Source organism: Niallia sp. FSL R7-0271 (assembly GCF_038005785.1).
GTDB lineage: Bacteria > Bacillota > Bacilli > Bacillales > Cytobacillaceae > Niallia.
The window spans coordinates 1341444-2264189 of record NZ_JBBOTZ010000001.1; the positions used below are offsets into that span (position 1 = coordinate 1341444).

Here is a 922746-nt window from a genome sequence, read left to right on the forward strand (position 1 = left end):
TATAAAAAAAAGCTGAGGTTATAAAAAATGGAACCTTTCTTATTACATGAAAATGAATATTTTACCATTCAATCATGGTGTAAAGACTACCCGCAATTAGCAGCAGGATTCACTACAAAAAACGGCGGCACAAGCATTGGCCATCATAAAGGTTTAAATATGGCCTATCATGTTAATGATTCAAATGAGAAGGTAACAGCAAATCGCCAAATTGTCGCAAATAAACTCCATTTCCCGTTGAGAAATTGGGTTGGTTCTGAACAAACCCATAAGAACAACATTTGGGAAGTGACAAAAGCAGATGTAGGTAAAGGGGCGTGCGACTATGAAAGTGCATTGCCAGATACAGATGGCTTATTTACAATGGATGAAGGCATTTTATTGACCCTTTGCTATGCTGACTGTGTTCCGCTGTATTTCATCCACAGGAAAACGAAGGCGATCGGCATTGCCCATGCCGGCTGGCAAGGTACTGTTAAGAAAATTGCCAACAAAATGGTCGAGGTGTTCAAATCACACGGAATTGATTCGAGTGAAATTGAAGTAGCCATCGGTCCGTCCATAACTGACGAACAATACATAGTAGACGGGCGTGTCATAAACAGAGTTGAAGATGCGTTAAATAAAGATGATGATAAGCCATATGTGCTTGTCTCCCCGAATCAATATTCATTGAGTTTACAAAAGCTGAACAAACAGCTGTTAATAAAGGCAGGTATTCAGGAATCCAACATTTTGGTGACTGGCCTTTGCACAAGTGTTCAGGAGTCATACTTTTATTCCCACAGGCGAGATCAAGGGAAAACAGGAAGAATGATGAGCTTTATTGGCTGGAGAGAGGATGTTTAAAGTAAGATGCAAGTAAAGGTTAATTTGCAAGAAATTAGGGAAAAGATGAAATTGGCTTGTGAAAAAGTCAATAGATCTGTTGAAGATATCACCATTATCGCAGTGACAAAATATGTTACAATAGAAAGGGCAAAAGAGGCAGTAGATGCAGGTGTGACCAATCTTGGCGAAAACCGGGAAGAAGGCTTGCTTGCCAAGCGTGAGGTGCTGATGGACGAGCCGGTTTGGCATTTTATCGGTTCCTTGCAAACGCGTAAGGTGAAGAGCATTATTGATCATGTGGATTATATCCATTCCTTGGACCGCTTATCCTTAGCCAAAGAAATTAATAAGCGTGCATCCAAAAAGATCAAGTGTTTTGTTCAGGTCAATGTATCGCAAGAAGAATCTAAGCACGGCATTGCCCCTGAGGAGACAATTGACTTCATCAAAAGCCTCGATGCATTTCCAAATATCGAAATAGTCGGCTTAATGACAATGGCGCCATTTACAGATAACGAAGAGTTTCTGCGCAGCTGCTTCCGTAACTTAAAAGCACTGCAAACAGAAGTTCAGAGCTTAAAAATCAGCAATGCCCCGTGCACGGAGCTTTCCATGGGAATGTCTAACGACTACTCGATTGCCATTGAAGAAGGTGCAACGATGATTCGTATCGGCACAGCACTCGTTGGCAGCGATAAATAGGAGGTTTAGAAATTGAGTATAAAGTCGAAAATAAAAACATTTTTTTTCTTAGAAGATGAAGATTATGAGGAAGAAGAGTATGAACAGGAGCAGGAGCCAGTGAGAAATCAACAGAGACAGCAGCCAACACAGTCCTATTTTCAACAGCAGCAACAACAGCAACAGCCTGTTCAGCAGCAAAAACAAAATGTTGTTAGCTTGCAAAGCGTGCAAAAGTCGTCCAAAGTATTTTTGGTTGAGCCAAGAGTTTATGCAGAAGCACAGGATATTGCGGACCAGTTAAAAAATAGACGTGCAGTTGTCGTGAACCTGCAAAGAATTGATAAAGAACAAGGAAAACGAATCGTCGATTTCTTAAGCGGAACTGTTTATGCAATCGGGGGAGACATCCAAAAAGTGGGTACAGATATCTTCCTATGCACACCGGATAATGTCGAAGTATCAGGGAACATCTCCCAAATACTTCAAGAAACTGAATTTGAAAATGCGAGGTGGTAATCTTAGATGGATTTGGTCTTTTTAATTATTTCAAGAGTACTAACTTATTACTCTTATGCGCTGATCATTTATATTTTCATGTCATGGATACCTAATGCAAGAGAAACTGGAATCGGAATCTTCCTTGCCCGTATTTGTGAACCGTATTTAGAGCAGTTCAGAAAGATAATTCCGCCAATCGGTATGATTGATATTTCTCCGATTGTGGCTATCTTTGTTTTGAATTTAGCAGGCAATGGTGTTAGACAGTTATTTCTATGGTTTTAAAATCAGGGCTTACATTAAGCCCTTTTTTCATGCAGTCATTTAGATACATCTATTAAAGGAGTTTGTAATATGTCGATATACCAGCATTTTCGGCCAGAGGAAAAGGAATTCATTGATCAAGTGCTTAATTGGCGTCAATATGTGGAGGATGCTTATGCGCCGAAACTGACAGATTTTTTAGATCCTCGCGAACAGAAGATTGTTAATACAATTATTGGACAAAATGCAGATGTTTTAGTATCGTTTTCTGGCGGGACGAGAGCTGCTGAAAGAAAACGGGCATTGCTGTATCCTTCCTACTATGAAGTAGAGCAAGCGGACTTTCAGCTGTCCTTACAAAATATCGAGTATGCGAAAAAGTTTGTTACGATTGAGCATCCGCAAGTGCTTGGTAGTATTATGTCATTAGGATTATCGCGCAGTAAGTTTGGGGATATTCTCATTAAGGACGGCGATGTTCAGCTGATTGTAGGTAAAGAAGTAGAAGACTACATCCGCTTGCAGCTTGACTCTATCGGAAAAGCAAAGGTATCGTTACATCCAATTCCTTGGGAGAGGGCAATTGCTATAGAGGAAGAATGGGTTGAAACAAGCACAACACTTACCTCATTAAGGCTTGATGCAACGATTGCTGCTATTTACAATATTTCGAGACAAAAGGCCCAAGGCTACATTGCAGCAAGTCATGTGAAAGTAAACTGGGGTACTGTGGAAAACATCTCTTTTACTTGTGAAGAAGGAGATGTTATTTCCGTCAGAGGACATGGTAGGTCAATCATTAAATCACTCGAAGGTAAAACAAAAAAAGATAAATGGCGGATTGTTATCGGCAAATTAAAATAATCAGTCATTTGTTTTACAAACACTAATAATTTTCATGTCATTCCAAAATTCCATAGTTATTTATATATTATCTATGTTACAATATTTTCAACAGTATAATTTGTCTCACTTCCTGTTTTTTTGGCGTTTTCTCTTTGGAAATGCAGGAATACTAAAAAAGCTGTCGAAAAAAATACATAAGAAATTGAAGTTTGGGAGGTGGCATTATGCCATTAACACCGTTGGATATTCACAATAAGGAATTCAGCAAAGGATTTCGCGGTTATGATGAAGATGAAGTAAATGAGTTTTTAGACCAAATAATCAAGGACTATGAAAATATAATTCGTGAGAAAAAAGAACTAGATGCAAGACTTAGTGAATTAGATGATCGCATCGGGCACTACAATAATATAGAAGAAACATTAAATAAATCAATCGTTGTTGCTCAAGAGGCAGCTGAGGAAGTAAAGCGAAACGCTCAAAAAGAAGCAAAGCTGATCATTAAAGAAGCAGAAAAAAATGCTGACCGCATTATCAATGAATCACTTTCTAAAGCAAGAAAAATCGCATTGGAAATTGAAGAGTTAAAAAAGCAGTCAAAAGTGTTCCGCACACGCTTCAAAATGCTGATCGAAGCGCAGCTTGATATGCTGAACAACGATGATTGGGATCATTTGCTTGAATATGAGCTTGATGCATCAGAGCTTAACTCAACGAAATAATTGCAGAGAGCTTGACGAAGCATCTGTTAATAGCCTATAATTTGTACACAAAACAATATTCATGCGTACGTTGATAGGGACAGTACAATTACTGTTGGCTTATTTTAAGCGAGCTGGGGACGGTGGAAGCCTGGCATAAGCGGGAATTGGAATATCACCCTTGAGTCCTTTTCTGAAAGGCTTTTTAGTAAGAAAAGGCGGTTCATAACCGTTAAAAAATGCTTAAGTGGATAGTCTAACTATCTATAAGGGTGGTACCGCGGGAGAATAAACCTTCTCGTCCCTTTTTGGGATGAGGGGTTTTTTTATTGTCTAAAAACCACAAGATACATCCCTAACGCATCAAAAAACCATGAATTTAGAACATTATTTGGAGGATTTTTAATGGAATATAAAGATACCTTGCTCATGCCGAAAACGGCTTTCCCGATGAGAGGAAACTTGCCAAACCGTGAGCCTGAAATTCAAGCAAAATGGAATGAAATGAATATTTATGAAAAAGTTCAAGAACGCACTAGCGGCCGTCCGCTTTATGTTTTGCATGACGGACCTCCTTATGCGAATGGAGATATCCATATTGGACATGCATTGAATAAAATTTTGAAGGATTTTATTGTGCGCTTTAAGTCGATGACTGGTTTCCAAGCACCATACGTTCCTGGCTGGGATACACATGGATTGCCGATTGAACAAGCTTTGACTAACAAAGGTGTTAAACGTAAGGAAATGACAATCGCTGAGTTCCGTAAGCTGTGTGAAGAATACGCTCTTGGCCAAATTGACAGCCAAAGAGAGCAATTCAAACGCCTAGGTGTACGGGCTGATTGGGAAAATCCATACATCACATTAAAGCCTGCATACGAAGCACAACAAATTAAAGTGTTCGGGGAAATGGCGAAAAAAGGCTATATTTATAAAGGTAAAAAGCCGGTTTATTGGTCTCCTACAAGTGAATCTGCTTTGGCAGAAGCGGAAATTGAATACCAGGACAAACAATCTCCATCCATCTATGTTGGCTTTAAAGTAAAGGATGGCAAGAATGTGCTTAGTGAAGATGTACAAATTGTGATTTGGACAACAACACCATGGACAATTCCTGCAAACCTTGGTATTTCTGTTCACCCTGACTTGACATATGTTGTAGTGGAAGAAAAAGGTAACAAGTATTTAGTTGCTAAAGACTTGCTAGAAGCAGTTAAAACAGAAGTGGCATGGGAAGAAGCAGCTATCATCCAAGAGGTTCAAGGTTCTGAATTGGAATACATTAAAGCACTTCATCCACTATATGACCGTGAATCATTAGTAATGCTTGGCGAGCATGTAACAACAGATGCAGGTACTGGCTGTGTTCATACTGCACCAGGACATGGTGAGGATGACTTCATTGTTGGTCAAAAGTATAATCTCGAAGTTCTTTGTCCAGTTGATGACAAAGGTGTTATGACAGACGAGGCGCCAGGATTTGAAGGTTTATTCTATGATAAAGCTAACAAGCCGATCACAGAAGCATTAGAAGAAGCGGGAGCGTTGTTGAAGCTGAAATTTATCACACACTCCTATCCGCATGACTGGAGAACGAAAAAACCGGTTATTTTCCGTGCGACAGCACAATGGTTTGCGTCTATTAAAGATTTCAGACAAGACTTGCTTAACGCAGTCCAAGAAACAAAATGGGTTCCGGCATGGGGAGAAACAAGATTATTCAATATGGTTCGCGACCGCGGTGACTGGTGTATTTCCAGACAGCGTGCATGGGGTGTTCCGATTCCGGTATTTTATGCTGAAAATGGTGACAGCATCATAACAGACGAAACAATCGAGCATATCTCTAACTTGTTTAGAGAGCATGGTTCAAATATCTGGTTTGAAAGAACTGCAAACGAACTTCTTCCAGAAGGCTTCACACATCCTGGCAGCCCGAATGGAAACTTTACAAAAGAAACAGATATCATGGATGTTTGGTTCGATTCTGGTTCTTCTCATCAATCTGTACTAGAAGAAAGAGAAGAATTGCAAAGACCTGCAGACCTTTACTTGGAAGGTTCTGACCAATATCGCGGGTGGTTTAACTCCTCCCTATCTACAGCTGTAGCTGTAACAGGCAAAGCGCCATATAAAGGTGTATTAAGCCATGGCTTCGTTTTAGACGGTGAAGGCAGAAAAATGAGTAAGTCTCTTGGAAACGTTATGGTTCCTTCAAAAGTAATGAATCAGCTTGGTGCTGATATCTTGCGTTTATGGGTAGCTTCTGTTGATTTCCAAGCAGACGTGCGTGTATCTGATGCTATCTTGAAGCAAGTAACAGAAGGTTACCGCAAAATCAGAAACACATTCCGTTTCTTACTTGGAAACCTTGCTGATTTCAACCCAGCAGAAAATGCTGTTGCGTATGAAAACTTGCGTGAAGTAGATCAGTATATGTTAGTGAAGCTGAATAATCTAATCAAAAATGTTACAGTATCCTATGATAAATTTGAGTTCTCAACTATTTACTCAGATATCAACAATTTCTGTACATTAGACTTGAGCTCCTTCTACCTTGATTTCTCAAAAGATGTCCTTTATATTGAAGCGGCAGATAATCATGAAAGAAGAGCTATTCAAACTGTATTGTATGAAAGCTTGATTGCATTAGTGAAATTGATGGCGCCGATTCTTCCGCACACAGCAGAAGAAGTTTGGGAGCATATCACATCTGTTAAAGAAGAAAGTGTGCAGCTGACAGACTTCCCAGAATATGTGGAATATGACAACGCACAAGCTCTAACAGAAAAATGGAGCAAGTTCCTAAACTTGCGCGATGACGTGTTGAAAGCTTTAGAAGAAGCCCGCAATCAAAAAGTAATCGGTAAATCACTTGCGGCGAAAGTTTCCCTGTATGTACGTGAAGATGCGAAAGAATTGCTGGATTCCATCGAAGAGAACTTGAAGCAGCTGTTCATCGTGTCAGGCTTTGAAATTGCTGGTAAGTTTGAGGAAGCTCCAGACAATGCGCTGAAATTAGAAAATACTGCTATTGTCGTTGCAAAAGCAGAAGGAGAAACATGTGATAGATGCTGGACAGTAACACTTGATGTTGGAACTGTTGAAGAACATCCAACATTATGTGCTCGCTGTGCAACAGTAGTACAAGAAAATTATTAATAAGTTAACATTCCGGCGAAAGCCGGAATGTTTTTTTTGGTCAGTTTTCCCTTCAGCTAAAAAAAATTCCACCTCCGTAAATTGTTGTTATGCCTGTTAAATCTTAAGCCGGTTTTTGAACATCAATTTGGAAAAGCTATCTGTAACAACATAGAAACGGAGGAATTTAGCCATGAACCTTGATGTTGAAAAGCTTTATACAGAACTCCGTATGACACAAATAGAACTACAAGCCACACTTAGAGTGAAAAGATCTTCAAAAATAAACCACTATATTGAGGCAGAGCTGCTGGATGTGGAAGAATCAATGCGCAGGCTGGAAAATGGCCAATTCGGAACATGTGAAATTTCAGGAGAATTAATGCCCGCAGAATTATTGCAGCTTGTGCCCACCATCAAATCAAAAAAAGATTTGGAACAAATGCAAACCTACTACAGAAAGTCCTTGCACTAAAGAAAACTTACATTATTTGAAGGAACCCTTAGAAAAATAAGCTTCAAGACGGCACAAGCTATCGTTTTTAAGTAGTTTATGCTAAAATGCTAAAGGAGACTCGAGAATTGGAGGAAACTTTAGTGTTTTATTACATAATTGCACTTATAATCATTGCATTGGATCAATGGACAAAATGGCTTGTGGCAACGAAGATGGAACTTGGAGAAAGCATTACTGTCATTGAGAATTTCTTCTATATAACATCCCATCGCAACAGCGGTGCTGCTTGGGGGATTCTGGAAGGGCAAATGACATTCTTCTATATCATCACAGCAGTTGTTATTGTCGGCATCGTTTATTTCATCCAGAAAGGTGCAAAAGGCAAGTTGCTTTATGGAGTTTCCTTAGGCCTGATTCTTGGCGGGGCTATCGGAAACTTTATTGACCGCGTCAGACATCAGTATGTCGTGGACTTTGTAAATACGTATATCTTCAATTATGATTTTCCTATATTTAATATTGCAGACTCATCTTTAGTAATTGGTGTTATATTGCTTATCATTGTGATGCTAAAGGAGGAAAGAGAAGCAAAGAAGGAGAAAGAAAATGGAAAAAAGGGAACATATCATTCAGAGTGAACAAGTAAGTGAAAGAATAGATAAAATCGTTTCAACTATCAACAAAGAATGGTCGCGCACACAAGTGCAGCAATGGATTAAGGACGGCCATGTGACTGTGAACGGCAATGTGGTAAAGACAAAGTACAAAGGCATCTTGAATGATGTTGTTACAATTGAAATTCCAGAATTAACAGAGCTTGATGTTCTGCCAGAGGAAATGGATTTGGAAGTGTATTATGAGGACAGTGACGTCATTGTCGTCAACAAACCAAAAGGGATGGTTGTACATCCTGCCCCTGGTCATGTAACAGGAACACTTGTAAACGGCTTGATGGCCCATTGTAAAGATCTTTCTGGAATTAATGGTGTCATGCGACCAGGGATTGTCCACCGCATTGACAAAGATACGTCCGGTCTATTAATGGTTGCCAAAAATGATGCAGCTCATGAAAGCCTTGTGAACCAGCTTGTTGCAAAAACAGTAACAAGAAAATATAAAGCACTTGTTCATGGAAGCATACCTCATGATTACGGAACAGTGGATGCACCGATTGGCAGAGACCCTAAAGACCGTCAAAAAATGGCAGTTGTTGATAACGGCAAGCATGCTGTCACTCATTTTCACGTATTAGAGCGCATCGGTGAGTATACATTCATTGAATGTCAGCTAGAAACAGGAAGAACGCACCAAATCCGCGTTCATATGAAATACATCGGTTTTCCGCTGGCAGGCGATCCTAAGTACGGACCGAAAAAAACGATCGACATCGGCGGCCAGGCGCTTCATGCTGGCATCCTTGGATTCGACCACCCAAGAACAGGTGAATATATTGAATTTGAAGCACCGCTTCCGAAAGATTTTGAAGAGTTGCTAGATAATATTAGAAATAATCGTTGACAAAATTCGAGCTTTATTATAAGATTAACTCAATTAAATAAGTCCTTTAAGTCAATCCTGTGAGGTTGAGAAGGTATCGGATTTGTTTCATTAGATAGCCATGAACGGCTATCGGTCTGTCCTCTCACTGAATAGGTGGGAGGATTTTTATTTTAAGAAAAAGGTGATGCAGATGTCACGTAAGGCACAAGTCCTTGATGACCAAGCGATTCGAAGAGCATTAACGAGAGTTGCGCACGAAATCATTGAAAAGAATAAAGGTATTGAGAACTGCGTATTAGTCGGTATTCGCACGAGAGGAATTTATATCGCAAACCGCCTTGCAGAAAAAATCTCGCAAATTGAAGGCAAAAGCATAACGGTTGGAGAATTGGATATTACATTATACCGTGATGACTTAAGCAAAAAGACAGAGAATCAAGAGCCGCTTGTTAAAGGTTCAGATATCCCTACAAGCATTGAGGACCTTAAGGTAATTCTTGTGGACGATGTCCTGTACACAGGAAGAACAGTCCGCGCAGCAATGGATGCCTTGATGGATGTGGGAAGACCTGGGTCGATACAGCTTGCAGTCCTTGTAGACAGAGGACACAGAGAGCTTCCGATTCGCGCTGATTATGTTGGCAAAAACATTCCGACTTCAAGCTCAGAAAAGATTGTAGTAGAGCTCGTAGAAGTTGATGGTCAAGATGAAGTAAATATATACGAAAATTAAATATAACCCTTTTTAAATGACAGTCCAGAGAGGCTTCAAAGGGGGAAATGGAATACAGGTGTGTTTTCACCTGTCCAAAAACCCCTTTTTGCCATGCGAAAAGGGGTTTTTTATTGGAATTGCGTATACTAACAACACGAACTAAGTACATGCACCATAGATGGAAAGAGGGAAAAATATGAATCAAACAAAGCCAATACTCGGCATAAAAGATAAACCAAATGCATCCCAATGGATTACATTAAGCTTACAGCACTTATTCGCCATGTTTGGATCAACTGTGTTAGTACCATACTTAATCGGCTTGAGTCCAGCAATTGCATTGATTTCAAGCGGACTGGGAACACTAGCTTTCCTCCTCATTACGAGATTTAAAGTTCCTGCCTATCTAGGCTCATCCTTTGCCTTTATCGCTCCAATGATTGCGGCACAAGAGCTTGGCGGACCTGGAGCTGCGATGATTGGAACCTTCATAGCAGGTCTTGTATACGGAATAGTCGCATTGATTATTAAAAAAGGTGGCTATCGCTGGATTATGAACTTGCTGCCGCCAATCGTTGTCGGACCAGTAATCATGGTAATCGGGCTTGCACTTGCTGGAACAGCAGTCGGCCAGGCGATGTATGAAAATAACGGTACACCAGATCAAACTTACAGTCTCTTATATCTATCAGTAGCATTAGTAACATTGCTTGCGACGATATTATTCACGATTTTCGGTAAAGGAGTATTCAGCTTCATTCCGATTCTTGCAGGGATTATCGTTGGCTACGTTTACGCATTATTAGTAGGAGTTGTTGATTTCCAAGGTGTCATCGATGCTAAATGGCTTGCAATGCCAGAATTCATATTCCCATTCAGGGATTATGACCTTACGATAAACAGCGCCATCCTGGCATTGTTCGTGCCAGTCGCAGTTGTAACACTTGCAGAGCATATCGGTCATCAGCTTGTATTAAGCAAAGTTGTCGGTAAAGATTATATTAAAGACCCAGGACTTCACCGCAGTATTTTAGGTGATGGTACAGCAACCTTAATTTCCTCCTTAATGGGTGGACCGCCAAAAACAACTTACGGTGAAAACATCGGAGTATTAGCAATAACAAGAGTATATAGTGTATATGTTCTTGCGGGAGCAGCAGTATTTGCCATCCTGTTCGGATTCATCGGGAAGATTACAGCACTTATCCAATCGATTCCAACACCTGTAATGGGGGGAGTATCCATTCTGTTATTCGGAATCATCGCATCCTCTGGATTGAGAATTTTGGTAGATGCAAAAATGGACTTCTCGAAAAACAGAAATCTTGTGATTGCATCAGTAATTTTGGTTACTGGAATCGGTGGAGCTTCCATTCATATCGGTACAGACTTTAAACTAGAAGGAATGGCACTTGCAGCAATTCTAGGCATCATCTTAAACTATGTGCTTCCAGGAAGAGAAAAGTCCACAGACGACTTGTTCGAAGAAGAAGCAGTAAAAGAAACTAAATAGTTACACCTTTTAAACAAGTACAGAGAGACTTATAAGGGTGTTGAAGGTTAGGCGAAGGGATCCGCTTATTTAAGCAGGCTTAAATAAGGATCTTTAGCCAAGAACATTCAACTTTTAGCACCCATTTTTCAAAGATGGGTGCTTTTTTTGCCCGAAAAACATTGACGATAGCAGAAAAAGTCCATGAAGGAGGCAATAAATAATGGAAAACTTATTAACAACCTCGGAACTGACAGTGCTTGAAATAAAAGAAATACTGGAGGAAGCACAAGCCTTTGCAGAAGGGAAGGAGTGGAAGCCAGCCAAGCAGTTATTTTTAGCAAACCTGTTCTTTGAGCCTAGCACAAGAACGAAGTGCAGCTTTGAAGTAGCAGAAAGAAAGCTGGGTCTTGAAGTCATTCCTTTTGAAACGACTACTTCTAGCGTTGTTAAGGGAGAAACATTATATGATACCGTCCGGACATTGGAAAGCATCGGTGTGAACGGTGTTGTTATCCGCCATAACGAGGATAATTACTTTCAGGAACTAATCGGGAAAGTTAAGATTCCTGTTATCAATGCGGGAGACGGTTGCGGGAATCATCCGACACAATCCTTGCTTGATCTTCTGACAATCAAACAGGAATTTAAATCTTTCCATGGTTTGAAAATCAGCATCATCGGTGATATTCGCCACAGCCGTGTGGCTAGGTCGAATGCAGATGCGCTGACAAGGCTTGGTGCAAATGTAGTTTTCTCCGGGCCGAAAGAATGGTTTGATGACAGCATCCTGAAAGAAGCAAACTATGAGGATATTGATACTGCGATTGAAACCTCCGATGTTGTCATGCTGCTGCGTATTCAGCATGAACGGCATGAAAGCGGAGCCTCTTGGACAAAAGAAGATTATCATCAAATGTATGGTTTGACTACAGAAAGAGAAAGACGCATGAAGCCAGGCAGCATTATTATGCACCCTGCTCCTGTTAACAGGGATGTAGAAATTGCAGATGAGTTAGTAGAATGCGACCGGTCCAGAATTTTTAAACAAATGGAAAATGGAGTATTCATCCGCATGGCAGTATTAAAAAGATCTTTACAATCAGTTGAGGGAGGAAATGTACATGTCAATGATTATCAAAAATGGCCAGTTGCTTAATGAAAAAGGGGAACTTATTACACAGGATATTCTCATTCAAGACGGAGTCATCGCTGAAATCGCTCCACAGATTAATACAGCAGCCGAAGAAGTGATTGATGCTAAGGGCAAGCTGGTAGCACCAGGTTTCATTGATGTCCATGTGCATTTGCGCGAGCCTGGCGGAGAGAAGAAGGAAACAATTGCGACCGGAACAATGGCTGCTGCTAGAGGCGGATTCACAACAATCGCCAATATGCCTAATACTCGTCCAGTCCCGGATACAGTCGAGAACTTTCAAAATTTAATGAATCGCATTAACGAAACAGCAAATGTTCATGTTCGTCCGTATGCATCCATTACAATCAGACAATTAGGTGCAGAGCTGACAGATTTTAAAGCTTTAAAGGAATTAGGAGCATTTGCATTCACAGATGATGGTGTTGGTATTCAAGAAGCAGGAAAAATGCTTGAAGCGATGAAGCTTGCAGCAAGCCTTGATATGGCCATTGTAGCTCATTGCGAAGACAACAGCCTTATAAATAAAGGGTCAGTTCATGAAGGGAAGTTTTCTAAAGAGAACAACCTAAATGGCATTCCATCTGTCTGTGAATCTGTACATATAGCAAGGGATATCTTGCTTGCAGAGGCAGCAGATTGTCACTACCACGTTTGCCATATCAGCACAAAGGAATCTGTCCGCGTAGTAAGAGACGCGAAGCGAGCAGGCATTAACGTAACAGCAGAAGTGTCACCGCATCATTTATTACTATGTGACGAGGACATCCCTAGCATCGACACAAACTATAAAATGAACCCGCCTTTAAGAGGAAAAGCAGACAGAGAAGCATTAATAGAAGGCTTGCTAGATGGAACAATAGATTTCATTGCAACAGATCATGCTCCGCATACAGCAGAAGAAAAAGCACAGCCAATTGAGTTAGCTCCATTTGGAATTGTCGGCTTGGAAACAGCATTTCCGCTTTTATATACACACTTTGTAAAAGAAGGCATCATGACCTTGCAGCAACTAGTCAGCTTTTTGACAAATAAACCGGCAGAAACATTTAAGCTGGAAGCAGGAACAATTGCAGTCGGCAAAACTGCAGATATTGTCATCGTAGATTTAGAAGATAAGGAGACTATCAATCCAGAAAACTTCTTATCTAAAGGGAAAAATACCCCGTTTGCAGGATGGGTTTGTCAAGGATGGCCTGAAACAACGATTGTGGCCGGAAAAATCGCTTGGAGAAAGGAAAGTGTACACGCATGAAAAAACAGCTGATTCTCGAAGATGGTACCGTATTTATCGGGCAAGGTTTTGGAGCAGATACTAATACTATTGGGGAGGTAGTCTTCAATACAGGTATGACAGGGTATCAGGAAATTTTGTCAGATCCATCATACTGCGGTCAAATTGTAACTTTAACATATCCATTAGTAGGCAACTATGGAATTAACCGAGATGATTTTGAATCAATCGCACCAGCAATTAACGGATTTATTGTGAAGGAAGTTTGTGATGCTCCGTCTAACTGGAGAAATGAGCTGTCATTGGATGAGTTTTTTAAACAAAAGAACATACCAGGACTTGCTGGGATTGATACAAGAAAATTAACAAGAATCATTCGTAAATACGGTACATTAAAAGGAGCAATCTGCAGCATGGAAGAGAATGTAGAAGATGTCATTAGACAGCTGCAATCTTCCGAGCTGCCGACAGACCAAGTACAGCAAGTGTCAACTAAAAAAGCATATCCAAGTCCAGGCAGAGGAAGCCGGGTCGTGCTAGTTGATTACGGCATGAAACATGGAATCTTAAGAGAGCTGAATCAGCGTGACTGTGATGTCATTGTTGTGCCTTATAATGCGACAGCTGAAGAAATTCTGTCTTTAAGTCCAGATGGTGTCATGCTGTCAAATGGACCTGGAGATCCAAAGGATGTTCCAGAGGCGATTGAAGCGATTAAGGGCATTATCGGCAAGGTTCCACTATTCGGTATATGCTTAGGCCATCAACTGTTTGCATTAGCAAGCGGCGCAAACACAGAGAAAATGAAGTTCGGACACAGAGGCTCTAACCACCCTGTAAAAGATTTGCTGACAGGCAAGGTTTCCTTAACTTCCCAAAACCACGGCTACACAGTGAATGAAGAATCTATTGAACAAACAGACTTAGAAATTACTCATTTAGCACTAAATGACGGGACGATTGAAGGATTGCAGCATAAACAGTATCTAGCATTCACCGTGCAATACCACCCAGAAGCTTCACCAGGACCAGAAGATGCGAACTATTTATTCGATCGATTCATGTCCATGATACTAACACAGAAAAAGGATGGTGCCGCATATGTCAAAGCGTAAAGATATTAACAGCATACTAGTTATAGGATCAGGTCCAATCATCATTGGTCAGGCAGCAGAATTTGACTATGCAGGAACACAAGCATGTATGGCCTTGAAAGAAGAAGGATATCGTGTCATCCTGGTCAATTCCAATCCGGCAACAATCATGACAGATACAGAAATGGCAGACAGTGTCTATATTGAACCACTGACACTAGAATTCGTAAGCAGAATTATCCGCAAGGAAAGACCTGATGCGATTCTGCCGACACTTGGCGGTCAAACAGGCTTAAATCTCGCTGTCGAACTATCAGAGGCTGGAGTTCTTGAAGAATGCGGCGTGGAAGTTCTCGGAACGAAGCTTTCTGCCATTCAGCAGGCAGAGGATAGAGACTTATTCCGCAACTTAATGAATGAACTTGGTGAGCCAGTTCCTGACAGTGAAATTATTCATAACATGGATGAAGCTAAAGCGTTTGTAGAACAAATCGGTTATCCAGTTATCGTTCGTCCTGCCTTTACATTAGGAGGAACTGGAGGCGGCATCTGTCATAATGATGATGACCTGAACGAAATCGTGACAAGCGGTTTGAAAAACAGCCCGGTTACACAATGTCTGTTGGAAAAAAGCATTGCCGGATTTAAGGAAATCGAATATGAAGTAATGCGCGACAGTAATGATAATGCAATCGTAGTCTGCAACATGGAAAATATTGATCCTGTCGGCATTCATACTGGGGATAGCATCGTAGTTGCACCAAGCCAAACATTAAGCGATAGAGAATACCAGATGCTGCGAAACACATCATTAAAGATTATTCGTGCACTAAAAATCGAGGGTGGATGTAATGTGCAGCTGGCACTGGATCCAGACAGCTTCCAGTACTATATTATCGAGGTAAATCCAAGGGTAAGCCGATCCTCTGCGCTTGCCAGCAAAGCAACCGGCTATCCAATCGCGAAGCTTGCTGCTAAAATCGCTGTTGGCTTAACATTGGATGAGATGATGAACCCAGTAACAGGAAAAACATATGCAAGCTTTGAGCCTGCACTCGACTATGTAGTAAGCAAAATCCCTCGCTTCCCGTTTGATAAATTTGAATCTGCTAAAAGAAATCTAGGCACGCAAATGAAAGCGACTGGCGAGGTTATGGCGATTGGCAGAACATTTGAGGAATCGCTTCTAAAAGCAATCCGTTCATTGGAAGCAAAGGTTTACCACTTTGCATTGAATTCTGGCGAAAAAGTTAGTGATGAACTTCTGGAAAAAAGAATTCGAGTTGCAGGTGACGAAAGATTATTCTATGTAGCAGAAGCATTAAACAGAGGCGTTTCCATTGAAACAATCCATGACTGGAGCAAAATAGACTTATTCTTCCTGCATAAATTAGAAGGTATTATCAAGTTGGAAAGACAGCTTGCAGAACATCCGTTTGATTTGGAATATGCAAAAATCGCTAAAGAAAAGGGCTTTGCTGATATACAGCTTGCAAAATTATGGAATACGACTGAACTTGAGGTGTACAACTGGAGAAAAGACAACAAGCTTGTGCCAGTTTACAAGATGGTTGATACATGTGCAGCTGAATTTGAATCCGAAACACCATACTACTATGGCACCTATGAGGATGAGAATGAATCTGTCGTAACAAACAAGAAAAGCATCGTCGTATTAGGATCTGGTCCAATCCGAATCGGACAAGGAATCGAGTTCGACTATGCAACAGTCCATTCTGTCTGGGCAATCAAAGAAGCAGGCTATGAAGCGATTATTATCAATAATAACCCAGAAACTGTGTCTACAGATTTCAGCGTTTCTGACAAACTGTATTTTGAGCCACTGACAATTGAAGATGTTATGCATATCATCGACTTAGAAAAACCAGAAGGTGTAGTTGTGCAATTCGGCGGACAAACAGCAATCAACTTAGCTTCAGAGCTGGCAAACAGAGGAGTTAAGATTCTTGGAACTTCCTTAGAAGATTTAGATAGAGCAGAAGACAGAGATAAATTCGAATCCAGCCTGCACGCATTAGGCATTCCACAGCCTGAAGGAAAAACGGCATTGACAGTAGAGGAAGCAGTAAAAGTAGCAGACTCTATCGGGTATCCGGTGCTTGTGCGCCCATCCTATGTGCTGGGTGGAAGAGCAATGCAGATTGTATATAAAGAAGAAGAGCTGATTCCATATATGGAAAAGGCGGTAGAGGCAAGTCCAGGACAGCCGATTTTGATTGACCGCTACCTAACTGGTAAGGAAATTGAAGTAGATGCAATCTGTGATGGGGAAGATGTAGTGATTCCAGGCATCATGGAGCATATTGAAAGAGCAGGGGTTCACTCAGGTGATTCTATCGCGGTCTATCCGCCGCAAAGCTTATCAGCGGAAATTAAACAAACATTGATTGAGTATACAACGAAACTAGCAAAAGGATTAAATATCGTAGGGCTTTTGAATATCCAGTATGTTGTTTCAAAAGGCGAAGTGTTTGTACTGGAAGTTAACCCGCGCTCAAGCAGAACGGTTCCTTTCTTGAGCAAAATCACAAATGTGCCAATGGCAAAAATCGCTACAAAGGTGATTCTGGGCAACAGCTTGAAAGCGCAAGGTTATACATCCGGGCTTGTTGAAGAAAAGCAGGGCGTATTTGTTAAAGTTCCAGTCTTCTCGTTTGCGAAGCTGCGCCGTGTGGACATAACGCTTGGACCTGAGATGAAATCAACTGGAGAAGTAATGGGTAAAGACATTACTTTGGAGAAAGCTTTATATAAAGGATTGATTGCTTCTGGCATGAAAATCCAGACATTTGGAACAGTTTTGCTTACAATCGGTGATAAGGACAAGGAAGAAGCATTGCTGCTTGCGAAGCGTTTCGTCAATATTGGATACAGCTTAATGGCAACTAGCGGAACAGCAGAGTTTTTGCAGGACAATAATATTCCAGTCAAAGTGGTGGATAAAATCGGCGGCGAAGGCACGACATTGATTGATGTCATCCGCGATGGACAGGCGCAATTTGTGATCAACACATTCTCTAAAGGAAGCCAGCCAGCTCGCGATGGTTTCAGAATAAGAAGGGAATCAGTTGAAAATGGAATTCCATGCCTAACCTCTCTTGATACAGCAGAAGCAATTCTGCGAGTTGTAGAATCAATGACATTCTCTGCTGAAGCGATGACACAAGCAGGCAAGCAATGGGAGGCGGTCCTTGCATGATCAAAAATGAAAAATGCACCGTGATTTCACACAAGGAAATAGCAGAAAACATTATGGAGCTCACCTTAAAAGGTGAGCTTGTTCATGAAATGAGCGCGCCAGGCCAGTTTGTACACATTAAGGTCGCAGACGGCTTTGATCCTTTATTAAGAAGACCTATAAGCATATGTAATATCAATCACGAAGAGAATACCTTCACAATGATATACAGAGCGGAAGGAAAGGGGACGAAGCTGCTTGCACAAAGAAAAGAGCAGGAGCTGATCGATGTCCTTGGCCCTCTTGGGAATGGCTTTCCTGTAGATGGAGCTAAACGAGGAGAAACCGCTTTGCTTGTTGGAGGCGGAATCGGTGTTCCGCCATTATACGAGCTTGCCCAGCAATTGACAGCAAAAGGAGTAAATGTCGTCATTGTCCTTGGATTCCAAACAGCTTCAGCAGCTTTCTATGAACAGAAATTTGCTGCAATGGGAGCGACTTTTGTAGCAACAGTGGACGGAACAATGGGTGTAAAAGGGTTTGTTACAGATGTAATTACACAAGAAGATATCCAGTATGATGTTCTTTATTCATGCGGGCCGACACCAATGCTAAGAAATCTGGAGAAAAACTTTGCTAAAGAAAGAGCCTATATTTCTTTAGAAGAACGAATGGGCTGCGGCATTGGCGCATGCTTTGCATGTGTGTGTCATACGAAAGAAGACCCAACAGGCATCTCCTACAAAAAGATTTGCACAGACGGACCAGTATTCAAAGCAGGGGAGGTAGTAATATGAACAGATTGAATGTCGAGCTTCCAGGCTTGAGTTTAAAAAATCCAATTATGCCTGCATCAGGCTGCTTCGGATTCGGGCGGGAATACAGCAATCTTTATGACCTGAGCAAATTAGGCGCAATAATGATTAAGGCGACAACGGTAGAGCCAAGATTCGGAAATCCGACACCGCGTGTTGCAGAAACTAACTCTGGAATGCTGAATGCGATCGGTCTGCAAAACCCTGGCTTAAAAAAGGTAATGGGCGAAGAGCTGCCGTGGTTAAGTGGCTATGATGTGCCGATTATCGCAAATGTGGCAGGATCGTCTGAAGAGGATTATATAGAGGTCGCAAGAGAAATATCAAAGGCGCCAAATGTGGCAGCATTGGAGCTTAATATATCTTGTCCAAATGTTAAGACTGGGGGCATTGCCTTTGGTACCATTCCAGAAGTGGCAAAAAGCTTGACGAAAAAGGTGAAGGAAGTTTCGGGAAAACCTGTTTACGTAAAGCTGTCGCCTAACGTCACTAATATAGTGGAAATGGCAAAAGCGGTAGAAATGGGCGGTGCAGACGGCCTGACTATGATTAACACATTGCTAGGAATGCGCCTTGATTTAAAGACAGGCAATCCTATCCTTGCCAATAAATCAGGAGGATTATCAGGACCTGCCATTAAGCCTGTTGCTATTCGCATGATTTATGAAGTGAGCCAGCATGTAAAGCTCCCGATTATCGGCATGGGCGGGGTTTCCAGTGCAGAAGATGTTCTTGAATTCTTCTATGCTGGCGCAAGTGCTGTTGCAGTCGGCACAGCAAACTTTGTAGACCCATTCATCTGTCCTAATATCATTGAGGACCTGCCGGCATTACTGGACAAATACGGAATAGACCACATCTCAGAATGTACAGGAAGGAGCTGGGGAAAGAATGAACAACTCACTTATCATCGCGCTTGATTTTCCCGACAAAACAGAGGTTTTCCGCTTTTTAGACCGCTTTAACGAGGAAAAGCTGTTTGTTAAAGTAGGCATGGAGCTTTTCTATCAAGAAGGGCCGAATATCGTACGAGAATTAAAGGAACAAGGCCATCAAGTGTTCCTTGACTTAAAACTCCATGATATACCAAATACAGTGAAGAGCGCGATGCGCAATATCGCAGGACTGGGTGCAGATCTTGTCAATGTCCATGCAGCAGGAGGAATCCGCATGATGGAAAGCGCTCTTGAAGGCCTCGAGGCTGGAACAACTGCAGGACAAAAAAGACCATACGCAATAGCTGTAACACAACTCACAAGTACTTCACAGGAAGAAATGCAAACATGGCAGCAAATAAAGCTTCCATTGCATGAATCTGTTGCTCAATATGCGGCGATTACAAAACAAGCAGGCATGGACGGTGTCGTTTGTTCGCCCCTTGAAGCGAGCATGATCAGAGAACAACTTGGAGCAGACTTTTTGACAGTAACACCAGGCATCCGATTGGCACAAGCTGATGTTCAAGACCAGGTGCGTGTGGCCACACCACACTCAGCTAAAGAATCAGGGGTATCGGCCATTGTTGTCGGCAGACCAATTACACGCGCACAAGATCCGTATGCAAGCTATCAATTGTTCAAAACAGAATGGGAAGGTGTAACATTATGAAAGAAAGAATTGCAGAACAGCTACTAAAAATAAAAGCGGTATTTTTACAGCCCAATGATCCATTTACATGGTCTTCAGGATTAAAATCACCCATTTATTGTGATAACCGTTTAACATTGTCTTATCCAGAAGTACGTAAAGAAATCGCTCAAGGATTGGCAGACTTAATTAAAGAAAATTTCCCTGAAACAGAGATAGTGGCAGGAACAGCTACTGCTGGCATTCCTCATGCTGCATGGGTAAGTGATGTGCTTGATTTGCCAATGGCATACGTCCGTTCAAAGGCAAAGGAACATGGCAAAGGCAACCAAATTGAAGGAAAAGCGGAAAAAGGCCAAAAGGTCGTTGTGGTAGAAGACTTAATTTCAACAGGAGGCAGTGTAATTACTGCTGTAAACAGTCTGCGTGAGGCCGGCTGTGAGGTGCTCGGAGTTGTATCGATCTTTACATACGAGCTGCCAAAAGGAAAAGAACTGTTGAAGGATGCAAATATAGAAAGCCATTCTTTAACTAGTTATACAGCGCTTCTGCATGTGGCACAGCAACATGGCTACATTAAGGAAAGTGATGTTGCAAGCCTGCAGGCATGGAAGGAAAACCCTGCTGAATGGGGCAAGTAAACAAAAGGAGGATAATCCCGGCTTAACCCGGGATTATCCTCTTATTTTTTTAAGGAAATAACCGTTTCTTCGTCTGGTGTAACATAAACTGTCTGCTGATTATCGTAAATTACAAAGCCAGGCTTTGCCCCGCTTGGTTTTTTTACATGGCGGACTAGTGTATAGTCAACAGGAACGGAACTCGATTGTCTAGCCTTGCTGAAATAAGCAGCCAGTTTTGCCGCTTGCAAGATTGTTTCCTCTGAAGGGTTTTTGCTGCGGATAACCACATGACTGCCTGGTATATCCTTCGTATGCAGCCAAATTTCATCTCTTGCTGCGACTTTATTAGTTAAGTAATCATTTTGCTTATTATTTTTCCCTACTAATATTTCTGTTTCATCATAAGTATACTGGTCAAGAACAGGCTTCGCATTTTGCGGCTTTTTGGCTTGTTTTTTCTGTCTTTCTCTTAAATAGCCTTCCTCTATTAATTCCTCGCGTATTTCCTGGATATCTTTCGGAGAGGCAGTCAATATTTGGTGATACAAGGCCTCAAAATATTCTAGCTCCGTTTTTGCAATAGCAATCTGTTCCTTAATGATATCAATAGAGTTTTTCGCTTTTTGATAGCGAGTGAAATACTTTTGGGCATTCTCAGATGGTGATAGTCTTGGATTCAATTCAATATCCATGCTGCTTCCGTCAGGGTCGTAATAATTGATAACTTCAAGCTTTTCCATCCCTTTTTTAGCAGCATATAGATTGGCGGTCAGCAGTTCACCAAGGAGCTGGTAATGATCAGCATTTTCTGCTTCAGATAAAGTTCTTTCCAGCTTGCTGATTTTTTTGCTGTTTTTATCCCGCTCATTTTGAATAAAACGCTCTAAATCATTGCTCTGCTGCTTAACACGATCTCTTTCGGCTTTCCCGAAATAGAAGCGGTCGAGCATTTCACTTAATGTAGAAAAGCTTTTTGCTTCACCGCCGACATGTTCAATCGGCACGAAATAAAAGTATTCCTTGTTTTCAGTCATCATGATTGCAGGCTCGAATTTTTCGGTTTTCACGATGGTCATCGCTGCTGCAAAGGCTGCGGGTAGAGTCGTTCTATTCGCTAGCCCTGCTTTGTATACGATCTCCTTAGCGATGAGCGGTGATAGGCCGGAAAAATGCTGAACAAGCTGCTTATCGAGCTTTCCGCTATTGAAATCAACCTTTTTGAGTACATCTTCTTCCGTTGCTTCAAGAGGGTTGCTTTTTTCTTGAGCTGGCGGTGAGATATATTCATAACCAGGCAAAATGGCCCGATGGCTGTTAACCGCATAGGAGACATGCTTAATGCTGTCCAAAATTGTTTTTTTCTCTTGATCCACTAAGATGATGTTGCTGTGTCTTCCCATGATCTCAATGATCAGCTTTTTATAGGAGATATCACCGATTTCATTGCGTCCTTTTACTTCAAGGACAATGATCCGTTCATTTTCGACTTGATATATATTTTCGATAAAGTAGCCTTCTAAATGCTTGCGCAGAAGCATACAGAACATAGGCGGTTCTTTAGGATTTTCATATGATTCTTGAGTGAGCTGAATTCTTGCATAGCTTGGATGAACGGAAAGAAGCAGCTTTTGGTTTTTGCCGTTTGCCCGGACAATTAAGACAATTTCATTCGTAAAAGGCTGCTGAACCTTATTAATTCTTCCCCCTTTAAGATTTTGCGATATTTCCGAAGCCATCGCTCTAGTAAATAAACCATCAAATGACATAATAAACATTCCTTTTCTTTACGAGTAAAAACATAAGTACCTTCTATTAATGTACATGAAATCTCTTTTATTATAAAGTATCAGCCTCTATTAGGGAATTTACGGCTTGTGAGGGGCTTTTTATGCTTTTCCAATTATTAATAGCATTATTTCACAAATGCATGAATATGATTTCTTATATAGTGGTGTGGGACAACTATGTAGGTTTGGCAGGTGTTCGAACGACTATAATTTCTTCGCCTTTTTAAGTGGCGAGCCTGATTTTAGAAAAGGGGGAAGTGAGATGGCCGGATGAACTATCATGAAATGAATGAGAACGAAGTGGAAGAAGCATTAAATACCGATTTTTCGGCTGGATTGTCGGATGATGATGTCGGCAAGCGCGTAAAGCAATTCGGATCAAATGAGTTGGAGGAAGGAGAGAAGCAAAGTGCTTTGCTCTTATTCTTCAACCAGTTCAAGGATTTTATGGTTCTGGTGCTTTTAGCAGCAACGTTGATTTCAGGTTTATTAGGCGAATATATCGATGCGATTGCAATCATTGCAATCATCATTCTCAATAGTTTTCTTGGTTTTTTCCAGGAGAGAAGGGCTGAAAAATCACTTTCTGCATTGAAGGAGCTTTCGCAGCCGCAAGTCCAAGTGCGAAGAAATGGCGAATGGATAAAGGTGCTGTCAAGAGAGCTTGTGCCTGGAGATGTAATCAAGTTTTCCAGTGGTGACAGAATTGGTGCAGATGTTCGTGTTATCGAATCACGGAGCTTGGAAGTAGAAGAGTCAGCTTTGACAGGTGAGTCAGTGCCTGTGCAAAAAGTGACTAACTCTATAAAAAATCCCAATTTGACTTTGGGTGATATGGAAAACATGGGCTTCATGGGAACAATGGTCACAAGAGGAAGCGGCATGGGGGTTGTCATTGCTACAGGGATGAAAACGGCTATGGGCCAAATTGCAGATCTTTTGCAAAATGCAGAGTCACAAACGACACCGTTGCAGCGCAGACTTGAACAGCTCGGAAAAATCTTGATTGTCACAGCGTTGTTCTTAACGGTACTTGTTGTTGGTATTGGTGTGCTGCAAGGCAATGATCTGTATACAATGGTGCTTGCAGGTGTATCTTTAGCTGTTGCAGCTATCCCAGAGGGACTGCCAGCAATTGTAACTATCGCACTGAGCCTCGGTGTACAAAAAATGATTCGTAAAAATGCTGTTGTCCGGAAGCTTCCAGCTGTAGAGACGCTCGGCTGTGCTTCTATAATCTGTTCAGATAAAACAGGAACATTAACACAAAATAAGATGACAGTAACTAAGATTTGGAGCAGCGGGCGTACTTGGTCTGTGGACGGTGCAGGCTATGAACCGCAAGGGAATTATTATGAAAAAGATCAAGTTATTGATCCTAAAAACGAAAAAGGCCTGCAGCAGCTCCTCACATTCGGGATGCTCTGCAATCATGCAGAAATTGAACAAAAATCGGGTGAGTATGTTTTGAATGGTGACCCAACAGAAGGAGCGCTAATCGTTGCCGGGATGAAGGCCGGATTTACGAAAAGCCAGCTGTTGAGTCAATTCGAGATAGTAAAGGAATTCCCATTTGATTCAACAAGAAAGATGATGAGTGTCATTGTTAAGGATTCTACTGGAAGACAGTTTGTTGTAACAAAAGGCGCCCCAGATGTGTTAATTGGACAAAGTAAGACAATCTTGATGGGGAATAGAATGGAGAACATCGGCAGTCGGGAGAAGTCGGTCGTACAAGCTGCCATTGATGGACTTGCATCCCAAGCATTAAGAACAATTGCCATCGCTTTTAAAGAGATTTCTGCTAACACTATTATTTTGCATGAAAAAGAAGCAGAAAGCGAGCTTGTGTTTATTGGACTGCAAGGCATCATCGATCCTCCGCGTCCAGAAGTGAAACAGGCCGTAAAGGAATGTAAGGAAGCTGGAATTAAAACGGTTATGATTACAGGTGACCATGTGATTACAGCAAACGCCATTGCTAAACAGCTTGGCATTGCTAACAGCCAGTCAAAAGTGCTTGAAGGTAAAGAGCTTTCAAATATGAGTGTGGAAGAATTAGAGGATGTTGTAGAGGATGTTTCTGTGTTTGCTAGGGTTTCACCTGAGCATAAGCTGAAGATTGTTCAGGCCTTCCAAAACAGGGGTCATATCGTGGCAATGACAGGTGACGGAGTCAATGATGCTCCAGCTATTAAGACGGCTGATATCGGGATTGCGATGGGCATTACAGGCACAGATGTAGCCAAAGAAGCTTCTTCCCTTGTTTTAATGGATGACAACTTCGCTTCTATTAAAGCAGCGATTATAGAGGGAAGAAATATCTATGAAAATATCCGCAAATTTATCCGCTATTTGCTAGCATCCAATGTTGGTGAGATTCTAGTGATGCTTTTTGCAATGATATTAGGACTGCCCCTGCCGTTAGTGCCAATCCAGATTCTTTGGGTTAACCTAGTCACAGATGGTCTGCCAGCGATGGCGCTTGGATTAGACAGACCAGAAGATAATGTCATGAAGCGTGATCCGCGCAGTCCGAATGAAGGTGTATTTGCAAGGGGACTTGGCTGGAAGGTTATTTCCAGAGGTTTTCTAATCGGGTTATCAACTATCGCGGCCTTTATGTTCGCATATAATGAAAATCCTGATAATCTTGCATACGCCCAGACAATTGCCTTTGCTACATTAGTAATGGCACAGCTGATTCATGTTTTTGACTGCCGCAGTGAAAAATCAATCTTGTCCCGCAATCCATTTGGAAATATGTATTTAGTTTGGGCGGTTATTTCTTCCTTACTGTTAGTGCTTGTCGTTATTTACGTACCAGCATTGCAAAGCATTTTCCATACAGTAGCCATCGTTCCAAAGGATTGGCTAATGGTGATAGGTCTAGCTTCTGTTCCAACTTTTTTACTAGCAGGATCATTTTTGTTAAGTAAATCAAAATAAAATATGTTATAATCCAAAAGGTACTAGAGATAACTCTATGCCTTTTGTTTTTTTTTATGTGGATATCTCTTAATGAGCAAGTGATTAAATGGCAGCAGCAAAGCGAAATGCCAAAACATTTGGATGTGTTGATATATGGTGAAAAGCATGACGGGCTATGGGCTAGGTTCCCGAAACGGTGAGGGCATTACCATAACTGTCGAAATTAAGACTGTTAATCACCGCTTCTGTGAACAGACTGTCCGTATGCCGAAACAATATATACTATTGGAAGATGCAGTGAAAAAGACAATAGCAGCTTATATACATAGAGGAAGAGCAGAAATATTCATCACGATTGAAGGCGATAATGCCAAAAATCAAAAGATGGTCGTTGATTGGCAATTGCTTGATGAGTATTACCGAGTACTTGAAGAAATGAAAGCCAGGTATGGCATCAGCCAAGCGGTGTCGATTCATGAGCTGTTGCAAAACAAAGATTGCTTTAAAACATTGGACGATTCCATTAATGCTGCAGTACTGGAGCCGCTCCTATTGGATGCTGCAGGTGAAGCTGCACAGCATTTGTCTGTAATGAGACAAGCGGAAGGACGGTTGTTAAAGGCCAGCATAAGCATATTGCTCGAAAACGTCCGCCAAGTCACAGACCAGTTGAAGGAACTTGCGCCAAAAGTGGTTGAAAGCTACCGGGAGAGGCTCAAGGAAAAGCTGGAAAGCTATACAAATGGTCTTTTTGATGAGAGCAGGCTTTTGACAGAAGTTGCAATATTTGCTGACAAAGCCGATATTTATGAAGAATTGGTGCGCATGTATAGCCATATTCACCAATTTACTTCTATAATAGAGGAAACTGGACCTGTTGGCAGAAAGCTTGATTTTCTTTTACAAGAGATGAACAGGGAAGCGAATACCGTCGGCGCAAAAGGCAATGCGGCAGATATAGCCTCTGTTGTAGTGGAGCTGAAAAGTCTCTTAGAGAAAATAAAGGAGCAAGTCCAAAACATTGAATAAGGAACGTTTAGATTAAGTCTAACTCGTCAAAAATAATACAATATGATTGGGGTAGAATTATGTCCATCAAGCTAATTAACATTGGTTTCGGTAATATTGTTTCTGCAAACCGGATCATTTCGATCGTAAGTCCTGAATCAGCTCCAATTAAGCGAATTATTCAAGATGCTAGAGATCGAGGCTCACTTATTGATGCAACATATGGCCGGAGAACAAGAGCCGTAATTGTGATGGATAGCGATCATGTTATCCTGTCGGCTGTTCAGCCTGAAACAGTTGCACATCGATTAAATGACCGTGATGAAATTTTGGATGAAGGGTAGGAGAAAGATTTGGTAGATAAAGGGCTTTTGATTGTTTTGTCAGGACCTTCCGGAGTAGGTAAAGGAACGGTCCGCAAGGAGATTTTCTCTCAGGAAAATACTTCTTTTGAATATTCCATTTCCATGACAACAAGGCTTCCGCGTACTGGTGAAGTGGATGGAACTGATTATTTCTTTAAGACTAGAGAAGAATTTGAAGATTTAATCGAGCAAGGGAAGCTGCTGGAATATGCTGAGTTTGTCGGCAATTATTACGGCACGCCTGTCGACTATGTCAGAGAGACAACAGACAGAGGGAAAGATGTTTTCCTTGAAATAGAAGTGGAAGGTGCAAGGCAAGTAAGGGAGAAATTTCCTGATGGCCTGTTTATATTCTTAAGCCCGCCGAGTTTGTCCGAGTTGAAAAACCGCATTGTGACAAGAGGTACAGAAACAGAAGAAATCATTAATAACCGTATGAATGTGGCAAGAGAAGAAATTGAAATGATGCACTTGTATGACTATGTAGTTGAAAATGATACAGTTGAAAATGCATGTGAAAAAATAAAAGCAATTATTGTTGCAGAGCATTGCAGAAGAGAAAGAGTAGAACCAAAATATAAAAAAATGCTGGAGGCTAACTAATCTATGCTAAATCCATCTATTGATTCTTTATTAACTAAAATTGATTCAAAATATTCATTAGTGTCTGTTGCTGCTAAAAGAGCAAGAAAGCTTCAATTAAACGCAAAACCGCAATTGGATAAATATATTTCACACAAAAACGTAGGAAAAGCGCTAGAGGAAATCAATCATGATCAGCTGACATACCGTGTAAACGACCCAGCTGAAACAGAATGATCTATTAGATTCACGTTTAGAAGAGTGAATATCAACAAAAAAAGACTGGATCTTTCATCAGATCAGTCTTTTTTCATGGAGTGGACAAAGTTTGTAAACTCACGAGTTACCTCAGGTGAAAAATCTTTTAATTTCTTGCATAATAAGAAGTACTAAAGAAGAGAAAGAAGTGGATGCAAATTGTTACAAGGTAAAAAGATTCTATTATGTGTGACAGGGGGTATCGCTGTCTATAAGATGTGTGCGTTGACTAGCAAGCTTACCCAAAAAGGTGCAGAAGTCAAAGTAATCATGTCTGAATCGGCTATGCAATTTGTGTCCCCGCTCACATTTAAGGCGCTTTCGAAAAACGAGGTGTTCACAGATACTTTTGATGAAAAAGATCCAAAAGTCATCGCGCATATTGACCTTGCAGATTGGGCTGATTTGATTTTAGTCGGACCGGCAACCGCTAATATCATTGGGAAGTTGGCGAACGGAATTGCTGATAACATGATTTCCACAACACTGTTAGCGGCAACCGCTGAGGTGTGGATTGCTCCAGCAATGAATGTGCATATGTATGATCATCCAGCCGTGCAAAAAAATATAGCAGTATTGTATGATTACGGGTACCGTTTCATTAATCCAGGAGAAGGCTATTTAGCATGCGGCTATGTTGGAAAAGGCAGATTAGAAGAGCCGGAAAAAATCATTGAGCATATGGAGGCTCATTTTCAAGGGGAAAAGAAGCTGCTCGAGGGGCAAACGGTTTTGGTAACAGCAGGACCTACCCGGGAAAAAATTGACCCAGTGCGGTTTGTTTCCAACCATTCAACTGGAAAGATGGGTTACAGTATAGCGAAGCAGGCAATCAAAATGGGAGCAAAAGTAATTCTTGTTACAGGACCTACTCATTTGACACCTCCTAAAGAAGCGGAAGTATTTCCTGTCGAAAGTGCGGAGGAAATGTACGAGCGAGTTATGGAAAACAGCAATCATGCCGATATTATTGTGAAAACTGCTGCAGTCAGCGACTATAAGCCTGTCTTGGCACATGAGCATAAAGTTAAAAAGAAAGACGGCACAGAAATGATCGAGTTTACGAGAACAAAGGACATTTTGCTGGAGCTGGGAAAACGAAAAACCAATCAAGTGCTGGTCGGCTTTGCTGCTGAAACACAGAGCGTTGATGAATATGCCCGTGAAAAGCTCAACCGGAAAAATGCTGACATGATTGTAGCCAACAATATAACTGCTGCAGGAGCGGGGTTTGGCACAGATACAAATCTAGTGACCATCTATAAACGCAATGGCGAAAAGGATGAGCTGCCTCTTATGACAAAGGATGAGGTCGCAAAAAAGATTCTCGAGCAAGCTTATAAAATAAAGGAAGAGATTTAAAATGAGTGTTGCAAAGGTAATTGTGGACGTGCCTGCAAAGCAAACGGACAGGCCGTTTGACTATTTAATACCAGAGCACTTGGAAGAAGTCATTCAGCCAGGAATGCGGGTGATTGTGCCGTTTGGACCGAGAAAGGTGCAGGGATTTGTTGAATCCATAGAAGAGACATCATCCTTTAAGTCACTGAAAAAAGTGATTGAACCGATGGATGTTGTTCCAGTGTTAAATGAAGAGCTGCTATTGCTTGGGGACTGGCTTTCCAAAACAACATTATGCTATAAAATCTCTGCCTATCAGGTAATGCTGCCACCTGCATTAAAAGCGAAATACGAACGAAGCCTTAAACTTATAAAGGAAGACAGGGAACTTTTGCTGCCTGAAGGACTAAGACAGCTTTTTAAAAACGAAGAGACAGTGCTTTGGGAGGAAGCGATAAAGCATGCTTCCATTCCTGCGATTCAGAAGCTTGTTAAAGACAGTATTGTGGAAGTTCAATATAAAGTCCAATCAAGGGGAAAGCAGAAAAAAACAAAGCATATCATTCCGCTGATGAGTGCAGATGAAATGCAAAGATATGCAGATTCTTTGTCTAAGCAAGCAAGTAAACAAAAGCAAGTGGTCGAGTTTTTTATTGAAAACAGAGATCCGATTGAACAAAAGCAATTGCTTGAAAGATTACAAATTTCAAGTTCTGCAGTAAAAGGCCTTGTGGAGAAGCAAGTCTTAGCTGAAAAAAACATGGAAATCTACCGTGATCCCTATGAGCAAAGGCAATTTGCCAAAACAGAGCCACTTACCTTAACAGCCGAGCAGGCAAAAGCAATCGAGCCAATCCATTCATCCATTAGGAATGATAAGCATGAAGTGTTTTTGCTGTATGGCGTTACAGGAAGCGGCAAAACAGAGGTTTATCTGCAGTCCATTCAAAATGTCCTTGAAAAAGGAGAAGAAGCCATTGTTCTCGTTCCAGAAATTGCTTTAACTCCGCAAATGGTTAATCGTTTTAAAGGACGGTTCGGCGACCAGGTAGCGGTCCTCCACAGCGGATTATCTGTCGGGGAAAAGTATGATGAGTGGAGAAAAATCCAACGTAAAGAAGTGAAGGTAGTAGTAGGTGCCAGATCCGCGATATTCGCTCCGTTTGAGAATCTTGGAATTATCATCATCGATGAGGAACATGAGATGACGTATAAGCAAGAAGAAAACCCAAGATATCATGCAAGAGATGCAGCGATTGAAAGAGGAAAACGTCATGGCTGTCCTGTTGTTCTTGGCAGTGCTACACCGTCACTGGAGAGCTTCGCCCGAGCGCAAAAGGGTGTCTACACCCAATTGTCGCTTCCGAGCAGAATGAATAACAGACCGCTGCCGCAAGTTGAAATTGTCGATATGCGGGAAGAGCTTAAAGAAGGAAACCGCTCCATGTTTTCACGGGTGCTGTTAGAAAAGCTTAAAGTGCGCATTGAAAAACAGGAACAGACTGTATTGTTTCTGAATAAACGGGGTCATTCTTCGTTTGTCATGTGTCGTGATTGTGGTTATGTGGTAAAATGTCCTCATTGTGATATCAGCTTAACTTATCATCGCTTTTCTAATCAGATGAAATGCCATTACTGTGGTTATGAAGACCAGACGCCGCTTCAATGTCCTGAGTGCAACAGCGAGCATATTCGCTATTTCGGCACAGGAACGCAAAAAGTTGAGGAAGAGCTCGTTAAAGTGCTGCCAGAAGCAAGAGTTATTCGCATGGATGTTGATACAACAAGTCGCAAAGGTTCACACGAGAAGCTTTTAAGAGAGTTTCAAGAGGGCAATGCAGACATATTGTTAGGAACACAGATGATTGCCAAAGGGCTGGATTTTCCGAAAATCACGTTAGTTGGAGTGCTTTCAGCAGACACGATGCTGCATTTGCCTGATTTTCGATCTTCAGAAAAGACATTCCAGCTTCTAACCCAGGTCAGCGGGCGGGCTGGCAGGCATGAATTGGCAGGGGAAGTAATCTTTCAGACATACACACCGGACCATTACAGTATTGAATTGGCAAGCCAGCAAGATTATGACAGCTTTTATCAGAGTGAGATGATGATAAGAAGAAACCACTCCTATCCTCCTTACTATTATATAACACTAATAACTGTCAGCCATGAGGAACTGATGAAAACAGTCGCCGTAACGGAACAAATTACGAAAGTCGTGCGACATAAGCTTTCTCCTAAGACGGTCGTATTAGGACCAGTTGCTTCCCCTATTTCCAGAATAAAAAATAGATATCGGTATCAGTGTCTGATAAAATACAAACAGGAACCAAACCTGAAAGAGGTATTGAAGTCGATTTTAGATCACTATCAAGGTGAAATGAGCACAAATGGTTTACAAATTTCGATAGATGTTAATCCTTATATACTAATGTGATAGCATTATTAAAATAAAAAAAGTATTTTTAGATATAAAAGTTATTGGAGGAAAAGCAGTGTCTGTAAGAAAAATAGTGCTGTCTCCTGATCCGGTTTTAGAACAGCCGTGTACGGAAGTAACAGTTTTTGACAAAAAGTTAGCAAAATTACTAAATGATATGTATGATACAATGCTAGAATTTGACGGTGTTGGGCTAGCAGCTCCGCAAATTGGCATAGGAAAACGCATTGCAGTTGTTGATATTGACGATGGTTCTGGAACGATTGAACTTATTAATCCTGTGCTGCTGTCTGCAGACGGTGAACAAACTGGACCAGAAGGCTGCTTGAGCTTTCCAGGCCTTTTCGGTGAAGTAAGCAGACCATACTCCATTAAAGTCCAAGCACAAAATCGCAGAGGGAAATGGTTTACGATTGAAGCAGAGGACTTTTTGGCAAGAGCCATTTTACATGAGATGGATCATTTGGACGGAGTGTTATTTACTTCCAAAGTATCTAGATATTTAGAAGAAGATGAACTTGAAGGAGTGGAGAGCTGATGACGAAAATAGTATTTATGGGAACGCCTGACTTTTCCGTGCCGGTTTTGCAGCGCATCATTGGGGACGGTTATGAAGTTATTGCCGTTGTCACACAGCCTGATCGCCCTGTTGGCAGAAAAAAAGTGCTTACTCCTCCACCAGTAAAAGTTGAAGCATTAAAGCACGGTATACCTGTTTACCAGCCAGAGAAAATACGTCAATCTGAAGAATTAGCGCAAATAATCGCTTTGAATCCTGATTTAATTGTGACAGCTGCTTTCGGTCAAATTTTGCCGAAAGAGCTTCTTGATGCTCCGAAACTGGGCTGTATTAATGTCCATGCGTCTCTGTTGCCTGAACTTAGAGGCGGAGCGCCAATCCATTACAGCATTATTCAAGGGAAAGAGAAAACTGGTATTACCATCATGTACATGGCGGAAAAACTAGATGCGGGAGACATCCTGACTGTTGCAGAAGTGCCGATTGAGGAAGAAGATACAGTTGGTACATTGCATGATAAACTAAGTGAAACTGGCAGTGAGCTCCTGTCCAGCACCTTACCTAAGCTGATTGCCGGTGAATTAACACCGATTCCTCAAGATGACGAGAAGGCGACATTTGCACCAAATATAAAAAGATCTGATGAAAGAATCGACTGGTCGTCATCAGGAGAGCAGATATACAATAAAATTCGCGGCATGAATCCGTGGCCTGTTGCCTTTACAGAATACGAAAGTAAGCCGATGAAGATATGGGGAGCAAAAAAAATAGCTAGACAGACAGATGATCTTCCAGGCACGATTGTAAGCATTGAGGAAGACGGTCTAATCGTAGCAACTGGCAGCGGTTCGTTCATAAAGATTACAGAACTTCAGCCAGCAGGCAAGAAAAAAATGACAGCTGACGTTTTCCTGCGTGGTGCAGGTGCGAAGCTTGCTGTCAAGGAAATATTAGGAGTTATCAATGAAAACTAAAAAGAAAAACGTCAGGGAAGCAGCACTCGAAATTTTAGAGAGCATTAACAGCAACCAGGCATACAGCAACCTGCTGTTGAACAGCAGCATTAAAAAAAATGAAATACCGCAAAAGGATATCGGGCTTTTGACAGAAATCGTCTACGGCACACTGCAGCGGAAAATGACCTTGGACTTTTACTTGGATACCTTTTTGACAAACAAGAAAAAGATGGAAAGCTGGGTCATTACACTTTTGCAAATGACTTTATATCAGCTCGTATTTCTGGATCGTATTCCAGATCATGCTGCTATCAATGAGGCAGTTGAGATTGCAAAAAGAAAAGGTCATAAAGGAATAGCAGGTCTTGTAAATGGTGTTCTTCGCAATATCCAAAGAAAAGGGCTTCCTGCCTTTGATTCCATTAAGGATCCAGCCGAAAGGCTTTCCATTGAGATGAGTCATCCTTTGTGGCTTGTTAAACGCTGGATAGATCAGCTTGGTTTTGAAGACACAAAAAAAATGTGCGAAATTAACTTAACTGCTCCTGTGCAGACAGCACGGGTCAATACAACCAAAACAACAGTCGGTGAATGTTTGCGTATGTTAGAGGAGGAAGGCTATCAAGTTGCAGCAAGCGACATTATTCCTGAAGGCATCCAAGGACTAAAAGGCAATCTCGCTAATTCTGACTGCTTTAAGCAAGGCTTGTTGACAATTCAGGACGAGAGTTCTATGATTGTTGCCTATGCTCTTAATGTGGATGGAGACGAAACTGTCCTGGATGCATGTGCTGCACCAGGAGGCAAATCAACTCATATAGCTGAAAAGCTTCAAAATGGTGGCAATGTGCTATCTGTTGATTTGCATGAGCATAAAGTGAAACTTATTCAGCAAAATGCCCAAAGACTTCATTTGGATAATATTAACACAAAAGCGATGGACAGCCGTCGTTTGCCTGAAGTATTGGAGAAAGAATCCTTTGACAGAATTCTGCTTGACGCCCCTTGCTCCGGTTTTGGGGTAATGAGGAGAAAGCCTGATATTAAATACGCAAAAAAAGAAGAGGATGTCAGCCGTCTTCATACGATACAGCTTCAGCTCCTTGAATCATTATCTCCATTGTTAAAAAAGGGCGGTACAATGGTTTACAGCACTTGTACTGTTGATAAAGCGGAGAATGAAGCAGTGCTGGAACAATTTTTGCAAACAAATAACCAATTTGAAAAAGATACAAGTTTAGTGGAACGATTGCCCGCATCTATTCAGAAATATGCAAATGGGCATGAACTGCAGGTATTACCACAATATTTTGGCTCTGATGGCTTTTATATTGCGGCATTAAGAAAGAAGGTGCAATAAAATGGAACAAGTAAAATCATCAAGAAGAAAACAAACAGCAGAACCGACAATCCCATCCATCTACTCTTTGCAATTGGACGAGTTGAGAGAATGGTTAAAAGAGCATAATGAAAAAGCGTTTAGAGCAGAACAAATCTTTGAATGGCTTTATAAAAAAAGGGTTACTTCCTTTGAAGATATGTCTAACTTGTCGAAAAATCTCCGTTTGCTTTTAGAAGAGAATTTCACAATTACAACATTAAAAACGATTATTGAACAAACATCAAGTGATGGTACTATTAAATTTTTATTTGAACTTCATGATGGATATTCCATTGAAACAGTTTTAATGAGACATGATTATGGTAATTCTGTATGTGTAACGACACAAGTCGGCTGCCGTATCGGCTGTACATTCTGTGCTTCTACCCTTGGTGGATTAAAAAGAAACCTAGAAGCAGGCGAAATTGTTGCTCAAGTCGTAAAAGTACAGCAAGCCCTTGATAAATTGGATGAGCGTGTAAGCTCTGTCGTAATCATGGGAATTGGTGAGCCTTTTGATAACTTCAACAGCATGCTCAGCTTCTTAAAAATCATTAACCATGATAAAGCATTAAATATCGGTGCTAGACATATCACGGTTTCGACAAGTGGTATCATTCCGAAGATCTATGAATTTGCCGACCAGAACATGCAAATCAACTTTGCCGTTTCTCTGCATGCTCCAAATACGGAAATTAGAAGCAGACTTATGCCAATCAACAGAGCGTATAAGCTTCCTGAATTAATGGATGCTATCCGTTATTATATTAATAAAACAGGACGAAGAGTAAGCTTTGAGTATGGTTTATTCGGAAATGTTAATGACCAGGTAGAACATGCGGAAGAATTGGCTAAACTTGTAAAAGGGGTTAAATGCCACGTGAATCTAATACCTGTTAACTATGTTCCAGAACGCGATTATGTTCGCACACCAAGAGATCAAATTTTCTTGTTTGAGAAAACGTTAAAAGACCGTGGTGTAAATGTAACAATCCGCAGAGAACAAGGTTCAGACATTGATGCTGCTTGCGGCCAGCTTCGCGCGAAGGAGAGACAAGAAGAGACGAGGTGATAACTTTTGAGTCAAATATTCATGACAGATAAAGGGAAAGTCAGACAGCATAATGAAGATAGTGGAGCGATTTGCTTCAACAAAGCCGGACAGCGCCTTGCCATCGTAGCCGATGGTATGGGCGGCCACCGTGCTGGTGATGTTGCAAGCCGTTTAACTGTTGAAAATCTAGCTAACTTTTGGGAGAATGCGGAAGCAATCATAACAGCAGATGCAGCTGAAAACTGGTTAAAATCGCATATTCTTGAAGTCAACAAGATTGTTTTGCGTTATGCCCAAGAAAACCCGGAATGTGATGGGATGGGGACAACGATTATAGCTGTTATCAGTACAGACAGTTTTTCTACGATTGCCCATGTCGGCGACAGCCGCTGTTATCTCTATAACGAGGACGGCTTTAAGCAGCTTACAGAGGACCATTCCCTTGTGAATGAGCTAGTAAGGATGGGACAGATCACGAAGGAGGATGCTGAGCATCATCCGCGAAAAAATGTTGTGCTGCGGGCGCTAGGCACAGATGAGCAGCTTGACATAGACGTGATTACGATTGTTTTTGAACAGGGAGATGTTATTTTCATTTGTTCGGACGGCTTATCTAATAAAGTGGGAGACGAGGAGATTAAGGAAGTGCTTGGAGCTCCAGAAACTTTAGAACGAAAGGCTGAGTATTTAATTGAAACAGCCAATAAAAATGGCGGCGAAGATAATATAACAGTCATTATCCTTGAATTTTTTGACGGTAATAAAGCAGGTGAAGCAAGATGATGATAGGCAAAAGGATAAGTGGTCGCTATAAGATAATTGATATGATCGGCGGCGGGGGAATGGCCAATGTTTATCTTGCCCATGATATGATTCTTGACCGTGATGTAGCAGTGAAAATGCTGCGTCTGGATTTCGTCAATGATGAAGAATTTATCCGTCGTTTTCACAGAGAAGCACAATCGGCCACCAGTTTGGCTCATCCGAATATCGTCAATATTTATGATGTCGGCGAAGAAGGAAACATCTATTACATTGTCATGGAATATGTGGCAGGAGACACCTTAAAACAATACATACAAAAACATTCTCCCGTGCCTATTGAAACAGCATTAGATATCATGAGACAGCTGACATCCGGAATTTCTCATGCCCATCAAAACAATATTGTCCACAGGGATATAAAGCCCCATAATATTTTAATTGATAACCATGGCAATGTTAAAATCACAGATTTTGGCATAGCGATGGCATTGAGTGCAACGAGCATTACGCAGACAAACTCGGTACTCGGATCTGTCCATTATTTATCACCAGAACAGGCGCGAGGCGGGATGGCCAATAAAAAGTCGGATATATATTCACTGGGGATAGTCATGTTTGAGCTGCTGACAGGAAGACTGCCGTTTTCAGGCGAATCAGCAGTTTCCATCGCCTTGAAGCATCTCCAGTCAGAAACGCCGAGTGTCAGGAGATGGAACAGTGAGGTTCCGCAAAGTGTGGAGAACATTGTCTTAAAAGCAACTGCAAAAGATCCATTCCACCGCTACAGCAGCATGGAAGAAATGCAAGAGGATTTGCGGACAGCACTTGACCCGGAACGGATAAATGAACCGAAATTTCATGTCCCGGTGGATGATGAAGCAACGAAAGCTATTCCGATTATTACCGATGACCGCAGCTTTCCTAACTTAGACGAAACAATTGTACATGCGAAGGAAGAAAAGCATGCAAAGGAAGAACCGAAGGAGAAGGCAGGCAAAGAGAAAAAGCAAAAAAAGCCGAAAAAGAAAGGGAAAAAGCTGACGATTGCGTTAGTTTCTACATTTTTGGTTTTAGTTATTCTCGCCATACTGACAATCACACTTTTTCCGGCCATTTACATTCCTGAGGAAGTTGCGGTCCCTGATGTTGCAGGTTCGACAAAAGATGAAGCAATATCAGAACTCGAAGCAGCTGGTTTTAAAATCGGAGAAATCAAGACACTAAATGATGAAGAAGTGGATGCAGGTTCTATAATCCGCACAGCACCGAAAGCAGGCAATAATGCGAAACAAGGTGCATCAATCACCCTTTATGAAAGCTTAGGGAAAGAGAAGTATGAACTGGATGATTACGTCGGCAGGGAATATGAAGATGTTGTGAAGCTGTTGGAAAAGCAAGGCTTTAAGAACATCAGCAAAGTGGAGGAATTCGATGAATCACAGCCTTCTGGAACTATCCTTGAACAAGATTTTGAAAAAGGAGACGAAGTCGTTCCGGAAGATGCTGAGTTAGAATTTACGATCAGCAAAGGAGCACAGTTTATTAAACTGACAGATTTGGCTGGTTATACAAAAAAAGAAGTCAATGATTATATTGATGAACAAGATTTAGCGGTGACCTTCACGGAGGAATACAGCGACACCGTCGATGAAGGAAAAGTCATTTCTCAAACACCGGCAGCGGGTACAAATGTGCGGATTAGCGCACAAGTTTCTGTTGTTCTTTCAAAGGGTAAGGAAGAAGTGCCCCCTAAAGAAGTAACACAGGAAATCACGATACCATTTGAACCGACTGAAATGACAGAAGACGGACAGCCGAAAGCGCAAGAAGTAAAAATATATATTGGAGATTTGGAAAATAATATGACAGAGCCAATAGATACCTTTTCTATAACGGAAACGACAAAAAAGACAATTACACTAAGAATTCCAGAAGGCGGAAAGGGCTACTATCGCGTGTTTCGTGATCAAAGTGTCATCATTGATGAAGAAGTGCCATATCCAGGTTAAGGAGCGTTATAATCTATGCCAGAAGGCAAAATCATTAAAGCATTAAGCGGTTTTTATTATGTGATTAGCGATGGAGAGATTACACAGTGCCGAGGCAGGGGTGTATTCCGCAAGAATAAAATCACCCCATTAGTAGGCGACGAAGTAGTATTTCAGGCAGAGAATGTGACAGATGGTTATATTTTAGAGGTAAAGGAGCGCAAGAATGAACTGATTCGGCCCCCGATTACCAATGTTGATCAGGCAATACTTGTATTTTCCAGTGTGGAGCCTGATTTCAGCACTGCATTGCTGGATCGTTTTCTTGCATTAGTCGAATTCAACCGGATTGATCCTGTTATTTGTATCACAAAGATGGATTTGACGAGTGAGGAAGAAGCAAACAGGATGAAAGAATATGCTGCTTACTATGAGCAAGTCGGCTATAAGGTCATCCTTACTTCTTCTGAAACAGAGCAGGGTATTGAAACACTGCTCCCTGAACTAAGTGGAAAAATATCCGTATTTGCAGGCCAATCAGGTGTTGGCAAGTCGTCTCTTTTAAATGCAATCCGTCCAGATTTAAGTTTAAAAACAGATGAAATATCATCCCATTTAGGAAGGGGTAAACACACTACCCGCCATGTGGAGCTCATAACTGTCGGAGATGCTCTAGTAGCAGATACGCCGGGCTTTAGTTCCTTAGAGTTTGAGGATGAAATGGAGCTGGAGGATTTAAATTATTGTTTCCCTGAAATAGAAAGCACAAGCGCAGCTTGCAAGTTTAGAGGCTGCTTGCATCTGTCTGAGCCGAAATGTGCTGTTAAGGCGGCAGTCGACGCTGGTAATATTCAAGAGTACCGCTATGAGCATTATAAAGACTTCTTGCAAGAACTAAAAGACAGGAAGCCGAAATATTAATCAAATTAATAAAGAGCATGGATGTAATTCCCATGCTCTTTTTTTGCTAACTAAAGGGAGGAACTAACGTGAAAATTAATATTATGGCAGGCGGTCCAGCCGGTCTAATACCGTCATTGCCTGGATATATGGAAGATAACAGCAAATGGGTAGGTGTGGACAGGGGAGCTCTATATTTAGTGGAAAGAGATATTCCTATCTTTGCATCGTTTGGCGATTTTGACTCTGTAACAGATGCCGAAAGACAACGGATTAGCAGCCATTCACATGAGTTAAAAACCTTTAAGCCGGAAAAGGATGAAACAGATATGGAACTTGCAATCAACTGGGCTATAAGCTTCGGTGCGTCCACTATAAGGCTATTTGGAGCAACTGGAGGGAGATTAGACCATACGATTGCGAATCTCCAGTTATTGCTTAAGTATTTAACCGAGCATCCTGATGTAACGATTGAAATAATAGATAAGAAAAATATCGTCACAATAGTCAATGCAGGCACTTATAAATTAAAAAGAGAGGAAAGCCGCCGCTATGTGTCTTTTTTTCCGTACGGATCTGAAATAACTGGTCTAACTTTACAAGGCTTCAAATATCCTTTAAATGATAGGGATCTTCCTGTCAGCAGCACATTGTGTATCAGCAATGAAATTATTGAGGATTATGGTACTTTTTCATTTGCGAGCGGCATATTAATGGTGGTAAGGAGTCATGATTAATGATGGAAAAAATATGTACTCATTTTGGATTTTTTGAATAGCATGTAGTGTGTTGTAGCGAGTTTGCGGTTTTTTGCTAATGTTGAAGGAGGGACGGTATTCATGAGATTTTATACCATTAAATTGCCTAAGTTTTTAGGCGGGCTTGTCCGTGCAATGTTAGGAACATTCAAAAAAGAATAAACACCAGTATGGGAAGCATTTCTTTTTTGTACAGACAACCTTTCATTTTTAGATTAGTGTTGTCTGTACAAAATAGACCGACTTCATTTGAAAATTTAGACAAAAATAAAAAAGGACAGCAATGTGTCCTTTTTTATTTTCGCATTATACGCGTTCAACTTTACCAGATTTAAGAGCTCTAGCAGAAACCCAAACACGTTTAGGTTTACCGTCTACTAAAATACGAACCTTTTGAAGGTTTGCTCCCCAAGTACGCTTGTTAGCATTCATCGCATGGGAACGAGCATTACCTGTAGTTGTTTTTTTACCAGTTACAACACATTTACGTGGCATGTATATTTCCCTCCTTATAACCAAAACTCATCATAAACGAGCTTTAAAAATTCATAGATAGCATTAATCTTGAGAAATATCCTAAATAGTCCTCACAAAGATACTTTAATAATTTATCATACAACGGACATGAATGCAATAGCTGTGATGGAAGGTTTCAAGAAAATTTCCTTGACATGTTTTTTACAGGGAGAAAAAAGCAGTGTGTATATTGTTGTAATCTAGTGAAACAATAGAAGAAAAAAATATAATTGGAGAGCGCGAAATCAGCTTAAACAGACAAAAAAACGCTAAGTCTGTTGCATTAATTTCCAAATAGTAAAAGGCTGGAAAGCTTTTTATAGCCAGAAATAAAAGGTTTTCAACAATAGCTTTCAAAAAGCAGTGTGTTATAGTAAAATGTCATTAGTCAAGGAGCAATTCCAAAGGGGGAACACTCATGTCCATTGAACTAAAAACAAATTTCGGACAAATTGATATTTCAACAGAAGTAATCGCAACAATCGCAGGAGGAGCTGCTGTTGATTGTTATGGCATTGTTGGGATGGCATCAAAAAATCAAATTAAAGATGGATTAACAGATATTTTGCGAAAAGAAAACTTCACTCGCGGAGTTATGGTTCGAAAAGTAGATGATGAAGTGCATATTGATATGTATATAATTGTAAGTTACGGAACGAAAATTTCCGAGGTTGCGCACAATGTTCAATCTAAAGTGAAATATACACTCAATAAAACAGTTGGACTTGCCGTTGACTCGGTTAATATTTACGTTCAGGGAGTTCGTGTCACGAACCCGTAGTGAGGAGGAAATCTTAGTGACAATTACAGTCTTAGAAGGAAAGCGATTTGCCGAAATGGTAATCCAGGGAGCAAACCATTTATCCTCTAATGCTAATTATGTAGATGCGTTAAATGTTTTCCCAGTGCCCGATGGAGATACAGGAACAAATATGAACCTGTCGATGACATCTGGTGCAAAGGAAGTTCAAAATAATATTCAGTCCCACATCGGCAAAGTCGGAGTATCCCTTTCAAAGGGACTGCTTATGGGAGCCAGAGGGAATTCTGGTGTTATTCTTTCCCAATTATTCCGCGGCTTCTCAAAATCAATTGAACAAAAAGAGAGCATCACTGCGCAAGAGTTCGCAAATGCCCTCCAGTTCGGCGTGGAAACCGCTTATAAAGCAGTAATGAAGCCGGTTGAAGGAACGATTTTGACTGTTGCAAAAGATGCGGCGAAAAAAGCAGTTAAATCAGCAGAAAAGACAGATGATATCACAGAAGTTTTGACAGATGTTGTTACAGAAGCAAAAGCGTCTTTAAACAGAACACCTGAACTGCTGCCTGTGCTGAAAGAAGTTGGCGTTGTGGACAGCGGTGGCCAAGGTCTTGTTTTTGTCTATGAAGGCTTCTTGTCTGTCCTGACTGGAGAAGAGCTGCCAGAGACAGTACAGCAAACAGTTTCTATGAACGATCTTGTTAACGCTGAGCACCATAAAAATGTTCATGGCTTCATGAATACAGAAGATATCGAGTTTGGATACTGTACGGAATTCATGGTGCGTCTTGAAGAAGATAAACTGGAAGGCAAGCCGTTCTCAGAGGATCAATTCAGACAGGATTTAAGCAAATACGGCGATTCATTGCTAGTCATTGCAGATGATGAAGTTGTTAAGATACATATCCACTCCAATCTGCCAGGTGAAGTTCTAACGTTTGGGCAAAAATATGGAAATCTTATTAAGATGAAAATTGAGAACATGCGTGAACAGCACAGCAGCTTGGTTGAAGGATCAAAGGAATCCTTTGATGCGCCAACCCAAAAGCGTGAGGAGCTAAAAGAATACGGTATTGTTACTGTGTCTATGGGAAGCGGTATTGCTGACATGTTCCGCAGCATCGGGGCACATAGTGTCATTGAAGGCGGACAAACGATGAACCCGAGCACAGAAGATATTGTCAATGCTGTGAAAAAGGTTCATGCTAAAAAAGTGTTCATTCTGCCTAATAACAAAAATATCATCATGGCAGCAGAACAGGCAGCACAGGTTTTAGAGGAAGATGTTGCAGTTATTCCGTCTAAAACAGTGCCGCAAGGAATGTCCGCATTGCTTGCATTCAATCCGACAAGTGATATGGAGTCAAATAAAAAAGGTATGATTGCTGCGTTAGAGCATGTGAAAACAGGTCAAATAACGTATGCAGTCAGAGATACAACAATTGACGGACTTCAAATAGAAACAGGGGACTTCATGGGAATAGCAGATGGAAAGATTGTGGCTAAAGGCAAGGATAAAGCACAATCTGCTAAAGAGCTGCTTAGTACGATGATTGACGAAGATTCAGAAATACTGACAATCATCAAAGGGGAAGATGCCCTTGATGAAGAGTTAGAAGCAATCGTATCCTTTGTAGAAGATAAGTTTGAAGATGTAGAAGTGGAAATTCATGACGGTAAACAGCCGCTGTATTCCTTCATTTTCTCAGTCGAATAAACAAAAAAATAAAATCATGGTGATTTTTTCCACTGTTTAAAACAGTGGTTTTTTTGTGTTTAACGAATGAAATGGAAAAAGAAGAAATATCGGCGTAACTTGCATAACCTATGTTATTATATTAAAAGAATTTACGTTTTTTCGCGTTTGAATAATATAGATTGTTTGTTTTGTGTTCACGAGTCAGTTTAAGGGAGAGTTATTTATATGAAATATAAAAGCGTTTTTGATATTATTGGACCAGTAATGATCGGCCCGTCCAGTTCCCATACAGCAGGCGCGGCAAGAATTGGCCGGGTGGCAAGAAGCTTGTTTGAAAGACAGCCGAAATGGGTTGATGTACATCTGTATGGATCATTTGCTGAAACCTATAAGGGCCATGGAACAGACGTTGCCATCGTGGGAGGTATTCTTGATTTTGATACTTTTGATGAAAGAATAAAATCATCCCTTGAGTTGGCTGAGCAAAGGGGAATGAAGGTTCAGTTTCATGTAGAAGAGGCCATTCCGGAACATCCTAACACCGCAAGAATTCGTGTAGGCGATGATGACGGTGAACTGGAACTTGTCGGAATTTCAATCGGTGGTGGAAAGATTGAAATCACAGAACTTAATGGTTTTCAACTCAAGCTATCCGGGCATCATCCAGCCATTCTTGTTGTTCATAATGACAGGTTTGGTGCGATTGCTAAAGTGTCTAATGTTTTGGCAAAATATGAAATTAACATTGGGCATATGGAAGTAAGCCGGAAAGAAAAAGGAAAACTCGCCTTAATGACGATTGAGGTAGACCAAAATATAGAAGAAAAAATTCTGAAAGAAATAGAAGACCTTGAAGGAATGGAAAAGGTTACAAGAATTGTTGATTAAGCTAGGGGGAAGAACGATGTTTCGAAATGTAGCGGAACTTGTAGAGATGGCAAACACGCAAAATAAGCCCATCTCAGAAATAATGATTGAGCAAGAGATAGAAATAACAGGAAAAACAAGGGAACAAGTTATTGCCCAAATGGATACAAATTTAACAGTGATGGAGCAGGCAGTTGAACGAGGGCTTAACGGTGTTGTTTCCCATTCAGGCTTAACTGGCGGAGACGCAGTGCTTATGCAAGAGTATATAAATAAGGGCAACTTCCTGTCAGGTGAAGTAATCCTTGATGCTGTCAGCAAAGCGGTTGCAACAAATGAAGTGAACGCGGCAATGGGAATGATTTGTGCGACTCCGACAGCAGGCTCTGCTGGCGTTGTTCCAGGAACATTATTTGCAGTGAAAAACAAACTGAATCCAACTAGGGAGCAAATGCTTAACTTTTTATTTACATCAGGAGCATTCGGGTTTGTTGTTGCAAACAATGCGTCTATCTCTGGTGCAGCTGGAGGCTGCCAAGCGGAAGTCGGATCAGCTGCAGGTATGGCAGCGGCAGCTATTGTAGAAATGGCAGGAGGCACGCCAGAACAAAGCGCTAATGCGATGGCAATCACGTTAAAAAATATGCTTGGACTAGTATGTGACCCAGTTGCTGGACTAGTGGAAGTTCCATGTGTGAAAAGAAATGCAATGGGAGCAGCAAATGCGATGATAGCAGCAGATATGGCGCTTGCAGGAATTACAAGCAGAATTCCGTGTGATGAAGTTATCGATGCTATGTACCGCATTGGTCTAAGTATGCCGTCAAGCTTAAGAGAAACAGCGCAAGGAGGGTTGGCAGCAACACCAACTGGCCGGAGACTGGAAGCAGAAATCTTCGGTAATGCTGCAGCAGGAAAGTGAATAAAAATTTAAATCTTCCATTGGACCAGCTAAAAGGCGTCGGACCTGAGACAAGAAAACAGTTAGAAGACATGCGAATTCACACGATTTATGATTTGCTTGAATATTTCCCTTATCGTTATGAAGATTTTCGTGTCCGTAATCCAGAAGATATGAAGCATGAAGAAAAGGTGACAGTAGAAGGGAAGGTCCATAGTGAACCTTCCCTAATCTTTCACGGACGCAAAAAATCCCGATTAACGGTGAAAGTGCTAATAGGCAATGTTTTAATTAGTGCTGTCTTTTTTAACCAGCATTATTTAAAAAACAAGCTGGCTCTAGGAGAGCTGATTACCGTTACAGGTAAATGGGATCAGCACCGGCAAACAATAACGGCAACACATCTGCAAGTCGGCAGTAACCAAAAAGCCCAAGACTTTGAGCCTGTTTATACGGTAAGAGGAAGTATAACGGTTAAAGCTTTAAGGAAATACATTTCAGCAGCGCTCACTCAATTCGAGCAGGAAATAGAAGAAATTTTTCCAGATTCACTTTTAGCGAAATATAAGCTGATGAGAAGAAGTGACGCACTGCGAATCATCCACTTTCCGCCTAGTAGAGAAGAGTTAAAGCTTGCTAGAAGGCGGTTTGTTTACGAAGAATTCTTGCTGTTTCAATTAAAAATGCAGGCATTGCGGAAGCACGAGCGCGAAAACTCGCAAGGAATGAAGCAGGAATATAAGCTTGATATGCTGATGGATTTCATTAACGGTCTGCCGTTTCCCCTTACGAACGCACAAAAAAGGGTTGTAAATGAGATATTAAAAGATATGAAAAGTCATTACCGTATGAATCGGCTTTTACAGGGAGATGTAGGCTCTGGTAAGACGGTTGTAGCTGCCATCGTTTTGTATGCAACCATTCTTGCAGGTCATCAAGGTGCTTTAATGGTTCCAACTGAAATTTTGGCAGAGCAGCATGCAGAATCACTTACGTCCATGTTTTCAAAAGTAGGAATCCGAGCTGCTTTGCTGACAAGCTCTGTCAAAGGAAAAAAAAGACGAGAACTTTTAAGCGAGCTGAAAGAAGGAAATATACACATCTTAGTCGGCACGCATGCCCTTATACAAGACGATGTCGAATTCCAATCACTTGGTCTTGTTATTACAGATGAGCAGCATCGCTTCGGTGTTGAACAGCGCAGAGTGCTGAGAGAGAAAGGGTCAAGTCCAGATGTTCTCTTTATGACAGCGACACCGATTCCAAGAACGCTTGCGATTACAGCTTTTGGAGAAATGGATGTAAGTATTATTGATGAGATGCCGGCAGGGCGAAAAGCGATTGAAACATACTGGGTGAAACATGATATGCTGACACGAATACTGCAATTCATGGAGAAAGAGCTCTCCCAAGGAAGACAAGCATATGTCATTTGTCCGCTGATAGAAGAATCAGAGAAGCTGGATGTGCAAAATGCAATCGATGTGCATACAACATTGGCGACCTTTTTCCAAGGCCGTTATAAGGTTGGACTCATGCACGGCAAGCTTCCTGCAGTTGAAAAGGATGCCATTATGAAGGAATTCAGCGAAAATGAAACACAGATTCTTGTCAGCACAACAGTAGTCGAGGTTGGTGTAAATGTTCCAAATGCTACATTCATGCTCATTTATGATGCAGAAAGATTCGGTCTGTCACAGCTGCACCAACTTAGAGGCCGTGTCGGCCGGGGCGATGCTCAATCATATTGTGTGCTAATAGCAGATCCGAAAACGGATGTTGGAAAAGAACGAATGAAAATTATGACGGAAACAAACGACGGGTTTGTTTTGAGCGAAAAAGACTTGGAGCTTAGAGGCCCAGGTGACTTTTTTGGCAGGAAGCAAAGCGGTGTGCCAGAATTTAAGATGGCAGATATGGTTCATGACTATCGAGTTCTTGAAACAGCCAGAAATGACGCCGCTGTTCTTGTCGACTCGAAGGCGTTTTGGGAGTCTGATGAATACCGCATTTTAAGGGAGATGCTCGAGCGAACGGGAGTAATGTCAGGAGAAAAACTGGATTAAAACGAGAATGGAAGAAAGGCAGATTGCAAAGTTACAGCTTGCAATCTGCCTTTTATTTATTATATACTACTATTAGTACCTAGTCTTAATAGCGCGGACGGTGTTGCAGATGAGAAGAAGCAAAAAAGAACGGCAATCATTGTTAGTACAAACAATTAAAGAAACACCTTTCATTACAGATGAAGAATTGGCGGAAAAATTTTCGGTTAGTGTGCAGACAATCAGATTAGATCGTTTAGAATTATCCATTCCTGAGCTGAGGGAAAGGATAAAAACGGTTGCGACGAAGACACTAGAGGATGAAGTGAAATCATTGCCGATTGAAGAGGTAATCGGAGAAATTATAGATGTCGAATTAGACAGCAACGCTATATCTATGCTAGAAATCATGCCAGAGCATGTTTTCAAGCGGAACGGTATTGCCAGAGGGCATCATTTGTTTGCACAGGCGAATTCTTTAGCTGTTGCTTTAATAGATGATGACTTGGCTCTTACTGCTAAAGCTAATATCCACTTTACATCTTCTGTCAATTTAGGAGAACGTATCATCGCAAAAGCAAAAGTAACAAATATTGACGAGAAAAGTGGCAGAACAACAGTCGAAGTAAACAGTTATGTGCAGTCTGAACTTGTTTTTAAAGGTCATTTTGAAATGTACCGGTCAAAAAATAAATAACTGGGAGAAATTATTATGAGAATTGCGTTAGATGCAATGGGCGGAGATAACGCACCAAAGGAAATTGTCGCTGGTGCTATAAAAGCTGTTCAAGCTTTTCCAGATATCGAAATTCTGCTTGTTGGTGACGAAAAACAAATTAATCCCTTCTTGACGGAGAAAGAAAGAATATCTATTTTACATACGGAAGAACAAATACTTGCTACAGATGAACCTGCACGGGCAGTGCGAAGAAAGAAAAATGCCAGCATGGTTTTATGTGCAAATGAAGTAAAGGAACAAAAAGCCGATGCTTTTATTTCAGCAGGAAATACAGGCGCATTGATGGCAACAGGCCTTTTTGTCGTTGGCAGAATAAATGGCATTGAAAGACCAGCTTTAGCACCGACACTCCCAACGATAGGCGGAGATGGCTTTTTGCTACTTGACGTTGGTGCAAATGTAGATGCTAAACCGGAGCATCTTGTGCAATACGGGATAATGGGAAGTATCTATATGGAGAAAGCCCTTGGAATTGCCGAGCCGCGAGTTGGGCTTTTAAATATCGGAACAGAAGAGAAAAAAGGAAATGACTTAACGAAGAAAACCTTTGAAGAGTTAAAAAATGCCCCTATCAACTTTATCGGGAATGTTGAAGCAAGAGATTTGCTTGACGGTGTCTGTGATGTTGTTGTAACAGACGGATTTACTGGGAATATGGTCCTTAAGACTATTGAAGGAACAGCATTGTCCATGTTTAAGATGCTTAAAGAAGTAATGACAAGCAGTTTAAAGACAAAGCTTGCAGCAGGTGCAATGAAACCGGAGCTAAGGGGCTTGAAGAACAAGCTTGACTACTCTGAGTATGGCGGTGCAGCATTGTTTGGTCTTAACGCCCCTGTTATTAAAGCTCACGGATCTTCTGACAGCAACGCGATATACAACGCCATCAGACAGACAAGAGATGTTGTAAAGTCTGAAGTAATCGGCACTATCAAGACAACGATTGAAAATGAAGGGTAATGCTAAAACAAGCAAACCAGCATAGAAAGGAAAGATGGTAATGAGTAAAATAGCTTTTATGTTTCCAGGCCAAGGCTCCCAATCTGTTGGAATGGGAAAGGATTTAGCGGCAAATTTTGAACCTGCCGGTGAAATTTTTAAAAAAGCAGATGAAAGATTAGGTTTTTCTTTATCTTCCATTATCTTTGAAGGCCCTAAAGAAGAGCTGACATTAACACAAAATACACAGCCTGCATTGCTTACAGCAAGTACAGCACTGCTTGAGCACTTTAAAAAGCATGGAATTCAAGCAGATTTTGTAGCAGGACACAGCCTAGGTGAATATTCTGCTTTAGTGGCTGCTAATGTTCTATCCTTTGAGGATGCAGTATATGCTGTCCGCAAAAGAGGGGAATACATGCAGGAAGCAGTCCCGGCAGGACAAGGGGCAATGGCTGCAGTCTTGGGACTTGAGCGCGGTAAGTTAACAGAGGTTACAGAGGCTGTTTCAAGTGAAGGAAACGCAGTACAGCTTGCTAACCTGAATTGTCCAGGTCAAATCGTTATTTCTGGAACAGTTAAAGGTGTTGAGCTTGCTTCTGAACAAGCAAAAGCAGCTGGCGCAAAACGGGCGATACCGTTGGAAGTAAGCGGGCCTTTCCATTCTGAGTTAATGAAGCCTGCTGCGGAAAGATTCGCATCCGTCCTTGATGAACTGTCTATGAACGACGCAGAGATTCCTGTAATCGCAAACGTAACAGCAGCACCACTTTCCGCAAAAACAGAAATCAAAGAAAAATTAATCGAACAGCTTTATTCCTCTGTTCTATGGGAGGATTCTATCCAAAAAATGATAGAATTAGGTGTTGATACATTTATCGAGATTGGACCTGGGAAAGTGTTGGCAGGTTTAGTGAAGAAAATTGACCGGAATGTGCGCATTTATTCTGTGTATGATGAAGAAACTAGCAACAGTGTTGCAGCAGCGTTAAAAGGAGACGAATAATATGAAACTAGATGGTAAAACAGCGTTAGTAACAGGCGGGTCTAGAGGAATCGGCCGTGCGATTGCTTTAAAACTTGCGAAAGAAGGAGCTAACGTAGCTGTCAATTACGCAGGAAGTGCAGCTCTTGCTAATGAAGTTGTTGAGGAAATCAAACAGCTTGGCAAAGATGCGATTGCAATCCAATGCGATGTTTCAAACGGCGAATCTGTAGCTGAGATGATAAAAGAAACAATTGCTCACTTTGGAAGCCTGGACATTCTTGTGAACAATGCTGGTATTACAAGAGATAACCTTTTGATGCGCATGAAAGAATCAGAGTGGGATGATGTTATCAACACGAATTTGAAGGGCGTCTTCCATTGCACGAAGGGTGTTACAAGACAAATGATGAAGCAAAGAAAAGGAAGAATTATTAACATTACTTCCATTGTCGGTGTAACAGGTAATCCCGGGCAAGCAAACTACGTAGCAGCAAAAGCAGGAGTTATCGGCTTAACGAAAACAACTGCTAAAGAGCTTGCAGCACGAAATATTACTGTAAATGCAGTTGCACCTGGGTTCATCACAACAGATATGACGGATAAACTGCCAGAAGATGTGAAAAATGCGATGCTTTCGCAAATTCCCCTTGCGAAATTCGGCGATCCGGATGATATCGCAAATGCAGTTGTATTTTTAGCTTCTGATGAGAGCGGCTATATTACAGGGCAAACAATCCACATTGATGGCGGTATGTATATGTAATAAATTTGAAATATGCTGATATTAATAAAAATGATGCAATCAAGAAATACTTTAACGTAAAGCTTATTTCAGCATATTTTTCATTTGTAATAAAAAGAGCATTTATTATTTGCTCGAAATGCTCTATAATCATTGAGGGGAGGTGACTAGAATGTCAGATGTATTAGAACGCGTAACGAAAATCGTTGTTGATCGTCTTGGAGTTGAAGAGTCAGAAGTTAAGCCTGAAGCTTCTTTCAAAGATGACCTAGGAGCAGATTCTCTAGATGTAGTAGAACTTGTTATGGAACTTGAAGATGAGTTCGACATGGAGATTTCTGACGACGATGCTGAAAAGATTGTAACAGTAGGAGATGCTGTTAATTACATAGGTAATCGTTAATCCAACCAATAAAAGCTCCGTTAAATAGCGGGGCTTTTAGATTGCAAAAAAATAGGGAAACTAATGCTGTCGAAGTTTATTAAAATGTACAGCGCACTTTTGCATGGAACCTTATACAAGCCTCTGTTAGAAAAATGCTGGCAAATGGCTGAAAGTTAGTTTAAAATAATAAGGATTTCATAAGCAAAAAGCGCATATAAAAGACAGCCTATCTGAAAGGAACGGCTTGGAGAGAAAAAACTTTCCAAGTTTCTTTGCGTTTTTTATCTGTTTTACTTAAACTTATTATTGATATGTAAACTTAGTGCTAAGGTGGAGGCAAAATGCGAGGCAACGGAAAAGATAAGAGACATACACGTCCAAATGATAAAAAATTAAAAGAATTGCAAGAAAATCTGGGCATCCAGTTTGAAAACGAAAAATTGTTAAAACAAGCATTTACTCATTCATCATATGTGAATGAGCATCGCAGAAAGCCTCATGAAGACAATGAAAGACTCGAATTTCTAGGAGATGCAGTATTAGAACTTACCGTTTCTCAATTCCTCTTTAAGAAATTCCCGATGATGAGCGAAGGTGAGCTGACGAAGCTGCGGGCAGCAATTGTTTGTGAACCGTCACTTGTTTCTTTTGCTAATGATCAATCGTTCGGCAAGTTTGTCTTGCTTGGCAAGGGAGAGGAAATGACAGGAGGGCGAGCTCGTCCAGCTCTTCTAGCGGATGTTTTTGAGGCATTTATCGGAGCTCTTTACCTGGATCAAGGACTGGAGCAGGTTGTTGTCTTCCTTGAGAAAGTCGTGTTTCCGAAGATTAATTCCGGTGCTTTTTCTCATGTGATGGATTTTAAGAGTCAGCTTCAGGAATTTGTCCAACGAGACGCAGTTGGGACTATTTCCTATCGAATTCTGCAAGAAAAAGGTCCTGCTCATAACAGGGAGTTCGTATCCCAAGTGTTCTTAAATGATATGGAGTTAGGAACTGGAACAGGACGCTCTAAAAAAGAAGCAGAACAGCATGCAGCACAGATGTCGTTAACTATGCTGAAGACAAAAGATGCTAAGACAGATAAAAACTGATAAAAGCACCTATAAGAAGAAAGCGAAATCACTGTTGATTCTTTGCTTTCTTAATAACCAAAGACAACTAGAGATGATGCAAAAAAGTAAAGGGGTTTAGGAGGTGAGGTAAGTGTTTTTAAAACGGTTGGATGTTGTTGGTTTTAAATCATTTGCTGATCGAATTGCAGTGGATTTTGTGCCAGGTGTGACCGCAGTGGTGGGACCAAATGGAAGCGGTAAAAGCAATATAACAGATGCAATTCGCTGGGTATTAGGAGAACAATCTGCCAAAAGCCTCAGAGGAAGTAAGATGGAGGATGTCATATTCTCGGGCAGTGATTCCAGAAAGGCAGTTAATTTTGCGGAAGTAACCTTAACACTTGAAAATGATGATCAGTTTCTCCCGCTAGACTATCACGAGGTGAGTGTAACCAGAAGGGTTTATCGCTCAGGGGAAAGCGAATATTTAATCAATAAGCAGTCCTGCAGGCTGAAAGATATTATTGAGTTATTTATGGACTCAGGGCTTGGAAGAGAAGCTTTTTCGATTATCAGCCAAGGGAAAGTGGAAGAAATCCTTAACAGCAAGGCAGAGGATCGCCGCTCCATCTTTGAAGAAGCTGCTGGTGTGCTTAAATATAAGACAAGAAAAAAGAAAGCAGAAGGCAAGCTTGTAGAAACACAAGAGAATCTAAACAGGGTGAATGATATTCTCCACGAGCTGGAAGGGCAAGTCGAGCCGCTGAAGATTCAAAGCTCTATGGCTAAGGAGTATCTTGACCATAAGGAAAATCTTGAACAAATTGAAGTAGCGCTAATGGTTCATGATATAGAGGAAGCTCATCAAAAGTTCGAAGCTATTTCAGCACAGCTTGAAGGCTACAAGGAAAAAGAGCTCCAACTTCTTTCTATGCTGCAAAGCAAGGAAGCTAAGATGGAAGAATGGAAGAACGACGTTTCTGCATTGGATGAATCCATCAATGACCTTCAGCAAGTGCTGCTCCTTGTAAGTGAAGAACTGGAAAAGCTTGAAGGCAGAAAAGAAGTACTGAAAGAACGGAAAAAGAACGCTGCACAAAACAGAGGACAACTTGAAAAAAGCAAGGCAGAGCTGGAAGAGAAAGTATCTTTATTAAAGCAGCAAAAAGAGGAGCATCTTCTTTCAGTGACTCAGCTTAAGAGCGAAGCAACCCAGATTGAGGAAGAGCTAAAAGTCAACGAAAAGAAAATGCAGCTTTATAATGTTAATCTTGAAGAAAAAATTGAATCCTTGAAAAGTGATTATATCGAGTTGCTGAATGAACAAGCTGCCTCAAAAAACGAAAGCAGCTATATCACCCAGCAGCTGGAATCACAAACTCGGAAAACCTCTCTTCTAGATGAAGATAATGCAAAATTCACGTCGGAAAGAGCACGGATTGTGGCAGAGAAAGCCCGCATTACGGCAAGATTGGCTGAATTAGAAGCAGAATTGGCAAACAGTGCTGCTGGATACGAGCAAAAACAGCTAGCAGTGGATGAAATGAAGGCAAAAGTCCAAAAAATTGAAAAATCGCTGTATCAATCATACCAGTTCATTCAACAGGCGAAATCAAGAAAAGAGATGCTTGAGGAGCTTGAGGACGACTATGCTGGGTTTTTCCAAGGTGTTAAGGAAGTTCTTAAGGCAAGAGACAAGGCGCTTACTGGGATACATGGTGCTGTTGCAGAATTAATGAACGTTCCGAAAGAGTATAATGTCAGCATAGAAATTGCTTTAGGCGGTAGCATGCAGCATCTAGTTGTGGAAGCAGAACAGCATGCACGCCAGGCAATCGCCTATTTAAAGAAAAACGGCTACGGCAGAGCAACGTTTTTGCCAATGAGCATTATTAAGGGCAAAAAGCTGTCTGAATCTCAGCTTCGGTTAGTACAAGGCCATTCCTCCTTTATCGGAGTTGCAGCTGACTTAATTTCCTATGATTCAAAGTACCAAGACATTATGGGGAATTTATTAGGAAATGTCATTATCACAAAAGACTTAAAAGGCGCTAATGAAATGGCAAAGGCACTGCAATATAGGTCAAGATTTGTCACGCTAGAAGGGGAAATCGTTAATCCTGGGGGCTCCATGACAGGAGGAGCCATCAAGCAAAAGTCAGCGAGCATTCTTACACGTAAAGGTGAATTGGAAAACTTGAAGACAAAAATCTTTGAGATGGAAAAGACATCTTTAAAGTTGGAGGACCAGCTTAAAAAAGGGAAAAACACCACGCAAGAAGAAAGCGCAGCGTTAGAAGAACTGCGATTAAAGCAAGAGGATATCCGTTTCTCCATTCAATCCATTAAAGATGAACAGAGAGAGATTGAATTCGAAGAAAGAACAATGAATGAGAAGCTGTCCCAATATGATCGTAATAAGGCAGATTACCTTGATGAACAGCAAGCTTTAAAGGACAGGAAAATGCTTCTAAACGAAAAGCTTGGCGAGTTTGTGCAAAACATTCAAGCACTTGAGCAGGAGATTGCTCAATTGACCGAACAGAAAAATCAACAAAGCCAATCAAGAGAACAAGTTGCAGAGTCTATTGGCGAGTTGAGAGTAGCCTTCGCTGCAAAAAAAGAACAGCTTTCCAACGCAACAGAAAAGCTGGCTACGGTAACTTCTGATTTAGAAGAGTCAGAAGCTAAATGGCAGCTTGTGAAGGAAGACCTCGAGCTGCTGACATCTGAAATGACAGACAGTCATTCAGGTGAAGAGCATCTAGAGGATGCTGCTGAAAAAAAACAGCAGGAAAAGGCTGCTGCTATTCAGTTGATTGGCGAGCGCCGCGCAGAACGCCTGCAGCTCCAAATGCAGCTTGATGAACTCGATCTTGATGTAAAGGAAACACGCCGCATACACCGTGGTATGGTACAAGCTCTTAAAGACGAGGAAGTAAAATTAAACAGAATTGATGTAGAACTTGATTCAAGACTCACTAACTTAAGAGAAGAATACATGATGACATTTGAGGGAGCGAAGGAAGAGTATCCTCTAACAATGGAATTAGAAGATGCCCGTAAAAAAGTGAAGCTGATTAAGCTGGCTATGGAAGAGCTTGGAACAGTTAACCTTGGGGCGATAGAGGAATATGAAAGAATATCTGAAAGATATGATTTTCTTCTTGAGCAAAAGACCGACCTGGAAGAGGCAAAAGATACCCTTTACCAAGTAATTGACGAAATGGATGACGAAATGAAAAAACGGTTCCAGCAAACGTTCGAAGGAATTCAAGGCCATTTTGAAGGCGTGTTCCAGCGGTTGTTTGGCGGCGGTCATGCAGCATTGCGTTTGACAAATCCAGACGATTTACTGAACACAGGTGTAGAGATTGTCGCACAGCCTCCAGGGAAAAAATTGCAGAACTTAAGCTTGCTATCAGGCGGAGAAAGAGCCTTGACTGCAATTGCCTTGTTGTTTGCGATATTAAAGGTTCGTCCCGTGCCGTTTTGCATACTTGATGAAGTGGAAGCGGCCCTTGATGAAGCAAATGTATTCAGATTCAGTTCTTATCTGAAGTCTTACAGCAGTGAAACGCAATTCATTGTTATTACACACCGAAAAGGGACAATGGAAGAAGCAGATGTCCTATATGGTGTGACAATGCAAGAATCAGGCGTATCAAAGCTTGTTTCTGTTCGCTTAAGTGAAACAAGTGAGCTTGTTGCAACATAATCAATCAACTTTAAATGAGAAAGTGGGAATCAAATGAGTTTCTTCAAAAAGCTAAAAGAAAAAATGTCTCTGCAGACAAATACGGTTACGGAAAAATTCAAAGATGGACTAGCAAAAACTAGAAGTAATTTCTCCGATAAAGTGAATGATTTAGTGTCCAGATACCGCAAAGTGGATGAGGACTTTTTTGAAGAATTAGAAGAAATTCTTATCGGAGCAGATGTCGGCTTTGAGACAGTAATGGAATTAATCGACGAACTGAAGAGCGAAGTGAAAAAAAGGAATATACAAGATCCGAGAGAAGTACAATCCGTTATTTCAGAGAAGCTAGTAGCTATCTATCAAAATGGTGAGGAAGAAACTTCTGCCATAAATGTTCAGCAAGACGGGTTGACTGTAATTCTTTTTGTTGGTGTAAATGGAGTCGGTAAGACGACAACTATCGGCAAGCTCGCCCACCGATATAAATCAGAAGGCAAAAAGGTTGTACTTGCAGCAGGAGATACGTTCCGTGCAGGTGCCATTGAACAGCTTGAAGTATGGGGAGAGCGTGCTGGAGTGGATGTTATTAAGCAAGCTGCCGGCTCCGATCCTGCAGCGGTTATGTACGATGCTGTGCAGGCTGCAAAATCAAGAAATGCAGATATCCTCCTTTGTGATACGGCTGGAAGATTGCAAAACAAAGTTAACCTTATGAATGAATTAGAAAAAGTAAAACGCGTAATTGAAAGAGAAATCCCTGGTGCTCCACATGAAGTGCTTCTAGTGCTTGATGCAACAACAGGGCAAAATGCACTTATTCAAGCGAAGACTTTCAAAGAAGCGACTAACGTAAGCGGAATCGTGCTTACTAAGCTTGATGGCACAGCAAAAGGTGGAATTGTGCTAGCTATCCGCAATGAGCTGCAAATACCAGTCAAATTAGTCGGACTTGGTGAAAAGATGGACGACTTACAAAACTTTGACGCAGAAAAATACGTATACGGCTTATTTTCCAACTTGGTTGAAGCGGAGGAAGAATAAGCAAAAGCTGTGCAGACATCCCGTTACCGTGATATCTGCACAGCTTTTTTTGTGTTATAAAAACAACAACAAGGCAGATAATAAGACTGTGCAAAATATGATAAGAAAGCAAGGAGGAACATAATGTGTTCATACAGCTGATTCTCATAACTATCATGTTGTTTGGAGCGTTTCTGTCTATTAAAGGCCGACTTGTTCAACGCAGTTCCGTATGGCATCTTGGCAATATGCTAGGACAAAAAGGGCTGCTAGAGGAAGAAGCGTATTCAATAACATTAGAAGAGGAAAATCTATTTTTGCGCAGCCTTTCTGGAATAAGGATGAAAATAATCGGTGCCCTAATGATGGGAATTACAGCTAGCCTAATCATCTTATTCCACATATAGTGGACTAAAGATCTTTTTGTCAAACCATTGATAAAGAGATCTTTTTTTGTTATATATTGGAATAATTAACAAAAAATAAGAAGAACGTACTAGAGAAAGTATGTTATCATAGGGGTGTAATCTTTTTTTGTGAAAGAGGTTACATACATAAAACTTGAGGTGATTTTTTTAGATGAGTCTTAATTTGAGAGCGCCAAGAATTTTAGGCATAGTTTCGTTTGTTTTATTGTTAATTGGATTTCTCCTTTCGTTAGTGTTTTATACGCAAATAGATAAGGTGGATATTCTGAGAGATTCTTTAATAGATGCATATAATACAGATCCTGCATACCAAGAAGATTTAGGACTCGAAAACATTCCGAGTACAGGAGAGGAATTTGCTGATGAGTTGATTGTTGCAGGAAAAAAATTCCTGTTGCTTCCTGTTATCTTCTCCATAATTGCTTGCGCAGCAACTTTGTTTAGCGTAATTATGATGAATAAAATGCCTCGTACAAGCGGTATTCTATTCATTATCGTCGGAGTAGTTTCCCTTCTCTCCATCATTATTCCAATCCTGTTAATCACAGCAGGTGTAATGATTCTTAACAGATGGTCAAGATATAATAAGGAAGCGGGCATACCCGCTTAAACAATAGTCCTGCTTGAAGCTTTCCTAAAGCTTAAGCGGGGCTTTTTTTGTTTAGGAGTGTGCTGATGTTTCTAATTAACTTATAGGATTGTATCAGTGCGTATGTGGATAAACAGGGCATCTCCGCATCCCTGCGATAAGTCAACATCACTTCACTCTGTTTGCCGTGTTTCCTCTTTATCTCAGTCAAGGCCCTCCAGTTTCTCTGCCGCTAAACGGTCGCCATCCGCTCGAGGTCATAAGCCAAGCTGTCCAAGAAGGGGGAAGAGCACCCCTTCTCGGCCACCTCGTCTTATGCTAGTCGCCGATAAGCAGGCGCCTTCCGCTTTTCTGTTGACATCTTTTTTGTTGGTGTGTACAATAAGGGTGTAAAGGTGTTTGACTTAACATGGAGGTATTGTTCGATGCTTGAAAAAACAACACGAATGAATTATCTGTTTGATTTCTATCAGTCGTTGTTGACACCGAAGCAACGAAGTTACATGTCTCTTTATTATTTAGATGATTATTCTCTTGGTGAAATTGCTGATGAATATGACGTTAGCCGTCAAGCTGTTTATGATAATATTAAACGGACTGAGGCAATGCTGGAAGAATATGAAAATAAATTACTCTTACTTCAAAAGTTTCAAGAGCGTAATACTCTTTTTGTTCAAATAAAAGAGTTATTAAAGGATGATACTCCTTCGGTTTCAGCATTGCTGGAAGCAGTTTGCGAGCTGGAGAAATTAGATTAAGGAGGCGGCGCAATGGCATTTGAAGGTTTAGCTGACCGACTGCAGAATACGATCCAAAAGATCCGCGGAAAAGGGAAAGTAAATGAGGCGGATGTTAAGGAAATGATGCGTGAAGTCCGACTTGCATTGCTTGAGGCGGATGTTAACTTTAAGGTAGTCAAAGAGTTTGTTAAAAAAGTCAGTGAGCGTGCTGTTGGACAAGAGGTTATGAAAAGTCTGACTCCTGGACAGCAGGTCATTAAAGTTGTTAAAGAAGAACTTACGGAGCTGATGGGCGGAGAACAAAGCAAGATTGCTGTATCGAACCGTCCGCCGACAGTCATTATGATGGTTGGTTTGCAAGGTGCCGGTAAGACAACTACAACTGGGAAATTGGCTAATTTACTGCGTAAAAAGCATAATAGAAAGCCGTTGCTTGTTGCGGCAGACATATATCGTCCTGCGGCTATTAAGCAGCTCGAAACACTTGGTAAGCAGCTCGATTTCCCTGTTTTTTCACTTGGAGATCAAGTCAGCCCTGTTGAGATTGCGAAACAGGCGATTGCTAAAGCAAAAGAAGACCATCATGATTATGTGTTAATCGATACTGCAGGTCGTCTGCATGTGGATGAAGCATTGATGGACGAGTTAAAGCAAATTAAAGAGCTTTCCAATCCAGATGAAATATTCCTTGTAGTTGATGCGATGACAGGTCAGGATGCAGTCAATGTGGCAAGCAGCTTTAACGAGCAGCTTGGACTGACAGGTGTCGTATTAACGAAGCTAGATGGTGACACTCGAGGCGGGGCAGCGTTATCTATTCGTTCTGTTACACAAACACCGATTAAATTTGTCGGTTTGGGTGAAAAGATGGATGCATTAGAGGCGTTCCATCCAGAGCGTATGGCATCACGTATTCTTGGAATGGGTGATGTGCTAAGCCTAATCGAGAAAGCGCAAATGAATGTCGATGAAGAAAAGGCAAAAGAGCTGGAAATGAAAATGAAAACAGCTTCCTTTACTTTAGATGACTTTTTAGAACAGCTTGGACAGGTCCGTAACATGGGGCCTCTTGATGAGCTGCTGAAAATGATGCCAGGAGCCAACAAAATCAAGGGCTTGGATAATCTCCAAGTAGATGAAAAGCAAATCAGCCATGTGGAAGCGATTATTCGCTCCATGACAAAGGCAGAAAAAGAACACCCGGAAATCATCAACTCAAGCAGACGGAAGCGTATAGCTAAAGGGAGCGGCAGAACCGTTCCTGAAGTGAACAGGCTGTTGAAGCAGTTTGAGGACATGAAAAAAATGATGAAACAAATGACGGGTATGACTCAAAAAGGCAAGAAAAAAGGCAAGTTTAAATTACCATTTAACCCTTTTTAAGGGTGTTAACAAGCGGTTTTTTATTAATTTGAACAGAATGTTTAGTCTGACAAGAAAAAACACTTTACAAACTGTTCAACTATTGATATTATACTATCTTGTGTGAAACTATTCGGAGGTGCATTTTTAAAATGGCAGTAAAAATTCGTTTAAAACGTATGGGAGCTAAAAAGACTCCTTTCTATCGTATTGTAGTAGCAGATTCTCGTTCACCACGTGATGGACGTTTCATTGAAACAGTAGGAACTTACAATCCAGTAGCAAACCCTGCTATCGTGGATATCAACGAAGAGAAAGCTCTACAATGGTTACAAAATGGTGCAAAACCATCTGATACAGTTCGTAACCTTTTCTCTAACGAAGGTATCATGGAGAAATTCCACAACATCAAAAACGGTAAGTAATTCGTTTGAAGATGAAGGAATTAATTGAAACGATTGTTAAGCCCCTTGTGGATTTTCCGGATGATGTTGCGATAAAAGTTACTGAAGAGGATAATCGAATCATTTACTTGCTTTCTGTCAACAAGAATGACATGGGAAAGGTAATTGGGAAGCAAGGGCGGGTTGCTAAAGCGATTCGAACGATTGTTTACGCTGCTGGCTCACAGCAGCAAAAAAAGCTGGTTTTAGAAATTAGCGAATAATAAAGGAGGAGGGGGAACCCTTCTCCTTTATTTGTTTATATCTCTTTGCAGATTCTTTATACTAGAAGTGGGAGCGTATTGGTGGGATGCCGTTTGACGCTTTGCGAGCATTAAAAATAGCAGTGCATGGATAGGAGGAAAAAATGCAGATTCTCCATACTGTCACAGTCAAACAAATATTAACCGAACAAACGAAACAAGCCTTAGAGAAGAAACTCACAGAAGAGCTGCTTCAGCTTGAAAAGGAGTGCGAACAATTCAAGTTTGAAGAAAAAAAGCTGCTTAAAAGTCATCCTGCAAATGCTATTAAACAGCAGATTAGCAAGAGACTTGCCAACAAAGAGGAAAAAAAGAAATCACTAGAGTTTCAATTAGCACAATTACATATACTACCATTGGGCAGTGAACTAAAAGAACAAGAGCTTACTGGCATTGTTGATATAAAAGTTGGAGATGTTTGGGATGAGGCCTTGCTTCATAAAACAATACTCCTGAAAGATGGAAAAGTTGTAGACATACGTTAGAGGTGATAATAGTGGAAAAATGGTTTAATGTAGGAAAGATTGTTAATACACATGGTATTCGTGGTGAAGTGCGTGTCATTTCCCGGACGGATTTTCCAGACGAAAGATATAAGATTGGCAATACGATTTTTCTATTTGGAGAAGGCAAAAAAGATCCAGAAGAACTAAAAATAAAAACACATCGCCTTCATAAAAACTTTAACCTTTTGACATTTGAGGGCTATGATAATGTTAATGAGGTGGAATACATGAAAGGCGGCGCTTTAAAGGTGCCTGAAAGCTTTTTAGGAGACTTGGCAGAGAATGAATACTATTTCCACGAAATCATCGGCTGTAAGGTTGTAACAGTTGAAGGAGACGAGATAGGAGTTATATCTGAAATTCTTACACCAGGTGCGAATGATGTATGGGTCATCAAAACTAGTAAAAAAGAAGAAGTTTTAATTCCTTATATCGAGGAAGTTGTTATGAAAGTAGATGTTAAGGAGAAGTTAGTTGTTATCGAGCCAATGGAGGGACTGTTATCATAATGAGAGTGGATGTATTAACACTATTTCCAGAAATGTTTGATGGTGTGTTTAACAGCTCTATATTGAAAAAAGCGAAAGAAGCAGAAAAGGTGACCTATGGTGTCACTAACTTCAGGGATTATTCTGATAACAAGCATCAGTCTGTGGATGATTATCCATATGGCGGCGGTGCGGGAATGGTCCTTAAACCTCAGCCGATCTTTGATGCGGTTGAGGATTTGCAAAAAAAGAGCGGCACTAAGCCGAAAGTGGTACTAATGTGTCCTCAAGGCGAGCGTTATACACAGAAAAAGGCGGAAGAGCTGGCTAAGGAAGAGCATTTAATTTTTATCTGCGGTCATTACGAAGGCTATGATGAGCGAATTCGCGAGCATTTAGCGACAGATGAGATTTCAATCGGCGATTATGTGCTTACAGGCGGCGAGCTTGGAGCAATGGTAGTGATTGATAGTGTCGTCAGACTTCTTCCAGGAGTGCTTGGGAGCGAGGCGTCTCATGTGAATGATTCCTTCAGCACAGGACTGCTTGAGCATCCACACTACACCCGTCCTGCTGATTTCAGGGGGATGAAGGTGCCGGATACACTCATGTCAGGAAATCATGCTCATATTGACGAATGGAGAGAAAGAGAGTCGCTGAAAAGAACACTTGAAAGACGTCCGGATTTGCTGGAAAATTACCCGCTCACAGCAAAACAGCAAAAACTATTAAATGAATTGCAGAAAAACAAATAATAGATATTGATGTCTTAAGTTATTTATGTTAAGATAACACTTGTGACTTGAGCAGAAGTATTTCTGCAATGAAAGTCTTATAACGATGTTCCGCTGCAAGGATTTGACTGCAAGAGCGTCTGTTGGAAGGAGTTGAAAACGATGCAAAAATTAATAGAAGATATCACAAAAGAACAACTTCGTTCAGATCTTCCTGCGTTCCGTCCTGGTGACACTGTACGTGTACACGTTAAAGTTGTTGAGGGTACTCGTGAGCGTATTCAGGTATACGAAGGTGTTGTGATTAAGCGTCGTGGTGGTGGAATCAGCGAAACTTTTACAGTACGTAAAGTTTCTTACGGAGTAGGCGTTGAGCGTACATTCCCAGTTCATACACCAAAAATTGCGAAGCTTGAAGTTATTCGCCGCGGTAAAGTCCGTCGTGCTAAACTTTACTACCTACGTAACCTACGTGGTAAAAAAGCTCGTATTAAAGAAATTCGATAATATTTTCAAAAAAGAGCCTGTTCTTTGCAACAAGCTCTTTTTTATTGCAACTTGGCTATTCACCCTTTTTCTTCCCGTACTTATATTAGGCATGATAATTTAATTAGGAACGGACCATGGCATTTTACTTCGACTTTTTATTTCGCTACAATAAAAGGGAGAGGGTTTGTCCTTTAGCATTATTTTGTTTAAAAAAGCCTTTTAATAAACTTAAGACAGTTACAATTAGAAGGCATGGAGAAGAGATGCTTACTAAAAACAAGGATTGGTGAACGAAATGGCAAAGAAGAAAAAGAAAAATGAGATATGGGAATGGGGTAAGGCGCTTGTAATCGCAGTAGCATTGGCTTTTGTGATCCGCTCCTTTTTATTTGCTCCGATCGTAGTGGACGGGGAATCGATGATGCCCACATTACATAATTCAGACAGAATGATTGTTAACAAGGTTAACTACAAAATCAGCGAGCCTAACCGCTTTGATATCATTGTTTTCCATGCCCCTGAAGGAAAGGATTATATCAAGAGAGTAATCGGTTTGCCTGGTGATACAATAGAGTATAAGGACGACGTTTTGTATGTGAACGGAAAAGCATATGACGAGCCGTACTTAGATGAATACAAAAAGCAGGTGACTGACGGACCGCTGACAGAATCCTTTAAACTCGAAGATAAAATCGGCAGAAGCACAGTTCCCGAGGGAGAACTGTTCGTAATGGGTGATAATCGCCGTGACAGCAAAGACAGCCGCCATATTGGGACAGTGTCTTATGAGAAAGTACTTGGCAACACGAGCGTGATTTACTGGCCGTTAACAGACATACAAATAGTGAACTAAGGCTTTGCTTATAAAGCAAGCTTGTAACTGAGGTGGATATTTTGACGATACAATGGTTTCCCGGCCATATGGCCAAAGCAAGAAGACAAGTAACAGAAAAGCTGAAGCTTGTGGACATTATTTTTGAGTTGGTGGATGCAAGAATTCCCCAATCTTCCAGAAATCCGATGATTGATGAGATCATCCAGCATAAGCCAAGGATTGTTTTGCTGAACAAGGCAGATATGGCAGATGGAGAAAGAACGAAAGAATGGATTGCCTATTTTAAAGAAAAAGGCATTCAAGCATTAGCGATCAACTCACAGGCTGGTGTTGGAATGAAAGAAATCACAGCTTTAGCTAATGTGGTGCTTGCAGAGAAATTCGACCGAATGCGAGCAAAAGGAATCAGACCCCGTGCAATCAGAGCAATGATTGTCGGAATTCCGAATGCAGGCAAATCAACATTAATCAACAGGCTTGCCAAAAAGAATATCGCAAAAACAGGGAACACTCCTGGTGTAACAAAAGCACAGCAATGGATTAAAGTAGGAAAAGAATTAGAGCTGCTTGACACTCCAGGGATTCTTTGGCCAAAATTTGAGGATCAAGAAGTAGGTTTAAAGCTTGCTTTGACTGGTGCGATTAAAGACACCATTCTTAATTTGCAGGATATCGCTATTTTTGGTTTGCGCTTTTTAGAGAAAGAGTATCCTGAAAGGCTAAAGGAACGGTTCCAGCTTGAAGAAATTCCAGAGGATATCGTTGAGTTGTTTGACAAAATCGGTGTAGTTAGAGGCTGCCTTACAGGAGGCGCTGTAGTCGATTATGACAAAGTTACTGAACTGGTCATCAGAGAAATCAGAAGCGAAAAATTCGGAAGGCTGACATTCGAAAGAGCAAGAGATTTCATAGAGGAAGACGAAAGCGATAGTTAATAGTAGGGTGAGTCTGACCTTGTTAAAAAAGAGAATTGACCATTATTTTGGGCACTTCTCTTTTTTGATTTTGAGGATACATAACTTGTACTTAAATCTTTCATAATATGGGACGATATAAAGAGAGAGAAGGGAAGTTTCAACAGTGGCAAATGTAACATTAAAAGAAATAAAAGCTAGATTAGAGGATATAACAGACAATAATGACCCTTACTGGGAGACGATAAAAGAAGACAAAAGAGTCGGAGTGCAAAAGCTCGTAACTGCATGGGAAAAGCAAAAGGAAAAAGAGTTGCAGCTTCATGCCCGTTTTGTAGAGCTCTGCACATATGAAACAGAACTAAGAAAGCAAGGATATACATATATTGCAGGTATTGATGAAGTGGGAAGAGGCCCGCTTGCAGGTCCCGTTGTAACAGCAGCTGTTATACTCCCGGAAAACTTTTATTTGCCTGGAATAGATGATTCAAAAAAACTGTCTGAAGCAAAAAGAGAGCAATTTTACGAGATTATCCAAAAGGAAGCCGTTTCTATTGGAGTAGGCATTATCGCTCCTGCGGAAATTGACCGTATAAACATATACGAGGCGACCAAAAAAGGAATGCTTGCAGCCCTTCAAAATCTTGATCAGCAGCCTGACTTCCTGTTGATTGATGCGATGAAGCTTGACGTTCCATATCCAAGCAAATCGATTATAAAGGGAGACAGTAAAAGTGTTTCCATTGCTGCTGCTAGCATCATTGCGAAAGTCACGAGAGATGAAATGATGAGAGAGCTTGATAAAGAATTTCCAGCATACGGTTTTGCGAGTAATATGGGTTACGGCACAAAGGAACATCTTCTTGCTTTAGACAGAGAGGGATATACAATTCATCATCGCAAAAGCTTTTCGCCAATTAAGGAAATGGCAGAGGAGAATAGGAGCATGTAAATGAATGACATACGAATTGGACCAAGTTTTCAACCAAATCTAGAAAGAACAATCAGCTCAAAGCTGCTGGAGCTTCGCCAAGGCCAAATTATAATGGGGCATGTTAATAAGCATTTTCCCAACAATATGGCTGAAGTGCAGGCAGGAAGCCAAAGGCTCCTTGCAGAACTTTCTGCTCCCTTAAGCACAGACAAGAACTATTGGTTTCAAGTTCAAGACAATGAAGATGGGAAGCTTAGCTTAAAGGTATTATCAGCAGCAAGTCCAGTAAATCTTGATGGGGGGGCTGACTCTCTTCTTGAGCAATGGTCCTTGCCTCGTACAAATGATCTGAAAAACTTGGCAGCCCAATTGCTAAATGAAAAAATGCCGTTCAATAAAGAAATGCTCCTTCTTGCTGGAAAATGGATGGAATCAGCACAAGACAGCTCGAAAGCTATCGATACAATTAAGGAAATGCTGCAGAGAAATCTTCCGTTCACAGAGAAGGTGTTTACAAGCCTAATGGCAACAAGGGACGGCAATACGATGAACAATCTTGCTGGTAAATTGCTGAGTGAGATGAGTGCTCAACAACTCTCTCTTCCAAAGCTCGAGGAAACATTAAGGTTGTTTGAGACGGGTAAAAATGTTGATTTGCCAGATGGCGGTGCCATCAAAGAGCATTTGCAAAGACTGCTGCATACAATTGGGTTTTCTTATGAAAATGAACTTTTGACCAATCCGGACGGAGGCAAAGGAGCTCAATGGAACCAGCTAAAACCGCTCCTGCTTGATGTATTAAAACAAGATGCTCCCGCTTCTGTAAAGGAGTTAGCAAATGCCCTTACGGACAAGATAACAGGTTTGCAGCTATTAAGTCAGGATTCAGGACCTATTACGCAGCTGATGCTTCAATTTCCCCTTCATTTTCAGCATCATTCCATGGATGCAACCCTGCAATACAGTGGAAAGAAAACGAAAGACGGAAAAATAGACGCAGACTTTTGCCGTATCCTTTTTTATCTTGATTTAGCATATTTAAAAGAAACAGCCATTGATATGCATGTGCAAAAGAGGATTGTTCATTTAACGGTCTTTAATGAAAACCGTGAGATTGAGCCGCTTATGAAAAGTATGCTTGCAGGTTTGCGAGAAAAATTGAACGAAGTCCAATACAGTCTGTCATCAATAGATTTTAAATCCTTTCAAGAAGATAAAGAGAAGAAAATAGATTTAGATTCAAAGCGAAATAACTCTGCCTACTACAAGGGGGTAGATTACAGAATATGAAGAACAAGGATAAGGAAAACCAGCGAAGGCAAGCGGTGGCTTTAAGCTACAAGCAGCATCAGCATGCAGCTCCAATAGTAGCTGCTAAGGGGAGCGGGTTGATTGCCGACAATATCGTGGAGAAGGCGAAAGAAAATGGAGTGCCAATCCAAGAAGATCCATCCCTTGTGGAACTGTTAAGCAAGCTCAATATCCAGGAACAAGTACCGGAAGATTTATATCAGGCTGTCGCAGAGGTGTTTGCTTTTATTTATAAGCTTGATAAAACCTATGGCACACAAAAGGAAATCTAGTATATTAGTCCCCTAAACGAAGGGGATTATTTTTTTTATTGGAAAATAGAGCCTTTTTGATAGACAAAACGGTTGCTTTTTTATAAAATGAAAGCGTGAACAATAGAGTGTTTTTTCCAAAAAGTAAGAAAATATTGTGTTGATAAAGAATATTAATACAGTATTAAAGATACTTTTTAAAAGGAAGGGGTCCTTTTAAATTGGAAAAAATATTTTTTTGTCGAGAAGGAAAAAAGCCATTTTTTTTCGTCCTCGTACATAAGTAAGAGTATGCACTAATGAACCTGGCAAGAAGCGAAAGAAATTTTAGCAAAAGGGGTGTGGGAGAATGAATATTCACGAATATCAAGGGAAAGAAATTCTAGCATTAAACGGTGTAGCTGTTCCTAAAGGAAGTGTTGCTTTTACCGTGGAAGAGGCCCTGTTTGCTGCTGAGCATTTAAACAGTGATGCATGGGTTGTTAAGGCGCAGATTCATGCCGGAGGAAGAGGGAAAGCTGGCGGTGTCAAGGTTGCTAAGTCTCTCGATGAAGTGAAGCAATATGCTGAACAGATTTTAGGAAGCACGCTTGTCACACATCAGACTGGTCCTGAAGGAAAAGTTGTTAAACGTTTGCTGATTGAAGAAGGCTGCCGTATTAAGAAGGAATACTATATTGGCTTTGTAGTCGACCGCTCCACTTCCCGGATTGTCTTGATGGCATCAGAAGAAGGCGGAACAGAGATTGAGGAAATTGCAGCAACACAGCCTGAAAAAATCATCAAGGAAGTTATTGACCCGCTGACTGGGCTAACTCCTTTCCAGGCTAGAAGAGTTGCATTTGCCATCAATATCCCTGGTCCTCAAGTAAATAAAGCGGTTGCTTTTATGACAGGCCTTTATCGTGTATTTTGTGAAAAAGATTGCTCAATTGCCGAAATCAATCCTCTTGTATTGACAGAAGAGGGCGATGTAATGGCGCTCGATGCTAAGCTGAACTTCGATTCCAATGCCTTGTACAGACATAAGGATATTCTTGCATACCGTGATTTGGATGAAGAGGATGAGAAGGAACTGGAAGCTTCAAAATTTGATTTGAGTTATATTGCCTTGAACGGAAATATCGGCTGCATGGTAAATGGTGCTGGTCTTGCAATGGCTACAATGGATATCGTGAAGCATTACGGCGGAGAGCCGGCAAACTTCCTTGATGTTGGCGGCGGTGCGACAGCTGAAAAAGTTACTGAAGCATTTAAGATCATTCTGTCAGATGAAAAAGTGAAGGGCATTTTTGTTAATATATTCGGTGGAATTATGAAATGCGATATCATTGCAGAAGGTATCGTTGAAGCAGCTAAACAGGTGAGCCTGCAGGTGCCGCTTGTTGTTAGACTGGAAGGGACAAATGTAGAGCTTGGCCAAAAAATTCTTAATGAATCAGGCATCAATATAATATCTGCAAGCTCCATGGCGGACGGTGCAGAAAAAATCGTGTCATATGTACAAAAAGGAGGAGAAATCAATGAGCATATTCATCAATAAAGAAACAAAAGTCATTGTTCAAGGTATTACAGGGGCAACGGCTCTTTTTCATACGAAGCAAATGCTCGAATATGGCACAAAAATTGTTGCAGGGGTAACACCAGGCAAGGGTGGCACGGATGTAGAAGGTGTGCCGGTCTTCAATACGATGAAAGAAGCTGTTGAAGCGACAAACGCGACAGTGTCTGTCAACTATGTGCCTGCCCCGTTTGCAGCAGATGCTATTATGGAAGCTGTAGATGCAGAGCTTGACTTGACGATTTGTATTACAGAACATATTCCAGTTCTTGATATGGTGAAGGTTAAGCGATATATGGAAGGCAAAAAGACAAGATTAATAGGACCGAACTGTCCGGGAGTTATTACTCCTGAAGAATGCAAGATAGGAATTATGCCTGGTTATATCCATACAAAGGGCCATGTAGGCGTTGTATCCCGTTCTGGTACTTTGACATACGAAGCTGTCCATCAGCTTACACAGGCGGGAATAGGGCAGTCTACAGCGGTAGGAATTGGCGGAGACCCGGTTAATGGAACTGATTTCATTGACGTCTTAAAGCAATTTAACGAAGATGAAGATACTTATGCTGTTATTATGATTGGTGAAATCGGCGGAACAGCAGAAGAAGAAGCGGCTGAATGGGTAAAAGCCAATATGACAAAGCCTGTAGTCGGCTTTATCGGCGGTAGAACGGCACCTCCAGGAAAAAGAATGGGCCATGCGGGCGCCATCATTTCAGGAGGCAAAGGGACTGCTGATGAAAAGATTAAAACAATGAACGAGTGCGGCATTAAAGTAGCTCCTACACCTGCTGAAATGGGTGCAACATTAATTGAAGTTCTCAAAGAAACAGATCTTTTCGACAAGTGCAAAACCCATCAGGTAGAAGAAAGCAGAGTCTGATTTTAAAAAAAAGACTAGCCCCCTTTTGCGCCATGCAGTTGGGCTAGTCTTTTTATGCTGCAAAAAAACGACGTGTTTCTTCTATTATATAGCAAATCTTTGGAAACTATAGCAAGAAATGATTATAATAGAGATAGCAAGGTTTGTATTTTTATACTTTGCATAGAATATTGTGAGAAAGGAATTGAGTTACTTGCTAAAAAGTTTTAGAGAAAGATTAATAGAGCTCCATCATTGCCGCAATATGTCTTGGAAAAGGATCTACACTCTCCTCAAAGCAGACCCTGATCTGCACGCCCTCAACCGTCCCCTTCAAAAAATTGTTACAGACTTTCACTCACACTCCATCCAGCAAACTATCCACCAATACGCCACATTAGGAATACAAACCATCACTTATTTTGATCCTGCATATCCAAGCTTGTTAAAAGAAATATATCAGCCTCCATGGGTGCTTTATGCAAAAGGAGATCTGTCTTTTTTGCAGGAGCAGCGAAAGTTGGCAATTGTAGGCTCCCGTTATCCGACAGTTTACAGTAAACAAGTAATTATAGCCATGATGACTAAACTTGTTCGAGAACGAGTAGTAATTGTCAGCGGTCTAGCAAAAGGTGTGGATGCTATTGCTCATAGGACAGCAGACGAACATAACGGCAAGACAATCGCCATTATTGCAGGAGGATTTAAGCATATTTATCCAAAGGAAAATATTTTACTTGCAGATAAAATAACAAGATCACATCTTCTTTTATCAGAGTATCCACCAGATACAAAACCATTAAAATGGCATTTCCCAATGCGCAACCGGATCATAAGCGGCCTCTCAAGGGGAACGCTTGTTGTCGAGGCAAAAAGAAAAAGCGGCTCGTTAATCACAGCGCATCTTGCTTTGCAAGAAGGAAGAGATGTTTTTGCTGTTCCTGGCAGCATATTCAGCCCCACTTCTTTTGGACCGAATGACTTGATAAAACAAGGAGCAAAGCCAGTTTTATGTGCGACTGATATATTAGAAGAGTGGGAATATTATCCATAAAATAGAATAGAAAAGGAAAAAAATGTTTTTCATCTATTTTCAAAAATTTTTAAAAAGGTATTGCTATTTTTTTGAATTTGTTATACTGTTTGCACAGATATAACTTTAATTTTTATGGATTTTCATTCATATAATAACGGTGTAACCGTTTACTTTTTTCGTAATGTTTGACAAAAGAGATCATAGTATACAATAATAGTGAATATTTATTATCCCTCTAAGGAGGACGTTGGATGTCAGAGTTTCTAGTAATCGTAGAGTCGCCTGCAAAGGCAAAAACGATTGAACGTTATTTAGGAAAAAAATATAAAGTAAAAGCATCAATGGGACATATAAGAGATCTACCAAGAAGCCAAATGGGTGTTGATACTGATAAAGAATATGAACCGAAGTACATAACGATCCGCGGAAAAGGTCCTGTTCTTAAAGAATTGAAGACAGCAGCCAAAAAGGCAAAAAAGATTTATCTTGCAGCCGACCCCGATAGAGAAGGGGAAGCAATTGCCTGGCATTTAGCCAACAGTCTGCAGGTTGATGTAGATTCGGATTGCCGTGTCGTATTTAATGAAATCACAAAAGACGCCATTAAAGAATCATTTAAACACCCCCGTCCAATTAATATGGATCTAGTTGATTCCCAGCAAGCAAGACGGGTGCTTGATCGCCTAGTAGGCTACAACATCAGCCCGCTGTTATGGAAAAAGGTCAAAAAAGGGCTTAGCGCAGGAAGAGTGCAATCTGTAGCAGTTCGTTTAATAATCGACAGAGAAAAAGAGATTAAAGCATTCGAACCGGAAGAGTACTGGACAATTGAATCAGACTTCGCAAAAGGGAAAACAAGCTTTGAAGCAGCTTTTTACGGGCTGAAAAATAAAAAAATGGAGCTGCATTCTCAAGCGGATGTAGACAATATTAAAAAACAGCTCAATGGCAATAAATTTACTGTTGAGAAGGTAACGAAGAAGGAACGTAAACGAAACCCAGCAGTACCTTTTACAACATCCTCCCTACAGCAGGAAGCTGCGCGAAAGCTAAACTTCAGGGCGAAAAAGACAATGATGCTTGCCCAGCAGCTTTATGAAGGAATAGATTTAGGCAAAAAAGAAGGGACAGTCGGTTTAATCACCTATATGAGAACAGACTCAACCCGTATTTCTGAAGTGGCTCAAAATGAAGCGTATGAATATATAACAGCCAACTACGGAAAAGAGTATACGAAAGAAGAAAACCGCAAAGAAAAGAAAAATACAAATGCACAGGATGCCCATGAAGCGGTAAGACCTACAAGTACGTTCAAGGAGCCAAACTCCCTGAAAGAGCACCTTTCTCGAGACCAGCTTCGCTTGTATAAGCTGATCTGGGAAAGATTCATTGCAAGCCAAATGGCGCCTGCTGTGATGGATACAATGAGTGTAGATTTACGTAACGGGGATGTCATATTCCGTGCAACAGGTTCAAAGATTAAGTTTCCTGGGTTTATGAAGGTGTATGTGGAAGGATCAGATGATGCGGTTGAAGAGCAGAACAAACAGCTTCCTGATTTGCAAGAGGGAGATGAAGTCATCAATAAGGACATCAATCCGAAGCAGCACTTCACACAGCCGCCACCAAGGTATACGGAAGCAAGGCTTGTTAAAACATTAGAAGAGCTTGGAATTGGCCGTCCTTCCACATTTGCGCCGACTTTGGATACTATCCAAAAACGCGGGTATGTGGCTCTCGATAACAAAAGATTTATACCGACTGAGCTTGGAGAAATCATTCATGAATTGATTCTCGAGTTTTTCCCGGAAATCCTTGACGTTGAATTTACAGCACATATGGAGCAGAATCTTGATAATATTGAGTCAGGCCAGATCAATTGGGTAAAGGTAATCGATAGTTTTTATAAGATTTTTGAACAAAGTCTCGAAAAAGCTGAAAAAGAAATGCAATCTGTCGAAATAAAGGATGAGCCTGCAGGGGAAGACTGTGAGGAATGCGGCAGTCCGATGGTATTTAAAATGGGCAGATATGGCAAGTTTATGGCATGCAGTAATTTCCCGGATTGCCGCAATACGAAGGCAATTGTCAAGGAAATCGGTGTGAAATGTCCTAAGTGCCGCGAAGGTAATATTATTGAAAGAAAAAGCAAAAAACGCCGAATTTTCTACGGCTGTGACCGTTTTCCGGAGTGCGATTTCATTTCATGGGATAAACCAATACAGCGTCCATGTCCGAAATGTGATAATATGCTTGTAGAGAAAAAGCTGAAAAAAGGTGTCCAGGTCCAATGTGTAGAGTGTGACTATAAGGAAGAGCCTCAAAGCTAAAAAAAGAGTGAGCGGTCCATGCTCACTCTTTCCGTGTGTTTTTGAAGAAGTGTCTCCTGAAGTTTCTTAAATAATTAATCTTTAGTTGAAACTTTTCAACTTGGCAAACGTAGTGTAAAATGCTAAAGGATATAATTTTAAGCCGAAACTGTATGGACTTTTGTTTTTTTCTAGTCTTTCTACCGAAAACGGATAGGAATTAGCATACATATGCATGATAAAAATGCTATCGCCCATATAAAAACATATAGATATTTAAAAAAGTTGGAGGATTTACAATGCAAGATACACAAAAGGTAGTAAATGTCATCGGTGCAGGACTTGCAGGAAGTGAAGCAGCATGGCAAATAGCGAAAAGAGGTATTAAGGTAAACCTTTATGAAATGAGACCTGTCAAGCAGACGCCTGCCCATCATACTGATAAATTTGCAGAGCTTGTATGCAGCAACTCATTAAGAGGAAATGCACTTACTAATGCAGTTGGTGTTCTAAAAGAAGAAATGAGAAGACTGGACTCTGTTATTATTGAGTCTGCGGATCTTTGCGCAGTGCCGGCAGGTGGAGCACTTGCAGTGGACAGACATGAGTTTGCTGGCAGAGTGACAGAAATGGTGAAGAACCATCCAAATGTAACAGTTATTAATGAAGAGGTTACTTCTATACCAGAAGGGGTAACTGTTATTGCGACAGGACCACTTACGAGTGCAGCTCTTTCAGAAAGTCTTAAGGAGCTTACAGGGGAAGATTATTTGTACTTTTATGATGCAGCTGCTCCTATCATCGAAAAAGACAGCATAGACTTAGATAAGGTCTACTTGAAATCCCGTTATGATAAAGGGGAAGCAGCTTATCTGAACTGTCCGATGACAGAAGAGGAATTTGATCGATTTTATGAAGCGCTAATTAGTGCTGAAACTGTACCTTTGAAGGAATTTGAAAAAGAGATCTTCTTCGAAGGATGCATGCCGATTGAAGTGATGGCTTCAAGAGGGAGAAAGACAATGCTGTTTGGACCGATGAAGCCAGTTGGTTTAGAAGATCCGAAAACAGGAAAACGCCCTTATGCAGTTGTTCAGCTACGTCAGGATGACGCTGCAGGCACATTGTACAATATTGTCGGTTTTCAGACACATTTAAAATGGGGACCTCAAAAAGAAGTGCTACAATTAATACCAGGTCTTGAAAACGCTGAAATTGTTCGCTATGGTGTTATGCACAGAAATACATTCATTAATTCACCGAAGGTTCTAAATGCAACATATCAATTCAAAAACCGTCCAAACTTATTCTTCGCAGGCCAAATGACAGGCGTAGAAGGTTATGTAGAATCAGCAGCGAGCGGACTTGTAGCAGGTATTAATGCAGCGAAGCTTGTTAACGGCGAAGAACCAATTCAATTCCCTGTTGAAACAGCGATTGGAAGCATGGCTAGCTATATCACAAAGACGAATGCTAAAAACTTCCAGCCGATGAATGCTAATTTTGGACTTTTCCCTGAGTTACCAACTAGAATAAAAGGGAAAAAAGAAAGATATGAACAGCACGCTAACAGAGCGTTGGAAACAATTCAGAACTTTATGAAGAATGTGTAAATTAATTGCTTGTCGCTACAAAGTATGTTAATATAGTGAAGCCGTTGTGAGGTGAAGCAATGAATAAGGAACAAAACGCTTTCTTGAACCTGTTTATTGAATACTTGAAGATTGAAAAAAACTGCTCACCATATACGATTGATGTCTATAAAAAGGACATCCAGCAATTTTATCTATTTATGTCCAAGCAGCTGCTTGAACATGTACAGGAAGTAAGCGCCCAAGAGGTGCGGATTTTTTTGACAGAGCTTTTCCATGAAGAGCTTGCAAGAAAATCAATTGCCCGCAAAATTTCAAGCCTTCGGAGCTTTTATCGATTTTTAGCAAGAGAAAATATAGTGGGATCTAACCCCTTTGCCGTTATCAGCATACCGAAACTTGAAAGCAGACTGCCTGATTTCTTTTATGAAGAAGAATTGCAGCATATCTTTCGTTCGGTAGATACGACAAGCATGCTTGGAAAAAGAAATGTCGCCATCCTGGAGCTCCTGTACGCAACAGGAATCCGGGTCGGCGAATGTACAAAAATCGAGATGAAGGATATTGATTTCAGCATCTCGACATTGCTTGTCAAAGGAAAAGGGAAAAAGGAACGGTATCTGCCGTTTGGGAGTTTTGCTCATTCCGCTCTTGAATCTTACATAAAGAACTGCAGAAGCAAGCTGATGGATAAATACAAGACGAATCACCCCTATTTATTTGTTAACTACAAGGGTGGTCCGCTGACAGAGAACGGTGTACGCGACATTCTTAACCGAATGATGGAACATTCTGCTGCCAAAGGAAAGATCCATCCGCATAAGCTTAGACATTCATTTGCTACACATCTCTTGGCAAACGGTGCCGATATGCGGACTGTTCAAGAATTATTAGGTCACGCCTTTTTATCGTCCACCCAGATTTATACGCATGTCACAAGCGAGTACTTAAAAAAAACATATATGTCCTTTCACCCAAGGGCATAGCTGTAAACGGATAAAGGAGGAAGTAAACATGTCTGGACTGCCACAGTTTCACGCAACTACTATTTTTGCTGTTCAACATAAAGGGAAATGCGCCATGTCAGGTGACGGCCAAGTCACTTTCGGCAATGCTGTCGTGATGAAACATACTGCCAAGAAGGTAAGAAAACTTTTTAATGGAAAAGTAATCGCAGGTTTTGCAGGCTCTGTTGCCGATGCCTTTACCTTATTTGAGCTATTCGAAGGAAAATTGGAAGAGTATAATGGGAATCTGCAAAGAGCAGCTGTAGAACTTGCAAAGCTTTGGAGAAGCGATAAGGTTTTACGCAAGCTTGAAGCAATGCTGATCATTATGAACGAAACTGATTTGCTGCTTGTATCTGGCACAGGGGAAGTAATTGAGCCGGATGATGGAATTTTGGCGATTGGCTCAGGCGGTAACTATGCTCTGTCAGCCGGAAGAGCGCTTAAACAATACTCAGGTGAACATCTTTCTGCATACGAAATAGCAAAAGCAGCTCTTGAAATCGCTGGCGATATTTGTGTATATACGAACAATAATATTATTGTAGAAGAATTATAAGGAGAGGATTACTTGATGAATAAGAACACAAGCTTAACACCTCGTCAAATTGTAGAACGTCTTGATCAATATATTGTTGGGCAAAAGGATGCCAAAAAAGCTGTTGCGATTGCGTTAAGAAACCGTTTTCGCCGCGGTTTGCTTGATGAGAAGCTGCGTGACGAAATCAGTCCGAAGAACATCCTTATGATGGGACCTACTGGTGTAGGTAAAACGGAGATAGCAAGGCGTATAGCGAAAATAGTCAGCGCTCCATTTGTTAAAGTGGAAGCTACTAAATTCACAGAGGTCGGTTATGTCGGCAGAGATGTTGAATCAATGGTAAGAGACTTGGTTGAAACATCTGTGCGAATTGTAAGAGAAGAAAAGATGGCTCAGGTAAAAGAAAGGGCAGAAGCAGCAGCTAATAATCGACTAGTTGATCTGATGATGCCTGCTTCGGCCAAAAAGCAAAAAAATTACAGTAATCCACTTGAAATGCTTTTCGGCGGCGGAAACACAGAACCTCAAGCAGAGGAGCCGACTGTGGAGGAATCAAGCCGCTACGAAAAAAGAAAAGTGCTTAAAGAAAAATTAGCACTTGGCGAGCTTGAGAACGAAGTGATTACAGTGGAAGTCGAAGAACAGCAGCCATCGATGTTTGATATGCTGCAGGGCTCAGGCATGGAGCAGATGGGGATGAATATGCAAGATGCATTAAGCAGTTTCATGCCGAAGAAAAAGAAAAAACGCAAATTGACTGTACGTGAAGCAAGGGTTGTCTTGACGAATGAAGAAGCCCAAAAGCTGATCGATATGGATGAAGTTACACAAGAGGCAGTCGTAAGAGCTGAACAAATGGGTATCATCTTTATTGATGAAATCGACAAAATTGCCAGCAAAAGCAGCGGTGGTTCTTCCGCTGATGTTTCAAGAGAAGGAGTTCAGCGTGATATTCTTCCCGTAGTAGAAGGTTCTACAATTGTGACGAAATATGGTTCTGTAAAAACAGACCATATATTATTCATTGCTGCTGGAGCTTTCCATATCTCCAAGCCTTCAGATTTGATCCCTGAGCTTCAAGGTCGTTTCCCAATTCGTGTGGAGCTTGGCAAGCTGACAGTGGACGATTTCTATCGCATCTTAGTCGAGCCGGATAATGCATTGATTAAGCAATATCAAGCATTACTGCAAACTGAAGGTATAGAAATTGAATTTTCTGACGATGCTATACGTAAGATAGCTGAAGTGGCTTTTGAAGTGAATCAGAACACAGATAATATTGGTGCTAGAAGGCTTCATACAATTCTTGAGAAATTACTCGAGGATTTATCGTTTGAAGCACCTGAAATAACAATGGACAAAATTACCATTACACCGCAATATGTAGAAGAAAAACTAGGTGCAATTTCAAGAAATAAAGATTTAAGTCAATTTATTCTTTAACTTTAAGTCAGTGTTAGATTGTTAATAAAATACTCCTACAATGATTAGAGCAAATAAATGCTCTTGCCATTAGATAAAGAATAAATGATAGTTTCGGTTTTAGTTAATAGGAGGAAAAAGAAAATGGATTTATTGTCAAAAACGAGAAAAATTAATGCGATGCTGCAAAGAGCTGCTGGAAAACCAGTTAACTTCAAGGAAATGTCTGAGACATTGAGCGAAGTAATTGAGGCAAACATATTTGTAGTAAGCAGAAGAGGGAAGCTGTTAGGTTTTGCAATCAACCAGCAAATCGAAAATGACCGTATGATTAAAATGCTGGAAGACCGTCAGTTCCCAGAAGAGTACACAAATAATCTCTTCAATATTCAAGTAACTTCAAGCAACCTTGATGTGGAAAGTGAATACACTGCATTCCCAATCGAAAACAAAGAGCTATTCAGCAAAGGGTTGACAACTATCGTTCCAATCATTGGCGGTGGAGAAAGACTTGGTACGTTAATTCTTGCAAGACTGCAAGAGCAATTCCATGATGATGACCTTATTTTGGCTGAATATGGTGCGACAGTTGTTGGAATGGAAATTCTGCGTGAAAAAGCAGAAGAAATTGAAGAGGAAGCTAGAAGTAAAGCAGTTGTTCAAATGGCAATCAGTTCGTTGTCTTACAGTGAGCTTGAAGCAATTGAGCATATCTTTGAAGAGTTGAACGGAAATGAAGGACTTCTAGTTGCATCTAAAATTGCAGACAGAGTCGGTATAACAAGATCAGTAATCGTTAACGCATTGCGCAAACTTGAAAGTGCTGGTGTTATTGAATCTCGTTCACTTGGTATGAAAGGTACTTACATTAAAGTATTGAACGATAAGTTCTTATTAGAATTAGAAAAATTGAAAGCGAACTAATATAGAAAAAGAATCTTTTCCTTGTTGGAAAAGATTCTTTTTTTTGCTCTAAAACATTGTTTTTTAACAGGAAATTAGTGGGAAATAATATTCTTTTCTAACAGAATGTTGATAATCTGCGATTTTCGAACTACATGATTCGACATTTTTCCATAAAATTTCATTTACATTACAATCTCTGTCGATTATATTCGTTACATAGACAACAATATTTTTTCACCGATAGTTCATTGATACTATGAACTTAGTCGTTTAATTGTTAAGTAAATGCTGGTTATAAAAAACAAAAATATACCTTTTTAATTAGAAAATTGACCGATTTTATCATAAAGTTAACTAAAATAGGACTATAGAATCATTAAAATTGCGGTTCTACCGATAGACATATTATTTTTCATTTATTACAATTATAGACATCGCGTGAAAAATTCGTCATTAAACTGCAAAATTCTACAAAACGATAATTATAGATGTAAGAGGTGTGTGATGAAACTTTTTTCAAATACTATTTCAACACTTGAGAGTGCGTTAAATTACTCTAATACAAAACAGAAGGTTATATCGCAAAATATAGCTAACGTCGATACGCCTAACTATAAAGCGAAGGAAGTATCCTTCAAAAATACATTGTCAACAGCAATGAATGCAAATAAGACTGACAGCAGGCATTTTGATTTCGAAGGCTCAACTGGTTCTGTGAATGTTACTACAGATAAAAACGTTACTTACAATAACAATGGTAACAGTGTTGATGTCGAAAAAGAGATGAGTGAACTGGCAGAAAACCAGATTTATTACAATGCACTTGTTGAAAGAATTAGCGGCAAGTTCAATTCCCTATCAACTGTCATAAAAGGAGGAAGATAAGATGTCGATATTCCACAGCATGAATACAACTGCAACAGCATTAAGTGCAAACCGCTTGCGGATGGACGTCATTTCCTCCAATATGGCGAATGCAGAAACGACAAGAGGAAAGCTAGTTAATGGCGAGTGGGAGCCGTACAGAAGAAAATCAGTCGTATTACAAGCACAAGAAGGGAATTCCTTTGCATCACATTTAAGTGCAGCAAAAGGAAGTAATGATGGAACAGGTAATGGTGTGAAAGTTAGTGCGATTGAGGAAGATACAGAAACACCTTTTGAACTAGTGTATGACCCAGAAAACCCAGATGCGAACGAAGATGGCTATGTACAAATGCCTAATGTAGACCCGTTAAGGGAAATGGTTGATTTGATGAGTACAACGAGATCGTATGAGGCGAATGTCACTGTATTGAACGCATCGAAAAGCATGCTTATGAAAACATTAGAGATTGGAAAGTAGAGGTATTCTAAATGGCAACAGTAAATTTTCCAGCAGTGTCATCCGCATTTCCTTTAAATAATTCTTCTGCAACAACGGCGAAAGCAACAGGTTCAGAAGTTCAAAAGAATTTTGCTTCTTTCTTAAAGGACTCACTTAATGAAGTAAATAAAGCACAGAACGAATCAGACGCTTTAACTAACAAGTTAGCCAAAGGGGAAGACGTCGACTTATCGCAAGTGATGATTACTTCTCAAAAAGCAAGCATTATGATGCAGGCAACAATGGAATTTAGAAATAAAGCAGTTGAAGCATACCAAGAGATGATGAGAATGTCTATTTAGGTTAGGGAATTAGGGGCGGTTATTAACATATAAAATAACGGTAACCGGGGGTAGAAATGAAAGAGAATATGAATAAGTTTTTTAATCCTTTAAAAGAATATTGGACAAACCGTTCGAAAAAGCAAAAGACAATGTTAATAAGCAGTGTTCTTTTGCTTCTTCTTGTGATATGTATTGCGGTTTTCTTTTTAACAAGAGTAAATTTAGTTCCTTTATACAGCAATCTGTCTCCATCCGAAACAGGTGCGATTAAAGAAAACCTTGATGGCAGAGGAATTAAGTCGGAAATTTCTGATGGCGGAAAAACGATAAGTGTTCCAGAAGAGGTTGTTGACACGCTGAAAGTTGAGTTGGCAGCTGAAGGGATTCCAAACTCAGGAAATATTGACTATTCGTTCTTTAGTGAAAATGCAAGCTTTGGAATGACAGATAATGAGTTTAATGTCATGAAGTTAGATGCAATGCAAACAGAAATCGCGAACTTGATCAAGGGGATTGACGGTATCAATGATGCGAATGTAGTCATTACATTGCCAAGTGAAGGTGTGTTTGTATCAGATGAAACAGGAGACGCTTCAGCCTCCATTGTACTGAACACAAAAGCAGGCTATAACTTCTCAGAGAGTCAAATAAAAGGATTATATACACTCGTCTCTAAAAGTGTACCAAACCTTCCTACAGAAAATATCGTCATAACAAACCAAAACTTTGAGTATTTTGACCTAAATTCTACAACTAATACAGCAGGTGATACATTCACTGCTCAAAACAATGTGAAGAAGCAAGTTGAAAAGGATATTCAAAGACAAGTACAGCAAATGCTTGGAACATTAATGGGACAAAATAAAGTCATGGTTTCAGTAACTGCTGATATAGACTTTACCCAAGAAAACAGAGAAGAAAACCTAGTTACACCAGTTGATGAAGAAAATATGCAAGGTATTGCTGTAAGTGCACAAAAAATCTCGGAAACATACACGGGAGAAAATGCAGCGGCACAAGGAACACCTGCTGCTGAAGAAGAGACAGATACAACAACTACTAACACAGAAACAACAACTTCTGGTGATGGCGACTATGAAAAAGTCGATGACACGATAAATTACGAGGTTAATAGAATTAAAAAGCAAATCTCAGAAAGCCCTTATAAAATCCGTGATCTTGGTATTCAAGTAATGGTTGAGCCGCCAACAGCAGATGATCCGACATCACTGCCGCAAGAAAGCATTGATGACATCACAAATATGCTAGGCACGATTGTAAGAACATCTATTGATAAGACGGCAGCTGGCGATCTTACTGATGAAGATTTACAAAATAAAATCGCTGTATCTGTTCAGCAATTTAACGGCAAAGCAACTACGACTGAAACAGTATCTGCTGGAATCCCTTGGTGGGTATATGCAGTTGGTGGAGTATTGCTAGCAGTAATTGGACTATTAATCTTCTTAGTTATTAGAGCACGCAAGAAGAAAGCAGCAGAGCCGGAAGAAGAAATTATTTCTCCTGTCTCAATACCTGATGTAAACGAAGAAGTGGAATCAGAAGGAACGCTTCGCAGAAAGCAATTAGAGAAAATGGCGAAAGAAAAGCCGGAAGACTTTGCGAAACTCCTTCGCACATGGATAACAGAGGAATAAGGCTAGGAGGACAACGATGGCCAGAAAAGAAGCTACGGAACTTACGGGAAAACAAAAAGCTGCTGTTCTGCTTATATCTTTAGGACCAGATGTAGCAGCTTCTGTTTATAAGCATTTGAGTGAAGAAGAGATAGAAAAACTCTCCTTAGAGATTTCTGGTGTGAAGAAAGTAGAGAACACTTCAAAGGAAGAGGTACTAGAAGAGTTTCATAACATAGCATTGGCGCAAGATTATATTGCCCAGGGCGGTATTGGCTATGCAAAAACGGTCTTGGAAAAAGCGCTAGGATCAGACCAGGCATCTGTTATCTTGAATCGATTGACTTCTTCACTGCAAGTCAGACCATTCGATTTTGCAAGAAAAGCAGATCCGAGTCAAATCCTGAACTTTATCCAAAATGAGCATCCACAGACAATTTCATTGATTCTATCCTATTTAGATCCTACTCAGGCTGGACAAATATTGTCTGAACTGCCTCAAGAAATGCAGGCAGATATCGCAAAAAGGATTGCGGTTATGGATAGCACTTCGCCGGAAATTATCAATGAAGTAGAGCAAATCTTAGAGCGGAAATTATCTAGCACTGTTACGCAGGATTACACACAAACAGGCGGCATTGAAGCAGTTGTTGAAGTTCTTAACGGTGTCGATCGTTCAACAGAAAGAACAATTCTAGATGCGCTTGAAATACAAGATCCTGAACTGGCAGAAGAGATTAAGAAAAGAATGTTTGTATTCGAGGATATTGTTACATTGGATAACCGTGCAATTCAGCGTATTATCCGTGAGTGTGAAAACGAAGACCTCATGCTGTCACTAAAGGTTTCTGGCGACGAGGTAAAAGAAATTGTATTCAGCAACATGTCAGCAAGAATGGTCGAGTCCTTCAAAGACGAAATGGAATTCATGGGACCTGTCCGCTTGAAAGACGTCGAAGAAGCTCAATCAAGAATTGTTGCTATTATTAGACGTTTAGAAGACTCTGGTGAGATTGTCGTAGCACGCGGCGGAGGAGATGATATTATTGTCTAGGCTTATTAAATCAAGTTTGGCAAATGCAGAACAGGCAAATGAAAAAATCATCTCCATAAAATACGTGAATAGCTTTCAAACTGCAGATATTCAATCAGATGAAGAATATAAACGAATTGTTGATCAAGCAAAGCGCGAGGCTGCAGCAATTCTTGAAGAGGCAAAAAGCGAAGCAGCAGCTGCAAGAGAGCTGCTGCAGCAAGAAAAGGATAACTGGCAAACAGAAAAAAACACTTTGATGGAAGAAGCACATCGCGAGGGATACCAAATAGGTATCAACGAGGGTCAAAATGCTGGATACACAGAGTATGCAGAGTATCTTGAACAAGCGAAAAGCATCATTGAAGCTAGCAAGCTGGACTATGAGAATTATATTAATAGTGCAGAAACGGAAATTCTAGAGCTTGGTATGAAGGTTGCCGAAAAAATCGTTCAGACAAGCATTTCAGAAAATAAAGAACATTTCTTACAGCTAGTCAAAAAGGTTTTAAAAGAAACAAGAGATCAAAAGGAAATTCAGCTTCATGTTAATCCATTACATTATCAATATCTTCTGTCAGAGAAGGATGAATTATTAGCGCTGTTCCCAATTAAGCCAAGCTTGTTCATCTTTCCTGATGAAGCAGCAGCAGAAAATGGCTGTATTATTGAGACGGCTAACGGAAGAATTGAAGCGAGTGTGGATACACAGCTGTTAATGATTAAACAGAAACTACTAGACCTATTGGAGAGTGAATGAGGATGAAAGCGGCAGAACTTCTATCATCGATTGATACCATCGATCCGTATAAACGTTATGGCAGAGTGAAAAAAGTGGTTGGTCTTATGATAGAGTCGCAAGGTCCTGAAAGCTCCATCGGTGATGTATGCAATATATATATAGGAACAAAGAAGAAACGAGTCATTAAAGCAGAGGTTGTAGGCTTTAAGGAAGACGGGATTATCCTGATGCCATATACGACTGTGAATGATATTTCGCCAGGCTGCCTTGTAGAAGGAACATCTGATCCTCTAGAAATCAAGGCTGGTGCCGGCATGATTGGTACAGTCGTCGATGCACTAGGTATGCCGCTTGATGGATCTTCCCTTCCAAAAGGCTTAAAAAGTGTGCCGATTGACCAAGATCCGCCAAACCCGTTAAAACGTCCGCCTATATCTGAGTCAATGGAAGTGGGAGTTAGACTGATTGATGGTCTTCTTACTGTCGGGACAGGACAGCGCCTTGGTATTTTCGCAGGTAGTGGTGTCGGAAAAAGTACATTGCTCGGTATGATTGCCAGAAACACGAAAGCGGATCTTAACGTCATCGCCCTCATCGGAGAGCGGGGCAGAGAGGTAAGGGAATTCATTGAAAGAGATTTAGGTCCAGAAGGTTTAAAGCGATCCATCGTTGTTGTTGCAACAAGTGATCAGCCAGCATTAATGCGGATTAAAGGAGCTTATACTGCAACAGCAATTGCCGAGTACTTCCGTGATAAAGGCTTGAATGTAATGTTGATGATGGACTCTGTAACAAGGGTTGCGATGGCACAAAGGGAAGTGGGGCTTGCAATCGGTGAGCCGCCGACAACAAAAGGATATACTCCATCTGTTTTCGCCATCTTGCCGAAGCTTTTAGAAAGAACAGGTACAAATGAGCATGGCAGCATCACGGCCTTCTACACGGTTCTAGTTGATGGGGATGACATGAATGAGCCAATAGCCGACACTGTTCGGGGGATATTGGACGGTCACTATGTATTAGACAGGGATCTGGCCAATAAGGGCCAATATCCGGCAGTTAACGTTTTGAAAAGTGTGAGCAGGGTCATGAACCATATTGTTCCTAAAGCTCATGTGCGTGCAGCAGAAAAATTAAGAGATTTACTGAGCACCTATATCAACTCTGAAGATTTAATTAATATCGGGGCATACAAAAAAGGTTCCTCCTTGGAAATCGATACAGCAATCCGCTTATATCCTGATATTTTATCGTACATCAAGCAATCGACAGATGAAAAAATCTCCCTAGAAGAAAGTGTTCAGGCATTAATATCATTATCTGGAGTAGGGGATAACCGATGAGCTATAAGTTTAAGTTTGAAAAAATCATGACAATTAAAGAAAGAGAAAAGGATGAGGCGAGCGCGGACTACAACCAAGCTGTCAAGCGCTTTGAGGAAGCGGCCGAGAAGCTGTATGAGCTCTTGAAGCGCAAGGAAGAATTGGAAGAATACCAATCGAACGAGCTTGTTAGCGGACTTTCTGTTCAGTCAATCAGGCATCATCAGCATTTTATCAACAACTTAGCTAAGATGATTGAGCATAGTCAGCAAATGGTTGTTAACGCACGGAACTCCATGAATTTTTATCAGCAGAAGTTGATTGATAAAAACCTGGAAGTGAAGAAGTTCGTCAAAATCAAAGAGAAAGATTTACTACAATTTATCCATACAGAAAAGGTACTAGAGGCAAAGCAGATGGATGACATCTCCATCCAGCAATATATGCAGCCAGGAAGGTTAGGTAGCTAATGGATAACTTAATCGATGATAAAAAGAAATCATTTAACTTTTTTCAGCGTTTTCTGCTGGTTGTTGTTATACCAATAATGTTTGCTGTTGTCGTCGGATTAATCTTAATGGTATATTCCGGTGCGGATGTTGTCACAAAAGGAAAAGAATTAATGAATCAGATTCCATTCCTAAGTTCTGAGAAAGCATCAACAGATCAGATTATTGAAGACAATAAACAGAATATCGCAGATTTAGAAAGTCAGCTTAAAGAGCAGCAAACAAATATAGAAACACTAGAATCACAGCTAAAAGTGAGTGAAGAGGAAAGCAAGGCTTTGAAAGTTGACAAAATCAAGCTCCAGAATCAGCTCGATGAACTCAAAAATACACAAGAAAAAACACAAAAAGCCTTCGATGATATTGTAAAGACATATGAAACAATGTCAGCAAAAAATTCGGCGGCCATTATCTCTGAAATGTCTGAGAATGAGGGATTGAAAATATTGGCATCCCTTAAACCTGCTAAACTTGCGTCGATATTAGAGAAAATGGAACCTTCTGTAGCGAGCAAATATACAGAACTGTTAGCAGCAACTGATTCTGCAGGTGAAACTGCCACAGATAATAGCAGCACTTAAAACAGTATTAAATCCATTTATAGAAATGTTCTGAAAGGAGGTGACAAGATGCTGCTTAATAGTGTGGGGATAAACGCAACAGGAAATACATCAAGTCAGCTTTCCTTTAAGGCGGCAGATAAAAATAAATTTACATCAATGATCAGCGGGATGTTAAAAGGGAAAGCTCCGCAAGAAACAGCAGCGCCAGAGCAAGAGAAAAGCGCGAGTTTACAAGGCTTAACAGATATTTTAACAGAAGAACCGGTAGATCAAGAGCAACTCGCAGAAAGCTTAACTGCGATTCAGCAGCTTCTTGCTGCTAATGGAGAAGAAGGAAAGGATGTATCCGATTCTTTAGAAACAGCTTACGATCTTGTGATCAACCAATTGATGGATTTGTTGAAAGGACTGGACATTGCAAACATTTCAAACGGCATGTTTACAAATACTGACCTTCCAGAAATGATCAACCAATTAAAGGCAATTCAGCAGGTTGCTGGCCAAAATCCTGATCTTTCCTTGAACAATCAGGTTGCAGATATGATTCAAAGCTTAGCTAAACTGTTCACAAGCTTAATGCAAGCAGCAAGTGGTCAATCACCAACAGCTTCCCAAGCAGCAGAAGCTGCAGCTATTTTGCAGAAAGAGGCCACTGATGACATGTCTGGGACTCCAAGCAGCAAAGCAGGTACAGAAAAAGATGGGCAAACTGCAGTAAAAACTTTGATAGATGCTATTATTCAAAAAGTCGAAACATTAGCTAAAAAGCAAGATAATGCTCCAGCATTGCCTAATAAGGTGCTGAACCCATTGCTTGTTGGAACACTAAAGAAGGCAGAAGCAACAACAGCTGCGGCAGTGACACAAGAGTCAGCTGCTGAACCAAAAGAAACAGACACATCAAGCAAAACAGAATGGAAGATGCCAGCAATTGCAGGACAGCTTCAAAATACAGCTTCTTTCGGAAAGCCAGGAGCATTAACGTTAATTCAAGGCTCAGGCAGCCCGGTTACTGGAAACGAACTCGAAGAGCAGCTTGAAAATATTTTAAAGAGCAGTTCGTTTACGAAAGTCGGCAACAGTCAAAAGCTGATATTAAGACTAGCCCCTGAAAATCTTGGGTCATTAAGAATTGAGATACTGCAAAATGATGGGAATATAGTTGCGAAGATAATGACAACCACAGCACAAGCAAAAGAAGCATTAGATGCTCATATGAACAGCTTAAAGCATGGGCTGAGCTCACAAAATCTTAATGTTGACAAGATTGAAGTTTCCTTTGTTCAACAAGCACAGGACAAAGAAACAAAGGATCAGCAAAGCCAGCAGGAAAACAAACAGCAGCAGCCTGCAGACAAAGAAGGGAATAAAGCAACAGACAAGGAGCAAGAGGAAACAAGCTTCATGGATGAACTTCTGCAAGCAGGATTGTAAGGAAAGGGGATTTACTAATTGGCAACTAAAATCGATGATTCTTCCCTTTATTTATCAAACTATCAGAATCAAACAAGTAATACGGGTAGCACAAGTCTGGGCAAAGATGACTTTTTAAAGATTCTTATTACGCAATTGCAAAACCAGGACCCGACAAACCCGATGGAAGATAAAGATTTTATCGCTCAAATGGCTACATTTTCAAGCTTGGAGCAAATGACAAATATGAACACAACAATGAGTAATTTCATCTCCTTGCAAACACAATCGAACTTGATTTCCTACGGACAGTTTGTCGGCAAGGAAGTTTCATGGACGAAAGTGGAAACAGGTGAAAATGGTGAACAATCCATTACATCTGGAAATGGCAAGGTTGCATCTATTGCTTATAAAGGAACAGATGTTGAATTTACGCTTGAGGATGGCACTGTTGTCAACCCTGGAAACATTTCGACTGTACACAGTGAATCTGCTGACAATAGTTTAGTAACAGCAAGCCAGCTAATCGGCAAAACAGTTTCCTACATGAATGCAGACAACGAAGAAATTAGCAGTGTCGTTAAGTCAGTATCATTAAAAAATGGCCAAATCCAGCTTATATTGGATGATGACAAACAAAGCCAGATAACTGCAGGACAAATTACGAAAATTGAATAGGAAGTGATTAGATGGATAGACCTATTTATCCTTCTTTAAAATCACAGGCCGTAATCAATAGTGGCATAAAGACAATTAAATCAAACAGCAGCAATGCTTCTTTTTCATCACATTTACAAACATCAATGCTCTCACTCGATAAACTGTCAATCAGCAAGCATGCATCACAACGTCTCGAACAGCGAGGAATCGTGATAGATGAGGAACAGTGGAAGCAGATTGAACAGAAAGTGAAACAAGCAAAAAAAATGGGAGTCAAGGAATCACTCGTTTTGCTTAATGATGCAGCATTAATCGTCAGCGCAAAAAATAATACAGTGATTACGGCAATGAATCGTAAAGAAGCAACAGAGCAAATATTTACAAATATAAATGGCACAATAATTATGAATGAATAAAAAAAAAATCATTAGGGAGTCAGGCTGGACTGTAATGGAGGCCTAGCTGTGGATAGATAGAAGCAGCTTTTTACTAGAAAGGGGAAAATTAAATGTTACGTTCACTATATTCAGGAATCAGCGGTATGAAAAACTTCCAAACTAAGCTTGATGTTATTGGAAACAATATTTCTAACGTTAATACTTATGGCTTTAAAAAAGGGAGAACAACTTTCAGTGATCTTATCAGCCAAACATCTGCAGGTGCAACAGCTCCAACAGCAACTGCAGGCGGTATCAATTCTAAGCAAGTTGGTCTAGGTTCTCAAGTTGCTTCCATTGACACTATTCATACACAAGGAAGTATGCAAACAACTGGGAGAACGCTTGATTTAGCGATTTCCGGTGATGGATATTTCGTGGTACAAGATGCTGCAGGCTCTAACTTCTATACAAGATCCGGTAACTTCTACTTTGATGCAGACAGAAACATTGTAACATCAAGCGGATTGAAATTAGCTGGAGCAGGCACGATTCCTGAATCAGCACAATCCTTCAGTATCGGAACAGACGGTAGCATCACATATGTGGATGAAAATGGTGAAACACAAGATGCAGGTCAAATTCAGCTTGCGAAGTTCTCTAACCCAGAAGGCTTGGATAAAGCTGGTGGCAACACTTACCAAGTATCCGGTAACTCTGGTGAAGCTACATTGACTTTTGCAAATGAAAATGGAGCTGGAACAATTAACAGCGGTTATTTAGAAATGTCCAACGTTGATTTATCTGAAGAATTTACAGATATGATTGTTGCCCAAAGAGGGTTCCAATCTAATACAAAAATCATCACTACTTCTGATGAAATCCTGCAAGAATTAGTTAACTTAAAACGATAATAAAAGGAGGAGCAGGAGAGGCAGATAAGTAGAAATCCCCCTCTCCTGTAAATAACAGTGATAAATGTTACTCGATTAAACGGAAAGACTTTCAAGCTTAATGCATTATTTATAGAAACAATAGAATCCTTCCCAGATACAACCATTACATTGGCGAATGGGAGAAAGTATGTTGTGAAAGAAAAAGAAGAAGAAGTTGTTAAGTTAATGAGAGCTTTTTATCAATCTGTTAACCTTTTTGGATTACCGAACTTGGGAGAGAGAGACGATGAAGAACAATAAAGTCCTTGTTATTATGTTAGTTTTAATACTGACAATTGCTCTTGTTGGAGCAGGAGCATTTGTGTATATTTGGAAATTTTCAGGAGAGAAAGAGGAGAAAGAACCTACGATTGATGAAGTAGTGGAAGCTTCTATTGATATTCCTGAATTAACAACCAATTTAGCAACCGATAACTTCATCCGCATATCCTTTAAAGTGCAAACAGATAGTAAAAAAGCGGCAGAAGAACTAGAAAAACGAATTTTCCAAGTTCAGAATATTATCATTCAAGAGCTTTCTGAAAAAACACCGAAAGATATGCAAGGTAAAGAAGGTCAAGTTAAGTTGGAAAATGATTTGAAAGAAAAGATTAATGAGTTAATGCAAGAAGGTAAAGTAGTGCAAGTATATATAACAAATTCTCTTCTCCAATAATAATGGGATGAATGATGAGATTTGAGGTGAAGGTTTTTGTCAGGAGATATTTTATCCCAAAATGAAATTGATGCATTATTGTCTGCGTTGTCATCAGGTGAGATGGACGCAGACGAATTAAAGAAAGAACAGCAAGAGAAAAAGGTTAAGGCTTATGATTTTAGAAGAGCTCTCCGTTTTTCTAAAGATCAAATCAGAAGTTTGACTAGAATCCACGAAAACTTCGCAAGACTTTTGACGACATATTTTTCTGCTCAGCTCAGAACATTAGTGCAGATTTCGGTTACTTCAGCAGATCAGATTCCTTATGAAGAATTTATCCGGTCTATACCGAAAATGACGATTCTGAATGTGTTTGAAGTCACACCGCTTGATGGAAGAATCTTGATGGAAGTGAACCCGAATATTGCTTATGCAATGATGGACCGCATGATGGGCGGTAAAGGAACAAGCGTCAATAAAGTAGAAAACTTGACGGAGATTGAGTCGAAGATTATGTCGAATACATTCGAGCAGGCCTTCGATTACTTAAGAGAAGCATTAGAGGATATTGTGGAAATTGAACCGACGCTGTCAGAGTTTGAAGTGAACCCGCAGTTTTTGCAAATGGTTTCTCCAAACGAAACAGTTGTCGTTATATCTCTAAATACAACAATCGGTGATACAAGCGGAATGATAAATATCTGTATCCCGCATGTTGTGTTAGAGCCAATAATACCGAAGCTGTCTGGACACTATTGGATGCAGACAGAAAAGAAAGCACCTGTGCCTGAAGTGGCTCAAGCGTTGCAAAATAACATTCAAAAATCGATTGTTCCTGTCGTTGCTGAACTTGGAACATCGGATATTTCTATCCAAGACTTCCTGATGCTTGATATAGGGGATGTTATTGAGATGAATCAAACGATAGATCAACCCTTGATTATTAAAGTTGGAGACATACCTAAATTTATCGGACAGCCTGGAAAAGTGAATAAGAAGGTTGCTGTACAAGTATTAGGGACTTTAGAAAGGGGGAAAGAAGATGGTGAGTAAAGATATGCTTTCACAAGATGAAATTGATGCTCTATTAAGAGGGGATAATCCTGAACCGCAGGAAGAATTAGCAGTGGAGGATTACTTAAATTCAATCCAAGAAGATGCACTAGGTGAAATTGGAAATATTTCATTTGGAAGCTCTGCAACAGCACTTTCTACGCTTTTAAATCAAAAGGTGGACATCACAACGCCTAATGTGACGGTTGTCCTGAAGAAAGACTTAGCAGAGGAATTCCCACATCCATATGTGGCAATCAGTGTGAATTATACAGAAGGTTTCTCTGGCATGAACCTGTTGGTTATCAAGCAATCAGATGCTGCTGTCATTGCGGATTTGATGCTTGGAGGTGACGGCACTAATCCGCCGGAAATGCTTGATGAAATCCAATTAAGCGCAGTTCAAGAAGCAATGAACCAAATGATGGGTTCAGCTGCTACATCTATGTCGACAATTTTTAGTAAAAAGGTGGATATTTCGCCGCCTGCTATCGATATCTTAAATTTGTCAGATGGAGAAGGAGCAGAAACGATTCCAGATCATGATATATTCGTCAAAATCTCTTTCCGTTTAAAAATCGGAGACTTGATTGATTCGAATATTATGCAGCTATTGCAGCTTGATTTTGCAAAAAGCCTTGTAGATAGTCTATTGAACCCGTCTGCAGAGCCTGCTGAACCGCCAGTTCCGGCCCAGGAAGCACCACGGCCAGAGCCTGCTTTAGCGCCGCCAGTTCAACCGAGCTATGCAGAACAGAATTCGGCACCGGCACCAAGCTATGCGCCGCCGCAGCCACAAAGACAGCAGAGCACACCGCAGCACTTTGGGTCAAGCTACAGCGGAGCTCAGCCAAATGTACAGCCAGCAGTTTTCTCTAATTTCGAAACCTTCACACCAAATGAGAGTGAAGCAAGGAATTTGAACATGCTGTTAGATATTCCTTTAAAGGTTACAGTCGAGCTAGGCAGAACAAAGCGTTCTGTTAAGGAAATCCTCGAGCTGAGCTCTGGGTCTATTATTGAACTGGACAAGCTTGCAGGTGAACCAGTTGACATTCTTGTCAATAACAGGCTTATTGCGCAAGGTGAGGTTGTAGTTATTGACGAAAACTTTGGTGTTCGTGTAACAGACATTGTAAGTCAATCAGACCGCTTAAACAATTTAAAATAATCTAATTTATATTTATGGGGGTAGAGAGTTATGGCACAGAAAATACTAATTGTAGATGACGCAGCATTTATGAGAATGATGATTAAAGATATCTTATCTAAAAATGGATATGAGGTAGTTGGAGAGGCTGCAGACGGTGCACAAGCTGTCGAGAAATATAAAGAAACACAGCCAGATTTAGTGACAATGGATATCACAATGCCAGAGATGGATGGTATCACTGCATTGAAAGAAATCAAAAAAATCAATCCAAATGCGAAAGTCATTATGTGTTCAGCAATGGGTCAGCAAGCGATGGTTATTGATGCTATCCAAGCTGGAGCGAAAGACTTCATCGTTAAACCTTTCCAAGCGGATCGTGTTCTTGAAGCAATCGGCAAAACATTAGGATAATTTAGAAACAAATACTAGAGGGTGTCATACTTGAATACAAAACAGTTATTTATTAAATGTTCACTACTCTTAATTGTTCTGCTAGGCTTTAATCATCAAGCCTATGCAGAACAACTTGATAATAGTGTCTATGATGCAATAGAAAAAAATCAGAACCAAACAGAAGAAAACAATAAAAGTAATGAACAAACGGATAACGGCGGGACAGAAGCAACGACAGAAACTAATGATACTGCGGTAACAGAAGCTGGCGATGTGGGGCTTACATTTTGGGATTTTGTCAGAATGATTTTTGCCACTCTTTTTGTTATTGCACTGCTTTATGTTGTGCTCCGCTTTATTAACAAACGTAATCATGTGTTTAAAAGCACACAAATTATTGAGAATCTGGGCGGTACGACATTAGGTGCCAATCGATCTATACAAATTGTGAAAGTCGGCAAACGCTTGCTCGTGGTTGGAGTCGGCGAAAGCATCCAGCTTATAAAGGAAATAGACGATGAAGAGGAATATAAAAGCCTCATCAAAGACTATAACCAAAAGATGGACCAGCTTATACAGCCAAGCGATATTGTGACAAAGGTTATGAATGGCATAAAGAATTATCCTAACCAGAAACAGCAGCAACAATCTTTCGCCAGTCATTTAAAGAAGCAGTTGCAAGAGGTATCGAACGGCCGCAAAGAAATAATGAATGAATTGAAAAAGAGAGGTTCAGAAAAAGATGAATGAGTTTATGCAGCTTTTTAATGACAGTGCACCAGAAAATGTTTCCACTTCTGTGCAATTGTTATTGCTATTGACTGTCCTTTCTTTAGCTCCAAGCATCCTAATATTGATGACTAGCTTTACGAGAATCGTCATTGTTCTTTCCTTTGTCAGAACGGCGCTTGCGACACAACAAATGCCGCCAAACCAAGTTATCATCGGCTTATCCTTGTTTATGACGTTCTTCATAATGGCACCTACATTCCAAGAGGTAAACAAAACAGCCTTAACACCATTATTTAATGAGGAGATTAGTCTCGAACAAGCATATGAGAATGCAGCAGTCCCCTTTAAGGAATATATGAGTAAGCATACAAGACAGAAGGATTTAGCTTTATTTCTCAACTATTCGAAAGCGGAAACACCAGAATCTATCCAAGATATACCACTGACAACATTAGTTCCGGCTTATGCAATCAGCGAATTGAAAACAGCCTTTCAAATTGGCTTTATGATATTCATTCCATTTTTGGTTATCGACATGGTCGTTGCCAGTATCTTAATGTCTATGGGTATGATGATGCTGCCGCCTGTTATGATTTCACTGCCGTTTAAAATATTGTTGTTTGTAATGGTAGACGGCTGGTATTTGGTAGTTGAATCTTTATTAGAAAGCTTTTAAGAAGGGTGATGCATCATGTCACAAGAAATGGTTATATCAATTGCGGAAAAAGGGGTCCTTACGGTTTTAGTCGTTAGTGGGCCATTGCTTATTATAGCCCTTGCCGTAGGGTTGTTAATCAGTATATTTCAGGCTACAACCCAAATCCAAGAACAGACGCTTGCATTCGTGCCAAAAATTGTTGCTGTCCTTTTAGGGATTATCTTTTTTGGAGCTTGGATGTTAAGCCATCTTTTATCCTACACAAGTGACATCTTTTCAAACCTGACAAGGTTTATAGGGTGAAGCTATGGAGGATTTTTTAGCAAAGTTCCCGGCTTTTTTGCTGATTGTTGTAAGGGTGACATCCTTCTTCCTTATGCTCCCTCTCTTTTCTTATCGGACGATACCGACAAGTCATAAAGTAGGTTTTTCATTTTTTCTTTCATTAATGATGTTTTTTGGAATGGAAACCCCAACATTAGAAGTGGACGGGGCATATTATCTCCTTATTATTAAAGAAGCGATGGTCGGACTGTTTATCGGTTTTCTAGCATATATGCTATTTTCAGCTGTCCAAGTTGCCGGGGGATTAATTGACTTTCAGATGGGATTTGCCATCGCCAATGTTGTTGATCCGCAAACCGGTACACAAAGTCCGCTGACAGGGCAGTATTTAAATATTATTGCTCTTTTTTTTTTATTGGCAATTAATGGTCATCATTTGCTTTTGGATGGTGTATTTTACAGCTATCAATTCATTCCACTTGACCAGGCATGGGTCAACTTCGGTGATGAAAACATCATGCAATATGCCGGAAAAACACTCGCATTAATGTTTGCCATTGCATTCCAAATGTCCATCCCAGTTGTGGGCGCGATCTTTTTAGTCGACGTTGCTCTTGGGATAGTCGCAAGGACTGTTCCCCAATTAAATATTTTTGTTGTAGGTGTGCCGGTGAAAATTGTGGTTGGTCTTATTATGCTGATCATTGTAATGGGTGCTATCATGGCATCTGTTTCCAATCTGTTTTCGACGATATTGACGACAATGCGGGATATGATGAATTTGATGGGAGGTTAGTAGCATGCTGTTAAGATTGGATTTGCAGTTTTTCTCTGGTGAAAAAACAGAAAAGGCCACACCGAAAAAAAGGCAGGATACCCGTAAAAAGGGTCAGGTTGCCAAAAGCCAAGATATAAATACTGCTCTCGTGCTGCTGGCTGTCTTTGCTGTCCTTAACTTTGTAGGCGGGTCGATGATGAAAGGGATAGTTTCCCTTCTGAATTTTTCCTTCCAGGATCTTATGCTCATGGATTTGACAGAACATAATATTAAAAGTGTCTTTATTGAGATACTAATACAAACGGCTGTAATTTTAAGCCCAATCATGGCAGCTGCATTAGTTGCTGGTGTGATTGCCAACTACTTGCAAGTTGGCGTGCTTTTCACGACAGAACCGATTAAGTTTAAGCTCGAAAAAATAAACCCGTTATCAGGCTTAAAAAGAATGTTCTCGATAAGATCCATTGTCGAACTGCTTAAATCTATCTTGAAAATTACTGTTATCGGCATTGTTACATTTGCTATTCTTTGGAACAAGCTGGAGGAAATTCTTCTCCTTTCCCAAAAGTCAATCGGGGCTACCTTAATTACCTTGGCAAAATTAACGGTTCAAATGGGGTTATACGGTTCTGGAGCATTGTTATTTTTAGCTCTTTTTGATTATTTATATCAAAAATATGATTATGAAAAAAACATCCGGATGTCAAAGCAGGACATCAAGGATGAATATAAAAACATCGAAGGGGACCCACTAATCAAATCAAAGATTAAACAGAGGCAAAGAGAGATGGCAATGCGCCGAATGATGCAGGATGTGCCGAATGCCGATGTGGTTATTACAAATCCGACTCATTATGCAATCTGTTTAAAATACGATGAAGATAAATACGATGCCCCGTATGTTGTTGCTAAAGGTGTTGATTTTCTGGCTCAGAAAATTAAGCTGATTGCAAAGGAACATGAGGTTATCACAGTGGAAAACAGGCCTCTAGCACGAGCACTGTACAGCCAAGTAGATGTTGGGGAAACAGTCCCTGAAGAGTTTTTTAAAACAGTTGCGGAAATACTTGCATATGTCTACCGCACAAAAAAACAGCATTCTTAGTCAGACCTTTAAATATAGATGTTTGGTTGTTAGTTAGGAGCGAAAATATATGTCTGGTAGAGATTTAACCGTCGTATTCAGCGTAATACTAATCATAGCGATGCTCATTATTCCATTCCCTACATGGTTGCTAAGCATCTTGATTTTGCTGAATATTTCTTTAGCACTATTAATTTTATTATTGACGATGAACATGAACGAAGCGCTGGAGTTTTCCATCTTTCCATCGCTCTTGCTTTTAATGACACTGTTCCGGCTTGGGCTGAACGTATCGACAACAAGATCTATCCTTTCCACTGGGGAAGCTGGCGGAGTTGTTCATACGTTTGGAACCTTCGTGGTCGGCGGAAACTTGGTTGTTGGACTTGTCGTCTTTGCCATCTTGGTTATTATTCAATTTATTGTTATCACAAAAGGGTCGGAGCGTGTATCAGAAGTTGCTGCCCGTTTTACTCTTGATGCGATGCCAGGTAAGCAAATGGCAATCGATGCCGATTTAAACGCCGGTCTTATTTCCGAGTCAGAAGCAAGAACACGCAGGGAAAAAGTCAGCAGAGAGGCTGATTTCTACGGTTCGATGGATGGTGCGAGCAAATTTGTTAAAGGTGATGCCATTGCCGGTATCATCATCGTCTTCATCAACTTAATTTTTGGGATTGTCATCGGGATGACACAGCTGGATATGCCAATAGCTGATGCAGCGCAAAACTTCTCGCTCATGTCTATCGGGGATGGGATCGTCAGCCAAATACCAGCCTTATTAATTTCAACTGCAACAGGGATTGTCGTAACAAGAGCAGCTTCTGACGGCAACTTAGGTTCTGATTTAACAAAGCAGCTACTATCTTATCCGAAAATGCTGTATGTAGCAGGCGGAACTATTTTTGTCCTTGGCTTGATTACACCTATTAATGACCTACTCACAATTCCTATTGCTGGATTGCTTGCTTTTGGAGGATACGCATTATCAAAAGCACCGAAACAGGATCTCGAGGAAATGCTGGAAATCGAAGAGGAAGTCCAGACAAACGAACTGAAAAGTCCAGAAAGTGTTGTCAGCTTATTGAATGTAGATCCGATTGAATTCGAATTCGGCTATGGGTTAATTCCGTTAGCTGATGCCAATCAAGGGGGCGACCTTCTTGACCGGGTTGTAATGATTAGAAGACAGTTGGCAATTGAGCTTGGTCTTGTTATTCCTGTTGTGCGCATTAGGGATAATATTCAGCTCCAGCCGAATGAATACCGTCTGAAAATCAAAGGCAATGAAATGGCAAGGGGAGAGCTGCTGCTTGATCATTACTTAGCAATGAGTCCAGGAATGGATGATGACTCTATTGATGGTATTGATACAGTTGAGCCGTCATTCGGTCTGCCAGCCAAATGGATAACCGAAACGGTTAAGGAACAGGCAGAGATTTTCGGCTATACGGTAGTTGATCCGCCATCTGTTGTTTCCACGCATATTACAGAAGTTATTAAAGCAAATGCTCATGATCTGTTAGGACGTCAAGAAACAAAGCAGCTTGTTGATCATGTGAAGGAATCTTATCCAATCCTTGTAGAAGAAGTTACACCAAATCCATTATCAATTGGTGATATTCAAAAAGTTTTGGCTAAACTATTAAAAGAAAATGTTTCAATCCGCAACTTGCCCGTTATTTTTGAAACATTGGCTGATTACGGGAAAATTTCTAGTGATACTGAATTGCTGGCTGAATATGTAAGACAGGCTTTAGCCCGTCAGATTACTAATCAGTATTCAAGCAATGTGGATACACTGAAGGTAATTACTCTTTCAGGCAAAGTAGAGAAGCTGATAGCAGACAATATTCAGCAGACAGAGCACGGAAATTATTTAGCGTTGGATCCAAGTATATCTCAAGCTATTTTAGAAGCTGTTGCCTCACAAGTAGAGCAGCAATCTATTATGGAACAAGTGCCGATTATTTTGTGTTCACCTGCTGTGCGTATGTATGTGCGTCAGCTGACAGAAAGATATTTCCCGCAGGTTCCAATATTGTCTTATAACGAATTAGAAGCAAATGTGGAAGTTCAAAGTGTTGGGGTGGTGACGGTAGAATGAAAATAAAAAAATATGTTGCAGCAAGCATGCCTGAAGCGATGAAGCGAATTCGGGCAGAATTAGGTAATGACGCGGTGATATTGCATTCGAAAATCATTCACACCGGCGGTTTTTTAGGAATGTTTAAAAAAAGAAATATAGAAGTACTTGCTGCAATAGACCCTGAATTGGCAGAAGCAAAGGCACCAGTTGAAAAACCGATGCCAACACCGAAGCTGATTTCAAAAGTCGAGCGTAGTCCAATAGAGGAGCCTAAAGTGAAGGCTCCTGTTCTTGCAGATGATAACATCTTAAGACAGCTTGCCCAAATGAATGAAAATATTCAAAGAATGGCAGAAAGCGGTAATGCACTACAGATGGAGCTGCCGCAACAGCTAAAGTCAGTAATCGATCGCTTAAAGAAACAAGACCTAGATAGTGATCTTCAATCAAGTTTGACAGCAAAGCTGTTGGAAAAATGGTATTTAGCTGGAGCAAACAGCAGTGATGAAGAGGTGCGTAGCTGGGCACAAGAATTCCTTTATGAAGAGATGAATCAATACACATTTGGAGGATTAACGCTTACGAAAAAATTTGTGAATGTCATCGGTCCTACTGGTGTTGGAAAAACTACTACATTAGCCAAAATGGCAGCGGAATTTATGATGAAACATAACAAAAAAATCGGGTTCATCACAACAGATACATATAGAATCGCTGCAATAGACCAACTGAAAACATATGCCAATATACTCAATGTCCCAATTGAAGTTTGTTACAACTTAGAAGATTTTGAAAAAGCGGCCCAAAGCCTGTCAGACTGTGATGTCATATTAGTGGATACAGCTGGTAGAAATTTCCGCAACCAACAATATGTTCAAGATTTGAAAGAAGTGGTCGATTATAATAGAGACATGGAAACATTGCTTGTTTTGTCACTAACCGCAAAACAGTCAGATATGGAAGAAATTTATCAGCAATTTTCCTCGATTCATATCGATCAGTTTATTTTTACGAAAATGGATGAAACATCAACATATGGAGCCATGATAAACCTCGTGGTTAAATACAAAAAGGGTGTGGCATATTTGACTACAGGACAAAACGTTCCAGATGATATTATGCCGGCAAATCCCCGCGAAATTGCAAAAAGGATAATTGAGGTCGATTAATATGACAGATCAGGCGGCAATGCTCAGAAAAAGATTCGAACAGTTTCATAGCGATAAGAAGCAAAAGACATTAGCCGTTGTCAGCGGAAAGGGCGGAGTAGGGAAATCTAATTTTTCCTTAAATTTTTCCTTATCGCTTAAAAGAAAGGGCTATTCTGTCTTATTGATAGACATGGATATTGGAATGGGAAATGTGGACATTTTAATGGGTTCACAGCCGAGATATACGATTGTCGATTTTTTTAAGAATCACGCCTCCTTTTCTGATATCATCCATAGCGGTGCAGGAGGAATTGATTTTATTGCAGGAGGTTCAGGCTTAACTGATTTTCTTGACATGGAAGAAAGGCAGCTTGAAAGATTTTTTCAGGAATTCGAAAGTCTTATGCGTCAATACGATTATATTCTGTTTGATATGGGAGCAGGAATAAGCACAGACAGCCTTAAGTTCATTCTATCTGTTGATGACGTTATTGTTATAACGACACCTGAGCCTACATCTATTACAGATGCGTATGCTGCAATGAAATTTATTCACTTGCAGAAGGATGATATTCCCTTTTATATAGTTGTAAACAGAACAATTAGCACACTTGATGGAAAAGAAACATACCAAAAGCTTAAAAATGTCATGGGCCGATTTTTAGATAGAGATATTATCAATCTTGGGCCGATTCCTGATGATCAGAATGTGGCAAGAGCGGTAAGGAAACAAGTTCCATTCATTATTTTTAATGAAAACTCACAAGCCTCTAAAGCTTTGTCAGAAATAGCCGATAGATATTGTAAACAACAGTTTGCAGATCCTCAAGATAACAAAAGGCCGTTTATGGCGAAATTAAAGAGGCTGCTGTTTGAAAGGTAGTGGAGTTGCCGTGGGAAAAATTAATATCTTGATTGTTGACGATTCGGCGTTTATGCGTAAGCTTATTTCCGATTTTCTCACAGAAGACTCACGCATGTCGGTCGTAGGCACTGCCAGAAATGGTCAAGATGCATTAAAGAAAATAAAGGAACTTAAACCAGACGTGGTCACGATGGATGTCGAAATGCCAATTATGGATGGCATCAGTGCATTAGAACAGATCATGAAGGAAAATCCAGTCCCTGTCATCATGCTTTCGAGCACGACAAAGGTAGGAGCAGAGAATACGATTCAGGCGATGCAAATCGGAGCAATCGATTTTATAGCAAAGCCTTCTGGAGCGATATCTCTTGATTTATATAAGGTTAAAGAAGAATTAATTGAGAAGGTAATTTCAGCAAGCAAAGTGAAGCTCTCTAAGTTGCTTCCACCGCAAGTGCAGGAAAAAAGTTCTATTATCAATCGTCCTACTTATAGTAGAATAGAACCAAAAGAAGTAATGCCAGTCAAACCAATTAAACCGACAGATCCGAGCTGGAATGCTGCAGCAAATAAACTTGTTGTTTTAGGAACGTCAACAGGCGGGCCAAGAGCACTGCAGCATGTTATTACAAAACTTCCTGCAAATATAAATGCGCCAATCTTGATTGTTCAGCATATGCCGGCAGGTTTTACCCAGTCACTTGCCAATCGCTTAAATTCTCTTTCAGAGATAACAGTCAAGGAAGCGGAACATGGAGAGACTATTCATAAAGGCGTCGCGTATATTGCACCTGGTGGATATCACTTAAAAGTGAAATCCTCTGGGAATAGCCTTGTCGTTCATCTAGACCAATCGGCACCTGTAAATGGTCATAGACCGAGTGTTGATGTCATGTTTGAATCGGCAAGTGAACTCGAAACCTATCATAAGCTAGCTGTTATTATGACTGGTATGGGCTCTGACGGCACGAACGGGCTGATCAAGCTTGTCAATAAAGGAAAAGTTAAGTCGATTGCAGAATCAAAGGAAACTTCCATCGTATTTGGAATGCCAAAGGCAGCCATTGCGACAAACTATGTAAATGAAATTCAAAATGTAGAAAATATCGCACAAACAATAATGAAATATGTATAAACGCCAAGGGGTGTAAACTATATGGAGATGAGTCAGTATTTAGAAGTATTTATTGAAGAAAGCAAGGAGCATTTGCAAACATGTAATGAGCAATTGCTGGAATTAGAAAAAAATCCAGAAAACCTACAAATTGTAAATGAAATATTCCGTTCTGCCCATACATTAAAAGGGATGTCGGCAACAATGGGATATGAAGACCTTGCAAGCCTTACCCACCAGATGGAAAACGTGCTTGATGCAATTAGAAACGAGAAAATTTCTGTTTCTCCAGAAGTTCTCGATGTTATCTTCCTTGCTGTTGATGACTTAGAGGCAATGGTGGAATCAATCGCGAGCGGTGGCGACGGAAAAAGAAACGTAGAAGAAGTTGTAAAGAAGCTCGCAGCAATAGAAAACGGCGAAGCATTTGTTGAGACAGGTGCTGAGGAAGCAGCTGCCGCTGTTGTGGAAGAAAAAGCATTAACGCAAAACAGCTATGACGAATTTGAGATAACAGTTATGCAGCAATCGAAGGAACAAGGCTTCAACGCTTACGAGATTGAAGTGTCACTAAGTGCAAGCTGCTTGTTGAAAGCAGCTAGGGTGTTCATGATATTTGAAGCATTAGAATCATTAGGTGAAGTGATTAAATCTAATCCTCCTGTTGAAGAGCTGGAAGAAGAAAAGTTTGAGAACTCTTTCATGGTTACAATTGTTTCAAAAGAAGAGCCTAGCCAAATTGAAGCGAAAATTATGAAGGTTTCTGAAGTTGAAAAAGTAGTAGTTAAAGAATTTGCTGCATCTGAAGTAACAGTTGCAGAAGAAGTTACAGAAACTGCTCCAGCAGTTCAGGAAACAGCGGTTGCAGCGGTAACACCAAGTGCAGCTCCGAAAAAAGAAGAGGAAAAACCTGCTGCTGTAGCGAAGCAATCAAGCAAAACAATCAGAGTTAACATCGAGCGTCTCGATATTTTGATGAATTTGTTTGAGGAGCTTGTGATTGACAGAGGAAGGCTTGACCAGATTTCGCAAGATCTGCAAGTTCAAGAGCTGCATGAGACAGTGGAAAGAATGTCCCGCATTACCGGCGACCTTCAAAATATTATCTTAAACATGCGAATGGTACCGGTTGAGACTGTATTTAACCGTTTCCCTCGTATGGTTAGACAGCTGGCAAGAGATTTGAACAAAAAAATCAATCTAGAAATCATCGGTGCTGATACAGAATTAGACAGAACGGTTATCGATGAAATCGGGGACCCGCTTGTTCACCTTATCCGAAATGCACTTGACCATGGTGTTGAGTCACCGGAAGTTCGAAGAGCGAACAATAAAAACGAAGAAGGTACAGTAGTCCTAAGAGCCTATCACAGTGGAAACCATGTATTCATTGAGCTTGAAGATGACGGTGCCGGCATCAATAAAGAAAAAGTCCTGCAAAAAGCATTAAGCAAAGGCATTATCACGCAAGAAACGGCTAATAGCTTAACAGATTCACAGATTGCAGAACTTATTTTAGCATCTGGCTTCTCTACAGCAGATAAAATTTCAGATATCTCTGGCCGCGGTGTTGGCCTTGATGTAGTAAAAAGCACGATTGAATCATTAGGCGGAACAATCACAATTGAATCACAAGAAGGAAAAGGCTCCTTATTCTCTATCCAGCTGCCATTGACACTTTCCATCATTTCCGTGATGCTTGTGGAAATTCAGCAGGAAAAATATGCGATTCCTTTATCATCTATTATTGAAACAGCAATCGTCAATAAGAACGATGTGATGCAAGCACATAATCAAACAGTAATTGATTTCCGCGGCAAAGTAGTTCCGCTTCTATTCTTGAAGGATATCTTTGAAGTTCCTGTTACGAAGGAAGAAGAGGAGTTCTATTCTGTTGTTATTGTGAGAAAAGGTGAAAAGCTGGCAGGATTTGTTGTTGACTCCTTCATTGGACAGCAAGAAGTCGTCTTAAAATCACTAGGTAATTATTTGACAAATGCATTTGCTATTTCAGGTGCAACTATTCTAGGAGATGGGCAAGTAGCCTTGATCGTTGACTGCAACGCCCTGATTAAATAACGTCAGAATTCATGCAAAGATAGATTGATAGAGAGGAAGAAATGAAATGGTAGAATCGGTTTCAACAGAAGTAAAACTGATTATTTTCGAATTGAAGGGAAAAGAGTATGCGATTCCTGTTAACGATGTAAGATCGATTGAAAAAATCATGCATATTACGAGAATCCCAAATATTGCTCCATTCGTAAAAGGAGTTATAAACTTACGTGGAGTTGTTACACCAATCATTGATCTGCGCAGGCGTTTTGATTTAGAAGAAATCGAGCATACAGATCAAACAAGAATTATCATCATAGCGATTGAGGACATGGAAGTTGGATTGATTGTAGATGCTGCCAATGATGTGGTTGATGTTAATTCAGACGATTACGAGCCAGCTCCAGAGGTTGTAGGAGGCAAGGAAGTTGATTATATCAGCGGCGTCGTGAAAGTGGACAAACGCTTGCTTATCCTTGTTAACCTTGAAAGAGTGTTCGATCGAGAAGAACTAAAAAAATATGCTAGAAGTGAAGTTTAATGAGCTTTACAGACAAGATTAATTCGCTTCATCTCGACATTTTGCGGGAGATAGGGAATATTGGGGCAGGAAATGCTGCCACCGCTCTGTCAAAGCTTCTTAATAAAAAGATTGATATGAAGGTTCCGAATGTAGAAATCGTTTCATTTGATGAAATGATGGATATGGCAGGCGGATCAGATAATATAGCAGCAGGAGTGTTCCTTAGAATTGAAGGGGATGCTCCTGGCAGCATGTTTTTCATGTTGCCGCTTGAACAAGCGACGAATTTCATCAGAGATATGATCGGTGATGAGACAGTCCAATTAGCTGAACCTCCATATGAAGAATTAGCATTATCTGCTTTGCAGGAGCTAGGCAATATTCTGTCAGGCTCTTATTTATCTGCACTTTCTGACTTTACAAATCTATCTTTATATCCATCAGTACCAGCACTTGCTATTGATATGGTCGGCGCAATTGTCAGCTACGGGCTGATTGAACTTTCGCAAGTGAGCGATTATGCTATCGTCATCAACACTGCCCTCAATGAAGATGAAAAATCAATTTCTGAAATAGTCAAAGGTCATTTTTTCTTACTTCCAGACCCAGACTCTTTTCATACCTTGTTTGAATCATTGGGAGTGAAGCTTGGATGATGATCGATCAGGCTGTTGTTATAAAGGTCGGTATTGCGGATATGAACACAGTAAAAGCACCGGATGTCATTCGTACTTCCGGGCTTGGCTCCTGTGTCGGCATTGTTTTGTATGATGAGAGAAGATCGATTGCAGGTTTGGCACATATAATGCTTCCTGACTCCTCTCTAAGCAAGAGCGGCCCAGTTAATATTGCTAAATTTGCTGATACTGCGATTCCTGAGCTTGTAAACAGACTAGGGGAACTGGGGGCTAGCAAGTTTTCCTTAAAGGCGAAAATCGCCGGCGGAGCGCAAATGTTCCAGTTTAGCGGAACAAGTGATATTATGAGAATCGGTCCGCGCAATGTAGAGGCAGTTAAAAAGGAACTGAATGCACTCAATATTAAAATTTACGGAGAGGACGTAGGCGGCAACAGCGGAAGAACGATAGAATTTAATCCTGCTACCTATGAGCTTGCGATTCGTACTGTAAATAAGGGAACACATATTATTTAAGGATTTATCAGAAATATCCAAAGAATAGGAAAGTCTGTCACTTAAAAGAGTGCAGGCTTTTTTGTTTACCATAAACTATTATATTAATAGTTCAAAAGAACTATATAAAACGAAAAATTCAATCCTTTTTTTTACATAAGGTAATTTTACAACAAAAATAGGTTAAATGTACTATTCCGCAGAAATTTCGACAATGTTAAAGTTTAATAGGTGGAAAGCTGTTTAATCACTTGAAGAAACGGGTTTTCAGCGTCAGTTTAAAAAACTGTTTTAATAAAAATGTAGGATAAGCGGCTTATCAAATTAAAGTAGTACAATTATCTTATTGAGTAGTAAAGTACTATTCTGTTTTAAATAATAAATGATTTGCATAAAAGTCTGCTCGGGTCAGGAATTACCTGAAAGAAAAAGCCTTTCTTACACTTTAGCTGTAGTAGCTTTTGTTTAAAAGAAGGTTTTTAGTATGGGAATGGCTCAGAGCGTTCAAAATAAAGAAATAATACCAAATGGAATGGAAATGCTGTTTTGAGGAGGATGTTTATGGCAAGCGAGACGACGTTAGAGGAGAAAAATGCATGGGAGATGTGGATAACCACTAGAGATACAGATGCGTGCAACACATTGATAAAAAAATATATGCCCCTTGTTAGCTTTCATGTGCAGCGCATTTCTGTAGGTCTTCCTAAGAGCGTCTCAAGAGAAGAGCTGAACAGTTTAGGAATGATCGGCCTATATGATGCACTGGAAAGATTTGATCCTAAACGCGATCTGAAGTTTGACACATACGCGTCTTTTCGCATTAGAGGAAGCATTATTGATGGTTTAAGGAAAGAAGACTGGCTTTCTCGAGGCACGCGGGAAAAGACAAAAAAAATCGAGGCAGCAATTGAAAAGCTCGAGCAGAAAATGATGCGAAATGTGACAGTTCAGGAAATTGCCAATGAGCTCGATTTGTCGACAGAAGAAGTGTACTCGACGATGAATGAACATTTCTTTGCCAATGTCCTCTCCATTGATGAGCAGCTTAATGAATCGGATGAAAAAGAAGGCCCGACATTCGCCATCAGGGATGATAAAACAGAAATACCGGAAGAAAAAGTAATGAAGGATGAATTAATTAAGGAAATGGCATCCATGATTGAGACATTAAACGATAAAGAACAGCTTGTTTTAAGCTTGTTTTATAAAGAAGAGCTTACATTAACCGAAATTGGACAAGTCATGAATTTATCTACTTCCCGTATTTCACAAATCCACTCGAAAGCAATCTTTAAATTAAGACACTCATTAGAGAAGGTCATTTAAAGGGAGTGGGAAAGGGAAATGAGCTTAAAGGCGATTGAAATGCAGGTAGCCTTACCCCGCACATATGATGCTGGGAAAATCCAGGAGCAGCAGGACCAACGAGGGCAATTGATGAATAATCATGCCCTGCAAGCTACCTTGCAAGAAGAATTGAAAAAAAGGACAAGTGTTGTTAAAGGGGAAGAAAAGGGGAATGTCTCCAATAACAACCAACAAGACAGGGAGAGCGCAGATTTGCCGAAAGGGAAGAAGAAACGCACCCAGGAGGAGCTGTCCCTTCCTGATCACCCGTATAAAGGGAATATGATAGACTATAGTGGATAGATTGAGGGAATAAAATGGTTAATTTTCTGCTTGTTTTTAGTATTGCGTTAAATATATTGGCGCTGTTATGCATTGCGCTGTTGTTTATTAGACAAAACAGACTGGCTGCATTTGAAAGCCGACAAGAAAAAGCTTTGGAAGAAATGGAAGAAATCGTTTCGACATTTATTGCGGAAATAAAAGAAGAGAACGAATTGTTCCTGCAAAGAATTCATGAGCTTGATGAACAGCCGAAAAAAAGCCTGGAAGAAGCTGCCGAAGAAAAAGAGGACAAGAATGAGGAGCCTGCTTCATTTACAGTGCCAAAGGCGAATCCTTATGCAGCAGCAGTCAAATCCTATCAAACTTATGACAGTAACATAAAGCCAGATGATGTGGAAGAACTATTGGATCTTATTTTACCGCAAAGCGAAGTTCTTGCTGAAGATGACTCAATAGTAGAAGAAATAGAGCAAGAACCAAAGGAAATGTCCCTGCTTGAACAAGTTATAGAGCTTGAGAAGCAAGGCGAAACGATTGAACAGATTGCCAAAAAATTAAACAAAGGTAAGACAGAAATAGAGCTTTTACTGAAATTTAGACAAAATAATCAGGAATAGCTTGATTGTCTATCATACATATGCTATATTAAAAAACGGTGTTAATACACACGCTTTTGGATTTAATCATTGGTGCTGTTTATACAGTTTTGATTAAAAATGATAAAGGCGGAGGAAAACAAAACCATTAGGAGGAACAAACATGTCAGTAATCTCAATGAAACAATTGCTTGAAGCTGGTGTACACTTCGGTCACCAGACTCGCCGTTGGAACCCAAAAATGAAAAAATACATTTTCACGGAGCGTAACGGCATCTACATCATCGACCTTCAAAAGACAGTTAGAAAGGTTGAAGAAGCTTACAACTATGTGAAAGAACTTGCTGGTAACGGCGGAACTGTTCTTTTCGTAGGAACTAAAAAACAAGCTCAAGATTCAGTTAAAGAAGAAGCTATCCGTTCTGGTCAATACTATGTAAACCAACGCTGGTTAGGTGGAACTTTAACTAACTTTGAAACAATCCAAAAACGTATTGCTCGTTTGAAAGAAATCGAAAGAATGTCTGAAGACGGTACTTTCGAAGTACTTCCTAAAAAAGAAGTAGTTCAATTGAACAAAGAGCTTGAGCGCTTGGAAAAATTCTTGGGCGGAATCAAAGAAATGAAAAAAATGCCAGATGCATTATTCATTGTTGATCCACGCAAAGAGCGCATTGCAGTTGCAGAAGCGCATAAATTGAATATTCCAATCGTTGGAATTGTTGATACAAACTGTGATCCAGACGAAATTGATGTTGTTATCCCAGCGAACGACGACGCAATCCGTGCTGTGAAACTATTAACTGCAAAAATGGCAGATGCTATTCTAGAAGCTAAACAAGGCGAAGAAGTAACAACTGCTTAAGTCAAATAACTGTGTCTGCTAGAAAAACGAACAGCGCATAGAGATCACAATATGGTCTTTATCAACCTAGTAGTCTTTTGCTAGACACACTAGTTTAGGGACTTGTGAAAAAGGTGATAAAGAGCAGCCCTCTTATCACCTTTTTTTAAAGAGAATTGCTTAAAAGCAATAATAAATGGAAAAACAATAAGTATACGTACATACGGAAAATACAAGGAGGCAATTAACATGGCTGTAACAGCTCAAATGGTTAAAGAACTACGTGAAAAAACAGGTGCTGGTATGATGGACTGCAAAAAAGCACTTACAGAAACAAACGGCGACATCGAAAAAGCAATCGATTTCCTTCGTGAAAAAGGTATCGCTAGCGCTGCTAAAAAAGCAGACCGTATCGCTGCAGAAGGTACTACTTACATCGCTGTAGAAGGTAACGAAGCAGTTATTCTTGAAGTGAACTCAGAAACTGATTTCGTTGCTAAAAACGAAGGTTTCCAAGTGCTTGTTAAAGAACTTGCAGCACATCTTCTAAGCAGCAAGCCTGCAACTGTAGAAGAAGCTGTAGCTCAAAACATCACTGAAGGAACTACTGTTGAATCTCACATCAATGCTGCTATTGCTAAGATTGGCGAAAAGCTTTCATTACGCCGTTTTGAAATCAAATCAAAAACAGACAGCGACGCTTTCGGTGCTTACCTTCACATGGGCGGACGCATCGGTGTTCTAACAGTATTAGAAGGCTCTACTGATGAGTCTGCAGCTAAAGATATCGCTATGCATATCGCTGCACTAAACCCTAAATACGTTTCTCGTGACCAAGTTTCTCAAGAAGAAGTGGAACACGAAAGAGAAGTATTAACTCAACAAGCTCTTAACGAAGGCAAACCAGAAAACATCGTTGCAAAAATGGTAGAAGGCCGCCTTGGCAAATACTTCGAAGATGTTTGTGTTCTTGACCAAACTTTCGTTAAAAACCCAGACCAAAAGGTTCGTCAATTCGTTGAGTCTAAAGGTGCAACTTTGCGTGAGTTCGTTCGCTACGAAGTAGGAGAAGGAATCGAAAAACGCGAAGATAACTTTGCTGAAGAAGTAATGAACCAAGTTAACAAAAAATAATATTTGTCGGATTCAATATAGGAACACTCCTGTGTTCCTTATATTGTGTATCATTCATGAAATGGTTAGTTGATTGGATGCGCTCTTCTTCCAAAACCACTGCTTTTTCCATCTTGGAAGAAAAGCAGCATGGAATGGCTAAAGAATGGTGTTTCGACAAGTTTAAGAAGGGGAGCACATTGTGTTCCCTATTTTTAAAGACATTTAATACATACGGAGGTTTCCATGAGTAATCCAAAATATAAACGTGTTGTTCTAAAATTAAGCGGGGAAGCTTTAGCTGGCGAAGCTGGTTTTGGCATTAATCCTGCTGTCATCAAAAATGTAGCGGAGCAAGTGAAGGAAGTTGCTGAACTAGGTGTAGAAGCTGCCGTTGTAGTCGGCGGCGGGAATATTTGGAGAGGCAAAATCGGTGAGGAAATGGGCATGGACAGAGCAAATGCCGATTATATGGGAATGCTTGCCACTATCATGAACTCATTAGCCTTGCAGGACAGTTTAGAACAATTAGGTATTGAAACACGTGTACAAACATCAATTGATATGAGACAAATAGCTGAACCTTACATCAGAAGACGTGCGATTCGCCACCTAGAGAAAAAACGTGTTGTTATTTTCGCTGCAGGAACTGGAAATCCGTACTTCTCCACAGATACTACTGCTGCATTAAGAGCTGCTGAGATTGAAGCAGAAGTTATCTTGATGGCTAAAAACAATGTGGACGGAGTTTACTCTGCAGATCCTAGAGTAGATAAAAACGCAACTAAGTATGATCAGCTGACTTATTTTGATGTGATTAAAGATGGACTTGCTGTCATGGATTCAACTGCATCATCCCTATGTATGGATAACGATATTCCACTGATTGTATTCTCTATTATGGAAGAAGGCAATATTAAAAGAGCAGTTATGGGTGAAAAAATCGGAACATTAGTAAGGGGGAAAAAATAATGCCAAAACAAGTCATTTCAAGTACAAAGGAAAGAATGGATAAAGCAATCCAAAGCTATTCACGTGAACTTGCAAGCATCCGTGCAGGAAGAGCTAATGCAGCCCTTCTAGATCGCATCAATGTGGATTACTACGGAGCGCCAACACCAGTAAACCAACTAGCTGGAATCAGCGTGCCGGAAGCAAGACTGCTTGTCATTCAGCCTTACGATAAATCAATTCTAGGTGAAATCGAAAAAGCTATTCTAAAATCAGATATTGGGTTAAACCCAACGAATGATGGTAATATCATTCGCCTGACTATCCCAATGCTTACAGAAGAACGCCGTAAGGAACTGGTTAAAAACGTTAAAAAAGAATCAGAAGAAGCGAAAATCGCTATCCGTAACATCCGCAGAGATGGGAATGACGATTTGAAAAAGCTTGAAAAGAACGGTGAAATCACAGAAGATGCTTTGCGTGGTTACAGTGATGATATTCAAAAGCTTACAGATGATTACATTACAAAAGTGGATGCATTGACAAAAGAGAAAGAAAAAGAAATTCTAGAGGTATAATAGAAAGTTTGCTGCCAAAAAGGGAAGCGAATTTGAATTTACCAAAGCCTTTTTCACTCTTTCTATCGCTAAGGAAGATATAATGCAGACTTTAATGGTTGCATGCCAGAGATGAATTCAATTAAGATTTCGTAACCTCTCGGGTAGCCAGTGCTTTCTCATCTTATTCCAGTAATAAGGTAGCGTTAAAGCTTCTGGGCAAGAGGGTGCGTAAAAGACCCTGTTTTATATGCCTGAATGATTGGTTAGGGCTTTGTCTAAACTAAAGAACCCTCTATTATTAGGGGGTTTTTCGCTTTATTATAAGCTATTTGTATTTTTGGTTGCTTATGCAGTCTAGTTTCCTATAAGATATAAAGGGAACATTGTAAGCCTACCCTCACTGTTTTTGCGCATACAAGGAATGTGGATGTTTTTCTACTTATATAAGAAAAAGCTAAAGTAACATAAGAAGGATATAATTGATGTGAGAGGATCTACTTTGGAGGAACAATAGTATGTTTAACAAATTAAGGTTATGGAAGACGGGGACCACTACTAATACTCTCCAAGACCAGATAAGCAAAATAAAGCAGCAGAAAGTTCCGGAGCATGTCGCTATCATAATGGACGGCAATGGCAGATGGGCTAAAAAAAGAAAGCTGCCAAGGATAGCTGGCCATCATGAAGGAATGAAATGTGTCAAACGCATTACGAAGATGGCTGATGATTTGGGGATAAAAGTTTTGACCCTATATGCCTTTTCAACAGAAAATTGGAAACGGCCGAAAACGGAAGTTGATTATATCATGTCACTGCCTGAACAGTTTTTAGGAACCTTCTTGCCGGAGTTAATTGAGAAGAATGTTCGCGTGACTGCCATTGGATATAAAGAAAAGCTTCCGGAACATACCTTAAAAGCATTGGATAATGCAGTGGAAAAAACAAAAAATAATACTGGCTTGAATTTGAATTTCGCTTTGAACTATGGGAGCAGATCGGAAATTCTTCAAGCGGTAAGCAACATCGTAAAAGATTGTCAAAACGGAAGTATGGAAGCAATGGACATTACAGAAGAAGTCTTTTCATCTTATTTGATGACAGGCGGACTGAATGATCCGGATTTGCTGATTCGCACAAGCGGCGAAATCCGTATAAGCAACTTTATGCTGTGGCAGCTTGCCTATACAGAGCTTTGGTTCACAGATGTCCTCTGGCCGGATTTCAAAGAGGAGCATTTAATCGAAGCTATTGAAGTATTCCAAAGTCGCCAGCGGCGTTTTGGAGGAGTCTAATAAGGGTTGTGAATGTATGAAACAGAGAACTATTACAGGAGTGATTGCGGCAGCTATTTTTATCCTGTTTATCTTGCTTGGCGACATGCCATTGGTGCTGTTTACATTTTTAATTGCGGCCATTGGTTTATACGAGCTGCTGAAGATGAGAAAGCTTCCGCTTTTATCTTTTAGCGGCATTCTTTCCTTGCTGGTGACATGGATATTTATATTGCCAGATCAATACAGCGGTTTTCTAGCACATTGGAACTTGTCAAAAACAGAAATAGGCTTGCTTGCCATCATGCTTTATTTAAGCTATATGGTTGCATCTAAAAACAAATTTACTTTTGATGATGTCGGCTTTTCCGTCCTTTCTGTCCTTTATATGGGTGTCGGTTTTCATTTTTTTGTGCAAATTTCAAATAATGATCTGACTATCCTCGTTTACTCATTATTTATTATTTGGGCGACAGATTCAGGTGCTTATTTTATTGGACGAGCTATCGGAAAAAGGAAGCTTTGGCCGGAGATTAGTCCGAATAAGACTGTTGAAGGCTTTATCGGAGGCATTGTTTGTGCCGTTATCGTTTCAGTTCTATTTTATGTGTTTGGCTACATAGAATGGTCTATAATACCGTTTATTACAATCATCTTGTCTATTTTTGGACAAATTGGTGATTTGGCAGAATCTGCGCTTAAACGCCATTACGGTGTTAAAGATTCTGGTAAGATTCTTCCGGGACATGGCGGCATCCTGGATCGTTTTGACAGTTTACTGTTTGTTTGGCCGCTGCTGTATTTTATTTTAGATATAGTAGGTAAGATATAATCAGCATTTAAGTTTGAAAAATGCTGTGAATTTACGAATGAAGAAATATAGCAACATGGTCTGGGAGTGAGACAGTGAAACATATCAGTTTATTAGGTGCAACTGGTTCGGTAGGAACACAGACGCTGGATGTCATAAGAGAACATCCCGATAGCTTTAAGCTTGTCGCCTTTTCTTCAGGCAGAAATATAGAGCTGACAAGGCAGATCATCGCAGAATTCCAGCCAGCATTAGTATCGGTTACTGAAAAGGAAGACTGCGACAAATTAAAGGTTGAGTTTGCTAATACCAAGTTTACGTTTGGTCAGGAAGGTTTGGTAGAGGTAGCAGTCTTTGACAAGGCGGACATACTGGTGAATGCTGTGCTTGGAAGTGTCGGTTTATACCCTACTTTACAGGCAATTGAAGCAAAAAAGACAATTGCAATTGCCAATAAAGAAACATTGGTGACAGCTGGTCACTTGGTGATGGAAGCAGCGAAAAAGAATAATGTTCCCATCCTCCCTGTTGATAGTGAACATTCAGCTATTTATCAATGCTTGCAAGGTGAAAAAGAAAAAAATATTGAACGCTTAATCATAACAGCCTCAGGCGGCAGCTTCCGTGATTTATCGAGAGCAGACCTGCAGCATGTGACAGTAGAGGATGCCCTAAAGCATCCAAATTGGTCAATGGGTGCGAAAATCACGATTGATTCTGCAACAATGATGAATAAAGGCTTGGAGGTTATCGAGGCATTTTGGTTATTTGCATTGCCTTATGATCAAATTGATGTCTTATTACATAAGGAAAGCATCATCCACTCTATGGTCGAATTCCATGACAGCAGTGTCATTGCTCAGCTTGGCACACCAGACATGAAAGTGCCTATTCAATACGCGCTGACATATCCGGACCGCCTTCCCCTTCGATCGTCAGAACGTCTCGATCTTGCAAAAATCGGGAAACTGCATTTTCAGGAGATGGATCTTGAACGGTTCCGCTGTCTGCATTTCGCGATTGAAGCGGGCAAAGCCGGCGGTACGCTGCCAACCGTTTTAAATGCTGCCAATGAAGTGGCTGTTTCCAGGTTCTTGAAAGGGGAAATCAGCTTCTTGCAAATTGAAGAGCTGATTGAAAGAGCGTTGAACAATCATCGTCTTATCGCTAATCCAAGCCTTGCCATTATCCAAGAGGTTGATCAAGAAACGAGAAAAATTGCAAGCACACTTCTATAAAAAGGTGGTTATATATTGTATACAGTAGTTGCTTTTATTATCATTTTTGGTGCGTTAGTGTTTTTTCATGAGCTCGGACACTTCGTATTTGCAAAAAGGGCAGGTATCCTGTGCCGTGAATTTGCAATTGGATTCGGTCCAAAAGTCTTTTCTCAAAAGAGAGGAGAAACAACGTATACCATTCGTCTTCTTCCCTTAGGCGGATTTGTCCGGATGGCTGGGGAAGACGCTGAAATGATTGAAATTAAAGCAGGACATCGGATTGGGCTGCTTTTTGGCAAAGATGGATCAGTGGAGAAAATCATTCTTAATAACAAAGAAAAGTATCCGAATGCAAGAATAATTAATGTTGAAGCTGCCGACCTAGATCACGATTTAACGATCAAAGGTTATGCAGAAGATGATATGAATGAAGAGCTGCAAGTATTCCGAATTCATAGAGAAGCGGTTATCATCGAAAATGGCATTGAAACACAAATTGCGCCATATGATCGTCAATTCAATAGTAAAACTCTATGGCAACGCACATTGGCTATCTTTGCAGGGCCGATGATGAACTTTGTTCTAGCTTTCGTTGTGTTTGTTATCATTGCTTTAACACAAGGAATGCCTTCCAATGAGCCGAAGCTTGGCAAATTGACAGAGGATGGTGTAGCAATCACTGCAGGCTTAAAAGAAGGAGATACCGTATTAAGTATTGACGGACAATCTGTTTCTTCTTGGGAGGATGTTGTCTCTATCATTCAGAAGAGCCCAGGTGAAGAGCTTGAGTTCCTGCTTGTCCGAAACGGGCAGGAAATGACTGTTGACGTTACGCCTAAAGAAACGGAAGTGGAAGACGGAGAAAAGATCGGATTAGTTGGTGTATACAGCCCGATGGAAAAATCCCCGTTAAAAGCATTCCAATACGGTGTAACAGAAACCTATACATGGACGAAAACGATCATTGGAGCAGTCGGTAAACTGGTAACAGGACAATTCTCCATCGATGCGTTAAGCGGACCTGTGGGAATCTATAAATCAACGGATACGGTCGCTCAATCAGGTATATACTCATTGATGAGATGGGCGGCTATCTTGAGCATTAACTTAGGTATCATGAACTTGCTGCCGCTGCCGGCTCTTGACGGCGGAAGATTGATCTTCTTTGCTATTGAGGCAATCAGAGGCAAGCCGATTGACAGGCATAAAGAAGGAATTGTTCACTTTGTTGGCTTTGCATTGCTGATGCTGCTAATGATTGTGGTAACGTGGAACGATATTCAGCGTTTCTTCCTTAAATAATCAATTAGTTAATCTGTGAATGGGTGAGGAGAAAATAGACCTCACCTTCATTCGTGATTTGTTTGAAAATAAAAATAGAGGTGCTAAATAATGAAGCAAAGTAAAATGTTAATCCCGACTTTAAGGGAAGTGCCAGCAGACGCAGAAATTAAAAGCCATCAGCTGCTTTTGCGCGCAGGCTATATCAGGCAGAATGCGAGCGGAATATATTCTTATTTGCCATTAGCAAATAAAGTGCTGAAAAAGATTGAACAAATTATCCGTGAAGAAATGGATAATTCAGGATCAGTCGAGCTGCTAATGCCTGCTATGCAACAAGCAGAACTTTGGCAAGAGTCTGGCAGATGGTATTCTTACGGACCAGAATTAATGCGTCTAAATGACCGTAATAATCGTGAATTCGCCCTCGGTGCAACACATGAGGAAGTAATCACAAGCCTAATTAGGGATGAAATTAAATCATATAAGCGTTTGCCTTTATCTCTTTATCAAATTCAAACGAAATTCAGAGATGAAAAGAGACCAAGATTCGGGATTTTACGTGGCCGTGAGTTCATCATGAAGGATGCTTATTCCTTCCACAGCTCTCACGAAAGTCTTGGGGAAGTGTATGATGCAATCTTCCAGGCATATTGCAATATTTTTGAAAGATGCGGTTTGAACTACCGTGCTGTTATTGCAGACAGCGGCGCTATGGGCGGAAAAGATACGCATGAATTTATGGCACTTTCCGATGTTGGAGAGGATACAATCGCTTATTCAACAGAATCAAACTATGCAGCTAATATTGAAATGGCACCAGTGCTTGCTGTATATGAAAAAGAGGATACACCTCAAGGCGAGCTTGAGAAGGTAAAAACAGAAAACGTTAAAACAATCGAGCAAGTTTCAGCTTTCTTGAATGTTTCAGAAAATAAATGCATCAAATCACTTCTATTTAAAGTGGACGACAAGCATGTACTTGTATTAGTTCGCGGAGATCATGAAGTGAACGATATTAAATTGAAAAACTTGCTTGAAGCATCAACTGTCGAGCTTGCTGATGCGTCCGAAACAAAGAATATTCTAGGCTGCAGTGTTGGTTCACTCGGACCAATCGGCGTTAAAGATGTGGAAGTAATTGCAGATAATGCGGTTCAATATGTTGTTAATGGTGTTTGCGGAGCAAATGAAGAAGACTATCATTATACGAATGTAAACCCAGAAAGAGACTTTGCTGTAAGTCAATATGCTGATTTGCGCTTCATTCAAGAAGGGGATGTTTCTCCAGATGGAAAAGGTACAATCGTGTTTGCAAAAGGAATTGAAGTTGGTCATGTCTTTAAACTAGGAACTCGCTACAGTGAAGCAATGGGTGCGAGCTATCTGGATGAAAATGGCCGTTCTCAGTCTATCATCATGGGCTGCTACGGTATCGGTGTGTCTAGAACAATGGCTGCAATCGTTGAGCAATTTAATGATGAGAGAGGCATCGTTTGGCCAAAAGCAATCGCACCATTCGATCTGCATCTGATTACAGTTAATGCTAAGGACGAAGCTCAAACAGAATTGACAGACAAGCTATATAATAGCTTGAAGCAAAACCGTTATGATGTGCTTGTTGATGATCGTGCGGAAAGAGCGGGAGTAAAGTTTGCAGATTCTGATTTGATCGGTTTGCCAATTCGTATTACTGTCGGCAAAAAAGCGGCAGAAGGAATTGTAGAACTGAAAGAAAGAAGCAGCGGCGATGTTCATGAGGTTCATGTTGATAATCTGCTTGAGACTCTTGCAAAGCTTTCCAACTAAGTTTTACAGCTACAGCGACAAGCTGTAGCTTTTTTTATGGTGTAAATAGGCTGCCAACCGTTCTTTAAATTGCCAACATTTAAGCAGCCTTTTATTCAATAAGAAAAAATAGATTATGATATAATGTAGCTTGGTAGAGCACCAATAAAAGAAATATAGAAAAGTAAGGGGAGAACAAATGGCAGAAATAGAAGGGAAATTGGAACGATTTCAATTGCTATTGCAGCAGCTTCAATTAACAGATGATGCGATTGTTACCCATTTTCGTAACGCTAAAATAGATAAAATAGTCATTGAAAGAAAAGCGAAAAAATGGCATTTCCATTTCGCGTTTGAAAGCATTATTCCTTATAACATTTATCAATTGTTCACAACTAAACTTGTCAGCAATTTCGAGCATATTGCAACAGTGACATTCAATATAAATGTTCAATCAAGCCTTGCTGATGAAATACTTATAAGGGATTATTGGTCTGCATGTATTGAACAAATGCAGGGAATTGCACCGCCGCTCATTAAATTGCTTAATGAACAAGTGCCGAAAATTCAAGGCAACAAGTTGACGATAACAGTCAATAACGAAATGGAAGGACTGGCTATTAAGCGCAAATATGCTGATTTAATTTCAAATGCTTATCAGTATTTTGGTTTTCCAGCTATGATGATCGATACAGAAGTGGCAACTCAAGAGACGAATGACGCATATGCCCAGTTCCTTGAAGCGAAAAGACTGGAAGATCAAGAAAGAGGAAAACAGGCCATGCTTGATATTCAGAAGATGGAGGCTGACAAAGAAGCTGGCGATGCGAGCATTCCATCAGGTCCGCTTACAATCGGCTTAACAATTAAGGATGACAGCGACTACCGCCGACTTGAGGAAATTGTCGATGAAGAAAGACGAGTGACAATTGAAGGATACGTGTTCTTCGCAGAGACGAAGGAGCTTCGCAGCGGCAGAACATTGCTGACATTCAAGATTACCGACTACACTAGCTCCATCATGGTGAAGATGTTCTCAAGAGACAAGGAGGATGCAGCGTTATTCCAGCTTGTTAAAAAAGGAATGTGGCTAAGGGCGCGAGGCAGCATTCAGAACGACACCTTTGTCAGAGACTTAGTGATGATCGGGAATGACTTAAATGAAATAAAGCCAGTCGAAAGACAGGACACAGCTAAAGAAGGCGAAAAAAGAGTCGAGCTTCATCTCCATACTCCAATGAGCCAAATGGATGCTGTTTCGTCTGTTGGCGCGCTTGTCGGCCAGGCGAAAAAATGGGGTCATAAAGCGATTGCTATAACCGATCACGCAGTTGCCCAATCCTTTCCGGAAGCCTTTGGTGCCGGAAAGAAAAATGGCGTGAAAATCCTTTACGGAGTCGAAGTGAATCTAGTCGATGACGGTGTGCCGATTGCATATAACGAAAAGGATCTGCATTTAGAAGATGCAACATATGTCGTGTTTGACGTAGAGACAACTGGGTTATCTGCTGTTTACAATACAATCATTGAATTGGCAGCGGTGAAGATTCATAACGGAGAAGTTATCGACCGCTTTGAATCATTTGCAGACCCTCATCACAGATTGTCGGCAACTACCATTAATCTGACTGGGATTACAGATGATATGGTCCAAGGTGCGCCAGAGATTGGTATCGTCCTGCGCAAATTCAAAGACTGGGCTGGAGACAGCATACTTGTTGCTCACAACGCTTCCTTTGATGTCGGATTTATTAATGTCGGCTATCAAAAGGCTGGAATGCCAAAATCAGATAATCCTGTCATTGATACATTGGAACTAGGAAGATTTTTGTATCCAGAGATGAAAAACCATCGATTGAACACACTTGCGAAAAAGTTTGATATTGAACTGACACAGCATCACCGTGCCATTTACGATGCAGAAGCAACGGGATATTTAGTGTTGAAAATGTTGAAGGATGCACAGGAAAAAGGCATCACCAATCATAATCAGCTTAATGAGAATATGGGACAAGGCAATGCCTATCAAAGAGCCCGTCCATATCATTGCACACTGCTAGCCCAAAATGATGTTGGTTTGAAAAACCTATTCAAGCTAGTCTCAATTTCTCACTTGAATTATTTCTACCGTGTGCCGCGCATACCGCGTTCTGTCCTGCAAAAGCACAGAGAAGGATTGCTTGTCGGCTCGGGCTGTGATAAAGGAGAAGTATTTGAGGCAATGATGCAAAAAGCGCCGGAAGAAGTGGAAAGTGTGGCGCCGTTTTATGATTATCTGGAAGTAATGCCGAAAGAAGTATATGCCCATTTAATTGAAATGGAGCTAGTACAAAATGAAAAGGCCCTTGAAGAAATCATCGGAAATATCACAAAGCTCGGTGAGAAACTTGATATACCTGTTGTCGCAACAGGAAATGTCCATTACCAAAACCCGAACGACAAAATTTACAGACAAATACTCGTCGGTTCTCAAGGCGGAGCTAACCCGCTGAACAGGCATAAACTTCCTGATGTTCATTTCAGGACTACAAATGAAATGCTTGACGGCTTCCGCTTTTTAGGAGAAGACAAAGCAAAGGAAATCGTCGTTGCCAACAGCAATAAGATTGCCGATATGATAGATGAAATCAAGCCGATTAAAGATGACTTGTACACACCGAAAATTGAAGGCGCAGATGAAGAAATGCGCGAAATGAGCTACAGCATGGCCCGAAGAATATACGGGGACGAATTGCCAGAAATCGTAGAGGCAAGGCTAGAGAAAGAGCTGAAAAGTATTATCGGCCATGGATTCGCCGTTATCTACTTGATTTCTCATAAACTGGTGAAGAAATCATTGGATGATGGATACTTGGTAGGATCACGTGGATCTGTCGGATCATCCTTCGTTGCCACAATGACCGAAATCACAGAGGTTAATCCGCTTCCGCCTCATTACGTTTGTACAAGCTGTAAGCAATCAGAATTCTTCAATGACGGATCAGTCGGTTCAGGCTTTGATTTGCCAGATAAGGACTGCCCGAATTGTGGAATTAGATATAAAAAAGACGGACATGATATTCCGTTTGAAACCTTCCTTGGGTTTAAAGGGGATAAGGTACCTGATATAGATTTGAACTTTTCCGGGGAATACCAACCAAAAGCCCATAACTATACAAAGGTGCTGTTTGGTGAGGAATATGTTTACCGTGCAGGAACGATAGGTACTGTTGCGGATAAGACAGCTTACGGATATGTAAAGGCATATCAGCAGGATAATAATCTGCAAATAAGAGGTGCGGAAATAGATCGTCTTGCATCAGGCTGTACTGGTGTAAAACGTACTACAGGTCAGCATCCAGGGGGAATTATCGTAGTACCTGATTATATGGATATTTACGACTTTTCACCTATTCAATTCCCGGCAGATGATAGAAATTCTGAATGGAAAACGACTCACTTTGACTTCCATTCCATTCATGATAACCTGCTTAAGCTTGATATACTTGGACACGATGATCCGACTGTTATCAGGATGCTACAGGATTTGAGCGGGATTGATCCGAAAACCATTCCGACAGATGATCCGGAAGTAATGAAAATCTTCAGCGGTACGGAGTCACTTGGTGTTACAGCGGAACAGATTAATTGCAAAACAGGTACTTTTGGAATACCAGAGTTCGGAACAAAATTCGTCCGACAAATGCTTGAGGATACAAAACCAACTACATTCTCAGAGCTTGTCCAAATCTCTGGACTTTCACATGGTACAGACGTTTGGCTCGGCAATGCACAAGAGCTTATCCACAATAATATCTGTAACCTGAGTGAAGTTATCGGCTGTCGTGATGACATCATGGTTTACCTGATATACCAAGGTTTAGACCCGGCATTTGCCTTTAAGATCATGGAAAGTGTCCGTAAAGGTAAAGGTCTAACTGATGAGATGGAAGAGGAAATGCGTAAAAATGAAGTGCCGGAATGGTACATTGATTCTTGTAAAAAGATAAAATATATGTTCCCGAAGGCGCATGCTGCGGCTTATGTCCTCATGGCCGTAAGGATTGCCTATTTTAAAGTGCATCTTCCGCTTCTTTACTATGCAGCATACTTCACAGTAAGAGCAGAAGATTTTGATGTAGACGCCATGGTGAAAGGCGCCCAAAGCATTAAAGCAGTTATAGATGAAATCAGCGGCAAAGGTCTTGATGCATCTACTAAGGAGAAAAACTTGCTTACAGTTATGGAGCTTGCTTTCGAAATGGTAGAGCGAGGATTCTCTTTCCAAAAAGTCGATTTATATAAATCAAGTGCTTCTGAATTCATTATTGAAGGAAATACTCTTATTCCGCCGTTTAACAGTATTCCAGGCCTTGGAACAAATGCGGCATTGAATATTGTGCGTTCAAGACAAGACGGCGAGTTTCTGTCTAAAGAAGATTTGCAACAGCGCGGAAAAGTGTCTAAAACTATCATGGAGTACTTGGATAACCATGGCTGCTTAGCTGACATGCCGGACCAAAACCAGCTGTCACTATTCTAAGACAGTTTGTTAATTTAGGGAAAAGGCAGGCGGAGCCTTGCTGTATCAGAGTTCTATTTGCATAAATAGTGCGGTTATGGTATAGTTTAGTTGGAAATACTAAAGATAACTTTCGCGAATGGAGAGTGGGGCAACCCACTCTTTCCTATTGTACGCACCTTTTTACGGGTGGTATTTTCTATTTGGAAAGCGAAAAATTATTAAACAGGTTAGACAAGAAAAGCATGCTTGAACAGTCTGCATTCTTGCCTCAATAATTGTTCCTTGCTTAAGGAGGGAAAAAGTTTGAGCAAAGTAACAGGGATAGTCGAAGAAATGGTTAACCCAATATTAGAAGATCTTAACTTAGAACTAGTTGACATTGAGTATGTAAAAGAAGGTCCTAACTACTTTTTGCGCGTCTTCATTGATAAGGACAATGGTGTAGATATTGATGAGTGTGCTGCGGTCAGCGAAAAGCTAAGCGAAAAACTGGATGAACTGGATCCGATTCCAGAAAACTATTTCCTAGAGGTTTCTTCTCCTGGTGCCGAAAGACCTTTGAAGAAGGATAAGGATTTCCAAAAGGCAATTGGGAAAAATGTACATATTAAAACATATGAACCGATTGACAACGAAAAAACCTTTGAAGGAATCCTTACAGGTTTTGATGGCAATGTTGTCACAGTAGAAGTGAAAATCAAAACTAGAAAAAAAACCATTGAAATTCCTTATGAGAAAGTTGCTAAAGCTAGGCTTGCAGTGAGCTTCTCGTAAGAAATACGAAGTGCTTTGGCAAAATTTTATAGCAAAGCACTTTTGCACTTATTTTATTTTTGCGTCAAGCCCTTAAACCTTCGACACTTAATAGTCAGGCCCGACTTTTAGTACTGACTCGTAAGTTGTTTTGGTTTGGTCAAAGGGCTTCCGCTCTATATTTTCCGTTGAGGTTAAAGGGGGATACACTCTCATGAGCAGTGAATTAGTAGATGCTCTTGTATTGCTTGAGAAAGAAAAAGGAATTTCGCGTGATGTAATTATTGAGGCTATTGAAGCCGCACTTATTTCTGCATACCGCCGAAACTTCAATCAAGCACAAAATGTTCGCATAGATTTAAATTTAGGTTCAGGTACAATGCGTGTATTTGCACGTAAAGAAGTGGTGGATGAAGTTTTTGATCCGCGTTTGGAAATTTCATTGGAGGATGCTCAAAAGGTAAATCCAAACTATGAAGTGGAAGATGTCGTGGAACTGGAAGTGACTCCAAAGGACTTCGGCCGAATTGCTGCGCAAACAGCTAAACAAGTTGTTACACAGCGTGTTCGTGAAGCGGAAAGAGGAATCATCTATTCGGAATTCATCGACCGTGAAGAAGATATTATGACAGGTATTGTTCAGCGCCAAGACAGCAAGTTCATTTACGTGAGCTTAGGAAAAATCGAAGCGATTCTACCTGCAAATGAGCAGATGCCAAATGAATTTTACAAGCCTCATGACCGTATTAAAGTATTTTTGACGAAAGTTGAAAAAACAACAAAAGGTCCACAAATTTATGTGTCTAGAACACATCCTGGCTTGCTAAAAAGATTGTTTGAAATGGAAGTTCCAGAAATCTATGACGGCACTGTAGAAATTAAGTCTGTTGCTCGTGAAGCTGGTGACAGATCTAAAATCTCTGTACACTCTGAAAACGAAGAAGTAGATCCAGTAGGTTCATGTGTTGGCCCTAAGGGAACTCGTGTACAGACAATTGTTAATGAACTTAAAGGGGAAAAAATCGATATCGTCCAATGGTCGCAAGATCCAAAGGTGTTTGTTGCTAATGCTCTAAGCCCATCTAAAGTGTTGGAAGTAATTGTAGATGAGGAAGAAAAGGCAACAACTGTTATCGTTCCTGATTATCAGCTTTCATTAGCAATCGGAAAAAGAGGTCAAAACGCTCGCCTTGCTGCTAAGCTGACTGGCTGGAAGATTGACATCAAATCTGAAACAGATGCAAGAGAAGCTGGGATTTATCCAACTGAAGCTTCGCTGTTAACGTTTGATGACAATGATGAGGAAGAAGAGGATTTTCGCTTAAACAGTGAAGATTTAGATTGATTGGGGTGAATGAGTGTGAACAGCAGAAAAAAAGTACCAATGCGCAAATGTGTTGCTACAGGTGAAATGAGACCAAAAAAAGAACTAGTTCGCATCGTTCGCTCGAAGGAAGGTCTAGTATCTGTTGATTTAACTGGAAAGAAATCAGGACGCGGAGCATATCTTTCTAAGGATAAAGAAGCAGTGCTTTTAGCCAAGAAAAAGAATATTCTAGGAAATCAGCTTGACGTTGCAATTGAAGATTCTGTATACGACGAGCTGCTTGATTTAATAGAGAAGGAGCAAGGACAATCCAAATGAACAATAATCAATGGATGTCATTACTTGGCTTAGCATATCGAGCGCGGAAAATTACCTCTGGTGAGGAACTTACCGTAAAAGAAATTAGAAGCGGAAATGCAAAACTAATATTATTGTCGGAAGATGCTTCACAAAACACGGCCAAAAAAATAATGGACAAGTGCCATTCCTATAAAGTGCCGTTTAAAATGGTACCTAACCGGGAAGTGCTTGGACAGTCAATAGGCAAAGAAGCAAGAGTGGTTGTCGCTGTTTTGGATAATGGATTTGCAAAAAAACTTTTAACGCTGCTCGATTAATTCTTGCGGGGGTGAAATGATGAGTAAAATGCGAGTTTACGAATACGCAAAAAAATTCAACATATCAAGTAAAGATGTTATTACAAAGCTGAAAGACATGAATGTAGAAGTCTCGAATCATATGACAACACTAGAAGAGGAAGCAGTAAAAAAATTGGATAGTATTTATAATAAAAGTACAGAAGCGATACAAAATAACAATAAGAATGCTGTATCAAAAAATATAGCAGAAACTTATGAAGAAGAAAGTGATGCAATGGCTGAAAAAGGAAAAACAACTCAAACTAAAACTAATAATACAAAACCAGGTTTCAACAAACCAAAAGGCAACAACAACAACAATAATAACAACAAAAACAGAAATAACAACAACAATCGCAAGGGGAAACAAGGTCAAGCTCCAGCAGCTCCTCCAGCTCCTAAAAAAGAAAAAGAACTGCCAACAAAAATTACGTTCAGTGATTCATTAACAGTTGCAGAACTTGCAAAAAAACTGCATCGTGAACCTTCTGAAATCATCAAAAAATTATTCATGCTTGGTGTAATGGCTACGATCAACCAAGATCTTGACAAAGATTCCATTGAACTAATTGCTGGAGATTATGGTGTAGAAGTAGAAGAAGAAATTAAAATTGATACAACTGATCTTGAAGTGTATTTCGGTGATGACGAAGAAGCTGCTTTAATCGAACGTCCATCTGTTGTTACAATCATGGGTCACGTTGACCATGGTAAAACAACATTGCTTGACAGCATCCGTAACACGAAAGTGACTGCAGGTGAAGCAGGCGGTATTACACAGCATATCGGTGCATACCAAATTGAAGAGAACGGTAAAAAAATTACCTTCCTTGATACACCAGGACATGCTGCGTTTACAACAATGCGTGCACGCGGTGCTAAAATTACGGATATCACAATCCTTGTTGTTGCAGCTGACGACGGAGTAATGCCTCAAACAGTTGAAGCAATTAACCATGCGAAAGCGGCTGAAGTGCCAATTATCGTAGCTGTAAACAAAATGGATAAACCGACTGCAAACCCAGACAGAGTTATGCAGGAACTGACAGAACATGGATTAGTACCAGAAGCTTGGGGTGGAGATACTATTTTTGTACCGCTATCTGCATTAACTGGTGAAGGTATTGATACACTTCTTGAAATGATTCTTCTTGTAGGGGAAGTAGAAGAGTACAAGGCTAATCCAGATCGCAATGCTGTTGGTACAGTTATTGAGGCAGAGTTGGATAAAGGTAAAGGTTCTGTTGCGACATTATTAGTCCAGAACGGAACATTAAACATTGGTGATCCAATCGTTGTCGGAAACACATTTGGCCGTGTCCGTGCAATGGTAAATGATCTTGGCCGTCGTGTTAAAACTGCAGGTCCATCTACTCCTGTTGAAATCACGGGATTAAATGAAGTACCGCAAGCTGGTGACCGCTTCGTTGTATTTAAAGACGAAAAAACGGCACGCCAAATTGGTGAAGCACGTTCTTCTATAGCAATTCAGGCACAGAGATCTGAAAAGGCAAGAATCAGCCTTGATAACTTATTCGAACATATGAAACAAGGCGAAATGAAAGACTTGAACATCGTACTGAAAGCAGACGTTCAAGGTTCAGCTGAGGCGCTAGCAGCAGCACTTTACAAAATCGAAGTTGAAGGTGTAAATGTTAAAATCATCCATACTGGTGTCGGTGCTATTAACGAATCTGACATTACGCTAGCAGCTGCTTCTAATGCGATTGTTATCGGCTTTAACGTAAGACCAGATGTCAACGCGAAAAGAGCTGCAGATGCCGAAGCAGTAGATGTGCGCTTACACCGCATTATCTATAAAGTAATTGAAGAGATTGAAGCGGCGATGAAAGGTATGCTTGATCCTGAGTTCGAAGAGAAAGTTATCGGTCAGGCTGAAGTTCGCCAAACATTCAAAGTTTCAAAAATCGGTACGATTGCTGGTTCTTATATAACTGATGGAAAAATTACAAGAGACAGCGGTATCCGCATCATCAGAGATGGCATTGTTATCTTTGAAGGAGAAGTTGATGCGCTGAAACGTTTCAAAGATGATGCAAAAGAGGTTTCTCAAGGGTATGAATGTGGTATCACTATTAAGAACTTCAATGATATGAAAGAAGGAGACATCATTGAAGCTTATGTAATGCAAGAAATTGAGCGCAAATGATTGTAGGTCTTCTGACAGTTGAGTGCATCATTTATGATGCTCATTCGCTCAAGGAGAAGCGCGCTGTACTCCAGCGAATTATGGATCGCTTGAAACAAAAATTTAATATAGCTGTTTCGGAGGTTGACTTCCAGGATATGTGGCAGCGGACAGAGCTCGCCGTTGTAACGGTAGCATCTGTCAAGGTTGCAGCAGAAAGAGAGCTTCAGAATGCTTTGAAGCTGATCGATTCATTTCCGGAAATTGAAGCTTCGACGACAGCTATAGAATGGCTTTAATAGAACGAGGTGAGAATGTTATGAGCCTTAGACCCAACCGTGTTGGCGAACAAATGAAAAAAGAGCTTGGCGAGATCATTACGAGAAAGATTAAAGATCCTCGTATTGGCTTCGTTACAGTTACAGATGTTCAAGTAACAGGTGACCTGCAGCAGGCAACTGTATACATTTCCGTATTGGGAGATCAAGAACAACGCGAAAATACCCTAAAAGGGCTGGCAAAAGCAAAAGGATTTATACGTTCTGAAATTGGACAAAGAATTCGCTTGCGCAAAACGCCAGAGATTACTTTTGAATTTGATGAGTCTATTGATTACGGAAACAGAATCGATACATTGCTTCATCAAATAGCAAGAGAATCGGAATCAGAATCAGATAAATAAGAAAGCTGTTAAATAATTTTAGCAGCAAGTATGACTCCTATTTTCATCTGTCTTAAAAGCAAAGAGGGTATTCCTCTTTGTTTTTGAAACAATAGACAATAGGAGTCATTTTGTTTAATTAGAAAGGGTTGGAAAATATGGAGGGCATTTTGCCATTATGGAAGCCGAAGGGCATGACATCACACGACTGTGTGTTTAAGCTTCGCAAAATATTGCGCATGAAAAAAATCGGTCATACAGGGACATTGGATCCTGATGTTACAGGTGTTCTACCGATTTGCTTAGGAAGGGCGACTAAGGTTGCTGAATACATAACAGATGCAGGTAAATCGTATGAAGGGGAAGTAACCATCGGATACTCCACAACAACAGAAGACAGCTCAGGCGACAAGGTCGAGGAAAAAGTCGTAACAGGTTCCATTACAAGGGAACAAGTGGAGGAAGTACTCCGTTCATTGACAGGTGTAATTAAACAAACTCCACCGATGTTTTCAGCTGTGAAAGTCAATGGGAAAAGGCTCTACGAGTATGCAAGGCAGGGAATAGAAGTAGAGCGGCCAACACGGGAAGTGACAATCTACAAGATAGAACTGCTTGATGAGTGGGAGTCACTGTCCGGTGAGCAAGTTTCCTTCCGCTTTAAAGTGGATTGCAGCAAAGGGACATATATTCGAACATTAGCAGTTATGATTGGAGAGAAGCTCGGTTACCCTGCTCATATGTCGGATCTATCAAGAACCCGTTCGGCCACAATGACTTTGTCCGATTGTCTTACCTTTGAGCAGATTGAAGAAGCGCAAAGTAAAGGGCTTTTAGAGCAAAGCTTGAGACCGATTGAGGATGCGCTCAGTTATTTGCCGAAATATGAAATAAATGATACATTAGCTATGAGAGTCCGCAACGGTGCAGTGCTTGAAGCGCCGCCCGAGCTCCTCCTAACGGAAGGGCCAATTGCTGTGTTTACGGAAAGTGGTGAAGCTATAGCGATTTATGTGCATCATCCTTCCAAACAAGGAATGATAAAGCCTTCAAAAATTTTAAAGGTTTTGTAAATAGACTGTAGCGTTGTCGGTATAAGGACAGGCATAAGAAAAATAAATTTCAGGTGCTAGAAAAAGGTGAGTCAAGTTTGAGAGTAGTGAGAATAGATAATATAGAAAATATGCAATCTATGGAAATTCCTTCACTGGTTATGGCTTTGGGCTACTTTGACGGAGTCCATCTTGGCCATCAGAAGGTCATCGGGGAAGCTAAAAAAATTGCCGGCGAATTGGGATTGAAGACTGGAGTTATGACCTTTGATCCCCATCCGTCTCTAGTGTTGTCAAAAGAAAAGAAACAAATCGGTCTGATTACGTCACTGGAAACGAAAATTGCTGAGATGGAGAAGCTTGGTGTTGATTACTTATTTATCGTCCATTTCACAAAAGAGTTTGCCGGATTGCATCCGCAAAGCTTTGTTGATCAATATTTGGTGGATCTTAATGTTAAGCATGTTGTTTGCGGGTTTGATTATACGTATGGAATGAAAGCAGCAGGCACTTCCGAAACATTGGCTCTTCATGGCCGTGAGCGGTTTGGGACAACAATAATCAGCAAGGAGACCTTTGAAGGGGAGAAGGTTAGCTCAACCTTAATCAGATCCTATATAAATGCTGGAGATATGGAAAAGGTTCCAAAGCTCCTTGGCCGTTTCTACACAAACCACGGTAAAGTCATTCACGGCGACAAGCGGGGCAGAACGATTGGTTTCCCAACAGCGAACGTCAAGACTGGGGACGAGGAAATCATTCCTCCACAAGGCGTATATGCTGTGAAAGTGAATGTTGGCGAGAAATGGTATAATGGCGTCTGTAATGTGGGAACGAAGCCGACATTCCATCCTGGCAAGACTGTTCAATCCGTTGAAGCGCATATTTTCGAGTTTAATCAAGATATTTATGATCAGATTATTACCATTGAATGGCATATGCGGATAAGAAGCGAGAAGAAATTTAACGGCATTCAAGAGCTTGTTGAGCAAATTGAAAGAGATAAGCAGACAGCAATTGCTTACTTTGCTAATCTATAATGTTTAAAAATAACTAGGATTGGCAATGATAGTGACAGGTATCCCAATCCTAAAAAATTAATAGATGATTTTCTTGCTTTTTTTATGAAAAAAGGTTATTCTTATAAACGTACTAAAAACAACCTTTGCTTGGCAAAATCGAATCACCAACGTTTTGCTCAGTAAATGGGGATTAGTGTAATAGGATATAGGAGGTGAAACAGGATGGCAATCACTCAAGAACGTAAAAACGAACTTATCAATGAGTACAAAACGCATGAGAACGATACTGGATCTCCAGAAGTTCAAATCGCTGTCCTTACTGAGTCTATTAACAACCTGAATGATCATTTACGTACACACAAAAAAGATCATCACTCACGTCGTGGTCTTTTGAAAATGGTAGGTAGACGTCGTAATCTACTAACTTACCTACGTAATAAAGACGTTCAACGTTACCGTGTTTTAATCAACAAACTTGGTCTACGTAGATAGTATTAAAAAGCGGGATACTTGTTCCCGCTTTTTTATTGTGCAAGAAGACAACTATAACTATTGACATATATACTTGATAACTAATGAATAGATTACATAATTGTTGGTGGACACTGACTTTTGACATAAACGAATTTAACTGAAATAATATGTAATAAGTATTTTGGTAATGATAAAAAATATCCATGTAGGTTTAGGTAGCACTAAAATAACCAAAACCTCTAACAAGTGAAATGAGTAGAGAGGGGTTTTTAGAATGGGACAAGATAAACATGTCTATTCAATGGACTGGGCAGGCAGGAAGCTCTCAGTCGAAATCGGCCAATTGGCAAAACAAGCAAACGGCGCAGCATTGGTGCGTTACGGGGATACAGCAGTTCTAAGTACAGCAACTGCATCAAAAGAACCAAAGAATTTAGACTTCTTTCCTTTAACAGTTAACTATGAAGAGCGTCTGTATGCTGTTGGTAAAATCCCAGGCGGTTTTATTAAAAGAGAAGGCAGACCAAGTGAAAGAGCAATCTTGGCGAGCCGTTTAATCGATAGACCAATCCGTCCGCTATTTGCTGATGGTTTCCGTAACGAAGTACAGGTTGTCAGCCTTGTAATGAGTGTAGATCAAGATTGCACGTCGGAGATGGCGGCAATGTTCGGATCTTCCTTGGCATTATCTGTATCTGATATACCGTTCGGAGGACCGATTGCAGGCGTATATGTCGGCAGAATTGACGGCGAATTCATCATCAATCCAACAGTGGAACAAGCAGAAAAAAGCGATATTACGCTTGCTGTTGCAGGAACTAAGGATGCCATTAACATGGTTGAAGCAGGCGCTTTAGAAGTACCTGAAGAAGTGATGCTTGAAGCAATCATGTTTGGACATAACGAAATTAAAAAGCTAATTGAATTCCAAGAAAAGATCGTATCTGAAATCGGTAAAGAAAAAGTAGATGTAGTTCTTTATGAGTTGGACAAGGATATTGAAGCAGAAGTTCGCGGACTATGCGAAAAAGAAATGCTTGATGCGATCAGAGTTCAAGAAAAGCATGCTCGTGAAGCAGCTATTAGAGAAGTGAAAAATTCTGTTGTTGCGAAATATGAAACAGAAGAAGCAGATGAAGACAAGCTGAAACAAGTAAAGCAAATTCTTGATAAACTTGTTAAAAATGAAGTTCGTCGTCTCATCACAGAAGATAAAGTAAGACCTGATGGACGTGGACTTGAAGAGATTCGCCCACTGTCATCAGAAGTTGACCTTCTTCCACGTACACATGGATCAGGCTTGTTTACTCGCGGACAAACTCAAGCGCTCAGCATTTGTACTTTAGGAGCATTAGGTGATGTGCAAATCTTGGACGGCCTTGGTGTCGAAGAAGAAAAACGCTTTATGCATCATTATAACTTCCCTAACTTCAGCGTTGGTGAAACAGGCCCAATGCGCGGACCTGGACGTCGTGAAATCGGACATGGAGCACTTGGTGAAAGAGCATTGGAACCAATTATTCCGTCTGAGAAGGATTTCCCTTATACAATCCGTCTAGTATCAGAAGTGTTGGAATCTAATGGTTCTACATCCCAAGCAAGTATCTGTGCAAGCACGCTTGCAATGATGGATGCTGGTGTTCCGATTAAAGCTCCGGTTGCAGGTATTGCAATGGGTCTTATTGCATCAGGCGAACATTACAGTATCTTAACAGATATTCAAGGCATGGAAGACCATCTTGGAGATATGGACTTTAAAGTAGCAGGTACAGCAAAAGGTGTTACAGCATTGCAGATGGATATCAAGATTGAAGGACTTTCAAGACAAATTCTTGAAGAGGCTTTGCAACAGGCAAAAATCGGCCGTATGCAAATCCTTGAATCAATGCTTGCAACAATCCAAACACCTAGAGAAGAACTGTCCACATATGCACCAAAAATCTTAATGATGACAATTAATCCAGATAAAATCCGTGATGTTATTGGGCCAAGCGGTAAACAAATCAATAAAATCATTGAAGAAACTGGCGTAAAAATTGACATTGAACAAGATGGAACAGTGTTTATCTCTTCAGTGGATGATGAAATGAACAAAAAGGCGAAAGCGATTATCGAAGATATTGTCCGTGAAGTTGTTGTCGGTCAAATGTATCTTGGTAAAGTAAAACGAATTGAAAAATTCGGAGCATTTGTAGAAATCTTCAACGGTAAAGACGGACTAGTTCATATTTCTGAACTTGCAGAAGAAAGAATCGGTAAGGTCGAAGATGTTGTTGCGATCGGTGACGAAATTCTTGTTAAAGTAACAGAAATTGATAAACAGGGCAGAGTAAATCTTTCCCGCAAAGCTGTACTGAAGGAACAAAAAGAACAAGCAGAAGATGCAACAAAATAATTTTTAAAAATGAGGTTTGACTCTAATGATTTCTGTATTTAACGCAGCTATTGCTGTTAGGCAGTGAATTTTTAAGGGTCTGCCTTTTTTTATATAGATGGTAAAAAGACTGCCAAGCTTTAGATATTTACGCTTTTCATTACGTTCTACCTTGTCCTCCTTCTACATAAAGATTTAGTAGGAGGGGATTTAGAATGAAAAGAATAATTCCGATGGCTGGTCTATTGTTAGCAGCATGGTTTGTTGCCAACAATCCATTGTCCAATACATATGTAGCAACTTTAGTTGATAACAGAGAGAGTGTGACTGTGTCCAAAAGCACTAGTACTAGTCCACTGTATGAAACAATTGAAAGTAATGCAGACAAGTACAGAGTCGAAGCAGTTGATGCGAAGATTGATCCTGTGTGGAAGGCGATTCCAGGTATTAATGGGTTAGAGGTCGACGTACAGGCATCCTACAAGAAAATGAAAAAAGCCGGCGTTTTTGATAAACAAAAACTCGTATATAAACAACTAAAGCCGAAGGTGCATCTCGAAGATCTTCCGGCAGCAGCCATTTATAAAGGCAATCCTGAGAAAAAAATGATCAGCTTTATCATTAATGTTGCTTGGGGCAATGAATATCTGCCTGATATTTTAGCAACTTTAAAAAAGCATCATGTTAAGGCAAGTTTTTTTCTTGAGGGCAGATGGGTTCAAAAAAATCCAGAATTGGCAAAAATGATCGCAGAGGCTGGCCACGAGGTAGGCAATCATTCTTACACACATCCTGATATGAGCAAAATTAGTGAAGCGAAAATCAGAGAAGAAATAACAAAAACAAATGATGTAATTGAAGCAACAACAGGAAAAACAGTAACATGGCTTGCGCCTCCGAGCGGTTATTATAATGAATCAGTTGTGAAAATTGCTAAAGAGCAAAACTTAGGCACCTTAATGTGGTCAGTTGACACAATTGATTGGCAAAAGCCGAGTCCGGAAGTGTTGCTGCAGCGTGTAATGGGTAAAGTCCATAATGGAGCAATGATTTTAATGCATCCAACCGAATCTACGGCAAACAGTTTAGATGAACTCATCAGCCAAATCCAAGCTAAAAATTTGGAAATTAATACTGTCACAGAAATGCTCAGCGAGGACCGTTCTATGCCTGATAAGTAATTGTTTGCAAGTTTTAGAACAATTATTTTCATAATGAAACAACTTTTTGGCAAAAATACGAAGAATAAGATATACTAGCAGTCGCGAGCAGTTACATTGGCAAACGAGAACAGGAGGAACTTACTTGATAAAAAGATACACTTGCCAAAACGGAGTTAGAATAGTGCTGGAAAATATCCCTACCGTGCGTTCTGTAGCTATCGGTGTTTGGATTGGCACTGGGTCTAGAAAAGAAGACGAAAAAAATAATGGCGTGTCTCATTTTTTAGAGCACATGTTTTTTAAAGGAACAAAAACAAGAAATGCTAGAGAGATAGCTGAGTCATTTGATAGCATCGGCGGTCAGGTTAATGCATTCACTTCAAAAGAGTACACTTGCTATTATGCAAAAGTACTGGATACACATGCAGATTTTGCACTTGAGGTGCTTGCTGATATGTTCTTCCATTCCACTTTTGAAGAGGGAGAGCTGAAGAAAGAGAAAAATGTCGTCTACGAAGAAATAAAAATGTACGAAGACACACCTGACGATATTGTTCATGACTTATTGAGCCAGGCAGTGTATGAGAAGCATCCGCTTGGTTATCCGATTTTAGGGACAGAGGAAACATTAAGCACTTTCAATGGCGATACATTGAGAGAGTATATGTTTGAACATTACACACCTGAAAATACGGTTATCTCCATTGCAGGAAATATCACAGATGACTTTATCGCTGAAGTGGAAAAATACTTTGGAGCGTTTGAAGCAGGTAAAAGTGAAAGAGAAATTAGTAAGCCATCGTTCCATACGAACAGAATTTCTCGTAAAAAGGAAACAGAGCAGGCACATCTTTGCCTAGGATATGAAGGATTGCAAGTTGGCCATGAGGATATGTACAGCTTGATTTCTTTAAATAATATTCTTGGCGGCAGCATGAGCAGCAGATTGTTCCAGGATGTAAGGGAGCAAAAAGGCTTAGCATATTCAGTCTTTTCTTATCATTCCTCCTTCCAAGACAGCGGAATTGTGACAATCTACGGCGGAACTGGTGCAAAACAGCTGGATGAGCTGTATGAAACGATTCAGACGACTCTTGCTAACCTAAAACGAGATGGCATTACTGAAAAAGAGCTTTCAAACAGCAAGGAGCAGTTAAAAGGCAGCTTGATGCTGAGCTTAGAAAGCACAAACAGCCGAATGAGCCGCAACGGTAAAAATGAATTATTGCTTGGAAAACACCATACTTTAGATGAGATTATTGCGAAAATAGACAAGGTATCCAATGCAGATGTGAACAAGATGGCACATCAGATTTTTACTGATTCCTTTTCTGTATCGCTTATCAGTCCTGACGGCAATATGCCGAAAAGCCTTCTATAATATAGAAGGGGTTACATAAAAAATACTTTTAGCTAGTCTAATTCTCTACCTCTGTTGATATGATAATAGAAAAGCATTAATCATTAGGAGGCGGAGAAATGAGACTAAGCGAATTAAGCGGAAAAGAGCTTGTAGATGTGAAAAATGCCGTCCGGCTTGGCATGCTCGGTCAAACAGATTTAGAAATAAATGAAAAGGACGGGCAAATCAAAACTTTGTTGATTCCCTCCCTTAAATGGTTTGGCTTCCGGAAGACAGGGGATGAACTGAGAGTGCCTTGGTCCCATATAAAAAAAATCGGCACTGATATGATTATTATCGATATTCCGAATAAGGATGACACGACTAATTTGTAAAAGTCCGGCCCATTATCCCAAGTTAACATAACAGGGATAAATGGCGCCGGGCTTTTTTTGTTTTTGGAAAATACTGCATGCGATGATTTTAGAGGAAAATCTATAAAGTAACTCACCTAAAACAAGATCGTGACATAAGATGTTGGAGTAGTAATTGATTAGTGTTAGGATCTTTAAAAAAGAAGGTGAAATATACATGCTGACAGGGATGAAAATCGCCATTATCGGCGGCGATGCAAGGCAGCTCGAAATTGTCCGCAAGCTGACAGAGCAGCATGCACAGCTTTCTTTAGTTGGCTTTGAACAGCTGGATCATGCTTTTGCTGGAGCCACAAAAGAAAAGATCGATAATGTGGATTTTTCAATGATTGATGCGATCATTCTGCCTGTTAAAGGAACCGATCTAAACGGACAGGTGGATACAATCTTTTCAAATGAAAAGGTTTTTTTAACAGAAGAATTGCTAGAGAAAACACCGTCCCATTGTACTATTTATTCGGGAATCACCAATGACTATTTAAATGGCATTATCTCAAGTACAAATCGTTCGCTCGTACAGCTGTTTAACAGAGATGATGTGGCAATACTGAACAGCATTCCAACGGTAGAAGGCACGATTATGATGGCTATTCAGCATACGGATACAACCATTCATGGTTCGAATATCCTAATACTTGGTTTAGGCCGTGTTGGAATGAGTGTAGCAAGGACGTTTCATGCATTAGGAGGCAAGGTGAAGGTTGCAGCAAGTGAGAGCGAGCACCTGGCCAGAATCTTAGAAATGGGCTTGACGCCCGTCCCGTTATCAGAATTAGAAAAAGCGGTTTGTGATATAGATATGTGCATTAACACCATTCCCCACCTTGTTGTTACATCCTCTGTCATTGAAAAAATGCCACTGCATACATTAATCATTGATCTTGCCTCAAAACCAGGTGGTACAGATTTCCAATATGCAGAAAAAAGAGGGGTTAAGGCGCTGCTTGCACCTAGCTTGCCTGGAATTGTTGCGCCTAAGACTGCTGGGAATATACTAGCAGAGGTTCTATCACAGCTGCTGCAAGAAGAATGGCAAAGTCGAAAGGAGCAATCATAAATGAGCTTACAAGGAAAAAGAATCGGATTTGGAATTTCTGCTTCCCACTGCACATATGCAGAAGTTATGCCGCAAGTAGAAAGGCTTGTAAGTCTTGGAGCTGATGTCGTTCCTGTTGTTACAGGCAATGTTCAGCATACAGACACAAGATTTGGCAAAGGATTGGAATGGATCGGTAAACTGGAGGAAGTAACAGGGAATGAAATTATTGACAGTATTGTCAAAGCGGAGCCTCTAGGACCTAAAATTCCCCTTGATTGCATGGTAATAGCTCCGCTTACTGGGAATAGCATGAGTAAATTCGCTAATGCTATGACAGACAATGCAGTACTTATGGCAGCAAAAGCTACGCTAAGAAACCAAAAGCCAGTCGTTTTAGGTATATCGACGAATGATGCTTTAGGCTTAAATGGAGTTAACCTAATGCGCTTGATGGCAACAAAACATATTTATTTCATTCCTTTCGGCCAGGACGATCCAGACAAAAAGCCAAATTCCATGGTTGCAAGAATGAGCATGCTGGCTGAGACAATTAACGCTGCAATAGAAGGAAAACAAATACAGCCTGTTATCGTCGAAAAATATTTAGATAAATGAAAATAATAGAATAATTTATACTGTTTTTTAACTTTTTGTCATATTTCAAGTAAAAAGGTTCTGTTCATATAGCACGAATATGTTAAAATAGAGAATATTCATTTGGCGGCGAGCTTGTCGCCGTCATTAATTGTATAATATACAGAGAAAACACCTGAAAGAAGGGGAGCCTTTATGGAGCAAAAAAAAGGATTTAATGTAGCAGTGGTTGGAGCAACTGGAGCAGTAGGACAACAAATGATTAAAACATTGGAAACAAGAGATTTTCCCATTTCAAAATTAACTCTTTTGTCTTCTAAGCGTTCTGCAGGGACAAAGGTTACTTATAAAGGCAAGGAAATCACAGTGGAGGAAGCGACACCTGAAAGCTTCCAAGGAATTGACATTGCCTTGTTCTCAGCAGGCGGAGGCGTATCAAAGGATCTTGCACCACATGCTGTAGAGCATGGTGCGATTGTAGTCGATAATACAAGTGCATTCCGCATGGATGAAAACGTACCGTTGGTCGTTCCAGAAGTGAATGAAGAAGATTTGCATAAGCATAACGGCATTATCGCAAATCCAAACTGTTCTACTATTCAAATGGTTGTAGCTCTTCAGCCGTTAAAAGAAAAATACGGTTTGAAGAAAGTGCTTGTCTCCACATACCAAGCTGTTTCAGGATCAGGTGCAGCAGCGGTGGATGAGCTTAACAGCCAGACGAAAGCAATCATCAATGAAGAGAGCTTTGAACCGAAAATTCTTCCAGTAAAAAGCGATAAGAAGCATTATCAAATAGCCTTCAACGCTATTCCGCAAATTGACGTATTTACGGACAACGGATTTACGTATGAAGAAATGAAAATGATCAACGAAACGAAAAAAATTATGCATGACGAGGATCTTAAAGTAGCGGCTACTTGTGTGAGAATCCCTGTTGCTACAGGCCATTCTGAATCCGTTTATTTTGAACTGGATGCAACAGACGTAACAGCATCCGATATCCAAAGCTTGCTGAAAGACGCTCCAGGTGTAATTTTGCAGGACGACATCCAAAATCAAGTATATCCAATGCCGGCTGATTGTGTCGGATCGAATGATGTATTTGTAGGTCGTATCCGCAAAGACCTTGATACAGAAAACGGGTTTCATATGTGGGTTGTTTCCGATAACCTGCTAAAAGGTGCTGCGTGGAATTCTGTTCAAATCGCTGAAAGTCTTGTAAAACTGGGACTAGTGAAATAAACAAGAATACACTTTTTAACACAGCACATCTCTTTATTATATTCTAAGCAGCGTTGCCCTTATCATAAATTTGCGGCAAACTGTTTCATATAATAGCAATAAGGGGACATGTTTGAGGAACTGCAGCTTTCTAGCAAATGAAGATGCGGATTCTTCATAGTGATCCCCTTTTTATTAAGAAACACTTTTTAAAAGTGTCCAGAGGTGTATAGCAATGACAAACATAGTAGTACAGAAATTCGGAGGAACATCTGTAAGAGATGAAAACAGCCGAAATCAAGCAAAAGAGCATATTCAAGACGCTTTAGCAAGCGGTAAAAAGGTAGTAGTTGTTGTATCTGCAATGGGAAGAAAAGGAGAGCCGTATGCAACAGATACTCTTCTGTCTCTAATTGGAGGTTCTGACAGTCATTTAAGCAAAAGAGAAAATGACTTGCTGCTATCATGTGGAGAAATCATTTCCAGCGTTGTGTTCACACAGCTTTTACTGGAAAATGACATAAAAGCAGCTGCACTTACAGGCGCACAAGCAGGCTTCATCACAAACGATGATTTTACGAACGCAAGAATATTGGAAATGGATTGCACTCGCGTATTAAAGGAGCTTGAAACACATGATGTCGTTGTAGTAGCCGGATTCCAAGGTGCTGCTACAAACGGAGATACGACTACTTTAGGCAGAGGAGGCAGTGATACTTCTGCAGCAGCATTAGGCGCAGCTTTAAACGCTGAAGTAATCGATATTTTCACAGATGTGGAAGGCATCATGACTGCAGATCCGCGCATTGCAGAAAATGCAAGACCTCTTTCTGTTGTCACATATACAGAGGTGTGCAATATGGCGTATCAAGGTGCTAAGGTAATTCACCCTAGAGCTGTGGAAATTGCAATGCAGGCGAAAGTTCCAATCCGCATTCGTTCCACACATTCAAAGGGAACTGGTACGCTTGTGACATCTAGCAGTGATGACAATAAAGGCAGTGATATCCAGGAAAGACCAGTAACGGGGATTGCTCATGTAGCAAACGTTACTCAAATTAAAGTTCTCGCCAAAAAAGACCAATATGATCTGCAATCACAAGTCTTTAAAGCGATGGCCAATGAAGAAATCAGTGTTGACTTTATTAATATTTCATTGAACAGTGTTGTTTACACTGTAACCGATGAAATGGCTAAAAAGGCGACAGCTGTTCTTCAGGAAATGGGCTATGACCCGATTGTAGAGAGTGAATGTGCAAAGGTATCTGTAGTTGGTGCCGGCATGGCAGGTGTACCTGGTGTCACTTCAAAAATAGTCACTGCACTTTCAGGTGAGGGAATTCGTATTTTGCAATCAGCGGATAGCCATACAACCATTTGGGTCCTCGTTAAACAGGAAGATTTAGTACGTGCTGTAAATGTATTGCATGATTCGTTTGATTTAGATAAGGAACAGCATTAATCACAACAAGATTGAAAATGAGAATAGGAGTGGAACGATGGGTTTATTTGGTAGAGTGTCAACGGCCATGATTACACCATTTGATGCAAAGGGACATATTGATTTTCCAAAAACAACACAGATTGTTAACCATTTGATAGCAAATGGAACAGATTCCTTAGTTGTTGCAGGAACGACAGGCGAATCTCCAACATTATCAAAACAGGAAAAGATAGCATTATTCAAACATGTGGTAAAGGTAGTGGAAAAGAGAGTTCCAATCATCGCAGGGACTGGTAGTAATAACACTTATGACTCCATCGAGATGACAAAAGAAGCAGAACGGGCTGGGGTGGATGCCGTAATGGTTGTAGGCCCATACTATAACAAGCCAAACCAAGAAGGCATGTATCAGCATGTGAAGGCAGTCGCAGATAGCACAACCCTTCCAGTCATGATTTATAATATTCCAGGTCGTTCTGCTGTAAATATCGAACCCGAAACAATTATTCGATTATCAGCTGTTGAAAATATTGTTGCAGTTAAGGAAGCAAGTGGAAACTTAAACAACATCACAAAAATTATCGCAGGCACCCCGGATGATTTTTATGTGTACAGCGGAGATGACAGCTTAACATTGCCATTGCTTTCCGTTGGCGGAACAGGAGTTATCTCTGTTGCCTCACATGTAATCGGTCCAGAAATGCAGGAAATGGTTGGTGCTTTCCTTGAAGGAAACTACAAAAAAGCAGCGCAAATGCATCAAAAATTGCTGCCTGTCATGACTGCACTATTTGCTGCACCGAACCCAGTGCCAGTTAAAACAGCCCTGCAATTAAAGGGAATTGATGTTGGATCTGTCAGATTGCCTCTAGTGCCGCTGACAGAAGAAGAGAGAACAAAACTAGCAAGCTTTTTCTAATGCAGTTATTAGTGGATAGATCAGTTAAGTAAACGAAGCAAAATAGGAATTACATAGCTAGTCTATCCATATAGACGTAAAACAATTTTAGTCAAGGCTTATAGACATGTGGAAAAAACAAATCCAGATTTCCCGTTAAGCCCTGCTGTGCTTGCAGTAGAACTTCGGGAGATTTGGATTTTTTGTTTCATTTTGTTATTATTGGTTATTCATTGTTTAGGAGGATTTGAAATTGGAGACAAAGAATACGCTGCAGAAAAAATTGCAGCCGAGACATATCAGCCTTATGGCGATGGGAGGGGCAATTGGGACAGGCATCTTTAAAGGAAGCGGAGAAACAGTAGGTGTCGCTGGTCCAGGAGTAGTTGTTACTTATATCTTTGCCGGTTTATTATTATTAGTCGTGATGGGAGCCATTGCTGAAATGGCGATTGCATACCCAAACACAAATATGAAGGGCTTCATTTTAAAGGCTTTTGGAAGCAGAATGTCTTTTATTGTTGGCTGGCTTTACTGTGTTCTGTGGCTTGCCGTTTGTATTATTGAAGTGGTTGTAGCAGGAAGCTTTTTGCAATATTGGTTTCCAAACATTCCATTATGGGTATTAAGCATTCTTTGTACCATATTTATTTTGAGCATCAATTTGATGAACGTAAAGCATTATGGAGAGTTTGAGTTTTGGTTTGCTGGCATTAAAATCGCAATGATTATCGTCTTTATTATATTAGGTGCCGGTATCTTATTTGGCATCATTCCTTCAGATGGAGCAGATTATTTCCGCAATTATACAGAGCATGGAGGCTTTTTCCCGAATGGGTGGTCATCCATTTTTGCAGCACTATTAGTAGTTATGTTTTCATATGGTGGCTCTGAGCTTATCGGTGTTACCGTAACAGAGGCGCAAGATGCAGAAAAGATTCTGCCGAAAGTTATTAAAAGTTTTATTTTCCGCATTGTGCTTTTCTATACATTGCCAATTCTTGTTATATGCGGATTGATTCCTTGGAATGAATTGACAGAATCTTCAAGCCCGTTTGTACAGGTGCTTTCCATGTCAGGTCTTCAAGGAGCTGCACATGTGATGAACTTTATTTTAATTATCGCGGTGTTATCCGCAGCAAACTCGGGCATTTACGGCTGTACTAGAATGCTTCACTCTCTTGCAGAGGAAGGAGAGGCGCCTAAGGCTTTCAGTAAATTATCAAAAAGCGGTGTGCCGACATACAGTTTAATACTGACAGGGATAGTATTGATTCTCGGATCAATGATTGCATTAGTCGCACAAGATGAAGTCTTTACGATTCTAATGGCATTCCCAGGCTTTGTCGTATCAATCGTTTGGGTAAGTATTTGCCTTGCTCAAATCAAACTGCGCAAAAGCTATCCGACAATGCCGAGTTTTCGTCTATGGGGATATCCATATATCACAGGACTTGCAGCTGCAGCACTAACATTAATCAGCATCAGCTTTGTATTAAATAAAGACAACCGAATAAGCATTATGGCATGTTTGCTTGTACTAGTTTACTTAATCATACATGCGGCATTTAAATTTAAGAAAACAAAATAAAAAACATGCTTTTGCATAAGGATTTTTCTTGCAAAAGCGTTTTTTACTCTAAGGTAACGCCGTATTTCTCCCTCCATCTTGCAGGCGTTTTCTTTGAAATTGGTTGTAAACATTTAAATAGATAAAGTATAATATTGTTAACTGATCAATGGTCGGCTAACTCAACATAGGAGGAAACAAAAATTGAAAACAAATGAAAAGATAAAGCTGGTCGCCCTCGGAGGAGTAGGGGAGAACGGAAAAAATATGTTGGCAGTCGAAGTCGATGAAGACATATTTGTAATTGACGCTGGCTTAATGTATCCACAAAACGAGATGCTTGGAATTGATATTGTTGTTCCAGATATCTCTTATTTAAAGCAGAACGAAGAAAAAGTAAAAGGTATCTTTTTGACGCACGGACATGAGGACCATATTGGGGGTCTATCCTTCTTTTTAAGAGAGCTGAACGTACCTGTTTATACGACAAGGCTTACTGCTGAACTGGCAAAAGAGAAAATGAAGGAACAGGACTTTAAAGGGCAAGTTCGTTTTGAAATTGTCACATCAAAAACTGTTCTGAAATTCCCTTCTGCGTCTGTATCCTTTTTTAAAGTGAACCACAGTATTCCTGACAGTATTGCTATTGTCATTCACACTTCTGAAGGTGCGATTGTACATACTGGCGACTTTAAATTTGACCAAACTGCAGGCGATCTTTATAAGCCGGAATTTGCAGAGATGGCGAAAATTGGGGAGAAAGGCGTTCTTTGCTTGCTTTCTGACAGTACGGATGCAGACAAGCCGGGCTACTCAACGTCAGATGCAGTCGTAACAGAGGAATTGACAGCTGCTTTTCTTCGTACAAAAGGCCGAATAATTGCAACTGTGTTCGCAACAGATTTGAACAGAATTCAACATATCTTTGATGCAGCTGCGAAGGCAAAGCGCAAGATTGCGATAATGGGGAAAAACCTTCAAGTTATCTTAAATATTGCGATGAAGCACGGTTATATCGATATTGCCGAAGATATTCTAGTATCATTCCAGGAAATCCAAGGATTTGAGAAAAATCAAACGATTATTTTAACAACAGGAAACAAAGGTGAACCTGTTGAAGCGCTGCAAAGAATGGCAAGGAAAAACCATAAGCAAGTAAATATTGGCGATGGAGATACAATTCTATTTGCAGCATCTTCACTCCTTGGCAGTGAAGTGTTTGTTGGAAAAACAATCGACATGCTTTACCGACTTGGTGCAAGTGTCCTTACAGGAAACAAAACATTCAATAGTTCGAATCATGGTAGCCAAGAAGAGCTTAAGCTTATGATCAATATTCTAAAGCCGAAATTCTTCCTGCCGATTCACGGGGAATACCGCGTGTTGAAAGCACATGCTCAGCTAGCGGAAAAAACCGGATTGCAACCGCAAAATATCCATATCCCTGAACTAGGTGAAATGATTGAAATTAAAGACGGCAAGCTTCGTTTAAGCGGCAAGGTTCAATCAGGCAATGTACTTATTGACGGAAGCGGTATTGGCGATGTCGGCAATATTGTTTTAAGAGACCGTAAACTTTTATCACAGGACGGAATTTTGACAGTTGTCGTAACATTGAATAAGCAAGAGCGAAAAATCTCTGCCGGACCTGAAATTATTACTAGAGGATTTGTCTACGTTAGAGAGTCCGAACAGCTGCTTGAAGAAGCTGCAAATCGGGTTAAAGACATTGTCGAAAAAAGCATTAGCAAAGACAGCTTTGATTGGACAGGCATTAAACAAGATATTAGAGATACATTAAATCAGTTCTTGTACGAAAAAACAAAGCGCAGACCGATGATTCTGCCGATTATTATGGAAGTTAAAACGCCAAGAAAGTAAGGATAAAAAAGTTTCCTTGTGCAATCAAGGAAACTTTTTTGCATGTACGCTTCCTTCAAAGGAAAGATTAGTGGGTAGATATGGCGTTTAACATTATGAGGTGACAAAATGAGCAAAGCAAAAGGCAAGAGTGGTATAGGCAGAGGGACCGGTAAAAAAGGCTGGAACCGCTGGCAGGCTAGTGCTAAAAAAGCCAAAAGTGCAAAACCCTATAAAAGCAAAGGGGTAAAACACAAACAAGATAGTGAAAACGAACAAGGATAAACGGGAGTAGGATCTTGCTATGAGCAAGGTCCTTTCTTTATGCTCCTATCCTTACAGTCTTAAACGGCACCTGGCTTGATTACGATGTCGAATAGAAAGATATTAAAAGGACAAGCACATTAATGTTCAGCCAAATGACGAGGCTTTGCGGAATTTTTATTTTGGTTCGCATGAAATTCTCCTTCTAGCTTCATAATAAAAACATCATGTGAAAGGAAGGGAGAAAATTATGGCTAACCGAAATGAAGCAAATAATACAGAAGAGACTCAGCCAAAAGAAGACAAACCAGCATCTTCTTTAATGGAAAAAATACAGCAGCTTGGTCAAACGAATGTACCGCAACTATCGCAGGATTCTAAAATACATTGTTTAACAATTGTTGGGCAGATTGAAGGACATCTTCAGCTTCCGCCACAAAATAAAACAACTAAATATGAGCATCTTATTCCGCAAATTGTCGCCATTGAGCAAAACCCAAAGATTGAAGGAGTACTTGTCATTTTGAATACAGTCGGCGGTGATGTAGAGGCAGGTTTGGCAATTTCTGAAATGCTTGCTAGCCTTTCTAAGCCAACTGTTTCCCTTGTGCTAGGGGGAGGACATTCAATTGGTGTGCCGATTGCTGTATCTTGTGATTATTCATTCATAGCAGAAACAGCAACAATGACGATACATCCAATTCGTTTGACAGGTCTTGTTATTGGAGTTCCGCAAACCTTTGAGTATTTGGATAAGATGCAGGAGCGAGTAGTGAAATTCGTGACAAAGCACAGCAAAATTGAAGAAGATGGCTTTAAAGACTTAATGTTTGCAAAAGGTAACCTGACAAGGGATATTGGAACAAATGTAATTGGCAGTGATGCAGTGACGTCTGGACTGATTGACAGTGTCGGCGGAGTGGGCGAAGCGATGACAAAGCTAAATGAGCTCATTGAACTGAATAAAGATAAGAACGAAGGTATCGTACAATGATTATGTATACGATGATGCCGGAGGAGTTAATGTTTCCTATCGGTCAAGAAACGTATGAAAAACAGCAAGTAATTGATTTTAACGGTATTCCGCTCCTCGTTGCCAAAAATGAGATGCATGAATATGAGGTAGTGCGTGTGCTTTCGACAGATCCAAGCCATTATTTGCATGCTCCTGTTCAGCCAGGGGCAAAGATTCCATTATTATGACTGTATTTTTCCATCTTATGATATAATAGAATTGAATAACCAAACATTAAGCAGCCGAACTAAGGCTGCTTATTTCATACATAAAGATACTTAAGAAAACATAGAAACATTAGGTGATAAACATGGCAAAAAGAAAAACAAGAAAAACGAAAAAGAAACAGCATCTGAAAAAAACAATTCAGTATGAACTTGCTGCTCTTCTTTTAATTACGTTAAGCTTTATCTCTATCTTGCAGCTAGGAGTTGTAGGAAAGACGATTGTGCTGTTCTTTCGTTTCTTTACGGGTGAATGGTATATTTTAAGCCTCCTTGGGCTGATTGTATATGGCGGCTATTTGATGTGGAAAAGAGAGAAGCCATATTTATTTCATACTAAACTGAATGGCCTCTATTTAATTGTTGGAGCAATCCTGCTTTTAACCCATGTATCCTTGTTTAATATGCTGTCAGGAGAAGGTAGATTTACCAATCCAAGCGTCATTTTTAATACTTGGGAGCTGTTTTGGTATGAAGCGGACGGCAATGCCTCAAAGATTGGCTTGGGAGGCGGTATGATTGGGGCAGTCCTGTTTGCGATGTTTCATTATTTATTTGATACGGCAGGCACGCAAATTGTCAGCTTCTTAGCCATTATTACAGGTATAATTCTGTTGACAGGCAAGACGCTCAGCGGTGCTTTCCGCAAGATGATGCTGTCTATTTGGAGCTTTATAAAGCGGCAATGGCTGGAGTTTCTAGATGATATTCGTGAGTGGAAAGAAGCGCGCATTGCAAAAAGGGAAGCGAAAAAAGCGGACAGGCAGTCAGACCGGACAGCAAGGAGACAAAGAGTGGAGCGTAGACAAGAAGCTGAGGAGGAAGTTCAGCCTTTAATTGTTAATCCACCTATCCAGCAGTCTGAAGAGCCTGCATATGCTGAACCTATCATTTCTTCTTTTACAGAGAATGCTTATGATGACAGACAAGTCCAGGAAGAAGCTGGCAACGCTAGTGAACCAATTGAAACAGAGGAGATTATTGCTCCGATTACCTTCACAGAGGTGGAGAATAAAGATTATGAGCTTCCGCCTATCAAACTATTAATGGCCCCGAAAAAGGCAGACCAAAGCGGAGAATATGAACAAATTCATGCAAATGCAGCAAAGCTGGAGAGAACATTCCATAGTTTTGGTGTTAAGGCAAAGGTAACTGAGGTCCATCTCGGCCCTGCTGTCACAAAGTATGAAGTGCATCCGAGCGAGGGAGTTAAGGTAAGCAAGATTGTCAATTTAAGTGATGACTTGGCATTGGCTCTTGCGGCAAAGGACATCCGCATTGAAGCGCCAATCCCAGGCAAATCGGCAATTGGGATTGAAGTGCCTAATTCGGAAGTAGCGATGGTGTCATTACGGGAAGTGCTCGAAACGAATAAAAATGATAAGCCGGAAAGTAAGTTAATGATCGCATTCGGGCGAGATATTACAGGGAATGCTGTTTGTGCTGAACTGAATAAGATGCCCCATCTGCTTGTTGCCGGAGCAACCGGGAGCGGTAAGAGTGTCTGCATCAATGGGATTATCACAAGCATTCTCATGCGGGCAAAACCGCATGAGGTTAAGATGATGATGATTGACCCGAAGATGGTCGAGTTGAATGTGTATAATGGTATTCCCCATCTCCTTGCACCTGTTGTTACGAATGCGAAAAAAGCATCTCAGGCTCTTCAGAAGGTCGTAAGCGAAATGGAAAGAAGATATGATTTGTTTTCCCATACAGGAACTCGTAATATTGAAGGCTATAATGACTATGTCAAAAGGTATAATGCAGAGGAGCAGGAAAAGCAGCCTCTTTTGCCGTATATTGTCGTGATCGTAGATGAGCTTGCAGACTTAATGATGGTCGCGTCTAATGATGTGGAAGATTCGATAACAAGACTGGCGCAGATGGCGCGTGCAGCTGGAATTCATTTAATCATCGCAACACAGCGCCCTTCTGTTGATGTAATCACAGGTGTCATCAAGGCGAATATCCCTTCACGGATTGCCTTTGCTGTATCTTCTCAAACAGATTCTCGGACAATCCTTGACATGGGCGGAGCGGAGAAGCTTCTTGGCCGCGGTGATATGCTGTTTTTCCCATATGGAGCGAGCAAACCAGTTCGTGTTCAAGGTGCTTTCTTGTCGGATGAGGAAGTGGAAGAAGTAGTGGACTTTGTTATCGGCCAGCAAAAGGCCCAGTATCAGGAGGAGATGATTCCTGATGAGATTGCTGAAACAAATCAAGGAGCTGTAGAGGACGATTTGTATGGAGAAGCTGTCGACTTGATTATTGAAATGCAGACTGCGTCCGTAAGTATGCTGCAAAGACGGTTTAGAATCGGATATACAAGAGCTGCCCGCCTCATTGACGAAATGGAGGCAAGGGGCATCGTCGGTCCGTATGAGGGCAGCAAACCGCGGACAGTTCTTGTGCCAAAAGCATCAGAAGAGATCAATTTATAAAACGGATTATCTTTCGTACGCCGAAATAGGTTATACTATTAAAGTTCGGTTTTAAGCTTTATAATACAAATGTTTTACTAGACTAAAGGAAAAAATATCTTGTAAAGACGAATATTAAGAGAAAGAAGCAATAGAATTGGAAGTCATTTCCGGACAATTGTTTCTTTTCTCTTTTTTTTTCGACTTATTTCACAATTCACTATTTATTTATTAGTCAAAAAGTGTTATAGTATTTTCGATTAGTAGGAATGATTGAACATCAGATGTCTGATGTCTTAGAAAGTTTTTGGAGGAAGGTCGCATGCTAATTAAGTCAGATACAAGGCATTTATATTTGCAGGTTGTGGACAGACTGAAACGTGATATTGAGAATGGGATTTACAAAGAAAAAGAAAAATTCCCTTCTGAATTTGAGCTTGCAAAAACTTTGGGCGTAAGCAGAGCTACACTAAGAGAGGCGCTGCGCACACTGGAAGAGGAAAATGTCATCATAAGGCGTCATGGCGTTGGGACATTTGTCAACAGCAAGCCGCTTTTCAATTCAGGCATTGAACAGCTCCACAGTGTGACCCACATGATTCGGCAAGCTGGAATGAATCCAGGAACAATTTTTCTAAGTTCAACAACTCAATGTTCAACTGAAGAGGATGCAAGGCGTTTTTCCTGCACGCAAGACGAAGAGATAGTAGTGATCGAACGTGTTCGAACTGCTAACGGAGAGCCTGTTGTTTATTGTTTAGACAAGCTTCTGCAAAATATTCTGCCTGAAAGATTTTCGTATGAAAACGATTCAATTTTTCAGTTTTTGGAAGCGGATGCCCAAAAGAAAATTACATATGCTGTCGCGCAAATCGAGCCGATCGGCTATCATGAAAAAATCTCTCCGATCTTACAATGCGAGCCTGAAACTGCACTGCTAGTCTTAAAGCAGATGCATTATGATGAAAAGGATGAGCCGGTGCTTTATTCAGTCAATTACTTTAGAGCCGATAAGTTTAGCTTTCAAGTGCTAAGAAAACGAATTTATTCGTGACAATCGGAGAAACTATTGTTAAAGCATTTCTCACTATGAAAACAAAAAACAAAAAAAATTAGGGGGTACAAACCTTGAAAAAGCGTAAATTTGGTTTAGCGCTGTCCTTAGTACTTGCTGCTGGGACTGTTTTAGGGGCTTGTGGTAAAAACGATGATAACGAAGGATCTTCTGGAGAAGAAAAGAGTGATTCTTTCAGCGTTGCAATGGTAACAGATGTCGGCGGTGTTGATGATAAATCATTCAACCAGTCAGCATGGGAAGGCCTGCAAGCTTTCGGTAAAGCAAATGGACTTGACAAAGGAAATGGTATCGACTATTTACAATCTCAATCAGACTCTGATTATTCAACAAACTTGAACAGCTTAGTACGCCAAAAATATGACTTAGTGTATGGTATTGGTTTCATGATGGAAGGGGCAATTGATGAAATTGCTAAACAGCAAACAGATGCTCATTTTGCAATTGTTGATGCTGTAGTTGACGAACCAAACGTAGCAAGCATTACATTTAAGGAACAAGAAGCAGGCTTCCTTGCTGGAGTAGCTGCTGGTAAAGCAACAAAAACAAATAAAATCGGATTCATCGGCGGAGTAGAAAGTGAAGTTATCACTCGCTTTGAAGCTGGCTTTGAAGCTGGTGTAAAAGAAGCTAACCCTGACGCTACAATTGATTCCCAATATGCTGGTGCATTTGACAAGCCGGAAGTTGGAAAAACAATTGCAAGCAAAATGTACTCTTCTGATGTTGACGTAATTTTCCACGCTTCAGGCGGAACTGGTGCTGGTCTTTTCACAGAAGCTCGTGAGCTAAAGGAAAAAGATCCATCAAGAGCAATCTGGGCAATCGGTGTTGACTCTGACCAAGCATCTGAAGGTGTTGTCGGCGACCACAATATCGTATTGACTTCTGCACTTAAAGGTGTGTCTGCTGCAGTTCAAGATATCTCAACTAAAGCTCAAGAAGGAAACTTCCCAGGCGGAGAAACTTCTGTATACGGACTTGCTGAAGACGGTGTTGGTCTAGCTGAAATCAACGAAGAAGCAGAAAACAAAGCAGACATCGAAGCTGCTGTTAAAGAATGGACAGACAAAATTAAAAACGGTGAGTACACTGTTCCTGATACTGTACAATAATTAGATTTAAGAAGTTTTTACAGGAATAAGTGGTTTGCATGGCAAAACACTTATTCCTTTTTTACGACCATAACTAGAATTTTAACTAAAAGGCAGAAGCCTTCTGCTTTTTATTAAAAATTTTACGATGGTGAAATTATAGCGAAATAGTTAAATATCATAGGTTGCAGAAATTCCTCTTACTGCTGACACTTAAATATTTTTTTGCCAGCTGTATTTTTAATTATTTGACATTCGTTTGTGGAGAAGAAGGAGTGAATGAGATGGAATATGTTATTGAGATGCTGAATATCCGAAAAGAATTTCCTGGAATTGTTGCCAATAACAATATAACCCTTCAGTTAAAAAAAGGGGAAATTCATGCATTGTTAGGGGAAAACGGTGCAGGAAAGTCAACATTGATGAACGTATTGTTCGGACTTTATCAGCCGGAAAGAGGAGAAATCAGAGCAAGAGGGAAAGTGGTCAACATCTCCAACCCTAATGTAGCGAATGATTTGGGCATCGGGATGGTCCATCAGCATTTCATGCTGATCGATACCTTTACTGTTACAGAAAACATTATTTTAGGAAAAGAAACAGTAAGTAAAGGAAAAATAGACTTAAAAAAGGCAGAAAATGAAGTAAGAGAAATCAGTGAGCGTTACGGGCTTGCAGTAGACCCACGGGCGAAAATTTCTGATATTTCTGTAGGTATGCAGCAAAGGGTGGAAATCTTAAAGACTTTATACCGCGGAGCGGAAATCCTTATCTTTGATGAGCCTACTGCTGTGCTGACACCTCAGGAAATTACAGAACTCATTGGCATCTTTAAAACATTGATTAAGGAAGGAAAATCCATCATCTTAATCACTCATAAGCTGAAGGAAATCATGGAAGTTTGTGATCGTGTAACCGTTATCCGCAAAGGGGAAGGAATCGGTACATACGATGTAAGCGGAACAAATCCAACAGAGCTTGCAAACTTGATGGTCGGCCGTGAAGTTACATTCAAAACCGACAAAAAAGCACCGCAGCCTAAAGAGACAGTTTTGGAAATTTCTGATTTGACTGTTAAAGATTCTAGGGGAGTACCTGTTGTAAATTCGCTTAACTTGAATGTCCGTGCCGGCGAAGTAGTCGGAATTGCCGGTGTAGATGGTAACGGGCAGTCAGAGCTGATTGAAGCGATAACAGGGCTGCTAAAAAAAGATAACGGAAGCATTAAGCTGAACGGCAAAGAGCTCAGCGTCCTGACACCTAGAAAAATCACAGAAAGCGGTCTCGGCCATATCCCGCAAGACCGTCATAAACACGGCTTAGTTCTTGATTTCCCAATTGGTCAAAACATGGTGCTGCAAACGTATTACAAACAGCCATTTTCTAAGGCTGGCTTCTTGAACAAACGGGAAATTGATTTAAAAGCGAAAACGCTGATTGAAGAGTTCGATGTAAGAACACCTGGCGCACATACTCCAGCGAGAGCTTTATCAGGCGGTAATCAGCAGAAGGCAATCATCGGAAGAGAAGTGGACAGAAACCCAGATCTTTTGATTGCGGCACAGCCGACACGCGGACTTGATGTTGGAGCGATTGAATTTATCCATAAACGTCTGATAGAACAAAGAGATAAAGGAAAAGCGGTGTTGCTTGTTTCCTTCGAACTAGAGGAAATCTTAAATGTTAGCGACCGGATTGCTGTTATCTTTGAAGGGAATATTATTGCGGAGGTAGACCCGAAGAATACAACAGAACAAGAGCTAGGATTATTAATGGCAGGATCGAAAGATAAAAAAGTGGGTGTGGAGAAGAATGTCTAATACAATAAGAAAAATAAGTATACCTGTTATATCTGTATTGCTGGGCATTATAGTTGGAACAATCATCATGCTCGTTACCGGCTATGATCCTGCTGCAGCATATACTGCACTGTGGAACGGCGCATTCGGCGAAGTCTACTTTGTCGGTGAAGTAGTGCGCCAGATTACTCCGTTAATCCTTGCAGGACTTGCAGTGGCATTTGCCTTCCGTACAGGCTTGTTTAATATCGGAGTAGAGGGTCAATTAATCGTCGGCTGGCTTGCAGCAGTGTGGGTCGGAGTCGCTTTTGATTTGCCGAAAATCATTCATTTGCCGTTGGCAGTGCTTGCAGGAGCAGCTGCAGGTGCATTATGGGCATTTGTGCCAGGATTTTTAAAAGCACGCTTCCGAGTGCATGAAGTAATCGTCAGCATTATGATGAACTATATCGCATTGCATGTATCAAACTATTTAATTCGTAATGTATTAACAGATAAGGCAGACCGTACGGAAAATATTCCGGCATCTGCGTCTCTTCGCTCAGATTTCTTGAGCAGCATGACAGATTATTCCCGTTTACACTGGGGAATTTTAATAGCTCTAGCATGTGTGCTTATTATGTGGCTTATTCTTGAGAAAACCGTTAAAGGCTATGAATTGAAAGCAGTTGGCTTTAACCAGAATGCTTCTCAATATGCCGGTATGAATGTTAACAGAAATATCGTTCTTTCTATGGTAATCTCTGGTGCCTTTGCAGGTCTTGCAGGTACAATGGAAGGATTAGGAACATTCGAATATGTCAGCAATAAAGCTGGATTCACAGGCGTAGGATTTGATGGAATCGCCGTTGCTCTTCTCGGTGCAAATGGACCATTAGGTATTGTCTTTGCAGCCGCATTATTCGGCTTCTTGAAAGTCGGAGCGTTGAATATGCCGCTCGAGGCTGGTGTGCCGAATGAAATGGTTGATATCATCATCGCATTAATCGTATTCTTCGTGGCAGCAAACTATATGATACGCATCTTCTTAGAGAAAATGAGCAAAAATAAAAGTAAAAAGGGGGAGAAGTAAGTGGGATTAATGGATGTATTATTAATTGTCATTCCTTCTTCACTATTATGGGCTGCTCCGCTGATTTTTACTGCGCTTGGCGGTAACTTCTCAGAGCGTGCCGGTGTTGTTAATATCGGGCTAGAAGGTCTTATGCTGATGGGGGCATTCTCTTCCATCGTATTCAACTTAACTTTTGCAGACAGCTTAGGAGCATGGACTCCATGGGTAGCCTTATTGTGTGCAATGGTCGTTGGCGCAGTCTTTTCCTTGCTGCATGCTGTTGCGTCCATCACATTCCGCGCTGATCAGACTGTTTCCGGTGTTGCGATAAACTTGCTTGCAGCAGGTTTGGCAATGTTTTTGGTTAAACTGATTTATGACAAAGGACAAACTGCAACAATTCAATACAGCTTCAAAAAAGTGGATATTCCAGTATTGAAAGATATTCCAGTCATTGGAGAATTGTTCTTCCAGAATACGTACTGGACATCTTATCTGGCTATTATAGTAGCTATTATTTCTTGGTTTGTAATGTTCAAAACACCATTCGGTCTTCGTCTCCGTGCTGTTGGGGAGCATCCGATGGCAGCTGATACAATGGGTATCAATGTTACTAAAATGCGCTATATCGGTGTTGTTTTATCTGGTGCGTTAGGCGGTATCGGCGGCGGTGTGTTCGCACAGTCGATTACAAATGACTTCACTCATTCTACAATCAGCGGACAAGGGTTCATGGCTCTTGCAGCATTGATTTTTGGAAAGTGGAATCCATTAGGAGCGATGGGTGCGGCCCTGTTCTTCGGATTTGCCCAATCATTGAGCATCGTCGGAAGCAGCTTGCCATTCCTTGAGAACATTCCGAATGTATACTTGCTGATTGCCCCATATGTGCTGACAATCATCGCACTTACTGGCTTCATCGGCAGAGCAGATGCACCGAAAGCTTCCGGTGTCCCATATATAAAAGGAAGCAGATAATTATATTACAAAAATCTCCTAGTTGCATTTATGCAACAGGAGATTTTTTTGTTTTAAGGATTATGAAGTGGTATTAAAACATACCATTTGATAAACACGGTTGTGATTTGCACGAAAGAAACTTGAAAACGTGTGCTTAACAAAGTTATAGTAAGAATATCCTTTGTATTAGAGTCAATACTATAGTTATAAAAATATGCATTTTTTAGTGCAGTGAACTTAGGAGGTAGCCCATGAGTGTTGCTGAAGAGAAAGTCAGGAAATACGGCGGATATAATCTGCATACTGTTAAAACAGAGAAGTTTAAAACAAATAATATTGTCGTAAAGTGGAAGGCTCCCATTACAGAAGAAAGTGCTACATTAAGGGCTCTTTTGCCGTATGTCCTGCAAAACAGCTCCAATAAGTACCCAAATACCGCAACACTTCGTTCATATTTGGAAGAGTTATATGGAGCGACATTTTTTATTGACCTTTCCAAAAAAGGTGATTATCAAATTATTTCCTTCTCCTTAGAAATAGCTAATGAAAAGTTTTTGAGCAATCCAGACCCGCTGCTGAAAAAAGGCGTCGATTTTTTGGCGGAAATTCTTTTTAACCCTAACGGAGATGGAAAATCCTTCGTAGCAAAAATAGTCGAAGATGAAAAAAGAGCCTTGAAGCAAAGAATTCAATCCATTTATGATGACAAAATGAGGTATGCTAATTTCCGTTTAGTAGAAGAAATGTTTAAAGGAGAGCCATATGCTTTAGGTGTAAACGGCATTGCTGATAAGGTAGATCCTATCACAGCAGAAGAACTGTATCAATACTATGAGAAATCGCGACAAGAGGATCAAATCGATGTATTTGTTGTAGGAGATATTGATGAAGAGGAAATAGCCTCTTATATAAGCACAAAGCTGCCATTTGCTGATAGAACGGCTTCCGAACATACGAGGGCGGTACATAAGGAAGTAAAGGAAAAGGAAGTAAAGGAAGTTCAAGATGTGAAACAAGGCAAACTTCATATCGGTTACAGAACAAATGTTGTGTATGGGGATGAAGATTATTTTGCTTTGCAAATATTCAATGGCATTTATGGCGGCTTTTCCCACTCCAAGCTTTTCCTTAATGTAAGAGAAAAAGAAAGTCTTGCTTACTATGCTGCAAGCCGGATTGAAAGTCATAAAGGCTTGCTGATGGTTTTGTCAGGGATTGACCAGCAAAATTATGAAAAGGCTGTATCTATCATTAAGGAGCAGTTAGAGCTAATGAAAAAGGGTGATTTCACTGATGATGAAATTATGCAGACAAAGGCAGTCACTCATAATCAAATGCTTGAAACACTTGATACAGCAAGAGGTATGATTGAGGTGTTCTACCATAATGCAGTAAGCGGTGTAAAAGTGGATATGTCCCAATGGCTGCAATCCATCAGCAAGGTAACGAAGGAAGAAATTCAAAGTGTTGCTAATAAAATCGAATTGGATACAATCTATTTCCTATCAGGATCGGAGGGGAATAACTAATGGAAAAAATCTCTTTTGAACAGCTGCAAGAAGAACTTTTCTTTGAAGAGCTTGATAATGGGCTTAAAGTCTATATTCTCCCGAAAAAAGGCTTCAACAAAACATTCTGTACGTTTACAACAAATTACGGGTCTGTTGACAACATGTTCGTCCCGTTGAACGGAACAGAATATAAAAAAGTTCCAGATGGCATCGCTCATTTTCTAGAGCACAAGCTTTTTGAGAAGAAGGACCGTGATGTCTTCCAAGAGTTCAGCAAAAACGGAGCTTCTGCTAATGCATTTACCTCCTTTACAAGAACGGCTTATTTATTTTCTAGCACACAGAATGTTGAAAACAACCTAGAAACATTAATTGATTTTGTGCAAGATCCATATTTCTCTGAACAGACAGTTGAAAAGGAAAAAGGTATTATCGGCCAAGAAATTACGATGTATGATGATAATCCTGACTGGCGTTTGTATTTTGGCTTGATTGAAAACATGTATAAAAACCATCCTGTTAAAATTGATATTGCAGGTACAATTGAGTCGATATCACATATTACAAAGGATTTGCTGTATGAGTGCTATGATACTTTTTATCACCCTAGCAATATGCTCTTGTTTATTGTCGGTCCGGTAGATCCTAACGAATATATGGAAAGTATTAAAGCAAACCAGCAGAAGAAGGACTATACGAAAAAGTCGGAAATAAAAAGGCAGTTTGAGGAAGAACCACTAGAGGTGCATAAAAAGAAACAAGTGCTTAATATGAATGTGCAAACATCCAAATGCCTTGTCGGCGTTAAAGCAGTGGACACCGAGCAGCAAGGTGCTAAAATGCTGAAGAATGAGCTGTGTATTAACACGTTGCTCGACTTGCTTTTCTCTAACAGCTCCGAAAATTATCAATATCTGTTTTCTGAAGGGTTGATTGATGATACCTTCTCTTATGATTATACACAGGAAAAGGGCTTTGGCTTTGCGATGGTCGGCGGAGATACAAGCAAGCCGGATGAACTTGCAGAGCAAATTCAAAAAATACTTCTAGAGGCAAAATCAACTGCCATTCAAAAGGAAACGCTTGAACGGTCGAAAAAGAAACGAATCGGAACCTTCCTTCGTGCCGTTAATTCACCTGAATATATTGCGAATCAGTTTACAAGATATTCCTTCAATGATATGAATTTATTTGATGTTGTCGGAACGATTGAACAAATAACTGTAGAGGACATTCAGGCAGCTGCACAGCGGTTTATTGACGAAGACAGAATCACTGTCTGCCAAGTTGTGCCAAAGGCATAGCATAAGGCAGTTAACAGCAAAAAGGAAATGGGATGAAACCCACTTCCTTTTTTGCTGTACACATTAGAAATGACGGAGTGAACAAAATGGGGAAACATATTTTAATTACAGGAGCAACAGGGGAAATTGGCACAGCCATTGCAAAATTGCTAGCAAGCAAGGGGTATTCCTTGTATTTGCATTATAACCAGAATGAGGAGGCTATCCGAAAACTACTTGAAGAGATAGCGCCATTTGGTCAAGATTATATAGCAATAAAAGCTGACTTAAGCAAACGGGATGGATATAAACAAGTGATAAATTCGATTTTTTCCCTTGATGGTATCGTGTATGCCAGCGGAGTGAGTGTTTACGGAATGTTGGCGGATACGACTGATGAAATAATGGATCAGCTATGGAATCTACATGTCGCTTCCTTAATATCTGTCACAAGGGAGCTTTTGCCGAAAATGACACAAAAGCAAGCTGGCAATATTGTCGCTATATCTTCGATTTGGGGACAGATCGGTGCATCGATGGAGGTTGCTTATTCCACTGTAAAGGGTGCCCAACTATCCTTCGTTAAGGCATTGAGCAAGGAAGTTGCCAGAAATGGTATTCGCGTTAATGCTGTGGCACCTGGTGCTATCGATACAAAGATGCTCGGCATGTTTACAGCTGAAGAAAAGGAATGGATGGCAGAGGAAATTCCGATGGGCAGGCTTGGAAAGGCAGAGGAAGTCGCACAAAGCGTTTTATTTTTGCTGTCTGGCGACTCCTCTTATTTAACAGGACAAGTATTATCACCAAATGGCGGCTGGCATGTGTAAAAGATTTTTTCCTAAGTTGTTATGCATATAATTCGGTTGAACAATCCAAAATAACTATGTAATACAACTTACAGAATGGAAAGGAGTACCTCTATGTCTATATTGCAAAACTGGGATCAATGGAAAGACTTTTTAGGTGACCGCCTTAATCATGCACAAAACGAAGGAATGAACAAAGGCGTTATTGGTGATCTTGCATTCCAAATTGGTGATTACTTATCAAACCAAGTAGAACCAAAAAACGATCAGGAAAGAATTCTTGCTGATCTTTGGTCTGTTGCTTCTGAAGAAGAGCAGCATGCAATTGCGAACATGATGGTCAAGCTTGTTCAAAACAACGGAACTGACCGTTAATTAGGGTTATTTTTCGAGGCGGCTATATCTATAGGGAGATCCGTAAAAAGCAAGAAGGCAATTAAAGCTATTCCTTTTTTTCATTTTATGGTCACCTTATGGATAAGCTGCCTCTTTTCCTTTTTGAAAAACAGCTTCAAATAATACATAGCTGCACATGCTTCTAATTTTATCGGAAAGTGCTTGGTTTTTTCTTTCATCTTTAGGAACTTTCCTTTATTATTATATAGAGTTAAAAAAACGAACAGAACAAGATTTGGGGAGGATTTTTTTGAGAGAGAAGGAATGGTATCTAGAATATGAAATCCAAAAAAATCGACCTGGACTACTCGGGGAAATATCATCATTGCTAGGTATGCTTTCCATCAATATTATTACCATCAATGGGGTCGATGATGGGCGGAGAGGCCTTTTAATGACAACAACCGATGATGAGCAGGTGAGGCGTCTGGAATCCATCCTTTATACGATGGACACGATCAAGGTGTTCAAGCTCCGTGTGCCGACTCTTCGGGACAAAATGGCTGTGCGTCATGGCAGATACATACAAAGAGATGCAGATGACAAAAAAACATTTCGGTTTGTCCGCACTGAACTGGGGCTATTGGTCGATTTTATGGCAGAACTGTTTAAGCTCGAAGGACATCGGCTAATAGGGATAAGAGGAATGCCCAGGGTTGGCAAAACAGAATCGATTGTTGCAGCAAGCGTCAGTGCTAACAAAAGGTGGCTTCCAGTCAGCTCAACGTTATTAAAACAGACTGTCAGAAGTTCACTGATTCAAGATGAGTATAGTGAGAACAATCTTTTTATTATAGATGGAGTTGTTTCTAGCAAGCAGATAAACGAGAAGCATTGGCAGCTGATCAGGGAAGTGATGCGCCTTCCTGCTGTCAAAGTGGTCGAGCATCCGGATGTGTTTGTTCATAATACGGAATATTCACTAGATGATTTTGATTATATTATCGAGCTTCGTCATGAGCCGAATGAAGAAATCATCTTAGATGTCCGCAAAAAGAATGCGCTGCTTTTACAAAATGAGTTTCAAGGATTTGATTTTTAGCAAGTTGGAAGGTGTTATTTGTGAGTGAACTAGGAAACAGATTAAAAGAAGCAAGGCTTGCAAAAGGCTTAAGCCTTGAGGAGCTGCAAGAAATTACAAAAATACAAACCCGTTATCTTATCGGGATTGAAGAGGGCAACTTCAGCATGATGCCCGGGAATTTTTATGCCAGAGCGTTCATTAAACAATATGCGGAAGCAGTAAATTTGCCTGCTGATGACTTGTTTGAAGAATATAAGAGCGAAATCCCGTCAAGCGGCAATGAGGAAATACCAGAGAAGCTCTCAAGGGTGACATCAAGACAAACGATGTCAGAAGGCGGATCAAAGGTATTTGATATATTGCCGAAGATTCTTATTACATTGCTCGTTATTGGTGTGGCTGCCATTGCATGGTATTTCATATCAAAAGGCGGCAATGGTGACTCTGCTGCAGAGAATGAAAACGCCCCAACAGAAGCGAAGTATGGCGAGTCAGAAACGCTGAAGGATACGGAAAACAGCGAGGCGAAAGATGACAATGCCTCTGAAGAAAAAGCGACCGATACAGCAACTAAAGAAGATGAGCCTGCTGAAGAAGAGGAAGAGGAAACGCCTAAGCAGGAAATTACCGTTAGCGGAACAAGCGGAAGCGCCTCTACATATGAATTGAAAAATGCGGACAAGTTCAGCGTCAAGCTTGTTTCAACAGGACAGACATGGGTGAACATGCAAAACGGCAAAGGGTATTCTTTCTTCCAAGGCATTCTCGATAAAGATGGAGAAGAATCTAAGACAGTAGATTACTCGAAGGAAACAGAAGCGGTGCTTGTCATCGGTAACAGCAGTCAAACAGAGGTTTATGTTAATGATGAGAAAATCGATTTTGCTGTTTCGCCGTCAGATTCCGTACGCCAAGACATCACAATCAAGTATGTCAAGGATAGTGAATAACAAAAACCATTTAGCAAGAAAAAAGGGCTGTGTAATCGGCTCTTTCTTGCTTTTTGCAGACTTCTTTCTTAATATGCAGCATGTTTAGAGAGTCTGCTAGGTCACTATATTTCGCTTTTTTTATTATTATTGGGTATAATACTAATGTTTTCATACTATTTTGGCTAATTTTGCGTAACGTAAGTCTTCTTTGACTGGCCAATGATGAAATAACGCTATTTTTGTACATAAAACGGAGGAAGTAAGATGAATTTACCTAACAAAATAACCATTTCAAGAATACTGTTAATTCCGGTATTTTTAGTCATTATGCTTGCAGACTTTTCTTGGGGCGAACTGGAGCTGCTTGGCGTTTCATTGCCTGTGACTCATTTTGTCGGCGCACTTCTGTTCATTTTGGCATCGACAACAGATTGGGTTGACGGCTACTTCGCACGAAAATATAATCTCGTGACAGACTTGGGCAAATTTCTTGACCCTTTGGCAGATAAACTGCTTGTATCAGCTGCTCTAATTGTACTTGTAAGTTTTGATATGGCTTCTGCCTGGATTACTATTGTCATTATCAGCAGAGAATTTGCTGTAACAGGGCTGCGTGCTATTCTTGCAAAAGGCGGAGAAGTGGTCGCTGCAAACATGCTTGGGAAAATAAAGACATGGGCACAAATCGTCGCAATTTCCGCATTGCTTTTGCACAACATGATTTTTGAATTGATTGGACTACAATTCGATCAAATCGCTTTATGGGTTGCTTTAATCTTTACAATCTGGTCTGGTTGGGACTATTTCGCTAAGAATAAGCATGTTTTTGCTAATTCTAAATAATTTTCAGCAGAAATTAACTTTTGAATTAAAGGCAAGTTGGGAATAAGGAAAGAGACACCCATATATGGGAGAGAGAAAGGGGAAATGAACGGATGAATGCAGAAATCATAGCTGTTGGTTCTGAGCTGCTGCTCGGTCAAATCGCCAACACAAACGCCCAATATATTTCAAAGCAACTGGCAAATCTCGGAGTAAATGTTTATTATCACACAGCGGTTGGGGACAATTCAACCCGCTTGGAGGATGCGATTAAGATTGCCGAGTCTCGTTCAGATCTTCTTATTTTTACCGGGGGCCTTGGTCCTACAAAGGATGATTTGACGAAGGAGACAATCGCTTTGCATCTTGGGAAAAAGCTTGTCTTTGATGAAGATGCTATCCATTCAATCGAGCAATACTTTGTGCGTTCTAAGCGCACGATGACAGAAAATAACAAGAAGCAGGCGCTAGTACTGGAAGGCTCCCGCATACTTGCAAATGATCATGGAATGGCGCCTGGAATGTTCCTTGAAAAAGACAGCCGTTTCTACATGCTCCTTCCTGGTCCGCCTAAGGAAATGCAGCCAATGTTCGATGTATACGGCTATCAGGCACTGCAGGAAAAGCTGACAACAAAAGAGCTAATCGTCTCAAGAGTGCTGCGCTTTTTCGGCATAGGAGAATCGCTGCTGGAAACAGAAATTGTTGATTTGATTGATAAGCAGTCAAATCCGACAATCGCACCGCTGGCTGGCGAAGGGGAAGTCACTCTCCGCATAACATGCAAGCATGATTCACAAGAGGAAGCAGAGCGTTTAATTGATGCTGCTGAAACAGAGATTTTTGAACGTGTCGGCGAATTCTTCTATGGGTATGATGACACGACTCTTGCTAAAGAGCTTTCTAAGGAATTAGAGAAACACGGACTGACTGTCGCTGCGGCCGAAAGCCTCACCGGCGGATTGTTCCAGCAGGAAATGACGAACATCCCAGGAGCAGGCGTTGTTTTTGGCGGTGGAGTGGTCTGCTATACGAATGAAGTGAAGCAAAATGTTCTTTCTGTTAAGGAAGAGACTATTAAGAATCACGGTGTTGTAAGTGAGCAGTGTGCAATCGAACTGGCTGAAAACGTAGCTAAACTGATTGGCACAGATATCGGAATCAGCTTCACAGGAGTCGCTGGTCCTGATGAGTTAGAAGGGCATCCGGTTGGAACTGTTTATATCGGAATTGCTGTGAAAGGAAAACCGACTATTTCAGAAAAGCTTCTTCTTGGAGGAGGACGTTCGGCAAACAGAAGCAGATCGTCAAAATACGGACAATTTTTCCTGCTTAAAGAATTGAAGAAGCTGTAATTAGCACTCCTGGCTCGTTTCTTAGTTATGGTGCAGCATTTTTAAAAAAACGAATGAATGTTCTACTTTTTGCTGTACAAACTCGGAGAAAAAGAGTATATTTAATATATATTCTTGAACACCAAATGAATCTGCCGAATGGGAAATGATTCATTTTTATATATTAAAGGAGGAGAATTTTTTGAGCGATCGTCAAGCTGCTTTAGAAATGGCATTAAAACAAATAGAGAAACAATTTGGTAAAGGTAGTATCATGAAATTAGGAGAACAGACAGACCGGGTTGTCTCCACTATTCCGAGCGGTTCATTAGCATTGGATGCAGCACTTGGGGTTGGCGGATATCCACGAGGCCGTATTATTGAAACCTATGGTCCTGAAAGCTCAGGTAAAACGACTGTTGCTCTACATGCAATTGCAGAAGTTCAAGCAACTGGTGGACAAGCTGCATTTATCGATGCAGAGCATGCGTTAGACCCTGTTTACGCACAAAAGCTCGGTGTAAACATTGATGAGCTGCTTCTTTCTCAGCCGGATACGGGAGAACAAGCGCTTGAAATCGCGGAAGCATTGGTAAGAAGTGGTGCCGTTGATATCCTTGTTATCGATTCCGTTGCAGCACTTGTACCTAAAGCGGAAATTGAAGGGGAGATGGGTGATTCCCATGTTGGTTTGCAAGCTCGCTTGATGTCACAAGCGCTTCGTAAGCTTTCAGGTGCAATCAACAAATCGAAAACAATCGCGATTTTCATTAACCAGATTCGTGAAAAAGTTGGCGTTATGTTCGGAAACCCTGAAACAACACCAGGTGGCCGCGCATTGAAATTCTATTCAACTGTTCGTTTAGAAGTTCGCCGTGCTGAAACACTTAAACAAGGTACGGATATAGTCGGAAATAAAACGAAAATCAAAGTTGTGAAAAATAAAGTAGCACCGCCGTTCCGAGTTGCGGAAGTCGACATCATGTATGGAGAAGGTATATCCAAAGAAGGCGAGACAATTGATCTTGGTTCTGAGCTGGATATTGTTCAAAAGAGCGGATCTTGGTATTCTTATAATGATGAGCGTTTAGGCCAAGGCCGTGAAAATGCGAAGCTTTTCCTTAAAGAAAACAAAGATATTCTTCTTGAAATTCAGAAGAAGATTCGTGACCACTACGGTTTGGATAACGAAGTTGTCTTAAAACCAGGACAAGATGAAGAAGACCAAGAGTCTTTTGAATTAGTAGACTAACGTAAAGGATAGGATAGCGGTCACTAGACTGCTATCCTTTTTTCGTTATTTGAAAAACAGCTAAAGGTGCTGTTTAGGTATTTTTTTCCTGTCTATACTAGTAATACGAATCGATTTTATCTGAGGGTTGGGAATTAGAATCTATTCGTTTCGCAACAGTTTTTTACAAGAAGAGAGAAAGATGTATAATTTACCAGTAAATGCTAGATTATGCATAGGCGAATAAGATGAAACCCCTTAAATTAGTGTCTATCCTCCTAATTCAAGCTCTTGACAATGAATTGGCACAACTATACAATTATATTGTATATTTTACATTTTTATGAGTATGAAAAACCTAGAAACTATGTGCTAGGGCAGTATTTTCGCTTTAAAAAGAACTATAAGCCAATACTTTTAAAATCGTAACAACACAATTTAATAGCAAGAGGAGGTGAAATGATGGAAACCAATACAATTATCATCTCCATTTTGCTTGGCCTAATCGTAATTGCCGTTGTTGGCTTTGTTGTATATTTTATTCGTAAGTCCAATGCTAATGCAAAAATTGCTAATGCGACAATGACTGCTGAACAAATGATTGAAACTGCAAAACGTGAAGCAGAAGCATTGAAAAAAGAAGCTTTGTTAGAAGCAAAGGATGAGATTCACAAGCTTCGCAGTGAAGCAGAACTAGAAGTTCGTGATCGAAGAAATGAACTACAAAAACAAGAAAATCGTTTATTGCAAAAAGAAGAAAACCTTGACCGTAAGGGAGAGGCGCTTGATAAACGGGAAACAATTTTAGAAAAGAGGGACGATTCTCTTAATAAAAGACAACAGCATATGGAAGAGATGGAGAGCAAAGTGGATGAGATGGTTCGCAAGCAGCAAACTGAACTAGAGCGCATTTCCGGTTTAACTCGCGAAGAGGCAAAATCCATCATTTTAGACAAAACAGAGCAAGATATCGCCCATGATATCGCTATAATGATTAAAGAAAGCGATACAAGAGCAAAAGAGGAAGCAGACAAGAAAGCGAAAGAAGTTCTGTCGCTTGCTATCCAAAGATGTGCCGCAGATCATGTTGCCGAAACAACTGTATCCGTGGTTAACTTGCCTAATGATGAGATGAAAGGCCGAATCATCGGTAGAGAAGGGCGCAACATTCGTACGCTTGAGACACTTACTGGAATTGATTTAATTATTGATGACACACCAGAAGCTGTCATTCTTTCAGGTTTTGACCCTATCAGAAGGGAAACAGCAAGACTGGCCCTTGATAAGCTTGTGCAGGATGGCCGCATCCATCCAGCTCGCATTGAGGAAATGGTCGATAAGGCAAGACGTGAAGTTGATGAACATATCCGTGAAATCGGTGAACAGACAACATTTGAAGTTGGTGTACATGCACTTCACCCTGACTTGATCAAAATTCTCGGCCGTTTAAAATTCAGAACAAGCTACGGCCAAAATGTGCTGAAACACAGTATAGAGGTTGCACAGCTTTCAGGTATACTTGCTGCGGAACTTGGGGAAGATGAAACACTTGCGAGAAGAGCAGGATTGCTCCATGACATCGGAAAAGCTATTGACCATGAAGTCGAAGGAAGCCATGTTGAAATTGGGGTAGAACTTGCCACCAAGTATAAAGAACATCCTGTGGTTATTAATAGCATTGCTTCCCATCATGGCGATACAGAGCCTACTTCTATTATTGCGGTACTTGTTGCTGCTGCTGATGCACTTTCAGCTGCAAGACCTGGTGCCCGCAGAGAGACACTAGAGAATTATATTCGCCGTCTCGAAAAATTAGAAGAAATCTCTGAATCATATGATGGTGTTGAGAAGTCGTTTGCTATTCAAGCAGGCCGTGAAATACGAATAATGGTTAAACCTGACTTGATTGACGATTTGGAATCACATCGATTAGCACGTGATATCCGCAAAAAGATCGAAGAAGAGCTGGATTATCCAGGACATATCAAGGTTACAGTTATACGTGAAACAAGAGCTGTTGAATACGCAAAATAAAAAAACGGTGCCATGTGCACCGTTTTTATTTTGAAAAGCTGTATAAGAGAAAAAGAATGAATGTATGTTAAACTAAAGAGAACCTAGTTTGGATAGGAAGCTGCCATATTTGGCAGGGCTTCATAGAAAGGATTTATATTATGCATATTTTATTTATAGGCGATGTGGTCGGATCGATGGGAAGGGACATGATTAAAGAATATGTGCCGAAGCTGAAGGAAAAATACCGCCCTCAATTGACGATTATTAATGGTGAAAATGCTGCTGGCGGCAAAGGGATTACAGAAAAAATTTACCGCGGCTTTTTAGAGGTAGGAGCTCAAGCGGTGACTTTAGGTAATCACACTTGGGATAATCGGGAGATTTTTGATTTTATTGATGAAGCCAAATATTTGGTGAGACCAGCCAATTTTTCGGAGAATAATCCTGGCAAAGGCATGGTTTTTGTCAAAATCAATGATATAGAAGTAGCTGTCATCAATCTGCAAGGAAGAACCTTCATGAATCCAAGTGATGATCCATTTGTAAAAGCAGATGAACTGATTGCTGAAGCGAAAAAACGAACAGATATTATCTTTGTTGATTTTCATGGAGAGGCAACAAGTGAAAAGCAGGCAATGGGCTGGTACTTAGATGGCAGGGTTACAGCAGTTATCGGAACACATACCCATGTACAAACAGCTGATAACCGCATCCTTCCGCAAGGAACAGCATTTATGGCAGATGTCGGCATGACAGGCCCATATGACGGCATATTAGGAATGGAACGGTCAGCTGTCATTAACAGATTTTTGACAAACTTGCCGACACGCTTTGAGCCGCCAAAAGCAGGAAGAGCGACTTTGAGTGCATGTCTGATCGAGGTGGACAAAAAAACCGGCAAAGCGAAAAAAATCAACCGAATCCTTATTAATGAAGATCATCCATTCTTCTCTTAATAAAGTGGAAACCGAAACGTAAAGTTTCGGTTTTTTTATTTTGTTATACAGTGTTTTACGCAATTTAGGATTATTTTTCCTAAATTTTTGTCCAAGCTGGAATAAGTGTTTTAAAAGCAGAATATAGTAGCAATGGAATGATATATATCCTGATGTGTTCTATTAATATGCTGAACATGCGGGGGGGTTAACAAGGAGGAGCTAGAAATGGAGATATTAAAGGTTTCAGCAAAGTCTAGTCCCAATTCTGTAGCTGGTGCGCTTGCAGGTGTTCTGCGTGAAAGAGGCGGAGCAGAAATCCAAGCTATTGGTGCAGGTGCATTGAATCAAGCTGTTAAAGCAGTTGCTATCGCAAGAGGGTTTGTAGCACCTAGCGGAGTGGATTTAATTTGTATCCCAGCCTTCACTGATATCGTTATTGACGGTGAGGAACGAACAGCCATCAAGCTCATTGTAGAGCCTAGATAAACAGGCGAAAAATAGGCAAATGAACAAACCATAACCCTGTTAACACTGCTCTTTTACATAGTAAATAGCCGGCAGAGGAATAAGGGACTGAACCTGTATGATTAGCCATACAGGTTCTTTTTTTAGCAAGTAGGCGCTTTTGGATAAAAGCAGAATATAATATAGTTAATTATGATTTCACGAGGTGAGAAGATGGCAGCATTGCCTTTTTTTGATGGACATTGTGATGTGTTGTTTAAAATGTTTTTAGACCAGAAGATTCACTTTCATGAAAGCAACAAACTGCAAGTTACCTATAAGGGATTACGCAGCAGCGGAGCAAAGGTTCAATGCTTTGCGATTTATCTGCCTGAATCCGTGCATCCTGATGTGCGCTTTGATGCAGCCTTGAGAATGGTTGATATCTTTTATGAACAAATCTTAAAACCGAATCCGCTTTTAAAGCTAATTAAAAGCCAACAGAATATTGATTCCCTATTGCCGGATGAAATCGGTATTGTCTTAACATTAGAAGGGTGTGAAGCGATCGGGGAGGATTTAGTTAAGCTTAAAACCTTGCTGCGTCTTGGCGTTACCTCTGTTGGACTGACTTGGAATCACGCCAACGCTGTAGCCGATGGAGCGATGGAGCCCAGAGGGGCTGGGCTGACTGTCTTTGGCAAAGAAGTAGTGAAAGAGCTTAATAGTCAGAAAGTCTGGTGCGATGTCTCCCATCTTTCAGAAAGAGGCTTTTGGGATACACTGGAAGTGGCAGACTACCCATTCGCTTCTCATTCGAACGCGTACACATTATGTCCTCATCCAAGAAACTTGCGAGATGATCAAATAAAAGCGCTGATTGATGTGAACAGTGTTATCGGCATCACATTTGTTCCACCTTTTTTGAGCGGAACAGACTCTGCGGCGCTAACAGATGTGATTCGGCATGTAGATTATATTTGTTCATTAGGGGGCGAGGATCATGTGGGATTCGGCTCCGATTTTGATGGCACAGACTCATTTGTGTGCGGCCTCGAGTCCATTTATGGCTATGAAAATCTAATCAATGAACTGTTAAAATACTATACTACCAGTCAGACAGAAAAGTTTCTGTTTCAGAACATGAAAAAACGGTATCCACACGAGTAGCCAACATTCGTTCATCCAGTATGCTCTAAGAACCTTCCTATTGTGTTCATAGCTTGAAAGGCTTATACTAATATAATGTAAACTTGTCAAAACTAGCATATGAATGCGTTAATGGGAAATTTTTCAACAAAAGCTTATGGATGATAATGACATCTCATCGATAAGAGAGGAGTATGTTAAATGAACGAAAAACAGCGTTTAGAAACTCAAAAATTGGATACTGTTACTTCAACGGTTAAAAAACCTGAAAAAGACTACAGCAAATATTTTGAAACTGTCTATACACCTCCATCCTTAAGGGATGCAAAGCGCAGAGGAAAGGAAGAAATCCGTTATGAAAATGACTTTGTGATTTCTGAACAATTCCGCGGTATGGGAGAAGGACGGAAGTTTTATATCCGCACATTCGGCTGCCAGATGAACGAACATGATACAGAAGTAATGGCAGGTATTTTCTTAAGTTTAGGCTATGAGCCGACGAATACAGTAGAGGATGCGAATGTCATCCTGCTGAACACATGTGCAATTCGTGAAAATGCAGAAAATAAAGTGTTCGGTGAGCTTGGTCATCTTAAGTCTCTGAAAACAGAGAAGCCTGATCTTCTACTTGGCGTTTGCGGCTGTATGTCTCAAGAGGAATCTGTCGTTAATAAAATTTTAAAAACATATAACCAAGTTGATATTATCTTTGGAACTCATAATATTCACCGTTTGCCAAACATCCTTCATGAAGCTTATATGTCCAAGGAAATGGTCGTAGAAGTATGGTCGAAGGAAGGGGATGTTATTGAAAACCTTCCGAAAGTACGTAATGGACAGATTAAAGCATGGGTTAATATTATGTACGGCTGTGATAAGTTCTGTACATACTGTATTGTGCCTTATACTCGAGGCAAGGAAAGAAGCCGACGTCCTGAGGATATTATTCACGAAGTCCGTCAGTTGGCAGCACAAGGCTATAAGGAAATCACACTCCTAGGACAGAACGTTAATGCATATGGTAAAGACTTTACAGATATGAACTACCGTCTAGGTGACTTGATGGATGAAATCAGCAAAATCGATATTCCGCGAATTCGTTTTACAACAAGCCATCCGCGCGACTTTGATGACCATTTGATTGAAGTTTTGGCTAAAGGCGGCAATATGGTAGAGCATATTCATTTGCCAGTACAATCAGGTTCTTCTGATGTATTGAAAATCATGGCTCGAAAATATACGAGAGAGCAGTATTTAGAGCTTGTTCGCAAAATGAAAGCAGCGATTCCAAACTTGACGTTAACAACAGATATCATCGTCGGCTATCCAAATGAAACAGAAGAGCAATTCCAAGAAACACTTTCTTTATATGAAGAAGTTGGCTTCGAAGCTGCTTATACGTTCATTTATTCACCGCGTGAAGGAACTCCTGCTGCCAAAATGAAGGACAATGTGCCGATGGAAGTGAAAAAGGAACGTCTACAGCGCTTGAATGCATTGGTGAATGCAAAATCAGCTGAATCCATGAAGAGCTATAAAGGCCAAATCGTGGAAGTACTTGTAGAAGGCGAAAGCAAAAAACAATCGGATGTGCTTGCAGGCTATACGCGCAAAAACAAGCTTGTGAACTTTGTCGGTCCGAAATCAGCAATCGGCAAGCTCGTATCAGTTAAAATTACAGATGCGAAAACTTGGTCATTAAATGGTGAAATGATTGAGATTATCGAAGCTGTAGAGGCAAACTGAGATGGCTAAATATTCTAAAGAAGAAATATTGAAGCGGACAGAAGAGCTTGCCAAAATGATTCAGGAAACAGAAGAGGTTGATTTTTACATACGTGCGGAAAAACAAATCAACCAAAACAGTAAAGTGAATGACCGAATTGCTCAGATTAAAAAGCTGCAGAAGCAAGCAGTAAATTTGCAGCATTATGGAAAAATCTCAGCACTGAAGGAAACAGAAGCGAAGATTGATGCACTTCAAGCAGAAATTGACGAGATACCGATCGTATCAGAATTTAAAGAATCACAAAAAATTGTCAATGACATGCTGCAGCTCGTGACGAAAACAATTGCCAACAATGTTGTTGATTCCTTTGATGATATAAATACAACAAACAAAAATAAGCTTCATTAAGAAGCATGTTAAAAAGCCAACAATGTTGAACTGCGCCCCAATTGGTAGACACTGTCTAACAATTGGAGGTGCAGTTTTTTTATGACTAATATACAAGTGATATAAAATTAAATATTGTCCAAGGCTTCAACCCGAAAGTAATTGCCACTAATGGATACTGCATTCTTTTTAAAATCCCTAGTTATACAATGGTGTATAATTAGCAGAGATAAATGAAGGTTGGCGATATAGAAGCCCCCTGAACCGCAAGAAAAGGGGCATCCATCCGTGAAAAAACCACCCTATTCACTTGTTTCGGAGATGTTAGAGAAAGCCCTTGAACGTTCACCAGAAGAGCAAATCAGATCAAGGCTGGCATTACCAGATGAAAACAATATCATCCTGCCCTCCAAAAAAGAGGAATGAAACAAAGTATGTCTCATAAAGGAAACTGTTACGATAGCTCAGTGATGGAGAATTTCTTCGGGATGATGAAATCAGAATTCCTTTAATATAAGGAATTCGAATATGTAGAACATCTTAAATAAGAACCTTGAAAAATATATGGAATATTATAATGCCAAACGGATAAGGCAAATTCAAAATGAGTCCGGTACAATACCGAACTCATTTTGAGCAAGCTGTCTGATGAAATAACCGTACCTAACTTTTAGGGGTCACTTCCATGTTGTTGGCTTTTTATCTTTTACAGTTATTTATTATTAAGAATGTTGATTGCTTGCAGGAACGCTTTCCTGTATTCCTGCTGTTCCTTCATTGCAGTCTCGAGAGTAGTCAGCAAGGATTTGTTTAGCTGTCTTGTTTCTCTGTCTCGATTGTTACTTTGCTGAATAGTATTTAAAAGAAAGGTGTAAACAAGCATTAAGCTCGAATAATTGTCCACATAGGTTAAACTGACTGCACTGCCGCCATTTCCTCCTTCTGCGTGTGTGTTGACAGAAGGTGCTCCTGATTCAAGGATTTTGTCAACAAGCTCCTCTGGCACGCCTAATTCCTGCAGCTTTTCCTTCGTTAAGCCAATGTTCTTTTCCGCCATGTTCCCACTTCCTTTCGTTTATGTAATATATATAAGATAAGAAGGGCAGTCATGCCCATAATTGACGAATCAATCACGGAAATGCTGCCCGGAAATTTTGATTAGTATTAAGCTTCGTTCACCTGTTCAGGGTTGTTCTCGTTGAAAGAAACAGCAGTAGCATCACCAGCACTGTTTGCATTTACAAGAATTCCGCCAATGAAGAAGTTCAACAAGTTTACACCTACAGCAGCTCCTCCAGCAGCACCAGCAGCAGAAAATTGGTTAGCTAGGTTACCGTTACCTTGAGTAGCGTTTGTAAATGCACGAAGTTCTGTACCGTTACCAGAGCCAGAACGGCTTCTTTTGTGAGAATCAGATGTGCATCCAGACAACATATGATTTCACCTCCTTTCAAGCAACATTTCTTTTTTTGTTATTTCTTTATGAAATTAGAAAGGTCTAATGAGAAAAGTGATTTTCCATTTACATTTACTTTTAAATTTCCTTCCTCATTTGAAGCGTCAATGACAGGTAGCTTTTCTTTCAGCTTGCTGAGGTTATCCTCATTCAGCAAGTCTTTAATGGAATTAATATTTAGTGTATTGACTGCTTTTTCCTTTATCGCATCCACACTTTTATTCGCAACAGTGTCTGTGACCTTGCTGCTGAGCTTTTTTGCCAAGCCGCCCATTTCTTCTGTCATCTTGTTCATGAACTGCTCCACATATGCTGCTCTTTCTTCATTTGAAACTTCTTTTCCATTTACATTAAACTTTAAATCGAATTGATCTTTTATATTGAATTTCCCTGCCAACTCCCTCACCCCCTTGCCGTATAGTACAGTATATAAAAACGAGACCAAGCTGTATCCGCGAATTAATCAGTGCAAACGCATATTTTTAAGACAACAATACAAACAAGCCTTGGAAAGCGTTCTTGAACCTTAAAAAACAACAAAAGGGTTAGAGTTTTCAGCATTTGCTGCTTAACATCACTGCTTTTTTCTTTATTTTTATTTTTATCATTCATTTTTATTGAGCCACTTGCCTTTGCAGTCAGACTGTCAGGTGCAAGTTGTTCGACAGGGAAGAGTATGAAGAAGGGCGAATAGGAGCAGCAGTCATTTACTGGCAAGCCTCATAAATAAAGCGCCGAGTATAGAAGACACTTGAGTATGTGAAAAAGCAGGAACAGAGTGATGATCCATTTATCAGCAGAGAGGGGCACTCATCTATATGAAGAAGTTTGTAGTGTTCATCCTTGTGCCGAAGATGCCTTAACATAAAGAATCACAGTTGAATGGTTATCCGTACACAGCTCCTGTTCAACCCTCGTGCCGCATACTAAGTTCATCGTGTGACACAGCAGGATTTCAATGAGTATTGCTAGAATGTAAACGATAGGAAACTTATCTTTGCTGCTAGAAAAACAGGATCAAATATTTGGAGGTATGTTATGTCTGAAAAGCAAACTTTTGAGCATATAGTCTATTACACGGAAGGTAATAATCTTGTAATGGAGAGAAAGTTTAAGGCACCTAGAGCAGCGGTTTTTAAGGCCTATTCCGACTCAGCACTGATAGAGGCTTGGTGGGGACCAGAGGGCTGGAAAACTAAAAATACAAGCTTTGAATTCAAGCAAAATGGCGTATGGCATTATTGCATGACTTGTACAGATGAAAATCAGGGAGATTTTTTTGGGCAGGAATCTTGGGGACTTGCAGTGTATAAGAAAATGGTTGCACCAGAAGTCATACTCTATACAGATGCGTTCTCAGATAAGGACGGAAATGTTGCTCCTGACATGCCGAAAATGCAGATCAGCGTCTTTTTCAAGGAAGAAAGCCAGCAAACACTTCTTGAAATTAAGAGCGCCTTTGCTTCAGAGGAAGCGCTGATGCAAGTGTTGGAAATGGGTGTTGTCCAAGGCATGGAATCCCAATTCTGCCGTCTGGACGAATTGCTTGCGAATGGCTTATAAACTAAACAAACAGAATGCCTTTAATAACAGCATTCTGTTTTTTATTTATTGTTTATTCCTTCATACCGATGACTCGAATTCGTTTATAGTCGGCTATCCATGTCCCATCCACATATAAATCTGCTCTTAATTTAGCTTCTACACTTTTAATAATCTTATTTTTTGTGCTCTCTGCCATTCCTGCAAAAAATGCTCCACCAAACATCTCCAGCCAGTTATACAGACCGTTTTCACCAATAAAAGGTGTTGGCCTGTCAAAATGCTGTGCATAAATACAGCGGAATCCTATTTGCTCCATTTTGGTTGTATACTCAGCAATACTCGGGAAATACCAGGGATACTTATCCCAGTCAAAGGTCAACCCGCAAGCAGCGATTTCTGATAGAACGGCCTCTGAAATCTTTTGCACATTGCCTTTTCCACCGAATTCGGCAACAAACCTTCCTCCTTGCTTTAAACTTGTATAAATGGAAGCTAATGCTTGCTCAGGAGGCTTAACCCAATGAAGTGTCGCATTGGAAAAAACAGCATCAAATTCCTCGGTATATGGAAGGTTTGTCGCATCGCCTACAAGGAAGTTCAGATGAGGGTACTTCTTTTTTGCGGTAGCAATCATATTCGGCGAGTTATCCATGCCAAGAACTTCACAGTTGCTCGCAGATAACTTGTTTGCCAAATCTCCTGTGCCGCAGCCAAGATCCAATATTTTTTCCCCAGCTTTCGGGGCAAGGAGGCTGACTAAATCACCTCCGTAGTTTGATACGAATGAATGTTTTTCATCGTATAAGCCTGCATTCCACATGTCTTGCTTACTTATGCTGTTCATCGTCTTTCCCCTTTCTTTCGTATATGTATATTTCTGTAATTAGATTATAATGGGAATAACATTGTTTGGAAATTAACAAAAAACGAAGGAATTAATAACGGATAGTTATTAGAGAGTAGGTTAACATGGATATTAAATGGCTTAAAACGTTTATTGTTGCTGCAAAGCATGAGAATTTTCGCATCGCATCAGAGGAGCTGTTTTTGACACAGCCTGCTGTCACAAAGCATATTAAAAGATTGGAAGAAACATTGCATACAGAATTGTTTGATAGAATCGGCAAAAGTATTTCGCTCACATCAGCTGGTCATCATTTTCTGCCCCTTGCTATGGAAATGATGGATAAATATGAGCAAGGCTTGGAGAGTTTTGAATCGTGGAAGCAAGGTTATGTAAAAAAACTGACTATCGCAGCAGCACCGCAAATCGCTTCAAGCATTTTGCCGTCGATTTTACGCAGCTTTATGGACCAATACCCGGATATTGAGGTACTTGTCCGCGTGGTGAGCTCCTATGAAATGGGGGAAGAAATCAGCCTATTAAAAGCAGATATCGGATTATCACGTTTAAAGCCTATCCAAGCTAGTCTACATGTCGAAACCCTTCATGAAGATAAAGTAATGCTTATAGCGCCTCCTCAAAAGCAAATGGAGGAAGGGGAGGTGCTAAAAAAATATAGGTTAATTACGCATAATCATCCAGAATATTGGGAGGATCTGCTACATGTCATTAAAAGAAATTATCCTGCTGTCAGGACGATGATGGTAAATCAAATGGAAATAACGAAGCGATTTATAGGAATTGGACTCGGTGTATCTTATCTGCCTTACACGACTGTTATGGAAGAAATAAAGGAAGCCAGGCTAATGGAAGTAAAGGCGGATAAAATATCGCCTCCAGCATCAACTACCTATTTATTGTCGAAGGTGATAACAAAGGAGGCAAATTTATTCATTTCGTTTTTAAAAAGACAGATTGCGACCATGTAGGAGAACTGCTATAAGTTCTCTGCTAGAATAATTTTTTCTAGTTCTCTATGAAAATGCAGCTTTTGAACATGGTCAGCTAGAATCTTGTTTACATCCGTTTCTTTTATGAATGCACGAACAGCACTATTCATTTGCAGCATTGTTCCATATTTGTTTAAAAGCTGCATATACATTGTCTCTTTTTGAAGCAGCTTGTATTTTTTATAAAGTGATCGAGAGGGCGAAGCGGAAATAATACCTATTATCAGGCTGAACAATAAATCTAACAATTTCATGCAACTCCGTTTATATTAAAGTTTTTTGTCTTTGTTACTATCTACGTGCAAGCAGTCAAAGAAGTTTCTTTTATTAAAAGAAAATAATAGTTTTGCTTACTCCAAAAGTTTCAGCAAGTGTGAATAGTATGGTAGAATTGCATTCGAGGTGGTAAAAATGGAGCAGCTGATTTATACGCTGTTGGCATATATCAACAATTCCTTGAACAAGGATATTAATTATCATGTAGCAAGAGGTCTTCTTGAACATATTCATGAGATTGAAAGCTTCTCACTCGAAAGCGCAGCAGATGCTTGTCATGTGGCACCATCTACGATTAACCGCTTTTGTAAGAGAATTGGATTCCGGAATTTTTCTAGCATGCGCAACAGTGTCAATATCCCAATTGATGCATCACTTAACGAAACGAATCATACTCCACTACATACACATGAACTGTTTCAGCAATTAAACGAAAATCTTGCCATGATTGATCAAATACCGCTAGAGCAGATTGATCGCATTGCAACACGTATCAAAAAATCAAAAAGAATCATCATACTAGGTTTTGAGAAATATCAAGTCCAAGCGATGGAACTGCAGAAGAAGTTGCTTCTTTTAGGTAAGCTGAGTGAGTGCGGCACCAATTTCTTTAAACAAATGGATGCATTAGCAGAGCTCGGCGAGGATGACCTCATTATTACGATTTCCATTCAAGGGAATATATTTTCTGCCTATTTTCCATTTATTGAAAAATTCAAGGCTGCACAAGGTCAAAAGCTCCTTATAACGTTTTCGGACGAGCTTGGTAAATTAGGCGTTTTCGATGAAATCATCCAATGTGGCAAAATAGAAAACTCAAGCGTGAGCAGTTATACACTTCTGAGGCTGTTTGATGTGCTCTTTTTCCGCTATTAACTGGTCTCATTCAGACCAGTTCCCCCCGTTGACAGCAGATAGGTGTTGGTCTATCAGCTTTAATTCTTAGTGACGTGAATAATAGTTTTTATAAAGCCAATAAGCTGGTCTTAATCAGACCAGTTTTTCTTGTGGAATACTAGTATCATAGATTTATAAACATACTAGGAGGCATTGATATGAAAAAAAGTCATTTTCCTGAAGGATTTTTATGGGGCGGAGCAACAGCAGCTAATCAGCTCGAAGGGGCTTATAATGAAGGCGGAAAAGGATTATCTATTTTCGATATGGTAGCATTCGTGCCGAAGGAAGAAAGAAATCATGAAATTGAAATGGATGTAAGAAGTGAAGAGGAATTAGAAGAGCTGCTTGCTGGAAAAGGCGGAGATAACTTCCCAAAACGCCGCGGCATTGATTTCTATCATCGTTATAAGGAAGATATTGCGCTTTTTGCGGAAATGGGCTTCAAAACATTCCGTATGTCGATTTCTTGGCCGCGTATTTTTCCAAATGGAGATGAAACGGTACCGAATGAAGAGGGCCTAGCATTTTATGACAGAGTGTTTGATGAACTGCAAAAATACGGAATTGAGCCATTAGTAACATTGTCTCATTATGAGCTTCCACTGAATCTTGTGCAGAAGTATAATGGCTGGACTGACCGCAGATTAGTAGACTATTTTGTGCATTATGCTGAAACCGTCTTCAACCGTTATAAAGATAAAGTGAAATACTGGCTGACATTTAATGAGATCAATGTTTCCACAATTTCACCGTATATCGGCAGCGGTATCCTCGTAGACCGTGTTGAAAACCGTGAACAGGCTGTTTACCAAGCACTTCACCATCAATTTGTGGCAAGTGCAAGAGCAGTTAAAGCTTGTCACGAAATCATTCCAGGTGCGCAGATAGGCTGTATGCTTGCCCGCATGGAAACATATGCTGAAACATGCAATCCAGATGATGTGCTTGCAGCATTGGATGAAGACCAAAAAAATCTTTTCTTCACAGACGTACAAGTGCGCGGTTATTATCCTAGCTATATGAACCGTTATTTCGAGGAAAATGATATCAAGATTGAAATGCTTCCAGGTGATGAAGAAATTCTGCTTCAGCATCCAGTTGATTTCTTGTCCTTCAGCTATTACATGACAATGGTATCAAGTGGTTCACCTGATAAAATGAAAGAAAAAGGTAACTTCTTTAGCGGCATTCTAAATCCTTATTTAGAAGCATCTGATTGGGGCTGGCAAATCGATCCGAAAGGATTGCGCATTACGTTGAAGAAAATGTATGACCGTTACCAAGTACCATTGTTCATTGTTGAGAATGGATTGGGTGCTTATGATAAAGTAGAGGAAGACGGCACTATTCAGGATGACTACCGAATTGATTACTTGCGTGCTCATATCGAACAAATGGGCGAAGCGATTAAAGATGGCGTAGATGTAATGGGCTACACTAGCTGGGGCTGTATTGATTTAATCAGTGCAGGTACGTCTGAAATGTCTAAGCGCTACGGCTTTATCTATGTAGATCAAGACGATTATGGCAAAGGTACATTGGAAAGAAAGAAGAAAAAATCGTTTGACTGGTACAAAAATGTTATTTCCACAAACGGGGCAGAACTATAATTAAAATTAACGCCTTCTCACATGGAGAAGGCGTTAATTTTTGCTAGCAGGAATTTTATCCCTTTTGCTTGGTGCTTTTTTTACTAACAGGATGAACAATATAATTATGGGGATAAAAAATTGCAGCGGCAAGTTTAGAAAATAAGGAATAACCTGAAATCCCTCGAGGACATGATCCGCAATTCCCCGCGCAATAAATACCGTAAATAGCGTAATAATGCACATAATCGGCATAGTAAAATATCGATACGGAATTTTACATACATATTCTAGTCCCTTTAATCCAGCAAACATAAACACAGAGCTTTTCACCAATATGCCGAGCAAGATAATAAATGCTGTTATCGCATCAATTCTTTCGATAAATTCCCCAATTGCAACTAAGCGGGTTGCGCTTAACAGCGGAAAAGTCGCTCTTGATGCGATATTGCTTCCTAATGCAAGGGTAACGATTAATGTCGCCACAGTCAGAAAAAAGCCTGACATAATAACACCAAAGATTAACACATTATTGCTTTTTTTGAAGTTAGCAAGCAAAGGAAATATACAAGTAAATGCAATTATTTGACCGTATGGGCGCACAAGCTCATATGGAAATATTACTTTCAAAAGCGGCTTAACTCCACCTTCGAGTATAGGTGTTATGTTTTCAACAGAGAAATTTCTGCTTGCATACAGAAAAACAGCCAGTAAGATGAAAAAAATAATCGAATACGGCGTGAATATTTCAGTGGTTCTTCCAAGTACTTCAATTCCTGAATATAGGATATAGGCAATTGTCAGCATAAGTGCTAATGTCTGAACTTCGATAGGTGTGTTTGGCAGAATAACCGTCGATGTCATTTCAATAAAATCTCTGATGACACGGGCAGCCATATAAAAAAAATAAACGATGTATACAAAGCTAATCAAGACAGCAAGCGGTCTCTTAAAACAATACTCCATCAGTTCATATAAGTTCTTTTCTGGTAAAAACGAATGCATATAGTGATAGGCTAGTACAATCGCTATCCCAATAATGCAAGAGATTAATACAACAATCCAAGCGTCCTGCTTCCCTTTTAAACCGATACCAAGCACGACAGAGCTTCCCAAATTAAAGCAAATGACTAGGGCAAGCAGCTGATTTAATGAGATATTTTCCTTCATCATATGGGAAGTTTTCCCTCTTTCTTGGCCGATTTAGCCTTCTTGCACAAGAGTAGTATGTGTTAAAAATTTGTGATTATACTAATTGTTTCCATTCATCTATCTCGCTTATTAAAAGAGTAAAAAAGGCAGTAAAATCCTTCATTGTGAAAAGTATCAATATTTTTACTTTTCTGGTAAAATGAAATCATAAAAAATTTCCAAAAGAGAAAGCTCTAATGGTTGGCAAGTTTCCAATTACCGTTGTTGCAGCAAAAGTTTAACTTGTGTCTATTTTTAGTTTGAATCAAGTAATCTATCACTCACACAAAAACACTAATATCGGAGGCTTTTATGAGACAATACCAAACGCTCCAAGAGACTTATTCTTTTTCGGAAAGTTATCAAGAACAGTTAGCTGACACGATGCGAGAAACATTTGATATAGTATCGATTAAAGACAAACCGATTGTCAGTTTATTTAAATTAGATTATTCCCTTAATACTAAAAATAAAAAGCCGAGTTATAATACGCTGCAAGTAAATAACATTGCCATTATCTTCGACCCGGAGTATAACTATAAAATAGAAATGAATCAGAAGCATCGTTTTCCGCTTCGGTCCACTTCGTATTATTCGGAGGATGTGTCCTCTGATAATAAAGTAAAAGAATTCTTTAAGGATTATATCGACGACACGCTTACTGCGTTGTTTGCGAAAAGAAAGTCGGAAATAATAGACATCTTCTGCAGTTTCATAGAAAGTGAGAATACGGTTGTTATAGAAGTAGTGGAAATGAAAACAGGAGAGTTTAAAAAGTACAGAAACAGTGGATTTTTTCATCAATTAGTTTCAGATTCTATCGTATATGCGAGCAAGCCTCTTATTCATGAAGGAATGGAACATTATATTAGCACAAATAACATCGTCCGAAATGTTGCTGAGAAATATATTAGCAATACATTTTTATCCATTCTTGAAGTATTTGATTTAGCAATCTATCAAAAGTTAAATGAGATTGCGACGAGTTACTACGAAGGAGCTGAATGCTGCGGCAAGATCCTCTTTTGCAAGGAGAATGATATAGTTAACAGTGCTGTAATGTTTGTTGATAGAATGCCGCTCACTAATTATAAAGGCGTTCGTAAACTACTAGAGATAGCCCAAGAAAATATATATCTCCTATCTAATGGCAAGGAAATAATCGGCTTCATTGAATGGACTAATGAGCTGAATAATCGCATAAACGGCTACTCTGTGACTTTTGTAAGTCATGCTAATTGGGATTTAGAAGAAACAGGAAATAGAAAGAAAAAGATATTTCATGTTAGTTATGGCATTCCCCAATTCCCAAAAGCGCCTTTAGAAGAAGCGGAATTTGCAGCATGCTTCAATCAAGCCTTTTCGAATCGGTATCATTACCGAGCGATTTGGGATTTGTGTACACAAGCTAAAAATCAACAAAAAGGTACGATGCTCGTTATTTCAGAACAAGCTGCAGCAGAGGCTAGCCGCCTGTCGAATCAATGCATACGCTTAGAATATAAAGCAGATAACAAAAATTTCTTCAGCTCTATCAAACATATTTCCGCTATTGATGGAGCGGTGCTGCTTCATCCAGATGGGAATTGTCATGCTATCGGTGTTATACTAGATGGCACTGCAGATACACGTTTCGGTGATCGATCAAGAGGTGCAAGATATAATTCTGCATATCGCTATTTACATAGTACTAAATATAAAAATTGTCTTATTCTTGTAGTTTCAGAGGATGGAATGATTGATTTGATACATACGAACAAATTATAAGGAACAGCCTTGGGATAAGAACCCAGGGCTTTCCTTTTTAGGATGATAAATAGTATAGAACGAATAGGGGGGCAACAAATGGAAACAACTACATTGTTTGTTGGAATTGATACAAATATTTCCTTACAAAGAAATTTAGATAAAAGAAAAAAACGGCAAATTAAGAGGACAGATTTAATAGAACTAACTCCGAATGTTTCTTATGCCTCGTACAGAAAAGACGAGACGATAATCCGTACCTATTTTTTAAAAAAAGAAGTTATTTTATTTGTTGAAGTAACACCCTTTATAAAGGAAATGGAAGAAATCTTTGGAATATGCAGTTCTGACTTGGATGTGATCACTACAGATCTATCACATGAAGCCCTTATACCAAAATTTGAGCATGTGTTAAAAGAGTATGAAAACCAAACGAGGCACTTTCCTATACTTCATGCATACGGGCAAAAATCCTGGCATGATGAAGCCTTGATTGTTGCTAATAAGGAGGCATTAATAAAGCTGAAAAATGCCATTGATGTTGCCTTAAAGTATGGAGAAGGACGCCTCTCTGCATCAACAAGTGATGGTGAAGGATATGACCTATACGTAAAATGTCTTAATGGGGATGCAGAAACGAATGAAGTTTGGAGAAATTTGGAGCTGCCTTATCATGACAGAGAGATGTATGCTCCACAGGAGGAAGAAGTCGATCCATACTCTATAAATTCTGTTTACAGCCAACTTTTGAACAGGCAGTAAACCAGCAAAAATAGGCTAATAGTAAGATGAAAACGCTATATTGATAAGGTAGAATATCGTTGTAAACGCTTAAAATACATATGGACATTAGGAATGTTACCTAACGGGCATAACCTAAACAAATGCATGGCTAAATCCGTGTGTTTGTTTAGGTTTTTTGTTTTTCTCCCGTTAGGTAATCTTCTAAAATCCAAAAAGAGGGGATGAAAAGGATGAAAGGAAAAGGGTTAATTACTTTGTTGCTGATATTTGCTATCATTGCAGCGGGCTGTTCAAACAGCAAAGAGGAAACTAATTCATCTAACGAAACAAAAACAGAAAACAGCAGTGACAGCAAACCAGCTGAAAAGCAAAAAGCCAGAACGGTTATTACAACAGATGGCGAAGTGGATGATATGAACTCTGTACTCCGCTACTTAGTGTATGCCAATAAGATGGATTTAGAAGGAATTGTGCTGACAAGCTCTGTCTACCATTATGCAGGTGATAAAGCAAAAGGAATTGAACCTTTTAGATGGACAGGGACCCAATGGCTTACAGATATGATTAATGCGTACGAAGAGGGTTATCCTAATTTGGTGAAGCATGCTGACGGCTATCCTGAACCAGATTACTTACGCAGCATTACAAAAATCGGTAATATTTCTAATGTAGGGGAAATGGAAGAAGAGACAGAGGGATCTGAGTTCTTGAAGGAACTGTTCCTCCATGATGATGATAGTGATTTATATGTGCAAACATGGGGTGGAACAAATACAACGGCCCGTGCATTGAAATCGATTGAAGAAGAATATAGCAAAACAGATGATTGGGAGAAGATTAAATCGAAAGTAAGCGATAAGCTTGTTTTATATATCATTTTGGACCAGGATGACAGCTACAGTAAATATATTGCTAAAAACTGGCCAGATATCCGCATCATTAATGATACCTCGAATTTCTGGCATTTTGCATATGCGTGGAAATTACATTCTGAGGAATTAAACACAAAGCTTACTGGTGATTGGCATAAAGAAAATATTGTCGGTCATGGTCCGTTAATGGATATGTATGCATTAATGGGTGACGGCAAGATGATTGAGGGAGAGCTTTTCGAAGAGCAGCGCGGTACGGAAGAATACTTACAGAAAAATCCTCAATATCAAAAGTATGATTTTATTTCAGAAGGTGATTCTCCATCCTTCTTCTACTTAATCGACAATGGACTAAGAAGCTTGGAGGACCCGACATATGGAGGCTGGGGCGGCCGCTTTGACGCTGTGAGCAGCAAGGTGTATAAAAACACTGTTACAGACTTTAATGTGTACGCAAACCGCTATGAAGCAGAGTATTCTTTAACACGCTGGTTTGATGATATACAAAGCGATTTTGCAGCAAGGGCAGATTGGCTGACTGCAGAAAGCTATGAGGATGCAAACCATAATCCAACAGTTGAGGTAGAAGAAGGTTTGGATTTGGCGGTTGAAAAGGGAGAGGAAGTGACGTTGCATGCTAATGGCAGCGATCCAGACGGTGATGAAATCTCCTATAAATGGTGGAGATATTTTGAAGCAGATACGTACGAAGAGTCAAAGGTAGCTAAGAACGATACAGTTTCAGATGTAATAGATGGTCTTCAGCTTGGCCTTCATCGTGAATTGGCAGAAGGAGAAGCAACGGACACGATTGAATTAACAGGCAAGGACACAAAAACAGTGAGCTTCACTGTGCCAAAAGATGCGAAATCTGGAGATACACTTCATATTATCGTAGAGGTGCAGGATGACGGTGCACATAAGCTTAAATACTATCAGCGTGTTATTCTAACTGTAAAATAAACAATTGTCTAAAGGCGGTGGAAGCTATTCTGCCGTCTTTTTTCCTATTGTATAGAAGTTATGGAAACTCCTTCCTCCGTTGTACAACAATATTTTCAAATGGAGATGAAAAGTGATTAATTTTCACAAATTTGGACCGATACAACCATTAGCATCATTAAATTGCTAATTTTTTAAGGGATGGGAAAGTGTATGAAATTACAGCTTAAGATGAAATTAGGCACAAAGATTAACTTAATTGTTGTTGCCATTATTATTGTTTTATCCGTGGTAGTCGGGTATGTGGCAAATAGTGAGATTACAAGGGGAATAAAGGAGTTTGCAACAGAAAAAGCAAAAGGTGATCTTGCGCTTAGTTATAACTATGTAAATAGTGAATACCCTGGCGAGTGGAAAGCGGACGGAGATAAGCTTTTAAAAGGCGAGACAATAATCAATGATAATAATGAATTAGTCGACATAATTGGCAAGGACACGCACGATACAGTTACATTCTTCTTAGGTGATACAAGAATTGCGACGAATGTAATGACAGACGGCAAGCGGGCAACAGGTACACAAGCATCACAAGAAGTAATTGACACCGTTATTAATAATGGAGAAACATACTACGGCGAAGCAAATGTAGTCGGGAAAAACTATCAGACAGCCTATATGCCTCTGAAAAATGCAGCAGGGGAAGTTGTAGGTATCATGTATGTTGGTGCCTCAGAAGAAATGATTGATAATATCCTGTCTTCTTTCTTAACGAAATTTGTGATTGTATTAATCATTATGGTTGTTATTGCAGTGGCAGTCGTTCTTTTATTTACAAATTCAATAAGAAAAAGACTGAAAAAGCTTACTGCAGCCTTGGAGTTGGCAGGCAACGGCGATTTTACTTCAAAAGTGGAGGATAAATCGACTGATGAGCTGAGCCTATTATCTGTAAGCTATAATAAAATGACAGACAGTTTAAAATCGATGATGAATGAAGTTATCTCAACATCTGAACAGTTAGCTTCTTCTTCAGAACAGCTGACGGCAAGCTCAGAAGAGACAAGCAAAGCGACAGAAGTAATTACAGAATCAATCCAGCAGGTCGCAAATGGTGCAGACCAATCAGCATCAAATGTACAAGACAGTGCTGCTGCTCTTGTTGAAGTAACAGAAGGCATTCAATCAATTGCTGATAATGCTCAAGCAGTTTCCGATGTCGGCTTGAAGGCGACTGAAAAAGCGAAGAATGGCGGACTGTATGTGGATAAAACGGTTCAGAAAATCACTGAAATCAATCATTCTGTTGCCAAAACAGGGGAAGCGATTAAAAATTTGGACTCCCGTTCACAAGAAATCGAGAAAATTACTAATGTGATTACAGATATCGCTAATCAGACAAATTTACTAGCGTTGAATGCTGCAATTGAGGCTGCCAGAGCAGGGGAAAACGGAAAAGGCTTTGCTGTTGTTGCAGATGAAGTCAGAAAGCTTGCCGAACAGTCTCAAGCATCTTCTGCTCAAATATCAGCACTTATTAAGACAATCCAAGCAGATATGGTCCAATCTAATGCGTCAATGGAACAAGTGACATTGGATGTAAAAGAGGGCTTGGAAATCGTCGAGCAGACGAAAGCGAACTTTACAGAAATTATGGACTTTATGCAAAATCTTACAGAGCAAATTGAAGGAATGGCTCATACTTCGGAAATACTTGCTGCAGGCACACAAGAAGTGGCGACAACTGTTTCAGAGATACAAAATATTTCTGGACAAACATCGATGCATTCACAAAATGTTGCCGCCTCAGCAGAGGAGCAGCTAGCATCCATGGAAGAAATTGCTGCATCTGCTCAAGCTTTGTCTCATTTAGCAGAGGACTTAAAAGAAGTAATCAGCAAGTTCAAAGTATAATTGATTGCCAGTCTCCAATAATTGGGGACTGGTTTTTCTGTATAGGTTAAAAGTATATCTCTTCCATTTCCCTCCTTTTCCAAGTATGCTAAAGAATAGCAGAGATGGGGGATATGAGATGAAAAAAGTTTATGCAGATGTCATGCAATTTCGTGGAACACATTATGACTTTGGTTATAAGCAAGGAGAATATTTTAAAGAATCAATCCTTGTAAAGAACAGGGAAAGGCAATGGAAGGTAAGAAAGCCGAAATTCACGATAGATATCGAGGAAACCCGACTTATCTTTGCTAAATTTGCCCCGTTAATCTGGGAGGAGTTTGAAGGCTTTCGTGATGCATTAGGCTGGCCGATGGACAAGGTGCTCCTTGAATTTTGCGGCTATCGTCTTGATATTGACAAGTCAGGCTGTTCGATTTATGTCGGCGGTGATTATTTAATCCGAAACTATGATTATCATCCAAAAACATATGATGGCCGCTATACCATTTTTAAGCCGACTGACGGAGGAAATGCCATCATCGGTCCAAGCCAAAGAGGCACAGGAAGAATGGATGGCATGAATGAACAAGGCTTGACGATGGGCTATAATTTCATGAACAGGAAGAAACCGGGCACGGGCTTTGTGTGCAATATGATCGGCAGGCTCATCTTAGAGCTTTGCAGTACGGCAGAAGAGGCGGCCGCTTTGCTCAAAGAAATTCCCCACCGTCATTCCTTTAGCTATGTATTGTTTGACAGAAGCTGTGAAACACCATTTATAGTGGAAACCTCTCCAAGAAGAGTGGAAGTGAGAAGAGGCTTTTCTTGTACAAACCATTTTAATATTATGACAGAAGAAAACCGCCATGTTCTAGATGATTCGAAAAGACGCCTCGAAATTATCGAGACCCATCAAACCAGTTTGATAGGTGGAAAGGAAGCCTTCAGTTTGTTGAATGACTCCAATGCAGGCATATTCTCCAATTTGTATGGAGCTTGGGCTGGAACCATTCATACTTCTGCTTATTTCCCTAAGGAAGGAAAAGCTTGGTTTGCACTTGGCGGTGACCAAGACCCAATTGAATTCAATTTTTCAAACTGGCTTAAAGGAGAAGACTTGCCGATTGAAAAGGTCGAAGGCTTGATTGATACAGATATCCCATTTGTTCATATGGAGCAAGCTGACTGGTATAAATAAACATGTGCACCTGCAATTAAAAAGACCATGGTTCTTTTAATTTGCAGGTGCCTTTTTTACAAACAAAATAATAAGGAGCGGGAATGAATGAAGCATGCATTAGTAGTAGGCGGGACAGGAATGCTTTCGGAAGTAACGATTTGGCTGGCAAAACAGGGTTATATCGTCTCTGTAATCGGAAGAAATAAACATAGAATGGACGAGATCAGAACCATTTGTCCAAATTCTATCATTCATCCAATTTTGGTTGATTACAGCAAGCTAGAAGATCTAGAGTCAGAATTGCGAAATACTATTCGTATTCATACCAATATTGAGTTAGTGGTTGCTTGGATTCATTCTTATGCAGAAGAAGCTGTTAACCTTATTATAGATACAGTTTCTAAGGATTCAAGCACTTGGCAGTTATTTCATGTGCTAGGAAGTAATGCAGATTTGCAAGTCTTGCAAAGCAGGCTTACAGACAAGCGAAATATGATATATCATCAAATTCAGCTAGGCTTTATGATGGATGATGGTCATTCACGCTGGCTGACGAATAAGGAGATAGCAAGTGGTGTAATCCAAGCTATGATAAACAAGAAGTCTATTCATATAGTTGGAGTAACAGAGCCAAGGGAGCAAAGGCCATAAAAATATTTTTATTTGTGAGTGTTTTAGAGGTTTATATGATATATTTGAAGAAAAAGCAAAAGAAAATAAAAACAAACAAAGAAATATGTCTAAATCTACTAAAAAGGAGCCTGCCTGTGAATAGTGCTGAATTAAGAGCAAAGCTTGAAAGCTATAATAAGATGGACCCTCCAGACTGGAATTTTATCAAAACTACTTATCAGGTTGAACCGATTGCGACAATTAATGGCGAGCCGTTGTATGAATTTAATATGATATTTGATCCATCACATAATCCGATTGAAGATAATATCTTCCTGTCCCAATGTCCTGCAAATGCATATGTTCCCATGCATATTCATCAATATATTGAGCTGATATATGTGTATCAGGGCAAATGCAAAATCATTCTTCAAGATGATGCCATCGATATTCTGGAAGGAGGTATGATTATGATAGACAAAAATACTCCTCATACGGTACAGGCGACGACAAGCTATGATATTGTGATTGAAATTAAGCTGAAGCATGATTACTTGTCGACGAATTTCTTGAGCAGATTTACAAATAAAAGTATTATCTCACAGTTTTTAGTCGACTCTCTCATCGGCAGCAGAAGTGCTAATAAATATCTTTTTTTTCCGTTTGAAGCTAGCTCCAACTTTAATAACATTATGGAGCATATTATGTGTGAGTATTTTGATGAAGATGCTTTTACATCAGGCTTGATAGATGCCTATTTGTTTATTATGTTTACGGAGTTGATCCGGCACAGCAACAGCTATACAAGCATGAAGATGAACCATCGAACAGAAAGAGACGTAATTATTGTTGATTTTTTGAAATATATCGAAAACCATTGGAAGGACTGCAGCCTTGCTTTAATGGCAGAGCAATTTAAATATCACCCTAACTATATTTCTGCTATTCTAAAAAAAGCTACTGGCAAGTCGTTCACTGATTTGCTGCAAATTCAGCGGATTAATAAGGCTGCGCTTTATTTGACGAATTCGGATATGCCGATTCCAGACATTGCCGAAGAGGTTGGTTATTCAAGCGTTTCTTTTTTTTATAAAAAATTCAACGAAATTTTCCTTCAGACACCAAAGGAATACAGAGAGCAAAACCGTTAATGAAAACTTAAGTCTCTTAACTACCTAATATCTTTGAATCGAGCAAACATTTCCTTTGTATTTGCCATTAAATCAATTGAAAACGCTTGCTAAAATAAAAGACATAAGAGTAAGTAAAAGATATTAGGGGTGTATACATGATGAGTTTTTCATTTCCAAAGCAATTCCTCTGGGGCTCAGCAACGGCAGGCCATCAGGTGGAGGGCAATAACGATAACAGTGATTTTTGGGCAGAGGAGCAAGTCGAAGGCTCGCCGTATCAAGAAAAATCGGGGGATGCAATCGACCATTACAATCTTTATAAAGAAGATATCGCCCTAATGGCAAGCCTTGGCTTAAAAGTGTTCCGCTTTTCTATAGAATGGTCGAGAATTGAGCCAGAGCCAGGACAGTATTCACAAGCTGCCTTGGATCATTATCGGGACGTTCTTGAAACATGCTATGCCAATAATATGACACCTTTTGTCGCGATGCATCACTTTACATCACCAAAATGGCTGATGCAATTTGGCGGCTGGGCAAGCCCAGATGTACCTGAACGCTTTGCCAACTACTGTGAAACAGTATTCCGTGAGCTCGGTCATTTAATTCCGTATGTTTTGACGATGAATGAGGTGAATCTGCCTGTCATGCTTCGTGAGCTGTTTACGGGCATTGGGTTTATTCCGCCGGTCGGAATTGATCAAGATGCATGGACAGCGCCTAAATGGCGCGAGGCTGCAGCTGAGCGTTGTGGTACGACAACAGACAAGTATTTTACTTTCCATATGATATCTGATGAGAAATCGATGAAGCTTCTCCACAAAGCTCATGTTAAAGCGCGCCAAGTGATCAAGGATATTTCTCCTGACACATTAGTTGGCTTTTCCATGGCGCTGTCTGATGTACAATCCATCACAGGGGGCGAGAAAATAGCTGCGGAAAAATGGCATAGCTATTTTGAACAATACTTGCCGATGATGGCAGGTGATGACTTTTTTGGTCTGCAAAACTACACGAGAGAAGTGTACGGTCCAAATGGTCAAGTGCTGACAGAGCATGCAGAACGAACACAAATGGGCTATGAATATTATCCGGAAGGCTTGGCAAATGTCATTCGCAAAGTATCAGCTGCCATCACCATTCCAATCATTATTACAGAGCATGGCATTGCTACAGACAATGATGAAAGACGTGTAGAATTTATCCGCAGAGGATTAGAGGGTGTTCAGGCTTGTATAGAGGATGGTATTGATATAAGAGGTTATTTGCATTGGTCCACTTTTGATAATTATGAGTGGAATTCAGGTTACTCCAAAAAATTCGGATTAATTGAGGTAGACCGCACTACACAAAAAAGGACGGTAAAAGAAAGCGCCAAATATCTTGGCCAAATCGCTCAAACCTGCTCCCTTGTTAACAAATGACCTTACCACTTGCTCCCAAGCTTTTAGGGAGCAAGCTTCTTATTATAGTTATTATTCGATAATCTTTGAATCAAGCAAAAATATTCTTTGATTATCTCATTCATTTGTCTGAAAGCGCTTGCTATAATGTGAAAAAACAATACTAAGGACAAAGTTGGAGGGAAAATGATGGAGACAGTTGGCTGGAAAAGGACACCGTTTAAGAGGTTGATAGTAGCGGCAATGCTTGGTGTCGGTACTGCTATCGCACCACTAGTATTATTAGGATTTGGTCTTTCTACTTTTATTGTAATAAGAATTGTAGGTTCAGAGGATGCGACTGCTGTTTATGGAACGGCATCAGGGATTACAGGAATTGCCATTGTTATTTTTGGATTGTTTGGAGGGGTGATTGCTGATAAGACAAGGCTCAAAATGGGGAGAAGAAGATTTTGGATGGTAGCAGGAAGCATTCTTGGTGCGATTTCCATGCTGATGCTTACCTTTGCATCATCCATTCCTATATTCATTATTTCTTTATGCTTGGTGAATTTCTTTTACGGCATGGTTTCCCTTTCCAGTTATGCAATAGTTCCAGAGCAGGTAGATCCGGATAAATTCGGCCGTGTGTCAGGTTTGATTGGAGCCGCTGGACCTGCGTTAGTTATGTCTGGTCAAATGCTGATGGGGGTGCTCGCCAATTCAACGATTGAACAAAAGATGATTGCATTGATTATTGTCCAGCTGATCGGCGGAATAACGGCGGCACTTTTAATTAAGGATAATTATTTGGCGAAAACAGCCACAATCAGCAAAAAAAACCTTGGTATTCGCGGCTTTTATCCGAGCTATAAACAGCATCCTGCATATACTTGGGCCCTTTTAACAAAGCTGTTCATCAATTTCTCCAATGCAGGATTGAATATGCTCACTTTGTTTTATATTGCCAGATTTCATTTAAGCGAAGCGGAAATTTTTCAAATTATGGGGCTGACTGCGCCTACGATTATCATGATGGTTGGAGCCGGCATTCTCGGCGGGTTTTTATCAGATAAAGTGAAAAAGCAAAAGCCGTTTGTAATGGGAGCGGCCCTAGTTACCGCACTGTGCCTTGTTGCCTTTGCATTCTCCACAAGCGTGGCATGGGTTATTGTCGGTAATTTCATCTTTAACTTTGGGTTCGGTATGTACAATGCTGTCGATAATGCCCTTGTAAACCGCATCCTGCCTTCTAAGGAAAATGCGGCGAAAGATATTTCTATCATGAATACAACAACAAATATGGCCTCCACATTAGTCAGCTTTGCAGCTCCAGCTCTGATTGCTTTTGGTGCAAGTACATTTGGCGGTGATGGATACACGCTGTTTTTCCTAGTGCTCGCTGTGTTTTCCATTCTCTCTGCTATCGCTGTTCTTCCGATTCCAGAAATGGAAGGAAAAGGGGATGTTGATGACGAACCTATGGATGAAATCGTCGTTTCCTAAATGTTGATTGGGATGAATATCTATTCATCCCTTTAAGGAAAGTGACGCATAAAGCTGCCAAAGGGGAGAAGCATGTATGAAAATCGAAAAGATTCAGTTATGGGAAGATAATGCTCATGTTACCTTGACTGCCTATCTGCTAGAGAATTCTCAAGAATTTCAAACAGATAAAAAGCGTCCTGCTGTTATTATTTGCCCAGGAGGGGGTTATTTAAATACATCTGACAGAGAGGCAGAACCGATTGCTTTACGGTTTGCTTCAAAAGGCTACCATACATTTGTGTTGCGCTACAATACGTACTTTCGTGAGTGGGTGAAAGATTTCAAACAGCTACCGGAGGTAAATGAGCGCTCTCTCTATCCCAATCCATTACTTGATTTAGCGAAAGCGATATCTTTAGTAAGAAGAAATGCGAAAGAATGGCTTGTAAATCCAGATGCCATTGCTTTATGCGGCTTTTCTGCTGGTGGTCATTTGGCAGCAAGCATGGCTGTTCATTGGCAAGACAGCTTCCTCCAAGAGTCTATTCAAGCAAGCAGCGATTTATTTAAGCCAAATGCTGTTATATTAGGATATCCGCTCCTTGATTATGAATGGATGAAAGCAAAAGTAGAGCGTGATGCGGATGAGAATAAAAAAAGCTTTTGGGAAATATCAAGCAAGGCAGTTTTCGATACAACCACACCTACTGACCAACAGCTAAGAGAAGCAAGTCCTGCCCGTTATGTCACTATAAATACACCGCCTGTCTTCCTATGGCATACAGCCGATGATGATTTAGTTTACGCAGAAAATGCTTTAGTTTTTGCTGTAGAACTAACAAAGCATCATATTCCCTATGAATTACATGTATTTGAAAGTGGTGTACATGGATTGTCGCTAAGTGATGAAACGACAGCAGGCAACGCTGAACACATAAACGAAGCATGCCAGCCATGGTTTGATTTAGCGGCCGCATGGCTGAAAAGGCATTTCTAATAATGACAGAAATTTTACTAGAAAGGAAGTAACTATGACACACTTAAAAGCAGCATCCTTAACAACTGAGTACCGAACAAATCCACTCGGCATTGATTGTAAAAAACCACGGTTAAGCTGGAAAATCATTTCCGATGAAAGAGGAACATTGCAGCAATCCTACCAAATTCAAGTTTCTGAACATCCTACTTTTGATACATTACTGTGGAATACAGGCATCATTCACTCACAAGAGTCCTTGCATCTTCCATATGAAGGTCCAGATCTAAAAGAAAGAACTAGATATTTTTACAGAGTGAAAGTCTGGGATAATAAAAGCCGCGAATCCGCTTGGAGTGAAACAGCTTGGTGGGAGACTGCTTTGTTTGCCGAATATGACTGGAAAGCACAATGGATTACACCAGATGAAGAAGTGATAGGCCGTTTGAGTGAGCCGGCTTTTTGTCTAAGAAAAGAATTTCAGCTGCAAAACGACATTGTATCTGCCCGCATATATGGCACAGGCTTAGGTCTGTATGAGCTGTATGTAAATGGAGAGCGTGTCGGTGATGAGCTGTTTGCTCCCGGCTGGACCAGCTATCACAAACGTCTTCAATATCAGACATATGATATCACATCCCAACTTCAAGCGGGACCGAACGCCTTTGGCATCATGCTTGCAGACGGCTGGTATAAAGGGAATATGACATGGGAAAACAAGCGTCATATATACGGCGACAGGCGAGCAGCATTTTTTGAGCTGCATGTAAGATACAATGATGGCACGGAAGATATTATTGTGACAGATCCATCATGGAAAGCAGCATTAGGGCCTGTTGTATATTCAGAGATTTATCAAGGAGAAAAATATGATGCAAGACTTGAGGAGGGTTTCAGTTTGCCTGACTTTGATGACAGCAGCTGGTCTTTAGTGCAAGAACAACAAATGCCTGTAGGTCAGCTGATTGCACAAGAAAATTGGCAGACAAAAGTGACCGAGGTTATTAAGCCTATTGCGGTATTTACGACTCCTTCAGGAGAGACGGTAATCGATATGGGGCAGAACATGGTCGGCAGAATTCGCTTTTTTGTTAAGGCTGATAAAGGAACGAAGATTATTTTAAAGCATGCAGAGGTGCTGGATAAGGACGGAAACATATACTTCGGCAATTTGCGCAAGGCAGACCAGCAAGTAGAATATATTGCAAAAGGAATCGGGCTGGAAAACTATGCTCCGCACTTTTCTTTCCAAGGTTTTCGATATGTGAGGGTGGAAGGGTATCCGAACCAGGAAAACGGGCTTTCTCTCGAGCACTTTGTAGGCGAAGTCATCCATACAGATATGGAGCCGACTGGAGAGTTTGAATGCTCCAACCCGCTTGTAAACAAGCTTCAGGAAAACATTAAATGGGGGCAAAGAGGCAATTTTCTTGATGTGCCGACAGACTGCCCGCAGCGTGACGAGCGCCTTGGCTGGACTGGTGATGCACAAGTATTTATACAGACGGCTTTGTTCAATTATCATGGAGGTCCTTTTTTCACAAAGTGGCTTCGTGACCTCAAGGCAGAGCAGCATCCAGATGGAGGAGTTCCCTTTGTTATTCCAGCTGTAGTCGGCGGTGCCAATGCGGCAGCCTGGGGTGATGCAGCAACAATTATTCCATGGGAGATTTACAAAGCATACGGTGATAAGCGGTTGTTAGCAGAGCAATATGACAGCATGAAGGCATGGGTTGAGTATATGCGCAGACAAGGGGAAAATGAGTACCTCTGGATTGTCGGCTTCAATTTCGGTGATTGGCTTGCCCTTGATGCACCGTCAGGCAGCTACAGCGGTGCCACACCAAAGGACTTTATTGCAACAGCTTTTTATGCACACTCCACGAGAATTCTGCGTGAAGCTGCTAAAGTGCTTGGCAAATGGGAAGATGCTAAAAGTTATGGTTTGCTGCTTGAAAATATAATAGAAGCATTCAATCATGAATTTGTCTCTAAATCTGGCAGGCTAGTGTCACCGACGCAAACCGCCCATGTTCTGGCATTGATTTTCGATCTCGTCGATGGAGGCGTAAAAAAGCGAACAGCACATGAATTAAACGAGCTCATTATTAACAATAATTATCATTTGACAACAGGGTTTGTCGGAACTCCGTATTTATGCTTTGCTCTTTCAAAAGCAGGTCATCACGAAACAGCTGTTAAACTATTGCTGCAAGAGGGCTATCCTTCCTGGCTTTATTCTGTCAAAAAAGGAGCTACAACCATATGGGAGCACTGGGATGGAATTAAAGAGGATGGTTCGTTTTGGAGCGATGATATGAATTCCTTTAATCATTATGCTTACGGCGCAATCGGGGATTGGATGTACAGAAAAGTTGCAGGCCTTGATATGGATGAAGAGCTGCCAGCCTACAAACGAATCCGCATACAGCCAGCATTTGCCGGAATTCACTTAACCTATGCAAAAGCTGCTTTTGAGTCGATGTATGGCAGAATCCAATCCGCTTGGAGCATAACAGCAGACAAGATTGAACTGAAAGTAGAGATCCCAGCAAATACAACAGCAGAAATTGTCTTGCCGTTTGCACAAACAGCGAATGTGTCAGAAGGCGGCAACCCGCTTGCACAAGCAAATGGAATATATACGTATAAGGAAAAGGATGATACAGTCACGTTAACCGTCGGATCTGGCAGCTATCATTTCCAATATGATAACAAGAACGGATTAATGGTGGAATTTACGAAGAACTCACGATTGATTGATGTGCTAGGACATCAATCATCAGCAGCTATTCTCGATAAGCATGCACCATGGATTGCTAAGCCGCCAGGCATTTTTGCGATGAGAACAAAAACATTGCAGGAATTAGCAGAGTTTCCAGAAGCGAACCTGACAAAAAATCAAGTGGATGCTTTAATAGAAGAGCTTAACACCATTGAGTGGAAAGCAGAGTTAGTGAAATAAAGCATTATAAGTCATTCATCAATTTGATGAATGACTTATTTCTATTTTAGTAGAAGGGATATAGCCATCTGGTGGAGAATTATTCCAACAAAGACTATGGCCACTTGCAAAAATTACGAGCCTGTGAAGAAAGTAAGGGAAAAATTTTTTCGGATGATAAGAATATATTTGGTAACAGCAATATGGATAGGATGCATGATGCACTGAAAACTTTGTCGGACAAATAGAAAGATCGATGGGGTGAAAAGGAGAATGAAAATTTGCAGAGAATCTTATCAAGAAAATAGTGATTTTCTCCGAAAGAGGGTAATAGAATACAATCTTTCCCGCTTGCCAGATGAGGTAAAGCATCCAGTTAACAAACTCTGCTTTACTGCCAGAGATGATAACGAAAAAATCGTTGGCGGTATTTCGGGAGTGATTTTTTGGCATCATTTGCAAATCGAATCATTATGGGTGGATGAGACAAAAAGAGGGGAGGGATATGGCAGCAGCCTGCTCAAAACAATCGAGGAAAGTGCTATTGAATGCAAATGCACCCATATTCAACTGGATACCTTCAGCTTCCAAGCCCCAGAATTTTACCGGAAACATGGCTATGAGATTGCTGGACTCATTAGTGAACATCCTACAAAGGAAAGCAGCCAGTATATTTTAGTAAAACGTTTAAAAAGATCTTAAGCGAAAAAATAGCATAGAGAAGAGGGATAACTATGGAGAATTTTGGATTATTAGGAAAGTTTACGGCTAGGGAAGAGAATCGTGATATGCTTGCAGCCATTCTAATTGAAGCCGCATCGCAAATGGAGGCAGTTGAAGGCTGTCAACTGTATACGATTAATCTGCCAGAAACTGAACTTGATAGTGTGTATGTTTATGAGGTATGGAGCAGTAAAGCCGCCCACGAAGCTTCTTTATCCCTTGAAGGAGTGCAAACGCTAATTAATCAGGCGAAACCATTGATTACAGGGATGGAGAGAATAGAAAGCTTTAAGCAGGTGTGGGGCAAGGGAACATTCCGGTGAGTCTGTCTTATTCCCGATAAGTATCAGGTAGGAAGGAAGAATACATCATGAAGTTTGTTCTTATATTTGGACCGCAGGCTGTTGGAAAGATGACGGTTGGCCAGGAGTTAGCCGCCATTACAGGTTTAAAGCTTTTTCACAATCATATGAGCATTGATTTAGTCAGTAATTTTTTCGGATATGGAACGAAAGAAGGAAGCAGGCTTGTAAATCTTTTTCGGCAGGAAATCTTTGAGACAGTCGCCAAAAGCGATTTACCTGGATTAATTTTCACCTATGTGTGGGCATTTAATTTGAAAGAAGATTGGAATTATGTTGAAAAAATCTCTAATATTTTTAAACAACAAGGCGGAACAGTCTATTACGTCGAATTAGAAGCAGATCTCGACGAACGGCTATACAGAAATAAAACTCCGAACAGATTAGAACATAAGCCAACAAAAAGAAATATTGAATGGTCGGAATCAGAGCTAAAAAGCTCTCTGGAAAAATATCGATTAAACTCCCGTGAAGGAGAGATACAAAAAGAAGAATATTTAAAAATAAACAATACAGATAAAAGCCCTAAAGACGTTGCTGCGTTGATTAAAGACAAATTCAAGCTGTAAATTCATTGCTTTGCTTCTTGGATCAGAAGCATGGCTTTTTTTTTTGGCTTTTAGTCAATATCATACAAGAGCAGCTATAAAGTCATATGCTACACTAATTTTAAGAAAATGAACGAAAAAGGAGGCACGACTCATTGAAGGAAAAAAGAATGGTGAAATTTGATTCTCAGCTGCAGGTGGAAGCATACCATTTTGATGGGATCATGCAGAAATTCCCAAACCATTTCCATGAATATTATGTTATCGGCTTTATCGAAAATGGGCAAAGGAAACTCACTTGCAAAAATAAGGATTTTATTATTAACAAAGGAGATATGGTCATCTTTAATCCTCTTGATAATCATGCATGTGAACAAGTTGATCTTAATGCGTTAGATTACCGCTGCTTGAATATTAATGCTGATATTATGAAGAAAGTAGCTAAGGAAATTATGGGAGTAGATTATCTTCCTTACTTTACTTCACCTGTTCTGGTGCAAACAAGCTTTGCACCACTGTTAAAAGAAGTGCATGAGATGATTATGTCTACCAATGAAGAGCTGGAAAAGGAAGAAAGCTTTTATTTTTTAATGGAACATTTAATCAAAAAATGCAGCATTAAGTATGAAGAAAGTACATCAACAGATGAGCGTCTGCATGCAGTATGCCGCTATATGGAAAAAAACTATACAGAACATTTAACATTAACTGACTTAGCAGAGGTTTGTGATATGAACAAATATACGCTCTTGCGGTCGTTTACACGCAATTTTGGCATTACTCCATATAGATACTTACAAACTATTAGGATTAATGAGGCAAAAAAACTGCTTGAGAGCGGGCGTAAGCCAATAGATGTTTCAATGGAGACAGGGTTTGCAGACCAAAGCCACTTCAGCAATTTTTTCACTGAATTTATTGGTCTGACACCAGGCCAGTATCGGGAGATTTATCAACATAAGAAACAAGCATGACGAAAAGGGCGAGGACAAAAAATGAGAAATCAAACTACAAATGGTCATATAGCAGCACTAGTGACTATTTTTATCTGGGGCATTACCTTTATTTCGACTAAAGTTTTACTGACAGGTTTTACACCGACTGAAATTTTGTTTTTTCGGTTTGCTATTGGCTTTATCATGCTGCTGATTATATTTCCAGCGAGGATGAAAGTAGCAGACAGAAAGCATGAGCTGTTATTTATCTGTGCCGGGTTATGTGGCGTTACCTTATATTATTTGTTGGAAAATATCGCTTTAACGATGACAATGGCCTCTAATGTGGGAGTTATCAGCGGAATTGTCCCGTTTTCAACAGCAGTTCTGACGATGCTGTTTTTGAAAGATGAACGTTTAAAAGGAAACTTTTTTGTTGGTTTTGCAATGGCGATGATTGGCATCTTTTTAATCAGCTATAATGGAAAGGCCAATTTTCAGCTAAATCCACTTGGAGATATGCTGGCAGCTGTCGCAACATTTGCGTGGGCAGCCTACTCCGTGCTGACAAAAAAGATCTCAAGCTATGGCTATCATCCAATCCAGACAACAAAAAGAGTATTCTTTTACGGACTGCTTCTTATGGTGCCAACATTGTTTTTCTTTGATTTCAAGCTTGAGCTTGCCAGGTTTGCTAATCCAATCTATCTATTCAATATTCTATTTCTTGGAATAGGAGCTTCTGCCGTCTGCTTCGTAACATGGAATACAGCTGTCAACATTCTTGGGGCAATAAAAACGAGTGTTTATATTTATATGGTACCTGTCATTACAGTCGTAGTGTCTATGCTTGTACTGCACGAACAGCTGACAAAGCTGTCAGCATTGGGAATACTACTTACATTAGCAGGACTGGTTGTTTCAGAGGTGAAAATTACGATTAAGAAAAAAAGAGCATTGGGAAGCAGTGCAGTGAAATAGGTTGCTTGTTTAAGGAAGTCTTGCTGATAAATAGCCAGACTTCCTTTTTATATATAAAGAAGGGTGAGATATTGATTACCGCTGGATTTCGAGATTTCGGTAAAAGATTTATGGGAAGGAAAGGGGAAGTGCTTGTTTAAGAGATAATAAGAATGAACCTTATTGGCCGAAAACACAATTTTTCCTATCTTTTACTATTGGCAATGACATAGCCAAGCCTTGAGGTGAATAATATTAAGGATAGTAAACTATTTGATAAACATGAGAAACAGGGGTTAGCGAATGGTTAGTATAGAAATTAGTGATGCTCATACTAAATCCACTTTTCAAGCATTTGTACAGGCAGTTATTCCTCCTCAAGCATATTACCTTCCCAACAGCACTTCGTTTATCAAGCCAGGTGCCTTTGAACTGCAGGTTTACGAATATCTAATGCAGATACTAAATCAGTCCATGCCCCTAAAGGTCAAAAAACAGTTGATGATTGCATCAATGGCTAAGTCTACAGCAGAACTGCTAGATAGTGGAGCAGTTTATCTGGTCCAATCTCAGAAAAATATATATCCGCTCTGCTGTAATACATTCCCTGAAGGTGGTCCTTACACGTTATTAGCACCATTAGACAGGCTTAACGCAATCTCATATATAGAAAGGCTAGAAATAAATCCGGTGAATTTAAAACCGCCTTATGACAATAATCCAGGACTTATTCAAAATATCGTTGATGTGTTGCATCAGCTGACTTTTTTCGGGTTTTATTCCGAATGGACGGGATATGGCAGTACTGCTTTTTTGCCTCCGGAAAACCGGCAAATGGAATATTTCCCTATTGGCTGGCATCGGGCAGGCTATCCAGGACCAGCTTATGCTTATCGGGATTTTCGCGGTTTTTTAGCTCTTATGCCACATAAAAAGGAGGGATAGTATGAAGTTGCAGGATGTCATCGTAATTGGGTCTGGCGGAGGAGGGGCTGTCATGGCGAAAGAGCTTGGAGAAAAAGGATTAAAGGTGCTTGTTTTGGAGGCTGGTCCTTGGTATGGCAATAAACAATGGCCACAACCCAATACGGAGTCGAACAGCGAAAGCAGTTCCTCTTTATCTGATCTCGACATTGATCTATACAAGCAGTTAATGGATAAGAAGGAAATGAACATGAATGATTTAGTGACAGGAAGGTATCGCTTTGGACCGGCAGACCGAAGCAAGGCGCAATGGTTCCGGAATATTAAACAAAAGGCAATGATATGGCAGTGTGCCGGCGTTGGCGGCACTACGCAAGTTTATACAGCCAACTGTCCGCGAGCTTATCCGCAATTAGTGGATGGTAAATGGCCGTTTTCGTATAAGGAGCTTATCCCGTATTATGAAAAGGTAGAGGAAACCTTACCAGTGAACTTTGCGCCAGTTACGGCAAAGGAAGAACTATTTTATTTCGGTGCCAAAAAACTCGGGCTGCATTTAAATCCATCGCTTGATATTTATTCGCCTGGATATCGACCGCAGCCTAATGCCATTCTTCCACCAAACGAAGCAATCATTAACCCCAATATTACTGATGTCGAGCTATCCTGGATGGAAGGCTGTACATTATCAGGACATTGTATTAACGGTTGTGCTCATGGTCCTTCTATAGAGAAAATCGCAAAGCGCTCTACGAATGTAAGTTATATTCCACTCGCTTTAAGGACAGGTAATGTAAGCATAAGGCCAAATGCGTTCGCTGTGAAAATCCTAACCGAAAAGGAGGGTTCTGAACTCCGTGCAATCGGTGTAAGAATAAGAGATACATGGACAGGACAAGAAGAAGAATTAACCGCATCCGTAGTTGTGTTAGCTTGCGGCAGTATAGAAACTCCGCGACTTTGGCTGAATTCATCCCTGCCAGAAAATGAGTTTGTTGGCAAAGGATTAGTCACACATTATATGGACTGGATTACAGGAATCTTTGAAAAGAAAGATTTATTGTCTGTTATAGGAGCAACGCAAATAAGACCATATGTAGGAAACACTTGTGGAGCAAGGCTAGACTATCCAGGACTTGGTGCACTACAGACAGCTGGAATGAGTCCAGGATTGACCGCTTCCTTTTATGGCTTGAGTACAGATGGGTATGCTGTTAGAAAAGAGCGAAGCAATCACAGACCATGGGATATGGAGGGACGGCCAGTTGGACAAACTTTACATTACTTGATGGATAATTATGCTCGATCTTTAAGTATATTGGTAACAACAGACGATGAAGTGGATGACAGAAACGGTGTCGCACTAGATCCGCGTATTTCCGATGAGAATGGTTTTGTGCCAGTTATCCGGTATAGAGCTACAAAAAAATCAGCCGAGCGGCGCAGAAAACTTGCTGTACTGGCTGCAGACCTATTACGCAAGGCGGGAGCGAAACAAATTTTGCGCTCCAATTGGCCGGAGGGTATGATGATTCATATGGAAAGCACGATGAGAATCGGCTTTGTTGTGGATGAAAACTGTGAGGCCTATCAAGTAAAACGGCTTTATATTGCTGACAACAGTGTGCATGCTAATGGTCTCGGTGGTGCTAATCCAACCCTTACAACTCAAGCCTTAGCTGCTAGGACAGCAGAAAAGGTGATAGAGACTTATTTTTCTTAGTATGTTTTTAAAATTTTTAGACAAACTAACTCAAAAACATACTTAAGAACGGTGGGATTTACTTATGAAATTGTTTGAAGTCATGTACGATGCGTTTGAGCCATTTTTGGACGGTGAAAAAAGACCATTAAATGTCTTAGAAGTCAGCAATCTGTGGTTTTATTTGTTGGCAACGGAAACAACCCTTCGTAATGAAGAGCTTGCTGTTAACATCGTTCAAGATCCAAAATTAAAAGCAATCATTAAGGATACTACCGATTCTGTGCATATTCCGATGCGCGATGAGTTAAAAGAATTTTTGACAAAAGAAGGAGTTCCGCTCCCACAGACTACCCCAGAAAAACCAGTCGGAGATTTTCGCGACATCCCGGAAGGAGCAAAACTGAATGATGAAGAGACTGCCAACCTCCTTTCTTATAATCTTGCAGCAGGAGTAAATTATGCAGCAAGAGGTCTTACAGAATCTATCCGTGCAGATGTCGGTTTGCTTTTTTCTAAATATATTATGAAGAAGACCATTGCCGGTCTAACTGTTAAGCAATACTTAGATGAGCATGGGTGGCTGCGGGTGCCGCCGTTTTACAACAAATAGTTATTCACTTTAAGTGAAAATATATATAAGTAGAAGGAAGAAGTTGAATGTAAGGAATTCAGCTTCTTTTTTTGGTATAATAATTTGTGCTAAAGACAGTCTGAGTCAAAAGTTGATACAAAAAAATAAAAAATATTAAAAAATGTATTGACGCTCATTTAAATACTAGATATAATAATCCTTGTCGCTGATACATGACAGCGAAGAAAATGAAACGGCCCATTGGTCAAGCGGTTAAGACACCGCCCTTTCACGGCGGTAACACGGGTTCGAATCCCGTATGGGTCACCAATATAATGGAGGATTAGCTCAGCTGGGAGAGCATCTGCCTTACAAGCAGAGGGTCGGCGGTTCGATCCCGTCATCCTCCACCATAATACGCCGATGTAGCTCAATTGGTAGAGCAACTGACTTGTAATCAGTAGGTTGGGGGTTCAAGTCCTCTCGTCGGCACCATTAGATTTTGCGGGTGTGGCGGAATTGGCAGACGCACTAGACTTAGGATCTAGCGCCGCAAGGCGTGGGGGTTCGACTCCCTTCACCCGCACCATTTAATTTAAATACTCTAAGCGGAAGTAGTTCAGTGGTAGAACACCACCTTGCCAAGGTGGGGGTCGCGAGTTCGAACCTCGTCTTCCGCTCCAAAAATATGCGCCCGTAGCTCAATTGGATAGAGCGTCTGACTACGGATCAGAAGGTTATGGGTTCGACTCCTTTCGGGCGCGCCATATACATTTGCATTTTACGGGGCCTTAGCTCAGCTGGGAGAGCGCCTGCCTTGCACGCAGGAGGTCAGCGGTTCGATCCCGCTAGGCTCCACCAATACGGAGGAATACCCAAGTCCGGCTGAAGGGATCGGTCTTGAAAACCGACAGGCGGGTCAAACCGCGCAGGGGTTCGAATCCCCTTTCCTCCTCCATTAATTTAATAGTTTGGTCCGGTAGTTCAGTTGGTTAGAATGCCTGCCTGTCACGCAGGAGGTCGCGGGTTCGAGTCCCGTCCGGACCGCCATTATATTTCGCGGGTGTAGTTTAATGGTAAAACCTCAGCCTTCCAAGCTGATGTCGTGGGTTCGATTCCCATCACCCGCTCCAATTATGCCGGTGTGGCGGAATTGGCAGACGCGCACGACTCAAAATCGTGTTCCTTTGGAGTGCCGGTTCGACCCCGGCCACCGGTATTATGATGCTGCTTATGCAGTGAAATCAACGTTTCTTACACTCTGTAAGGGGCGTTTTTTATTTTAAAAAGAAAACCACCATTTGATCATAAAAAATTAATCCATAATGAGAGGATTTGATTGTAATGATGAAAGATAATTTCTGGCGTGAACTGCCACGACCGTTTTTTGTACTTGCACCAATGGAAGAGGTAACGGATGTAGTATTTCGCCATGTAGTGAGCAAAGCAGCAAGACCTGATGTGTTTTTTACAGAGTTTACGAACACAGAGAGCTACTGTCACCCAGATGGGAAGCAAAGTGTACGCGGGCGTTTGACTTTTACAGAAGATGAACAGCCAATGGTTGCACATATATGGGGAGATAGACCTGAAAATTTCCGCCAAATGAGTATTGGAATGGCAGAACTCGGGTTTCGTGGCGTCGATATTAATATGGGCTGTCCTGTGCCTAATGTGGCATCTAAGGGGAAGGGGAGCGGCCTTATCCTCCGTCCAGATGTCGCTGCAGAGATAATCCAAGCAGCAAAAGCAGGCGGATTGCCTGTAAGTGTGAAAACAAGACTTGGCTACACGGAAGTAGAAGAGTGGAAGGAATGGCTAGCACATATATTGAAACAAGATATTGCTAACCTTTCAATTCATTTGCGTACACGTAAGGAAATGAGCCAAGTGGATGCTCACTGGGAGCTGATTCCAGAGATTAAGAAGCTCCGTGATGAAATAGCGCCAGATACATTGTTGACGATTAACGGAGATATTCCTGACTATCAAACTGGCTTGGAGCTTGCTGAAAAATATGGTATTGATGGGGTAATGATTGGGCGCGGTATTTTTAAAAACCCATTTGCATTTGAAAAAGAGCCAAAAGAACATAGCAGTAAAGAATTGCTTGATCTCTTGCGATTGCATCTTGATCTACATGACAAATATTCACAAGAATTAGAGACACGCTCATTCCGAGCTCTGCATCGCTTTTTCAAGATATATGTTAAAGGATTTAGAGGAGCAAGTGAACTAAGAAATCAATTGATGAGCACAAATTCATCGGATGAAGTGCGTGAAATGCTTGATCTCTTTGAGAAAAATGCTGACATAGTTGAGTAAGAATATGTGATTAATTGGCTGATGTGAGTACATTTACCTTGACTCCCATCAGCCAATTTTTGCTTTTATCAATTGTATATGGCTAGACTGTTGCGAAGTATTATTAGTTATACTAAAATTAAGTGCCTGTTGCTTTATAAAAAGGTACTATTATTTAATATAAGGAGTTACATAAATGGAAATTAAAGATATGCTTATTCGCTTGAGATATGCGCTAGAAATAAAAAATAAAGAAATGGTGGAGATTTTTAATCTTGGCGGTGTCGAGGTAACGGTACCTGAAGTGGTGCAAATCCTGAAAAAGACAGATGACGAAGAAGAGGAAAATGACGATCAAATTAAATGTACAACTAGTATGTTCGATTCCTTTTTAAATGGTCTCATTATTTATAAAAGGGGAGTACAAGAGCCTAAACCAGGGATGCCTAATGCTCCAGCTCAACCCTCTCAAAAAGGGGAACATATTAATAACCTCCTTCTAAAAAGAGTGAAGATAGCACTGTCTTTAACTACGGAGGATATGCTGGATATTTTTGCAAACGCAGGGTTAACAGTGACAAAAGGTGAGTTGGGTGCTTTATTGCGAAAAGAGGGACATAAAAATTATAAAGAGTGTGGAGATAAATTCGCCAGAAACTTCTTAAAAGGACTCGCAGTCCGATACAGAGGATAAGGTGATGTAAATGATTCATACGTACTCAGGTTCGACAATTAGCTATGAAGTAAAGTACAAAAATAGAACCTCCATCGGAATATCAATAAATAGCTATGGAGAAATTGAAGTACAAGCTCCGAAAAAGATAGCAGATGAAAAGGTGCTTCAGGCTTTAGAAGACAGATGGGAACTCATACAGGAAAAATTAGCAGAAATGAAGGATAGGTGGAATGGTCCACAAGAAAAGGTCTATGATAATGATGAAAGCTTTCTGTATTTAGGGAAAGCATATCCTATTAAAATATTCCAAGACCGTAAAATTAAGCAGGACTATGTTGTATTTGAAGAAGAAACACTGTATATATATGTGAAGCAGCTTGACGATGAAAAGAGTAAACAAGCATTAAGACGTTTTTATTATCAGCAGTGTAAGGACTTAGTACAAAAAAGTATCTCTGTTTATCAAGGCAACTTTAAAACAAAACCCCGTTCTGTACGGATATCAGATAGTAAAACGAACTGGGGTACATGTGATTCCAATTTGCAATTAACCTTCAATTGGAGACTGGCAATGGCACCACGTGAGGTCATTGACTATGTAGTTGTACATGAGATGTGTCACATGGTCCATTTAAACCACGACCGCTCGTTTTGGCGTCTTGTTGGGAAAATAATGCCTGATTATAAGGAAAAAGAAAATTGGCTAAGCTTTTCAAACTGGAAAATGACTGTTTAGAATACAGGGCTGGAAACAATTCATTGAGCTCTCACGATTGTGAGAGCTCTTTTTTACGTATTTTAGAATTGTTGTAAAGCAATTGCACCAAAAATGTATATAACTTGGTTAGCATTCAAACAATAATAGTTGCCATATTTAAGTTATAGGTGGGATTGATATGTATATCTTATGGAGTACAGTAGGTTTGCTTGTTATCATGCTCTTTTTTATGCCGAAGCAATTAACATGGCGAGAAAATGTCATTGTTGTGCCGATTGTAAGCTATTGTGCTTGGCTTGCTCATTTCTTCATTGCTGTGAAGCTTGATTATGTAGATTTTGGCCCATCCAAGGAGGTAGAATTTACGGATTTCGCTCTCGTTTCATTAGTTCCTCCGTTGCTAACAGTATTATATTTAAACTTTCAAAAAAATAATCATTATCTTCTCTATGTAATCATTTGGACAGCCATCTCTTTTTTGATTGAGTATCTTTTGCATAAAGCAGGATTCATGAAGCATTTCGAGTGGAAGCTTTGGTACTCTATCCCTGTATATTTTATATCTTATCTAGGTTTGTATTGGTTTTATCGGAAGGTGATCAAATGCCCTCCAGAAAACGGCTAAACAAAAGCAATCCCAAAACTCTCCCACCATCAGGAGAGTTTTGTTAATGCCTCAAGAAAAACTATATTTATTAAGCAGCACCCACACCAATTCTCCTCTCGTTGTACTGTTCGTTTTTGTGAAAATCGATTTTAAATGGTCCTGTACTGTATGTGGCGAAATATATAATGCTGCTGCAATCTCTTTAGTGGTATTTCCGAGAAATATATAGTTTACTAGCTGTTTTTCCCGGTCTGACAGTCTATATAGGGAAGCTGTATTATGTAAAATTTCTTGTGGTGCTGTTTTTTGGCAGGTGACGGCAAAGTGCTGGTCCTGTGATTGCATTAAAGTCGCATGGATTGTGAAAAATTCTCCTGCAGAGGGGTGAATACAAATTTTTGCTTCTGTCTGCACTAGATCATTCGCCTTTGCTTTTGTACATACTGCCCTAACCGGCCGCGGTAAAATGGTGCTGTCTATCTGTTCTAGCTTACGCAGAAAGTCAAGCAAGCTCTGCCCGCCTTTATTGGCTGCGGTTATTTGCATATCTTCATTAAGCAGTATCACACTTTTATCCCAATCTGCTGTATTGCCTGGTGGCAATGGAGCAGCAAAAAAGTCATACAGCTTTATGGAGATCGGCTGCAACAACGAAATTATCTCGTCCATATCTTTTTGGGTAAACATCTGCTGTTTATTAGAACGAAACAATGTCAAAAATCCGCAGCATTTTCCTTTATACATAACAGCTGCACGCAGCTCATCTGAAAAACCAGCAGGCTGAAGAATTTCTTTACTGCGGGTACTCAACGCAAGATTTCCATTTGTAGAGTGACTTAAAACACCAACTGGAACAGGAAGCTTTATGAGATTTTCAAACCGGTTAAAGTCCTTCTGTAAATATTCATTTTCAAATAAAAGAGGATGTATTTTTTCAATCCGAGCATCCGTGAAGGCACCTGTTGATAGAAGTGTTAATGAGTCGACTGTCGTAAAACACCCTGCCTCATAACAAATAGACTTTTTTATATGTATTAAACAGTTATTCAAAAAATCAGTTATAAACGCTGTGTCTTTCTTCAATTTTTGTTCGCCTCTTTCCAGGGTGATAACTATCCCATAAATATGGGATTTTGCTTGTTGTAATTTTTAAATAGAATGATAATGATTATTAATATCATTAATTTAATGATAACAAATGGGAAATACAATTGCATTCATTAAAAAAGGAGGCATTCATATGCCGGAAAGCAAACGAGCGAAGAGCTGGGAGGATCCTAGTGTTAATTCCTATGCTACAACAATAAGGAAAAAGATTGCAGGTTACCCACTATTATATGAGCTGACAGGGAACTTGATGGAAGGTTTTTTAATTGGTGACAGTAATCATACAGTATTAATTGTCGGAGCTGGCGGCGGGCAAGAACTCGTCACATTCAGCAATAATTCGCTCTGGTCATATGTGGCTGTCGATTCCTCAGAGGAGATGCTTAAACTTGCGAAAAGCAGAACAAAGAATATAGCAGATCGAATCTGTTTTCACCACTCAGAATGGGATATGTTTTCTACCGAAAAACAATTTGATGGAGCTACATGCCTGCTTGTTCTTCATTTTATAAAAGGGTTAGGAAATAAACGGAAATTTCTGTTGAATATTGCTAAACACCTTAAACCAGGTGCACCGCTTTTACTTGCTGCCATTCAAGGAGAACAGGTCAGTGAATCTTTCGAAATGCAAATGGCGGGTTGGAGAAATTATATGATCTCAAACGGCATATCACCTGAAGAGTTCGCAGAATTTGCTGCAACAATTGGGCAGGGAACAGAGGTTAATAGTGACGAAGAATGGAAAGAATTATTGTATGACTGCGGCTTTACTAATGTCAGCTGTTATTTTGGATCATTTCTTATTAGAGGCTTCATCTGCACAAGAGATAAGGCTCAAGCTACTTAAGAACCAATAAGGGGGTATATTATTCGGCTTCCCCCCTCATTAATTTCCTAAAGATAGCAATATTGATTAGTTGAAAAATCAACAGCAGCGGATAAGCAGCGGCAGAATACCAATAGTTCCAGCCATTATGATAAAAGTAACCTGATTTAACGGAGGCAAACTCATAAATTATACAGAAAATACTCCAATAAATGACATATAAGGATTTATGAAGCACTGATTTTTTATATGGGAAAAAATTTACAAATAATATTCCGGATGCAGGAAAGAGAATGATGATTGGCAAGTACCCGGCAAATTGAATGCCTGGGGAAAAATAGCCATATAGATGGAGCTTAAGATCAAGCAGTACGTCAACAAAAAATCCAATAAACATGGAATATAGGATAACGGCATATTGCTCTGCTTGTGAAATTCTCTTCGGAATTATCCAAGCGATAACAATAAATAGGAGGCAGGAGATAATTAAAAAGGTCATAATACGCATCAGTTCCTTTAGTGTAATAATCCATAAAAAATATCGTTATCCTTTTCTTTCCTTTTCTACAACAAAACGATGAAAGAAATAGTTGCATCCTGCGACAGACAGACTTAAGCAGAAGAGCTGCAGCCTCTTCAGGTTGACCAGCTTATAGATTTTGAACTTTTCAGCGAGTGTACTTAATGGGTAGGCAAACAGAAAATCGGCAAAAATATTCGAGATAATATAAAGCCAAACTTTTTCATATGTAAGTTTAAAAATCCATAAATTTAAGGTGAAAAAAAGGCCGAATACAAAGGTGATGTCTGTAGAGAGTCCTGGAATAATCGGTTTTTTTACTTTCCACCATGTGTAGCTTTTAGAAAGCTCACTGATTAAAGTAATTAGAAGTGAACTAAAAATGCCTGTAGGCAAAAAGCGTCTAAAGGATTTCGCGCCAAATAGTAAAAAAGTGAACCATGGTCCAATCAGCAGCACATACATTTTCCAGTTTCTCATCTTTTTTCCTCCTAAAAATTATCAACATCAAATATAGTATTTCCGTCCTAACCGCATTTAATTAGTTCAAAATAATGCCATAAAATGGTACGATAATAGGGAGAAAAATGTCCGCAAACAAGAAAAGGTAGTGATAGCTTGAAAAATCTGCTGAACAATGAAAATTTTGAATGGCTGAAATCTGCCTTTATAGCGATTATTGCAGTGCTTGTCATTCGCCTATTTATTTTTGTCCCAATCATTGTGGACGGTGAATCAATGGAATCTTCGTTAGATAATGGCGACAGAATGATTGTTACAAAGGTAGGGAAGATTCAAAGATTTGATATTGTCGTGTTCCACGCTAATGAAAAGGAGGATTATATCAAGAGGGTAATCGGCTTGCCGGGCGACAAGATAGAATATAAGGATGATACACTCTACATAAATGGCGAGGCTTATGAAGAGCCTTACTTGGATAAAAACAAGCAGGAATTACGGCAATTATTCGGAAGCGGGGCATTGTTAACAGAAAACTTTACATTAAAGAGCCTGCTAGGGTTGGACCGAGTTCCGAAGGACTCCCTGTTTGTGCTCGGTGATAACAGAAGAAACAGCAAGGACAGCCGTTATATCGGAGTAATCCCGACAAGCAAAGTAGTTGGGACGACAAATATTATTTATTGGCCAATCAAGAATATTCATCTCGTAGACTAACAAAAAAGTGAAAAGGGGAATAAATGTTGGGAAACGATTTTTACTGTGAGGAAGTTCTGAGTAATAAGACAAAGGTGAAAAAAATAATCGAAACAGATAATGTTTTAGCTTATTATCACACTAAACCATTTTATCCGGTACATATCGTGGCCATACCAAAAAAGCATATTTCGTCGCTATTGACACTTGAGGAAAGTGATCAAAAACTGCTGCTTGAGCTTTTAGGTGTCATTCAAAAGCTTGCAGCGAGTGTGACGGAGGAATATGGTGCATGTCGTGTAATTACAAATTTAGGAAATTATCAGGATTCCAAACATCTTCATTGGCATATAGTATTTGGCAATCCTCTAACGAATCAGTAAAAGGAGCGCATAAAATTACGAGCAATCATTTTTGACATGGATGGTACGTTATTTCAAACAAATTCTATTTTAGAATTGGCCTTAGAAGATGCTTTTAAACGTTTAAGGGATCAGCAGCTATGGAATAGTGCCACACCAATTGAAAAATACAGAGAAATTATGGGGGTGCCGCTTCCGCAAGTATGGGAAACTTTACTGCCGTTACACAGCCAAGAGGTACGTGCGGCAACAGACGCTTATTTTTTAGAAAGATTAATAGAAAATATCAACAATGGCAAAGGAGCATTATATCCTCACACACAAGCAGTGCTTGCAGAATTAAAAAACAGGAACTTTGCAATTTTTATTGCCAGCAATGGCCTGCCTGCCTATTTAAAAGCAATTGTCGAGTATTACGAGTTAGATAAATGGGTAACCGAAACCTTTAGCATTGCTCAAATACATTCACTAAATAAAGCCGATTTAGTAAGAGCTGTCATCCAGAAATATGAGATAGCGTCTGGCGCTGTTGTCGGTGACCGCTTGTCAGATATTCAAGCAGCGAGTCGAAATGGCTTCCTTTCGGTCGGATGTAATTTTGATTTTGCTAAACTAGAGGAGTTATCCGAGGCAGATATAGTAATAGATGACTTGCGTGATTTGCCTGCAATTTTTACTAAGTCGATAAAGTGACTCTTTCAAACTATTTGAAAGGGTCTTTTTTTGTTTATACATATATGGAGAGGCTTATGGGAATTATAGGTACATCGGTAATGGGAAAGAGGCTGCTGCTGTTATGTTAACGGAAAAAGTTTCGCTCACACAATTATTTACATTAATATTAGGCTTTAATCTAGGAAGCTCCCTTGTTTTTGGTATAGGCCTTGAGGCGAGGGAAGACAGCTGGCTTGTTATTTTATTTTCTACATTTATCGGCGTTATTATTGCCTATTTATATTATCATATGATTATGTTACAGCCGAACAAGAACTTATATCAAATCCTGGAGTTCTGCTTTAACAGACCAGTTGCAATCATAATAGGTTTTATTTATGCTGTCTATTTTTTTTATATTGCAGCAAGGATTGTCAGAGACTTTAGTGTGTTGACTTCTGCTGCTATCTTGCCGTTAACACCAATAGAATTCATCGTGTTAACCTAGCAAGGCCATATGGAGAAATGATTGTTTTTATGTGCATTCTGCCTTTAGTAGGGAATATACACAAAAGCAGAATCATCTACTTATTTTCCATTATTTTTTCAGGGCTGTTTTTAACATTAACTAGTTTGCTGATAACAGCATCCCTTGGAAGCAGGATTGCCTTAAGAGCAAACTTCCCCCTCTTATCTGCAACCCGTCTTGTATCAAATGGGGAATTTATTGAAAGAATGGATGTTATTACAGTGTTTATGATCATGCTTTTGAGTGTTGGTAAAAAGCTCGGTGTTTATATACGGAGGACTAAAAGGGCTGGAATATATATTTCGGCTTCCCTATCGCTTTTTTGTTATGCCCGTTATTTTTATCGTTTCTATGTTTTCCATATTCATCAGCAGATATTTCGCTGACCATGTAAACGAAGGTCTTCATGTTATTCATTATCTTTTAAGTATGCCGCTGCAATTTATGCTTTCACTTTTTTATATTTAATTATTTTGGTAAAAACGGCAGTCAAACAAAGAGGGATCGCGAAGTAAAAATATGGATACGTTTTGCATGGCGGAAAAACAATTACGCAAAGTGAATTTTTTAATTTTTGTGCAAGAAGATTGCTCTAGACCCACCCGAAATATGCTTGTTATCATATGATTATTATTAAGTAGGGAGAGATTTCATGGAGGAGCAAAAATTTAAGGACTTAAAATTAGGAGAACGAGGAGCATTAATCAGTATTGCTGCCTATATTTTCCTTTCGATTATAAAGCTGTCGGTAGGTTTTATGACGGATTCACAAGCATTGCGGGCAGATGGTCTGAATAACGCAACAGATATTATTGCTTCGGTTGCAGTCCTAATAGGATTAAGACTATCACAAAAGCCTGCAGATAAGAATCATCGCTATGGTCATTGGAAAAGCGAAGGCATCTCTTCTATGGTAGCTTCATTCATTATGATGGTTGTCGGCATTGAGGTGTTAATTGATTCTGTTTCTTCCTTCATGCACAAGGATAGTCAGTCACCTGATATGATGGCAGGGTTTGTCGGTTTATTTGCTGCAGCAGTAATGTATGGTGTATATCGCTACAACAGCACTTTGGCTAAGAAAATTAACAGCAGTGCTGTTATGTCTGCGGCAAAGGATAATATTTCAGATGCGTGGGTAAGTATCGGTACGGCTGTCGGCATATTCGGGTCACAGTTGAACATGCCGTGGCTTGATTCTGTTACTGCACTGGTTGTCGGAATGCTGATCTGTAAAACAGCTATTGAGATATTCAGGCAAGCATCCCATGAGCTGTCAGACGGCTTTGATGTGGACAGGCTGCAAAAGTTAAAGAATGCTATTTTGATTATGGAAGGGGTAAAGGGCATTAAAGAAATAAAAGGGAGAAACTACGGCAATAACGAAGTGGTCGATGTTTCTATTCTCGTTGATTCTACATTGGATATTAAAAAAGCCCATGGGATAGCTGATGATGTGGAGGCAGAGCTGCAGCGTGAATACGGAGTTTACCAAGTGCATGTCCATGTAGAGCCCCAATAAAAAAGCAAGCTTTTTAAGGCTTTGCTTTTTTATTTTGTTTGTTTAAGGCTCTTTGGGCTTGAATAAATTTTTTCATTTCCTTTTTTTCCTTTTTTGACAAGCCATTCAATCGTTTTTGCAAAAGCTCTTTAGCAAACTGATACAGTTCCATATCAAGCTTATTATAGTCTTCTATCAGCTTGATCGTTTCCTTCGGGACATCTGCCCGCCTAAGCTTTTTCTTTGTAATATTGACCTTGTTATAATGAATGTCGTTCCAATTATACACAGCTTTAAGTAAATATAAGGATTCATCGAATCTTTCCGTTATCCCCACAGCATCAAATGACTCTAATCTTTCTTTGGCTAAGTTAAGATCATATTGGACAGGATATCCGCATAAAAGCAGTGTCTGACAGTTATTAGCTTCTGGTTCTGTCCTCACAAACTCCTCTAACGTCATATCTTTTAATCTTTCATAGCCTGGATAGTTTCTCAAATAAGAATACAGGGATAAAACCCGATCGACAGGATGGCGAAGCATAGTGAAGTAGTGGTGCTGCTTTTGAAAATGCTCATGAACTCCATACAAATGATGGCCGGCAAATGCATTAATATCGGTTTTTTGACGTTCTGTCAGCTGATCCAATGGAATAACTTCATTTTGAAAAAGCTCATGATCATAAATTTCCTCCACCGAAAATTGCCGTTTGAAAATAGTATTAAGAGTGGACCCGCCTGTTTTAGGTATGTGGAGAAAAATAATCAAGTCTTGTTCTGTCATTACAAACATCTCCTTTTTATTAGTAAATGAAATTTATCAAAAAAAGGGAATGGCGTAAGCATTATCAGCTAAAAAAGGGCGAAGCTTTTAACATGTATCTATTAGCAAACATTCATAATTCCTTGGAGTTCAGGTGACAATATAGAAAAAGCAGTTGGAGGTTATGATGGCATTTGCAATTTATTTTTTTATAGGGTGGCTGACCATTATTTGTTTTTTTGTTCAAAAGAAGAAGTACAGCATTGTAGAAAATACGGTCTTAATTTTAAGTGTTTTAATTATAAATCTTAATTGGACTTGGCTTGTTTATGAGGAGTTTGAGTTGATTACCTATTCTCGTGAACCGTGGGTTTTTGTTGCTTATTTGATTAAGAGAAGCATTGTTATTCCGGTGATTGTGTTAATTTGTTTGAATTTTGGTCGCAAACAATCTTCCCTAGTGAAAAAGCTAATGCATATCCTCGTGTCGTCATTAGTGATATTAGGTATAACAATGATCAGTCATTTATTAAAGGTCACTACAGTCAAACACTGGTCGATATTTTATGATTTGGTTTACTATCTTCTTCTCCATCTTGTAGTGTTAGGGATTCATAAATGGTATCAAACATATATGGTGGATAAAGAGAAAGAGGTGCTGACAAAATGATTTGGATTGGAAAATTTGATATTAATGAGATATCCTTATTGCTCTTGACGGTTGCCGCCTATTTGTTCGTTATATTCACACCGAAAAAGCTGAGCAGGGAAATAACCTGTATGAGTATATTATGGGGTATAACTACGGGAATATTATATGACTTTACAATAGGGGGAGGATTACTCGATTTATATCGGGAAAATGATACGAACCACTCCGAGCTTTTTGACTTGTTTTATTATGCTTTGTATGGACCTTTTGGCTATGCCTTTATATATTTTTACGAAGTATTAAAAATACGTAAAAAAACGTTTGCGTTTTATGTAGGAGGATGGGCTCTATTTGGGGTTATTGCACAATGGCTTTTCACCTTGTTGCATATCATCACCTATCAGAATAATTACAGCTTGCCTTATTCCTTCCCGATATTTTTGTTAACCCAGACGATTACTGGGTTGTTTTATCACTATGTTACAACAGTCTACCCTAGCGGAGATTCCGTCCAATAAGAGCGAATGTAGGAGGATTAATAGGACTAAACTATTATTCCAAGTAAATCAATCAGAATACCCTAAAAAATGATTGACAACGACTTTTAGATGCTGTTAACATAGGTTTAACAGATATTTGTAAATATTTTAAAGGAATCGACTAGATCACTAGAGATTCAGCGAAATACATGTCAAGCAGACTTGTATTTTGTTGGTCTCTTTTTTTATCAACTTAAATTACATAATACTTATACAGGAGGATGGCCATGAGATTTAGCTACATACACCATCTGGAATGCCCAAAATGCAGTAAATATTATTCTGCCGAAGAAATACAGCAATTATGTAGCTGTGGTTCCCCACTACTCGCTCGATATGAATTGGATAAATTAAAACATGACTTATCGAAAGAGGATTTGCAAGGCAGGGAAAACACTTTATGGAGATATCATGAGGTGCTTCCAGTATTGAACCAAGAGAATGTAAAAACTTTAGGCGAAGGGATGACACCGCTGCTTCCATTAGAAAGGGCAGGAGCAGAGTTAGGCTTTCAGCATCTTTATTTAAAGGATGAAGGACTTGTTCCAACAGGTTCATTCAAAGCAAGAGGCGCTGCAGTCGGTGTTTCAAAAGCTTCAGAGCTTGGGGTGAGGGAGCTTGCGATGCCTACAAATGGGAATGCAGGTGCTGCATGGTCCCTTTATTCTGCAAAAGCGGGAATTCGCGCACATATCGTCATGCCTCTTGATGCTCCAGAAATTACGCGCAAAGAAGTGAGCGTTTCAGGAGGAGAGCTATATTTAGTTGACGGCGTTATAAGTGATGCAGGCAAAATCACGGCACAACTGGTAAAGGATAATGGCTATTTTGATGCATCAACCTTGAAGGAACCATATCGGATTGAAGGGAAAAAGACGATGGGCTATGAAATTGCTGAGCAATTTGGCTGGGAACTACCAGATGTCATTCTCTATCCAACTGGAGGCGGTGTTGGTTTAATTGGTATTTACAAGGCATTTCTGGAAATGCAAGAGCTTGGCTGGATCAGCGGTCGACTTCCCCGTTTAGTCGCCGTACAAGCAGAAGGCTGTGCGCCTATTGTCAAAGCGTATTTAGAGGGGGAAGAAGAGTCTGATTTTTGGGAGAATTCAGAAACGAAAGCATTTGGAATTAATGTACCGAAAGCTTTAGGAGATTTTTTGGTTTTAAAGGCGATATATGAGACAAATGGCTGTGCAGTGGCAGTATCAGAAGAAGAATTAACGAAAGCTCAGCAGCTTGTCGCAAAGTCAGAAGGTCAGTTTATATGTCCAGAGGGTGCCGCAACAATTGCAGCAGCTGATAAACTTCGGGAAGCAGGCTGGCTTGGCAAGGAAGAAAAAGTCGTTTGTTTAAATACAGGAGTTGGTATTAAGTATCCAGATACAGTGGAATATACCGCAAAATATATAGAAAAAATTCGTCCATAATTTTTTTGTGATTTAATACCTAGTAAAGAGATTAAAATAATTAGTATTTAAAGAGATTACTAAGGAGCGATGAAAAATGTCTGGAAAATTAAGAGAGTTGGTAGACAGAAGAAAAAGTTATTTAATCCATTCCTTGATAGCTGCAGGCATTTATAAAAAAGAGGGACAGCATCTGTTTGAATGGACACTAACAGATCTGGAAAAGGAATATTCACGCATAAAGAATACAAAAGAATAAGCAAGGTGCTGATCAGACAACTGAAGGCCGCTTCCCAATATTGGAGTAAGCGGCTTTTTTAAATTTATATAGGGGGTTATTTAAATGGCCGAAGTAACTTACGAAAATGAAAAATATATCATCTCCATATTAAAGGAAATTGAGTATGGTTCTGTCACCATTACCCTTCATGCCGGGAGAATAGCACAAATTGAGAGAGAAGAAAAAATCCGTATACAAACAGACACAAAAAAATAAAAGATGCTCTTGCTACCGGACCACCGGAGAAGACACGGTTGCTGATTTTTTTGCTTCGTGTCTTTTTTTTATCCATATTCCAATCGTAAATAGGAAGATTGAAAGGAGAGGAGAAGTTTATGACATTATTAGCAATCAAGCAATTAAATAAAAAATTCAGCTCGAAAAATGGTGATACACATGCATTAAAGGATATTGACTTAGCAGTAGAAAAAGGTGAACTGATTACCATTATCGGCCCAAGCGGCTGCGGGAAAAGCACCTTGCTGAAAATCATAGCAGGCCTTGATACGGAAGTGTCCGGCTCTGTATCGATTGAGGGGGTGGAAGTAACCGGGCCCAGCGTCGATAAGGGCTTTATCTTCCAAGAACCACGCCTCTTTCCTTGGCACACGGTAGAAAAAAATATCGCCGCAAACTTCTCCCTGAAAAACAAAAAAGTTCAAGAAAAGGTCGCAGAGCTGATTAAGCTCGTTAAGCTTGACGGCTTTGCAAAATCATACCCAAGGGAGCTATCAGGAGGAATGGCACAAAGAGCAGCAATTGCAAGAGCTCTGCTCCGCAATCCGAAAGTCTTGCTATTAGATGAACCATTCGGTGCGTTAGACGCATTCACAAGGACACATATGCAGGATGCTTTGTTGAATATCTGGCAAGTAAACAAAACGACCATGCTGCTAGTAACACATGATTTAGATGAAGCCATCTATTTAGGAGGCAAAGTTGTCATTATGAATGCAAGACCAGGATCGATACAAAAGGTTGTAGATATTCAACTTCCCTACCCGCGGAAGAAAGCGGATAATGCATTTCAAGCATACCGTCAAGCGATTTTGCAGGAGTTTGAGAAATCAGAGCATGCAGTGATGGGAGGGAGGTCACATTGAGTAATAATAGTGAACTGTTATACGGAGACTCAGTTGTAAAAGCTAAGCGTAAAAAAAAGATAAAAGGAAAACAGCTTCCTTCTAAAACGGTTATTTTTTTGCGGGGAATGATTTTCCCTGTTCTATTAATAGCAGTATGGGAAGCAGCGGGAATATATGGGTTTGTATCAGAGACACTGCTTCCAAGACCCAGTGAGATTTTCATGGCTTTCATTGATTTATGGACAACAGGGAATTTGCTCTACCATTTCCAAGTCAGTTTTCTTAGGGCAATCGGAGGGTTTATAATTGGTGGTTCTCTTGGTCTATTAGCTGGATTAGCTGTTGGATTTTCTAGCAAAATAGAGCATACCCTTGACCCGACTATGCAGATGCTGCGCACAATTCCGACATTAGCTGTCATACCGCTATTTATCCTATGGTTTGGTTTTGGAGAGGTTTCAAAGGTTCTTTTGATTGCCAAAGGTGCTTTCTTTCCGCTATATGTGAATGCTTTTTTAGGCATACGCAGTGTTGATGGGAAAATGTATGAGGTTGCGAAAGTTTTACAGTACAGCAAATGGAAACAAATAACTAACTTAATTATCCCATCAGCACTTCCTAATATTCTGCTCGGCCTGCGTCTTGCCTTAGGAGCAGCCTGGCTTGCGTTAGTGGCAGCAGAGCTGATGGGATCATCTGAAGGTATCGGCTATTTAATTACAGATGCCCGGCAATTTTCACAAACAACAGTCGTTTTTGTAGGAATTATTATCTTTGCAGTGTTTGGGAAGGCTTCAGATTCGTTTATAAGGATATTTGAAAGAAGATTGTTGAAATGGCAGGACAGCTTTAAAGGCTAATGAACAAAGGGAGTGAAATCAAATGACATACCGTACAAAAGGGGAAAAAATGCGCTTAAACTTGTTTTTAACAAGCATGGGTCATCATGAAGGAGCTTGGAGGCATCCAGCCTCTGCAGTAGAAAGTGTGCAGGATTTCAGGCTTTATCAAGAAATTGCTGCTAAAGCAGAAAGGGCAAAATTTGATTCTATCTTTATGGCAAACAGGTACTCTGTTTCGACTAAAGCAGTTACATACGGAGAACTCGGTGGAGGGGGGATGGAACCGCTCATCCTTTTGTCCGCGCTGGCAGCTGTTACGAAGGAAATCGGCTTAATTGGAACAGTATCAACCTCCTTTACAGAGCCTTTCAATGTTGCCAGAAGTTTTTCCTCCCTTGATCATTTGAGTAAAGGAAGAGCAGGCTGGAATGTTATCACGTCTGGAACAGATGAAGAAGCGAAAAACTTTAATTTAGAAGAAATACCAGATCATGAACAGAGGTATGTGCGGGCACAGGAATTTTTAGAAGTGACCAATAAGCTTTGGGACAGCTGGGAAGCAGATGCACTTGTCAAGGATAAGGCAACAGGGGTTTATGCGTTAAGCGAAAAAGTCCATGAAATTAACCATAAAGGTAGCTATTTTTCTGTTAAAGGCCCATTAAACAGCCCAAGATCACCGCAAGGCAAGCCAGTAATTGTTCAAGCTGGCTCCTCTAAAGACGGCATTGACTTTGCGGCACAATATGCAGAAATCGTTTTTACAGCACAGCAAACACTGGAAGACGCACAAATCTTCTATAAAAAACTAAAGTCCAGAGTTCAAGATTTTGGACGTGATCCAAGCAAGGTCATTGTTCTTCCGGGAATTTGCCCTGTAATCGCAAATACGGATGAAGAAGCAAAAGCAAAAGAGACAGAGCTGCATAAGCTTACAAATCCAGCGTACAGTTTGCTTCAGCTGTCCAACAGAGTCGGGTTTGATTTGACTTCTTACCCGTTAGACGGTCCTTTCCCAGAACTGCCTGATATAAAAGAAATAAAGGGGCATCAGAGCAGAACAAAACTAATCAGTGACCTAGCTAAAAAAGAAAATCTCACATTAAGACAGCTGCTGCTCCGCTTAGCCGGCGGTCGCGGGCATTTCACTATTGCCGGAACACCAGAAAGGATTGCAGACGAACTGCAGGTCTGGTTTGAAAATGGTGCTGCTGACGGTTTTAACATCATGCCCCAGCAGATGAGTGAAGGCTTGACGGAGTTTATCGAGTCCGTTATCCCGGAACTACAAAACAGAGGCTTGTTTAAAACAGAATACACTGACGGCACGCTTCGAGATAAACTGGGCATATAAGAAGACACCTCTCATAAAAAGAGAGGTGTCTTTTCATTAGCTTGATAGAATGTAAGAGACAAGCATTCAGAAGGAAATCTATTAGCTTATTCGTATTCTTTTAAAACTTTTTCAATGTAACGGTTATTAACAACCTCTGCCACATCCAATTTTTTTGTCAATCCACCTTGCTCCAAAAGCAAATCAGCAGTTATTTGTTGTTCCTTGATAATGTCAGCGCTAATAGGTGTGTTTTCAGGAACAGAATTTTCAAGGACTCTGCTGATTATTTCTTCGTCCGTATTCTTTAAGTCTGCATAAATTTTAATTGCTTCTTCTTTATGTTCATTTTGCCATCTAGTTGCTTTTTCCGTAACTTTTAAGTACAGCTCAACAAGCTCAGGGTGTTCTTTTGCAAATTCAGATCGAACAATTTGGAAGCCTGGGCTGTAGCTGCCGATATCTTTTCCTGTTGCGATTACTTTCGCCTTCTTGTTAATCACCTGAATGGACTGATAAGGTTCCCAGATGGCCCATGCATCAACAGAACCAGTTTCAAATGCAGGCTGAGCTTCATCTGGCTGAAGCTGGATAATTTCCAGTTCAGATGGTTTAATGCCTTCTTTTTCAAGCAGTCTGTATAAAAGACCATATGCACTGCTGCCTTTAGCAACAGCAATTTTTTTGCCTTTCAAATCATCTGCTGTTTTAATCGGGCTGTCTTTGGGTACGATAATGGCATCACCAAGCTCCCCGGTGCTTGCTGTTGCGATTTCCTCGAATTTTATTCCCCCGCCTTGGCCAGCTAAAACGGGGATATTGCCGACACGGCCAAAGTCAAGGCGGTTAGAAGCAATTGCTTCAAAGTAAGAAGGCCCGCTCTGAAATTCTACCCAGTTAACTTTAGCACCAGCCTTTTCAAACTCACTTTCAAACCAGCCTTTCTCTTTCGCAAGCAGAATTGGCCAAATGCTTTGCTGTACCCCGATATTTACAGTTATTTCGCCAGCCTTTTCGTCAGACGAACTGTTTGATGCAGAGGGTGCACCGCAGGCGGCACTCACAAAGATTAACAGTAAAACAGATAGTAAGTAACTTGCTTTCTTAAAATAAACCATTATGTATCCTCCCATACGATTTTTATAAACAAACAAATCAGAGCCTATACAGTTCTCACCACCTTTCAAGCTGAAAATAAAAAGGCCCTAAGTATAGCAAACACTATACATTAGGGCCTTCAGGCTGACTGATCGGCATATTCATTTAGATTAGCAGATTATATTTATATCCAATTATTCTTACTTGTTAGGTTGGTTTTCGAGTAAAAAATTATCTTTGCTTTTTCCACTTAATAGAGCCTGTTCCATCATGAGGATGCACTGCTGCCATACACTCATGGTATCTTTTATTCAGTTCAGGAAGAGAAAAGCTATTTAAGGCATCAAACGAGTAATTGCCATACACTGCTAATTTTTGAATCATTAATCTTCTTTTTGCATCATTAAGATTTACCATGGTATTCCCTCCTATGGATATTCTATATCAATATGTGTCTATTACTGTATAACTCTGATTTTGTTTGTTCGTATTATCATATATTCATTATACAACAAAAAAATACACTAATCCAAGTGGTTTAGATGGATTTTAATAAAAATAATAAAAAAATCTAAGTTCCTATATTAAAAACAAGCAGGGGAAGCGGGGGATTAAGCGAACTTAATAAGTTAATAGCAGTATTTAGGAGGGAAACATGAGAAACGAACTTGCAGCAGCATTAAAGTGGAGAGAGGACGGGGAGTATTATAAATCAAGCGGTGTGCTGATGAAATTAGTCCAAAGCTATCCGGAGGATTCGTTTATCCTTTATCAATACGCCTGGAGTCTAGATTTATTAGGAGAAGAAAGGAAGGCAGTGTTATTTTATGAAAAAGCTATTCAGTTAGGACTTCCCGAAGCGGAATTGGAAGGAGCCTTATTGGGGCTTGGCAGCACATACCGAACATTAGGAGATTATGAGAAGGCAAGCGACATTTTTTCACAGGCAATTCAGAAGTATCCGGCCAACAGAGCACTCCAAGTGTTTTACGCGATGACTTTATACAATCTGGAGAATCATGCAAAGGCGATGGAGCTCCTGCTTACTGCCTTAGTGGAGACAACAATGGATGAAAGTATATTACAGTACAAGAAAGCAATTACCTTTTATTCAGATAAATTGAACGAAACGTGGAAGTAGGGATTTATTAGCTAACTTTTAAGAGGTGTTACTAATATATGAAACTATATGGAGACTTTACGGAAGAAGATTGGCTTCATGCTGTTGGCATCCTAAAACACCATGTTCCTGATGCTTTAATTGTTCATGGGGAATGGAATCATGCAGATAATATCAATAAGTGGAAGGGAATCTTGAGCCAGGAAATGCTTTTGCCAAAGTGGAATACAGTCATTGGGAGAAATAAGGCTGTCTTAACAGGGTTTGCTAATGTATACGGAGGAGCAATGGCTGCAGCAGTTTCCCACCAGTTCGCAGCAATGGGCACTGACATATTTATCCAAACAGGCTATTTTGGCGGTTTGTCAGCTAAAGTCAACTATGGTGATATTTTGATAGTGACTGAGGCAAAAATGGACGATGGAGTTTCAGCTGCTTATTTGCCAGGCTGTGAAACGGTAACATCCGATGAGGAACTTGCAATGAGGGCCATTGAATTTTGCCAGAAAAAAAACTACAAGTATGTTACAGGCAGTGTTTTGTCTGTGAGCACTCCGTATTTAGAGACAGAAAAGATGGTTCAAGCCTGGTCAACAGCTGGGCATTTAGGTGTTGATATGGAGTCAGCCGTTACACTTGCTGTTGCGAACAAATTTAACAAAAAAGCAGTCAGTTTATTAAATTTATCGGACCATTTGCTTAAAGGTGATACTTTTTATTCCTATAGTAAGGAAAGGGAAGCAATAGAAGCGGAAATAGATGAAAGGATACGAGACATTGCCTTATATTTAGGGAGATCTTTTTAAGAAAAACGAAGAAGCTCATTAGTTAGCAGGCTTCTTCGCTGTTTCTGTCTTTTCTGACCCGTTCAGAAGAAAAACACCGCCAATAATAAGCACAATTCCGCACAGCATGACTGTGTTCATCAGCTCATCCCATAAAATGACGCCTATTATCGCAGTCGCAGCGGTCCCAACACCTGACCATATTGCATAGGCTAAGCTTAGCGGCAGTGTTTGGAGCGCTTTTGAAATGAAATAAAAGGCAAGTACATAGCCGATAATTACACCGACAGACGGGAGCATAACGGTAAAGCCTTCTGACAATTTAAGCATTGTTGTGGCAAATACTTCAGCTATAATCGAGATTGTTAAATAAATATATCCTTTCACAATGGAAGTCTCCTTTCAATTAATGAGCTCCGCCAAAATTCAATAAGATTACCCCGCCGATGACAAGTAAGAGGCCGATTACTTTTTTGCTGTTGAAGCTTTCTTTATAAAGTACGGCTCCAGCCACCGCCGTCAGTGCTGTGCCAACACCTGCCCAAATTGCATAGGCTGTTCCAATCGGCATGGTCTTTAATGTCAACGATAAAGCATAAAAGGCAATTCCATATCCTAAAGCGACACCAACAGACGGTAGCAGCCTTTTGAAGCCCTCTGTTGCTTTCAGCATCGAGCTTGCAAACACTTCACTTATAATGGAAACTACAAGTAGTAAATATGGATTCATTACACATCCTCCTTCCTTGTCATGAGTGTGAGCTGATCAAGCACTGCTGTTTGCATTTTTTTATCCAATGGAGCAACATGGAGCATTTGCGAGTAGTACAGTCCATCAAGGGCGAGACGGATAACTGAAGCTGTCACAGGAGAAATGCCGTCGTTTTCCAATTTTGTTAAAGCTCTTTGATAGCTGTTTGAAATACCTTCAGCTACATCCTTATCCAATAACGAGGAAGCCATCACTGCAACATTTAGCTCGGCACGGTTGTATAAATCATCCTTTGTCACTTCAATCATTGCCCTTGTCCACTTGCCTGTCTCAACGGGGTCTTTTTTTGCGTATTCCGTTAAAGCTGTATCCAAGTCTTCAAATATAGACAAAGCAATCCCCTTTATTAAAGCCTCTTTGCTCGAATAATGATACAAAAGACCGCCTTTGCTGATATTAGCTTGTTTGGCAACAGCATCAAGGGTTAAGGAGGTAATGCCGCTCTCATGAATAATTTGTTTCGCTGTATCAATAATAAGCCGGCGTTTAACATCAGCTTTTGAATCCATTGTAATGTCTCCTTCCTGTTTTTTTATTATTGTACCGTCTGGACGGTTTTTTGGTCAATAAAAGAATTTGTTGACACTGCTAAGAAAACCTTTTATGTTTTTCCATATATATCTATTCTTATAGGAGGGAAGGATATGAAAATACGGACATATAATGGCTGGATATTGGAAATAGATGTGGAAAAAACAAATAAATTTTACAAAACAGATATAGAGGTGTGTGATTGTCTCTATTGCTGTAATTATGCAGAGGCGGTCAAAAGTGCCGATGCTTCTGTCACCTCATTTTTTGCTGAGCTTGGCATCATACCAGAAAAACCGGCAGAAGTTTCAGAGTTTGCAATGGAAAACGCAGAGCTGCATCATTATATAGGCTTTTATCATATTGTCGGCAAGGTTTTGAAGGGCGACACATGTACAATGTCTGATTGGCAGGATCATCATACATGCCAGCTCGGCCCTTTTGAGTTTTGTCTAGCACAGGAAGCAGAACAGGTACAAGCAAATTTTCCTGAGCCCATTCTTCAGCTGAATTTTGAAGTTTTTCTTCCATGGGTGTTGGAGGAATATCCAGATTGACTGGAAAAATACAAAAAAGTTTACAAATAATGTATAGTTTGAGATAGTGGATTAGCAGTTTAATGAATGTTTTTGGTGGTGTACGATGGTAAAAAATTATGTTTGGTTTAACTGGCTCATGCTTGCAGTGTTCGGATTATCTACCGTTTTAGCTATTTTTATTGTTTATTTCATAATGGTCTTGCCTTTGCAGAAAATTTTATTTATGGATATATAGTATTTATTTTGCTGTATGCTTTGTACCTCGGTGGTAGTGCTTTAAAATATTGGGGAAAGGCAAATCGGACAGAAATTAAAAAGAGAATGCTAAAATTCCTTTCTTGGTTTGTTGTGCTTGCCATTATTTCTTTTTTTATTAATAATGTTCTCAAGCAAGATAATAACGGTGCATACTCTTATTTATTTATCCCGTTGGGCTGCTCATTCGGTATAGTATTTTTGGATGTTCTATTTATGAAATAAAGCAAAATAGGTAATTAGAAGTAGCATATCCTTGCAGACATTAGAAAACGGCATTATTATATAATTATAATTTAATGGAAATGGATGATTATAATGTCTAATGAAGAGTTGGAAGAAACAGCAGCCATTTTAAAGTTATTAGGTGATAAGACTAGGTTGTCCATAATCGGGATGCTGAATATCCATGATTGCTGTGTATGTGAATTTGTTGACATTTTTCAAATGTCTCAACCGGCAGTCAGTCAGCATTTAAGAAAGTTAAAGGATGCAGGACTTGTGAAGGAACAAAGACGAGGGCAATGGATGATATACTCTCTTGAACGCAATACGAAGTATTTTCCGATGATTGAAGATGTGCTCCGGTATATCCCTGACCAAACGGAAAGATTTACTTGGCTAGAGGAAAATGGTCTGAGAATTTCATGTGATGCATAACTTCATTAAAAAATATAGGTAGCGGGGCTCACCGCATATAGCAGAATTTGCAATTGTTATATGCGGTGAGTCTTTTTTATGAAAGAAGGGATGATATGAATAGCTTAGAGAGAATTCATGAAATAGATATAGTAAGAGGTTTTGCTGTTTTAGGGCTTGCTTTTGCGAATATTGTGCCGTTAAGCAGTCCCGTATTATATGACAGTTTTCCAAGCAGTCTTTGGACAGGACAAGTTGATTTATTAATACAACAATTATTATTTATTTTCGTACAAGGAAATTTTTATCCTTTATTTGCTCTTCTGTTCGGATTCAGTTTTATGCTGTTTATGGACAAGGCAGCGGCAAGGGGAAAAAATCCGTACATACTATTTTCCAGAAGGCAATTCGTTCTACTTTGTATTGGGGCAGTGCATGCTATTTTCATTTGGTACGGAGACATCCTAACCACCTATGCTCTGTTTGGCTTTTTGTTGCTGCCACTCTATAAGGCGTCTAGTAAGACAATTAGCATTCTGCTAATACTGTTATATTTGCCAAATATGTTGCTGCTTTTTTTATTTATTCATTTTCCGTATAATCCGGCTGAGTACTTTGATTACGATTACTTACTAACCGTTATTGAAAATTATCAGACAAGTGGAATCACAGCTTTTTTACAAAATTTTTATGATTGGCTGTCAACCTTTGAGTTTTTTTCTATTGTATATTTATTTCTAAGCATTTTTCCGATGTTTTTAATCGGGGTTTTACTAGCGAAAAATAAATCAACTATTATACATATAACGAAGAAGCATGTGTTTGTATGGATTTTGTTTGGAGGACTAGGGTTAGGCTTGAAAATATTGGCTGTGCTGCACCCTGATTCCTTGCTGTTTATTCAAGCATCTGATGCATTTGGTAATCCGCTTATGTCATTGTTTTATGGGTTAAGTATTTTACTGTTTTTGCAGCTAAGCAAAATGAGTCTAATCTATTTCCGTTATGTTGGCAGATTGGCGATTACTAATTATTTAATGCAAAACATTATTGGGTTACTCATTTTCAGAATTTTTTCTTTGTATGCAACAATACCGCCATCAAAGTTAATACTCATCTCTTTTGTACTTGCTGTCTGCCAAATTGGCTTAAGCTATCTTTGGTTACAACGTTTTAAACAAGGCCCAGTTGAATTTTTGTGGAGAAAGTTAACCTACTTTAAAATTTATTAAAATCTATAGGAAATTCGAATTTGTAGCATTGAATTACACAATAGTCGAAAAGTTTGATTTTTTGGATTTTTATTTAATATTTTACTAGTTTAGTTGCAAAACCATAGGAAATAAGTACAATGAAGTAGTTGATAAAAATTAGATTATAAAAGGAGTTGAATTTTTATGAGTAGTCATTATTGCAGTGAACCAGAGCCCGAGTCGACCAAGGGGGAAGTCAATAAGGAGTCATTCCTTCAAATATTGAATGCAAGTAAAATTCAACTTGTTTATGGCTAAGTTTTGGCTTCCTCATAATTTTAGAGGAGGTTTTATCATGTTAAACATTTATCTTTCTAACGAAGAAGGAGTACTTAAAGAAACGAATACGATTACGAGCGGGTGCTGGATCAACATGGTTGCCCCAACGGAACAAGAGATACAGTTTATTGCCCAGAAGCTTGAACTACCGAATGGATTTTTGAAAGACTCTTTGGATGAGGGGGAGCGTTCAAGAATTGAAAAAGACGGTGAAGATATTTTGATCATTGTCAACGTTCCAAATGTTACGATGAATGAAAAAAAGAAACCGGAGTATGATACGATTCCATTAGGAATTATCATTGCGAAAAACTGTTTCGTCACCATTTGTTTACAGGATAATCCGATTTTTCAAGCTTTTTCTCAAGGGAAAGTCAAGGATTTCTTTACATATAAAAGAACGAGATTCGCTTTTCAAATCCTGTATTCTATGTCTAATGCGTATTTAAAGTATTTAAAACAAATCAGCAAAAAGATAGATACGATTGAAGGTCAACTTCTGCAGTCGATGCGAAACAAGGAGTTATTTTCTCTGCTGCATCTTCAGAAGAGCCTTGTTTATTTTACAACATCACTCAAAACAAATGATATTGTTATGCATAAAATGATGAAAAGCAGATTTTTAAAAATGTATGAAGACGATCAGGATCTCCTTGAGGATGTTATTATAGAGAACCAGCAAGCGATTGAGATGGCTGAAACACATGCATCTATTTTAAGCAGCATGATGGATGCATTTGCTTCCATTATTTCTAACAATGTTAGCATGGTAATGAAGTTCTTAACTTCCTTTACGATTGTTCTTTCCTTTCCGACAATGGTTGCGAGCTTTTATGGAATGAATGTAGACATTCCTTATCAAGAATATAAATATGCCTTTTTTGTCGCTATTTTAATTTCAACAATCTTATCTAGTATTACAGCGGTTGTTTTTTGGCGAAAGAGGTTCTTTTAAAGTAGACAGAGTGCATAATAAGATGCACTCTTTTTTATTTTATCCAATAAATTCAAGTAGAGTTACGGATATTTTTAAGGAGAGATTTTCTTACAAAACACATTGACTGAAAAATCTGAATATAATATACTCCAATTATCGGAAAATTTTTTTGCTTAAATATTTAAGTGTCACTTCAATTTTTTAAACAGATATGAAGTGGTAACAAAATATTTGATATTAGGTTAAAAGGGGAGTGGGGAGGAGAAAACATATGATTACCTCATCTAGGGCAGGCAGAGCAGATAAAAAAATGTGAAGATGGAGTGATATGGATAATGGAGACACAGCCAATACAAGTTCAGCCGGCAGTGACAAAAAAGATTGCCAGTAAAGCATTAATTGCTAGTTTAATAGGCAGTTCCATTGAATGGTTTGATTATTTTCTATATGGCACAGTTGCTTCCTTAGTATTTACAACCTTGTTTTTTCCAAATCATGATCCTGTTGTCGGATTGCTGTTATCTTATGTGTCCTTTGCATTGCCTTTTTTCATTCGACCTCTTGGAGGAATTATCTTTAGCCATATTGGTGATAGAGTCGGGCGAAAAACAACGCTAGTAATGACATTGTCGCTGATGGGCGGCGCAACAGTCTTAATCGGCTGTTTGCCAGATTATGATGCAATTGGTGTTTGGGCACCAATCCTGCTTATTACATTAAGATGTATTCAAGGCCTTGGCATTGGCGGGGAATGGGGCGGTGCTTTGCTGCTAGCAGTCGAGTATTCAAACAAAAACAGCCGCGGTTTTTTTGGAAGTATCCCGCAAATCGGCGTAACAATTGGGATGCTGTTAGGAACATTATCCATTACTATTTTGACTACTGTGTTAAGTGATGCTCAATTTATGTCATGGGGCTGGAGAATACCGTTTATTTTAAGCGCTTTATTAGTATTTCTAGGCCTTTGGATTAGAAAGGGGCTTGATGAAACACCTGCATTTAAAGAAGCTAAAGAAAGTGGAAACGTTGCAAAGGTGCCGATTATTGAGACAGTGCGCTATCACTGGAGAGCAGTGTTAATAGCTGTCGGCGCAAAAGTGGTGGAAACAGGACCATTTTATATTTTTGGAACCTTCATCATTGCCTATGCCACTGAATACCAAGGTTATGAGCGGACTGTTGCTTTGAATGCAGTTACAATCTCGGTCTTAGTTGCAACTGTCATGATTCCCTTGATGGGAAAATTATCAGACAAGGTAGGGAGAAAACCGCTCTACATTGGCGGAACGGTTGCGATTCTTCTTTATGCCTTTCCGTACTTCTATCTTGTATCCTTACAATCAGATTTCTCGCTGATTATAGCAACTGTTATTGGCCTTGGCATTCTGTGGGCACCAGTTACAGCTGTACTTGGCACGATGTTTACTGAAATATTCACTACAAATGTCCGTTATACAGGTGTCACACTAGGCTATCAGCTTGGAGCTGCACTTGCCGGCGGGACAGCACCGCTCATTGCAACAGCATTGTTAAGCGCATACAGTAATTCGTGGATTCCTGTTGCATTATATATTGTTGCTACAAGTGTCATATCTTTAATTGCCATTTACTTTGCGAAAGATAAAAGCAACGAAGAACTGGATTGATGGGGATGGGGGCTATAGATCTGCTCCCAGAAAAATTTTTTAAGGGGAGGTAAAAAGATGCTGATATTATCACAGAAGCAGATTCGCACCATTTATCCTATGGAAGATTGTTTAGAAGATGTGCGCAAAGCCTTTTTATATGATACACAAGGAGAGACAATTACTCCTGTCAGGACAGCAGTGGAGCATGAAAAGGCAGGTGGAACTTCCCTTATAATGCCTTCATATTTAAAGCCGCTCGACTATGCAGCGGTTAAGGTTATCACAATTTTTCCGAATAACGAACAAGGCAATCCTGCCTTAAAAAGCGTCATTTTGTTAACTGAAACACAAACCGGCAAGCAAACAGCCCTTATGGATGCCAGTTTCTTAACTGTATTACGAACAGGTGCGGCAAGTGGTGTCGCAACAGACCATCTCGCAAGGAAGAATGCTAGGAGTGCTGCCATACTGGGTTGCGGAGCTCAAGCTCTCGGTCAAGTACAAGCTGTGATGGCAGTTCGTAATCTAGAACAGCTGGTTTTGTATAACCGGACGACGGAAAAAGCAGTCGAGTTTGCTGAAGTAATCTCCTCCCTCTATCCAGACTGGAATGGTGAGATAAAGATTGCAAAAACAGGCAATGATGCGGTGAAAGAAGCAGACATTATTGTCTGTAGCACTAAATCGACTGAGCCGCTTTTTGATGGCAGCTATATACGGCCTGGCACACATATTAATGCAATCGGCGCCTTTAAGCCGCAGATGAGGGAAGTTGATTTAGTGACATTAAAACGCTGCAGCAAGATTGTTGTCGATACAATCGAAGGTGCTCGTGATGAAGCAGGAGACTTACTCATACCAGAAAAAGCAGGGCAGTGGAGCTTTGACATGCTTTACGGGGAATTAGGAGAGCTTGTAGCTGGCAGAAAGGCCGGCCGTACTTCGGAGGATGAAATCACTCTATATAAATCTGTCGGTGTTGCTTATTTAGATACTGCCGTTGCAGCTGCAGTCTTTATGAAGGCAGTTGAAAATGGGGTGGGTTACGAAGTTGCATTATAAAAAATCCCCATCTTATGATGGAGATACTTTAAGTTACGCTTGAGCGCACATATAGTATTTTAACTAATTTATCCGTTCTGTTATACCAGTTATGAGGATTGGTAGATTCTACATGAAAGCTGTCTCCAGGATGAAGCTCGTATTCATCCTCCTCATAGAGGACGGTAAGTATTCCTTCTAGTACATACAGAAACTCCTGTCCTGAATGAGTGAATGTTGTTACTTTTTGATTGCGCGGCAACAATGTGACAATCATCGGTTCAAACACAGGGTTGTTTACATCACCTGTGATGCTTTCATAAATGAATTGGGACGCTTGAATGGTTACCGCATCTTTAACACTGCGATGAACAAATTTTTTCTCTTTGTTTTTATCTGTGAAAAAATAGCTTGGGCTGACATTAAGCGCTTCAGCAATTTTTGTGAGCGACTCAATCGTAATGGAAGACTTAGATCGTTCCACCTGAGATATAAAACTGATAGATAAGCCAGTTTTTTCTGCAATCTGTTTCAATGTTTGTTTTTTGCCGCGCCGAAGCTCATAAATTAATCTGCCGATGTTTTGCTCCATAACTGCTCCTTTATAGACAAAAAGAATAATAATTTTTAAAGCTGTATGTACTGGTCATTTTATTATATACAAGTATTAGAATATTGCAAAAGGTTTGCGTTTTTAAGGAACATACATGAAATCCTCCGGTAATGGGCAAACTCATAAAAAAATACGTGGAGGACTTACTGTGTCAAAAAAAGACTCACATCTATTATCTTCAGCAGAAGTATCCCAGCTATGGGGATCTTATATGGGAGAAAGCTCTCAAGTATGCATGTTCAGTTATTTTTTGAAAATTGCCGAAGATAAGCAAACAAAGGATATTGTGGAGTTTGCTTATCACACATCGGTTCGCCAGCTGGATGAAATAAAAAAGATCTTTAAGTCTGAGGGTAGGGCAATACCTCATGGTTTTCATGTAGAAGAGGATATATCTCCAACAGCAAAAAAGGTGTATACAGACGATTTTATACTGGAGTATATTCACCAGTTTGCCAGAATGGGTTTACGGGCGCATGGGATAAATTTATCTGTTGTTCAAAGACAAGATTGTATGGACTATTATAAGAAGTGTCTAACAGATGCTATGAAGCTTTATGAAATGCTGGTGGAACTTCTTACACTTAAAGGAAAATACCAGAGCTTACCGGAGGTTCCGCCAGCAAAGGAAGTCGATTATATCCAGCGCCAGAGCTTTCTGTCTGGATTCCTAGGAGATAAGAGACCGCTCACTGCTCCAGAGATTACAAATTTATATGCCAATTTCCACCGAAATGCTTTAGGTGCTGGATTAATGATTGGCTTCCTTCCATCAACACGTTCAGAGGAAGTAAAAAAATATTTAATTCGCGGAAAAGAAATTGCTGAGAAGCATTGCGAGATTTTCCAAGCATATTTGAAAGATAATGATTTGTACGCTAGCCTTCATTGGGATAAAGAGGTCATACCACAGGATTTGAAAGTATTCTCTGAAAAGCTGATGATGTTCATTGCAAGCGCACTTACATCAGCAGGCATAGGCTTTTACGGATTAGGGTTAGGCACAAGCTATCGTCGGGATTTAGGCGTCTCTTATAACCGTCTGTTAGGAGAAATTGAACTGTATGCAGAGGACGGAACTAATATTATGATTGATAAAGGCTGGCTGGAGTCACCACCGAAAATGAGAGTTTAGCTGTACAAGAAGGTGGATACTGATAGAACAGTATCCACCTTCTTTGTTAAAGATAAGCTAATTATGTAAACTATCGCATTGCTCCGTTTAGGTACCGTATCCTCCTATGAAAGAATAGAATAATATAAAAAAGGGGTCATTATAGTTGGTAACAGAAGTAACTGTTAAACTGCAAATAAACAAGCCTGTTGAAAATGTATTCGCAGCGATTGTAGAGCGAGAAAAAATCGGCAATTTTTGGTTTTCATCCAGTTCAGAAAATTGGGCGCAAGGTCATACTGTCATCCTTAAATATAACGAGTATAAGGCAGAAGCAGCAATTCGTCTGCTGGAAATTCTGAATAACGAAAAAATTGTGTTTGCTTGGGGCGCTGAACGGGAGGAAACAATCGTTACCATTAAATTAAGGGAGCACGAACAAACAAATACAATCATGGAAGTGCGAGAATCGGGCTTCAAGCCCGAAGATCCCCTGCTTGTTGAAAAACTGCTCGGCCAAAAGGAAGGCTGGGTTTACACCCTTACCTGCTTAAAAGGTTACTTAGAACATAACATCTGTGATTTGAGGGCGGCGCTAGTGTTTGATTAAGAAGGTGCAATATTTTTTTATTCAGGAAGACTGCTGCTTAACTAGCAGTTTTTTTCTTTTTTAGGACAATGTGGGTATTCATTGAATTTGAATATGGTAAAATGAGGTAGTTTACAAGCAGAAAGGGATGTTGGAATGAAAACATATAAAGTCATACTATTTGATTTGGATGGAACACTTTCAGATCCTAAGGAAGGAATCACGAAATCTGTTCAATATGCATTCGCAAAGCTTAATAAACAAGTACCAACATTGGATGAATTAGAATGCTATATCGGACCGCCATTGCATGTTTCTTTTGCAGAATATGCTGGATTTGATGAGGAAACAATTCCAAAGGCAATTGGATTTTATCGGGAGAGATTTAAAAAATACGGAATGTATGAAAATGAACTCTTTGAAGAGATACCAAAATTGTTAAGCCGGTTAAAAGCGAACGGCTGTATTTTGGCAATCGCAACCTCAAAACTGACGGTTTTTGCTGAAAAAATTGCCGAGCATTTTGCAATTGATTCTTATTTTGATATGATTGTCGGCAGCAATCTCGATGGAACTAGATCAGCGAAAACAGACATCATTCAATATTTGCTTGATTATTACAAAGAATATGAACCTAGTGATTTTATCATGATTGGGGATAGAAAATATGACTTAATTGGAGCGAATAATACTGGCATAGACTCTGTCGGTGTTACATATGGATATGGGTCCCGGGAAGAGCTGGCTTTATCCAAGCCTACCTATCTAGCAGACACTATTCAAGAGGTTGAGAATATTTTCTTTGGCGGACAAAGCTCCATTATTCCAAGCATGTATGCAGAAGATAACATCATCATTAGACCGTTGATAGAGGCTGATCTTTATCCGCTTTGGGAACAGGCATATAAAGAAGAGGCACCTGAATGGAAAAACTGGGATGCGCCTTATTATGAACATAAGGCTGTTCCGTGGGCCGAATTTATGAAGCGCAAGAATGAAATAATCGGTCAAGGCGATTATTGGGGGATTGAGGTAGACGGAAAGCTTATTGGTACGGTTAGCTACTACTGGGAGCATAAACCTTCCAATTGGTTGGAAATGGGTATCGTTATTTTCAATCCTCAGTATTGGAGCGGAGGATACGGAACAAAAGTACTAAGGCTGTGGACAAGTCATTTGTTTCAAACACTCCCGCTAGTAAGAGTTGGCTTTACAACATGGTCTGGCAATCATCGCATGATGAAGGTAGGAGAAAAGCTTGGGATGCAGCTAGAAGCACGGCTCAGGAAATGCCGTTATTATAATGGTGTTTATTATGATTCCATCCGCATGGGAATATTGCGGGAGGAATGGGAAACGAGCGCGATTTAGCATATAAGCCGATTCCTTTTTTTGTCATTTATAGTTTGTAAACCATTGCATTGAAAAAAGAGTTTTGTTACACTGTTAGTAACAAAGCAGAAAGGGATGATGGGTGGACGATGATTATCTAATCTTATTTTATTTAGCCTGAAATGCATATTTGCAAATCAAACTAAAATAGGATTAGTCTGCCCATTTTCTATCTATACGTATCAATAAGTCTTACAAGGCTTATTTGGTCATGCTTAAAATGTTCGGCTAATCCTTCCAAAATTACTTTTGGGAGGATTTTTTTGTCCTCCCTATTTAAGAGAGGGATTAATTAATGAAAGAATTATTGAAATTGCATCATATTAGTTATGAGATCAAGGACCATCTTGTATTCGAAGAAGTGACAGCATCGGTGCAGCAAGGGGATATAATCGGCATTATCGGTAATAATGGTGCTGGCAAATCGACACTTTTGCATCTGTTGAATGAAGACATAACTCCTTCTAACGGTGAGCTCCAATGGCTTGTTCCCTTAACTTCTTGGCTTGTTGTTCAGGAATCAGCGACGCATCTGTCTGCAGATAAATCAGTCGCTGAAGTAAAGCTATTAGAAAAATGGCAAGTGCCTGACTCTCCATATGAATACTTAAGCGGTGGCGAAAAACTAAAGGCCAGACTTGCTGAAGGATTCGCACAAGATGCTGATATGTTATTGCTGGATGAGCCGACAAATCATCTTGATGACAAGGGTCTACAGATGCTTCAAAAGCAGGTAAAGGAATATAAAGGCACCATTGTGTTAGTGTCACATGACCGCTATTTTCTTGATGAAGTGGCCACAAAAATTTGGGCTATTGAAGGCAAGAAGCTTGTGGAGCATAAGGGGAACTATACTGCTTATATGGAGGCTCGCAAACAAAAAAGACTTGTGCAGCAGAGGGAATATGAAAAACAGCAAAAGCTGACAGAACGAATAGAAGGTCAGATTAAGGAATTGAATTCCTGGTCAAAAAAAGCTCACGCCGAATCCACGAAAAAGGAAGGGGTAAAGGAGTACTACCGAGTTAAAGCAAAGCGCATGGATGCCCAAGTAAAATCAAAACAAAAGCGGCTTGAAAAGGAGCTGGAGAAGAATAAGGTGGAACCTGTTGAAGGCGAGCACTCCGTTTATTTTTCCCTTCAATCCAACAGTAAGGTCGGCAAACGGTTTCTCGAAGTGAAGGGTTTGGCGAAAGCATATGGCAAGCGGACATTGTTTAAGGATGTGCATTTTACCATTAAACACGGCGAAAGAGTAGCTCTAACAGGTCCAAATGGATCCGGCAAAACGACTCTTTTGAAAATGATTGTTGGTAGTGAGCAAGGAATTGGCGAGATATGGGTATCTCCTACAGCTAAGATTGGCTATTTATCGCAGGAGGTTTTTGATCTTCCCCTTGAACAGACACCCTCACAGCTTTTTCATCGCGAGACGTTTGCAGAACGAGGCAAGGTACAAACTTTAATGAAGCAGTTAGGTTTTATTGCGTCTCAATGGAGGGAACCAATCGGCTCGATGAGTATGGGCGAGCGCGTTAAATGCAAGCTGATGGCATATATATTAGAGGATAAAGATGTGCTTTTACTAGATGAACCAACCAACCATCTGGACCTTGCATCCCGTGAGCAGCTGGAGGAAACACTGGCACAATATAATGGAACATTAATTGTTGTTTCACATGACCGCTATTTCCTGGAGAAAACGACAACAAGCTCGCTTTTAATCACGAATAATGGAGTTCGCAAACAATGGCAATCACCTGCTGCAGCTAGAGATGATGTGGAAGAACTGTGGCTGAAGCTTGAAACAGAAAGGCAGGAAATACTAGGAAGGTTAAGTTTCATGATGCCGCATGATAAGGAATATTCTAAGCTTGATGCGAAATTCAACGAGCTAACAAAAAAGCTGAAAGAGCTGTCATAAGGATTACAAGAATAAGCACTTTTCTGTGAAGGAAAAGTGCTGTTTGCTGTAGAAAGAATATTAATGGCAATGATATCTATAAATACAAAGGGGACATGATTAATGCAATTTGTTGTTACGGCATATGATGGTACGGATGAGCAGGCATTGGAACGGAGAATGCTTGCAAGAAAAGAGCATTTAAGTTCCGTAGAAATGCGGTTTAAGGAAGGAAAGCATTTATATGGTGCAGCCTTATTGGATGATCACGGAAAAATGATTGGTTCGATGATGGTCGTTGAATATCCGACAAGAGAAGCTGTTGACGAATGGTTAAAGGTAGAACCCTATGTAACAGGCAATGTGTGGCAAAAAATTGATGTTAAGCCATGTATGGTGGCAGGGACGTTTATGGAATTGTATAAATAAATGGAGGTAAATACATGTGCCTCAAGCATAAAGATTTCCCACTGCTTGCAACAGATCGCTTACATTTAAGAAAAATAACGAAGGAAGATGCAGCAGATATTTATCGTTATCTTTCTGACAAAGCTGTAATGAAATATTATGGAATGGAGCCTTTTCAGTCAGTGGAGGAAACAGTCGAGGAGATCGATTGGTATAGCAAAATCCACATGCAGCAGACTGGAATAAGATGGGGCATTACATTAAAAGGCGAAGACAAAGTAATTGGCAGCTGCGGTTTTTTAAATTGGGAGAAGCGCCATTTTCGCTCAGAAGTTGGCTTTGAGCTTCATCAACAGTATTGGGGACAAGGACTTGTCAGTGAGGCTCTTCACGCTGTCGTTGATTATGGCTTTGACCAAATGAAACTAGTGCGGATTCAAGCACTTGTAGAGCCTCCAAACCGCCAATCACAAAGAGTGCTGGAGAAGAATAACTTTTTACAGGAGGGACTGTTAAGAAGCTATGAATACAGCTGCGGAAAAATGGATGATCTTTATATGTATTCCCTATTAAAGACTGATTTTAAGAGCTAATACTATTTACTCTATAAAAAATTAGTTAAAATGGTAAAAAGCACGAGACATTCTCTATAAAGAACATTACAATAGAAATGTAATGCTATCACCAATGCCTAGAGTAGTAGCACTTACATTTTTAAAAGCCATGAAAAATGGGGACTAACATTTTTTATGGCTATTTTTAACCTCTATTTTCTTCTTCATTACGGTCTTTTTTATCATCCCATCCATATATTTCATTAATTTCCTCGACGAGATGATCCAAAAATTCATCTGAGATAACTTCTTGCTCTTTTTTCATCTATCAAGGCTCCTTTAAGCAAAATATATTATTTTTGTTTTTTTGCAAGTAAATTACGGTCGATGTTATGCGGTGGCTTGTCCATCCAATTGTGCTCGATTAATAGATTTCCGCCGTCCTCTGCATAGTTTGAAGTTTCCACCATTAGCCGAAGATAGATAGAACCAAGGTCATGGCGCGGACTAACTGCAATAGAATCACCAAAATTTCGTAATTTTGCAGAAGACAGATTGCTGATATGAAAAAGCATCAGTTTTTCAGAGTAGGGCGCTGTTTGGGATGTGGTGATATTAAATTGACTTGGCATTGTCAATGGCAAGTCTTCTGACTTTAGTACATTGGAAAATACGGAATTTTGTTTAATATTTATATGCTTGCCTCTTATAAAATAGTTGCTGATATCCTCTGATTTTGCGACTTGGCTGAAACCGAGCAGCAGCACGGTTTTCATCGTGTTGAACTGGATATTAGCAAATAATTGCGAAATTTCAATACCTGTTAATGGCCTTTTATCACCAAAAAAGCCATTAAAAAAGCTTTGCCGTTGAACCATTTCAGCAGCATCCATCGCAGGTATATTCGGAGGCCGCACATGAATCCCCATTTCGTGCATTAACTCTGTCACCTGATTGGAAAGAGTAGCAGCGTCCCTCATGATTTCGACAATAAATTGACGTATATCTAATCTTGATGTATTAGGCAAGGTAATGCTGTAAAAGATAATTCCCAACTTATACATCATGTCTATGTACTCAAGATAAAACTCATCAGAAAACAGCCGAGGTGCGGAAAGATTTACATCTTTTTCTGCTGAAAAACCGACAGGGAGAGGAATATTATCTGCTTGGAAGAAAATGGTAACATGATCAATGATTCTTTGGCTTAAAACATCACTGTCTTTAATAATTGCCTTGATTCTTTTATCCTCCACATTTGTTAAAAAAGGCTGGAACATACAGTGAGACATCGTGTTTGCTATATAAAAGTTCCATAAGTTTCCCTGTTCAGCACTAGTTAGCGGTGGTTTGTTAAGTTTCGTCATATATGATTTGCTCCCATCAGAACGATAACGGTCTATATTGTCTAAAAAAAGTTTTCCCATATGTCTGATTTTCATTCATTGCTGGCTGTAATTGTTTTCTATTATTTTACAAAATAAGCAGGATTATATACACTATTAAGCGAACTGGACTAAAAACGGCAGCACATTCCCAGTTGTGGAACTGCTGTTATAAGTGTAATGAGGAGGGATTTTATGATTGAAGTGCAAGGTAGATTTAACAGCGCCAAAGTTTTTACAGATAAAGTCGAAGAAACAGCATTGTCGCAAATTCAAGAGCTTTGCGATCAGGACTTTACAGAAGGAACCAAAATCCGGATTATGCCTGATACTCATGCAGGCGCTGGCTGTACAATCGGAACAACGATGACTATAACAGATAAAATTGTTCCAAACTTAGTCGGGGTTGCTTGATGTTGGCCCAGACGTTAAACCACTCGCTCAATTGCTGGAACCCCTATTAGGGCAATCAGCAGCCAGAGGCTGTGGCAACATAGTCAAATGGTTCAGAGACTTGCACGCTAGTGGCAGATTTACGTGCAGAATTATTACCAAACCTTATAAAAGATGGGATAATTAATACGGCGAGCCTGCGATAGGAGCTGCCTAACTCCGATAACCGCAGAGAAGGTATAGTCCAAACTCTTAAGTAATTAGGAGAAAAATGTGATATCGGCTGCGGCATGGAAGTTGCCGTTATAAATAAAAATAAAACAGAGGTTAATTTCGATAAGCTCGATGAAATAATCCGCAAACATATTCCAAGCGGCTTTGCCACAAGGGAAAGCAGTCAATTCCATCCGTATTCCAAAAGAATTGATTTTCGTAATGTGGTCGCGCCTTTTAACTTGAAAAGAGCTAAATCATCAGTTGGAACTTTAGGTGGAGGTAACCATTTTGTTGAGTTGAACGAATTAGACGATAAAATTGTGATTGTCATCCACTCTGGTTCTAGAAATTTAGGCAAGGTAATTGCAGAGCATTATCAAAACTTAGCATATAATGAGCTGTTAAGTTTGCAGGAAGAACGCCAAACGCTGATTAATGAATTGAAAGCAGAAGGCAGGGAAAGGGAAATTGAAGAAGCGTTAAAAAGCCTTAAAAGTCCTTTCATCAAAAAGGATCTTGCTTATCTTCAAGGAAAAAGCTTTGATCATTATATGAATGATATGAAAATCGCGCAGCATTATGCACTTTTGAATCGTAAAGCAATGGCAGAAGAAATTGTCTCCCGTATGGGCTGGGAAATAGCGGACAGCTTTACAACGATTCACAATTATATTGATATGGAACAAATGATTCTCAGAAAAGGGGCAATCTCTGCCAAAAAAGGGGAAAAAGTAATCATTCCAATCAATATGCGTGATGGCAGCTTAATTGCAATTGGTAAAGGTAATGCAGAATGGAATGAATCGGCTCCTCATGGTGCAGGAAGATTAATGTCAAGAACGAAAGCAAAAGAGAGGGTGTCATTGACAGAATTCCAGGATTCAATGAAGGAAGTATGGACGACTTCTGTTAATGAAAGCACATTAGATGAGAGCCCGATGGCATACAAGCCAATGGAGGATATTATTAGACATAGTGTTGATACCATTGAAATTATGAAGGTTATTAAGCCTTTGTATAATTTTAAGGCCAATTAAAACCAAAGAAAAAGAAGGATTGCGCTTGTAATCCTTCCTTTTCTTTGGAGAAGATGACCTTCAAAAAAACACATCTACAAGCAATATGCCTAACCCGATCAAAAAGATAATCATTTAATCAGCTCCCCTCTTTAAAAGGAATACTACATCATATGACAAAAGGGAAAAAACTAATGTAACGAGAGTGGAAATTTTACTAAAAATACATAATTCTTTTGATAAAAAAGCAAAGTGTCCCTTATGTTTATCGCCATGATTTAAGCTCTTCATACATAAGGGGAAGGAAAAAGGGGAGTCTAGCTGGATTCATAGGAGGTTACGCTTAAGCATGCACCCCAAAAAAGGTGCTTGCTTAAGCATGTTTTTTATTTGTTTGTTCTTTGTGCTACTTGCTGACATACTTCATCAGCAGAAAGGCCGTTTGCCTCAATAACAGACCCTTGTATTTGTGTGTCCTGCATGCCCATTACGTTAGAATCAATTCCTGAGACAACACAGCAATCACAGTTTTGTGCATCAGACTCTTGCTTTAAATCAATCACCTCATGCCCTTGTTCACGGAGAGCCTCTGAAATATTTGTTAGTGATTGTTCTACACCAATTCTTGCCATATGTATCACCTCCTCCAAAAAGTAAGTTGTCCTAAAACAACAGAATTATTCTAAGTGAAACTAAACTGAAAAATCTGATATTTAAAAGGAGGAATTTAACAGGATAAACAGAATAAAGAGATATTGGCATGAAAAATAATTTTTGGTGGTGGCAATAGTTGAACAAACCAATTGTGGAACTATTTCGGCAAAAGCATCAAGCTGAAGTGGTTGACTTGATATTAACGATTCAGCAAACAGAATATAATATCCCTATTACAAAAGAAGACCAGCCTGATTTATTGATGATAGAAACATTTTATCAAAGAGGAAAAGGCAACTTTTGGGTTGCTCGTAGTGAGGAGAAGGTAGTTGGTACCATTGCTTTACTTGATATCGGCAACAGCCAAGCTGCCTTAAGAAAAATGTTCGTGCATAAAGACTATCGCGGCGCAGGCTATAATACAGCGAGACTTTTGTTGGAAAATGCCCTTGCTTGGGCAAAGGAAGTCGATATTTTAGAAGTTTACCTTGGCACTACGCCTCAGTTTTTAGCAGCTCATCGCTTTTATGAGAAAAACCAGTTTACAAGTATTGAGCTGGCCGAACTGCCTAAGGCTTTTCCGCTTATGGAGGTTGATAAGAAGTTTTATAAGTATAAGGTAGAAGAGCACGCAATATAAGAAGCTGCCGATTTTTTGACGGCAGCTTCTCTTTTTTTATAGTTGGACAGATTGAGCGTTCTGCCGTTTAAAAGCAGATAGAAGCAGAATGACACTGATAATGCAGGCTGCGCCAAGCCATTGAAATAAGCCAAATGGCATGTTGAGCCAAAAGACCGTCGTCAACACAGCCGCAAGCGGCTCAATGCTGCCTAACAAGCTGGATTCTTTCGGCAATAGTGACTCTAAACTTTTTATATAAAACCAAAAGGCTATCATTGTGCCAAACACAATCACAAACAATAAATAACCAATGGCTGCACTAGGCAGTTCAGCAGGTGCTGTCTTCCACACAGGTTCTAACGTATTTAAGCAAAGTCCCCCGATTATCATCGCCCAGCCGACAATTACCATAGAATCAAACTTTTCCAGCAAGCGTCCGGCACTTAAAGTATAAAAAGCAGCCGCTATTCCAGAAAGCACACCCCATACAACAGCTTGAACAGGAACAGAAAGCTCGGAAAAAGAACCATTTGTCAGCAGAAGAAAGCAGCCGCCTAATGCAAGTGCGGCAGAATATCCGTCTAGTTTAGACAGCCGCGCTTTTTTGGTTAAAAGATAATATATCATAATCATGATTGGTGCTAAATACTGCAGCAACGTAGCAACAGCTGCATTGCCATGATTGATGGCTGCCATATAAGTATACTGAACGGCCAGCATCCCAAAAAGGGAAAAGGCAATCAATCGGAAAGCGGATTGAGGACTCTTCCAAACAGCAATAATTTGACTGCGCTTTTTGCTAAAGGCTGTCAGCAAAAGCAGCATTAAGCCAGAAAGCAGCAGCCTTACGACAACTAGCCAATTTACATCGATTTGATAGGTTTGAAAGAGCTTCTGGGCAACTGTGCCGCCGACTCCCCAAAAAGCAGCACCTGTAATTACAAAAAACAAACCTCTATTTCTAGTCATTATGTCTCCGCCTTTTATAAAGATATTGTTATAATAAAGGAATAATCAGCGGAAAAATACGATAATAGACGGAAAAAATATAAATATATGGAGGTTGCTATGCAAAACCGTCCTTTTCCTATCGGTGATGATCTAAAAGAGCTGACAGAGCATTATACTGTATTATTGCCTGTAGCCTGCTACGAAACAACCATTAATAAAAACATGTATGGGCATATCCCGCTGCATTGGCATGATGAACTGCAGTTTGTGTACATGCATAAAGGAGAAGCGAATTTCTCGGTAAATGGAGACGATATTTTACTGAAAGAAGACAGCGGCCTATTTATAAACAGCGGTTTACTGCATATGGCAGCGGAGGTCACAAAGGACGCATCCTATATTTGCCTTAACGTCGCACCTTCCTTTATGCTCACACAAGAACTTTTTTCTCAGTATGTTTATCCATATATGCAAGCAAGCAATCTTCCATATGTTCCTCTTGATGGTCATAAAGAATGGGGCAGAATTATATTGGACGCTATCCTAGCCATTAACGAACTCCTTCAAAAAAAGGAGCCGTATTTTGAAATTGATATTAGCATACAGCTTTCCTTATTATGGAAAAGTTTTATGAAAAATGGACTTCCGCCTGCCTTTAACAAAGCAGAGTCAGTTAAAAATGAAAGAATGAAACAGATGCTCGACTGGATTCATCATCATTATGAGGAGAAAATAAAGCTTGTCGATATTGCTGCAGCAGGCCATTTGAGTCGATCGGAATGCTGCCGCTATTTTCAAAGGATCTTAAACCGTTCGCCCTTTAATTATTTGGAGCATTATCGCATTCAGAAAAGCCTAATTTTGCTTCAAGAAGAGGATGCCAATATTACGGAGGTCGCTTATCGGGTCGGCTTCAGCAGCACAAGCTACTTTATTCAAAAGTTTCGTAAGGAAATGAAGATAACGCCTTTAGCCTACAAAAAACAGAAGCAGTTGTAACAGCTTTTCCTAGAGACCTTAAATAAATGTATGCGATAATAAGATGGCGAACAAGGAGGTATTTAAATGAAGGAAATAATGTCATTTAATAAGCTTACAGGCAAGGCCATCAGCAATTATAATTCCGTAGCTGCTTATTACACGAATTTAATGCGAACAAATGAACCTGTTAGTATCGGTATAATTCATGTCGAGCCTGGGGGAATGGTCGGTTATCATGATGCTCCGGTTAAACAGGCCTTCATCATAATGGAAGGGCAAGGCTGGATTAAAGGAGCGGACGGACAAATACAGACACTGCAAACAGGTGAGGGAGTGCTGTGGGACAAGGGAGAAGGCCATGAATCAGGCAGTGAGCAAGGCATGACAGTCCTTGTCCTTCAAGGAGAGAATCTTTTTATATAGTTAGGAGGATGACAAATGCATGAATTAAATGAACGCTTTCGGCAGCGAATTGGCTTCCCTCTTGCAGAAGCAATAACGTTGCAAAATCTAGAAATTGTATTGGAAAAGGTGGCAAAAACAGTCCCTTTTGAAAATATGGCTATAATCGGAGGGAAAACGGGCGAGATATCTCCCGCTTATTTACAAGATAAGATCATTGAGCGAAAAGAAGGCGGGCTTTGCTATGATATAAATTCCCTTCTTTACTTGTTTTTACGTGAAAACGGGTTAAATGTCGCCCTAATTAAGGGGATTACCTATGATCCTGCCAATCAAGCTTGGAGCAAGACAGGAGCTACCCACGCTTGTATATTGCTTGAGGATAATGGACGCCAATATGTGGTGGATTCAGGATATGGCGCCAATCTGCCATTAAAGCCTGTGCCCCTTGATGGAGAGCTAATAGTTTCAGATAATGGAGAATTTAAGATAGAGCAGAAGCCGAGTGAGTATGGAGATTATATGTTATATGTCAAGCTGAAGGATAAAGATGAGGACTGGAGGATTGGTTATGCCTTTTGCTCAACTAAAGTTTTCGATGATGTCAAAGAGTTAAATGAAATGCAAGGAATTATCGTTAATCATCCTGCGTCGCGTTTTAATAAAGATCCTCTGCTTAGCTTGTTAACAGATAAGGGAAGTATAGTTTTGACTAATCATTCATTTACAGAATGGTCGGACGGAACTAAACAAAAGGAAGATATAGATTCGCAAGAATTTATATTAAAGGCGAAAGAAAGATTTGGTATTAGGAGCTAAACAGGATGCTTTTGCATCCTGTTTATTTTATTTAGGAAAGGCATTATCTATCGTATCGCTGAATTGCTGCATATCAGCATCTGCTTTCAGTGATTGAACATGGAAGGCATTTGCCTTTTTATGTCCAGCTTCTGTTCTAATCCCCATCTGATTACTGTTTCCACTTGGGATGACTCCTTCTCTTGGACCATCCTTATGAGATTCTGTTTCCACATGAATATTGTCTGCATCTCTAGGCATTTTGTGATTCCCTCCCATTGCTTGATGTATCTCTTCCTTATTGTTAGATGAAAAAGCGGTTTTTATGTTGCCATTCGTATTCGGAACGTAATAGATATTTTTTTGTTTTGTCATTTTTTTGTAATGGTATTGTCGACAAACACTTCTATAATGTTAATATTCCCTTATAATAATGAAGGTAGAAGGAAAGAAATACATAAAAAGGACTACTGAGCAAGAGAAGAAAGGTGACAACATGAAAAAAATAATTACGACTGCAGCTATTGCTTTTATTTTGAGCGGCTGCAGTACGACACAACAAGAGAGTCAGCCAAAAGAGGAAAACACGAACCAAACTTCCCAGCAGCAGGCAGAAAATCAAGAAACAAAGGAATGGACCATTCCAAGTGAAAATCTAAATAAAGTAAAGGAAGAAGACGGACATAATGTCATTTTGAATCCTGAAAATATATTAGCGTTAGTTAATAAAGAATATTATTTGCCAAGTGATTATGAACCAAAGGATCTTATCAGACCAGAAGTTTCCTTTTCCTTTGGGAATGAGGATATCGAGAAAAGCTATATGAGGAAGGAAGCAGGAGAAGCGCTTGCTGAAATGTTTAATGGAGCTAAATCAGAAGGTATGATTCTTTATGCCTCTTCAGGATACAGGTCATATGAACGACAATCTGCAGTTTTTGACCAAGAGGTTGCAAATGTAGGGGAAGAACAAGCAGAGCAGGCAGTAGCTATTCCCGGCTCTAGTGAACATCAAAGCGGGTTAGCAATGGATATCACTTCAGAGGGTCAGAATTTCTTATTAACGGAAGAGTTCGGAGAAGATAAAGAAGGCAAATGGTTAATGGACAATGCTTATAAATATGGATTTATTCTGCGCTATCCGAAAGATAAGGTTGACATAACCCAATATGAATATGAACCATGGCATTATCGCTATGTTGGCAAGGAAGCAGCTAAATTAATAAAAGAGAAGAATTGGACATTGGAAGAGTTTTTTGCCAATGTAGAGGATAATTAAGCGGGTTCCAACGCTGTTTTCATTCCTTCCTTTTGGGTATAAACGAAAAAGGGTACAACGATGATATAAACAGATTTGCTAGAAATGTAAAATGGCACTAAAACTAAACTGTTTCGTGTCGATATTAAGGATAATCAAGACGAACAAAAGGTGATAAAATGCCACATACATTTACGAGAGAACAAGATGCTTTACTGGCAGAAACGGTATTGAATCATATTCGTGAGGGCAGTACAGCAATTGCTGCCTTTGAAGAGGTTGCCGTTGTATTAAATAAAACGGCGGCAACCTGCGGGTATCGCTGGAACAATACAGTCAGGCACAATTATCGCGGCGCTTTCAGGCTTGCAAAAAAAGAGAGATATGAACTGAAATACGCAAATAATGAGGATTGAGGAAAGCTTGAATTACTTTTTAGAAAGGCATCGAAAACTCGATGCCTTTATTCTTCGTCATTAATTTCATTATCGCCGATTTCATCTTCTCCTGGCTGGTCTGTGCCTGGATTAATTTCATCACAGCCAGTCATCGTTGAGCCAAGAAATGCAGCGAGGAGCAGTGCAAGCATTGTTTTACGCATAGCTAGAAAACCTCCTATTAAAGAAATGAAGTCTAGTATAGCATGTTACTTTGGCAGCTCCTATATGTACATTGAATAATGGTATATGCAGGAAAAAGGGATTCTATTTTCTGATTGGTTTTTCCAATGTTAAAATTTCATCTTCAATAGCAGAGAATTGCTCTTCCACTAAATTTTTGACATCCATAACGCCAGCATTATAAAAATGAGGAGCAATCGTGTCCTTAAAGAACTCAAGCACGCTTTCCGCTGCGAATTCTGATATTTCCTCGTCCCGTTCAGCTGCAAAAAACGTTTGTATTTCCGAAACCATTAGCTGCTGCTGTTCTTTTGTTAATTTATAAAACAAGTAAAACATTCCTTTCATAAGAAGATAGTTGTACTATACATGGAACTAGAACGATTTACCAGTCTTGCTTTTTTTATAAATTTTTGTCAAATAGCATGAAAAAAGGAGACTGACAATTGCGTCAGTCTCCTTTTTTATTTCGTTTGATCTATTTATTTAAAGTAGCAACACTCTCTTTGTTAAGCTGCACTACATAGCCGATTATAGCGCCGACTATAGCAGGAAAAATCCATCCTAAACCAATGCCGTACATTGGCAGGAAACTTGCAAAGAACGAATCAAGTGCTGAAATTTTTAATACAGTTCCTTGCAAACTGTCCACTAGGCTGACGATAAATGTAAACAATAGGCTTATTTGATATACTGCTGGTCTTCCTTTAAAAAGTGGATGAAGGAAAGTCAGGAATATAAGCACAATCGCCAGTGGATAAATAATAGTCAACACAGGCACAGAAATCGTAATTAACTCAGTCAAACCGACATTGGCAATTACTGCACTAAATACGGATAAACTGATTGCAATTGCTTTATACGAAATAGACGGGAACAGCTTATGGAAGTAGGAAGAACAAGATGTGATTAGTCCGACGCTAGTTGTTAAACAAGCGACTGTAATCATCAAGCCAAGCAATACTCCGCCGTATGTTCCAAAATAGTAGTCAGAAACACGAGCTAAAACTTCTCCGCCATTGTCTAAATAACCGAGCTTTTCCACACTAGATGCACCCATAAAGGAAAGTGCTGAATAAATAGCAGCAAGGATGACAGCCGCAATTGCTGTTGCCATTAAACAAACCTTCATGATTTGGCCTCTAGTAGTAGCACCTTTTTCACGGATAGCATTGATAATAATTATTCCAAACACAAAGGACGCAAGTGTGTCCATTGTTAAATATCCTTCTTGGAACCCGTTGAAAAACGAGTTTGTCATATAATGCTCTGTTGGAGCTTGAAACTTACCAATAGGGAAAATGACGGAAACAACAACCAAAATCCCGATAAATGTTAACTTGATTGGCGTTAAGAATCTGCCGACTATGTCTACTATTTTAGCTGGGTTAAGAGACAAGAAACAAGTAATAGCAAAAAAGATAATAGTGAAAATAAGAAGGGCAATACCGGCAGAACTTTCTGTCACAAATGGCTTAACACCAATCTCAAAAGATACATTGCCTGTACGCGGTATAGCGAATAATGGGCCAATTGCTAAATAAAGAACCGTTGTAAAGATAATCCCGAAAAGTGGGTGTACACGGCTCGCTAATGACTGCAAGTCTTCTTTCCCGGAAAAGCCGAAAGCTAGTACACCGAGAAGTGGCAAGCCAACACCAGTAACAAGGAACCCAGCATTAGCTGACCAGATTTCACTGCCTGCTGATTGGCCAAGCATGGCCGGGAAAATAAGGTTTCCTGCACCAAAAAACAGTGCAAATAACATCAGGCCAATAATAATAATAAAGGAAAATGGTACTTTAGTTGACACGATAAAACCTCCAGAACTTAGATCAAATATAAAAGTTAACTACTTTTCGAAAATACTCTTCACGATTATTGAATGGCGAAATCGTAAAGATAGCAATTTTCAAAAAATAATAGCCAAATGAAAAAATCACCAGATGCTGCCACTTCGTAAGTCTCAATGCTGTTCATTAACAAATGTCTAACTTTTAAAGAATGATTTGTCTTTAGGGGCCTTGCCGGTCCTTATTAGTATTTCTAAAAATTTCTGAAAATAATCGGAGACATCAAATCTATAAATCATACATTAAGCAGTGGAACATCATGCTGACTAAGTAAGGCTAAAAAAGCCAAAGATTTTGTTTTTTCTGTTAACTATCTATTGTATTTTTTATAAACAACGTTCACTATGTTATAATATTAAAATTAAAATTTCAAGCATTTCTATAGAACTTTCGGTTCTCGGAAGAATCCAGTTAGAGGGGCTGAAAGCAGTTCTGCCCATATTGCAAGGCGTTTGGACAGTTATAAAATAAGTAGTTGGAAATTGATAGTTTTATTGGATATTTTTTTTTATTCTATGATAAGATTTGAGAGAGTGAAAGGAGGGGGAAAAGTTTGGGACATATACATATAACGGCATGGTCGGTTGCCTTGATTCTTTTTGTGGTATCTTTGCTTCTGCATAAGAGCGGCAAAGACAAAGGAAGTAAAATTGTGCATATGGTTTTAAGACTGATGTACTTAGCCATCATTGGCACAGGTGTGACGATGCTTACCTACACTGGCCTTGATGTTATGCATACATTAAAAACATTAGTAGGATTATGGGTAATTGCAATGCTTGAGATGATTGTAATTCGCACTAAAAAGGGAAGAAAAACATCTATTTTATGGATTCAGTTTGTTGTCGCCCTTATTATCGTACTATATTTAGGTTTTACGCTATAAGACAGAACAAAGCCTGCAGCAAAGATTTGCTGCAGGCTTTGTTCTGTCTTATTAATTTTGTGCCCCTTTCCTATAATATCCTTTATCACGGTGATACAAAATAATAGCAATCATTAATATGCCTGCAGCAATCCAAATCGAAGTTTTTCCAAAATAAGTTGTAGAAAACGTTCCAAGCAAAGCACCAGCAAAAAAAGATAGAATGATTACACCGAAATCAATAAACTGCCGCTTAGCTTCCTCATCGTGTCCGACAATAGCCGCATAGGCAGCCTGTGTTGCTGTTCGCAGGTTTCCTGTCGTAATAGTCGAGTTATAGGCCCATTTGTCCACTTTATTGAATGTGGAAATCTGTAAGGAAGAGACAAAAGCGATGCTGACAGTCACAAGCATGTTTGGCACACTTAATGGCAAAAAGCCGACAAACACAAGAACAAAAAACTCCAATATTAGAATAGAGCGTCGGTAGCTGTATAAAACATGCCGTACATGCGGTATTTTCACTATTTCAGAAACAAGTACACCTAATATAAAGGCAATGATTGGCGGGATATACAAAAGAGCCCCTTTCCATTCGCCGTTTGCTGCCTTAACAGCTAAAAGCACCATATTTCCTGTTTGGGCATTAGCAAACACTCCGTCTCTGCTGACAAAAGTATAAGCATCAAGAAAGCCCCCCACAATGGCGAGTATAAGACCCATATAAATAGAATTCGAGGAAAGGGAGGGAATGGTTTTTAGTTTTTCATGCATGTAAATTTCTCCTTCTCCATTAAAAATAATTTCTTGCCATAATAATAAAAAGCATGAATTGCAAAATATAGTTTATCATAATCAGTTTGTTACAACCGAAAAACATCCGAAAATTTTGTGTCTGTTTATTCTTTTTCTTTACAAAGCTTAGGCAGGAAAAGAGCAAACCATCAAGAATTTAATATTCTAGATGTGTTTAACTGATTCTAGGGAGAGCTGGTCATATTTTTAGGTGCTGACTAATATAAAAACATTATCTAAATTCAGCAAACAGGAGGGAAAAGGACAATAATCGAATTGGAATTAATCGATAAAACTTTGCTTTTTAGCATAGACCTCTAGTAGTTGACACAAGAGTTCTTTGCAAAATACATATTGAACAGAACCGACTAAAGAAAGGAAAGTCTATGGCTAATTTAAATTACAAACAAGACGATACAGCAAGCGCTGTGCTGCAAAAAAATCCGTTGGATCGTAAATGGAATCACTATTTGCTCATAAGTATAGTTTTCGGCGGTTTTTTGATTTTTGGTTTTTCGGAAAATATAAAAGGTCCGGCTATTCCGCTTATTCAACAAGACTTTCGTGCTAGTCAGACGCAGATTGGTTTGCTTTTAGCCTTAAACTCATTCGGCTATCTTCTTGCATGCTCCTATACATCCTGGATGTCTGACAGAATCGGAGTGAAATGGACAGGAATCTCTGCATTCCTACTTATGACCTTTTCAGGAGTATTCATTTATCTGTCAGCAAGTTTTCCTTCGCTGTCTGCTGCCTTTTTTGTTTTATATTTGGGGAATGGCATGCTAGAGATTGCCCTTGGCATTATGGCAGCCAGAATTTTTACAAAAAATACAGGTACCATGCTGAATATCTCTCATTTCTTTTATGGATTAAGCTCCACTGTCGCACCAATTTTCGCTGCCTCTGTGATGGATTGGCATTGGGGAGAAGGAGATGTCGGATGGCGCGGCATGTATTTTTTGTTTTTAGCTTTATCCTTACTGCCGATTCTACCGTCTCTTTTTAGTAAATTTCCGGCTGAAAGTAAAAGTGACGGCGACGGTGCTTCCTTTAAGTCTTTGATTAAGGACAGGGTTGCATGGCTGATTGTCGCTGTTCTTTCGTTAGGAGTCGTCTCAGAAATGGCAGTAGGCGGCTGGCTGATCAATTTCTTAGTGCAGGCATATAGCTGGGATATAAAGGAAGCATCGAATATGCTGTCATTATTCTTTCTGTTTTTTATGCTTGCACGGCTTTTGCTAGGTCCTGTAACAGACAAGATTGGCTTTGCTAGGTCCATCATGTACTTTTCGGCTTTTTCTGGTATTTGCACCATTGCAGGAATTCTTATCGGAGAAAAAGGCGCCATCTTCTTTTGCATTTCTGGCATAGGCATAGCCCTGGTATATCCAACGATTATGGCATTGCTCGCCAAAAGATACCCGATTGGAACGGGAGCTGCGATCACTTTTACCGTTACTTTAATGGGAATAGCGAGTGTGATCGGAAATTTCTTAATTGGCTTTATCATTGATACAGCTCGTATAGCTGCAAATAGCCTTGGTGCAGCGAACAGTGAAATCATTGGTTTGAAATTTGGTTATGGATTTATAGGACTGCTTGCTCTCTTATGCTCGGTATGCTGTTATTTTCTGTATATGTCAACAGAAAAAAACAAAGAAATAATATGATTTAATGCGTTTACACAATTAATAATTGACCTGAAATGCGTTTCATACCGTAAACTAAATGAAAATTAAGCTGTTACTTCAAGTAATAGACATAACAGCGGAGTATTTTTACAGCAGGATTACTAATAGAAAGCAGGGAATGAAATGAACGAGAAAAGCATTATATTTTTTGATATAGATGGGACTTTGCTTACACATGAAAAGCAATTGCCTCAGTCTGCCAAAGAAGCAATTTTCCAATTAAAAGAAAAAGGCCATGAGGTAGCGATTGCTACAGGAAGAGCGCCGTTTATGTTCGAAGATTTACGCAAGGAGCTTGAAATCGATTCGTATGTCAGCTACAACGGACAGTATGTCGTGTTAAATGGCGAGGTTATATATAAGAACCCATTAAATATTCAATCATTGGAAAAGCTTGCCGAAGCCGCATTGCTAAATGACCATCCGGTAGTGTATATGGACCATGAGGATATGAGAGCAAATGTTCCGGAGCATATCTTTATACAAGAAAGCATCCAAACACTGAAAATAGCCCATTTTCCAACACATGATCCTCTTTATTATAAAGACAGAGACCTGTTCCAGTCGCTATTATTCTGCCAGGAGGGGGAAGAAAAGCAGTATGAACAAGTCTCTGAAGACTTCGACTTTGTCAGATGGCATCCTGTATCTGTCGATATTTTGCCTAAAGGCGGCTCAAAAGCTCGAGGTATTGCCAAAATGACCGAAAAGCTCGGCATTGCTAAAGAGAACCAATATGCCTTTGGCGATGGTGAAAACGATTTGGAAATGCTGACAGCTATTGTTAACAGTGTGGCAATGGGCAATGCAGAGGAGCATATAAAGGCTTGTGCCAAATATGTAACGAAATCGGTGGAAGAAGACGGAATTGTTCATGGTCTTCAGTTGGTAGGTCTGCTGTAAGAGTAACTAATCCTTTGTATAATCTGATTCCTTCACGGAAAAAATAAGCAAAACCGACGTGGAGGAATATGCCTTGAATACAATCAAACCGATTAAAATAGGCTCACATAAATCAAGTCCGAATGAACCACTTACTTCGGCAGAAGTGGCAAAGCTGTGGGCAACCTATATGGGAAACAGCATGTCGAGATGCATACTGAGCTATTATTTACAGCATGTGGAGGATGAGGATATTAAAGCATTATTAAAGAATGCTTTACACTTATCGGATGTTTTCCTGGAAACGACGAAGGAAATATTTAAAAAAGATAAGATTCCATTTCCTGTCGGCTTCACAGAAAAGGATGTTAATTTAAATGCTCCTAAGCTATTTGAAGATGAATTCTATGTTCATTATTTAAAATACGCAGCCAAAGCAGGTTTGAGCATCTATCAAATAGCCATTCCCCTCGTCTATCGTGAGGATGTTCGTGATTTTTTCGTTTATTGTATGGATGCAACGATGCAATTGATGGAGCAAATTAAAATGATTCTATTAAGGAAGGGCTTTATTAAGAAGCCGCCGCTTATTCCAGTGCAAGACAGGCCTGAATTTGCCAACGAAAATTTTCTGAATGGATATATTGGGAAAGTTCGCCCTCTTCATGCGATGGAGATTACCCATCTTTACGACAATATCGAAAACAATGTCACAAGCAAAGCGCTAATACTGGCTTTCGGTCAAGTTGCAAGACAGGAAAAAGTGAAAAGCTTATTTATAAGAGGGAAAGAGATGACGCATAAGAATGTGGAACGGTACAAGCTTTTACTTCATGAGGAAAACTTGCCGTCTCCCGAATACTTAGACCATTTAATAACAACCTCGACGTTTGCGCCCTTTTCTGATAAGCTGATGCTTTTTCATAAAGTTGACATGTTTTCCATGAAAATAAGAGCGTTCGGAAATTCTCTTGCTGTAAATGGCAGACATGATATCGGAGTTATGTATACGAAATCGCTTATGAATATTATGATGTTTGTGACAAACGGGGCAAAAATAATGATGGAAAACGGCTGGATGGAAGAACCGCCGCATGCAGTTAACCGGGATGATCTTGCCAAACCTTAAATAGTAAGTGGAAAGAGCAAAAGAAGGGTAAACCTTCTTTTGCTCTTTATTTGTACAAAATATCGTCCTTTAAGCCGCCAACCTTTTCTAAAGCGGTCTGGATATCGTTCTCCTCTACACCGTAATGAGCAAGTGCATCATGCAAATGCTTGACGATTGCATTAAAGTGTTCCGGCTGGATATTCATTCCTTCATGCGCTTTTGCCATTGCCTTTCCTGTATATTGCTTCGGTCCGCCTAATGCAAAACTGATAAATTTAGTCTGATGACTGCGTTGTTTTTCCATATTTGTATGCTCAAAAAAATGACTTACTGATTCATCCTTTAATACTAACTCATTATAGAAATAATCAACTACTTTAGAAATTGCTTCTTCTCCGCCAACTTTTTCATATAAAGATTGCTCCATAACTATTCCTCCTTTTATTCACTATGTATAGATTAACCATTCTTACTACTTTTATCCTTTTTATAAAAAAAACAGGAGATTAGAAATAAGCAGAGAAATATTAAATGAAAATGAAAGGCAGGATGTGAGCAGGCTGGTTAAAAAGGGACAGTTAGAGTTAATTCATTTATTAGAGTTGACAAAGGGTAAGGCAGAATACAGTAATTTTATAGTAAGTGAGGTAAATGATCACGCTCTTCGGATAGCTGTCATTGAAGGAGAATATCATTGGCATAAGCATGAGGATTGTGATGAGCTGTTTATTGTGATCGAAGGGGAGCTGTTTATTGATTTGGAAAATAACCAAACAGTAAGCTTAAAGCCAGGTGACATGTATACTGTGCCGGCAAATGTGATGCATCGAACCCGCTCATTAGAACGAACGGTTAATTTGTGCTTTGAAAAGGCAAGTAATGATATATCTGGCACATGAGCTGCATAGACATAGCTAAAAATGCTTTCCTAGTGGAAAGCATTTTTTATAGGAGGGAGAAAAACAAGATGAAACTGGGATTAATTCGCCATGGCAGTACAGCTTGGAATAGAGAGGGAAGGGCACAAGGGAGCAGCAATATTCCTTTAGATAAAGAGGGAGTAGATGGAGCTCGTTTGCTTGCAGACCGTCTTTGCCAAGATAATTGGGATGTAATCTACACAAGTGACTTAATGAGAGCGAAACAAACCGCTGAAATCATGGCAGAAAGACTGCAAATAAAGGTTATTTTTGATACAAGGCTGCGCGAAACAGGCGGAGGAATGATAGAAGGAACAACAGAACGAGAAAGAATAGCAAGATGGGGCGAGGATTGGCGTGAGCTAGACTTAGGGATAGAGTCTGTTGAAAGTGTCAAAGCACGCACGCAAGCCTTTAGAAGGGAAAGATTAGACAAAGCAATACATCAAAATATATTGATAGTCAGTCATGGTGCACTTCTAACTATGCTTATAGCTGAGCTTGACCCGCAAGTTAGTGTGGAACATCCGCTGAAAAATACATCCTTTACGAATTTTTCATTTATTGATAACAGCTGGAAATGCAGCTTGTATAATTGTACAACACATCTAACTTGATGAGGGTTTATAGGTATATAAAACTAGGTGAATACAAATAATTGGTTATATTTACCTTTCCTTAATAGTTCTAAAATACTAGACGAAGGAAAATAAATATACTAAAATAATCTCGTACATGAGAAGATAAGCCTTCGATACTAGCAAACTTATTGAAAAATAAGGACGCAAAGCTATGGGTCTAAAGCAGTGGTTAAGCTGCAATGATTGCCAGGTTGCCGAAAAGGAGACAGATACCAATCCATCCTTTTTCGGGTGGATTTTTTTTATGAAATTTGGGGGAGTGTGAGCAAGTTGGCTAATCAAGTCAAAATTAAGGGTGTTAGCATTGCCCACCCAGAAACAAAATATGATAATCAGTTTTTTATAGACCATTTTCACGAATTAGGCCTAGAAGCAGAAGGATTGATGAACCATCTTGGCAGGAAAGAACGATATTTAGTTAATCCGGAGAAAGAAAACACCATTACGATGGCAAGCGAAGCAGCAGTAAAAGCACTTGATAGTACTAATACTAAAGCAGAAGAACTGGATATGATTGTTTTTGTCTCTGACACACCTGAATACACTTATCCAAGCAACGCACTTCTCCTTAATCGTATATTAGGGGCGAAAAATGCTCATATTGTCTATGATATGAATGCTAACTGTATTGGAATGCTGTCAGCTATTGATCAAGTGAATGCATTTTTGAAGAGCCGTGCAGACCTTCAGAGAGCACTTATTATCGGCAGTGTGTATGTAAGCAATATCGCCAGAAAAGATGATACTGTTATGTATCCTAACTTTGCAGACGGCGCATGTGCTGTAGTTCTGGAAAAAACAGAAGAGCCTATTGGACTTATAGCAAGCAATTATCACACAGATGCAAGTCTTGCAGACTTCGTCATGTATCCAGCTGTAGGATTTTCTCAACTGTTTAATGAGAACATCCCTGCAGCAAGTAAAAAACTTCGGTTTGATCCCCATGATGTCAGCTTTTTCTCTGACGAATGGAAAAAGCTGATTACTGCCATGCTCTCTCGGCATAATGTGCAGCCAGCGGAGATTGACCACTGGATTTTTTCTCAGTTTTCCAGACCAGAAGTGGAAGAAACATTGCAGAAACTTAAGGTTGGTCTAGATAACTATACATTTGTAGGTGAAAAGTTTGGTTATACAGGCGTAACCAGCCCGATATTTGCGCTCCATGATGCTCTTGAACGAAAAAGAATAAAAGACGGAGATAAGGTAGTTTTTTGCTCTGTAGCTGTCGGCTATAGTATGTCATCACTTTTATATCAATTTTAGGAGGAAATTATTATGTTTACATTTGAAAAAAAGGAAGCAACAAAGGAATTATTTATTACTGTCAGCGGATTTATGAAAGAAGAAGATGGTCAGTCGTTTCTTGCTGAGTATAATAAGCATGTTAAATCAATCGTTCCAGCAACATATACATTAGTTATTGATTCAACCAATCTTGCTGCATCTAAGCCTGATATGCTCCCAGTTTTAGAAGGATGCTTCAAGCTGTATATGTCTAACGGCTTCAAAAAAATCATCATGATTAATCCATCATCTGCTATTTCCAAAATGCAAATGAAGAAGCTTGCAGCAAGCATCAACTATACAGGAATTTTTGTTGATAAATTAGAAGAAGCAGTACGATAAATGAATGTAAGCCTGATAAGCCTTTGCTTATCAGGCTTTTTTTGTTAGGAAGTTTTTTTTAAAGCTTAGAAAGAATTATTTATGGATAAAGGAGAGATTTGAGATGAATATACGTAAACTGTCAGTAAATGAAACACCTCCGTTAACACTGCTGCTGTCTGCAGATCCTTCTTCTAGTCATATCCATGATTATTTAAGCAGAGGACAATGTTTTGTGGCAGACAGTAATAACACAATAGCAGGTGTATATGTTCTTCTGCCAACACGACCTAAAGTTGTGGAATTAGTGAATATTGCAGTCGCTGAAGCGATGCAAGGACGCGGTATCGGAAAGCTGCTTGTGCATGATGCCATTAATTGGGCAAGACAGCAAGGATTCAGGCAGATAGACGTTGGCACAGGCAACTCGAGTATCGGTCAGCTGGCATTTTATCAGAAATGCGGGTTCCGTATTGTTGGCATCGATTTTGATTTCTTTAAAGATTATGAGGAAGAAATCATTGAAAACGGGATTATATGCAGAGACATGATTCGGCTTTCGCTGGAACTGTAGCAAAAACATACTTGCAAGAAAATTAAGTTGTTCGTCTAGAAAATCTCCTGTTGTTCGGCACATTTGCCCTCCATTTTCATACAATGAATTAGGCTTAAGCTTTAATTTATCAGCTTCAAAAATTATCGCACACTAGTCTCCTATCCCGCATAGGATGAAATGAAAATGAATGAGGAGGTTTCGCTCGAAAATGGGAGAATATAGAGAGATTATTACAAAGGCAGTCGTTGCGAAAGGACGTAAATTTACAAAATCCAACCATACGATCTGCCCAGACAACAGCCCTTCCAGCATTTTAGGGTGCTGGATCATCAACCATACGTACGAAGCGGAAAAGAATGGCAAGACAGTAGAAATAAGCGGTTACTACGATATCAACGTTTGGTATTCCTATAACGACAACACACAAACAGAAGTCGTAACTGAACGGGTTGAATATACAGATATCGTGAAATTAAAATATCGTGATCCAGATTGCCTTGATGATCATGATGTGATTGCACGTGTGCTTCAGCAACCGAACTGCATTGAAGCAGTTATCTCACCAAACGGCAACAAAATCATCGTTCATGTGGAAAGAGAATTTTTAGTGGAAGTAATCGGGGAAACAAAAGTAGTTGTTGAAGTGTTCCCAGAGCATAAAGAACATGATGGCGATGATGTATGGGGCTTGGATGTTGAGGATGAAGAGTTTGAAGATTTGAACCCTGATTTCCTTGTAGGCTCAGAAGAAGAATAGAACTAGGAGGTTCTCCTAGTTCTTATTTTTTAAAAAACAGTCTGCTTTAAGCAATTGCTTAAAGCAGACTGTTTTTTTTCTGGCAGAAGGAACCACCTGAAACAAAGTGTCCCGATATGCTATAATGGTAGAATAATAAATTTGAATTAATGTGAGCAACATCTTTTTGGAGGATTTTATGACAACGTACACGCCCATGATACAACAATATTTACAAGTAAAGGCAGATTATCAGGATGCCTTTTTATTTTTCCGTTTAGGCGATTTTTACGAAATGTTTTTTGATGATGCAATTAAAGCATCACAAGAATTGGAAATCACGCTGACGAGCAGGGAAGGCGGGGGAAATGAACGGATTCCAATGTGCGGAGTTCCCCACCATTCAGCGAAGAACTATATCGAGCAGCTCGTTGAGCGCGGCTATAAGGTGGCAATATGCGAGCAGACAGAAGACCCGAAGCAGGCAAAGGGAGTTGTCCGCAGGGAAGTTGTTCAGCTGATTACACCTGGAACGATGATGGAAGGGCGAAACCTTTCCGATAAGGAAAATAACTATATTGCCACAATCACGGTATTGGATAACCATACATATGGTTTTGCCTATAGTGATCTGTCAACAGGTGAGTGTAAAGCGACTAAAACAACTGGTTTTGATGCAGCTTTAAATGAATTGTCCTTGTCAGGAGCAAAGGAGGTCATCATCAGCCCAGATTTTCCAGAAGACAGCAAAAAACGCATGCAGGAGCGTGCTCATTTAACTTTGTCCTATGAAAACGATGCTGCTGTTTTCGAGCAGTATGGTGTGTTGTTGGCTGAAGTCCATGATGAAGCACTGCAATCTACTGTGAGCCGATTGTTTGCTTATCTTTACCGAACACAAAAACGAAGCCTTGATCACTTGCAGCCCGTGTCTGTATATGTGATTGATGACTTTATGAAAATTGATTATTTCTCAAAACGCAATCTTGAACTGACAGAAACAATCCGCTCGAAAGGGAAAAAAGGCTCTTTGCTGTGGCTGTTGGATGAGACGAAAACAGCAATGGGAGGCAGGCTCTTAAAGCAATGGATTGACCGTCCGCTCTTGAACAGAGATAAAATCGCTGAAAGACAAAACATGGTAGAGGTCATGATCAGCCATTATTTCGAAAGAATGGACTTGCGCGAAAAGCTGAAGGAAGTGTACGACCTAGAAAGACTTGCCGGAAGAGTTGCTTTCGGGAATGTGAATGCACGGGATCTTGTGCAGTTGAAGAAATCGCTGCAGCAAATTCCGGCAATTCAAGAGCTTGTCGCTCAATTCGGCACTAATGAAGCAAACTTGCTTGCAAGTGAACTGGACCCTTGTGAAGAGGTTACAGATTTGCTGGAAACAGCGATTGTGGAAAATCCGCCGCTATCTGTCAAGGAAGGCAATATCATTCTTGATGGTTATAATGAAGAGCTTGACAAATACAGAGATGCGAGCCGCAACGGTAAAACCTGGATTGCCCAGCTAGAACGGCAAGAGCGGGAAAAAACAGGGATTAAGTCGTTAAAAATCGGTTATAACCGTGTGTTTGGCTACTATATAGAAGTGACGAGAGCAAATGTGCATTTGCTGCAGGAAGGCCAATACGAGCGAAAACAAACATTGGCAAATGCAGAACGTTATATAACACCGGAGCTGAAGGAAAAAGAGAGCCTGATTTTACAGGCAGAAGAAAAAATTGTAGAGCTGGAATACGACTTGTTCACAATCATCCGTGAAACGGTGAAAGACTATATTCCAAGACTGCAGATGTTAGCGAAAACCGTCAGCGCACTAGATGTGCTCCAATGCTTCGCAACCGTCAGCGAAGACCGCCGTTATGTGAAACCTGCTTTTTCTTCTGAAAGAGTGCTGCACATTCAAAATGGACGCCATCCTGTTGTCGAGAAGGTGATGAATTCACAAAGCTATGTGGCTAATAGCTGTTTAATGGATGCTGACAGAGAGCTGCTGCTCATTACAGGTCCGAATATGTCTGGTAAAAGCACGTATATGAGGCAAGTGGCTTTAACTAGCATTCTTGCACAAATCGGCTGCTTTGTCCCGGCAGAGGAAGCGACATTGCCAATCTTTGACCAAGTTTTCACTAGAATCGGGGCAGCAGATGATTTGATTTCTGGACAAAGTACCTTTATGGTAGAAATGCTAGAAGCTCGCAATGCCTTGCTGCATGCAACAAAGGACAGTTTGATTTTATTTGATGAAATTGGCAGGGGGACAAGCACCTATGATGGCATGGCCCTTGCTCAAGCAATAATTGAGCATATTCATGATATAGTCGGTGCGAAAACATTATTCTCTACCCATTATCATGAGCTCACAGTGCTCGATCAAGAGCTTGCCCGCCTAAGCAATGTTCATGTAAGTGCCATGGAGCAAAACGGCAAAGTCGTCTTCCTTCATAAGATTAAAGAAGGAGCGGCAGACAAGAGCTACGGAATTCATGTCGCACAATTGGCAGAGCTTCCGCCAGAGCTGATTGACAGGGCACAGGAACTTCTGTTGTCACTTGAGCAGAAAGAAGATGGCAAGCAAGCTGCTGCACTAGTGATTGTGAAGGAGGAAACTCCAGCAGTTGAGAGTAATGGAGATGCCCAGCTGTCATTCTTTGATGAAATGCAAAACCAAAAACCTGCTGCTAAATTGGCAGGAAAGGAAAAACAAATTCTTCAGAAAATCAAATCACTTGATATTTTAGATATGACACCAATGCAGGCATTAAACACATTATATGAACTGCATAAAAAGATAAAAAACGATTAAGTTCACATAAAAGAAGAGGTGAAGACAGTGGCAAAGATATTTCAACTCGATGATGCACTTTCCAATAAAATCGCTGCAGGAGAAGTAGTCGAAAGGCCAGCCTCTGTTGTTAAAGAATTAGTAGAGAACAGCATTGATGCAAACAGCACCAATATCGAAATCTTTATCGAGGAAGCAGGCCTGCAAAGCATCCGCATTCTCGATAATGGCGCAGGCATTGAGGAAGAGGATGTGCTGACTGCCTTCTCCCGTCATGCTACAAGTAAAATTAAGGATGAAAACGATCTTTTCCGCATCCGCACATTAGGTTTCAGAGGCGAGGCTTTGCCAAGTATCGCTTCTGTCTCCCATGTAGTACTGACAACATCAACTGGAGAAAAAGGTACAATGGTCGAGCTTGAAGGCGGTCATCTTAAGAAGCAAGAGAGCGCTCCAGGGCGAAAAGGCACGGAAATCACTGTTTCTAATCTGTTCTTTAATACACCGGCACGTTTGAAATACATGAAATCCATTCATACAGAGCTTGGCAATATCACAGATATCGTTAACAGGCTTGCATTATCGCACCCTGAGATCAGCTTCCGCCTTGTTCATAATGACAGGAAGCTGCTTCATACGAACGGAAACGGCGATGTTAGGCAAGTTTTGGCAAGTATTTATGGGTTAAATATAGCGAAAAAGATGATTCCAATAACAGGAAAGTCACTGGACTTTACCCTTTCAGGCTTTATGGCGCTCCCTGAAATAACGAGAGCCTCCCGCAATTATATTTCAACGATGATTAACGGCAGGTTTATTAAGAACTACTCCCTTGTGCGCAGTATTCAAGAAGGCTATCATACATTGCTGCCAATTGGCCGATTTCCAATCGTTCTTTTGAATGTGGAAATGGACCCGATGCTAGTCGATGTTAACGTCCATCCATCTAAAATGGAGGTTCGCTTCAGCAAGGAGCAAGAGCTCAATGAACTGGTGAGTGAGAGTATTAAAGCAGCGTTCAAAAAGAAGGAATTAATTCCAGCCGGCTTTATCCGTGAAAAAGCGAAAGCACCGAAGGACGAGCAAACAGCGTTCTCCTTTGACCAAGCCAGGGAAAATCGTCAGGAAATGCCGAAACAGCAGGCACAGCCATTTGCTTTCTCCAATACAAGCATTGATTATGCACCAGTAGACACAGCTCCGCTCCTAAATGCAGAGCTGCCAGAACTGTTTTCAATGAAAGAGCCTCCGGTTGAGGAGCCACTATACACAGAAGAAACTGCTTTTCCAAATGTTCCAGAACCAGTAGTGGATACCAGCGAAGACACGTGGGAAGAGGAAGTGCTCGAAGATGTGGCAGCGGAAAACCGCGTTCCGCCATTATACCCAATTGGGCAAATGCATGGCACCTATATTTTCGCTCAAAACGAAAGAGGCTTGTACATTATCGACCAGCATGCCGCCCAAGAGCGCATCAAATACGAATTTTACCGCGAAAAAGTCGGTGAAGTTCATAACGAGCTGCAAGAGCTGCTGATTCCACTTACATTGGAATACTCATTAGATGAATGGATGAAGATAGAGGAAAACAAAGCAGAACTAGAAAAAGTCGGCGTCTTCCTCGAGCCATTCGGCCAGCAAAGCTATCTCGTCCGCTCCCATCCGCAATGGTTTCCAAAGGACGAAGAAATAGAAACAATTGAAGAAATGATCGAACAAGTCCTTGCCATGAAAAAAGTCGACATCAAGCTGCTCCGGGAAGAAGCAGCCATCATGATGAGCTGCAAAGGCTCCATCAAAGCAAACCGCCATCTCCGCAATGACGAGATAGAAAGTTTGCTTGAAGAGCTCCGCCACACATCAGATCCTTTCACTTGCCCACATGGCAGGCCGATTATTGTTCATTATTCTTCTTATGAGATGGAGAAGATGTTTAAGAGGGTGATGTAGGAGAACCCCTTGTTAAATATTTTAAAAAAGCCTTTAGTAAAATTCTATTTATAGGTCTTTTTACTTGGAATTAGGAATTTTTTACTATATAATAAATATTGCTGATTAAGTTCAAGTATTATTGTAGACCTTATTCTTATGTAAACTTTACGGGTAAGGTCTTTTTTTTACTTAGTATGTTAAAAGCCCCTAATTAGAGGGGCTTTTTGCAATTACATATCCTATTGATTTAAGGGAAAATACTCAGGCGGAGTTGGCCGGGACTTCGTTTTCAAGTGATGGCTAAACCTTGCTGTAAGTAGGGGTTTATATTTCTTTTTTATAAGGGGATATCTTTAAAAAGGAAAGCCAGTTATAGCTTTCTTTACTATTTAATAGAAATAATCTTTATGTGAGTAAAAAGATATTAATTTCTGTGTGTTATTCTTCAGATTAGCAAAAAAATTGATGAGCTTTATAACCTTCATTTTCATCCTTCTTTATTCATCACTTATCTTCTTCAAATCTATCGGGACTTTTAGCATAACGTGCTCCATTAAATTTAAATATCTTTAATGCAGTTACTTCAGTAATTTTCGGGTCATATTTCAGTACAGATAGTAAAAATAAACTCAAAGAAGAATCTATATAGATTCTTCTTTTGAATACAGCTGTTAATGAGATTACTTTGGTTATATGTTTTCTACTAAACTATCCAATTCCGGCTGCAATTTATTACGCAGAACATACAGCATAAAGGCACCAACAAGAAATGCGACGGCATCTGCAATGACAATCGACCAAACGACCCCTTCAAATCCATATAAATGATTGGCAATAAACAATACAGGAATCAGCGTAATTCCTTGAATAATGGACATAATAAATGCGGCAGTTCCTTGTGCTGTTGCTTGGAAGATGCCTGTAAATAGTGTTGTCATTCCTGTAATGAACAAGGATAGAAACGTTACATGTAAAATATAGCTGCCCATTTCAATTAATTGCGGGTCAGTTGTAAATAAACTGATTAAGTGGTCGGATACAAAGTAAACGGCGATGCCGAACACGACTGCTAACGTCACAATTGCTTTAATCGTAAATCCAATCGTAGTTTTCATACGTAATTTATTTGCTGTGAAAGCGAAGGCAATTAATGGCACGACTCCTTCACATAAGCCCATTACAATAAACTCAGGAAATTGCAATAAACGAGATGAAATTCCGTATGCCGCTACAGCCTGTTCCCCGTAATCGACAAGAAAATGGTTAAAGATAAGCGACATTGCACCTAAAAAGATGCTCATGATAAAGATTGGAATTCCAACTTTACTTACATTGCTCAAAATCTCTTTGGAGGCTTTAAACCATTTTAAAGAGATCGTTAAAAATGGGCTCTTTTTTCCTATATGGTAGGCGAAATAGGCACTCGCAGCCAAGTTAGAAATAACTGTAGCAGTTGCAACACCAATCACGTCCCAATGGAATACGAAGATGACTAAAGCATCAAGAATAATATTTAAAACAACACTGAGAATCATCCCAATCATCGATGTAATTGCTGCACCCTCTGAGCGTACGATATTCTCCAGTGTGAAAAACAATATAACGAATGGGGAACCAATAATCATAACTGTTACATATTCCTTTGTGAATATAAAGGAGTCTGACATTGCTCCCAAGCCATGAACAATTGAATTAATCAACGGAAGACCTACGACTATCATAATAAGACCGAGAATTAAACTGCTGTAAAAGGCAAATGAAGACACATGCAAGACATCATTATATTTTTTCTCTCCTAGCAAACGGGAAATAAATGTACCGCTGCCCATGCCCACTAAATTGCCAAATGCCATTATGATTGCGAATAACGGCAATGTTAATGCGAGTGCAGTTAACATGGCAGTATTATGGAGTGTTCCAAGGAAATAAGCATTCAGAATGGAATATATAACATTCATTGATGAACCAATCATCATTGGTACTGCAAAGTGAGCTACAGCTTTTGCGACAGGTGCTTTTTCAAAATAATAGAGGTTTTCTGCATCCATGTTTAATCACTACTTTCTTTATAATTAATAAAAAAATTTAAATACTATACAATGACAACTTTTATCCAACAATTTAATAAACGTGTTTTAGTAGGGTTTCTATCTAACAGTGTAAGGTTGCCTCTTACAGTGTTAGATGATATCATCCTTTTATGAACCTGTAAAGCATAAACTTACACTGTTAGATAAAAGGGTGGATAATGATGAAAAAGCAGCAGCCTCAGATTTCAGAGGATAAAATTATAGAAACGTCGTGGGAGCTTCTTGGAGAGGATGGGATAGAAAAATTTAGTATGAGACGCTTGGCCAACCGGCTTGGGATACAGGCTCCATCACTGTATTGGTATTTTAAAAGCAAGCAGAAACTCTATCAACGGCTAGCAAACCATGTATCGAAGGTAATTATGGAAGAGTTCCGCTCCGATGGAGACTGGAAGGAGCAATTGACAGCACTTGCGGTAACAACACGGAGCGTGCTCAGCAGATATCCATGTTCCACACAGATGATGATGATGACACTGCCCCATGAACCGGATATCATTCGCTTCACTAACCGCATGCTGCTCTGTGTTGAATCGACGCCACTTGAGCAAGGGCAGAAAATGCAAGTCGTTACGACGCTTGTAAACTATGTTTTTTATTTTGTCCTAGATGATTATCAGCATGAGCGGAATGTTTCCGTTGCCCTTAAGGAACAGGAAACACTTCCAGGTGATGAGCTGATACAACTTCTGGACAGTATGAGCGAAACAGACGCTGGATTGTTTAAGAGAATGTTCACTGGCGGGCTGTTTGAGTTGATGGGAACCGACGGAGCTTTTGAGTTCGGCGTGAAGGTGATAATATTGGGAATTGAGCAAGTAATAAAGGAACAGGAAAAATAATAGGCAAAACCCGCTCATCCGTTATCACGATGGGCGGGTTTAGTTAGGTTTCCCATTTATGGAGGAGAAGAATAGCCTTGTCCTTTTCTGTCTAAGACAAGGACTTGCTTTGTCTTAAACTTTGTTGTTATTAATCTAACACTCGTTCATAATAATGTCTTTTTGACTTCACAGTTACAATAAAATGTATGATGATCCCCAATACTAAAAAACTGAAGGATCCTATTATATATACACCACGAAGTTCAAATATTTCAGCAAATAAGCCGATTGTTATCGTAAATAATAGGATTAAACCAGCTTCGAAAATCCTTAAGATACTAGAGAATCTTCCCATAATATCTACGGGTACATTGTTTTGATAGAAAGTTAAAAATCCTATATTGGCGAATGATAAGAAAAAAGTTAATGTAAAGAACCCAATAGATGCCCATATGAAATTAGGTGAAAAAGCAAAGATTATGTAGCCAATAGGGGTAAAGATGGCACCAAGTCCAATTAGAATGTTTAGATTCAATTTGTTGGCAAATAACGCATTTACTAGTGAACCACCAATAATCCCAACTCCTGCAATACTGACTAGAAATCCATATTTGCTTTCAGATAGCGCTAATACTTCTGTGGCAAAAGCTGCTTCTAAGGAATCTAAGGCAGTCATAAACACTGTAATCATACTAAATAGAACATAAACTAGCGTCACATAAATATTTTTTCTACTGAAATCAATGATATTGTTCCAGTCATTTAAGATTAATGTTATATTAATCCTCTGAATTATGATATCCTCATTCTTAATCTCCACATTTGGAAGTAGCAAAATGACGATTGCTGATAAGGCTAATGCAAAGGAATTCGCAAATATAGCTAGGTAAGGTGACCCAACAATAAAAAGGAACCCAGCAACAGATGGCCCGATTATAAATCCGCATGAATGGATGAAGTTTCTCATTGCATTAAATTTCTGCCTACTTGTTTTAGGAATTAACTTTGTCATGTAAACCATTGAAGTAGGTTCAAAGATTGAACTGGCTATATTAATCATAAAGACTGCCACATAAATCAGAAAAAGAGAATCTACAAAAGGCAAGGTGAAAATTAATATGGCTCTAATTAAGTCTAAAATAATCATTAGATTCCTTTTGTTAAAGCGGTCAATGACAGTTCCAGACCAAAAATTTGTAACTAAGGTGGCAAGAGGTAGAAGTATATATAGTATTGATACGGCTAACGGTGACTTCGTCATATTTAAAATAATTAAGTTTAAAGCGATTAAATAAACCCATGCACCTATATTAGAAATTCCAATACCAAATAACAGTAAACTCGGGTTTTTCCATTTCATTTCAGTAACTCCTAAATATAAGATTTATAAATAAAAAAAAATCTCACCTCCAAGGATAATATCCTTGGGGACGAGACTCCTTACAAGTTTAGAAGTTCGTGGTACCACCCCAGTTTATTTCTGTGTTACCACAGAAACCTTTCAAGTACAACACAGCCATTAAATGGGATGTTTATACTATTCTCTTTAACGGGAGAAAACCGGCACATAATCAATATCAGAACAAAATATCCTATATGCTGCTCTAAGGCTTGTTTCAGTGTACCATTACATCCTCCATTTCCAGCAACTGGAGTTCTCTGTTATGCTTTTGCACACTTACTCTTCTCTTCAATGCATTTATTAATGGAGATTATACATTAATTAACAGTATAAAAAAAGTAATTCTTGAAAACAATGGAAATTTTTTTGTTTGAATAAGGAAAGAGTATTTCTAGTAACAAACCGTGCTGGATAGCTAGCGGTAAAAACTTATTGGAGATCCTGCGGAGAGTTTGGCATAAAAATGGCTGCCAAAGGGCAGCCAATATTGGTATTAATACTTACGGTCGTCATCTTCTTTTAATTTACCTGTTGTTTCCTGTAATTTACCTTTGACTTTATCTTTTTTACCATCAGCTTGCATACTCTTATCGCCTTTCGCGTTACCTATCTGATCCTTCGCTTCCCCTTTAACTTTAGATACACCGCTTTTTACTTTATCTGCTATACTTTGTTTATTTTCTGCCATGATTATGCACTCCTTTTTAGTACTTTTTGGTTATATTATTTAGTACCCAGTTCATATTTTTGTTAAACGTTACTATAATCGAATGAGCTATAACGGATAGTTTACATAGAATTTCTTACTATGTATAACTTATATTAAAATATTGATGCATTCTAATAAGGCGATGAAAGATAGTTTTACCGCTTTGGTACAATAGTAGTAGCTTTCATAGAATAGATTTAACATAAATGGATAAGGAACAAATTGGGCAGGATTGTCCAAGAAGGTTTTTATCTAATTGGTGAAGAATTCTTTTATTCATATAGTGCAATATATGGGAGGACTAATCATGATTAAAGGAATATATGAAGCACATTTACCTGTCAGTAATTTAATAACATCCATTGAGTTTTATAAAAAATTAGACTTAGAAATAGCCTATCAAAAAGAAAAGTTAGCATTTTTTTGGATTGAGAAGGGAAGAAGCTGGTTAGGATTATGGGAAACAGATATGGTAAATACACCTTACCATCCTTCTTTAAGGCATATTGCTTTCCAAATTGATAGAGATAATATGCAGGATATTAAAGAATGGTTAAAAGAAAGAAACATAGATGTCTCAACAAATTTTGGCTTTCCACCTGAAAAGCAGCCATTAGTATTACCAAATAATCCACAAGCACATGCCGCAATCTATTTTAAAGATCCAGATGGAAATAGTATTGAATTGATTTCTCCGTTAAGATTGGATTATGAAGAAGAGTTTAAAATGATGACATTAGAAGAATGGTATAAATTCAAATAAATTATCCTTTTTTAATAGTCGAATCTAATAACAGAGATTAAAGCTGAGATTAAATAATAAATTGAGAAGATGTGGAATAATTCTAATAGATATAAACAGAAAGTTAGTAGGATAAACGATTTATGAATGAATACCTCGCTTTTAATAATGAAATACGCAGCAATACTTAATTTTCACTTAGTTATTGCTACGTATTTTTTTGAAGATTGAGGAGAAATTTATTTCTCAAATTCGCAAATAGCATTATTAACTTGTACTAAAAGACGTATAAGATTGTATGTGTTCTTGTTCACTCCATTAAATAATTGATGAAGTGAATTTATGATATTGGTGGAGTAGAAGAATGTTTGAGCGAACTGAAAATAGGAATTTAAAATGATTATTACCCTCATCTGAAAAGATATGGTATATTAAGAACAAAACTTATTAAACATGTTTAATAAGTTTTGTTCTTAATAGAGAGATTTAACTTCTACAAGGACCCGTACTTTAATGGTGGAAGGATAAAACTACTGGAGGTCAAAGTATGACTATTAAGCTCATAGCAGTTGATATGGATGGTACTTTTCTAAATAATCAAATGGAATATGATAAAGAGCGATTTTTTAAGCAATATAAAAAGATGAAAGAGCTAGGAATACGATTTGTTGTTGCAAGTGGAAATCAATATTACCAGTTGAAATCATTTTTTGATGATATACAAGATGAAATTAGTTATGTTTCTGAAAATGGTGCTTTTATAGTCGATCAAGGTGAAGAAGTATTCTCTGTTGACATTCCAAAAAGCCACGTGAAGGTAATCCTAGAAGAATTGGGGTCACATAATAAATTTACAACTGTGTTATGTGGCAAAGAAAGTGCCTATGTTCTAGAAGAGGTTTCTGATACGTTTTTTAATACGATGAATAAGTATTATCACCGCTTGAAGAGGATTCCAAGTTTTGATAATGTAAATGATCAAATTTTAAAATTTGCCTTATCTTGTTCAGAGGATGAGACGCTTCCGTTAAGAGACTTGCTTCATAGTAGCATTGGGAATTTAGTATCACCTGTTTCTAGTGGGCATGGAAGCATTGACTTAATTGTGCCTGCTTTTCATAAAGCCTCTGGAATTCAATTGTTACAAGAAAAGTGGAATATAAAAGACAATGAAACGATGGCTTTTGGTGATGGTGGAAATGATATGGAAATGTTAAAGCATGTAGAGTATGGGTTTGCTATGGAAAACGGAAGCGCTGAGGTAAAACATATAGCAAAATATTTAGCGCCATCTAATAATAATAATGGAGTATTGGATATCATAGATCAATACTTCGCTAAGCAAGGGCCATTTACATCATAAATATTGTATCGACACTATAGTGGAGCATTTTCTTTAGAAGGAATGCTCTTTTTTGTCTCAACTGTAGTATATTCAGTTTCAATTATTCCATTTAACCATCCAATTTCATATAACGTGTCTTTTTCTGATAAGCCTGAAAGGATTTGTAGATTTGAAAATAAAACTAATCATCGTGAAGAATCGACGATTTTGATAGAATAATATCCAATTTTTATGGAATCTACTAGTACTAAGCTATACAATTTTAATAGGCAAGTAATACTGGTAAATATTAAATTGACAACAAGAAATTACCTATGCTAGACTTACCTCAAGGATTGTTACCGCTTTATTGTGGGCTATACCTAATGTTTGCTTTGATTAATGAATGGCTTTAATTAATGAATTTTAAGATGAATAGGGACTATCGATGAATGTTTATAAAGTAATTAATAATAATATCGTATTGTCAAGAAATCAAGATAATCATGAAATTGTCGTAATGGGAAGCGGTATCGGCTTTAAGAAAAAAGTCGGCGACGGTATTGATGAAACTCGAATTGAGAATATTTATCTCAGTTCAAAGGAGTGGAGTGTCAATAAGTTAACCCAGTTGCTTTCTTCCATCCCACTCGAACATATTCAAGTTGCCAATGAAATCATTAGCTTTGCGAAGGTTTCACTTGGAAAAAAATTAAGTGAAAACATCTTCTTAACATTGACTGATCATATTAGTTATGCAATTGAGCGCTATGAGAATGGTATGGAAATTAAAAATGCTCTTCTTTGGGAGATTAAGAGGTTTTATAACCATGAGTTCTTAATTGGCAAAGAAGCGTTATCAATTGTAAGAAACCGGCTTGGGGTTGATTTACCGGAAGATGAAGCTGGATTTATTGCCTTACATATTGTAAATGCAGAACTGGATATGGGACAAATAAGTCGCGTTTCAGAAATAGCGAAGGTTATCCAAAATATTCTAAGTATTATAAAGTTTCACTTCAAAATTGAGTTGGACGAGTATTCCCTTTATTACGAACGATTTATCACGCACTTGAAATTTTTCTTTCAACGTTTGTATAGTGATGTGAAATTGGATGATGCAGGGACAACAAGTTTTATTTTTATGTTGAAGGAAAAATATACAAACGAGTATGCCTGTGCATTGAAAATTAGGGAATATATAAAAAAGGAACTTGGAAAAGATTTAGAAGAAGATGAGTTAATCTATTTAACGATACACATAAAAAGAATAACAAATGACTAGGATTGTTACTGTTTGCAGGCTATACCTAAATGGACCCTCTTGTTTTGAGGAATTCATTTAGGTATTTTTTTATTCATTTTTTCTAAAACGGAGGATGATAGAGATGAACTATCAAGAGTTAGCGAAATTAATCATCGACAAAGTTGGTGGTGAAGGAAATGTTAAAAGTTTGAATCACTGTGCTACACGCTTGCGTTTCAATTTAAAAGACGACAAAAAAACGGATGAACAAACGTTAAAAAACACACCCGGTATAATGGGAGTAGTAAACAAAGGTGGTCAGTACCAAGTTATTATTGGAAGCGATGTAGGAAATGTTTATAAAGAGATAACTAAGCAAACCAATATTTCAAATGAAGGGGAAGAGGCTAAAGGAGAAGATAAACGTTCTACTTTTGCAAAAGTGATTGATACAATTACAGGTATCTTCACACCGATTCTTCCAGCCATAACAGCGGCAGGGATGCTAAAAGCAGTTTTATCTGTTTTAGTTGTATTTAAGGTTTTAACAACGGAAAGCCAAAGTTATCAAGTTATTAATTTCATGGCAGATGCTGCATTCTACTTTTTGCCTATTTTGCTAGCAGCATCTTCTGCACAAAAATTTAAGACAAATATGTATTTAGCTATAATGGTTGGAGGAATCTTACTACATCCATCTTTTGTTACGATGGTAAATACAGTAAAAGAGTCTGGAGGTAGCATTCATCTTTTGGGACTGCCGATTTCAGCAGTATCTTATTCTTCTTCTGTAATACCAATTATTCTTTCTGTATGGTTTATGTCTTATATTGAACCTATTGCAGATAAACTTTCTCCAAAGGCAATTAAGTTTTTTAGTAAACCATTGATTACGATTTTTATTGTAGGAACAGTTAGTCTTGTGGTATTAGGACCTATTGGTTATTTGATTAGTGATGCTATATCAAATGGAATAACAGCTTTAGAATCTGTTAGTCCATGGATCGTGCCATTGTTGGTTGGTACATTCACTCCATTACTTGTAGCAACAGGTACTCATTATGGTCTAGTTCCAATTGGAATTAACAATCGGATGACAACAGGTTATGATACAGTGATTTATCCTGGAATGCTTGCTTCCAATGTAAGCCAAGGTGCTGCTGCTATTGGGGTTGGTATTAAATCGAAGGATACTAAGATTAAACAATTAGCTTATTCTGCTGGTTTGACTGGTCTATTTGGTATTACAGAACCTGCTTTATATGGTGTTAATTTACGCTTTAAAACACCACTTTACGCGGCAATGATTGGCGGTGGAGTAGGTGGGTTATTCATGGGGATTTTTAGAGTAAGAAACTTTTCTGGTGGCTCACCAGGTCTGCTAACATTACCTAGTTATATTGGAGACAACACATTAAGTTTCTTCTATTTTGCATGTATAGGGGCAGTTATCAGTATTGTAGTAACGTTTATTGCAACATTAATACTTTATAAAGATCCAGTAGAATCAGTAGCTGATGGAGCATCTGAACCAAAAAAACCGGCAGCAAAGGAGAAGCAGCATATAAATGGTGCAACAGTTTTATCTCCGATGCAAGGCACTTTACACGGTTTAAAGCACGTAGATGATGGCATGTTTTCAGAAGAAATATTAGGGCAAGGTGTTGCAATTGAACCATCAGAAGGTACGGTTGTTTCACCGATAAATGGTACAGTAAGCGCCGTGTTTGATTCAAAACATGCAATAGGTCTTACGAGTGAAGATGGTATAGAACTTTTAATCCATATTGGAATAGATACAGTTCAACTAAATGGCGAAGGATATGAGTATCTTATTCAGAAAGGACAAGAAGTTCGAATAGGAGATAAGTTGATTCAGTTTGACCTTGAGGGAATTAAATCAAAAGGATATAAGACAATTACTCCGATTGTGATTACAAATTCGGCAGAAGTTGGAGAAATACTAACAGCAAATGATAACGCAATTAAGTTTGGAGAAGAAATAATTAAAATAATGAAATAGGAGGAAGAATAATGGGATTTAGAAAAGATTTTTTATGGGGCGGAGCTACGGCTGCAAATCAATGTGAAGGCGGATTCGATCAAGGTGGAAGAGGTTTAGCAAATGTAGATGTTATTCCAACAGGTAGTGATCGTAGAAGTATTATTACAGGTAAAAAGAGAATGTTTGAATTTGAAGAAGGGTATTATTATCCTGCTAAAGAAGCGATTGATATGTACCATCATTTCAAAGAAGACATTAGGTTATTCGGTGAAATGGGCTTTAAAACGTATCGTTTATCGATTGCATGGAGTCGCATTTTTCCAAAGGGCGATGAACTGGAGCCAAATGAAGAAGGTTTAAAATTTTATGAAGACCTATTTAAAGAATGCCATAAATATGGAATTGAGCCTTTAGTGACAATCACCCACTTCGATTGTCCAATGCATTTGATTGAAAATTATGGTGGTTGGCGAAATCGGCAGTTGATAGAATTTTATAAACGCTTATGTACTGTATTGTTTACTCGATACAAGGGTCTAGTAAAATACTGGCTTACTTTCAATGAAATTAATATGATTCTACATGCACCATTTCTTGGAGCAGGAATCTGTTTTGAAGAAGGCGAAAATGAGGAGCAAGTAAAATATCAAGCAGCACATCATGAACTTGTTGCAAGTGCAGAAGCAACTAGAATTGCTCATGAGATTGATCCTGAAAATAAAGTAGGATGCATGTTAGCAGCTGCTAGTTATTATCCTTACAGCTGTCGACCAGAAGATGTGTGGGAAGCAAAGAAAAACGATCGAGGGAATTACTTTTTCATTGACGTGCAATCAAAAGGAGCCTATCCAGCGTATGCGCTAAAAGAATTAGCTAGGAACAATATATCCATTGATATGAAGCCTGAGGATCTTGAAATCCTAAAGAAACACACTGTGGACTTTATTTCGTTTTCTTATTATGCTTCCCGTGTAGCAGCAGCTGAAGATTCTAATGTTGAAAAAACGGCAGGTAATCTATTCCCTACTATAAAAAATCCGTACCTCCATGCAAGTGAATGGGGATGGCAGATTGATCCTTTAGGTTTACGTATTACTATGAATGATTTATATGATCGTTATGAAAAACCTTTATTTATCGTTGAAAATGGCCTTGGTGCTGTAGATATACCAGATGAATCGGGGTATGTAGAAGATGATTATCGAATCGAATATCTAGCGGCACATATTCAGGCTATGAAAGAAGCTGTAGACGAGGATGGAGTGGACCTTCTTGGTTATACTAGCTGGGGGTGCATTGATTTAGTGTCAGCAGGTACTGGTGAAATGAAAAAAAGATATGGTTTTATCTATGTAGACCGAGACAATAATGGTAATGGTACGTTAAACAGAACGAAGAAAAAGTCATTTAACTGGTATAAGAAGGTAATTCAAACAAATGGCGAAGACTTATCGAATTAAAAGTATGATTAAATGGTAAATGAGAATAGATAGTAATATTTGCAGAAGGAGCTACTTAAAAAGTACCTCCTTCTTTATGTTTCCATCAAAAATACTCCGAATTAATCCATACTAACAGCATATTTATTATCCAAAAAAATCCCACTCATTAACAATACCCAATTTGCTCATTAAAGTCTCTAAATCAATAGACATATTGTTTTCTAGCCACCAATTTAACACCCCGAGAATGGCTCCAATATAGGCTTCTGTTCTAATGTGAAGTTCAATCGAATTTTCTTCCATAGCATAGTTTTCAACCAAGTATTTTCTTATCCCTTCTCCCATATCTCTTCGTAAAATATTGCTTAGAGAATCCCTCTCTTTATTTAAAAGTTGCGAAAATAACTTATGATGTTTAGTTGCTACCGACAATATCTCTTGAAAGCTTTCAGATGGGGAAAGAGTTTTACCAGCAAGAGGTAACTCTTCTTCGGCAATCTGTCTTATAGTACTGGAAAGTAAATCATATTTATCCTGAAAATGAGTATAGAAAGTGGTTCGATGAACCATGGCTAAATCACATATCTGCTTAACTGAAATAGTTTCAAAGGCTTGTTTTTCCATAAGCTCTAATAAAGCATGGAACAGTAGCTTGCGGGTTCTTCTTATTCGGAGGTCATCTTGTTTCATTTTATCCATACAATTTCCTCTTTCTGTATAGTTATTCAACAGAACGATCATTTCATCGGTTGATGTCTTTAATTATACAACTTAACATATAAACTACAAACGGAAATTAAATATACATGTGTAGAAAAAGGGGAGATATTAATGGTCCATTTAATGACAAATAAAAAGCTCACAGCAATGGAACAGCAGCTATTGGAGAATGCAACGGAGTTAGTTCCGTATCTTCAGCAATTTGGCAGAAGAATCGATGAGGAGAGACATATTCCGGATGAGGTCATTAAAAAAGTATCAGATGCTGGATTATTTAAGCTAGGGACACTAAAAAAATACGGAGGTTATGAAGTTAGTATCCGTGCCATGGTGGAAATTATCTCTGAAGTGGCTAAGGGGAATGGTTCAGTCGGCTGGGTGGTTCAAATAATAAATGGAAATAATTATACAGCTTCTCTGTCTTTACCCACTGAAGTATTAAATACAGTCTTTAATCAACAAGAGGAAGTGCGTTTTTGTTCTGTCTTGCAAGCAAGAAAGGCAGATGTAAAAAAAGTAGAGGGAGGCTATTTAGTAGAGAACGGATTTTGGGGATTTGGTTCAGGATCTAAGCATGCCACTCATGCATTATTAAATTTAAACGACATTAGGACCATACAGCAAGGCAAGGCAATGCAAATGAAGTTGGCAGTTGTTCCGATGAATGACATTAAAATAGTAGATGATTGGTATACGATGAGCCTAAAAGGTTCAGCAAGTAATAGTTTAGAGATGAAAAATGTATTCATACCTGAAAAATACGTCACCGTCCAGGATATGTCCCAAATTATTTCTATAGAAAACCTAGAAGGACGCGACAAATATAGACCTTATGTACAAGTTATCACTAGTATAACTACAGGAATCAGCGCAATCCTTGGACTTGCAAGAGGGGCTATTGAATATTTTGTTGAAAAAGCGCCTAATAAGCCAATTACCATGACAGTTCACACTTCTCAGGCAGAAGTAGGCCATATTCAGTATAAAGTAGGGCTTGCAGCTATGAAGGTTGAATCTGCTCATCTTCATATCAGTCGTACGATTAATAATTTAGAGAATAAAGTACAAACAGGAGAAAAATTCAGTATAAAAGAATTGGCACAACTTCAAACAGATATGACATATGCTTCGATGTTGTGCTGGGAGGCAGTGGATATGCTAATGGCAGAAAGCGGTGGTGGAGTCATAGCTGATTCGAATCGACTGTCGCAGATATTCCGAGATATCCGAGGCGGTTCCAATCATGCGCTTACTACTGCATCCACTGGTCTTGAACTTTACGGAAGGGTCCTTATGGGTTTACCTCCACAGCATATCATGACATTAGGTGCAGCATCCATTTTAAAAAAAGATGAATTGATTGGAAATCATTCGTAAAAGGTAGCAAGAATATATCATAAAAAAGAGGGAGCAATGTTTAAAATGGATGATAAACAATTTCGCACAGCAATGGGGAAATTTGCTACAGGGGTAACAGTTATTGCTACAGAAGTAGAGGGCGAAGTACACGGAATGACAGCTAATGCTTTTATGTCAGTATCTCTTGATCCAAAATTGATTGTTATTTCTGTACGGAAACAAGCAAGTATTCTAGCAAAATTGCAATCGAGTCAAACCTTTTCAGTGAATATTTTGGGCGAAGATCAGCAGGAAGTATCCATGATTTTTGCAGGACAACTAAAGGACAAACAAGTTGATTTTAACCGTCTTGATGGGAAACCAGTAATTCCAGGATCAATTGCTCAGATTGCCTGTGAAGTCAGTGGAGAGCATATCGAGGGAGATCATATATTATTCATTGGTAAAGTAACCGATATTTACGTAGAAGATAAGGCGCCGCTTATTTACTATAACGGGAAGTACGGTTCTTTGAAAGAAGAGATAATAGATTAACGGAAAATTGATATAGGTTTTTGAGAAGTAGGAAGGATTATTAAACCTTATTCTTAGACGGATATCATTTAACTTTTTTATTCTAATCACACAAGAAATGCTCTCCCTCTATTAAAGGGAGAGCATTTCTTGTGTGATGAACATGGCAGCTTTTTTATTCAAAAAGAATATTTAAAAATACCAGTTAATAAACGTTTTTTGGTCACATATAACAGCTTCACCATTCATCGTTTGAACAATTTGTTCGATATTTTTATCTTTCGTAAAGAACAAGGTTGTAAAGGATTCATACAAGCTCATAAAAGCGAAATCCATATTTTCATCCGTCACAATTAACTCTTTATCACATAGATTGCATATATCTAAAGGGGTAGCATCATTTATATTTAATATCCCCCTGTTTTCTAAGATTGGGTCTAAATAATATAGTTTGCTAGCACCTCTTGAGCCAAGAACTTTCAGTAAGCTATGTAACAAGAATACAGATGTACTATCATCTGTTGGAAAATAAAGATCTGATTTTAGGTTTGAATTTAACTTGTTAGATAAGTCCACTTCTTTATATTCTTTTTTAAGAGCATAAATGGAGGTTAACAAAGCTAAGGCTAAAGCATTATAAGAATCTAGCCCGCTATAAGACATAATTTCCCGCCAAGAAACAGGCTTTCCAATAGTAAGGGCGTCATTATTACTTGGATAGATGTGTTCGCAAGGGGTTTTTCTCATAGATTCCTCCCACCCTAAAGGCATTTGGACAAAAGGGTGTAGTAATATGGCAGCAGATTTAAAGTTGCTTGGAAGTTGTTTTAGAACAGGTGATTGGTCATTAAACCAAATATAATCTAACAAGTATTCTCCTCCTTTAAGCACTAAATTTAGACAAACATTGTCTTTTTACAGAATATATTTACACAGCTGCAGATGATGATAATAAAAGGTAGAATCAATCCTTACTTCAAGGCTTTTCATAGAGTATATATAACTATTAGTTTAAAGTTAATGTATACTATTGGAAAGTAATTCATTCTAAAAAAACATTTTTAGAAATTACATAAACAGTAAAAGGGGATTTTGCAGTGAATCAAAAAGTATTGCTTGTTGAAGATGAAGAGGATATTTCTAATTTATTGGAAATTTATTTGAAGGATCAAGGATATGCAGTAGATACTTTTCATAATGGGCAGGATGCGTTAGAGCGTATAAAAACAACAGAATATGATTTAGCGATCTTGGATGTTATGTTACCGGGCATAAATGGATTTGAATTATGCAAAAAAATTCGGGAGCAATATTTTTATCCAATTATTATGTTAACAGCTAAGATTGAGGATATTGATAAAATTACTGGATTAACAATTGGAGCAGATGATTATATAACAAAGCCTTTTAATCCACTTGAGGTAGTGGCAAGAGTGAAAACTCAATTGCGCAGATATAAACGTTACAACGAACAGGCAGGAAGTGTAAAGGATGTAGAGGAGTACGATATTAGAGGATTAAAAATTAATAAATCCACACATCGCTGTTCCTTATTTGAGGAACCAATCGAGTTAACGCCGATCGAGTTCTCTATTTTATGGCACTTATCTGAAAACCAAGGAAAAGTTATTTCAGCTGAGGAGCTATTTGAGAAGGTATGGGGAGAAAAATATATTGAGAATAACAATACAGTGATGGCTCATATTGCTAGATTGCGTGAAAAGCTGAAGGAGCCTGTGAAAAAGCCGAGGTTTATTAAAACTGTTTGGGGAGTGGGGTATAAGATTGAATAAGAAAGCTAAGCAAATCTCCAACTATTTAGCACTGCGCTTTTTCATCATTACCTTATCTTGTTTTGTTATTATTTTTCTTTTGTCTTTTATTCTAGTAAGTGTTAATGATTCACAAGCGTTATCGGGTGTTATAGGAGATGCTGTTAAATGGACAAGTAACCGTTTATTGTTGCTGGCACCAAGTGTATTTATTGCATGCGTATTTATTATTTTAATCATTCAACGAAGACAGCTGATAACGTATTTAGCTGCATTATCAGCAAACCTAGAAACGATCACGATTGAAGAGAAACACGACTTACAGCTTCCGCCTATCTTAAAGGATGCAGAGGAGGGGATGGAAAGACTGCGGTATGAGCTGAAGGAAAAAGAGCGTGCAGCAAAGGAAGCGGAGCAGCGGAAAAATGATTTAATTGTGTATTTGGCACATGATTTGAAAACACCGATTTCCTCGATTATCGGTTACTTAACATTACTGCGAGATGAGAAAAATCTCTCAGACGAGATGTATCAAAAATTTATCCATGTAACAATGTCTAATGCAGAGCGCTTAGATGATTTAATTAATGAGTTTTTTGAGATAACGCGCTTTAATTTATCGGCCATCTCCTTACATTACAGCAAAGTGAATCTGTCATTTATGCTGGAGCAGCTCTTGTTTGAGTTTCAGCCCATATTAAGAGCTAAAAATTTAACATATCGTATCGAAGACACGCAACATATCGAAATTGCTTGTGATGCAGAGAAAATTCAAAGAGTATTTGATAACTTAGTTAGCAATGCTGTGCATTATAGCTTTGAGGATAGTGAAATTGTTATTTCTATTACGCAGGATGAGGACAGTGCGGTGATTCAATTCAGTAATGAAGGATATCCGATTGAACGTGACAAGCTGGATCGCCTGTTTGAACAATTTTATCGCTTAGATGCAGCGAGATCGACTCGAAGCGGCGGTGCTGGAATTGGATTGGCTATTGCTAAGCAAATTATGGAACAGCATCATGGCACGATAACAGCGAGTTCAAATGGGCAAAAGATTAACTTTACTGTGAAGCTGCCGTTATCGTAAGAATTTCGTAAGATTTTACGCAGAAAAAAAGCAGATAATTGTTATAGAACGCAAATAAAGAAAGCTTTTGGTTTCAGTATGATTAAAGTACTGAAAGCAAAGGCTTTTTTTATTTTTCGGAGGGATAAGTATGGAAATTTTAAAGGTGCAAAATGTAAAAAAGGTTTATCAGTCTCACAAAGGTGCAAAGGTTGAGGCATTGGTTGATATTAACTTCACTGTAAATAAAGGAGAATATATTGCCATTATGGGAGAGTCAGGCTCAGGCAAATCAACACTCTTAAATATTTTAGCTTTTTTAGATGACGTTACAAGAGGGGAAGTACTGCTGGAGGGTGTGAACTACAAACAAATTCAAAATGATGAATTGGCAGCATTTCGCCGGCAGCATTTAGGATTTGTGTTTCAGGATTTTAACTTATTAGATCAATTCACCTTAAAGGATAATATTTTTTTACCGCTAGTCCTTGCTGATCACTCTGTAAAAGAGATGAATGCAAAAATAAAGGATTTAGCAAGCATATTGGAAATTGATCATCTTTTAGAAAAATATCCGTACGAAGTTTCAGGAGGCCAGCAGCAGCGAGCTGCAGTTGCACGGGCGTTAATCACAGCCCCGAGCTTAATTTTAGCTGATGAACCGACTGGCGCACTCGATTCTCGTTCTGCACAGGAGCTGTTGAATTTGTTTGCAAGATTTCATCAAGCGGGCCAAACCATCATTATGGTGACACATAGTGTGTATGCAGCAAGTAAAGCAAGCCGTGTGCTGTTTATTAAAGACGGAAAAATCAACAGTGAGATCCATAAAAGAGATAAGAATGAAGATATCACCCAACAAATTTTTGACATGCAATCAGCAGCAATTGCACAAAGGAGCCGCAGCCTATGAATAAAAAATGGTATGTGAAATTAGCGGTAACGAACATCAAAACCAATGGCTTAATGTTTCGGCCCTATCTATTTACTTGCATGGTCATTATAGCCCTGTTTTATACCATTAACAGCCTGATCAATGCTCATGCGCTAAAATCCATTTCAGGCGGGAACTTTACCATCGACGTGATGAAGTTTGGCAGTTTATTGTTTACCGTACTATCTCTGTTCTTTTTGATGTATGCCAACAGCTTTATATTTAAGAAACGAAAGAAGGAAATGGGTTTATATAATTTATTAGGTTTGGAGAAAAAGCATATTCGAAAAATATTAATACTAGAAACTGCGCTTATTGCACTATTCACAATGATAGGCGGTATTGCAGTTGGTCTAGTATTAAATCAAGCTGTCGGCATAGCTATGTCCGCCATGATGAAGGTCCCGTTAACAGTCAGTATGATTTCTATACCTGCCTTATTAAAAACGATTGGCATATTCATAATGGTCTTTTCCATTATCCTGGTCTTTAACTTAAAGCAGATTCACTCTGTTTCAGTGATTGAATTAATGAAAGGGGCCCAAAAAGGGGAGCGGGAACCGAAGGCGAAGCTTGTGCTGGCAGTGCTTGGTGGTGTCCTCTTATTCTCAGGATATCTTCTATCATTTACTGTTAAAGACCCAAAATTAGATATAAGTGCGATGATTACAGCAATAGTCCTTGTTGTGGCAGCAACGTACTTGCTTTTTATTGCGGCAAGTATTGTTCTCCTTAAAATGCTGCGCAAAAAGAATAGCATTTATTATAACAAAAACAATTTTACCCTCATTTCAACCATGATTTTTCGGATGAAACAAAATGCGGTCGGATTAGCAAATATTGCTGTGTTAAGCACGGCGACCTTAATTGTTATGACAACTACCATTTCCTTATATTTAGGTGTTAATACGATGCTGAACAATAGCTTTCAGTTCGATGTATCTATTACAAATCCGGCAGAAAACATCCCTGAGCAGCAGCAGCTGCAAACATTTATCGATAACAATAAAAATCGTTATGATGTTGATACTACATCTGCTGCATCATACCGCGGCGGACAGTTTGCTGCTGATTTAACAGGAGATGGAAAGGAAGACTTCTTTCTTATTTTGCCGTTAGAAGATTTTAATACACTAACAAACGAGGATATTTCGCTAGCTGCAGATGAAGTAATGCTTTTAAAAGATAAAGAGACTGCAGGATTACAAAGCATCAACCTAAACGAAGAATCATTTAAAGTGAAAAGTATGGTTGAAGATTTGCCAATTGATACAGCCCTTGCTGACAGTGTTGATCGCAATTGGATTTACGTCATTGCTCCGTTAACTGGTGAATTTGCGCAAACACTAGATTTGGAAAACTCAACTACTATGTATCAAGACTTTAACTTACAGGGGGATGCAGACGCAGTGAATGATTTTTCCCATGCGATTGCAGAGGAGGCTGACAAAATTGGCTATTTGGATGTAGAAGCAAAGTCAATTTACAAAGAATCACTGTTAGTTCGTTTTGGCGGATTGCTGTTTTTAGGAATTTTTATTAGTGCGGTTTTAGTTGCCGAGACAGCGCTAATGATTTTCTATAAGCAAATTTCAGAAGGCTATGACGATCGAAATCGCTTTGCCATTATGAAAAAAGTAGGCATGAGTGAAGCAGAAATTATGAAAACCATTAGAAAGCAAACGCTGATTATGTTTTTTGCCCCACTCACCGTAGCACTACTTCATTTAGGAGCTGGTTTGCCGCTTGTAACGAAAATCATTGGTATCGCTGCAATGGATAATTGGCTTGTTGTGTTAGGCAGCGGATTATTTGCAGCAATCATTTTTACAGTCATTTATGGTGCAACCTATCTATTCACCGAAAAAAGCTATAAAAAAATCATTAAGCACTAAAGGAGAATGAAAGTGAAAAAAATAAAAACAGCTTGGATTATTATTGGTGTAATTATTCTATTCCTACTTGGCACTATCTGGAGCAATTCACATGTAACTGTAGACAAAGTGACAATTGCTCATAATCGTTTACCAGCAGCATTTGAAAACTTTAAAATTTTGCAGATTTCTGATTTAAAAGGAAAGGAATTTGGAAACAATCAAAAAAAACTAGTGAATGTAATAAAAAAACAGCAGTATGATGCAGTTGTTTTCACAGGAGACTATATTTCCGAAGAAGAAGAGAATTTGCAGCCGCTTGAAAGCTTATTAAAGGGAATGCCGAAAAATAACGACATGTATTATATTTTAGGTGATAAGGATGGAGATAACAGTACGGCTGCATTGAAAAAGGGTGACCGTTTTTATGATTTGTTTACAAAATATAATGTCAAGCCACTCTATCCTGGAATCGAGATTAAGAAGGGAGGAGACTCGATTTGGTTAAAAACAAATCCGTATGTTGGCATGAATGAAGTAGGAGCAGGTGATATTTCAAGTCAATTGTTAGAAGAAAAAGAAGCGTTTGAAGCTCGACTTAAGGAGCAGCAAGACCCCTTTACGGTTGAAATCTCCCACCGTGCCACAGAAATTGATTATGAAGATCCGTATCTGCATGAATATCGGACAACAACATTAAATGATGCAGACAAAGAATGGAGACAATGGGATGTCAGTCTTAACGGTCATACGCTTGGAGGACAATTCAAATTGCCGATTATCGGTCCGCTGTATGCTCCGAATTTTGGCTTATTTCCTGGTAAAGTGAACGTAACAGGTGTGCATACGGTTGATAATCATACCCAATATATAAATAACGGATTAGGTGTAAGTGGACCTTGGTTTGCACAATTTCGTCTGTTTAATACACCGAGCATTGGGTTAATCACTTTAAAAGGAAAGTAACCTATAAAAGCTGGTAATTTGGAGTGCAAAGTCCATCTTTTCATTTAAAAAAATAAGAGGGAAACTCCTCTTATTTTTTTATTTCTTCCAGGGCTTAAATATGAGTGCCAGGATGATAATAAGCAAAATCAAAAAATACAGCAAGTTTGGCAGGAATTTTAACAGCCAAATACTAACCATTAATGTCGAAAATGTTAACAGCTCTAAGTACCGTTTTCTGCCTAATTTTTTCTTATTAGCCATTACAATGAAATAGGCAATTGGCGGTAATATAAAGCACAGCACAAACAATACTTTTTCTTTCAGATACCAAGGCAGTTTATTATCAGTCATCTTTGTATGATTAGTTTCTTTTCCATTTTTCCTCATAATGTGCCCAAGCACTCATCGCAATAGCTGCGATGATCTCCCCCACAAACCGAAACAAACTGAGTGCTAATTCCATTAATATCCACTCCTTTGATTTTAATATTACAAAAAATAGGAACTTATCACAAGTTATATTATTGTCCTATTTATATGCATGAAGAAAAGGATTACACTAGAAAAAAAGGCAGAATGGGGAGGAATAAAGATGCATTTAATAGAAATAAGACGGCCGCTCGAGACAGACCGAAAAGAACTGCAGCATTTTTTTGATATCATGCTCAAAAGCACGTTTGATAAGAATGGTATTGCCAATCTTGTCGAGGACAGACAAACGGAGCTTCAGGAAAAGCAGGACCAGCTTAACGAAGATTTTGCGAGCAGCGGAAAGAAACGATATTTTTTATTGGCAACTGATAAAGCTACTGGAGACTTGCTCGGCTGCATTGCATATGGCCCTGTAAGTGCATTAATAGTAAGAGAAACAAAGGGAGAATTCACTGATATGTTGGAGGTGGGCACAGCGTTTGTTCATCCAGATCATCAGAACAAAGGAATTGGCACACTGCTTTTGCAGGCCATCCTCGAAGTCTTAAAAAGCAAGGGAATAAAAGAATATTGCTTGGACAGCGGCTATCAGCTCGCTCAAAAAGTATGGACGAAAAAACTTGGCAGTCCATACTTATTGTTAGAAGATTATTGGGGAGAGGGAGCGCATCATATGATTTGGCGCAGGCAAATGGATAAGTGAATGGTCTTTTCTTTCTATTTACTAAAATTATCATTAGGTGTGAGTTTAGATGAACTTTGAAGAGCGAGTACATATGTTTGATTATAAGCTTAATGATACGGATGACCAAATAATAGAGTATATTCTTCAGCATAAAAAAGATTTTATCCATCATTCAATTCAAACCTCTGCAGCTGCTTTGTACACTGTTCCTAATACGATTACACGGTTATCTAAAAAGCTTGGCTATGACAGCTTTTCTCATATGAAAAACAGCATGAAGGATGAGCTGCAAGCGGCACAGTCAGAGGAGCATCTTTCATTCGCTTTTATAAAAAAGACATATGATCTTCTTGATACAGAGTTGCTTGGAAAACTGGCGCGGAAACTTGTTTCTGCTAAAACTATCTTATTTTACGGTGCTGGTGACTCCGCTGATTTTTGTGAAATGATGGTAAGAAATCTTAGAGTAGTCGGCAAAAGCTCTGTCTATTTAAGTCACAGACATGAGCTAATGCATATGCTTAAATCGATGACAAAGCAAGATGTGCTGTTTACAATCAGTCTTTCAGGAGAAACACCGCTTGTTCTTGAAATCGCCCAATTAGCAATAGAGCAGAACATCCAAACGATATCTTTGACTCATTTTAGTCATAATTCACTACAAAAACTAACAGATTACAATTTATACTGTTATTCCCCTAAAAGGTTGAAAAATGGTTATAACATTACAGATAAAACACCTGTTATGATTGTTCTTCAAGCGTTGTCAGAACAGTATTGGAGCATAAATTAAGTGAAAAATACACAAAAATTCCATAAACAATTTTTATTTGTGTAAAAACAAGAAGAAAAGCTGCTCTTCTTGTTTTTTTTGTTAGTATTAAACCGAAAAAATGAAATCGATTTCAAAAAAAGGAGGTTAGTTCTATGAAGTTAAGAGACTTAACATCTGTCCGGTTATTGTGTACCGACAAAAATTTTGCAACGAAGCAGCAGGCAATTGAGTTTTTGACGAATTTGCTCTACAAGGAAGGAAAGCTATATTCTGAACAAGAATTTCTTAATTCTGTGCTGGAGCGGGAACAATTGTCACCGACAGGTTTTGAGGGGGGCATTGCAATCCCGCACGGAAAATCAACAGCTGTAAAAGAAGCAGCTTTTGCAATTGCTACAGTTAAAGTGCCGTTATTGGATTGGGAAAGTGTCAATCCAGACAATGAAGTGAAATTGGTTATTATGCTGGCGATTCCAGAAGATAAAGCAGGTTCTACTCATCTAACATTACTTTCTGAGTTTATGAAACGTTTATTTGATAACGACTATAAACACCGGTTATTGAATGCGGCAAGCCCTGTTGAGTTATGGCAGCAGCTTGATAACACGGACGAGCAAAAATCTTTTGAACTACCGGGGACTAGCAAAACGATTTTAGCGGTTACTGCGTGTCCAGCAGGCATGGCTCATACGTATATGGCAGCAGAGGCATTAATACAGGCAGGCAAGGAGCTGGGTGTTGCTGTGCTGGTTGAGAAGCAAGGTGCCAATGGTGTGGAAGACAAGCATACGAATGCTCATTTAAATAGAGCAGATGCGGTGATTTTTGCAAACGATGTGGCTATTAAAGACGAGCAGCGATACAGCCATTTGCCTAAAGTGAAGACAAATGTTGCTGCACCTCTGAAAAATGCCTCTGCAATCATCACTAAAGCCATTAACATAGCAGAACGGCAGCCAGCAGAAAAAAATAGTTATGCGCAGACAGACGACAGTGATAGCTCAGATAACAAATCCTTTAAAACAGAGGTAAAAGACTCCATCCTGACAGGTATTTCTTATATCATACCTGTTATTGTCGCAGGAGGAATGACCTTGGCTGCTGCTGTATTAATAGCACAAGCATTTGGATTACAGGATGTATATGAGCTTGAAGGCTCATGGCTGTGGCTGTTAAGGCAGCTTGGCGGCGGAATGCTCGGGCAGCTGATGATTCCGATTTTATCAGCGTATATGGCCTATTCTATCGCGGATAAACCGGGACTTGCCCCAGGCTTTGCTGCGGGAATTGCAGCTAATTTAATTGGCAGCGGGTTTTTAGGCGGGATGCTGGGCGGATTTCTGGCAGGATTTTTGCTCAAATGGTTTAAGCACAGATTGAAAACGAATGGAATATTTGCTGGCTTTATTAGTTTTTGGGTTTATCCAGTTGCAGGAACATTAATCGTTGGCGCTGTCATGCTGTTTGTAGTTGGCGAGCCTTTAGCCTGGCTGAATCAAGCTCTCAATGCTTGGCTGGAAGATTTATCTGGCGCAAATGCCATTATTTTAGGGGCCATCATTGGTGCGATGGTTTCGTTTGATCTGGGAGGTCCTGTCAATAAAGCTGCTTACACATTTTGTATTGGTGCGATGGCAAGTGGCAACTTTATTCCTTATGCAGCGTTTGCTTCCGTTAAAATGGTTTCTGCCTTCGCTGTAACGGCAGCTACTATTATTGGCAAGAAATTCTTTAATCAGCAAGAACGGGAAATCGGCAAACAAACATGGCTCCTTGGATTAGCAGGGATTACAGAAGGAGCGATTCCGTTTATGATGAACGATCCTCTTCGGGTTATCCCGTCCTTAATCGCTGGTTCCGCAGTTACCGGCGCCATTGTAGCCAGCTCGCAAATTGGCTTGAACGTCCCTGGAGCAGGGATTTTCTCTCTAGCCTTATTGCAAGGAAAATCAATCTTTATGGCTGGTTTTATTTGGCTTGGCGCAGCATGTGTTGGAGCATGTATTTCAACAGCACTTTTAATCATCAGCAGGCAAAGAAAACTCAGCAAAGAAACAGGAGGGGAAAGATGAAGAAAGTACATATTATCCCACATATGCACTGGGATCGAGAGTGGTATTTCTCAACAGAAGAATCGCGGATCTTGCTTGTAAACAATATGGAGGAAATTTTCGAAATGCTCGAAAACAACCCGGATTATCCAGCATTTCTGCTAGATGGCCAAACAGCTATTTTAGAAGATTATTTAGCAGCAAAACCAGAAAACCGCAACAGAATAACAACGCTTGTGCAAAAGGGGAAGCTGTTCATTGGACCTTGGTATACACAAACAGATGAAATGATTGTTGGAGCAGAGTCGATTGTCCGTAATTTACTTTACGGCTTAAAGGATTGTGCTGCCTTTGGCCAGGCAATGATGATCGGTTATTTGCCTGATTCCTTTGGCCAGTCATCGCAAATGCCGCAGCTATTAAATGGCTTTGATATGAAGCATTTTATTTTTTGGAGAGGAGCTTCTGAACGGCACGGAACGGATAAAACTGAATTTTACTGGGAAAGTGATGAAGGCTCCAAAGTACTTGTTCAGCTGCTGCCGTTAGGATATGCAATCGGCAAATATTTGCCAGAAAACAAGGTGGCACTCCGCGAAAGAATGGATAAATATTTGCCAATATTGGACAACGGCAGCACGAATGGGAGTGTTATTTTGCCAAATGGCCATGACCAGATGCCAATCCAGAAAAATATCTTTCAAGTTATCGAGAACTTGAAAGAAATCTATCCAGATCGACAGTTTTTATTAAGCAGCTATCAAGATAGTTTTGCAGATTTACCGCAGCATTTACCGACTATAAAAGGTGAGTTGCTTGATGGCAAATACATGCGAGTTCATCGCAGCATTTATTCAAGCAGAATGGATATAAAGGCAGCCAATACCCGAATTGAAAATAAGCTAGTCGATATTCTTGAGCCATTAGCAGCTATCGCTTATTCTTTAGGATTTGAATATCATCATGGCTTAATCGAGTTAATTTGGAAAGAAATCCTGAAAAATCATGCTCATGACAGTATTGGCTGCTGCTGTTCTGACAAAGTTCATGCCGAAATAAAAAATCGTTTTTTGCTGGCAGAAGAAAAGATAGACAGATTGATAGAGTTCTATAAGCGGAAAATTACTGATTCTATTGATACAGACCGAGAGGAGGATTTGCTCACAGCCTTTAATCTTCTTCCTTATAGCAGATATGATACGGTAAATGCAGTGATTACAACGATACATCGCTCCTTTATTTTAGAAGATGCAGATGGTTATGAGGTGCCGTTTGAAATGATAGCTAAAGAAATGGTGGACCCTGGCTTGATTGACAGGCAGCTTGTTCATTACGGAAACTATGAACCCTTTTGGCGTTATCATATTCAATTTAAGTCAACTATTCCGTCTATGGGCTACAAAACTTTTTTTGTTGTACCAATGGACAAAGAAAAAGAAGTATCCTTCGTTGAGAAGGATACTGTTGAAACACCATTTTATCGAATTACCGTTAATCTCAATGGGACGTTGACTATTTATGATAAGAGTATGGACAGAACATTTTGTAATGTGCTGCTTTTAGAAACGTCCGGCGATGATGGAGATGAGTATGATTATTCTCCTGTGTTTGCAGAGGAGCCTGTTGTTCATCATCATGCTGTCACTTCTTATGCGATTTCCCAAAATGACTTACAAGCGCGAATAGATATGAAAGTCAAAATCGCTGTTCCAAAAGACGCTGAGGACAGAAAAAAGCATATAAACAGCTCACTCACAGAGATAACTTGGAAAATAATCATCCCTACTGATCAGCAAATAATCAAAGTGTCTGGAGAAATTAATAATCAGGCAAAGGATTATCGTTTACGGACGTTAATTCCTACAAAGATTGCTGCTGCTTTTTCTGTTGCAGATAATCAGTTTGGATCTATTAAAAGAGGTGTTAGCGATCCAGCGATGCACAGCTGGGAGGAAGAAGATTGGGATGAGCGGCCTGATGCGATTTATCCAATGCTGTCCTATGTAAGCCTGTATGATAAGCATTATACGGTTAGCGCTATTACAAACAGCATTAGAGAATATGAAATTATAGGAGACCATTTTGACACGATTGCTTTAACGCTCTTACGCAGTGTTGGTTACCTTGGCAAGGAGAATTTAGTAAGAAGGCCAGGACGCCCTTCAGGAATCAAGCTTCCTACACCTGATTCGCATATGCAAGGCATTCTTAACGTCGAATTTGCTATTTCCATCAGTAAAGGCACACAATATACAGCAAGAATCTCTAAAGAATTCAGAACCCCTATTGAAACATATAATAAAATTCCTTATCATGCGATGAAGCTTAACTCGTCACACAAGCAAACGCCATTATGCTTCAGTTTGCTTCAGGAAAAGGGAACTGGAACGGAGGTGTTAAGTACATTAAAAAAAGCAGAAAACTGCGACGGTTTCATAGTGCGGATGTATAACCCTGCTGCAACCGAAGGCGAAATTTCTGTCAGCTTCAACGCCGCTAGCCTGAAACAAGCCTGGCTCTGTCAATTAAATGAAAATATTGAATCTTTGCTTCCTATATATGACAATAGTTTCTCTCTCTCTATCCGTTCTAATCAAGCTAAAACTGTATTAATAGAAAAATAATCTGAAAAGTCTTGCAGATTTCCCGGGCAATGGCGCAATCGTAGGAAATATACAAAAAAAACGCCTCGTTTAGGAGGCGTTTTCTTCCCGCTCTTTCACCTTGCCATCTTTGGTATAGATAAATTAGAACAGCGACTACAGTCGTCATGACATGTACACCAAATGAATGGATATTCACCAATTGATAAAGTGTTCATACCTTTTGCTTAAAGCAAAAAAAGTCCAGCACCGACAATTAAGTTTGTCACTAAGTAAAGAGACAATTTTTATATGTAAAATAGAAGGTAAAAACTGTGCCGACAAGGATAGCCAGTCAAAATGGCGATATTTTCTTTAATTATCCACCACTGACAGCGCTTTGTTGTTTGGAAAATACCGGTTAGCACTAAGGAATAGACATTGTATCACCTATAGGAGTGTGGAGAGTATATTGGAGGGAAATAGGACTTGGCGGGATTTGAACCCGCAAAATACGCTAAGCTGTTCTCATGTTAGAACAACCTGGTCGCTCTATCCGTTGAGCTACAAGTCCTGTTTATAGTATGGGCTGATTTTCGTAATTTTATTCTTTTTTTAAAAGCTTGATTCATTTCACCAATTCCTGCTTCTTAGATTTTCCCTTTTTTAGGTTGCTCAGAGAGAAATTTCTCGTTTTCTTTATAGACGATACGGATAAGTCTTCGCCTTTTTATTTCCTGTTTAAGCATTATTGTAAATGCTGGATCAAGCTGTAAACGAAGGGCATGCCGATAGGCGAGAAGCAAGGATTGATTACTTAAGAGTCTCAAGGAAGACATATTAACACCTCTCATAAGTATCATTTATCCCATTTTTCCCTAGCGCCGGCCCCACTAAACATTGTTTTCTACTAATTTTTTGTAAAAAAAAAAGAGCTTATAAAGGCTCTGTATTTTTAAGGATGCTTTCTAAGTTTTCCGCAAGTTTTGCATCTATCATTATAATAGTCGAATTTGTGATACCTGCGCATATAGCAAATAAAAGATTTAATCATAGAAATCCTCCTTAAAAATATTTTAAGCATGTCTATGTTTGTATTTTTATTGTAGCTCTTATGAAAGTAGTTGCTAAGGTATTTTTTTCCTGTATTACAAAAAAATGTTATGGGTTTAAAGTACTAAAAAATGATGGAAGAAAAAAAGATACTTTTGCGAAAAAAAAGGAAATGAATAGCAAATGTCGAAGTGAATATATAGGAGGTGTTTAAATGTTAAAAGAAGACTCTTTTATCAACGAAATGAAGTTATTGGCTAAAGCCCAATTTGAAACAAAGGCCAAGTCGATTTTAATTATAAAACAGCTCCAGCATGATTCAACCAACAAGAGCCTGCAGCAAGAATTAGCCAAACTGAGATTGGAAAGTTATGAACTGCACAATGAGGAAAAGGATTTACGCGTTTTTTTTAGAGAGTATATAAGCGTTATGGGCATTCGTTAAGATGCTCTTTTTTTTTGCATAAATTAGGAAAAGGGAGCTGACATCAGCTCCCTTTTTACACTTAATGAGACATTCTTTTACAGCTAGGGCAAGAAATTTCATGCTCCTGCTTAAATTCAATCCGTTTAAAATCACGTTTTTCAAGTGTTGCATATGGATTATACTTAGAACCGCACATGCAATACTGCCTATCTTTCACGATATGTCGAAGGCTGGTTTTTTCATTAAGAACAGTTGGATAAAACATACTTCTCCTCTTTTCTAATTTATTAAGGCAAATTAGACAGGAAGTGTCGTTCTTTAATAGGCTGCGTAATCAGGGATTTCTATCCTTAATTTTCGCGGCCTCACATTCTTTATCTGCAACCCGGCTGCCATTGCTTTTGCTTTAGGCCCGTGGCTTTGCGTCTTTTACTTTCGTAAAATTTGCCCAAGTCGATTCTATCATTATACGAAGAAATGTCAAGGAAAACGCATGCAGCTCCTGGATTCCTAAGGGGTGACTTTTATCACATATTAATTTTTTGTAAATGTTTTTTTTCTTCAACTGAGAAATTATACTCATTTTTAAGTTGGTGCATGTTTTTCTGCTTTTGCTTCCAAACGGCAAATAAATTTGTAGTATTTGACTACGATGATGAGCAGAAAAGGATCTAACAAAATGGAGTACCATATCTTCCACCAGCCATAATGAAAATAGCCCCAAGGCTCTGGCAGCAATGTCATTAGTTCATACAAGACTATGGCACAAACCCAAACTGCAATGTAAACAGCTTTTGATTTTAGCTTTTTTTTGAATGGATAATAATTCAAAAAAATAATATTAACAGGAGGCACCAATAAAAATAGCTGGGGAATTGCCAGCCAGTCAATCCCTTTTGACAAATACCAATAGGCATGGTATTTCAAATCAATATATACATCAAAAATCAACTGGAACACGATGGTAAACATCCATATATGCAAAATTTGGTTCCAGGTTAAACGCTTTTTTATAAAATAGACGACAGCATTAAAAAGAATAATGGCAGCTAGCATACCAATCATAAATGACTCCTTGTGTAGATGAAGATATTCTTATATTTTCCTATTTCTAGAAGAATATCCATTAGAGGTAATGATGATTATTCATCGTCTTTGAGCAGTTCACTTAGCATCCTTTCTCGGTGCTGTAAAAAATACTTTGTTAACTGGTAATGCTCTGTGTCTTCATACTGTATTTCTTTTATTTCGCCATCGTCGAAGCTTAGGATGGATGCGTTTGGGTATCCAAGCAGGATAGGGGAGTGTGTAGCAATGATAAACTGACAATCTTCATACTCAGCCAAATCATAAAGAATACGGATAAAGGCTAATTGTCTTTGCGGTGAAAGCGCAGCTTCGGGCTCATCGAGTAAATAGATGGCCTGCCCGTTAAAGCGGTTTTGAAAAAGAGCTAAAAAGGATTCGCCATGTGATTGCTCAAGCAAAGATTTGCCGCCGTAAGCCCGGTAGTTAGTACGCGTTAATTTGTCACTTTCCAGTTCATCTTGATATGTCGCGAAATGGTAAAAGGATTCAGCGCGCAGAAAAAAGCCGTTTGTAATTTTAGGCATCCAAGATAACCGAATATAGTCACCTAAATCAGAGTTAGCAGAATGCACTTCATAATAATTGTTTTTCCCGCCTCCTGCTGTATGAAAGCCGCATTTATCGGCGATCGCTTCGAGCAATGTCGATTTGCCTGAGCCATTCTCGCCGATAAAGAAGGTTACTTTATTGGTTAATTCCAATTCCCGTAAATTTTTAAGGGCTGGGATGGAAAAGGGATAGCTGCTTTTTGGCATGCTGTCTGCCAGAAGTGAGATTTTTTTTAGGAACATAGCAAGGGTACCTCCTTTTAAAGACTTTGCCATTTTGTTATTTTCGCTAAGCGAACAGGCAATTCTTTTATTTTATATGGCCGCCAAGAAGCTTGGCTCGATGTTTGGCAGTCCCGCCAGAGGTGTAGGAAACAGCACGCAGCAGGGAGGCAGGACCGTAACGGTTGCGGATACTGTCAACCACATAGCCGATTTTTCTCTTTTTCCAGCTGTTTGTATCAAATAAATCGAGCTGAACCTCTGTATCCTTCTCGAGCTTTCCGAGAGAAAGGGAGATTTGCCGCACAGTCTGGCCATTATAGTTCTCCCGCATCAGCTCCAAGCAGACACGGTATATATCCATCGTGATATTAGTCGGCTTGTCAATTGTCCGCGACCGATGGAATCCGCCGCCGAACTCCTCTTTGCTGTAGGCCAGGCTAAAGCTGATAGTTCTTCCTGCATGGTGGTGTGCCTTCGCTCTTTTTGCCACCTCTTCACATATTTCCAGAATGACCGATTTAATTTCGCTCTCATCCTTATAGTCGCGCAGCAGAACTTGGCTTTTTCCGTAGCTGATCTGGCCCTGCATAATCGGTGCACCGACTTCGGATAAATCAATTCCCCAAGCATGGTGGTAGAGCTGATTGCCCATTATGCCAAATTTTTTCTCCAACAAGGCCAAATCATAGCGGGCAAGCTGACCGACAGAAAATATCCCCATACTGTGCAGTGTTTTTTCCACACGGCTGCCAATGCCCCACATTTCCCGGAGCGGGGAAACAGGCCACAGCTTTTCTGGAATGTCTTCATACGTCCAGCTTGCAATGCCGTTCGCTGTCTTTTTTGCAGACAAATCAAGGCAAAGCTTTGCCATCAGCATGTTAGGGCCGATGCCAATCGTTGACGGCAAGCCGAAATCTAAAAGGATATCCTGCTGGATTTGCCTCGCTATTTCCTCTGGTGTGCCCCAAATTTTCTCAAGGCCGGTTACATCCAGAAAGCTTTCGTCCACAGAGTATGTATGAACGGCTGATGGCGGAACATATCGGAAGAACAGCTTCGTAATCTCTGTTGATACACGGACAAACAAGCCCATGCGCGGATTAAAAATTTTAATTTTTGGATCGTCAGGTATCTCGAAAAGCCTGGAGCCGGTTTTAATTTTGAAATCTCGTTTCATGGCAGGAGATGCTGCGAGGACGACACTGCCTGTGCGATCTGTATTGCCGACAACTGCAAGATGGCAGGTGAGGGGGTCCAAGCCTTCATGAACGGCGATAATGCTTGCGTAAAAGCTTTTCATATCCACGCACAGAATCGAGCGGTTTGGAAATTGAGTATAATCAAACACACGAAAGCATCTCCTTTTTTAATCTTTTTGAATGTTTACTAAGCTGCGGAAAGGAATCTGATGAATATTGTCTGAATCATCCTGAATGCGAATTTCCTGTTTCAGATGATCAATATATACGACATGGCCGCTGACATGCCGGATTTCACCATTTTTGAAAACCTCACAATGAAGGCTCCAGCCGTGTTCCATGCTTTCAAGGATAAGCAGCTCCATTTCGCGGATCTGGTCCTCGTCAAGGATAGGCTGGGTTAGTTTCTTATCTTCTGCCAGCGCTTCTTTAACGCTTTGGACATGCTCTGGCAGCATCATTGCTGTCCATTTAATCGCCCCTCTGTCTCGTATCATGAAAATCATCTCCTTATAGTGTTTAATATATCAGAACAAACGTTCGTAATCAAGAAGGCTTCTAAAAAAGTCTTACATGTAATATTAGGAAAGCAGCAGAAATCATGCTGGAAAAGGAAGGAAGCAGCTTGAAAATAATTTTACGCATTCAATGACTAATAAAAGACAGCATCAAAAAAGTTCGCAGCAAAGGTTTCAAAAAAGGAAGTTAACTTCTATAAATAAGCAATTGTTTGTCAAATGGAAAACGAAGGAATGGATAAACCAGTAATTCACGCCAATTGCTATTAGAAAAGCTGAAGCGTGCTTTCCGTGCCGCTTCCGATGTTAAACAGGTGGAAATTCGTACAGCAGAGGTGAAAAGCCAGCAATATAATTTTTTACCGATTATTGTAAAAACAGGAAGATGTGTTATAATCTTATTAACCAATGGTCAATAAAAGGAGCAGCATATGTCGCCCAGAAAAGCAGGAACACAAGAATTAACGAGGGATATTATCGTGCAAAAGGCAAGGAGTCTGTTTGTGGAAAAAGGTTATCAAGAAGTTTCCATGCGCAGCATTGCAAAGGAGCTTGCCTGCAGTCACGGTGCTATCTACTATCATTTTAAAAATAAGGCAGAGCTTTTTTATGCAATAGTCGATGAAGGGTTTGCTGTATTAAATCAGCTTATTGAGGAAACGTTACATGGAAAGGAACAAGATATGAAAAAGCTGCACAAGCTGATGCTCAGATTTATTGAATTTGGCCTCGACAATCAAAGTCAATATGAAATGATGTTTATGCAGCGGGAGAGGGAAGTGGACAGTTTATCACGGGAAGCTGCCAATCTTTCTTATGAAAAGTTTGCTAAGGCTATTCAAGCTCTTTCAGCCAACAGGCTAAAGTTGAGCGGGATCTGGTCTGCATTTTTGTCACTTCATGGCTTTGTTTCCCATTATCACGGTGTTGTCGGTGGATTTGCAGAAGCAAAAACGGCTGCAGAATATCATGTGCAATTCCTTATACAAGGCTTGGAAAGTCATGCATAGTTTTAGCTCTTCCATGAGCTAAAACAATTTTTTTACTTTTAATTGACCAGTGGTTAATAAAACGGTTAAGGGAGAGAAGGGCATGAAAAAAGTGTTAGTAGCAGGAGCAACAGGTGGAATGGGGTATGCACTCGTACAAGAGCTTAGACGCAGAAATATTGAAGTAATTGCCTTTGCCAGAGGCGAGCAAAAGCTTAAAGAACTATTTAACAATATGCCAGGTGTAGCGGTGCGAGCAGGGGATGCTTTATTGGAGAAAGATATCATTCATGCAGCAGACGGTGCTGATGTGTTGTTCCATGCTATTAGCTTCCCTTATCAAGAATGGGAGACGACACATCCGCTCGCACTAAAAAACATGCTGAGAGCAGCAAAAGGTCAAGAAGCTAAATTTGCACTTGTTGATAACATCTACGCTTACGGCAGGCAAACAGACAGTCCGATAGATGAGGCTGCGAAAAAAGAACCGCATACGAAAAAAGGCAGTATTCGTCTGGAGATGGAGAATGTAATCAAGACGAGCGGTGTGCCATATCTGATCGTTCATATGCCGGATTTCTACGGACCAAATGCGGGAAATACAGTGCTTAATGAAACATTAAAAAACGTTGCCTTAAATAAAACCGCCAATTTTATCGGCTCTCCTTCACTAGCAAAGGAATTTCTGTTTACAGAAGACGGGGCAAAGGCAATGATAGAGCTTGCCTTACGGGAGAATGCTTACAATCAGAATTGGAATATTCCCGGCGTGTCCCCAATAACAGGCAATGAAATGAAAGATCTCCTACAAACGGAATGGAATTACAGCAAAAATTTTAGAACTGTATCAAAAACAATGATTAAGTTCATGGCTTTGTTTAATCCGTTCATGAAGGAATTGATTGAAATGATGTATCTGTACGAACAGCCAGTACTATTAAGCGGTAAAAAATATGAAGAACAAATTGGCCCGCTTGCGAGAACCTCTTACAAACAGGGCATAAAAATAACGTTGGACTACATGAAAAGCAATCGTTAACAAGCTAGAAAGGGGCTAAAAAGAGTTTTTCACACAGCTTTTTTTGCAGTCCCTTTTTTATAAGTTTAATACCACAAAAAATGGCTCTTTCTTTGAAACTTCGACAAGAAATAAAGGCAGAGCACCAGATAATTGTAAACATTTAGTAGCAAGTCAGTGTTTTTTTGCCAGATTTGCTGGAAAAATGGCGGAAAGATTGCGATAAAAGCATATTGACGCTCAAAAAAGAAAGCGTTATCATTAACTCAACATAAAGCCCTTACCCACAAGAAATTACTCATCTTAGTCTCATGTAAGTTCATGCCTCTTCTCTTTTTTCAATTCGTGTACGTTCACAATTTTAACCTTCACTTTATTCACGTTCTCTGTTACCTATCATTTTTTTGAAAGTATGTTATTAGCACTGGTGATTGTATATGTAGAATGGACATGGTTTTTCGTGTACGTTCACATTTTACATATAAATATTAATCTTAAAAAAGGAGGTAAAAACATAGAACCGCTTTAGCTGTTTGTTCAAACGCCAAAAAATTTATTAGTGGGGGAAAACAAGATGAAAAGATTAGGGTATGGTTTTCTTGCAGCATCACTTGCCGCTCTTGTTTTAGCAGGCTGTTCAAACAAAGAGGAAGAAGCAGCCGTCACAAAGGATGGGAAGCCGCAGCTTACAGCACTTATAACAAAGCATCCATTAACACAGGATGTGAATAAAATTGAATGGCTTCAAGATGTTGAAGAACGCCTCGGTATTGATATTAAATGGCAGGAAGTAACAGCAGATTGGGATCAGAAGAAGGGCGCACTGCTTGCCGGCGGTGATGTACCCGACTTGATCATCGGTCCTAATGCAATTACAGACGCTGATTATGTTCAATTTCCAGGATTGTTTGAGGACTTATCTGATGACGTTGACTCCAGTCTGCCGAACGTAAAGGCAATGTTTGATGCAAAGCCGGAAACAAAAGCGATAGCGACACAGCTTGACGGGCAAATTTACGGACTTCCAAAATATCAGCGATTCTGGCCGGGAACTGCGACAAGGCAATTCATCAACCAAGATTGGCTCGATAATCTCGGCTTGGAAATGCCGACAAATTGGGATGAATTATATATAGTCCTAAAAGCATTCAAAGATGAAGATGCGAACGGTAATGGCGACAAAAACGATGAAATCCCGTTAGACTTTTCACCTACAGGTACAACTGGATTTGGATTCTTTCAGCCGACAGTCCTCTTAGGAAGCTTTGGCATTACACTGACAGATGCCAGCGGTGCAGGCTACTATGCAGAAGACGGCAAAGTGAAGAACTTCCTGACAGACGAGCGCTATAGGGAGCTTGTTGAGTTTTTGCATAAATGCTATGCAGAAGGCTTAATCAACAAAGAAGTATTCACACAAGACTATACGAAATACCAATCTGTTGCCCGAGGCGATAAAGAGACAGCTAGAGTTGGATATACGTTTGGCTGGGAAGTGACAGACAGATTCGGAAATGAGCTGGCACCACAGTATGCTTCTATGGCGCCATTGCAGGTAACAGCAGATGCTAATGAGCAAGTGTCATGGGATTACGACTATAACGGTCTTAATTACGGTGTTAACATGATTACTTTATCTTCCCAGTCGAAGAATAAAGAAGCTGCATTGAAATTTATTAATGAGCTGTACGATCCTAAAGTGAGCATGCAGGTTCTGTTCGGTTCACTCGGAACTAATATTGAGGAAAATGCAGACGGAAGCTACAAAGTTTTGCCGCCTAAGGATGCGAACATGGATCCAGGCACTTGGAAATGGACAACAACATGGGCAGACAACGGACCAATGTATGTGGCAGATGATATTAAGCTGGAGCTTGGCACAGATATGCAGTCAGTCGGCAAGCAAACAGAGCCTCTGCAGCCGGCACTTGATGCTATTGATGTGGAAAATGATGTTCTTCCTAGCATGTTTATTAAATACAGCAAAGAAGACAACTCCAAGCTAAGTCTTAACAATACAAACCTAATGAATCTAGCGATGGCGAAATATTCGCAATGGATTACAAAAGGCGGAATTGAAAAAGAGTGGGACGCTTATTTAGAAAATGTGGAAAAAACAGGCTTGCCGGAAAATCTTGAAATCATGCAGAAATATTATGATGACTACAAAAAGAATCAATAATCACCTATAAAAGAGGAAGGATGCAGACTGCATCCTTCTATAAAGGAGGTACAGCTTGTGGCCGTAGTTAATCCGGAAGCAAAAAAAGCAGCGCCAGGCTTCCAATCGAAGCCGACAAAAAAACGGAATATCTTGCAGAGCTTGAAGCGAGATTACCAATTGTGGATTATGATTCTGCCTGCTATAGTCATCATTTTCATCTTTAATTATATCCCTATGTACGGCGTGCAATTGGCATTCAGAGAATATGACTTTACGAAGGGAATCACTGGCGGTGAGTGGGTCGGTCTTCATTACTTCAAGGAATTTATCAACAGTTACATGTTTGCTGACTTGATGAAAAACACTGTTGTAATCAGTCTTGCGACCATCATCCTTGGATTTCCTGCACCGATTATTCTTGCTCTTATTATCAATCAAGTAATTTGGAAAAGATGGAAGAAAGCAATTCAAACGACCGTTTATTTGCCTCACTTCATTTCCCTTGTAGTTATGGTCGGCCTGCTTAATGTGCTATTGTCGCCAAACTCTGGAGTGGTCGGCCATATTTTGGCGACCTTCGGCTGGGACATTAACCTCCTCGCTTCTGAAAAGGCGTTCGTGCCTGTATATGTTCTTTCTGATATTTGGCAGCATGCAGGCTGGAACAGCATCATTTACTTAGCAGCCCTGGCAAGTGTTGATCCGCAGCTCTATGATTCTGCTAAAATCGACGGAGCCAGCAGATGGCAGACAATCAGATATGTAGATTTGCCGGCGATTGTGCCAACCATGATTATCTTGTTCATCTTAAGTATGGGGAATATTCTTAACACCGGATTTGAGAAAATATTTTTAATGCAGAACCCTCTTAACCTCCCAGTCTCGGAAGTTATTGCGACATATGTATACAAAATCGGGATTATCTCGAATCAGTTCAGCTATTCAGCAGCGATTGGGCTTTTTAATACGCTCATCAATTTCGTATTCTTGATCGCCATGAACTATATCGCCAAGAGATTTTCCAATATAAGCTTATGGTAGGAGGGAAGTCATGAAGTTATTCAGCACAAAAGGCAAAACGAAGAGTGATATCGTTTTTGATACGATCATTTTGATTTTATGTGTATTTATCTTCTTACTTGTCGCTTATCCATTGTATTTTGTTGTCATCGCCTCTGTGAGTGATTCAACCTTAGTTGCCACAGGACAAGTGACTCTATATCCGAAAGGCTTCAGCTTATTCGGTTATCAAGAGATATTTAATGATTCAAGAATATGGATCGGCTACAAAAATACGATTATCTATACGGTTGTAGGAACATTTGTAAATCTCCTGTTTACATTGCCTGCAGCATACGTGCTCTCACGGCAGGATTTCAAGGCAAGACGTTTTTTAATGTTTGTGTTTGTTGTGACGATGTTCTTTAATGGCGGACTTATCCCAACATACTTATTGATGAAGGAGCTAAGTTTAATCAACAATATGTGGGTATTCATCCTGCCGTTTTCAGTCAATGTGTTCAACCTGATTATTACAAGAACCTTCTTTGAAAGCTCACTGCCGAAAGAACTGTTTGAAGCAGCACAAATGGATGGCTGTACACATTTTCAGTTTTTCGGGAAGATAGCGCTGCCGCTTTCAAAAGCAGTTATTTCTGTTGTAGGTCTTTACTATTTGGTTGGCCATTGGAATGATTTCTTCACAGGCTTAATCTATATAAGAGATTATAGTCTGCAGCCGCTCCAAATCGTCTTAAGAGATATTCTCCTATCAAATCAGGTATTTGCTGAAGGAGCAGGCTCAGGCGGTGCTGCCGGCGGCTATGCACAGAAATATGCAGATCAGATTAAATATGGTGTCATAATCGTGTCCACACTGCCAATCTTAATTATCTACCCATTTATTCAAAAATATTTTGAAAAAGGGGTTATGATTGGTTCTGTGAAAGGCTGATAGAGGCAGTTGTTCATGACGATCACTAATAATAAAGATAAGGAGAAATGTAATGGAATTATATGTATAATAGAATGATATAAAAGACAATTATTTGCATAGTTTCCGAGTATGCCAGGCATTCCTTCTAACAGAATGCCTAGGCTGCAAGGAGATAAAATGGAGGCATTATGAGGGTTACTATCAAGGATATCGCCAAGCATTGCGGGGTGTCTTCAGGCACTGTGGACCGGGCATTAAACAATCGTCCGGGTATAAAAGAGAAAACAAAGCAAAAGGTGTTACAGGCAGCAAAGGAATTGAAATATCGTCCAGACTTCACAGCGCGAAGCCTTGTAAAGGGGCGGACAATGACACTTGGGATAGTGCTGTTTGATTTGTACAACCGCTCGTTTGCACAGCTGTTAAACGCAGTCGAACTGAGGGCAAGGCAATACGGTTATTTTTTATACATAGCACTCACAGATAAGGATATGGAAAATGAAAAGCAATGCATTGAGTATTTGGCCAATCATAAAGTCGACGGTATCATCCTTTTCTCGGTCAATAAAGGTAAGGAGTTCGAGGAGTATCTGCAGGGACTGTCGATTCCGATTGTTACGATTTTTAATTACTTGTCGGCAGATTGGGAATATATCGGCATACCAGAGCGGGCAGCGATGAGAAATGGTGTCAGTCACATTATCAGTAAAGGCTATAAGCAGTTTATGTATATCTCGCCTCCTTTAAAATACGCAGGGCTGACTAATATTTACACACAAGAAGAGCGCCTCCAAGGCTTCCTTGAGGCATTGTCTGCGGAAAATCTGACAGAAGCAGAAATTATTAGACATAATGATTATCTTGCAGACTTAGATACAATTGATTTTCGCAGTCAGGCCAAGACAGCGATCGTTTGCTCCTGTGATTTATACGCGCTAGAAGTGATGCGTTTCTTAAAAAAGAAAGGCTACCAGATTCCTGAAGATGTAGGAGTAATGGGCTTTGATAATATTGATGTGCTCAAATATATTACACCGTCGCTCACGACGATTGAATATCCTGTGGAGGATATCGGTTATAAAGCAGTCGAGAGCATTGTTCATAAAATCGAAAATGGCAGTTACATAGGCACAGAGACAACAGAGCTATCGTACAGATTTATCGCCGGAGAATCAACCTAAAGCAAAATTCAAAGAAAAGAGGCTGTTGCTATGAATATTATCGACAGTAAATTTTATGGTGTAATTGATAAACTATCGAATCTCTTCATCCTCAATCTTTTCTGGCTTTTGTCCTGCATCCCGATCATTACAATCGCACCGGCTACGAGCGCTATGTACAGTGTCGTCAGGCAGTGGAAAGTCAACGAAGATAATAGTGTTGTCCGCAATTATTTTCATTATTTTAAAGAGAACTTCAAGCAAAGCATCTCGATTGGTGCCATTGTGGCCGTTTTGCTAAGCATTTTGTTTTTTAACTTCTTTTATTTAAACCAAGATGCTACCTTTATGAAAATAGTAATGACCGTTCCATTATTATTGGTCAGCTTCCTCTTTTTAGCGACATTTTTCTATATCTTTCCGCTGATTTCTCATTATCGCTTGCCGATAAAGGCGGCTTTAAGAAATTCCTTGCTGCTGTCGATGATGAATATTCATATAACTATCTTGATTCTGGCGATGTTCGGTTTATGCAGTGTTATTCTCTTTTATATTCCGTTTACAGGCATCATCCTCTTCAGCACCGCCGCACTCTTGCATTACAGCTTATGCCACAAAGTGTTTGCGAGGATGGATGAAACGAAAATATTATCATAACATAATGTTTATTTGGGGAGAGGTGACTCTCTCTTTTTTGCATTTTAAGCGTTATAAGCAAATAAGTTTTTTTCAGTTGGGGAAATTGTTACTATAATATAGAATCTATTGTCAGAAAGGATTATTACAATGTCTAACATAAATATACCAGTCTCTGTCTTGAACTTGGCGCCAATTCGCCTTGGGCAGGGAGAAAAAGAAGCAATTGACGCAATGGTTGATTTAGCACAAGCAACAGAAGAAATGGGCTATTCACGCTACTGGATTGCAGAGCATCATAACTCGCCAACATTAGTGAGCTCTGCCACGTCTCTTTTAATTAAACATACATTAGAACACACGAAGAAAATCAGAGTTGGGTCTGGGGGCATTATGCTACCAAACCATTCTCCGCTCGTTGTTGCAGAGCAGTTTGGCACAATGGCTGTTCTTTACCCAGACAGACTGGACTTAGGTCTTGGCCGGGCACCGGGCACTGATATGAAAACAGCCAGTGCATTAAGAAGGTCCGCTCATGATTCTGTCTATACCTTCCCAGATGATGTGCAGGCATTGCTGACATATTTCGGTCCTGAAGAAGAGCAAGGCTATGTGCGCGCATACCCAGGAGCAAATAAAAATATTCCAATTTACATTCTTGGTTCATCCACTGATTCTGCCTACCTTGCTGCACAATTAGGATTGCCATATGTATTTGCATCCCATTTTGCACCAAGACAGATGGAAGAAGCGATTTCCATTTACAGAAGAAGATTCCAGCCATCTGCCTATTTAGCTGAACCATATATGATGGTTTGTTTAAATGTTATTGCTGCAGAAACAGACGAGGAAGCAAAAAAAGAAGCAACAACGATGCAGCAATTTTTCTTAAATGTTGTCAGAGGAACACGGACACCGTTAAGCCCGCCTGTGGAAAGCATGGACGCAATCTGGAGCCAAATGGAAAGAGAAATGGCAACCTCCATGTCCAGCATGGCATTTATCGGCAGCAAAGAATCCGTCAAGGAACAGCTTGAAAGCTTCCAAGAGAAGTATAATGTTAATGAGATTATGGCCGTTTCTTACATGTATGATCTTAAAAAGCAAATCCGCTCCTACGAAATCTTTAAAGAAATCGTGGACGGACGCTAATAAAAAAAAGCAGACCTTCAAGTTAATGAAGGTTTGCTTTTTTTACTTGTTAAACCAAAGCGGTTCTTTATCATCCACATCGCCATTATAATTAATTAATATTTCTTCTCCTGCTGTAATATCCTTATAAGCAAAGAAATCAAATGTATGCTCGTCAAAATTAATTTCATAAATAGCGTTTGGTTCGTAAGAATGGTTAAACAGCATGCCATAGCCAAGTAATATCGCAGTATGATTTATTCCATATTCAAAGGCATAATCGGCAAGCAGTGTTTTTTCAATATGCTCATGCTGTTCATTCGGATAAGAAATGACGGGAGCCTTATGGATTAGCTCACCTTTTTTGATGTTTTCCGTAGCGAAAACACCTCTGTTGAATTCCCCATCACTTAATGGAGATACTTTTACTTCAATCATAATTGTCTATTGCTCCTTTACAGTTGTCACTTAACTGTACCATTTATTGCTGCTAAAAGAAATCAAGAACGCAAGTAGTGGAGTAATTTTATTCAAAAATGAACAATCCTAGTCCAGATAGATGAACAAATTCTATAATTGCAGTATAAGAATATAATAGTATCAATTAAAAGAAAAACCATTGATATAAAGGGATTTTACTTCATTTGTAATGAGTGGGAAAAGTGGGAAGATAGATGGATTGTTACCCAAATGTTACCTCAAAAACTAACAGTAGGCTACCCTTCACTTTTAAATTTTAAGAGAAAGATAGCCTACTGTTAAAATTTATGTTTAATCTTGAGATAAATAATTCAAAGAACCTTCTGTTATTTTTTCTAGATTAATAGGATTTTCAGCCATGTTCTCTATTATCCATTGGTAAATAGGAATATTATCTTTCATACAATTCTCTTTCAAATAGTCTTCAGAAAAAGCACTTAGTTCCTTTGAAATAAAAAATTCTACTTTATGATTAACTGCTGGCTTAAATTCAATCATAGTACTAGCAAGGAACAGCAACTCTTCCTTTTCTTCAGCAGATATATTTTCATATGTAATGACTCTCGCCACAATTAAATTACGAAAATCATCCCAATCCTCTAAAAAAACAGGATTTAAGAATTCGAAGTCTTTTGGGGTACCGGCTCTTTTCAAATCTTCAAGATATAAATACCCTATTAATCGACCACATCCTTTTTTCTCCTCGTTGATTGCAAAAATTATATGTTGACTCATATTTAATTCTAGCTGAAGATAATATCGTTTATTAAGCAAAAAAATCCTCCTTTTTAAATCAATAATAAGAATGCTCCCCAAGCTGCAATCGAGCTAGTCGCAAATATAACTAATCCTACCACTGCTACAAATATACCAATAGCAATAATTATATCGGTTGTCTTTTTTAAATTTAGTTTCTTTGATTTTATTTGGGATTTTGCCTTTTGGATTTTTTTTGCATCTTCTTGCCCCTTCTTATAATCTTTCAATCCTTTTACCTTTTTTTGGACACTATTTGGAATACCAGAAGAACTCATTGTTTTTTTATGGGATTTTGTACCCAATACGCTTTCTGCCCCTTTAACTCCCTTATTGTTCTCCACATGAACATGAGGTAATCCCTCTCCAGTATGCGGCTTATCTACTCTGGCTCTCCAGCCTCCTCCTAAGTTATGCGTCTGTCCATATCCTCTAGCTAAAGCCATACTTTCATAATCTTCAAGAGTAAAGTATGATGCTGCATCTATACCTAATTTTGCAAGCTCAGTTTCGAGTACTGCAACATCCTCTTCTGAAATGTCTTCTTGATTAACTATACTACTAATATTAATTAATGCTAACTGTTCATCTGTTATTGTAACAGTTGCATACGACCTAGTTGGAGATAAGGCACCTCCAATTGATAGTACAACAAGTAATACTATTACAATTTTCTAACTCTTTTCATCGTAATTTTTCTCTCTCCCTCTTTAAACTTTTCGTAAAAAATTTAATTTACGTGCTTTTGCGAGCGAAAGAGAACTACCTAAACCATTGAATGAGCGTGTTAAATTATTGGAACTCTCCTTTATAGACTGGGAACAGGAAGTAAATGTAAAAATCACACATGTCTATCAAGAGAATAGAACACTCAAAATGGTTATAAATAGCTTAGAAAAGCGATTAGTACAATTAGAGGAACAGCCTAAGCGTAAAGGGTTATTTGGACGGAAAAATTGAGAACGACAAGCCCACAGATTTGGGGCGAGTGCTAAACACAGAGCCCCAAAATCTGTGGGAAGCGTAGGCGGTCGAAAATTTTTCAACACCACCCTCTAACACTAGGTGGAATCTCCTGTAAATGTTGGTTTACAGCAAGTTAGTTATTGTAAAAACTAAGAAATTAAAAAATGAAAAGGGGGTGATATAAATTGCAACACGAAAAGGATTAATTGCGGTTGTCGATTGGCTACAAATTCAAACAGTTGGAATGGAGCTTAAAAATATTGCTCGCAATATTTTGGGTATACCAGAAGAATATTTCAAGCTTGAAAAAGGGAGGTTGCAACATTACAACTATGACTGTTGCTATCGGTTCGGGGATATTCGTATCTACGATTACCTTGAGGAAGTATATACAGATAAAATGATTGTTCTTAGTGGTAGTGCCTGTGAGTTTCTTCGGGAGGTATGGTTGAAACAAAAAAAGCTATCTTTCAAAACATTCATGAAAAATCTACTAATCTTTGAAGATAGGGTGACTATAACACGAATTGATGTAGCCATAGATGACTTCAATCAAACACCATTTTTTACACCTATACAACTCACTAGAATTTGCAAAAAGAAACAATTCGTTTATGGAAGAAGTACAAGTTACCTCCCTTACGGAGATAAACAAACAGGATCTACTCTATATTTGAAGCCACCAAGTGCCGATGACCGTTTGAAGTTCTACGACAAACAAGCAAAGCTTGCAAAAAAGCAAGGGATAAGAAAGAAGGATTTATCACCACAGATACGAACAGAAACCTTATGCAGACGCGAAAAAGCGCATCACTTCTTTCTAACATATGTGAACGGTGAAAAATCTTTACTTGAATTGTTCCAAGGCTATCTAAAAGTGAAACATCAAAGGTATCATTTGAGTTATTTGTAGAAAATGTTGTTCTTCCTCATTTTAAGCGAGGTTTAAAAAAAGGAACTTATCAGCAAAAAAAAGGTCATTGTCGTCATATAAAAAGATATTTTAAGGGAAAAACGTTTCAAGAGATAGAACAAAAAGATATTGCGAATTTCCGAAGCTACTTGATGGATTTGAAGAATTCACATGGAGAACCATTATCCTCTATGTATCTCAATCTAGTATTAAGTACATTAGGGCAGATTTATGATTTAGCATGTGAACATGATGTAGTGAAGGAGAATATCGCCCAAATATCAAGGGGTTGCGGCAAATAACAAAAAAAGTTCAATATTGGACATATGAAGAGTTTCAACGCTTTCTGTCTGTTATTGAGGGGAATAGCTATCTTGGTTGTTTAAAAAGAACAGGATTCTACTTTTTATTTTTCACTGGTTTACGGATAGGAGAAATGATGGCAAGAAAATGGACGGATATTGATTGGGATAATCAGTCTATTTATGTAGATAGCACTCTCTATTACCGAAATAAGGAAAACTGGTCGGCAAGTACAAAAGATGGAACAAAAACAGCTAGTAGTACAGGTTGGGTCAAATTAACCCCGAAAATTATAGAAATGTTGAAAGAATGGCGTGAAAAACAACGTGATATATTTGGAGACATACCCTATATATTTATGTGTGATGGGACGATGTATACACCGACAAGATGGAATTGTTGGAAAACAACTTTAGTAAAGAAGTGGAATAAGACAGCGAAAGAAAACGAGGTATTAGAAAACATTAGAGTACATGATTTGCGAGATAGTCATGGAATGTGGCTACTAAGCCAAGGGATAGATATTAAAACGATTCAAAAGCGATTGTGTCATGCGAAGGCGACAACAACCATGAATTATTATTTGGATAGGTTACCCGAAAATGAAGAAAAGGTACTCCAAGGATTTAAAAAGTAGATGGTTACTCTTTTTGTTACCTCGTAAGGGGATAGAATCCTTCTAATCATTGGTATTCAAGGATTATTGCGGAAATCGTTAAAATTGCGGTATAATATTATTCGTCTTAGCAATGATTTAGCATTGCTTGAAAGAAGAAATTTACTAAAAAAACGCTTATAGGCATTGATGTGCCGCCCAGAAGTTATCTATAATAGATAATGGATGGAAAAACCAGAAAGAGAGTGTTCAAAATGGGTCGTAAATGGAATAACATTAAAGAGAAAAAAGCATCAAAAGATGCAAATACTAGCCGTATATATGCAAAGTTCGGCCGTGAAATTTATGTAGCAGCAAAACAAGGCGAGCCAGATCCAGAATCAAACCAAGCGTTAAAGGTAGTTCTAGAGCGCGCAAAAACATATAGTGTACCAAAAAACATCATTGATCGTGCCATTGAAAAAGCGAAGGGCGGATCAGAAGAAACATATGATGAGCTTCGCTATGAAGGATTTGGTCCGAACGGATCGATGGTAATCGTTGATGCTCTTACAAACAATGTAAACAGAACAGCTTCAGATGTTCGTGCCGCATTCGGTAAAAACGGCGGAAACATGGGTGTGAGCGGATCTGTTGCTTATATGTTTGACGCAACAGCGGTTATTGGTGTTGAGGACAAAACAGAAGAAGAAGTATTAGAGTTATTGATGGAAGCTGATGTAGATGTTCGTGACATTATTGCAGAAGAAGACTCTGTTATCGTTTATGCAGAGCCAGACCAATTCCATGCTGTGCAAGAAGCATTTAAGACTGCAGGTGTAACAGAGTTTACTGTAGCAGAATTAACAATGCTTGCGCAAAGTGATGTAACGCTTGATGAAGAAGCACAGGCAAAATTTGAAAAAATGATAGATGCTCTAGAAGATTTAGAGGATGTTCGCCAAGTTTATCACAATGTTGACTTAGGAGAATAACAACTTAAGCCTTTCTCGTTTTAAGAGAAAGGCTTTTTTATTGCTGCGGCATGCAGCAGTAGTGCATGTAACAATTTGAACTTTCTGGCATTATCGCTAAAGAGATACAAAAAATTTAAGACCATTAAGCAGGCTTTTAAGAGGGAGAGTGAAAATAGTGAACCGTCATTTTTTTGCTTTCGGAAGCGGACCGCCTTTTACAGACAAATTGGCTGAAAAGTATATCGAGCTGACTAGCGGGGGACCGATTGCTATTATTTTAGTAGAACGGGAAGATTGGCAATCTTTTATGCCTAACTATACGAAGCGACTAATAGCAAGTGGTCATGACAGATTTTCCTATATTCCGCTGCCAACTATTCAAGAGAAACAAGCAGTAGCAGAAATCAAAAAAAGCGGAGGTATCATTCTGTGCGGCGGAGAGACTGACCGTTATGCAGACTATATTGTCGATACAGCAATAGGTGCCGCTATTAAAGCAGTGTATGACCAAGGAGTACCAGTTGCGGGATTTTCAGCAGGAGCTTTAATCAGTCCACAACAAACAAGCATATCAGCTAAAGACAATAGAGAGAATGCCTTTGTCGAAAGAAAGGGCATCGGACTATTAGAAAATATTTTTTTAGCAGTTCATTTTTCAGAGTGGGATGAGGAAAGCCATTTACAGCAACTAGCAGCAAAGCATCCATCCTCTATTCATTACGGAATCGATGAAAACACAGGGGTGTATTTTCATAATGGCAGATTGGCGACAACCGAAGGCAGGGGAGTTTATCAAATGGTAGACGGCAAATGCAGGAAGCTGCCTGGATAAAAAAATAGAGAGTACGAATGTACTCTCTAACGATTCTTACTTTTCAGCTGCTTCATTGACCATTTCCAATAATTCATCATAGCTGTTGCCTTCAAATTTTACTCCATTAACATAAATGGATGGCGTGCCAGTAATGTTCAAGCTTTTCACATCATCCATATCATCTTGGAGAGAACTTTTGTATGTTTCATTTTGGAAGGCCTCTGTTACTTTCGTAGCGTCTTCATCAGATGCACCAGCATCCTTCAAACGGTCTGTTAAGAATTCTTCCGTATACGTTTCGACTGTTTCATTGTCAGGCTGATTAGCGTAGACAGAATCATGGAATTTCCAGAATATCTCATCACCAAGTTCATTAAAAACAGTTTCGCCGTACAAGGCAGCAGTCGTAGAATCTGCATGAATAAACGGATAGTTCATGTAATAGAATTTAGCTTTACCAGTGTCGATCAAGTTTTCCTTTAAAACTGGGAAAAAGGACTCGTTAAAGTTTTTGCAGACAGGACAGCGGTAGTCCCCAAATTCAACGATGCTCACGCTCGCTGATTCTTCACCTATAACAGGCTGATTGTCATAATCAAAATCAAAGCCTTCTTCAGGCAAATTTGCTAAGATGATAAGCCCTGCGATACATGCGACAACGATGCCGATGATCCAATAAATGAAACTAGAAGGCTTGTTTTTTTTAGATTGCATGTTATTTTGTTTTTTCTTCGTTTTTGCCACAATGACTTCTCCTTTTATTTACCAAGCTTTTTAAACATTCTGTTCTTTCCTCTTACTAGATAGTATAACATTTTCTACAGCATATGCCTGTTCTTTATTTAAAACTAATAGCAGAGACATTGCAAGCAAAGCCAAATCGAATTCATATCCGCCGACAAATCCATTTTGCAGATTAACTGTTGCAATTGCGACTACCATGATAGCAGCAAATAATGCAGCAATGATTCTTGTAGCAAGACCAAGAATAATAAGAGCACCGCCGATTAATTCTATACCAGCGACAATGTAAGCAGAGAAGCCTGGTAAACCTAAACTGCTGAAGAAGCCAGCTGTATTTTCCAGTCCTCCTTGGAATTTAGACAGTCCATGAGCGAAAAATATCGCACCTAAAACTACTCGAATAATAGCGATTCCGATATTTGCGTTTTTCATTTTTATTTGCCTCCTTATAATTATTGTATATAAAACACCACAACAGCAGTGTGTATATTAAATAGATTTTATACACTACATTGTGTAGTGTAATAGCTTAAAAAAAATTAGTAGCGCAGCAATTGTGCGAAGATTGCATTAAGCAGGACGAAAATAGATAGGGATGCAGCAGCATTTAATAGCGGCCATTTAATTCGATTGCTAGTATTTGGCTCAATCATGTTTTGAATACGGTAGTTTACAGAGCCATCTGCAAAGGAAACAAAACTTGCCGATTTTAGTTGCGTACTGTTAATCATTTTCAAAAGGGCGCTTGATATATGCAGGCGCTGTCCGCTTTTTTCAATAGCATAATTATCTGCGAGTACTTCTCGAACAATTGAAAATTGCTGTGCCAGCCATTTCAAGATAGGAAGGAACCAAAGCACCTTCGCAAAAAGCTCCATAATATAGGTTTTTCCTGGGTCTAACTGATTTAAGTGATGAAATTCATGATAAATCACAGACTCAATCTCTTCATCAGATAGAATTTCCCATAAGCCGGTTGACAAGACAATCTTTGGCTTAAAAAACCCAATTGTAATCGCAAAAGGCTGTTCAGATTGGATGACTTGAATACGGTCTGTCTCATACCGATTATTCCATTTACGGCTTAACTCTTCTATTGCCAATCCACTCATTTTCTTTTTAAGGTTGTGCAGCTTTTTTATCTGTATGGTGCAGAACCACAGAGAATGCAGGATGGTAAATAAGACAAATGCAAGGAGAATATACTCTAGAAATGGAACGCCAAACATTTCAAACAGCGCTTGGCAAGCTTGGAACAAGTTAAAACCAACGTCAAAATTACTTGTGAGCGAATAAATATACCAAATCATCTGAATAAGAATACTGCTGCTAATCATTATGCTGATCAGCAGCAGGCCAATAGCATAATTTCTCGTCATCTTATCGATCCTTTTTTAAATCTTTTATTTTTTGTTCCAGTTTTGCTACTAAACCTTCATCGACATTTTGCAGTGCATCAAGCATATGGTTGACAACGACACTAGATCCGAACTCATCCATCAGCTCATGTGTAAGCTCCTTTGATTGCTTATTTAAGAAGTCATCTCTAGTGAGAATCGGCGAATAAAGGGATGTTCTCCCTTCATGGCGCTTTTGCAAAAATCCTTTGTCTGTTAAACGGTTCATGACCGTCATGACGGTATTAAAGCTTACAGTCTTGTCAGGTTCTAAGTATAATTGCACCTTTTTTATGGAAAGCTCATCTTTTTCCCAAAGCAATTCCATAATTTTGGCTTCTAAAGGGCCAAAAAAACGATTTAATCCTTTTTCATGCACTTTGAATTTATTAATTCTCATGATAGTTGCACCTCACACTACATATTGTAGTGCAGTAAATTGTGCATAGTCAAGGAATCAGGTGCAGTGTAACAAAACAGTAAATAAATCGTAATAACTAAAAACCTTAAAAGAGCACACCATCAGCAGTGTTTAACAAGATGTGTGCTCATCCTATAGAAGTGATTTACAAAACAAGCTGGAAAAGTGCCTCATCTTGTTCGATGTCTTCTGAATAATTAATTCCTAAGTAAGAGAAGCCAATTCTGCCTAGAACATTTAAAGCATGTCTATTTTCAACACTTGCTTTGGCGATGATACTTTTTGGTTCATACACTTCTGCTGCATATTGAATACAAGCAACAGCTGCTTCAGCTCCGTATCCTTGCCCCCAAACATCTTTAATAAAATGGAAGATAAGCTCGATGTCCTCTGATTTTGCTTCTAAATCAAAACCTGCTGCACCGATGATTCGTCCTGTCGCTAATTCTTCTACAGCATATACAGAAACACCAAAATCCTGGTGTGTTTGTTCATAGAAATGAATAACTTGCGGCAGTAAGGCTGCCTCAATGCTTCCACCTGTATAAGCCATAACTTCTTCACTGCCCCAAAATGACTCGCATGCTTTTAGGTCCTCATCAGTCAAAAAGCGGAAGCCAAGCCTTTCACTTGTAAATAGATAACTCATATTTAATACTCCTTCAAACAATAAATGGGATATACATAGAGTAGCAGAAGTCGAACCATTCGTCCAAAGGAAAAGGGCAACCTTAAAGTCAGTAATTTTGGAGGTGGTGAAAAAGAAAAAAATATGTTAGCATTTTGCAGTATGCTCAAGTATCTTATCAGCCAATTCGGTTATGTCGCCTTCATACATGTGAAATTGAAGAGAGGCTTGAATATATTCATTTTGTTTCACTTCGTCATCGCTTAGCTGTAACTCTGCAGACCAATGGATGGTTGGAATTGCTACTATAACTCGTCCATCTTCCGTACGGGTTATATAAAGCTCCGTATCTTTCTGGCCTAAATTTGTGTCTAATACAATAGCCATAGGATTACCTCCTTTTGGGATTACAGACAATTATACGCTTCTTTAAATACCATATCTTGCATATTTGGCAAATTTAATCAAATTGTAAAGGAATTTGCCGAAATATAATAAAACCGATATATTATCCATGTTTATTTTTGCCTGTTTAACAGGTAAAGAGGGAGCAGACAATAAAGTGCTAAAAGATTTGGCCGAAACACCATAACCTAGGCGTTTAGCGGTATCCGGTTGGCGGAGCCGGCCATATAAATATGAAAAAGGTGATAGCTTATAAAAAATTTATGGAAGTTACTTTCTTTTGCCGGAACGGTGTTACTGGTCGGTTTCTTGTTATATGAACTCGAAATTTTTCATGCAATCAGAAACGGGAAGCTGGAGGAATTTACAGCTTATTATCGAAATAACGAGATTTATGCACTTATTTTAAGTTTAATTATCATGATTGTACAAAATAGCTTTACAATCATACCGTTAATTCTTGTCATTACCATTAATTACTATGCCTTTGGCTTTTTTTATGGATTTCTTTGGAGCTGGGTATCAAGTATTATTGCGGCAGTTGTTGTATTTATAGCTGTTCGCTATTGGTTTCAGGATTTTGTCCAAAAAAAAGCGCATGGCGAAGCACTTAAGAAGATCGAGGATAAAGGTGGTCATTATGTGTTTTATGCACGGATATTTCCGCTTTTCCCTACAAGCATATTAAATATATTGGCTGCAGTAACAACTATCTCTCTTAAAGGGTTTGTAACAGGAACAGCTATCGGTAACTTTTTGTACTTTTTTGTTTTGTCTTTAATACCATACGGCTTTTTGTCAACCGATATTAATCCGATTTTAATCGTACTGATCATCGTAGTAATTACAGCCGGCCTTTATTTCGTGCAAAAGCAAAGGAAAAATAAAGTAAAAACTTCATCTAATCCAAAATAAGTAAAAGCTGCCGGAAAATTTTCAGGCAGCTTTTGACATTTTTGGTGAAAAAGTTGAAACTATATAAACAGTTAATCCGTATAACAATAAAAGGAGGCTGAAAATTATGTATATTGTTATCTTGTTAGTCATTATTCTGTCAGTTATATCTCTATTTACGAACAGCTCAAAGGCATCCAAGCGTTCCCGATCTTCTCATGCAAGCTATACGCCTTGGGACTTACCTAATAATGGTTTCCATGATGGAGGACATAGCTTTCATTCTTCCAATGATTGTGGTCCATCTTTCGGAGATGGTGGCAGCTGTGGCGGTGACGGCGGCGGAGGAAGCTCGTAATTTACGAAAAAGTCCAGTTTTTACTGGACTTTTTTTGTTTTTATAAATCCTGTTATTAAATAAGGGGAGGAAAAAGGAACAGCAATAAAGAAGTGTAGTAAGATTACAATCTGTTAGCGGAAAGCAAGAAAAAACAGGCAGGGAAATACCAGAAAAAGCTAATATAAAATAAAAGGATGTGATGTAAGTGACATGGCTGGAAGGATTGCAAAAGGCGCTTGATTATATCGAGGATCATCTTGATGAAGAGCTTTCGACAGCAGCAATTGCTAAGCAGGCTTGTCTGTCTTCATTCCACTTTCAGCGGACGTTCTCTGTACTGACAGACACAACTGTCGGAGAGTATATCCGGAGAAGGCGGTTGTCTGCTGCCGGGCAGGAGTTGATGAATAAAGATTTAAGAGTGATTGATGCAGCAATCAAATATGGTTATGAGTCTCCTGAGGCATTTACGAAGGCTTTTCGCAAGCAGCACGGAATAACACCAAGCGCTATCCGCAAGGGAAAGGGGAAGCTTACGATTTACAATCCTTTTGCTATACAAATCGTTTTGAAGGGAGCAGAACCAATGAATGTAAAGATTGTCCATATGGATGAGTTTCAAGCAATTGGGAAAAAGCAGTCCTATTCGTATAAAGAGGGAGAGAACCTGAAGGGAATTCCGCTTTTTTGGGAGGAAGCTAATCGTGATGGCACGATTGATTCCCTTGCAGAATGGAATGATGGTTGTGTTAAAGGGATACTGGGAATTTGTGCGGAGATTACTAGCTCAACTAAAGATATGGATTACTGGATTGCAGTAGCCACAACGAAAGACAAGGCAGAAGGATTTGAAACCATCACTATTCCACAATCAAAGTGGGCTGTGTTTGAGGTACATGGACCAATGCCTCATAGTATACAAAACACGTGGAAGCAAATATATGCAGAGTGGTTCCCGAAAAGCGGCTATATCCAAACAAACTCGCCACAGCTTGAGGTGTATGGAGAAGGAAAGCCGGATAGTGAAGATTATTATTCAGAAATATGGATTCCAGTTGACAGATCATAAACTTTAGAGGAAAAGAAAGGAGAACAGATGTATTCATTATTCCAATATAATTGGCAAGTGCGAGATGAATGGCTGAAGTGGTGTGAAACCTTGCCGGAAGCAGAGCTCCTCCAGAAAAGAACGGGAGGAGTGCAAGGAATTCTCGTAACACTCGTTCATATTATCGATGTAGAATATAGCTGGATAGCAGCTCTTAGCGGCAAGAATGCAGATGAGTTTACGCTGGTTGACTATAACAGTCTTTTGAAGGTAAAGACATTATCGGATAGAATGAAGCAGGAGATAGAGGAGATACTGACAGCACAGCTTGCTAAAGACCTGCATGAGCATATTAAAGTACCATGGAATAAGGAGACATTTACAAGAGGCGAAATTATTAACCATTGTATCGCCCACGAGATTCATCATATCGGCCAGTTGTCTGTGTGGGCCCGTGAACTAGGAATAGCGCCAGTTAATCCTAATTTTATCGGCAGAGGATTATTCTAAAATAAAAAGTTAAGTAAAAGTTAAGACTCTTAACTCATAATGAACCTACATTATGAATTAGGAGAGAAAATAAATGAAAAAACTACAACATTTCGCGGTAATTGCCGCTATGCTATTATTGCTTGCACAATCAGTACTAGGAATCACATCTTACTTCAGCTCAGGATCTGTTCCAGATGGAGCACAGATGGGAGGACAAGCACCAAGTATGCAAATGAATGGAAGCAGTACCGACACGTCAAGTACTAATACAGCACAAAGCACAGATACAAGCACAACAGATACAGAAGCTTCTACTGACAGCACAACTTCTGGTTTTGATCCAAGTCAGGGAGGAAATATACCTGCCATGAATGGCACAAATGGTCCTGGAGCAGCAGGTGAGAAGAATATCGGAGAATTAGTACTGAGTATTGCCGGAATAATCTTTTCTGTCGGCGGCTTAAGCATAACTGTGCTTGGGTGGAGAAAGCCGAAAAATACAGCACAAGCACCAATTGTCTAAACAAAAAAAGCATTTCGTTCTATATACGAAATGCTTTTTTGTTATGGATTAATGGCGATAATACGGTGGATAGTAAGGATAATAATGGTAAAATGGGTTTGGACTCATATAGGCAGGAAACTGCTTATATGGATAGATAATAGTTGGATTACCTGCACCGAAGCCTGATGTTGGTGCCACAAAGCCAGTCAATGCTCCAGGCATGTGTGCGGCTACGGGTGCAACATGTACACCTGCTACTACAGGTGCGCCCCCATGCAATCTTGTTGTACGATACACTGTCATTTTCCCCTCCTTTACCGATACTTTATGAAGGTGGTGGATAATGGGTGATAGGTTATCAGATAGAACTTATACTAAGGGAGGGAAAGCCGGATGAGCAATTTTGAAGAATATGAAAACCCTGAACGATACGACGCGGAAAATGAAGCATATAAACCAGAGCTGCCGTTATTATCGGAATATGCCAAGCTTGTCTGTGGCCCAATAACTGATCTTGCATGCGGAACAGGACGAACTGCCATTCCTCTGGCAGAATTAGGGTTTTCGGTGACAGGCATTGATATCCAAAAGAATATGCTAAACCGCGCCAAGGAGAAAGGCGCTCAGCGGAATGTATCAATTAATTGGCTGCATGCAGATTTAACGGACTTTAAACTAGCAGAAAAAAGCAAGCTTCTGTACATGGTCGGCAATTCCTTTCAGCATTTTTTGACAAATGAAGATCAGGATAACTTGCTCAAATGTGTCGCAGCTTCCCTCCAAGAAGGAGGCTATTTCATCTTTGATACCAGATTTCCATGCAAAGAAGAATTGCTTCAGCCTGTTACAGAGGAATATTGGAAAACATATAAAGAACACAAAAGCGGTCTGTCCGTCCAGCTTTCTACCATCAGCCATTATGATGATGTAAGACAAATTCAGCATTATGTAACAATCCGTAAATTTATCAAGGAAAACGGGGAAGTGCAAAAAGAAAGCAGAACGAATATTAAGCTCCGCTATGTGTACCCGCAGGAGCTGAAACGACTGTTAGCTAGTCATCAGCTTGAAATGGTTGCTATATATGAGGATTGGAACAAAACCCCTTTAAAAAACGGCAGCCAGAACATGATTTGTATTTGCAGGAAATAACAAGAGGACAGCAACACTGCTGTCCGCCCCTTTTAAAAGTCAGGATTGTTTTGCTTAAAACCAGCCCAAACTTTCGCTGTTTGTTCATCATTTTCTTTAATGGTTGTATGAAGGCGATCAGCAGCTCCTCCGTAAGCAATTTCAGTTAAGCCCAATTCTAATCCTTCAAAAATTCCATTCGCAAAATCGTCAAGCGGAGCACCGAATGTATGAAGTCCCGCCCCTCCTAAATCTGTATTGACAGCTGGCGGCAGCACTTCAATTACTTCAACACCAGCGTCTTCGAATTGAAGGCGCAACGACTTTGTGAAGGACCGTAAACCTGCTTTTGTAGCACTGTATATCGGCACCCATACACCTGGAGTAAGAGACAGTCCAGAAGTGACATTCATGATTGCTGCATTGTCTTTTCTGATTAAATGGTCTGCAAGCAGCAGTGTCAAATGAATCGGAGCGTTTAAATTAGAAGTGATTTCTTTTTCATAATAGCTCCATGACTCTGCTGCATTTTTTAAATTTACTCGCTGCTGGATACCCGCATTGTTCACTAAAACATTCAAAGACGGGTATTCTGTAAGAACCCATTGAGCCAAATCAATCCGGGACTGCTCATCCGTCAAGTCGCAGGATTTCGTTATAAGTCCTGGATAGGCTTTTTTTGCTTCCTCTAATTTTGCTTCATTTCTGCCCACAATAATGACTGTATTGTCTCGTTTCAGAAAGCGCTCGGCAAAGGCAAGTCCTATACCTGAGCCTCCTCCTGTAAGCAGGATTGTATTACCAGTCAGCTTCATATCCCCCAGACTCCTTTTACAAAAAAATGTTTTCAAAATATACTATACAGCTTTTCCTATATACAGCAAAAATAATTGCTTAAAAGAACTTTTATTTGATCCGATGAATGATAGCGTCGCATGTTACAAGAATAATCGATTTTGTCACGATATCTTGTATTTCCCACAAGCCATTGCCGTGATCATAAAAAAAGTAATGAATTTTATGTTTGTATATTACTTTTTGCCCTAGTTGCATATCCATCACCTGATTCTAAAGAATGTAGTTACTACAAGCTTACTGCAAATATTGGCTGTTTTTTAAGGGAGGAAATTACTAATTTGTGACAGTTATGTGACTGTTAATGCAAAAAATAGATGTTATTTAAATCTGCGTTTTAAAAATAAACTTTTTGGCAAAAATGGTCATGATGAATTATTCACAAAACAGACACATTTTTAATGTGAAGCGCTTTATAATTCTGTTAAGATAAAAAGGACTTATTACTATTCGCATAGTGTTTAGTTACCAGCACTTGTGAAAAAAAGAACAAAAGGAGTTAAAAGCATGATACATACGAAAAGAAAGCTAACGGCGTTTTTAGTCGCGTTTGCGGCAGTTTTCTTCATTGCACTTCCAGCGAGCGCACATGTTACCGTAAAACCTACTTCTTCTACAACAGAGGCATGGGAAACGTATACGGTTAAAATACCTGTTGAAAAGGATATTAATACAAATAAAGTTGCTATCAAGATTCCTGATACTGTAGATTTTAAAATGTATGAGCCTGTTGAGGGTTGGAATGTAACTACAGAGACTAATGATGATGATAAAGTAACTACTGTTACATGGGAAGCTGCAAATGATGATGCAGCGATTAAACCGGGCGAATACCGCCAATTCAGCTTTACTGCGCAAAACCCTGCTGAAGCAGGGGACGTTGCATGGGATGCATTCCAATACTATACAGATGGAAGCATCGTTGAATGGACTGGGGATGAGGATGCAGACCTACCGCACTCTGTGACAGAAATTGCTGCTTCAACAGCAACAACAGACAGCCACGGACACACACATGAAGATGAAGCTGAAACGGATGAAGCAGATGCAGGTGATGAGGACCAAGCTGGCTCTTCGACTAGCACAATCTTATCCATTGCTGCGATTGTTATATCAGTGATCGCCATTATCATGACATTTATGAGAAGAAAATAAGCCATCACTTAAAGGGAGCAGACAACTGCTCCCTTTTCTTTAGGTTACTCTTCTTTTACTTCAACAGGCAAAGGGGAGAGAGCCTGCGTTTTATCTACATGAATAAAGCTGTCGTAACGTTCGGAAATGCTGGAGGGCACATAGTTGCCGTATTTTTCATATTCAGGATGATACACGACACCAACTGCTCGATGTCCTACTCGTTCTTCAAAAAGATGCTTGTTTTCATCTGTGAAAATTAGGAATTTATCATGCGCACCTGCCCGATGCAGCAGCTCTTCCCAGCTGCCGCGCATTGCTTTTGGCAACGGCATGATTTCAAAGGGCGCTCCCCATTTTTCGGCAGCAATCACCGTTCCAGTATATGTCCCAAACCCGACTGAAAAGATGTTTTCCTTGCCAAATTTTTCACGAGTGATTTGACCGACATTTTCTAAGCCTTCTAACTTCATGGTTGTTGCCCGGGCATCACCAATATGGGTATTATGCTCCCAGATGATTCCTTTTGCTTCACTGCCATAAAATTTGCTGATGTTTGATAATGCTTCAACCATATGATGATCTCGGATATTCCATGATTCCTGGTCATCTGTAATCATTGTTTTATAATAGTTTTCGGCATTTTTGGAAACTAATGAATTGATTTCAAGACTTAGCTGCTCCTCTGAATTTGACTCACTGTGCTTGCGGATGGATTGCAGCACGTCAAGCACTTCCTGTCGGCAGCTTTCCCCTAAAAGAGCAGCTGACATTCCGTATGTTTGTGGTTTCCGATTATACGGCTCAAAGCATTCAATCGCTTTTAAAGCTTTATCAATATGTGGCGAATTTGTTTTTTGCAGATATTGAATAATGGCCTCCATAGATTCCCACAGACTGTAGACATCCAAGCCATAAAAACCTGCCATTTTGTCTGAATCTTGCTTGCTATTGTAGTTTTTGAGCCATTCAAGGAGTGGGATGATTTCTTGATTGGCCCACATCCAAGTCGGCCAGCGGTTAAAATGGCCTAGCACATCGTCTGCCCGATCGGCTGTTGAACGATTCTTAATATAACTATTAGCCTCAAAGCAAGAGGGCCAGTCTCCTTCAACAGCAACAAAAGAAAAACCGTGGTCTTCAATCAGTTTTTTCGTAATTTCAGCTCGAAGGGAATAAAACTCTGACGTGCCGTGTGTTGCTTCCCCAAGCAAGACATATTTTACTTTTCCTGCTTTTTTAATTAGTGGGGCGAGATCATCAATAGTGTGAAAAGGTTTACTATGCTTTTGAATATTTTCAATCTGCTTGTTGATTTTTATCAGCATTTCTAACTCCTCCGTATAAGTAATGGTATAGAAATAGCTTGTTCTTTCCTATCAGATGTATGCAATAGGATAGAAACCGAAAATAAAAATAGAAAAAACGGAAAAAAACTGCAAAATTCGCGAAAAAATGAAAGGGTTTTCACTGTGTGAAAGAGAATAATACCATTGTTTGGCATTAAAAAGGGAGGGAGGATGTCCGTACAGATTTACAACGCTTTTCATTTTGAGAAAAGAGGGGATAACGATGAAAAGGAAAGGGAAAAAATTTTCGTTTAAAATTGCTTTACTTGTCCTTGTTGCTTGCTTCTCTATCACTAGCTCAGCGTCAGCCAGCTTTTGGAATTTAACAGGAGATTTGCAAATACATGATCCGTCTATCATAAAAGAAGGCAACACATGGTATACATTTGGAACTGGAAGCCCAAATGGCATTAGAGTGCTTCGTTCAGATAACGGCACAAACTGGTATCAAGCGCCGACGATTTTCCCGACTGCTCCAGCATGGTGGGCTAATTATGTGCCTAACTATGAGAAAAACCAATGGGCACCAGATATCAGCTACTATAATGGAAGATACTGGCTGTATTATTCTGTATCTTCCTTTGGTTCTAACACATCGTTAATCGGATTGCTTTCCACACCAAGTATCTCGTCCGGACAATGGCGCGATGATGGTCTTGTTATCCGTTCCACTTCGTCGAATAATTATAACGCAATCGACGGCGATCTTGTCATTGACAAAGATGGAAATCCATGGATGTCATTCGGATCATTTTGGAGTGGCATCAAGCTGACTCGTCTTGACAAGACAACGATGAAGCCGACAGGCAGTTTGTATTCCATTGCATCAAGGCCGAATAATAATGGTGCAGTTGAAGCGCCAAATATCGTTTACCGTAACGGTTATTACTATTTATTTGTATCCTTTGACAGCTGCTGTCAAGGTGTGAACAGCACATATAAAATGGCGGTTGGCCGTTCTACATCAATTACTGGACCTTATGTAGATAAGAATGGTGTCAATATGTTAAATGGTGGCGGTACGATTTTTGATACAGGCAATGACCGTTGGAAAGGGCCGGGTCATTCTGATATTTTGAACAATAACATCATTGTCCGTCATTCCTATGATGCACTGAACAATGGTATGCCGACAATGCTGATCAATGATTTGTATTGGGATTCAAGCGGTTGGCCAACCTATTAGCGATAATATAACAATATAAAAAGCAGCGGGTTTTGGACAATTGTTTGAAAACCGCTGCTTTTTATAGTATGTTTCCTATTATTGTTGTTGTTTTTAGAGTGAGCATAAAGTATTGACTTATAATTATTGATGTGAAATAATACTAACGAACGGTCGGTAGGTGATTTTGTGAAGGAGGAACAGCAATGAATCGACATTGGATAATGGTGCTTGCCGCAGGCTTAATGGAGGTTGTGTGGGTGTCCGGCTTAAAGCATGCCAACAGCGTAATAGAGTGGGCAGGCACTATTGCTGCAATTATCATCAGCTTTGTCGTGCTAATATATGCGACAAGATATCTGCCAGTAGGAACGGTATATGCTGTATTTACAGGCCTAGGCACAATGGGGACGGTCATTGCGGAAATGGTCTTTTTCGGTGAACCATTCCGCATCATAAAGCTCGTGCTTGTTGTTGTATTACTTGTAGGAGTCGTCGGCTTAAAGCTAGTCACAGACGAAAACAGCACAGAAGGGGAAGGATCATAATGGCTTGGTTAGCATTGGTTGGAGCAGGATTATTTGAAGTGTTCGGTGTCGTGAACATGAAAAGGGCAGCCATGAAAAAATGGGATGCAGTGGTTTTGCTGATTATCGGTTTTGCATGCAGCTTTTCTCTGCTATCATATGCTATGAACACTATTCCGATGGGAACTGCCTACGGTGTTTGGACAGGAATCGGTACAGTCGGTTCAGCACTGCTCGGCATGTTTCTATACGGAGAACCGCGCGAAGCAAAAAGGCTGTTATTCATCGGACTTATTTTAGCAGCGGCAATCGGCTTAAAGTTAATTGGCTAAAGGAGGAGTACGGTGAAAAAAGACGATTTAAAGGTAGCAGCCCTCAAGCATTTCACACAGTCTGGCTATGAAGGAGCTTCCCTTTCGAAAATTGCCGAAGAGGTCGGTATAAAAAAATCTTCCATTTATTCACACTTCAGCAGTAAAGACGCTTTGTTTCTTGAGGTACTTAGAGAGGCGAAAGCAGCTGAAATTGAGATGAAGCAAGCTTATTTCAGCGAGACGGAAAATAGTAGTCCGAAAACATTTTTATATAGCTATTTAGTAGCAGTTAAGCAAATGTTTGAAGAAAACCAAAGCTTGAAGTTTTGGCTGCGCATGAGCTTCTTTCCGCCAAGCCATCTATATGAAACGATTTTAGATGAGGTGCTTGAGGTAGAAGTACTCCAAGAAAACATGCTTGAGCAATCTTTCAGAAAATGGCTGGACGAAGATTTAATTACAGGACCTGACGCAAGGTCGTTGACTATTGCTTATACAGGTATTCTAATGAGTATTATGGTTGAGCTCGTTTATGACCATACAGAAAAAAAAGCAGAAGAAAAGCTCGAGGCTTGCTGGAAGATTTATTGGCAGGCATTGGACAAGAGAGAGGGAATCGCCTGAAAAAGCGACCCTCTCTTTTTTATTTTATTGCAAGTGCTTCAACTGTTTCCATAAAGGCCTCCACATGAGCAGGTTTTGTTTGTCTGCCGAATGAAATGCGAATAAATTCTTTTGCACTTCCATCACATAGCCCCATTGCCTTCATTGTTTTGGAAGGAGCTTGTTGTCCTGTTTGACATGCGCTTCCTGTTGAAATCGCAAATCCCCTCCTGTTGCATTCAAGCATTGTCCATTGGCCTTCTAATCCATGAATCCTCATCCCGATAATCGACGGAAGCTGGTGTTCACACTGAAATACAGTTAATGAAACATTGTGTTTTGCCCGTTTTTGCACGATCTCTCTTAATCCTTGATAATGCGCCCTTTCTGCTGCTAATGTACGTACAGATTTTTGTGCGGCTGTCGTCATTGCAGCAATCCCGGCAATGTTCACCGTTCCTGCCCTAAAGCCCTTTTCATGAGTAGAGCCAGGAAGAAAGCCAGTCCATGGAATCAAGGGGGAGACATACGCTAAACCAATTCCCTTTGGTCCGTAAAACTTATGGCTTGAAATCGACAAGGCATCCACTGTATTAGAAATGGAGCTTATATCTATTTTCCCAAAGCTTTGAACCATATCACTATGAAAGTAGATATCTTTTTCTTTTAAGATTTTGCCGATTGCTGCGATCGGCTGAATTGCCCCAATCTCTGCATTAACATGCTGAATCGACACGAGCACTGTTTCCGGCTTAATAGCAGCTTGCAGCAAATCGGCATCAACCATCCCTTGAGGTGATAGTGGCAAATACGTAATCTCGTACCCTTGCTTTTCCAGCCATTTCATCGTTCCGTGAATAGAAGAATGTTCACTTTCTGTTGTAATAATATGATTGCCTGCCTTTTTTTTCACAGACAAAAGGGCATGGATTGCGAGAAAATTACTTTCTGTTCCGCCGCTTGTAAAGTATATGCCTACTCTTTCAACGCTAAGCAAGCGTGCCATTTCCTCCCGGCAGCTTTCCAATAAATCAGTTGCTTTTCCGCCGATAGAATGGAGGCTGCTGCTGTTTCCAAAATAGTCGCTTGCTGCCTCGATATAGGTCTTGCCAGCATCTGCATCAAGGGGACATGTTGCTGCATAATCCAAGTAAATCATTTCCTCACCCTTCCAAGACTTTTCTAAAAAAACTCTTGTCAATAGTGTAAATCTATGTAAATATATGTGTCAAGACACCTGTTAAAACAGGAGGGCTAAAGATGAAGGTAAATGTATTAATAATTGGCAGTGGAATGGCTAGCTTACAGCTGGCACGGAAGCTTTCTCCACATTTAAATGTGATGATTCTCACAAAAGGCACCATTTTCAGCAGCAATTCTTACTTAGCGCAAGGTGGAATTGCCGCAAGCATAAGTGCTGACGATAGTTTTCAGCTGCACGCCCTTGACACCTTAGAAGCAGGCAGATTCCACAACCATGCCGATGCTGTCAAAAAGGTAACCAGTGCGGCACCAATTCTTCTCCATGATTTGGCGGCAGCGGGCTGTCAATTTGATCAAGATGTCACAGGGAGCTGGAATCTCGGCATGGAAGGAGCTCATTCGAAAAAACGAATTGTCCATAGCGGAGGAGATGAGACAGGGAAAAAGGTAATGGAGTTCCTCGCAGCAACGATGCCGCCGCATGTAAAGGTGACGGAAAACGTGTTAGTTCATGAGCTGATTCTGTCAGAATGCGGCAGCTGCATTGGTGCAAAAGGCATTCTGGATGATGGTACAGAGAAAAGCTTTTATGCAGACCAGACAATTATTGCCACGGGAGGCTGCGGCCAGGTTTATGAATATACCTCAAATGCCCAAACTATTACAGGCGACGGCATAGCGCTCGCTTATTTGGCAGGAGCGAATATCGCAGACATGGAGTTTATTCAATTCCATCCGACCTTGCTGTATTTAAATGGCAAAACCGCAGGGCTTGTCTCTGAAGCGGTCAGAGGAGAAGGTGCGGTGCTTGTAAATGAAAAGGGAGTTCGGATTATGGAGGGAGTCCATCCTTTAGGCGACTTAGCTCCAAGACATATCGTTTCACAGGAGATTTATCGATACTTACAAGCAGGGGAATCTGTTTATTTAGATATTTCGACTGTACCAAACTTTACAGCCCGTTTCCCCGCCATCTCCTCTTTATGTCAGCAGCATGGCGTTGATTTGCGACGAAACAGAATTCCGGTTGCTCCAGGCTGCCATTTCCTAATGGGCGGAATTGAAACAGATTTAGGGGGCAGAACATCGATTAACGGCCTTTATGCAATTGGCGAAGCAGCCTGCACTGGCTTGCACGGTGCTAACCGTTTAGCCAGCAATTCTTTGCTTGAAGGACTGTATATGGGCAGCGAGCTGGCGAACCGGCTGAATGAACAGCCCTGTATAACTTCTGCCTGGAAGGAAGCGGCTTCCCGCCAGCACTATGTGACTAAGCTTCCCATCAGAAAGGAACTGCAAAAAAGAACGATGGAAGCAGTCGGGATTGTGAGAACAGAGCAAAAACTGCAAGACCATTTATTTTGGTTAGAGTCTTTGCTGCGCGGGGAAAAAGGAGAAGAGCATACAACCAATTACACCAAGGAAGAGTATGAGACATACTTCATGGTGCTGACAGCACAGTTAATCACAAAGGCATCTTTGCAAAGGACAGAAAGCAGAGGCGGTCACTATCGCAGTGATTATCCACAAGAATCAGACAGCTGGAGAAAGAAAACAATCATTTTAAATCGATACGAAGAAAAGGGTGTGGCAAATGAATCAGCTAAAATTGCGACAGCAACTTGAACAATTTTTTATGGAGGATATTGGCGATCGGGACTTAACAACAGACATCATTTTTCCAAAGAAACAAACAGGAGAAATTATATTCCTGTCCAAAGCAAGTGGCATTTTTTGCGGAACAGACATAATTGAACAAGGTTTTCTTATTCTTGATAACTCAATCAAGATCCAACTGCATATAGAAGACGGACAAAAACTGGAGCCTGGTCAGCCAATTGCAACCGTTAGTGGCGCTGTTGTCCATTTGCTGAAAGGAGAGCGAGTTATTCTTAATCTGATTCAGAGAATGAGCGGTATAGCTACCATTACAAACAAGGCAGTTGAAGCACTTAACAGCGGCTATACAAAAATATGCGATACAAGAAAAACGACACCAGGCCTAAGAATGCTTGAAAAATACGCCGTCACAGTCGGGGGCGGATTTAATCACCGGTTTGGTTTATACGATGCCGTCATGATAAAGGATAACCATATTGCTTTTGCTGGCAGTATTACGGAGGCCGTTCGGGCAGTCAAAAATTCTATTGGCCATATGGTTAAGGTGGAAGTAGAGACAGAATCATTTGCACAAATGACAGAGGCACTTGCAGCAGGAGCAGATGTAATCATGTTTGACAACCGCACACCTGCTGAAATAGCAGATTGGATTACACATGTTCCGGAAACAGTGACAACAGAAGCGTCTGGCGGCATAACATTAGCCAATTTAGCTTCCTATAAAGATTGTGGTGTTGATTATATTTCACTAGGCTTTTTAACACATTCTGCACAAGCACTTGATATTAGCGTCCAAGTAAAACTGGACTAGAGAAGAAATAGGAGGGGGAGATAGCTTATGAACTTACTAGAGAGCCTTCAGGCAAACAAAAGACAAATACCAGAAAATTATTTAACCATGAACGTGACAGAACTGGAAGAAAGAGCCTGGGCTGTAAAACGGAAGCTTGGTGACCGATTGTTTGTTCCAGGACATCATTATCAGAAAGATGAGGTTATCCAGTTTTCCGACGCAACAGGAGACAGTCTCCAACTAGCTCAAGTGGCTGCCGCAAACCGAAAGGCTGAGTTTATCGTCTTTTGCGGTGTCCACTTTATGGCAGAAACAGCCGATATTTTGACAACGAATGAGCAAAAGGTGTATTTGCCTGACATGAGAGCAGGCTGCTCAATGGCTGATATGGCAGACATCCATCAAACAAATCGGGCGTGGGAGGCGCTACAGGCCCAATTTGGCGATACGATTATCCCATTAACATACGTCAATTCAACAGCCGCCATTAAAGCATTTGTCGGAGAACAAGGCGGTGCGACAGTAACCTCCTCCAATGCCGAAAAGATGGTAGAGTGGGCTCTAACCCAAAAGGAAAGGCTCTTGTTTTTGCCAGACCAGCATTTAGGCAGAAACACAGCATATAAGCTCGGCATCCCCCTTGATAGCATGGCTGTTTGGGACCCGATTCAAAGCAGCTTACAATATGAGGGCGACATAGAAAAAGTAAAGGTAATCCTGTGGAAAGGGCATTGCTCTGTGCATGAAAACTTCACGACAAAAAATATCGAGCAAGTAAGAAAACAGCATCCTGACATGAAAATAATTGTTCATCCAGAATGCAGCCGTGAAGTCGTTGCCCTTTCCGATATGGCAGGCTCAACCAATTACATTATCACCGAAATAGAAAAAGCGGCACCAGGCAGCTCCTTTGCGGTTGGCACAGAAATGAACCTAGTGAACAGAATCATGCACCAACATCCTGACAAGCATATTATCAGCTTAAATCCATATATGTGCGCATGCCTGACCATGAATCGTATTGACTTGCCGCATTTTGTGTGGTGTCTTGAGTCAGTTGAGGACGGATTTGAGAGCAATCGTATTGTTGTGGAAGAAGGGGTTGCAAAACTGGCAAAGCTAGCATTAGACAGAATGCTGAAAATCTAAAAATATCATTCTTCCTAACTGTTTTCCTTCATGCGCGAGGAAAACAGTTTTTTATTTAAAATGTCACAATTTAATGACTTTTCTTTAACCTCCCTATAAAATGGTAATGATGGAATTCTATACAAAACTATCGTTTTAAGAGTTGGAATTGTTTAATAGAAAGGGAGTAGTGGATTGGCGAGTATGAATAAAAAGCAGGCAGAGATCACTTTCCTATATCAAGAGCTTGAAATAATTGCAAGAATGGTGGCGGATGAGGAAGCGGAAGCTGCCTTTTTAATAGAAGAAACAAAAAAGGAAGCAAGAAACGCTCTTTTTCCCATCACGTCTGAACTAACACTGCTAAAACTGTTCTGCAAACAATTAGAAAATACACCATATAAACAGAAAGACCATGATAGGGAATATAGAAAAAACAAGCCTTTGTCCCTGAGTTTGCAGAAAGTGGAAAAGCCAGCAAGATTGCTGCTCGTGCTGTATTATTATAAAGGTTTTAATATCCGGCAACTTGCGAAAATTATGGGTTGCTCTGAAAAAGAAGGGAAGCAGCAACTAATGACTGTGCTGCCAATTTGGAAGTCTTCTTCGTTTGCGATTGAAAATTCTCAAAATTTGCAGCAGCAGTGGCGAAATGAATGGAGAGATATAGAGATATCCTCTTTAAATAATGACGAACAAAAGCATGCTTTCAAGAAAAAACGGCTGCTGTCAGTGGCTGCTGTGCTTTTGTTTCTGTTTCTTGGTGGTACAGTTAATGAGACGCTTAAAGCGGAAGCAGAGGTTAAGCCTGGTCTCGATTTAATGAAGTTATATAACGAGTCAAGCAGAATAACAGAAATAGAAAATGAAATTGCTGAGATAATTAGTGAAGCTGGTTATGAAAATGTGAGTTTTTACATAGATAGTCAGGTCGAATATGCTTATTTGGACATAGAAGGGAAAGAAAACGAAGCGAAGCAAAAGGATATTATCACAATGGTTGAAAATGAAATGAAAGAAAGAAACCTTTCCTATTATTTAGAACCACAATTTTACGTAATGGAGGAAGCGGACATAGAGGAGGTTGACGCAGAGGCAGACGAAGAAACAGACATTTCATCTGAAATAACGGACAAGCTATTAAATAAAATCGATATAGAAATGGGGGGCTATGGTTCTTGGGTCTTTTGGACAGCTGACGCCTGGTATATCCATATTCCGACGGAACTAGAAGCAGACAAAAAACAAAAAGTTAAAAATATTGCTGAAACTGTGCTGGAGGAGTACGAAGATAAGCGGAAACTAATTTTCGAAGAATACAGCTATAAGGAACAAGAAAAACAAGGCCGCTGGAATAATGTCGGATACTTTATAAACACAGCTTTTCTTATGGAAGAAGAATACTTATTCCAAAATATCAACATATATTCTACTGGCGGAATAATGAAAATAGAAATAAATCTGCAATTGACTAATGCTGACAAGGACAGAGAGAAAATTGCCCGAGAAGTAAAAAGAAGTATTGCTATATTTTTGGAAAACAAAAAAATAAAAGAAGTCACTGGTGATGACCCTTATAAAATTGTTATTCTTGGAACAAATAATAAAGAAATTATCACAGATTAAGCCTCAAATCTTGGTATATTTCCGCAAAACCCAGGCAATAATGGTTAGATGTTAAACTATGGCAAGCATTTATGGTACAATAAACAAAGTCAAGATTACTTGTGCTAAAAAGTTAAAAAAGGCAGTTGAATGGTTTGACAGATAAGGAAAAAATAATCGTATTAATTGGTCCAACAGCTGTTGGGAAAACGAACTTAAGCATTGAATTGGCTAAAAGATTCAATGGAGAAATCATCAGCGGCGATTCGATGCAAATCTATAAAGGAATGGATATCGGAACAGCCAAGATTACAGAGGAAGAAATGGAAGGTATTCCTCACCATCTGATTGATATTGTCAATCCAGATGAAGCCTTTTCTGTAGCTGAGTTTCAAACACTAGTCCGCAGCAAGATTGAGGAAATTAAAAGCCGCGGAAAGCTTCCCTTTATTGTCGGCGGCACAGGCCTATATATTCAATCGGTGCTGTATGACTATCAATTTCAAGAAGCGCCTACAGATTTAGACTATCGGAAATCATTAGAAGCACTTGCCGAACAAAAAGGCACTTTAGAGGTACATAATATGCTCGAACAGGTCGATCCGGCAACAGCAGCAAGCATCCATCATCATAATGTCCGCAGGGTCATTAGAGCGCTGGAAGTTTATCATGTTACAGGCAAACCTGTCTCAGAGCTTCAAGAAAACCAAAGCCCGGAAATGCTTTATGATGCAGCCATTATTGGCTTAACGATGGACAGAGAGCTCCTATACGAAAGAATTAACAGCCGTGTTGATAAAATGATGGCTGAAGGGCTGCTCGCTGAGGTGAAGCATTTTTATGATGCAGGCCTTAAAGATTGCCAATCCATCCAAGCGATCGGGTATAAGGAAATATATAAGTACTTAGAAGATAGATCAACATTGGAAGATGCAATCGCTGAATTAAAGCAAAATTCGCGAAGATATGCCAAAAGGCAATTGACTTGGTTTCGCAATAAAATGAGTGTAAAATGGTTTGATATGACAGATAGTGTCATTTCAAATGACATTTCTAAAAAAATAATGGAAATTTCGCACTATGTAGAAGGAATGCTAAAAAAATAAGCGAATACATAATAACAGAGAGAAAAGAGGAGGATTTTCATGAAGCAATCAGTAAATATCCAAGATCAATTTTTAAATCAATTACGTAAAGATGGTACTAGTGTAACAGTGTTCTTACTAAACGGTTTTCAAATTCGCGGACTTATAAAAGGCTTCGACAACTTCACTGTTTTATTTGAATCTGAAGGAAAGCAACAGTTAGTATACAAGCATGCTATTTCAACTTTTGCACCGCAAAAGAACGTCCAGATTGATCTGGAAGGCACACAAGCATAAGAAAATTCCAGGCGTAAAGCCTGGAATTTTTTTTTAAAAAAAGCTTGCAGTAATTGTCTTCGCTGTCTCATTTGTGTAAATAGGAGTCTCACTTTCCCTTCCCTTCACTCGTCTTTTTCCCCTTAACTTTAGTAAATATCTAAAATTTCACTAATGAATGAGTCAACTCATGAATATATATTACTTATGGAGTAAAAGAAACAGGCGAACATGCCTTATGCCAATTAGGCATATCCACGTTAGGAGGTGTGGCTTTTGGAGCATCCGATCCGGATGAAGAATAATGGACAGATAAGTGTTGTGATCAATTCGCAGAAAAAGAAGGTTCTTCCAAAGGAATTGCCAGAAGCTGAATCGATACCGAAAAAAATGACTAGTGAGCATAGCGCACTTAAGGAAATAGAAGAAGAGTTAAGCAGTCTTGTCGGCATGGACGAAATGAAAAAAATGATTAAAGAAATATATGCCTGGATTTATGTAAATAAAAAAAGAGAGGAGCATGGTCTGAAGGCAGGCAAGCAAGCTCTTCATATGATGTTCAAAGGAAACCCCGGCACCGGCAAAACGACAGTCGCCCGCTTGATTGGCAAGTTGTTTCAAAAAATGAATGTTCTGTCTAAGGGACATTTAATTGAAGCAGAACGAGCCGATCTTGTCGGAGAATACATTGGTCATACCGCCCAAAAAACAAGAGATCTTGTAAAAAAGGCCCTTGGCGGCATCTTGTTTATTGATGAAGCGTACTCCTTAGGCAGGGGTGGGGAAAAAGATTTTGGCAAGGAAGCAATCGATACACTTGTTAAGCATATGGAAGATAAACAGCATGACTTTATTTTAATTCTGGCAGGATACTCACGGGAAATGGACTTTTTTTTATCATTGAACCCGGGACTTCACTCTCGTTTTCCTTTAGTCATCGATTTCCCAGATTACTCGACAGACCAGCTGATGGAAATCGGCAAAAGAATGCTGGTTGAGCGGGAGTATACATTGAGCCATGAAGCAGAAAAATCATTGAAAACACACTTGACCTATGTACGAACTGTGCAAAATGGACGGAGCTTCTCAAACGGCAGGTATATCCGCAATGTTTTAGAAAAGTCTATCCGTGCTCAAAGCATGCGCTTGCTTATGCAGGGCAACTATGACAAGCATGAGCTTATGACATTGAGAAGCAATGATCTTATTTACGAAGGAGCAGCCATTCAAAAAGAAGAGATGCCCTTCATGAATAACGGCTTCTAAACAAGGCTAAAAACAGGAACAGGAAACTTAATGTTCCTGTTTTTCTTATATATATTCGTATTTTTATGTCTGTTTTAATAGGAATAGTTAGGCTGTGAAAAAATGCTGTTTTTCTAACAAGTAATATGCTACTGTAGAGGAATGCGAGTGACGAAGCGTGTTTATTAAAGGAGAAATAATCGCATACTACTAGTTGCAGGAACAGGAAAGTAAGCGTTATTTTTGCTATAATAATCTTAAAAGGTAGAAAGAGGGTTTTCTTTTGAACGAAACAAAAGAATCGACAGAAAAAGTTATTCTTGTTGGCTGTCAAACGACAGATGACACAGCAAGATTTGAATATTCAATGGAAGAACTCGCTTCCTTGACGGAAACCGCACACGGTGAAGTTGTCGCTTCCTTGACACAAAATCGAGACAGGATTCATCCTTCAACATACATAGGTAAAGGGAAAGTCGAAGAATTGGAGACATTGGCTGAAGAGTTGGATGCAGATATTATTATTTTTAATGATGAACTGTCCCCAAGCCAAGTCCGCAATCTTTCAAAAAACATTGAAGCACGTATCATAGACAGAACCCAATTAATTTTGGACATTTTCGCAGGCAGAGCCCGTTCAAAGGAAGGTAAACTGCAAGTCGAGCTTGCGCAGCTGCAATATTTGCTGCCGCGCCTTGGCGGACAAGGACTCCAGCTTTCCAGACTCGGTGCCGGTATCGGTACGAGAGGTCCTGGTGAAACAAAACTCGAATCAGACAGACGGCATATCCGCCGCAGAATTGATGATATTAAAAGCCAATTAAATGTCATTGTTGAGCATCGTGACAGATACCGGGAAAGAAGAAAACGCAACAGAACCTTCCAAATTGCGCTTGTCGGCTATACAAACGCTGGTAAATCAACACTGTTTAACCGCGTGGCAGAAGCTGATTCCTTTGAAGAGAATATTCTGTTTGCGACACTTGATCCAATGACAAGGAAGCTGATCTTGCCGAGCGGCTTCAGCGCGCTTATTACTGATACAGTTGGTTTTATTCAAGACTTGCCAACAACGCTTGTCGCTGCCTTCCGTTCCACATTAGAGGAAGTAAGAGAAGCAGATTTGCTGCTGCATGTTGTCGACATGTCGAATGAAGAATATTATCAGCATGAAGAAACAGTGCATAAACTGCTTGCAGACTTGGAAATTCCGGCAATTCCGCAAATTACTGTTTACAACAAGCGTGATCTTGTTCATTCAGATTTCGTGCCAAGCTCTAAGCTCGACAGCATTGAAATCAGCGCTTTGAATGCTGACGACAGAATGAGTCTGAAACAGAGAATTGAAGACACGATGATCAAGAATATGGAATATTATGAAGTTGTCGTTCCAGCAAGCAACGGCAAGCTGCTGGCACAGCTGAAAAATGAGACTATCCTAAGAAGCCTTGCCTTTGAAGAAGAGGAGCAGCAATACTCATGTAAAGGCTATTGTTTACATGACAGCAGCTTGTCAGGACAGTTAAAAGCTTATAAAGCAACACGATAGGAGAACAGAAATGTACGATCAATTAACATTTGGCGATAAACTCCGAGTACTTGTCGGAGAGGTAGAGGAACAAGTTAAAGAGGTTCATAAAAAAATCGATGAGCGCATTGATGAAAATCAATTTAGAGTTCTGCAAAGCTTCCAAAATAACAGAGTGAGTGAATCTCATTTCATCCCGTCTACAGGCTACGGCTATGATGATCTTGGCAGAGACACACTTGAAAGAATCTATGCAGAAGTGTTCGGCGGTGAAGCAGGACTTGTCCGTCCTCAAATTATCTCGGGCACTCATGCAATCAGCATTGCCTTGTTCGGTGTGCTTCGTCCTGGGGATGAACTGCTTTATATTACAGGAAAACCTTATGATACTTTAGAGGAAATCGTCGGAATCAGAGGAAATGGCACAGGGTCATTAAAGGAATTCGGCATTTCGTATAACAGCGTTGACTTGAAAGAGGACGACCGCCCGGATTTTGAGAGTATTGCAGCAAGCATTAAAAGCAATACGAAGATGATCGGCATCCAGCGTTCAAAAGGCTATGCAACAAGACCGTCATTCACGATTGCAGAAATTAAGGAAATGATTGCTTTTGTTAAAGAGCTTAAATCAGATGTAGTCGTATTCGTGGACAATTGCTACGGTGAATTCGTAGAAGCTCTAGAGCCTTGCCATGTTGGCGCTGATTTGATGGCAGGATCGTTAATTAAGAACCCAGGTGGCGGCATTGCCAAAACAGGCGGTTATATCGTCGGGAAAGAGAAGTTTGTAGAAGCCTGCTCTTACCGTATGACATCACCGGGAATCGGAGCGGAGGCAGGAGCCTCTCTATACAGCCTGCAGGAAATGTACCAGGGATTCTTCCTTGCGCCCCATGTTGTCGGCCAAAGCTTAAAGGGTGCCGTGTTTACAGCGGCAATCTTAGAAAAACTCGGCATGAATTCATCGCCGAAATGGAATGTACCGCGCACAGATTTAATTCAAGCTGTGCAATTTGATGATAAGGATAAAATGGTCGCATTCTGCCAGGCAGTGCAGTTCGCATCTCCTGTAAACTCCCATGTAACGCCATATCCTAACTATATGCCAGGGTATGAAGACGATGTAATCATGGCAGCAGGAACATTCATTCAAGGTGCGAGCATTGAGCTTACTGCTGATGGTCCAATCAGACCACCATATGTTGCTTATGTGCAGGGTGGATTGACATATTCGCATGTGAAAATCGCTGTTTGTATGGCAGTAAACAGACTGCTTGAACAAAAGCTAATAACAATTTAAAAAAAGAGCTGCATCCAGAGGTTAGAAATTGTAACATTTGTTGACAATAAATCTCTCGAAAACTATAATGAAATTGGGTAAATTTAATCTAAAGGAGCCGAATCGCTATGTCTGGTAGTCAAATTCGTCGGTCGATGCCTCTATTCCCAATTAGTATTGTCATGCAGTTAACGGAGCTGTCCGCTCGACAAATTCGCTACTACGAAGAACACGAATTAATTGCTCCAGCAAGAACGGATGGCAACAGAAGACTTTTTTCCTTAACGGATATTGACAAACTATTGGAAATTAAGGATCTAATCGATCAAGGTGTTAACCTCGCTGGAATTAAACAAATATTCTCAGTGAAGGAAAAGCAAGTACTTACAGAAGATGTAAAGAAAGAAGCTGAAAAGGCTCGCAGAGAGCTTACAGATGAAGACTTGCGTAAACTTTTGCGCAAGGAGCTGTTGAATGCTGGACGTTTTAATAATGGCGGCAATTCAATGGGACAGGGAGGATCTCGATTTTTTCAGAGATAGATATTAAAGGGACTAAGAGGAGGAAATAGCCGTGGCAAAGAACTATACGAAAGAGGATATCAAACGTTTTGCACAAGAAAGCAATGTAAAATTCATTCGACTTCAATTTACGGATATTTTAGGAACTATCAAGAATGTTGAGATTCCAATCAGCCAGCTTGATAAAGCCCTTGATAACAAAATGATGTTTGATGGCTCTTCCATCGAAGGATTTGTAAGAATCGAAGAATCAGACATGTATCTGTATCCAGATTTGAACACATGGGTAGTTTTCCCATGGACAGCAGAAAAAGGAAAAGTTGCACGACTAATCTGTGATATTTACAATCCAGACGGTACACCATTCGAAGGGGACCCGCGCAACAACTTGCGCCGCGTACTTAAAGAAATGGAAGACCTCGGCTTTACTGATTTCAACTTAGGGCCTGAACCAGAATTCTTCCTGTTTAAATTGGATGAAAAAGGGCAACCATCCCTTGAATTAAACGATAACGGAGGCTATTTCGACCTTGCGCCAACAGACCTTGGTGAAAACTGCCGCCGCGATATCGTGCTTGAGCTTGAAGAAATGGGCTTCGAAATTGAAGCATCTCACCATGAAGTAGCTCCAGGACAACACGAAATCGATTTCAAATACGCGGATGCCATCACAGCATGTGACCAAATCCAAACATTTAAATTGGTTGTAAAAACAATCGCACGCAAACACGGATTGCATGCAACATTCATGCCAAAACCATTGTTCGGCGTAAACGGATCAGGAATGCACTGTAACCTTTCCCTATTCAAGAACGGTCAAAACGCATTCTACGATCCAAACACAGAATTAGAAATGAGCGAAACAGCTCTTCAATTCATCGCTGGAATCAATAAGCATGCAACAAGCTTCACAGCTATCACCAACCCAACAGTAAACTCTTACAAGCGTTTGGTGCCAGGCTACGAAGCACCATGCTATGTTGCATGGTCAGCACGCAACCGTTCACCATTAATGCGTATTCCAGCATCACGCGGTCTAAGCACACGCGTAGAAGTGCGCAGCGTAGACCCAGCAGCAAACCCATACCTAGCTATGGCAGCATTGCTGACAGCAGGCCTTGACGGAATCAAAAACGAATTGACTCCGCCAGCACCAGTAGACCGCAACATTTACATCATGAGCAAAGAAGAACGCCTTGCAGAAGGCATCGTTGATTTGCCATCAACACTTGCAGACGCATTAACAGAACTAAAGCAAAATCCAACAATGATTGACGCTTTAGGAGAGCATATTTTCGTACACTTTGTAGAAGCTAAAGAGATTGAGTGGGATATGTTCCGCACACAAGTGCATCCATGGGAACGTGACCAGTACATGGAGATGTACTAAGAGGTAAGAACGTTGATATAAGTGGGTTTTGAATAATTAATTCATGGGTGCGAAGGCTTAGGATTGGGTATGGTGTTGACTGTACCCATGAAACGCCCATGAATTATTTTTAACCCAGGACATCACCCATATGATTTTCATATTTTTCTAGTGTGTCCTTCTCAATTTTTTTCGATATATGAGAATATAAATCGACAGTGACTTGGTAGTTTTTATGACCAAGTCTTTTTTGTATATATTCAATACTTGCCCCTGATTCAAGCAGTAATACAGCATGCGAATCTCGAAGTGCATGTATCGGTATTTGATTTAAAGCTGCTCTTTTTAAAATCCTTTCCATCGCATTAAATAAGCTTGATTTTGGCATGAAGTTTCCGTTATTTCTGCATAAAACTAAATCAAGTTCATGTATATAATTATCCTTTAATATTAATTTATTTTGATTTTGATATTCACTATGGAATGTTAAATCCTTTACTAATCCTTTTCTAATTGATATTGTGCGGAAAGAGTGATAGGTCTTAGTATCTCCAAACAGTTCTTCATTATTTTTAGCTTGGAAATCTAGAGTTTTAGTAATACTTATCGTTCCTTCTTCCAAGTCGATATCATCCCAAGTTAAAGCAGCTGCTTCGCCTTTTCTCATTCCAGTTTCTAAAAGCACCTTAAAGAAAATCCAGTATATATATCCATAACTGTAAGCTTCGTTTAGGAAAAGGGGGATATCACTAGACTCCATGTATTCTAATTTATTTTTTCTTTTTAAAGGTTTAGGGATAGTAACGCCGATTGCTGGATTAAATTCGAGCTTTTTTAAAGTAATGGCTTTTTCCATAGCTGAGAAAAAAGTACCGTGAATAATCTCAATAGTGCGTCTGCTGTAGTCTTGTTGGGCGAGTGACTTTAAAAACTTTTGGTACATAATTGGTTTAATTTCAATTAAATTAATATTTTTAAAGTAAGGGAGGATATGTTTGTCAATACTTCGTTCATGAATTAAGAATGTGTTTTTTCTTATATTTGGTTTTTTATATTCATTTAACCATTCATATAAATATTCTTTTAATAGAGTTTTTTTGTCTACTTCAAGGCCACTTAATAACTTTTTTTCATGTGCTTGGGCAGAATGCCTAGCATCAGATTTAGTTTTAAATCCTCGTTTCGATCTTTCTTTTTGCTTTTTTGTTATAGGGTCTTGAAAGGTAATGCGGTACTCCCATTTTCCATCAGTATGTTTTCTATAACTAATGCCCATTTTAATATTTACCATCCTTTCTCAATAAGTTTAGAAAGAGTTCTAGTTTCACCTCCTTAAAATAAATTTATTTACACATAAAATTAATGATTGTCCTTTTTAGAGTTTGATTTATGCATTGCTAATCGGGTAGCGATTCTTAATGAATTCTCTAAAGATGAAATTAGAATTTCTTTATCTTCTGGACTCATATCTGCTATTGATTCACCATTGAAATGTGCGAGCCCATTTTTTTCATTTAATCCATCAATCATCTTTTGTAGTTCCTTTTGAATATCAATCTCTTCTTTAATAGGATTATTTAGATTATCTTCATTATCATTTAAAAGATTACTTAAGTTTATATCAAGTGCATTAGCAATCGCTGTTAATGTGTCAATACTTGGATTATAACGATTTCTTTCTATATCAGCTATATACGACCGAGACATATTGGCTTTTTCGGCTAATTGTACCTGCGTTAATTTTGCATTTTTTCTATGTAATTTAATTTTTTCTCCGAATTTCATATGCTATGTCCCCCAAAATGACGGTAATACCGTAATATAATTTAATTATAGTTTTTAAATATAGGTAATACAACACAATGCGTTGTCGTAAATACAAGTAAAACGTAGTAAAATGACGTTTTAGCAAGTTATATTAGCTAAATAACTTGATTTTGACTTTATTTAGCGTTTTTTGGAATTTTACAAAATGTCGTATATGCAATACAATTTAGTTGTGAAAATGTTAACAATCTTTGTTAATACATAAATATTAGAAATATAAAAAGGGGAGAGTGATTATATGCTTAGTGTAACGATTGATGAGAAACACATTGAACAACAATTTTATCAAGAACTACACAAGAAACTAAGTGAGTTAGAGAACAGATGTACCTTATGGGATATGAAAGAACTTATTAAGCAAACAAATATGAGTGACAATAATATAAAAGAAAAGTTCTTCTATGACCCAAGATTTCCAAAATATAAAGTAGGTGGTAAATGGTACTTCCCAGCAAAGGAAGCGGAGCATTTTATTCTTAGCTGGATTAAAGAACAATCTAATACTTAGGTGGTGATTACTTTGTTGTTGGAAAGAGCTGAAATGTTTATAAATTTTTCTGTAGTGATGTACAAGAAAAAAAGAATTAGAGTTGCTGTTTGGGCAAGCAAAGAGTGTGAAAAATATCTTGAGCGTCTAGAGAAAAAAGAAGCTGCTGAACAACGTAAAGAGGTGACCACAAGAATTTATCTTCTAAAATTTCCACAAGCTTAATAGGGAAATACGTTTATTATAAACCTTGCTATAAGTAGGTGAGATTTCAATGATTAAAAAATCACAAGATAATTCAGTTAAACAAGTTAGCCAATATACTAGATACTGTGAACTTATGGAACTAAATAAAACTAGTAAAGAAATAATTAAATTACTTAGTATTCCGCACTGGAAAGTAAAAGAATATAAAGATTATTATAGTGACCGAACTAAAAGACTTACTTTTAATAAGTATAAAATCCTCCGAAAACGATTTAAAGATGAACAAATTAGAAAGCATTATAAAATTCCTATTTGTGAGTTTAATTTATTTTTAGAAGGTATCAAAAACTTGCGCAAAATTTAATAAAAGAGATTATAAACTAATCAGGGCAGTACATAGAGGTTAATAAACCTCATCCCTATATCACTGTATAAACCACTTAACTTAGGTGAAACAAGACCTTTTGCAAGGAAGGAAGCAACACATGGTGAAAGATGGTGCTTTAAATCTGACAAATTTGCGAACATTGTAGAATTATGCATTTTTAGTGAGAAAAAGTTGTTAGAATGATAGTGACAAAAAGAAAGGAAGTGAATTAATTGAAAAAATGGAAAAAGCCAATTGCGATTTTGGTTACATCCATAGTAATAAGTTCGGGCTTTGTTATAGGCGAGGGATTGATTGGAAAACCATTAACAGTTGAAGCAGCAAGTACTACAACCTATACTGTAACAGCAAGCACGTTAAATGTCAGAAGCGGAAAAAGTACAAAAAATAAAGTGATTGGTTATGTGAAAAAGGGAACAAAGTTAAGTGTACAAAAGAAAGAATCTAATGGCTGGTATAAGATTAAGTTTAAAAATAAAACAGGTTATGTCAGCGGAACGTATGTTAAAAAAACCACTTCAACTAGTAACTCTACTTCAAAAGCCTCAACCTCAAGTAAAACAACCTATACAGTGACGGCAAGTACCCTTAACGTCCGAAGTGGTAAAAGTACAAAGTTTAAGGTAATTGGTTCAGTCAAGAAAAATACAAAACTAACTGTTCAAAAGAAAGAATCTAATGGTTGGTACAAAATTACCTTTAAAGGTAAGACAGGTTATGTCAGTGGTTCTTACGTAAAGGTATCCTCATCAACAACAAAAACTCAAGCAAAAAAGTCTATAGTAGATCAAGTGAATAGTATGAAGACACTTGGGAAATCCCAACAATTAATTTTAGTAACAGCTGCAAATTCAAGTACGAAATCAGCAACTATCCGTACATTTGAAAAAGCTAATGGAAAGTGGAAACAAGTGCATTCTATTTCTGGAGTGGTTGGCAAGGAGGGAATGACAGATAAGATGTCAGAAAGCTCGAAAGCTTCTCCAACTGGTAAATACACAATAGGAACAGCATTTGGGCGTGGAGCTAATCCCGGTACTAAACTACCTTATCGGCAAATAACCAGTGATGATGTATGGGTAGATGATCCGAAGTCTTCTCTTTATAACACTTGGCAGAAAGCTTCAAAAAACAAAGGAAGATGGAAGAGTGCGGAGAAAATGAATATCGCAGAATATGACCTGGGCTTTGTTATTAATTACAATACAAATAAACCAGTTGCGGGCAAAGGTAGTGCTATATTCTTTCATGTAGCAGGAAAGTCTGGATACACGCTTGGATGTACTGCTACATCCAAAACAAATGTATCAAATATATTAAAATGGCTAAAACTTGATAAGAACCCTGTTATTATTCAAACACCTGAATCTGGATTAGGAAAATATTAATAATAATTTTGAGGACATAAATAATGAGAAAAATAATTTGAATTAGATTATGTCCTTTTAATTGTAAAAATTACAAATTGAGAAAGGAAGTGAGATGTATTGAAAAAATGGAAAAAACCTATTGTAATTCTAGTAACAGTCTTAGTAATAAGTTCTGGGTTTGTTACAGGAGAGGAATTCATTGCAAAACCATTAACCGTTGAAGCAGCGAGTATAACAACCTATACTGTAACAGCAAGCACGTTAAATGTCCGTAGCGGAAAAAGTACGAAAAATAAAATAATTGGTTCAGTAAAAAAAGGAACAAAATTAAGTGTCCAAAAGAAAGAGTCTAATGGCTGGTATAAAATTAAATACAAAAATAAAACAGGTTATGTCAGCGGCTCATACGTTAAAAAAACCACTTCATCAAGTAGCTCTACTTCAAAAGCCTCAACCTCAAGCCAAACTACATATACGGTGACAGCAAGCACCCTAAATGTCCGAAGTGGTAAAAGTACGAAAAATAAGGTGATTGGTTCCGTTAAGAAAAATACGAAACTCACTGTACAGAAAAAGGAATCAAATGGTTGGTACAAAATCACTTATAAGGGTAAAACCGGATACGTTAGTAGTAGCTATGTAAAAGTAAACAAGCCTTCTAGCAATTCAACATCAAATAAATCTTCTGGATCAACATCAAGCAAAAGTTCCACATCAAGTAAAACTTCTTATATTGTAATGGCAAGCTCCTTAAATGTTAGAAATGGAGCGGGAACTAATTACAAATCTATTGGAACTGTAAAAAAGGGAACAAAAATTACAGTCATAAGTAAAACATCCAGCGGATGGTATAAGATTAATTTTAATAAGAAGACAGGTTATGTAAGCAATAAATATGTTATGCAAAAATCAAATCAGAAAAGTTCAGAATTTACTAATGTGAAAAATTTAGATAAGAGTATTATAGTAGATTTAAAATATAATACGAAAAGTAACTTTACTGGTAAAAGAATATATAATTTCAATCAAGCAATTTTAAGAAAAAGTACGGCTGAAAAATTAGCTAAAGCTAATGCAATATTAAAAAAGAAAGGTTATACAATCAAGATTTGGGATGCTTATCGCCCTTATGCGGCACAAGAAACATTATGGAAAGCGTATCCTAATTCTAAGTTTGTGGCAAAGCCTGATCCAACAAATATCAGGGGGCATCAACTGGGTGCTACAATTGATATGACTATATGTTTCTTGAAAAATGGAAAAGAAGTACCTATGCAAAGTAAATTCGATGAATTTTCATCAAAAGCTTATAGAAATTATAAGCGTAATAGTGAGCAAGAAAAATATTATAAGATAATGGATAAGGCTATGAAAGAGGCGGGCTTTGTTGGCTATGATAAAGAATGGTGGGAATATCGAGATACAAAGCAGAATTTTAGCCTTTTAGAGATAAGTCCTTCTTTATATTAATTTAAAGAAAAGATAAAATACCTTTTACTTTTGCTAGTTTTTTATGGTGTGTGGAAGGAAGATGGGAATCCACTGCAACCTGCACGATTATAACGACAAAACTAAACGATGTTACATTAGATGTTCACGATAGAATGCCAGTGCCTAAACGTTGATACAGCTGAAGGGTTCACTTAAACCCTAGGAAGCAGCAGAAATAATGAGGTATAAGCTTTCTGCATTAGTTAATTCGCCGATTTATGAAGGGGAAGTTTTATTATACGCTTTTTAATAGTAAATAAGACAATACGTTGCGTTTTCGAAAGATAAAAGTGATTAGCTTTTTGTAATTCTTAGTTTAATATCAATTGATTATTGTTGCTAGTGGAAGTTAAGATTCTTCTATACTAATATATTTATCTTCGTGACTACCTTATAGTTGATGTCGCTATTTTTGCCTTTATCTTTTACCCATAGGCTAGCATCGAACTTGTCATCTTTATCAAATTTTTCTTTTAATTTTTCCATACTAGTTATATCACCTGTGAATTCTGTATTATGATCAATTAAAACCTCATAAGATTCATATGAAGCTTCAAGATTAACAAATAAACATAGACAAGCCTGATTAGTATCCGACAGAAAACGAAAGCCTTTTTGATAAATTTAAAAGTGAACAAACCGTTGATGCAATTCCAATGGAGTATGTAAAAGAGGAATGGCGCGAAAAAAAAGCGAAGCTTGATAGTAAAAGCACCTCTTCGAGTGAAAAGAAATATAAAACCGGTATGTAATATGTGCGGAAACAGCTGTGAGAATCAAAGCAGCTGTTTTTTTGTACTCATTTGGTAAAGAAATTATATCTATTATAAAGTAGAGAATTTTCCTTAATTACCATCTCAGCGAGATCTTTTACGGAAAATTAAGATTACTGCAACCAAAGCTGATAGTGGGCGGTACCTACTCAAAATATTATTAGTTTTAATAAAAGCTTCCGTTGTTTGTGCTAAATTAATTCTCTTTTAGCAAGAGACTGTAAAGCGAGGAATACATCGGTAAACTGAAGCAAGACATAGGATATTCTATTACCATTATACTATCGGAGCAATAATCGAAATGGTTACATTTAATTCTAATTTTCTGTGAGATATTACCCGTAAATTAAAGAGAGTATTGAGTATAGGTAATGTAATTGACTTAAATGTTTATGTATTTTTTGTGAACATACAGGATAAAAAGAGTTAAAAGAAGAAACAAATTGACATAGTGGAATTGTTGCTAAAAAAATGTGATTAATGTAATGGAGTGATAGAAATAAAGGTAATAATTATTAGGGTTGAGAACAACCTTACGTACAATAAGTATTTGGAAATTAAGATTTTTAGGAAGTGAGAATGGAGCTATTTATGCCCAAAAATTATGTGGGATACAAGAAGACGAAATGACCTATTTGGAAGGAGGATGGTCAAGTAGTACATTTGGTAAGAATATGAAAAGTATTGCTTAAAAGAGGTAGTTCGAATGCTTTGGATCATGGAGGTCTAACAGTGGCACTCATTCGTTTAACAACCAATTACTATTAAATTAACTAGCTTATAGTACTTGGTTGTTTTCATTTATAGTGAATGTTAAAACTTAAATTATTTGAAGTAGGAGTGATAAAATGTTCAAAATTTCGAGATTCATTATCTTCCTATATATAAATTTAATTTATTTCTCACTTGTCTTTTTATATCAATACAACGATGGTTTTCAAAATATTACTCTAAAAGCAGTTATTGTAACATATGTTGTAACAATGATCTCATATTTCTTTATAGTAATCTGGTATGAATTCATATGTAATTTAGGAAGGTTTTTATACTGGATGAAAAATAAAAAACCACCTATTGCTCTAGTCTTTTACCCATTTCTTATAAATTTTAGTACGTCATTTAAATTAAACTTAATTTGGGATCCTTTTGATTGCTATAAAAGTTTTTTTCCCATTGATATATATTCTCGAATCCAAACAGAAAAACAACTAAAGGAATTTGATACGCAATTAATAGATTCTGAAAAAACAGGATTCATATTTAGAATAGTGTTTTCTGTTATTTTATGCATTATTCTGTTAATCTGCCATCAGCCTTATTATGCAATTTTTATTTGTCTCAATATGCTTAACCATTACATTCTTGAGAATGTTAACGAAAATTATTATCACGGTACTTTAACAAGAATTAAATATATTAAGAAGGGTTACTCCATCTTTTATATTGCCAATCAAGCTATTATTTATGAAGGGGATAAGTCATTTGTTTATAAAATATTTCAAAAGCAACTTCTCCATTTTTATAATCCTAAATTTGAGTTTTCCATTATTAAAACATTGAAACATATTTTTATGGAAAGAATTTTCGATAATAGTATTAAAATAATGCCAAATGCCAATGAGTTTATATTTACACAGATACTTGAACCAGAGGATTTTGTTTTTGGTTCAATGAATGGAGCTGAATCATGGGATTTTGTCAAGATATATATGAGTCATGCAATGCTGATGAAAGATGAAAATCAACTGGCAAAAATTATTTATACTATGCATTTAATTCGGGATTCTACCTATCCACGACTCCGTGATCTGGTAGATTGGTATATCAGTATAGGACAATACAACAGAATTCTTCCCCAAGAATCCCTTTATAAAAATAAAGTTATTCGAAAGGATGGATTCAATGTATTTTTTCCAGCTTATCGAAAGCAGTACGAATGGATAAAAAGGGAAGTGGAGTTACAGTGTACGAAATACTAGTAAAGACAGAAAGGTGTATTAATATATGGTTATTTTTAATGCCTTTAATCTGTACAAAAATACTCAGACTATTAGTGAAGGCACCTCCAATGGTTAGACATATTCTAACAATTGGAGGTGCTTTTTTTATGGGAGATTAACAGCAGATTAAAGACTTAGGGAAATGCATGTGGAGAAAGATTTTGTAAAACGCTAAACAAAATATCCAGTTCCCTTTAACTAGAAGTATTAAAAGTTGGGCAGAAAGTTAAACAAGGAGAGGTTATAGGTGAGGTGGGGAATACAGGCGACAGTACAGGTCCTCACTTGCATTTTTTATATTAGTAAAACGTACTAGGTGGACAAATACATCCTGCACCTTTTATGAGATATTGTAATGAATAATGAGGTATTGGATAGGAAGTTTAGAAAAGGGATGGACATAAAGAACTATAGTATAAGCTAAAGAATATTATATTGTGATGTAATACTATTAATCTGTATAATAAAAAAGAAGAGGCATTTTTTCTTATTGTGATGGTGCAAATAGGATATAAATAAAGTTTATCGTAAATACATTATTATATCTTGATATTTAAATCATTTCGTTTCATGAAAAATTGAACGAAAACCCAGCATTAATCTCTGTTAACATCCCGAGTTTAATAGAATTATTATAGGAGAGTACTAAAATAAAAATGAACTATTTAATCTTACTTTTAACGACCATCTTTCTTGTTGGTTGTACCAACGTAGAAGATGTGTCCATTACAGATGAAAAGACAGATTCACAAGAAGTAACCACAGTTAATACAGATAAAACTAGTGAAAAAGAAGAAGCTAATACTGCGTTGGTTAATGAACCAGTGGAAGAGGAAACACCAACCGAAACAAATAAGGAACTGTTCTCAGGGCATAAACTGATTGAAGTGGATGGTGGTGATTTGTCTGGATATCGTGAACCTAATGTCGTTGTTGACATTGGTTATGGAGACCGTGAATATTGGGCATTTACTAATGAATATGGGCAGCTAGTTCGTGTCATTGCTGACGAAATCACTCTCCAAGATGACGAGAACGAACCTGTATTATCGTCTGGCAGATATTACTCTGATGAGGCAAAGGTTCCTGGTGTCGAAAGTGACGTTTTAGATGAAGGACATGTCATTGCTGATTCTCTCGGAGGGGTATCGAATGCGTACAATATTACTCCACAAGATAGTACGCTTAACCGACATGGTGATCAAGCTTATATGGAAGACGCAATCCGTAGCGCAGGTGGAGCCACTAATTTTGAAGCAATAATCACATATCCGGATACGAAAACGCAGATTCCTTCAAGTTATCAGTATACCTATACTTTAATGGGGAACGAGATTGTAGATACATTTGACAATGTGAACCCTGATGAAGTGAACGCATCTCTCGGTTTAACAGGCAGTAAGCCTTCTGATTCAACTAGTTCAAATACAAATGATGATATTTCTAGTGTTGATACAGAAACGGTAATGGACAAGTGACGATTAAAGAAGCAAAAGCAGCAGGGTTCAGTATGCCAATAACGAGTGACCATTGGTTATACCCCTATATGCACGATGCTGATAAGGACGGTTTGGTAGGAGAGTAAGCCCTAGAATTTTGAGGCAAAATAATATAGGAATGAAAGAACATTTTCCTCGTTGGGCGTTTTATAACAATTTGAGAATGGATGTTTGTAAATGAACAACTGAAATCAATGGTTGTATCATCTAGATTTGTATGGTTATTATTTTTCGTTAACAAGAGCATCTATCCAAAAAGGATGAATGCTCTTGTTTCTTATGTCTAATATCTCAAAAATAGAAAATAAATGAAACGTTGTTTTGGAATTTATGGTAAAATGTGGATGTTGACTAATTTTGAGGATGGGTGACGTAATGGAATTAGCGGTTTTTAGACCTGTTTTTATTACCATGATTTCGGTTTTGTTATTGTTACTGATTTTAATTCTATTTAAAGAGAAATGGAAGCAACTCAATGGATTTACTGTTATAAGTATTTCATTAGTATGTTTAATAGTGGGTGCTATTAATATCTGGCAAGAAGGTATCGTTGTAGATGAATTTAATTTAGTAGGAGATGCTGTATCATTTGTAATGTTTCTTGTTATTGTAGTTCTATCTTTCCTTAATCCTGTATTGTTTAGTATTAAGAGATAATAATTTTTATTGCTGTTTCTAGATAAGGTGAAAACAGAGTTAAAAAAATCGAAACGAAAAAATCCAACTATTATATACAGAGGTGGATTTTCAACAGCATATAATTTACACCCAACAAAATACAGGTAAAAAGCGTTAAAAATTGTAAGGGTAGTTTTGAAGAAAGAAAAAAATGCATCCCATTAAGAATACATTTTTTATGTAGATTTATCCTTTTAGGTCAATAGAATTACCTAATGTTGGATGTGGAGCTTGAAGCATTTCCATCATTTGTGTTGCAGTTTGCTGAGTATTATCCATAGACATTTTAGTTAATGCTAAGCTTACACTTTGACCAAGTGAAGCTTGGTGCATGCTAACTGATAAAGCTGCAATATTCAAGGAACTCACCTCCCTTACTATTATCGGCAAAATATTAAAAATCTAAATTACTGTAAAGAATGAAATGCAGATTGATGTGGAAGGGAAGAGCTAAAAAATGTAATGGATGATTAGCATTTGTCCAGTTAGACGGAAAACTTCTACAAATTCACATCTCCTTTAAGCTAAAATTCAGCCAATTGAGGTGAAGATTTAGGTAGAGTAATATGGACAATGAGTATGCTGAGCGAGATACAATTCCTACAGATTTAGGGCATTTGCAATAAAGTAAATGGCTTTAAATCAAGAAAAAAGGGTCTTGGTCAATGGAATAGACATTTCTACAAATATACTAAATATATTAAAAATGTTAAAAAGGTGGTGTTGAAGTGAAGAGATATTCTGCTGCACTTTCTATTGTCTTTACGTTAATAGGCATTAGCCCGTTATTTATCTATGACATTAGCGAATGGTTTTTACAAATATTAATCGTTTCCATGGCAATATCCTTAATATTTGCCTTGTGTGCTGAAAAAAATATTTGGAGAAAGATTGCTCTTTGGTTTCTTGGCTTAGTGTTTCTTGTACTCGTACTATTTTTTCTTGCAATGACTATACTTTGGGATGAACCTTAATTTATATAGTAAGATATCTGTTTTAAACAGGTGTTTTTTATTTTTGAGATATAAAGGAGTAGGAAAGGGGAATTGATTGTTAAACTAAATTAGCTTATTTAAACGATAATAAAATAGTAAGTACATAAACTGACTATTATAGAAGTATGTAAAAATTCTCCCCCAATGGTGAACATAACTTATTTTGTCTGTCTGCCTTAGGGGGGAATATACTATTAGTTGTTATTGGTATTTCGAGAGTAATCTAACCTTGGGGTAATCTTTAGGGAGGATTACTCTTTTTTTTATCTGCATGTTTAAAGGATGGGTATTGTATGTGTCTCAATCGATATTTTTCTATTGTTGAAGTACACCAGCAAAAAGGGAAGAAACCCAGTAATATAGAATAATTAAGGTGAAAATTGTAGCAGGAGGAATTACTACGGCTGTTATTTTGATATAATCCCACCAACTAATGAAAACTTTACCTTTTCTGACGATATGCATCCACATTAAAGTGGCTAGTGTACCCATTGGCAGCAGTAATGCTCCCATGTCGCTGCCTATTACGTTAGCCAAGTAAGCAACCTTCAATTCAAGCAAACTAAGATCCATATGTGTCAAGGTAAGGGTACCCACCATTAAGGCAGGGTGATTATTGAAAATATTGGAAAGAACTGTTAGCAGTGTACCCATTAATACACTCGCTTGAAGCAGACTTCCTGAAACGACAGGCTCCATAAAACCAATCAGCCAGTTAGTCAAGCCAATATTATTGAGGCCGTAGATGATGGTATACATACTAAAGGCGAAGACGATGATATACCACGGGGTTTTCTTTAGCATATCAGCAGGGGATATTTTTAAATATATCCATCTCCAGGCTAAAAGAACGAGTGATCCGATGACAGCCATCACAGAAATCGGAATGTGAAGATAGGAGGCAAGAAACAAGCTACAGCGGACAGCAAGAACAAATAATAAAATATTTCTCATAAATTTTGAACGAGCTTTTTCTGATTCGTGTTGGATGACGGATTTTAATGGGTGATAGGAAGATCTAGACAGACCGGAAACTTGTACTGGAATTTTTTCGGGCAGGACTTTTTTAAACCGCAGAAACAGCAGGAAGGTCAAAAATAATAATCCAATACTTGATGGTACAAACATCATCGCTGTATGGAGCCATAAGTCCATATGGACAATTTTTAATGCAATTAGATTGACGATATTGCTTACACCAATTGGAGCACTTGAAGCAGTTGCAATTAGCGCCCCGGATAGTAAATAGGGGATTTTTTGATGATTTTTTAAGCGCATGTTGTTTAACAGCATGAGGAGAATCGGTGTTGTAATGAGTATGCTACCATCATTATTAAAAAATAGTGTCATTAGGAAACATAATAAATTGACATACCAGAATAAACGAATTCCTGATCCTTTTGCCATAGCTGCCAGTTTTTCTGCCACCCAATTAAAAAAACCAAAGCTTTCTAAAACAATTGCCATAACAATTGTTGCCATGATTGTAATAGCGGCGCCGCTGATTGTGTTCAATATGATGCCTAAATCGGAGAATGATACACTGCCGCAAAGCACAACAATAACTGCACCAACAGCTGCAGGCACTGCTTCATTCAATCCTTTAGGTCTCCAAAGTATTAACCCGAGGGTAACCAAAAAAGTGGCAATGGTTATCCAAACGGTGAAGTCGGCCATAAAAATACTCCTTTCATGTGATGAATAGTATGAATCTTTTTTGAAACGAAAGGGCATTTTCTCCGTTTGTAAGTAAATCCACTAATGTCTCTCCGTTTCATTTATCCCTCATGTGGTGCTGTACTATATCTATATGTATCACGATTAAGACAGGCCTTAGGTTTGTACCCTTTTTTCAATAAATCCACTAGAGTCTAAAAAATTCTACTCAATTACACAGAAGTTAACTGATACAAATGTAAAGGATGGAGTTGATGGGTGGTTTTGTCTGTGATTTCATTATGGAGAGATTTTTCTTAGATAAAGAAAAATCAGAAAGAGCATATATGATTGCTTCCTTCATGCTTTAATTTTTTATCTTGAAATTATTAAAAGGTAGAATTGGCTCAATGAGTTGGACAGAAAGTATTAGGGCTTGGAAATGGTAAGTCTATCTTGTTGATATATAATTAAAATCTTATTGGATTTATCTATCACGGATTATATAAATAAGAGTTTCCTTATGTAGTAAATATAGGCTTACAAATAGCAATCTAAATAAGCATGTTAGATGAGAAGGCGAATGGAAGAAAGAATATTTTTTAATCACAACAAATATTGGCCGAGTACTAGTTTTAGCAAAAGGCAGTATTGATGCGATTAATTTATGGAGTGATTATAGAAAGAAGCAAGCTGAAGAGGAGGAAATTTTTTTTGAAGATATCCAATAGTTGTTGGCTGTTGAAATATGAACTTTTAAAACCAAATTAATGCAAGCATTCGAATAATCTGGTGTTTTTGTTTTAGAAAAAATTTTCAGTCTCACCTTTTTTATGCTCCTGAATAATATGCCTTGAGTTTAAAAAAAGGGGAGATTGGGTATGGAAAACGTTAGAGATTTTGATGAGTCCTCAAGTCAACAGCACCATAAAATGAGTCATCATCATGAGCATCATAAACACAAGCATCATCAAAAATGCCATAAACTTTTATTTCAGTTTGTTCAAATTGAGACAAGAGACGATGAGATTCACCAAGGTATTCTTCACAGTTATGATGATGAGAATGTTTATATATTAGTATTAAACCAAAGTGGGAATGATAACAATCGCTTATTTATTCCATTTGGAGGGTTTGGTCTGTTTGGATTCCCGTTTTATGGTATCAGAAGATTTGGACCTTTTTATCCTATTTGGTGGTAAAAGCTTGCTCACATAGAATAGAGTGAAGCTAATACATTTAATGAAAAAGCCGGATATCTATTTTTAAGATAAAGCATGGCTATATAGAAATTGAAAAATCCCTGATGCAGAATCAGGGATTTTTTCAATTTCTAGAAAGGTTTATGACCATAACTGAATTTACTTAAATTCGAATTTCCTATAAAAAATCTCCACCCCAATATCCTTTTGCAAATAGAAATGATATCATAAACAAATGGAAAGAGAGGTGTCTATAGATTTGGTTAAATAGAAGTTAATATGGAATTGTGGGCAATAATAATACAGTATTTTTAACTTTTGCCAAGTCTATTTAGTTATGCAATTTATGGATAAATACTCTGACTTAGTGTTTTTCATTATAGCTGTTTTTTACTTTTATATGCGTGTTGTAAGAGATATAACATTTAACAGCTGGATACAAGTTTTTGTAGATGTAATTATGATTATTGGTGCTGTTATGTTTGCTATTTCTGTGACTCTTACTATCCTCAGACGATTAAGGGAACGAAAAAACAATAAGGTAGGCTGAACAATTACTAGAAACGGAAGCATTCCACAACAACTGTGGATGCTTTTTCTTTTGCTGAATTCTTTATACTTTTTTTATACTTTTCTAGTCTAATTATTTATACCTCTCACTTATTCTAATAACATCTACAATGAAGGGATGAAATTTATGGCAGAAACAATTCTTAAAGCTGCAAATGTTTCGAAGGTATATGGCAAGCATAAAGCGCTTGATAAAGTATCAATTGAAATTAAGCGCGGGATGATCTATGGCTTGATTGGCGAAAATGGTGCAGGTAAATCGACTTTTATGCGGACGGTAATGGGATTGATATCTATTGATAGTGGGGAAATGGAACTATTTGGGCAATCAGGTGTAAAAGGCTTGCAGCGGGCACGAAGGAAGATGGGGCAATCTATTGAAACACCTGCTCTTTATCCTGAGTTAACGGCACGGGAGAACTTGCGTGTTCAAGCGGCAAATGGCGGTGTGAGTGAACGTGAAATGGATGCTTTGCTGCAGTTAATGAATTTAAGTAATACAGGCAAGAAAAGAGCAAAAAATTTCTCATTGGGAATGCGCCAGCGTTTGGCGATTGCGTCAACACTTATTACTAATCCTGAGTTTCTCATTTTAGATGAACCGACAAATGGATTAGATCCGTCAGGTATTGTGGAAATGCGTGAGATTATTCAACGGTTGGTAACAGAACGAGGGATTACTGTGTTGCTTTCTAGTCATTTGCTTGATGAGCTTTCCCAAGTTGCGACCCATTACGGTATCTTGCATGATGGCAAACTGATTAGTGAATTTTCGCGGGAAGAGCTTGCGAAAGAAACGCGTCAATATATTGAATTAGAAACAACAGAGGTCGAAAAAGCTATTGTCGTTTTAGATGAATTAGGAATAAAGGATTATACAGTTATGAATAGGACAGAGATTAATATTTATGAACAGCTCGATGAAGTTGCTACTATAAATCGTTCATTAGTGCTGGCAAATGTAAATGTTTCACGAATTGGCATAACGAGACAAAAGCTCGAAGATTATTTCTTGCAGTTAACGGGAGGAAATAAAAATGCTTAATCTTTTAACAGCAGAAAAGATAAAATTAGTACGCAGTAAAAAGCTATGGATTGTTCTAGGCATACTTTCCATACTTCCTGTCATGCAAGCTATAAATAGTAAAATGATGGTCCATTATGGTACTGAACTCGTTCAAGCGATTGATACTGTAGTAAATGGTGCATCCAGTGTTTTGATGATCGAGAAAAATGCTTTAACTATTTTGCTTGTTATGAGTGCATTTATCAGCTTCTTTATCGGCGAAGAATTTCAAAATGGCACGATTCGAAATGCATTATCTTTAGGGCGCAGCCGGACGCATTATTATTTGTCTAAGTTAATTATAGCAGCACTGCTAGGCGTTATTGGAGTGCTGGCAATGACTGGGTTTGGCATAATCAGCTTTTCAGCTGTATTTGGCTTTGGTGAGCTTGGAGGTATTAGCAATTACAGCGAATACGCCTTTAAGGCTTTTAGTATACTGTACTTATTAATTCTGGCTAATGTGTCTATTTATGTTATGATTACGTTTATGACAAAAAACAGTGGGATTTCCTTGATTTGGAGTTTCCTTTATACGATGGCTACAGGTTTTGGTGCAGGGATTTTTCAGCAAACAACGCACTTTAAACAAGTAACGTTTTGGTTTACAGAATCCTTTCTGTTTTATTCAGATTTCGCCAGCAAAACAGATATCGCAAAATTTCCTGAGATGATATTGGTGAGTCTTATTACAATCATGTTATCATCAGCTATAGGAATCCTTCTGTTTAATCGAACAGATATAAAGTAGGTAGATTAGTGTGGCAGTAATATTAATTATAGAAGATGACACCGCCGTTCATTCTTTGATAAAAGAAACGATGGAAATAAATGGATTTAATACACTAAGTGCTTATTTTGGCAAAGAAGGTAAAATGTTAGTCGAAAATAACCAAGCAGATGTCATTCTTTTAGATTTGATGCTTCCTGGTATGAATGGTGAGGAATTTCTACAACATATTAGAAGTACTTCTAGCATTCCTGTCATTGTCATTTCCGCAAAGATTGACCAGCCTTCTAAGTTACAATTGTTAACGAACGGTGCAGATGATTACATCACGAAGCCCTTTGATGTAAAAGAGCTGCTTGCCCGAATTGATATTCAACTGCGCCATGCAGCAAAGGTTACAGCTGAGCATCGGCAAGAAATTCATTATAAAAATATCAGCCTTAATTTAGATACCCGTGAAGTAAAGCTAAGTGATCGGGCACTCCACCTTACTGGTCGTGAATTTGCAATCCTTCAATTACTTATGGAGAATCCCCAAAAAGTTTTCAGTCGTGCTAATATATATGAAAGTGTCTGGAACGAACCTTTTTTCGATAATGATAAAACGATTAACATGCACATAAGTAATTTACGAAATAAGCTTAATAGTAATGGGACCAACTATATTAAAACTGTCTGGGGCATCGGCTTTAAATTTGATTAATGAAAGGGCGTGAATGTTATGTGGATATTGTTCTTCTTCTTAGCATTGGCGCTGCTTGTTTATATATTTTTCTTAAAACGAGAACTGCGAAAATTAACAAGGGAAGTAAAAGAACTATCAACCCGCGCGAGCTTCGGAAGCAGGCTGTATCTTGATTTCCGCGAGAAGGCATTAATTCAATTAGTTGATGAACTAAACCAAATGATAGATGAATTTGAGCATAGGAATCACCAAGCTAAACAGATGGAAGAGAATGTGAAGTTATCAATTGCCGGGCTTTCCCATGATTTGCGAACACCGCTTACTTCCATCAATGGCTATGTGCAACTCTTAAATGTAGCTGCAGATGAAGCTAAGAAAGCCCAATATATTAGTATTATCGAACATTCCGTTCAGCGTTTAATTGAAATGACAGATCAATTTTATGACTTAGCACGAATGGAAACAAACCAAAAAGACATAGAATTAACTTCGCTTTCGCTTGTCACTATAGTCGAGGACATCTTTTTGTCTTTTTATGAGCAGCTAGAAGAAAGGAAGATTGAACTTCAATTCTCTGAACATAAACAGGATAATAGGATAATTGCAGATAAATTAATGTTAATACGTGTCATTCAAAATATTGTGCAAAATATCCTTCGTTATGCCAGTAGTCATGCAGCGATTAGCTATCGAATGGAAAAGGAGTATTTTCTATTAACGGTGAAAAATGATATAAAACCAGATAGTAAAATAGCGATTGATAAAGTATTTTCGCGTTTTTATACTGAGGTCTCTAGTCGAACAAATACAGAATCAAGCGGGCTAGGTCTTTATCTTTCGAAAAAGCTCGTGGAAAAAATGAATGGGAAAATGGAGGCGGAGCTTAAAGGGAATTGGTTTATTCTTACCATACAGCTTCCAGTACATAGAACGAATATTAATACTGTTTAGTAGTTTATTATGGAAAAAAGCAAACGATTCTTCTTTGAGGAGAATCGTTTTTTGTATTCTATAATACCTAATTCTTATAATCGTTAACCAAACTTAGGGGGTGTGCCTTCTCATAGATTTAATAACTTGAGTTAGTAGACCTAAATATTATAGGTTTATCCATTATTTTGAAAATGTACTATCAAAGCAGAGGTATGCGCATAAACGGTTTTTTGATTGCTTCATACAATACCTTTGTATTCTAGTTTTTTACAGAAAGGAGAATGAGAATGAGTTTACTAAATTTAATTGGGAACAGTGGTTTTGAAACAGGCGATCTAAGCAGCTGGATTTCAGAGAATGCCTCTGTGACTACCCAGTATTCCCATTCAGGTGCATACTCAGCACTTCTTGAACAAGGAGAAGGATCGACTTATTTAGGGCAGTTTGTTTCAGCATCTGCAGGAGAAAATCTTGAGCTAATTATATCGTTAGCTAAGCTTGATGATCTTCCAGCACCAGCAATGCTGTTACAATTGTTCTTTTTTGATGAGAATTTTCAGCTTCTTAATACAGGATTGTCCAACTATATCCCTCCTGGTAGATTACCAGATGCGGGAGTCAGTATTTGGAAGGAAGTCTACTTGACTGCAAGCAGTGCACCGAGTGAAACACGCCAAGCATATTTATTAATCAGCGTTATTCCTTCGGAGGGAACTTCAAATGTGCTAGTAGATGATGTAGCGCTTCTAACAGCAACCGGCATTATAGGCCCAACCGGACCGACTGGACCGACTGGCCCAGCGGGAGCAACAGGAGCGACAGGCCCAATCGGTCCAGCGGGGGTAACAGGAGCGACAGGCCCAATCGGTCCAGCGGGAGAAGCCGGTCCGACAGGAGCAACGGGTCCAGCAGGAGAAGTAGGTCCAGCCGGTCCAGCAGGAGAAGTAGGTCCGACAGGCCCAGCCGGTCCAGCGGGAGAAGCCGGTCCGACAGGAGCAACGGGTCCAGCAGGAGAAGTAGGTCCAACAGGAGCAACGGGTCCAGCGGGAGAAGTAGGTCCAACGGGTCCAGCAGGAGAAACAGGCCCAACAGGTCCAGCTGGCCCAGCGGGAGAAGTAGGCCCAACAGGAGCAACGGGTCCAGCAGGAGAAGTAGGCCCAACAGGAGCAACGGGTCCAGCGGGAGAAGCCGGTCCAACAGGAGCAACAGGCCCAGCGGGAGAAGCGGGTCCAACAGGCCCAGCCGGTCCAGCGGGAGAAGTAGGTCCAACAGGAGCCACTGGCCCAGCAGGAGAAGTAGGTCCAACAGGCCCAGCCGGTCCAGCGGGAGAAGTAGGTCCAACAGGAGCAACGGGTCCAGCAGGAGCAACAGGCCCAACAGGCCCAACAGGCCCAACAGGCCCAGCCGGTCCAGCGGGAGAAGTAGGTCCGACAGGAGCAACAGGCCCAGCGGGAGAAGCGGGTCCAACAGGTCCAGCCGGTCCAGCAGGAGAAGTAGGTCCAACAGGAGCAACGGGTCCAGCGGGAGAAGTAGGCCCAACAGGCCCAGCCGGTCCAGCGGGAGAAGTAGGTCCAACAGGAGCAACGGGTCCAGCGGGAGAAGCCGGTCCAACAGGAGCCACTGGCCCAGCAGGAGAAGTAGGTCCAACAGGCCCAGCCGGTCCAGCAGGAGAAGTAGGTCCAACAGGCCCAGCCGGCCCAGCAGGAGAAGTAGGTCCAACAGGCCCAGCTGGCCCAACAGGAGAAGTAGGCCCAACAGGCCCAGCCGGTCCAGCGGGAGAAGTAGGTTCAACAGGAGCCACTGGCCCAGCAGGAGAAGTAGGTCCAACAGGCCCAGCCGGTCCAGCGGGAGAAGTAGGTCCAACAGGAGCCACTGGCCCAGCGGGAGAAGTAGGCCCAACAGGAGCAACAGGCCCAGCGGGAGAAGCCGGTCCAACGGGTCCAGCCGGTCCAGCGGGAGAAGCGGGTCCAACAGGTCCAGCCGGTCCAGCAGGAGAAGTAGGCCCAACAGGAGCAACAGGCCCAGCAGGAGAAGTAGGCCCAACAGGCCCAGCCGGTCCAGCGGGAGAAGTAGGCCCAACAGGAGCAACAGGCCCAGCAGGAGAAGTAGGCCCAGCCGGAGAAGTAGGTCCAACAGGAGCCACTGGCCCAGCAGGAGAAGTAGGTCCAACAGGCCCAGCCGGTCCAGCGGGAGAAGTAGGTCCAACAGGAGCAACGGGTCCAGCGGGAGAAGCCGGTCCGACAGGAGCAACGGGCCCAGCGGGAGAAACAGGCCCAACAGGCCCAGCCGGTCCAGCCGGAGAAGTAGGCCCGACAGGAGCAACAGGCCCAGTCGGTCCAGCCGGAGAAGTAGGTCCAACAGGCCCAGCCGGTCCAGCAGGAGAAGTAGGTCCCAACAGGCCCAGCCGGTCCAGCGGGAGAAGTAGGCCCAACAGGAGCAACAGGCCCAGCGGGAGAAGCCGGTCCAACAGGAGCAACCGGCCCAGCGGGAGAAGTAGGCCCACAGGAGCAACAGGCCCAGCGGGAGAAGTAGGCCCAGGACAGGGTCCAACGGGTCCAGCCGGCCCAGCGGGAGAAGCGGGTCCAACAGGCCCAGCCGGTCCAGCGGGAGAAGTAGGTCCAACAGGACGGGAGCAACGGCCCAGCGGGAGAAGCGGTCCAGCAACGGGCCCAGAGAGTAGGCCCAACAGGAGCCGACAGGCCCAAGCGGCGAGAAGTAGGTCCAACAGGCCCAGCCGGTCCAGCGGGAGAAGTAGGCCCAACAGGAGCAACAGGCCCAGCGGGAGAAGCCGGTCCAACGGGTCCAGCCGGTCCAGCGGGAGAAGCGGGTCCAACAGGCCCAGCCGGTCCAGCGGGAGAAGTAGGTCCGACGGGAGCAACGGGTCCAGCCGGTCCAACAGGACCGACAGGCCCAAGCGGTGATCCTTCTGTTTCTGCATTGTTCTTCGACCAAGCTGCCGCAGCATTGGCTTTACCTTTAGATGCGGCAACTGTTGTGAATACTGTTGCTGTTCCTGTCACTGCTGGTAATGAGGTGAAAATTGATACGTCACAGCAGCTGGATTTTGTTACTGCTGCGGATTGGGGTATAGATTTTAATGTAAACATCAGCAGAGATGGAACGGTGATTGATACGCAAGGAATTAGCCGGGACGGAGCAGCTGCCGGGACGCAGCGGTTTATTGCTTCTGTTACTGTTGTCGATGTTCCAGCGGAAACGGGGACTGCTACGTATACAGTAACGATTGAACCAATTACAGCTACAAATGTTACTGCAGCCACTTCGGAAAATCGTAAGACAAATATCATTCGCTTTGTATAAGGATATGTATTTGAAAAAGGAGTAGGTTCGCCTACTCCTTTTTTTATTTGGGCAAGAAAAAGGATGCACTGTTTTGGATTGCATCCTTAAAAGTCTTACTATACATTTATTTTACTAATGTGATGCCTTCAAATATTGACTGCCATAGATGATCGTTTCCGTCCCAAATTTCATCATTTGGTAATTCAAGTACACAGACATTGCTGAGGCCCCAGTCCTGCTCGATGATTTCTTTTACTGGTGCATGGTTGACGATTAACAGGCGATAAGAGTTTTTAACTAGTTGGGATAATTCATTATTTAACTCAGTCGCTCCTTCTAATGTTGCTTCTGTTCTAATAAATAATAGGTTTGGGGATGCGGACAAAGCTTCCATGAAACGATTGATTCGTTTTTGATATTTTTCTTGAACTTGCGGCAAACTTCCCAGGTGCTCCAATGTGTTAACATCTTTTTTAAAATCATGATTAAAGCCAATATTATATAGTTTATCATGTACAAGTATGTCATCCTCATTAACATACTGCAGCGGCTCTAGGTTTTCTTCTTTAAGAAAATCGGCGAAATTTGATTGAAATAAGATGATAATCTTAAATAAATTCGGTGTGCCTACCCAATCGAATGGTCCAGCTTGTTGTCTCAAATTAAATTTCCTCAATTTCAAAGCAGGAATGCAGTTTTCTCCTAAACTAAAAATTTGATTATATTCTCCTTTAATATCAGCAAGTTTCATTCGTTTTTCCCCTACGTTCAAATTTTTATTGTTTGTAAACATTTACTTTATACTATATTAAATGGTTATTTTTACAAAAGGCTAAGCTATATGTGGATAATTTTTAAAAAGGGCAATCATCACTAACAACTGGATAAATATGGACAGTTTTTTCTTCTTAAATAGGGGAATGTTTATAATGAGGTGATAGTGATGGATGAAAAGAAAAAGTCAGGCCTAAATAATGCTCATACAAATATGGACAACCCTGAACAATATCCTACCGAAAACGAAAGCCTATTTGATAAGTTTGAAAGTGAACAAACAGTGGATTCATTGCCGATGGAAGATATAAAAGAAGAATATCGGGAAGAAAAAGCAAAGCATGATACGAAGAATACATCTTCTAGTGAAAAGAAATATAAAACAGGAATGTAATGAAGATAGCAATAGCAGCTGTATGTTTTAACAGCTGTTTTTTTTATTAATAGGAATATAAAAAAGACTCGGCATATTATTGCCGAGTCTAAAGTACGTTATGGCTTAAGTATGACTTTAATTACTTCATCCTGATGATCATTAAACATTTGATAGGCATTGCTGGCGTCATCAAGGGAAATTCGATGTGTAATGATTTCTGTCGGGTCAATTTCTCCTGTTGTTATCTTATCAAACAGCATTGGCATATAGTGAATAACAGGGGCTTGGCCAGTTTTTATGTTAATATTTCGTTCAAATATTTGTCCTAATGGGAACATATTGTATTTAGAGCCGTAAACACCTGTTAATTGCATCGTTCCGAATTTACGAACAGCATTTAGTCCGATTTCTATAGCGCTTAATGTCCCGCCCTGGATTTTCAATTTTTGTCCGATTGCTTCCATTGTTGATTTTTTTCCATCCATTCCAACACAGTCAATCACGACATCTGCTCCACCGGCGGTTATTTCTTTAATGAAATTTCCTGCATCCTCATGTTCGTCAAAATTAATTGTTTCGACTTTATTCATGTTTTTGGCATGGTTTAAGCGGTAGGGGATATTATCAACAGCAATGACGCGCTTTGCACCTTTCATCCAGGCGAATTTTTGGGTCATTAAGCCGATAGGTCCGCAACCTAATACGACCACTGTGTCTCCTTTTTTTACTCCAGAGTTTTCGATACTCCAGTACGCTGTTGGCAGTACGTCAGACATAAACAGCAATGCTTCGTCTTCCAATTCGCAGCTTTCAGGAATTACAAATGGCATAAAGTTTCCGTATGGCACACGCAATAATTCTGCTTGGCCGCCTTGATAATCGCCGTAACGTTCTGTGAAGCCAAAGTATGCACCAGTATCGGTAATTTGCTTGTTTGGGTTAGAGTTATCACATTGACTTTCCATATCATGTTCACAATAATAACAGTGGCCGCATGAAATATTAAATGGAAGTACAACGCGGTCTCCTTTTTTGACTTTTGTTACCTCAGATCCTACTTCTTCGACTATTCCCATTGGTTCATGCCCAATTACATAGTCCTTCTCAGCAGGAATAGCGCCTTGATAGATATGCAAATCAGATCCGCAAATCGCTGTCGAAGTAATTCTGACAATAATATCGTCCTTTTTATGAAGCTTCGGATCTGCGACCTGCTTTACTTGTACATCTTTTGTTCCTTGAAACGTCACTGCTTTCATGTCAAAGTATCCTCCTCTTTAGTAGGTGTTACTTACTACTTACCCAAACTTTTATATGGCAAACTATTTTACTATAGAAATAGTCTTTATCAAGGAGGACGAAAAAACTGTCCTGTATGCAGGACAGTCTAAATCATTGTTTAAATTCATTCAATCTTTCATATGTTTCCAGCAAAAAGTCATAAAATAATTCCTCTGTTGGCAAAAGCTTTCTTTGCGTCGGATAGATGACACCAACCGTTCTGGTCAGATTGCTGTCTGCAATCGGAATAATAACGGTAGAGCGGGGCGTATTGTCGACCAGCGTCATCTCAGGCATTAATGCAACCCCTAAACCAGCGGACACTAACCCTTTTAATGCATCAATATCCTTGCCTTCAAAGGCAATACTCGGTGAGAAGTGAGCGTCCTTGCATGCTTGTACGACTTGTTCTCGAAAGACGAAACCTTCTGGCAGCACACAAAAGGGCTCATCCTTTAAGTCACGAAGTCTTATAGAGGCTCTGTTTGCTAATGGATGATGGTTTGGAACTAATGCCACAATATTTTCCGTGAAGAGGGTAGCTCCTTTAATCTTCGGCTCTTTTTCCTGATTTGGCATTGGCGCCATCATGGCTAAATTGAAATCACCTTTGATAACACCGTCGATTAAATCATAATAAAGAGCATTGCTCATTTGAAATTTAGCCTCAGGGTATCTTGTCCTAAATGCATAGATGATCGATGGCAATGTGTGTGCTGCCATGCTGATTGGAAAGGCAATTCTGACGGTTCCTTTTTCAGGGTCTAAATATTCCTTTACCTCTCTTTTGGCATCCTCCATCATGTTCCACACCTGTTTCATTCGTTCAAAAAAGATTTTTCCTAAAGGTGTCAGCTTTACACGGCGGCCTTCGCGGATGAACAACTCGATTCCTAATTCCTCTTCTAAATTGAATATTTGCCTGCTGACAGAGGATTGCGCAATATGCAAAGCATCTGCTGCTTCTGTTACATGTTCTCGTTTTGCGACTTCTAAAAAGTATTGAATTTGCCTTGTTTCCATGTTTTCAACTCTCCTAATGCGTTTAACGCATGAATCTCATCCGAAATTAGTATTGGAACTATCAATTATAAAATTATAAAATGAAACCACATTTAAGAAAAGGGAATTTTCTAAAACTTAAAACATCTTTAGGAGCTGAGTTCGAATGAAAGTGGTGGAATATATGGAAGTAGCACAAACAAATGAAATTGAAATCGCAAAAGACTATGTTAATCATTTATATAAACAGGTAGTGGAGCGTAATCCCCATGAAATAGAATTCCACCAAGCGGTAAAGGAAGTACTGGACTCTTTAATTCCTGTTCTTGCGAAAAACCCTGAATATATAAAAAAATCTGTGCTGGACAGAATCGCAGAACCTGAACGGATGATTAGCTTTAGAGTGCCGTGGGTTGATGATAATGGTAATATCATGGTGAACAGAGGATTCCGCGTACAGTTTAACAGTGCGATTGGTCCTTACAAAGGCGGACTGCGTTTCCATCCGTCTGTTAATGCAAGTATTATTAAATTTCTAGGGTTTGAGCAAATTTTCAAAAACTCTCTAACTGGCCAGCCAATCGGCGGGGGGAAGGGCGGCTCTGATTTTGATCCAAAAGGAAAATCAGATATGGAAATTATGCGCTTTTGCCAAAGCTTTATGACAGAGCTAGCAAGACATATTGGCCCAGATACAGATGTGCCTGCTGGAGATATTGGTGTCGGAGCAAGAGAAATTGGTTATATGTTCGGCCAATATAAAAAACTGAAAGGCAGCTTTGAAGCAGGAGTGCTGACAGGAAAAGGCATCGGTTATGGAGGAAGTCTTGGCAGGAAAGAAGCAACTGGTTACGGTCTAGTCTATTTTGTCGAAGAGATGCTTAACAATAAAGGCTTAGGTTTTAAAGACAGCACTGTAGTGGTATCTGGTTCTGGAAATGTAAGCATATATGCAATGGAAAAGGCCATGCAGCTAGGCGCAAAAGTAGTAGCTTGCAGTGATTCAAGCGGCTATATTTACGACCCAAACGGAATTGACTTAAATACAGTAAAGCAATTAAAAGAAGCAGAATCTAAACGGATTTCAGAATATGTTAACGAGCATCCAAGCGCTACCTATTCTGAAGGCTGTGCAGGAATTTGGCAAGTCCCTTGTGATATTGCTTTGCCAAGTGCTACGCAAAATGAGCTGGACAAGGAAGCTGCCAATATCTTACTAAGTAATGGAGTAAAGGCAGTCGGTGAAGGTGCCAATATGCCGTCCACACAAGAGGCAGTCGATCTTTTTATTGAAAACAATGTTTTATTTGGACCAGCAAAAGCAGCGAATGCTGGCGGAGTTGCTGTGTCAGCATTGGAAATGGCACAAAATAGTGCAAGGCTTTCTTGGACTCAGGAAGAAGTCGATCAAAAGCTCCAAGTAATTATGAAAGATATCTATAGTAAGAGTATGCAAGCTTCTGAAGAATATGATGTACCAGGCAATCTTGTAGCAGGTGCTAATATTGCAGGCTTTAAAAAAGTGGCTGATGCTATGCTCGAACAAGGTGTTATTTAAGTAAAAGTACAGAGATAAAAAAAGCAGGTCACTTTAAAAATGACCTGCTTTTAGTTATAGGAGGAGAATAACCTGTTCATTGAATTACTGGGAAATTACGGTTCCTCATTAATGTGGAAGAGCAGCTTATAAAGCTTTATTTAAGTTAATAACAGGAGTTTAAATATTAAGATTGAATCAAATAATAACCTTTTATCTTACGAGAAATAATATATTAGAATAGTATTTTTTAAAAGGGTTATGTTTGTTTAGATAGGTTATGGTGTATGCAGTTTTAATAAAATATATTCTTTTTGCATAGAATGTAAGGAAGGAACGTACAAATTGCATTTTTTATGAACGAAGCATATTGACTGATAGAGGAAGGAAAGAGTGCTTTATATAGGGATTTTTTCTTAAATGGCAGGTAGAATTAGAACTTATCCTTTTTAAAATGATGTAAATAGTATATAATTATCAGATAAAAGAAGATATTTTTATCTGTAAATAATTATAATAGATAACAAGAGTGTCATAATGAAAGACAGAAATGGTGTGTTCATATCGAGCGCCAGCATCCTTTCTGCGAATACAATAATGTAAAGGGAAGGTTAATATGAGCGAAAGAGAAACTAACACAGATGTTTTCTTAATTGGTACTGGAATTATGAGCGCAACATTGGGGACACTTCTGAAAGAATTAGTACCTGACTGGAAGATTACAGTATTTGAGAAGCTTGCTAACACTGGAGAGGAAAGTTCAAACGAATGGAACAACGCGGGAACAGGGCATGCGGCACTTTGTGAGCTGAACTATACGGTTGAAAAGCCAGATGGCTCCATCGATATTAGCAAAGCAATTAACATTAACGAACAGTTCCAATTATCCATGCAGTTTTGGTCTTATTTAGTAAACAGTAAGCGCATACATAACCCGAAAGACTTTATTATGCCATTACCGCATATGAGCTTAGTGGAAGGGAAAGAGAATGTAGAATTCTTAAGGAAAAGATTTAAAGCGCTGTCAAACAATCCCTTATTTCAAGGCATGGAGTATTCTGAAGATCCGCAAAAACTGAAAGAGTGGATTCCCCTCATCATGCAGGGAAGGAATATAGAAGAACCGATAGCAGCAACTAAAATTGATTCTGGAACAGATGTTAACTTCGGGGCATTAACAAGGATGTTATTTGATCATTTAGGCAGCAATGGTGTAAAGATTAAATACAAACATAGTGTTAATGATATAAAAAGGACTCGTGATGGCTTATGGGAGCTAACAGTCAGAAATCTTGAGCGAGGAACGGTCGAACGCCATAAGGCTAAGTTTGTCTTTATCGGAGGCGGAGGCGGAAGCTTGCATCTTCTTCAAAAAACCGGTATCCCTGAAAGCAAGCATATTGGAGGATTCCCGGTAAGCGGAATTTTTATGGTGTGCAACAATCCAGCTATCGTTGAGCAGCATCATGCAAAAGTTTACGGCAAGGCAAAGGTTGGCGCACCGCCAATGTCTGTTCCTCATCTAGATACAAGATTTATTGATAATAAAAAATCGTTGTTATTCGGACCTTTTGCCGGCTTTTCACCAAAGTTTTTGAAAACTGGTTCTATGTTTGATTTAATCACCTCTGTGAAGCCAGACAACATTATCACAATGTTATCAGCAGGTGCAAAAAATATGGGATTGACTAAATACTTAATTCAGCAAGTTATGTTATCAAAAGAGCAGCGCATGGAAGAACTGCGAGAATTTATTCCGAATGCAAAACTAGAGGATTGGGATTTAGTAGTAGCAGGGCAGCGTGTGCAAGTGATTAAAGATACCGAGGATGGCGGCAAAGGAACACTGCAATTCGGTACAGAAGTTATCACTGCCTCCGATGGTTCGATTGCAGCATTGCTGGGTGCATCACCAGGTGCTTCAACAGCTGTTCATGTCATGCTTGAAGTAATCCAAAAATGCTTTCCGCAGCATTTTAACGAGTGGGAGTCAAAAATTAAGGAAATGATCCCATCCTACGGTTTATCCTTAATGGAAAACCCTATCCTTTTAGAAGAGGTACATCATGCAACAGCAGAGGCACTTCTATCGAGTGAAAAAGAACCTATTCTTTAGTTGAAAAGCTAGTAGAGATGCTTTCTATCAGGAAAGCATCTTTTTAGTGGAGTTAAGTACAATTCTGGTATATAATGGAATTCTGGTATCGGAAAAGATTATGCCAAGGGAAGTTTGGGTAAAGGATTATAAGCTGCAAAGAAACAAAACATTTCATTGGAGGTTAGAGAGATGCCAAAACTTACAGTTGATACAGTCAATAATGCACCAGTTGTTTTAAATTATGAAGACCATGGAAGCGGAAAACCGATTATTTTAATCCATGGCTGGCCGCTGAGTCTCCGTTCATGGGAACTGCAAGTGCCTGCCCTGATTGAAGCAGGGTATCGTGTTATTGCATATGACCGCAGAGGTTTCGGAGGGTCATCTCAACCTTATGAAGGCTATGACTATGATACTTTTGCTAAAGATTTGCATAAATTAATTGAACATCTAGATCTTCAGGATGTTACACTTGTCGGCTTTTCAATGGGCGGCGGGGAAGTGGTCCGCTATATTAGTACATACGGCGTGGAACGTGTGAAAAAGGCTGTATTAGCAGGTGCGGTGCCTCCTTATCTGTATAAAACAGAAGGTAATCCAGAGGGTGCTCTTGATGATGCAACAATTGAAGAGTTTTTGAATGGTGTGCAAAAAGACCGTATCGCTTTCCTTGATAACTTTACACATAACTTCTTTTCTGCAGGAGAAAGAGATGGCCTTGTTAGTGAACCATTCCGTCTTTATAATCGTGATATTGCCGCGTTCGCATCACCGAAAGGTACGCTTGAATGCATTAAAGCATTCTCCTATACCGATTTCCGTGAGGATGTAGCAAAAATCAACATCCCGACTTTAATCATTCATGGCGATTCAGACAATGTCGTTCCATTCGAAGCAAGCGGAAAGCTGTCCCATGATATGATTGAAGGCTCTGAACTTGCCGTCATTGAAGGTGCCCCGCACGGTTTTAATGCAACACATGCAGAGCAGTTTAATAAAGAATTACTTCAGTTCCTTGCTAAATATAATTAATAGTTAAGACAGCAGATACGTTTATCTGCTGTCTTTTTTTTTGCCGCTAGTTAGAAAGCATTCCTGAGCTTTAAGAAATAAACTACAGCAAAAATAAGCTGTGCAAAAGGTGTTTATATATAAAAATATCTAATCAAAAACAAAGATAAAGCGGCAATATCCTTTTAACAACCTACTACTTATCAAGGATATTTAAGAGCTGGTAAAGATACAAACATCCTTAATAAAAAGCAGCTTAAATGTTCAGCAATCAGATTAGAGCAGATTATCACCAACTTTGCTAGTGAAAGAAGAATTGGATCATCAAATTAGCATCTTGCTAAAAGAAATGAAAAGTTAACTTACATAATATAAGACGAAAGAGAGGCATATACTTAAAAATCTGCCTCTCTTTTGTCTTGTTTACCAAATAATCTTGATTTTTTATGTAATTGGAAAAAGAGAATTCTTTCCTAGCAGGATGTAGTGTTTAATTTAGTTGCTGTGATGTGTGGGGCAATTGTTAGAGCGGGCTGGTCAGTGATGCTGTTTTTCTTTTCCACATCTTACACATCTGTCTGAGTAATAGCTGTATTTATGGTTTCTTTTAAAAAAGCAAATAATGGACATTAGCTTCACATTAATCACCTGCCCTTTAGCTAGTTTAGTTTCATTCTATGCGGAGAATATGAACAACTTGTTAATGATTCGTTAATAAATTATAAAAAGACAAGAACTAAAAAACAGAGCAATATATTGCAATAAGGTTGCTTTGTTCCTTTGTGCATATATTGAGGGTTTTGAGAGCAGGTTAAAAGATAATATGTTTATCGGGAGGGACCATGGATGTTAAAGGGAGAGAAATGTGAAGGCCTTGCATGTAAAGTGCGTGGCGCTGATAAGCTATTCCCCTTTACTTCATGGGATAAGCCAGATAAAGTTTATTGGTTTTGCAGTGAACATCTTAAAGCAGCTGCAGCATTTAGTAATAAAGAGAAACAGGCATTTATGCACTATTACTCCGATCCAGAAAAACGAAAATGGCTTCCGGAAAAGTCACGGCAGCTTTATGAAAAATATAGTAAAAATATGTAATCATCGCGCCTTTTGTTCCTTAAAAATACTCAAAACTGTTTAGTACGATACTTTACGGGTATTTAATGAACAAAAAGGAGTTTTAAGGATGAAACTGAAAAGCAATCGTTCCTATTACGCAGTAGCTGGTATTTCTACGGCCATCGTTATAATAGCTGTATTAACTTTATCCTCTAACTCTACTCCAAAAACAACGGCAGAGTCAGTTTATAAAGAGCCGGAAATTATTACAGAAAATAATAGGAAAGTAATAGAAGATAATGATGAAGCAAAACAAACAATCTCTGCAACAATTATCAGCAAAACACAGGATGGGCAACATTTTTCAGCAGTAAATAATTATGATGAAAAGGATATTGTTCTTATTGATAAAACAGAAGCCTTCCAACAAGGTGATAAAGTATACATCACATTTAAGGAAGAGAAGGTGGATAATATAAAGCTCATTAAACGAGCACCTTAAAATCAGTTCAGCCGATGAGCTGATTTTTCTTTTTACTCTCAAACAAAAAGCATCTTGATATAATAGGAAATATCCACTTAAAGGAGATTAGTATGATGGAAAAGTCTATTATTATTGCAAGAGGCGGAGAACAGCAAAGCAGGCTGGAGACTTACTTTCAGAAGCTAGGAGCAAAGACAATGTCCTTCCCTATTTTGAAAAGCACGGAGCAAGAGCTACCTATTGAGGTATTTTCATTGATTGCGAAGAAACATCGGTTGATTTTTTTAAATCCAACAAGCATCCAAATCTTTTTCAGGCAATATACAAAGAGCGGCATAACAGCAAACCTTCCAGAGCAAATCGAATATTTATCAGAGAAATCAAGAAAGGTATTAGAGGCAAGAGGAATAAAAGCAAATCTTGCTTCCTATCAGAAGGAGCAACCCGCTGTTCTCCTTGGGCATGATTATCAGCACAGCAACGTATACTCCGAAGATGATTTACTTATACATACACATCATATCGGACTAGACTTCTCTTTTGAAAAAGAAATGAGTAAAACGCTGAACGAAACAGATTGGCAAACAGTCATTTTCCCTAATATGCTGTCTATTGATTTCTTTGTAAAGTATTGTAAGACGGTAGCAGATTTTGATTATACGCAGCTTGCACTTGCTACAGTTGGGAAAAAGGTGCAGGAGTATGCTTTTATGCACGGTTTTAGCAAAATTGATTCAGAAATACAGGCTGAACTCTTAAAAGGTGACTGGAAAAATCTATAACAAAAAATACCCTAGTCTTAAATAGACCGGGGCATTTTTCGCTTACTTCTAATTAGCCTAGATAAGATACACCGATGATGATCAAAAGAATAAATAGAACAACGATTAGTGCAAAGCTGTTGTTATACCCTCCACCATTTTCTTCATAACCTCTTGACATGCCTCTCACCTCCGAACATCAGGTATACAACATCATATGAAGTTCTGTAAAAGAGGAAATGGACAAGAATACAGATTAGGATGAAAAGGAGAAAAATGAGCATTCTAACTAGTAGAACAAAGAGAAATGTGGAATGGAGGTGAACATACTTTGAATACGGAGCAATCGATAAAAACATTAAATAAGTTTCTACAAGGACAATTCATGGGAATTCATGCATATGAGCATTTTATTGAGAACTTAGAAGATACGTCCTTAAAGCAGTCCTTTTCAGACATATTAACAGAACATACGAAAAATGCCCATATCATTTCTGACAGAATTCACCAACTAGGAGGAGAACCAGTCACGAATGAAGGGGTAGTCGGCAAGGCAGAAAGCTTTATCGGCAATTTATTTGATCCAGACAATGGGGATGAAGTGATTATTAAACATGCCATTAAGGGTGAAAATTTGTACGGAATAAAAATGTCTGAACAGCTTGTTCGCAATAAACTTGATGAGGACAGCCTTCAAATAGTTCATCAAGTTTTAAATAAGGACCGTGAACATGTTGATTATTTAAAATCATTAATACATTAAGCTCTTAAAGAAACACTAGAAGGCAGCGAAACTGCATTTTAGTGTTTCTCCTGTTTTATTGTGAAATTTTTATCAAGGAATATTTGGAAGCCATAGTTCAGCATAGAATAAGCAAAGGCCGTATAAAACAAAAATATTGGTTTCACTTTTTTAAGTTTATATAATCCGATTTTATCCAGAAAATAATGTAAAGGATAAGCAAACAGTAAATCAAACACTAAGTTGAAAATGGTATAGATCCAAAACCTTCCGTAAGTAAAATGAAACGTCCATAAATTTGCTGCGAAAAATGGACCGAGAATAAACGTCAAGGCATTGTTCGTTGCTGATTTTTTCCCGCCATTTACCTTCCACAATTTATATGTTCGGCCAATCATGTCTTCAATTAACAGGACGGCAGTAGAAAAAATCGTTACTGGCAAAAATTTAAGAAAAGATTTTCTTGGCAAAAAAAAGATTGTTGACCATGACAAGAGTATCATGCCGCATCTTATAAATAGCGTGACCATATGAAAGACTCCTTTTTTCACAAAAAATGTATAATTAATTTGGTAAAAAATCCATCTTCTAAGCATTAGCTTTTGTCAGCACGTCCTTCTTTATGTAAATTATGAAGGTTTTTTGTAAAAATAGTGATAGCTGTTCCTAATCACCTCATAACATTTTATAATAAGAGAGGAAGAGTCCGTTTATTAAGTAAGGGGGAATTTATGATGAAAAGAGTAGCAGTGTTTTGTGGTTCAAGCAATGGCAGTTCTCCTATTTACGTACAAGCAGCAAAAGAATTAGGAATGGAGCTAGCCAAAAGAAAGATAGAGCTAGTTTATGGAGGTTCAAGCATCGGATTAATGGGCAGTGTTGCTGACGCTGTATTAGAAGCAGGAGGTACAGTGATTGGCGTGCTTCCTGAGTTTCTTGAAAACAGAGAAATTGCACATAAAGGATTAACCGAATTGATTACTGTGCAATCGATGCATGAAAGAAAAGCAAAAATGACCGAGCTGGCGGATGGATTTATCACATTGCCAGGCGGTGCTGGAACAATGGAGGAGTTTTTTGAAATTTTCACATGGGCACAGCTTGGATTGCACCAAAAACCATGCGGCATTTTGAATACGAATCATTATTATGATCCATTAGTCAAGCTTATTAACCATATGGCTGATGCGGAGTTTCTGCAGGAGAAATACAGAAGTATCACTATAGTCGAAGAGGACCCTGCTGTAATAATTGACAGGTTTCTTACATATAATCCCCCTAGTATTAAGACATATATTACGGAAAAACAAACTTGAATTCAGCAGTTAAGAGGTGAAATAATGACAGATTTACGATATCCAATTGGACAATTTACTTGGAATGATGAATACCCAGAAGATGTGATTGCCTCCTGGCTTGATGATATCGAGCAGTTGCCTACACAATTGCATCAAGCTGTAATTGACCTTACTGATGAGCAATTAAATACACCGTATCGTGAAGGAGGCTGGACAATACGGCAAGTTGTCCATCATGTTGCAGACAGTCATTTAAACGCATATACTCGCTTTAAGCTTGCTGTAACAGAAGTTAGACCGGTCATTAAACCGTATGCCGAGGATAAATGGGCTGAAACGCCTGATTCATTTTTGCCGGTTGATGTTTCCTTACAATTACTAGCTTCCTTGCATTTGCGGTTAATACAATTACTTCGGTCTTTATCACAAGATCAGTTAGACAGAGCCTTTCTTCATCCAGAGTCTGGCGAAGTAACATTAAAAAGAAATATCGGAATTTATGCATGGCACGGTAAGCACCATCTTGCCCATATCACAAGCCTAAAGAAGCGGCTAGGCTGGTAAATGAAAAAAGGATGCAAAAGCCATGAGCTTTTGCATCCTTTCTATATTTTTTTATCTGTTGTCCACTTTTTCTGGATACAGATCGTGGTTCATAAGACGGTGTGTAGCCATTTCTTCAAACTTCGTGCCAGGCTTGCCGTAATTGCAGTATGGATCGATTGACAATCCACCTCTTGGTGTGAATTTGCCCCATACTTCGATATATCTAGGATCTAATAATTTAATTAGATCGTTCATAATAATATTAACACAGTCTTCGTGGAAGTCACCATGATTGCGGAAGCTGAACAAATACAGCTTCAATGATTTACTTTCCACGATTTTTTTGTCCGGAATATAGCTGATATACATTGTAGCGAAATCCGGTTGTCCAGTAATTGGCTCTGCGATAAAACGCAGGTGGACTATATCATATACATATATTCTTACGGTAGAATATAAGCATCCTCGCGCTTCCATCCTGATTGGATGTACTCTACTTCCTTCTTCAAGCAGTACTTTTACCCGATTCCTGTTTGAATGGTTTCGATAGTCTCTGCACCTTCCTCTAGTTTTTAGAGGCTTGGCTCAGGATTAGAATTTCCTTCCTTCCCTGAGTTCACGAGGTTTAAGCGACAGTGTTTCCACTGAAGTGTGCCCTTATTGACACAAGCTAGTAAATTCTGGACAGTTGAACTTAACGAAATAATCTCTGTTGACATGCAAGTTGTCTACAGACTCTAATATTTCTGGATTGTATTCGTAAAGATAGGTTGTTCCTTGGTTACCAAGTAAAGTTAAATCCTCAAGACCTTCTTCATGTTTTCTGCCTGACATTTTTCATCTCTCCATTTCATTTATGCGTTACACTCGAGAATAGCAATCTATAGATATGGCCGGTTTTTTAAGCAAAATAAAAGCCACATCCTTATGGACATGGCAAGCTCACCTGTATCCATAGTTTTTTATAGAGGGTATCTGCTATGAACCTCTTGGATTATCATGTACAGCCATATATTATAGCAAAATCACAATAACGTCAATATAACTGCCGAAACACTGCATGAAGCAAAATCAAACTCCATTTTATTAATTTTTTCAGTAAATTGTTCATATACATTAGTGACTAGATGGGTAGAGACGTACAAATTACTGCCTTTTCTTAAAGGAGGTATAAAATACTTGCATATAATTGGAAAGAGCGTATTGCGTAAGGAATCGAAAAGCAAAGTCACCGGTTATGCCCACTATACTGCTGATACAACAACAGGAGAAGCGTTGTTCGTAAAGCTTGTCAAAAGTAAATATGCACATGCCAATATATTAAAAATAGATGAAACGAAAGCGCTGCAGCAAAAAGGAGTGCGTGCAATAGTCTTGGGAAAAGGCTTGCCTTATGTCGGAGAGGAAGTCCGAGACAGGCCGCCGCTTGCGTACAGCAAGGTTCGTTACGCTGGTGAAGTGGTTGCCCTAATTGTTGCTGATTCGTATGACGCAGCAAATAATGCTGAGGTGCTGCTTGATATTAAGTATGAGCCGCTTACAGTCGTAAATTCGCCGCTCACAGCCATTCAAGCAGATGCTCCGCTCATTCATGAGGGCATAGATAAATACGATAAAGATCCAGGAATATATCCAATTACAGGGACAAATATCATTAATAAAACGAAAATCCGCAAAGGCAATATAGAAAAAGGCTGGGCCGATTGTAGTGAAATAGTGGAAGCGTCTTTTTCTATCCCAATTTCAGACCATAGTGCGATGGAAACAAGAAGCGCCACTTGTGAAATTATGCCTGACGGAGACGTACGGATTATGACGAGTTCCCAGGCACCGTATATGGTCAAAAAAATCCTCAGCAGAGACTTTCATATCCCAACAGGAAAAATTGTTGTGCAAACTCCATTTGTCGGGGGCGGCTATGGGGGCAAGGCCTCGGTGCAGCTTGAAATATTTGCTTATCTTGCAAGCAAAGCAGTTGGTGGCAGGCTCGTTAAGTTAGTTAATACAAGAGAAGATGATTTTCTTGTATCCCCTGTTCATATCGGTTTAGAAGCAAAAGTAAAACTTGGCTGTTCTGCAGACGGGAAGCTGCAAGCGGCCGAGCTTGAATATATTTTTGATGGCGGAGCTTACGGAGATAAATCTCCTCATTTGACAACGGCAGGGGCAGTTGACTGCACTGGGCCGTATAAAATAGACAATATATTTTGTGACAGCTTATGTGTGTACACAAACCATCCATATGCAGCACCATTTCGCGGTTTTTCACATGGTGAGGTTCATTTTGCCTTCGAGCGGGGAATGGAATTACTGGCGAAAAAGCTGAAGATGGACCCACTGATGTTCAGGCAGATTAATGCGATTCGCCCAGGAGATCAAACGCCAACAAGAGTGGTGTTAAACAGAAGTACTGTCGGCAATGTGGAAGCATGTATTAGTCGCTTGAGACCATTGATTGGCTGGGAAAAGGGGCAGGTTGAACGAATAGGGGAGCATGTGCTTAGAGTAAAAGGAATCAGCTGCAGCTGGAAAAACTCCACTATTGGTCCTGATGCAGCATCAGGTGTTGTGCTTACCTTTAACTCTGACGGCAGCATTAACCTTATGTCAGGTATAGTAGAGATTGGCACAGGCACGAAAACGGTGCTGGCACAAATACTGGCAGAAGTGATGAAGATGGATATAAATGATATATATGTGCGAATGACAATTGATACACAAACAGAACCAGAGCATTGGAAGACAGTGGCAAGCAGAGGAACATTGATGGCAGGCAGAGCAGTGCTAGCTGCTGCAAATGATGCTATTCAACAGTTGAAATCCATTGCTGCAACAGTAATGCGTGTGCCTGCAGATGATCTCGAGGTCGGTTATAAAAAAGTGTATCTGCGAGATAATCCTGATTCCTTCTTGGACTTCAAAGATATTGTGTACGGTTATGTTTATCCGAATGGCAATGCAATCGGCGGGCAAATTGTAGCAAGAGGAAAATATATTTTGAGAGGCTTAACAAATTTAGATCCAGAGACTGGGGCAGGAAACCCGGGCCCTGAATGGGCAGTTGCAGCTCATGGAGTCGAAGTGGATTTTAATACGAGAGAGTGTACATATCGAATTCGCAAGGCTGTAACTGTAATGGATATTGGTGAAGTTCTAAATTTCAAGGCCGCAGTCGGCCAAGTAAAGGGAGCCATGAGTATGGGGCTGTCATGGGCGGCCAGAGAGGCATTTTATTTTGACAAAAACGGCAGGATTCTTAATCCCCAATTGCGGACATATCGGCCCATCCGGTTTGGTGAACATCCAGAATATATCGCTGACTTTGTCAAAACTCCTCATTTAGAAGCACCATTTGGAGCAAGGGGAGCAGGCGAGCATGGACTTATTGGCATTCCTGCAGCTTTAGCTAATGCGCTGTCATTGGCTGCAGGAGTAGAGCTAGTTAGACTTCCGCTCATTCCTGAGGAAATTTGGAGAACAAAAAGGGAGACTGCCAAAAATGATCTTTGATTATTTCAGACCAGAGCGATTGCTGGAGGCGACGGAATATTTCACAGAAAGGCGGAAGGAAGGAGGAATTCCGCTGTTTTTTGGGGGCGGCACAGAAATAATAACGATGCAGCGCCTGCATGAGATAACACTTGACACAGCGATAGATATTAAAGCTATAGATGCTGTCAACATCCATGATATAGTGGAAGGCTATGTTGCGATTGGGGCGGCAGTGACACTGACAGAAATTCAGAACAAAAACCTTTTCCCTCTGCTGACAGAGGTCAGCAAAGAGGTTGCAGACAGAACAGCACGCAATAAAATTACGCTCGGCGGCAATATTTGCGGCAATATCTTTTATCGGGAAGCTGTACTTCCCCTTCTTTTAGCAGACAGTCTGATTGTAACAGCAAAAGAGCGGGACATTAGGATGGAATATATTTCGGCAAAATTTAAGCAGAAAATGCTATTAGAGGAAGGGGAAGTCTTTGTCCAAGCCTTTGTGGAAGAAAAGTATCGAAGGCAGCCGTTTTATACTAGAAAGAAACGACAGCAATGGGAAACTGGTTATCCGCTGATTACAGCTGCAGCATTAAAGGTCGACCAAAAAATACGGGTTGCTTTCAGTGGATTATGTGCATTTCCATTTCGTTCAAATGAAATGGAGGCTGCACTAAATGAAGCAGAATTAAGTGCTGAGCAAAAAATAAATAAAGCAATTCAAACTGTGCCAGGCGAAATTCTCGATGATGTGGAAGGTTCTCGTGAATACCGGTTATTTGTGCTTAGAAATCTGCTCGAGGAAATCTTACAAAGCTTGGAGAGGATGTAGCATGCATATACCAGCAAAAAAAACATTAATAAAGCTGTTTGTTAATGGGGAGGAAAAACAGGTCGCTATTGTTCCAAATAAAACACTTTTGATGGTGATCAGAGAGGAGCTTCATTTAACAGGCAGCAAACCAGGCTGTTTAAATGGTGATTGTGGTGCATGTACGATGCTTGTCGACAATGAGCCTATGAAATCATGTCTTATGCTTGGAGTTGAAGCAATCGGCAAGGAAGTTGTAACAGTAGAGGGTCTGCATGAAGCTCCTATCCAAAAAACCTTTATGGAGCAATTCGCCTTTCAATGCGGTTATTGCACCACAGGGTTTATTATGAATGCCCATGCCCTGACACTTGTGCCTGATCCTTCAAAAGAGCAGATACGTGAATGGCTGTCATCCAATATTTGCCGTTGTACGAGCTACGAGGAAATAGAGCAGGCAGTTATTCAAGCGATGAACATAACAAGGGGAGGGCAGTAGCCCTCCCTTATTTTTATGGAAGTCCGATCTCATTTAGCGGATATATGCGCAAAACAACCTTGCCAATAACAGATTTGTCACTTATAAAGCCGAAATCTCTGCTGTCTTTACTTTTAAGCCGGTTATCTCCGAGCACAAACAGACTGTTGCTCGGAACAGTTTTCTCACCAGTTTCCTCTTCAAGTGTAAAGTCGCCAGTCAGCTTTGCTGTGGTTGCTCCTAGCTTATTTTCCTTTAAATAGGATTCTGTGTATGCCTTGCCGTTAATGTATAAAACGTCGTCTTTCATTGACACCGTGTCTCCTGGAAGGCCGATAACCCTTTTGATGTAATTTGCATCCTGGTCAGGTGCATGAAATACTATCATATCAAAATGCTCAATATCACTGATTTTGCTCAAGATAACTTTATTGCCGTCCTCGAAAGTCGGAGACATGCTTTCACCATGAACTACACTTGGACTAAACAGTAAGTTCCTGCAAATTACTACAATAATAAAGGCAAAAACAAAGCACTTTAGCAAAGAATAGAGTTCTTGCTGCCATCGTTTTTTCATCTATATTCTCCTAATATTTGTTATATATATATTCTAACTAGAAAAGAATTGGAAATCAATGATATGATAAAGAGTAATGATTACAATAAAGATTGGACGAGCGTGTTATGACAGAAGAATGGTTGAAAGTATTTGACGAGAACTATGCAGCAAAGGGGGTAGCAACAAGAACAGATATTCATACGCAAGGACTTTGGCATGAAACGGTTCATTTCTGGCTGATGACGAAAATCAACAGCAAACATTATGTATTTCTGCAAAAGAGAAGCAAAAGCAAAAAGGATTATCCTAATCTTTATGATATTACAGCTGCTGGACATTTATTAGCAACAGAAAGCCCGGCAAATGGAGTGCGCGAGCTTCAAGAGGAATTAGGCTTTTTTAGTGTAAATAAGGATCAGTTACATAAGCTCGGAATTGTCAAGAATATCATTCATACAGACCGATTAACAGATAATGAATTTAGTCATATTTATGTATATTTCGTGAATGATAATATTTCTTTCCATTTACAAGAAGAGGAAGTTTCAGAAATGGTAATAACCGAGTTTGAATGCTTTTATAATTTTTGTACAGGTACAAGAGCAGAAATGGAAATTTACCCTTGGCAAGCTGGAGCAACTAAAAGCAAGGAGAGTTTAAAAATAGGGAAAGACAAGTTTGTTCCCCATCAAGATTCTTATTTTAAGGAAATTGCAGCATTGCTTAAGGGGTATTTACACAAATAAAAGGTCAGCTTACAAGCTGACCTAAAGGGAAGAATTGTTAAGATTGCAGCATTTCTCTACCTTTATCACGGAAGGAAGGATCTGCAGTATGTTCCACTGTAAACTTCCCATTTTCATAGGAAACTACAGACACACAGCAATTATCATGATGTGGGAAGGTTTCTAATTTTGCAACAGACATGATAAAGTAACCAATTGTCACACCATGAGAAAATAGCAGGATGTTACCGCCTGTGTCCTTATGTTTTGCAATGATTTCTTCTACCGCGGCTTTTGTTCTTGTTAATAAATCGGTAAATGATTCTCCTTTTGGTACTCTGAAGTCAATATCAGACATAGAGAATATTCTCTCTAATATATTGCCGTGCTCTGAAATGATCTCTTCCTCTAACAATGATTCGAGAACACCGAAATTCATTTCCTTCAGACGTGCATCTGTTGATACAGAAAGCTCTCTTTCACCTAATGCAAATTTAGCTGTGTCAAGCACTCGCTGGCTTTCACTTGCATAGACCGCTTTAAAATCAATGGAAGCAAGACCGGCACCTACTGCTTTCGCCTGCTGTATACCTTTGTCGGTTAAAGGGGAATCACAAAACCCTTGCATTCTTTTTTCGATATTGTATTGTGTTTCTCCGTGACGTACGAAGTACAGAGTTAATTTAGTCATTTAGTATGTATTCTCCTATCATTATATTTCAAACATAATCTTACTGTTCATATATTCTTTATATCAGAGCAGAATACCTTCCATTACCGAAATATTTGCAGCAAAAAAACAAGAGTTCTATAAAAAATGGAGATAGAACTCTTGTTTTTGACAGGTCTTATTTGTCTTTTTTATGAAGCATATCCTCTTCTTTTGTTTCCAGCATACCCCATAAGCCATTTATTTCTTGCTCATCCATATCAACGCCTAATTCTGCTTGCTGTCTCGCCAGTTTTTGTTTTAAATCTTCATTTTGGCTGTTATTGTTGTTTTCCAAAACAAATCACCTCGATTGTAGGATGCCAGCTTTTTATCATTTATATGCACTCGCTATGTGCTGTCTTTTAAGCTCTGGATTAGCTCCTTTTTTATCCCTAAAAATAATAGTCGTAAAAATATGCCGAGGAAGATAAAGCCGAAAAAAGAATAGCTATGTTTCCAGACAGGTCCAAGCATAAACATTTTCCAAGCAACAAATAACGGTTCAAATATGTATGAAAACAAGACAGCCCAAATGATGGTACCCGCAATAAACGTTTTCCATTTATTTGTATACTGATATACAAGCATAGCAGTAATAGGAATCATCACAAGATCCGCTGGTATTAATGGCGGTATCCATGGGAGTAGCTTGTCCGGATAGCTCCAAAGCATCATTTCAGTCCCAATAATATCTAAGACAATAGAAAAGCACCCGCATAAAAGCCCATATGTGAAAATCTCGTAAAAACGGTTTTTATTCACTAATTTCCACCAAATAAAATAGGGAAGTATGGTGGCACAAACAAGTATCCACCACTGAATAGAAAATAGATCATGGTGAAGCCAATGGTTTAATGTCATATCGGCGAGATTTTTTTTCGCCTCATTAATCTCTGTATGTGTCGGCATGTCATGAATAAGGAATATCATGTTCACTCACCACTCATATAGTTTAGTAAGCCAGCTTATCAGTTACCAGGAAAATTAAATTAGGCGTGTTAAGCCAATTTACAGCGTGAATATTTTTTTATTATTGCTCTTACCTCTGTAAATTATGATTCCAATTGGGAAAAACCTTTTTACTGCATATAAGAATATGTCATTGGAAAAGATATGCAAAAAGGGAGTGAACGAAATGAAACTTGGAAAACAGATGAAGACTTATCTGCAAGGTGCATTTTTTCTAATGTTTATGGGCTCCATTGTTATTCTCAGCTACGTAATCGGTTTTAAAGATTTTAAGGAAGTGCTTGGTTTATAGACTAAGCACTGATATCTCTAGTCTGTAATGAGATAAGTCACCTGCTAATAGGATGGAATATAGGAGGTGAGAGTCATGGGTGTCATTATTCGACATCTGCAGATATTGATTTGCTTGCAAGACTTCTCAGGGCAAAAAGCAGAAGGGGAAGGGGAACAAGGTATGCTGATGGTTGGCAATGTTGGCATCAATAGATTGAGAGCTAACTGTTCCGTTTTTAAAGGCCTTCGCACCATTCCAGAAATGGTGTATCAATCCCCATGCCTTTGAAGCAACAACTAAGGGATATTTTTATCAGCGGCCAAGAGAAATTGAACGAAGGTTAGCAAGAAGAGCAATAAATGGCGAACGAATTTGGCCGGCTAAATTCAGTCTTTGGTATTTCCGCCCTTCAGGATATTGCCCTGCAACATGGTATAATCAGCCTCATGTGGGGAGATTTAAGCTCCATTGTTTTTATGAACCAACTGCAGAAGAATGCGAAAATATCTACAATACTTTTGTTTGAAATAGAATGAGCGGAGCCAATTGCTGGCTGCGCTTTTTTTGTATAGAAGTTTGACGTTTGAAAAAAAGGGGCACAGAATGGTATATTTGAATTTATTGATAAATGAAAAAACTTTGGGGGATTTATATGTCATTAGAGAATGTTGTAACACACTTTGCAAAGTGGGAGAAAGAAAAGGAAATCATGGAATTTCAAACATCAAGCGCAACCGTGCAAGAGGCAGCAGATACTTTAAATGTAGAGCCTGCCAGAATTGCTAAAACACTTTCCTTTCGAAAAGGAGAAGAGGGTGTGCTTATTGTAGCTGCAGGTGACGCTAAAATTGATAATAAAAAATTCAAGGCTGCTTTTTTAGAAAAACCTCGCATGCTCACAGCTGATGAAGTGTTCCAAAAAACAGGCCATATGATTGGCGGTGTCTGTCCGTTTGGACTGACAACAAACATGGACGTTTACTTAGATGAATCATTACAGCGTTTCTCTTCCGTATTCCCTGCGTGTGGCAGCAGCAATTCGGCAATTGAACTGACATGTGATGAGTTGTTCCTGTATGGAAACGGGAAAGGCTGGGTAGATGTCTGCAAAGGTTGGAGAGAAGAATGAGAGAGACAATAATGAACAAGCTGAAAGAGCTCGAACAAGAGCATGCTATTAAAATTTTGTACGCCGTGGAAGCTGGCAGCAGAACACAGGGTTCATTTTCTTCTGACAGCGATTATGATGTTCGGTTTATCTATATGCACAAGAAGGAATGGTACTTATCATTAGACAAAAAAAGGGACAGTCTGGAAGATAAGACTGGAAATTTGGATATAAGCGGCTGGGAGCTGGCTAAAACTTTAAGACTTTTGCGCAAATCAAATATATCACTTGCTGAGTGGCTTCAATCGGATATCGTGTATATAAGAGATAATCAATTTGAAAGCGAGCTGCTGGATCTATACAAAAAGGCATTTAATACAAAAACAGCCTTTTATCATTATCTCCGGCTCGCAAAGAATAACTGGAAAGACCTTGAACAAAAGCCGGGGACAATAAAGCTTTATTATTATTGCTTGAAATCAATTCTTGCATGCAAGTGGATTGACAGAAATAAAGAAATGCCTCCAAATGATATCCAGCAACTGCTCTTTGAGGTTAACGACAATGGCGTACTTCATTCTGAAATCACTAAGCTGATTAATAAGAAAGCCAGTGGAGATAAGCAAGAAGTTATTTATCCCATTCTTAATCATTTTATAGCAGAAGAATTAAAGCTTCTTCAATTAACAGCAGATACAATGCCTGTAAGCATCTACAATGAAAGAGAAATCACTTTAACACTGGACAGCTTCTTTCGAAAAATACTCAACATCCATGATTGGCATCAATAAAAATTAAAGGAGACTATTCATAAATTAGTAATTAGAAATAGTCTCCCAAATAATATCCTTGTGCCTGCTAAACAAGGCTCAGTATTACAGGCAGCTCTATTTTTACAGCCTTTTAACACACTATGGAAAAAAGATTGAGGGTCTTAACAGTCACTTTAGACTAGTTTATATAACAGCAGGCAGGACAGAAATCAACAAGAGGATATCGGACAGTATCAGCTTTTTGACTGTGGGGTTATTACAGACAAGATATTCGCGGTTCAAATGCTGCAGCTCTTTAACGAACATCCTAATCTCTAAATCATGCATTACATCACCTTTTATCATTTGATAGTAGAAATTTACCCCCATTTACAGAGAGTAAACACTAATCAGCGGGAACATATCCAATAAAAAGAGATGTCGACCACTAAGGACGACATCTCTTTTTATTGGATATGGCGGTATACGCCAATAACTTTTCCAAGGATGCTTACATGACGAAGGACAATTGGCTCCATCGTAGAGTTTTCCGGCTGAAGACGAATCGAATCCTTTTCTTTAAAGAAGCGCTTGACTGTCGCCTCGTCATCTTCTGTCATTGCAACAACAATTTCTCCGTTATTAGCGGAATTCTGTTGTCTTACAATTACATAGTCACCGTCAAGTATCCCTGCTTCAATCATACTTTCTCCCATAATTTCCAACATAAATACTTGTTCATCACTTGGAGCAAGTCTTTCAGGAAGAGGAAAATACTCTTCTACATTCTCAATCGCTGTGATTGGTAAACCTGCAGTTACCTTACCGACAACAGGAACATTGATAATGTTGTATTTTGGTATATTGTTTTCTTCCAAATCTAGTATTTCAATTGCGCGTGGCTTTGTAGGGTCTCTTCTGATTAGGCCTTTGCTTTCCAATCTTGCCAAGTGCCCGTGTACAGTTGAACTTGAAGCAAGTCCGACAGCTTCCGCAATTTCTCTTACGGATGGCGGATAGCCTTTGAGGCGGACTTCTTCTTTTATGTATTCCAATATATCTAGTTGTCTTTTAGATAGCTTTTGCATTGTATGCACCTCGACTATTATTTCTTACAGCTAGTATAACATGGAATAAATATCGATACAAACATAAGTTCTGATTTTTTTGTTGACACAAAACATCTGTTCGTATTAAAATGCAAATATAAGCGAACGTACATTCTAAATAAAGGGTGATTTACAATGGTCGAAAAAATTTGGAGAAAACATTCATACTCTATCATACTTATAATATTCAGCTTAGTGACATGCTTTATCATCGCATTAAAGTCCAGTCATGCAGATACAGATAAATACATAAAGGTAACGGTTAGCAAAGGGGATTCCCTATGGGAGATTTCTGATCAATATGAGGGTTTATACAGCATGCCAAAAAAACAGTTTATCAAATGGGTGGAAGACCATAATGACATTGCCAGTAATCAGATTCAAACAGGAGAAGAGCTGGTTATTCCAGTCCTGCTAGAAAAGCAGAACACAATGCTTGCTGCAGACTAAAGCCGTAATAAACAATATTATGTTAATATGGATTGCAGATGCCGCTTGCTTATAAATTGCAGGCGGCATCTGTGTATTAAAAACTTGTTAATGGTGGTTATAAAATGGACGTTGTAATATATTGCAGAGTATCTACAGACAAAGGGGAACAGGCAACCTCTTTAGTAAGACAGGAAGAAGAGCTCCTCCAGCTCGCCAAAGAAAAGAATTTTCGTGTCTGTCAGATCATTAAAGAACAGGCAAGCGGTTTCGACCTCGAAAGAGATGGCCTGCTAGAGCTGCTTGAAATCATAAAGGAAGAGAATATCGCAGCCGTCTTGATACAGGATGAGACAAGACTGGGGAGGGGGAATGCAAAGATTGCTATACTGCACTGCATCTTGCGTGAAAAGGTAAAGCTTTACAGCATATCACATGCAGGAGAGCTGGTTTTATCTGATGCAGACTCCATGGTGCTGCAAATCGTTAGTCTTGTGGAAGAATACCAAAGAAAGATACATAATATTAAGATTAAAAGAGGTATGAACAGAGCGATTGAAAACGGCTATAAGCCAGCAGAAAACCTGCGGAATCAAGGCGTTCATTCAGGAAGAAGCCGCTTGGAAGTTCCAGTAGAAGAAGTGGTTAAGTTGAAGAAGAACGGACTAACCTTCGCAGAGATTGCGTCTACCCTTCGTGGTTTAGGCTATGAATTTTCGAAAGCGACGATTCATAGAAGATATCAAGAGTTTATGGATGAGAACAAAGACGCTGCCAAATAATGCTGATAAATGTAAAGCTGCACTTCTTTATGTTATAATGAATTTTTCATAAATAACTTAACTATGTTTCCATATATATTTCGGGGATTTCCGTAATGGAAGAAGGAAAGGAGAAAATGCAGATGATTTCAAATGAAAAGCTTAATCGCATAAACGAGTTGGCAAAAAAGAAAAAAGAACAAGGCTTAACTGAAGCAGAAGCAAAAGAACAAACTGCATTAAGAGCTGAATACTTAAAAACATTCCGTTCTAACATGCTTACAACACTAGAAGGTGTTAAAATCTATGACCCAAATGGTGATGATGTAACTCCTCAAAAAATTAAAGACATTCAAGAAAAGAAAAAATTGCACTAAAAAATCATGGCTTAGTTTGCCATGATTTTTTTTATTTCTGACGATTAACGGAATTTGTTAAAAAGTTGAAGATTTCACTTTCAATAAAGATGGTTAATGGAATCACAAGAGGTGAGAATGGAATGGATCAAACAGAAATCAAGGTGTACTTTAAAATCTACGCAGATGATTTTCCATTGGAGCAGGTTACAAAACGCTTGGATATATACCCAACAAAAATTTATAAAAAAGGTGACTTCATTAGAAAGATAAATGAAACGAAAAACTTAACTAGAAGCTATACATCTTGGGAACTCAGTACCGGGTATCAAGAATCTCTTGATACAGGAGAACTGATATCGCAAATAATAAGACAATTACAGGGGAAAACAACTGTTATAAATGATCTTAGAGAGGAATTTGGCTTAGAATGCAGTTTCGTTATCGTGATAAAAATTAATGATGGATATTCACCAAGTTTGCATTTAGATAGCCATTTAGTAGAATTCGCTTCCAAAATTGAAGCAGATTTTGATATCGATTTATATGCCAATCCTTACTAGAAAACATAAAATTTCTTTGTATGAAATTCAAAAAAATTTTAGGATTTTTTGTGAATTTGGTTAAGATATAATGAAAGAATTGGTAAACAGGGAGATTAAATAGTCATCATGGTATTTTTTTTTACCGAAATTGGGTTTATACTATAAAAGTCAGACATCTTATAATCTAATGAGTTGTGTTATAAAGCCGAGACATTTATTATAAGTATGTACGATTTATAAATGAGAGGATGTTAGTGAATGACAGAAACAATTGATAACTTAGCTATTAGTTCAATCCGCACATTAGCGATTGATAGTATTGAAAAAGCTAATTCCGGCCATCCTGGAATGCCAATGGGTGCAGCTCCGATGGCATATAAATTATGGACTTCTTTCATGAACCATAATCCAAAAAATCCAACTTGGTTTAACCGCGATCGCTTTGTTCTTTCTGCAGGCCACGGTTCTGCATTGCTATACAGCATGCTGCATTTATCCGGTTATGATTTATCAATCGAAGATTTAAAGCAATTCCGCCAATGGGGAAGCAAAACTCCTGGACATCCAGAATACAAGCACACAGCTGGTGTTGATGCAACAACAGGTCCACTAGGTCAAGGTATTGCAATGGCTGTTGGTATGGCAATGGCTGAAAGACATTTGGCTTCTGTTTATAACAGAGATTCATATCAAGTGGTAGATCACTTTACATACGGCATTTGCGGTGACGGCGACTTAATGGAAGGTGTTTCTGCAGAAGCAGCTTCACTTGCAGGTCACTTAAAGCTTGGAAGACTAGTTGTTCTTTATGATTCAAACGATATCTCATTGGACGGAGACTTGGACAAGTCCTTCTCTGAAAGTGTAGAACAACGCTTTAAGTCTTATGGATGGCAATACTTGCGTGTTGAAGATGGAAATGATCTTGCAGAATTGACAACTGCTTTGGAGGCAGCTAAATCAGATGAAAACCATCCAACATTGATTGAAGTGAAAACAGTTATCGGATTCGGTTCTCCAAACAAATCTGGTAAATCTGCTTCACATGGTGCTCCACTTGGTGCAGACGAAATCAAATTGACGAAAGAAGCATACAAATGGACTTTCGAAGAGGATTTCTATGTTCCTGAAGAGGTTTACGAGCATTTCAAAAAAACAATCGCTGAAAATGGTGCGAAAAAAGAGCAAGAGTGGACAGAACTTCTTAAACAATATGAAGGTGAATATCCAGAGCTTGCTAAACAATTCAAGCTTGCAATCGATGATAAATTGCCAGAAGGCTGGGATAAAGATATTCCTGTTTATGAAGAAGGCAAGAGCCTTGCAAGCCGTGCTTCTTCTGGAGAAGTGCTTAACGGTATTGCTAAAAACGTTCCTTCCTTCATTGGCGGTTCTGCTGACTTGGCAGGAAGCAACAACACAATGATTAAAGGAGAAAAAGATTTCACTCCTGAAAACTTTGCAGGCAGAAACATCTGGTTCGGAGTAAGGGAATTCGCAATGGGTGCTGCTATGAATGGTATCGCTCTTCACGGCGGATTAAGAATATTTGGAGGAACGTTCTTCGTATTCTCTGATTACCTTAAACCAGCAATCAGACTTGCAGCAATCATGGGCTTGCCTGTAACTTATGTCTTTACACATGACAGTATTGCAGTAGGTGAGGATGGTCCTACACATGAGCCGGTTGAACAGCTTGCTGGTTTGCGTGCATTGCCAAACCTTTCCGTAATTCGTCCAGCTGATGGTAATGAGACAGCTGCTGCTTGGAAGCTTTCTTTAGAATCAACGGACAAACCAACTGCTTTAGTATTGACTCGTCAAAACTTGCCGACTATTAAAGGGACGGATGTTAACGCATACGAAGGCGTTTCTAAAGGTGCATATGTCATTTCACCTGCAAGCAAAGAAACTCCAGATGCACTTCTAGTAGCAGCTGGTTCAGAGGTAGGACTTGCGGTTGAAGCACAAAAGGCATTAGAAACAGAAGGTATTTCTGTATCTGTTGTCAGCATGCCATCATGGGATCGCTTCGAACAGCAATCTGCTGAGTATAAAAACAGCGTTCTTCCAAAAACAGTGAAAAAACGTCTTGCAATTGAGATGGGAAGCTCACTAGGCTGGCATAGATATGCTGGAGACGAAGGCGAAGTATTGGCAATCGATACTTTCGGAGCTTCTGCACCAGGAAATAAAATTCTAGCAGAATATGGCTTTACAGTAGAAAATGTTGTAGCACGTCTTAAAGCAGTGCTTGATAACAACTAATATATACAGAAAAAAGAAGAGCAGATTGCTCTTCTTTTTTTTGAACAGAATCTCTCGAATATGCCAATAAATTTCGAATTCGACAAAACTAGTCTGTTTTTTTAACAGCTTGAGACACAACTTGTATATTTGCTTCCTTATAATAGAAGAAAAGAATGCAAATAGGCGGGTGTGCAAAGGGTATGAGAAAATATTATTTGTATTTGATTAAAGAGGATATAGCAACTGATTATCTTGGGAAAGAAAGAATGTTTTACAAATTATTTTCTGAGCATACTAAAACAGATGATTCCTTGCTTAAATTAGAGACGGCAAAGCAAATCGACTATATCACACTTCCTATATCTGTGTGGAGACTCCAGAAGCTATTGTTTGGCGATCTGCAAAAAAACAAAAGCTTCAAGCAGCAGGACAGCCATACATATTACATAGAAAACGGCAATTTAAGCAGTGCGCAGCTGAGGCTCACCAAACAATACATAGTTATTGAAGCAGAAGGATATTATGATGCTGAGTCGATTTTCTTTGAAATTTTGCGAAAAAATGAACCGTCCTTTTTGGCGATTGACGTGGAAAATGCCCGATTTGGCTGGTTAAAACCAATAAAAGAAAGAAATTTGATATGAACATGAGAAATTATTGGACAAATATTGTATAATATTCTTTGGTCTAGTACACTAAGTAATAGACAACATGAAGGAGGAAAAGATATATGCTATGGCTTTATATTCTAATTGGTGTTTTGGCACTGATTGCTGGACTAGCTATTGGGTTCTTCATCGCGCGTAGATACATGATGACTTACTTGAAGAACAACCCGCCAATTAACGAGCAAATGCTTAAAATGATGATGATGCAAATGGGAATGAAACCATCCCAAAAGAAAATCAATCAAATGATGGCTGCAATGAACAAACAACAAGGGAAATAAACCTTTGTGGTTGTAGGTTCTACGCTGTTACATAGCGTTTAATAGATAAAGGTTTCCCTAAAAATGCCTTGTAGAGTGAATCTTTCATCTAGAATTTACATCGCATTTGGTTTAACCTTCTGGTGTAACTTTCATCAAACTAATTTAAAACCACTTTTCCTGTGAAAACATAATCATAGGGAAAGTGGTTTTTTCATTGGAATTTGAAGATGTATTAAACGAGTATTTATATCATTGTGAAGCAATGGGTTTTACCCCATAGACCATGGTAAATAAACGTCAAGAGTACAAACAACTCAAACAGTACTAATGAAAAGCGTGGAATTGAACAATTAGAAAACATAACAATATTTGATTTAAAGTCCTATGTACGGCTAAAACAGAAGGATGGATTAAAGCCACAGAGTATAGTGTCTATGTTTAAGATGGTATCAGCTTTTTTTAGTTGGTGTGAGAAAGAAGGTTATATAAAGGAGAATATTACGAAAAAAGTCGCTACTCCTAAAGTACCTAAAAAGTTAATACAAGGGTTTTCTATAACTGAAGTACAAGCAATGATAGATGCTTTCAGTTATAAGAACAATCTTGAGACGAGAAATAAGGCAATTGTGGCTATGCTTGCAGATTGTGGTTTGAGATCAATTGAGATACGTGGATTATTAAGTAAAAATGTAAATGGCGTTACTATCTTGGTCAATGGTAAAGGGAATAGAGAGGAATGTTTTCATATCCCCAGCACTGAAAAGGATATTAAATGACTTTTCAAATGTTGCACAATCAAAAATAGATAAATTGAATGTTGTTCCTAGTAAGTATCATATTCACCATGCAATTACAGAATTTATTGAGTATATCGATACGCTTCAGGCTAAAACTTTAGAAGAGTGCATTACTTTATATCATACTAATAGGAGACATAGAGAAAGAATAGAAGCAATGTTATGATGTACAAGATTCAGTTGCTGATATGCACGACGATATGAGATCAATGAGCAATGAAATGCGTGATATTGAAAGAAACTCCAGATATTAAATAAATACATAAAATACAACCTTCAATTTTAATTGGGTGTTTTATTGATAAATGCAGACTTTTTATTAGTAATAATATAAGTGAAATTGAACACTAATAATAGGAATGGTATAATTTTTACTTGTACAGCATTAAGAGGGAGATGTAATAACCATCATGGATGTCATAATTGTTGATCTAGAAAATCAAATTACTTTCAACAAAGGGGAAAAACAATACATTATAGAGATTGGAGCTGCAAAAGTTAGAAACTCCAAAGTCATTTCTACTTTCAGGCGCATTGTTTTACCAAAGACAGGACACATAAGAAAATCATCTAGAAAAATGATCGGTATTACAGAGGCTGAAATGCGCAAGGGAATCCCTTTGGCTATAGCGATGAAGGAGTTTGAAAAGTGGATAGGTGAAGATGATTACTATATATGTACGTGGAGTCCATCTGACCTCAATATATTAATTAATAATTATTCAATTGACGCATATCCTATTTCCTGGTTAAAAAACTACACTGACATACAAAAACCAATTTCTAAAGTATTAGGAAGTCATCATCCTGTTAGCTTAAAAAAGGCTTTAGAATTTGCAAATATTAATCATGAAGGAAAGTTACATTCTGGACTGGATGATTCTATAAATACTGCACACTTATTTATTAAGTATGAAAATAAGATTCACTTATTTGAAAATAATATCAATGAATTATTAGTAAGTAATCTATATAAGAAGTGTCGAGAATGTGGGAAAATCGTATACCATAACGAAATTGAAAAAGGCAAATGTAAGCATTGTAGTAGTAAAGTAAGAAAAAAGGTGACTTTATAAAACAGGGAATTTAAAATGAAATTAGCCCATTATAGGGCTTTTTTATTTTATAATAATGTAAAAAGTAAATGGGGATTATTATGATTACAGAAAAGTATAACTTAAATCAATCAACGTTGGATTTTTTAATGGAATACACTAAGTTGGTTAAATCAGGTGAAGTTATTAGTAATCAGGAACTTATAGGTATATTCAAAACGTCTAAGTTTTATAGTGAAGAAGTGGAAACATATTATCCAACTGCAATTAGTAAGTCATTATGGTATGCAATACATAGAAGTGACCAGTGGTTAAAGTTAGGGAAAGGTAAATACAAGCGAATGGAAGTACAGTAATGGGCTTTTTATTTTGGATAAGCGTATAAAATAAAAAGCCTTCACTTATCCTTAGTGAAGGTTAGATCGGTGTATAACTTACTTCGCTTAATTATGTAAGTTACAGTAAAGTATATTATGGGAGTTTATGGTATGTAAACGAAGAACAAACACTATTTTTATTAATTCTTTTGTAAATAAACATAGATTTAAAAAAAGGGACATCGTTAGCTATTGAAACTGTTTATACATGACAGAAGGTGAGAAGTTTATCTACTATTGGTGGCTTTGGCTTTCTATTATTTTTGTTGGTGTGATTATAGTGGGAATATTTGAGTTTAGAAAAGAGAGACGATGAATAGTGAGTATGAATGAAATGGTTTGTGAACTATTGGCTAAAAAGATTTAAGCTTGTAATTGAAGATATAGCTAATCTACTTAATAAGGCGAGAATACCGCCAAGTTATAAAATTTTTAGTAAGGTGTTCGTTATTAAGAAGGAATTGTTTGTTATATCACCGAATACTAATAATAGTGGAGGTGTATTCAATATGAAAGAATATATTGTTTATTTTACTTATGGAAATGATGAAAAAAGAAGCTTGGTTATTCGGCACAATCATTTAAGCAATGCTACAGGCTTTATTTTAAAGAATCAGTGGATTCAGGATTCAGTTACAGGAGAATATTTTAATTTTGATAAAGTGTTAAGCTTCTCTGTTGAAGAAGCACCTAATGATTTTACGAGAGAGATGTATTAAGATAGAAAATTAGTACAAGGCATCCTGTTGGATGTCTTTTTTAAATATAAAGATTATTAGCAATGGTGAAAAACCAATAAATTTGTCGTTTTTTGCGATTGCCGGGGGAATAATTGAATATATTATTCCTCAAGAAAATCCCCCTCTTTTCATAAAGTGGGGGATTTTTTATTTAGAAACTTTTTTGGGATTAGCGGTAGTTTCCATTAATTTATTTATAAGTATATCTAGTTCCTGACTGCAGCTGATTACAATGGGTGAAGCAAAACCATGTTCTTTTGCAGCTTCAACTAATTTTTGTCTTTTTATTTCTATTAAGTAAACCAATTGCTGATTTGACATGGTATTAGTCCTTTCTAGCTTTATGATTCGTCGAACATCCTTGTTACTTAAATCATGTACATGCCGCCGAAATCTTATGCATCAAAAGTGTTATCTATTTCTTAAGCTATTAAAAAACTTTTACTATGCATGTCTATATCTTGATTATAGCGATTTATGGAATTTAATGCAAAAAATCTGTAAATATCATATTAAGGAAAGCTTGTCATATAGTATATGGATGGACATAAACAGGAGGGATTTGATGAGTGATATTAATTTGTTTATATCCTTAGGAGCAGGCTTCTTAAGCTTTCTATCTCCATGCTGTCTTCCGCTTTATCCGGCATTTCTCTCCTATATTACAGGAATGTCTGTTGGCAGTATGAAAAATAATGCTGTACTTCTACAAAGAACAAGCATTTTGCATACAATCTTTTTCCTGATAGGGTTTTCTTCGATTTTTTTTGCTTTAGCATTTAGCACTACGTTAATAGGGACATTATTTGAAGAGCATATGGAGTTGTTGAGAAAGGCAGGATCGATTATTATCATTGTTTTTGGTTTGTTTATATTAGAAATAATCAGACCGAAATTTTTAATGAAGGAACGGAGAATCACATTCCGTGAAAGGCCAGCTGGTTTTTTTGGTTCCTTTTTAATCGGAATAAGTTTTGCAGCAGGCTGGACACCATGCTCTGGACCAATTATAGGTGCTGTTCTTTACTTAGCGAGCACAAATCCAGCCTCGAGCATTCTCTATATGTTTGCCTATATTTTAGGGTTTGCGATTCCCTTTTTGCTGCTTTCCTTTTTCATTGGGAGTATGCCTGTCATTCAACGATACAGCAGGTCTTTTATGAGAATAGGAGGAGTTTTTATGATAATTATGGGAATTATTTTGTATTTTAATGGGCTAAATGTCATAATTCGAGCTCTTTCGCCAATCTTTGGAGGCTTCAAAGGCTTTTAAATTTTTTACTTTCCTGTATAATAATAGGTAAGGGAAATGCCCGCAAACTTATCAAAAAATAGTGATTGAAAAGATCACAAAGATTCGATATATTGTTTAAGGTGCTAATTTATAGATGGAAAAGTATTTGTCCGTTTTTTGTTGAGGAGGAACAACTATGGCAAGAATATTAATAGTAGACGATGCAAAATTTATGAGATTGACACTCTTTAACATACTAACCAAAGCAAACCATGAAGTGGTTGGTGAAGGAGAAAACGGGAAAGATGCTATTCGCCTGTATAGGGAATTAGATCCAGATCTAGTCACTATGGACATTACAATGCCAGAAATGAGTGGACTTGAAGCAGTCAAAGAAATAAAAAAAGAATTCCCAAATGCTAAAGTTGTTATGTGTTCAGCAATGGGACAGCAAAAAATGGTAGTAGAAGCAATTGAAGCAGGAGCAAAGGATTTTATTGTTAAGCCGTTTGATGAAAACAGAGTTTTAGATGCTGTCAATAGAGTATTGAGCTAATGTATAATGGAGTTTTTAGGGTATGATGCAAATCATATCCGTTTTTTAATTCTTTTAAAAAAAGCTAAATTTTGTTACTATATAATAGGATTAAATGATAATAGCCAATCGGCTGGCTTAAATAAAAAGGAGAGATGAGCAATGACATCAGTCATTCTATCATCAATTGTAGCTATTTTCATGGGGACATTTTTTATGGTCGTCCGAATGAAAGCGGCAAAAAAACCAGTATCAGCAAAAAAAATTATCTTGCCTCCAGTCATGATGAGCACAGGCGCGCTCATGTTCGTTTTTCCGATGTTTGCGGTAACGACAACGGAGATATTGGAATCTTGTATTATAGGTATGCTTTTTTCTATCTTGTTGATTAAAACCTCAAGTTTTGAGATAAAGGAAAATGATATATACTTGAAAAAGTCGAAAGCCTTTATTTTTATTTTATTTGGACTTCTTGCTGTTCGGATTGTCGCTAAATTAATCTTAAGCAGCTCCATAGATGTGGGAGCACTAAGCGGAATGTTCTGGATTCTTGCTTTTTCGATGATTGTACCTTGGAGAATAGCGATGTTAGTTAACTATAAAAAACTAGAAGCACAGCTTAAAGCTAGTTAAAGCCTTATCCTTTTTGGATAAGGTTTTTTATTATAGCAGGCTTTTCAAAAAAAGACGAGAACTAATACTAGGAAAGGGAGGGCGATGCAGGTGGATGGAGTATATTATGTTTATCATCTAGTTACAAGAAAGAAAATGGCGCTTGGCCAAGTTCTGAACTTTGATAGGAATGAAGCTAATAATCTTTATCGATTCTTTTTCGAAAGAGACTGGAAAAATTCTCAAGGAGAAGACTTTATGAGAATTTTCTATAATAACTTTTCAGCAGATGAACTGAACTTAAAGGACGAAGATGCAAAAGTTGCCTTTGAATATGTTGGCCAAACCGTTCGCGCTATTAGAGAAGTAATTGTAGAAATGGTAAGGCTTCAAGAATTTCCCGAATATCCTTCACGATTGTCTTGTTTGTATGCTGCCAAAAGCTATGAAGATGCATTAAAGTGGAAAGTATTATTTGATTCTTTTAACCGCAATGTTTTGCAAATTGTTAAATTAAAGGTTATAGGCAGTTGTTTTGAAGGTGATGGCAGTCTTCTGCCAAAAGAAGATGGGGCAACATTTGCACATAAGATCAAGGAAGCAAGAGAATATTGGAAAGAAAATATAGGAAATGAGCTTCCAGAACTTTTAATAAACGGCAGGATAGAAGTGGTAGAAATAGTAGATGATTATACATCCGAAGCATAGCTGCATAAAAATTTTTATAGTAGCAAATTACATGTTTTCCTCTATGGTTTGTGTGTTAGTAAAAACACCTCCCATTTCTGCAAAACAGGAGGTGTATTAAATCCTTCTAGTGAGGATAGTTATTCCGATTTTTCCAATCTTCATAGAAATTCTTCAATGTGCCGTGGATGCCATGTAAAGCTAATAATATTAAGTACAGCATCATAACAGTAGCAATCTCTCCTGTGATAAATGCAATCGCAGCAATTAACAGAGTGGAAAAAGTAAATAGCAATTTGTTATTCATCGTTTACCTCAAAAAGTATATGTATTTGAACACTAAGCGTGAACTAATTCATTTTAACATAATATTTACCATATAAGTCTAAGATTCTCATGACTTTTTTATATCTTATAGAAGTAAGCTGAAGTATAATGAAAGCGTATACTTATAATTGGGAAAATAGGAGGTAAATGGAATATGGGTAATTTGCTTCTCGATGAAAAGTTTGAAAATACAAAGTTGAACAGCTTGCTTCAGTGGCGGTGTGAGCCGCGAAAATGGTACGTCGATGAAAAAAGCTCGCAATTAGTGTTAGAAACAGATCAGGAAACAGATTATTGGCAAAAAACACATTATGGCTTTCAAGCAGACAATGGGCACTTTCTGTTTATAGAAACAGATAAGAACTTCAGGATGACAACAAAGGTAAAAACATACCCGAAATCAAAGTATGATCATGCAGGTTTGATGATTCGCTATTCACAAGATGTCTGGGTTAAAACTTCTTTAGAATATATCACAGATGAGCTCAGTAAATTAGGAGCTGTCGTTACTAATCAAGGGTACTCGGACTGGTCGACTCAAAAAGCGGAATCTAATGAGACAAATCTGTACTTCCGAATATCGAGAATAGCTCAAAACTGCTATGTTGACTTTTCGTGGAATGGTAATGACTGGTCGCAAATACGTTTAGCTCATTTGGATATTCCCAATGACGCACCAATTTCTGCTGGAGTATTCGCATGCAGTCCTCAAGGAAAGGAACAAACTGTGCAATTTGAATTTTTGACAATAGAAGAGCTTTCAGCAGATCCGAACGAAGCTTACCTTTAAAAGTTGCCAATAGGCAGCTCTTTTTTTTACTTACATCCAGTCTGCTATTAGACTTTTACCTCCATCGCTTTTCTTTTTTCTATGAATCTTATTCCTTCATCTATTACAAAAAATAAAATAGAGCTGATTAATGAAAATAACGTAAAAAACCATAATAGAAAGAAGGGAAGGAAACCAAATAAAATATGTAATCCAAAGGTAAATGCCATTCTTCCTTCAGGAAGTTTGTTTGCTATTTTTTCGATAAGGATGGAAACAGGGAGACCGTAAAGCAATAATCCTAACCCTATATAAACGGAATACATAAATAAATCACCAATAAAGTCTGATTGCATTTCCATTTCAGAAAACCATAAATTTGCAGGCAATAATATTGTAATGAATGAAAGAGATAAAAGGAAGGTAAACATGCAAGCAAGTAATTTTCTTTTTAACATAGTTTCTGCTCCTTATATTTCTGAAAAGATATTTCTTTTGTGTTTGTTTTAGAAAATTATACCATATCCATATACACTTTATTCCACTTTCTGTTAAAGTAACAATAAATACAAAAGGAGGAGGTCTATATGAAACAAGTTCCCCGCTTTACAGATTATTATGATAATCAACTTCTCGAAATTGATGAACAAATTTGTTCTTTATTACAACAACGTAAAATCCTTTCCAACGATAATCCAGGTGTACCACCTGAAGAAATTCTTTCTAGCTGGGCAAATCAGTACGAACTTTATCCGAACTTTTTATATCAATTATTTGGAGCAATGAATTATGATCACATATTTAAATCGACAATAGAACCAGTTGGTTTCAGAAAACAGATTGCTGTGCAAAAAGGTAAAGGAGATAGCTGGCCGTTTTTATTCCTTAACCGTTATTCGCCAGTATGAGAATACTAGTGTCATAAAGCTTCATGTTGACTGGGAAGAGTCTGAAGAGACGCCAATTATGACCAGAATCAAGAAACAAAATCCTACCTACGCTTTAAATATTACCGACAAGCAATATGAGTGCCGAAACAATCGATCAGGCGGTTCAACAGGACATTATACATATAGTTTTATTGTTTCTCCAGCCCTACCAGATGATGTTTCAGGCATTCGTTTAGTATTTAAAGAATATAGAGATTTTTTAATGGATGAACCAACAGGGCTTGAAATAAAAATGAATCTATAGAACTGTGAAGGTGCTTATCAGCAGAGCCTTACTGTATCTTCGTTTATCAAAATTAGGGGAGGCAAAGCTTGTATCAAGTGTGATATGGAAATATCAGATAGCGGTAAGGCGATGAAATACTATAAGTTGTATTTCTTGCGTTTCACCATTAATGAACAAATAATAAGCTCACTAGTTCCTTTCTTCACCAATAACAAGAAAAAAGAAAACCAGTAAAGGGGTTTAATAATGGCTAATAATACGCTCATAATTTCCATGATTGTTAATTTATTTCTGCAATTAATACCTATTATCATTATAGGAGCTATCGCTTGGATTAGTCTTTCCCGAATAGCCAAAAGACTCGAACAAAAAGCGGAGGAAAGACTAATGCTAGAAAGGGAAAATTCAGCAAGAATAAACCAAAGATTAGATGAATTGAATCAAAGATTAGTAGTTATAGAGAAGATGCTTAAAGAAGTTGAATAACTTAAGAAATGATGACAAACAGCTTCCTAATCCTGGGAAGTTGTTTTTCATCATATTTTACAAGGTAAGAAGAGGGATTTATTGGATATATCCCGAATGGTTCTCCTATATACCATGATAGATTATTGAGGTGCGCTTATGAAACTCGGGTTGAGAAGAAATGAAGTGAAACTAAGTCAGTATTCGATGCAATGGGATAAAGAATACATAAAAATAAAGCAGGCTATTCTGCATGTGCTTCCACAATTAAGGAATAGAGTGGAGCATATTGGCAGTACAGCAATCAAAGGAATGACAGCTAAACCAGTACTGGATTTAGCAGTAGGAATAGATGATTTAACAAAAGTTGACCAAAAATTTTTTTATGCATTAAAAAAATTAGGCTTTTTCAGGCTGCGTGTTGAAAGGCCGGAGGAAATCGTACTAGCAAAATTTACAGACGATACCTTTGAAGAAAAAACTCATTATCTCCATCTTGTTGAATATAATAAAGACCTTTGGAATAATTTCATCTTTTTTAGGGATTATTTAAATTCAAATAAAACAGCACGAGACATGTATACAAATCTTAAGACTAGTTTTATAGAGAAATATCCTACTGCCGGTATTGATAAATATACGGACTATAAGGCGCAATTTGTAGAAGATATTTATAAACGGAGAAAGGATTAATCGGTGCATGAACACTATTGTTGGAGGCGATTATGTCAAAAAATAATAAAGCTCAAAGCGGCATTGAAATTAAGGATTATGATGAAAAATGGGAAGAGAGTTTTGGTCTTATTAAGCATGTTATAAAATCAGCTCTTGGTGACCTTATACTCTATGTGGAGCATGTCGGAAGTACAGCAGTAAGAGGGCTTGGAGCGAAACCGATTTTAGATATTGATATCGTCATCGAAGATTATCGTATTCTTCCTGCTGTAGTCAAAGGACTGGAGGAAATAGGCTATTATCATCAGCAAGAATGGAGCTTTGAAGGCAGAGAAGCGTTTGGGAGAAGAGATTGTTTCGTTCCATGGGATAATCATTGTACAGATTGGCTGGAACATCATTTGTATGTATGTGATAAAGGAAGTGAAGAATTAGCTAGGCATCTTGCCTTTCGCAACTACCTTCGTAAGAATGCAGAAGCAGCAGCCGAATATACTAAATTAAAAAAAGACCTTGCAAGAACGGCAAAAGACAGGCAAGCATATACAAATGGCAAAACGGAATTTATCAGAGACATATTAAATAAAGAATGAAAGTGGAAGGGACTGTAAAAAAGGTCTAGTAGTAGTTTTTACAGTAAATTAATTACGTTTTAGAAACTTTTCCCAAATGAGTCCGTAAAGATACATGTAATAATTCAGGAGGTGTCTATATGAAAGAAAATAGAAGGGTCACACCAGAAGAATTCGCACATAAATTTTTAGATGGAGATTTTTTAAGCATTTATTCTCAAACAACAGAAGAATTTAAACAGGAAGTATCATTTGAACAATTAAAGGAACTCGGAGAATCCTTCAATAGCGGAGTAGACTGCTTTTCCTTAGAAATGAAAACAAATTTGAATAGAGATTTAACACAATATTTGTGGTTAGACAGCAGCCGAGACAAGGCTATGGTGGTTTTCTTTGCCCCGGATAATGTCATACATGGAATAAGACTTGCCCCCTTTATTTCCTATCCAGAAAGTGACCGTCAATTTAGCCGAAATGCTTATATAATGCCAATTAAAGAAGAATGGTTTGTTTTTTGGGGCGGCACTAATCAATTTATTAACTATCATTATCCTTATGAAAATCAAAGATATGCATATGATTTAGTCATTATGAAGGATGGTCTATCCTACCATGATTCTAGAAACAATCTGAGTAATTATTATGCCTTTAATAAAGAAATAACTGCACCAGCAGATGGCAAGATTGTAAAAATAGTAGATGGTATGAAAGACAATGCTATAGGTGAATTGAATTCGGAATATCCTGAAGGAAATTGCGTAATCATGGAACACCGCAATAATGAGTTTAGTATGCTTGCCCATTTAAAACAGGATTCCATTGTTGTAAAAGAAGGAGATTCAATAACGAAAGGTCAATTAATTGCTTTATGCGGTAATTCAGGTAATTCAACAGAACCTCATTTGCATTTTCAAGTTATGAATTCATCAAACTACCGAGAGGGTTCATCCATTCGTATTCGGTTTGAGAAAGGGTTAGATCCTATCCAAGGAGATTTTATTAGTCCTGCTGTCTTTTCCTAAAATAGAAAATGTTAGTTGCTGCAATACAGCCATTTTTGTATTACGCCTAGTACGTTATTCGTTCGGAGGAGAAAATAATGAATTTAGGGAATCCAATAGCTACAGGCAATACAGCCAATCTATATTTATTGGACAGTAAAATAATGAAAGTTTTTAAAGATTTTTTACCGCAGGGTGAAGCTTATTATGAAGCTGAAAAACAACAGTATGCTTATTCTAAAGGGCTTAATGCTCCTAAAGTACTGGAAGTGAAAAATATAAATGACAGTCAGGCAATCGTTATGGAGTATATTTACGGGGAAACATTGGGGCAGCAATTATTAAATGATTTAGAGCATGCGGAGCGATACATGAAGCTTTTAATTAACGTACAAACATCCATTCATGCAGTTATAGTTGAAGCCGATGCATTAGAGCCTCTGCCAGAAAGACTCAAATCTAAGCTTCAAGCGGTTTCTTGTTTAAATGACATACAAAAGCAAGCCTTGCTTCTAAAATTGAAGAGTTTAAAGCATGAACACAGACTTTGTCATGGAGATCTTCATCCGTTTAATCTAATTGCAACAGACAAGGAAGTTTATATCATTGATTGGGTGGATGCTAGTGCTGGTGATAGGCAGGCAGATATATGCCGAACTTATTTATTGTTTTTGTCATTTTCTATAGAGTTAGCCGAGCTTTATATAGATATGTATTGTAAACATACAACCATTCTTAAAGGTGAAATACTCGAGTGGTTGCCAATAATCGCAGGCGCAAGGTTATATGAAAATGTATCTGTGGAAGAAAACAAACTATTGATGAAAATGGTAAACGAATACTGCAGCTGATAAAGCTGATTTTTACAGGATATACGTAAAAAATAAAACTTAGAAAAGGAGGATAATGGTGAGTGGAAAACTAATAAGAGTAAGCACAACTTATATCCCAGTTACTAATGTAGACCTTTCTGCAGTATGGTATGTCCCGGAATTCAGGTGCGGAGTTGAGTTATAAGGATGCTGATAAGGCTATCCCTAAACCTGGCAAACCAAAGCTTATTTTTAGTTGCATCCCAACCTAACCAAACTGCAAACTTTTTGGATATATATGGTCAAGAACATTTCTCCATGACATTCGAAGTTAATGGATTACGCGAATTAGAAGCATTACATAGCGAGTTTGTTTATAAAAAAATCCAAGTTGGTGACATAGAAGATAGAGGACACTCAGGACGTAACTTTGTATTTTCAGATATTGATGGCAATAAATTTGATGTTTGCAGTGAATGGAGTCCCAGTTTTAATATTTAGGTGAGTCGTTGGAATGTTAAGGCTGCAGTCTAGCAAATAAGAGATTAACAGCGTATATCGTTTATGATAATGAGTATATTTGTGGTCTATTAGATGATGGTCTTTTTAATGAAGGGCATGTTGAGGATATCGATGAGCTTAATACAAATACAGCAAATTTTGTCATACAAGCTTCTAGATTATTTGCACAAGCTCTTAAAAAGCTTTACCAGCCGGATTGTATAACGAGATGCCAAAATCGCGGCATCTTTAGCGAGTTATCTCATTTTCATATGCATGTTGTACCACGCTATAAGCATCAATCTTTTGCAGATTTTTACTTGGATACCTATCACAATAGCCATTTACAGAGAAGATTAGCAGAAACAAAGGAGAAACTAAAAGAAACCATTAAAAAATAGAGAAGGAAGATTTATGGCCCAATACTTTATAGATAGAAAATGCGAAGCAGAGAACTGTGATTCAAGGGGAAATCGTCCATTGAAAAATTGGGAAGGAACAGCATTAAACTGGTATTGTGAGGAGCACTTAAAAGTATATTGGCTGCGAAGAAACACTAAGTTAGAAGCATTCATTCAATTAAATAGAGATATCGAGAAACGGAAAACGCTCAGTGAGAGGCATTTAAAACTATATAAATTATATACAGAGGAAAAGTCTTAAAAGTTGCTAGAAGGACAGATAATTAAATAGGTCGGTACCTTTCTATCCCAGTTGGATACTCCGATCAAAAATCAATAAATATTAGTCTAACTATATGAAGGGTGATTAACATAAAACGGATAGCTAAAAAGGGTCACTGGCTTTTGTTCATATATGTTTGTTTTTCTTTTTTGAAAGATATTACTTCTGCTGTAAACATATCGGTAAAAATACTTTCAGGTCTATGTTTATTGGCAGGATTATTTGTTGTATTAGTTATAGAAAAAAGGATGGTTAAGGAATAAAAAATTTGTTGTGCTTAAAACGCAAAATGAAAGGCAGGTGCGCACCTCCCCTTAAGGGATGCTTTGCACCAGCCTTTTTTATATATAAAAGATGTTTAATATCATCTGAATGGGTTGTGTTGAATGATTTGATGTCCTAATACAGCTACACCTGTTACTAATACTCCATTTATGATGGCTGAAAGGTTAAATCCATAAGCAAAAGTTCCAAGAATGATGGAGAATGCTAGTAAAATCCAAATAATTAGCCAATTAGGGATTTTGGGTGTTTGTTTAAGTGCATATCCAATCACCCATAGAACTGGTATGAAAACATAATAATTTTCGTTTATAAATGCCTTTAGAAGCTCCAATTCCATGTAGGTTCCCTCCTTTAATCCTCTTATGCTTCCATTCTATGAAAAAATCCTTTCTTTCGTTTGTTTGCATACCTATGAATAAAATATTTATAAAAATAACGGTGCATTCCCCCTGTCCTTTTTAGCACCATATGTCTATATAGAAAGGGAAAGGAGGTGATGTTAATCATGGCACAAATCGTGTTGAAAGAAACTAGTATTAAGCTGCATTTTCAAAACGGTGTTAAGGAAAATGGTGACCCCCAGTTAAGCAGCAAAACCTTTAATCTCGTCAAGCCAACTGCTTCTGCTGATCAGATTCTGCAGGCAGCCGACTCTATTGAACGATTGTGAGTTTCCCTGTTTATTCTGTAACAAAGCATGAAAGCTATGATATTTCAAGATAAAGAAATCTTGCATAGAAAGGTGGTGAAAAGAATGGCGAAAACACTTGAATTGACCTTTAGCGCCGCAAATGGCAAACAGTCTAAACTAACTTTAGGTGAGCCGCAGGAGCCAATAGATTTGGAAGCTATGAAAACGGCAATGGACAGCATTATTGCAGCCGACGTTTTTACTACAGCTAATGGTGACTTAATTTCCCCGAAAGGTGCACGGGTAATTGAACGAAATGTTACCGAGTATGAACTGTAGCAGAAGAAGGGGCAGTTTTTTTCCTGTCCCTTTTTAACTAAAAGTAGAGGTGAAGGCAATGACTGAATGGATGGCAGTAATCAGTGAAGCTGGCTTTCCAATCGCTGTCAGTATGTATTTACTGTACAGGATTGAAATAAGATTAGACTCGATGATTCAGTCAATTGATAGTCTGCCAGATAGGATGAAATAATAGTAATAAAATTTCTGGGGTAATTATCTGAAAAATGAAAGGGTTTTCTATTGACAATAATAACTAAAAATGTTAAATTTACATTAACCGTTAGTTAACGTATTTACGTGTTACAGCCTTTTTTTTCATAGTTTTAAAGATTGGCATTCGTAATAAAAATGCGGGATAAAATGGTAATTTTAAGGGAAGCTTTTTAGCTAATAGGAGGATATTTTCATGAACAACGGCAAAGTAAAATGGTTTAATGCAGAAAAAGGTTTCGGATTTATTGAACAAGAAAACGGAAACGACGTATTTGTACACTATTCTGCTATTCAAACAGAAGGCTTCAAGTCTTTAGAAGAAGGACAAGAAGTTGAATTTGAAGTAGTAGAAGGCGCACGTGGCCCTCAAGCTGCTAATGTTAATAAAAAATAATATACTAACATAAATATATTAGGGGATGCTTCCACAAGAAGCATCCCCTAATTTGTGTTGTCAAAAAATCTCATAAACTGCAAAACTCAATTGTTTGCTATAATGAAGGATAGTCTCCATAGTAATACTAGATAACGAAATTTTAATATATATAGTTTTTTGAGGTGATAGATTTGAAATTCATTCATACTGCAGATTGGCATTTAGGAAAGCTTGTTCATGGTTTGTATATGACAGAGGACCAAAGGCATATGCTTAATCAATTTGTTGAGCTTGCGAAGGAAGAACAGCCGGATGGCATTATTATTGCCGGGGATTTATATGATCGCTCCATACCTCCTACAGAAGCAGTGAACCTGCTTGATGAGGTGTTATATACCATTAACGTTGAATTGAATATTCCGATTCTAGCTGTTTCTGGCAATCATGACAGTGCAGAACGATTGTCTTTCGGAAGCTCATGGTATAAACAAAACAAATTTTTCTTAAACGGCAAAATCGAAAATAGCCTTGCGCCAATTCATATGAAAGGCGTTAACTTTTATTTAGTTCCTTATTGTGAGCCGGTAACTGTAAGAGAATTTCTCGGAGATTCTTCCATCGTTAATCACCATGATGCAATGAAAGCAATCGTTGGCAAAATAGAAGCTCAATTGAATGCGAGCGAACCGAATATCCTTATAGGACATAGCTTCGTTCTAGGCGGGAAAACAACAGACTCAGAAAGAGTCCTGTCTGTTGGTGGTTCAGGCTGTGTCGGTGCAGAAGTGTTCGCGCCTTTTTCGTACACTGCTTTAGGCCATCTTCACAGTCCAGATGCTTTAAATCATCAATCAGTTAAATATTCAGGCAGTTTAATGAAGTATTCCTTTTCAGAAGCAAAACAGCGTAAATCTGTATCTATTATCGAAATGGATGATAAAGGAAACTTCACAGAGCGCTTCCATACCTTTACACCAAAAAAAGACATGCGAGAATTAGAGGGATATATGGAAGAATTGCTCGATCCAAGCTTTTATGGGCAGCAAAAAATAGATGATTATTTAAAAATAACGATTTTAGATGAAGGAGCCATTTTAGATCCTATTCAAAAGCTGAGACAGGTGTACCCAAACGTTCTTCATCTTGAACGTAAATTAGAAAATATTGATAAAAAGAAAAAGTCATCTTTAACAGAAAAAGACCAGAAGCGAAAAACAGAGCTTGATTTATTTATGTCCTTTTATGAAGAGATGACAACAGCTGAGTTTACAGAAGAAAAGCGCCAGATGATTAGTGATGTCATCAATCAGGTCAGAAGGGAGGAAGAGTTGAAATGAGGCCTCTAAAATTGACAATGCAGGCCTTTGGGCCGTATGCAAAAACAGAAGTAATCGATTTTACTAAGCTTGGAACTCGGACAATGTTCGTTATTTCAGGCAAAACAGGAGCAGGGAAAACGACGATTTTTGATGGCATAAGCTATGCTATCTATGGAAAAGCAAGCGGAGAAGACCGGAATGGCCCTGAATTGCGAAGCCAATTTGCAAGTGACTCTTTATCAACAGAAGTGAGCCTTGATTTTAAATTAAGGGATAAACGGTATCTTATCACAAGGTCACCACAGCAGGAGAAGAAGAAAGAAAGAGGCGACGGCTTCACAACAATTGGCGCAAAAGCAGAGTTATATGTGTATGACGAAAATGGGGAATTAAAGAATATTGCGTCTTCCATTCGTGATGTTGAGGAAAAAATTAAAGAGATAATGCAAATTGACAGCAATCAATTTCGCCAAATTCTTATGATACCACAAGGAGAGTTCAGAAAGCTTCTCACTTCAGACAGCAAGGAGAAGGAAGCGATTCTTCAGCGTCTCTTCCATACCGAAATATATAAATATATGGAGGAAAAGCTGAAGGAAAAATCCTCTCATCTAAAGAAGAATGTGGAGCAGCAGCTGTTAATGCGCGCATCTGCTCTTTCCAATATTACTAGCCTATTTGTAGATGAATTGAAAGAATTGCTTCTGCAAGGTAATGATAATGATGTTGTCCTAATGCCGCTTCTTCAAAAGGAATTACAAGCAATGGCGCAAGCAGCAGTTCAGTTAAAAACAGAATTGGAAGCAAAGCATAAAGAACGGGATGACCTTAACAATAAAGTGTTTGAGGCAGAAGCTGTTTTAAAGCAAATGAAGCTAAGGGAAGAATTGAAAGAGCAAAAAGATAAGCTCGAACAACAGCGCGAAGCTGTCGAAACGAACGAAAAGACAGCATTATTGGCCCAAAAGGCTGCATTGCTTACCCAACAGGAGGAAATTTGCCATCATTTAAAAAGACAGCTGGACAGATGTGAGCAACAAAAAAATGATTTGACTGCTATTCTTGAAAAAATTTCCGAAAATATAATCCAAGCAGAAAAAGCTTTTCACCAGGAAGTGGATAAAGAGCCGGAACGAAAAAAGCTGTCTGAATATATTGCTTATCTAAAAACAATCCAGCATGATGTGGAGCAGTTTTCTAAATTAGAAGAAGCCGTAGTCAAGGCGTCTGCGCAAATAAGCCAGCAAGAAGCAAACAAGCAGTTTCTAGTAAAAGAAAAAGCCCAGCACGAAAAAGACGTTCAAGCATTAAAAGCAAACAAGCAAGAACTTGAAAAAAATAAACTTACCCTTTTGGAAAACAAAGGAATATTAGCAGATAAAAGATACTTATTGGAAAAGCTTGAAAAGCTTATATCCGTTGAAAATAAAATTGCAGAACGCACAGTAGAAGTCCAAAACAAAACGAAATTGGCAGCCCATAATACGGCCCGCTTCGAGGATGCTAAAGCGCTTGTTGAGAAACTAGAGGAGAACTGGCTTGCAGCACAAAGCTACCATTTAGCTCAAACACTTGAACAAGACAAGCCATGTCCTGTCTGTGGCAGCACGCATCACCCTAACCCTAAAAACAACCATGGAACAATGCCGACACAGGAAGATATTAAAAGTGCGAAAGCAGATTTAGCTGTCATTGAGAAGGAAAAGATTGCTGCAGAAAATGACTTGCTGCAGACAAATTCGCAAATTAGCTTCCTAGAAGAGCAGAAGACGGCAACAAGAGTGGAACTAGAAGAGGTTAGACAGGATGCTGTAAGTAAATCTGCTGCAGACATGAAGCAAATAGTACTACAGGAAACAGAAGAATTAGAGCGTGAGCAGCGCAAGTTAGAGCTTTCTGCAAGCAAGCTCGAAAAGCTTGATAGTACGATTACAGAGCTGGAAAAGGCAATGGATGTAAATACTGCTCGTATGGAAAAGACAACAGAGCAAATTCATCAGTTAACCTTAAAAAAGACAGAATCAGAATCAGCCCTTAATACAATGAGGAATGCAGTCCCAGAAAATCTGCGGAACAGTGCTAGCTTTAAACAGGAGCTCTCAGCCTCTGAGTCTAAGCTTGCTCTTCTGGAGGAAGCATACAGCAAATCACAGGCTGCCTTGCAGGAAATGAAAACGAAACAGCAAAAAGAACTTGGCATTATGGAAAGCTTGGACAAGCAGCATAAGGATATTGCTGCGAACCTGCAAACAGAACGGAAAATTTTCTTGGATAAGATGACAGGAGAAGGTTTTTCCACATACGGACAATTTCATCAAGCGAAGCTGCCTGCAAGTGAGATTGAAGCATTGCTGGCTAGCATACAGCAATATAAGGAACAATACCGTTCAATTAGGGATCGCTATCATGATTTGGACGAAATACTTCGGGATGTGAAAACACCTGATATGGAATCACTGTTGGCAAGACGGAAAGACTTGGATGAAGTCATCAGCCAGAAGCAGCAGGAGCATACAAATCTGCTCATAAAAGAAAATGATAATAAAGAAATTATGAGCAAGGTGGAGAAAATCAATCAAGAAATTAAAGAACTAGAAGAGAGCTATAAGCTTATCGGTCATTTATATGATATTACAAGAGGGCAGAACACATACAGAATGACGTTTGAGCGTTATGTATTGGCGGCATTCCTTGATGATATATTAAAAGAGGCCAACAGCAGGCTTGTGAAGATGACAAGCGGAAGATATCAGCTCATGAGAAAGAAGGACAGATCGAAAGGAAATGTTCAAAGTGGGCTTGAGCTGCTTGTCTTTGACCAATATACTGGACAAGAACGGCATGTTAAAACTTTATCAGGCGGAGAAAGCTTTAAAGCTGCCCTGTCGTTAGCATTGGGACTTGCAGATGTTGTTCAAGCATATGCTGGCGGTGTTTCTTTGGAAACCATGTTCATTGATGAAGGATTTGGAACATTAGATCCTGAATCATTAGATCAAGCAATTGAAACATTGATGGAAATTCAAAGCTCCGGCAGATTGGTTGGAATTATTTCTCATGTGCCTGAGTTAAAGGAAAGAATTGATGTACAATTAGAAGTTATTGCAGGACAAAGCGGAAGCACCACTCAGTTCCATCATTTGTTTTAATAGACAGATAAAGTAGCAATACACTAGGGATATACTCCTAGTGTATTGCTTTTTTTGCTTTGCGCTTTCTTTCTTTTATATGGTAATACAGTAATCATCCGGAAAAATACTAGGCTTAATATACTGTTTTCTGTGAACGTTTATAGTATTTTTATACTTGCTGCTGCAAAAAAGGAAATGAACACCAAAACATCCAGCTTTTACGCATAGGAATCTAGCAGGTTAGTTATTAGAATAAAAGTCAGATAGACAACAACACACCAAAAGGAGAATGCTGCTACATGAAAAAACAGCTGCTAACTGTTTGTGCAACAGCGACTATATTTTTTGCCGGATTTCAAACAAATGCAAGTGCTCATGAAAAGAAGTATGTAGTAAAATCAGGAGATACATTATGGAAGATTTCTGCTGCCAATAATGTTTCGGTTGCGAATCTTACTGCTTATAATAATTTAAATGGTTCTATTATTAAGGTAGGACAAGAGCTGACATTGCTTCCGACTCATATTCATTACACGGTGAAAAGCGGTGATGCATTGTCTAAAATTGCTGTCACGTATAATACGACAGCAGCAAAGATTAAAGAATGGAACGGTTTGACAAGCGATATCATTAAAGTTGGTCAATCATTAATGATCGTCACGTCTCAAGGTACAGCTACGAATACTACTGAAACAGCTTCAACAGTGACAACGTACAAGGTTGCCAGCGGAGACTCGTTATGGTCGATCGCAACAAAGTTTAAGATTACAGTCGATCAATTAAAAACGTGGAATAAGTTAAGCACAGACACCATTTATGTTGGACAAGCCTTAAATGTTAAGGCACCTGCATCTGGCGAGTCAACTGCTCCCACTCAAAACACAGCTAGTAAAGCTGATGCATTAATTGCTGAAGCACAAAAATATATTGGTGTTCCGTACGTATGGGGCGGAAGTACACCATCTGGTTTTGACTGCAGCGGGTTCATTAATTATGTTTTCTCAAAAGTAGGTCTTTCTATTCCTAGAACAGTTGCAACAATTTGGAATGCTGGAACTCAAGTTTCAACACCTGAAGTAGGCGATATCGTGTTTTATGAGACAACTTCTGGTCCATCACATGCTGGTATTTATATGGGGAATAATAAATTTATTCATGCTGGATCTTCAACAGGTGTTACAATTACAGATATGAGCAATTCGTACTGGAAACCACGTTATTTAGGCGTGAAATCATATTTCTAATAAATAGAGAACTCCTTTCTATATCAGTATTGCTCGGAAATCTCGAGGAGCTTTAATTGCTAATAAAGAAAGAGGCTTTCTAAGATAATTAGGGCATGGCTTTTTATCACAAAAGTGATTTTTAGCACATGCCCTTTTTGGTTGTCCTGCTATAATGGACGGTGAATAAGCGTCCTATATTTTTTTATTATTTGACTTCTGAATAATAAGAAAAATAAAAAAATACAACGAAATGGAAAATTTGTAGTACTATTTTGATAAAAAGCGACTTAAACATAGTTTCAAAATAGATTTTTAGTTAGTACACATGTTTAATTAGTATATAGGACAGTTGCGAATAGCTGCAAAATCTGGCCATTATTAGTAAAATGGAAAAAGGGGCATAATGCATGAGATTTTTTTTAGTAGATGATGATGGAGCAATCCGATCTGTAATGAGGCATATCATTGAGGGTGAAAAGCTTGGCTCTGTTATTGGAGAAGCGGAAACAGGCTGTAAAGTGACAAGCAATGTATTGCAATTTAATGATATCGACATTGTCATCATGGATTTACTGATGCCAGAGCGTGATGGTATTGAAACAATAAAGTCCTGGAACAGAGAGTTTAAAGGCAAAGTTATCATGCTTTCTCAAGTTGAAACAAAAGAATTAATCGGCGATGCCTATGCTGAAGGCGTTGATTATTATGTGACAAAACCAATTAACAAAAAGGAATTAGTTGCTGTTATAAATAAAGTGATTCAATCCATTCAGCTGGAGAAAACCGTTAATGATATTCGCTGTTCACTTAACAGTTTATTGACATCAAATGGGAAAAACACCGCAGACGGTACAGCAGTTGCTCAAGCAAGTGTAAAAATTGTCGAATCAGCAGAGTTTTTGCTGTCAGAACTTGGTATCATCGGGGAAAACGGCAGTAAAGATTTACTGGAAATGGTTCAATATTTATATGAACATGAAATAAATGATGGGTTTGATCTTCATTTTCCTTCTTTAAAGGAGCTGTTTGAAAAGCTGTCATTTATGAGACTTGGCGAAGCAGCATCGCCACTTGAGCTGAACAGAGAGACGAAAGCTAGTGAACAGCGGGTGCGGAGGGCCATTTATCAATCGATTACCCATTGGGCGAACATTGGTTTAAGTGCGTCAACTAATGCAAAATTTGAAAATTACGCGACAAAGTTTTTTGATTTTTCAACTATAAGGTGTAAGATGACAGAGCTCAGCAATGAACAGGAAGTTTCACCAAAGCAAGTGAAAATTCACACGAAAAAGTTTATCCAAGTGCTTTATTTTGAGGCGAAAAAGTTAAGCAGCAGCAGGTGATATAAATATGTGTTGCTATTTGTTAACTAAGCAATAATCTTATAGAAGAAACAAGGAGAGAATTATTGAAAAAAACAAATAAAAGAAAGAGCAGGAATATTGCCAGCTTCCTTTTAGTTTGTCTGATTTTATGTCTATTTGTTGTTGTGTACTGGCAGGAAAAGCAGCCTGTAAAAAAAGAAAATGTTCCAATGCCGACAGAACTAAATGAGACCGTTGCTAAAAAAAGAGATGAGCTAATAAGCTTAGCAGCAGACAAAGGAATCAATGTGGTTATAACGGCAGATTTCAGAAGCGCAGAGGAACAGGATGAACTGTATGCCCAAGGCAGGACTGCAGATGGAGATATTGTGACAAATGCTAAGGGCGGCGAATCCTATCATAACTATGGATTGGCAATCGATTTTGCCTTAATGAATATAAATGGGGAAGTCATTTGGGATATGGAATATGACGGAAACGGCAATTCAAAAGATGACTGGTCGGAGGTTGTCGAAATAGCTAAATCCTTAGGATTTGAGTGGGGCGGCGATTGGATCAGCTTTAAGGATTATCCACATTTTCAAATGGACTTCGGTTTATCGATTGAAGACTTGCAAAATGGGGAACGTCCATAAAAAAACAGCAGCAAAATGACATTGCCGCTGTTTTTTTTATGAATATTTTAAGTTATTTAACCATTTCACTCCATACATAAGCATAAATTAAGTTTGCCGTTGCCTCAATCGAGGAAAAATGCGTTCTTTCATACGCATGAGATGAATCAATTCCAGGACCAATTAATCCATGTATAATATCATGTCCTGATCGGATGGCAGCAGAAGCATCCGAGCCGTAATAGGGGTAAATATCAAGCTGGTATGGAATACTGTTATCTTCTGCGAGCTTCACCAGCTTTTTACGGAGCCCTAAATGATAAGGACCGCTTGCATCTTTTACGCAAATGGAAACAGTATACTCATCTGTTGATTGGCCATCACCCATTGCACCCATATCAACAGCCAAATACTCAACCGTTTCTGCTGGTATATTGGAATTTCCGCCATAGCCAATTTCTTCGTTATTGGAAATAAGGAAATGAGTTGTATAGGGTAGAGTATCTGTTGCAGCTTGCAGTTTCTTTATAATATGCAAAAGAATTGCAACACTAGCTTTATCGTCTAAGTGACGAGATTTAATAAAGCCTGATTTAGTCATTTCTACCCTTGGATAAAACGATACAAAATCACCTACAGCAATTCCTAATTTTTTAACATCCTCTGCAGTAGAGACACGTTCGTCGATTCTGACTTCCATGTTTGCCTGGTTTCTTTCGGCCTTGGCTGCATCTTTATATACATGAACAGATGCTTGATGAAGCAGAATGGTTCCTGTGTATACATCGCCTGTTGCCGTTTCGATGCGGCAGTTTTCTCCTTCAATGCTGTTGTAGGTGAAGCCGCCTATTAAGTCAAGACGAAGCCTTCCATTTGCTTTAATTTCCTTCACCATTGCTCCTAGTGTATCGACATGTGCAGTCAGCATCCTATGTTTGTCTGAGCTTTTACCACCAATGGTTGCAATCAAGCCGCCTTTATTATTTCTTTTCGTGCTGATTCCGTCAGCTTGCAGCTGATGTTCTATGTATTCAATAATGGTATCGGTATTGCCAGAAGGGCTGCTTATATTTAATAAGCCCTCTAGTGTCTCAAAGAACTCCTCTTTGTTCCAGTTATTCATGCTAATTCCTCCTGCTAAAGTATCTATTTTATTATACTTGAAAAATTCTGGAAGATATAGTTTAAAGAAATCCCTGAAATAGGAGGGAAAAATTAATTTGATTAACGAAGTATTTTGATTCTTTTTACTTATAGTATTTCACTAGCATTTTTTTTGTAATTAATGTAAGATGGGTTTAATTTGAAGAATTTATATGCTTTTTGTAAACACTATGTGAAGGATATTAGTGGAAAAGAAGGCATATTTATTTATTTCTCTTTGAATCATCCTGTGTTATAATTTTAAACGGTATTTTGATGTAAAGGCAAAACACATCTCGATTAAGGCTGAACATAGGCTTTTACTAATTGTATTAGGATTAGACAATAAAATTTACAAAAAAAAGGCTAAGTAAGAAGCCGATGAAATCAGTATTGGATTTTTTGCTACAAACTTGAATTGAGGTGAATATGATTGAAAGGTACAGCGGAATTAATGAAGAAATTTTTCTCTAAACATTCTTCTTTCTTTTTAATCGCCATTATTTTATTTTGGATGAAAACGTATATTGCTTATAAGGTTGAGTTCAGCCTTGGAGTCGAAGGTGCACTGCAGCAATTCCTTCTGTTCTTAAACCCGTTAAGCTCTGCTTTATTCTTTATAGGACTTGCTTTGTTTATTAAAGGAAAAGCACAATCAATCATGATAGTTGTCATAAGTGGAATCATGTCTGCATTGCTTTATGCAAATATCGTGTACTACCGATTCTTTACAGACTTTATCACCGTTCCTGTTGTTATGCAGGTGAAGGTGAACGGTGGCCAGCTCAGCGACAGCATCAACTCGCTGATGAGCATATTTGATATCCTGTACTTCCTGGATGTGATTATACTAATAGTATTGCTGGCAACGAAAGTTTATAAACCTAAAGTTCAAAAAAATAGAAGAGCTGCCAAATCTGTGTTTGCTCTTGCAATCTTGGTGTTTATCATCAACTTAGGTCTTGCAGAAGCAGATCGTCCACAGCTTTTAAGCAGATCATTTGACCGAAACTATTTGGTGAAATATTTGGGCGCATATAACTTTACGATTTATGATGTCGTGCAGAATGCCCGCTCAGAAAGCCAAAGAGCTCTTGCTGACAGCAGTGATATAACGGAAGTGCAAAACTATATCAACGCTAACTTCGCAGAGCCGAATTCCGTTTATTATGGAAAAGCGGAAGGCAAAAACGTCGTTTATATTTCTCTTGAATCACTGCAAAGCTTTATTATTAACTACAAGCTTAACGGAGAAGAAGTTACGCCGTTCTTGAATTCTCTTGTTGGTAACCAAAACACATTCTATTTCGAAAACTTCTTCCATCAAACAGGCCAGGGGAAAACCTCTGACGCTGAGTTCATGATGGATAACTCTTTGTATGGAATGAGCCAAGGCTCAGTGTTCGTGAACAAAGCGCAAAACACATTGCAGTCTGCTCCAGCTATCCTGAAGACAAAAGGCTATGTTTCTGCGGCGTTCCACGGTAACTACAAGACTTTCTGGAACAGAAATGAAATGTACAAATCAATTGGTTATGATTATTTCTTTGATGCAGAATACTATGATATGTCCGAAGAAAATACAAAGAACTACGGTATGAAGGATATTCCTTTCTTTAAGGAAAGCATGCCGCTCTTAAAATCATTGCAACAGCCGTTCTATACAAAATTCATCACATTGTCTAACCACCATCCTTTTGAAATGGATGAAGGAGATACGGACTTCCCTGCTGGTGATTTTGGCGATTCTGTTGTAAACGACTATTTCCAATCTGCTCATTATCTTGATGAGTCGATTAAAGAATTCTTCAGCTACTTGAAAGAAGAAGGTTTATATGACGACACAATGGTTGTCATGTACGGAGATCATTATGGTATTTCTGAAAACCATAATACTGCAATGGCAAAGGTTATGGGTGTTGATGAAATTACACCGTTAATGAATGCGCAGCTGCAACGTGTCCCATTATTCATTCACGTTCCTGGTGCTGAAGGAAAAGTTGTCAGCGAGTATGGCGGCGACGTTGATGTTATGCCGACAGTGCTTCATTTATTAGGCGTAGACACAAAGGATTATCTGCAAATCGGATCTGATTTGCTGTCAAAAGATCATCGTGAAACAATACCGTTCCGTAACGGAGACTATGTGTCACCGACCGTAACAAAAATCGGAGACAATTGTTATGATACGAATAGCGGTGATTTATTAGATAGCAAAGAATGTGCACAGCAAGCAGAAAGTGCAGCAGCAGAGCTGCAAACATCTGATGCTATCGTAAATAAAGATCTGCTGCGTTTCTATACGCCAAAAGGGTTCACGCCAATTAATCGAGATGATTACAGCTATGTAAAAAATGGTGAAGATTCAACAGAGTCTGAAACAGAAACAAATGCAACAACAGATAGTGGCGAATAAAAGTAAAGCCGTTTATCCAATTGGATAAACGGCTTTTTTATTTGCAAACAACAGCTTTTATTCCTTTTATATAAGCTTTATAAAAATTGTACTTTTATTTCTCAAAAAGTACTTGTAACAGCGATAGGATGGGAGTATTATTACTAGTGGAAAAGTTCAGAATTCGAAATAAATTTGATAGGAAAAACTATTCGATAAAAGGATGGATTCAATAATGGATGAGCATGAACAGGTGAATAGCGCTAATGAAAAATGGAGTATTAAAAACGGGATTTATACTACTCTCATTCTTAATATCTCTAATAATTATTTTCCTCTTTTCGCTATTAGTGTTCTTGGTGTTAGTAACTATGAGCTTGGACTGATCGGCTCATTGCCGCAATTTGTTGGAATGTTTGCGATGATTATAGGTTCCGTCATCATGAACAGGCTTCAAAGTAAAAAAATGTTTACAGTATATTCCTTTATGATGGCGCGTATCTTTCTAATTGGGATGGCATTAGTTGTTTTCCTGCCAGAGACAATGCAAAGCTGGACATTTATTCTCCTGGTCGCTTTGATGAATCTGCCTTTTTCCTTTGCTAATTTATCATGGCAGGCTTTAATTGCTGATATCGTTTCAGAAACGAGGCGAAATATATTTTTTAGCACGCGCAATAAGGTTATGACAATTGTAGCAATGATATCAACTTTCCTTGTCGGTTTGTTTCTGCAGCTGTTTGATTCAAGCAATCCGTTGCCATACCAGCTGTTATTTATCGCTGCCTTCCTTTGCGGAATAGTTGAAATTATCTATTTAAAAAGACATGTCGAACCGATAAAAGAAAAACCAAAAACAGCTGTTAAAAAATCATTGTTTGGTTTAACAGTTTTTAAGCATAAACCTTTTTTATATTTTCTGCTATGCAGTTTGTTTTTTAATTTTGCATGGCAAATGTGCTGGTCATTATTCAGCATCTATCAAATAAAGTACGCTGGAGCTACTGGTTTATGGATCAGTTTGTTTGCTGTCGCCAACTCCATCGGACAAATTGTCAGCTTTAAATGGTGGGGCAGGATGGCTGAAAAGCATTCCCATTCTAAAATGCTTGTCCTTGTATCGTTAGGGATGGCAACAACTCCATTTATGACGGTGCTATCCACTAATTTACCTTATATAGTTGCTGTTAATCTCCTTGCTGGACTATTCGTGTCAGGAACGGTTCTGCTATTGTTTAATCAGCTGCTGGACAGCACCAATGAAGAAACAAGAAGTCAAAGTATATCAAATTATAATATCCTTTTGGCACTTGTTGCATTTGTAGCACCCCAAGCAGGTGTAGTTCTGCTGGAAATGACGAATATATACAGTGCGATGAATATATCATCTGTTTTGAGAGCGTTAAGTGGTGTATTTTTCTTTGCTTATTACGTATACTTAAAGAGAAAAGATACGCTTCTTTTGAAAAGAACCGCGGCGAAGATTTAAAAAATGACAACGCAAAAAATCCCATGCTTCTTATTAGCATGGGATGATTTCTATAGATATGTAAAGAAAATTATGATATACTTGAAAAGTTATAAATAACAACATATAAAAATATTTATAACTATCTAATATTATATTATCATAAAAAATCCTGCTTGTCAAATAGTAAAGTACAAGGAGTGGTAGAAAAAATGAGCAAAAAGGATATAGAAGAAATCTCAACAGAGCAACAAAGAGCAGATATGGTAATACAGGAAATCGGCAAAAAAATAAATAAATTAGAAGCAAACAGAAAAGAAGTTGGCGGTGATGCAGGACACCTTCGTGAAACTTTTTGGGAAGATGTCACGGTTAACCTTGACGAGCCTGATGACGTCTTAGAGACGCATATCAGTCTTAGACAGCAGGCAGAACTGTTGGGTGAAAGAGAGCGAAGCATCGGCCAAATACATAAGCAGCTAAAGACATTAGAGAAACTGCAGTACTCACCATACTTTGGCCGAATTGATTTTAAGGAAGAAGGCGAAGAAGCAGAAGCCATTTATATTGGCATTACTTCCTTGATGGACCAAAACGAAGAAAATTTCTTAATATATGATTGGAGAGCGCCTATTTCCAGTGTCTATTATGATTATTCGCCAGGTGCGGCTGCATATATGACACCAGAAGGAGAAATTGGCGGAGAGCTTTTATTAAAAAGGCAATTTCTGATTCGTGATGGAAAAATTCTAAATCTTTTTGATACTGGCGTAACGATCGGTGACGAATTGCTCCTTGAGGTGCTCGGCACTAATGCAAGCTCGATGATGAAAAGCATTGTCGCCACCATTCAAAAGGAGCAGAACAAAATCATCCGCAATGAAACGAGCAAATATTTAATCGTTCAAGGCGTCGCAGGCAGCGGCAAAACTTCGGCTGCACTGCAGCGTGTCGCATTTCTCCTTTACAGGCACCGTAAGACACTTAAATCGGATAATATCATGCTGTTTTCACCCAATCCGTTATTTAACAGCTATGTCTCCACCGTTCTTCCTGAATTAGGAGAGGAGAATATGCAGCAGACAACTTGGCATGAGTATATTGTCAATCGTGTTGGAAAATCATTAGAAGTGGAAGATCCCTTTTCCCAGCTGGAAGCTCTTCTTTCCGATGAGGATGTGCAAAGCCATAAGCTCCGTCTTGCAGGGATTCAATATAAGAGCAGTCTTTCCTTTAAAAATGAGCTTGATAAATATGTAGAAGGATTAATGCAGGAAGGGATTGTTTTTAAAGATATCTCTTTCCGAAAGAAAGTCCTGATTTCTAAGGAAGAATTAGAACGGAAATTTTATGAGTCCGAAGAGCATATCACTATACCTAATAGAATGCAGCTTCTAAAGGACTGGGCACAAGCAGAAATGCGCAAGCATGCGAAAACAGAAAGAAAACAGAGCTGGGTCGATGAGGAAATGATGCTTCTGGATAAAGAAGATTATTTAAATGCCTTTAAAGAAGCACAGAAAAAAAATAATGACTTAGATGAGTTTACTTATTTTGACAAAGAAGAAGTTGTTCTTCGCAGGGTAATTGTGAACAAACGGTTTAAATCAATTTATAAAAGGATAAAAAATCTCCGGTTTATCGATTACAGCCAAATATACAAAAACGCATTAAGGGAGATTACGCCAACGCCAGCAGAGCTGTCAAACACAGACTGGGACAAAATTATCACTGATACATCGGAGAATCTAGAAAAGAGATTGCTTTGGAATGAAGATGGAACACCTTACTCCTATTTGAAGGATAAGCTTGAAGGGAAAAAAGCAAGCACAAGCATCAGGCAAGTGTTTATCGATGAGGCACAAGACTATTCCGCTTTCCAAATCAGCTATATAAAAGAGCTTTTCCCGTACAGTAAAATGACATTTTTAGGTGACTTAAACCAGGCTATCTTTGCACATGGAAATGATGAATTTATACGGGATGGCAATGAAGACGTCGAGAAAATTACTCTAACGAAAAGTTATCGTTCCACGAAAGAAATCATCGAGTTTACTAGAAGTTTAACTCATAATGGGGATGACATTGAGCCATTTAACCGTCATGGAAATAAGCCAGTCGTTAAGGAAGCTGCTGATAAAGCAGTAATCTTGGCTAATTTGCAAGGAGATTTGCAGACCTTAAAAGAGGCGGGTCATAAAACAATTGCAGTCATCTGTAAAACACAAAAGGAAAGTACAGAAGTATATGACTCCTTAAAAGGATTAGGCGGTGTCCGCTTATTAGAAAAGGGAACTATTTCTTACGAAAAGGGTATTTCTGTTGTTCCTGCCTACTTGGCAAAAGGAATTGAATTTGACGCTGTTATCCTTTATAACAGCTCAGCATATGTGAATGAGCTCGAAAAAGAACTTTTTTATACTGCCTGCACAAGAGCAATGCATGAATTGTATGTTTATAAAGAAAAAGATAAACCTAGTCCATTCCTAAATAATATTGCGGAAGATACTTACACATATATAAAAATTTCAAATTAATCTTAATCGCTGCTTAGACATAAACCTAAGCGGCTTTTTTATTACTTTTGTGCATAATATTGAAATATCGTATTAAATAATGTAAAATTACACATTATGTACAAAATGATCATAAGGGGTTAATAGAAATGACAGAAAATCCATTTTTGACTAAGCTTGCACTGCTTAAATCGCGTGGATACATACGGGAACAAACGTATGATGAAGTGTTAGGCGGCTATACCAGCTATGTTGATGATGAAAAATTAGCAGCAGCAGAAAAGGCTAAAACGGCGGTTTCAACCTATACAGAGAAACAAGTAAACTCCAAGCCGGTTCAACCGAAAAAACCAAAAAAAATCCGCAGCAAAGAAGAAATACGCGAAAGAAATATTTCGTATCTTTTGTATATCGGCGTCTTTCTGCTTATAATTGGCGGGCTATTTGTTGCTACAAGCAATTGGAGCACAATGGCAGATTGGATGAAGGCTGCGAGCATCTTCTTTGTGTCTATTTTGTTTTTCGGTTTTGGCTATGTAGCCAAAGTATTTGTGAAGATTGAAAAAACTGCTTTTGCCTTTACTGTGCTAGGCGGTTTGTTTTTACCAATTGGATTTCTGTCAGTCAGCTATTTTCGCTTGGCAGGCCTGTATCTTTCAGTCACCGGGGATGGCAAATATTTATTTGGTGTCATGGCAGGAATTATCCTTGTTCCTGTCTATCATAAATGTGCACAAATAACAGAATCGCTCATTTTTCGCATATTAGTATTAATCGCTGTCTCAGCAGCTTTTGCCTTTGCGTTTGCAGCATTGTATGTACCGCTTGATGTATTTGTCTTGCTGATGGTTATTTTTAATTTAGCAGTTATTCTGTTTATGGGAATAAAGAAGAAATACAAATGGGCTTCAAGCTACTATCGTTTGCTTCCAGTATATTTGCTTGTTCATATGGCAGTTACAACCCTTTTTCTAAGCTTTTTCTATGAATCTGCTGTTTTTCAAGGTTGGAACTTTTTGTTAATGAGTGCAGTTTATTTCTTATTTTTATTACGAACGAAAAAAAAGGACTATCATTTTTTTGTTACAGTGACTGCTGTTGCCGGGACATATCAGCTTTTTTCAAATGATCTTATTTTCAATTTCCAGCCATTAGCCTTTGCTGCTTTAGGAGCTGTATTCCTTTTGCTCAAATTGGTGAGGAATGACTTGTACTTAGGGAAAACATGGGAATACACGAGTATTGCTGTGGGCTTGGCGTCACTGCTGTATAGTGCTGTTTTTCATTTAGAACTATTTTGGTATGGTTCTCTTATAGTTTCCTGTACGTTTTTACTGCTTGGAGCACAATTTGTTTATTTATCTCGATTCTATCATGGCATCATTGCCTATTTCCCAGCAGTACTTTGGGGAAGCAGTCTGTGGCAGCTTGCAGTAAAATGGGATTTTGTCACCAATTTAAACAGTTTTTTAGTGACTTGCTATGTCATTGCCTTTTTCCTTTTGCTAGTTTTAGGGATATTTAATAAGTTTTCCATGCTTCAGTTAATTAAAAGAAGTTCAACAAATATCTCCATTTGGGCACTTGCTGTTTGCGCATATGGAAGCGGGATGTTTTTCTTTGGAGGATGGGAAGTAGTATTTATGCTTATCCTTCTTGGAGTAATATTATTGTATATCCAATATAAAAAGGTAGATATGATTGGTTTTTCATTACTGGACATTGTTATTCCTATTGTCGGATATTTTGCGTTTGCAGCATTATACACAGCTGTCCCAGTCATTAGAGAGCTTGGGATAGCATGTCCAACTGCACTTGGCAGTATCACATTATTATCGGTGTGCAAATGGTATTCTAATAAAAATCAAAAACTAGGCATAAATGGTTTTTATATTAGCCAAATCATGTATATGGTCTCAATCTTGCTGACTGTTACATCACCATCTACTCATGATTTCGCACGAACAGCAGTATATGCTGCAGGCATCTTTGTCTTTTACCTGTTTTATAGGAAAAAACGGGAAAAATCATTGGCTTGGCTTGTATCAGCAGTAGCTTGTTTTACTTATTTTTCGGCCATTGACCTATTATTTGATTCATCTGACTGGTTATTTGAAAAAGCAGCACTATATGGCTGGATATTCCTAATGACTGCCGCCGTGCTTATAAAAAACAAAGACTTTAAAATGCCTTTAAGTTTTATTGGTCATTTGTATTTGCCATTTGCATTACTATTGGATGTTTGGTTTAACTATAGTGACGCAAGCATTCATTTTGTTTTTAGCTTTTTTGCTTATGCGGCAAGTGCTTATTTTGTTAAACAGAAGTATTTTAACGTGCTGCTGCAATATGGGGCTTATCTATCTTTCTTTTTATTTTTTACTTTAGAAAAGCTGCTTGTAATTGACAGTGTCCCTGCCGTATCACAAGCCTTTATATTTACAAGTATACTTTTGCTCCTGCACAGAGTTGTTTTAAGCGCGAGCAGCAGATCATTGCTCCTGTTTTTTATCCCATTTAGCATCATTGGAATCATTTCGTGGCAAGTGCTTACAGTATTTTCTTATTCAGTCTTTTTTGCCACACTGTTTTATCTGATTATATACTTAGTTATTACGCATCTGGACAGGAAGCATTTTCTTGTCGCACCTGCAATGCTGCTCCTGTTCATTAGTGCAGAACGGTTAATATACGCAAAAGGGTTTCTGCCAACAGACCGCTTTATTCTCTACACTTTAATTGGTGTCGCACTTGTCTGTATTGGTATGTATCTTTATAAAAAAATCCTTCTCATTGAAAATGGAAAAGTGTTATCCATTGATTTCTACACTATCAGTGGCTTTATAGCCTTCCTTTTCTTGGTGTTTTCGCACGTGGATGTATGGTGGATGAAGGCAGTGCCTGGATTGCTTATGGCATTAACTGCATACATCCAGAAGGGAAGAGTTAGCATTAAATTTACGTGGACAGTAAAAATGCTTGCTTTGCTGTTGTTGCTGCAGCCATATTATATATTGCTCCATGAATGGCAGATATCAGTTTATTATCGAATGGAGCTTCTGCTTTTCCCATGGTTTTTGCTATTTTGGGCAAGCAAAAAAATCATGGCGCCATTTAAGCAATTCATCATACGAGCAGAATGGGGCTTCCTGCTTATTGCTGCCGTTAGTTTATGTGTTGACGGATTAAGAACCTCTGCTATAACAGATGCTATCATTTTAGGGACACTTTCCTTACTGTCTGTTATCGGCGGATTTTATTTCCGGTATAAATCCTACTTTTTCATCGGCATAGGGGTGCTTCTATTAAATGTACTTCTGCAAACAAGACCATTTTGGGGTGTTATGCCATGGTGGGCGTACTTGCTTATCGCAGGCACAATCTTAATTGCGTCTGCCAGCCTGTATGAAATGCAAAAGCAAAAAAGCGGAAGAAATATTAGTTTATATTTAAAAGAATGGAAAAATAAACTAGCGGCCATTTTAACGAAATGGAATTAAAAACCATGCATTTGCATGGTTTTTTGCTTGGATAAAGGATATTTTGCTTATATCAAGAATATAAACAAAGGATAAAAAAGGTGAGGGAGGCTTAAGGATGAAAACAGAATTACGGAAGGTATTCGATGCTTTATCCACTATTTTTGAAACACAAGTGGATAGTTCTAGTTATTATAATGCAGAATACGAAAGACCGGGAATGCTTGCTGAAATCGCGGAGAACCTAAGCGATAAGAGCATACTGGATGCCGGTTGTGCAGCAGGCTGGTATACAAATGAACTGCTTGTTAGAGGCGCTAGCGTAACTGCGATTGACATCAGCCCGCAAATGGTTGAAGCGGCACGAAGGAGAATTGGTGAAAGGGGTAAAATTTACTGTGTGGATTTAGAGCAAGCACTGCCATTTGCGAATGCTTCCTTTGATATCATTGTCAGCTCTTTAACCCTCCATTATATCCGAGATTGGAGCAGCACATTTAAAGAGTTTAACAGGATATTAAAAAAGGGTGGTGAGATAATCTATTCTGTTCATCATCCATTTATGGATATAAAGAATGCAGGCGAACAAGGCTATTTTGAAACGGAAGCTTATGTAGATTCTTGGCATAAAGACGGACAAAAATTTGAGGTTCCGATGTACCGCAGGCCGCTGCATGCTATTATTAATGAAACAACAAAAGCATTCAAGCTAAATGCAGTAAAAGAGCTAAAGCCTACAGAGCAGCTAAAAGAATTGGCTAGGGGAAGTTATGATTACTTGATGAGTCATCCGCATTTTCTTGTTGTAAAAGGAACGAAAGAATAGCCAAGATAGTAGCATCTTGGCTTATTTATTTATTTCCTGTTTTATTAAATCTGCCGTTAAAATATACCGATCAGGCGCATCGCCTATATAGGAAAAAGGGAAACAAGTCGTTAACGTTAAAATCGGTCTGCTTTTAGGTGTTAATATATTATCAGCCGAAGCAGAAACAATATCGGTTTTTCGGATACGGTAGGTGAAAATCCCTTTTTTTGTTTGGATAATAATTTTATCATTTTTTGATACATCCTTCAAAAAACGGAAGTACGTATCACGATGTCCTGATATAATCGTATTATCACTGTCTTCAGGAGAAGCGCTGGCTGAATAATGACCAGCCCCTTTCGATAAAATATCGCTGCTTGTGCCTTCATAAATGGGCACCTTTTTATTTTGGCTCGGTGCAATTAAAACACCGAACCATTCGCCTTCTTTTAATGGTAGATCCTTTTTATCGAAAGAGGGATTGTCTGTGCTGTCCTGTACAGGTATCTGCTCATGTGTTCTTAACAGAATAATGGAATTAAACACGATGAATGTCATTCCAATAATCACTAGGAAGTAGGCAAGCAAAGATAGGCTATTGACAGCTTTACTTTTCATAAAGCTTTTTGCTCTTTTTACCAAGAAGGATAAAGCAGCCGATTAATACAAGCAAATAGCCGATAAATAAGTATAACGGGACTTTTGACGCTGTGTTTGGCAGCTGAGACTCATAAAGTGTTGTTAAGTTACCGCTTAATTCAGCAAGATTTACGACTTTGTCAGCAGCAGCAACAGCAAAGTTGCTTGTTAATTTCTCTGGAGAAATGACAGTATCGACAAGCAAGTCGTTATTGTTGTCGAATACTTCAAGTGCGACAGTGTCATACTGCGGTGCTTGGAGAAACTCATCTAAAGCAATTTTTTCCCGCTTGCCATTGTCATCAACAGAGTAGAAAACAGGTGTCAATTCGAGCTGTTCACTGACACTTTTCCACATCGACAGCAATGTCTCTTTGCTAGAAGCAGATAATTGCTCTTCCTGATCCATCGCAGCGAATCCTTGCAGTAATTCCTTCCAGGCTGAAATATTTTCGGCAAGTGTTTGTTTATCCAGCTTTTTAAAATGGTGGTAAAGATTTGCCGTTTCTTCTTCCGTCATTCCTGCATTGAGAAGGAATACCTCTAGACTTTGCATTTGCTCTTCGTGATTCTGGTAAAAATCAATCGCAACGTCTAAATCCTCAATAAACCAGTAATCTTGAACATTTTCATTAAATCCTGTCAGAAGAATATCAAGTTCTTCCCTTGTCATATTATAGTTTTTTAATAAGGCATCTAAGTTATTTGGCGTAATTGGTGTGCCGAGATAATCCTTCAATTCCTTAATGGAATCAAACTCCTCTACAGAGAGCTCTTTATCGCTTAAGTAGTTTTCTAAATCATCAACTGTCCAGCCGAGGGAGTCGGCAAGCTGACTGACTTCTTCACCAGTAGGAGCAGCAAACGCATCGAGCGGGTACATAACAAACAAACAGCAGGCAAGCAGTGCAAGAGTATAACCTTTAAACATAGGAAAGACCTCCAATAACTCTAATTATTGGTATTATTTGTCGTTACGAGAAAAAAATACAGTCTTTCCAAAAAAAGTGCTTAAAGTTGATTTTTTCCTTGTATTTATTCAGACAGGAAGATGAAGAAGAGAAGGGTTTTAATTGACAATGATAATCTTTATCAATAAAATATATGTATATATAATTTGGAAAGGGGATAGAGTTATGTTTGTTATTACACGAAATATGGTCGTAAAGGAAGGAACATCACATCTTGTTGTGGACAGGTTCAGTAAAGGGGGAATAATTGAGGAGCAGGAAGGCTTTGTCGACATTAGCGTATATGTAAAAAAAGTCCGCCGCGGTGACGAAGAAGTGCTGATATTAATCAGATGGGAATCAGAAGAAGCATGGAAAAATTGGGAAAAGAGCCCGGCACATATTGAAGGACACCGCAAAAATCTTGGTAAGCCAAAGCCGGATCATATAATCTCTGTGACTGTCGGCAAATATGAATTAAAAGCAGTTAAAAAAGGGAAGCAGTCTACAGAAGCAAATTAATAAAAAATGGGGCTGATTGGTTTTAAACACACAAAGAGCCCAAATTATGTCCAGTTAAAAATTAGTGATAGAACTGTCGGTGCAAACAATCGTAAGTGTCGCATTTTTCGGGAGGGGCTCTGCTGCTCTCGTGGCGACATCAAGATCATTATTCACTGCTAGTAATGTTGCACCTAAAGAAAACACACCAAGTGCAGCGTCTTTATATGTAATCCATTCTGGCTTGGCTTTTATGTGATGCCAGTCAGAGCCTCTTTCATTTGACAGAAGATCATTAAACAGAGTCGCACTTCCAGAATGCAGACATTCTCTGGCAAATAGCAGCCCGACAGATTCATAGGAATAAATGAAACGTTCTACATTCGCATGTTTAAAACGCTCCTTATGTGCTGCTTTACGAATTTCAACAGTAGTATGCATATTTACATGATAAGCACTGGATAAATCCTCAACGCCTAATGCAATCAGCGCAGTTGTTCCATCCGCTGCTAAATCATCCTCTATCCTTTCATCTGAGAAGATAAACACCCGTTCAGCAACAGGCAAATTTGCTTTCAGTAATGTTTTATCTTCGGCTGGATTTCCACTTATAAAGAAAACATAATCATTATCATATGGGTTTTTGGCAAGCTTGCTGTCAATCAGCACAATTGCCATCTCAGGGCTGGCGTTTTTTATCTCTTTCAGCGCAATCATTGTCTTTTTTCCATAACCAATAAAAATAATATGGCCTGATTTTTTGTAGTCCAGCTTTCCTTCCTCCTTTAATCTTTTATAGTCAGAAAGCATTTGCTGCATTTTTCCGATAAAAACAGTCAATGTCATAATACCGTATAAGAAAAAGACCATTGCAAATAAGCGGCCTGGCACACTTTGAGGATAATAGTCTCCATAACCAACGGTTGTAGAGGTGACCATTGTAAACCACAAGCTATCAAAATAGGTTGGGAATGTAGCAGGCTCTAAAAAGTGAAACACCCATGCAGCACTTATTAGAACAATAATGGTAACGAGCAGTATCGCTGAAAAGCTGAAGCTGATGATCACTTTCCAAATTCGGCCAAAGAAATACATGCAAAGCCTCCTTTCTTCAAATAAAAAAACTATCAAATAATGAATATTCCCGCGAATGGCCGTTTATCCATTCCTTGCGAAAAATATATCATTAATGATAGTTTTTTAAATTAATTAGTTTTGATTAGACCATTCTTCCACATTCCAAACCTTTGTAACCCAATCTTCATAGAAATCAGGTTCATGGCAAACAAGAACAACAGTGCCTTTATAAGCTTTCAGCGCTCGTTTTAATTCTTCTTTTGCCGTCACATCTAAGTGATTCGTAGGCTCATCAAACAATAGCCAGTTGCTTTCTTCCATCAATAGCTTGCATAGGCGCACCTTTGCTTGCTCGCCTCCGCTCAGCTGGTTTAATGGTCTTGAGATATGCTCGTTTTTCAACCCGCAACGTGCAAGGGCAGCACGTACTTGGTGCTGATCCATGCTTGGAAATGCATTCCAAACATCCTCGATTGGTGTTAAGTTTCCTGCTTTAACCTCTTGTTCAAAGTAAGAAGGGTACAGGAAGTCACCTCGTTCAATTTTTCCGCTTAACGGCTGAATTTTACCAAGCATTGTTTTCAGCAACGTAGATTTTCCGACACCATTACAGCCGACTACAGCAATCTTTTCGCCGCGCTCAATTGTAATGGACATTTTCGGCAATAGCGGAGATCCATAGCCAATTTCAAAATCTGACCCTTCAAAAACATAACGGCTGCTGCCGCGTGATTCTTTAAAGTCAAATGTCGGCTTTAAGGCAGTTTCCGGACGGTCAATGCGCTCCATGCGGTCCAATTGCTTTTGACGGCTTTTTGCACGTCCTGTTGTTGAGTATCTCGCTTTGTTTTTCGCGATGAAATCCTCTTGTTTTTTAATAAATTCCTTTTGCTTTTCGTAAGCATTCAAATGCTGGTTTTTATTAATTTCAGCAAGCTCAAGGAATTTATCATAGCTTGCAGTATATCTCGTCAGCTTCGAGAATTCGAGATGGAAGATAACATTTGATACTTGGTTCATAAACTCTGTATCATGAGAAATCAAGATAAAAGCATATGGATATTCTTTTAAATAAGAAGCAAGCCATTTAATATGCTCTACATCCAGATAGTTCGTTGGCTCATCAAGCAATAGCACTTGCGGCTGTTCAAGGAGCAATTTTGCGAGTAAAACTTTTGTTCTCTGTCCACCGCTTAGTGCTGTTACGTCACGGTCTAGTCCGATTGCATCAAGACCAAGCCCGCGCGCTGCTTCTTCAATTTTTATATCAAGTGTATAAAAGCCGCCGGCATCAAGTTTATCTTGAATAACTCCCATTTCATCAAGCAGAGCTTCCAGCTCTTCTGGAGTGGCATCGCCCATTTTCGCCGTTACTTCATTCAGCTTCTCTTCTTCCTTAAATAGAGGAAGGAATGCGTCCTTTAATGCATCGCGAATTGTTTTTCCAGGTGTAAGAACTGTATGCTGATCTAAATAGCCGTAATGAACAGAAGGAATCCACTCTACTTTGCCTGAGTCATGAATCAGCTGTCCTGTAATAATATTCATCAGTGTTGATTTTCCAACCCCGTTTGCACCAACAAGACCGACATGATCTTCCGCTAATAAACGGAAAGACACATCTTTAAATAGGGTGCGGTCTCCAAATGTATGGCTTAAATTTTCCACATTCAATAACATATTTTTGTATCCTCACTTCATTATAAAGTACATGTAAGATGACAGTTTGCTATTTCTAAAATCAATAAATAGCAGTATCCATTTCTTCATAATACTAAAATAATGAACAGAAAACTAGACTAGTTCCTTCATTTCTATTATTTTCATCTTAAATCCATTGAAATCGTTCGTCCTAGCGAGAATTTTGTCTTTGCATCAAGTGGATTTTCCTTGCCCGTTATCGTTGTTGGGCAAAGTTTATAAATGGCTGTTTTGCTGCCTAAAGAAGACCGATATTTTTCTAAATGAGACGAAGCAAGAGGTTTGTTATAGTAATCTGGTACATATTTGTTCAGCATTTCCTGCATGATATTCCTAGCTTCCTCCATTTCACTTACCTTCTTTATTTCTCCGAATGCCATGATACTCCAATAAGCAGTATCCGTTTTTGCAGGAACAGGATTGCTCATTGTGCCAAGCTCTTCGCAAATGGTGAAGCAGCCTGCGGGGTTTGCTTCGATAATGCGCACCTTTCTGCCTTCATCAGCACCGTGAAAGTAAATGGCCTTGTTATACCAAACATAATTAAGGGGAATAACATAAGGTTCAGTGCCATCACTCAAGCCAAGATAACCGGTGCGGCAACTTGTTAAACAGCTGTTGATTTGTTCATCATCGGTCCATTCCATTTTTTTCTGTCTCATTTGTTCCATCCTATCCATCTCCTTCAGTGTTATGTTAGAATCATTGTAAAAAAATAGTGTCATAGAAAAAAGTGCCAGTTTGCGAAAAAAACATTGGGACAGAATGGAGAGGGAAGATGGTTTCCTGTTTTATTGAAAAAGACAAAAAAACACCAATTTATAAACAGCTGTACGATTTCTACAAAGAAGAAATGCTCAATGGGAACATAAAAGAAGGCACAAAACTTCCTTCTGTCAGATCCCTTTCTCAAACGTTAAGCATAAGTAAAAATACAGTAAATGAAGCATATCAGCAGCTTTTGGCAGAAGGATTTATTGAAAGCAGAGTCAAAAAAGGGTATTGGGTTGTCCCTAATCTTGAATATTTACCTGATACAAAGCAGGAAGTACTTCAAGAGGAGAATAAAACTATTGCAGCGAAGGAATTTACCATTGACTTTCAATACGGAGATATTGATCTAGAGCATTTCCCAATGAAAACCTGGAAAAAATGCTTACAAGACAGCTTACAGGAAAATGATAAAGAAATCCTGCTATACGGAAATAAATTAGGCAGCATTTCATTGCGAAAACAGATAGCCACATATCTTTACAAATCGCGGGGAATTCATTGCACATATGAAGATATCGTAATATCAGCAGGAACAAATCAGCTTGTCAGAACAGTTATTTCCCTTCTTCCAAAGGATAAACTAGCTGTTGCCATGGAGAGCCCTGGCTATGATGGGGTAAAAAATACTTTCTTAACAGAAGGCTGTATGATTGTTGACATACCTGTTACAGCAGACGATGGGTACGATGTCCAAGCATTAAAAAGCAGTGGCTGCAATGCCGCGTATATCACACCATCCCATCAATTTCCCCTCGGATGTATCATGCCTGCTGCCAAAAGGTTGGAGCTGTTAAAATGGGCTGAAGAGACAAATGCTTATATTATTGAAGATGATTATGACAGTGAGTTTCGTTATGAAGGGGCACCGGTTGCAAGTTTAAAAGGCTTAGACCGGCAGGACAGAGTTATTTATGCAGGGACTTTCTCAAAATCATTTTTGCCTTCTGTTCGGATTAGCTATATGGTATTGCCAAAAAAATTATTGGAGAATCTGCATGAAGGGTTCATTGATTCCCAAAATGCTTCACCCATTTTTCAGCATGCATTAGCACTATTTATGGAAAGAGAACACTATGAGAGGCATCTAAGAAAAATGAGGAAAATCTATAAAGAAAAACATGAGATGCTGCTGTCATCCCTAAATGAGTATATGGGGGGATTTGTTAACATAATCGGTGAAAAGGCCGGATTGCATCTGATTATAAATGTTGAAAATAAGCAGCATTCCCAATTGATTGAGGCAGCAGCACACCAGTCTATTGGCATATATTCTACTGCAAGCTATTATTCCAATAAATCAGTAGATGATTGTCCAATCATATTAGGGTTTGGAGGATTAACACTGCATAAAATAGACGAATACATAAAGCAGCTTGCGAAAGTTTGGTTTAATTAGAAGAGAAGAGGGTGGGTGCTTTTGACAGTTATATATGTAACAGCAATCATTATGCTTACAGCGATTCTATTTTTACGATTACTTGCTTATCATTTCGAAAAAAAATCACGGAGCAGCAAGTGGATAGAAACGTATTTGCGGCTTAGAAAACATAACCCGTATTATGGCTATATTTATGCCCTTGCTAATAAGGATGACAAAGCTGTTATTGCCAATTATCGCAGAGCTGTGAAACGCCCTAATCTCAGAAAGTATTATCCGCTTTTGACCATTCTATTTTGCTTTTATTTTCACAGTACGAAAGGAGTGAATGAAGAAATAGCAAAACTTAGCAGTGATAACAATAAAAAATTTTTTATGCAGTGGTTAAAAATCAGACAAAACAAAGATGAATTTAATGATTCAAGCTTAGCGTCCGATCATAAATGGATGGAATATACGATCGCTGCATTAGATTATCAAGAGCAGGGGAAATGTGATTCAGCAAATAAGCAGTTGATGAAGGCGTGCAACCATTCAAACGGAATCATATACTATATATTAGAGAAAGAACGATTAACACTGAAGTATTCCTAATTTTTAAAGATTTTTACTTCTAAAATATTGTCGGTAAAGGCGGAAGTAATAGCATTATTTTCAATCTTTTGAGGGAAATAAACTGTCCTTGATTTAATGTGATTGTCTAAAGTACGAACCCTTACAGTCAGGTAGTTGTCTTTTACAAAAATCTCCATACTATTAGGAGAGATGTATGGCAGAAGGCTTTCAGCTAAATAGTAAGAATCTGCTTCATATAAATCGACAGGAAATTCTGTTTCATCTAAATAGCTGCTAATAGAGTTATATCCTTCCATCAAGGGAAATAATTGCTCATCACTCATTGTGAATTGCTCCTTTTTGATGACAAGATATTCGCAGCTGCCGTAACCTGTGCATAGAAAATTTTTTAGCAGGCTGATGATATATCATCAGCCTGTGTTTATTTATTTATTAAAAGTCGTGTCCGCTGTTGTGCTTCTGTCTAGTATGGTTGCGGTTTTTCACTTTTTTGCTCCCGCTGAGAGGCTCAGGCTGTCCGCCGTGATGGCCTTTCGGTGAATTTTTGCGCATATCTTTACCGTCGTTTTTATTCAAGACCTTCATCTCCTTTGCCATTTGAAAAGCAGTTTGCTCTTCACTGTTTAGAATGGGAGAAATATCTCTTGTTTATACAGAATATTTTTTTGTGTATTTGAGCAATTTAACTGTAGGATTTCTTTCCTGCTTACAACCACGATTCTTATGCAAAAATAGATAGGAGGAAATACAGTGTTTTATCACAGCAATAAACAAGAAGCTTTCCAAGCTGCCCAAAATAACATGCGCGAAACGCAGACATTATATGAAGATATTGTAAAGGATTCTGCAAGCTACGGTCATCAGCTGAAGCATCTGAAACAAGAAATAAACGAAACATATGAACAAATCGAAAATGCTTTAGAAACTGCGTCTGAACATCAGCGCAAACAGCTAGAGACATTCCAGCAAGATTTAAAAACGATTGTCAGTGAGGTAAATGATCTTTCGTAACTTTAATAGTTGCACCTTTTCTTTTGGAAAGGGTGCTTTTTTAATTAGGTCATAAGTAGCGCTTATTATAAATGATAACTTTCTTATTATTTACTTATCAAAGCTACTGTATTAAAATGAATGAGGAAATAAAAGACTAAAAAGATAGAAAGTACGAAATATTCGACTATTTTTCTATTTTTGGTATATGATTACATGGAGGGGGTAATACATATGGCAAAAGATACTTACAATGCACGTAAATCATTCGAGGTTGATGGGAAGCGTTATCATTATTATCAATTGGATGCATTGGAAAAAGCGGGAATCGGCAATGTTTCCAAATTGCCGTACTCTATCAAAGTTCTATTGGAATCTGTATTAAGACAAATGGATGGTTTTGTCATTAAAGACGAACATGTGGAAAACCTTGCAAAATGGGGAACAGATGAACTGAAAGAAATTGATGTGCCATTTAAGCCTTCAAGGGTTATCCTACAGGACTTCACAGGAGTTCCTGCAGTTGTTGACTTGGCTTCTTTAAGAAAAGCCATGGCTGATCTTGGCGGAGATCCAAGCAAAATTAACCCGGAAAAACCGGTCGATCTTGTTATTGACCACAGTGTGCAGGTTGACAAATATGGTACGCCAGATGCGTTGACTGCAAATATGGATCTTGAGTTTGAACGAAACGCAGAGCGTTACCAATTTTTGAGCTGGGCTCAAAAAGCTTTTGATAATTATCGTGCCGTTCCGCCTGCTACAGGAATCGTACACCAAGTAAATTTAGAATATTTAGCAAATGTTGTGCAAGTAGTCGAAAATGAAGATGGAGAGTTAGAAACTTTCCCTGATACATTAGTAGGAACAGACTCACATACGACGATGATCAACGGAATCGGCGTACTTGGATGGGGTGTCGGCGGTATCGAGGCAGAGGCTGGCATGCTTGGACAACCATCATATTTCCCAGTTCCAGAAGTTGTGGGTGTGAAGCTTATTGGTGATATGCCTAACGGTTCAACAGCAACAGACCTTGCTTTAAAAGTTACACAAGTGTTGAGAGGTGAAGGGGTAGTAGGCAAGTTCGTTGAATTCTTCGGACCTGGTATCTCCCAATTGCCGCTAGCTGACCGTGCGACAATCGCTAACATGGCTCCAGAATACGGAGCAACTTGCGGATTCTTCCCAGTTGATGAGGAATCATTGGCTTATATGAGATTAACAGGCAGATCAGAAGAGCAAATCAAAGTGGTAGAAGAATATTCTAAACTTAACGGACTGTTCTTTGATCCTAGTATTGAGCCAGTTTATACAAAAGTAATTGAAATTAATCTTTCAGATATTGAAGCAAACCTGTCTGGACCAAAACGTCCGCAAGACTTGATTCCATTATCGCAGCTGCAAAAAGCATTTGTTGATTCTGTGACTGCACCTGAAGGAAATCAAGGCTTCGGCTTGAAGAAAGATGAGTTTGATAAATCAGTAGATATCAAGTTTGCTAACGGGGACTCAACGACAATGAGGACAGGTTCTGTTGCAATCGCTGCTATCACTAGCTGTACAAATACATCCAACCCGTATGTGCTTGTTGGTGCTGGCCTTGTTGCCAAAAAAGCAGTGGAACTTGGCATGGAAGTGCCTAAATTCGTTAAAACTTCTTTGGCGCCAGGTTCAAAAGTAGTAACTGGTTATTTAAGAGATTCCGGCTTGCTGCCATACTTGGAACAAATCGGTTTTAACCTTGTTGGTTACGGCTGTACGACTTGTATCGGAAACTCTGGTCCATTGCGTGATGAAATCGAAATGGCAGTTGCTGATTCTGATTTGCTTGTTACTAGTGTGCTTTCCGGTAACAGAAACTTTGAAGGTCGTATTCATCCGCTTGTAAAAGCAAACTACTTGGCATCACCGCCGTTAGTTGTGGCTTATGCACTTGCGGGAACTGTTGATATTGACCTGCAAAACGAGTCAATCGGCAAGGATAAGGATGGCAACGATGTATTCTTCAAGGATATTTGGCCATCAACTGAAGAGGTTAATGAAGTGGTAAACCGCACTGTAACTCCTGAACTGTTTAAGAAGGAGTATGAGCGTGTGTTCGACGACAACGAGCGCTGGAATGAAATTCAGACTAGCAGCGATTCATTATACACATTCGATGATTCAAGCACTTATATTCAAAACCCTCCATTCTTTGAAGGGCTGAAGCCTGATCCTGAGAAGGTGCTTCCGATTAAAGGGCTTAAAATTGTCGGCAAGTTTGGCGACTCTGTTACAACAGACCATATTTCACCAGCCGGAGCAATCGGTGTCAACACTCCTGCAGGTAAATATTTAAAAGCAAACGGAGTAGAGGTTCGCGATTTCAACTCTTACGGTTCTCGCCGCGGTAACCACGAGGTCATGATGAGAGGAACATTTGCGAATATCCGTATCCGTAATCAGATTGCTCCTGGTACAGAGGGCGGGTTTACGACATACTGGCCGACAGGTGAAGTGACATCCATTTATGATGCTTGTATGCAATATAAACAAGATGGAACTGGCCTAATGGTTCTTGCCGGCAAAGATTATGGCATGGGATCTTCTCGTGACTGGGCAGCAAAAGGTACGAATCTCCTTGGAATTAAAACAGTTCTTGCTGAAAGCTTTGAGAGAATCCACCGCTCTAACCTTGTGTTAATGGGTGTGCTTCCATTGCAATTCAAGGATGGAGACAGCGCAGAGTCTCTTGGTTTAACAGGAAAAGAGACGTTTAACATATATGTTGATGAAACAGTTAAACCTCGTGATTTCATTGAAGTTACTGCGACAGATGAGGATGGAAACAAGAAGACATTTGAAGTGCTTGTACGCTTTGATTCTGAAGTAGAGATAGACTACTACCGTCACGGTGGAATCTTACCGATGGTGCTTCGAGATAAATTGAAGAACTAATGATAGAAAGAGACTAATGAGTGACTAATGACTCATTAGTCTCTTTTTCTTTTAGTGGGCGTACATTCTGCTAGGTAATTAAGGAAAAGTTTGCTACTATAGATATGTAGGAAATTACCATGAAGGAGTGATTGGAATGGCGTTGACATTCGGAAAATTATTAGAAGAAGCAAGAAGCAATGTGAAAGGCATCTCATCAATTGAAGCAAAAAAACAAATGGAAGACAAACCTAATACATATGTAATTGATGTGCAGGATGCTGAGGATGCAGGAGCTTGCGGTTTAATCCCAAGCAGTGTAAACATCTCACTAGGCATGCTGCCGATTCGTGCTGATTTGGAGCTTCCTGAAGAGCTTCGCAATCCAGAATTAGCTGATCGCAACAGACCGATTCTAGTAACATGCGGTTTAGGCGGACAAGCTGCTCTTGGCGCTTATTTGCTTAAACAAATGGGATTTGCTGATGTAGCTTTCATTGAAGGCGGAACAACTGCTTGGAAACAAGAAGGCTTCGAAACAGTATAATACCGAAGGAAAAGAGGAGCGCTAAATGGTCGCTCCTCTTTATATTTTAATAGCCAAGCTCTTTATTAACCAAATTAAGTAGCTCTTTGCCTTCTTTAAATCTAGTGACATTCTCTAAAAATATATCCATATAACGATCCATGCTTTTCGGAGAATAATAGGCATTATGGGGAGATATTATGACATTCTCCAATGCCCAGAAGGGGGACTCGCTTGGTAACGGCTCCACCTCAAATACATCAAGAGCAGCACCTTTAATTCGCTGAGCTGTTAACACTTCCAGCAAATCAGCTTCTGCAATTGTATTGCCTCTGCCGATATTAATCAAGTAAGCAGATGGTTTCATAAGCTTTAGCTTCTCTTTATTTATGAATTGGTACGTTTCCTTTGTTGAAGGCAAAGCGAGAACAAGAAAATCAGCATTTTTAATGACATCATCGACTTGTTCAAGTCCAACCACCTCATCTGCAGGATCATTACTTGTTGTAATGGAAGGTCTCTTTCGGCAGCCGACTATATGCATGCCAAGAACTTTGCATCTTTTCGCAATCTCTTTGCCAATCTCTCCATATCCGATAATTCCTATAGTGGCGCCGTCTAAGTCTTGAATATCCGTATTGCTCCAGATTCGCTTGTTTTGATTACGCAGCATGGTTGGCAGCCCTCTTGCAAACCCAGAAATCATGGCAACAGTATGTTCGGCAATCGGTATAGAAGTGCAGCCCTTTGTATTGGTAATCAGTAGATTACTTTTAATTGTTTCCTCATGAAGCAGAGCATCCAGTCCAACACTTAATGATTGTACCCATTTAAGCTTTGGGGCGTTGTTCCTAATGGTAAGAGGGTCCATTAAACCTAAGGTAAGGATAATATCACACTCACTTAAATCGAAGTTCACTGCTGGTTCTTCTTTACCAAATTGCCAAGGATCAAACAAAACGGTTGCACCTAAGGCTTTTATTTTTTCGATATACTTTTTTGGTATATTGTACCTAACATAAATGACAGGGGATGATGAATCCATCAGTTAGCTTCCTCCATCGGCAAGGTGCGGATATATTGGAAGTAAGTATCCGCAAGCCGTTTAATCGCCTCTTTAATTTTCTCCTCACTACAGTATGTGAAACAAAGTCTCATTGTGTTAAAGCCTTCGTCTTCAAGGAAGAAATGCTGTCCATCCAAATAGGAGACACCAGCAGTCATTGCAGCTTCCACAAAGTCGCTTGTATTTATGCCAGCAGGGAATGTGAGCCAGAGAAAGAAGCCTCCTTCTGGTGAAACAAAGCTGACCTCGTCGCCGAAATGCTCGTTAATGGCTTCAACCATTGCCTCTTTTCTTGATTTATACGTATTGCTTAAATACTTGATATGTTCTTCGATATCCAGCTGGTCTAACACATTGTGAACAACTTCCTGTACATATACGCTAGTCAGCCCGTCTGTTTTCAAAATACGCATCTTAGTGATAATCTCACTTAATCCAATTGCCCAGCCTAAACGGATCCCAGGTGCAATTACTTTTGAAAAGGTGCTTAAATAGATGACGCGCTCAGGACCGAAGGAGTGGATAGAAGGGAGATAAGTGCCATCAAAGGAAAGCTCCACATAAGCATCATCTTCCAAAATGAAGAAATTATATTCATAAGCAAGCTCTGCGAGTTTCCTTCGTCTGTCTACAGAGAGATTGACACCGCCTGGATTATGGTAATTGGGCATGATGTACAGAAGCTTCGGAATTGGCTTTTGCTGAAGAGTGGCTTCTAATAATGCTTTTTCCACATAGTCAACCATTATTCCATTCTCATCAATCGGAAATGACCGTAATTTTACCTGCGCCAAATTAAATGTCCGAATTGCACCAAAAAAACAAGGAGCTTCAATCCAAATTTCGTCACCTGGGTCAGTGAGTGTTCGTGCCACTAAATCGATTGCCTGCATGCTCCCGGCAGTTACAAGGATTTGGTCCTCTTTTGCATGTACGTCACGGAGCTTTGATCGTTCGAGAATCCAGTTAACAATATGACTTGTGCCTGTTCCGCCGCTATAAGACATAGCACCAAACCCTTGCGTTTTCATGGCAGCTTGTGTTGCAGCAACCATCGTTTCTAATGGAAAAGACTCTGGAGCAGGAAAACCATAAGACAATGGAATAACATGGTCTAGTGAACCGGCGAAGGAGGAGCCGATAATCGGCATGTTCGGAAATCTTTTACTAAATGTAAATTGCTTTAATGAATTCATACTATAAACACCATCCTCTTAAAAAATAATTTATTTTAAAAATTAACACTATTCAAATAATTTATAAAGTAATTTATTTCAAAAACTGCTTTTAGTAGAAAAGGATTGCTTGTTAAAGGCTAATCATAAATCCTTGATTCACTACCTCCATGTACTGTTTTGCAAATTCCTGATTTATCTTCCATGAATTGCTAATAAGCGAAGAAAATCTGACAAGTTTAATGGTGCAGACATTCCTAATGGGAAAAGAAGCTGCCGATAGCAAAACTGCATGAAGCCAAGCCAGTTTGCTCCTTTCGTCAGTAAAACGTTTGGAGAATTACTGAATATAGAGCCAACTATATGCTATTTATTTCGAATATGGAAATATTAAAAGACGGCGTAAAAACGAGCATTCAAAAGAAAATAAGCAGTTAATTTCATTTTTTACAGAATTTTCGGATTTTTATAAAAAATAAACCAAACATAAAAACAAAAGAATGTAAACGCTATCTTATAAAATATTTAAAAAATTTTAAAAAAGATATTGTATAACTATAAATAATTTCTTATAATGAATTCAAGTTAGATAATAGAACATGAATTGTGAGGTAAATTGACATGGCTGAAATTACATTAGAACAGATTCAAAGTATCATTAAAGAAAAAAATGTAGAATTATTGCATATGCAATTTGTAGATATTGAAGGGATTTTGAAAAATATCACAATTACAGCAGCTCAATTAGATGATGCAGTAGAAGGGAAAATCATGATTGATGGTTCTTCCATCAAAGGTTTCTCACCTATCAATAAATCAGATTCTTATTTAGCCCCAGATTTAAACACATTTGTTGTGTTGCCTTGGACAGAAGAAGAAGGATATTCAGAAGCACGCTTCCTTTGCTCTGTAACAAATCCAGATGGTACATTATTTGAAGGTGACACACGTAATGTTCTTAAGAAGACAGTGGCACGTGCAGCAGAACAAGGATATACGATTTCTGTAGGTCCTGAATTGGAATTCTTCTTGTTTGAAACAGATGCACAAGGTTACCCAACGACAGTCCTAGGTGACAGAGGCGGATACTTTGAGCCATCTCCTAAAGACTTAGGTGAAAAGGTTCGTGTTGAAATCTTCAAAACTTTGCGAGCAATGGGCTTTACAATTGAAGCATTGCACCATGAAGTTGCAGAAGGCCAGCATGAAATTAACTTTAAATATGCAGATGCTCTAGGAGCTGCAGACCTTGCGACTACTTACAAATGGGTAGTTAAAACAATCGCAGCACAATATGGCTTGCATGCAACATTTATGCCAAAGCCAGTATTCGGCATCAACGGTTCAGGAATGCATGTTAACATGTCGTTCTTCAAGGATGGCGAAAACATTTTCTTCGATCCGTCTGATGAACTGCAGCTTTCAAGTGAAGCTTACTCTTTCATCGCTGGTATCCTTGATAATGTTAAGAGTTTCGTAGCAGTTACAAACCCGCTAGTAAACTCTTACAAACGTCTAGTACCTGGCTATGAAGCACCAGTATATCTTGCTTGGTCTGCTTCAAACCGTTCAGCTTTAATCCGTATTCCAGCTAAAAAAGGCATGGCAACTCGCGTAGAATTGCGTTGTCCAGATCCAGCATCAAATCCATATTTGACATTTGCAGTAATAGCATCTGCTGGTCTTGATGGAGTGGAAAAAGGATTGCAAGCTCCAGCACCTGTTAACGAAGATATCTTCCACATGACAGATGCACGCCGCGAAGAGTTGGGCATCGACAGCCTACCAGGTGGCCTAGAAGCAGCTATCGCTGAACTAGAAGCAGGAGAAATCGGTCTTAAAACACTTGGAGAGCACGTATTCTATGAGTATGTTGCAGCGAAAAAAGAAGAGTGGGATAACTACCGTACACAAATCCATGCTTGGGAAATTGAAAACTACCAATTTAAATTCTAATAGTTTGATAGATAAGAGAGGGCATCAGCCCTCTTTTTTTTGTTGTGCTATCTTAGTAGTTTATGTCAAATGCTTCTTCGCAAAAATACAATTCCGATAAAATAAGAAGGAGATTTTGTCTATCGATTATTTATTTTTGCTAGCGATATGATACAATAAATACATTGGATAACAAGTGCATCCTTGTTTATCTATGTCAATAATTTCAGTTACAAGGAGAATTAAAGAATGGGAAAAGTTTTAGTTTTTGGTCACAAAAATCCTGATACGGATACGATTTGTTCTGCTATCGCTTATGCAGAATTGAAAAAAGCTTTAGGTGTAGAAGCGGAAGCTGTTCGCCTGGGAGAAATCAATGGCGAAACAAAGTTCGCTCTAGATTACTTCAAAGCTGAAGCTCCAAGATACATACAAAAGGCGTCAGAGGAAACAGATTCTGTAATTCTTGTAGATCACAACGAATTCCAGCAAAGTGTGGAAGATATTAAAGAGGTTTCTATCCTGGAAGTTATCGACCACCACCGTATTGCTAACTTTGAAACAAGCGATCCTTTATATTATCGCGCTGAGCCTGTTGGCTGTACTGCTACAATTCTTAACAAGCTTTACAAAGAGAACAATGTTGAAATCAAAAAAGACATTGCAGGTTTAATGGTTTCTGCAATTATTTCCGATTCATTATTGTTTAAATCTCCAACTTGCACAGATCAGGATGTTAAAGCAGCACAAGAGCTTGCTGAAATTGCTGGCATTAATTTGGACCAATATGGTTTGGACATGCTTAAAGCTGGTGCAGATTTAAGCGACAAAACAGTAGAGCAACTAATCAGCCTTGATGCAAAAGAATTTCCAATGGGGTCATATAAAGTGGAAGTTGCTCAAGTTAATGCAGTGGACACAAATGATGTACTTGCTAAACAAGGCGAACTGGAAGATGCATTAAATAAAGTGATTGCTGACAAAGGGCTTGATTTATTCTTGCTTGTTGTAACAGATATCTTAAACAATGATTCTGTTGCCCTTGCACTTGGAACGAAAACTAGTGCAGTGGAAGCGGCATTTGGCGTAAAACTTGAAAATAACACAGCCTTGCTTAAAGGTGTTGTATCACGCAAAAAACAAATCGTTCCTGTATTAACAGAGGAATTATCAAAATAATCCATAATAGTAAAAAGAACTTGCTTGTGTAAGTTGATCATAAAGATCACTTATTCAAAGGCAAGTTCTTTTTTTATGTGCGTGTTTACGATAATATCAAAGTAAAGATATGACTAAAAAACATTTCCCCCAGAGATGTAATAGGGAGCTGAGGAAGTTTGCCAAAGGATAAAATTCTTGTTATTGAAGATGAACAAAAAATCGCAAGAATCATTACGATGGAGCTCGAATACGAAGGTTATGAAGTTCACGCAGAGCATTCCGGTGTTAAAGGTTTAGAGAAAGTGCTTGAGGGAGGCTGGAGTCTTGTCTTGCTTGATGTAATGCTGCCAGAATTAAGCGGTTTAGAGGTCTTAAGAAGAATCCGCAATGCAGCTGTTCATGTTCCGGTTATTCTTTTGACTGCAAGAGATTCTATTCCAGACAAAGTAGCAGGCCTTGATTTAGGGGCAAACGACTATATGACAAAGCCATTCCAAATAGAGGAGCTGCTTGCCCGAATTCGGGCAAGCCTTCGCGTCAGCAAGATGCAATGGAAACAAGAGCAGGAAAAAGTGCTAGAAGTGGATGATTTAAAAGTATTTGTCAAATCTTATTCCGTAAAGCGTGCAGACATCGATATTGAACTGACACCAAGGGAATTTGAGCTGCTTCTTTATTTAATGGAAAATAAAAATATTGTGTTAAGCAGAGAACAAATTATGAATCATGTTTGGGGTTATGATTTTATGGCAGATACAAATGTGGTGGATGTTTATATAAGATATTTACGCAAGAAAATCGATTATCAATTTGATAGACAGCTGATTCAAACAATTCGCGGGATTGGCTATGTCATTAAGGAATCTTCTATATGAGAGTCAGAACGCGCATCCAAGTTTTTTCAACATTGCTGCTAATCATAATGATGGTTTGTCTTAATACGACCATTTACTTCGTTTTTCAAAAGGAAATCCTTAAAAATGAAGTGAACGAAACAGCAGGCAAGTTGATGCAGGCAGCAGGAAATCTTGACAGTGCAACAACAGAAATGACGAGAAATTCCCTCCTGCGTGCCTTCGTCCCGGCAAATGGAATGATTCGTGCAATTGACGAAAATAATGCAGTGATTTTTACAAGCACGAAAGAATCAAGCTATGCTGATATAGACCATTCCTTTTCAGCTGGCCAATCGGAAAACGTTCTAAAACAAGATGGAAGCTCGTTTGCCGTTGCTTCACTGCCAGTCATCTGGAATGACGGCAGTGTAGTAAAGCTGGAGATGGCTGAAAATATCGACAGCTCACTGCGTATATTGGATGTATTAAGACTGATTTTGATAATCGGGACTGTTCTCGTTATATTGCCGACTTTTTTGGCTGGAAGATTGCTATCAAGTTTCATATTGACACCAATTCAGTCTCTTATAAAAACAATGGAGGAGATCCAATCAAAGGGCAGTTTTCAAAAGCTTGAATTGCAAGACAGAAGTAAGGATGAATTGTATCAGCTTGGGAACACCTTTAACAAAATGATATCTATATTAGAATTGCAATATGATAAGCAAAAACAATTTGTCTATGATGCCTCGCATGAATTGAAAACTCCGCTTACTGTAATTGAAAGCTATGCCAGCATGCTGAAGCGCTGGGGAAAGAATAAGCCTGATGCTTTAGAGGAAGGAATAGATGCCATTTTATCAGAGGCGGTGCGGATGAAGGAAATGACAAATGAAATGCTTGAGCTGGCAAAAGCCGATGATCATCTTGTCTTGCATTTGGAAGACTTTGAGCTGAATAAGCTTTGCATCAAGACTGCGAAGAATATGGAAATGGCGACAGGACGGATCGTGTTAGTTGAAAAGGCAAGCACGCCAGTCATTCTGTATGGTGATAAGCAAAAAATAAAGCAGCTTCTTCTTATTCTCCTTGATAATGCCTTTAAGTATGGAGCAAATACAGTGAAATTGGCAGTGAACACTACACAAGAGAATATTATTTTAAAGGTTGAAGATGATGGCATCGGTATTGATAAAAAAAAGCAGCCGTTAATATTTGACCGCTTTTACCGTGCTGATATGTCGAGAAATCGGGATAACGGCGGTGTTGGGCTAGGACTGTCGATCGCAAAACTTATCATGACTGCTCATGATGGTATGATTGAAGTGGAAAGTGAGTTAGATAAAGGAACAACGTTTACATGTATGTTCCCTGCAGGACAAAAGGCGGTGGACAAATAATGAACAAGAAGAAACTTCTCCTCATTAGCAGCTTCCTTTTGATTATTGTCCTATTGGTTTTAGGGTATTTTATCTTCTTCGCCGATGAAAGCAGTACTTTAACAGAGGATGCGGCAAAAGATTTTGTCTTGTCTAATTATGGAGGCACGGTAAGTAGTGTTTCACAAAGGGATGGAGAATCAGGACCTTCTTATCAAATCATTTTTGAAACAGACAGTGGTGTATACAATATAGTGCTTAACAAAAAGACAGGCAAAGTGGAGACCTTAATTCAACAATCTGTGAAAGATACTACCGACAAAGCTAGTCTCATCCAAGAAGAAGAGGCAAAAACGTTGATACAAGAGCAGATAAAAGGTGATTTATTGACAATTGAAGAAACAAACCAAGATAGTATTTCCTATTATTCTTTTATTATTAAAACAGAAGCTAAAGACACAGCCTATTTGCTAGACAGGGAAACTGGAGAAATTAAAGAAGATGCGGCAGACGGAACTACAGAATATATCTCAAAGGAAAAAGCAGAGGAAATAGCTTTACAGGAAATCGGAGGAACTGTTTCAGAAATCGATATGGAAGAGGATGAAGATTTCGGTCTCGTTTATGAATTGGAAATAGAAGCGGAAGGCGATAAAGAAGTAAAAATGTATATTAATGCCTATACAGGTGCCATTGAATCAATTAATTGGGACAATGATTAAAACGCTCCGATGAATTCTCATCAATTTCTCATATTTCTGCTAAAGTCTTATCATTTTCTCAGGATAGGATAGAAGTATAAGAAAAAGGAGGAATTTAAAATGAATACAATAAAAAAAGCGTGGAGCAAAATTATACAAACTAAATGGTTAAAATACGGTATCGGTGCAGCAATCATCGGTTTTGGCGGAGCAGCTGCATATGACCTGATTGATGACAGAGATGTCTATGCAAACGGTGGTATTGTAAAAAGCTTTACAGCAGAAACGGCGGCTGTATCAAAACAAGAGGCTGCTGAAATTGCTTCAAAAGAAAAGAATAGTGCTGTAGAAGAGGTAGAGCAAGAGTATACGGAAACTGGAGCAGGTGTATACCAAGTAGAATTCGCTGATGACCAAGATGATATATATGTCGATTCAGAAGACGGCACCATCATTACAAAGGAAATGCTTGCTGATAAAATTAAAGTAACAGAAGAGCAAGCGAAAGAAATAGCATTAAAAGAAGCAGATGGCACCATTACAGAATTTGAGTTAGATGATGATAACGCTCAATTCATTTATGACCTAGAAGTAACAGCAAAGGATGGCATGGAAACAGAGCTGAGCATTTCAGCAGAAACAGGAAAAATATTAAGTAAAGAGCAAGACAGGTTTTAATCTGACTATAAGAAGCAGCCTCATTTAGGCTGTTTTTTTATTTTAATCCTAATTTATGACAATATTCGCAACATTTATTATATCCTATATATTTTTCTGTCTATACCTGATAAGGTGTAAGGGACAGGAAACAAATGTTTTTAAATAACGACGTGTCAGGCATGAAATATTTTGCTGATTTTACTCATTCCTATAACCTTATAATTTTACGCATTCAAAGTCCCTTCCAAAAATAAACATCGTAATTAAAATAAAAATGGAGAACTTAAATGTAAGAAATGATTATAGGAGTGGTCTTGATGAAAAAAATAATCGTATTTTTATGTATCCTTGTTAGTGTAAGCCTTTTACTGGTTGATATACAAAAAGCTTCTGCCGAAGGCACTGGAAAAAATATTGGAGTGAATATTGGAAATATCGCGCCTGACTTTATTTTGAAGGATATGAAAGGGCAAAAAGTGCGGCTTTCTGATTTAAAAGGTAAAAAAGTAATGATCAATTTCTGGGCAACATGGTGTCCGCCATGCAGACAGGAAATGCCGGAAATCGAGAAGTTTTTTCAAGAACAAAAGGGAGATATAGAGATATTGGCAATAAATATTGATGGCGGAGCTCCCAAAAACGTTGCTGATTATATAAAAAAAATGAAGCTTACTTTTCCTGTCGTGCTGGATGAACAAGATAAGGTAAATGAAATGTATAAGGTAATCACTATTCCCACTACTTTTTTAATTGACGAGAAAGGAGTTATTGTCAATAAATACTATTCTGTCATGTCATTAGAGATAATGAGGGAGTTAATAAGGAAGAAATAATTTCTGAAAGCGCTTTACAATTATATGGACATCACGTATAATGAGAGCGTATCAAAAGTATACATATGAGTATTGTTTTCAGAAAACAATGACTTTTCAAACTTTTAAAAGAATTTCTTCAAATGCGTATTAAAAACAGGCAATTTTGGGAATTATGAAAATATAAAAGGATAAAGGAGATAAAAGAGATGAGAAAACCTCGTAAACGGTCATTCCAGGAACTAGTGTCAGAAAATAAACTGCAATTGCTTCGAGACAGAGAAGCAATTGAGAAAATTGAAGAGCGCATTGAAAAAAAACATTTGAAAAAAGCAAGATAATCAATTAGTGAAAAATTTTGCCACACATCATCCATTCCTTTATAGTGCAAACTTTATATAAAGGAGGGGATGAATGATGAGCAATCCAAAAAAAGACAGCAAGCATTTTGTGCCTAGCCATATTGGAACTAAATCGAGAGGTTTCGGCGGCAATAAAGGCAAAAAAATGCAGGATACTTCAGGTCAGCATGCCCAAGTGATCCAAACAAAAGGTGAATAAACTTTTTAGCTTCTGTACATATGTGCAGAAGCTTTTTGTATGTATAAACGAAGGAAAACAGCTTAAATCATTAACGAATATTCACGATTATGATACTATAAGAAGATGTAAATAAACTTATATGTAAGTGAAGTGAAAGTAGATAATGGAAAAGAAATTCGAAAATACAGTCAGTCAAACAATTGCTTCTCTTGAAGAGGAATTTAAGAATACAGGTACTATTAACAACGAAAAAGCAGTTTTGTCTGCGATACAATCATTAAATGAAGCCGAGAAGCCAGAGATTGTCTCCCGATTGCTAACAATGGCGGCAATCTCCCGATTAAAAGCAAATGAAAAGGATTCAATTGCAACAGCATGGCTTAAAAAGGCGAAAGATTTAGATTCAAGTAATAAAGAGGCAAATAAATACCTTTCCCAAAACGACTGGAAAAACTATGAAGGTCTGTTGGACATGCTTAATTTCCCTGCGATTAGAGAGACAGATAACCGGACAGCGAAAAGGAAAATTGCTGAACAGTATATTAATAACTGCCGGAAGTTTCTTGATATGATTGATGATGAAAACGATAAATTAACAGAAAACAGTGCAGCAGCATCTATTTTTAATAATACACTTGCTGTGACTAAGTACAAAGAAATTATTACATTGCTGGATGAAGTAACGCAAAAAACATCTCAGCTTCTGCAATCATCTGAAGAATATGAAGAATCCATAAGCGGTGTTTTTCATACATCTATTTATTATGACAGTGTTAAAAAGCTGATTGAAGAGCTTAATGAGTTAAAGGGTGCTTGGTTGAACATTTTTAAAGAGGAAGACTCAAGCGAGGCAAAAGCGGAAACAACCTCAGCCTTAGAACAGCTTCAACAAATGATTGGCTTAGAGAAAGTTAAAAATAGAGTAAAGGATTTTTATCAATTCTTAAAGTATCAAAACTCAAGGAAAAAGCTCGGTTTCACCATTCAGGATGAATTAAGTCTTAATATGATTTTTACAGGAAATCCTGGTACAGGAAAAACGACATTGGCACGGTTAATGGCTAAAATTTATTATGAACTAGGTGTGCTGCCTAGTCAGGAGGTTGTTGAAACAGACCGATCCCAGCTAGTCGGAGGCTATATGGGGCAGACAGAGGAAAATGTGCGCAATGTTGTAAAGCAATCTCTTGGCGGTGTGCTGTTTATTGATGAAGCCTACAGCTTAAACAGAGATGGACAAGGCAATGATTACGGACAAACAGCGATTGACACATTGGTTTCCTTAATGACTAGTTCTGAATTCGGCGGGAAGTTTGCTGTTATATTAGCAGGCTATCCGGAAGAGATGAGACAGTTCCTTGACGGCAATCATGGATTAAGCAGCCGTTTTCCATCATCTAACTTTATTCATTTACCTAATTATTCTGCAGAGGAACTTGTTGCTATCGGAGAAAAAATTGCCAATGACAATGATTATGTCATCAGTGAAGAAGGCAAACAGCAATTAGAGCTGCGCCTTGAAAAGGAACAGGTTGATGAAAGCTTCGGCAATGCCCGTGCAGTTAAAAATATTGTCCTAGATGCGATTTTTAACAAAGGATCTCAAGCACAATCAAACAAGCAGTTCCTCACATATACCTTGCTTGACGGCAATGATTTTGCTGCGTCAGAGGAGGAGGCTTCAGATAATCCAGCGGAAGAACTTGATTCTATGATTGGTCTGACAAAGGTAAAGGATGAAATGAAAAAAATTATTTCATTCGTTAAAGTTCAGCAAGTCAGACGAACGAATTCTAAAAAGAACTTGCCTATCCAGCTTCATGCTGTATTTACGGGAAATCCAGGTACAGGAAAAACGACAGTTGCTAAGCTTTATGCCCAGTTCTTAAAGGATTGCGGGATTTTAAAGCGTGGGCATCTCGTAGTAGCAAGCAGAGCGGATTTTATAGCAGGATTTGTGGGCCAAACGGCGATTAAAACGAAAAAGAAGATCAGAGAAGCATTAGGCGGCGTTCTATTCATTGATGAAGCATATTCTCTATTGTCAGGATCTAATCAAGATTTCGGCAAAGAAGCTATCGACACACTTGTTATGGAAATGACAAAGCATAATGAAAATCTTGTTGTCGTCTTGGCCGGTTATCCTGATGAAACAAAGGCATTGCTTGAAAGCAATCCAGGTTTAACATCACGCTTCAAGAAGTTTATCCATTTCGAGGATTATAATAGTGAAGAATTGATTCAAATAATGGAAGGTTATGCGGCAAAATATGACTATCAGTTAGAAAATAATGCGAAGCTTGCCCTTCAGACAAAGCTTGCGTCATTTAACTCAAATGGAAATGGGCGATTTGCGACTAATCTTGTAGATGAAGCTGTCCAGATGCAAGCATTGCGAATCATGGAAGCTAATGATGATAGCCTTGATTATTCTATTCTTACAGAAGCAGATATGCTTCATGCACTAGATTCCTTCAGCAACAGTGCAAACACAAAGCAATCATAATAGTAAACAAAAGCGGCTGTCTTTACAGCCGCTTTTTTATATAAAAAAGGACTATCCCATAAGGATAGTCAAAATCAGCAGTTTTTATCTCAGGTGTGTAGTTTATGTGAAAAACTGCAGACTTTATTGTACTTTTTTTAAAAGCAAATAACAAAGGTAATTTAAACCAACAACTGTTGGTGGTGTGGGGATTAGTGTTGTTTATATCATGTTTTGAGAGGTTAAAAATGCACTGTATGAGGTCTGACTAATAGTGAATGCTAACATTTTCACAAATTCAGCTTATTTTTGCTCCAATAGTTCACCGAAGAAATAAATCTCATCTGTTATTTTGCTTTTCATCTCGTAATCTTCACATTTTTTACACTCATTCACTAGAAAATATATATGTCTAATGAATAAAAGCATTTCATCATCTTTAATCATCATTCTAACTCCTTGTAGACAGATAGTACCAAAAATAACGATATAACCTATAAAATATTGTTTTTTATTTCCATTAAGTGGGTATTTATAATTATAACAAAATAAACTACTAGGAGTAAAGAATTATGGGTCTCATTGAAAAGCTGCAGAAGAAAATAGTAGAAACAGATTGGACAGAGCTAGTTGCAGAAGGGAAAGTGGAAGATGAGAAAAGAGAGGAAAACAGCAAAGAAAAAAGTGGAGAAGCTCCCTAATACTTAAAGCTTTACATAATAGTGCGAGCTAAGGTATATTCGCGAAATAAAAAACACCATTTTGGTGTTTTTTATTTCGAATTATTAAGGTAATATTAATAAGTAAAAATGTCAAACGTATCTACATAAAAATCGTATGAAGCTTATAAAAAAAATAGGTGAAAGAAATCATTACAGCTGTCTAAGAGAACTTAAAACTATCTAAGTTCGATAGACTTCCCTCCATTAAAATATGGTAAAATGGATAAATATAACATTTGTCCATGGGGAAGGAGTTCGTTTTTTTGAGAAAAAGATTGACGCTATGTATCGTATTTAGCTGTACATTATTATTATTATTATATGGAAACAGCGTAAAGGATAGTAATAGTAATAGTAATAGTAATAGTAATGTCGAACGGCGAGAACTGGATACTGTTAATGTTTCTGACACTGAATTATTGTCTGTTGCTGAAATAAAAGATATTAGCAAGAAATCGTATAAGCTGGCAGAATCGGCCAAAGACTATGCAGAACAGAATCAGCACCTTAATATGGAACCCTTTAAACAGGCATTGCAGCCTTACTTTACGGAAGCTTTCATAAGTAAGCTTAATACAGTAGAATTTACTGTCCCTACAGGTGGTAATTTCCCAGCAGATTTTGATTATCAGCAGCATTTCATCGTGAAAGATCATTCAAAAAATAAGATTATCGTGGAGACGGCACAAACGTCATACAATAATATGCCCCTAATCTATACAATAGAGGCAGAAAAAGAGCAAGGTCAATGGAAGATTAACAATCTTGACTATATGGAACATACAGATTCTTCTAGTAAGGCAATGAATACTGCAAAAATCACAGAGAAAGAAGCAGGTAAATTAGTTGGCGGTTATTTGCTGGGAGACAAATATATAATTGAATCAGTCAAGCGGGGAAAAGAGAATGTTTTTTACATTAATGCATTTGTAGAAGTAAGTTCTACACAAATGATTGGGGTTTCACTGAAAATGGATAGACTTACTGGAAAGATAACAAGCTTGATGGCAGTAAATACATAACACGCTATGCTGTTTAAAACGCTTAACATGAATACATATTAATAACTGTAGAAACAAGGTAGATAGATTTGATTAGTTATATGGAGGGGAATATGACTGATTTAGATACAGAGTATAAGCTCTTGCAAATGGAGATTAAAAAGCTTTCCATTCAGATGGAGAACATGCCTGTAATGGCAAAAGGATATAAAGAGCTGTTGCGGAAAGAAGTAAATTTGACAAAAAAAATGCAAGAGCTCATTAATAGGATGGTTGCGGAGTAATGTTGAAGGTGGCACTTTCCTTGATTAGTTGCTGAATTAACCATAATATTAATAAGGAAGAAATAATACAAAGGAAGTGCAAGCAGATTTGGAATACGTACATAAACTAGATTTAAAGATCGATTATGCAGATACCGACATGATGGGTGTCGTGTATCATGCGAATTACTTAAAGTTTTTTGAGCGCGGCAGAACAGCGCTGATAGAGGATATTGGATATAGCTATGTAGCGATGGAGGATGCTGGGTACTTCGCTCCTGTCTATGATGTACAGGCTACGTATAAGAAGCCGTTAAGATACGGAGAAAAAGCGTATGTGAAAACATGGATAGACTTAAATGATGGCATTAAAACGGTTTATGGATATCAGATTGTAAATGAGCAAGGAGATCTTTGTGTAGAGGGTACGACTACCCATATCATTGTCAGTAAAGATAGCTTCCGCCCTAAATCATTTAAAAAGACCTTTCCGGAATGGTTCCAAAAGTATGAGGAGCTAAAAAAGAAATAACCGTTTTTTAAGGAGACTAATACTATGGCGTTTGGCATCAACCGAAAGGAATTGGCAGACTGGAAAAGAAAAATAGATGAAGGCCAGATTGCTTTTTTGACTCATTATTGGCTTGATGACCGCTTTCCAGGCTGCAAGACAGTCACGAAGGTTGGCTGTGCGGATTTGAAAAGGCTCGAGCAATGGGGAGCGAAGTATGGATTAAAAAAAGAGTGGATACATAAAAGGAAAGATGGCTACTCTCATTTTGATCTTCTTGGCGATACCCAAAAAAATATTTTGGAGAAGGAAGGAATCGATATTCTCCTCAAGTAAAAAGCAGGCTAATTAAGCCTGCTTTTCTGTGTAATGATATTCCGGTTCCTGTGCTGCTTCATTGAAGTTTGCGTATAAATCATTGTTATCAAAATACCAAAGATCTTTTTCTTCAATATAATAACGGATGCCGTCTTTTTCTGTGCTAACTGCTGAGTTCACAGGCTTTTCGTTAGAAATTCCTAGAGAAAATCCCTGTTGGACAGTGCTGCATCCTCCGTATCGGGCGAAAAATCGTACATAATCTCCTTCGTTTAGAAGCATTTCATCTTTATACCATTCTGCTGCTTTATCGCTAACTACTATTTTCATTTCAAGCACCTCTTTTTTGAGATTAGATTAACCCTCACTTTTATTATAAAGGATAAACATATACTATGCACATAATTAAACTGTCTGTAAGTTTATTTAGGCTGCACATTTTTCAGCATATGTGTCATGATCTCCTTATAGCTTTCCTCACTGTCAGGCATTCCAAGACTACCAGCTTCTTCTAGAGGAACCATTTTATAGTCTTTATCATTTTTACTGTAGACATATGTTGGGTAAAAGGATGGAACCTCTATTTTTTTCGTCACTTTACCGCCCAGTTCAGTTTTTGTCACTTTGACAGTGGCCATTCCACCAATATCTCGATAATCATCTGCTTGTCCTGACAGGAAATTGCCGAGAGAATAGACGACTAAGGACTTTTCTCCGTTTTTGTCATACATCCATTCCATTGGCTGCAGAACATGTGGATGTCCTCCGAAAATAATGTCGACACCTTCATTAACGAGATATTGGGCGAGAGTTTTTTGTTCCACATTTGGCTTCCGTTCATATTCTGTGCCCCAATGTATGCCCATTACCACAAAGTCAGCTTGTTTTTTTGCCTGCGCTATCTCTTTTTGCATTTTTTCCTTATCAATAAGATTGACGATATAGTCGTCCTTTTTGGGAACAGTAATACCATTCAAACCATATGTGTAAGAAAGATAAGCAATTTTTATGCCGTCATGCTCCATTATGCGGAGCTTTTGTTGGTCTTCTTTATTTTCAAATGTACCAACATAAGGAAGCTTGATTTTTTTTAAGTACGCAAGAGACTGCTTTTGGGCATCAACACCTCTGTCTAAAGAATGATTATTAGCAGTTGTCACAATGTCGACACCTGCATCAATTAGCGCATCTGCGACTTCATGTGGGCTATTGAAAGCAGGATAGCTGGATAAACCAATTTTCTCGCCTGCCACAATGGTTTCCTGATTAGCCAGAAGGATGTCCGGCTTTTGTAAGATTGGCTTCACTTCTTCAAGCATAGGCCTAAAGTCAAAACCGTCTTTTACTTTTGCTTCATTATATACCCTATCGTGGATTAGAATATCCCCGACAGCACCTAAAGTGACTTCTTTGCCAATGCTTTTTGTGCTGAGTTGTGTTTTTTTTGAGGGCTGATTGCTGCTTGTATTGCTGTTTTGCTTGATTAATGTTGCCTCATCAAGCTTAAAAATAAAAAAGGCTGTGATCGAAATACCGATAAAAGCAAGCAATAGATAGAGCTGGATTTTTTTCATTATTCATACCTGCCTTTAATTGCGTTTTCCTAAAAAAGATAAGTTCCTTTATAGGATAACAAAAAAGCACGGTCCATTCGACTAATTTCGCAAAATGGAAAAATAATGAAATTTCTGATAAAGGCTGACAGAATTGCTTAACAGATAGGCAGTTTTACAATAAATTCTGTTCCTGCGTCAAGTTCGGAGTGAACAGTGATTTGACCGTTAGCTTCATGAATAATTGATTGACATATGCTCAAACCTAGTCCTGTTCCAGTCCGTTTTGTTGTGAAATAAGGTGTAAATAGCATGTCTAAAGCTTCTGGCGGAATACCAGGTCCATTATCCTTAATGGAAATAATGCCAAATTGTCTTTCTGTGTAGGCACTAATAGTAATCCTGCCATTTGCTCTGCTTGCTTCAATGGCATTTTTTAAAATGTTTGCAAGCACCTGTGCCAGCTGCTGTTTTGGTATTTGTACATTAAAGTTGCCCGCAAAAAATGTTTCAAGCTGAAGGTTTTTAGATTGAATGGCTTGCTCAAAAAGAAGGGTAGTTTTCGTAATCGCTTCCTTCATATTAGTTGTTTCCTGCCTGTTAGCTGGTGGATTGTTGTGCACCATTTCATAGAGCAGACCATTTGCTCTGTCGAGTTCTTCTATGGCGATTTCTGTATATAGAGATCTTTTTAATGCAGGTAAATCTGGATTGGCAAGAAGCTGAAGAAGGCCGCGGACTGCGGTTATTGGATTTTTGATTTCATGAGCATAGCCAGCCGCTGTTTTGTGAGGATTGTTTAGAAGTTTGTGGTTATCTGACATAAAGTTCAACCGTCCTTTTCGCATTAGTTAGTAAACTTTATGACGAAATTAAGCTATATATGTCAAAAAAAAAACCAAAAAAACCATCGCAAGGATGGTTTTAATTTCTTACAGCCAAGTAATTTTCGGCTCTGTCTTATTTATGATTCGTTTAATATTTGCCCGATGTCTATATACAACAAATATAGTTAGAATAGCAAGGATGGCAATCAGAAGCTTGTCATCCCAAAGGATAATTGAATAAACCAACCCGGCAGCTCCTGCAATCATGGATGACAGAGAAACATACTTTGATAAGTATAGTGCCAGGAAAAAGACAGCAATAATTATAATAAATAACAGCGGTTCATGCCCAAGCAGAATACCGGCAGATGTTGCGACTGCTTTACCGCCTTTAAAGCCTGCAAATATTGGATACATATGGCCGATTACCGCAACTACTCCGAAAATTAAGGGACTTACACTAACATCAATATCTGTGAACAGACCAAGCAAAACAGGCAGGCATGTTGCCAGCGTTCCTTTTAAAATATCAGAAAATGTCACGACAAAGCCCGCTTTTTTGCCAAGCACCCGAAACGAATTCGTTCCGCCTAAGTTTCCGCTTCCGTGTTCCCTTATATCTATTTTATAAAAAGCCTTACCAATAATTAACCCGGAGGGAATGGATCCTATCAGGTAGGCTAAAATAATTAAAATGGCAATGATCAATGCTAACTCTCCTTCGTTCTATGTATATGGATATTGTACCACGTATTTATAAATTCTCACTCTTTTTTCGAAAAAATCTTCGTGTCATTAAGTTTATCGCTTCCTGCATAAAGGGAAAAAGATTATTATTATTTTTTTGTAAACTTGGGGGAAATGAAATGAGAATAACAAAAAAGTTAGCAGCAAATATACTTGTCGTATATTTCGCCGTCTACATAAGCGTAATAGTATATCATACACTTAAACCATTGCCTCAAGGGCTGTCATATGAAGGTGAGATACATTTAGTAGAGGATAAAGATATTGAGTTTGTGGAGGATACAACCTATAAGGATAAGAAGGGCAACCAACATTTGAATCAGGAAATAATTGCCCGAATGCTTGATGAGGTAGACAAAGCAGAGCAATTTATTGTGATAGACATGTTTTTATTTAACAGCGATACGAACGATGATCAAACATATCCAAAAATTACAGAAAAGTTCTTGGACAAGCTTGTGAAGAAGAAACAAAAGAATCCTGATTTAAAGCTTATCTTTATAACAGATCCTGTAAATACCACGTATCATTCCTACCCGTCTCCTGAGCTCGAAAAACTTAAATCTATCGGCGCGCAAGTGGTGGAAACGAATATGGAAAGCCTGCGTGATTCGAACCCACTTTATTCTGCTTTCTGGAGGATGTCGATGAAATGGTTCGGACACGGTAAGGATGGTCATCTTCCTAATCTTTTAGCTGATAGCGGACCAGATGTGACATTGAGGTCTTATTTAGATTTGCTGAATGTTAAGGCAAATCATCGCAAGGTGTTAATTACGGAAAAATCAGCCATCGTTTCATCAGGTAATATTCATGATGCGAGCGGATATCATTCTAATATTGCCTATACAGTTAAAGGAAATATTATTAACGATTTGTTAGAAACGGAGGAGAGTGTTTATCAATTAATGGATAAGACTACTTTTCCTGTCGCCAAAAAAACAGAGGAAAAAGGCGATATTAAACTACAGCTTTTGACAGAAGGAAAAATAGCCAAACATGTTATACAAGAGATTCACAATACAGCTGCCGGTGATACTATTTGGATTGGTATGCTTTATCTTGCCGACAGACCAGTAATGGAAGAGCTGATAGCTGCATCAGCAAGGGATGTTAATATCCGGCTTATTCTTGACCCTAATCAAAACTCCTTCGGAAATAAGAAGGCAGGCCTTCCCAATGTTCCAACTTCTGCTGAGTTGATGAAAAAAGGCAATGGTCATATTGCGATAAGATGGTATAACACTGGGATGGAGCAGTACCATTCTAAGCTGATGCTTATAGAAAGAGATAAGGAAAATGTCATAATAGCAGGATCTGCCAACTATACGAGAAGAAATCTTCATGATTTAAATTTAGAAACAAATATAAAAATAGCAGCTGCTCCAGACAAAGATATAATGAAAGAAACAAAAAGTTATTTTGATAAACTTTGGTCTAATAAAGACGGAGAATATACAAAAAATTACAGCACAGAAGCGGAACTTCCTGCATTTCGTTATTTGCTGTACCGCCTGCAGCGCCTGCTTTGGTTTACAACTTATTGAAAGGTTCTTCGGTCGGGCAGTTTCATATACAAGTAACAAAGAGTCCTTTATAATAAAAAGGAGAGAGTCAGACAGTATATAACAAGAACTTTTAGTGCGGGAGATGAAAAAAGGTGACTGCGAATTTTTCACAGATGAAGGAACTTGGCGAAAGACTGGAAGCAATGGAAAGGTTGGCAGTTAAGTTTTCAGAAAGAGCAAGGGAAGTGGATGAAAATGGAACTTTCCCATATGAAAATATTAGCGAACTTCAAAAGAGCGGTTATACATATTTAACAGTGCCAAGTGAATATGGCGGCAAGGAGATATCTGTTTATGAAATGGTACGGCTGCAGGAGGCAATTGCCATCGGTGATGGCTCAACAGCCTTATCCATTGGCTGGCATATGGGCGTTATCCGCAATATGTACGAAAACAACTGGGAGCCGTCGCTTCTTGAAGAAATGTATACAGCAATTAAGGGTGGAGCACTTATTAATAGTGCTGCTACCGAGCCTCAGACTGGGAGTCCAACTAGGGGAGGGAAACCTCAAACGACAGCAGAGCAAAACGGAGATACTTGGGTAATTAATGGACGCAAATCCTTTACATCCATGTCACCGATGCTTGATTACTTCATTGTCAGTGCATCTATTAAGGATTCAGACGAGGTAGCCAACTTTTTAATTGCAAAGGATAACCCAGGCTTAAAAATTGAAGAAACTTGGGACAGCATCGCTTTAAGAGGAACAGGCAGTCATGATGTGTACTTCGAAAATGCAATCATAGAGAAGCGTTTTTTAGTGGAGAAACTAGGGGGAGCAAGAAAGATTAATCCATGGCTGCTTCATATCCCTGCTTGTTATTTAGGGATTGCTGGGGCAGCTCAAAAAGAAGCGGTCAGATTTGCAAAAAGCCACTCGCCCAACAGCATAACAGGAACAATCAGCGACCTTCCGAATGTGCGCACGAAAATCGGCGAAATGGAGTTGAAAATGCAGACTGCCAAGCATTTCCTTTATTCCGTCAGCAAAAAATGGGATGCTGCACCAAAGGAGGAGCAGCAAGCTTTAGTTCCTGAAATGAGCGCTGCCAAGCATTTTGTAACAAACACAGCGATTGAAGTAGTCGACTTGGCTATGCGTATTGCAGGAGCACGAAGTCTGTCAGCAAGCAGCTCGCTGCAACGATATTACCGCGATGTGCGGGCAGGACTTCATAATCCTCCGATGGATGATATGACAATTTCTCAGCTAGCAGAGAAATCATTAAGAGAGATTTAACATAAAAAAAGACCCAAGATTTTCTTGGGTTTATTTGTATTAGACTTAGGCTGCATGGTTCTCTGGCCGTTTTTTTCTGCGTAGAAGAGACATTCTCTGTTTCAGAAACAACTCCCATCTTGCTGGTCCATGTAAATAGCGCTTTACACTAAAAATAATGGTTTCCTCCAATAAAAAGAAAAAAAGCAATCCCCAAAGCAAATATTTAATGATAAGCCCTCCCTTGTTGGCTACATAAATCACCTAAGCTTAGTAAATATGTTATTTATTTAATTATCTGTAATATATATCCATTGTATCATGAAATGGTAAATTTATGTTTAAAAGAACCTAAACCTAAATTTACCATTTCAATTATTTTAGGAACGATTTATGCTAAATTAGATAAAATATAAAAAACTGATGCAAAACTATTGAAAACAGACAAAAAATGACGCATAATCTATTCTTGTAACTTTCAATGAAGTACCAAAAAATTTTTTTGTTAAAGGGAGATGGAAGATGAAAATAAGAGTTTCTGCCGTGCAGTATATGCTGAAAAACATTAAGTCATTTGAAGATTTTGCAAAGCAATGTGAACACTATGTCCGAACGGCACAAGAATTTGGCGCTGAGTTTGTTTTGTTTCCTGAATTTTTTACAACACAATTATTGTCAATGGGCGATGGTCAAAATCCGTTAACCATTAATGAGTTGCCTGGGTTTACAGAACAGTACCAAAATCTGTTCCGCACATTTGCTGTACAAACTGGCATGCATATTATCGGTGGAACTCATGTTATCCGCAGGGATGACAAATTATTTAACGTCGCCCATTTATTTTATCCAGACGGAAAAATAGAGGAGCAGGCTAAGCTTCATATTACTCCAACAGAAATTGATGAGTGGAATATGGAAAAAGGCGACAGCTTCCGTATTTTTGAAACAGATAAAGGGAAAATTGCAATTTTGACATGCTATGATATAGAATTTCCGGAAATTGTCCGGATGGCAAAAGCAAAAGGTGCTGATGTTATCTTTTGTCCTTCTTGTACAGATGATCGTCACGGTTTTCATCGTGTTCGTTACACTTGCCATGCAAGAGCAATTGAAAACCAAGTGTATGTAGTCGTAACAGGAACGGTCGGCTCCTTAACTAATGTGGACTTCATGCGTGCGAATTTTGGCCAGGCGGCTGTCATTACTCCAAATGATATCCCATTTCCTCCAAAAGGGATCATGGCAGAAGGCGAGCTTAATGATGATATGATCATCACAGCAGATCTTGATCTATCTCTATTATACGAGGTGCGTGCTAAAGGTTCTGTGACAACTTGGAGAGACAGACGTACTGATATGTATACAGATTGGGAAACAATAGAGGGCTGATATGTATTACAGCAGCAGCTTTTATATATATGAAGGAAATAAATTAAAAAAATGCAAGGTCCGTAATTATCAGGAAGCAGATTTTGCTGAATTGATCAAAATTCAGGAAGAATGCTTCCCACCTCCGTTTCCGTCAGGGCTTTGGTGGACGAAGGAGCAATTGGCGAGTCATATAGCTATTTTTTCTGATGGAGCCATTTGTGTGGAAGTTGACGGAATATTAGCTGGTTCCATTACCTCTTTATGTGTGGATTATGACGAAAAGCATCCGCATCATACTTGGAGTGAACTGACAGATGACGGAAATATTACTACACATAATCCAAATGGGAATGCTATTTATATTGTGGATATAAGTATCAGGCCAGCTTTTCGCTCTCTAGGATTAGGGAAAATTATGATGCAAAGCATGTACCAGATAGTTATTGAAAAAAATCTCGATCGACTTCTTGGCGGCGGCAGAATGCCAGGTTATCGAAAATGGGCAGATCAGCTTACTCCTGAAGCTTATATAAAGGATGTTATTGCAGGTGAAAAGAAGGACCCTGTCATTTCCTTTTTGCTGAGATGTGAAAGGACTCCTGTAGCTGTATTGCAGGACTATTTGGAAGATGAGGATTCTTTAAACTATGCTCTGCTGATGGAATGGAGAAATCCGTTTAAACATAATTAGCTAAACCTCTGTTAAGTATACAGAGGTTTTTTTTTGGCATGATAACAAAGGGAAAATGCACTTGTATTTCGCAAAGCAAAATACTTTATTACCAGGACATATTATGAGAAAATAGCAGCGTACATATTAGGAGGGATTAGGGATGAATTTACAGTCAACGGTAAAGTTAAATAATGGTGTGGAAATGCCTAGATTCGGTTTAGGTGTTTTTAAAGTGGAAGAAGGTCAAGAGGTTATCGATTCTGTAAAATCAGCCATTAAAGCAGGTTACATAAGCATTGATACAGCGGCTGTATATAAGAACGAAGAAGGTGTTGGCCAAGGCATTAAAGAGTCTGGCGCCAACAGAGAAGATTTGTTTATTACGACAAAAGTATGGAATGCAGACCAAGGCTATGAGTCTACATTAGCAGCATTTGAAACGAGTATTCAAAAGCTTGGCCTTGATTATATTGATTTATATCTTGTGCACTGGCCAGTAAAGGGCAAGTACAAGGAAACGTGGAAAGCACTTGAGAAATTATATAAAGATGGAAAAGTGAAAGCAATCGGTGTCAGCAACTTCCATCAACATCATTTAGAGGATCTGTTGGAAGAGGCAGAAATCGTGCCAATGGTGAACCAAATTGAGCTTCATCCATTGTTAAGCCAAGTAGAGCTACGTGATTTCTGTAAGGAAAAAGGCATTGTTGTAGAAGCATGGTCTCCGCTTGCACAAGGAAAGCTGCTTGATAATCCTGTTCTTGCTGAAATTGCTGGGAAATACAATAAGTCTACCGCGCAAATTATCTTAAGATGGGATCTGCAAAATGATATTGTGACAATACCGAAATCCATTAAAGAACACAGAATCATTGAAAATGCTGACATTTTTGATTTTGAATTAACGAATGAGGACATCGACAAGATCAATGCCCTTAACAAGAATGAACGAGTAGGTCCAGATCCTGATAACTTCAACTTTTAATTTTTAGAACAGGGAGTATTGCTCCCTGTTTTTTGCTGTTTGAAAGGATAAATGCATCATTTTACTAAAATTAGGCGAATGCATTTAGCTCTTTTAGTTGTACTTGCTATAATAAATAGTATACTTTTTAAAATTTAACCGCATCAGCAGCAGTGATGGACAGAAAGCAGGGGTAATAAATGAAAATCATCTGTTTTGGGGACAGTCTGACTAGAGGCGTGACCTTTGTAAAAGGAAGACCGCGCATACTCAAGGATAATTATCCTTCCATCCTCAACAGTCTCTTACAGGCAAATGGTCATACTGCAGAGGAGCTGCTTGTTCTTAATAAAGGGGTCTTTAATGACGACTCCACTTCTCTGATGAACCGTCTCGATAAAGATGTTCTTTATGAAAAACCGGACATTTGTATAATTGGAGTAGGCGGAAATGATTGCAACTTTAAATGGGAAGAGGTTGCTGAGTTTCCTGAACTCGAACATATACCAATTGTACCACTTCACGATTACATGGAAAATGTAAAAGCAATTGTCCTTAAAGTGAAAGAATACAATATCATACCTGTAATCTTGACATTGCCGCCATTGGAACCAGTTAAATACTATAAGTTTCTTGCAAGCAAATATGGAAACTCCATTGGCCATTGGATAAGCCTGTGCGGCGGAATTGAACATTGGCATGGATTGTATAACAATCAGCTTCAGAAACTGGCGAAGAAACTTGACGTTTTTACAATTGATGTCCGGACTAATTTAGAAAAGGCAGGGGATGTTTCTGATTTTATGAGTGACGACGGTATCCATTTGAACGCAGATGGCTATAAGGAGATGGCAGCCACTGTGTTCTTAGAGTTGAACAAGCTAATAAACGGTGAGTAGGCAGAGATAAATAAATGTATGAATTTTAATGTTGGCAACTACCATACTTTTGTTATACTAGAAAGAGAGTTTTCCCAGAAGGAATATGTCATAAAAATCTAGCGAGGAATTAGTAATGGGCAATATGTATGAAAAAATCATTGAGGTTTTGGAAGAGAATGGTCCAATACCAATCAGCACCATTTATGAAAAGATGGTGTCATCAACTAATATTTCAGCTGATAACAATAAGGAAATTCAACTTTCTTCTGTTAAATCAGTGATCAGCCGCAAAAAAGACTTATTTTCCGTCCATAATAATATTGTTTCCATCCATCCTGAGAAAGAAATAAGCCAAATTACATTGGATGTAAAAAAAGGAAATCATTTTTATCGGCTGAAGGTAGACTTTCTTTTTGAAATTTATCATATTCAGTCATGGACGTTATTTTCTGATAATCAAGGCTTTACTCCTAAGAATGTCTTATTTCCGTATTTCTCTTATTCAGATTTGAAAAAGGATCTCTATAAATTAAAAATTTGGGATTGGGAAAGCGACGAGGGAGCGTATGGCAGAGAGAGCCTCTATACGATTCAGCTTAAAACAACGAACAAAAGCTATGTATACAGTTTTATTGATATAAAGGCAAAAGAATGGAAGCAAATGACGAAGACTTTATCGAAATACATGGATCTAAGTAACATCTTTCTAGACTAAAAAGACGATCTCCTTATGCTTTACTGGAGGTCGTCTTTATTTATTGAAGTTACCGATGCATCGCCCATAAACCTATCTCATTAAACCCGATTTTTGTATAAATTCTGCCTGCATCAGGATTATCATAAAAAAGACAGACACTCTGCTTTTCCTGAAGTAAAATGTTAATCATTTCCGACAGCAATCCAGTAGCATAACCTTTGCCCCGATAATCCTTATGTGTGCAAACAGCAACAATCATAGCAGAATCAGAGGTTTCTGCTGTGGTAGAAGCCGAGCAGACGATTTCTCCAAAATTATTCTCGAGATAAAAGCTGCGGCCAGTATTTGTTGCGATCGCTTTATAAAGCATGTCACGGCTGTTCTTACTTTGCTTAAATTCGGATATGCCGTAACGCAAGTCCATAATTCTGTCTACGTCTGCTGTTGTTGCTTGTTTAATCGGCAATGTGTTTGTCTTCATCTTAACTGAGTTCGTACATTCTGCAAAAAATTGTACGTTTTTGGATGCAAGTCTGCCTCCAAGCTTGTCTTCAAGCTTAGCGACAATATTCGCCTTGCCAGACAGCTTGATGATGCTATCAGTGGATGTTAACAAGCTAGCAAAAGCATCCGCATCATAAGCTTCATCTTGAGCGGTGATTATATAGCTGTCATAGAACTTCAGTAGAATAGCTTTAAGGCTTGAATTAGTAAATTCGCCCCATAAAGATTGAAAGGAAGTCTCCTATCCGAACCCTTCTATATCACCAATAATGAAAAGGTTTAGAGAAGGGTCTTGATTTAAAAACTTCATCACTTGTTGGTGGTCTTTAACCGTAAGCTGCCGAAGCATCAGCATACCCTCCTTTACAGGTTTGTAGATGGCAAAAAATTCAGGACATGTAAGTCCTGAATTTTTTTATTAAATATAATGAAGTTCTGCTGTTTTCTTTAATGCAGCTTCAAAGTCTGCAATTAAATCCTGTGGATTTTCTAAGCCTACTGACAGGCGAAGTAAGGCGTCGCTTATTCCTCTTTCTTGACGGGCTACTGGATCCATTGCCGCATGCGACATTTTAGCAGGGTAGGAGAGGATGGACTCGACAGCTCCTAAGCTTACTGCAAACACTGGAAGCTCTACATTTTTTACAAAAGTTCGCATCGCTTCTTCACTGTGAAGCTCAAACGAGAATACCGCGCCAGGGCTTGTAGCCTGCTCTTGTTGGATATCATATTGCGGATGATCTGCAAACCCTGGATAATAGACTTTTTTAATGGCCGGATGATTGTTAAGATAGGTAGCAATCGTTTCGGCAGCCTCACTAGAATGCTTCATGCGCACATGTAGTGTTTTAAGTCCTCTCATTAACAGCCAGCAATCTTGAACTCCAAGTACTGCTCCAAAGGAATTTTGGATGGAGCCGAGCAGTTTGCCAAGCTCTTCATCTTTGACAACTGCAAGACCGGCAATAACATCACTATGGCCAGACAAGAATTTAGTGGCGCTGTGCAGAACAATATCTGCACCAAGATTTAACGGTTTTTGCAAAGCAGGTGTTAAGAAGGTATTATCAACAAACGTCCAAGCATCGTTTTGTTTTGCCAATGTGCTGACTGCCTTGATATCCGTAACCTTCATAAGCGGATTAGATGGAGTCTCGATATAAAAAACCTTCGTATTAGGCTTCACGGCATTTTGAACTGCAGCAAGATCGGTCATATCGACAAAAGTATGTTCAATACCGAATCTATTGAGCACTGTTGTTACCATGCGATAAGTTCCGCCATAGACATCCTCAGAAATTAACACATGATCTCCTTGGGAAAGGAGGAGGAAGGCGCTAGAGATAGCGGCCATTCCTGATGCAAATGCAAAGCCTTTTGTACCATCCTCTAAATCTGCAATAATCTCTTCCAGTGCTTCTCTTGTAGGATTAAGACTTCTTGCATAATCATATTTTCCAAAACTATCAATCTCCTGTTGATGGAAAGTGGAAGCATGCTGAATCGGCACACTTACTGCACCTGTGGCAGGATCGAATTTATGTTTGTTGTGAAGCAGTTTCGTTTCAAAGGAATATCGTTCGCTCATTTTATTACCTCCTTGGCAATCGTAAAGGCTTTATCCAAATCTTTAATTAAGTCTTCAATGTTTTCAATGCCGACAGAGAAGCGAAGCAGACGGTTGCAGACACCTGTTTCCAGTCTGATTTTTTCTGGAATATCTGCATGTGTTTGAGTAGCAGGGTATGTAATAAAGCTCTCAACACCGCCTAAGCTTTCAGCAAATGAAATTAATGTAAGGTTTTGCAAGAATGGATTTACCCATGCTTCATCATGGACTCTAAATGAAATCATTCCACCTCTGCCTGGATACAGGACATCAAGCACTGCATCATGACCTTGCAGGAATGTTTGAAGTGCTTTCGCATTTTCTTCATGCTTTTCCATTCTAAGGGCTAATGTTTTCATTCCACGCATTAACAGCCAAGAATCAAATGGGCTCAAGACAGCTCCTGCAGCATTATGATGCAGAGCAAGCTCCTGGCAGATTTCCGCGCCTTTCGCTACGATCAGCCCTGCAAGCACATCATTATGACCACCAAGATACTTAGTGGCACTATGAATGACAATGTCTGCGCCAAGGCGTATCGGCTGCTGGATAAGAGGAGTATAGAAAGTGTTATCCACAATCAGCAAAATATTATGCTTTTTAGCAAGCTCTGCTGCTTTGGCAATATCTGCTGTTTCCATTAGAGGATTAGTAGGTGTTTCGATGAAAATAGCTTTTGTGTTTTCCGTAATGGCTGCTTCAATGTCCTCAATGTTTGAAGTATTTACATAACAACATCGAAGGCCCCATTTTTTAAACCCTTGTTCAAGCAAACGATAAGTTCCGCCGTACAAATCTTTCGATATAATCCATTCATCGCCGCTTTGGAATAAAGCTAAAATCGTTTGAATAGCAGCCATACCTGAGCTGCAGGCAAAACCGCGGTCGCCCTCTTCCAAGTCAGCAATTGCCTGCTCAAGGATTTCTCTAGTCGGGTTGCCTGTGCGTGTATAATCATATCCAGTAGATTCGCCGATTCCTGTATGTCTGAAAGCCGTTGAAAAATATACGGGCGGGTTGACTGTTCCTGTTGTTTTTTCACTTCTGTTGCCGATTTGGGCTAATTTAGTTTCTACATCATACATATTGATACACTCCTTCTTGTTTCACGGACAATTTGAAATATATAGTCTATTTTTAATAGTTTGATATTGTCCGAGAGTATTATCTTTCAAGGAATAGAAGGAAGGCGAAGTGAATTTTTGCAATAAAAAAGTCCTCTTCCTAAAAATAAGAAGAAGACGTAATGTGTTATCATTATGGCCATTCTTCTTATCTTTCAAGCATTCATTGCTTGATGGAATTAGCACCTTTTCAGTCTTGGTATACAAGCTGAAGGTTGCTGAGGTTTCTTCGGGCCATTCCCTCTACCTCTCTTGATAAGAAAATACTTATGTAATTTGAATTTAATTTACTATACCTTTCCATAAATTGCAACAATTTTTTTGGTTTTTCACTATTTTTTGAATAAAAAGGTATTTATTGCTCTTCAATAAGTTGCAGCACATCTACTTCTAATTCTTGGTCTGGATTGTTCTTCGTATAAATTCTTGCTGTTCTTGCATCCTCATCGACATTTTGAATGAAAATCTGTTCTCCTTTATAGCTTACATGCACTATTTCACCAGCATTCATAATTTCAATAGCTCTTCCAACATTCATCTTATATCCTCCTAATCCTTGCTAGCTTATCCTTTTTTAGCTCACCCCAATTGGTTCGATTAGTAGCTTTCGTAGTTTTAAAAAAAATATTCAGCTGAAAACGCGTTCTAATGTTTTTTTAATGTTTCTCTCATTGGATTTTTTGAATAGGGGTGTAATTTAACAATAAGATAAACAAATGCAACTTGGAAATAGGGTTAATCATTAACCTACACTACGGATTAAAGGAGGAAAAGTGATGGTATTTCGATATGCGATGATTATTTTTTCATCCTTAACTGCTGCTTCATTGTTCGGAGTTCAAATTGTGGGCATAACACACGCTATAAAAGACACATTTATGTATAGAAAAAACAAATGATAATATAATGAATGAGGCGGGGTGGGACACATCCCGCTCCTTCTTTTTGTATACAATAGATCTGCACACTTTTTGTCTTTATACATTGCATGATAAACTAGAAGTATGCTTAATTTGGGATGTGAGTGGTGTAAATGAAGAGAATTCTTATTATTGAAGATGAAAAAAATCTTGCTCGGTTTATTGAGCTGGAATTAAATTATGAAGGCTATCATACAGAAGTTTGTGCAGATGGAAGAAGCGGCTTGAATAAAGCGATCGCAGAGCAATGGGATGTTATTCTTCTTGACCTAATGCTGCCAGAACTGAACGGGATGGAAGTTTGCAGAAGAATTAGGCAAGTGAAAAATACGCCGATTTTAATGATTACAGCAAGAGATAATGTTCTTGACAGAGTATCAGGTTTGGATAGCGGAGCAGATGATTATTTGGTTAAACCGTTTGCAATTGAAGAGCTTTTGGCAAGATTGCGAGCATTGTTCAGAAGAATAGATACTATATCGAGTGAACAAGCAGAGCCGGCACCAAAAATGACTGTTCTTACATATAAGGACATAGTACTTGAGCTAGAATCACATATAGCCAAAAAAGGAAATGAGGTTATTGCTTTAACAAAAAGAGAATATGATCTTCTCAGCATGTTTATGAGCAATATCAATATTGTACTGACTAGGGATGTGCTCTTAAATAAAATTTGGGGTTATGAGTCAGAAGTCGAAACGAATGTTATTGACGTTTATGTTCGCTATTTACGCAATAAATTGGATCCGACGGGGCAGGAGCAATATATTGAAACAGTAAGAGGAATAGGGTATGTGATGAGATGAATATCGTAAAAAGACTATCTCTCCTTCCTTGGAAATGGAAGCTAACACTCGGGTTGTCAACCAGCATTTTTTTGACTTACAGTATTTTTACCTTTTTTGAATTCCATACTGTCTCTACTTGGCTGATGAACCAGGAGGAAAATGACGTCAGACAAACGATGGATGAGTTTGTTGCCTATTTGGAATCAGAAGATAAGTCAATTACGGAAAAGGATGTTAAAAACAGTCTTTCGACATTAGAAAAGCTGAACACGAAGAATCAGCTCATTCGTGTCGTTGACGATAACGGAAATGTGATTATATCTCATCTTAACGGCGATTTTCCCATACTTGAACCTGACATAATCGACAGTAAACAAGAGTTGAAATACATTTCCATTGGCGAGGAGCAATCATTAGTATACAGTTACCCGATAAAGGGAAAGGCATTTTCGGGAGAAATAGAAATTATCAGGCTGCTTGATTCCTATAAACTCGTAATGAAGCATCTGGCCTTTGCGATGATGCTTTTTGCAATTGCGGCCATCTTAATCAGCGCGATTATCGGCTACTTATTATCAAGAGAACTGTTAAAGCCACTGAGCATTATGACAAACACAATGAAGAAAATAAAAAGTGCAGGCTTTAAAGAAAGAATGCCTGTGTACCCGCAAAAGGACGAAATTTCCGAACTGTCGACGATATTTAATCATATGATGGATCGGATAGAGCTATCCTTTCAAGCACAAAAGCAATTTGTAGAGGATGCTTCTCATGAACTGCGCACCCCGATTTCTATATTGGAAGGACATCTTTCCATGCTGAACAGATGGGGTAAGCATAACCCGGAAATATTAGAAGAATCTTTAAAGGCATCCCTTGATGAAACAGAAAAACTAAAAAAACTTGTTCTCAATTTGCTGGATTTGACAAGATTGGATCAGCAGCGGCTTGAAAATGATATGTCACCAGACAAGGTGGAGGAGATTATTAGCGGGGCCGTTAAGGACTTCCAAATGCTTCACCGTGAGTTTAAGTTTCATGTTAATCTGCAGTCTAATGAGCTTTACGGTGTAGCTGAACAGCATTTCCAACAAATACTGACAATATTAATAGATAATGCTATTAAATACTCAGGAGCTGTTAAAGAAATTTCCATTTCCACAGCAAAAAAAGACAAGCAGTTCTGCTTAGAAATAAGTGATAAAGGGATAGGAATTCCCCATGATGAGCTCGATAAAGTTTTTGACCGCTTTTACAGAGTAGATAAAGCACGCAGCAGAGAGCGGGGCGGCACAGGACTCGGTTTGGCCATCGCTAAAAAAATCGTTGATTATTATTCTGGAACAATCGAAATTAAAAGCAAGCTTGGCGAGGGTACAAAAGTAATAATTACATTGCCTGATCCAAAGGCTTTAATAGAAAAATCTGCTGCCCCCTTTTAAAAAAGAGGAGTGGCAATGAATTAAGGAAAACCCAAAATATCATATGCATGATTACATTCTAAACTGCTTTTATAAGGCAGTTTTTTTTTATAATTTAATCCATTTTTCAATAATAAAATTAATGTACATTATCCGAAAATCCCTGGCATATTTATTAATATAAAAGGTTTTTAGCCCAATTAAAAACAATGTGAAAAAAATTTACAATATTTTTACTATTAAAACGGGGAAATCTTTTGTAACGAAGGCAATACCATGTTAAAATAGAAATGTAAACGTTTTATTTTTTATCAGACAAGCGCCTAGAAAAGTGTAAAAGGCGAGCATATGGGGAATATAGTTGTTACTAATTATGGTGGAGGGAAATTTTCATGGGAAAGCCAGCTAGTGGTAAAAGCTCCTATCAGCCAGCATTTTATGGACCAAATCTCGGGGTCGCAATGGAGCTGTACGACAAATACTTAGAAAATCCTGATTCTGTTGATGAGGAAATGCGAGATTTTTTCGCAACATGGGGTTCACCAATAGAGCAGGAAGTCACAGAACGAAAACCAGCAGTAACCTCAACTAACCAAATGGACATTGAAAAAGTCATTGCAGCAGTCACATTAGTGAATAAAATCAGAGCTTATGGCCATTTAGCTGCAGATATTTACCCTTTGGGAGATGTACATAGGCAAGAGGAATTGTTCGATTTGTCCCGCTATCAGCTAACAAAAGAAGATCTAGAAAAAATGGATGCATCATTGCTTTGTCAAGATGCACCAAGCACAGTTAAAAACGCCTATGAAGTTGTTAATTACTTAAAGGATGTTTACATGAAGAAAATCGCTTTTGAATTTTATCATGTAAACGATATTAACGAAAAAAATTGGCTCCAAAAAAAGGTAGAATCAGGAAGCCTCAAACCTGTTTGCAATAAAGAGCTGAAAAAGAAGCTGTTAAAGCGAGTAGTAGAGGTTGAAGAGTTTGAAAATTACTTACATAAAACTTTTGTCGGCCAAAAGCGTTTCTCGATTGAAGGACTAGATACAATGGTGCCATTGCTTGATGAGATTATTTCCCAGTCTGTTGTTAATGGTGCAAAAAATGTACATATCGGGATGGCGCATAGAGGAAGGCTGAACGTATTGGCGCATGTCCTTGAAAAGCCATATGAGATGATTTTTGCTGAATTTCAGCATGCTCCAAATAAGAATCTTGTTCCATCAGAAGGATCAATCGGAATCAGCTTCGGCTGGACTGGTGATGTGAAATATCATTTAGGCTTGAACAGGCAAATAAAGAAAAGCAGCACGTCAAATGTACGGTTGACACTAGCCAATAATCCAAGTCATCTTGAGTTTGTCGGCTCTGTTGTCGAAGGATTTACACGTGCATCTCAAGATGATAGAACGGCACCAGGCTTTCCAGAAGAAAACCATCAATCAGCACAGGCCATTCTCATCCATGGCGATGCAGCATTCCCAGGCCAAGGAATTGTTGCAGAAACACTTAATCTGACTGGGCTGAAAGGCTACCGGACAGGTGGAACAATTCATATCATTGCCAATAATACAATTGGCTTTACGACTGAATCAAGCGATTCTAGATCAACAAGATATGCAAGTGACCTGGCTAAAGGCTTTGAAATACCGATTATACATGTAAATGCAGATGATCCAGAGTCTGTCATCCAGGCTGCTAAGCTAGCTTGTGAATACAGAGCAGCTTTTAACAAGGATTTCTTGATTGATTTAATCGGCTATAGAAGATACGGTCATAATGAAATGGATGAGCCGATGACAACCAATCCATTAATGTATAAGAATATTAAAGAGCATCCTACGATTACAGCAAGCTATTTCCGCCAATTACAAGCAGAAGGAGTATTGTCTGAAATAGAATTCCATGGGTTCAAAAACGAAGTAGTTGCCAAGTTGAAGCAGGCGTATGAAAAGGTGCCAACAAAAGAGGAAATGGACGAAGAAGCACTGCCTCCAAACTCTGTGGAAAGAGATTTGCCATTGATTGATACAACTATTTCAGCTGAAAGACTGAAAGAAATCAATCATGAACTTATTTCGTTCCCAGACAACTTTCAAATTTTCGATAAACTCGGGAAAATTTTAAAACGGCGTGAAGCTGCAATTGAAGATGGCAAAATTGACTGGGGAATGGCAGAAACCTTAGCATTTGCCAGCATAATTCAAGATGGAACGCCAATTCGCTTGTCAGGACAGGATTCAGAACGAGGCACGTTTGCTCACAGAAATATTGTCCTTCATGATAGTGAAACAGGAAGGGTTTATTCACCGCTTCATTTGCTGTCAACTGCCCAAGCATCATTCGCTGTCCATAACAGCCCCCTTTCTGAAGGTGCCGTTCTTGGCTTTGAATACGGATATAATGTGTTTGCACCAGAAACACTCGTTCTGTGGGAGGCACAGTTTGGTGATTTCGCGAATGCTGCACAAGTAATTTTTGACCAATTCATCTCTGCTGGTAGAGCAAAATGGGGTCAAAAATCCGGTTTGGTTATGCTGTTGCCTCATGCATATGAGGGGCAAGGTCCAGAGCATTCCAGCGGCCGAATGGAGCGTTTCTTGTCTTCTGCTGCCGAGAACAACTGGACGGTTGCAAACCTTACGACATCTGCTCAATATTTCCATATTCTGCGCAGGCAGGCAGCTATCCTGAATAAGGAAGAAGTCAGACCGTTAGTAATCATGACACCTAAGAGTCTACTGCGAAATGCTGATGTGGCATCTAGCACTACTGCATTTAGCAATGAAACATTTCAATCAGTGGTAGAGGATGAACTTACTGGCAAAAATCCGCAAGCCGTTAAAAGGATTGTTTTATCTACAGGTAAAATAGCGATTGACCTTCATCAAGGAATTAAGCAGCTCGAGGATTCTGATTGGGTGCATAGTGTGCGCATAGAAGAACTTTATCCTTTCCCTGCGAATAAATTGAAGGAAATCATAATAAAATATCCTAATTTAGAAGAAATCAGATGGGTGCAAGAAGAACCGCAAAATATGGGAGCATGGAGCTTTATGGAACCACGTGTGAAAAAGCTGCTCCAAGATTCTGTGTCCTTCGATTATATCGGACGCCGCAGAAGATCGAGTCCTGCAGAAGGGGATCCAATTGTTCACCGCAAAAATCAAGCAAAAATTATTAATAAAGCATTGACATGGACTGAATAGAGGGGGATTTTTAAGATGGGTGAGATTAAAATACCAGAACTAGCAGAATCAATCACAGAAGGAACCGTGGCACAGTGGCTTAAGAAAACAGGTGAATATGTAGAAAAAGGCGACTACATAGTAGAATTGGAAACAGATAAAGTAAATGTTGAAATCATCTCTGAAGAAAGCGGCATCCTGCAGGAACTCAAGGCAAATGAAGGCGATACAGTTCAGGTAGGGGAAACAATCGCAATCGTTTCTGAAAATGCTGCACCAAGCAGCAAACCAGCTGAAGGTCCAGCAGCTGTAGTCGAAACAGAAGCAACAAAGGAAGCACCGCCTGTTAAAGAACAGCCGCAAGTAAAACCAGAAGCAAAAGGCTATCCAATTGCTTCACCATCTGCCAGAAAGCTGGCTAGAGAAAAAGGCATTGATTTGAATCAAGTTTCTTCCATTGATCCTTTAGGAAGATTGCGTGCACATGATGTTATCGAGCATGACCGTAAGAAAGACCAGCCTGTCCAAAAGGCTCCAATTGAAAAAGAAGCACCGCAGCAGGCTAAACAAGCAGCAGACCCAGGAAAACCGACTGAGCGCGTTAGAATGACGCGCAGACGGCAAACAATTGCTTCAAGGCTTGTTGAGGTACAGCAAAATACGGCAATGCTTACAACCTTTAATGAAGTGGATATGACTAATATTATGAACCTTCGCAAAAAACGGAAGGATCAATTCCAAAAAGAAAATGATGTAAAGCTTGGATTTATGTCCTTTTTCACAAAAGCAGTTGTAGCATGCTTAAAGAAATCACCGCTTTTAAATGCTGAAATCCAAGGGGATGAAATTGTCCTTAAGAAGTTTTATGACATTGGTATTGCGGTGTCAACAGATGAAGGGCTAGTTGTACCAGTTCTTCGCGATGCAGATCGCAAAAATTTTGCAGAGATCGAAAGTGATATTTTAACGTTCGCTGATAAAGCACGTAATAATAAACTGTCGTTATCAGACCTGCAAGGAGGCACATTTACAATAACTAATGGCGGTGTGTTTGGTTCGCTACTGTCAACACCTATCTTAAATGGACCTCAAGTCGGGATATTGGGAATGCATAAAATCCAAATGCGCCCTGTTGCGATCGATAATGAAAGAATGGAAAACAGGCCGATGATGTATTTAGCACTTTCTTATGATCACCGTATCATTGACGGCAAAGAAGCAGTAACCTTCCTAGCAAGAGTTAAGCAATTGCTGGAAGATCCAGAATCCTTACTGTTTGAAGCATAATAAAAAGGGGATGCTTAAAAATAAGCATCCCCTTTTTGTTTATTCAGACATTATATTTGGCTTAAGTCCTCGTTTGTCCATTTCTTCCTTTAAAATAAGAATCCATTCCTCTTCATTTCCGGCCTTTAATGCATCTCGATAAGAAAAAATCAGCTGTTCATTGCTCATAATCTTCATTTTGCATCCTCCTTAAATAAATGGATTGAATATTCTTACAATGTTTATACTAACGCAATGCTTGGACAATGAAAAGCGATAAGGTGGAGCTGGATAAATTTAACGATATAGGAGTGGTATGGAATGAGACATGTTATAGTTATGGAAAAAAAGGATATAAGTTAAGTTATATAAAGAATTAGGAGAGGAGAAGCAGGCTATGATTCACAAAAGATTGGAAACAAAAGAGCACACGATGTTGTATGAAATAACAGATGATATTCAACAAGCAGTCACTGAATATGGAATGAAGGAAGGAATAGTCATTGTGTACTGTCCGCATACGACTGCTGGAATTACCATAAATGAAAATGCAGATCCAGATGTAGTACGTGATATGATTCGTCGTTTTGACGAAGTATATCCTTGGACTGTCAACGAAGACAGGCATATGGAAGGGAATACAGCAGCACATATGAAAGCAAGTACTGTCGGAGCATCTGAGCTTGTTATAGTAGAAAGTGGGCGTTTATGTTTAGGAACATGGCAGGGGATTTATTTTTGTGAATTTGACGGACCAAGATACAGAAGCTATTCACTTAAATTTATGCCGAGCTAAAAGCTTTAAGGAGAAGAGATAAAAATGAAGATTTATCTATTTGTTTACGGCACTTTAAGGAAGCAGCAAATCAATCACTATATGATGAGAAATTATCCTTGTATTGCTGAAAATATGTGGATTTATGGCAAGCTGTATGATGCAGGGGTAGGCTATCCTTTTTTAAGTTTAGATAAAGGTAACGAAAGGGTGCGTGGTGAAGTATTTGAAGTCCCGGCTGCAGATTTGCATCTATTAGACGAGTTTGAAGATTATACACCAGGGGACCAAAACAGCCTCTATATAAGAGTTGAGGTAGAGGTTTATGGACAAGAAAAACCTTTAATGGCTTTTACATATGCTTGCAATAAAGAGGAAATGCTTTTGGAGGAAATTGAAGGCCATGATTGGACTGTTTTTTCAAGATTCAGCCAATAAAAAATAGGCTTAATCATGTTTAACGGACAATTTGCCAGTGGTATATATATTCTATACGACATCATAGAAAGAAGGTCATATATGATGAATATACAGGCAAATAACATATTATATTCGATTAAACAGGAAAATCAGACATATGAAGCAATGGAATTTAAAAGGATGGACTGGATAAATAAACAATGCTATATCACTTTTCAACAAGCTTCGACAGGAAAATGGTATACGTTCAACCGAAGCAGCATTAATTTTCTTTTCGATAATGAAAAGAATTTAGTGTCTTAAGCTAAGGATTTGTTGCGTTGAAGGGCTTACTGGCTATATACTAAAGTAGTATATAAGTGAAAGGGGCTTTATCAATTGATACATGAAATTTGGAATGACAAAAACACTGTCAAAAAAGTAAAGTGCATACATACAGATGCAAGCAAGTATATTGTTAATAGAGTATTGACTGTCGGTCAAACATATGAAGTTAAAAATGAAACAGAAGAGTTTTACTTCATTGTTGATAACTCAGGAAAAGTCGGCGGTTTTTATAAGGATTATTTTCAAGATTTATAAAAGCGGGAACGGGAGAAAGCAGCTGATGTTTTCTCCTTTTTGAATGGAAAGAAGGGATTGCTTCATGATTTATTTGTATGTAGGAATAGGCGGCATAATTGGCAGTGTCGCCAGATTTTTATGCAGCATAGGGCAGGGAAGCTTTCCGTTACATACATTATGTATTAATATAGCAGGCTCTTTTCTTCTCGGTGCTTTAACAAAATATGCTGCTGGCCGAGTCAGCTTTCCGCCAGAACTTGCAACAGCGGTCGGCACAGGCATTCTCGGTTCATTCACGACCCTTTCGACCTTCAGTCTCGACACACTGAACCTTTTGCAATCAGCTAAAATACTGCAGGCATTTATGTATATGGCAGCAAGTGCATCACTCGGCCTAGCAGCTGCCTATATCGGAATGAAGACAGGATCAAAGCTTGCAGAAAGAGGGCAGAACGATGGTTAACATGATTGGTGCAGTCGCCATCGGCGGATTTATCGGCGCAATCAGCCGATTTTGGTTAATACAATACATAAAGTCAAAAATCACTACTGTTTTGCCAGTTGCCACTTTGATAGTTAATTTAGTTGGTTCTTTTTTATTAGGATTAATTTCAGGACTGCATGTGAGTGAAATGGTACATTTGTTGTTTGCAGTCGGGTTTTTAGGGGCATTTACGACCTTTTCTACATTGGCTGTTGAAGCAGTTCAGTTGTGGAAGGAAAACAACAAAATAACCTTTTATAGGTATATAGTGCTCTCGTTTGGCGGAGGACTTGCTTTTGTGTGGTTTGGTTATTTAACTGCGAATATTGGGTAAATAAAAAAGCAGACGGACTAAGGTCTAAGTAGTTCAGTTTTCGGGGAGAAACAGTAGAAATAATATACCAATTTTAAGACCAAATCGCATAATGATTTGGTCTTTTCTATTTGTTGATATATCAATATTTTCTTTAAAAATAGGTATAGCACAATAAATCGCATACTAAATAACAGAGTGACAATATATTGTCAATGTGAAAATTACGATGGTAAAATGGGTGTTAATTACTATGCTAATTCTACTATATTTTAAAAGGAGCGAAAAATATCGTGCAATTCATCAAACCTAAGAATAATAATGCTGATAAAGTGGATTGGCTAATATCTGAACAAGTACGAGAAATAGTTAAGAATTATGCGGAATACTGCGAATATAGCGAGAGCGAAGTAGTTGATATGTTCTTAAAAAACCTTCTCAAAGACGAAGAGTTTCTGAAATGGATTGATGGCATTCGAAACAATAAAAGAATGATAAGGAAAATGGGTTTAGAGGATATATTGGAGGGACAAAAACTTGGCTAAATTACAACGATTGGCTACTAAAGAAGACTGCATCGTTGTTGTTCGTAATCCTGTAAGCGAAGTAGAATTGAATGATAGAAAGGAACAATACAAACTCCTATCCGATAAGAAATTTGCTTTTCGTTATAATCATATGTTGTTTCTCCCTATCGAATTTACTTGGAATGGATTTACACATAAAATTCAATACAATTTCTGTACAAACCCTTTCTGTAAATGGTGATGTCAAGAACAAGTCAGGTTTGAAACAGTAAAAGGGAAACCATCTCGCTATAAATTAGAAGGCGGTGGTAAAAACAGTCAAAAGAAATTACGATGCAATCCTGACCCTATTAACCCAACAAAAGGTATGACTTTAAATTGTAGTCCTATGACTGTTTCTAATTGGTCAGTTGCCGAAGAAATTTCAAGGCTTGTTCGTATCAATCAGACCAAAGAAATTGAACCAGAATATAATTTTCACAAAGAAAGTTGTACGGTTGGACATCTAACGCCATTCGATACGCCAAGCGAGTTCTATAAGCAAGGAAAGACATTGAATAATGCTCAACGATGGCAATGTAAAGTATGTAAGAAGAAAACAAGCATTCTTCCAAACAAACGACAATCTACCACCTACCGTCAAAAGAAGAATGATATTCTTCCTATGTTTGCTAAATTACTATTAAATAAAATGCCAATAAGTCGAACTTGCGATATTTTAGAAATTGGTGTCGGTACTTATTATCACAAATTAGAATGGTTATATCGTTGTTGTTTGGAGTTCTTAGAAAAGTATGAAACAACACCTTTGGCTATAATGTCATTTAAAGAAATGTGGTTAAATACTGATAAAATGCACTATAACCTAAATAATGTTCGCAAGAAAGGTCAGGGTGGTGAAAAATATTTTGGCTTGGAGGACAGCCAAGTACAAACATATGTAGTTGTGTCGGCTGATGCAAACTCACGATATGTATTTCGGTCAGATGTTGCTTATGATTGGGAAATGACCGTAGAGGATTTAAAACTTGATACGGTGGTTTATAAAGAAGACCATTTGAATGATTTCAGTAAGAAAAACAATCGTTTAGACTTTTCTTATTACCCACAAGAACCGACACCGAACGATACACAAACACATCACGAATATCGAACGGAACTTAACGAGTTTAAAAAAAGAATGCAGTATGTAGATGGTCTTCACGTTAATCCTACCTATACAACAATCGCTCATTATTGGTTGATAAAACAAATGGTAAAAGCAAATGAGTGGCGAATGATAAGTGATAATGACGCTTCCATAATGACTGCATTTTTTAGAGTGTTTTCTAAGGAAGTAAGGATGTATGATGCTCACCATTTCCTATGTTTAATAGATAAGAACAAGAGTAGAAAACATTGCTTAGAAGAATTTGATGACGCGAAAGCGGATTTATTGGATTGGGGATTTCATAGAGGATACGAAACAAAGAATTTGCGTAAATTGGCTTATTCTTATTTAAAAGAATTATTTGAAACCCATCAGTTTCACAATGAAATCAAAACTCCAACACATTCTTATAACGACTGGGCAAAAACTCCAATTATTCACCCATTAGCATCAAGAGATAAAGGATTTCATAAAGTGGATTGTACAACCGATTTATCATCTCTTGAACCGAAGGATATAGCAAAAATGGTAATGAATGTGAATGACAACGCCACAAATAGTTTTATCCAACAAATTCGTAGAAGATTATCTATTCTTGAAAGACCACTAATGACCGCAAGGGGCGATGGAAAAAGTTATATATACGCCAACTTTAATCCGAAATACGCACAGTACGCATTAACCATTCTAAGGACATTTTACAACTTTTGTGAAACCTATAAATCAGCAGATGGTAAAGAACTTACACCTGCACAGCGTTTAGGAATCACAGATAAAGTGTTTGATTTGAAAGATATAATCTATCTAAGATAGTTCGCTTAAAAATTAGGCGAACTTATTTTTTTAAAGGGAAATGGAAAATTTATGATAAAATTGAATTGATAGGATATCTAAAAGCGTGAGGTAATGAACTTAAATAAATAATCCGTTTGGGAGGGGAAGAAGTGAAGAGATTTTTATTGATAATGCTTTTATTTTCGATTGTAATTAGCACTATGGGATGTTCAAACGGAGCGTATAGTTCTGAGGAAGCAATTAAAAGGGGTGATATTGTTTATCAGGTTGAGGTTGCTAATTTAGATAGGTTTGAGAACTTCTTAAATAACCTTTCTAACAAGAAAGAGGACACTATACGAGTTACAGGCTATACACACGAAGGAGACCCTATTTTCCAAGACTTACAATTTGATGGAAAGGCTATTCAATACACTTATGATAATTCAAACGATGAGTATGCTGGAAAAGATAAAGGAATAGAAAAAGATGTTTGTACAGAAATAATTAAGAAAGAAAATGAACAAGGCAAAGTTGAATTCTTTGTAAGTGGCTGTTCAAAAGGTAATGATAGATTTCTAAATAGTGTAGAGAAAGATAAATTAAAGCATAATTAGTTAAAAACGCTTGGTTTGAGAGCCAAGCGTTTTTTTGTGTCAATTATACTGCTAATTCGATTGTTAAAACTAATGTCATTTAGCTAATAAATTGAGCTGTTATTTCAATTTTTCTCCACATTATCTGAACTACTTAACTAAGGTCCGTTCTGCTTTTTTCCTTATTGTTTAACTTCTTTCGTGCTTTCAGCCACTTTGGCAGGCGGATACAGCTTTCTTCCAAGCATAGACTGGAAGATAAGGAAGATTCCGCCGACTGTCCAATATAACGGCAGGGCAGCTGGAGCATTAAGAGAAACCATAACAATCATAATTGGGGAAATTAATCCCATAAATTTCATTTGTTTTTGTTGTTCAGCAGTCATCGTGTTTTGAGTAACACGGAATTGTAAATAATAAACAATACCAGCGATAGCTGTTAAAATAAGGTCTGAATGGCCAAGATTAAACCATAGGAATGAATGGCTGGCAATTTCCTGTGAGCCTCTTATCGCGTAATAGAAGCCCATGAGAATCGGCATCTGAATAAGCATAGGCAGACAGCCCATTGATAATGGATTGACACCGTGTGTCTTATAAAGATCCATCATTTCCCGTTGTAGGTTTTGCTGTTCTTTCTGGTCTTTCGTCGCTTTTATTTTCTTTTGGATTCTGTCCATTTCCGGCTTGATTATTTCCATCTTTTCTTTCATCTGCTGCTGCTTTTTGTATTGTCTTAACATAAGCGGCATCAATAGAAGGCGAATAATAAGGGTAATCAAGATGATGGCAAGACCGAAGTTGCCGTTAAACATCATTGCCATTCCATGTATTAAAGAAGCGAAAGGCTCTACGACCGTGTTATGGAACCAGCCACCGCTGTTCCCGCTTCCGTTTCCTGCTGTTGAACATGCGCTAAGCATAACGGCAGTTAATATTGTCATAAATACTAATAAAAGTTTTTTTGCTGATTTTGTCATTTCGACTCCTCCTAGTTCGTTGAAAAAATTTTGTTTAATTCAGGAGGAGAAGCGGTTTTTCCGGATCATCAGCGGAACTTTCCATTCTTTTGCGGATATTCTTGCATATCCATTGCAAAATAGGAGTATTGTATTTTTGAACATTAAAATTTACCGTCGTGACGACTCTTTGCAAGTAAAGGCCGTCTGATGCGATAAAATCATCATTAACAGTGATTTGCAGGTTGATATCCCAAAAATATTTAACCATTAATCCAATCATTACGGTAATGTAGATGGTTTGATAGCTTGGAATGTTTGTCAAATCTATTAAGAATTCGAACATTTATACACCTCAGGTTCGTTATCAACAAATAAATTATATCGAAAATAAGCCTAAATGGCAATCGTGTTCTATTACCAGTCATACTTTGTACATAATTTACTCAAATGATTGAAACGGTGATTGACAGGGGGAAATACTTAATTTTTATTAAAAATTTGTCTCAATCTAAAAACTTTCCTTAATAATTGTCATAATTAGGTGTATGATAGAGTTAAAAATACATCACTTACAAAATGGAACAAGTTTAGTTTATGGTAAAATGAAACGAAGTTCGGTATAATGTGTTCACATATTTTGGCGTAACCTTAGGAGGCTGCTCATAAGTGAAAGCACTAATAAATATAGATTATACTTTCGATTTTATTGAGGGAGCTCTGCCTTGCGGAGAATCTGGAATGAAAATAGAAAGCACTATTTCTGCTATTACCAAACAATTTATTGAAGAAGGTCATTTTACTGTTTTTGCTATTGATTTACATACGGAAAAGGATCAATATCATCCTGAGACAAAGCTGTTTCCGCCTCATAACATTAAAGGAACAAAAGGCAGAAACCTTTATGGTTCATTAAAGGAAGTGTATGAGAAAAACAAGGAACTGGAGCATGTATACTGGATGGACAAAACTAGATATAGTGCCTTTGCCGGTACTGATCTTGAATTAAAGCTGAATGAAAGAAACATAAAGGACGTGCATTTAGTAGGTGTCTGTACAGATATTTGTGTACTTCATACAGCTGTAGATTGTTACAATAAAGGATTCAACCTTTTCATTCATGAGAATGCGACCGCATCCTTTAATGAACCAGGTCATATTTGGGCCATTGATCATTTTAAAAGCACATTAGGTGCAGTCATTTTGTAAGGCGAATTGGTTAAACCGCAGGAGGAAAAGCATGAGTTTTAATTTTCGTGATGACAGCTTAATGCTGCATACAGATTTATATCAAATTAATATGGCAGAAACATACTGGGAGGATGGCGTTTCGGAAAGAAATGCTGTATTTGAGGTGTACTTTCGCAAGCTTCCTTTCAATAATGGATACGCTGTTTTTGCAGGATTAGAAAGAATAATTCAGTACATAAAAGAATTGCATTTCACAAGCAGTGATATTGAATATTTGAGAGAGAGCGGCTTTAAAGAGGACTTTCTGGAGTATTTAAAGGATTTTCGTTTTACCGGGAACTTGCGTTCAGTAGAGGAAGGAGAAATCGTTTTTGCTAATGAACCATTGTTAAGAGTGGAGGCTCCGCTTGCTCAAGCCCAAATAATTGAGACGGCATTGCTAAATATTGTGAATTACCAAACATTGATTGCGACAAAAGCATCTCGCATCAAGCATGCTATCGGTGAGGGAGTCGTAATGGAATTCGGCAGCAGACGCGCCCATGAACTGGATGCGGCACTTTGGGGTACAAGAGCAGCGTTTATCGGCGGATTTAGCTCCACGTCCAATGTTAGAGCAGGCAAGCTGTTTGGCATCCCTGTATCTGGAACGCATGCTCATAGCATGATTCAGGCTTACAGAGATGAATATACGGCATTTCATAAGTATGCACGACGTCATAAAGACTGTGTCTTTTTGGTTGATACGTATGATACTTTGCGTTCAGGAGTTCCCAATGCCATTAAAGTGGCAAAGGAACTTGGCGATGCTATTAATTTTGTCGGCATCAGATTAGACAGCGGCGACCTTGCTTATCTTTCCAAAGCTGCGCGAAAAATGCTTGATGAAGCAGGTTTTACAGATACGAAAATTGTAGCAAGCAATGATTTGGATGAATATACGATTATCAACTTGAAGGCTCAAGGAGCTCAGATTGATGTATGGGGCATTGGCACGAAGCTGATTACTGCTTTTGACCAGCCTGCTTTAGGCGGAGTATACAAGCTTGTTTCAATTGAGGATGAAGAGGGTAATATGCAAGATACAATCAAAATCAGCGGAAACCCAGAAAAGGTGACAACACCTGGCATTAAAAGGGTATACCGCATCATCAACAGCATCAACCATAAATCCGAAGGTGACTATATTTGTTTGGAAACGGAGCATCCAGAAGAAGAGGAGCGCTTAAAGATGTTTCATCCAACACATACTTATATCAGTAAATTTGTTACTAATTTCCATGCGAAGGATATTCATAAGGATATTTTCCAAAATGGAGAGCTTATCTATAAGTCACCGACAATTTTTGAATCACAAAAATATGCGGAGGATAACTTGGATGTGCTGTGGGATGAATACAAGCGTTCACTCAATCCGGAGGAATATCCAGTTGATTTAAGCCCGCTTTGTTGGGAAAACAAGATGAATCATTTAGAAAAAGTAAAAAGCAACATTAAAAATAAGGAATAACAGGAGGAATGCTGACATGAGCATACAAAATCAAATTATCGCTGAACTAAACGTGAAACCTGAAATTGATGCTAAAGAAGAAATAAGACTGCGCATTAACTTTCTGAAAGAATACTTGAAAAAGACAAAAGCAAAAGGTTTTGTATTAGGAATAAGCGGGGGCCAGGATTCATCTCTTGCAGGCAGATTGGCACAGCTTTCTGTGGAAGAGCTTCGCAGTGAAGGCTATGATGCTACATTTGTTGCAGTAAGATTGCCATATGGTGTGCAAGCAGATGAAGACGACGCTAACAAAGCACTGAAGTTTATTGCAGCAGATAAAGAGCTTGAATTCAATGTTCGTGGTCCTGTTGACGAATTTAAGAGAGTTTATGATGAAATGGCCGATACTCCACTAGCTGATTATCATAAAGGAAATATCAAGGCTAGAGCGAGAATGATTGCGCAGTATGCAATTGGCGGTCAGTTAAATTTACTAGTAATTGGTACAGATCATGCTGCAGAGGCAGTTACAGGCTTCTTCACAAAATATGGAGATGGCGGAGCAGATGTACTGCCGTTAACTGGTCTTACAAAGCGCCAAGGGAAACAGCTGTTAAAGGAACTTGGAGCAGAAGAAAGAATTTACTTAAAAGTACCGACTGCTGACTTGCTTGATGAGAAACCAGGTCAAGCAGATGAAACAGAGCTTGGAATTTCTTATGATCAGTTGGATGACTACTTAGAAGGTAAGGAAGTCCCACAAGAAGCAGCTGAAAAAGTTGAAGCTCGTTACTTAATTACAGAACATAAACGACAAGTGCCTGCATCTATGTTTGATGATTGGTGGAAGAAATAAATGGATTAACCTCTCGTTATAAAACGGGAGGTTTTTTTGGTGTGAATAACCAAAACTGGTTATTCACACAGGCATGTCCTAGATGTTTTACATAAGTTAGCAGTGTAAGTAAAAAAGATGCTCACTTTTTAAGTGAAGAAATAGGCAGGAAAAATAGTAAGAGGGAGGGAAAACTATGACACTATTTGGTGTGAACTTAAGCATGCTGCTGCTGAACGTACCAGTTAACTTTACATGGGGATTATCAGTAGGAAAAGGTAAAGTTGAAGATTCTAAAGAAGACGAAGAATATGGAGAAGACGAAGAATAATCACATTAGCTGTCTTTTGGCAGCTGTCATAAATATAAAGCCTCGAGCTAATGATTCTTTTTTGCTTGAGGCTTTTCTCTGTCAAAAAATCATCTTAAATTTATTTGAGAGCCTGTAAGCATGTTATATGCGAACTGGACAGAGGCTTCACTTGGAGGTTCAATTCCTTTTAATGGGTATTCTAGACCAAGCGATTCCCATTTATAAACACCTAGTTTATGGTAAGGAAGGATTTCAACTTTTTCGATATTAGACAATGTCGCAATAAAATCTCCAAGCATACTCAAGTCTTCTCGACTGTCATTAATAGTTGGTACGAGAACATGCCGTATCCAAACAGGTATCTGTTTTTCAGACAGAAAGGTAGCAAAGGCAAGGATATGGTCATTTCCCATTCCTGTTAATTTAATATGTTTTTTACGGTTGATATGCTTTAAATCTAGTAAAATTAAATCTGTAAAGGAAAATAGCTCTAGTAGCTGTTCTTGAAAATGAGGTGCTGTTGAATAGCAGCCTCCTGATGTGTCAATTGCTGTATGAATACCTATTTTTTTACATTCTTTAAACAGTTCGATTAGAAAGGGGAGCTGCAGCAGCGGTTCACCTCCGCTTACTGTTATTCCTCCTCCTGATGCATGAATAAAAGGGAGGTAGGCTGTTAAATCGTCGATGATTTCCTTTACTTCAACTTCTTTGCCAACATTCATTTCCCAAGTATCTGCATTGTGGCAAAATTGGCAGCGCAACAAACAGCCTTGCATAAATAATACATATCGTATGCCTGGTCCATCAACGGTTCCAAATGTTTCAATGGAATGGATATTGCCTTTCATGATTATGCTCCTTTCTGTGTGTGGGGCAATTTATTAGGCATACAAGGGAAAGAAGGGGTCTCACTTTTCCTTGTATGCCGGCTTTTTATAAAAGCAATCTTCTCAGGCTAGCAGCAATTCTTACTGCAAGCCTGAGAGGGGATAAATTACATAGATTCGTGGAATGTTCTGTTAATGACATCCAATTGCTGTTCACGTGTCAGTTTAATAAAGTTGACGGCATAACCTGAGACACGAATAGTCAACTGCGGATATGATTCTGGATGCTCCATTGCATCTAGAAGTGTTTCTCTGTTAAATACGTTTACATTTAAATGATGACCGGCCTTTACTCCGTAACCGTCTAATATAGAAACAAGATTGGATGCACGGTCTTCTTCCTCTTTGCCGAGTGCTTTAGGAACAATAGAGAAAGTATTAGATATACCGTCCAAAGATGAATCATAAGGAAGTTTGGCAACAGATGACAGAGAGGCTAATGTGCCTTTTGTATCCCGGCCATGCATTGGATTTGCTCCAGGTGCGAACGGTTCGCCGGCACGGCGCCCATCCGGTGTGTTTCCTGTCTTTTTACCATACACAACATTCGAAGTAATCGTAAGGATGGACATTGTGTGCATAGAGTTGCGGTAAGTCACATGTTTCCGCAGCTTTTTCATAAAGCTTTCGACAATAGAAACGGCAATGCTGTCAACTTTATCATCGTTGTTTCCGTATTTCGGATAATCTCCTTCTGTGGCAAAATCAACGGCAATGCCGTTTTCATCCCTGATTGCTTTCACTTTTGCATATTTGATAGCGCTCAATGAGTCTGCCACTACGCTTAGTCCAGCAATTCCAGTTGCCATCGTCCGTAATATTTCTGTATCATGCAAGGCCATTTCTATTCTTTCATAGCTGTATTTGTCATGCATATAATGGATGACGTTTAATGTATTGATATAAAGACCTGCCAGCCATTCCATCATTTGATCGAATTTCTCCATCACTTCGTCATAATCCAAATACTCAGAAGCAACAGGGCTGTAGTCAGGGCCGACCTGTACTTTCAATTTTTCATCTTTGCCTCCGTTAATTGCATATAGAAGACATTTTGCAAGATTCGCACGAGCGCCGAAGAACTGCATTTGCTTGCCTATTTCCATCGCAGAAACACAGCAGGCAATTCCGTAATCATCACCCCAGTGAGGTTTCATAATGTCATCATTCTCATATTGAATCGAGCTTGTTTGAATAGACATTTGAGCACAGTACTTTTTAAAATTCTCCGGTAACTGGGTGGACCAAAGAACTGTTAAGTTCGGTTCAGGCGCAGGTCCGAGACTATCAAGTGTATGGAGAAAGCGGAATGAGTTCTTTGTCACAAGCGGCCGTCCGTCATTAGCCATACCCCCAATGGACTCAGTTACCCATGTAGGATCGCCGCTGAACAGTTCGTTATAGTCTGGCGTTCTGGCGAACTTAACAAGGCGCAGCTTCATGATGAAATGATCGACAATCTCTTGGACTTGTTTCTCTGTTAGTAATCCCAGCTCTAAATCTCGTTCAATATAAATATCAAGAAAAGTGGAAACACGTCCAAGACTCATTGCTGCCCCGTTTTGCTCTTTAATTGCTGCCAGATAAGCTAAATACAGCCATTGAAACGCTTCTTGTGTATTAGCAGCTGGTCTGGACAAATCGAAGCCGTAGCTTTCTCCCAGCTCCTTCAGTTCAGCTAAAGCACGGATTTGCTCTGAAACTTCCTCTCTAAGACGCATAACATCTTCTGTCATAATAGAGCTTGTTGCTTTTTTGTCTTTTTGTTTTTCTTTTATTAAGAAGTCAATACCGTATAAAGCTACACGGCGATAATCGCCGATAATCCGGCCCCGTCCATATGCATCAGGGAGCCCTGTGATAATTGCTGCTTTTCGTGCAAGGCGCATTTCATCTGTGTATGCATCAAAGACGCCGGCATTATGTGTTTTTCGGTGTTTAGTAAAGAACTCTTCTAATTTTTCGTCTGCTTTATAACCGTAAGACTCACACGCTTGCACTGCCATTCTGATGCCGCCGTTAGGCTGGAAGGATCTTTTGAATGGCTCATCTGTTTGAACACCGACAATCTTTTCCTTTGTTTTGTCCAAATAACCAGGACCATGCGATGTAATTGTAGAAGGGATGTCAGTGTCGAGATCATAAACACCGCCTCTGTCTCTTTCTTTCTTAGAAAGCTCAAGAACTTGTTCCCACAGCTGCGTTGTCTCCACAGTCGGACCGCTTAAAAAAGAAGAGTTGCCGTGATACGGTTTGAAATTCTTTAAGATAAAGTCGCGCACATTCACTTCCTTTTCCCAACTGCCGCTTTTAAATCCATTCCAATAATTTGTTTCCAGCTTTTCCATTACTAGTCACCTCTTTTTTTGTATAACAGATATTAAAAATATTTCTAAATTAAATATAACAGATAATAATGTGATGTATTTCACAAAATTATGTATAAGTTAAGGCAATTCTGTGACTAATCTGTGAACTGTTGATATGACAAGACTTGGGGAGGGGGGAGAAAAGTGAAATAGCATAAAATCTTCGTATTTTAAAGTGTATAACAAAATTGCTTTTTGTTAACTGTTATATAATAGAAAAGCAAAATAGTAAATCTGTTTTAATGGGATTTTAAATTACCAGTGAACTATAGGATTAGCAGTAATGTGACTTGTGCATAATTTTACTAATGGAAAATGCATGTAAAAAAGTTAATTTTTATTTTCCGCACAGCCGATTTAAGATATGATAGGGGAGTATGTATTTTTTTCTCCTGGTTTGTATTCTTATTTTTATCTGCCATTCATTGGTCTTTCATGTAAGTCAAAGGCAATGATGGACATGCTTTAATGATTACTAAATATCAATTGAAGCGCAAAAAATTTTTTGAGGTGTTTTAATGTCGTTTATAACAAAAGACCGAATAATGCTGCTGCTGAAAATACTATTTCCAGTAACCTTGCTGCTGCTTGTTTCATTGGAATTCAGGGATATGTTCCTTACCATCGATTTCGGGCTGTTAATGAAATATATTGATAAATTGGACTTTTTGGAGCTAGTCCTCATCGTTGTTTTTGGATTTATAGCGTTATCGCCAATGTATTTTTATGATCATTTTTTAAGCAAATATTTAAATGCACAAATATCAGTGAAACAGCTGACCAAGTATTCTCTTATCAGCAATTCCTTTTCTAATCTGCTTGGATTTGGCGGATTAATTGGTATCGCCTTAAGAACTTATTTTTATAAAGAATATGAGCAAGACAAGAAGAGGCTGATGAAGGGTATTGCTTTTATCACGATGTTTTACTTAACTGGAGTTAGTTTTTTAACTTGGGTGATTTTATTTGACAGCTGGAAGATGCCGCTCATACAGAATCATCATTGGCTGATGGTGACAACCTTAGTCGTTTCGGCCATACTGCCAATCCTTATCATCAGCTATTTCATAAAGAAAACCAATTTACATAAGATTATTAAATCACGTACCATGGCAGCTTCGCTGCTCGGTGCATCTATTTTAGAGTGGAGCTTCATTTATTTCTACTTATATTGGCTCGCATGCCTTGTTGACCTCCCTGTAGGAGGCTGGGACTTTCTGAAGATTTTCCTTATTGCTGTCGGTGCTGGGATTGTCAGCATGATTCCTGGTGGAATCGGAGCATTTGACCTTGTATTTCTATGGGGCCTTGAATATATAGGTGTCTCTACAGAAAAACTGCTTGTTGTGCTTCTCCTGTACAGAATAGGCTACTATTTTATACCGTTCTTCACTGGTTTGATTTTGCTTATTCGCGATTTATGGAAAAAGTGGAATAAATATTGGAACAATATCCCGCGTGCAGTTGTGCAGAATATCAGTCATTTCTTTCTGACAATTCTTGTGTTTCTTTCAGGAATTTTGCTGTTAATTTCAGGTGCAGTACCAGGGATTTTAGAAAGACTGCGCCTTACAGAGCAATTTATCAGTTTGCCTGTCATGAACATTTCCCATCACGTATCCGTCGGAGCAGGTCTTGTCCTTTTAGGTCTTGCTAGAGGGATAGAATACAGGGAAAAGAGGACCTATCATCTCACTTTATTCGTTTTGGCGATTGCGGCTGTTACGACATTTTTAAAAGGGCTTGATTATGAAGAAGCAACAATCATCGTTGTTGTGTTAATCCTTCTGCTGCTCTCAAGGGGCAAGTTCTACCGGGAGAGCTTTGTCCTAACCTGGGGGAAAATTTGCTTTGACATAATTGTTATATCCTTTTTTTCATTTGGTTATTTGACGCTTGGTTATTTAAATTTGCCAACAAGCATTGCAAGTGTCCCTAAATTTGTGAAGCCCTATATTATTTCAGATGCAAAAAGTCTGTTTTGGAGTGCATTTGTTTCTTTATTTATTGCTCTTATCATCATCCTTGTAGGCTATTGGATTAAGAAGCCGAAGAGCTTAACAAAATTGCCATCTAGGGAAATGGAAGCAGAGATAATGGAACATTTGGAAAAGTATAATGGCACCACTTTAGCACATCTTATCTTTTTGCATGATAAATATATCTTTTGGAATAAAGAGCGGAATGTGCTGTTTGCATATGAAACATATGCAGACAAACTGATTGTTTTAGGAGACCCTATCGGCGAAGAGAAAGACTTTGTAAAAGCCGTGGAGGAGCTTTATGAAAAAGCTGATATTTATGGATTTACGCCCGTCTTTTACCAAACGAGCCGAAATATGCTGCCGATTCTACATGCTAACGGATATGATTTTTTTAAGCTTGGTGAAGAAGGGCATGTAGACTTGAACAGCTTTTCACTGACAGGTAAAAAAATGAAAAATTATCGAGCGATAAAAAATAAATTTGAAAGAGAAGGCTATACTGTGCAAGTTTCTTTGCCAGAACATGATCTAAAACTTTTAAATGAACTGGAGAATATAAGCTACAGATGGCTTGGAGGAAGAAGAGAAAAAGGCTTTTCATTAGGTTTTTTTGAAAGGGATTATATAAATACATGTAAAATAATCTACGTAAAAGATCCTGATGGTAAAATAATTTCATTTTTAACACTGATTCCTTCCTATCAACAAAAACAAATGTGGTCGATAGATTTAATGAGAAGTTTGCCTGGCGCTCCATCTGGATCGATGGATTTTCTGTATTTGCATACCTTTGAGTATTTGAAGGAAGCAGGGACGGAAAGCTGTAATTTAGGAATGGCTCCATTATCCAATCTTGGGATTTCACGCTTTTCCTTCTTAAGTGAAAAGGTGGCCGCGCAAATCTTTAAGCACGGACATGTTTTTTATCATTTTCAAGGATTGCGGAATTTTAAAAACAAATATTGTGACATATGGGAGCCAAAGTATTTAGGGTATAGAAGGAAGTCATCCCTGCCGTTTACATCAGCACAAGTAACAATGCTTGTTGCTAAGGGTAAAAGGAGCTGAAATATTATTCAGCTCTTTTTTCTATTGTAAATTAAATAATTCTACGCATTCAAATAAGATAATAAAAAACAAATTTGGTAATAAATTGGATTTTAAGTTAAAATAAAGTATATTCAAATGCTAGAATAGGAGGAAAATATGTTTTATGTTTTTATAATCGTAATAGTAAGCGGAATAGCTGTACTTGTTAATATGTATTATTCGCGGAAAAGGAAAAAGCTTATTTTAAGTTTATGGGACAAGAACGAGAAATTAGATCATACAGAAAATTTCCATGAAACATTTACATATCTCTATGAAAATGTGAACTTAAATAAAGAAAAGAATGCTGTCGTCGATCATATTACCTGGCATGATCTAAATTTGACTAAAATTTTTAAGACGATTAATTTCACCTTTACATCAATCGGTGAGGAATTGCTGTACTATCGATTAAAAGCACCACATGAAACGCATTTGTTTGAAGAAAAAAAGATAGAAAAAATAAGTATAAACAAAGAATACCGCACGAAGTTATCACTGATTTTATCAGCATTAGGAAAAGCACCGTATGCTAACTCTTCCAAATATATTTATGCAAAACCTGATAGTAGTTTCAATAAAATATATATATTGCTAGGTTTGCTTCCGATTATAGGATTAGCAATCATTGGATTTTCCCTTCAAATTGGTTTAGGGTTATTTTTTATTAGCATATTAGTGAACAGTTTTTTATTCTACATAAACCGTTCTAAAAACGAAGCTGAATATGAAAGCTTGTTTTATTGCCTAACTATCCTGCTTACCTCCAGAAATATCGCGAAGCTAAATCAGGACACTGACTTTTTAAAAAAGACAAGTAAACTAAAAAGTGCTCCTTTTATCAGTGTTTTTTTATTGAAAGATGATCCGACGGGTACAAATTTAATACTGCAACTATTTACGATGTTGAAATCAATTTTTCTTATAGATTATTTTGTTTTTCATTACATCGTTTATCTTATAAACAAGAACAGTCAAACATACGAGTTGGCATGGAGAAAAACAGCGGAAATTGATTTGTATTATTCGATTGCTTTGTGGAGAAAAACATTGCCATATTATTGTTTGCCAGAATACACTGATAATGATTCTTTGACAATTGTTAATGGCTATCATCCCTTAGTAAGCAACCCTGTTGGCAATGACTTTGAATTCACGAAAAATAGTTTGCTGACAGGTTCGAATGCTTCAGGAAAATCGACCTTCATCAAAACCATTGCTGTAAATATTATATTTTCACAAGCTTTAAATACAAGTACTAGCCATAAAATCAGACTTACAAGAGGGGAGGTTTACTCCTCCATGGCAATGTCTGATGATATCGAAAAGGGACAAAGCTATTTTTTAAGTGAAATTAAGGCATTGAAAAGAATCTTTGACAGAAGAAACAATAGCAGTGATATGTTATTGTATGTATTTATGGATGAGATTTTTAAAGGCACTAATACAATGGAGAGGGTTGCTGCCGCCGAATCAGTACTGGAATATTTAAATCATTGCAGCAATACAAAAATCATGGCGGCAACTCATGATATAGAATTAACAGAGATGCTTAATGATAAATACAAAAATTATCATTTCAGAGAACAGATAGTAGACGATGAAATCATCTTTGATTTTTTAATAAAAGAAGGTGCGTCCAACACAAGAAACGCAATCGAACTGCTGAGGATTACGGGTTTTCCAGAGAAAGTGTATCTTCATGCCGTTAATAAAGCAAAGGAATTAAATAACAGCTTAATCTAATGACAGGAAACACCGCTGACTTGGTCAACGGTGTTTGCTGTCATTTAAACGTTAGTTTGAAAAAATTTTCTAATAAATTATTCAAATATAGAAAATGATAATGAATTGAAACATATGATCGCTGTGCAATCAAGAGTAAAATCTGGTAAAATAGTCATGGTAATTGAAAAGAGACGAAAAATTAGGTGATTTACAGATGAAGATTAGTATTGCCGCACTTGTTCTTTTGAGCTTTCTTTTTGCGTCAACTGCATCAGCTGCAGGAAAAGAGGAGAAAGAACTCGAGTTAAAGAGCGAGTCGGCACTTTTGCTTGATGAAAAAACAGGTGCAGTACTATTCCAAAAAAACGGCTATAAAAAAATGTATCCAGCGAGCTTGACGAAAATCGCTACGGCCATATACGCATTAGAAAAAGGTTCTTTAGACGATATGGTAATGGTAAGCAAACATGCAGCAGAAGAAGAGGGAACCAGTGTTTATTTAGAGACTGGTGAAAAAGTCAGTCTGGAAAAACTGCTGAATGGTATGCTTGTCAATTCGGGCAATGATGCTGCAGATGCAGTTGCAGAATATCTAGATGGAAATCCTGCGCAATTTGAACAAAACTTTAATGACTATTTGAAAACAGAAATAAAAGTAAAGTCGACTCATTTTACGAATCCAAGTGGTTTGTTCAATGAAAACCATTATACGACTGCTTATGATATGGCGCTTATCACAAAGTATGCGTTAAGAAATGAAGCCTTCCGAGCTATTTTCGGTACGAAAGAGTTGAACTGGGATGGATTATCTTGGGATACGACGCTTGTTACCCACCATCTTATGTTAAAGGGAGAACTGCCGTATGAAGGTGTCAACGGTGGGAAAACCGGCTATGTAGATCAATCCAAACAAACATTAGCAACGTCTGCTGCCAATGACGGGCTAAACTTAATTGCAATTGTCCTGAAAGGTGATTGGAAAGAGGATGTTTATGAAGATACAGAAGCAATGTTTGATTATGGCTTCAAAAATTTTATAAATGACACGTTTCCGCCAGGTATGCAATATCCAGTTGCAGGTAAAGTCTTTCAAACAGAAAAGACCGAGCTTGTCACTGTTCCGAAGGATAACAGCACACCAGTTATCACACCGACTGGAGAGCTGTTGATGCAGACAAAAGCTGGCGATACTATTCAATCACTTCAGCTGAAGGAAAAGGTGCCTCTCGATGTGCTTCAAGCTGGTGACACTTTAAGTAATAAGGAAGAAAGCGATAGTTCTTATCTTTCTATTAAGGTCATAGCTGGTGTCCTTGTTATTGGTATCATAGCAGCTGCTGTTATATACAAAAAGAAAAGATTGCAAAAGAAGACTGTTTGATAATAAGCTTGATAAATTTATTGGTAAACTAGGGATGTTGATTAGCACTGCTGTGGTTCGCTTTCCAGTGGGACAAGGCTGTTTCGCTATTCTTGTAGGAGTCTCACCACTTCCATTCATTTTTTGAATAAAGACTTCTATTACTCCTATAAACGTATTTTAGGTATTTTGTATCACTTTAACAAATAAGTTAAAAATACCTACTAACCCATTATCAATATTATAGTGCAATAAAAAATGGGCCCTGCAACAAGCAGGGCCCATTTTTTTGTACTTATTTATACATTTCAGCTACTTGCTTTTGCAGCTGTGCATCTTCCAAGTACTCATCATAAGTTACTTGTTTGTCTACTAGGCCGCTTGGTGTAATCTCAAAGATTCTGTTTGCGATTGTAGAAACAAACTGATGGTCATGTGATGCGAACAGCAAGGAGCCTTTAAAGTTAATAAGGCCGTTGTTTAATGCTGTAATGGATTCAAGATCCAAGTGGTTTGTTGGTTCATCCATAAGCAGCACGTTGGAACCGCTAAGCATCATTTTGGAAAGCATGCAGCGGACTTTTTCTCCTCCGGAAAGAACGCTAGGTTTTTTCATTACTTCTTCACCAGAGAACAGCATTCTGCCAAGGAAACCTCTCAAGAAGCTTTCTGTCTGATCATTTGGTGAGTATTGGCGCAGCCAATCAACTAGGCTTTGCTCGTCACGTGCGAAGTATTCAGAGTTATCTGCAGGGAAGTAGCTTTGTGTTGTCGTAATTCCCCATTTGAAGGAACCGCTGTCTGGCTCAATTTCTCCCATTAAAATGCGGAATAGAGTAGTTTTTGCCAGTTCATTTTTTCCAACAAGAGCAATTTTGTCATCTTTGTTCATGATAAAGTTGATGTTATCTAGAACTTTAACGCCATCAATTGTTTTTGACAGATTCTCTACACGCAATAGGTCATTTCCTATTTCTCTTTCAGGTGTAAATGCAACATATGGATATTTTCTAGAAGATGGTTTAATATCGTCCAGAGAAATTTTATCAAGCAATTTTTTTCTTGATGTTGCCTGCTTGGATTTTGATGCATTTGCACTGAATCGTGCGATAAAGTTTTGCAGCTCTTTAATTTTTTCTTCTTTTTTCTTGTTTGCATCATTTGCCATTTTAGAAGCTAATTGACTTGACTCATACCAGAAATCGTAGTTACCAACATAAATCTGAATTTTGCTGTAATCCAAATCAGCAATATGAGTACATACTTTGTTCAAGAAATGTCTGTCATGGGAAACAACAATAACAGTATTCTCGAAGTTGATTAAGAATTCTTCTAGCCACTGGATTGCGCCGATGTCAAGATGGTTTGTAGGCTCATCAAGCAAAAGAACGTCTGGCTGACCAAATAGTGCTTGTGCAAGAAGTACCTTAACTTTTTCTGATCCGCTGATGTCTGCCATTTTTTTATTGTGCAGATCTTCATTGATTCCTAATCCTTTTAATAGGATTGCCGCCTCTGATTCAGCTTCCCAACCATTTAATTCAGCAAATTCACCTTCAAGTTCAGCAGCTTTCATACCGTCCTCGTCAGAGAAGTTTTCTTTCATATAAATAGCATCTTTTTCCTTCATTACTTCATACAGTCTTGTATGACCCATGATGACTACTTGCAGCACTTCATGCTCCTCGTACTCAAAATGGTTCTGTTTCAGGATAGCAAGCCTTTCTCCAGGGCCTAATGAAACATGACCGGATTGAGCTTCCAGTTCACCGGAAAGAATTTTAAGGAAAGTTGATTTACCGGCACCATTTGCCCCGATTAAACCATAACAATTCCCAGGTGTGAATTTAATATTAACATCTTCAAATAATTTACGATCACCATATCGAAGACCAACATTGCTAACTGTTATCATTTATATTTTTTCCTCCAAAATACAATATCCATAAAATTATACCATCATTAACAGGGAAGAGCGAATTTTTCTTAGAAAAACTTACTCAATCTCCGCGTTTTCCTTATGTAAGATTTGAGATTTTTTATAAAAAAAGGAGGAATTGTTTAATCTTAAGCGAATATGATTTGTAAGCGTTAAAATGACTAAAACGAGTTTTAGGTGCTTGGATTGGGGAATACGTAAAATATCAATAAAATTTTATTAAATGTTCATATTTTTTTCATATATTTTCTGTACACTACATATAACAGGACATAAAGGAGTAGATATAAATGGCTAGAAAACAGCTTGTTGATTTAGTAAATAAGATGAAAAAATCAGGGATCAAAATAAGCTTCACTAAACCTAGATCACATTTAATCGTTCCCATCCGCCAACCTAATAAATTGACTTCCTCCACAACACATTAAATTACACTGCTAAAAACATGTTCCGTTGTACATTATATGCTGTTTCCATCGTATGAATAGGAAAAAAGGCAATAAATGCTACAATTTTGTGAAACATGTTTTTTCTTTGTCATTCTCTCAAAAAAATAATATATAATGTCATTGATTGTTCAATAGTGAACAAACTGTTGATTGAGAGAGGGTGAACACAAAATGGAACAGGAACCAATTAAGAAGGCGGTTGCCTATGCTTTAAAAAAGAAAGAGCTGATTGATTGCTCCTTTCTCCGGTATTTTACAAAAGCAATTTTAGCAGGTATGTATATTGGCTTTGGCCTTGTGATTTGTTATAAGCTGGCACAGCCTTTTTATGATGTACATTCGCCCGGAACTTATATGATGACAGCTATGTTTTTCGGCCTGGCACTAGTGCTTATCATGTATGGGGGTGGGGAGCTTTTTACCGGAAATACAATGGCCTTTACAATGAGCACAATTGCCGGCAGAACAACCTGGAGTGATACGTTTTATAACTGGGTTACCGTATATTTAGGCAATTTTGCCGGCGCTGTACTTTTTGCGGTTCTTATTTACTATTCCGGGTTGTTTCATTTGGAGGAAAAAACAACTTGGCTGATGGAGGTCGCAAACAGCAAAATGAGCGCAACAACATTAGAGCTGTTTATACGGGCTATACTGTGTAACTGGCTTGTTTGTTTGGCAATTTGGATTCCAATGAATATGAAAGAAGATGTGGGAAAAGTATTAGCTACCATGCTTATTGTTTTCGGCTTTATGGTCTCAGGCTATGAACACAGTATTGCCAATATGGGACTGTTTTCCATTGCATTAATTGTTCCCCATCCTGAATTTATTACAATAGGAAACGCGCTTCATAATCTTATTCCGGTGACTATTGGCAATATTATTGGCGGAGGCTTGTTTGTCGGAGCAGTAAATATGTACATCCTTTCCGGAAAAAAAGGGAAGCTAAAAGACGTAAATGTAACTAGCAGTCAAAAGAAGATCGCTAAATAAGATAGCAGAATCTTAGGTCAGTCCAAGAGCAATCATTAAGCCGATACAGCTGATAAACCCAACAACCGGACCAGCCTTTTGGTAAGCTTCAGGCAGCATAGTGGAACAAACCATTGCAATTAGTCCTCCAGCACCAAAAGCTTCAATACTCGCAATAACTATTTCGGAGGCATTTGCCATAAATGAGTAGCCGATTAAGCTGCTTAGTGCGGATATACCTACAACACTTGCCCATAGAAATAAAATCTTTCTTTTTTTGTAGCCATCTTTTTTTAAGCCGACAGTAGAAGAAAGGGCCTCCGGAAAATTGCTGATTAAGATGGCGACAATAAACAGAATGTCGACATGGTTGGTTGCGATCAAGCTTAAACCGATAATTAACGATTCGGGAATAGCATCCATTAAAGTTCCGATGAATATGGCTATGCCTGAGTGGGAAGCAATATTTCCGGTTGACCGTTTTCTGTTTGTACCGCCTTTCATATACAAGAAAACTTCAATTAAAGTAAACAGAAGGGCCCCTCCAAGAAAAGAGACAGAAGTCATCAAAAGCCCGCTCTTTTCCATTGATTCGACAAGCAGGTCAAAGGCAGAAGCACCGATAAGCACTCCTGTCCCCAGTGCCATCAAATAGGCATTCACTTTTGCAGGTACCTCAAAACAAAGGCCGATTATACTTCCGATAAACAAAGACAGACTAGCGATAGCTCCCCATATTGCAGCCTCCAGCATAAATATAAGCTCCTTATTGGTTTTTTTCTGTAAATTCATTTCATGTATTCAGATGCTGATATATAATGGTAAAAGCAAAGGAGACCGGACTTAAATGAAAACACAAAAACAACTTTTTATCCTGCAATGCTTTTATTTTTTTGCCTTTTTTGGCAGCGGCAGCATAGCTCCGCTGCTTAGTGTCTATTTAAACAATTCGATTGGTTTATCTGGTTTTGAAATTGGCATTATCATGTCGATTGGCCCTGTTGTCACCATATTTTTTCAACCCTTTTGGGGAATTCTTTCTGATAAGACAAATGCGCCCACATCTATCCTTAAATTATGCGCATTTTTTGCTGGATTATGTGGTCTAGGGTATTTGTTTATGGACCAGTTTATCTGGATTTTTGTGATTGCGACATTGATTGCCGTATTCCAAAGTGCAATCGTCCCGATTTCTGACAGCATCACGATAAAATACACGAGTGAACATAATCTTGATTACGGAAATGTGCGGATGTACGGAGCTTTAGGTTTTGGGATTGCTGTCTTTGTAATGGGCAGGATTTCAGAAGTTTCCCCGAGCATTATTTTTATTTCCTTTTTCGCTGCATTGCTGATTTGCTCGCTTACAACAGTTAAGATGCCCCGTGAAAAAGCTGCTGCAAACAGCAATCCCCTTAAAGGAGCAAGCAAGCTGTTAGCCCATAAAAAGTACATGCTGTTTTTAATCATCACGTTTATGATTTTTAGTCCGAATCTGGCTAACAACACTTTTTTTGGTTTGTTTGTGGAAGGAAGCGGAGGTACATATACCGGAATAGGGATAGCCTTTTTAATAGCGGTCCTGTCAGAAGTCCCTTTTATGCGAATTGCAGGGGCATGGATAAAAAAATTCGGCCTGTTAGAAATTACATTATTTTCGGGAATACTCTCCTTAATCAGATGGATTTTTTATTTTACAGAACCGAATTTAACACTCGTTTATGCCACTGCTTTTCTGCAAGGATTTGGTGTGGGGCTGTTCATTCCGGCAGGTCTACAATATATTAGAAGAATAGCGCCAGTCCATTTAATTGCAACATCAATCACCTTCTATTCGGCGATTGGCAATGGGCTTGGCAACTGGTTCAATACTTTTATCGGCGGCATTATTTTTGATCATTACAGCATCTTTCATGTGTATTTATTTTTCAGTGTCTTAACAGTGATTGGTTTAGGGCTGAATATATTCTTGCTTCGTCTGGAAAAACAGGAGGCTGTTTTAAAAGAACAATGGAATGAAAGTCCGTCATAACTCAATAAAGTCAGCACTTGCTAAAAATAAATTAACTTATAAGCAGGGCTGACTTTTTGCTGTTTTTAAGGGAGCTTTTTATTTTCCGCTAATGTCATAGGAAGGCTGTCCATACTTTTTTATAGCTTGGACATAAGATATAAGGAAATAAGTGGAGGTGGAAAGCGCGATGAACAATTATTATAATCAATGTTCGAAAGGTGTTGGAAAATGTGTCCGTATTCGTACACATAACGGCACAGTTCATACAGGAATCATTGATCGAGTTACTCCTAACAAAGTTTACATTAGGCCATTAGGCGGCGGCAGAAGAGGTTATGGCGGATTTGGATTTGGTTATTACCGCGGCTATGGTGGCTATGGCGGCTGGGGCTGGGGTGCAGCAGCAGTTGGTTTTTCTTTTGGCTTGATTGCAGCACTTGCATTCATTCCTTTTTTCTAGTTCGGACGATAGGCAATTTTCCTTTTCAAAGGAAGATTGCCTATTTTTATGATAATTAATAAAAATGGACAAAAATAAAAAAAAAAATAAAAATGTGCCCATTCGAGACAACCTGTATGTACATATGATGCTTATGTGCATGAGGGAGGTGGATTAAATGGGTGGTGAACAAACAGCAGGATTCGGCGGAGGCTTTGCTCTGCTTGTAGTGCTATTCATTTTATTAATCATTGTAGGATCTAGCTACGTTGGTTATGGTTATTAATTAAATTAATATAAAAAGAGGGAGTGTTTTATAAATGGCATACGGTTATGGTGGTTACGGTTCTTGTGGTTGTGGAGGATACAGCTATGCAGCTCCAGTATCTGGTGGATATGGTAGTGGCGGATTCGTATTGATTGTTGTTCTATTCATTCTATTGATCATTGTTGGAGCAGCTTGGCTGTAAAAACAGCATCAAAGGCATAAGCGATATCGCTTATGCCTTTTTGTTATTGTTTTAGATTAGATAAAATGAAGCTAATGTGTCGGTAATTTGGGCACGTGCTGATGATTTATCATATAGAGAATTGTTTAGCATGTACTTCTTGATTGTCAGCTGTTCATAAATCTCCAATTCTAGTTCTTTCCTTCTTTTTAGAACTTCCACTGTACCATTTAGACCAGTATGATGATGTTTTTTTCCGTAGCCTTGCTTTGTATAATACTCAATAAATCCGTTTCTCCATTCCTCTGGTCTTTCGTTGTATGCTTTACGGAATGACTTTGGAAGATTATCTTGGTCTACATAAAGTAACACTGGGTTGAGCTTGCGAATTATTTTTTCTAAAGAAAGTACATGCTCTACCACGATTTCCTGCGGGATTCCCCATTTTATCATGCCGATTGTTAATGGATTTTGGAGGAAGCAGCATTCGAATATATAAAGCTTATCATCTTGCAGCGCTTTTTCTGTAAATTCAGCCCATTTTTCAGCAGCTAGCATAGCATGCTGTTCAAATGGCAATTCATAAATGTCATGCTTATAAATATCGTTCAGCTGTTCTTTAGAAAAAAACATGCTGTCTTGATTGATTATTTTTCTGTAAGGCAAAAGGATATTGTCTCCTTTTTGCTGACCATACGAAACTAATGCATCCCATTGTTGATTGGTGTTCAAAAGCTGTTCCCATTCAGAAAGAGAAAAGCTGGCGACACCGTCATAATCAGCTGGATGGTCAAGGTTACCCTCAAGATATAGCTCGCTATTTATGTTGTTATTTCTTACTATTTCGTGTAATGCACAAGCGGTTGTCGTTTTGCCGCTTCCAGGCAAGCCTTCTACTATAACAAGTTTTGTTCGCATATCATCAAGCCTTTCCATAATAGGCTAAAATCTAAACCTTCTAGTTTACATTAATAGACTACTCCATCGTACTCACCCTAATATGTTGATAATAGAAAGTTCTCTAAAAGAATAGGTAATTCCTTCATAAGTTTTGGTTAGTGCAAAAAAAGAATCTCTGAAGGCTTGAAGTCCTATAAAATTGTCGACTTTTTACATGCAAAAAAAATGTTACAATGGAAAGGACTAAGTTTCGGTTTATTAGGAGGATTAATATAAATGTTTGACAAAGCTTTATCTATTTTAAAAGAATATTTTGGCTATGATACTTTCAGAAATGGTCAGGAGGAGGTAATCCGCCAAATCCTCCAAGGCGAAAACGTTGCGTGCATTATGCCAACAGGAGGAGGAAAATCAATTTGTTATCAAGTTCCGGCGATGATTTTTCCTGGTGTAACGCTTGTTGTCTCACCGCTGATTTCCTTAATGAAGGATCAGGTCGATGCTTTGACAGAAGCGGGCATACCGGCAACTTTTCTAAACAGCACGCTTGACTCTTATGAAGCTTCTAAAAGAATGGAAGACTTAAAATCTGGCAAATACAAGATTTTATATGTTGCCCCTGAAAGACTTGATGGAGAGTTCTTTATTGACATGCTTAATGACTTGGAAATTCCGTTTATCGCAATCGACGAGGCTCATTGTATTTCCCAATGGGGACATGATTTCCGTCCGAGTTATTCGAGATTAGGCCAATTAATTAGACGGCTGGAGAAAAAGCCGATTGTTGCTGCCCTTACGGCTACAGCAACCCCAGTAGTTAAGGAGGATATTTGCGCTCAATTGGATATTTCTGTAGATAACACGGTTATTACCGGGTTTGAAAGAAGTAATCTGTCCTTCTCTGTCGTCAAAGGAGAGGACAGGCATCGGTATATTGAGAGATTTCTTAACAAAAACAAAGAAGAATCAGGAATTATCTATGCTGCCACAAGACAAGATGTGGAACGGCTATATGAACGATTAACAAACAAAGGCTATTCATTGGCAAAATATCACGGCGGCATGACAGACAAGGCAAGAGAAGAGGAGCAGCAGAAATTTATCACCGATGATTGTCAGCTTATGGTGGCAACAACTGCCTTTGGGATGGGTATTGATAAAAGCAATATAAGATTTGTGATTCATTACCAGCTCCCGAAAAACATGGAAGGTTATTATCAGGAAGCCGGCCGTGCTGGGAGAGATGGCCTGCCGAGTGAGTGCATCCTCTTATATTCTGCACAAGATATTCGGATTCAACGGTTTTTGATTGATCAGACTACACATGATCCTGATAAACAAGCACAGGATTTATCAAAGCTGCAAGCAATGATTAATTATTGTCATACAGAGGATTGCCTTCAGAAATACATCCTTCATTACTTCGGGGAGGAAACAACGGAAACTTGTGAACGCTGCGGAAATTGTAAGGATGAAAGGCATGTTGTAGATGTAACGGTTGAAGCACAAAAGGTGCTTTCCTGCATGATGCGCATGGGAGAGCGGTTCGGAAAAACAATGGTTGCCCAAGTGTTGACTGGCTCTAAAAATAAGAAAATAATTGATTTTTCATTAGATAAGGTAAAAACATACGGAATTATGAAGGAGCAGTCAGCGAAGGCTGTAAGTGACTTCATTGAATTTCTAATCTCAGAAAATTATATAGCTGTCAGCAGCGGTTCCCTGCCTGTTTTGAAGGTCACAGCAACAGGAAAAGAAGTGTTGCTTCAGCGCAAACAGGTGCTGAGAAAAGAGCAGGTGCAAACGAAGGCACTTACAGAAGATAACGGATTGTTCCAGCGTTTAAGAGCAATGCGAAAAAGTCTGGCTGATAGTGAAGGTGTCCCTCCGTTTGTTATCTTCTCCGATCAAACGCTCAAATTAATTTCCAGTCATAAACCGGAAAACGTAAATGAGCTGTCGGCGATAAAAGGGATAGGAGAGCATAAGCTCAACAAATACGGCGGCATTATCCTGGAGACACTGATTTCTTATAAACAAGAAAATCCGCAGGACTGGGAAAAAGGGCAAGAGGTAGGAGGAACAGAATCTAGTTCATTGCCAAAGAAAAAAGGCAAAACAGAAAACTCTCACTTAATTACACTCGAAATGTTGAATACTGGCTTAAATCTTAAAGAAATCGCAGAGAAAAGAGACATGACAACTATAACTATCGAAAACCATTTGCTTAAATGTGAGGAAGAGGGGCACTCCATTGATTGGAGCCAATTTTTATCACAGGAAGAGCAGCAACAAATTGAGGCAATGATCGAAAAGGTAGGGGGAGAGAAGCTAAAGCCAATTAAAGAAGAACTGGACCCCCATATCAGCTATTTTCAAATAAAGATTGCTCTTGCCCTGTATGTAAGAAAGCAGACAATATAACAAAGGAGAAGCTGTTAGGCTTCTCCTTTGTTATATTGAGCTGATTAAGCTGTCCATTGCTTTTTTCAAGTCTTGTTCACTGTCAAAGGTTGCTTGGGCTTGAGTGTTATTGCCGCCGCCTTTGCCGTTTATTTCGGCAAGCACTTCCTTCAGCAGTGCTCCACAAGAAATAGACTGACTGCCATTATGCTGAATTAATAATTTCTTATCTGATTCAGAAGCCAGGATTGCTATATAATCCTTTTCTTTAATAATGGTCTTAGCAAGAAGCTGTAAGTCCTTTAGTTGTTTATGTGCAAATGAAGCAGAAATGACAGTGCTGTCCGTATTGCTTGTCAGCTTTTCAGCTAAAAAAGCGGCATTTTCTAATTTGGCTGCTTCCAGCTCACTATTTAATATTTTCTTTTCCTTCTCCAGCTTGTCAATTCTGTCTGCCAGCATTTCCTTATTAGTTCGGAATTTGTCGCTGAGCGCCGTTAAGATTGTTTGGGAAACTTGGTAATCCTTCATTGCCCTGTGACCGCATAAGAAGAACAGCCTGGTTTGATTGCGATGCTTTTCTGTTTTAAGCAGTTTAATAAAACCTAATTCACCAGTCCTGGCAACATGTGTGCCTGCACATGCTGAATAATCAATTTGGTCAATTTCCACTATTCTAAGCTTGCCTGTAACACTTGGAAGCTTCCGCAAAGGTAATGCTGCAGCCTCTGTTTCTGTTACAAAATATGTTTTTATTTCTTTATTTGCAAATATGTATTTACTGCATAATGCTTCAATTTCCAGTAAATCTGATGCTGTAAGCTCTTCTATGTCTATATCTATTGTTGTGTAATCTGTTCCAAGGTGGAAGCTTACTGTTGCAATATCTTTCCACTCATGCAATACAGCTGACAGCAAATGCTGGCCAGTATGCTGCTGCATATGGTCATATCGTTTCTCCCAGTCAACTATGCACTCTGCAGTTTGCCCGGTTATCTCTTGCTCGACTAAGTGTAAAATGGTGCCGTCATCTTCCTTTTGAACATCCAATACAGTAATGCCGTTGATGGTACCTGTATCGCTTGGCTGTCCGCCTCCTTCAGGATAAAAAGCTGTTTCTGCTAATTCAACATATTCTTTACCATCTTTATGAAGTGTTTTTACGATATTTGTTGTCCAAGAAGACATGTAGGGGGACGAGTAATACAATTGGTTTGTCATGTTTGATTTCTCCTAAGGATACGTATTTGTTAGACAATCATCATAGCATAATTTCAACCCTTATCGCGATTCAGTGAACTTTAGAATAAGCATTTCGTTTATGTGACGGAAAGAAAATTCTAAAAAATCGTCAAAATACCTATAAAAACGAGTCTTTATGTTCATAATAAACAAAAAAGGGGGCTAACAGCATGTTTTTTAACAGAAAAGGAATGGATGATAAGCCTGAGGAAGTTTTATTGAATTTGGAAGTGTATGCTTGCAATTCCTGCAACGGTTGGATGAGGAAGGATTTTGCAACTGATGATTTGAAATGTCCGTTATGTGGAAATGAGACAACGATGGAAATGAGAGAATTGCCACAAATAAATAACTAATAAAACAAGACCCCATATTCGGGGTCTTGTTTTATTAAAAATAATTGTCTATTTCATCTTGATACATTTGGTTATAGGCATTTTCAGCATCTGATTCCGAGTGAAAGAGGGCATCATCATCTTCAATTGTATGGAATGTGTCGTTCAAAAAAAGTGCTAATGCATTTGGATCTTTTGGATGCTGAACGATTTCTGCCGGTTTTACATTAGATACAGATGGTGTATGGGGATTATGGTAAATGACATATACTTCATCACCTAATTGCAGATCTTTTGGATCAAGTGTGTCCATTGGGTTGTTCTCCTTTCTATTATAAATTTTCGTTCTGTTGACCAATTTCCTTTTCCGCTATCATGCTGTTGGCAGCTTCTAATTTTTGAAGCTGGTCGATAGAGTCTCCTCGGTCATCTGCTGAACGCTGCTTGTTGTTCATTTTAGTGTCTTTTGAGTTCTTCATCATACTCTCTCCTTTAAAAACAGTGTTTGCTTGTGCGCAAAAAAATATGATGGAAAATAAAGCAAAAAAGGCATCTATCAAAGGATAGATACCTTCTTTATTTAAGCAAAGCTGTCTGTTAATTCATCGACAAGTGTGCCGACATATGCGACGGCCTGTTTTATTGCATTTGGATTAGACATATCCACTCCTGCGTCCTTCAATAACTCAAGCGGAGTTTTTGTTCCGCCAGCGCGAAGGACATCAAGCCATTTATCGACTGTTTCTTGACCATTTTCACGAATACTAGCCGCAACGGCTGTCGAAGCTGTTAACCCTGCTGAATAGGTGTAAGGATATAATCCCATATAGTAATGAGGCTGACGCATCCATGTCAGATAATCCTGTTCTGTAATCTCGACAGAATCTCCCCAAAATTCCTTCAATACGTTTCCTTTTACTTCATTAAAAACCCTGGCTGTTAAAGGTGTTCCTTCTTCAGCCAGCTTATAAACACGGCGTTGAAATTCTCCTTCAAGCAAATGTGTAACAAAATTATGATAGTAAGTGCCAAGGAGCTGAAGGATAGTCCAGCGTCTCATTCGGTTGTCATTTGGTTTGGCCAGCAAATAGTCAGCAAGCAGCATTTCATTCATTGTAGAAGGTGCCTCAATAAAATAGGTTGACGGTCTTGTATTGACAATACGTTGATTTTTATTTGCCAAATAGAAGTGACCGGCATGTCCTAGCTCATGTGCTAACATAAAGGCGCTTCGCATCGTATTACCCCAAGTAATTAAGATAAATGGATGAGAGCCATACGGACTAGAACAGAAAGCACCAGTTGATTTTCCAACATTATCAGCTATATCAACCCATCTTTCTGTTAAAGCTTTTTTCATGATTTCAGAGTATTCAGGTCCCATCACCTTTAATGCCTCTAAAATAATATCGCTTGCTTCTTCAAATGTTGTTTCAGGATTGAATTCATGATCAAGCGGTGCCTTTAAATCACAGAAAAGCATCTTTTCTAAACCTAACTGTTCTTTTTTCAAGCTTGCAAACTTTCTCATATGTGGGGCTAGTTCATTGAAAATAACGCTTAGCTGGTTATGATACATTTCGGTAGTTACTTCTTGTGACTCTAACAGCATGTCTGTAACAGAAGCATATCCGCGAATATTAGCTAAAGTTACTTGTTTTTTTACTTCGGTGCTGTAAGCTGCAGCAATTGTATTGTTGTAACTTGCTAAAGTGTCTGTAAACGATTTATAAGCATTTCTTCTTATTTCCGGATCTGGTGAAAACTCATAAACATCTTCAAATAATGCAAAAGATACAGGAAGTTCTGCTCCGTTATTATCTTCAATGGAAGCAAAGCTCATATCAGCCAGTTTGCTGCTTTGGTACACTAAATAAGGAGAAGCATGAATTTGGCCTAATGATGCCAGTACTTTTTCTGTTTCACTCGATAATGCATATTTTTTTGCAGCTAAGATTTTCTGAATGTTGCGGCTGTAAACGGCAAGCTTCTGTTCTTCTTTCAAGAACTGAGCAATCAGCTCCTCTGGCATTTCTAAAATTTCTGATTGAATAAAGGACATGGTGCCGGCTGCCTTAGCATTAAAAGCTGCAAACAGGGAAGAGTTTGCTTGGTTTTCAGGATTAGTGCCATCTTCAGACTGCTTTAAGGAGGCATATGTACTGATAAGTACGATACTCTCAAGCAACGCTTCCTGTGCTTGCAAGCATTCCAATAATACAGAACTGCTTGTAGCAAGTTTTCCTTTATATTGATCAAAAGCCGCCAAGCTGTTTTCTGCTTGTACTAATGCAGCTTTCCACGCATTGCTATCTGCAAACAGGTCTTCCACCTTCCATTTTAATTCTTCTGGCACCTCATGGCGGTAGGGCCTTGTTTGTTTAGTTATTTGCAATCTGATTCCTCCCCTTATAAATGGTATTTAGTGATACGAAATGATTATATCATATTATTTTGAATAGTAAGTATATTTTTGCTTCAAAAATATATGACTAATAGAGGATAGCTTATTAATGAGAAAGAATCATTTCCATGACATAAATAAGAAAAATACTTTCATCTATATTACATTTCCATTACAATCATAAGTGTTGTTATTTTGTCATAAAATTTTCATTTTTGTTTTTTAAAATGGTATGGGAGGATCTATTTTGTATAACTCCATTCTAGTCATTATCAGTATTATTTTAATTTATATGGCCAGCTACACTTCTTTTGATTTATTTCAGCTTGTTAAAGCCTCTGAAAAGAACAGCCGCTTTTTATTTTTAGCTAGCACCTTCTCTCTTGGCTTTGGGTTTTGGGTAATGAGTTTTGTTGCATTAATGGCCGATAATATATACGCAACTTCGAGCTACGATATTCCCATTGCCACCTTATCCATGCTGATCGGAATTTGCTTTGCCGGAATGGCGTTTTATTCTATGCTGGATAAGGAGAATAATAAGCATCGGATATATGTAAGCAGCTTGTTTTTCAGTTTTTCCATGCTGGCAGTATTCATATTAGGGCTTTATTCAATCGGTAATTCGGTGCAAGCTGAGAATATGCCTGCTCTATTTTTCAGCTTTCTGTTGCTGTTCAGCGGTTTTTCCTTTTCCGTGAAGCTGTCTTTTTATCCTGCTAAAAAGACAAGAATAGCTAAAGGCATCGTTAGACCGTTATGCAGCTTCATCATTACAGGTGTATGTTTTTTAAGTCATTTCATTCTTTTGCACAGCATGACACCGATTGAATATGAACCGAGCCACTATGATGACAGCTTTATTGTTTATGTCGTTTTATTTATTACTATATTAATCTTGGGCGGCCTTATTGGGACTAGTACATTGATAAGGGAGAAGCTTGCTGTCAATGATATAAATGTTCGCGATATGCAGTATGCGCTGGATGAGTCCTCGATTGTCGCCTTTACAGACAAAAATGGGATGATTACATATGTGAATGATAAATTTGTGGAAATATCGAAATACAGCCGTTCTGAATTAATTGGCCAAAATCACCGCATAATTAATTCCGGCTATCATTCGCCAGAGTTTTTTAAACAATTGTGGAAGACTATCAGTTCAGGGAATATATGGAAAGGTGAAATCCGCAATAAAGCAAAGGATGGTAGCTTCTACTGGGTGGATACGGTTATTGTTCCTTTCGTTAACAAAAAAGGAGAACCATATCAGTATGTTTCCATAAGAAGAGACATTACAGATCAGAAGCAAGACCAAATAAAGATGCAGGAAATGGTGCAAGAGGTGAGCGATATAAAGTTTGCCCTCGACCAGTCAAGCATTATTGCGTTTACAGATAAGCAAGGAGTCATCACCAATGTAAATGATAAGTTTTGCCGGATTTCAGGTTATTCGGAAGAAGAGTTGATCGGTCAGACACATCGAATCGTTAATTCCGGCTATCATTCGGCCGCCTTTTTTCAAGACTTATGGCATTCTATTGCCAACGGAGAGGTGTGGAAGGGAGAGATTCGCAACAAAGCGAAGAACGGATCGTACTATTGGGTAGATACCACTATTATTCCTTTCTTGGACAGTCAGAACAAACCATATAAATATTTAGCCATTAGAAATGATATAACGGAAAGAAAACGAACAGAAGAAATACTGCACAGACAGGACAAACTAGCGGCAGTTGGTCAGCTTGCTGCAGGTATAGCCCATGAAATTCGCAATCCGCTCACCTCTATAAAAGGATATACAGAATTCTTGAGTATGGATGAAACAGAAACAGACAGGCAGGAATTGTTTTCCATTGTATTAGAAGAGATTGAACGGGTTAATTCCATTGTCGAAGAGTTTATGCTCTTGTCCAAGCCGACTTCTGCCAGCCTGGAGAAGAAGGAAATCATACCAATCATCGCAAATGTTCTTTCCATATTAGACTACCAGTTAAGAAAGAGCAAAGTGCAAGTAGACTTTACTTTTGATGACAGTGAGGCTCGTCTAGAATGTGATGAAAACAAGCTAAAGCAAGTCTTTCTTAATTTTATTAAAAATGCAGTAGAAGCAATGCCGAGTGGAGGCAGCTTAAAAATAGCAGTGAAAACTACTGCCAAGAGTATTGATGTGCTGCTTCAAGATACGGGGATTGGGATGGACAAGGACCAGCTTCAAAAACTGGGAGAGCCGTTTTTCACTACAAAAAAAGAAGGAACAGGGTTAGGATTATTGGTGAGTTTTAAGATTATTGAGAACTTTAAAGGGAAAGTATATATAGAAAGTGAAAAAAACAAAGGAACATCTTTCCATATAACTTTTCCGAAAGCAGGAAATGATATAGGTTAAAAGACTTAGTTATTTCCAATATAGTCCTAAAATACTAAGAGCAAGGATATAACAATACGTACTATTCTGACAATTAGACTTTTAACTGTTAAAGGTTTGTCATATTAGTAACGGAATTGCTATCTCCTTGTTCTTTTTATTTGCGCTTTTCATGTTAAGATAATACCCGTTAGCTTGTTTAAGCTAGTTAGGAGGTAAAGATAAATGAAAAAACTATTATCATTTATTGCATGCGCAACAATTGCCACTTCCATAGGGACAGAAGCGAAGGCGGCAGAAGTCACTGTAAAAAAAGGAGACACACTTTGGAGCATTTCCCAAGACTATAATGTTTCCACAGGTGACATTAAAGATTGGAATGACCTTGATTCTGACATAATTAAAGTTAACGATACATTAGATCTCCAAGTGGAGAAAAAATATAAAGTCAAATCTGGCGACACTCTTTGGAGCATCGCAAGGGAAAATGACAATTCAGTAGAGGATTTAATGGAGTGGAATGATCTATCTTCAGAAAAAATCTATGCTGGTGAAAAAATAATCGTCGATAACGGAATCGACAAAAAAGATTCCGGTAAGAAGGAAAAAACAAAAGAGTCAGCTGCAAAAACAGTTAATAAGGATGATTCAGGAAATGCCGAGACATTGACTGTTTCTGCAACTGCCTACACAGCAGATTGTAAAGGCTGCTCTGGTGTTACTGCGACAGGGATTGATTTGAATGAAAATCCAAATCAAAAGGTCATCGCAGTTGATCCGAAAGTTATTCCGCTAGGCTCTACCGTTTATGTGGAAGGTTACGGTAAGGCTATTGCTGGAGATACAGGCGGAGCTATTAAAGGGAATAAAATAGACTTGTTTATGTCTTCAGAGAAGCAAGCACTGAAATGGGGAAGACAGCAAGTCGAGGTTAAAATCATTGATTAATCATGTCAGAGATGAAGGATAGCATTTTGCTATCCTTTTTTTTTGCTTTCTTATTTATTTTCCTTATCATTCGCCTTCACAAAAAATTGGTGTACAGGCATAACAAGTGATTTCATATTGTCCTCTAGCTTAGTTGCTAGAAATTGAATTCTTTCAAAAACGATGCCTTTAAGCTGATCCATTTGTCTTGTTAGTTTACCGACTTTCGCATCTGTATCTTCCATTTTCTCTAGGATTGTTTGCTGGAAAACCTCTTGAAGGTCTAATTTTTCTTCGATTTTTTGCTGCGTTTCTTCATTCGCACTTATTTTTGCTGTTAAGGAGTCAGAGCTCTGCTTAAATGTTTCTAATGTTTTAGTAAGTGTATGAAGCGCAGTTTCTTGGATGGTGAACTGATCGAGTATGGCTGTATGAACGAGCTGCTCTTCAATGAGCTTTTGTTCGGTGTCTGCAGCCAATCTTTCTGTTTGCTGGGTGGTCTGGAGAATCGTTTTTATGTCATCTTGGTTTCGTTTTGCTTCTTCAAGAATATCTTTAGACAAAGCTTCCTGCACAAAAAGTAATTCCTCCAAATGCTGTATTTTTTCTCCTTGCGCATTGCTGTTTCTATTTCCTTGAAGTAAAAGCTCCTCTAATTGCAATGCAAGCTGCTCGTTTTTTATCTGCTGGTTTGCTAAAACAGATTGCAGATAGTTATGATGATATACCGATTGGCACGTATCTGCGGTTATATTTGTCTCTGGCAAATACACAGATGTATTTCGATTATCATATTCAGGCAATTTACTTCCTCCTTTTTTATCTATTCCTTACAGCTTATGTGCTTCTTTGCAAAAAGGTTGCTATTGCTAAACAGCACTCTATCCGAGATAAAATTTAACATTTCTCGAGATTGTCCGATAAAAATATGTATTAATATTTTTGGAGGTTACTTATGTCATTAAAAAACAAAATGATTGGCATTACGAGCTTAATCATTATTGTGCTCATAGCAGCATCAAGTCTTGTGCAATTTGTGGAAACAAACCGCATGAAAAAGGATACAAAGGCAGTAATGGAAGAATTGGATGCCAACTCAACAAAAGATGTGGAAGAAAAGCTAACAGAATTATCAACGCAAATTTCACAGCATGTAGTAGTTTTAGAGGAGCAGTTAGACCAAGCAATGGCAAATGCTGCTTATACGCTTCAACAAATAGATGCGCAAAAAAATATCTCTAATCAAGATTTAAGGGAGATAGCAGAACAAACAGGGATGAATGATTTCTTAATTACGAATGAAAAAGGGGTTTTTACTTATTCAACAGATAAAGCATCCATTGGCTTTGATTTGCTTGCCATTGATCCAACCGTTAAGGGACTTCTGTCAGGTGAACTTAAAATCATGGAAGGTCCGCTGACAATAAAAAAAGAAAGTGGTGAGATCTTTAAATTTACCTCTATTCCAAGACTAGATGGAAAGGGGATAGTAGAGGTCGGTCAAAATGCCGAAGTTTTTGAAGAGTCTCTTTCTAAATTTATTCAAGATGGAAACGGTGTTCAGTCACTGTACTTAATTAGCAGCAGTGGTATTGTTTTGACGGAAACCTTGAGAGAAGGACAAGAGCAAGTGTTTGAAAAGGGTTCAACGATTAAGGATGAAACAATTCAATCAGTTATAGATTCAAAAAAACCGGCCTTATCCATAAAAGATGGAAAAGCTGAAACATATTATCCAGTTATCGTTAATGATGAAGCGAGATATGTGCTAATGGCGCAAGTGGATACAGCCTCTTATTTTGAGAATGCAAATATCGCAAGTGCGGCTTTGACGGATGTTCAAGACAGCTTGACAAAAACGAATATGACTTCCCTTATTTTGTCACTAATCCTGTCAATTGGCTTGATTGCCGCATTGGTTTATATTATTAGAAAAAGCTTACAGCCATTGGATCATATTAGATTGCATGCTCAAAAAATAGCAGAAGGCGACCTGCAAAGTGATGATGTGATTACGAACTCTAAGGACGAAATTGGCGAACTTGCCGCTTCCTTTCGTGTAATGACCGACAACCTTAGGGAGGTTATCCAAAAGGTGAGAATCAGCTCAGAACAAGTCGCAGCCTCAGCTGAAGAGCTGACAGCAGGCACAGAAGAAATGAATGCCGCATCAGAGCATATTTCAACAACTGTCCATGAAGTGAGTGCAGCAATGGATAACCAAGTTGTTGAATTGACAAAAACAGATCAGTCTGTAGCTAATATGCTTAATTATGTACAGAAAATTTCAGTCAGCTCTGATGGAGTTGCAAAACGGTCTGTGGATGCATCTGCAAAGGCAGCAGACGGAAACAAAGCAATTGATACTGTTGAAGCCCAGATGGATACGATTAACACTAGTGTTAGAGAGACATCAAAGGTTATTAAAGAGCTTGGCAGCTATTCAAGTGAAATTGGAGAGATATCGAAAGTTATTACTGGCATTGCTGACCAAACGAATCTTCTTGCCTTAAATGCAGCGATTGAAGCAGCAAGAGCTGGAGAACAGGGTAAAGGCTTTGCGGTTGTGGCAGAAGAAGTCCGCCAATTGGCAGAGCAATCCTCTGAATCAGCAGGCAAGATAAGTAATCTTATCGGCAGAATCCAAACAGAAACAATAAAAGCAGTTGAATCGATGAATAATGCGACTGCAGAGGTGGATGGCGGTATTAAAGTAGTCCATCAAACAGGAGAAATATTTGGTGAAATAAAATCTGCGGTAGATGAAGTCAGTGGTCAAATTACGCATGTTTCTCATTCTGTTAAAGAATTGAACAATGGCATGGAACAAATGGTTCTAGCAATCAATCTTGTCAAACAAATGGCAGAGCAAACAGATCAAGGAACACAGAATGTTTCGGCAGCTACAGAAGAACAAATTGCATCCATGCAGGAAATTTCTGCATCTGCACTCTCTTTAAGTAAAATGGCGGAAGAATTAATGACATTAATTAGCAGATTTAAGCTGTAAATAACAACAAAGCCCTCGAGCGTACTCGAGGGCTTTGTTTAGGAAATAATCAGATTTTTCGTAAGAAAATGAGAGAAAAGAGGGAGATATAAGATTTATTTTCACTAAAAAAACTTATGTAAATAATAAATAAGCATTTTGTTAACTGGAAATTAATAAAAGAATGGAGAAGGCATTTTTAATTAGCAATAGAAGGAAAAAAGAAGGGGAGAGCAAAGTTGATAAGAAGAGCAAATTATTTGCCCCTCTTGTTTTGCTCGTTTTACATGAATGGAGGGATGCCTTTACTAAATTCAGAGATAATAGTAGTGATGGACTGTATGTCTTGATCATCTATGTTAAATGCCGTCTTCACCTTGTTCTCAAGCTCCTTGCTGACATTTCTTTTACCTACTTCCACAAGTGCAATTAACGCAAAGCTGCAATTGACAACCTTAGCAAAGTCTCTCTGTGTCATCTCATAGTTTTTTCGAATAAATTTAATAATTTCTTTGTTCATTTCGTTCACCTCGGTTTTACAAGCAAATACATCTGAACCTGGACATAAATCACCCCAGATTCTAAACATTTCTTCTCAACTATCTATATATCGGATAGATTGCTACATTCATAATAAAAAAACTAAAGAAATTATTCAACAGGTATTTCGCATCTGTAAATAAAATATCTTCATTTTGGTCTTATCTTAAAGAAAAATTAATAATAATTGTGTAAATTTATTCTAATCATGTATAATTTACTTGGTTGAAAATTACAGTTAAATAGTAAAAACAGACAGAGGGTGTAAATTTGCTAGTTTTGTATTTCATTTCCGCTTATCTACTCGGAAATCTTTTATTTGGTGTCATCATTGGGAGAATTCTGTCAGGGACAGATATACGTTCAGAAGGCAGCCAAAATGCTGGGGCAAGGAATGCTGGCAGGCTGTATGGTAAAAAAGCATTTGTACTTACGTTTTTAGGAGATGCCTTAAAAGGTGCGGCTGTTATTATAACAGGAAAATTACTTGGTTACTCGACTGCAGTGTTGCTTGCCGGCTTGCTGTTTGTTTGTATCGGGCATATTAAGCCGCTTGTTTTTCGGTTTAAAGGCGGAAAAGGAATCTCCACATTAATCGGCGGACTAATCGCGATTCATTGGCTGTTTGTCCCGATCATCATTGTCAGCTTCTTTGTTTTTTATCTTCTATACCGAGGTTTTACTGTACCAGGTTTGCTGAGTTTAACTGTTTGTGCCTTCGCTTTTTTCTTAATGGAAAAGGACGTTTGGTCAGGCTGCCTTGCTCTGCTGCTGGTAGCTGTGATTATACTCGCCCATCGTGTCAGCTGGAGGGAGTTTCTAGTTAGAAAAACTAAATAATAAGCTTATATTTCTTGGAGAGGTGTATTTTAATGGCGAAAAAAACTTCCTATTTATTCAAAATTGCTTCACATCCACAGGAATTCGAACAGATTTTTCGGTTAAATCATGAAACCTTTGCTGAGGAAATTCCCCAGCATGACAGAAATGAGCAAGGAGTGCTAATTGATTCTTTTCATGACCAAAATACATATATCATTGCCTTAAAGGATCATCAAGTAATTGGCATGATTTCTCTGGCAGATAAGCGGCCTTTTTCCTTAGATAAAAAGCTGGGAGATATTGGTGTTTACTTGTCTGACATAGTGAATGTAAATAAGCTTTGCGAAATCAGGCTGCTCTCTATTAGGAAGGAGTACCGGAAAACAAAGGTTTTCGTTGGCTTATTGCGCCTGCTTCACCATGTCTTTATCGAGAAAGGCTACGATGGAGCTGTTATTAGCGGCATTCTCCGTGAGGAAAAACTGTATAAGCATATCGGGTTTATTCCGTTTGCCCATCAAGTTGGCAGTCATGGAGCAATCTATCAGCCTATGTATCTGTTAAAGGAAAGAATTTTGCTTTCAGAAAAAGTCTTGCCGGCAACGGTTTCTTTTTTGCCAGGCCCTGTTTTAGTAACAGACAATGTCCTTGATGCGTTTTGTCGCCAAGGTTTCTCCCATCGTGACAACTTATTTATGGAGATGATGGAACGAGTGCAGACAAGGCTGACAGATCTTACGAAAGCTAAATATGTTCAAGTAATGCTCGGAACAGGAACGCTCGCAAACGACGCTGTCGCCGCCCAGCTGTCTCTATTAAACGGTAAAGGGCTAATCTTAAGCAACGGAGAATTTGGAGAGCGTTTGGCGCAAAGGGCAGCAAGATTCCAGCTTCATTGCCAAGTTTTAAAGAAAGAGTGGGGCGAGCCGTTCTCAGAGGAGGAATTGAGAACAGCACTCAATGGAGGAGTGGAATGGATATGGTATGTTCATTGTGAAACCTCTACGGGCACTGTCATTCCGATTGAACATATAACCAAGTTAATAGGTGACAAGCCGATTAAACAGGCAGTAGACTGTATCAGCACGATAGGAGCACTGCCAGTCAGCCTTAAAAATGTATATTTAGCAACAGCTGTGAGTGGGAAAGGAATTGAATCAGTCTCAGGATTAGCTCTCGTATTTCATAATCATGCTGTTAAGCCGAATGAACAGCTTCCACCGTATTTAGATTTAGGACTGTACCATTCCCATAACAGTGTCCCATATACCCATTCTTCCCCATTGCTTGCTGCATTAGAGCAAGCGCTCACAAAAGATTTCACAAAAAAGTTTAGCGATGTTGCCGACTGGTTTGCATACACATATAAAAGACTGACAGATGCTAAGTTTTATGTGTTGCCGGCAGCAAATTTGCACTGTTCCCCAATCCTGACAGTATGTCTTGATCCCGCTCTTTCCTCTGTTATGATTGGTGATTGGATGAAAAAGCAAGGTTTTCATCTCCATTATCAAAGCAGCTACTTGCAAGAGAGAAACTGGATTCAAATATCAATGTTAGCAAATGTGTCAATTGAAAATACCGAGGCAATGCTGCAAATATTTTTTAGCATTTGTTCTTATCTGCAACAATTACTAGACGACAACAGAGAAGCGCTGGCAAACTGATTTTTTACAATATATTAGCAGGTTAAATAGTTGTGCAATTTAGCTAATTCTAAATATTTTTATTATATAAATTCAACAATGACATTTTTTATGGAGAAAGATAATATTTTTTAATAACAAATGATGTTATATTTATTAACATGAGGGCGGTTATAAGCCCTCTTTCTTTAAATAGTTAAAGTTGTTTCTATCCCAGAATAGCCACCCATTTAGGAGGTTAACATGATGTCTTCAGATGAGTATGCTGTTATACACGCTGTTGCAGCTAGTTGCTCTGGCGGTTTTTTAACGACAATCATTGATGTAACAGGTTCTGCATACCGCAGAGAAGGAACGATGATGTTCTTTTCAGAGGATAACTGGGAAATGGGTTTGTTGAGCGGCGGCTGCGTCGAGCAAGATATTTTAGCAAGAATGGAAATCGAGGAGCATGATAGAAGATCATCCTTTTCCCTTATATATGATTTGCGTTCAGAGGATGATTTATCTTGGGGACAGGGCGCAGGCTGCGACGGCAGCATAACTGTATTGATGGAATATGTGAGCAGTGAGCTTAAGAATAATCTCACCTTGGTGAGGCAATGGCTCGAAAATGGCGATACAGTAGAGCATATTAAGGTGCTTGATGATGATTTAAACGTCATTTCAAGTGTGTTTATCAGTGAAACAGGAGAGAATGCTGGCAATTTTGACACTCATTTTGTGCACTCTGTTCCAGTGAATAAGCTGTATGCTGACGAAAAGACAGGCAGATATTATTTTCGCCAAACCTTCTTACCACAGCCAAGATTGATTATATATGGTGCAGGAGCTGATGCACGGCCAGTTTGTGAAATAGCCAAACAGGCAGGTTTCCAAGTAATTGTTGCTGATTGGCGCCAAAGCTATTGCACAAAAGAGCATTTCCCCCATGCTGACCTGCTCGTTAATGGCAATCCTTTGTCTGTGCTGGAGGAAGTTCATGTTAGAAGCAGCGATTTTATTGTTATCATGACACATAACTTTACGAAGGATAAAGAGCTGATGAACTATTTACTTGGTGGAGAGTATGCTTTTGTCGGTATGCTCGGCTCGAAAAAACGAGCAGATCGGCTGTTGGGCAATAAAGGCAAACCAGACTGGTTTTATTCTCCTGTGGGGCTGAGCATAAATGCAGACGGTCCTGAACAAATAGCAATCAGCATTGCAGCACAATTAATTGCAGTCAAAAACAGCAATACGGAAAGCTCGAAAGTGGTGAAAAGTTGAAGGTAATTTACCTCGCTGCTGGGCAAAGCAAAAGGATGGGCTGCAAAAAAATGGCACTTCACTTTGGAGGAGAAGCGCTGGGAATGAGGGCGTTAAAAACAATCCTTCATAATCCAAAAACCTATGTGTATGTTGTCGTGCATCCACAAGATAACTTAGATTGGATTTCTGCAGATGTGCAGCAACAGCTATCAGCTGGAAGAGGGGAATTAGTTGTCTCTGAAAAAGCCCATTTAGGGCAATCCTGCTCCTTAATTGCAGGCGTAAAAAAAGCAGAAGAGCATAAGGCAGACAAAGTGCTGATTTGCTTGGCAGATCAGCCTTTCATCCCTAAATCTATGCTGCAAACCTTGCTGTGCCAGTCATTGGAGAAAGACGAAAAATATATTGCTTGCTTAAATAACGGAGTCATTAAACCGCCTGTAGTGTTATCCTCTTTATTGTTTGATCGAATTTATGAATTGACTGGAGACACAGGAGCAAGAACTATTCTAAAAGACTCAAGTTTAAAAGGGAAGTTGCTTGAATTTATTGATGATGACTTTTTCGCAGATATCGATACAATGGCTGACTATCGAAATTATTGCCGTGTTTTAGAAGATAGGGGGGCAGATGATGAAAAATTCACTACAAAATGATGATACAGCTGTTGATGCACCTGCGGGCTTAGGAGAGGTTTTTTCATTAAGACAGGAAGGTTCTATGTTTATTGCCGGAGGCACTCTTTTACAATTGAACTGGGAAGCTGGTCAGCCAAAACCACATCATTTGATCAGCTCCCACCGGTTAGAAAGCTTACAAGGTATAGAAGAAGAAGCAAACTTTTTGCGAATCGGTGCATCAGCTTTATTGTCTGATTGTATCCTTGACTCAAATATTCAGAAAAGAGCGAAAATTTTAGCGGAGGCCTGTACAAAAATTGCTGCACCTGCTGTTCGGAACAGGGGTACATTAGGCGGAAATATTTGCAGCAGAGTAGGAGATTCTATCCCTGCTTTACTTGTTTTAGATGCACAGCTGCATTTTTTTAATGGCGTTTCAACGTATGTTGTTCCATTATCACAATGGATTAAAGCTGGTCCGCTAACAGAGCCTGATTTGCTGGTTTCGGTAAATATCCCGCTATCCACCGAAAGCCGGAGCATATCCTTCTTTCAGAAGATAGGACGCAGAGAAAGCTTCACTGCTGCCATTATTTCTTCAGCAGGCAGGATAGAGATGGAAAATGGCGTCATTACAGATGCAAAAATGGCCATCGGCGGCGGTGCTCACCAGCCGCAAAGACTGTCAGACGCGGAAAGCTATGTACTGCAGAAAAGCTTAAAAACGATGGAGTGGCAAGTGTTACGCTCTATGATTGAACATGGCTTCCATTCTTATTCTGACCCTTTTGTTACAGACAGCTACAGAAGAAAAGCGGCTGCCAATATTATTGTTGCCAATCTTTATAACCTGCTAAATTCGGAGTATGTAAAGGAGGATGAAGGATGCGATTGACTAGAGCAGGCTCTCAAAACAGGTGGAAGGCAAGAAGAGATGGGATTCAAAAAGTAACGGGTGAATTGAAGTATCTTTCGGATATGTCCTTCCCGAACATGCTTTATGGAACTGTGCTCCGCAGTGAATATGCCTTTGCAAAAATAAACAGTATTGATACTTCAGAGGCTGAAAAACTTCCAGGTGTTAGTGCGGTTCTGACATCAAAAGATATTCCTGGCTTAAATGGCTTTGGCATTGTTATTCAAGACCAGCCTGTTTTTTGTGAGGATACAGTCAGATATGTGGGAGATGCCATTGCTGCAGTTGCTGCAGAAACACAGGAAATTGCCGAAAAGGCGGCAGCGCTTATTAAGGTCGAATACACTCCTTTGCAGCCCATTACAGATCCGGAAGTCAGCCTGTTAGCAAAAACGCCTAAGCTCCATGAAAATGGCAATCTTCTGCATAATGCCTTTTACAAACAAGGAGCTGATGTAGAAGAAGCGTTTGCAAACTGTGCTTGTATCGTGGAAGAGGTCTACTATACACCAAGGCAAATGCATGCATATATGGAAACAGAAGGTGGAGTTGCTGTTCCTCATGAAGATGGCTTAACGATATATGCTCCAACCCAGCATGGCTTTAAAGATCAGCTGCAGCTATCCAGAATACTAAATATGCCAGAGAGCGATATAAGAGTCATTTCAAGTCCGATTGGCGGATCTTTTGGCGGAAAAGATGAATTAAATATCCAGCCCTTTATTTGTTTGCTTGCAAGAGCAACTGGAAAACCAGTTAAAATCCATCAATCGAGAAGAACGTCTGTTAAAGCAGGCCTAAAAAGACATCCGATGAAAATAACCATGAAAACTGGCGCAGATAAGGATGGCAACCTGCTTGCACATAAGGTGAGGATATTGGCTGATACTGGTGCATATGCCACATTGGGACCTGCTGTACTTGACTTTGCTGTTGAGCATAGTACCGGACCTTATAGGATAAAGCATGTTGAGGTAGAAGGCTATTCTGTGTACACAAATAACGGTGTTGCTGGAGAATTTAGAGGTTTTGGCGGTAATCAAGTCACCTTTGCACTAGAAAGCCAAATCGAAAAGCTGGCTGAGATGTTAAACATAAGCAGCACAGCACTGCGCCGTAAGAATTTGCGGAAAACAGCAGATCCTGGGCCAGTGAATCAGCAAATCGTTCCAACCGCCGGAGCGGAGCAAGTATTAGATGAAATACTGAAATCACCGATTCTTCAAGACAAACCTCCTAACAATGAAAGTCAGCCATTTATTTTAAAAGGGAAAGGCTACAGCATAACCATGCATGGTGGAGGGCTTGGTTATGGCCGCTCCGATCCTTCAGGAGCTAGATTGTCCTTAAATGAAAAAGGTAAATTAGAGATTTCGTTTGGTTTTGAAGAATGTGGTCAAGGTCTGCTGTCAACGATTGAAATGATTATGACAGAGTCTTTTGCTTGTTCTGCAGATGATGTTGAAATAACAATCGGCGATACTGCAAAAGTACCTCACTCCGGTTCTTCGACTGCCTCTAGGGCTACAAATATGGTTTGGACCGGTATCAACAAAATGAAAGGTTCGTGGTGTGATAAGGTTAATTCTTTTGTTTCCCAACAGTCAGGAGTGCCCCTTGAAGTCTTAAAGACGGGACATGGAGGGATCTGGGAATATCAAGAAAATGGTAACTCAGCCCTCGTTATGACTTATAAAGAAGTAGCAGACAAAATTTCCGAGCTCCCAGTTGTTACGGCAAGCTATCACTTTCCGACAACTCCAGAAAGCATCGATGGCGGACATTTTTTATATTCCTTTGCTGGAGCAGCTGCAGAAGTAGAAATAGATGCACTGACAGGAAGAGTCTATGTCAGTAAACTCGATCATGCCATTGCTGCCGGACCTGTCGTCAACCCGATGGGCTACTTAGGGCAGATTGAAGGTGGCGGGAGTATGGCACTCGGCTTTACATTGATGGAAGATGCCGTTATGGATAATGGCAGGTATATGACGGAAAACTTTGATTCTTACTTAATTCCAACCATTCTGGATATCCCCAAATCCACGAATGTGTCAGCTATCGAAGAGTTAGAGGACGGCGACGAGTATGGACCGCGCGGCGTTGGGGAAATTGGGACAGTAGCAGTAGCTCCTGCTATTGTTGCTGCCATTCATGATGCTACAGGCCACTGGGTTAACAAGCTGCCTATCTGTCCAGAAGAGATTATGGAGTTTGCCTTTACAAAAATCAGCAAAAATGATCAAAACGGATGGTTAGGAGGGGACAAAGGATGAAGGAGCAGCTGCAAGCTGGAAAGACAATCCGCTTTAATGTGAATGGCAGCTCAGTAGATTTATCTGTCCCTGCCACTTATAGATTAGTAGATATCCTTCGCGAGGAATTAAACCTGACAGGCACAAAAATATCTTGTGAAGTCGGCAGATGCGGAGCATGTTCCGTTATCTTGAACGGAAAGCTTGTCAATTCCTGTTTAGTCATGGCTTACCAGCTGGAAGATGCAGTGGTGCAGACAATTGAGAGTGTTAGTGCAGATGCATTACATCCGATCCAGGAAGCCTTTTTGCAAGGAGGCGCCTTGCAATGCGGATATTGCACACCAGGGATGATTATGGCACTAAAGGGCTTATTGGAACGTGAAAGCCAGCCGACGAAAGAAGAAGTTCTGCAAGGACTTTCAGGGAACTTGTGCAGATGCACAGGATACGAAGGGATATTACGGGCGGTGGACATCTTGGCAAATAAAGCAGAGTAACTAGCATAGTAAGGAAGGGTCGATTTAAATGTATACAATAGCAGCAATAAATGCGATGTCAAAAAATGAGTTTATTGAAAAAATAGGCTGGGTTTTTGAACACAGTCCGTGGGTCGCAGACAGAACTTGGGAAAGACAGTCAACTTTTGAGTCCCTGCAAACATTGCACCACGAAATGGTCAAAGTCGTTAGAGAAGCGGCAAGAGAAGAGCAGCTAGATTTAATTCGGGCCCATCCTGATTTAGGAGGAAAAATAAAGATGACACAGTCCTCGGTGAATGAACAAAAGGGGGCAGGACTAGATACGTTATCGAAAGTGGAATATGAAAGCTTTCTCCAATTAAATAACGAATATCGCACTAAATTTCATTTCCCATTCATTCTGGCAGTGAAAGGACATACGAAGGATTCTATTTACGAGGCGATGAAAGGGCGTATCCATCATACAATGGAGGAAGAGTTCGAAACAGCATTATCTGAAATATTCACTATCACTTTTTTTAGACTGGAAGGAGTCGTCCAAAAAGTGCTCGAAGCTTAATTGATAGAAAGGAGATTGTGAAATGAAGACAGGAATAACGACACATGTATTGGACCTGGTAAAGGGAGTGCCAGCAAGTAATATCCTTGTAGAACTGTGGAAATACAGCGGAGCGAATCAATCTGAGCTCATATCCAGCGGTTATACAAACGATGATGGCAGAGTCGAAACGCCGCTTTTGACGGAGCTTGTGCATGGAGAATATGAACTAGTTTTTTATGTAGAGGATTACTTTAAAAACGGAGAGATGCAAAACGTGTTTTTTCGAAGAATACCGATACGGTTTTTAGTGGCTGAAGGAGAGTCCCATTACCATGTGCCACTTCTTTTATCGGCATGGGGTTATCAGACATACCGAGGCAGTTAACGGTTTTTAATAAAGGAGGCAAGCGAATGGGTCAATATGATGTCGTCATAAAGGGTGGAATAATCGTATTAGAGACAGGTGAGATTCAAGCGGATATTGCCATTAAGGATGGTAAAATCGCAAATATCGCCACTGATATTGATATCGACAACGATGCTCAAATAATTTCCGCTTCTGGTTTGCATGTGTTTCCAGGTCTGATAGACACACATGTTCATTTCAATGAACCAGGACGAACAGAGTGGGAGGGGTTTGCAACAGGCAGTAAAAGCTTGGCAGCAGGAGGAGTGACGACATTTTTTGATATGCCATTAAACAGTCATCCACCTACTGTCAATAAATATGGATTCGAAGCAAAGGACATGTTGGCAAACGAAAAATCATTAGTTGATTATAAACTTTGGGGCGGACTTGTTCCGCAAAATCTTAGTGAGCTAGAAGAGCTGCATGCTTGCGGTGTCATTGGCTTTAAGGCATTTATGTCAAACAGCGGCATTGAAGATTTCGAAGCAGCAGATGACAAGACCTTATTTGCTGGTATGAAAAAGATAGCAGCCCTTGACAGTATTCTTGCTGTTCATGCTGAAAGTGATGTTATTACAGAAGAGCTAAGCAAGGTGCTCGGAGCAGAGGATGGCGGGGCATTTTCTGCATCAAGACCAATCTATTCTGAATTAGAAGCAGTAAATCGCATTCTTTCTTATGCTGAAGCTACAAATTGCAAAGTTCATATTGTACATATTAGCAGCAGTGAGGTGCTGCAGCCGATATTAGCTGCCAGAAGAAAAGGGATTAACGTATCTGTTGAGACATGCCCTCATTATTTATCATTGACTGTCGATGATTTGAATCAGCTAGGCGCTGTTGCCAAATGTGCGCCGCCATTACGAAATAACCAAGAAATAGAGGGGCTGTGGAAGGCGATTGAGGAAGGAGCAATTGATATAATCGGCTCCGACCATTCCCCATCTTTAGTGGAGATGAAGCAAGGAAGTCTTAAAGAGGCATGGGGAGGCATTTCTGGCTGTCAGTCGACATTGTCTATTCTGCTGGAGGAAGGCTATTGGAAACGAGGTATACCGCTCTCCGTGATTGCGAGGATAACAAGCACCAACCCTGCAAAGCGGTTTGGATTATATCCTAATAAAGGGAATATAACAGTTGGCAGTGCTGCAGACCTTTGTTTAGTTAATATAAGTGAGAAATATACATTAACAAAAGAAGATCTTTATTATCGAAATACTCAAAGTCCTTATATTGGAAAAACATTTCGTGGAAAGGTGAAGCAGACAATGCTAAGAGGAAGAACTGTTTTTCAAGATAAGTGAATGGTTAAGAAACACTTTTGAAGACTTCTATTTGATTGATTTGAAAGCAACTAAACTAATTAAATCGCTATCCTCCAAAGAGTGCCGATAAGCACTCTTTTTTATTTTTCTTCTAATCGGAAAAACCGAACTATATTTATATAACTTTATAAAATGTTCGTTATTTTTATAAAAAAACCTTGAAATTGATAGGTGAAGTACGTTATTATGCTCAATAAAGGAACGAACAATAGAGGGGGTTGTTTATATGTTCGGTGCAATAAATTCCAAACATACGAAAAAGATAATGCTTCTAGGAGCAGGAGAGTTAGGAAAAGAAGTGATTATTGAGGCACAGAGACTAGGAATTAACACGATTGCTGTTGACCGCTATGCAAATGCACCAGCAATGCAGGTAGCACATAAATCGTATGTGGTCGATATGCTTGATGGCCAAGCACTTAAAGAAATCATTATCAGAGAAAGGCCTGATTTCATTGTGCCTGAGATTGAAGCCATTGCAACTGAAATGCTCGTTGAATTAGAAGGAGAAGGCTTTAATATTATTCCGACTGCAAATGCTGTCCATTTGACGATGGACCGGGAAGGAATTAGACGACTTGCAAGTGAGAAACTGAATTTGCCAACAGCGAAGTATGAATTTGCAGACAGTTTAGCAGAATTGCAGAATGCCGTTGTTACTATCGGTGTACCGTGTGTAATTAAGCCGATAATGAGTTCATCTGGTAAAGGGCAAAGCATCTGCCGCAGTCTTGATGATGTAAAGAAATCATGGGAAGAAGCGGTAGAGGGAGGCAGAGGGAAAAAAACACGAGTAATTGTAGAGGAATTCATCTCCTTTAATTCAGAAATAACATTGTTAACGGTCCGCTCTATCAGTGGCACGCACTTTTGTCCGCCGATTGGTCATATCCAAAAGGATGGGGATTATATCGAGTCATGGCAGCCTCATCAGATGACCGCCGAACAGCTTGAACAGTCAGAGCAAATTGCCGCGCAAATAACAGACGCTTTAGGAGGCTACGGACTTTTTGGTGTAGAGCTTTTCCTAACAGATAATGGTGTGTATTTCAGTGAAGTGTCGCCAAGACCTCATGACACTGGAATGGTAACATTAGCAACACAGGATTTATCAGAATTTGCCTTGCACATCCGTGCTGTATTGGGCTTGCCTATACCGCAAATCAGGCTGAACTCGCCTGGTGCAAGTAAGACTTTAAAGGCATCACGAGAAAGTGCGGATTATGAAATCCATGGCGTTCAAGAAGCATTAGCATCTAAAGACAGCCAGATCCGCATTTTTGGAAAACCGAATGCAGTTGTCGGCAGACGCTTAGCTGTTCTTTTGCAAAGAGGAGAAACAGCAGAAGCAGCACTTGCTGATGCAAGAGAGGCTCACGCTAAGCTGTCGATTACTTATGGGAAGTCCGAACAATAGATTTTATTTAAGCCCAGAAAAACTAGACTAAGAAGCAAGGGAGACTGTTATGAAAACAAAAAATCGCTGGTTAATTGCCCTTTCAGCAGTTGGCATTCATATTTCTATTGGCTCTGTTTATGCGTGGAGTGTTTTTACAAAACCATTGGAAGAAACGTACAGTTGGAGTTTAACAAGCATTTCCTGGACATTCAGTATCGCTATATTATTTTTAGGTCTCTCTGCAGCCTTTTTAGGACATTTCGTGGAGAAATTCGGTCCCCGTGCTGCTGGAACACTCTGCGCCGCTCTATTTGGATTAGGAATGGCAGGGTCAGGGTTTGCGGTAAGTATTGAATCCTTGCCCCTTTTGTATATCACTTATGGAGTATTTGGCGGAATTGGTCTTGGAGTAGGCTATATTACGCCAGTATCAACATTGGTGAAATGGTTCCCTGATAAACGAGGGCTGGCAACAGGGCTGGCTATAATGGGGTTCGGCTTTGCTTCCATGATCAGCAGTCCGATTATGAATAAGTTGATTAGCTCTGTTGGTATACCTTCTACATTTTATATTTTGGCAATCATCTATTTTATAATAATACTAGCTTCAGCTCAATATTTGGCTCCGCCTCCAAAAGGCTATGTACCTGCTGGCTACAAGAAGGCATTGGAGACAGGGGCTGCTGCTCCGAAAGCTGATTTAGCTCAATCGACAGCCAATGAAGCAATAAAAACAAAAAGATTCTGGGCTTTATGGACAATGCTTTTCATTAATATTACGTGTGGAATTGCCATATTGGCTGTTGCATCTCCAATGGGACAAGAGCTTGCTGGAATGTCCGTTACAGGAGCCGCCGTATTAGTCGGTATTATGGGTGTATTTAACGGATTAGGAAGAATTGCATGGGCATCTGTTTCCGATTATATTGGTCGTCCTAATGTATACACATTGTTTTTTGCGATTCAAATTGCTGCCTTTTTTGTATTGCCTCATTTACAAGACGCTATTACTTTCTCTATAATAGTATGTATCATAATGTCTTGTTACGGGGGAGGATTTGCATCGATCCCTGCGTATATTGGAGATATGTTCGGAACGAAACAGCTTGGTGCCATTCATGGCTATATACTGACAGCGTGGTCTGCAGCAGGTATTGCTGGTCCTAGGTTTGTCTCATGGATCAGAGACACGACAGGAAGCTATCAGGAGACGTTGATTGTCTTTTCCTGTATGTTCATCGTTTCACTGACAATCTCCTTATTAATCCGTTTGGATATTAAAAAGATTAAGTTGATGAATAAAGAAATTAGTGGAGGCAACAGCATTTAATAGGTTGGGGGTAAACCCCTGACCTTTTTTTGAGTTTTCCTCTTATGATTGGAGATTAGCAATATGGAAAACTTTAATAATCAGTTTATCATTTCCTTCATTATAATTGCCCTAGGCTATTGTTTGAAGAAGTGGCAGATCCTCAAGGAAAAAGACGGGGAAGCGATGGCACGCCTTATTTTTAATGTTACGTTGCCAAGTTTAATCATCGTAACATTTCATCGTATAACAATCGATTCCTCCCTGATGATGCTGATGGTCCTAGGCTTTGTATATGGTATCATTGTCGCAATATTAGGCTTGTTTTTATTCAGAAAGGAGGAGCGGAGAGATAAAGGGATGCTTGGCATGCTGATCCCTGGGTTTAACATAGGCTTGTTTGCTTATCCTTTAGTTCAAGGTATCTGGGGAGAAGCAGGATTAAAGTATTTCGGCATGTTCGATATTGGTAATGCTATTATTACATTTGGAGTCAGTTATTTAATTGGAAGCTATTATGCAAAGGAAGGCGTTGTGCTGAACTTCAAGCATGTTGCCGGCAAAATGGGCAAATCAATCCCGTTAATGACATATGTGGTCATATTTATCATTAATATTACCGGCTTGCCACTGCCGACTGCTGTTATAGACATCAGTTCTGTCATCTCTCAGGCTAATATGCCTCTGTCTTTACTGCTTCTAGGAATCTATTTGAATTTTTCATTTGAAAAAAGCCACTGGAAGGGCATTGGAAGGGTATTAGGGTTGCGCTATGGTGTCGGTTTACTTGTTGGAACATTAGGGTTCTTCCTTCTGCCAGTCGATGATATGTTCCGCTATACAGTCCTGATTGGTCTTATTCTGCCGATGGCCTCCTCTGTATTACCTTACAGTGTAGAGTTTAAGTATAATCAGAGATTTGTCGGCACAGCAGCAAACCTGTCTATCCTTATCAGCTTTGTCTTGTTATGGGTGATAGGAAATATGATTGTGTAAACAAACAAGGCTATTCCTTTTGCAGGATAGCCTTGTTTTTATTTTGTAATAAAGTTTTCCGTATAATACGGCTGTGATTTTTCATTGAAAGCAACACCGACACCTAGGTAAGTAAAGCCTTCCTGCAGAATATTCTCCCGATGTCCTAAAGAGTTCATTAAACCTTCATGTGCAAAAATACTGCTGTATTGCCCGTAAGCAAGATTTTCACCAGCCATTGTATACTTAATGCCGTCAGAGAGCATCCGGTCAAATGGGGACTCACCATCGAGGTTTGTATGGTCGAAATAGTTGTTTTTCGCCATATCCTCACTGTGCTTCCTTGCGGTTACCTTTACATTATCTTCCCATGTCAATACGCCAAGACCGTTGTTAACCCTGCTGGCGTTCGTTAAATCAAACAGCTGGAATTCAAAGCCCTCTTCCAGTTGGGCGCTTCCGTCTGTATAGAAATCACTTCTGTCCTCTTCAAGCTCAGTTGTCACAATCTGCATTGCCGTTACTGTATTGTTTTCATGCTTATCAAAAAATACGGTGACATAACTGCCGTCCATCTCAAAAACTTCATAATCTCTGTCTTCTGGAAATTTATAACGGACAAAGCCTTTTGTCAGTTCATCGAGGGGATTTCCTAACGTCTTCAAGACACTGTCTTTACTGCTGCCTTTTTTCACTCCGTTTGTAGAGGAAATCAAATCTTGATTTGTATACAGCGCTGCTACCTTTTTATTGGAATCAAATCCTACCATAACAAAATTTTGATAGTTTTCGTGGTACGTATTCCATGATATGCCGTACTCATTCATAGATGTACGCTGCGGTTTACCTAATTCCTGCTCAACTGCTTCCTTCGAATCACCCATTTGAATATTATAAATCGAAAAGGTCTGATGAGCTGGTGTCTCTAATTCCGGTTTTTCTGCCTGCTTCGTCTGTTCCGTTTCCGCACCAGTATCCCAGTCTGGGAGGATATCTTGTGTATCTTGGAAAATCTGTTTACTTTGCTCAATAAATTTTTCAATAAAATTAGCAGCTTCCTGCTCGTTCACTTCGGCTTTTGCATAATCAATCGCATTCGGTATCGTTTCCGTGCCAAATTTATGCTGTATATATTGCACTCCGACGTAGACAATTAAAATGAGCAACGCCAGTTTTATAAGCCTTCTCAAAATTAAATCCCTCCATTTCCTCTCCATGATTGCCTGAATCAGGAAAAAACATAAGCAAATGATTAATTTTTGCTAGAAATTAACGAATATAGACAGACGTTTGAAGGGAATATATAGTTTCAAGTATACCATCTTCCAATAAGTGAAACATCTTTTGAGTAAGAGGAAAAACTTGCTAATCTATTGGCGAAAGACAGTATTACAGGCTGTAATGTTCATGTAATTTGGGCGTAATGGGCTAATTGATAAAAACATGCTATAATGAGCATGTAAAACAACAGCATGGATATAGTTTCCAAGCTATAAAGTGCTACATACTTGTAATGCAGCAATTGTAATAACTAGAGAAATAGTCGTTTAAGAATTGTTTCAAGGGGGCATTACTAAGCATGATTAGGCACTAAAGGAGGCTACAAAATGCAATTAATTAGAGCCGATATAGACCAGCTTCTGCAAGACACGCTGGATCTGGCTAGCTGTGTCAGTGAATGGAACATCAAAACTATTGAGATTGATGATCTGCTTGAAGATACGAAAAACTGGAATTAAACTTATCTAATAAAGTCTAAATCACTTTTGAAAAGACGATCTTTCTTTTCCGAACTGATTTAGATTTTTTTTGTGACTAAAATTATTTTTTTAATTTATAAAATATTTTGAAAAATAGCAGGTTTTTTTCTTCGGTTGGCGAAACAATAGAGTATCTAAATATAAAGGAGCTGGCAATATGGAAAAAATGGATTTACAAGCAATTGAAACGAAGACAAAGGAAAATTTAGAACAATCCTTTGCTATTTTAGAACAATATTTACAGTTAGAAACAGTATCTGCGCAAAACAAGTTCATTCCAGAAACAGTGGAGTATATTTCTGGTGTGATAAAGGATTTCGGCGGTGACGTTCAGGTGCTAGATGATCTTGGTGGAAACCCAGTTGTTTATGGATTTTTCCCAGCAGGAGAGAAGGGGGATTCGACTAGTACGCTTCTTTATTATAACCATTATGATGTGCAGCCTGCCGATCCTCTTGATGAATGGGTGACTGAACCGTTTGTACCTACCGTGCGCGACGGAAAACTGTTTGCAAGGGGAGTTTCTGATAATAAAGGGGACACAATCGCGAGACTTACAGCCATTAAAGTGCTACAGGAAACAGAAGGCGGTCTTCCCTGTAATATTAAGTTCCTTATTGAAGGAGAAGAAGAGATAGGAAGCCCTAACTTGACTCCTTATTTAGAAAAGTATGCTGAATTGTTTCAAGCTGATGCCTGCATTTGGGAATTTGGCGGAAAGGATGAACAAGAGCGGATCAGCATGGTAGCAGGCATTAAAGGGATGGCTTATTTGGAGCTAACAGCAGTAGGTGCTGACATCGATATGCACTCCTCGGTAGGAGCGTATGTCGACAATGCAGCGTGGAGACTTGTTCATGCCTTAGCCTCTATGCGCAATGAACACAATGAAATTATTGTCGAAGGTTTTTATGATGGAATAACACCACCATCTCCTGCAGAGGAGGAGGTCGTTCAGTCATTGCCGTTCAATGAAGAAGCAGTTCAGGAGCTGTATGGGTTAAAAAGGCCTTTAATAACAGAGGCTTTAGGAAAGGACCCTCGTTATGCAATGGTTTTTGAACCGACAATGACAATTTGCGGGATCGAAAGCGGCTATACAGGGGAAGGAGCAAAAACAGTTCTGCCAAAAAGCGCAAAAATGAAGCTGGATTGCCGCCTTGTGCCTGGTCAAGATCCGAACCATATTTTTGAATGTGTTGTGAATCATTTGAAAAAGCATGGTTTCGATGATGTGTCTGTAAAGTTGATTAACGGTCAGAAAGCGTACCGCTCGGATTTCAGTCATCCGTTTATCAGTCATGTACAGCAGTCAGCTAAAGAGGTTTACAATAGTGATGTTGTGCTCGCACCAAACTCGGCAGGAACAGGACCGATGTTTGATTTTGGCAGAATTTTGAATTTGCCGATTGTCAGCACAGGAGTTGGCTGGGTCGGCAGCAAGGCTCACGCACCGAATGAGAGCATCCGCACATCAGATTATGAACAAGGAATTGTTTATATGGCCCATATGCTTAAAGGTTTTCCGGCAGCATTAAAGCAAGAGAAAATAGAACTGTAAGCAAATATTTTTTGGAAAGAAATATAGCGCCAGTCCATTTTATGGCGCGTATTTCTTTTTATTTGTGCTATAACAATAAGATGGTTAAGCAAAAAAAGTTTTTAAAAAAATATATATTCCTCTTTTCCTCCAGAAAAGTTACGTTATAATAGATAGAAATAATAATTTACATATGAAGGAGTTTTTCAACGTGAGTGAACAAACAATCACAGTAACATTAGCTGCAGAAAAGAAACCGAAGCCAGATCCGTCTAAATTGGAATTCGGTAAAGTATTTACGGATCATATGTTCATGATGGACTATACAGTAGAGAACGGCTGGCATAATGCTCAAATTCTACCATATCAGCCAATCACGTTAGATCCTGCTTCAGTTATTTTCCACTACGGGCAAGCAGTTTTTGAAGGTATGAAAGCATATTTGACAAAAGAAGAAAAAGTATTGCTTTTCAGACCGGAAAAAAATATGGAACGTCTGAACAAATCAAATGAGCGTCTTTGCATTCCAGAAATTGATGAGGATTTCGCTCTTGATGCTTTAAAGCAGCTGATTAATATTGATAAAGATTGGATTCCATCAGGAGAAGGAACTTCCCTGTATATCCGTCCTTTCGTTATTTCTACACAACCATTTTTAGGTGTTGCGGCTTCTATCAGCTATAAATTCATGATCATCTTGTCACCGGTTGGTTCATACTACAAAGAAGGTGTTAAACCTGTAAAAATCTTTGTTGAAAATGAGTATGTCCGTGCCGTTGCTGGCGGAACTGGCTCTGCAAAAACAGCTGGTAACTACGCAGCAAGCTTAAAAGCGCAGCAAATCGCTACACAAAAAGGCTATTCTCAAGTATTATGGCTTGATGGAGTCGAAAAGAAATATGTAGAAGAAGTAGGCGCGATGAACGTATTCTTCAAGATTGGTGATGAAGTTATTACACCAGCATTAAACGGAAGCATCCTTGAAGGTGTGACAAGAAGAAGCGTCATGGATCTTCTTAAACATTGGGATATCCCTGTAGTTGAACGCAGAATTTCTGTTGAAGAGATTTTTGAAGCTCATAAAAATGGTGAGTTGAAAGAAGCATTCGGTACAGGAACAGCAGCGGTTATTTCTCCAATTGGTGAGTTCTTATGGAATGAAACATCCATTACTCTTAATAACGGAGAAACTGGCGAGCTTGCGAAAAAAGTCTATGATACATTGACAGACATCCAAAACGGAAGAGCAGAAGATCCGTTTGGCTGGACAGTCGAAGTATAAAATAAAAGAGCCGCTGTCAATCATGGCAGCGGCTCTTTTAATTATGTTGTCTGTGTTTCCCTGTACAAAGGAAGTGTGCAGCAGCGGAAGGCTCCGCCTGACTTAATGATTTCCGTTATATCAACCTCAATCACTGTAAAACCGCGTTTGCGCAGCTCACTATTTACACCTTTATTAATGGGAAGACTGATGACTTTTTTATGACCGATAGATAGTACATTTGTTCCGAGTGTTGCTTGCTCTTCCTTTGTCACCTCAATGAGAGAATACCGCTTCTTTAACAATTCCAATTTATCTTTATCAATTTCCCCAGGATAAATCAGCGCATCATGCGGCGAAAGAATATTGAATACACAATCAAGATGTAAAAAGCTGTCTGTGAATGGAACAGCAATCACTTCATAGTTAGGCAGCAAGCTTTGAAGATGATTAATGGCTTGTTCATTTGTGCGATTGCTGACACCGACATAAATGGTCGAGCCGTCAATCAGCACATCACCGCCTTCAATCTTGTCACTGTTTAATTTCGTAAAAGAAATTTCCTGCTCGTTCAGCCAGTTTAACAGAACATGCTCTTCTCCTTTACGGACATCATGCCCCATTTTCGCAACGAACATTTGATCACCAAGTGTAAAGCCGATATCTCTAGTAAATACCTGTTCAGGGAATTGCTTCTCAGCAGGAAGGAGCACAACTTCAATGCCTTCAGCTTTCAAAGCTTCAACAAAGCCTTGATGCTGTTTAACAGCTAATTCTGTATCAATATTTTCTTTCATATACTGCTTTTGGATCGCATTTATTGGTTCTTTAATAGTCATATATAATGGAGATGTTAAAATCACTTTTTTTAATGGGGCATATTCGCTGTGGCTCCCAATCAACAATTGATCATTCTTCATATTAATCCTCCATTTTTTAAGTTTTGGGCAATCCATTCACAAGCTGACAAAATAAGCTTTTAAGCGTTTAAAATAAATTTTTCGACCGCTTTGGCAACTCCGTCATTATTGTTTGTATCTGTTACATAATCGGCTATTAGCTTAATGTCGTCAGGAGCGTTGCCCATTGCAATGCCAAGACCTGCAAATTCAATCATTGCGGCATCATTATAGCTGTCTCCCATTGCGATAACTTCTTCTCTTGTGATGCCAAGGCGATCAATCAATAATGATAGGCTTGTGCCTTTAGTAACACCTTTCTCCGTGAATTCAAGGAAAAACGGTTTGGAGCGCATAACACTCAGTTGCTCTGAAAGTTCTGTCTGTAATACTTTCTCCACATTTTTCAGAATATCCTCTTCTTTAACCATTAATACCTTTACAACAGGGTCTTTTATGTAATCAACAAAGTTAGGCACAGCTTTGATTGGCAGCCCAGTTATTTGTGCTTCAATCTCCGTAAATGGATTGTTTTCTTCTGTCACAATAGTATCGCCAACATATGTATGAAGCCAAACCTTTTCTCTTTTACTCAATTCAAACAGCTGGTGTACAACCTCTGGTAAAAGCGTACTGCTGAAAATCTCTTCATTTGTTCGGCAATTGGTGATTTTCGCGCCGTTAAATGAAAGGATATAGCTGCCATAATCAGACAGATGTAGTTCTCTTGCAGTATCCCACATCGCAAAAGTAGGTCTGCCTGAAGCAAGAACTACCTTAACCCCTTGTTCCTGTGCTTTAATCAATGCTGCCTTTGTCGCTTCTGAGACCGTATGGTCATCCTGAAGCAATGTGTCATCCATGTCTAGTACAATCATTTTATATTTCATTTGTATCTCCTTAAAAAAATTTATTCTACATCTTAAGAATACATGAATATCAGTTGAGATTATAGCGGAAAGGGAGATTTTTTTCTTATTAGAAAAAGGGAGAAATTACCTCGAAAAAGTATTTGAATTATCAGAAAATTGTTGCTATAATATAAAAAAGCAAAGGGGTTGATTCAAATGGAAAAGTATTTATTAAATGCACCACAACAGTCTGAAGGAAATGTAGTTGATTCTTTATTAGCTGAAATGGTCTTGGAGAAAGCCCTTTATAATTTCAAGAAACAGAGTCTAAAAAAGCAGATTGATGCAACATTAATCGCTGGTGATAAGCCTGAGTTTCTTCGTTTAACAGAAGAACTAAACAAGTTGATCTCCTAAATAGTTTTTAATAATAGTCGTTATATATCAAAGCATGGAGATGCAAATCTTCATGCTTTTTGTTGTTCGTTTGAAAAAAATGAAAAAGGACACCAAAAATGGTGTCCTTACGTTATTGAGGCAATAAACTGTGCTCCACATAGCACATTAGCGTTTATTGACTTATTCAATAGAGCTCATCGCAGAAATAAATATACCATATCTATTAATTTGTTGCAAGCTATTATTTTTTTATAGTCAAATTAGCTGCAATAAAGACGGAATATTTCTCCCAAAACCGCCCTTTTTTGCGTTATAATCTAGTTATACTATTGGGGTAAAGGGTGGGAATGATATATGACAACAATGTGTAAAGTGGCTGAGTACATAGAGGAAAATACAGAAGTCCTTGCTCATAGAATAGTAGAGGGAGTTCTCAGCAGTTTAGATTTAAGCATCCCTGATGACGAGAGAAATAATGCATTTCTCATGTACAAAGAGTTTTTAGGGTTTTTAGGCAAGTCACTTAATACAGGTGTGTCAGGAGTGCCAGCGGATTTAATTGCTTGGAGTAAGCACAATGCTGAACAGCAATTGAACGCAGGAGGAAGAATTTCAGAAATCGTTATCCGCTACCAGCCGACAAGGAAGATTTTTAATGAGCTGCTGACAGAGTTAAGCATTAAGTTTGGACTAGCTCTTAGTGAGAATGCTTTTTTAATAAAAATGGTTGACGATATACTCGACACTAGCTTAAGTGAAACAGTCTCCACTTATGAATGTTTATCAGAAAGTTACCGAAAGAAAGCCCAGCAGGAATTGGCGGAGCTGTCTGCCCCAGTTGTGCTTGTAAAAGAAGGTGTAGCTGTTCTGCCGCTTGTTGGCTTAATCGATGCCTACAGAGCTTCGTATATAATGGAAAAAGTTGTCCCCCATATAGCTGGGCTTCAGCTTGAATATCTTATTACAGATTACTCTGGCATTAAAAATATAGATTCGGAAATCGCTTCTTATCTGTACCAATTAGGCGAGGTGCTTCAGCTCCTTGGCATCAAGGTCCTTGTAACCGGCTTGCGCCCGCAGCTTGCTCAAACAGTTGTGGAAACAAGATTAAATATGGCGGCAATCAAGGTTTATGCTAATCTTAAGCAGGCACTGGAGTCTTTGAAGTAACCGATTTAAAGTTATTTTTATATAAGTACAGCACCGCTTGGTAACACCAAGGGTGCTTTTTTGTTTTTGGCCGAGTTCAATCGTTTGACTATTTAAGTGCGAGAATATTAAGATGACATTACTTCAATAATTCACCCTGATAAAGGCATACTACAGGAGTGAAGCAGAAGTTCATTTAATCAAGAAACATTATGTAAATATAATTTAAAAGGAGTGTTAATTTTGAGCAATCAATCCGAAAAGCTTTTCCAACCATTGAACTTGGCAAATAAGCTGGAACTGAGAAATCGTTTAGTAATGGCGCCAATGACTAATTTCTCATCAAACGAGGACGGCACAGTTACCAAAGCTGAGGTTGACTATTATGCTAGACGTTCTAAAGGTGTCAGCATGGTTATTACTGCATGTACATATGTAACAGAAAACGGCAAAGGCTTCCCGGGAGAATTTGCTGCATATTCTGATGAATTCATTCCGTCTTTAAGAGAACTTGCATCTGCAATAAAAAAAGAAGGGGCGAAAGCAATTCTGCAAATCTTCCATGGCGGCAGATCTTGTCCTCCAAACCTAGTGCCTAATGGTGAGCTTGTAAGTGCCAGCGATGTTGCACAAGACAATAATCCAGCTCCTAGACCTTTAAAAGAAGAAGAGATTCTTGAAATTATCACAGCATTCGGTGAAACAACAAGACGTGCTGTGGAAGCAGGGTTTGATGGTGTTGAAATCCATGGCGCAAACGGATATTTGCTTCAGCAGTTTTATTCACCGCACACAAATAGACGCAACGACAAATGGGGCGGTACTCTAGAGAATAGAATGGCATTCCCGCTTGCTGTTGTTGATGCTGTGAAAAAAGAAGCAGAAAAAGCAACAGAGCCATTTATTGTTGGTTATCGTTTCTCTCCAGAAGAACCGGAAACTCCAGGTTTAACGATGGAGGAAACATTTGCCTTGATTGATGCACTTGCAGACAAAAATCTAGATTATTTGCATGCTTCCTTACAAGAGTTCTGGTCAGCACCAAGACGTGGCGCTGATGATAGCAAATCCAGAATTGAATGGATTATCGAGCGTGTCAATGGACGTGTGCCAGTGATTGGTGTCGGCAGCGTGTATACAGCAGATGATGCAAAAAAAGCCTTTGAAACAGATATTGATCTTTTAGCTATTGGCCGTGAGCTCATTATCGATCCTGATTTTGTTCAAAAAATCGAGGAAGGCAGAGAAAGTGAAATTGTTTCTGTATTAGATAAAAGCAAGCAGAAGGAACTGGTAGTGCCAGATCCGCTTTGGAATGCAATTATCAACTCTCCTGGCTGGTTCCCAGGAGTATAAGCAATTCTTGCCCCCCGGCGATTATCTCCGGGGGCTTTTCTTTAACAGCGCAAAAGATTCATGACAAATTAGTTTCCTGCATAAACTAATCTTCTAAAGCAGAAAATTTTTCTGCTAAAACAATAGTGTTAATTTTTGGACAGGAGTAAATGCTATCCATTATGATGGAATAAACTTAAACAAATGAGGAGGCTGCAGATGATTTCTTATAAAGACAGAAATGAAGTAAAAGACATAGAGAAATGGAATCTTAGTGATCTGTACGAAACAGAGCAAGCTTGGAAAGCAGATTTGGACATAGTCAGTGAAAAGGTTGGCGATATTGCTACCTACAATGATAATATAAACGATGCCAAAAGCTTGCTTGCCTATCTAAAGCTATCTGAAGAAATCGGTTACATATATAGGAAGGTTTTCGCTTACGGCATGCTGCTGCTTGATACAGATACCAGAAATAACAGCGCTCAAAGCCTTGTAGACCAAGCGAGAAGTGCAGGACAAAAATGGAGCAGCGCAAGCTCGTTTTTTATGCCGTATCTTTTAAGCCTGGAAGAGAGCCAATTAAAAGCATATATTGCGCAAGAAGAAGGCTTGAAATATTTTGAAAAGGATTTGCTGGAGTCGTTTGCCTATAAAAAGCATGTTTTAAGCAAAGAAAAGGAAGAAATCTTATCAGAATTAGGGGAGTCCCTGTCTGTTCCAAGCCAAGTGTTCGGGATGATTAATAATGCAGATATTAAGTTTGGGGATGTGACAGATGAGAACGGAAACAAAGTAGAGCTGACAAGAGGTATGTATTCAAAGCTGATGGAAAGCGATGATAGAGAAAAAAGAATCGAGGCCTACAAGGCATACTATCAACCTTATCTCGGACTCAAGAATACAATTGCAGCAACTTTTTCATCTGCAGTCAAAAATAATGTTAAAACATCCAAACTGCGCAATTATCCTTCAGCCCTTGAAAAAAGTTTGTTTGGTGATCGGGTTCCAAAGGAAGTTTACGAGAACCTGATAGAATCAACTAGAAATAATTTAAAATATATGGATGAATATATGCAATACCGCAAGCAAAAATTAGGTGTCGATGAGCTGCATGCATATGACTTAAGTGTTCCCCTTGCAGGCGAGGCAGCGAAGCAGGAAATCTCATTTGATGAAGCCTATGATATTATGCTGAAAAGCTTAGAGCCGCTTGGGTCTGAGTATATTGATGTTTTGAAAAGCTTTAAGGAAAAACGTTATTTTGATGTGAGAGAGACACCGGGGAAAAGGTCGGGAGCTTATAATCTAGGAGTATACGGGGTACACCCATTCATCCTGTTGAATCACCGAGATGACCTTGACAGTCTTTTTACATTGGCGCATGAGTGCGGCCATGGGATGCATTCTTATCTCAGTAATAAGCATCAGCCGGCAATCAGTGCAGGATACAGCATCTTTGTAGCTGAAGTTGCATCAACAGTCAATGAAGTCTTGCTGATTCGGTATCTGTTAAAAACAGAAACAGATCCGAAAAAACGGGAGCATTTATTGAACCACTTTATCGACAGCTTTAAAGGGACTTTCTTCACGCAAGTAATGTTTAGCGAGTTCGAAAAAGAGGTACATGAGAAAGCAGAAAAGGGAGAACCGCTAACACTTGATTTTTTCAATGAGACTTATGAGACTCTTTTTAAAGCTTACAATGGCAGCGAGCTAGTCCTTGATGATGAAGTGAAGCACAGGTGGTCAAGAATTCCGCATTTTTATCGTCCGTTCTATGTTTATAAGTATGCAACAGGCTTTGCTTCTGCTATTACAATTGCTGATAAGCTTTTGGAAGGCAAACAGGAAGACTTGGATAGCTATTTAGAATTCTTAAAGAGCGGCAGCTCAGATTTCCCATTAGAATTGCTGAAAAAAACTGGTGTTGACTTAACTACTCCAGAACCAATAGAACAAGCAATGTCTATTTTCCACTCTCTTGTAGAAGAGATGACAAAAAAGGGTTAAAAATTGGTTAAAGCCGTATACTTTGTATACGGCTTTCTTGAACCGTTAGGAACAAGTTGCATAAAAATTAATTATTTTGCATAAAATTTTTATTGGTATTTTTCTAGAATGGAGAAAAACTCAATCACGTAATGATAGAAAGTTTGTACAGACGGCGGCAGCTCTCGGTTTTTGGGAATGATAATACCGACCGTACGGCTGATTGCAGGATTCTCAATTGGCACCCTTGCTGTGAATTTTGGAACATTATCATAAAAGGTGCTTTCAGGAAGCAATGTCACTCCCATTCCAGCTGAAACTAACCCTTTAATAGCATCTAAATCCTCTCCCTCAGAACTTATATTCGGCAAAAAACCTTCTTGTTTACAAGCATCATAAGCTATTTTTTGCAAAATATAACCTTTCGGAAACAATACAAATGATTCATTTCGTAAATCCCTTAGCCGAAGTGTACGTCTTTCGGACAACGGATGATTGCTTGGGAGAAGGGCAAAGATTTTTTCTGTAAATAATATATTCCCTTTTAAATCAAAATCATCTGTCGGTACAGGGCCTAATAACGCTAAATCCAGATCTCGATTTTTTACCGCATCGATTAAGAAACTGTATGAGCCTTGTCGCAATTGAAAGGCTATGTTTGGATGCCTTTCTTTAAATGCGGAAATTATCGTCGGCAGCAAATGACTGGCAAGGCTTGTCGGAAACCCGATTTTAATGGAGCCTCTTTCTGGATCTAAATAAGCATCAATTTGTTCTTTAGCACGATCTACTGCTTTCATAATCGCAAGGGAATGAGTTAAAAATATTTTACCAATTGATGTCAATTTGACATTTCGTCCTTCTCTTTCAAATAGAGGGACACCTAGCTCATCTTCCAAATTAGCAATTTGTCTGCTTATAGCGGATTGCGCAACATGTAGGCGTTCAGCAGCTTCTGATACATGTTCTCTTTCTGCAACTTCGATGAAATATTTCAGTTGTCTTAATTCCATTTTTTAGGTTAATCCTCCTATTCATCTCAATATTAGATTACTTCTATCCAAATAATATATTGTATATATGAATTTGCATAGTATAATTGGGTTATCTGAACAAAAAAAAGTGTTAGAAAATCTGACAGGGGTGGTTGAAATGACGTACAACCAATTAGCTAAAGCACAAGGTCTATACCGACCTGAATTTGAACATGATGCGTGTGGAATCGGGTTATTTGCTCATATTAAGGGGATGGCAACTCACGACATCGTTTCAAAGGGACTAAGCATGCTATGTAAATTGGATCATCGCGGTGGTCAAGGCAGCGATCCGTTGACAGGAGATGGATCCGGATTAATGGTTCAAATTCCAGATGCATTTTTCCGCAAGGAGATTACGGATTTTGAATTGCCAGAGCGCGGACAATATGGTGTCGGAATGGTTTTCTTTTCAAAGGATGATCCAAACAGACATGAAATTGAAAATAAGATAAATGAATATATCGAGCTTGAGGGCCAAGAGCTACTCGGCTGGCGAACTGTACCTACAGATGTCAGAAAAATCGGAAAAGTCGCTCAAAAGAGCTGTCCTGTAATTCGACAAGTGTTTATTAAAAATAATAATGGTTTAGAGAAGCTTGGTTTCGAACGCAAGCTTTATATTATCCGTAAATTATCTGAAAATTGGGGCAAGGCAGAAGAAAGAGAATTTTACTTTGCGAGTCTGTCTACGAGCACCATTGTATATAAAGGGCTGTTAACTTCCGATCAAGTAGAAACATTCTATCTTGATGTGCAAGACCCAGAATTCGTGTCCGCATTTTCTATTGTGCATTCACGTTTCAGCACAAATACTTTTCCAAGCTGGGAAAGAGCCCATCCAAACCGTTATTTGATCCATAACGGAGAAATTAACACATTGCGCGGTAACTTCAATTGGATGAAGGCAAGAGAACAGCAATTTGTGTCAGAAGCTTTCGGTGATGACCTGCAAAAGGTTCTGCCAATTCTTGATGCAAATGGAAGTGATTCATCTGTTTTCGATAACGCCTTGGAATTCTTCATTCTTGCAGGCCGTAAGCCGGCTCATGCCGCAATGATGCTTATCCCGGAGCCTTGGACAGAGAACCCTCACGTGACTGGCGAGAAAAGAGCATTTTATGAGTTTCATAGTGCAATGATGGAGCCATGGGATGGTCCGATGGCCATCACATTTACAGATGGTAAGCAAATCGGGGCAATATTAGACCGAAACGGTTTACGTCCTGCTCGTTATTATGTGACAAAAGATGATTATATTGTGTTCTCCTCCGAAGTAGGTGTTGTACCGGTAGAAGAAGAAAACATTCTATATAAAGACCGTTTAAGCCCAGGAAAAATGCTGTTAATAGACTTAGAGGAAGGCAGAATCGTTTCTGACGATGAGCTGAAAAGCGAAATTTCATCTCAAGAGCCGTATGCAGAATGGCTGGAGGAAGTTGTTAAGCTAGAGCAATCGGAAAACGATGAAGCAGAGTCTTTCCAAGATTTACTGACACGCCAGCGTGCTTTCGGATACACGTATGAAGATATCCAAAAAAACTTGCTGCCTGTTGTAACAGAAGGCAAGGATCCAATCGGTTCAATGGGGAATGACACACCGCTTGCTGTATTGTCTGAAAAGTCCCAATCATTATTCAACTACTTCAAGCAGCTGTTCGCCCAAGTAACCAATCCTCCTATTGATGCAATCAGGGAGCATGTGGTCACATCAACATTGACTTGGTTAGGAGCTGAAAGCAACCTGCTTCACCCGACAGCTGAGAATTGTCGCCGCATTCAGTTGGAAGGTCCAATCCTTTCTAATGCTGAAATCAATCAGCTGAAAGCAAATGAGCTGTACGGATTTACAGCACAAAGCTTTGCAGCGACTTTCACAGATAACTTGGAGATGAGTCTTCAAAGCCTGTTGAAGCAAGCAGAAAATGCCATTGCTGAAGGTGTTAGCCTGTTAATTGTAACGGATAGAGGAATGAATCAAGAACAAAAAGCTATACCTGTCCTGTTAGCAGTCAGCGCACTGCACCAGCATTTAATTGAAAAAGGACTTCGATCAAAGGTTAGTATCATCGTAGAATCAGGTGAAACAAGAGAGGTTCATCATTTCGCGAGCTTAATCGGTTTTGGTGCAGATGCTATCAACCCGTATTTAGTGTATGCGACTTATCAGAAGACAATTGAAGATGAATTGCTGAACATTTCCTACGAGGAAGCTGTAGCACGCTATAATCTTGTAATTACTGAAGGTGTCGTTAAAGTAATGTCCAAAATGGGTATCTCTACCGTGCAAAGTTACCGCGGAGCCCAAATCTTTGAAGCAGTCGGCATTGGCCAAGAGGTTATCGATAAATACTTCGCTGGAACTGTATCACAATTAGGCGGAATAGGTATAGAGACGATTGCAAAAGAAGCTGCTGACAGACATGATGCAGCATATGCAAATATTCTGGATGAGACTTTAGATTCTGGAAGTGAGTTCCAATGGAGAAAAGGCGGAGAACATCACGCGTTCAATCCAAAGACAATTCATACATTGCAATGGGCATGCCGAAAAGCTGATTACAGCTTATTTAAGCAATATTCAGAGGCAGCCAATGAAGAGAGATTAAACTTCTTGAGAAATTTGTTTGCCTTTAATGCTAACCAGAATCCAATTGATCTAGAAGAAGTCGAATCAGTTGAATCCATTGTAAAAAGGTTTAAAACAGGAGCTATGTCCTTTGGATCGCTTAGTAAGGAAGCGCATGAAACATTGGCAATTGCAATGAACCGTCTAGGCGGCAGCTCAAACAGCGGGGAAGGCGGAGAGGATCCAGCCCGTTACGAGCTTGATGTGAATGGCGACAATCGAATCAGCGCCATTAAACAGATTGCATCAGGACGTTTTGGTGTAAAAAGTCATTATTTAATAAATGCCCGCGAATTGCAAATCAAGATGGCGCAGGGTGCAAAGCCTGGGGAAGGCGGACAGCTGCCAGGAAACAAAGTATATCCTTGGGTTGCAGACGTAAGGGGCTCTACTCCGGGAGTTGGCTTAATTTCACCTCCGCCGCATCATGATATTTATTCTATTGAAGATTTGGCACAGCTTATTCACGATTTGAAAAATGCGAACCGTGATGCGCGAATCAGTGTGAAGCTTGTTTCAAAAGGCGGAATCGGCACGATTGCTGCAGGTGTGGCAAAAGGTGCGGCAGATGTTATTGTTGTTAGCGGCTATGATGGCGGTACGGGTGCATCACCAAAAACAAGTATCAAACATACTGGTCTTCCGTGGGAGCTTGGATTAGCTGAAGCACATCAAACATTAATGCTTAACGGTTTGAGAAGCAGAGTTGTCCTAGAAACAGACGGAAAGCTGATGACAGGTAAAGATGTTGTGCTGGCAGCATTGCTTGGCGCAGAAGAATTTGGCTTCGCAACAGCACCGCTGATCGTCTTAGGATGTGTAATGATGCGTGCTTGCCACTTGGACACATGTCCAGTCGGGATTGCCACACAAAATCCAGATCTTCGTTATAAATTTGCTGGAGATCCAGATCATGTTGTCAACTTCATGCGTTTTGTCGCAGAAGAAGTAAGAGAGATTATGGCACAATTAGGCTTCCGCACTGTTGATGAGATGATTGGAAGAACAGATGTATTAACTGTCGGTGAGAATGCTAAAAACCACTGGAAAGCAAAAGACCTTGATTTAACTAAGCTTCTTTACCAAGTGGATGGAATTAGAACATTCCAAACGCCGCAAAACCATAAAATTGCAGAAAGCATTGATATGAGAAAAATCCTGCCTGCAGTAGAAAAAGCGATTCAAAATGGCGAAAACATTGACCTGCACTACCATGTACGCAATACAGATCGTGTTATCGGTACAATTGTCGGCAGTGAAATTTCTAAAAAGTATGGAGAGCAGGGATTGCCTGAAGATACAATCAATCTGCATTTATCAGGATCTGCAGGCCAAAGCTTAGGTGCATTTATTCCAAAAGGATTGACAATCCGCTTGAACGGCGATGTGAATGACTATGTTGGAAAAGGTTTATCCGGCGGTAAAATCGTCATTAAGACTCCATCAGTTGAATCGTTTTCTGCTCAAGATAATGTTATTGCAGGAAATGTTGCATTCTATGGTGCAACTAGCGGGGAAGCCTTCATTAACGGTAAAGCAGGAGAGCGTTTTGCAGTCCGAAACAGCGGAGCTAGCATTGTAGTTGAGGGTATTGGTGATCATGGTCTGGAATATATGACAGGCGGGGAAGTAGTCATCCTTGGTGAAGTCGGCAAAAACTTCGGTGCAGGTATGTCTGGAGGAATTGCTTATGTATTGCCAAGCGACAAGGACAGCTTTAAGGATCTTTGCAATATGGAAATGATTCTGCTTGAAGAATTGACAGATAAGGCAGAGTTGGAGAGAGTAAGGACTTTAATCAGTAAACATGCGGAACAAACAGACAGCTTCTCAGCACAGCAAGTGTTAAACAGCTGGGAGAAAAATGCTGCTAAATTCGTAAAAATAATCCCTAAAGATTACAAACGGATGATCAGCCAAATCCAAGAAGGCATTGACCATGGATTAACGCAAGAAGAAGCGGAAATGAAAGCTTTTGAGAGCAACTCAAACCAAGGCAAAAAAAAACAGCAAACTACTAAGATGACTTTAGCAGTTCGGTAAGAAAGGAGAGAAAACAATTGGGCAAAGCGACGGGTTTCATGGAATATAAAAGAGAGGAAGCGGAAGAAAGGTCTCCCCTCTCCCGCATTAACGATTTTAAGAAGTATTCTGCTCCTTTCTCTGACGAGGTGCTAAGCAGACAAGGTGCACGATGTATGGATTGCGCCACACCATTTTGCCATATCGGGATGGAAATCGGAGGAAGCACCTCCGGTTGCCCGATTCATAACTTGATTCCTGAATGGAATGATTTAGTTTATAAAGGAAGATGGAAGGATGCACTTGAAAGATTGCTGAAAACAAACAACTTCCCTGAATTTACAGGAGCAGCATGTCCTGCCCCTTGTGAAGGGTCTTGTGTCCTTGGCATTTCCGATCCAGCTGTAGCGATTAAGAATATTGAGAAAACTATTATCGATAAAGGGTTTGAAAACGGCTGGATTTCACCAAGAATACCATCACATCGTACAGGCAAGAAAGTAGCGATTGTCGGTAGCGGTCCTGCTGGCCTTGCCAGCGCTGATCAGCTTAACCAGGCGGGGCACTCTGTCACTGTATTTGAGCGCTCTGATCGTCCTGGCGGGCTTTTGATGTACGGTATCCCTAACATGAAGCTGGAGAAAAAGGATGTTGAAAGAAGAGTTAACCTCCTGACACAGGAAGGAATTGATTTTGTCACAAATACTGAAATCGGTAAAGACATTACGGCTGAAGAGCTAAAAGCTCAGTTTGATGCAGTTATCCTTTGTACTGGAGCGCAAAAGCAAAGAGATTTAAATATCGAAGGCAGAGAAGCAAATGGCGTTCATTTTGCAATGGATTATTTGACACAATCAACGAAGAGCCTGCTTGATCCAAGTCTAGGTAAACCGAGCATTGATGCAGAGGGCAAGGATGTTATCGTGATCGGCGGCGGTGATACTGGGGCAGACTGTGTTGCAACAGCACTTCGTCAAAAATGCAAAACAGTTGTTCAGTTCGGAAAACACCCACAGCTAGGATTAGCACGTGCTACTGATAATATGTGGCCTGCTTTCCCTCATGTTTTCACACTTGATTATGCGTATGAAGAAGCACAAAAGCAATTTGGTAAAGATCCTCGTGAGTACAGCATCCAAACAACGAAAATGGTGCATGACGAAGAGGGGAACCTGAAGGAGCTTCATACAGTGCAAATGGAGAAAATCAGACAAGAGGACGGCAGATTTTTATTTAAAGAGATTCCTGGCTCAGAAAAGGTTTGGCCTGCTCAGCTAGTGTTTATTGCAATTGGATTTGAAGGTCCAGAACAATCTGTTCTTTCTCAGTTTGGTGTAGATACACGCAATAACAAAATTGCCGCTAAATATGCCGAATTTGAAACAAATGTAGATGGCGTTTTTGCAGCAGGTGATGCAAGAAGAGGCCAAAGCTTAATTGTATGGGCAATAAATGAAGGCCGAGAAGTTGCGTATAAAGTAGATCAATATTTGATGGGTGTAACTTGTTTGCCAACCGTTAATGCATAATTATTTTCTGGTATCCTAAAGGATGCCAGTTTTTTTTATGGAAGAAGAATAAATCATACATAAAATGGGTAAAAAAATGAAAATGTGTTTACCCTTTTTATTATCTTTTTTCATCTAATAGTATATAATGGGTAAAAATCAAGGGCTGTCCTCGTAATAGAGCAATTAATATTTAAGTTTTTTGGACATTGCCTGCAACAATTCAAGGGGAGTGTCGGAGATGAGAGATGTAAGACTGACAGATATTTTTAAACACCATATTGCGCAGAAGTATATTACGCGATCAGGATTAGCTCATGCTCTGGCCGTAGCTTATCATGCTTTTGAGTTGGCTAAAGAAAGAAATATAGATGTGGATAATGCCGCTAAAGCAGGATTTCTTCATGATATGGGACATTATACGTGGTATAAGGACGGTAAATGGGATTATCAGCTGTATAAAAAAAATGATATTCATCCTATTAAAGGGGCAGAAAGAGCACATAAACTCCTTATAAGACTCGGTGAAAATCCGGTTAAAGCAAAAGAAATTGCATTAGCTGTTTTGTTTCATACAGACAGTTTCATTCCTGGAGGAAATGTCATCCTAACACCGCTGCAGGAAATTGTTAAAGCAGCAGACGAAAAGGATGAGGAGCCAGGCGGGCATCACCATTACCGGACGATAAGTATTAAAAGAGCAATAGAGAGCTTGGAAAGACTAGACGAAAAAATTGATAAATATATCACCCAAGACGAAGATAAAACGGAAGGAAAGTAGGCAATTATGCCCCTTTTCCTTCCGTTTTTTTGCATTATTGCATAATTGCAAAGAGCGGAAAAATAATAAAGGGAAATTAACGAATAGGAGTATTATCATGACAGCTAAAATGATACTTTATATAAGTTTGCTTCTCCCGTGGTTTTCCTTGCTGTTTGCTAATAAGAAGCGCATTAAAAAGTATATACCTGTAATAATTTTAACGGTTTTTTTAATGACAATCATTTTTCAAATAGCGTTTCATTATAAATGGTGGATTATTCATACATATATTGTTCCATGGGGATATATGATTGATGTTAGCTTCGCATATGGGCTATTTCCGGTAGGAACGTTTTGGATATTTTATTTCACAAGCAGCCGCTTTATTATTTTTACGATTACGAACATCATCATGGATACATTTATGGCATTTGCAGTGCTGCCAGGCTTAAGTAAGCTTCATATTGCTGAATATAAAGGGATTGCTCCATGGCAGTATTTTTTAATCATGTACGGACTTTCGTTTATCATATATGGTTATTATGTTTGGCAGCAGAGGATATACAAGGAAGACCCTTGAGTCTTCCTTTTTTCATTCATGATGACAATTTGGTGCTATAATAAAAAAATCATTAAGAAGTTAGAAGGGAATACAATGATAAGCACCTCTAGATATATAAAAGAATGGCAGCTTGCTCTTCAGCAGGAAATAAATCATTTAAAAAGGTTCTCCAGTACGAAAATAGCGTTATTTAATGGCCAACATCTTCAAACAGAGGAGAACTATACATATTATTTTGAAAGCATTTCTTTCGTTAAAATACCTATCGGTTCATCGGTTGTCCTTACTTGGGGGAAAGCCAAGATTAACGGCCGCATTCTGTCTTCAGATGGTAAAAGCTTAATCCTCCAGATTGACAAATCAATCGGCGATTATGTGTCAGAAGCTTTTGTTAGCCACGATCCTTGGGAGCTTTTGGAGCAGCTGATGATCCGGTTTGATGCGATTAAGGAAAATAAGACGAAAAGAATGCGAATTAAAAGGCTGATGAATCCTTCCATGCCTGCGAAGCATCCCCAGGATATGATTAAAAACCATGTTCATGATCTTTCCTTGAGAAGCAAGTATAATCCCATCACCTTTGTATGGGGACCGCCGGGAACAGGTAAAACATATACATTAGCAAGAGTTGCCCTCCAAAAATATTGGAAGGGAAAAAGGATTCTTCTCCTGTCTCAAAGCAACCAAGCAGTAGATGTGCTCATGAAGGAAATAACGAAAACAGCACAAAACAAAAAAAGATTTAAAATTGGCGATATTCTCCGGTATGGAGGCAATGCAGCAGAAATGGATATGCACGATGAAAAAATAACAACAAGTGCACTTCTTGACGAGAAGGACAAAGCTTTAGCTGTTCAAAAACAAGAATTGTTAGATGAAAAGATTAAATTAAAAAGAGATTTAGCGAGATCCTTCAGTAGCAGAGATTCACAAGCTCTACTTAAAATGGAGGAACAGATTGCAAGAGTATTAGAAAAAATACGAAAAAAAGAATTGCAGTTTATTAAAAAGGCGATGGTAGTTGGCACTACACTTGCTAAAGCTGCGACAGACCCAGCTATTTATGAGGATGAATATGATCTTATTCTCCTTGATGAAGCAAGTATGGCCTATGTGCCGCAAACAGCCTTTGCAGCTTCACTTGGAAAGCGATTGATCGTTTGCGGCGACTTTAAACAATTGCCTCCGATTGCAGCAAGCAGAAGCGAAGCAGTGAATAAATGGCTGAAAGAGGATATTTTCCATGCGTCAGGCGTTGCCGACAGTGTAGCATCTGGGTCCCTTCATCAGCATTTGCTGTTACTGAATGAACAGAGAAGGATGCATCCAAGCATATCGTCTTTTACTAATAAGCATATTTATCACTCACTTGTTTCCGATCATCCAACCGTTTCATCATCGCGAAAAGCGATCACAGAAAAAGGTCCTTTTCCGAAAGAAGCCAATATCCTCTTGGATACAAGTAATTTTGGCTATTATGGCGGCTTTGAAAAAGGCACAAAATCACGTATTAATCTCATGCATATGCTGCTCTCCTTACAGCTGATTGTAGAAGCATGGAAAAGCGGAATAAGAAGCATTGGCTATGTGACGCCATATAGAGCTCAAAGTGAACTGATGGACGCTGTTACCGCTGAACTGTTCCCTAAGCAGCTTGCTGATAGCAGTATTCAGATAGCGACAGTCCATCGTTTCCAAGGCAGTGAAAAGGATATGATTATATTTGACAGCACAGAAGGGTACCCTCATGAGCGGCCGGGAATGCTGCTGCTTGGAAAAGACAGTGACAGATTATTGAACGTGGCAATTACGAGGTCTAAGGGTAAGTTTATTCATATTGCTAACTGTGATTTCATCAAAAGAAGAGTAGGCAGAGATAAGGCTGTAAGAAAGCTTGTGGAGCATCAATGGAGTGAGAATTTACTAGTTGAACAGCAGAAAATCGGCACATGGATTAATTCCAGCCACCCGTATCTTAAATGGCAGCATGCAAAAAACACGAAAGATATATGGGAAGATATGAAGAATGGAAAAACCGTTGTTGCTGCAATGCCGGATATAGTTCAAGTTCCACAAGACTGGCTGCAGCTTTTAGAAGCAATTGCTGCAAACACATTATGCAAAGTATATGGTCCAGTAAAGAGTTTTAAAAATAAACGTGTCGATAGTATGGAATATGACGCTCCCTTTCCGTTTGTCATTGTAGATGAACACATCGTATGGATTGGTCATCCACTGCAGCTCGTGCCAGGAGCAAAGCCACCTTCCATAGCAGTCAGAATAGAATCGAAACAGCTTGCCGCCTATTTGCTTAAACAGCTGTCGTAAAATTTACGATGGTTGTTTACAGCCTTAAAGGAAACAGGGTATCATTTAATAGTAGTTTGTAAATTTTTCTGGAGGGATTGCTAAATGACTTTAAAAGAAACGATTGGGCAAGTGCTCACAACAGAAGATGCTGTAAATAAAGCACTCGAAACATACGATAGTGAAGGGTATATTACTGTCACTGACAAGGAAGCACAAGAGCAAATCCTTGCTAAGCTTGAAGATAATGGATTTTATGTGTATGATGAACAATTTATTGATGGAGTTTACCGTATCTATATTGAACTGTAAGTACATTTGACTGTTTTAGATTTGTTTATTTTTATCTCTTTATGTACAATTAATTCGTCAAGTATATAGGGGGTGTAATATGGAACAGAAGAAGAAATTCCGACAAAACAGATTATTGCTTGCATGTTTGTTGTTGCTAACGATGGGACTTGCAGCATGCGGCAGTACGAATGAAGCGGAGGATTCAAAAAGCTCTACATCTAATTCTCCAACTATTGAGGTAAATCCAATTGTGACCATTACCATGGAAGATGATTCAAAGATTGAAATCGAATTATATCCGAAAAAAGCGCCGAATACTGTCAACAACTTTGTTACACTTGTAGAAAAGGGTTACTATGATGGATTAACATTTCATCGAGTTATTCCTGACTTCATGATCCAAGGCGGAGATCCGGCGGGGAATGGCACAGGTGGTCCTGGCTATGCGATAAATGGGGAGTTCTCAGACAATGGATTTGACAATGATCTGAAGCATGAACGAGGCGTCATCAGCATGGCAAGATCAGGCGATCCAGATTCAGCAGGCTCTCAGTTTTTCATTATGACTAAAACGACAGAAAGCTTGGATGGCCAATATGCTGCATTTGGTAAAGTCATTAGCGGCATGGAAGTAGTCGACAAAATCGTTGCCGTTGACAGAGATGCTAATGATAAACCGAAGGAAGATGTTATCATGAAGAAAGTAAGTGTGGATACGAAGGGCGTTAATTTTCCAGAGCCGCAAAAGGTAGAATAGCACTAGCTTTTTTTTAAGGACAAGCAATACATTTTATTTCTTGATAGAATGTATGGTATGATAAGTTGAAACATTTGTCCCAACAAAATAGGGACAAAGATTAAAGGAGATGTAAATAATGGCAGAAAATGGATACATACTAATGCAAAACGGTGAAAAGATCGAATTCGAACTTTATCCGAACGAAGCACCAGGAACAGTAGAAAACTTCACAAAACTTGCTAAAGAAGGCTTTTATGATGGATTGACTTTCCATCGCGTTATCCCAGGCTTCGTAAGCCAAGGTGGAGACCCTAACGGCAACGGTACAGGCGGTCCTGGTTACACAATCAAATGTGAAACACAAGGCAATCCTCATACACACCAAGAAGGCTCATTATCAATGGCTCATGCTGGTAAAGACACTGGCGGTAGCCAATTCTTTATCGTACATGATCCTCAACCGCATTTAAACGGAGTACATACAGTATTCGGTAAAGTAACATCTGGAATCTCTGCTGTTAAAGCAATGAGAAACGGCGATGTTATGGAGAAAGTTGTAATCGGAGAATAATTATAGCAATACTTAGACAAACCCCTATCGAACAAAAGGATCGATGGGGGTTTGTCCTATTCTAACTGTAATTATAGATTTTACGCATCCAAATAATCACTTTTTTATTTATTTAAAGAAGTAAATAATGATCAACAATATACTGAACTATAAGCGGTCTGTACATTGCCTCAATGACCTGCATTTCTGCAAGCATCTGCTGTTGGTATTTAGTTGTACCAGATTCAGAATGGGAGCGGAACTGTGTCAATGACTCTTCCAAGTAAACAATATGCACCCCTTTAGACAGTAAACGAAACCACATTTCATAATCATGTGTATATACCATTGCAGGGTTAAAGTCTCCATATTTTTCAAAAATGGTTTTTTTGATTAAAATGGTACATCCGTTTATTGGGTTAGAGTATAAATAACCTTCATATACTGCCTTCATGGTTGAATAGTTGGCACCATTAGATGGGATTCGTACATTATTGTTACTGTCGATAATATCATAGTTTGTAAAGCTTGCGTCTAATCCTCTTTCCAACATAAATTCCATTTGCCGCTTAAGTTTTTCGGGCTTGAAAAGATCATCTGAGCTAAGCCATGCTATATACTCACCGGTCGCTTCTGCAATGCCCCTGTTCAAAGCTGTTGCAGTACCACCATTTTCTTTTCGAATATACTTTATTCGTGACCTATATGGCATAATTTTTTCTCTGTATTTAACGGAGCCATCGTCAACTAGAACTATTTCTACATTCGGATAGGTTTGATTCAAGGCACTCCTGATGGCTTGATCTACATAAGCGCAATTATAAAAAGGGATGATGATTGATATTTTCGGATACAACTTACTTCCTCCTTCTTTTTATTCCTCTGTTTGTGTAGAAATTCTTTTCAGTAATAGTAATATATGTATATCTCCTGCTTGCTGTATAGGTATGTGCTTGACTGAATTACATCATTCATCAAAGTTTTTTCTCCCTAAAAGACAAAAAAGAGGTCAAATTGGAGCACTTTTCCATATCCTATTAGAAGCATGTTAAAAAATAATGATATGAAGGGATGCTGGAAAACAACAATGAATATTCTATTTGTCTATTATGTGCCGAGCGGCGGGGTGGAAACATTAAATCGCCAACGTTCAGCTGCCCTTAAACAGGCTGGTATTAACAGCCATTTCCTATATTTCCGCAAAGCAAGAGATTTAGTTAATGACCATGAAGGACCAACATTTATCACAGATGATGATACAGAAATTAAAGCAATTTTAGATAAAGGCAATTATCAATGGATGGTAATCATTTCAGACTATAAATCGATTCCGCGCTTTCGGAATTTCGGATACACTGGCCCTATTATTTTGGAGATACAAGGGTATGGACCAAAGCATGTGGCCAGAACCGAAATGACGAACGCAGTTCCATATGTGACAACACCAAAAGTTGGGTTACTCAATCCTAAGACACCCCATATTTCTCAAATTTTCAGTGAATTATTTCCGTCCATACCAACCTACCAATTTAATAATTGTTTCGACAGCAAAAAATTCGCATATAAGCGCCTGCCAAAATCGGAGAAACCGATTGTAGCTTGGATTGGACGACTGGAGGACAATAAAAACTGGAGAGAGTTTCTGCAGATAGGAAAACAGCTCTTAAATGATGTTAATAATGGTATTCAGCTTTATATGTTTGAGGATCCTACATTATCGACACAAGAGGAGAGAGCAGCCTTTCAACTTTTAGTGGAACAGCTCCAGCTAGCTGAACATTTGACAGTACTGCCGAATATCCCGAATGAACAAATGGCAGATTATTATTCGATGATTGGAGATTCGGGCGGTTTTCTATGCTCTACATCTAAAGTGGAAGGTGCACCTTATTCTGTACTCGAAGCATTCAGCTGCAAATGTCCTGTACTTACAACAGACTCTGATGGGGTGAGAAGTTCTATTATCCATAATGTAACGGGAAAGTATTATCCGCTAGGAGATATTGAAGCGGCGTGTAAGGAAGCGAAGGAGTTGATGTTCTCCGTACCCTTGAGGGAACATATCCGAACAAGTGCTTACTTGCATTTGAGACGTGAATTCAGTCCAGAGCAGTACTGCCAGAACTTTGTTTCCATGATGAGTCATTTTGGTGTAAAACCACAGAACTAGAGAAATCAACTGGTAACTACTAAAGAGAGTCGCGCATTTCATGCACGACTCATTTTTTATCCTTGATAATAATTGATCATATCAACTAAAGAAGATGTCAGTGACCTTTCCTGCTGCCAGCCTAACCCTTTCAGTTTAACAGGGTATATCACAGGAGCAGTATCGGAAGCATCAGAACAAACTGATTTTATATCAATAGTTCTTCCTGTTAATTGTTCCAGATGCGCTAAAACATTTCCTAACGACTGGCTAACACCTGTTGTAATATCATACACTTCGTTTTTGCTTCCTTTAAGCAAGATATATTCATATGCAGACACAACATCGCGAACGTCGATAAAATCCCTTGTTGCATTAATATTTTGAACCTTGATAACTGGTGTTTTTCCATCTTTTGAAGCCTCGAGAATATTTTTAATAAAAATTGCACAAACGCCGTTAGAATTACCAGGGCCAATCAAGTTTGTTGGTTTTGCGACTCTAATGTCCATATCATACAGATTAGCCCAAGATAGAGCAATCATTGTTTGGATTGTTTTGCTTAAACTGTAAGGGTGCGGGATAGCGGATATATCCTGTGGATTGGTCTGCAAGGCTGAACCGACAATTAGAATTTTACAGTCTGGCCTGTGATTAGCTGCTGCCTGAAGCAAATAGGCTGTTGATAGCGCATTTATTTCCAGTGTTTTAACAGGATTATCCCAGGAGTCTCCGACATGATTTTGTCCTGCAAGATGCAGCAAGTAATCCGGCTTGCATGTTTCAATTAATTTATCCACATCCTGTTCGTTAGCTAAATCACATAGTAGGAGCTGTTTAATACCAGGAATGAGGGAATTTGGATTTTTAGCTGCTCCATAAACATGGTAGCCTTTTTCTGCAAAAAATCTGCAAGCATGGATTCCTGTAAACCCGCTAGCACCGGTAATTAAGATTGTTTTATTCATTTGCTTTCATCCAAGTTTTCATTTCCTTTAGCATATCCAAGTATGAGGGGGGAGTGTAGACATAATCTGTCCTCGTATTTACGATTGTCCTGTCAAGTTTATTTTCCTTATCTGGAAGGATTTTCACATCCTTTTTGTCAAACACTGTTTGGAACAGCTTTAGCAATTCGTACTTTGAAATTTTTTCTTTTACACATAAATGATAAAGACCTGTTACATTATTTTCAATCATCTTTTCAGTTGCTTTCGCCAGCTCTATGGTTGTTACACCATTCCAATATACGTGCTCATATCCATTAATTTCACCAGTCTGCTTCATAAACCACAAGAAGAGGCCAATTCCGTGTTCTTTTTGTTCAGGGCCAATTATCGAAGTTCGAATAGTCAGGTTTTCATCATCTTTAATTTCCCCGTATTGCTTTGTTTTGGAATATTGGGTAGTACCATCTGGAATACTGTCCTCTGTATAATCTCCTTCATCGCCGGAAAACACACAATCTGTACTAATATGAATCAATTTTCCGCCGTTTCTTTTCGCTAGTTTGACGAGCTGATGCGGTAAAAAGCTGTTAACTTGCATGGCAATAAAAGGATTTTTCTCGGCATCTTCGTTTAAGATGCCGATACAGTTAATGATTATATCTGGTTTTATAGATTCAATGATTTTCTCCAAAGAAATCAGATCGGTCACGTCCAGATAAATACTATCTTTATCCTGCTTATCCCTTGATGTGTAATAGACTTTAAATTTCGGATTTTTTCTGAAATAAGCTACCATTACATGTCCTGCCATCCCTTTGCCACCAAGGACTAAGAGCTTCATTTAGATAAGACCGCCTTTCGATAGCATCTCCTTGATTTCCTCTTTGCTGATTAAGCCGATGCCAGAATTATACTCATCCAGGTCAACAGGAGAGCAATTTTCATAATGCTCTTTTAACCCATCAATATGAATGGATGGCAAGATAACATAATATTCCTCATCATAAATGCATGTTGTAGTACACTCATATTTGGACAGCAGCAGCTCATGAATTTTCTCCCCTGGGCGGATTCCGAGTATTTCGGTTTTTACATTTTCTACTTGTGAAAGTTCGACTATTACATCAGCTAAGTCTATAATTCGGCATGCAGGCATTTTCATGACAAAAATCTCGCCGCCAAAGCTTTCAAATGTTGCTTTAAATACTAGTTTGATTGCCTCTTGTACGGTCAAAAAGAATCTTGTCATTTTTAGATCTGTGATGCCGACCGTTTGCTTATCACGAATTTGCTTTTTGAAGACATGGATAACACTTCCGTTTGTTCCGAGAACATTACCACCGCGAATGCAGACGAATTTCGTATCTGTATTAAGTGTGTTCGCATGAATGATTAATTTTTCTCCCATCGCTTTTGATAAACCATAGAAATTAGACGGATCAGAAGCTTTGTCTGTTGAAATATAGACGACCTTGTGGACATTTTGTGCAATCGCAGCATCTATGACATTCTGGGTGCCGATGACGTTTGTTTTTAATGCTTCAAGAGGCTGGTGTTCACAAATTGGCACGTGCTTTAAGGCTGCTAAATGGAATAAATAATCGATATTTTGGCATGCATCCATCAAGGTTTCTTTTTCTTTAATGTCACCAATAATAAAATGCAGCTTAGGATGATTGTCAAACTCTTGTTTCATCATGAATTGCACAGATTCATTTCTGGAAAAAATGCGAATTTCCTCTGGATTTTCATTGAGCAGCTGCTTCACCAGCTCATGTCCCCATGAACCAGTTCCGCCAGTAATTAAAATCTTTTTATTTTCAAACAACTTTCATTCCTCCCAATACAATTTTTACTATTTTATCTGATACATTCACATGATCATAGCCTTCAGGAAAAGACCATTTTCTTGATTGATTAACCATTGCCTGCACACAGCTTGTGATGTGTTTGCCATTCAGCCCGGACAGGATATTACTTCCGCATTCAATTGTTTCCATTCGTTCTGTAGTCTTGCGGATTGTTACAGTCGGAACATGGAATAAGCAGCATTCCTCCTGGACAGTTCCACTGTCAGTAAGCACACATAGGGCGTTTTGTTCTAGCTTCACAAAATCAAAAAATCCAAATGGCTCATAAAATTCAATTAAAGGATCAATCTTCAGCTCTTTGTTTTGTTCTATACGAGCTCTCGTGCGGGGATGTATGCTGCAAATAATCCTTTTTTTATACAATTTTGCTATCGAATTGATGCCAGTAATGATTTCCTTTAACCGATCTTTATAATCGACATTTTCCGCTCTATGTGTGGTCACAAGGAAATAATCTTGTTCTTTAAGGGAAAGTTTTTCTAATATCCCACTAGAATCAATTTGTTCTCCATAATGAAGCAGTACCTCGTAAATGGGATTTCCAGTCACAAGTATTCTGCTCGATGGGAATCCTTCCTGCATAAGATTCTGCTTGCTTTGTGGTGTGTATGGGAGATTAAAGCTAGAGACACTGTCAATTAGCTTTCTATTTTTTTCTTCTGGAACTTCCAAATCAAAGCATCGGTTTCCAGCTTCCATATGATAGACTGGAATGCCCATTCTTTCTGCTAAAATGGAGCTTAAACCACTGTTTGTATCACCAAGTACCAACACTTTATCCGGCTTTTCTCTATTTAATATCAGTTCTAATTCTTTGAATATGACGGCAAGCTGTTCTCCCAACGACTGATGCTTTTCACTAAGCACATAATCTGGCTTTCTTATTCCCATTTCCTGAAAAAATATTTCACTTAATGACGAAGTGAAGTTTTGTCCTGTATGCACAAGGATATGTTTATCTGCCAATTGATCGAGTTTGCCAATTATCAAACTAAGACGTATGATCTCTGGCCTTGTCCCCAATATTGTCAATACTTTCATTTCTCACCTCTCGTAAAGCCTGTAATGAAGAATCTCTATAACATATGCATGTCCGTACCGCATGTTCTAGGCAGCAATCCTTTTTTATAGAAAATTATGTTAATAAATGTTCATAAGTAAAAAAACTTCCCGCTAATAAAGTGGGAAGCATAAACAGTTATTTTAGTTACAGTGCAATTACTTCGTTAACCGTAACCTGTCCTAAATAATTTCCAGTGCCTGCTGCGCCTGATGTTACTGTTGAAGTAATAGTCAAAACTGCGTTAGTGCCGAGAAGCTGCAATGCAAGAAGGGCATCGCCGGATGCGATTTCTACACTTAAAGGTCCACCTGCATTCACAACATTCGTAAATACCGGTATTGTCGCAATAACAATGCCTAGTAGGTTGACGACTTCTAATATTCCGCTAACGATGACTGTTTCTGTTCCAGAAAAGGCATAGTTGACACTGACTGGCAAAGCAACATTTAAAAGACCTAACGGAAAAGTGAATCTGCTTACGAAGGTTACTGTTTGGTTCGTTGCACTATTAGGGGCCCAAATATAAGCATTGCTCCCGTCAATGAATGGGGCAGTGGCAGATGGTGTTACCACAACTGGTATTTGTGGAAATGTTCCGCCAGCAGTATTTGCGACAATAGTTGTATTGGCCGGAGTAGTATAACTTTGTAAAACGATTGGCATTTTTTCACCTCCTAGTTTTAATCTATCAGTTAGTTTTTAGGTTTAGACAATTGTTTGAACAGTGATTTCTCCTAGATAACGGCCAGTGTTGACTGGTTCGTAAGGAGTCGTGATAGGTGCAGTCACAACAGCATCAATTGTAATGTTTATCGTGCCGCCTAGTATACTTGCTGCCAATAGAGTATCAGCTGCAATTGTGCTTACGTTTAACGGATTTCCTAAATTCGTATCACCTGAGAATAAAGGAACTGTAAGAACAATGATTCCTAATACATCCAGTACCTGTAATGTTCCTGTAACAGACACAGTTTGATTTCCAGCATATGCATAAAATACTGTTAATGGCAAAGCTAGACCCAACGCTGGAGCACCTAATGAAAAGACACTGCGGAATGTTACTGTTTGGCCAGAAACACTGACTGGAGACCAAATGTAGGAGCTGTTTCCATCAATTAACGGAGTTTGTGGGCCTACAGTAACAACAGGACCAGGTGCTGTAGCAGAGTCTGCAATTCGGACAGTGTTTGTTGGATTTGTAAAGGCTTGTAATGCAACAGGCATTTATTTCACCTCCTTTCAATTTCTCGGAAGTTACAAAATAGCTTATGTGCAAAATACTAAGAAGCTTGGACAAATATTATGGGTAAAATATGGATTTTTTTAGAAAGTCCACCCATTTTACAGGCAACAGCCTATACTAGTTTTATTTATTTAAATATGAATAAAGAGACAAAGCGGAAAGGGGCTGTATATATGAAAATCCTGCTTGCGACATACTGGATCGTTCCACATGTCGGAGGAGTATGGAATTATATGAACCAATTAAAAAAACGACTTGAGGTATTAGGACATGAAGTAGATTTATTAGGGTACGGAGAATTGCATAAGTACACATATTTTGTATCAGAAGAAAAAAAGATTTTTAATGATGATTTACAAGTAGAAATAAACAGCCGTTTAGCAAGCATCCAGCATAAACCGTATATGGCAGATCCAGTTGTCACTTATTGTGAAAAACACCGGATTGGATATGAAATTGCCATTTCCAGTCTCGATTTGCTTAAGTACGATATCATTCATACACAGGATGTATTTTCAACAACTAGCTTTGGGAAGCTGCAGTTGAATGGACCTAAGTTAATTGCAACCTTGCATGGTTCAGTTGCACACGAAATGAAAGATCATCTTCTCTATGAACATGTTACAGCAACTTCCCAAATAGGCTGTACGTATTTCGATGAATTGGAGTATTTAGGAGCAACTTCTGCTGATGTAACAATTGTTGCAAACAATTGGCTTAAGGATATTCTCATCAATGAATTTCATGTACCAGCAGAGCAAATGACTGTCCTCCATTATGGATTTGATATAGAAGCTTTTTTGAACAGAATCGATCCGCAGGATAGGAGCATAACAAAACCAATTGGGAAACAAGTAATTCTTTTTACTGGAAGACTAGTTGCATTGAAAGGTGTGCACGTATTAATTGAAGCATTAAAACAGCTCAGAGGTTCTTTATCGAATTGGGTATGCTGGATTGTAGGAGAAGGTGAAAAGCTGAATGAACTTAAGCTTCAAGCTGCAGAAGCTGGTTTGGGAGATATGATTGTATTCTTTGGAAAACGAGAAGACATCCCGCAGTTTCTATCTAGGGCAGATGTCTATGTTTTGCCAAGCATGATCGAAAACCAGCCATTATCTGTTATTGAAGCACAGATTGTCGGCAAAGCATGTATTGTGAGCGATGCAGGGGGACTCCCTGAAATGATTACACATGGGTTAACAGGATTGATTGTTCCAAAAGGGAATGTCGAAGAGCTTCGGAACAGTCTTTATATGCTTTTAGTAAATAAGCAATACCAAACGTTTCTTGGAGCTAACGCCAAGCAATGGGGACTAAAGCATTGGTCCTTAGAAACTGGAGTGGAGAATATTATGGCGATTTATCGCCAAGCAACCACCCCTTAAGACTTAGAAATATTACAGTAAAGGAGAATCGAAAAATATGAAAATACTATTAGCAACCTATTGGCCCATTCCCCATGTCGGGGGAGTCTGGCATTATATGGAACAACAAAAAAGAGAATTAGAAAAACTCGGGCATGAAGTAGACCTGCTCGGGTTTAATGAAGATACAAGTGTTGTATATATCTACAATAAAGATATCTCCATTGAGAAAGAAAAAATCATGCCATTGCTCGAAGCGAAGCTGACAGAAGAAGCATATCCAGAGATCCATGCAAATGCACTAGTGAAATACACTGAATTTCAGCGCTATGTTTTTGAGCTTTCAGCGGCTTATCTTGGACTTGCAGAATACGATGTCATCCACACACAGGATGTCATTGCAACTGCAAGCCTTGCAAGGGTGTTGCCAGAGGGAACCGTGTTAGTTGCGACACTCCATGGTTCAGTGGCGCATGAAATTAGACACCAGCTGAAAGGAATGCATAAATCATCTACCGGTTATATGGCTCGAGCCTATTATGATGAAATGGAAAAGGTTGGTGCTACTGCTGCGGCGTATACAATTGTAGCAAACAACTGGATGAAAAAAATTCTAACAGAGGAGTTCCAAGTGCCAGAAGAGCAAATAAAGGTGCTGCACTATGGTTTTGACACTGATACATTCCTTTTGGAAACACAAAAGGTAAATGAATCACTGTTAATTCCTGAAGATAAAACAATTATTACCTATACGGGGCGCCTTATTGAAATGAAAGGTGTACATCATTTAATTGCTGCCTTAGGTAAGCTTAAGGAAGACAGAGACGATTGGGTTTGTTGGATTATTGGGGAAGGCGATAAACAGAAGGAATTGGAAAAACAAGTAATAGAACTAGGATTGGAGGATGATGTATTTTTCTTTGGGAATCGGAGTGATGTCCCGTATCTAGTTTCCCAGTCCGATATTTATGTATTTCCTAGTCTATTGGAAAATCAGCCACTGTCACTGGTAGAAGCACAAATTGCCGGAAAGCCTGCCATTGTAAGTGATGCAGGAGGACTTCCTGAAATGGTTGAGGACGGGGTGACAGGTTTGATCTATCCGGCTGAAGATGTAGATGCATTATACGGTTTGTTGCAGCTGCTGTTAAGTACGCCTGAATTTCAATCCATTATTGGAAATAATGCAAGAGTATGGGGACTAGAGCATTGGTCATTATCTAAAGGAGCTAAAAGTATTCTGGAAGTGTATGAGCTTGCATTAGCAAAAGGGAGGGAGGAAGGAAGGTAATGAAGTTTCCTTGGAAACAGAACATCCATAAAATTCTCCCCTTTTCTGTAAAAAAGGAAGATGTGGACAAGACGAATGATCTTAATAAAGAAGAAAACACAAATAATCATACAGATGAAAAGAAGGCTAAAAAAACACAAAGACCGCTGCAATGGCGTCAACATCAACAGTGGCAGAATTATCAAAAATGGTTCGAACAGCAGCGAGAGCAGGAAAAGCAACGAAAATTAGAACAGCAAAAAAGACTAGAACAGTACCAGAGAGTAGTAGAGCAACAAAGACTTGAAACACAACAAAGATTAGAGGCACAACAAAGTCGTAAGAACCAGCAGAAGCTCGAAACTCAACAAAGGCTTGAGGCACAGCAGAAGCTGGATACACAACAAAAGCTTGAGAAACAGCAGAAGCTCGAAACACTGCAGAAGCTTGAGGCACAGCGGAAGCTGGAAACACAACAAAAGCTCGAGACACAGCAAAGACTCGAAGCGCAGAAAAAGCTTGAAGAGCAGCAAAAACTCGAAGCGCAGAAAAAGCTAGAGGAGCAGAAAAGGCAGGAAGAACGGCAAAGAGTGTGGGAAAAAATCGATTCTGTTCTTCCTTCGGATTACAACATGCCAAACGAAAAATCGATATCTGTTTTTCAGCCGATGAAGGTAGATGCGTATCAACATTTATTTATTAGGAACTCCCCTGCTAATACCGCAGCAAAGCCGTTATTTATTGATAATCATATTATGGACCGACTTGGTGAAGTGCTACCTCAAGACTATCTTCTTCCTAATATCGGAACATTAGAGGTTTTTTCTAAGATGTCAAGTGACGTCTATAAATCTCTTTTTGTTAAAAAGCCGGGAGCAAAGCCGTTCTTTGTGGACCGGACAATATTTGATAAAATCGTAGCAGCTTTACCAGCTGATTATCACCTTCCTAACTCCCGCATGATAAAAATATTTGATGAGATGTCAAGTGACAACTATGATGATTTGTTTGAAAAAAGGGGACATACAAAAAAAGCCTTCGTGGATAGACGTTATGTAGATGAAATAACTTCGGCATTACCAATTAATTATAGAATCCCTGACACAACGGCAATCAACAAGATACCATCAGAAAAATTATGAGTTTTTTAGCGGATGGTTTGTCGCCATTCGCTTTTTTCTTATAAGGAGATGTCCATTTTTGGCTCAGTATGGGCACCCGCCATATACACGGAACACTCGAATATCATAAGCTATTAAAAATGAGTAGAGGAGCAGAAGGATGAAAGTAGCAGTTACTGGTGGAGCAGGGTTTATCGGCTCTCATTTAACAGATTATTTATTAAAAGAGGGATATGAAGTTCATATACTGGATAATTATTCGTCAGGCCATTATTTCCCTGAACATCCCAATGTGGTATTGCATGAAGTGGATATCCGCAGTGAAAGGGCACAAGCAATAATCGAAGCCGAAAAGCCTGCATTCGTATTCCATCTAGCAGCACAGGCAGATGTTACAAGGTCGATTAACAATCCATGTGAAGATGCAGATATCAATATCAACGGCACTATTAATATATTGGAAGGATGCCGGAAAGCAAATGTAAAAAAAATTATTTTTTCCTCTACATCTGCAGTGTATGGCAATCTTCAAAAAGAAACGATTGAAGAACACGATCGTACATCACCAATTTCCTATTATGGATTATCTAAATTATCTGCTGAACAATATATTCAACTTTACCAAGTATTATATGGACTGGATTTCACCATCCTGCGCTATGGAAATGTATACGGTCCAAGACAAACTGCCAAAGGAGAAGGCGGTGTTATTGCCGTTTTTATGGACAGGATTAAAGAAGGAAGCTGTTTGAAAATCCATGGAGATGGAAAACAGACACGAGATTTCGTATTTGTTGAGGATGTTGTGAAAGCAAACATCGCAGCAATGACAAGCGGCAGCAATGATATTTTTCATGTAAGTACAAATAAGCCAACAAGCATTAATCAACTTGCTGAGATTCTATTAGAACTTCATCCAGACAGCCTAGAAACCATTCATGTTACCAGCCGGACAGGTGATATTAAACACAGCTGTCTTTTAAATGAAAAATGCTGTGAACAGCTTGGATGGAAACCGGAGTACAGCATAAGTGAAGGCTTACAAAAAACCTATCATTATTATAATAATTAATAACCATTCTCCATATTGTGTTTCCTTTTCCTTGTAAAATTCAGTTTATAGTCGTATGCTGCTAGCCCCCTCTTCCATCACCTGTTTGCCTCTATGAGTTTTCATTTTGATAATGGCACACTAGTGTTATTAAAAGGAGTATGTACATGAAGCTTCATGAAATTAAAGGTGAATATGATGCTATTTATAGTTTAGGTGAAAACTGCCTGCCAGCCATGAAAATGAGACAGTTTCATCTCAGGCCATTTGCCGGTCCACTAGATTGGGTAGGGATTAGGTATGTGCACAATGTAGCCAAGCTGATTCGCACTTATTTTACCGGTTTTCTTGCAGAAGAGAACCTAGTCACTACCGGATATGCTTCAGACTCCGATTTGCTTGTATATGATATTGATAATATCATCAGCTTTAACCATGATTTTAAAACAGACAGGAATACGATTGATAATCTGATGGATTTGCCGTTTGTTAAGGAGAAGTACTACAGAAGAATCACCAGATTCATTCAGAGTGTACAGACTGATAAACGTATCTTATTCATTCGGTCAGTAGCATCCATTGAAGAAATTATTGAACTCCAATCCGCACTTCGTGAGGTTGTCAAAGGTGACTTTACACTATTAGTCGTTAATCACTATCCAGTTTCTGATCTTATTGTGCAAGAATGCAATATTGATAATGTTTGTTCTATATGGCTGCCAAATGAAGATATATGGGATGGAAATAATCATCACTGGCAACAAATTTTCGATGGAATTTCTATTCGTCCGAAATGAAGGCATGTATAAAGGAGACTTTGAGTATATGAGTGTACAAGATATGAAAGGAACATATGACGCTATTTTCAGTTTAGGAGATTTGTGCTTGGCAAGCATCCAATTGCGTAAATTTAATTTGCGTCCATTTGCAGGGCCGCTGGATTGGATGGCTTCAAATAACCTGCCAGATGTTACTAGACTGCTGGCTAACAGATTTTCAGGATATATGGAACTTCATAACCTAAAAGCAACTGGAGAGTACTCGACAGGCATCAACTCTACAGATCCACATTTAGTCATTACAGATACCGCTTACAATATTGTTTCCAGCCATGATTTTCGAGCAGACAGCAATACATTTACAAACTTTCCGGAATATTCAAAGGTAAAACAGAAGGTAGATAGACGTGTGGAAAGAATGTTAAAATTCTTTGATGAAGGAGAACGCCTGTTATTTGTTAGGACAGAAGCATCATTTTCAGATACACTTCAGCTGCAAGCTGTCTTGTCTGATATTGTTAAAAATCAGTTTCATATACTGGTCGTCAATCATAATGACAGAGAGGATATGGAAGTGAAAAGCTGGCCAATCAAAAATGTTACGGTAGTGGAAATGCCTGTATACGAAAAGTGGACAAACAATGATGATTATTGGGAAGCTTTGTTTGAAAACATTAGTGTTAAAGAACTAGATGAATAAAAAACGCTCCATTATATGGAGCGTTTTTGCTTACTTTTTTTAATCTCCTGCAGGTAATTGCCCTTGTTAGTACGATAAATCTAAGTATCTAATCGCTGGTAATTTAATTTTAAAGTGTTAATTTTTGAAATGTCTGTATTCCTTTATTACAATAATAATGAAATGTAAAAACTAAAATGGATGGGAACAAAAAGGATAAAGGAGACAGCGATGAAATTTTCAAATCAAGTCGTCATCGTAACAGGCGCAAGCAACGGAATCGGTCAAAGCATTGCAGAGCACTATTTAAAGGAAGGTGCTAAGGTTGTTTTTGCAGATGTGGATGAAGCTGCGTCTAATAAAATAATTGAAGCGTCAGCTTATTCTGAAAATGCAGCTTTCATTAAAACAGACGTAAGGCAGGAACAGGATATTATTCGGCTGATGGAAGAAACGAAACAGAGGTTTGGCAGGATTGATATTTTAGTCAATAATGCAGGCAAGTCTCTGTTTAAATCTTTTTATGATCTAACTGTGGAGGAATGGGATGACATTATAAATACAAATTTGCGGAGTGTATTTTTATGCTCCCGCGAGGCAGCTAAGATAATGAGGCACAATACAAACGGCGGCGCAATTGTGAACATGTCATCGACAAGGGCATATATGTCTGAACCGAATACAGAAAGCTATAGTGCAAGCAAAGGCGGAATTATGGCAATTACCCATGCATTGGCGAACAGTCTTGCAGATGACCGGATTGCTGTTAACAGCATTGCTCCTGGCTGGATTGAAACGAAGCATTATGATTCATTAAGGGATGTGGATCATGAGCAGCATTTATCCAAAAGAGTTGGTAAACCTTCTGATATCGCTAGAGCATGTCTATTTTTGACAGACAGAGAGATTAATTTCATCACAGGAACAAATCTTACAATAGACGGCGGGATGACGGTTAAGATGATTTATGAAGAAGATTGATTTCTAAAAAAAGCAAGGAGGGTGCAATAATGCTTAATAATTTTGATGAAGTAGTAAACAGGCGCAATACATATTCGGTTAAATGGGATGGCGGCAAGCTCATTAAGGAGATGGGTCTCACTGAGCGCTATGATGAAGAGACGATTCCCTTATTCACTGCTGACATGGACTTGCCAGTACCACAGGCTCTTGTTGATGCCTTGCATAAGACAGTTGAAAACAGAATTTACGGCTACTCCATTTTTCCAGATGAATATTATAAAGCCATCCAGCATTGGTTCAAAAAAAGACATGATTGGGACATCGATAAAGAGCATATTGTGTATAGCCCTGGCACTGTTCATGCAATTAATATGGCAATCCGTGCCTATACAGAGCCTAACGACGGCATTATTATTCAGCGTCCTGCTTATCCGCCCTTCACAACAGCAATTGAGGGGAACGGCAGAACAGTTTTGAACAACGCTCTTCTATATGATGAGCAGAGCTATTATACGATTGATTTTGCAGATTTTGAGGAAAAGGCAAGTCAAGACAGCACAAAAATGTTTATATTATGCAACCCTCATAATCCAACAGGCAGGATTTTCCGCGAAGATGAACTGAAAAGATTAGCGGAGATTTGCAAAAAGCATCAAGTATTGATAGTTGCTGATGAAATTCACGGTGATTTGATCAGAAAAAATGAAAAGTTCATTCCAATGGCGAAAATCGCTGATAATGAGATGTTAATTACTTGTACAGCCATCAACAAGACCTTCAATGTTGCTGGTCTTCATTGCACAAATATGGTCATTCCGAATTTAAAGCTGCGCAAACAATTTATAAAAACAATGGGTCACCAAATGGCATCACCGTTTACCATATCTGCGCTTATTGCTGTTTATAACGATGGAGAAGAATGGCTCGAAGATTTGAAAACATATATTGACGGCACGATGGAAATGGTGAAAGAATTTATCGACAAAAAAATGCCAAAGGTGAAAGTGGTCATACCAGAAGGCACTTATATTATGTGGTTGGATTTTTCCGCCTATAATATTACACCTGAAGAAGTCCATGATCGCATCTATAACAGAGCGAATGTCCTGTTAGAGGATGGAAGTATGTTCGGAGAAGAAGGCACAGCCTTTCAGAGAATTTGTATTCCATCACCGCGTTCACTCATTCAAACAGCGTTAGATCGAATAGCAAAGGAATTTGAAGATTTACAATAGTATATAACAGCATCATTACAAGGGCTAAGCTTCCAAATACTGTTTAAAGGTTTGCAGTTGTGTATTTTTAGGAGTATAATATTTTCATTATCGAAATTACATTACTTATATTTGGGGGCTTTTTCATTGGACATACTACATCAAATACTTTCCACTTATGCTTCCTTTTTTGATTGGGACATGTGGGTAGAAGTATTATCAGATCCAGTTTCGTGGGGATTGATTGGTTCATTAATCATCCTTGAAGGACTACTTTCTGCAGATAACGCGTTAGTACTTGCCATTATGGTCAAGGATTTGCCGAAGGACAAGCAAAAAAAAGCACTCACTTACGGATTGTTTGGAGCGTATTTCTTCCGCTTTCTATTTATCGGACTTGGGGTATATTTAATCAAGTTCACATGGATTAAAGTCCTTGGTGCAGCTTATCTTGCGTGGATTGTTATTAAACATTTCTGGCTTGACAACAAGGATGAGGACGCTAAGGGAATAAAAAAAGACAGCTGGACTGTCCGGATGTTTGGTTCATTTTGGGCTACGGTCATTTCTGTTGAATTGTTGGACTTAGCATTTTCAGTTGACAGTATTCTCGCATCATTAGCTGTTTCTGAAGAAATTTGGATTCTGCTTCTCGGTGGAATGCTAGGAATCTTAATGATGAGAACAGTAGCGAAGCTATTCCTTGTGTTAATTGATAAAGTGCCTGAATTGGAAAACACTGCATTTGTGCTAATTGGCATTATTGCTCTTAAAATGTTTGCAAGTATCTTTGGCTTTGAATTAGATCATTATATCTTCTTTGCTATATTGATTCTTGCGTTCATTATTACGTTTATCATCCACTTCATCAACAAAAACAAAAAGATGTCAGAAGAAGTGGCATCAACAAAAGAATAACAAATTAAGCCTTGTTCCAGTTTGGGACAGGCTTTTTTTATGTAAAAAATTATTTCGTATATTTATTAGCATAACTAGAGGCTACAAACGAATCAGGCTTAATCTTCGGTTCAACTCCAATTGATTCAATTCTTGCAACCATTTCATTAACAAACTCACTCGTTTTATTTCTTGAGCCGCTGCCAATATCTATATGTCCTTCCATTGAAAATGTCGCTCCACTATATATAAATGGCAGAACAATATCAATCAGTTCGTTTTTCCGTTCTTCTGTAAACAGAGACACCACTTCCTCTGTTAAGGTTGTTTCATAAGAAATTTTTTCGTGCAACGCCAGCATTTTGCGGGGAACGATTATTTTTCTAATGCATGCCCAAGCTCCTTTACCCTTGTTCTGGATTACAATGCCCGTTATAAAGGTAGTATGCTTAGGGTGAACCTGAGAATCAGTGCCAATCATCAACCGATAATTTCCCCGTGGATTTCTTCTCATAAAATTGGAAATGCGCTGAAAAACAACATCAAATGTCATCGACTTTTCTTGAAGATTCTGAAATGCCATCTCTGACCATCTTTTCGCCGCCATTCATTAGCTCCTCCTTCAAACGTCTAAACACAAGCAATGAAGTACTTACCATTAACTATTGTATGAGCACCCCTGAAAAATAGCACCAAGCATAACCATGTCATATTGTATGCAATGCTTTACATTTGGAGTTGGCGGAGGCCTAGTAAAACTAAGAGGAAAGGAAAAATAAATGAATGGAGTGTTAAAAACAGCTATTTTAAAAATAATCAACTAGAGAAGTAATATAAGTAGATAAAGCACTGTTCCAAAACGAAGGAGTTTAATAAACTATTATTTCCACATAAAATTTTCACGAAACAGGTTTAAAAAAATGAAAAACAGTGTATATAAGCTAGGTGAATATAACAATAATAGAGAAAAGAAAACTGAACGGAAAAAGGGGATTTACATGAGCAATAATTCTATTCATATTGGTGGTTTACACTTTGAGTGGGAATTAGAAAAGGGCAGGTTTTTGTTTGAAGAGCAAGATGCTGTTCTTTTTTGGATTTCTAGTGCGATGAAAACTTTTTTTGATACGATTGAAGAAATATCTGGTGAAGAGGCTTCTAACTTAGTGTTTGAGGCAACCGGTTATCGTCAAGGTCTAGTCGTTGGCGAGTATTTTGAAAAAATGAAGGATGTAGATGTGAAGGAGGCGGCGAATCTTATTACCGCTACATATGCATCGGCAGGCTGGGGTGTGGCTGAAATTTTTGATTTGAATTATCAAACGAAAACTTTAACCGCTCATATTAAAGACAGCTGGGAATATAAAATAAATGTAGAGCAAGGAAAAAAGAAGGGCGGATGTTATTTAGCTGCCCATTATGCTGGTATATTTACCAGATTACTCGGCACAAATATTTGGTACAAAATTATTCAAGAGCAGCTTGAAGGCAATGAGTGCAGCATTATTGAATACTTCCCATCAGAAATTACTGTTACGAATAATATCCATGAGCTCGCGAGGAAAAAAGAATCCGAACAGATTGCTCGATTAGAACAGGTTGTTGAGGAAAAAACGAAAGAGCTGAAGGAATTAGTCAAAAGAATTTCTTCTCCGATTATTCCCGTTCATGATGACATCGTAATTGTTCCGCTCCTTGGAAAGTATGATGAAGACCGTTCTGAACTGCTTGTTACTAATACACTAAATAATTTACCTCAATATAAGGCAAGCTATTTAGTATTAGACTTAACTGGTTTGGACCGGGATATCAGTCAGCATACTGCAAGTCTTTTGGAGAAAATCGGTTCGGCTGCAAATCTTATTGGAATTCAAACGATTTTAGTAGGAATTTCCCCAGAACTGAGTATTGTCGTATCACAGGCAAATATTAATTTATCTCAATTTGATTGTTTCCAAACGTTAAAGCATGGCATTCATTATGCATTGGGACAGCTAGGCAGGAAAATAATATAAGAAAACTCCTTATCGTTAAGATAAGGAGTTTTCTTTCTTTACAAAATCCTGAACCATTTTAATTGAAAAGATTTTTCGTGTTGGAATAGTTCCTTGTTTTGCTAATTCATTAATTTGCTCTGTGACTGCATTAATATTATCGACAGTGAAGGGATATTCGTTTTTGCAGAGAGCAATTGCTTCTTCAATAATGAATTCTCGCTGCTGATCTAATGCTTGGAACTTTTTTACACGAACATTCACTTTATTAACATGTTTGGTAATGGCTTTATGTACATTCATGATTAAAGCTCCTTTAACAGTAATTTAGTTTTTTTATATACTCAGATAAAGAGTGAAAAATACTAGTTTACATAATATTATTATCTTATACTTTAATTACGTATGAAATCCAAGTTAGATGGACAGCGAAAATACTTGCATATAATAACAGGGGAACAATGAGAATAATCGTCCATGTTTTTACATGTTTTGTTGAAAAAGTATAAGCGAAAATAAAGAGTATGAATGATAAGAAGATTTTCAAAGCTAAAAGCAAAAAAGGAGATATCTCCCAGACAGAACTCATTAACGGGTTTGCTTCATCTATTAGCTCAAGCTGTATCCCAATATAGGTTAATAACCCATCTGCTAAATTTAAAAAACTGATTAATAAAAAGAGTATTTTCACAAAAAAACACCTCTAGTTCTAGTAGTTAACAGCTAGTTATTCTTACTAATTATCCCAATAAATAGCAAAAAAATAAATAGGTCATAACACGGAGAAGATAATTTCATTCTTTTGTAGCAGTTTTGACTGCATTACCGCGCATAATATCTCTTATGTGCGGTTTATTAAGGAATATAGTATAATAAATAATAGATAAAAGTCGAAGATTGGTGGATTATAGAGATGGATAATAATTTATTAGCAAGTTGGTATGAGGATGAAATTACTATCTTTCAAACAGAGATGGACAATAAAGATTACAGCAAATTTACAATAGAAAACTACATACGCGATATTTTCTTATTTTTAGAATTTATAACAAGAAAAAAGGCAGCAAAAGTAGAATTAGGGGATGTAAAAAAACTTCATATAACTCTATTTATGAATGAGCTTAAAACGAAAAGAGGCAACAGTGCTGCATCAAGAAATAGACGGCTGACAGCATTGCGCTCTTTCTTCAAATGTTTAATGGACTATGAACTTCTCGATAAAAACATTGCCGCTGAACTGGTAAGTGCAAAAGAACAAAAAGGAAAGCTGCCGAGTTATTTAGAAAAGGATGAGTTGAAAGCATATTTTGAAATGGTCGGCATTGTTTCCCAAAAGCAGCATCAGCGCAGAAATAAAATCATGATGGGCTTGATGGCTTTTGCTGGTTTGCGGGTTTCTGAGATTCATATTCTGAACATATCCTCGATTCAATCTGGCAAAAGAGGGTTGCACGTCTTAGGTAAAGGTAATAAAAATAGATATATTCCTTTGCCAGCAAAGCTTTATGATGAGCTGGCGGCCTATATTAAGGAAGATAGAATTCTGCCAATGAAAGGCTATGAAGATGCATTATTCATTTCAAGAAGAGGGAAAAGGATCTCAAGAAGAAGGATTCAGGAAATAACAGAGCGTATATGTGCTTCGATTGAAAGCGAATATCCAGAATATAACTGGAAACAAAAATCTATCTCCAGCCATAAGCTTCGCCACAGCTTTGCAACACATCTTGTCAGGGACGGCAGAGATATCAGAACAATTCAAGAGTTGTTAGGACATACAAATTTAAATACAACTCAAAAATATACACATGTCTCTGATGCGCAAAAAGAAAAAGCGATGGAGATGGAGCTGTCAGATTACTTTAATTAATGTTACGATAATAATATTATGTAAACTAATAAAATTATTGTCAGTATACATACTTTCTTCCTATATGAATATGCATAATAATAGACATATGGAGAAGGAAGTGTTCATGTAAATGCCAAGCAGAAAACATAGCGTTATAGTAAAAGCACCAATGGAGAAAGTATGGGATTTTGTTCGCTCAATGGATAATTGGGCTCCGCTTGTGCCAGGGTATATACAGCATCAACTTATTTCAGAAATGGTGTCAACATGGGAATTCAAGACAGATCTAGGCATTCTAAAGAAGAAGATCTCGTTAAGAGTAGATATTCTTAAATGGGAAGAACCTTCTGAGGTTTCTTTTAAATTAACTGGTATAAATGAAAAGTTTATGGGAAACGGGTATTTTTCAGCCGAGCAAAGCGGAGTGAATGAGACGAGGATGACTGGCTACTTGGAAATCAATGCGTTTGGAACGTTTGCACCAATGGTAAATAGTGTTCTCCAGCCGAAGCTCGATGAAATCACTCAAGAATTAACGATTGAAGTGTGTAAGGCAATTGAAAATGGTTAAATATAATATTATTATGTTAACTAGGTAAAGATGTGTTGTAACTAAACACATCTTTTTTTGTTGTTTCTTCCTTTATAACCATATTTTACATTTAACAACTATGATAATAGTAGTAGGAAAATAGATTGAGAAAAGCTATAATATAGGTAACTAAATTACATCTGAAAAGGGCAAACTTGTTGAAAAGCAAGGACGCAAAGCTATGGGCCTAACCGTTAGTAAAAACGAATGGCTGCCAGGCTGCCAGACTTCTCCTTTGGATTAGTCTAGGCTTTTCTAAAAGGAGAAGTATATATATGAAGAAACTAGTCATTCTTTTTCTGGTGGTGGGATTAATGCTGCCTGCTTTCAATGCAAATGCTGCAGAAAGCAGTAAAACAAATGCTACTTGGATTTGGAATCCATGGTCATTAACATCAGCAGCTGGTCAAAATAAAATCATTAGTTTCCTAGTGAAAAATCAGGTAACGGATGTTTATTTGCAGGTTGACCAAGAGGTTGCACGGAAGGTATATCAACAATTTATTACTAAAGCGACTAATAATAAAATCAGTGTTCATGCATTAGATGGTGCACCGAAATGGGCGTCGGACGGCGGTCAAAGCTATGCTGACAGCTTGTTTCAATGGGTGAAAAGCTATCAAAAAAACAGTACGGAAAATCAACGTTTTACAGGTGTTCATCTAGATGTAGAACCATATATTTTGAAAGAATGGAATACAGACAGAGCTGACGTTGTATTAGCATATCAAAAATTAATCAAACGCAGCGGACAACTAAGCAATAACTTAAACCTTGAGTTTAGTATGGACATTCCTTTTTGGTTTGATGAAATAACATTTGCCAATACGTATGGGAAAAGCAATCTTGCAAAATGGGCTATTAAAAACAGTGATTTTGCCACAATTATGGCATACAGAAATGCAGCAGCAGGAATCAATGGTATTAATGCTCTTGTAAAAACAGAGGTGCAATATGCGAAAGACTTTGGCAAAGCAATCAATATTGGTGTTGAAACAGGAGAGTCTTCTGAGGGAGCAAATATAAGCTTTTATGAAAAGGGTAAGTCTTATATGAAAGGTGAGCTTGCGAAGGTAGCTAAAGCGTATCCACAAGAAAATATAAACTTTGCAGTCCATTATATTGAAACATGGATGCAAATGAAATGAGAAAAGGACCTTGAAGGTCCTTTTTTTATCCTTTAATGTTAACAATTATTCTTCCGCGTACAGAGCCTTCCAAGATGGTTGGCAAGACAGAAGGAAGCTCTTCGAGCGTTACTTCACTTGAAATAAATTGGGTTAAATCAGCTGGTTTTAAGTCTGTAGCGATTCGGTTCCAAACCTTTTTTCTTGTTTCCATCGGGCAGTAGACAGAATCTATCCCCAGTATATTAACACCTCTTAAAATAAAAGGATAGACTGTTGCTGAGACATCACCGCCGCCTGTTAAGCCGCTCACAGCTACCGAGCCGTTATAAAGAAGCTTGCTTGTGATCGCAGCTAATGTGCTTCCGCCAACAGGGTCGATGGCAGCAGCCCACTGTTGTTTATCAAGGGCTTTCAACTTGCCGTCATAAATATCTGTGCGGGAAATGATGCTGTCAGCACCTATAGTTTGTAAATATGTATGCTCCGATTGCTTGCCTGTACTTGCATCGACCTTATAGCCCAGCTTTGCAAGCATCGCCACACCAAAGCTTCCGACACCACCTGTTGCACCTGTTACGAGTACTTTGCCATTTTCAGGAGTCAAGCCGTTTTCTTCAAGTCGTTGAATGCTTAAGCCTGCAGTGAAGCCTGCTGTCCCAACAATCATTGCTTCCTTTAATGTAAGGCCATCTGGAAGGGGCACAATCCAATCTGCAGGGATATTTGCATATTGACTGTATCCGCCGCTGTGCGATACGCCAATCTCATAGCTTGTGGCAATAACTTTATCGCCTTTTTGATAGCGTTCATCATCAGATGAGACTACAATGCCTGCTAGATCAATGCCTGGAATATGTGGAAAGGAACGGACGATTTTGCCGTTTGGTACACTTGCAAGTCCATCTTTATAGTTTATTCCAGAATAATGAACTTCAATAAGAACATTTCCTTCTGATAAGTTATCTAGGCTGACTTGGTCCACTTTTAAAGAAAAATCCTCGTCTTTTTTATCTACAACTACTGCTTTAAATGAATCTATCATTGTCGTTTCACCTCGTTGCCATCTTAACACTTTTTCTCCAGATTGGTCAAAACATCCATTTTGAATAAGTGAACCTGTGCTAGAATAGCTTGGTTTGATTAATTAGGAATGCTGAACTTTGGCTTTTTTTTCAAAATACAAGAACAGATTTGTCATCCATTTTGCTGTTAAGGCAACAATAACATAGCCAATAAATAGATGAAGGTAATTTGCACCTTTGCCAAACTCGAACATGCCAATAGCAACAAACAAAGGTTTTAAAACAAATGCGAAAACAGCAGATAATATTATTGACCATACATAATAATTCTTTTGTTTTGCTTGAGACCACTGATATATGAAGCTAAAAAACACCGGTACAAATGAGACGTCCAATGCAAAGCTGGATGGAAGGATTGGCAGCACCTTATATGGATAAAACCAATAACCATTATTAGCGCCATATAAATCGATATAGGTAAAGAACACATGAACATTGTATCCATAGAAGCCGAGCTGGAGGGCATTACGCTTATTTATCAATAGAAAAAAAGCAATTAACGGCACTATTAAAAGAGCAAGTCCAATCCAAAACTGCCAGTGATCTGGTCCTGAATAGCCGAGCCAATATTCAAACCACTCTTTAGAGTGACTCCATTCATCTTTTTTTAATTCTTCAAGCAGACTTTTTTGCTGTGTATTCATTTAAAGCATCTCCATTAAGTGTTTAAGTTTAGTGTTCGCTTTAACGGAAAATTACATGTATCCCTGAAAAAAATAAATCGAATTACAGTGTCAGAACAAAAATATTGGCAACAATAATAGGAAAAAGGAGAATCGAACATGAAAATAGCCACAGATGTATATGGATACAGGACAGCTATCGCAAATATCGCATTCATTTCTGGACTGGGCAAAAATAAAGATGAATGGGTACTGGTTGATGCAGGGGTGCCGTATTCTGCTAAATTTATCTTGAAATATGCTTCCACGTTATTTGGCAGCAAGAAGCCAAAAGCAATCGTATTAACACATGGCCACTTTGATCATATCGGGGCATTGCCGGTTTTGCTTAAAGAATGGGATGTACCAATATATGCCCATCACGAGGAGATGCCATATTTAACAGGAGAGAAGGAGTATCCAAGACCAACACCATTTATTGTTAAAGGACTAATGTCGTTTTTATCGCCGTTTTATCCCCGTGATGGCATTGGGCTTCACTCTAATTTACGTGAAATAGAAACTGGCACAGAGTTAGAATTCATGCAGGGCTGGGAGGGCATTCATACACCAGGGCATACGAAAGGACATATATCGTTATACAGAAAAGAAGATGGACTGATGCTGGCAGGAGATGCTTTTGTTACCGTTAAACAAGAGTCATTACTTGCTGTATTAACGCAAAAAGAAGAGATACATGGACCTCCTGCTTACTTTACACCAAACCGTGCAGAAAGCAGAGAATCAATCATTAAACTGGCAAAACTAGAGCCAAGCACCATTTATACAGGTCATGGAAAACCGCTATACGGTAAAGAGCAAATTGCTAAAGGTCTTTATCAGCTTATTCGCCATTATGATGTTGGTTTTGCTGAATCGCCAACCGTTGTATAAACGGCAATCTTATCCCATGCTCATATCAGCAACAGGGATAAGATTTTTTTGTGTTTAAATTGGAAAAAGGATATTACTTTATTGATTGCTAGTTTCATGGTAATCTATTAATTTAGAATGATTATTATTAATAAGGAGCATTACAGATGAAATTAGTAACATGGAATGTGAACGGCATAAGAGCATGTGTAAAAAAGGGCTTCTTAGACTTTTTTCATGAAATAGATGCAGATATATTTTGTATACAAGAATCAAAGCTGCAGGAAGGCCAAATACAGTTAGACTTAGAAGGCTATCATCAGTTTTGGAATTATGCGGAGCGAAAAGGCTACTCTGGCACAGCTGTATTTACAAAACAGGAGCCAATCAGTGTCACTTACGGCATTGGGGAAGACTTTGAGGAATTAGAAGGAAGAGCTATTACACTAGAATTCCCTGAATTTTTTTTGCTTAACGTGTATACACCCAACTCGAAAAGAGACTTAAGCCGACTTGGATATAGAATCGAATGGGAAAAACAGCTAAAAACCTATATAAAAGAACTTGATGCCGTTAAACCGGTTATCTACTGTGGGGACTTAAATGTGGCCCATCAGGAAATCGATTTAAAAAACCCAAAATCAAATCTCGGCAATTCCGGCTTCACAGTGGAGGAGCGGGGAGAAATGACGAGCCTGCTTGATTCAGGCTATATTGACAGCTTCCGCTATCTGTATCCAGACAGAGGTGATGTTTATACTTGGTGGTCTTATATGGCAAAAGTGAGAGAGCGGAATATCGGCTGGAGAATCGATTATTTTATCCTGTCTGAACGTTTAAAAGATAGACTGATAGATACAGAAATTCATTGTGATGTCATGGGCAGTGATCATTGTCCGGTATTGTTGCAAATAAATATTTGATGAAAGCCCAAGCTGAATGCTTGGGCTTTTCGCTGGCCATTTTTCCTGCTCGAATATATGTATGTCTGCATAAATCGAGAAGATAATAGTTTAAGACATACAATAAATTCATAAATAATCCAATTTTTAAGGTAAAAGTATTTGACGAAATATCAGTTTAGTTATAAACTAAGATTATAAGTTTACCGCTAAACTCATAATTAGGTGAATAAAAATGACGAAAACAAACAGAAATGTAAAGCTAGGCGTATTGTTATGGTTCCGGCTTTCCCGGTTTTATAACAAAAGCAACAGAAAGAGCAACCAGCACTTGAAAGAATTCGGACTGAATGTTGCACAGCTGGATTTGCTGGCGCAAATTGGTCATAATAAATCTATTTCCCAGCAAGAGCTTGCAGATAAATTACTTGTTTCAAAAGGGAATATTGCTCAGCTTTTAAAGAAGATGGAGGAGCAGAACCTGATTGAAAGAAAACAGGAATGGAAAACGAAATACGTATCGCTCACAGAAAAAGGAACTAAGCTGTACAGCGAAGTGATTCCTCAACAAGAGATGTTTCAAGCGGCTCAATTTGATGCATTAACAGATACGGAAAAAAAGCAGCTGCTTCATCTGCTAAAAAAAATTCAGAAATAGAAAGAAGGAGTTAAGATGAACTTTAAAGGCATTCATCACGTGTCAGCCATGACAGCAAAAGCAGCGCAGAACTATGATTTTTACACAAAAACTTTAGGCATGCGCCTTATTAAAAAAACAGTAAATCAAGATGATCCATCTGTTTATCATCTTTTTTATGGTGATGAAAAGGGCAATCCAGGGACAGAGCTTACCTTCTTTGAAATCCCAAATCTTGCTCCGAACAAAGAAGGTGTCAGCAGTATCTCTGCACTTTCTTTACGTGTGCCGAGTGATGCATCCTTACAATATTGGGTGAACCGTTTTGATGAGTTGCAAGTCACTCATGGGGACATTCTCCAAAGAGCGGGACGGAAAACACTTGAGTTCAGAGATTATGAAAACCAGCGTTTCTTCCTTGTTTCTGATGAACAAAACAGTGGGGTAGCAGGAGGAATACCATGGAAGAACGGACCAATTCCGCTAGAGCATGCAATTATCGGCCTTGGACCAGTTCAGCTGACCGTCCGCCGAACAGAATCAACCGTACGTGTGCTTACAGAGCTAATGGGGTTCCGTTTAAAAGGACAATTTCCTTCCACTATTAAAGATCAGCCTGATGTATTAGTATTTGAAACGGGAGAAGGGGGAACTGGCGCAGAAGTTCATATTGAGGAAAGAACCGATTTGCCTGTGCAGCGGCTAGGCAGAGGCGGAGTCCATCATGTTGCCTTCCGTGTCGATGATGAAGAAGAGCTGTATGCATGGATCAATAAAGTCAATGAATCAAGATTCCAAAACTCAGGCTTCGTAGACCGTTTCTATTTCAAATCTCTCTATTTCAGAGAACCAAACGGTATCTTGTTTGAACTGGCAACAGATGGTCCTGGCTTTGATACAGATGAGCATATTGATCATCTTGGAGAGTCATTGGCACTTCCGCCGTTTTTAGAGCCGCAGCGTGAACAGATTGAAGCAAGATTAAAACCCCTTGATACAAAGCTAGATGCATAATAAGGAGTGAGCTTTAGCTCTCTCCTTATTTTTTGTGAGGCAAAAAGGCTGTCTATTAGAGAAACGAAAAGTTATAATACTAAGAGTATAGTACTTAAGGGGGCAAACAGAATGAAATGTGTATCCATTGATCTAGACGGAACTCTGTTAGATGACCAGCATCTGATTTCCGAGAATAATAGAAATGTTATTAAACAAATGAAGGACAATAATATAGAAGTAATTCTAAATACAGGCAGACAGTATGCAGACGTTATTAAAGTTGCTGGTGTCGCTGAATTGGAGCTGCCAATTTTCTGTTTGAACGGAAGTATGATGTATTCAGAAACAGGGGAGCTGCTTTATGAAACTACTCTTTCCAAAGAATTGTACTTTGAACTTTTAGAAAAACTAAAGCCGTTAAACGTCGGTATTCTTGTTTATACAAATAGAGGAGGATTCCCAGGTACTTTACCTTCCTTAAGAGGGAAATCATGGGACCAAATTGAAGAAATGTTCAGCAGCCAGGATTATGAAGGCATTGTTGACATGGAAGATATTAAGCTATATAAATTGATAGCTGTAGTAAATGAAACGGAAATTGAGCGAATTGATACAGTTAAAAATAGTTTAAAAGAGATTTCCAGCGTATCCTTTTCATCCTCTTTCCCAAATAACTGTGAGATCACTTCAAGTGCTGCTCAAAAAGGCAAAGCAATTAGAAGATATGAAAACATGAAGAAAATGGTATTCGATGAAATTTACTCATTTGGAGATGGCGGCAATGATTTAACACAGTTCGAAGTGTCTACAAGATCATTTGCAATGGAAAATGCTCCTGATGAAATAAAAAGAAGAGCAAGTGATATAACTAAGAGCAACAATGATGATGGTGTAGCTTATGCAGTCACCGAAATTCTAAAGTTGGTCTAAGCAATGCCAGGAGCATAGACTAAGGTCTATTGCTCCTTTTCTTTTGAGAAATTTACAAAGAAACAGAGGTTTTCAGTCAAGAATTCTTCACATATACTTGCTATTTTCATCATAAAAAGCCAAAATAAAGAATGGTTGGCTACATTAAGTCAGCCAGTAGAAAGTAGGGATATGAATTGACAGATTTTAAAAGCTTAGGAATCAATGATAATGCAATAAACCTTTTGCGAAATAGAGGTATAATAGAACCTTCTCCTATTCAAAAAATGGTTATTCCATCCATTTTAGAAGGAAAAGATGTGATAGCACAAGCCCAGACTGGTACAGGTAAAACATATGCATTTGCTTTGCCAATCGTACAAAAGCTAAAAAAAGATGCAGACTATATTCAAGCATTGATTGTCAGCCCAACAAGAGAGCTAGCGATCCAAATCGCTGCCGAAATAGAGAAAGTGAAACCAGATTATGCAGAGGTGCTCACTGCTTACGGCGGGCAGGATGTAGAGAAGCAGCTGCATCGGATGAAGGATAATATCTCCATTGTTGTTGCAACACCAGGCAGACTAATCGATTATATGAAACGCGGCCACATTAAGCTCGACCGCTTGAAAGTGCTAGTGTTAGATGAGGCAGACCAGATGCTTCATATCGGCTTCTTAGAGGAAGTCAAATACATAATGCGTAAATCAGCAGCAAACAGACAAACTTTAATGTTCTCTGCAACGATATCAGATAATATTAAAATGCTTGCCAAGAAATATATGAAAGAAGCTGAATATATAACAGCAGAGAAAAAACAAGGTCCTGCTGTAACGGTAAAACAGTTTTCGATGCACTCAACAGACAGAGCGAAACAAGGAACATTAATGAGTCTAATTACATCCTTTAATCCTTATATGGCTGTTGTCTTTTGCCGTACGAAACGACGTGTAAGCAAATTGTATGAAGTTCTCCGGAACAATGGCTTTGAGTGCCGTGAATTACACGGTGACCTTTCCCAAGCGAAACGTGAACAAGTGATGAAAGATTTCCGTAATGTAAAGTTTCCAATTTTAATTGCTACAGATGTTGCAGCAAGAGGGTTGGATATTGACGGGATTTCACATGTATTCAATTATGACATCCCAACAGATGCAGAAAGCTATGTGCACAGAATCGGACGTACAGGAAGAGCTGGCTTAGAAGGATTTGCGATTACTTTATATACTTCTGATGACAGACAAACATTGGATATGATAGAAGATGAGCTTGGCATTCGTATTGAAAAAATGCAGCAATTAAAAAAGACGGATGATAAAAAAGTTCAGGAGAAAAAGGCCCCAGACAGTAAACGGAAAACTGGCTTCCGTGCTGCGCAAAAAGCAAAAGCTGTTCAAGGAAGAAAAAAACAGTCTTCGAATGAAGATAAAAAGCAAGATAGTGGAAAAAGAAACAGCAATAGTGGAACAAGACAGGAAAAAGGGCGCACGAATGGTTCAAATGCAAGCAGGCATACAGGCAGTGCTGTCTATAAACCAAAAAGATCTAAAAAGAAATAATAAGGTAAAGGAGCTATCAGGAACGTGATTAAAGCAAACATGATGAAATACATTGAAAAAAATGCAACTAACAGTAAAATCTCCGTTCTTCCATTAGAAAGAGCATACGTACTTGAAAATGAGTTGGCAAAGGAAGAAAATATCGCTGTAAGCGAGTTAACTGACCGACTTGGTCAAACTTATATGGAGCTTGCCAATAAAGAGAGTGATGAAGTTGTTAAGGACAACTTGCCTGCCTCTTTTTTGAATGACAAGTTTTCACTATTAAAAGCAAATCTTGAGGAATACTTATACATCGAGTCTGATTTATTTGACATTATTCAAGTGGAAGGACTGACATTGGAAGTAGATTCTGTATTTCGCAAGTATGATGCATTGTTCGGCTTCAAAGCACCTAAAAAACAGGAAGCCGTAATCCGTGCCTATTTTGCTGAACAGCTGGGAGAAGAGAATTCTTACAGCTTGATGTTTAACGGACAGGACGGACTTTGGGATGTAAACCTTCCGATTGAAAATATGGCTGGTTTTACAGAGGATTTAACAATCGCACAAGCGTTAGAGCTGTTTTACCAATTCATGTTTGGGTTAGGAAAAAAGCTGGAAGAGAAATAAAAAGGGGAGAGAGTAGCGATGGGTGACTCTATTATACGTACACAGGTTGATTCAACTGTGTTTACTTGGGATAAAGAAAAAGGTGTATTTACATTTGACGGAGCCCCATCTATGCTGTTTTGGGACTCCGCGATAGAATTATTCATCAGCACGATCATTGAGATATCAGGGGAAGATGTGTCTAATACCGTTTTAGAGGCAACTGGATTCCGAATGGGCGAGCTGGTGAGCAGTTATTACAAAGATAGAATTGATACACGAAATGTACTTACGCAATATATCGATATTTATCGGAATGCAGGCTGGGGGAAAATTAATGTCCGCCATTTTTGTCTGGAGGAGAAACGAATTATCCTGCAGCTTGAAAACAGCTGGGAGCATCGCATCTATCAATCTCTCAAAAAAGAGCAGGCGCTCGTTCTTTTACCAAGCCATTGGGCCGGAGTGTTTACAGGCTTATTGAAGGAAAACATGTGGTATAAAGTCAATAAATCGCAGCTGTCTGGCAGTGAATATGATGAGATTGAAATTTTCCCATCCTCTATTACACCTAATGATAATATCCATGAGCTTGCACGACAAAAAGAACAAGCATATATCAGTGAGCTGGAACAAAAAGTAGCGGACAGAACGCATGAGCTGACAGATCTTGTCAAACATTTGTCTACACCGATTATGCCTGTGTTAAAAGGGATATTAGCAGTCTCCCTTGTCGGGAAATTTAATGATGAGCGATTTGAAGGACTGCTCCAAACAACCTTATTTGAGTTTTCCAAAAAAAGAGCTAGTTATTTGTTGCTGGATATGACGGCAATCAGTGAATTTGACGAGTATATTGTTTTTCGCCTGCAGGGCTTAGTAAAGGCAGTGTCCCTTTTAGGCGGGGAATGTATCCTTGTTGGCATCAGTCCGACATTAGGTGTGCAAATTGTTAACTCAGGAGTAGATTTAAGTACTATTCCAACCTTCTCAACATTAGAACAAGGTATTGAGCATGCAGTCGACTTGCTTGGCTATGAAATCGTAAAAAAACGGTAAGCATTCTGCTCCATCTTTGCAAAGTCAAAGATGGAGCTTTTTTTGTGCATGAAAAGAGCAGCAGAGTCAGATGATAACAAGCAAATACTAATTTAGGAGGCTCCATAAATGCCTGAATTACCAGAAATGGAAAACTATAAGCGCAATCTAAATCAGTTGATTCAAGGTAAAGTCATATCTAATGTAATAGTTAACAGAGAAAAATCTATTAACGTTGATCCGCAAACTTTCATACAAGCAGTTCAGGGAAATACTGTTAGTCTTGTTCAGAGAAGAGCTAAGCATCTGCTGTTTCGGTTAAGCAACGGTAAAGTACTGCTGCTGCATTTAATGCTGGGAGGCTGGATGTTTTATTCAGAGGAAAAAGACAAGCCAAAGCGAACGGTTCAAATCCAGCTTTCATTCGGAAATATGCATCTGTATTTTATTGGACTTCGGTTAGGCTATCTTCACCTATATACAAACGCTGAAGCAGAAGCCGAGCTTGCTGATTTAGGACCTGAACCACTTGACTTAAGCTTTACTAAAGAGGATTTTCTGGCATATATAGAAAAAAAGCGCGGCACATTAAAGCTCAAGCTAGTCGATCAGCATTTCTTATCAGGCATCGGAAACTGCTATTCAGACGAAATCTGTTATCATGCAAAGCTGCTTCCTGAAAGAAAGCTGGAGGACTTAACTTCTGAAGAAAAAACAGCATTATATACGGCTATTCAGACTGTACTTAAAGAAGCGACTGATATTGGTGGCTATATGGAACATCCTCTATTCATTAACGATAACAAAACAGGCGCATATAATGACCTTTGCCGTGTTTATGATTGCGAAGGCCAACCATGCCAAAGATGCGGTACAAAGATTGTTCAAACAGAGATTTCCTCTAAAAAAACCTTCTATTGCCCTAACTGTCAGCACTAAGTGTCTAAACAGCTGCTCTTGTGGTCATAATAGTCTTTTATAAATGCATCTGCCAAGGAGTGAAGTTGGATGTTGAAAAGACGTAAATTCGTACTGCTTCCTGTTATGATTGGAATGATTGTGTTACAACTGAGCGGAACCATTTCCTTTCATGTGGAAGCAAATGCTAAAGGAAATGAGGGCGAGCTGAACAGTCAAATGAACAGCTTGCTCAACACCATCCCTGAATTAAAGGGAAGTCTCGCTGGTATCAGCATTCGTGATCAAAACAGCGGCCAAGTGTTGTTTGAACAAATGGCTGAAACGAGATTAGCTCCTGCTTCGAATTTAAAGCTGTTAACAGCAGCTGCTGCTCTTTCGGTTTTAGGTCCTGACTACCGTTTTCAGACAGAGATTTACACAGACGGAAAGCTGGAAGATGGGGTGTTGAGTGGGAATGTCTATCTGAAAGGAAAAGGAGATACAACATTACTGGCAAGTGATTTAGATAAAATTGCTGAACATTTGCATGCTAAAGGGATTAATCAAATTAATGGCAGTATTATTGGAGATGCGAGCTGGTATGATGATGTGCCGTACTCAGTTGATTTAGCCTGGAGTGATGAATCCACCTATTATGGAGCACCAGTTTCTGCTTTGACTATGTCACCAGATAAAGAATATGATGCAGGCACTATAATGATGAAGGTGAAACCTGGGGCAAAAGCTGGAAGCAGGGCAATCGTCAGTGTTTTGCCTTCTTCACTTAAGCTTGAAATGAACAATAAAACCACAACTGCCGCACAAGGAGCAAAAGAGGATATAGAGGCAGAAAGGGAGCATGGCGGGGAATCTATCAGCTTAAAGGGAAATATCCCAATAGGTGCAGAGGAAACAAAGGTTTGGGTAGCAGTAGAAAGTCCTCCGGATATGGTGCTGGATGTCTTTACGCAAGCATTGGCAAAACAGAACATTACTTGGACAGGTCAAGTTAAGGAAGGGAAAACTCCAGATTTGTCCACTCCAATTATTGTGCATAAATCCATGCCGCTGTCAGAACTGCTTATTCCATTTATGAAGCTCAGTAATAATACGATAGGAGAAACACTCTTAAAGGAAATGGGCAGAGTGGAAAAAGGGGAAGGCAGCTTTGATGAGGGAATTGCTGTTTTGCGGGACCAATTGACACAATTTGGTCTAGATAAAAACAAAATACTTCTGCGCGATGGTTCTGGCATTTCGCCAATTGATTTAATAACAGCAAACGATTTGTCAACATTGCTTTTCAACGTGCAAAAGCAAGCCTGGTTTCCGATTTATGAAAAGGCACTGCCTGTCTCCGGCAATAAAGATAGAATGATTGGCGGCACACTGCGCAACCGTCTTTTTTCTGAAAATACAAAAGGGGCAGTTAAAGCAAAAACAGGTACATTATCTGCAGTCAGCTCCCTGTCAGGCTATGTTAGAAGTAAAAGCGGCAAAACATACATATTCTCGATTTTGTTGAATCACTTAATGGATGAAAAGCAGGGCAAGGTCATAGAAGATCAAATTGTGGAATTGTTAGCATCCCAATAAAAAGAAGCCAGGAAGGGGAAGCCTTCCTGGCAATTCATGTTTACGTAAACACTATCCCATCTATTTCCGGCCAAAATCAGCTTTAATCTCGCCGTGAAGATGGGTTTCCCACTTGATAATTTTGTTTTCATAGCTGTTTTCCTTCAGCCATGCTTCTGCACGTTCAATCATTTGCCAAAGCTGTTCTGTACGGCTGTCTCGAGTGAGACTTGTATTGGCTTTTTTATTGCGCACCCATGACAGTGCAGTCATGCTGTCACTGTATATGGTTGTGTTTTTTCCTTGTTTTTTAAGCATCACAAGGGCATGGACAATTCCTAGAAATTCGCCAATATTATTTGTGCCAAACACAGGACCGTAATGGAAGATTCTTTCACCAGTTTTTGTGTCGACACCTTGATACTCCATCATGCCAGGATTTCCGCTGCATGCTGCATCTACTGAAATGCTGTTTTCGTCAATCGGCAGAGAAGAACTGCTACTAGCTGCATTGCTGCTTTTTCCTGCTGCGGAAGACGAACTGAATCCGCCTTGCTTATATGCTTGCTCTGCTTCTGCCAATGTCGGAAACGATTTAAAGGACGCACCTTGAAAGCCCTTTGTCTGCCTTTCGCATTCAGCCCAGGTTTTATAAATCCCCGGCTTACGACCTTTCCACACGACATAATATTTTTGTTTTGCCATAAAGAAGTTGCCTCCTCAAACTAAAGTCATTTCCTAATCATAACACAGCTTGTCACAAAAAGAACTTGCTAAAAGTATTAGCAAGTCCTAAATAAAGCTTTAGTTTGGAACTCCGTATTGTTTTTGCAGTAACCCCTGCAAATATTCAGCAAGCTGCAGCATCCCGAATATACCAGCTTCTTTTTCAGCATCCGCATTATAATTAGTGTTTGTGTTGATATCGTACGTATACAAGTTTCCATCTTTATCTTTCATAAATTCAATTCCTGCTACTTTAATTTTTTGTGCTTGCAGAAACTGTTCATACTTTTCAATGATAGGCTCATTAAACTCTGTTTGGATGGTGAAGCTTGGCTTGTCTTCCACCTGTTCGCCGACAGGGCAGAAGAGATCATTGATCTGGCACGCATCTGCCGGGCACAGTTCAAAGCCGCCTGCTGTGTCAACCTTCACTGCATACACAAACTTGCCGCCGACAAACTCGCAGCGTGTAATGCTTTGGTCAGGTGTTTCAATATATTGTTGAATAAGCGTGATTCCATCAACAGGCTCTTCAAATTCAGGGCCATACACATATCTTTCCAGCTCTTCGATTGAATGGAACAGGCGGACACCTAAGCCTTTTCCTGCTCTGTTATGTTTCGTAATAAAAGAAGGATCGCCTAGTTTTCTAGCAGCTTGGATAATTTGCTCACTTCCTGTAGCCACAAGCGTTCTAGGTGTTTTAATACCATGTTTGAACAAGGCCGCGTATTGGGCCGCTTTGCTCACTTCAAGTCGAAGTGCGCCCGTTCCATTTATCACAGTTCTGCCGTATGATTCCAGCCATTCGAGCACAGCAGAAGTATATTCTGCCGCATAGCGGTGGCCTCGCGTATGGGAGGAAGCGCTCATACGGCTGTAGAAAATTCCTTCAGGCGGTGCTTCAGTTAAGTCAAAATTGCCTTCTGACAAATCCCATTCCTCAAATGGAATATTAAGCTCCTCCAAACGTCTCGTTAAATGAACAGTCCATTCACTGTTTTCATGGATAACATAAACTTTACTCATCACTTCGTCACTTCTCTTTCTTTTTTTAATGATGCGACAAGGGGCATAACTTGTTCTGAAAATCGTTGCATTTCTTCGAGCTGAGGAGAGAATTGCAGCAAGAGCAGCGTAATGCCGGCATCTTCGTATTCAACAATTTTTTTAGCAATTTGCTCTGGAGTGCCGATAAGTCCTGGTCTCAAGCCTCTGTTAGAAACAGAATAATCTTGCAATTTAATTTGCTGTTCTAGCTGTGATTTATTTACAAAATCATCAAAGCCTGCATAGGCAGAGGATTCTTTCACATCTGTAATTCTAGCAAGCTCTTCTTGTGCTTCTTCCTCTGTATCACGGCAAATAACATAGGCAGCCATTCCAAAGGACGTAAACAAATCTTTTCCAAACTCTTTCCTTTTCTTCTGCATATCTTGAATTTTTAGAGAAATCTCATCGACTGTACCGCCATGCATCACATAAGCATCGCAGGTTTCAGCAATGACTGCTTTGCCTTTCGGGCTTTCTCCGCCTGCATAAAGGATTGGATTAGGCTTCTGCACAGGTTTAGGAGAAAGCTTTGCTTCTTTAATGTCGTAGAATTTCCCTTTATAACTGAATGTTTCTTCTGTCCATAATCCTTTTAAAACAGCTAAGAATTCCTCTGTACGCTCATATCTCTCATCGTGCTCTGTGAAGATCCCGCCATACTGCCTAGCTTCTTCCTCCCACCATGCAGACACAACGTTTAAGGTGAATCGGCCGTTGCTAATATGATCGATATTGGCGGCCATCTTAGCAGCAACTGCAGGATTGTGAAACCCAGGACGGATCGCTGTCATAATTTCTATTTTATCGGTAACTGCTGCAAGTGCAGCGGCAGTTGACCAGGCTTCTAATGAATCTCTTTCAGGGCCTTTAATATCATTTAAGTATAGTTCTGCAATCAACGTTGTATCAAAGCCCCAACTTTCTGCACTTTGAATGACCTTTTTTGCATAATCGAATGTAGGCGGCATGTTTTCATTTTCTACATTTCTAAGCCATCCGCCAAAAATAGGCAGCCAAAATCCATATTTCATGTTGATTCTCCTTTTTATGTAATCTGATATTTTAGGGCGCTAAAGTTTTTAGAATATTTATAATGTTATTATAGAGATATACTAACTGTCAATAGAGTGGACACTTTAAATCCTATATAAATACTCAGATTGCTTTGAAACTCGTATAAATTCACAAAAAAAGCATTTTCTTATGCATGAAAATACAGATATTTTCAGGAAGGAAGAGTAAATCAAGATTAAACAACCAAACTATAAAAAAGGGGGAATTTGTTTGTCTTGGTTAATTTATGCTATTCTTTCAGCCGTTTGTGCAGCATTAGTTGGTATCTTTGGAAAAATTGGCTTGCAAAATGTTGATGCTAATACAGCAACAGCTGTCAGAGCAATGATTATGACAGTTTTTCTCTTCATCATTGTAGCGATAGAAGGCAACCTGCATAAAATTCCGAGCATTATTTCTGATAAAAAGAATTTCATGTTTATTGTATTGAGCGGCATTGCAGGGGCTACTTCGTGGCTGTTCTACTTTCTAGCATTAAAAACAGGAAAGGTCACACAAGTAGCGCCAATTGATAAATTGAGTGTCGTTTTGGCTGCACTTATCGCTATCATTTTCTTAGGAGAAAAGATTAGTCTTCTGAACGGTGTAGGGATTGGATTAATTACAATAGGTGTTATTTTAGCAGCACTTCATTAATTTATTTTCAGGAAGGATATCCTTCCTGATTTTTTTATTGTTATCGTAGTGAAATCCTCTCAACAAAATACGGAATTGTACCGATATAAGAGTGTAAATAGGGTGCAAAATCCTTATTTTCCTTCTTATTAAGGAGGTACATGAGACGATTGGAGAGAGCAACAATGATCTATAAAAACAGTCAAACGAAATGGATCATTACCCTTTGTTTATGTGTTGTTCTATCAATGCTTGTAAATATCTTTTATCACTTTCTAAATCATGTTGTATTCATTTTACTGCATCTTCTTTTCAGCCTTATTTCCATCTTTTCCTTGATGGTGCTGTTAAAGAACATTTCTGCCCTTATAATGGAGCTGAAAAACAGCAGCACTAAATTGCAGACTATTTTTGAAACGATGGATATGGCAATTTGGTTTCACGATTATAAGATAGGAACATTATTCATCACTTCGGGAATGGAAAGAATTTATGGTCGATCAACAGCAGAATTTTACCAAAATATTGATTTATGGAAAGAAGTAGTTCATGAAGACGACCGAGGTCTGATAACGGAAAGACTGGAAGCATTAAAGACCGATAAAGAAGTCACAAGCATATACCGAATTATACGGCCAGACGGTCAAATCCGCTGGATTAAAGACAAGGGCATTCCCTTATATGACGGTAATGGCAAAATGATAGAATTCACTAGCATTTTTTTTGATATAACGGAAAGTAAAGAAAATGAAGACCGTTTTAGTACACTTGTGGAAATGTCGCCTGACATAATTGCTGTTGTCAGTAACTACGAAATGCTTTATATCAACTTTGCAGGCAGTAAGCTCATTGGTGCATCCAATCCATTAGAGCTCGTTGGCAACACCGTGTATGAGTTGCTGTCAACGGAAGACTATGAAAAGATTAATCACGAGTTTTCCATTAACGGCGCTAAAAATTTGAGAGTAGAAGTGCAAATTAAAACATTACAGCAAAAAGTAATGGATGTTGAGTTGTCCTGCATGCCAATTTTATTCGCGGGAAGTCATGCCGTGCTTGTTGTTGGGCGAGACATTACAGAACGAAAGAAATCTGATACTTTAATTAAGCGTTTGGCATATAATGACACGTTAACCGATTTGCCGAATAGAAACAGCTGTATGGTCTATTTGCATGATCGTATCCACTGTCTTGCTGTTGAAAGCTTGTATGTGCTGTTTTTGGATCTTGACCAATTTAAGCGGATAAATGACACGAGGGGACATTCAACAGGAGATATGATTCTAAAGGAGGTAGCTAATCGCCTGAAATCTTCTCTTGAAGAAGGTGATTTCGTCGCAAGGCTTGGCGGAGATGAATTTGTCATAATCCTCGAAAATGCAGACTTACAGGAAATAAAAAGTAAAGCAGACAAAATTCTGGAGGCTTTCACGCAGCCGCTTTTCATTAAGATGGAAGAGTTTTTCGTCACACCAAGCATAGGCATCAGCCATTATCCATCTGATGGTAAAGACCAGGAAACATTAATTAAAAATGCAGATGCGGCAATGTATTTGGCTAAGGATAATGGCAAAAACAATTATCAGTTTTATTCCCACGCACTGGAGGAAAGCAGTTCGAGAAAAATGGTGCTGGAAATGGCTTTAAGAAAAGCGATTAAGCTTAATGAGCTTTCTTTAGTTTATCAGCCTCAATTTAACATTATTACAGGTGAGATTTTTGGGGTGGAAGCATTATTGCGCTGGAAGCATCCCCAATTTGGATTTGTTTCTCCAGCCGAATTTATTCCAATCGCTGAGGAAACAAACTTAATTATTCCAATTGGAGACTGGGTTATAAAAGAAGCATCCAGGCAGATGATGGAATGGAACAAGCAAGGCATAAATGATATTAAAATGTCGATTAATATATCGCCAAGACAATTTCATTGTCAAGATTTTGCAGAGATTATCAGTAATTTTGCAAAAGAGTACAGCTTGAACACAAAAATGTTTGAATTAGAAATTACAGAAAGCACGCTGCAAAATATTGATTTATCTTTGAATATCCTGCATAAGCTGAAAAGTTTAGGTTTTAATATTTCAATTGATGATTTTGGCAAAGGCTATTCTTCTTTAAGCTATTTAAAGTATTTGCCGATTGATACGATTAAAATAGACAAAACATTTGTCGATGATATAACAGATCCAGTTCATAAAGGGTCGTTAGTAAAAGCAATTATTGATATGGGTCATAATATGAATTTTTCTGTTATTGCCGAGGGGATAGAGAACGAAGAACAGCTAGATTTCTTAAAAGTTAATCATTGTGTACTTGGACAAGGCTTTTATTACAGCAAGCCGTTGCCGAGACAGGAAATAGAACAACTGCTGTTTGCACAGGCTTCTGCAGGAAAATCAGAAAGGTCTTGAATAAATTCAAGTCCTTTTTGTTAGGATAATAACCAAACTTGGCGATTGTTTCCATTCATATTGTATAGTATAAGTATATAGAAGTCCGCTATATTTAAGTGGAAGTTTATTTCTTTTCGATAAGGAAATAAATAAAGAAATGAAATGAAAGAAGTTGGTGATGATGTATGCCATGTAAAACAGTAGATGAATTGAAAGCAGTTCTAGAGGAAGCAAAGGTATATACGAAAGATGGAAAAGTCGCTGACTACATACCAGCATTGAGCCGAGCAAATGGTGATGATTTGTCGATTGCGGTCTATTATCCGAACGGTACATGTTATTCAGCAGGGTGTATTAAGGAAAAAATCACCTTGCAAAGTATCTCAAAGGTGCTTACTTTAGCACTTGCATTAATGGAGTCCGGAGAAGACACTGTTTTCCAAAAGGTAGGCTATGAACCGACAGGAGACCCCTTTAATTCCATTGTTAAATTGGAAATGAGCAATCCGTCGAAGCCGCTTAACCCTATGATAAATGCAGGTGCATTAGCGGTCACAAGCATGATTAAAGGAAATTCTGTCGAGGAGCGTTTAACACGTATTGTAGATTTTGTGAAAAAACTGGCAGGCAATGATGACATCAGCTATTCAGAAGAGGTTGCCCGCTCTGAGTTTGAAACATCTCATCTAAACAGAGCTTTATGCCACTTTATGAAACAGCACGGCATCATCAATGAAGATGTGGAAGAACTGCTGGACCTTTACACGAAGCAATGTGCCATTGAGGTTAATTGCCTGGATCTTGCAAGAATAGGGATTATTTTTGCAATGGATGGTGTAGAGCCAGTAACGAATAACCGGATAATGCCAGCGCATGTGGCCCGAATCTGCAAAACCTTTATGGTAACATGCGGAATGTATAATGCATCTGGGGAGTTTGCAGTTCGTGTCGGCATTCCGGCAAAAAGTGGTGTTTCCGGCGGAATTCTAGGCGCTGTTCCTAATCGTTTTGGTATCGGCATTTCGGGTCCTGCCCTTGATGACAAAGGAAATAGTGTGGCAGGAGTCAAGCTGCTTGAAATCTTAGCAAAGAAATATTCTTTAAGTATGTTTTGATTGAGTTGTCGCCATTTGAGTAAATGAGATGATCCATTCTATTTCTGCTTTTGGTTATTTTCAAATAGATAGGGGTAACATAAAACTATTTGAGAGACTAGTTTAAAGCAGAAATAGGGGGAATACAAACATGAGCTTAACACCTGAGCAGCGTATAGAATTGCATGGCTTTAATAACCTGACAAAATCGCTGAGCTTTAATATGTATGATATTTGTTATACAAGAACAAAGGAAGAACGAGAAAGCTATCTGCAATACATTGATGAGCAATATAATGCCGATAGGTTAACGAGTATTTTAAAAAATGTCTCCGATATTATTGGGGCACATGTTCTAAATGTCGCAAAGCAGGATTATGAACCGCAAGGAGCAAGTGTCACCTTATTAGTTTCAGAAGGCCCTGTGGCGGAAGCTCCTAAAGAGGTATTTGAAGAATCACCAGGGCCGCTGCCTGGTTCTGTTGTAATGCATCTTGATAAAAGCCATATAACTGTTCATACTTATCCTGAATACCATCCTGATGAAGGAATCAGCACATTCCGCGCTGATATAGATGTCTCCACCTGTGGAGAAATCTCTCCATTGAAGGCACTCAACTATTTACTTCATTCTTTTGATACAGATATCATGATTATTGATTACCGCGTCAGAGGCTTCACCCGTGATATTCATGGACATAAGCTGTTTATAGATCATGACATTAACTCAATTCAGAATTATATTCCCGATGAAGCGAAAAAAACCTTTGATATGATTGATGTAAATATTTACCAAGAAAATATTTTTCATACAAAATGTAAGCTGAAGCAGTTTGATTTAAACAATTACTTGTTTGGATATACAGCTGATGAATTAAGTGAAAAAGAGCAGGCAGACATAACAGAAAAGCTGACAGTAGAAATGAACGAGATTTTCTATGGAAAAAATATCAACAACTAATACAGGGACAGGCGTTTAGCCTGTTCTTTTTTTGTATAAATATGCTTGAAATATAATTTTTAATCATTTTATAATGTTAATAGCCAAAAATTTTGGTAAGATAGTATCATAATAGGGAGAAGGGAAAGGTTTACTTGAAACAAACAATCATCGATGCAATTGATCAGCATAAAAAAACATTTGAAGAAATCAGCATATATATCGGCGAAAACCCTGAGCTTGGCCATGAGGAATTCAAGGCAAGTGCAGTCTTAATAAAAACATTATTAGAACATGATTTCAAAGTAGAAAGAGATTTTTGCGGACTGCCAACTGCGTTCCGTGCCGTTTTTGACAGCGGGAAGGAAGGTCCAGTCATTGGCTTTATGTCAGAATATGATGCATTGCCAGAAGTTGGCCATGCATGCGGCCATAATTTAATCGGCACGATGGGAATTGCGGCAGGTATTGGCCTGAGCAAAGTCCTGGCTGAGACTGGCGGTAAAGTTATCGTTTATGGAACGCCTGCAGAGGAAACAAAGGGCGGCAAGGTTACCATGGCAGAACAAGATATCTTTTCTGAACTGGATGTAGCCATGATGGTCCATCCTCTTGATAATAATATGAAAAGCGGATCTTCCTTAGCGATGGATGCGATCCAATTTGAGTTCTTCGGGAAAGCAGCCCACGCTGCTGCAAGCCCTCATATGGGAATTAACGCATTAGATGCAGTACTGCAAACATTTAACAGCATCAATGCCCTTCGCCAGCATGTTACTTCAGATGCACGCATTCATGGCATCATTCCAGAAGGCGGCAAGGCAGCCAATGTTGTCCCTGATTATGCAGTTGCCCACTTCTATGTACGTGCAGCCAGACGAGACTATGTGAACGAGCTTGTTGAGAAGGTGAAAAAATGCGCAGAAGGTGCTGCATTGCAGACTGGTGCAACATTAACAGTGTCTAACTATGAATTCTCTTATGATGATATGATTACAAACGATACGCTTTCTGAAGCATTTAATAAGGAATTAGTTTCACTTGGCATACCTGCACAGGAAATCTATGAGCAAAGAGACGGATCTGGTTCCCTTGATATGGGTAATGTCAGCCAAGCTGTGCCTTCGATTCACCCATATATTAAAATTTGCAACGAAGCATATGCATGCCACACACATGAATTTAGAGAGGCTGCAATGACAGATCAGGCGAGAGAAGCAATGATTGTTGGGGCTAAATCGATGGCGTTAACAGGCTATGAAGTATTAACAAACAAAGAGCTGCTTCAACAAATTAAAGATGAATTTAACCGCAATAAATAACAGAAACCTCCTGGTGCGCTTGCCAGGAGGTTTTTTTTAAGAAACGCTTTTCCATAGTTTTCGTTTTTTGCTTGTGTTTAAGGCTATAAAAATAATACACACTGTTGAAGCAATCAATGACCCATGAAATATCCAAACCATCTGCTTTAGTGAGGTTGCTTCAAGGATGAGTGGAGCTATAACGAAACCTAATGCAAATCCAAGAGATTTGAGGAGCATGCCAACACCAAAGATTCTTCCTCTAATATGATTGTCTGTTTTTTGAAGCAATACAGCATGCAGGGTAGTAAAGGTTGCATCAAAAATTCCTGTGACAAATGCAAATATTAAGATAATCCAGCTGTTTGTGTTAGAAAAGAATATAATAAAACCTGCTGACATCAACATAGCAGACACGAAACAGGCATAATAAATGCTTCTTTCCGTCTGGAACTTAATTTTCGGCATAATCATTGTTGCAAAAACAGAACCAATTCCCCAAGCACCCCATATCAACCCATAATAAAGACTTTGTTTTTCTCCATTAATCACCTCAGCAAGCAAGGGAATTCCTAAATTATGAGAAGCACCTGCAAAGGAGCCGATTAAGAAAACAAGATTAACTAAAAGCAGCATTGGTGCTAATAAAATGAACGCATTGACTTCTCTCAGGTCATTGCCAAGACTTGTTAATACGCTTTTCATACTGCTAGCAGCAAGAGGAGTTTTCGTTTGTGCGGACGTTTGCCACTTCATCCGCATTAAGATAAAGGCAGACAATATATACGTTGCCCCATCAATAATTAGTGTGGCTTGATAACCGATAAGCTCCGTGATTATACCTGCGCCAATAAATCCAAACACAAGACTTACAGAAGTAAGCCGTGCGATTAAGGCGTTTGTATTAATCACTTTATCCTCCCCGAAAATTTGCGGGATTTCCGCACTGTAGCTGACAGCAAACAGGCTGGTCGTTAATCCGATCAGAAAGCATACAGTCACAATCATAACTGGATTTGGGTAAATCAACAGCAAAAGAATAATAGCTGCCCGCAAAACATCTGCTGTTATCATGATTTTCCGCCTGTCAAAACGGTCAGCAAGTACCCCTGAAAATAGGCTCGAAAGCACGCCGCCGAGTGTGCGGAACGCCATTGTCGCTGCTAGCCAACCAGTAGATCCTGTAGCAGCATACATTAAGACATTTATAGCGATTAAATCCATAAAGGTCCCTAAGTCGGAGAATGCCTTCACATATAAAAAAACTTTCTTATTCATCGCTGCTCCTTTAATATCAGTTATTTTAGACTATTCAGTTTTATTGTATAAGCAATACACTTATTTCGCAATGCGAAATTCAATCGCGAAAAAAATTTTCTTAATAACCTGCTAAGTGCTTTAAAAAACAAAAATTGGGGTACTTATTACTCATAATCTTAAACTTTAAAGGAGTGTTATTATGGAAAATAAAACGATTATGCAGTTTTTTGAATGGCATTTAGAAGCAGATGGGAACCATTGGAAAAGATTAAAGGAAAGAGCTGGTGAACTTAAGGAAGCAGGAATTGATGCTGTCTGGATTCCTCCAGTAACAAAAGGAATCACTGGTGATGATAACGGATATGGAATTTATGATTTGTATGACCTTGGTGAATTCGACCAAAAAGGAAGTGTCCGGACAAAATACGGAACTAAAGACGAATTAGTGGAGGCTATCCAGGCATGTCATAATGTTGGAATCGCTGTTTATGTTGATATAGTAATGAACCATAAGGCAGGCGCTGATGAAGCGGAAACCTTTAAAGTGGTTGAAGTGAATCCAGAGAACAGAGAAGAAGATATTTCTGAACCATATGATATCGAAGGCTGGACAAAGTTCACCTTCCCAGGAAGAAATGGTAAATACTCTGATTTCCAGTGGAATTACAACCACTTTAATGGAACAGATTATGATGCGAAAGAAGAGAAGGAAGGCGTCTTCCGCATTCTTGGTGAGAATAAATATTGGAATAAGAATGTCGATAAGGAACTAGGAAACTATGATTTCTTAATGTTTTCTAATATAGATTTTAATAATGAGACTGTCAGGGAAGAGATGTTTAAGTGGGGGAAATGGATCAGTGAAACATTATCGTGCAACGGCTTCCGTCTTGATGCGATAAAACATATTAATCATGAATTTATTAAAGATTTCGCCCTTGAGTTAAAGAAAGAACGAGGCGACGAATTTTATTTTGTCGGTGAGTTTTGGAAAGGTGATATTGAAGAGTGTCAGCAGTTTTTAGAAGAAATGGATTTCTCTATTGATTTATTTGATGTTCCGCTTCACTATAAATTACATACTGCTTCCATCCAAGGCAGTGAGTTTGATCTATCCACCATTTTTGAGGATACTCTTGTAAACCTCCATCCAACACATAGTGTTACATTTGTCGATAATCACGACACACAACCGAATGAATCGCTAGAATCATGGGTAGAGGATTGGTTTAAACAGATTGCATACAGCTTAATTTTGCTTCGTAAAGATGGGTATCCATGTGTGTTCTACGGCGATTATTACGGTATCAACGGTCCAGTGCCTGTTGATGGCAAAAAAATAGCAATTGATCCACTGTTATATGCTAGAAAAAGAAAAGCATACGGAAAACAAGACGATTATTTTGATGATAAAAATGTCATCGGTTGGGTTCGCCATGGCGATGAGAACATCGAAAAATCCGGCTGTGCTGTAGTTATATCCAATAATGTAGAAGGCAGCAAAAGAATGTTTGTCGGTCAAGAGCGTGCTGGAGAAACTTGGATAGACTTAACGAATACAAGAGAAGAGCAAATTGTCATTGAAGAGGATGGTTTTGCCGATTTCCCTGTTAATGGGCAAAGCGTGTCTGTTTGGGGATTGGCGGATTAAGTTTAAATTGATAAGTCGATGGATAATCGGATTCAACTGTTGATTTATAAGATTACTAAAAATTTTCTAGCTGTTGTGTAGGAAGGAGGCGAACTTGTTTAGTTCGTCTTCTTCTATTTTCAGTGATATTCAAATAGTATCTGCGGTTGTTTTTATTGTTTTGTGTCTAATTGTGTCTGGAGTAGTTTCCTAAGTAATCAAAAGATAATAACCTCTTCATTTTGCTTAACACGAACATTTTTTTATGTATGTGACAAGTTTTGCTCAATATTATTGCCCGCTTAAATGTAAGCGCTCTATAATAAAAGTATACAGTTGAATCTTTTGCAAACTATTGGAGTCCTATTAGTAAAGAGGGGGTTAGTACTACGGTTTGTGGGTGAAAGGTGCTTCAAATACAAAATGATATAGATTCAAGCCTACTTATTAACAATACTTAAAGATATTGAGGTGGCTTTAATTATGAAAAGTTTTCCTGTGCTGAGTTTTAATTTTATGTTGTACCATTTTACTAACCTCTTGCTCAAGTGATGATGGTACTATAGATAATATTAATAAAATGGATGAAGCGGAATACTCAGTATCTTTTTCAAATTTATTTACGACTGAAGGGTATTTGGCAACATTTAATAAAATAGCTAGAATTTACTCAATACAGGAGTCAAGTAAGTTTTTAAGTAAACTAGAAAGTTCAGAAGGCTTATTGGTGATAACCAAATTGAACAAAATAAAATATATTATCTTTATCAATATCAAGTAGGTAAAAAAAATCAAGGAGAAATTCAAAGCTAAGCATTAGAAGATGGTGAAAAATAGGGGAGACAGTTCTAGAAATAGATAAGGATTGGGAGGATATGACGTTTGTTCTAGTTGATGAAGATGGAATGCTACTAGTAAGAAAGGAATGGCTTCATACGCCATTCCTTTTTATCGTTTAAAAAAGACTGTCAATTCCTTGATAAGCAAAGTAGGCACCGAATAATAATAAGGTTATGCCAGAAATGATAGAAATCATTCTTAATGTTGTGAGATTTAGGAATCTCCTAAAACTTGAGGTTAGTGCAGCGACAATAACATCCCAAATTATCAGCCCTAAAAATATCATACTGCTGTACACTAGCAGCATCCCTGTACCGTTTTCACTTGCTGTTTTCGCTAAAATAGACCCATAAATTCCAAGCCAAAACAATATAGATAACGGGCTAGTCGCAGACATAATGAAGCCAGTAATAAAGCATTTGAACAAGGAATCTCTTCCTCTTAACGAATCAAGGGTAATGGAATTGGAGCCTTTAATACTTTCTATGCCTGTATAAATGAGGATAAATCCGCCGAAGAGCCAAAGAAATACTTGAATGAATGGTATTTCCAGAAAATTGACCATGCCAATATAGACCATTAACATAAAAAGCCCATCAGCAACCATTGATCCAAAACCAACAATATAGGCATGCCAAAACCCATTTTTAATACCTTTATCAAGACGAGCAGAATTAACTGGTCCTATTGGGGCAGCTAATGTTAACCCTAAAAGAATATAGCTGAATAAAATACTTAGGCTCAATCCTTTTCCTCCCATCACAACTGCTTGTACATCCATTATTATGTTTTAGTGGAGACAAATATGTTTCATGCGAGCATTTATCTGAATCTGCTTTTTTACAGAAAAGTTTAATCAGCATATGCTTTTGTCTGGCAGTCTGCTATTCTATAAATAATAAAATAGAAAGCGGTGACAAAATGATACGTTTTGGAATTGTTGGGTCTAATTGGATAACGGAGAGATTCATTAAAGCAGGTAGACAGCATGCAGATTTTACAGTAACGGCTGTTTACTCACGGACAGAAAAAAAAGCAAAAGAGTTTGCTTGGAAGCATCAAATAGAAAATGCATTCAATAGTTTAGAGGAGATGGCGCAATCTAGTGAGATTGACGCAGTATATATTGCAACACCGAACAGCCTTCATTGTGAGCAAGCAGTGCTGTTTATGAACAACAGCAAGCATGTGCTTTGCGAAAAACCATTTGCTGCAAATAAGCTGGAAGCAGAAATAATGATTACAGCTGCAAAGGATAATGGGGTTACGCTAATGGAAGCAATGAAATCAACGCTCATGCCAAATTTTCTTGCGGTGAAGGAAAATCTACATAAAATCGGTAAGATTCAATCGTATTTCTCAACGAATTGCAGATTATCGCCTTTTTATGAGCAATATAAACAGGGAGAGCTGCCGAATCTTTTCAACCCTAAGCTTGCTGGCGGATCTCTAATGGATTTAGGTGTATACACAATAGCCCCAATCGTAGATTTATTTGGTGTTCCAAAAGCGGTGGATGCAAGCGGTAACGTGCTAGATTCGGGTGTGGACGGAAATGGGCAAATTACCCTTCACTACAGTAATTTTAAAGCGAATGTAATGTTTTCTTGTATTTCAGAATCTACGTTGCCGACAGAAATTCAAGGCGAGGACGGAACAATCCTTGTTCATCATATTTCTAGTCCTAAAAAAGCAGAAATCCTTTTTTCAAGTGGGGTAGCAGAGGATATAAGCGAACAGGAGCAATTTGATCCAATGTACTATGAAATCGAGGAGTTTATTGATCTAATCAAGTCTGAGTGTCTCGAATCACCACGCAATACATGGACGAACACGATGGCTGTGATGGAAATTCTAGATGATGCAAGAAGACAAATGGGTGTCGATACGGTAACGACTGACTAGAAAGGAGCTTCTTAAAAAGTGTATGAATTGAAGACAAAAGAAACAGATAACAGTGTTATTGAATTTATTGAAACTGTGGAAAATCCGAAGAAAAAAGAGGATGCCTATAAATTGCTGGATATCTTTACTGAAACAACTGGTTTTCCAGCCAAGATGTGGGGACCAAGCATCATTGGCTTTGGGTCGTATCATTATAAATACGCTTCAGGTCACGAAGGGGATGCACCGTTAGTAGGATTCTCACCTCGCAAGGCCAAAACGAGCCTTTATTTTGCGCCTGGAGAATCAAAGCGGGCTGAAATGTTAGAGCGGTTTGGCAAACATACAACTGGCAAGGCATGTGTCTACATAAACAAAATTGCAGACATTGATATAGCTGTTTTACAAGAGCTGATTATTGCTTCTGTTGATTTTTTGAAAGAAACGTATCCAGAGAAGTAACAGCAGGATAGAAACCTAATCCTTATTAGGGGATATATTTTACTAAAAAAATTTGTTAAACTATAATAATAACGTTTAAATGGAATAAAATGCGTTAGAAGAAACAAAGAGGAGTAAGTATATGATTGTTAAAAATGAACAAGACATCAATGGTCTAAAGGAAATTGGAAAAATAGTAAGCTTAATTAGGGAAGAATTATATAGAAAAACTGTTCCTGGCATTACAACAAAGGAACTGGATGAGCTTGCAGGAAAGCTATTTGCTGAACATGGTGCTGTATCTGCACCACAGGATATGTATGATTTTCCAGGATATACATGCATTTCTGTAAATGATGAAGTAGCTCACGGCATTCCAGGCAGCCGCATTATTCAAGAAGGCGACTTAGTAAATATTGACGTTTCTGCCAGCAAAAACGGCTATTTTGCTGATACAGGCAAATCTTTTGTTGTCGGCAATGGTGATCCAAACTTAGTGAAGCTGTGTGAAGTTGCGAAGGAAGCTTTTGAAGAAGGACTAAAATGCTTTAAACCAGGCGGCAAAAAGAACAGAATCGGAAAATTTGTTTATAATACCGCTAAAAAACATGGATTTACAGTAATCAAAAACCTTACTGGCCATGGAATCGGTACATCTCTGCATGAGGAGCCTGAGCATATTCTCAACTATTTTGATGCATGGGATAATGACCTTTTGAAAGAAGGAATGGTTATTGCATTTGAACCATTTATTTCGACAAGTGCTGAAGAAGTATATGAAAAATCAGATGGCTGGACTTTCTCAACGAAAAACAAAAGCTTCGTAGCACAGTATGAGCATACAGTAATCATTACAAAAGATAAGCCAATTATTACAACACTATAAATAGTACAGCCGGCAGATTTTCCATTTCTGCTGGCTGTATTTTTTTGTGTGTAAACAACTTTTTTTAACTGTTTTTTTCAGAATATTTTAGTACTTTAGCAGAGTAAACTTTATGGTTGACATCACTAGTAACCTTCCCGTATTGTATATATATACCGCCCGACGTATTTTGATTTATGGGGGAAATGGCTGTCGTATTAATACAGCCATTAGTGCTGCTTTTCGGATATTACTATTGAATCGGCTGGTTTTTAAATTAGTCTACACCAAACTATAACAGGTGTTTTTTTTATGCGTTTATCGTCAAACATCAGCTGTATTCACAGCTTATACAAGCTATAAGTAATCTCCCAACTTCAACTAGACAATTAACTTTTAAAGGAGAGAACACTTACATCATGAGCAATGGTAATAAGCTCGGACTAGCCATATTGACATCACTTGTTGTCGGCAATATGGTCGGTTCTGGAATTTTTATGCTTCCTCGCACATTAGCAGAGGTAGCAAGCCCAGCTGGGGTTATACTTGCATGGGTTTTAACTGGTTTAGGAGTATTAGTCACAGCCCTTGTCTTTGGGAATTTAGCAATCAGGAAGCCAGAGCTGACTGGCGGGCCGCAAATATATGCAAAGCAGCTGTTTAAAGAAGGATCAAATCTATCCTTGCTGTCCGGTTTTATGTCGTCATGGGGATACTGGATTGGTAATCTTGCAGGAAATGTTGCAATCATCACGACATTTGCTGGTTATTTATCCACGTTTTTCCCTATTTTAACGAGTGAAGCTGTTCTCTTTACAGCAGGATCCTTTACTTTAAAAGTCGGCAATACATTTACATTCGCAGTTTGTACGCTTTTATTATGGGGAACACATTTTATTATTTTGCGTGGGCTTGAAAATGCAGGGAAACTGAATTTCCTTGCGACTGCAGCGAAAGTGGTCGGTTTCTTGCTGTTCATTATTATTGCACTGTTTGCTTTTGAATCAAGCAATATATTGCCATTTGCAGAAGCAAAAACAGATGCTGCCGGCAATTCAGTAGGTCTACTTGGGCAAGTTAATAATGCAGCTGTAACCACACTGTGGGCATTTCTCGGTGTTGAATCTGCGGTCGTGTTTGCAGGCAGAGCGAAAAGGAAAATAGATGTGAAGCGTGCTACGATTTTAGGATTGTTGCTTGCACTTGCGATTTACATTGGGATAAGCACATTGGTTATGGGACTGTTAAATCAGGAAGCACTTATTTCCTCGCAGAAACCATTGATTGATGCTATCGAGGTCGTGCTTGGACCAATTGGCGGAAAAGTTCTAGCAGCTATTGGATTGATCAGCTTGTTCGGTTCAACAATCGGTTGGGTCATGCTAAGTGCAGAGATACCATACCAAGCCGCAAAGCAAGGTATCTTCCTGACACCTTTTAAGAAAGAAAACAAACAGGGCATTCCTGTGTTTTCCTTAGTGCTGACAAATATCCTTGGACAGCTATTTATATTTTCGACCGTGTCTAACAGCATTTCACAAGCATTTGATTTTGTCATTTACATTGCGACACTAGCATATCTTGTTCCATATTTAATCGCCTCGTTGTTCCAAGTGAAACTTACTTTCACTGGAGAAACATATGGTCAAAGAAAAGGACGAGTTACAGACATGATCATCGGTTTGCTTGCCTCTGTTTACTCTATTTGGGTAATAATTGCCGGGACAGCAGATATTAAGACATTTATGTTCGGAATCATTCTCCTTGCTAGCGGAATCTTGTTTTATGCAAAAGTACCCCGCAATCAGAGTTTGTCTGATAAATAAAAAGAGCGAAGCAGCTATTAAGCTGCTTCGCCTTTTTTTTATAAAGAAGAAGAAGGATTATCCTTTTCCTCCCACTCGACATTATGTTCCTCTGCAAGTTTATCAATTTCATTTTGATATTCACGAAGTAAAGACCGAGCTTCCTCCAGCATGCCATTCGCTTCTTCTATTAATAATGGGTCTTGGGTTTCAAGGGCCCTTACAATTTTCACGAACGCATTATACTGAAGATCTGCTCCTTCTATATATTTTTCATGAACAGCTCGTAACTCCTCTGTATCAATCGGAACGGAATTCAATTCTTTAATGAATTCATTATAAGTGGGGATGACAGTAATCACTAACGCATCATACATTGTCACGTCATCCGTATAGTTAATGCCAGATACTTGGTCATATGCACTAACAGCTGTTGCTTCAAGCTCAAATGCTGTTGTCATTTCACTGTTCACATAATTCATTAGATCATCTTGAATTGGATCATTAAAGCATGCAGATAAAACGAAGATAATGGGTAAAATGGTGCAAAAAATAACTTTTTTCACTTAATAACCTCCTTACCTCAATTTATGAAAGAGTGGAAGTCCACTATGTATAGCAGAAAAGCCCATTTATTCTAATTCAGGAAAATAATTACCAGAACTATCTTGTAAAGCAAAATAGTGTATGATATCCTCTAAATATAAGCTATATTGCAATGCAAAATAGCGATTAAGGTTACGTGAAGGGAAAGAAACAAATGTCTTCAAGTCAAATGCTTAAAGGAGTGCTGGAAGGGTGCTTATTGGCAGTCATTTCAAAAGGAGAAGTATACGGATATGAAATGATTGAAAAGCTCGAAGCGTATGGCTTTACTATGATAAGCGAAGGCAGTATTTATCCAGTACTGTTGCGTATGAAAAAAGAAAAGCTCGTCCATGTTGAAACAAAAGCATCCCCATCAGGTCCTAAACGAAAGTATTATACATTGACAGAGGAAGGACACCACCAATTACAGCAATTTGAAGAAAGGTGGCTGCTGCTTTCCAACAGTGTCAACGAACTATTAAAAAAAACATAAAGGAGGACATAAAAAAGTGGAACTGTCGGCAAAAAGTCAGGAATTCATTGATAACCTTCATTTATACCTTATGACAAGCGGTAAAAAGGACAAGGAAATAAATGAAATAGTAGAGGAACTGACAGATCATTTATTAGAAGCAGAAAAGGATGGCAAGGACATATCTGAAATCACAGGTGCTTCCCCGAAAAGCTATATGGAAAGCCTTGCACAGGAGATGAAAACAGATTATGGGGAGTGGCTTAAGTATATTCCGTTGCTTTTTTTAAGCATCATCTCCTACCAGGTTATTGGTGATGCCTTATTAGGTGAGTTAAGTTATACGTTAACAGTCATTATCGGTCAGCCAATTGTCGTTGCTTTTATGCTTCTGTTATATGTTTTAACCTTTAAAACCTTTGCATCCCGTTCGAAAGCATTGTCAAAAAGAATGGCCATTGGTATATTCGTACTCAATGTACTGTCTACCGCAGCCTTTTTCTTCATATTGTATTTCGGTAATAAAGGTACACCTGTCCTTATCATCGACAGTTTGCTTGGAAAGCTGGGAATAGCTGCAGTTGCTTTCGTTTTCCTGGCATCGTTTGCATGGTGGTCTAAATCATGGGCACCATTCATCCCATTAGTCGTCTATGTTCCAACATTTGCTGTCGAGTTTTTTCCCTTTTCAGTGGAGGAAAAAGCATTATATTCATCCATTATATTTGTTTTGCTTGCTGTAACGTATTTTCTGATTGTCTTTCTAAAAAGCAGAAAAGAAAAAGCAAAGACAGCATAAATTTAAACTGTAAAATAAGAATGGATAGGTAAGACGAACTAGCAGTGAAGCGACTTGACACTGCTTTCGCCATTAAAGCGGATAGTAATAATATTCCTTTCTTATCCCGAGAAAAAATTAAACTGTAAACACCTTTAAAAAAGGTGTTTTTTTTAAAAACAATAATTGAATATTTATTAATAATATTGTATAAATATTATATAAAGAAACGTACTAAGGAGAATAACGATGGAATTCCATATATCCAATGAACTTCCGACATTTGAACAGTTTGCACAGCTCCATGAAGACAGCGGACTGCTTCAAAATAAAAAAGGAAATTATACACGAGAACAATTATTTGAAGCAGCGAAAGGCAGCTGGTTTTATACAGCGATTTATCATAATAATACATTAACAGCTTTCGGCAGAATGATTTCAGACGGAGTATATCAGGCACTTATATGTGATGTGATGGTAAGTCCTGATATGCAAGGACAAGGTTTGGGCAAAAAAGTCATAGAAGAGCTTTTACAAAAATGTAAGGACAGCGGGATTCAAACTGTTCAGCTTTTTTCGGCAAAAGGCAAGCATTCTTTTTATAAAAAATTAGGCTTTCAAGAACGAGATACAGATGCGCCTGGAATGACGATGTTAATTTAAAATCATATGAAAATATTGTAAAGTTAAACTAAATTATGCATATCAATCCTTAAATTGGTAACGATAGGGTTATACATATTAAGGAGTTGAAATGGATGGAAGAGAAGATGAATGAACCGACTGGCGAAGACTTGTTAACAAATCGCCAAGGTCATCCTGTAACAGACAACCAAAATGTAAGAACCGTTGGCAACCGAGGGCCAACCACATTGGAGAACTATGATTTTTTAGAAAAGATTACGCATTTTGACCGCGAAAAAATCCCTGAAAGGGTTGTTCATGCAAGAGGTGCTGGTGCACATGGTTATTTTGAGTCATACGGCACTGTTGGTGATGAACCTATTTCTAAATACACACGTGCAAAAATTTTCCAAGAAAAAGGCAAGCAGACACCGCTGTTTATCCGTTTTTCCACTGTAGTTCATGGAGTCCATTCTCCAGAGACATTGAGAGATCCACGTGGGTTTGCCATTAAGTTTTATACAGAAGATGGCAACTGGGATTTAGTCGGGAATAATTTAAAGATTTTCTTTATCCGCGATCCGCTTAAATTCCCAGATATGGTTCATTCCTTCCGACCAGATCCTGTTTCAGGATTGTCTGATCCTGAAAGAATGTTTGACTTCCTTGCATTGACACCAGAATCGATGCATATGATTACCTTTGTATTTTCACCATGGGGCATTCCTGCCAATTACCGGCAAATGCAAGGCTCTGGAGTGCATGCTTATAAATGGGTGAATGCAGAAGGCAAAGCTGTGCTTGTAAAATATCATTGGGAGCCTAAACAAGGTATCAGAAACTTAACGCAAAAAGAAGCAGATGAAGTTCAAGCGAAAAATTACAGCCATGCAACACAGGATTTATATGAAGCAATTGAAAAAGGCGATTATCCTGAATGGGAGCTTTATGTGCAAATCATGGAGGATGGAGAGCACCCAGAATTGGATTTTGATCCGCTTGATCCTACAAAGCTTTGGTATAAAGAGGACTACCCTTGGCTTCCAGTCGGCAAAATGGTCTTGAACAAAAATCCAGAGAACTACTTCACAGAAGTGGAACAATCGGCTTTTGGAACAGGCGTAATCGTCGACGGAATGGACTTTTCCGATGATAAGCTCCTGCAAGGCAGAACTTTCTCTTACTCCGATACACAGCGACACAGAGTGGGAACAAATTATCTGCAATTACCTATCAACAGACCGAAAAAACATGTTGCTACTAATCAAGAAGGCGGACAAATGGACTTCCGAACAGAATTCGGCAAACACCAAAATCCGCATATTAATTATGAGCCTTCTGTAATCGGCGGCTTAAAAGAAGCAGAAAATCCAGGCAAAGAGCATGAACCATATGTGGAAGGCAATGTAAAAAGGGAAAAAATCTCTCGTGAAAATAACTTTGGACAAGCTGGCGAAACTTACCGAAGATTTACGGATTTTGAAAGAGATGAGCTTATAAGCAACTTATCCTCCGCACTTGCAGCTTGCCGTACAGAAATTCAAGAGAAAATGATCGACATGTGTACAAAGTGTGATGAAGATTACGGAAAACGGATTGCAGAAGCAATCCAGAAAATAACAGAAACTAGAGTTGATCAAATGGAAGATGCTGTGCAAACAGCAGAAGATGTGTCACATCCTTCTGATCCTTATTAATATCATTGCCTGCTGTGTTTATGACAGCAGGCTTTTTCAATGTGTTGTTTTGTTGACATAAATCCAAATATATGGTATTAAATAATCGTTAGCACTCTGAAGCTTAAAGTGCTAAACTGGACTACATATTATTCTTACTTTTGAAAGGAGCTATTATTTAATGGTCGAAACAAAAGAATTCAAAGCCGAATCGAAAAGGCTGCTCGAAATGATGATTAACTCTATCTACTCACAAAGAGAGGTTTTCTTAAGAGAGCTGATTTCCAATGCCAGTGATGCAATTGATAAAATCTATTACAGAGCATTGTCAGATGAAGCCATTACCTTCCATAAAGAAGATTATTATATAAAGATAAAAGCAGATAAGCAAAATCGGACATTGACGATTACGGATACAGGCATCGGGATGACGAAGGAAGAATTGGAGAATAACTTAGGAACAATTGCTAAAAGCGGTTCTCTGGCCTTTAAAAATGCAAATGAGCTGAAAGACGGCCATGATATTATCGGCCAATTTGGAGTAGGTTTTTATGCGGCGTTTATGGTAGCAGATGTTGTCACAGTTACATCAAAATCCCTTGACAGTGACACTGCCTACAAGTGGCAATCAAAGGGTGCGGATGGCTACACAATCGAGGAAACGGCAAAAGAACAGGTTGGAACGGAAATTGTCTTATCATTGAAGGAAAACAGTGAAGATGACCAATACGACGAATTTTTAGAAGATTACCGTTTAAAGCAAATCATCAAAAAATATTCAGACTTTATCCGCTATCCAATAAAAATGGATGTGACTACATCTGCTCCAAAAGAAGGAACAGAGGATGAGTTCGATGAGTTTGTCGAAGAGCAAACTATCAACAGCATGGTGCCAATTTGGAGAAAAAACAAAAGTGAGCTTACAGACGAGGATTACCAGCGTTTCTATGAGGACAAACGTTATGGTTTTGACAAGCCTTTGTCACATCTGCATGTAAGTGTAGATGGATCGATTCGCTATAATGCTATTTTGTATATTCCAGAAAAGACTCCGTTTGACTATTACTCTAAAGAGTACGAAAAAGGACTTGAACTATATTCCAATGGCGTCTTAATCATGGAGAAGTGTGCCGATCTGCTCCCTGATTATTTCAGCTTTGTGAAAGGACTCGTAGATTCTGAGGATTTATCCTTGAATATATCACGAGAAATGCTGCAGCATGACAGACAGCTGAAAAAAATCGAAAAAAATATTACTAAAAAAATTAAAAGTCAATTAAAAGCGCTGCTAAAGGATGAGAGAGAACAATACGAAGCATTTTTCGAATCATTCGGAAGACAGCTTAAATATGGCGTGTACAGTGACTTTGGTGCCAACAAAGAAATGCTGCAGGATTTACTGCTGTTCTATTCTTCCACAGAGAAGAAGCTCGTATCCTTAGATGAATATCTATCGAGAATGCCAGAGGAGCAAAAATACATTTACTATGCAACGGGAGATTCTATCGACAGAATAAGCAAGCTTCCACAAACAGAAGCAGTAGCGGAAAAAGGCTATGAAATACTTTACTTCACAGATGATATTGATGAATTTTCCATCAAGATGCTGCGTGTTTTTAATGACAAAGAATTTAAATCCGTTTCTGCAAGTGATCTTGGGATTGATGAGGATAATAAAGACACAGCAGATGCTGAGGAAGAAAACAAACCATTGTTAGACTTTATGAAGGAAGCTCTTAGCGGCAAGGTCAAGGATGTTAAAATATCTACACGCCTTAAGTCTCATCCAGTCTGTTTATCAACAAGCGGCGAATTGACGATTGAAATGGAAAAGGTTCTTAACTTGATGCCTGACAGCCAAGGCGTCCAGGCAGAAAAGGTGCTTGAAATTAACAAGAACCACACTGTCTTTCAATCATTAAAAACAGCGTTAGAAGCAGATAAAGAGAAGCTTAGCCTTTATACGAATCTGCTGTATAATCAAGCATTGCTGATTGAAGGACTTCCAATTGAAGACCCAGTTGACTTCACTAATAATATTTGCAAAATCATGGATTAATATAAAGTTATAAGCAGCCTGTCTTGCAGGCTGTTTTTAACTGCATTAAATATTGACAAAATATTATTTTTGTGATATTATTAAATATTTTATATTTGACTGAATCCCCTGAATATACCATAATGAAATAGTAAAATAACGGTAAAGGGGAGAAAACAAGTGACTGTAAATTGGAATATAAGAGCATTAGAGATTAATCTTGGCGGCTTTACTATTTTTCCTACACTGATTTGGAATGAAAAGACGGCGATATTAGTCGATACTGGGATGCCAGGCTTGCTTCCTGTATTTAAAAATGAAATGTCAAAACTAGATGTTCCTTTTGAAAGGCTGTCAGCAATTATCCTAACACATCAAGACCTAGACCATATCGGCAGTCTGCCTGAATTGACAACAGTAAACCCTAATTTGTCTGTATTTGCTCATGAAGTGGAAAAACCTTATATAGAAGGAGAACTCCCCCTTATTAAGATGAACGGTGAAAATATGACAGCAGAAAAATGGGCGGCTATTCCAGATGCTTTGAAGCCGTTTTATGAAAACCCGCCATCAGCGAAAGTGACAAATACTCTTGAAGACGGTGCTGAGGTAGAGGGATTTCCTGGCATTGAAGTCATTGCTACACCTGGTCATACACCTGGCCATGTGAGCCTTTATGTTAAACAAACAAAAACATTGATTGCTGGTGATGCACTGACTTGTTCGGACGGCAACTTACTAGGACCAGCACCTCAGCATACATTGAATATGGATGAAGCACTAGCATCTGTTGCAAAACTTTTAAACTATGATATTGAAACAGTCATCTGCTATCATGGCGGTATCGTATCAGGAAAAATATTGCAACAATTAACAGAAATTATAGGTAAGTAAAAAAACAGGACAGGAAAACATGTTTTCCTGTCCTGTTTTTTTGTTATTGATATTTTTGCAGCGGTTTATCGGCAGGGCCTTCCAGCACTTCGCCATCATAAGAGAATCTCGAGCCGTGACACGGGCAATCCCATGATTTTTCCCCATTATTCCAAGCGACCTCACAGCCAAGATGGGTGCAGGTTGTATCAACCATATGAACATTGCCATCAGTGTCTTTATAACAGCCGATTTTTTTTCCGTTTATGCGGAGAATGGATGCTTCATCTGGAGACAATTCCTCCTCATCGCTGGCAGGTTTCAGCTTTCCGCCAATAAGATGCTTTGCAACATCTAAATTTATGCTGATGAATTTTCGCAAAGATGGGTCAGAATAAAAACGGGAAGGAGCATACAACTCCTCGTATGGATTTTGTTTACCTTCAACCATATCAACAAGCAACAAAGCTGCTGCTATCCCGTTTGTAATGCCCCATTTCCGATAGCCTGTGGCTACATAAATCGAGTCATGCCCCTTTTTAATAAGTCCTACATATGGGATCTTATCAAGTGTAATCAAGTCTTGTGCCGACCATTCATAATATACCTTTTCACTGTTAAGAACCTCTCGTCCAAACGCTTTAAGTGCTTCATAATGCTTAGTAGTATCTTCATCCTGTCCCGTTTTATGGCTGTCTCCGCTAATTAAAATTAATCTTTTGCCGTCATGTGACACCGGACGGAGCGATCTTGAAGGAGTATCAGCACTGTAGTACATACCGCCAGGATATTTATCTGCTTCCTCCACAGCAACGACATAAGATCTTTTTGGATACATACGGGCAAAATAAAAGCCATTTGCATCATAAAAAGGAAAGTGAGAGGCGCTGATTACCTTATCTGCATGTACCTTGTAGCCGTCCCTAGTAACTACTGCTTTTTTCTCCTGTTGTTCCTCCACATCTGTTGCTGTTGTCTGTTCAAATATTGTTACATTATCCATTTTATCTAGTAATTCTTTGAAAAACAGAAGTGGGTGGAATTGATACTGATTTTTCATTACTAATGCGGCCTTCACTTCAATTGGAAAAGGTATGGACTCACGCAGTTCACAATCTATGCCAATTTCTTTGTAGGCAGCATGCTCTTTCATTACCTTATTTTCATATTCATCAGATACTGCATAAAGGATAGCATCATGTTTCTCTAGTCCACAGTCGATATTTAATTGTTCAGCTGCTGTTTTTATAAATTCCATGGCGTTATGATTTGCTTCATAATAGAGCTTCGCTTTTTTTAATCCCATGTTTTGCTTTAATTCATCATAAATAAGTCCATGCTGCGCCGTAATTTTTGCTGTCGTGTATCCTGTTGTTCCACTCATCAAGCTATCAGCTTCCAGCAGTGTGACACGACGTCCTTTTTTTCCAAGTAAATAGGCGGCAGTTAAACCAGTAATACCTCCGCCGACAATACAAATCTCTGTTTCATGATCGTTAGTGAGCTTAGGAAAGGAAGGAAGTTTAACTGTATCCCTCCATAATGATTCATGCTTGTCCATAACCATCCATCTCCTTACTATGTCTTTTCCTTCTATGTTTCCCAAAACAGGAAATAAAAAACATTAATATCCTACCAGGAAATAAGTCGTATTCCTTGAAAGCTATACTGCTCCAAGTTATAGTAAAATAGCACTATTTTAGATTTATTATTTAAAGTTGATGAAATTAGAACGATAAACGACTAGACAAAGAGATGAACAGGAGGAAATGAATCGTGGTTTGTGATGTTTGTAAACCGAGTACTAAAGGCTATAGTGTCTTCTTTCCAGATGCTCACTCAATGAACGTGCTCCTTAAATATTTAAAGGGCAGCTCGCCTGATGCATTCAAAATCGTGAATACTTGCACAGTCTGGCTACTAGAACCAATCTTTTTTTCTTTTGTCGATTACGCAGCTGTACACCTCGGCGAATACGGAATAACAGCTGCAGAAGCTGATATATGGAATCCGGATAAAAATAAGAGCAGAAAAAAACCAATTCATCTATTCACAGAAGAAAGGGAGGCTGCTTGGATAGATCAGGTTATAGAAGAAAACAGGATTATCACACATTATCAGCCAATTGTCCGGATAGAAGACAGCAAACCGATAATTTATGGACATGAGCTGTTATCAAGAGGACTTGATGAATACGGGGCAATAATCCCTCCTAATAAACTGTTTGAGGCAGCGAGCTTGCGCAACCGCGTATTTTCATTAGATCGAGCCTGCCGTCTCCAATCTGTCCGCAATGCAGGCGTTGTAAAAAATAAGCTTGTTTTTATTAACTTTATCCCGACAGCTATTTATGTACCGGAGCACTGTCTTGCAAGTACATTTGCTTTAATTAAGGAACTTGGTGTGAAGCCATCACAAGTAGTATTTGAAGTAGTTGAAACAGATGACGTGCAAAATCTCGATCATTTAAAGTCTATTCTTGCTTATTATCGAAAACATGGTTTTAAGTATGCACTTGACGATGTGGGAACAGGCTATAACCAGATAGACAAATTGGAAAAAATGGAACCTGACGTTGTGAAGCTTGCGATTGAATATGTAAATGGTGTGAGCAAAGATTCACAGAAGCAACAGTTAGCACAAGAGGTGCTAATTCGCAGCAAAAGAATCGGTGCGCTCGCGCTCGCTGAAGGTGTTGAGCATATGGAAGACTTTCACTTTCTACAGGAAATGGGTTATGATCTGTTTCAAGGTTATTTATTTTCAAAACCTGCACAAAAACCGATGAGTGACACAGAGCTGATAGAAACGTTAAAGGAACATGAGAATATATTGACATTAACTTCATAATATGATTAAATAAAATCCAAATATTATATTTCAAAACTTATCCAGAGAGGTGGAGGGAACTGGCCCTATGAAACCTCGGCAGCGGGTTCATCTTACGAGATGAATACTGTGCCAATTCCAAGGACGCGATTATTCGGTCTTACAGATAAGAGGAAGAAATGCATGGTTGCACGAACTAAGTGTATGAATGATACAGTCCTCTTCTGTCAAGAAGAGGACTTTTTTATTTCCTTCCTATAAAAGACGAAAATCGAATAGTAACAGGAGGCAGAAATAATGGGGTTTGACAACGCTCAATATAGTGACGAAAAAGACTTGCTGATTGAAAAGCTGATTGCACTCGGTATATATAAGAAGGAATCACTGCACCTTTTTGAATTATCGGTCTCAGAGCTAGAAGAAGTGTATGAGAAAGCAGCTTGTGACAATCAGTGTTAAATATGCCAGGCATATCTGTTTCAACTTGTGCCTATAAAATAGTAGAATGGAACAGGATTAATAAAAAGGCTGGTGCCCAAAAATGAACAGGATGGCAAAATATATAACAGCAATCCTAATATGCATATTGATCGGATTATCTTCCAGATATACAGCCTTTTATCCGCAAGTGATCCAATCCCATCTTGGTGATGTAATCTGGGCTAGTATGATTTATTTTGGTTTAAGGCTCTTTGTTAAGAAAAATCATTATCTATTTTCCATCCTGCTCGCACTGTTATTTTGCTGGCTGATTGAATTTAGTCAATTATATCAAGGAGATTGGCTGGTTGAAATCCGTAATACATTGCTTGGTGGACTTATCCTTGGGAAGGGTTTTCTGTGGATTGATTTACTTCGTTACACAGTCGGAGTAGCACTGGCATATTTGGTGGATCGGAATCTTTTGCATAAGCAAGCTGCCTAGTTGATCTTTTAAAAATTTGGCAGTTATTTTCTGATTTGTGTTTTCATTATTTTACGATATAATAGTGATTGAGTTTTTTAACAGTCAAAGGCATTATGCCGCTTAATATTAGATCGGAGAGGTTGTAGCCCCCCTCTTAAAAAAAACTAAGAAGAAGCAGCACTTCTATCTTGGAGTGCTGTTTTTTTTTGGTAATTGGGCATTAGTTGTAATGGTAGAAAGGGAGTATTTTTAATTATGTTAAGAGATGAAAAAGCAGTTGTTGTATTCAGCGGAGGCCAGGACAGCACTACATGCCTGTTTTGGGCTTTAGAAACATTCAAAGAGGTAGAAGCTGTTACCTTTAATTATAATCAAAGACACAAAGCAGAAATTCAATGTGCAATTGATATTGCTGCAGAGGTTGGTGTGAAACATCATATTCTAGATATGGAATTATTAAATCAGCTGGCACCGAACGCATTGACTCGAAGTGATATTGAAGTGAAAGAAGGCGAAAATGGGGAGCTTCCTTCTACATTTGTTCCAGGCAGAAATCTTGTCTTCTTGTCTTTTGCGGCTATTTTAGCAAGCCAAATTGGTGCAAAGCATATCATTACAGGCGTTTGTGAAACAGATTTCAGCGGATATCCTGATTGCCGGGATTCCTTCATTAAATCCCTTAATGTAACACTTAATCTTTCCATGGACACATCCTTTGTCATTCATACACCTTTAATGTGGCTGGATAAGGCGGAAACTTGGAAGCTTGCAGACGATTTAGGCAGACTGGACTATGTGAGAGAAAAGACGTTGACATGCTATGAAGGAGTAATCGGCGACGGCTGTGGAGAATGTCCTTCATGCTTGCTTAGAAAAGCAGGACTAGATAAATATCTTGAAGGAAAGAAAGAGGCACATGTATAATGGACACTAATTTCTTCGGCTTTCGAATTGTGGAGAACCTGCAGAAAATCGGCCAGGACATAAAAAAAGAAGAGTTGAATTATCATCAGAAAAGAGTGCTAATCTCCAAGGAATTTACTTTCGATGCTGCACACCATCTTCACTGTTATGAAGGAAAATGCAAAAATCTACATGGGCACACATATAAAGTTATTCTAGCAGTGAGCGGTTTAACAAATGATATCGGACTTGTCATTGACTTTGGTGATCTGAAAAACATTTGGAAGGAAAAAATAGAAGTATATCTCGACCACCGCTATCTAAATGAAACACTGCCGCATATGAATACAACTGCAGAAAACATGGTTGTGTGGATGTATGAAAAATTAAATGAAGAATTAAAAAAATACAATAATGACAGCCAAAAGCTGAGAGTAGAGTATATCAAGCTATATGAGACACCTACGAGTTTTGCAGAAGCAAGAAGGGAATGGATGGGATGAGCAAAATACCGGTGCTAGAGATTTTCGGGCCGACAATCCAAGGAGAAGGGATGGTTGTGGGCAGGAAAACAATGTTTATCCGCACTGCCGGGTGCGATTATCGCTGTTCGTGGTGCGATTCTGCTTTCACATGGGATGGCACAGGAAAAGATGATATTATCCAAATGACAGCAGAGGAAATTTGGGAACGATTATCTGAATTAGGCGGAGATCGCTTCGACCATGTCACTATTTCAGGGGGGAATCCAGCCCTGCTGACAAACCTTCGCCATTTCATTGAGCTGGCAAAGCAAAAAAATATCCAGTTGGCTTTAGAAACACAGGGAAGCAAATGGCAAGACTGGTTTGAGCAAATTGATGATCTGACCATTTCGCCTAAGCCGCCAAGCTCTGGAATGAAAACAAATTTCGCCATTTTAGATGACATCACCACGAAATTGTCAGATGCAAACAGCTTGTTCAGTTTGAAGGTGGTTGTTTTTGATGAAGCAGACTATGAATATGCTATTCATGTTCATCAACGCTACCCAAATGTGCCTTTTTATTTGCAAGTAGGCAATGATGACATTACAAATGGCAATAATGAAGAATTGCTGCAAAAGCTGTTAACGAAATATGAATGGCTGATTGACCTCACTATGAACACGAGTGAAATGAATGACGTTCGCGTTCTTCCGCAGCTTCATGCATTGGTTTGGGGAAATAAAAGAGGCGTTTAGACTATAAATACCTAGTTTTACTGATAAATATAAGGTTCAATATAACTATTAATATGGACAAATTTCCTTTTTTGGACACAATATTATCTTACTATCGGAGGAATTTGTAGAATATAATCGAAAAAAAGCGGGAAACAATGTATAATAAATTATTAGAATAGTAGATTCTAACAAGAGGGAGGATCTGATAAGTAATGGAATGGACTTTAGCCATTTTATTTATTGCTGCAGTGGTGCTGTTATTTGCTTCCACAATCAGAAGCCGTAAAACAGCAAAAGCAGAACAAAGGGAAATCGATATGATTCACCTTTCTGTTACGGAAGAGCTGACACAGCTGCAGACACAAGTTCGCAATCTAGAGCTCGATATAGAGATCATTGAAAAAGAATCTGGCGTTCGATTAGCATTAGCTGATCGCGTTAAATTAAGAGAAGTTTTAGACTTGCACCGTCGCAAATATTCCATTGAAACAATTGCCGGCCAAAAAAAGCTGTCAGTTGAACAAGTGGAAAAAATGCTTGCTCCTTATATTATGGAGAAAGAAGAAAGGAGATCTGTTGTAAATGAAGCCTAGTACCATAAGCAGTTTTGCAGCAGGTTTACTTTTAGCGGCAGCCATTAGCAGTGTTGCCTATTATGTGACTAAGGAAGATACACCAAAAGCAGCAGAACCTGCAACAACTGCTGTGACAGAGGATACAAATACAGAAGCGGTTAAAACACCGACTGTTGAAGAGATGGAAGAACTACTCGCTTCCTCCGGCTATGTTGTACAAACAAAAGAAGAAGCTGAAAAGACAGAAACGCAATGGCAGGAAAAAGTCGATGCTGCTAAAAAATCAGCAAGTGAAGATACAGAGAGCAATGGTGATGTTGTCTATCGCACTAGCATATATGTATCAAACGGGATGACAAGTATTGATGTTGGAAACGCCTTGAAAGATGCTGATATCATTAAAATGAGCGGCTTCGAATTTTCTAAAGAAGTAGAGAAAAAAGGTGTCGAAAAATACTTGAAGCCTGGCTCATATAAAATCGACAGCTCCATGTCTACAAATAAAATTATATCTACTATTTTCCAAAAACAATAAAAGCAAAAAAATCACTTATGCATACAGCATAAGTGATTTTTTTATTGCCATAGGTGGGAAGCCAAACCGTTTTCGTTCCATTCCATAAAATGCTAGGAGGAAGCTTTATTATGGAAGGTGAAAAGATGAAAAGAAATAAAAGGAGCAGGGGATTTTGCCTGCCAGGCGGTTATCGATACTGTGGCCCAGGCTGCAGCGGCCCAGGAGCGCCAATCAACTACGTAGATTCATGCTGTAAAAAACATGATGATTGTGTAGCAAGATACGGCTCAAGCTGCAGATGTGACGAGCTGTTAATTGAATGCGTGCAAAGAAAAACGAATGAAAGAACACACGAAGGAAGCACTGCCAGACTTATCTCTGGCTTCATGAAACTGCGCACTGATTTGAATTGTGCAAAGCCAAGACGGACACAACGCCGAAGATAAAGGCGTTGTGTTATTTTTGGATTGGAAAAGAAAACATTTCCTGTAAATGCTGCTTATCCCGGTAAGAGCGATAAGCAACAAGGATTTGGTCATCCATCGAAGCATCCAACTGAAGAATATAGTCACTTTTTTTCTCTAAATAATAATGTATTCCCTCTGCCTCTAAAACATAGAAATGATAAAAATCTCCTAATAAGAATTGAGTGGCTTTTTTTGTATCTTGATGTGTTTCAATATAGTCTGCTAAGCCGATGACAGATATAGTTGCACCTTCTTTGTTTGCAAGCATGCTGTTGCGTACCGTTTCTGCTGTCTGCGTCAATGTATTTTTAGCTTTAGCGAACATAGTTCCTAAAATATTACTCATTGTCTGCCTCCAAAAATAATAGTAGTAAGGATAGTATGCACGCTATAAATTACTGTTATCCTTGCAGCAAGCAGTTTAAAGCGGAAACAAAAAAAGGGCCTTTCATAGCCCTTTTTTAAGAAAAATTAAATGTAAATAAAACGAAAGCAAATGCTGCGACCCAAATAATAGGAATTAAGTTAATAATAATGGCAGTTTTTTTTCGTTTGTTTCTGAATATCCACGAAAGAATCGTACAGACAATAAAGGCAACTGGATACAAGCTGACAATTAAGACAAATAGAATATTATAAAAGCTGAATCCTCCATCAAAGCTCATAAAAGAAAGTCCCCATATCGGCAGCCAAGGTATGAGACATAGTAAATAAATAACTTGTAAAATGACCAAATAAATTTTCATATTTCCCCCCTGTGTTTTTATGTCTATTACTCCTCATTATAGGAAGGAGCGCGGTGTTTCACATCATTCAAAAGGCTCGTGTTTCAAACAGCCCTAACATGCCTTAAGACTCTAGTATGATTACGATTTGTTGATAGGCTTGATGGGTGGAACGCACACCTTCTGAGAAGACTTTTTATTTTTTTCATCTAGTGCAACATACGGCTTGAGCTGCTTTTGTTTTGCGTGCTCGTTTTAGATGGATCAAGATATCCTCTTGAGTGCCTTTTTTTAGAAATGGCCAAAAATTTTTAGCAGCTAAAGCTAGCTGTTGGAAGTACTCACTATATGCTGTATCTATCGTAGCTTATAATAATTAGGTAAAATAGTCTATATAATTCCATGAAAAATTGGTATGTTACAGGTAAGTAAGTCCTGTAACATACCAGTATTTGATTATGCGCTCCACAATACTTCTGTTAATTTGCTGTCAAACAGGTTTGTGTCAATATTACAGGTTTCAGCATTTATTCCATACTGCCAGCCGTATGCCAACGATCCTTCAGGTGCGTCGACATCAAAATCAGGTGCTTCTTGTTCTGTGGTGATACCGATGCTTGGCGATGCTGACCAAATAAAGGTATCATCCTTTACTTCTTGTTTATTTTGAGCAGCTTCGTTGAAGGAATCTACTAAATCACTGCCATTGTCAAACACGCCATATATGGCTGGCTCGAAATTAGAAGCAGTTATTTCATCATACCACCCTTCAATAAAGGCAGCATCGACTGGGTAAGTCGGTTCAATATCTGCAAATATTGCTACTCCATCTGGTGTTCCTAATTCATTTGCAAGATCAATCGCTTCCTTCGCTTCATTGACTCCATTATCATATCCTGTTGCATCAGTAAAGCCGTTGTGTATAAGCAAAACGTCTGCATCCTTTTCATGAATTAAGTCGATTTGCTCATTTGTTAAACCAGCAGAAACACCTTCATTGTGGCCCAAATAGCGGGCTACCACTTTAGGATTACCGAAGTTCTCATTCACACAAGCATAGAATTCATCTGTAGATGCACTGGCAGAGTCTATGCCCCAAATATAGGCAGGTTTTTCCTTTGAAGAACTTGCATTATTATTAGCTGATTCTTCCTCGCTTCCTGCATTTTCGTTATCGTTATTCTCCTTGCTGTCGTTTTCTGCGTTTGTCTCTTTGCCTGACGTTGTAATACCATTTGTAACTTCGACATTAACTTGAAGCTGAATATTGTTTATCAGATTATTTTCAATGGTTGTTGGCCCAGTACTGTTTACCTCATTGTTGATTGTATTATTTAAAGTAGCTGTTAAGCTGCCGTTTAAGAGACTCTCCAGTTTATTTGTCAGTTTCACTTCTGCTTCATCGCTGATAGAGTTAGTTATATTGTTTTTAATATTTGCGTCTTTATTTTCCACTTCATTCTGAATCGAACTCTCAATTTCCGCTTTAGCTTGGCCGCTTACATTGTTTTCAATATTATTAGAAACTGAAAGACTAGAGCTGCTTTCTGCTTCGTTTTGTTGCTCTGACTCAGTTGCAGAGCTATTATTAGCCTTTGTTTCAGAGCTATCAGCCACTGCAGCACTATTAGAATTTTCATATATAAATGCACCGATGCCCATTAACAAAATCAATAAAGCTGAAGCTGTAATGATTAAATATCTTTTCCAATTCATCGTATCACACCTTCCTTTATCCCTCTTAACTACAATATGTTGAATTACAACCATTTGTTCGGGCTTGTCCAGGAAGTAAGTTATCGATTATTCACAAAGCCTCTCGTATAGGATAAAGCGAAAGGGGGAAGCTAAAAAAAATATCTAGTAGGTGAAAAAAATGCTGTTTTCTATTTTTTTCTTTTTTGCATGGCTAATTACGGCCATCTTTTATCTGCAAAAAAAGGTGATATCAAAAGGGGAAAATATGATTATTTTTCTAATCATGCTTGTTGTCAGCATCCATTGGAATTGGATTATTTACGAGGAGCTTGTTTTAGTGAAAATTGCGGATACAACACAAGCATATACGGCTTTTTTGTTGTTTCGGACGATAATTACACCAGTAGCGGCAATTATTTATATAAACATCATCCTGACAAAAACGACTAGATTAAAAACCATTTTCGTTACATTAGGAGGAGCGCTGTGTTTATTCGCTTTAATTTTGTTGGCACTCGCAGGTAATTTGATTGAAACAAAGCAGTGGAATCTAAGTCTTGATTATATTTATTTTGTCCTTTATTTTTGCGGTGCTTTAGTAATTCATTATTTCTACCAGTCCATTATTCAAAAAGAAGGTAAAACGGTATGAAATTAATCGGAACATTTGATATGAATGAAATTGCTTTGCTGATTTTCGTCGGAGTCACATACGCGATTATGGTTATCTTGCCAAAGGTGCTGTCAACAGAACTGACTATATTAAGTATTGTTTGGGGGTTCACAATCGGGGTGGTGTTCGATTTCACCATCGGTGGCGGCCGGCTTGATTATTATAGAGTGAATGATATTAATCATTATGAGCTGTTTGACTTTGTGTACTATATGCTGTTTGTACCGTTCGGTTATTGCTTTAATTACTTCTATGAAGTGCTGCGGATACGGGGTCTATTTAGCATTTTGTATATTGTCGTTTGGGCAGGTATTGGTATTGGAGCACAATTTGTATTTAGCCTGCTGCATATTATCACCTTGCAAAATGGCTATAAACTTGTCCATTCTCTTCCCGTTTTTCTGATTATCCAAACTGTCACCGCATTTATTTATGCTTATATAAAAAAGGAAGAGCAGAAAAGCAAAAGCAAGGAAAATGAATAGGGGGTAGTTTGTTAAACTTTTCGAAGATATCCAATTGGATATCTTTTTTTTATAAAAACAATAATTTAAACAGTAAATATGCCGTTAGCAACTGTTCTTTTCTTGTCTAGAAGCCCTTCATCACTAATTTTCACAAAAATTTCAAATAATCATATATTAATATTAGTCGATCGGTAAAAGAAAAGAGTCGTTATAACTATATTACTTATTTTATTATTTGGAAACATGAATGCCTTTTCTTCTGTGCTGATCCATACTCGCTAATTCTAAAAAGGAGATGGTTAGTATGACAAAAATATTTATTGATCCAGGGCATGGCGGATCTGATCCTGGTGCCGTCGGTAATGGGCTGCAGGAAAAGGACTTAACGTTAAAGATTGCTAAAAAGATACAAGCTTTGTTGAAGGACTACGAAGATGTTGAGGTGAAAATGAGCCGCACAACAGACAAATTTTTAAGTCTTGATCAGCGGACAGATGCTGCTAACAGCTGGAATGCTGACTTTTTTCTGTCTGTGCATATCAATGCTGGCGGCGGAACAGGCTATGAAGATTACCGCTACAACACACTTGCAATCTCAAGCAGAACCGGTAAGGTTCATGCAGCCATTCATAATGCAATCATGGATGAACTTGAATCTTATAATGTAGTCGACAGGGGGACAAAAGCATCCGATCTGCATGTATTGAGAGAATCTGATATGGCTGCAATTTTGACAGAAAGCTTATTCATCGACACTCGCAAGGATGCTAACCTTTTAAAGAATGATGACTTCCTTGATGCAGTTGCATTAGGACATGTTAAAGGGCTTGAGCGAGCCTTTAACTTAAAGAAAAAAGCCGCTTCCACAACGTATAAAATTAAAGCAGGAGACACGTTTTGGGATATAGAAGAACGTTTAAATATCAAGCATGGAACATTAAAAAATCTTAATCCTAATGTTAATGCGACTGAACTGAAGGTTGGTCAAAGTATCCGTATTAAATAAAAAAAAAGAAAACCCTGCTGTTAAGCAGGGTTTCTTAATAAAAAGCAATCACATAGTATGTTATCAACTGGGTATAATATGGGAATACCTAACCCTTTTGAGGTGATTGTTTTTGGTGATGGAACGCTTGATTTTAGCAGGCATACTTATTATCAGCTTTGTGATTGCATGGCGATTCATCCCAGCTGAGAAAGCAAGGGATGCTTTTATTCTTTTTTTGTCTATTCAATTCTTTTCATGGCCGATTGGATTATTTGTCGTAGAAATGAAGTGGATTGAATATCCGGTGCAATTGTTTCCTAATGATAATAATGATTACAGATCAAGTTTATATTTTGAATTCTTCTTGTTTCCAATAACAGCTATTTTGTTTAATTTGTATTATCCATCATCAAGAAGAGTTATTCCTAAGTTGTTCTATTATTTGTTGATTGCCGGCTTTTTTACCTGCATAGAGTTCATACTCGAAAGATTTACAAAGTTGGTGGATTATCATAAATGGCAATGGTATTGGAGTTATTTTAGTGTCATGCTCATATTATATTTGAGCCATAAGTATTACAAATGGTTTAAAAGAGGATTAAGGTGAGACACCATGCATAAAGAATTTTGGATATTAATGATTATATGGGCTGCTGTACCGATTATTATTTTTCTGAACATACGTAATAGCAATAAACGGGTAGCACAAATCACATTCTTGTTTTCCCAGTCCATTGCATGGCTTTATGAATTTGTACAAATAAAAATGCAATTAGTCGCATTTCCGTATCGCGAATTTCCGTACGCGACGAAATTAAGCTTTACCCTTCATTACTTGCTTTTTCCAACGATCGGGATGCTGTTTATCTTGTATTATCCAAAAAAGGGCCGGTATGTAAAAACTCTGTTTTATTTTCTTCTGTTTGGAACGATTGCCCCAACTTACAGTGTTATTGTAGAAAGAACTACTTCTCTTGTCGAGTACCATCATTGGAATTGGGCACTTGGATTTGTATCAAGCATCATCATGCTCTCACTCTTAAAAGTATTTGTATTTTGGTTCGAAAAGGGAATGCTGATGCGAGAAGAATAAGCAGCTATCTGAGATAAAAAAGCCATTCAGCACGGAGTGCTGTATGGCTTTTAGTGCTTATGGCCAAAAATTTGTCAATGACAGTCCGTTATAGACCTCGTCCCAAATAGAATCATTATTCGGCTCTTCAATTGGCACCTGAACAGCGCATATTCCCGGATATGGCCAGTACATTTCCTGCATTCCTTTTATTCCGTTTACTGGCAGCATGAGCAGTAAATTGAAATCCCCTTTTACTAATGTTGAGAGGGCAGCATGAAGGGCGAGCGCTTCTTCTTGGGTAGCAAAACCCCATCTCACAAATAAAATTTTCGGGCTGTATTCTAGCTTTTCAAACAGATTAGCAATCCGTTTTTGCAGCTTTTCCTTGTAAGCTGGATACGTTACAGTCCAATCTTGTCCAGGGACGATTGGGAAATCATGCACAGATGTTATATTATATACAGTATCGTAAATGAAATGGGCATTAACTGGTTCTGTTCCGCCTTGTGCTGGCATGACAGCTACTCCATCATCAAGGGAACTGGAGGTTCCTTCTGTAAGTACGAGATTTGGAAAATCCATAAATCCTTGGAAGCGGTTGTTGATTAATCTTGTCACATCAGCTACGGAGTTGGAAACCATCCAATCAAGGGGAAAGGCAAATCTGCGCAAATTATGTCTTCTTAAATTCAAGGAAGGACCACACCAGCTGCCGATTCCGAGCATTAAATCATAAGGGCCTTTTATTTCTTGTAAATTCACCATAATCATTCCTTTGCTCTGGCATTATAGTATATTGAATGATGAGTGACAGGTAATTGCTTGGACAAACGGCATTTTTTTTAACATAGTTGCATGTAATGTTTAGGCTTTTTTAAGATTTCTCCCTTAATATATAAGCATCAAATGACAGGAGGACACGACTTTGACTTTAACGAGCTTTTTATTATATCTAATTGTGGCGGTAATTTTTCTGCATATTCCCGTGCTCGGAAGATATGTTGCTGTTATTCAAACATTAATTCATGAAGTCGGCCATGGGCTTGCGGCGATAATATGTGGCGGAAAGGTACGAAAAATTCATTTATTCACAAATACTGAAGGACTGGCTTTCACCGCACATGCCAACTGGTTCAGCAGGTTTGTAACAACACTGTCTGGCTATCTATTTGCTTCTGCCTTTTCCTTCTTTTCAATCTGGCTGATAACAATTGGGGCATTTGAGCTCTTGCTGTACATTTATGCAGGTATTTGTTTAACAGCACTTGTATTGTGGATACGCAATTTATATGGTTTCTTGTGGATTATTTGTGCGAGCAGCTTTTTTCTTTGGCTGACCGTTTACGGCAGCATGTTACTGAAAGTACATACATTACAGCTGTTAACATGTATTATTTTTGTACAGTCAATAAAAAGCGCCTTTATTGTGCTTCATTTAAGCTTTAAAAAACCGATGACTGCAGGAGATGCTACAAGTCTTGCCAAGATGACAAAAATCATTCCCGCCTTTATCTGGGGCATTTTATTTTTTGGTCAGGCCCTTTATTTCGGCTATTTAGGTGTAAGTTTTGTCATCCAGTAAAACAGGCTACCGGCCTGTTTTTTTATGTAATAAAGGGGGAATGTTATAGTAAGAAAAGGGATGGTTGGGAAAGATACGCAAAAGGAAGCTAGACTAAAAGGGGCTGTTTTTAGGTGATTCAAATCATTGGCGTTACTGAAGATAATCGATTGGATCTGAATGTTTCTATCAATGACTTAAATATATCCGCATATAAATGGTATTGGGTCGACTTTAACGGTCCGACAGAAGAGGAAATTACCAAACTGATTGATGTCTTTCATTTTCACCCACTGGCGGTCGAGGACTGTGTCCACCGGCTCCAGCGTCCGAAGCTTGACTATTATGACAATCATGCCTTCTATGTAACACATATTCTTCGCAAAGAAGAGGGTGAACTCATGAAGGAGGAATTAGATTTTTTTGTGGGAGATAATTTTATCGTCACCTTTCATTCTTCACCTGCAATCGAAGTATCTCAAGTGTGGACAATCCTTCTTTCTCACAAGAAAATAGAAAAATGGGACACCTATTATGTGTTTTATCAAATCCTTGATAAAATAGTCGATAACTATTTTCCTCTCCTCTATAGTTTAGAGGATGACTTAGACAAAATAGAAGATAATACCCAGAATAAATCAATGAATGCCTTAATGGAAGAGCTTTTTGATGCAAGATATTCCCTCTTAAACTTACGGCATACTGTCCATCCCATGCGTGATTTGCTGTATCGCATGCTCAACTCCCATCATCTGAAGGGAATCAATGCGAGAAGGGAGTATTTCTCCGATATATATGACCATCTCCTTAAGCTGTCGGAAATGGTTATGTCCAACCGTGAAATCACAGCAGATATTAGAGACAGCTATTTATCTCTTAATTCCCATCAGACGAATAATGTCATGAAAGTGCTGACAATCATCACTTCGATTTTTTCGCCGCTTACTTTTATCGCTGGGATATACGGCATGAATTTTGAACATATGCCTGAGCTGTCTTGGCGCTATGGCTATTTGTTTTCCCTAACTTTTATGATTGTTTTAGGGGTCATCATGATCCTTTGGTTTAAGCGAAAAGGATGGTTCAAATAAAAAACGATGCACTGCATAGATGATGCAGGCATCTTTTTTTATAAACAAATGTTTGCTTCTAGTCTTCTAGTTTTAAAAAGGATAACTATTTTATGGTAGAATTTCCTTATTATTTGCTAGTATCTTTCAAATACTGGGAGAAGTGCTTTATAATAATAGCAGACAGCAAAGTAAATCGGCCAGGCTTTCTGTTAGCAAATCACTGATTATTAAACATGAATGTCTGTTTTTTTGCACTTCTTGGCGGTCATAATTCATTAAACTAAAAGGAGGAATGAAAGCGCTTAAATAAAAAAGATGGATGATGGAGGGATTACTATGTATCATTTCGTCACAAATGGTATCTATCGTTTTTGTGAATGGGTGACAAGGCTTGCCTATCTAAATTTATTATGGGCATTCTTTACTGCTGTCGGGTTCATTGTATTTGGAATTGGACCATCAACGGTTGCTATGTATACGGTCACGCGAAAATGGCTGCAAGGGCACACGGATATACCTGTTTATCGCACATTTATGCATGCATATAAGCGGGAATTCTGGCGCGCCAATAAATTAAGCTGGATTTTATTAACGGTAATGGCTGTTTTTTATGTTGATTTTGTTATATTCGGCTGGATGGGCCAAGAAACATCCGTTTTTGCGTTAATTTTTATGATTCTGCTGCTCATTTTTACCATTGTGTTCTTAATGGTGTTTCCCGTGTACGTACACTATGATATTCCGTTATCAAAAACATTTAAGTATGCAGTTCTAATTGGCTTTTCTAGACCATTTTACACGATTGGAATGTTGGCAGGAGCAGTTGGTGCCATTTTAATCAGTCTTATCCACGTAACGGTGATTATATTTTTCAGTGGAAGCTTATTTGCATTGGTTGTCACTGCTTTTGCTATGAAGGCATTTAGCAGCATGGACAATGGTACAACTGAGGAACAAGTCTTGCAGTAAAGGAGATAAGACAATAAAGGAGTACTTTCGTTCTATGAGAAAAACATGGGCATCAATCATCACAATCTATCAAAATACGAAACTGAATGGAAAGCTCTTTATTCGCATCACACTTCTTATGGTCGTTACTCTTGCGCTCGTATTAATTTGTCTCCAATATGCTTTCAGCCTATATGATGAACAAATATATGCAAAATCATCACAGGTATTAATGATGTCATCCAATACCATTGAAGAAGAGCTGGAACGCATCGAGGAGGTAAGCTTTAATATTGCCGTTGATCCGCAAATACAATCAGCTTTGCTGGAGCTGCAGGGAGAGGTTACTGGCTATGATATTTACCGGCTCGAGCAAAAGCTGGAGGAGGAGTTAGCCAATTACGTCGGCTCGGAAAGGTATATCCATTCTATCTATCTTTATGATTCTTCAGGGAGAGAATTCTTAGCGGGCTCAAGCTCTAAACCGCTTGGCGAAAAGGAAAAGCGCATTGCTATGTACAGCGCTGACAGGTATGAAGGCAAAAATTATTGGATGGAAATAGACGGTGTGGATGAATTTTTGACTTCTGTACGCCTGCTGCGCTCGTATGAGAATTTAAACTTTGACAGAATTGGCAAGCTGATGATTCGGGTCAACCTTGATAAAATCGTTGCCGGTCTGCCGCTTACACAAGGAGAGGTCGGCGGTAATATCGTTATCTCTAACAGCAGCCAAGTTTTTTACTCACAAAAGGGTACCCATGATTTAGGTGATTTTGATTTCATCACAAAGAAGGGGCAAGGCTATGGTATTGAGAAAATAAACGGCGAAAGATATTTCGTAAATCATATTGCCACAAATTTTGAGGACTGGACATATTGGAATATCATCCCCTTTCATGCGATGTTTTCCAAAATTACAGCAGTCAAATACTCGATGGTGCTATTATTCACGTTTTTATTTATCCTGCTGATTTCAATTGGTTTTGGATTTTTAAAGAGAATTACCAATCCGATCGAGGAGCTGGCCTCCACCATGCAGGAGGTGCAAAAAGGTAACTTTTTAGCTGTGCAATCACTTAAGGTAGATGAAATGCCAGAGGATGAGGTTGGAACGCTATATCGAAATTTTAAGACAATGGTTCAGCGTATTGATGAATTGATTAAGGAAAATTTCTCTAAACAGCTGTTAGTCAAAGAAACCGAGTTCAAAGCACTGCAAGCACAAATTAATCCGCATTTTCTATACAATACGTTAGAATCGGTCAACTGGCTGGCGAAAACGAATAAGCAGCAGCAAATCTCCAGCATGGTGGAAGCACTTGGCCATCTCATGCGTAATTCTATTAATTTTAATGAAGATATTATTACAGTGGAAAAGGAGCTGGACATTGTCCAAAGCTATTTGACGATTCAAAACTATCGGTTTGCCGATCGGCTTAATTTTCAAATGGATATACCTGCTTCTGTGCTGCACCATCATATCCCGAAACTGACACTTCAGCCGCTTTTAGAAAATTCTTTTCAGCACGCAGTGGAGCCTGCTCTTGATGTCTCTACTATTAAACTATCAGCAGTAGAGACTGAACAATTACTGTATATCCGAGTGGAGGATAACGGACCTGGTATTGATCCAAATACACTACTATACATAAAAAAAGGCATTATTAAACCAAAAGGAACCGGGATTGGCCTAAATAATATTGATCAGCGCATAAAGCTCGGTTTTGGTGAGCAATATGGTTTAGAAATTGAGAATCTCGCTGGAAAAGGCACAGCTGTAACAGTCATTTTACCAATTCAAAGGGGTGGTATCAGATGACCTATAAAGTATTGCTGGCTGATGATGAAAGAATTATCGTGGAAGGAATTTCAAGCGTCATCAACTGGAGCATGCTCCATACAGAGCTTGTGGCTACGGCGCGAAATGGCGTCGATGCGTATGAAAAAATTGTCTTACATCAACCGGATATCGTAATCAGTGATATAAAGATGCCAGGAATGGATGGTATTGCCTTAGCTAAAAAAGTGTATGAAGAGTTTCCTGCTACAAGCTTTATTCTCTTGTCAGGCTTTGGAGAATTTGAATATGCAAGACAGGCAATGCAATATGGTGTCAAAAACTACTTGCTCAAACCTTGCAATGAAGAGAAAATCACTGCTGCCTTGCAAGACATCATTAAGGAGTTGGAGGCAAAAAAACAGCAGAATAAAAAATTCCTCCTTCTCGAAGAGAATTTAGAGAAAATTCAGCTATATATGAAGGCACAGCTGTTAACAGAGCTTTTTGCAGGCAAAGAGATTAATCGTGATTTTACGCGGTATGAACACTTATTTGACATAAAAGACAGACATAAGCAAGTCATGCTTGCTCTTTTGGAAGTGGAGGGCGAGGATTCTAATGAATATTTAACCTACCTTGCAGAAATGGCTGCGGAGCTTGTGCCTGAACTTGTGCTGTCAACAGTTATCGGGAAACAGGCCATCATTGTAGTGGAAGCAAGGCAGGATGTTATACATCTTGTGACAGACATACAGTCCCAGTTTTCTTCGAAATACAATGTGCAAACAACTGCTGCATTAAGCGAATCTGGCGTTCTCAAAGAAATAAAGAAACTGTATAAGCAAACTTGTGAATTTATCGGACATAAATTCTATATCGGCACAGGCAAGCTGATTACAGCTGCCAATATTACACCTGTTAGAAATCAAACATGTAGCGAACCGTTTTCCTTGGATGAGCAGGAAATAACTTTAAGAATCAAGTCTGGAAACAAAGAGGAGGCACTAGGTGTGCTTGACAGTCTGTTTGCCACTATGGCGAATCAACGGCTTGGCATCCACCGGACAAAATCTCATTGTATTCAGCTTTATAAGGAAATAATTAAAGCCGATAAAGACGAAGAGCTAGACTTGCATACTGGTACAACAGAATTGCTGGCAATGGAGACTGTTCAGCAGATGAAGGATTATCTGAAGGATTGTGCAGCACAGCTGTCGGAAATATATAGTGCGCGGCTTGTGACAAAGCAATCATCTGTAATCAGCAAGGTGATTGATATAATTGAAACCCATTTTTCCAATCCAGATCTATCCTTAAAGCTGGTCGCAAATGAGATGCTGTATATGAACCCTGACTATCTTGGAAAATTATTTAAACAAGAAACAGGGGAGCGCTTTTCTGCTTATTTGACGAAATGGAGAATTGAAAAAGCAATCGCATATATAACGGAAAATGATGATGTCAAAATGGTGACATTGGCAGATATGATAGGGTTTGGGGATAATCCGCAATATTTCAGCCAAGTGTTTAAAAAGTATACCGGTTATACACCGTCAGATTATCGCAAAGCTCAAAACCTTGTTTGAAAGCGTTTTATTTATATCTGTTTTTTGCACATTCATATCTGTTTTTTCCATTACAGAGAAAGTAAAAATGCATTAAATTAAGGATGTAAGCACTTTCAATAAAGGAGGGCAATATATGAAAAAGCTAGGCCTTATCACTTTAAGTTTTCTTTTACTTTTTTCTTTAGCAGCCTGCAGTTCTAGCGGCAAAGAGACTTCAGGAGGCAAAGATGAAAAAATTACTTTGCGTGTAGCATGGTGGGGCGGACAGCCAAGGCATGATTACACAATGAAGGTAATTGAAATGTATGAGAAGGCAAATCCGAATGTTGAAATTGAAGCAGAGTTCGCCAACTTTGATGATTATTGGAAGAAGCTAGCACCTATGGCAGCTGCCAACCAGCTTCCTGACATTATTCAGATGGATACAGCCTATCTTTCCCAATACGGGGAAAAAGGCCAGCTGGAAGACTTAACAAAATATACGGAGGATGGAAGCATTGATGTGAGCTCGATTGATGAAAATACTTTATCAGGCGGTAAAATCGGCGATAGCATGTACGGTTTTAATTTAGGCTCCAATGTTCTGTCTGTTATTACAAATGATGACATGCTTAAAAGCTCTGGTGTTGACCTGAATGATGAAAATTGGACTTGGGAAGACTTCGTGCAGATGGCAACAGATGTTCAAAAATCAACAGACAAGTACGGTACGAACGGGATGAACCCGGCAGACGTATTTTTCCCTTACTATTTAAGAACACAGGGTGAGCGCTTCTATAACCAAGAAGGCAACGGATTAGCTTATACAGATGACAAGTTATTTGTAGATTACTTTAACTTACAGCTTGAGCTCCTTGCTAATAACGCATTCCCAACACCTGATGTTCAAGCACAGGTTAAAGGACTTGAGGATGACTTTATCGTAAAAGGCAATGCTGCGATGACTTGGAACTGGTCTAACCAATATTTAGGGTTTGCTCAATTGACAGACTCTCCGCTTACTCTTAATCTTCCGCCAGAGCAATCAGCAGAAACAGCTTTATTCTTAAAGCCAAGTATGTATTTCTCTGTTCCAAAAAGCTCTGAGCATAAAAAAGAAGCTGCGAAATTCATTGATTTCTTTGTAAACGATGTAGAGGCAAACAAATTGATTAAAGGCGACAGAGGTGTTCCAGTTTCTTCTAAGGTTATTGAAGCCATCAAGCCTGAATTAACAGAAGAAGAAACGAAAATCTTCGAATATGTAGAAAGAGCTTCACAGAATGCAAGCCAGGCAGATCCTCCTGATCCACTTGGAAGTGCGGAAGTAATGAAAGCATTGAAGGATGTTTCAGAACAAATTCTGTTTAAGAAAATTACACCAGAAGAAGGCGCAAAAACGTTCCGAGCACAAGCTGAAGAAATTTTGGGCAGAAACAAGTAAAACTAGAAAGGAGGAAAGCTTTTCCTCCTTTTAGTTTCTTAAAGGCCCGCAGAGGAGTTGAACGGCATGAAAAAGCGGCAGTTAAGTGAAAATTTAGCAGGCTATGCATTTATATCCCCATTCATCATCGGTTTTATGGCATTTACCATCATCCCAATGGCCGTTTCCTTGTACTTATCCTTTACAAGCTACGATTTATTTTCCACCCCTGTGTGGGTTGGTCTCGATAATTTCAAGGAAATGTTCACAGGTGATGATAAGTTTTGGCAATCGTTGAAGGTAACCTTTACGTATGTGTTTGCAGGAGTACCGCTCAGACTGATATTCGCGTTAATTGTGGCAATGCTTTTGAATAAAGCATCCAGAGCAGTCGGTCTGTACCGAACATTGTTCTACTTGCCTTCCATCATTGGCGGAAGCGTTGCTGTAGCAATCATGTGGAGAAATATTTTCGGCAATGAAGGTACATTGAATGCCTTGTTGTTTTTCTTTGGAATCGATAAAAAAATCCTTTGGTATCAAGATCCGACTAAAGCGTTATGGACATTGATTTTTCTTGCGATCTGGCAATTCGGCTCATCCATGCTGATATTTTTGGCAGGCTTGAAAAACATACCGCCTTCCTACCATGAAGCAGCGAATGTTGACGGCGCCAACAGATTTCAAGTTTTCTTTAAAATCACCTTGCCGCTGTTAAGTCCGATAATATTCTTTAACCTAGTAATGCAGACTATTTCAGCCTTTATGACATTCACCCCAGCGTATATTATCACAAAAGGGGAAGGCGGACCGCTTGATGGCACGCTTCTGTATTCCCTGTATATATTCCAAAAAGCGTTCAATTTCTTCCAGATGGGCTATGCCTCTGCCATGGCATGGGTGCTTCTCGTTATTGTCGGTATTTTGACGCTGATCTTATTCAAAACGTCTAAATTTTGGGTTCATTACGAATCGAAGGAGGATTGATTTACATGAAAACCGCCACTAAAGATACAGGCCCGCTAATGCCAAATACGGGTGTATCATATAAAAATCCTCGTTTGAAGGCAAAAAAGTGGATTTACCATCTTGTAACAGGCGGATTCGCCTTGGTGATGCTATATCCGATTATCTGGCTGTTAATGAGCTCCTTTAAAGAAAGCTCACAAGTGTTCATCACCGCCCATTCTCTGATACCAAAACCGTTTATTTTAAGCAATTACGCAGCAGGTTGGGAAGGGATTGCCGGACAGTCTTTTGGCGTATTTATTAAAAACTCCCTTGTGATTGTTGTATTATCTACAATTGGAGCGGTTGCATCATCCGCATTGATAGCCTACGGTTTTGCCAGAATTCAATTTAAATGGAAGGCATTTTGGTTTGCTTGCATGATGGTAACGATGATGCTTCCACACGAAATTATCATGATTCCGCAATATATTATTTTTGCGAAGTTAGGCTGGCTCAATTCTATTAAGCCGATTGTTGTTCCTCAGTATTTCGGGCATGCATTCTTTATCTTCTTAATGGTCCAGTTTATCCGCAATATCCCGATGGAGCTTGATGAAGCTGCAAGAATCGATGGCTGCGGAAGATTCAGCATTTTCTACCGCATTATTTTGCCGTTAATCACACCAGCTCTGGCGACTGCAGGTATCTTCTCTTTTTACTGGAAATGGGAAGACTTAATCAATCCTGTTCTGTATTTAAACAGTCCAGAGAAATATCCTGTGTCACTTGCCTTAAAGCTTTTCCTAGATTCGGAAACAGCCTCCAACTGGGGCGGAATGTTTGCTATGAGTGTTGTGTCCCTGCTGCCTGTAGTACTTATTTTCTTCTTGTTCCAAAAGTATATTGTTGAAGGTATCAGCACAAGCGGATTGAAATAATGGAAGGAGTGAAATTATGCCAGCACTTGTTTTTGATGAAAGCAGCATTCTTGATGTGATAGATGCTGTAGTGAATAAGACGTTTCAAATGGACTTTAATTGGGATTGGCCAGGAGGAGTTGCCTTTTATGGAGTGGCCGAAGCATATGAGGTAACTGGCAAGGAGGAATATCTTCATTTATTGAAAAACTGGATGGACGAAAGATTAGAGGATGGATTACCTAAGCTGTCTGTTAACGGTGTTTCCATGGGTCATGCTCTGCTGAGCTTATATGCCGGCACAAATGATCAACGCTATTTAGACACAGCGATCCAACTAGCAGAATACTTGCGGAATGACGCGGAGCGCTTCGGTGACGGAATTCTCCAGCATACTGTGAATTCGACTACGTATGTGTTCCATGAACAAGCATGGGTCGATACGATGATGATGGCTGGACTTTTCCTGCTGCGGATTGGCAAGCTAACAGAAAACAAGGAATATTTCGAGGATGGGCTTAAGCAGTTTCATGGTCATGAAGAACTGCTTCAAGATCCAGTTACTGATCTTTATTACCATGGTTGGGATAATATGGCGAAAAACCATATGTCCAGTATTTATTGGGGCCGAGGTAATGGCTGGGCCGCTCTGACGATGGCTAGAGCGCTTGAACTAATTGATGTGACACATCCATCCTTTATGATCATTGACGGCTCTTTAAGGGATCAGCTGAGTGCGTTAGCAAGACTGCAGGATGATAAATCAGGTTTGTGGCACACCGTTTTGATAGACAGCACCTCTTATTTAGAAGTGTCAGGCAGCTGTGGTATTGCAGCAGCGCTTTTGTCACGAGGGTCTCTTTATAACAAATACACACAGAAATCAATTGCATCCATCCTTGAACACATAACAGAAGACGGAAAGGTAATGAATGTCTCTGCAGGAACTGCTGTTATGGATGATATAGACGGCTACAAAGGAGTACCGTTCAAACGGATCCATGGCTGGGGACAAGGCCTTGCACTTGTGTACCTTTCCCAGTTAATAAAAAGCACGAATCGTGTTTACGCATAAAATCGGAGTAGTTTGAATCTCTTAAAAATAGGAGGCAGCAAAGCGTGAAGGATAAGAGTATCCGCTTGTTTATAGCAGGTGACTCAACAGCAGCCACCTGTCCAGCATTTGAAGCCCCGATGGCAGGCTGGGGACAAATGCTGCAGGATTTTTTTACAGAGGAAATCGAAGTCTGCAATGAAGCGATGGGTGGCAGAAGCTCTAACAGCTTCATAGAGGAAGGCAGGCTTCTTTCCATTCAAGACAGAATCCAGCCTGGTGATTACTTATTTATTCAGTTCGGCCATAATGATCAAAAGTCATATGGAACCGAGCCATATACCTCTTATCAGGCTTGTCTGGCCGAATATGCAGCCTTGGCACATACGAAGAACGCGTTTCCGGTGTTTTTAACATCTGTAAACAGACGGAAGTTCAGCGAAGATGGAACACTGCTTGATACGCTGGGGGATTATCCAGACGCTATGCGGCAATTGGCGAAAAGATTAGCGGTTCCTTTGATTGATATGCATGTTAAAACGAAAGGACTGTATGAATCTCTCGGTCCAGAAGCGTCAAAGGAACTATTTGTCTGGCTGACTGCAGGCGAGCATCCAAATTATCCAAGCGGGTTGCAAGATGACACGCATTTTCACTCGTCAGGTGCTGTGGAAATATGCAGACTCCTTATAGAGGGTATCATGGAATTACCGCTGGAGCTAAAAAACTTCATTAAAAAGACGGAGATTAGATTGGAGAGATAGCTAAGATGGCGAAAAAACTGTATCATGGCGCGGCTTATTACCCAGAGCTTTGGGATGAAAAGACGATAGCAGAAGATATTGTGCTTATGAAAGAAGCTGGCATCAATGTCGTTCGAATCGGTGAATTTGCTTGGTCAAAAATGGAGCCGACCGAAGGAGCAATTGACTTGAGTTTCTTTCAAAACATCATTGCACGTCTGTATGACAATGGTATTGAGACGGTAATGTGTACACCGACTGCAACACCGCCGATTTGGATGTCTTATGAACACCCTGAGCGCATGTATGTCAATCAAAATGGGCAAACAATGATTCATGGCTCTCGCCAGCATGTTTGCACCAATAATCTATACTTCAGACAACGAGCAGCAATTCTAACAAAGAAAATCGCAGAAGCACTTGGCGGGATGCCTGGGCTGATCGGCTGGCAGCTTGATAATGAGTTTAAATGCCATGTAGCAGAATGTATGTGTGACAGTTGCAGACAGCTTTGGCATCAGTGGCTTGAGCAGCGCTATGGTTCGATTGAGTGCTTAAATCACGATTGGGGAACACATGTTTGGAGTGAGTATTATCACAGCTTTGACCAAGTTCCGCAGCCTGGACCCGTGCCATTTTTGCATAATTCATCATTAAAGACGATGTATCAAATCTTCTCAACGGAAGCAATTGCCGAATTTGCAGAAGAACAAGCAGCAATTATCCGCGAGCATTCACAAGCACCAATCACCCATAACAGCACCGTCATGTTCGCTGTCGACAATGAACGCCTCTTTCAAAACCTTGATTTTGCTTCCTTTGACACATATGCGCCAGCCAATTCGTATTACTCATATTTGTTCAATTGTGATCTATGGCGAAACCTGAAAAAAGGCAAGGAGTTTTGGATTATGGAAACAAGTCCCTCCTACAGTGCATCGCTTGAAAGCTATGCGAAGCCCCACCCAAAAGGTTATTTAAAAGCAGAAGCAGTGGCTGCCTACGCATTAGGCGGAGAAGCTTTCTGCTATTGGTTGTGGCGTCAGCAAAGAGCAGGCTGCGAACAGCCCCATGGTTCTGTCATCAGCGCCTGGGGGAAACCAACGGTCGGGTATGAAGAAGTTTTAGAAACAGAAACGGCAAGGCGCACCATTGAACCAATCTTGACAGAAACATCCCCAATGCAGGCAGAAATTGCGCTTACTTATTCCGATAAAGCCAAGATATTCTTCAACACAGAACCGCATAAAGGCTTGCACTATAAGGAATTAATCACGGATTTCTACAAGTATATTTTAGCATCAGGCCTCCACCGCGACCTTTTGCCGGAAGGAGCTGAGCTGGACGGCTATAAACTGTTGGTTACTCCTTTTGTTCATCATCTCTCAGATGAATTTATTAAGAAAGCACAAGCATTTGTTGAAGCGGGAGGTATATGGATTGTCGGCCCGTTGAGCGGCGGCAGAACAGAGCATCATACGATACATACAGATGCAGCTTTAGGAAGTCTTGAGAAGCTGGCAGGAGTAGAGACAGCCTTCACCTTCCCGATTGAAGATACTGGTTCTGTTGGAGAAGCCTTCGGTCATACTGCGCCACTAGGGCTGTGGAGCTCTGTTTTTGATGTACAGGAAGCAAAGGCTGTCGGTGTTATAAAGGGCGGGCTAGTTTCAGGGAAAGCTTTTTTGACAGAAAGACAACTCGGCAAAGGCATGATAGTGATGCTCGGTTCCTTGCCGCTCGGTGATGCGGGGAGTAGGATGCTGACAGAAATCATCACAACATATGCACGCCTCGCTGGAGTACAGCAAGAGATAACCGCTTCAGAAGGAACAATTATCGCTCCAAGAGACCAGAATGGCAAAAAATATTGGGTTATTGTCAATATGGACGGCAACGGAGGGACTGTCAGCATTCCTCAAAAAGCAGTCGACTGCCTTACACAAGAGGAAATACTTGCAGGTGAATGGAAGATCGGAAACTATGAATATCGAATTCTGCAATTGTATTAAAGGAGGAATTACAAATGGATAAACTACAGGCCGATGATATTAAAATAGCCTATATTGGCGGAGGCTCGCAAGGCTGGGCCAGAAGATTGATGTATGATCTTGCCCTCGAGTCAAGAATATCAGGAACAGTGGCCCTTTATGATCTTAATCTCGAAGCTGCAAAAACAAATGAAAAAATCGGCACCTATATAACGAATCATCCTGATGCAACTGGCAAATGGAAGTACGAAGCAGTACCTGCAATCAAGGAAGCTCTTACGGGAGCAGATTTCGTGATTATCTCAATCCTGCCAGGGACTTTTGAAGATATGGCAAAGGATGTTCACCTTCCAGAGAAGTACGGAATATACCAGTCTGTCGGGGACACGGTTGGACCAGGCGGTATTAGACGCGCTGTCAGAACGATTCCAATGTTTGTGGAAATCGCTGCCGAAATACGTAAGCATTGTCCGGATGCTTGGGTAATCAATTATACAAACCCGATGAGCTTATGCACCCGCACTTTATATGAGGTGTTTCCAGCAATTAAAGCGATCGGCTGCTGCCATGAAGTGTTTGAAACACAGCATTTGCTAGCAGATATGGTTGGTGAAATGCTAAATGTTAACGTGAAAAACCGCAAAGACATCCAAGTGAGTGTAACAGGCATCAATCACTTTACATGGCTTAATGAGGCCGCTTATCAAAAGATTGACTTATTCCCCCTATATAAGCAGTTTGCTGAGAAGTATGCCGAAACAGGATACGAAAAAGAACAAGGAAAATGGGAGGAAAGTGTATTCAGCTCAAGCAATCGTGTGAAATTTGACTTATTTAAAAAATACGGACTTATTGCAGCAGCAGGCGATCGTCATCTTGCCGAATTTATGCCGCCTGTTTATTTAAAGAATCCTGAAACAGTTCATGACTGGAAGTTCCATTTAACGTCTGTCGATTTTCGCGTAAAAGACCAAGCACGGAAAATAACCGAAAATGAACAAGCTTTTACTGGTGATACAAAAGTCGTCCTAGAGCCGTCTGGTGAAGAAGGGGTGGAAATTCTCCTTGCTTTGCTTGGATTGGAGGAACTAGTGACAAACGTCAACTTTCCGAATCTAGGTCAAATTCCAAATCTGCCTAATCATGCTATCGTCGAAACAAATGCTCTAATCCGCAGAAACAGCGTCCAGCCTGTTTTAACAAAAGACCTGCCACTTGATGTTGCCAATATGGTTAACAGGCATGTTCATAACCAAGAAGCAGTCCTAAAGGCGGTGTTAACAATGGACAATCAGCTCCTCTTTAATGCCTTTATTCAAGATCCATTGGTTGCAGCCATTCCTTATGAACAGGTAGCAGCATTATTTGAGGAAATGGGCATTTTGCAGCAAAATCAGTAAAGGAGATGGTCAAATGGCAAATATTACAGCAGCAGATAAAAAACAGGTGACAGAAACAATCCAGCTGTTAATGAACAATTTAACGAAAATACAGGATGATACTGGTGAATATTTACTGAATTTCGATGGATTAATCGTTGATGATAAAAGCTGGCATGTTTGGAATTGGCCGCAGGGAGTCGGCTTATATGGTATCTATCAATATTGGAAGCTGACTAGTGACGAAAAAGCATTGCAGATTATTCATGACTGGTTTACTGCAAGATTCACAGAGGGAGTCCCGCCGAAAAACGTCAATACGATGGCACCACTATTAACACTTGCTTGTTTATATGAAGATACGAAAAATCAAGACTACTTGCCTCATTTGCAAGAATGGGCTGATTGGGTCATGAAGGAGATGCCGCGGACGAAGGAAGATGGACTGCAGCATATGACATACGGGCCTGAAAACAAAAATCAGCTTTGGGATGATACGCTGATGATGACCGTGCTGCCCCTTGCGAAAATCGGCATGCTCTTAAACAGACAAGATTATATCGAGGAAGCAAAAAAGCAATTTCTCATTCATATTAAATACTTAGCAGACAGACGAACTGGTCTTTGGTTTCACGGATGGACGTTTGAGGGCAATCATCATTATGCAGAAGCGCTGTGGGGAAGGGGAAACTGCTGGATCACCATTGCTATCCCAGAATTAATTGATATTCTCGGGCTGCAGGAAGATGACTTTTTCTCATCCTTTCTTCTAGAGACTTTACAAAGACAAATTGAAGCATTGCACCATTGGCAAAATGAGGGTGGGCTGTGGCATACGTTAATTGATGACAACAGCTCTTATCTAGAAGCGTCTGCTTCTGCAGGGTTTGCCTATGGCATTTTAAAGGCTGTTCATAAGGGCTATGTGTCTGAAATGTACAGAGAAACTGCTTATAAGGCGATTGAAGCACTCAGAGGAGAAATAAACAGCGAGGGAGTGCTGCAAAAAGTTTCTGTCGGCACTGGAATGGGAGATACGCTCCAGTTTTATAAGGATATTCGAATTACCGCGATGCCGTATGGTCAATCTTTAGCTATTCTTTGTCTCGCAGAATTTTTGCAAGATTGTCAGTAATAGATTTTAATAGGGGGCCTTGTTCGTATGCAAGGTTCTTCCTTTAAAATAAAATGAAAAGGTTTACAAAAAAATTAAAAAGAGGTGTAGCTTATGTCTTGGAAAGGTTCTTCCTATATGAGAAAGGCACTTTGTGCTGCAGCGGTGCTGCCGCTGCTTTTTGTTGATACAAGCAGTGTTTTTGCTCACAAATCTACAGATACTTCTTCTAAAGTGCAATTAGAATACTTAGACAGAGGCTTAACAGCAGCCCAAACTTCTGAAGGCAACTTCCTCAGCTGGAGACTTTTAGGAACAGAGGTGACAGGCTACACAAAAAATGGGATGAAGGGAGCATCCTTCCATGTATACCGCGATAACAAAAAAATCGCAACCGTTAGTGACAGCACCAATTTTTTCGACAAAACTGGTAGTGCTTCGTCTGCTTATGAGGTAAGGGCAGTCGTAAACGGGAAAGAAGTCGATGAAAGTGCTTCAGTCCGTCCATGGGCTGACCAGTTTTATGATATTCCCTTGCAAAAACCAGCGGACGGGGTAACGCCTGCAGGCGAAACATACACATATTCTGCCAATGATATGAGTGTGGGTGATGTCGACGGCGACGGGCAATATGAATATTTCGTAAAATGGGATCCGTCTAATTCTAAAGATGTCTCTCAAAAAGGGTATACAGGCAATGTGTATATCGACTCTTATACGATGGATGGCACGCTGCTGTACAGAATTGACCTTGGTGTGAACATAAGAGCAGGAGCGCATTATACACAAATGTCGGTGTATGATTTTGATGGCGACGGCAAAGCAGAGTTAATGTTTAAGACTGCTCCGGGAACGAAAGTCATTCGTTATGATAAAAACGGCAATATTACATCAGAAAAATACATTACGATGCCTAAAAGCGATATAAAGGCAGGCTACAGCAATAAAGATGATTATCGCATGAGTGCTGCAGATTATTATGATCATTTAGTAAAAATGTTTAGAAACTGGCATCAGCATGAAGAAGTTGTTAATGCCAATTGGCCTAAAAGCTTAGAAGAGGCCTTTGGCATCGAAAAGAAATACAGTTATCCACTATCAAAACAGGACGCAGAAAGTCTTGTTGATTATTTCATGGATGTTTACGCACCAAGCAGAAGCACACGTAATGATTTAAGGACTTTTGAAGGGTTCATTCTTGAAGGCCCTGAATATTTGTCTGTATTTGAAGGAGCTACAGGGAAGGAATTGGAAACCATCCATTATGAAACAGACCGCCATGATGACGGCTTAATGTGGGGCGATTATGCGATGGCGCGCATTGAGCCTGGCAACCGTGTGGACCGCTTTCTTGCTGGAGTAGCTTATCTTGACGGTAAAAAGCCATATGCTGTGTTTGCTAGAGGCTATTATACAAGAACAACGCTTGTTTCCTACAGCTGGGATGGGAAGCATTTGAAGAAGAAATGGGATGTCGACTCCGGCTGGACACCAATGTCTAACCCGTTCAATGACAGTCCTCATGGCAAGGATGGCACCAATAAAGAATTCGGCACATTAACAACACAAGGGGCCCATTCTCTGGAAATGGCTGATGTGGACTCAGACGGCAAGCAGGAAATTGTCTATGGGGGAGCAACGATTGACGATAACGGCTCTTTACTGTACAGCTCTACAGATGTAATGCCTGAAGGAAGTGCTTCACCTGGAACAACGGCAAGACTCGGACACGGTGACGCTCTTCATGTCACCGATATCGATCCTGAGCGTCCTGGTTTGGAAATATACATGGTGCATGAAGGGGCAACGAGTGCACCGTACGGTTACACTTTAAGGGATGCTAAGACAGGTGAAGTTATTTATGGCGGTTATACAGGTAAAGATACAGGCAGAGGGATGATTGGTGATATCGACCCAACAAAGCCTGGGCTTGAGACATGGGCCAACACAGGTGTCGGCTTATATACGGCAAAAGGAGAAAAAATCGGAGATGCTGGACCAGGTACGAATATGAGTATTAAATGGGCAGGCAATATGACAACTCAAATAGTCGACGGAGCTCTTGAAGTGACACCGACCATTGAAGACTGGAAGAATGGCAGACTTCTGACACTAGAAGGAACGAGAACGAATAATGGCACAAAGGGGAATCCATCGCTTGTAGCTGACATATTTGGCGACTGGCGTGAGGAATTGCTGGTCCGCACAACAGACAGCTCTGCGATCAGAATCTATCAAAGCACAGAAGTGACTGACAGAAAGCTTTATACACTAATGCATGATGTTCAATACCGCACAGGTGTAGCTAGACAAAGCACAACCTATAATCAGCCTACTTATACTAGCTTCTATTTTGCAAGTGATACAGATTGGTCACAAGTGCCAGTGCCAACGTTCACAACACCTGGTTTAGAAGCTTTGCTTAGTCAGTTAATGAAGGATTATAAAGATAAGGGCGAACTATCAGGCAAGCTGTACGGACAGTTAGAAAACAGCTATACGCAGGCTATAAAACACAAGGAAAAAAGCAATAAGAAGCAAGCAGTTAAAGCATTGGAGAAATATAAGGACCAGATAGAGAAGGGCGTAAAAGCTAAAAATATTTCAGATGAGGCAGCAAAAAATTTAACGAAGCATGCTGACTTACTGATCAATTCGTGGAAATAGCAAACATAGGACAACAGCCGCTAGCATTAGTAGCGGCTGTTGTCTTTTTTAAAAGTCTCAGACCAGCCAGCAAGCTCTTCCATGAGTCTAGCTTTTTCCTGTATAAGCTGCTTTAAACGGTGACCATTTGCACCAGAAGGGTGAGGGAAGCCGGAAAGATACGGCTGCTTAATCTTATTAGCTGACACTAGCTTCTTCATCATCTCCTCAACCTTTTTTCCTAACGGAATGATTAAAGAGCTCTGAGGCAGCTGCTGTAATTCCTCCGGAAACACAGTGTTAATATAAGGATGAAGGAGCTTAGCATGTGTCATTGATGGATTATGGCCAGTATAATTTTGCTCTTTATAAAATACTGGATATTTAAGAAGGGAGGTAGTATGAAGCAAATTCCGTTTTTCTGCAAACAGCTCAGCAGTACTGCTTAAGCCAAGTTCCGTTTGCAGTCCGATTTCATCGAGCATATTAATTAAATTGATGCGCATCGATCCACTAAAGCTTGCATATTCCTTCGTCAGCTTTAGTTGTTCCGTTAAGCACATATGTTCGTACGAAAGGAAAGCTTCATAAGCGTTTTTCATTTGAAGCCAGCCAGGAGTAATTCCGACAATAATAATAATCGCTTGCTTGTTTACATAATCATTATGTGGTGCATAATACATGACAAGATCATTTTCAGCACCAATTTGGAATGAAGCTGTCAATAAGTCTTGTTTTGTAAGTGATTGATGAACAGAAAGCTTTTTGATGGCAGGTAGAAATTTATGTATTAGCATGTATAAACTCCTTGGTGAAAGTTGTATTGTTATTAGTATGCCAGAAGAGAAGATATAAAAGCATCTTAAAATAATGAAAAGCCAGTTTTCTTTTTTTATTTTTTCTAGTTTACATAATATATATTATAACAAGCAATTACAATTATGAAAAATTCTGTCTCAAATTAAAGTATACTTTAGATAGTGAGACAGAATAAAAATTTTTACTTGTAGTTTCTTAAATTATTTCTACTGTTTTTATATATAATTGTTTGTTCGTGCTAAAATTTAATTTAATTTTAGCTGAACATTTATTTTTATTTTAATTGTTTCTATAATATTGTCTTTAGCATAGATTCATTGCATCATTTATTTCATTTTTCTAGTTAAATTACATGTTTAAACGCAATCTTATTGGTTCACTTTTTTATATAATGAAAGCGCTTTTCATAAACAAAAAAAACTAGACATAAATTTTAATGTCTAGTTGCTGTTAACTATTTTATAACTACTTTTGCTGCCTGCCTTCTTTCCACAAACAGGAAAACTTTCCTCATAATAAGCGGGACTATAAATAATATAAACAAAAGCCTGAACAATTGATATGTGGTAATAATCGTCAAATCGGCTTTAACTGCCTGCCCGAGCAAGGCCATTTCCGCCATTCCTCCTGGTGCAAGGCCGATAAATGCGGTTAATAGCGATATATTCTCTTCTATCCCCAGTAAAATGGCGGACAGAACGAAGGAAAAACCAACAAGTACGATCGAAGAAATAATTGAAACGGCTAAGAATCGCGGTTTATTCTCGATTTCGCCGAATTTCATCTGCATGCCTAAATCAATGCCCATCATTACCTGTGCTGCAGCAATGACTGGCACTGGAATTGCCGGTACATCCATGCCAATAAGCAAAAGACCAGCAATGATGATAAGCGGTCCTAGCATATAGGGAGTTGGAAATTTGCATTTTTTTGCAACTGCCCCAGCTGCATATGAAATGACTAGAAAGAACAGAAACAGCCAGTTTACGCCTTCTGCATTTGCACTTGCTACTGCTGTGCTTCCTGCATGGAAAATCGGACTATAAACGATAAAAGGAACTAGCATAACCACTGTCATGATACGGCTGACTTGAATGATAGTTACGACAGTAAGATCTATGCCCTTAATTTCTGAGCTGATCGCCACCATTTGTGTTAATCCTCCAGGGATACTGCCTGCAATCGTTGATTTCAGGTTGCTGTGTGTGAGTTTATTCGTCACAACTGCAAGCAGCAGACTGAACAGGATTAAACATATGGTCAATACCAGCATGGATGGCAGATGTGTAACCATATCCATAAGTGTTTGTTTATTGAAATTTTCTCCGATTGTATAACCGATTGGAATCAGTGCATAAGTGCGAAAGGAGAAAGGAAGTTTTGGAGTCTGCTTGGTGAGTTTAATAAAGGCTATTGTGCCGATCATCGCTCCGAGAAGCCATGCTAACGGCAGATGAAGCAATTGAAAAAGTGTTCCGCCAATAATAGCTGACACTAACATTTGATAAAATGACATTCTATATCCCTTCTTGCTAATTTATTAGATGTATATATAATATACTATCATAAAAATTAGTTTGGGTTTCGAAAGATTATTTTTTGCGTATAAAAAACTGTTCATCCACCCTCCCTTTTCGGATGAACAGTTCTCTGTTATTTTTTGCTGATTTCTTTTACTTTTATTTTTTCTAATTTCCAAGTGTTATCTTTGTTCGTCCACACTGTCTCCAAATATGCTATTTTATCGACAGGTGCTATGCCGCTAATCATTTGCTTGCCTTCTAGTGTTAATTTATGTTTATAGCTCGAAGGCTTTAATTGGGAGAACGGACTGATAATCAGCTCTGTAGACTCATTCAAATGCCCATTTTGATATAAGCCTAATTGTTCATATGTATTTTTTCGCTCATATAAATCAAAATTATAGGTTTTTATCCCTTCAATCACTAGCTCTGCTTTATAATCTTCCTTAAAGCTGCTTGTCATCACAGGTAATTCTGGAATGGAAGCTTCCTTTATCTTCGTACCGTCGTAATCATAAATCGCAAATCTCTTTTTGCTGCCTAGTTCATTTTCAGCTAGTGTTAAGAACATTTCATCCGTTCCATCACCATCCAAATCGATCAGTTCTAACTGTGGGTTGAATCCGCCATCTACCTCCTGTACTGACTTTTGCTCCTTGCTGTCAGTTATTTGAATCGTTAGTCTTGTATAAAAGTCATTCTCTTCCTCTGAAAGAATTCCGTTTAAGCCAATAGTTTCCTGTTTTCCATCACCATTTATGTCTTTTTGTTCTTGAAGCACATTCTTTTCCTGCTCTTCATTTTCCAATGCGTAGGCCCCTGTGATCGCACTTAGTGACATGAAAAAAAATGCGGTGAAGGCGAACAATAGTTCTTTTCTCAATTTAATCCCTCCTGGCGTAATCCTGTTAGTAAATATCATCTCCAATAATGGAAAAAAGATGTAAAGGAGGAAGAAAAAAATCCTTCACCATTTTGGTGAAGGATTATCTTTTTAAGATTCTACCGGTTTTGTTAACCAAGCTAATATAACTTTGCCTGCATCAGATTCATCAATGACAAATGATCCGTTTGAATAACGGTCATTGAATCGGATTGATTCCACCTGCACTTCTTCGACTAGTCCTTTTTCTGTTTGGAGATGAACGGTATCTGCTTTACCTGCAATAAACATGCTGACAATGCGATGTGGATTAGCTTTAAGCTCTCTCAGCATCACAACGCCGCGTTTCGCTCTACCGCCATTCTCAAATTCTGCTAACTTCATTTTCTTCACAGAACCACGCTGTGTCATAATAACAACCGATTCATTGGCTTCATCCGTAATGATTTGACCGGAGACAACATAGTCATCTTCTTTTAAGCTTATGCCTTTCACACCAGCTGCCCTTGCTCCGACAATATTGACTTCTTCTTCATGGAAGCGAAGTGCATAGCCGAAATGAGTGGCGATGATAACACCTTTATTGCCGTCTGTCACTACGACATCGACTACCTCGTCTTCCCCTTTCAGATTTAGTGCAACAAGAGGCTTGCTGTAGCGCTGTGCTTTATAGCTTGTCAATTCGGTCTTTTTCGCCATGCCATTTTTCGTGAAGAACAGCAAATACTTGCCTTCCTCAAAGCTCTTAACTGGTATTGCATGAATAATGCTTTCATTTCTATCGATTGGAATAATGTTAGAAATATGCTGTCCAAGATCCTTCCAGCGGATATCTGGGAGCTCATGGACTGGGCAATATAAATAATTTCCTTTATTCGTAAACAGCAATACAACTTCAGTTGTATTAACATCCAATTTAGCTAAGATACGGTCTGAATCCTTCATGCCGAAGTCCTGACCATTGCTTGCCGCATAGGAGCGCTGGCTAGTCCGCTTCACATAGCCTTCTTTTGTTACTGTTACGATAACATCCTCACTGCCGACAAGAACTTCGAGGTTGATTTTGATTTCCTCAATTTCAGCCTGAATCGCCGTTCTTCTGTCAGAAATAAAGCGTTTTTTAACATCTTTCAGCTCTTTTTTGATAACAGCAAGAAGTTTTTTCTCACTGGAAAGAATCGCTGTCCATTCTTCGATTTTCTTCGCCAAATCTTCTGCTTCTGCAGTAAGCGCCGTGATATCCGTATTTGTAAGTCTGTATAGCTGCAAGGACACAATCGCTTCCGCTTGAGCTTCAGAGAATTGGAAGGATGCAATTAAATTATCCTTCGCATCTCGTTTATCCTTAGACGCACGGATTGTGGAGATAACTTCATCTAAAATAGACAGTGCCTTTATCAGACCATCAACGATATGCTGTCTTTCTTTCGCTTTTTGCAGATCATATTGCGACCTTTTTGTCACAACATCCTTCTGATGCTCAATATAAGCATCCAATAGCTCAATAATGCCCATCAGCTTCGGACGTTTATTATGAATGGCAACCATATTGAAGCTGTAAGTAATTTGCAGATCTGTATTCTTGTATAAATAATGGAGAATACCAGAAGCGTCTGCATCTTTCTTCAGCTCTATGACAATGCGCAAGCCTGTCCGGTCTGTTTCATCACGGACCTCAGAAATCCCTTCGACTTTTCGATCAAGCCTGATTTCATCCATTTTCTTCACTAGATTGCTTTTATTTATTTCATAAGGTATTTCTGTTACGACAATTTGCTGTCTCCCGCCGCGAATATCTTCAATATCCGCTTTGCCTCTGACAATAATTTTGCCTTTGCCTGTTTCGTAGGCTTTTTTAATACCGTCTACCCCTTGAATAATGCCCCCTGTTGGGAAATCAGGGCCCTTGATATGCTTCATGATATCTTCTACGGTTGCTTTTGGGTTATCCATTCTTTCGATAACACCATCAATCACCTCACCTAAGTGATGGGGTGGAATGTCTGTTGCATAACCAGCCGAAATCCCTGTTGAACCGTTCACAAGCAAGTTCGGGAACTTTGCCGGCAGAACAGTCGGTTCTGTTGATGTGTCATCAAAGTTCGGAATGAAATCGACCGTTTTTTTATCAATATCCTTCAGCAGTTCTGATGATATTGCAGAAAGTCTTGCTTCTGTATAACGCATTGCCGCAGGAGGGTCACCATCAATACTTCCGTTATTACCGTGCATTTCAATTAGCAGATTTCTGACCTTCCATTCCTGGCTCATCCGCACCATCGCTTCGTACACAGAGCTGTCTCCGTGAGGATGGTAGTTACCGATAACGTTACCGACTGTCTTCGCAGATTTTCTGAAGTTCTTGTCATGAACATTACCATCAACATGCATCGCATATAAAATCCGACGCTGAACCGGCTTCAAGCCGTCGCGGGCATCTGGCAGCGCCCGCTCTTGAATGATGTATTTACTATAACGTCCAAAGCGATCACCGAGAACGTCCTCTAAAGGCAAATCACGAAATTGTTCCGTTGAACTTGAACTCATGATTCATCCCCCTCCTCTGCAACCACAATATTTTCATTTTCTAATATATTGCCTTCCTCTTCGAGTCCGAACGCAACATTTGACTCAATCCATTTCCGTCTAGGTTCTACCTTATCACCCATCAGTGTTGTGATGCGGCGTTCCGCTCGTGCGATATCATCGATCTTAACACGGATTAATGTTCTTGTTTCAGGATTCATCGTTGTATCCCAAAGCTGATCTGCATTCATCTCGCCTAATCCTTTATAACGCTGTAGCACATAGCCCTTACCGACCTTTTTGATAGCGTCCTGCAGGTCATCGTCGCTCCATGAATACTCAATAACCTCTTTTTTTCCTGAGCCTTTGCTTACCTTGTATAACGGCGGTAGTGCGATATACACTTTTCCTGCTTCCACAAGCGGCTTCATATAACGATAGAAGAATGTGAGCAGCAGCACTTGAATATGCGCGCCATCCGTATCAGCATCTGTCATGATGATAACTTTGTCATAATTGGAATCATCGATATTGAAATCCGCTCCGACACCTGCTCCAACCGCATGAATAATAGTGTTGATTTCTTCATTCTTAAAGATATCAGACAGCTTTGCTTTTTCTGTGTTGATAACCTTACCTCTTAATGGCAGAACGGCCTGGAAGCGTCTGTCTCTTCCTTGTTTAGCAGAGCCGCCTGCAGAATCACCTTCAACTAGATACAATTCGTTTTTCTGCGGGTTTTTTGACTGTGCCGGTGTCAGCTTGCCTGATAGCACTGTTTCGCCGCGCTTTCTTTTTTTGCCGCTTCTGGCCTCTTCCCGAGCCTTTCGCGCCGCTTCCCTTGCTTGATATGCTTTAATGGCTTTTTTGATTAGCAATGTGCTCGTATCAGGATTTTCCTCAAAGAAGTAGGAAATATGCTCGGAAACGACTGCATCGACAGCGCTTCTTGCTTCACTTGTACCAAGCTTGCCTTTCGTTTGTCCTTCAAATTGCAGAAGGCTTTCCGGTACGCGGACAGAAACAATCGCAGACAAACCTTCTCGTATGTCTGATCCGTCTAAGTTCTTATCTTTATCCTTAAGCAGGCCGACCTTGCGGGCATATTCATTAAACATTCTCGTCATTGCTGTCTTGCTGCCCGCTTCATGTGTTCCGCCGTCCTTTGTGCGGACGTTGTTAACGAAGGAGAGAACATTTTCTGAATAGCCGTCATTAAATTGGAAAGCGAATTCTACTTCAATCCCGTTGCTTTCCCCTTCTAGGCTAACAACCGGGTGCAGAGTATCCTTCTCTTCATTCAAGTACTCAACGAAAGCTTCAATTCCGTTGTCATAATGAAAGACAGCATGGACATCATTGCGCTCATCTATTAATTCGATTTTAAGTCCTTTTAATAAAAAGGCTGACTCTCTCAGCCTCTCTGAAAGCGTTTCAAAATTATAAGTAGTTGTAGAGAAGATGGAAGGATCCGGCTTAAAGTGAATAGTCGTGCCAGTTTGATTTGTTTTGCCTAGCTTTTCAAGCGTAGTAACTGGCTTTCCTCCATCTTCAAAACGCTGTTCATAGATAAAACCGTCTCTTTTTATTTTAACGACAACCCACTCGCTCAAGGCGTTGACAACTGACGCACCTACACCATGCAGACCGCCGCTCGTCTTGTATCCGCCTTGTCCGAACTTTCCGCCTGCGTGCAGGATCGTAAAGATTACTTCAGGTGTCGGCTTGCCGATTTTGTGCATCCCTGTCGGAAGTCCTCTTCCTTTATCCTGTACACTGATAGAATTATCTTTATGGATTTTTACAATGATTTCTTCACCGAATCCGGCTAATGCTTCATCGACAGCATTATCTACTATTTCATATACAAGATGATGCAACCCTCTTGAATCTGTACTGCCTATATACATACCGGGACGCTTTCTTACAGCTTCCAGTCCTTCCAGCACCTGTATGGCATCATCGTTATAGTCAAATGGTTGTTGATTTTTCGCCACAGACATACCCCTTTCACCTCAAAAACACGACATATTATCTTTTTATGTAGCATGTCGAACAATTGTTTATGTATTCGTCTATAATTTCATTTATCCTCTTTGTTTGCAGGATTATTTTTTCTTTATCTTTTTGCCATCTATAGTGGACGAAGCACACTATTTTATGCATTTGATAAAAAAATACTAAAATCAGAACGTTTGTTCTTATCATATAATAGCAGCATTTTTTCTACAAGCATATTGATATATCGAGTTACTCACAAAATAATCGATTAAATTCAATATTAAACCAAGAAAGCTAAAAGAGAAAAGCTTTTTTTAATAGGTTTCGTTTATGCATCTTAATTATGTTAACACATATTTCTTATAAAAAAAACGCTAACTACCGTTTCTCTGACGGGCTATCCTCATAATAGCGCAGAGAGAAAATAAAAAAACGGATGCAAATAAGGTGCTTTTAAGACCGCTTCTTATGAGGGTCAAGTTACCTTATTGCATCCATATTTTATAGTTATTTCGTTAGAGCATGTTCTACTTTAATACAGCGGTCCATGATAACCGTATAGCCTTTTTCTTTTAAAGAGTGAAAAGTTTCTTCATGAACAATTCCTTGCTGTGCCCAGAAAACATCAGCATCGATTTTTTCAAATTCCGCCGCAACTTCTGGAAGAAATTCAGATCTTCTAAATACATTGACAATATCAACATGTTCTTTAATATCTGTCAGGCATTTATATGCTTTCATTCCTAAAACTTCATCTACTGTAGGATTGACGGGGATGATGCTATAGCCTGCTTTCATCATGGCTTCTGCAATCATATAAGAAGTTCTTTCTGGATTGTCACTTAAACCGACAACTGCGATTTTTTTTGCCTTTTTTAATAGTTTGCCGATTTCTTCCCTGCTTGGGTTTTCGATTGCCATAGTATTGTTCCTCCTTTAATTAACCTTTATTTCTACTTTTATACTAGTGGACGTGTATCTGTTGATGCAACTAATATGAACTAGGCTTTGCTTACTCTGATTCCTTATCCTTGTCCTTTTTTTCCTTCTTTTCAGGCATTGCTCTGTAGATTTGCGTATGCATGCTGTTTTGTTCTATATTTTGCAAAAAGAACTCACCAATCAGCTTTTGATAGTCTTCATCCTCATTCATCTTTTTGCCTTGCAATTCCATTTCAGCCAATCCTTCGTACTCCGTTAAAAGGGCATATGTATGATCATTGCCTGAGATAGGCGTCAATATTTCTACTTTGTGTGAGTAATTTTCATTACTAAACTTTTTCAGCTCACGCAAATTTTCCAATCCTTCTTTGAATTTATCTTGCTTGAGTGAAAATGTTTGATATACATAAACGGTCATTTTTAAATTACCTCCAAAAAGTCAATTATGATATATTAACATTCCCTAAACAGCAAAAAAAATTCTAATCAATAACTAAGGAGCAACTGCTGTGCTCCTTAGTTATATTTATCTTTCCAATGCATTTAAGCGCTGATTAACTCTTTGCAAACTGCGCTCAAGCTGGTCAATATCTCTTTGCTGCTGGTTATTCTCCCGCTCTAGCTGATTTATTCTCCGTTCCAGCTGATCAATACGGCGATCCTGAGCTTCAATCCGTCTTTCTAACTGATTAAGCCTCCGCTCAAACTGTCTCCACTGTGGCTGTTGAAAAAGCTGTGACAGCTGGATTTGTCTGTTCGGATCTTCGTAATATCCTTGCGGGTATTGGTAATCATATTGAGTTTGTGGATAAGCGTAATTTACATAAGGGTACATATAGGCAACTCTCCTTTTTTTATGTCACCCATAAAGTATGCAAACTTCTTTTTTAGTGATATAGGCAAATGCCTAAATTGCCGTTTGTTAACTTGGCTTTTTTCATGGGACTATATATTTTTTCCTGACGATAGTCATATAGTACCTTAAAAGACGTAAAAACGGAGGCAAATCGATGAACCATATTGTTAAGCCCGGGGAGACTTTAACCCAAATCTCAAAAGACTATCGCATTCCATTAGCCAGTATATTAACAGCAAACCCAACAATCCAGCCAAACAGCATCTTCCCCGGACAAATAATCATCATACCCGGCTTACCGTCCCCTGAGAGTATTCCTTATCGAATAGATGTTTCGATAGGTAATAAAATATTGCGCTTGTTTAGAGGCGGTGTTTTGCAAAAGCAGTATCCGATTGCAGTAGGCAGAATGCTGTTTAGCACACCTGTAGGCAATTTTGTTATCATCAATAAAGCGCCGAATCCTGGAGGTCCATTCGGTACAATGTGGATGAGTCTTTCTAAAGAGCATTATGGTATCCATGGTACAAATGATCCTAGCTCCATTGGCAAAGCTGTATCAAGAGGATGTATTAGAATGCAAAACAAGGATGTGGAGGAATTAGCAAGCATTGCTCCTATTGGCACAGCTGTAGCCATTCATCCATAAACCTTATTAAATATAGTCTACAAATTCACGGACTGGCTTTCGGTATCCGCGCGGCTGTCTGCTGTCTGTTTTCTCCTTGCCAATGGTAATCATCAGCACCACCTCTTCCTGATCGGGAATCTGCAGTATTTCACGAACCTGCTTGTCATCAAATCCAATCATCGGGCAAGTGTCCCAGCCTTGATTCTTTGCTGCGAGCATAAACAGCATGGCAGAAAGTGAAGCATTACGAATTGCTTCTTCTTTTTGGAAGGTGTCACCTCTGTCTTCATAAAAGGAAGTTGTATCCTGAACTAAATGGTCATATTCCTGCTTGTTTACAATTCCGAGCATCTGCAGACCTTCATAGATTTCTGGTGCTTGTTTATAAGCAAGTTTGTTCCCAACTACCAATATAACAGCAGCAGCGCTTTTTACTTTGTATTGACCGTTTGCGGCATTTCTTATTTCAGCTTTTTTCTCATCATCTATAACAGCAATATACCTTGTATGCTGTAAATTAAAAGCAGATGGTGCTAGCTTAACCGTTTCAAAAATACTATTTAACTCTTCTGTTGAAATCGGGTTTCCTTCCAAAAAGTTGCTCGCAGAGCGTCGTGATTTAACTAGATCTAAAAATTCAGCCATGATTTGTTTCTCCTTCGATTTTATCTTTATTTAATATATCTTGAATTAAAGGTATATTAAATAAAGTCCTTTGTAAAGCTTTTTACTTCCTGTTTTGCCAATAAAAAAACTGCCATTAGAGGCAGCTTTTTTTATGAGAAGCGTTTAATAGAAAAAGGTGAGATATTATATTCTGTCTTCCCCTTTGTTGCTAAGTCACTTAAAATTTTACCGACCACACTGCTGAATTTAAAGCCATGCCCTGAAAAACCTGCCGCAATGGCGACATTGGCGTAATCAGGATGAAGATCAATTATAAAGTCTTCATCAGGTGTCAATGTATATGTGCAAGTTTTGCCAAACTTCAGCTCATCTGTTAATGGCATATAAGTGGAAAGAAACTGCCCTACATCTCCCTCATCCTCGGCAAGCTCACCAAATGGGCTGATTGACTGGCCTGGTTGTATTTCAACACCGCCGCCGTCATGTCTGCCTATTTTCAAACCAGCTTGTTCGATGCTTGGAAAGCCGTAATACATGCCTTTTTCCGTTTCAAAGGAAAAGGCCGGAAAGTTTTCACTAGAATAAATGGCTTCATCAGCATGGAACCAAGCAAACGTCTTCCTTGTCGGTTTTAATGGCAGCGTTAAACCTAGAGTAGCTAACAGCTTGCCTGCTGATGCGCCGCCGCAAATGATAAGAGCGTCTCCATAATAGTTATTGGTTGCCGTTTTTACGATTGCCTTCCCATTATCCATCTGCAATTCTAGTACTTCTGTATATGTAAGAAGATCTGCTCCCTTTTTAATAGCCTGCTCTTTATATGCTTCAATACAAGTCTCGCTTTTAAGCACTCCTGACGATTTTTCAAAGCAGCCGATATAATCAGCCGGTAGCTTAATGCCAGACCACCGCTCCATTACTTCACTTGCTTGCAGCACTTCCACTGGCAGGTTATATGTTTTCGCGCTATATATTATGTTTTTCATAAATGGTGAATCTGCTTTGCCGACATTTAATACACCTGTCTGCAAAAACAGCTGCTTGCCTGATACCTCTTCAAGCTCGCCCCAAAGCTCCTGTGCTTTTAACGCCAAAGGAACATACTCAGCACCTTCCCCGTATGCATGACGGATAATTCTTGTTTCGCCATGGTGGCTTCCATGTGCATGAGGAGGGTCATAGGCATCAATTAACAATGTCTTTTTTCCTTGTTCCGCTAAATAATAGCCTGCTGCCATCCCCATGGAACCGGCACCGATGATAATCGCATCATATTTTGTCAAAATATTTCCTCCTTCTCTTCCCCTAAACGTTAACTCTCTTTTTTTATATAGCCAATCATACCATTGTTGCACAGCTTGAAAAATAAAAATTTTCTAATAAGAGTTAATAATTGGGCTTCTTCTTAAAAAAAGTAGATAAGCTCATTAACAGCAAGCCGACATACCCTATACAGAAAACTCGCAACGGAAGGTGATCACATGCAATTTGGACCATTTCAACCTAATTTCCCTTGGGGGCAAGGTCAACAAAGCTATCCATACGGCGGCTGGCAGCAAGGTCAGCAGAACTATCCGTTTGGTGGCTGGCAACAACAAGGCTATCCATACGGCGGTTATCATCAATATCCTGGAGGGTATTATCAAGGTTTTCATGACGATTATCCATACGGATGGCATAAACCCCACCAAGATTGGCATAAGCCATACTACCCGCAAGATTCATGGAAAAAAGGCTACCATCATCCACAAGGTCATTGGGATGACTGGCATAAGCAATATCCACAAAGATAGTCACGATAAAAGAGGTGAGTGATCTCCTCTTTTTTCTATCTGACACTAAAAAAAGAGGAAGCGTCATTTAAGGAGGAGCATGAGAATGGAACATAACGAACGTCCGCAGCATTTAGCATGGCATGAAACATTAGAAATACATGAATTAACAGCATCACAATCAGTAGCATTAATGAAATTGAAACTCGCACTTCCAACGGTGACAGACCCAGAACTAAAAAGGCTGTACACAAAGGCTATTGAAGGTTTAACAGCTAATATAAAAGACTTGCTTGAATTCTATCCGTTAGCACCGAGAGAGGAAGACGAGGAAGAGGACTTGCGCAATCAAGCATTAACACCTTTTCTGGCAGGAGATTTGCTTGGTCTATTTAAAGCAAGTGTCAAAAATTATGCGGTTGCCATTACTGAAACAGCTACACCTGAATTAAGAAAGGTGTTAAAAACGCATATAAACAAAGCGATTGATTCACACGAGGAAGTATTCCACTATATGTATAAAAAGGGGTATTACCCAGCTTATGATTTAAAGAGTCTGCTGCAAAATGACGTTAATCTTGCCAAAAAAGCGCTTAATAAATAGTCATTCGTTTTAGATGTGAAAACAGTAAACACCCCTCTTATAAGGATAAGAGGGGTCTGTTATTATGCTTGATTAGATTTCGTTTTTAATACTGCCACTGGTCTTGTTGCCAATGATACAACCGTAAGGACAACTAAGTTAATAATCAAGGCAATAATACCAACGTTGAAGTCCTTAATTGCTTGCGGCAAAAATGGGAACAATGTTCCGACAGTCGTGCCTGAAACCGTCACATAAGTAACCGTGGCAACACCTGCGATAATACCAGCAAACGCTCCTTGTTTCGTAACAAAATTATGTTTCATTAAGCTGAACAATAAGGTCGGAAACAATTGTGTTACAAGGCTGTATCCCATTAACAGCAAAGCAACAAGCGTTCCGCCGCCATTAAATGTAACGATTACGGAAATGAGCGCCACAACAGGTACAAGATAACGGGCCATGCTTGTGACTTGCTTGTCTGTTGCACTTGGTCGTAACACTTTATAAACGTTTTTCGCAAGCAAGGTTGCTGCTGCCATAAGAATCATCGAGCCAGGAACAAGAGCAGTCAAAATACCTGCCGCACCGATAATTCCTACCACCCATGGATCAAATGTCTGGATAGACAAACGAAGCAGTGCTAAATCCGTATCTGCTCCAGTTAAAGTTGGCACTTGCAGAATCGCTGCAAAGCCTACGAAGAATACGAATAAAAGGACTAATTGATATAATGGCATGAAAATAGCATTTTTTCGGAAGGCTTTCTCTCCTTGAGAGGAATAAATGGAACCGAATGTATGCGGCCACATATAAAAGCCTAATGCTGTAAGTAAAACAGTTGTTACAAACCAAGAAGAGCTTTGTCCTGAATCAGGCAATGATAAAAAGCCTGCCTTCGCTGTGTCAATTGCTTCAAACATTGGCTGAATCCCGCCATAATAATGGTGCGGAAGATAAATTCCCAAAAATAAGACCACAACAAGAATAAGAATATCCTTCGCAACAGCAGTCCACGCAGAGCCGTGAATACCTGAGACCATTACATAGACGGTTACAACGATAATGCCGATCCAAATCGCCACAGTTGGTGAAATATGGCCATAAGAAGCCTCTGATACAATAATTCCAAGCCCTTTCAGCTGCAGAACAAAATAAGGAATCATCGCAACAAACCCTACAAGCGAAACAAGAATTCCTAAATACGGGCTGTTGTATTTGCTGACGAAAAAGTCTGATTGAGACACAAGCTTGTTGTCTTTTGCGTAGCGCCAGATTTTCGGCAGCAAAAAGTATGACATAATATAAGCAAGAGCACCGTATGAAATAATATAATAGGTTGGGCCGCCTTTACTATATGCCCAGCCGCTTCCTCCAAGGAAGGTGAAGGTTGTATAAATTTCCCCTGCCATCAGCACGAATACTAAAACGGAACCGAATCCTCTTCCTCCTACAGACCATTGTTCTAAATCCATGTCTTTTCCTTTTTTTGCCCGAATACCTAAAAAGATAGATAGTAGCATCGTAGCAAAAATAATTACTAATGCAGCATTCATTCTGTTTCACCTTCTTTATTTTTTGGATCGATTTTATAGATAATTGCCATAATGACAGATGTCAGAACTGTCCATAATACACACCAAAACAGCAGAAATGGCATTCCTAGTACGTATGGTGTCACTTGATTGAATACATAGGCTCCGCCCAGCATGAAAACGAACGGAATCAGCGCCAATACTTTAATCATTTGCTTCCCTTCCTTCTGCTGCTTCTAACAGCTTTAATGCACTGTAAACAAATAAGTTTACGCCCTTTTCAAGGGAGTCTTCATCGATTTCAAAGCGGGCATGGTGATGAGGAAAGTCAGCCCCTTTTTGCGGGTTTCCGGCACCTATATAGAAGAATGATCCTTCTGCTACTTGCTGGAATGCAGAAAAATCTTCTCCGCCCATATTTGGCTTCATTCTGTCGATCGCATCGTTGCCATACACTTCTAACACTGTTGCCTCTAACACCTCTGTAACGCGGGCATCATTGATGACAGGTCTGTAGCCGAACTCATATTTAAAGTCGTAAGTCGCTCCATGTGCGTCCGTAATACCTTTGATGACTCTTTCCATTAGCTTTGGAACTTCCTTGCGCAAGTCTGGATCAAAGCTGCGAACTGTTCCGCATATCTCAACAGAACCTGGAATTACATTATGCGTTGTGCCTCCAACGAACTTTGTCACAGACAAAACGAGATTATCAAGAGGATCTGTGTTTCGTGAAACGATATGCTGCAGGTTTGTGACCACTTGAGAAGCAATCGCAATCGAATCAACTGTTTGATGAGGAAGAGCAGCATGTCCTCCTTTGCCGTTGACATTAAGATAGAAGGTATCAGGTGATGCCATCATCGGTCCATAAACGATTCCGATTTTGCCAATTTCAAGTGGGGACCACAAATGGGCGCCAATTACTGTATCAACCCCGTCCATTACTCCTGCTTGGACCATTTCCTCTGCTCCACCTGGGAACAATTCTTCTGCATGCTGGAATAACAAACGGATTTCTCCTTCGATATGGCTTTTAAGGGAGGATAATACCTTTGCTGCACCTAAAAGCATGGCTGTATGTCCATCATGACCGCAAGCATGCATCACGCCAGGATTTTGGGAAGCATATTCACTTTCGTTTTCTTCTTGTATCGGAAGTGCATCCATATCAGCGCGAATGGCAATAACTTTGCCAGGTAGAGCTCCTATAATTCGGCCAACTACACTGGTTTTTGTCGGGCGGGTTAGTTCAATATTGCCAAATGATTTTAATTGGTCATATATATATTGAGACGTTTTTTCCTCTTCAAAGCTTAATTCTGGATGTTTGTGAAGATGGCGGCGCCATGTGACAACCTCTTCCTTCACTGCATCTATGCTTGCTTGTATAAAAGATTTTGTTGCTTCCATTATGTATCACTCCTTTTAGTTTTCATCCAGGCTTTCAATCATGTTTTTCAATACATGCACAGATTGAACACAATCACTAAGTGTTGTCCATTCCTCGGGATTATGGCTAATCCCTTTTCTGCTGCGAGCAAAAATCATCGCAGATGGTACATGCCTTCCTAGAACCATCGCATCATGACCAGCACCGCTTGGTAAAAAGTACGGCTTAATGGCCATTTTTTGCAGTGATTGCTCAAGCAGTTCTTTCATGTCATCTTGTACGAGCATCGGTGAAACTTTCAATGTTTGTTCAAACATAGTCTTGATTCCATGGCTTTCGGAAATAGCTGCAGCTTTTTCAATTGTAAGAGCAACAAGCGCATCTACTTTGTCTTCATAAATGTCACGAATATCAACAAACAACTCAACTCTGCCGGGAATAACATTGACTCCATTCGGATGAACATGCAGCTTCCCGACTGTCGCAACCGCGGTGGAGCTTACCATTTTAGGCAAGGCCGGAATTGCCGCAAGAAGTTCACCTGCTGCTACTAACGCATCCTTTCTGTCATCCATCGGAGTGTTTCCTGCATGGCCGGCTTCTCCTGATAAAGTGATTTTCAGCCAGCTTGGACCTGCTATTCCCGAAACAATTCCGACTGGAAGATTCTCTTTTTCGAGCCGTTTTCCTTGCTCAATATGGACCTCCACATATGCTTTGATTTTAGATAAGTCCCGTTTCGCTTGAAAGAATGTATCAAGTGACAAGCCGTTATTTTCAATAACTGTTTGAAAATTGGCTCCCTCGCTGTCAACTAAGCTGAGTTGATTTTCAACATCTATGTCACCAGTCATTGCTCTGCTTCCAGTCAGACCGCCATTAAATCTTGCTCCCTCTTCATCTGAGAAGATAATCACTTCGTATGGATGAGTTGGTTTGTACCCAGTTTCCCGCCATGCTTCCACTACCTCTAACGCCGCAAGAACACCTAACGGCCCATCAAAATGCCCCCCGTTTGGAACACTGTCAACATGGGAACCAGATAGAATTGCTGGAAGCTCCTCGTCATTACCTGCCAATCTGCCGATGATATTGCCAGCTTCGTCTTGTTTGACAGATAAACCTGCCTCTGTCATCCAGTTAGCAACAAGCTGTTTTGCTAACTTTTCCTCTGCAGAGAAACCGATTCGGTAAGAACCGTTTTCGTCTGTCAAACCAATCTTTGATAATTCATACAGCCTTTGCGCTATTCTTTTACCTGATATGCCCCCATGATCAAGTGTGTGATCATAGTCAGATAACAGAAGCTCGTCCAGCCTGCTTGCTGCTGTTGTATCCATGCTGTACCCCCTCATAATATGTATCATTATTTAGAAATTGTAGAATAGTTTGACAATTATTAATATATCTAAAGCAGACAAATTAATCGTAAGCTTTTTGTCTGCTTAAGATAATGCATCTTAAAAAATAGCGAATTTTTACAACTTTTAGACTAGTGTTTGCCGATGCCTTTCTTTAAATAGTCAAACAAATAAATAGCAAGCTGCAGTTCAAACATTTCCTTGCCTTCAAGGTGTATGCCTAAAATCTCTTTCACGTTTTGCAGTCTGTACTTAATCGTATTTAAATGCACAAAGCACTGCTTCGCTGTTAACGTCATATTTTGTTTATTCTCCATATATACCGCTAATGTAGACAACAAGTCAGTTCCATTTGTTTTATCATAATCAATTAGCGGACCAATCGTGCTTTTTACATATTCACGAATCTCTTCTGGCTCCTGTTTAATAAACAAGCGATAGATGCCAAGCGATTTATAGGAAAGCACTAGTAAATCCTTACTGTTCGTTTTAATATAGTCGGAACAAATCTTTGCTTCTCTGTAGGAGCTTTGAATCTCCTTAATTTTTAAGAATAGCCTGCCGATGCCGACATGGAAGTCAAAGGATATACTTTCAACAAGTTTATCCTTTAACCCATTAAAGAATAGGCTAAACAGTTCTGTTATTTCCTCTTCTGTTTTTCGGTCATGAATCATAACTAACACATCATATTCCATGTTCTTTTCCGAAACTAATACTTTGTAGGGCAGCTTTTTGATTTCCCGAAACAATAAGCGATGAAAATGCTGCTTCTTTCGATTTAATTCCTCAAACTCAAGGAGCTGATTAGGAATTTGGATATTAATGCATATATATCGATAGTTGTCAGACAGGCCGACAATGCTTTTTTGCGGTCCGGAAAATGAATCCAGCTTCTGACTTAAAAGCTGATCTAATAAGTACCCCTCATATTTATAATAATCAGAGAGCAATCTTTCCTGGCCGATAATTTCCCGCGCGAAAATATTATTGGCAAGGTCAATAGCAAGCAAGTCTAGTGTATCAAGAGAAGCTCGTTCGACGTTAAAGATTGCCAGAATGCCAATAACAATTCTGGCATCTGTTTTAATGGGAATCAGCTTTATTCTCTCTTCTTTACAATACAAACTCCCCTCATTTTGCACCTCATCATTATAAACAGTCATAATCACGTTTCTTTTAGCCGTCCCCATTGCCTCAGCCTGTGTCGAGGAAGAAGAAATAATCTCAAAAAACTCATTATAAACACAAACCTCTTCTTTAATAAGCTGTGTGAGCGTGCCTGTAATTTCTTCTAGACCTTTTTGGTTGATCGAAGCGGTAGCCAATTCAGCATGAATTTTCTTCGATCGCTCTGTATCAGCAAAAAATTTTGCATTTTCAATCGCAATACTGGCCTGTGCGGCGAATGTTTCGAGCAGGAGAAGATGATGGTTTGTGAAATGCACGTTTTCAGAAAAACTGTCAATCGTCAATACACCAATACATTCCTCTTTAGATAATAGGGGAGCACAAATGGTACTGACAGGATGATAGCGGAATGCGCCAACAGCCTTTTGAAACAGACTTTTATTATCACCTCTAATATTCTCCATCCCTCTCTCTGTTTCTTTTACATGACTGAATATTTGTCCTTTTTTGCTCAAGAATGTTTTGCCTGTCATGCCTTCCCCGGGATGAAGTTTAATTTCCTGCAAGTATGCTAGTTCAACTCCGACACCATTTTTGGCTATAAGCCTGCCTGTCCGTTTATCATATACAAACAGCAATATAGCATCTGCACCATCTATTACATTTAACGTTTCTTTAATCAGCTGCTGGAGCACCTTGTCCAAATCTAATGTAGATGTTAAGACTTGCGCAGCATTTATTAAGCTCAGTAATTGTTTGTCTTTATTCATGTTGATGTATCCTCCAACCATAGCGCTAACTTTGTAAAGCACTAGTTCCTTCTATTATTTTAGAATACATATAGGTTTTCTTACAATATGCTGTTAAAGTAAAAACCGCCTTTTATCTGCCAAGACGGTTTTTACAAACTAATTATTTTTGAAAGAAGCCAACAAACTGACTAAAGGATACTGCATCCCCAGTAAGCTGAAAACCTGCATTATTTGCCGCATCATTTGGATTTAGAATACCTAATATAATCTCCTTCCAAATAGATAAACTTGTTGCTACCGTTATATCCGGGTTTGTTAAACATCCTTCCTGAATATCGATAATGCCATTGCGGATGACTAAAATATGCTGCTTCTGATCGTCTGTAATGGTAAGGCTTAGGGAAAGCGCTCGATGCTCGCATTTTTCAGGCTGTAGAAGAATCGTCATTTGCTGAAAGAACGCGCGAATGGGCATTTTTTCAGCATAAGCATAAGCGGAGTGGTTGCTTCGATTGTTTAAAAATGGCACACCGTTTTGCAGCTCTTTCGCTTGAGATAGATAATAAGAGCGATTATTCGAGTTATAAGATCTTAGTCCAAGCTCTGTTAACGCACGAATCTTAACTTGCAACGCTTGATCATTTTCAGGCAATAAAGACAGCAGCATGTCCGCTAATTGTGCTGCCCACTGAAATTCACCATTTTCAACAGCATTTGTTGCTTCCTTCAGCAGCCTGTTATTTCCTCCGGCAAGATCCGCCATTTTTTGGGCAAAAGCACGGGAACTTAATTGTTCCAAATTAGAAGCATTGCCGTCAAACCATCCTAAATAACCGCTGTAAATCGCGCGAACGGATTGGGATATGCTGCCATACAGCTCACGCAGTTCTTCGTATGAAGCTAGAGATTCTGGCAAAGAAATTTCCTCCACTAATTCATCAACCGTTTTTCCTGCATTCATCCCGCGTACCGTGCTGTCATGTATATATTGAATTCCATCTCGGTAAATCGTTAATAATTCAGCGATTTTTTCTTTGCCATATACAGGTTCAGTATGACCAAGCACTAAGTATTCGGCTTGCAGTGCGCGCATTTTATCGAGAGAGTATACCCATTGCAGTACTGGCCGTGGGCTTGTTCCTCTGATCGTATAAAGATTCGGAAAAGCTGGATAGTAGTTATCCGCACCAAGTAATACCTTTTCCTCTGGTAGCCAAATAAAGATTTGGTCTTCTGTTTCACCAGGAGCGGAAACTAGCTGCATAACGGTGGAGCCAAACTGCAATTTCACCGCATCTTCAAACACTGTGGTTGGCACCATTATTTTTTTTGTGCCGCTTAGTTTTAAAGCAGGTCCTAAACCACTGTATGGATAATGCTCCGGCTGAAGAAAAACGCCAAATTGTCTTGCCCCCCTTATTTCAAGTATACTATTTAACTGGTTATACTGTGTTTGAATAAAATCGAGCGTAAGCTTGTTGGCATAAATTTCTGTTTTATCGTCTGCAAAAACGGAAGCTCCGTTAATATGATCAGGATGACCATGTGTATAAATAACAGCTATGGTTGGCAATGGCGATATTTTATCAAACTCTTTTTTTACTTCAGCAGCCGTTTCTATTCCTTCGGTTGTATCAACAATAATATTTCCTGCATCTGTTACAATTAAAGTCGAATTCGCCAGTCCATATCCAACTGCGCAATAAATATTTTCAGTAACCTTTTCCACTCTTTTCGTAAACCGTTTTGTATGTTCCTGCAAATACATTAATGCTAGTTCTTTCTCATCCTTGCTTACACTATATTTCATCTTATTTCCTCCTATTTTAAATGAATTCCCATATTTTGTTGACCTGGGATTATTTCTTTCTGAGCCGGCCTTGCAAACAATGCAAACAGGACTGCACTAATTATCAGCAGGATTGCCATCGCCTGTATATTTCCGGTAAATCCGGTAAGCGAATCACCAGATGCATCAATCACTTTGCCAAAAATTATTGGCGCAATAATACCTGAGGTTGTCGCTAACCCCATCATAATACCTGACATCAGCCCTTTTCTCTCAGGCATCAAGCTGTTTACAACTTGCGGACCGAGTGTGAAAATAAGCATAATCAGCCCGTTTTCTAAAATTAAAATAAGCGTCATAAGTGCTACAGACTCTGTTATGGTAAAAAAGAAAAATACTATCCCCGCTAACGCTGCACAAATGGATGTAAATAAAACACGGGACAGCCATATATTTTTGCTTCTTTTGAAGATAAAGTCAGAATAAGCGGAGAGTCCGACAGACAAAATTGCTCCTGTCACACCAGCGGTCGCTTTCATATAGCCCATTACACTTGGTGAGATTCCCTTTACTTCGGTTATGTAAGTTGGACTAAAGACAAGACTGAAGGTAATAACACTATAACCAATAAAGGCAATCATTGTTGTAAATACAAAGGTGGGTGAAAAAATGGTCTTCCTTACATCAGTCCAGACTATTTTGGTTTTTGCAGAAGTTTGTTCTACAGTGTGAGGAGCCTGGAGTCGTCCTAGCCATAACCAGATAAAAACAAACAGCAGGCTCACACCACCTAAAAATAAAAACGTCATTTTCCAGCCTGTTTGAGTGATAAGCCAGATTAAAATCGGAACAGAGACAGCTTTTCCGACTGTATTTCCTAAATTTAGAATCGAAATAGCAAACCCTCTTGATTCTGGGGCAAACCATTTGCTGAGATGGCTGACAGCTGTTGCAAAAAACGGACCTTCACCAGCACCTAGTAACACACGAGTCATAATTAAAAACGGTAATCCTGCGGCAAACACTGTGACGGACTGGGCTATAGTCCAAATGATTGCCATAATCAGCAGCATCTTTTCTGTCCCAAACCGATCAGACAGAGCCGCTCCGACAATACCAGCGACAGAAAACAGCCAAAAGAATGAACTGCCCACAATGCCCCACTGCTCATAATTGAGCTGCAAATCATTCATGATAGGAACGGCTGATAAGCCAATCACTGTTTTGTCTGCGAAATTAATGACAGCCAGTAAAAACACAGCCCCTAAAATCAACCAACGCATAACTCCTTCCTCCTTTGAAGCATAATCGACAGCAATTTATGGAATCTCCCTTCTACCAATTCCGAGTAAACCATTAAGAAAAGATTGAATAAATTATATAATGTAGTTTATGATTAATAAAATTAAACTTTTTGAAGGTAAGGTAAGGAAAACTTATAGAAGGTGGGAGTCTATGAAGATTGAACAGCTTGAATATGTACTCGAAGTTGCAAAATCAGGAGCAATTTCCAAAGCATCAGAAAACCTGCATGTCACACAATCAGCTGTGAGCCAATCAATCACTGCTCTTGAAAAAGAACTGGGTGTTGTTTTGTTTCACCGTGCCAGAACAGGAACATTGCCTACCATACAAGGCAAAAAAGTAATTCAAAAGGCAGTGGAAATTTTATTAAAAGTAGAGGAATTACGCGAAGAAATAAAAGAGGACTCAAAAGATGTTCAAGGGAAGCTAACATTTGCTTCCATCCCAATCTATATGCCCTATTTACTGGAGCCGCTCGCAGCCTTTAAAGCGGATTATCCAAATGTAGAGATTGAGATTATGGAGCAGGAAACACATGAAATAATCAACGATATTACCCGTTTTGAACTGGACATTGGACTGATAACACTACATGATGGTCTAAAGGATAAAATGGAAAATCTTGATTTTCAGCTTCTAAATAAAGGGGAAATGAAGGTATTCGCACATAAAGATTCGGCCATTTCTGTTAATGATAGCATTGAGCCACAAGCACTCATTAATGAAACGATTGTTATGTATGACGGAGATTATGTAAAATGGTTTGTTCAAAACTTTATTGCTGAATTTGGAAGCTTACAAATATTGTTTACATCGAATAATACGGATGTCATTAAAAAGGCAGTCATTCAAAACATGGCTATCACCTTCTCACCAGAGCTTTACAAGGAAGGAGATACTCTCCTTGTTAATCAAAACGCTATAAAAAAAATGAACATTCTGAATCACCAGCCTGTACATATCGCTTTTGGTTTTGTATATCCTAAGAAGAAGACTCCATCATTGCTTGCTAGAAAATTCATGAAATATATAGAATCAGCAATGTCTCCTAACTAAAAAAACACCACTCCAAAATGGAGTGATGCAGGATTCAATTATTTTGCAAACGTATGGTTACCAATTTTGATTGTCACTTGACGTGAGAAAATCCAATCACTTGTAGATGTTTTTGGGTTATAGAAATACAGAGAGCCTTGTCCGTAGCCTCTTGAAGCAATTGCTTCTGTTACTGCCTTTTTCGACTCTGCATCTGCAGACTCATTTATTGCTCCATTTTGCACAGGAGTGAAGGCATAATAGCCATTGTCTTTTTGGTAGATTACATCTTTAATTGTATCAGGGAAATCTTTGTTATCCAATCTGTTTAAAATAACCGTTGCCACAGCGACTTTCCCTGCATATGGCTCACCTTTAGCTTCTGCAGATACAAGACGTGCCATTAGATCTTTATCAGCTGCTGAGATAGTAGAGTTAGGAATAGTCAGCGATTGACCAGGAATAAGCATGTTGCTTGTAGCATCGTTTGCGCTTTTTATGCTGTTTGCTGAAACACCAAATTTATTTGCAAGAATCCAATAAGTTTCGCCACTTTGGACAACATGATTGGTGGCGGCTTTAGACTGCGTATTAAACCCAAATAAGGAAAGGGCTACTGTTGAAACAATAAGTAGTTTCTTTAAGTTTTTCATAGATTGTTAACCTCCTAGAATCATTCTTTAATACTCTAGTAGGTTAACAGATGTAATATATATATTCATGTGCCAAAATATTACACATGAAAAGAAAAATGCTCGATATCTTGCTGGATAAGTGGTCCGCTCTTTTAAAAAGGAAGGCATTACCAGAAATAATAGCTTCTCTTTCTCTTCTAAGCTCTTTTATTACACTATTATTTCGAAATTGTTGCATCGTTTATTCGTTATTTGCTTATATAAACAGATTTAAAATGCTCTACCGTTGGAAAAGGATCATAATAATGGTGAAGCAGCTTTTTCCAGTTCTCATACTCTGCTGATTGCCTAAACCCGATTGTGTGATCTTCAAGCGTCTGCCACCTGACCAACAGCAAGTATTTGCCCACATCTTCCATACAGCGCTGCAATTCATGCTCTATATAGCCTTTTTTGCTTGCAATAATGCTCGATGCTTCAGCAAATGCTTGTTCAAACTCCGACTCCATTCCTTCTTTCACGTTAAGCATAGCTGCTTCCAATATCATTCTTACTGCCCCCAAATTTATTTTAAGTAATTGTGTACTATTCTCTGTGCCTTTCAAGAATCCCTGCACTGATGAGGGGGAAAATATTAAAAGGAAGAGACCCTGTTTTGATATGGTTATAAAAAAGCAGATTTAATAGAAAAAAACACTGAAGTAATATTCAGTGCTTTTAGTGATAATACTGGCTAGTCTGCTCAAGCCATGGATGTAAATGTCTTGGCAATTCTTCCTTCCTTGCTAGCAAGCGTTCAAGTGCTTGTTTACCAGACAGTTTGTTTTTTTCTATATAGAAGCCTGCAATGGCCAGTTCACAGTCAAATCTATAATCATGAACCGTATAATCGACAAACAGCAGATCGTTTGCTGGGAACGGAATTGATTTCCCTTCTGCTGCAAATAAATAGGCAAGCTGATAATTTTTTAATTCTCGATGAATCCGAGCGAGGTGATAAATGGCTTCACCTCTTGATGGTCTATACATCCATGCTTGCTGCAATCGAAATAAAGATAATGCCAGCAATTCTTCCCGCTTAAGATTTACAGAGGAGCGGTTCGCGAGTTGTTCATAAGCAAGACCAATTTTCAGCATGCTGTAATACACTTCCTCCTGCCAGCCGCCTTCTGCTATTCGCTTTTTATACCATTCAATTGCGTTGGAGTAATCCTGCAAATCATAATAAGTTTGTGCTAAATAGAACATATATCTTTGCCAAAGCGGCTTTTGGTTCTCGTCTTGTACAGCCTCTTCGAGCAATCTTTTGTCTCTTTCAAACTTATCTTGTTTGCTTCCGCCATCTTCCTTATCAAGAATGAAAATATTCTCAAGCTTTCCAACAGTTCCTGTGGCAGGAGATTCTTTCAGCTCCCAGTACTCATGTGTCACACCGACGCATTCCCATGAACGTTTTGCATGGATAAGCCGCGTGTTCCAATACTTTAAATCTTGGTTCATCTGCATGATTAAATATTGGTCACTTTTTAAGTTATTTACATGAAATGCAAGGGAATTCTGCAGGATCATATCTGCATCCAATAATAAAAGATAATCAGAGTCTGGATAGGCAACTTGTGCCAGATTCACAGACAGTGTTCGGTTATATCCGAAGTTTTGAAATGGAGTATGATGAATCGTACATTCTTTGCCATTATCTTTTGCCCAGTTTTTGATAATTTTAACCGTGTCGTCTGTCGAACCTGTATCACAGATGGAGAGAGAATCAATAATCGCTTCAGCTGAATCTAGGCATCTTGTGATTATTTTAGACTCATTTTTAACAATCATACAAAGTGTAATGCTTTTCGTGAATGCTTCCAATCCCATTTCCTCCTTCAAAGTATCCGCTCCTTTGTCGCTTATATTAAAATATGAACGTTACCTTTTTTCGGAAGTGCTATTATCCTAGCTGTGCTCTAAAGTTGACGGTGAAATCGCTCTCATTTATAATTCAACTTAGGCTCATGGGACATTCTGTAATGTACGTGAACTAACCATAAAGGGGGAAAAATCATGAGAACAATGAAGCTTGGATCAAGCAATTTAGAGGTGCCAGTTGTCTCTGTCGGCTGTATGCGCATCAATTCGCTTGAAGCAAAAGAAGCGGAGCATTTTATTCAAACTGCATTAGAGCAAGGAGCTAATTTTTTTGATCATGCAGATATATATGGCGGCGGAAGCTGTGAGGAGATTTTCGCTGACGCTATACATATGAGTCCTACTGTTCGAGAAAATATTATTTTGCAATCCAAATGCGGAATTCGCAAGGGAATGTTTGATTTTTCCAAAGACCATATCCTCCAATCTGTTGATGGCATCTTACAACGATTAAACACAGAATATCTTGATATTCTTCTTTTACATCGTCCTGATACACTTGTTGAACCAGAAGAAGTAGCAGAAGCTTTTGATATCCTGGAAAGCTCAGGAAAAGTCCGTCATTTTGGTGTATCCAATCAAAATCCAATGCAAATTCAACTATTGCAAAAGTATGTAAAACAACCGATTGTTGCGAATCAGCTTCAATTAAGCATCACAAATTCGACCATGATTTCGAGCGGTTTTAACGTCAATATGGAAAACGAATCGGCCATTAACAGAGACGGCGGAATTCTCGATTTTTGCCGTCTTCATGATATTACTATTCAGCCTTGGTCACCATTCCAATATGGATTTTTTGAAGGCGTATTTTTGGACAATGAAAAATTCCCGGAATTAAATCAAAAAATTAATGAAATTGCAAAAAAATACAATGTCAGCAATACTACTATTGCAATTGCATGGCTGTTACGTCATCCAGCGAAAATGCAGCCAGTGATTGGAACAATGAATCAATCAAGATTGCAGGACTGTATAAAAGCGAGCGATATCACTTTAACTCGTGAAGAATGGTATGAAATTTTCCGCGCAGCAGGAAACATACTTCCATAAATAAAAAATGCAGCTTCCAATCGGAAGCTGCATTTTTTAGGAACGTGGTGCAAACAAAATGATACCAGCACCTAGCAGACAGATACCGGCACCAATCCAATCATAAAAATCGGGTGTTTTTTTATCGACACCCCATCCCCAGAGCACAGACAGAATAATAAACACTCCGCCGTAAGCCGCATAAACCTTGCCGAAGGACGGAAATGTTTGAAAGGTGGCAATAACGCCGTAAAGTATAAGTGCTATCGCTCCAATCAAGCCGAAGGAAAGGGGCTTGCCTTCCCTTAACCATAGCCAAATGAGATAGCCGCCGCCAATTTCTGCCAAGCCTGCAATAATAAACATCAGCATGGAATAGAACATAAATGAATAACTCCTAATAAATAATGGTACTTACTCCTTGCCAAATCGTACCATAGCTGCTGCAAAACCTCTATAAAAAACCATAATTTTATGTAATAAGAGACAGATTAATTAACTATCTTATAAACACCATCTTTTTTATATTCCGTGCAAATAAATCAAAAACCACATCCCAGTCGGAATGCAGCAGCAGCGATACAAGTTATTCGGGATTAGAATTCTCCTCTTCGTTGGAGTCTGCAAGAATTTTTTTAATTTCTCCAATATCACCTTTAGCATTGATAATTTCAAAAATTTGATTCAATCCTTCGCTCGTTGTATCCTCGTTTTTACTCATATTCACCCTCCTTTTTACCGATATTGTTCGCTTGCAGCCACCAATTTATGTAATCATAATATTATTTTAATATATTACGTTAAAAAACCTTAAAAGAAACGTTAGTCCCCGTTCTTTTAAGGCAAAAACACAATAGTGATAACAATAGTTCAAGGCATTGTTCTTATGTTATCTATATTTATATCGTCTAAAATGAAGTTTTTTTCACTAGGAAAAATTATCCTTATACAATTTTAGTTAGAACGAAAAAAGGCAAGCATATGACTCCAAGCAGTTTTCGCACTATCTATATTGAAACTTTTAGAAAACGGATCACAAAAACCGTGCTTTCCAGCCAACTTAACCTGCTTTACTTCTTTTTTTACTAAAATATCCATCAAGCTAGTAACATCAAACGACTGTTCTTCTTCCGGAAAAACAAGCAAAACAGGACATTTAGGCACAAGTTCTGTATAGTCTCTAATTCTCGATCCATAAAGGCACACCGCTCCATCAATGTCTGCAGTGCTCGAGGAGGCTAACCATGCAGCCGTCGCACCAACACTAAAGCCGACGATAAAAATCTGCTTATATTCCCTTCTATTTTCTGAAGCAAGTTTACATAAACTTGCTCTACTATCTAAAAAGCTGCAGTTAGTATGGAAATGGTGATATGCTTCCTTTTCCTCCGAATAAGAAAAAGCTAGCGGTTCTTTCAACAGATTAGGACATACGACATCAAATCCTGCTTGTGCTACCTGCTCACAAAACGATTTTATATGCTCATTTATTCCATAAATCTCATGTGCAACTATGATTAGATTAGGTTGATTTTGGATGATTTTTATCATTTGGTTCTCCTCGGATTATTCCACTAAACTTTTGAGTCTGCGTTTTTTATAGTCTGTAATACCAATAAGAATGATGGAAGCTAAAAGAATGACCGCTCCTAATATATTTAGTGAAGTTAAAGGAACAGGAAAGAATGGATAAGAAACGATTGCGAGAATAACTGGACTGGCAGCTCTCATGATGTTTGCAATGGAAAAACGGATTCGCTTCAATGCCTCATATAAAAACAAGGTTCCTAAAAACCCTGTCATCAGAGAAGCGGCAGCGGTAAGAGAAACACTTTGAGCAGACACTTGCCAGCTTACAGGAAAAATCAGCAGATAGAGTGCAAGAAGAAAAAATGTCCACAGGCTGTTTGTAAACAGAATCGAGTTAGAATTCCTGCCTTTCTCCATTCGCCATTTTATAAGGACATTGCATAAAGCAAAGAAGAACGTGTACAGGAGAGCGCAAATGACTCCTGCAACTGACAGACTTCCGCTGTCTTTAGGTGTAATAAACAGGAAGGTTCCGGCAACAGCAAGGAGAACGAGCATCCATTCTGTTTTTGAGATTTTTTCTCTTAACAAAACAAATGAAAGCAAAACAGCAAATACTGTGTAAAATCGGCCCAGAAAACCGACTTGTACAGGTGAAAGCAAACTTAAGCTCACATACATAAATAAGACACCGAGCACATTGCAGACAGACAACAAGGTCATATCTTTTGAAACATAAAACTTAACTGGTTCTTTACGAAGCATTCCCCAAATAAAACTCGCAATTACAATTGTGCATGCATTAATAAATGCAGCAGCACTGGCTGAAATGGTTTGCAAGCCAAACTTTGCAATTAAAGGCCCAACCCCCATCATTAATATAGAAGCTATATTATAACCATATCCTTTCACACATTTTTTCCTCCTCTGCTAAAAATAGACGGGCTGTTTACGTACAAGTCCTTTAAAAAATAGTATTCAATTAAGAAAAAAACGTTCGAGAAAACGCTATCATTTATACCTATTCTAACGCCTTAAGTCTCAGGAGTAGCAGCGGAAAAATCCAGCTGTCATTTAGACAGCTGGATTTTATGTATCTGTGCTTATCTCATCCCATGTTTGATCCATGTAATGAACAAGCCAGTTTAAGGCATAATGCCTTTCATAAACAACTCCCTCATCAAAGACAGCAGGAATTTCGGTTCCGTTTAGCTGTGCATCACGGACTGCCCAATGAGCACGATAAATAAAATCAAGCTCATCCAATATCATGCTCTTTGGTTTAAGTTCGGCCTTATGAAGAAGCTCTGTCCGCGAGCTTTCCAGGATCATTTCCAACAACAGATCTACATCACATGTTTGATCAGGCATTCCTAATTCAGGAACGAGATCAATGGACCACATCAAAATCCAAATACATTCAAGCTTCCAAGAAAAATTAATTTTAGCTTGCTCTGGCAAGATCGCTGCCATCATAAACTGACGTTCTTCGTTTGTAAACAAAGCAGCAGCCTGAAATTCTTCCGTTGTTTCCTCCAAAAAATCATCAGGTGCTCCCAGTGCCTTAGCAGCGGCTATAGTCAAAGGAATTATGCGGTCTACAATCTCTTCTTTAGTACGAACTTCTGTATATTGCTCTGCCTCGACATAGGGCAGGTGCTTATTAACAGGCACAGATAATCTTTGCAATTGCTCTTCTGATTTTCTTTTGCGGAGCATATGGCTGGTCATCATCCACCAACTTTCTTTCATCAAAAAATTTATTCTATGTACATTACGTACCCAATAAATAATTCGACAGTAACATACCATTTCCTTTTTTTACTTGAATCAAATATAGATAACTGACTTATGAATAATTAGTGCTGATTAATGAAAATATATTCAAGTAGATAAAAGATTAAGACCTGATTTTTTATAGGTGATGGGAGTTTTCATATGCATCTTCTGCTATCCATTATTCTTATATCAATCTGCTTTTTCAGAAAAGATTGGAAGAAAATCCACCACTATCATCTTACCATCCTGTATGTTATCATCTGTGACTTATTATATAATCTACTTTGCGCAGACAAGCTCCTATGGAAATACAATCCTGATTTCTTTCATGATTATCCTGTTCTTGTTGACATCTTGCACAGTTTTATAAATCTGCCGTCCATAACGCTTTTATTCTTGGCTAATTACCCTAATAAAAGAGGATACTTCAGACAAATTAAATATATTTTACAATGGATTGCTGGTTCATTAGTAATTGAATCACTTTTTCTATATTTTAATCGTATTGAATTAATAAACGGCTATAAGGCGTGGATGGAAATACTTTTTTACACGGTTATGTATGTAATGCTTCGTCTCCATCATCTACGGCCGTTGGTGAGCTATCTTCTCTCAGCTGTTATTATTATCTTTTTGTTATTGTTTTTTAAGATTCCTTTAACATCATAAAAACAGTCTTTATAGCTAATATTCTTCCAGAATTTATTATACATGCTTCCTTCAAAAACCGTACATGATATAGTCAAGGAGGTGAATCACAATGGCAAATCGCAGTAATGGTAATAGCAGCAACAATCTTCTTGTACCTGGTGCTGAGTCCGCACTAGAACAAATGAAGTATGAGATTGCACAAGAGTTTGGTGTTCAACTTGGCGCTGAAACAGTAGCTCGTGCCAATGGTTCTGTTGGTGGAGAAATTACAAAACGTCTTGTTGCAACAGCTCAATCACAATTGGCTGGTCAAACTGGCAACGTAATTCGCTAACAACTTCATATAATGGAATAAGGCTATCTTCTAATATGGAAGATAGCCTTTTTTTATATTCAACTTTATTAAAGCTCCATTTTAGGAGGTTCTTCCATCCATCCTTTTTCCATCATCAGTTTGGCACCCTCCATCGTATACTCAAATGCATCCTTTGCAAAGATTGCAGACTTGGCAATAACGTCATTTCGCAGGATAAATGCAGAGCTGAAACCTTGCCCGCCAATGCTGAACCCGCCTAATAAATATGTACAATATAGCATCAGTCTTTCAGAAAACGGTGCTTCTGTTGAAGAAGTTAGTAGCCCGCCAGGTAATGTTGGAGAAGGGATATTGTTTTCCACTAATATTTTTTCTGTTCCTTGCAGAATTTCTTCTGATAGCTGCTGACCTTTAGTAAAATATTGTTTTGCTTCTTTATCTGTAGAACATTGAGCAAATGCTTTCATCAGCTGCATACCAAACAGATTTGTTTCAACAGAATGATGCAGCAGTCCATACTCCACTGTGTTTAACTGTCTTTTTTGGCCGAGAAGATTCGTTCCTTTCATATAGGACGTATCACTGATGAAATCAACGGAATTTGGCATTTTAATTGTAGTTGGCAGCTGCAAAAACTCCTTGGCCAGCAAGTAATCAGTGAAATGCCGGTAATACATATGCGTTAATTCCGTCAACTCTCTGTAAAAGTTGATTATTTCATCTCGATAGGAAATGGTTGTATGAAGAACATACATCCCCATGCTAATCTCCTTTAATATCCGGCAAAACATTACATCAAAACCATTCGTGAAAAGAGCAGGTGCATGTTCATTGATATCTTCTTTAGTAAAGCCGCTTGGTAGAGCAGCACCGCCGTCTTTAATCATGATTTCCATTTCTTCTACTTTCTTTTCCAGCTTTTCGTATAACCCGGACATCAAGCTTTTCGCCTTATTGTCTTCAGCATGCTGGATAAGATGCTCTAAAACCCGTAAAATCATTGTTTTCTTATGGTAGGTTGTCCATAATGCTCCAAGTTCGACAGAGGTCAATATATCATTTTTCATCTGTTTTATGCTCCTTCAAAACACTTGAGAAATTTAGTTCGGTAGCATTAGTATTTGCTGGGAAACCAATTCTATACCATAATATTCATATATAACCAGAAAATATTTAATCTAAAAGCAGCTTTTATTTCCATTCGTTTTAAAACCATTTCCAAACTTTTTAACAGCCCACACATGATGGGCATGATGCAGATATTTCTCACAATCTTCGATATCAAGCCATTTAGTAGTATAATCCTGTTCAAGTGGTTTTTTCTTTTGTGCAGTCAGAGCAGCATAATAAAAGTGCCCGTCATTATGGATAGGAGCACCACTTGGAGAAAGAAAATACAAATCAGCACGTCCGATGTATTGAGCATTTGCTATTGTAAAGCCAGTTTCCTCCAGCAGCTCTCTTTCTAAACACTGCAGATTCGTTTCACCCTCTCTTGTTCCCCCACCAGGCAGGAAATAATGACCGCGAGGATTTATAACTGTAAGCAAGCTTCCATCTTTAATTATGACTGCATATACAGCTTTACGGTACCGATACTTTAATGTTGAGTTGCGAGCACCAAATATTACTCCCATTTAACATCACTCCTTATATCATTTAACTTTCTATATTGTGATGTCTGCCCATGACAATTGTGCTGTAAAAACGTCCATCAGCTAATCGTTTATCATTCTTTAATATTCCTTCTACTTCAAAGCCGTGCTTCGTATACATGCTGATCGCTTTCTGATTTGTCTCAAGTACAGACAATGATAGCTTTTTTAATGGGATGCTATCAGCCCACTCGATTGTGCTCTTCAATAAAAGTGTGCCAATTCCGTAACCCCAAAATTCCTTTAACACACAGATCCCAAAATCAGCACGATGGGTTGTTCTTTTAAGCGCGCCGCCCTCGCATCTTGAAAAACCGACAAGCCTACCAGCCGTCTCAGCAACCAAAAACAAGCTGTTATTCGCAATAGTATCCTCATTTATCACTTTCTTAAATGCTGCTTCATCCAAAAAGGCCTCTCCCTTTTCTCTATCCATATTTTCCGTTTCTCCGTCAATCTGCAGCCGCAAATTTGATAAGCTTGCTGCATCCTTTTCTTCTGCTGTTCTAATCGAAAAAGCTAGATTATTTCGTTCATATTGCTTTTCAGCTAGTTTCATTTGTACAAACACCCCTCTATAAAAATAGGAACATGAAAAAAAGGCTCCTGAAGTCTGAGCCTACGTTAATAATTTTTAGTTTTTAGTTGAGTTTACTACCCTGTTACCATTTATAATGAGATTGTATTCCAATTTTACCAATCCGAGAAACGCAGTACAATTATATTTTCTAAAAATTGTAAAGTTCAGCATAGAAAAAAGCTCCCGCATTCGGAAGCTTTACTCATTTTTTTCCTTTATTTGTTCACGAATCTGCTCCAATTCCTTCAATGATAGCTTATTGAGGGACTTTTTGATTTCTTCTTCCACGACTTTTCTGTTGCTTTCCTTATATTCATCCCACCACTCTTTTAAGCCTTTTGTATTATCAAGTAAATAAGACACATCGATTTCTTCTACTTCATCATCGGAGATGTAGGTCATCACTGCCGCTAGTAATCGATTAAGCTCCGCTATTTTATCCTTATGCTCCTCTTTATGCAGTGCTACTACTTTCGATTCTGTTTCAGCCGCTGCGTCTTCCTTGTCAGCTTCATGTTTCTTCGGCATCGTAAAGCCCCCTTGAATCATTTTGCCGTTAGTATAGCCAACTTTAAAAAATCTTATTGAACTATCCCTGGTCTTAAATGAATTCTATTTAATGATGAAGAAGAATACATTATAATAACTATATATGAAAACGCTTAACAAACTGATAGAGGTGATACATTTGGCTACTCATAAAATCATTATTGCCGGCTGCGGCAGCATGTCCCATACTTGGTTAGAATATGCTTTGCAGCGCGAGAATGCAGTAATAGCAGGACTTGTTGATTTACATGCAGAAACGGCGTTAACTTTAGCAGAAAAATTCGATTTAGAAGTACCAGTTTTTACGGATATTAATGAGGCAATCAAAAACACTGGAGCAAACCTTGTATTTGATGTTACCATTCCAGCAGCTCACCCCTTTATTGTTTCGGCTGCATTAAAGGCGGGCTGTCATGTATTTGGTGAAAAACCAATGGCAGAAACCGTTGAGGATGCGCAACGGTTAGTTGATTGTGCTATGGAGACTGGAAAGAGCTACAGTGTTATGCAAAACCGTCGTTATAACCGGCAAATCCGCGCCTTTGGCGAGCTCCTTGCTTCTGGTATGATTGGTGACATAGGTTCTTTGCATGCGAACTTTTTCCTTGGACCTCATTTTGGCGGTTTCCGAGAAATCATGGATAGCCCTCTCATTGTGGATATGGCTATCCATACATTCGATCAAGCACGCTTCCTTCTGCAGGCAGACCCTGTTTCTGTGTATTGTCATGAATACAATCCGAAGGGCTCTTGGTATAAAGGAAATGCATCTGCTGTCTGCATTTTTGAAATGAATGACGGCTCTGTATTCACTTATAATGGCTCTTGGTGTGCAGAGGGACTTAACACCTCCTGGGAATCTGACTGGCGGGCTACTGGTAGCAGCGGCAGTGCAGCATGGGACGGAACAACCAGTCTCTATGCAGAAATAAAAAACACCTCAAACGAAGACAGCTTCATTTATCCAGTAGAAAGAAAGAATTATGAAGGCAGCTGGACAGCTCGTGAAGGGCATTGGGGCTGTCTTGATGAAATGTTTGCTTCCATTGAGAACGGCAGAAATGCAGAAACAGACTGCCGAGATAACATAAAAAGCATGAAGATGGTCTTTGGTGCAGTGGAGAGTGCAAAAAAAGGGGTAAAAATACATTTTTAAAGCTGGCGGTTAACGCCAGCTTTTTTGGATTTAGCCGACAGCCTCTTCTTTTTCAAGTTCGATGTAGATTTCCTCTTCCCATAGAGCGGAAAGCTGTTTAATATGACTATCAGTAGAAAAATCCATCGGCATAAGGCCGTTCAGCGGCATTTTTGGTTTATAAAGACCGAGAACCTCAAGCGTTTCCCCAATCAGCTTGCTGCAAGTATAATCTTTGCTTCTACTATGGATAGAGAAGATTCTTCCTTCGATTACTTCTTCAATCATCTTCCATTCAGATGGGTTCGGTATGCCGTGCACTTCCTTTATGTACGTATATAATTTGTCCATGTTAACAGCACTATGTTTTTTTAGAGAACGAACTGCATAAACCGGTGGTACATAAGGGACTAGATCCGCTCCGTATGTCTTCAGGCGATCAATCAGCTTAACTAGCTTAGGACCGGTTTTATGATCATGCTCAAGAACATCTTCTAAGTTTGTTAATGCAGTAGATTCAAAGAAATACACCTCTCCCTCAGGATCGGGCCTTACAACCATGCCTACATGGGACCACTTGCTATGCTCTAATTCTTCCACTAGCTTGCTGATAGGATATTTGCCATTAAACAAAATGATATCACCTGTTTGGAATTCTTTTACAAGTTTACTATATAATTTACTTTTCATTTTTTTCCTCCACTGGTAGAGAGTTTAGAAAATCATGGTATAATTATACTACTAATTTACATTAGAGGAGTTATTTTATGAAAGTATTCTTTCAGAGTCGTCTTCTGTTCCTGCTGTTATTTATTGCTGTATGGACGGCATCTGCACACCTTGTATCAGCTGCTGAGATTAAGATAGGGAACAGCCTGAACGAACTAAATGCAACAAACAAGACTAGCATTTTTATTGATTATTCCGATAAAATCGCTCCTAATAGTATAGTAGATAAACAGGATGAGTTCCGTCCATTTTCCGAAGCCAACCCTTCCGGTAACATCAGCTCAGCAAGCTACTGGATAAAGCTTCCTCTGACTAATATGTCTTCAAGTGAAAAGGAACTTCTTCTTGAAATTAAAAAACCACATCTCAGCTCTGTTACTTTGTACAGAGAAGTAGCAGGCAAGCTGATAGAAGAAGACACAATTGGCTACAGTCTACCTTTCAATGATCGGAAAATTAAGCATAAAAATTTGTTATTTCCTATCACTTTGGAGAAAGATGGTGAACAAGTTTATTTTCTGAAAATAAAGACAGACACTTTCTTTCAAGCACCGATTGTCTTATGGGACCCTATCTCTTTTTCAACTGATAATTATTTTACCCAAACCGCAAACGGCATTTATTTTGGAGTAATGATCGCAATGATTATTTATAATACTTTTCTATTCTTTTCATTAAAAGAAAAAACGTACTTATATTATATTTTCTTTGTCATTGGCTTTACGGTTATGCAGTTGATTTGGGATGGTTATGCATATCAATTCTTGTGGGGAGATTCCCCATGGTGGGCATTAAGGTCTAATTCCTTTTTTATCATATTCACGTCATTATTTGCCCTGCAATTCACCAAACATTTCCTGCAGGTGAAAACAGCTGCTCTTTGGCTGTATAAGCTGACCAATTGGATTCTTGCTGTTTTCTGTTTGTCACTGCTTGCTCCGCTAATGTTTGCTCCATCGCTATCAACGATGATTAGCACGGTTGTGGCGACGATTTTTGTCTTTTATATTATTGCTGTTGCAATAATCGTGAGGGCTCATTCAAGAGAAGCTAAATATTATTTTGCAGCATGGGGTCTGCTCGTTTTAGGGGTTGTCCTAAACCTGCTGGCTGCCTATAAAATCCTGCCGCTCAATCATTTTACACTTATTGCTCCAAAAATTGGCGCACTAGTAGAGGTGTTTATTCTTTCTCTTGGTCTTGCTGACAAAATCAAAAGAATCAGCCTTGAAAAAGAACAAGAAACAAAAAAATACTATATTCAGTCGATGCTCCACAACTCTTATAAAAATATGGAAGCGATGGAAGAAACACCAGCCCTTATTGAGAGCGGGCTGACCGTATTGCAAGATGTGACAAAATACGAAAATGCTTTATTTTTAGAACGGGAAGAAGAAGGCTGGAGTGTTTATGCACATAAGGGAAATGCCATACAAACAGACAAATGGACTGTTTCAGAAGAGTTTATGGATAATCCTCAATTTATGACAAATATCCGTAATAACCCTTTTGGCATTCAAAATGATATTCACTCCTTAATCTCGATTCCGATAAAGGCTGCTAAAAAGGAAGGATTGTTTGTTGTATTTAACGAGCAAGAAGGAGAACTTCAGAAATTCGAAGCTAACATCATTACCGAATCGTTCGCCGATCATTTTCAGCATATTCTTACAAAGCTAGAAAACTATCAGAATTTGAAAGTTTCCGCCATGTTTGATCATCTGACTAATCTTTATAATCGGAAGTATTTCTTTGAGCAAATAACAGACCTTTATCAAATAACAGCAAGCCTGAATGACAGCTCTTCCCTGTTCTTAATTGATATTGATCATTTTAAAAATGTTAATGACACATATGGTCATATGACTGGCGATAAAGCAATTATTTTTGTAGCCAACATTATTCATAATATATGTCATAACAGTGGAATTATCGGCCGCTATGGCGGTGAAGAATTCATTGTTTTTCTGCCAAATACGTCCCATAACCAAGCTAAAACGATTGCAGAACAGCTTGTTCTTGCAATGCAAGACCAAGCAATGGAGCTTGAATTTGGCGGCAGTCTTCCGCTGACAATCAGTATCGGTATCAGCTCCGGTGAAACAAGCAAAACAAGTCTGCACCAGCTAATCTTAAATGCAGATGCCGCATTGTATCAAGCAAAAGCACAAGGAAGAAATCAGGCAGTTGTATTTATGAAAGAAGCGAAAAAACCAGTTTAATCGCATCAAGAGACACCAGTCATTAAATCGGTGTCTTTTTTTTACAAAAATTACCTAAGTATTCGAACAATAATTACATTTTTTATGCGTCATGCTATGATAATGATATATTATTCTTGAAGGGCGGTAACATACTTGGAAAAAACGCAAATTACTGTGAAGCCATTTCAGCGAGAACATATAAGCATCATAAATAAAACAAATGAACCATTCTCCATCATCGGTCGGCTGATTCCCTCATTTAATAATGGTAAATGGACTTATGAAGAAGAGCTGTATGAACATACGTCATATACAAAATTTCCTGATGATAACCTTGAATGGGATGATTATATAAACAAAGAGAATAAAATAATCTTTCTTGCCTTTATAGGTGATGAATATATCGGGCAAATCCGTCTAATTAAAGATTGGAATAAGTTCTGCTATATTGAGAATATTGCAGTGTGCAAAGATTATCGAAAAAATGGGGTTGGTAAAACATTGTTTGCAACAGCAGAACAATGGGCAATACAAATGAGCTTACGGGGAATTTCTCTTGAGGCACAGGATGATAACCTGCTAGCCTGTAAATTTTACATAAAACAAGGAATGGAACTTGGCGGTGTTGATACTTTAAAGCATGCCTTCCATCCAAATATTGACAAAACATTGTATTGGTATAAAGTCTTTCCCGAATATAAAGTTCCTGTAATTAATCGTTAAACTGACTTAAGATGCTCCCCTAGAGAGTAATTAGCTTTTGTTAGGGAGCTTCTTTTATTAAGGCTCCGAAATTCCATAGGCAAGTGCTAGGAAGAAGGTAACTACTCCTCTCCTAACCCTAAAAGCAGGACAGTTTTCGCTATTAAACTAAAAACCTTAAAAGATTTTTTACTTAATAAACCAAAAATAAACGATACAACAAATCCGACCAATATCAAAAGATATAAAAGGACTACTGTTCCTAACTCAAAAACTCGAGGCAGGATAAATATTACAAAGGCTGCTGCAACTAAGATAGCCGTTAATATAACGGATCTCATGCCCCAAATATCTTTCTCATTCATTTTTGTTCACCTCCATTCATATTAAAAAATTCCCGTTTGTTTATTATTGCATATATGTAATTATTTGTATTTTTTTTGCATTATAGGTTTATTTCATTATAGAATTTTTATAGTAATTTGCTTTATTCTCTGTACTCGCCTATAAAAAAAGAGCCTGTTTGCAAGGCTCTTGACACTCTTTAACTATTTCTGTAAACACCCCATGATATTTGTCTTGCCTGAGGTGCTGTATTCCCACAAGAAGGGCATCTTGGGCTGTTTCCTCTTGATAAGTCAGAGCAATTCCAGCAATACCAATGGCCGCATTTGCTGCAAGTGCCTCCGTTTGCCTTATCATGCCCTGTACAAAAATGACATGCCATTTATTCTCTCCCCTTATGTCGTTTTATCTAATTAATCTCTACACTACTAATATATAAAATTGGCATGTAGTTTGTTCACCTAAATTGGAATTTAAAATCAGTGTGTTTATTAGCTTTTTTATTTTTTTATAAAGACGAATACACGTCGGAAGTTAAAATTTAGGTGTTCAGGGTTAAGTTATTAAAACATACGGTGCCATCTTAGGCAGGATAGCTGTTTTGCTAAAGACACATGGCAGTATCGGTTTAAAAACTGAAGATGGCGCAATTGGTATGCAAGAAATTGTCCAAATCTTTTAGGACTGTCCATTACATAATCAAAACTTCACCATGTAATAAAAAGCACTTGATTCGGATAACGAATCAAGTGCTTTTTTATGCGGTATTTTCCCTTCTCTTCATCCCTTTTCTGGATGAATAAAATCGAAGTCCTGTAAGAATTGCCCCTATGAAGCACAGAATACTTGACCCGATAAACACGACATGCATGCCTGCTAGAAATATGTCAGGCCTGTCAGGAATCAATGCTGTCACTCGGTAGCCTGCATGCAAGCTCATCACAGAAAACAAAGTGCTTGTTGCGACAGAAATACCGACGACCATTCCTAAATTTCTCACGAGTGAATTTATACTGCCAGCAATTCCGAGCTGTTTTCGATCAACTGTAGACATGACTAATGAATTGTTAGGAGATTGAAATAAGCCTGTGCTTGCTCCAAGCAAAACAATTAGTATCGATAATGTGAGAATACTGCTGCCTTCATGAAGAAATGTTAACCCTATCTGGGCGATTATCATTAAAATCAACCCAGCAAAGGTTATTATTTGCCCGCCAATCTTATCAGAAAGAGCTCCGCTAAATGGTGCAACAACTGCCATTGCAATCGGAAACAGCATTAAAATATAGCCTGCATGCAATGGTGAAAGTCCTAAAATATCTTGTGTATAAAATGGTGCAAGTATATTGAAGCAAAAATTAGCAACAAACACGAGAAATCCACAAACGATGCTGATCGTAAACAGAGAATTCTTAAATAGGGAAAAGGACAGCATGGGGTTTTCCGTCCTTCTTTCAACGAGAACAAACAGGATAAACAAAATAATCCCTATCAAAACAGATAAAATAATAAAAATATTAGCATAACCATATTGCTGACCTAACAGAAGACTTGAAAACAGAAATAATATCGCAAAGGCAAACAAGAGGCTTCCAGGAACATCGATCTTCACTTTTGTAGTCGTCACGTCCTTTGGCAGGAGCTTCCAGGCAATCATAATCGCAATAATGCCAATCGGCACATTAAGCCAAAAAATATATTCCCAGCCTAAACTAGATAATATAATGCCGCCAAGGCTTGGTCCTGCAATGCTTCCCAATGACACAAAGGTCCCTATTAAGCCTAACGCTTTGCCCCTTTCTCTTGGAGGAAACACTTCTGTGACTATCCCCTGATTATTCGCCATCGTCATCGCAGCGCCAATGGCCTGTACTACACGGGAAAAAATCAAAAATCCTAAAGAATGACTAAATCCACAAAGAAATGACCCGATAATGAAAATAATTGACCCGATTCGAAAGATTTTTATTTTGCCAAATATATCCCCCAGCTTTCCAAAGAACAATATCGCCGTACAAATCATCATTAAATAACTGCTGACAATCCATTGAGATTGCGCAAGGGGCAAGGAAAGCTCTTTTGAAACAGTTGGAAGAGCAATATTTACGATACTGCCATCCAATGTTGCCATAAAGGTAAACAAATTTAAAATAATTAATATCGTCCAGCGTTTTTCATGACCATTTGCGCCAGCTTGAACTGTTGCCAACATCATCACCTCTATTCATTAGTTGCGCACGCAACAATTTTATTGTAATCTAATCAAAAAGCTTAAGCAATTGACTTGATAAAATATAAGCGAGTTGACGAAAATGAAGGAAGCACCTTTAGGAAGATTAATATCTGTCATTCACAGACAAAACCAAAAATATTTGCTCAAAGCATTTAAACAATATCAAATCGGCAATGGCGGACAATATGCGTTCTTGAAATGGATCATTCAAAAACCTGGGATAAACCAAGACGAACTTACATCTAAGCTGAAATTCGATAAAGCGACAACCGCTCGTTCTGTCCACCAATTAGAAAAAGCTGGCTACATTATTAAGGAAACGGCCAGAAAAGACCGGCGTGCAAATGAACTTTACCCCACAAAAAAAGCTATTGATGTATATCCACATATACAATTTGTTTTAGACCAGCTAAATAAGGAATTAACTAAAAACTTAACAGATGAGGAAAGAAATCAGTTAATGTATTTATTAAAAAAAATAGATAACGGCCTGTAATGAACTGCTCCCAGCTTAAGTCTGGGGCTTTTTTATTTACCATGCCTTATTATCATGTCTGTTATACAAAACCCGTTAACGTTTGCCGGAAATTTCATCGGGTAGAATAATATGGATGAAACTCAGCAAGACTAGGACAAGACTATATTTTAATCAGAGGTGTATATCTTGGAACATTTTGAAGAGCTAAACAAAAGTTTTATTGATGGCGTATGGACAGAAGGAAAAACAGGCCGAACATTCGAGGATAAAAACCCATATGATCAATCGCTTATCACTTCGTTTAGTTTGGCAACTGCCGACCAGCTCCATGCTGCATTTACTTCAAGCGTTAAAGCGCAAAAAGACTGGGGCAATAGAACACCTGAAGAAAGACTTGCCGTCCTTAAAAAGGCAAGTGAATTTTTGCGTGATAACAGAGAAGAAATTGTCTCCATTATTTCAAAGGAGACAGGCGGAAGTTCGATTAAAGCAAATGTAGAATTTGACTTGAGTCTTAACTACTTAGAGGCTTCGTTTGATCTTGTAGACAAGATTCATCAAAAACGAGAGATGGCAGAAACAACCGAAGGGAAAAAAAACTATGTGTACAGGCTGCCATTAGGTGTTATTACCTCTATTTCGCCGTTTAACTTTCCGATGAATTTATCGATGCGAACAATCGCACCAGCTTTAGCCCTCGGAAATGCTGTTGTTCATAAGCCAGATGTGCAGACAGGCCTTGCCGGAGGCTCTATCATCGCTCGCGCTTTTGAGATTGCCGGACTGCCAAAAGGCGTACTGCAGGTCATCCAGTCAGACTTAGAAGAGCTGGGCGATGAGATGCTGACAAGTAAAGATTCTGGTTTAATCAGCTTTACGGGATCAACACCTGTCGGCAAACATATTGGTAAAATAGCAGGCAGTATGTTAAAACGAGTTGCTTTAGAGCTTGGCGGTAACAATCCATTTATCGTTTTAGCAGATGCAGATATCGATAGAGCTGTTGATGCAGCTATTTTCGGTAAATTCATTCATCAAGGACAAATATGCATGATTATAAATCGGTTAATCATTCATAAGGATCTTTATGAAGAGTTCGTGCAAAAGTATATAGACCGAGTTAAGCAGATTCCATATGGTGACCCACAAGACCCAAAAACCATCATTGGACCGCTCATCAATGAAAAGCAAGCAGATAAAGCGATGGCTATTATTGAAGAAGCTAAAAACGAAGGCTGCCAATTGGCTCTGGAAGGTGAAAGAATCGGTAATCTTTTAACACCATTTGTGTTTATTGATGTCGATAACAGAAGCAAATTGGCACAATCAGAATTATTTGCCCCGATTTCGACGATTATTAAGGCAGATTCAGATGAACACGCCATTGAACTAGCGAATGACACAGAATACGGACTAAGCTCAGCCATCTTTACAAATGATCTTGAACGTGGCAGAGAACTTGGCTTGGCAATTGAAAGCGGCATGACTCATATAAATGACCAAACCGTAAACGATAGTCCTACTGTGCCATTCGGCGGTACAAAAGCAAGCGGTATGGGACGCTTCGGAAATGAATGGATTGCGGAAGAATTTACGGTGACGAAATGGATCTCTGTGCAGACGAAATTCCGCAAGTATCCATTTTGAACATAAATAATGAATAGGAGGAATTTTCAATGACAGTTAAACTTGCTATTGTTTACTACAGCTCAACAGGTACAAATTATCAGCTTGCACAATGGGCTGCTGAAGGCGGCAAAGAAAGCGGTGCGGAAGTAACGATTTACCGTGTTGAAGAGCTTGCTCCCCAAAGTGTGATCGAAGGAAATCCAGCTTGGAAAGCACATATTGAAGAAACTAAGGATATTCCTGTTGTCACACCTGAGGTAATTGAAAAGTCTGATGCTATTATCTTCAGCACGCCAACACGCTTTGGCAATATGGCAGCACAAATGAAACAGTTTTTAGATACAACAGGAGGAATTTGGTTCCACGGCAAGACGGTAAATAAAGTGGTCAGCGGGATGACTTCAGCCCAAAATCCACATGGTGGACAGGAAGCTACCATTCTTAGTCTGTATACAACTATGTATCATTGGGGTGCAATTGTCGCCACACCAGGATACACAGACCAATCCTTGTATGCAGCAGGCGGCAATCCGTATGGAACAAGCGTTACTGTAGACCAGAACAACCAAATTGTCGGTGACAAAGAAGTGTTTAAAAAAGCGGCAAAAGTACAAGCACAGCGTGTCGTTCATATAGCTGAATTGATTAAGAACGGTAAGCAATAACAAAACAGAGCATTCTTGACTTCAAGAATGCTCTGTTTTGTTATTTTCCGTATGCTTCAAACTCAAGGCTACTGCCATGAAATACATTCATATCAATAAATTTTTCTTCACCGTTATAGCCAGCCAGTTTTTCTTTATCTGTGTATTGCCAAAAAATCCAATGACGATGATCTGCCAGAGAGGGATTTGTAAAAACATCGCGAATCCAAATATCTGTATCTTTAAAACCATTTTTTATATAAAGATTATATGCTTTTTGAGTCGCATACAGAATGACTCGTTGGCCGTAATGCTCTTCAAGCAATTCAATCATCGTACGCAATTCTTGTTCCACATAACTGCGCTTTGGAGGATTTTTGTGATTATTTCCATAAAACTCCACATCAATCACTGGCGGCAATGCAGCATTCTTTTTTGGGACTGTGTTAATAAAATTTTCTGCCTGTGTTTTGCCACTGCTGTCATAGCTGAAAAAATGGTATGCCCCAACTCGCAGGCTTGTTTTATTTGCTTCTAACCAATTGTCAGAGAATTTTTCATCCACGAAAGAGCTGCCTTCTGTCGCTTTTATAAACGCAAAATCGATTGCTTGCTCCTCTATTACAGGCCAGTTGATATCCCCTTGGTAAGCCGAAACATCAATTCCCTTTACTGAATAATTATTTGCCTGGAATTCATTTGGGATAAAAATTCCCTGCCGCCATAAAATGGCAAGCATAAGAATGAAGGCAATAATGATAAATAACAACACTAAAATCACTTTATGTTTACTTTTAAGTCCACTCATGTTCTAGAATACTGAAAAGCAATGAATCACGCCAACCATCACGTATCAGCATATCCTCCCTTAGTCTTCCCTCCTCCGTCATGCCTGATTTCTTTAAAACCTTTGCTGATCCAATATTTCTTGGATCACATGTGGCGTAAATTCGGTGAAGGTTTTTTGTTGAAAAACCAATCTCAATTAGCTTTTTGGCGAGTTCTGTTCCATATCCTTTGCCCCAATAATCAGGATGAATAATATAGGAAATTTCACCAGTTTGATGATAAATATCTCTGATGTTTAATTCTCCGGCACCGATTACTTTGAGGCTATCCGGAAGAAAAACACTGTAAACAAATCTCGTACGCGAATGATGCTGTGCATCTATCAGTACTTGATCAACAAATGCAGCCGATTCTGCTTCTGTATTAGGACCCCAAGGCTGATATTTGCATACGATATGTTGTGATGCATATTCATGAACAGCTTGCCAGTCTTTTCGCTCCATTTCCCGCAAAAGAATTTTCTCTGCTGCCACTTTTTTTCCCTCCTTCACTTGGATGCTCGTTAAAGATGAAATTCTCCATACTGTTTCCATATTGTTTTGATTCGGCACTTATACATGAAACTCCTTTGGAGTTTACATCTATCTTTCTATATGCTAAGTTTTTATTTCAAGCTGCACCTAAAGGAGGATGCAACATCAAATTTGGCCAGAAAGTTATTTATAAAAGCAAAATTCATATTGTCTTCTTTGATTATGGAAACGGGCTCGCCGAAATTCAAAACCCCTACACGAAAGCTATAATTCTAGCAAAATACGAAGATTTAATTGTGAGATTGAAATAAATGCCATCCCATTAGGATGGTTTTTTACTTGTGTTTTAACGTTTATATGCATTGCTGCCTGGCAGTTTCTTAATCGTATTCCATGCCTGAATCGCTTCATCGCGGCTTTTCCCTCTGTTGTTAGGATCTGCAAAAAAATCACGTATAAACCGATTATATTCAAATGGAGGAGCAATTTCTCTCTTATAATTTGGATCCTTTTTCCTTTCCTCCTCCTCATGCCATGCGGCGACAGCATCTCGATATGTTTTCCCTGCATTATTGCGAAAATAGTTTTGCATCAAAGTAGAAAAATGAAATTTTTTCCCTATTGCAGATACGAAAAATGCTCTTACCTGTTGACTGCAGCGATGGTTTTCGGTTATTACAGTATTTAATGATAAACTTTCCCGTTGCGTTTTTGGCGATTTTGTTCTTGCGGGCTTCCTGATTTCTCCTGTTTGTAGAAACACCTCTATTCTTTCTGTCAACTCAAGCTTAGACCCAGCTGCACTCAACCCATTTGTCCGGCAAAACTGCTGCAATTCAGTTTTCAGCCAGTAATACTCTTGGAAAGAAGCAACCGTAATTTCTGATGACAATTCCGGTCTCATTCCCCTCACCTCCATAGTTAATTATTTCCATTATAGAACATTAGTTCCTTTTTTACCATAAAAAAGAGAGCTGCCAATGCAACTCTCTCTAAAATTTTCCATATTAAAATGCGTAGCTGTATAACCCATAATATAACGGGCCAACAAATATAATAAAAAAAATGATGACAATAATAAACGGTACATCTTCCTCCGGCTCTTCGCCATAATGGTCGTTTAGAAAAACCCCATATAAGATTTCCCATGCCAGCCCTACAAAAAACACAATCTTCCAAATTAATGGTGTCCATATTTGTGTGTCTGTCACAAAGCCAAATAAGCCTATCCATGTTATGACAGAAAGGGCAAAGTCTATTTTTGACAAGGTTGTCTTATATTTTCCCTTTATTAAAAATCCAATTGCTGCTGTTCCCAGCAAGCCTATGTAAATAGTCCAAAATATAGTTACAAACATGCTGTTCCTCTTTCTCCAAATTAACAAAAAACTAGTGCTTGAATATTGATAATATCATATTTACATAGCAGGAAAAAGAAAGGGCTATTAAAAAAAGTAAAAAAAGATATATTACTGAGCTAATATTTGGATTAGCCCAGTCATTTTGGTCGTCTTCTAGCTAACCCTTGCCAATCATGCCCTCTTGCTTCACTCCATTCTTTTACCCTTCCAGTTGCGACAATGGGGCAGCTGTGCAGGCTGGCAATAGATTTTGCTCCTTGCAGAACTAGAAGTGTCTTTAAGTGCTCTTTCCACTCTTCCAGTTCGTCTATCAATCCTACCACACCTTCATTATGAAGAATCTTTAAAAACGGGCCGGCGATTCCAGCTGCAGCTGCTCCTAAAGAGAAGCATTTGACTGCGTCAAGGGGGTTGCGTATTCCTCCTGAAGCAATTATAGTCAGCTTACCTAATACTGGCTGTGCTTCCAGCAAAGATACAGCAGCCGATTGGCCCCATTCCTTTAAATAAGCAAAATCACGTTTGCTTCTCCGCTCATTTTCAATATGGATAAAGTTTGTGCCACCCCTGCCCCCTATATCGACATACTGAATTCCCGCATCACTCAATTGCAACAATGTATCAGTGCACATGCCAAATCCTGTCTCCTTCACGATTACGGGCACATCCAATTTTGCCGCCATTTTTTCCAACCGCAGAAGTATATTAGTGAAATCCCGTTCTCCTTCTGGCATGACAAGCTCTTGCGGCACATTCACATGAACCTGCAGTGCATCTGCTTCAAGCATGTCTATTGCCTTAAGTGCGTAATCAATGGGAACATCTCCACCAACATTGGCAAACACAATTCCCTTTGGATTTTTCTTTCTCACAATTTTATAGGTATGTGCTAATGCTTCATTTCTGATGCCTGCATGCTGAGAACCAACTGCCATCGCAATCCCTGTTTCCATGCAAGCTTCAGCAAGAGCTCCATTAATCTCGCCTGACTTTTCACTGCCGCCTGTCATCGCATTAATAAAGATTGGATATGGGAGGGATAGTGGACCTATCTTGGTCTGCAGCTTTATATCTTCTATTCCAGTCTCCGGCAAGGAGCGGTGAATCAAGAATAAATCATCAAAATCAGCGTGTGGCAAGTAGTTCTGTTGTAAAGCAAGCTCAATATGTTCTTCTTTTCGTTTTTGTCGTATTGTTTTCTCATCCATAAAAAACAGCCTCAAATCTTTCCAACTTTATCCTTTATTCTCCCCCATTTGACTAACTCGTATTCTAGGCTGATTTTACTTTCATAAAGTTCTTTTTTGTGGTTTAGCTATCACTGTACAATAAGGTGAGAAACTTTAGATAATAATCCCCCTTTCTATATGATTTTTGCGTTATATTAGTAGTAAGGTGGTGGAAAGGATGTTATCTAGTACACATATACATATAAGACGATTTTCCTTAGAGGATGCAGAAAGTCTTTTAACGTATCAGAATGAGAATAAAGCTTTTTTTGAGAGATTTTCAATGGAGCGGGATCAGCACTATTATTCTCTTTTAAGACAGCAGCAATTAATTGCTGATTGGGAACAAAAATGGAAGGCAGACACTCACTATCAATTCGGCATATTTGAAAATGAAAATCAGAGACTCGTTGGAACAATCAGCTTGTTTCAAGTTGTAAGAGGCTCACTGCAAAGTGCATTTATCGGGTATTTTATCGATTACGCTCATAACGGCAAAGGTTATGGAACAGAAGCAGTTAAGCTTGTTGTAGAATATTCCTTTACAAGACTTAAGCTTCATAGAATCGAAGCAGGGGTAATGCCACATAATATCGGCTCAATCCGAGTATTAGAGAAGGCAGGATTTCATAAAGAAGGTATTGCCAGAAAAAATGTAAAAATTAATGGCAACTGGGAGGATCATCAAGTTCTCGCTATCATAAACCCTGCTGATTAGATAAGCAGACATGTATGAACATGTCTGCTTGAAAATTTTATGGAAACACAAGGGGCTGCTGTATCTTCACCATTTGTATTCCGTATTTTTTCTCTATTTCTACTGCATCAATGTCATCAGCATAATGCATACCGTATAAAGATGGAAGCGCAAGCTTGTCAGAATAATAAGCTATCACATCATCTATATAGGAATGGACCGGTGTTTGAATAAAGGAAATATCATGAAATAGTGCTTTCGTGTTTTCATCAAAATGTTTATCAAATAAAGCTTCCTCATGCTTGCCAATATCACTTGTATAAATGATATTAACATTATCATTCTTGTCAGACAGTTTAAAGCCCATTGAGAGCATATCTTTCGCATGTAAATTATCTGTTTTAATAAACTCTATTTCATAGTCATTGCCTAATTGAAAACCATCCTTTTCGTAATGCACGTGGAAATAATCGCTGAGCTGCAAACCGTCTGTAAATAATCCAGCTTTCAGCACATCCTCTATCCCTTCAGCTAGCTCTGCACGAATCCACAAGTTTGGCTTATAACTATACAGCCACATGCAGCGCTGCGCAAACTCCTCCAAGCCCCCGACATGATCTGCATGCAAATGGGTAATCACAATATCTGTTACATCCGTTTCTTTATAGCCAGCCGCAGGCAGACTGAAGCGCAACGTCGTACCGGCATCAACCAAAAGCTTTCTGTCGCCTAGTTCAAATATATAATTATTATGATAATGCTTTGTAAAAGCACCACCTGTTCCTAATGGATACACTTTAATCATGTAGGATCCTCCTTAAATTGCTGTTATGTACTAGTTTAGCTTATGTTTTTCTATATGCAAAGCGGCAAGGGTGAAAGATTCTTTATTTTAAAAAGCCATACAGAGACACTAATTCTTTACAATCTTACTCTATTAGCTTTTGAACCCTCCTTATCTTGAACGTCTCCTAAAACTGTGTCCTTTCATTAACATTAAGCAACGGACTAATCTTGACTGCATCCACTTGAAAATGAAAAGACAAAAGCACACCCTTTCATGATAAACCGAATCCAAAAGTTTTTGTCAGCATACTAAAAAGCCCTTCTTGCATAACCAAGAAGGGCTTTTCTTTATTTGCTGTTGTCTTCTTCTAAATCCATGGCTACCCATGCTGACTCGTCTGCAAAGTAGCGGGACCAGCTCGCAATTCCTGCCAAATCATACTCTTCTACAAGCTTTGCACGCTTAGATAAAGACAATTCATCTTCCAGCCAAATTTTATAGGTGGATTTTGTTTTTGAATCATAGTATTCGCCGTAGTTTTGGCCGCTTTCTTCATCATACGTTGGATTTACTTTATACGTATCTAACCATTCCTGCACCTTTTCCATGGAGAGACTCTCAGATGAGATTTCCCCGTTTTCCTTCTCTTCCCATAAACGTGCATATAATGGCACACCTAATACTAGCTTTTTATTCGGCACTTCCTCAAGCAAAGTCTTCAGGTTGTTCTCCACCCATGGAAGACTTGCAACACTGCCGGCTGTAGGTGAGGTTGCCCAATGCTCGTCATATGCCATAACAACTAAATAGTCGACAATCTCAGATAGATGATCTCTTTCAAAGAAAGCAGAGTAATTTCCGCCGGCAATGAATGTGATATCCATCGAGACTGTTAAACCTGCATCATGGAAGTAAGGCGTTGCTTCTCTTACGAACTGCGTCACATATTTGCCGTCCTCTTCATTTACATTCTCAATATCAATATTGATGCCGTCAAGGTTGTACATTTCACTGTATACAAGGAGCTGCCTGATTACTTTTTGTCTCGTCTTGAAGTCTTTAAAGACATCATGAGTCTTTTGAGGGTCAAAATCATTGGAGAATAACCCCCATACTTGATAGCCTTGCTTATGCGCCCATTTTACGTAATCCGCTGAGCCGAGATTGCTGACATTTCCTTTGTTGCCAGACAGCTTAAACCATGTAGGTGACACAACATTAACACCATCCATTTTAGGAATTTTTGAAGTGTCTGGATTCTGAGAATAAACAGCTTCCCATGTAAGGTTGACTGGACCGTCTATTTTTTTCAGCGCAGGCGTTTTTTCCTCTACTTCAGCTTTAACTGTTATCGTATCCTCTGTATTAACAAGGTCTTTTTTAATATAACCTGCAACCCCATTGCTCTTACGCACAAAATAGTAGTCGCCCTCTTCCTTCTCAATCGTTACAGCTTCCTTTTGCTCAAGCTCACCAGTATAAGCAGAAAAAAGAGTCGGTTCTGTACGAAGCCTAGCAAAATCATCACGCACTTGTTTAGTGCTGAAAGTTGCCGCTGTTTTTTCCGTACCATCTTTCTCCAATAAAATGGCATTTGTGTCCTCACTAAGTTGGGTAAACTGGTACGGATAAAACTCGATTAACGGTTCAACTGCTACATAAACTTCCCCATTATCATCCTTTATTGGATGAAACTGCAGATCCACCGTTTCATCATTTACAAAATACGAAACAGATTCAGATGGAAACTGAACCACTTTATCTTTTGTTGTCGCTATTACCGAATTGCTTTCAGAATCATATGTGATGCTCTCATCTATATTTTCTTGCCAGAAGCTCAAAGGCAAGTAAGCAGTCCCATTGTCTATTAATGCATTGCCAGCCTGTTTTCCATCTAAAATAATCGGGTTTTCTCCATTAAAGTATTCAGCCGTTTTAGAGCTTGCAAATGGATAGAATATAAAGAAGATGCTCGTCACTACCAATAGAACAGCAAATGCTAGTCCCAGCAAGAATTTATACTTGTTAGGCCTTTTTGGTGCTTGAAAAGATATTTCTGCCATTACCTTCCTCCTGTGATGCATATCAAATGATGCCATATTTTTTCTATTTTAATAGAAAGATATTTTTATTCTAACATGAAAAAAGAGCAGACAAAAGGAAGAGCCTTTTCCATTTTTCTGTAAGTGTTATTCTGAAGGTTTGACAAGCAGGCTGCCAAACATTAAGTCAGCGTCTGTTTGAATCGGAAAGGATCTTTTTAACGAAAAGTCTTCTAAATCATAGATATTATCATTTCCTTCGATAATATATAGATAATCTTTATAGATTTCCCTTTATTCTTATATAAGCTAATTTTATATATTTGTTAACGTTTTTAAAATGACCAAATTAGTGTACTTTGTGAATATTTAATGAATATTACATCCAAAAAGGAGCCCTCTTTAGGACTCCTCTCCAACCACTATTTAGCTTCTGTATTTCCGGCATGATACCCTGTGCGCCCAGCAGGACGATTGAGCACTAATCGCGGTGCTGCTCCAAGCAGAATAACAACGACAATGGCACATAGTATGGATGCACCGATGAATGGAACTCCATTGTAAAAGAGTGAATAGGCAAAGGCTGACTGACCTTTTGGTGCGTATTGAGCCCAGATTGTTACGCCAGCAAGAAAGTGCCAAAAATAACGGACAAAGCTTCCAAAAAGGATGCCGGCAACCATTAATAGTGACGCGGCGCCTTTTTCACCATTTTTTAATTTATTTTGAATAGCTGGCATGAACAGCCCGGCAAGCCCGATGCAGGCAAAGGCAAGGAAGTACTCAAGAATAACTTGCCAAAAAGCCAGTGCTTGTAAATCTCCTGTGACGATTTGCAGCAGCCCCCATAAAAAGCCGGCTGCAACGCTTGCTTTAAAACCCCAGCGGAAAGCAATGATAAAGATTGGCACCATTGCGATGGAAATAGAGCCGCTTGCGCCAAGATGTATCGATGGCAGCAAATCCAGTACTAGTGCAAAGGCTGCGAAGATGGCGATTTCAATTAAAACAACTAACCCCATTTTTTTCATAAAAAATCCCCCTTGTTATATATGCATACCAAAGGGGAGATGAAGTAAGATTAATGTGTTTTTTCCGCATAAAAAAGTTAAGAATAAACTTATCTACTTAGCTAATTGTCTTTTAGCCACGATCCCTACGCTAGTATTAACTAACAGGTTCTAAGGGTCTGATCATTTAAGATCACTCTCAGCATACATGCTCCCCCTGTGGTTTGCTTTTTATTCAATTGTATATATTTTAGCATACACTTATTTAAAAAGCAGTTTCTATTTTAAGGAGGATTTAAAAATATCAGTATGATTATCATTACTTCGTAATGCACAAACATATTCATTGCTTCGAGGCATATAGCAGTAATCCTTCTGCCATTCTTCTTTATACATGATTATCTTTTTAAAAGCATGGATAATAGAATAAACTTCCTTATTGGTCATTGTCGGGTGAAGCGAGATTCTTATCCACCCTGGTTTATTTGTGAAGATGCCCTTTTGAATCTCTGCACTTATTTGCTTAGATTGCGCTTTACTCATACCAAGCAAATAGTGACCGTATGGGCCGGCACATGAGCAGCCGCCTCTTACTTGAATGCCGAATCGGTCATTCAAAAGCTTTGCTCCAAGATCAAAATGCAACCCTTCACAAATTACGGAAATAATACCATGGCGGTTTTTATTTTCACCGTCCAGTATCGTTATTCCTGGTATTTTACTTAATTCTGTCATTGTCAAAGCGACAAGCTCCTGTTCACGCTGCTGCATTTTCTGGACATTCATTTCTTCCTTTAACTGAATAGTGAGAGCAGTCCTAATTGCTTGAAGAAAGCCTGGTGTTCCGCCGTCTTCCCGCTCTTCCAAATCCTTTTTATAAAGAATGTCTCCCCATCCGTTCGTAAAGTCAACTGTTCCTCCACCTGGATGATCAGGAATTTTTGCATGAATGAGCTTTTTATTCATTATAAGAACGCCGCTTGTACCTGGTCCACCTAAGAACTTATGAGGCGAAAAGCAGATGACATCTAGGAATGCTTCCTTATCCTCGGGATGCATATTCATGGTTTCATATGGGGCGGATGCAGAAAAATCAACAAGACAAATCCCGCCATATTGATGCATTAGTTTTGCTAGCTGATGATAATCAGTTTTTCTGCCCGTTACATTGGAGCAAGCAGTAAACGCTCCTATTTTCATATGCCTTTGCTTATGCAATAGAAGCAGCTCCTCTAAGTGACTGTAATCCACATCGCCATTGGCATCTGGCCGGATTGTGATTACTTCTGCCGCAGTTTCAAGCCACGACAGATAATTGGAGTGATGCTCCATATGTGTTACAAAAACAATTGGTCTTTCCTTAATAGTCAGCGTTCGTTTGTCCATATGTTTAATGCCGATTAATCTTTGAAATTTATTGATAACACCTGTCATGCCAAAACCATCAAAGATTAGAATGTCATCAACATTCGCATGCACGTGATTTTTAATGATGCTTTTTGCCTCATGGTAGGCATTTGTTATATAGGTGCCAGTTATGTTGGACTCTGTATGTGTATTTGCTACATAAGGACCAATTATGTCAACAAGGTTATCTTCAATTTTCCGATACAATCTTCCGCTCGCTGTCCAATCAGCATATAATAATTTTTGGGTACCATAAACAGTAGGGTAGGCAAAATCATCTCCGATAATATGTTTCTTGAATGAGCTAAAGTGTGATTCTAGCTCCGTCCCAATCACATATGTCGATTCTCCAATTTTTGCTCTTATCAACCTAAATCCTCCCTCTCTCTCACTTACTAACCTATGTTAAAATAAAGAAAGAAGTTAATCTAAATCCAGAAAAATTTTTAAAAAAAGAAAGGGGCTGAAAGCTTATGGCTATATTACCCGATTTTGCTCATGCTTTCCTAGAGGATTTGCACGAAGCCGGACGCTCTAAATTGACGCTAAAACAATACGAATCAGACTTGAAGAAGTTTTTTTCTTGGCTTGAAGCAGAACAGAAAAAAACGGATATGGATACGTTAAAAGCATTAAGAAAAGACGATATTCAAAAATACTTCGTCTACCTGCATAATAAAAAACTTTCCCATGCGACGATTCGCCGGTTAGCGACAGTGCTGAGCCGTTTCCTGAAATATTATCAATGTATTGCAGCCCATGATATTCATAAATTATCACACACAGCACCGCTCCGTTCCTTAACAAACAATGATTTTATTGAGAGTGAGGAGTTCACTAAACTGATCTATACTATGAAACTTCGATACTCGGAAGCAACAGGAAAAAAAGCAGCACGAAATTTTTTAGTGGAGCGTAATGCTGCCATTGCATCCCTTATCAGAGCATTCGGGTTAACACCGACAGAAGTGTATGCCATAACGATGGAGCAAATGAATCTTTCGCAAGGAGAGCTTTCGATACCTTTTGGGACAACGATGAAAAAGTTTGCTGTTGAAAATCAGATTATGGAAGATATCAGGACATATTTTTATTCTATTCCGAAGCTGTTTCGCCCGAAATATCACTCTAAGGATCCGCTTTTCGTTGCTTTTAATAATGTGTCTCTATCCTTTCAATATGATTATGACAGACAGAAGCCAAAAGCTTTATCCGTTCGTGCCATCCAGGAAATGATAAAGGATGAAGTCAAGCGGGCAGGCTTGCGAAAAATATCAGCAGTGACCTTACGGAATACAGCGATTTTAGAGGAAATTCAGCAAGGCAAATCTGATGAATATATTATGGAACGCTTCTCTCTTACAAGTGAAGCAGCATTGAGAAGATATAAACAATACTTGCTTGCGATGGATGAAGAAGTCTCCTCCAAGTAAATAAGAGCAGATGGATAATTCCATCTGCTCTTTTTAATCAGGCAAAGTGGTCAACTTCTTTTTTATTAAAAATACCTTTTCTAAAAACAGTCTAATCCGCGGGTATTTATCCTTCTTCTCCCACTTGCTTATCATCGTTAATACACTTGTTTTCGTAGACGCATAAGAGCCTATTGCAGAATAACCATAAAACCATCCCATAAACAGACCTGCTGTTAAACTATGTCTATGGCTGAAAAAGACAGAAATTATTAGTCCTAAAATAAGAGCGGTTGTTGGTCTGAATTTTTTAGGAATAGGAAAAAGCCACTTTATAAGCTGTGTAAGTACCATCACAATCGGCACTGCCGCCACGGCATCCCAGAAATTCGTCTGTATTGTCGGAAAGTCCATCATAGCCCCCCTTAAGATAGAAAAGCTCCATGCTCTTATTTTGCTGTTGTTATAAGGAAATATGCGGGTTTAGTAAATATAAAAAAAGCCTCAAGTTCAAAAACTTAAGACTGTAATAACCATTACGAAGAACCGCCAACCGTTATCGTAACCTCAATTTGTTCATTTTCAACTGCTTCATTTGATAGCAGCTTTAATAAATTATTAGCAGCGATACAACCCCATTCATAACTGGAATAGCTGATGGTGCTTAATCTTGGCACCATATATTGTGCTAATTCAATATTATCAAAACCTACAAGGAACACATCTTTGCCTATTTTATATTCCTTATCCTGAAGATAATTATATATCCCAACAGCCATTTCATCATTTAAGCAAAATATTGCAATCGGCTCCCTGCAGTCTGCAAAAATTTTTCTTGCTGCCTCTTCGCCAGAATCTTTTAGGAAATTACCTTGTATTTCAATCAGCTCCACATTTGGGAACGAAAGTAATTCCTCCCTGACACCTTCCAGCCGTTTTTTGGAATCATAAGAACCAGCAGGACCTGTAACTGCATACAGCTTGTTCACCTTATGATGAAGAAGCTTCCTTACAGCTATTCTTGCACCAGCTTTATTATCCAAAAGCACTCCTTTAATATTTTCATGATTAAGCTCCCTGTCGAGCACTACGATTTTATAGCTTTTGTCAGCATAATTAAGCAGCTCTTCGTCAGTAAATGCCTGATCTAAAATAATACCGCCATCTATAACCTTTTCGAGTAAAAGGCGATGAGATTGAACACCAGAGCACGCAATTAATTCATACCCCTTCTCATTTAAAGCCTCACGCATCCCCCGAAGCAGCGGACCATAGAAATATCCTCCATAATCAGCCAAAAAGACACCGATTATCTTTGTTTGCTTTACCTTTAGCATTCTTGCCGCAGCATTAGGAACATATCCTAACCGATCAGCAATTGCCAGTATCCGGCTTCGTGTCTCTTCCGTTACTTTTGGGCTCCCATTAAGCGCATACGAAACGGTTGAAATCGATACACCTGCCTCTTTTGCGATATCCTTAATTCCTGCCAATACGAATCCCTCCAATCTTGTAAAAGTTGCTATGTAAAATAAATCAATAATACTATTTTATCAAAATTACTAGGATAGTTCTTGTTGTGTGCAAGTTATTTTTTATGTAAGGAAGGGAGCCAGGAAATCGTCTGGATTTCCTGGCTCCGCTTATAAACGTTTTATTTTCCAAATAATCCACTGCAAAAACTTAGATGCCCATTAAATTAACATTCTTTTGTTATCAACGCAAATCTCCCAGACAATACATCCTCACTGCTGCTGCCCACATACAATTCAAACAAGCCTGCATCACTAGTAAAACTCATATCAGAATGGTAGTAGCGCAGCTGTTCTTCTGTAATTTGAAATTGGATGTCCTTTGTTTCCTTTGAGTTTAAGGTTACTCTTTGGAAGTCTTTTAGTTCTTTGACGGGACGGACTACTTCGCCTGACAAATCACGAATATATAGCTGAACAATTTCTTCTCCAGAGTAATCTCCGGTATTTGTAATGGTTAGTGTGACTTGAACGGGTTTATCTGCGCTCATCTTATCGGAGGACAATCGCAGATTAGTGTATGTGAAGTTTGTATAGCTTAAGCCAAAGCCAAATGGGAGCAGCGGCTTATTTGGAATATCTAAATATTTGGATACATAATGATCACGGCTTACTCCGTCATAGGGACGGCCTGTATTATAAGCATTATAGTAAACTGGAATTTGCCCTGCTGAATAGGGAAAAGACATAGCCAGTTTTCCTGAAGGGTTCACTTTTCCATATAGAATATTAGCTATTGCAGCTGCTCCTTCTGTACCAGGATACCATGCTTCGAGCACAGCATCAGCTTCATCTAGGACACCGTGTAAATCAAGGGGACGACCGTTGAACAGGATGACAGCTATTGGTTTATTTAATGTTTTCATCTGTTTAATTAGCTGCAGCTGCGCCTCCGGTAAAGTGATATCACCACGGCTGCAGGCTTCACCGCTCATTGAAGTATTTTCGCCGACTGCAAGAATTAGTATATCCGCGGCCGTCGCTGCTTCTATTGCCTCAGCAACTTGTTCTTCTGTTATAGTTTCAACATTACAACCTTGTGCGACGGACAGATTTTCTGTCCTTGTTTTTAGTGCTTCATGGAGGTTTACTGTCTTTTCGATTTCTCCTTTCCAAGACCATGCTCCTAAGATGTCCGATGATTGTGCGAAGGGACCAATGAGGGCGATTTTCTGCTGTTTGTCCAAGGGCAACACGTTCTCATTTTTTAAAAGAACACATGATTTCTCTGCCAGTTTACGGGCAACTTCTCGATTGCTCTTAGAAAGGATCACTTCTTGTTCCTTTGCAGCATCTGCAGCTCTGTAAGGATTTTGGAATAACCCGAGCTTATCTTTCAGCTTTAGAATGCGCATCACTGCCTCGTCTAATAATGCCTCTTCCACTTTCCCTGTTTCTATCAGACTTTGCAGGCTGCTGATATAGCAAGGGGTCATCATTTCAATATCAACACCAGCAGTGATTGCCATACGGGCTGCTTCTGCTTCGTCATCAGCGACTCCATGGGGAATTAACTCTTTGACTGCGCCCCAATCTGATATCAAAACACCATTAAAACCCCATTCCTCGCGAAGAATTTCTCGCATGAGCCACTTGTTGCCGCTAGCTGGAATCCCATCAACGGTGTTAAAGGATGTCATGACCATTTCACAGCCTTCATCTAGTGCTGCTTTATAGGCAGGCAGATAGGATTCTCGCATTTGGCGTTCAGACATGTTGACAGTGTTATAGTCACGGCCTCCTTCTGAGGCACCATAGGCAGCAAAATGCTTCACACATGCAGCCACTTTGCTGTAATCTTCCGCCAGATTACTGCCTTGAAAGCCTCTCACAAATGCTTTGGCAAAAGCACTGTTTAAAAAAGAGTCTTCCCCTGTCGATTCAAGCACTCGGCCCCATCTCGGATCACGGACGAGGTCAACCATTGGTGCAAAGGTGACATGTACACCAGCAACTGCTGCTTCACTAGCCGCGACCTCTGCACTTTTTTCTGCCAGCTCCATATCCCAAGAACAGCCAATCGCTAAAGGAATCGGAAAGATTGTTTTATAGCCATGAACGATGTCTGACATGAATAGGAGTGGAATTCCATGACGATTGTTTTTTAAATGCTCCTCTTGTATTTTCCGCACCGTTTCTGCTCCAGAAACACCTAAAACAGAACCGCTGTTTTTAACAACAAAGCCGCTGATGTTCATCTCTTCAAATGGACCAGTTATTTCACCTGCCAAGCCGTAATAAAAATTTCCGGCGAGCTGGATTAATTGTGCGACCTTTTCTTCTAATGTCATGTTATGAATTATTGACTTCAGATTGAGCTCAACCATCTTTCTGCCTCCCCTTATCCCTTTATCGAAACGTTTCACTAACGATTACAATTTGAATTATAAGCGTTTTCATTTCTGAGGTCAACTTAAAAACCAAGGGGAGGACTTAATACTATAAACTTGCTACTATTGTTTGTAAATTTTGCAAACCGATTTCGACACTCGCTAATGGTGGCTGAGTAAATGCTTCTTGTTCAACGATCAGCCACTCTGTACCATTCTCGTAAGCTTTTTCAACAATACCCTTTATATTTAAACTGCCATTGCCGACTTCTGTACTTTCCCGTTTACTAGCATCCAAGTCCTTCACATGGATTAGCGGAGTTCTATCCTTCCATTTGTCCAAATAGTCAATAGCATTTATTCCTGCGTATTCTAGCCAGTATGTGTCAAGCTCTGCATTTAAATAGCCGGCTGGCACTGCCTTAAACAGCCTATCAAGAATAAACTCATCATCATTGCGGGCAAATTCATGGTTATGATTATGATATAAAAGGGATAATCCTGCAGCTGCAATCTTAGCACCTGTTTTCTGCATCTTTTCTGCAAAATCATTCCACTCCTCGATCGTAGGAAAGTTTGCCCAAGGACACACAATATATTTATTTCCAAGCTCTTGCTCAAATTCTATTACCTTGTCTGTGTTTTGCAAAATATCCTCCATGCTGATATGAGAACCGGCAATTTTCAACCCTAGCTCCTTTAATTTTGCTTTTATTTCTTGTGCACTTTTCCCGTAATAACCTGCAAATTCCACACCGTCATAGCCCATGCTTGCTACCTTTTCCAACGTCCCGAAAAAGTCTTGCTCAGCCTCCTCTTTTACACTCCATAGCTGCAATGCGATTGGCATTTTCATAGAATCTCTCCTTTTCATGGTTTGTATAAAATACTCAAGTACTTCTTTATATATTCGAACGTACTTTTCCTCCTCTTCTGTCTAAATAATCGATTATTTTTAAAGTGAGTTGCAAAAGTTTAAAAAACATTCATTATTTGTTCATAATTTGACAGTATGATAGGTTATAAGGCTCATTTTTGTAAGGAATAATGAATAAGGGAGAATACATCTTGCTGAAGGAAAGGGATTGCAAAGAGGAAAAGCTTAATAAGTTGCTTATTAAAATCAATCATCTTCGCTGTGAGTTGTTGCTAATTGCGTCACAGGAAGGTTTAGAGAGTCTTGCTGTTTTGAATATCAGCCAAGAACTTGATGTGTATATCGTCAAATACCAGCAAGTCCTCAGCAGCATAAAAATAAACAAGTAACAGCCTCCTTTCCAAAATGAAAAGGAGGCTAAGGTAGTTTACTGTTCTGTTGCACCGTTTTCTTCCCAATATATTTCGGAGAAGACGTCGGCAAAAGCTTCGATTGTCCTATTCAGTTCTTCTTGGTTATTGTCGACACCGCCTACTTCAAGAAGGATAGCTTTATCTGAGTAGTTTTGATTGTATATACCATTGCCTGAATCCTGACTTTTTCCAAATACGCCTCTGCTGATACCAGGATACTTAGCAGCAAGTTCTTCATGCATTTTTTTGGCAAAAGCCTGGTTTTTTTCATAGCCTTCATAACCTTCACCGACAACAAAAACTATCTTTGCATATGACTTGCCATTAATAGTAGCAGTTGTTTTATCTTTCCGCAATGAATCTCTGTGTATATCAATTAAATACGTAAGATCTTTGTTTTCTGCCATGGCTGTTTCTACAATTTCACTTGAAGCATTATAAGAAGCAGTATACTTCCACTTCCGGTCTAACAGTCTTTGATTCATATTTGTTTTATCATGCTGAACCCCTATCCCTTCGTTTTGCAGAAGGCTAGTTAATTTAGTACCTAGACTGACTACACTAACCCGTTCATCCGCACTGATTGCATCATCTGGGTCTTTAGCATTCTTCAACAGCGGCAAATAAGATTCTAAATTATGTGTTTGATAGATAAGAACCCGTTTTTCTGAGGAAGTTTGATTTGTATTGTTGTCTTCTGATTTTGGGGTATCTTCGGTAATTTTTTCTTCGTCTGCTTCCTTCGGATTTTTTAGTATTTCATCAGAAGGTGTTGATTCATACGGCAATTGGGCGATGGTTGTCCCTTCTTCAGCAACAATGATTTTTGTATGATAAAAGCTTAGCTGGGGCAGCTCTCGTCCTAATAGTGTTCTTGTATCATCAAGGCTGATATTTGTGGCAACCTGAAAGAATAGGTTTGATAAGGAAATAGCGCTTCCTTCCTTTGGAAAATAGTGATTTTCAAAGTTAAAGAGCTGGGAGTATAAATTGGTGGCATCGACCTTGTCGAGGGCCTCTCTTATATAATCAGAGGAGAATTTTTGTGAAACTAGTGAAGTCGTTGCACCAGAAATTAAGATAAAAACAAGGATGACTCCTAAAACAGTAGTGTAAATGTATTGGAAATAGTATTTTAATTTTGATATATGCATAGGTCGTCTCCTTTCTCTCTAAATTTATATTCAATTGTAAGAGATTTAGAAGAACGAATTTATTTAACTTTTAGTTGCTTTGGTTTATTTTTTATTTATAAATTGAGTGCGTAAAATTTATTATAAATTTGTTAAAAAAGCGTATGTAGTAGCTCCCTTACATACGCGAAAATCTTATTTAAAGGAAAACAGCAGCTCTGTTTCACAGATTAATTCACCGCGAACGGTTGCGATTCCTTTTGCTTTGGCAATCGTTTTTTTGACCTTTGTGACGAAAACCTCCATACAAAGCTCGTCACCTGGAAAGACTGGTCTTCTTATTTTACAGTCATTTATTTTTGCTAATAACGCCCATTTGCCTTCATGTTTTTTTTCACTGTGAATGGCTACTGCTGTTACTTGAGCAATTGCTTCAATGATTAACACTCCCGGCAAAATAGGGCTTTTTGGGTTTTGACCTGTGGCAAATGTGTCTTCTTTACTGATTTGCTTAACACCTACAGCCATTTTGCCAGCCTTCAATTCCAAGATTTCATCTACGAGGGGCAGCGGATAGCGGTTTAAAATATCTTTTACAATGGCTAAATCAATCATTGCTTTTTCCCTCTTGCATCCAGCTGCAGCTGCAGACTTGCCATAACATCAGTCATTTCTTGCGTCAGCTCCGCAACATCTTTTCTCGAGCCGTCTTCCTTTTGCAGTAAAATCGGATCGCCGAACATTACTCTAATTTTATTTCCTTTTAGCAATCCCTTAAGATCTGTCGGACCGCTGTAAGCTGCTGGCACAATCGGCACTTTAGCAAGATTGGCGATTGTTGCTGCTCCTCTTTTCAGCGGAACATCCTCGGACGTTCTTGTCCCGCTTGGAAAGATGCCGACGATTTTCTTCTCTTTCAACAGTTTAACAGGCGTCTTAATACTGCTAGGCCCAGGATTTTCCCGGTCTACTGGAAAGGCGTTAATGCTGTTAAGAAACTTGGCAGCATTAGGCTTTGTGAACAGCTCTTTTTTTGCCATGAAGTGAATCTGTTTCGGCAATAGTGATGTTCCAAGTGCCACAACATCGATCCAGCCAATATGAGAGCAGGCAACAACATAACCTGTATCCTTTGGCAGTTTATCCTTGTTTATCGCCTCACTGCGCCCAAATATTTTTAAAACAATATTGGCAAAATTACTTGTGAATGTATACATGTTAAATCTCCTTTATGTAAAAATACAACGAATTATTTATGATTAGTATAACATCTGCTCTTAGTACTAGATACTATATTTTTCTATACCTTTAATTATATACTATCCAACTGAAAAAGAGTAGTCTCATCTACACACAAAAGGAGCTCATTCCTAAGCTCCTTAAGTGATTATTCTAAGTCATCCTTGTTAATAAAATTATCCTTGATTACTGTATCCTCTATATTGCCTTTAGTGACTGCTACTGGATCGAGGAGGATTGCTGGAACGTCGATTTTGCCGTTGTTCACTGTTGCTGTTGTTTCGATTTCCTCCTGATTCCCCGCCTTCATCGCGATATTTGCAGCATTTTCTGCAATTGCTTGAATCGGTTTATAGACTGTCATTGTTTGTGTTCCTGCAAGGATGCGTTTAATTCCGTCAACCTCTGCATCTTGGCCGGATACTGGAATCTTTAAGCCGCTTGCCTTTAAGGCATTAATAACACCGCCGGCAGTGCCGTCATTTGCTGCGATAACTGCCTGAATGTCATTTTTATTAGCTTTTAAAGCTTGCTTCATGTTGCTCTCGGCTGTTTCTGGTTTCCATTCAGCTGTATATTGATTATATACAAGCTTAATTTGTCCTTTATCTATATACGGTTTCAGCACGTCCATAGCTCCTTCTCTGAAGAGGATGGCGTTATTGTCTGTCTCCGCGCCGCCGATATAAGCAAAATTCCCTTTATTTTGTTTTTTCAAAATTTCTTGTGCCTGCAGCTGGCCGACTTTTTTATTATCATAAGAAATATAATAATCAACATCAGCATTTTTAATTAATCGGTCATAAGATATTACTTTAACATCTGCCTTATGAGCTATTTCCACTATCTCAGCAGATACTTCGGCATTATGAGGTACAACGACTAAAACATCAACACCTTCTGCAATCAACAATTCAGCCTGTTTAATCTGCACACTGTCAACCCCGTTGGCAGCAAGTGTTTTCACCTCACCGCCAAGCTCCTTAACAGTCGTTTCAAAAGCATCTTTATCTTTATACCAGCGTTCTTCTGCGAGAGTATCGAGAGAGAAGCCGACATAAACTTTACTATCATCTTGTGAAAGCTTTATTTTAGCTGTTTCCTTAACTGTATCTTGAGAGCAGGCGGACAGAAGGGAAATGCTTAGTACCATTGCTCCTGCTGCTAGTTGTTTATGCAGTTTACGCATGTCCCTTTTCCTCCTTCTCTAGTTCAAATTTTTGAATCATATTGTTCATATCATCTACCATTTGCGTAATTTCTTTAAAGTTTGCCGTAATGCTTGTCATCATATCATTTTGCTGCATCATCGAAGCAGAAACTTCTTCAAAGGACGCTGCTGATTCTTCCGACACAGCTGCAATCTGCTCAACAGATGTACTTATGCCTGTGCTCGTTTTGCTGAATTCTTTAATGATTTCAGAAATGTTCATCGTTTTATCTGTCAGATTAGCAATGCCTGCCAGGATTTCATTAAAGGAGCTTTCCGTTAATTTAATTTGTTCTGCTCCTTTGTTTACTTCCTCATACCCTTTTTCAAGCTGAGTCAGAGATTCAATACTGTTTTCCCGAATGGCTGTTACTAATCCTGTAATATCATTAATAGAATCAGAAGTTTGCACAGCCAACTTACGCACTTCCTCTGCCACTACAGAAAAACCTTTGCCAGCTTCCCCTGCTCTTGCTGCTTCAATCGAGGCATTTAAGGACAGCAAGTTTGTTTGCTCTGCAATTGATTTAATAAATGTGACAAGTTCAGTAATATTAGCTGTATTGCTTTCAAGCTCTTTCATTTTCTTAACGCTGCTTGTTACAACTGTATTAATCGTATGCATCTGTTCTAAGGACAAATGCATCAGTCTGCTTCCCTCTTTGCTTGACGTTGTAACAGCCGCGGATGTTTTTACTAATTCATTTGCATTTTCATCTGCTTCGGCAATTTGATGATTGAAATCTTGCATATTTGCGGCAATCGTTGAGGCTGCATCTGCCTGGACATTGACCCCTTCTACTAGCTCCATTACTGTCGTTGTCATCATATCAATTGTTTCGCTTACCTCAACAGCTGCTTCTGATACTTCCATACTTCTTGAATCAAGATTTGTCGACATCCCAGAAATACCATGTATTGTCTCTTTTAAACTTGAGCCCATTTTATTAATAGATTTGGATAATTGACCAATTTCATCACTGGAATCTTCCGCAAGTGGTGCAATAGCGAGCTTTCCATTTGCGATGGAATCGCTTACCTCAATGACATGTTTTAACTGACTTTGTACTCTTCTTGAGATGATGATTAAAATAGCACTGGAAACTACAATTGTCACAACAGTCAATACGCCGACAAGCAAGCTAGTTCTGCTTACAAGGGCTTTTAATGCAGTTATTGACTGATTATTTTCTGCAGCGACAAGCTTGTTCAACTGCTCCCCTTCATCTGTTACCTTTACTTTTAACTCTGTGATTTCTTTTTCCAATTCTTTATATGCTGTTGTATTAAAGTCCTTCACGTTCGGAACAACAGAGTTGAAAAATATTTCATCAATTTTTTGGTTATTTTCAATCAGCTGTAAATATATTTTTTTCGCTTCTTCGCCTTCTATACTACTCTCGACTTTAAGTGCAGTCGCTGTAAACTTTTTACTTAATTCTAAGTATTCATCAAGTTTTTGATCGTTTGCATCAAGAAAATAAAGCGGTATTTGCGTATTTTTCTCTTGAAATAACGCCACTAACTCCATTGTGTTAATACTTAGCTCGTTTTTGCTGCTTACTTCATCGTTGTTTTTGGACATCTTATTTAAGGATACAAAGGTTATTGATATAGAAGTGATAAATAATACAAGTGTCAACAAAAACACAATTCCATATTTATAGCCTATTCTAAGATTTTTGAATTTAAATTTTTCTGTCAAAAAGAGTCCCTCCTATCTCTACCGGTAATATCGACAGCCGCAAACAAATGTTGAATAGGTTATGAAAAAAATTTTTCCTCCCAAAAAACATGATAAAAAAACAGCAATAAAAAAAGGATTCTGTCTGCAGAATCCTTCGCACTACTAAGTTTTCGTTATCCTAATCTCTCAGTTTAGTATGTTTTTAGAGTAAACAAACAAATCACAACATTTGTTTATTAAGCCATTGAACTGTCTTCTCTATCAGTTGTTCATAATGACTGGCACAAGAAAAAGTATGCTCTCCGTTTTCTATGATAAAAGCTTCTGCTGTGCCATTTGCACGTTGTTCGTAATTCCGTTTATATTCTTGGAGGTAATCATGGGGAATATCTGAATCACCATTGCCATGCAAAAGCAGGACATCACCATTAAAGCTGGTGCATTCTTGCAAAGGCTGATACTTTTTCATCGACTGAAAGAAATAGCCTGAAAGTGGATAGCCGTAAAAATCGATTGTCTCGGTTTCTGTTAAAGCGGAAACCTCATCCGCTCCGACTATTTTCGCTAAATCTTCATACGGGTTTCCAACGGCTGCCCACTGGATTAGCTTGCTTACTCTGTCATCTCTGTTCGCTTGAAGCAGTGTTACAGCGCCTCCTAAACTGTGACCAAGAAGAATAATTTCGTCTGTTTCCTCTTGTCGGCATGCATAGTCTATCACTGTTTTCGTTTGAGCAATCAGGTCACTCAAACCAAATTTGCCGTACTCGCCTGTGCTTTCACCGCAGCCTGCATAATCAAATCGATACACAGTATAACCGTTATTTACAAGCTCTGCTGCTGATTTCACAAAGAGACGATCCACTCCAATTCGGCTGCCAATTAAGCCATGGCAAATCAGGATAACATGATTATTTTTATTAGCTCTGTTTCTTGGATAGTCGATGGAAAGGGCAAGTTCTTCTTGCTTCCACATTAGCCTTTGATGAATTGTCATTCGTTTACCTCCCATAATCCCCTTAAATAAACTTTTCTTACAGGTTTACTTGGTTTTAATATACGTTTTTTTCTTATCTTTATATTATAGAGGGAAAACTGTTTTTTTGTCAAAAAGAATTAAATAAACTGACATGTAATTTATACTATGAAATAATAGATAGAGAGTCTTTTCATTTAGGAGGAATTATGCAATATTATACCGATTATCATCATCACTCCAATCATTCCTTTGATTCCAAAGCCGATATGGAGGAAATTTGCCAAAACGCAATCCATAATGGCGTTCATGAAATCTGTTTTACAGAACATTTTTCTGTCAACCCGAACGCGCCTACCTTTGGGCACATGGAGTGGGAAAAGTATTTAAACGATATTAATAAATGCAAGGAACTGTTTAAAGGAAAACTCACGATAAAGCTCGGGATTGAATTATGTGAACCTCATCAAATGATGGACAGCTATCATCGTGTGCTGTCACCAATACCTTTTGATTTCATATTAGGATCTGTCCATAATTTAGGTGGCACAACCCTTAGAAAGTTTATGAATGCACATCCTGAAAAGGATATATACGAAGACTATTTCCTTGAACTAAAGGAAATGGTTAAAAATGCGGATATTGATGTTATCGCCCATTTTGACTTAATGAAACGCTATGCTTTTTCTACAAGAGGTTTATATGACTTTACTAAGCATAAAGACTTAATCGCTGACATTTTGACAATCGCCATCAACAGGGAAATCGGTCTTGAAATTAATACATCCGGCTTAAGAACAAGCCTTGAGCTCTCTATGCCACATGATGACATCTTAAAGCTGTATAAAGAATTAGGCGGACAGCTTCTGACAATCGGTTCTGATTCCCATCATGCCGCAACAGCAGGCGCGGGTTTTAAAGAAGGAATCGAGCTTGTAAAGGCATGTGGATTTACCCACTTCTACACATATTCTTTGCGTAAGCCGACCGCTGTTAAAATTGGCTGATTGAAAGCTTTCCTTACGAGGTGATTTATGCACCTCGTTTTTGTATATATAATCAGATTATTGGTAATGACTCCATCTTAAATAGCCACTTTTTCTGGTGATTTTCAACAAAAAAAGAGGTGCCCTATGCACCTCTTTTCGACATTATAGATAAGAAACTATCAATTCACTGCTTCCTTCCAGTTCAAAGCTGCCAAAATCGCTAGGCAGTAGGAAGTGATCGCCTTTTTTAAACGGATAAACAGCAGAATCTTTTTTAATGCTGCCTTCCCCTTCAATGACACTGCATAGAAGAAATGGTTTTGTCTGATTGTTTATGCTCGAACCTTGTAGTTCCCATTTCTCAACAGAAAAGTAAGGGCACTCAATAAAGGTGGTTGCTGTTAAGTCACCATTTGTTTTTACCTTCACATCATACTCGTCCGCTTTATGAGGAACTGTTGTAACAGCAACTGACTGTTCAACATGCAGCTCTCTAGTATTGCCGTTTGCATCCTTCCTGTCATAATCATAAACACGGTAGGTTGTATCGGAATTTTGCTGTGTTTCCAGTATAATTATGCCTTCGCCAATTGCGTGAATAGTTCCACTTGGCACGAAGAAGAAATCACCTTTTTTAACTGGCACTTTATTCAGCAGCTCAGTCCATTTATTTTCAGTAATCATGCTGGCTAATTCTTCTTTTGTTTGAGCATGGTGGCCAAAAATAATTTCAGCACCTTCCTTGCAGTCTACAATATACCAGCATTCTGTTTTTCCTAGCTCTCCATTTTCATGAACTTTTGCATATTCATCATTCGGGTGCACTTGGACAGATAAATCTTGATTGGCATCCAAAATTTTTGTCAGTAAAGGAAAACGGTCTCCTTCGGCATTTCCAAATAGCTCACGGTTGTTTTCCCATAATTCACCTAGAGTCTTACCAGCAAACTGGCCGTTTTTAACAACGCTCTGTCCATTTGGATGAGCAGAAAAAGCCCAGCATTCACCTGTAGTTTCTGTCGGTATATCGTAGCCGAAGCTGCGAAGCTCCGTTCCTCCCCAAATACGGTCCATAAAGATCGGATTAAAAAATAGCGGTTCAAAATTCATATAGTTTTAGTGCTCCTTTAAATGTTTGTTTTCCAAATTTATTCTACCATATAATGGGGCAATTTCTATCTATTTTCAAAATAAGAAAACAAAAATGGCAGGATTAACATCCTACCATGCTTCCGAGCTTTTTTTCTGCTTTGCTTTCTTTTTTAGTTGAGCTTAACGAGCTAGCTTCACTCTCCTTCATACGGCGCAGGAGCTTCTCCTTTTGCTCAACTGTTGAATTTTTACAATTGATTGCCGTGCGAACTGCGAGCTTCTGCACATATTTCTCCCATTCTGCTTGAGCCATACTTGTTTTATCAAGACTGGAAGTTACCGCCTTCTGCACGACAAGCTCCGCTAATTGCTGCTGCTTAATAATACAGAAGACAGAGCGGAAAAGCTTCTGGGCAAGGACTGCAATATATGCTTCGTTTATGTAATTGTCAGTCATTTGCACCTCCGCCTTTCCTATCATTCACTTATTTTTCCAGACTATTTTTAATACTTTCTGGTAAGTTTTCTTCCGTAATGTAATTTACTTCTAATCCATATTGATCTCTTGTCTTTACATATACGGCATATTTTTCTTTCCCATAAGAATAGGTTGAAATAATCTCTTTTTGTAAGCTTTCTGTATTTACTTCTACTTTATTTGAAAGCTTATCTAGTTCTTCTTCAATATTTTCAGGAACATAATCATAATCACGGTTAATATCAATCCCTAAATCACGAGCTTTAAACACAACAACTTTTTCAACAAATTCCGGTTTGATGGTCAGTTCATTATGATATCCATGCTTTTTTAACCATGCAATCGTTTGTTTATCTTTTAAGGTTATAAAACTATCATAATAATTGTAATTATTTTCATCATTCTCTTTTAGGATAGAAATACTTGCAGAAGAAATATATCTGGTTTTCATATCTTCATATGACTCTTTCTGCTTGTCAGCAGTTAACGCAGACAAAAAGCCTTTAAGTTCTTCGGGATTAGTTATGGTAATAGCTCCGCCTTCATAAGAAAATTCGAGCGTTACCTCTGTAATATTCGTTTGTGACTCAAAATCATACACTTGCTGCTTATATTCCTTTGATTCATAAATCGGCTTAAGCCATTTACTATAATCATCTTGATTAATTGTGTATGTTCTTGTCACTTTCTTATTATTGTTGAGCTTATATTCTATTGTCAGCGGTATTACACTTTCCCCATATATTTCTACTGTGTTTTGTGTTTTAATCAATTCACGTTGCATCTCTATAACTTTTTCCATGTTTTCTGAAGAAGACAGTTTCTTCATTGCCTCATCTGTATACGTCATACTGTCATTTATAGCTACGCTTTTAATGTCATTCTCTTCTGGAATGTATTGTTCATATTTGTTAATTAAGAATGGTGAAACTCCTGCCACAATTACTACTGCAATAAAGAAATAAGCATATCCTTTTAGGCGGTTGAATACTCGCCATGATTTTTGGATAAACATTTCACCAATCAAATAGCCAATTAATGAGCCGATTAAAAGACCAAACAGATGAAAACCGATGCCGTTATTCATCACTTGAAAATACAAACCAGCCAAAAGCATAAAGCAAATCGTGACTGTGTACTTAAACAATCCTCTCAAGTTACGGAATGTCAAGGTCTGATATACAGTTTCAGCATTGCGTCTTTTGTAAAGAAGCATTGCAGCCACATAAAAAATGACTGATACGACGATATAAGCTATACAAACCTTTAAGTCTGAATAATTGCTGTAGATGATGGCTGGTGCCAGTATCGGTGACAAATATATTAATTTGTCAGAGATATATTTTTCGAGAGGAAAACCATACACATAGGTGCTGAAGTTATAAAAAAGCATAAAGATAACTCCTGCTGGAAATAGCAGAAAAAGAGCTGTAAACAATCCTTGAGTAATGGATAAACCTGTAAGCATGCCGACAAAGATACAAGCAAAATATATTACCGATGTATAAACAGTAAAAATGCCAATCCAGCTCCAAATACTTTTAATAGAAATAAATATTCCTAGATCAAAAATTGAATAAGCTGCCATTAGAATTAAACCATTTAAAACTACTGGTAAAACTAACACAACAAAGCCGTTCCAAGTGAAAAAATGAAACAGGAACTTTCTGCTGACAGGCAAGCTGTGCATCAAGTCGCTAAATGCTTTATTTTGAATATACCGAAATAGGAATATGCCTATCAGTATAGGAGTCAGCAGCAAAACACCCATTTGTATTACGGAATTAATATCAAGAATCTGTTGAAATACTATGTTATTTCCCCATTCTCTATATTCCTTTTTGTCTAAGAGAACTAGATGCATTGGTATCGCAAAAAACAAGACTAAAAAAGAAAGAATACCAATCCAGCCGACATTGCGGAAGATTAATAGATATAATTGCTTATAATATAAAGGTTTCTTTGATGGCATAATCTAATTCCTCCATTTGATAAATAAAAATCTCTTCTAATGTAAGAGGCAAGATATCCAGCAATAAGGGTGATAATAGCTCAATCTGTTTGACAATTGCTTCTCTATCTCCTTTAACGATAAGCATGCTGACACTTCCACGCTGTTCAAAATGAACAATGTCTAAAGAATCTTTCAATAATTCTTTTGCACCTTGTTCGGAAAAAGCGACTTGGATTTTGTGGAAATCAAGCTTTATATCATCAATATCATTTTCAATCAAACATTTTCCTTTATGAATAATGCTGATATGGTCACATAAATCTTCCACTTCTGAGAGATTATGAGAAGAAATGATAACCGTCATTTCATTTTCTGCGACTTGGTTTACGATTAGTTTCTTTACTTTCGAACGTATAACAGGATCCAAGCCGTCAAAAGGCTCATCTAATATTAAAATTTCCGGCTGTGTGGAGAAAGCAAGCCAAAAAGCGATCTGTCTTTGTACACCTTTGGAAAAATGATGGATTTTTTTATTTTTGTCTATAGCTAGCTGATCTCCCATTTTATTGAATAATTCATCATTCCAATTGGAGAACTGTTCCTTGTAAAAAGAAGCCATTTGTTTTGTTGTATAATGCGGTAAAAAAGAAGGATAGTCTGCAATAAAGAACATCTTCTGTTTCAGGGAAGTATTTTCAAATACCATCTCTCCATCTACTGTTACCGTTCCTTCTTCCTGCTTATAAATTCCCGCTATCATTTTTAAGATTGTTGTTTTTCCTGCCCCGTTGGAGCCAAGCAGTCCATAAATGCTACCTTTTCGTATATTCAAACTCATATGGTCGAGAATGATATCCTTATCAATGCGCTTTACGACTTGTTTTAATTCAATCATCGGCATTATTCCCTCCCCCTTAATTAATCAATTTCCTGATATGCATAAGCAAATCCTCAGGCTGAATGCCTAAGTACAATGCTTCTTTCACCGCTTTTTCCAACCTCTCTAGCGCCTCTTTTATTTTGCTGTCATCTTGAACGAACTCAGAAGCCTTCACAAAGCTGCCCTTTCCTTTAACGGAATAGATGTAGCCTCTTACTTCGAGCTCACGATAAGCCTTTTGGATGGTATTCGGATTAATCGTCAGCTGTGTCGCCATCGTTCGAACAGATGGAAGCTGTTCATCAGCCTTCAGCACTCCTGTCACAATCAGCTCGATCAACTTTTCCACCAGTTGTTCATAGATAGGTGTCCTGCTTCTTATATCCAGTTCAAACATATTCAGCCCCCCATCTGTACTAAGTGTACTATTATGCGTAATACAGTTATTATATTATATAAAAAGCTCTAAAAAAAGAACTAAAATGAATTTTTTTCCTTTATTTCCATTTTTATTTCTTGTCAGTTTGCCATTTCACAGAGCAAATATACCTCTTATTAGCAAGAATACCATGTAATATATTGCTGAGATTTTCCATACAGGAATGGTGCGTTTCACTTTTGACATACATCTTTGTTCATTTTTTGTTTTAACTGCAGATTATTTAAATTAAATTAATATTTTTATTGCTTGTCCCTAGTTTCTGTAAAGATCAATATTCCAATTTAGAAAAGCAGTATTTTTTTCTTCCTAAAAAAACAGGATAGATAACTATCCTGCTGCGGTATTTTAAGCTATTTAGTTGCCGTCTTTAAATTTCTTTAATGCCGTTCTTGTTTCATCCATATATCTTTTAAGTCGATATGGTTTGCTTAGCGCACGTTTTGGAAATTCTCCAAGAAATTTATTTAAATCATCTCTGTATTCTTGGGTTAGTCTAGTAGGTTTTGTAACAATTCGTTTATATATTTCTTTATATAGCTCTCTTTTCGGATTCAAATGCATATCAAGTTTACGGTGGCAATTTGTACACTCTGTACTAGAGATTTTATGGTTTAAATATTGAACACTGTGCAGAGTTTCATCTTGACAATGTGAACAATATAGGAAGACATCTAATTTTGTGATTTCCATCGTAATCTCTCCTTATCCTTAATGAGGAAAATTGATTCCGTATTATGATGCATCGTAAATACCACTAATTAACATTATTATATTCGATTTTTTCTGGATTAGGTACAAGATATACAGAAAAATTTACTCACGTTATGTTTTTTATAATAGCATTTGCAGTTAATTCATCGGTAATCAATACATCAATAAACTTGCCCTGTAATGCCCCTAATATACTTGCAACTTTATGTTCCCCTTCCACAACTGCAATTACTTTTTTGATTCCTTTAAACTCTTCCAACGTAATGCCGATTACTTTTGTATTTAACGAATCATTGATAGGCTTCCCGTTTTGATCGAAAAAGCGGAAGCCGATATCGCCGATTGCACCTACGTCTCGAAGTTGGGCAAGGTCATTTTCTTGTAAATATCCTAGTCTCAATAATGTTGAATCATCAAAAGGATTTCCGATTCCGATGAGAGCAACATCTACATTCCTGCCTATTTCTAAAACTGTTTGAATATCCTCCATCCCCATCAGCCGCTGTTTTAGTTCTTCTGTTTCGACAATGGCGGGTGCATACAAATAGGCACATGTACTTTGGAGTTTTTTCGCTAATTCGTTTGCCAGTTGGTTTGCATGGATTTGTACTTGTTTAACTCCCATCCCTCCTTCTAATGGAACAACGGTAATATCTTCTTTTCGCTCAAAAGGATACTCCTGTACGAGATTAGCTAACGTTTCTCCCCAAGAGATTCCAATACTTTTAACGTCTTTCATATTGTTAGAAATATAGCTGGCCCCCGCTTGACCAACTTCCCGTTTTGCTCTTTCTGCCGATAGCCCATTATTAGGAACAACCACAGCATCTGCTAGGTCAAAATATTGCTCCAGCTTTCTTTCTAATTCTACAGTGTGCACACTTTCATCCTTTATATATATCTTAACGATTCCTTCATCCTTTGCCCTTTGCAATAACTTTGAAATAACTGGTCTTGAAACACCTAGTTTTTGGGCAATTTGTGCTTGTGTCCAGCCGTCATTATAGTACATGCTGGAAACCTTCACTAATTGTCGTTTTTCTTGCCATTCCACGCTTCATCATCTCCTCTTTCTACAGCCAATCCGTAATTACAAATGTTATGTATAAGAACATATTACAGCATATTTTTAGGAAAATCATTACGTCTTATCATAAAAAACCGAGAATTATGATTCTCGGGGAAACTGTTTATAAGACACTTTTATATGTTCTTCCGCCATCTAACAGCAAGATTTGGCCATGCACATATTTGCCTTCCTCACTGCTTAAATATTTTACCGCCTGACAAACATCAATTGGTGTACCAAGCCGTCCAATTGGAATGGCTTTTTTCAGCTCAGCCTTTGATTGTTCTGTAGGATATAAAATATCAAGCATATCTGATTCAATTACCCTTGGTGCGACAACATTTATATTTATATGGTTATTTCCCAATTCTTGAACAAGGGATCTCATTAACCCAAATGCCCCGCCCTTTGAGGCCGTATATTGGATTCCACCTCCAGTGCCAGTAATAGCAGATCCTGACCCAATAATAACGATGCTTCCGCCGCGTTCTATTAACGGATAAATGAATTTAATGCTGTAAAAAAGACCATGCAGGTTTACAGCCATTGTTTTTTGCCAAACACCCCAATCCATTTCAAAAAAGCTGATTGATTTTGTGATTCCTGCTGAGTAAATAAGTGTGTGAATGGTGCCAAACCTCTTTTTTATTTGTTCTGCAAGGAGTTCGATACTTTCCCAAGAACTAGCGTCTGCTTCCAATGGAATAAGAGTACCTTGGCCGCTTTCAACAACTAACTGATCTAAGGATTGTTTATTAATATCTGCAACAGCAACCTGATGTTTATCTGCTGCATAATGTAACGCAATTTCCTTGCCGATGCCACTTGCTCCGCCAATAATCACAATGTTTTTTTTCTTCATATACAGCACCTCAAATCATGTACTATTCATCATCTAAATAAGCTGAACATGCTAGTAACGTCTTATTTGCTACTGCTTCGATCATGTGTCTTCTACTCTTTAAAGGGAGTGACTGATTATGTAGCTTAACAGGAACACAAACTTCCTTCACCTTTATGCCCTTTTCTTTAAACTCTCTTGCCAAGCCCTTTGTAAATGAGTTTAATGCACTTTTGGATGCCGCATAATGAGGACCAATATCTCCTGTAAATGCCGCTTGTGAAGTTATATTAATAATGGTTCCGCTGCCATGCTCTATCATGGCTGGGAGAATTTCCTGACAGCATAGAAAAGGTGTATCCAGATTTCTTTGAAAAGCAGCTAACCATGTCTGTGGTGTCAGCTGATCAATTGTAAAGCTATCCTTCTTTTCTGCCAGATTGATGAGAATATCTATTTTTTTATCTTCTGCGATGATTTTATTGACTACCGTTCGAACCTCTTCACGTGAGTCCAATTTACTTATAATAGTGGTTGTATTCACATAATGCTGATTGGAACCTGCTGTATTTTCGCTAAATTGATGACTCCAAACCTTAGCGCCATTCTTTACAAGCTTTTCGCAAATAACGGTACCAAGACTATCATCCGCTCCTGTTACTAGTACTATTTTTTCATTTAACCTTAAATCAACCATTGCTCCCCCTCTTTCTATGGTGTTATTAGCACTTTCAAAACACTTGCAGTAGGATTATGTGCCGTTGCGATTGCTTTATCTAACTCTGCTAACGGAAAGCGGTGGGTAATCATCCTTTCTACATCAAACACTTTATTTTTCAACATATACACCGCTTTTTCATAATTATATGGATTGGAAGAGTAGGAGCCGATCACTTTAATTTCATCATTAAAAAATTTTGCTGCAGGTATGGCTACCTCTGTGTCTTTAAATGGTGCAAAAACTAATACGGTCCCTCCTCTTGCAACACATTCCAATGCTTCAGGTAAAAGAGAGGAAATGCTGGCGGAAATGATGATGATATCTGCTCCCCTTCCATTTGTCAGCTCTAATACTTTTTCTGCTACATTTTCCTTTTGACTGTTAATAGCCTCATCAGCACCGAACTCTAGTGCTTTATCCAAACGAAAAGGATTAATATCACTGACAATAATGTTGGAAGCATATAAGGCTCTGGCAATTTGTACTTGCAGGAGGCCAATTTGGCCAGCGCCCATAATAAAAATCGTATCTCCTGGGTGTGTATCTATTAATTCAAAGCCATGAAGACAGCAGGCGATTGGTTCGACAAGCGCTCCTTGTTCATAGCTCATTCCGTTTGGAAGTAGCCCCATCGTATGTTTTACATGCAATGCTGGCACACGGATATATTCAGAAAATCCGCCTGGATCTAGATTGGTTTGTTTAAATTGCGCACATAAGCTGAACGAACCTCTCTTGCAATAATGGCAGGTGAAGCATGGAACATGGTGAGCGACAAATACTCTATCACCCACTTTGTAATCCTTTACTTTAGCACCTTTTTTTACTATTTCCCCTGAAACTTCATGGCCAAGAACAGTTTCAGGCGGCACTGTTTCGTCGATTACTTTATGAATATCTGTTCCGCATAGCCCGCAATACTCCATGCGAATTAACACTTCCTCGTCACCGATAGTAGGAATATGCCGGTCTTCATAGTTTATTTGTTCCTTGTTATAGTAAGCAGCAACTTTCATCGGCAGTGCTCTGTCATTTTGACTGTAAGGTTTCACCTTCATGCTTTTCACGTCCTTCTGCTTGTGCTTTTATTATGGTTAATAATTCTTGATACCCATCGAGCTTATTAGAAATCCAATAGCGGCCTCCTAACAGACGGAAATTGCCAATTCTGATAAAGGATTTTCCTACATATCCATAATCTTTAACGGTAAATTCTGTGACCTCTTGCCATTTATACTCATGCTTTCGCCAAAACCCAATAAATGCGATTGCCTCAGAAGAGACAGTAATTTGCGAAGGGTTATTTAAACCAATAACAGAGGAAACAAATAATAGAGGCATCACGATTAAAACAAGCAAATAAATACCCTCTGAACCATTATTTATTAGGCTGTTTATAGCCCAAATAAACATGCCAATCATTAAGATCACAGGAAAAATAATAGAAAACCAAAATACTGTTGTACTGTAGCGATAGTGCTTCATCATCTCTCCTCCATTTTAAAAAAGCAAAAAAACACAACATCGTTTTTTTGCTTTTTTATCGCTTATTCTAAATGGCTAATAATCTTTTCCATATCTGCATCAATTCCAACCCCTGTCAAAAAAGAGATTGTTTGTATAACTGGTGTTCCGCCTGTATTACTTACTGGTGTTGTTGTGACAATTAAATCTGCACCTGCCGCTTTAGATGGCACCTCCGATACTTTACATTGCTCCACAATAACATTCAATCCTTTGTTTTTTAATATTTCTTCTATTTTTTTCGCTACGACTGTGGATGTGGCAACTGCTGTACCACAGGAAACCAAGATTTTTTTTGCCATTGTAATTCCTCCTATAATAAATAATTAAGCTTTAAAAGCAGTTTCATCTTCCTCTAGTTGAACAGGCTTTAATGTCTTCGCATCTAATCCCATTTCTTTCGCATATTGTTTTTTAATGTCATTTCTGACCCAATACCAGAGCGAGGCGTACAAAATCGCAGCTATAATCGCACCGATAAAGTATGGATTGCTTGGGTCAAGCAATCGGACGATAATCCATGGAATGACGTGTGATCCTAAATCTATACCAGAAATTTGTGTAGCTCCCTCTGGGAAATCAAAGCCGACTGCTCTTCCCATCGTTGTTGCTAAATCTGCAAGATTAGTAGCAATAAAGAAGACGATCATCAAGGTGACGATACTGTTAATAATGCCGCGGATAATATTGCCGCGTGCTGCTGCGACTGCCCAAACGACTGTAAAGGGAAGTACTGCAAAATCCGCAAAAGGCAGCATACCGTTATATGGTAAAATTACAGCTAATAATAAGGTAATAGGAACCATGATTAGTGCAACCGCCATATTTGATGCTGTTCCGATAACAATCGCTGTATCAAGCCCAATATAAACATTCTTACCAGGGAACTTTTTATTGATTAAGTCGCGGGCTCCTTCTGAAATAGGGATTAGTCCTTCCATTAATAGAGCTACCATTCTTGGCATCAAAATTAATACTGCAGACATCTGAATCCCTAATGTTAGAATTCCTTTAGCATCGTATCCGCCCAGAAAACCAATCAGCAATCCAAGCACTAATCCCATTACGAGGGGCTCTCCAAAAATCCCAAATCTTTTCTTTAATGTTTCAGGATCTGCCTCGATTTTATTAATTCCTGGTATTTTATCCACAATCCGGTTGCTAGCATATGTGATGGGAGCAAAGTTAACTGTTTCCGAGTGAGCCATTGAGACTCCTTTTAACCCAAAGTGGTGTTCGACAGCCGGGGCGGTCCAGTCCGCCAATTTGAGGGTTATCGCAGAAACAATTAATCCGACTGCTATAGCTAAAATCATGTTATCGTAGGCATAATAAGTGACCGAGGCAGCGAAGATTAAATGCCAGAAGTTCCAAATATCAACATTTAGCGTTTTTGTTAAATTCGTTGACAGCATGATTACATTTAAAACCAGTACTAATGGAATCATTAATGGTGCTACAGGCGTTCCAAAGGAAATAGCAGCACCGATTGGCCATCCCACATCAAGAATATCTAAATTTAATCCTAATTTCTCTACCATCGCTTGGGCAGCTGGTCCGATTGCCCCCGATAAAAGCCCGATAACAAGATTTACACCTATGAAACCAATCCCAATGGTTATACCTGCTGTAAATGACTTTTTAAAGCCTTGCTTTAACAGTAAGCCAAATACTGTCATAATGATCGGCAGCATTATAGATGGACCTAAATCTAATACAAAATCTACAGCTTGCTTAATCATAATAAGACCCCCTCACAATAGATAGCGCTTACATTTCTGGCGAATAAAAAGTGCTAAACACTAATCTGATTTATTTCCCTGTCTAATACAGAAAGCAGCTCTTTAGCAGATGCTGCATTTTTCAACTGGGACATGGCAGCTTCATTTTGAAAGACACCCATTAACCGTTCGAGCATCACAAGCTGTTTAGTAGGTTCAGATATTGCTAACATCAAGACAATCTCCACATTCACTGGTGTATCTGTACTGCCCATTACGATAAATTCTACTGGGTGCTCTAATACTGCCACAGCAATCATCGGGGTGACTACATGTTCTGGATCAGTATGGGGAATTGCCACGCCCATCGAAGCAAGAGGCAAGCCTGTTGGAAAAATGCTTTCCCTTTCTAAAATAGAAGCTAAAAAAGTATCTTTAACATAATTGTATTTCTTTAGCTTTTCATAAAGCCTCGTCATTACCTCCTCCCTATTTGCAGCTTTAACATGCAATTGAATTATTTTTTCATCTAATTGAATTAACTTTTCCATTGTTGTCTCCCTCCTTTCGTTTGTAGTGATTTTTACTTTTGTTCAATAGCGTTACATTTGTAATCATCATAAAATACAGAACCTGTTCAGTCAAGACATTTTAAGAAAATTCTTATTATTTAATTTCGTCTATTCCTCTTATTATTTTAACTGCACAAAAAAGCCTATTATTACTAGGCTTTTTTGTTGCGAATATGATTAGATAGCCGAATGTATTTCTTTATTCGCTTTTGATTTGTAGACTGCATTCAGCGCTGCTTCATAGAAGGTTTCTGAAATTGTCGGATGTGGATGAATCATGGAAGCTGCTTCTTCTATTGTTCCTTCTAGGTACATAAAAGCTGAGGCGTTTGCGATCAATTCTGTTACATTTCCACCTGCCATAACGACACCGATAATCTCGCCAAACCTTGCTTCATAAATGATTTTAGTAAATCCTTCTGGCTGACCGGCACTTATTGCTTTCCCGCTCCCGCCAAAATTAAATGTCTCTATTTTCACGTCCATTCCTTGCGCTTTTGCGGCTGCTTCTGACAAACCGACAGAAGCAATTTCTGGAAGAGTGTAAATGCAGCGCGGCATTACTTTATAATCAATATAGTCTTTTCCTCCCGAAGCATTATTTACAGCAACTATTCCTTCTGCACTTGCAGCATGTGCTAGCTGCCATCCGCCAATGACGTCTCCGATCGCATACACATTTGTCATGCTTGTTTCCATTTGGCTGTTAACTTGAAGAAAAGGTCCGTTCGTTTCTAATGGAAGCCCTGAAACTGCTGATAGATTCGGCCTGCGCCCAGTACATACGATTAATATATCTGTGTGAAGCTTTTGCTCATTCCCCTTTTCATCCTCACAGACTACTAGTTTCGTCCCTTCAGTTTCCTCTACTCTCTGCACTTTAGCATTTGTATGGATGGTAATCCCTTTTTTCTTGAGACTACTAGTTAAGAACTTGGAAGCTTCGATATCCTCTGTTGGGATAATCTTGTCAGAAGCTTCGATAATGCTTACTTCTGCTTGTAAGGCAGCAAAGATAGTTGCAAATTCTACTCCAATTACGCCACCGCCGATAATGACGACCGATTTAGGTATCTCTTCCAAATCGAAAACTGTATCACTAGTTTCATAGGAAACAGTTTCTAATCCTGAAATCGGCGGCACCGCAGGGACAGAGCCAGTTGCAATAATGATTTTATTGCCCTTAATAGTCTCTTCCTTACTAGCGGATTGAATCATTACTTTTCCATCAGGCAGTACTGTTCCATAGCCGTTATAAGCATCCACCTTTCCTTTTTTTAAAAGGAAAGCAATGCCGTTGCGAAGGCGTTTAACGACGTCATCTTTTCGGTTCTTCATTTTACTTAAAGATAACTGAAGCGGTCCTGAGTCAATTCCCCACTCTTTCCCTTTTTCGATTTGTTCAATAATTTCAGCATGCTTTAAATATGTTTTGGAGGGAATACAGCCTCGATTCAAGCATGTTCCACCGAGAAAGTCTGCCTCAATAAGGGCTGTCTTTTGTCCAAGCTCTGCTGCATGCAGAGCCGCTGTATATCCACCCGGTCCTCCGCCGATAACAACAATATCATAGGTTTTCACCATTATACCTCCTATGCTAATAACTCATATGGGTTTTCCAATATTTGCTTTAATTCTGTTAAAAACGCTGCGGCCGGGGCTCCATCGATTGCTCGATGATCAAAGGAGAGACTTAATGTCATCATTGGCCGAATTTCCAGACTGTTATTTATAGCTACAGGTTTATCCTGAATGCGGCCGACTCCTAATATGGCACTTTCAGGCTGATTAATGATCGGCGTAAAAGCATCAACTGCATACATTCCAAGGTTGGAGATCGTAAAGGTAGAGCCTTTTAGTTGTTCTGGGAGCAGCTTATTTTCACGCGCTCTCTGTCCGATATCTTTTGCCTCCATTGTAACTGCAGTGAGTCCTTTTGAAGAAACGTCTTTAATGACTGGAACCATTAAACCGTCAGGAACCGCTACTGCCAAACCGATGTTAATTTCTCTGTACTGAACAATTTCGTCTCCTACTACAGATGCATTCACATGAGGATGACGACTTAATGCGGTCCCTGCCGCTTTTATGATAATATCTGTAAACGATAAACGAAGGCCTGTTTGTTTTTCCACAACTGGTAAGAGGGATGTTCGCAGTTCTTTTACTTTGGTCATGTCTGCTTCTGTGGTTAATGTAACATGTGGTGCGGTATAAGCGCTTTGTGCCATCCTTTCGGCAATAACTTTTCGAATCCCAGACATTTTCTTCCGTATTTCCATTGATTCTAGCACTGGTTCTGATTCCATTGATTTTGCTGGCAGCGCTGATAATACGTCTGCTTTCACAATCTTGCCCTGTGCTCCGCTTCCAGCAACAGTATTTAAGTCCACTTGTGCTGCTGCTGCTATTTTTTTCGCAAGTGGTGTTGCCTTTGTATTATCTTCTAGTTGCAGCAACACATCTTTTTTATGAATGCGGCCGTTTGGTCCGCTTCCGTTAATGAAAACTAAATCTAGTTTGTTTGTGCGGGCCATTTGCCGAGCAGCTGGAGTTGCCCGAGGTTTTTCTTCCGTTTGTATGTGATTATGGGAGAGTTCTTGTTGAATAGAAACTGATTCTGCTTGTTCTCTCACGTCTGTTTCACCGCCAGCAATGCCTGGCGAATTGGCAGGCACTGCTTCACCCTTTGCACCGATATAGCCAACAATATGGTTAACTGGTACCTCCGTGTCAACATCGACATATTTTTTTAACAACACACCATCATCATAGGCTTCTACTTCAATGTTAATTTTATCTGTCATTATTTCAAACAGCGGTTCACCGATTTCGACAGTCTCTCCTTCTTCTTTAAACCACTGCAGAAGTGTCCCGACTGCCATCGTGCTGCTTAACTTAGGCATAAATATTTCTTTTGCCATATTGGCTTTCCCTCCTTACCTGTTCTTACCTGTTCTTCACTGTTTCTTTCACTGCCTCAACAATATCGGGAACTTGGGGAATGGCGGCTTTTTCTAATTTCGGGTTGTATGGAATCGGGACTTCCTTTCCTCCTAACCGTTTAATTGGGGCATCTAAATAGTCAAATGCTTCGCTCTCTGCAATAACACTGACAATTTCTCCACCAAAACCGCCTCGCTTTACTGCTTCATGAACTACAATTAATCGTCCAGTCTTTTTGACAGATTGTATAATCGTGTCTGTATCTAGTGGAACAAGCGTACGCGGATCAATGACTTCCACACTAATGCCGTCTTTTTCCAGTTCAGCCGCTGCCTCGAGTGCTTTATGAACCATGATGGCGGTTGCAACAATTGTTACATCTGTGCCGCTCCGTTTAATATCAGCCTTACCTAACTCGATTTTGTATGATTCTTCTGGCACGTCTCCTGTTGTTTTATACAAAAGCTTATGCTCGTAAAAAATAACGGGGTTATCATCATCCATTGCCGCTTTTAGCAATCCTTTAACATCATAAGCTGTCGCAGGCTGGACTACCTTTAAGCCGGGGATGTGGGCCATCCATGCTTCTAAGCTTTGTGAATGTTGAGCAGCTGCTCCTGTTCCTGAACCAGCAGGTGTGCGCAGCACCATTGGCACCTTGCCTTTACCTCCAAACATATAGCGTGTTTTCGCCGCTTGATTCACCATTTGGTCCATAGCTATTGTAATAAAATCAGAGAATTGAAGCTCCAATATTGGACGCATTCCTGTTAAAGCTGCACCAATGGCAGCACCTGCAATCGCTGCCTCTGAGATTGGCGTATTACGAACGCGCTCCGGTCCAAACTCCTCAATCATACCCCGAGTAACGCCAAAGGCTCCTCCGTATACACCGATGTCTTCACCGAGGATAAACACATCCTCGTTTTCTCGCATTTCTAAACTCATTGCTTCCCTGACTGCCTCTAAATAGGTTATTTGTCTAGTAGCCATTTTTTAGCTCCTCTCTTTTAGGCATATACATCTTCTAGTAATCTATCAAGGGATGGTTCTGGACTGTTTTCAGCGAATGTTACAGCCTTTTCAATCTCTTCATAGGCTTCTTCCTGAAGCTGTTTAGCTGTTTCTTCTGTTAAGACACCACTATTGATTAACGTGTCTTTAAAGCGTTTAATTCCGTCCTTTTCGCGCCATTCCTTCTCTTCTTCCCGAGTCCGGTATTTTTTTGCATCGCTTTTAGAGTGGCCTTTCCAGCGGTATGTTTTCATTTCAATTAAGGATGGTCCTTTAGAATTGCGTGCATGCTCAACCGCTTCGTGAACGGAATTCATTATCTCAATCATGTCAAGACCGTCCACTACCTTGCCAGGTATGCCGTAACTGCCGGCTCTGTCGGCAATATTTTCAATCCTTGTCATATCTTTGACTGGGCCGGACATCCCATACTGATTATTTTCGCAAATAAAAACTACCGGCAAATCCCAAATCGCTGCTAAGTTCAGCGATTCATGGAAGCTGCCTTCATTTGATGCACCATCTCCAAAGAAGCAAAGCACCACATAATTCTCATTTTTTATTTTGGAGGTAAGAGCTGCTCCGACTGCTAACGGAAGCCCGCCGCCGACAATCCCATTGGCGCCCAGATTGCCTTTTTCTAAATCTGCGATATGCATCGATCCGCCTTTTCCTTTACAGTAGCCTGTTTCTCTGCCAAAGAGCTCTGCCATCATCTTGTTCACATCGCCTTCTTTCGAAATACAGTGGCCGTGCCCGCGATGGGTGCTGATAATCTTATCTTTTCTGCTAATCACTGCAATGGATCCAGCAGCAGACGGCTCTTGGCCAACACATAAATGTGTTGTTCCATGGATCATTCCTTTTGCAAAAAACTGGTCAACTTTTTCATCGAAATACCGAATTAGCCACAGTTCTTTATACAGCTCTTTTAATTTCTGTTCTGTAATCATTTCAGGAAGCTTTAATGTTTTAATCTTCATTATTGTTCCTCCCTTTACATTTGTTCAATACTGTTACATTTGTAAAAATCATATAATGTATTCCTCTTCTAGTCAAGGGAAAAGCGTGTATTTTCTGATATTTTTTACTAATCAAAAATCAATTTAAAAGAGGATAAAAAAAGGGAAAAAGAGCTCAAGTTTATATACTTGATTCTCCCTTTCCCGCTTGTTTATTTTACTGAAATTACTGTTCCTTCATTAATAGAATTTGGGAAGGAATATGGTGCAGCAAACACAGCTCCAGGCAACACTTCATCTACTGGTTCTTGAAAATAGATAGATATATGCCCTAATTCCTTGAAATTCTTATTTGCATGATCTCCTAACGCTGTAATAGTAAAAGTCTCGTCTCCAAATGCAATCGTGCCGCCATGCTTTAATGGCTCACTATCCAACAGCTCAAATTCATGAATAACTGCCATTTCTCGAAGTTCCTTCGGTGCCTGTGGCCCGAATAATATTAAGATTTTATCTTCTTTAAATGCGGAAACTAATACACCTATTTCTTTTACGACTGATGTTGTCATCCTTAATCCTCCTATTGGTTCATTACTTATAGTGTCACAAGCGGCCGTTGTTCTAAATTAGATGGAAAAAGCTGATCTTGTAATGCTCTTAATTTCCAAACCGTTGTATTTGTATCTAACTCTATATCATCAAAAGTCAGGAACGTTCCTGTTTTTATATCCCGTTTTGCTATTACTTTTCCACTAATTAAACCAATTGGAATATGACCATTTTTCTTCATATCAGAATGCGTTTCCAGAACACCGCGAACACTGTATCCACCAATGCCGTCTAATGTTTCTCCAGCTTTTATATCTCTTTTAGCGACCGTTACTGTTTCAGATATAGGCGCCCCGAGTGGGTGAATGGAAGAGTCATGCTCTAATACTGCTTTTGCAATAGTGATCGGCGTTTCTAAACTAGCCAAATGATAAGGGCGGTAAAATACATAATGAGGACCTTTGCCAACTTTTAAGTAGCGCAGCTCTTCATCAACTGGTTCAAGCTCACTTTTGACAATGACAAAAACCCCTGGTGCTAATCCGTTTACATACTCTACAACCCCAAAGCTGTTTAATACCCCGCCATTTTCCTTTAAGTCCAGTTTATCAGCAACATCCTGCACTGTTGCTGATACACCGTGCATGCCGACCTTATCTGGAATTAACCCAATCGCATTACTTAACAGGTTCATTTCTGCCATTGTTTTTGTCCCATCTTGAAAGGCCGCTAGCATATGGGCACTCATGTTTTTACTTTTTGCTTCAGCAGCTGCTGTATCAGGGTTTGATAACGGGTTAAATGGATTGTTTTTCCCTTTGCCGGCAACAAGCACTTCCAATCCCATCGTTTTAGCAAATTCATATAATTCTAGTGTAGCAGCAGGCTCATCACCGGCTGAGCCTGTATAAATTAGTCCGGCATTGCTGAACATTTGATACATGATGGAGCCAATTGTTATATCCACTTCTACATTGAGCAGAACGATATGTTTTTTAGACCTTAACGCTTCTAATGAAACATTTGCGCCTACTTCTGGAACACCAGTGGCATCTACGATTACTTCCACATTGTTTGACTGAATGACTTTACGATAATCGTTTGTAACTACGATAGAATCCTTGCGGGCAGATTGAGAGGAATAGAAGTCAGCAGCTCTTTGTGCTGCCTGAACATTTACATCACATATACCTGTTACGATCATACCGGGAATTTTGGAGATTTGCGCAATCATTCCAAAACCCATCTGGCCTGCACCGATAACTCCGACTTTAATGGGTGCATTTTCACGTTCTCTTTGTAAAAGCTTTGTGTAAATTGACATTAATAATTCCTCCCTCGTATTAGTAATGCGCTTACAATTTAATATTTTAGAAATACAAATGTTATATAGTCTAACAATATAGTGAACTTCATTACATTTGTTCCAACCCTTATCATTTGTTCCGCATTTTCAGTTTAAGGTGTTAAATAATACCTGTCAATGGTAATTTTCGAATAAATCAGAGTTCATATGCACGACTTCAACTCTTGCTAGCCTTCTACAAGGGCAGTTCCAGTTGCTTCATCTGTAATCAGCACATGAATTAAACTACCCTCCAAGGCAGCTTTTATGGCTTGAACCTTTTCCAGACCGGAAGCTACACCAATAACGAGCGGTATTGCTTTTAATTTTTCCAGTTCCATTGCTATCACTCTGTCATTCCAAGCATTTTGAACAGGCTTGCCAAACTTATTAATAAAGTTATAACAAATATCGCCGACAATTTCTGAGTCATTCGTGATTTGCAGATGATCAGAGCCCATGTACGATTTTACCATCGTCGAATCCTCTGGCCGGCCGCCTATACCTACAATGGCAATATGTGATTGTTCTGCTAAATGAAAAATAGACCGGATAGAAGGCTGGCGTATTAATACTTCTCTCGCTTCCTTTGTGTCTACCATTACTGGAACATGCAGTAACTCATACTTCGATTGAAGGGCATTGCCGACCTTTGAGACAATACTGTTCGAATGAATGTCTACTCGCTCGTTCCCCATCCCTCCGACTAATGGAACAACGGTTGCTGTTGGATAGTGCTGCACAGAACTGATAGCCTTTGCCACTTCATTTAATGTCGTGCCAGAGGACATGCCAATAATCTGGCCATCTCTGATAACACGATGTAAATACTCACTGGCCGCTTCGCCTAATTGCTTTTTTGACGTCTCCTTGCCAACACTCTCTATGCATACTACTTCCCTTAATGCATAAAGACGCTCTATTTTCCGTTCAATATTTCTAAATTGATGAATATGGTCATCATGAATGATAATTTCGACAATACCATCTTCCCTCGCTTTCGTTAACAGCTTAGAAACGAGGGACCTGCTGATTCCAATTCTGTCGGCAATTTCCGATTGGGTGGCACCTTCCTCATAATACATTTGGGCAATTTTAACGAGCATCCTTCTATCCTGTTTAAACACATCGATCCTATCCTTCCACGTATTTAATACATGCCAAAACTAGCAAAATAAGCAATGACTACAGCAACAACACCTGTGATCAAACGACTGTAAAGAATCGCAGGTACTCCGTAGCGAACTGTTTCTGGCTTAGCTTCGCCAAGAGACAAACCAACAGGAATAAAATCACAGCCAACTTGCCCATTAATGGCAAATAGGGCAGGAAGAGCATATTGGGGCGGAATATTGCCTAACGCTATTTGCGAACCGATTAATACGCCAATAACTTGGGCGATTACGGCGCCAGGTCCTAACACTGGAGATAAGAAGGGCAATGTACAGACAACCGCTATGACAAGCAGCCCCCAAAGGGAACCAGCAAGAGGAGTAAGTGCCTGTGCAATCCAATCGCCCACACCTGTATAATTAATAATTCCCATGAGCATACTTACAAACGCCATAAAAGGCAGAATATTCTTTAGCAAAATATCCATTGTGTCCCGGCCAGCTTGATAAAATGTGCCTGTGACATTGCCAATTCCTTTTGAGAAACGCAGCAAGATATTTTCTTTTTGTTTTGCTGCAATGTTTTGTTTTAATTGTTTATAGTTCTCCTGGAATTTGTCTTTATCTTTAGTATCAAATTTAGGACGCTCTGCTGCTTCTTCGGCACTTGCAGATTGATTATAGCTTTCTGAAATCGCCACATCTTTCGTTGTTACACCTGATACAAAAATATCATCGGTAATATATTTGGACAGCGGACCTGATGGAGAGGAAGGAAGAACATCGACTGTCAAAATTCGTTTCATTGGGTAAACGCCAATCCGTGCAGTTCCGCCACAGTCAATAACAACACAGGCCATTTCTTCTTCTGGATAGGAGCCTTTAAAGCCATCTACTGCCTCAGCACCAGTTAACTCTGCTATTTTTGCGGCAACTGGATGAATCCCTCCGCCTGTAATCGAAACAATTTTGTTCTTTTTAGAATCTGGTTCCACATACAGACCAACACCCCAGCCGCCTGAGCCTTTGGATACGAAAACACCGCGATAAGCTGTCATTTACAATCTCCCCCTTTTCTACGCTATATCAGCGCCATCCTTTTTCGCTAAATATTTTGTGATTATTTCAGTTACGATTCCACGAATCAAAATAATAACGACACCAACGATAAAGTAACGGACAGCTAAGTCTGCTATCGGCAGCCCTAATTCTTGGATGCCGTTAGCAATTCCTAAATAGACAAAGAGCTCTCCTGCATTTGCATAAGGAAATAAACCTGTGACTGGATGAACGAATGATACGGCTGAATCGTAGAAGGCGGGCTTTTGCTTTTCTGGTAAAAAACGGCCAAAAGTATATGCCATTGGGTTTGTTAACATAAGAAGTGATAGAATTGGCATGAGTGTATAGCGAAGGATTGTGTATTTAGCAGCAAACTGAATGATTCGTGTAACTCTTTCTTCTCCAACAAATTTCATCATTGCATACGTGAATGTTAATAGAACGACGAGAGTAGGAACAATGCCTGTTACCAGCCCCATAAAGGTTTCCCCGCCTGCCTGAAACATCCCAATAAAATGCTCTCCTAACCATTTGATCCATTCCATTGTTTGACCCCCTTATTTATACTCCTAATGACACCTTTTTCTTAGCGATTGTTAATAATGCATTTTCACTTGCCTGTAACAATGCCTTTCTTGAGGAAGGAAGTTTATTTTTGCCCTTATTAGGAATCTCATCATGGATGTAGCTGACAATTTCCCCAACATGCTTGCCTTTATAGATTTCCATCGCCTTAAATTTAGTTAAGACTGACATCCCTTTTAACAAGTGACATTCATGAATGATATAGTTACTATCAACAATTAAGACAGCAATTGCTCCGTGCTTAAGCTTTCCGCGTGTCATTCCTGAGAACATAAAAAAACCATCCTGACCTTTGTAACCGCTGACAATTTTATCGATATTCTTTTTGTATTGCTTAATCTGAAACAGCGATAAAAGATATTGCACAATAAGTATCAAACAAAGTATAAAAGCTAACTGCATATAAGCCCCCTTCTCCTCCCCTTATTTGCTTGTTATTGAGCCTCCTCACCCTAAATAATAGCGCTTTCATTTTTAAGTTAAAAAAACTGTAACATCTGTCACAGATAAACACTTTAAGGTTCTTCATGTCACATTTGTTACAGCACTTAACATTTGTTATACCCTTAGGATAATAAAAAGTTCACACATTTGTCAATAATCAAAAAAATATTTTTTAATTTTTCTGCAAATGGTTAAAAGCTCTTTGTTTCCATAAAAAAACCTGAGCAAATTAATTTGCTCAGGCATTCAAGATTTATCCAGCTTTCGATACATTGCTCATTAACTTAGCCTGTTTTGCCGCTTTTCCATGTAGGAAATAATAAACGACAAGTGCTAATAAGATATAGAAAGTACTGTAGAAATATAGCGAACCGAAGCCAATCATGTCTCCGACAAAACCTACTATAAAGGACCCGATTCCGATACCGCTGTCGAATAATGACAGGAAAGTTGCTGTTGCTAAGCCGCGCTTTTCTGGAGCAGCTTTTTGAATGGCGATTGTTTGGAAGCTTGGAAAGAGCGTTCCATAACCTAAGCCAATTAACGCTGCTGCAAACAAGAAGAAAAAGGCTGTGTTTACATTGCTCAATGTCAGCATTCCTATAGCAAATAGCAGAATGCATGGATAAACAATCACATTTGCACCATAACGGTCAAACCAGCGTCCTGCAAATGGTCTGCCGATCAGCATGATTATAGCATATACGACAAAGAAGTAGCCTGACACACTCTGCAAGCCTTTGCCGTCTGCATATACAGACACAAAGGACAAAATAGATGAATAAACGATTCCAAACAGTGCAGCAACAATGCTGATCGGAATAGCAGACGGTTCGAGAATGCCGCCGAATTTAGATGGAGTCTTTTCTGCCGGTGCTTCGCTTGCGGGAACTGTATTTTTCGGCAGTTTAATAAATAAACCTGTTAGGATGGCAAAAACCGCAAATATTACAGCCAGCAAAAATAGTGTATCTGCTCCCCATGAATTAATGGCCATCAAACCAAGGAACGGCCCTGCAACCATCGCAAGGTTCATCGACATTGAATAATAGCCCATTCCTTCGCCTCTTCTGGAGTTGGGAATAATATCTGCAACAATCGTTCCTGTTGCAGTAGTTGCCATCCCGAATCCGATGCCATGAAAGGCACGGACAATCAGTAGGCTTCCGACAGATTCAGGCAAGAAATAGAATAGCGCCACAAGAAAGAAGATCGCCAATGACAGTACAAGCAGTGTCTTCTTCCCGTATTTTTGCATCAGCTTGCCTGCGAACGGTCTGATGACAATGGCTGTCAGCAAGAACATTGTCGTGATCAGACCTGCGCTTGATTGTTTCCCATGCAGTTCATTGATGGCATAAACGGGCAGAGACACCATTAAAAAATAAAATGTTAAAAATAAAAAAAAGTTGCTAACCCAAATATTAATAAAACTTTTCGTCCAAAGTGTTTCCTTACTCAAATTCCTTCCCCCTAGTTGATAAATCCTGATTCCAATCTGAAATCAATGTCAGTAATTGCTGTTGAGATGCGGGAGTTAATGGCTGAATCAGCTCCTCGTTCATTTGCAGGACTGCTTTTTCCCATTCTGGGTACTTCTCCAACGCTTTTTCGGTAAGCTCAATCCTTTTTGTGCGTTTGTCGATTCCCTTTACTTGTCTCACATAATCATTTGCTACTAATTTTTGCACCGTTCTTGTAATCGGCGGTGCCTCAATTGCTAAATAATCGGAAATTTCCTTCTGTGTCATAGAACCCTTTGTTTTAAGCAAAAAGAGAACAGTCCACTGTGAACTGTAAATATCGAACGGCTGAAGTGCATCATTCAATGATTTTGTCATTTGTCTGGCAAGCTGGTTTATCGAGTGAAATAATTCATGAACATCATTCATAGCAGCAGGTGCTCCTAACTTATAAGGTTAAATTAAAATTAGTTACCTAAGTAACTATATCAAGAAGAAAACAATTCATCAATAGGTTAAATGCATTTTTTTAGCTAATTTCTGTACAAATCTTTCATTTTTCTTATATAATGTTCGGAAACTGCTGTGAATTTTTTCATTATAAGGAGCAAGAGTAATGGTATGTAGACGAAAGATTTTCAGAGGAATGTGCTTCTGTTTATTTGCTGTATATATAGTAATTTTATTTTATTTATTGTTTTTTTCAGGGTACAGACAAGCAGTCAAAGGAACTGTTGCTTATAATTTCATTCCATTTAGAAGTATTCTTGCAGACATAGGCGGATTGTCTTCCTTTAATCTGGGGTTATGGACGAATAATTTATTCGGAAACATCCTCGCTTTTATGCCGTTCGGGTTCTTTATTCCCCTTCTTTTTGCTAATGTCCGCAAGCTTTCCTCGGTTATTGGCTGCGCTTTTGCCTTGTCTGTTTCTGTCGAACTGCTTCAGCTTGTAACAAGGATAGGTGCTTGTGATGTGGATGATGTTATCCTTAATACACTTGGGGGATTTTGCGGATATTGGCTGTGGAAAGTAATGAAACGTGCTTTTTAATCAGCAAATGAGGATGCTACAAAACAAAATATAACCTATCTAAACAGGAATATTTGAAAAAATAAAGCTTGGGATTATAAATAGTAGATAACTTTATCATTCGTTCAGTTCATTGCGCCTTCCGCGGGGAGGAAGCTAAAGCCTCCTCGTCTTCGCCTGCGGTGTCTCATCCACCTCTATTTCCCACAGGAGTCGAGTGCCCTCCGCCCCACAAAAAAACCAAACTATTTATTAGTTCGGTTTTTTTGTATACTTACATACTTTTGTAGCAGCCTCTTTTTATATTACTTTATAAAATCTCCTTATACATGGCGATTACTTCTTCTTTTGTAGGCTGAAATGGATTCCCTGGGGCACAAGCATCCACAAGCGCAAACTGAGCAAGCTTTTCTAAGTCTGCTTCAAATACGCCTAATTCTGACAGAGTTGCAGGAATACCCACACTAACGCTTAATTGTTCTATTGCATTTATCACTTCCTCTGCACATTGCAAAGCTGATTTGCCTTCTGTTTGAATTCCAATAGCCTTAGCAATTGCCGGAAACTTACTTGGATCTCGTTTAGCATTTTCCCTCTCAACGATTGGCAGAAGCATCGCATTACACACACCATGAGGCAAATCGTAAACGCCGCCTAACTGGTGGGCCATTGCATGGACAAATCCAAGTCCTGCATTATTAAATGCTACACCAGCAAGGAACATGGCGAATACCATCTGCTCTCTTGCTTTGAGATCCTCCCCATTTTTGACTGCTTTTGGCAAATATTCAAAGATAATTTCAACTGCAGCCAAAGCTTGAGCATCTGTAATCCTGTATGCGCCTTTTGACACAATCGCTTCAATCGCATGTGTTAAAGCATCCATCCCTGTAGCAGCTGTCAATGCTTCAGGTTTTGCCGTCATCAGCTCAGGATCATTAATGGAAATTGCTGCAAGACTGTTTTTATCAACCATCACCATCTTCACTTGCCGTTCTTCATCTGTAATAACATAGTTAATCGTATACTCGCTTGAAGTGCCGGCAGTTGTGTTAACTGCTGCAATCGGGACAGATTTATGCGCTGTTTTTCCTACACCTTCGTATGTTCTTAAATCTCCGCCGTTAGCTGCCATAAGGCCAATAGCCTTTGCTGCATCCTGCGGTGAACCTCCACCGACAGAAACGATACAATCACATTGATTTTCTTGAAATACTTGCAAGCCATTCATTACATTAGCAATTGTCGGATTAGGCTTTACTTCGTCGTAAATTATATAATCGATAGCATTGTTTTTCAGTATATTTATCACTTTTTCTGCAATACCATTGTTTACTAATACTTTATCAGTTACAAGCAGTGCTTTCGTAAACTTCAGCTGATGTAAATATTCGCCTGCTTCATTTAGGCAGCCTCTTCCGATTAAGTTCGTACTTGGTATATATAAAACATGTGAAGACATGATGTTTATCCTCCTTTATATGTTCAATATTTCACAAATAAAACGAAAAAGATTCGGCAATCTATTAAGCGATAATAATGCCAGGACGGGGGGTAACATGAAATGCTTTTGCTAAGTCAGCTAATTCTCTGTCTGTTATGGTTTGTTTTATGCGCGCTGGGTCTCCGATTGCTGTGTAAATTTGCGCTGCTTTTTCAGCAGTTTCAATTAGACCGAATGTCTCATCAATTGTTGTACCTGCACCGAATATACCATGATGGGGCCATATGACGAGGCGATGCTCCTTCATCTTTTGTGCTGTTTGCAGTCCGATTTCTGCCGTACCAGGAATCATCCATGGCACAATGCCAATTCCGTCCGGAAATACAACGATGCATTCTGTGCACATTTGCCAGAGGGTTTTCGTAAACATTGCTTCATCCAGTTCATGAGTAAAAGTCATGGCAATAATATTTGTCGCATGATTATGCATGATAACACGATGTTCGCTGTCCACCTTTAGTCTTTCTGTGTGACTTTTGAAATGGGCAGGAAGCTCACTTGTCGGAAGTGTTCCATCCTCCAATCCCCACAACACATCAATGCTTTGCCCTCTCTCTCCTACCTTAATAATTCCAAACGTGTTGCAAGGGTCTTCCTTCGCATTTTTAAAGTATTTGCCTGAGCCAGTTACGATAAAAAATTTGCCTTCGAGTTCTTCTACAGACGTCGGAATCGGTATTGTGCGTACCACCTTACTCGCATCTAAGTATTCTTTCACCTCTTCTTCCTTCAGCAAATAACTGATATTGCCGCCATTTCGTTCATCCCATCCAAGCCTCCACATATTAAAAGCAGCATTATACATTTCCTTCAGGAAGGGGGCGTCTTCTAGGTTTTTCTTCTGAACCTTTGTTGGCATTCTCATGCACTCCTTTGTTTTCTCTTAATCTGCTATTTTTGCTTTTTTCGTATGTTGTCTTTTTACATCTTTATCATAAAAGGATAACAAATATAAGTCAACATAAACAAAAACAAACAAAATAAAAAACAATGCATTTATGAACATTTTATGTCTGTTTTCCCTTATAAAAAAAGAAACCCATGATTGGGTTTCAAATCTTTACAATAGAATAAGGAATTGTTTTTTCCTGCAGCTCCTTCTGATAGTCAGCAGGGATGTTCACATCGGAAATGACATGATGAACATTTTTCAAATCACAAATATGAGCGAAGGTTTTTACTCCGAATTTAGAAGAATCGGCAAGCAAGATAACTTGGGAAGAAATATCGATCATCTTCTTCTTTAATATAGCCTGCCACTCATTGGAGTCACTTAAGCCTGACAAATGCACACCCTTGCATGATAGAAACAGCTTGTTGACATAATAGCTGTCTAAAGATCGTTCTGACAGGGGTCCAACATAGGACAGCGAGTTGGCAAGGAGCATTCCGCCTGTGGAAATAACTTTAATTTGTTCCTTTTTGCTAAGCTCTAGGGCTACCTTAATAGAATTCGTGATAACCGTCAAAGGCATATCAGGCAATTCCTGAGCCATATACCATGCTGTTGTGCTTCCGTCCAATAAGATTTGCTCACTTGGCTCAATCAGCTTCACAGCTTCAGCAGCAATCGCCTTTTTTTCAGCAGAATTGGTAATTTCCCGCACAATAAACGGAATATCGGTTGCTTCTTTTTCAATGCTGACAGCTCCGCCGTGGCTTCTGCTTAACAGCTGCTCTTGTTCTAACTTTTCTAAGTCTCTTCTGATTGTTTCTTCTGTAACAGAAAAGATTTCACTCAGCTCTGATACGCGAATGCTTAATCTTTCGTTTACTAATTCAACAATTTTTCTGCGCCTTTCTGCAACAAGCAACTAATATCTCCCTTTCTTTACAGTGCCTAATTTTTGTTTATTTGGTTTTACGTTTGATTTTGTATTTTTACTATACCATAATTAGCTACTATTTTATATAATACAAGCTACAAAAAAAGGGGCATCAGTATCATAACCTTTGCCCCCATTCGTATTAGCTAAACTTTATACCGTTTTATGAACAGATTTATGCTCAAGCACATCACCGTAACGCTCTTTTTCAATTTCCTGCAATGTTTTTCCTCTTGTGTCAGGTGCAAGAATTATACCGATAATCATATGAATCGCAAGGAAGGCAATCATTACTATACCTGCAACAGTAAACCCTAACGTATCCATCAATAGCGGCAGGATAAACGACCAGACTGCAATACCAGTTCGGACGATAAAATACATAAGTCCTTGTGCACTCGCACGATATTTTGTCGGGAAAAGCTCACTTGTCCATAGAGCATAAAACGCTTGTGCACCAATTCCAGCTGCAGCTCCCCACAGAATAACAAAGGCAATCAGTGTCGGCCATGTCATTGGCATGAATGTCAGGATAATCCAAGCAACAAGTCCCATGCCTGCTCCAATTCCAAACAATGTTTTCCGGCTGACCTTATCTCCAAGCTTCATAAACAGGAAGTATGTTGTCAGCACGGTGAACAGCCACAAAAATGCTTGCAGCATATTAGCCTGCCCTGTGCTTAACCCGCCGACATTTTCATAAATATACGGCATGAAATACCCCATTGCGCCTGCTGTTAAATTCCAGAATAAATAAATTCCGATTAACAAAACCAATGCCTGACGATTAGCTTTTAGTGTAAATAATTCCTTCAATACATTCGTTTTTGCTTTGCCTTGTAATGCTTCTGCTTTTTCTTTCGCTTGTTGTTCTTCCCAAATTTTCGATTCATCCAAGCCTCGTCTTATATACCATGTCACAAACGCGATAACCAGCAAGTGTAGAAAAATAATTCTTGAACCAGCAAGCCCTAGTGGAGCCAAAATAACTGCAAACACAAAGGTTAACGTTGGACCAATTGACCATGCCAACTGGGCGGTTCCGACATGGGCTGCCCGTTTATGCTGCGGAGATTCTTCTGCGATATACGTCCATGAAACAGGAACACCGGCACCAACTGCCAACCCTGTAATAATCGTTCCGATTAGCAGCATCGGGAAATTGACAGAGGCTGCAATCAATGCAACACCAATCATATAGACGAGCAAATCATAGCTAAAAATAAATTTTCGTCCAAATTTATCTGTTAATGGCCCACCAATCAATGCACCTATCGCCGCACCGAAAGCGTTTGCACTTAATGCACTTAACAACCCTACACCCATGCTGTCAATATTCAAGTATGCTTGCCACATTGTTAAACTGCTTGCAGCGGCGATAATAGAGCCTGCTTCAATATAGTTTGCCATTGCTACAGCAATCGTTGCTTTCCAGCCTGTTACGTTTTTTGCCGCAAATTTTTTGTCTTTCGCCATGTTCTCTCTCTCCTTTAGTCATCATGCACACCTTTAAATCGTTAATCCATATGGAAAACTTCTGCTAATGAAATAGTAACAGGACTGTTATCAGCATTGGTTTCCATTAAAGGCTCCATGAATTCCCACCATTTCTGGTTGATGGCAGTGCTTGCCATCTTGCTCCATTTTTCCTCATCTTTTATTTCAACATAGCCAAACAGCTTGCTTGACTCTTTATCAAGAAATATCGTGTAGTTTTTTGCACCATGATCATGAAGTGCTGCTACCATTTCCGGCCATATTTCATTATGGCGTTTTTCATATTCAGCATGCTTATCTGGATAAACATTCATAATAAAGCCTTTGCGTATCATACTCTCCATCCCCTTTTTTGTAAAGGTTTTCATTTTTGTTGTTTTTTTCTCCTCCCTAATATTAGGGAGGAGTTAACAAACTAGCGCTGAGCTAAAACATCCTGTTCATATGCTTTCACATTTTCCAGCCATGTTTCTCTTACAGGCACATTCATTGTTTCACAATAATAATCCCAAACCGCTCCGAAAGGATATGTCTTAAATTCTTCCATTAATGCTAATCTTTCTGTGAAATTGCCTCTTTCTTGCAGCTGTTTTAATTTCTCATTCGGCATCAATAGGGCATTAAGCAATGCCTTAATCATATTTCTTGTGCCGATTGTCCATGCTGCCACACGATTGATGCTTGCGTCAAAGAAATCCAAGCCGATAAGCACCTTGTCAATGGCATTATTGCGGACAATCTCAAGACCAATTTCTTTTAGTTCATCATCAAGTATAACGACATGGTCACTATCCCATCTGACAGGTCTTGATACATGAAGTGCTAATTTATCGGAAAACAGCAGCATCGATGAAATCTTATTGGATACTGTTTCAGTCGGGTGATAATGGCCTGTATCCATTAAGCAGAGCTTATTATTTTTTAAGGCATAGCCCATATAAAACTCATGAGAGCCGACAACATATGATTCAGATCCGATGCCAAAGACTTTGCTTTCTACTGCATCTAAATTGTAGCGTTCATCCGTTTTTTCAGCATAGATTTTATCTAATGATTCCTTTAAGCGGATACGAGGTGTGAGTCTGTCACTTGGAATGTCTTTATATCCGTCTGGTATCCAAATATTTGTTAATGCAGGCGTTCCTAATTCCTTGCCAAAGTACTCTGCAATTTGTCTGCTTTTAATACAGTGTCTGATCCAAAACTCACGGATGTCTTCGTCTGGATGAGAAAGTGTCAGTCCGTCTTCTGCTTTTTTATGAGAAAATAAAGTCGGGTTAAAATCAAGGCCTAATCCTTGCTCTTTAGCCCAAGCTACCCAATTTTCGAAATGCTTCGGTTCAATTTCATCCCTTTCGACCGCTTCTCCGTTTGTTTCTGCATAAATGGCATGCAAGTTTACGCGATGTTTGCCGGGAATGAGCGATAAAGCTACTTCTAAATCACTGCGCAGCTGTTCAGGTGTAGTTGCTTTGCCAGGATAATTGCCTGTTACATCAATCCCGCCTGACAATTCACTTGGATTGGCCTCAAATCCGCCAATATCATCACCTTGCCAACAATGTATGGAAATAGGAATCTCTTGTAACTTTTTCAAGGCTGCCTCTACATCCACGCCCCATTGTTCGTATTGTTTTTTTGCTGCTTCAAAGTTTTCTTTTACTGACATCATTGCGCCTCCTCATATTGTTTGTGCTGCTTCATATCCTTTTACATCAAAAGAATGCTTTATTAACTTCCTCGCTTCATGTATATCCTTTATTTCTCCTAAAGCAATTAATTGCGAAACGATATTGCCGATTGCTGTTGCCTCAACAGGCCCTGCAAACACTTGCTTTTTTGTGGCATCAGCTATGAGCTGGTTCAGCAGTTCGTTTTGACAGCCCCCGCCGATAATATTAATCTTTGTAAATTTCTTCTCGAAGATTTCTTCAATTTCACCAATTGCTGCAACATAGCACTCTACTAGAGAGTCATATACACATTTGGCGATCTCACCTGGTGTTGAAGGAATAGCTTGATTTGTTTCTGCACAGTATTTTTGTATTTCTTCTATCATATTTTCTGGATTTAAAAAACGGTCATCGTTAACATTGACAATCGATGTGAAGTGGCTTGCCGCTTTTGCAAGCTCCACAAATTCAGCAAATGAATATTGATTATCATAATTTCTGCGCACTTCTTGAATCATCCATAATCCCATGATGTTCTTCAAAAACCGGAAGCGGTAGTCAATGCCTCCTTCATTTGTGAAGTTGTAATCCAATGCCTTCGTCACACATATCGGGAACCTGTTTTCTACTCCAATTAAAGACCATGTGCCTGAACTGATATAAATAGTCTCCTCATGTTCCGGCACTGCAATTACGGCAGAAGCAGTGTCATGTGTCGCAGGTAGCACAACCTTTAAGCTGAACCCGAATTCCTCTGCCAACTCTTCTTTTATTTCTCCTAATACGGTGCCTGGTGTTTTGATTTCCTGAAAGATTTCTGGTTTGATAGAAATCGCTTCAAGCAATTGTTTATCCCACTTTTTCGTAAAGGCATTAACAAGCTGTGTGGACGTGGCATTAGTATATTCATTAACCGCTTTACCTGTCAGCAAGTAATGGAAGTAATCTGGAATCATTAAAAATGTAGCTGCTTTATCCAAACTTTCTTGATCTGTTTTCTGAAGGGCGCGGAGCTGATACATCGTATTGAATTTTTGAAACTGAATGCCGGTTTCCAAGTAAATCCTTTCCTTGATGATATGCTCGAAAACCTCCTCCATCATGCCGTCAGTCCGGTCATCCCTGTAAGACACTGCCTCTGTCAGCAGCTCACCGTTATCATCGAGCAGTACAAAGTCGACTGCCCATGTATCAATGCCGATACTTTCCGGCTTTACATTTAAATCACTGCATTTTTTTATTCCTTGTTTTATTTCGACAAAGAGCTGCTCTAAATCCCAGCAATAGTATTGTCCTTTTTTGACAATGCTGTTCGAAAAGCGGTGCACTTCTTCCAAAAACAGTCTCCCCTGTTTTAAAGAACCGAGCATCAGTCGCCCGCTTGAGGCTCCAATATCAACGGCCAAGACAGATTTGTTCATATAATACCTCTCCTTGTTCCCCTTTTGAAAACGTTTCCTAATTAGTATTTTACTGAATGAAAACGCATAATAAAATAACGTTATTTTTCTTATTTGTTGTCCTTAAATTCCTAAATAGTAAAATTAACCACAAAAAAACCGGCAAGTTTCGCTACCTTGCCAGTGCTTTTCTCAGTTCTTTTGGTGTTTTCTTATATTTTTCTTTAAAGATTCGGTAAAAATAACTGATATTATCATACCCTACTTCTTCCACTACGGTCCGGACAGGAAAATCGGTCGTTTCCAGTAGTTCTTTCGCTTTCGTTAAGCGCTTTTCCTGTATTAAATCTTTAAATGTAAAGCCAGTCGCTTTTTTAATATTTTTACTTAAGCTTGAGCTAGATTGCATTAAGTGATTGGCAAGCTCCTGAAGAGTGCCGCTTTTATAGTGCTCTTCAATATATTTTAATGATTCAACAATAAGGAAATGCTGAGAAGAGGATGAAAGGTTTTTCGTGATTTTATCCGTATTTTTCACAAGCTCAATTAAAAGCAGACCCATATACAGCTTCATTTTTGATTCTGCTAGCAGGGAGTTTGCGTTCTCCTCCTTAATGAGATTTTCAACCAGTACTTGAATTTCCGCCACATCTGCTACAGCATAATATAAATATTGTCCATTTTGCGTGTGATTAAATAAGCTGTTAATTAAAAACTCGGTAATGATATTCTCACCGTTTAAGTATTGAAAGATAAATTGAAAAAACAATGGCTGAATAATGAAATTAAGGACAAGATCATCTTCCCCGCATGCCTCAATCTCATGCTCGATATGCTGATTAAGAAAAAGCAGCTCCCCTTTTTTCAAAATAATGGCGTTATTATCTACCTTTTGCCGCAGTTCTCCCTTCACAACATAATTAATTTCAATATAGTTATGTTTGTGCTTTGGAAAATCAATAAATCTAGTATGTTTCCTAACGGTTATCATTTTGTTTTTATCCAGAAATTTTTCACTTTCAATAATGAAATGATTTTGACTTGTATAAAGGTCTTTCCTGACCTTTTTCTCTTGAGATAATATCTCGGCCTCTTCTTCTGTGAGTTCCATTAATTGCTTTAAAAGAAGTGCATCCATATAAATTCCCCCTGACTTCTCTGTTAGAAGCTTCATTACTATATTACTAACAATCTCAAAGTTTAGGCAATCAAAAAATGAAACCGTTTTACTAAAAAAAAAAAAAACAGGACTGATATAAAACCAGTCCTGTTTTAGCTGCGACTATTTTTGAAATGTTTTTAGTTTCACACTTCCAAGCAGCCCAGTTGGCTGCAAGATTCTGTATTGAGAAAGATAGTCTTTTTGGGCAGTTCCAAGTGTATTCGTCACTTCCACTGTCAACAAATTCCGGCCTTTTTGAACAAAGGGAGAAATATCATAAACGTATGGCTTACTTACCTTTACTCCTGCAGAAGAGCCATTTATAAACACTTCGGCAATTTCATAAGCTTCGCCTAAATCAAGCTGATAATCAGTTGAACAATCATTTATGAATAACTCTTTTTGGTATCGAACACTACCAGAAAATGCTGGATACAAAGAAGGTTTAGCGATGTTTGTTAATTCCTCCAACACAAAGCTTTTATGGAAGCTCGGATACTCAGCTGCTGTTGCTAATGCAACCTCCCACGGGCCAGTTATTTCACATTCTCCCGTTTGCTTGCTGGCAGGAACTTGTTGAGCGTCGAGCTGACAATCGGACACAATCCATATTGCTGCTTCCTGCGGTGCCAAGAATAATGGAATTTCATTTTGAATTGTCTCCACCCAACGAAGGCAATTGTTTTCCCATGGATCATATTTATATAGATAACCTGATTCCTTGAGTGTCACTTTATTGATAATCTCACTATCTGGTGATTCATTAAAAAACATATACACGGTGTTTTCTAAATGACGGTATTGGTAATATCGCAGGTCAGCTGCTGCCTTTTCTAACATAATTTCATAGGCCCCTTCTGCTCTCATCATGCTTGCAAGCTTTTCTAAAGGCACTATCTTGACTTGTTCTGATTCTTCTAGCCATTTTATTTCTTCACTTACTAAATCATCCTCACTTGCTCCAACAGGGAGAGCATTAATAAATATCAGCATTGCTCCGGCGCGAATCAGCTGTGCTGCTTTTTCAAAGAATGCTTTCGGCAGCCGTTCTGCATATGGAATGACTAGGTTATGAAACTCCTCCTGATGTAAGAGGATTTTATTATTTTTCACCTCAGCATTCATAAGCAAGTCTAGTGATACTATATCAAAATCGATTTGATTCTGTGTTAATACCTTTGCTGGTTTTTGGAAAAGCATTGCATTCCCTGACCACTCTGCTTCTGCATGATAAAGAATTAGTGATGTGGCAACATGCTGACCGTCACTTAACAGCTCTGACACCCGATTTGTATAATTCATTAATAAATGCAAATAGCGATGCTGCGGATTGATGCCATGTGCATAAAAATGGGGCGGACAGTCTGCATCTGGAAATGGTGCCATGTCAAAAGAATGGGGCACAAAGTGATTGATTCCTCTAACAAGCATATGGTCTGTCATCCATTTCATCAGATTTAATCCTTCAGACCAGCCGTAGGCTCCGTATATTTCACACATTGTTCTGCCTTTTTTCTGGGAGTCCAAATGACCAAGCGATGCCCCAAGTTTACCTAAGCCATAATGAAAGAATTCTCCGTCCCATCCTGTTGAAGTGAATGTTTTGAAATAGCCTTCATCCATTCCAGGAAGGAGCTGATGTAAGACTACATCAATGCCTGACATACTTTGGCCGCCAAGTGCGCGGAAGAAATGTCCGGCACCATAGCCTAATCTTCCATGTGCATTATTATCCTCTATTAAATGACCAACATATTCTACCCCATGCTCAGTACACCAGTGAGCTAGTTTATTTGTAAAATTTTCTGCATACATTTTTGAAACGAGATTCATATAAGCATGCCTTATTTGATGCTGTTTTTTTGTACCATCTGTAAGGAGCAGAGGCAATAGTTCCTTGGCTGATTTTCCGAATGTCTCCTCCAACAAAGCAACGATGTTTGCATGCCATGGCAGCACCATTTCCGTTTTTCCGATAATAGCATCCGGGCCTTTTATATTGCCGAATCTAGGTTCATCTGTAAAAAAACCAGCAATCGTTGTCCCGAAATACGATGAGAATTTGTCAAAATGAGGCTGATAAACTGTATCTATTAATACTTGGGTGGCATTTGGATCAATTGGATTTAAATAACCTTCTGTTGATCTTTCTCCACCGCTGAAAGTTTCTACTAAAATAAAAATTCGCCAATTGCCTTCTGGAACATCCCAATAAACAACACCATTTTCTAAATGCTTCGTAATATCAACAAGTGTATCGGTATCGACTGTATTGTAATCTATGATTTTTGCAGCTATTATGCCAATAATCTGGTCAGCTGTGTCCTTTTGTCCGTTTATTTCCGCAGTTCCGTCTGTTCCTACAGACAGAATTGAATTTCGGTCCCCACTTGCATGTCTAACGATAATGCCAGCATCTCTTTGCGGGCCATGAAAATCAAGCTGTGTTATTTTTAAAAATTTCTTTCTTAATTCTGGATGATGCTTTATTATTGCCCCGTTTGCATAGCCTGTTGGAAAATGTGCATCATCAAACAACCATACCTTCATGTTCTTTTCCTTAGCCACTTCTAATACGATCTGTAAATCTTTCCACCATCTTTCACCGACAAAATCAGGATGGGGCCGGGGCTCGACGCAAACCGCTCTTATCCCGCTTTTATAAATTTCGTTCATATATTCCTCAATTACTTCCTCAGACTCTCCATGCATCCATAGAAAAGGAAATATATAATTATTTTCTTGCTGCGTTAATAATTTAGTTAATTTTTCCATTATATCTCCCTGCCCTTATCTTTATTAACCATTAATTTAGCTGTTTGCTTTCCAGTCAGAATATAAGTAATAGCTAATGTTACGAAAAATGCTACAAGCGCTGAAATTATATAAGCTGTAAAGCTAGAATCAATCCCTTTTGGATTGATGAACAGTGGTGCAGCGAAAAGTGCATTGCCGCCAAATCCATACATTTTTGCATTCATAAAGGCTGTTATGCCCCCGGCAATTCCTCCACCTATAAAGGCAGCGACAAATGGCTTTTTGTAGGGAATCGCAATACTGTAAATAATCGGCTCCGTTACTCCAAAGAGCCCTGTCATTCCTGTCGAAAATCCTAGTGAGCGATTCGCTTTATCTTTTTGCTTTAAAGCAAAACCAATGGCTGCTCCTGCCAAGGCAAATACGGTTACATTTAAAATGGCATTGATCGGGTCTTCTCCCATTGTTGTAATATTGTTCATTAGAATCGGGATAAACGCATAATGCAGACCAAAGATAACGACCAATTGCCAAAATGCTCCAAGGATTATTCCTGTTATTACTGGGCTTATCCCATAAACTGCTTGTGTACCAGATGCAAGAATATCACTTAAATAAGTCATCAGCGGTCCAATTAATAAAAAGGTTGTAGGTACTGTAATGATGAGAACAAGGAGCGGAGTCAGGAAGAACTTCACCGCATCCGGCACTTTATCTTTTATTCTTTTTTCTATAAATGCTGCCAAGGCAACTGCTGCAATAATCGGAAACACCGAATTTCCATAACTCGCCAGCACAACCGGTATTTGCAGGAACGTAATATGAGCTCCTTCATTGTAAAGAGCAGTAATATTAGGGTAAACGAGCCCTGCTCCAATCGTTGCTGCCACAAATGGATTGGAGTTCAGTTTCATCGCAGCAGAAACGCCAAGAATAATCGGCATAAAATAGAAGAATCCATCTGAAAAAGCGTACAATATTTGATAGGTGCCACTTTCAGTTGATAGCAGCTGAAAGGAAGTAAAACCTGCGAGCAAGCCCTTTATGATACCGGCGGCTGTCATGACACCCATTACTGGGAAGAGAATGCCAGATATGAGTTTAAAAAAGCGATTAAATGCCCCTTCTTTGACTTGACTAGAACGTTCGGTATTTTGTGCAGACTGCTCATGCTCTATCGATAGCAGTTTTATAACCTGATCATATGCTTTCGACACTCCTGTTCCAACAATTATCTGATATTGTCCGCCAGATACAGCTGTTCCTAATACACCTTGTATTTTTTTTATGGCTTCTGTATTTGCTTTGCTTTCATCCTTCAGCACGAATCGCAGCCTTGTCATACAATGTGTAATGCTTGAAACATTTTCCTTGCCTCCAATTTCAGAAACAACACTTTCTGCCAACTTTGTATAATCCATTTACGCCACTCCTCTATCGGTATATGACCAACTAATTTACCTGCATTTGCATTACGTTAATTCAGTAATATCGTTATTGGAACCGCTAACAATTTTTATTGTAATGTAAATATATTTATATTAAAATTGCTGAATATAACTACTTACTTTACCAAACTTAACTTTTTAAAAAGAGGTGGAGCATGCAAAAAACTGAATTAATGGAGCTCTTGTTTACTATGTCTGACAGAGAGCTCTATTATAAAACCAATCCAGATTACTATAAGTCCTTGTTTGATAGCTGTGACAGCATAGAGCTTAATAACCAAAAAGTATATGTCTTCAAGTTCAACGATCAAAAAAAGGAGAATGCCTATTCTCCGCCTAACCCAACTCTTGAAATTGTTAAGCATTCCAGGTATTCTACTATTCCTTTCCATATTCATGACTATATAGAAATGAACTATGTATATGCAGGGACCTGCACGGCAATCGTCCAGGATAAAGTTATCCCGTTACAGTGCGGAGATGTTTGTATCATGGATACAAACGTGCCTCATACAATCTGTGATGCAGAGGAAAAGGATATTATCATCAATATTCTCATGGATAAAAGCTACTTTACTGCTTCCATGCTCGGACAGCTGTCAAGCAATAGCATTATTTCCGACTTTATATTAGAGGCTATATCACATGATCGCCTGCATAACCGCTTTCTTTTATTTCACTGTCAGAACAGTGATAAGCTAGGCTCACACGTCGAGAATCTGTTATGTGAATTCTACGAACCAAGCTTTTGCTCAAAAGATATTATCAACGCTTATATGGTATTAATCTTTGCAGAAATGCTTCGGCATTTTCAAACAGACAATAACTGCAAATCGGCTAATGGGAAACAGAATCCGATATTGGATATCCTTCTATACATGGAGGAAAATTTTCAAAGCTGTACCTTACAAGAGGTAGCACAGCATTTCAGCTTCCATCCCAACTATTTAAGCAGGCTTATTAAAAAAATTACTGGGAAAAGCTTCAAACAGCTACTTCAGGAACAAAAGCTTAACAAAGCTTCCTATTTGCTAAATCACACATCCATGACAATTGCCGAAATTTTAAATGAAATAGGATATCAAAATCATGGCTTCTTTAATAGAATCTTTAAAGAGAGATATAATGTGACACCTAAAGAGTATCAAAGGAATATTCACCTTGGACAAAAAAGCACGCCCATTTCTTAAATGTGGGCGTGCTTTTTGATTCCATTATTCTGTCACAATGCATTGTTCACAAGAAACTTCTCACAGTCTTCCACATTTAGCGGCCGGCTGAACAAGTAACCTTGCAATTCATCACATTGGACTTCTTCTAGAAATGCTCTTTGATGTTCGTCTTCTACACCTTCCGCAATTACTTTTACGTTTAATGCCTTTGACATCATTACAATCATTCGGACAATCGCTGTATCTTTCTCGCTTTTTTCCAACGAGGTGATGAAAGACCGGTCAATTTTTAATCTGTCAATCTGAAATTTGCTTAAATAATGCAAAGAGGAATAGCCTGTTCCAAAATCATCAATGGCAATATTAAAGCCCATTTCCTTTAGACAAGCAAGCTTGGACATATTTTGTTCAATTGGTCCCATCGCAATACTCTCCGTTATTTCTAGCTCAATGTTTTTTGGATTTGCACCAGTTTCGTTCATAATCGTCTTTACTAGGTTAACGAAATTCTCTTGCTGAAACTGCAGAGATGAAATATTGACAGCAATTCGTAAATCAGGGAATCCCTTTTTACACCATAGCACAGACTGCCTGCAAGCCTGCCATAAAACACTTTCTCCGATTGGCAAAATGAGGCCTGTTTCCTCAGCTATGGGAATAAACTCACCTGGCGGAACAAGACCGATTCCTGGTCGCTCCCAGCGCACCAATGCTTCCACGCCAACAATTTGACGAGTGTGTAAGGATATTTGCGGCTGGTAATGCAAGATGAATTCATTTCGTTCAAGCCCTTTTCTTATCGAGCGCTCTAATTCCATTATAGACTTCATACTCATGGAGCCATTATATACTTTAAAATGATCTTTACCATTTTCTTTCACATTGTACATGGCCGTATCTGCCTTCATCAATAAAGCATCTAGGTCGCTGCCGTGATCAGGATACATAGCAATGCCAATACTTGGTGTAATATTCAATTCAACATTATTTATAAAATAGGACTCTCGCAAGCTCTTAAGTATTAATTGCGCAAGTTCTTCGATTTTACAGATCTCTGCATTTTCAATCAGGAGCGCATACTCATCACCGCCAATTCTGCAGACAACCCCATTTGGGGAAACGTTGGCTGACAATCTTTCCCCCACTTCCTTCAAAAGCAAGTCACCATAGGAATGGCCAAGACTGTCATTTATATGCTTGAATCGGTCTAAATCTAGAAGGATAAAGGCAAGCTTTTTACTTGAGCAGTTATTCTCTAAAGCCTGTGCAAGCCGCTTTTCCATATACCTGCGATTTGGCAGTCCTGTAACAACATCATGAAAGGCAAGGTATTCCATCGAATTGATAATTTCGACGAGCTTGTCTGTCCTTTCTTTTACCTTCTGCTCTAAACCTTCATTTAATTTGTTTAAATCATCGACTAATCTGTCGTTTTCAAGCAATGTAAAGATTTGCCTTATTATCAGCAGGATAATGCTGATAGATAATCCAAGAAAAACCGGATGTGTGCCATACAGCAAATACGTAAAATAGAAGGTCAATATCAATACACCAAAATAGGGAATAATATGCTTTATGTAAATATTTTCATTTTCCTGTGTGTTATTGCGCGATAATGCAAAAGCAGGCGCTGGTTGATGATAGATACCTGAGAGCCCAATTAAAAGGGCAGATAATATCCACATTGGTTCATTAATACTGCCGACAGAATAAGCATCGATCACTTTAAGATAAGTAAAAATCGTGTCTGCGACTATTTGTGTAAGTAAACCAGCAACAAGCAGAAAGGTAGTTTTCTTAGCCAAAACTCTTTTCGATGTATTAAAAAGACTAATTACCCCTACTAGGACAATAAGATCTAATATGGGATAAATTAATTCTGTTAACGAAAAGCTAATATTAGCAGATTGACTGAATAAAGGTCTAATTAAAAACAACCAGCTAAAGGTTACTGCTGCCGACATCGCAATTAAGATATCCAGCAAAAATCTAATAGTTAAAAGCGAACTTTTTATCTGGTTAATCAGGACAAGCAAGGACAAAAAATATAAAATGTTCTGTACGATAAAAAATTTCTCTGCTAATTTACCATAGCCGCTATTATTATTTAAAATAAATTGGTTATAGCTCCAAAGCATTGTGCCGACAAGATAGAACAGCACCCCTAATGCAAGCAAAAGCCAAAAGCTTTTAGCTGAAGTTTTATCTTTTAAAAATGTGGATAGGATCCAATAGATAGATGCACTGCAGGCAATCAACTGGAAGCTTACACCGCCCCAGTCCAGCAGCTGTTGATTGCTGCTGAAGATGATATTCCAAAGGACGTTTGCCACAATAAAAAAAAACGATGAAGGAATAGGCAAACCGTTTTGTACTTAGACTAGACATCTATATCTCCATTCTTATTTAAATATCGTTTTTCTTTTTATATCTTTTGGCTGAATCAGCCAAGAAAATTTATCTTTATGTTCATATATCTCTTGTGGATATAGGATAGCAGGAATGACATAATCTCCTTTATAGTATATTTTTTCGCCGGCAGTTTCCAGTGGTATTTTGTAAACAGTTTTTAATGCTCGAAAAAAAACTCTTTCCAACAGAACGACACAATGGGTGATTTGGCGGGATTGTGCGTAATCCACATACAAAGTTAACAGCCTTTCTAAATTTTTGCCGCGATGGTTCTTTAAAATTGCTACCTTATCAATCTCCATAATTTGCTCTAGTTTCAACGATTTAATTTTCTCCAGCTCGTGAAAGGGGAAAACACTGTTAATATTATTAGTCGGATGAAGAGAATATGGCTTAAATTCAATAGTTCCTACTTTTTGTTCATTTGGATCAATTATTAAAAAACGGTCTGCATCCATCTCAGACATTTCAAAGCCATATCCCTTTTCAACCCAGCACTCCATCCAGATTTGATTAAACTCATTAAGCAATGCAAACGAATCAACTTTCATATACACATTACTTCCCTCCCATAAATTACAAGCTATATGCCTTTCTAGTATGTATGCAAGGTTATTATACTTATTTTTTCTTAAGCTAGTAACGAAAAAAGTGAAAAAAATCTAATAAAATGAAAACGTTTTCCAGTAGGTTCCACAACTGTCAAAAAAGCGGATAATTTTATTGCTGATTTAGACATTTCTTACTTTATTTGGATACGTAAAATTTATTTACAAGAGAATAAAAAAGCTAAGCGGGAATCCGCTTAGCAATTAGACTTTAAGTATCCATTCAAAATATATGGCGAGATAAAATGCTACTCCAAAGATAATCATGAAAATAATGGTGCCAATATATTGTTTTGATCCTTTTATGTATTTCCATTCCATGAATGCTTCGTATCCGAATATGACAAGCACATATGCCGGCCAGATAAAGGAGCAATCGGCATCCAATATAAACGGCGAGGTACAAACGATTAATATGGCGATGATTCCCCTTCCGAATATGTCTGCCTTCTTTCCCTCTGTTTTAGATACCTTCTTTTTTTGAACACCCAGCAATTTAAATAGGAGTTTTTCAATTAAGTATACACCTGCCCATACTATGGCAAATAAGATGATATATTTCATGCTGCTTATTATTTCCTCTCTATTTTCTATTGTTTAGCTTATTCAGCTACAGGTGAATCTTGCTTCTCCCAGTCTGTCGGTCCTTTTAGACGGCACAAATTTTTGCCAATACTCACCGGTTTCTTTATTGAATAAAAGAATATTATTATCGTTTACTGGAATTACCTCATAGTTTCCTTCGATTTTATAGAGCTGGCAATGCCCCAGCAGCCTGCTGCTACGCAAAGTCCTAGAAAAATTATGGAATAGGCCAAAAGATTTTTATGCATCTAACAACTCCTTCCTTATTTATCCATTATAACCTTTACAGTTATTAACAGATAGACTTTTTTCTGAGCGTGTTTATGAAAAATAAAAAAAGCTGCCAAGCGGCAGCTTATAAAATCATCCTTTTCATATACAGAAGCACTTATTTAATAGAAAGGAATTGCTGCATTCTTTTAGATTACTTAACCGCCGTAATAACCATCTGCTGCCCTCTTTTTGCCTTTACAGTTAAAGTAGCCTTTTGCCCTTGCTTTTCATAAAGGCTGTTGAGGATTCCATCTGTTTCCGGCTTTGCAGCATAAGTAACGCCGTCATTTGTAATAAAACGCACGGTGCCATCTGGACTAATTCCGCCAATTGTCGCCTCCACCTTCAGGAGACTGTCAGAAGATGTAATCGCAGGTATGTTAATAACTTGGCCGACTCGAAGTTTAGTTGGATCAACATTCGGATTTGCTTCTTGTAATAGGGAAACAGAGATTCCATAACTTTTGCTGATTTTATAAAAAGTGTCACCCTTTTTAATAGTATATGTTTTTGTATCCTTTGCAGTTTCCGTATTTTTGACAGCTTCACTCGCTGATGTCTTATTTGCTAAGTAAGCACTGCTTACATAGGCTTTTTTCCCTTTGTAATCGATTGAGGACCAGCCATTTTTGTCTGCTTTCACTGTAACTTTCGCTCCTTCTTTCAATGAGCCAAGTACAGCATCTTTTGTAGACGGGCCGCTCCTCACCCTTAAAGAGTCTGCTGTCACGTATTTAGTCACTGTCTTGATTGTTGTTTCCGATGTCTTAACAGCCGAATCTGCTAAATAAGCAGCGCTTACATAGGCAAGACGGCCATCAATAAGAATGCCGGCCCAGCCGTTTTTAATAAATGAAACTTTGACCGTATTCCCCTGTTTCAGCTTGCCGATAATGCTGCTGTCTGTTGTTGCCTTTGCACGAATATTAAGCACGGTTGCTGTTACTTTTTTGTCTTGCACCTTTGGCAACAAAATTTTATCCCCTTGGGACACAGTGCCATTCACATTTGTAATCGCTTCTGCCGTTACGCCATGAGTAGCTGCAATCTCTGTAATTGTTTCATTCTTTTTCACTTCATATGTATATTCCTGGATGCATGCAGAAGCAGTACTTGCGCCTAATGAAAAGAGAACCGTAAAAATCCCTGTAACTACAAGCCGTTTTGCCGGACTTGCTTGCACCATTTTCCTAACCTTTGCCACATGCTCCATAAAGCTTTCTTTAATGCTTTCCAGAACGGATTTGATATTCCAAGCGTCTCTTATATCTAAGCTTGGAAGATTTCTCTCTAATTCACGCTTTTCCATTCTAGTAGTATAGACAGGTTTGTCTGTATGTCTGTTTCTCCTTAAGACTTTAAGCTCGCCGTCAGCTCCTACTAAACTTGTCATGAATAAAACGACCCCCAATAACTCTTTGTAATATAATATTAAGACATCTAGGAAAAAGAATATATGCGATAAATGGAGGATTCCAACCTATAACTATTTGCCCAAAGATTACCAACCCGTTGTCAATTTACCCGAGGTTTTGCCGAAAAAAACATTATTCTCCCAATCTCCTTCCATAATTAGTGAAAAAACAGTTAAAATGTAATACTTTTGTCATAGTATTATCCTTGATTTTTAATCTTTAATATTTTTTGTCTATGACAAGGTTATTTTCTATATTCGCATAAAATCCCTCTGCTTTTTCCTTATAAAATAGAAAACAGGAGGACAAATTTTGTCCTCCTTCTCTTATTTATCTTGTAAATGCTGCTGGAACTCCACCGTCGACTGTAATCATGCAGCCTGTTGTTTTCTCTGCTTTTGATGATGCAAAATAGCTGATAGCTTCTGCAATATCTTTCGGATAAATGTTAACAAGTAAAGTGGTGCGTTTACGGTAATGCTCATCAAGCTGATCTGGTTCAATTCCGTAGGCTGCCGCTCTTTCTTCACGCCAGCTAGATCCCCAAATAGCAGAACCTTGCAAGACTGCATCAGGCAGTACTGAATTGACGCGGATGCCATATTCTCCTCCTTCGGCAGCGATGCAGCGGGCAAGATGTGTTTCCATTGCCTTGACTGCACTGTATGCAGCTGCGTTTTTGCCTGCATAAACGGAGTTTTTCGAACCGATGAATACCATGCTTCCGCCTAGAGCCTGTTCCTTCATTTGTTTAAATGCTTCTCTTGCAACAAGGAAATACCCTGTGCCAAGCACATTCATATTTAAATTCCACTCTTTTAACGATGTTTCATCAAACGGGCTAGAAGTTGCCAAGCCTGCATTATTAACGATAATATCAACACCGCCAAAAGCAAGAGCTGTCCGCTTGTAGGCAGCTTGTACTGCTTCCTCACTTGTAACATCCATTTTCACTGCAATAGCACGCTCTTCTCCATATGTCTCATTGATTTCTGCGGCTACCTTTTCTGCACCTTCTAAGTTCAAGTCTGCCAGAACAACATGCGCGCCTTGTGATGCGAGCAGCCTGCATGTTTCACTGCCGATTCCGCCAGCTCCGCCTGTGACGAATGCCACTTTACGTGAAAATTCTGCTTCCTTAGGTGCTAGTGATAATTTATACAGCTCTAATGGCCAATATTCCACATTGAAGGATTCATTTTCATTCAAGGACACAAAGTTTCCTAGTGCTGTTGCACCTTTCATAACAGAAATTGCTCTGTGATACAAGGCACCGCTTACTTTAGACATAGCAACGTTTTTGCCTGTGTTAACCATGCCGATTCCTGGTATTAAAATAACGCGGGGTGCTGTTTCAAATATTTGATCTCCTTCATTCTTATTTCTATCAAAATAAGCTGTATAGGATTCTTTAAATGCTGCTATTCCCTCTTTCACTGCTTCCTTCAATGCAGCGATATCCTTTGTTGCTGGGTCCCATTCTACATATAATGGCACCATTTTTGTATGAACTAAATGATCTGGACAAGCTGCTCCGACTTGTGACAATGTTTTTGCATCATGGCTGTTCACAAACTCAAGGACGTCTTCTCCTCTGTCATAAGTTAACAGCATCTTCTTTTCTTCACTAACAGCTCCGCGGATAACTGGCATAACAGCAGCCAAAATCTCTTCAGCATCTTCCACGCGTAGTGAATCATATTTAGCGCCGCCGAATGTTTGTGCTTCGTTTATTTTACTATTAATATAGGATTCTGCTTCATTAATGATAGAAATTGTTTTTTCATAGCTTTCCGAAGCTGTATCTCCCCACACAACTAAACCATGCTTTTCCATTAGTACTAGCTCAGCATTGGGATTGTTTTTTACCCCTTCTGCTATCATTTTAGATAAAGTGAATCCAGGGCGAATGTATGGAACCCAAACAAAGCGGTTGCCGTAAATTTCTTCAGCAATTTGCTTGCCGTTATCTGCACAGCAAAGGCTAATGATTGCATCAGGGTGCGTATGGTCTACATGCTTGAATGGCAAAAATGCATGCAATAATGTTTCAATAGATGCACGAGGATGTTTGCTGTCGATCATGCAGTGTGACAAATATTCAACCATCTCTTCATCTGGCATTTCTTCTTTTTCAATAAGCGGGGTGATGTCGTCTAGTTTCAAACCTGTAAAATTATGCGCTTTCATTGTTGCTAAGTCAGAGCCGCTTCCTTTTACCCACATCACTTCAACTTCACGGCCTCTGAAATCTGTTACGGTTGTTTTCATGGAAGTATTTCCGCCGCCCCAGTTGCAGACAGCCCGGTCTGTCCCGATTAAATTGGAGCGATAAACTAACTCATCAAGTCCACTAGCTAATTGTGCTGCCTTTTCTTCTTGCCATAAGCTTTTTACCATTTTTGTTCTCCTCCGCTTTATCTTTTTTTATGTTTGTTTTATCTGTTTTTATTATAACTCACTTTTGTTTATTTTGTATATACTTTTGTTTTATTTTTATTTATTTTTGTTTATTTGTCTTTTACAAGTATATAGGTAGCTTTTATCGGTCCATGGACGCCAACAATAAGATTAAGCTCAATGTCAGCACTGTTGCTTGGTCCTGTGATAAAGTCAATGCAGCTTGCAATATCCTCGCCATCCGCTACAAGCTTGGCAATCGCTGTTGCTGCCTGTGTCATTCGCGGCACAACCGTGCTTTTTGGCACGATTGCGATAAAGGTTTTGGGCAGAAGGCTGACAGATCTGCCTTTATTACGGTTGGAAAATAACAGTACTGTGCCTGATTCAGCCAATGTCATGTCGCTGATTGTAATACCAACATCCGCTGTTTCAGCAGCGTTTATATTTTCTTGCTTTTTGGTGTTATCCCAAATATAAGTGCTAATTCCGTTTACTTTCCATTCATTCTGTTTGATTTCATTAAGGCCGTACTCATTAAAGCGGGGGTCATCATATGTAATTACTGAACGCAATTGATTAGTTTTTAAGATCTTTTCCATTGTTTCAGCAACCTCATCAGCAGATGCCTCTATATAGTCTGTATGGATGACTTCGCATTGCTTTTTCAGCACTTCAGCCAAGTCATCCTGATTGGCGTTTTGCAGGACATTCAGCTGGGGCTTATAGTTCCAGTCAGGTTTTTTAATAGCTTGCCCTCTCGGCCGGTTCAGCTTTTGGGCGATATGGTCCAAAAATGATTCCTTATTTGTGACATTACCCTCCATTATGCTGATCCTCCTGTTTTCTTTTTTGTTTATACCAATCTCGGAATCTTTGTTTGCTTGGTGCCGGCAAGTCGCGGGTATCTGTCCAAAGCTTAACTGGACCAGGCCCGCTTTTAATGCTGTTATCCTTAGTGAATGGTTTGAGAGCAACTGGAGCTGATTTTGTGCCAGCCTGGTAAATGCTCGGATGTTTAACAGCAAACTCATAGCCTTTCATCGCCAGCTTTTCTGCCATCGGGGCCTTCCCTTCATCCTCCACTATTTTGCGGCGATGCTTAATCAGCAATTCATGAAGGGGTATTTTCACTGGACAAGCATCTGTACAAGCAGCACAAAGGGACGAGGCGTAAGGCAGTTCTTTATATTCTTCATAGCCTCCAAGCAATGGTGTCAAAACAGCTCCAATTGGACCGGGATAAATGGAACCATACGAATGGCCGCCAATATGACGATAAACAGGGCAGACATTAATACATGCAGCACATCTAATACAATGGAGCGCACTTTGGAATTCTGTTCCAAGAATATTGGATCTGCCATTATCAACGATAACTAAGTGAAATTCCTCTGGTCCGTCTACATCGCCTTCTTCCTTCGGCCCAGTTAGACCTGTGATATAGCTTGTTAGTTTTTGGCCGACAGAGCTGCGGCACAGTAAGGAAACAAGGATATCAAGCTCCTCCCATGTCGGGACAATTCTTTCCATTCCCATGACAGTGATTTGTGTTTTTGGAAGTGCAGTCACTAGTCCTGCATTCCCTTCATTAGTGACGAGACAGACTGTGCCAGCATCAGCAACAGCGAAATTACAGCCTGTTATCCCTAAATCTGCTGTCAAAAATTCCTGGCGCAGCTGTTCTCTCGCAAACAATGCCAATTCTTCTGGTATTTCTGTTTTTTGGTAGCCTTTCTTTTCCTTAAACGTATCTCTGATTTGTTCTTTATTTTTATGCAGTGCTGGCACGACAATATGGGATGGCGGATCATGGTCATCCAACTGGAGGATATATTCTCCCAAATCGGTTTCTATCACTTCACATCCGGCAGCCTCTAGTGTTTCGTTTAAATTGATTTCTTCTGTTACCATCGATTTAGACTTCACGATTTTTTTTGCTTGTTTTTTTTCAACAACGCTTTTAATATAATCGTTTGCTTCTTCCTTTGTTTTAGCAAAAAACACATGGCCGCCTCTTTTAGCTGTATTTTCACTGAGTTTTTCTAAATAGTAGTCCAGATTCTCCAGCGTATGTGTGCGGATTTCCTCTCCAAGCTTGCGCCATTCCTCCCAGTCTCCAAGCTCCTCCACTGCTGCAAGCCGCTTGCCTTGCATTCTCTCTTGTGCGGAAGTAACAGCAGAGCGCATAAAGCTGTCTTCCAAACCATCCTTTACTCTTGCGAAAAATGGCTGATCTCCTATTTTCATCGGCATATTATTTCACCTCACTATTTAGAACTTCTGCTATATGCATCACTTTTATTTGTTTACCTTGTCTGTTGATATAACCGCCAATATTCATTAAACAGCCGCAATCAGCACCAATCAGCACATCTGCATTGGCTGCTTCAACCGATTCAACTTTTTCCTGCACCATTTGTTCGGAAATTGGCCCCATCTTTACAGAGAACGTGCCGCCAAAGCCGCAGCAATTTTCACTGTTTGGAAGAGGATTAACTGTTAAGCCGTCAACCTGTGAAAGCAGCTTGCTTGGTGCATCCTTTACTCCGAGCAGCCTCGTCATATGGCATGATTTATGATAAGTAGCACACGCCGGCAGGCTTGCCTTGACATCCTCAACTTTTAAAACCTCCACAATGAATTGTGTCAGCTCATAGGATTTGGCTGCGAGTTTATCTGCTCTTTCCTTCCATTCTTTTTCGTCTTTTAATAAGTGCGGGTATTCATGAAGCATGGCCACACAGGAGCCAGATGGAGCGACAACATACTCTGAAGCTTCAAATACCTTAATCATATGCTTGGCAACTTCCTTTGTTTCTTTGTGATAACCGCTGTTAAAGGAAACTTGGCCGCAGCATGTCTGCTGCTCAGGAAAATCGACTTCACAACCAAGCTTCTCCAATAATTCCACCGTGCTTTTTCCGACATTGGAATAAAACATGTCTGCTAAACAAGTTATAAATATTGAGACTTTCATCATATCTCCAAACCCTTTCTTGTAAGCCTTTTCTTTTTATTATGTTTCTATTATACTACCAACATCTTGTTTTTTCATCTGTTTTTATTTGTTTTTTTGTATTTTTACAAAATAATATGTTTGTATTGTTGTTTTTAGTTTGTTTTATTTGGATTTCGAATACTACCGCTATATGCACTCGTTAATTATTATGATAGCTGCAGAAAAATCAGCCATAAAAAAACCTGCATACAGTTTGTTTCCAAACTTGTTTGCAGGTTTGCATATTTCTTATAGTGTTTTTTCCCAATCCGCTACTTCTTTGCGGACAATTGGTGCAACTTCCTTGCCAAGCAGCTCAATTGCTTTCATAACGTCTTCATTTGGCATACTGCCGACAGGTACATGAAGCATAAATCTATTTACACCGACATGTTTGCGAAGATGGATGATTTTATCTGCAACTGTGCGCGGATCGCCGACATATAGTGCGCCCTCAAAGCTTCTAGCCGCATCAAAGCTTGCCCTGCTGTATGGCCCCCAGCCTCTTTCCTTACCAAGGACATTCATTGCCTGAGCTGTAGACGGGAAGAATTTATCAGCTGCTGTTTCCGTTGTTTCCGCTACGAACCCATGCGAATGGGATGCAACTGGAAGCCGAGCTGGATCATGACCAGCCTGTGCTGCTGCTCGCTTATACAGCTGCACTAATGGTGCAAATTGCACTGGGCTCCCACCAATTATTGCTAAACATAACGGCAGACCCAAAATACCGGCCCTTACAGCGGATTCCGCATTACCGCCGCTTCCTATCCAAATCGGCAGCGGATCTTGAACAGGTCTTGGATATACGCCTCTATTATTAATAGCAGGTCGATACTTGCCGCTCCATGTTACCATTTCAGACGATTGAAGCTTTAACAGTAAATCAAGCTTCTCGTCAAAAAGCTCATCATAATCCTGCAAATCGTTGCCAAACAGCGGGAATGATTCAATGAACGAACCTCTTCCAGCCATTATTTCTGCTCTTCCGTTTGAAATTCCGTCAAGTGTGGCAAAATCCTGATATACTCTCACAGGATCTGCCGAAGACAACACAGTTACCGCACTTGTCAGCCTAATATTATTTGTTTGTGCTGCTGCAGCTGCAAGAATAACAGCTGGTGATGATGCCGCATAGTCTTTTCTGTGATGCTCTCCTACACCAAAAATATCTAATCCTACCTTGTCAGCAAGAACGATTTCTTCCACAACTTCTCTGATCCGCTCTGCATGCGAGATTGTTTTGCCAGTGTTCGTATCTGGTGTTGTTTCTACGAACGTACTTATTCCAATTTCCATGTAATTGCCCCCAAAAATTTCACTTGTTTTTCCTACAAATTCTTTTCTTTCTTATTAAATCAATATACATATGCTTATTCAACTATTTTGACCTATTCATGTGGAGATAAACGTATACAAAATATCTGCTGTATTGGTGAACAATAAACAGAAGCGTATTTTGCAGATTTAGACTATTTTATTTAGTACAGCTATTGATAAGATACATATATAAAACTTTATATGAGGAATGATTTATTCGTGAAAAATATTGATCATCTTTACTTTGATTATGCTAATGAAAGACATTTAACAGAAGCAGAGAATGAAATCCTTCTGTTTTTAATCCGAAAAAAATTAGAGAACGAAACACTGAGCATCCGCGCTGCAGCACTTGAATTATTTGTGTCGACTACAACGATTATCAGGCTTTGTAAAAAACTGGGGTTTAGCGGCTATAGTGAATTTATTTATCATTTGAATTTAAAGGCAGCAAAGCTTGTAGACATTGATGCTGAATACATAGAAGACATTCATCAGCCTTTAACAGAAGCAGTAAATACATTTAAACAGCATTTTGAACAAACGTTTGATTCATTAAATGAAAAGAGCATTGAGCGATTTTTATCTGTCATCAACGAAAATAACATGATTTATTTCTATGGAGCAGGCTTTTCAACATTATTCGCCAATTACTTAGCAAAAAAACTGGAGCTGTTCGGTTATTATGTATCGAATTCATCGACTAGTGACAGCAGGGCGATATTTCTCAACAATATTGAAAAATACAGGCTGCTTATTATCTTTTCCCGCTCTGGAAACACGGCGAAAGTCGTCGAGAAGGTGGAGATTGCTAAAGAAAGAGGATTAACAACGATTCTATTTACTGGGAACAGCAAAAGTGCTACTGCTAATATTGCCGATATCGTTTTTACTGTTCTTGATCCGACGATAGAATCACAGCAGGAATTTGAAGTTACTTCCTATGAGTCGAATATGTTCATGCTCATTGACCTGCTTTTAGCACTTGCTGTTAAAAAAGGCATTATCACTGAATATTAAAATACTTAAGAATGTAACATGTTACATGATTGAAAGACAAAGTACAGATGGCTTGAATACCCTTTCAAAGGATACGGCATGCCGCTATACTTTAATTATAAGTTGATAACGCTTTCGCACATAAGGAGGATCATATATGAAAAGAATGGTGAATGGTCTCCAAGCCTTTGGAAAATCATTATTTGCACCAATATTGTTACTGCCGATTATCGGACTTTTTATCGCTTTTGGCAATGTGTTTGGAAATGGAAATCTTGCACAATACATTCCATTTTTAGAGATACCTATTATTCAAAATACAGGCAAGTTTATTTCTGCTTCTGCTGTTTCTATCCTGCAGAACTTGGCATTAATATTTGCTGTCGGTATTCCGATCGGGCTGGCAAAAAAGGATAAAGGCTATGCTGCCTTAACAGGACTAGTTACTTTCGTCATCTTTATTAATGCCATGCATCAAGTCTTAAATCTCACGGGACGGCTTGTGCCGCTAGAATCCATGCAATCAGCTGGACAAGCAATGGTGCTGAATGTGCAAGTGCTTGAAATGGGTGTTTTCTCCGGCATTATGCTTGGGGCCCTTGTCGGAATATTGCATAACAGATATTGTGACATCGAATTTAAAGGTGTATTTGCTATCTACTCCGGCCACCGCTTTGTTGCAATTCTCGCCATTCCTAGTGCGATGATACTAGGTGCGCTGGCTGCAGAGTTTTGGCCATTCGCACAAAGTGCAATCACAACACTTGCTAGCGGCATCAAAAATCTTGGTGTTTTCGGTCTCCTTGTATATGGTTTTCTGGAAAGAATTCTTATCCCGACAGGACTGCATCACCTTGTTTATACACCGTTCCTTTATACAGAGCTTGGCGGTATTGCCCATATCGGCTCAGAGATCATCTATGGTGCGCGAAACATTTATTTTGCCGAAATGGCTGATCCCACTATTGAAGTATTAAGCAGTACAGTTAACTGGGATGCTCGTGGTCTTAGTAAAATGTTTGGCCTAATGGGTGCAGCCCTTGCGATGTATATGACTGCAGATAAAAAGAAAAAGAAAATGGCAAAAGCGATTCTCTTCCCTGCAGCATTCACATCCTTCTTATTAGGTGTGACAGAGCCGCTTGAATTCGCATTCCTGTTCACAGCACCTATCCTGTTCGTTGTTCATGCAGTATTAACAGGTACAGGCATGATGCTGCTTAGCTTATTCGGTGTCCATGCAATTGGTGCAAACGGATTCATTGACTTCCTGCTGTACAATCTTCCGTTAGGAACTACGAAGTCAAACTGGCCAATGTTCATCTTAACAGGCTTACTGATGGCTGCTTTATATTTCATCATCTTCCGCTTCCTAATCCTGAAATTAAATTTAAAAACACCTGGACGTGAAGAAGAAGAATCTGCTTCAGAAAACATAAAACAAGCAGAAACATTGCAAACACCTGGACAAAACAGCTCCCCTACTGCACTAGGTGCTACTATTATTGGAGCGCTTGGAGGCAGTGAAAATATAGAAAATGTAGATAATTGCTATACGAGGCTGCGCTTGATTTTAAAAGACCCAGATGCAGTCAATGAACAAGTTCTAAAGGAAACAGGCTCAAAAGGAATTATTAAATCTGGCAACAATGTGCAAGTTGTATATGGATTGAATGTGAAGAGTGTACGTGACCAAGTAGACCAACAATTAGGAGGATTATAACATGAAAAAATATATCTTAGCAGTTGCAGGCGGAGGAAGCACTTATACACCAGGCATTATTAGAAGTTTAATGGACAGACTGGAAGATTTGCCTCTATCAGAAATACGCTTCTATGACATTGATGGCCAAAGACAAGCAAAAGTGGTGGTTGCTGCAAAGGCTGTTATTGCAGAGTATACGGACTCTATCGTTGTTACAGAAACCACAGATCCGAAAACAGCATTCGAAAATGCAGACTTTGTTTTTGCTCAAATGAGGGTCGGAAAATATGCGATGCGTGAGCTCGATGAAAAAATCCCACTTTCTCACAATGTAGTCGGTCAAGAAACATGCGGACCTGGAGGTTTAGCATACGGTTTAAGAACCATTTCTCCAATGATTGAGCTTATTGATTATGTAGAGCAGTACGCGAAAGAAACAGCATGGATTGTTAACTATTCGAATCCTGCTTCCATTGTGGCAGAAGGTGTTCGCAAGCTTCGCCCGAAAGCAAGAGTCCTAAATATTTGTGACATGCCAGTTGCTACAATGCGCAATATAGCAGCAATCCTTGGTGTGGAACGGGAAGAGCTTGTTGTCGACTACTTCGGCTTAAACCATTTCGGCTGGTTCACTTCTATTAAAGTGGACGGTGTGGAGCGACTGAATGAAGTGAGAGAGCATGTTTATAAACATGGATTATTAACGGAGGATGTTTCTAAAATTGACTACCGTCATGCTGATTCATCTTGGATTAAAACATTTAAGAATATTAAATTGATAATGGATCATTTCCCTGAATATTTGCCAAACCCATACTTGCAATACTATTTGTTCCCGGACCATATTGTAGAAACATCCAACAAAGACTACACAAGGGCTAATGAAGTAATGGACGGCAGAGAAAAAACATTATTTGAAACAGTTGATAAATTTCAGGAAACTGGCATTTTAGAGGATTCCTTTGCAGTTGGTGTACATGGGACATTCATTGTGGATGTGACCGTATCAATCGCTCAAGATCTTGGTAAACGCTATTTAGTTATGACAGAAAATAATGGCACCATTCCAAACCTGCCACAAGATGCAATGATAGAAGTACCTGCATTCATTACAGCAGACGGACCTAAGCCGGAATTTGTCGGGGACATACCATACTTCTATAAAGCGATGATTGAACAGCAGCTCGCTTCTGAGAAGATTCTTGTAGAAGCAATAATCGAAGGGTCATACGAAAAAGCCCTTCAAGCGTTTACGCTAAATAAAACACTTCCGTCTGCCCAAACAGCTAAAGCAGTACTGGACGATTTAATTGAGGCAAATAAAGACTTTTGGCCAACATTAAAAAAAGAATATAAAGAAGGCTTACTAGTGTAAAATCTTCTTTCCATAAACTCCACTAGAGACCTAGTGGAGTTTATTAGTTTATTCACTTATGGAGCCTCTTCTTTCAAGTCCACATTGATCAATCTTTCTGTTCTTGTGTCAAACGTCAAATTAACCATGACTCCTACTTTCTTATCTTGCTGCTTTACAATTAACTTGAACTTTTCAATTGAAGTGCTTTTTTGCGTATCTTTTCCGATATGTTTATAGTCAATAATCTCACTGTTCGGATACTTTTCCTTTGTCTTTGTCATCGCTATCTGGCCCCATTTCACATAAGATGGGAGCTCTTTTTCTGCTGGGGCTGCCTGCGTATGAAATGAAAATAAACAACTGAGTAATGTTATACCAATAATGCTTTTGATCATTTTTTGCATGGGTATTCTCCTTTCTGCTTTTGTTTATTAGTAGTATGAAACAATCCAGCAAGCTTTATGTATGTTCATCTAATTAAATAGGTTAACTAAAAAATAAAATAGGTTGACATATATACAATCTCCCTTTATAGTAAATTTTAGTCAATATACATAATTTATAAAGGATGATTCTTATGAAAAAATGGAGAGCGATTGATATTACAATGGTAGCTTTGTTTGTGGCATTGATGGCAATTGGTGCAAATGTAACGAGCTTCCTAGTAATCGGAGGCGTACCTATCACCTTGCAAACATTCTTTGCGATTATGGCCGGTTTATTATTAGGCAAAAGACTCGGAGCTGTCGCCATGCTATGCTATATGCTGATTGGTCTTGCCGGATTTCCGATATTTTCCGGGCTTTCAGGCGGCTTAAGAATCCTTATTAGTCCAACATTCGGCTTCATTCTCAGCTATATCTTACTTGCCTTTACAGTTGGCTGGATTCGTGAAAAAAACAGCTCATTAGCTGGATTCATTATTAGCAGCTTTGTCGGGTTAATCCTTAACTATCTTTTCGGCACGAACTGGATGTATTTTTCCTATAAATGGTGGGCGCAAGCGCCTGACAGCTTCTCCTATGCTGTTGCATGGAGCTGGATGCTCATACCTCTAATAAAAGATATTATCTTTACCGCAGTGGCAGGAATCATTGCTTACCGGTTAAACAACGCTTATTTCAAAAGAAGCAGCTTAAAAATCCATTAAATAGAAAAGCCGTGCCTTTCAGTTTACTAAAGGCATGGCTTTTCTTCTTCACAAACATACGTTTCTCTTTCGACAGAAACTCTGCAAAAGCGACTTAACATGAGAATTCTGTCATTTCTTGCGCTTTCCCAAGAAATAATTATTTCTCTATCAAGCTATCTAACATTAAATTCAAACGGAATGTCATAGCTGTCCAAGTTTTTAAACAACAGATGAACGGTCACTTCCCATTTCCCAGGTTTATTGAGCTGAAGATTATTAGATGTGTATTTCCCGTCTTCGGCCTTTTCAAGAGCGAAGGAAGTTTCCTGGTCTCCCTGCTTTAATTCGATTGTAATCTGTTCAGGATCCTCTAACGGATCTCTGTCATTATCAAATAGAGTTACTTCATACTGATTTTGGATTCCTGTTTTCTTTGGGGAGACAGTCAGACTCAAGTTCTCATTATAATCGATTTCTGCTTCTCCATAAAAAGGTTGATCAATCGGCAGTGTCGGTGTTTGCAATTGTGTAAAGACGCTTGTGATAACAAGCAGGAGCACACCAAGGACCATTTCTATTATGATTGTCTTTTTATAAAATTTCTGGCGGGAAAGCAAGGTTCTGCTGACAAGATGATAAGCCCCGAATCCGATCATTAATACAAAAATGCCAATTTTCACTAGCAAGGTGATCCCGTATGTCGTGCTTACTAGTGAATGAAAATCTGGGATGAGCAAGGAGCCGTTAACAGCCCCTGAAATAGCAAGAACTGCTACTGTGAACAAGGCCCACAGAGAATAGGACTGAAGTGTATTCCAGTACACATCATGCTGCTGCCCTTCTTTTGCAAAAATCCCTTCCTTCAAGAGAAAGATGGTGACGATAATCCCACCAAGCCAAATCGAAGCTGCTGTAAGATGGAAAAAGTCCATCAGAATCGCGACAGTTTCATATGGAGAACTCGATGGGTGTCCAATAAAAGCTTTGCAGACAACAATTCCTATAAAACTGATTAACGGCAAAATCCATAGCCTTCTTTTTAATAACTCGCCTTTTTTAAACACATAGATTACAGCAAGCAGCAGCACTATGTACAGAAGCATTTGAATAGCCCAAATAGTTCCTTCTTTTGTGCTTTTCAGTGTCTCAATCAGCAAGGACGGACTCCATGCCCGGAAGAAGGATACACCTGCATTTACTTGTGTCTGAATGATAATAAAGGACAGTAAGCTAATTCCAATCAGAGTCAAAGCAGCTGCAGCAACTCGTTTTGATCTGATTCTGACCTTTTGTTCAAGTGCATCAGGTCTGAACCAAACAAGATAAAATAGAACAAGTCCCATAAAGACAGACAATCCAGTGTATAAAAATACTTTATTAATCGAAACACTCACCATACTGCTTGTATCTGCTGTATATTGCTGTTTTGGAAGCTCAACACCTTCAGGCAGCTCACCGATACTGAATGGAACGAGCCCGGAGATGGAATGTCCATCTGCCGATACGACACGCCATTCCATTGTATAGACATCATCTTTTAAATTTTCCTGTAAATCTACAGACAAGGTTTTATTGTTTACTTCCACATTTCCTTTATCGACTTTTTCACCAGCTGAATTCGTAACATTAAACACAGCAAAACCCGACTGTATTTTTTCATTGTATTCAATAGAAGCTTTCTTCGGTGCCTCGTCCAAGCTTTCATTTTCACTTGGATTTGAATTGACGATATAGGCATGTGCAGAAGCATTTGACACATTTATCATAAACAGAAGCATAAATGCTAGAAATACTCCAGAAAAATATTTAATTCTCATATTAGTCCCTACACTCCCTTTTAAATTGAAACGGCCTAACTTGTGCAGTTTTGCACTTAACCCCTATTATTATATAGTTTGCTAAACGTTGCGACAAACAAAAAGCAGCTAAATTTTTAAACAGCCTGTGTCAAACGGTAGTCTAAAATGACATATCATGCGGTTTCCAAGGAAATAAAATAAACTTGCCTTGTTTAAATAAAATAAAAGGGGCAATAATGTAGATAATCTACTGAAGGAGGCAAGTTAATGGAAGTGACAATGAGTCTTGATGAAGTAATCACTGCAATTCAAGGTTTGCGTTCTAACGGAGAGCAATTGAACAAAAAGAAAATAAAAACAAGCCATCCAGATTTAATGAGGCATGCCCTTCATTATTTTCCTGATTGGAATGCTGCAGTAGAAAAAGCGATCTAATGTGCTGTTCCATCCTTTTTGTTTCATGTTCTTGTAGAGAAGCATAATATAACTTTCAAGAATTAACTTACATAATATTACAGTCTGTCGTCTTATTAGGCAGACTTCTTTTTAGTTTACATCCCATAACTAATGGATTGCATTGTATGTAGATTATTGGGAATCATGTATTTATAAAACAACTGCAGCTGTATACTGTTTTGGAACAATCAAGGAGAGGGTTAAAAAATGAAAGATTTTATTGGGTTGCTAAGGAACGGAAATAAATCGGCACTTTACGCAACAGTCATTAATACAGTGATTGCTGCTATTAAGGGGACAGCTTTCGGCCTGACAGGAAACGTTGCTATGTTTGCAGAAACCATGCATTCACTCGGAGATGCAGCAAACCAATTTTTTGTGTTTATCGGTTCCGCCTTAAGCAAAAAAGCACCGACCAAACGCTTTCCAGGAGGTTTCGGCAGATTGGTCAATCTCGTGTTGTTATTTGCCGTCCTGATTGTAGGCATCATGAGCTATGAAACCATTCGTGAAGGAATTGATCATCTTTTCCATCCAACAGAATCAACGGGTTTTTATCTCAACATTTCCGTACTTGCTCTAGCTGTTGTACTTGAGTTCTTTGTGTTAATGAAAGCTATGAAAGAAATAGTCGCCGAAGAAGGACTCTCTTCTAGAGGTTTAAGGCTATTTAAAGACAGCTTTCTATATTTAAAAAAAGCAAAACCAGCAACAAAACTCGTGTTTTTAGAAGATTTAGTAGCAACAGGCGGCGGTCTACTTGCGATGGCTGCTGTTATTATCGCACAAATCACTCCATTCTATCAGGCAGAAGGGCTTGCCTCTATCATTATCGGGATTTTCATGTTTTTTGTAGTTGGCCGAGTATTTCTTGATAACGCAGCTGGGGCAATTGGCGAAAGTGATGCTGAAATGGAAGGCAGAATCGGCATTATTGCAATGGCTGATCCAGATGTGCGTGACATTCAAGGTGTTTCTGTTTATAAAGAAGGCGAGAATTTTCATGTGGAGCTAAGCATTGAGCTCGATAGCAAATTAACCGTTGAACAAGCTGATTTAATCCGACACCGGATTGAAGATCAGATTATTAAAGAAAAAGGGGTATCAGACGTCATTATTGAGTACGATAAAGATGATGGCATTCTAAAATGGAAAGAACCTGACAATGAACAAAAAACTACATAAAAAAGAGGAAGGAACTCCTTCCTCTTTTACTTATCCTCTTTTACGGCCTCTTCAAATGGAGCGTAAAAAATCCCTTTCGGAGCTAATATATCCGTTTCTGTTTCCTCTTCTTGACCATTCACAGTATAAGTTCCTGCTGGAAAATAGTCATAAAAGCCAGATTCAATATGAAGCTGCACATAATATTCATCAAGCTCTTTCATTAATGCAATAAACTGGTCATTATCGAGCACCTCACCGAACTCATCAAGCTCGAAGTTCTCTTTAATCGCATCGAGGAGTTCTTCGTGGGAGTCCACTGTCACAAATAGATCAACGTCACAGCATTCCATACACAGCAAGACCTCTTCCCCTTCAATTTCTTTAAAAGAGTCACTAACTATATCTTTTAATATTTGATTAATTTTATCAGCATTTTTTAGAACCATTGTCGTTTTCAAAAAAAAACCTCCATGTATAGCACATGTAAGAAAGATAAATCATATCCGGGTATATAGTCAAGCAATAACCTAAAGACAGCAAATGCTACATGACAATTTCCTTCAATAGCCGGAAGGATTCTAGTCTTTCTTGATGATCAAACACGGCCGTATTGACGATAATTTCGTTTGCTTGTGTTTCATTTAGAAATGCCTCAAGCTTTTGGGCAACCGTTTCTTGAGTCCCTATAATAGAGGATTTTAATTGCTGCTGAACGACATTTCTTTCATAAGGACTCCAAACTTCATCCATGTTATCAACTGGCGGCTTCAGCTGTGTCGGTCTGCCTCTGATTAAGCTTAAAAATTGCTGCTGAGAGGAGGTAGATAAATATTTTGCTCTCTCTTCCGTTTCTGAAATGATCACATTCGCTCCAACCATGACATAAGGTTTTTCTAAGTCTTTCGATGGTCTGAAATGTTGGTGGTATATTTGTAGTGCAGGAATGGTATAATCTGGTGAAAAATGGCTTGCAAAAGCAAAAGGCAAACCTAGTTCCCCTGCCAATTTTGCACTGAATCCGCTTGAGCCGAGGAGCCAAATCGGAATATTCAATCCCTCACCAGGAATCGCCCGTACAGGCAGGCCTGTCTGTTCGTAAGGCTTTAAATAGTTCCTTAAATCCTCTAACATTTCCGGAAAATCACTGCCATCACCTTTCCCGCCTCGACGTAATGCATTTGCTGTTAGCTGGTCACTCCCTGGTGCACGTCCAAGCCCTAAATCAATTCTGTTTGGATATAATGATTCTAATGTCCCAAACTGCTCGGCAATTACTAGTGGTGCATGGTTTGGCAGCATGATGCCTCCGCTTCCAACGCGAATTTTGCTGGTGCCTCCAGCAAGATATCCGATCAAGACAGATGTGGCACTGCTGGCAATACCTGGCATACTGTGATGCTCGGCAACCCAATATCTGTTATATCCCCAATTTTCTGCATGCTGAGCCAAGTCTAAAGAGTTTCGAAAGGCATCGGCTGCTGTATTGCCTTCTGTTATCGGCGATAAATCAAGGACAGAAAATTTAGCATCTTTTAATGTTTTCATCATCGTTTCTGACCTCCTTTTACGTTCTATTTCACTATAGTATGTTTGCCTACCGAGAAGCAATTTTCCTGCTTACAGTATCTTACTTTAAGGTTTTAACATACTCCAATGTTTCTTGATGGTAAGGCTCCATTAAATATTCAATTGGCTGATACGGTGAAACAACGGGTACCTTTTTGCCGTTTATGATGCGAATAATCGGCTTCGCCTGTGATTTCGATGCTGCAATTTTCCAAACGCTGTCCCGTTTTTCCAATGATAAATCAATAATGCCTAAATGATTTCCCCAAAAACCAGCTTGCACCGCTGGCTTTTTATTAATCGTTCCAGCTTGGTGATTAATACCCTCTATATTTTTTTCGCCCTTTTTCGGAAACAGACTGTGAGAATGCCCGTACAACAAAACATCAATTCCTTCTACCTTGCTGACATCCACCACATTATTGCCTCGTTTATCCTTTAAGGCATCATCTGATTGAAGACCTGCATGAACAAGGGCAATGATAATATCAGCTCCCGCTTTTTTCATTATTGGTACAATCTCTGCAGCTGTTTCGCTCATATTCTTAATGATGAGATTATCTTTGAAGTATTCCTTGTCCCATTCGGCTGCAATGGGCGTAAGTAAGCCTATGACACCAACATTGATTGTTTCGACTGTTCCAGCCTCTGTCTTGATGGGATATGGCATGATTGTATAAGGATTAAAAAAATGCAGGTCATCCTCTGCCATTTGATTATGATCGTCAATATAAATATTCGCATTCACTACTGGGAAATCAGCACCTGAAACAGTCTTTAATAAAAAATCCAGTCCATAGTTAAACTCATGGTTTCCCACTGTTGCTGCGTCATACTGTAATAAATTCATTGTTTTGTAAGCAGGGTGAATGTCTGTAACAGGAAGAAATGGACTTTTGGCGATAAAGTCTGCTAAAGCATTTCCTTTTATCATATCGCCAACATCAAATAACAAGGTATTTTCGTTTTGTGACCTGATTTTTTGAATAAGAGAAGCTGTTCTGCTTAAACCATACTCAATTGTCCTGTTATTATTTTTATAATCATAATCTAGAATATTTGCATGGATGTCGGTTGTTTGTAGTATTTTCAATTTAGCTTTAATTGGATTATGTAGTTCCTCTGCCTCTGAATGGTGAAATGGCAATAGCATGAACACCAGAGTCAAAAGAATAAATCGTCTTCTCACAGGCTGACCACCTCGGATGCTCCCATTTTAAGGGTATTTCCCTTATTCTTCTCCAAAACGCCCAAAACTACCCATACACTTTTAAGAGCAGGTTTGAAGCTTGCTGAAATATGTCTACTATTAAGAGGTTTTGATAGCTTTTGTCTTCTTGCAGGAAATTAGCACTGCACTATGTAATTGGTAAGCATAGCCATTTATAAATTTATCTTTTTTTCTATTCAACCTACCTTAAGGAGTGTATAATATGAACATTTATTCTATTCATGAAGCATCTCAAAAGCTGACGACAAGTCCGAAAACATTAAAGCAATGGGAAAATAAATTTAAAGAGCTGCTAGTTATTCCTCGTACAAAAAACGGAGCACGTTTTTATACAGACAAAGAGCTTTCCCTACTGCTGGAAGTAAAGAATCTTTATGCTGAAAAGCGAAATACGACAGAAGTTAAAAAAACACTAAGTATGATTCTTCAGCCTAAGGAAGCAAAGCAAGAACAAGACGTGGCGACTAAAGAAATGACACCACCTGTCTTAGAAGAAGCTGCTGCTAATGAGATTCAAATCATTCATAATGATGATTTAATAACGAAAATAGACAGAAATACAGAGGATGATAATCAGCTTCAAGTATTGCTCTCGTCTTTAGAAACATATAAACAGGATTTTCTTCATGAAGTGAAGCAAGAAATACGCAACGGCATTAAACAAGAGGTGCTTGAAACAATCTCAACAGAAATACAAGCAGGCAAAACAGAAACGATTGAAAAACTGTCAAGTGCACTTGCTGACCACAAGGATGCTGCCAAAGAAGAGATGGAGCATATCGCAGAAATCGTACATACAAGCACACAAAAAACAACGGACGACTATGAATCCATTAAAACTAATATTAGAAAGCTGTCGCAAATTTCAAAAGCAGAAAGAAAAACCTATTCAAAGCAATGGACAGCAGCAACTACCTCTACTAAAGAAATTAAAGCAATGATGGATCATCTGTCTAAATCAAACAGTGAAATCAACAAAACGGTAGAGCAGCTTCATAAAAATGATCGGATGCTGATGGAGGCTATCCAAGTAGAGCGTGAGCAAATGTCTAAGGATATTAAAGACAGAGAAAAAAGCTTTCAGGAGCTTGTCCAGTCATTCAGACAAACGGCTGTAGCCGAACCTCCTAAAAAAACATGGTGGAAAATTTGGCATAAATAATGTTCTCTGTAACTTTAAGATCAGGAGCCCTCCTGGTCTTTTTCTATTTCTTGCCTTTATGTTAGAATGTTCTCATATGAGCATTTTCTAAAATTGACAACTGGAGGACATAATGGCAAATTTCCAAGCATTATTTCTAGATATTGATGGCACTATTCTGCAGCCTGATGACACGATGCAAGAGTCAACTAAAACCGCAGTCAAACTGATGAAGGAAAAAGGACTTGAAATATTCTTGGCAACAGGCAGACCGCTTCATGAAATAGCAGATATAGGAGAAATATTAAAAATTAATTCTTTCATCGGCTATAATGGCGCTTTAGCTATTTACGACGGGCAAGACATTGTGAAAAGCCCAATGGATCCAAATTTAGTGGACTTATACATAAAAATCGCTGCTGAAAAAAACAATGAGCTTGTGCTTTACACAAGCAGCCATAATCTCCTCTCTAATCCAGACAGTGAAGTAACAAAGCAATTCTGCAAGAAATTCCATTTAAGAAGCAATAAGCAGTACACGGAAGATGAAAAAGCAAATATATTAGGCATTACGGTCATGAACTTGAACGAAGAGGATATTCATCTGTATGAAGGTTTTCCTGAGATTCATTTATCCCAAGTGAATATCGAAGGTTTTCGCCACTCCTATGATGTAATCAGTGACCAAGTAAATAAAGGAATGGCCATTAGTACCGTATTAAAAAGGCTGAATATCGATGCGAAGAATGCGATTGCTTTTGGTGATGGCATGAACGATAAAGAAATGCTGTCTGTTGTTGGCGAAGGCTTTGCCATGGGTAATGCTCATGAAAAGCTGTTTGCTTATGCAAAACATACCACTACCTCTGTAAGTGATTCTGGTATTTATAATGGCTTAAAAACGCTTGGTCTCATAGAAGAATAAGCAAAAAAGAGCGATACCCGAAATACAAGGTATCGCTCTTTTTTAGTCAACTTGCTCTGTTTCCGTTTCATTTTCAGCCATTACATTCGTTACCTTTTTATCGTAATAGCTTTCATTCATTTTATAGGAAAGTTCAAATGCAGGAGATGCTGCATTTTCTGTTTTAATCCAATAGAATCCTTCATTATGCGCAATTGAATCAAGTTCAAGCATAACGGTAAGTTCAACTGTAATTAAATTTTTGGTTTTCGTGATGGCTACTGATGGATTCGACGTTCTAGAAGGCTTATTCATCATTTTTTTGGCAAATAACACGGAAAAATACAATTCATTTCCGCTCTTGCTCTTCTTGTTCATTTTCAGCAAAAAGGAATCTCCCAAATCTACTAGCTTTTCCTTATCCATATCCGAAACGGACATGTTTAGTTTTATGTATTTGTTCTCTACTGGTGCAATATTTATTTTCGTAGCAGCCATTTGTATCCTCCTCTTTACAATCAACTGACACATTGCCATTTTACACATACTTTTTATTATATTACACTTAGGCAACATTTATGACAAAAAATTATCGTCACGTCATATTTTTATACTATAGTATAGCTGACAGTATTAATTCAAGTGGAAGATATCAAAAATATTGATTATAAAGGACATCTCCCAATGAAGATGTCCCTTTTTTAATTCATTGCACTTATTTTTTTACAAACATTTGAACCCATTCATGACCAGTTTCTTCAAAACCTACACCTATATGACTGAAATCTTTGCTGAGAATATTAGCACGGTGTCCCTCACTGTTCATCCATGCGTTAACGACTTCTTCTGGTGTTCTTTGTCCTTGGGCAATGTTTTCACCAGCTGACTTATACTTGATGCCAAAATCTCTCATCATGTCGAATGGTGATCCATATGTCGGACTTGTATGAGAAAAATAGCCTTTTTCATTCATATCTTGTGCTTTTACATTGGCTACATCATTTAATTCCGGATACGCTGTTAGCGCAGATAGTCCAGCTTTTTGTCTTTCTTTATTTGTTAAGCTAATAACAGCGTCCACGTATTCACTAGAGCCTTTATTTTCACCGGCAATTTCAGCTGCCTTTTTAGCTGACGGTTGTGCTGGTGCAGGCTGGGCAGGCGCTGATTGTGATTGTTGGATGTTATTTGTAGTCGGATTTTGAGTCTTTTGATTCGCAGTTGCATTATTTGTATTAGCATTTGTGTTTCCATTTGCATTTCCATTCGGCACGGCACCGCGATTCACTATTCTGAACTCATATTTCGCATCCTGAATCTTAATCGGTTGTGTATGTGGATAACGGTTGCTGTTTGTGTCCGTTTTCAGGTTCGAAATCTGGCCTGTTTCGTTAATATTGTTGGTAGTATCCATATCATCAGGGTCTGGACTACAAGCTGCAAGCATACCTACAGCCATACTCATTGTTAAAACTGTTTTTAATGTATTCATTAGCATTGGAATTCTCCTTTCTTTTTATTTTTAGTTTCTCAATTTACAGGAGAAATACAGATGGTATTTTTGTGTAAATAATTTCGGTTCTGCAAACAGGAAATATTTAATATTTAGTGTATAATGGCGTTAGTAGCTTTTGTGGCTAGTATAAAATATTGCTAAGAGGTGTATCATGAAACAAATCAGTACAACAGAGGAATTCAACGAGATTATCAATAATGGCGAAACAAATATTGTTAAATTTTTCACGACTTGGTGCCCTGACTGCACAAGAATGGATATGTTCATTGGGGAGATCATCGAGGAAAATGCAGACAAAAAATGGTTCAGCCTCAATAAGGACGAACTGCCTGAACTAGCAGAAAAGTATGATGTTATGGGTATTCCAAGTCTGCTTGTCTTCAAAGACGGTGAAAAAATCGGCCATTTGCACAGCGCTAACGCAAAAACACCAGAGCAAGTGGAAGAGTTTTTAGCTCCATTTAAAAAATAAGTTAAATTAAGAAACAGCAAAGTGCAAACGAGTTTGCTACTAAATAACAGCATAATTGGAGACACACATTCAAACAGTGATTGGTGTCTCCTTTTTGTTGTCTTTTAAACTTTAGCCAATTATAAAAGAAAAGAATTGATTTTTTTTTCTAAAATATAGTTAATAATGATGGAACTGTTTTTCAACGAGGCAACACCGTTTACTTAATAGGATTAAACAGAAAAAAGTGAGGTGAGCTTTTTGTGTTTACGTTACCAAGAGTATGGGGATAAGAACGCTTCATTGATGGTATTTTTGCACGGAGGTGGAGTAAGTAGCTGGATGTGGGATAAACAAACTCCATATTTCAGTCATTATCATTGCCTGACAATTGACTTGCCAGAACATGGGGAGAACGATTGTGAGTTGAATTTTTCCATTCAAACAAGTGCAGAAAAAATAAATGACTTGATAGAAAAAATCGCGAATGGTAAAAAAATAATCGTGATTGGATTTTCCCTAGGTGCACAGGTAACGATACAAATGTTAAGTATGAAACCTAATTTAATTCATTATGCGGTCATAAACAGTGCATTAGTAAGACCTAATTCTTTTGTTAAAAGGATGATTAAACCTACGATAAAATTAACCTTTCCTTTAGTTAGAAATCAATCTTTTGCAAAGCTTCAAGCGAAAGCACTTTACATTGATAAAGAGTACTTTGCAACCTATTATAAGGAAATTTCTCAAATGAAATCAGATGCTCTTGTTAGAATATTAGAAGAAAATATGTCATTTGAAATCACTGAAAATTTCAAAAAAGCAAAGAGCAAAATATTAGTTTCTGTTGGTGAAAGAGAAAAGGCAGTAATGAAAAAATCAGCAACAGATATAGTATTAAATAATTCAAATTGTACTGGGATCATTATCCGAGACGTCGGTCACGGAGTATCCCTGTTATATCCTACTTTCTTTAATCAAATGATTGAAAAATGGATACAGGAGGATGCTTTGCCGCAAGACGTAATACCAATAAAGTAACAGCTTTGATATACACAAAAAAACGCTCAGAAAAATCTGAGCGTTTTTATTATGTCAGCCTGTATTACGCAAGCCAGCAGCAATTCCATTGATTGTAAGCAGCACTTGATTCAGCAGCTCTGGATCTGGTGTTTCTTGATCACGCAGCTGTTTAATTAGCTCTACTTGGAAGAAATTCAGTGGGTCTACATACGGGTTTCTTCTATAGACAGATTCCTGAATCGTTGGTGTATGATCCAACAGCTCTTCCTCTCCAGAAATTTCAAGCAAAATGGCTTTTGTCTTATTATATTCTTCTTTAATGTTTTCATAAATTCTTGTGCCAATTGACTCATCTTCAACAAGTGATGAATATTCTCTTGCTGTTGTTAAGTCTGCTTTCATTAATGCCATTTGCAAATTATCGATTGTGGAACGGAAGAATGGCCATTTTTGGTACATTTCTTTTAAGATACCGATGTTGCTTGTGTTTCTATCTGCGAATTCATGAAGACCAGTTCCCGCTGCATACCATGCCGGCAATAGCTGGCGGCTTTGCGTCCAAGCAAATACCCATGGAATGGCGCGTAAATCTTCAAATGTTTGCTTGCTTTTTCGACTCATCGGTCTTGACCCTATTTTCAAGTTGCCAATCTCATTCAAAGGTGTTGCTTCTTTAAAATATGTCATAAAATCATCATCAAAGAACACTAATGACTGATATTTTTTCAACGAGATCGCAGAAATGTCTTCCATCGCTGTTTCCCATTTGTCTTTTTCCGTTTGATCTAGCTCATTATTAGAGATATGCGCAAAAGCTTTCAGCAAGGTCGAAATAGCTTGCTCGAGACTGCGGAAGGCAATGTCTTCCAACAAGTAGCGAGAAGATAATACTTCCCCTTGTTCTGTAATTTTCACACCATCTCCAAGTGTCTCAGCCGGCTGGGACAAGATACTCTTGTTCAGCGGACCGCCACCCCTGCCGAGAGAACCACCGCGACCATGGAAGAACTTAAGGCCGATTTTATATCTGCTTGCCATTTCATGAATTTCTCTTTGGGCTTTATACAGCTTCCAGTTGGCAGTCAATGTTCCGCCGTCTTTACTTCCGTCAGAATAACCAAGCATAATTTCCTGCTGGTTCTCATGCTGGATTAAATGATTTTTGTAAACAGGCAGTTCAAACAGTGTTTGCATAATATCAGGACCTGCCACTAAATCATCGATTGTTTCAAGAAGCGGTGCCACATTTAAATGGCTTTCCACTGTACCATCTGCATGAAGACGGTAGATTCCTGCTTCTTTTGCAAGAACGAGCACTTCAAGCAAATCGCTGGCAGATTGAGTCATACTGATAAGATAGACTGTGATTGACCGCTTGCCGAATTTTTTGTGAGCATTGCGAATCATCTGGAAAGTTTTAATCATTTCCTGTGTTTGTGCAGAATAATCCTCATTTAATAACAAAATCGGTCTCGGGTCCTTCAAAACAGACTCAAGGATATTCATTTTGCTCTCTTCATCAAGGCTGCTGTAATCCTCGGCAATTCCTACTTTTTTCAGAATTTCCGAAATAGCTGCTTCATGCTCACCACTGTGATTGCGAATATCTAATGTCGCAAGGTGGAAGCCGAATAAACGCACTTGGCGAATTAATTTCTGTAAGTCTTTTTGTTCATGATCCTTCGGCTGGTGGATCACAAAGCTGTCCTGAATTAAGATTAAATCTTTCAGCAGTTCTTCAGAGTCAGTGTAGCCTTTCTCTGATTTCCCAGTAGCTTTCAGTCGCTCAATAATGACTGCAAACTTTCTGCGATATACTTCTGTTTCAACAGCCCATTTAGTGTCTTCATCTAAGTACAGCTGTTCCTCTTCCACGATTGATTGAATCAGCTTCGAGCTTACTTTGATTCTGTTCGTAGAATGGCTGAATCTTTTCATTAACTCAATGACTGCATCTGTATATTTTTTAAGAACAAGCTTATTTTGCTTATGAAGTGTTTGCCATGTCACTTCTGGAGTTACGTTTGGATTTCCATCTCGGTCTCCGCCGATCCATGAACCGAATGTCAGGAAGTTCGGCACATTCCAGTTGTACGTAGGATAATTCTCATGAAGAGCATCCTGTACTTCTTGATGAATCTCTGGCAATACATCAAACAATGTCTGATCGAAATAATATAAACCATTTCGAACCTCATCCATTACTGTCGGTCTCGTTAAACGGAGCTCATCTGTTTGCCACATAATCGTAATTTCCTCAAACAGCTCCTGATCAATTTGCTTACGCTCTTTTCTTGTAAGCATTGGATTATCAAGCTGTTTCAGAAGGTTTGCGATTCTCTTCTGAATTTCAAGAATAGACCGCTTTGTCGACTCCGTCGGATGCGCTGTAATAATCAGCTCCAATGATAAAGTATCAAGGACATTTTGAATAGCATCCTCAGTAAGGTTTTTACTCTTAAATGCCTGAATGGCACTTTCAATTGATGCAGGCTGAACAAGATTATTTTCCTGCAGCTGATATTCTCTTCTTCTTCTGATACGGTGATTAAGCTCTGCCACGTTCACTAAGTGGAAGTATTTAGAGAATGCACGGATAACCTGCCTTCTCATCGGTCTTTCTAAGTTTTCCATTTCTTTTTTCAGTTCTTGATATGTACCATCATTATAATTGTTGCGCAGTTCCTTCGCTAATTTACGGATTGTTTCGACTTTTTGCAAAAGTTCTTGCCCGCCATGATGCACAAGCACTTCACCAAGTATGATTCCTAGTCGCTTAACATCCCTGCGTAAGGATGAACTGCTTTCGTTAACTTTTAGTCTTGTTGTCATTAGATTACCATCCCTTAATCTAAATAATATTTATCGATTCGATATCTTAATCCTATCACTATTCTTTCAAAAATTCATTAAGAATTCGCAAGTATTAATAGATAGAAAAGATTAGTTTAATAAAATTAATCTAATTTTTGTATAGATCACACGGAAAATGGGAATAATTTCTTAGTTAACCGTTTTCAAACTTCACCATTTTTTGTATTATACCTTTCATTACATTATTTGCACATCAATTTGTCTTATACCAATAATTCTTGTTCGGGGAGTGTTTTTCCTTCTTTAAAGGAATCTTTTTCATTAGTAACTAAGTTTCTTACAGATGCAATGCTAATAATTACTATCTTGGTCTTATTTTTAGTAAAATTAACTTATGCTCAGCCAATATAATTAGAACAGGAAGTGTTAAATTGAGTAATCTTAAAGTTTGGTTTGATAAAGGAATGTCTTCTCATCAGTACATATCCAGCATGGAGGTGAATAAAGAGAATCTTTTAAAGGTTTATAATGAATTCTCTGTACCAGCACAAGATATGAAAAATCTGCAGGGTCTGCAATCAAAAGGAATGAAGGCTATAATTCTTAGTGCAGATTGGTGCGGGGATGCCATGGTCAATGTGCCTATCTTTTTGCGCTTAGCTAATGAAGCGTTAATCGAGACAAGATTTTTAATCAGAGATGATAATCTGGAATTAATGGATCAATTTTTGACAAATGGAACTGCACGCTCGATTCCAATTATCATCTTCCTCGATGAAAATGATGAGTTAATCGGCAGATGGGGACCTAGAGCAGAAATTATTCAAAAAGAAGTGGATGTCCTGAAAAAAGACGTGCCTGCTAAAGACTCTCCAGACTATGACGCTGCTTTTAAAGCATTCATAAAGGAAATGGTTCAGCAATTTATCAACAATCGTGAGTGGTGGACAATCATTAAAGATGACCTGATTCAAAGCCTATCATCCTTAGATAAGAAATAAAAAAACGGGGTTCTCCCCCGTTTTTTTAATGACTATGCATTTCTTTGTTAGGATTGTAAATAACAAAACCTGGCTCTGGCATATGGAAATATTGAATCCAGATACCGTCTAAGAACTCACTGTCTCGTGTATCTAAAAGGACCGCAACTTCTTTATCTGATTCTACCACTTCATCATTTTCTGTCTGCTTGTCCAGCTTAAGATCATAATGAGCATGGTTTCCATGATGTTCTGTTATGTATACACGCAGCATTTCACCTTCATCCGCTTTGCTCAGCATTTGTTTCATGACTTTCGCTGCATGTCTGTTTACTTTAACTTTCATTGTATTGCCTCCATCTTTCGAATGTTTTGTACGCCTCTATTGTAGTCCTCTAAACAGCTGTTTGCAAACAATCGGTACTGACATATAAAAAAACAGCCTGGCATACTGCCAGACCATTTTCTGTCTATTATGATAATGCACCGATTTCGGTCATTTCCTTTATCTTAGCCAAGTCTTTAGCATATAGCTCAAAACTTTCTTTATCCATTTTATCCAATGATTCATTTACCTTAAACTGAAGATAGTTGCGTTTTAATTCCATATCGATAATGGAAACGATTTTTTCTTCGTTAATGAAATCCTCCAGCTCCTGGACAAACATATATACAGTATAATCATTGATCATTACAAGCATCAGCCAACCTAGAGAATCAACGTATTTCTTCTCATCTGTAACAGTAATAATATCCCCTTTATGTAAATCAATAAAAAATGTATGGTCAGGTCTAGGACAAGTACATTCTACCATATATTGAAACGGCTTAGTTACCAAGAATTGATTTTGCATATAATTACACCTTCCTAGCTCTTTTTTATTATCTGTTTTTTTGGTTATTCTCATTGTAAATGAAAATGATTATCAGTGTCAATTTATTTAAACAAAAAAATTCTCCTTTTAAAAAGGCGACAAAGAATTAGCAGTGAAGATATAAAAAACCTGAGTCTGATTTATAATCAAACTCAGGAGGTAGTCAAGATAATGGATAGATAACTAAGCTAATCAATCTTTTCGCTGTTTTAATACTACAGGAAGTCTATTTGGGTAAAATTGATTATTAATTTCTCTTAAAATAGAAAGATCACATTTAGGTTTGCGGTTATACGTAAGTATCCCATTTATTTCTTGTTCCACATCTGTTAACTGTGTATAACAGTAACCCCATAACCCTTTCGATTGGTAGATAGCCTCCATAATGCGCCGATAATCCCGGATATATTCTTCTACCGTTTCAACCGAAGTATAGCCCCAGCCTTTTTGATCATCCACTTTAAAGCCTATTCCTCCAAACTCTGTCAGCATAATTGGTTCGCCTTGATGAGAATATCCATTTGCATAAACTTGCCACTTACCGTGTGCATATGATAATAGATTTTCAACAGAAGAGAGTGCTTCTTTAAAATAACGATACTTATCCTTTTCATCATGATTTCCATGATTATAATTGTGAATAGCACATATATCTGTAGTAGTAGCTTCCCAGCCATCATTAGAGATGACAAGCCTCGTACCATCAATAGCATGCAGCATATGATACATTGTTTTGGAGAATTGTTGCTGCTTTTTGTCAGCGTGAATATTAGGAACTCCCCAACTTTCATTTAACGGAACCCAGGTGACAATGGACGGGTGATTATAATCTCGTTCTACAATTTCCACCCATTCCTTCATAAGCCTCGTAGCCGCTTTTTCTGTATACACAGGAGCAGAAGCACACTCACCCCATACTAAGAACCCTAAAGTATCCGCATAATATAAGAACAAGGGATCTTCTGTTTTTTGGTGCTTACGACAACCATTAAATCCTATCTCTTTCGCTAATTCAATATCTCTTTTAAAATCACTTGCTGAAGGTGCTGTCAATAATCCTTCTGGCCAATAACCTTGGTCCAGGACTAACTTTTGATAGTATGGCTTATTATTTAAAAACACCATCCCATTTTCACTATGTACTTTTCTATATCCGAAATAAGATTTTATAGTATCAAGTACGTGACCAGCATCATTAACCAATTCTATTTTTACATCAAAAAGGTTTGGATTTTCAGGTGTCCACGCAAAACCTGCATCATGGAAATTGGATCGAAATATTTTATTCTGCATGATATCAATTGCTCTTTTCACATTATGACTGTTTAACTTAATCTGATCCTCTGCAATCATGATATCTTTATAACTAATAGTGTAGTTTAAGAATCTATTTTCTTCTATTAAGTTCGTAAAATCACTGATAAGAAGATCTATCGATACCATGCCATGATCAAAATCAGAGGTGAACTTTACACTTTCAATATGTTCTTTATCAAGCTGCTCTATCCAGACTGTTTGCCAAATACCAGTAGAATTGGTGTACCAAATCCCCCTCGATTCCTTTTCCCAAAACTGTTTCCCACGAGGAATGGTTTCATCATCAAATGGATCATGCACAAAAACCGTGATTGTTTGTTTTCCCTTAACTAGCTTATCTGATATGTTAAAATGAAAGGACGTATGTCCCCCTTCGTGCTCTCCAACAAATTGCCCGTTCACATAAACTTTACAATAGTAATCCACTGCACCAAAGTGTAATAACGTCTCCTTATCATGTGGATGATTTAGTTCTATTTCTTTTTTATACCATATATATTCGTGAATTGTGCGGTCATTTATGCCGCTTAACTCCGATTGATAAACAAAAGGAACGTTTATTTCTCTAGTTAGTTTCTCCTGATTAGCATACTTTTCTTTCCAGCCTTCGTTCTTATCATCAAACTCGAATTGCCATTTGCCGTTTAAATTTATCCATTCAGATCGTACAAATTGAGGTCTTGGATACTCTGCTCTACTCATATTGCCTCCTACGGTTTCAGTCTTCTTGTATTTACTTCGCTTACTCTGCTGACAGATACTTTTGGCTTTCGATCAATAGTAAGCAGCCCATTTAGTTCCTGTTGTACATCTGTGAGCTGTGTATAACAATAGCCAACCACATAGTCTAAATCCTGAATCGCATAATGAATTTCTTCAAATCGTTTGAAAAACGCTTCCTCATCCTTCACTTGATTCCCATAACCCCAGCCTTCTTCTGTTTGGAAAGCAATCCCGCCAAATTCAGAAATAATGATCGGCTGACCTTTATAGGCATAATTTTCAGCAAACGGATAGAAATCTTTGTTGAATTGCATCTTATTTGATAAAACATGTTCTTTATTTTCATAGCGTTTCGTAAATGCTTTGCCGAATTCTTCATAATCATGAAGCGTAATAATATCAGAAATGGTATGCTCCCAGCCGTCGTTCGTTATCACAGGGCGCATTTGATCATAAGTTTTCGTCATATAATAAATACTTTCGGTAAATGCTTGTTGTTTCCTATTTACATGAATATCGTGAACTCCCCAAGATTCATTGAAAGGAACCCATGTAATAACACTAGGATGATTGTAGTTTTGCTTCACAATTTCCATCCATTCTTGTGAAAAGTTCTTAACTGCTACATCATTAAATGCATATGTAGAGCCCACTTCTACCCATACTAGCAACCCATATTTATCTGCTAAATATAAAAAGCGAGAATCCTCTACCTTTTGATGTTTTCTAACTCCGTTATATCCAAGCTCTAACACTTTTTGTATGTCTTCCTCTAAAGCTTCTGTACTCGGCGGAGTCATATCAGAATCCTGCCAGTAGCCTTGATCTAGAATAAGGCGTTGATATAATTCTCTATTATTAAGCAGTATCTTATTTCCTTCTATTGATATCTTTCTCATGCCAAAATAAGAATGCACTGTATCAAGTAATTCGTTGCCTTTATATAAATGAAGCTGAAGATCATACAAATGAGGGTTCTCTGGACTCCAAGGTTTCATGGTCCAAGGATCTTTTCTTTCCAGCACACTTCCCTGCAGTGAAGCAGAACCATCTATTATATTTGCAGTAAAAGAATTAATAAACCTTCCATCAAAAAGAATCTTTGCTTCTACACGATATCCATCTGATTCAATCGGAAGATTTTTTGTATCTATTTCAATCTGAATTTCTTGTTCATCAAATAAAGGAGTGATTTTTGCATGCTCTATATAAATAGGAGAAACATATTCAAGCCAAACTGATTTCCATATCCCTGTTGTTTGTACATACCAGCATCCAAAGTTCTCCTCTCGCCACCTCTGCTTTCCTCTTGGCTGAGAACAGTCCTTTGAATCATACACTTTAACACTCAATTTATTTTCACCGATATGAACTTTCCCCTGTAAATTTACTGAAAATGCATGATAACCGCCTTGATGCTGTGCAGCAAGCTTACCATTTACATATATAAACGCCTCATAGTCTACTCCTTCAAAATGAAGAATAGGGTGTTTCTCTAAATCCTTTATATTAAATGTTCTTTCATACCAAACTATTTCATGATGTTCTGTTTGATGAATGCCACTTGCCTTTGTTTCATAAGTGAAAGGCACTTCAATCACCGTTCCCTTAGGAAACTTTTCATACCACTTATTTTTTTCACCTTCTTTCTCATCGTCAAAGGCGAAATCCCATTTGCCATCTAAGGAAAACCATTCCTCTCTTCTAAACTGAGGATTAGGATGTAATTCATTCATTAGTTTATACCTCCAATATGTTGATTACTTTTCATCATTAACTTCTTGATAGACTTGTTTTTAGCCAACAGTATCATCCCAGCAGACATGTATAAGACAACACTGATGATATCCATAATGATGTAGCTCATAGCTCCACATACTAAAAACCACACTGCCACTTTTACATGAACTTGATCATCTTTAATATATTTTTTTGCACAGACCAAGTTAAACATGCCGACTCCGATAAGAATGGATCCAAATATTGCGATAAATATATAGATACTTCCAACAACTGATTCCAATGCTTTCATATAAGCAAAGCTCGTGTTTTCAATTAGATTTGCACCTTCTACTTTTTTCAAAGTTCCATACACTAAGATCGTAAATAAACCATCAATTATCTGCCAAATCCCAGCTATTCTCACTAAGTTTCTTTCCAATCTTCTGTTCATTAACCTTTCACTCCAGCAGATAGAGACATAGAATCTAAGAAATACTTTTGAGCAAATAAGTAAAGAATGAAGGTTGGAACAATCGCAACAATCGCTCCTGCCATTAATAAAGTAGGCTGCGCCTGATACATCCCTTGAAGCAATTGAAGCCCTGGTGTAATCGGCATTTTTTCCACATCATTAAACACGATTGATGGCCATAAAAAATCATTCCAAGAACCAGTAAAAGAGAATAAGGAAACGACTAACAGCACTGGTTTAATTAAAGGGAGAATTACCCTTGATAATATTTGAAAATCATTCGCACCATCCATTCTTGCTGCTTCATCAAACTCTGTTGGTATATTATTCATAAATTGTCTCACTAGGAAAATATTAAAAACGCCAGCAGCTCCAGGAACAATCATGGCGATTGGAGAATTAACCCACCCTAATAGATCAATAATTTTATAAAGGGGAATTAAATTTACTACTGCCGGAAACATCATCGTTGCCATTAAAAACGCAAACAATCCATGCTTTCCTCTAAAATTTAATCTACTAAAAGCAAAGGCAGAAAGTGTAACAACAAGTAATACTAATAAAGTGTGAGAAATGGAGATAAATAAGGAATTCGTAAACCAGCGCACTAACGGCGTACTTGCATTATCTACTAAAAGAGAGGTGTAATTGGATAGCACCCATTCGATTGGTAGAAATTTAAACCCAACAGATTGTAGTTCAATTTCCGATTTAAAAGAAGTTACGATTCCCCATACTAAAGGTATAACCCAAATAACTGACATCGCGAGCAAAAAGACAAATGCAATGATTTTTGGAAATGGATTAACTCTCTTTCCACTCATTTCAAACCCTCCTTCACTTTAATTCTTCCTTTCTCTTAAGAAAAAGAACTGCAAGGATGCAACAACCATTATGCACACGCCTAGAATAACTGCCATTGCTGATGAAATTCCTGCGATAGATTGGCCTGAACCAAATGCATTTTGCTGAATATCCATTAAGAGAACCCTTGTCGAGTCAGTAGGCCCTCCACCTGTAAGCATTAGCGGCTGTCCATATACATTAAAGTGTGCAATAGTAGTAATTACTACGGTATAAAGAATTTGTCCTCTTATACTAGGAAGTGTGATTTTAATGAATTTCTGAAATGGTGATGCTCCATCAATATCTGCAGCTTCATATAAATCTTTAGCAATGCCATTTAATGCTGCTTGATAAATAATCATATTGCCGCCGATAGACCACCAAACAGTTAAAATTACTAATGCAATCCATGCATAGGGTTGTGTTCCTGTCCATACCGTTTCTAAATTCAGGATATTATTTATTGGGCCATATGTGACGTTGAACATTAAAGTCCAAATAATCACGACCGCAGAAATCGCGAATAAAGATGGTAAATAAAAAAGTGATTGAAAGAACTTCCATAAAGCAGGTTTAGTATTTAAAGCTGCTGCAAGGCATAATGGCACAAGGATACAAAACGGTACAACAAAAAGCACGAATAAAAACGTATTCTTCAAGCCTGTATGTAGCTGTTCATAAAAGATAGAATCAGATTGCAGTAATATTTCCTTATAATTATCAAGGCCAATAAACGTAGGGGAACTTATTAAATCCCATTCTGTAAAAGATATATAGATACCAAAGAAAACAGGAATCAAGAAAAAGACAGCAAATATTAGCAAATGAGGTGTTAAGAAAATCCATGGTGTAACAGACACTTTTTTGGACCTCTTATTTTTGACTTGCTTCACTTGTTTTGTAGCAGGAACAGTTTCCATCGCTCCACTCCCCCTTTTTTTCTATGTTTGAATAGAAAAAACATACTAAACTCGCAAAATATCAATGGTTAAAGCTTACCTTCTGCTGTATACAAAAGGTAAGCTTCTACCTTCTATTTTCTCCAAATCATTTATTCGATTTATCTTTTTCAACCTTCGCAGATACTTCTTTTTGCATTTGCGTAAGCGCTTTATCAACATCCAGCTTTCCAAAAACTACATCGCCTGCTTGAGCATCAAGCGCTTCTGAAACATAGCCATTGTACTTATAATCAAAAATTTTCAAAGTTGCTTGTTGCTCTGGTGTAGATAAGAAAAATGCTTGCGGCATCTGTTTATACTCTTCCTCTTCTAACAGTGATAACGTGGCAGGATTTTGCCCGGACTTCGCCCATTCCATTGAATTGTCTCTAACCCAATTTAAGAACTCCATGACACCTTTTGCTTTTTCATCACTGCGTGATTCATCTTTAAACATGACAAATTGATGGGAGGAAGACCAGTTAACTGTTTTTGACAAGTCATCAGATACCTGCGGTGCATTAGTTAGTCCCCAATTTATCTTGCTTTGCTTCACTTGGTTTTGCATCCAAATTCCTTCAGGCAAAAAGACTACTTTTCCTGTTAAAAACATTTGCGTAGGATCTTCCCCATCCTTTGTTGTATATCCTGTCTTCACTAATTCCTTCCACAAGTTAAACGTATCTTGAGCTGCTTGATTATCTAACGTCGGTTGTATGCCATCCTCTGTTAGAACCCCACCGTTTTGTGCATACAGGGATAAAAAGTTCGGCTTTAACCAAGAGACACCGATAGATGCAATCTTATCTTTTTTTGAAACTTCGCCTACTTGCTCTATTTCAGCAAATGTCACAATATTGTCGTCTAACGCTGTCGGCAAATACTTATTCACTAGGTCTTTATTGTAATAAAGTCCAAACGTATGTATATCTAGCGGTATACTATATCGTTCAGATTCGATTTCTCCAATATTCCAAGCTTCTTGCACATAATTTTCTGCTTTAATCTCTGGGTAATCTGTTAATAAATCATTATAAGAGGTTAACATATCATTGTCTTTAAACTGCTTAATACGCTCTGCATGAACAATTGTTAAATCAGGTATATTCTTTTCGGAGTTCACAATAGTTGGAATTTTTGTATACATATCTGTTTCTTTAAGAGAGATATTCTTAATCTTATACTCTGGATTTGTCTTGTTGTATTCATCTACCATTGCTTGCATGTTTTTCCCATCAGGCCCTGTAAACGGATTCCAAAAGGTGATTTCATTTTTAGCGCTACTACTTGCACCTGAACTACTACAACCTGCCATAAGTCCAATTGCTAAACCTAACACACCTAAAAGCTTCCACCGTTTTTTTGAAGTACCCATCCGATTTCCTCCCCATTTGATTAATTTATATATTTAACCAAATAGTTAAATACATAAATACATTCGTCTTACATTTTTAATTTAACAACAAAAGAAAGCGTTGTCAACGTTATTTTATCAGGTGTTATAGAGTTTTCTGTTGAGGTTAAACATGTGTAATGTTACAATAAAAGTACAAGCAACTATTTAATCTTTTGGTTAAGGAGATGAGCATTTATGCAAATTCAGGTTTCTAAAGATTACTTCCATGTTTATCAAGCTCTTGCTAGTGAAACGCGCATCGAGATTATCGAACTATTAGCGGTTAACCAAGCTAATATTTCAGATTTAGCTAAACAATTAAATATAAGTCCAGCTATCGTTACACGCCATGTGCAGAAGCTAGAAGAAGCTGGGATTGTAAAATCAATTAGAACTGCTGGTAAGTCAGGGTTACAAAAAATAGTGGAGCTCGCAGTAGATAATATTGACATACATTTTCCTAAGAAAATATTTAAAGAATATTCCCTGCATTTAACCGATTTAAAGATTGGCCATTATACGGATTTCCAAGCAAAACCAACATGTGGAATTGCATCAGAAACGGAAATAATCGGCAAGCCAGATGACCCTAAATATTTTATGGATACAAAAAGGGTTGATACACAGCTCCTATGGTTGTCAGAAGGATTTGTAGAATATAAAATCCCAAATCTCCTAGGTCCTAACCAAATACCAGAAATGGTAGAAATCAGCATGGAATTAGCTTCCGAATTCCCTTTATCTAACAATGTTTGGCCAAGTGATATTACTTTTTATTTAAACGGTGTAAAACTTGGTACTTATACAGTCCCAGGAAACTTTTCAGATGTGCGAGGTCGATATACCCCAAGTTGGTGGAATGATAAATTCAGTCAGTATGGCCTGCTGAAAACAATTCGCATCAATAAAATCGATACAGGTATTGATGGAGAGGCTTTATCTAGTGTAACTATCGATGACATCCAATTAGATCAATCACCATTTTTAACACTTAAAGTTGCAGTCGAACAAGATTCAGAAAAAGTAGGAGGGCTCACTCTTTTCGGGGAGCACTTCGGAAACCATAAGCAAAATATTCGAGTGGGAATCTATTATTTAGAAAAAGAAGTACAAACTTTAAAAATCCCTTAAGCGTAAATGTGTAGACTGTTTTAATAAGAGGTCTAATCCTTAGTAAGGAGAAAGAATGATTTTTAGAGGCGTGTCACAGTGATGTTACACTTTTAAAACTGCCTTGAAACAAAAAAAAGCACCTTTAGGTAGACTTTTTCAAGAGCCTGCTAAAGGTGCTTTTTCCCTTTATTACATAGTACTTGTTTCCAATATCGGTTCCTTTTTTGATACTTTTACAGTAGTCTTATTATTGCGTTTTGCTATTTGTTCCTTAAAGAAGCTCATCATAGTAGACACAATTAGCACAGATAATATACTGTATAAGCCTCTCACAACCCCAATACTGTACATGCCAATAAGAATAACTACCGTGTCAAAAATAAAGTTTGTTTTTCCCATATTCCAGTTAAACTGCTTCTGCAGTGTAATGGAGAGAATTTGTGCTCCTCCTAGGGATGAGCCATTCATAAATAGAACAACAACACCTGCTCCAATAATGATTCCTCCGACAACTGAACCGATGAGCGGATGAAAAGTTAGAGGCGGGAAATACGCAGAAATCACGGATGATAATACAGTGACTGTTGTTACTGCCAAAATCGTTGAAAATGTAAATTGTTTGCCCATTTTTTTATAGGACAACACATAAAACGGAATATTTATGACCGTGAACAAAACCGCAAACGAAATGGGCATTAAATAAGAGGCACTTAAGCTTAAGCCTGCCGTTCCGCCCGTCACAAGGGAAGAGCTTTTGAGCACATACAAGCCTAATGATGTAAAGAAACAGCCGGCAATCATGATTAATATTTTTTTCAAACAAAACACTCCTAATATGATAAAATATTGAGTTGGGTATGAGAGAGGATGGCGAAATCGCCAAAATTCACAGGTAAATTTGGTGGTTATGTTACATATTTAATGATAGAATAAGAAGGAGCATTTTTACATATCAAAAAGCATATATTAAACAAAATTAACCTTAAAAATGAAGCGAATAATCTATATATAATTTCAATTTGCAAAGGAGTTAAAAATGGATAAGGTAGACGTGCAATTATTAAAATTATTGCAGGAGGATGGAAGAATAACGGTAAGCGATCTTTCTAAACAGCTTTCTTTAAGCCGGCCAAGCGTATCAGAACGCCTCCTCCGCCTGCAAGAAAGAGGAATTATTCTTGAATTCACAGCAAGAGTCTCTCCTGCAAAGCTTGGCAGGGAAACACTTCTGTTCATTCAAATAAGTGAACTGAAGGAAGATCCCCATAAGTTTGAGGAGTTTATTAAGACAGAAGCGGATATATTGGAATGTCACCGTGTGACTGGACCGATTAGTTATACAATAAAGGCTGCTGTATCTGGAATTGATGGCATGCGGATATTGGTCGACCGGTTAATACCCTTTGGCACCATCAATACTTCGGTTGTACTGGCATCACCTGTTCCATACAGACATCTGCTGCCAAAGGAAGACAAGGAATAAAAAAAGAAGCTCATGTTAGGCAAATGCCTTCATGAGCTTCTTTTTTAGCCAATCTCTTTAAGAAGAGGAATCAGCTCCAGCAAATCTTGAATTTCATATGTTGGATGAACCGTTTCTGGCGTTTTCTCTTCTCTGTTAATCCAAACCGACTTCATTCCAACCCTTGATGCGCCAAGAATATCTGTATTAAGATTATCCCCGACCATAATGCAGTCACTGACATCTAGACCAAGCAAGGAAACGGCATGCTCAAAAATAGCAGGATCTGGTTTACCTTTACCGAAATCACCTGAAATAACAATTTCGTCAAAATATGGTGCAATTTCAGGCGTAATTGTTAATTTCGTGTTTTGCAGCCCTGGCGAACCATTTGTTAAAAGCAGCAGCTTGTACTTCCCTTTAAGCTCATCGAGCACTGCAAATGTTTCTTCGTATACGAAAGGAGATTCTTTACGAAAAGCAGGAAATTGTTCTGCTAAATATGCTCCGAATTCCTTATCATCAATTCCCATCGCCAAAAGTCCATTCGTCCAAGCATCTTTACGATACATCGGAACAATAGCCTTCATTTTTTGGAATGATTCATGCTGATCCGCAAACTCCCCCCATAGTCCTTCAAACGGATTGATGCCAATCATCTGTGTAAACGCATATGTTTCATATGCTTGATATAAGCTTTGCGCTTCTTTTCGGACTGCTTCTTCTAGGCTGGAAGCTGCAATTTGGTATTTGTCTTCAGCAAGCTTGCATGTTTTTTCAAATGCTTCTTTAACACTGCGTTTATCCCAAAGGAGTGTATCATCTAAATCAAACAATATTGCTTTCACTTTTTCCAATCCCCATTCCATATGTACTAATAATCAATGCTAAATATTAGATTACTAGGTAAAGACATTTAAGTAAACAGTGATTTGATAAAGAAATTTTGCTTTGTTAGTCAATAACTATTTTGAAAAACTATTTAAGCTTTTTAATAAACACAACTTTTAAATAATTACTTTCCTTTAAATGACGAATATTCGCAAAGTCCTCCGGTAAGCCAAATTCCTCTAGAATCGTATAACGATCTTTTTGTTTTCCGAAAGCTTCGTGGATAAATTGTTTAAACTTCTTCATATCAAAGGTGCTGCAGTTTGTCGAAGCAACGATAACACCTGATTGTTTCGTAATACTGATTGCCTCTTTCAAAAGATTAGCATAATCCTTCGTTGCACTAAAAGTATGCTTTTTGCTTCGCGCAAAGCTTGGCGGGTCAAGGATGACCATATCAAATGCGAGCTGCTTCTTTACGGCATACTTGAAATAGTGAAAAACATCTTCTACTACAATCTTCTGGTCTGTTAGACTGATATCATTGTATTCAAAGTTCAGTGAGGTTTTGGCTCTGCTTCTATTTGCTAAGTCAACACTTGTTGTGGATTTGCTTCCACCAATGGCTGCTGCCACAGAAAACGCACCTGTATAGGAGAACGTGTTCAGCACATCCTTGCCTTGTGCATACTTGTCGCGAATTGTTTTCCGAACTTCACGCTGGTCAAGAAAAATCCCCGTCATTGCCCCTTCATTTAGGTCTACAGCAAAGTTCATGCCGCTTTCTTTCACCATAATCGGGAACTCTCCTGGTTCTCCGAATGTAAAATCATCGCCTTCAACATATGTACCGTTCGTATCAAACCGTTTCTTTTCATAAATGCCTTTAAACTCAACATGCGTATCGAGTGCTTTAATAATCCACTCCTTATATTCGTAAATCCCTTTGCTGTACCATTGAATCAGCAAGTATTGATCATATTTGTCGACAGTAAAACCGCCGATGCCGTCTCCTTCCCCATTAAACAGGCGAAAAGCAGTCGTTTCATTATCATGATATAATGCTGCTCTTCGATTATTTGCTGCTTTAATTTTCCCTTCAAAAAAAGAATAATCAATCGCTTCCTGAGGATTAGTTGTGAGGATCCAGCCGATCCCTTTATTTTGAATGGCATAATAGCCTCTGCCAATAAATTTTCCTGCATTATTTTTCACATCGATAACTTGGCCCTCATGTAATCCTTTTATTCCACGAAGAGAATCTTTGTACAAGAGCGGGCTGCCATTGCGAATGCTTTTTTCAAATGCTTCTTCTATTGTTACTTGCTTTACTGTCATGATTTTCACCTTTTATCTTCCTGCAAAATAGTCAATCCTTATTATAGCGTATCGTTTGGGAAAAAACGAATCAGGCAATAAGAAAAGCAGCCTGTTGTTCACAGGCAGCTTGTTAGTCAAATTTATTTAGGCAGGATAATCTCATCAATAATCCCATACTCTTTCGCTTCAAGTGCAGACATGAAATAGTCCCGCTCTGTGTCATGAGCTATTTTTTGGACATCTTGCCCTGTTCTGTCTGCCATGATCGTATTTATTTGCTCGCGCAGTTTCAGAATTCTTTTCGCTGTAATTTCAATTTCTGTCGCTTGCCCGCGCGCACCACCTAACGGCTGATGAATCATAATTTCACTGTTCGGCAATGCATATCTTTTCCCTTTCGTACCTGCAAGCAGCAGCAATGCACCAAACGAAGCAGCCATACCTGTGCAGATGGTACGCACATCTGGCTTAATATATTGCATCGTATCGAATATAGCAAAGCCTGCTGTAGTGGAACCGCCTGGTGAGTTAATATAGAGGGAAATGTCTTTATCAGGGTCTTCTGCAGCTAAAAACAAGAGCTGTGCGACAATATTATTGGCAACATGGTCATTAATTTCATCTCCGAGCATGATGATGCGGTCCTTCAAAAGTCTTGAATATATGTCATAGGAGCGTTCTCCCCCGCTTGACTGTTCAATCACATATGGAATAGCGTTCATTTTTTTGCCCCTTTCTTCATTTGCTATGCTGCCATTTGCAGAATCGGCCCAGCATTATGCCGCTTTGAACTCGAATGATGAAGCTTTTGAGCTGCCAAAATTTCTTTAATCAAAATATCGGGATTTTGCCGTTTTAGCGCTTCATAATAAAGGCTGCTCGCATCTTTAACGTCATTACCTTCTCCGCTATGCTGCTTGTGCATTTGGTTTCTGGCTCGAAACAAGATCGACTTTATTGCCGTTTCTGTCATTTGCAATACTTCTGCTGCTTCTTTAATACGATAGCCAAAGCCTTCAATCAGCAAAAAAACCGCTGCTTGCTTATTAGTAAGCTTTTCAGCTACATGCTCAGCAAGCATCATCTTTTCAGCAGCAGATTCATTCTGCACTGCTTCCGTTTTCATGGCGTGGTTTTGCTCCAGCTTTCTTTTCCGAAGTGTATCAATCCAGTGATTTTGAACAATTTTCTTTAATAATGCTGGCGTTATATCACGATCACTGTATGATTCAATTGCCTTTATGAAGGCATCATGAATAATATCTTCCTTTTCCCATTTATTCATCGAAAGGTATTGGCAATACTTATTTAAGCTGTCGTAATGCTTTTGCAGATTGCTGTTTTGCCATTTCTTTAAGTGTTGCTTGCTCAAACTTAATCCCCCCTTTTTTCAGGTGTCATACTTTGAACGGTTAAGCAGGCAAAAAAGATACGGGGCAAAAAAATTCTTTTTTGCAAAGCTTATTTCTTCTATATATTATACCGATGTATAACGATTCTTGCTAAAACAGGGTATTTTTAACAGCATGATATATTGTATGATAATAAGAAAACAATCGCTATTATGGAAAGTGAGCAATGGACATGCACCTTAATGACTATCTCCAGGGAAGGTTTCGAACCCTCGCATTGGTACCTAGTATTTATCATCAATGGGATATTGGCATTCACTTTACCCTTGGAGAAAATATCTATCCATTAAAAGAAAATGGTGACATGAATCTGGAAGGATTTCAGGTAATCTATCAGCAAATATTTGATATTTTTAATGACTTATTCGAGCAGGACGATGATTTATTTCTTGTCACAAATATCTATAAACGAACAAAAGAAAAAGCTACAAATAAATTGAAGGTATATCAACCATACGTTAAAGACAAGGATGCTTTATACCGCATCCATGTAAAAACATTTCCATATCCATTTGAACTAGAGGAAGCTGAACAATTTGAGATGCAACAGTTTTCACTATACTGTAAACAGAGCGACTTACATTTAGCTGGATTGCTAAAGGGAGCTTGTAATGAGGATTTTCCGCTGCAGCCTAGATTCGGAGGATACGACACTGGTTATCCAGATGTCTTCTTTGTGAATATCACAAAAGATATAATATTCTTTATCTATGATGATCGTGGCTGTGAAGTAATAGCACTGGATGCCGAACGGCTTCGTCCGCTGTATGAAAAATACTATGATTGGATAGAGGAAGCTGATAGAAGTAAGATGAAACAAACATTTACATAAAAAAATTCTCCTTTCCTATATAGGAAAGCAGAATTTTCAAATCGATTTTGTTGTTCCGTAACGAAATCCTAAAATCGATACCGGATAGAACAGAATCGTGAAAACAATACAAACGGCTGTAAATTCATTTGTCAGCAGCGGGGCAAAAACAGCTGGCGGAATGATGCGCAAGACGACCATCATCATCAGGAATAAATTAGGCATAAGCGCTATGTAAAAGGTTCGTTTAAACAGTTTTTTTCCACCAAGACCAAACTCTTTCCCAACTTCAAACCTTAGTAACAGCCAATAAAATAAATACAAAAATATTATTAAAAACGGAATGCTTGTCAGGAAAAACCACAGCTGTTTCACGGTTGGGCTTGGAATAGAATGATAAAAAACGGTTAAAATTAAGCCTGCTGCAAAAAAGATAAAGTTGCCGAAAAAGAAAATCCACTTTGTTCTGGAAGCAGTTATCGTTCTCTCCTCACTAAACAATGCTGCCATATCTTTTGGCTTGACGATTCTTGCTATAACTTGCTCCATCGCTTCTGCTTCACTAATTCCAAGACTAGAAATCTCTGCGATTAAGTCTGTTAAATGCTGTTCATATTCAAGCAGGATGTCCTCCACTCGTTCATGATTTTCTAAGCATGCACGGAGGATATCCAAATACTCCTGTTTGGAAGAAATCATACCCCTCTTCTCCCAATTACCTTATCAATTGTCTGCACAAAGCTTTTCCATTCCTTCGTTTTTTGCTCGAGTATTTCTAGGCCTGTCTCTGTTATGCGATAATATTTCCGGGCAGGTCCCTTTTCAGAGTCCTTCCAGAAAGATTCCACATATGCCTGCTTTTCCAGCTTATGAAGCGCTGGATATAATGTACCTTCTTTCACCTGTAAGGAATAATCACTGCGGCTTTCCATTTCCTTCACAAGCTCATAGCCGTACATTTCTTTTTCCGCTAATAACTGCAGCAGAATCAACGACGTACTTCCCTTCACCAGCTCCCGGTTGAACATTTCTTTCACCTACCTAGAATAATAATGTACTGTATATTCTATATCTTTCCATAAAAACTTGCAATGAATTTTATGTAAAAAACCCGTAAATTAGCGGTTTTCAAAAGAAATTATTATATAACCAAAACTGGAATATTTTTTCACTTTCTTGGCATTATAAATATGTTACTTCCTTAACTTCGGGAGGGTTCAAGACAAATGGGAAAAATACATAAAAAAGAAGGAAAATTACATTTAATTATCCGGTATATCATGCTAATGATCGGTGCGAGCCTCGCTGCGGCAGCGATTGAATTATTTCTTATCCCAAATACAATTATCGATGGGGGTATTATCGGCATCTCCCTAATCATTAATTATATGACCAATTTCAGCTTCGGAATCTTGGTGCTAATTATCAATATTCCATTCTTGTTCGCCGGCTATAAATATATTGGCAAGAACTTTTGCATCTCCTCGTTGTTCGCTATTATCATGCTAGCTGTAGTCGAATCAGCGTTGCATCATGTTCAGCCATTTACAACAGAGCCCCTTCTTGCCACGGTTTTTGGGGGACTGCTGCTCGGCACAGGAGTTGGACTCGTGATTCGCAATTCCGGCGCCTTAGACGGCACAGAAATACTCGGCATTCTTTTATCCAAAAAGATGCCCTTTTCTGTCGGCGAGTTCGTCATGTTCCTAAACGTGTTTGTGTTCACATGGGCCGGCTTCGTGCTTGAATGGGAACAAGCCATGTTTTCCATCCTTACCTACTATATCGCCAGCAAAGCAATTGATGCTGTCATTCAAGGATTTGACGACACGAAAGCAGCAATGGTCATCACAAACGAATACGAAGAAATAGCAGCAGCATTGTCAGACCGCCTTGGCAGAGGTGTGACAAAACTAAAAGGCAAAGGCGGCTATCTCGATCAAGAAAAAGAAGTGCTCTATGTCGTGTTCACCCGCCTTGAAATTGCCAAATTTAAAAGCATCGTTTTGGAAATTGATTCAAATGCCTTTATTACGATTATGGATACACAGGAGGCGCATGGAGGGAAATTTAAGAACGCGATACATTAAGACAGCCTTGTTGGTGGATTAGGCTGTCTAAAAAAACAAAACCTTGATTGAATATTTATTCAATCAAGGTTTTGTTCATCTATAAAACTGCTAAACAATAAATAACACAATCGGCAGTGTGACAATACTAGCTAATGTACTAAACAGCGTTGCTGTTGACACAAAATCCGGTTCTGTTCCATATTGGAGAGCATACATCGTTGTATTGGCGGCTGACGGCATTGCAGCTAATACAATCATCACTTGTTTAAGCATATCATCAACTGGGAGTACTAATGTCATGCCCCACGCAATCAATGGTGATACGATAAGCCTTAAGGTTAAGGCAAAGGATAATGGCTTGACTTGGATTTTTTTGACGGATATTTTTGCTAGTGTCATCCCTAAAACGAGCATGACTGTTGGGATAGCTGCATCTCCTACCATCTTAATGGCATCAAGCATGGTTGCAGATAGTGGGATATTTAGAAAATGAAAAATCACACCGAGGAGTGCGCCATACATAATCGGCACTTTCAGGACTTTCTTCCATGTATCATTTGCGCCTTCATTGTCTGCTGATCCTTTTGCTGCATAATAAACGCCGATTGTTGCCATAATCAGCTGCTGAATTACCATCAGGATAACGGCGTAATGAAGGGCTGGCTCTCCAAATGCGAACAAGACAAGTGGAGTGCCATAGTTTCCATTATTCATGAAGGCAGATGACAGGATCATCCCGCATGTTTTTTTAACGTCATACCCTCTTAGCTTTGCGACAATATAAATGATGCCAATGATGCCGAATACGAGTGCTAATGCGTAAATGGCCATCATGAGATAGTCTAAATTAAAGGTTGTTTCGTAAAAAACACTAAATGATAATAACGGTGTCATTAAGTAGACCGTCATTGTTGTAATCGACTTTGTATTTATATGAAGAATTTTTTCACCGACAAAGCCGACAGCAAAAATAAAAAATATTGGCAACAGGACTGTTACAAACTGCATTGGTATTCGCTTCCTATCTTATGAAATAAACGTATTAGTTTCTGATTTGGCCGTTTCCATATATATAGTATTTCGACGAGGTCAAAGCTTTTAGTCCCATTGGTCCTCTTGCATGGAGCTTTTGTGTGCTAATGCCGATTTCTGCACCATATCCAAATTCAAATCCGTCTGTAAAGCGAGTGCTTGCATTATGATAAACAGCAGCTGCATCTACACTGGATAAGAAAACTTCTGCATTTTCACTGCTTTCAGTAAGAATTGCCTCAGAATGCCTCGTGCCATACTTATTGATATGTGTGATCGCTTCTGTTACATCATCAACAATTTTCACACTGATTTTCAAGGCGGAATATTCCGTATACCAATCCTCTTCCGTTGCTAAAATGGCATCAGCCCAGTCATTTGTAACCGTACTGTCTCCGTAGATTTCCACACCATGGTCTGCTAATGTTTGCAGCAATTCTTGGCCGTATTGCTTATACCAGTTTTGGTGAATTAAGATTGTTTCCAAAGCATTGCAGACAGATGGACGCTGTGTTTTGCCGTTAAGACTGATGGAAAGTGCCATTTGTTTATCAGCGCTATCGTCGATAAATAAATGACAGTTTCCAGCGCCTGTCTCAATGACAGGTACAGATGCCTCTTTAACTACTGTATCAATCAGGTTTTTCCCGCCTCTTGGGATAAGAACATCCAAGTATTCTGTTAAATGGAACAGCTCTTTTGCTGTTTCTCTGCTAGTATCTTCAATAAGCAGGACTGCATTTTCAGGAAGAGCTGACTTCTTTAACGCATCATGAATAGAACGCACTAAAGCAATATTGGAGCTCGCTGCAGAAGAACTTCCTCTAAGCAGGATGGCATTGCCTGTTTTTATCGACAGTGTTGCTGCATCTACGGTCACATTTGGTCTTGCTTCATAAATCATGCCCATCACACCGATTGGCACTGTTTTTTTGTGGATCAGCAAGCCATTTTCTTTTTGGATTTCTTCCAGTGTTGCCCCAATTGGATCTTCAAGTTCAATGAGCTGTCTTATCGCCAGCGCCATGTCTTCTATCCTTTTTCCATTAAGCATAATTCTGTCCAAAACAGATGCTGACAATCCTGCCTTTTCTCCGTTGATTAAGTCTGTTTTGTTTTGCTCAATAATATAGGCTTGATCTGCCAAAAGCTGATCTGCAATAAGCGCAAGCGCCTCATTTTTATCCTTAGTCGTAAATTTCCACAGCTCCCTGCTTGCTTGCTGTGCTAACTGCCCTTTTGTTTGTACTTCTCCCATTCGTAAGACCCCCTTTAGATTTTCACCCAGCTATTACGGTGGATAACTTCTTGCAGCTGTCCCTCTTGTTTAGGTAGATTTCCTGCCAGTATTTCATGGAGTTCTTGTGAGCCGTAAAGAACTTCCCCTTTACCGATCAATCCTGATGTGCCAATCACTTCGACAACATCACCTTTTTCGAATAATCCTTCAATTTCATAAATGCCTGCCGGAAGCAAGCTGCTTCCCTTTTGCAGCAAAGCTAGTTCTGCCCCTTCATCCACATATACTTTTCCTTCTACTTTGGAATGGAGGGCAATCCATTGTCTATTGCTGGTAATGGCACTTAATCCTTCCGAACCAATATAGGTCCCATCTCCGTTGCCTTCAAGGATGGTTAAAAGCTTATCTTCTCCGCTCCCGCTGCCGATGAACACTTGTACGCCTAGACTAAGAGCTGTCTCTGCAGCAATCAGCTTCGATTTCATCCCGCCAGTTCCTACTTTTGAGCCGCTGCCTTTCGCTCCTTCTAAAAATTCTGGTGTTACTTTTTCAATATAATCAAGACGTTTAGCATTTGGATTGTCTTTCGGATTGCTGTCGTAGAGCCCATTAATATCTGTCAAAATTATCAGCTGTTCTGCGTGGATTAACCCGCTTACAAGTGCTGAGAGCATATCATTGTCACCGAATGTAAGCTCTTCAACTGACACTGTATCATTTTCATTGATAATCGGCAGGATACCTCTTTCCAAAAGCTCTGACAAGGTGGAGTAAGCATTGCGGTAACGCTCCTTCTTGCTGAAATCATTTCTTGTCAGCAATATTTGAGCAGGTACGATTCCGTATTCTTTTAAGCTCTCTGTGTAGTGCTGAATCAGCAGACCTTGACCGACTGCAGCAGCAGCTTGTTTTCCTTTTAGCGTCACTGGACGCGACGGGTATCCTAGCTGCTTGAATCCAGCTGCAACTGCACCAGAGGAAACAAGTATTACTTCCTTGCCTACTTTTTTTAACGCTGCAATACTTGCGATATGATCCTTTAGTTTAAGCTGATCAATTTCTCCCTTTGAGTTCGTGAGCGAACTGCTGCCGATTTTCACCACTATTCTTTTTCTGTCCAAAACGATTACCTCCAACATCCCGTATCATTTATCTGTTTGACTGTAATAAAAAAAAGCCCTTTTCATCCTATAAAAAGGACGAAAAGGGCTTTTCCGTGGTACCACCTTAATTGGACAAAAGACAATGCTCTTATCCCACTTTGTCTGATAACGCCAGATAACACGCCTAGTTTTCTAGGACTCGAAAGGCAGGTTCTGCGGCATGTCGTCATGGAGCCTTTCAGCTTATAAGCTCCACTCTCTTTTACGAATGGTTATCGCATACTATTCCTTTCTCTTCGTTCGCTTCTTCTTTTTTATTTATTATAGCAGTTATTTTTTTTGTTTCAACATAATTTCTGCAGTTTATTTTTCTAATACTGGCTCTTGCTCAGCCTGTAATGCCCATTTGCGAATAGCATACGCCACGCCATTTTCGTCATTTGTTTTTGTTGTAGCATTAGCCGTTTCTTTCACGATATCTTGTGCATTGCCCATCGCCACACCAATGCCTGCCTCTTTAATCATGCTGATGTCGTTCAAGCTGTCTCCGACTGCCATCACTTCATCCATTGTAATGTCAAGTCGTTCACAAACCGTTTTTAGCCCTTTGGCCTTGTTGATGCCTAAAGCGTTCACTTCAATATTAACAAGCGATGAATTGCTTATTTCAAAAATATTTCTTGCCTGCAGTTCTTTCAACACTTCATTTCTAATGGCATCATCGTCAATATGGTAGCCGAACTTCAGCCATTCGATTGCGTCAATATCCTCAGGCATTTCGTTATTCCAAAGCTTGCCGCAGCTGATGGCCCAAGTTTTCGCACCATGTTTTTGCGCAAGCTCCCAAAGCCAGCGCATTTGCTCTGCTTCAACTAAATTCCGTTCAATTAAATTGCCTTGCCAATCCCATATTTCACTGCCGTTTACTGTGACTAAATATGTTTTAAGAAACAGACTTTCCGCATGATCTTTGCATGTTGCGATTGATCTGCCTGTGCTTAAGACAACATGAATGCCGGCATCTTGTGCCTCTTTAATTGCTTTGCGGTTTTCCTCAGGTATTTCGCCGTTGCTGTTCAATAATGTGCCGTCCATATCAAGGGCGATCAGCTTTATTGCTTTGTTTTGTTCATTGGTCATTTTTGTTGGTCCTCCAAATCTAGTTTCTTAGAAGTGATAGCCAAAATCATGACTGTCATTCATTACGATCATTGTTGTTACCATTCCATACAATAGTATACATATACCTGCCTAATAAGTAAAAAAATTTCAATAATTAACAAAACTTTAATAATCAATTGAAATGATGCGCTTCTTTAGCTAATTTTAGTTTTTTAATATTGCGGGAAAATATACTATGCAATACCATGCCAATAATCACAATTCCAATTCCAAGCAGGGAAACTGGACTCGGCAAACCTGCAGAAAGAAACACCATTTCTCCAATTAATGCAAATAGCACTTCAAATGACTGTGTTGCTTCAACAGCACCAAGCTTCTGCATATTATCCTTTGCTAAATCTGTAGCTGCAAAAAAGAGAATCGTCGCAACAACACCAGAAAATAAAGCTACAATTCCGGATTGGTATACTTGCATAACAGACGGTAAACCTGCAGTCATCCATCCATAAACAGACAGAATAAGCCAAAACGGCAGGCTAGCAATCGTCATGCCAAGCACTCGCTGAAAAACATCAAAGCGGCCACCTGCAACCTCCATCATTTTCCGATTGCCAAGGGGGTATGCAAAGGATGCAATGAGTATTGGTATGAGACAAAGCAGTGCTTGGGACAGGGATAAGCTCCTTGCAAACTCAACCTGCATAAATACGATTCCAACAATTATTAAAAGGGAAAAGCCTAAGCTTTTAATGGGGATTTTTCTTCTTGCATGGACAATAGTTCCGTCACTTGCGGCTATTTGCTCCATAAACAACGGTGCAAGCAGTGTACCTGAAATAATCGTCAGCTGCCATGTTCCTGCAATTAACCAGCCTGGCCCATAGGCGGATGCAAAACAAATAAACGAATAGAAAATCCCAAATCCGACAGAACTCCACAATATCCATTTGAGAGCATTATTACGAAGCTCCAGCAAAATCGGCTTTAAATTCCCTCTAATTAATACAATAATCACTAAAAAGGGAACCATAAAAAAGTAGCGCAGGGATGCACTCCATACCCAGCTTCCCCCATTCATCTCCATCGCTTTATTCAAAACAAACGTAAAAGCAAAAAAGAAGGCAGACGCAATTCCTAACATTATCGGTCGCATAAAACAGGCACCTCCATAAAAAAATTACTTATAACCAATATATCGCATATTAAATACTAACTTCAATTGCTATTTTTGCAAAAAAAAGAAGATGCCTTCTAAAAAGGCATCTAAAAAGTTAACGCTGGTATTGAACACGATGAAGATTAGCGAAAATACCGCCTTTTTCAATCAGTTCATCATGTCCTCCTTCCTCTTCAATCCCGTTTTCGGTAACAACAACAATGCGGTCAGCATTGCGGATTGTTGCGAGTCTGTGGGCAATCACTAATGTTGTACGGTTTTTCGCAAGTTCATTTAATGATGCTTGAATAATTTGCTCTGTTTCTGTATCAAGGGCAGAGGTGGCTTCATCGAGAATAAGTATTGGCGGATTTTTCAAGAACATTCTCGCAATCGCCAGCCTTTGCTTTTGTCCTCCCGACAGCTTCAAGCCCCGCTCTCCTATTTGTGTGTCATAGCCGTCTGGAAGCTTGCGGATTAAATCTTCCAAGTGAGCTCTTTTTACTGCTTCATGTATTTCTTCGTCTGTTGCATCTAGTTTTCCGTATGCGATATTTTCTTTTAATGTACCTGTGAACAGGAACACATCCTGCTGAACAATCCCAATTTGAGAACGCAAGGAATGCTTTGTCATATCACGGATATCCATGCCGTCAATTTTAATGGCTCCGCCGTTCACGTCATAAAACCTTGGCACTAATGAACAAATTGTCGTTTTCCCTGCACCGGACGGACCAACAAATGCAACTGTTTCGCCCGCTTTAATGTTCAGACTGATTTGGTCTAAAACAGTTCTGTTATCATAGCCGAATGTCACATTATTAAATTGAATGTCCCCACGCAATGCAGGCACTTCCACTGCATCTTTGCGGTCTTGAATTTCAGGCTCTGAATCAAGCAGATCCAAGAAACGTCTAAATCCAGCCATACCTTTCGGATACAGCTCCAGCAATGCACTGATTTTATCTATTGGCTTTTGCAAAATGTTAACATACAGAATAAATGCAACTAGCTCACCGTTTGTCAGCTGGCCATTAAATGTCAGCCATGCTCCATAAACCAATACTACTAATGTGAAAAAGCGCATTAGCATGTAAACAGAAGATGAAGTTAAAGACATTACTTTGTATGCAACGATTTTCGCTTTTCTGAAACGTTTATTATTAACAGAAAAACGCTCCATTTCATAGTCTTCGTTCGTGAAGGATTGGACAACACGCACACCGGATACACTGTCTTCAACGCGGGCATTAACATCGGCAATATCGCCGTACATATGCCTCCATGCTTTATTCATGCTCTTATTGCAGTATGTGATCAGCCAGACGAGCACAGGCACGATGAAAATGACGATTAACGCAAGCTTCACATTAATGGTCAGCATAATCCAGAAGGCGCCGACAAATGTCATGATTGCTATAAACAAATCTTCAGGACCATGGTGGGCAAGCTCGCCGATATCAAACAAGTCATTTGTAATTCGGCTCATAACATGACCTGTTTTTGTATTGTCAAAGAATTTAAAGCTTTGCTTTTGGACATGATTGAACAGCTGTGCACGCATATCTGTTTCAATATTAATTCCAAGCTTATGTCCCCAGTAGTTAACAATATATTGCAAATAAGTGCTTATTAAATATAATGCCAGCAAGCCGCAGCTTACAGAGACGATGGTACTCCAATTTCCCTCAGGAAGGAGCTTATCGATAAACCAAGTAACAGCCATTGGGAAGGCAAGTTCCAAAATTGCCACAATGACAGCGCTCGAGAAATCAAGAATGAATAATTTCTTATGCGGTAAATAATAAGTGAAAAAACGCTTTATCATCATATGCTCCTTTTATATAATTTTAACAGTTCTATTTGAGAATCATTATTGATTATAGATGTTTACTCCTATTTATTCAAGGAAAATATTTTCATTATCGAAATAGTCACAATTTATTTTCAAAAAGCTGGGATCGGTATAAAAATAGTAAATTTTCAGTATTTTTTGAATTGTTAAAGGATTTATCATTTATTTAAGCGAACTAAGTATATACTAAAAAAATGAAGATGCGAAACGAAGACTTCAAATCTGGCAGAAGGAGAGTGTGAGAGGATTGGATTATCATTTATTGACATTTGTCACAGTTGCTGAAAAGAAAAATTTTACTCGAGCTGCCGAAGAGCTCCATATTACACAATCTGCTGTAACGCTTTCCATAAAAGCTTTGGAAAAGAAGTATGAAGTGAAATTCTTCGATCGTACGAACAAATACGTTCGGCTTACTCGTGCTGGTGAAATATTGTATTATCATGCCAAGCGTATCCTAAAAGAGTATGAACAGGCGGAAGGCCTTATTGATGACATAACGAAGGTTGTGAGCGGTCCTCTCTTAATTGGGTCTAGTTATACATTCGGTGAGTATTTACTGCCCAGATATATTTCTGATTTTATGAAAGTACACCAATTAATTGAACCGAAAGTCTCCATCAGCAATTCTAGCAGCATCATGAAGCAAGTTCTTGATGGCAGTCTTGATATTGGCATAATTGATGGGGAAGTCAAAAGTCACCCTCACCTGCATATCACTCCCTTTGAACAGGATGAACTGGTAATTATCGTAGGCACTGATCATCCTTTAGCAAGCTTTCGCACGATCGATCTGGAAAGCCTGTACGGTGAAACATGGATCTTACGGGAAGAAGGTTCCGGAACGAGAGAGGTTATTGACAAACTGTTTGAAAAGCATGCCTTTTCTCCCCTTATTTTGAGATCGTTTGGCAGCACGCAAATTATTAAAGAGTCTGTTGAAGCAGGGATTGGCATTTCGATTGTTTCTAAGTTTTCGATTCAAAAAGAACTTCATATGAAAACAATCCATTCCATCCGGCTTAAAAATGAACAGATTAACCGAAACTTCTCCTATGTCATCCCAAAAACAGATATCCACACTCGCTCTGTTGAATTGTTTACCCAATTCTTAAAATCCAAAAATGGGTTCTCACTTGAAGCAATTTCTTATAAATAACAAGGGAAAAGAAGGCTTCTGCAGTAGAAGCCTTCTTTTTTTAGCTTATTCTGGCAAATCATACTCCATTCTTTTTGCTGTTATGGCTTTTTCATCTGCTCCTACTAATCTTTCCACAAGATGGAATGCCATCGTTATCCCTGCAGAAATGCCGCCTGAAGAGACAATTCTGCCTTCATCAACAAATTTAACGCCTCTAACCACTTCCACTTTGGGGAAGGTTTCTGCGAAATTATCGTAGGAAGCCCAATGTGTCGTCGCTTTTTTCCCATCCAAAAGCCCTGCTTTTGCAAGCAGCAAGGCACCTGTACAAACAGAAGCCACAAGCTCTGCTGTTTTATTTTGCTGTTTTATCCATTCCATCAATTTCTCATTATGTATTTCTGTCAGCCTTGCTCCCGGTCCGCCAGGGATGATGATTATATCAAATGCTGGGGCATTTTCGAAGGAATAGCTAGGCAACACTTGCAATCCGTTCCTCGCAGCAATCAGCTCTCCTGTTTCTGAAACTGTTTCTACCTTAAATGGTTTCCTATCATCACGATCCTTAAAGGAGGCTACTGACAGCACTTCAAAAGGTCCTGCAAAATCAAGCACTTCCACATCATCAAATAACAGTATTCCTACACTTCTTGTTTTCATCCCTGCAACTCCTTTTCTCTCAACTACTCGAAAGATAGAAAATCATATGCTGTTCATCAAAGTATTGTCCATCCACCTTTAATGCGTTCTTTTCCAATCCAAAAACAGTGAAGCCGAATGATTCGTATAAGGCAATTGCACCTGCATTTGTGGAAACGACAGCCAGCAGCAATTGCTCAATATCATACCTTTTTGCTAGAGTAATTACCTCTGTCAAAAGCCGTTTGCCAATCCCTTTGTTCCGAAAATCATCTTCTATAAAAAATGACAGCACACTTGCCTTATGCTTAATTTTTTTATAGGTTTCCTTTTGAAGGGTGATGCTGCCAACAAGGCGTTCATCCATAAATGCACCTATAGTAACCCTTGTTGGGTCCTTTAAGAGAGCTGTAATCCTCTTAATGGGATAGAGGCGTTTTTGTTCTTCTTCCACGGTTAATAAAAAGGCATCTGGATGCTGCTTTAATGTTGTTAACCGCAAATTCCAGTAATCTTTTGCGTCCTTTGGTTTAAGCACCCTTACCTGCAAAACGAATCCCCCCTTTCTTATGTTGTCATATGATTTTTGTTCAGGAAAAAATTTTTGCTAGGTTTCTAACTTAATAATTCCATATTTCTTATATGCTTTCCTTCTATACGATGAATTTTCTGATAAATTTATGGTACGATAGTAAAAAATTAATTTCAGAGGAGTTTTGCTTCATGTTTATTGTTCAGTCAACCTTTCCAGTCCCAGATGAAAAGGCGCTTGAAGTCATTGAAATCTATAAAAACCGTTCCCGATTAGTAGACAAAAACCATGGATTTATCCGCTTCCTTCTGCTCCAAAATGAAAAAAACAAAGGAGAAATTACCGTACATATGGAATGGGAAACGAAGGAGGATTACTTAAAATGGGTCAGGAGCACAGAGTTTAAGGATATTCACGAGCTTGAGAAAAAATACCCAGATAAGGAATTAGCCTCGGTTATTCCTACTGTTAAACAATTTGCAGTCGTTGCTGAATAAATTTCTACATTAGAACACAAAAAACCGGCTGACATAATGGCAGCCGGTTTTTTTAACTAGTTAAGACTAGATTCTTCCTGCGATATACGCTTTATACGATTCCAATTAATATATAATGCACATCACTTGCAAAACGTAATGATTTCGATTATCATGAGTATGTAGTAAAAAATATGAGGTGATAATATGAAAGCAAATATACATCCAAATTATGAAAAAGTCGTATTTATGGATACGAACAGCGGCTTCAAATTTCTAACAGGTTCGACGAAAAAATCCAATGAGACTATTAAATGGGAGGATGGCAATACTTATCCTCTTATTAAAGTAGAGACTAGTTCAGATTCACATCCATTTTACACAGGTAAGCAGAAATTTGCAGATAAAGGCGGAAGAGTGGATCGCTTCCTGAAAAAGTACAATATGAAAGAAAACAATTAATGAACATTGTTAATGGCTCTTTGGTAAATCGTAATAGTTACGATAATTCTCTACTACTGATTAGTATCTGCTTAAATAGCAAAGGTTGCCTATAATGAGAAATGAAAAGTGGATGGAGATACTTGAAAGGAATTTCGTCAACACACTGCCACCGTTTAAGAAAGCAGTTTACCAATATATTGTAGATAAGGAAGAGTCTTTAGCACAGAAAGCTGATTCAAAAACACAGTTTCTATCACTTCTTAAAGAGCAGCTGCCGCATCAAGAGGCAGCCGCTCACTTTAAGATGACATTAACGGAAGTAATCAGCTTAATGCACGAAACGGAAGATGAGATTAGTGAGGTTTTAGAAAGAAAAGCAAAAAAATATCAGTGGATTGACTGTACAGATGAAGTGAACGGCAATGGATTCAAGAAAACGGGCAATAGCCAATATTTTCTTTGTCTCTCTTAGAGCCCTCACTTATATTAGTAAGCTGAAACCAGAAATTTATATTTCTGGTTTTTTTATTCGTTGCTCCATACTAAATCTAGCAAATCATCCACTTCCTTCATTTTATTTACGTTTGGATTTTTTATAAGTTGACCATTTACCATTACCATCGTTATATTTGATAAAGCTTTGATATTTTCTAATGGATTATGGTCCATTACAATTAAATCTGCTCGTTTTCCCATTTCAATCGTTCCAGTTAGATGATCTATGCCGAGAATTTCTGCATTTGTTTTTGTTGCCTTTTCAATTACCTGCAGTGAATCGAGCGACGTTTTTCGCATAAGATGGTCCAGCTCGCGCCACATATCATAGTGTGTCACAAATGGCATTGCTGCATCTGTACCAATCCCCATTTTTATCCCATGTTCTACCGCCTGCCTTACACTTGCTAGCATCGAATCGTAAACAAGCCGAGAGTTTTCTTGCACTGTTTCGCTCACTTTCGTCAGACTCAAATCCAATTTTGCGCTAGGATAATCAGCCTGCAAAGTAGGAATTAACGCTGTGTAACCCTTTAAGGCTCTAGGATTACATTTATACAGACTGATAATTTCCTCATCCATCTCCGCTCCATGTTCTATCGTATCAACCCCTCCCTTTAGTGCAACTCTTACTCCTTCCGTACTTTCCACATGTGCGGCAACACGTATGCCGATTTTATGAGCTTCCTCACATATGGCGGCAACTTCGTCCTCTGTCATTTGTAACCGGCCAGCTTCCCCGACCATTTTTGCATCTGTAACACCGCCGGTGACACAGATTTTAATTAAATCCACCCCATGTTTAACATTTATTCTCACATTTCTTCTCGCCTCCCACGGAGAATCGCCGACTAAGGCTAAATAAGGTGCGCCGTGACCGCCTGTTACACTTAGGAAGTAGCCTGCTGTAAGTAAGTTCGGACCTACGAACTTGTGCGCATGAATCTCCTCCCTCAGCTCCACATCTTTATAAAAGAATTCACCTACGCTGCGCATCGTCGTTACACCAGAATGCAAGGCGGTTATGGCATTTTTTTTCATCCGTTTTTTTAAGATTCTTCTTCCTATCGATGTATCCAAAAGATGGTGAAACGCAAAATTTAAAAGCTTTTCACTTACTGACAATGTAAAAGGCTTTCCGTCTGCAAACAGATGTACATGGGCGTTGATGAGGCCAGGCATTACATAGTTCCCTGTTAAGTCTATGCTCTCATAATGACTTGGAACAACGAGATTGCTTGTCTTTTCGATTTGATGAATTCTCCCTTGTTCGTTTACTAATATGGTCATATTTGTATCTGCAAATTTTTTCCCATCACCATAGATTATATGGCAATTATGTAAGGCATATCCTGTCTTCATGAGTGCTTCCTCCCATTTTTCAAAAATGAATAGTTTATTCATTTTTAGTTTTTAAAATAGTGATTCACCTTAAACTAAGTGAATCACTTTAGTGTACAGTATTATTCATTTAAGCTTTTGAGTCCATGCAGCCTGTATATGCTAAGCACCTCAAATATCTGCTGTCTGCTTTCTATGCTCATCTCTCTCTTTAATAAGTCTAAAATCATGTTGACGAAACTATTAGCGAGAATATTCAATAAAATGAAATTATCCTCACTGTTTATTTCATATCTTTTGTACGTACTCTTAACGTACGGCATTTTAGTTTCCATCATTAAATCAATCAGCTCGTTTTTGGCATTGCTGTATTCCGTTCCTTGATTTTTTTCAAAAATAATCACAATCTGCTGATGATATTGGGTTAATAGATTAATCTGCTTTTGAAAAATATCTGCCCTTTTCTCCGTCCTCGCCTCAGCAAACAATGTCTGGTTATCAAAATGAATGCTTTCAACTAACACCTTTTGCAAATAATCGACTAAGGATGGTGGAACGACCGAATAAAACAAATCGTTTTTATTTTTGAAATACGTATAAATATTTCCGACTGAAATTTGAATTTCTTCAGCGATATCGCTCATTTTTGCATTCAAAAATCCTTTGTTAAAAAACACTTTCAAGGCGGCAGCTTCGATTTGTTTTTTTACTTCCTCTTTTTTTGACTGGATAATAACCACCTCGTAATAATGAATGATGTATTCACTATTAATTTAGTTTAATTCTTGGTTGCTGTCAAATAATTGTAACTGGATGTAGAAAATCAAAAAGAGATCTTTTCCTCAAACTCACTTTTCATAACGATTATGGGTTGTGATAATCCAAATCTCATTAAAGAATCTAAAAATGAAGCAAGCGAATCAAGTGAATCGGTCCTTACTTTTAGTAAATAGTTGGCTTCCCCACTGACACGATATAAATCTATTACTTCAGGCGCCACTTCACAGTATGTTATAAAATCAGCGCACTTGCTCGTTTTAAACATGATGAACGTTAAGATATTTTTATTAATTTTAGAAGGTTCAAACTTTGCTTTATAACCAGCTATTACCCCTTGCTCTTCAAGCTTATTAATTCTTTCTTTGACAGCTGGCTGCGTCATGGATATAACTCTGCCGATTTCAGAGACAGGTATCCTTGCGTTTTCAAATAATAAATTCATAATTTTATAATCTGTTTCATCCAGTTTTACTGTATTTTTCATGGTTAGTTCCCCTTCTTTATTTTATAAAGTATTACGGCAATATGTCTTTAAAATCACAAGCCAAATGAGTTTTCTTTTTATAATTATATATTTAGTTTTCTGATAATTCCAATAAAATATAAGTATGCTTTAAATAATAATTCACATTAATGGGGCGTGATTATATATGAAGAATTTACAAGACAAAATAGCTTTAGTGACAGGTGCCAGCCGTGGAATTGGCCGTGCAATCGCCAAAAGGTTAGCAGATGATGGGGCCATCGTTGCTGTTCATTATGGAAGCAATCAAAAGGCTGCTGATGCTACGGTTAAGGAAATTATCGCTGCAGGCGGTGATGCTTTCTCCATTCCAGCTGATTTACAGTCTTTGCACGGAGTAAAAAAACTGCTGCAGCAATTAGATGAAAAGCTGTTAGAAAAAACTAGCTCCGTCTCATTTGATATATTAGTAAATAATGCAGGTATTGGAACGCAAGGAACCATTGAAAATACAACAGAAGAAATCTTCGATGAAATCATAGATATTAATATTAAAGCACCTTTTTTCCTTATACAGAATGCCATACCAAGACTAAGAGAAAAGGGACGCATCATTAACATTTCATCTGCAGAAGTACGGATTGGTTTAACAGGGTCGATTGCCTATGGTTTGAGTAAAGGAGCGCTTAACACGATGACACTTCCATTAGCAAAACACCTTGGTGAACGTGATATAACAGTTAATACTATTATGCCTGGGTATACAAAGACAGATATCAATTCCAAGCTGCTGGATAATCCGGAGATTAAAAAGTTCGCCACTGAATCCTCCGTATTCCACCGATTAGGTAAAGTGGAAGATATTGCAGACGTTGTTTCATTTCTTGCTTCCTCTGACAGCCGTTGGATAACTGGCCAAATTATAGATGCTTCTGGAGGATTTAGTCTATAATTCCCCCCTACCTCTAGTTAACTGTTTGTTATATCGGTATATCTATTCCGATTAACTAGTAAAACTTCGACTTTATTTATCGGAATTTTCCTCCTATAATCTATAGAGACACAACTAAATAGATAGATAGGATGAACATAATGATTTTACTGGGAGCAATAGTTAATGGAGTAGGTATCATGATTGGTGCACTACTTGGCAGTGTCCTTCGCCGTATACCTAACAATATGAAGGACGCTGTTATGAATATAATGGGTTTGTCTATTGTCGTATTAGGAATTCAAATGGCACTTAAAACGGCGAATTTTACGATTGTGATTTTGAGCCTTTCGTTAGGTGCAATTATTGGTGAATTATTAGCGATAGAAGATAAAATAACCAAGCTTGGACAATGGATAGAAGCAAAGGTTGGTTCTGACAAGCAGGGAAGCATCTCACAAGGCTTTGTTACAGGTACGTTAATATTTGCAATTGGAGCAATGGGGATTATTGGAGCTCTCGACAGCGGGATTCGCGGCAATCATGATGTTTTATTTACAAAATCGATTATTGATTCATTTATCGCACTTATATTGACTTCCACTTTAGGAATCGGCGTTCTTTTTTCAGCTGTTCCTGTTATTATTTATGAAGGGCTAATTGCTGTTTTTGCAACCCAGATTGATCGTGTGATTCCGCAGCAATTAATGGATCAATTTATTTTGGAAATGTCAGCTACCGGCGGGGTTATGATTATGACGATTGGCTTAAATTTAATAGGGCTGACCAAATTTAAAGTGGCAAATCTTCTGCCTGGAATTCTCGTAGTTTTATTGCTTGTTTCCATTATGTATGGTTATAATATTTATTTTTAATCGCTTTTGAAATCAAACAGGCAGAAAGTATTTTCTGCCTGTTTTTCATATGGATGAATTTTGCTTCTTAAACAGAAACCCTCTTGCTGGCTGCTATTAAGCTTCTAATTCCTTCTAAATCATTTTTCTCAAATAACTCAATAATTTTGCTGCCGACAATAACGCCGTCACAATATTGCGTCATGTCTTTCACATGCTGTGGGGTGGAGATGCCAAAGCCTGCCAACACTGGAATAGGGCTGACTTCTTTCACTTTAAGCAGATGCTCTCCTAGCTGTTCTTGAAAGACTGTTCTTGCCCCAGTGATTCCTGTTACGGTGACTGCATATAAAAAGCCATTGCCTTTTTTGGCTATCTGTGCAATTCTATCTAATGAACTTGTTAATGTTACAAGTCGGATGATTTCGATGTGATGCTTGTCAGCAGCAGCTTGCACTAGGCCTTCTTCTTCAATTGGCATATCTGGCACGATTATGCCGTTAACGCCTGACTCTTCGCATGATTGAAAGAAATCCTCAATGCCATAGGCAATGATTGGATTTAAATACGTCATAAAAACAATCGGGATGGTTGTCGTTTCCCGGAAGGAAGTTAATGTTTGAAACACTTTCTTCAATGTTGTTCCTGCTTGAAGTGCCCGAATTCCGGCAGCTTGAATGATCGGTCCGTCTGCAACAGGGTCGGAAAACGGAATCCCAAGCTCGATTGCTGTTGCTCCGCTGCTTTCAAGAAATTTAATTTTTTCCTCTAGTGTGTCTAGGCCGCCATCGCCTGCCATAATATATGGAACAAAGGCTTTGTCGCCATTCTTTTCAACTTGTGCAAAACGCTCTGCAATTGTCACCATCTTATTGATTCACTCCCATTCTGTCCATTACTGTATTAACATCTTTATCGCCTCTGCCAGATAAGCAAACGACTATCGCTTCCTCTTCGTTCATTTTAGGTGCATGCTTCAAGCAATAAGCAATTGCATGAGAGCTTTCTAATGCAGGAATAATTCCTTCTAGTCTGCACAGCAGCTGCAATGCTTCAAACGCTTCATCATCTGTGACCGATTCATAATTCACTCTGCCGATATCATTTAAATAGCTGTGTTCTGGTCCAACGCCAGGATAATCAAGTCCTGCCGAAATGCTGTGCGCTTCTTGAATTTGTCCATCCTCGTCCTGCAATAAATACATATAAGAACCGTGAAGCACTCCGGGTTTGCCTTTCGTTAAGGATGCAGCGTGTTTATCTGTATCTAGTCCGTGTCCTGATGCTTCTACACCATAAAGAGCAACATCTTCATCCTCAATAAATGGATAGAACATGCCCATCGCATTGCTGCCGCCGCCGATACATGCAATCACTGCTTCTGGGAGTCTTCCTTCCTTTTCCAAAAACTGTGCCTTCGTCTCTGTTCCGATGACGCTTTGGAAATCACGGACCATCATTGGAAATGGATGTGGTCCCATAACAGATCCAAGTATATAGTGGGTGTCCATTACATTAGTAACCCAATATCTTAGTGCCTCATTACATGCATCCTTCAATGTCGCACTTCCAGAGGTAACACTTTCGACCTTTGCTCCAAGAAGCTCCATCCGGAATACATTCAGTTTCTGTCTTCTAATATCCTCTTCGCCCATAAATATCGTACATTCTAAACCGAGCAGCGCACAGGCAGTAGCTGTTGCAACACCATGCTGGCCTGCTCCAGTTTCGGCAACGACCTTTGTTTTACCCATGCGTTTTGCCAAAAGCGCCTGGCCGATAGCATTATTGATTTTATGTGCTCCTGTGTGGTTCAAATCTTCTCTTTTTAAGTAAATTTTCGCTCCGTTTAAATGCTTTGTAAGTCTTTCAGCATAATAAAGGGGTGTTTCTCTGCCAACATAATCCTTCAGCAAATAATTTAATTCCTCTTGGAATGCTGGGTCTTTTTTTGCCTCGATATAAGCATTTTCCAATTCAACAACTGCTGACATTAATGTTTCTGGAACATATCTTCCTCCATAAATACCGAAATGTCCTGTGCTGTCTGGATATGAATAGTTAACTGTCATGATTGTCGCTCCTCCTATTTGTTTACTGCTTGAAGTGCTTCCTGTAAAAATCCTTCAATCTTCTGCAAATCCTTTTTCCCATCTGTTTCTACACCGCTTGATACATCGAGCATAAAGGGATCGACCATTGTCTTTGCCTGGTTTACATTGTCTTTATGTAAGCCTCCTGCAAGAATGACTTTTTTGCCTTTAAAGTCATAGTTTTTGACGATATTCCAATCAAACGCTTTGCCATTTCCGCCAAAGTACCTCTCCCGCGCACTATCCAACAGGATATAATCAGACTGAAAATCCGCAATTATTTCCAAATCGCTTTCTTCCTTTATGCTGAACGCCTTTATTACTGGCAATTCAAAGGAAGATGCATATTCACTCGATTCATCTCCATGAAGCTGAATGACATTAATGCCTGAAATCCGGACAATTTCATCGATTCTTTCTCTTGTTTCATTGACGAACACCCCAACTTTCCAGATGTCATCAGGAAGCTTATCGATAATCGTTCTGGCTGTTTCCGGCTCGATTTTCCGTTTGCTGTCTGCAAAGACAAATCCGATAGCTTTCGCTCCATTTTGAACGGCGCAAAGTGCTTCTTCTTCTGCTCTTATCCCGCATATTTTGACATTCATACATGGTCACTTCCTTATATTTGGACTTTCATGCTTGCTAATGTTTCTTTTAGATTAGTAGCTTTCATAAAGGTTTCCCCGACTAGTATTGCATTTGCACCTGCAGCAACAACTCTGTCAATATCCTCCTGTGAGGCAATTCCGCTTTCGCTCACTAAGTATCTGCCAGATTCCTTAATAGTTGGCGCCAAACGTTCCGTAACTTCTAAGGAGACGTGGAATGTTTTTAAGTCTCTGTTATTAACACCGATCAGCTGACAGTCCGTTTGAAGGGCACGCTCAAGCTCCTCTTCATTATGAACCTCCATCAGCACCTCCAAGCCGCTTGCAACTGCATACTTGTAAAGGCGGTTCAGCTTCTCATCATCAAGGGCTGCTGCAATTAACAACACAAGACTTGCGCCCTTTGCTTTAGCAAAATCTATTTGAATTTCATCAATGATAAAGTCTTTGCATAAGACAGGGATAGGAACTGCAGAGCTGACACGCTCCAAGTCCTCATAGCTGCCTTTGAAGAACGGACCGTCTGTTAAAACAGACATACAATCAGCACCGTATTGCGCATATTTTAAGCCTTGCTCTTTTGGATCAACACCAATATTGATATCTCCTTTTGAAGGGGAAGCTCTTTTAAACTCAGCAATAATCGCAAGCTGATCCGTGTTTGCCAGTCTTTCCATAAATGATTTTCTTGCCATTGTAGGACTTTTTTGTATTACAGCTTTTTGCTGCTTAAGCTCCTCAACAACTGCTAGCTTTTTGGCGATGATTTTATCTAGAATGGTTTCCATTTTATATCCCTGCTTTCTCATATAATGAACTGTTCGTTACTAACTGTTCGAGTTTTGAAAGAGCTGCCCCACTGTCAATACTGTGTCTGGCAAGCTCGATTCCCTCTTCGATGCTCATTGCCTTTCCTGCAGCGAAAATACCTATTCCTGCGTTTAACAAAACAGTGTCTTTATATGCACCTTTTTCCCCGTTGAGCACTTTAAGCAAGATCTCTGCATTTTCCTTTGCGTCTCCGCCGCGGATTGCTTCATTGTTGTACACAGGTAGATTCACTTCCTCCGGTCGCAGAATTACCTTTCGAATCTTTCCTTCTTCTAAAATAACGAGTTCATTGTCTCCTTGCAGGGATGCTTCATCCATTCCGCCGGCCCCGTTAAGGACAACGGCTCTTTTCCGTCCTAATCTTTTCAAGCTTTCAGCAAAAACCTCTGTGTAATCTCTTCTGTATATGCCAAGCACCTGTGTTTCCAGCTCAATAGGATTCGTTAAAGGACCAATTAAGTTGAAAATTGTCGGAATGCCCAACTCTCTTCTCACTTTCATGATTCTGCCCATTTTCGGCTGTACATGCTGTGCAAATAAGAAGGTAATGCCGATATTTTTTAGCTGCTGTTCATTCTGCTCTGGTGTGACATTTAAATGGATGCCTAAATGCTCCAAAACATCTGCACTGCCAGTCTTGCTTGAAACACTTCTATTGCCATGCTTTGCAACTGGAATGCCTGCTCCTGCTAACACGAAGGCAGATGTGCTGCTGATGTTAAAGCTATGAGAGCCATCGCCACCTGTTCCGCAATTATCGATACAGCCACCTACATTTTCGAATTTTAATGTCTGTTCTCTGACTGCTCTAACTAAACCAACGATTTCGTCAACCGTTTCGCCTTTTAGCTTTAATGCCGTTATAAATGCTGCCAATTGACTGTCTGTAACGCTATCTGTAAAAAAGGTTCTCGAGACGTCAAGCATTTCCGCTTCTGTCAGTGATTCATGATTCATTAATCTTTGTAAATAACTCTTCATCTCAATACTCCCTTTCTTGTTTCTGTAATAAAGTTGGCAAGAAGCTGCTTGCCTGTGTCTGTTCCAACTGATTCTGGATGAAACTGAAATCCGTATACTGGGTAGTGCTTATGTTTAATTGCCATTATTTCTTGATCGTCATGAGATACTGCTAACACTTCAAAGTTTCTTGGCAATGTGTCTTTTTGTATAACAAGTGAATGATACCGCATCACTTCAATCGGACTAATTAATCCGGCAAACAGCGGGTCATTATTTACATCTGCCAAATAAGAGGTTTTCCCATGCATAATATTTTCTGCTCTTACGACCTTAGCCCCAAAAGCTGAGCCAATCCCTTGATGACCGAGGCAAATTCCTAAAATCGGAAACTGTTGATGTAATTTCTGTATTACTTCAATCATAATGCCGGCATTTTCAGGGCGGCCTGGACCTGGAGAGAGTACAATACTAGCAGGGTTCAGCTTCTGTATATCCTCCACTGTCAGCTCATCATTGCGAACAACCTTCACTTCTTCGCCTAATTCTCCTAGATATTGATACAGGTTATACGTAAATGAATCATAATTATCGATTAATAAAATCATGATAGTCCCTCCAAAAACACCTTTAATTTATGGATTGTCTCTTCGTACTCTTTTTCAGGGACGGAGTCATATACGATGCCAGCACCTGCTTGTATATAGGCTTTATCATCCTTAATAATCATCGTCCTTATAGCCAGTGCAAAATCCATGTTGCCATTTTGGGAGAAATAGCCGACTGCCCCAGAATAAATTCCTCTTTTGACCCCTTCAAGCTCATTGATAATTTGCATTGCTCTAATCTTCGGGGCACCAGAAACTGTCCCTGCAGGCAAGCATGATATGAGTGCATCTACGCTTGACTGATTATCCTTGATTTGGCCGCTTACCTCTGAAACGATATGCATCACATGCTTGTATTTTTCAACCTTCATATATTTCTCTACTTTAATGCTTCCGAAATGACTGACCTTGCCGACATCATTTCTTGCTAAGTCTACAAGCATTTTATGTTCAGCCAATTCCTTCTCGTCTTGCAGTAAATCTGCTTCAAGCTCTATATCCTCCTCCGGTGTAGCTCCTCTAGGTCTTGTTCCGGCGATTGGGTTTGTAATAACTGTTCCATCGCTCGCCTTTATCAAACTTTCAGGTGAGCTGCCGACGATAGCATAATCAACAAAATCGAGATAGTACATATAAGGTGATTGATTTTTCACTCGCAGCTTTCTGTAATAAGAAAAGCTCGAACCTTTAATATCTGCTGACATCCGCTGAGAAGGTACGACTTGAAAGATGTCTCCTTCTGCAATATATTGCTTCGCCTTGTTTACTTTTTCTACAAATTCCTCTTTAGTGACAGTTGCTTTAAAAGCAGACAGCTGAACATCTTCTGTACTTTCTGTATACTGTGACTGAATTTCCTGCTTTCTTGTTTCGAGCCTGTTCTTCAACTGCTCTTCTGTCGTTTCGTCTGTTAAAGGAGATGCAACCAAATAAACAGTTTGTTCTAAATGGTCAAAAATTACGAAATCTTCAAAAAACATTAAATGCACGTCTGGCAGCTTTAGCTCATCCTTCGCCTCCGGACCAATATTTTCGTACTGCCTAATATTGTCGTAGCCGACATAGCCGACCGCTCCAGCATTTATCGGCAGTCCATATGGCAATTGAAGGTCTTGAACTGGAAGGAGTTTTTTGACAAGATCCAAGGCTTTTTCATCCACTGTTTCTACGCTGTCTTTTCGTTTCACTGTTGTAACTGGCCCATTGCCAATAAGTTCAAAAACTGGATCGCTGCCTATAATCGAAAACCGGCCTGATGCTTCATGCTTTAAGGAACTTTCTAACAGGAACTTTTTTTCTCCAGTTAATTTTTGATAAATACTGATTGGTGTGAGCGTATCGCCTTCCAATTTTTCGATAATCACCATTTGGCTGCCTGTCGTTTTCATTTCTTTACCTCCGTTTATGTGTCCTCTAAAAAATCCAATAAAAAAGTCCCCTATTATTACAGACATAAAAGCTGCAATAATAGAGGACGATTAGTTAAACCGCGGTACCACCTCAGTTAGAGTGAAAAACACTCTCTCTTTTCGAATACAAATAATATTCTATCCTGTTAACGGTGGAAACCGGCAAGCCCTACTAATTTGTTCAAACCCGCACTCTTAAGTCCATTCAGCTAAATGTTTGGATCGGTTTTCACCAAACCACCGACTCTCTTTACCAGACATATTAGCTTACTACTCTTAATCATTGATTTTAGTATGAAATTATTTTTTCGAACGCAAAAAGGGTCTCTCTCCTGTAAAAAAAGGACGAGAGACCCGTGGTGCCACCTTCATTAGCTTTGTTAAAAAGCTCACTCTAAGAAATCATGCACTCAAAGATTCTTTGGCGCATATTTCGGTCTCTTGTAACGATGAGACATTTCGCTAAAGCCTACCTCTTGAATATCAAGTTTCGGTTTAGAAGCTCAGAAGTCCATTCACTATTGTGTAACACTGATTCTCACCAACCATCAGCTCTCTTAAGTTCCAGTCAATAGTTACTACTCTTCGTCATCACTCAAATTTATGTTAAACCAATCATAAAATACGCCGATCTTTATGTCAAGGAATTTTACATAATTTTTATTTCTGCAGTGCTTTTTGGAAACGGTTCGTCCAGTCAGCGGCAAGATCTTCAAGCTGCAGCATCCGCTCTACTTCTTTTTTATTATTCCGGTCAAGGAGCATTACTTTCGTAGCATCCCATACAGAAATTTCCTCTTGTTTACGTTCAAGCAATATTAGAGGCGAAGACGATGAAACGGTTCCTTCTTTTAGAACCTTCAGAAAATAGCCTGTGTAGCATGTTTCTACTATCTGACCTAAAAATGTCGGAATGTCATTGTACTTGGATATCGTACTGCACGGAATTCTTCCTTGCGTGACTTGGATAACAGCATCGCCAACTGAAAAAACATCACCAATATATGTATTCTTTTCAAGCAGGCCTGTGCCGCAAATATTTTCCCCGAAAACTGGCGGTTTTAATACAGTGTTAAACTTTTTTTCCCAATTTTGATAATGCTCATATGAATAAAAGCATACAGCCCTGTCTCTGCCACCGTGAAATTCTTCGTTAGCAACACCATCGCCGTCAAAGCCGTCGAATGATAAAAAACATTCTTCTAAAACCGTTTTACCAATGGCAGTTGAGACATCTCTGCCGTTCCAATCATAATTCTTTGGCTTGCCCACACTTAAACAGATTATTTCTCCCTTCATCTTATCCTCCCAAGTGTTTTTTAATTATTATAACGCTAATCCTTTTATGCGAACAGAGCTTTACATAACTTACGTTCACAGTATTTCCTAAAAATCTCAAGTGTAAATAAAATCGTACAAGTACATATTATTAGTAGTCAGCACTATTTAAATCAAGGAGAATTTAAATGGATCACATAAATGAGGAAAAAGGCTTTTTCAGTTTTAGTGATGAACATAAAAAAAAGGATAAAGCAAACAAAGATACAGCTAATAAGGGTAAAGATGTAAAAGTTACAAAAATGTCTGTTTTGTCTATTTCTTCCATACCATTAGTAATGACGCTTGGAAATAGTATGCTGATACCAGTATTGCCAAATATCGAGAGTCAACTTGGCATCTCGTCTTTTCAGGTGAGCATGATTATTACTGTTTATAGTATTTTGGCGATATTGCTTATTCCTGTAGCCGGTTATTTATCCGACCATATCGGCAGAAAGAAAGTCATTATTCCAAGCCTAATCATTGCCGGAATTGGAGGAGCGATTTGCGGCTTTGCAGCATGGAAAATAGAGAACTCTTATTGGATTATTCTTGCAGGCAGGGCATTGCAAGGCATAGGAGCCGCAGGAGCATTCCCGATTGTATTGCCTCTTGTTGGTGACATGTTTAAAAAAGAAGAGGAAATAAGCAGCACATTAGGTGTGATTGAAACAGCCAATACTCTAGGTAAGGTGCTGAGCCCTGTGCTTGGTGCAATCATAGCCGGAATTGTCTGGTTTATGCCATTTTGGGCCATACCTGTATTTTGTCTCATTTCCATCCTTCTCATCATGATTTTTGTTAAAGTGCCTGGAGGTCCAAGTGAACCGCCGCCTTTCAGGGTGTTTATCCAACATACGAGAAAAGTAATGAAAAAAGACAAAAAATGGCTTTATGCTATTTTTTTAATTGGTGTTATCATCATGTTCGTCCTTTTTGCGGAACAGTTTTACCTATCAGACATACTTGAAAAAAAATATCATATAAAAAACATAAAAAAAGGGATGTACTTGGCGATTCCACTTGGAGCACTTTGTCTGACTTCATTCATTACAGGAAAGAAAATTAAAAAAGACCAAAATTTGATGAAGTGGATTACTTTCACAGGCATCGTGTTCATTATTATTGGGACAGTTGCCCTCAGCTTTAATGATAATTTATGGTATATCATCTCCGTACTAACTATTTCAGGAATTGGAATTGGCGCAAGTCTTCCCCCATTAGATGCCCTCATTACAGAAGGGATTGAAAAGGAAGAACGCGGCACCATCACAAGCCTGTACAGCTCGATGCGCTTTATTGGTGTCGCAGCAGGGCCTCCGATTATGGCATTGTTAAGCAAGGAAATGGAAAGTCTTCAATTTTATATTTTAGCAGGCGTTGCCTTAATCGCGGCACTTGCTGTGTTATTCCGAATAAAAGCAAAAGGAAATGCCCATTAAATCGGCACTTCTTTTGCTTTTAATATCGTTTTGCTACAAAAAAGGAACCTGCTAAAACTGCAGGTTCCTCCCTAAATTAATTATTATTTTTTCTCTGCGACTGGCTTCTTCAAAATACCTAGAAGGATTGCTCCTACAACAGCACCGATAATTACTGCCAACAAGTATAGCAGCCAGCTGCCATCCACAAGACCGAATACGAAAATACCGCCGTGTGGTGCTCGTAAACCGATGTTGAACAGCATTGATAATCCACCTGTGATTGCTGCACCGATTGCAACAGATGGGATTACACGCAGCGGATCAGCTGCTGCAAATGGAATTGCACCTTCTGTGATAAAGGAAAGACCCATAATGTAGTTCGTTGTACCAGCATCTTTTTCTTGCTTTGTAAACTTATTTTTGAAAATAGTTGATGCTAATGCAATTGCAAGCGGCGGAACCATTCCACCAGCCATTATTGCTGCCATCGGCTCATAAACACCGTTAGCAATTAGACCTGTTCCGAATACATATGCAGACTTATTGATAGGACCACCCATGTCAATAGCCATCATTGCACCAAGGATAATACCAAGCAGTACAGCGTTAGCTGTGCCTAGTCCTGATAACCAGTTTGTAATAGCCGTGTTTAGATCGCCAACTGGACCGATTACAACATAATGCATGATTAAACCTGTAATTAAAATACCAAGCAGTGGGAATAATAGAATTGTTTTAATACCTTCAAGAGATCTTGGCAATACTTCCAGTGCCTTCTTAATTCCGATAACTACATAACCTGCAAGGAAACCTGCGATCAAGCCGCCTAAGAAGCCTGCACCGCCATTTGCTGCCATAAGACCAGCAACCATACCTGGAGCGAAACCTGGGCGATCAGCAATACTCATTGCAATAAAGCCTGCTAGAACTGGAACTAGTAAGGAGAATGCATTGTCTCCGCCGATAAGCTTCAGAACTGCTGCAAAAGCATTATAGCTCGGATCGTTCTGATCAGACGAGTTATAACCGAACATGAAGCTGATTGCGATTAAAATACCGCCGCCGACTACGAATGGAAGCATGTTAGAAACACCGTTCATCAAGTGTTTGTAAATACCTGCACCGCCTTTTTTGCTGCTTTCTTCAGCTTCTTTAGCACCAGAACCACCTTGATAAACAGGAGCTTCCTGCTTTAGCGCCTTGTCGATAAGCTCTGCCGGTCTTCTAATACCATCAGCAACTGGTGTTTCAATGACATGCTTGCCTTTAAAGCGCTCCATTTGCACCTTCGTGTCTGCTGCAACAATTACTGCTGTAGCGTTTTCAATTTCTTCTGCCGTGAGGACATTTTTCGCACCGCCTGAGCCGTTTGTTTCAACTTTAATATCAACACCTAGCTCTGCTGCTTTTGATTTCAAAGAATCAGCTGCCATATACGTATGTGCAATTCCTGTTGGACATGCTGTAACAGCAACGATAAAGTTCTTTTTATCAGCAATGTTTTGCTCCTCTTGTTCCTCTTCCTCATCATAGCTGTCGATGATGTCCACTACATCTTGTTCTGTTGCAGCAGCAAGCAGCTTAGCTCTGACTTCTTCCTTCAATAGAATGGTAGAAAGTCTTGATAATGCTTCGAGATGGGTATTGTTTGCACCATCTGGAGCGGCAATCATAAAGAATAAATGTGCCGGCTGACCATCTAAAGATTCATAATCCAGTCCACTTACAGAACGGCCAAATGCAATCGCTGGGTTTTTAACAGCACTCGTTTTCGCATGAGGAATCGCGATTCCTTCACCGATACCTGTTGTGCTTTGCTCTTCTCTTTTTAAGATTGCTGCTTTATATTCTTCTTTATTTGCTAACTTTCCTGCTGTGTCTAATTTTGCCACCAATTGATCGATAGCTTCTATTTTTTGTGTTCCTTCTATATTTAAAAGGATAGTATCACGCGTCAGCAATTCTGTTATTCTCATCTGTAACGCTCCTTTTCGCTGATAATGTTAATTGAGCTTACAGCTTATGCATCCATCTGGATACACAAGCTGTAATCATTACTTCAGTATTACTTGCTCAAGCAAGCTTTCGACTTTCTCTTTCGTGCATAAACCGATAGAGAAGGCTGTAGCGCTGCCCGAAGCAATACTGTATCGGAATGATTCTTTTAAATCTTGTGTCTCATTGTATTTAGCAAGGAAACCGGCAACCATGCTGTCTCCTGCTCCGACTGAGCTTTTGACTTCGCCTTTTGGCACAGTGCTAATAATTGTTTCGTGCTGGTTAATCAATACTGCACCATCTCCGGCAAGGGAAACAATAACATTTTGTGCGCCAAGCTCTAGCAGTTTCTTCCCATATGGGATAACATCCTCTGCTGTTGTAATGGTTGTATTAAATAAATCTCCAAGCTCATGATGGTTCGGCTTGATTAAGAATGGATTATACGGAAGCACCTTCTTCAAAAGGTCTCCTTCTGCATCCACTACAAAAGATACATCGTTCTCAGAGCAGATTTTCACGAGCTCTTCATATGTGTTTGCTGGAAGTGTAGACGGTATGCTGCCTGCTAGCACTAACATATCTTCCGATGTCAGCTTGCTGATTTTTTCTTTCAGTTCTGCTAATTTCTCTTCAGAAATTGCCGGGCCTGCTGCATTCAATTCTGTTTCATCTGCAGCCTTCACCTTCACATTAATTCTCGTATCTTCTTCTACTTCCACAAAGTCAGTGTCAATCGCTTCTTGTTTAAGCTGATCTTTTATATAGCTGCCAGTGAATCCGCCGACAAAACCAAGTGCCTTGCTTTGTACACCCATCCTTTGCAGTACTTTGGAAACATTGATGCCTTTTCCTCCTGCAAACTTGCTCGTGCGCTCTGTTCTGTTCAATTCTCCTAAATTCACTTCGCTAAGTTCAATGATATAGTCAACAGATGGGTTCAATGTCAACGTATAAATCATGCTGTCACAACCTTTATACTAGTTTTTTTGCTGTACATCTCTAAAATCTCGCCATCATTACCGTTTGTAATGATAGATGCTTCATGGATGTCGGCAATCTTTGAAAAATACACTTCAGAAAATTTTGTGTCATCTGCTAGGAAAAACGCTTCTCTTGAAAGCTCAATCGCCTTGCTCTTAACCATTGCTTCCTCTTGATCAGGAGTAGTATATCCAAATTCAGGATGAATACCGTTTGTTCCCATGAAGCATTTATCAAAGCGGTACTGGTTTAAGCTTAATAGTGCACCTCTGCCTACAAGTGCGTTTGTTCTTTCCTTTACATATCCTCCGATTAGATAGGTTTGGATTCCTGAGGAAAGAAGTTCCTTCATATGCATCAGACCATTTGTCACCACGACTATTTTCTTTGTTTGCAAAAAAGGAATCATCTCCGTAACAGTGGAACCAGCATCCAAATAGATACTTTCGCCTTCTTCGACAAGATTTGCAGCATATGCTGCAATCATTTTCTTTTCTTGAAGGTTTTTGGCTGATTTTTCATCCATGCTCGGTTCGTTCATTTTTCCTTGCAGTCGTGCTGCGCCACCATGAACTCTTTTTAAAAATCCTTCTTGCTCTAATTGTGTCAAGTCTCTTCTGATTGTGCTTTCAGAAGTTTCCGTCGCGTCTACTAAATCCTGTATTTTAACAATGTTTTGTTGTTTTAATAATTGCAAAATCAGTGAATGTCTTTCTGGTGTTAACAACTGCCCACATCCTTTCTTTTAATGAACTGGGTTTGTTGTCGATAGACTAATAATACTGTAACCGATTTCAGATTTCAAGCATTTTCTTTCAAAAACATTCAAAAAAAATCATATCTTGATAGTTTTTGAATGTTTTATTATTTTTTATAATATTTGCAGATTTCCGATTATACGCTCGAACGGTGTCGAAACTTGTAATCTCATTGCAACATTCTACAGTTTCTCCTATAATTAATAACAAGATTCACCAAATTTCTTAAAGAGGAAAACTATATGAAAAAACTTTCTTATTATTATCTGGAGTTCATTAAAATCTTAGCGACAATCGTTATCCTGTTTGCATTATTTGGAACGATAAATGATGTCATCATTCAACTGATTAGTGGAACGTCTTTTCCTGACACATCCATGTTCCAAGGAAAAAGCTATTTACTGCTACTTTTCATAGCACAGTTTATTGGTTTTGCGATTATTACAGTTGTCCTATATGTAAATATCATTTCATTTGTTGGATTTAACCAACAAAAGGGACGTAGAAAATTTCCGAAAACTTGGGTACAAAAACTGATTATCATTGCACTCCTTTTAATTTTCGCTTTTTATATTGTGCTTCTGTTCCATTAAGAAGTAAATATTTGCGCTAAATTGCTGAATATGATACTATCAAATCAAGATATAGGTAATTCTATTAAAAAATTATCTATATATAGTGATATCCTTCTTAATTATCCAATCTTTCCGCTTCCGATGAAGCGGTCTTTTTTTGTAAAAAAAAGGACCGAGTCTTCTTTTACAAAGATTCGGTCCTTTTTCTTTCCTTATATTCTGCTTTCGTTATCGCGTAATAAAGACTCGTAACAGTCATCTCTTCAAAAGCCTTCAGTTGTTCCATTTTTTTATACCTGTAAGTAAAACCGCATTTTTCCTGAACCCGCCCAGACCTGTCATTGAAATCAAACCGGCCGCACCAAATCACATCTGCATCCAACTGATTAAAGCCATGCTCAAGGATTAATTGAACCGCCTCCGGCATAATTCCTAATCCCCAATAATCAGGGTGGAGCGCAAACCCAATTTCCAGCTCTTTCAATCCGGAGCTCTTCTCTCCTTTATATGAATGCAAACCAATACTGCCAATCACCTTGTTTATGTCAGGCAACAAAATCGCATAAACTTCTGCTTTCATTAAAAACAACCGAATAATCTGCTTGCTTTCTTCTTCTGTTCTATGGGGCTTCCAGCCAGCGTTTGGGCCAACTTCTTCTCTTTGCGCATATTCGAAAAGATCGCTTGCATCCGCCAGACTCCAGCTCCGCAACAGCAGTCTGCTGCTTTTTAGCATGTGTTCCCACTCTTTTCTTGTATGTTGTTTAAAAATTTATCTTCTAGCTAGCATTTCATAAATATCCTGCAATGTAACACAGCCTAAGTCCTGCGCTTTTTTTAAATAGCGCGACCAAAGCTGCGCAGTCAATCTCGCATCCCCAAGAGCATGATGCCGGTTATTTGCCGGAATGCCATTTAAAGAGCACCAATCCTCCAGACTGACAATTGTTTTATTTGGTTCAACAATTTTAAACAAAAAAGCAGTATCAACAACACGGTGTTTAAATGGTGTCTTGAATTGCTTCCAGCACGCAGACTGCATAAAGTTCTTTTCATGTGACGAATGATGAGCGACAAGTGTATCATTTTCAGCAAACGCAAAAAACTTTACGAGCGCCTCTGATAACAAGGGCGCTTCTTTTGTGTCCTCATTTCGTATTCCTGTTAGTAACGAAATTTCTTCAGGAATAGGACCATTCGTATTTACCAATGTGTAAAATTCTTCCTCTGTCACTGTACAGCCCTTTACTTTAACAGCACCAATCGAAATAATCTGGTCGCCCTTATCTGGGAAAAAACCGGTTGTTTCTATATCAAAAACTACTGTCTCAATGTCCTTCAACGCCAACTGGGAAGCAATTTCGATTTTCAATTCCTTTTGAAGCTGTCTCATAAATGCATGCTGCTGGGAATTTAATACCCCTGTTCCTTGATTAAACACATTAGAGTTCATCTTGCCATATAAGTCTCTCATATATTGAAAAAAAGATTCCACACCCACATTTTCACCCTTTTTCAATTAGCCTTTTCACTTGCTGATATAGCTTGATTCCTTTTCTCAGCAAATGCTTTACCTCTGTTCTTTCTTCCTTTGTCAATTGGTTAATATTTAAGAAATGGACATCACTGTAGTCCTTATCATCCTGAAATGAAGCTGTGCGATAGGTGAGAATCCGCCGAAAATAGCACTCATATTCTACCATTAACGGTTCATAGACACCGATCTTCTTCAAATCTGCCATCCTGCCTAATGTAGAGGTAGCGATAACTCCCTCTTTTATCGCAAGCAGCCTAATTGAATTAACATAAGGCAAATACAGCGTATTCTTCATATGCAGTGAGCCGCGATGCACTCCTGTCCGCTCCACAAAAAACTGGCCAAAAATGCCGACTCCTTTTTTAATTCTCATCACATTATTTAAAAATCTGACAAGCAAGGCAGGATGCTGTTCCCTGTACGCATGGATAACAGATCTTAGCTCGTTTACAAACTCTTTGTTGCCGATAAGTTCTCTGCTGTCATAAAAAATCTGCAAATAACGAATTGATTCCCAATTCTCCATTTCCATCCATTTGTTCAGCTGTTCTTGCCATTCTGCAAAGGATTTACACCAAATAGGATTGCTGCTCATAACATTGCCTTCACAATAAGGATAGCCGACCGTGTTTAGTGCATCACTCACCATCTTACCGAGAGCTAAAAAGTATTCTTGCACAAAAGGAGCATCCTTTTGAAAAATCATCCCATGATCTTGATCACTAATGACACCTTGCTCCTTCCTGCCTGCACTTCCTGTTACAAACCAGGCAAAATCACAAGGCGGTTTTCCATGCTCTTTTATAAACTCCTCATAAACAGCACCAAATGTTTCTGTTAAGATTAAATCATGCTGGTTGTTAAGGGTTTCATTCGTTAAACGATGAAGTTTCTTAAAACCTTCCTTCTCTCTCTTTAACTCTAATAATCTTCCATTATATGAGCACATCCACGCACTTCCTTGCACATATATAGTTAATAATATTTTAGCATATTTTTTAAAAAATGAAGCTTATAAGAAAGGAGAAGCCTCACTTTTAAAAGTGAGGCTTGCTTTATGTCATGTATTAGACGCTTTTTGACTCATCCTTTGGCAAGAACACTTCTGGATAACCGTATGTTCCATGCTCACTGATGTCTAGACCCTTAATCTCCTCTTCTTCTGTTACGCGCAGTCCACTGATCTTTTTAATTACAAACAAGATAGCAAAGCTGACAACGAATGCGAATAATGCACATGTTACAACACCTAACGCCTGAACACCTAACTGATGGAAGCCGCCGCCGTAGAATAAACCTGGCTGCCCAACAGTAGCTAACTCTTTCGTTGCGAACAACCCAGTTGACAATGTTCCCCACACCCCTGCAGTACCATGAACAGATAGTGCAAAAATCGGATCATCAATTCTTCTGTTCTCAAAGAATCGAACACTGTAGAAAACAAGAATTCCAGCAATTAAACCAATTACAACCGCGCCCCAAGTATCAACGAACGCACATGATGCAGTGATTGCAACAAGCCCAGCTAATGCTCCATTAAGCGTTGTTGTAATATCTGATTTTCCTAGGACAATCCAAGAGATTAACAATGCAGAAACCGCTCCGGCAGCTGCAGCTAAGTTTGTATTCAAAGCAACAAACCCGAAGAATCCATCTGCAACAGAAACTGTGCTTCCAGCGTTAAACCCGAACCAGCCGACCCAGAGAATAAGTACACTCAATGCCGTATACACTTGGTTATGACCGAAAATCGGATTAGCAGAACCATCAGCATTGTATTTACCGATACGAGGCTTTAAGAGAATAGTAGCAGCAAATGCAGCCATCGCACCTGTTAAATGCACAACCGTTGATCCAGCGAAATCCTGCTTCCCGTGTTCAGCAAGCCAGCCGCCGCCCCAAATCCAGTGCGCAATGACCGGATATACAATGGCAGAGAATAGAACGGAGAAAATCAAGTAAACTGATAATTTAGCACGTTCTGCAAAACCGCCAAGTGCAATTGTTAAGGAGATTCCGGCAAATGCAAGCTGGAATACGAAGAATACTGAAGTCTGCAGCGCAGCATCCGGAATTTGTTCACCGGAGTAGAAGAACTCTGACATTCCAACAAAAAAGTTTGCATTTCCTCCAAAAATAAAGCCATAACCGACAGCCCAGAAAACTAATGAAGAAATTCCGAATGTGAAGATTGTTTTGCCGGCAATATGACCAGCATTTTTCATTCTTGTGGAACCCGCTTCCAATAATATAAATCCGCCAATCATAAAAATAACTAAAATTGCACCAACCATCGTCCACAAGCTGTTCATCAAAAATTCTAAATTATCCATTAAGTCATTTTCCCCCTTTTTGTAATTTAGTTTACATGAAGTGTCATATAATCTAACACTTGATAAACCTTATTTTACCGATATAAAAAATTCTGTCAATATTTTTTATAAATTTAATTTTCTAAAAACTTAAATTATTTTAACTAAGCTTCTCTTTCCCTATCTCTAATACGCTTTCCAGATATTTATGTATAAAACTTACTGCATAGATGAAGATTCAACAAACTGTTAACAGATGGTATTCCATGCTATCCCAATCACCAACTTACGTAACAAAAGTTGACATAAACAAAAAAAGCCAGCCTTTTCAGGCCAGCTTTAAAAATTATTAGCAAATCAATGTTGCACCAACAATGATTAATAGTATAAACAATACAACGATCAACGCAAAGCCGCCACCATAACCGCCGCAGCCTCCGCCGTAACCATATCCGCCATATCCGTAACCGTACATAGAACATCTCCCTTTCTGATTTCGTATTTGCAGCTTTTTTCGTGTTTCCTTTGCTGCTTGCTACAAAATCATCTTATGCGGTAAATGTCTATTTGGCTGGGTGTTTGCCTTAATTTTCGCTAAAAACCTTGTTTTCTTCAGAGTGATTCGATACTGCTGCCAATACACGCTCTGTTTGGAGCTGTGGATTGTTTGATGCGCTGATTTCGGAAATAAGTGCGACACCGTCGCCGCCTGCTTCCATTACTGGTGTGGCATTAGCCGCGGTTATCCCGCCAATTCCAACAATGGGTATGTCGGTATTTTGTCTCCTTACATCCTTAATTAATATTGTACCACGCACTTCTGTTGCATCTTTTTTTGTATTCGTTGGGTAAATGGGGCCAATCCCTATATAATCAGCACCTGCTAATATTGCTGCCTCTACTTCCGCGAGACTGTGTGCAGACACACCAAGAATTTTATCACCGATTTTTTCTCTGACAGAATGTGCCGTTTCATCATCCTGACCAATATGCACACCGTCTGCATTTAGTTCTACTGCTAAATCTACATCATCGTTAACAATGAATGGAACTTTATAAGATTTACAAAGCTGCTGAAGCTTTTTGGCAAGCTCCTTTTTAGCAGAACCAACGAGGGCATTCTCTCCTTTTTCACGGAACTGGAACATAGTGATGCCCCCTTTCAGCGCCTGTGTAAGCACTTCTTCCGGAGGCAGCTTGCTGTTATTACTGCCCATAATAAAATAAAGCTTCATCAGCTGCTTCATTTCCTGCACTGTGTATTTCTCCATGACCTTTCTCCCTTTCCCTACTGTAATGATGATGCACGCATCTTTGCATAAGCCCAATGATTAGTTGGGCCATGCCCTTGGCCTATGTTCAAATCATGCTTTATTGCTAAATAAACAAATTCCTTGGCCGTCTCAAATGATTGGCGAACAGACAGCCCGTTTGCCAGAGATGCTGCCATTGCTGCTGCAAAGGTGCAGCCTGTTCCGTGCGTGTTCTTCGTATTCAGTCTTTTTGAGTCAAGAGTAAAAAAGACACTGCCATCATAAAGCAAATCAACAAGGTTATCCCCATCACCGTGACCGCCCTTTATTACAACATGCTTAGCACCCATGCTATGCAGCAAAACAGCAGCTTCCTTCCTTTCGTCCATACTGCGAATCGACAAGCCTGTCAGAACTTCGGCCTCAGGGATATTCGGTGTAATGACTGTTGCTAATGGGATAAGATGCTCCTTCAAGGCGGTAACTGCAGCATTTTGCAGCAAGCTTGCTCCCCCCTTTGCAATCATAACAGGATCTACTACAATGTTCTTCCATTCATATTGCCTGATTTTTGCTGCAACAAGCTCGATAATACCACTGTCAAAGAGCATACCCGTCTTAATAGCATCTGTGCCGATATCTGTGGCGACTGCGTCAATCTGTTTTTCAATTGCTTCCAAAGACATAGGATAAACAGCAGCTACTCCTAAAGTGTTTTGTGCTGTTACTGCTGTAATGGCTGACATGCCGTACACACCGAGCTCCTGAAATGTCTTTAAATCTGCCTGAATACCTGCCCCGCCTCCAGAATCTGAGCCGGCAATTGTCAAGGCTATTCTTTGCTTCATATCACTCACCTGCTTGCATTGTTATTTTTTTATAGTGCCTAACATCCTCTTCAGCAATGCTGTATAACGCATCTAAAAACGCTGTCTGAAAGCTGCCTGGGCCAATTTCCGGCTTATTATCTACAACTTTTTCAGCGGCAATCCCATAAACAGCCAGACCGCTAGCTGCTGCAAGGAGCACGTCTTGTTCCACAGCGATAAACGCAGCCAGTACAGACGATAGCAGGCAGCCTGCGCCAGTCACTTTTGTCATGATAGGATGACCATTGCCAACATAATAAATATCCTGCCCGTTTGTCACAACATCCTTCTCTCCTGTAATACATACAGGTGCACCGATTTTTTGCGAGGCTTTAACAGCGATTGCTGCATGATCATCTAAGGAAGAAACAGAATCCACTCCTCTTATTTCTGCTGCCATTCCGGCAACATTTGCAACCTCGGCAGCATTCCCCCTCAATAACGTTATATTAACCTCTTGCAAAATACGCTGAATGGAAGTGGTGCGAAAAGCCGTTGCACCAGCTCCAACTGGATCTAGAATTACTGGTGTATTAGCAGCGTTCGCTGCTTTTCCGGCAATAATCATGCTTGTTACATTGTCAGCATTTAATGTACCGATATTTAACACGAGAGCATCTGCTACTGATGCCATATCTGCAACCTCTTCTTTCGCATAAGCCATCACAGGAGAAGCGCCAATTGCCAGCAATCCATTTGCAGTGAAATTGGTGACAACTACATTCGTGATATTATGGATAAGCGGCGTTTTCTCTCTTAATCTGGTAAGAAGCTCTTCTGCTGTTGGGTTGTGTTTTACTGATGTCATTTTTTCTTCCCTGCCTTCTAGTATTATTTCCAAACAAAAAAGCTCATGTTTAAAGTAACTCGGAAAATGTCGTTAGACCTTCGGGAGTTCACAAAAACATAAGCTTAAAAACGAAAAAACACTTTGCCTAAACAAAGTGTCTATTATTATGTACACTCCCTGCGCTGGCATTATCCAACAGGTTCATACGGTCGATGACAGTTAGTCATCCTCTCAGCCTGATTCCACAAGCTCCCGATAAATATTTTATTACTATTATCTTATAAGAACAGTGAAAATTTTGCAAGATTATCAAACTAGAAGAGATATAAATACTCATCCTTTGGCGCCTCAGCAGCTTTGATGCTGTCCACTTTAATGGTCGGCATAGCACCGCCGTCGATTTCTTGTTTTACAACCGTTCCTTTTATTTCATACCAGCCATTTGTTTCTGCGGATTTAAGATTGCCATTAAGCATATAGCCATACACTGACAAATCGACAATACAATGTGTCATGACATATCTTGCAATCACTGCCTCATTTTCTGAAAATCCATCTTCTCTGTAAATAAAGCCTTTCATCACAATCTGTGTTCCTTCCACATCATCCAGCTGATTATTTAGCACATCCATTACTTGGAAATAATTCTCATCATCGACCTCAATATACTTCTTGTCATTTAGAACAGCTGCAAGCTCTATCGCTGAATCCGTTCCTTCTGCAAGCTTCGTTGTATTTCCTTCATGAGCTGTAAGCTTGGCCAAGGCATCATCATGCAAGGAATAGTCGCTTAACGAAAAAAACAGTACAAGAGGACTTAAGAAAAAGAGATACGATAAAGTGAGCTTCCACGGCGGAACATTTTCATCACATACATCACAGTCACAATCTGCTCCTTTTAAGTTACTGTTTAACAGGCGAAAAAAGCCGAGCAAAAACAATAGGACCATCGAAATAAGCAAAAAGGGAAGCATCTTAGGTGCAACAAAGGCAGTAAGCATATTTTTCACATACAGCTTAAATATAATGAGACTAAACCCGATCATAATAATTCCTTGCATTTCATTTGAAAGCTGCCACATCGGACTCCAACGTAATCTCATTTTTCATTCCTCCTTTATGACAGTATTTGGACAATGCAACTCACATAAAATGACCTGCGATTATGGACAATGCAAAAACAATAACGGAAACGACAAAAATAAAGACTGCCACAAATTTAAATTTAAAGGATGCAAGCATAACAAGCGTGTTTTTAAAATCAAGGATTGGTCCAAATACAAGGAAGCCAAGAATCGCCTCTGGTTGGAATGTCTTCGTAAAGGAGACCGCCACAAACGCATCTGCTTCCGAGCATAATGACAGAATATAAGCTAAAGCCATCATAACAGCTGTTCCTTTAAAAACATTTTCCCCAGCCAGTCCATATAAAGTCTCTTGCAAGTATACTTGGGCTATGGCAGCAAACAACGCACCAATAATAAAATATTTAGCGACCGCAAAAAACTCAAAGCATGTGTGATGAAGAATTCCCTTCCATCTAGAATCTCCTTTATTCACATTTACAGGTACATTGCCGACTAAATCTTCCTTATGCATTTTTAAAACATTCTTTTTGGAGAAATAGGCATGCATGATAAAACCGACAATAACAGCGGCAACAATACAAACAATAAACCTGCCATAGACAATCGGCATATTTAAACGGAAAGCATAAAAGGTGCTTCCAAATACGATAAAGTTTAAAATCGGCGCACACATCAGTAAAACGACACCTACATGGACCGGGACGCCTTTTTGAATAAGTCTCCGGACTACAGGAATGATGGCACATTCACAAACAGGAGTAATACATGCTGCAAGTACACCTACAAAAATTGCAGCAATTGGATTTTTAGGAATAATTTTGGCTATCATCGCTTCTGAAACATAAATATTGATAACCGAGGAAGCAATAGCACCAAGCAGGAGAAAAGGCAGGGCTTCTAGGAAAATCGCCAGAAAAACGATAAATATCGACTGAACATCATCCGTTAGCAATTGTTGGACAACTGGTAGAGTTGAGACATCTCCGAAGAAAAATAAATACATCAGGAACAGGAATAAGGCAAAGACAATAAAATCTTTTATACTAGTAGGAATGGACATATCTATCTCCTTTAAAAAATTGATATACCTGCTTGTCTATCTTTCTATCATCTACTCTATGCTTATCCTTCTTCTATTATGTCTTTCCTTCCAAAAAGAAATGTCTGCAAGGAACCCTTGCAGACATTTCTTTATATATGAATTTCTTCTTTTTGCAAATCATTGCCTATCAGCACAATTTCTCCTGCAGCTGCAGGCCGCCTTTTGCCTAGATTTTCCCATTCCATTAAACCTGAAGCATATTGGAAATGATACCATTGATTATCTTCCTTGTTTTGCACAATTCCTTTTGCTCTGTAAAGACGCTCTTTATTCTGCTCTAATAATTCCGCAATTTCTTTTTTGGATGCCTGCTGTTTATACGTCAGTTTGACTGCCTTTATATGATGATGATGGTGATGTCCTCCCAAATCCTCTGCAGGAAGCGGAATGGCTGTATCGCTTCCATCTAAATAGAGAGTAACGCCATCTCCGTATGCTGTATGGATAATTGGTGCATGCTTATTGTATTTCCTGATAATTTTTTCTGCTTTTTCAACTGCTGTTTTTTCATTAACCTGATCCATTTTATTTAAAACTATTAAACTTCCTCTTTCAATCTGTTCCTTCTGCAGCTGTCTTACTTCCTTGGAACTCGAGAAGATGCTTGTATACTCTGCGACATGCATGCTGTCTACAACACAGATGCTTTCCTTTAACTTGAAATCGGCAGCAAACCGCTCCTCTTTAAAGGTGTCGATTATCTCTGACGGATTGGCCACGCCAGTCCCCTCAAGGAGAACGACCTCGATTTGCTGATCACGTGCCATTACGGCAACCTCATCTAAAGTCGTGCGCAAATCATCCTTAACAGAGCAGCATACACAGCCATTTAGCAGTTCAAACAGCGACTCACTTTCAAACAAATGCTTTTCTAAATTGGCATTTCCTAATTCATTAAGGATGATTGCATATTTTTTATTTATATTCTTGAAATGCTGCATACACTTTAAAAGAGTGCTCGTCTTCCCGCTGCCTAAAAAGCCATTAATTAAATAGACATCTGTTTTCATAAATTCCTCCTATAAGCACAAATCTTTTTCAAAATGTATGCAGCAGCAATCATTTTTAGTACTGGAGTTTTTTTACACAAAAAAAGCCCGACAATGGGCTTTCCTCTAGAAATTGTGTATACTAAAGCCTTTACATTTCTTTTAAGCTTTCAATATCTACTTCTGTTCTTTCTTCTATGCCGCCCACTAAGTGTACAATGGCCGTCTGATCTTCCTCTTTAATCTCATCAATCCAGATGGATACTCCGTTATATTGGACTTCGATTTCTGCAGGAGAAGATAAGATCTGTTTCGCTCTATTGATGTCCACTTTTTCCACCTACTTTCTTCATCAGAGATTGCCTGCTTAGCTAATTTTATGAACAAATGGTCCATTTGGTTCCAAAAATGGTCATATGCTCCTTTAACATTATGTGATTATTCGTTTTTTTCTATTCAATAAATTTCAATCACTAATTTCTTTATAAACGGTGCCATCGGTATCTGTAATCAGAATTTCAGATTCTATTTTATCTATGCCAATCACAATAAAAGGATTCTTTTCAAGCGAATTATTATAATTGGTGCGAATTTTTATTTCTGTTCGTCCATTACTGTTTTCCACATCCAATAATTCTATCGTGTTTCCTCTCATTTGCTCACCAAGTGTTAAAAATATCCCTTTGCTTCCTTCAAGGATATTAAACATCTTATAACCTCTTATAGATGGATTTCCCTCGATATTATGCAAATGTGTAAGCAGACCTTGACTCTCCACATTCCCTTTGTCGACAACCCAGTAGTTCACTTTATCAAAATAAGTGTACGCCGAAAATACGACTGCGTATAACAGTACAATTAAACAAAGAGTTTTTTTCCAAAAGGAACTCTTTCCTACAATAAAAAAAATAATCGCCATGGAAATGACCCCTATGCTCACTATTCCAAACGGCATTCCTTCAAATCCACCTATAAGAAGGATAGAAACAAGTAACAAGATAATCCCTCCACATAAAACGGACAAACTTCTTTTGACGTTAGGGATTCCTTTTCCATACACATATGTAACCAAATAAATGATAATGCCAATAATAAAACCGATTAGTAATAAAGTTGATAACACATTTTCCCCTCCTAGTATAATAACGAACAGATATTTACATATTACACTTCCACTACGCTAAAATCCATAATTTGGACAAAATGTAATAATTAAGTTTACGCTACTGCGGAGAAAACATTTAGCATAACTTGGAATAAAACATATACTTTTTTCCTAGTTTTTATGATAAAATCTTTTTGGAAAAGAGAGAAAAACTAGGGGGAAGAATATTGAAGAAACTTTTCAAAAAGATTTCATTTCTTATTGTATTAGCATTAGCAGCAAATCTTTTATTCCAGACTGACTTTACAAAAACAGCAAGTGCTGCCTCATCTTACACTTATTACATAAAGTCAACTGCAAATCTATACAGCAGTACAAAAAGCAACGCAAAAAAGCTGAAGTCTATCCCAGTTAACACGAAGCTGACTACAACCAGCGCGAAAAAAGACAAAATGTATAAAGTGAAATTCGACGGCAAAACAGGTTATGTGTATGCATCCAAGCTTTCAACAAAACTTACAAGTGTGACGCTTTACACAAAAGATAACGCCAATTTATATGACAACACATCTAAAAAACAGAAAAAGCTAATATCCATTCCTGTAAACGCTAAACTTGTCACACAATCGGTGATTGGCAGTAAAATGTATAAGGTAACGTATGAAGGAAAAACTGGTTATATTTATTCTTCTAAGCTTGCAGCAAAAAAAGTTAGCAAGGTGCCTTTCGGAAAAACTGTACGTGTTGGCAATTTTACAGTGAAGATAGACAAGCCGATTAACGAATATGGGGAGAGCTATCTATTCGATGGAAATAACAGTTATATCGCATTGCCTGTAACTATTACTAATTATGGAGCAAGGGATTATATTGGCTGGCTTTATGAAGGTTATGTCAACAACAAATACTATGATGTATTTGATAATTGGTACTTTGCAGTTGATTATGAAGATGAAGAACTAGAAGGTTCCGAGATGCTTTCAAAAGGAAAAAGCTTAAGTGGTTATATCACTTTAAAAATGGCTAAAGGTAAAAATTTAGAGTTTATATATGCAGACAATTATTACGAAAATTTTATTACCTTCTATGGTAAAAACTAATTTAATCCCCCCTTCCTTTATGAGGGGGTCTTTTTGGATACATTTACCTTTTCACAATATGTTTCACTTTCCTCCATACAGTGTAAATACAAACTAAGAACGAAATACACTAAAAGGAGGAATAGTCATGACAGCATTACAGAAAACAGCATTAGTTCTAACTATTATCGGAGCAATTAACTGGGGATTAATAGGATTCTTCCAATGGGATCTTGTAGCAGCTATTTTCGGCGGACAAGATGCAGCATTATCAAGAATTGTTTATGGACTTGTCGGAATCGCTGGTCTGATTAATATCGGTATGCTTTTCATGTCACCAAAGGAAAAGACATCTGATCAACATGTAAGAACAAACCACTAAAAAATGAGGCTGGCGCTGCCAGCCTTTTTTTGTTTATTCCATCTCTTTAGCAATCCATGTTAATTTGTCTGCAGATACAGCCACCTCTTTAAAATCGCTGCCCATTTCATTGATGAGCTGTATGAAAGAAGCAAGTTTTTCATCTATCCTGTTGTTTTGCCCTTTTGTTTCACACATTGCTTCTAAAATATGCTGGAAGTGCTCAGCTGTTTCCTGCATACTTTTATTCCCTTTTGAGATTTCTTCCATGATTTTATCTAAAGAGCTTGTCAGTTTTTCTGTTTGTCCATTTGTATTTTGAATCAAGGTGGCCACATTGGCGACAGATTTCTTCGTATCATCAGAAAGTTTTCTCACTTCTCCAGCAACGACAGAAAAACCTAATCCATGTTCTCCGGCCTTTGCTGCTTCAATAGCTGCATTTAAAGACAAGAGATTGGTTTGTTCCGCAATTCCTTTCACAATATTAATAATTTCAGCCATTTGATTGGTGATAGACAGCAAGACATGCACATCTCCTGTAATTTCATTGACTTTATGGTGAATATTTACCATTGTGGCTGCTTGCATGTTAATTTGCTGTTTGCCTTGTAATGCTCGCTCCTCTGCCAAATTGGATAAGTCTGCACCTTTTTTTGCGAATATAATCATGTCGTTAGACTGACCAACAAGGTGCTGAAACGATTGATTTGTTTCCTCAGAGATAGCAGCAAGATTTTCTGAAGCCTCTGCTACACTTTGGCGAATAAGCAGCTTTTCCTGTTCCCCTTCCGCTTTAATTCGGTCTGATTCTGCATCATAAGCCTCAAGAACTAATTGCTGTTCCAAGTTTAAAATTTTTGACACAGCCCTAATTAACGGCATATGCTCCTCTTTATTTGGGAAATTATCTTCAATCAACCCAAGCAAGGACAGCAGCAAATCTTGAAATGCACACATATACCATTTCGTCTGCAGTCCAATTTTGACATGAACATGAGCAATTCGTATCCGCTTCTCCAAAAACTCACGATTGATTTCACCGGCAAACATTTCACCTATATGTGTTCGCAGTGTTTTTTTTAAGCGCTCTATAGAGCTGTTATCTTGAATGATTCCAAGCAAAGACGGCTCATTTTCTAAATTTTTATAAAATCTGTCTACAATTCCCTCGATATTATTCAGCACATAGATATGCATCCTTTTAAGCTGGATTAAATCCTCTGCTGTTAAACCTATCATCTGAACTTGTTTGTATACCTCACTGTTTCTAGCAACCTTTAACTCCACATCCCCTAATGTGAATTGTTCAGCTGTTTCTCTTTTCGCTCTTTTTTTCGTTAAAAACAAAGATCCCACCCCTACTTTTTTCCTATATTACACTTAGAATACCATATGATTTCCAGAAGATAAATATCCGGTTATTAACAAATAATAGGTACAAATGTTCATTTTGTTCCTGTTTAAAATTCAAATCTACAAAAATAAACCAGCTTCAAAAAAAGGAAGCTGGTTATATTTTCATACTAAAGCGGATTCTGAATAAAACTGGTATTGACCTCTGCCGTTTTTCTTTGCTTCATATAGTGCTGTATCGGCCATATTCAACAGTGTTTCAATCGTTGACCCGTCATTAGGGTAAAGAGCAACACCCATGGAGGACGATGTTTTTAATACATGGTTCTCATCAATTGCACAAGGCTCTTTTAAGCTTTCACATAATCTAGAAATGATTTTTTCTGCCTCTTCTTTACTATTCAGCCCTTCAATAGTAATAACAAATTCATCTCCGCCTACTCTAGCAATACTGTCTGTTAACCGCAAATTTTTCTCTATTCTTCTGACATACAGAGCAAGCAGCTTGTCTCCAATTTCATGACCGTATGTGTCATTAATTTGCTTAAAGAAATCAAGGTCAAGAAAGGCAAGGGCAAGCATTTTATTCGTTTGCTCGGACTCTGAAATAAGCCTTGGCAAGTTTTTCATTAAAGAGCGCCTGTTCGGAATTTTGGTGAGGTAGTCCTGATAAGCCATTTCCTCGAGCCTGTGTTCATACTCTTTTCGTTCCGAAATTTCTCTGGAAGCTAAAATGATATAATCAAGTTCCCCGTCGTCTCCTCTTACACAAGAGCCATTTGCTTCAAACCATCTGTATTGACCGGCGGCATCTATTAGTCTAAATTCAAATTTATAATCAACATGTCTCTTTTCCACTACACGATCAAGCCGTTCTTGCATTTGTTTTGCATCAAGTTTGTGGAGAAATGTAAATAAGCTTTCTCCCTTTAAAGGACAGCTGTCAAAGCCGAGAATTCTCTTAAAGGAAGGAGAAACATACTGAATGGAGCCTGCACTATCAACAAGCAAAATAATATCCTTCATCTTTTCCGTAATAACCCGAAATTTCCGTTCACTTGCATGCAGTAATTGCTCTGATTTCTTCCGGTCTGTAATATTGCGAGATACGATAATTAGGTGACTGCGCTGTCCTTCACCATCAAAAACAGGGGTTTTAATGACTTCCCACGTATTTTCCACACCATTTTGATCAACTAATGATTTTTCCATTTTAAGAGAGCTGCCTTTCTCCCAAGCCAATTCATCTGTTGCGTGATTACGAATAAATTTATCTCCCATGTCTGGTATAAGCTCGGCAAGCTCTAAATCTGTTTTGCCTTGATAACAGACACCAGCTAGCCGGTATGATTCAATGACCTTCTTATTTGTGAGAATCCATTTGCCGGCACCATCCTTTACGACAATAAATTCCTCTATTAAATCAATTAACAATCGAAGCTGGGGCTCTTGCAGTTTTAAAAAAGACAGATGCTGTGTGAAGTCCATAAAAATTTCCCTTTCTGTATCTCTACTAAATAGTTCTTTAGTACTAAACATTATATATTTGTCTATTATATGAGCGGAAAAACTGGATAGCAATCTTTATTTCCTTTGTAAATTAATCCAATTTAATACTGCTAGTGTATCCTGTTTCTTCATATATTTATTATCGTCTAACTGCCTGCTTCTTGAAGCTCATTTACTGTTACGAATATATATCCATCCTTTGATAATGCATCAAGTATCCCTTCTGTTGTATTCCATTCCTCTCCAGTCTTGTCATACATCGGATGTAGAAGAATAATCGATCCTGGTGTGATATTTTCCTTCACATATTGTATCTTGTCTTTTGCTGACTGATAAAACTTGTCAGGCTCTAAATTCCAGGTGATCGTTTCCCTGTTATTTTTTTTAAGAAATATAGGTAACCCAATTAGTTTTTTTCCGTATGGAGGGCGAAAATCAATCTCCCCTTCAAAGCCTGTATCTCGAATTAAGCTATCTGTGCTTTCTATTTCTTCCTTTATATAGGAAGGCAACTTAAAAACCATCCTCTTGTGAGAGTATGTATGATTTCCAATTTGATGGCCTGCATCTGCAATCGCTTCTCCTAATTCCATGTTCTGTTCTAGTTCACTTCCTATTAAAAAAAAAGTCGCCTTCGCATCATATTCCTCCAATAGCGGCAGAAGTGCTTCGACATTGTTTGTCGGTCCGTCATCAAATGTCAATGCCACTAGCTTTTCCTCCGTATCGATGTGATTTACGATACTCCCAACCAATTGAACAGTGCGTGAATTCATCAGTTTGTAGGCTCCATACACAACTAACAGAACTATTAGTACTAGAATTAAAACAAACGCAAGCTGATTTTTCCGCAATTCAATCACTCCTAATCGCCTAAATGACAAGCAATACTATACATTACCTATTCTTGACCAGCTCTGATAAATCCTCCAACCGAAAGGTCAAATTTATACACGAAATGTACAGACCTAAGTGGACATATTTCCCTTTTGTTCCCAGTTGAATAGAGTATTAGTACCAATTGTGAGGTGATAATGATTAACATTCTATATAATAAAGACTCCTTGCCGATAAACAGCTTAACTAAATGTCAAGAGAAGGCATTAGAAGCTTTTGAAGCGAAGATGACGGATGTGGATAAACCCTTCCCTTGCATACCTGCGGTTATTGGATTTAGAAAAAATCAATTGCGATACGGATTTATCGGCGATCCACGGGTAGAGAGCAGCAGTGTGGAGCTCGGAGAACTGCTGCTCTCTTATACAGAACAGTCCAGGTCATTCGGAAATTATACCTCTCTGATCATTTTCTTCGAAACACCTGATGAGTTAAAAACCGATTGCGGTGTAGAACAATATGAGGAGCTTTTTTGGCAGCAATTAAGCACGCTTGCTGCACTCGATAAAATGGAATGGCCAGAACATATTCCTAAAGACCCGCATCATTCGTTATGGGAGTTTTGCTTTCATGGCGAGCAGTACTTCATGTATTGCGCCACACCTGCCCACAAAAATCGGCAAAGCAGATATTTTCCAACTATGATGTTTGCGATTACGCCAAGGTGGGTCTTGAGGGAATTCACTAAAAAACCAACTTTCGCTGAGCGGGTGAAAACAAAAATTCGGCAAAGACTTAAAAACTATGATAAAATCGGCATCCACCCTTCCTTAAACACATATGGAGAGACGGATAATCTAGAATGGAAGCAATACTTTCTCCGCGATAATGAAACAGCCCCCATGAAATGTCCCTACCATCGAATTTTAAAAGCATTACGGATAGAAGAAAAAGATAAGTAAAATTTATAACAGGTCTCTTCCTCTATGGAAAGTGACCTATTTCTGGTTAGCTGGATAGATTATTCCTACCTAAAGCCCTGTCCATTTTGCACTGAACTCTCTAACTAATTTTCAAAGCGAAATTATTGAACATTCATTTTCTTTTGTATACTCTGATATATATATAGATAGTCTCTACATAGAAGGTATAAATACGAAAGGTGAAGTTGTCTTACTCTTTAAAACTTAACATTAACCACTGCGGTGCAAACTTTGTATTTCAATCTACTGACTAGACAGATAATTCGGAAAGGAGATTTTCATCCATGCAAACTATACAAAGGAACCAAGCATCGCTTATTTTATGGATTGTGGTGTTTTTTTGGTTCGCTCAATATGTATATATCCCTTATCAAACTACCTATCTACTGCTAGCCCATATTTCGAGTAATGTAGTAGGTGCTATTATCGGTGCATATGGAATTTCACAACTTGCCCTACGATTGCCAGTAGGTATTCTTGCTGATCTTAGCAGTAATCATAAGCTTTTTATTATTTTGGGAACATTTTTTGCTGGTACTGCTTCCTTTTTTCGAATTTTGTTACCAGATGAAATGGGCTTTTTAATTGCAAATATATTATCAGGGACAGCAAGTGCAACTTGGATTTCCTTTATGGTATTGTATATGAGCTTTTTTAATAAAGAAGCTCAGACTCGCGCAACGAGCAAGATCATTATGGCTAATAACACTGGGATATTACTAGCATTTGTCACTAGCACCTTCTTGTATGATACTGTCGGCATGATGGTGATTTGCGCCTTTAGCTTAGGAGCTGGCCTTATCGCATGTCTGCTTGCCTTTTTCCTTCGTACAACAAAACCGACCAATCAACCTAAAGTTTCTGTAATGGAGTTATTACAGGTATTAAAAGATAAGAACCTTTTACTTTATTCCTGTTTAGCATTAGTACAGCAAGGTGTGCAAATGGCTACAACCATGTCCTTTACAAATCAAGTTATCCAGGAATTGGGCGCCAAAAATATGGAAATTGGTTTTTCCTCTATCATCTATATGATTTCTGCTGTTTTTTTTGCTAAGCTTGCTTCAACGAAATTCCTTGAGCTGCTCACAAAAAAACAGTGGATCTATTCCAGTTTTTTATTACTTGGCATTTACTGTTTGTTAGTGCCGCAATCTAGTTCCGTTTTAATGGTTTGTTTTTTACAATTAATCCCTGGCATGGGTACGGGTATCTTATTTTCGCTGTTAACTTCTGAGGCGCTCCAATCTATTCCTCAGCAAAAACGCTCAACTGCAATGGGCTTCTTCCAGGCTGTCTATGCCGTTGGGATGACAACTTTCCCAATTATCAGCGGCAGTGTTTATGAGCATGTCTCTATGAAAGCAGCGTTTATATTTCTAGCTGGTACTTGTTTTATTGCCTTTATCATCTCCTTGGTTTTCTCTCGTAAGAAAGCTAGAAAATCACATAAGAGAAATGTGTCTTAGAAGGATAAAAGCTGTTGTTATTATGTATGAATACGTTAAGGTTTAGATAGCATAATCAAATAAGAAAGATTTAAAAAAGGAGGAAAAGGATGAATTTATATGATTATTTAGCAAGCATATTTGGCGAGAAATGGGATAAAAACCGACTAGTGGATTATGTTGGTCAAGGACAGCATGAAGAAGTTAAAGATGTCTTAGACAAAGTTAAAACCTTAGAAGAATGGGATCAATTTGCAGCACATGTTGCCACTGACAGAGGAATAAATATCACTGAAATGGAGTCTTATGATGTTGCTATTATTTTTATAGAGGAATTGCTGCAAGAAGATTAACTAAGTATAATCTATGAAAAATCTCTGCATAACTACTTAAACAGCAATGAATAGGCAGGAAAGAAGCGGTTCATCTTTTTTTGAACCGTTTCTTTGTTCGTATCCAAGATATGTCTTTTCCAACATAAAAATCTTGAATAATCAATGTAACTTGATCATCTGCTAACTAACTGTTTTGTTGCAATAGTTCATATATCTTCCGAGCGGTGTTGACATTTCTAACAGTAACCTGTTTATATAACTTTGAACCAACGATTTTTACCATTCCGCTTTTACTTATATTTTTCTTTTCTGCGGACCATAAAATGGCACCGGGAACATATACCACTCTGTCAATATCTGGTTTGATAACTAGGTTTTTTAGTACAGATTCATCATCGATTTCATCCCATAAAAACAATACATCACTTTTCATGTCTTTGTCATTTCTCCAAGCGTCTGGAATAGAATGAATGATTGCTTTGAAGTCATCAAAGCTGCATATTAATACATTAATTTTCAATCCGAAATCAGAGTGAATCGCTTCCTCCAAAATGCGTGATAAATCCGTTTTTGAAGTGCTTATCGATGAAAAAATGATATTTCCTGTATTGATATATGTGACCACATCATTCATCCCTGCTTGTTCAAAAGTCTGTTTAAGCAGCTTCATGTCCATTTTATTTTTTCCACCAACATTTATCCCGCGAAGAAGAGCGATATATATCATAGTCATCTTCCTTTCGAATATTTACTTATTAACTTATTATATCTAAATGACTATACCGGTTAAACTTCTCTTTTGTTGTAAAAGCGAAAGTTTCTTTTGTAGAAGAAAGCCGAAATGCTCCTTTTCTATATAATAAAAAATGTCTAATCCCATATGCATCCTAGGTTTAGACATTTTCACAAATATGTTGAATCCGCTTTCAAACAATGGCGCTCTTTAACATTCACAATTTAAATATAATTCTATCGCTTCTTTTCTTCTCAATTCCAACTTATGCCATATCAGTTTACAGGGAACATAAGAATAGCACCGACACATAGTGCAAAGATACGAATTAGATACATAGGTACTGTAAATAACCAGAACTGTGGAAGCTTATATTTACCCATTCCTAAGATCATCGCAGGCATACCATCGACTGGCATATATCCGCCGTTCCATCCAGATACTACAACTGCAATTGCGGCCGCAGCAGGATTAAGTCCCAAACTAATGCTCGTTGCAATAGCGATAGGTGCAAAGATGTATACAGCACCCATATTTGAACCAGTAAAAGTAGCACAAGTACTAGTTAGAAGTGCGAAAATAAAGATAAGAAGGAATGGATGAATATCTGTACCCAATGAATTCGCCACAAAGTCACCAATCATTGCTGTAAATCCAGAGTTAGCCAAAGCGTCAGCAACGCCGATAACGCCAGCCATCATAAGAATTACAGGTGCACCCATATTATCGCGGACTTCCTTGAAGTCAAGCACGTTAATTATTAGTAAAAATGCTCCTGCAAGGCCAGGAATTACATAGGCGGCATTGCCCAACACATTCATAAGCATCATACCAATTACACTTAGGATAAATGCTGCGATGGTACTGTATTCTTTCCATGAAGGCATCGATACAATTTCTGTCGTAACCGCGACTTCACTATATCCAGAATCTTCTGTAATCGGATGATCTGGTAAAAGGCGATAAGCAATCAAACTCCATGCTAAGAAACCAATAGCCAAAATAAAATTCACTACAGCAAATTTTGACATAGAAATCCCGCCAGTATAACCTGCTGTTTCCAGTACGCTTACCGTAACACCATATAAGAGAGCTACATTGAAAGGGAGTAAAGGATGGTTAGTAGCAAATCCTAAAGGCATCATCAGTTTGGACGTAGGCATTTTTTTATTATAAGGGATTGTAGCTATCAACGATAGAATTAGTACATAGTAACCAGTAGAACCGGTACCTGCTAAACTAGCCCCAAGCATAACTACTACTAGTAAAAAAGCATAGCTTTTATAACCGCCCTTATTCACTAATTTGAGCATAGAAGATTGAACCTTACTAATCAAGCTAGTCTTCATTAGTCCTGCCATAACAACCATAAAACCAGCAACCATGATAACGCTTGGATTTACGAAGCCGGCGAAAGCCTCCTGAACAGTAGACAAACCGGTGACTACTAGCAGAAGGGAGGCCAGGATTGGTGGTGCGCCGAAGGCAAATTTATCTGACATGATCATGACAATCATCAGAATCAAAATTCCAAGGGCAAGAATCATTTCCATTGTCATTTTTTGTTTCTCCTCTCTTAAATAATGACAGTATGCTTATATTTCAAACTATCAAGGTCTCTAAGTCTGCCTTAAACAGCTGCTTATTTCTGCACACCAAATTCTGCTCGGTGATGCGAACATATTTCTCAAGGTTAAGATAGCTAGGCAGATGAAATGCACCATCAGATGTTTGCATCAAGTAATGCCATTCATACTGGGGTTATTCTCTGTCTTATCAGCATAAAGAGCTTAAACGTCAACCTCAAATAGTCTGATTAGAGCAGTCTTGACCAAGTACCTTTTCCTATATTGGAAAAACAATAGCATGTAGAAACCTGCTAAGATGTTTAACAATCTTAGTCGGCGTTAAAGTCTTAAGCTCCTGTCAGGGAGTTACAGCGGTATTGATACTAACCTATTATGTTTACGCTTACAAACAAACGGAAAAAACATTCTCCTTTTATATCAGTCCCCTACTCTGTTCACTTATTAGGTAAGGGACTAATTTAAGCCTGTATAGAAAGGAAACTACCAATCTAACTTATTTCTCCCGATGTAGGATTGTAAACTCCTTCATTTTCCCGTTTTTCACCATAGATATCTTGAATTGAAAAACTGTTATATTTGACACATATTCTATTTTTATAAGCGTAGACTAAATGTAAAATCCCTTTTGCATCTTGATAAATCGTAGGATATTCAAATTGTGAATTATTCGTTTTATTCTCTGCTCCGATGAAACCTTCTGCATGTTCAATAATTCGACCGATAGGCCAAGTATTTCCGCCATCTTCAGACACAGACACGACTACTGGGTTTCTTAATCCAGGCCATGCTACTTTGCCTTTTTCAGGGTTTTGAGCTGAGTTTGCATTATAGGCAATTGCGATGGCATTGTTATCAAGTTTGATTGCACTTATACTTGAATTATTATTTGGTAAGATGGTTGGCTCAGGCACTGTCCAAGAATCTCCATAATCTGTTGATTCACTTCTATAAATATAATCAGCAAATCTACTTCTCATAAATGCCACTAAATGGCCATCTGCTAATTCTATAACATTAGCATGTACTCGTCCGTTACTGTCAGGCATGCGTACTTCTTTCCATGTTAATCCTTCATCATCTGACACTTGAAATACTGTAGGATCGTTTGTAAGTCCTAATTCTGAATCCTCACAAACCCATGTGCTGAATATCCATCTACCATTACTTAATACTTGAATAGCTTGTCGAGCAAATGTCCCTTGCTGGCTGAACAATACTTCTGGTTTTGTCCAATTTTCACCATTGTCGTATGTTTTCTGATATTTAATAATGGATGTAAACTGCATATTATCTTTATCTGGTTGGCGACCTTCCTGAGATGTATAGATTAACCATACTGATGAATCAGGTGCTTGGAAGAATGATGGGTTTTGCTCACTGCGAGTATCATCTTGCGAAATAATTTTCGGTTCCTTCCACTCTAGCGTATCATGATTAAATTTCGATAATACTATGGAAATATCAGGACTGCCTTCAAACGAACCTGCAAACCATGCACATAATAAATCTCCATCGTCTAGCTTAATAATAGTTGGTGCATGTGCTGTTGAAAAAGGCCCTGATGGAATGAGAGAAAAATCAATATTTGTATAAGCATCATGATATAATTTACCGTTTGGAATGGACTCATTTATTACTAATTTATTATTACCCATACTAATCACCTTATCTTTTTAATTAAATTTCTATTTTAATATCCGCTCTTCTAGGATAAACAGTATTTGCTATGCAGGTACCCTTTAAAAGTTCTCTACCAGACTATTATCCACCATAAGTAAGGGGTTACATATTTACATACACTGTTCTATTGAATTTTGTATCGATACCATATGGGGAACTTAAAATTTCCTAGTTGCTAAAAATTAAAATAAAGCCATTTACTTGAGGAAATTACACTTTAAGTCCCCTTGTACTAATTAATAGGTATCAAATTCTTATTTGCAAACTTCTTTTGGCGACAATTCAGCGGCAGATTGGATGGCTGCGAGCATACTTCTTTCATCAGCTATATTTTTTCCGGCAATATCAAATGCAGTACCATGATCTACAGAGGTACGAATAACTCCGCCATTTAAACCAACCGTTATATTAACACCCTCTTCTAATCCTAATACTTTTATTGGCACATGGCCTTGATCATGATAACAGGCGACGACCAAATCAAAATCACCACGAACTGCACGGAAAAACACGGTATCAGCAGGGTGGGGACCGCTTACATTTATTCCCTCAGCACTTGCTTGCTCAATTCCCGGAACTAGTTTTTCTTCCTCTTCCCCTTCACCAAACAAGCCATTTTCACCTGCATGTGGATTGATTCCGCAAACCGCAATTCTTGGATTTGTATAACCTGCACGTGTTAATGTTTCATGAGCAAGCTTTACTACTTTATACGTTCGTTCTGGTGTAATCGACTGAACTGCTTTAATCAGACCAACATGTGTGGTCAAATGAATCACTTTCAATTTAGGTGAAGATAACATCATCGAATAATCCACCGTTTCCGTTAATTCTGCAAGAATTTCGGTATGTCCTGGAAATAGATGTCCTCCCTTGTGAAGCGCTTCTTTATTTAATGGTGCGGTACAGATTGATTGTATCTCTTTATTCTTTGCCAATTCAACAGCTGTCTTTAAATATTGAAAGGCTGCATCTCCTGCTTGTGGCGACAATTCTCCAAAAGGCAAGTCAGCAGGTAGTAAATCCAGATCCATACAGTCAATTGTACCGAATTCAAATTTGCTATCAGTGACAGATGCAACTGCTGCTACAGTTAATGGTGCTTGAGTAATACGAATGGCTCTTTCAATCATTTTCGCGTCCCCAATCACAACTGGTCTGCATATTTCGTACACAGCTGGATGGCCTAATGCTTTCACGATAATCTCAGATCCCACTCCTGCGGCGTCGCCCATGGTAATCCCTATAATCGGCTTCATCATAATCCCTCCCATGAAGTTTATAAAGTGCTTTTAACATGACTTCCTTTGAGCCAAAGTTCCCAGCCTTTGTAACTATAAAAAATTCTTTATCAGTGGATACCCGGCCAAGCGGGATACCAGATTCTACTTCATCCAGTAATATAAATTCTTTTGCATTTAATTGTAGGAAAACTTGCTGAGCAGTATCTCCACCAGTTAAAAATAAATATTTTAGATCATGAATAGAGATGATTTCTGCTGCTAATTCACCTAATCTCATGGAAATAATATTGCTAATTTTAACAGCATCATATCCCAGTTGCTCGCCAATGTTACGGGTTTCATTCACATTATTCGAAGAGTATAAAACTACATTTTTCCCTTGAAATAAAGCCTCTTTAGCCTCAGACAGAATTCGCATTAATTCCATTGCCTTTAATTCTTCGTCCTGTAAGACTTTAGCCGAATTCATTTCCAGTCCAACCGTTTCCGAATTGTTCAAAAGATGCTGCAGCTGGATTCTGCCTGTTTCACTAACACTGCCAACAACTAAGAGAACAGGTTCAGTATGGATAGGCAGAGGAAGCGTTTTTTCGACTTGTTTCATCCCGTAAATCTCCGGTAAATAATTCATTAGACCAGCAGAACCAACCCAAACGACGGAGAAATCAGTCTGGTGAATCAATTCGACAAGTTTTTCCAAATCAGACTCTTGCGCAGAATCAACTGTAATATAAGAGATCTGATTGTTCTTACAGGAAACCAATTTTTCCATGATAGTGTCATGCCCTTGATGAATCTCTTGAAAGGTAATATGCTCTACCTTCCGCTTTGATTGATTTTCTATCAATCTTTTAATCTCTGAATCCCGGACAGGTGTTTTTGGATCCTTTGCCACCTCGGTATTCTCCAATTTAACAGAATTTAGATAATGAATCCCATTGATGACTTTACGCCCATTCACTGGAAAGGCAGGAGCAATGATCACGAAATCCGGGGAAAAAGAATCAAAGATGGCATTGATTTCCTCCCCAATATTCCCTCTCATGGTCGAATCAATCTTTTTATAGATTACGTCTACTGGATCTGATTTTATCGTGTCACATACCTTTTTCACGCTTTCATAAGCCTCATGCCCGGTAACAGAGCGGCTGTCTGTATTGTAAATAACTGCGTCATAGTCACTCATTTTTTCAGAATGTTCCTGCACCATTACGGACACCTTTAAACCGAAACGAATAAGCTGCCCTCCACAATCACTTGCTCCCGTTAAATCATCCGAAATAACTGATATTCTCATAATCTAGCATTATAGCAGCTGGCGATAAATCGCTTCAATATCTGCTACACTTAATTTTTTTGGATTATTATTTAACAAACGGGTGACTTGTGAAGCTGATACAGATATTTCCGGCAATTCTTCCTCTTTAACACCATAGCTTTTAAGATCTTGAGGGATTTCTAACACATTGGTCCACTCAACGATTTTTTCGACAACTTTTTCTGCCACTTGGCTATTGGAAAGACCTTCAGTACTGATTCCCATAGGTTCAGCAACTAAAGCCAATCGGTCCGTTATTGCATCCATATTGTATTTCATGACATGTGGAAGGAGCATAGAATTTGCCACACCATGAGGAATTTTATATTTTCCGCCTAAAGGATAGGCCAAAGCATGTACGGCTGCTGTTCCTGCACTTGTTAAAGCCATCCCCCCATACATAGACCCTACCAGCATTTTTTCTCTTGCATCTATTGATTCTCCATTTTGATAAGCTTCCACAATGCTGGAAGAGATTAAACGGATTGACTCTAATGCAAACATATCACTGATTGGATTTGCCTTTGTTGAAATAAAGGATTCTAAAGAATGAGTAAAAGCATCCATTCCTGTTGCAGCCGTGATTAGCTTAGGTAATTTTAAAGTGAGCACAGGATCAAGGATAACTAGTGTCGGAAGTAAATACTTACTTACAATACCAACCTTTAATTCTTGGTCAGGTAGGGTAACGATTGCATTTGGTGTAACTTCAGCACCAGTTCCGGAAGTGGTTGGAATTAAAATTGTCGGAACTCCTGGATTCGCCACAAGGTCAGTCCCCAATAGCTGCTCAACAGATGCATCATTTGTTTTTAACACAGAGAGAATTTTTGTTGTATCAAGAACACTTCCCCCGCCAATACCAATTAATACATCATAATTATTACTTGCCGTTGCTTCAAAAACTTGTTCAATATTTTCTAATGTTGGTTCAGGTAAAATATTTGTATTAGTATCAACAGATATTCCTTTCTCTTTTAACGGATTGGCTATTTGTTCAACAAAACCTAAATCCACCATCGGCGGCTGTGTAATAATCAGTGCTGATTTCACCTCTACTCCTAGTAGGTTTAATTTTTCTCCAAGCAACTGAAGTGAGTTTGGACCTGCGACAATATTTTGCGCAGTTTGAAATTGATAAATCGTTTGCATTTCCATCCACCTTTCTAATTTCATTATGATTGTGTTTTACTATCGTTATTTAACAATCGATTCTTTTCGTTGTTTATACCATTCCACCATTTCAGTGACTATTTCTAGCGCATCTCCTGATACTTCAGATACAGGCATTTTTGGTGGACCTACTGGAACACTGTAAAGTTCTACCGCTTTCTTTAATACAGAAGGCAAGGTACCATGTTTAAAGGTGTCACGAAGAGGCTGTAGCTTTTCTTGATTTTCCTTCGCCGCTTCTATATTTCCTTCTAACCATTTGTCGTAAATTGCAACTACTACATCCGGAACCATATTGGCTGTCGCAGCAACTGCTCCTTTTCCACCAGCTTGTAAGGTTTGGAGTATTAAAGAATCTGTACCAGCAAAAACCGAAAAATCTTCATCCTTTGTTGCATTAATGTAATTCTCAATGTTGGCAAAGTTGCCGCTGCTATCTTTGATTCCGACAATATTCGGTACTTTAGCTAGTCGTGAAACAGTTTCTGGCTCAAGATTAACCCCTGTTCTAGCCGGGATATTGTACAGTAGAATCGGCAAGGAAGTACTCTTTGCTACCTTTTCAAAGTGAACAGCCATTTCCGCTTGGGATGGCGATATAAAGAACGGAGTAATCACGGACAAAGCATCAGCGCCCAACTGCTCCATTTTTTGTGATAAATCAATCGTTTCCTCTGTACTATTACCGCCTGTACCAACGATTACAGGTACTCTTCCATTTGCTTCCTCCATGACAATTTTGGCAAATGTTAATTTTTCTTCCTTATTCAGCAGGTGAAATTCCCCGTTTGTCCCAAGAATGAAAAGCCCATGTACACCTGAATCAAGCAAATGGTTTGTTAATTGTCTTGTAACAGAATCGTTGACTTTTTGTTCTATCGTTAATGGAGTCAACATAGCTGGAATAATCCCTTTTAGCTCCATATCCTTCCACCTTCCAATTCAATTGTTTATTTTTTAAACAGTTATAAGAACGCTTACATGTTGAATTATAGATTATATTGTTTATTTTCACAATATTTATCTTAAATAAAATAATAAAAACATCAAAACTGTTTAATTTTGAAACAGTTTCGATGTTTTTATTTACAATTCCTTCAATTTTCGCCATAAAGTTGTTCGGTTAATGCCCAGCCTCTCAGCTGTTTTAGTTTGGTTCATACCTTCTTCCTGCCAAACCTGCCTGATAATTCTCTGTTCTATTTCCTCTAACGTACCTATTAGGTTTAGCTGAGCCATTTCCGTTTCTTTTAACTTTGTATTTAAAATATGACTTATATCTTCTTTTTCAATAAAAGGTCCATTTGCTAACAGCACCGTTTCATTTATCACTTGTTTCAATTGAGTTATGTTTCCTGGCCAGCTATAATTCTCTAATTCCTCAATAGCTTCATTCCGAATCCCTGCAATTTGTTTGCCGTATTTTGTATTCGTTTCATTAATAAAAATACGAGCGAGATGATCAATATCTTCTTTTCGCTTTGATAACGGCGGAAGAGTTAATGTCAGTCGGGCCAGCAAAAAATATAAATCACTTGAGAACGCACCAGTTTCAATCATGGTCAAAATACTCTCTCTTGATGATGCAATAATAGGCGACTTCAGGTTATGTTTTATAAGAAAAGACAATAGATCCTTTTGAATCGATAAAGAAATGGTATCGATATTTTTGAGAAAAATAGTTCCATTCTCATTGGAGGCAAGCAGACCTTCATCCTCCAACAACCATTTCCATTGTTCTTCATTTACAAGAGAACAATTTATTGTCAGCAGGGGTAAAGTATGTTTGGAACGATGGAAATGGATATAATGAGCTAATTTCCCCTTCCCTGTCCCTTTTTCACCGCTGATCCAGATCGATTCCTTTTTATCACTAAATTTTTCAGCTGATTGAATAATCTTTTTCATCTGGTTATTTTTTATAAAAGAAGATTTAATCGGGCTGGAATTCATCACTGAAGAAATAATGGTTATACCATCAGAAAGCTTTTTTTGAGTAGATGTCACTCTTTGTAACCGGAACAAAACTAGCGGAAGTTCAAATCCTTCCAATTCGGTCCCCTTTACCTTCCAAAAGACATTATCACTTTCAATTAGAGAGGAATATTCACCTTTTGAAATAACTTCTGTCACTGCCTCCTCGATTTCGACAGAAGCTTTAAAGGTTTTTTTTAATTGTTCAGTGAAACATGTATTAGAGTAGACACTATTAAACTTTGCATCAAACACAACAAAGCCATCTTCTTCTTGAAGAATTTGTTCGGCAATCGATAATTTTCTTCTTAGTATGGAAAAATAATGGTGTATTTTTTTTGCATTTTGAAAAGCCTTTAAGATGCTTTCTTTTCCAGACGTAATTAATACTCCATTTAATCCAAGATTTTCTGCTTCCTTCACAGTAATGGCATCACCAATAATGACTTCATATCCTTTTTTCAGCAACTGCTTTAACGTTGGCTGTACTTCCTCCTCCTTAGAAATAACAAACGGGGAAATATCCATTTCAAGTAGTTGGCAAACTGTTGCTGCTCCTTCCGATATCGGCGGAAAGCCAACAATTGCAGCCTTACCAGGATAGTCTTTTACAAGGGTTAACACTCGGAGCATGTCATATCCGGAAACTTCAATTTCAATAACAGGAATGGATACTTTCTTTTGGATGAGTTCTGCTGTCCCCCCGCGGCTAATAATAATATCAAACCCTTGTTCAGCTGCGCGGCTGGCAAGCTTAACTCCTTTCTCTAAATCTCCAACCTCTACATGTATCTCAAAATCTTGATTACGTCCTAATTCTATGATTAATTCTTTTAACCCCTCATAGGGGGCAATCGCCAAAACCTTCATTTTAACATCACCTTCTGTTGCATTATTAAACAACCTTTATCTTTACTATACCAAAAATCAAGTTGAATTGTTTATTAATTAAATGATTTCTTAAAAATTTGCGTTGATTTACTAGAAATCTTGCTCATAAACAAAATAGGCACTTTCTTGAGATATATTATCTCCAAAGAAAGTGCCTATTGTTAGTATCTAGTTATATTCAAGTTAACAAAGAATTTACATCTAAGTTTACTCTCTCCTTATTTATTTTAAAAAACTTATACATTTTCTTTTAGATTTCTACTATAAGTTTTCTTACCAACAGTAAAAACAAAGATACAAAACATCACAACTACAATCACTGTAAGCATGAGATAAATATCACTATAAACAGCTGCCCGATTTGCCAAGTTAAACATATTTAAGCTAAGAAAGCTTGTGCCTCTAGTAATAGACGTTCCCATTAAAGTCGTTGCAATGGAGCTTGCGATAAAGTTTGTCAGCATAAACAGCCCCATACCTACTCCAGTTTCCGCTTTTGGCAATACGTGTGACACCATATTTGCAAGGGTCATTTGGAAGAAAGACTGCGCAATATAGCCAAACACGAGAATTACCATAATGAAATAGGGAGATTTTCCGACTAGCCATATTAAATTAATAAAACAAACAAAATAGGCGGTTACTGCTATATATCCTAAAAAGGATGCGCCCCTTTTATCGGCAAGCGATCCTCCTCTTTTGGATAACAGTGCTGTTAATGCGGCACCTGGAAACATTATAAGACCACTTGTAAAAGCATTAATATGATAAACATCTGAAAGAAATAGCGGCGTTAAGTACGGTAAAGCAAATCCAATACCAGAGCTTAGTGCAAATAAGACAAGAATTATTGTGTACTTTTTATTTTTAAATAATTCTCCTCTTATAAAAGGGTCCTTTGCTTTCCTAATTCTCCACATTAATAAAATAACGAATAGGATAACAAATAAGAAGTAAAACATTTGGTTTGACGAAATTCCTAGTAAAAGTAAGGTAACCATTCCCCCTAGAAGGATAGCTCCTACCCAATCTAATTTAATATCACTTCCTGATTGATTATCAAGCGTACTCCTAAATAAAGGGATAAAGACGATTGGCAGAATACATAAAGCAAACAGATAGTGCCAATGGAAAGCAGTTGTTAAAACCCCTGAAATAATCGGGCCTATCGCAACCCCAAAAGATAAACCAGCTGATGTCATCCCTAACGCTCTGCCGCGTGTTTCTGGTGAAAAATAACGAGCAGGAATAATCATCGCAGACGCAGGAAACACAGATGCACCCATAGCTTGCATAACTCTTGAAATAATAATCAAGGGAAAGCTACTAGAGAGAAATCCTAATAAAGATCCTAGCGAAAAAAGTAATATCCCTATTGTTATCAAGTTCTTTAACTTATATTTATCAGCTAGTTTTCCGTAAGATACCGAGCCAAGGGCATAAACAATCATATAGCTTGTCACAATCCAACTTGATTGTGAGGAAGTCAGGAAAAGCTCCTTTGTTATTGCTGGCAAGGCAACATTAAACATAGTGGCACTCATGGATGTAAACACGAGCGAACATGCTAAAATAATCAGCAATTTCTTCTTTGCTTCTTCTGAAATTAATTGATAGGTATCCATTATCCACTCCTACTTTTCCATTCCTATCCTATTGCTCTTTTTTTAGAAAACAACAGGATAGGAATGATGATTAATTATTTATACACAGGATTAAATTTTCTTGCTAAGTCTATGTTTGAGGACATCTCAAAGATTGGGTAATCGTGTAAACGCATCTCTTCTTCGTAGTGAGATATCGCATTTTTCCATTCTTTATTCTGTTTTTCAATTTCCACTATTTGCTCTGCTAGTATACTGGCATCTCTTAAAGCTAGGTTACAACCTGCTCCAAAGCTTGGCGGCATAGCGTGAATAGCATCACCGAGTAAAGTGACGCGGCTTGTTGGCCAAGGGTCTATCGGATTAATAGACCTAACAGATAAGAGGGAAACTGTCTCTGGTTGTAATCGTTCAACTAAGCCTTTTAAAACGGGATGCCAATTCTTCGTAAAATTTAGCATGATTTCATGATAAACCTTAGAATTAGACTGTCGAAGCTCTTCGTCCGTTAAGCTCAAGTGCCTTGCTGAAACATTTAAAGTTATCATTATGTAATCATCTACAGGTTCAAAGATTGAATGAGGTGCCAATTCTTTGGCAGCCTCTATTACTGGTCGTCTGGCTTCATATGGACCAATTGCCATAAATATTTCCTTATCATCCATTACACTTGTAAAACCATCAAATAAAACCTCTGGCAGAATCTCCCTTAGCTCACTAGTTAAAGGTGACTTCGAGTAAAATGCTCTTGCACCAGTATCCACCGGTGAAACTCCAGGCAGCAATTGAGTTCGGACAGCTGAATTTATGCCATCAGCAGCAACAAGGATGTCTCCCCGCACCACTGTCCCATCTTCTAAATAGGCACGCACTTCCTCTTCATCTTGATCAAACCCTACTATTCTCTTGTTAAAATAAACATCTTCTTCTAGACCACTAAGTAATATTTGACATAAAGTTCTTCTATTTACAGCAGTGTGCGGAAAATCTTTATCATTGGGAGCGCCAATATGAGGGCGAACTCCTACTTCCTTTAACTGCTCATCAATCAAGACAGCCATTTCACGGCGAGGATTTTTTCTAGATGTTTGTATATATAGTTGGTATAGATTTTCTGGCAAGCATTTTTTTAATGCTTCACCACCATCCATATTCATATGCAAGCGGTAACCAGATTTTGCTACATCATCTTCTCGTTCAAATACTGAAAATCGTATTCCAGCCTTCTTTAGCGCTTGGGCTAAACATAATCCCCCGATACCCCCACCAGCAATTAAAACATGTAATTTACTCAATCCATTTCCCTCCTTGTTTAAACACATATCCAACACACTGTATGTTATAATTCAATGTGTATATTAATTTTACAAACTACTTCATCCAAATAAAACCATTAAAATGGGTAAAAATGTATTTTAAGCAACATATTTTTGCATACCGTTTTATAAATAGGAAAAATAATTCGAAAGTAGGAGTACGAATGGAAAAGGTAGATAGAAGAATTACAAAAACGAAGAAAGCTATTATTTGTGCATATCTTTCCCTATTGCAAACAAAGGGAGCTGACTCTATTTCTGTAAGTGATATCACAAAAAAGGCGGATATTAATCGCGCCACATTTTATGCTCATTATAAAGATAAATTCGATTTACTAGAACAAAGTATAAAAGAGGTACTGGATGATCTAGAAAAGGCAATTGAAATACATAATGAAGCTAAAGAATCATTTAGTCTCAAAACATTAGAAGAGATATTCAAAGGAATCTTAACAAATATTTATAAACATAAAGATTTTTATACTGTTATGCTTGGAAAAAATGGTCCATTAATTTTTTCCGAAAAACTCCAAGAAATATTCTATGAAAAAACAGTAAAAGGTTTAACAACCGTTCATCCCGAGGGAGACATTGACTTATTAGTACCTCAACAAATCTATCTTAGTTATGTTACTTCTGCACAATTTGGTGTGACTAAGTATTGGATAAAAAATGATTATATGGAGACTCCTGTTTTTATGGCCCAACAACTTCTGTTGTTATATAAACTCGGCGGCGCTAGGATAGCAGAATATTCGGAGTAAATGGTAATATCATTGGCTGGGCAGAACATGCAATACTAAAAGCTTGATTACAAGACAGCAAACGTCTAATCAAAAATAGCGAAGGATTAGACGTTTATTACTAAAAAAACGCAAAAAAAGACCACTTCCTCTATGGAAAGTGATCTCTTCTTGATGATCCGAGAGGGATTCGAACCCCCGACCCCATCCCTGTCAAGGATGTATTCTCCCGCTGAACTATCGGATCTTAATATGTATGAATCTACTAATTTATCAGCTCTACTTGCTTGATGTATTTATAATAATGGAAGTTTGTCCGAACGTCAAGATAAACTTTATTTTATTGTAAAGTTTCCGTAAAAATTAGAAAAGGCAGCGATCCGCTGCCTTTTCTCCTTCTTTTACTTAGCTGCTTTTTTACGGAATTGATAAATGACAATCAATAGAATAAACCATACTGGTGTCACAAATAATGCGATTCTAGTATCCTCTGCAAAACCTAGGACAACTAAAATAAATGCCAAAAATGCTAGAATAACATAGTTAGCTGCTGGGTAAAGGGGCATTTTAAATGGGTTCCCTTTCGCCAATTCCGGCTTTCTTTTTCGATACAACATATGGCAAATGACGATGATTGCCCATATGAATAGGAAGCAAACAGTTGAAATACTCGTAATCAATGTAAATACATCTTCAGGCATAACATAGTTTAAGACAACAGCCACTAATATAACGACTAATGAAAAGTATAGTGCATTTGCTGGCACACGTCTTTTTGTCAGCTTAGTCATTGGTGCAGGTGCGTTTTCATTTTTTGCTAATGAGAATACCATTCTGCTTGTACTAAAGATGGCACTGTTACATGCTGAAGCTGCAGATGTAAGGACAACAAAGTTGACTACTCCGGCTGCTGCTGCAATTCCAACTGTCAAGAACACTTGAACAAACGGGCTTTCTGCTGGATTAATGGCATTCCAAGGATAAATCCCCATGATAACAAGCAATGCCCCAACATAGAATATCAAGATCCTGATTGGAATACTGTTGATTGCTTTCGGTAGAACTTCTTCTGGCTTTTCCGTTTCTCCAGCAGTCAATCCGACAAGCTCAATTCCAACAAAGGCAAATACAACCATTTGGAAGGATAGAATAAATCCATTCATACCGTTCGGGAACATGCCGCCATGACTCCATAAGTTAGAGAAACCTGATGGGCCAGCATCTGTTGTGATTCCTTTAAAGATCATAAATAAACCGACAACAATTAATGCGAGTATGGCAATTACCTTAACTAGCGCAAACCAAAACTCCATTTCTCCGAAAAGCTTAACTGTTGCTAAGTTCATACATAGAAGAATTACAAGCAATATTAAACCTGGCACCCATTGCGGTACAGTGGGAAACCAGTATTGTGTGTACAATCCGACTGCTGTTAAGTCTGCCATCGCGATTGTAATCCAGCAAAACCAATAGGTCCAGCCCGTTATAAATGCAGCCATGCTGCCAAGATAATCTTGTACAAAATCAACAAACGAATGATACTCCAAATTAGAAAGAAGCAATTCTCCTAAAGCTCTCATAATTAAAAAACAGATGATGCCTGTAATGATGTAGGCAAATAAAATAGATGGTCCTGCTAGGTGGATAGACTTCCCTGAACCAAGAAATAATCCTGTTCCGATTGCACCACCGATGGCAATCAGCTGAACATGTCTGTTCTTTAATCCTCTCGCTAATTTTTGTTCCTCCATGATTATTCTTCACACTCTCTTTCTCTGATGTTAGCAAACAACCACTTCTATATTACATGATTGTTTATACAAAACCATGTCCTATATATTCTATATGAACAGGAAAAAAACATTCTTTTTTGAAAATTTTTTTATGTATTATGCATAAAAGAAAAAGTATAGCATATAAATTTTAGGTTGCCTATTTCTTTTTCGGTAATTTTTTGCATGATAAAGCATTGCCATATCTTGACAATGCTTTTTCATTTTGTTGGCAGCCTGGTAAAAAGAACTCAACCCTTTTGACTGCTCTTTTTATAGAGTAAAAGACTAATAACGAGTACATTTCCTGCTGCAATGGCCAAACTATAAATAAACAGGATAATCCCCTTGCCGATTAAATCTGGTACAATTTGATGCCAAATTGCCCCGCAAATGGTTAAAATGATGGTGCTTGCCAAGATTGATGCGGTGATTGCAGCTATAATCCCCTTCTTTTTAAGCATATTCTTGCCAATTCTCCAGGAGAAAAAAAATGCTGCAAAGATGAGCCCGTAAAATAGAAAATGTGAAATCAAATAACTGTCCAATGTATCACCTTCTTATCTCCTTTAATGTATCTTATTAGAGTTTAAAGCTTGCTATTCCTAAAAAAATCCAATAACCTGCTAATTACTTTCTAATATCATCACTGTGAGTAATTTGCTACAATAATCTTAAATATTAGCTCTTAGGATGTGTAGGAATGAATTGGAAGTTTCTATTGAAATGGATATATGACCGCCCGTTAGAGAAAGGTGCTTTTCTTGGCGATACTTATAAAATTGATAAATGTGTTGGTATGGGTGGATATGGAATCATTTACAAATGCACAAATATAAAAACTGGCCAACAATATGTAGCAAAACAATTGCGTCCAAGTAAAGCTTTGAAGTTAAAGGAGCGGCAGCGCTTCCTCTCTGAGATAGATTTACTAGCTAGTCTTCACCATAAGCAAATTCCCCGTTTGGTTGATACCATTCACTCAGACAAGGAAGCTTTTTATATAATGGAGTATGTAGAAGGTTTAAATATAGAAGATTTGCTTTTTTATCAAAAGCAGACCTTTTCCGAATTAGAAGCATTGAAGCTTATTGACAAGCTGTTAACAGCTGTTGATTATTTGCATAAGGAACATATATTTCATGATGATATCCGTCCACCTAATATTCTATTAAAAGGAGATAATCTGTATTTAATAGACTTTGGGCTTGCCAAAAAAGTCAGCGATTCAAAAGCAGCGCTTGAGCGAAAACAGGATGACTTTTACGATATTGGAGAATGCCTTCTTTTTTTACTGTACTCTACCTATACGGGTAAGCGGAAAAGAAAGGGAAGCTGGCTTGATGAGCTTGTCCTAAATGATGCCACTGTAGAGCTTTTAAAAAAGCTGCTTGGCATTGATGAGGGCTATCCGGATGTACCAAGTATACGGGAGGATCTTGACCGGACAATAAAGAAACTCTTGCTCCTTTAATAGAGCAAGAGTTTTTAGTTAGCTGCTGCTATAGCTTTTACGCTTGTAACGGTGGCTGCCGCCGTATCTGTCGTATTTTCTTCTGCCAGAACTGCTGCTGCTGCGATTGTATCTGCGGCGACTGCTGCTGTATCTTCTGTGTCTGTGACGATCACTGTGGCTTCCCGAAAATTCTTGGATTTTACGAATAAACTTTTTAAACAAAAGCTCACCCCTTTCTACACTTTAGTAACACCATCATATTGTATTTACATCATAAATACATGATATTAACAATATCTTTACATTACCTTAACTTTTAATTATTATTTCACTTTGATATCACCAGTTTTTACAAGTTCTGCTTCAATTTCCTTAAAAGAATCAAACGGGATAAAGTTTATTCCTCTTTCTGTAAGCAGGTCCTTCAGCACATCCCTTGCGAAAGTAATATCAGCAAATGCAGCCGGATGGGAATCTGGCTCACTGTCTCCAGCAAAAGTAAACTTTGTCATATTGTCTTTTAAGCTTTTGAATAACGATGGACTTGTCAATTCCGTACCGTTCGGAATACTTCCAATCCTCTTTATTAATATTCAAGTGTATATTTCTATCCTTAAACACACCTTCATTAGAAAGAATAATCACCTGCTCTAATCTATACTTCTCCACAATATGCTTTATGTAATAATCTGTTCCCGCACTCAATATATAAAAGTCCCCTCCGCTTTGCTGGACGGCTTTCACAAATGCTGGCACATGCTCATCAATCGGGATACCGTGAACATCGCGAATGATTTGGTCCTCATCCTGGTGAATAGCGGAAAAAACAGTGCTTAAGAAATCAATATCCTTGATAGCCCCGTTTTTCCATTCCTTATAAAGTTCCTTACCCTCAGGAAAATACTGATCAATAACAATCCAATAAAAATCCTTTTTTGATATTGTTCCATCGAAATCAGATACAAAAGCCCATTTTTTTGTCATATTATATCCTACCTCCTTATATCAGTGTGTTTGTCTCGATATATCCCAAAACCAATAGGTATTGGAATGTAATTTATTGAACTCCATGACTATCATTCTCCCATTTGTTTCAGCTCTTCTAAGTAAAAAACTGTTGCGGCTTTTTTCGGCACCTGACTGTTTCCTTTTTAAATCCGGCAACTTTGCATATGCTTCTCTTCCTTAATCATAAAATTTCATATGCTGTTTATGCTCTTTATAATAATTTAATCTATCCTGTAATGTACCTGTATGAAATTCAAACTTATGACCATCTGGATCAATAAAATAGATGGAGTTTTTATCTTTTTCATCCCGAGGTCGACCAGACAGAATTGTTACATTTAACTCTGTTAGCTTTTTATACATCGTGTCCAATTCATCTTCTTCGATAGAAAAAGCGATATGGGTATAAGATGCTTCGATTTCTGTTCGGGGAATATCTTTTTCTACATTTAAAGCAATCCACATACCATTCAAGTCAAAATAGGCTGTCGTTCTGCCTTTGACGAGCAGTTTTGCATCAAACACATCTTGGTAAAAAGCAATTGACTTCTCTAAATCAGAGACAGAAAACAATAGATGATTAAGACTTTTTATAGCCATTTGTTAAATATATACCTCTTTCTTATGCCAATTATTTTGTCCAAGTCATTTTATTACGTGTTCTGCAGGTAAAACCCACTTAACATGTATTCTTTATCACTGTATCGAATACCTTTTTTTACGAATTCTATACAAAACAAAAAAGACATTTTTCAAAGCACAGATTGAAAAATGTCTTTTTTTTTGTTGTTATCTTGCTAACCAGCCGCCATCAACTGCTAAAATATGGCCGTTCATATAGTCGGAAGCTTTGCTTGCCAAGAAAACGATAACGCCCATCAAATCTGCTGGATCTGCCCAGCGATTAGCAGGTATGCGCGATAAGATTTCCGCATTTCGCTTTTCATCAGCCCGAATTGGTGCTGTATTGGCTGTTTTGATATAGCCTGGAGCGATAGCATTAATCTGGATATTATATTCAGCCAGTTCATTAGCAAATGCTTTTGTAATACCAGCGACTCCATGCTTGCTTGCTGTGTAAGGCGGAACGAACTTGCCTCCTTGGAATGACAGCATGGACGCAACATTGATAATTTTTCCGCCGCCTTGCTCCTTCATGATTTTTGCTGCAGCCTGGCTCAAGAAGTAGACAGCGTTCAAGTTAATGTCCATAACTGCATCCCAATCTTCTTCAGAATACTCAAGCAGCGGGGCACGTCTTATTGTTCCTGCATTATTGACTAAAATATCAATTTTACCAAACGCTTCTTGACATGCTTCAATGGATGCCTTTGCTTGTGCTCTGTCAGTCAAGTCAGCTTTATGAAAAACTGCCTTTCTGCCTTCCTTCTCAAGCAGTTCCTTTGTTTCGTCCCAGTCATCGTTATGGGTAACAATGAATACATCAGCTCCTGCTTTTGCAAGAGCAACTGCATAGCCCTGTCCTAAACCTGTATTTCCGCCTGTTACAATAGCCACTTTTCCGTCCAGCTTAAAATAATCTAAAGAAAATTGATCAAATTGCGTCGTCATTATCATTTCCTCCTATTTTTCGCATCGTTTTGGTTTTATCAGCGCAAATCTTCCATTTTTACATGGTCCATATCCGTATACGTGATGTTTTCCCCGCACATTCCCCAAATAAATGTATAATTGTTTGTTGCTGTTCCAGTATGGATGGACCAGCTTGGCGAAATAGCTGCTTGCTCATTACTCATAACTAAATGTCTAGTTTCTGAAGGCTGCCCCATAAAATGGAACACACGAGTTTGCGGCTCCATATCGAAATACAGGTATACTTCCATTCTTCTTTCATGTGTATGGCATGGCATCGTGTTCCAGACACTTCCAGGTGACAACATCGTCAAGCCCATTTGCAGCTGGCAGCTTTCGCAAACATTAGGATGCACATATTGATAGATTCGACGTTCGTTAAGTGTTCCAGGCTCTCCCGCTTGCAGAGGCTCAATTTTATTAATATCAATTTTAACAGTTGGATATTGATGATGTGCAGGTGTTGAATTGATATAAAATTTTGCTGGATTTTCCGGATCATCTGAACGGAAAATTACTTCTCTAGTTCCTTTTCCGACATACAGACCATCTCTTTTTTGCATGTCATATACTTCTCCATCTAACGTGACAGAACCATTACCGCCAATATTAATGATACCAAGCTCACGGCGCTCTAAGAAATATTCGACTCCTAGTTCTTTATCGAGGGTTATAGTCAATTCTGATTGCGCTGGAGTTACCCCGCCAAAAATCATGCGGTCATTATGAGTATACGTTAGGCAAACTTGACCTGGTGTGAAGATAGTCTCAACGAGAAAATGGTTTCTCAAATCTTCCGTCGTATATTTTTTCATGTCCTCAGGGTGGATAGCATAACGAGTATCTAATTCTGTCATTTTCAATCGCTCCTTAAAATGTTTTTATGAATCAATACAAAAAAATGATATTAGCGGGAAATTCTTCCTGAGCCTGATTCTATGAATCTCTGAACTTCCTCTTTCGTAAATTGGCTGCAGTCGCCATGAACTGTGTGTTTTAAGGCAGATGCCGCAGCTGCGAATGTTACTGTCTTTTTATAATCCATTTTTTCTAGCAGTCCGTTTAAAATCCCTGCTGCAAATGCATCCCCGCCACCAACCCTGTCCACTATCGGCTGAATATCATGGACTTTCGACTGATATAGCGTCCCATTTGCATAAAGATTTCCTTGCAGTTCATTACTAGAGGCTGAAATATTGTTTCGGAAAGTGGACACCATTACCTCCAAATTCGGAAAAATTTCATTGATTTTCCGGTAATAATACACAAGTCTTTCCTCTTTTGACAGAGTATGATCAGCTTCCTTGATGCCGAGAAGAAAAACTGCGTCTAATTCTCCGCATGAACAAATATCCACATAAGGCAAGATTGGCAGAATGGCTGTTGCGGCCTCTTCTTGACTCCATAGTGTTGCTCTGTAATTAAAATCGAAGCTGGTTTTAATTCCTTTCCTTTTGGCCGTTTTTAAAGCTTCCAAAGTTAATTCTCTTAAATCTTGTGACAGCGCCAATGTTATGCCAGAAACATGGAATAATGATGCACCGTCAAGGATTTCCTCGAAGTTTAACTCACTAGCAGAAAGATTGGCAAAACTAGAATGCTTCCTGTCATAAGTTACCCGCGGACTTCGTTCGCCAATGCCTGCTTCCAAATAATATGTGCCTAACCGTTCACCGCCTTGCAGCAAATATGCTGTTGACACACCATTTGCCAAAAGATGCCGCTGAACTCCTCGTCCTAATGCATTATCTGGAACTTTGCTGACGAAATATGTATCATGCCCGTAGCCTGAGAGAGCAATAGCGACATTCGCTTCCCCGCCTCCATAATGCATCTGAAGTGTATCTGCAGAAGTTAAAAGTTCACCTGCACTTGTGGAAAGCCGCAGCATGATTTCTCCTAACGTGACAACCTTCGTCATTGTGCTTTTCCTCTTGCTTCTTTAACCTTTTCGACATACTGCCTTGCATAGGCGGTAACTTGCTCGAAATTGCCCTCTTTAGCTGGTGCTACCAAGTTGCCGCCTACACCAACAGCAGCACAGCCGTTTTCAATCCACTCATGAATATTTTCCAAGCTTACACCGCCTGTCGGCATAATATTCACATGCGGAAGGGGAGCTTTTACTGCCTTTACATAATCCGGTCCAAAAGCGCTGCCTGGAAACAGCTTGATGATGTCAGCACCATATTCAAGGGCCTGCTTCATTTCTGTTACTGTCATGCAGCCTGGCATATAAGGGATTTGATACAAGTTGCATAGTTTAGCAGTTTCCTTGTCAAAGCAAGGACTGACTATAAATTGCGCGCCAGCCATTATCGCTAATCTTGCCGTATGGCCATCCAAAACTGTTCCTGCACCAATCACTACTTCCTGGTTATTTCGGTAGCTTTCCACAAGCTCTCTAATCGCTTTTTCCGCATCCTTGACAGTAAATGTCACTTCTATTCCAGTAATTCCGCCGTCCACACATGCAATGGATGTCTGCACCGCTTCTTCAGGGGTATCAGCTCGGATAACAGCGACAACCCCACAATCTGTCAAAACACTTAAAGTATTCGCTTTATTCATCTTGCACCTCCGTCAATAATCTTGTATAATTTCTTATAAGGAAATCCGATTTATTATTTGGAAACACAAGTTCATTATAGCTGTATTTGAAAACGAATTCAAGAAAAAAGAAAACTTTGCCTGTTGAAATCTATTTATCCAATTGAGGGAGGAAAAGGAAAATGATGAATTTAGGTATTAGGGCTCATGATTTGAGCAGCCATTCATTGGAAGGGCTTGCAAAGGAAGCTTCAGCAAAAGGATTTTCTGCTGTGCAATTAGCATTAGCAAAATCATTTCCAGATTTACATATACAAAGAGGCAGCCTCTCATCTGGTCTTGGATCTCATATTAGCCGTGCTTTCTCACAATCTGGCATCCAAATTGCTGTTCTCGGATGCTATATTAATATGATTCATCCACTCCATGAAATTAGACACCAGGAATTAACAAGATTTAAAGAGCATCTCCGTTATGCAAGAGACTTTGGCTGCAGCATCGTCGGCACGGAAACAGGTAATGTTAACGAAGTGATAGAATACACAGAGGAAAACTTCACAGAAGAAGCGTTCCAAAAGGTTGCTGTCAGCGTTAAGGAACTTGTTGCTGAAGCCGAAAAATTTGGCGTAATTGTCGGCATAGAAGGTGGTATCAACCATCCCATTCATACCCCAAACTGCATGAGAAGATTGCTTGATATTATTTATTCCAATAATTTGCAGGTTATTTATGATCCAGTCAACTTCATCACTTTGGATAACTACAAAACCCAAGAAAAATTGTTCCAGGAATCAATAGAGCTATTCGGAGACCAAATTGCCATTGTCCACCTTAAGGATTTTATGATAGAAGACGGAAAAATAACCACCGTTCCTGTTGGAAAAGGGATGCTGGATTACGAAAAGCTGTTTTCGGTACTGAAGAAAAACAAGCCATATATGTATTATTTAATGGAGTCGACAGCTGATCCTCATATCGAGGAAAGTGCGAAATTCATTCGAAACGTGTACAATAGTATCAACTAATGCTTGGATAAGGGAAAAAACAGTCTTGTCTTTTTCCCTTCCAGCTTTGAAAAAGGAAGGAAGACAATGGAAAAACAACTTTATGGAACGGTTTTGCTGAAAGCAGACAAAATTTTGTCCTACTTAGCTGGCTGCCAAGAAGCACAAGCTTTATACACAATTGCAAAAGAAACAGAACTGACTAACTCGACTGCCTTAAAAATACTCGAAACACTTAATTATATTGGCTATGTATATAAAGACAGCGAAACGAAGAAATTCTCTCTTGGCCCAACTATTATAAAGTATGCAAACAAGGCGATTGAGCAGCTGGACATAAAAGAAATTGCCCAGCACCATTTAGAAGTCTTGCAGGAGGAGACGACTGAAACAGTCCATCTAGGCATACAGGATAAAGCCAATATCGTATATATTGCTAAAATTGAAAGTAAAAATCCAATCTGCCTCTATTCCAAAGTAGGTAAAAGCATTCCAATGTATTGTTCTGCAATGGGCAAAGCAGTGCTTGCCGATAAAGGCGATGATGTGGTGGACTCATATCTCGAAGACAACGAGCTTGTCAAAATGACAGAAAACACGATTACTACGAAGGAAGGCTTTCACAACGAAATTGCTAAAATAAGGGATATTGGCTATGCCTTTGATAACTGCGAACATGAAGAGGAAGTATTTTGTGTCGGTGCATCTGTCACAATTGACGGAAAAAACTATGGAGCAATCAGTGTGAGCACACCTAAATACAGGGTTACCGAGCAATTTGAACAGCAAGTTATTGAAGCTGTGCAAAAATGCCAAGCAAATATCATTAAGGATATAAAAGCCTCCTTATAAAAGGAAGTTATATTAAAATAAAGGCTCTTGCTGCCCTAAACAGCAAGAGCCTTTATTTATGGTCTTCTTTCTACTCTATCCCTTAGGCTGAAAAAATTAACGGCATTATTATAAGAAATATCCTGAACAATTTTACCGAGTAGCTTCCTATCATTAGGCGCTTCTCCTAGTTCTACCCAATTGCCGATAAGATTGCATAATATACGCCTGAAATAATCATGGCGTGGATAGGACATAAAAGAGCGGGAATCTGTCAGCATGCCGATAAAGGTACTTAACAGACCAAAATTAGATAAAGAGGAAAGCTGCTTTTCCATCCCATCTTTTTGATCATTAAACCACCAAGCAGTTCCAAACTGAATCTTCCCTTTTATGCCGCCCTCCTGAAAAGAGCCGGCCAATGTTGCCAGTACATCATTATGTACAGCATTCAAATTGTACAAAATGGTTTTCGGCAAAGCATCCTCTGACTCTAGTTCATTTAACAGCCTAGAAAGCTTCTCTCCATAATTCCAATCACCGATAAAATCAAAGCCGGAATCCGAGCCAAGTCTTCTTACCATTTTCGTATTAGGGTCCCTTGCCGCACCAATATGCAGCTGCATTGTCCATCCAAGCTCCGCATATTTTCTTCCTAATATAAGCATAAGCTCTGTTTCATATTGCTCCACTTCAAAATCTGACAGCTGTCCGCCATTCAGTCTTTTCGCAAATATGGCCTCCATTTCACTTTCCGTTGCTTTGGCAAACGGAATGGTTGTAAAGGCGTGATCTGAAATAAAGCAGCCATTTTCATTAAAATGCATAATCCGAGCCATGATTGCATCGACAAACTGGTGAAAGCTATTTATGGATAAGCAGGCGGACTTTTCCAAAGTTTGCACATATTCATGAAAGTCCTCTCTGCCAATTCTCAATAGTCTGTCAGGTCTGAATGTCGGGGTAACGTTTGTACTAAAAGCACTGTTTGATAATGCCTGATGATGCTCCAAAGTATCAGCAGGATCATCTGTCGTACAAATCCACTCCACATTAGATCCTGTAATAAGACTTTGTGCGGAGAATGCCTCACTGCTTATTTGTCTGTTGCAAGCATCATAAATTTCTTGCCAATTCTCTCCTGACAGCTGCTCTTCTATCTGAAAGTATTTTTTCATTTCCATCGCAGACCAATGGAGCAGAGGATTGCCGATTGTATAGGGAAGTGTTTCTGCCCACGCCTTAAATTTTTCACTGTCTGAACGGCTTCCTGTGATTAACTCTTCATTAATCCCAAATGTGCGCATCGCCCGCCATTTATAATGGTCGCCGCCAAGCCATATTTCCGTTATATTCTTGAAGCGTTTGTTCTCTGCGATTGCTTTCGGGTCTAAATGGCAATGATAATCAATGATAGGCAGATCCTTCGCATAGTCATGGTACAGCACTTTAGCACACTTGTTATTAAGCAAAAAAGTCTCCTCATCCATAAATCGCTTCATAATATCCCCCTATTTCCGTTTTTGATTAAGCCATTCCATCTCAGCACTTGCTAAAATAAATGGTCCGACTCCTTTATGGTCATTTGTAACAATCGGTTCACTGATATAATAAGCGAAAGACCCATCCCTCTTATCAGCACCGCCAAGCCCGCCGACATAACAGATTTTATTAACATTAATATAGCCTTCTTTTGTTTCTGTAATAAATTCGTCGAGAATGCCTTCATAAACTTTTTCTGCAACTGCAAACCATTCGTCACCGAGATAGCCTTGGCGCACACCTTTGGCGATAGAATAAAGAAACATGCAGCTGCAAGAGGATTCTAAATAATTACCTTTTCTAGTGCCTTGATCCATAATCTGATACCAAAGCGAAGTTTCTTTATCTTGCACCTTCATAACAGCTGCAAGAACTTCCTCAAGCATTTCTATTAACCTCTGCTTTTGCGGATGGCTGCTTGGCAAAAAGTCCAGAACATCCACAAGCGCCATCGCAAACCAGCCGATTGAACGGCCCCAGTAATGCTTTGACAGTCCTGTTTGTTTATCTGCCCATGGCTGTGCTCTCATTTCATCATAGGCATGATGCAGTAATCCTGATTTTTCATCCTTCGTGTTCTTTTCACACAGCAGAAATTGATTGATGACATCCTCCCAATCTTCTTCTTTCCCGAAGAAATGGACATGTTTACCGTAAAATACAGATCCCATATATAAACCGTCAAGCCACACTTGGTAAGGATATATTTGTTTATGCCAGAAAGATCCTTCCTTCGTACGGGGATGGCGGCGCAGCTGTTCTCTTAACAGGTCAGCGGCCTTTTTGTATCTTTCATCCCTTGTTTCTTTATACAAATCTAGAAGAATTTTTCCGTTATTAACATGATCAATATTGAATTCCTTTAAGCTGTATTTTGGAATATTGCCGACCCCGTCGACAAACAAATCAAGATTTCGTTGAATATAGTCTAAATATTCTCTGTCACCCGTCTGCTTCCATAGCAGGTACATTCCTTCCAGAACGACGCCGTCTTCGTATTCCCACTTCATCTTCGGGTTAATTTCCGGCTTTCTTTTCATCACGCTTTTCGCAGCTTTTGCTCCCCAGCCGTTATAAGTTTTCTTCTTTTCAAACGTTTTCTCCACCTTTACTCACCTCTTGTTCATTTTATGTTCACGTTAACATTTATATTTATAGTGTAAGAGTTTTCAAGAATTTTTTCAACAATAAACTTTTCTGCCTGTCGTTATTTCTATACCGTTTTCCTGCTTTGATAGCCGAGCGAATTGTTTCCAAAGCACTGTTCATACTTAAAGCCTGTTAAATATTCCACTATTTCCTTCGTTTCCTTGTCTACTTCCTGTTTGGAACCGCCATTGTTGATTCTTTCTATTTCTTTTATAATCATCGCATGTGTTTTGCTGTCCAGTTTCATCTTGTATGTGACTAAAATAGCGATTATGGCAAGCGTGATGACTCCAACGGCAAACACCCATACAATGGCATTGACAGCAGATTCAGGCTGTGCCGCATTGCCGGAAACAAAGCCGAATTTCTCCAAAATCCATCCTAACAAAAAGACGATAACAGCGCGAACAAGCTTTCCTGCAAATGTCATTGTGCCCGCATATATTCCTTCCCTTCGTCTTCCAGTCACGAGCTCATCAACGTCAGCTAAGAATGTGTATACTGTCCATGGAATATAGTAAACACCGCCAGTACCAAATCCGAAAATAGCTGTAATAACAATGATCAAAATGACAAGATTAGAAGATCCAGTTAAAAAAAGCGCCGTATAGCCTATTACACTAAGAACAACAATCGTTAACGCCATTCTATACGGCTTGGCAAAGCCCATCTTCAAACATATCCCGATAAAGATTGCTGTTGAAATCAATTGCAGAATAGAGTTCATGCTGTTTAGATTGGATACAACCTCCGAGCTTTGTCCTAATCCAAAAATAATAAAATAAGTAAACGCAGAAGCGAACAGCCACTCTGCACCAAAACCAAACAAATACATTCCTAAATGATGCCTGAAGGTTCTGATTTTGAAAGTAGACAGCATATCAACCACAAGCTTTTTCAAAGATTCAAAGAGATTGCCGGCGCTGTCCTCATTCTTAATACTCTCAAGCGGTCTCTCCCACGAGAATAGATATAGCGCAAGCATGGCTAGCATCATAATGACTCCATACACGATGCCTGTGTAAAAAAATGGCTTCGCCACATCTTGTCCATATTCTGCGATAAAACGTCCTGGTATGAATGCTGCTAAAAAGCCCGCGATTTTACCGAAGATAGCCTTATAGCCTGTCAGCTTTGTCCGCATAGAGAAGCTGTCTGTCATCTCTGTAGCAATCGTTTCATAAGGAACCATGATTCCTGTATAGATCAATTCAAACAGTATATATGCAGATAAATAATACCAGTATCCGAACCCTTCCATCCAAATCATTGGATACACTAGCATAAGGGGGATTCCGAGTAAAATAAAGAATCGCCGTCTGCCAAATTTGCGGCCGAGCTTTGTCTTATGGAAATTATCTGTTATAAACCCCATGATTGGATTGCTGATCGCATCCACTATACTTGCGATTGAAAAGATGGAGGCTGCCTGAACTGCAGACAAACCGCAAAAAGTAGTTAAAAAATACATCAGCCACGCTCCGCTGATAGCGAGTGCTCCACTTCCCAATAAGTTACCGCTTCCATAAGCAAGCTGATGTGTCAGACCTATCTTTCTAGCCATATTCCCTTCTCTCCCTACATGTATTAATAATTCTTGTTCAAAAAATGTTAACGTTAACATTTTTTATTATAGTAGATTGTTCACCGTTGAGCAATCGATGTCATCTTATTGTCACAAAATATTTTGGAAGGTGTGAAAATTTCCACACCTTCCATCCTATAACGTTACACCATCTTTAAAAATAGCAATTTCTCTAAAGTTATTTTTCTCGTGATTTACCTGCATCCCGCTGGCAACATCAATAATATAGTTAATAAACTCCTCAAGGACGGCTTCTTCCTCTACATCCTCAAGCAGGCTGCCCGCATTAAAGTCAATCCAGTGTGATTTTTCTTGATAAAGAGGTGTATTTGTCGACACTTTAATCGTTGGTACAAAGCTGCCAAATGGCGTTCCTCTCCCTGTTGTAAATAAAACAAGCTGGCAGCCAGATGCACCTAACGCAGATGTTGCCACAAGATCATTCCCTGGAGCACTTAGCAGATTTAGACCGTGTTTAGCGAGCTTCTCTCCATATTTCAGCACATCTACGACTTTCGCTGATCCTGCCTTTTGAGTGCATCCAAGTGATTTGTCTTCAAGTGTTGTAATTCCGCCTGCTTTGTTCCCTGGAGAAGGATTTTCGTAAACAGGCTGGTTGTAACGCATGAAATACTGCTTAAAATCATTGATCAAAGCTACTGTCTTTTCAAACACCTCTTTTGTATCAGCCCGCTCCATTAAAATCTTCTCTGCACCAAACATTTCTGGCACTTCCGTTAACACAGTTGTTCCGCCTTGCGCTATTAAAAAATCAGAAAAGCGTCCAAGCAAAGGATTTGCGGTAATACCAGAAAAGCCATCTGAACCGCCGCATTTCAGCCCAACTTTTAATTCGGATAAAGGAACATCCTCCCGCACGTCGCTTTTTGCATTTGTATAAATCTCTTTTAACAGCAATACGCCAGCATCTATTTCATTGGACACAGATTGGGAGGACAAAAATTTCACTCTGCTCTCATCGAACTCTCCTAGGGAGTCTTTAAAATCTTCAATAATATTATTCTCACAGCCTAGTCCTAGCACTAATACACCGCCAGCATTCGGATGGGTTGCTGCATTTCCGAGAATTGTCTTAGTATACTCATGGTCATCTCCAAGCTGAGAACAGCCATAATTATGCTTGATTACTTGAATGTTTTCAAAAGGGGAAATATCGCCGACTTCACGGGTGAATTCCTTTACAATTAAGTCAGCTATCCCGTTAACACAGCCGACTGTGGGCACAATAAATAGTTCATTGCGAATACCGACAGTGCCATTTTTTCTCCTGTATCCTTTAAATGTTTTATTTACCTTTGTATACGGGTTATCTCTGATTTGCCGAGAATAGCTATATTCCTCGATGCCAGACAGATTTGTTTTGGTGTTATGTGTGTGCACCCAACTGCCTGCCAGCAAATCTGTTGTTGCATGGCCAATTGGAAAGCCGTATTTGATAATATCACTGTTAGCAGCAACTTTTTCAATAGTGATTTTGTGCCCATATCCAATATCCTCTGTTAATGTCAGTTCCTTGCCGTCTACAACCAGCTTAGTGCCTGCTTTTAAGTTTTTTAGGGCAACTATACAATTGTCCCTTTCGTTGATTTTAATAAAATCCCGCATGTCTACTCCTCCATTTATTTAAGTATTTAGACTACTTTCCAGACAGCTATTTACAGTGATTTTTTATTTTCCATGCATGCTTGAAGGGCATTTCTTATTCCGGAAGTTTCCATCATCATAAGATAGTCTGTAACAGTGTCAGCTAGGCTTTCGATTGCACTTAAGTCCTGCCCCCACAACGCTTTCTCTCCTAAAACGGAGGTGACAAAGCTGTAAAGAGAGGTGCGGGTTTCGTCCACTGTACTCCATTGTTTATCAAAAAATGAGATAATTTCCTTATCGTCACGAAGGATAATTATATCTTGACCCCGTTTGCCTTTGTAAAAGGAGAGGAGAGCGCAGAACGAAAAAACTAACTTCTGTGGAAGCTCGCCCTTTCGTTCTGCATACTCCAATAATGTCGGCAAATCTCTTGTTCTAAACTTTGAAATAGAATTTAAGGAAATATCCATAACATAGTGGGTAATATATGGGTTTAAGAAGCGGTCGATAATGTCGTTCGCATACATGATTAGCTCCTCTTCAGGAAGGTCAATTGTCGGGATAATTTCTTCGAAGATCAGGCTCCTGACAAACCCGCCGATCTGCTCATCAAGCATCGCTTCGCCCACCGTTTCTTGTCCGCATAAATAAGAAACCGGTGTTAGCGCTGTATGTGCTCCATTTAAAATCCGCACCTTTCTCGTTCGGTATGGTGTCATATCATTTACGATGAATCCATTAAGTCCTGCCTCCTCTAAAGGTAATTCTTTCTTCAGCCAATCAGGTCCCTCAATAACCCATAAATGATATTGCTCTCCTACTACAATAAGGCTATCCTCATACCCTAATTCTTCGGTAATTTCCTTAATGGAATCCTTCGGATAGCCTGGAACAATCCTGTCTACTAAACTCGAGCAAAAAATTGTAGGTTCTGTTAACCATTCAACAAAATCACTTTCCAATTTCCATAATTCCGCATATTGAAGGACGATTTTTTTTAATTCTTCTCCATTCCTGTCAATTAATTCACATGGAATAATGACAACTCCCTTATCCTTGCTTCCTTTAAAATGCATGTAACGATGATACAATAATGCTGTCAGCTTCCCTGGAAAGCTGCTTGGAGGTGTATCTGTATACTTGTCTTCAGGATTATAAGCTATGCCTGCTTCTGTCGTATTGGAAATGATAAAGCGCAGCTCTGGATTTTCTGCGAGTTTTAAAAATTCATCGTATTGCTGATACGGATCAATCCCTCTTGAAACTGCTTCAATTACTGTATGCTCTCTGACGGCCTCGCCATCTTTAATGCCTTGAAGAAATAAAGTATAAAGTCCGTCTTGGTCGTTCAGCTTGTAGACTGTTCCGTTTGCACGAGGCTGCACAACTGCTACACTGCTTTTAAAATCTGCTTTTTTATTCATCTTATCTACTTGCCAATCTACAAAGCCCCGCAGAAAATTACCTTCGCCAAATTGAATGATTTTCTCAGGGTATCTCCCAGACTTTTTCGTCCAACAATCTTTTATGCTGTTATTCAACTAAAACGCCTCCTTTTTATGCACACGTTAACATTTTGAGTGAAGCCAAATAAAACGTATACAAAATTAATATACATTCGATTTCCATTTCTATCAACCTTTTACTAATAAAATATGAGCATAATCATCCGATTATGCTCACGTGAACATTTTGATTTATATTATATATTGAGTACAGAATCTCGGACAATCAGTTCTGTTTTAACGAAAACACTTTCACCAGTCTCATGTGGATCATTAATAAGTTCAAGCAGTTTTTTCGCTCCTTTTCTGCTGATCTGCTCAATCGGTCTCTGAACAGTTGTCAGCTTTGGTGTTACATATTGGGAGAATGGGCTGTTGTCAAAGCCTACAATCGAAATATCGTCAGGCACATGCAACCCCTTTGCAAATACTGCATTAATCGCTCCGATAGCCATATCATCATTGGAACAAAAAACAGCGCTTGGTGGGTTGTTTAATCCTAAAAGTTTTTCCATTGCTTGATAGCCACTTTCCATATCATAGCTGCCTTTAACCATATACCGTTTGTTTATGGCCAAGCCGCTTTGCAGCAATGCTTGCATATAGCCATTTTTTCTTTTTACTGCTGTTTTAAAGCTTTCTTTCCCTTCAATAATCCCAATCCGTTCATGCCCCTGCTGTACTAAGTAACTAGTTGCCTCCATTGCACCAGATTCATCATTGGATAGAATATTCGTAATGAAAGGATCATCAATTTCCCGATTTAGAACAACTATCGGTATATTTTGGTTTTGCACATGCTGGATGAATGCATCATCGTCATCGCTTTGGCTCATCAAGACAATACCGTCAAACCTTTGGCTGTTGATTGCCGCTAAATCTTTAAAGTCATCTATTCCTCTGACAAACAAATTATAATTCTCATCTATCTCCCCATTTACTCCTTTTATTACATTGGCAAGAAAGCTTGCCGAAGTCCCATTTGATATGCTCGTAAAGAACAAGCCGATCGTATAGGATTTCTTCAGGACAAGACTTTTGGCACTATAATTAGGCACATACTGAAGCTGTTCTGCCAGCTCCAAGATTTTTTTTCTTGTATCTGGTTTTATTAGAGGGCTTCCATTTAGCGCTCTAGAAACAGTCGTATGTGACACGTTTGCTAATTTAGCAATATCCTTTATCGTTACACCCAATGGTATCACTCACTTTTTCATGGTTTCTCTATTAGTTTACTTGAATATTTCAGCAATGGTCAAGACAAGCAAAAAGCAAAATAATGCTTCCGTACGATGACTTTTTACTATTTTAATGGGTTAACTTGCTAAAATAGGCTTTTTATCCCTTATCACAAGTCTGCCAACATGATAGCATTATTTTTGTAAGCGTTTCATAAACATAAGAGAGGAGCTGCTAAAACATGAACAAGTACATAAAATCTGCATTATTGTTTACTTTAGGCTTCATCTTAGTTTTCTCTTACAGCACTGGTGCAAGTGCTGCACAAAAAGGGAAGAATAATACTTCTTATCGCACAGTTATCGAAGTAAAGGATTGGGGTCCAGCAGTAACCAAGCTAATTGTAGATATTGGAAAAACTATTCCCCAAAACAGCGTAGATAAAGACACTTTTAAAGTACATGTCACAAGGAGTGACAGCAGGCTTGCCAATCCCCTGTTAGAGGAAGGTTATAATAATGTTACAAATGCCTTTGTTTCCGACAAAAATGGAAACGCTGCCAAAAACGGCAAATATGTAGTTATTGAACTCGAGCACGGCCCAACTGTGACAATAGGTGCGGCGATGAACTATGACTTTGCAACAGGCTTAAACGAATGGGTTGATTTTAGTTATGAAATTCAACAAGCAAAGGATATTAAAACTAAAGGTAAGTCGATTTCCGGCCTTCTTGTCACTTCATACAAGGGGACAGAAAATGGCCTGGTAGGTGAATTTTCTTTAGGAAAACATTCAGCTGATGGCACTACATTGACATATGCTGATTTCGCCCCTGCAAAGGATAAACAGAAAAACCCGTTAATTATCTGGCTGCATGGCGGCGGTGAAGGCGGGACGGATGCCACCATCCCTATTTCTGGAAACAAAGCAGTGAATTTTGCTTCTGACGACATGCAATCCATTTTTGGTGGTGCATACGTATTGGCACCTCAAGCTCCAACTTATTGGATGGATGGGCTGACAGGCAGAGCAGATGGCACTTCCAAATATTCAGAAGCATTGATGTCTCTCATTGAAGAATATGTTAACAAGAATCGTGACATTGACAAAAATCGTATTTATATCGGCGGAGCTTCAAATGGTGGCTATATGACACTGCTTATGACTCGTGATCACCCTGGCTATTTCGCAGCAGCCTTTCCTGTGTGCGAAGGTTTAAATGATAAATATGTAACAGATGAAGATATTACAGCTCTAAAAGAAACACCAACCTGGTTTGTAACAGCCAAAAATGATACAACGTTGCTTCCAGAATTAAACACATTGCCAACATACGAAAGGCTTATTGCCGCAAATGCACAAGATGTCCATTTAAGCTTATATAACGACGTCCATGACACATCCGGATTATACCGCAATGCAGATGGAAGTGCTTATCAATATGATGGTCACTGGTCTTGGATTTATGTTTTTAACAACGACCCTGTAACGGCTATTAACGGTAAAAACATGACGATTATGGAATGGCTTTCTTCCAAAACATTGCAATAAATAAAAGAAAGCGGCTGTTGCCCAGCCGCTTTCGATACCAATTTAAGTATTTAAGAAATCACTTTATATTTTTTATTTATCTTAAATGCTAAAATCCGCAAAAATTCAGATACGGTCATTCCTTCTACATGCCTTGAATACCATGAAAGCTTTACACCCATATCTTCTCCATCATGTCTCACACCGATCGGTTTATAGCCCTTCTTCCCTGATGTGTCTGTATAATCGAACTCTATGATTAGCTCTTTTCCCTCTGGTGTCTCTAATTTCACTTTATATCTCGGATGATTATACTCTGGCTTATACTTTACACCTTTGATTTTTGCTTTTGTATTCATATAGTCTCCTTTATGAAAAATTATTTTTCCATTCCCTTTAGATTCAGGAATGAATGGCCAACCTTCATAAAAATAAACTCTGTAATGAAATGGAATGGCTGGTCTAAACTGCATAATCGTCTCTTAAGCAACAGCAAAAATTTTTAAGAGAATAATAGCGGTGTTACAGAGCCAAAGAAATAAAAGAAAAGGATAAAGACCATAACACCCTTTAAGCCGTACTATTTATATATATGACTCTCCCTTACTTATATGCCTGCTTTTTCCAATCATAACGTTTTACTGTTTCCTCTTATCATCTTCTGTTAAAATGGTATAATCATTATTAGTCTATTTTTTTGGAGGAAACAATGATTAATGCAATTGGTATAGTAGACTTTAACTATAAGCCGACACAAACTTCTAACTATAAACTGCATGTGTCGAAAAAGATTAACGAAGTAAAAAATAAGTTTTCTGATAAATACGAGGTGCTTTCCGTTTCTGAACCCTTTGATTTAGATGGAGATATTCACGTTCGTGTGTCCTGTTCTTTTGAAATATATTTGTCTGAAATAGCTTATTGCCGAACGATAGATGATTATGTGAGCCATATATTTCCTACATTAAAGCAGCGTCTATCTTCTAAATTAATTTCGACAAAAGTGCATACTCTTACAAAAATTCATACTCCTGATGAAAAAAATTATTATTAAAAAACCCTTTTTCAGTTCCTGAAAAAGGGTTTTTTTATTCGGATATAGAAATAAAAGGCAAAAGAAAGGAGTGTTTGCTTGAAACATATATTAACTTTAAAGCAAGAAAATTTTCATGGTTCGTTCAGCAAGGACTACCGCCCTGTGCTGACAGTTGAATCAGGAGACAGTATTCAATTACAAACTTTAGATATTGAGTGGGGCTTTTCTGAATCAGAAACTGCTGAATACAAAACATTCATTTCCAGTCAGCAGGAAAAAAAGCCCGGCCATCCAATGATTGGACCAATTGCTGTTAAAAATGCACAGCCAGGTATGGTGTTGGAAATTAAAATAAATGAGATTGTCCCAGGCTGGTACGGCAGAAATTGGAGCGGCGGTATTAAAAATTGGCAGAATCTCACACTTGGGATTGCAGACGAAGAAAGGATTCAGCTTGACTGGAAGCTTGACTCACAGCAAATGACAGGCGGCACAAATATAAATGGAAAAACATTTACAGTTGCTCTTAAACCATTTATGGGAGTAATGGGAGTGGCGCCAATGGAAGAAGGCGTGCACGCAACACCTCCTCCCCGTTATTGTGGCGGAAATATCGATTGTAAGGAATTGGTGAAAGGCAGCAGCCTGTTTTTGCCTGTTGCTGTTGAGCATGCCCTTTTCTCTATAGGCGACGGACATGCGCTGCAAGGGGACGGAGAAATTTCTGGTACTGCAATTGAGTGTCCGATGGAACTTGTTGACATTACGCTTATTGTTAGGAATGATATGAAGCTGAAAGCACCCATTGCAAAAACACCCTCAGGCTGGATAACACTAGGATTTAATGAAGACTTAAATATCGCAGCAGCAGATGCCTTAAATGAAATGATTTCTTTCATGCAAAATACATACCAAATCAACAGAACAGAAGCTGCTGCCTTAGCAAGTGCCGCTGTTGATCTGCGGATTACGCAAGTTGTCAATGGCGTAAAGGGAGTGCATGCCGTATTGCCTTTCGGCGCAATAAGATCATGACTGGAAAAACATGCTGGAACATACGTATGTAAATCTAATTCAAAACCAAACTATTTATATCCTTTATTGATTAATAGTTTGGTTTTTTGTATTTTCGGTTTTAATACATTATTTATTAACTTAGGGGATTGAAGTGAAGGACACTGATTTACATAGGTTATATTTGTTTTGTCTCTTCTTTTCCATATTTTGAAACTTTTTAAAAATCAGCGCGTATTACTTGTATAAATAGTTAATATACAAGTAATACAAATATAACGAAATCACAGGAGGCAGGTTAAAGAAATGAAACTAAAAAAGAAAAAGGAAAAAAAGGATCGTGCTGACGCGGCAGAATTAGCAATGGAATTAGCTGAACCCCTTTATCTTCTCGTGCGGTTTCTGTTTCGGGCTATCGGCAAGTGGCTGAATTGAATTAATATTATTATTCCGCTGCAAAGTATAAATGATGATGTAAGGAACATCTGTCATTATACTTCGCACCACAAACAGTACAAGAGCTCATTTCCTTGTACGAAGCAATGGAATGCTCTGTATTGCACACACCACAAAGAATAGCCTTCTCCGCAAATTTATATTTCGGCCAAACTTGAATTTTGTGATCTGCTGCCTCTTCATGACATTTATAACAAGGATAGTATGTATTACAGCAATAGAATTTAATGGCGATAACATCAATAGCACTGTGATAGTGCTTGCATCTCGTCTCATTATCTATCGTAAATCCGTGAACTTGCATAGTCTTTCCTCCTAAAGCAGAACTGATTATATTATACAATGATTTTTTAGAATACTTCCATTCCAATCTCTTTAAGAAATACCCATTAGTAATTGACACCCTTTTCTTTCTGTTATACATTATATATAACAGATAGATGGAAAGGAGAGGAAAAGTTATGTCTACGATTCTTACAGGAGTCTTGCTACAAATTGTGCTAACTGTCATTATTCCCATCATCCTCTTAATTGTGCTGCGTGTTAAAAACATGTTTACCTGGAAAGCTTTCGGAGCCGGAGTACTCATCTTTATTTTGTTTTCACAAATACTAGAAAAGCTTTTGCATGTAGCTGTCCTTGCCCCATCAGGAATTGCATTGAAATGGACAGACAATCCTTATATTTTCGCAGTATATGGGGCATTTGCGGCGGGAATATTTGAGGAAGTCGGCAGATATTTTGCGTTTCAAGTAATGTTAAAAAACAACCGGTCTTACAGAGACGGACTTTCCTATGGGCTCGGGCATGGCGGAACAGAATCGGTTTTAATCGGAGCTTTTTCTGCTGTAAATACGTTAGTCATTTATTTTCTTATCCAATCTGGAAGTCTTGAGCAAACGCTTGGTGCTTCTCTCCCTGAGGGACAGCTGAATCTCATCAAGGAACAGCTTGCCAACGCAAGCATATGGCTGTTTGCTGCAGGCGGAATGGAAAGAATATGTGCCATCGCCCTTCATATTGCCTTGTCTATCCTCGTTTTACTTTCAATAAGGGAAAAACAATGGAAGTATTTAATGTATGCGATTCTGTTTCATGCTGCTGCTAACTTCCTGCCAGGCTTATACCAAGCGGGAGTCATCAAAAGCCTGCTGGCTGTAGAAGCAATTCTTTTCAGCATTGCAGTAATCTCTGTCATTTTCACTTACCGAATAAAAAACAGATTTCATTAACTAAAAAAAAGAAAATTCTCTTTAGTACGCAGAGAATTTTCCTTTTTTTATGTCAGCTGCGGCCTAATACTACTCATTTCCTTTTCCGCATTCCTTAAGCTTACTAGCCATAGATCAGCAAGTGCCATGCCGTCCATTAGTTCTATATTCAGCCCCTTAGCATAAGTGATTGCCTTAGGCGTAAAGGTGCCAGCTGTTATCACATAACCGCCTGCTGCACGTTTTTTTATGATGTTTGAATGAATCAAGGCAATTTGTTCAACCCCGACTTCATGCTGATTGCTATTAATTTGTCCTAAGTACAGCCTATCTTTTGTTTGGTGCTCCAAGTTTACACCCGTTTCATCTGTATCATTCAGCACCCAAGCTGTGCCACCTCTTGTTCTTTCCAGCAGGTTTGCAGCAAATAACTCTAAGGTTACTTCCTCTTTCACCCAGACCGGACTGCTTGTAATTTGCTTATCAGCTGGAAGAAAACGCAGAAACAAACCCATTGCTAACGTTTTTCTTATTTCCTGACTTGTATGGAGATGCTGTAGTATCAGACTGTCCTTATAATTCTCCTGCTTTTTTGTCCAGAAAAAATGAATGAAAGCAAGGACAATCAGTATACCTGCAATTACTTCGAAAAATAGCAAAACTGTTCCCTCCTTATTCATAAGGATAGACAGAGAGAATATAATTATACAAAAAATCACAAAAGGTTGTAAAAAGCTGCTGCCTGAAGCTTTTATGAATCCAATGGAATGCTCACCGTAAATGTTGTTCCTACTCCTTTTACGGAATGAAATCGAATATGTCCGTTATGCTGTTCAATAATGTTATAGCAAACCATTAAACCGAGACCAGTTCCCTTTTCCTTTGTTGTATAAAATGGCTCCCCTAGCCTGTCTTGAATATCTTCAGGAATGCCCACACCATTATCGATTATCTCAAACAAAGCATGTCCATCCGCTTCCTTGGCATAGACCATAATTTTACCGCCGTGAGGCACTGCTTCAATCGCATTTTTTATGATATTCATAAATACTTGCTTCACTTGATCTCCATTACATCTGCAAAATAACGGCTTGTCCATTATTTCAAAATGAAGCATCACATTCTCCATATTTGCCTGTGATTGCATAAAGGTACAGATATCATATAAAAGCTTGGACAAATCCATCACTTTAATTTCTGTCGACACTGGCTTTCCTAGCAATAATAATTCACTGGAAATTGTCTCAATCCGATTAATTTCAGCATCTAAGATTGGATACACATCTTTAATGTTTAAGGACCCTTGTTCTGCCAGCTTCATAAACCCTTTAATAGCTGTAAGCGGATTTCTGATTTCATGGGCAATGCTTGCAGCAAGCTGACCTGCAATTTCCAGCTTCTCATTCCTTATCATCAGCTCATGATTTTCTTTACGTTCCTTTATGTTTCTCGCAATATGAATAATCGTTTCCTTATCCTCAAAAACGAAGGGAAACGACAATACTTCTACATCGACTTTTTTGCCAGTCATTGCTATTAATTTAACTTCACATGTAGAAAATCGATCCTTATTAAGAACATTTGCAGCCTTTTGCTTAATCTCTTCATGATAGGCTGGGTCAATGATATCCCATACTACTTTATGTTGAAGATTCTCCGTGTTTGCTTTCATTAACTTTAAAGCCGATTTGTTTGTATATGCTATATTGCCACGTGAAGTGATAAAAACGGCGTCAGGCATTTCTTCTATAATTCTTGCATAATGTGATTGTGCAATTCTCAAGGAAGATATAGCAGTCTCATAAATCATTTCCTTCCGAATGGAAGGATGCAGATTCTCTTTGTCATAAAAGCTTGATACTACAAACTCATTATCAGACATAATGTATTGATTAAATTTCATAATCTCCATTTGTACGGTTGCTGGCAGCTTCATCCCATCAAATGCACAGATGCCAAAGCTGTTGACTTTTTTGATAAACTGTTGGGCACAACCTTCATATTTCGTTAGCTTTTCGAGCAAGTTAACCTGTCCGTCAAGCCAAATCACCTTTCCCCAATGCCTAATTGGTTTTCCAGTTTTTAAAAGGGGACCTATCGTTTCTGAGAATTTCCGAAACATTCTGTCAGGATTAAGCGGCCTACTCGGTTCATAGAAGTCCTCATTATCTACAAAAAGTATAGATTCCAATTGTGATTTAGTAATACCTTGGATTTGGAGTTTGGCAGCAACGATGGAGCGGACTTTGTTGCTGTCTATAAAAAGAATCCCTTGATTTAATTCAATTCCGGCAGTTAAAAAAGACAGCGCATTATCTATGTATTTTTCAAACTCTGCAGATACATATAAAATATGGGTACCATTTCTGATTTTTGTATTTTTGCTAAGAGCTGTTTCAGGAGGAATATTATGTCTAAAGCTGTTAATTGCCATCCAAGTCCCCACTTTCTTATGTAGCGTGTTTATAAACGTAAAGATGAATTTTTGATATCGCTTACTTTCCCTTTTCTATCATACATATTTTTTGGTAATTTTCCTAGTACATTCTGCTTGCAGTGAAGAATTTCACCAAAAGGAAAAAGGCGCCTTTTAAGCGCCTTTTTTGTTATTCTTCCTCTATTAAATGCTTAAGCACAGACAGTTTATTGTGCCAGAACTGTTCGTAATAAGAAATCCATTCTTGAACCTCCGCAAGGGGTTCCGGCTGAAGAGAGTAAATTTTTTCTCTGCCTGCCTTTTTTGCTGTGACAAGTCTTGCATCTGCCAGCACTTGCAAATGCTTGACAATTGCTGTCCTGCTTACTGGAAACTGGCTTGAGATTTCAGAGATTGGCATATCCTTTTCAGACAATAGCTTCAGCACATGTCTTCTCGTTGGGTCGGCAATTGCTTGAAAAACATCTTGTTTTACAGCAGAAGCTGTCATTTACGCTTCTGCTTCCTTTTTCAGCTTTTGAACAATGCCGCCCCAGCCTTGGTTCATTCTATCGCGGATTATAGCTGACTTTTCATTTGCCTTGCCAATTAATTCGTCATTAGCCTTCCATCCACCATGCACAATAGTAAATTCTGTTTTTCCATTTACCTCTTGCAGGGAGAATGTGACAAACCATCCTTCCGTATCCCAATCAAATGCAAGCTTATGAGGAGGATTTAATTCTGTCACCTTACAAGGTGACGGTCCGAATGGAGATTGCAGATGAAATTCATGGCCAAGCTTTGCCTCAAAATTATTTGGCATAAACCATGCAGCAATTCCATCTGAAGTGGAAACAAAGTTCCAGACTTTCTGTATGTCCGCATCAATAGTAATAGTTTGGACAATATCCTGCACCTTGTCCTGATTTTGACTAATTGTCATAAAGGCATGCTCCTTTAAGTTTAATTTAAATAACACCTTTTGGTTACACTTTTATCTTATAACACCTTTTGGTTATATGTCAACCTGCCTTCCCCTATTATGACTATTGTTTATTTTTTCTTATTCGTTCATTCCATAATCTCTTTCCACTTTGCAAATACGGACAAAGTAATCTTCATACCAGCTTGATTTACCTAGCTTTTGGGCTGTTTGATGCGCAGAATTCTCCTTCCAGTGTTTAATCGCTTCAAGAGATTCCCAGTAGGACACGGTTATCCCTAAGTTTGCATCCCTTGCACTTTCTATTCCAATAAAGCCAGGCTGTTGTCCAGCAAGTTCTTCCATTCTCTCAGCCATTTTCCCATAGCCATTATCTCCATCTGTTCTTTTTGATGTAAAAATAACTGCATAATACTCTTTCCGTTCCAAAACATTCTCCCCTATCTTCTTAATCTCTGTTTTTTTATTTCGCGTCTATAAAGATAAACTCCTTTTTTAGCTTATAATAAAAAACACTGGCAAAAGCTTCATTTCGCCAGTGTTCGTCCTTTGCGCTGCAGATAAAATTCCAGTGTTCCCATTTCCTCATTTGCAAGTATTTCCATTTCTTCGAGATCTTTTGTTGTAACATATGGGTCTGATGCATTCCATTTTATAAATTTAATAAAATAATAGTTTTTGATTGGGTATAGTATTACTTTGGAATGAGCAAATTTATCATATTTAAATTCCATGCTGCCTTTTTTTCTGTAAGCGTAGGAAATCACATTCATGTTCCCACCTGCTTTCTCATTAATATCCATTTATTTCACTATTCCCTGTCCTTATGAAGAAAAACCACATGCAGAAACAGAAAATTTATCCTATTTTACTTATCTCTATGCTATAATTACAAAAAATTCATACAGAAGTACTATTAAGGAGATATAATCTTATGGAAAAAAAAGGATGTTTTGACATTAAGGTGAATCACTTCTCCAAAACGATTGATATGTTAATAGAAGGTACCTTTGATCCCTCTAAAGTTTTCGAGTTTGTCACTGATTACAAAAATAAAATGATAGGAGTGCCTGTCAAAGAGTACAGATTAATCATCGATTGTAAAAACATGGATGTTCTAACCCAAGAGATGATTCCATACATGGAAAACTCATTTCGTTTATATAAAGAATTCGGCGTAGAAAGAATGATTATTATCATTCAAAAAAGTCCTGTGCTGAGAATGCAGCTGAAACGTATCGCAACGAGAACAGGATTATTATTTCCTGTGATTGTTGAAATATAGTTTACGAGGGGAAATAGAGTCTATTTTATTTATAGCAAGTATAGTTAGAAAAGCAATACTTCACAAACAAATGTAGAAAAATAGACATATTTCCCATTCTCCTCCTAACAACTTACCCACTCCCACATTTTCTACAATAATTTAATTCTTTGCCTTCAAAATGTAAGCAGATTTATTTAAATAGTCAAACATTGATTTTTCTTAATATTTAATCTAATATAGTTAGTGTTTTTATTACAAAAATCTGAATTATCATACTTTGGAGGTTTCGTTATGCGAGTCATCGAGAAAATCAGCAGCTTTGCCGGAAAAACATTTACATTATGGGTGTTAATTTTTGCCGCTGTTGCCTACATTATGCCCAATCATTTCGTTTGGATTGGCAGCTATATTGTTCCTTTATTAGGGATTGTTATGTTCGGCATGGGGCTTACTTTAGAATTATCCGATTTTAAAGAAGTATTCACACGTCCTAAGGATGTTGCTCTTGGAGTAATTGGTCATTTCATCATTATGCCGTTGCTTGCATTTTTGCTCGCAGTTGGGTTGGACTTGCCAAGTGAAATTGCTGTTGGCGTCATTTTAGTAGGCTGCTGCCCAAGCGGTACAGCATCTAATGTTATGGTATTTTTGGCGAGAGGAAATGTTGCCCTCGCAGTTGCCATTGCATCCGTTTCGACGATATTAGCACCAATTGTGACACCATTGCTGATTTTGCTGTTTGCAAGTAAATGGATACATATCAGTGTAGGTTCCTTGTTTCTTTCAATTGTTCAAGTTGTCATCATTCCATTAGTTCTTGGTTTTATCGTTAAACGCTTTTTTGGAAAGCAGGCTAAAGCTGGTGCTAAAGCGATGCCGCTTGTTTCGGTAATTGCGATTGTTTTAATTGTGTCTGCCGTTGTTGCTGGCAGTGCTGAAAGATTGGCTGAAACTGGGCTGATTATTTTTGGAGTCGTTATCCTTCATAACGTCCTTGGCTTTATCATCGGCTTTTTCTTTGCACGTCTTTGTGGTATGGACTTGGCCAAGCAAAAGGCTGTGGCAATGGAAGTAGGCATGCAAAATTCAGGATTGGGAGTTGCGATTGCTACAGCTCATTTTTCACCGCTGGCAGCAGTTCCTAGCGCCATTTTCAGCGTTTGGCATAACTTGTCTGGTTCGCTTCTTGCCAATCTGTTCAGCAGAATGAAAGATAAAAACAACAGTGAAGATCCAGAAATTAACAATAACCTTCATGCTTAAATGTTCAACATATATTTGCAAATCATCACCATTTAGCTGTGAAGTGAGTCTATTTCTCTTTCAAACTGACTAAAATAGTAATATTCTAAATAATAATGCTATTCAAATAACCTTATGGTAGGATAATACTATTAGATTGTCATTTCAATTAGTTTAAAGAGAGGAGAACACATACATTGATCATTAAAGTTGATGATTTACAAGGACCTGAAATTGCAGGCTTATTAGAGGATCACCTTCATAGCATGACACTTCATTCACCGCCTGAAAGCATCCACGCCCTTGATTTAGAGGGATTACGCAAGCCGGAAATAACGTTTTGGAGCGCCTGGGAGGATGGTGCGCTGTTAGGATGCGGCGCATTAAAGGAATTGGATAAAAATCATGCAGAGGTAAAATCGGTAAAGACTGCTCCTGCCCACTTGCGAAAAGGTGTTGCTAAACAAATTATGTTACATATTTTAGAAGCCGCACAATTCCGCGGCTATGAACGCTTAAGCCTTGAAACAGGCTCAATGGATGCTTTTTTGCCTGCAAGAAAGCTATATGAAACATTAGGATTTACTTATTGTGGTCCATTTGCAGATTATAAACATGATGAGAACAGCATGTTTATGACAAAGCTGCTGTAATTTTTCAAAGAAAACGGCTTTAGGAAACACACATCCTAAAACCGTTTTTTCTTTATTCTGTGATACGCAGTTTATCCCATACAGAATGCCATTTTTTTTGCTTTATTCTTGCCTCGTAAATATGTCTGTTGTTTGCCTTTTTAAAGGGCGGGGTTGGTTTAACCTCAAGGAAAACAGCATCTTTTATCCCCCATGGAGCACAAAGAACGATGCTGTCATCTTTATGAAGCTTTACTCCAAGCGCTGTAGCCGTTTCAGGAAAATGTGCTATCCCATCAGCAGAGGATTCATATGGCGGGAAGTTATTTAAAACATGCATGCGAGCTTGATTTTTTACAGACCATGGCAGATTCGGATTGTATTGTTCTAATTTTTTCTCTAGCTGCTTTTCCTTCTCTTCTGATATTTCGGTTGAGTCAAAATAAATCACATCAATATCAGCAAGAGGTGTTCTATGTGAAAAACCATGGATTTTATCCCAGATTTTTGTTCGGACAAACCCTGCACAAATCCACCAATCAGGCAAGTTGAGCTTACGGACCGTTCGTAAAATGTCCATCATCCATTCATCGTCATGAATCCACTCTTTAATGTCTAATTCTGTTTGTATCATGATTACACCCTCTTTTTTTATTGCTTCCCTTTTAATAGTAACAGAGAGCAAAAGTGAATTGTAAATATCTACTATAGGAAATCAATAAAAAAAATGCACCTTCAGCTGAAGATACACTTAAAGGATGGCCTCAAAGCTTTCCATTGTGATTGGTTTGGAGAAATAAAAACCTTGAGCCTGCTCACAGCCAAGCTGTATAAGCTTTTGTACTTGTGCTTCAGTTTCAACACCTTCTGCGATAATTTCCAGCTTAAGATTATGTGCCATAGAGATTATGGCAGAAACTACTTCAATATTGCCTTCTATTTGATCAATAAAAGACTTATCTATTTTTATGCAATCGACCTGAAGCTTATGAAGATAGGACAACGAACTATAGCCTGTACCAAAATCATCCATGCTGATGCTGATGCCCAGCTCACTTATTTTCTTTAATGTCTCATTGACAACAAGCTCATTCTTCATGACAATTCTTTCGGTTATTTCCAATTCAATAATGCTGCCGTCTATTTTGTACTTTTGCAAAAGTCCCGCAATAAATGAGACGAAGTCCTCTCTTAATAATGTGACAATTGAAATATTAATAGAAATCCTGCCGAATGTTTTCCTTGAAGTTGCCCATCTATGAATATGCTTGCACACTTGAGCAAACACATATTTTTCCAACTTTACGATTAGACCGCTTTCTTCTGCCAGCGGAATAAATTCATTGGGCGGTATAAAGCCTTTTTTATTATGTTTCCATCTAAGTAAAGCTTCAGCTCCAATAATCTTGCCGCTTTTTATATGATACTTAGGCTGATAGTAAACGGACAGCTCCTGATAATCCATGGCTTTTTGCAAATCACTCTCTAAGCCGACTTTATGGTCTGCATGTAAGGACATTTCCTTGTTAAATTCCTTGAACCCATTAGCCCCTGCTTCTTTCATCTGGTACATCGCGATATCTGCGTACTTTACAAGGTCATCCACATCTGTTGTATGCTCGGGGAATCTGCTGATGCCAACACTTGCTGTCAAAATAATCTCATAACCGTCTATAAGGATTGGCTGTCTAAAAACATGATTAATAGATTTAGCAATTGATTTATACATATCCTTGTCACTACTGCCATCTGGAATGATAATCAAAAATTCATCTCCGCCAAATCTTGCCACCTTGCCGTTCTCTTCTACTAAATTATTAAGCCGTTTTGCTATTCTTTGCAGCAGACTATCCCCGAATGAATGCCCCAGAGTATCATTAATGCTTTTAAAGCGGTCAAAATCGAGGAGCATTAATGTAAACGGAGTGTTGTTTTCCACATATTGATTCATCGTAATCTTTGCAAGCCGTCTATTTGAAAGCTGTGTAAGATCATCATGAAAGGCTAGATGTTTTATTTGCTCTTCTGATTTTTTCTTTTCGGTAATATCCTCAACCAGTACAAAGGTGCCGATGAACTTTTCCTTTGTGATAATCCGGACTGCCGTAACAAAAACATCTTTTCGAGTATTATTCTTTAAAACTATTTCTGTCTCAAATTTATGAACCTTCCCTTTAAAATGACCTAATAGATAGTGTTTAATCTTCTCCTTATCCACCTTCATGAAGATTTCAGAAATGCTCTTTCCAACCAATTCCTCTTCCTCATATTCTAGTAGTTTAATACCTTCAGAATTCACACTATTGATTACTCCAGCTAAATCGATGCCAATAACGGCAACGGGGTTATGCTCAAACAGGGATGTATAAAAGTTTGCCTTTTTAATTAAAATAGTATCTCCTAAAAAATATGGCAGCAGCATTAATAATAAATTCGCTGCGATTGTTAAGGTGAACGGAATAAAAATCTCGTAATCACTATACATATAGCCTAAATTAAATTTCAAAATAGAAACTAATACAATATAGGGGATATTTGCAAGAGACACACCTGCAAGGACAATTCCGATATATTCCAGCCTTTTTGATGTTGCTTGAAAGACATCATCAGTGGTTATCAAAATCACAAACCGGAACACAGAAAAAGCAGATCCTATTGTTAGCAAAGAAGTAGTAATATACAGGATGATATTGAAATGGAGATGATTTTTAAACATCAGGGCAAAACCAATCGTATCAGCGGCGAGAATACATACTGCTAAAAATAAACTCCCCCAAAAATATTGGCTTTCCTTCACTTCCTTGGTTTGTGCCAATGCCAGAATTACTAAGGAACCGATAAAACAAAACAAATAGATGCTGATTAAATAGAGCAGATAATTACTAGGCGAATATGGTAATGGCACCATTTGCATAATGAGATAAAGGGTTATCCAAAAAGTAAAGCCTAAGAGCAATGAACCAAAAATAAGAATTCCATTTCTATTTTTCTCATTTTCGTTCTTCCTTACTTTCTTGCTGATCCACAGCCCTAAAGCACAGCTTATGATAGACAGGATAGGAATTACGATCATATATTGTGTATGAAAATGGTCTAAGATGTGATGAAAAGGCAATGATATGACCTCCTGAAGTTATAGCATGTTCCTATATTTCATTTATTAATCTATGAAGATTTATTATACACTACTTTTGTCATACGACTATACTACTATTTTTTCTTTTAGTTAACAAATATTATCTTTTTAATGCACTAAAAACTGCACCTCTTTTATTAAAAGGTGCAGTTATAAAAAGATTGCTTCTATTTCGGATATGTCATTTCTTTCGGTTGGATATAGCTATCAAACTCTTCTTCTGTTAATAATTCTAGTTCTAATGCTGCCTGCTTTAAAGTGGAGTTATCCGCGTATGCTTTTTTCGCTATTTTTGCCGCATTTTCATAGCCGATATGCGGATTTAAGGCTGTTACAAGCATTAAGGACTCATTTAAATTTCTGTCGATTTTCTCTAGGTTTGGCTCAATTCCAACCGCACAACGATCATTAAAGGAAATAATGCTGTCACTAAGCAAGCGGGCGGACTGAAGGAAGTTATAGGCAATGACTGGCTTAAAGACGTTCAGTTCAAAATTCCCCTGACTTGCCGCAAAGCCGATTGCAGCATCATTTCCCATAACTTGAACAGCTACCATTGTCACGGCTTCACTTTGGGTTGGATTCACCTTTCCTGGCATAATAGAGCTGCCTGGTTCATTTTCTGGAATCATGATTTCTCCAATGCCGCAACGAGGCCCACTTGCAAGCCAGCGCACATCATTCGCTATTTTCATCATGTCTGCAGCCAATCCTTTTAACGCTCCATGTGCGAATGTTATCTCATCATGGCTTGTCAGTGCATGAAACTTATTTTTTGCTGATAAAAACTCTTTGTTTGTGAATAAGGAGATTTTTTCGGAAACTCTTTCAGAAAACTCTGGATGGGCATTTAAGCCTGTACCGACTGCTGTGCCGCCAATTGCCAGCTCACGCAAGTACGGCAAACTCGCTGCTATCATGCTTTCGGACTTTTCAAGCATGCGGTGCCAGCCGCTGATTTCCTGCCCTAATGTCAATGGGGTCGCATCTTGTAAATGAGTTCGCCCAATTTTAACAATTTCAGAAAACGCAGCTGCTTTTTCCTTAAAAGTCTCTTTTAGTTTGGCTATCGCCGGCAAGACCGTATCTTCCAGCTGAACAACTGCAGCCACATGAAGTGCTGTCGGATATGTATCATTAGAGCTTTGCGATTTGTTTACATCATCATTCGGATGCAGCCTGATGTCTAATCCTTTTTCAGCAAGCCATTTGTTGCCTGCAAAAGCAATCACTTCGTTAACATTCATGTTGGACTGTGTGCCGCTTCCCGTTTGCCAAACCACAAGGGGAAAATGCTCTTCAAGACTGCCATTTAAGATTTGGTCAGCACCGTAGCCAATCGCTTCCGCTTTTTCTTTTGCTAATAAGCCTAGTTCTTGGTTTACAATAGCAGCGCTTTTCTTTAAAATAGCAAAGGCGTGAATAATCTCCATCGGCATTCTTTCTGTTCCAATTGGAAAATTCTCTTTGCTTCGCTGTGTTTGTGCTCCCCAGTAACTTTCTGCCGGCACTTTAATTTCTCCGATTGTATCTCTTTCAAGACGGTACTCCATTGACATTCCTTCCTCTCTATAAAAAATGTTTTCGTTTCTATATCCTATTATATACGGTGCTGCCTGAATTTTCATATTTTTATCCTTGTAGAGAAGGTGATAATTCATTTTACATATTTTGTATATCTAAAGCAGTAACAGGAGAAACTGACATTAAGTTAACTTTAAGAGGTATTTATATGAGAATTATTGCTGCATTGATTTCCATGATTATGCCAGGCTTTGGCCAAATTTATAATCGTGAGCTGTTAAAGGGCGTAATTTTTATTATTTTTGAGCATTTCGATAATATGCTTGGCAGAATTAATGAAGCTACCGCACTTGATTTTAACGGTTACCATCAGCAAGCAGTAGAAACAGCCTCATTTGACGTTCTGCTCTTTTATCCTGGATTTTATGTTTATGCAGTCTGGGATGCTTGGTTTTATGCTAAGGAAGGTGCAGATAAAACAAGGTCTGCAATTCCCTTTGTTGCTGCAGGATTTTTAGGGGAAATGGGTACGATTTTTGCTGAAAAGCTTCCCTTCCCTACACTGACTTTTCAGATTGTTAATGATTGTGCCAATGGGTATTGGAATGGTTATATTTCCGAATCACTGACCATTATTTTATGTTGATATTGCCGACAGAAACGGATATGGTCAATTTGTCTTTAGCACTGGAGGCTTCTTTCACTAACTCTTTGCCCGGCCCAATTTTTTTCACAGTTAAAAGGGAGTTATTTGCTGTTATCGCTCCGTTTTTAGTGATGGCATGTATGGCTGTATTAGTTGTATAAAGTTCTTTCGGGAGCTGTATATGAACATTGCCATTAGAGACTTTTAGATAATTTTCTCCTTGAACACGCAGCAGCTCAAGACTTTTTATTCCGCCTACTTTGTTATCAATATTCACTTGGGCACTTACTTTCCCTAAAGAGACACTGCCATTGTTTGATTTAATGGCAAGCTTTCCTCCTTGAAAACTACTTAACTGAATACTTCCTACTTCGGAATTTATGGAAAGTAGCCTTAAATCCGTAATTTGACCGATTTCTGTCTTTCCGTTCTGATTAGTTATTTCTAATGTATCTATCATTCCAGAAGGGATATTTAGTGTTAACTTCGCTCTCATTTTTCGACCAGGCAAGTATTTCTTCCAGCCTTTATTTAATATATTTATAGATATATAGGCTTTATCACCTTCCTCCTTTACTTGAACAGACGGTGTAGACAGCAATGATTTTTTTCCGTTTAATTCAAGGGATAAATCCGGCTTGTCGGTAACTACTTTAAGATCGGAAAAATCTGATTGTAGAATTAGATGACTAGATTTTTTTAAACTGATGCGTTGTTCAAATTTCGTAGACATAATTCCTGCTATTGAAAATAATGCCATTATTAATACCCCTCCTAAAATAAGTCTCTTTATGGACATAGTATATCCTCCCCCTACCCTTAATATTTTAATAACTAAAATATTTAATAATTATAATATATTCTAAATTCGATAAAATATCCATTTAATTCAAAGAAAAAAACAGATCGTTGCGACCTGTTTAAGTTATATCCTCAATATGTTTAAAGAGCTTATTAATCTCTGCCAGTGTGTTGGTAATACTGAGGAGCTGTTCATCTGTAAATTTTGAAAAGATGGCGTTGACTCTGTCTTCCCCTTTTTTCGTTAAAGCAACACGGACAATACGCCTGTCATCCTGCAAGCGAATTCTTTCCGCATAACCCATTCTTTCCAGCTTATCACACATATTAGTAGCAGCACCTGGTGTCAGTAGGAAAACCTCTGCTATTTGCGTGATTTTCAGAAATCCAAACAGTTTCAAGCGAAGCATGAGGAGCACGAGATTTTCAGATAAGTCCTCATCAAAGGTTAGCAGCCGCATAAAGTTATTGGACTTAACTTGAATATGAAACATCTCCTCCATTAAATTTCGAACTGTATCATCGTTTTGTTTTATCACGTTTAACATCCTTTGTTAATTATTTCAATAACTAAAATATATAGTAACTATTATAACTGCAAAATCTGTTTGATTGAAATCAGGAAGTATCATTTGAATTTTGCAAAAATTATCACCTTCATTATTTTAGCAAAATAAAGCCTTATCATCCAACATTAAGGATAATAAGGCTATTGTAACAAAATTTTTAAGCGGAACCGCTCTAACTAATTTACTTTCTCTGGATGAGGAATTCAAATTCTATCGTTTCATTAGCATGAATTAAATGCTCCTCATGAACCGGCGCACCCCAGCTGTCATCACCGCCAACGCCCATCTGCCTGCCCGCCACAGTCACAACTGTATAATGGATAGGCGGCAGCTCATAAACATGCTGCGCATTCTCAAGCTCAAAGGCAGTATATGGCGAGATATTACATTCAAGCGGTGTATTTACAGAAGATATTAAAATACCACGGCCATTTTTTGATGTGGCAGATACATGTCTGACACCTGTTCGATTTCCTGATTCTTGCGGCATAACATACCCTGATAGACTCTCTTCCACCTCTTGCTGAAAATGGCATAGTTTTGCGCCCATGTTCCTGTCAGAATAGTTCTCTTCTGGTCCGAGAGCATACCATTCTAGCTTTCTGTAATCTGCTGGAAGCTTAAACGTAAGCGCAAAAATCGGCAGCTGAGGCAGACTGTCAGCTCCTTTATACGCTGACTTCACATGCACACTTCCATCTGAATAAACGGTGTAGGTGACTGTTACCTCTATGTCTTGATGCACAGAGAATTCATATGTGAATGCAACACTTGTTTGACTGTTGCTTTCCTCCACTTGAATGTCCTTACACCTACGCGCAAGACTTGCCGCATACCAGATTCCCGAATGATAGCTTTGTGAAAACCCACGGTCATTGTCTGTTGTCGCTCTCCAAAACAGTGGGGCAGGAGGTGATGAGATCATTTCTCTGCCAGCATAGCTCAAAGAAACGAGACTGCCAGAAGCTTTAGAAAATAGCACAGAAAAATCTTTACCATGAACACCAATATTAACATCACCATGGACAGTTCGCAGTTCTCCAACAGGCGGACTAAATTGTTTGCTGCCCTTTTCATAAACATACTGTCCGAATGCAATCTCAAAGCCTGCTTCTGCCCAAAGGGTATTTTCCTTCAGTGTAAGTGATGCTTGAATACTATATTCACCTAAAGCTGCATCCAGATTTTCAGGCAGATCGAACTTGAAATATTGAGAGCTTTGCGGTTCAACTCCTGCCAAAGTACTTTTTCTGTACAGTTCCTTTCCTTCCAAAAACAGCTTATATTCTAATTGATAGCTGTCTGTATTTGTGAAGAGACTCTCATTTCTTATCGTGACACCATTTTCGTCTAATAAGAGCTTATAGTCTTGGTAAAGATATTTAACTTCCTGCATTTTGGGTGACAGTTGGCGGTTTGCATATACAATTCCATTTGTACAAAAACCGTAATCTGTCGGCCTGTCGTCAAAATCGCCGCCATAAGCTAAGTATTCCTTGCCAAACCGGTCTTTTTTATAAAGGGACTGATCGATATAATCCCAGATGAATCCGCCTTGGTACATAGGATATTTTTGTTCTAACTCTGTATATTTGTACATGCCTCCAAGTGAATTTCCCATCGCATGCATATATTCACAGCTTATATATGGCTTCTCTGGATTTTCAGACAAGTATTTTTCAATAACAGCCGGTTTTGCATACATGCGGCTTTCCATATCACTTGAATCATTATAAGCACGGTTGTGAAACACTCCCTCATAATGGACGAGTCTGCTTGGGTCTGTCTCTCTGAAATAGTTGGCAACGTTCAAGATAACTTCACCAGCATAGGATTCATTCCCGCACGACCAAATTAAGATGGAAGGATGATTTTTATCGCGCTCCACCATTGAAATGGCTCTGTCCATAACAATATCTTGCCATTCCGGTTTATTTCCAGGAATATTCCACGACGGCTCAACAGCCCCCATTTTTTGCCATGACCCATGTGTTTCCAAGTTCATTTCATCAATAACGTAAACACCATATTCGTCACAGAGCTCATACCAATAGCTTTGGTTTGGATAGTGAGAAGTACGAACAGCGTTAATGTTATGCTGCTTTAATGTTTTGATATCCCACAGCATGTCTTCTTTCGAAATTGCTCTGCCTTGTCTTGGATTAAATTCATGTCGGTTCACACCTTTAAACACAATTCGTTCACCATTGAGGCGCATAATTTTATCTGATAGCTCAAATCGCCTGAAGCCGAGCCTTTGTGGCACCACTTCTGTCAGGTTGCCAGATTCATCATAAACACTAATGAATAATGTATACAAATATGGACTTTCTGCGCTCCAAAGGGACGGCTGGTCTACATTGATTGTTAAGGACCAATTGCTTGCCTCTTCCACTCCCATTGCTGCAGCTATTGTTTTGCCCGTTTTGTCTCTAAGCTCTGCGCTTAGTTTAGACGCAGGTTTTCCTGTCAGCTTAACGGTTGCTGTTAATTTACCTTTTGTAAAAGTTTCATCCAGTTCAGGACGAACATGAAGATCTGTGATGTGAGTGGTAGGCACTGTGTAAAGATAGACATCGCGGAAAATCCCGGAGAACCTCCAAAAGTCTTGATCTTCAAGCCAGCTGCCAGTACTGCGCTGATACACTTCAACTGCAAGCTTGTTTTCCCCTTCTGCCAAATAGGGCGTGAGCTCAAATTCAGCAGGTGTGAAGGAGTCTTCACTATAGCCGACAAATTCCCCATTCAGCCATACGTAGAAAGCTGATTCTACCCCTTGAAAAGACACATTAACAGCACGCCCCTTCATATTTTCTGGAACAGAAAAATATTTGACATAACTGCCAACAGGATTATGATCGGAAGGAATTTCAGGGGGACGGATATCATTGTGGCCGTCCCACGGATACATCGTATTCACATATTGAGGCGTGCCATATCCTTGCAGCTGTATATGACCCGGAACGGTGATGTATTCCCAGCCTTCACAATCAAAATCTTTTTCATAAAACTGTTGTGGCCTGCTGTGCGGATTTTCTGCATAATGGAATTTCCAATCTCCGTTCAGACTGTGCCTGAGCTTCATCGGCACTCGAAGATTTGCCTCTTCAAATGTTTCATAATAATTATGGTCTGAATGAGCCAAAAGACGGTTAACAGCAAATACCTTCACATCTTCAAGCCAATCTAATGTTGGAATAATTTTCGTCATTGATTACACTCCCCTTGCTTCTATTTAACTGATCCCATCATGCCGGCAACGAAATGCTTCTGCATGATGAAGAAAATGAATGCTGCTGGTAATGTCGCGATAACAATCGCAGTCATAATTACGCCGAAATCGGGAGAATAGCTCGACCCAAGAACAGAAATCAATAATGGCACTGTTTGGTTTTCTGGAGACTGTAACACAACCAATGGCCATAAATAGCTGTTCCAGCTCGCCATAAACGTGATGATGGCTGCTGCTGCATAAGTCGTTTTCATTGTCGGCACATAAATCCTGAAAAAACAGCCTAGCTCTGTCAAACCATCAATTCTGCCTGCTTCCAAAATATCTTTTGGAAACATCTTTGTGCTCTGACGAAAGAAGAAAATTAAAAATGCAGTTGTAACTGTCGGCAAAATAACAGCTGCAATCGTGTCAATACCTATATATGGCGCAGATTGTGAAATCATGCCAAACATTCTGAACAAAGGCACCATTAACGCTGCAAACGGTATCATCATCGACAGCAGAAGAATGTTAAAAACCATGTCTTTCGCTTTGCTTTTGTAAACTTCAAAGCCATAGCCTGCCAGTGATGCAATCAGCAGTGATAAAACAGTAGTAATGATTGATATTTTCGCGGAATTTATCAACGCTGGAATGATCTCTACTGTTTCAAGCAGGTTTTTGAAATTTTCAACAAAATGCCCACCTGGCAATAGACGCCCCTTTGTAACATCAACTGATTTATTCGTTGCACTGACAATCATCCATAAAAAAGGGAAAATCGAAACGATTGAAACAATCGTTAAAAAACTGTAACTAAATACTTTCTTAATCATTTTTGTCACCTGCCACTTTAAACTGGATGATAGAGAAAATAACAATCATAATAACAATGGCATAAGAAACCGTTGCCGCATACCCAAAGTCTGGGGTGTATTTAAAGGAGAGATTATAAATGTACTGGGATATCGTCATCGTGGCGTTCCCTGGCCCTCCCTGGGTTATATTCATAACTTCATCAAACAGTTGGAGTGTGCCAATTGTAGAAGTAATCGATGTAAATAAAATGATCGGCTTCAGCATTGGAATTGTAATCTTAAAAAAGGTTTGAATGCTAGATGCACCGTCCATTTTAGCTGCTTCATAAATAGACTGGTCGACATTTTGTAATGCAGATAAATAGAAAATCATGTTATAGCCAGTCCAGCGCCAAGTGATTGCTGCAATAATGGCGATTTTGGCCCAAAAAGGATCTGTCAGCCACTGAATGGGCTCGGAGATAATGGAAACCTTTAATAAGAACATATTGATAATGCCATCATTACCGAATAAATATTTAAAAATAACCGAGTAAGCTACCAATGAAGTTACACATGGCAAAAAGATAGCCGTCCGGAATACACCTTTAAACTTTAACGTCTTATCATTTAACAGAACGGAGATAAATAATGCCAGCAGTATCATTACTGGAACTTGGATAATGAGATAGATAACCGTGTTTTTCACTGTTGTCAGAAAAGTCGGGTCCTTAAATAACCGGACATAATTATCAAAACCGACAAAGGTCAGGTTAGTGCCTGTTCCTGATTGAAGGGACAAGATAAAAGCTTGCACCATTGGATAAAAATAAAATAAACAAATCATGGCCGCGGCAATAGTTATAAAAGACCAACCGATCGCATTATTTTTTGTGCGCAGGCTTCTGGAAGTTCTTGCTGTCTGAAGATCCTGATTCGTTCTAGCTGGAATCACAACTCAACACTCCTTGCATTCTGTAATAAAAGAGAGCCTTGGTATTTAGTAAGAAAATCCAAGGCTCTAAAGTTTACTCGATTATTTAATCTGCGCCTCTGCCTGCTTTTGGGCATCCTCTAGGGCAGTATCAAGAGCTTTACCTTTTAAGTAGTTTTGAGCCTCTACGACAAGCAGATCTTCAATGGCATATGTGTGCAGTCCATAGTTAATTTGCGGGATTTGCTCTGTCCAGTTCGCAAAATCCGCGATGACTTGCTGACCATTAAAGAAATCATCTGCTTCTTGATATGCTTCACCTTCCACTGCTGGAGAATAAGTGCCGATAGCACCTACTTCTTTATTCAATGTTTGGTAAAAATCAACATTAGAGCCAAACGTTTTCGCTAGGAATTCAGCTGCTTTTTCTTTTCCAGGAACATTTAGAACATACCAAGAGCTTCCGCCTAAGTTAGTAGCATTAATGGAGCTTTCCACATCTGGCAAGCGCGGCATAGAAACAACTGCCCATTTACCAGCTTGAGAGCTTTCTGCTTTAACAGATGGAGTAATCCAGTTTCCTGATGGAACTGTGGCTACTTCACCGCTATTGAAACCTGCTAAAAATTGACTCCAGTCCGAAACAGGTGAAACAATATCTGCATCCAATAGTGCTTTATATGTTTCAAACGCTGTCTTTAAAGCTGTATTTCCCGATAAGTCAGGCGTCACACCATCTTCCTTTGTATACCATGATCCAGCAGACTGAATCATCATACGAATCAAACCAAGATCATTAGGGTCTTGTGTAAGCATGTTTTTGCCTGTTGCTTCCTTCACCTTTTTGCCGATTTCAATATACTCATTCCAATCAATATCCTTTAAGTCATCCACTGTATAGCCAGCTTGCTCTAAATAATCTGTTCTGACATACAAACCTGCTACCCCTGTATCAAATGGGAGACCATAGTTTTTGCCGTCTACACTTGTAGGTGCAATTTTATATTGAGCGAAATCCTCTTGCTTAAAAGAATCACTCAACTCATAGAACATGTCTGGATATGCTTGAAGAAAGCTTTGTGCACGATAATCCTCAATTAGGACTATATTTGGCAGCCCCTTCGTCGTTCCTGAGCTTAAAGACGTATTAAGCTTTTGAATGATATCATCTTGAGCGTTTTCAATTACTTCAATATCAAGGTCAGCATTTTCAGCGGCATAGGAATCTACTGCCAAGTTCATCGCCTTAATGTTGAAGTTAGGATCCCAAGCCCATACCGTAATTTTATTTGTATCCTTAGAGTCTCCTGAAGCATTCTCTGTATTGGAGCCAGATGAACAGGCTGCCAAAAGTAGAACGCTGGCTAGTATTAGTGCAAGAATCTTTTTCATCGATTTCCCCCCAAGTATGAATATTATTTGTAAGCGTTATCACTTACAACTATTATGTTATCATCCTATTGGGGTGCATCGTTAGGAAGATATTTTTGTGTTTTTGTAGTATTTTCACAAAAATGAATCCGCTTCCAATGTTCAAATAGGACTTTTTTTAGATTTTATTATTTTCTTTGAACAGGAAGGGTGATTCGTACCTTTGTTCCTTCGCCAACCTCACTGGAAATTTCCACGCCGTATGATTCGCCATAGATGAGCTGAATCCGCTCATGCACATTTCTTATGCCAATGCCAGAAAACTGCTGCTTCCGTTTTGTTTGCGGAAGATGCTCATCAGCTATTACCATCCCATCCCCATTATCAACAATTTCACAAATCAAACAGTCGCCCTCATGCCATACAAGAACATGAATATACCCTTGCGGTTTATGGATAAAGCCATGAAAAAAGGAATTTTCCATAAACGGCTGCAAAATTAGCTTTGGGATCAGAATGTCGTGACAGTTCGGTGCAACAAAATAATTCACCTTAACGGAATCGCCATAGCGCTTCTGATTAATAAGCACATAATTGCGCAAATTATTTATTTCCTGATCTACGGTAATCGTCTCATTTACATCACCAATTGTATTTTGCAATAAGGATATGAGCGAATTAATCATTGCTTCTGTTTCGGCAATATTGCCTTTACTTGCAATAAATTTAATGGATGCGAGTGTATTGTACAAAAAGTGGGGATTAATTTGCTGCTGTAAGGCAGCAAGCTCAGCATTCCGCCGTTGTTTCTGTGACAGTACGAGCTGATCGACATACTCATGTAATTCATCAAGCATGGAATTAAAGGCAATACCAATCTTTCGAGTTTCATATGTTCCTGAAACAGCAACATATTCATCAAAGTCATAATCTGATGCACTTTCAATTTGTTTGACAAGACTGGACAAAGAATTCGTCAGCCTTCTTGAAACAAGGAGAACGATAAACAGCGCTGCGATAACAATGCTTAATGAAATAAGCATAATTTTTTTCTTATCAATTAAATCACCAAAAGCTGTATGCTTATCAATGATATTGAACATGTACATATCAAAGGCTGGTACATATTCCATCATCATTATTTGCTCCTTACCCATAAACTCCCCTATCAGATAATCATCATGATCACTATTGCCAAGCTCTGAGGCATACTCCTTTAGCTCTTTAGAGGTGCTGCCGACTTTTTCTGACAAGCTGCTTGAGACAATGACGCCTTCTTTATCAACTAAAAAAACATCATTGCCTGGACTTGTATAACTAGAGTAAAATTTCCGAAATTCGTTTTCTCGTATAGATATATAAGCCGCTCCGTAAGTATATCCAGACCTATTCACAAGTGCCCGTGAAGCAACAATATAGCTGCCGCTCTCATCATCATTTAGCCGCTTGTCATATTGATAGATTAATCTGTTCGGGTTTTCAGCCGTTTTCTCCGCTAAACTGCTTTCCTTTAACTCTGTATCAGTAATTGGCCAAAACGTTCTGTCGTTTGTCGCATAGCTCAGACCATTTGCACCAACTACAATAATGCCAACCTCATATGCTGCCATATTAGGTTCAACCCGTTTAATTAATTGGCTCATCTGATAGATGGACTGAAACTGTACTGCATTTGTTTCCCTTTTTTCTGTCAATATGTCCTTTATGGCAATGCTTTGCTGTATGCTGTTAGTTGCAAGAACGACTGAATAATGATATTTCTCGTAACTTTCTTTCACTTGATTCATCACCTTCGCATTCGTAATACTGAATTTATCGAAAAAGAATTGTTCACTCATGCGAATTGTTGTCCATGTGATGGTGATGGATACGATGATGATAATCATTACAGTAATCAAGGACATCGTAATAAATAAATTGCTGTGTCTAAAACGTTCAGGAATTAGCTTCATAGTATGCTCAACTCTTTTCCACCCATTGCCTGCGCCTGAACTGGCTCGGTGATAATCCTGTCATCTTTTTGAAAACTTTACAGAAATAGCTGTGGTCTGAATAGCCGACAATTCCGCTGATTTCTGAAATTGGTGCAGTGCCTGCAACAAGAAGCTTAGATGCCTCTTCTATTCTAACTCTGTTAAGGTACTCGCTGAAGCCTTCTTTCATATGTGTTGAAAAATAGCTGGATAAATAGGATGGATTAAAATGAAAATGCTGCGCTACATTAGTAAGTGTCAAAGGCTCACGATAATGCTCATTCATATATGCAATGATGTTTTTGATATTGACATTTTCCGGCTTCGTTTTTACTGTATTAATTACCGTTTTTGTATCACGCAAAAAACACTCCAGCTTTTTAACAACTTCTTCTGCACTATTTGCCTCTTCTATTCCTTTCAAGTAAACATATTTCGACTGTTCCAAGCTATGAATCTCATATTCCATATTGCTAAGCAGGATGGTGATATTAAAAATAATATTGCTAAAAAAAGACTTATACTCATACACATCCAATGTATACATAGAAGAAATAGCTGCAACATGATCCTCCAAATAAGCAAAAGCAGAATCAAAGCGTTTACATTTAAATTCATTAATAAACCAGTCTAAATGAAATTTCTCCAGCTCTGTCACAGTGATATGCAAATGTTGTACAGTGAGAACCGGAATATCTGGAAAGTAAAAGCTGCATTTTATTAATTTTAGAATTTCTTCTTTATATATCTTTCCTATTTGCATAAAATCCTCAAATTCTCCACTTACTATCAATTGAAGATTGTATTTTATGGCCACTGTGTTTTCCAAAAAAGAGTGCAGTGCTTTAAAATTGTCCCCGTTAATAAGAAGGATTTTTTCTGTAATAAAGCAGATATAGCCTTGTTCGCTTAAACCACTGTTAATCCATGTTTTAACAGCAGAAGACAGTTCTCCTGTTCCGTCTCTCTGCTCAACTGAAACGAGACAATACTTCCTATGCAAAAAGCGATCTGTTAGTTTAAGAGAATGTTCCACTTCATAGCCTGACAGCATTTTTCGGACAGCATTCGCAACAAAGGTATTCAAAGCCTCCTCTTCATCTATTTTGCGAGCAGGCAGCCTTTTTTTCATCTTTCTCAACACAGCTAACAAACTTTCTGCATCTAGCTTTGGCTTTAGAATATAATCTAGAACCCCATTTTGAAAAGTTGAGCGCACATAATCAAAATCGCCAAAGCTGCTTAACACTATCACTTCAATATGAGGATATTTCTCCTTCACAATTCTCGTTAATTCTTCTCCATCCATTATTGGCATAACAATATCAGTAATGATAAAATCCGGCTTTACAACCTCTATTAAATCAAGAGCTTCCTGCCCATGCGCTGCCTCGCCGACAATTTCAAAGCCTTCTTGTTCCCAATTGACGTAATGCTTAATCCCCTGCCTTATCAGAATTTCATCATCAACAATAAGCAATCGGCCTCGTTCTAATGCCATTGGTTTCCCCCCTGACGGTGAGTATGTATTAACAAAAAGCAGACATTCCCGGCTTATCAATGAAGCCTTTTCTTTAGTTCATTCACTCTAAAAATAGTGTGCTAATTCATCCTATGTAGATTGATCCTTTTATAGATTTCCTTATATTAGCATCGTTGCAAATTGGTTTATTGCCCCCTTCCGCCGCTTTCCATTAAGTATATCACGTGTTTTATACGGTATTAACTAAAAAAATGAGAGAACGCATCGGAAAGTTATCGTATTTATCAGCAACAAAAAAAGCATAGTCTTAAGTAAACTACGCTTTTCTTAAACACTTCTGTATTATTATGGACCGCTTGTTTATCTATGCTATTAAGAATTAACAGATACTTCCTTGACCTTCGCTGCTGATTTATCTTTTGGCAGCTTAAGTGATAACAGAAATCCTAACCCGCTAACTACTGTAATAACCAAAAAAGTTATTCCTAACGCCATTTGTTCCGAACTTAAATGGTTGTCAAGGCTTGTGTAAAAAGAGACTAATATCGATATTCCAACAGAACCTGCTATCGAGGTCAAGGTACTATACACAGCTACCCCATGTCTGAATAGGTGTTGAGGCAATATATTCATAGCACCTGTTTGAACTGGCGTCATCAGCATACCAATCCCAACCATTCTTATCGTATATAAGATAACAAGGAGCAGAATTGACTTTTCTATATTTAAGATACTTAAAGGGATTGTAGATAGTGTAATAACCCCGAATCCAAGAACGACAAGCAATTTCACCCCAACTTTATCAGTGATTCGTCCAACAAATGGTGATATCAGCCCCATTAATGCCGCACCTGGCAGCAAAATAAGTCCTGAAGTAAGGGCAGAAACTCCCTCCACATTTTGCGTATATAACGGGACAATAGTTTCTGTACCAAACATTGTTCCAAATGCAATCGCAATCAGTATGCTAGAAACTGTAAATGTTTTGTATTTAAATACTCTAAATTCAAGCATTGGCTGAGCAAGCTTTAATTGTCTTTTCACTAACAATATTAGTGCAACAATTCCGATACTGACCCATGCATAAGTAATCAGGCTTCCCCAGCCTAACGATCCTGCAAGACTGAGTCCATATAGAATTCCTCCGAAAGCAAGGCTTGATAATATAATGGAAAGACTATCAATACGCTCATCTTTATTTGTTTCTGTCACATTCTTTAGTGTTACAAGCGAAAAAATTAACACTATTAAAAGCATTGGGAGAGTACCGTAAAACAGATAGCGCCATGATAAAACATCTACAACTCCTCCAGCTAAGGAGGGACCGATTGCAGGGGCAAAACAGATTACTAGAACAAGCAAGCCCATGGCACTTCCCCGCTTCTCTTTTGGAGTTATTGTTAAGATGATATTGGAGACTAACGGCATCATAATGCCCGCACCGATAGCTTGAATAAATCTTGCCATTAGCAGCATCGAAAAGGAAAAGGACAAAGCTCCTAATATAGTGCCTATTAAAAAAATGATTACAGCAGAAAAGAATAATTGCCTTGTTGTAAACCTGGCAATTAAAAATGCTGAGATAGGAACGACAATTCCATTTGTTAGCATAAAGGATGTGATAAGCCATTGTGCATTATTGGCATCTGTATGAAACTCCTCCATAATTTGCGGCAATGCTGTAATTAATAATGTTTGATTTAAGACTGCAATAAAAGTACCGACTAATAATAAGGTCATTAATATTTTTCTGTTGTGAATCGTTATAGTGGTTGATTCGTTCATCTTGTGCCCTCATTTCTGATTACATATAATTTACAACTCTCTTTCATTTTAGCGATTATCTTTTAAAAGGACTTTCTCATCCTTTTTCACAAAGTATTAAATTTTTATCCTTCCTTTACTGCTCCCTTATTTAGATTAAAAATTTATGGTCATTTTTTAATCTCTCGTAACAAAGACATAAAAAAAACACGCATTTATTTATCCCCTTTGCTTGCTAAAAGAAGGTTCAAAAAGAACTGCGTGTTATAATAACCCTTACATTTTATTTATTGTCTTTATTGAGATGTTTTTCATCTAAGCTTTCTCTAATTTTCGCTGCCTTTTCTTCTGTTAAGCCATACAATTTAACTGGAATAATAGCTAACAAGAACAAGATGGCTGGAGCAATATTAACTACTAGATTGATGCCGTTCATCGCTTCTGCGGTTTGTTCTGCATTGGCAACATACCCAAAAAATCCTAGTAACGAAACAGTTGCTGCACCGCCAATAGCGCTGGCAAATTTCGTAGCAATACTCGTTGCAGCGTAAGCGGTACCATCTGCACGCACCCCTTTTGTATCCTCCATTTCATCAATCGCATCAGGCACCATCGCAATTACAAGTGGAATACCGAATTGCGTTAGTCCAAAAATGAATGTCCCTATTAATAGTAACGGTATATTATTAAAATCTACAAAATATAAAAGAAGAAGTGAAAGAGATGCTAAACTGTAAGAGATGTATAACATATTTTTTTTGCCAATGTTTTTAGCAAATCTTGCAAATACGATAATCCCGATAGCTGCGCCTATGGCTGGTAAAGGCATGAATAGCGCAATTAAATCCATCCTTTTTATAACATATAGGTAGTAATAAATCTGCACTCCCATTCTGCCAAAAAAGGCGGTTAAGGAAACTAACAATATAAAGAATATACATATTAAGGATTTACTCGTAACAATAGCTTCAAGGGAATCTTTAATAGATATTTTATTTTTATTTATCGGCTGAACCACCTCCTTACATTTGAAAAAAACCATATAAAACAGCGGGATAGCAATTACTGAGAGAACAAGCGCTGTCATGGTATATCCTTTTGCCGTTATTTGCTCTCCTGTGCCTCCACTAAAAAACAAGATTAATGGCATAGAGATAACAGCAAGCAACACACTGCCTAGGTTTGTGAAAAGCATCCTGAAGGAGCTTAATGCTGTGCGTTCACCAGAATCTTTTGACATTACTGCAGCTAAAGATCCATAAGGTAAATTAACAACTGTATATAACAGCCCTAAACCGATATACGTAAACAAAGCCCAGGCAATTTTAGCTTCCGTATTTCCGCCAAAACCAGGAGCTGTGAAGGCAAGTACACTGAATAAAGCGAGAAATGGTGTCCCATATAATATATATGGTCTGAATCTGCCATATTTTGATTTTGTACGATCTGCTAAAACACCAATCATCGGATCTTTAACTCCATCTAAGATTCGAGCAACTAACATAATCATCGCAACAATTGCTGGTGTAAACCCAACTACGTCCGTATAAAAAATCGTAAGATAGGAACCGCTGAAGCTCCAAAATAGCTGACTTGCAAAATCTCCTAAACCATAGCTAATTTTGGTTGAGAAAGACAGTCTTTCCTTATCCTTCACGATTATGCTCTGTGAACTTATACTCTCTGTAACAGCATTACCATCCAAGCCTTTGCTCATTTATACTTACCCCCTTATATTATATAAATCTTCCAAATCAGTTCACTATTATAATCTCTTCCTCTCTGCCTTGTATTTACAATGAGTTAAGCGCTTACTTAATCATATTGTATATACATCACTCTCCTGCAGATATCCTTTTTTTACACTGTTAGCACATGATATTTAATCTAATAAATATCTGTTTTTACAATGGGTTAAAAATTGCATACTGCTTTTACCTAACGTTTTGTCAGCAAAAAAAAGCCCATACTTTTAGTATGGGACCTTACCGAGCAATCAATATTATACTGTTTGTAGATTTTGTAATATTTTACGTTCCATTTGTAAGTGGCGTTTTGTCATTTCAACAGCATTTTCTGATGCTTCATATTCTGACATAATATAGCCTGTAAATTTAGAATGCTTGATAACTGGCAATATATCTTCATACGGAATACTCGCTTCTTCTAAATGATCATACATATAATGAAACTTCCCATGAAAATATAAGACATGTGGCATTATTTTCGCTAGTCCTGTTAAATCAGGTTCGCGGGTAAACGTTACAAAGCCATACATTCCCTGAAAAGCTCCCATTACCGCCTCATTCGCTCCAGCATTGATTAAACGTTGTCTAGCTTCATTTTGTGGGATGCCGTCATAGCGAAGATTAGCAGCCATTTCTAACAGCTCTAATGGCGCACCTTTTTCTAATGCTTCATCCCAGTAAACTTTATTTGGCTTTGTTGCAAAACAGCCGAAGTCTGGAACAAAGCCAATATATTTGGATCCTGTTTGCTCAAATATTTCCACATACTCCTGAACCTTTGGAGAAGATGGTGTTTGCGGATTATGAATCTCAACACCTATTTGCACTCCGTAATTCTCAGCATAAGGAATTAATTTCGAAACTGCCGCTGGTGATAGGTGTGGTTGTACCCTCATTAATTTACATCCCAATTTGCTTGCTGTTTTTATATCTAAAATTGTCGACTGCACTAATTCATCATCTGTTAAATCTCTTCCAGTTATGACACCTCGATCAGCACTAGCTCCGTAAGAGACAAAATCAATTCCATAATGATCGGTCATGCTTTTCATTTCATTCACGACTTTTTCACTTGCATATGGGTAAGAAGGCAGCATGGTTGCTCCAACTAGCTCAAAGCCTTCCGCCCCTATTTCTGCCGCTGAACGGATACAATCTTCTAATGATAGCTTGCCTTTTACAAAATCTGTTGAAAAACTAAATAGGGAAACTCCTAATTTTATCTCAGACATCTAATTTAGTTCTCCCTTCCTTCGTATTTAGTGTCAGCGTCTTGCTGCCGCAAGAATCTAATACTGCGTAATTGTGGTTTTCTGTATTTCCAGGAACATACATATATGCATTTCGAAGCAAGAGGGTTACATCAATCTTATAATCCCCCTCTTTTATTCCTCCTGGAGAATAAACTTTAATAGTAGCTGGCTTATCTACATTCCAAAATTCTGAAACTAAATTAGGCAATTGACCTATTGTGAATTCCTTTCCATTAAGACAGAAATTAATATCATTGGAATCAATTATTTTATCGTTTACAGCAATTGATAGCTCTTCAATGCAAGATAAGTAATGACCGCGATAATAGCTTAATCTTATTTGAAATTCATAGCCAATCTTTTTTCCATTTATTGTTGTGTTAATTAAACTATTATCTACGACAGTATCAACAAAAGGCAATTTCATTATGAACGTCATCTTGTTACTCCTTTTCAAAAATAATTTCTTTCCCTGTTTCTGCTGACTGGTAAATAGCGTCTAAAATTTTCGTTACGACAAACGCTTCCTCTGGTTTAACAAGGGGTTCTTTATCTTCTCGGACAGCCTCTAGCCATTGCTTTGCTTCGAGCACTTCTGGTGAGTTATTGCTGCCATCGAAATAGGCAATGTTTCCAACCGGTGATCTTCGCTCTTCCACTAATCGTCCATTATGTGTTGTGTTATAAACTAATTCTTTATCCTTATAACCCATGCCCGAAATGATTTCTGCTCCTCCTTTTGTGCCACAAAGAGTAGTTGCCGCTTCTTTTGCGTTTAATATGTTTAGTGCCCAGGAGGATTCAAGGAAAATAGTGGCTCCGTTGTCCATTTTGATATATCCAAATGCTGAGTCTTCTACTTCAAATGTTTCAGGATCCCACGGACCAAATAAATTTCCTTCTGTAGCTTCTGCTAAGCTGCCAAGCTTATTAAATACAGAGCCTGAAACAGAAACCGGCTTATAATTATTCATCAGCCATAAAGTAATATCTAGAGCATGTGTACCAATATCAATTAGTGGCCCACCGCCTTGTTGTGATTTATCAGGAAACACTCCCCAAGTTGGAACAGCACGACGGCGGACAGCATGTGCTTTTGCAAAATAGATATCTCCAAGCTCTTCTTTTTCACAGGATTTATATAAAGCTTGTACTTCCTCTCGAAATCGGTTTTGATAGGCTACGGTGAACTTCTTCCCAGACTTTTTCCAAGCCTCCATCATTTTCGCAGCAGCCTCTGTATTATGAGCCATCGGCTTTTCACACATAACATGTTTTCCTGCCTCAAATGCTGCAACAGTAATCGGACTGTGCATAACATTAGGTGTTAAAACGTGTACAATATCAATAGATTCATCTTTTAATAGTTCCAGATAATTCTCATAAACCTTTGCATCGGTTGATCCAAATTCCGCAGCTGATTTTTCTGCACGTTCGATATGAATATCACAAAAAGCTACCATCTCACACATCTCTTTGAATTGCGATAATGCTGGAAAATGTTTTTGATTAGCTATTCCGCCACAACCGATAATTCCGATTCGAAGTTTACTCATTTTAAGTCTCCTTTATTTTTCAGGTATATTGGTTCCGCTTACAAAGATAATTTTACCTTTTATTTCAGCATATTCCTTTTCAATTCTTAACATCTCAAACGCAGATTTTGGACTTTTTCTAGGCTCTGTTTCAAATGTAAAACATAAGAGGTTAAAAGTTACGGTGACATTTTTAACCTCTTATGTTTATAACTATTTTTCAGGCAAAGGTTTTTTACACAGCTTGCTCCTATCTTTAAGAACCAATAAAAAAAGAGGATGAAAAATAATGATCATTTTTCATCCTCTTTTCTGGCATCTGCTCATTCTCGATATAATAAATTCAATTCATACAATCTGATTTCATGCGGCTTGAGCTCTGCAGTTATTTTGATTGCATTGTTTTCGACATAAATATGATCAACTTTCATGGAAGGTACACATCTGCGCTTTAAATATCCAACCTCGTCTGGCTTCATATCATAAACAGAACCAAAATTTAACCACTCATCAAGCACACTGCCTTGTTCTCTGTTTAGGATTTGTTCTTTCATTCTGTATTCACCCTTGGTGACACCTTGTATCTCCAATGAAATAGTAAGCTTGTCATTATTTTCAAAAATATCATATTGTTCCTTTATATCCGTGCTTCCTTCTGGATGTAAATAATAGGAATAGTCAAAGTGTTTATAATTAAAGCAGATGATTTGATATCTATCCCCTGATTTTTTGGTGATAATATAGTTCGGTCCCTTGGCAACAAGGATTTCCCCTAAATGTTTTAATAATACAAAGGCATGATAACCAGGTTTTCTGATTCCATTTTTCGTAACGAGCCCTGCTCCTCCATGGAGAAGATTTTTAGCATCTCTAAAATCACTAAAAATATCGGAAAACATCCAATAGCCCATCATATTAACATTTTGTTTAATATTATCTACAATATTCTTCACTATATATGCCGCTTTAAAGCAGCTGTCATTAAGATAATCTCTGTTAGATATGGAAATATTCCACTCTGTTACATTAAGCTCCATATTGTCAAAACCAGCGTTCAGCATAGATTCTCTTACCTGCTTAAGCTTCATCTTCATATAATCAGGATTGGTAGAGAGCATATTCTTTTTAGGAACATTTCTATCTGAATCCACTTCAATGGAGTACAAATAGATCGACAAAAAATCCGGCATTACTCCGTTCAATTTCCACTGTCGAAAGAACTTATCTAATTTTTCCCTTTCTAAATCCATAGGCAATCCACATCCACCAACTTTAGCAGATGGAACAATTTCATTTACCGTCTGTTTTAAGCAGCTGAAAATATTAAAATATCCCTCAAACTGCCCCGGGTCATGCCGGATGTTTTTAACAAAATTATTACTAGGATTCTTTAAATTATGTATAGGATCAATTTCATTGCTCCAAATTTCAAAGTACCATGTTTCCACTTCTTCAATACTGTATCGTTCAATACAATGTAATAAAAACGCTCTTAATAATTTCTTCCATTCTTCAAGTGATCTTTTACTGTTTGTTTGAAAGGTGATGGTATGCTCAAAAGACTTGGACACTATTTTCGGCTTGGGTCCAAGTTCAATAAACGGTTTTAATCTATTTTTTATTAAAAAATCCAATAACTTATTTATATTTGTAAAGTTGTAAGTGGAATTATCTTTAGAATAGTCGTCCACATGCATTTCATCACTAAATAACCCCCAAAACCTCGCATAAGTAAATCCTATTTCGTTTTGCATAAAAGTGATTTGTTCCTGCATATCTGAGCTTAATATATCGGTTGCATATCCTATATTAATTGTTTTGTTCCAATATTTTGTAAAAGCATCCATCTTGCCTAATTTAACTATAATATCCTTTTCTTCAGAAATCTTCTTGGTTGAATCGTCTGCTGTAATTACATCTTCTAAATATGTACGTAATGCTCTAAAAGCCTCTTTTTTTTCAGCTGTTTTATCTTCTTTTATGATTTCATGTTGTTCCTTTGGTTCTATGTGCTGTTTTCTATATTCTATTGGTTTCACCTGAAATCTTTCATTAAAGACTCTATTAAAAGCTGCTAAATTAGGGAAACCATTGTCTAATGCAATTCGGGTAATCGATTTATTTGTGTATATTAACTCATTAACTGCATGTGCTACTCTAACTTTGTTTACATATTCGGAGAAGGTTTTTCCTGTTTGCTTTTTAAAGAACTTCGATAAATACGGCACTGTTATATATTGAATACTTGCAACCTCTTCAAGGGATAATGGCTCTCTAAAGTTATTCTCAATATATTCAAGTATTTCTACTAATCTTTCATTTTGACCATTTTCTGTTGTATAACTTCTTTTTTCAAGCGGCCTGCTATCCTTTAAATACTCTAGCTGAAGGCTAGAAATTACGTTAAACACTTTCTCTAAAAAAAATACCATCGAGGAATTGCGTTGATTTAAATAAACAGCCAACAGCTCATCTAGGCTGCTTCGCAGTTTTTGATGTGATAAAGCTATCTGTTCTATTGAATTACATTGAAATAATGGATTTTCCTGACCAAGAAGAGAGCAAGTTTGCAAATAATTCAAATGAAAAACGATAAATAAGTTATCAGAATCAGAATGAAAAGAATGCAGCTCGTTTGAATTAACAAGTAGAAAATCAGATTTATTCAGTTCGGTCGTTTTATTGTTCGCTTTTACCTGTAAATTTCCCTTTATGACATAGATTATTTCTATATCCTTATGGACGTGATCAAGGGTACTATTGCCATGCATGACGGAAATAGCTATAATTTTTGAATCTATTGAAGTTTGGACAGTTTGTGTATTAAACATCCTTTAGCCTCCATAGTTATTCTATTTTTTCTTAAAAACTGCCGCTATAATCTTGTTAAAAAAAGGGGAGGACCTGTACTTACTAAACACAGGCCCAAACTTACTATTTATCTAATAAATTACTTAATAAGGTTTGATGATAACTTACCTTTTTAATACTATCGACCTCCATAAAATCTTGTATATGCCGATTCCCTTCATATTCACTATTAATATATCCTTCGTAACCAGCCTCCGCTAATATGTCAATAATCTCCTTATACGGGATACTAGGCTCTTGATAATCCTCTGTCACATCATAAAATTTACCATGGACATGCATGATATACGGTATATAATTCTTCAAAATATGCGGATCTGTGTATATTAAATGCTTTGCCAATTCAGCATAAGCCAGGTCCACTTTATTGGAATTTTCCATACTAGCAACAATTTCTAATGTTTTATCTTTTTCCACACCGTTAGCATAGTTTTCACTTATAAATTGGATTATCTCCGGTGTGCCACCGTCACGAATATATCTTTGTTCCATAACTGGTGGTATACGTTTAACAAAAATCCCTAAATCCGGCATTATTCCAAACCACTGGGTACCACTGCTAATGATATATTCCATTCTTTCCTCAAACCAAGGAGTTCCGAACGTAAAAGGAGAATGTACTTCCAACGCAATTTTTACTCCGTACTCTTCGGCATAAGGAATACTTGCCTGTACAACTTCTAGAGGTGTTGATACTAAAGTTCTGAGAATCTTAAATCCTAGTTTCTTTGCAAGCTTTAAATCTCTTACCATCATATCTACATTTTCTTCCAATGTTAAAAGTCGATTCGCATACAATTTATTATCTAAAAAGGCATCATACGCAACAGGCTCTACACCATATTGTTCCATCCAGCCAAACCATTGCTCAACAAATTCATCGGAAGCTTTCGGGTATCCAAAAAGCATTTGCTCTGGTAAAAGTTCAATCCCTTTTGCACCAGTTTTGGCAACTTCAGCAATACACTGTTCGAGATTTAATTTTCCTGTATAAAACTCTTCCTGATAACTATATAGTGATACCCCTCTTTTAATATTCGCTTTCTGTGTCATTTTTCCCACCCCCGTCATTAAATAATTAACTAATATTCTCTTCCAGTGTCAGTGTCTTTTGATTTTCTCCTATATTTGGCCATGGTAGATAGGAGATTCGCAAACTAACAAATACGCGAACCTGATGCTCTCCTGGGTTTAATCCGCCTTGTTTTCGAACAAATAGTGTTGCTTTTTCGCCAAATTCCCAACGATTATTTATAACGGTTGCTAATTCTTTATAAGGGAAACTGCCGGAATTAACGGTGAACACCATATCATCCTGTAAAAAGGCTGTTCCGTTAACTTCTAGTTCTATATGATTAATTAAAGACAATGCAATACCTCGGTAGTAGGGAATCCGGATTTTCAGCTCAAAACCTATTATTTCACCATTATCTTCTACATTCCTAAAACCTTCCTCACACACTAAATATTGTTCAAACACAGCTTTATACCTCCCTCTAATTTTAGGATGAACCGTTTCACTTAAATTTGTAAGCGCTTTAATAAATATTTTCTATACTATATCACTTGCTATTTTTTTATACAATTTAATTTCCCATGTTTAAGACTTAGCAGCCAGATATCTGCTTACACAAAATATTGACTTAAATAATTTTTGCTAATGATAATAGAGTCTTTTCTTGATTTTAATGAATCCTCAAATGCTTTATCCTCCACTTCAATCACGGCATTGCCTGTATAGCCGATATCTGTTAGTGCAGATATATAAGTACCCCAATTAACATCACCAAGCCCAGGTAATTTGGGAGATAGATATTCAAGGGGCGCAGCCATAACTCCTACATCATGCAAACGATCTTTATATATTTTCACATCTTTAAAATGTACATGAAAGATTCGATCTTTAAATTCATACACTGGTTTAATATAGTCCATTTGCTGCCAGACAAAATGGGATGGATCAAAATTAAGCCCAAAATTTTTACTTGGAATCAACTCAAATACTTTTCGAAAGATAGCTGGAGTTGTCATAAGGTTTTGGCCCCCTGGCCATTCGTCATTTGTAAAAAGCATTGGGCAATTCTCAATGGCAATTTTCACCCCTAAGTTTTCCGCATATTCCACAATAGGCTGCCAAACAGCACTTACCATTTTAAAATTTTCAGCTACAGACAGATGCTGATTTCTGCCAATAAAAGTGTTTACGAGATTCACATTGAGTTGTTTAGCAGCCTCTAAACATTTTTTAAGATGAGCAATATAATACTCGCTCTTTTCCTTATCCCCATCAAGAGGATTCGGATAGTAGCAAATAGCAGAGATTTTCACATTTTTAGCTTCCAGATAATTACGGATATAGTCAACATCTACATGTTCCACATCAATATGTGTTACACCAGCATATTTTCGGACCGCTTTTCCCCTTGGCCAAGCACATAATTCCACACATGCAAATCCGTTTTCTGATGCAAAATCTATGACTTCTTCAAAAGTACAACCATCTAAAATAGCACTATTAAATCCCAGCTTCATTCCTACTTCTCTCCTTTTTTCAATCATGGTTTTTAACTTAGTTTATTATTCTTACTCTTTTCTCTTTATTTTTAAAAAACACAGGTTCGCCCATACTTGCAGATACATAAAAGCGATCGATAATATCCATCATATATACACCATGTTCTGCAGGAGCAGATAATTCTTCAGCAAAAACAATGCTGTTTACAAAGTGTTCAAACTCATTCTTTAGCTTTATGTTAGGATTAAGATTTGGAGTAATATCAACAGTTGTGTCAAGTAATTCAGAAAAAACCTTCAGCTTCCCGTTAATAATGCTTGCTCCTCCATTTGTTCCTAATATTTCAAGGTATGTTTGATCGTTTTCAATATTAGAAGCCCAAGCAAATTCAAAATGCACAATAGCACCGGATTGAAGGCTTAGTAAGCCAGCAGCACTATCTTCTACATTAAAAACACCTGCTGGATTTCCACTGTAGCCATTTCTATTTCGAGTAGCTGTTTGGTGGAAATTTTGATAGGTTGCCCCTGTAACATATTTCGGCTCAGGCAGTCCCATTAAATAAAGAGCTAAGTCGAGAAAATGAACACCTAAATCAATCATAACCCCGCCTCCAGCAACCTCCTTATTTGTAAACCAAGTTCCTCTTCCTGGTATGCCGCTTCTTCTAATCCAACCAGTTTTCGCCTTGTATATTTCTCCTAAATAGCCGGCATCAATAAGCCTTTTTAAAAAAACCGCTTCATTTGTAAACCGATTATTTAGGCCAATCATTAACTGTTTACCTGATTTGTTTTTAGCATCGACTATTTTTTGGGCCTCTATAGCATTTAGTGCTAACGGCTTTTCACAATGTACATGGACACCGTGCAGCAAAGCATAAATAGCGATCGGAGTATGAAAGGAATTAGGTGTACAAATGCTAACAATATCTAAATTTTCTTTATCAATCATGTCAGAATAGCTAGTATAGATGTTTTTAACATGATACTTTTTTGCTATCTTATTAGCATGTTCCTGATTGACATCACAAATGGAAACTAGTTCAATATTAGGCAAACTTAAATAATTGCTTAAGTGTTTTTTTTCTGCATTACTGCCGGCTCCAATTAAGCCATATCTTAGTTTCTTAGTCATATTAATCCTCCTGCTCTTTAAAAAATGAGTTTTTTCATAAATTCAATTGTATAATTCACACCACTCTTTCCAAGTTCCCCCGTCCAGATAGGTGAATGCGGTTCAATACTTAATCCCCCTGTATAGCCTTTTGCTCTTAATAAAGAAATAAATGATTTCCAATCAGTTTGGTCCAGTCCAGCCGGAGGATCATCTACTCTTGTTCCATTAACTATTAATGAACCCTTTAAATGAATATGATTAAAACGGTCACCCCAATCTAAAGTCTCCTGTAAATAGTCTCCACCAAAATACCTGCTGTGTGACGGATCGAATTTAATCCCTAAATCTTTTAAATGACCATGAATGATTTTCCAGACTTCCGGATTATGAACAAAATTCACTTTTCTGCAATTATAGGAAGAGATTTTGACTCCCTTTGGCTTTGCATAATCAATGAGAGCAGAAAAAAACGCGATTGCTGAAGAGCAATTATCATAGTAAGATAACTCATCCACATAGTTACAACCGCTTACAAAATTTCCACATTCTAATTCACTTGCAACATCAATTAATTGAAAACACTTCTCTAACTCAGCTTGTATGACATGCCCTTGCTTATCTAAGCGAATGGATTTCCATCTGCCTATGGAAGCAACTTCTATCCCATACTGCTTTTTCCACTTTACTAATTGGTTTCGGTTTTTATGGAACTCACCAACATCCTGGCCTTCGTTCACGCATAGTTCGATAAAATCTAATTGGCTTTGATTAGCATCCTTAAAGCTTTCTCGGGTGGGTTTCGCGATGATTCCCAGCTTCATCCTTTTCACCTTCTTGAATTAAATTCACTTACATCATTATTTAGCTCTTCCATTAAAATTTTAGACTTTCTTTCGTCCTATTTCTTTCAATCTATTAACCAAAATGTTTCGTTCCTTTATTCAAACTTTTTTAGAATAATGGGCAAAATAAAAAGAGGTTAAAAATTAACAAGGAATTTTTAACCTCTTTCTGTAATAAGCTCAGTCTGTGACAACCTCCACCTTATCAGCTACTCTGTTGTCATCCAAATGAATGACCAACCACTCACTGTCTATAGAAACTAATCCGCGCTCCATCCCAAGATGATAAACAATATTATCATCCTCTTTAAAGTAGTTCATCTCGATATTGCTGCCTAACAAGGCAATAATCTCCTGTTCCTGTTTGCCCTTTAATGGATGGTTTGCTAATAAATCATCAATCATATAGGTTCTTTCTGTCTCATATTGAAGCCATTTATCGGTTGTGAATGTTGATTTGTATTCATTTTGGCCTAACAAATATAAACAAATGATTGGAGGAATGGTAAATAGCAGCAATGATATGCTGTTTGTAAGCGTTAGTTTACCTTTTCTCCTCACTAAGCCTGTAATCCAAATCAGCAATATGGGCACCAAAACAGCAGGAACACTTATGATGCTAAAGGAAGATTGACCAATATTAATGATAAATATACACGCAAAATAAAACAGTACGTAAAATGCTATTCCTAAAAAACGCCATATTAGCTGCCAATCTTGTTGCATTCTTTTCCTCACCTTCTATATTTTTACATCTATACTAAAATAACATAAGAATAAACAATCGGAAACACTCCTTTACAAAAAAAGAGACAATCATGTTGCGATTGCCTCTTACTTTCTTATAAATTGTATTTTCGAATCAAATATGTTGGCGTACAGCTCCATGCATGGCAATAGCTGTTGATAAGATAGCTTCCGTACGGGGAAAATTTCTTGTCATGAGGATTATAAAGCTCCCAGAAGGTATCTGCTCCGTCCTTAATCATGCCTCCCCAATATGCTTTCATTTCCAGAATGGCTCTGTCTTTGTCCCCCGCATGCAGCAATGCTTCGACTAAATGGTGGTACATATACGGTGTTGCAATGCCGATATCTGGGTTTTCTTGAAACAAACGGTTTAACAGCTGTCGATTTTCTTGCTGTGGGAGAACACCTGCCAGCACCATCCAAATTTGGCTGGCCCATGAAACTTGGCGGTCTTGCCCACTCACAAAAAATTGCTTCTCTTCATCCCATAGATGCTCTTTTGTTGCTGCCATAATTTCCTTTAGCCGCAGCTTTAAATATTCCGTTTGCTCTGTTTGAAGGATACTTGAAAGCTCTATTGCCTGTTTCATTACATAGATTAAAACCCCTTGTGAAGGTGCTTGCTTGTTCAACCCATCCTGCCAGTCGATGAACGACCACCAGTCAGGAGAGTCTCTAAGAATATCATTTTCATCCAAACGTTCTAAGGCAAGCTCCAGCTGTCTGTATGCAGTCGGCCACAGTTCTTTCAAGGTTTCTAAATCGTTTGTAGCAGTATAATAATCACGTAGTGTTGACAAGAAAAATAACGAATAATCAAATAAATACGTGTCATCAGCAATCAGCTGTGGGGCAACGAATACATTTGCAGCAACTCGGCCGCCTTTATCAGGAACTGCTGCAAACAAATACAGACAGCGTTTCACAAGATCATTTGTTTGAAAAGTTTCATAGTTTGCGAGTGCCTGTAACCGCAGATCTCCCAGCCAGAGGCGGCGGTCGCGTTTTGGACCATCCTCAAATATATCTTGCATGCATTCAGCTAGTGTCTTTATGCTGATTTCATCTAAGCTTTGTAACAGTTGATCTTCATGTAACGTTGCCACCCCTATTTGATTAGCAGAAGTAACGGCCCTGCATTCTACATTTTCAAATGCGACACGGTATTTTGGTGATGTAGCCAAAACTTCTAACTTAACGTACCGAAAGCTGTATCTTCGCGGCAGTGTGATAGCACCTGGGAGCACATCGACATAAACCGTTTCTTCCTGCAGCCATGAACTGCTTAGCCAGCCATCATAATCTGTGAACGGCTCTGCCATTTCAACTGGCATTTCACCGATTGTTAAACGCAGCTTTAGCGGAGCATCGGGAGGGCTTCCGACAGGACGAACATCAAACGAAAGATATCCTACATAGTGGTCGCCAAAATCTAGAATGAAGGAATCGTTTTTACCATAGTCATTTTGCGATAATGCGCTGATTGGTGCGATAAATTCTGTTTTCCATCCATGGATTACAGCTTCATCCGCTTTGACTTTAACCAAAGCTTTAGGACTAACAGCTGTTTCGTGAAGAACAGGCTTTAGCTTTTCTGCGGTTTCTTCGAACCCTTCGTTTCGGACAATCACTTGGTCGTCGATTTTTTGAAAGTTCATATGGCTTCCTCCTTTGTTTCCGTCTTGATGCGGGCATCAATTTCGGCTCTGATTTGCGGATAGATTTTGTCGAGATTATAAAAACGCATAATAATCATCGAAATAATCACACAAATTGCCGGAATAATAAGGTAGCCCATTTTAATTGCCAGCAATGCTTCTTTCGTTTGCACTTCATTCGGCACATAATTCCCCCATGTCAGCATCATGCCGAAAAGGGCGCCCGCAACTGCCATCGTTACCTTTCCGATAAAGCCATTCAACGCACTCAAAATCCCAGCAGCATTGATACCTGTTTTCCACTCCCCATAATCAACAGGGTCTGCCTGCATGGAAAAGTAGATGCTTTGCCGTGCTCCATGGCCAATCGCTGACACAATAGCACCTGTAATAAGAATCGCAATATTGCCGCCTGCCGCCAGCATTATGAAAAGTCCTACTAAATTAACGGCGCTTGAAATCATAAATAGTGTGCGCTTATACATTCTTTTTGCAATAATCGGTGTTAACACCGTGCCGACAATAGGAACGAATGACCCGATACCTGCAATCAGGCCAACAAGGTCTGCTCGGTCTAGATTATAAGTAAAATAATAGATAAGCGCTCCTTGCTGAAAGAAGTAGGCTCCCCACATAAACAAAATATTCACTGCAAAAACATAGTAAGGCTTATTACCTTTCAATGTAGATAATGCTTGTTTTACAGTTGTTTTTTCTGCTTGTACAACAACCTTCTCGCGCACATTGCGGAATGTGTAGAAGAATAAAAAGCAAGCGATTACAGAAAAGATAACCATTGTCCAAAAGAAGCCTTGAGATTGGGACCCGTTACCTAATGTATTTACCATCGGCATTGTCAGTACACTGACAGCTGTCGAGCCGAACAAGGCAAAGATAATCCGAACAGTTGCAAGCATTGTCCGCTCCTGCGGATCACTTGTCAAGTTCGGCAATATGGACGCCAGCGGGATATTAACCATCGTATAAGCAATCGACAGACCTGTATACGTAATATATGCATAAAGCAGCTTAGAAGCAGGACCCACATCCGGTACATAAAAGGCCAGTATACCAAGCAAAGCAAACGGGATGGCTCCGTATAGAAAATACGGCCGTGATTTGCCCCATTTTGTGTTAGTCTTGTCAATGATGATTCCCATCAATACATCAGCAACACCATCAATTATTCTTGTCAGCAAAAACAATAAGCTTACTTGGGCGGCTGCAATGCCGACAACATCTGTATAATAAAACATTAAATATAATCCAATCATCTGCCAAACGAGATTACATGAAAAATCAGCGGCGCCATAGCCAATGCGCTGACGCCATACACTTACTGCTCCGTTCATTCTCATTACCTCCTGTGATTCAAAAAGTCGAACTAGTTCTTACACTTATTAAAACGCTTTCTGAATACGGATACAATAAACGGTTTACAGATAAAATATGCTCTTTTTACAGATGAGGCCTTAAGCTGTGTCAATTCCCCTTTTTCCGATATTGATATGGTGTGCAATCATAATGCTCCTTAAATTTGCGATGAAAGAAGCTGCTGCTCTCATAACCAATTTCATAGGCAA

At 38.9% G+C, this 922746-nt stretch carries 926 protein-coding genes, 13 tRNA genes, 14 pseudogenes, 7 riboswitches and 5 other annotated features (1 of these 965 cut by a window edge); of the genes and pseudogenes, 599 read left to right on the top strand and 354 right to left on the bottom strand.

Translation table 11 applies throughout. The features are described 5' to 3' along the window. Positions 1 to 27: 27 nt before the first annotated feature. The 20 genes from pgeF to pyrE all read left to right on the top strand — a co-directional run bounded on the left by pgeF (position 28) and on the right by pyrE (position 20858). A complete protein-coding gene (pgeF, locus tag MKX82_RS06780) occupies positions 28 to 849 on the top strand; it encodes a peptidoglycan editing factor PgeF (protein WP_341075928.1) in 822 nt (273 codons plus the stop codon). Between the two features lie 6 nt (positions 850 to 855). Beyond that, complete coding sequence (locus MKX82_RS06785; protein WP_341075930.1) at positions 856 to 1533, top strand: YggS family pyridoxal phosphate-dependent enzyme; 678 nt, start codon at positions 856 to 858, stop codon at positions 1531 to 1533. A gap of 12 nt (positions 1534 to 1545) precedes the next feature. Further along, the gene (locus MKX82_RS06790) at positions 1546 to 2031 is read left to right on the top strand and encodes a cell division protein SepF (RefSeq protein ID WP_233314480.1); all 486 of its coding nucleotides are present in this window, start codon (positions 1546 to 1548) and stop codon (positions 2029 to 2031) included. 6 nt (positions 2032 to 2037) lie between these two features. Further along, a complete protein-coding gene (locus tag MKX82_RS06795) occupies positions 2038 to 2298 on the top strand; it encodes a YggT family protein (RefSeq protein ID WP_233314478.1) in 261 nt (86 codons plus the stop codon). Between the two features lie 69 nt (positions 2299 to 2367). Beyond that, positions 2368 to 3141, top strand: coding sequence for a YlmH family RNA-binding protein (locus MKX82_RS06800; protein ID WP_251644599.1), 774 nt, complete (start codon positions 2368 to 2370; stop codon positions 3139 to 3141). Between the two features lie 206 nt (positions 3142 to 3347). Next, positions 3348 to 3845 (top strand): DivIVA domain-containing protein, encoded by a 498-nt coding sequence (locus MKX82_RS06805; RefSeq protein ID WP_233314473.1) that lies wholly within the window; start codon positions 3348 to 3350, stop codon positions 3843 to 3845. A gap of 61 nt (positions 3846 to 3906) precedes the next feature. Next, positions 3907 to 4133, top strand: a binding site (T-box leader). Between the two features lie 96 nt (positions 4134 to 4229). Next, positions 4230 to 6989 carry an isoleucine--tRNA ligase gene (gene ileS / locus MKX82_RS06810; RefSeq protein ID WP_233314472.1) on the top strand — a complete coding sequence of 920 codons (2760 nt, stop codon included), beginning with the start codon at positions 4230 to 4232 and terminating at the stop codon, positions 6987 to 6989. A gap of 172 nt (positions 6990 to 7161) precedes the next feature. Continuing rightward, complete coding sequence (locus MKX82_RS06815) at positions 7162 to 7443, top strand: hypothetical protein (RefSeq protein ID WP_233314471.1); 282 nt, start codon at positions 7162 to 7164, stop codon at positions 7441 to 7443. Between the two features lie 86 nt (positions 7444 to 7529). Further along, the gene (gene lspA, locus MKX82_RS06820; RefSeq protein ID WP_245399854.1) at positions 7530 to 8063 is read left to right on the top strand and encodes a signal peptidase II; all 534 of its coding nucleotides are present in this window, start codon (positions 7530 to 7532) and stop codon (positions 8061 to 8063) included. Beyond that, positions 8032 to 8943: an RluA family pseudouridine synthase gene (locus MKX82_RS06825; RefSeq protein ID WP_233314470.1), complete on the top strand. Its 912-nt coding sequence runs from the start codon at positions 8032 to 8034 to the stop codon at positions 8941 to 8943. Before lspA ends, MKX82_RS06825 begins: the two co-directional genes overlap by 32 nt. A gap of 172 nt (positions 8944 to 9115) precedes the next feature. Beyond that, positions 9116 to 9658 (top strand): bifunctional pyr operon transcriptional regulator/uracil phosphoribosyltransferase PyrR, encoded by a 543-nt coding sequence (gene pyrR, locus MKX82_RS06830; protein ID WP_233314469.1) that lies wholly within the window; start codon positions 9116 to 9118, stop codon positions 9656 to 9658. Positions 9659 to 9836: 178 nt separating this feature from the next. Next, positions 9837 to 11153, top strand: a complete 1317-nt coding sequence (locus tag MKX82_RS06835) for a solute carrier family 23 protein (RefSeq protein WP_233314468.1) — start codon at positions 9837 to 9839, stop codon at positions 11151 to 11153. A gap of 202 nt (positions 11154 to 11355) precedes the next feature. Further along, positions 11356 to 12291 (top strand): aspartate carbamoyltransferase catalytic subunit, encoded by a 936-nt coding sequence (locus tag MKX82_RS06840; protein WP_233314466.1) that lies wholly within the window; start codon positions 11356 to 11358, stop codon positions 12289 to 12291. Then, the gene (locus MKX82_RS06845; RefSeq protein ID WP_251644596.1) at positions 12257 to 13543 is read left to right on the top strand and encodes a dihydroorotase; all 1287 of its coding nucleotides are present in this window, start codon (positions 12257 to 12259) and stop codon (positions 13541 to 13543) included. The genes MKX82_RS06840 and MKX82_RS06845 overlap by 35 nt, the downstream gene beginning before the upstream one ends. Then, a complete protein-coding gene (locus MKX82_RS06850) occupies positions 13540 to 14637 on the top strand; it encodes a carbamoyl phosphate synthase small subunit (RefSeq protein ID WP_341075943.1) in 1098 nt (365 codons plus the stop codon). The genes MKX82_RS06845 and MKX82_RS06850 overlap by 4 nt, the downstream gene beginning before the upstream one ends. Beyond that, a complete protein-coding gene (gene carB, locus MKX82_RS06855; protein WP_341075945.1) occupies positions 14624 to 17836 on the top strand; it encodes a carbamoyl-phosphate synthase large subunit in 3213 nt (1070 codons plus the stop codon). Before MKX82_RS06850 ends, carB begins: the two co-directional genes overlap by 14 nt. Then, entirely contained in the window at positions 17833 to 18612 is a 780-nt protein-coding gene (locus MKX82_RS06860) for a dihydroorotate dehydrogenase electron transfer subunit (RefSeq protein WP_233314454.1), read from the top strand. Before carB ends, MKX82_RS06860 begins: the two co-directional genes overlap by 4 nt. Continuing rightward, complete coding sequence (locus MKX82_RS06865; RefSeq protein ID WP_233314453.1) at positions 18609 to 19550, top strand: dihydroorotate dehydrogenase; 942 nt, start codon at positions 18609 to 18611, stop codon at positions 19548 to 19550. The genes MKX82_RS06860 and MKX82_RS06865 overlap by 4 nt, the downstream gene beginning before the upstream one ends. Beyond that, complete coding sequence (gene pyrF, locus MKX82_RS06870; protein ID WP_233314452.1) at positions 19522 to 20238, top strand: orotidine-5'-phosphate decarboxylase; 717 nt, start codon at positions 19522 to 19524, stop codon at positions 20236 to 20238. Before MKX82_RS06865 ends, pyrF begins: the two co-directional genes overlap by 29 nt. Continuing rightward, on the top strand, positions 20235 to 20858 hold the full coding sequence (gene pyrE, locus MKX82_RS06875; protein ID WP_341075950.1) for an orotate phosphoribosyltransferase: 624 nt from the start codon (positions 20235 to 20237) through the stop codon (positions 20856 to 20858). Before pyrF ends, pyrE begins: the two co-directional genes overlap by 4 nt. A 41-nt stretch (positions 20859 to 20899) precedes the next feature. Here the strand turns inward: pyrE and MKX82_RS06880 are convergent, their stop codons facing one another. Beyond that, a complete protein-coding gene (locus tag MKX82_RS06880) occupies positions 20900 to 22606 on the bottom strand; it encodes an Rqc2 family fibronectin-binding protein (RefSeq protein WP_341075952.1) in 1707 nt (568 codons plus the stop codon). Between the two features lie 291 nt (positions 22607 to 22897). Here MKX82_RS06880 and MKX82_RS06885 point away from each other — a divergent pair, with 291 nt between their 5' ends. From MKX82_RS06885 to spoVM, 16 genes are all read left to right on the top strand, one after another. Beyond that, positions 22898 to 25576 carry a calcium-translocating P-type ATPase, SERCA-type gene (locus tag MKX82_RS06885; RefSeq protein WP_233314449.1) on the top strand — a complete coding sequence of 893 codons (2679 nt, stop codon included), beginning with the start codon at positions 22898 to 22900 and terminating at the stop codon, positions 25574 to 25576. Between the two features lie 135 nt (positions 25577 to 25711). Further along, complete coding sequence (locus tag MKX82_RS06890; protein WP_251644594.1) at positions 25712 to 26587, top strand: YicC/YloC family endoribonuclease; 876 nt, start codon at positions 25712 to 25714, stop codon at positions 26585 to 26587. Between the two features lie 59 nt (positions 26588 to 26646). Beyond that, positions 26647 to 26910 (top strand): extracellular matrix/biofilm regulator RemA, encoded by a 264-nt coding sequence (gene remA / locus MKX82_RS06895; RefSeq protein WP_101576563.1) that lies wholly within the window; start codon positions 26647 to 26649, stop codon positions 26908 to 26910. A 9-nt stretch (positions 26911 to 26919) separates the two neighbouring features. Then, positions 26920 to 27534, top strand: coding sequence for a guanylate kinase (gene gmk, locus MKX82_RS06900; RefSeq protein ID WP_233314447.1), 615 nt, complete (start codon positions 26920 to 26922; stop codon positions 27532 to 27534). 3 nt (positions 27535 to 27537) lie between these two features. Next, entirely contained in the window at positions 27538 to 27750 is a 213-nt protein-coding gene (gene rpoZ / locus MKX82_RS06905) for a DNA-directed RNA polymerase subunit omega (protein ID WP_233314446.1), read from the top strand. A gap of 180 nt (positions 27751 to 27930) precedes the next feature. Then, positions 27931 to 29133, top strand: a complete 1203-nt coding sequence (coaBC, locus tag MKX82_RS06910; protein WP_233314445.1) for a bifunctional phosphopantothenoylcysteine decarboxylase/phosphopantothenate--cysteine ligase CoaBC — start codon at positions 27931 to 27933, stop codon at positions 29131 to 29133. A 1-nt stretch (position 29134) separates the two neighbouring features. Beyond that, positions 29135 to 31549: a primosomal protein N' gene (gene priA, locus MKX82_RS06915; protein WP_237941169.1), complete on the top strand. Its 2415-nt coding sequence runs from the start codon at positions 29135 to 29137 to the stop codon at positions 31547 to 31549. A gap of 58 nt (positions 31550 to 31607) precedes the next feature. Then, positions 31608 to 32090, top strand: a complete 483-nt coding sequence (gene def / locus MKX82_RS06920) for a peptide deformylase (RefSeq protein WP_233314443.1) — start codon at positions 31608 to 31610, stop codon at positions 32088 to 32090. Continuing rightward, the gene (gene fmt / locus MKX82_RS06925; protein ID WP_233314442.1) at positions 32090 to 33046 is read left to right on the top strand and encodes a methionyl-tRNA formyltransferase; all 957 of its coding nucleotides are present in this window, start codon (positions 32090 to 32092) and stop codon (positions 33044 to 33046) included. The genes def and fmt overlap by 1 nt, the downstream gene beginning before the upstream one ends. Further along, positions 33036 to 34388 carry a 16S rRNA (cytosine(967)-C(5))-methyltransferase RsmB gene (gene rsmB / locus MKX82_RS06930; protein ID WP_237941171.1) on the top strand — a complete coding sequence of 451 codons (1353 nt, stop codon included), beginning with the start codon at positions 33036 to 33038 and terminating at the stop codon, positions 34386 to 34388. Before fmt ends, rsmB begins: the two co-directional genes overlap by 11 nt. Before the next feature lies 1 nt (position 34389). Then, positions 34390 to 35481 carry a 23S rRNA (adenine(2503)-C(2))-methyltransferase RlmN gene (gene rlmN / locus MKX82_RS06935; RefSeq protein ID WP_233314440.1) on the top strand — a complete coding sequence of 364 codons (1092 nt, stop codon included), beginning with the start codon at positions 34390 to 34392 and terminating at the stop codon, positions 35479 to 35481. Positions 35482 to 35487: 6 nt separating this feature from the next. Continuing rightward, complete coding sequence (locus MKX82_RS06940; RefSeq protein WP_282581425.1) at positions 35488 to 36246, top strand: Stp1/IreP family PP2C-type Ser/Thr phosphatase; 759 nt, start codon at positions 35488 to 35490, stop codon at positions 36244 to 36246. Then, positions 36243 to 38237, top strand: coding sequence for a Stk1 family PASTA domain-containing Ser/Thr kinase (pknB, locus tag MKX82_RS06945; RefSeq protein ID WP_233314439.1), 1995 nt, complete (start codon positions 36243 to 36245; stop codon positions 38235 to 38237). The genes MKX82_RS06940 and pknB overlap by 4 nt, the downstream gene beginning before the upstream one ends. A gap of 15 nt (positions 38238 to 38252) precedes the next feature. Further along, positions 38253 to 39137 (top strand): ribosome small subunit-dependent GTPase A, encoded by an 885-nt coding sequence (gene rsgA, locus MKX82_RS06950; protein WP_233314438.1) that lies wholly within the window; start codon positions 38253 to 38255, stop codon positions 39135 to 39137. Positions 39138 to 39205: 68 nt separating this feature from the next. Further along, on the top strand, positions 39206 to 39853 hold the full coding sequence (locus tag MKX82_RS06955; RefSeq protein ID WP_233314437.1) for a thiamine diphosphokinase: 648 nt from the start codon (positions 39206 to 39208) through the stop codon (positions 39851 to 39853). Positions 39854 to 39955: 102 nt separating this feature from the next. Beyond that, positions 39956 to 40036 (top strand): stage V sporulation protein SpoVM, encoded by an 81-nt coding sequence (gene spoVM / locus MKX82_RS06960; protein ID WP_032088878.1) that lies wholly within the window; start codon positions 39956 to 39958, stop codon positions 40034 to 40036. A gap of 144 nt (positions 40037 to 40180) precedes the next feature. Here the strand turns inward: spoVM and rpmB are convergent, their stop codons facing one another. After that, on the bottom strand, positions 40181 to 40369 hold the full coding sequence (gene rpmB, locus MKX82_RS06965; protein ID WP_066393509.1) for a 50S ribosomal protein L28: 189 nt from the start codon (positions 40367 to 40369) through the stop codon (positions 40181 to 40183). A 439-nt stretch (positions 40370 to 40808) separates the two neighbouring features. Here rpmB and MKX82_RS06970 point away from each other — a divergent pair, with 439 nt between their 5' ends. From MKX82_RS06970 to MKX82_RS07600, 127 genes and pseudogenes are all read left to right on the top strand, one after another. Next, positions 40809 to 41171 carry an Asp23/Gls24 family envelope stress response protein gene (locus MKX82_RS06970; RefSeq protein ID WP_233314436.1) on the top strand — a complete coding sequence of 121 codons (363 nt, stop codon included), beginning with the start codon at positions 40809 to 40811 and terminating at the stop codon, positions 41169 to 41171. 16 nt (positions 41172 to 41187) lie between these two features. After that, complete coding sequence (locus MKX82_RS06975) at positions 41188 to 42867, top strand: DAK2 domain-containing protein (protein ID WP_233314435.1); 1680 nt, start codon at positions 41188 to 41190, stop codon at positions 42865 to 42867. Between the two features lie 207 nt (positions 42868 to 43074). Further along, entirely contained in the window at positions 43075 to 43737 is a 663-nt protein-coding gene (gene sdaAB, locus MKX82_RS06980) for an L-serine ammonia-lyase, iron-sulfur-dependent subunit beta (RefSeq protein WP_233314434.1), read from the top strand. A gap of 16 nt (positions 43738 to 43753) precedes the next feature. Next, complete coding sequence (gene sdaAA, locus MKX82_RS06985) at positions 43754 to 44638, top strand: L-serine ammonia-lyase, iron-sulfur-dependent, subunit alpha (protein WP_233314433.1); 885 nt, start codon at positions 43754 to 43756, stop codon at positions 44636 to 44638. After that, positions 44635 to 46683: an ATP-dependent DNA helicase RecG gene (gene recG, locus MKX82_RS06990; protein ID WP_341075988.1), complete on the top strand. Its 2049-nt coding sequence runs from the start codon at positions 44635 to 44637 to the stop codon at positions 46681 to 46683. Before sdaAA ends, recG begins: the two co-directional genes overlap by 4 nt. Positions 46684 to 46792: 109 nt before the next feature. Beyond that, positions 46793 to 47359, top strand: a complete 567-nt coding sequence (gene fapR, locus MKX82_RS06995; RefSeq protein ID WP_233314431.1) for a transcription factor FapR — start codon at positions 46793 to 46795, stop codon at positions 47357 to 47359. A 15-nt stretch (positions 47360 to 47374) separates the two neighbouring features. After that, positions 47375 to 48361 (top strand): phosphate acyltransferase PlsX, encoded by a 987-nt coding sequence (gene plsX, locus MKX82_RS07000; RefSeq protein ID WP_233314430.1) that lies wholly within the window; start codon positions 47375 to 47377, stop codon positions 48359 to 48361. A 40-nt stretch (positions 48362 to 48401) separates the two neighbouring features. Continuing rightward, positions 48402 to 49346 carry an ACP S-malonyltransferase gene (gene fabD, locus MKX82_RS07005; RefSeq protein ID WP_233314429.1) on the top strand — a complete coding sequence of 315 codons (945 nt, stop codon included), beginning with the start codon at positions 48402 to 48404 and terminating at the stop codon, positions 49344 to 49346. A 1-nt stretch (position 49347) separates the two neighbouring features. Then, positions 49348 to 50091, top strand: coding sequence for a 3-oxoacyl-[acyl-carrier-protein] reductase (gene fabG / locus MKX82_RS07010; protein ID WP_233314428.1), 744 nt, complete (start codon positions 49348 to 49350; stop codon positions 50089 to 50091). A 151-nt stretch (positions 50092 to 50242) separates the two neighbouring features. Continuing rightward, on the top strand, positions 50243 to 50473 hold the full coding sequence (locus MKX82_RS07015) for an acyl carrier protein (protein ID WP_185766980.1): 231 nt from the start codon (positions 50243 to 50245) through the stop codon (positions 50471 to 50473). A 323-nt stretch (positions 50474 to 50796) separates the two neighbouring features. After that, a complete protein-coding gene (gene rnc / locus MKX82_RS07020; RefSeq protein WP_233314427.1) occupies positions 50797 to 51549 on the top strand; it encodes a ribonuclease III in 753 nt (250 codons plus the stop codon). A 112-nt stretch (positions 51550 to 51661) separates the two neighbouring features. Next, entirely contained in the window at positions 51662 to 55228 is a 3567-nt protein-coding gene (smc, locus tag MKX82_RS07025) for a chromosome segregation protein SMC (protein ID WP_341075993.1), read from the top strand. Positions 55229 to 55261: 33 nt separating this feature from the next. Then, a complete protein-coding gene (gene ftsY / locus MKX82_RS07030; protein WP_233314425.1) occupies positions 55262 to 56251 on the top strand; it encodes a signal recognition particle-docking protein FtsY in 990 nt (329 codons plus the stop codon). Between the two features lie 125 nt (positions 56252 to 56376). Next, entirely contained in the window at positions 56377 to 56637 is a 261-nt protein-coding gene (locus tag MKX82_RS07035; RefSeq protein WP_341075998.1) for a hypothetical protein, read from the top strand. A gap of 172 nt (positions 56638 to 56809) precedes the next feature. Then, a complete protein-coding gene (locus tag MKX82_RS07040; RefSeq protein ID WP_233314423.1) occupies positions 56810 to 57268 on the top strand; it encodes a DUF4064 domain-containing protein in 459 nt (152 codons plus the stop codon). 404 nt (positions 57269 to 57672) lie between these two features. After that, a complete protein-coding gene (locus MKX82_RS07045; RefSeq protein WP_233314422.1) occupies positions 57673 to 58005 on the top strand; it encodes a putative DNA-binding protein in 333 nt (110 codons plus the stop codon). Positions 58006 to 58017: 12 nt separating this feature from the next. Next, a complete protein-coding gene (gene ffh / locus MKX82_RS07050) occupies positions 58018 to 59370 on the top strand; it encodes a signal recognition particle protein (protein WP_233314421.1) in 1353 nt (450 codons plus the stop codon). A 131-nt stretch (positions 59371 to 59501) separates the two neighbouring features. Then, a complete protein-coding gene (gene rpsP, locus MKX82_RS07055; RefSeq protein WP_127734638.1) occupies positions 59502 to 59774 on the top strand; it encodes a 30S ribosomal protein S16 in 273 nt (90 codons plus the stop codon). A gap of 11 nt (positions 59775 to 59785) precedes the next feature. Further along, positions 59786 to 60016 (top strand): KH domain-containing protein, encoded by a 231-nt coding sequence (locus MKX82_RS07060; RefSeq protein WP_233314787.1) that lies wholly within the window; start codon positions 59786 to 59788, stop codon positions 60014 to 60016. 143 nt (positions 60017 to 60159) lie between these two features. After that, on the top strand, positions 60160 to 60540 hold the full coding sequence (locus tag MKX82_RS07065; protein WP_233314420.1) for a YlqD family protein: 381 nt from the start codon (positions 60160 to 60162) through the stop codon (positions 60538 to 60540). Between the two features lie 11 nt (positions 60541 to 60551). Beyond that, the gene (gene rimM / locus MKX82_RS07070; protein ID WP_233314419.1) at positions 60552 to 61070 is read left to right on the top strand and encodes a ribosome maturation factor RimM; all 519 of its coding nucleotides are present in this window, start codon (positions 60552 to 60554) and stop codon (positions 61068 to 61070) included. After that, complete coding sequence (gene trmD / locus MKX82_RS07075) at positions 61070 to 61804, top strand: tRNA (guanosine(37)-N1)-methyltransferase TrmD (RefSeq protein ID WP_237941178.1); 735 nt, start codon at positions 61070 to 61072, stop codon at positions 61802 to 61804. Before rimM ends, trmD begins: the two co-directional genes overlap by 1 nt. A gap of 141 nt (positions 61805 to 61945) precedes the next feature. Then, positions 61946 to 62290 carry a 50S ribosomal protein L19 gene (gene rplS, locus MKX82_RS07080; RefSeq protein WP_127734629.1) on the top strand — a complete coding sequence of 115 codons (345 nt, stop codon included), beginning with the start codon at positions 61946 to 61948 and terminating at the stop codon, positions 62288 to 62290. Between the two features lie 277 nt (positions 62291 to 62567). Beyond that, complete coding sequence (lepB, locus tag MKX82_RS07085) at positions 62568 to 63125, top strand: signal peptidase I (RefSeq protein ID WP_233314417.1); 558 nt, start codon at positions 62568 to 62570, stop codon at positions 63123 to 63125. 41 nt (positions 63126 to 63166) lie between these two features. Further along, positions 63167 to 64042: a ribosome biogenesis GTPase YlqF gene (gene ylqF / locus MKX82_RS07090; protein WP_233314416.1), complete on the top strand. Its 876-nt coding sequence runs from the start codon at positions 63167 to 63169 to the stop codon at positions 64040 to 64042. A gap of 145 nt (positions 64043 to 64187) precedes the next feature. Next, complete coding sequence (locus MKX82_RS07095; RefSeq protein WP_237941180.1) at positions 64188 to 64973, top strand: ribonuclease HII; 786 nt, start codon at positions 64188 to 64190, stop codon at positions 64971 to 64973. Next, positions 64974 to 66245, top strand: coding sequence for a hypothetical protein (locus MKX82_RS07100; RefSeq protein WP_341076021.1), 1272 nt, complete (start codon positions 64974 to 64976; stop codon positions 66243 to 66245). Further along, a complete protein-coding gene (locus MKX82_RS07105) occupies positions 66242 to 66538 on the top strand; it encodes an EscU/YscU/HrcU family type III secretion system export apparatus switch protein (RefSeq protein ID WP_233314413.1) in 297 nt (98 codons plus the stop codon). The genes MKX82_RS07100 and MKX82_RS07105 overlap by 4 nt, the downstream gene beginning before the upstream one ends. Positions 66539 to 66866: 328 nt before the next feature. Beyond that, a complete protein-coding gene (gene sucC, locus MKX82_RS07110) occupies positions 66867 to 68060 on the top strand; it encodes an ADP-forming succinate--CoA ligase subunit beta (protein WP_233314412.1) in 1194 nt (397 codons plus the stop codon). After that, positions 68041 to 68964, top strand: coding sequence for a succinate--CoA ligase subunit alpha (gene sucD / locus MKX82_RS07115; RefSeq protein ID WP_233314411.1), 924 nt, complete (start codon positions 68041 to 68043; stop codon positions 68962 to 68964). The genes sucC and sucD overlap by 20 nt, the downstream gene beginning before the upstream one ends. Before the next feature lie 244 nt (positions 68965 to 69208). Continuing rightward, entirely contained in the window at positions 69209 to 69997 is a 789-nt protein-coding gene (gene dprA, locus MKX82_RS07120) for a DNA-processing protein DprA (protein ID WP_341076026.1), read from the top strand. A gap of 233 nt (positions 69998 to 70230) precedes the next feature. Continuing rightward, complete coding sequence (topA, locus tag MKX82_RS07125; RefSeq protein ID WP_233314409.1) at positions 70231 to 72309, top strand: type I DNA topoisomerase; 2079 nt, start codon at positions 70231 to 70233, stop codon at positions 72307 to 72309. A gap of 278 nt (positions 72310 to 72587) precedes the next feature. Beyond that, entirely contained in the window at positions 72588 to 73901 is a 1314-nt protein-coding gene (gene trmFO, locus MKX82_RS07130) for an FADH(2)-oxidizing methylenetetrahydrofolate--tRNA-(uracil(54)-C(5))-methyltransferase TrmFO (protein WP_233314408.1), read from the top strand. A 59-nt stretch (positions 73902 to 73960) separates the two neighbouring features. Continuing rightward, positions 73961 to 74866: a tyrosine recombinase XerC gene (gene xerC / locus MKX82_RS07135; RefSeq protein WP_341076032.1), complete on the top strand. Its 906-nt coding sequence runs from the start codon at positions 73961 to 73963 to the stop codon at positions 74864 to 74866. A 37-nt stretch (positions 74867 to 74903) separates the two neighbouring features. Continuing rightward, positions 74904 to 75446 (top strand): ATP-dependent protease subunit HslV, encoded by a 543-nt coding sequence (gene hslV / locus MKX82_RS07140; RefSeq protein ID WP_233314786.1) that lies wholly within the window; start codon positions 74904 to 74906, stop codon positions 75444 to 75446. A 15-nt stretch (positions 75447 to 75461) separates the two neighbouring features. Then, the gene (gene hslU, locus MKX82_RS07145; protein WP_341079460.1) at positions 75462 to 76871 is read left to right on the top strand and encodes an HslU--HslV peptidase ATPase subunit; all 1410 of its coding nucleotides are present in this window, start codon (positions 75462 to 75464) and stop codon (positions 76869 to 76871) included. Positions 76872 to 76994: 123 nt separating this feature from the next. Next, positions 76995 to 77774, top strand: coding sequence for a GTP-sensing pleiotropic transcriptional regulator CodY (codY, locus tag MKX82_RS07150; RefSeq protein WP_233314406.1), 780 nt, complete (start codon positions 76995 to 76997; stop codon positions 77772 to 77774). A gap of 486 nt (positions 77775 to 78260) precedes the next feature. Beyond that, positions 78261 to 78641, top strand: coding sequence for a flagellar basal body rod protein FlgB (gene flgB / locus MKX82_RS07155; RefSeq protein WP_233314405.1), 381 nt, complete (start codon positions 78261 to 78263; stop codon positions 78639 to 78641). Position 78642: 1 nt separating this feature from the next. Beyond that, complete coding sequence (gene flgC, locus MKX82_RS07160; RefSeq protein WP_341076037.1) at positions 78643 to 79101, top strand: flagellar basal body rod protein FlgC; 459 nt, start codon at positions 78643 to 78645, stop codon at positions 79099 to 79101. A gap of 11 nt (positions 79102 to 79112) precedes the next feature. After that, complete coding sequence (gene fliE, locus MKX82_RS07165) at positions 79113 to 79424, top strand: flagellar hook-basal body complex protein FliE (RefSeq protein ID WP_233314403.1); 312 nt, start codon at positions 79113 to 79115, stop codon at positions 79422 to 79424. 56 nt (positions 79425 to 79480) lie between these two features. Beyond that, positions 79481 to 81064, top strand: coding sequence for a flagellar basal-body MS-ring/collar protein FliF (gene fliF / locus MKX82_RS07170; protein WP_233314402.1), 1584 nt, complete (start codon positions 79481 to 79483; stop codon positions 81062 to 81064). 16 nt (positions 81065 to 81080) lie between these two features. After that, the gene (gene fliG / locus MKX82_RS07175; protein WP_233314401.1) at positions 81081 to 82097 is read left to right on the top strand and encodes a flagellar motor switch protein FliG; all 1017 of its coding nucleotides are present in this window, start codon (positions 81081 to 81083) and stop codon (positions 82095 to 82097) included. Next, entirely contained in the window at positions 82090 to 82836 is a 747-nt protein-coding gene (gene fliH / locus MKX82_RS07180) for a flagellar assembly protein FliH (RefSeq protein WP_233314400.1), read from the top strand. Before fliG ends, fliH begins: the two co-directional genes overlap by 8 nt. Before the next feature lie 2 nt (positions 82837 to 82838). Next, positions 82839 to 84161 (top strand): flagellar protein export ATPase FliI, encoded by a 1323-nt coding sequence (gene fliI, locus MKX82_RS07185; RefSeq protein WP_233314784.1) that lies wholly within the window; start codon positions 82839 to 82841, stop codon positions 84159 to 84161. Beyond that, the gene (gene fliJ / locus MKX82_RS07190) at positions 84158 to 84610 is read left to right on the top strand and encodes a flagellar export protein FliJ (protein ID WP_233314399.1); all 453 of its coding nucleotides are present in this window, start codon (positions 84158 to 84160) and stop codon (positions 84608 to 84610) included. Before fliI ends, fliJ begins: the two co-directional genes overlap by 4 nt. Next, positions 84610 to 85230: a MotE family protein gene (locus tag MKX82_RS07195; RefSeq protein ID WP_233314398.1), complete on the top strand. Its 621-nt coding sequence runs from the start codon at positions 84610 to 84612 to the stop codon at positions 85228 to 85230. Before fliJ ends, MKX82_RS07195 begins: the two co-directional genes overlap by 1 nt. A 48-nt stretch (positions 85231 to 85278) precedes the next feature. After that, entirely contained in the window at positions 85279 to 86646 is a 1368-nt protein-coding gene (locus MKX82_RS07200; RefSeq protein ID WP_341076044.1) for a flagellar hook-length control protein FliK, read from the top strand. Positions 86647 to 86664: 18 nt separating this feature from the next. Continuing rightward, positions 86665 to 87303, top strand: a complete 639-nt coding sequence (flgD, locus tag MKX82_RS07205) for a flagellar hook assembly protein FlgD (RefSeq protein ID WP_341076046.1) — start codon at positions 86665 to 86667, stop codon at positions 87301 to 87303. A gap of 11 nt (positions 87304 to 87314) precedes the next feature. Further along, positions 87315 to 87701, top strand: a complete 387-nt coding sequence (locus MKX82_RS07210; protein ID WP_233314395.1) for a TIGR02530 family flagellar biosynthesis protein — start codon at positions 87315 to 87317, stop codon at positions 87699 to 87701. A gap of 92 nt (positions 87702 to 87793) precedes the next feature. Further along, positions 87794 to 88576 (top strand): flagellar basal body rod protein FlgG, encoded by a 783-nt coding sequence (gene flgG / locus MKX82_RS07215; protein WP_233314394.1) that lies wholly within the window; start codon positions 87794 to 87796, stop codon positions 88574 to 88576. A 57-nt stretch (positions 88577 to 88633) separates the two neighbouring features. Next, positions 88634 to 88858 (top strand): flagellar FlbD family protein, encoded by a 225-nt coding sequence (locus MKX82_RS07220; RefSeq protein ID WP_237941185.1) that lies wholly within the window; start codon positions 88634 to 88636, stop codon positions 88856 to 88858. Then, the gene (fliL, locus tag MKX82_RS07225) at positions 88845 to 89273 is read left to right on the top strand and encodes a flagellar basal body-associated protein FliL (RefSeq protein ID WP_233314392.1); all 429 of its coding nucleotides are present in this window, start codon (positions 88845 to 88847) and stop codon (positions 89271 to 89273) included. The genes MKX82_RS07220 and fliL overlap by 14 nt, the downstream gene beginning before the upstream one ends. A gap of 36 nt (positions 89274 to 89309) precedes the next feature. Beyond that, positions 89310 to 90308, top strand: a complete 999-nt coding sequence (fliM, locus tag MKX82_RS07230) for a flagellar motor switch protein FliM (RefSeq protein WP_233314391.1) — start codon at positions 89310 to 89312, stop codon at positions 90306 to 90308. Next, positions 90298 to 91479, top strand: coding sequence for a flagellar motor switch phosphatase FliY (fliY, locus tag MKX82_RS07235; RefSeq protein ID WP_233314390.1), 1182 nt, complete (start codon positions 90298 to 90300; stop codon positions 91477 to 91479). The genes fliM and fliY overlap by 11 nt, the downstream gene beginning before the upstream one ends. 30 nt (positions 91480 to 91509) lie before the next feature. Continuing rightward, complete coding sequence (locus MKX82_RS07240; RefSeq protein WP_233314389.1) at positions 91510 to 91872, top strand: response regulator; 363 nt, start codon at positions 91510 to 91512, stop codon at positions 91870 to 91872. A gap of 30 nt (positions 91873 to 91902) precedes the next feature. Next, positions 91903 to 92604 (top strand): flagellar biosynthetic protein FliO, encoded by a 702-nt coding sequence (locus tag MKX82_RS07245; RefSeq protein ID WP_237941187.1) that lies wholly within the window; start codon positions 91903 to 91905, stop codon positions 92602 to 92604. After that, positions 92597 to 93262, top strand: a complete 666-nt coding sequence (gene fliP / locus MKX82_RS07250) for a flagellar type III secretion system pore protein FliP (RefSeq protein WP_233314387.1) — start codon at positions 92597 to 92599, stop codon at positions 93260 to 93262. The genes MKX82_RS07245 and fliP overlap by 8 nt, the downstream gene beginning before the upstream one ends. 15 nt (positions 93263 to 93277) lie before the next feature. Next, a complete protein-coding gene (gene fliQ, locus MKX82_RS07255) occupies positions 93278 to 93547 on the top strand; it encodes a flagellar biosynthesis protein FliQ (RefSeq protein WP_233314386.1) in 270 nt (89 codons plus the stop codon). A 4-nt stretch (positions 93548 to 93551) separates the two neighbouring features. Then, entirely contained in the window at positions 93552 to 94325 is a 774-nt protein-coding gene (fliR, locus tag MKX82_RS07260; RefSeq protein WP_233314385.1) for a flagellar biosynthetic protein FliR, read from the top strand. 4 nt (positions 94326 to 94329) lie between these two features. Continuing rightward, on the top strand, positions 94330 to 95412 hold the full coding sequence (gene flhB, locus MKX82_RS07265; protein WP_233314384.1) for a flagellar biosynthesis protein FlhB: 1083 nt from the start codon (positions 94330 to 94332) through the stop codon (positions 95410 to 95412). Between the two features lie 49 nt (positions 95413 to 95461). After that, positions 95462 to 97498: a flagellar biosynthesis protein FlhA gene (gene flhA, locus MKX82_RS07270; protein ID WP_341076056.1), complete on the top strand. Its 2037-nt coding sequence runs from the start codon at positions 95462 to 95464 to the stop codon at positions 97496 to 97498. Continuing rightward, positions 97495 to 98649 carry a flagellar biosynthesis protein FlhF gene (flhF, locus tag MKX82_RS07275; RefSeq protein WP_237941189.1) on the top strand — a complete coding sequence of 385 codons (1155 nt, stop codon included), beginning with the start codon at positions 97495 to 97497 and terminating at the stop codon, positions 98647 to 98649. The genes flhA and flhF overlap by 4 nt, the downstream gene beginning before the upstream one ends. A gap of 1 nt (position 98650) precedes the next feature. Then, positions 98651 to 99514 carry a MinD/ParA family protein gene (locus MKX82_RS07280; protein WP_233314381.1) on the top strand — a complete coding sequence of 288 codons (864 nt, stop codon included), beginning with the start codon at positions 98651 to 98653 and terminating at the stop codon, positions 99512 to 99514. Positions 99515 to 99524: 10 nt separating this feature from the next. Next, positions 99525 to 100631, top strand: a complete 1107-nt coding sequence (locus MKX82_RS07285) for a protein-glutamate methylesterase/protein-glutamine glutaminase (protein ID WP_282581429.1) — start codon at positions 99525 to 99527, stop codon at positions 100629 to 100631. Positions 100632 to 100652: 21 nt separating this feature from the next. Then, positions 100653 to 102689: a chemotaxis protein CheA gene (locus MKX82_RS07290; protein ID WP_233314380.1), complete on the top strand. Its 2037-nt coding sequence runs from the start codon at positions 100653 to 100655 to the stop codon at positions 102687 to 102689. A 46-nt stretch (positions 102690 to 102735) separates the two neighbouring features. Further along, the gene (locus tag MKX82_RS07295) at positions 102736 to 103206 is read left to right on the top strand and encodes a chemotaxis protein CheW (RefSeq protein WP_233314379.1); all 471 of its coding nucleotides are present in this window, start codon (positions 102736 to 102738) and stop codon (positions 103204 to 103206) included. Beyond that, positions 103206 to 103844 (top strand): chemotaxis protein CheC, encoded by a 639-nt coding sequence (locus MKX82_RS07300; RefSeq protein ID WP_341076060.1) that lies wholly within the window; start codon positions 103206 to 103208, stop codon positions 103842 to 103844. The genes MKX82_RS07295 and MKX82_RS07300 overlap by 1 nt, the downstream gene beginning before the upstream one ends. Then, a complete protein-coding gene (locus MKX82_RS07305; RefSeq protein ID WP_282581430.1) occupies positions 103844 to 104341 on the top strand; it encodes a chemotaxis protein CheD in 498 nt (165 codons plus the stop codon). The genes MKX82_RS07300 and MKX82_RS07305 overlap by 1 nt, the downstream gene beginning before the upstream one ends. A 540-nt stretch (positions 104342 to 104881) precedes the next feature. Next, entirely contained in the window at positions 104882 to 105646 is a 765-nt protein-coding gene (locus MKX82_RS07310) for a FliA/WhiG family RNA polymerase sigma factor (protein ID WP_267913299.1), read from the top strand. An 18-nt stretch (positions 105647 to 105664) separates the two neighbouring features. Beyond that, positions 105665 to 105970: a hypothetical protein gene (locus MKX82_RS07315; RefSeq protein WP_233314376.1), complete on the top strand. Its 306-nt coding sequence runs from the start codon at positions 105665 to 105667 to the stop codon at positions 105968 to 105970. A 14-nt stretch (positions 105971 to 105984) separates the two neighbouring features. Then, positions 105985 to 106569 (top strand): hypothetical protein, encoded by a 585-nt coding sequence (locus tag MKX82_RS07320; RefSeq protein WP_341076068.1) that lies wholly within the window; start codon positions 105985 to 105987, stop codon positions 106567 to 106569. Positions 106570 to 106711: 142 nt separating this feature from the next. Then, positions 106712 to 107413 (top strand): 30S ribosomal protein S2, encoded by a 702-nt coding sequence (gene rpsB / locus MKX82_RS07325; protein WP_233314374.1) that lies wholly within the window; start codon positions 106712 to 106714, stop codon positions 107411 to 107413. A 228-nt stretch (positions 107414 to 107641) separates the two neighbouring features. Further along, the gene (gene tsf / locus MKX82_RS07330; protein WP_233314373.1) at positions 107642 to 108526 is read left to right on the top strand and encodes a translation elongation factor Ts; all 885 of its coding nucleotides are present in this window, start codon (positions 107642 to 107644) and stop codon (positions 108524 to 108526) included. A gap of 225 nt (positions 108527 to 108751) precedes the next feature. Further along, on the top strand, positions 108752 to 109477 hold the full coding sequence (gene pyrH / locus MKX82_RS07335; RefSeq protein ID WP_233314372.1) for a UMP kinase: 726 nt from the start codon (positions 108752 to 108754) through the stop codon (positions 109475 to 109477). Then, on the top strand, positions 109477 to 110034 hold the full coding sequence (frr, locus tag MKX82_RS07340; RefSeq protein ID WP_233314371.1) for a ribosome recycling factor: 558 nt from the start codon (positions 109477 to 109479) through the stop codon (positions 110032 to 110034). Before pyrH ends, frr begins: the two co-directional genes overlap by 1 nt. A 497-nt stretch (positions 110035 to 110531) precedes the next feature. Next, positions 110532 to 111308: an isoprenyl transferase gene (locus MKX82_RS07345; RefSeq protein ID WP_233314370.1), complete on the top strand. Its 777-nt coding sequence runs from the start codon at positions 110532 to 110534 to the stop codon at positions 111306 to 111308. Positions 111309 to 111324: 16 nt separating this feature from the next. Then, a complete protein-coding gene (locus MKX82_RS07350; RefSeq protein ID WP_233314369.1) occupies positions 111325 to 112119 on the top strand; it encodes a phosphatidate cytidylyltransferase in 795 nt (264 codons plus the stop codon). A gap of 74 nt (positions 112120 to 112193) precedes the next feature. Beyond that, the gene (gene dxr / locus MKX82_RS07355) at positions 112194 to 113336 is read left to right on the top strand and encodes a 1-deoxy-D-xylulose-5-phosphate reductoisomerase (protein WP_233314368.1); all 1143 of its coding nucleotides are present in this window, start codon (positions 112194 to 112196) and stop codon (positions 113334 to 113336) included. Between the two features lie 15 nt (positions 113337 to 113351). Further along, entirely contained in the window at positions 113352 to 114620 is a 1269-nt protein-coding gene (gene rseP / locus MKX82_RS07360) for an RIP metalloprotease RseP (protein ID WP_233314367.1), read from the top strand. A 90-nt stretch (positions 114621 to 114710) separates the two neighbouring features. After that, positions 114711 to 116408: a proline--tRNA ligase gene (locus MKX82_RS07365; RefSeq protein WP_251644583.1), complete on the top strand. Its 1698-nt coding sequence runs from the start codon at positions 114711 to 114713 to the stop codon at positions 116406 to 116408. 178 nt (positions 116409 to 116586) lie between these two features. Further along, complete coding sequence (locus MKX82_RS07370) at positions 116587 to 120909, top strand: PolC-type DNA polymerase III (protein WP_341076075.1); 4323 nt, start codon at positions 116587 to 116589, stop codon at positions 120907 to 120909. A 285-nt stretch (positions 120910 to 121194) separates the two neighbouring features. Further along, a complete protein-coding gene (rimP, locus tag MKX82_RS07375; RefSeq protein ID WP_233314364.1) occupies positions 121195 to 121665 on the top strand; it encodes a ribosome maturation factor RimP in 471 nt (156 codons plus the stop codon). Positions 121666 to 121858: 193 nt separating this feature from the next. Beyond that, a complete protein-coding gene (gene nusA / locus MKX82_RS07380) occupies positions 121859 to 122989 on the top strand; it encodes a transcription termination factor NusA (RefSeq protein WP_233314363.1) in 1131 nt (376 codons plus the stop codon). A 15-nt stretch (positions 122990 to 123004) separates the two neighbouring features. Beyond that, positions 123005 to 123289: an RNase P modulator RnpM gene (gene rnpM / locus MKX82_RS07385; RefSeq protein ID WP_233314362.1), complete on the top strand. Its 285-nt coding sequence runs from the start codon at positions 123005 to 123007 to the stop codon at positions 123287 to 123289. Continuing rightward, a complete protein-coding gene (locus tag MKX82_RS07390; protein ID WP_233314361.1) occupies positions 123286 to 123588 on the top strand; it encodes a YlxQ family RNA-binding protein in 303 nt (100 codons plus the stop codon). Before rnpM ends, MKX82_RS07390 begins: the two co-directional genes overlap by 4 nt. Before the next feature lie 19 nt (positions 123589 to 123607). Then, positions 123608 to 125779, top strand: a complete 2172-nt coding sequence (gene infB, locus MKX82_RS07395; RefSeq protein WP_233314781.1) for a translation initiation factor IF-2 — start codon at positions 123608 to 123610, stop codon at positions 125777 to 125779. Next, positions 125776 to 126057, top strand: a complete 282-nt coding sequence (locus tag MKX82_RS07400) for a DUF503 domain-containing protein (protein WP_233314360.1) — start codon at positions 125776 to 125778, stop codon at positions 126055 to 126057. Before infB ends, MKX82_RS07400 begins: the two co-directional genes overlap by 4 nt. 20 nt (positions 126058 to 126077) lie before the next feature. Then, positions 126078 to 126440, top strand: a complete 363-nt coding sequence (gene rbfA / locus MKX82_RS07405) for a 30S ribosome-binding factor RbfA (protein WP_233314359.1) — start codon at positions 126078 to 126080, stop codon at positions 126438 to 126440. 137 nt (positions 126441 to 126577) lie between these two features. Continuing rightward, the gene (truB, locus tag MKX82_RS07410) at positions 126578 to 127492 is read left to right on the top strand and encodes a tRNA pseudouridine(55) synthase TruB (protein WP_341076080.1); all 915 of its coding nucleotides are present in this window, start codon (positions 126578 to 126580) and stop codon (positions 127490 to 127492) included. Positions 127493 to 127569: 77 nt separating this feature from the next. Next, a complete protein-coding gene (gene ribF / locus MKX82_RS07415; RefSeq protein ID WP_341076082.1) occupies positions 127570 to 128511 on the top strand; it encodes a bifunctional riboflavin kinase/FAD synthetase in 942 nt (313 codons plus the stop codon). Between the two features lie 204 nt (positions 128512 to 128715). After that, a complete protein-coding gene (rpsO, locus tag MKX82_RS07420) occupies positions 128716 to 128985 on the top strand; it encodes a 30S ribosomal protein S15 (protein WP_101175791.1) in 270 nt (89 codons plus the stop codon). A 256-nt stretch (positions 128986 to 129241) separates the two neighbouring features. Continuing rightward, entirely contained in the window at positions 129242 to 131362 is a 2121-nt protein-coding gene (gene pnp / locus MKX82_RS07425) for a polyribonucleotide nucleotidyltransferase (RefSeq protein WP_233314356.1), read from the top strand. Between the two features lie 194 nt (positions 131363 to 131556). Then, positions 131557 to 132522: a polysaccharide deacetylase family protein gene (locus tag MKX82_RS07430; RefSeq protein ID WP_341076094.1), complete on the top strand. Its 966-nt coding sequence runs from the start codon at positions 131557 to 131559 to the stop codon at positions 132520 to 132522. A 124-nt stretch (positions 132523 to 132646) separates the two neighbouring features. Continuing rightward, positions 132647 to 133885 carry a M16 family metallopeptidase gene (locus MKX82_RS07435; RefSeq protein ID WP_233314354.1) on the top strand — a complete coding sequence of 413 codons (1239 nt, stop codon included), beginning with the start codon at positions 132647 to 132649 and terminating at the stop codon, positions 133883 to 133885. Positions 133886 to 133983: 98 nt separating this feature from the next. Beyond that, positions 133984 to 134241, top strand: a complete 258-nt coding sequence (locus MKX82_RS07440) for a YlmC/YmxH family sporulation protein (RefSeq protein ID WP_233314353.1) — start codon at positions 133984 to 133986, stop codon at positions 134239 to 134241. Positions 134242 to 134437: 196 nt separating this feature from the next. Then, the gene (dpaA, locus tag MKX82_RS07445) at positions 134438 to 135337 is read left to right on the top strand and encodes a dipicolinic acid synthetase subunit A (RefSeq protein ID WP_237942271.1); all 900 of its coding nucleotides are present in this window, start codon (positions 134438 to 134440) and stop codon (positions 135335 to 135337) included. After that, positions 135338 to 135934, top strand: a complete 597-nt coding sequence (locus MKX82_RS07450) for a dipicolinate synthase subunit B (RefSeq protein WP_341076099.1) — start codon at positions 135338 to 135340, stop codon at positions 135932 to 135934. A gap of 174 nt (positions 135935 to 136108) precedes the next feature. Next, on the top strand, positions 136109 to 137158 hold the full coding sequence (gene asd / locus MKX82_RS07455) for an aspartate-semialdehyde dehydrogenase (RefSeq protein ID WP_233314351.1): 1050 nt from the start codon (positions 136109 to 136111) through the stop codon (positions 137156 to 137158). Positions 137159 to 137372: 214 nt separating this feature from the next. Beyond that, positions 137373 to 138599, top strand: a complete 1227-nt coding sequence (dapG, locus tag MKX82_RS07460; RefSeq protein ID WP_237941196.1) for an aspartate kinase — start codon at positions 137373 to 137375, stop codon at positions 138597 to 138599. 37 nt (positions 138600 to 138636) lie between these two features. Next, a complete protein-coding gene (gene dapA, locus MKX82_RS07465; protein WP_233314349.1) occupies positions 138637 to 139500 on the top strand; it encodes a 4-hydroxy-tetrahydrodipicolinate synthase in 864 nt (287 codons plus the stop codon). Between the two features lie 286 nt (positions 139501 to 139786). Further along, complete coding sequence (locus MKX82_RS07470) at positions 139787 to 141070, top strand: amino acid permease (protein ID WP_233314779.1); 1284 nt, start codon at positions 139787 to 139789, stop codon at positions 141068 to 141070. 183 nt (positions 141071 to 141253) lie between these two features. Continuing rightward, positions 141254 to 142930 (top strand): ribonuclease J, encoded by a 1677-nt coding sequence (locus MKX82_RS07475; RefSeq protein WP_233314348.1) that lies wholly within the window; start codon positions 141254 to 141256, stop codon positions 142928 to 142930. A gap of 108 nt (positions 142931 to 143038) precedes the next feature. Further along, positions 143039 to 143194, top strand: a complete 156-nt coding sequence (locus tag MKX82_RS07480; RefSeq protein WP_233314347.1) for a DUF3934 domain-containing protein — start codon at positions 143039 to 143041, stop codon at positions 143192 to 143194. A 229-nt stretch (positions 143195 to 143423) separates the two neighbouring features. Continuing rightward, positions 143424 to 144167, top strand: coding sequence for a ClpP family protease (locus MKX82_RS07485; protein WP_233314346.1), 744 nt, complete (start codon positions 143424 to 143426; stop codon positions 144165 to 144167). Next, positions 144164 to 144376 carry a YlzJ-like family protein gene (locus tag MKX82_RS07490; RefSeq protein WP_233314345.1) on the top strand — a complete coding sequence of 71 codons (213 nt, stop codon included), beginning with the start codon at positions 144164 to 144166 and terminating at the stop codon, positions 144374 to 144376. Before MKX82_RS07485 ends, MKX82_RS07490 begins: the two co-directional genes overlap by 4 nt. 122 nt (positions 144377 to 144498) lie before the next feature. After that, the gene (locus tag MKX82_RS07495; protein WP_233314344.1) at positions 144499 to 146856 is read left to right on the top strand and encodes a DNA translocase FtsK; all 2358 of its coding nucleotides are present in this window, start codon (positions 144499 to 144501) and stop codon (positions 146854 to 146856) included. Between the two features lie 301 nt (positions 146857 to 147157). Continuing rightward, positions 147158 to 147889, top strand: coding sequence for a GntR family transcriptional regulator (locus MKX82_RS07500; protein ID WP_341076113.1), 732 nt, complete (start codon positions 147158 to 147160; stop codon positions 147887 to 147889). Between the two features lie 74 nt (positions 147890 to 147963). Further along, the gene (locus tag MKX82_RS07505) at positions 147964 to 149025 is read left to right on the top strand and encodes a BMP family lipoprotein (protein ID WP_233314342.1); all 1062 of its coding nucleotides are present in this window, start codon (positions 147964 to 147966) and stop codon (positions 149023 to 149025) included. Positions 149026 to 149288: 263 nt separating this feature from the next. Next, positions 149289 to 150824 carry an ABC transporter ATP-binding protein gene (locus MKX82_RS07510; protein WP_233314341.1) on the top strand — a complete coding sequence of 512 codons (1536 nt, stop codon included), beginning with the start codon at positions 149289 to 149291 and terminating at the stop codon, positions 150822 to 150824. Further along, the gene (locus MKX82_RS07515) at positions 150817 to 151875 is read left to right on the top strand and encodes an ABC transporter permease (RefSeq protein ID WP_233314340.1); all 1059 of its coding nucleotides are present in this window, start codon (positions 150817 to 150819) and stop codon (positions 151873 to 151875) included. The genes MKX82_RS07510 and MKX82_RS07515 overlap by 8 nt, the downstream gene beginning before the upstream one ends. Continuing rightward, positions 151876 to 152835 carry an ABC transporter permease gene (locus MKX82_RS07520; protein WP_233314339.1) on the top strand — a complete coding sequence of 320 codons (960 nt, stop codon included), beginning with the start codon at positions 151876 to 151878 and terminating at the stop codon, positions 152833 to 152835. Positions 152836 to 153068: 233 nt separating this feature from the next. Further along, complete coding sequence (yfmF, locus tag MKX82_RS07525) at positions 153069 to 154346, top strand: EF-P 5-aminopentanol modification-associated protein YfmF (RefSeq protein WP_233314338.1); 1278 nt, start codon at positions 153069 to 153071, stop codon at positions 154344 to 154346. Continuing rightward, entirely contained in the window at positions 154346 to 155632 is a 1287-nt protein-coding gene (gene yfmH, locus MKX82_RS07530; RefSeq protein ID WP_341076119.1) for an EF-P 5-aminopentanol modification-associated protein YfmH, read from the top strand. The genes yfmF and yfmH overlap by 1 nt, the downstream gene beginning before the upstream one ends. Before the next feature lie 86 nt (positions 155633 to 155718). Continuing rightward, positions 155719 to 156441, top strand: a complete 723-nt coding sequence (gene ymfI, locus MKX82_RS07535) for an elongation factor P 5-aminopentanone reductase (protein ID WP_233314336.1) — start codon at positions 155719 to 155721, stop codon at positions 156439 to 156441. A gap of 93 nt (positions 156442 to 156534) precedes the next feature. Continuing rightward, entirely contained in the window at positions 156535 to 156795 is a 261-nt protein-coding gene (locus tag MKX82_RS07540; protein ID WP_233314335.1) for a DUF3243 domain-containing protein, read from the top strand. Between the two features lie 271 nt (positions 156796 to 157066). After that, the gene (locus MKX82_RS07545; RefSeq protein ID WP_233314334.1) at positions 157067 to 157858 is read left to right on the top strand and encodes a YmfK family protein; all 792 of its coding nucleotides are present in this window, start codon (positions 157067 to 157069) and stop codon (positions 157856 to 157858) included. Between the two features lie 20 nt (positions 157859 to 157878). Continuing rightward, on the top strand, positions 157879 to 158790 hold the full coding sequence (locus MKX82_RS07550) for a helix-turn-helix domain-containing protein (protein ID WP_341076122.1): 912 nt from the start codon (positions 157879 to 157881) through the stop codon (positions 158788 to 158790). A 246-nt stretch (positions 158791 to 159036) separates the two neighbouring features. Beyond that, entirely contained in the window at positions 159037 to 159615 is a 579-nt protein-coding gene (gene pgsA / locus MKX82_RS07555; RefSeq protein WP_233314332.1) for a CDP-diacylglycerol--glycerol-3-phosphate 3-phosphatidyltransferase, read from the top strand. Positions 159616 to 159707: 92 nt separating this feature from the next. Then, positions 159708 to 160949: a competence/damage-inducible protein A gene (locus MKX82_RS07560; RefSeq protein WP_341076124.1), complete on the top strand. Its 1242-nt coding sequence runs from the start codon at positions 159708 to 159710 to the stop codon at positions 160947 to 160949. A gap of 181 nt (positions 160950 to 161130) precedes the next feature. Next, positions 161131 to 162180, top strand: a complete 1050-nt coding sequence (gene recA / locus MKX82_RS07565; RefSeq protein WP_233314330.1) for a recombinase RecA — start codon at positions 161131 to 161133, stop codon at positions 162178 to 162180. Between the two features lie 441 nt (positions 162181 to 162621). Beyond that, positions 162622 to 164193 (top strand): ribonuclease Y, encoded by a 1572-nt coding sequence (rny, locus tag MKX82_RS07570; RefSeq protein WP_233314778.1) that lies wholly within the window; start codon positions 162622 to 162624, stop codon positions 164191 to 164193. 140 nt (positions 164194 to 164333) lie between these two features. Next, a complete protein-coding gene (locus MKX82_RS07575; protein WP_237941200.1) occupies positions 164334 to 165131 on the top strand; it encodes a TIGR00282 family metallophosphoesterase in 798 nt (265 codons plus the stop codon). Positions 165132 to 165338: 207 nt separating this feature from the next. Beyond that, positions 165339 to 165599, top strand: a complete 261-nt coding sequence (gene spoVS, locus MKX82_RS07580; RefSeq protein ID WP_016201204.1) for a stage V sporulation protein SpoVS — start codon at positions 165339 to 165341, stop codon at positions 165597 to 165599. Between the two features lie 171 nt (positions 165600 to 165770). Then, positions 165771 to 166727, top strand: a complete 957-nt coding sequence (locus MKX82_RS07585) for a dipeptidase (protein ID WP_237941201.1) — start codon at positions 165771 to 165773, stop codon at positions 166725 to 166727. Between the two features lie 180 nt (positions 166728 to 166907). After that, positions 166908 to 168452 carry a tRNA (N6-isopentenyl adenosine(37)-C2)-methylthiotransferase MiaB gene (gene miaB, locus MKX82_RS07590; RefSeq protein ID WP_233314327.1) on the top strand — a complete coding sequence of 515 codons (1545 nt, stop codon included), beginning with the start codon at positions 166908 to 166910 and terminating at the stop codon, positions 168450 to 168452. 1 nt (position 168453) lies between these two features. Then, positions 168454 to 168843, top strand: coding sequence for a RicAFT regulatory complex protein RicA family protein (locus MKX82_RS07595; protein WP_233314326.1), 390 nt, complete (start codon positions 168454 to 168456; stop codon positions 168841 to 168843). Positions 168844 to 169116: 273 nt separating this feature from the next. Beyond that, positions 169117 to 169471 (top strand): annotated as a pseudogene (locus tag MKX82_RS07600) (IS3 family transposase); the annotation flags it as partial. A 63-nt stretch (positions 169472 to 169534) separates the two neighbouring features. On the opposite strand, the gene MKX82_RS07605 reads toward MKX82_RS07600, so the two are convergent. The 4 genes from MKX82_RS07605 to MKX82_RS07620 form a co-directional block, all read right to left on the bottom strand. Continuing rightward, complete coding sequence (locus tag MKX82_RS07605; protein ID WP_233314325.1) at positions 169535 to 169879, bottom strand: hypothetical protein; 345 nt, start codon at positions 169877 to 169879, stop codon at positions 169535 to 169537. A gap of 107 nt (positions 169880 to 169986) precedes the next feature. After that, complete coding sequence (locus MKX82_RS07610) at positions 169987 to 170256, bottom strand: hypothetical protein (protein WP_185766892.1); 270 nt, start codon at positions 170254 to 170256, stop codon at positions 169987 to 169989. Positions 170257 to 170294: 38 nt separating this feature from the next. After that, positions 170295 to 170675 (bottom strand): hypothetical protein, encoded by a 381-nt coding sequence (locus MKX82_RS07615; protein WP_233314324.1) that lies wholly within the window; start codon positions 170673 to 170675, stop codon positions 170295 to 170297. A 62-nt stretch (positions 170676 to 170737) separates the two neighbouring features. Next, the gene (locus MKX82_RS07620) at positions 170738 to 170890 is read right to left on the bottom strand and encodes a hypothetical protein (RefSeq protein WP_251644578.1); all 153 of its coding nucleotides are present in this window, start codon (positions 170888 to 170890) and stop codon (positions 170738 to 170740) included. Positions 170891 to 171316: 426 nt separating this feature from the next. On the opposite strand from MKX82_RS07620, the gene MKX82_RS07625 reads away from it, so the two are divergent. Continuing rightward, positions 171317 to 171841: an SRPBCC family protein gene (locus tag MKX82_RS07625; RefSeq protein ID WP_341076149.1), complete on the top strand. Its 525-nt coding sequence runs from the start codon at positions 171317 to 171319 to the stop codon at positions 171839 to 171841. Positions 171842 to 171893: 52 nt separating this feature from the next. On the opposite strand, the gene MKX82_RS07630 is transcribed toward MKX82_RS07625, so the two are convergent. Next, the gene (locus MKX82_RS07630; protein ID WP_233314322.1) at positions 171894 to 172667 is read right to left on the bottom strand and encodes a class I SAM-dependent methyltransferase; all 774 of its coding nucleotides are present in this window, start codon (positions 172665 to 172667) and stop codon (positions 171894 to 171896) included. Between the two features lie 125 nt (positions 172668 to 172792). Here MKX82_RS07630 and MKX82_RS07635 point away from each other — a divergent pair, with 125 nt between their 5' ends. Beyond that, entirely contained in the window at positions 172793 to 173656 is an 864-nt protein-coding gene (locus MKX82_RS07635; RefSeq protein WP_251648163.1) for a LysR family transcriptional regulator, read from the top strand. 8 nt (positions 173657 to 173664) lie between these two features. On the opposite strand, the gene MKX82_RS07640 is transcribed toward MKX82_RS07635, so the two are convergent. Continuing rightward, complete coding sequence (locus MKX82_RS07640) at positions 173665 to 173931, bottom strand: hypothetical protein (protein WP_341076158.1); 267 nt, start codon at positions 173929 to 173931, stop codon at positions 173665 to 173667. Between the two features lie 157 nt (positions 173932 to 174088). On the opposite strand from MKX82_RS07640, the gene MKX82_RS07645 reads away from it, so the two are divergent. Further along, on the top strand, positions 174089 to 174829 hold the full coding sequence (locus MKX82_RS07645; protein ID WP_233314319.1) for a MurR/RpiR family transcriptional regulator: 741 nt from the start codon (positions 174089 to 174091) through the stop codon (positions 174827 to 174829). Positions 174830 to 175008: 179 nt separating this feature from the next. Further along, positions 175009 to 176463, top strand: coding sequence for a glycoside hydrolase family 1 protein (locus MKX82_RS07650; protein WP_341076161.1), 1455 nt, complete (start codon positions 175009 to 175011; stop codon positions 176461 to 176463). A 33-nt stretch (positions 176464 to 176496) separates the two neighbouring features. Here the strand turns inward: MKX82_RS07650 and MKX82_RS07655 are convergent, their stop codons facing one another. Continuing rightward, positions 176497 to 177615, bottom strand: a complete 1119-nt coding sequence (locus tag MKX82_RS07655; protein ID WP_233314317.1) for a GerAB/ArcD/ProY family transporter — start codon at positions 177613 to 177615, stop codon at positions 176497 to 176499. 330 nt (positions 177616 to 177945) lie between these two features. Between MKX82_RS07655 and MKX82_RS07660 the strand changes: the two genes are divergently transcribed. The 34 genes from MKX82_RS07660 to MKX82_RS07825 all read left to right on the top strand — a co-directional run bounded on the left by MKX82_RS07660 (position 177946) and on the right by MKX82_RS07825 (position 204596). Continuing rightward, on the top strand, positions 177946 to 179400 hold the full coding sequence (locus MKX82_RS07660) for a diadenylate cyclase (protein WP_237941208.1): 1455 nt from the start codon (positions 177946 to 177948) through the stop codon (positions 179398 to 179400). Between the two features lie 78 nt (positions 179401 to 179478). Continuing rightward, positions 179479 to 180141, top strand: coding sequence for a hypothetical protein (locus tag MKX82_RS07665; protein ID WP_233314315.1), 663 nt, complete (start codon positions 179479 to 179481; stop codon positions 180139 to 180141). A 203-nt stretch (positions 180142 to 180344) separates the two neighbouring features. Further along, on the top strand, positions 180345 to 181958 hold the full coding sequence (locus MKX82_RS07670; protein ID WP_341076165.1) for a DUF1593 domain-containing protein: 1614 nt from the start codon (positions 180345 to 180347) through the stop codon (positions 181956 to 181958). 192 nt (positions 181959 to 182150) lie between these two features. Next, complete coding sequence (locus tag MKX82_RS07675; protein WP_233314313.1) at positions 182151 to 183848, top strand: methyl-accepting chemotaxis protein; 1698 nt, start codon at positions 182151 to 182153, stop codon at positions 183846 to 183848. A 118-nt stretch (positions 183849 to 183966) separates the two neighbouring features. After that, positions 183967 to 185028 (top strand): C45 family peptidase, encoded by a 1062-nt coding sequence (locus MKX82_RS07680; RefSeq protein ID WP_341076167.1) that lies wholly within the window; start codon positions 183967 to 183969, stop codon positions 185026 to 185028. A gap of 87 nt (positions 185029 to 185115) precedes the next feature. Next, positions 185116 to 185661, top strand: coding sequence for a short-chain dehydrogenase (locus tag MKX82_RS07685; RefSeq protein ID WP_251648167.1), 546 nt, complete (start codon positions 185116 to 185118; stop codon positions 185659 to 185661). Between the two features lie 116 nt (positions 185662 to 185777). Further along, positions 185778 to 186773, top strand: coding sequence for an AraC family transcriptional regulator (locus tag MKX82_RS07690; protein ID WP_237941212.1), 996 nt, complete (start codon positions 185778 to 185780; stop codon positions 186771 to 186773). A 137-nt stretch (positions 186774 to 186910) separates the two neighbouring features. After that, on the top strand, positions 186911 to 188179 hold the full coding sequence (locus tag MKX82_RS07695; RefSeq protein WP_341076172.1) for a glycoside hydrolase family 1 protein: 1269 nt from the start codon (positions 186911 to 186913) through the stop codon (positions 188177 to 188179). Positions 188180 to 188344: 165 nt separating this feature from the next. Beyond that, positions 188345 to 189643: an MFS transporter gene (locus tag MKX82_RS07700; protein ID WP_251648170.1), complete on the top strand. Its 1299-nt coding sequence runs from the start codon at positions 188345 to 188347 to the stop codon at positions 189641 to 189643. Positions 189644 to 189719: 76 nt separating this feature from the next. Beyond that, entirely contained in the window at positions 189720 to 190622 is a 903-nt protein-coding gene (locus MKX82_RS07705) for an alpha/beta hydrolase (protein ID WP_341076175.1), read from the top strand. Positions 190623 to 190656: 34 nt separating this feature from the next. Then, positions 190657 to 193566: a family 78 glycoside hydrolase catalytic domain gene (locus MKX82_RS07710; RefSeq protein ID WP_341076177.1), complete on the top strand. Its 2910-nt coding sequence runs from the start codon at positions 190657 to 190659 to the stop codon at positions 193564 to 193566. A gap of 252 nt (positions 193567 to 193818) precedes the next feature. Then, positions 193819 to 194247 (top strand): GNAT family N-acetyltransferase, encoded by a 429-nt coding sequence (locus tag MKX82_RS07715; RefSeq protein ID WP_341076179.1) that lies wholly within the window; start codon positions 193819 to 193821, stop codon positions 194245 to 194247. Between the two features lie 32 nt (positions 194248 to 194279). Beyond that, complete coding sequence (locus MKX82_RS07720; RefSeq protein WP_341076182.1) at positions 194280 to 194591, top strand: putative quinol monooxygenase; 312 nt, start codon at positions 194280 to 194282, stop codon at positions 194589 to 194591. A 47-nt stretch (positions 194592 to 194638) separates the two neighbouring features. After that, complete coding sequence (locus MKX82_RS07725; protein ID WP_233314303.1) at positions 194639 to 195199, top strand: AAA family ATPase; 561 nt, start codon at positions 194639 to 194641, stop codon at positions 195197 to 195199. A gap of 134 nt (positions 195200 to 195333) precedes the next feature. After that, positions 195334 to 196152: a helix-turn-helix domain-containing protein gene (locus tag MKX82_RS07730; protein ID WP_445738829.1), complete on the top strand. Its 819-nt coding sequence runs from the start codon at positions 195334 to 195336 to the stop codon at positions 196150 to 196152. 21 nt (positions 196153 to 196173) lie between these two features. Continuing rightward, positions 196174 to 197094: a DMT family transporter gene (locus MKX82_RS07735; RefSeq protein ID WP_237941218.1), complete on the top strand. Its 921-nt coding sequence runs from the start codon at positions 196174 to 196176 to the stop codon at positions 197092 to 197094. A gap of 282 nt (positions 197095 to 197376) precedes the next feature. Continuing rightward, positions 197377 to 198018, top strand: a complete 642-nt coding sequence (locus MKX82_RS07740) for a hypothetical protein (protein ID WP_233314301.1) — start codon at positions 197377 to 197379, stop codon at positions 198016 to 198018. Position 198019: 1 nt separating this feature from the next. Next, the gene (locus tag MKX82_RS07745) at positions 198020 to 199720 is read left to right on the top strand and encodes a GMC family oxidoreductase N-terminal domain-containing protein (RefSeq protein WP_341076193.1); all 1701 of its coding nucleotides are present in this window, start codon (positions 198020 to 198022) and stop codon (positions 199718 to 199720) included. A 64-nt stretch (positions 199721 to 199784) separates the two neighbouring features. Beyond that, the gene (locus MKX82_RS07750) at positions 199785 to 200312 is read left to right on the top strand and encodes a DUF3231 family protein (protein ID WP_233314299.1); all 528 of its coding nucleotides are present in this window, start codon (positions 199785 to 199787) and stop codon (positions 200310 to 200312) included. A gap of 216 nt (positions 200313 to 200528) precedes the next feature. Then, a tRNA-Glu gene (locus MKX82_RS07755) sits at positions 200529 to 200603 on the top strand. Positions 200604 to 200610: 7 nt separating this feature from the next. Beyond that, positions 200611 to 200686 (top strand) — tRNA-Val (locus tag MKX82_RS07760). Between the two features lie 6 nt (positions 200687 to 200692). Then, positions 200693 to 200768, top strand: a tRNA-Thr gene (locus tag MKX82_RS07765). Between the two features lie 9 nt (positions 200769 to 200777). Continuing rightward, positions 200778 to 200862 (top strand) — tRNA-Leu (locus tag MKX82_RS07770). Between the two features lie 19 nt (positions 200863 to 200881). Next, positions 200882 to 200956: transfer RNA gene (locus MKX82_RS07775), tRNA-Gly, on the top strand. Positions 200957 to 200963: 7 nt separating this feature from the next. Continuing rightward, positions 200964 to 201040 (top strand) — tRNA-Arg (locus MKX82_RS07780). Positions 201041 to 201058: 18 nt separating this feature from the next. Further along, a tRNA-Ala gene (locus tag MKX82_RS07785) sits at positions 201059 to 201134 on the top strand. A 4-nt stretch (positions 201135 to 201138) separates the two neighbouring features. Continuing rightward, a tRNA-Ser gene (locus MKX82_RS07790) sits at positions 201139 to 201231 on the top strand. A gap of 15 nt (positions 201232 to 201246) precedes the next feature. Further along, positions 201247 to 201323: transfer RNA gene (locus MKX82_RS07795), tRNA-Asp, on the top strand. Between the two features lie 9 nt (positions 201324 to 201332). After that, positions 201333 to 201406: transfer RNA gene (locus MKX82_RS07800), tRNA-Gly, on the top strand. A 5-nt stretch (positions 201407 to 201411) separates the two neighbouring features. Continuing rightward, positions 201412 to 201492 (top strand) — tRNA-Leu (locus MKX82_RS07805). A 128-nt stretch (positions 201493 to 201620) separates the two neighbouring features. Then, positions 201621 to 202598 (top strand): tRNA dihydrouridine synthase, encoded by a 978-nt coding sequence (locus MKX82_RS07810; RefSeq protein WP_233314776.1) that lies wholly within the window; start codon positions 201621 to 201623, stop codon positions 202596 to 202598. A gap of 175 nt (positions 202599 to 202773) precedes the next feature. After that, positions 202774 to 203271 (top strand): YehS family protein, encoded by a 498-nt coding sequence (locus MKX82_RS07815; RefSeq protein ID WP_233314298.1) that lies wholly within the window; start codon positions 202774 to 202776, stop codon positions 203269 to 203271. Between the two features lie 10 nt (positions 203272 to 203281). Beyond that, the gene (locus MKX82_RS07820; protein ID WP_233314297.1) at positions 203282 to 203989 is read left to right on the top strand and encodes a M48 family metallopeptidase; all 708 of its coding nucleotides are present in this window, start codon (positions 203282 to 203284) and stop codon (positions 203987 to 203989) included. Positions 203990 to 204149: 160 nt separating this feature from the next. After that, positions 204150 to 204596 carry a CBO0543 family protein gene (locus tag MKX82_RS07825; RefSeq protein ID WP_237941221.1) on the top strand — a complete coding sequence of 149 codons (447 nt, stop codon included), beginning with the start codon at positions 204150 to 204152 and terminating at the stop codon, positions 204594 to 204596. 51 nt (positions 204597 to 204647) lie between these two features. On the opposite strand, the gene MKX82_RS07830 is transcribed toward MKX82_RS07825, so the two are convergent. Further along, complete coding sequence (locus MKX82_RS07830) at positions 204648 to 205661, bottom strand: helix-turn-helix transcriptional regulator (protein WP_237941222.1); 1014 nt, start codon at positions 205659 to 205661, stop codon at positions 204648 to 204650. A 157-nt stretch (positions 205662 to 205818) separates the two neighbouring features. On the opposite strand from MKX82_RS07830, the gene MKX82_RS07835 reads away from it, so the two are divergent. Beyond that, the gene (locus MKX82_RS07835; protein WP_341076209.1) at positions 205819 to 206532 is read left to right on the top strand and encodes a class I SAM-dependent methyltransferase; all 714 of its coding nucleotides are present in this window, start codon (positions 205819 to 205821) and stop codon (positions 206530 to 206532) included. 19 nt (positions 206533 to 206551) lie between these two features. Here the strand turns inward: MKX82_RS07835 and MKX82_RS07840 are convergent, their stop codons facing one another. Continuing rightward, entirely contained in the window at positions 206552 to 207010 is a 459-nt protein-coding gene (locus MKX82_RS07840; protein WP_233314293.1) for a CBO0543 family protein, read from the bottom strand. A 45-nt stretch (positions 207011 to 207055) separates the two neighbouring features. Continuing rightward, positions 207056 to 207511, bottom strand: a complete 456-nt coding sequence (locus tag MKX82_RS07845; protein ID WP_233314292.1) for a hypothetical protein — start codon at positions 207509 to 207511, stop codon at positions 207056 to 207058. A 138-nt stretch (positions 207512 to 207649) separates the two neighbouring features. On the opposite strand from MKX82_RS07845, the gene lepB (MKX82_RS07850) reads away from it, so the two are divergent. From lepB (MKX82_RS07850) to MKX82_RS07875, 6 genes are all read left to right on the top strand, one after another. Further along, on the top strand, positions 207650 to 208207 hold the full coding sequence (lepB, locus tag MKX82_RS07850) for a signal peptidase I (RefSeq protein WP_237941226.1): 558 nt from the start codon (positions 207650 to 207652) through the stop codon (positions 208205 to 208207). Between the two features lie 23 nt (positions 208208 to 208230). Further along, positions 208231 to 208569 (top strand): HIT domain-containing protein, encoded by a 339-nt coding sequence (locus MKX82_RS07855; RefSeq protein WP_251647749.1) that lies wholly within the window; start codon positions 208231 to 208233, stop codon positions 208567 to 208569. Between the two features lie 9 nt (positions 208570 to 208578). Next, positions 208579 to 209241 carry an HAD family hydrolase gene (locus MKX82_RS07860; RefSeq protein ID WP_341079468.1) on the top strand — a complete coding sequence of 221 codons (663 nt, stop codon included), beginning with the start codon at positions 208579 to 208581 and terminating at the stop codon, positions 209239 to 209241. A gap of 103 nt (positions 209242 to 209344) precedes the next feature. Next, positions 209345 to 209710, top strand: a complete 366-nt coding sequence (locus MKX82_RS07865) for a GerAB/ArcD/ProY family transporter (protein WP_341076214.1) — start codon at positions 209345 to 209347, stop codon at positions 209708 to 209710. A 17-nt stretch (positions 209711 to 209727) separates the two neighbouring features. Beyond that, positions 209728 to 210117, top strand: coding sequence for a GerAB/ArcD/ProY family transporter (locus MKX82_RS07870; protein WP_341076217.1), 390 nt, complete (start codon positions 209728 to 209730; stop codon positions 210115 to 210117). A gap of 266 nt (positions 210118 to 210383) precedes the next feature. Next, a complete protein-coding gene (locus tag MKX82_RS07875; RefSeq protein ID WP_233314286.1) occupies positions 210384 to 211253 on the top strand; it encodes a cation diffusion facilitator family transporter in 870 nt (289 codons plus the stop codon). 13 nt (positions 211254 to 211266) lie between these two features. Here the strand turns inward: MKX82_RS07875 and MKX82_RS07880 are convergent, their stop codons facing one another. Beyond that, on the bottom strand, positions 211267 to 212016 hold the full coding sequence (locus MKX82_RS07880; protein ID WP_341076223.1) for a sulfotransferase family 2 domain-containing protein: 750 nt from the start codon (positions 212014 to 212016) through the stop codon (positions 211267 to 211269). 163 nt (positions 212017 to 212179) lie between these two features. Between MKX82_RS07880 and MKX82_RS07885 the strand changes: the two genes are divergently transcribed. From MKX82_RS07885 to MKX82_RS07920, 8 genes are all read left to right on the top strand, one after another. Beyond that, on the top strand, positions 212180 to 212665 hold the full coding sequence (locus MKX82_RS07885) for a hypothetical protein (protein ID WP_341076225.1): 486 nt from the start codon (positions 212180 to 212182) through the stop codon (positions 212663 to 212665). Next, positions 212662 to 213165: a hypothetical protein gene (locus MKX82_RS07890; RefSeq protein WP_341076227.1), complete on the top strand. Its 504-nt coding sequence runs from the start codon at positions 212662 to 212664 to the stop codon at positions 213163 to 213165. Before MKX82_RS07885 ends, MKX82_RS07890 begins: the two co-directional genes overlap by 4 nt. A gap of 248 nt (positions 213166 to 213413) precedes the next feature. Next, entirely contained in the window at positions 213414 to 214616 is a 1203-nt protein-coding gene (locus MKX82_RS07895; protein ID WP_251647758.1) for a threonine synthase, read from the top strand. Between the two features lie 76 nt (positions 214617 to 214692). Continuing rightward, positions 214693 to 214854, top strand: coding sequence for a Fur-regulated basic protein FbpA (locus tag MKX82_RS07900; RefSeq protein ID WP_233314281.1), 162 nt, complete (start codon positions 214693 to 214695; stop codon positions 214852 to 214854). An 84-nt stretch (positions 214855 to 214938) separates the two neighbouring features. After that, positions 214939 to 215091: a YezD family protein gene (locus MKX82_RS07905; protein ID WP_233314280.1), complete on the top strand. Its 153-nt coding sequence runs from the start codon at positions 214939 to 214941 to the stop codon at positions 215089 to 215091. Between the two features lie 119 nt (positions 215092 to 215210). Further along, positions 215211 to 215978, top strand: a complete 768-nt coding sequence (locus MKX82_RS07910; protein ID WP_341076232.1) for an ABC transporter ATP-binding protein — start codon at positions 215211 to 215213, stop codon at positions 215976 to 215978. Continuing rightward, entirely contained in the window at positions 215975 to 216820 is an 846-nt protein-coding gene (locus MKX82_RS07915) for an ABC transporter permease (protein ID WP_245399858.1), read from the top strand. The genes MKX82_RS07910 and MKX82_RS07915 overlap by 4 nt, the downstream gene beginning before the upstream one ends. Positions 216821 to 216842: 22 nt before the next feature. After that, positions 216843 to 218156 carry an LLM class flavin-dependent oxidoreductase gene (locus tag MKX82_RS07920; RefSeq protein ID WP_237941232.1) on the top strand — a complete coding sequence of 438 codons (1314 nt, stop codon included), beginning with the start codon at positions 216843 to 216845 and terminating at the stop codon, positions 218154 to 218156. A gap of 86 nt (positions 218157 to 218242) precedes the next feature. Here MKX82_RS07920 and MKX82_RS07925 read toward each other — a convergent pair whose 3' ends face one another. Together MKX82_RS07925 and MKX82_RS07930 are read right to left on the bottom strand one after the other, a co-directional pair. After that, the gene (locus tag MKX82_RS07925) at positions 218243 to 219253 is read right to left on the bottom strand and encodes an aliphatic sulfonate ABC transporter substrate-binding protein (RefSeq protein ID WP_341076235.1); all 1011 of its coding nucleotides are present in this window, start codon (positions 219251 to 219253) and stop codon (positions 218243 to 218245) included. 211 nt (positions 219254 to 219464) lie between these two features. After that, complete coding sequence (locus MKX82_RS07930; RefSeq protein ID WP_233314276.1) at positions 219465 to 219650, bottom strand: hypothetical protein; 186 nt, start codon at positions 219648 to 219650, stop codon at positions 219465 to 219467. A gap of 238 nt (positions 219651 to 219888) precedes the next feature. Here MKX82_RS07930 and MKX82_RS07935 point away from each other — a divergent pair, with 238 nt between their 5' ends. Next, positions 219889 to 220374 (top strand): tetratricopeptide repeat protein, encoded by a 486-nt coding sequence (locus MKX82_RS07935; protein ID WP_341076239.1) that lies wholly within the window; start codon positions 219889 to 219891, stop codon positions 220372 to 220374. A 38-nt stretch (positions 220375 to 220412) separates the two neighbouring features. Further along, the gene (locus MKX82_RS07940) at positions 220413 to 221159 is read left to right on the top strand and encodes a phosphorylase family protein (RefSeq protein WP_341076242.1); all 747 of its coding nucleotides are present in this window, start codon (positions 220413 to 220415) and stop codon (positions 221157 to 221159) included. Positions 221160 to 221177: 18 nt separating this feature from the next. Here MKX82_RS07940 and MKX82_RS07945 read toward each other — a convergent pair whose 3' ends face one another. Genes MKX82_RS07945 through MKX82_RS07955 form a run of 3 tightly spaced genes read right to left on the bottom strand, consistent with a single transcriptional unit; the run spans position 221178 to position 222419 of the window. After that, positions 221178 to 221525, bottom strand: coding sequence for a DMT family transporter (locus MKX82_RS07945; protein WP_282581426.1), 348 nt, complete (start codon positions 221523 to 221525; stop codon positions 221178 to 221180). 19 nt (positions 221526 to 221544) lie between these two features. After that, on the bottom strand, positions 221545 to 221868 hold the full coding sequence (locus MKX82_RS07950) for a DMT family transporter (protein ID WP_233314273.1): 324 nt from the start codon (positions 221866 to 221868) through the stop codon (positions 221545 to 221547). After that, on the bottom strand, positions 221868 to 222419 hold the full coding sequence (locus MKX82_RS07955; RefSeq protein ID WP_233314272.1) for a TetR/AcrR family transcriptional regulator: 552 nt from the start codon (positions 222417 to 222419) through the stop codon (positions 221868 to 221870). The genes MKX82_RS07950 and MKX82_RS07955 overlap by 1 nt, the downstream gene beginning before the upstream one ends. Before the next feature lie 135 nt (positions 222420 to 222554). On the opposite strand from MKX82_RS07955, the gene MKX82_RS07960 reads away from it, so the two are divergent. The 6 genes from MKX82_RS07960 to MKX82_RS07985 all read left to right on the top strand — a co-directional run bounded on the left by MKX82_RS07960 (position 222555) and on the right by MKX82_RS07985 (position 229033). Next, complete coding sequence (locus tag MKX82_RS07960; RefSeq protein WP_341076246.1) at positions 222555 to 222998, top strand: hypothetical protein; 444 nt, start codon at positions 222555 to 222557, stop codon at positions 222996 to 222998. A 555-nt stretch (positions 222999 to 223553) separates the two neighbouring features. After that, positions 223554 to 223895 (top strand): ArsR/SmtB family transcription factor, encoded by a 342-nt coding sequence (locus tag MKX82_RS07965; RefSeq protein ID WP_233314269.1) that lies wholly within the window; start codon positions 223554 to 223556, stop codon positions 223893 to 223895. 95 nt (positions 223896 to 223990) lie between these two features. Then, positions 223991 to 225106, top strand: a complete 1116-nt coding sequence (locus MKX82_RS07970) for a DUF418 domain-containing protein (RefSeq protein ID WP_237941234.1) — start codon at positions 223991 to 223993, stop codon at positions 225104 to 225106. Positions 225107 to 225422: 316 nt separating this feature from the next. After that, positions 225423 to 226361 carry a magnesium transporter CorA family protein gene (locus tag MKX82_RS07975; RefSeq protein ID WP_233314267.1) on the top strand — a complete coding sequence of 313 codons (939 nt, stop codon included), beginning with the start codon at positions 225423 to 225425 and terminating at the stop codon, positions 226359 to 226361. A 317-nt stretch (positions 226362 to 226678) separates the two neighbouring features. Continuing rightward, positions 226679 to 227989 carry an MFS transporter gene (locus MKX82_RS07980; protein WP_341076256.1) on the top strand — a complete coding sequence of 437 codons (1311 nt, stop codon included), beginning with the start codon at positions 226679 to 226681 and terminating at the stop codon, positions 227987 to 227989. 57 nt (positions 227990 to 228046) lie between these two features. Next, positions 228047 to 229033, top strand: a complete 987-nt coding sequence (locus MKX82_RS07985) for an ornithine cyclodeaminase family protein (RefSeq protein ID WP_341076258.1) — start codon at positions 228047 to 228049, stop codon at positions 229031 to 229033. A 28-nt stretch (positions 229034 to 229061) separates the two neighbouring features. On the opposite strand, the gene MKX82_RS07990 is transcribed toward MKX82_RS07985, so the two are convergent. Continuing rightward, entirely contained in the window at positions 229062 to 229604 is a 543-nt protein-coding gene (locus MKX82_RS07990; protein WP_233314264.1) for a helix-turn-helix domain-containing protein, read from the bottom strand. Between the two features lie 169 nt (positions 229605 to 229773). Here MKX82_RS07990 and MKX82_RS07995 point away from each other — a divergent pair, with 169 nt between their 5' ends. The 7 genes and pseudogenes from MKX82_RS07995 to MKX82_RS08025 all read left to right on the top strand — a co-directional run bounded on the left by MKX82_RS07995 (position 229774) and on the right by MKX82_RS08025 (position 235624). Beyond that, positions 229774 to 230760 (top strand): DUF3231 family protein, encoded by a 987-nt coding sequence (locus MKX82_RS07995; protein WP_237941236.1) that lies wholly within the window; start codon positions 229774 to 229776, stop codon positions 230758 to 230760. A 145-nt stretch (positions 230761 to 230905) separates the two neighbouring features. Next, a complete protein-coding gene (locus MKX82_RS08000) occupies positions 230906 to 231349 on the top strand; it encodes an SRPBCC domain-containing protein (RefSeq protein ID WP_237941237.1) in 444 nt (147 codons plus the stop codon). Positions 231350 to 231484: 135 nt separating this feature from the next. Then, positions 231485 to 232102, top strand: a pseudogene (locus MKX82_RS08005) (HAD hydrolase-like protein); the annotation flags it as partial. A gap of 57 nt (positions 232103 to 232159) precedes the next feature. Continuing rightward, entirely contained in the window at positions 232160 to 232699 is a 540-nt protein-coding gene (locus MKX82_RS08010; RefSeq protein WP_341079470.1) for a GNAT family N-acetyltransferase, read from the top strand. A gap of 316 nt (positions 232700 to 233015) precedes the next feature. Further along, a complete protein-coding gene (gene abc-f / locus MKX82_RS08015) occupies positions 233016 to 234644 on the top strand; it encodes a ribosomal protection-like ABC-F family protein (protein ID WP_341076262.1) in 1629 nt (542 codons plus the stop codon). A gap of 102 nt (positions 234645 to 234746) precedes the next feature. Further along, on the top strand, positions 234747 to 235052 hold the full coding sequence (locus MKX82_RS08020; RefSeq protein WP_233314260.1) for a YciI family protein: 306 nt from the start codon (positions 234747 to 234749) through the stop codon (positions 235050 to 235052). A 14-nt stretch (positions 235053 to 235066) separates the two neighbouring features. Then, the gene (locus MKX82_RS08025) at positions 235067 to 235624 is read left to right on the top strand and encodes a GNAT family N-acetyltransferase (RefSeq protein WP_233314259.1); all 558 of its coding nucleotides are present in this window, start codon (positions 235067 to 235069) and stop codon (positions 235622 to 235624) included. A 166-nt stretch (positions 235625 to 235790) separates the two neighbouring features. Here the strand turns inward: MKX82_RS08025 and MKX82_RS08030 are convergent, their stop codons facing one another. Beyond that, positions 235791 to 235910: a bacitracin ABC transporter ATP-binding protein gene (locus MKX82_RS08030; protein WP_341076264.1), complete on the bottom strand. Its 120-nt coding sequence runs from the start codon at positions 235908 to 235910 to the stop codon at positions 235791 to 235793. A gap of 28 nt (positions 235911 to 235938) precedes the next feature. Continuing rightward, positions 235939 to 236952 (bottom strand): DUF3231 family protein, encoded by a 1014-nt coding sequence (locus tag MKX82_RS08035; protein ID WP_341076266.1) that lies wholly within the window; start codon positions 236950 to 236952, stop codon positions 235939 to 235941. Positions 236953 to 237165: 213 nt separating this feature from the next. On the opposite strand from MKX82_RS08035, the gene MKX82_RS08040 reads away from it, so the two are divergent. Next, positions 237166 to 237384, top strand: coding sequence for an RtcB family protein (locus tag MKX82_RS08040; protein WP_233314256.1), 219 nt, complete (start codon positions 237166 to 237168; stop codon positions 237382 to 237384). Between the two features lie 269 nt (positions 237385 to 237653). Continuing rightward, the gene (locus MKX82_RS08045) at positions 237654 to 238616 is read left to right on the top strand and encodes an RtcB family protein (RefSeq protein ID WP_341076274.1); all 963 of its coding nucleotides are present in this window, start codon (positions 237654 to 237656) and stop codon (positions 238614 to 238616) included. Between the two features lie 365 nt (positions 238617 to 238981). On the opposite strand, the gene MKX82_RS08050 is transcribed toward MKX82_RS08045, so the two are convergent. Next, a complete protein-coding gene (locus MKX82_RS08050; protein WP_233314254.1) occupies positions 238982 to 239227 on the bottom strand; it encodes a YkuS family protein in 246 nt (81 codons plus the stop codon). A 158-nt stretch (positions 239228 to 239385) separates the two neighbouring features. Between MKX82_RS08050 and MKX82_RS08055 the strand changes: the two genes are divergently transcribed. Continuing rightward, positions 239386 to 239889, top strand: a complete 504-nt coding sequence (locus MKX82_RS08055) for a GNAT family N-acetyltransferase (protein ID WP_233314253.1) — start codon at positions 239386 to 239388, stop codon at positions 239887 to 239889. A gap of 36 nt (positions 239890 to 239925) precedes the next feature. Here MKX82_RS08055 and MKX82_RS08060 read toward each other — a convergent pair whose 3' ends face one another. Beyond that, a complete protein-coding gene (locus MKX82_RS08060) occupies positions 239926 to 240843 on the bottom strand; it encodes a DMT family transporter (RefSeq protein ID WP_341079471.1) in 918 nt (305 codons plus the stop codon). Between the two features lie 96 nt (positions 240844 to 240939). On the opposite strand from MKX82_RS08060, the gene MKX82_RS08065 reads away from it, so the two are divergent. From MKX82_RS08065 to MKX82_RS08075, 3 genes are all read left to right on the top strand, one after another. Further along, positions 240940 to 241821 carry an AraC family transcriptional regulator gene (locus tag MKX82_RS08065; RefSeq protein WP_233314252.1) on the top strand — a complete coding sequence of 294 codons (882 nt, stop codon included), beginning with the start codon at positions 240940 to 240942 and terminating at the stop codon, positions 241819 to 241821. A gap of 66 nt (positions 241822 to 241887) precedes the next feature. Next, positions 241888 to 242226 carry a cupin domain-containing protein gene (locus tag MKX82_RS08070; protein ID WP_233314251.1) on the top strand — a complete coding sequence of 113 codons (339 nt, stop codon included), beginning with the start codon at positions 241888 to 241890 and terminating at the stop codon, positions 242224 to 242226. 15 nt (positions 242227 to 242241) lie between these two features. After that, complete coding sequence (locus tag MKX82_RS08075) at positions 242242 to 243024, top strand: arylamine N-acetyltransferase family protein (RefSeq protein WP_233314250.1); 783 nt, start codon at positions 242242 to 242244, stop codon at positions 243022 to 243024. Positions 243025 to 243051: 27 nt separating this feature from the next. Here the strand turns inward: MKX82_RS08075 and MKX82_RS08080 are convergent, their stop codons facing one another. Continuing rightward, the gene (locus MKX82_RS08080; RefSeq protein WP_237941241.1) at positions 243052 to 243378 is read right to left on the bottom strand and encodes a hypothetical protein; all 327 of its coding nucleotides are present in this window, start codon (positions 243376 to 243378) and stop codon (positions 243052 to 243054) included. A 121-nt stretch (positions 243379 to 243499) separates the two neighbouring features. Between MKX82_RS08080 and MKX82_RS08085 the strand changes: the two genes are divergently transcribed. Further along, positions 243500 to 244282, top strand: a complete 783-nt coding sequence (locus MKX82_RS08085) for a D-alanyl-D-alanine carboxypeptidase family protein (protein ID WP_233314248.1) — start codon at positions 243500 to 243502, stop codon at positions 244280 to 244282. 158 nt (positions 244283 to 244440) lie between these two features. Continuing rightward, positions 244441 to 244650 (top strand): annotated as a pseudogene (locus MKX82_RS08090) (RsfA family transcriptional regulator); the annotation flags it as partial. Between the two features lie 74 nt (positions 244651 to 244724). Here MKX82_RS08090 and MKX82_RS08095 read toward each other — a convergent pair. The 3 genes from MKX82_RS08095 to brnQ all read right to left on the bottom strand — a co-directional run bounded on the left by MKX82_RS08095 (position 244725) and on the right by brnQ (position 246694). Beyond that, on the bottom strand, positions 244725 to 244862 hold the full coding sequence (locus MKX82_RS08095; RefSeq protein WP_233314247.1) for a hypothetical protein: 138 nt from the start codon (positions 244860 to 244862) through the stop codon (positions 244725 to 244727). A gap of 103 nt (positions 244863 to 244965) precedes the next feature. Further along, positions 244966 to 245211: a DUF2164 domain-containing protein gene (locus MKX82_RS08100; protein ID WP_233314246.1), complete on the bottom strand. Its 246-nt coding sequence runs from the start codon at positions 245209 to 245211 to the stop codon at positions 244966 to 244968. 148 nt (positions 245212 to 245359) lie between these two features. After that, positions 245360 to 246694 carry a branched-chain amino acid transport system II carrier protein gene (gene brnQ, locus MKX82_RS08105; RefSeq protein WP_233314245.1) on the bottom strand — a complete coding sequence of 445 codons (1335 nt, stop codon included), beginning with the start codon at positions 246692 to 246694 and terminating at the stop codon, positions 245360 to 245362. A 593-nt stretch (positions 246695 to 247287) separates the two neighbouring features. Between brnQ and MKX82_RS08110 the strand changes: the two genes are divergently transcribed. After that, on the top strand, positions 247288 to 247620 hold the full coding sequence (locus tag MKX82_RS08110) for a YisL family protein (protein WP_233314244.1): 333 nt from the start codon (positions 247288 to 247290) through the stop codon (positions 247618 to 247620). Between the two features lie 51 nt (positions 247621 to 247671). Here the strand turns inward: MKX82_RS08110 and MKX82_RS08115 are convergent, their stop codons facing one another. After that, positions 247672 to 248373 carry a YoaK family protein gene (locus MKX82_RS08115; protein WP_233314243.1) on the bottom strand — a complete coding sequence of 234 codons (702 nt, stop codon included), beginning with the start codon at positions 248371 to 248373 and terminating at the stop codon, positions 247672 to 247674. A gap of 407 nt (positions 248374 to 248780) precedes the next feature. On the opposite strand from MKX82_RS08115, the gene MKX82_RS08120 reads away from it, so the two are divergent. The 3 genes from MKX82_RS08120 to MKX82_RS08130 all read left to right on the top strand — a co-directional run bounded on the left by MKX82_RS08120 (position 248781) and on the right by MKX82_RS08130 (position 252099). Continuing rightward, entirely contained in the window at positions 248781 to 250067 is a 1287-nt protein-coding gene (locus MKX82_RS08120; protein ID WP_341076283.1) for an MFS transporter, read from the top strand. Positions 250068 to 250211: 144 nt separating this feature from the next. Beyond that, entirely contained in the window at positions 250212 to 250991 is a 780-nt protein-coding gene (locus MKX82_RS08125) for a Cof-type HAD-IIB family hydrolase (RefSeq protein ID WP_233314241.1), read from the top strand. Positions 250992 to 251064: 73 nt separating this feature from the next. Next, on the top strand, positions 251065 to 252099 hold the full coding sequence (locus MKX82_RS08130; RefSeq protein ID WP_233314240.1) for a DUF3231 family protein: 1035 nt from the start codon (positions 251065 to 251067) through the stop codon (positions 252097 to 252099). A 46-nt stretch (positions 252100 to 252145) separates the two neighbouring features. On the opposite strand, the gene MKX82_RS08135 is transcribed toward MKX82_RS08130, so the two are convergent. Continuing rightward, the gene (locus MKX82_RS08135; RefSeq protein WP_233314239.1) at positions 252146 to 252508 is read right to left on the bottom strand and encodes a group I truncated hemoglobin; all 363 of its coding nucleotides are present in this window, start codon (positions 252506 to 252508) and stop codon (positions 252146 to 252148) included. 133 nt (positions 252509 to 252641) lie between these two features. Here MKX82_RS08135 and MKX82_RS08140 point away from each other — a divergent pair, with 133 nt between their 5' ends. The 8 genes from MKX82_RS08140 to mutL all read left to right on the top strand — a co-directional run bounded on the left by MKX82_RS08140 (position 252642) and on the right by mutL (position 261286). Continuing rightward, entirely contained in the window at positions 252642 to 252980 is a 339-nt protein-coding gene (locus tag MKX82_RS08140) for a cupin domain-containing protein (protein ID WP_233314771.1), read from the top strand. Positions 252981 to 253048: 68 nt separating this feature from the next. Continuing rightward, positions 253049 to 253618 carry a histidine phosphatase family protein gene (locus MKX82_RS08145; protein ID WP_341076288.1) on the top strand — a complete coding sequence of 190 codons (570 nt, stop codon included), beginning with the start codon at positions 253049 to 253051 and terminating at the stop codon, positions 253616 to 253618. 132 nt (positions 253619 to 253750) lie between these two features. Continuing rightward, positions 253751 to 253841, top strand: a riboswitch (cyclic di-GMP riboswitch). A 71-nt stretch (positions 253842 to 253912) separates the two neighbouring features. Continuing rightward, positions 253913 to 254908: a ketoacyl-ACP synthase III gene (locus MKX82_RS08150; protein ID WP_341076290.1), complete on the top strand. Its 996-nt coding sequence runs from the start codon at positions 253913 to 253915 to the stop codon at positions 254906 to 254908. Between the two features lie 12 nt (positions 254909 to 254920). Next, positions 254921 to 255271: a hypothetical protein gene (locus tag MKX82_RS08155; RefSeq protein ID WP_233314237.1), complete on the top strand. Its 351-nt coding sequence runs from the start codon at positions 254921 to 254923 to the stop codon at positions 255269 to 255271. Between the two features lie 103 nt (positions 255272 to 255374). Further along, complete coding sequence (locus tag MKX82_RS08160) at positions 255375 to 255824, top strand: GNAT family N-acetyltransferase (protein WP_233314236.1); 450 nt, start codon at positions 255375 to 255377, stop codon at positions 255822 to 255824. Between the two features lie 190 nt (positions 255825 to 256014). After that, a complete protein-coding gene (locus MKX82_RS08165) occupies positions 256015 to 256563 on the top strand; it encodes an outer spore coat protein CotE (RefSeq protein ID WP_233314235.1) in 549 nt (182 codons plus the stop codon). A 178-nt stretch (positions 256564 to 256741) separates the two neighbouring features. Beyond that, entirely contained in the window at positions 256742 to 259357 is a 2616-nt protein-coding gene (gene mutS, locus MKX82_RS08170; protein ID WP_341076293.1) for a DNA mismatch repair protein MutS, read from the top strand. A gap of 27 nt (positions 259358 to 259384) precedes the next feature. Further along, positions 259385 to 261286 (top strand): DNA mismatch repair endonuclease MutL, encoded by a 1902-nt coding sequence (gene mutL / locus MKX82_RS08175; protein WP_237941249.1) that lies wholly within the window; start codon positions 259385 to 259387, stop codon positions 261284 to 261286. A 671-nt stretch (positions 261287 to 261957) separates the two neighbouring features. Here mutL and MKX82_RS08180 read toward each other — a convergent pair. Beyond that, positions 261958 to 263316, bottom strand: a complete 1359-nt coding sequence (locus MKX82_RS08180; protein ID WP_341076296.1) for an MATE family efflux transporter — start codon at positions 263314 to 263316, stop codon at positions 261958 to 261960. 203 nt (positions 263317 to 263519) lie between these two features. Here MKX82_RS08180 and MKX82_RS08185 point away from each other — a divergent pair, with 203 nt between their 5' ends. Next, positions 263520 to 264200: a TetR/AcrR family transcriptional regulator gene (locus tag MKX82_RS08185; protein WP_341079473.1), complete on the top strand. Its 681-nt coding sequence runs from the start codon at positions 263520 to 263522 to the stop codon at positions 264198 to 264200. Positions 264201 to 264330: 130 nt separating this feature from the next. On the opposite strand, the gene MKX82_RS08190 is transcribed toward MKX82_RS08185, so the two are convergent. Together MKX82_RS08190 and MKX82_RS08195 are read right to left on the bottom strand one after the other, a co-directional pair. Next, a complete protein-coding gene (locus MKX82_RS08190; protein ID WP_341076298.1) occupies positions 264331 to 265542 on the bottom strand; it encodes an MFS transporter in 1212 nt (403 codons plus the stop codon). A 63-nt stretch (positions 265543 to 265605) separates the two neighbouring features. After that, positions 265606 to 265885: a binding site (T-box leader), on the bottom strand. 192 nt (positions 265886 to 266077) lie between these two features. Then, on the bottom strand, positions 266078 to 266272 hold the full coding sequence (locus MKX82_RS08195) for a CsbD family protein (protein WP_233314230.1): 195 nt from the start codon (positions 266270 to 266272) through the stop codon (positions 266078 to 266080). 328 nt (positions 266273 to 266600) lie between these two features. Between MKX82_RS08195 and MKX82_RS08200 the strand changes: the two genes are divergently transcribed. The 5 genes from MKX82_RS08200 (at position 266601) to MKX82_RS08220 (ending at position 273070) form a co-directional block, all read left to right on the top strand. Continuing rightward, positions 266601 to 267056 (top strand): VOC family protein, encoded by a 456-nt coding sequence (locus tag MKX82_RS08200; RefSeq protein WP_233314229.1) that lies wholly within the window; start codon positions 266601 to 266603, stop codon positions 267054 to 267056. 526 nt (positions 267057 to 267582) lie between these two features. Continuing rightward, positions 267583 to 268398 (top strand): Cof-type HAD-IIB family hydrolase, encoded by an 816-nt coding sequence (locus tag MKX82_RS08205; protein ID WP_341076301.1) that lies wholly within the window; start codon positions 267583 to 267585, stop codon positions 268396 to 268398. Positions 268399 to 268807: 409 nt separating this feature from the next. Further along, the gene (gene licT / locus MKX82_RS08210) at positions 268808 to 269644 is read left to right on the top strand and encodes a BglG family transcription antiterminator LicT (RefSeq protein WP_233314227.1); all 837 of its coding nucleotides are present in this window, start codon (positions 268808 to 268810) and stop codon (positions 269642 to 269644) included. 103 nt (positions 269645 to 269747) lie between these two features. Then, positions 269748 to 271628, top strand: coding sequence for a beta-glucoside-specific PTS transporter subunit IIABC (locus MKX82_RS08215; protein WP_341076304.1), 1881 nt, complete (start codon positions 269748 to 269750; stop codon positions 271626 to 271628). An 11-nt stretch (positions 271629 to 271639) separates the two neighbouring features. Further along, positions 271640 to 273070, top strand: a complete 1431-nt coding sequence (locus MKX82_RS08220; RefSeq protein WP_237941253.1) for a 6-phospho-beta-glucosidase — start codon at positions 271640 to 271642, stop codon at positions 273068 to 273070. A gap of 126 nt (positions 273071 to 273196) precedes the next feature. Here MKX82_RS08220 and MKX82_RS08225 read toward each other — a convergent pair whose 3' ends face one another. Beyond that, a complete protein-coding gene (locus MKX82_RS08225) occupies positions 273197 to 273751 on the bottom strand; it encodes a TetR/AcrR family transcriptional regulator C-terminal domain-containing protein (RefSeq protein WP_282581427.1) in 555 nt (184 codons plus the stop codon). A 132-nt stretch (positions 273752 to 273883) separates the two neighbouring features. On the opposite strand from MKX82_RS08225, the gene MKX82_RS08230 reads away from it, so the two are divergent. Together MKX82_RS08230 and MKX82_RS08235 are read left to right on the top strand one after the other, a co-directional pair. Beyond that, the gene (locus MKX82_RS08230) at positions 273884 to 275149 is read left to right on the top strand and encodes an acyl-CoA dehydrogenase family protein (RefSeq protein WP_341076310.1); all 1266 of its coding nucleotides are present in this window, start codon (positions 273884 to 273886) and stop codon (positions 275147 to 275149) included. 45 nt (positions 275150 to 275194) lie between these two features. Further along, a complete protein-coding gene (locus MKX82_RS08235; RefSeq protein ID WP_341076313.1) occupies positions 275195 to 275665 on the top strand; it encodes a flavin reductase family protein in 471 nt (156 codons plus the stop codon). Between the two features lie 171 nt (positions 275666 to 275836). Here the strand turns inward: MKX82_RS08235 and MKX82_RS08240 are convergent, their stop codons facing one another. Then, entirely contained in the window at positions 275837 to 276535 is a 699-nt protein-coding gene (locus MKX82_RS08240) for a DUF2711 family protein (protein WP_341076315.1), read from the bottom strand. A 206-nt stretch (positions 276536 to 276741) separates the two neighbouring features. Between MKX82_RS08240 and vanR the strand changes: the two genes are divergently transcribed. The 5 genes from vanR (at position 276742) to MKX82_RS08265 (ending at position 282259) form a co-directional block, all read left to right on the top strand. Next, complete coding sequence (gene vanR, locus MKX82_RS08245) at positions 276742 to 277437, top strand: VanR-ABDEGLN family response regulator transcription factor (protein ID WP_233314221.1); 696 nt, start codon at positions 276742 to 276744, stop codon at positions 277435 to 277437. After that, positions 277430 to 278506 (top strand): sensor histidine kinase, encoded by a 1077-nt coding sequence (locus MKX82_RS08250; protein ID WP_341076319.1) that lies wholly within the window; start codon positions 277430 to 277432, stop codon positions 278504 to 278506. Before vanR ends, MKX82_RS08250 begins: the two co-directional genes overlap by 8 nt. Before the next feature lie 130 nt (positions 278507 to 278636). Next, a complete protein-coding gene (locus MKX82_RS08255) occupies positions 278637 to 279398 on the top strand; it encodes an ABC transporter ATP-binding protein (RefSeq protein WP_341076320.1) in 762 nt (253 codons plus the stop codon). Further along, on the top strand, positions 279395 to 281314 hold the full coding sequence (locus MKX82_RS08260) for an ABC transporter permease (protein WP_341076323.1): 1920 nt from the start codon (positions 279395 to 279397) through the stop codon (positions 281312 to 281314). Before MKX82_RS08255 ends, MKX82_RS08260 begins: the two co-directional genes overlap by 4 nt. A 12-nt stretch (positions 281315 to 281326) precedes the next feature. Beyond that, positions 281327 to 282259: a metallophosphoesterase gene (locus tag MKX82_RS08265; RefSeq protein WP_341076326.1), complete on the top strand. Its 933-nt coding sequence runs from the start codon at positions 281327 to 281329 to the stop codon at positions 282257 to 282259. Between the two features lie 78 nt (positions 282260 to 282337). On the opposite strand, the gene MKX82_RS08270 is transcribed toward MKX82_RS08265, so the two are convergent. Further along, complete coding sequence (locus MKX82_RS08270; RefSeq protein ID WP_233314216.1) at positions 282338 to 282592, bottom strand: hypothetical protein; 255 nt, start codon at positions 282590 to 282592, stop codon at positions 282338 to 282340. 241 nt (positions 282593 to 282833) lie between these two features. Between MKX82_RS08270 and MKX82_RS08275 the strand changes: the two genes are divergently transcribed. From MKX82_RS08275 to mngB, 4 genes are all read left to right on the top strand, one after another. Then, positions 282834 to 283376 (top strand): GNAT family N-acetyltransferase, encoded by a 543-nt coding sequence (locus MKX82_RS08275; RefSeq protein WP_341076330.1) that lies wholly within the window; start codon positions 282834 to 282836, stop codon positions 283374 to 283376. Between the two features lie 49 nt (positions 283377 to 283425). After that, on the top strand, positions 283426 to 284151 hold the full coding sequence (locus MKX82_RS08280) for a MurR/RpiR family transcriptional regulator (protein ID WP_341076333.1): 726 nt from the start codon (positions 283426 to 283428) through the stop codon (positions 284149 to 284151). A 134-nt stretch (positions 284152 to 284285) separates the two neighbouring features. After that, a complete protein-coding gene (mngA, locus tag MKX82_RS08285) occupies positions 284286 to 286205 on the top strand; it encodes a PTS 2-O-a-mannosyl-D-glycerate transporter subunit IIABC (protein WP_341076334.1) in 1920 nt (639 codons plus the stop codon). Beyond that, complete coding sequence (gene mngB, locus MKX82_RS08290) at positions 286202 to 288808, top strand: mannosylglycerate hydrolase (RefSeq protein WP_341076336.1); 2607 nt, start codon at positions 286202 to 286204, stop codon at positions 288806 to 288808. Before mngA ends, mngB begins: the two co-directional genes overlap by 4 nt. A 442-nt stretch (positions 288809 to 289250) precedes the next feature. Here the strand turns inward: mngB and MKX82_RS08295 are convergent. Beyond that, positions 289251 to 289340 (bottom strand) — tRNA-OTHER (locus tag MKX82_RS08295). 76 nt (positions 289341 to 289416) lie between these two features. Then, positions 289417 to 289605 carry a sporulation histidine kinase inhibitor Sda gene (gene sda, locus MKX82_RS08300; RefSeq protein ID WP_248574479.1) on the bottom strand — a complete coding sequence of 63 codons (189 nt, stop codon included), beginning with the start codon at positions 289603 to 289605 and terminating at the stop codon, positions 289417 to 289419. Positions 289606 to 290033: 428 nt separating this feature from the next. Here sda (MKX82_RS08300) and MKX82_RS08305 point away from each other — a divergent pair, with 428 nt between their 5' ends. Continuing rightward, the gene (locus MKX82_RS08305; protein ID WP_233314210.1) at positions 290034 to 290264 is read left to right on the top strand and encodes a hypothetical protein; all 231 of its coding nucleotides are present in this window, start codon (positions 290034 to 290036) and stop codon (positions 290262 to 290264) included. A gap of 358 nt (positions 290265 to 290622) precedes the next feature. Next, positions 290623 to 290705: riboswitch (cyclic di-GMP riboswitch) on the bottom strand. A gap of 126 nt (positions 290706 to 290831) precedes the next feature. On the opposite strand, the gene MKX82_RS08310 is transcribed toward MKX82_RS08305, so the two are convergent. From MKX82_RS08310 to MKX82_RS08325, 4 genes are all read right to left on the bottom strand, one after another. Further along, positions 290832 to 291311 carry a hypothetical protein gene (locus MKX82_RS08310; RefSeq protein WP_237941263.1) on the bottom strand — a complete coding sequence of 160 codons (480 nt, stop codon included), beginning with the start codon at positions 291309 to 291311 and terminating at the stop codon, positions 290832 to 290834. A gap of 77 nt (positions 291312 to 291388) precedes the next feature. Then, positions 291389 to 292126, bottom strand: coding sequence for an AAA family ATPase (locus MKX82_RS08315; protein WP_341076341.1), 738 nt, complete (start codon positions 292124 to 292126; stop codon positions 291389 to 291391). Positions 292127 to 292193: 67 nt separating this feature from the next. Then, positions 292194 to 293411, bottom strand: coding sequence for a Y-family DNA polymerase (locus MKX82_RS08320; RefSeq protein ID WP_445738841.1), 1218 nt, complete (start codon positions 293409 to 293411; stop codon positions 292194 to 292196). Between the two features lie 66 nt (positions 293412 to 293477). Beyond that, positions 293478 to 293807 carry a YolD-like family protein gene (locus MKX82_RS08325; RefSeq protein ID WP_341076346.1) on the bottom strand — a complete coding sequence of 110 codons (330 nt, stop codon included), beginning with the start codon at positions 293805 to 293807 and terminating at the stop codon, positions 293478 to 293480. Positions 293808 to 294088: 281 nt separating this feature from the next. On the opposite strand from MKX82_RS08325, the gene MKX82_RS08330 reads away from it, so the two are divergent. The 9 genes from MKX82_RS08330 to MKX82_RS08370 all read left to right on the top strand — a co-directional run bounded on the left by MKX82_RS08330 (position 294089) and on the right by MKX82_RS08370 (position 302883). After that, positions 294089 to 294247, top strand: coding sequence for a hypothetical protein (locus MKX82_RS08330; RefSeq protein WP_341076348.1), 159 nt, complete (start codon positions 294089 to 294091; stop codon positions 294245 to 294247). 12 nt (positions 294248 to 294259) lie between these two features. Further along, positions 294260 to 294838: a TetR/AcrR family transcriptional regulator gene (locus tag MKX82_RS08335; RefSeq protein ID WP_251647135.1), complete on the top strand. Its 579-nt coding sequence runs from the start codon at positions 294260 to 294262 to the stop codon at positions 294836 to 294838. Positions 294839 to 294920: 82 nt separating this feature from the next. Then, complete coding sequence (locus MKX82_RS08340) at positions 294921 to 295856, top strand: NAD(P)H-binding protein (RefSeq protein ID WP_341076355.1); 936 nt, start codon at positions 294921 to 294923, stop codon at positions 295854 to 295856. A gap of 553 nt (positions 295857 to 296409) precedes the next feature. Next, positions 296410 to 298017, top strand: coding sequence for an extracellular solute-binding protein (locus MKX82_RS08345; protein ID WP_233314203.1), 1608 nt, complete (start codon positions 296410 to 296412; stop codon positions 298015 to 298017). Between the two features lie 168 nt (positions 298018 to 298185). Beyond that, complete coding sequence (locus MKX82_RS08350) at positions 298186 to 299040, top strand: ABC transporter permease (protein WP_233314768.1); 855 nt, start codon at positions 298186 to 298188, stop codon at positions 299038 to 299040. Positions 299041 to 299050: 10 nt separating this feature from the next. After that, positions 299051 to 299953: a carbohydrate ABC transporter permease gene (locus tag MKX82_RS08355; RefSeq protein ID WP_233314202.1), complete on the top strand. Its 903-nt coding sequence runs from the start codon at positions 299051 to 299053 to the stop codon at positions 299951 to 299953. 170 nt (positions 299954 to 300123) lie between these two features. Next, entirely contained in the window at positions 300124 to 301116 is a 993-nt protein-coding gene (locus MKX82_RS08360) for a LacI family DNA-binding transcriptional regulator (protein ID WP_233314201.1), read from the top strand. 30 nt (positions 301117 to 301146) lie between these two features. Next, positions 301147 to 301752 carry a YesL family protein gene (locus tag MKX82_RS08365; protein ID WP_341076359.1) on the top strand — a complete coding sequence of 202 codons (606 nt, stop codon included), beginning with the start codon at positions 301147 to 301149 and terminating at the stop codon, positions 301750 to 301752. A gap of 129 nt (positions 301753 to 301881) precedes the next feature. Beyond that, positions 301882 to 302883, top strand: coding sequence for an LLM class flavin-dependent oxidoreductase (locus tag MKX82_RS08370; RefSeq protein ID WP_233314199.1), 1002 nt, complete (start codon positions 301882 to 301884; stop codon positions 302881 to 302883). 42 nt (positions 302884 to 302925) lie between these two features. Here MKX82_RS08370 and MKX82_RS08375 read toward each other — a convergent pair whose 3' ends face one another. The 3 genes from MKX82_RS08375 to MKX82_RS08385 all read right to left on the bottom strand — a co-directional run bounded on the left by MKX82_RS08375 (position 302926) and on the right by MKX82_RS08385 (position 304544). Then, entirely contained in the window at positions 302926 to 303300 is a 375-nt protein-coding gene (locus tag MKX82_RS08375; RefSeq protein WP_233314198.1) for an SET domain-containing protein, read from the bottom strand. Between the two features lie 333 nt (positions 303301 to 303633). Next, a complete protein-coding gene (locus MKX82_RS08380; protein WP_233314197.1) occupies positions 303634 to 304116 on the bottom strand; it encodes a hypothetical protein in 483 nt (160 codons plus the stop codon). Positions 304117 to 304130: 14 nt separating this feature from the next. Then, a complete protein-coding gene (locus MKX82_RS08385; RefSeq protein ID WP_341076362.1) occupies positions 304131 to 304544 on the bottom strand; it encodes a hypothetical protein in 414 nt (137 codons plus the stop codon). Between the two features lie 328 nt (positions 304545 to 304872). Here MKX82_RS08385 and MKX82_RS08390 point away from each other — a divergent pair, with 328 nt between their 5' ends. The 6 genes from MKX82_RS08390 (at position 304873) to MKX82_RS08415 (ending at position 308684) form a co-directional block, all read left to right on the top strand. Beyond that, entirely contained in the window at positions 304873 to 305058 is a 186-nt protein-coding gene (locus MKX82_RS08390) for a hypothetical protein (protein ID WP_341076364.1), read from the top strand. 211 nt (positions 305059 to 305269) lie between these two features. After that, positions 305270 to 305977: a replication initiation factor domain-containing protein gene (locus tag MKX82_RS08395; RefSeq protein ID WP_341079476.1), complete on the top strand. Its 708-nt coding sequence runs from the start codon at positions 305270 to 305272 to the stop codon at positions 305975 to 305977. After that, complete coding sequence (locus tag MKX82_RS08400) at positions 305920 to 306279, top strand: phage integrase SAM-like domain-containing protein (RefSeq protein ID WP_341079477.1); 360 nt, start codon at positions 305920 to 305922, stop codon at positions 306277 to 306279. Before MKX82_RS08395 ends, MKX82_RS08400 begins: the two co-directional genes overlap by 58 nt. After that, positions 306267 to 306917 (top strand): site-specific integrase, encoded by a 651-nt coding sequence (locus MKX82_RS08405; RefSeq protein WP_341076365.1) that lies wholly within the window; start codon positions 306267 to 306269, stop codon positions 306915 to 306917. Before MKX82_RS08400 ends, MKX82_RS08405 begins: the two co-directional genes overlap by 13 nt. Positions 306918 to 307150: 233 nt before the next feature. Further along, the gene (locus tag MKX82_RS08410) at positions 307151 to 307870 is read left to right on the top strand and encodes a YebC/PmpR family DNA-binding transcriptional regulator (RefSeq protein ID WP_237941266.1); all 720 of its coding nucleotides are present in this window, start codon (positions 307151 to 307153) and stop codon (positions 307868 to 307870) included. Positions 307871 to 308027: 157 nt separating this feature from the next. Further along, positions 308028 to 308684 carry a Type 1 glutamine amidotransferase-like domain-containing protein gene (locus MKX82_RS08415; RefSeq protein WP_233314192.1) on the top strand — a complete coding sequence of 219 codons (657 nt, stop codon included), beginning with the start codon at positions 308028 to 308030 and terminating at the stop codon, positions 308682 to 308684. 36 nt (positions 308685 to 308720) lie between these two features. On the opposite strand, the gene MKX82_RS08420 is transcribed toward MKX82_RS08415, so the two are convergent. From MKX82_RS08420 to MKX82_RS08445, 6 genes are all read right to left on the bottom strand, one after another. Further along, positions 308721 to 309410 carry a DsbA family protein gene (locus MKX82_RS08420; protein WP_233314191.1) on the bottom strand — a complete coding sequence of 230 codons (690 nt, stop codon included), beginning with the start codon at positions 309408 to 309410 and terminating at the stop codon, positions 308721 to 308723. A 30-nt stretch (positions 309411 to 309440) separates the two neighbouring features. Further along, positions 309441 to 309842 (bottom strand): DoxX family protein, encoded by a 402-nt coding sequence (locus MKX82_RS08425; RefSeq protein ID WP_233314190.1) that lies wholly within the window; start codon positions 309840 to 309842, stop codon positions 309441 to 309443. A 107-nt stretch (positions 309843 to 309949) separates the two neighbouring features. Continuing rightward, positions 309950 to 310789 (bottom strand): M56 family metallopeptidase, encoded by an 840-nt coding sequence (locus MKX82_RS08430; protein WP_341076367.1) that lies wholly within the window; start codon positions 310787 to 310789, stop codon positions 309950 to 309952. Between the two features lies 1 nt (position 310790). Beyond that, positions 310791 to 311207 (bottom strand): BlaI/MecI/CopY family transcriptional regulator, encoded by a 417-nt coding sequence (locus MKX82_RS08435; RefSeq protein ID WP_233314188.1) that lies wholly within the window; start codon positions 311205 to 311207, stop codon positions 310791 to 310793. Between the two features lie 166 nt (positions 311208 to 311373). Continuing rightward, positions 311374 to 311877 (bottom strand): GNAT family N-acetyltransferase, encoded by a 504-nt coding sequence (locus MKX82_RS08440; RefSeq protein WP_233314187.1) that lies wholly within the window; start codon positions 311875 to 311877, stop codon positions 311374 to 311376. Between the two features lie 126 nt (positions 311878 to 312003). After that, positions 312004 to 312243, bottom strand: a complete 240-nt coding sequence (locus MKX82_RS08445) for a YueH family protein (RefSeq protein WP_233314186.1) — start codon at positions 312241 to 312243, stop codon at positions 312004 to 312006. A gap of 309 nt (positions 312244 to 312552) precedes the next feature. Between MKX82_RS08445 and MKX82_RS08450 the strand changes: the two genes are divergently transcribed. The 5 genes from MKX82_RS08450 to MKX82_RS08470 all read left to right on the top strand — a co-directional run bounded on the left by MKX82_RS08450 (position 312553) and on the right by MKX82_RS08470 (position 315558). Further along, positions 312553 to 313176: a TVP38/TMEM64 family protein gene (locus tag MKX82_RS08450; RefSeq protein WP_233314185.1), complete on the top strand. Its 624-nt coding sequence runs from the start codon at positions 312553 to 312555 to the stop codon at positions 313174 to 313176. Between the two features lie 106 nt (positions 313177 to 313282). After that, positions 313283 to 313513, top strand: a complete 231-nt coding sequence (locus tag MKX82_RS08455; RefSeq protein WP_233314184.1) for a hypothetical protein — start codon at positions 313283 to 313285, stop codon at positions 313511 to 313513. 187 nt (positions 313514 to 313700) lie between these two features. Next, positions 313701 to 314564: an AraC family transcriptional regulator gene (locus MKX82_RS08460; RefSeq protein WP_341076372.1), complete on the top strand. Its 864-nt coding sequence runs from the start codon at positions 313701 to 313703 to the stop codon at positions 314562 to 314564. A 27-nt stretch (positions 314565 to 314591) separates the two neighbouring features. Then, positions 314592 to 315053: a DinB family protein gene (locus MKX82_RS08465; protein WP_233314182.1), complete on the top strand. Its 462-nt coding sequence runs from the start codon at positions 314592 to 314594 to the stop codon at positions 315051 to 315053. A gap of 73 nt (positions 315054 to 315126) precedes the next feature. Then, positions 315127 to 315558, top strand: coding sequence for a hypothetical protein (locus MKX82_RS08470; RefSeq protein ID WP_341076376.1), 432 nt, complete (start codon positions 315127 to 315129; stop codon positions 315556 to 315558). 48 nt (positions 315559 to 315606) lie between these two features. Here MKX82_RS08470 and MKX82_RS08475 read toward each other — a convergent pair whose 3' ends face one another. Next, a complete protein-coding gene (locus tag MKX82_RS08475; protein WP_233314180.1) occupies positions 315607 to 315843 on the bottom strand; it encodes a hypothetical protein in 237 nt (78 codons plus the stop codon). A gap of 90 nt (positions 315844 to 315933) precedes the next feature. Between MKX82_RS08475 and MKX82_RS08480 the strand changes: the two genes are divergently transcribed. After that, a complete protein-coding gene (locus MKX82_RS08480) occupies positions 315934 to 316692 on the top strand; it encodes a class I SAM-dependent DNA methyltransferase (protein ID WP_341076380.1) in 759 nt (252 codons plus the stop codon). Positions 316693 to 316724: 32 nt separating this feature from the next. Here MKX82_RS08480 and MKX82_RS08485 read toward each other — a convergent pair whose 3' ends face one another. After that, complete coding sequence (locus MKX82_RS08485) at positions 316725 to 317486, bottom strand: SDR family oxidoreductase (protein WP_341076381.1); 762 nt, start codon at positions 317484 to 317486, stop codon at positions 316725 to 316727. A 547-nt stretch (positions 317487 to 318033) separates the two neighbouring features. On the opposite strand from MKX82_RS08485, the gene MKX82_RS08490 reads away from it, so the two are divergent. Then, complete coding sequence (locus MKX82_RS08490) at positions 318034 to 318681, top strand: YcnI family copper-binding membrane protein (RefSeq protein ID WP_251647119.1); 648 nt, start codon at positions 318034 to 318036, stop codon at positions 318679 to 318681. Positions 318682 to 318725: 44 nt separating this feature from the next. Here MKX82_RS08490 and MKX82_RS08495 read toward each other — a convergent pair whose 3' ends face one another. After that, entirely contained in the window at positions 318726 to 319985 is a 1260-nt protein-coding gene (locus MKX82_RS08495; protein ID WP_341079479.1) for an erythromycin esterase family protein, read from the bottom strand. Between the two features lie 247 nt (positions 319986 to 320232). On the opposite strand from MKX82_RS08495, the gene MKX82_RS08500 reads away from it, so the two are divergent. The 4 genes from MKX82_RS08500 (at position 320233) to MKX82_RS08515 (ending at position 322639) form a co-directional block, all read left to right on the top strand. Further along, positions 320233 to 321195 carry a glycoside hydrolase family 43 protein gene (locus MKX82_RS08500; RefSeq protein ID WP_251647118.1) on the top strand — a complete coding sequence of 321 codons (963 nt, stop codon included), beginning with the start codon at positions 320233 to 320235 and terminating at the stop codon, positions 321193 to 321195. 185 nt (positions 321196 to 321380) lie between these two features. Further along, positions 321381 to 321722 (top strand): DMT family transporter, encoded by a 342-nt coding sequence (locus MKX82_RS08505; RefSeq protein ID WP_233314175.1) that lies wholly within the window; start codon positions 321381 to 321383, stop codon positions 321720 to 321722. After that, a complete protein-coding gene (locus tag MKX82_RS08510; RefSeq protein ID WP_245399861.1) occupies positions 321722 to 322033 on the top strand; it encodes a DMT family transporter in 312 nt (103 codons plus the stop codon). The genes MKX82_RS08505 and MKX82_RS08510 overlap by 1 nt, the downstream gene beginning before the upstream one ends. A 12-nt stretch (positions 322034 to 322045) precedes the next feature. Continuing rightward, positions 322046 to 322639, top strand: a complete 594-nt coding sequence (locus MKX82_RS08515) for a TetR/AcrR family transcriptional regulator (protein ID WP_237941273.1) — start codon at positions 322046 to 322048, stop codon at positions 322637 to 322639. A 19-nt stretch (positions 322640 to 322658) separates the two neighbouring features. Here the strand turns inward: MKX82_RS08515 and MKX82_RS08520 are convergent, their stop codons facing one another. Beyond that, a complete protein-coding gene (locus MKX82_RS08520; protein WP_341076388.1) occupies positions 322659 to 323777 on the bottom strand; it encodes an IscS subfamily cysteine desulfurase in 1119 nt (372 codons plus the stop codon). A 101-nt stretch (positions 323778 to 323878) separates the two neighbouring features. Here MKX82_RS08520 and nadB point away from each other — a divergent pair, with 101 nt between their 5' ends. From nadB to glnA, 11 genes are all read left to right on the top strand, one after another. Further along, complete coding sequence (gene nadB, locus MKX82_RS08525; RefSeq protein WP_341076390.1) at positions 323879 to 325447, top strand: L-aspartate oxidase; 1569 nt, start codon at positions 323879 to 323881, stop codon at positions 325445 to 325447. Beyond that, positions 325416 to 326252 carry a carboxylating nicotinate-nucleotide diphosphorylase gene (nadC, locus tag MKX82_RS08530; RefSeq protein WP_341076394.1) on the top strand — a complete coding sequence of 279 codons (837 nt, stop codon included), beginning with the start codon at positions 325416 to 325418 and terminating at the stop codon, positions 326250 to 326252. Before nadB ends, nadC begins: the two co-directional genes overlap by 32 nt. A 27-nt stretch (positions 326253 to 326279) precedes the next feature. Beyond that, positions 326280 to 327383: a quinolinate synthase NadA gene (gene nadA / locus MKX82_RS08535; protein ID WP_341076396.1), complete on the top strand. Its 1104-nt coding sequence runs from the start codon at positions 326280 to 326282 to the stop codon at positions 327381 to 327383. Positions 327384 to 327566: 183 nt separating this feature from the next. Then, positions 327567 to 328988 carry a hypothetical protein gene (locus MKX82_RS08540; protein ID WP_341076398.1) on the top strand — a complete coding sequence of 474 codons (1422 nt, stop codon included), beginning with the start codon at positions 327567 to 327569 and terminating at the stop codon, positions 328986 to 328988. 134 nt (positions 328989 to 329122) lie between these two features. Beyond that, a complete protein-coding gene (gene miaA, locus MKX82_RS08545; protein ID WP_233314168.1) occupies positions 329123 to 330073 on the top strand; it encodes a tRNA (adenosine(37)-N6)-dimethylallyltransferase MiaA in 951 nt (316 codons plus the stop codon). Between the two features lie 39 nt (positions 330074 to 330112). Then, positions 330113 to 330349 carry an RNA chaperone Hfq gene (gene hfq, locus MKX82_RS08550; protein ID WP_127742850.1) on the top strand — a complete coding sequence of 79 codons (237 nt, stop codon included), beginning with the start codon at positions 330113 to 330115 and terminating at the stop codon, positions 330347 to 330349. A 255-nt stretch (positions 330350 to 330604) separates the two neighbouring features. Beyond that, on the top strand, positions 330605 to 331594 hold the full coding sequence (spoVK, locus tag MKX82_RS08555; protein WP_233314167.1) for a stage V sporulation protein K: 990 nt from the start codon (positions 330605 to 330607) through the stop codon (positions 331592 to 331594). Between the two features lie 262 nt (positions 331595 to 331856). After that, positions 331857 to 333122: a GTPase HflX gene (hflX, locus tag MKX82_RS08560; protein ID WP_237941277.1), complete on the top strand. Its 1266-nt coding sequence runs from the start codon at positions 331857 to 331859 to the stop codon at positions 333120 to 333122. A 10-nt stretch (positions 333123 to 333132) separates the two neighbouring features. Then, positions 333133 to 334401: a methionine gamma-lyase family protein gene (locus MKX82_RS08565; RefSeq protein WP_341076410.1), complete on the top strand. Its 1269-nt coding sequence runs from the start codon at positions 333133 to 333135 to the stop codon at positions 334399 to 334401. 107 nt (positions 334402 to 334508) lie between these two features. Continuing rightward, entirely contained in the window at positions 334509 to 334922 is a 414-nt protein-coding gene (locus MKX82_RS08570) for a MerR family transcriptional regulator (protein ID WP_233314164.1), read from the top strand. Between the two features lie 31 nt (positions 334923 to 334953). Beyond that, positions 334954 to 336291, top strand: a complete 1338-nt coding sequence (gene glnA, locus MKX82_RS08575) for a type I glutamate--ammonia ligase (protein ID WP_233314163.1) — start codon at positions 334954 to 334956, stop codon at positions 336289 to 336291. Between the two features lie 109 nt (positions 336292 to 336400). Here glnA and MKX82_RS08580 read toward each other — a convergent pair whose 3' ends face one another. Together MKX82_RS08580 and MKX82_RS08585 are read right to left on the bottom strand one after the other, a co-directional pair. Then, complete coding sequence (locus MKX82_RS08580; RefSeq protein WP_341076418.1) at positions 336401 to 337546, bottom strand: tyrosine-type recombinase/integrase; 1146 nt, start codon at positions 337544 to 337546, stop codon at positions 336401 to 336403. An 83-nt stretch (positions 337547 to 337629) separates the two neighbouring features. Continuing rightward, complete coding sequence (locus tag MKX82_RS08585) at positions 337630 to 338055, bottom strand: helix-turn-helix domain-containing protein (RefSeq protein ID WP_341076420.1); 426 nt, start codon at positions 338053 to 338055, stop codon at positions 337630 to 337632. A gap of 280 nt (positions 338056 to 338335) precedes the next feature. On the opposite strand from MKX82_RS08585, the gene MKX82_RS08590 reads away from it, so the two are divergent. The 6 genes from MKX82_RS08590 (at position 338336) to MKX82_RS30405 (ending at position 342174) form a co-directional block, all read left to right on the top strand. Then, positions 338336 to 338605 (top strand): DUF771 domain-containing protein, encoded by a 270-nt coding sequence (locus tag MKX82_RS08590; RefSeq protein WP_341076422.1) that lies wholly within the window; start codon positions 338336 to 338338, stop codon positions 338603 to 338605. Positions 338606 to 338617: 12 nt separating this feature from the next. Further along, on the top strand, positions 338618 to 338809 hold the full coding sequence (locus MKX82_RS08595; protein ID WP_341076424.1) for a hypothetical protein: 192 nt from the start codon (positions 338618 to 338620) through the stop codon (positions 338807 to 338809). Between the two features lie 49 nt (positions 338810 to 338858). Beyond that, positions 338859 to 339155 carry a hypothetical protein gene (locus MKX82_RS08600; protein WP_341076426.1) on the top strand — a complete coding sequence of 99 codons (297 nt, stop codon included), beginning with the start codon at positions 338859 to 338861 and terminating at the stop codon, positions 339153 to 339155. Positions 339156 to 339391: 236 nt separating this feature from the next. Beyond that, positions 339392 to 340567 carry an SH3 domain-containing protein gene (locus tag MKX82_RS08605; protein WP_341076428.1) on the top strand — a complete coding sequence of 392 codons (1176 nt, stop codon included), beginning with the start codon at positions 339392 to 339394 and terminating at the stop codon, positions 340565 to 340567. Positions 340568 to 340666: 99 nt separating this feature from the next. After that, positions 340667 to 342019 carry an SH3 domain-containing protein gene (locus tag MKX82_RS08610; protein ID WP_341076429.1) on the top strand — a complete coding sequence of 451 codons (1353 nt, stop codon included), beginning with the start codon at positions 340667 to 340669 and terminating at the stop codon, positions 342017 to 342019. A gap of 17 nt (positions 342020 to 342036) precedes the next feature. Beyond that, entirely contained in the window at positions 342037 to 342174 is a 138-nt protein-coding gene (locus tag MKX82_RS30405) for an SOS response-associated peptidase family protein (RefSeq protein WP_350494198.1), read from the top strand. A gap of 226 nt (positions 342175 to 342400) precedes the next feature. Here MKX82_RS30405 and MKX82_RS08615 read toward each other — a convergent pair whose 3' ends face one another. Then, positions 342401 to 342526 (bottom strand): hypothetical protein, encoded by a 126-nt coding sequence (locus tag MKX82_RS08615; protein ID WP_282581428.1) that lies wholly within the window; start codon positions 342524 to 342526, stop codon positions 342401 to 342403. A gap of 1339 nt (positions 342527 to 343865) precedes the next feature. On the opposite strand from MKX82_RS08615, the gene MKX82_RS08620 reads away from it, so the two are divergent. The 4 genes and pseudogenes from MKX82_RS08620 (at position 343866) to MKX82_RS08635 (ending at position 346969) form a co-directional block, all read left to right on the top strand. Further along, the gene (locus MKX82_RS08620; protein WP_341076432.1) at positions 343866 to 344792 is read left to right on the top strand and encodes a hypothetical protein; all 927 of its coding nucleotides are present in this window, start codon (positions 343866 to 343868) and stop codon (positions 344790 to 344792) included. A gap of 228 nt (positions 344793 to 345020) precedes the next feature. Continuing rightward, positions 345021 to 345116: pseudogene (locus tag MKX82_RS08625) on the top strand (M23 family metallopeptidase); the annotation flags it as partial. Between the two features lie 353 nt (positions 345117 to 345469). Next, positions 345470 to 346398, top strand: a pseudogene (locus MKX82_RS08630) (DNA/RNA non-specific endonuclease). Positions 346399 to 346675: 277 nt separating this feature from the next. Beyond that, positions 346676 to 346969: a hypothetical protein gene (locus tag MKX82_RS08635; RefSeq protein ID WP_341076435.1), complete on the top strand. Its 294-nt coding sequence runs from the start codon at positions 346676 to 346678 to the stop codon at positions 346967 to 346969. A gap of 207 nt (positions 346970 to 347176) precedes the next feature. On the opposite strand, the gene MKX82_RS08640 is transcribed toward MKX82_RS08635, so the two are convergent. Beyond that, on the bottom strand, positions 347177 to 347350 hold the full coding sequence (locus tag MKX82_RS08640) for a YjfB family protein (protein WP_341076437.1): 174 nt from the start codon (positions 347348 to 347350) through the stop codon (positions 347177 to 347179). A gap of 368 nt (positions 347351 to 347718) precedes the next feature. Between MKX82_RS08640 and MKX82_RS08645 the strand changes: the two genes are divergently transcribed. After that, complete coding sequence (locus MKX82_RS08645) at positions 347719 to 347964, top strand: hypothetical protein (protein ID WP_341076440.1); 246 nt, start codon at positions 347719 to 347721, stop codon at positions 347962 to 347964. Positions 347965 to 348300: 336 nt separating this feature from the next. Here the strand turns inward: MKX82_RS08645 and MKX82_RS08650 are convergent, their stop codons facing one another. Then, positions 348301 to 349662: an arsenic transporter gene (locus MKX82_RS08650; protein ID WP_233314101.1), complete on the bottom strand. Its 1362-nt coding sequence runs from the start codon at positions 349660 to 349662 to the stop codon at positions 348301 to 348303. An 860-nt stretch (positions 349663 to 350522) separates the two neighbouring features. Here MKX82_RS08650 and MKX82_RS08655 point away from each other — a divergent pair. The 8 genes from MKX82_RS08655 to MKX82_RS08690 all read left to right on the top strand — a co-directional run bounded on the left by MKX82_RS08655 (position 350523) and on the right by MKX82_RS08690 (position 358148). Beyond that, a complete protein-coding gene (locus MKX82_RS08655) occupies positions 350523 to 350843 on the top strand; it encodes a hypothetical protein (RefSeq protein ID WP_341076446.1) in 321 nt (106 codons plus the stop codon). A 400-nt stretch (positions 350844 to 351243) separates the two neighbouring features. Beyond that, the gene (locus MKX82_RS08660; RefSeq protein WP_341076448.1) at positions 351244 to 351393 is read left to right on the top strand and encodes a hypothetical protein; all 150 of its coding nucleotides are present in this window, start codon (positions 351244 to 351246) and stop codon (positions 351391 to 351393) included. Between the two features lie 147 nt (positions 351394 to 351540). Then, positions 351541 to 352458: an ATP-binding cassette domain-containing protein gene (locus MKX82_RS08665; RefSeq protein ID WP_341076450.1), complete on the top strand. Its 918-nt coding sequence runs from the start codon at positions 351541 to 351543 to the stop codon at positions 352456 to 352458. Continuing rightward, positions 352451 to 353230: an ABC transporter permease gene (locus MKX82_RS08670; RefSeq protein ID WP_341076453.1), complete on the top strand. Its 780-nt coding sequence runs from the start codon at positions 352451 to 352453 to the stop codon at positions 353228 to 353230. Before MKX82_RS08665 ends, MKX82_RS08670 begins: the two co-directional genes overlap by 8 nt. A 10-nt stretch (positions 353231 to 353240) precedes the next feature. After that, on the top strand, positions 353241 to 353912 hold the full coding sequence (locus tag MKX82_RS08675) for a response regulator transcription factor (RefSeq protein ID WP_341076455.1): 672 nt from the start codon (positions 353241 to 353243) through the stop codon (positions 353910 to 353912). Positions 353913 to 353930: 18 nt separating this feature from the next. Further along, positions 353931 to 354845, top strand: coding sequence for a sensor histidine kinase (locus tag MKX82_RS08680; protein WP_233314096.1), 915 nt, complete (start codon positions 353931 to 353933; stop codon positions 354843 to 354845). A gap of 269 nt (positions 354846 to 355114) precedes the next feature. Beyond that, the gene (locus tag MKX82_RS08685) at positions 355115 to 357748 is read left to right on the top strand and encodes an NTTRR-F1 domain (RefSeq protein ID WP_341076458.1); all 2634 of its coding nucleotides are present in this window, start codon (positions 355115 to 355117) and stop codon (positions 357746 to 357748) included. Positions 357749 to 357764: 16 nt separating this feature from the next. Further along, positions 357765 to 358148: a hypothetical protein gene (locus MKX82_RS08690; RefSeq protein ID WP_341076460.1), complete on the top strand. Its 384-nt coding sequence runs from the start codon at positions 357765 to 357767 to the stop codon at positions 358146 to 358148. A 106-nt stretch (positions 358149 to 358254) separates the two neighbouring features. Here the strand turns inward: MKX82_RS08690 and MKX82_RS08695 are convergent, their stop codons facing one another. Beyond that, positions 358255 to 358881, bottom strand: coding sequence for a DUF1796 family putative cysteine peptidase (locus MKX82_RS08695; RefSeq protein ID WP_341076462.1), 627 nt, complete (start codon positions 358879 to 358881; stop codon positions 358255 to 358257). Positions 358882 to 359073: 192 nt separating this feature from the next. Here MKX82_RS08695 and MKX82_RS08700 point away from each other — a divergent pair, with 192 nt between their 5' ends. Continuing rightward, a complete protein-coding gene (locus MKX82_RS08700) occupies positions 359074 to 359298 on the top strand; it encodes a hypothetical protein (RefSeq protein ID WP_237941293.1) in 225 nt (74 codons plus the stop codon). A 98-nt stretch (positions 359299 to 359396) separates the two neighbouring features. Here MKX82_RS08700 and MKX82_RS08705 read toward each other — a convergent pair whose 3' ends face one another. Beyond that, entirely contained in the window at positions 359397 to 360539 is a 1143-nt protein-coding gene (locus MKX82_RS08705; protein ID WP_341076465.1) for a zinc-dependent alcohol dehydrogenase, read from the bottom strand. Between the two features lie 133 nt (positions 360540 to 360672). Continuing rightward, a complete protein-coding gene (locus tag MKX82_RS08710) occupies positions 360673 to 361584 on the bottom strand; it encodes a LysR family transcriptional regulator (protein WP_233314091.1) in 912 nt (303 codons plus the stop codon). A gap of 145 nt (positions 361585 to 361729) precedes the next feature. Here MKX82_RS08710 and gdhA point away from each other — a divergent pair, with 145 nt between their 5' ends. The 6 genes from gdhA (at position 361730) to MKX82_RS08740 (ending at position 368531) form a co-directional block, all read left to right on the top strand. After that, complete coding sequence (gdhA, locus tag MKX82_RS08715; protein WP_237941295.1) at positions 361730 to 363121, top strand: NADP-specific glutamate dehydrogenase; 1392 nt, start codon at positions 361730 to 361732, stop codon at positions 363119 to 363121. 595 nt (positions 363122 to 363716) lie between these two features. After that, positions 363717 to 365216 (top strand): malate:quinone oxidoreductase, encoded by a 1500-nt coding sequence (locus MKX82_RS08720; protein ID WP_341076470.1) that lies wholly within the window; start codon positions 363717 to 363719, stop codon positions 365214 to 365216. 171 nt (positions 365217 to 365387) lie between these two features. Further along, entirely contained in the window at positions 365388 to 366230 is an 843-nt protein-coding gene (locus tag MKX82_RS08725; protein ID WP_233314088.1) for an alpha/beta fold hydrolase, read from the top strand. Positions 366231 to 367055: 825 nt separating this feature from the next. Beyond that, the gene (locus MKX82_RS08730; protein WP_233314086.1) at positions 367056 to 367304 is read left to right on the top strand and encodes a hypothetical protein; all 249 of its coding nucleotides are present in this window, start codon (positions 367056 to 367058) and stop codon (positions 367302 to 367304) included. Positions 367305 to 367392: 88 nt separating this feature from the next. Then, positions 367393 to 367767 carry a hypothetical protein gene (locus MKX82_RS08735; RefSeq protein WP_233314085.1) on the top strand — a complete coding sequence of 125 codons (375 nt, stop codon included), beginning with the start codon at positions 367393 to 367395 and terminating at the stop codon, positions 367765 to 367767. 92 nt (positions 367768 to 367859) lie between these two features. Beyond that, positions 367860 to 368531 carry a hypothetical protein gene (locus MKX82_RS08740; RefSeq protein WP_341076472.1) on the top strand — a complete coding sequence of 224 codons (672 nt, stop codon included), beginning with the start codon at positions 367860 to 367862 and terminating at the stop codon, positions 368529 to 368531. 52 nt (positions 368532 to 368583) lie between these two features. On the opposite strand, the gene MKX82_RS08745 is transcribed toward MKX82_RS08740, so the two are convergent. Next, positions 368584 to 368691 carry a YjcZ family sporulation protein gene (locus tag MKX82_RS08745; protein WP_233314083.1) on the bottom strand — a complete coding sequence of 36 codons (108 nt, stop codon included), beginning with the start codon at positions 368689 to 368691 and terminating at the stop codon, positions 368584 to 368586. Between the two features lie 150 nt (positions 368692 to 368841). On the opposite strand from MKX82_RS08745, the gene MKX82_RS08750 reads away from it, so the two are divergent. Further along, positions 368842 to 369273, top strand: coding sequence for a DUF2383 domain-containing protein (locus tag MKX82_RS08750; RefSeq protein WP_233314082.1), 432 nt, complete (start codon positions 368842 to 368844; stop codon positions 369271 to 369273). Positions 369274 to 369311: 38 nt separating this feature from the next. Here MKX82_RS08750 and MKX82_RS08755 read toward each other — a convergent pair whose 3' ends face one another. Further along, positions 369312 to 369782, bottom strand: a complete 471-nt coding sequence (locus tag MKX82_RS08755; RefSeq protein ID WP_341076477.1) for a hypothetical protein — start codon at positions 369780 to 369782, stop codon at positions 369312 to 369314. 204 nt (positions 369783 to 369986) lie between these two features. On the opposite strand from MKX82_RS08755, the gene MKX82_RS08760 reads away from it, so the two are divergent. Both MKX82_RS08760 and MKX82_RS08765 read left to right on the top strand, forming a co-directional pair. Continuing rightward, entirely contained in the window at positions 369987 to 370568 is a 582-nt protein-coding gene (locus tag MKX82_RS08760) for an LOG family protein (protein WP_233314763.1), read from the top strand. A gap of 24 nt (positions 370569 to 370592) precedes the next feature. Then, positions 370593 to 371114, top strand: coding sequence for a YfiT family bacillithiol transferase (locus MKX82_RS08765; protein ID WP_341076479.1), 522 nt, complete (start codon positions 370593 to 370595; stop codon positions 371112 to 371114). A gap of 51 nt (positions 371115 to 371165) precedes the next feature. Here MKX82_RS08765 and queF read toward each other — a convergent pair. Together queF and MKX82_RS08775 are read right to left on the bottom strand one after the other, a co-directional pair. Further along, a pseudogene (gene queF, locus MKX82_RS08770) lies at positions 371166 to 371495 on the bottom strand (preQ(1) synthase); the annotation flags it as partial. 264 nt (positions 371496 to 371759) lie between these two features. After that, positions 371760 to 371930: pseudogene (locus MKX82_RS08775) on the bottom strand (preQ(1) synthase); the annotation flags it as partial. 345 nt (positions 371931 to 372275) lie between these two features. On the opposite strand from MKX82_RS08775, the gene MKX82_RS08780 reads away from it, so the two are divergent. Genes MKX82_RS08780 through MKX82_RS08790 form a run of 3 tightly spaced genes read left to right on the top strand, consistent with a single transcriptional unit; the run spans position 372276 to position 375898 of the window. Next, positions 372276 to 374606, top strand: a complete 2331-nt coding sequence (locus MKX82_RS08780; protein ID WP_341076480.1) for a xanthine dehydrogenase family protein molybdopterin-binding subunit — start codon at positions 372276 to 372278, stop codon at positions 374604 to 374606. After that, positions 374596 to 375420, top strand: coding sequence for an FAD binding domain-containing protein (locus tag MKX82_RS08785; protein WP_341076482.1), 825 nt, complete (start codon positions 374596 to 374598; stop codon positions 375418 to 375420). The genes MKX82_RS08780 and MKX82_RS08785 overlap by 11 nt, the downstream gene beginning before the upstream one ends. Before the next feature lies 1 nt (position 375421). After that, a complete protein-coding gene (locus MKX82_RS08790; protein WP_233314077.1) occupies positions 375422 to 375898 on the top strand; it encodes a (2Fe-2S)-binding protein in 477 nt (158 codons plus the stop codon). A 13-nt stretch (positions 375899 to 375911) separates the two neighbouring features. On the opposite strand, the gene lepB (MKX82_RS08795) is transcribed toward MKX82_RS08790, so the two are convergent. After that, positions 375912 to 376454 (bottom strand): signal peptidase I, encoded by a 543-nt coding sequence (gene lepB, locus MKX82_RS08795; protein ID WP_341076483.1) that lies wholly within the window; start codon positions 376452 to 376454, stop codon positions 375912 to 375914. Between the two features lie 107 nt (positions 376455 to 376561). Here lepB (MKX82_RS08795) and MKX82_RS08800 point away from each other — a divergent pair, with 107 nt between their 5' ends. Beyond that, on the top strand, positions 376562 to 377182 hold the full coding sequence (locus MKX82_RS08800) for an NUDIX hydrolase (protein ID WP_233314075.1): 621 nt from the start codon (positions 376562 to 376564) through the stop codon (positions 377180 to 377182). Between the two features lie 37 nt (positions 377183 to 377219). Here the strand turns inward: MKX82_RS08800 and MKX82_RS08805 are convergent, their stop codons facing one another. From MKX82_RS08805 to MKX82_RS08815, 3 genes are all read right to left on the bottom strand, one after another. Continuing rightward, positions 377220 to 377852, bottom strand: coding sequence for a histidine phosphatase family protein (locus MKX82_RS08805; RefSeq protein WP_233314074.1), 633 nt, complete (start codon positions 377850 to 377852; stop codon positions 377220 to 377222). 157 nt (positions 377853 to 378009) lie between these two features. Further along, positions 378010 to 378168 (bottom strand): DUF4021 domain-containing protein, encoded by a 159-nt coding sequence (locus tag MKX82_RS08810; protein WP_341076486.1) that lies wholly within the window; start codon positions 378166 to 378168, stop codon positions 378010 to 378012. 53 nt (positions 378169 to 378221) lie between these two features. Then, positions 378222 to 378803 (bottom strand): CBO0543 family protein, encoded by a 582-nt coding sequence (locus MKX82_RS08815; RefSeq protein WP_237941303.1) that lies wholly within the window; start codon positions 378801 to 378803, stop codon positions 378222 to 378224. A 205-nt stretch (positions 378804 to 379008) separates the two neighbouring features. Here MKX82_RS08815 and MKX82_RS08820 point away from each other — a divergent pair, with 205 nt between their 5' ends. The 4 genes and pseudogenes from MKX82_RS08820 to MKX82_RS08835 all read left to right on the top strand — a co-directional run bounded on the left by MKX82_RS08820 (position 379009) and on the right by MKX82_RS08835 (position 381015). Further along, positions 379009 to 379134, top strand: a complete 126-nt coding sequence (locus MKX82_RS08820) for a hypothetical protein (RefSeq protein WP_267913293.1) — start codon at positions 379009 to 379011, stop codon at positions 379132 to 379134. A gap of 59 nt (positions 379135 to 379193) precedes the next feature. Continuing rightward, a pseudogene (locus tag MKX82_RS08825) lies at positions 379194 to 379642 on the top strand (cell wall hydrolase). Positions 379643 to 379768: 126 nt separating this feature from the next. Continuing rightward, the gene (locus MKX82_RS08830; RefSeq protein ID WP_237942282.1) at positions 379769 to 380245 is read left to right on the top strand and encodes a YbaK/EbsC family protein; all 477 of its coding nucleotides are present in this window, start codon (positions 379769 to 379771) and stop codon (positions 380243 to 380245) included. After that, complete coding sequence (locus MKX82_RS08835) at positions 380242 to 381015, top strand: nucleotidyltransferase domain-containing protein (RefSeq protein WP_341076494.1); 774 nt, start codon at positions 380242 to 380244, stop codon at positions 381013 to 381015. The genes MKX82_RS08830 and MKX82_RS08835 overlap by 4 nt, the downstream gene beginning before the upstream one ends. Positions 381016 to 381180: 165 nt before the next feature. On the opposite strand, the gene MKX82_RS08840 is transcribed toward MKX82_RS08835, so the two are convergent. After that, the gene (locus MKX82_RS08840) at positions 381181 to 381342 is read right to left on the bottom strand and encodes a hypothetical protein (protein ID WP_237941305.1); all 162 of its coding nucleotides are present in this window, start codon (positions 381340 to 381342) and stop codon (positions 381181 to 381183) included. 101 nt (positions 381343 to 381443) lie between these two features. Continuing rightward, on the bottom strand, positions 381444 to 382064 hold the full coding sequence (lexA, locus tag MKX82_RS08845; RefSeq protein ID WP_233314068.1) for a transcriptional repressor LexA: 621 nt from the start codon (positions 382062 to 382064) through the stop codon (positions 381444 to 381446). Between the two features lie 156 nt (positions 382065 to 382220). Between lexA and yneA the strand changes: the two genes are divergently transcribed. The 11 genes from yneA to MKX82_RS08900 all read left to right on the top strand — a co-directional run bounded on the left by yneA (position 382221) and on the right by MKX82_RS08900 (position 390305). Further along, positions 382221 to 382535, top strand: a complete 315-nt coding sequence (yneA, locus tag MKX82_RS08850; protein ID WP_233314067.1) for a cell division suppressor protein YneA — start codon at positions 382221 to 382223, stop codon at positions 382533 to 382535. A 104-nt stretch (positions 382536 to 382639) separates the two neighbouring features. Next, on the top strand, positions 382640 to 383296 hold the full coding sequence (locus MKX82_RS08855) for a YneB family resolvase-like protein (protein ID WP_341076501.1): 657 nt from the start codon (positions 382640 to 382642) through the stop codon (positions 383294 to 383296). Positions 383297 to 383418: 122 nt separating this feature from the next. Then, positions 383419 to 383652, top strand: a complete 234-nt coding sequence (locus tag MKX82_RS08860) for a DUF896 domain-containing protein (RefSeq protein ID WP_233314065.1) — start codon at positions 383419 to 383421, stop codon at positions 383650 to 383652. A 122-nt stretch (positions 383653 to 383774) separates the two neighbouring features. After that, the gene (locus MKX82_RS08865; protein WP_233314064.1) at positions 383775 to 384194 is read left to right on the top strand and encodes a DUF4279 domain-containing protein; all 420 of its coding nucleotides are present in this window, start codon (positions 383775 to 383777) and stop codon (positions 384192 to 384194) included. Between the two features lie 240 nt (positions 384195 to 384434). Then, positions 384435 to 386444 carry a transketolase gene (tkt, locus tag MKX82_RS08870; protein ID WP_233314063.1) on the top strand — a complete coding sequence of 670 codons (2010 nt, stop codon included), beginning with the start codon at positions 384435 to 384437 and terminating at the stop codon, positions 386442 to 386444. A 182-nt stretch (positions 386445 to 386626) separates the two neighbouring features. Continuing rightward, positions 386627 to 387070 (top strand): sporulation inhibitor of replication protein SirA, encoded by a 444-nt coding sequence (sirA, locus tag MKX82_RS08875; RefSeq protein WP_233314062.1) that lies wholly within the window; start codon positions 386627 to 386629, stop codon positions 387068 to 387070. An 86-nt stretch (positions 387071 to 387156) separates the two neighbouring features. Next, a complete protein-coding gene (locus tag MKX82_RS08880) occupies positions 387157 to 387375 on the top strand; it encodes a YneF family protein (RefSeq protein ID WP_127741347.1) in 219 nt (72 codons plus the stop codon). Positions 387376 to 387791: 416 nt separating this feature from the next. Continuing rightward, on the top strand, positions 387792 to 388133 hold the full coding sequence (locus MKX82_RS08885) for a tyrosine-type recombinase/integrase (protein WP_341076515.1): 342 nt from the start codon (positions 387792 to 387794) through the stop codon (positions 388131 to 388133). A 431-nt stretch (positions 388134 to 388564) separates the two neighbouring features. Beyond that, on the top strand, positions 388565 to 389230 hold the full coding sequence (locus tag MKX82_RS08890) for a 3'-5' exonuclease (protein ID WP_341076518.1): 666 nt from the start codon (positions 388565 to 388567) through the stop codon (positions 389228 to 389230). A gap of 80 nt (positions 389231 to 389310) precedes the next feature. Continuing rightward, positions 389311 to 389565: a hypothetical protein gene (locus MKX82_RS08895; RefSeq protein ID WP_341076520.1), complete on the top strand. Its 255-nt coding sequence runs from the start codon at positions 389311 to 389313 to the stop codon at positions 389563 to 389565. A gap of 350 nt (positions 389566 to 389915) precedes the next feature. Beyond that, positions 389916 to 390305 (top strand): hypothetical protein, encoded by a 390-nt coding sequence (locus MKX82_RS08900; RefSeq protein ID WP_237941309.1) that lies wholly within the window; start codon positions 389916 to 389918, stop codon positions 390303 to 390305. Positions 390306 to 390473: 168 nt separating this feature from the next. Here MKX82_RS08900 and MKX82_RS08905 read toward each other — a convergent pair whose 3' ends face one another. After that, complete coding sequence (locus MKX82_RS08905; protein ID WP_233314057.1) at positions 390474 to 390647, bottom strand: aspartyl-phosphate phosphatase Spo0E family protein; 174 nt, start codon at positions 390645 to 390647, stop codon at positions 390474 to 390476. A gap of 244 nt (positions 390648 to 390891) precedes the next feature. Between MKX82_RS08905 and MKX82_RS08910 the strand changes: the two genes are divergently transcribed. The 4 genes from MKX82_RS08910 (at position 390892) to MKX82_RS08925 (ending at position 393415) form a co-directional block, all read left to right on the top strand. Then, the gene (locus MKX82_RS08910) at positions 390892 to 391599 is read left to right on the top strand and encodes a cytochrome c biogenesis CcdA family protein (protein ID WP_233314056.1); all 708 of its coding nucleotides are present in this window, start codon (positions 390892 to 390894) and stop codon (positions 391597 to 391599) included. A 157-nt stretch (positions 391600 to 391756) separates the two neighbouring features. Beyond that, positions 391757 to 392116, top strand: a complete 360-nt coding sequence (locus tag MKX82_RS08915) for a response regulator (RefSeq protein ID WP_233314055.1) — start codon at positions 391757 to 391759, stop codon at positions 392114 to 392116. Positions 392117 to 392257: 141 nt separating this feature from the next. Then, positions 392258 to 392728: a CcdC family protein gene (locus MKX82_RS08920; protein ID WP_233314054.1), complete on the top strand. Its 471-nt coding sequence runs from the start codon at positions 392258 to 392260 to the stop codon at positions 392726 to 392728. A 135-nt stretch (positions 392729 to 392863) separates the two neighbouring features. Further along, positions 392864 to 393415 (top strand): DUF2441 domain-containing protein, encoded by a 552-nt coding sequence (locus MKX82_RS08925; RefSeq protein WP_341079482.1) that lies wholly within the window; start codon positions 392864 to 392866, stop codon positions 393413 to 393415. A gap of 106 nt (positions 393416 to 393521) precedes the next feature. On the opposite strand, the gene MKX82_RS08930 is transcribed toward MKX82_RS08925, so the two are convergent. Further along, the gene (locus MKX82_RS08930; RefSeq protein WP_341076528.1) at positions 393522 to 393701 is read right to left on the bottom strand and encodes a hypothetical protein; all 180 of its coding nucleotides are present in this window, start codon (positions 393699 to 393701) and stop codon (positions 393522 to 393524) included. A gap of 174 nt (positions 393702 to 393875) precedes the next feature. Between MKX82_RS08930 and MKX82_RS08935 the strand changes: the two genes are divergently transcribed. Further along, positions 393876 to 394511 carry a DUF1349 domain-containing protein gene (locus MKX82_RS08935; RefSeq protein ID WP_233314052.1) on the top strand — a complete coding sequence of 212 codons (636 nt, stop codon included), beginning with the start codon at positions 393876 to 393878 and terminating at the stop codon, positions 394509 to 394511. Between the two features lie 47 nt (positions 394512 to 394558). On the opposite strand, the gene MKX82_RS08940 is transcribed toward MKX82_RS08935, so the two are convergent. Then, positions 394559 to 394948, bottom strand: a complete 390-nt coding sequence (locus tag MKX82_RS08940) for a hypothetical protein (RefSeq protein WP_233314051.1) — start codon at positions 394946 to 394948, stop codon at positions 394559 to 394561. Positions 394949 to 395077: 129 nt separating this feature from the next. On the opposite strand from MKX82_RS08940, the gene MKX82_RS08945 reads away from it, so the two are divergent. The 10 genes and pseudogenes from MKX82_RS08945 (at position 395078) to MKX82_RS08990 (ending at position 400355) form a co-directional block, all read left to right on the top strand. After that, entirely contained in the window at positions 395078 to 395398 is a 321-nt protein-coding gene (locus MKX82_RS08945; protein ID WP_341076534.1) for a hypothetical protein, read from the top strand. 58 nt (positions 395399 to 395456) lie between these two features. Then, the gene (locus tag MKX82_RS08950; protein WP_341076535.1) at positions 395457 to 395684 is read left to right on the top strand and encodes a hypothetical protein; all 228 of its coding nucleotides are present in this window, start codon (positions 395457 to 395459) and stop codon (positions 395682 to 395684) included. A gap of 84 nt (positions 395685 to 395768) precedes the next feature. Further along, on the top strand, positions 395769 to 395900 hold the full coding sequence (locus MKX82_RS08955; RefSeq protein WP_341076536.1) for a hypothetical protein: 132 nt from the start codon (positions 395769 to 395771) through the stop codon (positions 395898 to 395900). Positions 395901 to 395912: 12 nt separating this feature from the next. Beyond that, the gene (locus MKX82_RS08960; protein ID WP_233314049.1) at positions 395913 to 396152 is read left to right on the top strand and encodes a hypothetical protein; all 240 of its coding nucleotides are present in this window, start codon (positions 395913 to 395915) and stop codon (positions 396150 to 396152) included. Positions 396153 to 396290: 138 nt separating this feature from the next. Continuing rightward, a complete protein-coding gene (locus MKX82_RS08965) occupies positions 396291 to 396824 on the top strand; it encodes a GrpB family protein (RefSeq protein ID WP_233314048.1) in 534 nt (177 codons plus the stop codon). 32 nt (positions 396825 to 396856) lie between these two features. Next, on the top strand, positions 396857 to 397399 hold the full coding sequence (locus tag MKX82_RS08970) for a GrpB family protein (RefSeq protein ID WP_341076537.1): 543 nt from the start codon (positions 396857 to 396859) through the stop codon (positions 397397 to 397399). A gap of 119 nt (positions 397400 to 397518) precedes the next feature. Continuing rightward, a complete protein-coding gene (locus MKX82_RS08975; RefSeq protein WP_341076541.1) occupies positions 397519 to 398400 on the top strand; it encodes a M23 family metallopeptidase in 882 nt (293 codons plus the stop codon). Between the two features lie 77 nt (positions 398401 to 398477). Further along, a complete protein-coding gene (locus tag MKX82_RS08980) occupies positions 398478 to 399230 on the top strand; it encodes an aminoglycoside phosphotransferase family protein (RefSeq protein ID WP_341076544.1) in 753 nt (250 codons plus the stop codon). 58 nt (positions 399231 to 399288) lie between these two features. Further along, positions 399289 to 399692: pseudogene (locus MKX82_RS08985) on the top strand (VOC family protein). Between the two features lie 480 nt (positions 399693 to 400172). After that, entirely contained in the window at positions 400173 to 400355 is a 183-nt protein-coding gene (locus MKX82_RS08990) for a hypothetical protein (RefSeq protein WP_341076546.1), read from the top strand. A 385-nt stretch (positions 400356 to 400740) separates the two neighbouring features. Here MKX82_RS08990 and MKX82_RS08995 read toward each other — a convergent pair whose 3' ends face one another. Further along, positions 400741 to 400998 carry a phage holin family protein gene (locus MKX82_RS08995; RefSeq protein ID WP_233314042.1) on the bottom strand — a complete coding sequence of 86 codons (258 nt, stop codon included), beginning with the start codon at positions 400996 to 400998 and terminating at the stop codon, positions 400741 to 400743. Between the two features lie 168 nt (positions 400999 to 401166). On the opposite strand from MKX82_RS08995, the gene MKX82_RS09000 reads away from it, so the two are divergent. The 9 genes from MKX82_RS09000 (at position 401167) to MKX82_RS09040 (ending at position 409862) form a co-directional block, all read left to right on the top strand. Further along, the gene (locus MKX82_RS09000) at positions 401167 to 401331 is read left to right on the top strand and encodes a DUF1659 domain-containing protein (protein ID WP_341076548.1); all 165 of its coding nucleotides are present in this window, start codon (positions 401167 to 401169) and stop codon (positions 401329 to 401331) included. A gap of 84 nt (positions 401332 to 401415) precedes the next feature. Beyond that, entirely contained in the window at positions 401416 to 401631 is a 216-nt protein-coding gene (locus MKX82_RS09005) for a DUF2922 domain-containing protein (RefSeq protein ID WP_233314040.1), read from the top strand. Between the two features lie 58 nt (positions 401632 to 401689). After that, positions 401690 to 401824, top strand: a complete 135-nt coding sequence (locus MKX82_RS09010) for a YvrJ family protein (RefSeq protein WP_233314039.1) — start codon at positions 401690 to 401692, stop codon at positions 401822 to 401824. A gap of 216 nt (positions 401825 to 402040) precedes the next feature. Continuing rightward, the gene (locus MKX82_RS09015; RefSeq protein WP_233314038.1) at positions 402041 to 402241 is read left to right on the top strand and encodes a cold-shock protein; all 201 of its coding nucleotides are present in this window, start codon (positions 402041 to 402043) and stop codon (positions 402239 to 402241) included. Positions 402242 to 402414: 173 nt separating this feature from the next. Further along, positions 402415 to 403560: an exonuclease SbcCD subunit D gene (locus MKX82_RS09020; RefSeq protein ID WP_341076553.1), complete on the top strand. Its 1146-nt coding sequence runs from the start codon at positions 402415 to 402417 to the stop codon at positions 403558 to 403560. Further along, positions 403557 to 406691 (top strand): SMC family ATPase, encoded by a 3135-nt coding sequence (locus tag MKX82_RS09025; RefSeq protein WP_341076554.1) that lies wholly within the window; start codon positions 403557 to 403559, stop codon positions 406689 to 406691. Before MKX82_RS09020 ends, MKX82_RS09025 begins: the two co-directional genes overlap by 4 nt. A gap of 281 nt (positions 406692 to 406972) precedes the next feature. Continuing rightward, positions 406973 to 407917, top strand: coding sequence for a C40 family peptidase (locus MKX82_RS09030; protein WP_233314035.1), 945 nt, complete (start codon positions 406973 to 406975; stop codon positions 407915 to 407917). A 389-nt stretch (positions 407918 to 408306) separates the two neighbouring features. Beyond that, a complete protein-coding gene (locus tag MKX82_RS09035) occupies positions 408307 to 409245 on the top strand; it encodes a response regulator (RefSeq protein ID WP_233314034.1) in 939 nt (312 codons plus the stop codon). A 65-nt stretch (positions 409246 to 409310) separates the two neighbouring features. Then, complete coding sequence (locus MKX82_RS09040) at positions 409311 to 409862, top strand: M15 family metallopeptidase (RefSeq protein WP_233314033.1); 552 nt, start codon at positions 409311 to 409313, stop codon at positions 409860 to 409862. Between the two features lie 52 nt (positions 409863 to 409914). On the opposite strand, the gene MKX82_RS09045 is transcribed toward MKX82_RS09040, so the two are convergent. Then, positions 409915 to 410964, bottom strand: a complete 1050-nt coding sequence (locus MKX82_RS09045; RefSeq protein WP_233314032.1) for a M42 family metallopeptidase — start codon at positions 410962 to 410964, stop codon at positions 409915 to 409917. A 474-nt stretch (positions 410965 to 411438) separates the two neighbouring features. Here MKX82_RS09045 and MKX82_RS09050 point away from each other — a divergent pair, with 474 nt between their 5' ends. The 5 genes from MKX82_RS09050 to MKX82_RS09070 all read left to right on the top strand — a co-directional run bounded on the left by MKX82_RS09050 (position 411439) and on the right by MKX82_RS09070 (position 421668). After that, a complete protein-coding gene (locus MKX82_RS09050) occupies positions 411439 to 413400 on the top strand; it encodes an LTA synthase family protein (RefSeq protein ID WP_233314760.1) in 1962 nt (653 codons plus the stop codon). A 202-nt stretch (positions 413401 to 413602) separates the two neighbouring features. Next, positions 413603 to 414868, top strand: coding sequence for an MFS transporter (locus MKX82_RS09055; RefSeq protein WP_341076561.1), 1266 nt, complete (start codon positions 413603 to 413605; stop codon positions 414866 to 414868). A gap of 191 nt (positions 414869 to 415059) precedes the next feature. Then, on the top strand, positions 415060 to 417384 hold the full coding sequence (gene helD, locus MKX82_RS09060; protein ID WP_233314030.1) for an RNA polymerase recycling motor HelD: 2325 nt from the start codon (positions 415060 to 415062) through the stop codon (positions 417382 to 417384). Between the two features lie 128 nt (positions 417385 to 417512). Continuing rightward, the gene (locus tag MKX82_RS09065) at positions 417513 to 420863 is read left to right on the top strand and encodes a hypothetical protein (RefSeq protein ID WP_341076565.1); all 3351 of its coding nucleotides are present in this window, start codon (positions 417513 to 417515) and stop codon (positions 420861 to 420863) included. 97 nt (positions 420864 to 420960) lie between these two features. Then, entirely contained in the window at positions 420961 to 421668 is a 708-nt protein-coding gene (locus tag MKX82_RS09070; RefSeq protein ID WP_341076568.1) for a class I SAM-dependent methyltransferase, read from the top strand. Positions 421669 to 421689: 21 nt separating this feature from the next. On the opposite strand, the gene MKX82_RS09075 is transcribed toward MKX82_RS09070, so the two are convergent. Together MKX82_RS09075 and MKX82_RS09080 are read right to left on the bottom strand one after the other, a co-directional pair. Beyond that, entirely contained in the window at positions 421690 to 422268 is a 579-nt protein-coding gene (locus MKX82_RS09075) for a class D sortase (protein ID WP_237941327.1), read from the bottom strand. Then, positions 422258 to 423220, bottom strand: coding sequence for a processed acidic surface protein (locus MKX82_RS09080; protein ID WP_251646990.1), 963 nt, complete (start codon positions 423218 to 423220; stop codon positions 422258 to 422260). Before MKX82_RS09080 ends, MKX82_RS09075 begins: the two co-directional genes overlap by 11 nt. 205 nt (positions 423221 to 423425) lie before the next feature. Here MKX82_RS09080 and MKX82_RS09085 point away from each other — a divergent pair, with 205 nt between their 5' ends. Next, positions 423426 to 423761, top strand: a complete 336-nt coding sequence (locus MKX82_RS09085; RefSeq protein ID WP_237941328.1) for an antibiotic biosynthesis monooxygenase — start codon at positions 423426 to 423428, stop codon at positions 423759 to 423761. A 54-nt stretch (positions 423762 to 423815) separates the two neighbouring features. Here the strand turns inward: MKX82_RS09085 and MKX82_RS09090 are convergent, their stop codons facing one another. The 3 genes from MKX82_RS09090 to MKX82_RS09100 form a co-directional block, all read right to left on the bottom strand. Further along, positions 423816 to 424835 carry a potassium channel protein gene (locus MKX82_RS09090; RefSeq protein WP_233314024.1) on the bottom strand — a complete coding sequence of 340 codons (1020 nt, stop codon included), beginning with the start codon at positions 424833 to 424835 and terminating at the stop codon, positions 423816 to 423818. A 114-nt stretch (positions 424836 to 424949) separates the two neighbouring features. After that, positions 424950 to 426497, bottom strand: coding sequence for an ABC-F family ATP-binding cassette domain-containing protein (locus tag MKX82_RS09095; RefSeq protein ID WP_233314023.1), 1548 nt, complete (start codon positions 426495 to 426497; stop codon positions 424950 to 424952). A gap of 143 nt (positions 426498 to 426640) precedes the next feature. Then, on the bottom strand, positions 426641 to 427189 hold the full coding sequence (locus tag MKX82_RS09100) for a pyridoxamine 5'-phosphate oxidase family protein (protein WP_233314022.1): 549 nt from the start codon (positions 427187 to 427189) through the stop codon (positions 426641 to 426643). A 62-nt stretch (positions 427190 to 427251) separates the two neighbouring features. On the opposite strand from MKX82_RS09100, the gene pdxR reads away from it, so the two are divergent. Next, positions 427252 to 428688, top strand: a complete 1437-nt coding sequence (pdxR, locus tag MKX82_RS09105) for a MocR-like pyridoxine biosynthesis transcription factor PdxR (protein ID WP_341076579.1) — start codon at positions 427252 to 427254, stop codon at positions 428686 to 428688. A gap of 21 nt (positions 428689 to 428709) precedes the next feature. After that, positions 428710 to 429264, top strand: a complete 555-nt coding sequence (locus tag MKX82_RS09110; protein WP_237941332.1) for a hypothetical protein — start codon at positions 428710 to 428712, stop codon at positions 429262 to 429264. On the opposite strand, the gene MKX82_RS09115 is transcribed toward MKX82_RS09110, so the two are convergent. Both MKX82_RS09115 and MKX82_RS09120 read right to left on the bottom strand, forming a co-directional pair. Beyond that, positions 429261 to 429569: an Hsp20/alpha crystallin family protein gene (locus MKX82_RS09115; protein ID WP_237941333.1), complete on the bottom strand. Its 309-nt coding sequence runs from the start codon at positions 429567 to 429569 to the stop codon at positions 429261 to 429263. The genes MKX82_RS09110 and MKX82_RS09115 overlap by 4 nt on opposite strands. Before the next feature lie 109 nt (positions 429570 to 429678). Continuing rightward, the gene (locus MKX82_RS09120) at positions 429679 to 429822 is read right to left on the bottom strand and encodes a small acid-soluble spore protein P (protein WP_442780416.1); all 144 of its coding nucleotides are present in this window, start codon (positions 429820 to 429822) and stop codon (positions 429679 to 429681) included. A gap of 174 nt (positions 429823 to 429996) precedes the next feature. Here MKX82_RS09120 and MKX82_RS09125 point away from each other — a divergent pair, with 174 nt between their 5' ends. The 3 genes from MKX82_RS09125 (at position 429997) to MKX82_RS09135 (ending at position 433702) form a co-directional block, all read left to right on the top strand. Continuing rightward, the gene (locus MKX82_RS09125; protein ID WP_233314018.1) at positions 429997 to 430257 is read left to right on the top strand and encodes a hypothetical protein; all 261 of its coding nucleotides are present in this window, start codon (positions 429997 to 429999) and stop codon (positions 430255 to 430257) included. A gap of 213 nt (positions 430258 to 430470) precedes the next feature. After that, the gene (gene acnA, locus MKX82_RS09130) at positions 430471 to 433176 is read left to right on the top strand and encodes an aconitate hydratase AcnA (protein ID WP_233314017.1); all 2706 of its coding nucleotides are present in this window, start codon (positions 430471 to 430473) and stop codon (positions 433174 to 433176) included. Between the two features lie 136 nt (positions 433177 to 433312). After that, a complete protein-coding gene (locus tag MKX82_RS09135; RefSeq protein WP_341076585.1) occupies positions 433313 to 433702 on the top strand; it encodes a rhodanese-like domain-containing protein in 390 nt (129 codons plus the stop codon). 46 nt (positions 433703 to 433748) lie between these two features. Here MKX82_RS09135 and MKX82_RS09140 read toward each other — a convergent pair whose 3' ends face one another. Further along, positions 433749 to 434726: a D-2-hydroxyacid dehydrogenase gene (locus tag MKX82_RS09140; protein ID WP_341076587.1), complete on the bottom strand. Its 978-nt coding sequence runs from the start codon at positions 434724 to 434726 to the stop codon at positions 433749 to 433751. Next, on the bottom strand, positions 434726 to 435943 hold the full coding sequence (locus MKX82_RS09145) for an aminotransferase-like domain-containing protein (protein ID WP_233314014.1): 1218 nt from the start codon (positions 435941 to 435943) through the stop codon (positions 434726 to 434728). The genes MKX82_RS09140 and MKX82_RS09145 overlap by 1 nt, the downstream gene beginning before the upstream one ends. 600 nt (positions 435944 to 436543) lie before the next feature. Between MKX82_RS09145 and MKX82_RS09150 the strand changes: the two genes are divergently transcribed. The 10 genes from MKX82_RS09150 (at position 436544) to MKX82_RS09195 (ending at position 446455) form a co-directional block, all read left to right on the top strand. Next, positions 436544 to 437878 carry a glutamine synthetase family protein gene (locus tag MKX82_RS09150; protein ID WP_237941336.1) on the top strand — a complete coding sequence of 445 codons (1335 nt, stop codon included), beginning with the start codon at positions 436544 to 436546 and terminating at the stop codon, positions 437876 to 437878. Between the two features lie 228 nt (positions 437879 to 438106). Continuing rightward, the gene (locus tag MKX82_RS09155) at positions 438107 to 439036 is read left to right on the top strand and encodes a manganese-dependent inorganic pyrophosphatase (RefSeq protein ID WP_233314012.1); all 930 of its coding nucleotides are present in this window, start codon (positions 438107 to 438109) and stop codon (positions 439034 to 439036) included. Positions 439037 to 439194: 158 nt separating this feature from the next. Further along, on the top strand, positions 439195 to 439893 hold the full coding sequence (locus tag MKX82_RS09160) for a response regulator transcription factor (RefSeq protein WP_341076595.1): 699 nt from the start codon (positions 439195 to 439197) through the stop codon (positions 439891 to 439893). Continuing rightward, a complete protein-coding gene (locus MKX82_RS09165) occupies positions 439890 to 441254 on the top strand; it encodes a sensor histidine kinase (RefSeq protein WP_341076599.1) in 1365 nt (454 codons plus the stop codon). The genes MKX82_RS09160 and MKX82_RS09165 overlap by 4 nt, the downstream gene beginning before the upstream one ends. Continuing rightward, the gene (locus tag MKX82_RS09170) at positions 441254 to 441955 is read left to right on the top strand and encodes a PepSY domain-containing protein (RefSeq protein ID WP_341076601.1); all 702 of its coding nucleotides are present in this window, start codon (positions 441254 to 441256) and stop codon (positions 441953 to 441955) included. Before MKX82_RS09165 ends, MKX82_RS09170 begins: the two co-directional genes overlap by 1 nt. A gap of 99 nt (positions 441956 to 442054) precedes the next feature. Then, on the top strand, positions 442055 to 442612 hold the full coding sequence (locus MKX82_RS09175; protein ID WP_233314008.1) for a PepSY domain-containing protein: 558 nt from the start codon (positions 442055 to 442057) through the stop codon (positions 442610 to 442612). A 299-nt stretch (positions 442613 to 442911) separates the two neighbouring features. Further along, entirely contained in the window at positions 442912 to 443427 is a 516-nt protein-coding gene (locus MKX82_RS09180) for a TlpA disulfide reductase family protein (RefSeq protein WP_233314007.1), read from the top strand. 188 nt (positions 443428 to 443615) lie between these two features. Continuing rightward, positions 443616 to 443747: an FbpB family small basic protein gene (locus MKX82_RS09185; RefSeq protein ID WP_233314006.1), complete on the top strand. Its 132-nt coding sequence runs from the start codon at positions 443616 to 443618 to the stop codon at positions 443745 to 443747. Positions 443748 to 443823: 76 nt separating this feature from the next. Continuing rightward, a complete protein-coding gene (locus MKX82_RS09190; protein ID WP_127741263.1) occupies positions 443824 to 443967 on the top strand; it encodes an acid-soluble spore protein N in 144 nt (47 codons plus the stop codon). A 145-nt stretch (positions 443968 to 444112) separates the two neighbouring features. Continuing rightward, positions 444113 to 446455, top strand: coding sequence for an AAA family ATPase (locus MKX82_RS09195; RefSeq protein WP_341076606.1), 2343 nt, complete (start codon positions 444113 to 444115; stop codon positions 446453 to 446455). Between the two features lie 282 nt (positions 446456 to 446737). Here MKX82_RS09195 and MKX82_RS09200 read toward each other — a convergent pair whose 3' ends face one another. Next, positions 446738 to 446884 (bottom strand): hypothetical protein, encoded by a 147-nt coding sequence (locus MKX82_RS09200; protein ID WP_233314004.1) that lies wholly within the window; start codon positions 446882 to 446884, stop codon positions 446738 to 446740. Between the two features lie 122 nt (positions 446885 to 447006). On the opposite strand from MKX82_RS09200, the gene MKX82_RS09205 reads away from it, so the two are divergent. The 5 genes from MKX82_RS09205 to MKX82_RS09225 all read left to right on the top strand — a co-directional run bounded on the left by MKX82_RS09205 (position 447007) and on the right by MKX82_RS09225 (position 449267). Then, entirely contained in the window at positions 447007 to 447135 is a 129-nt protein-coding gene (locus MKX82_RS09205; RefSeq protein WP_267913291.1) for a hypothetical protein, read from the top strand. 284 nt (positions 447136 to 447419) lie between these two features. Beyond that, positions 447420 to 448178, top strand: coding sequence for a hypothetical protein (locus MKX82_RS09210; protein WP_341076611.1), 759 nt, complete (start codon positions 447420 to 447422; stop codon positions 448176 to 448178). 92 nt (positions 448179 to 448270) lie between these two features. Continuing rightward, positions 448271 to 448441: a hypothetical protein gene (locus MKX82_RS09215; RefSeq protein WP_233314001.1), complete on the top strand. Its 171-nt coding sequence runs from the start codon at positions 448271 to 448273 to the stop codon at positions 448439 to 448441. A gap of 88 nt (positions 448442 to 448529) precedes the next feature. Further along, positions 448530 to 448952, top strand: a complete 423-nt coding sequence (locus tag MKX82_RS09220; protein ID WP_267913290.1) for an acyl-CoA thioesterase — start codon at positions 448530 to 448532, stop codon at positions 448950 to 448952. Between the two features lie 24 nt (positions 448953 to 448976). Next, on the top strand, positions 448977 to 449267 hold the full coding sequence (locus MKX82_RS09225; protein ID WP_251647701.1) for a hypothetical protein: 291 nt from the start codon (positions 448977 to 448979) through the stop codon (positions 449265 to 449267). A 12-nt stretch (positions 449268 to 449279) separates the two neighbouring features. On the opposite strand, the gene MKX82_RS09230 is transcribed toward MKX82_RS09225, so the two are convergent. From MKX82_RS09230 to plsY, 4 genes are all read right to left on the bottom strand, one after another. After that, positions 449280 to 449579, bottom strand: a complete 300-nt coding sequence (locus MKX82_RS09230) for a HesB/YadR/YfhF family protein (RefSeq protein ID WP_233313999.1) — start codon at positions 449577 to 449579, stop codon at positions 449280 to 449282. 92 nt (positions 449580 to 449671) lie between these two features. Continuing rightward, on the bottom strand, positions 449672 to 450823 hold the full coding sequence (locus tag MKX82_RS09235; RefSeq protein ID WP_233313998.1) for a CapA family protein: 1152 nt from the start codon (positions 450821 to 450823) through the stop codon (positions 449672 to 449674). Between the two features lie 137 nt (positions 450824 to 450960). Beyond that, positions 450961 to 451626 carry a two-component system sensor histidine kinase NtrB gene (locus MKX82_RS09240; RefSeq protein ID WP_341076620.1) on the bottom strand — a complete coding sequence of 222 codons (666 nt, stop codon included), beginning with the start codon at positions 451624 to 451626 and terminating at the stop codon, positions 450961 to 450963. Between the two features lie 108 nt (positions 451627 to 451734). Next, entirely contained in the window at positions 451735 to 452337 is a 603-nt protein-coding gene (gene plsY, locus MKX82_RS09245) for a glycerol-3-phosphate 1-O-acyltransferase PlsY (RefSeq protein ID WP_233313996.1), read from the bottom strand. A gap of 158 nt (positions 452338 to 452495) precedes the next feature. Between plsY and MKX82_RS09250 the strand changes: the two genes are divergently transcribed. From MKX82_RS09250 to MKX82_RS09280, 7 genes are all read left to right on the top strand, one after another. Then, the gene (locus MKX82_RS09250) at positions 452496 to 453923 is read left to right on the top strand and encodes a phospholipase D family protein (RefSeq protein ID WP_237941344.1); all 1428 of its coding nucleotides are present in this window, start codon (positions 452496 to 452498) and stop codon (positions 453921 to 453923) included. 113 nt (positions 453924 to 454036) lie between these two features. Further along, positions 454037 to 455185 (top strand): acyl-CoA dehydrogenase family protein, encoded by a 1149-nt coding sequence (locus MKX82_RS09255; RefSeq protein WP_396953837.1) that lies wholly within the window; start codon positions 454037 to 454039, stop codon positions 455183 to 455185. Between the two features lie 501 nt (positions 455186 to 455686). Next, positions 455687 to 456553, top strand: coding sequence for a carbon-nitrogen hydrolase family protein (locus MKX82_RS09260; protein ID WP_233313994.1), 867 nt, complete (start codon positions 455687 to 455689; stop codon positions 456551 to 456553). Between the two features lies 1 nt (position 456554). Next, complete coding sequence (locus MKX82_RS09265; protein WP_341076623.1) at positions 456555 to 457226, top strand: GNAT family N-acetyltransferase; 672 nt, start codon at positions 456555 to 456557, stop codon at positions 457224 to 457226. 142 nt (positions 457227 to 457368) lie between these two features. Next, positions 457369 to 458193: an aldo/keto reductase gene (locus MKX82_RS09270; RefSeq protein WP_237941347.1), complete on the top strand. Its 825-nt coding sequence runs from the start codon at positions 457369 to 457371 to the stop codon at positions 458191 to 458193. Positions 458194 to 458372: 179 nt separating this feature from the next. Further along, the gene (locus MKX82_RS09275; RefSeq protein WP_341076625.1) at positions 458373 to 459071 is read left to right on the top strand and encodes an SGNH/GDSL hydrolase family protein; all 699 of its coding nucleotides are present in this window, start codon (positions 458373 to 458375) and stop codon (positions 459069 to 459071) included. Between the two features lie 115 nt (positions 459072 to 459186). After that, on the top strand, positions 459187 to 459768 hold the full coding sequence (locus MKX82_RS09280; protein ID WP_251647695.1) for a hypothetical protein: 582 nt from the start codon (positions 459187 to 459189) through the stop codon (positions 459766 to 459768). A gap of 49 nt (positions 459769 to 459817) precedes the next feature. Here MKX82_RS09280 and MKX82_RS09285 read toward each other — a convergent pair whose 3' ends face one another. From MKX82_RS09285 to MKX82_RS09300, 4 genes are all read right to left on the bottom strand, one after another. After that, the gene (locus tag MKX82_RS09285; RefSeq protein WP_341076629.1) at positions 459818 to 460366 is read right to left on the bottom strand and encodes a GNAT family N-acetyltransferase; all 549 of its coding nucleotides are present in this window, start codon (positions 460364 to 460366) and stop codon (positions 459818 to 459820) included. A 306-nt stretch (positions 460367 to 460672) separates the two neighbouring features. Next, positions 460673 to 461842 carry a cystathionine beta-lyase gene (metC, locus tag MKX82_RS09290; RefSeq protein ID WP_233313988.1) on the bottom strand — a complete coding sequence of 390 codons (1170 nt, stop codon included), beginning with the start codon at positions 461840 to 461842 and terminating at the stop codon, positions 460673 to 460675. Continuing rightward, positions 461839 to 462948: a methionine biosynthesis PLP-dependent protein gene (locus MKX82_RS09295; protein ID WP_233313987.1), complete on the bottom strand. Its 1110-nt coding sequence runs from the start codon at positions 462946 to 462948 to the stop codon at positions 461839 to 461841. The genes metC and MKX82_RS09295 overlap by 4 nt, the downstream gene beginning before the upstream one ends. A 184-nt stretch (positions 462949 to 463132) precedes the next feature. Then, a riboswitch (SAM riboswitch) is annotated at positions 463133 to 463249 on the bottom strand. A gap of 93 nt (positions 463250 to 463342) precedes the next feature. Then, positions 463343 to 463525 carry an H-type small acid-soluble spore protein gene (locus tag MKX82_RS09300; RefSeq protein WP_233313986.1) on the bottom strand — a complete coding sequence of 61 codons (183 nt, stop codon included), beginning with the start codon at positions 463523 to 463525 and terminating at the stop codon, positions 463343 to 463345. A gap of 238 nt (positions 463526 to 463763) precedes the next feature. Here MKX82_RS09300 and MKX82_RS09305 point away from each other — a divergent pair, with 238 nt between their 5' ends. The 5 genes from MKX82_RS09305 to odhB all read left to right on the top strand — a co-directional run bounded on the left by MKX82_RS09305 (position 463764) and on the right by odhB (position 470597). Next, the gene (locus tag MKX82_RS09305; RefSeq protein ID WP_267913289.1) at positions 463764 to 463886 is read left to right on the top strand and encodes a hypothetical protein; all 123 of its coding nucleotides are present in this window, start codon (positions 463764 to 463766) and stop codon (positions 463884 to 463886) included. 134 nt (positions 463887 to 464020) lie between these two features. Further along, positions 464021 to 464713: a response regulator transcription factor gene (locus tag MKX82_RS09310; protein ID WP_233313985.1), complete on the top strand. Its 693-nt coding sequence runs from the start codon at positions 464021 to 464023 to the stop codon at positions 464711 to 464713. Then, positions 464710 to 466137 (top strand): HAMP domain-containing sensor histidine kinase, encoded by a 1428-nt coding sequence (locus MKX82_RS09315; RefSeq protein WP_233313984.1) that lies wholly within the window; start codon positions 464710 to 464712, stop codon positions 466135 to 466137. The genes MKX82_RS09310 and MKX82_RS09315 overlap by 4 nt, the downstream gene beginning before the upstream one ends. Before the next feature lie 371 nt (positions 466138 to 466508). After that, entirely contained in the window at positions 466509 to 469331 is a 2823-nt protein-coding gene (locus MKX82_RS09320) for a 2-oxoglutarate dehydrogenase E1 component (protein ID WP_341076636.1), read from the top strand. A gap of 15 nt (positions 469332 to 469346) precedes the next feature. Then, positions 469347 to 470597, top strand: a complete 1251-nt coding sequence (gene odhB, locus MKX82_RS09325) for a 2-oxoglutarate dehydrogenase complex dihydrolipoyllysine-residue succinyltransferase (RefSeq protein WP_341076638.1) — start codon at positions 469347 to 469349, stop codon at positions 470595 to 470597. 39 nt (positions 470598 to 470636) lie between these two features. Here odhB and sda (MKX82_RS09330) read toward each other — a convergent pair whose 3' ends face one another. After that, entirely contained in the window at positions 470637 to 470774 is a 138-nt protein-coding gene (sda, locus tag MKX82_RS09330) for a sporulation histidine kinase inhibitor Sda (RefSeq protein ID WP_233313981.1), read from the bottom strand. Between the two features lie 199 nt (positions 470775 to 470973). Between sda (MKX82_RS09330) and MKX82_RS09335 the strand changes: the two genes are divergently transcribed. From MKX82_RS09335 to MKX82_RS09375, 9 genes and pseudogenes are all read left to right on the top strand, one after another. Then, positions 470974 to 471372: a secondary thiamine-phosphate synthase enzyme YjbQ gene (locus MKX82_RS09335; RefSeq protein WP_341076642.1), complete on the top strand. Its 399-nt coding sequence runs from the start codon at positions 470974 to 470976 to the stop codon at positions 471370 to 471372. 24 nt (positions 471373 to 471396) lie between these two features. Further along, positions 471397 to 471789: a gamma-glutamylcyclotransferase family protein gene (locus MKX82_RS09340; RefSeq protein ID WP_341076644.1), complete on the top strand. Its 393-nt coding sequence runs from the start codon at positions 471397 to 471399 to the stop codon at positions 471787 to 471789. A gap of 81 nt (positions 471790 to 471870) precedes the next feature. After that, on the top strand, positions 471871 to 472074 hold the full coding sequence (locus MKX82_RS09345) for a hypothetical protein (RefSeq protein ID WP_233313978.1): 204 nt from the start codon (positions 471871 to 471873) through the stop codon (positions 472072 to 472074). 75 nt (positions 472075 to 472149) lie between these two features. Then, complete coding sequence (locus MKX82_RS09350; protein ID WP_233313977.1) at positions 472150 to 472353, top strand: DUF6501 family protein; 204 nt, start codon at positions 472150 to 472152, stop codon at positions 472351 to 472353. Positions 472354 to 472396: 43 nt separating this feature from the next. Continuing rightward, the gene (gene crcB / locus MKX82_RS09355) at positions 472397 to 472798 is read left to right on the top strand and encodes a fluoride efflux transporter CrcB (RefSeq protein ID WP_341076646.1); all 402 of its coding nucleotides are present in this window, start codon (positions 472397 to 472399) and stop codon (positions 472796 to 472798) included. After that, positions 472791 to 473153: a fluoride efflux transporter CrcB gene (gene crcB, locus MKX82_RS09360; protein WP_341076647.1), complete on the top strand. Its 363-nt coding sequence runs from the start codon at positions 472791 to 472793 to the stop codon at positions 473151 to 473153. Before crcB (MKX82_RS09355) ends, crcB (MKX82_RS09360) begins: the two co-directional genes overlap by 8 nt. A gap of 272 nt (positions 473154 to 473425) precedes the next feature. Beyond that, positions 473426 to 473677 carry a hypothetical protein gene (locus tag MKX82_RS09365; protein WP_341076648.1) on the top strand — a complete coding sequence of 84 codons (252 nt, stop codon included), beginning with the start codon at positions 473426 to 473428 and terminating at the stop codon, positions 473675 to 473677. After that, positions 473670 to 475622, top strand: a pseudogene (locus tag MKX82_RS09370) (transposase). Before MKX82_RS09365 ends, MKX82_RS09370 begins: the two are co-directional and overlap by 8 nt. Before the next feature lie 131 nt (positions 475623 to 475753). Next, positions 475754 to 476200 (top strand): DUF4362 domain-containing protein, encoded by a 447-nt coding sequence (locus MKX82_RS09375; RefSeq protein ID WP_341076650.1) that lies wholly within the window; start codon positions 475754 to 475756, stop codon positions 476198 to 476200. Between the two features lie 161 nt (positions 476201 to 476361). On the opposite strand, the gene yidC is transcribed toward MKX82_RS09375, so the two are convergent. Both yidC and MKX82_RS09385 read right to left on the bottom strand, forming a co-directional pair. Next, complete coding sequence (yidC, locus tag MKX82_RS09380; RefSeq protein WP_237941357.1) at positions 476362 to 477159, bottom strand: membrane protein insertase YidC; 798 nt, start codon at positions 477157 to 477159, stop codon at positions 476362 to 476364. A 34-nt stretch (positions 477160 to 477193) separates the two neighbouring features. Next, a complete protein-coding gene (locus tag MKX82_RS09385; RefSeq protein WP_233313973.1) occupies positions 477194 to 477484 on the bottom strand; it encodes a hypothetical protein in 291 nt (96 codons plus the stop codon). Between the two features lie 323 nt (positions 477485 to 477807). Here MKX82_RS09385 and MKX82_RS09390 point away from each other — a divergent pair, with 323 nt between their 5' ends. The 4 genes from MKX82_RS09390 (at position 477808) to MKX82_RS09405 (ending at position 480987) form a co-directional block, all read left to right on the top strand. Further along, positions 477808 to 478347: a cysteine hydrolase family protein gene (locus MKX82_RS09390; RefSeq protein WP_233313972.1), complete on the top strand. Its 540-nt coding sequence runs from the start codon at positions 477808 to 477810 to the stop codon at positions 478345 to 478347. 31 nt (positions 478348 to 478378) lie between these two features. Further along, the gene (locus MKX82_RS09395) at positions 478379 to 479839 is read left to right on the top strand and encodes a nicotinate phosphoribosyltransferase (RefSeq protein ID WP_233313971.1); all 1461 of its coding nucleotides are present in this window, start codon (positions 478379 to 478381) and stop codon (positions 479837 to 479839) included. Between the two features lie 16 nt (positions 479840 to 479855). Further along, positions 479856 to 480677, top strand: a complete 822-nt coding sequence (gene nadE / locus MKX82_RS09400; RefSeq protein ID WP_341076653.1) for an ammonia-dependent NAD(+) synthetase — start codon at positions 479856 to 479858, stop codon at positions 480675 to 480677. A 175-nt stretch (positions 480678 to 480852) separates the two neighbouring features. Further along, positions 480853 to 480987, top strand: coding sequence for a hypothetical protein (locus tag MKX82_RS09405; protein ID WP_267913287.1), 135 nt, complete (start codon positions 480853 to 480855; stop codon positions 480985 to 480987). An 89-nt stretch (positions 480988 to 481076) separates the two neighbouring features. Here MKX82_RS09405 and pflA read toward each other — a convergent pair whose 3' ends face one another. Continuing rightward, positions 481077 to 481820 carry a pyruvate formate-lyase-activating protein gene (pflA, locus tag MKX82_RS09410; RefSeq protein ID WP_341076655.1) on the bottom strand — a complete coding sequence of 248 codons (744 nt, stop codon included), beginning with the start codon at positions 481818 to 481820 and terminating at the stop codon, positions 481077 to 481079. Positions 481821 to 481966: 146 nt separating this feature from the next. Next, positions 481967 to 484207, bottom strand: coding sequence for a formate C-acetyltransferase (gene pflB, locus MKX82_RS09415; RefSeq protein ID WP_341076658.1), 2241 nt, complete (start codon positions 484205 to 484207; stop codon positions 481967 to 481969). 539 nt (positions 484208 to 484746) lie between these two features. Between pflB and mprF the strand changes: the two genes are divergently transcribed. The 3 genes from mprF to MKX82_RS09430 all read left to right on the top strand — a co-directional run bounded on the left by mprF (position 484747) and on the right by MKX82_RS09430 (position 490411). Continuing rightward, positions 484747 to 487281, top strand: a complete 2535-nt coding sequence (gene mprF, locus MKX82_RS09420; protein ID WP_237941360.1) for a bifunctional lysylphosphatidylglycerol flippase/synthetase MprF — start codon at positions 484747 to 484749, stop codon at positions 487279 to 487281. Positions 487282 to 487419: 138 nt separating this feature from the next. Beyond that, on the top strand, positions 487420 to 489048 hold the full coding sequence (locus tag MKX82_RS09425) for a MutS-related protein (protein WP_341076663.1): 1629 nt from the start codon (positions 487420 to 487422) through the stop codon (positions 489046 to 489048). Between the two features lie 196 nt (positions 489049 to 489244). Continuing rightward, positions 489245 to 490411, top strand: coding sequence for a D-alanyl-D-alanine carboxypeptidase family protein (locus tag MKX82_RS09430; protein ID WP_341076666.1), 1167 nt, complete (start codon positions 489245 to 489247; stop codon positions 490409 to 490411). A 274-nt stretch (positions 490412 to 490685) separates the two neighbouring features. On the opposite strand, the gene MKX82_RS09435 is transcribed toward MKX82_RS09430, so the two are convergent. Further along, positions 490686 to 492305, bottom strand: a complete 1620-nt coding sequence (locus MKX82_RS09435; protein ID WP_233313964.1) for an ABC-F family ATP-binding cassette domain-containing protein — start codon at positions 492303 to 492305, stop codon at positions 490686 to 490688. A 314-nt stretch (positions 492306 to 492619) separates the two neighbouring features. Here MKX82_RS09435 and MKX82_RS09440 point away from each other — a divergent pair, with 314 nt between their 5' ends. Continuing rightward, entirely contained in the window at positions 492620 to 492757 is a 138-nt protein-coding gene (locus tag MKX82_RS09440) for a hypothetical protein (protein ID WP_233313963.1), read from the top strand. A 192-nt stretch (positions 492758 to 492949) separates the two neighbouring features. Next, positions 492950 to 493774 (top strand): formate/nitrite transporter family protein, encoded by an 825-nt coding sequence (locus MKX82_RS09445; RefSeq protein WP_341076672.1) that lies wholly within the window; start codon positions 492950 to 492952, stop codon positions 493772 to 493774. A 12-nt stretch (positions 493775 to 493786) separates the two neighbouring features. On the opposite strand, the gene MKX82_RS09450 is transcribed toward MKX82_RS09445, so the two are convergent. Further along, positions 493787 to 494506, bottom strand: coding sequence for a ZIP family metal transporter (locus tag MKX82_RS09450; RefSeq protein ID WP_233313961.1), 720 nt, complete (start codon positions 494504 to 494506; stop codon positions 493787 to 493789). Positions 494507 to 494600: 94 nt separating this feature from the next. Between MKX82_RS09450 and MKX82_RS09455 the strand changes: the two genes are divergently transcribed. From MKX82_RS09455 to MKX82_RS30410, 4 genes and pseudogenes are all read left to right on the top strand, one after another. After that, positions 494601 to 495785, top strand: coding sequence for an MFS transporter (locus MKX82_RS09455; RefSeq protein WP_341076674.1), 1185 nt, complete (start codon positions 494601 to 494603; stop codon positions 495783 to 495785). Positions 495786 to 495954: 169 nt separating this feature from the next. After that, entirely contained in the window at positions 495955 to 496227 is a 273-nt protein-coding gene (locus MKX82_RS09460) for a hypothetical protein (RefSeq protein WP_233313959.1), read from the top strand. Between the two features lie 157 nt (positions 496228 to 496384). Further along, positions 496385 to 496492 carry a YjcZ family sporulation protein gene (locus MKX82_RS09465; protein ID WP_233313958.1) on the top strand — a complete coding sequence of 36 codons (108 nt, stop codon included), beginning with the start codon at positions 496385 to 496387 and terminating at the stop codon, positions 496490 to 496492. 100 nt (positions 496493 to 496592) lie between these two features. Next, positions 496593 to 496676: pseudogene (locus tag MKX82_RS30410) on the top strand (YjcZ family sporulation protein); the annotation flags it as partial. A 51-nt stretch (positions 496677 to 496727) separates the two neighbouring features. Here MKX82_RS30410 and MKX82_RS09475 read toward each other — a convergent pair. Beyond that, the gene (locus MKX82_RS09475) at positions 496728 to 497573 is read right to left on the bottom strand and encodes a hypothetical protein (protein WP_341076678.1); all 846 of its coding nucleotides are present in this window, start codon (positions 497571 to 497573) and stop codon (positions 496728 to 496730) included. A 258-nt stretch (positions 497574 to 497831) separates the two neighbouring features. Between MKX82_RS09475 and recQ the strand changes: the two genes are divergently transcribed. Continuing rightward, complete coding sequence (gene recQ, locus MKX82_RS09480) at positions 497832 to 499979, top strand: DNA helicase RecQ (protein ID WP_341076682.1); 2148 nt, start codon at positions 497832 to 497834, stop codon at positions 499977 to 499979. A 30-nt stretch (positions 499980 to 500009) separates the two neighbouring features. On the opposite strand, the gene MKX82_RS09485 is transcribed toward recQ, so the two are convergent. Next, entirely contained in the window at positions 500010 to 501179 is a 1170-nt protein-coding gene (locus MKX82_RS09485; RefSeq protein WP_341076685.1) for an alanyl-tRNA editing protein, read from the bottom strand. A 191-nt stretch (positions 501180 to 501370) separates the two neighbouring features. Between MKX82_RS09485 and MKX82_RS09490 the strand changes: the two genes are divergently transcribed. Continuing rightward, on the top strand, positions 501371 to 501556 hold the full coding sequence (locus MKX82_RS09490; RefSeq protein WP_233313953.1) for a cold-inducible protein YdjO-related protein: 186 nt from the start codon (positions 501371 to 501373) through the stop codon (positions 501554 to 501556). Between the two features lie 34 nt (positions 501557 to 501590). On the opposite strand, the gene MKX82_RS09495 is transcribed toward MKX82_RS09490, so the two are convergent. The 3 genes from MKX82_RS09495 to pepF (MKX82_RS09505) form a co-directional block, all read right to left on the bottom strand. Then, a complete protein-coding gene (locus MKX82_RS09495) occupies positions 501591 to 501848 on the bottom strand; it encodes a transcriptional regulator SplA domain-containing protein (protein WP_233313952.1) in 258 nt (85 codons plus the stop codon). Positions 501849 to 501867: 19 nt separating this feature from the next. Continuing rightward, positions 501868 to 502017 carry a hypothetical protein gene (locus MKX82_RS09500; protein WP_233314797.1) on the bottom strand — a complete coding sequence of 50 codons (150 nt, stop codon included), beginning with the start codon at positions 502015 to 502017 and terminating at the stop codon, positions 501868 to 501870. Positions 502018 to 502115: 98 nt separating this feature from the next. After that, positions 502116 to 503930 (bottom strand): oligoendopeptidase F, encoded by a 1815-nt coding sequence (pepF, locus tag MKX82_RS09505; RefSeq protein WP_341076689.1) that lies wholly within the window; start codon positions 503928 to 503930, stop codon positions 502116 to 502118. A 256-nt stretch (positions 503931 to 504186) separates the two neighbouring features. Between pepF (MKX82_RS09505) and MKX82_RS09510 the strand changes: the two genes are divergently transcribed. Continuing rightward, positions 504187 to 506328 (top strand): PAS domain S-box protein, encoded by a 2142-nt coding sequence (locus MKX82_RS09510; RefSeq protein ID WP_341076691.1) that lies wholly within the window; start codon positions 504187 to 504189, stop codon positions 506326 to 506328. 204 nt (positions 506329 to 506532) lie between these two features. Beyond that, the gene (locus MKX82_RS09515) at positions 506533 to 507255 is read left to right on the top strand and encodes a LysM peptidoglycan-binding and 3D domain-containing protein (RefSeq protein ID WP_233313949.1); all 723 of its coding nucleotides are present in this window, start codon (positions 506533 to 506535) and stop codon (positions 507253 to 507255) included. Positions 507256 to 507305: 50 nt separating this feature from the next. On the opposite strand, the gene MKX82_RS09520 is transcribed toward MKX82_RS09515, so the two are convergent. After that, positions 507306 to 508037 carry a hypothetical protein gene (locus MKX82_RS09520; RefSeq protein ID WP_233313948.1) on the bottom strand — a complete coding sequence of 244 codons (732 nt, stop codon included), beginning with the start codon at positions 508035 to 508037 and terminating at the stop codon, positions 507306 to 507308. A 152-nt stretch (positions 508038 to 508189) separates the two neighbouring features. Here MKX82_RS09520 and MKX82_RS09525 point away from each other — a divergent pair, with 152 nt between their 5' ends. Next, on the top strand, positions 508190 to 510244 hold the full coding sequence (locus MKX82_RS09525) for a methyl-accepting chemotaxis protein (RefSeq protein ID WP_341076695.1): 2055 nt from the start codon (positions 508190 to 508192) through the stop codon (positions 510242 to 510244). Positions 510245 to 510506: 262 nt separating this feature from the next. Here MKX82_RS09525 and MKX82_RS09530 read toward each other — a convergent pair whose 3' ends face one another. Further along, positions 510507 to 510743 carry a helix-turn-helix transcriptional regulator gene (locus MKX82_RS09530; protein WP_233313946.1) on the bottom strand — a complete coding sequence of 79 codons (237 nt, stop codon included), beginning with the start codon at positions 510741 to 510743 and terminating at the stop codon, positions 510507 to 510509. 290 nt (positions 510744 to 511033) lie between these two features. On the opposite strand from MKX82_RS09530, the gene MKX82_RS09535 reads away from it, so the two are divergent. From MKX82_RS09535 to MKX82_RS09595, 13 genes are all read left to right on the top strand, one after another. Next, entirely contained in the window at positions 511034 to 511603 is a 570-nt protein-coding gene (locus MKX82_RS09535; RefSeq protein WP_341076698.1) for a glycerol-3-phosphate acyltransferase, read from the top strand. Positions 511604 to 511635: 32 nt separating this feature from the next. Further along, positions 511636 to 513252, top strand: a complete 1617-nt coding sequence (locus MKX82_RS09540; protein ID WP_341076701.1) for an aminotransferase class V-fold PLP-dependent enzyme — start codon at positions 511636 to 511638, stop codon at positions 513250 to 513252. 222 nt (positions 513253 to 513474) lie between these two features. Beyond that, on the top strand, positions 513475 to 514500 hold the full coding sequence (locus MKX82_RS09545; RefSeq protein ID WP_233313943.1) for an XdhC family protein: 1026 nt from the start codon (positions 513475 to 513477) through the stop codon (positions 514498 to 514500). After that, entirely contained in the window at positions 514497 to 515138 is a 642-nt protein-coding gene (locus tag MKX82_RS09550; RefSeq protein ID WP_251646217.1) for an NTP transferase domain-containing protein, read from the top strand. The genes MKX82_RS09545 and MKX82_RS09550 overlap by 4 nt, the downstream gene beginning before the upstream one ends. Beyond that, complete coding sequence (locus MKX82_RS09555; protein WP_341076708.1) at positions 515113 to 515997, top strand: FAD binding domain-containing protein; 885 nt, start codon at positions 515113 to 515115, stop codon at positions 515995 to 515997. Before MKX82_RS09550 ends, MKX82_RS09555 begins: the two co-directional genes overlap by 26 nt. Beyond that, positions 515988 to 518294: a xanthine dehydrogenase subunit D gene (gene pucD / locus MKX82_RS09560; protein WP_341076710.1), complete on the top strand. Its 2307-nt coding sequence runs from the start codon at positions 515988 to 515990 to the stop codon at positions 518292 to 518294. Before MKX82_RS09555 ends, pucD begins: the two co-directional genes overlap by 10 nt. Beyond that, positions 518291 to 518773 (top strand): (2Fe-2S)-binding protein, encoded by a 483-nt coding sequence (locus tag MKX82_RS09565; RefSeq protein WP_341076712.1) that lies wholly within the window; start codon positions 518291 to 518293, stop codon positions 518771 to 518773. Before pucD ends, MKX82_RS09565 begins: the two co-directional genes overlap by 4 nt. Positions 518774 to 518801: 28 nt before the next feature. Further along, positions 518802 to 519314, top strand: a complete 513-nt coding sequence (uraD, locus tag MKX82_RS09570; protein WP_233313938.1) for a 2-oxo-4-hydroxy-4-carboxy-5-ureidoimidazoline decarboxylase — start codon at positions 518802 to 518804, stop codon at positions 519312 to 519314. A gap of 22 nt (positions 519315 to 519336) precedes the next feature. Continuing rightward, on the top strand, positions 519337 to 519681 hold the full coding sequence (gene uraH, locus MKX82_RS09575) for a hydroxyisourate hydrolase (protein ID WP_233313937.1): 345 nt from the start codon (positions 519337 to 519339) through the stop codon (positions 519679 to 519681). A 26-nt stretch (positions 519682 to 519707) separates the two neighbouring features. Beyond that, positions 519708 to 521009: an allantoinase gene (locus MKX82_RS09580; protein WP_341076714.1), complete on the top strand. Its 1302-nt coding sequence runs from the start codon at positions 519708 to 519710 to the stop codon at positions 521007 to 521009. Positions 521010 to 521256: 247 nt separating this feature from the next. Then, positions 521257 to 522447, top strand: coding sequence for a formate-dependent phosphoribosylglycinamide formyltransferase (purT, locus tag MKX82_RS09585; protein WP_233313935.1), 1191 nt, complete (start codon positions 521257 to 521259; stop codon positions 522445 to 522447). A gap of 49 nt (positions 522448 to 522496) precedes the next feature. Beyond that, on the top strand, positions 522497 to 523759 hold the full coding sequence (locus MKX82_RS09590; RefSeq protein WP_341076719.1) for an L-lactate MFS transporter: 1263 nt from the start codon (positions 522497 to 522499) through the stop codon (positions 523757 to 523759). A gap of 63 nt (positions 523760 to 523822) precedes the next feature. Continuing rightward, a complete protein-coding gene (locus MKX82_RS09595) occupies positions 523823 to 524734 on the top strand; it encodes an AEC family transporter (RefSeq protein ID WP_237941382.1) in 912 nt (303 codons plus the stop codon). A gap of 38 nt (positions 524735 to 524772) precedes the next feature. On the opposite strand, the gene MKX82_RS09600 is transcribed toward MKX82_RS09595, so the two are convergent. Next, positions 524773 to 525903: a CAP domain-containing protein gene (locus MKX82_RS09600; RefSeq protein ID WP_341076722.1), complete on the bottom strand. Its 1131-nt coding sequence runs from the start codon at positions 525901 to 525903 to the stop codon at positions 524773 to 524775. 417 nt (positions 525904 to 526320) lie between these two features. On the opposite strand from MKX82_RS09600, the gene MKX82_RS09605 reads away from it, so the two are divergent. The 3 genes from MKX82_RS09605 to MKX82_RS09615 all read left to right on the top strand — a co-directional run bounded on the left by MKX82_RS09605 (position 526321) and on the right by MKX82_RS09615 (position 529295). Beyond that, entirely contained in the window at positions 526321 to 526452 is a 132-nt protein-coding gene (locus MKX82_RS09605; RefSeq protein ID WP_267913281.1) for a hypothetical protein, read from the top strand. Between the two features lie 187 nt (positions 526453 to 526639). Then, positions 526640 to 528034, top strand: coding sequence for a M20/M25/M40 family metallo-hydrolase (locus tag MKX82_RS09610; protein ID WP_341079485.1), 1395 nt, complete (start codon positions 526640 to 526642; stop codon positions 528032 to 528034). A gap of 190 nt (positions 528035 to 528224) precedes the next feature. Continuing rightward, complete coding sequence (locus MKX82_RS09615) at positions 528225 to 529295, top strand: branched-chain amino acid aminotransferase (protein WP_233313931.1); 1071 nt, start codon at positions 528225 to 528227, stop codon at positions 529293 to 529295. A gap of 41 nt (positions 529296 to 529336) precedes the next feature. Here MKX82_RS09615 and MKX82_RS09620 read toward each other — a convergent pair whose 3' ends face one another. Beyond that, on the bottom strand, positions 529337 to 530194 hold the full coding sequence (locus MKX82_RS09620) for a dimethylarginine dimethylaminohydrolase family protein (protein WP_233313930.1): 858 nt from the start codon (positions 530192 to 530194) through the stop codon (positions 529337 to 529339). A gap of 59 nt (positions 530195 to 530253) precedes the next feature. After that, complete coding sequence (locus MKX82_RS09625) at positions 530254 to 531063, bottom strand: Cof-type HAD-IIB family hydrolase (RefSeq protein WP_233313929.1); 810 nt, start codon at positions 531061 to 531063, stop codon at positions 530254 to 530256. A gap of 177 nt (positions 531064 to 531240) precedes the next feature. Between MKX82_RS09625 and MKX82_RS09630 the strand changes: the two genes are divergently transcribed. From MKX82_RS09630 to pepF (MKX82_RS09645), 4 genes are all read left to right on the top strand, one after another. Beyond that, a complete protein-coding gene (locus MKX82_RS09630) occupies positions 531241 to 531441 on the top strand; it encodes an IDEAL domain-containing protein (RefSeq protein ID WP_233313928.1) in 201 nt (66 codons plus the stop codon). Between the two features lie 336 nt (positions 531442 to 531777). After that, complete coding sequence (locus MKX82_RS09635; RefSeq protein ID WP_341076732.1) at positions 531778 to 532593, top strand: STAS domain-containing protein; 816 nt, start codon at positions 531778 to 531780, stop codon at positions 532591 to 532593. Between the two features lie 219 nt (positions 532594 to 532812). Next, positions 532813 to 533928 (top strand): NADH-dependent flavin oxidoreductase, encoded by a 1116-nt coding sequence (locus MKX82_RS09640; RefSeq protein ID WP_233314755.1) that lies wholly within the window; start codon positions 532813 to 532815, stop codon positions 533926 to 533928. A 198-nt stretch (positions 533929 to 534126) separates the two neighbouring features. Further along, a complete protein-coding gene (pepF, locus tag MKX82_RS09645; RefSeq protein WP_341076734.1) occupies positions 534127 to 535920 on the top strand; it encodes an oligoendopeptidase F in 1794 nt (597 codons plus the stop codon). A gap of 89 nt (positions 535921 to 536009) precedes the next feature. Here the strand turns inward: pepF (MKX82_RS09645) and MKX82_RS09650 are convergent, their stop codons facing one another. Further along, positions 536010 to 536912 carry a LysR family transcriptional regulator gene (locus MKX82_RS09650; protein WP_233313925.1) on the bottom strand — a complete coding sequence of 301 codons (903 nt, stop codon included), beginning with the start codon at positions 536910 to 536912 and terminating at the stop codon, positions 536010 to 536012. A 139-nt stretch (positions 536913 to 537051) separates the two neighbouring features. Here MKX82_RS09650 and gltB point away from each other — a divergent pair, with 139 nt between their 5' ends. The 8 genes from gltB (at position 537052) to MKX82_RS09690 (ending at position 548328) form a co-directional block, all read left to right on the top strand. Further along, on the top strand, positions 537052 to 541605 hold the full coding sequence (gene gltB, locus MKX82_RS09655) for a glutamate synthase large subunit (protein ID WP_251646183.1): 4554 nt from the start codon (positions 537052 to 537054) through the stop codon (positions 541603 to 541605). A gap of 17 nt (positions 541606 to 541622) precedes the next feature. Then, complete coding sequence (gene gltD / locus MKX82_RS09660; protein WP_341076738.1) at positions 541623 to 543113, top strand: glutamate synthase small subunit; 1491 nt, start codon at positions 541623 to 541625, stop codon at positions 543111 to 543113. Between the two features lie 220 nt (positions 543114 to 543333). After that, positions 543334 to 543873, top strand: a complete 540-nt coding sequence (locus MKX82_RS09665) for an HD domain-containing protein (RefSeq protein WP_233313922.1) — start codon at positions 543334 to 543336, stop codon at positions 543871 to 543873. A 97-nt stretch (positions 543874 to 543970) separates the two neighbouring features. Continuing rightward, a complete protein-coding gene (locus tag MKX82_RS09670; RefSeq protein WP_341076743.1) occupies positions 543971 to 544435 on the top strand; it encodes a hypothetical protein in 465 nt (154 codons plus the stop codon). A gap of 75 nt (positions 544436 to 544510) precedes the next feature. After that, positions 544511 to 546745, top strand: a complete 2235-nt coding sequence (locus MKX82_RS09675) for a DEAD/DEAH box helicase (RefSeq protein ID WP_341076744.1) — start codon at positions 544511 to 544513, stop codon at positions 546743 to 546745. Between the two features lie 84 nt (positions 546746 to 546829). Further along, the gene (locus tag MKX82_RS09680) at positions 546830 to 547036 is read left to right on the top strand and encodes a hypothetical protein (RefSeq protein ID WP_341076746.1); all 207 of its coding nucleotides are present in this window, start codon (positions 546830 to 546832) and stop codon (positions 547034 to 547036) included. A gap of 79 nt (positions 547037 to 547115) precedes the next feature. Then, entirely contained in the window at positions 547116 to 547775 is a 660-nt protein-coding gene (locus MKX82_RS09685) for a peptidylprolyl isomerase (protein ID WP_233313918.1), read from the top strand. A gap of 118 nt (positions 547776 to 547893) precedes the next feature. After that, positions 547894 to 548328 (top strand): peptidylprolyl isomerase, encoded by a 435-nt coding sequence (locus MKX82_RS09690; RefSeq protein WP_233313917.1) that lies wholly within the window; start codon positions 547894 to 547896, stop codon positions 548326 to 548328. Between the two features lie 112 nt (positions 548329 to 548440). Here MKX82_RS09690 and MKX82_RS09695 read toward each other — a convergent pair whose 3' ends face one another. After that, the gene (locus MKX82_RS09695; RefSeq protein WP_233313916.1) at positions 548441 to 549163 is read right to left on the bottom strand and encodes a glycosyltransferase; all 723 of its coding nucleotides are present in this window, start codon (positions 549161 to 549163) and stop codon (positions 548441 to 548443) included. Positions 549164 to 549352: 189 nt separating this feature from the next. On the opposite strand from MKX82_RS09695, the gene MKX82_RS09700 reads away from it, so the two are divergent. Beyond that, positions 549353 to 550477, top strand: coding sequence for a glycosyltransferase family 4 protein (locus MKX82_RS09700; RefSeq protein ID WP_341076749.1), 1125 nt, complete (start codon positions 549353 to 549355; stop codon positions 550475 to 550477). A gap of 56 nt (positions 550478 to 550533) precedes the next feature. Here MKX82_RS09700 and MKX82_RS09705 read toward each other — a convergent pair whose 3' ends face one another. The 6 genes from MKX82_RS09705 to MKX82_RS09730 all read right to left on the bottom strand — a co-directional run bounded on the left by MKX82_RS09705 (position 550534) and on the right by MKX82_RS09730 (position 555564). Next, a complete protein-coding gene (locus MKX82_RS09705) occupies positions 550534 to 551424 on the bottom strand; it encodes an NAD-dependent epimerase/dehydratase family protein (protein ID WP_341076751.1) in 891 nt (296 codons plus the stop codon). Next, positions 551417 to 552247 (bottom strand): dTDP-4-dehydrorhamnose reductase family protein, encoded by an 831-nt coding sequence (locus MKX82_RS09710; RefSeq protein ID WP_233313913.1) that lies wholly within the window; start codon positions 552245 to 552247, stop codon positions 551417 to 551419. The genes MKX82_RS09705 and MKX82_RS09710 overlap by 8 nt, the downstream gene beginning before the upstream one ends. After that, the gene (locus MKX82_RS09715; RefSeq protein ID WP_233313912.1) at positions 552248 to 553234 is read right to left on the bottom strand and encodes a polysaccharide biosynthesis protein; all 987 of its coding nucleotides are present in this window, start codon (positions 553232 to 553234) and stop codon (positions 552248 to 552250) included. Beyond that, positions 553227 to 554318, bottom strand: a complete 1092-nt coding sequence (gene wecB / locus MKX82_RS09720; RefSeq protein WP_341076754.1) for a non-hydrolyzing UDP-N-acetylglucosamine 2-epimerase — start codon at positions 554316 to 554318, stop codon at positions 553227 to 553229. The genes MKX82_RS09715 and wecB overlap by 8 nt, the downstream gene beginning before the upstream one ends. Positions 554319 to 554484: 166 nt before the next feature. Further along, complete coding sequence (locus tag MKX82_RS09725; RefSeq protein ID WP_233313910.1) at positions 554485 to 555003, bottom strand: hypothetical protein; 519 nt, start codon at positions 555001 to 555003, stop codon at positions 554485 to 554487. A gap of 42 nt (positions 555004 to 555045) precedes the next feature. Next, positions 555046 to 555564: a hypothetical protein gene (locus MKX82_RS09730; RefSeq protein WP_233313909.1), complete on the bottom strand. Its 519-nt coding sequence runs from the start codon at positions 555562 to 555564 to the stop codon at positions 555046 to 555048. Between the two features lie 156 nt (positions 555565 to 555720). Here MKX82_RS09730 and MKX82_RS09735 point away from each other — a divergent pair, with 156 nt between their 5' ends. The 9 genes from MKX82_RS09735 to MKX82_RS09775 all read left to right on the top strand — a co-directional run bounded on the left by MKX82_RS09735 (position 555721) and on the right by MKX82_RS09775 (position 564945). After that, positions 555721 to 556971 (top strand): glycosyltransferase family 4 protein, encoded by a 1251-nt coding sequence (locus tag MKX82_RS09735; protein WP_341076760.1) that lies wholly within the window; start codon positions 555721 to 555723, stop codon positions 556969 to 556971. Positions 556972 to 557008: 37 nt separating this feature from the next. Beyond that, positions 557009 to 558241, top strand: a complete 1233-nt coding sequence (locus tag MKX82_RS09740; protein WP_341076761.1) for a glycosyltransferase family 4 protein — start codon at positions 557009 to 557011, stop codon at positions 558239 to 558241. Beyond that, complete coding sequence (locus MKX82_RS09745; RefSeq protein WP_341076763.1) at positions 558241 to 559362, top strand: hypothetical protein; 1122 nt, start codon at positions 558241 to 558243, stop codon at positions 559360 to 559362. The genes MKX82_RS09740 and MKX82_RS09745 overlap by 1 nt, the downstream gene beginning before the upstream one ends. Before the next feature lie 139 nt (positions 559363 to 559501). Then, positions 559502 to 560413: an NAD-dependent epimerase/dehydratase family protein gene (locus MKX82_RS09750; RefSeq protein ID WP_233313905.1), complete on the top strand. Its 912-nt coding sequence runs from the start codon at positions 559502 to 559504 to the stop codon at positions 560411 to 560413. A gap of 146 nt (positions 560414 to 560559) precedes the next feature. Beyond that, positions 560560 to 561189: a DUF1796 family putative cysteine peptidase gene (locus tag MKX82_RS09755; RefSeq protein WP_233313904.1), complete on the top strand. Its 630-nt coding sequence runs from the start codon at positions 560560 to 560562 to the stop codon at positions 561187 to 561189. Between the two features lie 28 nt (positions 561190 to 561217). Beyond that, positions 561218 to 561871, top strand: a complete 654-nt coding sequence (locus MKX82_RS09760; protein ID WP_233313903.1) for a DUF1796 family putative cysteine peptidase — start codon at positions 561218 to 561220, stop codon at positions 561869 to 561871. A gap of 210 nt (positions 561872 to 562081) precedes the next feature. After that, positions 562082 to 562831 (top strand): glucose 1-dehydrogenase, encoded by a 750-nt coding sequence (locus tag MKX82_RS09765; protein WP_341076768.1) that lies wholly within the window; start codon positions 562082 to 562084, stop codon positions 562829 to 562831. 29 nt (positions 562832 to 562860) lie between these two features. After that, positions 562861 to 564048, top strand: a complete 1188-nt coding sequence (locus MKX82_RS09770) for a MalY/PatB family protein (RefSeq protein ID WP_341076770.1) — start codon at positions 562861 to 562863, stop codon at positions 564046 to 564048. Positions 564049 to 564174: 126 nt separating this feature from the next. Further along, positions 564175 to 564945, top strand: coding sequence for a TerC family protein (locus MKX82_RS09775; RefSeq protein ID WP_233313900.1), 771 nt, complete (start codon positions 564175 to 564177; stop codon positions 564943 to 564945). Positions 564946 to 564994: 49 nt separating this feature from the next. On the opposite strand, the gene MKX82_RS09780 is transcribed toward MKX82_RS09775, so the two are convergent. Next, positions 564995 to 565531, bottom strand: coding sequence for a ribonuclease H-like YkuK family protein (locus MKX82_RS09780; protein ID WP_233313899.1), 537 nt, complete (start codon positions 565529 to 565531; stop codon positions 564995 to 564997). Positions 565532 to 565922: 391 nt separating this feature from the next. On the opposite strand from MKX82_RS09780, the gene MKX82_RS09785 reads away from it, so the two are divergent. Continuing rightward, positions 565923 to 566939: an STAS domain-containing protein gene (locus MKX82_RS09785; protein ID WP_237942288.1), complete on the top strand. Its 1017-nt coding sequence runs from the start codon at positions 565923 to 565925 to the stop codon at positions 566937 to 566939. Positions 566940 to 566954: 15 nt separating this feature from the next. Here MKX82_RS09785 and MKX82_RS09790 read toward each other — a convergent pair whose 3' ends face one another. Continuing rightward, positions 566955 to 567221 carry a DUF2533 family protein gene (locus MKX82_RS09790; RefSeq protein ID WP_341076773.1) on the bottom strand — a complete coding sequence of 89 codons (267 nt, stop codon included), beginning with the start codon at positions 567219 to 567221 and terminating at the stop codon, positions 566955 to 566957. A gap of 85 nt (positions 567222 to 567306) precedes the next feature. Beyond that, positions 567307 to 567609 carry a DUF5658 family protein gene (locus MKX82_RS09795; RefSeq protein WP_341076775.1) on the bottom strand — a complete coding sequence of 101 codons (303 nt, stop codon included), beginning with the start codon at positions 567607 to 567609 and terminating at the stop codon, positions 567307 to 567309. 222 nt (positions 567610 to 567831) lie between these two features. On the opposite strand from MKX82_RS09795, the gene MKX82_RS09800 reads away from it, so the two are divergent. The 3 genes from MKX82_RS09800 to MKX82_RS09810 all read left to right on the top strand — a co-directional run bounded on the left by MKX82_RS09800 (position 567832) and on the right by MKX82_RS09810 (position 570510). Continuing rightward, complete coding sequence (locus MKX82_RS09800; RefSeq protein WP_233313895.1) at positions 567832 to 568788, top strand: tyrosine-type recombinase/integrase; 957 nt, start codon at positions 567832 to 567834, stop codon at positions 568786 to 568788. A 112-nt stretch (positions 568789 to 568900) separates the two neighbouring features. Beyond that, a complete protein-coding gene (locus MKX82_RS09805) occupies positions 568901 to 569341 on the top strand; it encodes a CoxG family protein (RefSeq protein WP_237941399.1) in 441 nt (146 codons plus the stop codon). A gap of 159 nt (positions 569342 to 569500) precedes the next feature. Continuing rightward, a riboswitch (cyclic di-GMP riboswitch) is annotated at positions 569501 to 569589 on the top strand. A gap of 48 nt (positions 569590 to 569637) precedes the next feature. Beyond that, the gene (locus MKX82_RS09810; RefSeq protein ID WP_341076778.1) at positions 569638 to 570510 is read left to right on the top strand and encodes an amidase; all 873 of its coding nucleotides are present in this window, start codon (positions 569638 to 569640) and stop codon (positions 570508 to 570510) included. A 25-nt stretch (positions 570511 to 570535) separates the two neighbouring features. On the opposite strand, the gene MKX82_RS09815 is transcribed toward MKX82_RS09810, so the two are convergent. Further along, positions 570536 to 571534 (bottom strand): NADPH:quinone oxidoreductase family protein, encoded by a 999-nt coding sequence (locus MKX82_RS09815; protein ID WP_341076781.1) that lies wholly within the window; start codon positions 571532 to 571534, stop codon positions 570536 to 570538. A 102-nt stretch (positions 571535 to 571636) separates the two neighbouring features. Further along, on the bottom strand, positions 571637 to 572218 hold the full coding sequence (locus tag MKX82_RS09820) for a CBO0543 family protein (RefSeq protein ID WP_237941402.1): 582 nt from the start codon (positions 572216 to 572218) through the stop codon (positions 571637 to 571639). A 138-nt stretch (positions 572219 to 572356) separates the two neighbouring features. Between MKX82_RS09820 and MKX82_RS09825 the strand changes: the two genes are divergently transcribed. The 10 genes from MKX82_RS09825 to dacB all read left to right on the top strand — a co-directional run bounded on the left by MKX82_RS09825 (position 572357) and on the right by dacB (position 582237). Continuing rightward, positions 572357 to 573130 carry an MBL fold metallo-hydrolase gene (locus MKX82_RS09825; RefSeq protein ID WP_233313890.1) on the top strand — a complete coding sequence of 258 codons (774 nt, stop codon included), beginning with the start codon at positions 572357 to 572359 and terminating at the stop codon, positions 573128 to 573130. A gap of 146 nt (positions 573131 to 573276) precedes the next feature. Continuing rightward, complete coding sequence (locus tag MKX82_RS09830) at positions 573277 to 574032, top strand: exodeoxyribonuclease III (RefSeq protein WP_341076784.1); 756 nt, start codon at positions 573277 to 573279, stop codon at positions 574030 to 574032. Positions 574033 to 574246: 214 nt separating this feature from the next. Further along, positions 574247 to 574669 carry a MarR family winged helix-turn-helix transcriptional regulator gene (locus MKX82_RS09835; RefSeq protein ID WP_233313888.1) on the top strand — a complete coding sequence of 141 codons (423 nt, stop codon included), beginning with the start codon at positions 574247 to 574249 and terminating at the stop codon, positions 574667 to 574669. 15 nt (positions 574670 to 574684) lie between these two features. Further along, on the top strand, positions 574685 to 575662 hold the full coding sequence (locus MKX82_RS09840; RefSeq protein WP_251646154.1) for a ring-cleaving dioxygenase: 978 nt from the start codon (positions 574685 to 574687) through the stop codon (positions 575660 to 575662). A 111-nt stretch (positions 575663 to 575773) separates the two neighbouring features. Then, positions 575774 to 576574 carry an HAD family hydrolase gene (locus tag MKX82_RS09845; RefSeq protein WP_341076791.1) on the top strand — a complete coding sequence of 267 codons (801 nt, stop codon included), beginning with the start codon at positions 575774 to 575776 and terminating at the stop codon, positions 576572 to 576574. Between the two features lie 176 nt (positions 576575 to 576750). After that, positions 576751 to 578112, top strand: coding sequence for a DEAD/DEAH box helicase (locus tag MKX82_RS09850; RefSeq protein WP_341076793.1), 1362 nt, complete (start codon positions 576751 to 576753; stop codon positions 578110 to 578112). Between the two features lie 39 nt (positions 578113 to 578151). Further along, the gene (locus MKX82_RS09855; RefSeq protein WP_341076795.1) at positions 578152 to 578724 is read left to right on the top strand and encodes a branched-chain amino acid aminotransferase; all 573 of its coding nucleotides are present in this window, start codon (positions 578152 to 578154) and stop codon (positions 578722 to 578724) included. Between the two features lie 18 nt (positions 578725 to 578742). Continuing rightward, the gene (locus MKX82_RS09860) at positions 578743 to 579762 is read left to right on the top strand and encodes an STAS domain-containing protein (RefSeq protein WP_233313883.1); all 1020 of its coding nucleotides are present in this window, start codon (positions 578743 to 578745) and stop codon (positions 579760 to 579762) included. A 108-nt stretch (positions 579763 to 579870) separates the two neighbouring features. Beyond that, positions 579871 to 580680, top strand: coding sequence for a bifunctional DNA-formamidopyrimidine glycosylase/DNA-(apurinic or apyrimidinic site) lyase (mutM, locus tag MKX82_RS09865; protein WP_341076797.1), 810 nt, complete (start codon positions 579871 to 579873; stop codon positions 580678 to 580680). Positions 580681 to 580749: 69 nt separating this feature from the next. After that, positions 580750 to 582237: a D-alanyl-D-alanine carboxypeptidase/D-alanyl-D-alanine endopeptidase gene (dacB, locus tag MKX82_RS09870; RefSeq protein WP_341076799.1), complete on the top strand. Its 1488-nt coding sequence runs from the start codon at positions 580750 to 580752 to the stop codon at positions 582235 to 582237. Between the two features lie 60 nt (positions 582238 to 582297). On the opposite strand, the gene MKX82_RS09875 is transcribed toward dacB, so the two are convergent. From MKX82_RS09875 to MKX82_RS09885, 3 genes are all read right to left on the bottom strand, one after another. Continuing rightward, positions 582298 to 582921: a ribonuclease H1 domain-containing protein gene (locus tag MKX82_RS09875; protein ID WP_233313880.1), complete on the bottom strand. Its 624-nt coding sequence runs from the start codon at positions 582919 to 582921 to the stop codon at positions 582298 to 582300. A gap of 99 nt (positions 582922 to 583020) precedes the next feature. Further along, positions 583021 to 583971 carry an ATP-grasp domain-containing protein gene (locus MKX82_RS09880; protein WP_233313879.1) on the bottom strand — a complete coding sequence of 317 codons (951 nt, stop codon included), beginning with the start codon at positions 583969 to 583971 and terminating at the stop codon, positions 583021 to 583023. Next, complete coding sequence (locus MKX82_RS09885; protein ID WP_233313878.1) at positions 583971 to 585026, bottom strand: LLM class flavin-dependent oxidoreductase; 1056 nt, start codon at positions 585024 to 585026, stop codon at positions 583971 to 583973. Before MKX82_RS09885 ends, MKX82_RS09880 begins: the two co-directional genes overlap by 1 nt. A 253-nt stretch (positions 585027 to 585279) precedes the next feature. Between MKX82_RS09885 and MKX82_RS09890 the strand changes: the two genes are divergently transcribed. The 5 genes from MKX82_RS09890 (at position 585280) to MKX82_RS09910 (ending at position 591433) form a co-directional block, all read left to right on the top strand. Then, the gene (locus MKX82_RS09890; protein ID WP_233313877.1) at positions 585280 to 585705 is read left to right on the top strand and encodes an EamA family transporter; all 426 of its coding nucleotides are present in this window, start codon (positions 585280 to 585282) and stop codon (positions 585703 to 585705) included. 140 nt (positions 585706 to 585845) lie between these two features. Beyond that, entirely contained in the window at positions 585846 to 588095 is a 2250-nt protein-coding gene (locus tag MKX82_RS09895) for a sensor domain-containing protein (protein ID WP_341076804.1), read from the top strand. A gap of 167 nt (positions 588096 to 588262) precedes the next feature. Continuing rightward, complete coding sequence (glsA, locus tag MKX82_RS09900; RefSeq protein ID WP_233313875.1) at positions 588263 to 589192, top strand: glutaminase A; 930 nt, start codon at positions 588263 to 588265, stop codon at positions 589190 to 589192. Positions 589193 to 589322: 130 nt separating this feature from the next. Then, positions 589323 to 590132: an adenosylmethionine decarboxylase gene (gene speD, locus MKX82_RS09905; RefSeq protein ID WP_233313874.1), complete on the top strand. Its 810-nt coding sequence runs from the start codon at positions 589323 to 589325 to the stop codon at positions 590130 to 590132. 134 nt (positions 590133 to 590266) lie between these two features. Then, entirely contained in the window at positions 590267 to 591433 is a 1167-nt protein-coding gene (locus tag MKX82_RS09910; RefSeq protein ID WP_341076810.1) for a M20 family metallopeptidase, read from the top strand. Between the two features lie 36 nt (positions 591434 to 591469). On the opposite strand, the gene MKX82_RS09915 is transcribed toward MKX82_RS09910, so the two are convergent. Continuing rightward, on the bottom strand, positions 591470 to 592690 hold the full coding sequence (locus MKX82_RS09915; protein ID WP_341076811.1) for an MFS transporter: 1221 nt from the start codon (positions 592688 to 592690) through the stop codon (positions 591470 to 591472). Between the two features lie 178 nt (positions 592691 to 592868). Between MKX82_RS09915 and MKX82_RS09920 the strand changes: the two genes are divergently transcribed. Beyond that, positions 592869 to 594323: an alpha-amylase gene (locus MKX82_RS09920; RefSeq protein WP_233314754.1), complete on the top strand. Its 1455-nt coding sequence runs from the start codon at positions 592869 to 592871 to the stop codon at positions 594321 to 594323. 934 nt (positions 594324 to 595257) lie between these two features. Here MKX82_RS09920 and MKX82_RS09925 read toward each other — a convergent pair. Then, complete coding sequence (locus MKX82_RS09925; RefSeq protein ID WP_237941416.1) at positions 595258 to 595887, bottom strand: LysE family transporter; 630 nt, start codon at positions 595885 to 595887, stop codon at positions 595258 to 595260. A gap of 176 nt (positions 595888 to 596063) precedes the next feature. Here MKX82_RS09925 and MKX82_RS09930 point away from each other — a divergent pair, with 176 nt between their 5' ends. The 4 genes from MKX82_RS09930 (at position 596064) to MKX82_RS09945 (ending at position 600158) form a co-directional block, all read left to right on the top strand. Then, positions 596064 to 597047 (top strand): Gfo/Idh/MocA family protein, encoded by a 984-nt coding sequence (locus MKX82_RS09930; RefSeq protein WP_251646130.1) that lies wholly within the window; start codon positions 596064 to 596066, stop codon positions 597045 to 597047. Between the two features lie 18 nt (positions 597048 to 597065). Further along, positions 597066 to 597488: a DUF1801 domain-containing protein gene (locus MKX82_RS09935; protein WP_233313868.1), complete on the top strand. Its 423-nt coding sequence runs from the start codon at positions 597066 to 597068 to the stop codon at positions 597486 to 597488. Positions 597489 to 597609: 121 nt separating this feature from the next. Continuing rightward, the gene (gene map / locus MKX82_RS09940; RefSeq protein WP_233313867.1) at positions 597610 to 598353 is read left to right on the top strand and encodes a type I methionyl aminopeptidase; all 744 of its coding nucleotides are present in this window, start codon (positions 597610 to 597612) and stop codon (positions 598351 to 598353) included. A 398-nt stretch (positions 598354 to 598751) separates the two neighbouring features. Then, positions 598752 to 600158, top strand: a complete 1407-nt coding sequence (locus tag MKX82_RS09945) for an amino acid permease (protein ID WP_341076818.1) — start codon at positions 598752 to 598754, stop codon at positions 600156 to 600158. A 38-nt stretch (positions 600159 to 600196) separates the two neighbouring features. Here MKX82_RS09945 and MKX82_RS09950 read toward each other — a convergent pair whose 3' ends face one another. Further along, entirely contained in the window at positions 600197 to 600703 is a 507-nt protein-coding gene (locus MKX82_RS09950) for a hypothetical protein (protein ID WP_233313865.1), read from the bottom strand. A gap of 194 nt (positions 600704 to 600897) precedes the next feature. Here MKX82_RS09950 and MKX82_RS09955 point away from each other — a divergent pair, with 194 nt between their 5' ends. From MKX82_RS09955 to MKX82_RS09980, 6 genes are all read left to right on the top strand, one after another. After that, positions 600898 to 601218 (top strand): PadR family transcriptional regulator, encoded by a 321-nt coding sequence (locus MKX82_RS09955; RefSeq protein ID WP_237941418.1) that lies wholly within the window; start codon positions 600898 to 600900, stop codon positions 601216 to 601218. A 16-nt stretch (positions 601219 to 601234) separates the two neighbouring features. After that, complete coding sequence (locus tag MKX82_RS09960; protein ID WP_341076822.1) at positions 601235 to 601996, top strand: DUF1129 family protein; 762 nt, start codon at positions 601235 to 601237, stop codon at positions 601994 to 601996. Between the two features lie 228 nt (positions 601997 to 602224). Continuing rightward, positions 602225 to 602638: a GNAT family N-acetyltransferase gene (locus MKX82_RS09965; RefSeq protein WP_233313862.1), complete on the top strand. Its 414-nt coding sequence runs from the start codon at positions 602225 to 602227 to the stop codon at positions 602636 to 602638. Positions 602639 to 602733: 95 nt separating this feature from the next. Further along, positions 602734 to 604296, top strand: coding sequence for a catalase (locus tag MKX82_RS09970; protein ID WP_233313861.1), 1563 nt, complete (start codon positions 602734 to 602736; stop codon positions 604294 to 604296). Between the two features lie 160 nt (positions 604297 to 604456). Next, positions 604457 to 606334, top strand: coding sequence for a molecular chaperone HtpG (htpG, locus tag MKX82_RS09975; RefSeq protein WP_233313860.1), 1878 nt, complete (start codon positions 604457 to 604459; stop codon positions 606332 to 606334). Between the two features lie 159 nt (positions 606335 to 606493). Beyond that, on the top strand, positions 606494 to 607207 hold the full coding sequence (locus MKX82_RS09980; protein ID WP_341076828.1) for an MBL fold metallo-hydrolase: 714 nt from the start codon (positions 606494 to 606496) through the stop codon (positions 607205 to 607207). A 43-nt stretch (positions 607208 to 607250) separates the two neighbouring features. Here MKX82_RS09980 and MKX82_RS09985 read toward each other — a convergent pair whose 3' ends face one another. Continuing rightward, on the bottom strand, positions 607251 to 608747 hold the full coding sequence (locus tag MKX82_RS09985; RefSeq protein ID WP_341076830.1) for an FAD-dependent oxidoreductase: 1497 nt from the start codon (positions 608745 to 608747) through the stop codon (positions 607251 to 607253). Between the two features lie 215 nt (positions 608748 to 608962). On the opposite strand from MKX82_RS09985, the gene MKX82_RS09990 reads away from it, so the two are divergent. The 9 genes from MKX82_RS09990 (at position 608963) to MKX82_RS10030 (ending at position 614567) form a co-directional block, all read left to right on the top strand. Further along, complete coding sequence (locus MKX82_RS09990; protein WP_341076832.1) at positions 608963 to 610036, top strand: EAL domain-containing protein; 1074 nt, start codon at positions 608963 to 608965, stop codon at positions 610034 to 610036. Positions 610037 to 610070: 34 nt separating this feature from the next. Continuing rightward, positions 610071 to 610188: riboswitch (SAM riboswitch) on the top strand. 124 nt (positions 610189 to 610312) lie between these two features. Next, positions 610313 to 610474, top strand: a complete 162-nt coding sequence (locus MKX82_RS09995) for a Fur-regulated basic protein FbpA (protein ID WP_233313856.1) — start codon at positions 610313 to 610315, stop codon at positions 610472 to 610474. Between the two features lie 82 nt (positions 610475 to 610556). Then, on the top strand, positions 610557 to 610940 hold the full coding sequence (locus tag MKX82_RS10000; RefSeq protein WP_251646079.1) for a ribosomal maturation YjgA family protein: 384 nt from the start codon (positions 610557 to 610559) through the stop codon (positions 610938 to 610940). 237 nt (positions 610941 to 611177) lie between these two features. Next, entirely contained in the window at positions 611178 to 611846 is a 669-nt protein-coding gene (gene queC / locus MKX82_RS10005) for a 7-cyano-7-deazaguanine synthase QueC (protein WP_233313854.1), read from the top strand. Next, positions 611846 to 612328 carry a 6-carboxytetrahydropterin synthase QueD gene (queD, locus tag MKX82_RS10010; protein ID WP_341076838.1) on the top strand — a complete coding sequence of 161 codons (483 nt, stop codon included), beginning with the start codon at positions 611846 to 611848 and terminating at the stop codon, positions 612326 to 612328. Before queC ends, queD begins: the two co-directional genes overlap by 1 nt. Further along, a complete protein-coding gene (queE, locus tag MKX82_RS10015) occupies positions 612325 to 613047 on the top strand; it encodes a 7-carboxy-7-deazaguanine synthase QueE (protein WP_341076840.1) in 723 nt (240 codons plus the stop codon). The genes queD and queE overlap by 4 nt, the downstream gene beginning before the upstream one ends. A gap of 194 nt (positions 613048 to 613241) precedes the next feature. After that, positions 613242 to 613622 carry a hypothetical protein gene (locus tag MKX82_RS10020; protein ID WP_233313851.1) on the top strand — a complete coding sequence of 127 codons (381 nt, stop codon included), beginning with the start codon at positions 613242 to 613244 and terminating at the stop codon, positions 613620 to 613622. Then, positions 613612 to 614139, top strand: coding sequence for an endolytic transglycosylase MltG (locus MKX82_RS10025; RefSeq protein WP_233313850.1), 528 nt, complete (start codon positions 613612 to 613614; stop codon positions 614137 to 614139). The genes MKX82_RS10020 and MKX82_RS10025 overlap by 11 nt, the downstream gene beginning before the upstream one ends. A 110-nt stretch (positions 614140 to 614249) precedes the next feature. Next, on the top strand, positions 614250 to 614567 hold the full coding sequence (locus tag MKX82_RS10030) for a Parvovirus coat protein VP1-like protein (RefSeq protein WP_233313849.1): 318 nt from the start codon (positions 614250 to 614252) through the stop codon (positions 614565 to 614567). 10 nt (positions 614568 to 614577) lie between these two features. Here MKX82_RS10030 and MKX82_RS10035 read toward each other — a convergent pair whose 3' ends face one another. The 3 genes from MKX82_RS10035 to MKX82_RS10045 form a co-directional block, all read right to left on the bottom strand. Next, a complete protein-coding gene (locus tag MKX82_RS10035) occupies positions 614578 to 614934 on the bottom strand; it encodes a hypothetical protein (RefSeq protein ID WP_233313848.1) in 357 nt (118 codons plus the stop codon). Positions 614935 to 615049: 115 nt separating this feature from the next. Then, the gene (locus MKX82_RS10040) at positions 615050 to 615334 is read right to left on the bottom strand and encodes a hypothetical protein (protein WP_233313847.1); all 285 of its coding nucleotides are present in this window, start codon (positions 615332 to 615334) and stop codon (positions 615050 to 615052) included. Between the two features lie 435 nt (positions 615335 to 615769). Next, positions 615770 to 617029 carry a glycoside hydrolase domain-containing protein gene (locus MKX82_RS10045; RefSeq protein WP_341076846.1) on the bottom strand — a complete coding sequence of 420 codons (1260 nt, stop codon included), beginning with the start codon at positions 617027 to 617029 and terminating at the stop codon, positions 615770 to 615772. Positions 617030 to 617189: 160 nt separating this feature from the next. On the opposite strand from MKX82_RS10045, the gene MKX82_RS10050 reads away from it, so the two are divergent. The 5 genes from MKX82_RS10050 (at position 617190) to MKX82_RS10070 (ending at position 620232) form a co-directional block, all read left to right on the top strand. Continuing rightward, positions 617190 to 617663 (top strand): hypothetical protein, encoded by a 474-nt coding sequence (locus MKX82_RS10050; RefSeq protein WP_341076849.1) that lies wholly within the window; start codon positions 617190 to 617192, stop codon positions 617661 to 617663. After that, on the top strand, positions 617660 to 618169 hold the full coding sequence (locus MKX82_RS10055) for a hypothetical protein (RefSeq protein ID WP_233313844.1): 510 nt from the start codon (positions 617660 to 617662) through the stop codon (positions 618167 to 618169). Before MKX82_RS10050 ends, MKX82_RS10055 begins: the two co-directional genes overlap by 4 nt. Positions 618170 to 618455: 286 nt before the next feature. Then, positions 618456 to 619157 (top strand): N-acetylmuramoyl-L-alanine amidase, encoded by a 702-nt coding sequence (locus MKX82_RS10060; protein ID WP_233313843.1) that lies wholly within the window; start codon positions 618456 to 618458, stop codon positions 619155 to 619157. Positions 619158 to 619275: 118 nt separating this feature from the next. Continuing rightward, positions 619276 to 619746: a CBO0543 family protein gene (locus MKX82_RS10065; RefSeq protein ID WP_282581433.1), complete on the top strand. Its 471-nt coding sequence runs from the start codon at positions 619276 to 619278 to the stop codon at positions 619744 to 619746. A gap of 6 nt (positions 619747 to 619752) precedes the next feature. After that, on the top strand, positions 619753 to 620232 hold the full coding sequence (locus MKX82_RS10070) for a CBO0543 family protein (protein ID WP_237941430.1): 480 nt from the start codon (positions 619753 to 619755) through the stop codon (positions 620230 to 620232). A gap of 57 nt (positions 620233 to 620289) precedes the next feature. Here MKX82_RS10070 and MKX82_RS10075 read toward each other — a convergent pair whose 3' ends face one another. Then, positions 620290 to 620979 carry a DUF1796 family putative cysteine peptidase gene (locus tag MKX82_RS10075; RefSeq protein WP_237941431.1) on the bottom strand — a complete coding sequence of 230 codons (690 nt, stop codon included), beginning with the start codon at positions 620977 to 620979 and terminating at the stop codon, positions 620290 to 620292. Positions 620980 to 621139: 160 nt separating this feature from the next. On the opposite strand from MKX82_RS10075, the gene MKX82_RS10080 reads away from it, so the two are divergent. The 14 genes from MKX82_RS10080 (at position 621140) to MKX82_RS10145 (ending at position 639365) form a co-directional block, all read left to right on the top strand. Further along, a complete protein-coding gene (locus MKX82_RS10080; RefSeq protein WP_341076855.1) occupies positions 621140 to 621796 on the top strand; it encodes a M50 family metallopeptidase in 657 nt (218 codons plus the stop codon). 113 nt (positions 621797 to 621909) lie between these two features. Then, positions 621910 to 622866, top strand: a complete 957-nt coding sequence (gene corA / locus MKX82_RS10085) for a magnesium/cobalt transporter CorA (protein WP_233313838.1) — start codon at positions 621910 to 621912, stop codon at positions 622864 to 622866. 318 nt (positions 622867 to 623184) lie between these two features. Beyond that, a complete protein-coding gene (locus tag MKX82_RS10090; RefSeq protein ID WP_341076861.1) occupies positions 623185 to 623817 on the top strand; it encodes a YesL family protein in 633 nt (210 codons plus the stop codon). 34 nt (positions 623818 to 623851) lie between these two features. Beyond that, entirely contained in the window at positions 623852 to 625618 is a 1767-nt protein-coding gene (locus MKX82_RS10095; RefSeq protein ID WP_341076863.1) for a sensor histidine kinase, read from the top strand. Then, a complete protein-coding gene (locus tag MKX82_RS10100; RefSeq protein WP_341076865.1) occupies positions 625615 to 627165 on the top strand; it encodes a response regulator in 1551 nt (516 codons plus the stop codon). The genes MKX82_RS10095 and MKX82_RS10100 overlap by 4 nt, the downstream gene beginning before the upstream one ends. A gap of 115 nt (positions 627166 to 627280) precedes the next feature. Next, positions 627281 to 628570 (top strand): ABC transporter substrate-binding protein, encoded by a 1290-nt coding sequence (locus tag MKX82_RS10105; RefSeq protein ID WP_233313835.1) that lies wholly within the window; start codon positions 627281 to 627283, stop codon positions 628568 to 628570. A 66-nt stretch (positions 628571 to 628636) separates the two neighbouring features. Then, entirely contained in the window at positions 628637 to 629536 is a 900-nt protein-coding gene (locus MKX82_RS10110; RefSeq protein ID WP_233313834.1) for a carbohydrate ABC transporter permease, read from the top strand. A 128-nt stretch (positions 629537 to 629664) separates the two neighbouring features. Further along, on the top strand, positions 629665 to 630438 hold the full coding sequence (locus MKX82_RS10115; RefSeq protein WP_396953809.1) for a carbohydrate ABC transporter permease: 774 nt from the start codon (positions 629665 to 629667) through the stop codon (positions 630436 to 630438). 16 nt (positions 630439 to 630454) lie between these two features. Next, positions 630455 to 631492, top strand: a complete 1038-nt coding sequence (locus MKX82_RS10120) for a glycoside hydrolase family 88/105 protein (RefSeq protein WP_341076870.1) — start codon at positions 630455 to 630457, stop codon at positions 631490 to 631492. A 44-nt stretch (positions 631493 to 631536) separates the two neighbouring features. Beyond that, positions 631537 to 632235 carry a rhamnogalacturonan acetylesterase gene (locus MKX82_RS10125; RefSeq protein WP_233313832.1) on the top strand — a complete coding sequence of 233 codons (699 nt, stop codon included), beginning with the start codon at positions 631537 to 631539 and terminating at the stop codon, positions 632233 to 632235. A 5-nt stretch (positions 632236 to 632240) separates the two neighbouring features. Next, entirely contained in the window at positions 632241 to 634226 is a 1986-nt protein-coding gene (locus tag MKX82_RS10130) for a beta-galactosidase (RefSeq protein WP_341076873.1), read from the top strand. A gap of 14 nt (positions 634227 to 634240) precedes the next feature. Next, positions 634241 to 635605, top strand: coding sequence for a family 4 glycosyl hydrolase (locus MKX82_RS10135; RefSeq protein WP_341076876.1), 1365 nt, complete (start codon positions 634241 to 634243; stop codon positions 635603 to 635605). Between the two features lie 13 nt (positions 635606 to 635618). After that, positions 635619 to 636719, top strand: a complete 1101-nt coding sequence (gene bglB / locus MKX82_RS10140; RefSeq protein WP_341076878.1) for a beta-galactosidase BglB — start codon at positions 635619 to 635621, stop codon at positions 636717 to 636719. A 93-nt stretch (positions 636720 to 636812) separates the two neighbouring features. Beyond that, positions 636813 to 639365 (top strand): rhamnogalacturonan lyase, encoded by a 2553-nt coding sequence (locus tag MKX82_RS10145; protein WP_341076880.1) that lies wholly within the window; start codon positions 636813 to 636815, stop codon positions 639363 to 639365. A 26-nt stretch (positions 639366 to 639391) separates the two neighbouring features. On the opposite strand, the gene MKX82_RS10150 is transcribed toward MKX82_RS10145, so the two are convergent. From MKX82_RS10150 to MKX82_RS10185, 8 genes are all read right to left on the bottom strand, one after another. After that, complete coding sequence (locus tag MKX82_RS10150) at positions 639392 to 640141, bottom strand: hypothetical protein (protein ID WP_341076882.1); 750 nt, start codon at positions 640139 to 640141, stop codon at positions 639392 to 639394. Positions 640142 to 640617: 476 nt separating this feature from the next. Continuing rightward, a complete protein-coding gene (locus MKX82_RS10155) occupies positions 640618 to 641679 on the bottom strand; it encodes an AbrB family transcriptional regulator (RefSeq protein ID WP_237941438.1) in 1062 nt (353 codons plus the stop codon). A 137-nt stretch (positions 641680 to 641816) separates the two neighbouring features. Continuing rightward, positions 641817 to 642569, bottom strand: a complete 753-nt coding sequence (locus MKX82_RS10160; protein ID WP_341076884.1) for a hypothetical protein — start codon at positions 642567 to 642569, stop codon at positions 641817 to 641819. Positions 642570 to 642680: 111 nt separating this feature from the next. Continuing rightward, positions 642681 to 645116, bottom strand: a complete 2436-nt coding sequence (gene parC, locus MKX82_RS10165; RefSeq protein ID WP_341076886.1) for a DNA topoisomerase IV subunit A — start codon at positions 645114 to 645116, stop codon at positions 642681 to 642683. Further along, the gene (gene parE, locus MKX82_RS10170) at positions 645113 to 647092 is read right to left on the bottom strand and encodes a DNA topoisomerase IV subunit B (RefSeq protein WP_233313824.1); all 1980 of its coding nucleotides are present in this window, start codon (positions 647090 to 647092) and stop codon (positions 645113 to 645115) included. Before parE ends, parC begins: the two co-directional genes overlap by 4 nt. A gap of 511 nt (positions 647093 to 647603) precedes the next feature. Next, a complete protein-coding gene (locus tag MKX82_RS10175; protein ID WP_341076889.1) occupies positions 647604 to 648017 on the bottom strand; it encodes a CoA-binding protein in 414 nt (137 codons plus the stop codon). Between the two features lie 91 nt (positions 648018 to 648108). Continuing rightward, complete coding sequence (locus MKX82_RS10180) at positions 648109 to 648456, bottom strand: hypothetical protein (protein WP_233313822.1); 348 nt, start codon at positions 648454 to 648456, stop codon at positions 648109 to 648111. A gap of 108 nt (positions 648457 to 648564) precedes the next feature. Next, complete coding sequence (locus tag MKX82_RS10185; RefSeq protein WP_233313821.1) at positions 648565 to 648873, bottom strand: hypothetical protein; 309 nt, start codon at positions 648871 to 648873, stop codon at positions 648565 to 648567. 175 nt (positions 648874 to 649048) lie between these two features. On the opposite strand from MKX82_RS10185, the gene MKX82_RS10190 reads away from it, so the two are divergent. Next, the gene (locus MKX82_RS10190) at positions 649049 to 649543 is read left to right on the top strand and encodes a L,D-transpeptidase family protein (RefSeq protein ID WP_233313820.1); all 495 of its coding nucleotides are present in this window, start codon (positions 649049 to 649051) and stop codon (positions 649541 to 649543) included. A 6-nt stretch (positions 649544 to 649549) separates the two neighbouring features. Here the strand turns inward: MKX82_RS10190 and MKX82_RS10195 are convergent, their stop codons facing one another. Next, a complete protein-coding gene (locus MKX82_RS10195; protein ID WP_237941441.1) occupies positions 649550 to 650170 on the bottom strand; it encodes a nitroreductase family protein in 621 nt (206 codons plus the stop codon). A gap of 131 nt (positions 650171 to 650301) precedes the next feature. Further along, positions 650302 to 651435, bottom strand: a complete 1134-nt coding sequence (gene solA, locus MKX82_RS10200) for an N-methyl-L-tryptophan oxidase (RefSeq protein ID WP_251646053.1) — start codon at positions 651433 to 651435, stop codon at positions 650302 to 650304. A gap of 198 nt (positions 651436 to 651633) precedes the next feature. On the opposite strand from solA, the gene MKX82_RS10205 reads away from it, so the two are divergent. After that, entirely contained in the window at positions 651634 to 651945 is a 312-nt protein-coding gene (locus tag MKX82_RS10205) for a hypothetical protein (RefSeq protein WP_341076893.1), read from the top strand. 79 nt (positions 651946 to 652024) lie between these two features. Then, positions 652025 to 652528, top strand: coding sequence for a spore coat protein (locus MKX82_RS10210; RefSeq protein ID WP_285854777.1), 504 nt, complete (start codon positions 652025 to 652027; stop codon positions 652526 to 652528). A 62-nt stretch (positions 652529 to 652590) separates the two neighbouring features. Here MKX82_RS10210 and MKX82_RS10215 read toward each other — a convergent pair whose 3' ends face one another. The 7 genes from MKX82_RS10215 to MKX82_RS10245 all read right to left on the bottom strand — a co-directional run bounded on the left by MKX82_RS10215 (position 652591) and on the right by MKX82_RS10245 (position 661751). Then, positions 652591 to 654063, bottom strand: coding sequence for a sodium:solute symporter family protein (locus MKX82_RS10215; protein ID WP_233313815.1), 1473 nt, complete (start codon positions 654061 to 654063; stop codon positions 652591 to 652593). Continuing rightward, positions 654060 to 654254 (bottom strand): DUF3311 domain-containing protein, encoded by a 195-nt coding sequence (locus MKX82_RS10220; protein ID WP_233313814.1) that lies wholly within the window; start codon positions 654252 to 654254, stop codon positions 654060 to 654062. The genes MKX82_RS10215 and MKX82_RS10220 overlap by 4 nt, the downstream gene beginning before the upstream one ends. After that, positions 654247 to 655455, bottom strand: coding sequence for a M20 family metallopeptidase (locus tag MKX82_RS10225; protein ID WP_341076899.1), 1209 nt, complete (start codon positions 655453 to 655455; stop codon positions 654247 to 654249). The genes MKX82_RS10220 and MKX82_RS10225 overlap by 8 nt, the downstream gene beginning before the upstream one ends. Before the next feature lie 15 nt (positions 655456 to 655470). Then, on the bottom strand, positions 655471 to 656775 hold the full coding sequence (locus tag MKX82_RS10230; protein WP_341076901.1) for a Zn-dependent hydrolase: 1305 nt from the start codon (positions 656773 to 656775) through the stop codon (positions 655471 to 655473). Positions 656776 to 656927: 152 nt separating this feature from the next. After that, positions 656928 to 658697 (bottom strand): helix-turn-helix domain-containing protein, encoded by a 1770-nt coding sequence (locus MKX82_RS10235; RefSeq protein WP_237941445.1) that lies wholly within the window; start codon positions 658695 to 658697, stop codon positions 656928 to 656930. Positions 658698 to 658839: 142 nt separating this feature from the next. Further along, complete coding sequence (locus tag MKX82_RS10240; RefSeq protein ID WP_341076904.1) at positions 658840 to 660489, bottom strand: alkyl sulfatase dimerization domain-containing protein; 1650 nt, start codon at positions 660487 to 660489, stop codon at positions 658840 to 658842. An 11-nt stretch (positions 660490 to 660500) separates the two neighbouring features. Next, on the bottom strand, positions 660501 to 661751 hold the full coding sequence (locus MKX82_RS10245; protein WP_341076905.1) for an MFS transporter: 1251 nt from the start codon (positions 661749 to 661751) through the stop codon (positions 660501 to 660503). Positions 661752 to 661923: 172 nt separating this feature from the next. On the opposite strand from MKX82_RS10245, the gene MKX82_RS10250 reads away from it, so the two are divergent. Further along, a complete protein-coding gene (locus MKX82_RS10250) occupies positions 661924 to 662829 on the top strand; it encodes a LysR family transcriptional regulator (protein ID WP_341076907.1) in 906 nt (301 codons plus the stop codon). Positions 662830 to 662867: 38 nt separating this feature from the next. Here MKX82_RS10250 and MKX82_RS10255 read toward each other — a convergent pair whose 3' ends face one another. From MKX82_RS10255 to MKX82_RS10265, 3 genes are all read right to left on the bottom strand, one after another. Beyond that, complete coding sequence (locus MKX82_RS10255; RefSeq protein ID WP_341076910.1) at positions 662868 to 663461, bottom strand: cell wall hydrolase; 594 nt, start codon at positions 663459 to 663461, stop codon at positions 662868 to 662870. 230 nt (positions 663462 to 663691) lie between these two features. Further along, a complete protein-coding gene (locus MKX82_RS10260; RefSeq protein ID WP_233313806.1) occupies positions 663692 to 663991 on the bottom strand; it encodes an antibiotic biosynthesis monooxygenase family protein in 300 nt (99 codons plus the stop codon). A gap of 169 nt (positions 663992 to 664160) precedes the next feature. After that, positions 664161 to 665312 carry a tetratricopeptide repeat-containing glycosyltransferase gene (locus tag MKX82_RS10265; protein WP_341079488.1) on the bottom strand — a complete coding sequence of 384 codons (1152 nt, stop codon included), beginning with the start codon at positions 665310 to 665312 and terminating at the stop codon, positions 664161 to 664163. Positions 665313 to 665498: 186 nt separating this feature from the next. On the opposite strand from MKX82_RS10265, the gene MKX82_RS10270 reads away from it, so the two are divergent. After that, entirely contained in the window at positions 665499 to 666416 is a 918-nt protein-coding gene (locus tag MKX82_RS10270; protein ID WP_233313805.1) for an aldo/keto reductase, read from the top strand. Between the two features lie 36 nt (positions 666417 to 666452). Here the strand turns inward: MKX82_RS10270 and MKX82_RS10275 are convergent, their stop codons facing one another. The 5 genes from MKX82_RS10275 to MKX82_RS10295 form a co-directional block, all read right to left on the bottom strand. Beyond that, a complete protein-coding gene (locus MKX82_RS10275) occupies positions 666453 to 666779 on the bottom strand; it encodes a YnfA family protein (RefSeq protein ID WP_233313804.1) in 327 nt (108 codons plus the stop codon). Positions 666780 to 666981: 202 nt separating this feature from the next. Beyond that, on the bottom strand, positions 666982 to 667116 hold the full coding sequence (locus MKX82_RS10280; RefSeq protein ID WP_267913278.1) for a hypothetical protein: 135 nt from the start codon (positions 667114 to 667116) through the stop codon (positions 666982 to 666984). 233 nt (positions 667117 to 667349) lie between these two features. Then, complete coding sequence (locus tag MKX82_RS10285; protein WP_233313803.1) at positions 667350 to 667946, bottom strand: dienelactone hydrolase family protein; 597 nt, start codon at positions 667944 to 667946, stop codon at positions 667350 to 667352. A 15-nt stretch (positions 667947 to 667961) separates the two neighbouring features. After that, the gene (locus MKX82_RS10290; RefSeq protein WP_233313802.1) at positions 667962 to 668837 is read right to left on the bottom strand and encodes a DMT family transporter; all 876 of its coding nucleotides are present in this window, start codon (positions 668835 to 668837) and stop codon (positions 667962 to 667964) included. A 177-nt stretch (positions 668838 to 669014) separates the two neighbouring features. Continuing rightward, positions 669015 to 669677: a DUF4272 domain-containing protein gene (locus MKX82_RS10295; RefSeq protein ID WP_233313801.1), complete on the bottom strand. Its 663-nt coding sequence runs from the start codon at positions 669675 to 669677 to the stop codon at positions 669015 to 669017. 186 nt (positions 669678 to 669863) lie between these two features. Between MKX82_RS10295 and MKX82_RS10300 the strand changes: the two genes are divergently transcribed. Continuing rightward, the gene (locus tag MKX82_RS10300; RefSeq protein WP_341076923.1) at positions 669864 to 670373 is read left to right on the top strand and encodes a CBO0543 family protein; all 510 of its coding nucleotides are present in this window, start codon (positions 669864 to 669866) and stop codon (positions 670371 to 670373) included. A 91-nt stretch (positions 670374 to 670464) separates the two neighbouring features. After that, positions 670465 to 670689, top strand: a complete 225-nt coding sequence (locus MKX82_RS10305; protein WP_341076925.1) for an alpha/beta-type small acid-soluble spore protein — start codon at positions 670465 to 670467, stop codon at positions 670687 to 670689. A gap of 68 nt (positions 670690 to 670757) precedes the next feature. Here MKX82_RS10305 and MKX82_RS10310 read toward each other — a convergent pair whose 3' ends face one another. From MKX82_RS10310 to MKX82_RS10325, 4 genes are all read right to left on the bottom strand, one after another. Next, entirely contained in the window at positions 670758 to 671738 is a 981-nt protein-coding gene (locus tag MKX82_RS10310) for a DUF3231 family protein (RefSeq protein WP_341076927.1), read from the bottom strand. A 111-nt stretch (positions 671739 to 671849) separates the two neighbouring features. Next, positions 671850 to 672308: an NUDIX domain-containing protein gene (locus MKX82_RS10315; RefSeq protein WP_341076930.1), complete on the bottom strand. Its 459-nt coding sequence runs from the start codon at positions 672306 to 672308 to the stop codon at positions 671850 to 671852. 22 nt (positions 672309 to 672330) lie between these two features. Further along, positions 672331 to 672885, bottom strand: a complete 555-nt coding sequence (locus MKX82_RS10320; protein ID WP_341076932.1) for a GNAT family N-acetyltransferase — start codon at positions 672883 to 672885, stop codon at positions 672331 to 672333. 219 nt (positions 672886 to 673104) lie between these two features. Next, positions 673105 to 673434 carry a hypothetical protein gene (locus tag MKX82_RS10325; protein WP_233313795.1) on the bottom strand — a complete coding sequence of 110 codons (330 nt, stop codon included), beginning with the start codon at positions 673432 to 673434 and terminating at the stop codon, positions 673105 to 673107. 124 nt (positions 673435 to 673558) lie between these two features. Here MKX82_RS10325 and MKX82_RS10330 point away from each other — a divergent pair, with 124 nt between their 5' ends. Next, positions 673559 to 674611 (top strand): Gfo/Idh/MocA family protein, encoded by a 1053-nt coding sequence (locus MKX82_RS10330; RefSeq protein WP_237941450.1) that lies wholly within the window; start codon positions 673559 to 673561, stop codon positions 674609 to 674611. A gap of 30 nt (positions 674612 to 674641) precedes the next feature. Here MKX82_RS10330 and MKX82_RS10335 read toward each other — a convergent pair whose 3' ends face one another. Continuing rightward, entirely contained in the window at positions 674642 to 675280 is a 639-nt protein-coding gene (locus MKX82_RS10335) for a hypothetical protein (protein WP_341076936.1), read from the bottom strand. Between the two features lie 77 nt (positions 675281 to 675357). Between MKX82_RS10335 and MKX82_RS10340 the strand changes: the two genes are divergently transcribed. Next, entirely contained in the window at positions 675358 to 677541 is a 2184-nt protein-coding gene (locus MKX82_RS10340) for a diguanylate cyclase (protein WP_251646018.1), read from the top strand. Positions 677542 to 677676: 135 nt separating this feature from the next. Beyond that, positions 677677 to 678246: a GNAT family N-acetyltransferase gene (locus tag MKX82_RS10345; protein WP_341076940.1), complete on the top strand. Its 570-nt coding sequence runs from the start codon at positions 677677 to 677679 to the stop codon at positions 678244 to 678246. Between the two features lie 101 nt (positions 678247 to 678347). On the opposite strand, the gene MKX82_RS10350 is transcribed toward MKX82_RS10345, so the two are convergent. The 3 genes from MKX82_RS10350 to MKX82_RS10360 form a co-directional block, all read right to left on the bottom strand. Then, complete coding sequence (locus MKX82_RS10350; protein WP_341076942.1) at positions 678348 to 678590, bottom strand: hypothetical protein; 243 nt, start codon at positions 678588 to 678590, stop codon at positions 678348 to 678350. A 139-nt stretch (positions 678591 to 678729) separates the two neighbouring features. Then, on the bottom strand, positions 678730 to 678927 hold the full coding sequence (locus MKX82_RS10355) for a hypothetical protein (RefSeq protein WP_341076945.1): 198 nt from the start codon (positions 678925 to 678927) through the stop codon (positions 678730 to 678732). A 400-nt stretch (positions 678928 to 679327) separates the two neighbouring features. Next, positions 679328 to 680785, bottom strand: a complete 1458-nt coding sequence (locus MKX82_RS10360) for an MFS transporter (protein ID WP_341079491.1) — start codon at positions 680783 to 680785, stop codon at positions 679328 to 679330. A gap of 97 nt (positions 680786 to 680882) precedes the next feature. On the opposite strand from MKX82_RS10360, the gene MKX82_RS10365 reads away from it, so the two are divergent. The 3 genes from MKX82_RS10365 to wrbA all read left to right on the top strand — a co-directional run bounded on the left by MKX82_RS10365 (position 680883) and on the right by wrbA (position 683575). Continuing rightward, positions 680883 to 681299, top strand: a complete 417-nt coding sequence (locus tag MKX82_RS10365) for a MarR family winged helix-turn-helix transcriptional regulator (protein ID WP_233313787.1) — start codon at positions 680883 to 680885, stop codon at positions 681297 to 681299. Positions 681300 to 681467: 168 nt separating this feature from the next. After that, positions 681468 to 682928 (top strand): aldehyde dehydrogenase family protein, encoded by a 1461-nt coding sequence (locus MKX82_RS10370; protein WP_341076949.1) that lies wholly within the window; start codon positions 681468 to 681470, stop codon positions 682926 to 682928. Positions 682929 to 682957: 29 nt separating this feature from the next. Then, positions 682958 to 683575 (top strand): NAD(P)H:quinone oxidoreductase, encoded by a 618-nt coding sequence (gene wrbA, locus MKX82_RS10375; protein WP_233313785.1) that lies wholly within the window; start codon positions 682958 to 682960, stop codon positions 683573 to 683575. A 40-nt stretch (positions 683576 to 683615) separates the two neighbouring features. Here the strand turns inward: wrbA and MKX82_RS10380 are convergent, their stop codons facing one another. The 5 genes from MKX82_RS10380 to fni all read right to left on the bottom strand — a co-directional run bounded on the left by MKX82_RS10380 (position 683616) and on the right by fni (position 687445). Next, on the bottom strand, positions 683616 to 684293 hold the full coding sequence (locus MKX82_RS10380) for a glycoside hydrolase family 25 protein (RefSeq protein ID WP_411410618.1): 678 nt from the start codon (positions 684291 to 684293) through the stop codon (positions 683616 to 683618). Positions 684294 to 684348: 55 nt separating this feature from the next. After that, complete coding sequence (locus MKX82_RS10385; RefSeq protein WP_341076954.1) at positions 684349 to 684954, bottom strand: GNAT family N-acetyltransferase; 606 nt, start codon at positions 684952 to 684954, stop codon at positions 684349 to 684351. 268 nt (positions 684955 to 685222) lie between these two features. Then, on the bottom strand, positions 685223 to 685780 hold the full coding sequence (locus MKX82_RS10390; protein WP_341076957.1) for a DUF6434 domain-containing protein: 558 nt from the start codon (positions 685778 to 685780) through the stop codon (positions 685223 to 685225). A gap of 103 nt (positions 685781 to 685883) precedes the next feature. Further along, positions 685884 to 686234, bottom strand: coding sequence for a hypothetical protein (locus tag MKX82_RS10395; protein WP_341076959.1), 351 nt, complete (start codon positions 686232 to 686234; stop codon positions 685884 to 685886). Between the two features lie 140 nt (positions 686235 to 686374). Next, positions 686375 to 687445, bottom strand: coding sequence for a type 2 isopentenyl-diphosphate Delta-isomerase (gene fni, locus MKX82_RS10400; RefSeq protein WP_341076962.1), 1071 nt, complete (start codon positions 687443 to 687445; stop codon positions 686375 to 686377). Between the two features lie 199 nt (positions 687446 to 687644). On the opposite strand from fni, the gene MKX82_RS10405 reads away from it, so the two are divergent. Continuing rightward, positions 687645 to 688184 carry a GNAT family N-acetyltransferase gene (locus MKX82_RS10405; RefSeq protein WP_237941460.1) on the top strand — a complete coding sequence of 180 codons (540 nt, stop codon included), beginning with the start codon at positions 687645 to 687647 and terminating at the stop codon, positions 688182 to 688184. 37 nt (positions 688185 to 688221) lie between these two features. Here MKX82_RS10405 and MKX82_RS10410 read toward each other — a convergent pair whose 3' ends face one another. From MKX82_RS10410 to MKX82_RS10425, 4 genes are all read right to left on the bottom strand, one after another. Continuing rightward, the gene (locus MKX82_RS10410; RefSeq protein ID WP_233313780.1) at positions 688222 to 688968 is read right to left on the bottom strand and encodes an MBL fold metallo-hydrolase; all 747 of its coding nucleotides are present in this window, start codon (positions 688966 to 688968) and stop codon (positions 688222 to 688224) included. A gap of 329 nt (positions 688969 to 689297) precedes the next feature. Further along, positions 689298 to 691013, bottom strand: a complete 1716-nt coding sequence (locus MKX82_RS10415; protein WP_233313779.1) for a glycosyl hydrolase family 18 protein — start codon at positions 691011 to 691013, stop codon at positions 689298 to 689300. Between the two features lie 401 nt (positions 691014 to 691414). Further along, positions 691415 to 692023: an energy-coupled thiamine transporter ThiT gene (gene thiT, locus MKX82_RS10420; protein ID WP_233313778.1), complete on the bottom strand. Its 609-nt coding sequence runs from the start codon at positions 692021 to 692023 to the stop codon at positions 691415 to 691417. 104 nt (positions 692024 to 692127) lie between these two features. Further along, a riboswitch (TPP riboswitch) is annotated at positions 692128 to 692230 on the bottom strand. A gap of 51 nt (positions 692231 to 692281) precedes the next feature. Next, positions 692282 to 693778 carry an aminotransferase class V-fold PLP-dependent enzyme gene (locus MKX82_RS10425; RefSeq protein ID WP_341076968.1) on the bottom strand — a complete coding sequence of 499 codons (1497 nt, stop codon included), beginning with the start codon at positions 693776 to 693778 and terminating at the stop codon, positions 692282 to 692284. A 104-nt stretch (positions 693779 to 693882) separates the two neighbouring features. On the opposite strand from MKX82_RS10425, the gene MKX82_RS10430 reads away from it, so the two are divergent. Further along, positions 693883 to 694842 carry a tyrosine-type recombinase/integrase gene (locus MKX82_RS10430; protein ID WP_233313776.1) on the top strand — a complete coding sequence of 320 codons (960 nt, stop codon included), beginning with the start codon at positions 693883 to 693885 and terminating at the stop codon, positions 694840 to 694842. Between the two features lie 135 nt (positions 694843 to 694977). Here MKX82_RS10430 and MKX82_RS10435 read toward each other — a convergent pair. From MKX82_RS10435 to MKX82_RS10450, 4 genes and pseudogenes are all read right to left on the bottom strand, one after another. Beyond that, a pseudogene (locus MKX82_RS10435) lies at positions 694978 to 695235 on the bottom strand (hypothetical protein); the annotation flags it as partial. A gap of 122 nt (positions 695236 to 695357) precedes the next feature. Next, entirely contained in the window at positions 695358 to 696314 is a 957-nt protein-coding gene (locus MKX82_RS10440) for a LacI family DNA-binding transcriptional regulator (protein ID WP_341076973.1), read from the bottom strand. 206 nt (positions 696315 to 696520) lie between these two features. Beyond that, the gene (locus MKX82_RS10445; RefSeq protein ID WP_341076976.1) at positions 696521 to 698680 is read right to left on the bottom strand and encodes a glycoside hydrolase family 3 N-terminal domain-containing protein; all 2160 of its coding nucleotides are present in this window, start codon (positions 698678 to 698680) and stop codon (positions 696521 to 696523) included. Between the two features lie 112 nt (positions 698681 to 698792). After that, positions 698793 to 699539 (bottom strand): sugar phosphate isomerase/epimerase family protein, encoded by a 747-nt coding sequence (locus tag MKX82_RS10450; RefSeq protein ID WP_341076978.1) that lies wholly within the window; start codon positions 699537 to 699539, stop codon positions 698793 to 698795. A gap of 212 nt (positions 699540 to 699751) precedes the next feature. On the opposite strand from MKX82_RS10450, the gene MKX82_RS10455 reads away from it, so the two are divergent. After that, complete coding sequence (locus MKX82_RS10455) at positions 699752 to 699949, top strand: aspartyl-phosphate phosphatase Spo0E family protein (RefSeq protein ID WP_237941467.1); 198 nt, start codon at positions 699752 to 699754, stop codon at positions 699947 to 699949. A gap of 38 nt (positions 699950 to 699987) precedes the next feature. Here MKX82_RS10455 and spoIIP read toward each other — a convergent pair whose 3' ends face one another. From spoIIP to MKX82_RS10485, 6 genes are all read right to left on the bottom strand, one after another. Next, positions 699988 to 701127, bottom strand: a complete 1140-nt coding sequence (gene spoIIP, locus MKX82_RS10460) for a stage II sporulation protein P (RefSeq protein ID WP_341076981.1) — start codon at positions 701125 to 701127, stop codon at positions 699988 to 699990. Positions 701128 to 701301: 174 nt separating this feature from the next. Continuing rightward, positions 701302 to 701721 (bottom strand): 3-hydroxyacyl-ACP dehydratase FabZ, encoded by a 420-nt coding sequence (fabZ, locus tag MKX82_RS10465; protein WP_233313770.1) that lies wholly within the window; start codon positions 701719 to 701721, stop codon positions 701302 to 701304. Next, positions 701718 to 702323 (bottom strand): lysophospholipid acyltransferase family protein, encoded by a 606-nt coding sequence (locus tag MKX82_RS10470; RefSeq protein WP_233313769.1) that lies wholly within the window; start codon positions 702321 to 702323, stop codon positions 701718 to 701720. The genes fabZ and MKX82_RS10470 overlap by 4 nt, the downstream gene beginning before the upstream one ends. A gap of 170 nt (positions 702324 to 702493) precedes the next feature. After that, positions 702494 to 703534 (bottom strand): sugar ABC transporter substrate-binding protein, encoded by a 1041-nt coding sequence (locus tag MKX82_RS10475; protein WP_341076985.1) that lies wholly within the window; start codon positions 703532 to 703534, stop codon positions 702494 to 702496. Beyond that, the gene (locus MKX82_RS10480) at positions 703527 to 705260 is read right to left on the bottom strand and encodes a methyl-accepting chemotaxis protein (RefSeq protein ID WP_237941469.1); all 1734 of its coding nucleotides are present in this window, start codon (positions 705258 to 705260) and stop codon (positions 703527 to 703529) included. The genes MKX82_RS10475 and MKX82_RS10480 overlap by 8 nt, the downstream gene beginning before the upstream one ends. A 202-nt stretch (positions 705261 to 705462) precedes the next feature. Continuing rightward, positions 705463 to 706239: an alpha/beta hydrolase family protein gene (locus MKX82_RS10485; RefSeq protein ID WP_237941470.1), complete on the bottom strand. Its 777-nt coding sequence runs from the start codon at positions 706237 to 706239 to the stop codon at positions 705463 to 705465. Between the two features lie 188 nt (positions 706240 to 706427). Here MKX82_RS10485 and MKX82_RS10490 point away from each other — a divergent pair, with 188 nt between their 5' ends. Then, complete coding sequence (locus MKX82_RS10490) at positions 706428 to 707225, top strand: histidinol-phosphatase HisJ family protein (protein ID WP_341076990.1); 798 nt, start codon at positions 706428 to 706430, stop codon at positions 707223 to 707225. Between the two features lie 144 nt (positions 707226 to 707369). Here MKX82_RS10490 and manA read toward each other — a convergent pair whose 3' ends face one another. The 26 genes from manA to MKX82_RS10620 all read right to left on the bottom strand — a co-directional run bounded on the left by manA (position 707370) and on the right by MKX82_RS10620 (position 731123). Beyond that, a complete protein-coding gene (manA, locus tag MKX82_RS10495) occupies positions 707370 to 708317 on the bottom strand; it encodes a mannose-6-phosphate isomerase, class I (protein WP_341076992.1) in 948 nt (315 codons plus the stop codon). 103 nt (positions 708318 to 708420) lie between these two features. Further along, a complete protein-coding gene (locus MKX82_RS10500; protein ID WP_233313763.1) occupies positions 708421 to 708756 on the bottom strand; it encodes a hypothetical protein in 336 nt (111 codons plus the stop codon). 28 nt (positions 708757 to 708784) lie between these two features. Next, the gene (locus MKX82_RS10505; protein WP_341076994.1) at positions 708785 to 710749 is read right to left on the bottom strand and encodes a DUF6449 domain-containing protein; all 1965 of its coding nucleotides are present in this window, start codon (positions 710747 to 710749) and stop codon (positions 708785 to 708787) included. After that, positions 710721 to 711626 carry an ABC transporter ATP-binding protein gene (locus MKX82_RS10510; protein ID WP_233314749.1) on the bottom strand — a complete coding sequence of 302 codons (906 nt, stop codon included), beginning with the start codon at positions 711624 to 711626 and terminating at the stop codon, positions 710721 to 710723. The genes MKX82_RS10505 and MKX82_RS10510 overlap by 29 nt, the downstream gene beginning before the upstream one ends. Before the next feature lie 19 nt (positions 711627 to 711645). After that, positions 711646 to 712008 (bottom strand): GntR family transcriptional regulator, encoded by a 363-nt coding sequence (locus tag MKX82_RS10515; RefSeq protein WP_341076995.1) that lies wholly within the window; start codon positions 712006 to 712008, stop codon positions 711646 to 711648. Positions 712009 to 712407: 399 nt separating this feature from the next. Then, positions 712408 to 712743, bottom strand: coding sequence for a bh protein (locus MKX82_RS10520; protein WP_233313760.1), 336 nt, complete (start codon positions 712741 to 712743; stop codon positions 712408 to 712410). Between the two features lie 127 nt (positions 712744 to 712870). Further along, positions 712871 to 713776, bottom strand: coding sequence for a sugar-binding transcriptional regulator (locus MKX82_RS10525; RefSeq protein WP_341079497.1), 906 nt, complete (start codon positions 713774 to 713776; stop codon positions 712871 to 712873). 178 nt (positions 713777 to 713954) lie between these two features. Continuing rightward, positions 713955 to 714695, bottom strand: coding sequence for an SDR family NAD(P)-dependent oxidoreductase (locus MKX82_RS10530; protein ID WP_341076997.1), 741 nt, complete (start codon positions 714693 to 714695; stop codon positions 713955 to 713957). A 22-nt stretch (positions 714696 to 714717) separates the two neighbouring features. Next, a complete protein-coding gene (locus MKX82_RS10535) occupies positions 714718 to 715371 on the bottom strand; it encodes an SDR family NAD(P)-dependent oxidoreductase (protein WP_341077000.1) in 654 nt (217 codons plus the stop codon). Positions 715372 to 715385: 14 nt separating this feature from the next. Further along, on the bottom strand, positions 715386 to 716453 hold the full coding sequence (locus MKX82_RS10540) for an alcohol dehydrogenase catalytic domain-containing protein (protein ID WP_341077001.1): 1068 nt from the start codon (positions 716451 to 716453) through the stop codon (positions 715386 to 715388). Further along, positions 716425 to 716883, bottom strand: coding sequence for a hypothetical protein (locus tag MKX82_RS10545; RefSeq protein WP_341077002.1), 459 nt, complete (start codon positions 716881 to 716883; stop codon positions 716425 to 716427). The genes MKX82_RS10540 and MKX82_RS10545 overlap by 29 nt, the downstream gene beginning before the upstream one ends. Positions 716884 to 716942: 59 nt before the next feature. Beyond that, positions 716943 to 717221 (bottom strand): PTS sugar transporter subunit IIB, encoded by a 279-nt coding sequence (locus MKX82_RS10550; RefSeq protein ID WP_233313754.1) that lies wholly within the window; start codon positions 717219 to 717221, stop codon positions 716943 to 716945. A gap of 24 nt (positions 717222 to 717245) precedes the next feature. Next, a complete protein-coding gene (locus tag MKX82_RS10555; protein WP_233313753.1) occupies positions 717246 to 718661 on the bottom strand; it encodes a PTS galactitol transporter subunit IIC in 1416 nt (471 codons plus the stop codon). Between the two features lie 53 nt (positions 718662 to 718714). Beyond that, positions 718715 to 719191: a PTS sugar transporter subunit IIA gene (locus MKX82_RS10560; protein WP_341077005.1), complete on the bottom strand. Its 477-nt coding sequence runs from the start codon at positions 719189 to 719191 to the stop codon at positions 718715 to 718717. A 198-nt stretch (positions 719192 to 719389) separates the two neighbouring features. Continuing rightward, the gene (gene lpdA / locus MKX82_RS10565; protein WP_341077007.1) at positions 719390 to 720796 is read right to left on the bottom strand and encodes a dihydrolipoyl dehydrogenase; all 1407 of its coding nucleotides are present in this window, start codon (positions 720794 to 720796) and stop codon (positions 719390 to 719392) included. 8 nt (positions 720797 to 720804) lie between these two features. Then, entirely contained in the window at positions 720805 to 722136 is a 1332-nt protein-coding gene (locus MKX82_RS10570; protein ID WP_341077009.1) for a dihydrolipoamide acetyltransferase family protein, read from the bottom strand. 25 nt (positions 722137 to 722161) lie between these two features. After that, complete coding sequence (locus tag MKX82_RS10575) at positions 722162 to 723151, bottom strand: alpha-ketoacid dehydrogenase subunit beta (RefSeq protein WP_233313749.1); 990 nt, start codon at positions 723149 to 723151, stop codon at positions 722162 to 722164. A 17-nt stretch (positions 723152 to 723168) separates the two neighbouring features. Next, on the bottom strand, positions 723169 to 724155 hold the full coding sequence (locus MKX82_RS10580) for a thiamine pyrophosphate-dependent dehydrogenase E1 component subunit alpha (RefSeq protein ID WP_233313748.1): 987 nt from the start codon (positions 724153 to 724155) through the stop codon (positions 723169 to 723171). Between the two features lie 191 nt (positions 724156 to 724346). Next, the gene (locus MKX82_RS10585; protein ID WP_233313747.1) at positions 724347 to 724703 is read right to left on the bottom strand and encodes a PTS glucitol/sorbitol transporter subunit IIA; all 357 of its coding nucleotides are present in this window, start codon (positions 724701 to 724703) and stop codon (positions 724347 to 724349) included. A gap of 26 nt (positions 724704 to 724729) precedes the next feature. Beyond that, positions 724730 to 726007 carry an NAD(P)H-dependent oxidoreductase gene (locus MKX82_RS10590; protein WP_237941480.1) on the bottom strand — a complete coding sequence of 426 codons (1278 nt, stop codon included), beginning with the start codon at positions 726005 to 726007 and terminating at the stop codon, positions 724730 to 724732. A gap of 209 nt (positions 726008 to 726216) precedes the next feature. After that, positions 726217 to 727134: a sugar-binding transcriptional regulator gene (locus tag MKX82_RS10595; protein ID WP_237941481.1), complete on the bottom strand. Its 918-nt coding sequence runs from the start codon at positions 727132 to 727134 to the stop codon at positions 726217 to 726219. Positions 727135 to 727178: 44 nt separating this feature from the next. Further along, a complete protein-coding gene (gene srlE / locus MKX82_RS10600) occupies positions 727179 to 728198 on the bottom strand; it encodes a PTS glucitol/sorbitol transporter subunit IIB (RefSeq protein WP_233313744.1) in 1020 nt (339 codons plus the stop codon). 18 nt (positions 728199 to 728216) lie between these two features. Beyond that, a complete protein-coding gene (gene srlA / locus MKX82_RS10605) occupies positions 728217 to 728747 on the bottom strand; it encodes a PTS glucitol/sorbitol transporter subunit IIC (protein WP_233313743.1) in 531 nt (176 codons plus the stop codon). 16 nt (positions 728748 to 728763) lie between these two features. Next, a complete protein-coding gene (locus MKX82_RS10610) occupies positions 728764 to 729189 on the bottom strand; it encodes a transcriptional regulator GutM (protein ID WP_233313742.1) in 426 nt (141 codons plus the stop codon). 295 nt (positions 729190 to 729484) lie between these two features. After that, positions 729485 to 730693, bottom strand: coding sequence for an MFS transporter (locus MKX82_RS10615; protein ID WP_233313741.1), 1209 nt, complete (start codon positions 730691 to 730693; stop codon positions 729485 to 729487). Continuing rightward, the gene (locus tag MKX82_RS10620) at positions 730686 to 731123 is read right to left on the bottom strand and encodes a MarR family winged helix-turn-helix transcriptional regulator (protein ID WP_233313740.1); all 438 of its coding nucleotides are present in this window, start codon (positions 731121 to 731123) and stop codon (positions 730686 to 730688) included. The genes MKX82_RS10615 and MKX82_RS10620 overlap by 8 nt, the downstream gene beginning before the upstream one ends. Positions 731124 to 731310: 187 nt before the next feature. Here MKX82_RS10620 and MKX82_RS10625 point away from each other — a divergent pair, with 187 nt between their 5' ends. Then, complete coding sequence (locus MKX82_RS10625) at positions 731311 to 731748, top strand: VanZ family protein (protein ID WP_285109830.1); 438 nt, start codon at positions 731311 to 731313, stop codon at positions 731746 to 731748. A gap of 289 nt (positions 731749 to 732037) precedes the next feature. Here the strand turns inward: MKX82_RS10625 and MKX82_RS10630 are convergent, their stop codons facing one another. From MKX82_RS10630 to MKX82_RS10675, 10 genes are all read right to left on the bottom strand, one after another. Then, positions 732038 to 733189, bottom strand: a complete 1152-nt coding sequence (locus MKX82_RS10630; RefSeq protein WP_341077028.1) for an iron-containing alcohol dehydrogenase — start codon at positions 733187 to 733189, stop codon at positions 732038 to 732040. A 64-nt stretch (positions 733190 to 733253) separates the two neighbouring features. Next, a complete protein-coding gene (rhaD, locus tag MKX82_RS10635; RefSeq protein WP_341077030.1) occupies positions 733254 to 734090 on the bottom strand; it encodes a rhamnulose-1-phosphate aldolase in 837 nt (278 codons plus the stop codon). 193 nt (positions 734091 to 734283) lie between these two features. After that, positions 734284 to 735045 (bottom strand): DeoR/GlpR family DNA-binding transcription regulator, encoded by a 762-nt coding sequence (locus tag MKX82_RS10640; RefSeq protein WP_237941486.1) that lies wholly within the window; start codon positions 735043 to 735045, stop codon positions 734284 to 734286. 165 nt (positions 735046 to 735210) lie between these two features. Next, positions 735211 to 736533, bottom strand: coding sequence for an MFS transporter (locus MKX82_RS10645; protein ID WP_341077031.1), 1323 nt, complete (start codon positions 736531 to 736533; stop codon positions 735211 to 735213). 41 nt (positions 736534 to 736574) lie between these two features. Beyond that, positions 736575 to 736889, bottom strand: coding sequence for an L-rhamnose mutarotase (rhaM, locus tag MKX82_RS10650; RefSeq protein ID WP_233313734.1), 315 nt, complete (start codon positions 736887 to 736889; stop codon positions 736575 to 736577). Between the two features lie 80 nt (positions 736890 to 736969). Continuing rightward, entirely contained in the window at positions 736970 to 738223 is a 1254-nt protein-coding gene (gene rhaA / locus MKX82_RS10655; protein ID WP_341079500.1) for an L-rhamnose isomerase, read from the bottom strand. Positions 738224 to 738235: 12 nt separating this feature from the next. Beyond that, the gene (gene rhaB / locus MKX82_RS10660; protein WP_237941487.1) at positions 738236 to 739648 is read right to left on the bottom strand and encodes a rhamnulokinase; all 1413 of its coding nucleotides are present in this window, start codon (positions 739646 to 739648) and stop codon (positions 738236 to 738238) included. A gap of 151 nt (positions 739649 to 739799) precedes the next feature. Continuing rightward, a complete protein-coding gene (locus tag MKX82_RS10665; RefSeq protein WP_233313732.1) occupies positions 739800 to 740765 on the bottom strand; it encodes an AraC family transcriptional regulator in 966 nt (321 codons plus the stop codon). A gap of 144 nt (positions 740766 to 740909) precedes the next feature. Beyond that, positions 740910 to 743564: a glycosylhydrolase-like jelly roll fold domain-containing protein gene (locus MKX82_RS10670; protein WP_341077035.1), complete on the bottom strand. Its 2655-nt coding sequence runs from the start codon at positions 743562 to 743564 to the stop codon at positions 740910 to 740912. Beyond that, complete coding sequence (locus MKX82_RS10675) at positions 743564 to 744967, bottom strand: PTS transporter subunit EIIC (protein WP_233313730.1); 1404 nt, start codon at positions 744965 to 744967, stop codon at positions 743564 to 743566. Before MKX82_RS10675 ends, MKX82_RS10670 begins: the two co-directional genes overlap by 1 nt. A gap of 182 nt (positions 744968 to 745149) precedes the next feature. On the opposite strand from MKX82_RS10675, the gene MKX82_RS10680 reads away from it, so the two are divergent. Continuing rightward, positions 745150 to 746184, top strand: coding sequence for an AraC family transcriptional regulator (locus MKX82_RS10680; protein WP_341077038.1), 1035 nt, complete (start codon positions 745150 to 745152; stop codon positions 746182 to 746184). Positions 746185 to 746216: 32 nt separating this feature from the next. Here MKX82_RS10680 and MKX82_RS10685 read toward each other — a convergent pair whose 3' ends face one another. The 9 genes from MKX82_RS10685 to MKX82_RS10725 all read right to left on the bottom strand — a co-directional run bounded on the left by MKX82_RS10685 (position 746217) and on the right by MKX82_RS10725 (position 758159). Further along, positions 746217 to 748499: a putative bifunctional diguanylate cyclase/phosphodiesterase gene (locus MKX82_RS10685; RefSeq protein ID WP_341077040.1), complete on the bottom strand. Its 2283-nt coding sequence runs from the start codon at positions 748497 to 748499 to the stop codon at positions 746217 to 746219. Between the two features lie 69 nt (positions 748500 to 748568). Then, entirely contained in the window at positions 748569 to 749135 is a 567-nt protein-coding gene (locus MKX82_RS10690) for a hypothetical protein (protein WP_233313727.1), read from the bottom strand. A gap of 255 nt (positions 749136 to 749390) precedes the next feature. After that, positions 749391 to 749750: a DUF4181 domain-containing protein gene (locus tag MKX82_RS10695; protein WP_341077043.1), complete on the bottom strand. Its 360-nt coding sequence runs from the start codon at positions 749748 to 749750 to the stop codon at positions 749391 to 749393. A gap of 445 nt (positions 749751 to 750195) precedes the next feature. Beyond that, entirely contained in the window at positions 750196 to 751437 is a 1242-nt protein-coding gene (locus tag MKX82_RS10700; protein ID WP_233313725.1) for an SH3 domain-containing protein, read from the bottom strand. A gap of 352 nt (positions 751438 to 751789) precedes the next feature. Next, complete coding sequence (locus MKX82_RS10705; RefSeq protein WP_341079502.1) at positions 751790 to 753880, bottom strand: bifunctional aldolase/short-chain dehydrogenase; 2091 nt, start codon at positions 753878 to 753880, stop codon at positions 751790 to 751792. An 89-nt stretch (positions 753881 to 753969) separates the two neighbouring features. After that, positions 753970 to 754689, bottom strand: coding sequence for a LutC/YkgG family protein (locus tag MKX82_RS10710; RefSeq protein ID WP_233314747.1), 720 nt, complete (start codon positions 754687 to 754689; stop codon positions 753970 to 753972). Continuing rightward, positions 754676 to 756115, bottom strand: a complete 1440-nt coding sequence (locus MKX82_RS10715) for a LutB/LldF family L-lactate oxidation iron-sulfur protein (protein ID WP_341077046.1) — start codon at positions 756113 to 756115, stop codon at positions 754676 to 754678. Before MKX82_RS10715 ends, MKX82_RS10710 begins: the two co-directional genes overlap by 14 nt. A gap of 1 nt (position 756116) precedes the next feature. Further along, positions 756117 to 756839, bottom strand: a complete 723-nt coding sequence (locus MKX82_RS10720; protein ID WP_233314746.1) for a (Fe-S)-binding protein — start codon at positions 756837 to 756839, stop codon at positions 756117 to 756119. A 270-nt stretch (positions 756840 to 757109) separates the two neighbouring features. Further along, the gene (locus MKX82_RS10725) at positions 757110 to 758159 is read right to left on the bottom strand and encodes an LLM class flavin-dependent oxidoreductase (RefSeq protein ID WP_341077048.1); all 1050 of its coding nucleotides are present in this window, start codon (positions 758157 to 758159) and stop codon (positions 757110 to 757112) included. A gap of 240 nt (positions 758160 to 758399) precedes the next feature. Between MKX82_RS10725 and MKX82_RS10730 the strand changes: the two genes are divergently transcribed. The 3 genes from MKX82_RS10730 (at position 758400) to MKX82_RS10740 (ending at position 762259) form a co-directional block, all read left to right on the top strand. Next, positions 758400 to 759200 carry a MurR/RpiR family transcriptional regulator gene (locus MKX82_RS10730; protein WP_233313721.1) on the top strand — a complete coding sequence of 267 codons (801 nt, stop codon included), beginning with the start codon at positions 758400 to 758402 and terminating at the stop codon, positions 759198 to 759200. A gap of 136 nt (positions 759201 to 759336) precedes the next feature. Next, positions 759337 to 760902, top strand: coding sequence for a PTS transporter subunit EIIC (locus tag MKX82_RS10735; protein ID WP_341077051.1), 1566 nt, complete (start codon positions 759337 to 759339; stop codon positions 760900 to 760902). 1 nt (position 760903) lies between these two features. Continuing rightward, positions 760904 to 762259, top strand: coding sequence for a 6-phospho-alpha-glucosidase (locus tag MKX82_RS10740; protein WP_233313719.1), 1356 nt, complete (start codon positions 760904 to 760906; stop codon positions 762257 to 762259). A 56-nt stretch (positions 762260 to 762315) separates the two neighbouring features. On the opposite strand, the gene MKX82_RS10745 is transcribed toward MKX82_RS10740, so the two are convergent. Beyond that, complete coding sequence (locus MKX82_RS10745; RefSeq protein ID WP_233313718.1) at positions 762316 to 762645, bottom strand: DUF3889 domain-containing protein; 330 nt, start codon at positions 762643 to 762645, stop codon at positions 762316 to 762318. 173 nt (positions 762646 to 762818) lie between these two features. On the opposite strand from MKX82_RS10745, the gene MKX82_RS10750 reads away from it, so the two are divergent. Then, a complete protein-coding gene (locus MKX82_RS10750) occupies positions 762819 to 763391 on the top strand; it encodes a biotin transporter BioY (protein WP_251648075.1) in 573 nt (190 codons plus the stop codon). Positions 763392 to 763546: 155 nt separating this feature from the next. Here MKX82_RS10750 and MKX82_RS10755 read toward each other — a convergent pair whose 3' ends face one another. Next, positions 763547 to 765190, bottom strand: coding sequence for a copper resistance protein CopC (locus tag MKX82_RS10755; protein WP_341077056.1), 1644 nt, complete (start codon positions 765188 to 765190; stop codon positions 763547 to 763549). A gap of 249 nt (positions 765191 to 765439) precedes the next feature. Between MKX82_RS10755 and MKX82_RS10760 the strand changes: the two genes are divergently transcribed. Both MKX82_RS10760 and MKX82_RS10765 read left to right on the top strand, forming a co-directional pair. Continuing rightward, complete coding sequence (locus MKX82_RS10760; RefSeq protein ID WP_233313715.1) at positions 765440 to 765607, top strand: hypothetical protein; 168 nt, start codon at positions 765440 to 765442, stop codon at positions 765605 to 765607. Between the two features lie 228 nt (positions 765608 to 765835). Beyond that, positions 765836 to 766813: a cation diffusion facilitator family transporter gene (locus tag MKX82_RS10765; RefSeq protein ID WP_233313714.1), complete on the top strand. Its 978-nt coding sequence runs from the start codon at positions 765836 to 765838 to the stop codon at positions 766811 to 766813. Between the two features lie 26 nt (positions 766814 to 766839). Here the strand turns inward: MKX82_RS10765 and MKX82_RS10770 are convergent, their stop codons facing one another. The 3 genes from MKX82_RS10770 to MKX82_RS10780 all read right to left on the bottom strand — a co-directional run bounded on the left by MKX82_RS10770 (position 766840) and on the right by MKX82_RS10780 (position 769550). After that, on the bottom strand, positions 766840 to 767253 hold the full coding sequence (locus MKX82_RS10770) for a hypothetical protein (RefSeq protein ID WP_233313713.1): 414 nt from the start codon (positions 767251 to 767253) through the stop codon (positions 766840 to 766842). Between the two features lie 85 nt (positions 767254 to 767338). Continuing rightward, positions 767339 to 768343: an LLM class flavin-dependent oxidoreductase gene (locus MKX82_RS10775; RefSeq protein ID WP_237941500.1), complete on the bottom strand. Its 1005-nt coding sequence runs from the start codon at positions 768341 to 768343 to the stop codon at positions 767339 to 767341. Positions 768344 to 768422: 79 nt separating this feature from the next. After that, positions 768423 to 769550, bottom strand: coding sequence for a metallophosphoesterase (locus tag MKX82_RS10780; protein WP_233313711.1), 1128 nt, complete (start codon positions 769548 to 769550; stop codon positions 768423 to 768425). A gap of 244 nt (positions 769551 to 769794) precedes the next feature. Between MKX82_RS10780 and MKX82_RS10785 the strand changes: the two genes are divergently transcribed. Both MKX82_RS10785 and MKX82_RS10790 read left to right on the top strand, forming a co-directional pair. Then, positions 769795 to 770754, top strand: a complete 960-nt coding sequence (locus MKX82_RS10785; RefSeq protein WP_237941501.1) for a MerR family transcriptional regulator — start codon at positions 769795 to 769797, stop codon at positions 770752 to 770754. A gap of 112 nt (positions 770755 to 770866) precedes the next feature. Beyond that, positions 770867 to 771658 (top strand): HAD family hydrolase, encoded by a 792-nt coding sequence (locus MKX82_RS10790; RefSeq protein WP_341077066.1) that lies wholly within the window; start codon positions 770867 to 770869, stop codon positions 771656 to 771658. 42 nt (positions 771659 to 771700) lie between these two features. Here the strand turns inward: MKX82_RS10790 and MKX82_RS10795 are convergent, their stop codons facing one another. Together MKX82_RS10795 and MKX82_RS10800 are read right to left on the bottom strand one after the other, a co-directional pair. After that, positions 771701 to 772135, bottom strand: coding sequence for a hypothetical protein (locus tag MKX82_RS10795; protein WP_233313708.1), 435 nt, complete (start codon positions 772133 to 772135; stop codon positions 771701 to 771703). A 217-nt stretch (positions 772136 to 772352) separates the two neighbouring features. Beyond that, the gene (locus MKX82_RS10800) at positions 772353 to 773129 is read right to left on the bottom strand and encodes a CAP domain-containing protein (protein ID WP_341077070.1); all 777 of its coding nucleotides are present in this window, start codon (positions 773127 to 773129) and stop codon (positions 772353 to 772355) included. A gap of 175 nt (positions 773130 to 773304) precedes the next feature. On the opposite strand from MKX82_RS10800, the gene MKX82_RS10805 reads away from it, so the two are divergent. Both MKX82_RS10805 and MKX82_RS10810 read left to right on the top strand, forming a co-directional pair. After that, entirely contained in the window at positions 773305 to 773625 is a 321-nt protein-coding gene (locus tag MKX82_RS10805) for a thioredoxin family protein (protein WP_233313706.1), read from the top strand. A 240-nt stretch (positions 773626 to 773865) separates the two neighbouring features. Further along, positions 773866 to 774645: an alpha/beta fold hydrolase gene (locus tag MKX82_RS10810; RefSeq protein ID WP_341077075.1), complete on the top strand. Its 780-nt coding sequence runs from the start codon at positions 773866 to 773868 to the stop codon at positions 774643 to 774645. A 54-nt stretch (positions 774646 to 774699) separates the two neighbouring features. On the opposite strand, the gene ppc is transcribed toward MKX82_RS10810, so the two are convergent. After that, entirely contained in the window at positions 774700 to 777459 is a 2760-nt protein-coding gene (ppc, locus tag MKX82_RS10815; protein WP_237941503.1) for a phosphoenolpyruvate carboxylase, read from the bottom strand. Between the two features lie 413 nt (positions 777460 to 777872). Between ppc and MKX82_RS10820 the strand changes: the two genes are divergently transcribed. Further along, positions 777873 to 778442 carry a thioredoxin family protein gene (locus MKX82_RS10820; protein ID WP_233313703.1) on the top strand — a complete coding sequence of 190 codons (570 nt, stop codon included), beginning with the start codon at positions 777873 to 777875 and terminating at the stop codon, positions 778440 to 778442. A gap of 25 nt (positions 778443 to 778467) precedes the next feature. Here MKX82_RS10820 and MKX82_RS10825 read toward each other — a convergent pair whose 3' ends face one another. From MKX82_RS10825 to MKX82_RS10860, 8 genes are all read right to left on the bottom strand, one after another. After that, positions 778468 to 778767: an iron-sulfur cluster assembly accessory protein gene (locus MKX82_RS10825; RefSeq protein ID WP_233313702.1), complete on the bottom strand. Its 300-nt coding sequence runs from the start codon at positions 778765 to 778767 to the stop codon at positions 778468 to 778470. A 127-nt stretch (positions 778768 to 778894) separates the two neighbouring features. Continuing rightward, positions 778895 to 779275 (bottom strand): hypothetical protein, encoded by a 381-nt coding sequence (locus tag MKX82_RS10830; protein ID WP_233313701.1) that lies wholly within the window; start codon positions 779273 to 779275, stop codon positions 778895 to 778897. A gap of 213 nt (positions 779276 to 779488) precedes the next feature. Next, positions 779489 to 781315 carry a glycoside hydrolase family 2 protein gene (locus MKX82_RS10835; RefSeq protein WP_341077084.1) on the bottom strand — a complete coding sequence of 609 codons (1827 nt, stop codon included), beginning with the start codon at positions 781313 to 781315 and terminating at the stop codon, positions 779489 to 779491. 8 nt (positions 781316 to 781323) lie between these two features. After that, on the bottom strand, positions 781324 to 783072 hold the full coding sequence (locus MKX82_RS10840; protein ID WP_341077086.1) for a glycoside hydrolase family 2 protein: 1749 nt from the start codon (positions 783070 to 783072) through the stop codon (positions 781324 to 781326). Then, positions 783072 to 783509: a hypothetical protein gene (locus MKX82_RS10845; RefSeq protein WP_233313698.1), complete on the bottom strand. Its 438-nt coding sequence runs from the start codon at positions 783507 to 783509 to the stop codon at positions 783072 to 783074. Before MKX82_RS10845 ends, MKX82_RS10840 begins: the two co-directional genes overlap by 1 nt. Beyond that, complete coding sequence (locus MKX82_RS10850) at positions 783509 to 784354, bottom strand: carbohydrate ABC transporter permease (protein ID WP_233313697.1); 846 nt, start codon at positions 784352 to 784354, stop codon at positions 783509 to 783511. The genes MKX82_RS10845 and MKX82_RS10850 overlap by 1 nt, the downstream gene beginning before the upstream one ends. Before the next feature lie 18 nt (positions 784355 to 784372). Continuing rightward, entirely contained in the window at positions 784373 to 785296 is a 924-nt protein-coding gene (locus tag MKX82_RS10855; protein ID WP_233313696.1) for a carbohydrate ABC transporter permease, read from the bottom strand. A 127-nt stretch (positions 785297 to 785423) separates the two neighbouring features. After that, positions 785424 to 786692 (bottom strand): extracellular solute-binding protein, encoded by a 1269-nt coding sequence (locus MKX82_RS10860; RefSeq protein ID WP_233313695.1) that lies wholly within the window; start codon positions 786690 to 786692, stop codon positions 785424 to 785426. A gap of 216 nt (positions 786693 to 786908) precedes the next feature. On the opposite strand from MKX82_RS10860, the gene MKX82_RS10865 reads away from it, so the two are divergent. Beyond that, positions 786909 to 787844 carry an ArsR/SmtB family transcription factor gene (locus MKX82_RS10865; protein ID WP_233313694.1) on the top strand — a complete coding sequence of 312 codons (936 nt, stop codon included), beginning with the start codon at positions 786909 to 786911 and terminating at the stop codon, positions 787842 to 787844. A 171-nt stretch (positions 787845 to 788015) separates the two neighbouring features. On the opposite strand, the gene MKX82_RS10870 is transcribed toward MKX82_RS10865, so the two are convergent. Further along, entirely contained in the window at positions 788016 to 788645 is a 630-nt protein-coding gene (locus MKX82_RS10870; protein WP_341077092.1) for a YitT family protein, read from the bottom strand. A gap of 217 nt (positions 788646 to 788862) precedes the next feature. Between MKX82_RS10870 and MKX82_RS10875 the strand changes: the two genes are divergently transcribed. Continuing rightward, positions 788863 to 789309, top strand: a complete 447-nt coding sequence (locus MKX82_RS10875; RefSeq protein ID WP_251645667.1) for an Lrp/AsnC family transcriptional regulator — start codon at positions 788863 to 788865, stop codon at positions 789307 to 789309. A 44-nt stretch (positions 789310 to 789353) separates the two neighbouring features. Here the strand turns inward: MKX82_RS10875 and MKX82_RS10880 are convergent, their stop codons facing one another. From MKX82_RS10880 to MKX82_RS10895, 4 genes are all read right to left on the bottom strand, one after another. After that, positions 789354 to 790136 (bottom strand): HAD family hydrolase, encoded by a 783-nt coding sequence (locus tag MKX82_RS10880; RefSeq protein ID WP_233313691.1) that lies wholly within the window; start codon positions 790134 to 790136, stop codon positions 789354 to 789356. Between the two features lie 130 nt (positions 790137 to 790266). Then, positions 790267 to 791460 (bottom strand): class I SAM-dependent rRNA methyltransferase, encoded by a 1194-nt coding sequence (locus MKX82_RS10885; protein ID WP_445738842.1) that lies wholly within the window; start codon positions 791458 to 791460, stop codon positions 790267 to 790269. 119 nt (positions 791461 to 791579) lie between these two features. Beyond that, complete coding sequence (clpP, locus tag MKX82_RS10890; protein ID WP_282581435.1) at positions 791580 to 792188, bottom strand: ATP-dependent Clp endopeptidase proteolytic subunit ClpP; 609 nt, start codon at positions 792186 to 792188, stop codon at positions 791580 to 791582. After that, a complete protein-coding gene (locus tag MKX82_RS10895; RefSeq protein ID WP_341077099.1) occupies positions 792185 to 792811 on the bottom strand; it encodes a sigma-70 family RNA polymerase sigma factor in 627 nt (208 codons plus the stop codon). Before MKX82_RS10895 ends, clpP begins: the two co-directional genes overlap by 4 nt. Positions 792812 to 793023: 212 nt before the next feature. On the opposite strand from MKX82_RS10895, the gene MKX82_RS10900 reads away from it, so the two are divergent. Beyond that, positions 793024 to 793683 (top strand): DUF3885 domain-containing protein, encoded by a 660-nt coding sequence (locus MKX82_RS10900; protein WP_341079505.1) that lies wholly within the window; start codon positions 793024 to 793026, stop codon positions 793681 to 793683. Between the two features lie 36 nt (positions 793684 to 793719). On the opposite strand, the gene MKX82_RS10905 is transcribed toward MKX82_RS10900, so the two are convergent. Both MKX82_RS10905 and MKX82_RS10910 read right to left on the bottom strand, forming a co-directional pair. Beyond that, on the bottom strand, positions 793720 to 794361 hold the full coding sequence (locus MKX82_RS10905) for an HAAS signaling domain-containing protein (RefSeq protein ID WP_341077100.1): 642 nt from the start codon (positions 794359 to 794361) through the stop codon (positions 793720 to 793722). Further along, a complete protein-coding gene (locus tag MKX82_RS10910; protein WP_233313685.1) occupies positions 794358 to 794690 on the bottom strand; it encodes a PadR family transcriptional regulator in 333 nt (110 codons plus the stop codon). Before MKX82_RS10910 ends, MKX82_RS10905 begins: the two co-directional genes overlap by 4 nt. Before the next feature lie 198 nt (positions 794691 to 794888). On the opposite strand from MKX82_RS10910, the gene MKX82_RS10915 reads away from it, so the two are divergent. Then, complete coding sequence (locus tag MKX82_RS10915) at positions 794889 to 795752, top strand: YitT family protein (RefSeq protein ID WP_341077101.1); 864 nt, start codon at positions 794889 to 794891, stop codon at positions 795750 to 795752. Positions 795753 to 795842: 90 nt separating this feature from the next. Here the strand turns inward: MKX82_RS10915 and MKX82_RS10920 are convergent, their stop codons facing one another. The 6 genes from MKX82_RS10920 to MKX82_RS10945 form a co-directional block, all read right to left on the bottom strand. Next, a complete protein-coding gene (locus MKX82_RS10920; RefSeq protein ID WP_233313683.1) occupies positions 795843 to 796742 on the bottom strand; it encodes an AEC family transporter in 900 nt (299 codons plus the stop codon). A gap of 34 nt (positions 796743 to 796776) precedes the next feature. Beyond that, positions 796777 to 798024: a glutamate-5-semialdehyde dehydrogenase gene (locus MKX82_RS10925; protein ID WP_341077105.1), complete on the bottom strand. Its 1248-nt coding sequence runs from the start codon at positions 798022 to 798024 to the stop codon at positions 796777 to 796779. Between the two features lie 14 nt (positions 798025 to 798038). Beyond that, positions 798039 to 799127: a glutamate 5-kinase gene (gene proB / locus MKX82_RS10930; protein ID WP_237941516.1), complete on the bottom strand. Its 1089-nt coding sequence runs from the start codon at positions 799125 to 799127 to the stop codon at positions 798039 to 798041. A 71-nt stretch (positions 799128 to 799198) separates the two neighbouring features. Next, positions 799199 to 799415, bottom strand: a binding site (T-box leader). A gap of 57 nt (positions 799416 to 799472) precedes the next feature. Continuing rightward, on the bottom strand, positions 799473 to 800249 hold the full coding sequence (locus MKX82_RS10935; protein WP_245399869.1) for a Cof-type HAD-IIB family hydrolase: 777 nt from the start codon (positions 800247 to 800249) through the stop codon (positions 799473 to 799475). Between the two features lie 154 nt (positions 800250 to 800403). Beyond that, entirely contained in the window at positions 800404 to 801384 is a 981-nt protein-coding gene (locus MKX82_RS10940) for a DMT family transporter (protein WP_233313680.1), read from the bottom strand. 118 nt (positions 801385 to 801502) lie between these two features. Continuing rightward, positions 801503 to 803215, bottom strand: coding sequence for an ABC transporter ATP-binding protein (locus MKX82_RS10945; RefSeq protein WP_233314744.1), 1713 nt, complete (start codon positions 803213 to 803215; stop codon positions 801503 to 801505). 274 nt (positions 803216 to 803489) lie between these two features. Between MKX82_RS10945 and MKX82_RS10950 the strand changes: the two genes are divergently transcribed. Continuing rightward, on the top strand, positions 803490 to 804401 hold the full coding sequence (locus MKX82_RS10950; RefSeq protein WP_233313679.1) for a LysR family transcriptional regulator: 912 nt from the start codon (positions 803490 to 803492) through the stop codon (positions 804399 to 804401). 45 nt (positions 804402 to 804446) lie between these two features. Here MKX82_RS10950 and MKX82_RS10955 read toward each other — a convergent pair whose 3' ends face one another. Together MKX82_RS10955 and MKX82_RS10960 are read right to left on the bottom strand one after the other, a co-directional pair. Next, positions 804447 to 805043 (bottom strand): DJ-1/PfpI family protein, encoded by a 597-nt coding sequence (locus tag MKX82_RS10955; protein WP_237941517.1) that lies wholly within the window; start codon positions 805041 to 805043, stop codon positions 804447 to 804449. 19 nt (positions 805044 to 805062) lie between these two features. After that, positions 805063 to 805572 (bottom strand): GNAT family N-acetyltransferase, encoded by a 510-nt coding sequence (locus MKX82_RS10960; protein WP_233313677.1) that lies wholly within the window; start codon positions 805570 to 805572, stop codon positions 805063 to 805065. A gap of 173 nt (positions 805573 to 805745) precedes the next feature. On the opposite strand from MKX82_RS10960, the gene MKX82_RS10965 reads away from it, so the two are divergent. From MKX82_RS10965 to MKX82_RS10975, 3 genes are all read left to right on the top strand, one after another. Further along, positions 805746 to 806051 (top strand): antibiotic biosynthesis monooxygenase family protein, encoded by a 306-nt coding sequence (locus tag MKX82_RS10965; protein ID WP_233313676.1) that lies wholly within the window; start codon positions 805746 to 805748, stop codon positions 806049 to 806051. 186 nt (positions 806052 to 806237) lie between these two features. Continuing rightward, the gene (locus MKX82_RS10970) at positions 806238 to 806492 is read left to right on the top strand and encodes a type B 50S ribosomal protein L31 (protein WP_233313675.1); all 255 of its coding nucleotides are present in this window, start codon (positions 806238 to 806240) and stop codon (positions 806490 to 806492) included. Between the two features lie 94 nt (positions 806493 to 806586). Beyond that, a complete protein-coding gene (locus MKX82_RS10975; protein WP_341077112.1) occupies positions 806587 to 806946 on the top strand; it encodes a hypothetical protein in 360 nt (119 codons plus the stop codon). A gap of 53 nt (positions 806947 to 806999) precedes the next feature. Here the strand turns inward: MKX82_RS10975 and MKX82_RS10980 are convergent, their stop codons facing one another. The 3 genes from MKX82_RS10980 to MKX82_RS10990 all read right to left on the bottom strand — a co-directional run bounded on the left by MKX82_RS10980 (position 807000) and on the right by MKX82_RS10990 (position 809574). Further along, positions 807000 to 808331 (bottom strand): metal-dependent hydrolase family protein, encoded by a 1332-nt coding sequence (locus tag MKX82_RS10980; RefSeq protein ID WP_341077114.1) that lies wholly within the window; start codon positions 808329 to 808331, stop codon positions 807000 to 807002. Between the two features lie 101 nt (positions 808332 to 808432). Continuing rightward, complete coding sequence (locus MKX82_RS10985; RefSeq protein WP_341077115.1) at positions 808433 to 809050, bottom strand: TetR/AcrR family transcriptional regulator; 618 nt, start codon at positions 809048 to 809050, stop codon at positions 808433 to 808435. 83 nt (positions 809051 to 809133) lie between these two features. Beyond that, positions 809134 to 809574, bottom strand: coding sequence for an Lrp/AsnC family transcriptional regulator (locus MKX82_RS10990; RefSeq protein ID WP_341077117.1), 441 nt, complete (start codon positions 809572 to 809574; stop codon positions 809134 to 809136). A gap of 166 nt (positions 809575 to 809740) precedes the next feature. Here MKX82_RS10990 and MKX82_RS10995 point away from each other — a divergent pair, with 166 nt between their 5' ends. After that, entirely contained in the window at positions 809741 to 810505 is a 765-nt protein-coding gene (locus tag MKX82_RS10995; protein WP_233313670.1) for an SDR family oxidoreductase, read from the top strand. 140 nt (positions 810506 to 810645) lie between these two features. After that, positions 810646 to 811359 carry a DUF554 domain-containing protein gene (locus tag MKX82_RS11000; RefSeq protein WP_341077119.1) on the top strand — a complete coding sequence of 238 codons (714 nt, stop codon included), beginning with the start codon at positions 810646 to 810648 and terminating at the stop codon, positions 811357 to 811359. A 67-nt stretch (positions 811360 to 811426) separates the two neighbouring features. Here the strand turns inward: MKX82_RS11000 and trpA are convergent, their stop codons facing one another. From trpA to MKX82_RS11040, 8 genes are all read right to left on the bottom strand, one after another. Beyond that, a complete protein-coding gene (gene trpA, locus MKX82_RS11005) occupies positions 811427 to 812206 on the bottom strand; it encodes a tryptophan synthase subunit alpha (protein WP_233313668.1) in 780 nt (259 codons plus the stop codon). A 1-nt stretch (position 812207) separates the two neighbouring features. Next, the gene (gene trpB / locus MKX82_RS11010; RefSeq protein WP_341077122.1) at positions 812208 to 813410 is read right to left on the bottom strand and encodes a tryptophan synthase subunit beta; all 1203 of its coding nucleotides are present in this window, start codon (positions 813408 to 813410) and stop codon (positions 812208 to 812210) included. A 14-nt stretch (positions 813411 to 813424) separates the two neighbouring features. Beyond that, complete coding sequence (locus tag MKX82_RS11015; protein ID WP_237941525.1) at positions 813425 to 814039, bottom strand: phosphoribosylanthranilate isomerase; 615 nt, start codon at positions 814037 to 814039, stop codon at positions 813425 to 813427. Between the two features lie 14 nt (positions 814040 to 814053). Beyond that, positions 814054 to 814830 carry an indole-3-glycerol phosphate synthase TrpC gene (gene trpC / locus MKX82_RS11020; protein WP_341077127.1) on the bottom strand — a complete coding sequence of 259 codons (777 nt, stop codon included), beginning with the start codon at positions 814828 to 814830 and terminating at the stop codon, positions 814054 to 814056. Between the two features lies 1 nt (position 814831). Next, positions 814832 to 815854: an anthranilate phosphoribosyltransferase gene (gene trpD, locus MKX82_RS11025; protein WP_233313664.1), complete on the bottom strand. Its 1023-nt coding sequence runs from the start codon at positions 815852 to 815854 to the stop codon at positions 814832 to 814834. Further along, positions 815851 to 816441: an anthranilate synthase component II gene (locus MKX82_RS11030; RefSeq protein ID WP_237941527.1), complete on the bottom strand. Its 591-nt coding sequence runs from the start codon at positions 816439 to 816441 to the stop codon at positions 815851 to 815853. The genes trpD and MKX82_RS11030 overlap by 4 nt, the downstream gene beginning before the upstream one ends. Next, positions 816438 to 817829 (bottom strand): anthranilate synthase component I, encoded by a 1392-nt coding sequence (trpE, locus tag MKX82_RS11035; protein ID WP_233313662.1) that lies wholly within the window; start codon positions 817827 to 817829, stop codon positions 816438 to 816440. The genes MKX82_RS11030 and trpE overlap by 4 nt, the downstream gene beginning before the upstream one ends. Positions 817830 to 817908: 79 nt before the next feature. Continuing rightward, positions 817909 to 818143, bottom strand: a binding site (T-box leader). Positions 818144 to 818188: 45 nt separating this feature from the next. Then, positions 818189 to 818451 (bottom strand) — a binding site (T-box leader). Between the two features lie 59 nt (positions 818452 to 818510). Beyond that, positions 818511 to 819149: an MOSC domain-containing protein gene (locus MKX82_RS11040; RefSeq protein WP_341077131.1), complete on the bottom strand. Its 639-nt coding sequence runs from the start codon at positions 819147 to 819149 to the stop codon at positions 818511 to 818513. 167 nt (positions 819150 to 819316) lie between these two features. On the opposite strand from MKX82_RS11040, the gene MKX82_RS11045 reads away from it, so the two are divergent. Beyond that, the gene (locus tag MKX82_RS11045; RefSeq protein ID WP_267913275.1) at positions 819317 to 820612 is read left to right on the top strand and encodes an MFS transporter; all 1296 of its coding nucleotides are present in this window, start codon (positions 819317 to 819319) and stop codon (positions 820610 to 820612) included. Positions 820613 to 820695: 83 nt separating this feature from the next. On the opposite strand, the gene MKX82_RS11050 is transcribed toward MKX82_RS11045, so the two are convergent. The 3 genes from MKX82_RS11050 to MKX82_RS11060 form a co-directional block, all read right to left on the bottom strand. Next, the gene (locus MKX82_RS11050) at positions 820696 to 822570 is read right to left on the bottom strand and encodes a PTS fructose transporter subunit IIABC (RefSeq protein WP_341077135.1); all 1875 of its coding nucleotides are present in this window, start codon (positions 822568 to 822570) and stop codon (positions 820696 to 820698) included. Positions 822571 to 822648: 78 nt separating this feature from the next. Next, entirely contained in the window at positions 822649 to 823554 is a 906-nt protein-coding gene (gene pfkB, locus MKX82_RS11055) for a 1-phosphofructokinase (protein WP_233313659.1), read from the bottom strand. Then, complete coding sequence (locus tag MKX82_RS11060; RefSeq protein ID WP_233313658.1) at positions 823551 to 824303, bottom strand: DeoR/GlpR family DNA-binding transcription regulator; 753 nt, start codon at positions 824301 to 824303, stop codon at positions 823551 to 823553. The genes pfkB and MKX82_RS11060 overlap by 4 nt, the downstream gene beginning before the upstream one ends. Before the next feature lie 273 nt (positions 824304 to 824576). Between MKX82_RS11060 and MKX82_RS11065 the strand changes: the two genes are divergently transcribed. Further along, on the top strand, positions 824577 to 824927 hold the full coding sequence (locus MKX82_RS11065; RefSeq protein ID WP_233313657.1) for a hypothetical protein: 351 nt from the start codon (positions 824577 to 824579) through the stop codon (positions 824925 to 824927). Between the two features lie 166 nt (positions 824928 to 825093). Here the strand turns inward: MKX82_RS11065 and MKX82_RS11070 are convergent, their stop codons facing one another. From MKX82_RS11070 to MKX82_RS11130, 13 genes and pseudogenes are all read right to left on the bottom strand, one after another. Further along, complete coding sequence (locus tag MKX82_RS11070) at positions 825094 to 825645, bottom strand: GNAT family N-acetyltransferase (protein WP_233313656.1); 552 nt, start codon at positions 825643 to 825645, stop codon at positions 825094 to 825096. Between the two features lie 36 nt (positions 825646 to 825681). Then, positions 825682 to 826428 (bottom strand): exonuclease domain-containing protein, encoded by a 747-nt coding sequence (locus MKX82_RS11075; protein WP_267913274.1) that lies wholly within the window; start codon positions 826426 to 826428, stop codon positions 825682 to 825684. Then, positions 826415 to 827395: a DUF294 nucleotidyltransferase-like domain-containing protein gene (locus MKX82_RS11080; RefSeq protein WP_341077140.1), complete on the bottom strand. Its 981-nt coding sequence runs from the start codon at positions 827393 to 827395 to the stop codon at positions 826415 to 826417. The genes MKX82_RS11075 and MKX82_RS11080 overlap by 14 nt, the downstream gene beginning before the upstream one ends. Positions 827396 to 827513: 118 nt before the next feature. After that, positions 827514 to 828779 carry an ammonium transporter gene (locus tag MKX82_RS11085; protein WP_341077142.1) on the bottom strand — a complete coding sequence of 422 codons (1266 nt, stop codon included), beginning with the start codon at positions 828777 to 828779 and terminating at the stop codon, positions 827514 to 827516. 328 nt (positions 828780 to 829107) lie between these two features. Continuing rightward, positions 829108 to 829188, bottom strand: a pseudogene (locus MKX82_RS30415) (YjcZ family sporulation protein); the annotation flags it as partial. 154 nt (positions 829189 to 829342) lie between these two features. Continuing rightward, positions 829343 to 830029, bottom strand: a complete 687-nt coding sequence (gene thiE, locus MKX82_RS11095) for a thiamine phosphate synthase (protein WP_341077145.1) — start codon at positions 830027 to 830029, stop codon at positions 829343 to 829345. A gap of 17 nt (positions 830030 to 830046) precedes the next feature. Beyond that, positions 830047 to 830859 (bottom strand): bifunctional hydroxymethylpyrimidine kinase/phosphomethylpyrimidine kinase, encoded by an 813-nt coding sequence (gene thiD, locus MKX82_RS11100; protein ID WP_233313650.1) that lies wholly within the window; start codon positions 830857 to 830859, stop codon positions 830047 to 830049. 1 nt (position 830860) lies between these two features. Continuing rightward, entirely contained in the window at positions 830861 to 831688 is an 828-nt protein-coding gene (gene thiM, locus MKX82_RS11105) for a hydroxyethylthiazole kinase (RefSeq protein ID WP_341077151.1), read from the bottom strand. 138 nt (positions 831689 to 831826) lie between these two features. After that, positions 831827 to 831936, bottom strand: a riboswitch (TPP riboswitch). Between the two features lie 48 nt (positions 831937 to 831984). Beyond that, entirely contained in the window at positions 831985 to 832773 is a 789-nt protein-coding gene (locus MKX82_RS11110; RefSeq protein WP_341077156.1) for a TIGR03943 family putative permease subunit, read from the bottom strand. A 40-nt stretch (positions 832774 to 832813) separates the two neighbouring features. Further along, the gene (locus tag MKX82_RS11115) at positions 832814 to 833818 is read right to left on the bottom strand and encodes a permease (protein ID WP_341077159.1); all 1005 of its coding nucleotides are present in this window, start codon (positions 833816 to 833818) and stop codon (positions 832814 to 832816) included. A 131-nt stretch (positions 833819 to 833949) separates the two neighbouring features. Then, a complete protein-coding gene (locus MKX82_RS11120) occupies positions 833950 to 834870 on the bottom strand; it encodes a CobW family GTP-binding protein (RefSeq protein ID WP_233313646.1) in 921 nt (306 codons plus the stop codon). A gap of 130 nt (positions 834871 to 835000) precedes the next feature. Further along, positions 835001 to 835180: an H-type small acid-soluble spore protein gene (locus tag MKX82_RS11125; protein ID WP_233313645.1), complete on the bottom strand. Its 180-nt coding sequence runs from the start codon at positions 835178 to 835180 to the stop codon at positions 835001 to 835003. Positions 835181 to 835315: 135 nt separating this feature from the next. Then, entirely contained in the window at positions 835316 to 835972 is a 657-nt protein-coding gene (locus MKX82_RS11130) for a hypothetical protein (RefSeq protein ID WP_251645617.1), read from the bottom strand. Positions 835973 to 836181: 209 nt separating this feature from the next. On the opposite strand from MKX82_RS11130, the gene MKX82_RS11135 reads away from it, so the two are divergent. Together MKX82_RS11135 and MKX82_RS11140 are read left to right on the top strand one after the other, a co-directional pair. Then, positions 836182 to 837054 (top strand): hypothetical protein, encoded by an 873-nt coding sequence (locus tag MKX82_RS11135; protein WP_341077164.1) that lies wholly within the window; start codon positions 836182 to 836184, stop codon positions 837052 to 837054. Positions 837055 to 837181: 127 nt separating this feature from the next. Then, positions 837182 to 837415 (top strand): DUF378 domain-containing protein, encoded by a 234-nt coding sequence (locus MKX82_RS11140; RefSeq protein WP_233313642.1) that lies wholly within the window; start codon positions 837182 to 837184, stop codon positions 837413 to 837415. A 33-nt stretch (positions 837416 to 837448) separates the two neighbouring features. Here the strand turns inward: MKX82_RS11140 and MKX82_RS11145 are convergent, their stop codons facing one another. The 3 genes from MKX82_RS11145 to MKX82_RS11155 form a co-directional block, all read right to left on the bottom strand. After that, on the bottom strand, positions 837449 to 838744 hold the full coding sequence (locus tag MKX82_RS11145) for a globin-coupled sensor protein (RefSeq protein ID WP_341077166.1): 1296 nt from the start codon (positions 838742 to 838744) through the stop codon (positions 837449 to 837451). A gap of 171 nt (positions 838745 to 838915) precedes the next feature. Next, positions 838916 to 840238, bottom strand: coding sequence for a diguanylate cyclase domain-containing protein (locus MKX82_RS11150; protein ID WP_341077168.1), 1323 nt, complete (start codon positions 840236 to 840238; stop codon positions 838916 to 838918). A 167-nt stretch (positions 840239 to 840405) separates the two neighbouring features. After that, positions 840406 to 841083, bottom strand: coding sequence for a polysaccharide deacetylase family protein (locus MKX82_RS11155; protein ID WP_445738843.1), 678 nt, complete (start codon positions 841081 to 841083; stop codon positions 840406 to 840408). Between the two features lie 213 nt (positions 841084 to 841296). Here MKX82_RS11155 and MKX82_RS11160 point away from each other — a divergent pair, with 213 nt between their 5' ends. From MKX82_RS11160 to MKX82_RS11170, 3 genes are all read left to right on the top strand, one after another. Then, on the top strand, positions 841297 to 842058 hold the full coding sequence (locus MKX82_RS11160) for a YqcI/YcgG family protein (RefSeq protein ID WP_341079509.1): 762 nt from the start codon (positions 841297 to 841299) through the stop codon (positions 842056 to 842058). A gap of 305 nt (positions 842059 to 842363) precedes the next feature. Beyond that, on the top strand, positions 842364 to 843548 hold the full coding sequence (locus tag MKX82_RS11165) for an MFS transporter (RefSeq protein ID WP_341077170.1): 1185 nt from the start codon (positions 842364 to 842366) through the stop codon (positions 843546 to 843548). Positions 843549 to 843637: 89 nt separating this feature from the next. Beyond that, a complete protein-coding gene (locus MKX82_RS11170) occupies positions 843638 to 843880 on the top strand; it encodes a hypothetical protein (RefSeq protein WP_341077173.1) in 243 nt (80 codons plus the stop codon). Between the two features lie 166 nt (positions 843881 to 844046). Here the strand turns inward: MKX82_RS11170 and MKX82_RS11175 are convergent, their stop codons facing one another. The 10 genes from MKX82_RS11175 to MKX82_RS11220 all read right to left on the bottom strand — a co-directional run bounded on the left by MKX82_RS11175 (position 844047) and on the right by MKX82_RS11220 (position 857363). Continuing rightward, positions 844047 to 844589 carry a DUF1697 domain-containing protein gene (locus MKX82_RS11175; RefSeq protein WP_341077175.1) on the bottom strand — a complete coding sequence of 181 codons (543 nt, stop codon included), beginning with the start codon at positions 844587 to 844589 and terminating at the stop codon, positions 844047 to 844049. Positions 844590 to 844870: 281 nt separating this feature from the next. Further along, positions 844871 to 846154: an SLC13 family permease gene (locus MKX82_RS11180; protein WP_341077176.1), complete on the bottom strand. Its 1284-nt coding sequence runs from the start codon at positions 846152 to 846154 to the stop codon at positions 844871 to 844873. A 518-nt stretch (positions 846155 to 846672) separates the two neighbouring features. Continuing rightward, positions 846673 to 847839, bottom strand: a complete 1167-nt coding sequence (locus tag MKX82_RS11185; RefSeq protein WP_341077179.1) for a sialidase family protein — start codon at positions 847837 to 847839, stop codon at positions 846673 to 846675. Positions 847840 to 848118: 279 nt separating this feature from the next. Then, positions 848119 to 849123, bottom strand: coding sequence for a 4-hydroxythreonine-4-phosphate dehydrogenase PdxA (gene pdxA / locus MKX82_RS11190; protein WP_341079511.1), 1005 nt, complete (start codon positions 849121 to 849123; stop codon positions 848119 to 848121). Continuing rightward, positions 849071 to 850405 (bottom strand): four-carbon acid sugar kinase family protein, encoded by a 1335-nt coding sequence (locus MKX82_RS11195; RefSeq protein WP_251645596.1) that lies wholly within the window; start codon positions 850403 to 850405, stop codon positions 849071 to 849073. Before MKX82_RS11195 ends, pdxA begins: the two co-directional genes overlap by 53 nt. 9 nt (positions 850406 to 850414) lie before the next feature. Continuing rightward, a complete protein-coding gene (locus MKX82_RS11200; protein ID WP_341079515.1) occupies positions 850415 to 851578 on the bottom strand; it encodes an iron-containing alcohol dehydrogenase in 1164 nt (387 codons plus the stop codon). 45 nt (positions 851579 to 851623) lie between these two features. Continuing rightward, positions 851624 to 852523 carry a 4-hydroxy-tetrahydrodipicolinate synthase gene (dapA, locus tag MKX82_RS11205; protein WP_341077181.1) on the bottom strand — a complete coding sequence of 300 codons (900 nt, stop codon included), beginning with the start codon at positions 852521 to 852523 and terminating at the stop codon, positions 851624 to 851626. A 162-nt stretch (positions 852524 to 852685) separates the two neighbouring features. After that, on the bottom strand, positions 852686 to 854443 hold the full coding sequence (locus MKX82_RS11210) for a sigma-54-dependent Fis family transcriptional regulator (RefSeq protein ID WP_341077184.1): 1758 nt from the start codon (positions 854441 to 854443) through the stop codon (positions 852686 to 852688). Positions 854444 to 854700: 257 nt separating this feature from the next. Continuing rightward, positions 854701 to 856089, bottom strand: a complete 1389-nt coding sequence (locus MKX82_RS11215) for an MFS transporter (RefSeq protein WP_341077186.1) — start codon at positions 856087 to 856089, stop codon at positions 854701 to 854703. Positions 856090 to 856163: 74 nt separating this feature from the next. Next, a complete protein-coding gene (locus MKX82_RS11220) occupies positions 856164 to 857363 on the bottom strand; it encodes an FAD-dependent oxidoreductase (protein ID WP_341077188.1) in 1200 nt (399 codons plus the stop codon). A gap of 185 nt (positions 857364 to 857548) precedes the next feature. On the opposite strand from MKX82_RS11220, the gene MKX82_RS11225 reads away from it, so the two are divergent. After that, positions 857549 to 858148, top strand: coding sequence for a TetR/AcrR family transcriptional regulator (locus tag MKX82_RS11225; RefSeq protein WP_341077191.1), 600 nt, complete (start codon positions 857549 to 857551; stop codon positions 858146 to 858148). A gap of 154 nt (positions 858149 to 858302) precedes the next feature. On the opposite strand, the gene MKX82_RS11230 is transcribed toward MKX82_RS11225, so the two are convergent. From MKX82_RS11230 to MKX82_RS11240, 3 genes are all read right to left on the bottom strand, one after another. Next, positions 858303 to 858374: transfer RNA gene (locus tag MKX82_RS11230), tRNA-Val, on the bottom strand. Positions 858375 to 858528: 154 nt separating this feature from the next. Further along, complete coding sequence (locus tag MKX82_RS11235) at positions 858529 to 859878, bottom strand: amino acid permease (protein ID WP_233313626.1); 1350 nt, start codon at positions 859876 to 859878, stop codon at positions 858529 to 858531. Between the two features lie 272 nt (positions 859879 to 860150). Next, the gene (locus MKX82_RS11240; RefSeq protein WP_233313625.1) at positions 860151 to 860447 is read right to left on the bottom strand and encodes a hypothetical protein; all 297 of its coding nucleotides are present in this window, start codon (positions 860445 to 860447) and stop codon (positions 860151 to 860153) included. A gap of 155 nt (positions 860448 to 860602) precedes the next feature. Here MKX82_RS11240 and MKX82_RS11245 point away from each other — a divergent pair, with 155 nt between their 5' ends. Beyond that, positions 860603 to 861373 (top strand): serine/threonine protein kinase, encoded by a 771-nt coding sequence (locus MKX82_RS11245; protein WP_341077197.1) that lies wholly within the window; start codon positions 860603 to 860605, stop codon positions 861371 to 861373. 14 nt (positions 861374 to 861387) lie between these two features. On the opposite strand, the gene MKX82_RS11250 is transcribed toward MKX82_RS11245, so the two are convergent. The 7 genes and pseudogenes from MKX82_RS11250 to MKX82_RS11280 all read right to left on the bottom strand — a co-directional run bounded on the left by MKX82_RS11250 (position 861388) and on the right by MKX82_RS11280 (position 866527). Continuing rightward, positions 861388 to 861528, bottom strand: a complete 141-nt coding sequence (locus tag MKX82_RS11250; RefSeq protein ID WP_233313623.1) for a hypothetical protein — start codon at positions 861526 to 861528, stop codon at positions 861388 to 861390. Between the two features lie 150 nt (positions 861529 to 861678). Then, a pseudogene (locus tag MKX82_RS11255) lies at positions 861679 to 862339 on the bottom strand (MtnX-like HAD-IB family phosphatase). 201 nt (positions 862340 to 862540) lie between these two features. Next, a complete protein-coding gene (gene fosM / locus MKX82_RS11260; protein WP_251645565.1) occupies positions 862541 to 862963 on the bottom strand; it encodes a FosM family fosfomycin resistance protein in 423 nt (140 codons plus the stop codon). Positions 862964 to 863152: 189 nt separating this feature from the next. Next, entirely contained in the window at positions 863153 to 863935 is a 783-nt protein-coding gene (kduD, locus tag MKX82_RS11265; protein ID WP_233313620.1) for a 2-dehydro-3-deoxy-D-gluconate 5-dehydrogenase KduD, read from the bottom strand. Between the two features lie 38 nt (positions 863936 to 863973). Beyond that, positions 863974 to 864813, bottom strand: coding sequence for a 5-dehydro-4-deoxy-D-glucuronate isomerase (kduI, locus tag MKX82_RS11270; RefSeq protein WP_233313619.1), 840 nt, complete (start codon positions 864811 to 864813; stop codon positions 863974 to 863976). Between the two features lie 50 nt (positions 864814 to 864863). Continuing rightward, the gene (locus MKX82_RS11275) at positions 864864 to 865877 is read right to left on the bottom strand and encodes a sugar kinase (RefSeq protein ID WP_341077203.1); all 1014 of its coding nucleotides are present in this window, start codon (positions 865875 to 865877) and stop codon (positions 864864 to 864866) included. Then, positions 865874 to 866527, bottom strand: coding sequence for a bifunctional 4-hydroxy-2-oxoglutarate aldolase/2-dehydro-3-deoxy-phosphogluconate aldolase (locus MKX82_RS11280; protein ID WP_341077205.1), 654 nt, complete (start codon positions 866525 to 866527; stop codon positions 865874 to 865876). Before MKX82_RS11280 ends, MKX82_RS11275 begins: the two co-directional genes overlap by 4 nt. 161 nt (positions 866528 to 866688) lie before the next feature. Between MKX82_RS11280 and MKX82_RS11285 the strand changes: the two genes are divergently transcribed. Together MKX82_RS11285 and MKX82_RS11290 are read left to right on the top strand one after the other, a co-directional pair. After that, positions 866689 to 867531, top strand: a complete 843-nt coding sequence (locus MKX82_RS11285; RefSeq protein WP_311315896.1) for a sugar phosphate isomerase/epimerase family protein — start codon at positions 866689 to 866691, stop codon at positions 867529 to 867531. A gap of 66 nt (positions 867532 to 867597) precedes the next feature. After that, positions 867598 to 868362, top strand: coding sequence for an IclR family transcriptional regulator (locus MKX82_RS11290; RefSeq protein ID WP_341077206.1), 765 nt, complete (start codon positions 867598 to 867600; stop codon positions 868360 to 868362). Between the two features lie 56 nt (positions 868363 to 868418). On the opposite strand, the gene uxaC is transcribed toward MKX82_RS11290, so the two are convergent. The 6 genes from uxaC to MKX82_RS11320 form a co-directional block, all read right to left on the bottom strand. After that, the gene (gene uxaC / locus MKX82_RS11295) at positions 868419 to 869843 is read right to left on the bottom strand and encodes a glucuronate isomerase (RefSeq protein WP_341077208.1); all 1425 of its coding nucleotides are present in this window, start codon (positions 869841 to 869843) and stop codon (positions 868419 to 868421) included. Positions 869844 to 869852: 9 nt separating this feature from the next. Further along, complete coding sequence (locus MKX82_RS11300; RefSeq protein ID WP_282581391.1) at positions 869853 to 870989, bottom strand: glycoside hydrolase family 88/105 protein; 1137 nt, start codon at positions 870987 to 870989, stop codon at positions 869853 to 869855. A 107-nt stretch (positions 870990 to 871096) separates the two neighbouring features. Continuing rightward, positions 871097 to 872596 (bottom strand): MFS transporter, encoded by a 1500-nt coding sequence (locus MKX82_RS11305; protein ID WP_233313614.1) that lies wholly within the window; start codon positions 872594 to 872596, stop codon positions 871097 to 871099. A gap of 156 nt (positions 872597 to 872752) precedes the next feature. Then, positions 872753 to 874243: a UxaA family hydrolase gene (locus MKX82_RS11310; RefSeq protein ID WP_237941557.1), complete on the bottom strand. Its 1491-nt coding sequence runs from the start codon at positions 874241 to 874243 to the stop codon at positions 872753 to 872755. Positions 874244 to 874293: 50 nt separating this feature from the next. Beyond that, the gene (locus MKX82_RS11315; RefSeq protein WP_233313612.1) at positions 874294 to 875766 is read right to left on the bottom strand and encodes a tagaturonate reductase; all 1473 of its coding nucleotides are present in this window, start codon (positions 875764 to 875766) and stop codon (positions 874294 to 874296) included. A gap of 161 nt (positions 875767 to 875927) precedes the next feature. Beyond that, the gene (locus MKX82_RS11320) at positions 875928 to 876926 is read right to left on the bottom strand and encodes a LacI family DNA-binding transcriptional regulator (RefSeq protein ID WP_341077220.1); all 999 of its coding nucleotides are present in this window, start codon (positions 876924 to 876926) and stop codon (positions 875928 to 875930) included. A 224-nt stretch (positions 876927 to 877150) separates the two neighbouring features. Here MKX82_RS11320 and MKX82_RS11325 point away from each other — a divergent pair, with 224 nt between their 5' ends. Continuing rightward, positions 877151 to 878461, top strand: coding sequence for a prolyl oligopeptidase family serine peptidase (locus tag MKX82_RS11325; protein WP_233313610.1), 1311 nt, complete (start codon positions 877151 to 877153; stop codon positions 878459 to 878461). Positions 878462 to 878511: 50 nt separating this feature from the next. Here MKX82_RS11325 and MKX82_RS11330 read toward each other — a convergent pair whose 3' ends face one another. Then, a complete protein-coding gene (locus tag MKX82_RS11330) occupies positions 878512 to 878799 on the bottom strand; it encodes a hypothetical protein (RefSeq protein WP_233313609.1) in 288 nt (95 codons plus the stop codon). A 350-nt stretch (positions 878800 to 879149) separates the two neighbouring features. Between MKX82_RS11330 and MKX82_RS11335 the strand changes: the two genes are divergently transcribed. The 3 genes from MKX82_RS11335 (at position 879150) to MKX82_RS11345 (ending at position 880925) form a co-directional block, all read left to right on the top strand. Then, on the top strand, positions 879150 to 879494 hold the full coding sequence (locus tag MKX82_RS11335; protein WP_341077224.1) for a hypothetical protein: 345 nt from the start codon (positions 879150 to 879152) through the stop codon (positions 879492 to 879494). Between the two features lie 78 nt (positions 879495 to 879572). Then, the gene (locus MKX82_RS11340; protein ID WP_341077226.1) at positions 879573 to 880511 is read left to right on the top strand and encodes an acetamidase/formamidase family protein; all 939 of its coding nucleotides are present in this window, start codon (positions 879573 to 879575) and stop codon (positions 880509 to 880511) included. Between the two features lie 285 nt (positions 880512 to 880796). Further along, positions 880797 to 880925 carry a hypothetical protein gene (locus tag MKX82_RS11345; protein ID WP_267913273.1) on the top strand — a complete coding sequence of 43 codons (129 nt, stop codon included), beginning with the start codon at positions 880797 to 880799 and terminating at the stop codon, positions 880923 to 880925. A 10-nt stretch (positions 880926 to 880935) separates the two neighbouring features. Here MKX82_RS11345 and MKX82_RS11350 read toward each other — a convergent pair whose 3' ends face one another. After that, the gene (locus MKX82_RS11350; protein ID WP_233313606.1) at positions 880936 to 881250 is read right to left on the bottom strand and encodes a CHY zinc finger protein; all 315 of its coding nucleotides are present in this window, start codon (positions 881248 to 881250) and stop codon (positions 880936 to 880938) included. A gap of 157 nt (positions 881251 to 881407) precedes the next feature. Here MKX82_RS11350 and MKX82_RS11355 point away from each other — a divergent pair, with 157 nt between their 5' ends. After that, positions 881408 to 882178 carry a YhfC family intramembrane metalloprotease gene (locus tag MKX82_RS11355; RefSeq protein WP_251645552.1) on the top strand — a complete coding sequence of 257 codons (771 nt, stop codon included), beginning with the start codon at positions 881408 to 881410 and terminating at the stop codon, positions 882176 to 882178. Between the two features lie 47 nt (positions 882179 to 882225). Here MKX82_RS11355 and MKX82_RS11360 read toward each other — a convergent pair whose 3' ends face one another. The 6 genes from MKX82_RS11360 to MKX82_RS11385 form a co-directional block, all read right to left on the bottom strand. Next, complete coding sequence (locus MKX82_RS11360; RefSeq protein WP_341077233.1) at positions 882226 to 882816, bottom strand: restriction endonuclease; 591 nt, start codon at positions 882814 to 882816, stop codon at positions 882226 to 882228. 92 nt (positions 882817 to 882908) lie between these two features. Beyond that, entirely contained in the window at positions 882909 to 884591 is a 1683-nt protein-coding gene (locus tag MKX82_RS11365) for an ATP-binding protein (protein ID WP_341077235.1), read from the bottom strand. A gap of 172 nt (positions 884592 to 884763) precedes the next feature. After that, on the bottom strand, positions 884764 to 885084 hold the full coding sequence (locus MKX82_RS11370; protein ID WP_233313602.1) for an ArsR/SmtB family transcription factor: 321 nt from the start codon (positions 885082 to 885084) through the stop codon (positions 884764 to 884766). After that, positions 885085 to 885519 (bottom strand): SRPBCC family protein, encoded by a 435-nt coding sequence (locus MKX82_RS11375; protein ID WP_237941562.1) that lies wholly within the window; start codon positions 885517 to 885519, stop codon positions 885085 to 885087. Positions 885520 to 885639: 120 nt separating this feature from the next. Further along, positions 885640 to 885948 (bottom strand): antibiotic biosynthesis monooxygenase family protein, encoded by a 309-nt coding sequence (locus tag MKX82_RS11380; RefSeq protein WP_341077240.1) that lies wholly within the window; start codon positions 885946 to 885948, stop codon positions 885640 to 885642. 98 nt (positions 885949 to 886046) lie between these two features. Beyond that, positions 886047 to 886292 (bottom strand): hypothetical protein, encoded by a 246-nt coding sequence (locus MKX82_RS11385; RefSeq protein WP_237942303.1) that lies wholly within the window; start codon positions 886290 to 886292, stop codon positions 886047 to 886049. A gap of 161 nt (positions 886293 to 886453) precedes the next feature. Between MKX82_RS11385 and MKX82_RS11390 the strand changes: the two genes are divergently transcribed. The 3 genes from MKX82_RS11390 to MKX82_RS11400 all read left to right on the top strand — a co-directional run bounded on the left by MKX82_RS11390 (position 886454) and on the right by MKX82_RS11400 (position 888681). Beyond that, entirely contained in the window at positions 886454 to 886804 is a 351-nt protein-coding gene (locus MKX82_RS11390; RefSeq protein WP_233313598.1) for a hypothetical protein, read from the top strand. 273 nt (positions 886805 to 887077) lie between these two features. Beyond that, entirely contained in the window at positions 887078 to 888049 is a 972-nt protein-coding gene (locus MKX82_RS11395) for a bile acid:sodium symporter family protein (RefSeq protein ID WP_341077244.1), read from the top strand. A 176-nt stretch (positions 888050 to 888225) separates the two neighbouring features. Next, entirely contained in the window at positions 888226 to 888681 is a 456-nt protein-coding gene (locus MKX82_RS11400) for a GNAT family N-acetyltransferase (protein ID WP_233313596.1), read from the top strand. A 52-nt stretch (positions 888682 to 888733) separates the two neighbouring features. Here the strand turns inward: MKX82_RS11400 and MKX82_RS11405 are convergent, their stop codons facing one another. The 3 genes from MKX82_RS11405 to fumC form a co-directional block, all read right to left on the bottom strand. Continuing rightward, entirely contained in the window at positions 888734 to 889297 is a 564-nt protein-coding gene (locus MKX82_RS11405) for a nucleotidyltransferase family protein (protein ID WP_341079518.1), read from the bottom strand. Between the two features lie 114 nt (positions 889298 to 889411). Next, positions 889412 to 891775 (bottom strand): sensor domain-containing protein, encoded by a 2364-nt coding sequence (locus tag MKX82_RS11410; RefSeq protein WP_341077247.1) that lies wholly within the window; start codon positions 891773 to 891775, stop codon positions 889412 to 889414. 188 nt (positions 891776 to 891963) lie between these two features. Beyond that, a complete protein-coding gene (gene fumC / locus MKX82_RS11415) occupies positions 891964 to 893349 on the bottom strand; it encodes a class II fumarate hydratase (RefSeq protein ID WP_233314738.1) in 1386 nt (461 codons plus the stop codon). A 179-nt stretch (positions 893350 to 893528) separates the two neighbouring features. Here fumC and MKX82_RS11420 point away from each other — a divergent pair, with 179 nt between their 5' ends. Next, positions 893529 to 893966, top strand: coding sequence for a hypothetical protein (locus tag MKX82_RS11420; protein ID WP_341077252.1), 438 nt, complete (start codon positions 893529 to 893531; stop codon positions 893964 to 893966). Here the strand turns inward: MKX82_RS11420 and MKX82_RS11425 are convergent. The 23 genes from MKX82_RS11425 to MKX82_RS11535 form a co-directional block, all read right to left on the bottom strand. Next, complete coding sequence (locus MKX82_RS11425; RefSeq protein WP_251645528.1) at positions 893953 to 894726, bottom strand: DUF4097 family beta strand repeat-containing protein; 774 nt, start codon at positions 894724 to 894726, stop codon at positions 893953 to 893955. The two genes, MKX82_RS11420 and MKX82_RS11425, sit on opposite strands and share 14 nt — an antisense overlap. Positions 894727 to 894886: 160 nt before the next feature. Next, a complete protein-coding gene (locus MKX82_RS11430; protein WP_233313591.1) occupies positions 894887 to 895306 on the bottom strand; it encodes a MarR family winged helix-turn-helix transcriptional regulator in 420 nt (139 codons plus the stop codon). A gap of 211 nt (positions 895307 to 895517) precedes the next feature. After that, a complete protein-coding gene (locus MKX82_RS11435) occupies positions 895518 to 898547 on the bottom strand; it encodes a glycoside hydrolase family 2 TIM barrel-domain containing protein (RefSeq protein WP_341077256.1) in 3030 nt (1009 codons plus the stop codon). 20 nt (positions 898548 to 898567) lie between these two features. Continuing rightward, positions 898568 to 899386, bottom strand: a complete 819-nt coding sequence (locus MKX82_RS11440; RefSeq protein WP_233313589.1) for a carbohydrate ABC transporter permease — start codon at positions 899384 to 899386, stop codon at positions 898568 to 898570. Further along, positions 899379 to 900248, bottom strand: coding sequence for a carbohydrate ABC transporter permease (locus tag MKX82_RS11445; RefSeq protein ID WP_267913310.1), 870 nt, complete (start codon positions 900246 to 900248; stop codon positions 899379 to 899381). Before MKX82_RS11445 ends, MKX82_RS11440 begins: the two co-directional genes overlap by 8 nt. 135 nt (positions 900249 to 900383) lie before the next feature. Next, the gene (locus tag MKX82_RS11450; RefSeq protein WP_233313587.1) at positions 900384 to 901673 is read right to left on the bottom strand and encodes an ABC transporter substrate-binding protein; all 1290 of its coding nucleotides are present in this window, start codon (positions 901671 to 901673) and stop codon (positions 900384 to 900386) included. Between the two features lie 167 nt (positions 901674 to 901840). Further along, complete coding sequence (locus MKX82_RS11455; protein ID WP_233313586.1) at positions 901841 to 903604, bottom strand: cache domain-containing sensor histidine kinase; 1764 nt, start codon at positions 903602 to 903604, stop codon at positions 901841 to 901843. A gap of 7 nt (positions 903605 to 903611) precedes the next feature. Next, positions 903612 to 905126 (bottom strand): response regulator transcription factor, encoded by a 1515-nt coding sequence (locus MKX82_RS11460; protein ID WP_341077264.1) that lies wholly within the window; start codon positions 905124 to 905126, stop codon positions 903612 to 903614. A gap of 354 nt (positions 905127 to 905480) precedes the next feature. Next, positions 905481 to 906893, bottom strand: a complete 1413-nt coding sequence (locus MKX82_RS11465) for an MDR family MFS transporter (RefSeq protein WP_233313584.1) — start codon at positions 906891 to 906893, stop codon at positions 905481 to 905483. 262 nt (positions 906894 to 907155) lie between these two features. Further along, positions 907156 to 908589, bottom strand: coding sequence for an MFS transporter (locus MKX82_RS11470; protein WP_341077266.1), 1434 nt, complete (start codon positions 908587 to 908589; stop codon positions 907156 to 907158). A gap of 285 nt (positions 908590 to 908874) precedes the next feature. After that, positions 908875 to 909852 (bottom strand): sugar phosphate isomerase/epimerase family protein, encoded by a 978-nt coding sequence (locus MKX82_RS11475; protein ID WP_251645516.1) that lies wholly within the window; start codon positions 909850 to 909852, stop codon positions 908875 to 908877. Next, a complete protein-coding gene (locus tag MKX82_RS11480) occupies positions 909845 to 910312 on the bottom strand; it encodes a C-glycoside deglycosidase beta subunit domain-containing protein (protein WP_341077270.1) in 468 nt (155 codons plus the stop codon). Before MKX82_RS11480 ends, MKX82_RS11475 begins: the two co-directional genes overlap by 8 nt. 4 nt (positions 910313 to 910316) lie before the next feature. Further along, the gene (locus MKX82_RS11485; protein ID WP_341077272.1) at positions 910317 to 911429 is read right to left on the bottom strand and encodes a Gfo/Idh/MocA family protein; all 1113 of its coding nucleotides are present in this window, start codon (positions 911427 to 911429) and stop codon (positions 910317 to 910319) included. Positions 911430 to 911731: 302 nt separating this feature from the next. After that, the gene (locus tag MKX82_RS11490; RefSeq protein WP_341077274.1) at positions 911732 to 914239 is read right to left on the bottom strand and encodes a GH39 family glycosyl hydrolase; all 2508 of its coding nucleotides are present in this window, start codon (positions 914237 to 914239) and stop codon (positions 911732 to 911734) included. A 103-nt stretch (positions 914240 to 914342) separates the two neighbouring features. Beyond that, positions 914343 to 915332: a sugar phosphate isomerase/epimerase family protein gene (locus MKX82_RS11495; RefSeq protein ID WP_233313578.1), complete on the bottom strand. Its 990-nt coding sequence runs from the start codon at positions 915330 to 915332 to the stop codon at positions 914343 to 914345. 25 nt (positions 915333 to 915357) lie between these two features. Continuing rightward, positions 915358 to 915759 (bottom strand): C-glycoside deglycosidase beta subunit domain-containing protein, encoded by a 402-nt coding sequence (locus MKX82_RS11500; protein ID WP_341077275.1) that lies wholly within the window; start codon positions 915757 to 915759, stop codon positions 915358 to 915360. Positions 915760 to 915905: 146 nt separating this feature from the next. Beyond that, positions 915906 to 916811, bottom strand: a complete 906-nt coding sequence (locus tag MKX82_RS11505; protein WP_341077277.1) for a sugar phosphate isomerase/epimerase family protein — start codon at positions 916809 to 916811, stop codon at positions 915906 to 915908. A 37-nt stretch (positions 916812 to 916848) separates the two neighbouring features. Further along, positions 916849 to 917931: a Gfo/Idh/MocA family protein gene (locus MKX82_RS11510; protein WP_341077282.1), complete on the bottom strand. Its 1083-nt coding sequence runs from the start codon at positions 917929 to 917931 to the stop codon at positions 916849 to 916851. A 17-nt stretch (positions 917932 to 917948) separates the two neighbouring features. Further along, on the bottom strand, positions 917949 to 918734 hold the full coding sequence (locus MKX82_RS11515) for a sugar phosphate isomerase/epimerase family protein (RefSeq protein ID WP_341077283.1): 786 nt from the start codon (positions 918732 to 918734) through the stop codon (positions 917949 to 917951). 201 nt (positions 918735 to 918935) lie between these two features. Next, positions 918936 to 919481, bottom strand: a complete 546-nt coding sequence (locus MKX82_RS11520) for a hypothetical protein (RefSeq protein WP_341077285.1) — start codon at positions 919479 to 919481, stop codon at positions 918936 to 918938. 116 nt (positions 919482 to 919597) lie between these two features. Then, positions 919598 to 921163: an alpha-L-rhamnosidase-related protein gene (locus tag MKX82_RS11525; protein WP_341077287.1), complete on the bottom strand. Its 1566-nt coding sequence runs from the start codon at positions 921161 to 921163 to the stop codon at positions 919598 to 919600. After that, positions 921160 to 922515 carry a glycoside-pentoside-hexuronide (GPH):cation symporter gene (locus tag MKX82_RS11530; protein WP_341077289.1) on the bottom strand — a complete coding sequence of 452 codons (1356 nt, stop codon included), beginning with the start codon at positions 922513 to 922515 and terminating at the stop codon, positions 921160 to 921162. Before MKX82_RS11530 ends, MKX82_RS11525 begins: the two co-directional genes overlap by 4 nt. A gap of 130 nt (positions 922516 to 922645) precedes the next feature. Further along, positions 922646 to 922746, bottom strand: the 3' end of a protein-coding gene (locus MKX82_RS11535) for an AraC family transcriptional regulator (RefSeq protein WP_341077291.1). Its footprint extends 895 nt past the window's final position; only the last 101 of its 996 coding nucleotides appear in the window; the start codon falls outside the window, past its right edge; the stop codon is at positions 922646 to 922648.

Excerpts from the sequence above, each read along its gene's own strand:
- MKX82_RS08370 (WP_233314199.1), top strand. The coding sequence starts at position 301,882 with ATGTCTAACATAAATATACCAGTCTCTGTCTTGAACTTGGCGCCAATT.
- MKX82_RS09180 (WP_233314007.1), top strand. The coding sequence starts at position 442,912 with ATGAAAAAAATAATCGTATTTTTATGTATCCTTGTTAGTGTAAGCCTT.
- yfmH (WP_341076119.1), top strand. The coding sequence starts at position 154,346 with ATGGAAAAAATCTCTTTTGAACAGCTGCAAGAAGAACTTTTCTTTGAA.
- MKX82_RS07400 (WP_233314360.1), top strand. The coding sequence starts at position 125,776 with ATGATTGTAGGTCTTCTGACAGTTGAGTGCATCATTTATGATGCTCAT.
- MKX82_RS09750 (WP_233313905.1), top strand. The coding sequence starts at position 559,502 with ATGAAAGTAGCAGTTACTGGTGGAGCAGGGTTTATCGGCTCTCATTTA.
- MKX82_RS10585 (WP_233313747.1), bottom strand. The coding sequence starts at position 724,703 with ATGACAACATCAGTCGTAAAAGAAATAGGTGTATTAGTTTCCGCATTT.
- MKX82_RS08765 (WP_341076479.1), top strand. The coding sequence starts at position 370,593 with ATGACAGATTTACGATATCCAATTGGACAATTTACTTGGAATGATGAA.
- MKX82_RS07560 (WP_341076124.1), top strand. The coding sequence starts at position 159,708 with ATGAATGCAGAAATCATAGCTGTTGGTTCTGAGCTGCTGCTCGGTCAA.
- mngB (WP_341076336.1), top strand. The coding sequence starts at position 286,202 with ATGAAGAAAGTACATATTATCCCACATATGCACTGGGATCGAGAGTGG.
- srlA (WP_233313743.1), bottom strand. The coding sequence starts at position 728,747 with ATGGAATGGATCAAATGGTTAGGAGAGCATTTTATTGGGATGTTTCAG.
- MKX82_RS09825 (WP_233313890.1), top strand. The coding sequence starts at position 572,357 with ATGAAAATAGCCACAGATGTATATGGATACAGGACAGCTATCGCAAAT.
- MKX82_RS07845 (WP_233314292.1), bottom strand. The coding sequence starts at position 207,511 with ATGAGAAACTGGAAAATGTATGTGCTGCTGATTGGACCATGGTTCACT.
- MKX82_RS06970 (WP_233314436.1), top strand. The coding sequence starts at position 40,809 with ATGTCCATTGAACTAAAAACAAATTTCGGACAAATTGATATTTCAACA.
- MKX82_RS09675 (WP_341076744.1), top strand. The coding sequence starts at position 544,511 with ATGATAAGCACCTCTAGATATATAAAAGAATGGCAGCTTGCTCTTCAG.
- MKX82_RS09335 (WP_341076642.1), top strand. The coding sequence starts at position 470,974 with ATGATTCACAAAAGATTGGAAACAAAAGAGCACACGATGTTGTATGAA.
- MKX82_RS08885 (WP_341076515.1), top strand. The coding sequence starts at position 387,792 with ATGTTTAAGATGGTATCAGCTTTTTTTAGTTGGTGTGAGAAAGAAGGT.
- MKX82_RS08190 (WP_341076298.1), bottom strand. The coding sequence starts at position 265,542 with ATGAAATGGAAAAACCCGAGTTTACTGTTATTTGGTATTGGAATTTCT.
- MKX82_RS07290 (WP_233314380.1), top strand. The coding sequence starts at position 100,653 with ATGGAGATGAGTCAGTATTTAGAAGTATTTATTGAAGAAAGCAAGGAG.
- gltB (WP_251646183.1), top strand. The coding sequence starts at position 537,052 with ATGACGTACAACCAATTAGCTAAAGCACAAGGTCTATACCGACCTGAA.
- pnp (WP_233314356.1), top strand. The coding sequence starts at position 129,242 with ATGGGACAAGATAAACATGTCTATTCAATGGACTGGGCAGGCAGGAAG.
- MKX82_RS09205 (WP_267913291.1), top strand. The coding sequence starts at position 447,007 with ATGGGTCTCATTGAAAAGCTGCAGAAGAAAATAGTAGAAACAGATTGG.
- trmD (WP_237941178.1), top strand. The coding sequence starts at position 61,070 with ATGAGAGTGGATGTATTAACACTATTTCCAGAAATGTTTGATGGTGTG.
- MKX82_RS10805 (WP_233313706.1), top strand. The coding sequence starts at position 773,305 with ATGAAACAAATCAGTACAACAGAGGAATTCAACGAGATTATCAATAAT.
- MKX82_RS08970 (WP_341076537.1), top strand. The coding sequence starts at position 396,857 with ATGTCAAAAAATAATAAAGCTCAAAGCGGCATTGAAATTAAGGATTAT.
- map (WP_233313867.1), top strand. The coding sequence starts at position 597,610 with ATGATTGTTAAAAATGAACAAGACATCAATGGTCTAAAGGAAATTGGA.
- MKX82_RS10275 (WP_233313804.1), bottom strand. The coding sequence starts at position 666,779 with ATGTTCTATTCCATGCTGATGTTTATTATTGCAGGCTTGGCAGAAATT.
- yfmF (WP_233314338.1), top strand. The coding sequence starts at position 153,069 with ATGAGTGTTGCTGAAGAGAAAGTCAGGAAATACGGCGGATATAATCTG.
- MKX82_RS09175 (WP_233314008.1), top strand. The coding sequence starts at position 442,055 with ATGAATACAATAAAAAAAGCGTGGAGCAAAATTATACAAACTAAATGG.
- MKX82_RS07630 (WP_233314322.1), bottom strand. The coding sequence starts at position 172,667 with ATGAACAGCATAAGTAAGCAAGACATGTGGAATGCAGGCTTATACGAT.
- MKX82_RS08305 (WP_233314210.1), top strand. The coding sequence starts at position 290,034 with ATGTTAAAAGAAGACTCTTTTATCAACGAAATGAAGTTATTGGCTAAA.
- MKX82_RS10255 (WP_341076910.1), bottom strand. The coding sequence starts at position 663,461 with ATGAAAAACTTAAAGAAACTACTTATTGTTTCAACAGTAGCCCTTTCC.
- odhB (WP_341076638.1), top strand. The coding sequence starts at position 469,347 with ATGGGTGAGATTAAAATACCAGAACTAGCAGAATCAATCACAGAAGGA.
- MKX82_RS11285 (WP_311315896.1), top strand. The coding sequence starts at position 866,689 with ATGATGAATTTAGGTATTAGGGCTCATGATTTGAGCAGCCATTCATTG.
- MKX82_RS09170 (WP_341076601.1), top strand. The coding sequence starts at position 441,254 with ATGAACAAGAAGAAACTTCTCCTCATTAGCAGCTTCCTTTTGATTATT.
- MKX82_RS11215 (WP_341077186.1), bottom strand. The coding sequence starts at position 856,089 with ATGGATACCTATCAATTAATTTCAGAAGAAGCAAAGAAGAAATTGCTG.
- MKX82_RS08935 (WP_233314052.1), top strand. The coding sequence starts at position 393,876 with ATGGGTAATTTGCTTCTCGATGAAAAGTTTGAAAATACAAAGTTGAAC.
- MKX82_RS09740 (WP_341076761.1), top strand. The coding sequence starts at position 557,009 with ATGAAAATACTATTAGCAACCTATTGGCCCATTCCCCATGTCGGGGGA.
- MKX82_RS10995 (WP_233313670.1), top strand. The coding sequence starts at position 809,741 with ATGAAGAATTTACAAGACAAAATAGCTTTAGTGACAGGTGCCAGCCGT.
- MKX82_RS11245 (WP_341077197.1), top strand. The coding sequence starts at position 860,603 with ATGAATTGGAAGTTTCTATTGAAATGGATATATGACCGCCCGTTAGAG.
- MKX82_RS11140 (WP_233313642.1), top strand. The coding sequence starts at position 837,182 with ATGACAGCATTACAGAAAACAGCATTAGTTCTAACTATTATCGGAGCA.
- MKX82_RS07715 (WP_341076179.1), top strand. The coding sequence starts at position 193,819 with ATGAAAATTTGCAGAGAATCTTATCAAGAAAATAGTGATTTTCTCCGA.
- MKX82_RS07870 (WP_341076217.1), top strand. The coding sequence starts at position 209,728 with ATGATTGTTTTTATGTGCATTCTGCCTTTAGTAGGGAATATACACAAA.
- MKX82_RS08255 (WP_341076320.1), top strand. The coding sequence starts at position 278,637 with ATGGAAATTTTAAAGGTGCAAAATGTAAAAAAGGTTTATCAGTCTCAC.
- MKX82_RS09010 (WP_233314039.1), top strand. The coding sequence starts at position 401,690 with ATGACTGAATGGATGGCAGTAATCAGTGAAGCTGGCTTTCCAATCGCT.
- MKX82_RS07575 (WP_237941200.1), top strand. The coding sequence starts at position 164,334 with ATGCATATTTTATTTATAGGCGATGTGGTCGGATCGATGGGAAGGGAC.
- MKX82_RS08950 (WP_341076535.1), top strand. The coding sequence starts at position 395,457 with ATGACCAGAATCAAGAAACAAAATCCTACCTACGCTTTAAATATTACC.
- MKX82_RS09595 (WP_237941382.1), top strand. The coding sequence starts at position 523,823 with ATGGAAAACTTTAATAATCAGTTTATCATTTCCTTCATTATAATTGCC.
- MKX82_RS08585 (WP_341076420.1), bottom strand. The coding sequence starts at position 338,055 with ATGAAATTCGGAGAAAAAATTAAATTACATAGAAAAAATGCAAAATTA.
- MKX82_RS10180 (WP_233313822.1), bottom strand. The coding sequence starts at position 648,456 with ATGACCGTTTATGTATATCAAACATTTTCACTCAAGCAAGATAAATTC.
- MKX82_RS10545 (WP_341077002.1), bottom strand. The coding sequence starts at position 716,883 with ATGATGAAGCACTATCGCTACAGTACAACAGTATTTTGGTTTTCTATT.
- MKX82_RS10955 (WP_237941517.1), bottom strand. The coding sequence starts at position 805,043 with ATGAAAACAAGAAGTGTAGGAATACTGTTATTTGATGATGTGGAAGTG.
- MKX82_RS10195 (WP_237941441.1), bottom strand. The coding sequence starts at position 650,170 with ATGGCTGAATTTTTAGATCTAGTTAAATCACGACGCTCTGCGAGCAAC.
- wecB (WP_341076754.1), bottom strand. The coding sequence starts at position 554,318 with ATGAAAGTATTGACAATATTGGGGACAAGGCCAGAGATCATACGTCTT.
- MKX82_RS10225 (WP_341076899.1), bottom strand. The coding sequence starts at position 655,455 with ATGGAAGCAACAAAATCTTTTATACAAGCAAGCATAGATGCAGTGAAG.
- MKX82_RS07640 (WP_341076158.1), bottom strand. The coding sequence starts at position 173,931 with ATGAAATTGTTAGATTTATTGTTCAGCCTGATAATAGGTATTATTTCC.
- MKX82_RS07665 (WP_233314315.1), top strand. The coding sequence starts at position 179,479 with ATGGAAACAACTACATTGTTTGTTGGAATTGATACAAATATTTCCTTA.
- MKX82_RS08045 (WP_341076274.1), top strand. The coding sequence starts at position 237,654 with ATGGAAGTTGCCGTTATAAATAAAAATAAAACAGAGGTTAATTTCGAT.
- MKX82_RS08635 (WP_341076435.1), top strand. The coding sequence starts at position 346,676 with ATGGGTGACGTAATGGAATTAGCGGTTTTTAGACCTGTTTTTATTACC.
- MKX82_RS08520 (WP_341076388.1), bottom strand. The coding sequence starts at position 323,777 with ATGATTTACTTGGATTATGCAGCAACATGTCCCCTTGATGCAGATGCT.
- fliQ (WP_233314386.1), top strand. The coding sequence starts at position 93,278 with ATGTCACAAGAAATGGTTATATCAATTGCGGAAAAAGGGGTCCTTACG.
- MKX82_RS07100 (WP_341076021.1), top strand. The coding sequence starts at position 64,974 with ATGAATGACATACGAATTGGACCAAGTTTTCAACCAAATCTAGAAAGA.
- MKX82_RS09250 (WP_237941344.1), top strand. The coding sequence starts at position 452,496 with ATGAGAATAACAAAAAAGTTAGCAGCAAATATACTTGTCGTATATTTC.
- sdaAB (WP_233314434.1), top strand. The coding sequence starts at position 43,075 with ATGAAATATAAAAGCGTTTTTGATATTATTGGACCAGTAATGATCGGC.
- MKX82_RS11290 (WP_341077206.1), top strand. The coding sequence starts at position 867,598 with ATGGAAAAACAACTTTATGGAACGGTTTTGCTGAAAGCAGACAAAATT.
- MKX82_RS06850 (WP_341075943.1), top strand. The coding sequence starts at position 13,540 with ATGAAAAAACAGCTGATTCTCGAAGATGGTACCGTATTTATCGGGCAA.
- MKX82_RS07645 (WP_233314319.1), top strand. The coding sequence starts at position 174,089 with ATGGAGCAGCTGATTTATACGCTGTTGGCATATATCAACAATTCCTTG.
- MKX82_RS11305 (WP_233313614.1), bottom strand. The coding sequence starts at position 872,596 with ATGGCTAGAAAGATAGGTCTGACACATCAGCTTGCTTATGGAAGCGGT.
- MKX82_RS09835 (WP_233313888.1), top strand. The coding sequence starts at position 574,247 with ATGACGAAAACAAACAGAAATGTAAAGCTAGGCGTATTGTTATGGTTC.
- tkt (WP_233314063.1), top strand. The coding sequence starts at position 384,435 with ATGACAGAAACAATTGATAACTTAGCTATTAGTTCAATCCGCACATTA.
- MKX82_RS08570 (WP_233314164.1), top strand. The coding sequence starts at position 334,509 with ATGTCTGGTAGTCAAATTCGTCGGTCGATGCCTCTATTCCCAATTAGT.
- MKX82_RS09475 (WP_341076678.1), bottom strand. The coding sequence starts at position 497,573 with ATGCGAACAAAACTTGTTATAGTAGAAGGCTTGCCTGGAAGCGGCAAA.
- MKX82_RS09590 (WP_341076719.1), top strand. The coding sequence starts at position 522,497 with ATGAAAACAAAAAATCGCTGGTTAATTGCCCTTTCAGCAGTTGGCATT.
- MKX82_RS07680 (WP_341076167.1), top strand. The coding sequence starts at position 183,967 with ATGAAAAAAGTTTATGCAGATGTCATGCAATTTCGTGGAACACATTAT.
- pdxA (WP_341079511.1), bottom strand. The coding sequence starts at position 849,123 with ATGAAGCCGATTATAGGGATTACCATGGGCGACGCCGCAGGAGTGGGA.
- MKX82_RS08880 (WP_127741347.1), top strand. The coding sequence starts at position 387,157 with ATGCTATGGCTTTATATTCTAATTGGTGTTTTGGCACTGATTGCTGGA.
- MKX82_RS07635 (WP_251648163.1), top strand. The coding sequence starts at position 172,793 with ATGGATATTAAATGGCTTAAAACGTTTATTGTTGCTGCAAAGCATGAG.
- MKX82_RS07300 (WP_341076060.1), top strand. The coding sequence starts at position 103,206 with ATGAGCTTTACAGACAAGATTAATTCGCTTCATCTCGACATTTTGCGG.
- MKX82_RS08785 (WP_341076482.1), top strand. The coding sequence starts at position 374,596 with ATGATCTTTGATTATTTCAGACCAGAGCGATTGCTGGAGGCGACGGAA.
- MKX82_RS08080 (WP_237941241.1), bottom strand. The coding sequence starts at position 243,378 with ATGACAAAACAAAAAAATATCTATTACGTTCCGAATACGAATGGCAAC.
- MKX82_RS10840 (WP_341077086.1), bottom strand. The coding sequence starts at position 783,072 with ATGAATGAATTACATCCTAATCCTCAGTTTAGAAGAGAGGAATGGTTT.
- MKX82_RS08500 (WP_251647118.1), top strand. The coding sequence starts at position 320,233 with ATGAAAAGGAAAGGGAAAAAATTTTCGTTTAAAATTGCTTTACTTGTC.
- MKX82_RS10860 (WP_233313695.1), bottom strand. The coding sequence starts at position 786,692 with ATGGGTACTTCAAAAAAACGGTGGAAGCTTTTAGGTGTGTTAGGTTTA.
- hslU (WP_341079460.1), top strand. The coding sequence starts at position 75,462 with ATGAATAAGAACACAAGCTTAACACCTCGTCAAATTGTAGAACGTCTT.
- MKX82_RS09790 (WP_341076773.1), bottom strand. The coding sequence starts at position 567,221 with ATGAATGTACATAAAGCCATTACCAAACATGTTAATAAAGTGAATGTT.
- MKX82_RS08735 (WP_233314085.1), top strand. The coding sequence starts at position 367,393 with ATGAAACTGAAAAGCAATCGTTCCTATTACGCAGTAGCTGGTATTTCT.
- MKX82_RS09635 (WP_341076732.1), top strand. The coding sequence starts at position 531,778 with ATGACAACAATGTGTAAAGTGGCTGAGTACATAGAGGAAAATACAGAA.
- MKX82_RS10065 (WP_282581433.1), top strand. The coding sequence starts at position 619,276 with ATGGAACGCTTGATTTTAGCAGGCATACTTATTATCAGCTTTGTGATT.
- MKX82_RS07700 (WP_251648170.1), top strand. The coding sequence starts at position 188,345 with ATGATGGAGACAGTTGGCTGGAAAAGGACACCGTTTAAGAGGTTGATA.
- MKX82_RS08470 (WP_341076376.1), top strand. The coding sequence starts at position 315,127 with ATGAAAAAACTACAACATTTCGCGGTAATTGCCGCTATGCTATTATTG.
- lepB (WP_341076483.1), bottom strand. The coding sequence starts at position 376,454 with ATGAAAAAACGATGGCAGCAAGAACTCTATTCTTTGCTAAAGTGCTTT.
- MKX82_RS11150 (WP_341077168.1), bottom strand. The coding sequence starts at position 840,238 with ATGGACTTCACACAGCATCTGTCTTTTTTAAAACTGCAAGAGCCCCAG.
- ftsY (WP_233314425.1), top strand. The coding sequence starts at position 55,262 with ATGAGTTTCTTCAAAAAGCTAAAAGAAAAAATGTCTCTGCAGACAAAT.
- MKX82_RS07720 (WP_341076182.1), top strand. The coding sequence starts at position 194,280 with ATGGAGAATTTTGGATTATTAGGAAAGTTTACGGCTAGGGAAGAGAAT.
- MKX82_RS11310 (WP_237941557.1), bottom strand. The coding sequence starts at position 874,243 with ATGCGGGATTTTATTAAAATCAACGAAAGGGACAATTGTATAGTTGCC.
- MKX82_RS10445 (WP_341076976.1), bottom strand. The coding sequence starts at position 698,680 with ATGGTTGAGCTCAATCTGAAGTCAATAATTCATAACATGACATTAGAA.
- MKX82_RS11325 (WP_233313610.1), top strand. The coding sequence starts at position 877,151 with ATGAACAAGTACATAAAATCTGCATTATTGTTTACTTTAGGCTTCATC.
- speD (WP_233313874.1), top strand. The coding sequence starts at position 589,323 with ATGAGCTTAACACCTGAGCAGCGTATAGAATTGCATGGCTTTAATAAC.
- MKX82_RS09930 (WP_251646130.1), top strand. The coding sequence starts at position 596,064 with ATGATACGTTTTGGAATTGTTGGGTCTAATTGGATAACGGAGAGATTC.
- MKX82_RS07430 (WP_341076094.1), top strand. The coding sequence starts at position 131,557 with ATGAAAAGAATAATTCCGATGGCTGGTCTATTGTTAGCAGCATGGTTT.
- MKX82_RS06865 (WP_233314453.1), top strand. The coding sequence starts at position 18,609 with ATGAACAGATTGAATGTCGAGCTTCCAGGCTTGAGTTTAAAAAATCCA.
- MKX82_RS08275 (WP_341076330.1), top strand. The coding sequence starts at position 282,834 with ATGCATTTAATAGAAATAAGACGGCCGCTCGAGACAGACCGAAAAGAA.
- MKX82_RS10610 (WP_233313742.1), bottom strand. The coding sequence starts at position 729,189 with ATGCAGTTAGCTTTTATACTTTGTTTGATACTTATTGTGCAATATCTT.
- MKX82_RS07350 (WP_233314369.1), top strand. The coding sequence starts at position 111,325 with ATGAAACAGAGAACTATTACAGGAGTGATTGCGGCAGCTATTTTTATC.
- MKX82_RS10220 (WP_233313814.1), bottom strand. The coding sequence starts at position 654,254 with ATGATTAAAGTATTGGCGCTGATTCCGTTCGTTTTCATGCTGGGCGGA.
- MKX82_RS09465 (WP_233313958.1), top strand. The coding sequence starts at position 496,385 with ATGGGTGGTGAACAAACAGCAGGATTCGGCGGAGGCTTTGCTCTGCTT.
- MKX82_RS08115 (WP_233314243.1), bottom strand. The coding sequence starts at position 248,373 with ATGCATGAAAAACTAAAAACCATTCCCTCCCTTTCCTCGAATTCTATT.
- MKX82_RS07745 (WP_341076193.1), top strand. The coding sequence starts at position 198,020 with ATGAAGTTGCAGGATGTCATCGTAATTGGGTCTGGCGGAGGAGGGGCT.
- flgC (WP_341076037.1), top strand. The coding sequence starts at position 78,643 with ATGTCGATATTCCACAGCATGAATACAACTGCAACAGCATTAAGTGCA.
- kduI (WP_233313619.1), bottom strand. The coding sequence starts at position 864,813 with ATGACAGAATTAGATACTCGTTATGCTATCCACCCTGAGGACATGAAA.
- MKX82_RS09495 (WP_233313952.1), bottom strand. The coding sequence starts at position 501,848 with ATGGACACACTTGATCCAAAAGATCTGCAATTAGGTGATGAAGTATAT.
- MKX82_RS07610 (WP_185766892.1), bottom strand. The coding sequence starts at position 170,256 with ATGTTGTCTGGATGCACATCTGATTCTCACAAAAGAAGCCGTTCTGGC.
- MKX82_RS08375 (WP_233314198.1), bottom strand. The coding sequence starts at position 303,300 with ATGATTGAAGTAAAAGTATCTCCATTAAGTGATGGGGAATTCAACAGA.
- MKX82_RS09425 (WP_341076663.1), top strand. The coding sequence starts at position 487,420 with ATGTTTTATGTTTTTATAATCGTAATAGTAAGCGGAATAGCTGTACTT.
- MKX82_RS10980 (WP_341077114.1), bottom strand. The coding sequence starts at position 808,331 with ATGAAGACAGGATATGCCTTACATAATTGCCATATAATCTATGGTGAT.
- MKX82_RS10575 (WP_233313749.1), bottom strand. The coding sequence starts at position 723,151 with ATGGCTACTAGACAAATAACCTATTTAGAGGCAGTCAGGGAAGCAATG.
- mngA (WP_341076334.1), top strand. The coding sequence starts at position 284,286 with ATGAAGTTAAGAGACTTAACATCTGTCCGGTTATTGTGTACCGACAAA.
- MKX82_RS08925 (WP_341079482.1), top strand. The coding sequence starts at position 392,864 with ATGGCGCTTGGCCAAGTTCTGAACTTTGATAGGAATGAAGCTAATAAT.
- nadB (WP_341076390.1), top strand. The coding sequence starts at position 323,879 with ATGAAGGTAAATGTATTAATAATTGGCAGTGGAATGGCTAGCTTACAG.
- pknB (WP_233314439.1), top strand. The coding sequence starts at position 36,243 with ATGATGATAGGCAAAAGGATAAGTGGTCGCTATAAGATAATTGATATG.
- MKX82_RS08345 (WP_233314203.1), top strand. The coding sequence starts at position 296,410 with ATGAAAAGATTAGGGTATGGTTTTCTTGCAGCATCACTTGCCGCTCTT.
- MKX82_RS07920 (WP_237941232.1), top strand. The coding sequence starts at position 216,843 with ATGACATACCGTACAAAAGGGGAAAAAATGCGCTTAAACTTGTTTTTA.
- MKX82_RS09000 (WP_341076548.1), top strand. The coding sequence starts at position 401,167 with ATGGCACAAATCGTGTTGAAAGAAACTAGTATTAAGCTGCATTTTCAA.
- MKX82_RS09970 (WP_233313861.1), top strand. The coding sequence starts at position 602,734 with ATGGAAGAGAAGATGAATGAACCGACTGGCGAAGACTTGTTAACAAAT.
- MKX82_RS08185 (WP_341079473.1), top strand. The coding sequence starts at position 263,520 with ATGAAAAAGCAGCAGCCTCAGATTTCAGAGGATAAAATTATAGAAACG.
- pepF (WP_341076734.1), top strand. The coding sequence starts at position 534,127 with ATGATTTCTTATAAAGACAGAAATGAAGTAAAAGACATAGAGAAATGG.
- MKX82_RS07890 (WP_341076227.1), top strand. The coding sequence starts at position 212,662 with ATGATTTGGATTGGAAAATTTGATATTAATGAGATATCCTTATTGCTC.
- MKX82_RS11365 (WP_341077235.1), bottom strand. The coding sequence starts at position 884,591 with ATGGCAATTAACAGCTTTAGACATAATATTCCTCCTGAAACAGCTCTT.
- lspA (WP_245399854.1), top strand. The coding sequence starts at position 7,530 with ATGCTAAAGGAGACTCGAGAATTGGAGGAAACTTTAGTGTTTTATTAC.
- rpsP (WP_127734638.1), top strand. The coding sequence starts at position 59,502 with ATGGCAGTAAAAATTCGTTTAAAACGTATGGGAGCTAAAAAGACTCCT.
- MKX82_RS08590 (WP_341076422.1), top strand. The coding sequence starts at position 338,336 with ATGCTTAGTGTAACGATTGATGAGAAACACATTGAACAACAATTTTAT.
- MKX82_RS06785 (WP_341075930.1), top strand. The coding sequence starts at position 856 with ATGCAAGTAAAGGTTAATTTGCAAGAAATTAGGGAAAAGATGAAATTG.
- MKX82_RS08655 (WP_341076446.1), top strand. The coding sequence starts at position 350,523 with ATGGAAAACGTTAGAGATTTTGATGAGTCCTCAAGTCAACAGCACCAT.
- MKX82_RS08650 (WP_233314101.1), bottom strand. The coding sequence starts at position 349,662 with ATGGCCGACTTCACCGTTTGGATAACCATTGCCACTTTTTTGGTTACC.
- MKX82_RS11335 (WP_341077224.1), top strand. The coding sequence starts at position 879,150 with ATGATTAATGCAATTGGTATAGTAGACTTTAACTATAAGCCGACACAA.
- MKX82_RS08430 (WP_341076367.1), bottom strand. The coding sequence starts at position 310,789 with ATGACGAGAAATTATGCTATTGGCCTGCTGCTGATCAGCATAATGATT.
- sirA (WP_233314062.1), top strand. The coding sequence starts at position 386,627 with ATGAGAAAATATTATTTGTATTTGATTAAAGAGGATATAGCAACTGAT.
- MKX82_RS11355 (WP_251645552.1), top strand. The coding sequence starts at position 881,408 with ATGTCTACGATTCTTACAGGAGTCTTGCTACAAATTGTGCTAACTGTC.
- tsf (WP_233314373.1), top strand. The coding sequence starts at position 107,642 with ATGGCTGTAACAGCTCAAATGGTTAAAGAACTACGTGAAAAAACAGGT.
- MKX82_RS08745 (WP_233314083.1), bottom strand. The coding sequence starts at position 368,691 with ATGTCAAGAGGTTATGAAGAAAATGGTGGAGGGTATAACAACAGCTTT.
- MKX82_RS09295 (WP_233313987.1), bottom strand. The coding sequence starts at position 462,948 with ATGTATGATGTAGAAACTAAATTAGCCCAAATCGGCAACAGAAGTGAA.
- flhB (WP_233314384.1), top strand. The coding sequence starts at position 94,330 with ATGCTGTTAAGATTGGATTTGCAGTTTTTCTCTGGTGAAAAAACAGAA.
- MKX82_RS09965 (WP_233313862.1), top strand. The coding sequence starts at position 602,225 with ATGGAATTCCATATATCCAATGAACTTCCGACATTTGAACAGTTTGCA.
- MKX82_RS10520 (WP_233313760.1), bottom strand. The coding sequence starts at position 712,743 with ATGGAAATCACAAAATTAGATGTCTTCCTATATTGTTCACATTGTCAA.
- MKX82_RS06835 (WP_233314468.1), top strand. The coding sequence starts at position 9,837 with ATGAATCAAACAAAGCCAATACTCGGCATAAAAGATAAACCAAATGCA.
- MKX82_RS09530 (WP_233313946.1), bottom strand. The coding sequence starts at position 510,743 with ATGAACAAAGAAATTATTAAATTTATTCGAAAAAACTATGAGATGACA.
- uxaC (WP_341077208.1), bottom strand. The coding sequence starts at position 869,843 with ATGAAGCGATTTATGGATGAGGAGACTTTTTTGCTTAATAACAAGTGT.
- sucC (WP_233314412.1), top strand. The coding sequence starts at position 66,867 with ATGAATATTCACGAATATCAAGGGAAAGAAATTCTAGCATTAAACGGT.
- MKX82_RS07815 (WP_233314298.1), top strand. The coding sequence starts at position 202,774 with ATGGAAATTAAAGATATGCTTATTCGCTTGAGATATGCGCTAGAAATA.
- MKX82_RS09490 (WP_233313953.1), top strand. The coding sequence starts at position 501,371 with ATGTTTTTTAACAGAAAAGGAATGGATGATAAGCCTGAGGAAGTTTTA.
- MKX82_RS07970 (WP_237941234.1), top strand. The coding sequence starts at position 223,991 with ATGAATAGCTTAGAGAGAATTCATGAAATAGATATAGTAAGAGGTTTT.
- MKX82_RS11495 (WP_233313578.1), bottom strand. The coding sequence starts at position 915,332 with ATGACACAGAAAGCGAATATTAAAAGAGGGGTATCACTATATAGTTAT.
- MKX82_RS09735 (WP_341076760.1), top strand. The coding sequence starts at position 555,721 with ATGAATAAAGAGACAAAGCGGAAAGGGGCTGTATATATGAAAATCCTG.
- MKX82_RS07675 (WP_233314313.1), top strand. The coding sequence starts at position 182,151 with ATGAAATTACAGCTTAAGATGAAATTAGGCACAAAGATTAACTTAATT.
- MKX82_RS11510 (WP_341077282.1), bottom strand. The coding sequence starts at position 917,931 with ATGACTAAGAAACTAAGATATGGCTTAATTGGAGCCGGCAGTAATGCA.
- MKX82_RS09240 (WP_341076620.1), bottom strand. The coding sequence starts at position 451,626 with ATGTCAGATAACCACAAACTTCTAAACAATCCTCACAAAACAGCGGCT.
- MKX82_RS07060 (WP_233314787.1), top strand. The coding sequence starts at position 59,786 with ATGAAGGAATTAATTGAAACGATTGTTAAGCCCCTTGTGGATTTTCCG.
- MKX82_RS08920 (WP_233314054.1), top strand. The coding sequence starts at position 392,258 with ATGACATCAGTCATTCTATCATCAATTGTAGCTATTTTCATGGGGACA.
- MKX82_RS10285 (WP_233313803.1), bottom strand. The coding sequence starts at position 667,946 with ATGATAAAAATCATCCAAAATCAACCTAATCTAATCATAGTTGCACAT.
- dpaA (WP_237942271.1), top strand. The coding sequence starts at position 134,438 with ATGCTGACAGGGATGAAAATCGCCATTATCGGCGGCGATGCAAGGCAG.
- MKX82_RS07605 (WP_233314325.1), bottom strand. The coding sequence starts at position 169,879 with ATGGCGGAAAAGAACATTGGCTTAACGAAGGAAAAGCTGCAGGAATTA.
- MKX82_RS07750 (WP_233314299.1), top strand. The coding sequence starts at position 199,785 with ATGAAATTGTTTGAAGTCATGTACGATGCGTTTGAGCCATTTTTGGAC.
- mutS (WP_341076293.1), top strand. The coding sequence starts at position 256,742 with ATGACAACGTACACGCCCATGATACAACAATATTTACAAGTAAAGGCA.
- MKX82_RS09445 (WP_341076672.1), top strand. The coding sequence starts at position 492,950 with ATGGAACAGGAACCAATTAAGAAGGCGGTTGCCTATGCTTTAAAAAAG.
- kduD (WP_233313620.1), bottom strand. The coding sequence starts at position 863,935 with ATGACGACGCAATTTGATCAATTTTCTTTAGATTATTTTAAGCTGGAC.
- fabD (WP_233314429.1), top strand. The coding sequence starts at position 48,402 with ATGAGTAAAATAGCTTTTATGTTTCCAGGCCAAGGCTCCCAATCTGTT.
- MKX82_RS09995 (WP_233313856.1), top strand. The coding sequence starts at position 610,313 with ATGGGGTTTGACAACGCTCAATATAGTGACGAAAAAGACTTGCTGATT.
- MKX82_RS09195 (WP_341076606.1), top strand. The coding sequence starts at position 444,113 with ATGGAAAAGAAATTCGAAAATACAGTCAGTCAAACAATTGCTTCTCTT.
- MKX82_RS10775 (WP_237941500.1), bottom strand. The coding sequence starts at position 768,343 with ATGATGAAAACATTAAAAGATGCTAAATTTTCTGTCCTTGATTTATCG.
- MKX82_RS10185 (WP_233313821.1), bottom strand. The coding sequence starts at position 648,873 with ATGTACCCTTATGTAAATTACGCTTATCCACAAACTCAATATGATTAC.
- thiD (WP_233313650.1), bottom strand. The coding sequence starts at position 830,859 with ATGAAGCAAAGAATAGCCTTGACAATTGCCGGCTCAGATTCTGGAGGC.
- MKX82_RS10550 (WP_233313754.1), bottom strand. The coding sequence starts at position 717,221 with ATGGCAAAAAAAATCTTGGTTTCCTGTGGTACAGCAGTTGCCACATCC.
- MKX82_RS11435 (WP_341077256.1), bottom strand. The coding sequence starts at position 898,547 with ATGACGAAAATTATTCCAACATTAGATTGGCTTGAAGATGTGAAGGTA.
- fliR (WP_233314385.1), top strand. The coding sequence starts at position 93,552 with ATGGAGGATTTTTTAGCAAAGTTCCCGGCTTTTTTGCTGATTGTTGTA.
- MKX82_RS08955 (WP_341076536.1), top strand. The coding sequence starts at position 395,769 with ATGGAAATATCAGATAGCGGTAAGGCGATGAAATACTATAAGTTGTAT.
- MKX82_RS07200 (WP_341076044.1), top strand. The coding sequence starts at position 85,279 with ATGCTGCTTAATAGTGTGGGGATAAACGCAACAGGAAATACATCAAGT.
- MKX82_RS09450 (WP_233313961.1), bottom strand. The coding sequence starts at position 494,506 with ATGCTGGAGGCTGCAATATGGGGAGCTATCGCTAGTCTGTCTTTGTTT.
- MKX82_RS08320 (WP_445738841.1), bottom strand. The coding sequence starts at position 293,411 with ATGAAAAGCTTTTACGCAAGCATTATCGCCGTTCATGAAGGCTTGGAC.
- MKX82_RS09525 (WP_341076695.1), top strand. The coding sequence starts at position 508,190 with ATGTCATTAAAAAACAAAATGATTGGCATTACGAGCTTAATCATTATT.
- MKX82_RS08085 (WP_233314248.1), top strand. The coding sequence starts at position 243,500 with ATGAAAAAAATAATTACGACTGCAGCTATTGCTTTTATTTTGAGCGGC.
- MKX82_RS07965 (WP_233314269.1), top strand. The coding sequence starts at position 223,554 with ATGTCTAATGAAGAGTTGGAAGAAACAGCAGCCATTTTAAAGTTATTA.
- MKX82_RS06885 (WP_233314449.1), top strand. The coding sequence starts at position 22,898 with ATGAACTATCATGAAATGAATGAGAACGAAGTGGAAGAAGCATTAAAT.
- priA (WP_237941169.1), top strand. The coding sequence starts at position 29,135 with ATGAGTGTTGCAAAGGTAATTGTGGACGTGCCTGCAAAGCAAACGGAC.
- MKX82_RS09095 (WP_233314023.1), bottom strand. The coding sequence starts at position 426,497 with ATGTTATTGAATGTGGAAAATTTAAGCCATACATTTGGAGACCGCACC.
- MKX82_RS11080 (WP_341077140.1), bottom strand. The coding sequence starts at position 827,395 with ATGTGCTCATATAATGGAAGATTATTAGAGTTAAAGAGAGAGAAGGAA.
- fapR (WP_233314431.1), top strand. The coding sequence starts at position 46,793 with ATGAGAAGAAGCAAAAAAGAACGGCAATCATTGTTAGTACAAACAATT.
- MKX82_RS08930 (WP_341076528.1), bottom strand. The coding sequence starts at position 393,701 with ATGAATAACAAATTGCTATTTACTTTTTCCACTCTGTTAATTGCTGCG.
- MKX82_RS07240 (WP_233314389.1), top strand. The coding sequence starts at position 91,510 with ATGGCACAGAAAATACTAATTGTAGATGACGCAGCATTTATGAGAATG.
- MKX82_RS10920 (WP_233313683.1), bottom strand. The coding sequence starts at position 796,742 with ATGCAGTTTGTAACAGTCCTGTTGCCAATATTTTTTATTTTTGCTGTC.
- MKX82_RS10490 (WP_341076990.1), top strand. The coding sequence starts at position 706,428 with ATGCAATATTATACCGATTATCATCATCACTCCAATCATTCCTTTGAT.
- MKX82_RS10865 (WP_233313694.1), top strand. The coding sequence starts at position 786,909 with ATGCAAATTCAGGTTTCTAAAGATTACTTCCATGTTTATCAAGCTCTT.
- MKX82_RS10830 (WP_233313701.1), bottom strand. The coding sequence starts at position 779,275 with ATGCAAAATCAATTCTTGGTAACTAAGCCGTTTCAATATATGGTAGAA.
- nadE (WP_341076653.1), top strand. The coding sequence starts at position 479,856 with ATGAGCATACAAAATCAAATTATCGCTGAACTAAACGTGAAACCTGAA.
- MKX82_RS11520 (WP_341077285.1), bottom strand. The coding sequence starts at position 919,481 with ATGCAACAAGATTGGCAGCTAATATGGCGTTTTTTAGGAATAGCATTT.
- MKX82_RS08620 (WP_341076432.1), top strand. The coding sequence starts at position 343,866 with ATGAAAAATAAAAAACCACCTATTGCTCTAGTCTTTTACCCATTTCTT.
- MKX82_RS09135 (WP_341076585.1), top strand. The coding sequence starts at position 433,313 with ATGGCGTTGACATTCGGAAAATTATTAGAAGAAGCAAGAAGCAATGTG.
- MKX82_RS09650 (WP_233313925.1), bottom strand. The coding sequence starts at position 536,912 with ATGGAATTAAGACAACTGAAATATTTCATCGAAGTTGCAGAAAGAGAA.
- MKX82_RS10150 (WP_341076882.1), bottom strand. The coding sequence starts at position 640,141 with ATGCTAATACATAAATTTCTACCTGCCATCAAAAAGCTTTCTGTTCAT.
- MKX82_RS09275 (WP_341076625.1), top strand. The coding sequence starts at position 458,373 with ATGAAAATCATCTGTTTTGGGGACAGTCTGACTAGAGGCGTGACCTTT.
- MKX82_RS10190 (WP_233313820.1), top strand. The coding sequence starts at position 649,049 with ATGAACCATATTGTTAAGCCCGGGGAGACTTTAACCCAAATCTCAAAA.
- MKX82_RS08025 (WP_233314259.1), top strand. The coding sequence starts at position 235,067 with ATGTGCCTCAAGCATAAAGATTTCCCACTGCTTGCAACAGATCGCTTA.
- MKX82_RS11440 (WP_233313589.1), bottom strand. The coding sequence starts at position 899,386 with ATGATTAAGAAAGTATTTAGTTACAGTTTTTTAACGATTGTTTCAATC.
- MKX82_RS07390 (WP_233314361.1), top strand. The coding sequence starts at position 123,286 with ATGAACAATAATCAATGGATGTCATTACTTGGCTTAGCATATCGAGCG.
- trpB (WP_341077122.1), bottom strand. The coding sequence starts at position 813,410 with ATGACAGTTAACTATTCATATCCAGACAGCACAGGACATTTCGGTATT.
- MKX82_RS10155 (WP_237941438.1), bottom strand. The coding sequence starts at position 641,679 with ATGTCATTTTATCAAATGTTAGTGTCAGCTATTATTGGCGGAACACTT.
- MKX82_RS07810 (WP_233314776.1), top strand. The coding sequence starts at position 201,621 with ATGAAAGATAATTTCTGGCGTGAACTGCCACGACCGTTTTTTGTACTT.
- MKX82_RS11530 (WP_341077289.1), bottom strand. The coding sequence starts at position 922,515 with ATGAACGGAGCAGTAAGTGTATGGCGTCAGCGCATTGGCTATGGCGCC.
- MKX82_RS09855 (WP_341076795.1), top strand. The coding sequence starts at position 578,152 with ATGATGAAATACATTGAAAAAAATGCAACTAACAGTAAAATCTCCGTT.
- MKX82_RS09165 (WP_341076599.1), top strand. The coding sequence starts at position 439,890 with ATGAGAGTCAGAACGCGCATCCAAGTTTTTTCAACATTGCTGCTAATC.
- crcB (WP_341076647.1), top strand. The coding sequence starts at position 472,791 with ATGGTTAACATGATTGGTGCAGTCGCCATCGGCGGATTTATCGGCGCA.
- MKX82_RS07320 (WP_341076068.1), top strand. The coding sequence starts at position 105,985 with ATGGTTAATTTTCTGCTTGTTTTTAGTATTGCGTTAAATATATTGGCG.
- MKX82_RS08840 (WP_237941305.1), bottom strand. The coding sequence starts at position 381,342 with ATGATAAAAGGTGATGTAATGCATGATTTAGAGATTAGGATGTTCGTT.
- MKX82_RS07470 (WP_233314779.1), top strand. The coding sequence starts at position 139,787 with ATGGCGATGGGAGGGGCAATTGGGACAGGCATCTTTAAAGGAAGCGGA.
- MKX82_RS08050 (WP_233314254.1), bottom strand. The coding sequence starts at position 239,227 with ATGGCAAGAATTGGTGTAGAACAATCACTAACAAATATTTCAGAGGCT.
- MKX82_RS10485 (WP_237941470.1), bottom strand. The coding sequence starts at position 706,239 with ATGACAATTCATCAAAGGCTAATGTGGAAGCAAGAAGAACTTGCCCTT.
- queD (WP_341076838.1), top strand. The coding sequence starts at position 611,846 with ATGGACACTAATTTCTTCGGCTTTCGAATTGTGGAGAACCTGCAGAAA.
- MKX82_RS08580 (WP_341076418.1), bottom strand. The coding sequence starts at position 337,546 with ATGGGCATTAGTTATAGAAAACATACTGATGGAAAATGGGAGTACCGC.
- fliG (WP_233314401.1), top strand. The coding sequence starts at position 81,081 with ATGGCCAGAAAAGAAGCTACGGAACTTACGGGAAAACAAAAAGCTGCT.
- MKX82_RS08860 (WP_233314065.1), top strand. The coding sequence starts at position 383,419 with ATGATTTCAAATGAAAAGCTTAATCGCATAAACGAGTTGGCAAAAAAG.
- MKX82_RS07655 (WP_233314317.1), bottom strand. The coding sequence starts at position 177,615 with ATGATGAAGGAAAATATCTCATTAAATCAGCTGCTTGCCCTAGTCATT.
- MKX82_RS07310 (WP_267913299.1), top strand. The coding sequence starts at position 104,882 with ATGGCAAGCGAGACGACGTTAGAGGAGAAAAATGCATGGGAGATGTGG.
- MKX82_RS10355 (WP_341076945.1), bottom strand. The coding sequence starts at position 678,927 with ATGATAAGGCAAACGGAGGCACTTGCAGCAAATGCGGCCATTGGTATT.
- MKX82_RS09140 (WP_341076587.1), bottom strand. The coding sequence starts at position 434,726 with ATGGATTCATCATCCCCTGTCATTTATGTTAGGTACAATATACCAAAA.
- rhaD (WP_341077030.1), bottom strand. The coding sequence starts at position 734,090 with ATGCCAACAAAGGTTCAGAAGAAAAACCTAGAAGACGCCCCCTTCCTG.
- MKX82_RS07305 (WP_282581430.1), top strand. The coding sequence starts at position 103,844 with ATGATCGATCAGGCTGTTGTTATAAAGGTCGGTATTGCGGATATGAAC.
- ymfI (WP_233314336.1), top strand. The coding sequence starts at position 155,719 with ATGGGGAAACATATTTTAATTACAGGAGCAACAGGGGAAATTGGCACA.
- dapA (WP_341077181.1), bottom strand. The coding sequence starts at position 852,523 with ATGGAGCTAAAAGGGATTATTCCAGCTATGTTGACTCCATTAACGATA.
- rpsB (WP_233314374.1), top strand. The coding sequence starts at position 106,712 with ATGTCAGTAATCTCAATGAAACAATTGCTTGAAGCTGGTGTACACTTC.
- MKX82_RS10250 (WP_341076907.1), top strand. The coding sequence starts at position 661,924 with ATGAAGATTGAACAGCTTGAATATGTACTCGAAGTTGCAAAATCAGGA.
- MKX82_RS07585 (WP_237941201.1), top strand. The coding sequence starts at position 165,771 with ATGATTTCACGAGGTGAGAAGATGGCAGCATTGCCTTTTTTTGATGGA.
- MKX82_RS08350 (WP_233314768.1), top strand. The coding sequence starts at position 298,186 with ATGATTCTGCCTGCTATAGTCATCATTTTCATCTTTAATTATATCCCT.
- sucD (WP_233314411.1), top strand. The coding sequence starts at position 68,041 with ATGAGCATATTCATCAATAAAGAAACAAAAGTCATTGTTCAAGGTATT.
- MKX82_RS08445 (WP_233314186.1), bottom strand. The coding sequence starts at position 312,243 with ATGGCTATTGTATTAGACACAAATTTAGGCCAGAAAGATACGGAGCTT.
- MKX82_RS10340 (WP_251646018.1), top strand. The coding sequence starts at position 675,358 with ATGAAAGTATTCTTTCAGAGTCGTCTTCTGTTCCTGCTGTTATTTATT.
- MKX82_RS07955 (WP_233314272.1), bottom strand. The coding sequence starts at position 222,419 with ATGGATTCAAAAGCTGATGTTAAACGCCGGCTTATTATTGATACAGCG.
- yidC (WP_237941357.1), bottom strand. The coding sequence starts at position 477,159 with ATGACAAAATCAGCAAAAAAACTTTTATTAGTATTTATGACAATATTA.
- MKX82_RS07370 (WP_341076075.1), top strand. The coding sequence starts at position 116,587 with ATGGCAGAAATAGAAGGGAAATTGGAACGATTTCAATTGCTATTGCAG.
- rplS (WP_127734629.1), top strand. The coding sequence starts at position 61,946 with ATGCAAAAATTAATAGAAGATATCACAAAAGAACAACTTCGTTCAGAT.
- MKX82_RS08225 (WP_282581427.1), bottom strand. The coding sequence starts at position 273,751 with ATGGATAAAATGAAACAAGATGACCTCCGAATAAGAAGAACCCGCAAG.
- MKX82_RS07740 (WP_233314301.1), top strand. The coding sequence starts at position 197,377 with ATGGTTAGTATAGAAATTAGTGATGCTCATACTAAATCCACTTTTCAA.
- MKX82_RS09455 (WP_341076674.1), top strand. The coding sequence starts at position 494,601 with ATGAAAACACAAAAACAACTTTTTATCCTGCAATGCTTTTATTTTTTT.
- MKX82_RS10515 (WP_341076995.1), bottom strand. The coding sequence starts at position 712,008 with ATGTTTGAACTGGATATAAGAAGCAGGACACCTATCTATGAACAACTG.
- MKX82_RS07515 (WP_233314340.1), top strand. The coding sequence starts at position 150,817 with ATGTCTAATACAATAAGAAAAATAAGTATACCTGTTATATCTGTATTG.
- MKX82_RS08815 (WP_237941303.1), bottom strand. The coding sequence starts at position 378,803 with ATGATATTCCTTATTCATGACATGCCGACACATACAGAGATTAATGAG.
- MKX82_RS10320 (WP_341076932.1), bottom strand. The coding sequence starts at position 672,885 with ATGAAACTAGCTGAAAAGCAATATGAACGAAATAATCTAGCTTTTTCG.
- MKX82_RS11425 (WP_251645528.1), bottom strand. The coding sequence starts at position 894,726 with ATGGCATTATTTTCAATAGCAGGAATTATGTCTACGAAATTTGAACAA.
- nusA (WP_233314363.1), top strand. The coding sequence starts at position 121,859 with ATGAGCAGTGAATTAGTAGATGCTCTTGTATTGCTTGAGAAAGAAAAA.
- thiM (WP_341077151.1), bottom strand. The coding sequence starts at position 831,688 with ATGACATCAGTAAAACACAACCCAACAGCAGAAGAGCTTCTTACCAGA.
- MKX82_RS10540 (WP_341077001.1), bottom strand. The coding sequence starts at position 716,453 with ATGAAGGTGAAACCTTACAGTCAAAATGACAGAGCACTGCCGATGAAA.
- MKX82_RS10715 (WP_341077046.1), bottom strand. The coding sequence starts at position 756,115 with ATGCCGATGAAAATAGGAGATCAGCCATTTTTCGCAAGAGTAAAGGAT.
- MKX82_RS09235 (WP_233313998.1), bottom strand. The coding sequence starts at position 450,823 with ATGAAAAAAATCCAGCTCTATCTATTGCTTGCTTTTATCGGTATTTCG.
- MKX82_RS09305 (WP_267913289.1), top strand. The coding sequence starts at position 463,764 with ATGGTATTTCGATATGCGATGATTATTTTTTCATCCTTAACTGCTGCT.
- MKX82_RS09270 (WP_237941347.1), top strand. The coding sequence starts at position 457,369 with ATGAATTTACAGTCAACGGTAAAGTTAAATAATGGTGTGGAAATGCCT.
- MKX82_RS08700 (WP_237941293.1), top strand. The coding sequence starts at position 359,074 with ATGGATGAAAAGAAAAAGTCAGGCCTAAATAATGCTCATACAAATATG.
- sda (WP_233313981.1), bottom strand. The coding sequence starts at position 470,774 with ATGAAGATTATGAGCAATGAACAGCTGATTTTTTCTTATCGAGATGCA.
- MKX82_RS08095 (WP_233314247.1), bottom strand. The coding sequence starts at position 244,862 with ATGCGTAAAACAATGCTTGCACTGCTCCTCGCTGCATTTCTTGGCTCA.
- MKX82_RS10205 (WP_341076893.1), top strand. The coding sequence starts at position 651,634 with ATGCAATTTGGACCATTTCAACCTAATTTCCCTTGGGGGCAAGGTCAA.
- glsA (WP_233313875.1), top strand. The coding sequence starts at position 588,263 with ATGCCATGTAAAACAGTAGATGAATTGAAAGCAGTTCTAGAGGAAGCA.
- wrbA (WP_233313785.1), top strand. The coding sequence starts at position 682,958 with ATGACAGTTAAACTTGCTATTGTTTACTACAGCTCAACAGGTACAAAT.
- MKX82_RS09710 (WP_233313913.1), bottom strand. The coding sequence starts at position 552,247 with ATGAAGCTCTTAGTCCTTGGTGGCAAAGGGATGGCAGGACATGTAATG.
- MKX82_RS10035 (WP_233313848.1), bottom strand. The coding sequence starts at position 614,934 with ATGAGTAATATTTTAGGAACTATGTTCGCTAAAGCTAAAAATACATTG.
- MKX82_RS09860 (WP_233313883.1), top strand. The coding sequence starts at position 578,743 with ATGGGTGACTCTATTATACGTACACAGGTTGATTCAACTGTGTTTACT.
- MKX82_RS07930 (WP_233314276.1), bottom strand. The coding sequence starts at position 219,650 with ATGGTAAATCTTAATGATGCAAAAAGAAGATTAATGATTCAAAAATTA.
- MKX82_RS08220 (WP_237941253.1), top strand. The coding sequence starts at position 271,640 with ATGGGATTTAGAAAAGATTTTTTATGGGGCGGAGCTACGGCTGCAAAT.
- MKX82_RS09830 (WP_341076784.1), top strand. The coding sequence starts at position 573,277 with ATGAAATTAGTAACATGGAATGTGAACGGCATAAGAGCATGTGTAAAA.
- MKX82_RS11185 (WP_341077179.1), bottom strand. The coding sequence starts at position 847,839 with ATGGGTAATAATAAATTAGTAATAAATGAGTCCATTCCAAACGGTAAA.
- MKX82_RS08440 (WP_233314187.1), bottom strand. The coding sequence starts at position 311,877 with ATGAGTTATCTATTTACAAGTGAAAGGCTTGGCTTCCGCTTTTTGACT.
- MKX82_RS08565 (WP_341076410.1), top strand. The coding sequence starts at position 333,133 with ATGTACGATCAATTAACATTTGGCGATAAACTCCGAGTACTTGTCGGA.
- MKX82_RS10350 (WP_341076942.1), bottom strand. The coding sequence starts at position 678,590 with ATGAATGAGAAAGATATTTGGGGCATGAGATCCGTTATATTAACGGCT.
- MKX82_RS11170 (WP_341077173.1), top strand. The coding sequence starts at position 843,638 with ATGAATTTATATGATTATTTAGCAAGCATATTTGGCGAGAAATGGGAT.
- MKX82_RS11175 (WP_341077175.1), bottom strand. The coding sequence starts at position 844,589 with ATGATATATATCGCTCTTCTTCGCGGGATAAATGTTGGTGGAAAAAAT.
- MKX82_RS08230 (WP_341076310.1), top strand. The coding sequence starts at position 273,884 with ATGGTCCATTTAATGACAAATAAAAAGCTCACAGCAATGGAACAGCAG.
- trpD (WP_233313664.1), bottom strand. The coding sequence starts at position 815,854 with ATGAAGAGTTATTTACAAAGATTAATGAATCATGAATCACTGACAGAA.
- lepB (WP_233314417.1), top strand. The coding sequence starts at position 62,568 with ATGGCAAAGAAGAAAAAGAAAAATGAGATATGGGAATGGGGTAAGGCG.
- uraH (WP_233313937.1), top strand. The coding sequence starts at position 519,337 with ATGAAGACAGGAATAACGACACATGTATTGGACCTGGTAAAGGGAGTG.
- MKX82_RS09760 (WP_233313903.1), top strand. The coding sequence starts at position 561,218 with ATGAGTGTACAAGATATGAAAGGAACATATGACGCTATTTTCAGTTTA.
- MKX82_RS10070 (WP_237941430.1), top strand. The coding sequence starts at position 619,753 with ATGCATAAAGAATTTTGGATATTAATGATTATATGGGCTGCTGTACCG.
- xerC (WP_341076032.1), top strand. The coding sequence starts at position 73,961 with ATGAATAAGGAACAAAACGCTTTCTTGAACCTGTTTATTGAATACTTG.
- MKX82_RS11085 (WP_341077142.1), bottom strand. The coding sequence starts at position 828,779 with ATGGATAATTTAGAATTTTTGATGAACAGCTTGTGGACGATGGTTGGT.
- MKX82_RS09580 (WP_341076714.1), top strand. The coding sequence starts at position 519,708 with ATGGGTCAATATGATGTCGTCATAAAGGGTGGAATAATCGTATTAGAG.
- MKX82_RS10310 (WP_341076927.1), bottom strand. The coding sequence starts at position 671,738 with ATGAAAAATGATATATTGACCTCTGTCGAACTTGGAGCATTATGGACA.
- MKX82_RS11045 (WP_267913275.1), top strand. The coding sequence starts at position 819,317 with ATGGATCACATAAATGAGGAAAAAGGCTTTTTCAGTTTTAGTGATGAA.
- MKX82_RS10120 (WP_341076870.1), top strand. The coding sequence starts at position 630,455 with ATGCCAGCACTTGTTTTTGATGAAAGCAGCATTCTTGATGTGATAGAT.
- codY (WP_233314406.1), top strand. The coding sequence starts at position 76,995 with ATGGATTTATTGTCAAAAACGAGAAAAATTAATGCGATGCTGCAAAGA.
- MKX82_RS08235 (WP_341076313.1), top strand. The coding sequence starts at position 275,195 with ATGGATGATAAACAATTTCGCACAGCAATGGGGAAATTTGCTACAGGG.
- MKX82_RS08310 (WP_237941263.1), bottom strand. The coding sequence starts at position 291,311 with ATGATTGGTATGCTAGCTGCCATTATTCTTTTTAATGCTGTCGTCTAT.
- MKX82_RS11275 (WP_341077203.1), bottom strand. The coding sequence starts at position 865,877 with ATGACGAAGGTTGTCACGTTAGGAGAAATCATGCTGCGGCTTTCCACA.
- MKX82_RS09405 (WP_267913287.1), top strand. The coding sequence starts at position 480,853 with ATGACACTATTTGGTGTGAACTTAAGCATGCTGCTGCTGAACGTACCA.
- MKX82_RS11350 (WP_233313606.1), bottom strand. The coding sequence starts at position 881,250 with ATGCAAGTTCACGGATTTACGATAGATAATGAGACGAGATGCAAGCAC.
- MKX82_RS09185 (WP_233314006.1), top strand. The coding sequence starts at position 443,616 with ATGAGAAAACCTCGTAAACGGTCATTCCAGGAACTAGTGTCAGAAAAT.
- MKX82_RS08270 (WP_233314216.1), bottom strand. The coding sequence starts at position 282,592 with ATGACTGATAATAAACTGCCTTGGTATCTGAAAGAAAAAGTATTGTTT.
- MKX82_RS08435 (WP_233314188.1), bottom strand. The coding sequence starts at position 311,207 with ATGAGAATTAATAAATTCAAAGTGCATGAAAAAGGATTAAATCGTTTT.
- MKX82_RS08705 (WP_341076465.1), bottom strand. The coding sequence starts at position 360,539 with ATGAAAGCAGTGACGTTTCAAGGAACAAAAGATGTACAAGTAAAGCAG.
- MKX82_RS08475 (WP_233314180.1), bottom strand. The coding sequence starts at position 315,843 with ATGACAGTGTATCGTACAACAAGATTGCATGGGGGCGCACCTGTAGTA.
- MKX82_RS10270 (WP_233313805.1), top strand. The coding sequence starts at position 665,499 with ATGAGAACAATGAAGCTTGGATCAAGCAATTTAGAGGTGCCAGTTGTC.
- MKX82_RS08465 (WP_233314182.1), top strand. The coding sequence starts at position 314,592 with ATGTATTCATTATTCCAATATAATTGGCAAGTGCGAGATGAATGGCTG.
- MKX82_RS09605 (WP_267913281.1), top strand. The coding sequence starts at position 526,321 with ATGCAATTAATTAGAGCCGATATAGACCAGCTTCTGCAAGACACGCTG.
- MKX82_RS10535 (WP_341077000.1), bottom strand. The coding sequence starts at position 715,371 with ATGGTTGATTTAAGGTTAAATGAAAAAATAGTACTAGTAACAGGAGCG.
- MKX82_RS09805 (WP_237941399.1), top strand. The coding sequence starts at position 568,901 with ATGCCAAGCAGAAAACATAGCGTTATAGTAAAAGCACCAATGGAGAAA.
- MKX82_RS08365 (WP_341076359.1), top strand. The coding sequence starts at position 301,147 with ATGAATATTATCGACAGTAAATTTTATGGTGTAATTGATAAACTATCG.
- MKX82_RS10625 (WP_285109830.1), top strand. The coding sequence starts at position 731,311 with ATGGTATGTAGACGAAAGATTTTCAGAGGAATGTGCTTCTGTTTATTT.
- MKX82_RS10765 (WP_233313714.1), top strand. The coding sequence starts at position 765,836 with ATGAAAGATTTTATTGGGTTGCTAAGGAACGGAAATAAATCGGCACTT.
- MKX82_RS06890 (WP_251644594.1), top strand. The coding sequence starts at position 25,712 with ATGGTGAAAAGCATGACGGGCTATGGGCTAGGTTCCCGAAACGGTGAG.
- MKX82_RS08355 (WP_233314202.1), top strand. The coding sequence starts at position 299,051 with ATGAAGTTATTCAGCACAAAAGGCAAAACGAAGAGTGATATCGTTTTT.
- fni (WP_341076962.1), bottom strand. The coding sequence starts at position 687,445 with ATGGATGAGAAAACAATACGACAAAAACGAAAAGAAGAACATATTGAG.
- MKX82_RS11110 (WP_341077156.1), bottom strand. The coding sequence starts at position 832,773 with ATGAGATTACGTTGGAGTCCGATGTGGCAGCTTTCAAATGAAATGCAA.
- MKX82_RS10280 (WP_267913278.1), bottom strand. The coding sequence starts at position 667,116 with ATGAGTAAAAACGAGGATACAACGAGCGAAGGATTGAATCAAATTTTT.
- MKX82_RS07195 (WP_233314398.1), top strand. The coding sequence starts at position 84,610 with ATGGATAACTTAATCGATGATAAAAAGAAATCATTTAACTTTTTTCAG.
- nadC (WP_341076394.1), top strand. The coding sequence starts at position 325,416 with ATGAATCAGCTAAAATTGCGACAGCAACTTGAACAATTTTTTATGGAG.
- metC (WP_233313988.1), bottom strand. The coding sequence starts at position 461,842 with ATGAGCGAACGATATTCCTTTGAAACGAAACTGCTTCACAACAAACAT.
- MKX82_RS10430 (WP_233313776.1), top strand. The coding sequence starts at position 693,883 with ATGGCTATATTACCCGATTTTGCTCATGCTTTCCTAGAGGATTTGCAC.
- MKX82_RS09230 (WP_233313999.1), bottom strand. The coding sequence starts at position 449,579 with ATGAAAATAGTAGTTAGCGATAAAGCAGCAGAATGGTATAAAGATGAA.
- MKX82_RS09280 (WP_251647695.1), top strand. The coding sequence starts at position 459,187 with ATGGGCAATATGTATGAAAAAATCATTGAGGTTTTGGAAGAGAATGGT.
- truB (WP_341076080.1), top strand. The coding sequence starts at position 126,578 with ATGGAGGGCATTTTGCCATTATGGAAGCCGAAGGGCATGACATCACAC.
- MKX82_RS09385 (WP_233313973.1), bottom strand. The coding sequence starts at position 477,484 with ATGTTCGAATTCTTAATAGATTTGACAAACATTCCAAGCTATCAAACC.
- MKX82_RS09200 (WP_233314004.1), bottom strand. The coding sequence starts at position 446,884 with ATGATGATTAAAGATGATGAAATGCTTTTATTCATTAGACATATATAT.
- MKX82_RS07875 (WP_233314286.1), top strand. The coding sequence starts at position 210,384 with ATGGAGGAGCAAAAATTTAAGGACTTAAAATTAGGAGAACGAGGAGCA.
- MKX82_RS08685 (WP_341076458.1), top strand. The coding sequence starts at position 355,115 with ATGAGTTTACTAAATTTAATTGGGAACAGTGGTTTTGAAACAGGCGAT.
- MKX82_RS10940 (WP_233313680.1), bottom strand. The coding sequence starts at position 801,384 with ATGCGACCGATAATGTTAGGAATTGCGTCTGCCTTCTTTTTTGCTTTT.
- MKX82_RS10330 (WP_237941450.1), top strand. The coding sequence starts at position 673,559 with ATGAAAACGCTTAACAAACTGATAGAGGTGATACATTTGGCTACTCAT.
- pgeF (WP_341075928.1), top strand. The coding sequence starts at position 28 with ATGGAACCTTTCTTATTACATGAAAATGAATATTTTACCATTCAATCA.
- MKX82_RS09080 (WP_251646990.1), bottom strand. The coding sequence starts at position 423,220 with ATGTTTAAAGGTTATACTCTTGCACTGCTTGCCTGCTGTTTGTTTGTT.
- MKX82_RS08710 (WP_233314091.1), bottom strand. The coding sequence starts at position 361,584 with ATGGAAACAAGGCAAATTCAATACTTTTTAGAAGTCGCAAAACGAGAA.
- MKX82_RS10175 (WP_341076889.1), bottom strand. The coding sequence starts at position 648,017 with ATGGCAATCGAAAACCCAAGCAGGGAAGAAATCGGCAAACTATTAAAA.
- MKX82_RS11490 (WP_341077274.1), bottom strand. The coding sequence starts at position 914,239 with ATGTTTAATACACAAACTGTCCAAACTTCAATAGATTCAAAAATTATA.
- fliE (WP_233314403.1), top strand. The coding sequence starts at position 79,113 with ATGGCAACAGTAAATTTTCCAGCAGTGTCATCCGCATTTCCTTTAAAT.
- pflA (WP_341076655.1), bottom strand. The coding sequence starts at position 481,820 with ATGAAAGGCAATATCCATTCCATTGAAACATTTGGAACCGTTGATGGA.
- MKX82_RS09500 (WP_233314797.1), bottom strand. The coding sequence starts at position 502,017 with ATGATGAAGAACTCAAAAGACACTAAAATGAACAACAAGCAGCGTTCA.
- MKX82_RS08325 (WP_341076346.1), bottom strand. The coding sequence starts at position 293,807 with ATGATACGAGACAGAGGGGCGATTAAATGGACAGCAATGATGCTGCCA.
- MKX82_RS07495 (WP_233314344.1), top strand. The coding sequence starts at position 144,499 with ATGGCAAAAAGAAAAACAAGAAAAACGAAAAAGAAACAGCATCTGAAA.
- MKX82_RS09745 (WP_341076763.1), top strand. The coding sequence starts at position 558,241 with ATGAAGTTTCCTTGGAAACAGAACATCCATAAAATTCTCCCCTTTTCT.
- pyrR (WP_233314469.1), top strand. The coding sequence starts at position 9,116 with ATGTCACGTAAGGCACAAGTCCTTGATGACCAAGCGATTCGAAGAGCA.
- MKX82_RS07480 (WP_233314347.1), top strand. The coding sequence starts at position 143,039 with ATGAGCAAAGCAAAAGGCAAGAGTGGTATAGGCAGAGGGACCGGTAAA.
- purT (WP_233313935.1), top strand. The coding sequence starts at position 521,257 with ATGTTCGGTGCAATAAATTCCAAACATACGAAAAAGATAATGCTTCTA.
- MKX82_RS07065 (WP_233314420.1), top strand. The coding sequence starts at position 60,160 with ATGCAGATTCTCCATACTGTCACAGTCAAACAAATATTAACCGAACAA.
- MKX82_RS10570 (WP_341077009.1), bottom strand. The coding sequence starts at position 722,136 with ATGGCAAAAGAAATATTTATGCCTAAGTTAAGCAGCACGATGGCAGTC.
- MKX82_RS08865 (WP_233314064.1), top strand. The coding sequence starts at position 383,775 with ATGGATCAAACAGAAATCAAGGTGTACTTTAAAATCTACGCAGATGAT.
- MKX82_RS10630 (WP_341077028.1), bottom strand. The coding sequence starts at position 733,189 with ATGTCTTCACATGTTTTATATATACCAAGTACGAACTTAATCGGAAGA.
- MKX82_RS08790 (WP_233314077.1), top strand. The coding sequence starts at position 375,422 with ATGCATATACCAGCAAAAAAAACATTAATAAAGCTGTTTGTTAATGGG.
- MKX82_RS10210 (WP_285854777.1), top strand. The coding sequence starts at position 652,025 with ATGAGAATGGAACATAACGAACGTCCGCAGCATTTAGCATGGCATGAA.
- MKX82_RS09540 (WP_341076701.1), top strand. The coding sequence starts at position 511,636 with ATGGCGAAAAAAACTTCCTATTTATTCAAAATTGCTTCACATCCACAG.
- MKX82_RS11000 (WP_341077119.1), top strand. The coding sequence starts at position 810,646 with ATGATTTTACTGGGAGCAATAGTTAATGGAGTAGGTATCATGATTGGT.
- MKX82_RS07895 (WP_251647758.1), top strand. The coding sequence starts at position 213,414 with ATGAGATTTAGCTACATACACCATCTGGAATGCCCAAAATGCAGTAAA.
- MKX82_RS09625 (WP_233313929.1), bottom strand. The coding sequence starts at position 531,063 with ATGAAATATAAAATGATTGTACTAGACATGGATGACACATTGCTTCAG.
- spoVM (WP_032088878.1), top strand. The coding sequence starts at position 39,956 with ATGAGATTTTATACCATTAAATTGCCTAAGTTTTTAGGCGGGCTTGTC.
- trpC (WP_341077127.1), bottom strand. The coding sequence starts at position 814,830 with ATGGAAACCATTCTAGATAAAATCATCGCCAAAAAGCTAGCAGTTGTT.
- MKX82_RS10720 (WP_233314746.1), bottom strand. The coding sequence starts at position 756,839 with ATGAAAGTCTCAATATTTATAACTTGTTTAGCAGACATGTTTTATTCC.
- MKX82_RS08065 (WP_233314252.1), top strand. The coding sequence starts at position 240,940 with ATGCAAAACCGTCCTTTTCCTATCGGTGATGATCTAAAAGAGCTGACA.
- MKX82_RS08600 (WP_341076426.1), top strand. The coding sequence starts at position 338,859 with ATGATTAAAAAATCACAAGATAATTCAGTTAAACAAGTTAGCCAATAT.
- MKX82_RS10245 (WP_341076905.1), bottom strand. The coding sequence starts at position 661,751 with ATGCGTTGGTTGATTTTAGGGGCTGTGTTTTTACTGGCTGTCATTAAT.
- spoIIP (WP_341076981.1), bottom strand. The coding sequence starts at position 701,127 with ATGCATATATCAAAATTAAAATACTATTTCCAATACATTTACACTACT.
- MKX82_RS10800 (WP_341077070.1), bottom strand. The coding sequence starts at position 773,129 with ATGAATACATTAAAAACAGTTTTAACAATGAGTATGGCTGTAGGTATG.
- MKX82_RS08155 (WP_233314237.1), top strand. The coding sequence starts at position 254,921 with ATGTTTACATTTGAAAAAAAGGAAGCAACAAAGGAATTATTTATTACT.
- MKX82_RS10305 (WP_341076925.1), top strand. The coding sequence starts at position 670,465 with ATGGCAAATCGCAGTAATGGTAATAGCAGCAACAATCTTCTTGTACCT.
- MKX82_RS10240 (WP_341076904.1), bottom strand. The coding sequence starts at position 660,489 with ATGAAATATAGTGTAAGCAAGGATGAGAAAGAACTAGCATTAATGTAT.
- MKX82_RS10755 (WP_341077056.1), bottom strand. The coding sequence starts at position 765,190 with ATGAGAATTAAATATTTTTCTGGAGTATTTCTAGCATTTATGCTTCTG.
- MKX82_RS11475 (WP_251645516.1), bottom strand. The coding sequence starts at position 909,852 with ATGTCTGAGATAAAATTAGGAGTTTCCCTATTTAGTTTTTCAACAGAT.
- MKX82_RS07450 (WP_341076099.1), top strand. The coding sequence starts at position 135,338 with ATGAGCTTACAAGGAAAAAGAATCGGATTTGGAATTTCTGCTTCCCAC.
- lexA (WP_233314068.1), bottom strand. The coding sequence starts at position 382,064 with ATGCAAAAGCTATCTAAAAGACAACTAGATATATTGGAATACATAAAA.
- MKX82_RS07980 (WP_341076256.1), top strand. The coding sequence starts at position 226,679 with ATGGAGACACAGCCAATACAAGTTCAGCCGGCAGTGACAAAAAAGATT.
- MKX82_RS11065 (WP_233313657.1), top strand. The coding sequence starts at position 824,577 with ATGAAAAAACTTTCTTATTATTATCTGGAGTTCATTAAAATCTTAGCG.
- MKX82_RS09555 (WP_341076708.1), top strand. The coding sequence starts at position 515,113 with ATGATGAAAAATTCACTACAAAATGATGATACAGCTGTTGATGCACCT.
- MKX82_RS10265 (WP_341079488.1), bottom strand. The coding sequence starts at position 665,312 with ATGGGATTGGAAGCATTCACGAAAAGCATTACACTTTGTATGATTGTT.
- MKX82_RS08755 (WP_341076477.1), bottom strand. The coding sequence starts at position 369,782 with ATGGTCACGCTATTTATAAGATGCGGCATGATACTCTTGTCATGGTCA.
- MKX82_RS11070 (WP_233313656.1), bottom strand. The coding sequence starts at position 825,645 with ATGCTAAAAAGCAGCAGACTGCTGTTGCGGAGCTGGAGTCTGGCGGAT.
- fosM (WP_251645565.1), bottom strand. The coding sequence starts at position 862,963 with ATGGCTATAAAAAGTCTTAATCATCTATTGTTTTCTGTCTCTGATTTA.
- MKX82_RS11330 (WP_233313609.1), bottom strand. The coding sequence starts at position 878,799 with ATGAATACAAAAGCAAAAATCAAAGGTGTAAAGTATAAGCCAGAGTAT.
- MKX82_RS10975 (WP_341077112.1), top strand. The coding sequence starts at position 806,587 with ATGAGAAATGAAAAGTGGATGGAGATACTTGAAAGGAATTTCGTCAAC.
- MKX82_RS09845 (WP_341076791.1), top strand. The coding sequence starts at position 575,774 with ATGAAATGTGTATCCATTGATCTAGACGGAACTCTGTTAGATGACCAG.
- MKX82_RS07735 (WP_237941218.1), top strand. The coding sequence starts at position 196,174 with ATGAGAAATCAAACTACAAATGGTCATATAGCAGCACTAGTGACTATT.
- MKX82_RS09785 (WP_237942288.1), top strand. The coding sequence starts at position 565,923 with ATGAGCAATAATTCTATTCATATTGGTGGTTTACACTTTGAGTGGGAA.
- MKX82_RS09265 (WP_341076623.1), top strand. The coding sequence starts at position 456,555 with ATGTATTACAGCAGCAGCTTTTATATATATGAAGGAAATAAATTAAAA.
- dapA (WP_233314349.1), top strand. The coding sequence starts at position 138,637 with ATGGGTTTATTTGGTAGAGTGTCAACGGCCATGATTACACCATTTGAT.
- MKX82_RS10025 (WP_233313850.1), top strand. The coding sequence starts at position 613,612 with ATGAAGCCTAGTACCATAAGCAGTTTTGCAGCAGGTTTACTTTTAGCG.
- uraD (WP_233313938.1), top strand. The coding sequence starts at position 518,802 with ATGTATACAATAGCAGCAATAAATGCGATGTCAAAAAATGAGTTTATT.
- pyrH (WP_233314372.1), top strand. The coding sequence starts at position 108,752 with ATGAGTAATCCAAAATATAAACGTGTTGTTCTAAAATTAAGCGGGGAA.
- MKX82_RS08340 (WP_341076355.1), top strand. The coding sequence starts at position 294,921 with ATGAAAAAAGTGTTAGTAGCAGGAGCAACAGGTGGAATGGGGTATGCA.
- MKX82_RS10725 (WP_341077048.1), bottom strand. The coding sequence starts at position 758,159 with ATGGAAATTGGAATAAGTACGTTCGTAGAAACAACACCAGATACGAAC.
- MKX82_RS09155 (WP_233314012.1), top strand. The coding sequence starts at position 438,107 with ATGGGAAAAGTTTTAGTTTTTGGTCACAAAAATCCTGATACGGATACG.
- MKX82_RS09055 (WP_341076561.1), top strand. The coding sequence starts at position 413,603 with ATGGATTCAATAATGGATGAGCATGAACAGGTGAATAGCGCTAATGAA.
- MKX82_RS09610 (WP_341079485.1), top strand. The coding sequence starts at position 526,640 with ATGGATTTACAAGCAATTGAAACGAAGACAAAGGAAAATTTAGAACAA.
- MKX82_RS11030 (WP_237941527.1), bottom strand. The coding sequence starts at position 816,441 with ATGATTTTATTAATCGATAATTATGATTCATTTACGTATAACCTGTAT.
- MKX82_RS09915 (WP_341076811.1), bottom strand. The coding sequence starts at position 592,690 with ATGAATAAGAAAGTTTTTTTATATGTGAAGGCATTCTCCGACTTAGGG.
- MKX82_RS07990 (WP_233314264.1), bottom strand. The coding sequence starts at position 229,604 with ATGGAGCAAAACATCGGCAGATTAATTTATGAGCTTCGGCGCGGCAAA.
- MKX82_RS08855 (WP_341076501.1), top strand. The coding sequence starts at position 382,640 with ATGGACGTTGTAATATATTGCAGAGTATCTACAGACAAAGGGGAACAG.
- MKX82_RS08160 (WP_233314236.1), top strand. The coding sequence starts at position 255,375 with ATGAATATACGTAAACTGTCAGTAAATGAAACACCTCCGTTAACACTG.
- MKX82_RS11455 (WP_233313586.1), bottom strand. The coding sequence starts at position 903,604 with ATGAAGCTAATTCCTGAACGTTTTAGACACAGCAATTTATTTATTACG.
- MKX82_RS10740 (WP_233313719.1), top strand. The coding sequence starts at position 760,904 with ATGAAAAAATATATCTTAGCAGTTGCAGGCGGAGGAAGCACTTATACA.
- MKX82_RS10735 (WP_341077051.1), top strand. The coding sequence starts at position 759,337 with ATGAAAAGAATGGTGAATGGTCTCCAAGCCTTTGGAAAATCATTATTT.
- MKX82_RS06815 (WP_233314471.1), top strand. The coding sequence starts at position 7,162 with ATGAACCTTGATGTTGAAAAGCTTTATACAGAACTCCGTATGACACAA.
- MKX82_RS08125 (WP_233314241.1), top strand. The coding sequence starts at position 250,212 with ATGAACGAGAAAAGCATTATATTTTTTGATATAGATGGGACTTTGCTT.
- MKX82_RS08940 (WP_233314051.1), bottom strand. The coding sequence starts at position 394,948 with ATGTTAAAAAGAAAATTACTTGCTTGCATGTTTACCTTCCTTTTATCT.
- MKX82_RS10675 (WP_233313730.1), bottom strand. The coding sequence starts at position 744,967 with ATGGATTATACAAAGTTGGCAGAAAGTGTTGTTTCTGAAATTGGAGGC.
- MKX82_RS11225 (WP_341077191.1), top strand. The coding sequence starts at position 857,549 with ATGGAAAAGGTAGATAGAAGAATTACAAAAACGAAGAAAGCTATTATT.
- MKX82_RS11420 (WP_341077252.1), top strand. The coding sequence starts at position 893,529 with ATGAGAATTATTGCTGCATTGATTTCCATGATTATGCCAGGCTTTGGC.
- MKX82_RS10925 (WP_341077105.1), bottom strand. The coding sequence starts at position 798,024 with ATGGGAGAAGTACAAACAAAAGGGCAGTTAGCACAGCAAGCAAGCAGG.
- spoVS (WP_016201204.1), top strand. The coding sequence starts at position 165,339 with ATGGAGATATTAAAGGTTTCAGCAAAGTCTAGTCCCAATTCTGTAGCT.
- MKX82_RS08905 (WP_233314057.1), bottom strand. The coding sequence starts at position 390,647 with ATGTCAAATCAGCAATTGGTTTACTTAATAGAAATAAAAAGACAAAAA.
- MKX82_RS08615 (WP_282581428.1), bottom strand. The coding sequence starts at position 342,526 with ATGGAAAAATTAAAAGAAAAATTTGATAAAGATGACAAGTTCGATGCT.
- fliL (WP_233314392.1), top strand. The coding sequence starts at position 88,845 with ATGAAGAACAATAAAGTCCTTGTTATTATGTTAGTTTTAATACTGACA.
- MKX82_RS10560 (WP_341077005.1), bottom strand. The coding sequence starts at position 719,191 with ATGGAAAAGTTAATTCAATTAGATGAAAAAATAATTCAATTGCATGTT.
- MKX82_RS07985 (WP_341076258.1), top strand. The coding sequence starts at position 228,047 with ATGCTGATATTATCACAGAAGCAGATTCGCACCATTTATCCTATGGAA.
- MKX82_RS09680 (WP_341076746.1), top strand. The coding sequence starts at position 546,830 with ATGACTTTAAAAGAAACGATTGGGCAAGTGCTCACAACAGAAGATGCT.
- MKX82_RS10745 (WP_233313718.1), bottom strand. The coding sequence starts at position 762,645 with ATGCAAAAAATGATCAAAAGCATTATTGGTATAACATTACTCAGTTGT.
- MKX82_RS10990 (WP_341077117.1), bottom strand. The coding sequence starts at position 809,574 with ATGAAAAATACAGTAAAACTGGATGAAACAGATTATAAAATTATGAAT.
- MKX82_RS10875 (WP_251645667.1), top strand. The coding sequence starts at position 788,863 with ATGGATAAGGTAGACGTGCAATTATTAAAATTATTGCAGGAGGATGGA.
- MKX82_RS10785 (WP_237941501.1), top strand. The coding sequence starts at position 769,795 with ATGAACATTTATTCTATTCATGAAGCATCTCAAAAGCTGACGACAAGT.
- miaB (WP_233314327.1), top strand. The coding sequence starts at position 166,908 with ATGAACGAAAAACAGCGTTTAGAAACTCAAAAATTGGATACTGTTACT.
- MKX82_RS08725 (WP_233314088.1), top strand. The coding sequence starts at position 365,388 with ATGCCAAAACTTACAGTTGATACAGTCAATAATGCACCAGTTGTTTTA.
- pucD (WP_341076710.1), top strand. The coding sequence starts at position 515,988 with ATGCGATTGACTAGAGCAGGCTCTCAAAACAGGTGGAAGGCAAGAAGA.
- licT (WP_233314227.1), top strand. The coding sequence starts at position 268,808 with ATGAATGTTTATAAAGTAATTAATAATAATATCGTATTGTCAAGAAAT.
- MKX82_RS07345 (WP_233314370.1), top strand. The coding sequence starts at position 110,532 with ATGTTTAACAAATTAAGGTTATGGAAGACGGGGACCACTACTAATACT.
- rlmN (WP_233314440.1), top strand. The coding sequence starts at position 34,390 with ATGGAACAAGTAAAATCATCAAGAAGAAAACAAACAGCAGAACCGACA.
- trpE (WP_233313662.1), bottom strand. The coding sequence starts at position 817,829 with ATGAAAACGACAGGCAGCCAAATGGTGATTATCGAAAAATTGGAAGGC.
- MKX82_RS07015 (WP_185766980.1), top strand. The coding sequence starts at position 50,243 with ATGTCAGATGTATTAGAACGCGTAACGAAAATCGTTGTTGATCGTCTT.
- MKX82_RS11375 (WP_237941562.1), bottom strand. The coding sequence starts at position 885,519 with ATGACAATTAGTCAAAATCAGGACAAGGTGCAGGATATTGTCCAAACT.
- fmt (WP_233314442.1), top strand. The coding sequence starts at position 32,090 with ATGACGAAAATAGTATTTATGGGAACGCCTGACTTTTCCGTGCCGGTT.
- MKX82_RS09190 (WP_127741263.1), top strand. The coding sequence starts at position 443,824 with ATGAGCAATCCAAAAAAAGACAGCAAGCATTTTGTGCCTAGCCATATT.
- MKX82_RS08200 (WP_233314229.1), top strand. The coding sequence starts at position 266,601 with ATGATTAAAGGAATATATGAAGCACATTTACCTGTCAGTAATTTAATA.
- yneA (WP_233314067.1), top strand. The coding sequence starts at position 382,221 with ATGGTCGAAAAAATTTGGAGAAAACATTCATACTCTATCATACTTATA.
- MKX82_RS10395 (WP_341076959.1), bottom strand. The coding sequence starts at position 686,234 with ATGTTTGTAACTATATTTTGGACTATTTACATAGGCTTGCTGGGAACA.
- MKX82_RS08830 (WP_237942282.1), top strand. The coding sequence starts at position 379,769 with ATGTCATTAGAGAATGTTGTAACACACTTTGCAAAGTGGGAGAAAGAA.
- MKX82_RS11165 (WP_341077170.1), top strand. The coding sequence starts at position 842,364 with ATGCAAACTATACAAAGGAACCAAGCATCGCTTATTTTATGGATTGTG.
- MKX82_RS09225 (WP_251647701.1), top strand. The coding sequence starts at position 448,977 with ATGGCGTTTGGCATCAACCGAAAGGAATTGGCAGACTGGAAAAGAAAA.
- MKX82_RS08665 (WP_341076450.1), top strand. The coding sequence starts at position 351,541 with ATGGCAGAAACAATTCTTAAAGCTGCAAATGTTTCGAAGGTATATGGC.
- MKX82_RS10115 (WP_396953809.1), top strand. The coding sequence starts at position 629,665 with ATGCTATATCCGATTATCTGGCTGTTAATGAGCTCCTTTAAAGAAAGC.
- MKX82_RS08910 (WP_233314056.1), top strand. The coding sequence starts at position 390,892 with ATGAGTGATATTAATTTGTTTATATCCTTAGGAGCAGGCTTCTTAAGC.
- hfq (WP_127742850.1), top strand. The coding sequence starts at position 330,113 with ATGAAGCAATCAGTAAATATCCAAGATCAATTTTTAAATCAATTACGT.
- nadA (WP_341076396.1), top strand. The coding sequence starts at position 326,280 with ATGAACTTACTAGAGAGCCTTCAGGCAAACAAAAGACAAATACCAGAA.
- MKX82_RS10505 (WP_341076994.1), bottom strand. The coding sequence starts at position 710,749 with ATGCCATCAAAGAAACCTTTATATTATAAGCAATTATATCTATTAATC.
- MKX82_RS09730 (WP_233313909.1), bottom strand. The coding sequence starts at position 555,564 with ATGCCTGTTGCATTACAAGCCTTTACAAATCCAACAAACACTGTCCGA.
- rhaA (WP_341079500.1), bottom strand. The coding sequence starts at position 738,223 with ATGTCAGTAAAAGAAAACTTTGAAGCAGCAAAAAAACAATACGAACAA.
- MKX82_RS10595 (WP_237941481.1), bottom strand. The coding sequence starts at position 727,134 with ATGCTCGTTAAAATTGCCCAAATGTATTATGAGGAAGGTGCCACCCAA.
- MKX82_RS08915 (WP_233314055.1), top strand. The coding sequence starts at position 391,757 with ATGGCAAGAATATTAATAGTAGACGATGCAAAATTTATGAGATTGACA.
- MKX82_RS10300 (WP_341076923.1), top strand. The coding sequence starts at position 669,864 with ATGCATCTTCTGCTATCCATTATTCTTATATCAATCTGCTTTTTCAGA.
- MKX82_RS08030 (WP_341076264.1), bottom strand. The coding sequence starts at position 235,910 with ATGAAAAAAGAGCAAGAAGTTATCTCAGATGAATTTTTGGATCATCTC.
- MKX82_RS11180 (WP_341077176.1), bottom strand. The coding sequence starts at position 846,154 with ATGACAATGGAAATGATTCTTGCCCTTGGAATTTTGATTCTGATGATT.
- MKX82_RS09025 (WP_341076554.1), top strand. The coding sequence starts at position 403,557 with ATGAGGCCTCTAAAATTGACAATGCAGGCCTTTGGGCCGTATGCAAAA.
- queC (WP_233313854.1), top strand. The coding sequence starts at position 611,178 with ATGTTAAGAGATGAAAAAGCAGTTGTTGTATTCAGCGGAGGCCAGGAC.
- MKX82_RS08010 (WP_341079470.1), top strand. The coding sequence starts at position 232,160 with ATGTATGCAGAAGATAACATCATCATTAGACCGTTGATAGAGGCTGAT.
- MKX82_RS10110 (WP_233313834.1), top strand. The coding sequence starts at position 628,637 with ATGAAAAAGCGGCAGTTAAGTGAAAATTTAGCAGGCTATGCATTTATA.
- MKX82_RS06845 (WP_251644596.1), top strand. The coding sequence starts at position 12,257 with ATGTCAATGATTATCAAAAATGGCCAGTTGCTTAATGAAAAAGGGGAA.
- MKX82_RS08215 (WP_341076304.1), top strand. The coding sequence starts at position 269,748 with ATGAACTATCAAGAGTTAGCGAAATTAATCATCGACAAAGTTGGTGGT.
- rpsO (WP_101175791.1), top strand. The coding sequence starts at position 128,716 with ATGGCAATCACTCAAGAACGTAAAAACGAACTTATCAATGAGTACAAA.
- MKX82_RS06805 (WP_233314473.1), top strand. The coding sequence starts at position 3,348 with ATGCCATTAACACCGTTGGATATTCACAATAAGGAATTCAGCAAAGGA.
- sdaAA (WP_233314433.1), top strand. The coding sequence starts at position 43,754 with ATGTTTCGAAATGTAGCGGAACTTGTAGAGATGGCAAACACGCAAAAT.
- MKX82_RS07910 (WP_341076232.1), top strand. The coding sequence starts at position 215,211 with ATGACATTATTAGCAATCAAGCAATTAAATAAAAAATTCAGCTCGAAA.
- MKX82_RS10620 (WP_233313740.1), bottom strand. The coding sequence starts at position 731,123 with ATGAATGATGTTCATGAATTATTTCACTCGATAAACCAGCTTGCCAGA.
- trpA (WP_233313668.1), bottom strand. The coding sequence starts at position 812,206 with ATGGTGACAATTGCAGAGCGTTTTGCACAAGTTGAAAAGAATGGCGAC.
- MKX82_RS07900 (WP_233314281.1), top strand. The coding sequence starts at position 214,693 with ATGTCTGGAAAATTAAGAGAGTTGGTAGACAGAAGAAAAAGTTATTTA.
- MKX82_RS07105 (WP_233314413.1), top strand. The coding sequence starts at position 66,242 with ATGAAGAACAAGGATAAGGAAAACCAGCGAAGGCAAGCGGTGGCTTTA.
- rny (WP_233314778.1), top strand. The coding sequence starts at position 162,622 with ATGGAAACCAATACAATTATCATCTCCATTTTGCTTGGCCTAATCGTA.
- MKX82_RS09100 (WP_233314022.1), bottom strand. The coding sequence starts at position 427,189 with ATGGAACAAATGAGACAGAAAAAAATGGAATGGACCGATGATGAACAA.
- MKX82_RS09755 (WP_233313904.1), top strand. The coding sequence starts at position 560,560 with ATGAAGCTTCATGAAATTAAAGGTGAATATGATGCTATTTATAGTTTA.
- MKX82_RS07660 (WP_237941208.1), top strand. The coding sequence starts at position 177,946 with ATGAGACAATACCAAACGCTCCAAGAGACTTATTCTTTTTCGGAAAGT.
- MKX82_RS10260 (WP_233313806.1), bottom strand. The coding sequence starts at position 663,991 with ATGATATTGGAAGCAGCTATGCTTAACGTGAAAGAAGGAATGGAGTCG.
- MKX82_RS10825 (WP_233313702.1), bottom strand. The coding sequence starts at position 778,767 with ATGAAAGTTAAAGTAAACAGACATGCAGCGAAAGTCATGAAACAAATG.
- MKX82_RS07595 (WP_233314326.1), top strand. The coding sequence starts at position 168,454 with ATGGCTAAATATTCTAAAGAAGAAATATTGAAGCGGACAGAAGAGCTT.
- infB (WP_233314781.1), top strand. The coding sequence starts at position 123,608 with ATGAGTAAAATGCGAGTTTACGAATACGCAAAAAAATTCAACATATCA.
- MKX82_RS09820 (WP_237941402.1), bottom strand. The coding sequence starts at position 572,218 with ATGAATACACAGCAAAAAAGTCTGCTTGAAGAATTAAAAAAAGATGAA.
- MKX82_RS09770 (WP_341076770.1), top strand. The coding sequence starts at position 562,861 with ATGCTTAATAATTTTGATGAAGTAGTAAACAGGCGCAATACATATTCG.
- acnA (WP_233314017.1), top strand. The coding sequence starts at position 430,471 with ATGGCAAAAGATACTTACAATGCACGTAAATCATTCGAGGTTGATGGG.
- flhA (WP_341076056.1), top strand. The coding sequence starts at position 95,462 with ATGTCTGGTAGAGATTTAACCGTCGTATTCAGCGTAATACTAATCATA.
- MKX82_RS09700 (WP_341076749.1), top strand. The coding sequence starts at position 549,353 with ATGTTAAAAAATAATGATATGAAGGGATGCTGGAAAACAACAATGAAT.
- MKX82_RS07835 (WP_341076209.1), top strand. The coding sequence starts at position 205,819 with ATGCCGGAAAGCAAACGAGCGAAGAGCTGGGAGGATCCTAGTGTTAAT.
- MKX82_RS10030 (WP_233313849.1), top strand. The coding sequence starts at position 614,250 with ATGGAAGGTGAAAAGATGAAAAGAAATAAAAGGAGCAGGGGATTTTGC.
- MKX82_RS10855 (WP_233313696.1), bottom strand. The coding sequence starts at position 785,296 with ATGGAAACTGTTCCTGCTACAAAACAAGTGAAGCAAGTCAAAAATAAG.
- MKX82_RS10510 (WP_233314749.1), bottom strand. The coding sequence starts at position 711,626 with ATGATTGAATTAAAACAAGTCGTAAAGCGCATTGATAAGGATATCATT.
- MKX82_RS08895 (WP_341076520.1), top strand. The coding sequence starts at position 389,311 with ATGATTACAGAAAAGTATAACTTAAATCAATCAACGTTGGATTTTTTA.
- MKX82_RS07685 (WP_251648167.1), top strand. The coding sequence starts at position 185,116 with ATGAAGCATGCATTAGTAGTAGGCGGGACAGGAATGCTTTCGGAAGTA.
- MKX82_RS08505 (WP_233314175.1), top strand. The coding sequence starts at position 321,381 with ATGAATCGACATTGGATAATGGTGCTTGCCGCAGGCTTAATGGAGGTT.
- MKX82_RS11195 (WP_251645596.1), bottom strand. The coding sequence starts at position 850,405 with ATGAGAATATCAGTTATTTCGGATGATTTAACGGGAGCAAGTGATTGT.
- MKX82_RS09485 (WP_341076685.1), bottom strand. The coding sequence starts at position 501,179 with ATGACAAACCAATTGTATTACTCGTCCCCCTACATGTCTTCTTGGACA.
- MKX82_RS11505 (WP_341077277.1), bottom strand. The coding sequence starts at position 916,811 with ATGAAGCTGGGATTTAATAGTGCTATTTTAGATGGTTGTACTTTTGAA.
- MKX82_RS10475 (WP_341076985.1), bottom strand. The coding sequence starts at position 703,534 with ATGCGTAAACTGCATAAACAACTAGCAGCAGGAGCAATGGTACTAAGC.
- MKX82_RS10530 (WP_341076997.1), bottom strand. The coding sequence starts at position 714,695 with ATGAAGAAAAAAAACATTGTGATTATTGGCGGAGCAAGTGGCATCGGC.
- MKX82_RS09875 (WP_233313880.1), bottom strand. The coding sequence starts at position 582,921 with ATGGCAAAACAAAAATATTATGTCGTGTGGAAAGGTCGTAAGCCGGGG.
- MKX82_RS09885 (WP_233313878.1), bottom strand. The coding sequence starts at position 585,026 with ATGAAATATGGATTTTGGCTGCCTATTTTTGGCGGATGGCTTAGAAAT.
- MKX82_RS11480 (WP_341077270.1), bottom strand. The coding sequence starts at position 910,312 with ATGACGTTCATAATGAAATTGCCTTTTGTTGATACTGTCGTAGATAAT.
- fabZ (WP_233313770.1), bottom strand. The coding sequence starts at position 701,721 with ATGATTGATTTAGCCATTGTAAAAGATATTTTAAACCGCTATCCGCTG.
- MKX82_RS11210 (WP_341077184.1), bottom strand. The coding sequence starts at position 854,443 with ATGAAGGTTTTGGCGATTGCCCCCTATGAGGGGTTAAAAGAATTAATC.
- MKX82_RS08670 (WP_341076453.1), top strand. The coding sequence starts at position 352,451 with ATGCTTAATCTTTTAACAGCAGAAAAGATAAAATTAGTACGCAGTAAA.
- MKX82_RS08180 (WP_341076296.1), bottom strand. The coding sequence starts at position 263,316 with ATGGATGCAGAAAACCTCTATTATTTTGAAAAAGCACCTGTCGCAAAA.
- MKX82_RS10700 (WP_233313725.1), bottom strand. The coding sequence starts at position 751,437 with ATGACAAGTTTAGTAGGAGCTGACGGCGAGCTTAAAGTCTTAAGGAGA.
- MKX82_RS09665 (WP_233313922.1), top strand. The coding sequence starts at position 543,334 with ATGAGAGATGTAAGACTGACAGATATTTTTAAACACCATATTGCGCAG.
- MKX82_RS10075 (WP_237941431.1), bottom strand. The coding sequence starts at position 620,979 with ATGGTGAATTTACAAGAAATAAAAGGCCCTTATGATTTAATGCTCGGA.
- MKX82_RS09985 (WP_341076830.1), bottom strand. The coding sequence starts at position 608,747 with ATGGACAAGCATGAATCATTATGGAGGGATACAGTTAAACTTCCTTCC.
- MKX82_RS06825 (WP_233314470.1), top strand. The coding sequence starts at position 8,032 with ATGGAAAAAAGGGAACATATCATTCAGAGTGAACAAGTAAGTGAAAGA.
- rhaM (WP_233313734.1), bottom strand. The coding sequence starts at position 736,889 with ATGATACGCAAAGGCTTTATTATGAATGTTTATCCAGATAAGCATGCT.
- flgB (WP_233314405.1), top strand. The coding sequence starts at position 78,261 with ATGAAACTTTTTTCAAATACTATTTCAACACTTGAGAGTGCGTTAAAT.
- MKX82_RS10390 (WP_341076957.1), bottom strand. The coding sequence starts at position 685,780 with ATGAGACCGGAATTGTCATCAGAAATTACGGTTGCTTCTTTCCAAGAG.
- MKX82_RS11050 (WP_341077135.1), bottom strand. The coding sequence starts at position 822,570 with ATGAGAATAACAGAATTGCTGACGCGTGATACTATCCTTTTAAATATA.
- MKX82_RS08695 (WP_341076462.1), bottom strand. The coding sequence starts at position 358,881 with ATGAAACTTGCTGATATTAAAGGAGAATATAATCAAATTTTTAGTTTA.
- MKX82_RS08480 (WP_341076380.1), top strand. The coding sequence starts at position 315,934 with ATGAGCAATTTTGAAGAATATGAAAACCCTGAACGATACGACGCGGAA.
- MKX82_RS08260 (WP_341076323.1), top strand. The coding sequence starts at position 279,395 with ATGAATAAAAAATGGTATGTGAAATTAGCGGTAACGAACATCAAAACC.
- mprF (WP_237941360.1), top strand. The coding sequence starts at position 484,747 with ATGTCGTTTATAACAAAAGACCGAATAATGCTGCTGCTGAAAATACTA.
- MKX82_RS09215 (WP_233314001.1), top strand. The coding sequence starts at position 448,271 with ATGACTGATTTAGATACAGAGTATAAGCTCTTGCAAATGGAGATTAAA.
- MKX82_RS08335 (WP_251647135.1), top strand. The coding sequence starts at position 294,260 with ATGTCGCCCAGAAAAGCAGGAACACAAGAATTAACGAGGGATATTATC.
- MKX82_RS10145 (WP_341076880.1), top strand. The coding sequence starts at position 636,813 with ATGTCTTGGAAAGGTTCTTCCTATATGAGAAAGGCACTTTGTGCTGCA.
- topA (WP_233314409.1), top strand. The coding sequence starts at position 70,231 with ATGTCAGAGTTTCTAGTAATCGTAGAGTCGCCTGCAAAGGCAAAAACG.
- parC (WP_341076886.1), bottom strand. The coding sequence starts at position 645,116 with ATGAGTTCAAGTTCAACGGAACAATTTCGTGATTTGCCTTTAGAGGAC.
- MKX82_RS10415 (WP_233313779.1), bottom strand. The coding sequence starts at position 691,013 with ATGGCAGAAATATCTTTTCAAGCACCAAAAAGGCCTAACAAGTATAAA.
- bglB (WP_341076878.1), top strand. The coding sequence starts at position 635,619 with ATGGCAAATATTACAGCAGCAGATAAAAAACAGGTGACAGAAACAATC.
- MKX82_RS09460 (WP_233313959.1), top strand. The coding sequence starts at position 495,955 with ATGAACAATTATTATAATCAATGTTCGAAAGGTGTTGGAAAATGTGTC.
- MKX82_RS09340 (WP_341076644.1), top strand. The coding sequence starts at position 471,397 with ATGAAGATTTATCTATTTGTTTACGGCACTTTAAGGAAGCAGCAAATC.
- MKX82_RS10450 (WP_341076978.1), bottom strand. The coding sequence starts at position 699,539 with ATGAAAATGCCAATCGCATTGCAGCTATGGAGTGTAAAAGAGGAGGCT.
- dprA (WP_341076026.1), top strand. The coding sequence starts at position 69,209 with ATGTCTTGGAAAAGGATCTACACTCTCCTCAAAGCAGACCCTGATCTG.
- MKX82_RS10695 (WP_341077043.1), bottom strand. The coding sequence starts at position 749,750 with ATGAAATATATCATCTTATTTGCCATAGTATGGGCAGGTGTATACTTA.
- MKX82_RS09780 (WP_233313899.1), bottom strand. The coding sequence starts at position 565,531 with ATGGCGGCGAAAAGATGGTCAGAGATGGCATTTCAGAATCTTCAAGAA.
- MKX82_RS09945 (WP_341076818.1), top strand. The coding sequence starts at position 598,752 with ATGAGCAATGGTAATAAGCTCGGACTAGCCATATTGACATCACTTGTT.
- MKX82_RS07925 (WP_341076235.1), bottom strand. The coding sequence starts at position 219,253 with ATGGTTTATTTTAAGAAAGCAAGTTACTTACTATCTGTTTTACTGTTA.
- MKX82_RS08800 (WP_233314075.1), top strand. The coding sequence starts at position 376,562 with ATGACAGAAGAATGGTTGAAAGTATTTGACGAGAACTATGCAGCAAAG.
- MKX82_RS10135 (WP_341076876.1), top strand. The coding sequence starts at position 634,241 with ATGGATAAACTACAGGCCGATGATATTAAAATAGCCTATATTGGCGGA.
- MKX82_RS09545 (WP_233313943.1), top strand. The coding sequence starts at position 513,475 with ATGATGTCTTCAGATGAGTATGCTGTTATACACGCTGTTGCAGCTAGT.
- MKX82_RS09895 (WP_341076804.1), top strand. The coding sequence starts at position 585,846 with ATGAGACGATTGGAGAGAGCAACAATGATCTATAAAAACAGTCAAACG.
- flhF (WP_237941189.1), top strand. The coding sequence starts at position 97,495 with ATGAAAATAAAAAAATATGTTGCAGCAAGCATGCCTGAAGCGATGAAG.
- MKX82_RS10055 (WP_233313844.1), top strand. The coding sequence starts at position 617,660 with ATGAAATTAATCGGAACATTTGATATGAATGAAATTGCTTTGCTGATT.
- MKX82_RS07820 (WP_233314297.1), top strand. The coding sequence starts at position 203,282 with ATGATTCATACGTACTCAGGTTCGACAATTAGCTATGAAGTAAAGTAC.
- MKX82_RS09050 (WP_233314760.1), top strand. The coding sequence starts at position 411,439 with ATGAAGAAATTTTTCTCTAAACATTCTTCTTTCTTTTTAATCGCCATT.
- MKX82_RS08980 (WP_341076544.1), top strand. The coding sequence starts at position 398,478 with ATGAATTTAGGGAATCCAATAGCTACAGGCAATACAGCCAATCTATAT.
- MKX82_RS09085 (WP_237941328.1), top strand. The coding sequence starts at position 423,426 with ATGTTTGTTATTACACGAAATATGGTCGTAAAGGAAGGAACATCACAT.
- rpmB (WP_066393509.1), bottom strand. The coding sequence starts at position 40,369 with ATGCCACGTAAATGTGTTGTAACTGGTAAAAAAACAACTACAGGTAAT.
- MKX82_RS10130 (WP_341076873.1), top strand. The coding sequence starts at position 632,241 with ATGGCGAAAAAACTGTATCATGGCGCGGCTTATTACCCAGAGCTTTGG.
- srlE (WP_233313744.1), bottom strand. The coding sequence starts at position 728,198 with ATGACAGCTTATCGCGGTGTTTTCGTATCCAAAGGCTCAGGCGGCTGG.
- MKX82_RS07940 (WP_341076242.1), top strand. The coding sequence starts at position 220,413 with ATGAAACTATATGGAGACTTTACGGAAGAAGATTGGCTTCATGCTGTT.
- MKX82_RS10050 (WP_341076849.1), top strand. The coding sequence starts at position 617,190 with ATGCTGTTTTCTATTTTTTTCTTTTTTGCATGGCTAATTACGGCCATC.
- MKX82_RS09260 (WP_233313994.1), top strand. The coding sequence starts at position 455,687 with ATGAAAATAAGAGTTTCTGCCGTGCAGTATATGCTGAAAAACATTAAG.
- MKX82_RS08680 (WP_233314096.1), top strand. The coding sequence starts at position 353,931 with ATGTGGATATTGTTCTTCTTCTTAGCATTGGCGCTGCTTGTTTATATA.
- ileS (WP_233314472.1), top strand. The coding sequence starts at position 4,230 with ATGGAATATAAAGATACCTTGCTCATGCCGAAAACGGCTTTCCCGATG.
- gdhA (WP_237941295.1), top strand. The coding sequence starts at position 361,730 with ATGAAAGTGGTGGAATATATGGAAGTAGCACAAACAAATGAAATTGAA.
- MKX82_RS08510 (WP_245399861.1), top strand. The coding sequence starts at position 321,722 with ATGGCTTGGTTAGCATTGGTTGGAGCAGGATTATTTGAAGTGTTCGGT.
- ppc (WP_237941503.1), bottom strand. The coding sequence starts at position 777,459 with ATGACAACAAGACTAAAAGTTAACGAAAGCAGTTCATCCTTACGCAGG.
- MKX82_RS09880 (WP_233313879.1), bottom strand. The coding sequence starts at position 583,971 with ATGAGTAAAGTTTATGTTATCCATGAAAACAGTGAATGGACTGTTCAT.
- MKX82_RS08975 (WP_341076541.1), top strand. The coding sequence starts at position 397,519 with ATGAAAGAAAATAGAAGGGTCACACCAGAAGAATTCGCACATAAATTT.
- fabG (WP_233314428.1), top strand. The coding sequence starts at position 49,348 with ATGAAACTAGATGGTAAAACAGCGTTAGTAACAGGCGGGTCTAGAGGA.
- MKX82_RS07905 (WP_233314280.1), top strand. The coding sequence starts at position 214,939 with ATGGCCGAAGTAACTTACGAAAATGAAAAATATATCATCTCCATATTA.
- MKX82_RS10790 (WP_341077066.1), top strand. The coding sequence starts at position 770,867 with ATGGCAAATTTCCAAGCATTATTTCTAGATATTGATGGCACTATTCTG.
- MKX82_RS08020 (WP_233314260.1), top strand. The coding sequence starts at position 234,747 with ATGCAATTTGTTGTTACGGCATATGATGGTACGGATGAGCAGGCATTG.
- MKX82_RS06840 (WP_233314466.1), top strand. The coding sequence starts at position 11,356 with ATGGAAAACTTATTAACAACCTCGGAACTGACAGTGCTTGAAATAAAA.
- MKX82_RS08360 (WP_233314201.1), top strand. The coding sequence starts at position 300,124 with ATGAGGGTTACTATCAAGGATATCGCCAAGCATTGCGGGGTGTCTTCA.
- MKX82_RS11395 (WP_341077244.1), top strand. The coding sequence starts at position 887,078 with ATGCGAGTCATCGAGAAAATCAGCAGCTTTGCCGGAAAAACATTTACA.
- MKX82_RS08740 (WP_341076472.1), top strand. The coding sequence starts at position 367,860 with ATGATGGAAAAGTCTATTATTATTGCAAGAGGCGGAGAACAGCAAAGC.
- MKX82_RS08040 (WP_233314256.1), top strand. The coding sequence starts at position 237,166 with ATGATTGAAGTGCAAGGTAGATTTAACAGCGCCAAAGTTTTTACAGAT.
- MKX82_RS07510 (WP_233314341.1), top strand. The coding sequence starts at position 149,289 with ATGGAATATGTTATTGAGATGCTGAATATCCGAAAAGAATTTCCTGGA.
- MKX82_RS09035 (WP_233314034.1), top strand. The coding sequence starts at position 408,307 with ATGAGATTTTTTTTAGTAGATGATGATGGAGCAATCCGATCTGTAATG.
- MKX82_RS09300 (WP_233313986.1), bottom strand. The coding sequence starts at position 463,525 with ATGAATGTTGGAAGAGCTATTGAAATTATGAATGCTGGTGAAATAGTG.
- MKX82_RS08135 (WP_233314239.1), bottom strand. The coding sequence starts at position 252,508 with ATGGAGCAATCTTTATATGAAAAAGTTGGCGGAGAAGAAGCAATTTCT.
- MKX82_RS09090 (WP_233314024.1), bottom strand. The coding sequence starts at position 424,835 with ATGTATTTCTTTGGCCGAATTTGGAAAGTGATCATCAGCTTCAGCTTT.
- MKX82_RS11525 (WP_341077287.1), bottom strand. The coding sequence starts at position 921,163 with ATGAACTTTCAAAAAATCGACGACCAAGTGATTGTCCGAAACGAAGGG.
- rhaB (WP_237941487.1), bottom strand. The coding sequence starts at position 739,648 with ATGAACAAATCTGTCTTGGCCGTTGATATTGGAGCCTCAAGCGGGCGA.
- MKX82_RS10215 (WP_233313815.1), bottom strand. The coding sequence starts at position 654,063 with ATGAATGCTGCATTAGTAATTATTTTTGCTACGATGCTACTATCTATC.
- MKX82_RS09630 (WP_233313928.1), top strand. The coding sequence starts at position 531,241 with ATGGAAAAGTATTTATTAAATGCACCACAACAGTCTGAAGGAAATGTA.
- MKX82_RS07840 (WP_233314293.1), bottom strand. The coding sequence starts at position 207,010 with ATGACCTTTTTAATTATCTCCTGCCTCCTATTTATTGTTATCGCTTGG.
- MKX82_RS10060 (WP_233313843.1), top strand. The coding sequence starts at position 618,456 with ATGACAAAAATATTTATTGATCCAGGGCATGGCGGATCTGATCCTGGT.
- MKX82_RS08490 (WP_251647119.1), top strand. The coding sequence starts at position 318,034 with ATGATACATACGAAAAGAAAGCTAACGGCGTTTTTAGTCGCGTTTGCG.
- fliF (WP_233314402.1), top strand. The coding sequence starts at position 79,481 with ATGAAAGAGAATATGAATAAGTTTTTTAATCCTTTAAAAGAATATTGG.
- MKX82_RS09015 (WP_233314038.1), top strand. The coding sequence starts at position 402,041 with ATGAACAACGGCAAAGTAAAATGGTTTAATGCAGAAAAAGGTTTCGGA.
- MKX82_RS07825 (WP_237941221.1), top strand. The coding sequence starts at position 204,150 with ATGTATATCTTATGGAGTACAGTAGGTTTGCTTGTTATCATGCTCTTT.
- recQ (WP_341076682.1), top strand. The coding sequence starts at position 497,832 with ATGTTTGACAAAGCTTTATCTATTTTAAAAGAATATTTTGGCTATGAT.
- MKX82_RS11465 (WP_233313584.1), bottom strand. The coding sequence starts at position 906,893 with ATGAACGAATCAACCACTATAACGATTCACAACAGAAAAATATTAATG.
- crcB (WP_341076646.1), top strand. The coding sequence starts at position 472,397 with ATGGAAAGAAGGGATTGCTTCATGATTTATTTGTATGTAGGAATAGGC.
- MKX82_RS08070 (WP_233314251.1), top strand. The coding sequence starts at position 241,888 with ATGAAGGAAATAATGTCATTTAATAAGCTTACAGGCAAGGCCATCAGC.
- MKX82_RS09005 (WP_233314040.1), top strand. The coding sequence starts at position 401,416 with ATGGCGAAAACACTTGAATTGACCTTTAGCGCCGCAAATGGCAAACAG.
- MKX82_RS11345 (WP_267913273.1), top strand. The coding sequence starts at position 880,797 with ATGAAACTAAAAAAGAAAAAGGAAAAAAAGGATCGTGCTGACGCGGCA.
- MKX82_RS11370 (WP_233313602.1), bottom strand. The coding sequence starts at position 885,084 with ATGACAGCTTCTGCTGTAAAACAAGATGTTTTTCAAGCAATTGCCGAC.
- MKX82_RS07710 (WP_341076177.1), top strand. The coding sequence starts at position 190,657 with ATGACACACTTAAAAGCAGCATCCTTAACAACTGAGTACCGAACAAAT.
- MKX82_RS10645 (WP_341077031.1), bottom strand. The coding sequence starts at position 736,533 with ATGGCGAAAGACAAAAAATTTGCGGCAAAAAACGTAACAGGCTGGAAA.
- MKX82_RS07280 (WP_233314381.1), top strand. The coding sequence starts at position 98,651 with ATGACAGATCAGGCGGCAATGCTCAGAAAAAGATTCGAACAGTTTCAT.
- MKX82_RS10590 (WP_237941480.1), bottom strand. The coding sequence starts at position 726,007 with ATGTCAATTTACACAAAGCTTTTACAAAGAGAACGTGAAAATGCACCC.
- MKX82_RS08120 (WP_341076283.1), top strand. The coding sequence starts at position 248,781 with ATGGCTAATTTAAATTACAAACAAGACGATACAGCAAGCGCTGTGCTG.
- MKX82_RS08145 (WP_341076288.1), top strand. The coding sequence starts at position 253,049 with ATGAAACTGGGATTAATTCGCCATGGCAGTACAGCTTGGAATAGAGAG.
- MKX82_RS11460 (WP_341077264.1), bottom strand. The coding sequence starts at position 905,126 with ATGGCATTAGAACGAGGCCGATTGCTTATTGTTGATGATGAAATTCTG.
- pfkB (WP_233313659.1), bottom strand. The coding sequence starts at position 823,554 with ATGATTTATACGTTGACATTGAACCCATCTGTTGACTATATCATTGAA.
- MKX82_RS08540 (WP_341076398.1), top strand. The coding sequence starts at position 327,567 with ATGAATAAAAAGCAGGCAGAGATCACTTTCCTATATCAAGAGCTTGAA.
- MKX82_RS11470 (WP_341077266.1), bottom strand. The coding sequence starts at position 908,589 with ATGAGCAAAGGCTTGGATGGTAATGCTGTTACAGAGAGTATAAGTTCA.
- MKX82_RS09070 (WP_341076568.1), top strand. The coding sequence starts at position 420,961 with ATGAAAACAGAATTACGGAAGGTATTCGATGCTTTATCCACTATTTTT.
- MKX82_RS07855 (WP_251647749.1), top strand. The coding sequence starts at position 208,231 with ATGTTGGGAAACGATTTTTACTGTGAGGAAGTTCTGAGTAATAAGACA.
- asd (WP_233314351.1), top strand. The coding sequence starts at position 136,109 with ATGGAGCAAAAAAAAGGATTTAATGTAGCAGTGGTTGGAGCAACTGGA.
- MKX82_RS09310 (WP_233313985.1), top strand. The coding sequence starts at position 464,021 with ATGAAGAGAATTCTTATTATTGAAGATGAAAAAAATCTTGCTCGGTTT.
- MKX82_RS09395 (WP_233313971.1), top strand. The coding sequence starts at position 478,379 with ATGAGTTTTAATTTTCGTGATGACAGCTTAATGCTGCATACAGATTTA.
- MKX82_RS10900 (WP_341079505.1), top strand. The coding sequence starts at position 793,024 with ATGCACCTTAATGACTATCTCCAGGGAAGGTTTCGAACCCTCGCATTG.
- carB (WP_341075945.1), top strand. The coding sequence starts at position 14,624 with ATGTCAAAGCGTAAAGATATTAACAGCATACTAGTTATAGGATCAGGT.
- MKX82_RS10090 (WP_341076861.1), top strand. The coding sequence starts at position 623,185 with ATGTATCATTTCGTCACAAATGGTATCTATCGTTTTTGTGAATGGGTG.
- MKX82_RS07695 (WP_341076172.1), top strand. The coding sequence starts at position 186,911 with ATGATGAGTTTTTCATTTCCAAAGCAATTCCTCTGGGGCTCAGCAACG.
- MKX82_RS07620 (WP_251644578.1), bottom strand. The coding sequence starts at position 170,890 with ATGAATGATAAAAATAAAAATAAAGAAAAAAGCAGTGATGTTAAGCAG.
- flgG (WP_233314394.1), top strand. The coding sequence starts at position 87,794 with ATGTTACGTTCACTATATTCAGGAATCAGCGGTATGAAAAACTTCCAA.
- MKX82_RS09725 (WP_233313910.1), bottom strand. The coding sequence starts at position 555,003 with ATGCCAATCGTTTTACAAAGTTATACTACTCCGGCCAATACAACTATT.
- trmFO (WP_233314408.1), top strand. The coding sequence starts at position 72,588 with ATGCAAGATACACAAAAGGTAGTAAATGTCATCGGTGCAGGACTTGCA.
- MKX82_RS08455 (WP_233314184.1), top strand. The coding sequence starts at position 313,283 with ATGTATATTGTTATCTTGTTAGTCATTATTCTGTCAGTTATATCTCTA.
- MKX82_RS09430 (WP_341076666.1), top strand. The coding sequence starts at position 489,245 with ATGAAGATTAGTATTGCCGCACTTGTTCTTTTGAGCTTTCTTTTTGCG.
- MKX82_RS09670 (WP_341076743.1), top strand. The coding sequence starts at position 543,971 with ATGACAGCTAAAATGATACTTTATATAAGTTTGCTTCTCCCGTGGTTT.
- MKX82_RS09685 (WP_233313918.1), top strand. The coding sequence starts at position 547,116 with ATGGAACAGAAGAAGAAATTCCGACAAAACAGATTATTGCTTGCATGT.
- MKX82_RS10405 (WP_237941460.1), top strand. The coding sequence starts at position 687,645 with ATGTTATCTAGTACACATATACATATAAGACGATTTTCCTTAGAGGAT.
- MKX82_RS08385 (WP_341076362.1), bottom strand. The coding sequence starts at position 304,544 with ATGGCTTTAGCTAGAGGATATGGACAGACGCATAACTTAGGAGGAGGC.
- MKX82_RS08820 (WP_267913293.1), top strand. The coding sequence starts at position 379,009 with ATGAAACTTGGAAAACAGATGAAGACTTATCTGCAAGGTGCATTTTTT.
- MKX82_RS10500 (WP_233313763.1), bottom strand. The coding sequence starts at position 708,756 with ATGACTGACAATTACATAAACGAAGCATATATTGCAGTCCTTGCCCAG.
- MKX82_RS10835 (WP_341077084.1), bottom strand. The coding sequence starts at position 781,315 with ATGAGTAGAGCAGAGTATCCAAGACCTCAATTTGTACGATCTGAATGG.
- MKX82_RS07210 (WP_233314395.1), top strand. The coding sequence starts at position 87,315 with ATGGATAGACCTATTTATCCTTCTTTAAAATCACAGGCCGTAATCAAT.
- MKX82_RS10410 (WP_233313780.1), bottom strand. The coding sequence starts at position 688,968 with ATGATTAAAGTGTATCCATTAGGAACAGGTGGTGCTTTTACAAAGCAT.
- MKX82_RS11115 (WP_341077159.1), bottom strand. The coding sequence starts at position 833,818 with ATGTCCATTCCTACTAGTATAAAAGATTTTATTGTCTTTGCCTTATTC.
- MKX82_RS09075 (WP_237941327.1), bottom strand. The coding sequence starts at position 422,268 with ATGAAAAGTAAAGCTGTCAATAGCCTATCTTTGCTTGCCTACTTCCTA.
- MKX82_RS11015 (WP_237941525.1), bottom strand. The coding sequence starts at position 814,039 with ATGAATGTCAAAATATGCGGGATAAGAGCAGAAGAAGAAGCACTTTGC.
- MKX82_RS09565 (WP_341076712.1), top strand. The coding sequence starts at position 518,291 with ATGAAGGAGCAGCTGCAAGCTGGAAAGACAATCCGCTTTAATGTGAAT.
- rnc (WP_233314427.1), top strand. The coding sequence starts at position 50,797 with ATGCGAGGCAACGGAAAAGATAAGAGACATACACGTCCAAATGATAAA.
- MKX82_RS11235 (WP_233313626.1), bottom strand. The coding sequence starts at position 859,878 with ATGGAGGAACAAAAATTAGCGAGAGGATTAAAGAACAGACATGTTCAG.
- MKX82_RS09705 (WP_341076751.1), bottom strand. The coding sequence starts at position 551,424 with ATGAATAAAACAATCTTAATTACCGGTGCTAGCGGGTTTACAGGAATC.
- MKX82_RS08410 (WP_237941266.1), top strand. The coding sequence starts at position 307,151 with ATGGGTCGTAAATGGAATAACATTAAAGAGAAAAAAGCATCAAAAGAT.
- MKX82_RS10380 (WP_411410618.1), bottom strand. The coding sequence starts at position 684,293 with ATGCTTGCCATTTTATGGCGGCAGGGAATTTTTATCCCAAATGAATTC.
- rsmB (WP_237941171.1), top strand. The coding sequence starts at position 33,036 with ATGAAAACTAAAAAGAAAAACGTCAGGGAAGCAGCACTCGAAATTTTA.
- MKX82_RS10760 (WP_233313715.1), top strand. The coding sequence starts at position 765,440 with ATGGAAGTGACAATGAGTCTTGATGAAGTAATCACTGCAATTCAAGGT.
- MKX82_RS08315 (WP_341076341.1), bottom strand. The coding sequence starts at position 292,126 with ATGTTCCTAAAAAAAATCTCACTTCTGGCAGACAGCATGCCAAAAAGC.
- MKX82_RS10525 (WP_341079497.1), bottom strand. The coding sequence starts at position 713,776 with ATGTACTATAATGACGGCTGGACACAAGCACAAATTGCCCAAAAACTA.
- MKX82_RS07885 (WP_341076225.1), top strand. The coding sequence starts at position 212,180 with ATGATGGCATTTGCAATTTATTTTTTTATAGGGTGGCTGACCATTATT.
- lpdA (WP_341077007.1), bottom strand. The coding sequence starts at position 720,796 with ATGGTGAAAACCTATGATATTGTTGTTATCGGCGGAGGACCGGGTGGA.
- MKX82_RS10555 (WP_233313753.1), bottom strand. The coding sequence starts at position 718,661 with ATGATTAAGCAAGCTGTAGATTTTGTATTAGATTTAGGTCCATCTATA.
- MKX82_RS08485 (WP_341076381.1), bottom strand. The coding sequence starts at position 317,486 with ATGAAGCTGACTGGTAATACAATCCTGCTTACAGGAGGAGGCTCAGGT.
- MKX82_RS10680 (WP_341077038.1), top strand. The coding sequence starts at position 745,150 with ATGCAAAAAACTGAATTAATGGAGCTCTTGTTTACTATGTCTGACAGA.
- MKX82_RS10845 (WP_233313698.1), bottom strand. The coding sequence starts at position 783,509 with ATGAACAGAAGATTGGAAAGAAACTTAGTGAGAATAGCTGGGATTTGG.
- MKX82_RS09435 (WP_233313964.1), bottom strand. The coding sequence starts at position 492,305 with ATGATAACAGTTAGCAATGTTGGTCTTCGATATGGTGATCGTAAATTA.
- MKX82_RS08720 (WP_341076470.1), top strand. The coding sequence starts at position 363,717 with ATGAGCGAAAGAGAAACTAACACAGATGTTTTCTTAATTGGTACTGGA.
- mutM (WP_341076797.1), top strand. The coding sequence starts at position 579,871 with ATGCCTGAATTACCAGAAATGGAAAACTATAAGCGCAATCTAAATCAG.
- remA (WP_101576563.1), top strand. The coding sequence starts at position 26,647 with ATGTCCATCAAGCTAATTAACATTGGTTTCGGTAATATTGTTTCTGCA.
- MKX82_RS10000 (WP_251646079.1), top strand. The coding sequence starts at position 610,557 with ATGAACAGGATGGCAAAATATATAACAGCAATCCTAATATGCATATTG.
- MKX82_RS10935 (WP_245399869.1), bottom strand. The coding sequence starts at position 800,249 with ATGACCAATGAACAAAACAAAGCAATAAAGCTGATCGCCCTTGATATG.
- pgsA (WP_233314332.1), top strand. The coding sequence starts at position 159,037 with ATGAATTTACCTAACAAAATAACCATTTCAAGAATACTGTTAATTCCG.
- fumC (WP_233314738.1), bottom strand. The coding sequence starts at position 893,349 with ATGGAGTACCGTCTTGAAAGAGATACAATCGGAGAAATTAAAGTGCCG.
- MKX82_RS10315 (WP_341076930.1), bottom strand. The coding sequence starts at position 672,308 with ATGGGAGTAATATTTGGTGCTCGCAACTCAACATTAAAGTATCGGTAC.
- ffh (WP_233314421.1), top strand. The coding sequence starts at position 58,018 with ATGGCATTTGAAGGTTTAGCTGACCGACTGCAGAATACGATCCAAAAG.
- MKX82_RS11515 (WP_341077283.1), bottom strand. The coding sequence starts at position 918,734 with ATGAAGCTGGGAATCATCGCGAAACCCACCCGAGAAAGCTTTAAGGAT.
- fliI (WP_233314784.1), top strand. The coding sequence starts at position 82,839 with ATGAAAGCGGCAGAACTTCTATCATCGATTGATACCATCGATCCGTAT.
- MKX82_RS07705 (WP_341076175.1), top strand. The coding sequence starts at position 189,720 with ATGAAAATCGAAAAGATTCAGTTATGGGAAGATAATGCTCATGTTACC.
- MKX82_RS06880 (WP_341075952.1), bottom strand. The coding sequence starts at position 22,606 with ATGTCATTTGATGGTTTATTTACTAGAGCGATGGCTTCGGAAATATCG.
- MKX82_RS09620 (WP_233313930.1), bottom strand. The coding sequence starts at position 530,194 with ATGAAGAATGATCAATTGTTGATTGGGAGCCACAGCGAATATGCCCCA.
- MKX82_RS10235 (WP_237941445.1), bottom strand. The coding sequence starts at position 658,697 with ATGAATAAAGACAAACAATTACTGAGCTTAATAAATGCTGCGCAAGTC.
- MKX82_RS10910 (WP_233313685.1), bottom strand. The coding sequence starts at position 794,690 with ATGTTCAACCGGGAGCTGGTGAAGGGAAGTACGTCGTTGATTCTGCTG.
- MKX82_RS10470 (WP_233313769.1), bottom strand. The coding sequence starts at position 702,323 with ATGTATACATTCACAAGTAATTTTGCCAATATTGTTTTAAAAATATTT.
- MKX82_RS09115 (WP_237941333.1), bottom strand. The coding sequence starts at position 429,569 with ATGAGTGATGAGCAATTATTTCCCTTGATGGAAGGATATAACTCTATT.
- MKX82_RS08805 (WP_233314074.1), bottom strand. The coding sequence starts at position 377,852 with ATGACTAAATTAACTCTGTACTTCGTACGTCACGGAGAAACACAATAC.
- MKX82_RS07490 (WP_233314345.1), top strand. The coding sequence starts at position 144,164 with ATGATTATGTATACGATGATGCCGGAGGAGTTAATGTTTCCTATCGGT.
- manA (WP_341076992.1), bottom strand. The coding sequence starts at position 708,317 with ATGAATTTTGAACCGCTATTTTTTAATCCGATCTTTATGGACCGTATT.
- rpoZ (WP_233314446.1), top strand. The coding sequence starts at position 27,538 with ATGCTAAATCCATCTATTGATTCTTTATTAACTAAAATTGATTCAAAA.
- MKX82_RS07950 (WP_233314273.1), bottom strand. The coding sequence starts at position 221,868 with ATGAATCCATATTTACTACTTGTAGTTTCCATTATAAGTGAAGTGTTT.
- MKX82_RS09840 (WP_251646154.1), top strand. The coding sequence starts at position 574,685 with ATGAACTTTAAAGGCATTCATCACGTGTCAGCCATGACAGCAAAAGCA.
- fliJ (WP_233314399.1), top strand. The coding sequence starts at position 84,158 with ATGAGCTATAAGTTTAAGTTTGAAAAAATCATGACAATTAAAGAAAGA.
- MKX82_RS11040 (WP_341077131.1), bottom strand. The coding sequence starts at position 819,149 with ATGAAGGGAGAAATAATCTGTTTAAGTGTGGGCAAGCCAAAGAATTAT.
- MKX82_RS10850 (WP_233313697.1), bottom strand. The coding sequence starts at position 784,354 with ATGAGTGGAAAGAGAGTTAATCCATTTCCAAAAATCATTGCATTTGTC.
- MKX82_RS08280 (WP_341076333.1), top strand. The coding sequence starts at position 283,426 with ATGAACTTTGAAGAGCGAGTACATATGTTTGATTATAAGCTTAATGAT.
- fliP (WP_233314387.1), top strand. The coding sequence starts at position 92,597 with ATGAATGAGTTTATGCAGCTTTTTAATGACAGTGCACCAGAAAATGTT.
- MKX82_RS09800 (WP_233313895.1), top strand. The coding sequence starts at position 567,832 with ATGGATAATAATTTATTAGCAAGTTGGTATGAGGATGAAATTACTATC.
- MKX82_RS09810 (WP_341076778.1), top strand. The coding sequence starts at position 569,638 with ATGAAGAAACTAGTCATTCTTTTTCTGGTGGTGGGATTAATGCTGCCT.
- MKX82_RS09955 (WP_237941418.1), top strand. The coding sequence starts at position 600,898 with ATGTCTTCAAGTCAAATGCTTAAAGGAGTGCTGGAAGGGTGCTTATTG.
- MKX82_RS11385 (WP_237942303.1), bottom strand. The coding sequence starts at position 886,292 with ATGAATGTGATTTCCTACGCTTACAGAAAAAAAGGCAGCATGGAATTT.
- MKX82_RS11280 (WP_341077205.1), bottom strand. The coding sequence starts at position 866,527 with ATGAATAAAGCGAATACTTTAAGTGTTTTGACAGATTGTGGGGTTGTC.
- MKX82_RS10750 (WP_251648075.1), top strand. The coding sequence starts at position 762,819 with ATGAAAAAATGGAGAGCGATTGATATTACAATGGTAGCTTTGTTTGTG.
- MKX82_RS07670 (WP_341076165.1), top strand. The coding sequence starts at position 180,345 with ATGAAAAGGATGAAAGGAAAAGGGTTAATTACTTTGTTGCTGATATTT.
- MKX82_RS11120 (WP_233313646.1), bottom strand. The coding sequence starts at position 834,870 with ATGAAAACAGATGTCTATTTAATTAATGGCTTTTTAGGCAGCGGGAAG.
- MKX82_RS07540 (WP_233314335.1), top strand. The coding sequence starts at position 156,535 with ATGTCTATATTGCAAAACTGGGATCAATGGAAAGACTTTTTAGGTGAC.
- MKX82_RS07960 (WP_341076246.1), top strand. The coding sequence starts at position 222,555 with ATGAAAATACGGACATATAATGGCTGGATATTGGAAATAGATGTGGAA.
- MKX82_RS10230 (WP_341076901.1), bottom strand. The coding sequence starts at position 656,775 with ATGGATACAACAGCAGCAAGCAGGCTGGACGAGCTTCTGTTATCTGAC.
- MKX82_RS08195 (WP_233314230.1), bottom strand. The coding sequence starts at position 266,272 with ATGGCAGAAAATAAACAAAGTATAGCAGATAAAGTAAAAAGCGGTGTA.
- MKX82_RS08995 (WP_233314042.1), bottom strand. The coding sequence starts at position 400,998 with ATGGAATTGGAGCTTCTAAAGGCATTTATAAACGAAAATTATTATGTT.
- MKX82_RS07975 (WP_233314267.1), top strand. The coding sequence starts at position 225,423 with ATGTTAAACATTTATCTTTCTAACGAAGAAGGAGTACTTAAAGAAACG.
- MKX82_RS09045 (WP_233314032.1), bottom strand. The coding sequence starts at position 410,964 with ATGAATAACTGGAACAAAGAGGAGTTCTTTGAGACACTAGAGGGCTTA.
- MKX82_RS07365 (WP_251644583.1), top strand. The coding sequence starts at position 114,711 with ATGAAGCAAAGTAAAATGTTAATCCCGACTTTAAGGGAAGTGCCAGCA.
- MKX82_RS10905 (WP_341077100.1), bottom strand. The coding sequence starts at position 794,361 with ATGATTTCTTCCAAACAGGAGTATTTGGATATCCTCCGTGCATGCTTA.
- MKX82_RS09030 (WP_233314035.1), top strand. The coding sequence starts at position 406,973 with ATGAAAAAACAGCTGCTAACTGTTTGTGCAACAGCGACTATATTTTTT.
- MKX82_RS09320 (WP_341076636.1), top strand. The coding sequence starts at position 466,509 with ATGGGAAAGCCAGCTAGTGGTAAAAGCTCCTATCAGCCAGCATTTTAT.
- helD (WP_233314030.1), top strand. The coding sequence starts at position 415,060 with ATGAGCAAAAAGGATATAGAAGAAATCTCAACAGAGCAACAAAGAGCA.
- MKX82_RS07440 (WP_233314353.1), top strand. The coding sequence starts at position 133,984 with ATGAGACTAAGCGAATTAAGCGGAAAAGAGCTTGTAGATGTGAAAAAT.
- MKX82_RS07485 (WP_233314346.1), top strand. The coding sequence starts at position 143,424 with ATGGCTAACCGAAATGAAGCAAATAATACAGAAGAGACTCAGCCAAAA.
- MKX82_RS09815 (WP_341076781.1), bottom strand. The coding sequence starts at position 571,534 with ATGATAGATTCATTTAAAGCAGTAGTTGTAGATAAAAAAGACGAGGAT.
- MKX82_RS07935 (WP_341076239.1), top strand. The coding sequence starts at position 219,889 with ATGAGAAACGAACTTGCAGCAGCATTAAAGTGGAGAGAGGACGGGGAG.
- MKX82_RS10335 (WP_341076936.1), bottom strand. The coding sequence starts at position 675,280 with ATGAAAAGTAAATTATATAGTAAACTTGTAAAAGAATTCCAAACAGGT.
- MKX82_RS08075 (WP_233314250.1), top strand. The coding sequence starts at position 242,242 with ATGCATGAATTAAATGAACGCTTTCGGCAGCGAATTGGCTTCCCTCTT.
- MKX82_RS10095 (WP_341076863.1), top strand. The coding sequence starts at position 623,852 with ATGAGAAAAACATGGGCATCAATCATCACAATCTATCAAAATACGAAA.
- MKX82_RS06795 (WP_233314478.1), top strand. The coding sequence starts at position 2,038 with ATGGATTTGGTCTTTTTAATTATTTCAAGAGTACTAACTTATTACTCT.
- thiT (WP_233313778.1), bottom strand. The coding sequence starts at position 692,023 with ATGAAAAAAATGGGGTTAGTTGTTTTAATTGAAATCGCCATCTTCGCA.
- MKX82_RS07865 (WP_341076214.1), top strand. The coding sequence starts at position 209,345 with ATGTTAACGGAAAAAGTTTCGCTCACACAATTATTTACATTAATATTA.
- MKX82_RS10105 (WP_233313835.1), top strand. The coding sequence starts at position 627,281 with ATGAAAAAGCTAGGCCTTATCACTTTAAGTTTTCTTTTACTTTTTTCT.
- MKX82_RS09065 (WP_341076565.1), top strand. The coding sequence starts at position 417,513 with ATGACAGAAAATCCATTTTTGACTAAGCTTGCACTGCTTAAATCGCGT.
- MKX82_RS07725 (WP_233314303.1), top strand. The coding sequence starts at position 194,639 with ATGAAGTTTGTTCTTATATTTGGACCGCAGGCTGTTGGAAAGATGACG.
- MKX82_RS07625 (WP_341076149.1), top strand. The coding sequence starts at position 171,317 with ATGTCTGAAAAGCAAACTTTTGAGCATATAGTCTATTACACGGAAGGT.
- MKX82_RS10360 (WP_341079491.1), bottom strand. The coding sequence starts at position 680,785 with ATGATGTTGGCAACAGTTCAAGCTGGCGCAAATGGTCATGAAAAACGC.
- pyrE (WP_341075950.1), top strand. The coding sequence starts at position 20,235 with ATGAAAGAAAGAATTGCAGAACAGCTACTAAAAATAAAAGCGGTATTT.
- rbfA (WP_233314359.1), top strand. The coding sequence starts at position 126,078 with ATGAGCCTTAGACCCAACCGTGTTGGCGAACAAATGAAAAAAGAGCTT.
- MKX82_RS09150 (WP_237941336.1), top strand. The coding sequence starts at position 436,544 with ATGGCTGAAATTACATTAGAACAGATTCAAAGTATCATTAAAGAAAAA.
- plsX (WP_233314430.1), top strand. The coding sequence starts at position 47,375 with ATGAGAATTGCGTTAGATGCAATGGGCGGAGATAACGCACCAAAGGAA.
- pflB (WP_341076658.1), bottom strand. The coding sequence starts at position 484,207 with ATGGAAAAGCTGGAAACAAATTATTGGAATGGATTTAAAAGCGGCAGT.
- MKX82_RS10795 (WP_233313708.1), bottom strand. The coding sequence starts at position 772,135 with ATGGCTGCTACGAAAATAAATATTGCACCAGTAGAGAACAAATACATA.
- MKX82_RS11485 (WP_341077272.1), bottom strand. The coding sequence starts at position 911,429 with ATGAGTAAACTTCGAATCGGAATTATCGGTTGTGGCGGAATAGCTAAT.
- MKX82_RS10295 (WP_233313801.1), bottom strand. The coding sequence starts at position 669,677 with ATGAAAGAAAGTTGGTGGATGATGACCAGCCATATGCTCCGCAAAAGA.
- MKX82_RS07315 (WP_233314376.1), top strand. The coding sequence starts at position 105,665 with ATGAGCTTAAAGGCGATTGAAATGCAGGTAGCCTTACCCCGCACATAT.
- MKX82_RS11390 (WP_233313598.1), top strand. The coding sequence starts at position 886,454 with ATGGAAAAAAAAGGATGTTTTGACATTAAGGTGAATCACTTCTCCAAA.
- MKX82_RS07880 (WP_341076223.1), bottom strand. The coding sequence starts at position 212,016 with ATGACAGAACAAGACTTGATTATTTTTCTCCACATACCTAAAACAGGC.
- MKX82_RS08960 (WP_233314049.1), top strand. The coding sequence starts at position 395,913 with ATGGCTAATAATACGCTCATAATTTCCATGATTGTTAATTTATTTCTG.
- MKX82_RS09345 (WP_233313978.1), top strand. The coding sequence starts at position 471,871 with ATGATGAATATACAGGCAAATAACATATTATATTCGATTAAACAGGAA.
- MKX82_RS08760 (WP_233314763.1), top strand. The coding sequence starts at position 369,987 with ATGAAAAGAGTAGCAGTGTTTTGTGGTTCAAGCAATGGCAGTTCTCCT.
- MKX82_RS10325 (WP_233313795.1), bottom strand. The coding sequence starts at position 673,434 with ATGCCGAAGAAACATGAAGCTGACAAGGAAGACGCAGCGGCTGAAACA.
- MKX82_RS10945 (WP_233314744.1), bottom strand. The coding sequence starts at position 803,215 with ATGATAAAGCGTTTTTTCACTTATTATTTACCGCATAAGAAATTATTC.
- MKX82_RS10020 (WP_233313851.1), top strand. The coding sequence starts at position 613,242 with ATGGAATGGACTTTAGCCATTTTATTTATTGCTGCAGTGGTGCTGTTA.
- MKX82_RS11200 (WP_341079515.1), bottom strand. The coding sequence starts at position 851,578 with ATGCAAACGATTTATCAATTTCAAACTGCGCAAAATATTGTCGCAGGT.
- MKX82_RS09315 (WP_233313984.1), top strand. The coding sequence starts at position 464,710 with ATGAATATCGTAAAAAGACTATCTCTCCTTCCTTGGAAATGGAAGCTA.
- MKX82_RS08835 (WP_341076494.1), top strand. The coding sequence starts at position 380,242 with ATGAGAGAGACAATAATGAACAAGCTGAAAGAGCTCGAACAAGAGCAT.
- MKX82_RS08965 (WP_233314048.1), top strand. The coding sequence starts at position 396,291 with ATGAAACTCGGGTTGAGAAGAAATGAAGTGAAACTAAGTCAGTATTCG.
- MKX82_RS09440 (WP_233313963.1), top strand. The coding sequence starts at position 492,620 with ATGGCTAGAAAACAGCTTGTTGATTTAGTAAATAAGATGAAAAAATCA.
- MKX82_RS07045 (WP_233314422.1), top strand. The coding sequence starts at position 57,673 with ATGCTTGAAAAAACAACACGAATGAATTATCTGTTTGATTTCTATCAG.
- MKX82_RS06800 (WP_251644599.1), top strand. The coding sequence starts at position 2,368 with ATGTCGATATACCAGCATTTTCGGCCAGAGGAAAAGGAATTCATTGAT.
- MKX82_RS08660 (WP_341076448.1), top strand. The coding sequence starts at position 351,244 with ATGCGTGTTGTAAGAGATATAACATTTAACAGCTGGATACAAGTTTTT.
- htpG (WP_233313860.1), top strand. The coding sequence starts at position 604,457 with ATGGTCGAAACAAAAGAATTCAAAGCCGAATCGAAAAGGCTGCTCGAA.
- MKX82_RS08730 (WP_233314086.1), top strand. The coding sequence starts at position 367,056 with ATGTTAAAGGGAGAGAAATGTGAAGGCCTTGCATGTAAAGTGCGTGGC.
- MKX82_RS10100 (WP_341076865.1), top strand. The coding sequence starts at position 625,615 with ATGACCTATAAAGTATTGCTGGCTGATGATGAAAGAATTATCGTGGAA.
- frr (WP_233314371.1), top strand. The coding sequence starts at position 109,477 with ATGCCAAAACAAGTCATTTCAAGTACAAAGGAAAGAATGGATAAAGCA.
- MKX82_RS08900 (WP_237941309.1), top strand. The coding sequence starts at position 389,916 with ATGAAATGGTTTGTGAACTATTGGCTAAAAAGATTTAAGCTTGTAATT.
- MKX82_RS09145 (WP_233314014.1), bottom strand. The coding sequence starts at position 435,943 with ATGAATTCATTAAAGCAATTTACATTTAGTAAAAGATTTCCGAACATG.
- MKX82_RS08205 (WP_341076301.1), top strand. The coding sequence starts at position 267,583 with ATGACTATTAAGCTCATAGCAGTTGATATGGATGGTACTTTTCTAAAT.
- MKX82_RS07650 (WP_341076161.1), top strand. The coding sequence starts at position 175,009 with ATGAAAAAAAGTCATTTTCCTGAAGGATTTTTATGGGGCGGAGCAACA.
- MKX82_RS08890 (WP_341076518.1), top strand. The coding sequence starts at position 388,565 with ATGGATGTCATAATTGTTGATCTAGAAAATCAAATTACTTTCAACAAA.
- thiE (WP_341077145.1), bottom strand. The coding sequence starts at position 830,029 with ATGGAGAAATACACAGTGCAGGAAATGAAGCAGCTGATGAAGCTTTAT.
- fliY (WP_233314390.1), top strand. The coding sequence starts at position 90,298 with ATGGTGAGTAAAGATATGCTTTCACAAGATGAAATTGATGCTCTATTA.
- MKX82_RS07500 (WP_341076113.1), top strand. The coding sequence starts at position 147,158 with ATGCTAATTAAGTCAGATACAAGGCATTTATATTTGCAGGTTGTGGAC.
- rsgA (WP_233314438.1), top strand. The coding sequence starts at position 38,253 with ATGCCAGAAGGCAAAATCATTAAAGCATTAAGCGGTTTTTATTATGTG.
- MKX82_RS10045 (WP_341076846.1), bottom strand. The coding sequence starts at position 617,029 with ATGAATTGGAAAAGATATTTAATCATTACAGCTTCAGCTTTATTGATT.
- MKX82_RS10580 (WP_233313748.1), bottom strand. The coding sequence starts at position 724,155 with ATGAAGATTAAAACATTAAAGCTTCCTGAAATGATTACAGAACAGAAA.
- MKX82_RS10040 (WP_233313847.1), bottom strand. The coding sequence starts at position 615,334 with ATGAAAATTTATTTGGTCATTTTACAAGTTATTTATTTACTATGTCTC.
- MKX82_RS08165 (WP_233314235.1), top strand. The coding sequence starts at position 256,015 with ATGGGAGAATATAGAGAGATTATTACAAAGGCAGTCGTTGCGAAAGGA.
- MKX82_RS07295 (WP_233314379.1), top strand. The coding sequence starts at position 102,736 with ATGGTAGAATCGGTTTCAACAGAAGTAAAACTGATTATTTTCGAATTG.
- MKX82_RS10965 (WP_233313676.1), top strand. The coding sequence starts at position 805,746 with ATGTTTATTGTTCAGTCAACCTTTCCAGTCCCAGATGAAAAGGCGCTT.
- MKX82_RS09690 (WP_233313917.1), top strand. The coding sequence starts at position 547,894 with ATGGCAGAAAATGGATACATACTAATGCAAAACGGTGAAAAGATCGAA.
- dapG (WP_237941196.1), top strand. The coding sequence starts at position 137,373 with ATGACAAACATAGTAGTACAGAAATTCGGAGGAACATCTGTAAGAGAT.
- MKX82_RS10670 (WP_341077035.1), bottom strand. The coding sequence starts at position 743,564 with ATGGAAAAATTAACTAAATTATTAACGCAGCAAGAAAATAATTATATA.
- MKX82_RS10365 (WP_233313787.1), top strand. The coding sequence starts at position 680,883 with ATGAAGGAAGCACCTTTAGGAAGATTAATATCTGTCATTCACAGACAA.
- MKX82_RS06860 (WP_233314454.1), top strand. The coding sequence starts at position 17,833 with ATGATCAAAAATGAAAAATGCACCGTGATTTCACACAAGGAAATAGCA.
- pyrF (WP_233314452.1), top strand. The coding sequence starts at position 19,522 with ATGAACAACTCACTTATCATCGCGCTTGATTTTCCCGACAAAACAGAG.
- MKX82_RS08425 (WP_233314190.1), bottom strand. The coding sequence starts at position 309,842 with ATGAAAAACGCAAATATCGGAATCGCTATTATTCGAGTAGTTTTAGGT.
- MKX82_RS09765 (WP_341076768.1), top strand. The coding sequence starts at position 562,082 with ATGAAATTTTCAAATCAAGTCGTCATCGTAACAGGCGCAAGCAACGGA.
- MKX82_RS08945 (WP_341076534.1), top strand. The coding sequence starts at position 395,078 with ATGAAACAAGTTCCCCGCTTTACAGATTATTATGATAATCAACTTCTC.
- MKX82_RS11450 (WP_233313587.1), bottom strand. The coding sequence starts at position 901,673 with ATGAAAAAGATTCTTGCACTAATACTAGCCAGCGTTCTACTTTTGGCA.
- abc-f (WP_341076262.1), top strand. The coding sequence starts at position 233,016 with ATGAAAGAATTATTGAAATTGCATCATATTAGTTATGAGATCAAGGAC.
- MKX82_RS07040 (WP_233314423.1), top strand. The coding sequence starts at position 56,810 with ATGAGTCTTAATTTGAGAGCGCCAAGAATTTTAGGCATAGTTTCGTTT.
- dacB (WP_341076799.1), top strand. The coding sequence starts at position 580,750 with ATGTTGAAAAGACGTAAATTCGTACTGCTTCCTGTTATGATTGGAATG.
- queE (WP_341076840.1), top strand. The coding sequence starts at position 612,325 with ATGAGCAAAATACCGGTGCTAGAGATTTTCGGGCCGACAATCCAAGGA.
- MKX82_RS10915 (WP_341077101.1), top strand. The coding sequence starts at position 794,889 with ATGGGAAAAATACATAAAAAAGAAGGAAAATTACATTTAATTATCCGG.
- sda (WP_248574479.1), bottom strand. The coding sequence starts at position 289,605 with ATGTCTTCCTTGAGACTCTTAAGTAATCAATCCTTGCTTCTCGCCTAT.
- MKX82_RS10665 (WP_233313732.1), bottom strand. The coding sequence starts at position 740,765 with ATGGATGCACTTCTTTTAAAGCAATTAATGGAACTCACAGAAGAAGAG.
- MKX82_RS09515 (WP_233313949.1), top strand. The coding sequence starts at position 506,533 with ATGAAAAAACTATTATCATTTATTGCATGCGCAACAATTGCCACTTCC.
- MKX82_RS10970 (WP_233313675.1), top strand. The coding sequence starts at position 806,238 with ATGAAAGCAAATATACATCCAAATTATGAAAAAGTCGTATTTATGGAT.
- MKX82_RS08035 (WP_341076266.1), bottom strand. The coding sequence starts at position 236,952 with ATGACGAAACTTAACAAACCACCGCTAACTAGTGCTGAACAGGGAAAC.